This is a genomic window from Bradyrhizobium sp. USDA 3364 (assembly GCF_054056355.1).
The window spans coordinates 2,371,175-3,275,990 of sequence record NZ_JBSRYG010000002.1 but is presented as its reverse complement, the minus strand read 5'-3'; the positions used below and the strand labels follow the sequence as shown (position 1 = coordinate 3,275,990).

Here is a 904,816-nt window from a genome sequence, read left to right as displayed (position 1 = left end):
GCTTGGTGCCGGCCACGAACATCAGCGGCGAGAATGCGACCAGCTTGCCGCGCTCGGAATTCGCCGTGGTCGATCCGCATTCGAGATCGATCTTCTTGTCGACGACCGCCGAAATGCGATCGTCGGAGGTGACCTTGACGTAGTCGACCTTGAGATTGGCGTCGTCGACCTCGACCCCGATCTCGTCGACGATCGCATCGCACAGCTCGAGGCTGTAGCCGATCGGCCGGTTGGAGTGGTCGAGGAACGAGAACGGCGGCGAGCTCTCGCGATAGCCGATCCGCACCGCGTGCGTGGCCTTGATGTTGGCGAGCGTGGGACTAAGCCCCTCGCCCGCCGGCTGTGCGGAGGCCGGCCCGGCGAGCAGGCTTGCCGCCAGCAGACATGCTGACAGCAGACATGTCGACAGGTGAGGCGCCTCAACCCGTATCGGCCTCCAGCGGGCGCGATGCATGCATCCCTCCCGTCAATGGCCGGCCATCACGGCGCCGGGCACCGCATCCTGCGGCACCGCGTCGTCGGGCCCGAGCTCGTGCTCGGCCTTCAGCTCGCCCTCCCACTTCGCGACCACGGCGGTCGCCAGCGAGTTGCCGATCACGTTGGTGGCGCTGCGGCCCATGTCGAGGAAGGTGTCGATGCCCATGATCATCAACAGGCCCGCCTCGGGGATGCCGAACTGCGACAGCGTCGAGGCGATCACCACCAGCGAGGCGCGCGGCACGCCGGCCACGCCCTTCGAGGTGATCATCAAGGTCGCCAGCATCGCGAGCTGCGTGCCGAGCGACATCTCGATGTGGTAGGTCTGCGCGATGAAGATGCTGGCGAAGGTGCAGTACATCATCGTGCCGTCGAGGTTGAAGGAATAGCCGAGCGGCAGCACGAAGGCCGAGATCCGCGACGAGGCGCCGAACCTGTTCAGCCCCTCCAGCGTCTTCGGATAGGCCGCCTCCGAGGAGGCGGTCGAGAACGCGATCATCAGGGGCTCGCGGATCAGCCGCAGCAGATGACTGTAACGCGGCCCGATCACAACGAAGCCGACCGCGACCAGGATGCCCCACAGGATCAGCAGCGACAGATAGAAGCCGCCCATGAAGACGATCAGCTTCCAGAGCACGCCGAGGCCGTTCTTCGAGACGGTCGCCATGATCGCTGCCCACACCGCGATCGGCGCGAACAGCATCACGTAGCCGGTGACCTTGAGCATGATGTGCGCGAGGTCGTCGATCAGGCTCATGATCGGCTTCGACCGCTCAGGCATGGCGCCGAGCGCAACCGCGAAGAATACCGCGAACACCACGATCTGCAGGATCTCGTTCTGCGCCATCGCATCCGCAATCGAGGTCGGGATCAAATGGGTCAGGAATTTCTCGATCGAGAAGGCCGAGACCGGCAGGCCGGTGGACTGGCTCTTCTCGGGCAGCGTGCCGGGGAAATTGGCGCCGGGCTGCAACAGATTGACCATCACGAGGCCGAGCAGCAGCGAGACGAAGGAGGCGGAAACGAACCAGCCCATGGTCTTGGCGAAGATCCGCCCGAGCTTGGCGCCGCTGCCCATGTGGGCGATGCCGCCGACCAGGGTCGCGAACACCAGGGGCGCGATGATCATCTTGATCAGGCGCAGGAACAGCATCGCGATCAGGTTGACGTCGGCTGCGATCTCGGCTCGGCTGTCAGGCAGATAGTTGAAGACGATCGTCCCCATCGCGATGCCAAGGACCATCGCAATCAGGATGTACTGCGTAAACCTGTTCGACATTCTCTTACCCCCGTAAGTTCCCGGCGAACGGCAAGTGTGGCAGATTTACGCAGCTACGCAACACGCTTCGCGTCGAGCGGGACTTTGCCGAAACGTTCCCGTTGTGGAATGCCAGCGCGCGGACTAGCGTTCATGCAGCGCACAATCTGTGCAATGAGCTGCGTACGCCGCAGTCAATTGCGTGCGAAACGGCCAACGCCAGGGGGAGACATCGCCAATGAACGACACCGTCAATCGCCAGATCCTGCTTGTCGAAAAGCCGACCGGCAAGCTTGGGCCCGAGCATTTTCGTCTGACCAACGGCGTGATCCCCGCGCCGAAGGACGGCGAGGCGCTGGTGCGGACGCGCTACATCTCGCTCGACGCCGCCAACCGCGCCTGGATGCACGGCGCCACCTACCGCGCTGCGGTGGAAGCCAACACCGTGATGGCCGGCGGCAGCATCGCCGAAGTGGTATCGTCCAATGACCTCGGCCTGAAGCCGGGCGATATCGTGTTCGGCGACACCGGCTGGCAGGACTATGCCGCCGTGCCCGCCAAGCATCTGGCGAAGATGCCGAAGCTCGAGCCGATGACGCATCTGCTCAGCGTCTACGGCGTGGCCGGCCTGACCGCCTATTTCGGCCTGCTCCATGTCGGCAAGCCCAAAGAGGGCGAGACCGTGGTGGTGTCGGCGGCTGCCGGCTCGGTCGGCTCGATCGTCGGCCAGATCGCCAGGATCAAGGGCTGCCGCGTGGTCGGCATCGCCGGCGGGGCGGACAAGTGCCATTGGCTGACGAGCGAGCTCGGCTTCGACGCCGCGGTCGACTACAAGGACGGCGCGACCTACAAGGCGCTGCGCGCAGCCGCACCGAAGGGCATCGACGTCTATTTCGACAATGTCGGCGGCGATATCCTGGAGGCCTGCCTGGCGCAGATGAACAACCGCGGCCGCATCGCCTGCTGCGGCGCGATCTCACAATATGACGGCGTCCCCTCCGCGCACGGCCCGCGCGGCGTGCCCGGCCTGATCGTGGTGAAGCGGCTGGTCATGCAGGGCTTCATCGTGATGGACTACATGGACCAGCGCGATGCCGCGCTCGCCGATCTGCAGTCCTGGGTCGCCTCGGGCAAGCTGAAAGTGCAGGAGGACGTCATCGCCGGGATCGAGAACACCCCGCAGGCGCTGATCGGGCTCCTGGCCGGCGAGAACCGCGGCAAGCGCATGGTGAAGGTGTAACGGGAAAGCCAAGCGTTGCTGCAAATTCCGTCATCCTGAGGTGCGCGCTCTTGCGCGCCTCGAAGGATGCACGGCCCGGATGCGGCAGCGTGGAAAAAGGCGGGCCGTCGACCCTTCGAGACGGCCGCTTCGCGGCCTCCTCAGGGTGACGGGGATAGATAGGTGCGCGGGGCTAATGCGCCGTGCCTGACGTTTCCGCTGCCGCTTGCGGCGTGGCCTTCCCCTTCTTCGCCTTGCGACGGTTCTCGAAACTCTGCACCACGACGAAGAACGCCGGCACGAACAGCACGGCGAGGCAGGTCGAGGCGATCATGCCGGAAAATACGGTGATGCCGATCGACTTGCGGGCGTTGGCGCCGGCGCCGGTCGCGAGCACCAGCGGCAGCACGCCGAGGATGAAGGCGAACGACGTCATCAGGATCGGCCGGAACCGGGCGCGCGCCGCGTCGATCGCCGACTCCAGCACCGGCTTGCCGTCGCGGATGTGATGCTCCAGCGCGACCTCGACGATCAGGATCGCGTTCTTGGCCGACAGCGCGATCAGCAGGATGGTGCCGATCTGGGTGTAGAGATTGTTCTCGATCCGAAGCGACGTCAGCACCAGCATGGGCCCGAGCAGCGACAGCGGCACCGCCAGGATCACCGAGATCGGCGCGTACCAGCTCTCATATTGTCCGGCGAGCACGAGGTAGACGAGCAGCAGCGCCAGCGCGAACACGAAGTAGATCTGGCTGCCGACTTCCTTCTCCTGGTACGACATCGCCGTCCACTCATAGCCGGTCCCCGGCGGCAGCGTCTTCGCGGCGATCTCCTCCATCAGCGCCATCGACTGGCCGGAGCTGTAGCCCTGCGACGGCAGGCCGATGATCGAGGCCGACGGATAGAGATTATAGAGGCTGATCAGCGACGGTCCGACCGACGGCGTGATCTTGGCGACGGTGCCGAGCGGAATCATGTCGCCATTGCTGTTGCGCACCATCATGTTCTCGATGTCGCGCAGCGTCAGGCGGGATTGCGCATCGGCCTGGGTATAGACCTGGAAGGTGCGGCCGAACTTGGTGAACTGGTTGACGTAGCTCGCGCCGAGATAGGACGACAGCGTCGAGAAGATCTGGTCGGTGGTGACGTGCAGGGTCTGGGTCTTGATGCGATCGACGTCGACGTCGAACTGCGGCACCATCGAGCGGAACGACGACTGGACCCGCTGCAGCGCACTTTGCGTCTGCGCATTGCTGACGACGGCACCGGTGACCGCCTGCAGCTTGCCGTAGTCGGCGTTGCCGTCGCGCAGCTGCACCTGCATGGCAAAGCCGGCGGCGTTGCCGATGCCCTGGATCGGCGGCGGCGGGATCACCAGGATGCGCGCCTCCGGGATCGCCGCCAGCTTGTCGTTGAGGCCGTAGACCAGCGAGCGCAGATCCTCGCCGGGGCCGCGCGAGTCCCAGTCCTTCAGGATCACATAGGCGACGCCGGCATTGGCAAGGCTCGACGAGTTGTCGAGTGCGGAGATGCCGGCGATGGAGACCACCTGCTCGACGCCCGGCGTCTTGCGGGCGATTTGGGTGACCTGATCGAGCACCTGCTGGGTGCGATCGAGCGCGGCGCCGTCGGGCAACTGCACGGCGGCGAGCAGGTAGCCCTGGTCCTCGATCGGAATGAAGCCGGTCGGCACCCGTGACAGCCCGTAGCCGGCAATCCCGATCAGGATCAGCGCGACGAGGACCGAGGTCTTGGCGTGGCCGGCAATGCCGCCGATGATCCGCGTGTAGCCCCGCTCGACGCGGTCATAGACCGCGTTGAAGCCGCGGTAGAAGAAATTGCGCTGCTCCGGCGGCACCGGCCGGCGCAGCCACAGCGCACACTGCGTCGGCTTCAAGGTCGCGGCGTTGACGGCGCTGAGCAGCGCGGTCGCCGCGATCACCAGGGCGAATTGCGCGTACATCCGCCCCGTCAGCCCCGGCAGGAAGGCCGCCGGCAGGAACACCGAGATCAGAACCAGGGTGATGCCGACGATCGGCGCGAACAGCTCGTCCATCGCCTTGATCGCGGCGTCATGGCCGGACATGCCGCGCTCGATATTGTGCGCGGCGCCTTCGACCACCACGATGGCGTCGTCGACCACGATGCCGATCGCGAGCACGATCGCAAACAGCGTCGACAAATTGATGGTGAAGCCCAGCGCGGCCATCGCCGCGAACGCGCCGATGATGGTGACCGGCACGGTGGTCGCCGGCACCAGCATCGCGCGCCAGTCCTGCAGGAACACCAGGATCACGACCAGCACCAAGAGCCCGGCCTCGATCAGCGTGCGGTAGACCTCGTTGATCGAGGCCTGCACGAATTTGGTGGTATCGAACGGCGTGTCGTACTGGATGTCCTGCGGGAACTGCTTGGCGAGCTGCGCCACCTTCTTCTGCACTTCCTTTTCGACCTGCAGCGCATTGGCGCCCGGTGACAGGAACACGCCGATGCCGGTGGCCGGCTTCTGGTTGAGCGAGAACACCTGGCTGTAGGTCTGCGCGCCGAGCTCGACCCAGCCGAGATCGCGGACGCGGGTGACGTCGCCGACATTGCCCGTCTTGACGATGATGTCCTCGAACTGGCTCGCGTCATCGAGCCGGCCGTTGACGTTCAGCGTGTACTGGAACGCCTGTCCCTGCGGCGCGGGCGGCGCGCCGACCTGGCCCGCGGTGACCTGCTGGCTCTGCTGCTGGATCGCCTGGATGACGTCCTGCGGCATCAGTCCGCGCGCCTGCAGCTTGTTCGGATCGAGCCAGACCCGCATCGAATATTGCCCGGCGCCGAACACCGTGACGTTGCCGACGCCCGGCAGGCGCGACAGCTCGTCGCGGATGTTGATGGTGGCATAGTTCGCCAGGAACAGGCTGTCGTAGGTCTTGTTCGGCGAGGTCAGCGTCACGAACAGCAGGATCGAGGTCGACCGCTTCTGCACCGTGACGCCCTGGTTCTGCACCGCGGTCGGCAGCTGCGACAGCGCCGAGGAGACGCGGTTCTGCACCAGCACCTGCGCGAAGTTGAGGTCGGTGCCGATCTTGAAGGTCACCGTCAGCGTGTAGGTGCCGTCGGCGCCGCTGTAGGACTGCATGTAGAGCATGTCCTCGACGCCGTTGACCTGCTGCTCGATCGGCAGCGCCACCGTGTCGATCACGGTTTTTGCCGACGCGCCGGGATAGCGCGTCGTCACCTGGACCGTCGGCGGCACCACGTCGGGATACTGCGCGACCGCGAGGTTGAACAGCGCGACCCCGCCGATCAGGATCATCAGGATCGCGATGACGTTGGACAGGACCGGGCGCTCGATGAAGAATTTCGAGATCATGGTGCGCCCCTCACTTGGCCGGTGCCGGCGGCGCGTCGCCCTTCTGCATCTGCGGATCGACCTTCTGTCCCGGGATCGCGCGCAGCAGTCCGGCGGTCACGACGCGGTCGTCGGCCTTCAGCCCGCTTTCGATGACGCGCAGGTCGCCCTCGAGCTGGCCGGTGGTCACCTTGCGCTGCTCGACGACGTTCTCGCTGTTCACGACCAGTACATAGCGCCCGGCCTGGTCGCTGCCGAGCGCGACATCGGGCACCAGCAACGCATTCTGCTCCTGGTCATAGGGCACGCGAACCCGGACATAGAAGCCCGGCAACAGGGTCCGATCCGGATTGGAGAAGATGCCGCGCACCGCGAGCGTGCCGGTCGACTGGTTCAGCGTCGGCGAGATGTAGTCGAGCTTGCCCATGTGCGGATAGCCGGTCTCGGTCTGCAGTCCGACCTCGACCGGCAACTGCCTCAGTTCGTTCACCGTCATGCCGCGGCGGCGCGCCTCCGCACGAATACGCAGCACATCCTGTTCGTTGACGTTGAAGTTCACGTAGATCGGATCGAGCGCCACGATCGTCGCAAGCTGCGTCGGAGAAGACACGCCGACGAGCTCGCCGATCGAGACGAGATGGTTGCTGACGATGCCGTCGAACGGCGCGTTGACGCTGGTGTAGCCGTAATTGACCTGCGCGATGCTGGTGTTGACCTGCGCCTGCTGCAGGCTGGCCTGCGCATTGTCGCGGGTGGCGGTCGACGTATCGAGGGTCGCTTGCGATACGGCCTGTCGCTGCACTAGGTCGGCCTGACGCTTGTAGTCGGTTTCGGCCTGCTTCAGCGTCGCCTGCGCGCCGACTTCGGCGGCCTGCGCCTGCTCGACCTTCAGCTTGTAGGTCTCCGGCTCGATCGTGAACAGGGTGGTCCCCTCCTTCACGAAAGTGCCATCCTGGTAATTGATCGCTTGCAGGAAGCCCTGTACGCGCGCGACCAGGTCGACACTCTTGATCGGCGCGGTGTTGCCAGTGGCGTCTAGATAGCGCGTGATGGCGCGCTGCACCGGCGGCGCAACCTCGACCTTGGGCGGCGGCGGTGCAACAAAACTGTTTTGCTCGCAGGCACTTAAACTGACAAAGGCCGATATGACAAACGCCGCGCGCGGCAGTCCCGCGCTTCGCAACCGCACAAAATTGGTCCGACCGATATGTGCCGACGCGTGCGCATGCCTCATTTCCGAGCCTCGATTTGAAATGACTCAATTCAAAAACGTAAGAGCGGGCAAAAAAATGAGCCTGCTTCATCCATAGCAACAATCCGCTTGCAGCGGAACTCGAAAGCGAAAATGATGCCGCTCGCGAAGGTTGTTACATCAAGCATTTTCAGAACGCAGTTCAGTTGAGCCGACAGCTTCCGGCGCAACGAGAGGATTTATTCAGATGATCAATGCGTTGACACGTGCAACCAAGCTTTCCGCATGGCTTGTGCTTGCGGCATTCATGAGCACCGCACCGGCCTTGTCGCAGGCGCCGTCCCAGGCGCAGCGCGACGCCATCAAGTCGCAATGCCGCAACGACTACATCGCACATTGCTCAAGCATTCCGCCCGGCGGCGCGGAGGCATTGCAATGCCTGCAGAAGAACATGGCAAGTCTCGGCTCTGGCTGCGCCAGCGCGGTGAAGGCCGTTGAAGCGCCGGCCGCAGCACCTGCGGCAGCCAAGACCGATGCCGCCAAGACTGATGCCGCCAAGACTGATGCTTCCCCCGCCGCGGCGGCCAAGCCCGCCACCGAGGCCGCGGCACCCAAAGCGGCCGGGGCGCCGTCGAGCGCGCAGGTTGCGACGATCCGCAGTGCATGTCGCTCCGATTATCCCAAGGTCTGTGCGGGTGTGCCGACCGGCGGCGCGCCGGCGCTGCAATGCCTCGAAAAGAACAAGGCGAAGCTTTCGCCGACCTGCGAAAAGGCGGTGGCCGCCGCCGGCGGTGGTGGCGCCGCACCGGCCGCCGGCGCTGCGGCGACGACGGCCGCACCGGCGGCTGCGCCGACGGTGATCGTGTTGCGGCCGCTACGGCCGCGCGAAGAGCTGTTCGTGCTGCGCTCGGCCTGCGGCGGCGACGTCCGCTCGATCTGCGGCGGCGTCGATCCCGGCGGCGGGCGGATCGTGAAATGCCTGGCCGACAATGCGGGCTCGCTGTCGCCAGGATGCCGCGACGTGCTGGCGCCGTTCGCGGCGCGATAGTCCCGCTGCCGCGCTGCTGTGCGGCACGACCGCCGTCTACGCCCAGGAGCTGACCGCGGCGCAACGCGACGCCTGCATGGGCGACTACGAGAAGTTCTGCAAGAGCATGACGCCTGGCGGCGGGCGCATCATCGCCTGCCTCGCCAAGGTGAACGACAAGCTGACGCCCGCCTGCAAGAAGGTGCAGGCGGAAGCGGAAAAGAAATAGCCGCGCGAGTGGTGAGACGGCATGTGCCCGGCGGATCGCCGGGCACGGAACCGTTGTCGGCCGCCGAGTGTCGGTCGGTGGGGTCAAGGTCCGCCGCTACTGAGTCTTTCCCCGTCACGCGGGTAGCCGCGCGCATTTTCCCTCTGGCGTTCCCGCCGGAGGGCGATTAGTCTGGACCCAAATTGTAAGTACACTGTCAATCTTGGGAGGCAGACGTTGCGGATCGCCGTGATCGGCGGAGGGCCCGGCGGGCTCTATTTCGCCTATCTCTGGAAGAAGCGTCATCCTGACGCCGAGATCGATCTGTTCGAGCAGAACGCGGCCGGCGCCACCTGGGGCTTCGGCGTGGTGTTCTCCGAGCAGGCGCTGGACTTCCTGCGCGCCGACGACCCCGAGACGGTCGACGCCATTACGCCGCGGATGGAGAGCTGGAAGAACATCACCCTCAATCTGCGCGGCGAGAGCGTCGAGATCGACGGCGTCGGGTTCTCGTCGATCGGCCGGCTGGCGCTGCTGACGATCCTGCAACAGCGCGTGCGGAGCGTTGGCGTCACGCCGCGATTCGATACCGTGGTGCAGTCGGTCGACGAGCTCAGGGGCTACGACCTGATCGTCGCCGCCGACGGGCTGAACTCGATGGTCCGCCGCGGTTTCGAAACCGCGTTCGGCGCGTCGGTGTCGCATTCCACCAACAAGTTCGCCTGGTACGGCACCACGAAGCCCTTCGCGACGCTGTCGCAGACCTTCGTGGCGACCGACCGCGGCAGCTTCAACGCCCATCACTATCGATACGCGAAGGACATGAGCACCTTCCTGGTCGAGTGCGACGCGGCGACCTGGCAGGCCTACGGCTTCGCCGACAAGACGATCGAGCAATCGCAGGCGATCTGCGAAGACGTGTTCGCCGCGACGCTGGACGGCCACAGACTGATCTCGAACAAATCGCTGTGGCGCAATTTCCCGTGGATCTGGAACGAACGCTGGTCGCACGGCAACATGGTGCTGATCGGCGACGCCTTGCATTCGGCGCATTTTTCGATCGGCTCCGGCACCCGGCTTGCGATCGAGGACGCGATCGCGCTGACCAAGGCGCTGGAGACCGAGAGCGGTATTGCCGCCGCGCTTGCCCGCTACGAGGCCGAGCGCAAGCCGATCGTGAAGAAGCTGGTCACCGCGGCGCGCACCAGCGCCGACTGGTACGAGCACTTCCCCGAACACATGAAGCGCGACCTGATGGATTTCGCCTACGGCTACATCACCCGCTCCGGCCGGATCGACGACGCGCGGCTGCGCGCGATGTCGCCCGCTTTCATGGCCCGTTACGAAGCCGCAAGGGGACAAGCATGACCGGGATCGCCGACCAGGTTCCGCCTGATAATCCCGGCACGCGCGAGATCAGCTTTACGATCGCTGAACGCTACAATGCGAGCCGCATCCTGTTCGACAATCTCGGCAACGGCAATGCCGAGCGCCTGGCGCTGACCGGCCCGGCCGGCACGCGGACCTATCGCGAGCTGTGTGTTGACGCGGCGCGCTGGGGACACGCTTTCGCCTCGCTCGGGCTGAAACGCGGCGACCGCGTGCTGCTGTTCCTCGACGACACGCCGGCCTATCCGGCGGCGTTCTTCGGCGCGGTGCGCGCCGGTTTCGTGCCGCTGCTCATCAACACGCTGACGACACCGGAGTTGCTGCAATTCTATCTGTCCGACGCCGGCGCGCAGGTCGCGGTCACCGACGCCGAGTTCTGTTCGCGCTTCAACGCCGAAGCCTGCAAGGACACGCCGCTGCGCATGCTGGTCGTGGTCAACGGCACTCCTGGTGAGCACGCGGTTGCCGAGGCACGCGTGGCGAGCGAATGGCTGCAAGGGTTTCCGACCGAGCTCGACGCGGCCGACACCCACCGCAACGAGATGGCGTTCTGGATGTATTCGTCGGGCTCGACCGGCCGCCCGAAGGGCATCGTGCATCTGCAGCACGACATGGCCTATAGCGAGCAGGCCTTTGCCCGCAGCGTGCTGCAGCTCAAGCCTGGCGACATCTGCTTCTCGGTGCCGAAGATCTTCTTCGCCTACGGCTTCGGCAACTCGATCACCTTTCCCTTTTCGGTCGGCGCCGCCACCTTGCTGTTGCCGGGCCAGCCGAAGCCGGCCGCGATCTTCGCGGCGATCAAGCAATTTCGGCCGACCGTGTTCTTCGGCCTGCCGACGCTCTACATCTCGCTGACCAAGGCTGACGGCGCCGATACCGCCGATTTCTCGTCGCTGCGGATGGCGGTCTCGGCCGCCGAGGTGCTGTCGGCCGACGTGTTCAACGGCTGGAAAGCGCTCACCGGGCTCGAGATCATCGAAGGCCTCGGCTCGACCGAGGTGCTGCACATCTATCTCTGCAACCGCGCGGAGCAGAAGAAGCTCGGCGCCGCAGGCCTTCGCGTACCCGGCTACGAGATCATGCTGCGCGACAGCGACGGCCGCGAGGTCGGCGACAATGAGGAAGGCATTTTGTGGGTGCGCGGCGATTCCGCGACACCGCTGTACTGGAACCGGCCGGACAAGACCGCCGAGACCGTGCGCGAGGACGGCTGGATCTACACCGGCGACCGCTTCATGCGCGACAGCGACGGCTTCCACTTCTTCCGCGGTCGCGCCGACGATCTGATCAAGATCTCCGGCCAGTGGGTCTATCCGCTCGAGGTCGAGCTCTGCCTCGCCGATCATCCCGATGTCCGCGAATGCGCCGTCTACGCCGCCGAATTGCCGGACCGCCGCATGACGCTGCGCGCCGTGGTGGTGATGAACAAGGCCGGCTTCGACGCCGATGAAGCAACGCGACGGCTGCAGGATTATGTCAAGGCCAAGCTCTTGCCGTACAAATATCCGCGCGAGGTGAAGTTCAGCGACGAGCTGCCGAAAACCGGCACCGGCAAGATCGACCGCCAGGCGGTGATGCGGATGTGAGGCGATGGTGCGCCGCAGCGCTCCGAACTGTTGGTCCGGCCTCAATCCCAGCCATCTCGCCCGGGGCTTACCCCTCTCCCCACCCTCCCTCACAAGGGAGGAGGGAGCCCGACCCACGTGCTCACCTCACCGGAGGAAAGCCGTAAGGAAGGCGCCGACGGAAGGGTTCCCTCCCCCCTTGTGGGGGAGGGTTAGGGAGGGGTACCACACAGATGCTCTCTCAATATGCCTTCTCGCGACGGAGCCCTGCCTTCAACCCGATCTGCCCAGATGTTCGAGCGCATCCTCGGCGCGCAGCGGCACCCGCGACGCCTCGTTGTTGAGATCGACGAGTTGGGTCAAGAGCGAGAGAAGCGTCTTGCGGTCGGCCGGCTTCAGCGGCTGCAACATGCGCGCCTGTGCCTTGTCGACCGAGGGCATGATGTCGTTGAGCACGGCTGCTCCGGCTTTGGTGAGGTAGAGCAGCTTGACGCGCTTGTCCTCCGCCGCCGGCTTGCGCACGATGAACTCCTTGGCCTCCAGCCGCTCGATCACGTTTCCGAGCGTGGAGCGGTCGAACGCGATCACCGCGGAGAGCCTGGTAGCGTCGATGCCGGGATGGGTCGAGATCGTGACCAGCGCGGCGTATTGCACCGGCGTCAGGTCGAACGCCTTGCACTCCTCGATGAACAGCGCGACCGCGATCTGCTGCATCCGCCGGAACAGATAGCCGGGCGCGGTGTAGACCGCATCCATGGTGACGGGCGTTGGCTTGCTATTCGGCATCGGGCTGCTTGTCCGGTGCGGCGTCGGCGAACGCCTTGACCTGCTTGGCCGCGGCCTCCGCCTTGAGCAGGCGCGGATAGGCCGAGACGTCGACGCCGAAACGCCGCGCATTGGCGAGCTGCGGCACCAGGCAGAGGTCGGCAAGCGTCGGCCGGTCGCCGAAGCAGAACGGCCCCTGCTCTTCCCCGATCAGGGTCTCGCAGGCCGACAAGCCCTCGCGGTTGGCCCAGGCCGCCCACTCCGTCACCTGCTCCTCGGGCAGGCCGAGCTTGCGCAGCCGCGCCAGCACCTTCAAGTTCTGCACCGGATGGGTGTCACAGGCGATCGCCTGCGCGAACGCCCGCACCTTGGCACGTCGCAGCGGATCGGTCGGCAGCAGCGGCGGATTGGGATTGGTCTCGTCGAGCCATTCGATGATTGCGAGCGACTGGGTGAGGATAGCGCCGGCGTCGCTCTCCAGCGTCGGCACCAGCCCCTGCGGATTGATCGCGAGATAGGCCGGCGCGCATTGCTCGCCCTTGCGCAAATGATGCGGCAGATGCTCCGGTGTGAGCCCCTTCAGGTTGAGGGCGATCCGGACCCGGTAGGACGCGCTGCTCCGGAAATAGCCATGCAGCTTCATCGGAACCTCCCTTGCACTGTTTTGACGCGTTTTCTTCACGCGAACCGGTATCCACTTCGCTCGAAAACGCTCTGGCTTGATTGACGCTAGCCATATCGTCAGTATACTGTCAATTAAATTGAACCAACAAGAATGATGGGAGGCTTGCCATGGAAGCCGTGCAGAAGACCCCCGAGCGCGAGGCGTTCTACAGGAAGATCGACGGCCAGAATTTCTCGGCGCTGTGGAATGTGATGAACGATCTGATCACGCCGGAGCCGAAGAGCGCCTGCCGCCCGCATCTGTGGAAGTTCGACCAGATCCGCGACTACATGAACGAGGCCGGCAGACTGATCACGGCCAAGGAAGCCGAGCGCCGCGTGCTGGTGCTGGAAAACCCCGGCCTGCGCGGCCAGTCCAGGATCACGACCTCGCTGTTCGCCGGCGTGCAGATGGTGGTGCCGGGCGACATCGCCCCCGCCCATCGCCACGCCCAATCGGCGCTGCGCTTCGTGCTCGAGGGCAAGGGCGCCTTCACCGCAGTCGACGGCGAGCGCACCGCGATGGCGCCGGGCGATTTCGTCATCACGCCGTCGATGACCTGGCACGACCATTCCAACGAGACCAGCGAGCCGATGTTCTGGCTCGACGGGCTCGACATCCCGATGGTGCAGTTCTTCGACTGCTCGTTTGCCGAGGGCGCCAAGGAAGACCAGCAGTCGATCTCCAAGCCGGCCGGCGCGAGCTTCGCGCGTTACGGCCACAACCTGCTGCCGATCGACCGGAAGCGGACCTCGAAGACCTCGCCGATCTTCAACTATCCCTATGAATACACCCGCGAGGCGCTGGAGAAGGCGAGGACCAGCGACGAGTGGGACGCCTGCCACGGGCTGAAGCTGAAATTCTCCAACCCGGAGACCGGCGATTTCGCGATGCCGACCATCGGCACCTTCATCCAGCTGCTGCCGAAAGGCTTCAAGACCGCGCGCTATCGTTCAACCGACGCCACCGTGTTCGCCGCGATCGAGGGCAAGGGCCGCACCCGGATCGGCGACCAGACCTTCGAATGGGGCCCGCGCGATCTGTTCGTGGTGCCGAGCTGGCACTGGGTCACCCACGAGGCCGACGCCGACGCCGTGCTGTTCTCGTTCTCCGACCGCCCGGTGCAGCAGAAGCTGGACCTGTTCCGCGAGGATCGGGGGAACGCGTAATCAGGAATGCGTGGTCGCTGTCGTCCCGGCGAAAGCCGGGACCCATACGCCGCGGCTTCAGGAAGGGCAAGCGGCGAGTCATTCATCTTGCAAGCGCCAGTGGTGGTTATGGGTCCCGGCCTGCGCCGGGACGACGTGGGGGTGTGGCCGGCAGCGTGCCCTCACCGCCAATGCAGCAACCGCGTCTCGAGCAGGTTGATCAGCTTCCCGACCGCAAGCCCGAACAGCGACAGGATCACGACGCCGGCGAGCAGCTGGTCGGTCTGCATCAGGTTGCCGGCCTGCAGCACGAACGCGCCGATGCCGTATTGCGCGCCGATCATCTCGGCGCTGACGACGAGCAGCAGCGCGACCGACGCGGTGATGCGGAAGCCGGCGAGGATCGAGGGCAGCGCGCCCGGCCAGATCACACGGCGCACGATGGCGTGGAACGGCACGTTGAAGCTCTGCGCCATCCGGATCAGATTGCGCGGCACCGCATCGACGCCGCTATAGACCGAGATCGCGGTCGAGAAGAACACCCCGAGCGCAATGGTCGCGATCTTCGGCTCCTCGCCGATCCCGAGCCAGAGGATGAGCAACGGCAGCAGCGCGATCTTCGGGATCGGGAACAGCGCCGAGATGAAGGTGATGCCGACGCCGCGCGCCATGGTCGACAGCCCGATCGCGAAGCCGACGATGACGCCGGCGACGGTGCCGATGAACCAGCCGGTGCCGATCCGCATGATCGACCACGAGAGATGCTGCCACAGCGCGCCCGACATCGCGAGCTTGCTGATCGCAACCGCGATCGCCGATGGCGCCGGCAGGAACAGCGGATTGACCCACCCTGCGCTGCCGGCGATTTGCCAGACCGCGATCACGAGCGCGAGCGCGATCCAGCCTGAATAACGGCTGCCGCCTGGCGTGAAGCCGGCGCCACGAAACGCGACCGGCCGCGTCGCCTCCGCCGATCGGTCGTTCGTCTCCGGCGCCGCGCGATCAAGCATGCTGGACCTCGCGCTCGGCATCGATCGCCTCTTTCCGGATCAGTGACCACAACTCACTTTGCAGCGCAGCCATCTGTCCGCGTGCCTCCGTCGTGCCACGCTCGGCGCGCGTCATCGGGATGGTCACGATCTCCCTGATGCGGCCGGGACGGCGCGACAGCACGACGACGCGGTCGGCGAGCCGCACCGCTTCCTCGAGATTATGCGTGACATAGACCGCGCTCATCGCGCCGTCGGCGAGCAGGCGCACGAAATCCTCCATCAGGAGCTCGCGGGTCTGCGAATCCAGCGCCGACAGCGGCTCGTCCATCAGCAGGATCGCCGGACGCACCGCAAGCGCGCGCGCAATGCCGACCCGCTGGCGCATGCCGCCGGACAGCTGCTTCGGGTAGGCGGAGCGGAAATCCGCTAAGCCGGTGCGGCGCAGCGCGTCGTCGATCACGGCGCGGCGCTCGCCAGCGCTCAAGCCCGTGTGCAGCAGCGGAAACGCGACGTTCTCCTCGACCGTGTTCCACGGCAGCAATGCAAAATCCTGGAATACGAAGGTCAGCGGATTGAGGCTGCCCGACGGCGCCGCGCCGCGCAACTCGGCCGCGCCTCGGCCCGGCCGCAGCAGCCCGCCGAGAATCGACAGCAGCGTGCTCTTGCCGCAACCGGACGGACCGACGATCGCGACGATCTCGCCGGCGCGGACCGTGAAGGAGACATCGTCGAGCACGTCGAGCGCGCCGAACCGATGGCTGATATGGTCGGCGATCAGGTCCATGTTTTGCTCAACTCACCGTAGAATGCGTCATTGCGAGGAGCGAAGCGACGAAGCAATCCATACATCCGCGCACACGGCACGATGGATTGCTTCGCTTCGCTCGCAATGACGTCCCGTCACACATCGACATCAATCCGCCTTCACATAGTCTTTGGCGATGATCGCACTGGCGTCAAAACCCTTGTCGACGAAGCCCTGCTCCTGCAGCCATTTGATCTGGTTGTCGACGTTCTTGACGTCGAGCTTGCCGTCGGGATCGACATAGGCGCAATTGCCAACCACGTGCTCGACCGGCAGGTTGGTGTATTTGGCGATGATCTCGAGCAGCGGTTTTGTCTTGTCGGTGATCGGCACCACGCCGTCCTTGATCGCACTGAGGACCACGTCGTGATATTCGCGGTCGGCCCGGGTCAGCGCGGTGAGCAGCCTGGTCACCCGTCGGGCGTTGGTCAGCGTCTTCGGCGAGGCGAAGATGGCGCCCAGCTGCCATGGCGTCTCGTCGCCGACCCAGCCCAAAAATTTAGCGCCGTTGGAATCCATCAGCGTCCGCGCGGTGGAGACCGGCAACAGCGCGGCGTCAACGGTTTCGCCCTTCAGCGCCGCGGCCGCGTTCGACAGCGACTGCAGCGGCACGATTTTCACGTCGGACAGCTTGAAGCCGTATTTGTCGGCGAGCAGGCCGAGCGAATAATGGAAGCTGGAGCCGACCTGGGTCACCGCGACGCGCTTGCCGGCGAGGTCCTTCGGCGTCTTGAGGCCGGCGGCATAGGCATTGTTGCTGGCGAAATAGCCGATCAGGGGATAGCCGGCCTTCTCGCGGCTCATGCCGCCGATCACCTTCAGCGTGCCCTTGCCGGCGAGATTATAGAGCCCCGCGGTGAAGGCGGTGATGCCGAAATCGACATCGCCCGACGTGGTCGCGACCGCGATCGGCTGCGCCGCGTCGAAGAACTTCAGCTCGACATCGAGACCGGCGTCGCGGAAATAGCCCCTGTCCTGGGCGATGAACACCGGCGCCGACGACGAGAGGCGCAACACGCCGATCTTCGCCTTCAGGAGATCATCGGCCTGCGCGATGCCGCTCGCGGCCCACACCAAGAGACCCGCGAGTGCGAGCCGCGCCCAACCCTTCATTGCCATCTCCACCTGGAGCGCGTTCCGGTCAAATCGGAACTGGGCTCTCGATTCCTGCTTTGACGCGCTTTCTTCACGTGAACCGGGATCCACTTCGCTTGAAAACGCTCTAGATACCTTCGGGCACGGCCTGATCGCGGCCAATGAACGCGCCCTGCTTGCCAAGCTGTTGTTGCAACTTTTCGACGGAAATGTCGCGCGGAATCGTGTTGCCCGACAGCGCCAGCGCGGCCGCGGTTCCCGCCGCCTCGCCCATCACAAAACAGGCACCGGAGACACGCGCCGCCGATTGCCCCTCATGGGTCATCGAGGCGCAGCGGCCGGCGACCAGCAGATTGTCGACGCCTTCGGGTACCAGCATGCGGTACGGCAATTCGTTGTAACCGCGGCTCTCCGGGATCGGCGGAAACTCGAAGATCACATCGCCCGGCACGTGCGATTCCTTCGGCCAGCCATTGACGCCGATCGAGTCCTCGAACGAGGCGCAGCCCAGCACGTCCTCGCCGGACAGCATGTAACCGCCGATCACCCGCCGCGTCTCGCGGATGCCGAGCTGCGGCGGCAGATCGACGATGTAGGAATTTTCGAAGCCCGGCACCGTGCGCAGGAACTTGAACGCCTCGACCGCCTGGCGGCGACCCTCGATCTCGCCGCGCGTCATGTCATCGGGATCAATACCGGAAATGGCGCTGCCGTCACTGCGCGTCACCTGGGTGAAATTCACCCGCCATTCGATCTGCGATTTCTGCGGCCGCACAATCGCCGACTTGCGCGGGAATTTGTGGGTGCCGGCCGCCTCGGCCTGCGCCATCCGCTCGGGGATCGTGCGCCAGGCATCGCCGGCCTTCGCCGGATCGATGCCGTTCAGGCGGAACATCATCGAGGGATAGAGCATGCCGCCGGCATTGTCGCCGACCTCATGGGGCGCGCCGGCCCACACCGCGAGGTCGCCGTCACCGGAGCAGTCGATGAAGATGCCACCGCGCACCGCCTGCCGGCCGGCCTTGGTTTCGACCATCAGCGCGCGGATATGCCTGCCATCCATGACGACTCCGGCCCCGAGCGCGTGGAACAGGATATCGACCTTGTGATGCGCCAAGAGATCGTCGGCGGCGATCTTGTAGGCCGCGGTGTCGTAGGCCTGCGCAAAGATCTTCCCGAGGATCAGATGCGGCGCGTTCAAGCCGCCGAGCCGGTCGATCCGCGCCAAGAGGTCGGAGGCGATGCCCTGCACGACCCGGTGCATCTCGCCGAAGATGTTGGCGTGCAGCCCGCAGAAATTGGTCACGCCCGCCGCGGTGCCCATGCCGCCGAGAAATCCGTAGCGCTCGATCAGGAGCGTCCGCCGTCCGGCACGTGCCGCGCCGACGGCCGCCGCGATGCCGGCCGGTCCGCCGCCGAGCACCACCACGTCATATTCGCCATAGACCGGCACCTGCCGCGCAGGTTCTTCGATCGTGCTCGCTCGCATCATTTCCGCCCTGAACAAAGTTGATTGGGCCAACTATGAATTGATGCGGATTGCAGTACAATCCACCAAATTATGTAATCAGCTTTCGCGAATCGAGAAAGCTGCGGTAGAGACAGATGGATACGCTGGTCAACCTCGAAGCCTTCCTCGCCACCGCCGACGCCGGCGGCTTCTCCGCCGCGGCGCGCAAGCTCAACGTCGCGACATCGGTCGTCGCCAAGCGCGTCACCCAGCTCGAGGAGCGGATCGGCACCGCGCTGTTCCACCGCTCCACCCGCCAGTTGCGGCTGACCGAGGCCGGGCAGCAATATGTGCACCGCGCCCGCGGTGTGGTTGCCGATGTCGGCGATCTCCTGTCGCGGATGGGCGAGAAGCAGCGCGACCTCTCCGATCATCTGCGCGTGAAGGCGCCGACCTCGCTGACGGTGGCGCGGCTCGCCGATGCCTTCACCATCTTCCAGCGGCAGAACCGAAGCGTGAAGCTCGAGATCGTCATGATCGACCGCCCGGTCGATCCGGTGACCGAAGGTTTCGACATCGCGATCGGTGCCTTCCCGCATTCCTTTGGCGGCGTCGTCGACGAGCCGCTATGCCGGCTGCCGCGCCTCGTGTGCGCCTCGCCGGCCTATCTGAAGAAGCACGGCGCACCGAAGCATCCGCGCGACCTGGTCGATCATCGCTGCCTCAGCTTCCTGCCGACCGGACCGGAATGGCCGTTCGAGGGATCACGCGGCCGGATCAATATCCAGGTGCGCCCGATCCTCTCGTCGAACGAGGGCCGCGTGCTGACGCAAAGCGCGATCGCGGGCAACGGCATTGCGCTGTTGTCGCATTATCTGGTCGCGGACGCGCTGCGCGACCGCGCGCTGCAGCCGGTGCTCGCGGACTTCCCGATTCCTGAACTGTGGGTGAAGGCCGCCGTTCCCGAACGCCGTGTCGATGCCGCCGCGGTGCAGGCACTGCTGAAGACATTGAAAAAGTCGCTGGCGCAATCGCTGTGATGCGACGGCAGCCTTGCCCCGCGCCCGCCGACCTGAGACAAGGACGCGAAAGGATCGCCGCTTGAAACTCCTGATCTCAATGTCGCTTGGCCTCATCATCACCGCCGGGCCCGCCGCCGCGATCGAGACCTGCCGCTTCATCGAGGCCAAGGCGGAACGCGAGGCCTGCTACCATCGGCAGGAGGAGGAGTTGGCGGCCCGGCGCAAGCCCGAACCGCCGGTCACCCGGTCGAGCGAATCGAAGACGTTCGATTCGCTGCAGCCGATGCGGCGTGACGACGAAGAGGTCTATCGCAGCATGCGCGGCATCTGTCGCGGCTGCTGAGCGGAGCGCGGGCCTACGCGCCGCCGCCCCACCGGCCCACACGCTTCTCGGCAAAGGACGCCAGCCCTTCGGCCGCCTCGGCGGTCTGCCGCTTGGCGGAATGCAGATGGACCAGGCGCTTGTAGGCCTCATCGTCCACGGCCATGCCGCCGAACGAGCTTTCCATCGCGAGCTTCTTGGTCTCGGCCATCGCGTCCGGCGCATTGCCGAGCAGCTGCTCGACGACCTTGGCGCCGGCGCTTTCGAGAGCGGCTGATGGCACCACCTCATGGACCAGACCGATGCGGCGCGCATCCTCGGCGCCGAAACGTTCGCCGGTCAGCGCATAGCGCCGCACCTGACGGACGCCGATGGCGTCGCAGAGCTGCGGGATGATGATCGCCGCCGTCAGGCCCCAGCGCACCTCGGTGATCGAGAACAGCGCGTTGTCGGCCGCGATCACGATATCGCAGGCCGAGATCACCCCGGTGCCGCCGCCGAAGCAGCCGCCCTGCACCAGCGCCACGGTCGGGACCGGCAGCGTGTTGAGGCACTGCACCGCCTCGAAGGTGGCGCGCGACGCCGCTTCATTCTCTTCGAAGGATTTCGGCCGCACGCCGTTGATCCATTTCAAATCGGCACCGGCCTGGAAATGCTTGCCATTGCCGTTCAGCACGACGACGCGCACCGGCTTGGTCGAGAGATCGTCGATCGCGGCCAGCACGCCCGCAATCAGCGCGCCGTCATAGGCATTGTTGACCTCGGGTCTGTTCAGCGTGACGGTCGCGACCCCGCGCGCATCGAGGCTCCACAGGACTGGGCTGGCCGACATGACGTATCTCCCTCGTTCGGCATTGCTGTTGCCTGCACTATGGCGAGAGGAACTGGCTTGATCCATCACTTTCGGGCGCGCGCGGCCGCGCTTCGCGCATGACGGGTTGCGCGATGCCCTGCGCTTGTGGAAACTGACGCGGCACGTTGCAAGGACCAGTTCCACTCATGCGTATTTGCATTTTCGGCGCGGGCGCCGTCGGCAGCCATTTCGCGGTCCGCTTGGCACGCGCCGGCCACGACGTCTCCTGCGTGATGCGCGGGCCGCATCTCGACGCAGTCAGAACCTCCGGGCTGACGCTGAAGGTCGGCGACGCCAGCGTCACCGCGAAGGTGAGAGCGTCGGCCGATCCCGCCGATCTCGGGCCGCAAGACGTCCTCATCAGCACGCTGAAGGCGACCGGCATCAGTGCGCTCGCAGCCGGCCTCCCGTCGCTGCTTCAGCACGACACGTCAATCGTGTTCGCGCAGAACGGCATTCCCTGGTGGTACGGTCTCGGCCTGCCGTCGCAGCATCCCGCGATCCCCGATCTCGGTTTCCTCGATCCCGGCGGACGCTTGCGCAGCGTTACGCCGAAGGAGCGGATCATCGGCGGCGTGATCTTCTCCTCGAACGAGGTGATCGCACCCGGCGTGGTGGCGAACCTGTCGCCGGAGCGCAACCGCCTCCTGATCGGCGAATGCGACGATCGCCGGAGCGAGCGCATCGCGAGCTTGCGCGCGGCGCTCAACGACGCCGCGATCGAATCGCCCGAGGTCGCGGAGATCCGCGAAACGATCTGGTCGAAACTGCTCACCAACATGTCGATGTCGGTGCTCTGCCTGTTGACCGGACTGACCGCACGCGGCGTCCGCGACGATCCCGACATGCAGGACGTGATCCCGCGGCTGCTCGACGAGGCCAACGCGGTGGCGACGCGCTACATTCCCGCGGTCAAGCGCGTAACCCGCTCGGGGCCCGCGCCGGACCACAAGCCGTCGATCCTGCAGGACTACGAGCTCGGCCGCGCCATGGAGATCGACGTGCTGGTGCGCGCACCGGCAGCGTTCGCCCGCGCAGCCGGCATTCCGACCCCGATGCTCGACCTGATGGCCGCGCTCGCGATCCAGAAGGCGCGTGACAAGGACCTCTATCAGGGCTGACAATCCGGCCCTCCACGATAACAAGCAGGGATATCGAACCATGCAAGTCAAGGACAAGGTCTGCGTCGTCACCGGCGGCGCCAGCGGAATCGGCGAAGCGGTGGCGCGGGCCTATGCGGAGGCCGGCGCGCGCGGCGTCGTGGTCGCCGATCTCAAGACCTCGCGCGACCGGCTCGCCAGCGTCGCCGGCGATCTCGATGGGCTCGCGGTGACAGCCGATGTCGGACTCGAGGAGGACATCAAGGCGCTGATCGCCGCGGCCGAGGACAAATACGGCCCGGTCGACGTGTTCTTCTCCAATGCCGGGCTGTCGCGCAAGGGACAGGAAACCGCCTCCGACGCCGACTGGGACGTGAGCTGGCGCGTGCATGTGATGAGCCACGTGTTCGCGGCGCGCGCGCTGGTGCCCGGCATGCTCGCGCGCGGCTCCGGCTATCTGCTCAATACGGCGTCCGCGGCAGGGCTCCTGGCCTCGCTGAACTCGATGCCTTACGGCGTGACCAAGAATGCCGCGGTCGCGCTCGCCGAACATCTCGCCATCCAGTATGGCGATCGCGGCATTCGCGTCTCCGTGCTCTGTCCGCAGTCGGTGCAGACCGGGATGACCACGCCGGGTCCGAGTGCTGCGCGCGTCGACGGCGTGCTGCAGCCCGGCGAGGTCGCGCGGATGGTGATCGAGGCGATGGCCGAGGAACGCTTCCTGATTCTCTCGCATCCGCAGGTGCAGGACTACATGCAGCGCAAGGCCACCAATCGCGACCGCTGGCTGTCCGGCATGCGCCGCCTGCGCGACCGGATCTACGGCGGTGCGACGTCAGGCTGATTTTTTCGTCATTGCCTTGGCACTGAAGGCTCAAGATTCGTAGCCCGGATGGAGCGCAGCGCAATCCGGGACAGTGTCACATTTGGAAAGGCCTGCCCCGGATTTCGCTGCGCTTCATCCGGGCTACGAGGTTACGCCCTCACGAATGCTTCGCGACCCAGGCCGCGAAGGCATCGAGCACCTCGGCCATCACCTCGCGATCATTGCGGCCGGAGCGCTTGAGAACATGGAAGGAGTGGTCGGCCTCCTGCACCGGATGCAGCGTCGCACGGCTACCCAACCCCTTCACCATCGGCTCGAGCAAATCGAGCTCGGCCAACGCGTCGCGCGTGCCTTGCAGGAACAGCATCGGCACCTTGACCTCGGTGAGATGCCTGGCCCGCTCGCTGGACGGCTTGCCGGCCGGATGCAGCGGAAAGCCGAGGAACACCAGCCCGCGTACGCCTTCGAGCCGCGCCTTGGCCTGCGCCTGCGAGGTCATGCGCCCGCCGAACGATTTTCCACCGGCGAACAGCGGCAGTTCGCCGCAACGACACGCGGCCTCCGCCACCGCAGCACGCACCGTCGCTTGCGCGACGGCAGGCGGATCGGGCCGCTTGCTGCCCTTCTCCATGTAGGGAAACTGATAGCGCAGCGTCGCGATGCCGCGCTCCGCCAATCCTTCGGCGATCCCGGCCATCGACGGATGCGTCATGCCGGCACCGGCGCCATGGGCAAACACATAGGCGCTGCGGGCCTGCGCCGGGCGCAACAGCAGCGCCGACACCGTGCTGTTGTCGCCCGGGACGGTGATCGTGAGCGGTTGTGCCGTCGACGCGTTCAAGATGTCATCTCGAAGAATTGTTGCGCCGTTATTTCTAGCGGCAGGCCTTGATGCGCGCAAATGCCGCCACGGCGGGGACGCCGCAAGTGAACTGGCCCACAGCGGATCAACATTTCCGTTGGTAGACCGAGCTGCGCTACTGTAGGATGGCATACAGCACACCACACGTTTAACGCGAACCTGTTTCGGCGATTTTTAACATCTCATCCATATCACGCGCGGGTACCGCGAATTGGGGGACGGGGCATGCCTCGCAAGACGATCTTTTTCATCGGACTATTGATTGTCGCCGGCGTGCTCTACTTCAAGGACGATCTCGAGACTGTGGTGAGCGGCTTCCGCGTCAAGGCCGTGGAGTACCAGCCGCCGGCAAAGACCGTTTGGCTGGACCAGAATGTCAACGCCGAGCGGCTGCGCTGGTTCTATCACGCCGACCAGGGCACGCGGACCTTCGGCATTCCCCTGAAATGGTTCATGGCGCTTGAGCAGCCGACAGTGTGGCCGCCGTTCACCGCGGCGCCGCGGCTCAGCGAGACCAATTATCTCGGCCGCTTCGGCTTTATTCCCGACACCGTGATCCCCGGCAGTCCCGATGCGCTGCCGATCGGCTTCGCGCCGAGCACTCCGATGGCCGATGCCAACGGCGCGCCGTGGCGCAACCCGCACACGAAGGAGGACATGCTCGGGGTCGGGTTGACGTGCTCGGCCTGCCACACCGGCAGCTTCAGCTATCGCGGCACCGAGATCGTGATCGACGGCGGGCCGGCCAATACCAACCTGTTCGAATTCCAGAAGAGCGTCGGCCTGTCGCTGCTGCTGACGCGGTTCTGGCCGGGCCGCTTCTCGCGCTTTGCCGACGAGATCCTTGGCAAGGAGGCCAGCCTCGACGAGCGCATGGCGCTGCGCGGCCAGCTCGATCTCGTGCTGAAGCAATATGCCAACATCAACGCACTGGAGACCAAAGTCGCCGCCAACAGCGTCGAGGAAGGCTATGCCCGGCTCGATGCGCTGAACCGGATCGGCAACCAGGTGTTCTCGATCGGCCTCAACAATCCGAACAACTATGCCTCGCATTCGGCGCCGGTGCATTTCCCGCGGATCTGGAACGCGCCGTGGTTCAGCTGGGTGCAATATGACGGCTCGATCATGCAGCCGATGGTGCGCAATGCCGGCGAGGCGCTCGGCGTCAGCGCCGAGCTCAATCTGCTCGACGAATCCAGGGGACTTTACAAATCGAGCGCGCGGGTCGACGTGCTGCACGAGATGGAGCGGATGATCGCCGGCGAGCCGCCCAGCGAGGACAAGGGCTTTGGCGGCCTGGCGTCGCCGAAATGGCCGGAGAACATCCTGCCGCAGATCAACATGGATCTCGCGAAGAAGGGCGGCGAGCTCTACAAGACACACTGTCAGGGCTGTCACGGTCCCGCGATCAACAGCAAGGCGCTGCCGCAGAGCGAGGCCTTCGCGCTGTTCAAGGACAAGAAGCGCTGGATCAAGAACGACGCCGGCCAGCCGCTGCTCGACGTCGAGATGATTCCGATCAGCCATATCGGCACCGACAGCGCACAGGCCGAAGGCCTTGCGAACCGCACGGTCGAGACGCCGGCCAATCTGAAGATCAAGGACGGCAGCTTCGGGCCGGCGCTCGGCGAGCTCGTCGAGAAGACCGTCGACTATTGGTACGACCAGAACAAGACGCCGCCGGAGGATCGCAAGCGCATCAACGGCTACCGGCCGAACGAGATCCAGGCGCCGCTCGCCTACAAGGTCCGGCCGCTCAACGGCATCTGGGCGACCCCGCCCTATCTGCACAATGGATCGGTCCCGACCATCTACGCGCTGCTGTCGCCGGTGAAGGACCGTCCCTCGACCTTCTATCTCGGCAGCCGGGAGTACGATCCCAAGGATCTCGGCTATGTCTGGAAGGACAACATCAAGAACGCCTTCGTGCTCGACACCACCAAGCGCGGCAACAGCAATTCCGGCCACGAATTCTCCAACGAGAAGGGCAAGGGCGTGATCGGGCCGGAGCTGAAGGAAGACGAGCGCCGCGCCCTGATCGAGTTCATCAAGACGCTGTAGCGCGACGGCTCACGCAACAGTCCAAGACGTGGATGCCCCGGACGAGCCCGGGCATGACGCGTGGAGACTCTATCGCCGCCGTTCTCGCTGACGCCTCAGCTCTTCGGCACGGGCTGCCGGCGCGCCGGGCGGGTCATCGCTTCAAGCTCGAGGAGCTGGTTGAGCTGCTCGTCGGTCAAGAGCTTCTCCTCCAGCACGATGTCGGCCACCGAGCGGTTCTCCTTCAGGGCGCGGCGCGCCACGCGCGAGCTCGCTTCATAGCCGAGCGCCGGCGCCAGCGCCGTGATCAGGCCGATCGAGCCCTGCACCAGGCTGCGGCAGCGCTCACGATCGGCCTCGATGCCGTCGACGCAGCGCCTGGTCAGGGTGTCGATCGCCGCCGTCAGCATGCGGAGCGAGCTCAGCACGCAATAGCCGATGGTCGGCTCGAACGCGTTGAGCTGCAGCTGGCCGCCCTCGGCGCACAGCGTCACCGTGAGGTCGTGCCCGATCACCAGGAAGGCGACCTGGTTGACCACCTCGGGAATCACGGGATTGACCTTGCCGGGCATGATCGACGAGCCGGCCTGCACGGCCGGCAGACGGATTTCACCGATGCCGGTGCGCGGCCCCGACGACAGCAGGCGGAGATCGTTGCAGATCTTCGACACCTTCACCGCGACGCGTTTCAGCACGCCGGAGAACAGCACGAAGGCGCCGAGGTCGGAGGTCGCCTCGATCAGGTTCGAGGCCAGCACCATCGGCTGGCCCGACAGCCGCGACAATTCCTCGACCGCGAGCGCCGCATAGCGCGGGTCGGCATTGATGCCGGTGCCGATCGCGGTGGCGCCGAGATTGACCTCGCGGAACAGCGCGGAGATCTCGTTCAACCGCGCGACGTCCTCCTTCACGGTGGCGTGGAAGGCGTCGAACTCCTGGCCGAGCGTCATCGGCACCGCATCCTGAAGCTGGGTACGCCCCATCTTCAGGACGTCAGCGAACTCCACCGCCTTGCCCTTGAAGGCGTAGGCGAGATCGTCGAGCGCGCGCACCAGCGGCTGGGTGGCGAAAATCACCGCGAGCCGCAGCGCGGTCGGATAGGCGTCGTTGGTCGACTGCGCCATGTTGACGTCGTCGTTGGGATGCAGCGTGTGATAATCGCCGGGCTTTCTGCCCATCAGCCGCAGCGCGACGTTGGCGATCACCTCGTTGGCGTTCATGTTGGTCGAGGTGCCGGCGCCGCCCTGGATCGCGTCGACGACGAAGGATTCGGCATAGATCTTCTCGCTCGCAACCTGGGTGCAGGCTTTGTCGATCGCATCGGCCTTTTCCGGCGCGAGATAGCCCAGGCGCTTGTTGGCGCGGGCCGCCGCCTGCTTCACCAGCGCCAGCGCGCGGACGAATTCCGGAAAATGGCCGACCGGCACGCCGGTGATCGGGAAATTCACCACGGCGCGCTTGGTGTGGATGCCCCACAGCGCGTTGGCCGGAACGTCATCCTCGCCGAGCAGATCGTGCTCGGTGCGGGACTGCGCCTTCTCGATCGGCACGGTGCGGACGGTCGCGATCGCGAGCTCGCTCACGCCGCTGTCGCTGGAGGCCGGCGCGGCGCCTGCGGTGTTGGCGGTCTCAACCTTCGATTCGGCCATCGGTCCCTCCATTGCCTGCTGCAAATCTTGTCGTCAGCGACACCGGCCATGATGCTCCCGGCAGGCATCGAAAGCCAATCCTATCGGCAAAGTCTTGCACACCGGAGAACGGAAAGACGCGCAAGGAAGGCATTTGAGGTACGCCGGACCGGGCGCCGAGGACTTGGCCTTATCCGTCATGATAACAACAACTTATCGCTCAATATCGCGGCTCGTCCCGTGACAGGCGCGGCTGCTATCTCCGCCCCGTCATCGCGTGCTAGATCAGCATCGACTGGCGCAAGCGCGCTGCCGACATCGAACGAACCAAGGGCCAAAGCCGTGTCCAACAACAACGAAACGATAACCATCACATTCCGCTGCCCGGCGGAGCTCGAGGGCAAGATTCCAGCGCCGATGCCTGCGTCATTGGGTCTTCCCGGATGGCTCAAGGCGATGCCGACGCAGGCCTTCAACGTGATGAGCAATCGCGAGGAGGATACCGTCAAGCGCTGCCCGCCATTCGTCGACGCGATGACATCGGGTTTTCTGTTGCCCCTGGTCTGCGATCTCAAGGTCGAGAACGGCGCAATCACGTGGGACAACGACCTTCCGGCGGGGGGCGCGCTCGAATTCCCGCGCTCGCCGGTCGGATTCCATGACGAAAGCCAGGTGGCCGGCTCGCCGCTGTTCGAGCCCGACCGCTTCGTCATCAAGTTCGTCAATCTGTGGACCATCGAGGCGCCGCCCGGCTACTCGCTGTTCTTCACGCATCCGGTCAACCGGTTCGACCTGCCCTTCACTACGCTGACCGGCATGGTCGATTGTGATCTGTTTCACGACAGCTGGGTGCATTTCCCGGCACGCTGGCACGACACCAATTTCAACGGCGTGTTGCCCAAGGGCACGCCGGTTGCGCAATGCTTCCCGGTGAAGCGCGAAAACTGGGTCGCGCAGACCGCGGCGATGACGGCGGACGAAACGTCGCGCGCGCAGGAATTGTCCAACAGGATGGCCCGCGAGCCCGGCCTCTATCGCCGCCAGTTTCGGTCGTAGGCGCGCGCGAGAGCGTTGCGGGCGATGACGGTGTGGGTGGGGACAATACTCTCTCCACCTGTCGTCCCGGCGAAGGCCGGGACCCATACGCCGCAGCAGAAGTTGTTGATGGGACTCGCCGTTCCAGCATCGCACAACAAGCAGCATTGGTGATTGTGGGTCCCGGCCTTCGCCGGGACGACGGCGAGTTTGTGGCACGGCCGGTAAATGCGGCCGGATCGCCTAGCTCAGAAACTCCACAAACGCGCTGCGACGGAAGAAGAAGCGACCGTGCGATGACATGATCAGCGCGGCCGTCGTGCGGCCGATCATTTGCGGCCGGCCGCGCAACGCCAGGCGCAGATTGGCTTCACCGGCAGCGCGGTCGCCCATTTCGAGAAGACTGGCGGAGAAGCTCAGGCGCATCAGCGGGTCGTCGGGGCGCTGCGCCACCACCTGGCGGTAGAGATCCGCCGCAGCCGCATATTCGCCGTCGAGCAGCAGCACGCGCGCGAGCGCGGCCAGAATATCGGGATGCCCCGGCGCCGCCGCGCGCAGCTTCTCCAGAATCTCGCGCGCCCGGCCGCGCTCATTGCGCTGGGGCAGGAGCTGCGCGAGCAGAAGCTGAAACTCGAGGATGCCTGGCACGAGCGCAAGCGCGCTCTCGATGACGGCAACCGCCTCGTCGATGCGGCCGGCTGAATGCAATTGACCTGCCAGCGCCTGAAATGCGGGCAGGTATGGTGGCCGCCGCGCGGTGGTCCGCCGCAGCAGATCGATCGCCTCGCTGCCGCGACCGGCGCCGCCGAGCGCCGCGCCGAGCAGGGTCTCGAGGCCGGGATCCTCGACGCGACGCGTGGCGCGCTCGAGCGGCGCGATCGCCTCCTCGTTGCGGTTCTGGATTATCAGCGCCCGTGCCAGGATCGAGGCCGCGCCGACATCGTTCCGGTTTGCCTTCAAGACGTCGGCCGCCAGCCGCTCGGCTTCGACGATCTGTCCCATCTGCAATGCGACCACGGCGCGTTGCAGAACCGGGGATGGGGCGGGCCCGCGATTGGCGGAAGGAGGCGGAGGTTTCGGCATGCAGCCCGTCCTGAAATGATCTTCCGAGCCGTTATCACTGCCGCCGACAGAGCGTCCAGCGAAAGTCGCATCCGGGCACCAAGATACCGCCCGGTTCCAGCAACGCCTGCGGCGGTCAGGCGACCGACGCCGAACCACCCTCTCCCGTCCGATTTTTCGACTGCTTAACCTATTCGACCTCGCCTGAAGCGCCGCAACAGGCCCGGCGTGATGTTCGCAACTACCCTCGAAGCAATTCAATCGACCCGGTCGAAGCGAATCGCTTACGTCAGCGGAATCCTCGCGCTGCTGGCCTGTTGTTCGCAGCCTCGACGCTGGCGCTTTACCGCGGCCGGCAGGCCGCGCCGCGAACGCGCTACTTCACCGGGCCCCTGTCAATTTCGCTGCGCGGTCCAGTAGCCCGAGCAGCGCGCGGCGCCCGAATGGCCGCTCCATGTACCACGGCCGGAATTTCCGGTGAGCCTGCCCGAGCCGGAGGCGTACATTTCGTGAACGGTCACGGAAGCGCGGACCGCACCCGAGCGCGCCACGCGACCATTGAACCGCACCAGATTTGGATGCGTGACTATTCCGTTGGTGATGTTGACGGCGAAATTGTAGGCCGGATCGCATTCGCCTCGTTGCGTCACGAAAACGAGGTCCCAGGATCCGTCATAGGCCGAGCTGGCCTGCGCAACAGCGGTCAAGGCAAGACAGCCGGCAATCGTCGTCAAAAACAAGAGCGTCTTCATCGTCGTTCTCCGAGCGTCGGCAAGTGTTGGCCGTATCAGCACTGTCAGTGCGAGAGGCAAATTGGTTCGAGGGTGCAATCGTCGGTGCAAACACCAGGGCGTGAACTCACTACGTGATGAGCACGCGCCTTGGGGCGGCCCAGCCCAACGGGCGGCTAGGAAGTTCTTCCCGATCATCACTCGTCTCCATCCGTGGTTCGGTCAGGGTCATTGTCTAACCTGTCAGCTCTGTCGCTGCGCCAGAGCGATTGCCATTCCCGTCGAGCGATTGCTGCCAACGCATGCGCTTCTGCCGGTGACTGCCGATCGAATACAGCTGCACGCTTTCGAACGTCCGAGCGTGTCGTGCAGACGCAGGCATTGGCAGCAATCGCACGACGGGAACGGCAATCGCTCTGGTGCAACCGCGGGCCCGACCCGCTAGATTATCGCGGTGCCCACACCAACCCGGATGGAGAATGCAGATGATCTGGAAAGGCATCATCCCACATGGGACAGCAATGCCGGGGCTCGCTCGCAAGACGGTCGAGATCGTCTCGGACGTCGCGACCGTACAATTCTCCGGTCGAGACATGGCCGAAATTCACTCGCTGACAAGGGAACGTATCGCTCCGATGGCGGCTTGCCACGAGCGACGCAGAGGTCAAGGGCGTCTAACAGCAACGGAGATTCAATCATGAAGATCGTCGTGATCGGCGGCACCGGCCTGATCGGCTCGAAGACCGTCACCATTTTGCGCCAAGGCGGCCATGAGGTTGTGGCGGCCTCGCCTCGAAGCGGCGTCAACACCATCACCGGCGAAGGGCTCAAGGAGGCGATGGCGGGCACCCAGGTCGTGATCGACCTTGCCAATTCGCCGTCGTTTGAAGACAAGGCGGTGCTGGAATTCTTCGAGACCTCCGGCCGCAACCTGCTCGCGGCAGAGACCGCAGCGAACGTCGGTCACCATGTCGCATTGTCGATCGTCGCGACCGACCGGACAGACAACGGCTATTTCCGCGCCAAGGTCGCCCAGGAGAAATTGGTCAAGGCCTCCGGCATCCCATACACGATCGTCCGCGCGACCCAGTTCATGGAATTCCTCGGCGGCATCGCCGATTCGAGTGCGGATGGAAGCACTGTCAGGCTCCCGCCGATCCTGTTCCAGCCGATCGCTTCGGACGACGTTGCCGCCATGGTTGCCGACGTGGCACTCGCGGCACCGCGAAACGACATTGTGGAGATCGCCGGTCCGGAGCGAGCCCCATTCAACGAGATCATCGCCCGCTATCTGAAAGCGGTCGGCGACCCACGCAAGGTCGTGAGCGATCCCGAGGCCGGATACTGGGGCGGCCGGGTCGAGGAGAACTCCCTTGTGCCGTTGGGCGCAGCACGTCTCGGCCACATCGGTTTCGACGAATGGTTCCGCCGCTCACGGGCATCAGCCTGATCCAGCATCCAGGCTACGCCGGGCCCGACACGAACGGGCCCGGGCACCGAACAAAGGAGGCGACTATGAAGATCAGACCCGCTGCGTTGGCTCTGCTGTGCCTCATGACCGGCACAGCGGCGGCCCAGGAGCCCAAGGTCACGCCGCTGATGTCCAAGGATCTTCCGGAGGCTCCCGGCAAGGAAGCCCTGATGATCGCGGTCGAGCATGCGCCCGGCGGGTCGAGTGCCATCCACCGGCACAATGCACATGCACTCGTTTACGTGCTGGAGGGGTCCGTCGTGATGCAGCTGAAAGGCGGACAACCGGTGACACTGACAGCAGGGCAGAGCTTCTATGAAGGCCCGGGCGATGTTCATGTCGTCGACCGGAACGCAAGCAACACCCAGCCGGCGAAATTCCTGGTGGTCCTGATCAAGGACAAGAGCGCTCCGGCGCTCGCGCCCGCACAGTGACTGCGACACCCCGCGTCCACGTAACCGGCTGCGAGAAGCGCCTGCATCGCCAACGGCCTCGTGGCCTGCGGAGGGGCTCTTGCACGTGCGCGCGATTTCGATCAGCGGATCGCGATTCATTCCCCGCATCCGCCGTGCGCGCTTCGCATCGTTATGCCGCGGACCCCTCCCGCAACGGCGCGCGGCTGAGTTCATTGCCGGCGGCTATCGCCTTGCGCAACAAATGCATCAGGTCGGCCGCTTCCGTCTCGGTCAGGCCGCGCAGCATGCGCCGCTGCGCCGCTTCCACCGCCGGGGTGATCCTGCGCAACGTCCGGCGGCCCTCATCGGTAAGCTTCAACTCGCGTGCGCGCCGATCGCGGCTGGAAGTCTCGCGAACGACAAGGCGTTTCTGCACGAGGCGATCGATGACGCCGGTGATGGTGGTGCGATCATAGGCGATCAGGCCCGCCAGCGTGATCTGGTCGATCGCCGGGTTGGCGCTGATGGTCGCGAGCGCAGCGTATTGCACCGGCGTGAGGTCGAAGCCGGCGCTCTCGACCTCGGTGAGGAACACAGCTACCGCGATCTGCTGGAAGCGGCGGGCCAGATGTCCGGGCATCTCATTGGGGTTGCTCAACCATTTCCCTCCGGTGGGAGCAAGCGTTGACATAGTATACTGATGATCAGTATACTGATCAATAACGATCTTGATGAAGGAGGGACCATCGCATGCAATTCCATCAGAATGGCTTTGCGCCGGGCGATCCCACCATCTTCGATCCCGCGGAGCGACATCCGGCTCCCCGTGCTTCCGAACCCGTGCCGCAGGAGGTCGATGTCCTGATCGTCGGATGCGGTCCGGCAGGCCTGACACTCGCGGCACAACTCGCCGCATTCGGCGACATCAAAACCTGCATCGTCGAGCAGAAACCCGGCCGTCTCCTGGTCGGCCAGGCCGACGGCGTCGCCTGTCGCACCATGGAAATGTTCGATGCCTATGGCTTCAGCGAGCGCGTGCTGAAGGAGGCATACTGGGTCAACGAGACGAGCTTCTGGAAGCCCGACGACAGCGACAGCCGCCACATCGTCCGCAGCGGCTGGGTGCAGGATGTCGAGGACGGACTGTCCGAGTTTCCGCATGTGATCCTGAACCAGGCCCGCGTGCATGACTGCTTCCTTGATGTCATGCGTCACTCGCCTGCCAAGCTCGAGCCGCATTATTCGCGCCGCCTGCTCGATCTTCAGATCGATCCGGCCGCGCGCTTCGAGGATCATGCGGTGACCGCAAGGCTCGAGCGGATCGATCCCGAGCATCAGGGGCAGATCGAAACCGTCAGGGCCCGTCATGTGGTTGGCTGCGACGGTGCGCGCTCGACCGTGCGCAAGGCAATCGGCCGCGAATTGCACGGCGATTCCGCCAACCACGCCTGGGGCGTGATGGACGTGCTTGCGGTCACCGACTTTCCCGACATCCGCTTCAAGTCGCTGATCCAATCGGCCAGCGAAGGCAGCATCCTCATCATCCCCCGTGAGGGCGGTTACATGGTGCGGATCTATGTCGAGCTTGCCAAACTCGAGGTCGGCGAGCGTGTCGCCAACCGCCATGTCACCCCCGACGAGGTGATTGCGAAGGCGCAGCGGATTCTTGCGCCCTATACGTTGGAGGTGAAAGAGGTTGCTTGGTGGTCGGTCTACGAGATCGGCCAGCGCCTGACCGACAAGTTCGACGACGTGCCGGAGGATCAGGTCGCAAGCCGCCTGCCGCGCGTCTTCATCGCCGGCGATGCCTGCCACACCCACAGCCCGAAGGCGGGCCAGGGCATGAACGTCTCCATGCAGGACGCCTTCAATCTCGGCTGGAAGCTGGCTGCAGTTCTGCGCAAGCGATGCGCACCGCAGCTGCTGCATACTTATTCTGCGGAACGCCAGGCGGTTGCCAAGGAGCTGATCGACTTCGACCGCGAATGGGCTGCGATATTGGCCTCTGCGGAAGGAGCGGATCCCGCCAGGACCCAGAGCTATTTCGTCCAGCACGGACGCTACACTGCGGGCACGGCGGCGCAGTACCGTCAGTCAATTCTCACAGGCGAGGCGCGCTACCAGCATCTGGCCAAGGGCTTCGTGATCGGCAAGCGCTTCCACTCGGCGCCTGTGATTCGTCTTGCCGATGCCAAACCGGTTCACCTCGGCCATGTTGCCGAAGCCGACGGTCGCTGGCGCATCTACGCTTTCGCCGGCAATGGCGATCCGACCGCCGCCGACTCCGCCATCCGCCCCTTGTGCGACTTCCTCGCCGAGGGACAGCAGTCGCCGGTCCGGCGCTACACGCCTCGTGGAGCCGACATCGATGCGGTGATCGATGTCCGCGCCGTGTTCCAGCAGGCCCATCGCGAGCTCGTGCTTGAAGCCATGCCCGCCATGCTGCTGCCGAGCAAGGGACGTTACGGGCTGCGCGACTATGAAAAGATGTTCTGCCCCGATCTGAAGAGCGGCCACGACATCTTCACCATGCGCGGCATCAACCGCGAGGCCGGATCCATCGTCGTCGTGCGGCCCGATCAATATGTCGCCCATGTGCTGCCGCTCGACGCTCATGCCGAGCTCGCGGCGTTCTTCGACGGCCTCATGCTGTAGGCCGAACGACAGCAAACGCTCCGCGGAGCTCAAGCATTGGACTTGTCAGCCAAGCCATCTCGGCGAGCCGGCGCCCGGACCGCTGACGTTCCATATCTGATGGCAATTCGCGGTACGTTCCGCTCGGCAGACTGGCGATCCCGGGAAGACTCGAACTTCCGACCTACGGTTTAGGAAACCGTCGCTCTATCCGGCTGAGCTACGGGACCGCACCGCCCGCGACGAAGCATGCGGGCGCCGCCATCCCATAGCAGAGGAGGCGCGTGATCGCCAGCCCGCGCCACGCCGGGCGCGCGCAAAGTTACAATGAGTTTGCCGTGTCGCGCGTTACGCCACCTGCCGGGCCGGATTCGAGGCGGCATCCGCCGCACCGGCGCGGCGTGCCGGCAGAAACTCGATCGCCTCATCCTTCAGCGAGCCGAAGCGCAGCGTCACGATGTCGAGTGCATAGTTCTGGTACAGGCGCCACGGCCGGCGCGAGCCCTGCTTGGGGAACCGGGCGGCGGCGCGCTGGATATAGCCCGAGGAGAAATCCACCCAGGGCAGTTCGGTGACATCGGGATCGTTCCGCCGCGGCGTCACCTGCGCGTAGCCGTTCGCCTTCATGTGGTTGAGCATGCGGCAGACATATTCGCAGGTCAGGTCGCATTTCAGCGTCCATGACGCGTTGGTGTAGCCGAAGGCGGCAGCAAGGTTCGGCACGCCCGAATACATCAGCCCCTTGTAGTTCATGGTCTTCGACAGATCGACGTCAGCGCCGTCGACCTTGATCTCCAGCCCGCCGAGCACCTGCAGATCGAGGCCGGTAGCCGTCACCACGACGTCCGCATCGAGCACATTGCCGCTCTTGAGCTTGATGCCGCCGGGCGTGAAGGTTTCGATCTGGTCGGTGACGACGGACGATCCGCCGCTGCGCAGCGATCGAAAGAGATCGCCGTTCGGCACCAGGCAGAGCCGCTGGTCCCACGGATTGTAGCGCGGCGTGAAATGGGTGGCGACATCGTAATCGGGGCCGAGCGCGTGGCGTACGCCGCCGAGGATCAGCTTCTTCACGCGCTCCGGATCGCGCTTGCAGAGCCGGTAGAAATACATGCCGAACAGCACGTTCTTCCAGCGGGTGAGACCGTAGGCGAGCTTTGCCGGCAGCCGCGCCCGCAGCCAGTTGGCGACCTTGTCCTCATCCGGCCGCGCCACGACATAGGTCGGCGAACGCTGCAACATCGTGACATGGGCCGCCGTCTTGGCCATTTCCGGCACCAGCGTCACCGCGGTCGCGCCGCTGCCGATCACCACAACCTTCTTGCCGGCGTAGTCGATGTCGTCGGTCCACTTCTGCGGATGGACGACGCGGCCGGCGAAATCGGCGATGCCAGGGAAGTCGGGCGTATAGCCGTGCTCGTATTTGTAGTAGCCGCTGCACATGAACAGGAAGCTGCAGGTGAAGCGTTCGATGGTCTTCTCCGGTCCGCGCTCGACCTCGACCGTCCATTGCGAGTCGGCAGATGACCAGTCGGCGCGGACGACGCGATGGTTGAAGCGGATCTTCTTGTCGATGCCGTAGACGCGCGCGGTCTCGCGCACATAGTTCAGGATCGAGGGACCATCGGCGATCGCCTTCGGCTCGGTCCACGGCCGGAACGAATAGCCGAGCGTGTACATGTCGGAGTCGGAACGGATGCCGGGGTAGCGGAACAGGTCCCAGGTGCCGCCGATGCAATCGCGGCCTTCAAGGATGGCGTAGCTGCGGTCCGGGCAGTTGGCCTGCAAATGATAGCCGGCGCCGATACCCGACAACCCGGCGCCCACGATCAACACGTCGAAATGAGCGGACATGCCCTGACCCTCCCGTGACTGCATTGACAATGTTAGTACTGACAATGTGTATTGTCAGATAACTTGACATCTGACAATGGCTCATGTCAATAGACTTTCATGGCAAGCAGCCGGAAAGCCCGCCTCTATGGCGGTATGGACGCCGAGGAACGCCGCGCCGAGCGGCGGCTCAAGCTGATCGATGCGGCGATCGAGGTCTATGGCGAGGTCGGCTATCGCGGCGCGACGGTAAAGGCGATCTGCGAGGCTGCCGAGCTCACCGAGCGCTATTTCTACGAATCCTTTGCCAACAGCGAGGCCCTGCTGATCGCGGCCTACAACCATGTGGTCGGCCACCTCCACGAGGAGATGGCGACGGCCGCCGCAACCGGCGGCGACAACGCCGAAGCGAGGCTGCACGCCGCGCTGACGCTGTATTTCACGCGGCTGAAGCAGCACCCGAAGCCCGCGCGGGTCTTCCTGCTGGAAATCTCCGGCATCAGTCCGGCGGTCGATGCCGTCAAGCTCGACGCCTTGCGCGTCTTCAGCGACATCCTGGTGCCGCCGGCACTCGATTCGAAGCACCGCGACAAAGGCGGGACGGCCACGCTGCTCTCGAACGGCATGGTCGGCGCCGTGATCTCGATCGCGCTGCGCTGGGTGTCGAAGCAGTATCCGCAAGCGGTCGAGGACGTCGTCGCGATCGCCGCCAGCTTCTGTCGCGTGGCGCTGACCGAGGCGGATCGCCAGAGTGGTCACTCATCGTAACGGCCGGATCGGCCGGCCCTAACCGCCGATTTTCGATCATGTTTCGCCAGAGTTTGCCGGCCCGGCCTCTAGCCTGCCGCTGATTTAACTTGCATATCCGGCTCCTCGGTTTTCTTATGACCGGTACCGGGCGCAACGCGGCGCAGCCTGTTTCGCCTGACAAAACAACGCTGTTTGCATCGGCGGAGCTGAATTTTGGTCGACCTGCACAGGCTGGACGATGTGACCGCGCGGCTCGGCGACGTGGTTCTCGATCCCTCGACCTGGCCGTCCTTCATGGACGAGGTCTGCGCCGCCGTCGGCGCGACCGGGGCTGCGATGCTTCAGAGCGATATCCGCACCGAAGACATTCCGCGCACGGACTCGATCACCGAGTATTTCACCAAGACCTACTTCCCGCACAATCTTCATGTCACCGACATCCGCGCGGCCCGCGGTGTGCCGCTGATGCACGCCGGTGTCGATGTCATTACCGATGGCGATCTGTTCGGCTCCGAGGCAGAGATGCTGCGCGATCCGCTCTACGCCACGCTCGGCGAATTCGGCCTGAAATGGTTCGCCGCCATCGGCTTCCGCTCCGGCCCGGCATTGTGGGCCCTGACCATCCAGCGCACGCCCAGGGAAGGGATGTTCGACGCCGACGAGGTCAAGGCGCTGTCGCGCGTGTCGGCCCGGCTCACCGAAGCCGCGACGCTGTCCGCCGCCGTCGGCCGCTCCGCCATCGCAGGCATCACCAGCGCGCTTGACCTGATCCAGGTCGCCGCGATTGCCGTCGGCCGCTTCGGCGCCGTGATCGGCATGAACAGCCAAGCCGAGGCCTGCCTCGGCCACGACCTTGCGATCCGCAACAATCGCCTCACTTTGCTCGACCGGCAGGCCAATGCCGATCTGACCAGGCTGATCGATCAACTCGCCCACAGCTCGGACCTGCATCCGCTACCGTCGTCGCCGATCGTGGTGCGCAGGATCGACAAGCGGCCGATCGTGATTCAGATGCAACCGGTGCCGCCCGCGGCACGCTCGCCGTTCCTGGGTGCGCGCGCGATCCTGTTGATCCGCGATCTCGAAGGCAGCGCCGCATTCGACCAGGCGCTGCTGGCGACGACGTTCGAGCTGACGCCGGCGCAGGCGCGGCTTGCCACGCGGCTTGCACGCGGCGATTCGGTCGAAGCGGCCGCGCAGGAGGCCGGCGTTGCGCTTGCCACCGCGCGCAACCAGCTCAAGACCATCTTCCAGAAGACCGGCACGCATCGGCAGGCGGAACTGGTCGCATTGCTGCACCGGGCGAAGTGAACGATTCGAGGCGAATTGTTCCAGTCCTCTGCGTGCCGCTGCGATAATAATTCTTGAGATATTACAATGATATACTTTGATTATTTGGTCAGGCAAAGGGGACTGACCTGCGACTTAAAAGGGCAGGGAAATCGTCCGGTTCCAGGGTGACAAGCGTCACCAAAATGGCGACAATCCGTTCACTCTGTGTCGTTCGGGTTTGCTCGCAATGTCCGTGATGCCGTCACGATCATCGACGTTGGCTGTTGCCGTTTTTGCCGCCGCTTGCACGCTGGCGCCGGTCACTGCGCATGCGCAATGGTGGCGCAGTGCGCCGAGAGACTTCGAGGATTGCGCCGACCTCGCCGAGAAGGCGAAGACCAAGCAAGACAAGACCGCGCAACTCGCCGATTGCAACGCCAAGTTCGCCGGACGCCGCAAGCCCGGGGGCGGCTACACCTATTACGACTTCATGCAGGACCGCAGCTTCGACATCGCGGGTCCCAATCCGACGCCGGACGAGCAGAAGAAGATCGACCAGGAATATACCGTCTATCTCGAGAAGCAGCGCCGCTCGAGCATCGCCGCAGCGTTCAATGCCAAGCAACTCGAGCAGCAGGAAACGCAGCCGGTGCGGCCGTCGCAGATCCAGCAGGCGTCACTGCACAACGATCCAGTGCGCAGCGAGCCGGCAAAAGTCCCCATCCCGGTCGCGAGACCGGTCAAGCCACGCGCTGCCGTGCCGCTTCCCGAGGCGCGTCCGCGGACACGAAGCTGCGTGAAGGGCACGTTCTCCTGCGAATGGCCGCGGCTTTCCGAGGGATTGGACGGCCTGAAGAAACTGTTCACACCGGCACCGCAGCCGCCGACCAAGCTCGCGAAGCGCAACTGACGCTGCAAGGTCAATCGGTAATCAGCATCGCCCAGAACCTGCGGTACGGCGACTTCGGATTGTCGACGTAGGCGACCCCGACGCGTTTGGCGCCCGGCATCAGCAGGTTCTCGCGATGCCCCGCCGAATTCTCCCACTGCTTCATCATCTCGGCGAAGGCGATGTAGCCCGCGCCGATATTCTCGGCGGCGCGGCGTTTCTTGAGCGGCGCGATGCGCGTGAAGAAACTGCCGCCCGCGGAATGGCTGACCGATCCGGTCGCCGACATCGCCTGCGCCTGCTTCATCGCCATCTCATTCAGCTTCGCGTCGAGCTTCACCGCGGGCATGCGGTTGGCGTGCCGGTAGGCACTGATCGAACCGGCATAGTCGGCGGCGCCTGCCGTCGCAACCGAACCAAGCAGAAGGGTGAGTGCGAGAACGAGCGGCTTCATCTCAGATATTCTCCCTCATGGATCAGCGCGCGTGACTGCGCTTGCGGTGTCGGGGGTTAAGCGGCTGGTGCGCTGGCATCGCTGATCGGCTCGCGGCTGCCGCGCGCTGCTCCTGCAAACGCGCATCGTAGCCCGGCGACGGCACCACGGTCGGCGGCGCGGCGCGAACCGGGCCGGCAGTGAGCGCGACAAGCGTGAGCAGCATGATGCAGGACCGTTTCACGAAGTCACCTCCTCGGCTATTCCGATCGATGGGTGGACGATCATCGGCACTCATGGCAGAGCCGCGCGAATCTGCTCCGGCGTCAGCCCCGGCGAGCCCTTGCCGTCGGCCTCCGCCTTCCGGATCAGCTCGATGACCCGGCGTGACAACGGAACCCGGAGGCCGCGGCGATCCGCGATCGCGGTGATCACGCCCTGCAGATAGTCGATCTCGGTGCGGCGGCCGCGCTGCAGATCCTCCCACATCGAGGAGCGCGCTTCGGGATCGATCTTCATGGCGCGGCCGAGCAGCATGCCGAACAGCACGTCCGGCAGCCGCAGCAGAGGCGGCATCCAGCTCGACGGCAGCGGCGTCGGCGACACCGGCGCAATGCCCTCCGCGCGCACCGCGGCCAGGCCCTCGGCCATCTGGTCGGCGAGCAGTTGTCGCCAGCCGCGCTGCGCGAGTTGTTGCCGCAGCGGAATGTCGGACAGCGCGTTGAGCGCGTTGTTGAGATTGACGACCAGCTTGCCCCACTGCACGCCGTCGATATTGGCGGTCGCCTTGACCGCAAGGCCCGGCACCGAGAGCCGCGCCGCGGTGCCCGCGTCATCCTGCGCGATCACGATGTCGCCCGAGGTCGAGCGATGGAAGCGGCCATCGCCGAGCGCGACCACATTGAACGGCACCATGCCGCCGAGCACCTTGCGGCCCGGCAAGCGGTCGCGCAGCAGCGGCACATTGCCGACGCCATTCTGCAAGCTGACCACCACGGCATCGGCGGCGGCGTGGCGCGCGATCAATTCGGCGATCGCACTGGTATCGGCGCTCTTCACCGTCACCAGCACCGTCTGCACGTCGTGCAGGATCGACGGATCGTCGGACAGGATGAGCCGGTCCGCGGATACCGTCCGCTCCGAGCCGTCGAAGCTGCTGACCCGCAAGCCGCCGGCGGTGATGTCCCGGATCAACCGCGGCCGCGCCAGCAGCACCACGCGGCGGCCTGCGGCCGCCAGCATGCCGCCGACGAAGCAGCCGATGCTGCCGGCGCCCGCAATCCCGATCGGCCGGTCCTCGCTCATCTGGCTAACATCCGTTCATCAACGCTCGATAGCAGCCCTCGATAGCAGACCTCGATAGCAGACCTGGGGTTGCCTGCCTATTTCGACGCGCCCCGGCCGGGTGGCCCGCCTTGTAACCGTCATGGGCGGAAGCTATGTTTCGCGCACGGGGCACGCTTGCGGCAGGAGACGATCATGGGTTTACTCGACGTACTCAACGGCATGCAGAACGGCCCGCGCGGTCCGAGCGCGCCAACCACACCATCCGACAGCTCGAGCAGCGGCGGCATGTCGCCGATGACGATGGCCATCCTGGCGCTGCTGGCCTGGAAGGCGGTCAAGCATTTCTCCGGCGGCCAGCCGGGCTCGGCCACCCCTGAACCTGAGCCGAAGCCGGCGCAGGCGCCGTCACTCCCCGGCAACGTCACCGCGAACCTGCCCGGCGGCGCTGCCGGTGGCGGGCTCGGCGATCTGCTCAAGGGCGGCCCTTGGCGGACTGCTCGCCGGCGGCGCAGCCGGCACCGTGCTCAGCGGCGGCCTTGGCGATCTGCTCAACCAGTTGCAGCAGAAGGGCCATGGCGACGCGGCCAATTCCTGGGTCGGCAATGGTCCCAACAAGCAGATCGCGCCCGGCGATCTCGCCAGCGCGCTCGGCGCCGACCAGATCGACTCGCTGGCGTCGCAGAGCGGCATGTCGCGCGACGACCTGCTGCAGGGCTTGAGCCGGTACCTGCCCGACGCGATCAATCACCTGACACCCGACGGGCGGCTGCCGAGCGGCGACGAGCTTCACCGCAGGCTTTGACGGCGACGTTGATTCCATCAGAGGAGGACGACAGTCATGGGCGGCATCATCTGGGTCATCATCGTCGGCTTTGTCGCGGGGATCATCGCGCGGTTCCTGTCGCCGGGTCCGAACAATCCGAGCGGCTTCATTCTCACCACCGTGCTCGGCATCGCCGGCGCGTTTCTCGCGACCTTCATCGGCCAGGCGATCGGCCATTACGGTCCCGAACAGGGCGCCGGCTTCATCACCGCCACGATCGGCGCGCTGGTGGTGCTGTTCATCTGGAACCGGCTGGTCGCAGCGCGCGTGATCCCGGATATCGGGAACAAATAGAGCCGGCCGCAACACTGCATTAAAATCAAAATGCCCGGGCTATCCGCCCGGGCATTTTCGCTTCTGCAGCAACTCGGAAGCCGCGTCACTGAATGAGATGCATGCCTGCGTCCATGCGGACGAACTCACCGGTCATGTTGCTCGACGCCGGGCTCGCCAGGAAGCAGACGAGGTTGGCGATGTCTTCAGCCGTCGACGCGACCTTCAGCGGCACGCGCGCGACCACGGCATCGCGCACCTGCTTGGCGCCAGCCTCGCCGCGGCCCTTGGTGAACCAGGGCGTGTCGATATAGCCCGGGCACACGGTGTTGACGCGGATCAAAGGTGCCAGCGCACGCGCCAGCGACTGCGTCATGGTGTTGAGCGCGCCCTTGCTCGCGGCATAGGCGACCGACGAGCCGCCGCCGGAAATGCCGGCGACCGAGGAGACGTTGACCACCGCCGAGGGACGGCCCGAGGCCTTCGCGCCGGCTTCGAGCAGCGCACGCGCGGCACGAACCATCTGGAACGGGCCGATGGTGTTGACCGCATAGATGCGCTGGAAGTCTTCCGCGGTCAGGCCGTCGAGATCGTGATGCGGCACATGCTTGGTGGTGCCGGCATTGTTGACCAGCACGTCGACCCGCCCCCACCCCTGCGCGGCGGCCGCAATCTTCTTGCAGTCCTCATCGCGCGAGACGTCGCCCTGCACCACCAGCACCTCGGCGCCCTGCTTGCGGCAGGCTTCCGCTGTCGCTTCGGCTTCCGCCTTGCTGTTGGAATAGTTGATGATGAGGCGCGCGCCCTGCGTGGCGAGGATTTGCGCGGTGGCGGCGCCGAGGCCCGATGCCGATCCGGTCACGATCGCGCACAAACCATCCTTGGACATCTGCATTTTCCTTGTTGTTGTGAGCCAGATGATCTCCGGCGGTGGCATACCATATCGCGCGGAGCAGCATCTGCAAACCGCGCCAGGTCCTTAGGTGTAGGCGTTCGGCCCCTTCTGCAGGCTGGCCCACTGCGCTTCGTCATGGCCGCAGATGATCTTGACGCCTGATGCCTCGAGCTTGGCGATCTCGTCGAGCGAGTTCAGGAACTGCTCGACATCGAGGCTGTTCTTCGGTGAGGTCCGCTGATCGAGATTGGCGCGCACGCTGAGTGCGTCGGAGGCGAGCAGGAATTCGCCGCTCTGGTCCAGCTTGACCAACGCGCCGGTCGTTCCCTTCGAATGTCCCGGCAGCGGGATCAGCGTCAGTCTGCCATCGCCGAACACGTCCATCTGCTTATCGAAGATTTCCGTCTTCAGCGAATGATCCCAATCCGCCCTGATGTATCCGCGATCGAACGCGTTGTCGGCGTTCGCGGCCTCGATCTCGAGCGCGTGAACGAAGACCGTCGCCTTCTTGAAGAAGGCGTTGCAGCCGCAATGATCGGTATGCAGATGCGAGCAGATCACGACGTCAATGTCCTCGGGGCCGAGGCCGACAGCCTTCAGGCTCGTCAGCACATGATCATCCGCCGGCATCAGCGGACGCATGTATTTGGCGAGCGTGCCGAGCCGCCCTTCGGGATCGGTCGCGACATCGGGATGGCATCCGGTGTCGAACAGCACATTGCCCTGCGTATGCCGCAACAGCACGCAGGACACCGGAAGCTCGATCATCTCGCCGCGCGGCGCATCGGGCAGATAGGTCCGCTTGGACATCTGCAGACGGCCGCCCGACAGCATATGCATCTTCATCTCGTTACCTCCCATTTTGACCTCAAACTACATATGAGTTTTATGGAAACTCATAATAGATTTGACAGCATATTATTCACCCCTATAGCTTCCGCGCAACGTCGCGATCACATGACAATGCGCTCAATGAAGCACCCGGACTCTTTCGGATCCGCATCGTTGACATCGATCAGCGGCCGTCAAAGGGAAGTTTCGCCACGATGTACACCGTGTTCAGCGCGTTCGCTGCGACATCAGATGCGGCAGCGTTCAAACCCTTTCTCTGCATTCCCGCGCGTCCTGACCGCGCATACTTTCCCGATGGCGCCGAACTGTCCTATGGCGACATTGCGCGGCAGGTCTGCGCATTGCGCGACCTGTACCGCGCATCAGGCTTCGGCCACGGCCATCGCGCCTGTCTGTTGCTGGAGAACCGGCCCGACTTCCTCGTGCACTGGCTGGCGCTCAACGGCCTCGGGGTCTCCATCGTTCCGATCAACCCGGCTTACCGCGCGGCGGAAATCGAATATCTGATTGCACATGCCGAGCCCGATTTGATCGTCACGCTGCACGATCAGAAGGAATTGCAGAAGGCGCTGACCGGCGATGTTCCGCTGCTCGCCGTCTCCGGTGACGACCTCGGCGCGAGCGTGACGCAAATCCCGCGGGGCCCGGTGCGCGCCACCGCGCACCGGTGAGCCGGGCAGCGAGACCGAAGCTGCGCTGCTCTACACATCAGGCACGACGGCGCGTCCGAAGGGATGCATCCTGACCAACGAATACGTGGTCTCGACCGGCCGCTGGTACATCAGCCATGGCGGCGAGGCGACGTATCATACCGGAACGGAGCGCCTCTACAGCCCGCTGCCGCTATTCCACATGGCCGGCCTGACGCTGACCCCGATCGCGATGATGCTGACCGGCGGCTGCCTGATCCTGCCGGAGCGCTTCAACGCGAAATCTGCCTGGCGCGACATCGTCGCGTGCCGGGCCAGCGTGCTGCACTATCTCGGCGTGATCGTGGCAGCCTTGCTGGCGCAGCCGGAGACGCCGGATGAGAAAGGCCATGCGCTGCGCTTCTCGATGGGCGTCGGCGCCAATCCCGAGCAGCGCGCGCGAGCCCGCGACCGCTTCGGCATCCCGTTCGTCGAAGGCTGGGGTATGACCGAGACCGGACGCAGTCCCTTCAACACGGTCGAGCCGCGCCATCTTGAGACCAACACGATCGGCCGCAGCGTACCCGGCCTCGAAATGACGATCCTCGATGCCGAAGACAATGCGCTGCCAGCGGGCTCGGTCGGCGAGCTCTGCGTGCGCCATTCGGCAGCGACGCCGCGGCGCGGCTTCTTCTCCGGTTACCTGAAGGACCCCGAGGCCACCGAGCAGGCCTGGCGCGGCGGCTGGTTTCACACCGGCGACAGCGCCTGGCAGCACGCGGACGGCGCCTTCGTGTTCGTCGACCGGCTGAAGCACCTGGTCCGTCGCGCCGGCGAGAACATCTCGGCGGCGGAGGTCGAGGCCGTCCTGACGACATCAGGGCTGGTCAAGCAGGCGGCGGTCGTTGCCGCGCGCGATCCGATCCGCGACGAGGAAGTCGCAGCCTTCATCGTGATGAACGACGGCGCCGAGGCTTCACGCGAACTTGCGCAGGACATCTTCCACTTTTGCCGCGAACGCCTGGCGCCGTTCAAGCTGCCGGCATGGATCGCCTTCGTCGCCGACCTGCCGCTGACCTCGACCAACAAGATCCAGAAGCACACGCTGCTCGGCGCCGACCAGGACCCGCAGTCGCATCCCGGCATGATCGACCTGCGGCAAGAGAAAACCACCGCCATAAGGCAATCGAACTAGAGGAAACCAGGGACCATGACATCGAGATACGGGTGGATCGCCGCGAGCGCTGCGATCCTCTCAGTCGCCTTCGCCGCGCCATCCCACGCGCAGATTTCCGACGACATGGTGAAGATCGGCGTGCTGACCGATCAGGCCGGCCTCTATGCCGACGCTGCCGGACCCGGCGCGGTCGAAGCGGTGCGGATGGCGATCGCGGATTTCGGCGGCAAGGTTTTGGGCAAGCCGATCGCGATGGTCGATGCCGACCATCAGAACAAGGCGGATGTCGGCGCCGGCATCGCGCGGCGCTGGTATGAGCAGGAGAATGTCGACGTCATCGTCGATTTCGCCAATTCCGCTGTCGCCTTCGCCGTGCTCGAGCTCACCAAGCAGAAGAACAAGGCGATGCTGGTGTCGTCGGCCGGCTCCTCCGATCTGACCGGAAAGGGCTGCTCGGCGAATTCGGTGCAGTGGACCTATAACACCTATGCGCTCGCCAACAGCACGGTTCGGGCACTGGCCAAATCGGGCGCCAAGAGCTGGTATTTCGTCACGGTCGATTACGCCTTCGGCCACGCGCTACGCAACGACGCCGCCAAGACCGTGGAGAAGGTCGGCGGCAGCATCGCCGGCGAGGTGCGGCATCCGCTCAACAGCATGGATTTCTCGTCCTATCTGCTGCAGGCCCAGAGCTCGAAGGCCGATGTGATCGCCTTTGCCAACACCGGCGGCGACCTCGCCAACTCGATCCGGCAGGCGCAGGAATTCGGGATGGCGCACACGCAAAAGCTGGCCGCCTTCCTGATGCAGACCAGCGACATCCATGCGATCGGCTTGCAGGCAGCCCAGGGGTTACAACTCGCGACCGCCTTCTATTGGGATCTCGACGACAAGACCCGCGACTTTGCCGCGCGCTTCATGGCCAGGACCAAGAAGCGGCCGACGATGGTGCAGGCCGGCCTTTACTCCGCGGTGATGAATTATCTCAAGGCGATCGAGAAATCAGGCACCGACGACGGTCCCAAGGTGATCGCGCAGATGAAGGACATGCCGATCGACGACTTCTTTGCCCGCAATGCCTTTCTGCGCGAGGATGGCCAGCTGATCCACGACATGTATCTCGTGCAGGTGAAATCGCCGGCGGAATCCAAGGGCGCCTGGGACTACGAGAAGCTGGTTCAGGTCATCCCGGGCAGGGAAGCGTTCGCGACTCCAGAGGAGAGCGCCTGCCCGCTGCTGAAGAAATGACCGCACTCACGAACCCGCACACCACGAGCAAGGCTGGACATCGCATGACCGAACTGCCGCTGCTGTTTACCCCGCTGCAACTGCGCGACCTCGAACTGAAGAACCGGATCATGGTCTCGCCGATGGCGACCTATTCGGCACGCGACGGGCGCGCCGCCGACTGGCACACCGCACATATCGGCAAGCTCGCCGCCGGCGGCGCCGGCCTCGTGTTCGTCGAGCAGAGCTCGGTGAACGTCCAGGGACGCATCACCCACGGATGCCTCGGCATCTGGGATGACGCGCACATTGCGGACCACGCCGCCCTCGCCGCGCTGATCCATGGCTTCAACGCCAAGGCCGCGGTCCAGATCGCACATGGCGGCCGGAAGGGCTCGGCGCAGCGGCCGTGGGAAGGCGGCAATCCACTCGGCGAGGCCGACATCAAGGCGCGCGGCGAAGGCCCGTGGCAGATCGCGGCCTCGAGCGGGATTCCCTTCGACGACGGCTGGCCCGCTCCGCAGATGATGACGTCAGAGCAGATCGATGCCGTGGTGGACGACTATCGCCAGGCGTTTCGCCGCGCCAGGGCAGCAGGCTACGACGTCATCGAGTTGCACTGCGCGCACGGCTATCTGATGCACTCGTTCCTGTCGCCACTGGCCAACAACCGCAACGACGAATATGGCGGCTCGCGCGAGAACCGGATGCGGCTGCCGCTGCGGATCGCTGCGATCATGCGCGAGGAATGGCCGGGTCACCTGCCGGCCTTCGTCCGGATCTCGTCGGTCGACGGCGTCGATATCGGCTGGTCGATCGAGGACTCCGTTGCGTTTGCGGCCGAGCTGAAGGCGATCGGGATCGACATGGTGGACTGCTCGTCGGGCGGCATGAAGCTGCCGCGCGGCAATTCGCTGGTGTCGCGAACCCCGGGCTTCCAGGTGCCGTTCGCCGAGCGCATCCAGCAGGAAGCCGGCATGCCGACGGTGGCGGTCGGATTGATCCGCGAACCGGACTACGCCGAAGCCATCTTGCGCGACGGCAAGGCGACGCTTATTGCACTCGGCCGCGAACTGCTGTGGAATCCGAACTGGCCCGCGCAGACGGCACTTGCGCTCGGATGCGATCCCGAGTGGACCAGTTGGCCGGAGCAATATGGCTGGTGGCTGAAGCGGCGGGTGGCGCAGCAGGGACGATAGCGATGCCGGTGGCGAAGAAAGATGTGGCGAAGGCCGACACGGCCGCCGGCGCGCGGTCTTTCGACTTCCCCGGCGATACCTCGCGCGACCTGCCGAAGATGGACAATGCGGTCAAGTCGGCGCGACGCGTGTTCGATGTGCTCGAATTCTTCGAGGAGCACCAGCGCGCCGCCTCCGCCATCGAGGTCGCCGCCGCCCTCAACTTCCCGCAGTCCAGCACTTCGGCACTGATGCGGACGATGACGGCGTTCGGCTACCTGCACTACGACACCAGCCGCCGCACCTACATCCCGACGCCGCGGATCTCGATGCTCGGGCACTGGCTGAGCCCGGCGCTGTTCACCAGGGGGCGCCTGGTTAATCTGATGGAGGAGCTCTCCGCGCGAACCGGAGAGACCATCATGCTTGCGGTGCGCAACGGGCTCAGCGCGCAATATGTCCACATCATCCAGGCCAGGCTGCCGATGCGGCTCTATGTCAAGGCCGGAACGCTGCGGCCGCTGGCGCGATCCGCATCGGGTTACGCGCTGCTGTCGGCCTATCCGGACAAGGAGGTACGCCGCCTGGTGCGCCTGATCAACGCCAACGAGGCGCGGCCCGATCGGCAGATCGACATCAAGGCGTTGCTGCTGGAGCTGAAGAAGGTCCGCGCCAAGGGGCACGCGTTCTCGCTCGGCCTGGTCACGCCGGGCGCGGGCGCCGTTGCCATGAACCTGCCGCCGATCGCGGAGTCCAATGAGCCGCTGGTGCTGTGCGTGGCCGGATTGAACGACGCGCTGGTCACCCAGGAGACCGAGTTCGCCGACCTGATGCGGAAGGCGATCGAGTTTCACCTGGCGGACTGAACTGATGTCACAGGCCGATTTGCCGCCGCGCGTGGCATACAAACCGAGGCGTCGCAAAGTTCACTCTGCGGAATTCATGCAGACCGTCCTGCTTCATGCCAACAGCGCAAGTGGCCCTGCGGGCAACGCTTGTCACGGCTATGGCTTTTCCGCATCATTGAGCGCAAGACAACATCGCAAGCAGGGCATGGCCGAACGGCCGGCCCGAGCCAATCAACACGAGGAACGCTGTGGCGGAGAGTGAAAACATCGTCGCCGAGACCGCGGAAAAGATTTTCGCCGATCTCGCGGATGCCCAAACCATCAATCACGACAAGCAGGGCGCATGGAAGGCGCCGCTGTGGCAGGCGCTGACCGAAGCCGGCCTGCCACTCTCCTGGGTGCCCGACGATCTCGGCGGTTCCGGCGCCAGTCTCGCCGAAGGTTTCAGCGTCCTCAACGTCGCCGGCCGCCATGCGATCGCTGTTCCGCTGGCCGAAACAATGCTGGCCGGCTGGCTGCTGACGCAAGGCAAGATCGCCTCCCCCGAAGGCGAGATGACCGTTGTGCCGGCAAGCCCGAAGGATCGCGTCACGCTCAACGCCGACGGCTCGCTCTCCGGTCGCGCCCGCGGCGTGCCGTTTGCCAAGGACGCAAAGCATTTCGCGGTGCTGGCTGATGGCAATGGCGGCGCATCGATCGCGCTGGTCGATGCCGCGAAGTGCCGGATCGAATCCGGCATCGGGCTGGGTGGCGATCACAACGACACCGTCACGCTCGACAAGGTGCAGCCGGTCAAGACCAAGCCGGCGCCAAAGAGCTTTGACCAAACCACGCTGATGCTGATGGGCGGCGTGGTGCGCAGCCTGCAGATCGCAGGCGCGCTGGAAGCGATGCTCGACATCTCCGTGCGCTATTCCAACGAGCGCGTCGCCTTCGAGAAGAAGATTTCGAAATTCCAGGCCGTGCAGCACAACCTCGCCCGCCTCGCCGGCGAAAACGCCGCGGCGCTGGCCGCCGCGACCTCCGCGGCGGACACGATCGTCAACGCCAAGTCGCTGGACACCGACGCGGTGTTCCTCGAAGCGGCTTCCGCAAAAATCCGTTGCTCGGAAGCAGCCGAGAAGGGCAGCAGCATCGCCCATCAAGTGCATGGCGCGATCGGCTTCACTATCGAGCACATCCTGCACCGCTATTCGCTGCGCGCGCTGGCGTGGCGCGACGATTTCGGCTCGGAGAGCTACTGGGCGGTCGAGCTCGGCAAACTCGTTGCCAAGCGTGGCGCCGATGAATTGTGGCCGCTGGTGGCTTCGCGCTGAGATCAGGCAGAAAGATCAGGACTGGACATCATGACTGCAGCCCTTCGTTTCGATCCGATCCGCCTGCCCGAGAAATGCGAGCAGCTCCGCAAGGAAGTACGCGCCTTTCTCGCCGAGGAAATCGCCGCCGGCACCTTCGATCCCCACGCGCCGAACCGCGAGGACAATGACGCGCCGGAATTCTCCCGCCGCGTCGGCGCCAAGGGCTGGCTCGGCATGACCTGGCCGAAGAAGTATGGCGGCCAGGAGCGCTCGTTCCTCGAACGCTATGTCGTGACCGAGGAAATGCGGGTGGCGAACGCGCCGACCCGGCGCTTCTTCGTCGCCGACCGCCAGAGCGGGCCGGTGCTTTTGAAATACGCACCCGAGCACATCAAGATGGATATCCTGCCGCGGATCTGCCGCGGCGAGGTGTGCTTCGCGATCGGCATGAGCGAGCCGAATTCCGGCTCCGACCTGTTCGCGGCGAAGACCCGCGCGACCAAGACCGACGGCGGTTATCTGATCAACGGCACCAAGATCTGGACCTCGTCGGCGCACATCGCCGACTACATGATCGCGATCTTCCGCACCTCGCCGCCGACCAAGGAAAATCGCCGCCACGGCCTGACCCAGTTCCTGGTCAAGATGAAGCAGCCGGGCATCCAGGTGAACCCGATCGGCCAGATCACCGGCCAGTTCGAATTCAACGAGGTGGTGTTCACCGACTACTTCGTGCCCGACGATCACGTGCTGGGCGAAGTCGACGGCGCCTGGAAGCAGGCGACGTCCGAGCTCGCCTATGAGCGGAGCGGCCCCGAGCGATTCCTCGAGACCTATTACGTGCTCACTGAACTGGTGCGCGCCGTCGGCAAGAACCCGGACACCCGCAGCGCCGAAGGCATCGGCCGGCTGGTGGCGCAGGTCCACACCATGCGCCGCATGTCGGTGTCGGTTGCCGGCATGCTGCAGGCCGGCAAGGAGCCGGTGGTGGAAGCTTCCATCGTCAAGGACATCGGCACGGTGTGGGAGCAGCAGCTGCCGCATCGGGTCCGCGATCTCGCCGCCTTCGTCGAGGAGACCGCGACCAACCGCGAGACGCTGGAGAAGCAGCTCGATTTCGCCATCAAGACCGCGCCCAAGCTGACGATCCAGGGCGGCACCACCGAGGTGCTGCGCGGTATCATCGCCCGCGGGCTTGGTCTGCGCTGATGACCAATGGGACCGATGCTCTCACCGCAAGCTCCTGCACCTCTCCCATCGGGAGAGGTCGGCGCGCAGCGCCGGGTGAGGGGTCACGGTCCCTCGAGAGAGCAGAACCCCTCACCCGATTTGCTGGCGCAAATCGACCTCTCCCCTTGGGAGAGGTGACACCGTTCGCGCCGCGAGACTGCAGCCTTACCGGAGACAAGAGATGACCAAGTACACTGATATCGGCGTCGAGACCCACGGCCATGTCGGCCTGATCGAAATCCGCAAGCCGCCGCTGAATTTCTTCGACGTCGCGCTGATCAACCAGATCGCCGACGCTCTGGAAGAGTTCGACAACAATATCGAGATCCGCGCCTCGGTGCTCGCAGCGCAAGGCAAGGCGTTCTGCGCCGGTGCCAATTTCGGCGATCCGGCCCGCCAGGAGCAGGAAGAGCGCGCCAAGAGCGATCCGGCCTCGAACCTGCCGATCAACCATCTCTACGTTCAGGCGGTGCGCATCTTCCGCAACAAGAAGCCGATCGTCGCGGCGATCCATGGCGCCGCGATCGGCGGCGGCCTCGGCCTTGCCGTCTCTGCCGACTTCCGCGTCGCCTGCCCCGAGGCGCGCTTCTCGGCCAACTTCACCAAGCTCGGCTTCCATCCGGGCTTCGGCCTGACCACGACGCTGCCGGAGCTGATCGGCAAGAACAATGCCGAGCTGATGTTCTACACCAGCCGCCGCGTCACCGGCGAGGAGGCCTATCGCTGGGGTCTCGCCAACGTGCTGGTGCCGCAGGACCAGGTGCGGGCCGAGGCGATGAAGCTCGCGCAGGAGATCGCCGAGTGCTCGCCGCTCGGCCTGGTCTCGACCCGCGCCACCATGCGCGGCGACCTCGCCGACCGCGTGCTGGCTGCGACCAACCACGAGCTCGTCGAACAGACCAAGCTGCGCGCGACCGAAGACTTCAAGGAAGGCGTCAAGGCAACGGCCGAGCGCCGCGTCGCGAACTTCAAGGGGCGGTGAGCGGCAAGCGCCGCTCTCTCCACGGGTCGTCCCGGCGAAAGCCGGGACCCATACGCCGCGGCCCATGGAAAGGGGCACAAGCGGAGTCACTTTGCTCCTCCAACCACGTTCGGTGGTTATGGGTCCCGGCCTTCGCCGGGACGACGATGGGGAGATAGCTCGTAACCCCTCGGCACCACCAGCGCGTCGACGATGGTCACGCCCTGCCCTTCCGGATGCACCAGCACCGGATTGACCTCGATCTCGGCGATCTCGTTCGTATGCTGTGCCGCCAGCGCCGAAATCTCTGAGATCAGCCGCGCGAGCGACGCGACATCGGCCTTCGGCGCACCGCGAAAGCCGTGCAGCAGCGGCGCGGCTTTCAGCATCTCCAGCATTGTGGTCGCCTCATCCGGGCTCACCGGCGCCGGGCGATAGACCACATCCCTGAACAGCTCGGTCGTGATGCCGCCGAGCCCCACCATCACCAGAGGCCCGAAGGTCGCGTCCAGCATGGTGCCGACGATGATCTCGACGCCCTTCCTGGCCATCGGCCCGACCAGCACGCCCTGGATTTTGGCCTCCGGCCGCTGCTGCTGCACGGTCTCCAGCATGTCGCGATAGGCGGTGAACGCCGCTCCCTTGGCTGATATGTTGACGCGGACGCCGCCGACCTCGCTCTTGTGCGCGATCGCCGGCGACTGGATTTTCATCACCAATGGGAAGCCGGCCTTCTCGATCGCGGCGTCGAGTCCGTCGCGGTCAGTCACCAGCACTTCGTCGGGCAGCGCGATGCCGGCCGCGCGCAGCAGCGACTTGCTGTCATATTCAGAGAGCGTCTTCGCTGCGAGATGCACGGAGAGATCGTGCTTCGGCGAGGCAGATGCCGCCATGTCAGGCGCGGGCTTGAAACTCGCATACTCCGCCAGCCGCCGCATCGCGACGCCGACATGAGTCAGCCCCGACAGCACCACCACGCCCGACTTCGCCAGCCCCTGCCGCGCGAAGTGCGACGGCAGCGTGTAGGAGTAGAACACCACCGGCTTGTGCTGCGCCGCGATCACCGGCGTCAGCTCGGCCTCCTTGAACGGCATCCGCGTCTCGCTCGACAGCGACAGCACGACCAGCGTCGCGTCCACTTCATCAGACGCGTCGAACAGCTCGATGCTCTTCTGCAGGCCGCCGGAGGAGACGCCCTGCGCGGTGACGTCGACCGGATTGCCCGCCGCGCCATAGGATGGCATCCATTGCTTGATCTGGCTCTGGATCGCGGCGGAAAGCTCCGGCACCCGCAGGCCCTGCATCGACACGGTGTCGGCGCCCCAGATGCCGGCGCCGCCGGACACCGTCAGCACCGCGACGCGGTTGCCCTTCGGCAACGGATTGGTGGTGAGCACGGCAGCAATCGTCACCGCCTCGTCGAGATCGTTGGAGACGATGAAGCCGTACTTCGCGAACACCGCATCATAGGCCGCCGACCAGCCTGCCATGCTCGCGGTGTGCGAGGCCGCCGCGCGTTCTCCGGCGCCGGAGCGGCCCACTTTGGTGACGATGACGGGCTTCCTGAGCTCCACCGCGCGCTTCGCCGCCGTCAGGAACTTGTCGACGTCCCTGATACCCTCGATGAACAGCAGGATCACGTCGGTCGAGGCATCCTGCACCATGTAGTCGAGGAATTCACCGGTGCCGAGATCGCTCTCATTGCCGGCGCTGACGACATAGCTCAGCGCGATGCCGAGCGCCTTGGCGCGATGATAGATCGCAAAGCCGATGCCGCCGCTCTGCGCGACGATGCCGATCCGCCGCTTGCTCGCGATCAGATCAGGCGCATCCGGCTTGACGTCGACGGTCGGGCTGAAGGTCGCGGCGACCTTCTGCGCCTGGCTGTAGAATCCTTCCGCGTTCGGGCCTGAGATCCGCATTCCCGTCCGCTTCGCCAGCGCCACGATCGCGTCCTGCATCGCCGCGCTGTCGCCGCCCTCCTCGGCAAAGCCGGAGGAGATGATGACCGCGTTCTTGACGCCGGCGGCCGCGCACTGCTCCAGCGCCGGCAGCACCGCGCGGGCCGGAATCACGATGACGGCGAGATCGATCGGTGCGCCGATCTCGGCGATCGACTTGAAGCCCTTCAAGCCGTCGATCTCGTCATAGTTCGGATTGATCGGATAAAGCGCGCCCGGATAACCGTTCTTGCGCAGCATCGCGAGCAGCCGCCCGGGGATCTTCTCTTGATCGCGCGAGGCACCGATCAGCGCGATGCTTTTGGGGGCAAAGAAGGTATCGAGCGGATGCGGCATGGGGCGTTCCATTGTTGTTATTGTGAACCACGATATTGAATCGTCGCCACGAGCTCAATCTCCCTCCCCGTCATCCTGAGGAGCGCGCTCTTGCGCGCGTCTCGAAGGATCGACGGGCCTCCAGCCGGGCCGTGCGTCCTTCGAGACGCGCTACGCGCTCCTCAGGCTGACGGATTGAGAGGAGTAGAACGCTACGCCGTCAGCTTGAACGTCACGCCGCAAAGCTGGAACTCATCGCCCTTCGCCGCACAGCCCCTGGCCTTTGCGGCATCGAGCACCTTCGTCTTGTCGGCGACCTTGAACGTCAAGCCGCTCATGATCTCGCTGTCGCCCTTGACGAAGCGGAAGGTGCTGTTCGGCAGCTTCACCGCGGTGCGATCAGCGGGAACGCCGATGATCCTGCCCCAATGTTCCGCCAATGCTTGCGGCTCGGGGCTCTGCATCTCGACCTCGGTCAGCGCCAGCGTCGTGTCCTTGCGAATCGACTTCTGCCAATCGGGGCCGGCCGGCGGGTACGGCCCCAGCACGTTGTCGCTGCCATCGGTGTGGTTGAACTCGATGAAGGCGGCGCGGCAGTCGCGCGGGTGCAGTTGCACGCCATGATACGGCGCGTGCGTGATCACGTTCGCGGTGCGCACGCCCATCGCATTGGCCTTGGCACCGCGCGCGTCGGGATCCTCGCAGCAAAAGATCGCCATATAGCCGCCGCGGCCGCCGGTCTTCTCGATGAAGCGGCCGGCCGCGGTGCCCGGCCCCGGCTGGAATGGCGCGACCACTTCCAGGAGAATCGTATCGACCGGCAGCAGCGCGTTCTCGAGACCGTATTTGGCGACATTGCCGTCGCGATAGCAGACGTCGAGGCCCATGATCGCGGAGATGTCCGCGATCACGGGCGCAAGCTGCGGTGCCACCAGGCAGATCTGCCGCAGCCGAATGTATTCGGCCATGTGGTTGGTCACGGTCTACTGGCCCTGGAAGGTGGGCTTGCGCTTCTCGACGAAGGCCTTCGCCGCTTCCTTGTGGTCGGTGGTTTCGCCGGCGCGCGTGTGATGGATCGCCTCGCCGTCGAAGCAGGCTTCAAGCGTCATGGTCTCGGCATTGTTGATGTTGCGCTTGATATAGCCGAGCGCGACCGACGGCCCCTGCGCCAGCGAGCGCGCGAGCTCCAGCGTCTCGGCCTCGATGTCGGCATCGGGCACCACCTTGGAGACCATGCCGAGGTTATAGGCCTCCTGCGCCGACAGCACCGGCGACATCATGTAGAGCTCGCGCGCCTTGGCGCTGCCGAGCATCTTGGTGAGAAAGTAAGTGCCGCCGTAGTCGCCGGAGAAGCCGACCTTGGCGAAGGCTGTGGTGATCTTGCAGGAGGCGCTGGCGACGCGGAGGTCGCAGGACAGCGCGATCGAGAGCCCGGCGCCGGCCGCAGCCCCATCGAGCTGCGCCACCACCGGCTTCGGCATCGTGTGCAGGATGCGCGACACCTCCATGCCGCGGCGCAAATTCGCCATCTTGGCTTCGAACGGCAGCGGCGCGCGGCCTTCTGCCATCGACTTGACGTCGCCGCCGACGCAGAAGGTGCCGCCGGCGCCCCTGATCAGCACCGCGCGCACCTCGGTGTCGTCCTGAGCCCGCCGCGCCGCCTCGACGAGGCCGCGCGTCATGTCGGGATTGAGCGCATTGCGCCGATCCGGGCGGTTCATGGTGATGGTGAGCAGGCCCTTGTCGAGGGATTGGAGAACCATCTGATTGTCGCTCATGGCGTTTTGCCTTTCGTTGTTATTGACTAGAAACCGTCTCTTTCGTCATTGCGAGGAGCGAAGCGACGAAGCAATCCATTCTTCCGTTATGCGGCCAGATGGATTGCTTCGCTTCGCTCGCAATGACGGCGTTGCAAGCCGTCCTATTTCTTCACCAGCGGGCAGCGCGACTCCGACAGCGGCTGGAACGCCTGGTCGCCGGGCACGGTCGCGAGCAGTTTGTAATCGTCCCAGCGGCCCTTCGATTCCGAGGGCTTCTTGACCTCGAACAGATACATGTCGTGCACCATGCGGCCGTCCTCGCGGATTTTGCCGTTCTTGGCGAACATGTCGTTGATCGGGGTCTCCTTCATCACCTTCATGACCGCGGCCGGGTCCGTGGTGCCGGCGGCCTTCACCGCCTTCAGGTAATGCGTCACCGAAGAGTAGACGCCGGCCTGCGCCGAGGTCGGCACCCGCTTGGTGCGCTCCATGAAGCGTTTTGAGAACGCGCGGGTGTCGTCATTGAGGTCCCAGTAAAACGCTTCCGCGAGCAGCAGCCCCTGCGCGGTCTCGAGCCCGACGCTGTCGATATCGGTGACGAAGGCCAGCAGCGGCGACAGCCTCTGGCCGCTTTTGGTCAGGCCGAACTCGGCGGCCTGTTTGATCGCGTTGATGGTGTCGCCGCCGGCATTGGCGAGCCCGATCACCTTGGCCTTCGAGGCCTGCGCCTGCAGCAGGAAGGACGAGAAATCGGAGGTATTGATCGGATGCCGCACGCTGCCGAGCACCTTGCCGCCCGACTTCACCACGACATTGCTGGTGTCCTTTTCGAGATCCTGGCCGAAGGCATAGTCGGCGGTCAGGAAGAACCAGGTGTCGAGGCCGGATTTCACCGCGGCAAGGCCGGTCACATTGGCCTGCGCGAACGTGTCGAACACATAGTGCACGGTGTAGGGACCGCAGGCCTCGTTGGAGAGGCGGATCGAGCCCGGGCCGTTGAACATGATGATCTTGTTGCGCGCCTTGGCGATCTCGCCGGCGGCGAGCGCGGTCGCGGACGCCGCGACGTCGAAGATCATCTCGACGCCCTGATTGTCGATCATGTCGCGGGCGATGTTGGCGGCAAGATCGGCCTTGTTGAGGTGGTCGCCGACCACGATCTCGATCTTGCGGCCGAGCACCTCGCCGCCGAAATCCTCCGCCGCCATCTTGGCCGCGGTCTCGCTGCCCGAGCCGGTGATGTCGGCGTAGAGGCTCGACATATCGAGGATGCCGCCGAGCTTCAGCGGAGGCTTGTCCTGCGCCAGCGACGCATTCGCCGAGATCGCAAACACACAGGCCAACACGCCGGCCAAAACTCGTCTCATTCAACCCCTCCCTTGAAGCGCGGACCTCATTCCAGGGCGGCCGGTCCGTTTCACGCGCGCGGGATCATGCCGCATGCCATGCACAGCGGCAAGCCGCGGAGCCAACACGTGTTTTCCGCTGAACGGAATGGGTCAAGATGTGCGAAGATCGATCCATGCAGATATTATCGAAGCAGATTCTACCGACGTTCGCTCGCAGCCTGCTCCTCGGATGCACGACGCTGCTTGCCTGCGGCGCGAGTCATGCGGCCGGATGCAATTTCGAGGTTCAGGGCGAAGGCCGCGTCGCCGTTGTTGTCGATGCGCGCAGCCTTCGGCTCGACGACGGCCGCGAGGTCAAGCTCGCCGGCATTGAGGTCGCGGACAAGGCGAAGGCCATGGCCGCGCTGTCGGCGCTCCTGGTCGGCCGTGACGTGACCTTGCGCGGACTGGACGACACGCCGGACCGCTACGGCCGGCAGCCGGCCTACGCCTTCCTCGAAGGTAGCGAAATGCCCGTGCAAAGCACGTTGCTGCGCCAGGGCCTCGCGCTGGTGTCGCCCGCAATCGCCGACCAGGACTGCGCCAAGGCACTGATGGCGGCCGAAGCGGAGGCGCGGGCCGCCCGATCGGGAACCTGGGCCGACGCCACGGTCATAAAAAACGCTGAAAGTCCGGACGATATTTTGGCCGGGATCGGGCGCTTTGCGGTGGTCGAGGGCAGGGTTTTGTCCGTGCGTCAAGCGGGTGCGACGACCTACCTGAATTTCGGCCGAAACTGGACTCGGGACTTTGCTCTGACCATTTCAAGGCGCATAGTCCCGGCGTTCGAGGCGGCCGGGCTTGCGCCCAAGTCTCTGGAAAATCGTAGGATTCGTGTGCGAGGCTGGGTGGAAGCACGACGTGGGCCGCGAATCGAATTGCTCCGGGTGGGGCAGATTGAACTGCTCGACGGGAACTAGGGGCCGCCAGACCGCGCCCCGGCCCGTTTCTGGGACAAATTTGTGAGTTTTTGACGTGATTGAGCACGCAGGACGGCGTGAAGATGGGACTGGCCGCCGCCTTTCGGCAGCGCCTGTGCTCGTCTGCGCGGCGCTTGCCCTGTCGGCCTGCGGCAATGTCGGCCGGTTCGAGCAGGTCACCCCGACCGCGACGGCGGCCCCGGTGAAGCCGAATCGGGTGGTCCAGCAGACCCCCAACAGCGAGCGCGAGCATGAGCGGATCCTGTCGTCCTATGGCGGCGCCTATGGCGATCCGAAGCTCGAAGCCCTGATCAGCAAGACCGTCGAACGGCTGGTCGCCGCCTCCGAACGGCCCGACCAGCCCTACAAGGTGACGATCCTCAATTCCGGCGCGGTCAACGCCTTCGCGCTGCCGACCGGCCAGCTCTACGTCACGCGCGGCCTGATTGCGCTCGCCAGCGATACCTCCGAGATCTCCTCGGTACTGAGCCACGAGATGGCGCATGTGCTGGCCAAGCACGCCGCGATGCGCGAGGACCAGGCGCGCCAGGCGGCGGTGGTGACGCGCGTCGTCACCGACATGAGCACCGACCCCGATCTCACCGCGCTGGCGCTCGCCAAGACCAAGCTGACGATGGCGAGCTTCTCGCGGCAGCAGGAGTTCGAGGCCGACGGCATCGGCGTCGGGATCGCTGCGCGCGCGCATTTCGATCCCTACGGCGCGGCGCGCTTCCTGACCGCGATGGAGCGTAATGCCGCGCTGAAGATCGGCAAGACCGCGCTCGATCCGCGCGCACAGGATTTCACCTCCTCGCATCCGGCAACGCCGGAGCGCATCTCCAACGCGCAGACCACCGCGCGGCAATACTCGTCGCCCGAGAGCAACGAGCGCGACCGCGAGACCTATCTCGCCGCGATCGACAACATCGTCTATGGCGAGGACCCCAGCGAAGGCTTCGTCCGCGGCCGCCGCTTCTTGCATCCGAAGCTCGGCTTCACCTTCACCGCGCCCGACAATTTCACGCTCGACAACACCGCGCAGGCGGTGATCGGCGTGCGCGAGGGCGGCAGCCAGGCGATGCGCTTCGACGTGGTGCGGGTGCCGGCCGAACAGTCGCTCGGCGACTACCTGAATTCCGGCTGGATGGAAGGGGTCGAGAAGTCCTCGACCGAGGACCTCAACATCAACGGCTTCCCGGCGGCATCCGCCACCGCGCATGGCGACCAATGGCAGTTCAAGGTCTACGCGCTGCGCTTCGGCAGCGACGTCTACCGCTTCATCTTCGCCACCAAGCAGAAATCCACCGAGAGCGAGCGCAACGCGCGCGAGACCGTCAATTCATTCCGTCGCCTGACCCTTGACGAGATCCAGGCTGCGCGGCCGCTGCGCATCAAGGTCATCAACGTGCAGCCCGGCGACACCGTGGAATCGCTGTCGCACCGCATGGCCGGCGTCGATCACCCGGCCGAGCGCTTCCGCGTGCTCAACGGCCTCGACGCCCACGCCCAGGTCAAGCCGCGCGACCGCGTCAAGATCGTGGTGGATTGAGGCCGCGAAGCGTCGCGCTCGCGCCTCACGACCGCCGTCGTCCCGGCGAAGGCCGGGACCCATTACCACCGTAGGTGATTGATGGAAGCGGCTGGGGCCACAGCGCGCTCGAACAACACTACCCTGTGGTTTATGGGTACCCGGCTTGCGCCGGGACGACGGGTGGAGAAGCTTGGTGCCCTACTTCGCCTTCTCCTTGAGGAAGGCGATGATGTCGGCGCGGTCCTTCGGATCCTGAACCTCGTAGAACATCTTGGTGCCCGGGACCATCGCGTCCGGGCCGGTGAGCCATTTGTCGAGATTGGCCTCGGTCCACACGATCTTGGAGTTCTTCAGCGCGGGCGAGTAATTGTAGCCTGCGACCGAACCGGCGAGGCGGCCGACGACGCCCTTGTGCATCGGGCCGACGTCGTTCTTCTCGATCGAATGGCAATCGCCGCAGCCCTGGTACAGCGTGGCGCCGCGTGCCGGATCACCGGCCGCACGGGCGCTGTTCAGGGCGATCAGGATCGCGATGGCCGCCATCGCGGCGATTTTGGCGTGTCGCGGCGCCAGAGCGCCTGCGATCGAACGAATGGTCATTCCCGGGGATCTCCTGTTTGCCACCACAACAGGAGCAGCCCTGCTGCCATTCTATTCCCCGCAATGCCGCTCGCTCGCGCGGCCGATACGGAAGTTTTTCAGCCAACCGGGAATATCCGCGCGCGCCGCCGATCTCTATTCAAGCTGCCACCTCCGCAGCTGCGCCGCGCTATTGGAGCATCCCCAGTGTTTCAGGATAGGTTCGGCGCCGTCGCTCGACTTGCCGGACGCGCATGCATGCTTGCTGCGCTCACAGCCGCAGCAGCCACCGCCGCGCGCGCGGACGGCTGCCCCAGGCCGAGCGACGAAATCGCGACCGACCGGCCCGACGTCACCAATTCGAGTATCGTCGTGCCGGTCGGGAGCCTGCAAAGCGAGAACGGCGTCAACCTGACCGGCCGCGACGGCGGCCGCAGCATCGACGGCAGCAACAGCCGCTGGCGGCTCGGGATTGCGCCCTGTCTCGAAGTGCTGATCGACCTGCCGAGCTATGTCGGCAATGTGAGATCGCCCGGTGCATCCGGCTTTTCCGACGTCGCACCCGGCATCAAGTGGCAGATCAGCCCGCTGCCGGGAAAGATCGACCTCTCGATCACCGCCGGTGTCGCGCTGCCGACCGGCGCGGCCGCGATCGCCGGGCGCGGCGCGCAGCCCTATATCCAGCTGCCGTGGTCATGGGAGCTGCATGACGGCTGGGGCGTCAGCGGCATGTTCACGGAATTCTTCCATCCGGCCGAGCTGACCGGCCGCCACATGTCGGAAGCAACCTTCGTGATCGAGAAGAAGCTGACCGAGCGGATCAGCGTGTTCACCGAATATGTCGGCGACTATCCCGACGGCGCGCGGCCGACCCGGCTGATCAATTCCGGCGGCATGGTCCAGATAACGCCGAGCCAGCAGATCGACCTTCATGTCGCGTTCGGGCTCAACCGCAACTCGCCGACCTATATCGTCGGCCTCGGCTATTCCTTCCGCGTCGACGGCTTGTTCCGGTGAGGATGTCCACCTCCCCTTGAAAAGGAGAGGTCGCTTTGCTCGCCAGAGCAAAGCGGGTGGACATCTGCTCTCTCGGCTCGCAGCGTCGCCTGCGGCTGACCCTCATCCCGACCTTCCCCCTTTCAGGGGAAGGAGAAGAGATCAGCCCTCGGCTTCGCGCAGGCCGCTCAGCCACAGCGCCAGCAGCGTCCACACCGCACCCGACAGGAGATACGCACCGGCCGAGATCAGGCCGAAATGCGTCGCGAGCAGCAGCGCGGCGAGCGGCGCAAAGCCGGCGCCGAACAGCCAGGCGAAGTCCGAAGTCAGCGCCGATGCCGTGTAGCGATAGTTGCGCGCGAAGTTCGAGGCGATCGCGCCCGACGACTGGCCGAACGACAAGCCGAGCAGCACGAAGCCGAGCACCATGTACACGGTTTCGCCGAGCGCACCGGCATCGAGCAGCTGCGGGGCAAAGCCGCTATAGACCGCGATCGCGACCGCCGAGCCCAAGAGCAGCGGCTTGCGCCCGACGCGGTCGGCGATCATGCCAGAAGCGACGATCGCGACGACGCCGACCATGGCGCCGATCATCTCGATGATCAGGAACCGCACCGGGCTTTCCTTGGTGAACAGGAACACCCAGGACAGCGGAAACACCGTGACCATGTGGAACAGGGCAAAGCTCGCCAGCGGCGCGAAGGCACCGAGCACGATGTTCCGGCCCTCCTGTGCGATGGTCTCTCCGACAGGCGCCGGCTCCAGATCGCGGCTTTCGAACAGCTCGGAATATTCGTCCGTCGCCACCATGCGCAGCCGCGCGAACAGCGCCACCACGTTGATGGCGAAGGCGACGAAGAACGGATAGCGCCAGCCCCAATCGAAGAAATCATCCGCCGACAGGTTGCCGGCGAAGAAGGCGAACAGCGCGCTCGCCACGATCAGCCCGAGCGGCGCGCCGAGCTGCGGCACCATCGCGTACCAGCCGCGGCGATTCGGCGGTGAGTTCATCGCGAGCAGCGAGGCGAGCCCGTCCCACGCACCGCCCCAGGCGATGCCCTGCAGGACGCGCGCGGCGGCCAAGAGCCATATCGCGGCGACGCCGATCGTGTCGTAGCCGGGCAGGAACGCGAGCGCGACCGTTGCGGTGCCAAGCAGGAACAGCGCGATGACGAGCTTGGCACCCTTGCCGTGGCGGCGGTCGACCGCCATGAAGATGACGGTGCCGAGCGGCCGCGCGGCGAACGCCAGCGCGAAGATGCCGAATGAATAAAGGGTGCCGGTCAGTTCGTCGACGAACGGGAACACCAGCTTCGGGAACACGATCACCGAGGCGATCGCGTAGACGAAGAAGTCGAAGAACTCCGACGTGCGCCCAATGATGACGCCGATGGCGATCTCGCCGGGTTTCGCTTGCCCGTGACCTGAAGCGGTCGGGGTGCCGTGAGCCATTGCTGGAGCCTGTGCCATCGCCGGAGAACCGTCCTTTGGAGCATGATCCGGAAAAGCGGAAACCGGTTTTCCGAACATTATGCTCAAGCAAGAGATGAGCCCGCGGGCGCTTTGCCACGCGGTCCACCTCACTTTCTGACCTTCGATCCCGCAGTGCAACATTGGACAAATTGTCCAATGTCAACTTTGTTGCATCGCAGCTACCCCTTGGCGGAACTCATAAAATTCAGCCGAAGATCCCTTGGGGGTGAGCCGTGCGCGCCTTGAAATTATTGGCCTTATTGCCGTTCGCGGCACTCCTTGGCGGGTGCGATTTCGTCGTCCTGGCGCCTGCCGGCGACGTCGCCGCCCAGCAGCGCGACCTCGTCGTCATATCCACCGTCCTGATGCTCATCATCGTGCTCCCGGTGATGGCGCTGACCGTCTTCTTCGCCTGGCGGTACCGCCAGTCCAACACCGCGGCACCCTACGAGCCGGAGTGGGATCACTCGACCCAGCTCGAGCTCGTGATCTGGTCGGCGCCGCTTCTGATCATCATCTGCCTCGGTGCGCTGACCTGGATGGGCACGCACCTGCTCGATCCCTACCGCTCGCTCGGCCGCATCGCCGCCGACAAGCCGATCGAGAGCAAGGACGCTCCGCTCAATGTCGAGGTGGTCGCGCTCGACTGGAAATGGCTGTTCATCTACCCGGATTACGGCGTCGCCGCCGTCAACGAGCTCGCAGCTCCCGTCGACCGCCCGATCCGCTTCCGCATCACGGCCTCCTCCGTGATGAACTCGTTCTACATCCCCGCGCTTGCCGGCCAGATCTACGCCATGCCCGGCATGGAGACCAAGCTGCACGCGGTCACCAACAAGGCAGGCACCTTCCGCGGCTTCTCCGCCAATTACAGCGGCGCCGGCTTCTCCGGCATGCACTTCGAGTTCAAGAGCCTGTCGGCCGCCGATTTCGACAAGTGGATCGCCGGCGCCAAGGCCAGCACCAACATGCTCGGCCGCACCGACTATCTGCAGCTCGAGCGCCCGAGCGAGAACGATCCGGTCCGTCTCTATCGCTCGGTCGATCGCGATCTCTACAAGGCGATCCTCAACATGTGCGTCGAGCCCGGCAAGATGTGCATGAGCGAGATGATGGCGATCGACGCCAAGGGCGGCCTCGGCCACGAAGGCCTCAACAACACGCTGCCGCTGACCTACGACAAATACGCCCGCCGCGGCGCGCCGCTCGGCTCTGAACCGACCTTCGTCGCCGGCATCTGCTCGATGGACGAGATCAAGGACGCGCCGTCGCGCGAGGTCACCGCGCCGCTCGACCTGACGCCGCTGCGCGGCTTCGGCCTGAAGCGCCCGCCGTTCTCGCCCGCCCATCCGTCATCGACATCCTTGCTGCTCGGCCAGCGTCCGAAATCAGAGTCCTGAGGAGGACCGCATGAATCCCGATCTCGTCAAGATGATCTTCGGCCGCCTCAATCTTGATGCGCTGCCGATCCACGAGCCGATCCTGGTCGGCACCTTCGCGGTGGTCGCGACCGGTGGCCTCGCTCTGTTTGCGATCGTCACCTACTTCCGGCTCTGGGGCTATCTGTGGCGCGAGTGGTTCACCACCGTGGACCACAAGCGCATCGGCATCATGTACATGATCCTCGGAATCGTGATGCTGCTGCGCGGCTTCGCGGACGCGCTGATGATGCGCCTGCAGCAAGCGATCGCCTTTGGCGGCTCCGACGGCTACCTGCCGGCCCATCACTACGACCAGGTATTCACCGCGCACGGCGTGATCATGATCTTCTTCGTGGCGATGCCGCTGGTCACCGGCCTGATGAACTACGTGGTGCCGCTGCAGATCGGCGCCCGCGACGTCTCGTTCCCGTTCCTCAACAATTTCTCTTTCTGGATGACGGTCGGCGGCGCCGTGCTGGTGATGCTGTCGCTGTTCGTCGGCGAATTCGCCCGCACCGGCTGGCTCGCCTATCCGCCGCTGTCGAATATCGGCTACAGTCCTGACGTCGGCGTCGACTATTACATATGGGGACTACAGGTCGCAGGTGTCGGCACGACGCTATCGGGCATCAATTTGATCTGCACCATCGTCAAGCTGCGCGCGCCGGGCATGACGATGATGAAGATGCCGGTGTTCACCTGGACCTCGCTCTGCACCAACGTCCTGATCGTCGCCTCCTTCCCGGTGCTGACGGCGGTGCTGGCGCTGCTGTCGCTCGACCGCTACGTCGGCACCAACTTCTTCACGAACGACTTCGGCGGCAACCCGATGATGTACGTGAACCTGATCTGGATCTGGGGCCACCCCGAGGTCTACATCCTGGTGCTGCCGGCGTTCGGCGTCTTCTCCGAGGTGACCGCGACGTTCTCCGGCAAGCGGCTGTTCGGCTACACCTCGATGGTCTACGCCACGGTCGTAATCACCATCCTGTCCTACCTGGTCTGGCTGCACCACTTCTTCACGATGGGCTCCGGCGCCAGCGTGAACTCGTTCTTCGGCATCACCACGATGATCATCTCGATCCCGACGGGCGCGAAGATGTTTAACTGGCTGTTCACGATGTATCGCGGCCGTATCCGCTACGAGCTGCCGATGATGTGGACGATCGCCTTCATGCTGACCTTCGTGATCGGCGGCATGACCGGCGTGCTGCTCGCGGTGCCGCCCGCCGACTTCGTGCTGCACAACAGCCTGTTCCTGATTGCGCATTTCCACAACGTGATCATCGGCGGCGTCGTGTTCGGCGCGTTCGCGGGCATCAACTACTGGTTCCCGAAGGCGTTCGGCTTCAAGCTCGATCCGTTCTGGGGCAAGCTGTCGTTCTGGTTCTGGGTCTCCGGCTTCTACTTCGCCTTCATGCCGCTCTACGTGCTCGGCCTGATGGGCGTGACCCGACGGCTCCGCGTGTTCGACGATCCGTCCTTGCAGATCTGGTTCATCATCGCGGGCTTCGGCGCCTTCCTGATCCTGCTCGGCATCGGCGCGATGCTGGTGCAGTTCGCGGTCAGCATCCTGCGCCGCGAACAGCTGAAGGACACCACCGGCGATCCCTGGAACGCGCGCACGCTGGAATGGGCGACCTCGTCGCCGCCGCCGGACTACAACTTCGCCTTCACGCCGGTTGTCTACGACAACGATGCCTGGTGGGACATGAAGCGCCGCGGCTACAGGCGCCCGCTGACCGGCTTCAAGCCGATCCATATGCCGTCCAACACTGGCACCGGCATCATCCTCGCCGGCTTCGCGACGGCGATGGGATTCGGCCTGATCTGGTACATCTGGTGGCTGGCCGCCGTCAGCTTCGTTGCGCTGCTTGCGGTCGCGATCGGCCACACCTTCAATTATCACCGCGACTTCCACATCCCGGCGGATGAGGTGGTGCGGACCGAAGAGGCGCGGACGCGCGTTCTCGCCGCGGGAGCCCGGACATGAGCGTAGCGACCACCCAAATCTCCGTCCAAGGCTCCGAGCCGATCTTTCACGTCATCGACGAGCACGATCATCCGGAAGGCGCCAGCACCATGCTGGGCTTCTGGATCTACCTGATGAGCGACTGCCTCATCTTCGCGATGCTGTTCGCGACCTATGGCGTGCTCGGCGGAAGCTATGCCGCCGGTCCGGCGCCGAAGGACCTGTTCGACCTCAAGCTGGTCGCGCTCAACACCACGATGCTGCTGCTCTCCTCGATCACGTACGGCTTCGCGATGCTGACGATGGAGAAGTCGAGGATCGGCGCGACGCAGGCCTGGCTCGCGATCACCGGGCTGTTCGGCCTCGCCTTCCTCGGCATCGAGCTCACCGAGTTCGCCCACATGATCCATGAGGGCGCGACGCCGCAGCGCAGCGCCTTCCTGTCGTCCTTCTTCACGCTGGTCGGCACCCACGGCCTGCACGTCACCTTCGGCCTGGTCTGGCTGGTGACGCTGATGGTGCAGACCGCGCGCTTCGGCCTCACCGTAGCCAACCGGCGCCGCCTGATGTGCCTCTCGATGTTCTGGCACTTCCTCGACGTGGTCTGGATCGGCGTCTTCACCTTCGTCTACCTCCTGGGAATGCTGCGATGACAACGGACTCTCATGCCCTGCGCTCCGACGCCGGCGATCACGGCCATCATGACCATGGTGGCGCGGCCCACGGTTCGCTGAAGAGCTATCTGACCGGCTTCGGCCTCTCGGTCATCCTGACCGCCATCCCGTTCTGGCTGGTGATGACCGGGACCATCGCCGACAAGCAGATCACGGCGCTGATCGTGCTGGTGCTCGCCGCCGTGCAGATCGTCGTGCACATGGTGTACTTCCTGCACATGAACACGCGGTCCGAGAACGGCTGGACCATGATGGCGCTGATCTTCACCGTGGTCATGGTGGTGATCGCGCTGACCGGCTCGCTGTGGGTCATGCATCACCTCAACATCAACATGATGCCGATGCACGACATGAGCCAGATGCCGTGACGATGCGGTCTGCCAGACCATCGCTTGTGCTGCTCACGCTCGGCATGCTGGGCGTGGTGCTGCTGAGCGCGCTCGGGATCTGGCAGGTCGAACGCAGGGCCTGGAAGCTGGCGCTGATCGACCGGGTCGATCAGCGCATGCATGCGGCACCGGTCGCGCCACCGCCGCCGTCGTCATGGCCTGATGTCACGGCCGCGAGCGATGAATACCGCCGCGTCACCGTGCGCGGCAGCTTCCTCAATGCCGACGAGACGCTGGTGCAGGCTGTCACGACGGACGGTCCCGGCTTCTGGGTGCTGACCCCGCTGCGGATGGTTGACGGAACCACGGTGCTGGTCAATCGCGGTTTCGTTCCGTCGGACCGGCGCGATCCCGCGACGCGGCGCGACGGCGAGCCGCAGGGGCCGGTCGGCGTCACCGGTCTGTTGCGGATCTCGGAGCCGAAGGGTGGCTTCCTGCGCAGCAACGATCCCGCGGCCGGCCGCTGGTATTCCCGCGATGTCGCCACGATCTCCGCCGTGCACGGATTGTCGCATGTGGCTCCCTTCTTCATCGACGCCGATGCGACGCCAAATCCGGGCGGCTACCCCGTCGGCGGGCTCACGATCGTGCGGTTTCCAAACAACCACCTGATTTACGCGCTGACATGGCTCGCGCTGGCCTTTATGCTGGGGGCCGCGTTCCTGCGCATCTTCAGCGGCAGGAGCCGCGCCGGCGCCGATCCAGGGTGGGACTCACGACGCGCCGCCGTGCGCCGCCTGATCGGCGCAGCCCGCAATCTGTCTCGCGACACAGGCCCAGATGCTCGAGCGCACATCGGATCTGCATGAGGAGAAGACCGCCGCCGGCACGGCCGTGATGCCGTCCGCCGTGAGCGCGGCTGCCGGCATGCCGTTCGATCTCGCAGCGCCCGCCGACGTCGCGACCAACCGCAAGAACATGGCGCTGCTGGTCCAGCTGCGCTGGATCGCCGTGATCGGCCAGATCGCCACCATCGGCTTCGTGCAGTTCTGGATGGGCGTCACGCTGCCGCTATTGGCGATGGCGGCCGTGATCTCGGCGCTGGTGGCGCTCAATCTCGTCAGTCTGCTGTGGCTGCGCTACCGCGCCGACATCAACAACCGTGAGCTCCTGATCGCGCTGGCGCTCGACGTGGCGGCGCTGACCGTCCTGCTCTATCTCAGCGGCGGCGCCACCAATCCCTTCACCTCGCTCTATCTGCTGCAGGTGACGCTCGGCGCGGTGCTGCTCGATGCACCGTCGACCTGGTCGCTGGTGGCGCTGGTGTGCATGAACTTCGCCTGGCTGACCAGCTACTACCGGCCGCTGGAGCTGCCGCAACAGGGCTTTGCCGACGCCTTCAATCTCCATATCGCCGGCACCTTCATCGGCCTCGTGCTCGACGCCGTGCTGCTCGTGGTGTTCATGACGCGGATCAACCGCAATCTGCGCGACCGCGACCTCCGCCTCGCGGCGCTGCGCCAGCACGCCGCCGAGCAGGACCATATCGTCCGGATGGGCCTCTTGGCCTCCGGTGCCGCGCACGAGCTCGGCACGCCGCTCGCCTCGCTCTCGGTCATCCTGGGCGACTGGCGCCGGATGCCCGCGCTCGCCTCCGATCCTGAAATGTCGCAGGACCTCGGCGAGATGGAGATCTCGGTGCAGCGCTGCAAGTCGATCGTCACGGGCATCCTGCTGTCGGCCGGCGAAGCCCGCGGCGAGGGTTCCTCGCCGACCACGGTGGCGGCGTTCCTGACCGCGCTGGTCGAGGAATGGCGGACGACGCGCCCCTCCGCCACACTGTATTTCCGCAACGCCTTCGGCGCTGACCTCGCGATCGTATCCGACATCGCGCTCAAGCAGGCGATCTTCAATGTGCTCGACAACGCCGCCGAGGTCTCGCGCGACTGGATCGAGCTGATGGCCGAGCGCAATGCCGACCGCCTGGTGCTGTCGGTGACCGATCGCGGCCCGGGTTTCTCGCGCGAGATGCTGACGCATGTCGGCAAGCCGTATCAATCGACCAAGGGCAGCTCCGGCAGCGGCCTCGGCCTGTTCCTGGTCGTCAACGTGGTGCGCAAGCTCGGCGGCGTGGTGACGGCGCGCAACCGGCCGGACATCGGCGCCGCTGTCAAGATCGAGCTGCCGCTCTCGACGCTTGCAATCGGAGACCATATTGACGGATGAACGCCAGCTTCTGATCGTCGAGGACGATTCAGGTTTCGCCCGCACGCTGAAGCGCTCGTTCGAGCGCCGCGGCTACGGCGTCGCGGTGTCGGCCTCGCTCGACGAAGTCCGCGAGCTGCTCGAGCAGCAATCGCCCGGCTATGCGGTCGTCGACCTCAAGCTCGCCGGCGGCGCCTCCGGCCTTGCCTGCGTCGAAGCGCTGCATGCGCACGATCCCGAGATGCTGATCGTGGTGCTGACCGGATTTGCCAGCATCGCGACCGCGGTCGAGGCGATCAAGCTCGGCGCTTGCCACTATCTGGCCAAGCCGTCCAACACCGACGACATCGAGGCCGCCTTCCTTAAAGCGCAAGGCAATGCCGCGATCGAGGTCGGCGTGCGGCCGACGTCGATCAAGACGCTGGAATGGGAGCGCATCCACCAGACCCTGATGGAGACCGACTTCAACATCTCCGAAGCCGCCCGCCGCCTCGGCATGCACCGCCGCACCTTGGCGCGCAAGCTGGAGAAGCAGCGGGTGAAGTAGGCAATCGAGGCGGATGACGCCAACGAGGCACGCGAATGCGCGCCTGTTTCAGGGGGCCGTCTCGCACTCCGTCACGACATCGCGGCAACATCCGCCGCAGTGTCGATGTATTCCTGAAAATAGACCGCCTTTCCTTCGCGATACTTGAAAACGTGAGCCCATTCGTTCTTGACGGTCTTGCCCGTTCTCTTTGCCCGCGCCGTGAGCGTACCCAAGACCACGACAGTGTCGCCCTGCTCAATCATCTCACGCGGCGCAAACTCGCTGAATTCGAGGTTCTCGCCGACCTGGACGAAGAAATTTTCAATCTGCTGCTTTCCCTTGAAGGTCCCGGCCCAAGGCAATTTATCCTGAGGACCTGGCGTTATCCACGTGCAGTCGTCATCGATCAGATCCCTCATGAGCGCCGGGATGTCACCACGTTGAAATGCCTCGTAACCCTTCCTGGTTGCCTCAACATTGGATGTCATCGGATTTCTCCTCGCTGCAAATTGATGGGTCACCTTATGTGGATCAAATAGCGGCAGGACGGTCAGCATAGCATGCCGCGCTCCGATTGCCGTCGTCATCCCGTGAGACAACCAGGACGATTCCGTCAGGATTGTTTACGTGGCGTTCGAGCCGTTCGGCGCCGGCTGGTTCGCTTCATCTCGATCAAGAGATCTCACTTCATCCGGGCTACGATTAGAGAGCCGCGTGCGCACGCCGTTGCCGCTCACGCGGCATCCGCTGGTCGAATACAGCCGTGACCGCGCCGACGGATCGATCATGACCCTGCACCGCAATCTGTGGGTCGTGACCTCGGAGAACGGCCGCTGGGGCATCAAGCAGCGCTCATACTGAGGCTGCGGCGCGATGGCATAGCGATGCCCGCCGCAAAACAAAAAGCCCGGTCTTGCGACCGGGCTTCTGTTTTCAATCCGTCGAACCCTTTCAGGCGGCTTCGTCGGCGACGGAGGTATCGTCGCCATCGGAATCGAGATCGTCCCCGTCGGCATCACCCTCGCCTTCACCCTCGGCCTCCGCCTTGGCGCCGCGGCGCGGGCTCTTGGCGAGCTGGCCCTCGATCTCCTTGATTGCCTCGGTCTCGGTCGAATGCTGCACGACCGCGATCTCGCGCGACAGGCGGTCGAGCGCCGCTTCATAGAGCTGGCGTTCGCTGTAGGACTGCTCGGGCTGCGATTCCGAGCGATAGAGATCGCGGACCACCTCGGCGATCGCGACGATGTCGCCCGAGTTGATCTTCGCTTCGTATTCCTGGGCGCGGCGCGACCACATGGTGCGCTTGACACGGGCGCGGCCCTTCAGCGTCTCCAGCGCCTTCTTGACCAGCGCCGGCTCCGACAGCTTGCGCATGCCGACATTGGCGACCTTCGCCGTCGGGACGCGCAGCGTCATCTTGTCCTTCATGAAATTGATCACGAACAGCTCGAGCTTGGCGCCCGCGATCTCCTGCTCCTCGATCGCCAGGATCTGGCCGACGCCGTGAGCGGGATAAACGACGAATTCATTGGCCTTGAAGCCCTGGCGCTGGGTCACGACCTTCTTCTCTTCGGGACGCGACGGAGCGGCCGGCTTGGCGGCAGCCTTCGGAGCACCGGCCGGGGTGGCGGCCTTCGGGGCAGCCGGCTTCGGCGCAGCAGCAGTCTTGGGGGCGACTTTCGCAACAGCGGGCTTCGCCGCTGCCGCTTTCGCGGCAGTCTTGGCAGTCTTTTCTGGCATCACGCTTCTTTTGTTCTTTGAGGACTTTGCAGCCGCCGCCTTCTTCGCACCCTTCACGGACGCCTTGGCACGGCCCTTGGTTGCGCTGCGAGCAATGACAGCGGCTTTTTTCGTCGTCTTTGAAGCACTCTTTTTACGCGTTTTCTGTGACACAGCCTGCGCGCGGAAACTGCCACGCCCCTGTTCGATGTTGCGGGAACCTCGAAGCCACAAGGTACGCATGGCAGGGGGTTCTTGGCCTGTAATGTGTCAGATATAGCACATTTTCCGCAAAAATCAATGGTTTACGCCCGATTCCGGGCATAACAGGGGCCGCTCAGGTCATATGTCCGTCATTAGGGTTAAATCGGCGGCCCGACGGTGGGCCGCGGCAGGCCGGAGCCCGCCCTTATCGGGGTAATCCCGACGGGATTTGACGAATCAGTCGCCGCTGCCCGGATTCGGAGAAAAATATTTCTCGAACTTGCCTTCCTTGCCTTCCCACTCCTTGGCGTCTTCGGGCGAGTCCTTCTTCTGGGTGATGTTCGGCCAGCTCTTGGCGAAGTCGCGGTTGACCTCGAGCCACTTCTCCAGGCCCGGCTCGGTGTCCGGCTTGATGGCGTCCGCCGGGCATTCCGGCTCGCACACGCCGCAATCGATGCATTCGTCAGGATGGATGACCAGCATGTTCTCGCCCTCGTAGAAACAATCGACGGGGCAGACCTCGACGCAGTCGGTATATTTGCACTTGATGCAGGCTTCAGTGACGACGTAGGTCATCCAAAACTCCGAAACGTTCAACTTTTCTGGGGTTGCCTAGCGCAGGAATACCGCAGCCGCAAGGGAAGCGCCCCCGGAAAAACGTCAGTATTCTCACGCGTCTGCCAACCCGAATTGGGGTAGCAAGGGCTAGATAGCTACTCCTTGCCGGCTTGCAAATTGCCGGCCTGCAAATCCTCGTACAGCACGCGGGCCGAGGCGGCATCGCCGCGCCGCTCGGCAAAGCCGATCACCTTCAGCACGCGCACGCTGTTGTCGAGCGCAATCGTGACGACGTCGCCGACCTTCACCCCATGCCCCGGCGATTTCTCGCGCGTGCCGTTGAGGCGGACATGACCGGACTCGACGAGTTCAGCCGCGCTGGTGCGGGCCTTCACTACCCGCGCGTGCCACAGCCATTTGTCGAGGCGCTGTCTGTCCAAGCTTCAGACCAAGGGTTGCACTATTCCTTCCGGCCGGCGAGCTGCTCTTTCAGTGCAGCGAGCTTGGCGAATGGCGAGTTCGGATCGATCGGACGGTCGCGTTCGCGCGGCGCGCTCGAGGCGTAGGGCCGATGCGACGGGCCGCTCTCGCGCTTGTCGCGGCCGCCCTTGCCGAAGTCGCGGCCACCGCGGTCGCGATCACCGCGCTCGCCCTTGCGATCGCCGCCGCCGAACTTGTTGTCGCGGCGACGCTCGTTGTTGTCGCGATCGCGGCCCTTACCCTCGAAGCGCTGGCCCTCGAAGCGCTCGCGGCGCTGGCCGCGGTCTTCGCGATTGTCACGCGCCTGCGCGCCATCGGCGGGCGCCGCAGACGGATCGGCCGGGGCGCCTGGACGCGGTGGCGCACGGAAATCCTGATGACGGCGCGGACGGCGATGATGTTCGCGCTTCTCGCCCTCGCCGCCGCCCTCGCTGGCCTGCGCGCCCTCGGCGGGCTTGCCCTGATGGCGGCCGCGATTGCGATCGTGGCCGCGATGATGCGGACGGCGCTCGTCGGAACGGCCACCGGGCCGCCAGACTTCGACCAGCTGCGGCTCGGCCGGCGCCTCCGCGGCGGCGGGGGGCCGCCTCGGCGGTTGCGGCCTCAGCACTCGCAGTCTCCGCGGGCGCCTCAGCGGCAGCCTCAGACGGCGTCTCCGGAGCGGCGACGTTGGCCGCCGTCTCCGCAACGGCTTCCACGGCAGGCACAGGCGCTGCGTTGGCTTCAGCCACGGGCGCTTGGGCCGCAGCGACAGGCTCTGCAACAACTTCAGCAGCGGGCGCCTCGACCGGTGCGGCACGCTCCGCCGCAGCATCCTGATGGGTCTCGATGACGACGGGCGTCGCTTCGCTCGCAACGACCTCGGTAAAGCCGACATCGGGCAGCAGCGCCGCCGACGGCACCGGATCTCCGGAAACGACCTGATCCGTGGCGGCCTCTCGATCTGTTGCAGCCTTGGGCGCATCGGCCGTGACCTCGGCGGCGGCATCGACCGGCGCATCTGCGGCGGCCTCGGAGGTCGCCTCGACCGACGGCGTCTCGGCGGCCACCGTCTCGGTGGTCTCAGCCGGCGCGGCCTCGACGGGCTTCGGCGGCAGCGGCGGACGGCGGTCCATGCGATAGCCGAGCGCGCGCAGGATCGAGGCAAAGTCCTCGCCCGCGGAGCCGGTCAGCGAGGTCATCGCCTGGGTCACGACAAAGCCCCGGCCATCGAACGCGCCGGCGGGCTTCTCGCCGGGCGACGTCTCGCGCCAGGCCAGGGCCGGACGGATCAGATCGGCAAGCCGCTCCAGGATGTCGACGCGCACCGCGCGCTCGCCGCACTGGCGATAGCCGAGCACGCGATAGGCATCGCGCGCGAGCTGCTTGTCGACCGGGAACGAGGTGCGGCCGCTGGAGGCGAGATGCTGCACGTTCGACAGCGCGGCCATGTCGACATTGCTCTGCTTCTCGGCCCACAGCAGCGAGGCCAGCGAGCGCGCCGCAGGCTTCAGGAGCTGCGGGAAATAGATGTGGTAGGCGCCGAACCGCACGCCGTATTTGCGCAGCGCCGCGCGCGACGGCTGGTCGAGATCCTTCATCTCGGCCGCGATCTTGGTGCGCTCGAGCACGCCGAGCGCCTCGACCAGCTGGAACGCGATGCCGCGGGCGATGCCCTGCAGATCCTCGGCCTTGGACAGCTCGAACAGCGGCCCGAGCAGCTTTTCGATATGCGTCTTGAGCCAAAGATCGAGCCTTGTCTGCACGGCCTCGCGCGAGGCGCCGGTCAGCCGCTCGTCGGAAATGATGCGCAGCCGCGGATGCAGCGCGTCGTCGGCGGCTACCAGCTTGGCGACCGCGTCTCCAGTCCAGCGGATGGTGCCGTCGGAGGTCAGCACGAACTGCTCGTCGGGGGCGGCTCCCAGTTTCTCGGCGCGCGCATCGATCTCGCGCGCCAGCACCTGCTGGGCGGCGGCTTGCAGCGCCTTGGCGTCACTGCCGGCCTCGGCCGCATCAGGTGCGAAGGTGAAACCATCGAGCCGGCCGATCACATGGCCTTCCACGATCACTTCACCGGTCTTGCCAATTTCCGTATTCAAAACTGAGTTCTCCCGCAGGCGGCGCATCAATACACTGGTCCGCCTGTCAACGAAACGCTCCGTGAGCCGTTCATGCAGCGCATCGGATAATTTATTTTCGAGGTCGCGCGTGATCCCCTGCCAGTGGTCCGGGTCGTAGAGCCAGTCCGGCCGGTTGGCAACGAAGGTCCAGGTCCGGATCTGCGCGATCCGGCCCGATAGCGTGTCGATATCGCCGTCGGTCCGGTTGGCCTGGTCGACCTGGGCGGCAAACCATGCGTCAGGGATACGCCCCTTTTGCATCAGGAAGCCATACAGCGTGGTCACGAGTTCGGCATGGGCGGCCGGCGACAGTTTCCGGTAGTCCGGAACCTGGCAGGCCTCCCACAGCCGCTCCACGGCCTTGGCCCCATGCGCCATTTCGCGCACCTCGGCGTCGCGCGCGACATGGTCGAGCACGCGCAGATCCTCGGCCACCGGGGCCCGCGTCAGTGCCTCATGATTGGGCGACAGCGCCAGCGACACCTGCAACGCGCCGAGCGAGGAGAAATCCAGCTTTGCGTTCCGCCATTGCAGCATTTTCACGCTGTCGAAGGTGTGGTTCTGCAGCGCGTTGACGAGCTCCGGCTCGAACGGCGCGCAGCGGCCTGTGGTGCCGAAGGTGCCGTTGCGCGTGGCGCGGCCGGCGCGGCCCGCGATCTGGGCGAATTCGGCCGGCGTCAGGCGGCGGAACTGATAGCCGTCATACTTGCGGTCGGACGCGAAGGCGACGTGATCGACGTCGAGATTGAGCCCCATGCCGACCGCATCGGTGGCGACGAGATAATCGACGTCGCCGTTCTGGAACATCGCAACCTGCGCATTGCGCGTGCGTGGCGAGAGCGAGCCCAGCACGACCGCGGCGCCACCATGCTGGCGGCGGATCAATTCGGCGATCGCGTAGACTTCGTCGGCCGAGAACGCGACGATCGCGGTGCGCCGCGGCTGCCGCGTGATCTTGCGGTCGCCGGCGAATTCGAGCTGCGACAGCCTGGGCCGCGTGATGATGGACGCTCCCGGCAGCAGCCGCTCGATAATGGGGCGCATCGTCGCGGCGCCCAGCAGCAGCGTCTCGTCGCGGCCGCGGCGATTGAGGATGCGATCGGTGAAGACATGGCCGCGCTCGAGATCGGCCGCGATCTGGACCTCGTCGACCGCGAGAAAGGACACATCGAGGTCGCGCGGCATCGCCTCCACGGTCGAGACCCAGAAGCGCGGCGCCTTCGGCTTGATCTTCTCTTCGCCGGTGACCAGCGCGACGTTGTCGACACCCGCGCGGTCGACGATCTTGTTGTAGACCTCGCGTGCGAGCAGCCGCAGCGGCAGCCCGATCAGGCCGGACGAATGCGCCAGCATCCGCTCGATCGCGAGATGCGTCTTGCCGGTGTTGGTCGGCCCCAGCACCGCAGTGACGCCTGCACCGGGCACGCGGTCATTTCCGAACGAAGTTGAGAAAGCCATATTTTGCAGGTGTTTCTTGAATTGTTGGCGGAATGCTCAATCCGTTATCCCTAGTACAACGGCCGCTTAGCCGTTGTACTGGAGGAGCGCGTCAGCGCGTCTCGAAGGATGCACGGCCGAGATATTTCCACACGTGGCGATCCGCTAGCCGGGACAGGTGGGCCACCGCCCTTCGAGACGGCCGCTCCGCGGCCTCCTCAGGGTGACGGTGAGAGTTGGGAGCCGTGAGCTTCACTCCTTCACGCATCTTTTCGCAAAATCTGTCTCACAATGCGACGCTTTCCGCGCCCGGTTTAAGCTCTGGAACGAGTTGAGAACGAATCGCGGCCGAATCGCTGACTCCGTTCCAGGCCTGAAACGTTCACCGCAACATCTCGGCGGAGTCCAAGGCGGCGGCACTAGATCAAGTTTGAGAGGGCTCTACAAGCACAGGATATGCGGACTGAATTCCTTAAGTTCCAGGGGCAGGCGAGTCGAATCAGAAGCGGGCAAGAGTCAACTGGATTCCGGTGACGTTTGTTGCATTCGCGGATCGCCGCGCCCCCTGCCTAACCCGTCACCTTGAGGTGCGAGCGGAGCGAGCCTCGAAGGATGCACGGCCCCGCTGGTGGCGTCGCCCTTCGCGACGGCCGCTGCGCGGCCTCCTCAGGGTGACGGTCTGGCAGCCCGCCGCGAACGAAATCCCTACTGCGTCTTCGCCACGCGCGGAGGTGCCGCCGTCGTCACGAACGAGGTGGCTTCCAGCATGGCCTGGCCGAGCGGGGTCGGGATCGTCATGCGGAACGGCACCAGCAGGCGGGTACCCGCGATCGGCACGAAGGCGATCTCGATGTTGCGCTGGGCAGCGAGATATTTGATCACCGGGCGATCCGGGATGTAGCCCGAGATCGGCACGAAATAGAGCGCGCAGACCAGCGCCGGGCCGTGGTAGCCGCGCTCGGCCTTGACGATCTCGACCCGCTTGAAGTCGAGCTTGAGGTCGTAGCGCATGCGGCCGTCGAACACGCCGGCGCCGGTGCGGCAGACATCCGGGCTCATCAATTCGGCATTGCCGGGCACGCGCAGGAACGAGCCGGTCATCGGATCGAACACGTTCTTCTTCTGCGCCTCCGACACCGGCAGGCGGTCGGCATCGACCGGCGGCTCCGGCTCGATCGAGGATTCCTTGATGCCGCCATTGGCGAGCACCATCCGGATCGTCTCCGACTTCTTCGCGGTGGCGGTGGTCGCGGTGTAGGAACTGGCGACCGGCGATCCGTTGACGACGCGGCCCTGCGAGGCGCCCGAGCCGCTGCCGCCGGAAAACGCCTTCAACAGGCCCGCGGTGCCGCCCTGGGCCGAGGCCGAGAAGGTGTCGTCGCCGATCTCGATGGTCCAGGTGCCCTTGCCGACCGGGATACCGGCGAGCGTCGCCTCATACTGGGCGTCGAGCCTGCCTTGCGCGCTCGCACGCTCGGCGCACAACAGCAACAAAGCGCCCGCGCACAGACCGATGAGCCGGCCGAGCGGGGGCAAAAGGGCAACTGCGGTGGTCACTTACGTACCTGACGGTCCTGCTATCGGCGCTCTGTTCGTCGTCCAACTCGTTGTTTGAACATGATCTTTTCGGAAAACCGCTAGGCACTTTTCCGGATCATGCTCATCGCATTCAATTCGGCCGGACGAGGCGCGCATCTCTATGGAACCAAGGTTTGCAGCCGAATACGCCCTTTATATGGTTGCCGTATCCGTGGTTAAGTGGCTGGAAAGACCTTATAAACCGGCATTCTCCGGTACCGCCATGCGCCGATATAATCTTGACGCTCGGGCGATCTGCCCCTATACACCCGCGGTTCCTGGAAAATGGACGCGAATTCAAAACCCCCGCGCGGGCCGTGCGACTGCACGCCTAGCAGAGAGGCGGGGATGCAATAAGGATTTTGTAAGATGTCCCGGCGCTGTGAACTGACGGCCAAGGGCCCCCAGACGGGCCACAAGGTGAGCCACTCGAACATCAAGACCAAGCGGCGCTTCCTGCCGAACCTGGCCAACGTGACCTTCATCTCCGACGCGCTCGGCCGCAACGTGCGCCTGCGCGTCTCGACCAACGCGCTGAAGAGCGTCGACCACAATGGCGGCCTCGACGCCTACCTGCTCAAGGCCAAGGCCGACGTGCTCTCGCCCCGCGCCCGCGACCTGAAGCGCGCGATCGAGAAGAAGGTCGGCAAGCCGGCGCCGGTGAAGCAGGCGAGCTGAGCGAAACGCGAGAGCGGAATTCGCGGGAAGAGTTTTGAACGGCCGGGTCGATGACCCGGCCGTTTTTTTGTTTTTGCAGGCAGAGCAACGGCGCGACATGCAGCCCGCCTGTACGAGTGCGAATGAAGGAAACAGCAACCGAGAATGTTGGACATGACAGTGTCGAGCAAGAGCAACCGGTAAGCAGTCCCGAGAACCTCCGAACTTGACTCAGCAAGCTGCCGCAAACCTCGGGCCGATCACGCCGCGAGAATGAGCCGCGCTGTTTGACATCACGACGCGCGTGGCGTGGTGGCGAAGTGAATTCTTCCTTACGCGATTGCGGGCGAAGTAAAATCATCCATCGTGATGTGCGAGCAGAGATGATTTGTGCCGCCCGCCTTCGCTGAGATCGCTGAAGCTACGGCGTGACAACTCGGAGCAACATGTCCGCCGCCATCTGCTGCCAATGACAGCGATGTCATCTCTCACCTCGTCGTGCGAATCCAATCGAGATGCATCGTGCGTGCGTGAAAAAACCTTTAACGCACGCGCCTCGACCAGCAAAGAAACCCTATAAATAAAGGCAAAAGCGGCTTGTCGCGCGTCCGTTAATCACAAACTCATTCGCATCATCACGAGCGCATGAGGCGCATGCAAAACGCCACGATCTCTTCCGACTCATGGTGTGCAAACAAGCCGTCCGACACGATTGCGATTCGACGCGGCGGCCGCTGCATCGTCTCGAAAACCGTGAGGGACATCACGGCCGGTACAACTGATTGTGAGGCATGTGCGCCGCACTCTTGGGAAGAAGCCTGGCCGTTCATATGTCACGTCAAAAGAACGACCCGATAAGGAATTAATCAATGCAAGTTCGCGCAGCCGATACGCGCGGAAGACTGGTGCCTGCGATCGCAACCGCCGCCGTGGCGGTGCTGGCGACCGCCGCCCTCGTCATCCTCGAATTCAACCCGCCCCGCAATGTGCTGAAGGGCGAGCCCGGCATGATCACCGAGGCCGCCGCCAACCGCGCCGGCGCCACCGTGCTGCCGACCGATCCGGTCACCACCGGCAGCGTGCGGTATCGCTGATATCTCCAACATAGTCGTCCCGGCGAAAGCCGGGACCCATTACCCCGGCTGTTCATTGGTTAGAACGCTGAGGCAACATTCCATCTAACGGCACATTTTAGTGGTTATGGGTCCCGGCCTTCGCCGGGACGACGGTAACAATTACACCTCGCCGCATTTTCGCATCCCTGCCCCGGCGTCTCGCCACAAGCCTGCCTCCCCCGACCTGCGTAAGCTCGCCCTCGCGAACAACAAAAAACGCACAGGGAGGCTCACGATGACATCGAAGGCCAGTTGGAAAGCCATCACGCTCGCGGCCGCGCTTGCGCTCACTTCACAAGCGCACGCCGCCGAGAAGAAATACGGCGCGGGCGCCAGCGACACCGAGATCAAGCTCGGACAGACCTCGCCATTCTCCGGCGCGGCATCGGCCTACAGCGTGATCGCGAAGACGCAAGCCGCCTACTTCAAGATGATCAACGATCGGGGTGGTGTGAACGGGCGCAAGATCAATTTGATCACGCTCGACGACGGCTACTCGCCGCCGAAGACGGTGGAGCAGACCCGCAAGCTGGTCGAGCAGGAGGAGGTCGCCGCGATCCTCAATCCGCTGGGCACGCCGACCGGGCTTGCCGTGCGCAAATATCTCAACGACAAGAAGGTGCCGCAGCTGTTCGTCGGCGCCGGCGCCACGCTGTGGGGCGACCACGCGCATTATCCGTGGTCGATCGGCTTCCAGCCGTCGTACCAGGCCGAGACCGCGGTCTACGCCAAATATGTGCTGACCCAGAAGCCCGACGCCAAGATCGCGCTGTTCTACCAGAACGACGACGCCGGCAAGGATTACGGCAACGGCTTCAAGAAGGGCCTGGGGCCGGAGAACACCGCCAAGATGGTGGTGGCGGAGACGACCTACGAATCGACCGACCCGACGGTCGACAGCCAGATCGTGAAGCTGAAAGCCTCCGGCGCCAACGTGCTGTTCATGCACGCGATCCCCAAGCAGGCGGCGCAGGCGATCAAGAAGATCGGCGAGATCGGCTGGAAGCCGGACCTGTTCTTCCTCGCGGCGACCTCGACCTCGGTGTCCTCGGTGCTGAAGCCGGCCGGCTTCGAATATTCCAAGGACATCATCTCGTCCTATTCGCTGAAGGATCCGAACGATCCGCAGTGGAAGGCGGACCCGGACGTGATCGCCTGGCAGGACTTCATGAAGAAGTATTTTCCGGACGGCAATCTGCAGGACCAGCTGATCGTCTACGGCTATGTGGTGGCCGAGGCGACCGTGCAGGTGCTGAAGCAATGCGGCGACGACCTCACCCATGAGAACATCATGAAGCAGGCCGCCAATCTCGACATCGCGCTGCCGATGTTCCTGCCCGGCATCAAGGTGAAGACCTCGCCGACCGATTACTTCCCGGTCGAAGCGATGCGGCTGCAGAAGTTCAACGGCGAGACCTGGCAGCTGTTCGGCGACACGATCGGGAATGATTGAGGGGGTGTAATCGACCCCAAAACCATCCACATCGTCGTCCCGGCGCAGGCCGGGACCCATTACCCCGACAGGGCGATGTGGCGCGACGCTGGAGCCGCAGCCTGCCGCAACAACAGGCTGCGGTGGTTATGGGTCCCGGCCTTCGCCGGGACGACGGTGTGGTTACACTCTCCCCAACAACAACGGCCGGGACAACGGGAGGTTACACCCCCTTCTCCAGCAACACCTTGAAATCCGCCCGCGCGCGCTGCGCCTCGGCGCGCGCGACGTCCGACGCATCGCCGAGCCCGAAATAGCCGTGAATCAGCCCCTCGCCTGTGTGATACGCGACCGGCACGCCGGCCGCCTGCAACGCCTTGGCGTAAGCGTGGCCCTCGTCGCGCAGCGGGTCGAACCAGGCGGTGGTGACGACCGCCGGCGCGACACCCCTGAGGCTCGTCGCGCGCAGCGGCGAGACGCGCCAGTCGGACCCCTGCGCCGGGTCGGCGAGATAGTGCCCGCAGAACCACTGCATGGTCGCACGCGTCAGGAAGTAACCCTCGGCATTCTCGGCGCGCGACGGAAACTTCGCGTTCTCGGCCGCGTCGGCAAAGTTGCCGACCACATCGGTGACGGGATAGACCAGCAGCTGCCCGGCGAGCCTGATGCCGGCGTTGCGGCAGGCGAGCGCGGTGGTCGCGGCGAGATTGCCGCCCGCGGAATCGCCGGCAACGCCGACGTGCGAAAGGTCGCCGCCGAATTCGCCGATGCGTGCGACGACGTCGCGGACCGCGGCGAACGCATCCTCGAACGCGCCGGGAAAGCGCGTCTCCGGCGGGCGGCGGTAGTCGACCGAGATCACCACCGCGCCGGTCTCGATCACGAGGTTGCGCGCCTGGCGGTCATGGGTCTCGAGATCGCCGGCGACCCAGCCGCCGCCGTGGAAGAAGATCACGGTCGGCGCCGTGCCGCTGCCGTTGCGGTAGAGCCGCGCCGCGAGCTTGCCGGCAGCACCCTGCACCTCAATGTCGCTGCTAACATCGACCGGCGGCGGCGGCACCGCCTTGCGCGCCTCGGCCAGCGCGCGGAGCGAATCGCGCGCGCTCTGCGGCGTCATGGTGGCGGGATCGCGCAGCGGCAGCAGCGGGATGATGTTCGCGATGATGGCGTCGAGCGGGAGCGGCATGGGAATCCTTCAGTTCAAGTGCTTGCAGTTGAGTGACTTGGACAGCGTGCCGGCCTCGATCGCTGATATCTGCAGCGCGATGAAGCGGCTGTAGATGCGGGCCTGCGAGAACGCGCCGCCGGTGAACCAGAGGCCGGGCTGCGGCGTGCGCGTCCACATATTGCGCAGCTCCTGCGTCGCGTCGTCGAAGCCCCAGACGCGGCCGACGCGCGCGGCAACGTCGTCGCCGAACAGCTTGCCAACCAGATGGTCGGGGCCCTTGTAGCCGGTCGCGAGCACGAACAGCTCGGCGGCGAGCAAAGTGCCGTCGTTCAACGCGAGGCCATTTGCGGTGAAGTCAGTGATGTCGGCGGCCTGGATCAGGCGGATCCTGCCGTCGGCGATCAGTTCGGAGCAGCCGACGTTGAAATAATAGCCGCCGCCGCGGGAGCGGAATTTCAACGGCCAGCCGGTGCCGTCCTCGCCGAATTCGAGCCGGAAGCCGGCGCGCGCGAGCCGCGACAGCAAGGGTGCATCGAGCCGCTTCACCTCATCGGTGATGATCTTGTGCGCGATCTTCATGACCGGCAGCGGCACGCCGGAATTGAGGATGTCGCGCACCTCGATCGGCGGGCCGTCGCCGAGATAGGTCTTGTCGTAGAGCTGCGCGGGCTCGACATTGACCACCATGGTCGGGCTGCGCTGGATCATGGTGACGTCGACGCCGGCGGCGTGCAGCTCCTGGCAGATGTCATGTGCGCTGGTGCCGGAGCCGAACACGGCGACCGATCGCCCGGCCCATTCCCGCCCCGCCGCGAAGGCGCTGGAGTGAAGCACCTTGCCCTTGAAGCGGTCGATGCCGGGGATGGTCGGGATGTTCGGCGTGCCGCTGACGCTGGTCGCGAGCACGATGTGCTTCGGATGCAGCGTACGCGGACCATTCGGCTGCTGCAGCGTCACCGTCCAGCGCTGTGTCGCATCGTCGTAGCGCGCGCCTTCGAACGCGGTCTCGGTCCAGAAGTCGAGCTCCATGATGTCGACATAGCTTTCCAGCCAGTTCGCGATCTTGTCCTTCGGGATGTAGTCCGGAAAGGTCGGCGGGAACGGCAGATAGCGAAACAGGTTGACCGGCGTCTTGTTGTGCAGCTTGAGGCCGCGATAGCGCAGCCGCCAATTGTCGCCGATACGGCGCTCGCGATCGACGATCAGGGCATCGAGCCCGATCCGCTTGCACTCGACCGCGGCCGCAATGCCGGCATGGCCGCCGCCGACAACAAGCACATCGGGCTCGCAGTCGACATAGGCGCGCGAGGCCTGGCGCTGCTCCAGCCAGTCGGGTGCGGCGAAATCGCGCGCGTGGGATTGCTCTGCGGCTTGATCTGCCCGCGCGTCGCAGATGCGGTTGAAGTCGAGCATCGTGGAGAACGTCCACGCCGCGGAATTTCCGCCTGTCTCATGCAGCAGGCGCAGCGCTCCGGTGCCGGCGCCATTCGGCGTGTCGAAGGTGAAGACAGCCTCGATCACCTCGCGTCCGGCCACAATGGCCCGCCGCGGGTTCAACGCATGGTCATCAAGGCGAAATCCGTTCGCGCCGACTGCTGCGGCGCGGGCGAGCAGCTCGGAAACGACGCTCTGCCGCCCGCTGAACGTCGCAAAATGCCAGGAGATGCCGAAGATATTGCGCCAGTGGCTGTCGGGCGCGAACAGCGCGGAAAGCGCGCCGGTGGCGCGGCAGGCGAGCGCCGCATCGAGCGCGGCGATCCAGCGCTCGGCGATGAATTCAGGCGCGTCCTCTGTAGCCGGGTTCAGTTTGTCCAGCATGATCGTGCTTTCTCGGGAGCAGTTGCCGTCTATCTGACAACATGCCCCCGAAAAGCACAACCGTCATGCCGAGACTCATGCGACGTGTTGCGCGAGCTGTTCCGGCTCGCCCTCGCCCGTGGGCTCGGCCTGCGCCGCAGGCGCGGCAGCGAGTTCCGCTGCTATTTCCTTGGCGAGCGCGGTGGCGCCGACATAGTCGGTCTTGCCGGTACCGAGCAGCGGCACCTTGTCGACGACGCGGATGTCGGCGGGCACCGCGAGCTCGGAGGCGCCACTGCTCTTGGCCTGGCGCTGCATCGCGGCGCGGTCGGCATCCTTCTGCGTGGTGAGCAGCACGATGCGCTCGCCCTTGCGCTGATCGGGGAGCGTGACCGCAACCGACATCGCCTGCGGCCACAGCGTGGTCGCCATCGTCTCCACCGCAGAGAGCGAGACCATCTCGCCCGCGATCTTCGCAAACCGCTTGGCGCGGCCCTTGATCGCGATGAAGCCCTGCGCGTCGACCGTGACGATGTCGCCGGTGTCGTGCCAGCCTTCCGGCAGCGGCTCGAGCACGCCGGGATTTTCCGCGCGGAGGTAGCCGATCATCACGTTCGGGCCCTTCACCGACAGCCGTCCGCCCTCCTCGATACCGGGGACCGGATCGAGGCGGTATTCCATCAGCGGCGAGATCCGGCCGACGGTGCCCTGGCGGTTCGCCATAGGCGTGTTCATCGCGAGCACCGGCGCGGTCTCGGTGACGCCGTAGCCCTCGAGGATGCGGATGCCGTAGCGCTCCATGTAGATCTGCCGGGTGCGCTCCTTCACCGCTTCCGCACCCGCGATCACGAGCCGCAGCGTCCGGAAGTCATAGGCATGCGCCGAGCGGGCGTAACCGGTCAGGAAGGTGTCGGTGCCGAACAGGATGGTCGCGCCGGTCTGGTAGATCAGCTCGGGCACGATCCGGTAATGCAGCGGCGACGGATACATGAAGATCGGGATGCCGCCGAGGATCGGCATCATCATGCCACCGGTCAAACCAAACGAATGGAACACCGGCAGGACGTTGAACACCTTGTCGTTGGCATTGGCATCGACCCGCGCCAGCGCCTGCGCCGCATTGGCGAGGATGTTGCGGTGGGACAGCACGACGCCCTTCGGCGTGCCTTCCGAGCCCGAGGTGAACAGGATGACCGCGGGGTCGTTGGCCTTGCGGGCGACGCGCGGCGCGATGCCCGCGCGGAAGCCCGCGATCTTGTCACCAAGACCGATGCCGGCCCTGACGTCCTCGAGATAGACGACGCGCGCCTGATTTGCGATCGCCGGGATCAGCTTGTCGAGCTTGCCCTTCTCGATGAAGGTCTGCGAGGTCAGCACGGTCTTCACCTGCGCCGCCTTCATCGCAGCCAGCACGTTGACCGGGCCGGCAGAGAAGTTGAGCATCGCCGGCACGCGGCCGATGGTCTGCAACGCCATGAACACCACGGCGACGCCGGCCGAATTCGGCAACAGCACGCCGACATTCTCACCGAGGGCGGTGCCCTGCTCCAGCTTGCGGCTCAGCACCTGCGCACCGAGGATCAGCTTGCGATAGGTCAGCTTGGTGCCGAGCGCATCCTCGATGATCGGCTTGCCGGTGTCGCGGTCGCGATAGGCATGGCCGAGCCCCTCGAACAGGGTCTGGTCGAGCATCGCGTTCTTGACCATGGCGTCGATCATGACATCCTGCAGCGCGGCACCGGCAGCGTTGCGACGTGCCTTGCCCCGCAGCGCCTGGTCGACCGGCAGCTTCACCGGCGGCAGGATCGAGATCGTCACCTTGGGGAACCAGGAGCGCTTGATCTCGCCGTTCTTGAGGTAGCTGAGATGCGAGCGCTGCGCGCCCTCGATGCGGACCGGGACGACGATGGCATCGGCCTTGTCGGCGATCATCGCGGTGCCGTCATAGACCTTCATCAGCGAGCCCGAAAGCGTGATGCGGCCTTCCGGGAAGATCACCACCGGCTCGCCGGCGGCAACCAGCTTGATCAGGTCGCGCGCGGCCAGCGGCTTGGACGGGTCCATCGTGTAGTGCTTGATCATCTTCAGGAACGGCTTCGCCCACCACGCCTTGGAGATGCCGGTGTCGACCGCGAAGCTGGCATCGATCGGCAGCGTGGCGTGCAGCAGCGGGCCGTCGACCAGGCTGACATGGTTGGGTGCGATCAGCATGCGCGTGCCTGCGGGCGGCAGGTTCTCCATGCCGCGCACCTCGACGCGGAACAGCGCCCGGAACAGCAGCGCGCCGAAGTCACGCACGCCTTCCTTGCCCCACTTGCTCAGCACGAACCAGACGGTGCCGAAGCTCGCGATGGCAAGGCCGAAGAAAATCCAGGCGATCGGCAGGCCGACAGCCTGCAGCGCGCCGACGAAGACTGCGCCGGCGACCATGAAGCCCGCCTGCAAAATGTTGCCGGCCGCGATGATGCGGGCGCGCTCGGACGGCGCGGTCCAGGCCTGCACCGCGGCGAACGACGGCACCACGAACAGGCCGCCGCCGAAGGCGAACAGGAAGAAGTCGACCAGCATGCGGAAGCCGCCGAACGAGGTCGCGAATGCAGCCGCAGTGACGTCCGTGCCAAGCGAGGTGGTGGCGATCGCAACTGCGAGGTCGAGGCCGATCACGCCCATCAGGATGGCGCCGATCGGCACCAGCGCGAGGTTCGGGCGGACGTGGCTCAGCTGGGCGGCAAACAGCGAGCCGGCGGCAATGCCGATCGCGAAGACGGCGAGGCACAGCGTGACCACGCCCTCGGTGCCGCCGACGCCTTCCTTGATCAGCGCGGGCAACAGCGACAGCACGATCGCGCCGACCATCCAGAACCAGGACACGATCACCATGCCGTCCCACAGCCGCGGCTCGGCATAGAGCGACTTCAGGAGGCGCACGGTCGAGGTCCAGGGATTCTTGGTGATCGGCAGATCGGGCGCCGAGGGCTGCGTCACCGGGATGCGCGAGGCAAAGCCCCAGGACAGCACCGACAGACCGACCACGGCGGCGCAGATCCAGCCCATGTGGCTCGCACCCGCGACGAACAGGCCGCCCGCGATGGTGCCGATCAGGATCGCCATGAAGGTCGCGCCCTCGACCAGCGCGTTGCCGGTCGCGAGTTCGGACACCGACAGCTGGTCCGGCAGCACGGCATATTTCACCGGGCCGAACAGCGCGGCGACGATGCCGAACAGCGCCAGCGCGATGAACAGCAGCGGGATCGAATGGGTGAAGAACCCGGCGGCGGCAAAGGCCGCGGCGAAGATCTCGAAGAACTTGAGCCGGCGTGCGACGATGGACTTGGTATACCGGTCGGCGAGCTCGCCACCGAGCGCAGACAGCACGAAGAACGGGGCGATGAACACCGCACCGGCGAGCTGGACCAGCGCCGGCCCCTGCTCGTTGGCGACGCCATACAGCAGCATGATGACCAGCGCGTTCTTCAGCACGTTGTCGTTCAGCGCCGAGCAGAACTGCGACCAGAACAGCGGCGCGAAGCGGCGGGACGTCATCAATTCCTTGATCATGACCAGTTCCTTGGGTTAGCGCGCACGGCGCTGGCAGGTCTGCGAATTCGTGTGGCAGAGAATAGTGGGCGTGGTTAAAATGACTGAGATCCCGCAGCCTTTAGTCTTTTCCGCAACGTATCGGTTCGAACCGGCGCGCAGCCGGGCCGCGGGACATTGCCCGCCAGAGATGTACGAGACCTTATCCAGACCTGGGGTTGATCGATCTCGAGACCGGCTCGCGCGGGACATGGTGAGTGCTTGGTTGAGGTTTCGGGGACAATTGCGAGGTGGCGGCTTCAGGTCAGTTCACTCAGCCCGCGGAACGGCGACCATCGGCAGCTGCGCGACTTGCGGCGGCCACCACCTGCTGACGCCGGGCGCGGCGCGTGCCGGTCCGCGCGCCGCTGCTCCAGGACGCCTGCGACGTCGCAGGCATCGGCGATCCGCTCGATCGGCGCGGTCGCCAGGTCGAAGATGACGCGGCCAAAGCCCTTCACGAGCTCGATCGCGTCATCGACAAAGGTCGTGGTCAACTGAAGTGCTAGGGTCTGCATGTGAGTGGCCCTCCTATGCCAACTTGAGCAACGCTCAAATTAGTAATATGAAAATGAACATTGTTCAAGAAGAATCGCGACGAGATCGCAAAAAACTTCAGCGGCGCACCTTGCTGATCGAGATCGCGCGCCGGTCTATTGCCACTAAGGGTCTGAGATCATTGAAAGTTCGGGATGTCGCCGAGGCCGCCGGCTGCTCCATCGGCAGCGTCTATAATGAGTTCGGCGACTTCGACGGCCTGATCCTGACCGTGAACCGGGAGACCGTTCAAGCGCTGACCACCCGGCTCAAGGCGGTCCCGGCCGACGATCCCCTGCGCCAGCTGCACAGGCTAGCCGACGCCTATCTCGGCTTCGCGACCGAGCACGCCAATCTGCTGCGCTCGCTGTTCGAGCACCGGATGGAGGACGACCGGCCGTTTCCGGAAGATATCCTGACGATGGTGATGGATGCGTTCGCGCTGATGCATGCGCCGCTGGTGCGGCTGCTGCCGGATCGCGATCCCGCCGACGTCGCCCTGCTGTCGCGGATGATGTTCTCCGCGGTGCACGGCATCATCTCGCTGGGGCTCGAAGAGCGCATGGTCGCGGTGCCGCCGGAGCAGTTGCGCGAGCGCCTCGCGCAGTTCGTCGACACGCATCTTGCGGGATTGGGCGTTACACGCAGCGCATAGTCACACGCGCGCGCGGGCGATCGTGCCGGCGACGATCTGCATGGTGACACCGAGCACCCAGCCCGCCATGATTGCCGCGGTCCAGGCGATATCGGGTTCGCTGCGCAGCACGACGACGCCGACCGAGAAAAACGCAACCATCGTCGCGAGGAAGGTGCCGATCGCGCTGAGCAATTCCGCCGCGTCGATCTTGCGCGTCGATGCCGCGTCCTTCGGGTGGAAGAGCTTCGGCGGCGTGTCGATGCCGACATAGAAGCCGATCGCACCGCCCAGCATCATGATCAGCAGAAACGCCTGCGACGTCAGCGCCGACACGCTGGAGCCGACATGGATGGCGACGAACAGGCCGCTCGCGGCGCCCGCAAGGGCAAGGCCGAACCGCTCCAGCACATGGGCAAATTTTCTGACGCGGCTGCGCATGGCCCTGCCTCATCAATGAATTGCTCCGCCCGTCAAGCTAGGCCTTTTCGCAGCATCGCGAAAGCCGTCCCCTCTCACATGGCCGCGACCACGTGGCGGCTTTTGTGCGCCAGTTCACACCTATCGCGACACGGAATGATTAAAGATCGATCCAAGGTAGCAATCGACCCGACGGTTATCGCGTTGCGCGATCCGCCTCATTCAGCGAGCCTTTCAATGCCGAGTCCCAAGATCATCATACTGTCCGACGGCACCGGCAACGCCGCCTCCAGCGTCTGGCGCACCAATGTCTGGCGGATCTTCCAGTCGCTCGATCTGCAGGGCAACAGCCAGGCCGCCAAGTACGATGACGGCGTCGGCACGTCGTCTTTCGTCCCGCTTGCACTACTCGGCGGCGCCTTCGGCTACGGCCTGAAGCGCAACATCCTGGATGCCTACAAGTTCATCTGCCGAAACTACGACCATGAAAACCATTCGAAGATCTACCTGTTCGGATTCAGCCGCGGCGCATTCACCGTGCGCACGCTCGCCGCGCTCATTCTCGATCAGGGACTGATCGTCGCGGACACCGAGGCCGAGCTGCACGACGGTGCGGTGAAGGCCTATCGCGCATACCGCGCCGCGGGCTACCACTCGATCTGGCGCGTCGAGGTACTGTTCCGCACGCTGCGCGACTACGTCCTCGTGCCGGTGCTCGACCGCCTGCAAGGCAACAAGCCCTATACGGAGATTGTCCGGAAGCCGGTGCCGGCGATCGAATTCATCGGCATCTGGGACACCGTCGCGGCCTATGGCTTGCCGATCGACGAGATGACGCGCGGCATCTCAAACTGGGTATGGCCGCTTGAGCTGCCGAACCGGATTCTGAGCCCGAAGGTCAGGTGCGCACGGCACGCGCTGGCGCTCGACGACGAGCGCACGACCTTCCATCCGGTGCTCTGGACGGAGCAGGAGCCGGGACAGCCCGCGCCCGCCGTGCCGACGACCATCGATGGCGAGCGTCTCGTCCAGGTCTGGTTCGTCGGCATGCACGCCAATGTCGGGGGCGGCTATCCGGACGATGCGGTCGCGTTCGTGCCGCTGGGGTGGCTGGTCGACGAGGCCGTCAAGCGCGGGCTCGTGTTCAAGAGCGCGCCGGCCGCCGATCCCGATGCGATCAAAGCGATCAAGTCCTCGCAGGACAAGGACGGCCGCCTCTATGATTCGCGGGCGGGCCTCGGCTCCTACTATCGATACGGTCCGCGCAAGGTCGTCGACCTCTGCAATGATCCCTATGCCCGTGTCAGCGTGCCGATGCCGAAGATCCACGAAAGCGTGTTCGAGCGGATCGATAGCGGCTGCAACGCCTACGCCCCGATCGGCCTGCCGCCGAACTACGTGGTCGTCTCCCGCAGCGGCCAGGTCACTCCGCTCGGCCCCAACACGTTCGAGACGCCGGCTGGAGCACCGGCGCGCTATGCCGCGCAGGAGAAGTTGTGGAATTTCGTCTGGATGCGGCGGATCGCCTATTTCGCCACGCTGGCGGCCTCGCTGCATCTGGCGGCGTTCTGGCTGTTCCACAACCAGCACAAGGAGCACGAATTCAGCTCCTGGTTCAGGATGATTTCGGAGCTGGTGCGCTTCATCGAATCGTTCCTGCCCGCTTCCTTCCATTGGTGGGCGGATTGGTATGCCGGCAACCCGGAATGGTTTGCCGGCGGCATCATCGCCGTTGCCGTCTTGATGGCCGTGGGCAGTTCACTCAGCGCGACGATCAGCGACCGGATGCGGATCATCTGGCGTGACCGCGCCAATCCGAAGCCGCTATCCGGCTTCGTGCACAGTGCGATCTATCGCTTCCGCACCAGCACGATCTATCAGCGCGTCCTCAATGTCGGAAAACTGCATGTCGTTCCGTTCCTGCTGACGGCCGTGATGGTCTGGTACGGTGCGACGCTGCTCAGCCATTTCCTGTTCAACGCCGAGGATTCGATGGGCGCCTTCTGCAAGGGGACCCCACCCGACAAGCTTGTCGCCGTCGACAAGGGCATCCCGCAGGATGCGGCCGACTTCGATACCAGCGCGATCTGCGCGCCGACGGGCCTCAAGGTCCGCACCGGATTCAAGTACGAGATCGCGATCACGATGTCGGAGCCATGGGAGGACGCCGGACGCGCGGTGACACCGATCGGATACCGGACCTCGACCATCGAGGCCGCGACGCGCTGGCGCGGATACGCCACGATCTTCCTGCGGCGGATCCTGTTCCGGCCATGGTTCAGGCTGGTCGCGCGGGTCGGCGAGACCGGGGTCGACGAGTATTTCCTGGATCCCCTGCCGACGCCGAATACCGACCCGCAAGTCTACAAGGCGAGGTTCACCGCCGATCGCAGCGGCGAGATTTTCCTCTACGTCAACGAGGCCGTGATCGGCCTGCCCTGGGTCTACAGATGGTTCTACGACGATCACAAGGGCAAGGCGAAGATCACGGTGCGGCTGATGTAGGCCCGGCAGCCTCGACCGGCTGACGGGATCGCGGCCCCACCGACCCCGCGCTGACGCGCCAGGTTCATATCGACTGGATATTTCTCATGAGCGATTCGGAGGCATCACCTTGATTTCCAGGATTCAAGCGTTTCCAACCACCGACGGCATCTTCGTGGTTTGGGAAGTATCGGCCATGATCCCGCACTGCCTCGGCTTTGCGCTCTACCGTCAGCAGCAGGGCAAGAGCGCGACCGTCGTCGACACCTGGGTCGGGTTCGAGGATCAGGTGCAAGGCCACAAGGCGGGCGAGCATCGGCCGAGCACCGAATGGCCGGTGCAGAAGACGAACTGGACCGATTTCCTGGCGCCGACCGATGCGCCCGTCCGCTACGGCGTGGTGCCCGTTCTGATGGACGGCGCCACCACGGTGAAGCCCGCGGCCAGCGCGCCATCGACATGGAGCGACTACGTCTCCGCCATGCCGTCGGGCCCGCTGAAGCCGTGGTTCAACCGCGGCACGATCTCGGCACAATGGCTGGCGCGCGCGATCGGCACCACGCCCAAGGCCTCCCAGACGCTGGAGAAGGCGATCTCCACCAAGGGCAACAAGATCCGCAACTTCCTGATGGGCGAGCTCGGCGCCCGCCTGCTCGCGCTGCTCGCCGATGCCAGAAAGAGCAAGCGCGACGTCTATCTCGCACTGTACGAGCTGAACGATCCTGAATTGATCGCGGCGCTGACCGCCATGAAGGGCAAGGCCCATGTCGTGCTCGGCAACAGCACCGGCAAATCCGACGCCACGGCAAAGGACACCGAGAAGAGCGCCGGCGTGCTGAAGCAGGCCGGCGTCGACATCGTCCGCCGCAAGATCGCGCCGAGCCGCTACGCCCACAACAAGTTCGTTGTGTTCTGCGACGGCGCGCAAAAGCCGAAGGTGGTCTGGACCGGCAGCATCAACTGGACCCGGACCGGGCTGTGCACCCAGAACAACAATGGGCTGGAGATCACCGACGACAAGATCGCGGCGGCCTATCACGGCCATTGGAAATTGATCTACGCCGATGGCAGCAAGTCGCCGAAGGCACTGGCGGTGGCCGGCGACAGGGAATGGCCGTTCACGATCGGCCAGTCGAACGTCAGCGTCTGGTTCACGCCGACCACGAAGAGCGGCGACCTCAAGGAAGCGACGAAGATGATCGAGGATGCCGAGCATGGCGCGGTCTGCCTGATGCTCAATCCCGGCAACAAGGGCCTGCTCGGCCCGTTCCTGGAGAAGGCGCAGGACAAGAGCCTCTATGTGCGCGGCGTGCTCAACAATTTCCCGGCGCAGGGCAAGGACAGTCCGAAGGACCAGCTGCAGCTCTTGGCCGGCGACGGCCAGCGCCAGGTCTTCAAGGGCAAGCAGATCGCCGACGTGATCCGGCCCGCCGGCATCGACAAGACCGCCGACTGGTGGCAGCACGAGATCAAGAACACCGGAAAGTTCATGATCGCCGTGCACAGCAAGGTGATCGTGCTGGATCCCGCCGGCAAGAACCCGGTCGTGATGACCGGCTCGCACAATTTCTCTGACCGCGCCAGGACCAAGAACGACGATAACCTCGTCATCATCAGGGGCGATTCACAGCTGGCGCTGACCTATGCCGCGCGCATCGTCAGCATCTATGGCCAGTACCGCTGGCAGGCCTGGCGCAACACGCCGGAGGGCCAGAAGGACAAGGGCCTGAAGCGCAGCGATAGCTGGCTGAGCAGCCGCATCGGCAAGGGCTGGGCGCAAACCGAGACGCGATTCTGGCTCGGGGCCTGATCGCTGACATCCGTCGCAGCAAACACGGGGCACCGTTGCCGCTGCCCCGCATGAATCCCTCAGGCCTACGCCGCGCGGCCGACCGAGGCGTCGAGATGCTTCAGCTTCGGCAGCACCTCCTGCTTCAGGAGCCGCAGCGAATTGTGCCAGGCCTCGGGCTTATGCTTGTAGTCGAAGCCGAACACCAGCAGCACGCCGAAGCCGCCGACCTCCTGATAGATCTTCTCGATCTTTTCGGTGACGGTCGCGGGCGAGCCGACGATCCAGTTGTTGCGGGCGCAATACTCGACCGTGACGTCGCTGTCCGGCACGTCGGGCGACGCCTTCAGATAATCCTTGAAGCCGAAGTGGCCGAGCAGCGGCAGGAAGTACTCGCCCATCATCCTGCCCATCATGTCGCCGGTCGACAGCTTCCACGCCTCCTCGTCGGTATCGGCGACGAACACCTCGCGCACCATCCGCCAGTCCTTGCGGCTCGGCTTGCGGCCGGTCTTCACAGCACCGGCTTCCACCGAGTCCCAATGGCTGCCGACATAGGCGGGGTTGAGATTCAGGCTCATCGGGATGAAGCCGCGCTCGCCGGCAAGCTTCAGCGTGTCCGAATTCTTTGACAGGCCGGCGACGCCGATCGGCGGGTGCGGTGCCTGCAGCGGCTTGAGGTGCGGTTTGAGGAAATCGAACATCGCGTCCGGCTTGGTCACCGTCCAGTACTTGCCCTTGTGGGTCCACGGGGCCGGCTCGGTCCACATCTTCAGGATGATCTCGAGCGCCTCGCGGGTCATGTCGCGGTTCTGGCCCGACATGCCGTCGACATTGAACATCGCCCAGTCGCTCGGCAGGCCCGAGGCGGCGACGCCGAAATTCAACCGGCCGTTCGAGATGTGATCGAGCATCGCGACGCGGTTGGCGAGCTCGGCGGGGTGGTGATACGGCAGGAGGAAGCCGCCGGGCCCGATCCGGATATTCTTTGTCTGCAGCAGCGCCTGCGCGACCAGGAGATCGGGCGACGGATGCGGCTCCCAGGGCGCGGTGTGGTGCTCGCCGATCCAGGCTTCCTGGTAGCCGAGCTCGTCGAGCCAGCGCAGCACCTGCAGGTCCCAGTCGTGGCCCTCCTTCAATCCGCACTCCGGCGGGTGCGACGGCATCGCGAAGTATCCGAGTTCCATGGGTTTCCTCTCTTTGTTTCGATGCGTGTCTTGCGCACGCGCTCTAGAGAGTAGCTGCCCAGCCTGCGGCAGAACAATGGCTTTGTCGCCAATGGCCGGGCCGGGAGTTAAGCGTAGGGCGTCCCCTTCAGCATGGCGGCGATGCCCGAAAAGCTGCGCTCCATGATCTCAAGGAACGCCTCGCGCGACGCCGCGGCCGGCCTGCGGGCCTTGTGCTCCCGAAGCCCTTCCGCATAGGCGACGGTCAGCGCCGTGATCACCATCGCAGCCGTGAGCCGGGCATCGGCATCGGCGGGCGGACGCTTGATGGCGCCCGCCAGCACCGCCGCGAGATCATCGATAATCTCGTCACGCATCTCACGCGCGCGCGCCGAGAGTGCCGGGCTTTCGGCGACGGTGCGCCAGAATTTCGCCGTCGCATCGGTGAACTTCGCGAAGGGATGCGCGCGATCCGCAAGGCCCTGCACCAGCCTGCGCAGCGTCGCCAGCGGCGCCTCGCCGGCCGGCCGTTCGGCAAAGGCCGCCCGCAGCATCTGGCGGCTTTCCTCTTCACGGTCGAAGAACAGGTCTTCCTTGCGCGGAAAGTAATTGAACACCGTCATGCGGGAGACCTCGGCAGCCTCCGCGACTTCGGCCACCGAAACATTGTCGAAGCCGCGCGCCAGGAACAGCTCGGTCGCGACGTCCGAGATCGCCTGGCGCGTCGCCTCCTTCTTCCGCTCGCGCAATCCGCCCTGATTTGACATGCGAGAATTTGTACCATACTAAATATTATACCAAGTACATAATTTATGGTGACGGCGTGACGCGTGAACGTACTGACGTGGTTGTGGTCGGCGCCGGGCCGACCGGGCTGCTGCTCGCGATCGAACTGACCCTGGGCGGCGCCGACGTGGTCGTGATCGAGCGGCTGACGGAGCCCGACCAGACCATCAAGGCCGGAGCGATCGGCGCGCTTGCAGGCGAGGCGCTGGAGCGCCGCGGCCTCGCGGACGCAATGGACACGGTCGAGCGCAGCATGGCGGACAGCATGTCCAAACTCATGAAGAGCGCTGACGGTGCGAGCGAGATGCCGTTCCAGAAATTCGGCGGACATTTCTCCGGTATCTTCCTGATCGACCAGACCCGACAACGCGAGCCGGACCGGCGGTTGCGCGGCGTCAACCAGCAAGCGCTCGAGAAGATGCTCGGCGCGCGGGCCCACGCGCTCGGGATCGAGATCAGGCGCGGCTGCGAGCTGATCGATTTCGAAGATTCCGGAGACGGCGTGCTGACGAGAGCGAAGACCGCGTCCGGCGAGGTCGAGCTGCACGCTGCGTATCTTGTCGGCTGCGACGGCGGACGCAGCGCGGTGCGCAAGCGCGCGGGCTTCGACTTCCCCGGCACGGAGCCGACCCTGACCGGACATCAGGCCATCGTCGACCTGGACTATCCGGATCGCCTTCTGCCGGTCGGCTGGCGGCGCACGCCGGTCGGCATGATGGCCTATGGACCGATTCCCGGCCGGGTGTTCCTGGCCGAGTTCGACGGACCGCCGGCCGATCGCAGCGCACCCGTGACGCGCGAGGAGATCGAGACCACGCTGCGCCGGATCAGCGGCGTCGACATCAGCGTCACCGCCGTCAAGACCGCGACGCGCTTCACCGACAATGCGCGACAGGCCGACAGCTATCGCAAAGGCCGCGTGCTGCTGGCCGGCGACGCCGCGCATGTGCACTCGCCGTTCGGCGGACAAGGCCTCAACCTCGGCCTGCTCGACGCGGTCAACCTCGGCTGGAAGCTTGCGGCTGTCGTCTGCGATCGCATGCCCGAAAGCCTGCTCGACAGCTACACGAAGGAGCGGCATCCGATCGCGGCGAGGGTGCTCGCCAATACCCGCGCCCAGGTCGCGCTGATGCGGTCTGACGTCATGACGGACGCGTTGCGCGACATCGTCGCGGACCTGATGAGCCTCGACGAGGGCACCCGCTACTTCGGCGAGATGATCAGCGGCCTCAGGATCCGTTACGATCTCGGCAGCGATCATCCCTTGGTCGGCCGGCTCGCCGGCAATGTCGCGCTCGGCGACGGCAAGGCGGAGACGACCCTGTTCGATCAGATGGAGGACGGCAGGGCCGTGCTCGCCGATGCGACGGGCGGCGCAGCGGCGGCGATCGCAGCGCGCTGGGACATGTCTGTCAGATGCGTGCCGCGACGGGGCGGCCCCTCGCTGCTGATCCGCCCCGATGCCTGCATCGCCTGGGCGGCCGACGACGCCGACACAACGGGCCTCGAGACCGCGCTCACGCGCTGGTTCGGGCCCGGCATGCATTGACTTCGCAGGCGAGAAGCGCCGTCAGCGTGCCCCGAACGTGGTCTTGCCGAACAGCGCCTTCTGCGTCGAGGGCTGCGAGCGCCAGTATTGCGGCGGCGCACTCACCTCGCCGCCGAGCTCGGCGGCGGCGTGCCAGCCCCAGCGCGGGTCGTAGAGCATGCCGCGGGCGAGCGCTACCATGTCGGCCTTGCCGGACGTGACGATCTCTTCGGCCTGCTTCGCTTCGGTGATCAGGCCGACCGCCATCGTGGTGACGCCGGTCGCCTCCTTCACCGCCTGTGCCGCCGGCACCTGGTAGCCCGGGCCGAGCGGAATCTTCTGCAACGGCGACACGCCGCCGGAGGAGACGTCCATCCAGTCGACGCCGCGCTTCTTCAGCTCCTTGGCAAACTCGATGGTCTGCGCGAGGTCCCAGGCCCCCTCGACCCAGTCGGTCGCCGACACCCGCACGCCGATCGGCTTGTGATCCGGGAATACGGCGCGCACCGCGTCGAATACTTCCAGCGGGAAGCGCATGCGGTTTTCGAGCGAACCGCCGTAGCGATCGGTGCGCTTGTTGGCGATCGGCGACAGGAACTGGTGCAGCAGATAGCCGTGCGCGCCATGCAGCTCGAGCGCATCGATGCCGAGCCGGTCGGCGCGCTTCGCCGACGCGACGAAGGCGTCACGGATGCGTGTCAGGCCGGCATCATCGAGCGCCAGCGGCGGCGTCTCACCTTCCTTGTGCGGAACAGCCGAAGGCCCAACGGTCTGCCAGCCGCCCTCCGCAGCCGGGATCAGCTGCCCGCCCTCCCAGGGTCGCTGGCTCGACGCCTTGCGGCCGGCATGGGCGAGCTGCATCGCGACCGCCGCCTTGGAATGCTTGCGTACCGAGGCCAGGATCGGCTTCAGCGCCGCCTCATTGGCATCGCTGTAGAGGCCGAGGCAGCCCGGCGTGATCCGCCCGATATCCTCGACATGAGTGGCCTCGATGCAGAACATCGCGGCACCCGACAGCGCCAGCATGTTGATGTGGGTGAAGTGCCAGTCCGTGGCGGAGCCGTCGACGGCCGAATACTGGCACATCGGCGAGACCATGATGCGATTGGAGAGTTTCAGGCTGCGCAGTTCGATCGGGGAAAACAGGGTGCTCATGCGGGGTATCCGGGATCGGGGAAAGGGCGTGGTTAAGATAGCGGCCGCGGCCGCGATCACCAACCGTCGCCGGCCGGGCCGCAGATCAGCAATGCGATAGCGCCGTCCCTTGGTCGCGGCGCTTCACTCCACCAGCGTGAATTGCAGCAGCAGATTGCGCTGGATCAGGGAGAAATTGTCGTCGGAGATCATGGTCAGCACGGTCTCGCCATCGGCAGTGACGTGGGCGTCGATGCCTTCCATGTTGTCGATCTCGTTGCCGAGGTCGGCGTTGAAGATCGCCGGGCCATCGACAATGGCGCCGGGCGCAATGTCGGACAGCGCGAGCCGGCGGATGCGGATGCCGACACCGCCGATCCAGGAAAACTTCCGCTCCAGGATCAAGAGATCGCCCGACGGCAGCAGGACCGCGTCGCTGATGTCGAAATTCTCGGTACGGCGGACGCTGAACTGACCCGGCGTCTTGCCGCCGACCAGGAAGGTGATCAGATTGCCGCCAGCATCGAGCCCGCGTTCCGACATCGCGATCAGCGTGCCGGCCAACGGCAGGCCCTTGTCCATGGCCTTGGGCACGAAGACCAGCGCCTCCAGCCCCTTGTTGAGGGGCAGCTTGCGCGCCGACGGCGGCAGCGGCACCACCTCGCCGCGCGAGCGGCTAAAACCCTTGGCGAAATCGTAGCGCAGCACCTGGTTGACCCGCTCGAGCCCGACATAGGCGAACGAGCCGTCGAGCGCGAGCGATTCCGAATCGTACCAGCCGCGGGTCGTGGTGATCGGCTTGCTGTCGGCGCCCAGCAGCGGCGCCGCCTCGACATCGTCGAGCCCGGCCATGTCGCGGCCGCGATAGACGATGCGGCCGGTGAACCAGCTGCCCTGGTCGCTGACCGCGATGAAGCGCTCGCCCTTGGGATCGAGGCGCAACGCCGACAGGCCGCCGAAGCCGGGGAACGACGAGGTCAGGATCAGGCCGCTGCGATATTCCAGCGAGCCGAACCGCGTGCGCGCACGATCGCGGATGTCGAACGACGGCAGCGGCCGTGCATTGACCTCGATCGAGACGGGTTCGTTGACGCGGTAAGGGCTCAGCTTGCCGGCCGGTCTCGGCGCGGCCGGCGGCTGCGTCGCGCTCTGCGCCCGCGCGAAAGACGGCAGCGCGGCGGCCGACAGCCCCGCCGCCATATCTTTCAGGAAATGGCGGCGGCTAATTGGTGAGCGCATGTCTCACGAGTGGAGGCGGCGACGGGTGCCCTGGGCAGGCGCCGAGCCGTGGGTCTCGCTGAACAGCTCGGCGAGCTTTTCGGTGATGGCACCGCCGAGCTCTTCGGCGTCGACGATGGTGACGGCGCGGCGATAGTAGCGCGTCACGTCATGGCCGATGCCGATCGCGATCAGCTCGACCGGCGAGCGGGTCTCGATCTCGTCGATGATGTGGCGCAGATGCCGTTCGAGATAATTGCCGGGATTGACCGACAGCGTGGAATCGTCGACCGGCGCGCCGTCGGAGATCATCATCAGGATGCGGCGCTGCTCGGGACGCGCCAGCAGGCGCTTGTGCGCCCAGTCGAGCGCCTCGCCGTCGATGTTCTCCTTGAGCAGGCCCTCGCGCATCATCAGGCCGAGATTCTTCCGCGCGCGACGCCATGGCGCATCGGCCGACTTGTAGATGATGTGCCTGAGATCGTTGAGGCGGCCGGGATTGGCCGGCTTGCCGGCGGCAAGCCACGACTCGCGCGACTGCCCGCCCTTCCAGGCGCGGGTGGTGAAGCCCAGGATCTCGACCTTGACGCCGCAACGCTCCAGCGTGCGTGCCAGGATGTCGGCGCAGGTGGCGGCGACCGTGATCGGGCGGCCGCGCATCGAGCCGGAATTGTCCAGCAGCAGCGTCACCACGGTGTCGCGGAACGTCGCCTCCTTCTCATGCATGAAGGACAGCGGGTGATAGGGATCGGTGACGACGCGCGACAGCCGCGCCGGATCGAGGATGCCCTCTTCGAGATCGAACTCCCAGGCGCGGTTCTGCTGCGCCATCAGCCGGCGCTGCAGGCGATTGGCAAGCCGCGCCACAATGCCCTGCAGATGTGCGAGCTGCTTGTCGAGGTAGGAGCGCAGCCGCTCCAGCTCGTCGTGATCGCAGAGGTCTTCGGCGGCGATCACCTCGTCGAACTTCGGCGCGAACGCGTGGTACTCCGGACCGCGCGGCTCGTTCTGGCCGCGTGAATTCGGCCGCGTCGCTTCGCCCGGCGTCTCGTCGTCGCCGAGCTCGCCGTCGTCGAACGTGTCCGACGTCGAGGCCTGCGCGCTCTCCATCGCGCTTTCGCTCATCTCTTCCGCAGTGGTCTGGGCCTGGTCGGCGCTCATCTCCTGCGCAGCGTCGGAATCGGGCGAGCCCTCGGCGCCGGACTGATCGCTCTCGCCGTCCTGGTTCTCGTCCTGGTCCTCGTCGTCGTCGGAATCCATGTTGCGGTCGTCGCCGAGATCGAGCGCCGACAGCAGATCATGGACGAGGTCGCCGAACCTCGCCTGGTCCTCGGTGAAGCGGCTGAGCTGGTCGAGCCGCGAGCCGATCTTGTCCTCCAGCGTCGGACGCCAGAGATCGACCATCTTCTTGGCGGCCGCGGGCGGCGCCATGCCGGTGAGACGTTCGCGCACCAGCATCGCCAGCGCATCCGATAGCGGCGCATCGGCGCGATCGGTGATCTCGTCATACTTGCCGCGGTGGAAATGATCGTCGAGCATCGCGGTGAGATTCTTGGCGACGCCGGACATCCGCCGCGAGCCGATCGCCTCGACGCGCGCCTGCTCGACCGCCTCGAACACGCCGCGCGCCTGCGGATTGCCCGGCATCAGCTTGCGATGCACCTTGGGATCGTGACAGGCGATCTTGAGCGCGATCGAATCGGCGTGGCCCCGCACGATCGCCGCATCGCGCTTGGTCATCTTGCGCGCCGGCTCCGGCAGCCGCGCCTTGCCGGGCGCGAGCCCGGGACGCTCGGCGGCGAAAGAGACCTCGAGCTCCGGCTTCTTGGCGATCGCCTTCAGGCACGCCGACACCGAGCGCTTGAACGGCTCGGTCGGCGCTTCCTTTGATCCGGGACGGAATTTGATGTTGGAGGTTGTCATAGCGATTTCGTAAACCAGTGGCGCGTGACGCCGCCGGGATACCCCTCAATCGAACCGAACTCTTTGTATCCGTTGGCGCGGTAGAAGCCCGGCGCCTGGAAGCTCATCGTATCCAGATAGGATCGCGTCGCTCCGAAGCGCCGCGCCTCGTCTTCGATCGCCTTGATCAGCTTCGCGCCAAAGCCCCTGTTGCGAAACTTCTGCTCCATCCAGAACAACTGAATGAACAACACCGCGGTCCAGACCTCGCCGACGATGCCGCCGACAACCTCGTCGCCTTGCCGCAGCGAGATGGCGAAGCGCTTGTACTTCTGCTTCCCCATCTTCTCGTTGTTGTAGCGGAGCAATCCGCCGAGCACCGCCCTCTTCGTCTGTGTGACTGTGCGCTCGACGGAGATTTTCGGCATGGATTAGCTGAGCGCCACGTTGACCGAGGATTCCGGCAGCTCGACATTGAAGCAGCGCTGGTAGAACTCGGCGACCAGCGGCCGTTCCAGCTCGTCACACTTGTTGAGGAAGGTGACGCGGAATGCGAAGCCGATGTCGTTGAAGATGTCCGAGTTCTCGGCCCAGGTGATCACCGTGCGCGGGCTCATCACCGTCGACAGGTCGCCGTTGGCGAAGGCATTGCGGGTGAGATCCGCAAGCCGCACCATCTTGTTGACGATGTCGCGGCCTTCCTGCGTGCGGTAGTGGCGCGCCTTGGCCAGCACGATCTCAACTTCCTCGTCGTGGGCGAGGTAGTTCAGCGTGGTGACGATCGACCAGCGGTCCATCTGGCCCTGGTTGATCTGCTGGGTGCCGTGATAGAGGCCCGAGGTGTCACCGAGGCCGACCGTGTTGGCGGTCGAGAACAGGCGGAACGCCGGATGCGGCTTGATCACCTTGTTCTGGTCGAGCAGCGTCAGGCGGCCCGAGACTTCCAGCACGCGCTGGATCACGAACATCACGTCCGGGCGGCCGGCGTCGTATTCGTCGAACACCAGCGCGATGTTGTGCTGCAATGCCCAGGGCAGGATGCCGTCACGGAATTCGGTGACCTGCTTGCCGTCCTTGACCACGATGGCGTCCTTGCCGACCAGGTCGATACGGCTGATGTGGCTGTCGAGGTTGACGCGCACGCAAGGCCAGTTGAGGCGGGCCGCAACCTGCTCGATATGCGTCGACTTGCCGGTGCCGTGATAGCCGGTGACCATCACGCGGCGGTTCTTGGCGAAGCCTGCGAGGATCGCGAGCGTGGTCGCGCGGTCGAAGCGATAGTCCGGATCGGTTTCCGGCACATGCGGATCGACTTCCGAATAGGCGGGAACTTCCAGATCGCTATCGATCCCGAAGACCTGCCGGACCGACACCTTCATGTCGGGCAAGCCGACGGGTTCTTGCTCTTTGGTCTGGACGGCGGTCGTCATTCATCCTCCGAGGTCCCGGGCGTTCCCGAAACCAGATTTAGGTCATTTGGCTGCGGATGGGGTGCTTCGCACAAGCCTAGCAGAGTGCAACGGCTGGCAGAAGCCCGCGGGCAAATCAAAGTTCCGTTGGTGTATCATAAAGATAGGGGCGAAACCCGGTTTTTGGAAGGCTGCCCTGCAAATCCCGCCGTACTTTCGCCGCAGCGCCACGGCGGCCTGCCCGGCCGGGCACTTTTCAGCCCGACGGGGAGTTGTTAGCTCTCAAGGCGATATCACCGCCAGATGGGAATTTTGTGACTTCACTCCTCGACCCATTGATCGCGTTCGTTTCGGCCCATGCCTGGCTCGCCTATCTGACGCTGTTTCTGGCTGCCCTGCTGGAAGCGGTGCCGGTGGTCGGCTCGCTGGTGCCGGGCTCGACCATCATCCTGGCGCTGAGCGCGTTGGTCCCCGGCGGCGAGTTGAAGCTCGTGCCGGTGCTGGCCGCCGCGGCCGCCGGCGCGATGCTTGGCGACGGCACCGCCTTCATGATCGGCTACCGCAGCCAGCGCGAGATCCTCTCCGCCTGGCCGCTCTCCAACTATCCGCGCGTGGTCGCGCAGAGCGAGGCCTTCTTCAACCGCTGGGGCGTGCTCGCGGTGTTCTTCGCCCGCTTCGTGCCGCCGATCCGCGCCTTCGTGCCGATCACCGCCGGCGCGCTCGACATGCCGCCGGCGCTCTTCTACGCGGTCAACATCCCCGCGATCCTGCTCTGGGCGCCGGCGCATGTGCTGCCCGGCGTGCTCGCCGTCACCGCGCTGCACGACTATGCCGGCCTGCCGCATCATGAGCATGTCGGCAAGCATCTCTGGATGTTTGCGGTCGCGGGCGCTGCCGTAATTCTGGCGCTCGCCCTCTGGACCATCCGCCGCCGCCATGGCGGCGGTCTGATCGAACCGGCCAAGCCCACGAAGTAGCGGCTAGATGCTGCTGGTCGTACCGGCCCGCCCCGGCGCCGGGCCGACATAGCGTGCGCGAGGCCTGATCAGCTTGCCGTGCTGAAGCTGCTCGCTGGCATGCGCGATCCACCCGACGCTGCGGGCCATTGCAAACAGCGCGAGTTCGCTGCCCGCGGGCATCCGCAGCGCATGCACCAGCACCGCCAGCGCGTAATCGATGTTGACGAATTCGCCGGTCGCCTCCGCGATCCGCTCCGGCACCTCCCGGGTGAACTTGCGCGGCGCGCCGGCCCGCGTCAGCGCCTCGAGCAGCGAGATCGCGCGTGGATCGCCCTTCTTGTAGACGCCGTGCCCGAAGCCGGCGAACCGCTCGCCGAGCGCAACCCGCTCGCGCACCACGGGTGCAACGTCATTGTCGATCATCGTCTTGACGAGGCGCGAGGCGAGCACGCCGGCGCCGCCATGCATCGGCCCTTTCAGCGCGACGAGCCCGGCGATGACGGCGTCGTACAGATTGAGGCCGGTCGATGCCGCGCAGCGTGCGGTGAAGGTGGACGCGTTCAACTCATGATCGGCGAGCAGCACCAGCGCGCGACGGATCAGGTCGGGCGCGTGCTTGTTATCAGGCGTCCAGGCCCGCGCCACCTGCTCGTGCAGCGGCTCGGCCGATGGCACCGCATTCAGCATGGTCGCGAGCAGCAGCCGCAAGATGCGACCGCCGACCATCGCGCGGCCATCGGGCGCACGGGTGAAGGCGCCGGGATCGGCGCTTGCCGCCAGCGCCAGCACCGCAACCGTGCGGTCGATCGGCTGGGCGCGGCGCGCGGCCTCCGCGATCGCGCGCATTTCATCCGAGACATGCGGACAATTGTCCGGCGCGAACGGGTCGACGCCGGTGACGTCCCACAGCAGCGTCGCGGTGTGCTCCAGCGTGTCGCGCTCGGCGAGATCGACGCAGTTCACGCCGCGATAGATCGGGCCCTGTTCGGTGATGGTTGCGATCGCCGAATCCATCACCGGCAAGTCCGCATCGAAATTGCGGAGCCCGCGCGGCTCCGGCGACGGCACGCGGCGCTCCTTCAACCCCCTGATGTCCTCGGCGCGGTAGCGGTGGCTGCGCGAATCCGGCGACGGCTCGGAGCGGATCAGCCCGCGGCTGACATAGGCGTAGAGGGTCGCCGGCGAGATCGCGAGCTCGGCGGCGGCCTCGCGGGCAGAGAGGTAAAGCTCGGCGGATTTTTTCATATTGATTTATATAATCAAGATTGATCAACTCGTCGAGAGGCCTGACCTTGAAGGGGTGAAGCAAGGAGATCGGGCCATGAACATGATTCTCACCAAGAGCCAGATCGGTCTGGACGGCGTTCCCGCCGCCGAGACCGTGTTGAGCCATGTCGACGGCGAGCGCGGCGAGTTGATCATCGCCGGCGAGCACGTCGCCAACCTCGCCGGCAAGTCGAGCTTCGAGGGCGTCACCGCGCGGCTGTGGAACGGCGCCACCGGCAAGTCGATGAGCGAGGCCAATGTCCGCGCCAGCCTCGGCGCCGCCCGCGAGCGCGCCTTCGCGCGGCTGCCGGACCTGCTGCCGGCGACGCGCGGCATGTCCATCGTCGACGGCTTCCGGGCCGCGATTGCGGGGCTGCGCGGCGAGAACGGGCTGGAGCACGAGGCGACCATCGTCGGCGCCTTCCCGGTGATCGCCGGCGCGCTGGTGCAGCAAGCCAGGGGGCACGACCCGATCGCTCCGGACCCGACTGTCAGCCACGCCGCCGACACGCTGCATATGCTGCTGGGCCGCAAGGCCGCGCCGCGCGAGGTCGCAGCCCTCGATGCCTATCTCGTCACGGTTTGCGATCACGGCATGAATGCATCGACCTTCACCACCCGGGTGATCGCGTCCACCCAGGCCGACCTGTTCGCGGCCATCACCGGCGGCTATTGCGCGCTGACCGGCCCGCTGCATGGCGGCGCGCCGGAGCCGGTGCTGGAGATGCTGGATGCGATCGGCACGCGCGAGCGCATCAAGCCCTGGGTCGACGACGCGCTGGCGCGCGGCGAACGGCTGATGGGGTTCGGCCATCGCGTCTATCGCGTGCGCGACCCGCGCGCCGACGTGCTGAAGGTCGCGATCGAGCGCCTGGAGGCCAGTGGTGCCGACCTGCCGTTTGCGGGCGAAGTCGAGGCCTATATCCGCCAGGCGCTGCGGAAGAAGAATCCGGACCGGCCGCTCGAGACCAATGTCGAGTTCTTCACCGCGATCCTGCTCGACGCCCTGGAGATCCCGCGGCAGGCGTTCACGCCGATCTTCGCGGTGGCCCGCGCCTCCGGCTGGACCGCGCACGCCCTCGAGCAGCGCCGCACCGGACGGCTGATCCGGCCGAGCTCGTCCTATGTCGGGGCGGTGCCGAAGGATTGAATAGCTAGCTCGTGAACCCGTAGCCCGGATGGAGCGAAGCGAAATCCGGGAACGGTACGGCCGCGGATAAGGGGCACCCCGGATTGCGCTTCGCTTCATCCGGGCTACGAACTGCACCGCTGGACGACGGCGGAGCCACAAACTCCGCCGTCGTCCCTGCTTTCGAAAGCAGGGGCGACGAGGGCGGGAGATCAGGCCTCGCGCACCACGGTCTTCAGATAATTATACGCCTTGATGATCTCGATCAGGCGATCCTCGGTGGAGCGGTCGCCGCCATTGGCGTCGGGATGGTGCTGCTTGACCAGCGCCTTGTACTTCGACTTGACGTCTTCCAGCGTCGCCTCGGCCCCTAGCCCCATCACCTGCAGCGCCTTGCGCTCGGCGTTCATCACCTTGCGGGTCTCGGGCTTGGGCTCCGCGCCGCCCGGCCCGGGGCGCCAGCGGCCACGGCCGTTGAGCTCGGAGAACACGTGGAACGGATCGGAGGCGGCATCGAGACCGCTCTCCTTCTTGCCGTTGTTGGCGCCCATCTTCCAGGTCGGACGATGGCCGGTCAGCGCGTCCTTCTGGTAGCGCGCGACGTCGTCAGGATTCATGCCCTGGAAGAAATTGTAGGACTGGTTGTACTCGCGGACGTGATCGAGGCAGAAGTGCCAATACTCGCGCGAATTCTCGCGGCCCTTCGGAGCGCGATGCGCGCCCTTGTTCTGGCAACCCGCCCACTCGCAGGTCACGGCCTGCTCGCCGGCCTGCGCCTGGCGCTTCGCACTCACCTTGGTCGGCTTGATGCGAATGGAGTCGAAGAATTTTGATGAATCGATCGGCATGTTCTCTTTGACTACGCAATGCACAAATCTTCAAGTCTTGACATTGCGCAGACCTCGTTTCCCGCTTGCACCATTGACGAAAAGCCGCCGCGAAACTAACTCCGCCGCCATGAGCACCAAAGACGCTATCATAAACAAATTGCGTGAAGCTTTCTTGCCCGAAAGCCTCGACGTCGTCGACGAGTCACATCTGCATGAGGGCCACGCCGGCCACAGGCCAGGCGGGGAGACGCATTTCAGGGTATATATTGTGTCTCCGGCCTTCGAAGGGAAGAGCCGGATCGAACGCCATCGCATGATAAATGCGACGCTGGCGCAGGAACTCGCCGGCTCGGTGCATGCGCTGGCGATCCATGCACACGGCCCCGGGGAAAAGCCCCGCTAGTTCGCGCTTGCCTCAAGACGCCGCGGCGGTTTTCCGTTATGGGAGTAGGACCTCCGGCGATGGACCCGCTCCATGCGTGAGCAGGTGACTGACCATCGCTTCGCCACGTTAATATGGGGCCATTGATGATCCCTTGCTGGCCACGTTTCCGGTCGATTGTCACCGCCGCCGGCCTGCTCCTGATCTGTACGATGCGCCCGGCCTCGGCGCTGGATATGCCGAGCCCGTTCGTCCAGGAGGTGCTGATCAAGAGCATCCTGGTCTCGCTCAACGATGCGGTGGCCGCGAACAATTTCACCGTGTTCCACGCCAAGATCTCAAAGCCGTTCCGCGACCAGTTTCCGCCCGACAAGCTGCAGACGATCTTCAAGGACCTGGTCGACAAGCACGCGGTGTTCGACGCCGTGGTTGCCAAGCCGATCGTTCTCGATGAGGACGCCAAGATCGACGACAAGGGCGTGTTGCGGCTGAAGGGCCATTTCGACACCACGCCCAAGCAGGTGAAGTATCAGCTCGGCTTCGTCGCCTCCGAAGGCGCGTGGAAGCTGTCGGGCATCTCGATCGATATCGAGTGATCAGGCGCGACTAGCAAACCGTCATCCTGAGAACTTGTGAAGCTATTCACCCCGTCATTGCGAGGAGCGATAGCGACGAAGCCAATCCATGCTTCCGCGTATGCCGCGCGATGGATTGCTTCGCTTCGCTCGCAATGACGCGGATAAAGCTGCGCGCCCCGTCATCCCCGCGCAACGGCTTTGCCGTTGTCGCTGGAGGTGCGAGCTCTTGCGAGCCTCGAAGGATGCACGGCCACCGCTCGTGCCCGTCGACCCTTCGAGACGCCGCTTCGCGGCTCCTCAGGGTGACGGTGATGGATTTGCGCTTGCCGCAGCAACGCTAGAACGCCGTCCCCGCCCGCTTCGGCTTCTTCTCGTCGAGCTCGGCAGCCTCGCGCTGAACAGCCACGATACGCAGCGCGGTGATGCGGTTGCGCTCGCGGCGGAGCACGCGGAAACGGAAGCCGTGGAAGGTGAAGCTCTGGCCGCGCTCCGGGATCGAGCGGGCCTCGTGGATCACGAGGCCCGCGACGGTGGTCGCCTCCTCGTCCGGCAGGTGCCAGTCCATCGCGCGGTTGAGATCGCGGATCGGGACCGAGCCGTCGACCACCACCGAGCCATCCGGCTGGGCGCGCACACCGGCAACGACGACGTCGTGCTCGTCGGAGATGTCGCCGACGATCTCCTCCAGGATGTCCTCCAGCGTCACCATGCCTTCGACCTCGCCATACTCGTCGACCACGAGGGCGAAGTGGGTCTTGCGGCGGCGGAACGCCTTCAACTGCTCGGAGACCGGACGCATCTCCGGCACGAACCAGGGCGGCAGCGCGATCGCGGAGGCATCGATCGCGGACATGTCGCCTTCATTGGCGCGCATCGCGCGCAACAGATCCTTAGCGTGGAGCACGCCGACGATGTTCTCCGGCTTCTCCCGCCACAGCGGAATGCGGGTGTATTCGCTCGCCAGCACCTCGCGCACCAGCTCTTCCGGCGGCAGGTCGGCGTTGACCATGGTCATCTCGGTGCGATGGACCATCACGTCGGAGACCTGCAACTCGCGGAGGTCCAGCAGGCCGCCCAGCATGTCGCGGTCGTGCTTCTCGACCTTGCCTTCGTGATGCAGCAGATCGACCGCACCGCGCAGACGCTCGGTCGGCGACAACACCGCCTGATGGGCGCCGACCTTGATGCCGAGCAGCTTCATCAGCGCCAGCACGATGGTCTCGATGACGGTGAGCAGCGGCCCCAGCACGAAGATGGTCAGCCGCATCGGCCGAGCCACCAGGAGCGAGATGCGGTCGGGCGCGTTGATCGCGATGGTTTTGGGCAGCACCTCGGCGAACACCACGACCATCACGGTCATGACCGCGGTGGCGTAGAGCACGCCGACATCGCCGAACCAGGCGGTGAACACGCCGGTCGCCAGCGCCGAGGCGCCGATATTGGCGATGTTGTTGCCGAGCAGCAGCGCCCCGATCATGCGCTCGCGCATGTTGATCAGTTTCGAGACCACCCCGGCCTCGCTGTTGCCCTGTTTCGACAGCCGCAGCATGCTGGCGCGCGAGGCGCCGGTCAGCGCCGTCTCACTCGCCGCGAAGAACGCGGAGATGAAGAGACAGAGCAGCACGATCGAGAAGGTGAACCATCCCACTGAACTGATCCGTGGCTAGAGCATGATCCGGAAAAGTGTGTAGCGGTTTTCCGAAAAGATCATGCTCAAATCAAAAAGACAGAGCGGGATGACGATCCGAAGGAGAGGCATCCCGGTCTAGGCCTTGAGCTTGGCTTGCAGGAAGTCGCGCACCGGCTGTGGCTCGACATTGTTGGCAATCACCGCGCGGCCGACCGCCTCCAGCAGGATGAAGGTAAGCTTGCCGCGCTTGACCTTCTTGTCCTGCGCCATCAGCGCCAGCAGCGCGTCGGCATCGGCAAGCCCTTCCTGCGTGAAGCCTGCGATATCCTGCAGGCGCGTCGGCAACCCTACCGCGGAAAGATGACGCGCGATGCGGGCCGCATCGTCGGTCGAGATCATGCCGAGCTGCGCGGAGAATTCCGCGGCGAGCACCATGCCGACCGAGACACCCTCGCCATGAAACAGGCGATCCGAGAAGCCGGTCGCGGCTTCAAGTGCATGGCCGAAGGTATGACCGAGATTGAGCAGCGCGCGCTCGCCGGTCTCGCGCTCGTCGCGGGAGACGACGCCGGCCTTGGCGCGGCAGGAGGTTGCGATCGCGTGCTCGCGCCCGGCGCCACCCGCGAAGATGTCGGCGTGGTTGGTCTCGAGCCAGGCGAAGAACGCCTCGTCACCCAGGATGCCGTATTTCGCGACCTCGGCGTAGCCGGCGCGGAACTGGCGCGGCGACAGCGTGTCGAGCACCGAGGTATCGGCGATGACAAGCACCGGCTGGTGGAAGGCGCCGATCAGGTTCTTGCCCTGCGGCGAATTGATGCCGGTCTTGCCGCCGACCGAGGAATCGACCTGCGCGAGCAGCGAGGTCGGCACCTGCACGAAATCGACGCCGCGGCGCAGGATCGCCGCCGCGAAGCCGGCGAGATCGCCGACCACGCCGCCGCCGAGCGCGATGACCAGATCGTTGCGCTCGATCTTGGCCGCGATCAGCGCTTCGCTGACCTCCGTCAGCGTGCCGTAGCTCTTCGAACCCTCGCCCTCCTCGACCACGATCCGCGAGGTCGGCACGCCTGCGGCAGCAAGCGACGCTTCGGTCGGCTCCAGCCAATGCTTCGCAACCGTGCGGTCGGTGACGATGGCGGTGCGCACGCCGGGCCGGAGCGCCGCGACGCGTTCTCCGAGCGACTGCAACACGTCGCGGCCGATGACGATGTCATAGGCACGGTCGCCGAGCGCGACGTCGACGGTAACGGAGGCGGAGTGTTTCAAGGGCGCAGTCATGAGGTCGTATTCATTCCATCTTGTGGTGGCTCGCCGGCCGGCCGCACGCCGCACAGATGCGCATGCAGGGCCTCGAGGCATTCGTCGACGATGCGGTCGTGCGGTACGTCGCGCGAGGCGATCGTCAGATCGGCGTTACGGTAGACCGGCTCGCGCTCGCTGAGCAGCCGGTTGACGGTCGCCTCCGGATCCGGGGTGTGCAGCAGCGGACGATCGGCGCGGCGGCGGACGCGGCGCATGATGATATCACTGTCGGCCTTGAGCCAGATCGAGATCGCGCGGTCGCGGATCCGGTTGCGGGTCTCCTCGCGCATGAAGGCGCCGCCGCCGGTTGCCAGCACGATCGGACCGCTGTCGAGGATGCGGGCGATCACCCGCGCCTCGCCGTCGCGGAAATAGGCCTCGCCATGGGTCTCGAAGATCTCGGGGATCGTCATGCCGGCCGCCGTCTCGATCTCGGTGTCGGCATCCGTGAACGGCAGCTTGAGCCGCGCCGCCACCCGCCGGCCGATGGTCGATTTGCCCGCCCCCATCATGCCGACCAGCACGATCGACCGCGTCCCCAGCGCGGCCGCGATGTCGGCCTCCAGGGTCGGGTGGGTGGGCGCCGGGACGGCTGCGTCGGACATCAAAAAGCTCGGATATTGGGACGAATTGTTCGGAATTCGAGCCACCTATACTACCCCCGGCGATACCGTTACCAGCGACTCTTGCAACGGCGCGGGGAACATGTTGGATGATTTCATTGGTTAATTCGCCGCCCGAGTCGCCTCTATGCCCAGCCTGTTCCGCTTCCTGACGGTCGTCGCCGTGATTTTCGGGATCGGGTACGGCATCGTCTTCGCGCTGGCGAATTTCGTGCACCCGAAACCGCGGGAAATGACGGTGACCATCCCGCCGGATAAGTTCCTCAAGAAATAGGCGCTATGAGTCTTGGCATGACCGCTCCCGCCAAGATCACCAAGACCCCCGCCAGGGCCACCACCAAGGCTCCGGCCAAATCCTCCGACGCCAGGCTGACCGCATTGTTCCTCGACATGCTCGCCGCGGAACAGGGCGCCGGCGCCAACACGCTCGATGCCTACCGGCGCGACCTCACCGATTTCTCCGACTACCTCGCCCATGCCGGCGCCGATTTCACCAGCGCCGACACCGAGACGCTGCGCGGCTACCTTGCCGACCTCGACACTCGCGGGTTCAAGTCGACCAGCGTGGCGCGGCGGCTGTCGGCGATGCGGCATCTCTACCGCTTCCTGCTCAACGAGCGGGTCCGCGGCGACGATCCGGCCGCGATCCTGTCCGGCCCGAAGCGCGGCCGCGGCCTGCCCAAGGTGCTGTCGATCCAGGACGTCGACCGCATGCTGGCCCGCGCCAGGGAGCTGACCCAGACCGACGTCTCGCCGGCGCAGCGGCTGCGCGCGCTGCGGCTCTATTGCCTGCTCGAGGTGCTCTACGCCACCGGGCTGCGCGTCTCCGAGCTGGTGTCGCTGCCGATCTCCGCGGCGCGGCGCGATGCACGGATGATCGTGGTGCGCGGCAAGGGCAACAAGGAGCGGCTGGTGCCGCTCAACGACGCCTCGCGCCAGGCAATGGCGGACTATCTTGCGGCGCTGGAGGTGATGACACCGAAGGCGAAGAAGGCAGCAGCATCGAAATGGCTGTTTCCCTCCTCCGGCGAGAGCGGCCATCTGACCCGGCAGCATTTTGCCCGCGACCTGAAGGAGCTTGCGGCTGCCTCCGGCCTTGCGCCGCGGCTGGTCTCCCCGCACGTGCTGCGTCACGCGTTTGCCAGCCATCTGCTGCACAATGGCGCTGATCTCCGCATCGTGCAGACCCTGCTCGGCCACACCGACATCTCGACCACCCAGATCTATACCCATGTGGTCGAGGAGCGGCTGAAGAGCCTGGTCCGCGACCTGCATCCGCTGGCCGAGAAGTAAGTCCGCCGCGCCCTGACCGCGTCGGGACATCGATACCGTCGCCTCATCTGCCTTGACTTCCGCTGCGTCTCCGCGGAAAGAGCGTCACCTGATTGCGATCCCGAAGCGTGCGTTCCGCCCGAATGCGCGTTAACCAGTTGAAGTTACAAAACTTCTCTTTACACCGCCAAAACCGCTTCGCCCCTCGCACCGTTCCTCCCTATATTGAGTTGATGCCCGACCCGATGCGCAGCTATCTCGACTTCGAAAAACCCGTCGCCGAGCTTGAATCCAAGATCGACGAATTGCGGGCGCTTGCCGCAAGCGGCAGCGACATCGGCGACGAGGTCGCGCGGATCGAGGACAAGGCCGCGCAGGCGCTGACCGACCTCTACGCCAATCTGACGCCGTGGCAGAAGACACTGGTGGCGCGGCATCCGCAGCGGCCGCACTTCACCGACTTCGTCAACGGCCTGATCACCGAATTCACGCCGATGGCCGGTGACCGCAAGTTCGCCGACGACGAGGCCCTGATCGGCGGCTTCGGCCGATTCCGCGGCGAGAGCATCTGCGTGGTCGGCCAGGAGAAGGGCGCCACCACCGACACCCGCATCAAGCACAATTTCGGCATGGCGCGCCCCGAAGGCTACCGCAAGGCGGTGCGCCTGATGGAGATGGCCGACCGCTTCGGCATCCCGGTGCTGTCGATCGTCGATTCCGCCGGCGCCTATCCCGGCATCGGCGCCGAGGAGCGCGGCCAGGCCGAGGCGATCGCGCGCTCGACCGATGCCTGCCTGTCGCTCGGTGTGCCCAATGTCGCGATCGTCACCGGCGAAGGCATGTCGGGCGGCGCCATCGCGATCACCACCGCCAACCGCGTCCTGATGATGGAGCACGCGATCTACAGCGTGATCTCGCCGGAGGCGGCATCCTCGATCCTGTGGCGCGACGGCACCAAGGCGCAGGAAGCCGCCAACAGCATGAAGATCACCGCCCAGGACATGCTGCGCTTCGGCGTGATCGACCAGATCCTGAAGGAGCCCTCCGGCGGCGCTCATCGCGACTCCGCCGCGATGATCACGACCACGGGCGACGCGATCGCCCAGGCGTTCAACGACCTACGAAATCTTGATCCGGACGCGATTCGCAAACAGCGGCGCCAGAAGTTCCTCGATATCGGCCGCAAGCTCGGCTGAGGCGCCCAAACGGCCGGATTTTTCGCCCGAATCAGGCAATTTCGCCGTAATTGGGCCCCGAGCCGGGTCTTTAACGTTCCTTGAACCATGCCTGCTACCGTGAGGGCTGTCAGCCCCTGTTCAGGTTGCGAGCACGGGGCGTGGAAGGCTAATATTTTACACAATGGCTTCAGGGCATATTCGCCGTGTTGGGGTCGCGAAAATCGCCCGGTGGGTGTGGAGCTCGGACTTGACTCATCGCACGCTCGTACGCGCGCTTCTGACTTCGGCGGTGCTCGCCGCAGGCGCCATGCTCGCCGGTTGTGACAGCGACCAGATTTCGCTCGCCCAGAACGCTAAGGCCAACCAGCCGGTCCCGCCAAGGCTCGTGGCGGCCATGGCCGAAAAGGACATGGATCTGCAGTCGCCGATCCTGGTGCGCCTGTTCAAGCAGGAGGCCGAGCTCGAGGTCTGGAAGCAGACCCGCTCCGGCCAGTTCGCGCTGCTCAAGACCTATCCGATCTGCCGCTGGTCGGGCGATCTCGGCCCGAAGGTCCGCGAAGGCGACCGCCAGGCGCCCGAGGGGTTCTATTCGATCAACCCCAGCCAGATGAATCCGCAGTCGGCCTACTATCTCTCGTTCAACACCGGCTATCCGAATGCCTTCGACAAGGCACTCGGCCGCACCGGCTCGCAGCTGATGGTGCATGGCGACTGTTCGTCGCGCGGCTGCTACGCGATGACGGACGAACAGATCGCCGAGATCTATTCGCTCGGCCGCGAATCCTTCTTCGGCGGCCAGAAGGCGTTCCAGCTGCAGGCCTACCCGTTCCGGATGACGGCGGTGAACATGGCCAAGCACCGCAACAATCCGAACATGGCCTTCTGGAAGATGATCAAGGAAGGCTATGATCATTTCGAGGTGACGAAGCAGGAGCCGAAGGTCGACTTCTGCGAGAAGAAGTACGTCTTCGACGCGGTGAAGGCCCCGAACGCCGTGCGCGATCCGGTGTTCGACGCCGCCGCGAAATGCCCGGCCTATGTGATCCCCGAGGAGATCGCGAGCGCGGTGCGCGAGAAGGAGCAGCGCGACGACGCCGAGATGGCCAAATTGGCCGCCAAGGGCACGCCGGTGGCGCGCCTCAACACCGGCATCGACGGCGGCATGAACGCGATCTTCGCCTCGAAGATTCCGGAAGGAAACACCGGTCTGTCCGAAGGCGGCGACAGCCAGGCGCTGGCATCGATGTCGCTGGCGCGCGCCCCCGGCACGATCCCCGGCACGGTCAATCCGCCCAAGCCCAGCCTCGCGGTCCAGCAGGAAGAGCCGGTCGTCGCGACCACGTCGTCGACCCCGGTCGCGACGGCGTCGTCGACCGCGCCGCCGGCCAACACCCGGGTTGCCTCGGCGAACGCGTCCGGCAAGTCCGAAGGCTTCTTCTCGAGCTTTGCCCGCAAGGTCGGCATTGGCGGAGCCACCGCCGACGCCAGCAAGGCGACCGCTCCGGCCACCGCCGCTCCGCCCAAGCCGAAGGTCGCCGAGGCCAAGCCGCAATCGGTGGTTCGCGTCGCACCGAAGACGGAGCCGAAGCAGGCCGCCAAACCCGCACCGAAGCCGCAGACGACCGACACCGCCGCAGCAGCCCCTGCCGCGACATCGTCGACCCAGCTCGCCGGCTCCGCGCCCGTGGTGCAGCCCAACTCGTTCGACACCCGCTTCTCCGCGGTGAAGTAAGCGCGGCGCGCACGCGCCGTGACGTTGGCCGTTTCCGACAGACATTTCAAACGACATACTTCAAACGACGTACGGTGTCGTCCCCTGCGACCCACACTCCGTCGCGGAGTTGCGCGCGCCTCACCGCTCGTCGTCCTGGCTTTCGCCAGGGCGACGCGGTGATTCAAGATGTCAAACACGCGGTGTCATCACCCGCGCATACGGGTGATCCAGTATTCCAGAGACAGCAGCGCTTGAGCCGATGGGCCGCGGCGTACCGGGCCGCCCGGTCAAGCCGGCACGGTGAGGACCGCTTCGATCCTTCGCCGACGCGGGCACAAGCGCGTCGACCGAACGCCCGCCGCACTAGCCCGGCATCAGGCGCGGCACGACCGGGCGGCGATCACATGCCGTGGCTTTCGAACACCTTCTTGCAGCTTCGGCTCAGACTCGCGCGCTTCATCTGAAGACAGTTCTGCACGGCGCCGTCATTGCCGAGGTCCTTGCGGCAGAAGCGCTGCGCATCGCGCGAGCATGCACTTTGCTCCCCTGGCGTACCGGAGTGCTGTGCCAGCGCGGCACTGCTGCCCATCGCGGCGGTGGCAAGAAGAGCTGCAATCGCAAAATAGCGCATTGTGAAGTCCTCCCGCTGGCCAACGGCAGCGGGCGGGCTTCGTTCCTCGGGAACCCGGGATTCACCGGCTTCAGCAAGCGCTTCGGCGGCGGACCGGCCCGCCGTGCAACTATGGCGCGAGATAGCGCAGCAGTTCCGGATCGTTGCGCACCTCGCTCGCGCCGCCCTGCAGCGCGACGCGGCCGCGGTCCAGCACATAGGCGTAGTCGGCGACGCGCAGCGCGAGGTCGAGATGCTGCTCCACGATCACGACCGCGATGCCCTTGGCAAGCTCGATCAGGCGCTCGGTGATCTCCTCGATCACACCGATCCAGACGCCTTCGGTCGGCTCGTCCAGCAGCAGCAGTTTCGGATTGCCGAGCATGGCGCGGCCGATCGCCAGCATCTTGCGCTCGCCGCCGGACAGCGTACCGGCCGGCTGGTCGAGACGCTGGCCGAGTTTCGGGAAGATCGCCAGCACGCGGTCGACCGCGCTGGCGTCGGAATTGAACAGCGAGCCGACCGCGAGGTTGTCGCGCACCGAAAGCCGCGCGAACACCGAATGCTCCTGCGGCACATAGCCGATGCCGGAGCGCACGCGCTCCTCGGTGCGGCGCCGCGTGATATCGCGGCCGTCGAAGAACAATTCACCCTGCGAACTCACGAGCTCGCCGACGATGGTCTTCATCAGCGTGGTCTTGCCGGCGCCATTGCGGCCGAGCACGGCGACGCCGCCGCGCCAGGGAATGCCGATGTTGACATCGAACAGCACCTGGCTGCGGCCATAACCGGCATCGAGATGCCTTATATCGAGGAAGGACTGGTCAGGCACGGCGAAGGTAGATCTCCTGGACGCTCTTGTTGGCCTGGATCTCCGCGACCGTACCCGACGCCAGCACCTTGCCCTGGTCGAGCACGGTGAGGCGGTCGCAGATGTCGCGGATGAAATCGAGGTCGTGTTCGACGATGACGAGCGAGCAATGCTGCTTGATCGGCTGCAACAGCTCGCCGGTGACGCGGCGCTCCTCGAGGCTCATGCCGCCGGTCGGCTCATCCAGCAGCAACAGCCGCGGTCGGCCTGCGAGCGCCATCGCGATCTCGAGCCATTGCTGCTGGCCGTGCGACAGGGCGGCTGCGGCATCATGCGCGCGATCGGCGAGCCGGAACTGGGTCAGCATCGCCATCACCTGATCGTGCAGGCGTCTGCGGGTGCGCGAGAGCACGAGGTCGAACAGCGAGGACTGCGCCTGCAGTGCCAACAGGATGTTGTCGTACAGCGTCAGCGTCGGCAGCACCGAGGTGATCTGGAATTTCAGGCTCATGCCGGCGCGGGCACGCTCCGTCGGCGTGAACGCGGTGATGTCGGTGTTGACGAAGGAGACCTTGCCCGTGGTCGGCACCTCGGCGCCGGCGACGCATTTCATCAGCGTGCTCTTGCCCGAGCCGTTCGGGCCGATCAGGCCGTGAAACTCGTTCTCGCCGACGGTCAGATCAGCACCGTCGAGCGCGGTCAGCTTGCCGAACACCTTGCTGATCCCTTGCGCCTCAAGGAGCGGCATTGCCGGTCTCCTTTGGCGCTTTGCTTGGCCCCTTGCCGAAGCTGCCGACCCGCTCGCGCTCACCGAGCACGAAGGAGATCAGCCCGAGCGGGCGGAACATGATGACGAGCAGCAGCAGCACGCCGAGAATGATCGGCCAGATGTCGCGGTAATTGTCCGACAGCCAGAACGAGACGCCCTCGATGATCACGGTGCCGATCACGGCGCCGATCAGCGTGCCGGAGCCACCAAACAAGACGTAGAGCACGACCTGGGTCGAGAACACGACGCCGAGCATGTTGGGCCAGACGAAGCCTTCGTGGAAGGCATAGAGGCTGCCGGCGAGGCCGGCGATGGTGCCGCCGATCGCGAAGATGATTGCCTTCAGGTGCTGCGCCTTGTAGCCGAAGAAGGCGATGCGCTGCTCGTTCTCGCGCAGCCCCGCCAGCGCCAGCCCGAATTGCGAGCGGACCAGGAAACGGCAGAGCAGATAGACCACCACGAGGATCGCAAGCACCATGTAGTAGTAGACCGGCCCTTCCTCGAACTCGTAGCTGCCGAGGGTAAGCGGCGGGATCGAGGGGATGCCGTTCTGGCCGCCGAGATAGTACCAGCCGCGCGCCAGCCGGTCCGCAGCATAGGAGCCGGTCAAGGTGCCGAGCGAGACGAAGATCACGCTCGAGGGATAACGCCCGAGCAAAAGGAAGCCGCCGAGCAAGAGCGCCGCGGTGAGCCCGATCAGCGTGCCCGCCGGCAGGATCAGCAGGATCGAGGTGACGTTGAGGTCGCGCGCCATCAGCGCCACGCCGTAGCCGGCGGCACCGAAGAACAGCGCCTGGCCGAAGCTCATGATGCCGGCATAGCCCCACACCAGGTCGAACGACAGCGCGAACAGCGCGAGGATCACCACGCGGGTGGCGAACACCGTGAGATAATCCTGCAGCACCCATGGCAGGACCAGTGCGATCAGCAGCACCAGCCCTTCCACGATCGGCAGGACCTTCCATCCTGCCGATGCCTGTTTCGCCGGCGCATGTGCGGCCGGTGCACGCCCACTCGTCACGACATCTGGTTCCTCACCGACGCGTGCGACGGCTTCTCTTGCTCCACCCATTGATCGCTCAGCATTCCTTGGGATCAACGAGACCGTCGCTGCGCGCCACGATCTCATAGTTCCCGCCTTTGGCAACAGCGGTGTACATCTTCATCTTGCAGTGACGCTTGCCCGGCACCATTTCGGCTGGTCCGCCGGGCCCTTCGGCGATCTTGGCGTGGTCGAGCGCGGCCGCAACCGACTCACGGTCGATCTTGCCGGCTTCCTTGACCGCGGCTTCCCACAGCTTGAGACCGCGATAAGTTCCGGTGGCGGCGCTGCCGGCCGCGAACAGGAAGTTGCCCGGGAAATCCTTTTCATAGGCCGCCTGGAGCTTGGCGTCGAACGGGCTCTCCTTGGTTAGCACCTTGAAGTAATCGAGGCAGCTCGCCAACCCCTCGATCTCGTTGGCCTGATTGATGTTGAGCGTGTTCTCGTCATAGTAGACGCAGGCGAGCCGCCCGCCGTTCTTCAGGAAGCCGGCTTCATAGAGCTGCTTGAAGAACGGACCGACGCCCGGCGGGATCACGGTGTTGAAGACCACGTCGACCTTGTTGGAGACGATGCGGTTGACGGTGGCCGAGAAGTCGACCTGATCGAGTGGGTAATACTCCTCGAACACGACCTCGCCGCCATTGTCCTCGATCACCTTGCGGGCGTAGACGTTGAGCGTGTGCGGCCAGACATAATTGGCGCTCGGCAGCGCGAACTTCTTGCCGCCGTTCTTGATCAGCCAGGGAATGAAGGTGTCGCATTGCTGCGCCGGCGTCGGCCCGGTGCAGAACAGGTAGGGCGTGCACTCCTTGCCCTCGTAGAGCTGCGGATAGATGTAGAGCGTCTTGCCGCGCGCCACGATCGGATCCTTGATCGCGTTGCGCATCGACGAGGTGATGCCGCCCAGCACCATGTCGACCTTGTCGCGCTGGATCAGCTTGCGGACATTGCCGACCGCGATCGATTCGTTCGAGGCGGTGTCCTCGATATAGAGCTCGAGCGGCCGACCGAGCAGGCCGCCGCCGGCATTGATCTCCTTGATCACCATCTTGGCGACGTTGGCGTCGGCATTGCCGGCATAGGCGATCGGGCCGGTCAGGTCGGTCGCGATGCCGACCTTGATCGGGCCCTCCGCTGCGTTGGCCCAATCCGGCCGGACCACCCAGCTTCCGACCCCGGTCGCGAGCGCGCCGGTCGCGAAAGCGAAATTGCTCATGAAGCGGCGGCGCGTCAGGTTCATGCGTTCAAACGACATATGATTAGACCCCTTTCCCAGCAATGAGGCCTTGCGGCCGGAATTTGATGAAGGCAATGGCGAGCACGAAGACGAGCACGTCGGCGACGACGGGCGACATGATCCATGGCAGCGCCGCGCTGAGCGTGCCGATCACGCCGGCGCCGGCGACCGGACCGATGAAGGAGCCGACCCCGCCGACCATCACGGCGACGAAACCCTGGATCAGGAAACGAATGCCGAGATCGGCGAACAGGCTGAACACCGGCACGATCAGCGCGCCGGCAAGCCCGGCCAGCGCCGCGCCGAACGCGAAGGTCGCGCCGTAGATCAGGGGCGTCGAGATCCCCGACGCGCGCGCGAGCGCCGGGTTCTCCAGCGTGGCACGGACGCGCAGCCCGAAGCTCGTGCGCGCCAGCAGCAGATAGCACGCGCCCATCACCAAGAGCGTGATCACGATGATGGTGAAGCGCCAGGCCGAGATGTGGACCGAGCCGAGATCGATCGAACCGCCGATCGGCTCCGGCACCGTGAGATAGAAGCCGCCGATCAGCCCGCGCACGCTCTCGCGGATGATCAGGCCGAGCGCATAGGTGCCGAGCATCGCCACGATCGGCGCGGCGTAGAAGCGCCGGATGATCAACGCTTCCAGCACGAAGCCGATCGCGCCGACCACGAAGGGCGCCGCGACCATGCCGGCCCAGACCGGCGCGCCGTGGGCATACGCCAGATAAGTCACATAGGCGCCGAGCAGGACGAACTCGCCCTGCGCGAAGTTGAAGATGCCCATCATGCTGGCGATGATGCCGAGCCCGAGCACGACCAGCACGATGATCGCGCCGAAGCTCACGATCTCGAACACCGCGGCGAAGGTGCTAGCCATGGTGTTCGATCCCTCGACCTCGCGTCTGCAACAAGCGGCGCCTCACATCTTCTTCCAGTCGCCGGCCTGCTCGAAGGCGTGCGCGGCGCGGTAGATGGTGGATTCCTCGAACATCCGGCCGACCAGCATCAGGCCGACCGGCAGCCCGTCGACCATGCCGCAGGGCAGCGACATCGCCGGATGATGGGTGATGTCGAACGGCGCGGTGTTGGAGATCATCTCCAGCGCGCGGGCGACGTATTCCTCGCGGCTGGCATTAGGCTCAGGCAGTTTCGTCGCCTTCATCGGCGTGGTCGGCATCAGCAGCAGGTCGTAGTCCTTGAAGGCCTTGTCGTAGGCCGCGGCCAGCCGGCGCGAGATGTTGAGCGCCTTGCCGTAGAAGCGCGGCCCGAAATTGTTGTTGATGTAGGTGCCGAGCATCATGAACAGCTTGGTGGTCTCGGACAGCGAATCCGCCTGCCGGCGCCAGCCGCGATGGAAGTCCATCAGCGAGGTCGAATAGAGGTCGCCGCGGCTGAGGCCGTAGCCGTCGCCGAACATCATGGTCTGGGTGAGGCCTTCGGTGCCGATCGGGGTCCAGATCGCGCCGCCGGCCATGTGCATCGGGATCGAGACGTTTTCGACCGACGCTCCGAGATCCTTGAAGCGCTTGGCAGCCTCGCGCACGCTCTCATTGACCGCGGCCTCCGCGGTCGGCTGCTCGAAGCCTTCCTTGAGGACGCCGATCTTCATGCCCTTGACGCCTTTGCCCAGCGCCTTGGTGTAGTCCTCGACCTTCGGCGCCTTGATGCGCGGATCGTAGCCGTCGTCGCCGGCCAGCACCTCCAGCAACAGCGCGTTGTCTTCCACCGTCGCGGTCATCGGGCCGGTGTGGTCGACATAGATCTCGATCGGCATGATGCCGGTGTAGGGCACGAGGCCCCAGGTCGGCTTCATGCCGTAGGTGCCGCAGAACGAGGATGGCATGCGGATCGAGCCGCCCTGGTCGCCGCCGATCGCCATGTCGACCTCGCCGAGCGCGACCACGACGCCGGAACCCGACGACGAGCCGCCGGCCGAGTAACCCATCTTGTGCGGATTGTGCACCGGACCGTAGGAGCCGGTGTGGCTGCCGCCGGACAGGCAGAAATGCTCGCAGTGCACCTTGCCCTTGATCTCGGCGCCGGCATCCAGCATGCGGGTGACGATGGTGGCGTCGAAGTCGGGCACAAAGCCTTCCAGTGTCGACGAGCCGTTGGTCATCGGCACGCCGGCCAGCATGATGTTGTCCTTCAGCGCCACCGTCTTACCCTTGAGCTTGCCGGAGGCCGCGCCCTTCACCGTCGACTTGCGGTACCAGGCGTTGTGCTTGTTCTCTTCCGGTGCCGGGCGATAGCCGGGCGTGCGCGGATATTTCACCTCGGGCAGCTCGTCCGGCATCGCGGCGATGACGTTGTAGGCGTCGATCGAGCCCTGCATCAGGCCGCGGAACGAGGCCACGTCCTCATCGGTGAGAGACAGGCCGCACTGCTCGGCGACGGCACGAAGTTGCGTTGGCGTGGGAAGGACGACGGTCACGGCGCTCTCCTGATAGCTTTTGATCTTTGGATTTGATCCCTCGACGCAGGGCGCAGCGGCGCGTTGCCCGCGCGAACCGCTCACCCCGTCGCTGTATTGAAAACGGAAATATTTTCCTTTTCAAGTATTATTTCGCAAAACCTTCCGGCGACGCTGTCGCACTGCTCAGATCGGCTTGATCACCCTGAAGTCGAGGCCGTCGGCTTCGGCAAGATGCATCGGCATCCTGGCGTGACCGCTACGCACGGTGACCGGACCACGCGGGCCGCGATAGACGAGGTTGTCCGCCGCCGCGAGCAACGGCCGAAGGTCCAGCGTGCCGGCGCGGTTGGCGGCAGCCTCGAGCAGGCAGAAGCCTTCATACGCAGACTCGGCGCACGATCCGATCGGCGGCGCGAACGCCCCGAACATCGCGCGATAGCGGTCTCTGAAATCGTCGCCGGCGCGCGCGAGCCGACGGAGGGGAAGTAGCCGGAGGCGCAGAACAGGTTCTCGGTCTTGTCGGCGCCGATGCCGAGCAGCACCGTTTCGTCGACACAGCCGGCAAAACGCAGCGTGGTCGCGGCGAGCCCGGCATCGGCGAAGGCGCGGTTGAAGGTCACGCTGTCGGTGCCGATCAGCGAGATCAGCACGACGTCGGGCTTCGCCGCGCGGATCCGCTCGAGCTGCGCCTCGTGGTCGTCCTCGCCGACCGGCACGAACTCCTCGCCGACCACGACGCCGCCGGTCTCCTTGATATAACGCTTCACGGCGCGGTGCGACTGCCAGGGCCAGACATAATCGCTGCCAATCAGGTACCAGCGCGAGGCGCGCTTCGCCTCGGCCAGCCAGTGGATCGACGGCCGGTTCTGCCAGCGCGGCGTCTCGCCGATCGCAATGACGCCCGGCGTCCGCTCGCCGCCCTCATAGACCGGCGTGTAGATGTAGGGGAGCCTGCTGCGGGTGATCAGGCCACGCAGCGCGACGCGCACCGCGCTGGTGTGCATGCCCATGATGAGATCGACCTCGTCGGACGCGATCGCCTGCTCGGCACGGTCGAGCACGTCGTCGATCGGTCCGCCGGCGTCGTAGACCTGGAACTCGATCTCGCGGCCGAGAATGCCGCCGCGCCGGTTGATCTCGGCGACTGCGAGCTGCGCGCTCGATGTCGCGGCCGGTCCCCACATCCCGGGCGAACCGGTGCAGCAGACGAAGCCGCCGATCTTGAGCCTGTTGGCCGCCCTGCGCCGCCTGAACAGGCCGTGATCGGCCGGCGACATCGCCTGGTCGCTCGGCGGCGCCAGGTTCCTGAACAGCAGGGATGGCGGGCATGGGAAGCCGCCGGTCCCGTTCAGCATCCTGGCCGTGGCGTTGAGCGTTGCGTGCACACCTGCTCCTGTCCGGCACCGGCCCGTCGCACGGCGAGCGCGCAGCGCCCGCGCGGGCGACAGTGCCATTAGATCGTCTTGATCACCCTGAAGTCGAGACCGTCGGCCTCGGCGAGATAGATCGGCATTTCGGCGCGGCCGTCGCGAATGGTGACGGTGCCGCGCGCGCCGCTGTAGACCAGGTTGCGCGCCGCTGATGACAACGGCCCCATCGACAGCGAGCGGGCCCGGTTGGCCGCCGCTTCGAGAAAGCGCATCCCCTCATAATTGGACTGCCCGACCGAGCCGATCGGCGGCGCATGCGCCCCGAACATCGCACGGTAACTGGCCTGGAACTCGTCATTGGCACGGGAGTCGACGCAGCCGAAATAGCCGGAGGCGCAGAACAGGTTCTCGGTCGCCTCGGGCCCGATGCCGAGCAGCACCGTCTCGTCCATCGCACCCGCATAGCGCAGCGTGGTGGCGGCGAGCCCTGCGTCGGCGAAGGCGCGGTTGAAGGTGATGCTGTCGGTCCCGATCAGGGTGACCAGCACGACGTCGGGCTTGGCGGCGCGGATCCGCGCCAGATGCGGCTCGTGATCGTCCTCGCCGAGCGGGACGAATTCCTCGCCGACCACCCGGCCGCCGGACTCCTTGATATAGCGCTTCACCGCGCGATGCGACTGCCACGGCCAGACATAGTCGCTGCCGATCAGATACCAGCGCCGTGCCTTCTTGACCTCGGTGAGCCAGTGGATCGCAGGCCGGCTTTCGGCGCGCGGCGTCTCGCCGATCGCCATCACGCCGGGCGTCCGCTCGCCGCCCTCATAGACCGGCGTGTAGACATAAGGGACGCGTCCGCGTGTAACCTTGCGCAGCGCGAGGCGGACGGCCGAGATATGCGAACCCATGATCACGTCGATCTCGTCGAACGCGATCGCCTGCTCGGCGCGGCGCACCACCTCCTCGATCGGACCGCCGGCGTCGTACATCGACAATTCGACCTCGCGGCCGCGGATGCCGCCGCGCCGGTTGATCTCGGCGACCGCGAGCATGACGCTGTTGGCCGAGATCGGCCCCCAGATCCCGGGCGCGCCGGAGAAGGTGATGAAATTGCCGATCCTAAGCTTGCTGTCGGTGCCGCCACGGCGCGAGGAGCCCGGCTTGACGGTCAAAGCGAGATCGGCCGCGCAGGACGACGGACTTCGAAACAGCAGCGGCGGCGCGACGGGCATGCCGCCATACGCCTGGAAAGAGACCGTCGAGAGCACGCCAACTCCTGTCTGGGAAGCAAAACGCAACGCAGCCAGCGGGCGGTCGCGGCATCCGCCCTTTGGTTGGGGGAATATCCTAGGTGAAAATATTGAATATTCAACAATTGAAGTGCATATAGAAACGGCATGCGTTGCCGGACATTCATTCACCGGGTCAGGAACCAGGTCTCACGCCGTGGCTAAACCGCCGAAAGAAAATTCCCCGATCACCGAACATCTCGCCTACCTGCTCGCGCAAGCGAACCGGGAGATCAACCGGCAGTTGGAGACGCGGCTCGCCAAGGAAGGCGTGCCGGTCGAGCAGTGGCGCATCCTCAAAGTGCTGTCCGACGGCAACGGCCACTCGATGGGCGAGCTTGCGGATGCCGTGCTGCTCAACCATCCGACGCTGACCAAGATGATCGACCGCATGGTGTCGGACGCCCTCGTCTACCGAGTGCAGGATCCGAAGGATCGCCGCAAGGTGCTGATGTTCGTCTCCGACCGCGGCAAGGCGCTGTGCCGACGGCTGAACTCGCTCGCGGTGAGCCAGGAGGAGCACATCGTCGAGAGCTATGGCGACAAGTCGACCACCGAGCTCAAGCGCCTGCTGGAAAGTCTGATCGGCAGCGCCAACTGAGGCCGAGGCGGCCGGGCGCTGCGGCCGTCGAAAATCATCGAAAAAAGACCGGCGAGGAAATGTCGGGTTAGGGCTGCCTGCTCCGTCCTCCGGGCGCGCCTGCGGCGCAGCCTTCGCGTGCCGTCACGCAAGGTTACCCCGGATCGACAAACTAGCGAGGACACCCCGTCATGCCTTCGATCACGCCGTTCCTCTGGCTCGACAACAACGTCCGCGATGCCGTCGCCTTCTACAAATCGGTGTTTCCGAACGCCGAGATCGAAACCGTCAGCGACTTCATGGCGAGCTTCGAGCTCGAGGGCCAGCGGTTCTACGCGCTCAACGGCGGACCGCAGCATAAGTTCAACGAGGCGGTGTCGTTCTTCCTGAGCGTCGAGACCCAGGAGCAGGTGGATTATTTCTGGCGCAAGCTCACCGACGGCGGCCAGGAATCGCGCTGCGGCTGGCTCAAGGACCGCTTCGGCCTGTCCTGGCAGGTGATCCCGACGGCGCTGAGCCGCTACCTCGGCGATCCCGACCGCGCCAAGGCCGACCGCGTCATGCAGGCGATGCTGAAGATGCAGAAGATCGTCATCGCCGATCTCGACAAGGCGTATGCGGGATGACGGCGGTGCGGCTGTGACCGGCGGGCTCATCGCCCGCCACGTCATTGATCGCAGCGACTACGCATACCTTCCGTGGCAGTGCTTGTACTTCTTGCCTGACCCACAGGGGCAGTCCTCGTTGCGGCCGACCTTGCCCCAGCTTGCCGGGTCGTTCGGATTGCGCTCAGCGACGGGCATCCCCGGCGCCAGCGAGGCCTGGGCGTAGGTGGCTTCGGTCAGGCTGGCGCGGGCGAACTCGTCCTCGCCGGTGTTGGGATCGAGCTTGTGCGCTTCCATCAGCGGCAGCGGCTGCGGCGGCTCCTCCGGCGGCACGATCTCGACCCGCATCAGCTGCGCGGTGACGGCCTCGCGCAGATGTGCGCTCATCTCCTGGAAGAGGTTGAACGCCTCGGTCTTGTACTCCTGCAACGGATCGCGCTGGCCGTAGCCGCGCAGGCCGATCACCTGGCGCAGATGGTCGAGCATGATCAGGTGCTCGCGCCAGAGATGGTCGAGCGTCTGCAACAGGATGGTCTTCTCGACGTAACGCATCACGTCGGGGCCCCATTGCGCGACCTTGGCCGCCATGCGCTCGTCGACGTGATCCTCGATACGCGTCAGCAGTTCCTCGTCGGCGATGCCCTCTTCCTTGGCCCATTCGTCGACCGGCAGGTCGACATCGAGCACGCGCTTCAGCTCGTCCTTGAGGCCGGCGGTGTCCCACTGCTCGGCATAGGCGTGCTCGGGGATGTGCTTGGCGACCACGTCCTCGACGAAGGCGTGGCGCATGTCGGTCACGGTCTCGACGACGCTGTCGTCCTTCATCAGGTCGACGCGCTGGTCGAAGATCACCTTGCGCTGGTCGTTCTGCACGTTGTCGAACTTGAGCAGGTTCTTGCGGATGTCGAAGTTGCGCGCCTCGACCTTCTGCTGCGCCTTCTCGAGCGCCTTGTTGATCCAGGGATGGATGATGGCTTCGCCTTCCTGGAGGCCGAGCCGCTGCAGCATGCTGTCGAGCCGGTCGGAGCCGAAGATGCGCATCAGATCGTCTTCCAGCGACAGGAAGAATTTCGAGCGGCCGGGATCGCCCTGACGGCCGGAACGGCCGCGCAGCTGGTTGTCGATGCGGCGGGATTCGTGGCGCTCGGAGCCGATGATGTAGAGGCCGCCCGGCTTCTTCACGGTCTTGGCAGGCTTGTTGCCCTTGGCGGGCTCGACCTCGAAATCCTCTTCCGCCTTCAGCACGATCTCGCGGAAGCGCTCGATGTCGGCCTTGATCTGCTCGATCTTCTTGGCCTTCTCGGCCTCGTCGGTGATTCCTGCGGTCTCCTGCTGGATCCGCATCTCGAGCGAGCCGCCGAGCTTGATGTCGGTACCGCGGCCGGCCATGTTGGTCGCGATCGTGATCGCGCCCGGCACGCCGGCTTCCGCGACGATATAGGCTTCCTGCTCGTGGAAGCGCGCGTTCAGCACCGCGAACAGCTTTGCCGGCTTGCCGGCGCGGGCCGCGGCATAGAGCTTCTCCATGCCGGATTCCGACGTGAAGTCGATCTGCTTGTAACCGTGCTTCTTGAGGTAGTCGGCCAGCACTTCCGACTTCTCGATCGATGCCGTGCCGACCAGCACCGGCTGCAGCCGCTTGTTGGCGCGCTCGATCTCGGCAAGGATCGCGGCGTATTTCTCGTTCTGGGTGCGATAGACCTCGTCGTCCTCGTCGAGACGCGCCACCGGCAGGTTGGTCGGGATCTCCACGACCTCGAGCTTGTAGATGTCGAACAGTTCGTCGGCTTCGGTCAGCGCCGTGCCGGTCATGCCGGACAGCTTGGCATACATCCGGAAGTAGTTCTGGAAGGTGATCGAGGCCAGCGTCTGGTTCTCGGGCTGGACCGTGACGTGCTCCTTGGCTTCCAGCGCCTGGTGCAGGCCCTCCGAATAGCGCCGGCCTTGCATCATGCGGCCGGTGAACTCGTCGATGATCACGACCTCGTCGTCGCGGACGATGTAGTCCTTGTCGCGAGTGAACAGCGTGTGCGCGCGCAGCGCCTGGTTGACGTGATGCACGACGGAGACGTTCTCGACGTCGTACAGCGAATCGCCCTTGAGCTGGCCGGCGTCGCGCAGCAGGTTCTCCAGCTTCTCCATGCCGCCTTCGGTCAGCGTCACCGTGCGCTGCTTCTCGTCGACCTCGTAGTCGTCCTTCTTGGCGAGCTTCGGCATGAAGGTGTCGATGGTGTTGTAGAAATCCGAGCGGTCGTCGAGCGGGCCGGAGATGATCAGCGGCGTGCGCGCTTCGTCGATCAGGATCGAGTCGACTTCGTCGACGATCGCGTAATAGTGCTCGCGCTGGACCATGTCCTCCAGGCGGTACTTCATGTTGTCGCGCAGATAGTCGAAGCCGTATTCGTTGTTGGTGCCGTAGGTGATGTCGCAGCCATAGGCGGCCTTGCGCTCGGCGTCGTCGAGCCCGTGCACGATCACGCCGGTGGTCAGCCCGAGGAACGCATAGATCTGGCCCATCCAGCCGGAGTCGCGGCGGGCGAGGTAGTCGTTGACGGTGACGACGTGGACGCCCTTGCCGGCGAGCGCGTTGAGGTAGACCGCAAGCGTCGCGACCAGCGTCTTGCCTTCACCGGTCTTCATCTCGGCGATGTCGCCCTCGTGCAACACCATGCCGCCGATCAGCTGAACGTCGAAATGGCGCTGGCCGAGCGTCCGCTTGGCCGCCTCGCGCACCGTGGCGAAGGCCGGGACCAGGATGTCGTCCAGCGTCTTGCCACTGGCGAGCTGCTGCTTGAATTCGGCGGTACGGGCCTTGAGCTCGTCGTCCGTCAGTTTGACGAGCTCGGGCTCCAGCGCGTTGATGGCGTTGACCCGGGACTGATATCCCTTGACCCGACGGTCGTTTGCGGAGCCGAAAAACTTGCGGGCGAGCGCGCCGATCATGCGAAATTCCTGTTCTTCGGTCTCGAGTTCGGTCTTGGTTCAGTCAGTTCTTGGGTCACAGCCTGAGATAGTTCACCGGATCGCCTATCAACTCACCGTGACGCGCTGCCAGTCGAGCTCCGGCCCGGAGCTCCTCCGCCAATTGAGTGGGAAACAGGCCATCCTGGGTTCAACGGCGAAAAACGCAGCAAAATAAGCGCTCTCACCGCCGAAACGGTGGGCCAGAGATATGGCCCGGTCGGGGGGTTGTCAACGCTGGCAAGATGTCAAGGAATTCATCATTTTGACACGACTTTCGCGTTGCCAATGTAACACGATTGGGCGAGTGTCCGCCCCGCTCGAGCTTCCCCCCTTTAGACCAAGGATTTTGCATGACCACCTCGCCTCCGGAAACCAAGACCGGCCTGCGCCTCGGCCTCGCCACCCTGGCTGCCACGGGCTGTCTTGTCGCAGTGCTGGCTGCCGGCCTCCCGGTCCGCGCCGCGGAATCCGACCCGGTGCTGGCGAAGGTCAACGGTTCCGAAATCCATGCCAGCGACGTGGCGCTCGCCGAGGAGGAACTCGGCCCGAGCCTGCAGCAGATGGACCCCTCGACCCGCAAGGACAACGTGCTGTCCTTCCTGATCGACATGAAGATCGTGTCCAAGGCCGCCGAGGACAAGAAGATCGAGAACAATGACGACTTCAAGAAGCGGCTCGCCTTCACCCGCAACCGCCTGTTGATGGACAGCCTGCTTGCCAGCGAGGGCAAGGCGGCCACCACCGACGATGCCATGAAGAAGGTCTACGACGAGGCCGCCAAGCAGATCACCGGCGAGCAGGAGGTGCGCGCCCGCCACATCCTGGTCGAGACCGAGGACGAGGCCAAGGCGATCAAGGCAGAGCTCGAGAAGGGCGCGGACTTCGCCGAGCTCGCCAAGAAGAAGTCGAAGGATCCCGGCGCCTCCGACGGCGGCGACCTCGGCTTCTTCACCAAGGAGCAGATGGTGCCGGAATTCTCCGCGGTCGCCTTCTCGCTCGAGCCGGGCAAGATCTCCGATCCGGTCAAGTCGCAGTTCGGCTGGCACATCATCAAGGTCGAGGAAAAGCGCAACCGCAAGGCGCCCGACTTCGAGCAGGTGAAGGCCCAGATCGAGACCTATGTGACCCGCAAGGCCCAGGCCGACTACGTCGCCAAGCTGCGCGAGGCCGCCAAGGTCGAGCGCATGGACAAGCCGGCCGCCGACGCGGCCAAGGATGCAACCAAGGCCACCACTCCTCCGGCCGACACCGCGAAGGACGCGCCGAAGCCGGCCGACAACAAGATGGCGCCGGCGAAGAAGTAAGCTTCGCGGCACCACCAGCTGCAATGCGCGATGGCCGGGCTCGTCCCGGCCATTTGCTTTTTTGGCGACAGCTTCGTAGCCCGGATTGCGCTTCGCTCCATCCGGGCTACGCGGCTGCGTCCGGGCTACTGCTTTCTTGAACGATTGATGACACCGGCGTTAGCCCTCTCCCGCTTCAGCCGGTGAGATGATATGCAGCGCTTCCCTCCCCGCAGCCGGAAGCTTGCCGATGTCCACCGCCGTCTCCCCCCTCGCCCCGCCTGACGTTCCCGAGATGCCCGTGATCGCGGGTGTGCGGCTTGCGACCGCCGCCGCCGGCATCCGCTACAAGGGGCGCACCGACGTGCTGCTCGCGCTGCTGGACAAGGACACAACGGTGGCCGGCGTCTTCACCAAGTCGAAGTGCCCGTCGGCGCCGGTCGAATGGTGCCGCGCCAAGCTGAAGGCCGGAGCTGCGCGCGCGCTGGTGGTCAATTCCGGCAACGCCAACGCCTTCACCGGCAAGACCGGCAAGGCCTCCACGGCGCTGACCGCGCAGATCGCGGCGAAGGCGGTCGGCTGTTCGACCTCGGATGTGTTCCTGGCCTCCACCGGCGTGATCGGCGAGCCGCTCGACGCCACCAAGTTCGACGGCGTGCTGGCGCAGCTCGCGGAGACGGCGACGCCCGACCTCTGGATGGACGCCGCCAGGGCGATCATGACCACCGACACCTTCCCGAAGGTCGCGACCGCGACCGTGAAACTCGGCAAGGCCAAGGTGACGATCAACGGCATGGCCAAGGGCGCCGGCATGATCATGCCCGACATGGCGACCATGCTGTCCTTCATCTTCACCGACGCGCCGCTGTCGGCCTCGGTGCTGCAATCCCTACTCAAGGCGGGCGTCGAGGACACCTTCAATGCGCTGACCATCGACGGCGACACTTCGACCTCGGACACCCTGCTGGCGTTTGCGACCGGCGCTGCGGCCGCCAACGGCGCGCCGAAGATCTCGCGCGCCAGCGACCCCCGCCTGAAGGCCTTCACCAAGGCGTTCCAGCAGATCCTCGCCAATCTGTCCGAGCAGGTGGCACGCGACGGCGAAGGCGCGCGCAAGCTGGTTGAGGTCGTGGTCGAGGGCGCGACGACAAAACCGTCGGCGCGCAGAATCGCGATGTCGATCGCCAATTCGCCCCTGGTGAAGACCGCGATCGCCGGCGAGGACGCCAATTGGGGCCGCGTGGTGATGGCGGTCGGCAAGGCCGGCGAGCCCGCCAACCGCGACAAGCTCTCGATCTCCTTCAACGGCATCCGCGTCGCCAAGAGCGGCGCGCGCGACCCGTCCTACAATGAGAAAGAAGTGTCGGAAGCGATGAAGGCGCCGAAGATCCAGATCAAGGTCGCGCTCGGCCTCGGCAAGGCGCGCGACCGCGTGCTGACCTGCGATCTCACCAAGGAATACGTCACGATCAACGGCGATTACCGGTCGTAGAGTTCACCGCAGTTGCGACGAGGCGAAACGACAAGGTTAATCCCGTCATCCTGAGGAGCGCGTAGCGCGTCTCGAAGGATGCACGGCCCCAATGCGTCCGCGTCGAGACAGCCGGGCTGTCGCCCTTCGAGACGGCCGCTTCGCGGCCTCCTCAGGGTGACGGGAGAGATGGGAGGCGCGGCGTCAGCTCGAGATCCGCGCGTCCGCGACCGCCTTCTTGAACAGCGCATTCATCGCGTCCGCGATGCCCTGCGTCGGGCTGACCTCGAAATAGAAGCCCGGCGACGCGCAGGCCTGCATGTTCTGCGCGATCTGGCTGTTCGGCGACGGGCCGAACGGACCCTGATTGAACGGATCGATCCAGGTCATGTACCAGTTGTTGGTCGGCAGCTGCAGATAGGTGGTGTAGAGCACCGCGATCTTGATGCCGCGGTTTTTGATGGCCGTGCATAGCGCCGGGTTGATCGGCGACTGGCAGCGATTGCTGCCGCTGAGCGGTTTCAGGCAGCCTGTATTGGGCTCGTCGGCCACGCCGTCGGACACGAAGAACAGATACTTCATCGGCGCCGCCGAGGTGCCGGGGCCGGGCGCGCTGATCGCGTTGCTGATGGCGGGAAGCACCGTGCTGAACTGGCTGTCCTTGTCGGCGGTGTAGGCGTCGTTGTTGCCGTAGACGCCCATCAGGTCGATGTTGCCGGCCGCGGTCTTGGCGCTCGACAGGCTGGTCGACAGCGTGAACAGCGCGCGCAGGCCGATCGTCTTCGACGAGGCGCCGAAATCGTAGATCGCCATCCGGTACTGGCTCGCATAGGTCGCGGTGTTCGCAGCCGTATCCATCAATTGCTGGGTCGCGCTGCGCAGCACGTCGATCCGCGTCGTCACGCCGAGCTTCTTGGCGAGATTGTAGTAGTTGTTGGCATCGTTGTAGTCGTGGCAGGCGAACGCGCAGCTGTCGGCCGTGTTGTTGACCATGGTGGTCACGTCGGTCGGCGTCGCCGCAACCCCCATCGACGGCGAATTGTCGAGCAGGAGATAGAAATCGATATAGAGCGGCATGTTGGCGGTCGAGGTCGACGTCCCCGACACGCTCATCTTGCTCTGCCCGATCACGCCCATGAACATGGTCGGGACATCGGCGGTGAACTTCACCGTCGAGGTGATGGTGCCACCGCTCTTGGTCATGGTGGGCGTCACACTGGTCAGCGTGAAGCCGTTCTGGTTGAAGATGTTGCCGTTGAAGATCTTGGTCGCGTCGGCCTCGCCCGCCGTGATCTCGCCGTCCGAGGTCATGGCACCGGCCGCGATGAAGCCGGGCGATGCCTTGGCGACCGCTCCGACGCTCGCAGCATCGGCGGCGGATAGCAGCTTGCTGCGGATCTGGTTGGCGCGGGAATAGTCGACCGCGCATCCGACGGCGACGACGATCGGCAGCAGGACCAGGCCAAAGGTCATCGCGATGTTGCCGGAGCGATCGCGGCGGAAACGGCTGATGGTCCGGATCAAGGTGCTCATGGGTTATATCGGCAAAGAGTATGATGGGCAGATAAATGAGAGCCCTCACCCTGCCGGTAGCGAATTAAGGCCGACTTATCCCGCGTGCAGAAAAAGCCCCGCGAATACAAATCGTTTGGCTGACGGCGCGGAGCTGGTTAATGAAAGCTTGCTGACTCGTTGTTTGAGCATGATCTTTTCGGAAAACCGCTTCGCACTTTTCCGGATCATGCTTGAGAAGGGACATCCGTGCCGCATGGCTGACATCAAGCTGACCCTCGTCGTCGCCTGCGCGCTTGTGGATGCCGACAAGCGCGTGCTGCTGGCACAGCGTCCCGAAGGCAAGGCGCTGGCCGGCCTGTGGGAATTCCCCGGCGGCAAGATCGAGCCCGGCGAGCGACCGGAAGAGACGCTGATCCGCGAGCTGCACGAGGAGATCGGCATCACCGTCAGCGAGCCGTGCCTGGCGCCGCTGACCTTCGCCAGCCACGCCTACGAGACCTTCCATTTGCTGATGCCGCTCTACATCTGCCGCCGCTGGGAAGGCATGGTGGTGCCGCGCGAGGGCCAGAACCTCGCCTGGGTCCGCCCGAACAAGCTGCGCGACTACCCGATGCCGCCCGCCGACATCCCGCTGCTGCCGCATCTGATGGATTTGCTGCTGTGACCTTCTTCGCCTCACCCACCTGGGGGCAGGCACGTTGCCAAAATATCGAAAACAACCCCATGCAAAGGAGCCGGAGGTGGCCGGCGCTCGACGATGCTCCTTGACACGTCGGGCAACTCACCGGCATAATTCCATTATTCCGAAATCGTGCAACAACCGTCGCCCTCCTTGTGAGAGAGGTTGGATCGCATCGACAACTGCGATCGACCGTAAGGGACACACGGTGGACGGGCTCCCTCCCCCTTGCGGGAGAGGGCTGGGGAGAGGGGTGCCACACGGCGCGGTCTCTCAGCATGCATCTTGAAGACGGGTGCAGAATTGCGAAAGCGATGATCACACGAGTATCTCGCCCGGGGCTACCCCTCTCCCCAACCCTCCCCCGCAAGGGGGGAGGGAGCCCGAGCAGCGTGCGTCCCTAACAGCTCAACGCTTCACCTGCTTCACCGCTGCCTCCAAGCTCGCCTTCGCTGACCCCGGCCGCAGCGGCTTCGGCTGGCTTTCATGCGGCGCCCAGCCGGAGAGCCAGACGATGTCGAAGGTGGCGCGGATGCGGCCGTCGGGATCGGCGAAGCGTTCGCCGTAGATCTGCGCCATGCGCAGCATGGTGGCGCGGCGGGTCGGGGTGTGACGGCGCTCGCGCAGCACGTTGGTCGCGCCCATGCGCCGCAAATCGGCCATCAGCGCGAACGCGTTGGAATAGCGCACCACGACGCGATCGACATCGGTCACCGGCAGCGCGAAGCCCGCGCGTTGCAACAGCGCGCCGATGTCGCGCAGATCGGCGAACGGCACGACACGCGGCGACGCGCCGCCTTCGCACTCCGCCTCCGCCGCGGCAAAACTCTGCCTGAGCTCCGTCAGCGTATCGCCGCCGAGCATCGACGCGAGCAGCAGCCCGTCCGGCTTCAGCGCGCGGCGGATTTGCGCCAGCACTCCCGGCAGATCGTTGACGAACTGGAAGGCGAGCGCCGAGACCGCGAGATCGAGCGACTCCGGCGGCAGGCCGAGCGATTCCGCCTCGGAGAAGCCGATCGCATCGACTGCGGCGACACGTCCACGCAGGACCTCCGCAAGCCCGTCGCCCGGCGTCCAGACATCGGCTGCCGCCGAAAAGCTGCGCGATACCGCCAGCAACCGGTCCGCCATGTCCTCCGTGGCGCGTTCGAGCAGGAACGTCGCCGCCCCTTCGCGCCGGGCGCGCGCCAGCCTTGCGCCGAGCAATGCGCGATCGAACAGAATGGGAGCTGAGGCCGGGGTCGTTGCCATCCGCGCTGGTTACGCCGGACCGCCGCCGCAGGCAATGCGCCTTGAGCCCGGGTTGCCCAAACGCTAGCCTCATCAGCCATGGACGCCGAGGCATCACCGACACGCTCCATTTCAGGTCACCTTCAGCGCGCGCTCGGCGCGGTCGGGGGCGCTTGGCTGCGCTCCGCGCGGCTCGTGCTCGACATCGCGCTGCCGACGCTGTGCGTGTCCTGCCGCGAGCCGGTCGATGGCGAGGGCGTCTGCGCGGCGTGCTGGGCCAAATTGTCGTTCATCGCACAGCCGTTCTGCCCGCGGCTCGGCATTCCCTTCGTCTACGATCCCGGGCCCGAGCTTTTGTCGATGGAGGCGATCGCCAATCCGCCGGCCTACCAGCGCGCCCGCGCCGCAGTTCGTTACGACGACGTCGCGCGCACGCTGGTGCACGCATTAAAATACCAGGATCGCACCGATCTGGCGCCGACAATGGGTCGCTGGATGGCGCGGGCGGGGAAGGAATTGCTACAGGACGCCGACATTCTGGTTCCGGTTCCTCTGCACTGGCGGCGCGGCTGGAGCCGGCGCTACAACCAGTCCGGCGCGCTCGCCAAGGTGATCGCGTGGCAGAGCGGCGTCAAAATGGTCTCCGAGGCGCTGCGGCGCACCCGCGCCACCGAGCAGCAGATCGGGCTGTCGCGCAAGGACCGCGCCAGCAATGTGCAAGGCGCATTCGGGGTCGCCGACGAACGCAAGGCTGACATCCAGGGGCGCCGCGTGATCCTGATCGACGATGTCCTGACCTCGGGCGCCACGGTGGATGCCTGCGCGCGGGCGCTGCTGCGCGCCAAAGCCGCGCAGGTCGACGTGCTGGTGTTTGCCCGGGTTGTCGATACCCACCGCGCTCCCATATAATCTCACATTCTGGTTCAACCGAGCGCACCATGACCGCTGCCATTGAAATCTACACCCGCCCGGGCTGCGGTTATTGCACCGCGGCCAAATCGCTCTTGACGCGCAAGAACGCCGCGTTCACCGAATTGAGCGTCGCCAGCAACCCGGCCTACCGCGATCAGATGTACGACCGCGCTGGCGCCGGCTCGACTTTCCCGCAGATATTCATCGGCAAGACCCATGTCGGCGGCTGCGACGAGCTCTACGCGCTCGACCGCGAGGGCAAGCTCGACGGCCTGCTCAGCAACGGAGGCGGCGCCTGATGACGGAGAACATTTTCACCGCCGCCATGGTGCAGATGCGCACCGGCCTGCTGCCGGAGCCGAGCCTCGAGCAAGGCACGCGGCTGATCCGCGAAGCGGCGGCGCAGGGTGCCAAATATGTGCTGACCCCCGAGGTCAGCAACATGATGCAGCTGAACCGCAAGGCGCTGTTCGAACATCTCGCGAGCGAAGAGGACGACAAGTCGCTGAAGGCGTATCGCGCGCTCGCCGCCGAACTGAAGATCCATCTGCACATCGGCTCGCTGGCGCTGCGCTATTCGCCGGAGAAGGCGGTCAACCGTTCGTTCCTGATCGGGCCCGAGGGCAATCTGCTCGCGTGCTACGACAAGATCCACATGTTCGACATCGATCTGCCCGGCGGCGAGAGCTACCGCGAATCGGCGAACTACCAGCCCGGCGAGACCGCTGTGATCTCCGACCTGCCCTGGGGCCGGATCGGATTGACGATCTGCTACGACGTGCGCTTCCCGGCGCTGTACCGCGCGCTGGCCGAGGCCGGCGCGTCGTTCCTCACCGTGCCCTCCGCCTTCACCCGCAAGACCGGCGAGGCGCATTGGCACACGTTGCTGCGCGCCCGCGCCATCGAGACCGGCTGCTTCGTGTTCGCCGCGGCGCAAGCCGGCCTGCATGAGAACAAGCGCGAGACCTTCGGCCATTCGCTGATCATCGACCCCTGGGGCGAGATTCTCGCCGAGGGCGGCGTCGAGCCCGGCGTGTTCCTGGCCGAGATCGATCCCGCCAAGGTCGAGACCGCGCGCAAGACCATTCCCTCGCTGCAGCATGGCAGGCGTTTCGGCATTGCCGACCCCAAGGCCGGCCCGGAGCATCTGCACCTCGTCCGGGGTTCGGCATGATCCGCTACACGCTGCGCTGCGAGCGGGGCCATCAGTTCGAGAGCTGGTTCCAGAGCTCATCGGCCTACGAATCGCAGGAGCGGCGTCACCTGATCGATTGCCCGGCCTGCGGCTCGACCGAGATCGAGCGTGCGATCATGGCACCGCAGGTGGTGAGCAAGAAGGGCCGCGAACCGGCACAGCCGGCACCGGCGGCGCCCGTCGAGGCGGCGCCTGCCGAACCGACGTCGCTGATGATGGCGCAGGAGCGCGAGCTGCGCAGCAAGCTGAAGGAGCTGCGCGACCATATCGTCAAGAACGCCGACAATGTCGGCGAGCGCTTCCCCAACGAGGCGCGCAAGATGCATTACGGCGATATCGAGCACCGGCCGATCTATGGCGAGGCCTCGCCCGAAGAGGCGCGCGCGCTGATCGACGAGGGCGTCGAGGTCTCGCCGCTGCCGACGCTGCCGGAAGACCGGAACTGACGCGAGCCGCTTCCACTCTCGTCATTGCGAGGAGCGAAGCGACGAAGCAATCCAGCTTCGTGCTTGTTGCGCCATGGATTGCTTCGCTTCGCTCGCAATGACGGGTGGGGCCAAACCGGTCGAGCATCCCAGATGACCCCCGACTCTTTTTCCTCCTGGCAGGTCTGGGCGTTTCTGTCCGCCGTGTTCGCGGCATTGACCGCGATCTTCGCCAAGGTCGGCGTCGAGGGCATCAACTCCGATCTCGCCACCCTGATCCGCACCGTGATCGTCTTGATCACGCTGTCGGCGATCCTGTTCGCGACCGGACAATTCAGCCAGCCAGGCCCGATCTCGGGCAAGAGCTGGCTGTTCCTGCTGCTGTCCGGGCTCGGCACCGGCGCGTCGTGGATCTGCTATTTCCGCGCGCTGAAGCTCGGACCGGCCACGCTGGTCGCGCCGATCGACAAGCTCAGCGTGGTGCTGGTGGCGCTATTCGGCGCCGTCTTCCTCGGCGAACGTCCCACGGCCTATGGCTGGGTCGGGATCGCGCTGATCTCCGCGGGCGCCGTGCTGATCGCGGTCAAAGGCTAAAGCGTTTTCAAGCGAAGTGGGGGCCGGTTCGCGCGAAGAAAACGCGTCAAACAAGAGTCTACGCGGCGATCAAGAGCGCGACGCCGATCACGATCAGGACGATGCCGAACACCTCGCGCAGCGAGAACGGCTGCTTGAGCGAGAAATACGCCACGCCCTGCGCGAACAGCACCTCGATCAGCGCCAGCGTGCGCACATTGGCGGCGGCGGTGAGCGCGAACGCCAGGAACCAGAATTGCGACGAGAACGCGCCCATGAAGCCCGCGAACATCGAGGGCCGCCACAGTTTCAAGATCGACTTCAGCACATCGGGTGCGCGCAGCAACAGATAGACCGACAGGATCAGCGTCTGCACGAACAGGCTCCACATCAGCGTGTAGGAGGCCGCCGTGACGAACGAGACTGATGGCACCGCGATGATCGCGCCGCGAAAGCTCACCGCCGAGATCGCGAACACGGCGGCGGCGCCGAGGCCGAGCATGGTCGGGCGCAGATCCGCAAAACTCCTCGAGCCGCCGGGCCGCAGCGCGGTGATGACGACGCCGATGGTGGCGATCACGATTGCGATCACCTTGAGCGCCGTGAGGTGGTCGCCGAGGAAGATGAAGCCGAAGATCGCGGTCTGGATCGCCTCGGTCTTCATGTAAGCCGTGGTCACCACGAAGGAGCGATCGTTCATCGCCAGCAGCATGAAGCCGGTGCCGACGATCTGGGTCAGCGCGCCGGACAACAGCCACGGCCAGAACGACGATGACGGCCACGGCACCCGATCGCCGGTCACGATGATCGCGAGCGCGAAGAACACTACCGAGAACGGCAGGCCGAACAGAAAACGGATATTGGTCGCGCCCCAGGTCCCGAGCGGCCCGGTCAGCTGCCGCTGCATCGCATTGCGCGCCACCTGTCCGAACGCAGCGACGATGGTGAAGGGGATCCAGAGCGAGGCGAGCGAGAGCATGCGGGATAAGGAAAGTGTACGGGCGGGAGGATGCGCGCAGCGTGCCGATTACAGCCGACGCGGTCAACCGAGGCGGTGCATGACAGGGCTGCGTGGTCTGTGCAAACCAGCTGTCGCCCGTCCCGCCGTCATTGCGAGCGAAGCGACGCAATCCATCTTGCCGCAAGCGGAGAAATGGATTGCTTCGTCGCTTCGCTCCTCGCAATGACGCCGTGGAGATGCAGGGCCGCCACCAATCGGCAAGCAGCCTACACCTCTTCCGCCACCACCATGTAGTTCACGTCCATGTCGGTCGAGACGGTCCATTTGTCGGCGAGCGGGTTGTAGACCACCCCGGCCTGTTCGGTGACGGTGAGGTTGACGTCGCCGAGATAGCGTTCGAGCTCGGCGGGGGTAACGAACTTGCTCCACTCATGAGTGCCGCGCGGCAGCCAGCGCAGCACGTATTCGGCGCCGACGATCGCCAGCGCAAAGCTCTTCCAGTTGCGGTTCAAGGTCGAGACCACCATCAGCCCGCCGGGCTTGAGCATCGCAGCACAGCGCTTGATGAAGGCGCCGACGTCGTTGACGTGCTCGACCACCTCCATCGCCAGCACGATGTCGAAGCGCTCGCGGACGTCCATCTCCTCCACCGTGGTGCAGCGGTAGTCGATCGACAGATGGCCCTTGTCGGCGTGCAGCTTCGCCGCCGCAATGTTGGTCGCGGACGGATCGATCCCGATCACCTGGGCGCCGAGCCGCGTGAACGGCTCGCACAGCAGCCCGGCGCCGCAGCCGATGTCGAGCAGGCGCAGGCCGGACAGGCAGCTCAGGCTCTTGGCGTTGCGTTCGAACTTGCGGCAGGCGGCGTCGCGGATATAGGTCAGGCGCAGCGGGTTGATCTTGTGCAGCGGCGCCATCTTGCCGCGCGGATCCCACCATTCATCCGACAGCTTTGAAAACTTCGCGACCTCGGCCGGATCGACCGAGCTGGCGGAGGCATTGGCGGAGGAACTGGCGGAAGAACCGGAAAGAGTTGATTGCGTGGCCATGATTGCGCGCGCCCCTATCGCGCGGTGATCGAATTGCGGAACGACAGCGGCGCGGCAATGGTCTTGATGGTCTCGATGCCCTCGCCGACGCCGCGGATGGTGACGTCGCCATAATTGAGCAGGCGCCCCATGATGCTCTGGTTGACGTCGACGCTCTCGACCTTGTCGAGGCTCATCTCGAAGGTGCGCCGCTTGATGAAGCCGCTTTTGTGCACCACGCGGAAATTAGTGACGTCGGTTTCGGTGGTCCAGCGGTGGAACCAGGCCGCGGCGGTCCAGTACAGCGCCGCGACCGCGACCACGGCGGCGGCCGCCAGGCAGGCCAGCGCGAGGCCATCGACCGTCGTCATCCGCGACAGGATCAAGAGCGCCAGCACCACGATCCAGGCCCCGATTGCCGGCAGATAGAACATCCAGTGCGCATTGGTGGAATACAGCACCTTCTCGCCAGGCTGCAGGATTTCGTCGATATAGCGTCCCATCCAATCCGCCTTCGCATGACCCCCGAGTCACCGTTGCGCCACAGCCCGCCCGCAACCGGTCAAAACACCCCCGAAGGACCCCGATAGACCCCTACCAACCGGCTTGCCCCCGGGCGCGGCGCTATGTATACGCGCCTTTCGGTCCCCGCGCTTGCGGTTTTCGGCGTGGGTTAACCTACTTATCCTCTTAAAGGAATAGACGCGTCGTCATGGGCCGCCTCGTGATGAAATTCGGCGGTACGTCCGTCGCCAATATCGATCGTATCCGCAACGTCGCGCAGCATGTGAAGCGCGAGGTCGACGCGGGCCACGAGGTCGCCGTCGTCGTCTCCGCGATGTCCGGCAAGACCAACGAGCTGGTGGCCTGGTGCACCGAGGCCTCGCCGATGCACGACGCGCGTGAGTATGACGCCATCGTCGCCTCCGGCGAACAGGTCACCTCGGGCCTGCTGTCGATCGTGCTGCAGGGCCTCGGCATCCAGGCGCGCTCGTGGCAGGGCTGGCAGATCCCGATCAAGACCTCGGACGCGCATGCCTCGGCGCGCATCCTCGAGATCGACGGCACCGAGATCATCACCCGCTTCAAGGAGCGCAAGGAAGTCGCCGTGATCGCCGGCTTCCAGGGCATCAATCCCGACACTGGCCGCATCACCACGCTCGGCCGCGGCGGCTCCGACACGTCCGCGGTCGCGATCGCGGCGGCGCTGAAGGCCGACCGCTGCGACATCTACACCGACGTCGACGGCGTCTACACCACCGATCCCCGCGTGGTGCCGAAGGCGCGCCGCCTCGACAAGATCGCGTTCGAGGACATGCTGGAGCTGGCGTCGCAGGGCGCCAAGGTACTGCAGGTTCGCTCGGTGGAACTCGGCATGGTGCACAACATGCCGATCTTCGTGCGCTCCAGCTTCGACAAGCCTGAGGATATCGACCCGCACGCCAACCAGCCGCCGGGCACGCTGATCTGCAGCGAGGAGGAAATCATGGAAATGCACGTCGTCACCGGCATCGCCTTCTCCAAGGACGAAGCCCAGATCTCCGTGCGCCAGATCGAGGACAAGCCGGGCGTGGCCGCGGCGATCTTCGGGCCGCTCGCGGACGCCAACATCAACGTCGACATGATCGTGCAGAACGTGTCCGAGGACGGCAAGACCACCGACCTCACCTTCACCGTGCCGGCCACCGACTACAACCGCGCCAAGGATACGATTACCTCCGCCAAGGCCAAGATCGGCTACGCGCGGCTCGACACCGCGACCGACGTCGCCAAGGTCTCGGTGATCGGCAGCGGCATGCGGAGCCACGCCGGTGTCGCGGCGAAGGCGTTCAAGGCGCTGGCCGATCGCAACATCAACATCCGCGCCATCACCACTTCCGAGATCAAGTTCTCGGTGCTGATCGACGCCGCCTACACCGAACTCGCGGTGCGCACGCTGCACACGCTGTACGGGCTGGATCAGGCGTAGACGCGACCGGCGGGGGCGGCGCTCGCTCTGCTGTCATTCCGGGGCGATGCGACAGCATCGAACCCGGAATCTCGAGGTTCCGGGTTCGCCGCTTCGCGACGCCCCGGAACGACGAGACCGAGCACTGGCGGTGCTCCCTAGCCCCCGCCCCGGAGTTAGAATTTCTCTTAGCGGGCGCAGCATTGGGCTGACGCAGACGTTATTTGCTACTGGCAGGCGTTTTGCTTGGCAAATCGAGCCTCGATTGGCTATACGGCCAGTCAGGTGGGCTGTCGCAAACTGTGGCACAGTTGAAGTGACCCGAATCGGCGGGAACTGGTGCGAGCGGCGAAGCCGAATGACTAAAATTGTAGTTTTTGACGAGTTTTGCGCCAGCGGCCGACCACCCATATGGGCCGGCCTCGCGGGGAGGGATTAGAGCACATGCGGAGCGCGTCGGGAGGCCCACGCATCCTGTTGAGACGGCTCCGCGAAACCATGGCGGAGCAAGTCTCCGCCCAGGAGCGCCTCGACAAGATCGTGGTGCTGATCGCGGCCAACATGGTGGCCGAGGTCTGCTCCTGCTACGTGCTGCGCATCGACAACACGCTCGAGCTCTACGCCACCGAAGGTCTGAACCGCGACGCCGTGCACCGCACCGTGATGAGCGCGCATGAAGGCCTGGTCGGCCTCGTCGCCAGCGAGGCGACGCCGCTCAACCTGTCCGACGCGCAAAGCCATCCGGCCTTCGCCTACCGCCCGGAGACCGGCGAAGAGGCCTACCACTCGTTCCTCGGCGTGCCGATCCTGCGCGCCGGCAACACGCTCGGCGTGCTCGTGGTGCAGAACCGCGCCAAGCGCACCTATGTCGAGGAAGAGGTCGAGGCGCTGCAGACCACCGCCATGGTGTTGGCGGAGATGATCGCCTCCGGCGAGCTTGCCGCGCTGGCCCAGCCCGGCGCCGAGCCCGCCGCGCGGCACTCGATGCACAGGACCGGCGCGGTGCTCTCCGACGGCATCGCGCTCGGCCATGTCGTGCTGCACGAGCCGCGCGTCGTCATCACCAACTACATCGCCGAGGACCTGCCGAAGGAGATCAAGCGGCTCGACGCAGCGCTCGCGAACCTGCGCGCCGATCTCGACCGCATGCTGGAGCGCGGCGACGTCGCCGACGGCGGCGAGCACCGCGAGGTGCTGGAAGCCTACCGCATGTTCGCCAACGACCAGGGCTGGTCGCACAAGCTGCATGAGGCGGTCGCCACCGGCCTCACCGCGGAAGCCGCGGTCGAGCGCGTGCAGTCCGACACCCGCGCGCGCATGCTGCGCTCGACCGATCCCTATCTGCGCGACCGCCTGCACGACCTCGAGGATCTCGGCCATCGCCTGATGCGGCAACTGGTCGGCCAGGACCATGCGCCGTCGCGCGAACAACTGCCCGACAACGCCATCCTGATCGCGCGCGCGATGGGCCCCGCGGCGCTGCTCGACTATGACCGCAAGCGGCTGCGCGGCCTGGTGCTGGAGGAAGGCACTGCGAATTCCCACGTCTCGATCGTGGCGCGCGCGCTCGGCATTCCCGCGGTCGGCGAGGTGCCGAACGCGCCCGGCATCGCCGATCCGGGCGATGCCATCATCGTCGACGGCATTTCCGGCGAGATCTATGTCCGCCCCTCGACCGAGATCGAATCCGCCTATGCCGAGCGCGTCCGGTTCCGGGCACGGCGGCAGGCGCAATATTCGGCGCTGCGCGACAAGGCCTGCGTGACCAAGGACGGCCAGCCGATCGAGCTCCTGATCAATGCCGGCCTGACCATCGACCTGCCGCATATCGACGACACCGGCAGCGCCGGAATCGGCCTGTTCCGAACCGAATTGCAGTTCATGGTGAGCCCGAACCTGCCGCGCTCCAGCGACCAGCTCGCGCTCTATCGCACCGTGCTCGATGCCGCGGGCGCAAAACCCGTCACCTTCCGCACGCTCGACATCGGCGGCGACAAGGCGCTGCCCTATATGGAGACCGTGGTCGAGGAGAATCCCGCGCTCGGCTGGCGCGCGATCCGGCTCGGCCTCGACCGCCCCGGCCTGCTGCGCGGCCAGATCCGCGCGCTGCTGCGCGCCGGCGGCGGCCGCGCGCTGAAGATCATGTTCCCGATGGTCTCCGACATCGCCGAGTTCGACCAGGCCAAGGCGATCGTCGAGCGCGAGCTGACCTATCTGCGCCAGCACGGCCATTCGCTGCCCGAGCGGATCGATATCGGCACCATGGTCGAGGTGCCGGCCCTGCTCTACCAGCTCGACGAACTGCTGAAGAAGGTCGACTTCGTCTCGGTCGGCTCCAACGACCTGTTCCAGTTCCTGTTTGCGGTCGACCGCGGCAATGCCAAGGTTTCCGAGCGGTTCGACATCCTGTCGGCGCCGATCCTGCGCGCGCTGCGCGATATCGTGCGCAAGGCCAAGACGGCGAAGAAGGCCGCCTCGCTGTGCGGCGAGATGGCGTCGAAGCCGATCGGCGCGCTGGCGCTGATCGCGCTCGGCTATCGCTCGCTGTCGCTGTCGGCGACCGCGCACGGCCCGGTCAAGGCGATGATCCTCGACCTCGACGCCAAGAAGGCCGAGGCGATGATCAATCCGCTGCTGGACGCGCCGGTCGGCAGCGTATCGATCCGCGAGGCGCTGACGAAGTTTGCGGAAACCGAGGGGCTGGCCTTGTAGCGACGCTGCCGTCGCCGCTATCGCCCTTTGCGCCCTTCGCGCTTTCAGCAAATTCGAGATACCGCCATGCTACCCGAAGCCAAACTCGACGTCCTGCTCGCCCACCACGCCTCGCTCGAGGCCGAGTTGCTCGGCGACGTCAAATCCGATCGCTATGTTGCGATCACGCGCGAGCTCGCCGAGCTCAATCCACTGATCGACGCGGTGAAGCTCTATCGCTCGGCCCGATCGGAGCTCGCCGATACCGAGGCGATGCTGGCGGATGCCGGGACCGACGCCGAGATGCGCAGCATGGCGGAAGCCGAGCTGGAGACTTTGCAGGCCCGGATCGGCGAGCTCGAGCAGCAGATCCGGATCGCGCTGTTGCCGAAGGACGCGATGGACGACCGCAACGTGATGCTGGAAATCCGCGCCGGCACCGGCGGCGACGAGGCCTCGCTGTTCGCCGGCGATCTGTTCCGGATGTATGAGCGCTTCGCGGCCTTGCAGGGCTGGAAGGTCGAGGTGATCTCGGCGAGCGAAGGCACTGTCGGCGGCTACAAGGAAATCATCGCCGAGGTGCAGGGCCGCGGCGCATTCGCCAAGCTGAAGTTCGAATCCGGCGTGCACCGCGTGCAGCGCGTGCCCGATACCGAGACGCAGGGCCGCATCCACACCTCGGCCGCCACGGTTGCGGTGTTGCCGGAGGTCGAGGACGTCGACGTCGACATCAAGGACACCGACCTGCGGATCGAGACCATGCGCGCCGGCGGCGCCGGCGGTCAGCACGTCAACAAGACCGAATCGGCGATCCGCATCACCCATCTGCCGACCGGCATCGTTGTCATGATGCAGGACAGCCGCTCGCAGCATAAGAACCGGGCGTCGGCGATGAACATCCTGCGCTCGCGCATCTATGACGCGGAGCGCCAGCGTGTCGAGGCGGCGCGCTCCGCCGACCGCAAGGAGAAGGTCGGCTCCGGCGACCGCTCGGAGCGCATCCGCACCTATAATTTCCCGCAAGGGAGAGTCACCGACCACCGCATCAACCTGACGCTCTACAAGCTGCCGCAGGTGATCGCGGGCGAGGCGCTCGGCGAGCTGATCGATGCGCTGACCACCGAGCACCAGGCCGCGCAGCTCGCGGCACAGGGCGCCGCGGCCTAAGCTGCGCCGCGAGCGCTACTTCTTCTGCGACTGCCGGAAGTGGCGCAGGATCTTGCCGAGGGCCGGGCCAGCCGTGGCCAGCTCCTCGAGATGAATCTTTGACAGCGCCTGCAGCTTGCGCTCGCCCTGCGCCGTCAGCGTCACCAGAACGCGCCGGCCGTCGGCGGCATCGACGGCCCGCGTCAGCAACCCGAGCTTCGTCATCCGGTTGATCAGTTCGACCGCGGTGTGATGGCGGATCAGCAGATAGCGGGCAAGATCGCCGACCGTGGTCGGCTCGGTTCCGGAAAATCCCTTGATGGCGAGCAGCGCCTGGTGCTGCTGCGGGGTCAATCCCGCGCCCTGCGCCGCCTCCTCGCTGAACGCGAGAAAGCTGCGGAGCTGGTAGCGAAACCGCGCCAGCGCCGCGTAATCGACTGTCGCGGCAGCCCCGCTGCGCTTTGCGGTCGCGGCCGGTGCTCGCCGCTGCTTCGGTTGTGGCATTCGCTCGTCCTGCTCCAGGCTCGCTGCGCCGAACGGCGGGAGCCGAGTGACGCTAGCAAGCCCGAGCCTGGCGGACCATCCTACCGGCAGCCCTTGCAGGCATGTTTTCAACGGTTTGACTGTCGCACCGCGCGGTCCGGCGACCTCACGGTTGCGGCCAGTGATCGTAGCTCGAGCTCAATATCTTCAGGAGGACGATCTGGAAGGCGACCGGGATCCGCGGGCTCTTGCGGCGGATCGACTTCTCCAGCGCTTCGGTGATCTCGCTCTTGGTGAGACGCCCGGCCGAGGCACGCTCGACCAGGCCGCCCCAGACCTCCGACAGCGACTTGCCGGTATGGTGCGGCGCCGGAATCGAGATCCCGCGCGAGGCGGCCCAATCGATGATCTCGCGCATGGTCTGCCGGCCGCAGTTGCGCGCGGTCGCAAGATGGCGCGCGCTGAGCAGACGCAAAAGATCGTCCGGCGGCGTCCAGCCCAACTTCGGCGGCACCTCGTCGAGCAGCTCGACCGAAAGTTCCTTCAGGACGTTGAGCGCACGGATGCTGAGGCCGCTCGATGGCTCGGCGCCATCGTCCCCGGCCACGACGCGCTCGGCGGTATTTGCGGTGCGACTTGAAGGCTCCTGGATCATCGCCCCCTCACTTACAGGACGCGCACCCGGGCGGTAAACCCTCGATACATCGTAGACCGACATTAATTCTATCGGAGACCGATATGATTCGACGAAAGGTGACATTGACTAAATATGCCGGTGGGGAATTGTAGCCATGACGGGCTGCCACATCGCAGCCGGCGCATCCTGCCGCCGATCGATCCGATCCGGCGACCGATGAATATGCGCGCCAACAATCAATATAATTGGAGGATAGCAAGCGATGAGCACCAAGGATTTTCGGCCGGGCAGAACACTGAACGTCTCGCGGCGCACGCTGCTGCAGGCCGGCGCAGGCCTGATCGGCGGCACCGTGCTGCCGGCCTCGATCGCAACGCGTGCATTCGCCGAGGACAAGCCGGCGATCGGGACCTTTCCTGCCGGCACCTCGGGCTCGTCGGCCTTCATCGGCATCTCGGTGCCGCGCACCGGCACCTATGCGGTGCAGGGCGAGGATGAACTGAAGGGCTACCAGCTTGCGATCGAGCACATCAACAGCGGCCACGAGCTGATCAAGAAGATCTCGCCGAAGACCTCAAAGGGCGTACTCGGCAAGGAGCTGAAGTTCGGCGTCGCGGATTCCGCGGCGAAGCCGAACGAGGCGGTGCAGGCGCAGCAGCGCTTCATCTCCGAGAACAAGGCGGTGATGATCACCGGCGGCACCTCGAGCGCGGTCGCGGTCGCGCTGAACAAGCTGGCGCAGCGCGAGAAGGTGATCTTCGTCTGCGGCATCTCCGGTTCGAACGACACCACCGGCAAGGATTGCGTGCGCTACGGCTTCCGCCAGAACTTCTTCGGCCAGACCGCCGCGGCGGCGATCGCGCCGGTGCTGATCAAGCAGTTCGGCAAGAACAAGAAGGCCGCCTACCTGACGCCCGACTACACCTATGGTCACACCGTCACCAAATCGATGCAGGACTTCCTCGCGCAGGCGGGCTGGACCACGGTCACCAACCAGGTGTCGCCGCTCGGCGCGCCCGACTATTCGTCCTACCTGCTCAATGTCGCGAACTCCGGCGCCGACGTGCTGATCAACGTCAACTGGGGCCACGACGCCGTACTGTCGACGCAGCAGGCCAAGCAGTTCGGCGTGCTCGACAAGATGAAGCTCGTCGTGCCCTACCAGGTGCCGTTCATCGCCCGCGAGACCGGCGGCCTGATGCAGGGCGTCTACGCCGCGACCGATTACTGGTGGACCATCGAGGACAAGTATCCGCTGGCCAAAATGTTCAACGACACCTTCGAGAAGAAGTTCGGCTACAAGCCGGAATGGGGCGCCGAGAACGCCTATGTCAGCTTCGCGCACTGGGCCCGCATGGTCGAGGAAGCCGGCAGCTTCTATCCGCCAGACGTCATCAAGGCCTACGAGAAGGGCGAGACCGTCCCCTCGCTGGTCGGCGACGTGCATTATCGCCCCGAAGATCACCAATGCGTCCGTCCCGTCATCATCGTCCGCGGCAAGATGGAAAAGGAGATGAAGAACAAGGAGGACTATTACGAGGTGGTCGAGATCGTCCCCGGCGACGGGCTGATGCAGAAGCCGGATGCGTTCGGCTGCCATCTCGGCGACTACACCTGATTAACGTGGGAAGACTCGGCGCCGTGGGCGGGGCGACCCGACCCGCGGCGCCGCTTTGTGTCCTCTATTCGGCCGGGCCATACCAACGGCCAAGTAAGCGGCCAAGTGAACGCACGCCATGATCAACTGGCCAAATTTCGTTTCGCAACTTTTCAACGGGCTGGCGCTCGGCGCGCTGCTCGCGCTGATCAGCTCCGGGCTGACGATCATCTACGGCACGCTCGGGGTGCTCAATCTCGCCCACGGCGCCATGTTCATGATCGGCGGCTACGCCGGATTTGTGACCTATTCCTACACCGGCTCGTTCATCCTCGCGGTGATCGCGGGCTCGCTGTTCGTGATGGTGCTCGGCATCGCGATGGAGCGGATCATCATCCGCCACTTCTACCATCGCCCGCATGAGGACCAGCTGCTGGTCACGTTCGGCCTCGGCATCTGCTTCGTCGAGATCGTGCGGCTGATCTTCACCAGCCAGTCCCAGGTGGTGCCGCCGCCGGCGCTGCTGCAGGGCATCACCTCGCTCGGCTTCCTGTTCTACCCGACCTACCGGCTCGCCGTGGTCGGCATCGTCGCGGTCGCGCTCGGCGGGCTGTTCCTGATCCTGTACCGCACCCGGCTCGGCATGATCGTGCGCGCCGGCATCGAAGATTCGGTGATGGTCGATTCGCTCGGCATCAACGTCTACCGCGTCTTCATGATCGTGTTCGGCATCGGCGCGATGGCCGCGGGCTTCGCCGGCATCATCAACGCGCCGGTGGTGTCGCTGACGCCGGGGGTCGGCGACGACATCCTGGTCGAGACCTTCGTGGTGGTGGTGATCGGCGGCGTCGGCTCGTTTCCCGGCGCCATCCTCGGCGGGCTGATCGCCGGCGAGATCATCAGCATCACCTCGATGTTCAACCCCGGTTACGCCTACGTCATGCTGTTCGCGGCGATGACGCTCGTGCTCGTGCTCCGACCGCATGGCCTGCTCGGCACGCAGGGCCGCGAATGACGACGGATCCCAAATGCTGAAGCAGCGCCCATACCTGATCGAATTCCTGACCGCCGCGGGCCTGGTCCTCGCGCCCTTCGTGCTGCCGTGGCTCGGCTTCGCGCCCAACACGGTGAACCGGATCCTGGTCTGGGGCCTGTTCGGCCTCGGCTTCGACATCCTGTTCGGCTTCACCGGCCTGCTGTCGTTCGGCCAATCGGCCTTTTACGGCACCGGCGGCTTCGTCGCCGCTTATTTGCTGACCCGCGCCGGCTTCCCGTATGTCGTGCTCGCACTCGTCATCGGCATGATCGCGGCCGCCGCCACCGGATACCTGATCGGGCTGATCGCGCTGCGCCGCACCGGCATCTATTTCGCGATGATCACAGTCGCGATCGCCGAGGTGTTCTTCTTCGTCGAGTTCAATCCACTGTCGGACTTCACCGGCGGCGAGAACGGACTGCCGGGCGTGCCGACCCCGAGCTTCAATCTCGGCTTCACCACGCTGCACTTCACCACCGGCTGGTCGCTCTATCAGTTCCTGGCGCTGTGCTATTTCATCGGCGTGGTGATCGCGCTGCGCATCGTGCGTTCGCCGGTCGGCGCCGTGTTCAGTGCGATCAGGGACAATCCGCTGCGGGCGACCGCGGTCGGCCACAACATCCACGGCTACAAGCTGACCGCCTTCGTGATCGCCGCCGCCTATGCCGGCTTTGCCGGCGGGCTGCTCGGCGTGCTGCAGGCCTTCATGCCACCCGACGCCTTCACCTTCGACACCTCGGGCCAGCTCGTGATGCAGACCGCGATCGGCGGCCGCGGCACGCTGTTCGGGCCGCTGGTCGGCGCCGCGGTGTGGCTGTCGTTGCAGGATTTCCTGCAGGCGGCACTCGGGCTCGGCGCGGCCTGGAAGCTCGTGCTCGGCATCGTGTTCGTGCTGCTGGTGTGCTTCCTGCGCCGCGGCATCATCGGCGGCCTCGCCGATCTCTATGGTCTGCTGACCGGCCGGCGCGCCGCCCGGGAGCCGGACGAAAGCGAACCGGAGGTCACAGCCGTGGCAAGCACGCGGCCCGCCGCGGCTGTCGCCGCGCCGATGCGCGCGCCGCCTCGCTCTGAGGGCAATCCGTCCGGACCGATCCTGCAAGCCAAGGGCCTGACCAAGCGCTACGGCGGCCTGCTCGCCAACAGCGACATCGATTTCACGGTCAATCACGGCGAGCTGCGCGGCATCATCGGCCCGAATGGCGCCGGCAAGTCGACCTTCTTCAAGATGCTGACCTGCGAGGTGCATCCGACCTCGGGCAGCATCGTGTTCGAGGGCCGCGACATCACCGGCATGAACGTCACCGACGTCTGCCAGCTCGGCCTGACCAAGAGCTACCAGGTCAACCAGCTGTTCGCCGGCCTGACCGTGCGCGAGAACCTGGTGATCGCGGCGCTGTCGGGACTGCGCGGCAAGTTCAAGCTCGATCTGTTCCGCAGCATCGAGCGCATTCCCGGCCTGTCCGAGCGCGTGCAGCAGACGCTCGAGCTGGTCAATCTCACCTCGCGGCCGGATACGCCGGTGTCCGAGCTCGCCTATGGCGAGAAGCGGCGGCTGGAGATCGGGCTCGCGCTCGCGACATCGCCGAGCCTGTTGCTGCTCGACGAGCCGCTGGCCGGCATGAGCCCGCGCGAACGCGTCGAGACCGTGAAGCTGTTGAAGTCGATCAGCCAGGGCCGCACCATGATCATCATCGATCACGACATGGATGCGCTGTTCGAGCTCGCCGAGCGCGTCACCGTGCTGCAGGAAGGCCGCGTGCTGGTCGAGGGAACGCCGGAGGAGATCAAGAACAATTCGACCGTCCAGGAAGCCTATCTTGGCGGCGTGCATGGAGTGCTCGCTGCATGAGCCTGCTCGAGGTCAACGGACTGAACAGCTATTACGGGGATTCCCACATCCTGTTTGACATCTCGATGCGCGTCGAGCGTAACGAGGTGGTGGCGCTGCTCGGCCGCAACGGCGCCGGCAAGAGCACGACGCTGAAGAGCCTGATGGGCGTGGTCACCCCGCGCCGCGGCTCGGTGATGTTCGACGGCATCGATATCGCCGGGAAGAAGAGCCACAGGATCGCACAGGCCGGCATGCAGCTGGTCCATGAGGAGCGCCGCATCTTCGGTAGCCTGAGCGTCGAGGAGAACCTGGTGATCGCCGGCCTGACCGCCTCGCAGCGCTGGCCGCTTGACCGCATCTACGAGATGTTCCCGCGGCTGCGGGAGCGGCGCAGCAACCGTGGCACCGATCTGTCGGGCGGCGAACAGCAGATGCTGGCGATCGCGCGCGCGCTGGTGCGCGATCCCAAGATCATCCTGCTCGACGAGCCGTTCGAGGGATTGGCGCCGGTGATCGTGCGCGACCTGATGAAGGCGTGCCGCGACCTCGCCGAGGCCGGACAGACCATCGTGCTGGTCGAACAGAACCTCGCCGCGACGCTCGCGCTGGCGCAGCGCATCTACATCATCAACAATGGACACATCGTCCATGAAGGCCCGGCGCAGGAGATCAAGGCGCAGCCCGACGTGCTGCAACGCTATCTCGGGGTCTAGTCCGCGAGCGCCGCGATCATGCGCCTGGCATGATCGGCGAGCACGGCCATCTCCTCCTTGCGGGTCTGCGCCGGCAGCAGTGCAACGCCTTCCTTCACCGGCATCACATGCATGTGCAGGTGGAAGACGACCTGCCCGCTGGCGGGCTCGCTGAACTGCTGGATGATGATGCCGTCGGCGGCAAACGCCTTCATCGCGGCGATGGCGATGCGCTTGGCCGAGCGCGCCACCGCTGCAAGGTCGTCCTCCGTGATGTCGAGGATGCCCCGCGCGGGCGCCTTCGGGATCACGAGCGTATGCCCGGGCGAGCGCGGCATGATGTCGAGAAAGGCAAAGGTCCGGTCGGTCTCATGGACCTTGAAGCTCGGGATTTCGCCGCGGAGGATTTTTGCGAAGATGTTCTGGTCGTCATAGTCCGTCATGGTCGCGCGTTCCGGATCGATCATGTGAGGCTTCGACCGTGCGCGCCGTCAGCAAGTCGCGCAAGCGATATCGACGCCGCATCGACCATCGGCTAACAACGCACAATGAGCGCATCCGCCGAACATGGCAGCCAGACCGTCGAGAGTGCCCGGCGCACATTGGCCGCACGCCTCAAGGCGACAGGCAGCGAGGCCGCCGAACTCGATGCGCGGCTGCTGGTCGGCGCCGTGCTGGGGCTCGATCTGACCGGCATGGTCACCGGCGCCAGACGCACGCTGACAAAGGACGAAGCGGATCGCGTTGAGGTCCTGGCGCGGCGCCGCCTCGCCGGTGAGCCGGTCGCGCGCATTCTCGGTATCAAGGAGTTCTGGGGACTGCCGCTGCAGCTCTCCGCCGCGACGCTAGTGCCGCGCCCCGACACCGAGACCGTGGTCGAGCGCGCGCTCGAACTGCTGCGGGCCGACGGCGCGGCCGAGCGCGCGTTGCGGATCGCCGATCTCGGCACCGGTTCCGGTGCGATCCTGCTCGCACTGCTCTCGGAACTGCCCCACGCGCATGGCTTCGCCACCGACATCTCGGCGGAGGCGCTTGAGACGGCAAGCCGGAACGCCGCCGCGCTCGGGCTCGCCAATCGCACGACATGGATCAAGTGCGACTATGCCAGCGGGCTGACCGGAACGTTCGAGCTGATCGTGTCCAATCCGCCCTACATCCCTTCCGCCGACATCGCAGGTCTCGACATCGAGGTGCGCGCGCATGACCCGCGCGCGGCGCTCGACGGCGGCGCCGACGGGCTCGACGCCTACCGCGCGCTGATTTCGCAATCTGCGCGTCTTTTGTCCCCGCACGGATTTCTGGTTGTGGAAATTGGACAGGGCCAGAGCGGCGAGGTTGAAGCGCTGATGACGGCTTCCGGGTTATCCCCAACGGGGTCGCCCAAGGCCGATCTGGGGGGCATTCCGAGGGCCGTTTCAGGCCGCCTGCCGCCCCGATAAAGTCCTATTGGAACGCAAAAAAACCTCTTGGAATATCCCCGGGGAACGACTACGTTCCGGGCACAACATCGGTGCTGGCCCCGTAAACCGTTACGGGTGATGACCAGGGTTCAGCAGAGCCCGCCGATCGAAAGGTTCCAGGAACGCAGGTCTCACAGAGCGCAATAGCCGAAGCTGTGCTGCTCTCGACCGCCAAGCGAACGAAAGCCTGTTATTGCGCTTGAAGACTTACGCACGAGAGCTGGGCCTGTCTCGACGGGCAGAATGATTTGGTCGCTGGCGGGTTTTGCCGGCGGTTGGGGAACGCGTATTTGCTGAACGCGATGGTCAGCGACATCGAAGCCACTTCGAACGGTATCGCGATTCCGTGCGCCACGACGCGCGCCCGAATCGGACTTCTGAGAATTCGGACTTCTGGGAATCGGACTTCTGAGAAGCGGACTGTGGACTGCAATCACTTCAGGGCTGGAATAAAAGGCGACAGATGAGAAACGGTCAGAACAACAAGCGGATGCGCAACCGGAACAATAACAACAATAACAACAACAATAACCGGCGCGGCCAGAATCCCCTGACACGGGTGTACGAATCGAACGGACCCGACATCAAGATTCGCGGCACGGCCTCCCACGTGGCCGAGAAATACGTCCAGCTTGCGCGCGATGCGCGCTCCTCCGGCGATCCGGTGGCAGCCGAGAACTACTACCAGCACGCCGAGCACTATTACCGGATCATCGCAGCCGCGCAGGAGCAATTCCGGCAGAATCAGCAGCAGCCGCGTCCCGACGCCGAGCCGGTCGCCACCGAAGACGGCGACGACGACAGCGACGGCTACTCGAGCTTCGGCCAGGAGCCGGGCTTCGTGCCGCAGCAGCAGCAACCTTTCATGCGCGATAACGGCCAGCAGCCGTATCAGCGCGAGCAGCAGCAGCCGCGCGAGCATCGCGAGCGTGACCAGCAGCCGCGTGAACATCGCGAACGCGAGCATCGTCCGCAGCCGCAATATCAGCCGCAGCCGCAGAACCAGCCGCAGCCCGCGATGGCCGATGCCGGCGGCGTCGATCGCCTGCCCTCGTTCATCACCGGCGGCGCGCAGCCGCAGGTCAACGGCGGCGCCTATGAAGGCAACAATGGCGGCGCAGAACGCAGCGAGCGGAGCGAACGCTTTCCGCGCCGTCGCCGCCGTCCGCACGGCCCGCGCCCCGACATGGCAGCGCAGCCCGCGCCGAGCGACGACTTCAATTCGGGCAACGAGTAACGCGCACATGCAGCCACCCTCCCCTGGAGGGGGAGGGTGAATGATCGGTGTCACGGCTGAGTCGTCTTACGATTCCGCGTGGCTGGATTTGCGCGTCGCCGTCGAAGACGGCACCAGCACCGGCCGCAATGACGGGATCAGCTGCGTACGCTCGCGGCGCGCGGGAATCGCGCGATAGACCTGCTTGCTCGCTTCCACGATATGCACGCCGGCAAACGGCATCGACAGCGCGGCGCCGACGCGCTCCCACGCCATCGCAGAGCGCAGAAACCAGCTGCCCTGGACCGGCGGCATGAACAGCGCCTCGCCCCATGACGCCGGCGTGAACCAGGTCTGCCGCAACAGCTGGGTGATCTGCGCCCGCGAATAGGGCCGGCCATGGCCGAACGGCGTGGCATCGGTGCGCGTCCAGACACCGCGCCGGTTCGGGATGATCGCGATCAGCCGCCCCGACGGCGACAGCACCCGCCACACCTCGCGCAGCAGCCGCTCGGGATCGTCGGACATCTCCAGCGCATGCACCAGCAGCACGCGGTCGACCGCGGCATCCGGCAGCGGCATCGAGAATTCGTCGATCAGGGTCGCCAGCGCCGGCCGTCCGGTCGGCCATTTCAGCACGCCCTGGGCCGCCGGCATGAAGGCAATGCAGCGCTCGCAGGACTCGCGGAACAGGCCGAGATAGGGCGTCGGATAACCGAGCCCGAGCACGCGCAGGCCTTCCGCGTTCGGCCACCGCGCGCGGATACCCCGGTTGATCAGCTGCCGCGCCACGATGCCGAGGCGCTGCGAATAGAAGTCGCGGAGGTCGATGACGTCCATGGTCTGTAGCCTAACACGCCCCCTGCTGGCGGGGTGCGCGGAAAATTGCATTGCCGCCGGAGCGTTAACGCCATATTTCACACCTATATTGGGCGCGTTAAGAGCATGATCCGAAAAAGTGGGCACCGGTTTTTCGAGAAGATCATGCTCTGAAGTGTCCGTCCCGTTTGTTCGTGGAGATATCATGACCGCCGAAATTCGCACCTTCAGCTGCCTCACCGACAATTTCGGGTACCTGATCCACGATCCCGCGACCGGGGCGACGGCGTCGATCGACGCGCCGGAGGCCGGCCCGATCATCAAGGCGTTGGAGCGCGAAGGCTGGACGCTGACCGACATCCTGATCACCCATCACCATGGCGACCATGTCGGCGGCATCGCCGAGCTGAAGCAGAAATACGGCTGCCGTGTCGTTGCCCCGCACGACCAGTCGGCCAAGATCGCCAATGTCGACCTGCGCGCCGCCAATGCCGACGTCATCAAGGTCGGCAGCCTGCTCGCGCGCGTGGTCGAGACGCCCGGCCATACGCTCGACCATATCTCCTACGTGTTCGACGGCGAGAAGGCGGTGTTCGCCGCCGACACGCTGTTCTCGATCGGATGCGGCCGCGTGTTCGAAGGCACCTATCCGATGATGTGGGATTCGCTTTTGAAGCTGCGCTCGCTGCCGGATGATTTTCGTCTGTATTGCGGCCATGAATACACCGCCGCGAATGTGAAGTTCGCGCTCACCATCGAGCCCGATAATGCGGCCCTGCAGGCGCGCGCCGCGGAAGTGACAAAGCTGCGCGCCGAGAACAAGCCGACGATCCCCGTACTGCTCGGCGACGAGAAGAAGGCCAACGTGTTCCTGCGCGCCGACGAACCTGTTGTCGCGGCCAAGCTGCACATGAAGGGCGCCGACCCGGCGCTGGTGTTCGGCGAGCTCCGCGAACGCAAGAACAAGTCGTGATGGCCGACCTCTCGGCTGCCGACATCATCGCGCGGCTGGCGCTCAAGCCGCATCCCGAGGGCGGACATTATCGCGAGACGTTTCGCGACGAGCGCAGCGATGCCGACGGACGCGCGCATTCCACCGCGATCTATTTCCTGCTCGCTCGCGGCGAGCGTTCGCACTGGCACCGCATCGACGCGGTCGAGATGTGGCACTATTACGCCGGCGCACCGCTGACGCTGCGGATCGCGCAGGACGGCGGCCCACCGCAGTCGATCACGCTGGGGCCGGATGTCGCGCGCGGCGAACAGCCACAGGCAGTCGTGCCGGCGGGCGCCTGGCAGGCCGCGGAAAGTGCCGGCGACTGGACGCTGGTCGGCTGCACCGTCGCGCCCGGATTCGAATTCGCAAAGTTCGAGCTGGCGCCGAACGGCTGGGGGCCGGCGCCGTAAGATTTTTTCCCGTCATCCCCGCGCAAAGGCTTCGCCTTTCTCGCTGGAGGTGCGAGCCTTGCGGCGCAATTGCGCCGCTGGGCGAGCCTCGAAGGATGAATCGGCCAAAGACGGGCCGTCGCCCCTTCGAGACGGCCGCGTTGCGGCCTCCTCAGGGTGACGGGGCGCGCCGCTCTATCCGCGTCATTGCGAGCAAAGCGAAGCAATCCATCGCGCGGCATACCCGGAAGCATTGGATTGCTTCGTCGCTATCGCTCCTCGCAATGACGCGGTGAATAGCTTCACAAGCTCTCAGGGTGACGGTGAAACAGGCTTCGCTTTGCCTGCCCCACTTCGCAACACCATGTCCTTTGCCGCGATCAGCCCGCCGCCGGCGATCAGGATCGCGGCGATGGCGATGTTGGCGCTGGGCTTGGCAAAGCCCGCGGCGATCAGGAACGCGGTCGAGAGCAGCGGCGTGGCGTAGGACGCGGCGCCGAGCACGCGGATGTCGCCGCGCTTCATGCCGATGTCCCAGGCAAAGAACGCCGCACCCACCGGACCGATGCCGAGTGCCGCAACCGCAAGCCATTGCAGCGGCGTTGCAGGCCACACCGTGGTCTCCACCATCGTGTGCATGAGCGCCGCGAGCACCGCGGTCGCAAGACAGAAGCCTGCGACCGCATCAGTCGGCACCGCCTTGAGCCGACGCGACATCACCGAATAGGCGGCCCACACGAACGCCGCAACGAACGCCGCCGCGAAGCCTGGGATCTGCTCCTTGGTGAAGGCGCCGGTATTGCCGGCGAACAGCAGCACGGTGCCGGCGAGGCCGAGCAGTGCGCCGACGATGTGATGGATCGCAAGCCGCTCGCCCGGCAGCAGCGAGGAGAACAGCACGATCAACAACGGCCAGAGATAATTGAGCAGGCCGGCCTCGGCCGGCGGCGCGAAGCGCAGCGCCAGAAAATACAGCGCGTGATAACCGAACAGCCCGCCGACGCCGACGACCCAGGCGATCACCGGCTGCTTCAGCGCGCCGAAGGCCGCCGGCCGCAGCAGGAAGCTTGCGAACGCGACCGCAGCGCCGATCGCAAACGTCATGGCGGCGAGCTGGAACGCCGGGATCTTGCCGGTCGCAACCGTCATGACCGACAGCAGCGACCACATCAGGATGGCGGTCAGTCCGACAAGGGTGGCAGTTCGGGTCGTCATTTGAATTCAATCCGTCGTGGCCGGGTCACGGCCGGCCACCTCATTGCTTCGCGCCGAGTGGTTGTAAAGACGAAAATGCCCGGCACAAGGCCGGGCATCTCGACTTGATTGAGGGCGCCTGCGACGCGACGACGCTTCCGGCGTCAGGCGTGATACTGGCCGCCGTTCACGGTCAGCGTCGAGCCGGTGATGAAGCCCGCGTCGTCGGCCGCGAGGAAGACCACCGCGCGCGCGATCTCCTCGGGTTCGCCGAGCCGATTGACCGGAATCTGCGGGATCACGTTCTTCTCGAGCACGTCCTTCGGCACCGCCTGCACCATTTCGGTGTTGATGTAGCCGGGGCAGATCACGTTGACGGTGATGCCGCCCTTGGCGTTCTCCAGCGCCAGCGCCTTGGTGAAGCCGATGTCGCCGGCCTTTGCCGCCGAGTAGTTGACCTGGCCGAACTGGCCCTTCTGGCCGTTGATCGAGGAGATCGAGATGACGCGGCCGAACTTGCGGGCACGCATGCCCTCGATCACCTGGCGCGTCATGTTGAACAGCGAGCCGAGGTTGGTGTTGATCACGGCATTCCACTGCTCGACCGTCATCTTGTGGAATGCGGTATCCTTGGTGATACCGGCATTGTTGACGAGCACGTCGACCGGGCCGAGATCGGCCTCGACCTGCTTCACGCCGGCCGCGCAGGCGTCGAAGGACGCAACGTCCCACCTGTAGACGGGGATCCCGCTCTCCGCCTTGAACTTCTCCGCCGCGGCGTCATTGCCGGCGTAGCTTGCCGCCACCTTGTAGCCCGCCGCTTTCAGCGCCTTGCTGATCGCAGCTCCAATGCCCCGCGTTCCGCCCGTCACCAATGCAACACGTGCCATGTCCGTCTCCTCCTTGGCCGTCTTTTATAACCGGATAACTCCGGTCTACGCACTCACAACCAAGCGCGATGAGATCGTCGCGCTTCAGCTCCCTTTTGAGCATGATCGTTTCGGAAAACCGCCTCACACTTGTCCGGATCATGCTCTCGAAAACAAAAATGCCCGGCGCAAAGCCGGGCATCTGTTTTATCAGCTCGCGCCACGGTTGACAGATGATCTTTTCATCACCTAACCCGCCTCGCTGCCTTTTGTTCAGTCGCGTGCAACGCACATAGCGATGCCCATGCCGCCGCCGATGCACAGCGTCGCGAGACCCTTCTTGGCATCGCGCTTCTGCATCTCGTGCAGCAGCGTCACCAGCACGCGCGCACCGGACGCGCCGACCGGATGGCCGATCGCGATCGCGCCGCCATTGACGTTGACCTTGGCCGGATCCCAGCCGAGGTCCTTGTTGACGGCGCAGGCCTGCGCCGCGAACGCCTCGTTGGCCTCGATCAGGTCGAGGTCGGCGATGTTCCAGCCGGCCTTCTTCAGCGCGGTGCGCGAGGCGGGGATCGGGCCGGTGCCCATGATCTTGGGGTCGACGCCGGCCTGGCCCCACGAGACGATGCGGGCGAGCACCTTCTTGCCCTGCTTGGCGGCTTCCTTGGCGGTCATCAGCACGACGGCGGCGGCGCCGTCATTGATGCCGGAGGCGTTGCCGGCGGTCACGGTGCCGTCCTTCTCGAAGGCCGCGCGGAGCTTGGCCATCGCATCGAGAGTGGCGCCATGGCGCGGATACTCGTCGGCGTCGACCACGATATCGCCCTTGCGGGACTTGATGGTGACCGGGACGATCTCGTCCTTGAACTTGCCGGCCTTCTGCGCCGCCTCGGCCTTGTTCTGCGAGCCGACCGCGAACTCGTCCTGCTGCGAACGGGTGATCTGGTACTGCTTGGCGACGTTCTCGGCGGTGTTGCCCATGTGGTAACCGTTAAAGGCATCCCAGAGGCCGTCCTTGATCATGGTGTCGATCAGCTCGAGGCCGCCCATCTTGACGCCGCCACGCAGATATTGCGCGTGCGGGGCCATGCTCATCGATTCCTGGCCGCCCGCGACGACGATCGAGGAGTCGCCGTTGAGCAGCGCCTGGTAGCCGAGCGCGACCGTGCGCAGGCCCGAGCCGCAGAGCTGGTTGACGCCCCAGGCCGGGCTTTCCACCGGAATGCCGGCCGCGATCGAGGCCTGGCGGGCCGGGTTCTGGCCTTGAGCGGCAGTGAGGATCTGGCCCATGATGACCTCGGAGACCTGGCCGGCCTCGACGCCGGCGCGCTCCAGCGCCGCCTTGATGGCGATCGCGCCGAGATCGTGGGCCGGCGTGGTGGCGAACGCGCCGTTGAAGCTACCGACGGGGGTGCGGGCGGCGCTGACGATGACGACATCGTCTGACATGGACATCTCCTATGGTTGTAGCTGGGTTTCTCGACGGCGGGCGGCCGGTTTGGCGGGCCTGTCTCTTGATGACTATCCTGTAAATCTGATTGAGGCCTGTCAATCGGACTGTCGCGCAAATCGCGCCGCGGCGCACTCAAAATGACGCCCTTGGTACATTCCTGAGCAAATCCTATGCTTTGGAATTAACCGCACAGCACAAAACTGTAGCCGAACCGCTTTGAAAATGCTTACCTTTGCTGCGATGCGTTGCATTTAGCCCTGCGGCGATGCCGTCGGGGTTCCAGGTTCTTCGGTGTTGAAGTGAGAGCCCATGGCAAAATCTGAACAACCGACCACGATCAAGAAATACGCGAACCGGCGGCTCTATAATACCGGTACGAGCACCTATGTGACGCTCGAGGACCTCGCGGCGATGGTGAAGGAAGGCGAGGATTTCCTCGTCTATGATGCCAAGACCGGCGACGACATTACCCGCTCCGTGCTTGCGCAAATCATCTTCGAACAGGAAAACAAGGCCGGGCAGAACCTGCTGCCGACGACCTTCCTGCGGCAGCTGATCCGCTTCTACGGCGACAGCATGCAGATGGTGGTGCCGAAATATCTCGAACAGTCGATCGAGACGCTGACCAAGGAACAGGAGAAGTTCCGCAAGCAGATCGCGGGCGCCCTGAGCGGGACGCCGTTTGCTCCCTTGGAAGAACAAGTCCGCCGCAACATGGAGCTGTTCCAGCAGACCTTCTCGATGTTCAAGCCGTTCGTGCCGCCGCGCGGCGGCGCCGAGCCCGAGAAGGTGCCGGAGCCCACACCTGACGACGGCAACATCGACGACCTTCGCCGCCAGATGAAGGACATGCAGGAACGCCTCGAGCGCATGTCACAGCCGGCGAAGAAGGACGAATAGTCCCTTCGCCGGTCGGCCGGACCACCGGCCGTATCGCCTTCGCGGAAATCCCGACGGCGCCGGCTCTTTGCCGGCGTCAGGCGCCCCTCGCTTCGCCGAGCATGCTCTTGCGGACGATCGCGTGCACGCCCCAATTGCCGTCGGCCACCTGCGTGACGCCGAAATCGACGCCGAGTGAGATCAGCGCCAGCGCCTCGTCCTCGCTGAGGCCATAGCACTCCATCAGGAATTTGCGCGTCGCCCGGAATGCGTTGCGCAGCGCCAGATCGACCGACGAGCGCTGGTAGATTTCCGACTGCGCGTTGCGCCCGAGTTCGCGCAGATAATTGCCGTAGCTGAAGCCGTGCAGGATCCACTCCTCCGGCGTTTCCAGCAGCGGATGCGCAAGCCCCTCGACATGCGGCCTGGTCGCCTTGCCGCTCTTGTGCACGATGAAGCGAAACTGGCCGGTGAGCGAGAGCTCAAGCGCGGTGCCGTTGACCTCGCCGTCGCCTTGCGCGAAATGCGGATCGCCGATCGAGAACAGCGCGCCGGGCACCGCGACCGGCAGATACAGCGTGGTGCCCCTGGTGGCGCGCCAATTGTCGACATTGCCGCCGAAATAGCCGGGCGGAATGGAATCGATGATGTCGGACTCGCGCGGCGCCACCGCCATGAAGCCGAAATGCAGCCGCGCCGGAATCCGCACGCCGGCGAGCACGCCGGGCCGCTTCTCGATGGTGGCGTGATCGACCGGCACGCCCGGATAATCCATCGTCTCGTGGCGCACGCCGAACGGATCGGTCTGCGGCGTCCAGCGATAGGAGTAGAGCGCGCGCGCCCATTCGGCCTGCGCGTCGGTCTCGAAGATCGTGATGGTCTCGCGCCTGGCCGGCGGGTCGATCAGGTCATTGTACTGAAAGCCCCACCAGGCCGCGGCATTGCTGCCGAACGACTTGCCGGCGAAGGCCGGGTTGGCCGACGGCCGCGGCCAGATGTCGAGGATCTGCACCTCGAGGACGTCGCCGGGCTCCGCGCCGCAGACATGGATCGGGCCGGTGCAGATGTGCACGCCAAAGCCTTCGCCGGCGCCGCGGCCGAAGATCGAACCGTCCATCGGTCCCGCGCCGCGCCGTTCGACCGACTTGCCCTGGGCGGTCCAGTGAAACACGCTCTCGGCGCCGGGATCGCCCTTGATCATGCGTTCGTAATCGTCGAAGGCGTGCTGGGTCAGCGTCTCGATCGTCACCAGCGCGCCCGACTGCACGCGCATGACCGGCGGGATGGCGCGGCTGAGATAGCCCCAATGGGCGGTCTCCCTGCAAATCTTGAGATGGTGCTGCGAGGCGCCGCGTCCTTCCGGCGCCGCCAGAGGCGGCTCGTCCGGCAGCACCGGCTCTTGCGGCACCGCCGTGTCGCGCGCCACCGCACTTGGCGCGAGCCGCAACACCGTTGCGCTGCCGCGCGCCAGCCGCGGCCGGCCGCGGGTGCGCTCGGTCTCGGCATCGCGCGGCACCGCCTTGCGGAAGTCGCGCGGCGAGGTACCGTAGGTCGCGCTGAACATGCGGCTGAAATGCGCCTGATCGGTGAAGCCCCAGCGATAGCTGATTTCGGCGATGCGCTGGTCGGCATAGTTCGGATCGATCAGGTCGTTGCAGCACCGTTCCAGCCGCCGCTCGCGCACATAGGCCGAGAACGTCGTGCTCTGCCGCTCGAACAGCCGCTGCAGATAGCGCTGCGACAGCCCTTCCTGGCGCGCGATGTCGGCGATGGTCAGGCTGGCATTGCCCAGTTGGGCCTCGATCGCGGCATCGACCCGCCGCAGATGGCCGGCCTGGACCTGCGTCATCGCTTCGGCGTCGAGCCGCGTCTCGCCGAGCAATGCACCGGCGACGAGCTCGGTGATCGCAACCTCGGCCGTGGCGAGATCGGCCTTGTCCACGATCGCGAAATTGCCGCCCAATGTCCGCATCACCGGACGGACCGCAGCAGCCGCGATCGTCGCGCCGAGCACGGCCGGCAGGCGCAAGCGATTGTGGCCGAGCCTGCCGAGCAGCCGCTCGCGCGGCAACTCCAGCAGCAGGATCTCGAAATCCTCCCGCAACATCATGCGCCAGGGCGATTGCAGGTCGCACACCGCGACGTCGTTGTCGGCGAACTCGCAACTGCGCGGGCCGGACGCGATGCTGCCGCGACCGTAGGCATGGAAGATGATGGCAACCCGCGCCGGCACTCCCGGCGACGCCGCATGACCGTTGCAGACGATCTGCTGCTCGGTGGAGCGCAGCAGCGCAAGCTGCGCGCCGCTGGTCGAGCGCTTCGCGGTCAACTCGCCGAACTGGAACTGGCCGGCCTCCGGCAATTCGCAATCGAGCTGCAGTCCGGCCAGCACCTCGCGCCAGACCTCCCGCCGGTTTTGCCGCGGGATCGCATCGACCGAAACCCGGTAGGTCGTCGCGACCATCACCCCTCCTGGCCGGAGCGTCGCGACCTTCAAGTCACGGCGCCGTGAAGGCAGCGTGCACCGATTGCAGGCAGGCGGCAAGCGTGTTGCGTCAGCACATGCTGCCCAGCCTGCGTGCAATGCCGCGTCTGCCGAGCAAGGGCCGTCTGCGCTGATCGCAGCGCAACTTGATCGAATGCGTCCAAATTCTTGACCATTGCGGCCATGCCGCGATGCGAAGGAGGCGACGGCAGGCGACTTGCAGGCCTTTGCGCGTGCTTTCACGCCGCGAGGAACAGAAGAGCGCCTGCAAATTATTGGGCGCGCCCGGTCATGTCGGGATGGCGCGGCGCGATGCACTCTCACGCCCACTTCGACCCAAGGAGAGCCAAAGATGTGCGCAGGTGACGACAAGAACTGCCCGGACTTCGAATTGCATCATCGCCAGTTCAAGGAGACCCTCGACCGGGAACGCCGCTCGTTCCTGCGCTCGAGCTTCGCGGCGGCGGGCGGCGCGGCGGCGATGACCGCCGGCGGCATCTCGCTGGTGACGCCGAAGATGGCGGCCGCCGCCGAGAAGCATCAGCCGGCGCAGCGCGCCTATCACCATCTGCCGGCGAATGCCGACACCGTGCATTGGGGCTATTTCAGCAAGACGCTGAAGCCGCGCGTCGAGATCAATTCCGGGGACTTCATCACGATCGAGGCGCTGACGCATCACGCCAATGACGACGCTGAGCGCATGGTCAAGGGCGACCCCGGCGTCGAGAGCGTGTATCTCTGGACCAAGGAGAAGAAGGGCGTGAACCGGCGCGGCGCCGGCCCGATGGATGCCTCGCTGTTCGGACGCGGCGCGGGCGAAGGCCTCGGCGTGCATATCTGCACCGGGCCGGTGTTCGTGCGCGGTGCCGAGGAAGGCGACGTGCTCGAGCTGCGTATCATCGACGTGGCGCCGCGGCCCTGCGCCAACCCGAAATATTCCGGCAAGGCGTTCGGCAGCAACGCTGCGGCATCGTGGGGCTTCCACTACAAGGATCTGCTCACCGAGCCGAAGCCGCGCGAGGTCGTCACGATCTACGAGGTCGACGCCACCGGTGAGCGCAACTGGGCGCGCGCCGTCTACAACTTCACCTGGACGCCGCAGACCGATCCGTCCGGCGTGGTGCACAAGACCATCGACTATCCCGGCGTGCCGGTCGATCATTCGACGGTCAAGGAGAACCACGGCATCCTGAAGAACGTCCGCATCCCGGTGCGTCCGCATTTCGGCGTGATCGGGCTTGCGCCCAAGGAGGCCGAGTTCGTCGATTCGATCCCGCCGAGCTACACCGGCGGCAACATCGACAATTGGCGCATCGGCAAGGGCGCCACGATGTATTACCCGGTGGCGGTCGAGGGCGGGCTGCTCTCGGTCGGCGATTCCCACGCCTCGCAGGGCGATTCCGAACTGTGCGGCACCGCGATCGAATGCTCGCTCAACGGCACCTTCCAGATCATCCTGCACAAGAAGGCGGACCTCGCCGGCACCGCGCTGGAAGCGCTCGACTATCCGATGCTGGAGACCCAGGACGAGTGGCTGGTGCACGGCTTCAGCTACGCCAACTATCTGAGCGAGCTCGGCTCCGGCGCGCAGACCGAGATCTACAAGAAGTCGTCGGTCGACCTCGCTCTGCGCGACGCCTTCCGCAAGATGCGCAGGTTCCTGATGACGACGAAGAAGCTGACCGAGGACGAGGCCATCTCGCTGATCTCGCTCGGCGTCGATTTCGGCGTCACCCAGGTGGTCGACGGCAATTGGGGCGTCCACGCGGTGATCCGCAAGGACATCTTCGCCGGCGGCGACAGCTGACGAAAGGCCAGGAACGAGCGTGGCGGTCAGCCGAAGAAAGGCGAGTAGGGCTTTGCTGCGCGCACCTAATCCAACGTCGCCCCGGCGAAAGCCGGGGCCCATAACCACAAATGTCGGTTGCTCAAAGCAAGCGTCTGCCAGATCGCTTTATCGAGAAGCCGCGGCGTATGGGTCCCGGCCCCCGTGCGCAATTGCGCACTAGGCCGGGACGACACTGTCAATTTGGCGAATAGCTCACCCGGCGGCCGGAACCGTCTTCTCCGCCGGCACGTTCCACGGCCGGTCCGGCGAGGCGAGGCCTATCAGGCGGCCCTGGATGAAGTCGCAGCCCCATTCGCGCAGCATCGCGGCGGCTTCCTCGTCCTGCACCCACTCGGCGACGGTCTTGATTTCAAGCCGGCGCGCGAGATCGATCAGCGTCTGCACGAAAGCGCGGTCGTCTGCCGAGCGCACGATGTTCTGCACGAAGGCGCCGTCGATCTTGACAATATCGACACCGAGCTTGCGCAGGTTGCGGAACGAGGTGTAGCCGGCGCCGAAATCGTCGATCGCGATCCGGCTGCCGAAATTCTTCAGCCGCGTGACGAAGCCGCGAACGTCGTCGATGTCCTGGATCGCGACCGTCTCGGTGATCTCGACGATCAGTCGCTCGCCGACGCCGGGATGCGCACGCATCAGCGATTCGATGGTGGCCCACCAGTCCGGATCCATCGTGGTGTCGGGCGAGATGTTGAGGCTGAGCTGCACGCCGGGCGCTGCGGCGAGCTCGGCGATGGCGAGCTCCAGCACGCGGTGATCGACCAGCCGGATCAGGCCGAGCCGCTCGGCGACCGGCACGATGTCGGGCGCGAGCAGCGCGCGGCCGTCGTCCTGCTCCATGCGAACCAGGCACTCGTAGAACGCGGGCTGGCGCAGGCGTGCATCGACCACGGGTTCGAAGCCGATCACGATGCGGCGTTCGTTCAGCGCGGTGACGATCTCGTCGGTGACGCGGATGTTGACGCGGCGCTGCGCATCGCGCTCGACATTCGGCTTCCACAGCGCGAACGAGCCGGCGCGGCGGCTCTTGGCGGCGTCCAGCGTCTCCTGGGCGCGGTTGACCGCCTCCTCCGCCGACCTCGCATGGCGCGGGATGGTGACGGCGCCGATCGAGACCGTGACCGACACCGGGCCGGACTTGGTCGGCACCACCTCGTCGCGGACCGCGGCCAGGAAGCGCTCGGCCGCGACGTTGGTATCGTCGACGGTGCAGTTGCGCAGGATCAGGCCGAACTTGTTGCCGGAGAAGCGGCCGAGCATATCGCCGCTGCGCAGCCGGGCGCGGATCCGCTTCGCGACCTCGGCGATGACGGCATCGGCAACGTCGAAGCCGAAGGCATCGTTGACGCGCGCCAAATGATCGATGCCGATCAGCATGAAGGCGCAGGAGGTGCGGAAGCGCGCGCACTCCTCGATCGCCTCCGCGAGCGAGGCGATCAGATTGGTGCGGTTGAGCTCGTTGGTCAGCGGATCGTGCCGCGACAGTTTCAAGAGCTGCTCGTCGCGGGCGTGCCGCTCATTGTTGATGCGGACGACGCCCTGCACCAGCGCCGGCCGGCCGTCGGCGCCTGCAAACCAGCAGCCGGTCTCCTCGATCCAGATCACCGGCGCCGAAGTGATGGCGCGCACGCCATATTCGATCCGGTAGGGAACGCCCTCCCCGCTCAGTGCCGGCGCCGACTTGCCGAGCCCATCCGACCGAACCGAGCGCAATGGCTCGATCAGCTTGGCGAGCTCGACGCCGCTTGCAAGCGCCGCAGGGGGGATGTCCGGGAAGACCGTCGCCACGTTGTCGCTCCACGCGATCGCGTCGGTCGCCAGGTCCCAGGCGAATGTCGCTTGGCCGAGCGAGGCGAGGATGCTGGCAGCCGGCGGGACAGGGGGCATCGAACATGTCTCGATTCGGGACGGCGCCCGGTGATTCTCCACGCACTCAAGATAGTGGTTCCGGCGAATCCAACGCTAGGAGAAGTTGATAAATAATCTGGAAACCACGTTTTCGACTGCCCGGGAACGAACTGGGGATGGCGGGCATGACCCTTGCCACAAGGAGGTTGCGGAGGGACGCAACGTCCCAAACTATGACGCTCCAACGGGTCGCAGGCGATGCTCGATATCGATCAGTCAGAAAACCTGGACGGTGAGTTCACAGGCGATGCCGGAGCAACCAGCACCGCCCTGGTGCCGCTGGCCGCGACCACCCATTGGGCGCCCAAGATCCCGCTGCCGCATGCCGACCCGTCGTTTGTGGCGCACCTGATCGCGACCGCGGCGCACGAACCGCAGACGCGCGGGCTGCGGCGTGGGTCACTGGCCGACGCGCAGAGCGCCTACGGCCCGCATACCGACGAGCGCCGCAGCGTGGCGCGGCGCACAAGGCAAATCATCTAGATAGATTAGGAAGGATCAGCGCTGCGGCGCGTCCGACGGCGGGTGGCCGCCGGGCTGCAAATCCGGCGAGGTGACCGTCGGCTTTGGCGCGGACTGATCGAGCAGCACGGATTCCGCGACCGATGTCGCGGTCGGAACCGGCGCGGCCGGCGGTGGCGCGGCAGGCGTCGGTGCGGCGACGGGCGCCGGTTCAGGCCGCGGCGTTGGCTGCGCGACCGGCGGCGCCTCGGGGGCCGCAGGCTGCGATCTGCTGACGCTCGGTGCCGGTGCGGCGGGTACGGCGACCGCGCGGCGGCGGGTGCGCAGCGCAATGCCGGAAATGAAAATCGACCAGCGCCAGCAGCGCGAGCAGGAAATAGGTCGAGTTGCCGAATTTCGGCCAGAGCACGAATTCGGCAGCAGCAGCGCCGAACACGATCAGCGACAACAGATGATCGGTGAGAAATTTCGCGCCGGGGCGCGCGCCCTTGATGACCTCGAGCAGCAACAGCAGCACGCCGGCGGCGAGCAGCATGTCGCTGAGCGTGATCTGCCATTCCTCGCCCGACAGCAATGTCAGCCTGATCAGCGGATCCGTGAAGGACACGCCGGGCATCAGGAAGGCGATGATGTTGTAGACCGCGAGCGGAACGAGCAGCAGCGGAAAACCGACCATCGGGGCTTGCGCCTTATTCAGGGAGAACAGCAATGCGGCGATGCTCGGTGGCCTCGCCGCGGATGCGCCCGTCTTGACCGCACTCGTTGGCCGAATTCAGGCGCAGCGCCGTTTTGATTGGAGCATGATCTTACCGGAAAACCGCTAAGCACTTTTCCGGATCATGCTCTAGCCAGCGGCGCGACAACCGAATGTCCGATCAGGACTCTTTCTTGGCCTTCAGGACTTGGCGGCCCTTGTACATGCCGGTCTTCAGGTCGAGGTGGTGCGGCCGGCGCAGCTCGCCGGAGTCCTTGTCCTCGACATAGGTCGGGGTCTTGATCGCATCGGCCGAGCGGCGCATGCCACGGCGCGACGGCGAGGTTTTTCTTCTGGGAACGGCCATGACGGTGTCCTCTAGGGGTGTTGCGGAGGCATCGTCCGAAATGGGGACGAGCGCACAGCGCTTCAAAGCGCCAGCTGCGATGCCGGTAAGGCCGCGCTTATAGAGGAAGGGCCCGCGTAAAGCTAGGGCCGGAGACAGCAAAATGCGCCCGAAATCGGCTCAGGAGCCGCGATTTTCGCGCCAGCAGCGGGTCACGGAGTTGGCCCGGGCCATATAGGTGCCGGACAGCCTGCGCACCCCCGGCCCCGGGTTGCGGGCGTTCCTCTTGACCGGATTCGGCAGGATCGCCGCCAAAAGCGCCGCTTCGCGGGGCGATAGTGCCGCGGCCGACCGGCCGAAGGCATATTGCGCTCCGGCTTCGGCGCCAAACTGGCCGGATGGGCCCATTTCCGCGATGTTGAGGTAGATTTCCAGGATCCGCTGCTTGGGCAGCACCAGATCGATCCAGAGCGCCAGCGGCAGCTCCAGCCCCTTCCGGATCACGCTGCGGCCGGACCACAGGAACAGGTTCTTGGCGACCTGCTGGGTGATGGTCGAGCCGCCGCGCGCCACCTCGCCGTCTTCGGCGTCGTCCAGCACCTCGCGCAGCGCACCCCAGTCGATGCCCCGGTGCTTGCAGAAATGCGCGTCCTCCGCGCCGACCACGGACCGCGGCAGGTAGGGCGACATCGTGCCGAAATCGATCCAATGCCGCGTGACCGGGGCCCCTCGCAGGGTCCGCCACGCCATCAGGGCCGAAACCGGCTGGCCGGTGCGGTAGAACGGCGCCACCAGATAGGGCAGCAACAGCAGGGCCAGCAAAACCAGCAATAAAATTCGGACAATGCGCAAGACGAGGGTTTCCGGGGAGGACCTTTCCAGGAAGGATTTGGAACCCGCCCGCCAGAACACGGCCGGCGCCGTCAGACGTCTGCGGGATAATTCACGGTTTTTCCAGCACTTTTAAGGCGCAATCCGTCGCAGGGTGGAATTGACGAAGCCGATCCCATCAACGATTGTCCGGCCGAAAATCGATCTGGAGCAATTCTTAATGACGACCGGTACTGCAGAGTTTTCCAAGCGGCTGGACCAGACCGCGGAGGATACCGAAGCCCTGCTCGCGAAACTGCTGTCCGACGCGACCGAGAGCGACGAGATCGTGCGCCCGAAGCGGCTGATCGAGGCCATGCGCTATTCGAGCCTCGGCGGCGGCAAGCGGTTGCGGCCGTTCCTCGTGGTCGAGAGCGCGGCGGTGTTCGGCGTTCCCCGCGAATCCGCGCTGCTGGCCGGCGCTGCGCTCGAATGCATCCACTGCTACTCGCTGATCCACGACGACCTGCCGGCGATGGACAATTCCGACCTGCGCCGCGGTCGCCCGACCCTGCACAAGGCCTATGACGACGCGACCGCGATCCTCGCCGGCGACGCGCTGCTCACGATCGCCTTCGACATCATCACCCGCGATGCGATCCACAAGGACGCCCAGGTGCGCCTGCTGCTGACCCGTGCGCTGGCACGCGCCTCCGGCGTCGGTGGCATGGCCGGCGGCCAGATCCTCGATCTTGCCGGCGAAGGCCGCTTCGGCGACCGCGAGCCGGTCGACGTCGCCCGCCTGCAGCAGATGAAGACCGGCGCGCTGCTCCGCTTCGGCTGCATCGCCGGCGCGATCCTCGGCCAGTCCTCGCCGCAGGAATACCAGGCGCTCGACGATTACGGCAAAGCGCTCGGCGAAGCCTTCCAAATCGCCGACGATCTGCTCGACGTCGAGGGCGACGCCGCCGCACTCGGCAAGCCTGCCGGCGCCGACGCCGCGCTCGGCAAGACCACCTTCGTCACCCAGCTCGGCATCGATGGCGCCAAGCAGCGCGTGCGCGACCTCCTGGCCCGCGCCGACGCTGCGCTGTCGGTGTTCGGCAGCCGCGGCGACGTGCTGCGCGCGGCGGCCCGCTTCGTCGCAGAGCGCAAAAACTAGCAGCGCGACATGAACAAGGAGTTCGACGACCGCCTTGTTCGTTTCCGCAAGCTGCCGATGCCGGTCCGCGTCGTCGTGGGCCGGCCGCGCACCTTCGTCTCGATCGCATTAGGCATCGTCGTCGCCCTGCTGATCCCCGGCTCGACACGCCTCGTCACGCGCCTGCTCGCCGGCTGGGACGCCTTCGCCGCGCTCTATCTCGTGCTCGCCTATGTGATGATGCTGCGCTGTGGCGTCGCCCACATCAAGCGCAGCGCCAAATTGCAGGACGATGGCCGTTTCCTGATCCTGCTGCTGACGGCGTTCGGCGCGCTGGCGAGCCTGCTGGCCATCGTGTTCGAACTCGGCGCCTCCAAGGGCAGCCCGGCCGGACTGGCGGTGGCAATCGTCACCATCACGCTGTCATGGACGATGGTCCACACCGCGTTCGCGCTGCACTACGCCCACGAATTCTACCGCGGCAAGACGTCCGGCGGATTGCAGTTCCCGAGCGGCGATGCACATGCCGACGCCGATTACTGGGACTTCGTCTATTTCTCGTTCGTGATCGGGATGACCGCGCAGGTCTCCGACGTCGGCATCACCGACAAGATCATCCGCCGCACAGCGACGGTGCACGGCATCATCTCGTTCGTGTTCAACACCGCGCTGCTGGCCCTGATGGTGAACATCGCGGCGAGCGCGATCTAGATCGCAATGCGTTTCCACGGAAACGCATCACGATCTCATCTCTTGTTTGTTGAGCATGGTCTTTTCGGAAAACCGGTTTCCACTTTTCCGGATCATGCTCTAGCAGCGCGATTTCAATCGCCGTCCCATGGGCTCGTCATGCCCGGGCTCGTCCCGGGCATCCGCGTGTTACGTTCCGCTGGTTGGAAAGACATGGATGGCCGGGACAAGCCCGGCCATGACCGCGTGGGACCGGCGGTTCGGATTTGGCTGGTCACGACATTTCGGGCACGATCGCGCCAACGAGAACAAGACACGGAGGACGTCATGCGGGGCACAAGCGCACCGGTTCCAGCCGCCCGATCCGGCACGATCGGCGGCATGGCCCGAAGTCTCCTCGCCCTCGCGCTGCTGGCCGGCTGCGTCGCGGGCTGCGGCCTGGTCGACGCCGTGTTCGACGGCTTCAAGCACGCCAAGGCCGTCGAGAACGACCTCTTTGCGATGGTCGGGGTCAAACCGGCGGTCGCGTTCAATTGGCACAATGGCCGGCTCACATCGGTAACCGTCACCTTCCCGAACCTGCTCCAGGATAGGCCGATGCAGGAACTCGCCGACGCCGCGCGCACCGCGGTCGGCAAGGAGTTCAAGCAGCGCGCCGACAACGTCGTGCTCGCCTTCTCGCTGGGGCCGTCCGAGACCAGTTCGGTCCAAGCCGACCAGACTCAGGGCAAGCACTTGCCCTAGGTGGTGTGGACACTTATCGTGTCCATAGGACGATTGCAGCGAGAGTGACGACGGCTCGGTAATTTCGGGCTGTCTTTTCGAAGCGCGTTGCGACGCGGCGGAACTGCTTGAGTTTGCTGAAGCAGCATTCGACGAGATGCCGCTGGGCATAGAGATGCTTGTCGAGCGGATGCTTGAGTGCACGTGACGGGTTGTTGGGGATGACGGCGAGCGCGCCCTTGGCCGCGATGGCTTGGCGCAAGTGATCGGCGTCATAGGCCGTATCGGCCATGACCACCTCGGCGGGCAATCCCTCAATCAAGGTGGCGGCTTGCGGTGCATCGCCCTTCTGGCCCGCGGTGAGCGTGAACCGCACGGGGCATCCCAAACCTCGGACGGCCATATGTATCTTGGTGCTCAAGCCGCCGCGCGAGCGGCCGATCGCCTGATCTTCAGACCCCCTTTTTTCGCCCCGGCGGCGTGCTGATGCGCCCGGACGATGGTGGAATCGACGATCAGATATTCGAAGTCCGGATCATCGGACATCGCCTCGAAGATCCGCAACCAGACACCCTTGGTGCTCCATCGACTGAAGCGCCGGAACACGCTGTTCCAATCCCCAAACGCCTCCGGAAGATCACGCCAGGGAGAGCCGGTGCGAACGATCCAGAGCACCCCTTCCACGAACATCCGGTTGTCGCGTCCGGTCGAACCCTTCTGGTCAGGCCGGCCGATGATGAGCGGCGCCATGCGCTCCCAAGCCGCGTCGCTCAACACCAAACGATCCATCACACCCAAGGCCGCCTCCCAAAACAAGCCTTGAATCTGATTTGCCCTCAAAAGGGAATCCTTAGAGTCCACACCGCCTAGAGCATGATCCGGAAAAGTGGAAACCGGTTTTCCGAAAAGATCATGCTCAAACAAAGAGATGAGATCGTGATGCGTTTCCGTGGAAACGCATTACGATCTAGCGGATTTATTCCCCGCTCTGCGTCACATGCTCCTGATATTGCGGCAGGTCGTCCGATATCGCGTACCACGGCGCCTTGGAGCCGACGAAGATATGAGCGGTCGGCCGGATCGCCGGTGCATCGCGCAGCGTTCCCATCGTGACATGGACATAGGCGCCGTCGCGGACCTGCGAATAGAGCAGCGACCCGCAGCGGCCGCAATGCGCGTCATGGGTGACTTCATCGCCGTAGATCAGGAGACGGTCGGCGCCGCTGACGACCGCGAATTTGTCGCGCACGATTCCCGCGAACGGCTTGAATGCCGATCCCGTGGTGCGCCGGCAGTTCGAGCAGTGACAATTCAGCGCATAGGCAAACGCGTCGGCCACCTCGTAGCGCACGTCGCGGCAGAAGCATTCGCCGGTCAGGATACGAAGGTTCGAATTTGCGTTCGAATTTGCAGATGCGGTCACAACTTGCTCCTCACGCGAAATTTTGCCACCTGCCATGGCGCGATGCGGTGGTTCATGCATAAATTCTAGAGCCCTTTCCGTTCCGATTGAATCGGAACGGGGGCTCTGGATTCTTGTTTGACGCGTTTTCTTCACGCGAACCGGTACCCACTTCGCTCGAAAACGCTCCAGTAGACCAAAACCCTGCCGGGAGGACCACCAATGAGCCAAGATCGATCCACCGTCGAAGGCGTCGTGCAGACCTATTTCGACGGTCTCTACGAGAGCAATGCCGACAAGCTCGCCGAGGCCTTTCACCCGAGCGCCGATTTGCGCTGGGTCGAGAAGGGCGAGCTCAAGGTGCTGACCGTGCCGGACTGGCTCGCTCTGGTGCGCAAGCGCACCTCGGCGAAGGCCGAAGGCAAGCCGCGCGAGGATTTCATCGTCACCATCGACCGCTCCGACGACAACACCGCCTTCATCAAGGTGCGCTGCCAGCTGCCGCCGCGCTATTTCACCGACTATCTGGTGGCGATGAAGCTCGCCGACGGCTGGCAGATCGTCTCGAAGTCCTATCGCTACGACCTCAGGGACTGACGGACGGCCGCGCCGCATAGAGGCTTTGAAACTGACGTTTCCACATCGTCATGCCCGGCTTGTCCCGGGCATCCACGTCTTGTTTCCCAGTAAAGGAAGACGTGGATGGCCGGGCATAGGCGAGCGGAAGCGACGCCGTTCTTCGAACGGCTATGCCCGGCCATGACGGCGTCGATAAGGTCTGCTCACGCCATATGCGATCGCCCTGGGCCGGACCGCATTGACTGGCGCTGGTTTCCGGGCGAATTGAGCCCGTCATGGAAGCCAAGTTTCAGATTTTTCTCACTTTGCTCGGCGTGCTGGCGGGAACCGCCCTGGTTGCGCGGCGGACCGATATCGCGCCGGCGATCCTGCTGCTGCTGGTCGGCGTCGTGCTCGCCTTCGTGCCAGGCATGCCGTCGCTGGAACTGCCGCCCGAGCTCGTGCTGCTGGTGGTGCTGCCGCCGCTGATCTATTCGGCGAGCGTCGCCATGAGCTGGCGCGAGTTCAAGGCCAACCTGCGGCCGATCATCCTGCTCTCGGTCGGCTGCGTGATCTTCACCGCCTTCATGGTCGCGGCCGCGACCCACTATCTGATCGGCCTGCCCTGGAGCATCGGCTTCCTGTTAGGGGCCATCGTCGCGCCGCCCGACGTGGTCGCGCCGCTCGCGATCGCCCGCAAGCTCGGCATGCCCCGCCGCATCCTGGTGGTGCTCGAGGGCGAAGGGCTCGCCAACGACGCCACCGCGCTGATCCTCTACCGCTTCGCGCTGGCCGCCATCACCACCGGGTTGTTCTCGTTGCCGAAGGCGACCGGCACCTTCTTCGTCATCGTCGCCGGCGAGATCGCGTTCGGCACCGCAGTCGGCTGGCTCAGCCTGCGCGCCCGCCGCAGAGCCCGCGATCCGCAGGTCGAGATCACGCTGTCGCTGATCACGCCCTATCTCGCCTACTGGATTCCCGAGCATTTCGGCGGCAGCGGCGTGATCGCGACCGTCGCCTGCGGGCTCTATATGAGCTGGAACGGGCCGCTGCTGATCTCGGCCGCGACGCGCCTGCAGGGCATCTTCTTCTGGGACTTGATCATCTATCTGATCGAGGGCCTGCTGTTCTTGTTGACCGGCTTCCAGATGCGCTTGCTGTACGAGAAGTCGAAGTCGTTTCCGCTGCACGACATCCTCACCGCCACCGTGCTGGTCGCGGTCATCGTGATCGTGGCGCGCTTTCTCTGGGTGTTTCCCGGCACCTATCTGCCGCGCTGGATCAGCCGGCGGGTGCGCGACCGCGATCCGCTGCCGTCGTGGCGGGCGGTGTTCGTGGTCGCCTTCACCGGCGTGCGCGGCGCAGTGTCGCTCGCCGCGGCGCTGGCGCTGCCGCTGACATTGCCAAGCGGCGACGCCTTCCCGTATCGCGACCTGATCCTGTTCGTCGCCTTCGGCGTGATCTTCGTGACGCTGGTCGGGCTCGGCCTCGGACTGCCGCCGGTGGTGCGCTGGCTCGGCCTCGCCAAGGACGGACGCAGCGAGCATATCGCCGAGCACGAGCAGGAAATCACGGCACGGCGCGACGCGCTGAACGCCGCGCTGAAGTCGCTCGACGCCATCACCGACGACCGCGAGCTGTCCGACGAGGTGGTGAAGCTGCTGCGCTCGCGACACGAGATCCGCATCAACCAGCTGCCCGACGTGCTCGACCCCGACAAGCACGACGTCTCCGCCACCGGCACCGAGCTGACGCGGGAGCTGATCTCCTCCGAGCGAAAGTTCATCCATATGTTGCTGCGCGACGGCAAGATCACCGACGAGACCAGGCGCCGCATCGAGCGCGATCTGGATCTCGAGGAAGCGAGCCTGTCCAATCGCGAGTATCGGCGAATACCGCTCTAATACTACTGCGTCACAAGCCCCTCATGGTGAGGAGCGCGAAGCGCGTCTCGAACCATGAGGCCCGTTCCGTGGCCTACATCCTTCGAGACGCCCGCCCTGCGGGCTCCTCAGGATGAGGGGACAGGGCGTTCTGACGCAGTAGAGCTAACCCGATGTCGTCCCTGCGAAAGCATGCGAAAGCAGGGACGACGGCGAGGGTTACTCCGCCGCCGCGTTCTGCCCGGGACCGCCGACGAAGCCCGCGGGATCGCCGAACCGCTCGATCATCACGGCGGTCAGATCCTTGGTCTTGCTGGTGACGCAGGCGCCGGAACGCACGGCATAGCGATCCTGGTGCTGAACATGCGGCGGCGCCTCGCCCTTTTGCAGCGCGCGGGCCGCCTCCATCATCAGCTTGCGGAAATGCATGATGCCGAGATCGGTCGGGCCGAGATGCTCGCGGGTGCGGTCGGCGATCGGGCCCTGGCTGTCCTGCACCGCGGCGTCCTGCTCGGAGACGCCCTTGATGCCGGTGTAGCTCTTGGTCCGCTGCAGCTTGCGGTCGATCAGATAGTCGTTTGCCCTGTTGCGCAGCGGCACGTAGTTCTCGTCGACGACAGCCATCACGCCGTTGCCGTTGGCGTAACCTTCCCGCTCCGCCGCGGTCAGCGGCCGGTCGGGATTCCAGGCATAGGTGTAGATCCAGCAATTGGTGTCGGTGACCGGCACGAAGGTCTGGCCAAACATGTTCTCGCCCGGCATCGAGCTCGGCGCGTAGCTGTGGAACGGCATCAGGAACTGGGCGATGCGCCAGTAGATGTTGTCGGAGCCGGTGAGCCGTCCGCCCGCGACCGTGAGACCGGCGTCATGCGGATTGATCTTGATCACCGGCCGCGGATCTTCGGCGATCCAGCGCATGTGATCGGTCGCGACCCGGGTCAGCGGATTGACGAAATGCTTCTTGATGTCGAGGATCTCGTTCTCCTCCTTCTCGAAGGAGAGATGCGCGAAGGTGAAATGCGCGGTGTCGATCGAGCCTTCCACCGCCTGCACCCAGTTGCAGTCCTGCCATTTCTTGGTGACGAAGCGGTGCGAGGCCGGCAGCAGCGCCATCTCCAGCGCCGGCAATTCGGGCATCTGATCGGCGGGGCCCATATAGGCCCAGATCATGTCGCCCCATTCGCGCACCGGATAGGACTTGATGCGGATCAGGTCCTTCGCGTTGAGGTCCGGATACGACGTCGGCATGTCGACGCAGCGGCCGTCGGTGTCGAACTTCCAGCCGTGATAGACGCAGCGGATGCCGCATTCCTCATTGCGGCCGAGCCAGAGATTGGCGCCGCGATGCGGGCAGTATTGATCGATGACGCCGACCACGCCGCGCGTATCGCGGAACGCGAGCAGCTCTTCGCCCATGACAACGATCTTCTTCGGGTCGCTGTCCGGCTCCGGGAGCTCTTCGGACAGCAGCACCGGAATCCAGAACCGGCGCAGCAATTCACCCATCCCCGTTCCCGACCCCGCTTCGGTAAGGAACTTGTTGTCTTCGGCGCGAAGCATGGCGTTTCTCCGGGAGTTGTTCTTGATTTTCCCGGAGATTGGCGGAGCGGATGCGGCGCGTCAATGCGATTGCCGGCGCAAGCTGGCCCGCCGGTTCACGGCTTCACATAGGCCCAGCCCTTCTCCTGCAGTTCCATCACGCGCACGACGCCGGACTTCACGACTTCGGCCTGCTTGATGATCGGGATCGACTTGTTCTCGGCCTTCTGCATCTTCTCCTGGGTGTTGCCGCAGGCCTTGAACGACACTTCGGGCACGCTGAGGGCCATTTCCTCGATCCGCGCCTTCACCGGCGAGGTATCCTCGCGCAGCATGTGCAGGCCCGGGCCGAACGTGACCACCTCGATCTTCACCTTTTCACCGAGGCCCTTGTAATATTCGGTCACGTTCGTTGCGTTATTGAGCGTGAGATTCATGGCGGCAGGATCATTGGAATTCACCTGCAGGACCAGACGATGCTCCTTCCCTTTCGGCGCCGCCGCATCATGCATGCGCGCATATGCGGCGCGGTTGCGCATTTCGGCCCTGGCTCGCTGCCTTTCAGATTTCCGAACGTCGCTGGTCCGGGAGGTAGCGGACTGCTCGCCCGGCACCCAGTATTTTCCACCTTGCTCGGCCATCGCGAGTGGTGTGGAAGCCAGCACAGCGATGACAGCCATCGCAACAAATTTCGCAACAGATCCAAAATTGCACATCAAGCATCTCCATCTCGAAAAATCAGCGAACACACGTTTCAATTGCCGGGCCTCGCGACAGCGAGCGGCCATTTGCACGTCGCGGCCATCTTGGCGCGCATCGCGTCCAACCCCGCGAGCGAGAATGTTGCATCATGAGCAGCCCCAGCACCGCGTGAGAGGTGGACAGCGAGGACCGCTCTATCAGGAAGCGCCTGCAGCAACCGAACAACATCGCCCGCGACGGCGACGCCGGAACCGAGCGCCGGCACCGTTGCGGCGACCTGCACCGGCTGACCGTCATTGATGCGATAGGAAATCGCATAGCCGTCGCCCCGGCCCGAGATAGCGGGCCCCGCAAAGGACAATTCGGTCCGCCCAGCGCGGCACCGGATCGACAGCTTCATGGACGAATCGGCCGAATCGGATGTCGTTGCGGTGGCGATCGGCGAATAATCGACGGGAGACGTCGTCTCGCTGATCGTCCAGTTGTCGGCTCTCGACGCTTCGCGGCGCGCCGGGGCTGTGGCGCGCGACAGCTTGTCGAGGCACTCCAGTCGCGCTTCACGTTCAAGCTGGGAACAGGCGCGAAGCTGTGCCATGGGATCTTCCGTCCCCTGCGCCAGGGCAGCGCCGTTCATGACGGCGACCGCAGCAAGCAGCGGGACGGCGAGCCTGGTCATTGCGATGCCCGTGCCGTGGACGACGGACGATCGAGCCACGCCTGCGCGGCAGGAAAGCGCGTGAGGCCGGGCACCGTCGCTCCGAGGTTGATCGACTTCCACTTCGGGTCGAAGCCCGGCCCCTGCAGCTTGTCGATACGCGAGAACAGATGATCGACGAAACGTGCAACGCGCTCAAAACGGTTGCTGTTGGCCGGCCAATTGAAGGCAACCAGAGCGGTCGGTACGGCAATCGTGGCCACGCGATCACCCTGTTTGATCAGGTTTGGGTAGTCGGCTGCATCGAGAACTGCCGGCAGATAATAGTCCTCGAACTTGCTGTCATACGGGACCGGCAGGAACTTGAAACCCGCTTCAAACCGGCCTTTCACAAATGAATCGACCGGCTTCGAGGTAATGAAGACGACGGCGGCCATTTCACCTTTCCGCATCTGCTCGAGCGCGACCTGGTGCGGAATGAAGGTCTTCTCGACCTCGATGCCGAGGCGACTGAAGATCAGCGGACCCGAATAGGCTGCGGCCGTGCCCTGGTTGTTGAAGTTCACCTTCTTGCCGGCGAGGTCTTTCAGACTCTGAATCTCTGGCCGGACGAAGATATGCAACTCGGACGGAAACAGATTCAGGACATAGGCGATCCGTCGCTGGATGTCCGGGACCTGGCTCTTGTATTCCTCGAGTGCGTCGGAATTGATGATCGCCGCGTCGATACCGCGCAAATACAACAGCGAGTTCAGATTCTCCACGGCCCCTCGCGTCACCACCGGGAGAACGTGCAGATTGTCGCCATCATCGACCACGCGGGCCATCTCCGCGGCCAGGCGGATCGGCGCGCCCTCGAGCAGGCCGCCGGCGAGGCCCACGGTCCAGGCATTCATGGTCAGAACTTCAGGCTTGGGCTGGGGCGGTTCGGCCCGGATCAGGCGAGCCTTGGGAGGCTTGGCATGTTGCGGCTGCGCATCTGCCGGGAGAATCTGCAGCGCTGCGAGCAACGACACCAGGGCCGCAAGCAGGAACATTGGGCGCAATGCGGTAGACCTTCTCATCGACCAACTCCTTTGCACGACATTCCGTCGGCGCGTTCGTCCTGGCTGCGAAGACTGTTCAGCGCAGCGCCTCGAATCGCGCTTTGCCTGCTCGATTCCACCAGCCTCCGCACTCGCCCTGCCCTTCGGTCCGGCGGGACTGGCGCCATCCGCGCAGCTCGTCTTTGCTGATCCAAGTGGCAGGGAATTGCCCGCGATGCCGTTGGGCCACGCGGGATGCGTGGCCGGAACGCGGCACATCCAAACGACACTTCACCACCGGGATTGCTGCGAACCATCGGGGAGCCGCGGCACGCATCCTCCTCGGAGGAACTAGCACTTGATCCGACTTGACGCGCGGATCGGCACTCTCACAAGGCGCGTTCCCGACATCGTTTCGAATGACGGTGCTCTCATGTATCCGCGCGTCCAGTATCACCTGCCTCATGGTGATATCGCCCATCTTGATGCGGCATCATAGGGCGCGCGGGCTCACGGATGCTATGACCCGCAAGGATTACCCCTGACATTGCGGGGCTTTAGGCAGGGCTGACGTGTCGCGCTCGGCACGACGGCGCCAGGCAGACGCCGCCCTCACACCGGCCGCTCGCCCTTCACGGTCACGCGGGTGCCGGCGCGGGTGTGCGGCCAGTAGTCCCACATCGCGCGGTGCTGGGCGCAGCGGTTGTCCCAGAACGCGATCGCGTTCTCGGTCCAACGGAAGCGGCACTGGAACAGCGGGTTCTCGGCATGCTGGCAGAGATAGGCCAGCATGGCGTCGCTCTCGTCGCGCGGGACCCCGACGATGAAGCGAGTGAAGCCGCGGTTGACGTAGAGTGACTTCTTGCCGGTCACCGGATGGGTGCGGACCACCGGATGCTCGGCCCGGGGATATTCCCGTTTGTCGGCGACGCCATAGTTTGCGTAGAGGCCGCGGTAGGTCTGCTCGCCGTCATGCAGCGCGGTCAGCCCGTCGAGATAGGCCTTCATGCGGTCCGACAGCGCCTCATAGGCGGCGTACATGTTGGCGAACAGCGTGTCGCCGCCGCGCGGCGGGCACTGCTTGATGTAGAGGATCGAGCCCATCGGCGGCTCGATGTCGCAGGACACGTCGGTGTGCCAGCCCTCGCCATTGGCGCGTGGGCTGTCCTTGTCGGCATAGATCTTCATCAGCGCCGGATCGCCCTCATTAGGTGCCGCCGGATGCACGTGCAGGTCGCCGAACTTGCGGCCGAAGGCGAGATGCTGCTCAGGGCTGATGTGCTGGTCGCGGAAGAAGATGACGAGGTTTTCGGCGAGCGCGCGATGGATCTCGTCCATCTGGCGGTTGGAGCGCGCATCGTCGCCGACCAGCTTGCCGATATCGACCCCGGAGATCTCCGCGCCGATGATCGGCGTCAGCTTCTCGACGCCGATGGTCTCATAGGGCTCGCCCTCGTCGGCGAGGTGGCGGTAGCGCGGACCCTGCTTGCCGGACAGCGAGCTCATGGGTGTTCTCCCGATGGTTCTTGTTTTGACCATCGTAGCCCGGATGCAGCGAAGCGCAATCCGCGCCGCAAAACGTTTACAGCAATCTTCTTCCTTGCGTGCGTAGCGGCGCTAGAGCTTGAACAGGTGGCGTTGGAAGAGATTTAGGATCAGGCCGTCCTTGTATTGAGGTCAGCCGGTCATAAGCCAAACCACGCTCGCCATAAGCATAGCGAAGGACACCACCACAGCGCTGACTAAGGCGATTTCAACGCCGTCTATGCGATCATGATGATCCACCCGCATCCGGTGTCACCTCCCCGCGGGTCGAAAACCGACCCTGACTATTAACTTTTGGGGAGCGTTCAAGTTCCGGCGACTTGTGGCGTTTGCGCCATAGTACCACAGGGTTGTGTTTTGCGAAGGTAAGCAACCCACATCTCGCACCATAACCACCGGCTGTGGTTGAGGGTCCCGGCTCCCGTGCGCAATTGCGCACTAGGCCGGGACGACGGCGGAGTGTGGGGCACGAGCGGAGCGAACTACTCCGCGGCGCCCGCCTGCTCGGGCAGCTTGGCGCCGTTGCCGTAGCGCTGGTCGATATAGTCGATCACCAGCGCCTTGAAGTCGGCGGCGATGCCCGGACCGCGCAGGGTGCGGAACTTCTTGCCGTCGACGAACACGGGCGCGGCCGGCGCTTCGCCGGTGCCGGGCAGCGAGATGCCGATATTGGCGTGCTTGGATTCGCCGGGGCCGTTGACGATGCAGCCCATCACAGCGACGTTGAGCTGCTCGACACCCGGATACTTGGTCTTCCAGGCCGGCATCTCGTCGCGGATGAAATCCTGGATCGAGCGCGCCAGCTCCTGGAACGTGGTCGAGGTGGTGCGGCCGCAGCCGGGGCACGCCGCAACCAGCGGCACGAAGGTGCGGAAGCCCATGGTCTGCAGCAGTTCCTGCGCGACCTGCACTTCCAGCGTGCGGTCGCCGCCGGGCTCCGGCGTCAGCGAGATGCGGATGGTGTCGCCGATGCCCTGCTGCAGCAGGATGCCGAGCGCCGCCGAGGACGCCACGATGCCTTTCGAGCCCATGCCGGCCTCGGTGAGCCCGAGATGGATCGCGTAATCCGAGCGGCGGACGACTTCCTGATAGACCGCGATCAAATCCTGCACGGCGGAGACCTTCGCCGACAGGATGATCTTGTTCTTGGGCATGCCGAGCTCTTGCGCGCGGGCCGCCGACAGCAGCGCCGACTGCACCATCGCCTCGCGCGTCACCGCGCGGGCGTCGCGCGGATTCGGCGAGGCCGTGTTCTCGTCCATCAGCTTGGTGAGCAGCTCCTGGTCGAGCGAGCCCCAATTGGCGCCGATGCGCACCGGCTTGTTGTTCTTGTTCGCGATCTCGATGATGTCGGCGAACTGGGTGTCGCGCTTGTTCTTGAAGCCGACATTGCCGGGATTGATGCGATACTTGTCGAGCGCCTCGGCGCAGGCCGGGTACTCGGCGAGCAGCTTGTGGCCGATATAATGGAAGTCGCCGATCAGCGGCGTCGTGATACCGCGCTTGCGCAGGCCGTCACGGATGTGCGGCACGGCGGCGGCGGCCTCTTCGCGATCGACCGTGATGCGCACCATCTCGGAGCCGGCGCGGGAGAGCGCGGCAACCTGGGCGATGGTGCCGTCGACATCGGCAGTGTCGGTGTTGGTCATCGACTGCACGACGATCGGCGCGCCGCCACCGACGGCGACGTTGCCGACCATGACCTGGGTGGTTTGGTGCCGCGGCTGAGGACCTGCGACGTCGTCTTGCGGCAAAATCTCGGGCTTGTTCATGGCGTCTCGAATATCAGGTTTTGGTGACATTCACCAAGGGGGCGATGAGCCTAGCGCAGGGCGGGCCGAATGGTCATGTTTCGGTGTGAATTCAACAGCTTATGGCGCCGATTGAGGCCGAAAGCAAGCCATGCAGCGGCGTCCTGCATGACCAGCTATATTGGACCGAATTGGGGTGAATCAAAGGGCAAAGTGACAGCTTTTCATGTGATCCGGAGCATCTTAGCATTGCATTAAGAAACTGCCGGGAGGACGTGAAATGGCCGACCACAGCGAGCTCATCACCACGGCGGAACTCGCCGAGATCCTGACCCGGCCCGAGCTGCGGTTGTTCGACTGCACCACCTATCTGGAGCCGGCCCCCGCGGGCAGCGGCGTTCCCTATATCGTCGTCTCGGGCCGCCAGACCTTCGAGGCCGGCCACATCCCGGGCGCGAACTTCCTCGATTTGCAGGCCGAATTCTCCGATCCCCATACCAATCTGCGCTTCATGATGCCGCCGACAGCGCAGCTCGAGGCGGCCTTCGGCCGCCACGGCATCTCGGCCAGCAGCCGCGTGGTGCTCTATTCGATCGGCACCGCGATGTGGGCGACGCGGTTCTGGTGGATGCTGCGTTCGCTGGGCTTCGAGGGCGCCGCGGTGCTCGACGGCGGCATCGACAAATGGACCGCCGAGGGACGCGACATCGAGACCGGGCTTGCCGGAGGCTATCCACAGGCCGCGTTTGCGGCGCGGCCGAAGGACGGCATGTTCGTCGGCAAGCATGACGTGCTCGCCGCGACCACCGAGAGCGACACCGTGATCGTCAATGCGCTCGGCCCGCAATTCTACAAGGGGCTCGAGCCGAGCCGCTACGGCAGGCCCGGCCGCATCCCCGGCAGCGTCAGCGTGCCGGCGGCAACCCTGATCGACCCCAAGGGCAAGATGTTCGTGCCGCTCGCGGAGGCCGAGGCAACCTTCGCCGCGCAAGGCATCACCAAAGACAAGCGCGTCGTCGCCTATTGCGGCGGCGGCATCTCCGCGACCATCGACCTGTTCCAGTTGCATCGGCTCGGCTACGACAATCTCACGCTCTATGACGGCTCGATGGGCGAATGGGCGAAGGATGCGGAGTTGCCGATCGAGACGGGGTAACGGGGCTCTCTCCACGCGTCGTCCTGGCGAAAGCCAGGACCCATAACCACCGCATTTGCTTGCGAACGGGAACGCGGCCCCACACGACAACCGACATCTGGGGTAATGGGCCCTGGCATTCGCCAGGACGACGCTGAATGTTTGCCGCAGGAGCGCGCATTCAAGCCGGCTTCCTGACGATCTCGAAGCCTCTCGCCGCCAATTCCTTCAAAATGCTCTTTGCCAGATGGGAGCACTCATCGGGCTTGATCCAGCACGCGCTGCGCCAGTCCGGATCGTCCTCCTTGGAATATGCAGTGAACGCGGACCGGATTCCGGCTTCGATTGCATCGGTGGCATCGATCGGCATCGGCGTGCCTCCTCGGCTTCCCTCGCATGAGAGACTTCACGGAATATAGGAGGTGCTTTTGACCTAGATCAACACCGGACCACGGGTTGCTCTGTCGACACAAGCCATTGGATGACGCTGCGCCGATCCGCGCTGCGCTCTGCGCTCGCTCCAATCACGCCGGCACGTTCGGGTCCGGCGTCACCTTCGGGTCGGGCTTGTTGACGAGATAGAGGCCTGCGATCACGAACAGCGCGGCGACGCCGAACACCGGGGTCAGCGTGTCGTGCATGATGAAATAGGCCGCGACGACGCCGAACAGCGGCGTGACGAAGGTGAAGGCCGACAGCTTGCTCGCCGAATAGGTCTTCACCATCGCAAACCAGATCACGAAGGTGCAGCCGACCACCCAGACCGCTTGATAGGCAAGCAGCGAGATCGACAGCGCGCTCGGCACGTGTTCGATGCGCTCGCCGCCGATCCAGGCGGCGAGGCCGAGGATCGGGATCGAGATCGCGACCTGGTAGCCGAGCGCCTTTTCCGGCGCAGCCTTGCGCAGGCCGGTGCCCTTGGCGACCAGCGTGGTCGCCGCCCACAGCGCGCCCCCGCCGACCACCATGAGATCGCCGAACAGCACCTTGGCGTCGACATTGGGCTGCGGCACGCCGATCGCGAGCGCGACGCCGGCAAAGCTCAGCGCAAGCCCGCTCCATTGCACGGTCGAGAGACGCTCGCCGAGGAACTGGTGCGAGCCGAGCGCGACGAAGAACGGCGCGGTGTAGAGGAACACCGAGGCGCGCGAGGCCGAGGTGAAGACGAGCCCGGTGAAGATCAGCACGAATTCGCAGCCGAACATCAGGCCGGCGATGATGCCGGGCACCAGCGTGCCGTCGCGCTCGAAGAATTTGACGCCGCGCAGCCAGCCCACGATCAGCATCACCGGCAGCGCACCCGAGGAGCGGATCATCGCCTGCAACATCGGCGGCACGTCGGGAAGCGCGAGCTTGACCGCGAGCTGGTTGAAGCCCCAGCTCACGCACAGCATCAGCATCAATGCGATGGCGCCGGGCGGCAGCCCGTGGCCGACGCTGACGGGCCTGGTGACGCTGGCGGAGATCGCTTGGGTCGACATGTTTCCTCGCGGGCCGGCCTATCGGCCTGTTGTTGTTAGTATTTGCGCGTCGCCTGGCTCGTCATTGCGAGCGGAGCGAAGCAATCCATTTCGCCACTCGCCGAGGCATGGATTGCTTCGTCGCTTCGCTCCTCGCAATGACGGGGAAAGGGTGAAAATCATTTCTGGCAGTGCGCGCAGGTGCCGGCGATCTCGACCACGGAGAGTTTCGGGATGAAGCCCGAGGCCCGCGCCGCCGCGGTCAGGCTCTGCGCAACCGGCGCGGCGGGGATTTCGCCGACCGAGCCGCAATGGTCGCAGATCAAAAACGCCACCATCGAGGTCTCGTCATGGTCGTGCGCGCAGGCGAGGAAGGCGTTGCGGCTCTCGATGCGGTGGACGAGGCCGTTCTCCATCAGGAAGTCGAGCGCCCGGTAGACGGTAATCGGCGCCGGCCGGGGCATCGTCTTGGCCAGCTCGTCGATCACCTCATAGGCGCCGAGCGGGCGATGGCTCGACAGCAGCGCCTCGAGCACCTGACGCCGGATCGGGGTGAATTTCTGCCCGCGGCGCGCGCAGACCTGTTCGGCATGCGCCATCGCGTCCGCGGCGCAGCGGCCGTGATCGTGGTCGGGGGCGGGGAATGTCGGCTTGGCCAAGCTCATTGCCTCGATATGTAGCATTTTCGCGCCGGTTCCCATAGCCCGAGCCCAGACCAAGGACCTCGCCGCCATGCAGCCATGTGTGCAATGCGGAGCAGCCCTCCGTTAACCCGGCGTGCGGAAATCATAAGCAAGCTTATTATATTCCAAGCTTAGGGAGGTAGGATCGATGCGCGGTTCAGTGGACGCGAACTTCATGTTTACGCTGGGCGAGTTGTTCCGGCTGATCCGCGTCTACGCCGACAAGGAGGCCGCGCGCTACGGCATCACCCGTGCGCAATGGGCTGTCCTGTCCAAGGTGGAACGCCAGGAAGGGCTGAAGCAGACCGAGCTTGCCGAGCTGCTCGAGGTGCAGCCGATCACGCTGACCCGGCTGATCGACAAGCTCTGCGACAATGGCTGGATCGAGCGCCGTAGCGACGAGAACGACCGCCGCGTCAACCGCCTCTATCTGAAGAAGGCCGCGCGCCCGCTGCTCGGCAAGCTCGCCGGCCTGCGCTCCGAACTCACCGCGACCGCGCTCGAGGGCATCAGCCCCACCGATGCGCATCGCCTGCTCACTCAATTGGAATCGATCAAGGAAAACGTTCGCAATGCCATCCAAAGCCCAGCCGGCGAGCCCTCCCGAAAGGAACAGCGCTATGGCTGAACCCGTCCTGAAGCTTGCCCCCGAGCAGAAGAGCAATCCGGACGCGCCGGCGGGCAAAGCCAGCCGCGCGCCGCGCCGGCGCCTGATGGCGGGCCTGCGACGCTATCGCCGCACCCTGCTGCTCGTCGTGCTGCCGACCGTGGCTGCGATCGGCGGCGTCGTGTTCTATCTCAATGGCGGCCGCTATGTCGGCACCGACGATGCCTATGTCGGCGCACAGAAGGTGCTGATCACGCCGGAAATCTCCGGCAAGATCGACAAGATCGTCGTGAAGGAAGGCCAGCACGTCAAGAAGGGCGACGAGCTGTTCGAGATCGACCCGGTGCCGTTCCGCCTCGCAGTCGACCAGGCCAAGGCCGCGCTCGACCAGACCAGGACCACCTATGACAACCTGGTCGACAACATCAAGATCAACACCAGGATGCTGGAATTCGCCCAGCAGAGCATCGAACTGAAGAAGCGCGACGTCGATCGCAAGTCGACGCTCGCCAAGCAGAACTTCGGCTCGCAGCTCGACCTCGACAATGCGGCCAACGCGCAAGTGACCGCCGAGAGCCTGGCGCAATACATCAAGCAGCAGATCTCCAAGGACAAGACGCAGCTGCTCGGCGATGTCGAGCTGGCAATCGAGAAATTCCCGCCCTACGCCCAGGCCAAGGCCAAGCTCGACGACGCGCAGCGCAATCTCGACCACACCGTGCTGCGGGCGCCGATGGACGGCGTGGCGACCCAGGTCGACCAGATCCAGCTCGGCCGCTTCGTCACCGCTGGTGCGCCGGTGTTCTCGGTGATCGACGTCGACCATCCCTGGGTCGACGCCAATCCGAAGGAGAGCGACTTCACCTATGTCGCGGTCGGCCAGCCGGTTGAGCTCGACGTCGACGCGTTCCCGAACCATCAATTCAAGGGCAAGATCGGCTCGCTGTCGCCCGGCACCGGCGCGCAGTTCGCGATCCTGCCGCCGCAGAACGCCACCGGCAACTTCGTCAAGGTGGTGCAGCGCGTGCCGGTGCGGATCTATTTCGACGAGAACGATCCGTTCGTGAAGAAGCTGAAGGCCGGCATGAGCGTCTACGCGACGATCGACACCAACCACCGCCGCACGCTGGCCGGCCTGCTCGGGCTGCGCTCGGCCACTGCGCACCCGGATCATCAGGACTAAGACGCAATGAATGCACCGTCACCATCAGCCGTGCCCGGCATGCGCCGGAACATGGTGACGATCTGCGCGATGACCGCGACGATCATGCAGGCGCTCGACACCACGATCGCCAACGTCGCGCTGCCCTATATGCAGGGCTCGCTGTCGGCCTCGCAGGACCAGATCAACTGGGTGCTGACCTCCTACATCGTCGCGGCCGCGATCATGACCGCGCCGGTGGGCTGGATCGCCAACCGCTACGGCCGCAAGCGGATCTTCATCATCTGCTCGGCCGGCTTCACCATCGCCTCGGTGCTGTGCGGCCTGGCGCAGGACATCACCCAGATGGTGCTGTTCCGCCTGTTGCAGGGCGTGTTCGGCGCGGCCCTGGTGCCGCTGTCGCAGGCGGTGATGCTCGACTCCTACGCGCTGCATGAACGCGCCAAGGCGATGTCGATCTGGGGCATGGGCGTGATGATGGGCCCGATCATGGGCCCCTCGCTCGGCGCCTGGCTGACCGAGACCTATTCCTGGCACTGGGTGTTCTTCGTCAACCTGCCGTTCGGCGCCTTCACGGTGCTCGGCCTTGCGGTGTTCATGGACGAGACCAAGCAGGACCTCAATTTGCGCTTCGACTGGTTCGGTTTCACGGCGCTCGCGGTCTCGATCGGCGCGTTGCAGCTCGCGCTCGACCGCGGCGAGCAGCTCGGCTGGCTGGAATCCAACGAGATCATGATCGAGTTCATCGTCGCTGCGGTCGGCGCCTACTTCTTCTTCGCCCATTCGCTGACGACCAGCCGGCCGTTCATCCAGTTCGCGCTGTTCAAGGACAAGAATTTCCTCGGCGGCTGCGTCTTCATGACCGTGATGGGCCTCGTGCTGTATTCGACCATGGCGCTGTCCTCGCCCTATCTGCAGAACGTGATCGGCTATCCGATCATCACCGCGGGCCTCTTGTTGGCGAGCCGTGGCGTCGGCACCTTCGTCGCGATGATGCTGGTCGGCCGCCTGATGCGCTACATCGAGGCGCGCACGCTGATCATCTCCGGCCTCGGGCTGACCGCGGGGTCGCTGTTCCAGATGACCGGCTGGACCGACATGACGCAGGCGAACGAGATCATCGTCGTCAGCGTGATCCAGGGCTTTGGCTTCGGTCTCGTGTTCGTGCCGCTGTCGACGGTGGCGTTCCTGACGCTGCCGGGCCATCTGCGCACTGACGGCACCTCGATGCTGACGCTGCTGCGCAACGTCGCGAGCTCGGTCGGCATCTCGATCGTGATCGCGCAGCTCACGGAAGGCGGGCGGCGGATCTACGCCAAGCTGTCGGAGCAGATCAATCCGTTCAACCACGCGCTGCAGATGCCCGATGTCTCGGGCATGATCAACCTCAACACCGACGCCGGCCGCGCCATGGCCGACAGGATGGTGACGGCGCAGTCGCAGATCATCGCGTTCTCGCACGACTATCAGCTGGTGATGCTGTTCATCCTGGTCTCGATCCCGCTCGCGCTGATGATCGGCTCGACCAAGGCCGCGCTGCGCAAACAGTCGGCGCCGTCGGACCATGCCGCGGTGATGGAGTAGGTTGCGGCCCGTCCCCGACCCGTCATCCTGAGGAGGCCGCAACGCGGCCGTCTCGAAGGATCGACGGCCACCAGCGGGGCCGTGCATCCTTCGAGGCTCGCAAGAGCTCGCACCTCAGGATGACGGGTTTGAACTATGCGGCCCCTACCAACGAGTGAGAAACCGCCCCCGCAATCGCGTTGACTTTCCGGGGTCGCCTCCCAATACTCCCCGAAAAACAAACACCCGTCACACAACTGACGGTTTCAGGGGAGGACGCGATGCCGACTTCACGCAGGACGCTGCTGAAGACTTCAGCGGCTGCCGCCGCTGCTTTCAGCTTCGATTGGACACGCGCGCAGGCGCAGGCCGAGACGGTCCGGGTCGGTGTGATCTACGATTTGACCGGCCCGTTCGCCGCCGGCGGCTCGGTCGCCTCCTCGATCGGCACGCAGATCGCGATCGATCTCGTCAACGAGAAGGGCGGCGTCGGCGGCAAGTACAAGATCGCGCCCGTCAACGTTGATTCCCAGAGCAAGCCCGACGTGGCGATCAACGAGGCCAACCGGCTGATCGACCAGGAGAAGGTCGACATCCTCAACGGCGTGTTCGCGAGCTCGCACGCCGTGCCGCTCGCCGCCAAGGTCGAGCAACAGAAGCGCATCCTCTGGATCACGACCGCGGTCTCGACCGCCGTGTTCAAGGACAAGAACCTGCGCTACGTGTTCCGCGCGCAGATCCATTCCGATCAATACGGCCAGGCGTTCGGCGGCTTCCTCGGCGAGCACGCCAAGGCCAGGCTCGGCATGGAGCCGAAGGACGTCAAGGTCGCGCTGATCCATGAGGACGGCCCCTACGGCGTCGGCGTCGCGGCCGCCGACGAAACCTTCGCCAAGGAAGCCGGGCTGCAGGTCGTGCTCAAGGAAGGCTATTCGGCCTCCGCGCCCGACCTCTCGGTGCTGGTGACCAAGCTGAAGCGCGCCAAGGCCGACATCATCTCGCATGCCGGCTACAACCCCGACATCACGCTGTTCCTGCGCCAGGCCCGCGAGAGCGGGCTGAAATTCAAGATGCTGTTCGGCGCCGGAGCCGGCTACAGCCAGCTCGACAAGCTGCGTACGACGTTCGGCACCGACATCGACAATTTCTGCAACATCGATCCGGTGCCCGCGCAGCTGCTCGATCCCGCCAAGCTGGCGCCGGGGGTCGGCGACCTCACCAAGACCATGGTCGCGCGCTACCGCGAGAAGACCAGCGCGACCGAAGTGCCGCCGCACTGCTCGATGGGCTTCAACCAGACCTGGATCCTGCTCAACAACGTGCTGCCGGTCGCCAAGGAGAAGTATGGCGGCTTCGATCCCGAGGCGATCCGCAAGGCCGCGCTCGACGTCGACATCCCGCCGGGCGGCACCATCCAGGGCTATGGCGTGAAGTTCTATCCGCCGGATACCCCGATGTCCGGCCAGAACGAGCGCTCGACGCCAGTGGTGATGCAGAACGCCGGCGAGCGCATCACCGTGGTGTGGCCGACCAATATTCGCACCCAGGACCCGGTATTCCCGTTGCCGAAGGGCTCGGTGTACGGGGCGTAGGGTTGATCCTTGTCCCGGCTGGTTGGCAATCATCCCCGTCATCCTGAGGAGCCCGCACTTGCGGGCGTCTCGAAGGATCGACGGCCACCGGCCGGGCCGGGCATCCTTCGAGACGCGCTACGCGCTCCTCAGGATGACGGGTCCGGCGTGGCCACACGCGAGAAAGTAATCTCGCTGTTGCCGGCAACCTACAGCACCACCCGCCTGCCCTCGTCCGCGGCCCAATAGCCGGCGTAATTCACCTTCGTCGTCTCATACGCCAATGCGAGACCGGCGAGCGGCGCCCGGCCGGTTGCCACACACTCCATGAAGTCCTGGATCTCCTGCAGATAGCCGCGGGTCCATTCCTCTTCGAGGCAGACATATTGCCAGCCGGTTTTGCGATCGACCTTCTCGGTGATGTAGACCGACGCGAGCTTCTCCTCGGAGGTCTGGTAGCTGGTCAGATGTGTGTTCGGGGTGATGTTGGCGAACAGCGAGCCGCCTGACGTGTAGGTCTCGATCAGATTGCGCACGCCGCCCATGATCATGTCGCCGGAGAACACCGTGGCCTTGGTGCCGTCCGAGAAAGTCGCAGTCAGCGTGCCCCAATCCTCGACATCGACCGGATTGGCCTTGATGGTGGTGCGCTCCTCCGGCTTGAGGGAGGCCGTGACATTGCCGACGTCGCAGGTGACGCTCGCGACCGAAATGGTCTCGCCGCGGGCCCTGGCCTCGACCTGCTTGAGATAGAGCACCGCTGACAAGGGATGGCAGCCCATCCGGATCAGCGAGCCGCCGCCGGTCATCGCCCATTGCGCGGCGTGCGCGGCATGCGAGCCGGAATGGCTCTCCTCACCCTTCATGAACAGGATCTTGTCGCGCGTCGCGCGGATGATCTCCGCGGTCTTGGTCACCGCCGGTGCGTAGATCCAGTCCTCGGCATACATGAAGAGTTTTCCGGTTCGCTCGATCGCGGCGCGGGTCGCTTCCATCTCCTCCATCACGCGCTGATACATCAGCGCCTTCGGCACGTGCCTGCCGATCGGCTCTCTGTCACCCTCGCGGCCGAAATAGCCGCTGAACGGCTTTTCGCAGATCACGTGCTTGCCGGCTTGCATCGCGCCTACGATCATCGCGGCATGAAGGTTCGGTGGCGTGCAGATGTCGATGACATCGAGCTCGCGGTCAGCAACCAGCTCGGCGAAGCTGCGATAGGCGTTCGGGATCTGGTGCTTGCGGGCGAACTCATTGACATGATCGCCGCGCGCCGCGACCGCCCTCACCTCGACATCGACGCCATAGACGCGCCGGTAGGCGACCATGTGCAGCTCCGACACGAAGCCGCAGCCGGCCAGCCCGATCCTGATTTTTGTCATTATGTGTCTCCGCCCTTCAGGCGGGCGCAGAGTAGCGTGCGGCCATCACGGCGTCGAACGCATTTGCCATGACGGCATGCGATGGCGTCATCCCCGTGAACAGCTCGAAGGCATCGGCCGATGCGTTGATCGCGAGATCGCGGCCGGTCAGGACGCTGGCGCCTTTGGCTCTGGCCGCGGACAGCAGCGGCGTCCATAGCGGGGTGTAGACGGCGTCGGCGACCCACATCGCGGGATGCAGCAGCGCGTCCGGCACCGGCGTGTCGCGGCTCGGCAGCATGCCGACCGGCGTTGCGTTGACGAGGCCGGCGGCGCCTTCCGCCGCGACCTCGACGCTGGCGGCGTGACTAGCGTGATGATCTTGCAATTGAGCCGCAAGCTGCGCGGCCTTTGCCGCATCTGCGTCGAAGATCCGGAGCCCGGCAACACCGAGACCGGCGAGCGCGAAGGCGATCGCCTTGCCGACGCCGCCGGCACCGATCAGCGCGATCGGGCCGCGCGGCGCCGCGGCAAGCAGCGGTTCGATCGCGCGCGCAAAGCCCGTTGCGTCGGTGTTGTGCCCGACCAGAAGAGCCCCGTCGGCGACGATGCTGTTGACCGCGCCGATCGCGCGCGCATCCGGCGCGAGGTCATCGAGTAGATCGACCACCGCTTCCTTGTAGGGAAAGGTGACGTTGACGCCGGCAAAGCCGAGCCGCCGGACGCCCTCCAGCATCGCGCGCAGATCGTCGCGTCCGGCGCCCTTGACCTCGATGAGCTGGTAGTGACAGCGGACGCCGAGATCGGCGGCGGCCTGCTCGTGCATCGCAGGCGCCGCCGAATGCGCGATCGGATAGCCAATCAGACCGGTCAGGAATCGGTCGCGCATTGTCCCTCACATCGGCGTCAGCTCATGCGATCGAGCCGAGCATAGCTGTCTTCCATGCCGTGCTCCATGCCGGTCGCGAGCATCGCCGCGCGGGTCTCGGCATCCGGCAGCGTCATCCGCATGGTCATCACGGTGCCGTCGCCGTCGGGTGCGAAGCGGGTTTCGACATGATTGTTCGGCGTCGGGTCCGGCAGATGCATGCGCTCGACATGCACGATACGGCTGAACGGTTCGAGTTCGACGTACTCGCCGGTCAGATGAAAGCCGCCACCCCTGCCGTCGCTCCATTCGTAGCGGATCTTGCCGCCGGGCCTGAGCTCGCTGACGCAGACCGGCATGGTCCAGCCATCGGGACCGAGCAGCCACTTCTGCAACAGCTCCGGCTCGGTATGCGCGCGATACACCGCCTCGGGCGGCGCGACGAAGCGCCTGGTGACAACAACGTAGCGGTCGCCTTCGGTCTTCAGCGTCAACTTGCTCATGGAGATACCCTTCACTTCTCAGGCTTCATGGTGGCCAGCACTCCGTCCAGCCGGTCGTAATTGGTTTCCAGCGCGCGGCGCAGCATGCCGAGCCATTGATCGATCTCGGCGACCGCCGTGGGCGCGAGCCGGCACGGCCGCTTGGTGCCTTCAACGCGCCGGACGATCAGGCCCGCGCCCTCGAGCACCTTCAGATGGCGGGAGATCGCGGGCTGGGTCAGCTCGAATGGCTCGACCAGCTCCATGACAGTCGCCTCACCCAAGGCGAGGCGCGCCAGGATCGCCCGGCGGGTCGGGTCGGCGAGCGCCGAGAAGGCGGCATCGAGCTTGGCCATGCTTGATCTCGCATCGTTTATATAAATTATTTGTTATATAAACAGACATGCATGGTCAAGCAAAATCCGCTGCGGCGAAGGCACGCAGCGGATTTTGGCAGTTCTTTCAATGCCACCTGGCGCGGTCGCGGGGCTAGACGTCGAAGAACACCGTCTCGTTGTCGCCCTGGAGATGGACGTCGAACGTGTAGACGTTGCCCGCGCCGGCCTTGCGCCTGGCAATCAGGGTCGGGCGGCGGTCGGCCGGCACCAGCGCCAGTGTTGAGTCGGCGGCGTTGCCGGCTTCGTCGTCGAAATAGATCCGGGTGTAGAGGTGCAGCAGCATGCCGCGCGCGAACACCGCGAGCCCGATGTGCGGCGCCTGCGGCTTGCCGTCGGCATCCGGCACCGCGCCCGGCTTGATGGTGTCGAAGGCGTAACCGCCGCTCTTGTCGGTGCCGCAGCGGCCGAAGCCCTTGAACGAGGAGTTCGGCAGTGCCCGCGCATCCTGCGGATCGGAGAAGCGGCCCTGGCTGTCTGCCTGCCAGATCTCCAGCATGCAGTCCGCGATCACGGCGCCGTCGCCGTCATAGACCTTGCCCTCGACGCGGATGCGTTCGCCCGAGACGTCAGGGGTCAGCAAACTATTGGTGAAAGCGTCGTTCCACTCGTATTCGCCGTTCGGCGTCAGGCCATACTTGAAGTACGGGCCGACGGTCTGCGAGGGCGTGATTCCATCAGGACGCTGGTTCGACACTTACTTGGTCTCCATCGGCGTGGCGTTGCGGCCGCGCAGCACGATATCGAAGCGGTAGCACAGCGCCCAGTCCGGCTTGGTGTTGTCGAGGTCGAACGACGAGATCATCCGCGCCCGCGCCTTCTCATCCGTCACCGAGTTGAAGATCGGATCGAACGGAAACAAGGGATCGCCGGGGAAATACATCTGCGTCACCAGACGCGACACGAAAGAATGGCCGAACACCGAGAAGTGGATGTGGGCCGGCCGCCAGGCATTGTGGTGATTGCCCCAGGGATAGGCGCCGGGCTTGATGGTGATGAATTTGTAGTAACCGCTCGCATCGGATTGCGTGCGGCCGGCGCCGGTGAAGTTGGGATCGAGCGGCGCCGGATGCTGATCGACGACATGGATGTAGCGGGCCGCAGGCATTGGCCTGCCACAGCTCGACCAGCGTGTTCGGCACGCCGCGGCCGTCCTCGTCGCGCACGTGACCATGCACGATGATGCGCTCGCCGAGCGGCTCGCCCTTGGCCTGGATGGAGAGGTCGTTGTCGTGTGCGCGCACCGTCTCATGACCATAGACCGGACCGGTCAACTCCGAGAGCGTGTGCCGCAGCGGGATCAAAGGCTTCTGCGGCGACCGCTTGATCGCGCTCCGGTACGCCGGAGACAACCGCGCGGGGTGGACGCTGTTCGAAGCGACCGGGTAGATCAATGTCATGTGCTTGCTCCGGACAAAATGGGCGCACGCGCCCGGGGTCAGGCCGGCGCCTTGAAGTCGTAGGAGATGCGGCCGGCCGGCAGATAGAACAACGCGATGACCGCGCCGCCCCTGACTTCCGGATAATGCCGGCTGCCGGGATCCGGCGCCGTCCAGCCAGGGCCTTGCCAGCCCTGCAATCCCTTCAACTGGGCACCCTTGTCGAGGGGAACGACGAGGTTGAGCTCGCCATAGGGATGGCCATGATACTGCCCGCGCAGCACGTCATGATCGTCCTCATCCTTGAAGCGGCGCGGATCGGTGCTGTTCATGTAGACCGCGGTGATGCTGAACTGGAACGTCTCGGGGACCGGCTCGAGGATGCGGCTGCGCCGATAGTTCGGGCCTTCCACCTCCTGGTTCGCCGCCCAACCCTCCTCGACGCCCATTTTGATGAGACGGGCGAGATCCTGGTAGAGCGCGCTGGTCTCGCCATAGGTCTCGTTGAGCCATCGCTCCATCGCCGCGCTCGGCGTCATGTCCTTGACTTCGCGCAGAAACGGAATGCTGCGTTCGATCAGCTGTTCACGGCTTCCCATGATTGTCTCCTGTTCTAGTTGTCAAAGCCCTTGAAGGAGGCGAACGCCTCCAGATCCGCACGCGGCATCAGCCGCGCTTTCCCGCGCTCCCTGGGATGACCCATCGAGATCCCGCAAGCCACCATCTGCTCCGCCGGGATCGACAGGCGAGGCCGCAAGATCCGGTGGAACCTGGCGAAGGTTTCCTGCGGACAGGATTGCAGCCCGCGTCCGACCGCCGCCAGCATCACGTTCTGGATGAACATGCCGAGATCGAGCCAGCTTCCCATCGCGAGCCGCCGATCGATGGTGACGATCAATCCGACCGGGGCACCGAAGAACGCGAAGTTCTTCGCGGTCTGCCGGCTCCGCGCGGCAGCGTCGCTCTGCGCGATACCGAGCGAGTCATAGAACAATCGGCCGAACTGCTGGCGGCGGCCGAGATACGGCTCGGGAAACTCGCTGGCATAGTATTGATACTCGGAGACGTGCTCGCCCGGCTCCGTCTCATACGCGTGCAGCAGCGCGGCCGACACCTCGGTCTTGACGGCGCCCGCGAGCACGTAGACATGCCAGGGCTGGATGTTTGCGCCGCTCGGCGCGAACCGCGCCACGCGCAGGATCTGCTCGATGGTCGAGCGCGGCACCGGGACGCCGGAGAACTCGCGGCACGAGAGCCGGCCGGCGATCACCTCGTCGATCGGATTGCGTGCAATTTCGCACCCCGCAGCTTGATCGATCACGATTTCTTCACGAGCGAGCATCCGCCGTCCTCCATCGGCTTGAAGGCTTCTTCGCCTGGGATCGTCGCCAGCAACTGGTAATAGTCGAACTGGTATTTCGACTCCTCCGGCGACTTGACCCGGAACAGATACATGTCGCGGACCAGCCGGCCGTCCTGGCGGATCTTGCCGTTGCGGGTCATGAAGTCGTTCACCGGCAGTTCGCGCATCCTGGCGGCGACAACAGGTCCGTCGAGCGTGCCAGCGGCTTCGACCGCCTTGAGGTAGTGCATGACCGCGCCATAGGTGCCGGCATGGATCATGGTCGGCACCTTCTTGGTCTTCTCGATGAAGCGCTTCGACCAGGCGCGCGTCTCGTCGTTGAGGTCCCAGTAGAAGGCCGAGCTCAGCATCAGGCCTTGCGCGCTAGATAGCCCGAGGCTGTGAATGTCGGCGATGAAGACGATCAGGCCGGCAAGCTTCTGGGTGCGCGTCACGCCGAATTCGCCGGCCTGCTTGACCGCGTTGATGAAGTCGCCGCCGGCATCGGCGAGCGCGATCACGTCCGCCTTGGAGGCTTGCGCCCGCAGCAGGAAGGACGAGAAGTCCGGCGTGTTGATCGGATGCTTCACCGCGCCGACCACCTTGCCGCCGGTGGCATCGATCACCTTGCGGCTGTCGGCCTCGAGCTGCGCGCCGAGCGAATAGTCGGCCGAAAGGAAAAACCAGGATTTGGCGCCGAGACGCGAGATCGCTCGCGTCGTGCCCTGCGACAGCGCGTAGGTGTCGTAGGTCCAGTGGATGCCGGTCGGCGAGCATTCGTCGCCGGTCAGCCGGGACGTGGCCGCGCCGGTGGCGAGAAACAGCTTCTTCTTGTCGCGGGTGATGCCCTGCACGGCCAGCGCGACGGCGGAATTCGGGACATCGAGGATCGCCTCGACGTTGTCGTTCTCCAGCCACCGCCGGGCGATCGTTGCGCCGATGTCGGCCTTGTTCTGGTGATCCCCCGCGATGATCTCGATCGGGTGGCCCAGCACCCTGCCCTTGAAATCGTCCACCGCCATCTGCGCCGCGACGACCGAGCCCTGGCCGCCATTGTCGGCATAGAGCGACGACATATCGGTCAGAACACCGAGCCTGACCGGCCCGTTCTGCGCAACCGCCGACGTCGCGAGCGTCATGAACGCCAGCGCCAATCCGAGCGACCCGCGCACACCACCATGGTTCGATTTCACCGAGGCATTCATCTGTTGTTTCCTCCCAACCCGGCGGCCGCAATCTTGGCCAGAACGCGGGATTGCGGAAGTGAAAGTCTTGCAGGGTGATCCTGAACCGGCTTCAGAACGCCGGCGGTGGTGATGCGGCTCGAAAAATCCGATCGGTTGCATCAGCCGCGCGCCTGGCCTTAACTGCGTGCGATCGCAGAATTTGCAGAGGCGTGCGATCCGCAACCGACGGGACTCTCATCGTGTCCGTTTCCTTCAAGACATTGGATTTGAACCTGCTCAAGGTGTTCGACGCCGTCATGGAGGAGCGCAGCGTGCTGCGCGCCAGCCAGAAGGTCGCGCTGAGCCAGTCTGCCGTGAGCCACTCGCTGGCGCGGCTGCGTGAGATGCTGGATGACGAGCTGTTCGTCCGCACCGCCACCGGCATGCAGCCGACGGCGCGCGCGCTGACGATGGCGCCGCAGGTCCGCCAGGCGCTGCGATCGCTGGAGGCCGCGGTCGAGTTGCCGACCTTCGCGCCGGCGAAATCCACCAAGCCGTTCACACTGGCGGCCAACGACTTCACAACGATGGTGCTGGCGCCGCCGTTGCTGAAGATCCTGAGCCGTGAGGCGCCGGCGATCGACCTGACCATCAAGCCGGTGACGCGGATCGATCTTGCCGAGCAGATCGACCTCGGCCGCATCGACGTCGCGATCGGCGTGTTCTCGTCGCCGCCGAGCCGCTTCCGCACGGCGCTGCTGTTCGAATATGACGATGTGCTGATCGCCGGCAAAAAGCGCAAGCTCGGCCGGCTCGACAACGCGAAGCTCGCGACTTTGCCGCTGGTCGTCGTGTCCTTTGGTGGCGAGCAGGAAGGTGCCATCGGCGGCTTCATCTCCGAGCGCGGGCTTGCCCGGCGGTCGGAGATGTACGACCGTCCCGCGCTCGAACGTGCACTGTCCGAGAGCGACCGGCCGCCACGGATCGCGGTCTCGTTGCCGCACTTCCTCGCGCTACCCGCACTGCTGATCGACTCCGAGCTGGCGGCGATCGTTCCGCGGCCGCTGGCGCGCGCGCTCGGAGAGGCGCATGCGATCACGACCTACGAACTGCCCTACACCACGACGCCCGTGGAAGTCCGGCTGCTGTGGCATGAACGCGTCGAGGACGAGCCGTCGCACGAATGGCTTCACGAGGTGCTCCGGCGCGCCACCGAGGATCTGCGGCGCGGCGGCTAGCGGCCGGCCGCCTCCCTCAACCTCATTGCGCGGCCATGACCCCGGACATCGGGACCCAGCGCTCGCCGTCGAAGCGCTGCGGGCGCAACGACGTGATCAGGCGATAGTCGTCCGGGCTGGAGTTGACGGTGATGCCCGGGATCAGCCCCGGCAGCGCGAGGTTCTTCAGCGCGGTGGCCTGCTTCATGATGTTCTGCCGGGACAGATCGTCGCCGCAGGCCTCGATGACCTTGGTCATCAGGACAGCCACGTTCCAGCCGGTGAAATTGAGCTGATCCTCGATATCGCCCTCCGGATAGTAGTTCTTCATGAACGCCAGCCACTCGAGGTAGGCGGGATCGTTGGCCCACTCGGGATCACCGACCGACTTGGTCGGTGTCGCCGAGATCGCGCCCTTGGCGTTGTCGAGCCCGGCCGGCTTGAGGATCGTCGGCACGAAGTTGCTGCCGATCGGCAGGAACTGTTGCGCATGCCAGCCGAGTTCGCCCGCCTTGCGGATCGCCTGCGAGGTGAATTTGCCGGTCGACGCATTCAAGAAGATGTTGGCGTTGGTGCTGGCCAGCGCGACCACCTGCGAATCCACCGTCGGCGACGTCACCTCGTAGGGCGAGGCCGCGACGATCGCGGCCTTGGGATCGAGCCGGGCCAGTTCGGCCTTGAAGCTGCGGAGATATTCGCGGCCGTAATCGTCGTTCTGGTACAGCACGGCGACGCGCGAGGCCGGCGTGTGCTCGGCCACCAGCCGCGCATAGATCGCCGCCTCGGTGCTGAACAGCGTCATCCCCGAGATGGTGTAGGGGCTGGTCTTCGGATCGGCGAAGCGCTCGCTCGCCGCGAACACGAACAGCTGCGGGATCTTCTTGGCGTTGAGATATTTCTGCACCGCGGCGTTCTGCGCGGTCCCCATGCTGCCGAAGATCGCGACTGCCTCGTCGTTCTCGATCAGCCGGCGGGTCTGCTCTACGGCCTTCGGCGGGCTATAGCCATCGTCGAGCGAGATCAGCTTGATCTTGTGGCCGTTGATGCCGCCGCGATCGTTGATCATCTGGAAATAGCGGGTCTGCACCTTGCCGACCGCGCTCAGCGCCGACGCCGGTCCGCTATAGGGCATGGTCTGGCCAAGGATCAGTTCGGTCTCGGCCGCCCTGGCCGAACCGCAAGCAGCGGCCAGGGCCGCAGACACGACGATCGCGCGAAGTCCGCGCATGGGCTCCTCCCTGTTTTCTTACCCGGAATATTCTTCCTAGGAAGATAATTGTCAACCGCGACGAAAGGCGGCAAAGGGGCCGCTTCGCGGCGCGATGCACAGGCGAGGGCGATCGCTGGAATTGGCGGGGCGACACGCCAATACGGCGGTGTTAGATTGCTGCGATGCATGGTGCCGGCGCCCTTGGCGCGGGAAAGGGACTGGAAGGAATGAAGAAGAGCAGCGTGTCACGCCGCATCGAACCTGCGACCAAGCAGCCGCCCGCGCCCGACAGCACCCTTTACGATGACATCGAGGCCGCGTGGCTCGCGCAGCGCCCGGACCTCGACCTCGCCGCCGCCTGCACCCTGCTGCGGCTGGAGCGCGTCAATCAGCTGCACGAACTGCGGCTGCAGGAGATCGCGAAAGCCGTCGGCCTGCAGACCGGCGAGTTCTATGTCCTGCTCGCACTCAGGCGCTCGGGAAAACCGTATGAGTTGCGCCCGACCGACCTGTTCCGCGCCCTTCTCGTCACGTCGGGCGCCATGACCAAGCGGGTGGCGCGGCTGCAGGAAGGCGGCTTCGTGCTGCGCGTCTCGGCGAGCGATGATGGCCGCTCGGAGCTGGTCCGCCTCACCGCCAAGGGTCTTGCGGCGGCCGACCGCGGCATCGCCGAGGTGGCGCGGGTCGTCGAGGGCGTGACCGAGGCAAGCGGGCTCACCAGGGCGGAGCTCGCAACGCTCGATCGCTGCCTGCGCAAGCTGCTCGCCGTCCGGTCCGTGAAGGCGCCGAAGAGGTCCGGCCGGCTTGCGGCGGCAGATTAGCGGCGCTGTTCAACGCTACGCGACCGCCTTGCTGCCTGCCTTCAGGAGCGACCTGAGATCGCACGAGCCGTCCGCCGCCTGTTCCGGCGTCGGCGACATCCCGGCGGCGATCAGGCGCCGCGCCACCATCTGGTCGGCGGGATTGTTGATGCTGTCGACTGCGACCAGCTTGCCCTGCCGGTAGTTGAACACGGAGAACCGGCCGGCTTCGATCGCGCCGCGGATCACGGTCCGGTCGCACCGCGCGGCGAGCCCGACGGTCTGGAGCTTGAGATCGTGTTGATCCGACCAGAACCGCGGCACGCTGTCATACGGCTCATGGCTGTCCGCGATCGCGAGCCCGACTGTCCTCCCCTGATCCTGCGCGTGCTGAACCGATTCCAGCCTGATCCGGCCCTCGGCGAACCGACTGTAGTGATTGGCGCAATCGCCGGCGGCGTAGATGCCCGGGCATGCGGTCCGGCCGTGCGCATCCACCGCGATGCCGTTGGCGGTTTCGAGCCCTGCGGCAACCGCGAGCTCATCATTGGCGATGCCGCCAATGCCGACGACGACGAGGTCCGCGCCGAGACGGATGCTACCGGCCAGCTCGACCGCCGCGACCCGTCCGCCGTCTCCGATCAATGCCGAAACGGCGGAGCCGAATTTCACGGCGACGCCCGCCTGGGCATGAACATCGAGCAGGAAGCGCGACACCGCCGGAGACACGGCGCGCTCGAGCAATCGCGACGCAGCCTCGATCACCGTCACTCGGCTGCCGAGCCTCGCTGCCGAGGACGCGACCTCGAGCCCGATGAAGCCGCCGCCGATGATCACGATTTCGCCGGCCTGGTGAAGCCGCGCCTTGAGATCGACAGCATCGGCAACCGACCTGAGATAGCAGACCCCGTCGAGTTCAGCGCCCGGGATCGCTATCCGTCGTGCGCGCGATCCGGTGGCGATGACGAGGCTGTCGAAGCCGAGCGTCGCGCCATCGGTCAACACGGCCCGCCTGGCATTGCGGTCGATCTCGACAACGCGATGACCCGGACGCAGATCGATTCTGTTGCCGGCGAAGACGGCCTCGTCATGCATCAGGAGACCCGGCGCGCCGATCTCGCCGAGCAGAAAATCCTTTGACAGCGGCGGCCGCTGATACGGCAGCGCATTCTCGTCGGCGACCACGGTCACCGGCTCGGCATAGCCGGCTTCGCGTGCGGTGAGGGCCGCCTGAATGCCGGCATAGGAAGCGCCGATGACGACAAGGCCGCTCACGGTTTCGCGTCCGCGCCGCCATCGCGGGCTGCTTCCAGCGCGGAGGCGCCGTCGAGCTGCACATAGACCTCGCCGTCGCGGATCTCGACCTTGAATGCCGCGATATCCCTGTACGCGCTCGACCGGCATTTGCCGTCACGGACATCGAACATCGCGCCATGCAGCGGACATTCGATCACGTGCCCCTCGAGAAATCCCGTCGACAGCAGTGCAAACGCGTGCGAGCAGACGTCGTCGGTCGCGAAGATGTCGTCGTCGACCCTGTAAAGCGCAACACGGCGGTCGCCAACCCTGAAGCCCAACGGCTCCCCTTCGGACAGTTTTGAAGCGGCGCATAGACGATGCCAGGTCATGGGATAAATCTCCGGCGATAAGGCTGGACCAGGCGCGGGCGCGATGCCCGCACCTGGCGCGTTCGATCCGATCAGCGGGGAATCTGCCGCCAATCCTCGGCGGCGGAGGCGAGCCGGCCGCCGACCGCGCGGATGTCCTTGTAGGACATGGTCTCGCTCTGACCGCTCTTCGGCGCCTTGCCATCCATAAAGCCGCGCACCTCGTCGAGCAGCTGGCGGCGCACCCTGACGATCGCCTGGTCCGCCGAGCAAAGATATTCCTGCGAGCGGTCGACGATCGGGCCCATGCTGACCATGACCACGAAATCCTCGATGACGATTTCGTGGAAGCCGGTGCTGTTGCCGGCATCCATGATCTGGCGGTTCTGTCCCCAATTGCTGGATTGATCGCCCGGCAGGCCGCCGGCCATCGGCCACTGGTTGGCGCGCTGCACCTTGCGCCAGGAATCCACCGGCTTCTCGGGATTATAGAAGATGTACCACTGGATCAGGTTCTCATCGTCGATCGGAACCGCGATGATCGCGGTGCGATCCTGCTGCGGCCCGGAATAGATCGGCGCGATCAATCCGTAATAGGGCATCACGAACTCGGTGACCCGGGCGAGGCACGATCCATCGGGCCCGGTGCGCAGCGCCGCGGCACGGAAGCCGTAAGCTTTCTTCTCGAATTCGTAGCCGACTTCGGTGTTGACGCGGGTCGCGCCGAAATCGGTCGAGGATGTCGCAGTCCAGCTCTGGTGCAGCAGCGCGACATGCGAGGAATCGATGGTGGCCTCGACGCCCTGCAGCCAGTTGGCATTGAGCTCGATGCCGGCCGTGTAGACCTGGTCCGGCGGCAGATCCATCCATTCGAAATCGGGCGCGGGCGGCGCGATGCCCTCGCCGAGCCAGACCCAGATCAGGCCGGCGCCCTCCTGCACCGGATAGGACTTCGCCCTCACCGTCTTGGCGAATTCCCTGGGGTTGTTCGGCTCGTTGGGAACGTCCAGCACCTCGCCATCGGCCTTGATCTTCCAGCCGTGGAACAGGCAGGTCAGCGAGCAGTCGTCGACCCGCGCCAGCGCGAGCGAGGCGCCGCGGTGCGGACAGGCCTCGTCGAGGAACCCGACGGTGCCGTCCTTGCCCCTGAACGCGACGAAGTTGCGGCCGAACAGCTTGACGCGGACCGGCGCCTCACCCTTGCGCACGCGCACCGAGAGAACCGCCGGCAGCCAATAATGCTGCCGCAGCATGCGTCCCATCGGCGCGTCGCCCGTGACGCGGCACAGCAATTCGTTCTCTTCCCTGGTGACCATCGCGAAACCTCCCTGGTTGACGTCTTCGACGCTCCCGGCCTAATATCTTCCTAGGAAGATTATTGTCAAGTTATCTTCCAAAGAAGCCATTATTGGGAGATTGCATGAGCAAGGAACGCCTCGAGGACCGGATCGCGCTGGTGACGGGAGGAAGCCGCGGGGTCGGCAAGGGCGTGGCGATCGGCCTCGCGGAGGCCGGCGCAACGGTGATTATCACGGCGCGCACGCGCAACAGCGGCGGATCGGAATGGCCCGGCTCGCTCGACGAGACCATCGCCGCGATCGACGAGGCCGGCGGCCGCGGCATCGGCCTGCTGTGCGATCATTCCGACGATCATTCGGTGAAGGAGGTTTTCGACCGCATCCGGCGCGACCACGGCCGGCTCGACGTGCTCGTCAACAACGTGTTCGCGGCACCCAACGTGATGCCGGTCAACGTGCCGTTCTGGCAGGTGCCGGCCTCGCTATGGGACACCATGCACCGGGTCGGCCTGCGCTCGCATTTCGTCGCCAGCCAGTTCGCGGTGCCGCTGATGCTGCCGCAACGGCGCGGCCTGATCGTCAACACATCGTCGGGCGGCGGCATCCGGTACACATTCAACGTGCCGTTCGGCGTGCAGAAATCAGGCGTCGACCGGATGGCGCGCGACATGGCGCATGAGCTGCAGCCGTTCGGCATTGCCGCCGTCTCGATCTGGCCCGGCTACATCAAGAGCGAGAAGCTTGCGGCGCAGCCCGGCCGCGTGCCGCCGGCGCTCGCCAAACTGATCGCCGAGCGCGGCGAGACGCCGGTGTTCGCCGGACGCGCGGTCGCCGCGCTCGCCGGCGATCCCGACGTGATGGCCAAGAGCGGGCGGATCCTGCTCGCCTCGGAATTGGCGGTCGAATACGGCTTCACCGATGTCGACGGAAAAATCCCGCCGCCGCCGAGCCGCGATCCCGCGCCGCTGTCCGTGTTCAAGCCAAACGTCATGCCCTGAGATCGGCCCGACGACCGCGCATCGCATGGTCGCCGTTCGCTGAGGCAGCGGTCTTCGCTAGACGTCGAAGAACACGGTCTCGTTGTCGCCCTGGAGATGGATATCGAGGGTGTAGACGTTGCCGGCTGTCTTCTTCGCGATCAGTGTCGCGCGGCGGTCGGCCGGCACCAGCGCCAGTGTTGAGTCGGCGGCGTTGCCGGCTTCGTCGTCGAAATAGATCCGGGTGTAGAGGTGCAGCAGCATGCCGCGCGCGAACACCGCGAGCCCGATGTGCGGCGCCTGCGGCTTGCCGTCGGCATCCGGCACCGCGCCCGGCTTGATGGTGTCGAAGGCGTAACCGCCGCTCTTGTCGGTGCCGCAGCGGCCGAAGCCCTTGAACGAGGAGTTCGGCAGTGCCCGCGCATCCTGCGGATCGGAGAAGCGGCCCTGGCTGTCTGCCTGCCAGATCTCCAGCATGCAGTCCGCGATCACGGCGCCGTCGCCGTCATAGACCTTGCCCTCGACGCGGATGCGTTCGCCCGAGACGTCAGGGGTCAGCAAACTATTGGTGAAGGCGTCGTTCCACTCGTATTCGCCATTCGGCGTCAGGCCATACTTGAAGTACGGGCCGACGGTCTGCGAGGGCGTGATTCCATCAGGACGCTGGTTCGACACTTACTTGGTCTCCATCGGCGTGGCGTTGCGGCCGCGCAGCACGATATCGAAGCGGTAGCACAGCGCCCAGTCCGGCTTGGTGTTGTCGAGGTCGAACGACGAGATCATCCGCGCCCGCGCCTTCTCATCCGTCACCGAGTTGAAGATCGGATCGAACGGAAACAAGGGATCGCCGGGGAAATACATCTGCGTCACCAGACGCGAGACGAAGGAATGGCCGAACACCGAGAAGTGGATGTGGGCCGGCCGCCAGGCATTGTGGTGATTGCCCCAGGGATAGGCGCCGGGCTTGATCGTGATGAACTTGTAGTAACCGCTCGCATCGGATTGCGTGCGGCCGGCGCCGGTGAAGTTGGGATCGAGCGGCGCCGGATGCTGATCGACGACATGGATGTAGCGGCCGCAGGCATTGGCCTGCCACAGCTCGACCAGCGTATTCGGCACGCCGCGGCCGTCCTCGTCGCGCACGTGACCATGCACGATGATGCGCTCGCCGAGCGGCTCGCCCTTGGCCTGGATGGTGAGGTCGTTGTCGTGCGCGCGCACCGTCTCATGACCATAGACCGGCCCGGTCAACTCCGAGAGCGTGTGCCGCAGCGGGATCAAAGGCTTCTGCGGCGCGCGCTTCACGGTGGAGCGATAGTCCGGCGACAGCCGTGCCGGATGGGCCGCAAGCGATTGCAGCGGATACAACAGGGTCATGGTGAATTCCTCCGCGGCCCACGCGCCCGGCGGGCTCACATCAGATCATTATAGTGCATAACCAAATTGGGGAAGGGCTGTTTTCAGCCCTTCCAAGCCTTTGGATCAGTTCAGCTTTTCGATCGCAACCGCGACGCCCTGGCCGACCCCGACGCACATAGTTGCCAAGGCAAGCTTCCCGCCCCGCTTCTCCATGCCGTGCACGGCGGTCAGCACCAGGCGCGCGCCGCTCATGCCGAGCGGATGGCCGAGCGCAATCGCGCCGCCATGCGGATTGACGAAATCGGCATCTTCCTTGACGCCGAGCTGGCGCAGGCAGGCGATGCCCTGCGAGGCGAAGGCTTCGTTGAGCTCGATCAGGTCGAAGTCCGACACCTTGATGCCGAGACGCTCGACCAGCTTCTTTGTCGCCGGCACCGGGCCGATGCCCATGATGCGCGGCGGCACCGCGGCCGAAGCTAGGCCGAGGATTTTCGCACGCGGCGTCAGGCCGTGCTTCTTCACCGCGGCTTCGGAGGCGAGGATCATCGCGGCAGCGCCGTCATTGACACCAGACGCATTGCCCGCAGTGACCGTGCCCGGATTGCGCACGATCGGCTTCAGCTTGGCGAGACCTTCGAGCGTGGTCTCCGGCCGCGGATGCTCGTCCTTGTCGACGGTGATCGGGCTGGCCTTGCCGCCGGGCACCTGGATCGGCACGATCTCCTCGGCGAAATAGCCCGACGCGATCGCGGCGCCCGCGCGCTGCTGCGAGCGGATCGCCATCGCGTCCTGGTCAGCGCGCGACACCTGGAATTCCTCGGCGACGTTCTCGCCGGTCTCGGGCATCGCATCGACGCCGTACTGCGCCTTCATCAAGGGATTGATGAAGCGCCATCCGATCGTGGTGTCGTAGATGTCGGACGAGCGCGAAAAGGCTTCCGCGGCCTTGCCCATCACGAACGGCGCACGCGTCATCGATTCGACGCCGCCCGCGATCGCGAAATCGATTTCGCCGGCGCGGATCGCGCGGCCCGCGGCACCGACCGCATCGAGGCCCGAGGCGCAGAGCCGGTTCAGGGTCTGCCCGGGAACCGACTCCGGCATGCCGGCGAGCAGCAGCGCCATGCGCGCGACGTTGCGGTTGTCCTCGCCGGCCTGGTTGGCGCAGCCGAAATAGACCTCATCAACCTCGTTCCAATTGAGCGTCGGGTGCTTGGCCATCAGCGCCTTGATCGGGGCCGCGGCGAGATCGTCGGCGCGCACCTTGGCGAGCGAACCGCCGAAACGGCCGATCGGGGTCCGGACGGCATCGCAAATGAACACATCACGCATTGAATCTCTCCCTGAATGCCGCGACTTAGGCGCTGGATCGGCTGGAACTCGAGATGGGTTTTAGGAGCGTGCCCGCGGCAGGTCAATTGACGCCGCCGCGCGCCCTGCACGCATTACCGTGAGGGCTGACATAATCGCACCGTGGACAGGGTGGAAAACCTCGCTTCCTCGGATAGGACCGCGCGGCGAAATTCTGTAGTTTCCGGCCCCTGATGACGATCCAACAATCAATCCCCGTTCCGCCCGAAGCCACTGCCGCCGAGGCGCCGTCGCGCGTCACGCCGATGATGGAACAGTATCTGGAAATCAAGGCCGCCCATCCCGGCCTGCTGCTGTTCTACCGGATGGGCGATTTCTACGAGCTGTTCTTCGAGGATGCCGAGATCGCCTCCAGAACGCTCGGCATCGTCTTGACCAAGCGCGGCAAGCATCAGGGCATGGACATCCCGATGTGCGGCGTGCCGGTCGAGCGCTCCGAGGATTATCTGCATCGGCTGATCGGCGCCGGACATCGTGTGGCGGTGTGCGAGCAGACCGAAAATCCCGCAGAGGCAAGAGCCCGCGGCAACAAGAGCGTGGTGCGCCGCGGTGTGGTGCGGCTGGTGACGCCGGGCACGCTGACCGAAGACACGCTGCTCGACGCCCGCACCAACAATTACCTGATCGCGATCGCGCGCACCCGCGGCTCGGCCGGGGCCGACCGCCTCGGGCTCGCCTGGATCGATATCTCCACCTCCGAATTCATGGTGACGGAGTGCGCGACATCAGAGCTCGCCGCGACCTTGGCGCGGATCAATCCGAACGAAGCCATCGTCACCGACGCGCTCTACAGCGACCACGAGCTGGCGCCGACCTTGCGCGAGCTGCCGTCGGTGACGCCGCTGACCCGCGACGTGTTCGACAGCGCAACCGCCGAGCGGCGGCTGTGCGACTATTTCGCGGTCGCGACAATGGACGGTCTCTCCGCAATGTCGCGGCTGGAAGCGACCGCTGCCGCCGCGGCCGTCACCTATATCGACCGCACCCAGGTTGGCAAACGTCCGCCGCTGTCGCCACCGGCGCGCGAGGCCGCCGGCACCACGATGGCGATCGACCCGGCGACCCGCGCCAATCTCGAACTGACGCGCACGCTGGCCGGCGAGCGCCGCGGCTCGCTGCTCGATGCGATCGACTGCACCGTCACCGCGGCCGGCTCGCGGCTGCTGGCGCAGCGCCTTGCCGCGCCGCTCACCGATGTTGCCGTGATCGCGCGGCGGCTCGATGCGGTCTCCGCGTTCGTTGCGGATTCCGCGGCGCGCGAGGACGTCAGGACCGTGCTGCGCGCGGCGCCCGACATGTCGCGTGCACTGGCGCGGCTCTCGGTCGGCCGCGGCGGTCCGCGCGATCTGGCGAACCTGCGCGACGGCATCCTTGCCGCCGATCAGGCGCTCGAGCTGCTGGCGCAGCTCAGCGATCCGCCGGCCGAGGTTTCGACCGTGATGGCGGCCTTGCGGCGCCCCTCGCGCGACCTGGCGCAGGAATTCTCCCGCGCACTGTCAGAGCAACTGCCGCTGATCAAGCGCGACGGCGGCTTTGTCCGCGAGGGCTATGAGGCCGCGCTCGACGAGAGCCGCAATTTGCGCGACGCCTCGCGCCTCGTCGTCGCCGCGATGCAGGCGCGCTATGCTGAGGACACCGGCATCAAGACGCTGAAGATCCGGCACAACAACGTGCTCGGCTATTTCGTCGAGGTTACCGCGCAGCACGGCGACAAGCTGTTCACGCCGCCGCTGAATGCGACCTTCATCCATCGCCAGACGCTGGCGGGACAGGTGCGCTTTACCACGGCCGAGCTCGGCGAGACCGAGGCCAAGATCGCCAATGCCGGCGAGCGCGCGCTCAATCTCGAGCTCGAGATCTTCGAGCGGCTGAGCGCGATGGCGCTCGCGGCCAGCGACGATCTGCGCAACGCCGCGCATGCCTTTGCGATGCTCGACGTCGCGACATCACTGGCGAAACTTGCGATCGACGACAATTACGTGCGGCCCGATGTCGACGGCTCGCTCGGCTTTGCGATCGAAGGCGGACGGCATCCGGTGGTCGAGCAGGCTTTGAAGCGCGACGGCCAGCCGTTCATCGCCAATGCCTGCGATCTCTCGCCAGCGCCGGCACAGAAGTCCGGCCAGCTCTGGCTGATCACCGGTCCGAACATGGCCGGTAAATCGACCTTCCTGCGCCAGAATGCGCTGATCGCACTCCTTGCCCAGATTGGCAGCTATGTGCCGGCCTCGCGGGCGCGGCTCGGCATCGTCGACCGGCTGTTCTCGCGCGTCGGCGCCGCCGACGACCTGGCGCGCGGCCGCTCGACCTTCATGGTCGAGATGGTCGAGACCGCCGTGATCCTCAATCAGGCCGGCGAGCGGTCGCTCGTCATCCTCGACGAGATCGGCCGCGGCACAGCGACCTTCGACGGCCTGTCGATCGCCTGGGCCGCGATCGAGCATCTGCATGAGAGCAATCGCTGCCGCACGCTCTTTGCAACCCACTATCACGAACTGACCGCGCTCTCGGCCAAGCTGCCGCGGATGTTCAACGCCACGGTGCGGGTGAAGGAATGGCAGGGCGACGTCGTGTTCCTGCACGAGGTGCTGCCGGGTTCGGCCGACCGCTCCTACGGCATCCAGGTCGCCAAGCTCGCCGGGCTGCCGCCTGCCGTGATCACGCGCGCCAAATCGGTGCTGGCGAAACTCGAAGCCCAGGACCGCGGCCAGACCGCGCGTGCGCTGGCCGACGATCTGCCGCTGTTCGCCGTTCCCTCCCGCGCCGCCGCCGAGGACAAGCCGCCGAGCGAAGCGGATCTCCTGGTCGAAGCCGTGAAGGCGCTGCATCCCGACGAAATGTCGCCGCGCGAGGCGCTGGATGCGCTGTATGCACTGCGGGCGAAGCTGCCGAAGGGGTGATCCGTAGCCCGGATGCAGCGAAGCGAAATCCGGGAACGCCCTCACCAGTTGCGCGCCCCCCGGATTGCGCTGCGCTCCATCCGGGCTACGCACTCATCGTGCGGTCGCTCCCACCGTCATTGCGAGCGAAGCGAAGCAATCCATCGCTCCACATACGCGGCACGATGGATTGCTTCGTCGCTGCGCTCCTCGCAATGACGGACGTCAGGCTTTCGCGCTCTTCCTCCGCCCGATCTGCCACAGCACCAGATTCCACGCGATGCAGGTGGCGAGCGCGCAGCTCAGCCCGATCGCCGAACCAAACTGCGCCACAGCGACGTGCAGCACGGCGATGCCGAGACCGAAGCCGAGCAGGCCCCAGGCGCTGTTGGCGAGCACGGCGGCGGTGGCCGGGCCGCCGATCCGCGGATGCAGGATCAGCATCATCGAGGAGAACACGATCGGAAACAGCGCGATGACGCCGGTGACGCGCGGGCCGACCCAGGTCGACGCGGTGACCACGGTGCCGACCAGGCTCGCGACCAGCGCGGCGCGCAGCGGGATGTCGTACCAGCGCCGCGCGATCAGCGGCATCTTCGCCACGTGCCGGTAGGGCTTGAGTAGCGGGATGCAGATCGCGAACGCAATGGCATTGAGGATCAGCCCGCCGGCCAGCGTCCAGGCGAACTGGCGGATGATGGTGCCGAGCACGAGCCACAACGCGATCGCGGAACCCGCGCTGATCCACATGCTGAAGCGCTGCGCCAGCACGGCATAGGTGAGGCCCATGAAGATCGTCGCGGCATTGACCGGCAGGCTCGACAGAGCCCCCTCCGCGATGAAGGCGGCGTCATGGTCGAGCGCAAGGAAGGTGTAGGACGGCCCCGCCGAGATCGGCAGGGTTGCGATCAGCGCGCCGATCACCGGCCCCGACCGCTCCGTGATGATGGACGCACTGACCACGAACGCGGCCGCAACCGCCATGCGCAGCACGAGGAGCAGGATGAAGTGGAGCTCGGGGGACATTTCTTTTTTCTTATCCTCCCCTGGAGGGGAGGATCGGTTCGCATGCAGCGCAGCGAAATGCGAATCGAGGTGGGGTGATCTCTCAGCAGGAAAGACTGATCGGGTGGAGGGACCGTCACCCCACCCCGCCTCGCATCTGGCGATGCGAGGCGGCCCTCCCCCTCCAGGGGAGGGTAAGAGCGATCAGACCCTCGCCATCGTGACTGTCACCTTCGGGCCATTCTTGATGGTCTGATACACCACGCAATAGCGCTCGGTGAGCTTCAGCAGGAGATCGAGCTTGTCCTGCGGCGCGTCGGTGCCGACGTCGAAGCGGAGGCGGATCTCGCGGAAGCCGACCGGGGCCTCCTTGTCGACGCCGAGCGTACCGCGGAAATCGAGATCGCCCTCGGCGAACACGTTGCCGACCTTCAGCGGCACCTCGACGGCGGTCGCGACCGACTTCAGCGTGACACCGGCGCAGGCGACCAGCGCCTCCAGCAGCATGTCGCCGGAGCAGAGCTCGAGCCCGGAGCCGCCGGTGGCGGGATGCAGGCCGGCGACCGCAAGCGCGCGGCCGGTTTCGACCTTGCAGGAGAGGCTTTCGTTGTCGATCGTGCCCTTGGCTTTCAGCGTGATCACGGCGGCCGAGGGATCGGCCTTGTAGCGTTCCTTGATCGGGGCCTGCATTGCGCGGAGTTCGGCGGAGTCCATGGTTCTGCTCCCGGCTGTTCTCAAAGCGCGATGAGATGAGCCTGAAGCGTCATCGCGCTTTGGATTCTTGTTTTCGCATGATCTCTTCGGAAAACCGCTTCACACTTACGCGGCCGTACCGGTCCGGATCATGCTCTCCTTCCGATGTAAGGCCTTCGCGCGCCGATGTCACCACCACATCGCCTCGCCGGCGCTGGATTTGTCGGTGACGTCACGCACCGAACGGTCCAGCGAGCGGTCGAGCGCGGTCAGCACGCGGCGCTTGAAGCTATCGAACAGCTCCGATTTGCGATCGCGCGGCCGCGCCAGGTTGATGGTGATCTCCTCGAACAGCCGCCCCGGCCGCGGCCGCATCACCAGCACGCGGTCGGCCAGCACGACGGCCTCGTCGACGTCATGGGTGACCAGGATCAGGGTCGGCCGCGTGTCGGCCCAGAGATCGAGCAGGTGATCCTGCAGATCGCGCCGCGTGAAGGCATCGAGCGCCGAGAACGGCTCGTCGAGCAGCAGCACTTCGGGCTGCGGCACCAAGGCGCGGGCGATCGCGACCCGCTGCGCCTGTCCGCCGGACAATTCGCGCGGCCAGGCGCCGGCCTTATCAGTGAGGCCGACGCGGGCCAGCGCCGATGCGACCCGCTCGCGCCTGGCATCGGCCGGAAGGTCGGCAAGGCCGAAGCCGATATTGTCGGCGACGCTGAGCCAGGGCAGCAGCCGCGGTTCCTGGAAGATGATGCCGATCTTGGCATGCGGCGAGGCAATCACCGCATTGTCGAGGGTCACGCTGCCGGTGCTGGCGCGATCGAGGCCGGCAATGGCGCGCAGCAGCGTCGACTTGCCGCAACCGGAGCCGCCGATGATCGCGATGATCTCGCCGGGCGAAATCTCCGCCGAGAAGCGTTCCAGCGCGTGAACGCCGTTCGGATAGGTCTTGCCGACTTCTTTCAAAGCGAGCATCAGGCCCCTCCCCGCGCACCGAACGCGTCCTGCCAGCACAGCAGCGGCGCGGCGGCGACCTCGATCAGCCAGTCGGTCAGCTTGCCGAGGATCGCGAAGATCACGATCGCGGCTAGGATCTGCGCCGGCTTGCCGAGTTGCTGACCGTCGAGCAGGAGATAGCCAAGGCCCTCGGAGGCGCCGATCAATTCGGCCGCGACCACGAACATCCACCCCAAGCCAAGCCCGACCCGCAGCGCCACCACATAGGCCGGCAGCACGGCAGGCAACAGGATGCGGCGGATCATGGCGGGTCCGGACAGCCGGAACACGCGCCCGACCTCGACGATCTTGCGATCGACTGACAGGATCGCGCCCATCACGCCGAGATAGATCGGAAAGAACACGCCGACCGCGATCAGCGCGACCTTCGAGGTCTCGAAGATGCCGAGCCAGAGCACGAACAGCGGCACCCAGGCGAGCGAGGGGATCGCGCGCAGGGCCTGTACCGTCGGATCAAGCAGCCGCTTGGCGAAATCCCAGTAACCGGAGATCGCCCCCATGATGGTGCCGGCAATGACGCCGAGCGCAAAGCCCGCGCCGACCCGCCATAGCGTCGCGAGAATATGCCGCGCCAGCTCCCCGCTTTTGGCGAGCTCGACGATGGTCTGGAATACCTTGGACGGCGGCGGCACTAGGCGACCGTTGGAATAGCCGAGGTCGACGACGAGCTCCCAGCCCAGCGCCAGCACGACCGGGACCACGAGCCCGAGCGCCGGCCGCGCATAGCGCGACCATCGCGCCGCCGCCGCACGCGGCGCGGCCGTCTGTTCCAGCGCGGGCAGGTCAACGGTCATGGCCATAGCAAGAACTATTCTTCGCGTGGGATTGCAAGGTGGGGCGCCGACGTCTGATCCTCCTCTGGAGGGGGAGGATCGGTTCGCATGAAATGCGAACCGAGGTGGGGTGAAGGCCTCTCGTAACGAGCGCTGCCCGAGTGGAGAGATCACCCCACCCCGGCTCACGTCTCGCTTCGCTCGCTGTGAGCCGACCCTCCCCCTCCAGGGGAGGGTAAAGGCGGAGCTAGTTCGTCGGCAGCGGGACCTGGTCGTCGATCAACGCGTCCAACGCGGCCTTTACGTCGGTCTTGGCGTCGATCACGCCGGCCTGCTGCAGGGCGAGGCCGGCGGCGAGGATCGACTCGCGCTGCGGGGCGCCGATCCGACTGTGGGTCAGCTCGGTGCGCTCCTTGAGCTGCTTGTCGACCACCGCGTCCGGCAGCTTGGTGACCGCGATGAAGGTCTTCTTCAGCTCGTCATAGTTGGCGAGCGAATATTTCCGCGCCTCTTCATACGTCGCGAGCACGCGGCGGACGATGTCCGGGTGCGCCTTCAAAAACTCCTCGCGGACATTGAGGATGCCCCAGGTGTTGGCGTCCGCCTTGCGGTAGAACAGTTTGGCGCCCTCCTCGACCTCCGCCTGCGCCATCATCGGGTCGAGGCCGGCCCAGGCGTCGACGTCGCCGCGGATCAGCGCGGTCTTGCCGTCGGCGTGCTGCAACAGTACCGGCGTGATGTCCTTTTCGGTCAAACCGGCGCCGAGCAGCGCACGGACCAGGAAGATGTGCGGGTCGGTGCCGCGCGTCACCGCAACGCGCTTGCCCTTCAGGTCGGCGACGGACGCGATCTTGGAGTCCTTGGTCGTGACCAGCGCGGTCCATTCGGGACGCGAATAGACGTAGATCGACTTGATCGGGTTGCCGTTGATGCGGGCGACCAAGGCGGCCGAGCCCGCAGTCGAGCCGAGATCGATCGAGCCGGCGTTGAGGAATTCGAGCGCCTTGTTGGAGCCGGCCGACTGCACCCAGACGATGCTGATGCCGTCCTTGGCGAACTCCTTCTCCAAGAGGCCCTTCTGCTTGAGGACCATCGACACCGGATTGTAGGTCGCCCAGTCGATCCGGATCTCCTTCAGCGCATCGCCGGCGAACGCCGCGCCGGGCAACAATGTCGAGACCGCGAAGAGCGCAGCGAGGGCGCGCCGGGAAAATTTATGCATTCGTCGATCTCCTCGATCAGATTAAGAAACACTCTTTTCATTCAATGAGTTAGGCTTGCGGTCAACGAGAAAATCTCTACCTTTTGTCGAGCGGCGCGAGAACGATCTTGCTCGAAGCGCCACCAGGAGAGCATGGAGCTGCCGTCATCATACTTTGGTCAGTGACAGCAACGGCTCCGTCCGATATCGGATGAACGTATGGACAGCGTCGTAGCCGAGGCCCGCCCTGAAGCGGATAATCGTTTCGAGACCGAGCGGATCACCGCGGCGGTCAATGCACTCGCCGAACAGCATGCCGGCCGCGAGGACCAGTTCCGTGCCGCGATGGCGCAACTGCTCAAGGCCGAGCTGATCGCGGCGCGCGCCACGGCGCAGGCACTGCTGCTGAAGGACCGTCACGGCCGGCGCTGCGCCGAACGGCTCTGCTTCGTGCAGGACGAGATCATCCGTATCCTCTACGCGGCGGCAACCCGGCATCTCTATCACTCACCAATCCCCTCGGGCGCCGAACGCATGGCCGTGGTCGCGACCGGCGGCTATGGCCGCGGGCTGATGGCGCCGGAATCCGACATCGATCTCTTGTTCATCCTGCCCTACAAGCAGACCGCCTGGGGCGAGCAGGTCGCCGAAGCCATTCTCTATTGCCTCTGGGACATGGGGCTGAAGGTCGGCCACGCCACCCGCTCGGTCGATGAATCGATCCGCCAGGCGCGCGGCGACATGACGATCCGCACCGCGATCCTGGAAACCCGGTTCCTGACCGGCGACCAGCCGCTGTATGACGAGCTGGTCGAGCGCTTCGACAAGGAAGTGGTGCAGGGCACCGCGTCGGAATTCGTCACCGCAAAGCTCGCCGAGCGCGAGGAGCGGCATCGCCGCGCCGGCCAGTCGCGCTATCTGGTCGAGCCCAACGTCAAGGACGGCAAGGGCGGCCTGCGCGACCTGCACACGCTGTTCTGGATCGCCAAATACGTCTACCGCGTGCGCGAGACCGATGAACTGCTCGAGCGGGGCGTGTTCGACGCGCAGGAGTACCGCACCTTCCGCCGTTGCGCCGACTTCCTGTGGTCGGTCCGCTGCAACCTGCACTTCTTCGCCGGACGCGCCGAGGAGCGGCTGTCGTTCGACATGCAGCGCGAGATCGCGGTCCGCCTCGGCTACACCTCGCATCCCGGCATGCAGGACGTCGAGCGCTTCATGAAGCACTACTTCCTGATCGCCAAGGACGTCGGCGACCTCACCGCGATCCTGTGCGCCAAGCTCGAGGAGGAGCACAACAAGCCGGCGCCGGTGCTGAGCCGGATGGTGGCGCGGCTGCGGCCCGGCACCAAGCGGCGGCGGGTTAACGGCAGCGACGACTTCATCGTCGACAACAACCGCATCAACCTCGCCGCGCCCGACGTGTTCAAGCACGATCCGGTCAATCTGATCCGGATCTTCCGCCTCGCGCAGCAGAACAACCTCGCCTTCCATCCCGATGCGATGCGCACGGTGACGCGCTCGCTGAAGCTGATCAACACCCAGCTGCGCGAGAACGACGACGCCAACCGCCTGTTCATGGAGATCCTGACCTCCGACAATGCGGAGGTCGTGCTGCGGCGGATGAACGAGACCGGCGTGCTCGGCCACTTCATCCGCGCCTTCGGCAAGATCGTGTCGATGATGCAGTTCAACATGTACCACCACTATACGGTGGACGAGCATCTGCTCCGCTGCATCGGCTTCCTGCAGGACATCGAGCGCGGCGGCAACGAGGAGTTCACGGTCGCCAGCGACCTGTTCCGCAAGATCCGCCCCGAGCACCGCCCGGTGATCTATATCGCGACGCTGCTGCACGACATCGCCAAGGGCCGGCCGGAAGATCACTCGATCGCCGGCGCCAAGGTGGCGCGGCGGCTGTGCCCGCGGCTCGGCTTCTCCCCGGGCGACACCGAGCTGGTGGCGTGGCTGATCGAGGAGCACCTGACGATGTCCACGGTAGCGCAATCGCGCGACCTGTCGGACCGCAAGACCATCGAGAATTTCGCCGCCGTGGTGCAGTCGGTCGAGCAGATGAAGCTGCTGACGATCCTGACCACCGCAGATATCCGCGGCGTCGGCCCCGGCGTCTGGAACGGCTGGAAGGCGCAGCTGTTGCGCACGCTGTACTACGAAACCGAGCCGGTGCTGACCGGCGGTTTCTCCGAGGTCAACCGCGCGCAGCGCATCGCGGTGGCGCAGGCCGAATTCCGCCGCGCCTTCACCGAATGGCCGGAGGCCGAGCTCAACGCCTATATCGGCCGGCACTATCCGGCCTACTGGCTCAAGGTCGAGCTGCCGCGCAAGATCCGCCAGGCCCGTTTCATCCGCGCCAGCGAGCAGGCCGGCCACAAGCTCGCGATCAATGTCGGCTTCGACGAGATCCGCGCCGTCACCGAACTGACGATCCTCGCGACCGACCATCCCTGGCTATTGTCGATCATCGCGGGCGCCTGCGCTTCGGCGGGCGCCAACATCGTCGACGCGCAGATCTACACCACGACCGACGGCCGCGCGCTCGACACCATCTCGATCTCGCGAGAATACGACCGCGACGAGGACGAGGGCCGCCGCGCGACGCGGATCGGCGAGATGATCGAGCATGTGCTGGAAGGCAAGCTCAGGCTGCCCGAGGCGGTGGCCAAGCGCGCGGTGCGCAGCAAGGCGCGGCCGTTCGTCGTCGAGCCGGAGGTGACCATCAACAACCAGTGGTCGGACCGCTACACCGTGATCGAGGTCTCCGGCCTCGACCGGCCCGGCCTGCTCTACCAGCTCACCACCGCGATCTCGAAACTCAACCTCAACATCGCCTCCGCCCATGTCGCGACCTTCGGCGAACGCGCCCGCGACGTGTTCTACGTCACCGACCTGCTCGGCGCCCAGATCACCGCGCCGACCCGGCAGGCCGCAATCAAGAGCGCGCTGCTGCATCTGTTGTCGAGCGAGGACCAGGCCGCGAAGCCGGCGGCGTAGAAATCGTAGAGGCGCATAGGCCTGTCCCGTCATCCTGAGAGGCTGTGACCCTATTTGAAGTTAGCAGCTGCGGCAAAAGCGGGATTGGGCTGTGACGATTTGATGGCCAGGCTTCAAGCTGCAGCCTGGAGCAGGCGGTGGCCGGCCAGGATGTTGTTGGTGAGTGCGAACCAGCGCAGGACCGTCTGGACCTTTTTGAGGCCGCGTACGGTGAACTGCTGCAGGCCCCAGTTGCGGAAGCGAGCGTTGATACACTCCGCCTGGGCTCGACGCTTGTAGATCGACTTGCCACGTGGGCTCTTCATGCGGGCTCGCCAGGCGGCGACGCCGGGCCCATCGTTGTCGCGTGGCTCATATGGGTCGCGCTGGTGCTTGCTGCGTGAAGGCGGCCCGTAGACCTTGATGCCGCGGTCAGCCGCCCACTCGGTATCCTCATTCTTGTTGAAGCCGCCGTCGATCAGCAACCGCTTCGGCCATCGGCCATGGCGGCGGTTGATCTCCTCCAGCATCGGCCGGGCCAAGCCGCGGTCGGAGCCGACGGTTTTGACGTCCGGGATGATCACGATCTGGCCACCGGCGACGGTCGAGAGCTGGCAATTGTAGGCGGGGCGGAAGCCGCCATCGGCCATTTTCATGACGCGGGCATCGGGGTCGGTGGTGGAGGCGCGCGGCTCCTTCTGCTTCTCGACCTCCTTCTTGTTGGTCTTGCTGCGCCGTTCGCGTTCCGCCTCGATCTCGGCCAGCTTTTTCAGCGCTGCCGCCACGCGCTGCTCGCGTTCACGCAGGGCCCGTTCGTTGGCCGCAGCGATCCGCCGGCTGCTGGCTTGCGGATCGTCGGTTGCTTCGTCCTTCAGCTGTCGGATCAATCGTTGCGCCTTGCGCAACTCCTTGTGAAGCTTCCTGCGGCGGCGGAACGACTTGCTCCCAGCCGAGGCACGTACCCGCACTCCGTCCTGCGCCACCTCATCGAGGTCGATGATCTCGGCCACCGACAGGCTGGCGATGTTTTCGCTCAACAGCCGATCCAGAAGCTCCGGATGCGCCGTGCGGAAGTCGGCAAGGCCGTGATAGTTCACACTCACCCCGCCGCAGAGCCACCGATAGACGTCGTGGCTCTCACACAGCCTGGCCAGCGCTCGCGCGCTGCCAACCCCCTCGCTCGTCGCATAAAGCCACAGTGCCAGTAAAAGCCGCGGGCTCGCCGGGGCCTGTCCCGCCGTGTGGGTTCGAGCTCTAATCGCCTCTTCAAGCTCGCCCAGATCAAGCTTCTCGACGTAAGCCCAGATCACCCGGACTGGATGATCGGCGGCTACCAGCGCCTCCAGATCGACTGCCCGAAGCTCGATCTGATCGCGTACCGGTTCCCGCATCCGCGGCTGCCCCGGATCGCTCTCCCGCTCAGCTTTCTGTACCGGAAGATCGGCAAACAGTTCGTCGCCAGGCATCGCTGCACCTCTCGGATAGTACAGCTGCAGGAATCACTCCGCGTAGGAAAACTCAACCCTCATCCCGAACAAAGATTCACACCCTCTGAGGAGCCGCGAAGCGGCGTCTCGAAGGATCGACGGCCCGGCTACTGCCGAACGAGTCGGAGTACGCGGAAGCGTCCGGGCCGTTCACCCTTCGAGACGCGCGTTCCGCGCTCCTCAGGATGACGGAATGGAAAGCGCTCCGCGGAAGGAGCAACACCGCGATGCCCGATCGCGGCGGTTCAACCGAACAGCCGCATCAACAGCGCCTTACCGACTGGCGCGGCGCGGACGCCGTGGAAGGCGCGGACATATTCGCCAGCATAGAATGCGCGCACGACATTGATCCGCGTCGCAGCCGCATCCTCGAAGCGGACGCCGAAGCCGTCTCGGGTGCGGCGGACCACCAGCGCGGTCACGTTCTGGCCGTAGACGTTGCACGTGATCGAGGTGCCGATCGCGGGCGGCGCGGGATCGATGAAGCGGGCGCCCGAGATCGAGATATCGGCCATCCGCACCAGCCGCGGCTCGGCGCCTTCGTGAATCAGGACCGGCTCATCGCGCTCGAAGCGCTCGGCCTTGCGCCGCCGCGGCTGCTCGATGCAGATGAAGCAGACGATCGCGAGCACGACGCAATTGTAGAGGCTCCAGGCCAGCGCCAGCCCGCCATAGGCGATGCTTTCGCCGCGCAGACGCAGGATGAACGCGTAGGCGATCGCAAACAGCGTGATCAGCAAGGCCGTGCCATAGAGCCGCAGCAGCGGCCACTCGATAAACCGGCGGTTGCGGTCGCCGCCCTTCGCCGTCACCTTGAATTTGTGGCCCTGCGGCTTGGCGAGGCCGGTCACGACAGCCTTCAGGACCGCGGGCGCGGCGATGTATTGCGACACGTCGGTCATGATCGCGAGCGAGCGGCCGCGCGAGATCCAGGCCATCGTGAAGGCGTGCCAGACATAGAACGGCATGAAGTATCTCAGGAGGTCGAACAGGTCGGCGTGGACCGCCTTGATCCCGAACAGCAAGAACAGCCAGGGCACGACCAGGCCGAAAACCTTGGTGCCGTAGACCGCCGCCCAGCTCATGAAGGCGTCGACCAGCGACAGCCGGTCCATGAATGCGAGCTTGGATTGCCGCGAGAACGGCCCGCTGCGCCCCCTGAAGATCTGCATGAAGCCGAGGCACCAGCGCCCGCGCTGCGTGATGTACTCCTTCAATCCCTCCGGCGCCAGACCGATGGTCAGGCGCTCGTTCAGATACACCGTATTCAGTCCCTTCTCCTTCAGCCGCAGCGTGACGAGATAGTCCTCCGTCACCGAATCGGTCGGGAAGCCGCCGATCTGCGTCAAGCCGGAAAAGCGGATCAGCGATGAGGTGCCGCAGCAGAACGCCGTGCCCCAGGCATCCTTGGCCGGCATCAGGATGTCGAAGAAGAAGCGTTGCTCGTCGGGCCAGACGTCGGTCGCGGCGAGATTGGTCTGGATCGGATCCGGGTTGATGAAATGCTGCGGCGTCTGCACCACGCCCACCGTGCCATCCTGCATCAGGCTCATCGCCCGCGTGAGGAAGTCCGGCATCGGAACGAAGTCCGCATCCAGGATCGAGATGAACTCCGGCTTCTCCGGCAGTCCTGCCAGATGCTGGAGCCCATGATTGATGTTGCCGGCCTTGGCGTGGCGATTGTCCGGACGGGTCAGATAATTGCAGCCGAGTTCGTGGGCGAGCCGGCGCAGCCAGAGCCTGCGGCCGTCGTCGAGCACCCAGACGCGATAACTGGGATAGCTCAGCCCCGTCGCGCCGATGATGGTGCGCTCCAGAATCGCCTTCTCCTCGTTGTAGGTACAGATGAAGACGTCGACGAGCGGCGCATCTGCGTTCGCTTTGGACCGGCGAAGGATCGCATTGACCTCGGGTGAGCGGTCGATGGTCCGGCTGAGGAACAACAGCGACAGGCACACCGCGATCAGCGAGGCCGCCTCGGCCACCACGAAGGGGTAGCCGACCAGCGCGTCGGCGGTGAGGCCCGGCGGCGGAAGGGTATGCATTACGCGCCAGACGAAGTAGTGCAGCAACAGCACGAACGACATGCCGGTCATCATGACGCGGGCCAATGTCTGCTCGCGCCTGAGCAAGGGCAGGATCGCAAGGCAGGCGCCGAAGGCGACCAGCCCGGGCGCGAAGGCCGCCATCATGGCTTTGCCGGGTCCGTGCTGAACACCACCCGCCCGGTGCGGCCGACCGCGCAATCCTTACCCGCACTATCGGTCGCCGGCATCGAGACCGTCACACGGTACGGTTCCTTGTTCAGCGCATCCGGATTGATCGCAAGGTTTGCGGGAGCGCCGGAGGCCCCGGTGAGGTTGACGATCTCACCCTGGATCGCGGGGCTGCCGTCGTTCGGCTCGAAGCTCGCCTGCTCGCCGAGCCTGAGACGGTTGTAAACGCTCTCGGTGACGTTCGCGGTGACGACCTCTCCGGTGCAATCGAGCAGCTTGAGCAAAGGCTGCCCGGCCCTGACGTCCTCTCCTCGCGAGGTCATCATCTCCCAGATCCGTCCTCCGACCGGGGCCTTGATGTCGGCTTCCGCCCGGTTGATGTAATGCAACTGCTCGGACGCAATCTCGTGGGTGAGCCAGTCAATCTCGGCATCGGCATGCGCCAGATCAGCGCGCAGATCGCTGACGCGCTGGCGCATTTCCTCTTCGCGTTGCACGGAACTCGGCCGGTCATTGTAGCTGTCGCCGAGATAGGTGCCGTTCTTCGCCGCCGTGAGCTCGACCTTGGCGGCGTCGAGGCGCCGCTGTGCGCCGATCTCGGTCTGCTGGGCGATCGACTGCTCGCGCGTCAGGCGGGCCATTTCGACCGTCGAGACGCTGCCCGATCTGATCAGCGACGAGGCGCGTTCGACCGCCGCCGTCGCCTCCTCCCGCCGCGCGGCCGCAGCCTCGATCGCGGTCTGGATTTCGGCGATGCGGGCCTGGAGCTGGAGGATGCGGCCGTCACGGAACTGCCCCGCCTGACGCGCGAGGTCCTGCTGCGCCGTTTCGGCAGCGGCGAGCTTGGCGGCGAGACTCGGGCGCTCGTTCTCGAGGCGGGACATCTGCCGCCGGAGATCATCGAGCCGCACGCGATCGCCGCGCACGTTCACGACATGAAGGATCGCATCGCCTTCGTGGACCTCGCTGAGGCGCGTAGAGCTTTGCTGTGGCTTCGCGCTCACGGTGCCGTCGATCGGCGAGCGCAAGGTCACGATCCGGGCATTGACCACGGCCTCGACGCTCGAGGTCTGCAATACGGCCTTCAGCGGCAGCCAGCCGAACACGGCGACGATGGCAAGGCCAATGCCGATCTTGAGCAGGCGGCGGACCATCCGGCCCGACCCTGCGGGCGCCTCGGGATGGGGCGCGCTCTCGCTGACCGGCTCGTCGTGCGCCGGCAGCAGCCGGTCCTGCAAATCGCGCTGCAATCCGCGCGCGCCATCGGTCTCATCCCTGGTGACGGAAATATCGTCGTTGGGGAGTGGCTTTTGCTGCTGTGCCTGATTCATGATGACCGGCCCCTGATCTGTCAGTGCGCGAACCAACGCACAGCTCAGCGGAGCGATACCGTTGCCGGACTGATCCAATAATCAGGTGCTTCAAAACCGGCTAAGGCGAATTGGGCATCTTTCGAAAAAATTGCTGCAATTTGCTCGAGCCCGCCAGCCGGTGGGATCGCCGACCTCGCAGGACGTGATCGAGACCCGTCGGGCGGTCTCAAGCGGCGAGGTCGGGAGGACTGAGCCCGGAATCCGTCAGGGCCGGGGCTAGACGGGGACTGGATTCCGGGCTCTCACGGAGGCTGTTGTCGGAGCCGGTTTGCGCGGGTCCAGGGGACCAGCCCGCGCTTCGGCCGGCAACGCCTGCCGCGGCGACCAGCCAGCGCGGGCTACGATCCTGGATCTGGCCCGTTTGCTCGCAGCTGCAGCGCTGCGAGACCGGCCATCATGACTGCAAGGTAGCTCGCCTGGCAAACCGCGACACCGAAATCGAAGACGTCGAGCAGACCGATCCAGGGGTCGTCGGTCGGCGCGCCGTCCGTTTGCTTGCCACCGTCGATCACGACAGGCTGGAAGCTGCGGTCGCGTTCACCACGCCTTGCCTCCTGTTTTGCCTCGTGTTCGACGTCATCGGAGCAAAGGATCAAATGCAGGGGAGCGTTCGGCATTCCAACCTCCAGACCTCTGATCGGCGACGAATGAACCGGGATGCTTCTACTGTGATCGAGTTACCCAATAAGCGTAGCGACCGGGAAGAAACCGGCCATTGAACGGAGGTTGATCCGGCCGTTACATTGGGGTGGGGAAGATCATACTTAGGTTTAGTCGCAACCTGGGCCCGAGCGCGCCGGATGATTTCGCGTTCCGCGCGACTTCGCGCATGCGGGCTGGTTGCCAAAGGGCCGCATGATCGGTCTCGTCCGGACGTCGGGAAAGCTGCTAATATGCAGCCCGTTGAGAGGGCGACGTTGTCGCCGCTGATGATAGCGGTCACCTAGCGACGCAGCGCGGCCCATGGTGGCCAGGTGCTCTAGCCAAGCACTTTGATGGCCAAGCGCTGTGATGGCCACGTGCTGTGATGGCCACGTGCTGGTGCTGCCGATGATGCGCAATCCGACCATGAAGTCCTGGTCGGCCGAGCAATGGCTGCTCGGCGGCATGGTGCTGGCTTTGGCGGCAACCTGCATCGGGCTGCTACTCGGTCCGCAGCCCGGAGCTCCCGCCCATCTGGTCGCCCTGGTGCTGCTCATCGCCTCGCTTGCCGCCGCATTGCTGATGATGCGTGTGGTGGGCCGCACGCAGAACCAGATGGAAGCCGCAATCCGCGGCCGGGCCGGCGGCGAGGAGCGCGCGATCGAGGCGCTGCGCAACAGCGAAGCGCAATGGAAAGAAGTGTTCGAACACAACCCGGTCATGTACTTCATGGTCGATGCGGCGGGACTCGTGCTGTCGGTCAACACGTTCGGCGCCGCGCAACTCGGCTACACCGTCGGCGAATTGCTCGGACAATCCGTGCTCCGGGTGTTTGCCGACGAAGACCACCCGATGGTCCAGCGCAACGTCGCGGCGTGCCTCGACAACATCGGCCAGACCCACAGTTGGGAGATCCGCAAGGTCCGCAAGGATGGTTCACGGCTCTGGGTTCGTGAAAATGCCAAGGCCGTACGCAAGCTGGACGGTCAGCTGATCGTCCTGATCGCCTGCGAGGACATTACCGAGCGCAAGCAGGCCGAAAATGCACTGCAGCAGAGCGAGATGTACCTGACCGAAGCGCAGCGGTTGAGCCACACCGGCAGCTTTGGCTGGCACGTCGCCAGCAGCGAGATCATCTGGTCGGAAGAAACCTACAGGATCTTCGAATTCGACAGGGTTCCCTCGATCAAGCATGGCACGGTCCTGCAACGCGTCCATCCGGACGATCGCGCCCGCGTGCAACGGACTATCGACCGCGCCTCGCTCGACGGCAAGGACTTCGAGCACGGCTATCGCTTGCTGATGCCCGATGGGGCGATCAAATTTGTCCACGCCAGGGCGCATGCGGTGACCAACCTCTCGGGCGACACCGAGTTTGTCGGAGCGGTCACCGACGTGACGGCGCGCAAGCGGGCCGAGGCCGAATTGCATGAAGCGCAGACCAACCTCGCGCACGTCACGCGCGTGACGGCGCTCGGCGAACTCGCCGCGTCGATCGCCCATGAAGTGAACCAGCCGCTTGCCGCCGTGGTCACCAACGCCGCGGCATGCCTGCGCTGGCTCAACCGGGCCGCCCCCGACCTGAATGAAGCGCGCGGAGCGGTCAGGTCGATCATCAGCGACGGCAACCGGGCCGGCGAGGTCATCCAGCGGGTCCGCGCATTGGCGAACAAGACGACCGATCAGAAGGCGCCGCTCGATATCAACGAAGTCATCAACGAGGTGATCAGCCTGGTGCAACATGAGTTGCAGAGCCACCTGATATCTCTGCGACTGGACCTCGCTCCCGCGCTCCCGCCTGTCGTCGCCGATCGCATCCAGCTGCAGCAAGTCATCCTCAACCTCGTCCTCAACGGCATCGAGGCGATGCAGCCGGTCACCGACAGGCCGCGGGAGCTCGTGATCCGGACCCGCCATGACGATGCCGGGCAAATCCTGGTCACGGTCACCGACTGCGGCATCGGCGTCGCGACCGAGAATGCCGACCGGCTGTTCGACGCCTTCTACACCACCAAGGCGAGCGGCATGGGAATGGGGTTGTCGATCTGCCGTTCGATCGTCGAAGCTCACCGGGGCCGGCTGTCCGTGACCGCAAATGTCGGCCCCGGTGCGACATTCCAGTTCACCCTGCCGTTGCGCCAAGAGGATCACGCATGGTGACCGGACGCGCGGCCTCGCCTTCCACGCCTGCGAACGCCGAGGATCCGATCGTCTTCGTCGTCGACGATGACGCGTCGGTGCGGGATGCATTGAGCAACCTTTTCCGCTCCGTCGGGCTGCGCACCGAAGCGTTCGGGTCGGCCCATGAATTTCTCCAGCGCAAGCCGCCCGATGTCCCGAGCTGCCTGATCCTCGACATCAGGCTGCCCCGGCTGAGCGGCCTGGACTTTCAGGCGGAGCTGGCGAAGGCCGGCATTCATCTTCCGATCATCTTCATGACCGGCCATGGCGATATCCCGATGACGGTCAGGGCCATGAAAGCCGGCGCCGTCGACTTCCTGACCAAGCCATTCCGCGATCAGGACATGCTGGATGCCGTCACGGCAGCGATCGAGCGCGACAGGAATCGTCGCGACGAGGCCAAGGTTCTCGCAAACCTGCGCGCGGCCTTCGCGACCCTGACCCCGCGCGAGCGCCAGGTGATGACCCTCGTCACGGCGGGGCTGATGAACAAGCAGGTCGCCGCAGAAATCGGTGTGGCGGAGATCACAGTGAAGATCCACCGCGGGCACATCATGCGGAAAATGGCGGCCAAGTCGCTCCCTGACCTGGTCAGGATGGCGCAGATCCTCAGGATCGGACCGTCGTCCGGCGGGGCGCAAACCTAAGTATGATTCTCCGGCCCCGATTGGCGACGCACTGTGCCCTGGCGCGATCGCCCATACCAAACGTTCGATCCGGCCGGTCCAGGAAAATCCTCCTTGTCCAATCCGCCAGTGATATCAATCATCGACGATGACATGTCGGTTCGCACCGCGACCGACAATCTCGTCAGGTCGCTGGGCTACACGGTCGAGACCTACGCCTCGGCTGAGGAATTCCTGCTCTCGCCCCACTTGGACGACATCTCCTGCGTAATCGCGGATGTCAGGATGCCGGCCATGAGCGGGCTCGACCTGCAGAGCCATTTGATTGCCAATGGACGGCGCTTTCCGTTCATCTTCGTCACGGCCTTCGCCGTCGAAAGCGATCGCGCCCGGGCTCTGAGGGCGGGAGCGATCTGCTTTCTGAGCAAGCCCTTCGATGGCGACGCCCTGATCAGATGCCTCGATATCGCCCTCGACCAGCACGGCACGGCGACGAACGAATGAGTACAGATCGGCCACGATCGCGCCGGCTATACGCAAGGATGATGCCGCCAAACATCTGGACAAGTTGCGCATCGACGGTGGCAGCGCGAGATTTCGCGTCGCCGTCCTTCGGGACGATCGACGGCACGGACAGCATCAGACATTTTGATTTGCAAATGGCAATTCCTCGGAGGGAGGTCGCCATGCGTGCGGAACCGCGCTGCGCCCAGTGTGATAGCGAAGAGCCCAAGGTCATCTGTTTGCGAAATCCGGCGGGTGAACGCTACTGCGGACGCCTCTGCCTTTACAGAGGTCAGGAGAACTTCATCCGCTGGTTCACGCGTGCGAATGCGGAGGCGGCGTCATGACGGGCCGCTGCGGCAATCCGGGATGCAGGCGTCCGTTCGGGCTGATCCGGTATAGCTGGCATTTCAAGCAGTTTTGCTCGGAGAAGTGCCGCGAGATCCACAAGCAGCAATTGGAGCGCGACAAGGCCTATTGGAAGTGGCTCTACCCCTTCCCCAGAACCGGCAGCCCATCGAAGAAATTGATCTGACGGCGATGACCAACAACGCGCAAGGGAGTCTCCATGACGACGGTTGATGCGATGCTGGTAGGAGCGATCCTCGCATGGGTGCCCTCGCTCATTGTCTTTCTCTACATCGTGCGCAATCTGCGCAACATGCCGAGCGAAGATCTCGATTGAGCGTCTCACGGGCGGATGAAGTGGAGCGCTAAACCTCCACGCCCTCGTGGCGCAGCAGCCAGCGCTTGCGCTCCAGCCCGCCGCCATATTTGACCAGCGAACCGTTGGCGCCGATCAGGCGGTGACAGGGCACGACGACGCTGATCGGGTTGGAGCCATTGGCATGGCCGACCGCGCGCATCGCGTTCGGCACTTTCAGCTTCGCCGCCAGCGCGCCGTAGCTCATGGTGGTGCCGGGCGCGATCTTCGGCAGCGCGTGCCAGACCTTCTGCTGGAACGGCGTGCCGGCGACGCGCCATTCGACATCCGCGAGCCGATCGAGATCGCCCTTGAAGTAATCGCCGAGCGCCTTGTGCATCGCAGCCGGCGCGCGGCCGTCCCGCAGCGTCACCGCGCCATAGTGCAGCCGCAGCAGGTCGAGCATGCGCCCTTCATAGTCGTCCCAGTCGAGCGCGCGCAGCACGCCGCCATCATCGGTCACCAGCAGCGCAGTGCCGATCGGGGTCTTGAGGCGGTCGAGGTTGAAGGTCTGCGCAGTCTTGCGGTCGGCCATGGTCATCTCGCATAAATCGGTCTCGCTCGGCGATAGTTTCATCTCCCTGCCGCCGACGTCCACCCGAATTCCGCGACATCGCGCGCAGGGTGCATCGCCTTGCAATGCCCCTGCCCTTCCGCCATCATCCCGTGCAACGGTGACATCCGCCGGCCCATCGCTTGCGGACAAGATCATCGGCAACATGGGAGGTCACGGACATGAGGAGCGTGCAATTGCTCGCTGCGACAGCGCTTGCCATCGCGTTGTCGGCTACATCGGCCGCCGCGCAGAAGAAATACGACATCGGCGCGACCGACACCGAGATCAAGATCGGCCAGACCGTGCCGTTCTCGGGCCCGGCATCCGCCTATGCCGGCATCGGCAAGACCCAGGCGGCCTACCTCAAGATGATCAACGATCAGGGCGGCATCAACGGCCGCAAGCTGAACCTGATCCAGTATGACGACGCCTATTCGCCGCCGAAGGCGGTCGAGCAGGTGCGCAAGCTGGTCGAAGGCGACGAGGTGCTGTTCACCTTCCAGATCATCGGCACGCCGTCGAATGCCGCCGTGCAGAAATACCTGAATGCCAAGAAGGTGCCGCAGCTGCTCGCCTCCACCGGCGCCTCGCGCTTCTCCGATCCGCAGAACGCGCCGTGGACGATCGCGTTCAACCCGAACTACCAGTCCGAGGGACGCATCTACGCCAAATACATCCTGGCCAATCACCCCAATGCCAAGATCGGCATCTTCTACCAGAACGACGATCTCGGCCGCGACTACATCACCGGCCTGAAGAGCGGGCTCGGCGACAAGGCGGCAAGCATGATCGTCGCCGAGGTCTCCTACGAGCTCACCGACCCGACCGTCGATTCGCAGATCGTCAAGCTGAAGGCCGCCGGCGTCGACCTGCTCTACGACGCGTCGACGCCGAAATTCGCGGCGCAGGCGATCCGCAAGGTCGCGGACCTCGACTGGCACCCGGTCCACATCCTCGACATCAACGCGAGCCCGGTGTCGGCGACGCTGAAGCCCGCCGGCCTCGACATCTCCAAGGGCATCATCTCGACCAATTACGGCAAGGACCCCGCCGACCCGCAATGGAAGGACGATCCCGGCGTGAAGGCCTATTTCGCCTTCATGGACAAATATTATCCTGATGGCGACAAGCTCAATACCGTCAACACCTACGGCTATTCGACGGCCGAGCTTCTGGTCCAGGTGCTCAAGCAGTGCGGCGACCACCTCACCCGCGAGAACCTGATGAAGCAGGTGACCAGCCTCAAGAAGTTCGTGCCGTCGCTCGCGCTGCCGGGCATGTCGATCACGACCGGACCGAACGATTACCGCATCAACAAGCAGATGCAGATGATGAAGTTCAACGGCGAGCGCTGGGAGCTGTTCGGCCCGATCATCGAGGACACCGGACCGGCGGGCTAGTCCGCGCCGCGCTGATGTGAGGTGATCGAGGTCGCCCATCTCAAGTACACTGTCGTCCCGGCGAAAGCCGGGACCCATAGGCCGCGGCTTATGTTGCGGATGGGATTCGTCGTTCAAGCGTCGCAAGGCAATCGACAGTCGTGGTAATGGGTCCCGCCCTTCGCCGGGACGACGCTGAGTTTGTTGCTGCCGGCAGGACTGCATAGCGGAGCCGGGAACGAAACTCTCGGCAAACTTCTACTTCGTTCATCCGAACGCGATCACCGCCCTGCCGATTGAGCGATATGGCCGAGGGGCCTTATTCTTTCGCACCGCCCCCTACTTTGGTTGACTGAAATCGCTCACCTTTTCGGCATTGCTCGTCTTGCGTCGCAGCAACGGTTCCGCCAGTATCCCGGCCCAGCGATGGCGACCGCGGGACCTTGAACCCGCGGACAAGATCATCGGCCAATCATCAGTCACGTGAGGAAAACAGCATTATGAGGAACGGGATTTTCCACCTGGTCACGGGAACGGCGCTGGCGATCGCGCTGTCTGCAACGTCGGCCTACGCGCAGAAGAAGTACGATCCCGGCGCGACCGACACCGAAATCAAGATCGGCCAGACCGTTCCCTTCTCCGGACCGGCCTCGGCCTACGCCTCGATCGGCAAGACCCAGGCGGCCTATTTCAAGATGATCACCGATCAGGGCGGCATCAATGGCCGCAAGATCAATCTGATCCAGTATGACGACGCCTATTCGCCGCCCAAGGCGGTCGAGCAGATCCGCAAGCTGGTCGAGAGCGACGAAGTGTTGCTGACGTTCCAGATCGTCGGCACGCCGTCGAACGCCGCCGTCCAGAAATATCTCAACGCCAAGAAGGTGCCGCAGCTGTTCGCCGCCACCGGCGCCTCGAAGTTCACCGATCCGAAGAACTTCCCCTGGACGCTCGGCTTCAACCCGAACTACTTCGTCGAAGGCCGCATCTACGGCCAGTACATTCTGAAGGAGCATCCGAACGCCAAGATCGGCGTGCTCTATCAGAACGACGACCTCGGCAAGGACTACCTGAACGGCATCAAGGCCGGCCTCGGCGACAAGGCCGCCAAGATGATCGTGGCCGAAGCCTCCTATGAGGTGTCCGATCCGACCATCGATTCCCAGGTGATCAAGATCAAGGATGCCGGCGCCGACCTGTTCTTCTCGGCCTCGACGCCGAAGCAGGCGGCGCAGGCGATCAAGAAGATCGCCGAGCTCGGCTGGCATCCGGTCCATATCGTCGACATCAACGCCACCTCGGTCGGCGCCGTGCTGCAGCCGGCGGGCCTGGAGGCCTCCAAGGGCCTGATCTCGACCAACTACGGCAAGGATCCCGCCGATCCGCAGTGGAAGGACGATCCGGGCATGAAGCGCTATTTCGACTTCATGGCCAAGTACTATCCGGACGGCGACAAGAACTCGAACTTCAACACCTACGGCTACTCCACCGCCCAGCTGATGGTGCATGTGCTGAAGCAGTGCGGCGATGACCTGACCCGCGAGAACGTGCTGAAGCAGGCCACCAATTTGAAGAATGTCGAACTCGACATGGCGCTGCCCGGCATCAAGGGCAACACCGCGCCGAACGACTATCGCGTCAACAAGCAGCTCCAGATGATGCGCTTCAACGGCGAGCGCTGGGAGCTGTTCGGCCCGATCCTCGAGGACGCCGGCCCGGCGGGCTAGTGGTTCGTGCAGAGCTGAAGATGCAATCGGCGGCCTCCGGGCCGCCGATTTGTTTTTGGCCGTACCCTCACCGTCATTGCGAGGAGCGACAGCGACGAAGCAATCCATCGCTCCGCAAGCGGCGGAATGGATTGCTTCGCTGCGCTCGCAATGACGTGGAAAAAGTCAGCGCACTGCCATATCCGTCACCCTGAGGAGGCCGCAACGCGGCCGTCTCGAAGGGTCGACGGCCACCAGCGGGGCCGTGCATCCTTCGAGACGCGCTTCGCGCTCCTCAGGATGACGGGGATCTGCGTGCCCTACTCCGGGATCTCGCCGAAATTCTTGCCGACCGGCAGCACGGCGTGGCGGATCAGCCGCGAATCCTCCACCGCGGCCTGGCGGTGCTTCACGGCTTCGCGATAGACGGGATCGCGGATCATCTCGACGAAAGCGGCGACGCTCGGATATTCGGCGATGAAGCAGTGATCCCAGCGCTCGGCCTCGGGGCCGATCAGCATCAGCTCGAAGCGGCCCTGCCAGACGATGCGGCCGCCGAGCCGCTCGAACACCGGCCCGCTCTCGCGGCCATACGCCGCGTAGGCCTCAGCGCCGGTGGACTTGCGGCCGTCGGGATAGGCGGCCCATTCGCGCAATCGCACGAGATTGAGCATGTGGATCGGGCCCGGCCGGTTGTTGTCCCGGAACTGTGCGAAGACATCTTTGGTCGGATCGATATGGCCCATGCGGTGCTCCTTTTGTTTTTTGGTTCCATCTGTATTTAGCACGCGCTGCCTCACCTCCTAATCCTCCGTTAAGCTTTGCGTAACCGCCCCTTAAACCGGGAACGTTAGCTTGTACGCGTTAAGGGTGTGAGCGTTGCGGATGGCGTGGGGACGTACAAAAGGCGGTGCGCGCAAGGAGCCGCTGTTCGGGCTTCCGGCCGCGCTTGCCGATCTCAGATTGTCGCCCTCCGACCGCATTCCCGGCGGCGGCGGCGACAAGCCTACGAAATCAAAACCCAAGAGTAGCGATAAGAGTAGCGATAAGAGTAGCGACAAGAGCGGCGATTCGGGTAGCGAGAAACCGCGTCCCTCGCGCAGCGGCAGCAAGCGGCGCAGCAAATCGCGCGGCTTCGGTATCGGCCGCCTGTTCTATTGGACCGCGGTGCTCGGCCTGTGGGCCGGCATTGCGGTGATCGGTGTCGTGGTATGGGTCGGCGCGCATCTGCCGCCGATCCAGTCGCTGGAAATCCCCAAGCGTCCGCCGACGATCCAGATCGTCGGCATGGAGGGCAGCGTGCTGGCGCAGCGCGGCGAAATGGCCGGCGCCAACATCGCGTTGAAGGATCTGCCGCCCTATCTGCCGAAGGCCTTCATTGCGATCGAGGACCGCCGTTTCTATTCGCATTACGGCGTCGACCCGGTCGGCATTTTGCGCGCCGCCGTCACCAACCTGCTGCATCGAGGTGTGTCGCAGGGCGGCTCGACGTTGACGCAGCAGCTCGCCAAGAATCTGTTCCTGACCCAGGAACGCACCATGCAGCGCAAGCTGCAGGAGGCCGAGCTCGCGCTGTGGCTGGAGCGCAAGCATACCAAGAACGAGATCCTCGAGCTCTACCTCAACCGCGTCTATTTCGGTTCCGGCGCCTACGGCGTCGAGGCCGCAGCGCAGCGCTATTTCGGCAAGTCGGCGAAGAACGTCACGCTGCCGGAAGCCGCGATGCTGGCGGGCCTCGTCAAGTCGCCGTCGCGGCTGGCGCCGAACCGCAATCCGGAAGGCGCGGAACAGCGCGCGCAGGTCGTGCTCGCGGCGATGGCCGACGCCAAATTCATCACCGAAGCGCAAGCAAAAGCCTCGATCGGCCAGCCCTCGATCGCGGTGAAGCCGGCCGGCGCCGGCACCGTGAACTATGTTGCCGACTGGATCGGCGAAGTGCTCGACGATCTGGTCGGCCAGATCGACCAGGACATCATCGTGCAGACCACGATCGATCCGAAGCTGCAGAGCGTGGCGGAAGCCGCCGTGATCGACGAACTCGCCGCCAAGAGCGTGAAGTTCAATGTCAGCCAGGGCGCGCTGGTGGCGATGACGCCCGACGGTGCGGTGCGCGCCATGGTCGGCGGCCGGAACTATTCCGAGAGCCAGTATAATCGCGCCGTCACCGCGAAGCGGCAGCCGGGCTCGGCATTCAAGCCGTTCGTCTATCTCACCGCGGTCGAATTCGGGCTGACGCCGGACACGATCCGCACCGACGCGCCGCTCGACATCAAGGGCTGGAAGCCGGAGAACTACACCCACGAATATTTCGGCTCGGTGACGCTGACCCAGGCGCTGGCGATGTCGCTGAACACGGTGGCGGTGCGGCTCGGCGTCGAGGTCGGCGCCAAGAATGTGGTGCGCACCGCGCACCGGCTCGGCATCTCCTCCAAGCTCGAGCCCAACGTCTCGATCGCGCTCGGCACCTCGGAAGTGTCGGTCATCGAGCTGGTCGGCGCCTATGCCCCGTTCGCCAATGGCGGCTACGCGGTGTCGCCGCATGTGGTGACCAAGATCCGCACCAATTCCGGCAAGCTGCTCTATGACCGACCGGTCGACCCGCCCAACCAAGTGATCGAGCCGCGCTATGACGCGATGATGAACAGCATGATGCGCGAGACGCTGATCTCGGGCACCGCGCGCAAGGCGGAGATTCCCGGCTGGACCGCCGCAGGCAAGACCGGCACCAGCCAGGATTACCGCGACGCCTGGTTCATCGGCTACACCGCCAAGCTCGTCACCGGCGTCTGGCTCGGCAATGACGACAATTCGCCGACCAAGAAGGCCACCGGCGGCGGCCTGCCGGTCGAAGTGTGGACCCGCTTCATGAAATCAGCGCATCAGGGCGTGCCGGTCGCGGCGATCCCGAACTCGCAAGGCAGCTGGGCTCCGGCGAACCTGATGCAGATCTCGTCGCAGATCTCAGCGCCGTCGGCGCCGGCGGCACCGATGCAGATTCAACCGCCGATGCAGGCGCCGCAGCCGCCGGCTGCGATGCCATCGGGCGGAGGCTATTATCGCCAGCCACCGCCAACGCCGGCTCGCGCCCCGGCGCCGCCACCCAACCCGCACGCGCGGCCGGAGGCAGCGGCAGGGCTGGACGGCTGGCTGGCGGATCGGTTGTTTCGGTAGGCGCCAGGCGGACAACCCCGTCGGTTCGTAGCCCGGATGCAGCGAAGCGAAATCCGGGACCCGTCGCGCCACAGCGAGAGCCGCCCCGGATTACGCTATCGCTCCATCCGGGCTACGAAGATGGGTAGGATGCCGCGAACATCAATTGATGGGTTTCGCTTCGCGCTACCCATCCTATGGGCTGGAATACTGGATCGCCTGCTTTCGCGGGCGATGACGGCAGGCGCGGGGCGAGAGTCACTGTCATTGCCGGGGCTTGCCCCGGCAATCCATCAAAAAGTCCTCTTGTTCGATGGATGCGCGGGTCGAGCCCGCACATGACGACCTGAGACGCAGGCGCGAAGAGTTGGCCTACTCCTGGATTCCGTAGCGGTGCAGGTCGTTGCCGTGGGTGTCGAGCCAGGTCTTGGCGCGTGTGACCGACGCACAGACCTTGTCGACCACCCGCCAGAATCGCGCTGAGTGGTTCATCTCGACGAGATGCGCGACCTCATGCGCGGCGAGGTAGTCGAGCACGAAGGACGGCGCCAGGATCAGCCGCCACGAGAACGACAGCGATCCCGCCGAGGTGCACGAGCCCCAGCGGCTCGACTGGTCGCGGATCGAGATCCGCCGCACCCGCACGCCGAGTTCCGCGGCGTGCAGTGCTGCCGCCTTCTGCAGATCCTTGCGCGCCTCGCGCTTGAGGAAGTCATGCACCCGGCGATCCATGTGCTCGACGCCGCCGGCGACGCAAAGGATCTTCTCGCCGCTGTCGCGCGTCTCGGTCCAGACCGTGCCGCGCTCGCCCGAGCGATGCACCAGCCGATGCGGCACGCCGCGCAGCGGCACTACGGTGCCGGGCTGGAACGGCGCAGCCTTCGGAAGGCGGCCAAGACGGGCGGCGATCCAGCCGCCATGGATGTTGGCGAACTCCTTGGCTTCGATGATCGTGCCGCGCGGCGGCATCGTCAGGATCGCTTCACGATCGGTCGGATGAATCCTGAGCGTGTAACGGCGCGCGCGCCTGTGCCGGCGTACCCGGACGGTGAAAAACTGGGAGCCGTGTCTGACCAATACGGTCGCGGGTTCGGCAGGCCGCCGATAGAGGAGCGCGCGAGTAGCCATTTCTGAGAGTCCGGGGAGCAGGAGTTCGCCCGAACTTTGCCATATCCGCCGCCAGGGAAAGCGCTCGGCGCAAAAACAAATCATTTGCCCAATATACAGGGGGCGGCCGTTAATTGACCTCTACCGGCAGGGGTCGGAACCGGAATTTTTCCGATGAATCAGAGTCGAAAACAAGGCTCAAGAGATGAAAATTTATTCATCCCTTGATTTGAGATTTTTTTAGCTAAATCAGTGACTTATGCCACAGTCAAAATCGCGACCGAAACGATACCTATTCGGCCGCGGCGACCAGCGAAAGCCTTGTATTGGCAGCGGAAACCATGAAATCGGAGATCCGCGGTACGATTTCGGAGCGGAACCGCGAGCCGTTGAACACGCCGTAGTGGCCGACGCCCTTCTGCACGTAATGCACGCGGCGATGGTTCGGGATCGCGGTGCAAAGTGCATGCGTCGCCTCGGTCTGACCGAGACCGGAGATGTCGTCCTTCTCGCCCTCGACCGTCATCAGCGCGACGCGGCGGATCTTCGACGGATCGACCGGCTTGCCGCGATGGGTCATCTCGCCCTTCGGCAGCGCGTGCTTGACGAAGACGAGATCGACGGTCTGCAGGTAATACTCGGCAGTGAGATCCATCACCGCGAGATATTCGTCATAGAATTCACGGTGCTTGTCGACGAGATCGCCGTCACCCTTCACCAGATTGGCGAACAGCGCCTTGTGCGCGTCCATGTGCCGATCCAGGTTCATGCTGATGAAGCCGTTGAGCTGCAGGAACCCGGGATAGACGTCGCGCATCACGCCCGGATGCGGGAACGGCACCTTGGTGATGACATTGTTGCGGAACCACTCGATGCCGCGCTCTTCGGCGAGGTTGTTGACCGCGGTCGGATTGCGCCGCGTGTCGATCGGGCCGCCCATCAGCGTCATCGACAGCGGCACGAACGGGTCGCTATTGGCTTCCATCACGGAAACCGCTGCCACGACAGGCACCGAAGGTTGGCACACCGCGATGATGTGCATGTTGCCGCCGAGCGCGTGCAGCATCTCGATCAGGTAATCGACATAGTCCTCGAGATCGAACCGGCCGGCGGCGAGCGGCACCATGCGCGCATCGGCCCAATCGGTGATGTAGACCTCATGCGTCGGCAGGAACGCCTCGACCGTGCCACGCAGCAGCGTCGCGTAGTGGCCGGACATCGGCGCCACGATCAGCACGCGCGGCTGCGGCGAGCGCAACGGACGCGTCAGCTTGCGATCGAAATGCAGCAGCCGGCAGAACGGCTTTTCCCAGACCGTGCGAACCTCGACCGCCGTGCGGATGCCGTTGACCTCGGTGGTCGGCAGGTTCCAATCCGGCTTGCCGTAGCGGCGGGTGGTGCGCTCGAACAGCTCGCAGCCGGCGGCGATCGACTTGCCGAACTCGGTGTGCGTCCACGGATTGAGCGGATTCTGAAACAGGATCTTGGTGGCGTCGGTCACCGCGCGCACCGGATTGAGCGACGCGTGCGCCATTTCGTACATCCAGTACAGCGGCGTCGTGAGTGCCGGGCTGCCTTCCGCCGCTAGTGGCGGGGCACCGCCAAATTCACCGATGGGCATTGTATTTTCAGACCCCTGTTTTGCGCCGCAGCATACTGACCAATGCGTAACAATGCGTCAATGCGCCGCGAGCCGAATGTGGGGTCGATATCGGGCTAAAAGGCCGATAATCCACGTGAAAGTGACATTTATTCACCACTGCTGAGCAGCGAGCCGTGACGCTTGGCGCTCTGCAAAAGGGCAAGGAAGGTCGCAAAAGAGGCAGCGAACAGAATCGCGTTGATGACGAGCGCCCACGCCATCAGGTCGGCGCGGAAGACGTGGTCGATCAGCAGCGACCGCATGCCCTCGAACACATAGGTCGGCGGCAACGTCCAGGCGACGTATTGCAGCCAGACCGGCAGCACCTCGACCGGATAGTAGATGCAGGCGAGCGGCATCACCGCGAACATCAGCGTCCAGACGATGCTCTCCGAGCCGAGACCGTTGCGCAGCACGAGGCCGGAGGCGAACACGCCGACCGACCAGCTCGTGAAGATCAGATTGCAGAAGAACGCGATCAGCGGCAGCCCGATGGCGTAGAAGTTGAAGCCGAAAAAGAACAGCGCCATCAGCGTCATCGGGATCACGCCGATGGCGAGGCGGATCAGGCTCATGATCATCAGCGATAGCAGGAATTCGATCGGCTTCAGCGGGCTCATCATCAGGTTGCCGAGATTGCGCGCCCACATCTCTTCCAGGAACGAGATCGAGAAGCCGAGCTGGCCGCGGAACAGGATGTCCCACAGGATCACGGCGCCGATCAGCGTACCGCCCGCTTTGGCGAAGAAGCCGGACGCCTGCGAGATGTAATTCTGCAGGAAGCCCCAGGTGATGATCTGCAAGGCCGGCCAGTAGATCAGCTCCAGGAGCCGCGGCCATGACGACATCAGCAGATACCAATAACGCAGCACCATCGCATTGATGCGTTGCAGTGAAATGCCGCGCGGCTGATAGCTGACGACCTCGCTCATGGTGCGCCCTCCCGCATCCGGCCACGCGCCACGTCGAGAAACACCTCTTCCAGCGTGTCGCGGTTATACCGCGCCATGATCCGCTCGGGGCTGTCGTCGTCCTGGATCTTGCCGCGCTTCATGATGATGACACGGTCGCAGAGCCGCTCGACCTCCAGCATGTTGTGCGACGCCAGCAGGATGGTCGCGTTGTGAGTCTTGCGATAGGTCTCGAGATGCTGCCGCACCCAGTCGGCGGTATCCGGGTCGAGCGATGCGGTCGGTTCGTCGAGCAGCAGCAGGTCCGGCTCGTTGATCAGCGCCTTCGCCAATGCGACCCGGGTCTTCTGCCCGGCGGAGAGCTTGCCGTTGGACCGGTCCAAGAATTCCTTGAGATCGAGATCGGCGGCGAGCTGGTCGATCCGCTCGCGCAGATGCTGCACGGCATAGAGGCGGCCGAAGATGGTCAGGTTCTGCCGCACCGAGAGCCGCATCGGCATGTCGACATAGGGGCTCTCGAAATTCATCCGGCCGAGCACGTCATAGCGCTGCTCGGGGATCTTGGCGCCCAGCACGCTGACGCTGCCCGAAGTCGGCAGCACCAGCCCCATGATCATCGCGATCGTCGTGGTCTTGCCGGCGCCGTTGCCGCCGAGCAAGCCGGTGATGCTGCCGCGCGCGATGCGGAAGGAGATATCGTCGACGGCGCGGGTGGTCTTGTAGAGCTTGACCAGGTGCGCAACGTCGATCGCGGCCGATCCGCCCTGATCGGCCGCGGACGTGTGTCCCTGAACCGTCCCGCTCTGTTGCATATGGCCGTCATTGAGCCATTGCGACAATAAGCGCAAGGCTTGCCCCGCGTCCTTGCGCTAAGTCGCGAATTTGTGCGCCGCCCGCGGCACAGCTAAAGTCCCTGATATGACCGACGTCGCTTCCGATTTCCGCCAACCTCGCCGTTATGTCCGCCTGGATACGATCCTGCGGCTGCGCTGGCTCGCCGCGCTTGGCCAGCTCGTTGCGATCTTCATCGTCGCGCAGGGGTTGGAATTCGACGTTCCGATCGTCCCTTGCGTCACCATCGTGACATTCTCGGCGCTGCTCAACCTGGCACTGCAGATCGCGTTCAACCCGATGCAGCGGCTCGAGCCGGCCTACGCCGCGGCCCTGCTCGCCTTCAACATCGTCGAGCTCGGCGGGCTCTTGTACTTCACCGGCGGGCTGCAGAACCCGTTCTCGTTCCTGTTCCTGGCACCGGTCCTGATCTCGGCCACGGTGCTGCCGATCCGGCTGACGATCGCGCTGGGCTGCCTTGCGGTCGCCTGCGCCTCGGCGCTGTTCTTCTACCATCTGCCGCTGCCCTGGGATGCCGACGATCCGCTGGTGCTGCCGCCGATCTATCTGATCGGCGTGTGGCTTTCGATCCTGCTCGCGATCGGCGTCACCAGCCTCTATGCATTCCAGGTGACGGAGGAGGCGCGGCAGCTCTCCGATGCGCTGGCCGCGACCGAGCTGGTGCTGACGCGCGAGCAGCATCTCACCCAGCTCGACGGCCTCGCGGCCGCCGCCGCGCACGAGCTCGGCACGCCGCTGTCGACGATCTTCCTGATCTCGCGCGAACTCGAGAAGACGGTGCATGACCCGGCCATCGCCGGCGATCTCAAGACCGTGCGCGAACAGGCGCAGCGCTGCCGCGACATCCTGAGCAAGATTGCGCAATTGTCATCGAGCGGCGCGCCGTTCGACACCATGAAGCTGTCGACCCTGATCGAGGAGGCGGTGGCGCCGCATCGCGATTTCGGCATCAACATCAAGGTGCGGCTTGCTGTCGCAGCAACGCGCGAACCGGTCGCCGCGCGCAATCCGGCGATCCTCTATGGTGTCGGAAACATTCTCGAAAATGCGGTCGATTTCGCGCACCGGACTGTCGAGGTGAACGCGTGGTGGAACGCCGAAACCATCGAGATCGTCGTCTCCGACGACGGCCCGGGCATCGCACCCGACATGCTGAAGCGGATCGGCGAGCCGTATTTGTCGCGCCGCCGGGGTGCGGACGAGGCGCAAAATGCGCGTGGTGGCTTGGGCTTGGGCGTTTTCATTGCAAGAACGCTGCTTGAACGCACCGGCGCCAAGGTGTCGTTTACCAATCGTCCGTTCCCCGATCACGGCGCCGTGGTGCAGATCGTCTGGCCGCGTGAGCGCTTCGAGGAATCCGCACCTGGCGACGACACCGAATCCTAAGAACGGTTCTTAATCGCAACTCTTGGCATTACGGATGCATTGCTCTTTCTAGGATTGCACGCGACTTTCGGCTGCCTTGGCAGCGCCGCACTGGGTCCCCATATAATATGGTGTCTGCCACAGGGAAAAATGGACCGTGAACGCCATCACCGAACTGAATGACCATGCCGACCGCTCGCTCCTCATTGTCGAGGACGACAAGCCGTTCCTGGAACGCCTGTCGCGCGCGATGGAGACGCGGGGTTTCGCGGTGAAGTCATGCGACACGGTGTCCGATGGTCTCGCCGAGATCGGCCGCTCCGCGCCCGCTTTCGCAGTCGTCGATCTCAGGCTCGGCGACGGTAACGGCCTCGACGTCGTCTCGGCGCTGAAGCGCAAGCGCCCCGAGGCGCGCGCAATCGTGCTCACGGGCTACGGCAACATTGCCACCGCCGTCACTGCGGTGAAGATGGGCGCCGTCGACTATCTGTCGAAGCCCGCCGACGCCGATGACGTGGTCGCAGCGCTGCTTGCGACCGGCACCGAGAAATCCGAGCTGCCGGCCAATCCGATGTCGGCGGACCGCGTGCGCTGGGAGCACATCCAGCGCATCTACGAGATGTGCAACCGCAACGTCTCGGAGACCGCGCGCCGTCTCAACATGCACCGCCGCACACTGCAGCGCATCCTCGCCAAGCGCGCGCCGAGGTAAGCTGCGTCTCATATTGTTTTGCGATGGCCGGGTTATTGCCCGGCCATTTGCTTTTGTAGTTCGTAGCAGCCATTAAGTCATGATGGTTGCTACACACTGCCATCCAAGCCTATCCCCGTCATCCTGAGGTGCGAGCGGAGCGAGCCTCGAAGGATGAACGGCCCGGCTGGTGGCCGTGCATCCTTCGAGACGCGCGTTCCGCGCTCCTCAGGATGACGGATCACTGCGTCTAAAACTCGCTGTGCCCCTGCGGATCGACAAGGCGATTGATCCGCTGCGCAGCCGCCATCGCAAAGCGCACCGTCATCGCCTTGCGGGTCGCCGCCGGCAGGCGATGCTCGGGCGCCTCGCAGTGCAGATGCGCGCCATAGGCGTCGGCGATGATGAGACCGGTGTCGACCGGGAAAATCTCGCACGGCAAGTCCTGCGTGAAGGCGAAGAACAGCCGGTCGCAATGCATTCGGTAATCCTGCCATTTCTGGTCGGCACGCAGATCCTCGATCGATGACTTGATCTCGACGATCCAGATCTCGCCGCGCTCGTTCAGCGCAACCAGATCGGCCCTGCGGCCAGACGGCAGCGGCAATTCGCTGATGCAGGAAAATCCCAACGATCTCAGAAGTCTCGCCGTGCCGCGCGCGATCGCAAGCGCGGCCTCCGACTGGCGTCGGTCGGGTGCGGGCACAAGTGCGATCTGGCGGGCGGGCGATTCCATCCAAGGAGAGTAGCCGATTCCTTGACCCGCGGCAGCGCTGGAATCGGCCGCAGGTTCGCGAGGAAGGCGCCTTGATTCCGGCCTCAAGCCACCGCGAAGCCGACGGAACCTTGGTTCCGAGGTTACGCTCACAGTGGCCAAGCAACGCGACACCATCGCCAACGCCGTGCTTGCCGGCAACGCGCAGGACACCAAGCGGTGTGTGGCGCGCTATCGCGCAAAACGGCAATGGCGAATTCATTCTGATCCCGCAGGATGGCCGCCAGATCGTCACCATCGAGATGCCGTTCGACCCGGGCGATGTACTCACCTCACTCGTTCACATCCATCGGCGGTCCCATGATCACGCCTTCATTGGCGCGCAGGTCGAGGACGCCTTCGACCTTCTCGCCCTGCCGGTCCATGAAGGTCGACAGCAAAACCTCGTTGCTGAAGCCGATCGCACTGGAGGAAACCGACGCAGGCACCGCGCCGAAGTTCAGCGCGATCACGGCCACGCCTTCGGTGCTGCGGCGCCGGTAGAGCAGGACATCGCCATGCGCCGCCACCGGCTCGTAGCTGCCATGGACGAGTTGCGGCAGCTTGCGCCGCAGCGCGATCAGCGCCTTGTAGAGGTTGAGGATCGATGCCCGCTGCGCCTCCAGGCTTGCGACATTGTCGCTTGCGAAATCCTGCGCAAGCGGCAGCCATGGCGTCGCGGTCGAGAACCCGGCATGGCGCTCGGGGCTCCATTGCATCGGCGTGCGGCAGCCGTCGCGGCCGACGCCGATATCAGGCACGTTCTTCTCGAAGGGATCGCGGACCTGATCCGGCGCGATCGCAACCTGGCGCATGCCGATCTCGTCGCCGTAATAGAGCGTCGGCGTGCCGCGCAAGGTCAGCAGCAGCATCGCCGCGATCGGCGCCTGCGCGGGCCCCACCCGGCTCGCCACCCGCGGCCGGTCGTGGTTGCCGAGCACCCAGTTCGGCCACGCTCCCGGCGGCAACGCCTTTTCGTAATCAGCGATGATCTGCTCGACCGAGCGCGCGCTCCACAAGGTCGACAGCAGCGCGAAATTGAACGGCATCTGCGCGCCGCGGAGGTCGTTGCCGTAATAGGCGACCAGCCGGTGCAGCGGCAGATAGATCTCGCCGATCAGCACGCGGTTGTCGAACTCCTCGGTGACGCGGCGCATCTCGGTGATGACGGCGTGTACCTCCAGCTGATCGGTCGAATATTGCGTCAGCAGCTTCTCGTGCGGCGGCCGGCCCTCGCGGTAATGCGGGTTCGGCGGGTTATCGCGGAATTCGGCATCCTTGATCAGGTGCCAGATCACGTCGACACGAAAACCGTCGACGCCCTTGCGCAGCCAGACGCGCATCACCTCGTAGATCGCGTCCCTGACCTCGCGATTGCGCCAGTTAAGGTCGGGCTGCTGGGCGAGAAAGGCGTGATAGTAATATTGCCCAGACGCCTCGTCATAGGTCCAGGCGCTGCCGCCGAACTCCGACAGCCAGTTGTTGGGCGGGCCGCCGTCCGGCGTTCCATCGCGCCAGATGTACCAGTCGCGCTTCGGATTATCGCGCGAACTCTTCGCTTCGATGAACCAGGGATGCTGATCGGATGTGTGGTTCGGGACCAGATCGAGGATCAGCTTGAGGCCGGAATCATGCGCGGCCGCGACCAGCGCATCGAAATCCTGCATCGTCCCGAACAGCGGATCGATGCCGATGTAATCGGAGATGTCGTAGCCGAAATCGGCCATCGGCGACGGGAAGATCGGCGACAGCCAGACCGCGTCGACGCCAAGCCGCGTCAGATAAGGCAGCCGCGCGATGATGCCCCTGAGATCGCCGACACCGTCGCCGTCGCTATCCCCGAACGAGCGTGGATAGACCTGATAGAAGATGGCACGCCGCCACCAGTCCCCGTTGTCTTGATCCATCGCATTCCCCCTCGCTTCTGGTCCGCCCCGTGTCCCCGGGGTTGTCCGCAGGTTCAGGGAATGACGCACAATTCGGGACGGAAAAATGGCGCCGTAGCCCGGATGAAGCAAAGCGCAATCCGGGGCCACTGACGAAGCTCCCGGATTTCGCGGAGCCTGTCCTCGGGCGCGCGTTCGCGCGACCCGTTGGCTGCATCCGGGCTACGCTGTTCGCAAGGTGCTTTAGTGGCGGGCCGTCGCCAGTTGATAGATGGTGATCAGCACCTCGAACAGGATCAGGAAGACGATGATCAACTCCAGCCGCAGCGAGCGGCTGGTATCGGTGATGTCGGTCAGCACCTGCGCGGTCTCGGCAACGACGGCGAGCTTGCGGTTCAGCGATTCCGCACGCTCCTTCAATTCATACTCGTCCTCGAGCCGGGCGTAGAGACGCTCGAGCTGCGGCTTGTCCCAGAGGATGTCGGGCTTCTCCGACACTTCGACCGGCCCGGCTACGCGATGCCGCACCGACAGCGCGTTGCCGATGTGCTTGAGGATCGCGGCGCGGCCGCCGAGCACCCGGCCGTCCTTGGCGAGCGCGCGCGCGAACGGCTCGGTGGTGTCGAACACGGCCCGAACCTCGCGCTCGTGCCGCGCCAGCACCACGCTCTTCGCCAGCGCCTCGCCGACCAGGATCAGCCGCTCCGGCGACAGGCTCTGCAGGTAGATCGGACCGCCCGGCGGAATCTGGTCCTCGCGCTCCGCGGCAACCTCGATGATCGCCGTCTCCTCCTCGCGCCGCGCGAACAGGCCGGTCATGCGCGACTGCAGACTGCGCAGGAATTCATCCTCCTCCAGCGCGTTGAGGCCGATCAGCACGACGACGCCATAGCGAAACACGATCGCCACGCCATTGTCATTGACGCGAAACGCCAGCGGCGTCGTGGCCAGCACGTCGCTGCGCTCGAGGCCGGACGTGTTGATGCGGTCCGCGACGAAGAAGGCGCGGGCGGTGGTCCGGGGTCCGCCGAGCGGTGATTTGGGATCCTGGGTCATGAAGTTCCGGACTGCGAGGACTTGACTCATGATCGAGAGCAACCGTGGACCGGTCCGCTCATGAACTTGTATTGCTGGAGGCGACCTTATCACGGTCCGATTTCGGATCACACGCCGGGGCAGATGCATTTCCCGCGCGTGTTGACGGCATTTCCCGGAAGCCTATGGTGATCTCATGAACGAGACAACCGAGACCAAACCGAAGGCCGGCGCGATCATCGTGCCGGTGACGCTGTTCGAGCAGAACTGCACCATCATCTGGCACGAGCCGACCAAGAAGGCGGTGGTGATCGACCCCGGCGGGGACGTGCCGAAGATCCAGGCCGCGATCAAGCAGACCGGCGTGACGGTCGAGAAGATCTGGCTGACCCACGGCCACATCGACCATGTCGGCGGCGCCGCCGATCTGCGCGATGCGTTGCAGGTCAAGATCGAGGGCCCGCATATCGCCGACAAGTACCTGCTCGACAACGTCGTCTCGAGCGGCGAGCGCTTCGGCATGACCGGGGTGCGCAATTTCGGCCCCGACCGCTGGCTCGACGAGGGCGATCAGGTCTCGATCGGCGACCTCACCTTCGACATCCTGCACTGCCCCGGCCATTCACCGGGAAGCGTGGTGTTCTTCAACAAGGAGCTGCGCTTCGCCCATGTCGGCGACGTGCTGTTCGCCGGCTCGGTCGGGCGCACCGATCTGCCCGGCGGCAGCCATCCGACGCTGATCCAGTCGATCAAGGAGAAGCTGCTGCCGCTCGGCGACGATGTCGGCTTCATCTGCGGCCATGGCGCCGGATCGAGCATCGGCCAGGAGCGGATGACGAACCCGTTCCTGACCGGCGAGATGTAGCTTACTTCATCAGCCCCGCGGCGGTTAGCGCCCGCGTGATGACGGCGCCCACGTCGACACCCTTGTTCCGTCGTTTGCGCGGCCGGTCGCTCTTGCGGCCGGATGCGGGCTTCGGCTCGGGCTCGGCCGCAGGCACCGGGATCGTCATGGAGATCGTGTCGGCGTTCTCGCGCGGCACGCCCGTCGGCGCGATCTGCGGCTGACGGGCCTGATCGGTCAGGCCGAAGAATTCCGCGATGTGATAGGACGAGGAGATGCCGGCCTCGATCAGGAACGCGCCTTCGACGCCGTAACGCTCGTCATTGCCGGCAAGACCGAGCGGAGTGCCGTGCGCCATGTCGGTGATCGAGTAGGACTCGACCAGCGTCTCGCCATCGGCATTCCACCACACCTCGCGCGGATGGCCGTCGACGTCCGCCTTCGACATCGCCGCAAGCGGCAAGCCGTGAAGGTCGAGCCACTGCCGGACGATCGCATCGCCATTGCCCGGATGCACGGTGCGGTCGGCGCTGCCGTGCCACACCGAGATCCGCGGCCAGTCGCCGGTGTGCTTGGACGCGTTGCGCACGAGGTCGCCGAGCTCCGGCGCCGACAATGTGCTGCCCTGCATCATGGCGCCCAGCGCCTCGCGCAGAGTGCCGGCAACGCCGAACGGCAGTCCGGCGATGACGGCGCCGGCCGCAAACACATCCGGATAGGTCGCGAGCATGACGGTCGCCATCGCGCCGCCGGCGGAGAGACCGGTCACGAAGATCCGGCGCGGATCGATCTTGTGCGCCGTGGCGATGTGTCCGACCATCTTCCTGATCGACGCGGCTTCGCCCTGGCCGCGCGCTGTGTCTTCCGGATCGAACCAGTTGAAGCAGGTGTTGGCGTTGTTGACTGACTGCTGCTCGGGCATCAACAGCGCGAAGCCGTAATGCCGCGCCAATGTCGACCAGCCGGCGCCGAGATCATACGACGCAGCGGCCTGGCCACAGCCATGCAGCACGACGACGAGCGCGGGCGATCGCGCCAGCTGCTCGGGCACGTAGGAGAACATCTTCAGCGCGCCGGGATTGGCGCCGAATTCGGTCGTCTCGACAAGCGGCGTCGGCACGGCCGGCGCAAGTGCGCCGAGGCCGGTGAACGCATTCATCTTGGGCAGATGACGCAGAAATTCGACGTTGTTGACCAGGGACAACAGCAACTCCTGAGGTGATTTATTCTTGTGTGTCACCCGATCAGATAATTGCTGCACTGCGAAATAAAAAGGCCGTGTGCTGTCATTCCCTGCGGGATTGTGAGAATCGACGTTAACGCGCGTTCCGACGGCAAAGCACGTCATTTACGCACGAATCTTCCGGAACTCCGCCCACAGGTTTCCGGATCATGCCGTGGCGTTGCGCATCCATGACAGAAATACGGCTGAAATTGATATCGACAGCACAAACAATGCGCATGCCGCAAACAACGCCAGATGCGCCGATGTCGCGCTCTCGACGGCGAAGAAGACTGCGCCGATCGCGGCAACCCCGGCGGCGTTGCCGATCTGGGTCGTGGTGCCGTACATGCCGGAGCCGGCGCCGGCGCTTGCGGGCCGCACGCTCGACAGCACCGCGCTCGACAGCGGCGCCATCACCAGGCCCTGGCCGTAGCCGAAGATCATCAGCACCAGTGCGAGCAACAGGGCCGATGGTGCCGCGATGGCCTGAACCGTCGCAACGAGCACGGCGAGCCCAACGATCTGCACCGCGCAGCCCTCGATCAGCACCAGCGTGCCGCGATGCTTCGCGCGCACACCGCTGTGACGCGAGGCGATCACGAAGGTCAGCGCCAGCGGCACGAACACCAGCCCGGCCTCTAGCGGAGGAATCTGCAAGCCTTTCTGCATGAACATCGTCATGATCAGATAGAATGACAGATTGGCGAAGAAGAAGAAAAACACCGCGACCAGCCCGCGCATGAAGGCGGGATCGGACAGCAGCGACAGGTCGATCAACGGCATGCCGCCACGGCGCGCAACGCTGCGCTCGAGCCGCAGGAAAGCCGCGATGACAGCGACACCCGCCGCCATCATCAGCCACACCCAAGCCGTCCAGCCGAGATCGTGCCCGAACAGCAGCGGACCGATCAGGCACAGCAGGCCCACGAACAGCACGATCGCGCCTGATATATCGAGCCGCGTGCCGGCGCGGCGCGGCACCGTCGGCATGATCTGCAATGCGGCCGCGATGATGACGACGCCGCACGGCACGTTGACGAAGAACACCGCGCGCCAGCCGAGGCCGGCGAGATCGAGCGTCACCAGCACGCCGCCGAGCATGAACCCGGCGGCGCCGGCGAGCCCCAGCACGATGCCGTAGATGCCGAAAGCCCGCGCGCGGGCCGCATCGGAGAACAACAGATGCAGCGTCGCCAGCACCTGCGGCACCATCAGCGCCGCGGTTGCGCCCTGCGCGAGGCGCGCGATGATCAGCTCGGGTCCGGACTGCGCGAGACCGCACCACAGCGACGTCACCGAGAAGCCCGCAACGCCGGCGATGAACACATTCCGGGTACCGTGGATGTCGCCGAGCCGCCCGCCGGTGACCACGAGCGTGGCATAGGCGATCAGATAGATCGCGATCACGGCCTCGATCTGCGCCGGCGTTGCGTGCAGCTCCGATGCGATCGTCGGGATCGCGACGTTGACGATGAAGGCATCGACGCCGAACATGAACTGGGCGGCGACGACGATCGCCAGCACCCACCAGCGGCGGGAGGTGTCCGCGCGCGTCGAAACAATCTGGTGCATGCCCTGTCCTGCCCGAAATGACGTGAGGCCCGACATCAGCAGATTCCGGTCATCCCTTCGATTACCTCGGACGTAAGCGTCGGTTCACGGGCGCGTCATCCATGGCGATCCCCACCTGCCCGCGCTCCGCTGCGCAACTTGCGTTGACGCGCTGGGAAACATTCCGGAGGGCGGCAATCGCCGCTGATTTGCGCAACAACCATGCGGGCGCCGCAACCCCGGAGCATTGCCTTGCTTACGCTCACCCCGTAGGTTGGCGGAAAGCCCCCGATAACAATAAGTTGGAGAGAACGACCTATGGCGCGCCTCAAGTTCGGAGCCTTCCTCGCCCCGCATCACCCGATCGGCGAGCATCCGATGCTGCAATTCCGTCGCGATCTCGACTTCGTCGAACAGCTCGACGCGCTCGGTTACGACGAATTCTGGTGCGGCGAGCACCACTCCTCGGGCTGGGAGACCATCGCCTCGCCGGAAATGTTCCTGGCCGCCGCCGGCGAGCGCACCAAGCGCATCAAGCTCGGCACCGGCGTGATCTCGCTGCCCTATCACCACCCCTTCAACGTCGCTCAGCGCATGGTGCAGCTCGACCACATGACCGGCGGCCGCGCCATCTTCGGCTCCGGCCCCGGTGCGCTCGCCTCCGACGCGCATACGCTCGGCATCGACCCGATGACCCAGCGCGACCGCCAGGACGAGGCGATCGCGGTGATCCGCCGCCTGTTCAACGGCGAGCGCGTCACCGCCAAGACCGACTGGTTCGAGATGCATGACGCCGCGCTGCAGATCCTGCCGCTGCAGGAGGATATGCCGTTCGTGGTGGCCTCGCAGATCTCGCCGTCGGGCATGACGCTCGCCGGCAAATACGGCATCGGCATCATCTCGCTGGGCTCGATGTCGACCCAGGGCCTGATGGCGCTGCCACAGCAATGGCAATTCGCCGAGGATGCCGCCAAGAAGGCCGGCACCACGGTGAGCCGTTCCAACTGGCGCGTGCTGCTGTCCTGGCACATCGCCGAAACCCGCGAGCAGGCGCGGCGCGAGGCCGGCGCCGGGCTGATGCGCTGGCACAACGAATATAATGTCGGCACCTTGATGCGGCCGGGCCTGACCGCATTCGCCTCGCCGGATGAGGCGGTCGACAAGACCGCGTTCGTCGAGGGCGCTGCGTCGACCATCGGCACGCCCGATGACCTGATCAAGATGATCAAGAACCTGGTCGACGTCTCCGGCGGCGTCGGGTCGATTATCGGCTTCGCCCATGACTGGGCCAATCCGGAAAACACCCGCCGCAGCTGGGACCTGGTCGCGCGCTACGTCGTGCCCGAGATCAACGGCTATATCGACGGCCTGCGCAAGTCGCGCCAGTTCCTGGTCGACAACCGCGCCGTGTTCGAGCGCGCCGGCCAGGCCGTGATGGCCAAGATCATGCAGAACGACAAGGCCGCCGCTGCGCTCCAGCAAACCGGCCCCGGCCGCGTCGCGATCCCGGCGGTCAATGCGCCTGACCTCGCGAAGGCGGCGGCGAAGCAGAAGGTGTGATTTGCTCCTCTCTCTTGGGAGTGTAAAGGAGTCGCAAGATCGCGCCACGTCCACCGCTGTCGTCCCTTCGAAAGCATTCGAAAGCAGGGACGACACCGAGTGTGTTGTACGGCCGCTGAGTCAAGCGCCGCATTCTCGTGACATCGTTTTTCCGCGCGACTGAAGGCTCACGGTTACCGTGCAGTCCGGCACAACGGTCAGCCGGGTCCTGCGGCAAACTGAGCCCTTGGATGGACGTCAGACGCCGGACGGGAGGCTCGTCGTGAAGCCCACCGCGACCGTTTCGATCAGGGTTTCCGCGGAATTGCCCCATTGAGGTGCTTTGGCTCGTATGGGGCCTAGATCGAGGAAAGCATGAAGCCGTTAGATGAGCTCGCGTTCGTCTCGCATGGCCCTCGTCCAAAGGAAGACGTTTCGCGTCCAGCGAACAGCGACGAGGCATGCACGCGAGATCGAACGTCGCCATTCAAGCGGTTGATATCTTCGCTGTGGCCCGCCTTGCTGTGCTTCGTATTGCTGACCCCAGCCGGGTCGGGCTCCCTTCTTCATGCTCAAGAGAAAGCAGCGCCTGATCGAGAATGGGTGGTGGCGACCAAGGTGGCGCCCCCGTTCGCGATCAAGCAATCGGACGGCGGCTGGGACGGGATCAGCATCGCTCTTTGGAAGAGAATCGCCGAGAAGGAGCATCTGCGTTATCGCCTGGTCGAGACCCCGAGCGTTCCGGAATTGCTGGATGGCGTAGCCAACGGCACGTTCGATGCCGGCGTCGCCGCGGTCACAGTGACCGCAGCGCGCGCACGCAACGTCGACTTCACCCAACCCTTCTACAATACCGGACTCGGAATTGCCGTCCCGATCAATGAAAATCCGTGGGTCTCGATCGGACGGGCGCTTCTATCCTTTAACTTCTTTCAAGCCGTCGGCGTGCTGCTGTGCATCGCAATGGCCGTCGGCCTTCTCATCTGGATGCTTGAGCGGCACAAGACGGAGCATTTCGCCGGTGGCACCAAAGGACTTGCCACCAGCTTCTGGTGGTCGACGATCGCCATGACCCAGGCCGGAGCGGCCCAAAATGCACCGGCCACGCTCCCGGGCCGGATCGTCGCAATGGGGTGGATGATCGCCTCGGTCATCGCCATTGCTGTCTTCACGGCCGGCATCACGTCCACCCTCACGCGCAGAGGGCTCGAGGGCGCGGTTCACGGCTTCAACGACCTGCGCTCCGTGCGTGTCGGCGCGGTCGAGAACTCTGCGACGACCGACTACTTCAGTCGTCAAAGGCTATCATTCCGGGCATTTCCCGACATTCAGAGCGGCCTCTCGGCGCTGGCGCACGGCCGGATCGATGCCTTCGTGCACGACAAACCGCTGCTGACCTGGATGGTCCGCAATGATTATTCGAGCCTGGTTCGCATTGTCGATACGAGCTTTGGCAGCGAGAGTTATGCGATCGTGCTGCCGAAAAACAGCGCCACGCGGTCGACGCTGGATCTTGCCGTGCTCGATCAGATTGAAAGCGATTGGTGGCAGCAAAAGCTGTTTGAGACGCTCGGAACCGCTCGATCTCCCTAACGCCGCCGGACAAGGCGCAACACGGAGACGATGTCCGATGGGCCGCATTCGACCGAATTCGGATGTGTTTGAGAGCGCAGACGTTGCCACTTCGACGAGAACTCGCATATGCTCCGCGTGCAGGATCGTAATGTGAGAAATTCAAAATGGCGATGGAGGTGAGGGGCGCGAGAGGCGAGGGATTTGCGACGATTGCCGCTGATGGTCGCGTGTTGGATTCCTGGTTTCTTCGGCTAGGCCTGGTGGAGGCGGGCAAGACGGCAACGGTACGGCTGACGAGTGACGAGATCAACGGATCGTTGGGGCCGTCGGCAGACGGATATGCGCGACACGACGACATCCGCAATGTCGACATCGTTGCCATTCGTACAGAAATTGACTCCCTCACGTCTGCGCCGATTGATGTGCACGACGCATATCTGCGGCTCCATCTTCTGAGCCACCGGCTCGTTCAGCCACATTGCCTGAACCTTGAAGGAATTTTCGGTCTGTTACCGAACGTTGCCTGGACGACACCCGGTCCCTGTGAATGCTCTCGTGTAGCGGAAGCGCGAATCCTGGCACGAAAGCATGGCCTTCCGTTTGAGGTGACAGGCGTGGACAAGTTTCCGCGCATGACCGATTACGTGACGCCTCCGGACGTGAGAATTGCAGATGCGGATCGCGTAAGGCTCGGAGCCTACCTGGCCCCGGGCACAACCGTCATGCATGAAGGCTTTTGCAATTTTAATGCGGGCACGCTCGGTCCATGCATGGTCGAAGGCCGGATCAGCGCCGGCGTGGTTGTCGGAAGCGGCAGCGACGTTGGTGGCGGAGCGTCGATCATGGGCACTCTGTCCGGAGGAGGGAAAGAGAGGATCACGGTTGGTGAGCGCTGCCTGATCGGAGCCAACGCCGGCATCGGCATTTCATTGGGCGACGACTGTATCGTCGAAGCGGGCTGCTATATCACCGCAGGCGCGCGCATCCTTCTGGAAGATGGCCGAGTCCTGAAAGCGAGAGAACTCTCGGGCCAGAAGGGCCTTCTCTTTCGTCGCAATTCCCAGAGCGGCGCTCTTGAGGCAACCAGACGCACGACAAACTGGGACGGCCTCAACGCGCAACTTCACGGCTAACGCGCGATGCGATTTGTCTGAATCAACATCGCGCTTTGGCTTCTTGCTTGAGCATGATCCTTTCGGAAAGCCGCTTCACACTTTCCCGGATCATGCTCCAGGCCACCGTTCGCGGTTGAAGCGGACGCCCATGAATAAAGGCTAGCCACCGCACCAATCCCGACGACGTCGATGCCGTCGACGCGGCCGCGGATCGGGAGCGTGCCGAGGTCGCTGACCGGAAATGGCGGCGGGGCCGCGAAGCGGACCATCGCCGCGCGTGAGGCAAGAAAGCCGCCGTCGACCCGGCGGCTCAGTTCCTCCGGCCGCGCCGCGGTGTTCATGACATCGCCGTTGAACACGATCGCGCGCTTGACGTCGCCGATCTCGCCGACGATCACGGGCCCGAAATGCAGGCTGCCGCGGATCTGCGGCACCGCGCCGAATTCGCGCTCGAACTTCGGCGTCACCTTTTGTAGCGCGCGGCGCATCGCCACGAAGCAGCGCAGCGGCCGGCAATCAGCGGCGTCGCCCCGCCGCTCCCCCGGCTCAGACCGACAGCGACGCCGGACAGGATTCCAACCGCGACCACGGCAGCGAATCGTTGCAGCTTCCGCTCGACCCTCGCGTTCATGCTTCCTGCCCCGGCGACGCCGTTCTGCTACGCCCCCTGATCGAACGCCTTGCGCAGCGCGACGTAGCCGGCCTGCTGCTGGCTCCAGTTGCGGCCGCCGGTGATGGCGCCGTCGACGACGAGGTCATGGCCGTTGATGAAGCTCGACTCGTCGCTCGCCAGGAACACCGCGGCATGCGCGATGTCGTCGGGCAGGCCGGCGCGCGGGATCGGCTGCGCCGCCTTGTAGACCTCGCGCATCACGGCCGGGGTTTTCTCGGCCGCTTCCGTCGACAACCCGAGCGCCTTGCCGAAGATGCCGGTGGCGATCGCACCCGGCGAGATCGAATTGACGCGGATGCCGGACTCGCCGAGCTCCATCGCCACGCATTTGGTGAAGTGAATGACGGCCGCCTTCGCCGCGCCATAGACCATCGACGAGGAGAAGCCCGCGAGCCGTCCGGCGATGCTGCCATTGTTGATGATGCTGCCCGAGCCCTGTTGGCGCATGTAGGGCGCTGCGTGCTTCATGCCGAGCATGACGCTGCGCACCAGTGTTGCCATCGCGGCGTCGAACCGCACGACTTCGAGGCCCTCGATGCCCCCGGTCTGTGCGGGACCGCCGGCATTGTTGAACAGGCAATCGATCCGGCCGAACTTCTCCACCGCAAGCGCGATCAGCGCCTGCATCTGCTCCTCGACCGTGACGTCGGTCTGACGGAACACGCAATTGCCGCCGAGCTGGCGCGCCAGCGCCTCGCCTTCCGGAGCGCGGCGCCCGGCAATCACGATCCGCGCGCCTTCCGCGACAAAGACCTCCGCCGTGCGCAACCCGATGCCGCTGGTCGCGCCCGTGATCACCGCGACCTTGCCGTCCAGCCGTCCCATGCCGGTCCTCCAACTTACGTCTGATGTTGCGGATATTCCCCAGCCGCTCCCGGCAACGCAAGCGCAGGCGCGATGAGCGGTGCGAAAGGTCCGCCTGTTGCCAGAAGGCCACAACTGCGGTTTTTCGGTCGCAGCGGCCTTATTTTGGGTCGCCTGTTCACGTGAACTGGAACGACCGATGGCGAAGTGGATCGACGATTTCAGGGCGAGCTGGCGGGGCGATTCCCAGCCTCCGACGCTGCTTGCGGTCGCCTTCGCGGTGCTTTGTCTCGTTTTGGCCACGGCGGCGCGATTCGGACTCGCCCAGATCAGGCCGGACGTGTTCTTCACGCCGTATTTCCCGGCGGTATTCTTCGCGACCGCGCTTGGTGGCCTCCGGATCGGGATCGCAACCACGCTGGCAAGCGGCCTGCTCGGGGTCGTCCTGAATTTCAGCAGCACGCACGCCGATCCGGCGCGCTTTGCGCTCTTGATGATCTTCTGGGTGGTGTGCGGCATCGCGATCTGGGGCGTGGAGCACTACCGCTCCCTGGTCGCGCAGCAACGTGAAGTCTCCAAACGGCTGATCGAGGAGGAGCAGTACCGCAAGATCGTGGTCGACGAGTTGCAGCACCGGCTGAAGAACAAGTCCTCGACCATTCATGCCGTGCTGCATCAAGCGCTGCAGGACCGGCCCGACGTCTGGCAGCGTATCGATCATCGCATCCGCGCGCTCTCCGCGACCGACGATCTGATCGCCCGCGTCGACGGCTATGGCTGCGATATCAAGGATTTGCTGCGCTCGGAGCTCGGACCTTACGGCCATGTGCGGTTCAATCTCAACGGCGAGCAGCTGTTCCTGCCGGCCAAGCTCGCCGTCTCGCTGGCACTGATCTTCCATGAACTCGCAACCAACGCCGGAAAGTACGGCGCCTTCTCCTCGCCGCGCGGGTTTCTGCAGGTGTCGTGGACGGTGGACGATGGACGTCTCAACGTGATCTGGGACGAGACCGAAGGACCGGTGGTCGAGGTGCTCGGCGAACCCGGCTTCGGCACCAAGCTGTTGAAGTCGGCACTGCGGCCGTTCGACGGCAAGACCGAGATCAGTTACCTGAAGACCGGTGTTCACTGCACCATGCAGTGCAGGCTTCCGAGCTGTTGATAAGTCGGCTTTCCGGCACAGCCGCAGCTGTCGATGCAACCGCGCGCTCCGCAATCGCTTTCACCGGCGACTAAGCCCGACATTGATACTCTGTTAATGACGATTGCCGCGACGGCTTGCGAAAGCTGCCCGGGTCTCATTCTGTCACGGCATTTCGAAGGTCCGCTTAACCAAAACTACAACGGACTTTGCCAAGGTCGGCGCATGCATAGTTTCACCAAACACGATTTTCAGACGGGCGCGGCGGCAGCCGGCCAGGACGACATTTCCGGCCACGAACTGCGCATCTTGCGCGACCTTCTCCAGCTGCTGCCGGCGGGCGTCACCGTGCAGGACGAACAAGGCGAATTCATCCTGGTGAACGAAGCGGCAGCGAGCCAGTTGCAGCTCGCCGCCAGCGCGAGCCAGCCGCCGCCGGCCGACGAACGCCTCGCCGCCAATCTGGACCTGCTGCGCAACGGCCGCCCTGTGGTGCTCGAGGAAGTCCTGTCCTGCGGCGCATCCAAACATGTGTTCCTCACCTCGCACCGGCCGGTCCGGATCGGCGGCCGCAATCTCCTGATCTCGACCTCGACCGACATCAGCGAGCAGAAGGCATTCGAAGACCAGCTGTTCCGCTCGGCCTATTACGACGAGCTGACCGGGCTGCCGACTCGCCGGGTGATCGAGCATCGCGTCAGCGGCCTGATCCGCGACTCCTCGCAGAGCCGTTTCGCGCTCGCCTTCCTCGACGTCGACAATTTCAAGCACATCAACGACTATTACGGCCACGCGATCGGCGATGCGCTGCTGGTCGAACTGTCGAAGCGGCTCGGCCACGCGCTCCGCGACACCGACATCCTGTCGCGCATCTCCGGCGACGAATTCCTGCTGCTGCTGAACCCGATCAGCGGCAATGACGAGGTTGCCGAGTTCATCCATGTCATGCAGGAGCGGCTGAAGGCGCCGTTCTTCATCGAGGACTCCGAGATCTTCGCCTCGACCTCGATCGGCGTCAGCCTCCACCCGGTGCATGGCGGGAGTTACGAGGCGCTGCGCCAGAATGCCGACATCGCGATGTACCGCGTCAAGAACAACGGCAAGGGCTCGACCGCGTTCTTCGACAACAGTATGGAGCGCGAGGCGCTGGCGCGAATGAAGATCGAGCAGTCGCTGCGGCTGGCGATCCTGGAAAAGCGCTTCTGCTGCGCGTTCCAGGCCAAGGTCGATATCCGGACCCAGGAGGTCAAGGGCATCGAGGCGCTGGTGCGGTTGCGCGACGATGAGGGGGTGATCCAGGCGCCCGGCACCTTCATCAACCTCGCCGTCGAGCTCGGCCTGATCGACGAGCTGACGTTCCTGGTGCTGGCGGAAATCGTCAAGTCGATCGACCTGATCAACGACACGTTCGGCTCGACCGCGACGATCAGCATCAATGTCGCAGCCAAGCAGGCGGGTAACATCGAGTTCATGCGCCGCTTCGCGCGCGCAATCGAGGACACCGGCTTCCCGAAGCGCTTCATGATCGAGGTGACCGAGGACGCGTTCGTGACCCGGTCGCATTTCCAGGACCAGATCCTGCCGATCCTGCGCGGCATCGGCGTCGGCATCTCGATCGACGATTTCGGCATCGGCTATTCGTCGCTGTCGGCGCTCGCCGACATCACCGCCGACGAGATCAAGATCGACCGCTCGTTCATCACCGACATCCACAAGCGGCCGCGCAGCCAGGGCATCTTGCGCGCGATCGAGTCGCTGAGCGAGGCGCTCGGCATGACCGTGGTCGCCGAGGGCATCGAGTCCTACGAGGAGCTCACCTATCTGCAGGCGGCGACCAAGATCCGCTATGCCCAGGGCTATTACTTCGCCAAGCCGATCTTCCTCGAGGATCTGAAGCCCGCAACGCCGGTCGCCAGCGAGACGCGCGCCAGCCTGGCGGCGCGCCCGGCGCAGGACGGCCGCCAGAGCTACTCGCGCGCCAGCGGCTTTCGGCGGTAAGGCGATCCGAGACTATCAAGCACCGGCTGCCAGCGCTTCACCTCGCTCCGCCTGCGGGTGTGGGGAGTCTCCGCGTGCACAACCCTGACCGCATTTGCGGAAGGCAGCCCCTCACCCCGTAAGAACGGGGAGAGGGAGAGAAGTCGCGTTCGCAACGGGTCACGCGCTCCAACGCATCCGGCCCGCCCTACTTCTCCAGCACCGGCAGCGGCGTCACGCCGTTATCGGCGGGGCCGGCCTGCATCGCGATCAGCGTCATCGCCCGCGCGCCTTGCCGCACCCTACCGCGGTGCCGGCGACCGGCCTATATTGAGGCCGGTGTTACGCGGAGCGAAGGTGTCAGCCATGCAGCCTGTTTCTATCCTGCTGAATATCCTCTGGATCCTGATCGGCGGCGCATGGATGGCGTTCGGCTGGCTGATCGCCGCGGTGATCATGGCGATCACCATCATCGGGCTGCCGTGGGCGCGCGCCGCCTTCAACATCGCCGTCTACACGCTGCTGCCGTTCGGCTCGCGCGCGGTCCGCCGCGATGAAGTCACCGGCTATTCCGATATCGGAACCGGGCCGCTCGGGGTGATCGGCAACCTGATCTGGTTCATCCTGGCCGGCTGGTGGCTCGCGATCGGCCACGTGATCACCGCCATCCTTCTGGCGGTGACCATCGTCGGCATTCCCTTCGCCTGGGCGCATCTCAAGCTCGCCGGCATCGCGCTGTGGCCGATCGGCAAGGTGATCGTGCCGGCGTGACACCGGCCGCCAGGTGGCCCGACGGCTAGAGCCAATCCTTCGTGGTCTGCGAGCAGGCCTGGAGGTCGCGCCGCCAGACAAACCCACCGCCGCCACACGGCGGACGCGGGCGCGAGGTCGCCGGGCACTCGTTCCTGATCCGTGGGTTGCCCCATCCGTCGATCACGCAGGCGCCGTACAGGCTCCTGTGGCAACCGATGCCGCATCCCTCAGCGGCGTTGGCCGGGCTCCAGCCGAGAAACGCACCTGCCGTCAGAACCGCGAGCAAACATGCTTTCATGATGGTCTCCATCAAGCCGCCGGTCGTGATACTGCATTCGCGATGGCAGCGTAGGCGATCTCGATGCTGCCCGCCACCGGATCGGCGCACACATTCCGGTGTGCGCTCAGCGCGCCGCCTCGCAGCCGGGAATGTCGAACACGGCGGTCAGGCCGCAGGGCGAGTTGAGCATCTTGCCGCCCTCATGGCCGACGCCAGGCACGTCCCACACGCTGTGGTTCGGCGTGCCGTTGTCGCGCGCCTGCATCGCGGCGACGTAGGAATGCCCGCGCGCGTAGCGATACGGTCCTTCGGCTTCCGCCATGCAGGATTTGTCGAGCGCGGGATGGTCGGGGTTGGTGTCGAGCATGCCGAGCAGATAGATCACGCGGCGCGCGACATAGGCCTGCTCCAGCGCGGCCGGCGAAGGCTCGGCAAGATAGGGCGGGCGGTCGTCCATGCCGAACTTCCATTTGTTGTAGCCATGACAATTCGCCGCGATTGCGGGCTCCGGCCGCTCCCTGGTGAAATAGGCGTAGGAGGACGGATTGGCGACCACATAGCGCACGCCGATGCCCTCGCGCAGCAGCACCTGATCGCCTTTCACCGCGATCGCATAGCGCTGCACCACCTGGCCGCCGCCGGAATGGCCGAACACCACCACCTGCTTCAGGTTCGGAAACAGCTTGCGGTCGCCGAGCTTTGCCAGGATGGCATCGAGCGCCTCGAACGAGCTCGCCGGATTGGGCGCGAGCGCAGGCTCGCCACCCTGCCAGCCATAAAGGCTCCAGCGCAGCGTCTCCGCCGGCAGCTTGAACGCCTCGACGTCAGGCTCGATCAGGAATTGCGGCGCGATCATCAGCGTAGCCTTGCCGACATCGCCGGCCGCGGCCTGCGCGCTTAGCGCCGCGCGGAAATAGTCGTCGGCATTGCGCAGCACCCCGTGCAGCACCAGCACGGCGCGGGTGACGTCCGGCAGCGGATTTGACCAGTCGGCCGAGAGGTAAACCGGAAACGTCGCGCCGCCGACCGCGACCCGTCCGCCCGCGACCTCCTTGACCGGCTTCATGTCGCGCTCGGTCTGCACCGGCGTCGCCGATGCGATCGGCGCGTGAACGGCTGTCATGGCAAGCAGCGCCAGTGCCGCAAGCCAGGGGCGGTGATACATGATTCAGCCTCCATGGATGCCGTCGAGCAAGCAGACCGGATCATGGCGCACCGCGTATCGGTTGACGCGTGAATTTTCGGAAAGGTCATTCATAACGCCTGGATCGCGCCTCAGGCCGCAAGCCGCCCGCGATTGTTCGCGGCGAGGATCGGGCGGATCAGGCGGCCGAAACGCTCGGCCTCCTCGTCGTGCAGATAGCCGGACAAACAGAACGAGTGGCAGCCGGCGTCGATGAACTGCTGCAACGTCGCGGCGCATTGCTCGGGGTTGCCGACAACCGCAATGCCGGCGCCGGGCCGCACCTTGGTGATCCCTGTCCACAGATGCGGCATCAGCAGGTCGCCGTAGTCGCGCGCGAGCTGCTGCACGCGCTGGTTGGCCTCGGAGCGGTTATAGAGCGTCTTCATCTCCTGCTTCTGCCGCTCGGTGGCGTGACGCACCAGCTGGTCGGCGGCTTCCCAAGCATCGGCCTCGTTCTCGCGGCAGATCACCTGCAGCCGCATGCCGAAGCCGATCGCGTCCTCGCGGTCGTGCGCCCGCGCCATCCGCCTGATCTCGGCAATGTTGTCCGCGATGCGCTCGGGCAGATCGCCCCAGAACAGATGAACGTCGGAATGCTTCGCCGACACCTCCCAGGCCTGTCGCGAGCCGCCGCCGAGATAGAATTTCGGGAACGGCTGCTGCAGCGGACGCGGCCTGATATGCGCGCCGGAGATGGTGTGAAACTTGCCCTGGAAGGTCACCGGCCCGCGCGTCGTCCACAGCGCCTTGAGGATCGCGACCTCCTCCTCCATCAGCGCGTAGCGCTCTTCCTTCGCGTAGCGCACGCCTTCGGCCTCGACCTCGCTCTCGTTCTGGCCGGCGATCAGGTTGATGCAGATCCGCCCGCCCGACATCTGGTCGAAGGTCGAGATCATCTTCGCCATCAAGACCGGGTTGATATAGCCCGGCCGTGCTGCGATCAGCGGCTTGATCCGCGCCGAGCGCGCCGCCATGAAGGCGCCCGTGATCCAGGCTTCCCAGCACACCGAGCCGACCGGGATCAGGAGATACTCAAACCCGGCATCCTCGGCGGCCGCGACCACGCGCTCGCAGAGTTCCGGCGAACCGGCGACCTGCGCCTCCATCAGCCCATAGGCCGTGGTGTCGCCATGCGTGGGCAGATACCAGCCGAATTCCAGCGGACGCATGGGCAAACTCCCTCGAAAGACGGCCCTTTTCCTTGGACCTGTCATATTGGCCGAGGCAGTTTACAGCCCTTAACCGGCCGGACAACGCCGTTGCCGACCCGGAGGCAATCAGCTAAATGAACCCCTGCACGCACCCGTAGCTCAGCTGGATAGAGCGTTGCCCTCCGAAGGCAAAGGTCACACGTTCGAATCGTGTCGGGTGCGCCATTTCTCGATTTTGCGCGACTGCTGCGAACCGGGTCAGCGCTCCGACAGTGGAGCCGATCTGGCATTGGCATGCATGGGGGCGCGCACATAGCCTTCCGGGATAACGATCGAGGGATCGGCTGGGTCCAGCGCGTCGTGCGTGACCACCGTCCCCACGAGTGCGGTCGTGGCAAGATCGAACTCTGTCTTTCGCGTGGAGGCAAGCGAGGTCTGGACACGTGTGCGGTAGAATACGTAGGCCGCAAGCAGCGCCTGGGCGATCGCGGTAAACAGAAATAGCGCGCGCGGTCCTGCCGCCGACATGAAGATGGCGGCAATAAGAGGCCCGACCACGGAACCGAAGCCGTTGGTGAGCAGGATTGTCGCGGCGATCGGCACGACATCACTCGCCGGGGTCTTGTCATAGGCGTGGGCAGCGGCAAGCGAATAGCCGGGCAGCGCGAGTGCCCCGAAGAGAATGCCGAATAGCAGCAGCGTCGTTCCCGATGCGGAGATCAGCCACGAGGCGACGCCCGCGACGGCAGCCCCGATCAAGAGAACAAGCAAAACCCAGCGGCGATCGACGCGGTCGGATAGACGGCCGATCGGCAACTGGACAATCGCTCCGGCCAGCACCGACGTACTCATGAACAGCGCCGCATGATTGATGCTGAGGCCACTGCCGACGGCCGACAGCGGCGCAAGACCCCAGAATGCACCGTTAGCGGCTCCAACCATGAAACTTGCGACCAGCGCCACCGGCGCCGCGCGATATAGCTGCCCGACGCGAAAGCCGACGATGGTGATTGGTGCCGGCTGCGCCGCACGGGTCAGTGCCACCGGAACGATGGCCAACGAGGACAGCATGGCCGCCACCATGAAGTTCCCAGCCTCGGCGATCGGATAAAGCGTTACCAAACTCTGGCCAAGTGTGATGGCTACATAATTGACCACCACATAAGCCGACAGCACGAGTCCGCGAGTCTCGTTCGAGGCGCGATCGTTGAGCCAGCTCTCGACCACCAGGTAGAGTCCAGCGAGGCAGAGGCCGGTCAGGGCGCGGAACACGATCCAGGCAGCGATCACCGGTGCGAGCGCGTAGGCAAGCGCCACGGCAGCCGCTACCGCCACCATTGCCGTAAAGGCGCGAATGTGTCCTGCGCGCAGGATCAGGTGAGGCGCGAGCAGACAGCCGCTGACGAAGCCGACATAATAGGCGGAACTGATGACGCCGAGCGCAAGATTGTCAAAACCTTCCGCGCTGCCGCGCAGCGGCAGCAAGGTGAATTGCAGGCCGCTACCCGCAAGCAGGAACGCGAGCCCCAGGAGCAACGACACGATCGGTCGCAAGGTCTTCGGCATCCAGATCGACCCTACATTCATCGGAGTTCAGGTTCATTTGAATCCACAATGTGTTGATAAGGCAGATGGATGACAAAAAGTTGCGTACCAATTCATGCGCATTTTCCGGCGAGATCGGTTGCGCTGAGTCAAACGTCTTCGCAGTCATGCTTGGTGGCGCGCATCTCCACAGAAGGAATCGGAGCAGTCGGTTACCGGCTGAAATGCCAAGATTCGGATCACTGCGATCCTCAGATTCAAGTTCAAGGCCCTGTCCAGATTGGTGGCCTTTTCCAGCGCCGCCAGATGCGGGAGCTGAGGCGGCTCCACCTGTAACGCGGATTGGGCGTAGGAAGGCACCAGGCAGAAGGGCCTCCGTCGCGCGTGGTAATGTCCAGCGGACGGGCAGACCTTCGCGCGTCTCAATAGTACTGCGCCGATCCCGCGACTGGTCGACAGGCCGCTCTGTCGAGGGGTAACCGGACCACCAGCGAAATCGGGAAGACTGCTGCCCATGAGGCGTAACGCAAGATCGTAGTCCGTCGCTGGCTATCTGGCCGGATCGTCTCGGGGGCCGCGGCATCATAGCGCCACAGCAAAGCGATAGTGCCCATCTTCATCGGCTGCGCCGCGCCACTCCGTTTTTCGGCCCGCTTCCTTGTCCGGCCACGGTGCCGGCCGATCTGCCGGTTTCCGGCAGACCGGCCTCGCCTCAATGATGAGCCGATACGCTCTTCATGCATTGGGACATGAGATCGGCACCGGCAAAGTGGCCGACATCCCCCAGGCTGATCATGCCGACCATTCGCTTGCTCTTGTTGATCACAGGCAGCCTGCGGATCTTCAGCGTTTCCATGTGATGCACCGCTTTCGCCAGATCGTCGTCTTCGCGGCAGCAGTGGATGCCTTTGGTCATCACATCGCGCGCCGTGGTGCGCGCGGAGTTGAAGTCCTTGCTCGCAAGACCTTTGCAGACGAGATCGCGATCCGTCACCATCCCGATCAGACGATCGTCTTGCCCGATCGGAATGCATCCGACGTCGTGCCCGTGCATCAATTTTGCGATTTCAGTGACCGGGGTATCGGGGCTGACCCAATCGACGCCCTTGTGCATCACGTCCTTGACCTTCATGGAGGACCTCCCTTGCAAGGCAGCAGCCCCCTCGCTTGCAACTATACAACAGATCGGACGTGACCGCATGCGTGCTGCGCCTTGGTCAAGGCACAGCGGCGAACATCAGCCTGCTGCGGACGCCACCGTTCGCTCCTCAATTTGGGCGCCGCGCCTGGCTCAAGTTCCGGGCCTTGTCCAGATTGCGGGCCTCTGCCAGCGCGGCTGCGCTCGGCAAGACGGCCGACGCGAGGTCGGCCTCGGTGAAATCGGCGCCGGCGAGATTGGTGCCGGAGAGGTCGGCTCCCGCGAGGTCAGCCTTGTTGAGATTGCAGTTCGCCAAATTGGCGTTCTGCAACTGCGCGAATTCGAGATCGGCGCGCGCGAGATTGGCGCCGCTCAAATCCGCATTCCGGAGATCGGCGGATTTGAGCACACCCCGCATCAGGCCCATCGATTGGTTGCGCATATCGGCGCTCAAATCCGCGCCGGCGAGCTTGGCCCCGGCCATGCTGGCACCGGATAGATCGGCGGTGATGCGAGCGCCGCTCAAATCGGCGCCGCCAAGCTTGGCGCGCTGCATCTGCGTGCCGAGCAGCGATGCCTTGACGAAGGACGCCTCAGTCAGATCTGCATCGATGAGCCAGGCCTGGTTCAGGATGGCCCGATCGAAGCGCGCGGCTTTCAGATTGGCCCGGTTGAGCTTGACGAGATGAAGGTTGCCGCCGAAGAAATCGAGGCCCGAGAGATCGAGGCGCGACAGCCGCTTTCCCTCCAAATCTGCAGTGTGTCGGCCTCCTTGAGCCGCGGCCCTGAGCAACGCGTCGACCTCGGCGCGCGTCATCTCCGACGTCGTCATTTCGGGACTATCGAGGTCGACGCTGCGCAACATGTCCTGCGACATGGCGGCAATCGGATCAACGAGCAGCGCCGCCATCGATACAAAAGCAAATGCGAGACGAAACCGCATCGCCGTCTTTCCGCTTTTAGGGCATCGCTTCCCGCATCTTCGCGGCGGCCGCGCCGTGCAGATGTGCTTCCGGCGTCAGAGTATGAAACCGGATCGCGATCCTGGCAATGCTCGTGACAGTTTCGTGCGAAGGAACGGAGCCTCGACAGCGCGAAACGGGCCGATCCGAACCAGCCGCGCCTCTCAACCTCGGCTCAGCAGCTGCCAGGTCGATGTGGCATGGGCGATCGGTTCGCCGGCTGCGTTGGAGGCCTGCGACTGCAGGAAGAAGGTCTTGCGGCCTCGCTTCAGGAATGTCGCGCGACAGGTGACACGCCCTTCGCGGATCGCGGCGAGATACTGCACCTTCATCTCGAGCGTGGTGCCGGCACCCGCGACGTGGTTGACGAGATGGCCCATCGAGATGTCGAGCGCGGTCGCGAGAACGCCGCCGTGCAGCGAGCCTTGCGGATTGAACAGCGGCCTCTCGACGTCGAAGGACACGATGCAGGTCTCACCCTGGTAGGCGATCTCGAGGCCCAAGAAGCGCGACAGGAAGAACGACCCGAATTCCTGCCGCTCGTCGGCGACGGCGCGACGCAGCATCTGCTCGGCGATATCTCTCATGACGGTACTCACGTGACGATATTCAGATGAGCGATCGCACGAAGCTCCGCCCAAAATCTCCGAACGCGCCTTCGACCGCGGCTCTCTCGAGTCGATCCTCGGTCCAGCCGAGCCATTCCGCAAGCACCTCGCGCGTGTGCTCGCCCAGCATCGGCGGCGGCGTGGACGGCGGCGGCGGCTCGTCGCCGAACCGCGTCGGCCGGGCAATGAACCTCACGTCCCCCGCGGCCGGATGGCCGACGGTTTGGACCATCCCCCGCCGCGTGAGTTGCGGCGTTTCGCAGACCTCGCCGACCGCTTTGATCGCGCCGCAGGGAATGCCGGCCGCGCCCAGCGCCTGCAGCCAATCGGCGCGGCTCCTCCGGGCGAAGATCGGCGCGAGGATCGCGACGAGTCCGTTCCGGCTCGCCGCGCGTTTCGGGGCGGTTACGAAGCGGACGTCGTCGCGCAGGTCACGCCGTCCAATGACGTCGCAGAAGGCCGTCCAGAACTTGTCGTTCGCGACCCCGACATTGATCCAGCCGTCGCTGGTCTCGAACGGCTCATACGGGCTGATGGTCGGATGCACATTGCCGCGGCGCCCGGGGCTTTGTCCGGTGGCGAAGTACATCCCGGCGTTGAACGTCAGGAGCGACGCCATGGCGTCGAGCATGGAGACGTCGACCTGTCCGCCCTCGCCGGTCCGCTGCTTCCGCATCAAGGCGGCCAGCACGGAATGCGACGCGTACAGACCGGTGACAAGATCGGCGATCGACGTGCCGACCTTGGTCGGTGGCCCATCCGGATCGCCGGTGATGTCCATCACGCCGGATTCGCCCTGAAGGATCAGATCGTAGCCGGGACGTGCCGCATCCGCGCCGGTGCGGCCGAAGCCCGAGATGCTGCACAGGATGATGTCCGGCCTGCGGGCCCGCAGCGCGTCGAAGCCGAGCTCCCATTTGTCCAGGGTGCCCGGGCGAAAGTTCTCGATGACGACGTCGGCGACCGATGCAAGCTCGAGCACCGTATCGCGCCCCGCCGGTGACTTCAGGTCGATGGTGCAACTGCGCTTGTTGCGGTTCACCGAGAGGAAGTACGCGCTCTCGCCGCCGACGAAGGGCGGCCCGTAGCGGCGGCTTTCGTCGCCTTGCCTGGGATCCTCGACCTTGACGATGTCGGCGCCGAGATCGCCGAGCTGCATCGTGGCAAACGGGCCGGAGACCACCCGGCAGAGGTCGAGAACCCTGATGCCCGACAGCGGCTCGCGATCAGACGATCGCATCGGCGAGGTCCTTCATCGACGGCACCAGGATGTCGGGCTGGTGCGGCGTGATGCGGAACGGGCGGCTGCGCCGGTCGATGAAGGCCGTCCGCATCCCGGCGGACTTGGCGCCAATGCAGTCGAAGGCATGATTGGCCACGAACAACACCTCGGCGGGCTTCACGCCGATGATCTCGGCCGCTTTGGTGTAGGTCGCGACATGCGGCTTGAACGAGTTGGCCTCGGCCACCGAGATCACGCGATCGAACGGGATCTTGTGATACTGCTTCGCGGTCTCGAGCATGTCCGGATCGCCGTTCGAGAGCACGACAAGCTTGTATTTGCGTTGCAGCCGCGCCAGCGCTTCCGGCACCTCGGGAAACGGCACCAGCTTCTCGATCTCGCCGACGAGATACCGCACGTCATCCACCGTGTAGTCGATCTTCGCGCGATCCATCACATGGGCAACCGCGCGATGCCCGATCTCGCGATAGGGCGTGTGCTCGCGATGCAGCAGCGCATCGATCATCGAGTTCTCGAAATGGGTGCGACGCCACCAGGTGACGAAGGAATTCGGATCGCCCTTCCAGCCCTTCCTCTCGAGAAACGGCGTCGCGATCCTGGTCAGGCCGCCCTGCATGTCGACGACGGTCCCGTACTGGTCGAACATGCAGATCTTCACGTCGTGCTTGATCGTCTCAAAGCTCATCATTGCCTCCTTGGTCGGATCGATTGATACGCCCTGCGCCATCATCGATGAAATGGATTTGTTATCTCTCGATATTCACGGTATCAATGACGGATGAACCTTCGCTCCATCGACCTCAACCTGCTCGTCGCATTGGACGCACTGCTGACCGAGCGCCACGTCACCAAGGCGGCCGACCGCGTCGGTCTCAGCCAACCGGCCATGAGCAACGCGCTCAACCGGTTGCGCGCGATGTTCGAGGACGAATTGCTGGTGCGGACGACAGCCGGCATGAAACCGACGCCGCGCGCCACTGAGCTGGCGGAGCCGCTGCGTCAGGTGCTGCGCCAGGTCGAGCGCGTGATGGCAAGCGATGCCGGCTTCGACCCAGGCCGGACGGAACGCAGCTTCACGATCAGGATGTCTGACATTCTCGCATGTCTGCTGCTGCCGAGGCTCGCCGCAGCGCGGCCGCCGGAGGCGCGGATTTCCTACAACATCATCCATCTGCCGCCCGCGCTGACGATCGATGCGCTGGAGCGGGACGAGATCGACGTCGCTGTCAGCATGGGGCTCGAGCATTCCGCATCGATCCGGTCGGAGACGCTGCTTCGCGACCGCATGGTCTGCCTGATGCGGAGCGGTCACCAGATCAAGCGCGGAAGATTGACCTTCGAGCGCTTCATCACGCAAGAGCACATGAAGGTCTCGATGAGCCCGACCGATCTTCGTTTCGTCGACGAGATGCTCGCCGAGCTCGGCCATCGAAGACGCATCACGCTGAATGTGCCGCATTGGCTCGTCGTACCTCACGTTCTGAAGAAGACCGATCTGCTCGCTGTCATGCCGAGGCACCTCGCCGCCGTGCTGATGGACGACGATCTGCGGATGGAGGAACTGCCGTTCGAGTCGGCGTCTTTCGACTGGATGTTGTACTGGCATCGCAGATACGATCAGAGCAATGCGAACGGTTGGCTTCGCGACCGGATCAGGGCAACCTGCTCCGGCCTGAACTAGGCGTCGATATCCGCCGGCCTCCGCGCTATCGACGACTGACCACCGGCCTCCGCGTCCGCAATAGCCGACGCGTCCTCCAGCGATCTTCCCTTGGTCTCGAATCCAAACGCAAGAAAAACCACGGCCTGGAAGACGAGGACGCCGGCCAGCGTCGTCAGCACGCCGGTCAACCCTTGCCAAGCGAAGATCGCGACCACGACGTACTGGACCAGCGCGGTCGCGATGCGTCCGGACGTGGCGCAGATCGCCGTGCCACGAAGCCGATAGCGCGTCGGGAACAATTCCGGGACATGCATCGCGAAGCCGGTCGCCAGCATGACATAGATCGCGGTGACGAGCAGAAAGCCCACGCCGGCGAGCGCAACACCATCCGGCATGTAGGGATAGGCGATACCGAGCACTGCTGCCGCAATCGACGAGCCGACGATCGAGAGCCTGCGTCCGAGCCGATCGGCCAGCACGAGCCCAATCAACGATCCGACCGGCCCGCCCAGCGCCATCACCGTGGTGTAGCCCAGTGAGGACACCACGCTGTGGCCGCCCTTGACCATGAAGGTCGGCAACCAGGCGATGAACCCGTAAAGACTGAACCCGACGACGATGTGCAACAGGCTGCCGAGCAGCGTGCGCGCGAGATATGGCGGCTGGAACAGACGCCAGACCGCGCCGGGAGGCTCGTGTGCCGGCGCACTGGCGGCGACGGGAGCGAGCGGCCCCTTGCGCGCCGCCTCCACTTCGATCGCCGACAGAATCTGCTCGGCTTCATCGGCGCGTCCATTGGCGGCAAGCCAGCGCGGCGATTCCGGCATCGACTTGCGCAGGATCCAGACGACCATCGCGAGCAGACCGACAAGGCCGAACATGTAGCGCCAGCCAAGCGTCGGGATCACCCAGAGGCCGACCATGGACGACGCGAACAGCGAGAAGTTGGTGATCACGGCCAAGAGCCCGATCCAGCGGCCGCGCGAAGAGGCCGGCACGAACTCAGTCAGGGTCGCATAGCCCACCACGATCTCTGCGCCGAGCCCGATGCCGATGATGAAACGCAGGCCGATCAGCACGGTCATGCTGGGCGCGAACGCCGCGGCGATCGACGCAAGGCCGAAGATCGCGAGGTTCACCTGGTAGGAGAAGCGGCGGCCAAAGCGGTCCCCGAGGATGCCGGAGAACCAGGCGCCGATCGTCATGCCGACAAAGGTCGCGGAGACGAATGCGGCGTTGAGCTCGAGCGTCGACCATCCCTGCTTCAGCACGGCGCCCAGCACGCCGCCGGCGAGATAGATGTCGAATGCATCGAGGAACATGCCGGCACCGATCAGGGCCAGGATGCGCCAGTGGAATCCGCAGATCGGCAGCCTGTCGAGGCGTGCGCCCGCGTTGATGTCGATGTCGGCGGATCGCGCCATTCCAACCTCCCTGCCCGGCCTCTCGGGAGCCGGATGCTCCGATCATTGATTGATGACGCGCAGGGGGTCGTCGTCCAATTCAAAACGAAAATTCGACTATTTGGCGCCGTGATGGTGCTGACGAGATCGCACAATCGCGTTCCATCCTGACACCAAGCTGACCTGCATTAACCGCTGCGAATAATTCCTTCGTCGCGCGCGCGTGTGATCGCGCATCGCGCACAGAAATTCACAACGGGTTCATGTCGGCGCGCCTATTCGATTCCGAAGCTGGGGAAGAAGATTGGAGTAAGTGCCATGCGACGCATCGCCGGACTGCCTTTCGCTCTAGCTCTCAGCCTCTGCTGTCTCTCGCCGCCCACGCCTGCGCGTGCGCAACTCGCCATCGGCATCACCGTCGATGCGGCGCCGCCGCCACTGCCCGTCTACGAGCAGCCGCCGATCCCCGGCGACGGCTACATCTGGACTCCCGGCTATTGGGCGTGGAGCGACGATACCGGTTACTACTGGGTGCCCGGCACGTGGGTGCTTCCGCCTGCGCCCGCATTGCTATGGACACCCGGCTACTGGGGCTGGAACGATGGCACCTACGCCTTCCACGCCGGATATTGGGGCCCGACCGTCGGCTTCTACGGCGGCATCTCTTATGGCTTCGGCTACACCGGCGTCGGCTATGACGGCGGCTACTGGCGCGGCGGCAGCTTCTTCTACAACCGCACCGTCAACAACATCTCGAATGTCTCGGTCACCAACGTCTACAACAAGACTGTCATCCACAACGCGACCAACGTCAGCTACAACGGCGGCACCGGCGGCACCACGGTGAGGCCGACGCCGCAGCAACTCGCTGTCCAGAACGGGCACCACATGGCTGCGACTGCCGAGCAGACGCGGCACGCGGAAGCGGCGATGAAGAATCCGGCGTTGACGCTCGCCAACAATCACGGCCATCCGGCAGTTGCCGCGACCGCGCACGCCGCACGGTTCAGCGGCGCGGGCGTGATCGCCGCGCACCCGGGCAAGCCGATCGCGGCGCCGCCGCCCCGACATGCGCAGACTACGCCGGGTCACGCGTTGCCGACGACGGGGAATGCCGTGCCGCCAGGACACGCTCTGCCGAGCGGAAGCGCCTTGCCGGCAGTGCACGCTCCGCCGTCAGACCACGCGCAAACGACAGGTCACGCCTTGCCGACAGGACGCACTCAACCGACAGGGAACACTCCGCCGGCAGGACACGCTCTCCCGACCGGAACCGCGTTGCCGGCGGTGCATGCTCCACCGACAGACCACGCTCAGACGACAGGACGCGCGCCACCGACAGCGCACGCTCCCGGCGCAGGCAACCATCCCGCGCCGGCGCCGCACGTCGCCGCACCGGCCGTGCGGGCACCCAAACAGCAGCTCACACAGCATGCACCGGCTCCGGCACGCCCGGCTGCGCATCCGCCGGCACCGCGCGTCGCGCAGCAGGCTGTCCACCGTCCCCCGGCGCCCCGGCCTGCGCCGCATGTGTCACGGCCGGCACCGCGGCCCCATCCTGCGCCACGGCCGCATCCGGCGGCAGCGAGGCCAGCGCCGCACAAGCACGCATGACCCAGCTCATCGGCGTGCCTGCAAGGGCACGCCTGTGAAAGGCAATCGCATGCAAAGAGGCGGCGCGGGATGCAAGCCGTCAAGCGAGTTCCTCAGCCGCATCCTTGATCGCGGCGTAGATCTCCGCGAGGTCGGTCTCCGTCACGCAGTAGGGCGGCATGACGTAGATCGTATTTCCGAGCGGCCGCAGCAGCAGGTTCCGGCGCTCGAAGAAGGCCTGAAGTTTTGGGCCGATGCCCGCGAGATAGCCGGCATCACTTGCCTTCAAGTCGAGCGCCGTGATGGTCCCGGTGCGGCGAACATTCTCAAAACGGGCATCCGCGCGGAACGGCGCAAGCATGCGCTCCTGCATCGCAGCGACCGAAGCGACGCGTTCGCCCGCGCCGTGTCGCCAGAGTTCGAGGTTTGCCCTGGCGGCGGCGCAGGCGACCGGGTTTGCCGTGTAGGAACTGGAGTGGAAGAAGGTGCGCGACCGGTCGCGGGAATAATGCGCGTCGTAGACCTCGGCACGGCACAGCGTGACCGCGAGCGGCAGCGCCCCGCCGGTGAGGCCCTTCGAATAGCAGGCGATATCCGGCCTGACATCGGCCTGCTCGCACGCGAACAAAGTGCCGGTGCGGCCCCAGCCGGTCATCACCTCGTCGGCGATGAACAGCACATCCGAAGCCTCGCAGATGCGCTTCATCTCCCTCAACACCCAGGCGGGATACATCAGCATTCCGCCCGCGCCCAGAATCAGCGGTTCGACAATGAACGCTGCTGCAGTTTCCGCCTTGCACGCCGCTTCAAGCGCATCGAGCGTCGCCTGCTCATGGCCGGCGGCAGGAAACGGGATCGACGCGACATCGAACAGCAGCGGCTCGTAGGCCTTGTTGAAGACGCCGCGCGCACCGACCGACATCGTCCCCACCGTGTCGCCATGGTACGAGTGCTCCATCACGATGATGCGCGTGCGCGGCACGCCGATATTGTGCCGATAGCCGAGCGCCATCTTCAGCGCCACTTCCACGCTGGTCGAGCCGGAGTCGGAGAAGAACACGTAGTCGAGGCCAGCGGGCGCGAGCTTCAGGAGCTGCGCGGCGACCGCTTCGGCCGGGTCGTGGGTATGGCCGGCGAAGATGATCTGGTTGAGCTGTTCCGCCTGGTCCTGGATCGCGCGCACGATATGCGGATGGCAATGGCCATGGGTCACGACCCACCAGGATGCGATCGCATCGATGATGCGGCGGTCATCCGCGGTGTAGAGATAGGCGCCCTCGCCGCGAACGATCCTTGTCATCCTGCCGTGCAGCGCGTGCTGGGTGAACGGGTGCCAGATCGGTGACTTCCGGGCTGGTGTCATGGATTGAAATCTTCCCGCTGGAACGACGCCTCGAACGCCGCTTGCAGCGTGTCTGCGGCAACCGGTGAAAGCCAAGGCAGCCGACCCAGCCGGCGCACCTGCCCGAAGTCGCAGATCGCGCGCTCGCTCTCGGGATTGCCCTCGCCGATGAAGGCGACCCCAAGGATCTCGATCCCTCGCTTGTGCAGCGCCTCGACCGACAGCAGCGAATGATTGATGGTGCCGAGCGCGGTGCGGGCGCAGAGCACGACCGGCAGCCGCCATCGCGCGAAGATGTCGATATAGAGCGTGTTGTCGTTGAGCGGCACCATCAGCCCGCCGGCGCCTTCGATCACCAGCGGGCGGTCCGAGATCGCGGGCACCTCGAGCGCGGCGGGGTCGACGCGCACGCCGTCGATCGCGGCGGACTGATGCGGCGAGGCCGGCGTTCGAAGCCGGTGGCGCTCGGGCACGATGCGATCGGCCGAAAGACCGCCAAGCCGCGCCACCAGATGCGCATCGGTCTCCTCGTCGAGGCCGGCCTGAACCGGCTTCCAGTAGCTCGCGCCGAGAAAACCGGCGAGGCCCGCGGAGAACACCGTCTTGCCGATCCCGGTATCGGTGCCGGTCACCACGATCCGGCCCGTCATTGCGACCAGCCGTTCGTCTCCGCGACGAGCGCGTCGAGCAGCGCGCGCACGTCGTCCTCGTCGACATTCAGCGTCAGCGCGATGCGCAGCCGCGCGGTCCCCGTCGGCACGGTCGGCGGCCTGATGCCCCTGATGTCGAAGCCGCGCGCCTGCAGCGCAGACGCAAGCTGCATCGCGCGCGCATTGTCGCCGACGATATAGGGCACGATCTGCGAGCGCGACGGACTGCGCCAGCCGCGCCGATCGAACTCGCGATGCGTGAATGCAACCAGTTCTGCGAGTCGCTGCTGACGCTCGGGTTCCTCTTGCAGGATCAGCAGCGCTTCGCGCACGGCAACGGCCACCAGCGGCGACGGCGCGGTGGCGAAGATGAAGGGGCGGCAGCGGTTGACCATGAAGTCGCGCAGCACGGTCGGGGCCGTGACCAGCGCACCCGCGGCGCCCAGTGCCTTGCCGCAAGTATGCACGATCACGAGGTTCTCGCGCCCCTCATAGGGCGCCGTCAGCCCGCGTCCCTGCTCGCCGTAGACGCCGGTGCCGTGCGCCTCGTCCACCATCAGGAACGCGTCGTGCCGGTCCGCGATGGCGACGAGGTCGTCGAGCGGCGCGACGTCGCCGTCCATGCTGTAGACGCTTTCGACCACGATCCAGACCCGGCCCGCGCCACCCTCTGCGCGCCAGCCGCGGATAGTGTCCTCGACCGACTGCGGATCATTGTGGGCGCTGAAGCGGAACTCGGCGCGGCCGGCCCGCGCGCCCTCATGGATGCTGGCGTGCACCAGCGAATCGAGCACCAGCAGGTCGCCGCGTTGCGGCAGCGTGGTCAGCACGGCGAAATTGGCGACGTAGCCGCCGCCGAAGAACAGCGCGGTCTCGGTGCGAAAGAACGCGGCGGCCTCGGTCTCCAGCCTTTCGTGCTCCTCGCAATTGCCGCGCAACAGCCGCGACCCGCCGGCGCCGATCGGCGTCCCGGCCGCGAGCGCGGCGGCGACCGCCTGCTTGATGCGCGGCGCGGTCGCGAGCGCCAGGTAGTCGTTCGAGACGAAATCGATGCCCGCGCGCGGCTTGAGGCCGCGCAGCCGATCGTCCTTGCTCAGGGCGTGCAAGGCCGCGGCGTAATCAGCGGCGTTGGCCGCATGGATTGCGCTCATGCTTCTCTCACAAATTTGCAGTTGATCGCGCGGCAAATGACGCCGCGCGCGTGCCGGATGCGAAGGTCAGGCGAGGGCGGAGTTGATGCCGAGCCGATCCAGCAGATTGGCGTCGCGATCGCGCTGCGGGTTCTTCGTGGTGAGTAGCACGTCGCCGATGAAGATCGAGTTCGCACCGGCCAGGAAGCACAGCGCCTGCAACTCATCGGTCATGTACTGCCGGCCAGCCGACAACCGCACCACGCTGTTCGGCATCAGGATCCGCGCGGTGGCAACCAGCCGCGCCAGCGCGATCGGATCGGGACGCTCCGCGGTATCGTTGACCGGAACGCCCTTGACCTCGTTCCACAGGTTGATCGGCACGCTCTCCGGATGGCTCGGGAGATTGGCGAGCAGCACCAGCATGCCGAGCCGATCATCGACCTGCTCGCCCCATGCCGATAATGCCGCCGCAGCAGACCTTGATGCCGGCGTCGCGGACATGCGCGAGCGTATCGATGCGGTCCTGCAAGGTGCGGGTGGTGATGATCTTGTCGTAGAATTCCGGGGAGGTATCGACATTGTGGTTGTAGAAGTCGAGCCCGGCGTCGGAGAGGCGTTCGGCCTGGCCCGGCGTCAGCATGCCGAGCGTGACGCAGGTTTCCATGCCCAGCCCCTTCACCGCACTGACCATGTCGCAGACCTGATCGAGGTCGCGGTCCTTCGGACTGCGCCAGGCCGCGGCCATGCAGAAACGGGTTGCGCCGGCATCCTTGGCGCGCTGCGCGACCGCGACCACTTCGTCCCGAGGCATCAGGCGGGTGGCTTTCAGGCCGGTGTCGTAATGCGCGCTCTGGGAGCAGTAGCCGCAGTCTTCCGGGCAGCCGCCGGTCTTGATGCTGAGCAGGCTCGCGGTTTCGACGTGGTTCGGATTGAAGTTGGCGCGGTGAATGCCCTGCGCCTGGAACATCAGGTCTGCGAACGGCAGATTATAGAGCGCCTCAGCCTCGGCGCGCTCCCAAATCTTGCGGGGCGCCGCGCTGCCGCGGCTGTCAGTCCGTTCGATCTCAACGACATCAACCATCGGGCTTGCCTTCTTGTTTGCGATGGATCATAGATAATATGATCTATTATCTATGGTATTTGAGCTTAGAACGATGCTAGCCGAGGTCGCGCAAGAGCGCATCCCTTTTTATGATAGATAATCTATGACTGACGACAGCGAGAACACGACGACGGCCGGGCGCATCGCCGAGACGATCGGCGAGCACATCATCAGCGGCGCATTGCCGCCGGATGCGCCGCTCCGGCAGGATCACATCGCGCGGGAATTCCATTCCAGCCACGTCCCGGTGCGCGAGGCCTTCCGGCAATTGGAGGCGCAGCATCTCGTCGTCGCGGTGCCCCGCCGCGGCGTGCGGGTCGCGCCGCTCGACACCAACGCAGTTAAGGAAATCGCCGAGATGCGCGCCGCGCTCGAGGTGGTCGCGCTGCGCAATGCGGCGCCCAGGTTCACGCCGGCGCATCTGGCACGGATCGAACTCGCGCTGATCGAAGGCGACAATGCCGAGACGGTGCAGGACTTCGAGATGGCCAATCGCGCCTTCCATCGCGCGCTGGTGGCGCCTTGCGCGATGCCGCGCCTGCTCGCCAGCCTCGACGGCCTGCAGCTGGCGAATTCACGGCTGGTGTTCGCGATGGCGCGCAATGCCGGCTGGCGGCCGCGGCCGAGCCAGGATCATCGCGTGATCCTGCAGGCGCTGCGGGCACGCAACATCGAACAAGCCTGCAGCCTGCTCGCACGGCACATTCAAACGATCGAGCGGCTTGCCCTGCCCGCATCCTGATCGATCTGCGATCCGCCGGCGCCACTCCGAGCCTCCAGGTTAGTTTTTCTCGCACCATGCGCGAGTTCTTGAAGATTGTCCGGCTCTGCGCCGAGAGATAGGTTCGTTCCAAGCGGGAGACACGGGCAACATGGTGAACGACATGAAGGTTCGGGCGGGCCGGTGCCATTGCGGCACGGTGCGTTTCGAGGTGACGCTCAGCGACGGCTTCAATTCGATCCGCCGCTGCACCTGCTCGTACTGCCGAATGCGAGGCGCCGTCGTTGCCATGGCGGAAATGGGCGGGATCAAGTTCCTGCAAGGCGAAGACGCGTTGACGAGCTACCGCTTCCATAGTGGATCAGCACAGCATTTCTTCTGTTCGCGCTGCGGAATCTACACACATCATCAACGGCGATCTGACCAGAGTCTGTATGCCGTCAACGTGGCTTGCCTGGACGGGGTAAGCCCGTTCGATTTCGCTGACGTGCCTGTCATGGACGGCGTCAATCACACCAACGACACCGGCAGGCCGACGCGCCGCGCAGGCACACTCCGCTTCATTTCGGCTGATTAACGATCGCTATCAGCGACGATCGCACCCCGAAAGCACGATGAGATCAGGTTGAACCGCCATCGCGCTTTGGATTTACTCAAGCATAAGACGCTTCGCGTTTGTCGCACGCCTTAGGCGATCGCCACGATCTCCAACTCCCGATCGCCCGCTCCGACGACGTCGCCCAGGGCTTTGCCCATCAGCGACTTCGCCACCGGCGAGACAAAGGAAATCGAGCCGGCCTTCGGATCGGCTTCGTCCTCGCCGACAATGCGATAGGTCTGCACGCGGCCATCGGCGCGGCTGAACGTCACGGTGCTTCCGAAGGCCACGGTTTCGGTCGAAGCCGGATCGGGGACGACCTGCGCCGTGCGGAGCCTTTCCGTGAGGTAGCGTATGTCGCGCAACGGAACCGCCGACTGCCGTCGCCGCTCGTTGACGTCTTCCAGCTGCTGCGCGGTCTCATGGGCCTCGCGCGCCTCCAGAAGCTGACGCTCCAACGCCTGACGTCCGGCCTCGGTCACCAGATTGGGATGCGGCGAAATGGGACGGTCCGGCAACAGCGTCTCCGACGCAGTCTCGGCACTTTCTTCCTTGGTGAAGGCTACGCTCAATCCAGAACTCCATTGCAGGCGCGGAACAACCGCCCCGCGCTTTGGTTTTTTGGTTGAACATGATCTCCGCGCAAACGCTTTACGTTTGTCGCGAGGGAAAGCCGCTTCGCGCTTTCCGGATCGTGCTCTAATGCGACGCGGGCTCCGCCTTGCTCCGTCTGCCGAACCGGTTCTTGGCGCCTTCGCGCCAGCCCTGGAAGGTGACGAATAGCATCGGCACCAGGAAGATGCCGATCGAACTCGCGGCCAGCATGCCGCCGAACACCGCCGTACCGACCGCACGACGGCTGATCTCCGCGGCGCCGGTCGCGACTACCAGCGGAACCAGACCCAGAATGAAGGCAATTGATGTCATCATGACGGCACGGAAGCGCATTTGCGCGCCCATCATGGCGGCCTCGACGACCGGCTTGCCGGCCTCGCGCTGCTCCTTGGCGAATTCGACGATCAGAATGCCGTTCTTGGCGGCGAGCGCGATCAGCACCACGAGGCCGATCTGGCCATAGAGATCGAGGTTCAGGCCCGCGAGCTTGATCGCGAGAAAGGAACCGAACACGCCGACCGTGACCGACAGCAGCACGGGAATCGGGATCGTCCAGCTCTCATACAGCGCCACCAGGAACAGATAGGCAAACAGCACCGCGAGCCCGAGGATGATGCCGGTCTGGCCGGAGGCCGCCTGCTCCTGATAGGCGGTGCCGGTCCATTCATAGGAATATCCTGCCGGCAGCGTCGACTTGGAGAGCTCGGCCATTGCTGCGATCGCGGTGCCCGACGACACGCCCGCCGCCGGGCTGCCGTTCACGGTCACCGAACGATAATTGTTGTAGCGCGTGATCACCTGCGGGCCGGTCACGATCCGCAAGCTTGCGATCGAGCGGATCGGCACCATCTCGCCACCGTTGTTGCGCACATAGATCTGCCAGATGTCGGGGATGTCGCGGCGGTTGGCCGCATCGCCCTGCACGTTGACCTGCCAGGTGCGCCCGAACAGGTTGAAATTGTTGACGTAGATGCCGCCGAGCGTGGCCTGCAACGCGGTGAAGACGTCGGCCATGTTGAGGCCGAGCGCCTGCGCCTTGGCGCGATCGATGTCGAGATAGACCGACGGATTGGTCGCGGTGAAGGTCGAGAACACGCGGGTCAGCCGCGGATCGCGGTTCGCGGCGCCGATCAACCCGCCCATCACGCTGGCGAGCGAGGCCGGGTCCTGCCCCTCGAGCGCCTCGAGCTGGTACTCGAAGCCGCCGGACGTCGAAAGCCCGATGATCGGTGGCAGGTTGAACGGCAGAACGGCGGCCTGACGGATCTGCGATCCCGCGATGAAGGTTTGCCGGATCGCGGCCTGCACCGAATCGGTGGCGGCCTTGCGGTCGGCGAACTCCTTCATTCGCGCCACCATGAACGCCGAATTTGGTTCGCTGGCGCCGTCGAGCAGCGAAAAGCCGATGATCGATAGCACGTGATCGACCGCCGGATTTTTCTTCAACAACGCTTCGACCTGCTTGGTGACCTCGCTGGTGCGCGCCACCGATGCGCCGTCGGGTAGTTGCACGGAAATGAAGAATGCGCCCTGGTCCTCCTCGGGCAGGAAGCCGGTCGGCGTGATCTTCGACACGCCGAACACCGCGCCGCCGAACACCAGCACCGCGACCAGCGACAACATGGCCACGCGGACCAGCCGCTGCACCACGCCGGCATAGCGGTCGCGCACCCAGTCGATGCCGCCGAGCACCCGTCCCATGATGCCGCGCCGCGGTCCGCCGTGGCGCAGGAACACCGCGCACAACGCCGGCGACAATGTCAGCGCATTCAGCGCCGAGATCACCATCGCGGCGCTGATCGTCACCGCGAACTGACGGAACAGCGTGCCGGAGATGCCGGGGATGAACGCGATCGGCACGAACACCGAGAGCAGCACCAGAGAGATCGCGATGATCGGCGCCGTGATCTGCGCCATCGCCTTCTTGGTGGCGTCGGCCGGCGACAGCTCCGGCTCCTCCTCCATGACGCGCTCGACATTCTCGACCACCACGATGGCGTCGTCGACCACGATGCCGATCGCCAGCACCATCGCCAGCAGCGACACCGTGTTGGCGGAGTAGCCGAGCGCCAGCAGCACCGCGAAGGCGCCGATCAGGCTGACCGGCACCGCCACGGCCGGAATCACGGTGGCACGCAGATTGCCGAGGAACAGGAACACCACGATCACGACGAGCACGAAGGCCTCGCCGAGGGTCTTCATCACCTCCTTGATGGTGTCGGAGACGAAGGTCGTGGAATCATATTGCACGAGGTAGGTCAGGCCCGGCGGAAACCGTTCCGAGAGCCTCGACAGCGTGTTCTGGACGGCCTTCGCCGTCGTCACGGCATTGGCGCCCGGCGCGAGATAGATGCCGATCGGCACGCCGGGATTGCCGTCGATCCGCGACTCCGAGTCCATGTTCTGCGCGCCGATCTCGACGCGGGCGACATCCCTGATCCGCAACACCGATCCATCCGGATTGGCCCGCAGCACGATGTTGCCGAACTGTGCCGACGTGGTCAGGCGTCCCTGGGTCTGCACGTTGAACTGGAACTGCTGGTCGTTGCTGATCGGACGCGCGCCGATGCGGCCGACCGGCGCCTGCACGCTCTGCGCCTTGATCGCATTGATCACGTCCGACGGCGCCAGATTGAGGCTGGTCAGGCGCTGGGTGTCGAACCAGATCCGCATCGAATAGTTCAGCTTCGCGAACAGCGACGCCTGTCCGACGCCGGGCGTGCGCGAGATCGCGTCCAGCACGTTGATGATGGCGTAGTTGGTGATGAACAGCGGGTCCTGCTCGCCGCTCTTGCTGTACAGCACGATGAACTGCAGCACGGCCGAGGATTTCTTCTGCACGGTCAGGCCCTGCGCCTGCACCTCGGTCGGCAATTGCGCGAGCGCGCTCTGCACCCGGTTGTTGACGTTGACGGTGTTGATGTCGGGGTCGGTGCCGAGCGCGAACGAGACCGTCAGCGTGTAGCTGCCGTCATTGCCGCTGGTCGACTTCATGTAGAGCATCTTGTCGACGCCCACGACCTGCGCTTCCAGCGGCTGGGCGACGCTCGATTCCACTACCTCGGCCGAAGCGCCGGGGAAAGTCGCCGAGACCGTCACCTGCGGCGGCACGATATCCGGGAACTGGGCGACCGGAATCTGCATCAGCGCCAGCGCGCCCGCGATCGTGATCACGAACGCGATGACGATCGCAAGCCGCGGACGATCGACGAAGACAGCGGAAATCATGGGTTATTGCCTGTCGCTTTCGGCGTGCTGCTGGCGCCGCCCTCCGCCGAAACCTTCATGCTCGACTGGATCAGCGCGCTGGCGGGCCCCGGCGCGACCACCTCGCCCGGCCTCACCTTCTGCAAGCCCTCGACGATCACCCTGTCGCCCAGCGCGATGCCGCTCGTCACCGCGGCAATCGTCGACGTCGATTGCCCGAGCTGGATCCGCTTTTGCTCGGCCTTGTTGTCCGCACCGACGACGTAGACATATTCGCCCTGCTGGTCCGACAGCACTGCCGAGCGCGGGATCGCCAGCACCTCGACCGGCTGCACGCCTTCCAGGAGAACGGTCACGAACTCATTGTCGGTGAGCTCGCGGACCACGCCGCCGGTTTCGGAGGATTTGTACACCGTTGGGTTGGGAATGGTGCCACGCAGCGAGATGGTGTCGGTGTTCTGCGCGATCGTGTTGTTGACGAAGTTCAGCTCGCCCGTCTTCGCGAAGAGCCGGCCGTCCGGCAGGCGCAGGCGGATCACGACGGCCTTGAACCCGCCTCGCGTCGCGTAGCGTTCGCGCAGATCGAGCGCCTCGCGCACCGGCACGGGGAAGGTGACATACATCGGGTCCTGGCTGACGATGGTCGTCAGGGTTCCCGAGCTCGGCGTCACGACGTTGCCTTCGGTAACCGAGGTGCGTCCGATCCTGCCGTCGATCGGCGAGTGGATCATGGTGTAGTCGAGATTGATCTGGGACAGGTCGACCTGCGCCTGCGCGGCCTGCACCTGCGCCTCGAGGCTCTGCTGGTTGGCGACCGCCGCATCGACGTTCGATTGCTGGCCGGCCGGCCCGCCCATCAGGGTCTTGGCGCGATCGGTGGTCAGCTTGGCGTTGACCAGCGTCGCCTGCAACTGGGCCACCTGCGCCTTCTTCGATGCGAGGTCGGCCTCGAACGGGCCGCGCTCGAGTTCATACAGGAGGTCGCCGGCCTTCACCTCAGCGCCCTCGACGAAGTTCCGCTTCTCCAGGAATGCCGTGACACGCGCCACCACGTTGACGCGGTTGGGGGCCTCGATGCGTCCCAGAAATTCACTGGTCTCGGTAACCGGCCGCTTCACCGCTTCGAACACGCCGACGGCAGGCGGCCCGGGCGGCCCCACCTGAGCATGGGCAGTCGACATCCCGATCGCCGTCAGTCCCGCCGATATCAGAAGTCCTGCCAATCCACCGAGCATTCGTTCCGTACCACTCATGCGGTCCAACCCTTCGGCTATCAACAAGCTTGACGAGACGGATATGACGTCGAGTTCCCTCAGACCGAGAGGTCAGGACGGGCAGGTGCGTCGCAGGAGATCACAACGCGCCCAATCCGACAATCCTGTAACCGGATCGCCTCGTTCCAGTGATCACGACGAAGTGCAGCTTCTCGGAACGCCGCGGCGCTGCAATTGCAGGGCGGTCGCGACCGCGCCGTCCCATTCGAGTGATGGCGCGGGCACCGACAGTTGCCATCAATGTGATGCCAGCGAGCGCTACCTCGGTATGGTCGAGGCCAGGCATGGTGCCTGCAAGGCGGCGCGTGCTTGACGTCGAATTGAACGGCAGGGGCCGTAGCTCGTGCCGCTCACAACGCGATGGCGTTCTTCAAGCGAGACGTCTCTTGATAGGCGGGCGACGCCAGGTGCTCGTACAGCCATGGCCGCGCGCGCCGGCCGCTGACCTCGTGCACGCCGTCGAAGACGTCGATGTCGATCAAACGCGGATGGGCTGATGATGCGTAGACGGACTGCATTTCCGCGAACTTCTCGTCGCGCCCGAGTTCCACCGCGTTTGCACCGTCGTGACTGCCGATCTCGACGAACAGCGGACACGGGCAAAGCAGGTATGCCAGCTGTGCGCCGGTATATTTGGCCCGGCTGCTGGCGAAATGAATGTAAGCCGCGAGTTCGATGCCGAGGTTCTTGCTGATGACGGACGACATCAGGTATTTTTTCTCGTCACGCATGTATCCGGAGACGACGGTCGGCCGCATCCGACCGCTGGCGGCTTCGAGATGGAGCGCGAGAAACGCGCCCCATGACACCCCGTAGACGCCGACATTCAGACCGGACGCTCCGGTCAGCTTGCGGCAGACGATTTCGCCGGCATCGATCGATGCACACGATACATTGTGCGCCGAGACGCCATGCGACGCCAGCATCGCGGCGATGTTGTTCTGGCTTTCCTGATTTCCGATCTGCACGATGTAAGGACACCAGACGACATAGCCGTCCTGGCATAGCCGCTTGCCGAGCGCGTTCATGTAATCCTTGTCGGCATCATCGAAGCAACGCTCCGGCGTGCTCGCCATGCCGTGGCCGAGCAGGATCAATCCCTTGAACGCGCCGTCGGGAATGCCAAGACATCCCCGCACCGGCACGCCGCATTCCAGGTCGAACTCGACCTTCACGACGGAAAATCCGTCCGCCGCGTCGCGCCAGAGAATCCGGATTTCGTCGCGAGACGGCCGATAGAGCCGCCGCTCCCGGAACAGGGACCGCATCTCCCTGCGAATGTCCGGACCGGTTGCGACCGCGCGCAGCTTTCCGCTGGCCGCGAGATCGAAGAACGACCGGCAGAACGTGTCGTAGCCAAGAGCCGGCAGATCGGTGTTCGCGCACGATCCCCTGCAATGACCGAGCGCCAGCGTGTTGCCGGCAACGGACGCGGGCCCGACCAGCGTCATCAACAATCCGGAAACCGCCCTGCGACTGATCATCGGCCCGCCTCGAGCCGGCGATGGCCCGAATGATTGACAGAGGTGACGGCCTCATGCGCGATGAGGTCAGGTTGAATGGCCATCGCGCGTCAGCCCGTCGCTCAAGCATGATCCTCTCGGAAAGCCGCTTCGCACGTTGCGCTACGCGGCCCTCCGGTCCGGATCATGTTCTAGCTGGCGCCATAGATCGCGCGGACACAAATTAAAGGATGTTCATGGTCGAAAGATCGCGCGCGCCGTTGCAAACCTGTGACGCTAGCGGCCCAGGCGCGCCGGCAATTCGCGCAAGGGACGTTTCGCGACGCTTCGGAATGTTTCCGATCGTCACGACTTCAAGTCTGCCGGACGTTGATCGTCGGGTCGTCACAATCAAGCCTTGATATCAAGTCTTGGGCTTGATCCCGGCGACTTTGGCATCGGCGGCTTTCGGCGCGTCGCCGAAATCGAGCTTCTTCTGGAAACCGATCTGCACGTTCAACGCCCATGGCTGGACCTCGTCGGGCCACCGGACCTGGCGGACGGAGGCTCCGGCGGTGCCGATACAGCCGTCGCCGAAATCGGGCGAAGTATGGCGACACGGATCCTTCCACCTCGACGCCGTTGCTCCTCACGGAGAAGAACGCGTTCGGCTGCACGATGTTGTGGCTGCGATCGAGGCCGAAGATATCGGTCGCGAGATAGGCAACCCGCGACAGAACGACCGACGTCCCGATCTCGCCCATTGTGTACTTGTAAGCAAAGCCGGGCATGAACGTGCGGCATCAGTGATTTTGATCATATAGTTAACGCTAAGTAATGGAGTACCAAACTACTTCAAGTTGTAGGCGAACTCGAGACGTGGATAGTGGCGGCCATCCAAGCAAGCGGCTTGGGCTCGATGACAACGGAGGAAGTCACGAAGAAGTATATCGTCGCCGTGCTCGGTGGCGGCGTGAACGTCCTGAACGGCAACAAGACCAACGTCTCGGCCATCCTGCCGGTCAGCCTCACGAACACCAACATCCTGTCCGGCATCCTGGGCGACGGTTGTTCGCACGGCGCGGCTGCAACTAAGTGCGATTGTCGGGAGGGCATCGAGGTACCCTCCCAACAGCTTCGAGCGCGAGCCTTCCGCATTCGCCTCGCTGTTTGATCAATTCATCCGCTCCCAACATCCGCGCTGCCTCGCCTGCTCATGACTCCTGCTCGCGTCACGGCGATACTCAGACGCTGAGGCTCCGGGGCATCCCACGGCAAGTCGTCATCGCCCTGCAAGGCAGGCCATGGCGCAAGCGCCCCCCTCCACCAAATTACTCTGCACGAGCCGATTGGCGTCATGGCGCGACACGGCAGGTATTCGGGAAAACCGACGAACTCGCCTAAATCATCTTGAGTGCCCCGGAATAGCCCGGACTCGTGGGCTGGGCCGAATTGCTCTACGCAATATTTCCGAGGTCGATGGGTTTATCTGTTGGGCAATAGCATTTTCCGGAATGACCGATGGCGAACGACCTGCATGAGCATCTGATCGAACTGGCCTATGAGGCCGCAGTCCTCCCCGAGCTTTGGCCGAATGTGCTGCATCAGGTCGGCGGGATTGCGCGTGCGCGCGGTATCGTGCTGCTGACAGCGGCCCCGCACGACGTCCGCTGGGTCGCATCCCCCGACATGCATGACGACACGGTTGCCTATGTCGAAGGGCGCTGGCACGAGCGCAACGGGCGGCTGCCGCGCCTGCTCGCGGCCAATCATGCCGGCTTCCTGCGCGACATCGACGTGTTCGATACGCCCGAGGAAGTGCAGCAGGATTACCAGATCCGCGAATTCTTCCGCCCGCGCGGGCTCGGATGGGGTGCCGGTACTGCGATCCCGGTGCCGAGCGGCGACGTGCTGATCTACAGCGTCGAGCGCGAATACCAGCATGGACCCATCGAGCGGGAAGCGATCGAGCAGCTTGATGCGCTGCGCCCGCATCTGGCGCGTGCGGCGCTGCTGTCGGCGCGGCTCGGGATGGAACGTGCCAGGGCGGCAACCGAATCGCTGGCGATGCTCGGCCTGCCCGCGGCGGTGCTGCGGCGCGGCGGCCGTCTGATGGCGGCCAACCCGCTATTCGATCGCCTGGTGCCCGACGTGATGCAGGATCGCGCCGAGCGCCTGACGCTTGCGGTGGCCTCCGGCGATGCGCTGTTCGCGCAGGCGCTGGCGGCGCTCGAGCAGGGGCTCATCAGCGTGGAGGTCCGCTCGGTGCCGATCGCCGCGCACGAGGATCGCCCGCCGCTGATCGTGCATCTGGTCCCGATCCACGGTAGCGCACGTGACTTGTTCGACCGCGCGTTGGCAATCGTGATCGTGACGCCGGTGGTGCCGGCCGAGGTGCCGACCGCGGAAGTGCTGCAGGGCCTGTTCGACCTGACGCCGGCGGAGGCGCGCGTCGCGCGCGGCATCGGCGAGGGGCGCACCGTCGAGGCCATCGCCGTCGCATTCGGCATCTCGCGCGAAACGGTGCGCAACCAGCTCAAGGCCGTGCTGGCGAAGACCGGGCTCGGCCGACAGGTCGAGCTAGCCGGACTGCTCGCCGGCGCGAGGGTGCCGCCGGGTTCGTCCACCGACTAGCCGATGAACTTCAAGCCGCGTTCAGGCGAGCCTGGAAGAAGCCGGCCACACGGCTGACCGCGTCAGTGGTCATCGGATCATTGTCCGCGAAGTCGAAACCGTGCGGCTTGCCGGGATATTTGATGATCTCGGCCGCGGCGCCGACCGACTTGCCGAGCCTGACAAGCTCCTCACCGCTGGCAAGCGGAACGTTGCGGTCGGCCTCGCCGTGCAACTCGATCATCGGCGGCAGATGCTTGACGTCAGGCACAATCTTGTCGGGCATGCCGCCATACAGCACGGCCAGCGCGGACACCCGCTCGTCACGGGCCGCCGTCGCCGCGGCAACATAGCCGCCGAGTGAAAAGCCGAGCAATCCGATCCGGCCGGAACTGTCCAGGCCTGCCAGCACCGCAGTCAGCACCGACGAGATGCGCGCGGCCCAGGCATCGAAACGCCCGGTCTCATAGGCCTCGCGGCGCTCGCGCGTGTGCATCATCTCGAACGCCTTCTCATCGGCCGGCGTGTAGTAGCGAACGAAATAGGCATCGATGCCGGCTGCCGTCAGCGCATTGGCATGACGCTCATAGGCCCGAGGCCTGAGATCGAAGCCACGCGAGCCGTGCAGCATGAGCACGGCCGGCCGCTTGCCGGCGCGCCCAGAGGCAAAACGGTTGAGGGTGACGTGGCCCTCGGCGGCGTCGACACTCAGTGTCTCGGCCATGGCCGCCGCGAGTGAACGTGATGCCGCCAGCAGGGCAAAGCCGCCAAGCACGCTCCGTCGGCTGATTGCTGGCATCGAAGAAACCTCGATTGAACGGCGAGACGTTGGCCGGACCGCACCGCTTTATCATGCCGGACTGCACGCCCGATAGAGTGCCTGGCCGGTGTTCAAACCGCGCCGGTTGCGCTAGTGATAGCTCCCCTCCCTGCGCCGCCCGGCGCATGTCCAGTCAATGAGTGTATCTGAATGGCCGAAGCCGACCTCGACGCCGTCATCCGGCAAACCGCAAAAGCCCAGACCAAGGCCGTGATGGCGGCTGCCAAGAAGCGCCAGGCCGTCTGGGTCGCGCGCGCGGCCAAGGCCAAGGACAAGGAGACCAAAGCGCGCTTCCGTTTCCTGGCCAAGAGCACGATGCTGAACGCGACCGCGACTGCCAAGCGATTGCAGAATTCGGCGGAGAACGCCGCCGACGCCTATGCCCGCGCCATGAAACGAGCGATGGAAGAGCCGCCGCCGGCCAAGAAGCCCGCAAAGAAGAAAGAGGACGCCTGAGAGGGGTTTCATGCTCACCGTCCACCATCTCGGCAAGTCGCAATCGGAGCGGATCGTCTGGCTGTGCGAGGAGCTGGAGATCCCCTATGAGCTGAAGTGCTACGCGCGCGATCCGGTCACGATCCTCGCGCCGGCCGACTACAAGGCGCTGCACCCGATCGGCGCCGCGCCCGTCATCACCGACGGCGAGCTGGTGCTGGCCGAATCCGGCGCTGTCGTCGAGTACATCGTCGCCCGATACGGCAATGGACGGCTGACGCTGCAACCCGATCATCCCGACTTCGCCCGGTTCCTGTACTGGTTTCACTTCGCCAACGGCACACTGCAGGCCCAAATGGGCCGCAGCAAGATCCTGAACCGCCTCAACCTCGCGGCCGACAATCCGATGCTGACGGCGACCAGGGTGCGCGTCGACCGCTCGTTCGACCTGATCGAAGCGCGCGTGCGCGACGCGCATTATCTCGCGGGCGATGCGTTCACGACAGCCGATATCATGATCGGCTTCTCGCTCACGACGATGCGCTATTTCCTGCCCTACGACCTCGGCCGCTGCCCCAGCATCAGGGACTATCTCGGCCGCATCGCCGCGCGCCCGGCCTATCAGCGCGCGATGCAGAAGGGCGATCCGGGCATGGCGCTGCTGCTGACGTGAGGCCGTGATGCCGCGTTACGTTGCCCTGCTGCGCGCGGTCAATGTCGGCGGCACCGGCAAGCTGCCGATGACCGAGCTGAAGGCGATGTGCGTCGCGGAGGGATTCGCCGACGTGCAGACCTATATCGCCAGCGGCAATGTCGTATTCTCCTCGAAGCTCGGCGCAGCGAGGGTCAAGGCCGCGCTGGAGAAGCGGCTGCAGGCCTATGCCGGCAAGCCGGTCGGCGTTGCCATCAGGAGCGCGGACGAGATCGCCGCGGTGCTGACGGCCAATCCGTTTCCGAAGCAGCCGCCGAACTTTACAGTCGCGATCTTCCTCGACGAGCCACCGCCCAAGGACGCCCTGAAGGCCATCAAGGGCCAGCAGGACGAAGAGGTGCGGCTCGGCAAGCGTGAGATCTATGTCGCCTATGGCAGCGGCATGGGCCGTTCCAAGCTGAAGATCCCCGCCGCCGCCAGGGGCACCGCACGCAACATCAACACGATCGCCAAGCTTGCCGAGCTCGCGGCGGGCGACGGTGAACCTTAGATCGCCAGGCTAAGTACCGTCATCCTAAGGTGCGAGCCTTGCGGCGCAATTGCGCCGCTGGGCGAACCTCGAAGGATGACGGTTCAAGCGTTCTGGCTCGCGCGGATTGCGTTGCTAGGTCTCCCGCACGGCGAATCCCGCCGCGCCGAGCTTCGTCAGCACGTCCTCCAGATGGGCGCGGTCGCGGGTTTCGATCACGAGCTCGAGCAGCGTCGCCTTCGCCGGCAGATCGGAGAAGGTGCGCTGATGCGAGACCTCGATGATGTTGGCGCCGGCATCCGCAAGCAGGATCGACACCGCCGCAAGCTGCCCGGGCCGATCAACGATGTCGAGCGCGAGCTGCGTCAGCCGTCCCTCGCGCGCGAGCTCGCGGGTCAGGACCGAGGCGATCAGCCTGGTATCGATATTGCCGCCGGTCAGCACCAGGCCGACATTGCGGCCGGCAAAGCGCGCGGGTGCCGCGAGCACCGCCGCGAGGCCGGCGGCGCCGGCGCCCTCGACCACCGTCTTCTCGATCGAGATCAGGGTCGCCACCGCGCGCTCGATCTGGTCCTCGCTGACCAGCACGATGTCGTCGACGAGCTCGCGCACGATTTTCGTGGTGATCCGCCCGGGCGCCTTGACCGCGATGCCCTCGGCAAGCGTGTCGCCACGCATCGGCAGCTGCTCGCCTTTGACGGCATTGTACATCGACGGATAGAGCTGGGCCTGCACGCCGACGACCTGCACCGACGGCTTCAGCGCCTTCGCGGCCGTGGCGATGCCCGAGATCAGCCCGCCGCCGCCGATCGGCACCACCAAAATGTCGAGCTCCGGCACCGCCTCGAGCATTTCGAGCCCGATCGTGCCCTGGCCGGCAATGATCAGCGGATCGTCATAGGGGTGGATCAGGATCAGGCCGCGCTCTGCGGCATGCGTGCCGACGAACGCAAAACATTCTTCCAGGGTCTGCCCGGTGATGATGACCTCGGCGCTATGCCGCCTGGTGTTCTCGATCTTCACCATCGGGGTCCCGATCGGCATCACGATGGCGGCGGGAATGCCGAGCCGCTTCGCATGATAGGCCACGCCCTGGGCATGATTGCCGGCCGACATCGCGATCACCCCGCGCTTGCGCTCTTCGGGGGACAGCGCCTGCAGGCGATTCAGCGCGCCGCGCTCCTTGAAGGTCGCGGTGAATTGCAGGTTCTCGAATTTGAGGAACAGGCGGCAGCCGCAGATCTCCCCCAGCGTGCGGCTCTCGTTGCACGCCGTGACCATGACCGAGCCCCGGATGATTTCGGCGGCACGGCGCACGTCGGCAAGGGTGACAGCGGTAGTCTCGGAAGGGTTCGGCATCGGGTTTCGCTTTGGACCGTTTCGTCAGACGGAACCTAGCGGGTTTCGGCGCCGAAAACGACCGCGCTATTGTGCGGTCAGCACCCGTTGCTCCGGCCTGGCCGGCGCGGCCAGCTGGGTCTCATCGCATTTGGGGCATAGCAGCGCGGTGCGGAAATGCTTGTCGAGCACAATGGTTCGCGTCCTGCCGCACTGGCAGCGCATCGGCTTATCCATGGAAGATCGGCCCGGGGTTCGAGATGCGAGGAAAGCGTGCGCTTAACTATCCCGGTCCGGTTAACCCAATATGACTTGAAGCCGGAAAAATCAGAAGAGGCCCGGACTCAGATCGAGGCCGTAGCTCGCTCTGAGCACCGCGACGAACAACACCGCAAGGGCGAACAATAGAACGTGCCGGGCGATCAGGCTCCGAAGCGAACCGGCCGAAAACGCGCGTGCAATCGATTGAGCCAAAGCAGTCATTTGCGACCTCCAGAGCCACGTCCCGAAGGTAGGTCGCGCGCGACGCTGCGAGGTTCAACGCGGCTCGCGGACCGGGCGGCGGCGCGCCGGCGCGCCACGCTCGGCGTGACGCCGCGCGCGCGCCCTGTTCCTGAAACGGCGACCGATCACGATCAGTGCGCCCTCTGCGCGGATCGCGATCTCTTCCGATGGCGCGGGCGGCAGATTGTCCTGTGTGACGGCTTCCAGCGCGCGCAGGAATTCTCGGCCGGCCGGTGTGATCTCCCAGCCTTCAACGTCACGCAGCACGTAACCATTGCTGAAGATGTCCAGATCGGGAATCCGCGACGCCAGACGCTTGACCCGCACATGCCAATCGTCGCCGCTCGACGAGAGAATGGCGAGGTCGCGCTTGAGCGAATCGAGTGTGGCTCTGCCGCTGACGTGACTGGCCAATATTTTTAGAATCGCAACCTGTATGCTCAACTCGACGCCTCGACCGCCACGGTTCTTTTTGTTCTGCGCAGCCGATCTGGAAATTATCGCGCTGATGACTCCAACGTCCAGTCATCAGCGCCAGTTATCCAGAAGACGGCGTGACTGTATGAACCTACGCCGCGCGTGATGTACCGACGCGACGCTCGGGCCGGTGCGACGACATCGCTTCCTCTTCACTATCCTGCGGCGCGCCCCAAAATTCCTGCACTGTCGGTCCGTGCTTCAATCTCCTGTCGCGCAGGAATCCGAGAATTTCGTGCGGCCAGACGCGACGCCCCATCTGTGTGTACCAGCGCATCGCATGACGAAGCCCGGCGTCGCGATGAAGCAGCACGCGAAGCAACGCCTTCGGGCGGCATTGCAGCACCATCTCGGTGAACTTGAACCAGAGCAGCACGCGCCACGGCGCCATATGGCGGGTCGCGAGCACCTGGTGCTTGTAGTCCCAGCGCCTGCGATCGGTCTGGATGACGCGCCGCTCTGCCGCTAGACGGAAATAGGGTGTCCAACGATGCGGCGTGACGTAGAGCATCTGGATCTGATCGGGATCGTACGACAACAACTGCCGCAAGCCACGCCAATGATCGCGATCGGTCTCCTCCTCGAAGCCGACCACCCAGGTCGCCATCGACAGGATGCCGTGCCGGCGCATCAGGCGGATTGCCTCGCGGTCGGTCGTGGTAGTTGCGCCCTTGCGGATCAGCTCCAGCGTCTTCTCGTCGGTGTTCTCCATGCCGAGCAGGAAGCGTTGCCAGCCCGCCTTCTTGTAGAGATGCAGGATGTCGGCATCGCGGACGATATCGTCGGCGCGGGTCGAGCCGACCAGGATCAGATCGACATTCTCCGCGATCAGGGCTTCGAGAAAGGTCCGCCAGGCCTTCTTCGAGACGGTCGGATTCTCGTCGGCGAAATTGATCACCTTGACGCCGTGCTCGCGGTGCAGCCGCGCCAGCTCCCTGGCGAAACGCACGGGATCGCGATGACGCCATCTCGTCCAGAAGCCGCGCTGGCCGCAGTAATTGCAGAGATGCGGACAGCCGCGCGAGAACTGCACGACGACGGCGCGCAGGCCGCCCCAGTAGCTGTAGCGCGCATGATCGATCAACTCCCAGCCGACGCGATAGGCGTCGAGATCGCGGATCACAGGCGTCGGCGGCGTGACGCGGGGGCCATAATCGTCGCGGAACGCGATGCCGTTGATGATGCGAAGATCGTCGCCGGTCTCCAGCGCCCGCATCAGGCGTCGCGCGGTCTCCTCGCCCTCCCCGCGCACGATCGCGGTCACGTAGCGCTCCTCGCGCAGGATGTCGCGCCAGTGATAGGTCGGGAATACGCCGCCATAGACGATCCGCACATTCGGCGCGGCCTTGACGATCGCCTGCGCCACCTCGGTGATGACGGGATGGCCCGAGGTCGAGCCGGAATGGCCGAACAACACGGCATCCGGCGAAAATCGCGAAGCTTCGGCCACGATTGCCGTGAGCGGCATCGGTCCGAACTCGGCATCGAGCAGACGAACCTGGTGGCCGTCGTCGATCAGCGGACCGCCGATCGACAGCAGGCCGAGCGGCGGCAGATGGTCGTCGGGAATCCGGCTGCCGATTGCCGGATGCGGCACGTTGATGAGAAGAATACGCATGGATGATCGCTCCCGCTTTTGGTTGGCGTGATCGGTCGTCCCCGCATGTTGTGATGGAGAGCCCAACCCCCCGGCCGGGCTTTTGGAATCGCTAGCGCAACCCTTCCTATTCGAGCATGATCCTTTCGGAAAACTGCTTCACACTTTTCCAGATCATGTTCTAGAGGTTCCGCACCTGCGCCGGCGCAATTGCAGTCAGCCCGCCGAAGCGGCGCTCGCGGCGATGGAAGGAGGCGAGCGCGTCGGCGAGATCGTCGGCGTCGAATTCGGGCCACATCCGCTCGGTGAAGTGCAACTCGGCATAGGCGCCTTCCCAGAGCAGGAAGTCCGACAGTCGCTTTTCGCCCGAGGTGCGGATGATCAGATCGACGTCGCGGAGGCCCGCTTCGCCAGTGATGAGATCGGCGAAGGTCTCGCGGCTGAGCTCGCCGGCGCCGGCCGCGCGCGCCGCCGCGTTCAGGATGGCGTCGCGCGCCGAATAGTCGATCGCGATGCGCAGATGCAACGTGGTGCCGCCGGCGGTCTCGGCCTCGGCGCGCGCGATGGCGGCGGCGATGCCGTCGGGCAGCCGGTCGCGGCGGCCGATCACGGTGAGGCGGACGCCGTTGCGCACGAGCGCTGCGATCTCGTTGGCGAGATAGAACCGCAAGAGCGCCATCAGCGCGGTTACTTCAGCCTTCGGACGGCGCCAATTGTCGCTCGAGAACGCGTAGAGCGTTAGCGTGCCGACGCCCTGGTCCGGCGCCGCCTCGACGATGCGGCGGATCGCCTCGACGCCCGCCTCATGCCCGCGCAGGCGCGACAGCCCGCGCCGCGTCGCCCAGCGGCCGTTGCCGTCCATGATGATGCCGACGTGAAGCCGCGTGACGGCTTCCGGCTTGAGCGCGACGTTACTTTGCATCACAAAGTCTCCGGACAAAAAATGGCATGTTCAAACCGGCTGGACACCGAGACGCCCAGATGGGCCTTCGTCCTTGCCGGCAGCCTTCTGGGCCGCGCCGGCGGCCTTCTGAGCCGTCCCGGCGGCCTTGGCCGCGTCGCGCACAAGCTGCTCGAGCACGGCGAGATAATCGAGGAAGCGACGCCGGCCGCTCTTGGTCAGACGGCAGGTGGTGTGCGGGCGATTGCCTTCATAGCCCTTGATGACGTCGACGAGGCCGGCCTCCTGCAGCACCTGCAGATGCCGGCTGAGATTGCCGTCGGTCAGGCCGCAGAGCTGCTTGAGATCGGCAAAGGCGAGCCCCTTCGGATGCGCCATCAGCGAGGTCAGCAGTCCGAGCCGCGCCTTCTCGTGGATGACGCGGTCGAGGCCATCATAGGCGAATGGCGCGGTGGTCACGTCAGTCTTCGACATCATTGCCTCCGGAAGCGAAATACAACAGTGCCGCGAGCAGCAACTGACCGATCGCGAAGGGCAGTCCCATGGTCCAGGGTGACAATGCGTGACTCTGGCTTGCGATCAGCAGCACCGTGAAGCCGCACAGGAAATACCAGGCGCCGCCGAGCGCGATCGTGCGCGGCAGCAGGCGGACCGAGGCGAACACGCCGAGGCTGACCAGCACCTGCCACAGCCCGGGCAGCATCCACAGCGTCTCGGGCGCGAATTTCCATTGCAGGATCGCGAGCAGCACGCCGGCAATCGCCGCGGGAACGAACTGCTCGATCGCCTGCTGCACCATCGCGTCCGCGAGGCCCGAATGATGCCGGCGCGAGCGCGCCTGCATCTCGATCCAGATCAGCATGGCGGACAGCAGCGCGGCCGCGGCCCAGCCGGCAAGGAACACGATCGGATGCGCGGTGGGATTGTCGAGCCAGATATACTGGGCAAGCGCCGTGACCAGCGCGATGCCGCTGGTGGCGGCGACGGTCGCCGGACCGTAGCCACGGAACGCGGTCCCCGCCGCAATCTGGCTGCGGATCGCGAGAATATCGGCCAACGCCTTGTCGAGATCGCGCATGATTCGCCCGTACTTTGTAATGCAAAGTATACGGGATCGCCAAGTAAACGCAAGCGCGATTGCCGTCGGCCGGAACCGCGGCCGCGACGCGGTTCAAACACGGTAAACAACAGATTGCCATTCACGCTTCGGTTGCGATACCATACGGCACAATTTCAGCGCAGCGACCCATTTCTGTGACCGGATCACGCCGTGGCCGGCCCGCACGCATTTCTGCCGGGAGTTTTCATGAACTTCACCAAGTTCCTCAATCGCATCGGCAGTTTCTTTCGACGTCTGCGACGGCTGTATCGCACGGTCGAAGATCTCCGCGTCATCGTCATCTGCCTCGCCATCGGCGGCGTCGCGCTGCTGTATCTGGATCAGGGCCGCGACGTCGTCCGGGCGCTGGTCGACAGCGCCAACGCCACGATGAGCAGCTGGACCATCCCGAAGGATGCGTGGCCGGCCATTGGCCGATGGGCTGCGTTCCTGGCGGCCTGCGTGTGGTCCGGCGTCAACGCATGGTATTGGTCGAACCTTCTCTACAAGACCCGGCAGGCACAGCAGCAACCGCTCTGGTTTCGCTATCTCCGCCGGGGCTTCGGGATTGCACCCCTGCTCGGCGCGATCGTCGCGATGCCGTTGAGCGCGCGGCACGGTTTCCAGGATGCCTGGGTCGGCATGACCATCTTCGCGATAGCTGCCGGGCTCCTGCTGGCCTTCTTCGTCTACCGCACGAAGCGGTTCGGTGCGCAGCCGGGCGTGCGGCCGTTCGCCGCGATCCCGCTTGAGCGTGGCGACTGGGCCTTCATCGCCGCGACGGTTACCGTCTCGGTGGCGATCTTTATGCTGCTCTGGATTTCGGGCGTCCGTACCGAGTTCGCATGGGCGCTGGGGCCCGCAGCCCTCGCCTATGGCGCGATCGGGTGCATCATTCCGATCACCAGCCTGGTGATCTTTCTGGTGCGGCAGCAGAGGATACCGATCGTCCTATTGGGCGGCATCGCCTTCGTGGTGTTCAGTCTGTTCAACGACAATCATCTGGTCCGCAGCCTTCAGGTCACGGCCGACATGTCGGCCCGTCCCACGCTCGAGCAGGCGCTGGCGCGATGGGAGGCCGGTCGCGCTCCCGACGAACCGATGATCCTGGTCGCGGCGGCCGGCGGAGCCTCGCGCGCCGCATATTGGACCGGCACCGTGATGCGCGCACTCGATGAACGCAGCGACGGCAAATTCTCCGATCATGTGTTCGCCATCAGCAGCGTCTCAGGCGGCTCGCTCGGCGCGATCGGCTATGCGGCATGGCTCGCCGATCGACCGCTGGCTTCCGAAGCGTCCGCCAGGGAGGCCCGGCTGGATTTCGTGCAGGCCTTCTTCGGCAAGGACTATCTGTCGCCCGCCATCGGCGGGCTGCTGTTCACCGACCTGTTGCAGCGCTTCCTGCCGGCGCCGGTCTTTCCCGACCGCGCCATTTCCCTGGAAGAGGCATTCGAGATCGGATGGGATCGGTCCGCGGCGGCCTGCGACCAGCCGCCATGCCCGGCGAAGGGTCGATTTGCAGGCGAGTTCACGGATATCTGGAGCAAGTCCCGGCTGCGGCGCGCCGACGGCCGATGGGTGCCGATCGTGCTCGCCAACGGCACCTATGTCGAGAACGGCAAGCGGATCATCACCGCGCCGATCCGCGTCGAAACCGACGCGTTCGAGGACACTTACGATTTCTATAAGCTGGCGCCGGCGCCGATCCGCGCATCGACCGCGGTGCTCAATTCCGCGCGCTTCACGATCGTCAGTCCGCCGGGACGCCTGGACGACGGCGCGACCACGAAAGGACGCATCATCGACGGCGGTTATTTCGAGAACGGCGGCATGGAGACCGTCTACGACCTCGCGCGCTATCTGAAGCGGACCGGACGCACCCGCAAGATCGTCATCATCGAGATCCTGAACGACGATACCATGAGCTCGGAGGACCTCGCACGGCACACCGGCAACGGGCCGGTTCCGGTCGAGGCAGCGAAAGACCAGCCGCGCTCGCCGTTCCTGATCGAAGTCACGTCGATCATCGGCGGCCTCTATCAAACGCGCAGCGCGCGCGGCGTGCTCGGCGCCAAGCGGGTCTCCGACACCCGAATGTCCGGCCTGGAGAATGCCGAGTTTCACTCGTTCGACCTCAGGCCCCTCGGCGACCACGCCTACACGGCGATGAGTTGGGTGCTCTCGCTTGGCACGCTCGATGCGATGGATGTGACCTTCAATTTCGACGCGGCGAAGGTCGACGATTTCCTCGCGAGCCGCCACTACACGCAGAGCATGGCCAAGACGATCGGCGACGATCTTCGCGAGGTCATTGCTCGCGCCACGGACAATCGCCGCCAGCTCGACGACGTGCTCAAGGCCCTGAACACCGAGATCAAGCCGCCGATGCTGCAAGCCCCGACGGCGCAGAAGCGAAAGTGACGACCCGTCAGACCTTCACGAGGCTGGCAAAGCCGCCATAGATCATCCGCTTGAGATCAAACGGCACGTCACCCTTGCCCATCGATTCCAGACGGGGATCCGCCATCACCTTGGCGTTGATCCTGTCGCGCTGGGCGCGCGACTTGTAGGTGATCCAGGCGAACACCACGGTTTCGCCGGCCTTCAGCTTCACGCTCTGCGGAAACGACGTCAGCTTGCCCGGCTTGACGTCGTCGGCGACCCATTCGCGATAATCCAGCGCACCGTGTTCGCGCCAGACCTTGCCAGCCATCTTCGACAGCTTCGCATAGGCTTTGAGTTTCTTCTTCGGCACCGCGACGACGAAACCATCGACGTAAGGCATGGAGAGGTTCCCGCTGTTTGGCTTCCGCGCCATTGCGAGCGGCAGCGAAGCAATCCATCTTTCCAAACGCTGAGGAATGGATTGCTTCGTCGCTGGCGCTCCTCACAATGACGATCAGCTGTGGCAGCACGATGCCTGAACCGGCGCCGGTTGGTATTGGTCACGTAGCCGCACCCAATCCATCGGATAGGGCAATCCCTCCTCGTGGCGGCCAAGCGGCGTCAGGTCGAGATAGTGGTAGAGCCGCATTCATCATGTCGAGGCCGCGTGCGAAGGTCGAGTAGGTATGGAAGACGGTTCCGGCTTCGTCGCGGTAGAACACGCTGATGCCGGGCAGCTCGGGCCCATAGAGCGGGGTCGTCCCATAATTGTATTTCGCGGTCCCCGCATCGATCTGCCCCTGTGTGAACGACACACCGTAATCATAGTTGAAATCGTTCGTTCCCGACGACACCCAGTCGAAGGTCCAGCCCATCCGCTGCTTGAAGGATTCGAGCTTTTCCAGTGGCGCCCGCGAAATCGCGACCATCGTGGTGTCGCGCGCGGCGAGATGCGGAACCATGCGCTCGAAACCGTCGACCCAGAACGAGCAGGCCTTGCAGGCGGCGTCCCACTCCGGCGCGAACATCACATGCTGCACAACGAGCTGCGGCCTGCCCTTGAAGAGATCGCCGAGCGTCATCTTGCCGCCAGGCCCGTCGAACTCATAGTCCTTGTCGACCTTCACCCAGGGCAACTCGCGGCGCTGCCGGCTCAGCGCTTCGCGGGCCTGGGTGAGCTCCTTCTCGCCGGACATCAGCGCCTTGCGGGCCTCGATCCATTGTTCGCGTGAAACGATCTTGTGCTGTTGCATGGGATGTTCCTTTTGCGGGTCAGGCGTCGACGTAGTGTTCCAGGTTGCCGAGGAACTCGGTCCAGCCGCGCTGGTGGTTGTCGCGCGCGGTCTCGTCGACGAACTGCGCGTGATGGAAGGTCAGCAGCGTGCCGCCGTCATCGGGCTTGATCGACACCGTCACCTCGGACTCGCGCTCCGGCGTCGAATGCCAGGCCCAGCTGAACACCAGCTTCTGGTTCGGCACCACCTCGCGATAGATGCCGCCGACCTCGTGATATTCGCCATTCGAGCCGGTGAACTTGATCCGGTAGCGTCCGCCGACGCGGACGTCGAGCTCGGCCTGCGTCGTGCCGGGCTTGACTTGGCCCGGCCCGAACCACTGCGCTAGGTTTTCCGGCTCGGTCCACGCGGCGTAGACTTTTTCCGGCCGCGCACGAAGGCGCCGCGTGAGGGTGAGGCTTGGACGCGCGGCAGGGCCGGCGGCGGCTGCGACTGCGGACTTGTTTGCCATGGGTCTTCCTCCACAAAAGCGGCAAGGCGGTCGAGATTGTCGGACCAGAATTGCGCATAGCGATTGAGCCAGTTCATCGCCTGCTCCATCGGCCTCGCGGTGAGCCGGCACGCCACCGTGCGGCCAGTCTTTTCGCGCGCGACGAGACCCGCATCCGTAAGCACGTCGAGATGCTTCATGATCGCCGGCAACGACATCGCGAATGGCTGCGCCAGCTCGCTCACCGACAGGCCATCCTGCTCGCCGAGCCGCGCCAGCAACGCGCGGCGGGTGGGATCGGAAAGCGCCGCAAAGGTGCGGTCCAGCGTCTCGTCCTGATACTTAACCATGTGGTTTAGTATAGGCGCAAACGGCGCAACGTCAAGCGCGCGACTTCACGATCGCGTCAGGATGGACCCAGCCGGGGGACGAACGTCAGGAACGGTGGCGACGGACCGCCTTGCGGTGATGCCGCAACGCTAGTCGGGATATACGGTCCGGTGCCGACGCTGATAGCGGCGCGGTGGCGGCGGCGGTTCGCTGAACAGGAAGCGCGGATTCTCGCCGCAATAGAGATAACGGCCGGACACGCTCGCGAGGCATTGCTGGTAGGTCCGGTAAGCGCATTCGCCGGGATAACCCAGGCTCGGGCCCTGCGCGCACCATGGGTAGTCATAAGGATCGGCGGAAGCTGGCGTGATACTCGCCGCGCCTGCGAGCGTCATCGTTCCCAGAACAAGCATTGCCAATCCCGATGCGCGCATGATCCGGCTCCTCGGACGCCGCAGTTAGCCAGGCGCGGCACCTTTGATAAGGTTCCTGAACGTCATTCTATTCCGCGTCAAGGCCGACGGCTTCGGCCGCGGACCGGCTGTACCACGCGGGCCACATTTGTCCCGCGCGATCCAGCATCGCGCCTCTTGCGAGGCCTACTCGACCTTGAGGCCGGCGAACTCGACCACCTTCTTCCACTTGTCGGTTTCGGCCTTGATGTCGTTGCCGAAGGCTTCCGGCGTCTGGATCAGCGGATCGCCGCCGAGCTCGACAAGACGCTTCTTCATGTCGGGTTCGGCGAGCACGGCGTTGATCTCGGCGTTGAGCTTGGCGATCAATTCCTTCGGCGTGTTCTTCGGCGCACCCATGCCGAACAGCGCGCTCGCCTCATAGCCCTTGACGGTGTCGGCGACCGGCGGCACGTCGGGCAGTTGCGAGGAGCGTTCCGTTGACGTCACAGCGAGTGCGCGCAATGCACCGGAGCGGATGTGCTGGATGATCGACGGCATATTGTCGAAGATCACCTGCACCTGGCCGCCGAGCATGTCGGTGATTGCTGGCGCAGCACCGCGATACGGCACGTGCTGCATCTTGCAGCCGGTCATCGCCATGAACATCTCGCCGGAGAGATGCACCGAGGTGCCGTTGCCGGAAGAGGCCATGTTCACCTTGCCGGGATTGGCCTTCACATATTCGATGAATTCGGCGACGGTCTTCGCCGGCACGTCCTTGTTGACGGTCATCACGTTCGGCACGCGGTTGAAGGACGCCACCGGCGCGACGTCGCGCACGAAATTGAACTTCAGATTGGCGTAAAGCGAGGAGTTGATGTAGTTCGCCGGATTGACCAGCAGCACGGTGTAGCCGTCCGGCTCGGCGTTGATCGCGGCCTCGGTTCCGATATTGTTGCCGGCGCCCGGCTTGTTCTCGATCACGAACTGCTGGCCGAGCTTCTCCGACAGCCGCTGCCCGATCAGGCGCGCGATGATGTCGGTGGCGCCGCCCGGCGGATAGCCCACGATCCAGCGCACCGGCCGCGCCGGATAGTCGGCTGCGGACGCGCGGCCGATCGCGAACGTCGAAATTCCCGACCCGATCAGGCTCAGCGCAGTGCGGCGTGAAATCATGAAGTCTCTCCCAATCCGGCAGGGTTTGGTGCCCTGCCCGTTTCTGTTGCGTTGCGTGCGGCGCGGTTTTAACAAACAATGTCAGATGCGACCAGTGCGACACGTGCGACACTGACCGCGACGAAAGACTAAGCTGCAACGCGTTGGACCGAAAAGGATCGATCATGTCCGTCAAGGTGAATGGGCTCGACCATCTCGTGATCAACGTCACCGATGTCGTGCGCTCGGTTGCCTGGTACAGCAGGATCCTCGGCATGGAGGTGAAGGTGTTCGACCCCGGCAAGGGCAAGACACCGCGCACCTCGCTGGTGTTCGGCAACCAGAAGATCAATGTGCGGCCGCGCGATGCCGACAAGGTGGATTGGTTTACCGCCGATCATGAAGCGGCAGGCAGCGACGATCTCTGCTTTCTCACCTCGAGCACGCCTGACGAAGTGGTCGCGCATCTGAAGGCCAATGGCGTCAGGATCGAGGAAGGCCCGGTGGCCAAGCAGGGCGCGCGCGGCACGCTGCGCTCGGTCTATTGCCGCGACCCCGACGGCAGCCTGATCGAGATCTCGTCGTATGAGAGGGACGCAACGTAGCTTTCGTTCGTGATGGTGAGCGCGCATGCGCGCGCCCGATGAGCGACGCAATCGATGCGTTCCACGCGGCGGAACGGATTGGCCGGATCGCGTCAAATCCTGAATTGCTCTCGGCGCACACCGATGGCAGAACTGCTCCCAACCAAGACCAATGGCGGCCGGCAAGGCTGCGCGGGAGGACATATGAGCGTTTCAAAGCCGGTGCCGGGCATCGTCGGACCGTTTGCCGGGCTCGACGTGCCATGGCTGCTCAAGATGCGCGCCGAGATGCGCCGCGATCATCCATTCCTGATCTGGGCGCCATTCGACGCGCCGGCGCGGCGCTGGAGCTACGGCGAATTCCATGAGCGCGTCGGCGCGCTGGCCGCGGGCCTCGCCAAGCGGCGCATCAAACAGGGCGATTATGTCCTGATCCATCTCGACAATTGCATCGAGGCGATCATGTCGTGGTTCGCCTGTGTCGAGCTCGGCGCCATCGCCGTCACCACCAACACCCGCTCGGCCGCAGCCGAGATCCAATATTTTGCCGGCCATTGCGGCGCGGTCGCCGCGATCACCCAGCCGGCCTATGCCGAACTGATATCAGCGAACTGCAAGAGCCTGCGCTGGATCGCGGTGACCTCGCACGACGCGGGGCAAGCGCCGGCCCAGGCCCCCGCGCGCGGCGACAGCTTTGAGGCGTTGTTTGCCGACAGCGCGGAGCGGCCGCGCCGCCCGACCGATCCGCTCGCACCATGCAGCGTGCAATACACCTCCGGCACCACGTCGCGGCCGAAGGCGGTGCTGTGGACGCATGCCAACGCGCTGTGGGGCGCCAAGATCAACGCCGCGCATCAGGACCTGCACGCCTTTGACGTGCATCAGACCTATCTGCCGCTGTTCCACACCAACGCGCTGGCCTATTCGATGCTGGCGAGCCTGTGGGTCGGGGCGACCTGCGTGATCCAGCCGCGCTTCTCGGCGAGCCGCTTCTGGCCGGTGGCACTCGAGCACGGCTCGACCTGGACCTCGACGATCCCGTTCTGCATGAAGGCGCTGCTGGAGCACGAGGTCCCGAAGCACCACAAGTTCCGGCTCTGGGGCACCGCCGTGAACGAGCCGCCGCCATTCGCTGTGTTCGGCATCAAGATCATCGGCTGGTGGGGCATGACCGAGACCATCACCCACGGCATCATCGGCGAGGTCGATCAGCCGAACACGCCGATGTCGATCGGCCGCGCCGCGCCGGAATACGAGATCCGCATCACCAACGACGACGGCACGCCGACCGGCGTCGGCGAGACCGGCAACCTCCTGATCAAGGGCATTCCCGGCCTGTCGCTGTTCGCCGAATATCTGCACAACGAGAAGGCGACGCGCGAAAGCTTTGACCAGCACGGCTACTTCATCACCGGCGACCGCGTCACGATGCTGGAGCATGGCTATATCAAGTTCGGCGATCGCTCCAAGGACATGCTGAAGGTCGGCGGCGAGAATGTCGCCGCGTCCGAGATCGAGCAGGTGATCGCGGTGGTGCCGGGCGTCCGCGAGGCCGCCGTGGTGGCGAAGAAGCATCCGATGCTGGACGAGGTGCCGGTCGTCTTCATCATCCCGCAAACCGGCGTCGCGGCGCTGCCTGCCGACCTGCACGACAAGGTGATGACCGCGTGCCGCTCAGCGCTCGCCGACTTCAAGGTGCCGCGGGAAATCCGCTTCGTCGACGAGATGCCACGCTCGACGCTGGAGAAGGTCGCCAAGGCGGAGCTGCGGAAGATGCTGGAGTGATGCGGCCCCCGCCGTGTCATTCCAACTCGAACCGGATCGGCAGCTTCTTCGGGCCGTTGACGAAATAGGCCTGCGTCATCTTCACCTCGCCGTCGAGCGACAGCGACTTCAGCCGCGGCAACAGCTCCTCGAACAGGATGCGCATCTCGAGCTTGGCCAGATACTGGCCGAGGCAGAGATGCGCGCCGTACCCGAACGCGACATGGCGATTGGGCTTGCGGTCGCTGCGGAAGCGATCGGGATCTTCGAACACCTCTTCGTCGCGATTGCCTGACGCGTAGCACAGCATCAGCCAGTCGCCCTTGGCGATCTTGCGGCCGCCGAGCTCGGTATCCGAGGTGGCCGAGCGCATGAAATGCTTGACCGGCGTCATCCAGCGGATCGACTCGTCGACCAGGCCCGGGATCAATTCCGGGTTGGCCTTCACCTTGGCGAATTCGGCGGGGTCCCGGGCCAGCGCCCAGATCGCGCCCGCGGTCGAGGATGAAGTAGTGTCGTGCCCTGCGGTCGCGACGATCATGTAGTAGCTGGTCTGATCGTGCTCCGGCATGTAGTCGCCGCCGATCTTGGCATTGGCGATGACGGTGGCGAGATCGTCGCGCGGATTCTGCCGGCGCTCCTCGGTGATCTTGCGGAAGTAAGCCGAGAAATCGGCGATGATCGCCTGCAGCATCGCCGAGACCTGTTCGGCGCTGAGCGCGTCGCGGACGCGCGCGGTGTCGGGATCCTGCGGGCCGAACAATTCCTGCGTCAGCTTGAGCATGCGCGGCTCGTCCGCTTCGGGCACGCCGAGGATCTCCATGATGACGTGCAGGGGATAGCCAAGCGCGACATCCTCGACGAAATCGCAGGCTCCGCCCCGCTCGAGCATGCGCTGCACCGTGGCGCGCGCGATCTCGCGGACGCGGCCCTCGAACTTGCCGAGATTATTCGGCATGAACCAGCCCTGCGTCAGCGCGCGGTATTTCGGATGGTCGGGCGCGTCCATCTGCACCAGCGAGCGCACCAGATTGGGCCCGCCGGTGATCTTGCGAACGCGTTCCTCGAGCGCCCGGTTCGTCAGCGTGGTCGGCCGGTCGGCGTTGTGGAACAGGTCGTTCTGGCGGCTGATCGCCTGGATATGGGCGTGCTTGGTCACCACCCAGAACGGATCGAACTTCTCGGGCCGCGCGATCCCGAGCGGATTGTTGGCGCGCAGCCAGCGATAGCTGTCGTGGATGCGGTTGTCGGCATAGGCGGCCGGATCGACGAGGGTTGCCGCAATGTCTGCGGGGATGTCGAGATCCCCGGTGGTTGCCGTGTCCATGATCGTTCTCATCCGCGTAAATCGGTCATGCCGATGATCGCCGGAATCTAGGCGGGGTCAAGGACGCGGACTTGCGTTGATTGGCTAAAAGCCCTGCCTCAAACGTCATTGCGCGGCGGGCCGGCGCAATGACGGCAAAAGCCGCGCGGTCTCAATAATGCCCGAACGCCACCGGGCGGAAGGCCTGCAGCAATTGCTGGTCGAGCTTCCCGCCCATCTCCTCCATCATGGAGAACGCCTTGGCGTGGGTGAACTGCAGCCGGTAGGCACGTTTCTCGACCAGCGCGGCATAGACATCGACGATCGTGGTGACGCGGACGATGTCGCTGATCTGGTTGCCGCTGAGGCCGTTCGGATAGCCCGTGCCGTCGAGGAATTCGTGATGGTGCAGGATCACGTCGAGCATTTCCGGCGGGAAGCCGCCCTGCGCCGACAGCGCCTCGTAGCCGCGGCGCGGATGCTCGCGCATCTCGGCCATCTCCTCGACCGTCAGCGCACCGGGCTTGTCGAGCAGCGCGACCGGAACGAACGCCTTGCCGACATCGTGCAGCAGTGCGGCGCGGGCGAGCCGGCGCTGGTCGTCCTCGCGCATGCCGAGATGCTGCGCGAACGCGACTGCAAAGCCGGTCACGAACAGGCAGTGGCGGTAGGTCTCCTGGTGATGGCAGCCGACGGTGGTCAACCATTCACGCAGCGAATTGTGCTTGATCGCCTTGAGGATCTTGTTTTCGGCGGCAACGATGTCCTCGAACTTGAGCGGCTCGCCGGCGCGCATCCGCTCGAACATCTTGACCATCACGCCATGCGCGGCCTCGACGCCGCGGTTGAGCGCCTTGCCGCGATCGGTCTCGTCAAAGCCGCTGTTATCGGGAAACGCGGCGCGGATGCGTTGCAGCAGGCCGCGCGCATCGAACGGTCGCGAGATCGTGTCGGTGGCGCCCAGCGCCCAGGCCTGCATCGAGGCGTGATGCAGCGCATCCGCCAGCACGAACAGCCGCGGCATCTCGCGATAGGCATCGGCCTGCAGCTTGGCGCGGACCATCTGCACGGCTTCGGGCGAGCGCAGGTTGATGTCGACGACGATACCGGAGAGATCGTGGGCCGGCTGTTCGGGAATATCCGATGTCAGAACGGTGTCGACCTCGCCCACCGAGCGCAGGATGCTGGCCAGTTCGTGGCTTTGATCGCTTCGATCTGACGCCAGCAGGAGGCGGCGCTTCGAAGTCTGGTTGTTGGCTAACGCTGTCATGAAATCCCCGTCGCGGTAACGACCGACACTGGACGCTACCTGACGATGCGTTCCCTCCAACTTAATGGGGATGCTGAACGGCGGCTGAGCGCAATGGATACAATTTGAGGGACCGCCAAATCCGCCAGCAAAATCAGGCCGGCCGAAAATCCACGCGGCAGGACGCATCGCCGGCCAATCATGAATTTTGCGGCGCCAAAGTTGTTGATGCCTTCACCGGCCGTCCGATGCCTCGGGCAAGAAAAACGCCGGAGAGTGTACGCTCTCCGGCGTCTTCATCGTTCGGGTCGTTCAGGGCCCTTATCTTACGCCTTCATCGCGGCCTTCACGGCCTCCGCGGTGATCGGCAGGCCGCGGACGCGGGCACCGACCGCGTTGAAGACGGCGTTGCCGATCGCCGGCGCCACCACCGTCACCGCGGGCTCGCCGACGCCGGTCGCCTTCTCGCCATTGGCGATGACGTTGACCGCGACTTCCGGCAGCTGGCTCATCCGAAGCGGCGTGTAGCTGTCGAAGTTGGTCTGCTCGATGCCGCCGTCCTTCAACGTCGCCTTCTCGAACAGCGCCAGTGACATGCCCCACAGCGCCGCGCCCTCGACCTGGGCCCGGATGCCGTCGGGATTGACCTGCGTACCGACGTCGGTCGCGACCGTCAGCTTCTTCACCGTCACCTCGCCCGACGGGGCGACAGCGACATGGGCGACGCAAGCGGTCCAGCTCGCCGTGGCGCGCTCCTGCGACGACACGCAGGCCACGCCCATGCCTTCGCCCTTGGGCAGCTTCTTGGTGCCGTAGCCGGCGAGACCCATCGCCGCGAGCAAGGTGTTGCGGAGACGCTGCGCGCCGCCGTCGTTCTTGCCCTTGCCGTCGAGCAGCTCGACTCGAAGCAGAGCTGGGTCCTTGCCGGTCGCATGCGCGATCTCGTCGATCATGCTTTCGACCGCCCAGAACGTCCAGCCCGGCGCCACCGACCGGAGCTGACCCGACGGGGTGGCGTTGTGCGCCATCTCGTTCTTGATCGCCCGCACATAGTGGTTGGGCACGGTGTAGAAGAAGTCCGCTCCGTTCACGGTGAAGGAATCGAGCGGACCTTTCTTGTCGACCGACGGCGTGAGGAAATCAGGGATGCCCCAGCGCGCGGTCGGCCAGGCCGAGACCACGTCGTGGCTCATCGCGACGATCTTGCCGTCGCCGTCCATGCCGGCCTTTACTTTCTGGTAGGTCAGCGGACGCGAGAAATCCATCGTCATGTCGTTTTCGCGCGTGTAGATGACCTTGACCGGCTTGCCTGTGGCCTTGGCCGCCTGCACCGCGGGCACCATCATGTCGGCGTCGAGACGCCGGCCGAAGCCGCCGCCCAGCCACATCTGGTGCATCACCACGAACTTCGGATCGATCCCGGCGGCTCCGGCCGCGATCGCACCGGAGCGCGTCGCGAACTGGTTGCCGGAATAGATGTGCAGGATGTCGCCCTTGAACTCCGCGGTGGCGTTCATCGGCTCCATCGGCGCGTGGATGTTGATGTTGGTGGTGTATTCCGCCTCCAGCACCTTGGCTGCCGTACCAAATGCCGCCTTCGGATCACCGTCCTTGACGAAGAACTGGCCGGAATCGTCGAGCCCCTGAAGCCGCTTGGCCTCAGCGAGCAGAGACTCGCTCGACAGTTTGGCGTTCGGGCCGCCGTCGTAATCGATCTTCAGCGCCGCCGCCGCCTTCTTGGCGTTGGCATAGGTGTTGGCGACCGCGACCACCCAGCCGGTCGTGGTTGTGGTCTTGTCGTCGAGGGTGACGGCCTTGATGAAGCCCGGCACCTTCTTGGCCGCCGAGTCGTCGACCGACTTCACGGTGGCGCCGTAGCGCACCGGCGGAGTGACCAGCGCGCCGTAGACCATGCCCGGCAGCATCACGTCGATGCCGTACTTGGCCGTGCCGTTGACTTTCAACGGAATGTCGAGCTGCGGCACCGAGACGCCGATCATGGTGTACTGGTCAGCCGTCTTCAGCTTGATCGCCTTCAGATCGTCAGCCGTGAACGTCTTGGTCGCCTTGCCGCTCTTCACCACCTCGGCAAACGACATCGACTTCTTCGACTTCGGATGGCTGATCCTGGAGTCGCGCACCACCAGCTCGGCTGCCGGCACGCCCATGGAGGCTGCCGCCGCCTCGGTCAATGCGATGCGGCCAGCAGCGCCGGCGCGGCTCATGGCCTCGAAGTTCATCATCGTCGACCAGCTGCCGCCGGTGATCTGCGCGCCCAATACGGGATCGTTGAACTTCGGATCGTTGGAGGCGAGCTGGACCCGCATGTCCTTCCAGCTCGCGCCGAGCTCTTCGGCCACGATCTGCGCCATGGTCGAGGCGACGTGCTGGCCCATGTCGGCCTTGCCGCAGGTCACGGTGACGAGACCATCGGGCGCGATCGAATACCAGACGCTCGGCTCGAAATTGGCGGGTGCGGGCGCCGCGAGCGCCTGATCGATGCCGGACGCGGCGTAGCCGAGCACGAGACCGGTTGCAGCGGTGCCGACCAGGAAGGAGCGGCGGCTGAGATCGGTCGCCTCGGGAGCGAGGTTCTTCACGTGCTTGTTCATGTGGCCCTCCGCTCGGATCCGGTGGCCGATGCGGTGCGCATGTCGGACGCCGCGCGCATGATCGCCTTCTGGATTCGTGAATAGGTCATGCAACGGCAGAGATTGCCGTCCATATGCGCGACCACTTCTTCCTTCGTCGGGTTGGTGTTCTTCGACAGCAGCGCGGCTGCCTGCATGATCTGGCCGGACTGGCAGTAGCCGCATTGCGGCACCTGCTCGGCGACCCAGGCCTTCTGCAAGGGATGATCGCCCTTGGCGGAAAGGCCTTCGATGGTGGTGATCTTCTTGCCGACGGCGTCGGCGACCGAGGTCTGGCAGGACCGCACCGCTTCGCCGTTGAGGTGAACCGTGCAGGCGCCACAGAGACCGGCGCCGCAACCGAATTTGGTGCCCGTCATCTGCAATTGCTCGCGGATGACCCAAAGCAGCGGCGTGTCATTGGCCGCCTCGACGGACATATTCCGTCCGTTGATATTGAGATTTGGCATCTCTCTCCCCTTCCGGTGTCGGAAGCCGCTTACGGCGGCAACTCACTTTTGGGTCATGGCTGGCGCCCACCGGGTAAGCGACAGTTGCCGAAACAATGATCCGGTTCCCTGCCCGAGGCAATCCAATTTGGAATTGCTCGAAAAGAATAAATTTCGGAGATTGCCGGTTGTGCGATGCGGCAACGGCATGAAGCTTTTGAAATGCCAACATTGATGCCGTATCGATCACTCCTACCAAGGTCGGTAGCGCTGCCGGACCTGACACCGACAACAGAAGGAGCCCGTCAATGGCCAAGCTCAACCGTAGCGGCGTCGATATCTACTATGAGATTCACGGCAGCGGCCCACCCCTGATCCTCACCCACGGCTATTCGTCGACATCGGCCATGTGGCAGGGCCAGGTCGAGGCGTTGTCGAAGCGGCACAAGCTCATCCTCTGGGACATGCGCGGGCACGGCCAGTCCGACTACCCCGACAATCCCGATGCCTATAGCGAAGCCCTGACGGTCGGCGACATCGCCGCCCTACTCGACGCCGCCGGCGCCGACAAGGCGATCGTCGGCGGCCTGTCGCTCGGCGGCTACATGTCGCTGGCCTTTCACCGCGCCCATCCGGAGCGGGTCCGCGCGCTACTGATCATCGATACCGGCCCGGGATTCAAGAAGGACGATGCCCGCGAGGTCTGGAACAAGCGCGCCCGCGAGACCGGCGATCGCTTCGATCGCGAAGGGCTCGAGGTGCTGAAATCCCTGAGCGCAGAGCGCGCGTCGGTCACTCACCGCAACGCCCAGGGCCTCGCGCTCGCCGCGCGCGGCATGCTGGCGCAGCACGACGCGCGGGTGATCGAATCGCTGCCCGCGATCAACGTCCCGTCGCTGGTTGTGGTCGGCGCCGACGACACGCCGTTCCTGGCGGCATCCGACTACATGGCGGCGAAAATCCCGGGCGCGCAGAAGGCAGTGATCCCGAACGCCGGCCACGCCGTCAACATCGACCAGCCGCAGGCCTTCATCGATGCAGTGCTGCCGTTCCTCGATGGCCTTGAAGCCGGCGCGCCGGGCAAGGCCAAATGAGGATCGAGTAAAGGATCAAACCATGAGGACGATCGCCGTCGCCCTGTTGCTAGTTGTGGCCGCGACAGAGGCGAGCGCCCGGAAGCTGCCGCCGTTCGGCGGACCCGCATCCGCATTTCCAGCGACGCTGTCGAACAACACGCCGCTGGTGTTCGGCATGGGCGTCGAGGACGCGCAGCGCGCGCTCGGCACGCCCTTCACCTATGTCCGCGGGCGGCCCGGCAACGAGATATTTCTCACCTTCCGCGATATCGGCGGCAGCGGGCTGTTCCCGCACCACGACCGCCTCTTCCTGCAATTCCGCAAGCACCGGCTGACCGGCTGGAAGGCCGACTGGGGCGAGAACTGGATGTGGCGCTAGCCGTTCGAACCAACCACCAAGACCTTCATGCAACCCCCAACATGACAAGGATGGACCATGGGACAAGACATCAAGCTCAAGGCTTCGGACGGATTTGAACTCGGTGCCTATCGCGCCGGTCCCACCGGTGCGCCGAAGGGCGCGATCGTCGTGATCCAGGAGATCTTCGGCGTCAATCACCACATCCGCTCGGTTTGCGACCGGCTGGCGACGGAAGGCTATGTCGCGGTCGCGCCCTCGATCTTCGACCGCATCACGCCGAACTTCCAGAGCGGCTACTCGCCCGACGAGGTCGCCGAGGCGCGCAAGTTCGTCGCCAATCCGGACTTCGCCGCGATGCTGCGCGACAGCCAGGCGGCGATCGACGCAGTGAAATCGGCCGGACCGGTCGGCATCATCGGCTTCTGCCTTGGCGGCAGCATCGCCTATGCGGCGGCCACCAAGCTCTCCGGGCTTTCTGCCGCGATCGGCTATTACGGCGGCGCCATCATCCGCTTCGCCGACGACAAGCCGGCCGTGCCGACGCAACTGCATTTCGGCGAGAAGGACGCCGGCATTCCCTTGAGCGATGTCGAGACCATCAAGTCGAAGCGGCCCGAGGTCGAGGTCTTCATCTACCCCGGCGCGCAGCACGGCTTCCATTGCGACGAGCGCGCCAGCTACGACAAGACCAGCGCCGACATCGCCTGGCCGCGCAGCATGGAATTTTTCGGGAAGCATTTGAAGAAGTAGCGCCGTCATTGCCGGGCTTGACCCGGCAATCTATCGCCTTCGGAAGAGTCTTGCCGGATGGATTCGCGGGTCGAGCCCACCCATGACGAGCGGTGGTCAGAACCAGCGCTCGCTGACGAACACAGTATCGCCCGGGCTCATCGGTGTGCCCAGCGGCACCACGATGCGGCCGGAGCCGGACGCGTCCGTATGGGTCAACGTCACGCTGTCGCGGCGGGCGCGCGGCGAGAAGCCGCCGGCAATCGCGACCGCGCTCTCGACGGTCATGTTCGGCACGTAGGGATACTGGCCGGGCGCCTGGACTTCGCCGAGGATGAAGAACGGCCGGTAGGACTCGATCTCGACTGCCACCGACGGCTCGCGGATGAAGCCGTTGCGCAGCCGTGCCGAGATTTCGCCGGCAAGGCCAGCCGGCGTGCGGCCGCGGGCCGGCACCGAGCCGATCAGCGGCATGGTGATCGCGCCGGCAGCGTCGATCGCATAGGAGTTGGTCAGGCCTTCCTGGCCGTAGACCACGACGCGGAGCTTGTCGCCAGGGCCGAGATGATAGGCGTTGTCGTATCCGGCGGGTCCACCCGGCGCGGCGGCATAGACGACCGGGGCGGGGACCGGCGCCGCATAGCCATAACCAGGGGAAGCACTGGCGAAGGCGGAGCGCAGCGCGCTGATCGCACCGCCGCCGCCTCCGTCAGCAACCGGCGCGGGTGCGTAGGGCGGGCCATAGGTGACGGCATCGACACCCTGCGGGCCGACCGCAACGGGACCGGACGTGCTCATGCAGCCCGACAGCGCGAGCGCAGCCACAACGGCAGTGATCGGCAATCGTAACGCGCGTGCAACCGGCACCGGACCTATCCCTCAACGGCGAGACAGGCCCAGTCTTGCACCACTTATGGTTAACAAAGGGTTTGTAGAGAACGAGTGGGGAGCCGGAAAGCCCGCCTCCCCCTCGATTTGAAGCATGATCCGGAAAAACAGGAGCCGGTCTTCCCTCGCGACAATCGCGAAGCGTTTGCGCGGAGGTCAGGCGGCGGTGACGCCGACGCCGATCGGGCAGGACACGCCGGTGCCGCCGAGCCCGCAATAGCCCGCCGGATTCTTGGCGAGATACTGCTGGTGGTAGTCCTCGGCGAAGTAGAACTCGCCGGCCGGTGCGATCTCGGTGGTGATCGCACCGAGGCCCTTGGCGGCAAGCGCCTTCTGATACATCGCCTGCGATTGGTCCGCGGCTTTGCGCTGCGCGTCGCTGAACGTGTAGATGGCAGAACGATACTGCGTGCCGATGTCGTTGCCCTGGCGCATGCCCTGGGTCGGGTTGTGGTTCTCCCAGAACGTCTTCAGCAGCTTCTCGTAGGAGATCTTCTTCGGGTCGAACACGACCAGCACCACTTCGGTGTGGCCGGTGCGTCCCGAGCACACTTCCTCATAGGTCGGGTTCGGCGTGTGACCGCCGGCATAGCCGACCGCGGTGGTGTAGATCCCGTCGCCGAGTTCCCAGAACTTGCGCTCCGCGCCCCAGAAGCAGCCGAGGCCGAACACCGCCTGCTCGAGGCCTTGCGGATAGGGCGGCAGTAACTTGCTGCCGTTGACGAAATGGGTGGTCGCAGTCGGGATCGGCGTAGCGCGGCCCGGCAGCGCCTCGGCGGCGCTTGGCAACGCGGTGGTCTTGCGCATGAACAACATGGATACCTCCAGGCGGGACATCGGCCGACGCGGGCTACGGCCTGCGGGCCGGCTGTCACCTATATATGTCCTTACGCAATTGATGGCAGCCCTGTTACGAGGCGCGGCGGCCAGGGAGGCCTGCGGTCGGGTCAGTCGCGTGCGTAGCCGATCAGGCGCTTGCGCGGCCGGAACAGGATCATCAGCAGGATGCCGGCAACGCCGAGCACCGCGAATACCGGCTGCTCCAGCAGCACGCGGATCACGCCGTTCCAGAGCCAGGGCGCGAAGCGATCCACCCAGGCATGGAAGGCCTGCTGGCTCGATTGGTGGATGTCGTTCCAGAACTGGCCGAATTGGGTGAACCGCAGGCTCTGGTCGGCGACGTAGCGGGCCCCGTCATAGACCATGAAGATGAAGCTGCCGGCCAGCAGCAGAAGGCCGATCAGACGGAAAAAGCCGCGGATCATGCGTCACCCAAACTCCTGTCGCGCCCCACGCGTCGTCAGGCCTTACCGGGCGCCCCCCGGAAATTCAACCTCTTCAGCGGCTTATCCGGCCCCCGGAGGCCCGATTTGAGGCCCTTTTTCGGCCCCGAAAGCGTTGACGGTGCTGCCTGCGCCATCTATAAGACCGGCCGATGGCGGCGGGCGCAATCCTGCCGCCGCTGTTCTTTGGACAGTGCCGCATGCGGGGGCAGCATTTTGCGCTCTTCGCATGGCCGCCTCAAGGACACCCAAGTAGATACCTTGGACAAATACATCAGAGTTGAGATTTGAACCGGCCGGTGCGCGCGAGCCCGACCACCGAGCGATCACCGCCGAAGGACAGTTAGAGAACCATGGCCAACACCACCTCCGCCAAGAAGGCGACCCGCAAGATTGCCCGCCGCACCATCATCAACAAGTCGCGCCGCACGCAGATGCGTGGCGCGGTGCGCACCGTCGAGGAAGCGATCAAGAGCGGCGACCGCGAGGCGGCACTCAAGGCGATGAGCCAGGCCGAGCCCGAGCTGATGAAGGCAGCGCAGCGCAACATCATTCACAAGAACAACGCGAGCCGTAAGGTGTCGCGCCTCTCGGCTCGGATCGCCAAGCTCGCGAAGTAAGAGTTCGCCAGGCAAGCTGGCTGAAAAAACACATTTGTCACGAAGCCCGGCTCACGCCGGGCTTTTTGTTTTTGTCGCAACTTTTGTCGTGGAAGTTTCATATTGCGAGAGGCATTGGGCGTTGCCGCGTAGCGAACTGCGTGTCATGTTTCGTCGCGTCCGTAGTTCTACCGGCAAATATGCTTAATGCACCGCACTCGCGCAGAGATTGAACTGCGCTAAGCGTGGCAGGTGGAATAGCGCGCATCGCGCGTCGAAAAAATGCGATGCGGGTTACCCTGCAAAAGTAATCGAGAAAAATGACGTCTCGCGAATTACTTATGCACATAGCGCTGAACAGCGATTGGAAAAGCGACCGGCGCGAGACCAAATGTAAATTTTCTATGAAAAATTTTTGTTATTGCACCGTCGTTTGTGACGCGCGCGAATCTACGCGCTGATTCAAAAACTTGCTTTCGCAACTCAGCATCGGCAACGGCGCAACAGTCGCGAAGAGTCTCGACCCCCGTCGAATCCACGGATTGTCAGAAAATGCGCTTGGTGTATTTATTTCTTGTTCGCGACGCCCACGGCTCTCCAGATCAGCGCGGTTTGAGAACCCAGGGGCGGACGCACAAATCGGCGGCGGTGTGTGCGTTAGCGACGCTTTCCAAGCGAAGCTGGATTGACGGCTCATAGCGATATGAGGACGGATGACCTGTGTCAAAACTTCTCCGGCGATGTCCCCGGCAATTTGGGGGATCGAACAAGAGAGACCAGGACGTCAGTCGGAATCCGGCAGCGGGAACGCGGAGCAAGTGAACGGATTGACGACGACACGGCGGCGGCGAAGCGCCGGGCATTTCGGTGTTCGGTAGCGGCAGTTCGAATTTAAGACACCAGCAAGCTGACAACTTGCCGCGATACGTCGCGGCGGGAGGGGGAGGACTTATGCCTTACGGTTTCATCACTGCAGTCGAACCAACGACAGCCGAAATGCAGATCTCCAGTGGTGCCGTAATCAACTCCTCGGACGTTGGCCCTTACCCGCAGAGACCGTCGAGTACGCGCTGACCTCGCGGGACGCATCTTCTCCAAACAGCTGATCTGTCGCGTGGCGCATGGCCGCCACACGGGAGAACTTTGTCCGGAGCAGACCGCGCCCGCTAGAGGTCGCGCCGCAGTAGGAAACCTGCACGGCGCTTTCGCAACAAACATCACTCAGATTTGGAAAAGTACGAAGGCAATGACGAACACGGAACAGGATCGCTGGTCGCGGGTGAAGGGACGTTTGCGGACGAGTGTTGGCGAGGACGTTTACACGAGCTGGTTCGCTCGGATGGATCTGGAGAGCGTGCACGACGAGAGCGTGCACCTGTCGGTTCCGACCCGGTTCCTCAAGAGCTGGATCCAGGCGCACTACGCCGACCGCGTGCTCACCTGCTGGCAGGCCGAGATGCCCGAAGTGCATCGCATCGACCTCACCGTGCGCTCCGCGATCCGCGCGATGGCGCCGGCGAAGGAAGCGGTCGTGCCGGTCGAAGTGCGCCGCGTCGAGCGCAACGATGGCCGCCCGGCACCGGAGCTGCGCTCGGTTGCGACCGCGCCGGTGTCCGCAAGCCATGACGCGCTCGGCGGCTCGCCGCTCGATCCGCGCCTGACCTTCGCAAGCTTCGTGGTCGGCCGTTCCAACACGCTGGCCCATGCGGCTGCGCGTCAGGTCGCGGAAGGACGCCGCGGCGATCCCGTGATGTTCAACCCGCTCTACATCCATGCCGGTGTCGGCCTCGGCAAGACGCATCTGCTGCAGGCGGTGACCTGGGCCGGCAATTCCGGCGGCGAGCGCAAGGTGCTGTATCTCACCGCCGAGAAGTTCATGTACGGCTTCGTCGCGGCGTTGAAGACGCAGACGGCGCTGGCGTTCAAGGAAGCGCTGCGCGGCATCGACGTGCTGGTGATCGACGACCTCCAGTTCCTGCAGGGCAAGTCGACCCAGGCCGAGTTCTGCCACACGCTGAACGCGCTGATCGATGCCGGCCGCCAGGTCGTGATCGCGGCCGACCGTCCGCCGTCGGATCTGGAAAGCCTCGACGACCGCGTGCGCTCGCGGCTCGCGGGCGGGCTCGTGGTCGAGATGGGTTCGCTCGGCGAGGAACTGCGGCTCGGGATCCTGAAGTCGCGCGTTGCCGCGGCTCGCGCCCACCACGCAAGCTTCGACGTGCCGGAGGAAGTGCTCGACTATCTGGCGCGCACCATCACCCATAATGGCCGCGACCTCGAAGGCGCGATCAATCGCCTCTTGGCGCACTCCAAGCTCAACAACCAGCCGGTGACGCTGGAGATGGCCGAGCGCGAGGTGCGCGACCTGATCCGTCCGCAGGAGCCGAAGCGGATCAAGATCGAGGACATCCAGCGCGTGGTGGCCCGGCAGTACAATGTCAGCCGCTCCGACCTCCTGTCGTCGCGCCGCACCGCCAACGTGGTGCGCCCGCGCCAGGTGGCGATGTATCTGGCGAAGACCCTGACCCTGCGCTCGCTGCCGGAGATCGGCCGCAGGTTCGGCGGCCGCGACCACACCACGGTGCTGCACGCCGTGCGCAAGATTGAGGCACTGGTCGCCAAGGACACGACGCTGTCGGAAGAAGTCGAATCGCTGAAGCGTCAGCTACAGGAGTAAGGCCGCCAGGTCAGGCCGGCTCGTTCCACGGCCCTCCCCTTAACCAAAGGGGAGGGCTAAACTTTTTTCCGGCCCAAAACGTGGGGAACGGGACCCGTTTTCCGCCGGTGTCCCTTGCACCGGCCGCCCATCCGCGCCACCTTGCGGTCCCCCCGTGGGTTTGATCAAATCCGGTATTGATCCGACTTTTCGGGTTTCCAATGCCGCGGTGCTGCCCTGAACGGCCGCCCGGCTTTTCCATCTGAGGGATCTGGCGGGTATTGCAATGAAGGTCACCGTCGAGCGCGCGCAACTCCTGAAATCGCTGGGTCACGTTCACCGCGTGGTCGAGCGCCGCAACACCATCCCGATCCTCGGCAACGTGCTGATCCGCGCCGAGGGCGCCAAACTGTCGCTGAAGGCGACCGACCTCGACCTCGAGGTGACGGAGACGCTCGCAGCCGAGACCGGAACCGCCGGCTCGACCACGGTACCCGCGCACATGTTCTACGACATCGTCCGCAAGCTGCCCGACGGCTCACAGATCGTGCTCGAGGCCGACGGCGACCGCTCGGTGCTCGCGGTGCGTGCGGGCCGCTCGCGCTTTACGCTGCAGACCCTGCCCGAGAGCGATTTCCCGGGCCTTGCCGCCGGCGACATGACGCATTCGTTCTCGCTGCCGGCCTCCGACATCAAGCGCCTGATCGACCGCACCCAGTTCGCGATCTCGACCGAAGAGACCCGTTACTACCTCAACGGCATCTATCTGCACGCCGCCGGCAACGCCAAGGCGGCGACCCTGCGCGGGGTTGCGACCGACGGCCACCGCCTGGCGCAGATCGACCTCGCGCTGCCCAAGGGCGCGACCGGCATGCCCGGCGTGATCGTGCCGCGCAAGACGGTCGGCGAGGTACAGCGGCTGATCGAGGGCGACGACGCCGAGATCTCGATCGAGCTGTCGGACGGCAAGATCCGCTTCACGCTCGGCAATGTGGTGCTGACCTCGAAGCTGATCGACGGCACCTTCCCGGACTATGGCCGCGTCATTCCGCAGAACAACGACAAGGAACTGGTCGTCGACAAGAAGGACTTCGAGGCCGCCGTCGACCGCGTCTCGACCATTTCCAGCGAACGCGGCCGTGCCGTGAAGCTGGCCCTGTCCGCGGGCAAGCTGGTGCTCTCGGTCACCAACCCGGATTCCGGCAGCGCCACCGAGGAGATCGAGGTCGAGTACGCCTCCGACGCGCTCGATATCGGCTTCAACTCGCGCTATCTGCTCGACATCGCCGCCCAGATCGAGGGCGAGGTCGCGGTGCTGAAGCTCGCCGATCCCGGCTCGCCGACCCTGGTGCAGGACCGTGACAGCAAGGGCGCGCTCTACGTGCTGATGCCGATGCGGGTGTGAGCACTTCTCTTCGCGCGCATCAGCACTAGATTGCGTCGTGGCTGGGCACGACTGCCCGGCAATGACGAGCTGAGATGACCCCGTCCCGCATTCATCGCCTGTCGCTGACGCATTTCCGGAATTACCGGACGGCGACGCTGCAGGTTGCGGGTGACATGGTGGTGCTGGTCGGGCCGAACGGCGCCGGCAAGACCAATTGCATGGAGGCGGTCTCGTTCCTGTCGCCGGGCCGCGGCCTGCGGCGCGCGACGCTGGAGGACATCGCCGACAACCAGGGCGACGGCTCCTGGGCGGTGTCGGCGGAGGTCGAGGGGGCGCTGGGCCTCGCGACGCTCGGCACCGGCATCGATCCGCCGACCGGCGAGGCCAGCAACACCAGGCGCTGCCGCATCGACCGCGAACCGGTGGGTTCCGCAACCGCTTTCGGCGACCATCTGCGCATCGTGTGGCTGACGCCCGCGATGGACGGCCTGTTCATGGGTGCCGCCTCCGAACGGCGGCGCTTCTTCGACCGCCTGGTGCTGGCAATCGATTCCGAGCATTCCAGCCGCGTCTCCGCGCTGGAACGCTCGCTGCGCTCGCGCAACCGGCTGCTCGAGGTGCGCAACTATGACGACCATTGGTGTGATGCGATCGAGCGCGAGACCGCGGAGCTTGCGGTCGCGGTCGCCGCTTCGCGCGGCCAAACCGCCGCCAAGCTCGCATTGATGCTGCGCGAGCGCGGCGCGGCATCGGCGTTCCCATCGGCCGAAATCATGCTCGACGGCTGGATGGAGAACGCGCTGTTGCAGGAGCCTGCAACCGCCGTGGAGGACCGCTACCGCGAGGTCCTGCGCGCGGGCCGTCCGCGCGACGCCGCCGCCGGACGCACGCTGGACGGCCCGCACCTGACCGATCTGCAGGTGATCTACGCGCCGAAGAACATGCCGGCGCGCGACGCCTCCACCGGCGAGCAGAAGGCACTGTTGATCGGGCTGGTGCTGGCGCACGCCACGATGGTCGCGGAAATGACCGGCATCGTGCCGCTGCTGCTGCTCGACGAGGTCGTCGCCCATCTCGATCCGAACCGCCGCAAGGCGTTGTTCGACGAGCTCGCCAAGCTCGGCGCGCAGGTCTGGATGACCGGCGCCGATCCTGCCGCCTTCGTCGATATCGGCCCGCGAGGGGAGATTTTCGACGTCGAATCCGGCCGCGCCACACGGCGCGGCTGAGGGCTCGAAATCGCCTCCGAATCGAGCTTTTCAGGGCCTCCGGAATCGACCTTCGGGGACCTTGAAAAAGGCCTAAAAAATCCCATGTATTCAACAGTTTGTGGACACAGACTTTGCGCTAGGCGCAACACCTCTTTCATGGCACAAATAGCGGAATCAGCGCCCCATATTGCGCCGCTGATTCGGGACATCCTCGAAGGCCTCACATGACAGAACCTGCCCGGCAGACCCCTGCCGAATCTGAGCATCCCGCATCGGGCGAATACGACGCGGGATCGATCCGGGTGCTGAAGGGCCTCGATGCCGTGCGCAAGCGGCCGGGCATGTATATCGGCGATACCGACGACGGGTCCGGCCTGCACCACATGGTCTACGAGGTCGTCGACAATGCGATCGACGAAGCCCTCGCGGGCCATGCCAACCGCGTCCTGGTCACCCTCAATGCCGACAATTCCGTCACCGTGTACGACGACGGGCGCGGCATTCCGGTCGACATCCACAAGGAAGAAGGCGTGTCGGCGGCCGAGGTCATCATGACCCAGCTGCACGCCGGCGGAAAGTTCGACCAGAACTCCTACAAGGTCTCCGGCGGCCTGCACGGCGTCGGCGTCTCCGTCGTCAATGCGCTCTCCAGCAAGCTGAGCTTGCGGATCTGGCGCGACGACAAGGAGCACTACATCGAATTCGCGCATGGCGATGCCGTCGCGCCGCTCAAGATAGTCGGCGATGCCCCGGGCAAGCGCGGCACCGAGGTCACCTTCCTCGCCTCGACCGAGACCTTCAAGAACATCGAATATGATTTCGCGACGCTGGAGCACCGGCTGCGCGAGCTTGCCTTCCTCAATTCCGGCGTCAACATCGTGCTCTCCGACATGCGCCACGCGGTCGAGAAGCGCGAGGAGATGCACTATTCCGGCGGCGTCGAGGAATTCGTCAAATATCTCGACCGCAACAAGAAGGCGATCGTGCCGGCCCCGATCATGGTGCGCTCGGAAGCCAACGGCATCGGCGTCGAAGCCGCGCTGTGGTGGAACGACAGCTACCACGAGAACGTGCTGTGCTTCACCAACAACATCCCGCAACGCGACGGCGGCACCCATCTGGCCGGCTTCCGCGGCGCGCTGACGCGCCAGGTCAACGGCTATGCCGACGCCAACGCGAAGAAGGAAAAGATCGCACTGACCGGCGATGACTGCCGCGAAGGCCTCACCGCCGTTCTCTCGGTGAAAGTGCCTGATCCGAAGTTCTCGTCGCAGACCAAGGACAAGCTGGTGTCCTCGGAAGTCCGGCCGGTGGTCGAGAACGTCCTCAACGAGGCGCTCGCGGCATGGTTCGAGGAGAATCCGAAGGAAGCCAAGGAAATCGTCGGCAAGGTGATCCAGGCGGCGGCAGCGCGTGAAGCGGCGCGAAAAGCGCGCGAGCTGACGCGCAAGAGTCCGCTCAGCGTCTCCTCGCTGCCCGGCAAGCTCGCCGATTGCCAGGAGAAGGATCCGGCGAAATCCGAACTGTTCATCGTCGAGGGCGACTCGGCAGGCGGCAGCGCCAAGCAGGGCCGCAACCGCGAATTCCAGGCGGTGTTGCCGCTGCGCGGCAAGATCCTCAATGTCGAGCGCGTGCGCCCCGACAAGATGCTGTCGTCCGAGCAGATCGGCACCCTAATCACCGCGCTCGGCACCGGCATCAGCGACGATTTCTCGGTCGACAAGCTGCGCTACCACAAGATCATCGTGATGACCGACGCCGACGTCGACGGCGCCCATATCCGCACGCTGCTCTTGACCTTCTTCTACCGCCAGATGCGCTCGATCATCGACGGCGGCTATCTCTATATCGCCCAGCCGCCGCTCTATAAGGTCTCGCGCGGCAAGTCCGAGCAGTATCTGAAGGACGAGCGCGCGCTGGAGGACTATCTGATCTCGACCGGGCTCGACGAATGCGTCTTCAAGCCGGCCTCCGGCGACGACCGCTCGGGCCGTGACCTGCTGTCGCTGGTCGAGGACGCCCGGGTCATCCGCTCGGTGCTGCGGAACCTGCACAGCCGCTACAATCGCGCGGTGGTCGAGCAGGCCGCGATCGCGGGCGTGCTGAATCCCAGGATCACCAGCGATATCGCGACCGCCAACTCGGCAGCCGAATACATCGCCAAACGGCTGGACGCGGTGGCCGAGGAGGTCGAGCGCGGCTGGATCGGCACCTTCACCGAAGGCCAGGGTTTCCACTTCGAGCGCACTGTGCGCGGCGTCAAGGAGGTGGCTGTGATCGACGACGCCTTCCTCGGCTCGGCCGACGCGCGCAAGCTCGATGAATACGCGACCGAGCTGCAGGAGATCTACGTGCGTGCGGGCAAGCTCCGCCGCAAGGAGGCCGAGCAGATCATCCATGGTCCGGTCGACCTGTTCGAGGCCGTGACCGACGCCGGCCGCAAGGGCATCTCGCTGCAGCGCTACAAAGGTCTCGGCGAGATGAACCCGGAGCAGCTCTGGGAGACCACCCTGGACGCCGAAGCCCGCTCGCTGCTGCAAGTGAAGGTCAAGGAGGTCGACGAGGCCGACGATATCTTCACCAAGCTGATGGGCGACGTGGTCGAACCGCGCCGCGACTTCATCCAGGAAAACTCGCTCAGCGCCACCATCGACACCTGAGCCCCCGTTCACGGTCAGGCGCCGCCCCGGCGCGATGACGTATCCGTGACAGCGCCCGGCGCTGTCACGCGACGACCTTTGCTGTGGAAGCTGCGCCGGGAGTTGTGTTACGGTGCCGGACAGCCATTGATTCCGTTGCGGAATTTCGAATGGTCCAGTCTGAATGATGCGCTAGGGGACATTCCGCGTGCCGCCGATCCAATACATCGTCGAAGGCGGCCGCCGCCTTTCGGGCACCATCGAGCCGTCGGGCAACAAGAACTCGGCGTTGCCGATCATCGCAGCCGCCCTGCTCACCGAGCACCCGGTCACGCTGACCAACGTGCCGCGCATCCGCGACACCGAAACGCTGGTCGAGCTGTGCCGTTCGGTCGGCGCCAGCGCCGAATGGACCGAGCGCAACACGCTGCAGATCCATGCCAAGGAGATTCGCGCCGCCGATCTCGACCCGGCCCTGTGCGCGCGCATCCGCGCCTCGATCCTGCTCGCAGGTCCGCTGCTCGCCCGTTGCGGCGAGGTCGCGCTGCCGCCGCCCGGCGGCGACGTGATCGGCCGCCGCCGGCTCGACACGCACTTTCTGGCCTTCGAGCAGCTCGGCGCCACTGTCACCGCGACGCATCGGCTCGAATTCCGCGCCTCGCGCCTGAAGGGCGCCGACGTGTTCCTCGACGAGCCCAGCGTCACCGCGACCGAGAACGCGCTGGTGGCTGCCGTCGCCGCCCGCGGCACCACCTATCTGCGCAACGCGGCCTCAGAGCCACACGTCCAGGACCTCGCCAATTTCCTGATCGCGCTCGGCGCCAAGATCGAAGGCGTCGGCACCAACACCATCATCGTGCAAGGGCCGGCGACGCTCGGCAGCACGAGTTTCGCGATCCAGCCCGACCATATCGAGGTCGGCTCGCTGATCGGGCTCGCCGCGGTGACGCGCTCCCCGCTGCGCATTGCACGCGCCGGCGTCGAGCATCTGCGCTCGATCCGGATGGGCTTCGAGCGGCTCGGCATCGTCTGCGGCGTCGAGGGCGACGACCTCGTCGTGCCGTCGAACCAGACCATGAAGATCCACGACGATTTCGGCGGCCACGTGCCGAAGCTCGAGGACCAGCCCTGGCCGGCCTTCCCGGCGGACCTGATGTCGATCGCGATCGTCACCGCGACGCAGTGCGACGGCGTCATCCTGATGCACGAGAAGATGTTCGAGTCCCGGATGTTCTTCGTCGACAACCTGATCGCGATGGGCGGCCGCATCGTGCTGTGCGATCCGCATCGTGCGATCGTCGCCGGCCCCAGCCGGCTGCGCGGCGCGCCGATGAATTCGCCCGACATCCGTGCCGGTATGGCGATGTTGCTGGCCGCGGTTTGCGCCAACGGCACCTCCACTATCAACAACGCCGACCAGATCGAGCGCGGCTATGAGCGGATCGATGAGCGTCTCAACGCGCTCGGCGCCAAGATCAAGCGGATACCAGCGCGATCATAGTCCGAGCATGATCCGGAAAAGTGTGCAGCGGTTTTCCCGCGACAAACGCGAAGCGTTTTGCGCTGGGATCATGCTCAAACAATAGCTTGAGACGCGACGATCTCTGCGTGAGATCGTCGCGTTAGGCAGTTCGGCCATCCTTCCGGCCGGTTTGCCGTGCTAAGCGTGCCGTCATGACCTGCATCGACAAGATCGACCCGGCCGCGTCGCGCGCGGCCGTCGTCCCCTCTCGCAAGCTGCTCACGGCCGAGCTTACGGAAACGCTGAAGCTCGCGGTGCCGCTTGCGCTGACGCAGCTCGGGCAGATCGCGATGATGACGACCGATCTCGCCTTCATCGGCCGGCTCGGCAGCGAGAACGTCGCCGCCGCGGCGCTGGCGCATACCGTGTATTTCGTCAGCTTCACCATCGGCATGGGCATGATGTCGGCGGTCTCGCCGCTGGCAGCGCAGGCGTTCGGCGCGCGTGATCCGCGCATGATGCGGCGCGCGCTCCGCGTCGGGCTGTGGGCCGGCTTCATCATGGTGCTGCCGCTGATGGCGCTGCCGTTCCAGGGCGAGCGCATCCTGCTCGCGCTCGGCCAGACCCAGGCCACCGCGCATCTGGCGCAGCAATATCTGTTCGGGCTCGCCTGGGGCATTTTGCCGGCGCTGTGGTTCATTGCGATCCGCGGCTTCATGAGCGCGGTGAACCGGCCGGAGCCGGTGCTGTGGATCACGCTTGCGGCGATCCCGGCCAATGCGCTGATGGTTTACCTCTTGCTCTACGGCAAATGGGGCATGTCCGAACTCGGCATGTTCGGCGCCGGACTCGCGACCACGATCGTCAATCTCGGCACCTTCCTCGCCGGCGTGTGGTTCGCCGCGCGCCGCCGTCCGTTCCGCAAGTATCACGTGTTCAGCCGCGTCTGGCGCATCGACTGGCCACTGATGGGCAAGCTCGTCGCCGTCGGCGCGCCGATCTCGATCGCCTTCCTGCTGGAATACGGACTGTTCGGCGCGGCCGGTCTCTTGATGGGGCTGATCAGCACGACGGCGCTCGCCGCGCACCAGATCGCGCTGCAGATCGCGGCGATCCTGTTCATGGTGCCGTTCGGCGTCAGCATGGCGGCCACCGTGCGGGTCGGTCAGGCCGTCGGCCGCCGCGACACCGACGCGGTGCAGCGCGCCGGCTTTGTCGCGGTCGCGCTCTCCGGCGTCTTCATGAGCGTCATGACGCTCGCGGTGATCCTGGCGCGCTTCGAGATCGCGGCGCTGTTCCTCGGCGAGGCCTCCGACGCCACGGCGCAGCTCACCGCGGGTCTGCTGCTGATCGGCGCGACCTTCTTCATCGCCGACGGCGTCCAGACCACCAGCGCCGGCGCGTTGCGCGGCATGAACGATACCCAGGTGCCGCTGCTGTTCGCCGTCATCAGCTATTGGCTGATCGGCTTCGCCTCGGCCTCCGCCCTCGCCTTCTGGGCGAGGCTCGACGCCCCCGGCGTCTGGATCGGATTGTCGCTCGGGACTGCGGTCTATGCGACGCTCCTCGTCTTGCGTTTCCGCCTGCTGGCACGCAAACTGGCGGAATGAGGGTCGACGAGGTCACGCCGAACGTGGATTCCGCCGTGCTGCTCGCCGGCGCGCAATTCATCGATGCGTTCCGGATCGCGACCACGCAACCGGATCTCGATGCGCGGCACGCCACCGAGACGATGTTGGGCCAGCAGCCGCGCTGGGCCAAATGGCTGATTGCCTTGCGAAACGTTCTGGTCACGCCGCTCGGCCTGAAGACCTCGGGCGCGGCCGACGGCGTGGGGCGCGACATGATCGGGCTATTCCCCGTGGTCAGCGAGACGCCCGAGCGGCTGGTCGCCGGCTTCAACGACAAGCATCTCGACTTCCGCCTGGTGGTCGACGTCACCAGCACCGGCGCCGCGCGCAACATCACCGCCACCACGCTGGTGCTGACCCACAACTGGCTCGGCCGCACCTATCTCGCGGTGATCATGCCGTTCCACCGGCTGATCGTGCCGGCGATGTTGCGCAAGGTGGGAGAGTAGCGCATGACGTTGTCGGTCGACCTGTTCTTCTCGTTCCGCAGTCCCTACAGCTACCTCGCATTGCCGAAGACGCTGCAGATGGTCTCCGACTACGACGTCGCGGTGAATTTGCGGCCGGTCTATCCGCTCGCGGTGCGCGTGCCCGGCTTCTTCAAGAAGACCAATCCGCAATTCGCCCGCTATGTCGTGCTCGATTCCAGCCGCGTCGCCCAGCACGAGAACATCCCGTTCCGCTTTCCGCGTCCGGACCCGATCGTGCAGGACATGACGACGCTCGACGTCGCCGAGCACCAGCCCTACATCCATCGCCTGACGAGGCTCGGCGCCGCCGCCCAACTCGACGGGCGCTCACTCGCCTTCACCTCCGCCATCAGCCGCGTGCTGTGGGACGGCTCGGTGAAGGGCTGGAACGAGGGCGATCATCTGGCGCGCGCGGCCGATGCCGCCGGCTTCGATCTCGCCGCGATGGACACCGCTGTCGCCGCCGATCCCGATCGCTACGAAGCTGTCATCAAGGACAATCAGGACGTCCATGCGGCGTCCGGCCATTGGGGCGTGCCGACCTTCGTATTCGCCGGCGAACCGTTCTTCGGTCAGGACCGTATCGACCTCCTGATCTGGCGCATGGAGAGCAAGGGCCTGGCGCGCCGCGGCGCCTAGCCAAGGATCATGCCGCGCTCTTCTCGGGTGCATCCGCGACGATCTTCTCCGCAGCCTCGGCATTGGTGCACCAATTGCCGTGACAGCGCTTGAGGTCGTTGAGGTTCTGCCGCATCTGATCGAGCGAGAAGCCGAGCGCGTAGAAGCGCTCGGCAGCGTCGACCGGCAGGCCGCGGATCAGGCCGTCCCTTCGGACCGCGGCGACCTCCTCGCTGTAGGCCTGCAGCGCCGCATCGACCGGCGCCATGTCGGCCGGGCCGCTGCCGGCGCGCAGGGCGGTCGCGACCGACACCATGTAGGTCACGATCGCATTGCTGACGTCAGCCAACGGCCGCGCCAGCCTGACCTGGATATCGGCAGGCAGCGGCACGACGCAGGCCCGCCCGATCATCACGACGTCATGCCGCAGCCGCTGAATGGTCCGCAGCAGCGGACCAGTGTCCGGCCCCGACGACAGGTGCATGGAGCGCTCGCGCTCGGCCTCCAGGCCCGTGGCATGCAGATTGGTCACCGCGGTGCCGATGCCATCCTGGATCCGGTGCAGCGCGTCATTGTCGAGCCCGCGGGTCAGGCCGGCGAGCAATTCGGCGAACGCCGCCGAGAGCAGCTCCAATAGCTTCGATCCATTGACCCTGATCTGGCTGACGGCGCGCGACGGCAGCACCAGGAACGAGATCACAAGTCCGGTGAGCGCGCCGACCGTGACCTCGAGCACGCGGTCGATCGCGGAGTCCAGCGGGTTGGAGTGATGCATCGTCGGCAGCAGCAGCACGATCACCGCCGTCACCGTTGCCGAGTTCAGGCTGGGATTGAGCGCGGCGATGAAGGCCAGCGGCACGATCGCCAGCACCAGGAGCGCCAGCAGGCTGCCCTCACCGGAATGCGGGATCAGCACCGCGATCGCGCCGCCATAGATCGCGCCGCCGATGGTGCCGAGCATGTAGTCGCGGGTCGCCTTCAGCGAGCGGCCGACGCTCATCTGGGTCACGATCAGCGAGGTCAGCACCGCCCAGAGCGGCAGCATCAGATGCATCGCCACCGCGATGGTATAGGCCGCGACGCCCGCGGACGCGATCCGGACCGCCAGCGCCAGCTGGGTCTTGCGGGTCCAAAGCTTGTCGAACATGCGTTTTGCGAAGGTCCTCATGCACCCTGATCCGCAATCAATGGAAACGCCTATGTTAAAGCACGTCGAGCATGGCTGCTGCCCGCGGCGGCAAGGTGGCTTGAAAGGCCAAACCTGCCCGCCTACCCTGCGCCGCAAAATTGAGGAAACACGATGGCCCACGAAACCGCAACGCTCGCCGCCTATGTCGCCGACCTGAAATATTCCGACATCCCGCCGGAGGTGCTGGAGCGCGCCAAGGTTTTGACGCTGGATTTCCTGGGCAGCACCATCCGCGCCCGCCGCGATGCGGAATCCACCCCGTCGCTGATGAAGATGCTGGAGGCGCTGGCGCTCGACGGCAAGGGCGAGGCCACCGTGTTCGGCGACACCAAGACCTGGACGCCCGCGGTGGCGGCGCTGCTCAACGGCGCGCTCGGCCATTCGCTCGACTTCGACGACACCCACGCCGATTCCTCGCTGCATCCCAGCGCGCCCGTGGTGCCCGCGGCGTTTGCGGTCGGCGAGATGGTCGGCGCCTCCGGCCGCGACGTGCTGACCGCGATCGTCGCCGGCTACGAGGTCTGCTGCCGGCTCGGCAACGCGCTCGACCCGACCTCGCATTACGCCCGCGGCTTTCACCCGACCGCGACCGCCGGCACCTATGGCGCCGCGGCGGCCGCGGCCAAGCTGTTCGGGCTGTCGAAGCAGCAGATCATTTCCGCGTTCGGCGTCTCCGGCAGCCAGGCCGCGGGCTCGCTGCAATTCCTGGTCAACGGCGCCTGGAACAAGCGCTACCAGGTCGGCGCGGCCGCGATGAACGGCGTGATCGCAGCGACCTTGGCGCGCAACGACTTCGTCGGTTCGAGCGAAGCGGTCGAAGGCAAGCACGGCCTCCTGGTCGGCTACAGCGACGATGCACATCCGGACAAGGCGGTGGCCGGGCTCGGCAGCACTTACGAGACACTGAAGATCGGCGTAAAGCCCTATCCGAGCTGCCGCTACACCCATGCCGCGATCGATGCGCTGATCGCGATGCGCCGCGAGCACAATCTGACGCCGGACCAGATCAGGAAGGTCGAGGTCGGCCTGCACCGCAACGGCATCACGCTGACCGGCGATGCCGCCACCAAGCGCCACCCGACTTCGGTGGTCGGCGGCCAGTTCTCGATGTTCTTCACCGGCGCGATCGCTCTCGACCAGGGCCATTTCGGCTGGGACGATTACGACCGGCTCGGCGACAAGGCGATCGACGCGCTCGCCGACAAGTTCGACGTGGTGCAGGACGACCGGCTCGAGGTCGGCCGTACCCATCCGTTCGGCGCCCGCGTCTCGATCACGACCGACGACGGCGTGCATGAGCGCCTCTACGCCGATCCCTCCGGCGAGCCGACCTCGTTCCCCGACGCGCAGGCGATGCAGCAGAAGTTCTTGACCTTGGCCCGCCCGGTACTCGACAAGCGCGCCGACCAACTCGCCGACGCGATCCTGACGCTGGAGCGGTTTGATCGCGTGGAGAAGGCGACGCAGCTGGGACGGCAGTAGGCAGCGCCGCCGGCGAGGGCGCGCGATATCCACCGCTGTCGTCCTGGCCTTCGTCAGGACGACGATGGGGATGGTTCTCGATTCATGATGTCGAACAACGCGGTGTCGATTTCATCCTCCGCTGGAGGGTAGGATCAAGGATCCACCTGCTCCGGCCCATCAATGATCACAAAATCCCCGTCCGAATATTTCTGCCGGATCGCCTTGGCAGCCTGATAGTCCGCACAGGTGTAGCATTCCATCGCGGTGGCGCGATCCTTGAACTCGATGACGAAGTTGCGCTGGCGCGTTGCGCCTTCCATCACCTCGTAGGGGCCATTGCGCACGATGAAGTTGGCACCGTATTTCTCGAATACCGGCATCGCGGCGGCGAGGTATTCGGGATAACGGGCTTCATCGTGCACCGTGACGTGCACGATCCAGTAGGCTTTGGGCATGATGGTCTCCGCTGACGCGCGTTTCAAGAAACTGTGGCGCACCTCCTGCGAGATGCGCCGCGGCATCAGAAAATTCCTCACGCGGAGATTCAATTCACGACCGCGCGGGTGGTGTGTGACGTGCCGGTCAATTGCCGCCCGCGAGCCGCGCGCCTGTCGCGGTCGCCGCGACGACATCGCTAACGAGATCAAACACACCGTCCGCCCTAGGCGGCGAGTTCGGCGAACGGCCGAGCCGCACGATGACCAGGCGCTGTGACGGCACGATAATCACATACTGCCCGATCGTGCCCTTGGCGAAGAACGCGTCGCGCGGCCAGCCGTGCCCGACGCGATACTTGGCGCCAAAACTGTCGCCGAGATTGGTCCAGAAGCCCGCGCCGATGCCGACCCATGCGTTCGGCGTCGGCGACGCCGAGTACTTCACCCAGCCCTCCGGCAGGACGCGTTTGCCGCCAACGATGCCGTCATCGAGATAGAGTTGGCCAAACCGCGCCCAATCGCGTGCGCTCGCCATCATCGCGCCTGATCCTTCCGGCGTGCCCACCGCATCGAACTGCATGACGACGTTGCGCATGCCGAGCGGATCGAACAGCTCGCGGCGCGCGAAGCGCAGCACGTCGGCGGCCTGACCGCCCGCCGCGTCGCGGATCAGATGCGAGAGGATGATGAAATTGCCGTCGTGATAGTTCCAGACCTGGCCCGGTGCCGTTTCCAGCGGAATGCTCTCGGCATAGCTGGTCATATCCGATTCCGTGTACTTCATCCGGTTGACCGGTTCGAGCGCTGAGGCGAGCGAAGCCTGCAGCGAACTGCCGAGCGCGAGGCCCGCGGTGTGGCGCAACAGCTGATCGACCGTGATTGCGCGCCTGGGATCGTTCGGATCCTGCCAGGCCGCGATCGGCGCCGGCCGATCGACCGCCAGCTTGCCGTCACGCACCAGGACTCCGATCAGCGCCGAGATCACCGATTTGGTCGCGGAGAAGCCGAGCAGCGGCGTGTCGGTGCCGATGCCGTCGGCATAACGCTCGGCGATGATGCGGCTGTCCTTCATCACGACGACCGCGCGGGTGTGGCGGAACGGCGGCTCCGCCGGCTCGGCGAAGGCGCGGTCGAGCGCGGCGGCGAGCGGCGGGCTCTGCGGCGCGACGATGGCGGGACTGGCGATCTCGGGCAGCAACGCGGCCTGCGGCTGCATCGGCGGCAGCGGGATGTCGGCCGGCGCCGCGCCATGATCGAGCGTGCAGCCGAGCCCCTCGCGATAGACCGCGTGGCTGCGGCCGAGGCCGAACAGCGTCACGGTGACGTCCCTGCGCGTGCGATCGACCTGGTAATCCATCGCCCAGGTGATCAGGCCCACCCCCGGCATCGCCTCCGTGGTCTCGGTGAAATCGCGCCTTGGATCGAGGCCGCTGACGAAGGTTTCGGAGCAGAGGATGTTGGCGACAAATCCGGTTGCCACCTTGGGCACGTCGCGGGCGCGGGCGGCGGACCAGCCCAGCGCGCCGAGGGCTGATGTGGCGGCGAGGATGAGAATGAGCTTTCGACGGGTCACGAGGGTCCTCCGGCATGCGAGATTGCGTGGCGGGAGGAAGCTGGGCCGAACGCGGGAACGCTCGCCGGATTTGGAAATCGGGCTAGCTGAAGGTTGGAAGACGCTGGCCGATTTCGGAATTGTCGCGTGATTACAGCAGCATTTTGAAAATCGCTAGGCCCCTTCGTGAGGCGAGCAGGAAGGTTTGAGCAACCGGCGACTTAGGTAACACTTCAACCCGACGACATGGGTAACACAATTCTCGTTTCGTTCAGGTCTGTTGTTGTTGAGGCTGTGGACCCTGAGGGCAACGCGGAGCGTTGTCCTCAAGTCCACAGCCTTTTGTCGTTCGTTTGGGCTTGCGAAGCTGGTCCCCACGATGAGCGATCGTGCCGAGCTCGATCGGGCCATAGCTGACGATCCAACCGTCCTGATCCTCGGCCAGGCCGACGGGTTCGCCGATCAGCGCTTCGCTGATGTAGATCGTGTTGCCGAGCCACTTGATCTCTCCGTTGTGCCGGACCGAGCGGACGTCCTGGTCATCGTATTCCGGCTTGCGCAAGACACCGTCGAAGCGGCGTGAGGAGGCCTGGTAACGGTCGGCTGGCGTAGCGTTATCGAGCGACTGGTGCGGACGCTCCTCATTGTAGAGATGCTGGAAGTTGCGGAGGCGCTTGAGCTGCTCGCGCATGGTGGGAGCCGGCGGATTGGCGGTGTCCTGCAACAGCGTCAGATGCATCCGCTCATGGCGGCCATTCTGCTGAGGTTTGCCCGGCGCAATGCGCTCCGGCGTCACGCCGGCCTTGATCAGGTTGACCGACAGCCGCGACAACCCACCGGCACCACGCGAGGCAAACGGCGAGCCGTTATCCGAACGCATGTAGTGCGGCAACCCAAACTCGCGGAACGCCGCATCGAGCACCGGCCAGACATGATCCGTGTCGGTGCGCGCCAGAGCCTGGCAGCGCAGCAGATAGCGGCTGTACGCGTCGGTGATCGTCAGCGGCTCGCATCGCTTGCCGTCGCCGGTCAGGAACCAGCCCTTGAAGTCGATGCACCACACATCATTGGCCGCCGCGCACGTCGCAAACGGCATGTTCGAGGGCGGCCCGCGCCGGCGCAGCTTGCGCTTCACCGTCAGTCCTTCGCGGTCGAACAGTTCCCCGATCGTGCTCGCCGCAGGCCATGCCGTCCGCGGTGACTTCCGTTCAAGAAAGGCGCGCACCTTGATCGGCCCCCAGGTCGGATGCGCCCGACGCACCTCAAGGCAACGCTCGGCGATCCCCTCGGCTATGCTCTGCGGATGATGCAGCCGAGCCCGCGACCGGTTGAACAGCCCACCGGCGCCTTCCTGCTCAAAACGCGTAAGCCATTTGTACCCCACACGGCGGCTCACCCCGAACCGCCGGCACACCGCCGCAAATGATTCCTCGTGCTTCTCCACCGCCACCACAAATCGCATCCGTTCTTCCACTGCACAGGTCTCCGTCCATCCCATCGGCAAGGCCCTCCTCGCCGATCAGTTGACCTGTTACCCATGTCGCCGGTCTATTCTGTTACCCATGTAGCCGGTTAGGACCGGTTGGGCTCCCTCCCCCCTTGGGGGGGAGGGCTGGGGAGAGGGGTGGCCCCGGGCGAGACGCTCGATGGGAGCGGCGTCGGCGCAGGATCCCTGCGCATCATCGCAAGGGAGTTTGAGAGACCACCCGCGGGTTACCCCTCTCCCTAACCCCCCCCGCAAGGGGGGAGGGAACCCTGTCGCCGGTGCGTCCCTTACAGGCGGTCCCTTAAGCCGCGCTCGCCTTCAGCTTCCGGTACTCCGTCGGCGTCACGCCGGTGGTCGCCTTGAAGGCGCGGTTGAAGGGGCCGAGGGACTGGAAGCCGGCGTCCATGGCGATGGTGATCACGGGGACTTCGGCCTGGGCGGGATCGGCGAGCGCGGCCTTGGCTTCCTCGATGCGGTGGTTGTTGAGGAAGACGTTGAAATTGCGATAGCCGAGCCGCTGATTGATCAGGCGCCGCAAGCGGTACTCCGGAATCTTCAGCCGAGTCGCCAGCGTGCCGATGGTGACGTTGTCCTGGCGGTAGATGCGCTCGTCCGCCATCAGGCGCATCAGGGCATTGACCAGCTTCTGGTCGGTGGCCTCCCCCATCGCGGCCGACTGCGCATTGGCAATGAGGGGCTCGACCGGCGCGGCGAACAGATCGGCGCCATCGACGCGCATCATCGACCAAGTGATGGCCGCGACGATGGCGGCGAGCACGGCCATATTGAGCAAATTGGCCCACTCCACGGTTACGCGGCTGCCGGCATAGGCGATCTGCAGCAACGCGTTCATTCCGCCGTACAGCGCAGAGGCCGCGACGATGAAGACACGGACACGACGGCGGCGCTCGACCAGATCCGCCGACCATGATCCGATGGTCTGCGCCACGGCAAGCACGATGAAGACGAGCACTAGCAGATTGACCGTGGTAATCGCCACCTGCGCGTGGCCGCCGGGCGCGATCCACATGCAATTGACGAAGCTGAACGCCACCACCGCGGCCCAGATCAGGCCGTGCCACCAGCGCAGGGCGAAGGCGTCATCGAACAGCGCGCGGGTGAACAGCCAGAACACCACGATGCCGCCGGTCGCGAGCGCGATCAGCGGCGCGTGCCAGACCGAGATCGGCGGCCCGGCGCCAATCGACGCGGTCACCGCATGTGCGGCCGCGCCGAGCGCGAAGGCGATCACGAGCCGCCCGGCCAGCACGTTGCGGAAATCCGCGAACATCGAAGCCGCAAGCACCAGCAGCAGCGTCACGGCGGCGGCGCGCAGGCAGAGTTCGGTTGCGGCCAATGTCATCGGTCGAAAGGATCTCCGGGTCAGCCGAACAATCGTCGCTCAGGCGGGGTTTTTCAAGCCGGATCGCGGCGCCAGCGCTCGCGCGTCGTGACCCAGATATCGACGACATCGCCCTCGAGCCTGCCTGGGCCCTCGTTGACCGCACCGAGCCGCCGCGCCACGGCCTGTGACGCTACGTTGGCCGGATCGATGCAATGGATGATGCGGTCGAGGGTAAAGTTGGCAAATACCCAGTCGATCGCGGCGCGCGCGGCCTCCACGGCGTAGCCCTTGCCGCGGCATTCCTTGGCAATGCCCCAGCCGACCTCGAAGCCCGGCCATTCCGGCGGACAATACGGGCCGACACGGCCGATATAGCGGGCGGAGGATTTCTCCTCGACCGCGAACATGCCGAAGCCGTACAGCACCCAATGGCCGGAGATGACCGCGGCGTTGCGCCAGCCCTTCAGCTCCGACGTGACGGGCTGGTGATCCGGCGTGATGAAGCGCGCCGTCTCGGGATCGGACAGCATCCGCGTATTCTCGGCGATATCGGACGCGCGCCATGGCCGCAGGATGAGGCGCGCGGTCTCGATCACGGGACCATCGACCTGCAACAATTTTGCGCCGGGCTTGATCGGCGAAACCATGAGGATCTCCGGTTTCCAAGATTGCTCTGTTATCACGCGCCCGCACGCGCCAGAAGTATCTCTGTCGTCCCTGCCTAGTGCGCGGACGCGCGTTCGCGTGACCCGTTGGCTTGGCCGGGACGACGATTGGAGTATGATCGCCACACCACTGCTAAGGAGTCCGACATGAGCTGGCAGCCCTCGACCGATCCCGAACTCGGCAATCCCAAGACCTGCGACGCGCTGGATCTGATCATCGTGCCGCGCACCCGCGATCTCGGCGACGGCTTTGCAGTGCGCCGCGCGCTGCCGCATGGCAAGCGGCAGATGGTCGGGCCGTTCATCTTCTTCGACCATTTCGGCCCGGTGCAGTACCTCGCCGGCAAGGGCATGGATGTGCGGCCGCATCCGCATATCGGGCTCGCCACCGTCACCTATCTGTTCGACGGCAGCATCATGCACCGCGACAGCGAGGGCAACATCCAGGAGATCCAGCCCGGCGCGATGAATTTGATGACCGCGGGCCGCGGCATCGCGCATTCCGAGCGCACCCCCGACGTGCAGCGCCGCGACGGCCAGAAGATGCTCGGTTTGCAAAGCTGGATCGCGCTGCCGGCGGGCAAGGAGGAGATCGCGCCCTCGTTCCAGCACTACGGCGCGGGCGACCTGCCGATGATCTCCGAGCGCGACTTCACCGCGCGCGTGATTGCCGGCTCGGCCTTCGGCATCACCTCGCCGGTCAGCATGGTCTCGCCCTGGTTCTATACTGAAGTGACCGCGCAGGCCGGCACCTCGGTGCCGCTCGATCCCGATCACGAGGAGCGCGCGATCTATCTCGTCGACGGCGAGGTCGAGATCGCGGGCGACCGCCACGAGGGGCCGCGGCTCCTGATCTTCCGGCCCGGCGACCACATCACCGTGAAGACGCTGCGGCCGACCCGCATGATGTTCCTCGGCGGCGACGCGCTGGAAGGGCCGCGCCACATCTGGTGGAATTTCGTCTCCTCCTCGAAGGAGCGGATCGAGCAGGCCAAACAGGACTGGAAAACCGGACGTTTCGCGCAGGTTCCGCAGGAACACGAGTTCATTCCGCTGCCGGAGTGAGCTATTTCCTGTGATAATCTATGGCGCCCGCACGCCTCGTGCGGGCGCTCGTCTTTGCAAAACTACCGAGAAAGCCCACGCCCATGACCGCGATGCTATCCAGCGATTTGCCCCTGCCCCGGATCGGCCGCGGCAAGGTGCGCGATATCTACGCCGTCGGCGACGATCGCGTGCTGCTGCTCACCACCGACCGCATCTCGGCGTTCGACGTGGTGATGGCGGAGACCATTCCGATGAAGGGCGCGGTGCTGACCCAGATCAGTGCGTGGTGGTTCCGGCAACTCGAAGGCACCGTGCCGCATCACATGATCAGCGCCGATGCCGACGAGATCATCCGCGCGGTGCCGGAACTGAAGAACCATCGTGCCGACATTCTCGGCCGCGCGATGCTGTGCAAGCGCACCACGGTGTTTCCGATCGAATGCGTGATCCGTGGCTACATCTCGGGCTCCGCCTGGAAGGAATACGCCGCCGAGGGCACGCTTGCCGGCGAGAAGCTGCCACCGGGCCTGGTCGAGAGCCAAAAGCTCGCGCCCGCGATCTTCAGCCCGGCGACTAAGGCCGAGGCCGGCCATGACGAGAACATCACGGTTAGCCGCGTGCGCGAGATTGTCGGCGCCGACGTCGCCGCAACGCTCGAGAAGATGGCGCGCGATGTCTACGCTTACGGCGAGCAGACCAGCCGCGCCCGCGGCATCATCATCGCGGATACGAAATTCGAGTTCGGCCGCGACAAGGACGGCCGCGTCATCCTGATCGACGAGGTGATGACGCCGGATTCGTCGCGCTTCTGGGCGGTCGACGCCTACAAGCCCGGCCAGCCGCAGCCGAGCTTCGACAAGCAGCCGCTGCGCGATTATCTCGACGTCGAGCGCCGCGCCGGCCGCTGGAACGGCGACGCCCCGGCCCCGCCGCTGCCGGAGAGCGTGGTGGATGCGACGAGCAAGCGGTATCTCGAAGCGTATCGGCGCGTGACCGGAAGCGAGCTGAAGATCTAGCCAGTCGCATTTGCAGACTGCCGTCCTCATAATCGATCTATCACCGTCACCCTGAGGTGCTCGCGAAAGCGAGCCTCGAAGGGTCGGCGGCCACCAGTGAGGCCGTGCATCCTTCGAGACGCGCTACGCGCTCCTCAGGATGACGGGGAGAGAAGGACACGCGTCTCCTTTTTTGCCCGCCCTACGGAATTGCGCCTTCCACCGCGGGATTGCGTGCGCGTCGCCACTGATGTCACTCTCCGGGCACAACAAGGAACAGCCCCAGGGAGCGACCCATGTCCGATGCCGATACCGTGCTCGTCGAGCACGACGGTCCTGTCACCATCATCTCCATCAACCGCCCGCACAACCGCAACGCCGTCGATGGCGCCACCGCGCGGAAACTGTATGACGCGTTTCTCGCGTTCGACGCCGATGCGGGCGCATCGGTCGCGGTGTTCACCGGCACCGGTGGTTACTTTTGCGCCGGTGCCGATCTGAAGGCGGTGGCGGCGGGCGATCCCGAGAAGAAGCGCGAGGTCGGCGGCCACAACACGATCGCGCCGATGGGTCCGAGCCGGCTGCGGCTCTCGAAGCCGGTCATCGCCGCGATCGAAGGCTTTGCGGTCGCCGGCGGCATGGAGCTCGCGCTGTGGGCCGACATGCGCGTGGTCGCCGAGGACGCTACCTTCGGCGTGTTCTGCCGCCGCTTCGGCGTGCCGCTGATCGATCTCGGTACCATCCGCCTGCCGCGGTTGATCGGCCATTCGCAGGCGATCGATCTGATCCTCACCGGACGCCCGGTCACAGGCGCGGAGGCGCATCGCATGGGGCTCGCCAACCGGCTGGTGCCGAAGGGCGAGACCCGCGCGCATGCCATCGCACTCGCCAAGGACATCGCGAAATTCCCGCAGAACTGCATGCGCGCCGACCGCTTGTCGGCGCTGCGGCAATGGGACCTCGATGAGGAGGAGGCGATCAAAAACGAGATGCGCGGCGGCCTCGAGGTGATCACCTCGGGCGAAACGCTGGCGGGTGCAACGCGCTTTGCCTCCGGCGTCGGCCGTCACGGCGCCTTCGGCAGCGAGGTCGGCCACAGCTAACACACACGATCGCCTGCCTTCTCCTTCCCCCTGAAAAGGGGGAAGGCCGGGATGGGGGTTCAGCCGCAGGCGACGCTGTATGTGGAGAGAGTTGATCCCCACCCGCTTTGCTCTGAAGAGCAAAGCGACCTCCCCTTGAAAAGGGGAGGTTATGCGAAGAGACCGTCCCGGATTTCGCTTCGCTCATCCGGGCTAGGAAGGTGAGACTGAACTAAAGCAACCCGCGGCTTGCGCTCGCCGCAAGCTCGTCCATCAACGCCTTGTCTTGATAGCGCGCCAGCGAGAGGCTGCGGGCGAAGGCTGGCGCTGGCGCACCGGCGACGGCGCGGGCACAGAGATCGCCGGCGGCGCAGGCGCCCATCGTGCCGTAGCCTGACAGCGCGGCGGCAAGGAACACGCCCGGCGTTTTCGCAGGCCCGATCAGCGGCCAGTTTTCCTTCGTCATCGGATAGTAGCCGCCGTAATGCACGCGGTCGCGCGGCAGTGCACCGAGATACTGCGCGAGACGCGGCTGCAGCCGGCTCGCGGCGCGCAGCACGACTTCGGGGAAATAGGGGTTCAGCTCCGGCTCGCGCAGCGGCGCCGTGGTCGGCTCGGCGTTGAAGGCCCAGCCGAGCTTGATCCATTCGCCGTGATCGCGGCCGTCGGGCCGGCAATGGATGCTGCCCGGCATCGGTGCCAGCAGCTGCGCAAATTCCGGCGCAGCCGCCAGTTCTTCGCGTTCGTCATCGGACCAGGCCAGCGTCTGGCCGTCGAGATCGATAGCGAACGGCATCTTGCGATCGACCACGCGGTTGTGATCGGCGAACGCGATCTTCTGCTGCAGCACATTGACGATCGGCAACGCCTCGCGATGCATCGCCCCGACTTGCGCCGCGAACGGCCCCGCGGCATTGACGATGATGTCGGCCTTGATGGTCTGCCGCGCGCCGTCGGCCAGCACATCGACCGTAAAGCGATCGGCTTTCGCGATGCCGACGACCCTGGCCTGCTGAAACTGCGCGCCAAGCGGCCGCATGATTTCCAGCATGTACTGGCCGAGCTGTTGGCCGCTGATGTCGCCCGCGCGGCGGATGTGCAGCGCTGTCGAGACCTTCTTGTCGAATGCCGGGTAATGGGTCTGGATCAGATCGCGGCCGAGCAGAACGTCGACGCCGTCGGGCGCGCGCTGCCAGTCCGCCGAATGCGGCGGCAGGTAGCCGCGGCTCTCCCCCTCATGCAGGCGGATCAGCTTTGTGGCCTGTTCGCCGTAGCCGGCATAGAGTTGCTGCAACAGCTCCCCGGGCTTCTCCTCGCGTGTCACCAGGAGGTATCCGCGCCGCGTCATGTGGATGCGGTTGTCGCTGCGGCGCGCGATCTCCTCCATCAGGTCGGTCGAATGATTGGTGAAGTCGGCCATCGTCGGATGCGGCCACCAGTTGCGGTAGTTCTCGCCCGACTGCGCCGAGGTCAATGCCATCGGCTGCCCTTCATCGACGATCAGGAGACGCGAACGCTTGTGCTGAACGGCGAGGTAATAGGCCGTGGCGATGCCGACGATGCCCGCACCGATCACCAGAATTTCGACGTCATTGGTCTTCACGCATATTCTCCTACGGCTCGAACGGAGCCGGTGATTGTCTGAAGTGTCTGATGGCGATCAGGCCGGGCGTCCTTCACCCACATCGCGCAACGCCTGGCGCTGCGCCGAACGCAGCGTCTTCTGCGTCTCCTCGATATGATCACGCAGCAGCCGGACCGCCTTCTTGACCTCGCCGTCGCGGCAGAATTCGAGCAGCCGGTAATGCTCGCGCTGCAGACGTTCCTTGCCGGTCGCTTGCGACACCAGCGCCCGGGTGAATCGGCCGACATGGCCGTAATTTGCCTCGATCATGCTGAGCAGCCGCGGGCGATTGCACGGCGCGTAGAGCGTGGCGTGGAATTTCCAGTTGAAGGCGCCCCATCGCGCTGGATCAGGCTCGGCGTCGTAGTCGCGGAGGATTTTCGTCGCCGCATCGAGATCGATCTCACCCATCGCGGGGATCGCCAATCGCAGCGCGTGGCATTCGAGCGCGATGCGGATCTCGAGCAGTTCGATCACCTGGTCGATCGACATGTCGGAGACGACAGCGCCGCGGTTGGGCAGGAAGGTGACGAAGCCCTCGGCCTCGAGCTGGCGCAGCGCCTCACGCACCGGAATCCGGCTGGTCCCAAACCGCGCGGCGAGCTCGTCCTGGCGCAGCTGCAAGCCGGGCGCGAGCTCGCCCGAGCTGATCGCAGCCCGCAGCGCCTCGCGCACGGCATCCGGCGCGGAACCGTGAGGTCCGGCCCCTCGTTGGCTGGTGGCGATTGCAGGTTCCATCCGGCGTCTCTCTTGCTGGTCGATCCAGAATATCCGACGATGTCACGATTGTATAAAATCGTATTGCCGATTATGCAATCATGTGTATAAAATCATGCTCGATCGTATCCAGTTTTGCTGCTAGCCGCGAGAGCCTGATGAGGTCAACTATCAAGCGATTGATTTTACTCGCCTTTCTTGCGACAGCGGCATCCTCCGGCCCGGCGCTGGCCCAATCGCCCGGCGGCACCCTGGCCAAGATCCGCGATGCCGGCGAGATCCGGCTCGGGCACCGCGACGTGTCGGTCCCGTTCTCCTATCTCGACGACAACCAGAAGCCGGTCGGCTTTGCGATGGACCTCTGCGCGCGCATCGTCGACGCAGTGAAGAGCGAGCTCAAGCTGCCGGCGGTGCAGACCAGGCTGCAGCCGATCCAGCTCTCCACCCAGATACCGCTGATCGAGAACGGCACCATCGACATCGTCTGCGGTCCCGCGACCAACACGCTGGAGCGGCAGAAGGTCGTCGCCTTCAGCAACACGATCTTCGTGTCGAGTATCCGTGCAGTGGTGGCAAAGGACGCGCCGATCAAGACCTTCGAAGATCTCGGCGGCCGGCCGGTCGCGCTGACCTCGGGCTCGACCTCGATAGGACTGTTGAGCGCGCGCGCCCAGGAGAAGAATTTTCAGACCAAGGACATTCTGACGGCGGACCATGCCGCATCGTTCCTCGCGCTGACCACCGGGCGCAGCGACGCCTTCGTAATGGACGACATTCTGCTGGCAAGCCTGATCGCAGGCAGCCGCAACCCGGCGGACTGGCGCATCATCGACGACAGCCTGCGCACCGAGCCCTACGGGCTGATCATCCGCAAGGGCGATCCGGAGTTCAAGACGCTGGTCGACAAGACGCTGGTCGCGATGATGAAGAGCGGCGAATTCGAGGCGCTCTACGCCAAATGGTTCACGCGGCCGATTCCACCGAAGAGCGTGAACCTGAATTTCCCGATGACGACGCCGCTGAAGGACGCCGTCGCCAATCCGAACGACAAGGGCGTGTGACGAAGCGGCGCCGCCAATAGCAACAACGTGGGGCCGATCCGAACCACGTCAGGCCGTCCCAACCCGCCCGGCGCGGCTCCGCCCGCGGGAGAATGCAGCGCCGGTGCTGCAAAATGGCCGGATAGTCGATCAATCGCGATGAGGGCGTAACCTTTCGTCTCTCCCAGCGAACCTCCCTTCAGGCGCACCGTGACCGGTTCGCTGACAGCGCGGCTGCTTGTATCTGCATCGCCCATCTCTGATTGGAGGAATGAAAATGTCGAATCGCATGTTGCCCGCGCTAGTCGCGGGTGCCTTCGCCGCGGCCATCGGCTCCTTCGCGGCGGTCTCCGCCAACGCCGAGGATGCCATGAAGCCGATGAGCCAAGCGGATATGATGAAAATGCGGGAGGCGAACCAGAAGAGAATGGTCGCCGAGAAGCTGGAAAAATGCTTCGGAGTTGCGCTGAAGGGGCATAACGATTGCTATGCTGGCGCTGGAACGACGTGCGCCGGCACGAGTACGGCCGATTATCAAGGTAACGCCTTCAAGCTCGTGCCTCATGGCACCTGCACCGCGATGTCGACACCCAAGGGCAACGGAAGTCTGACTCCGAAAGCCTGAAGCATCGTCGTTGGCGGGCGGGCCAGGGTCCGCCCGCGCTGCTTTCTGACCGGAGGCCGCGATGTCGTCTTCGCATATTCCGCCGACGCCGGTTGCGCCGCGTGCCGGAGTTGGGCTCAAGGCCGAACACTACCGCACGATCGTCGAGACCAGCCCCGATGTCGGCTTCTTCGAGGTCCATGCCGAAAACTACATGGGCGGAGGCGGCCCGCCGCATCGTTACCTGACCGCGGTCCGCGAGCGCTATCCGCTGTCGATCCACGGCGTCGGCTTGTCGATCGGAGCGGATCGGCCGCTCGACCGGAACCACCTGGAGCGCTTGAAGGGTCTGATCGAGCGCTATGAACCGGGGTTGTTTTCCGAGCATCTAGCCTGGTCATCGCACGACACCTTCCTCAACGACCTGCTGCCGCTTCCTTACACTGCAGATACGCTCGTACGCGTCTGCGAGCACATTGACGAGATCCAGACGACGATCGGCCGCCAGATGCTGCTTGAAAATCCCTCGACCTATCTCGCTTTCGCCGAGAGCACCTATTTCGAGATCGACTTCATTGCCGAAGCCGTACGGCGCACCGGATGCGGCCTGCTGCTTGACGTCAACAACGTCCATATCGCATCGACCAATCAGCAATGGGATGCGAAGGCCTATATCGATGCCTATCCGCTCGGACATGTCCAGGAAATCCATCTCGCGGGCTACACTCACGAAGCCGACGAAGCGGGACGCCCGTTGCTCATCGACACGCACAATCGCGCGGTGGACGACATCGTCTGGGACCTCTTCGCCCATACCGTTCGGCGGGCCGGCCCGACGCCGACCTTGATCGAGTGGGATGCCGATGTACCAACCTGGCCGGTGCTGAAGGCCGAGGCCGATCGTGCGGAAGCGACCATGTTGACCGGCACGCCTTCGGAGCAGCGTCATGCCGCGGCTCGCTGAACGGCAACGGCGCTTCGCCGAAGCGTTGCTCGATCCCGAGCTGCCAATTCCGCCTGGCCTGATCGGTCCTGATGGTAAGCCGAGCGAACGGCGCTTCGCTGTCTATCGCAACAACGTCGTGGCTGGATTGATCGACACGCTGCAAGCTGCGTTTCCCGCAGTTTGCCGGATCGTCGGCGTGGAATTCTTCCGTGCGATGGCCCGCATCTACGCTGCGAGCAGTCCCCCGGATTCACCGATCATGCTCGGCTACGGCGCAAGCTTTCCTGATTTCATCGAGGCGTTCGAGCCGGCGACCATCCTGCCATATCTGGCCGATATCGCCCGTATCGAACGAGCCTGGACGGAAGCCTATCACGCCTTCGATGCGGCTCCGATTGATCCAACCATCCTCTTGGGCGTTGCGCCGGATGCGTTGCCGGCGCTTCAGCTCCGGCTTCACCCCTCCGTCCGCGTCGTCCGCTCCCGCTTCCCGGCTCTGACCATCTGGCGCATGAATGTCGGCGATGGCGTTCCGCATCCGGTAGACCTCGATGCCGGCGGCGAAGATACACTTGTCGCGCGGCCGGAGGCCGACGTCGAACTGCGCGCTTTGCCGGACGGCGGTGCGGATTTCCTGAGCGCGCTCCTTGACGGGCTATCCGTTCTGGAAGCGACGAAGGCCGCCTTCATATCCGACAGTAGTTTCGACCTTCCTGCCAATCTCTCGGGCCTTCTGCTGGCCGGCGCGGTTGTCGGCTATCGCCGTACCGGAGAAGCGGTGGCAACGGCTTGCGCGTGACTATCATGATTAGAGCGTTCGCCAGTCTCACGAATATCGACCAGATGGCGCGGCGTAGCCTGAACGAGCTCCGGCGGCTGGCCCTGCTCGTCGCGCCGCCTGTCCTTCGCGTCGCACTTGCCGTTCCCTTTTTCCGCTCAGGTCTCACCCGCTGGGATGGCTTCCTGTCACTGTCGCCAAGCGCAGCCTACCTCTTCGAGGAGGAGTTCAAACTCCACGTCTTCGGCGGCGTCTACGACTTCCCGGCCCCGCTCATCGTCGCGCACGTCACCGGTATGGCCGAGATCGTACTCCCGATCCTGCTTGTTCTTGGCCTCGGGACGCGCTTGGCCGCGCTCGGCCTGCTCATCATGACGGGTGTGATCCAGCTCGTCGCTCCGGACGGCTGGGCCAACTTTCATTTGCCCTGGGCGGCCATGGCGCTCGCCGTGGTCGCGCTCGGCCCCGGTCCCCTCTCGCTCGATCATCTGCTCGACAGGCTGGGCCATGCTGGCAAAACGGGAGGGGCGGCCTCATGATGATCACGACCCATCCTGCAAGGTGGAGAAGATCCGGACCCACGCGCATACGGGTACCGCGCGCATGGAAAGCGTCCCGGCGATGACCCGAGAACCGCACATTCAGCCCATGCCTCTGAGGATCGTCGCCAGACGCGATCGCCCGGCGGAACCTGCCCTCGGCACGCCGCGGCTGGACGACAATCAGGGAAGCCCTGCGATACCCGATGTGGATTGGACCATTCTGATGGCGCGGGCCCAGGACGGCGACAGCGCGGCCTATCTCCGCCTGTTGCAGGAAGTGGCACCATATCTGCGCACCCTGGCAGCACGACGGCATCGCAATCCGGACGATGTCGAGGACGCGGTTCAGGACGTTCTCCTGACCGTCCATACGATCCGACATACCTACGACCCCACCCGGCCATTCGGCCCATGGCTCGTTGCGATTGCCAATCGCCGCTTCATCGACCGCCTGCGCCGGCAAGGCCGGCTCCAGGCCCGCGAGAGGCCACTGACTGCCGAACACGAAACCTTTGCCGAGCCCGCAACGAATCTTGAAGAGAAGCTCGATCAGCATGGCTTGGAAGGGGCCATCGACAATCTTCCACCCACACAGAAGAAGGCGATCGAGTTGCTCAAGCTCAAGGAACTGTCGTTGAAGGAAGTGTCCTCGATGAGCGGATTGTCGATCGCCTCCCTCAAGGTCGCGACCCACCGCGCCTTGCAGAACCTGCGCAAGATGCTGACCGACCGAAGCGACGGGGAATAATCGATGAAAACGCCCGATCTCATCGCTGCGCTCGCCAGGGACCTGCAACCGGTCAAGCGACTGCGCCCGCCAATCGTCCGTGCCACCTGCTGGCTCGTGCTCGCGAGTCTCGTGCTGATACTGCTCGCCGTCAGCCAAGGCATTCGTCAGGATCTCGTGTTGCGACTGCACGATCCGATCTTCGCACTGAGCATGGTGTCCTCGCTGCTGACCGGTGCGCTGGCCGCAATCGCCGCGTTCCAAGCGAGCCTTCCGGACCGACCACGGCGCTGGCTGCTTCTGCCATTGCCAGCCCTGGTCGTCTGGTTATCGAATATCGGTTACCAGTGCCTGACCCAATGGATCGGAGTCGGCCCTGAAGGCATCGTGCCAGGAGAGGCGGCGCGCTGCTTTGCTACCCTCGTGCTGACCAGCCTGCCGCTTTCGCTCACCATGCTGGTGATGCTTCGCTACGCGGCGCCTCTGCGTCCGACCGCAGCAACCTTGATGGGCAGCCTCGCGGTCGCCGCGATTGCCGCCAGCGCTCTGTCTCTTTTTCATGCAATCGACGCCACGGCGATGATCCTGATGTGGAATCTCGGCACGGCGATGCTCTTCGTCGGGCTCGGTACCGCATTCGGCCAAAGGATGTTTCGGTGGGTCGCACCGAGGCAGTCCTCCATCGGAAATTGAGATCGCCGGCGGGCGATGACCTATCGGCGGTCAGCCAAGTCCCGATGAGATCAGGGTGAATTCTCATCGCGCTTCACCTTGTTGTTTGGGCGTGATCTCCGCGCAAAACGCCTGGCGTTTGCCGCGAGGGAAGGCCGCTGTGCATTTTTCCGGATCGCGCCCTAGAAGTCGACCGTCATCGAAAGCCACAGCGTCCGCGGCATGCCGCTGATCACGTAGCCGGTTGGATTGCCGATCCAGTAGTGCTTGTCGAACAGATTGGTCAGGGACTCGCGTGACTGGCAGCAAAAGCCCGGCCCTGATTCAATCAGGGCCGGGCTCGAGCGAATGGATAATGACGGCGATCAGACACCGGCCATCATCACGTATTTGATCTCGACATATTCATCCATGCCGTGGCGCGAGCCTTCGCGGCCGAGGCCCGATTCCTTGACGCCGCCGAACGGGGCGACCTCGGTCGTGATCAGGCCGGAGTTGACGCCGACCATGCCCGACTCCAGCGCTTCCGCGACGCGCCAGACGCGGCCGATGTCGCGCGAATAGAAGTAGGAGGCTAGGCCGAACGGCGAGGCGTTGCACATCGCGATCACGTCGGCCTCGTCCTTGAAGCGGATCACCGGCGCGAGCGGCCCGAAGGTCTCTTCGTGCGACACCAGCGCGTCCGGCCGCACGTCCGACAGCACCGTCGGCTCGAAGAAGCTGCGGCCGAGCGAGGAGCGCTTGCCGCCGGTCACGATCTTGGCGCCGCCCTTCACGGCATCCGCAATGTGCCGCTCGACCTTCTCGATCGCCTCCATGTTGATCAGCGGCCCCTGCGTCACGCCGGCTTCCGTGCCGTCGCCGATCTTCATCTCGGCGACCTTCTTGGAGAGCTTCTGCACGAACTGGTCGTAGATCTTGTCCTGGGCATAGAGACGGTTGGCGCAGACGCAGGTCTGGCCCATGTTGCGATACTTCGAGACGATGGCGCCTTCGACAGCCGCATCGATATCGGCATCGTCGAACACCACGAACGGCGCGTTACCGCCGAGCTCGAGGCCGAGCTTCTTCACGCCGACCGACGCCTGCCGGGTAAAGGATCTTGCCGACCTCGGTCGAGCCGGTGAAGCCGACGAAGCGCACCGCCGGATGCTCGCACAGCACCTTGCCGATCGGCGGCGCGTCACCGGTGATGATGTTGAACACGCCCTTCGGCACGCCGGCCTTCTCGGCCAGCGCGGCGAGCGCGAGCGCCGACAGCGGCGTCTCGTTGGCCGGCTTCAGCACCACCGTGCAGCCGGCCGCCAGCGCCGGCGACACTTTTCGCGTGATCATTGAGTTCGGGAAATTCCACGGCGTGATGGCGCCGCAGACGCCGATCGGCTGCCGGATCGCGAGCAGACGCGCATCTGGACGCTGGGTCGGAATGGTCTCGCCATAGACCCGGCGCGCCTCTTCCGCGAAGAACTCGACATAGGCGGCGCCGATATCGACCTCGCCGAGCGCTTCCGCCAGCGGCTTGCCCTGTTCGGAGGTCAGGATCAGCGCGAGATCCTCGCGATTGGCGATGATCAAGTCGAACCATTTGCGTAAGGTGTTGGAACGTTGCTTCGCCGTCAGCTTGGCCCAGGCCGGAAACGCGCGCTGGGCGGCCTCGACGGCCTTGGTCGCATCGTCAGCGCTGAGCTGCGGGATCTTGGTCAGTTCCGCGCCGGTGGCCGGATTGTTGACGGCGAACTCGGGCGTGCCGACCCAGGCGCCGTCGATGTAGCAGCGGTCGCGCAGCAGCGACGGGTCCTTCAGCCGGCTTTGCAGGGTGGATGCTGCAGATTGCGTGGCGCGTGCGGCAACGGGCGGGGTCATGGCGTTACTCCTGGAATTTCTTGGAGGGTATTCGCCGTCTATATAGTCGGAAAGCCGCTGCGATGCACCGGCGCCGGGCGCGACCCTGCTTGGGCGCGAATGCGGCTCTCTCCAGTCATTCCGGGGCGGCTCAAAGAGCCGAACCCGGAATGACAGCGTCACGACACCGCGCCACCACTCATATAGGTCTCGCGGCGGCCGATCATGCGCTCCGCCGCGGCCTTGGCATCCGCCTTGGTCGTGGTCGCGCAGGTCCGGTATTCGAGGTCGGCCTGCGCCCGCACGTCTCGGCGGCCAAACCAGGACTTGGTGCCGGTCAGCAGCAGCGCCAGCGCCTGCGCGACATTCTCGACGGCCTCGAACGAGTGCAGCGCGCCGGTACCTGCGTAGCGGACCTCGTAAAGACCTGGGCTGATCGGCGCCTCGATATTCTCGCTGCGGCCCGGCCGCGGATAGCGCTTCCATTCACTCCATGTCGAAATCATTGCTGCGTCCCCGCAGGGCGAAATGACGAGCCTTTTTGTCAAATCCAGCCCAATTCGCCGCACCGTTTATGCAGCGATCTGAATGCGTTAATGCAAAAAAACAGGTACGAAAATCAATCTGCCGATCACGTTACCGTGGCCGCGTGCGGGGGTCACCGGGGCTTGCGCGGAGTCCACCATAAAATCTGCGCGCGTGGTGAACGCCTGTTGAGCAAGGCCGTTCCTGGCAGGCTCCGCCTTCACGACATCGCGACATCATCGCATCGCGCCCGCCTTGCGGGACCCGAAAAGCGGGAGGATGATCCGCCCACTTCAAAACAATAAACCCCACCGGAGGAAGCCCAATGCAGAGCAAGGCTCAGATCGATCAGGTTTTGCGTCAGAAGAGCGAGGCCAAGGAGATTCCCGGCGTGGTCGCGATCGCGGCCACCGGCAAGGACGTGATCTATGAAGGCGCGTTCGGCAAGCGCGACCTCTCCAAGAGCGATCCGATGACGGCGGACAGCGTGTTCTGGATCGCCTCGATGACCAAGGCAGTGACTTCGGCGGGCGCGATGCAGCTCGTCGAGCAGGGCAAGCTCTCGCTCGATGAGCCGATCGGCAAGCTGTTGCCCGATCTCGCCGCGGTGCAGGTGCTCGACGGCTTCGACGCCAAGGGCGAGCCGAAGCTGCGGCCCGCGAACAAGCCGATCACGTTGCGTCAGCTGATGACCCACACCGCCGGCTTCGCCTACGACATGTGGGACGCCGACCTCGGCAAATATCTGGAAAAGACCGGCACGCCCGGCATCATCACCTGCCTGAATGCCGCGCTGAAGACGCCGATCATGTCAGACCCCGGCACGCGCTGGGAGTACGGCACCAATATCGACTTCGTCGGCAAGGCCGTGGAAGCCGCATCCGGCAAGAAGCTCGATGCCTATCTGCGCGACAACATGTTCGCACCGCTCGGCATGGGCGAGACCGGCTTCAAGATCTCCGACGACATGCGCAAGCGGCTGGTCGGCATGCATGCGCGCGGCGAGGACGGCACGCTCGCGGCGATCCCGTTCGAGCTCGAGCAGAACCCCGAATTCCATATGGGTGGCGGCGGCCTGTATTCGACCGCGGCGGACTACATCAAGTTCTGCCAGATGATCCTCAACAAGGGCAAAGGCAACGGCAATCAGGTGCTCAAGCCTGAGACCGTCGCGACGATGGGGCAGAACCACATCGGCGAGCTCACCGTCAACAAGATGACGACGGCCTTGCCGATGTACACCAACGATGTCGATCTCTGGCCCGATATCGTCAAGAAGTGGGGACTGAGCTTCCTGATCAACACCGCCAAGACGCCGGAAGGCCGCAGCGCCGGCAGCCTCGCCTGGGCGGGCCTCGCCAACACCTATTACTGGATCGATCCGTCGCGCGATGTCTGCGGCGTGATCCTGACCCAGCTGCTGCCGTTCGCCGACAAGCACAGCCTGGAGGCCTTCGCAGGCTTCGAGAAGGGCATCTATGCCGGCCTCGACGCCGGCAGCGGGCAACGGGCGGCCTGAGGTTCCAGCCAAGCACCGTGAAATCCCTCCCTCAACGGGAGGGATTTTTCATACCCGCCATAGGTCGGGCCTGTCCCGTCGCCGCCAAACGACTAAGATCGCGCAAAAAAGCGCGGCGACACGACCGGGAGGAGGACGATCTTGGCACCCACGGCACCCAAGGCAGACAGCTATGTCTGCGGCATTTCCGATACGCCGCTGCTCGGTGAAACCATCGGCCGCGCCCTCGACCGCGCACGCGCGCGCTGGGGCGACCGCGAGGCGCTGGTCTCGCCCAGCCACAATGTGCGCTGGACCTGGAACGAATTCACCGACCGTGTCGAGGCACTGGCGTCGGGCTTCCTCGCGCTCGGCCTGCAACGCGGCGAGCGCATCGGCATCTGGTCGCTGAACCGGCCGGAATGGACGCTGACGCAATTCGCCGCCGCGAAAGCCGGGCTGATCCTCGTCACCATCAATCCGGCCTATCGGCTGAGCGAGCTCGAATTCGCGCTCGGCAAGGTCGGCTGCGCCGCGATCGTGACCGCGACCGCGTTCAAGACCTCGGCCTATATGGAGATGCTGAACACGCTGCTGCCCGAGCTTGCGAGCGCCGAGCCCGGTCACCTGCGTTCGGCGCGGCTGCCGCAATTGCGCGCCGTGGTCCAGATCGGCGGACCGGCGGCGCCGGGCACGATTCCGTTCGAGCAGGTCGCGCAGATGGGCGGCGCGCGCCATCGCGAGCAGCTTGCGGCGCTCGGCGAAACTTTGCAGTTCGACGATCCCGTCAATATTCAATTCACCAGCGGCACCACCGGCTCGCCCAAGGGCGTGACGCTGACGCATCACAACATCCTCAACAACGGCTACTTCACCGGCCGCGCCATGCGGCTGACCGAGCAGGACCGCATCTGCATTCCGGTGCCGCTCTATCACTGCTTCGGCATGGTGATGGGCAACCTCGCTTCCGTCACGCTCGGCACCACCATGGTGTATCCCGGCGAAGGCTTCGATCCGCTGGCGACGCTGACGACGATCGCGCAGGAGAAATGCACGACGCTGTACGGCGTGCCGACCATGTTCATCGCCGAGCTCGACCATCCGGAATTTTCGCGCTTCGATCTGTCCTCGCTGCGCACCGGCATCATGGCCGGCGCGCCCTGCCCGATCGAAGTGATGAAGCGCGTCAACACCGAGATGAACATGCGCGAGGTGACGATCGCCTACGGCATGACCGAGACCAGCCCGGTGAGTTTTCAGAGCGCGACCGACGATCCGCTGGAGCGGCGCGTCTCGACCGTGGGCCGCATCCATCCGCATGTCGAGGTCAAGGTGGTCGATTTCGACGGCAAGGTGGTGCCGCGCGGCGAACGCGGCGAGCTCTGCACCCGCGGCTACAGCATCATGCTCGGCTATTGGGACGAGAAGGAAAAGACGTCCGACGTCCTCGACGCCAATGGCTGGATGCACACCGGCGATCTCGCGGTGATCGACGACGAGGGCTACTGCAACATCGTCGGCCGCATCAAGGACATGGTGATCCGCGGCGGCGAGAACCTCTATCCGCGCGAGATCGAGGAATTCCTCTATCGCCATCCGAAGATCCAGGACGTGCAGATCTTCGGCGTCGCCGACGAACGCTATGGCGAAGAGCTGTGCGCCTGGGTCAGGATCAGGGCCGGCGAGACGCTGACATCAGACGAGGTCCGCGCCTTCTGCCAGGGCCAGATCGCCCACAACAAGATCCCGCGCTATGTCGAGTTCGTCGAGGAATTCCCGATGACGGTAACCGGCAAGATCCAGAAATTCGTGATGCGCGACGCGGTGGAGAAGCGGCTCGGATTGAAGGCGGCGAAGACGGCGTAAGAGCCTGCCCCGCTCCATCAACGTCGTCATGCCAGGGCTCGACCCGGGCATCCACGCCCTCCGATCCGCTTGCAAGAAAGGCGTGGATGGCCGGGTCAAGCCCGGCCATGACAGAGAGAGCGCCGCCCTTAAACCAGCAGCCCCTGCTGCTTCGCCAGATCCTTCAGCGACACCAGCGGCCGGGCGCCGATGTGCTGGATCACTTCGGCGGCGGCGAGTGCGCCGAGACGGCCGGCATTCTCATGACCGATATTGCGCACCAGGCCGACCAGGAAGCCGGCCGCGAACAGATCGCCGGCGCCGGTTGTGTCGACCAGTCTGTCTATCGGCGAGGCCGGCGCCGCTACGACGCCGTCGCCTGAAATCACGACGCAACCCTTCTCGCTGCGGGTGACGACGCCGAGCTTGGTGTCCTTGCCGAACTGCTTCAGCGCGGTGTCGAAATCGGAGGTCTGGTACAGCGAGTGCAGCTCGGACTCGTTGGCGAACACCAGGTCCACGATGCCCTTGCGCATCAGATCGAGGAATTCGTCGCGGTAGCGGTCGACGCAGAACGAATCCGACAGTGTCAGCGCGACCTGGCGGCCGGCGCCATGCGCAATCGTCGCCGCCTTCACGAACGCGTCCTTGGCGTTCTTCGGATCCCAGAGATAGCCCTCGAGATAGATGATGCCGGCGGCTTCAATCTGGGCCGGAATGATGTCGTCGGGCGTCAGGTCCTGCGCGGCGCCGAGATAGGTGTTCATGGTGCGCTCGCCGTCCGGCGTCACCAGGATGTAGGAGCAGCCGGTGGCCGGGCCGGTCTTGGCCGGCGCGGTGTCGAAGGCCACGCCGGCGGCGCGGATGTCGTGAACGTAAAGCTTGCCGATCTGGTCGTCCTTGACCTTGCCGACATAGGCGGCGCGGGCACCGAGACTGCCGACGCCGACGATGGTGTTCGCAGCCGAGCCGCCCGACATCTCGGTCGCAGTGCCCATGTCGCCGTAGATCGCGGTGGCACGCGCCTCGTCGATCAGCTGCATGGAGCCCTTGGTCATGCCGTGACGGGCAAGGAACGCCTCGTCGGTCTGCACCAGCACGTCGAAGATCGCATTGCCGATCCCGAGAATGTCATATTTTGCGTCAGCCATAGACCTGCCTTGTGTTAACGCCACCCAACAAGAGCCGCGACCTATCACGTTACGCCTTGGGGCAGCAAGGGAAGCGGAGGCTGCCAGTTCCGTCATCCTGAGGGCGCGTAGCGCGTCTCGAAGGATGAATCGGCCCCGCTCGTGGCCATCGACCCTTCGAGACGCGCGCAAGGGCGCGCTCCTCAGGGTGACGGGTCGAGTAGAGTGCCGCTGGCAGCAACGCGGGCTGCTGCTATAGAGACACTATGTTCCGCTCCTTCCTCACGGTCTCCTCGGGAACGCTGGCCTCGCGACTGCTCGGTTTCGTGCGCGATTCCGTGATTGCGGCGCTGCTTGGCGCGGGACCCGTCGCGGATGCCTTCCTGGCGGCATTTCAGCTTGTGAATGTTGTACGACGGCTGCTGGCCGAAGGTGGATTGAATGCCGCCCTGGTGCCGGCATGGCTGAAGGCGCGCGATGCCGATGGCCTGGCGGCGGCAACCGCCTTTGCCGGCCGCGTGCTCGGCACCGTCAGCGCCGCTGTCATCGCGGCCGCGCTCGTCATCGGCATGCTGATGCCGCTGGTGATCGCGGCGATCGCGCCGGGCTTCGTCGGCCGCGACACGCTGCAATTCGCCGTCGACGACGCAAGACTGATGCTGCCCTATCTCGCCTTCGCCGGCCCGGTCACCGTGATGATGGCGCTGCTCAACGCGCAGGCACGCTTCGCGCTGACCGCATTCTCGCCCCTGTTGTTCAACATCGCGCTGATATCAGTGATGATTGTGCTGCTGGTGCGGCAGCAGGAACCGATGCAGGCCGCGCTGGTCATGGCGGCCACGATCGGCATCGCCGGCCTCCTGCAGCTGTCAATGCTGGCGCTGCGCGGCGCAAAGCTCGCCGCACCGCTCCGCATCTCCCTTGATCCCGAGATGCGCGGCTTTCTCGGCCGCGCGGTCCCCGGCATGGTCGCAAGCAGCGCGCCGCAATGGCTCGTCGTCGCAGGCGCGGTGATCGCGTCGACCTCGCCCTCGGCGGTGTCCTGGCTTTATTTCGCCAACCGCCTGCTCGAGTTGCCGCTCGGCATTGTCGGCGTCGCCATGGGCACGGTGCTGATCCCGGAGATGACGCGCGCGGTGCGCAGCGGCGAGCACACCGCGATCGCGCATGCGGAATCGCGCGCCCTCGAACTCGCGGTCGGGCTGGCACTACCGGCGACGCTCGGGCTGATGGTGCTGAGCGCGCCGATCGTGCGGATGCTGTTCGAGCACGGCGCATTCACCGCAGCGGATACTGCGGCAACCGCGCAGGCCCTGATCTGGCTGACGCTCGCGCTGCCGGCGCATGTGCTGGTGAAGGCGCTGTCGCCGGCGTTCTTCGCCCGCGAGGACACGCTGACGCCGCTGGCTGCGACGCTGAAGGCCATCGTGGTTGCGATCGCGGCGGCCTTCGTGCTCGGCCATATCTTCGGCGCGAGCGGAATTGCCGCAGGCATTGCGCTCGGCGCCTGGAGCAATGCGCTGGCGCTGATCCGCAGGGGGGCCGCGACGTTCGGCTTTTCGATCGATGGCGACGCGCGCCGTCGACTGCCGCGCATCCTGGCCGCGGCGCTCGCGATGGGCGGCCTGCTATGGCTCGCGGAAGGCACCTTGCCGGCGACCGGCCACCACGGTTTCGTGCAGGCGGCCTCCCTCCTCCTGCTGATCGCGGCCGGCATCGCCGGTTACGGGCTGTTCTTGCAGCTTTTCGGCGTCACCGGCTGGCGCGAGGCGGTTAACGCCGTCAGGCAAAGGCGCCCCGCCTGACTTGCGCGCGCGGGGCTTAAGTGGCAAACGACGCCGCAAAAGCAGCGGCTATTTCCGGGAAATAACACAATGGCGTTCGTTGAACGGGTTTTCTCAGGCGTCCAGCCGACGGGCAATCTGCACCTCGGCAATTACCTCGGCGCCATCGTCAATTTCGTGAAGATGCAGCAGACCCATAACTGCATCTATTGCGTCGTCGACATGCACGCGATCACGCAGGGCGTCGAGGTCTGGGGCGGCCCGGCCGAGCTCGCGCGCAACACCCGCGAGGTGACCGCCGCCTTCATCGCCGCGGGCATCGACGCCAAGAAGCACATCGTGTTCAACCAGAGCCAGATCGCCGGCCATGCCGAGCTGACCTGGATCTTCAACTGCGTGGCGCGGATCGGCTGGCTGAACCGCATGACCCAGTTCAAGGAGAAGGCCGGCAAGGACCGCGAGAACGCCTCCATCGGCCTTTACGACTATCCGGTGCTGATGGCTGCCGACATCCTGCTGTATCGCGCCACCCACGTGCCGGTCGGCGAGGACCAGAAGCAGCATCTGGAGCTGTCCCGCGACATCGCGCAGAAGTTCAACAATGATTTCGGCGATTCGATCCGCGGCCACGGCTTCGCCGACGGCCTGTTCTTCCCGCAGCCCGAGCCGCTGATCACGGGGCCCGCGACGCGGGTGATGAGCCTGCGCGACGGCACCAAGAAAATGTCGAAGTCGGATGCGTCGGACAATTCGCGCATCAACCTCACCGACGACGCCGACACCATCGCACAGAAGATCCGCCGGGCGAAGACCGACCCCGAGCCGCTGCCGTCGGAGGAAATCGGCCTCGAGACTCGCCCCGAAGCCGACAATCTGGTCGGCATCTACGCGGCGCTCGCCGGTATCTCCAAGCAGGAGGTGCTGACGCAATTCGGCGGCGGCCAGTTCTCGACGTTCAAGAACGCGCTGGTCGAGGTTTGCGTCGCAAAACTGGCGCCGATCGCCTCCGAGATGAAGAAGCTGGTCGCCGATCCCGGCCATGTCGATTCGATCCTGGCCGACGGCGCCAACCGCGCCCGCGGCATCGCCGACGAGACCATGCGCATCACCAAGGACATCGTCGGCTTCATCCGTCCGCGCTGACACGCAAGCAGGAACTCCGCGCTCCCTCTCCCAAACGGCGAGGGAGTATGGCAGCATGGGTTGGTTTGGCTCAGCACCGGGACATGCATGACCGCCCAGCGACGAAGCTACGAGACAGGTCACAAGCCGAAATGCCTCGTCATCGTTGACGACACCGCGGAATGGGACCGTGCGGTCTATTACGCCAGCCGGTGGGCGATCCGGGTCGGCGGCGGCGTCGTGATGCTGCGGGTGATCGAGACCGAGGACCAGAACCAGCAATGGCTCGGGGTGGCCGACATCATGCGCGCGGAGGCCGAGGAGGCCGCCAATGAGGCGCTCGACCGCGCCGCCGGCCGCGCCAACGGGATCGCCGCGATCACCCCGGAGCGGGCGATTCGCGAGGGCGACCCGACCGAGCAGATCCTCGACGTGATCGACAAGGACGTCGATATCGCGATGCTGGTGCTGGCCGCCAATCCGGGCGCCGAGGGGCCCGGGCCGATCATCACCACCATGGCCAAGACCATGGGCGCGTTCCCGATTCCCGTGACCATCGTGCCGGGCGGCCTGACCGACGCCGAGATCGACGCCCTGTCCTAGCGCTTTGCCGGCTCCGGCACCGCGCCAGGGCATGGGTAAGGGCCTGGAACCGCGGTTTTGCGGCTTGATCGCGGGCTTTTTAATTGCCATTTCATAGGGGAGCTCAACGCGCCGGCCTTGAACCGGCGACGCCGGAGACAGCAAATGTTCATTCAGACCGAAGCTACGCCCAATCCCGCCACCCTGAAATTCATCCCGGGCCGCCTGGTGCTCGACAGCGGCACCATGGAATTCTCCTCACCCGAATCCGCCGCGCGCTCGCCGCTTGCCGAACGGCTGTTCGCCATTCAGGGCGTCACCGGCGTGTTCTACGGCGCCGACTTCGTCACCGTAACCAAAGCTGACGGCGACTGGCAGCACCTCAAGCCCGCGATCCTCGGCGCGATCATGGAGCACTACATGTCCGGCGCGCCCCTGCTCGCCGACGGCACGGCCGGCAGCGACGATGCGCGCGACGAGGAAGACGAGTTCTTCGACGAGGCCGACGCCGAGACCGTCGAGCAGATCAAGGACCTGATCGAGACCCGCGTGCGCCCGGCGGTCGCCAATGACGGCGGCGACATCACCTTCCGCGGCTTCAAGGACGGCATCGTCTATCTCAACATGAAGGGCTCCTGCGCGGGCTGCCCGTCATCGACCGCGACCTTGCAACACGGCATCCAGAACCTGCTCCGGCACTTCGTGCCCGACGTGCAGGAAGTCCGGCCGATGTGATTTGCGCCGGGTGGGCCGCCAGGCGCAGCCCACCTTCGATACGACACAGTTGATGGTGGGCACGGCACTGCGCGCCTTGCCCGCCCGAGAGGGGGGACGAACGGTGAGCCGGCGAATCGGAAATGGTTCTGACCTTCCGTTCGCCCTGACGTTTGCCCCATGATGATTCTCGCGATCGATACGGCGCTCGACGCCTGCTCCGCGGCGGTGCTCGACACCGCCTCCGGCAACACCATCGCGATCGAATCGCAGGCGATGCAGCGCGGCCATGCCGAGGCGCTGATGCCGCTGATCGCTCGGGTGATGAAAGAGAGCGGCATCGGATTTGCCGGGCTTGACCGCATCGCCGTCACCACCGGCCCCGGCAGTTTCACCGGCCTGCGCGTCGGCCTCTCGGCGGCGCGCGGCATCGCACTCGCCGCTGCGAAGCCGGTGGTCGGGCTGTCGACGCTCGCGGCTTACGCCGCGCCCGTGGTCGCCGAGAATGGCAACAATCCGATTCTGTCGGCGATCGATGCGCGGCACGATCACGTCTATTTCCAGCTGGTGAGCGGCGACGGCAGCCCGATCCTCAAGCCGAAGGTGGCGCCGATCACCGAAGCGCTCGAGGCCGCGCAGTTCGGCGCGCTGCATCTGGTCGGCAACGCCGCAAATATCCTTGCCGAGCGCTGGCCCGCCGGCGCAACGCCGCCGGTGAAAGTCGACAGGCAGCCCGCGCCCGACATTGCCTGGGTCGCCTGGGTCGGCGCGGCCGTCGATCCCGAAACCGCGCCGCCGCGTCCGTTCTATCTGCGCGCACCCGACGCGAAGCCGCCGAAGGATCGGCTCGAAATCAGCGTGCCGCCGTCGACATGATCGGCTGGCTGTCACGATGGTGGGGCGGCGGTCCGCCCGCGGTCGAGCCCGCATCCCTGCGTGACGCGGCGCGGCTCGCGCAATTGCACGGCGCATCGTTTCATCGCGGCTGGGGCGAAGGCGAGTTCGAGGCGATGCTGACCGAGCGCAACACGCTGGTGCACCGGCTGCGCCAGGGCCGCAAGGTGATCGGCTTTGCGGTGTCGCGGATGGCGGCAGACGAAGCGGAAATCCTGTCGATTGCGATCGATTCCAATCAGCGCGGACGCGGCCTGTCGCACGACCTGCTGTTGACCCATCTCGGCCATCTTGCCGGCCGCGGCATCCGCACCATCTTCCTCGAGGTGGAAGAGAATAATCAGCCGGCGCGACGGCTCTATGAAAGGGCCGGATTCGGCGTGATCGGCCGCCGCGAACGCTACTACAAGCAACCCGGTGGGGAACATTTGAACGCGCTTCTGATGCGGCGCGACTTGTCGTAACATCGGCGCGGTGGCAGAACAGCGCCCTGCCCTGCCAACCAAGGCCCAAAGACGATCGAGGACCACTAAGGACCTGCCAAGGACCCATGACGACGGTGAAAATCACGCCTGCGCAGAAGAATACCGGCATCGAGGCGCGCTGCGCCGCGACCGGCATGCGCATGACCGAACAGCGCCGCGTGATCGCACGCGTGCTGGCGGAGGCCATGGATCATCCCGACGTCGAGGAACTCTACCGCCGCTGCGTGGCGGTCGACGACAAGATCTCGATCTCGACGGTCTATCGCACCGTCAAGCTGTTCGAGGATGCCGGCATCATCGAGCGACACGACTTCCGCGAGGGCCGCGCGCGCTACGAGCAGATGCCGGAGAGCCATCACGACCATCTGATCAATCTGCGCGACGGCAAGGTAATCGAGTTCACCTCCGAGGAGATCGAGAAGCTGCAGGCCGAGATCGCGCGCAAGCTCGGCTACAAGCTGGTCGATCACCGTCTCGAGCTCTATTGCGTCCCGCTCGACGAAGACAGCAAGTCGTAGGCGTGCGCGATTTCACGCGACGCGGGCGCGCGCAAGGAAACGCATCACCAGACCATGGGCCTTGATCTCGTCATCTTCGATTGCGACGGCGTGCTTGTCGACAGCGAGGTGATCTCGTGTCGCGCGCATGCAGAAACGCTGACGCGGCACGGCTTTCCGATCACACCCGACGGCGTGCTGAAGCGTTTCCTCGGCGTGTCCGACCGCGAGGCGCGGCGGATCGTCGAGAGCGAACTCGGCCGCGCGCTGCCCGAGACGTTCGAGGCCGAGGTCAAGCACGCGACGCTGAGTTTCTATGCCGACGATCTCAGCGCGATCGCCCATGTCGGCAACGCGATTGCCGCGCTCACTTTGCCGAAATGCGTGGCCTCCAGCGGCACGCCGGAAAAGATTCATCATGGCCTGACCTGCGCCGGGCTCTACGACCAGCTCACGCCGCATATTTTCTCCGCCACGCAGGTCAAGCGCGGCAAGCCGGCGCCCGATCTGTTCCTGTTCGCGGCCGAACAGATGGGCGCCCGGCCGGAACGCTGCGTCGTGATCGAGGACAGCGTGGCCGGCGTCACCGGCGCCCGCGCCGCTGACATGACCGTGCTCGGATTTTACGGCGGCAGCCATTGCACGGCGGAACACGAGGATACGCTGCGCAGGGCCGGCGCGGCCGTCACATTCGCCGATATGCGGCAATTGTCCGATTTGATCGCCCGGATTGGCGCCAAAGCGTTTGCTGGCTGAATTATCCCGACATTCCGGGGCGATGCGTCAGTATCGAACCCGGAATCCCGAGATTCCCCGGGGCGCAATTGCGCCCCTGAGGCTCGTCCCCTCCGGGAGCGCCCCGGAATGACCGGTCGGGACCGCTGGATTTTCCCCGGTTTAAGCTATATTTCAGCCCCGGCGCCCGGATGGCGCCGTTTCCATTTTCCGCTCTCAGGGTTCCATGACGACGCCGCGCAAGCTGCACATCAAGTCCTATGGCTGCCAGATGAATGTCTACGATGCGCAACGCATGGTGGACGCGCTGGCCGGCGAGGGCTTTGTCGAGACCGCGAGCGCCGAAGACGCCGACCTCGTGATCCTCAACACCTGCCACATCCGCGAGAAGGCGTCGGAGAAGGTCTATTCCGAGCTCGGGCGGCTCCGCGTCGCCAAGGACGAGGCCGCGCGGGCGGGCCGCGAGATGAAGATCGCGGTCGCCGGCTGCGTCGCGCAGGCCGAAGGCGCCGAGATCATCCAGCGGGCGCCGACCGTCGACATCGTGGTCGGGCCGCAGAGCTATCATCATCTGCCCGAGCTCTTGAAGCGCGCCAGGGAAAACGGCCGCGCGCTCGAAACCGAATTTCCGGTCGAGGACAAGTTCGGCTTCCTGCCGCAGCCGAAGCCCGACGCGATCCGCGCGCGCGGCATTTCCGCCTTCGTCACGGTGCAGGAAGGTTGCGACAAGTTCTGCACCTTCTGCGTGGTGCCCTATACGCGCGGCGCGGAAGTGTCGCGTCCGGTCAGCAAGATCATCGACGACGTCATGCAGCTCGCCGACAACGGCGTGCGCGAATTCACGCTGATCGGACAGAACGTCAACGCCTATCACGGCGAGGGCCCCGACGGCCGCGTCTGGCCGCTCGGCAGATTGTTGCAGCGACTCGCCGAAATTCCCGGCGTCACCCGGCTGCGCTATTCCACCAGCCATCCGCGCGACGTCGACGACTCACTGATCGCGGCGCATCGCGATTTGCCCGCGCTGATGCCGTTCGTGCACCTGCCGGTGCAATCGGGGGCCGACCGGATCCTCGCCGCCATGAACCGCAAACATACCGCCGATGACTACCGGCGCGTCATCGACCGGTTCCGTGCCGCACGGCAAGACATTGCTTTTTCATCAGATTTTATCGTGGGCTTCCCCGGAGAGACCGAGGAAGAATTTTCCGCCACCCTCGCGCTTGTCATGCAAATCGGGTACGCTGCGGCATATTCATTCAAGTATTCGCCACGACCGGGCACGCCGGCGGCGGAGATGCGGGAGACGGTGTCAGCAGCCGAGATGGACGAGCGCTTGGGGCGGCTTCAGGGATTGATCGACAGCCAGCAATCGGCCTTCAACCGTGCTGTGATTGGCACAACGGTCGATGTGCTGTTCGAGCGCGCCGCGCGCAATCCGGGCCAGATCGTCGGCCGCACCGCCTATCTGCAGCCCGCCCATGTGATGGCATCGCCTGAGATCATCGGTCAGGTCCTCCCGGTGAGGATCGACAGCCTCGAGCGCTACAGCCTGATCGGCGAGCTTGCGACGCCGGCAGCGCGCCTCATTTCGCAGACCATTGGAGCCTGAAATCCTTGCCCAAAAGCGCATCGGATTCGTCTTCGCTTGCTCCCAGCCGCAAACCTGACCGCGACATGCAAATGCCACCCGAGACCCGGCCACCTGAAACTCAGGTCGTCATCGATTTCGACGACAACCGCGCCGCATCCGCGCTGGTCGGCCCTTACGGCCAGAATCTGGCGCTGATCGAGCGGCGGCTCGGCGTCGTGGTCGATTCCCGCGGCAACCATGTCAGCATCGCGGGCTCCCGTGACGGCTGCGACGCGGCGCGGCGTGTGCTGGAGACGCTCTATGCGCAGGCCGTCGCCGGACACGATCTCGATCAGGGCGAGGTCGAGGGCGCGATCCGCGCCGTGCTCGCACAGGGCTCGCTGTTCGAATTCGACAACAAGACCGCCAAGCCGACGTTCGAGACCATCAACCTGCGCAAGCGTCCGGTGCGCGCCCGCACCGCGGCGCAGGATTCCTACATCCGCGCGCTGAAGCGGCATGAGCTGGTGTTCGGTATCGGTCCGGCCGGCACCGGCAAGACCTGGCTCGCGGTCGCCCATGCCGCGCAACTGTTCGAGCGCAAGGAAGTCGATCGCATCATCCTGACGCGGCCCGCGGTCGAGGCCGGCGAGCGGCTCGGCTTCCTGCCCGGCGATCTCAAGGAGAAGGTCGATCCGTATCTGCGCCCGATCTATGATGCGCTGTATGATCTGATGGATGCCCGCGTCGTCGAGCGCGCGCTGCAGGGCAACGAGATCGAGATCGCGCCGCTTGCCTTCATGCGCGGCCGCACCCTCACCAATGCCGCCATCATCCTCGACGAGGCGCAGAACACCACGACGATGCAGATGAAGATGTTCCTGACACGCCTCGGCGAGAACAGCCGGATGATCGTCACCGGCGATCCCTCGCAGGTCGACCTGCCGCACGGCCAGGCTTCGGGGCTCACGGAAGCCGTGAAACTGCTCGACGGCGTCGAAGGCATCGCGCAGGTGCACTTCAAGGCCGAGGACGTCATCCGCCATGAATTGGTGGCGCGCATCGTGGCCGCCTATGAGGGATTGCCGCAAAAGCCGGCAAACGCCAGATCTTGAGACCAATAGCTTCGGCTGCGGGTCCGCATGATGCGGGTTCCGGCCATAACGCAGATTTTGAAACGAAGGTGTCCGCTTTTCCTGCAACCGAGGTTCTCGTCACCGCCGAATGCTGGCAGGCCGAGCCCCATGCCGACGCGGTGATTCATCGCGCTATCGAGGCTGCCGCCGAGATCGCCGACGCCGATGTCGCCGGCGCCGAGCTTGCGGTGATGCTGACCGACGATGCCGGCATCCGCACCCTCAACGCCAACTGGCGCAGCATCGACAAGCCGACGAATGTGCTGTCGTTCCCGGCGCTGCAGCCGGAAGGCGCCGGCGGACTTGACGATGCCCCGCGCATGCTCGGCGATATCGCGATCGCCTATGAGACGACGCGGCGGGAAGCCGATGAAGAACAGAAACCGTTCGATCATCATTTGAGCCATCTCGCGGTGCATGGCTTCCTGCATCTGATCGGTTACGACCACGAGAACGACGACGATGCCGAGGACATGGAAGGTCTCGAGCGCGAGATCCTCGCTTCGCTCGGCATTCCCGACCCCTATGCGGATCGGATCGCCTGACATGCCGGATTCCGAACCTACCCACGACAATCCGCGCAACGTGAGCAACCTGCCCGCCGTGGTGCATGAAGGCGAGGTGCAGCGCCCGGCCGCCGAGGGCTGGCTGGTGCGCGCGATCCGCACGCTGTTCGGCTGGAAGGCCGGCTCGGTGCGCGACGACCTCCAGGTGGTGCTCGACGCCTCGACGCCCGACGACGTCGGCTTCTCGGCGATCGAGCGCACCATGCTGCGCAACATCCTGTCGCTGAACGAGCGGCGGATCGCCGACGTCATGGTGCACCGCGCCGACATCGTCGCGGTCAAGCGCGACATCCCGCTCGGCGAGTTGATGAGCCTGTTCGAGAGCGCGGCGCATTCGCGGCTCGTCGTCTACAACGAAACCCTCGACGATCCCGAAGGCATGGTGCACATCCGCGACCTGCTCGCCTTCATGACCGCGAAGGCGCGCGTCACCGACACGACCAAGACGCGGCGCAAGAAGCCGTTCCCGGCCGGGCTCGACCTGCGCAGCGTCGACCTGGCGCTGCCGCTGGCGGACGCCAATATCATCCGCAAGCTGCTCTATATCCCGCCGTCGATGCGCGCGATCGACCTGCTGGCGCAGATGCAGGCCTCGCGCATCCATCTCGCGCTGGTGGTCGACGAATATGGTGGCACCGATGGATTGGTCTCGATCGAGGATATCGTCGAGCAGATCGTCGGCGAGATCGACGACGAGCACGATTCCGACGAGCCGCCCTCGATCGTTCGCCAGGCGGACAACTCCTTCATCGCGGATGCGCGCGCCAGCCTCGACGATGTCCGCTCGGTGATCGGCGAGGATTTCGTGATCGGCGACGCCGGCGAGGAGGTCGAGACGCTCGGCGGCTATCTGGTGTCGTTCGTCGGCCGGCTGCCGGTGCGCGGCGAGGTGATTTCGGGACCCGGCAACTACGAGGTCGAGGTGCTCGACGCCGATCCGCGACGGGTCAAGCGCGTGCGGGTCACCGCGCGCAAGGAACGGCCGACACCGCGCAAGGAGCGCGAGCGGCGCCGCGAGCAGGCACCGGACTCCGGAAACCCGCAGGCGAATGACAATCTGCCGCCGCCCGGCGAGGGAGCCGGTCCGCAGTGAGGCTGTCAGACAAACTCCGCTCGGTCGGACTTGCGATCATTTTGACCTGGGGATGGAAGCGCGCAGTGCTCGCGCTCGCGGCCGGCGCGCTGTCCTCGCTGGCGATGGCGCCGTTCAACGCCTGGCCGGTGCTGTTTCTGACCTTTTCCATCGCGGTCTGGCTGATCGACGGCAGCGCCGCCGGGCGCTGGCGCGGCCTGCCCGCCGCGGCGATGTCCGGCTTCTGGTTCGGCCTCGGCTATTTCGTGCCAGGTCTGTACTGGATCGGCTACGCCTTCTTCGTCGATGCGGACACCTTCGCCTGGCTGACGCCGTTCGCGGTGCTCGGCCTGCCCGCCTATCTCGCCTTGTTCACCGCCTTCGGCTTCGCGCTCGCGCGGCTGATCTGGCCGCGCGACGCCTCGCGCGTACTGGCGCTCGCGGTCAGCCTGACGATTTCGGAGTGGCTGCGCGGCCATATGCTGAGCGGCTTTCCGTGGAATGCGTTCGGCTATGCGCTGACCGAACCGCTGGCGCTCGCCCAGACCGCGTCGCTGATCGGGCTGTGGGGCATGACGTTCCTGGCGGTCGCGATCTTCGCAAGCCCGGCCGTGCTGATCGACGGCGCCTCGCGCGGGCGCAAGCCGTGGCGGGCGCCGGTCGCCGCGGTGCTGGTTCTCGCCGCGATGTTGGCGTTCGGCGCAGTCCGCCTCTCGCAGCAACCAACCAAAATGGTCGACGGCGTCAAGCTGCGCATCATGCAGCCCGATCTGCAGCAGGACGCCAAGTTCAACTACTCCGCCAAGGCGGCGGTGATGCAGAAATATCTCACATTGTCGGATCGGGCCTCCGGGCCGCATTCGACCGGCGTGAGCGACGCCACCATCCTGATCTGGCCGGAATCCGCTTTCCCGTTCTTCCTGACCAAGGAAGCCGACGCGATGGCGCAGATCGCCGACCTCCTGCCGAAGGGAACCGTGCTGATCACCGGTTCGGTGCGTGCGCCCGATCTGCCGCCCGGCGCCCGCATCACGCGCGCCTACAATTCGATCTACGTGATCGACCACGACGGCAGCGTGCTCGCGGTCTACGACAAGCTGCACCTTGTCCCATTCGGAGAATATCTGCCGTTCCAGGACTGGATGGAGAAGCTCGGCTTCGTGCAGCTCACCAAGGTGCAGGGCGGCTTCATTCCCGGCACGGTCCGCCGGACGCTCGACATTCCGAAGGCGCCGCGTGCACTGCCCCTGATCTGCTACGAGGCGATCTTTCCCGGCAATGTCGTGAGCCGCGACGACCGCCCCGGCTGGATCATCAATGTGACCAATGACGGCTGGTTCGGAATCTCGACCGGCCCCTATCAGCATCTGCAACAGGCCCGGCTGCGCTCGATCGAGGAAGGCCTGCCGATGGTGCGCGCCGCCAATACGGGCATCTCGGCCGTCGTCGACCCGCTCGGGCGGATTGTCGCGCAACTCGGGCTCGGCATCGAAGGCGTTCTCGACGCCGGCCTGCCGATGGCGATCGCGCCGACGATCTACGCGCGTGTCGGGAACATCCCGGCCGCTGTGATTGTGATCACGGCCCTGGCGTTCGTGTTGCGGCGCCGTTTTGCGAGGCGAAAAGCCTGACGGCTGCATATCGCCGGTTGTCGCGAACCCGAAAAAACGTCGAAATTTACCTCAGCGCGATTCCACCAGTTGACAGATCGACCGTGCACTTCGCATTGTACGGGTCCACGCGAAATCACAAGCCACGTCAGCCCCTTTGCGCAAATTGTCCGCATTTCGTCCCGATCCTCCTTGCAGGATTTGACGGCACCGGCGCCTGAGGCATACTCCACGTCCAACTTGCCTCACCCACCGGGCGCGCAATCCCTTAGGAGAGTTGGAGATGTCCACCAAAGCGCCCAATCCTGTTGACAAATATGTCGGCAGCCGTGTCCGCATGCGACGCATCATGCTCGGCATGAGCCAGGAAAAACTGGGCGAGGCGTTAGGCCTGACGTTCCAGCAGGTGCAGAAATACGAGAAGGGCACCAACCGCGTCGGCGCCAGCCGGCTGCAGCAAATCTCGGAAATCCTGCAAGTGCCGGTCTCCTTCCTGTTCGACGGCGGCCCGAGCGGCGTCAAGACCGCCGACGGCTTCAGCGAGGGCTCCTCGCCGACCTACGTCTCCGATTTTCTGGCAACCGCCGAAGGCCTGGCCCTGACCCGCGCCTTCACGCGCATCGCGGATGCCAAGCTCCGCCGCAGCATCGTCGAACTGGTCGAGCAGATCGCGGCACGCGAGGCGGCCGAACAGGTCTGATTCGGCCATATCCGTTTGAGAGATCGTCAAATCTGGAATATGTCATTCCGGCGCACGTCAAGGCGCGATGGCCTCAGGTTGAGCGTCATCGCGCTCTAGCTCGTTGTTTGAGCATGAACTCCGCGCAAACGCTTCGCGTTTGTCGCGAGGGAAAACCGCTTCTCACTTTCCGGATCACGCTTTGGCGCGTGCGCTGAATGACAAAACGAATTCACAGGCGACGACAACAACATGTCCAGCAACCCGTTCGAAACCGCTGCGATCCTCGACGGCATCCGCCGCTGGGTCGAAATCGAGTCGCCGACCGAACGGCCGGATCAGGTCAACAAACTGGCTGATCTCGTCGCGGCCGATTATCGCGAGCTGCCGGCCACGGTCGAGCGCGTCGCGGGACGCGACGGCTGCGGCGACCACCTGGTCACGCGCTCGTCCTGGGGGCAGGACGCCCCGGGCATCCTGGTGTTGAGCCATCTCGACACAGTTCACCCGATGGGATTCATCGAGCGGTTACCATTCAAGATAGAAGGCGACAGCGCGTTCGGACCGGGCATCTACGACATGAAGGGCGGCGCCTATCTCGCCTATCATGCGTTCCGGCAGATCTGCGCCGATGACGCCCGCCCGCCGCTCGGCATCACCCAGCTCTACGTCTCGGACGAGGAGATCGGCAGCCCGACCTCGCGAGCGCTGATCGAGGCCGAGGGCCGCAAGGCCAAATACGTGCTGGTGACCGAACCCGCACGCGACGGCGGCAAGATCGTCACCGGCCGCAAGGGCGTTGCCCGCTTCGACGTCCACATCAAGGGCGCGCCGGCGCATGCGGGGACGCGCCCCGAGGACGGCCGCAGCGCGATCCGGGAACTCGGCAATGTGATCCAGACGCTGGAGGCGATGAACGATCTCAAGCGCGGCGTCACCGTCAATGTCGGCGTGGTCCGCGGCGGCACCAAGCCGAACGTGATCGCCGAAGAGGCCTATGCCGAAGTCGACATGCGCGTGCCGACCATGGCCGACGCCGACGAGCTGGTGCCGAAGATCCTCGCCATCACGTCGCGTACCGAGGGCGTCACCGTGAAGGTGACCGGCGAATTGAACCGTCCGCCCTACGAGAAGAGCAACGCCGGTGCCGCGCTGTACGAACACGCCAAGGGGCTTGCCGCCGAACTCGGCTTCGAGCTGATCGATGTCTTCACCGGTGGCGGTTCCGACGGCAATTTCACCGCGCCGCATACCGCAACCCTCGACGGCCTCGGCGTCGACGGCAAGGGCGCGCATACTCACTACGAGCAGCTCTACATCTCCTCGATCGAGCCGCGCGCGCGCCTGCTCTACCGTCTCTATCAGACGCTGCGATGACACCGGCTCCGAACGACACCAGCGATCGCGATTCCCAGGAGGACGGCGCGATGGCCCATTCGCGCGGCTCGTTCTTCGGGCGGCGCAAGGGCCACAAACTGCGCGCGCACCAGGCCGATCTGATCGACAATCTGCTGCCGCATCTCTCGCTCGACATCTCGGCGCCCGCGCCCGGGACGCTGACCGAATTGTTCGATGACGGCATCGAGACTGTCAGGCTCGAGATCGGCTTCGGCGGCGGCGAGCATCTGATCGCGGAAGCGCAGGCGTTTCCGACGACCGGCTTCATCGGCTGCGAGCCCTATGTCAACGGGATGGCGAAGATCCTGACCCGGATCGAGGCGCAGAACATCGGCAACATCCGCCTGTTCGCCGGCGACGCCGCTGAGCTCTTGGCCTGGGCGCCGGCCCGCTCGCTCGCGCGCATCGACCTGATTCATCCCGATCCCTGGCCGAAGCGGCGGCACTGGAAGCGGCGCTTCGTGCAGGATGCAACGGTCGCTGCGATGACGCGACTGCTGCCGCCGGGCGGCGAATTCCGCTTCGTCAGCGACATCGACGATTATTGCGCCTGGACGCTGGCGCATCTGATGCGCTCGCCCGACTTCGCCTGGCTCGCGGAGCGCGCGATCGACTGGCTCGAGCCGTGGCCGAACTACACGATGACGCGCTACGGCGCCAAGGCCGAGCGAGAAGGACGCAAGGCGGCGTATCTGAGATTTCGACGCGTCGATTAGACTGTCGTTCCGGGGCGCGAGTGAAACGAGCGAACCTCAGGGGCGCAATTGCGCCCTGGGGAACCTCGAGATTCCGGGTTCGATGCAAACGCATCGCCCCGGAATGACGGAGAGTTGCTATCCCTTCGCCTCCGCCAACCGCGCCTTCCTGACGTCGGTCGCCTCCCACACCATCCGCTTGCCGCGCTCGCGGCCAAGCAGTTCGATCGGATCGTGATTGTCGATGTGGCCGAACTGGCCCTTGTAGACGCTGTAACCGCACAATTCCTGCAAGCGGCGCGGGAAGCGCGCCGCGGTGTCGCGGGGAATGCCGAGCTGCAGGTTTTCCTGCTGCCGCATCCAGCCCCAGCAATAGGCGCAGGAGAAGGCAAAGCGCCTGGCGTCGCTCGAGTTGGCGCCGCCGCCATGCCACAGCGCAGAGTCGAACAGCATCACGCTGCCGGCCGGCATGGTCGCGGTGACCGCGTCGTAATCCTTGCCGTATTCCGGCGACGAATCGAATTTGTGGCTCGCCGGAACGATCCGCGTCGCGCCGTTGTCGTCGCGGAAATCGGACAGCGCCCAGATCGCATTGATCGTGATCGGAATGTGCGGCCGCGGCAGCGGGATCAATTGGGTGTCTTCGTGAATCGGCTGCGCCACCTCGCCGGGCCCGAGCACCAGCGAGCAGAACGACGAGAGCAGGCATTCCCTGTCCAGCACGCGCTCGACCACCGGCAGCACGTTCTCGTGCAGCGGCACCTCCCAGAACAGATCGTCATAGGTCAGGAGGTTGTTGATGCGCAGCGTCTTGAAGCCTTCGAACGACGTCCGGGCGAGGCCGAGATTGTGCTCGCGCTCGATCCGCTCGACCGCTGCCTTCAATCCCTCGACCAGGTCCGGCGAGGCGGCGCGCTCGATCACGGTGTATCCGTCGTCGCGGATCCGCTCGGCGTGCGATTGGATGTCGGCGTCCGTCAGCATGGCGATCTCCCCGTTGGCGCTGTGTCGCGCCTTGCGGAAAGCATAGCGGAGCGCTTTTGGGTTTGGGAAGTACGCAATGTGATCCGTCATGCTGAGGAGGCCGCAAAGCGGCCGTCTCGAAGCACGACGGCCCGACTGCAACAGCGCGGCCGTGCATCCTTCGAGACGCGCTGCGCGCTCCTCAGGATGACGGGTTGAACGTTGCGCTTGAACTACCGCGACTTCCAGAAATCCACGACCCGTTGTGCCGTTGACGGCATCAGGCGCACGAAATTCACCCGCGCACCTTCGATGTCAGCCGGCGACGGCACGCGGTTGGGCCCGAGCCGCATCAGGATCAGGGCGCGCACGGTCGGCCATTCGAAACCGACCGTTTTGCTCGCGATCAGGATCGGGTCGTAACGATCGCCGGAGATCAGGCGATCGAGCGTGACGATCTTCACGCCGGCCATCGCGGCGAGCGCCGCCACGCATTCCTCGTATTTGAAGGCCTTTGCGAAACCTGCCACCGCGGCTTCGTTCAGTTCTCCGGCGCGATGCAGCGCCAGGATCGCGCGCTGCGCAGCTGCGAAATCGCGGCCCTCGACCTGCACGACGGCGCCCTCGATCTCGTTCATCGCGAGCTTGATCTCGGCCTGCCGTTCCGGCTTGGCGACATGATGCAACCGGCGGCGGATCACGTCGATCGAGCCGGCCAGCAGGCTCTTCAGATGCGCGGGCGGCAGATCGTCGCGGCGGCCGATCCGCAGCGTCAGCACGCCGTCCTGGCCGGCGCGCCGCACCAGCGTCGTGAAGGACGCGTCCGAGAACGCGGCGCCGGCATTGCCGGCCGCGCATCGGATCACATCGCGATCGCCGCGACGGACGATGACATCGGTCAGCGCGGCCGAGAGCTTCGATCGCTCGGCCATTGCGAGCAAATGGCCTTGCCCCTTGGCATTGGCGATCTCGACCAGCGCCTTTTCGTCAATCACCGGCGATCGGCGCAGCACCGGCCCCGCGATCGCGACCTCATCCTCGCGGGCGAGTTGCCCGACCAGGCGCCGCGGCGCATTGACGAGCGGCGCGAGCCGTTCCGCAAGATCGATCCGCGCCGCAAGCTCGGCATGCGGCACCAGGCTGGTCAGCACCCCGTCGAACAGGTCGATATGGTCGGGACGAAAGCTCGCGGCGCCCTGCAGGAACAACTCGCCGAGCCGCCGCGCGGCCTCTGCGCGGCGCTTGGGGTCGCCGCGGCGGACGATGTCGTCGAGTTCCGGGATCAGCGCAGGGGCTGTCGTCATGAGCCTTGTCCAAACCGGCCAGTTTTGCCGATTTTCGGCAATCTATGGTCCCGTTCGTAAACGGAGGGTTAGATCAAACCTGCACCGTCCGAGCCCCAAAATCGCGTTCCGCAGGAGGCCACAGGCCTTGCCGGACCCCGGCAAAAGCGCTATATCCAGCGCAACTTATGGTATCTCATACGATCGCGTAGGAGAGTGGGCCCCCCGGGACCCGCTCTTTTTTATTACCTGACGGGACCCAGCGAGGCCGGGTCCAGTTTGGGTAGCGTTAGCGGCCCCTTAAGGCCACCTGAACAACACAACCGACCTCAGCATCCTTTAGACCCAAGAAAACCTAAAGACCCAAGAAAACCTAAGACAGCCTTTGACACTGGATATGACCGAACCGACCGCCGCGTCCGTGGACACCGAACTGCTCGCCGAGCCCAGGCTCGTCGTCGAGCCCGGGGTCGCGGCGCGCGTCGCCGCGGTCGCCGTCCCGGTATTGCAGGGCATGGGCTATCGCCTGGTGCGCATCAAGGTCTCGGGCGACGCCGGCTGCACCGTGCAGATCATGGCGGAACGCCCCGACGGCTCGATGCAGCTCGAGGATTGCGAGGCGATCTCGCGCGCACTGTCGCCGGTGCTCGACGTCGCCGACCCGATCGAGCGCGCCTACCGGCTGGAGATCTCGTCGCCCGGCATCGACCGCCCGCTGGTGCGCCGCTCCGACTTCGAGCGCTACACCGGGCATCTCGTGAAGATCGAGATGGCGGTGGCGCATCAGGGCCGCAAGCGGTTCCGCGGCCTGCTCGCCGGCGTCGAGGGCAATGCGGTGCGCATCACGCGCGACGATCCGCGTCCAACCGAGGACGCCGAGGTTCTCCTGGTGATGGAGGACATTTCGGACGCGCGGCTGGTGCTGACCGACGAGCTGATCGAGGAATCGATGCGCCGCGGCAAGGCGGCCGAGCGCGAGTTGCGCCGCGAGCTCGGCCTCGCGCCGCCGCAGCCGGCACACGCCAGGAACAGCGATCCCGCGAAGAGCCAAAGGCCGAAGCCCAAGCCTGGTGACAAGCCCGGCAAGAAGCCGGCCCCGACCAACACCAAAAAGCACCGCCTGGCCGCCGAGCGCGCGCGCCGTGGCGAGATCGATCCATTCGAAGGAGACTAAGCCATGGCAGTCAGCGCCAACAAACTCGAACTGCTGCAGATCGCAGACGCAGTTGCGCGCGAAAAGTCGATCGACCGCTCCATCGTGATCGCGGCGATGGAAGACGCCATCGCCAAGGCCGCCCGCGCCCGCTACGGCAGCGAGACCGACGTCCATGCCGAGATCGATGCGAAGAAGGGCGAGCTGCGGCTGACGCGCCACATGCTGGTGGTCGACGTCGTCGAGAACTCCTCCAACCAGATTTCACTGGCCGATGCGCAGCGCGCCAATCCGGGCGCCCAGGTCGGCGACACCATCGCCGACACGCTGCCGCCGCTGGAATATGGCCGCATCGCCGCGCAGTCCGCCAAGCAGGTGATCGTGCAGAAGGTGCGCGAGGCCGAGCGCGACCGGCAATACCAGGAATTCAAGGACCGCATCGGCGACATCGTCAACGGCATCGTCAAGCGCGTCGAATATGGCAGCGTGATCGTCGACCTCGGCCGTGGCGAGGCGATCGTGCGCCGCGACGAGATGCTGCCGCGCGAAGTGTTCCGCAACGGCGACCGCGTCCGCGCCTATATCTTCGACGTCCGCCGCGAGACCCGCGGCCCGCAGATCTTCCTGTCGCGCACCCATCCGCAGTTCATGGCGAAGCTGTTCGCGCAGGAAGTGCCGGAAATCTATGACGGCATCGTCGAGATCAAGGCGGTCGCCCGCGATCCGGGCTCGCGCGCCAAGATCGGCGTGATCTCGCGCGATTCCTCGGTCGACCCGGTCGGCGCCTGCGTCGGCATGCGCGGCTCGCGCGTGCAGGCCGTGGTGAACGAGCTGCAGGGCGAGAAGATCGACATCATTCCGTGGTCGCCCGACATCGCGACCTTCGTCGTCAACGCGCTGGCGCCGGCCGAAGTCGCCAAGGTCGTGATCGACGAGGACCGCGAGCGCATCGAGGTCGTGGTGCCCGACACCAACAACCAGCTGTCGCTGGCGATCGGCCGCCGCGGCCAGAACGTCCGCCTCGCCTCGCAGCTGACCGGCTGGGACATCGACATCCTGACCGAGCAGGAAGAGTCGGAGCGCCGCCAGGCCGATTTCGAGAACTCGACCCGCGTGTTCATGGAAGCGCTCAATGTCGACGAGGTGGTCGGCCAGCTGCTCGCCTCCGAAGGCTTCACCTCGGTCGAGGAACTCGCGCTGGTCGACGTCAAGGAACTCGCCGGCATCGAGGGTTTCGACGAGGAAACCGCCACCGAGCTGCAGACCCGCGCCCGCGAGTACCTGGAGCAGCTTGACGCCGAGCTGGAAGCCAAGCGCAAGGAACTCGGCGTCGAGGACGCCATGAAGGACGTGCCCGGCATCACCGGCAAGATGCTGGTGAAACTCGGCGAAAACGACGTGAAGACGGTCGAAGACCTCGCCGGCTGCGCCACCGACGATCTGGTCGGCTGGACCGAGCGCAAGGAAGGCGGCGAGCCGACCAAGCACGCCGGGTTCCTCGACGGCATCGAGATCTCGCGCGACGAGGCCGAGGCCATGATCATGCAGGCCCGCCTCAAGGCCGGCTGGATCACCGAGGCGGATCTCGCCAAGCCGGCCGAGGAGGCCGAGGCCGCCGAAGCCGAAACAACGGCGTCGTAAGGAGATGGCCTACGGATGCTCGCTCAGGCTGACCCCGATCTCGACGATGGGCCGCGGACGCAGAAGTCCGCGACCACGCGGATGTGCGCGGTCAGCCGCGAGGTGCGTCCGATCGACGAGCTGATCCGGTTCGTCGTCTCGCCGACAGGCGAGGTGGTCCCGGATCTCAAGCGCAAGCTGCCCGGCCGCGGATTATGGATTTCCGCATCGCGGCAGAGCGTTGCGGAAGCGGTCCGCCGTCACCAATTTAGCAAGGGATTCAAGCGCGATGTCCGCGTTGCGCCGACCCTTCCCACCGACACCGACGCACTTTTGGTGCGCAGCGTCACCGAGGCCCTGGCGATGGCCGCCAAGGCCGGCCAGGTCGTCTCGGGCTTCGGCAAGGTCGAGGACGCGCTCAACCGGAACGAAACTGCAGCCCTGATCCACGCTTTGGACGGCGCCGCGGACGGAATCCGCAAATTGGACGCGATCCTCAGGCAAAGGGGCGGAAAACGTGGTGAATCGCCGGTAATCGCCGTCGTCAATGTTTTGACGTCGGACGAATTGGATTTGGCACTTGGGCGGTCAAATGTGATACATGCTGCGCTGCTCGCGGGCCCGGCGAGCAAGACGTTCCTGTCGCGCTGCCAGATGCTGGTCCGATACCGGATGGCCGACGACGACAAGACCGCCGAAGCGGCCAGAAATTCCAGAGCCTGATCCAGGAGGAAGGCGGACGCCGTCTTTCCGACTGGATCATGCTCAGCAAACGACGACAGGTTGAACGATTTGTGCGGCAAACGCGCAGCGAAACGAGATTAGGACTGCTGAATGGTTGATACCAAGACCCCTGGCGACAAGACTTTGAGTGTTCCGAGCAAGACGTTGTCGCTGAAGCCGCGCGTCGAGACGGGCACCGTGCGCCAGAGCTTCAGCCACGGCCGGACCAAGCAGGTCGTGGTCGAGAAGCGCGGCAAACGCCGCGTCGGTGGCGATGGCCCCGGCGAGGCGCATGCGCCGGAGCCCGTGGTTGCAAAGCCGGTGGCGCCCGTTCCCCGGCCGCCGCAGGGCCGCCCCTCGGGCCCGCCTCCCGGCCAGCAACAGCGCAACACCCGCTCCGGCGTGGTGCTGCCGACCTTGACCGAGGACGAGCGTTCCGCGCGCGCCAGCGCGCTTGCCGACGCCCGTCAGCGCGACATCGAGGAGCGCCGCCAGGCCGAAGAGGAAGCCAAGCGCCGTGCCGTCCGCGATGCTGCCGAGAAGGCCGAACGCGAGGCCGCCGAGGCCCGCCGCAAGGCGGAAGAAGAGCGTCACCGCCACGAGGAAGAGGCCAAGCGCAAGGCCGAGGTCGAGGCCAAGCGCCGCTTCGGCGAAGGCGAGGCCAAGCCCGCCGCGGCGCCCGCCGCTGCACCGGCCAGGCCCGCGACACCCGCACCTGCATCTGCTCCGGCCGCCCGTGCGCCCGCAGGACGCCCGACGACCACGACAACCGCGCGCACACCGGCCTCTGCGCCGAGGCCGGCGGCGGTTGCGGCCGGGCCCGACGAAGACGAAGGTCCGCGCCTGGTGCGCCGCCCCGGCGGCGCCGTGCGCCCCGCCGCGGCTCCGAAGACGACCCACAAGCCCGGTCCGCAGAAAGAGCGCGGCCGTCTCACTCTGACCACTGCGCTCAACGCCGACGACGTGCGCGAGCGCTCGATCGCCTCGTTCCGCCGCCGCACCCAGCGCCTGAAGGGGCATGCGTCGAACGAACCCAAGGAAAAGCTGATCCGCGAAGTCACCATCCCGGAAGCGATCACGATCCAGGAACTTGCGAACCGCATGTCGGAACGCGCGGTCGACGTCATCCGCATGCTGATGAAGCAGGGCGCGATGCACAAGATCACCGACGTGATCGATGCCGACACCGCCCAGCTGATCGCCGAAGAGCTTGGCCACAGCGTCAAGCGCGTCGCGGCATCCGACGTGGAAGAGGGCCTGTTCGACGTCGCCGACAATTCCACCGACACCGAGCCGCGTTCGCCTGTCGTCACCGTCATGGGTCACGTCGACCACGGCAAGACCTCGCTGCTCGACGCGCTGCGCCACGCCAACGTGGTGTCCGGCGAAGCCGGCGGCATTACCCAGCATATCGGCGCCTACCAGGTGCTGTCGCCCGAGAGCGGCACCAAGATCACCTTCATCGACACACCCGGCCACGCCGCGTTCACCGCGATGCGCGCCCGCGGCGCCAAGGTCACCGACATCGTCGTGCTGGTGGTCGCGGCCGATGACGGCGTGATGCCGCAGACGATCGAAGCGATCAACCACGCCAAGGCGGCCAAGGTGCCGATGATCGTGGCGATCAACAAGATCGACAAGCCCGATGCTCGGCCCGAGCGCGTGCGCACCGAATTGCTGCAGTACGAGGTTCAGGTCGAATCGCTCGGCGGCGACGTCGTCGACGTCGAGGTCTCGGCGAAGAACAAGACCAATCTCGACAAGCTGCTCGAGATGATCGCGCTGCAGGCCGAAATCCTCGACCTGAAGACCAACTCGGAGCGTCCTGCGGAAGGCACCGTGATCGAAGCCAAGCTCGATCGCGGCCGCGGTCCGGTCGCGACCGTGCTGGTACAGCGCGGCACGCTGCGGGTCGGCGACATCATCGTGGCCGGCGCCGAGATGGGCCGCGTCCGCGCGCTGATCTCCGACCAGGGCGAGAATCTCGAAGAGGCCGGTCCGTCCGTGCCGGTCGAGGTGCTCGGCTTCAACGGCCCGCCGGAAGCCGGCGACCGTCTCGCCGTCGTCGAGAACGAAGCCCGCGCCCGTCAGGTCACGAGCTACCGCGCGCACCAGAAGCGCGAGAACGCCGCGGCCTCGATCTCCGGCATGCGCGGCTCGCTCGAGCAGATGATGTCGCAGCTGAAGACCGCGGGCCGCAAGGAGTTCCCGCTGATCGTCAAGGCCGACGTGCAGGGCTCGCTGGAAGCGATCCTGGGCTCGCTGGAGAAGCTCGGCACCGACGAAGTCGCCGCCCGCATCCTGCATGCCGGCGTCGGCGGCATCTCGGAGTCCGACGTCACGCTGGCGGAAGGCTTCAACGCTGCGATCATCGGCTTCTCGGTCCGCGCCAACAAGGAAGCGGCAGCCGCAGCCAAGCGCAACGGCATCGAGATCCGCTACTACAACATCATCTACGACCTCGTGGATGACATCAAAAAGGCGATGTCCGGCCTGCTCGCGCCCACGCTGCGCGAGACCATGCTGGGCAACGCGCAGATCCTGGAAGTCTTCAACATTTCCAAGGTCGGCAAGGTCGCGGGTTGCCGCGTCACCGACGGCACCGTGGAACGCGGCGCCAACGTTCGCCTGATCCGCGACAACGTCGTGGTGCACGAAGGCAAGCTGTCGACGCTGAAGCGCTTCAAGGATGAAGTGAAGGAAGTGGTCTCCGGCCAGGAGTGTGGCATGGCATTCGAGAACTACGGCGACATGCGTGTCGGCGACGTGATCGAATGTTACCGCATCGAGACGATCCAGCGCTCTCTGTAAGTCCAAATCTTACTAAGCGCAGATCTTACTAAGCGTTGGGTCCATTTGACTGAAAATGCGACGGCGTGGCCGGACTTTAGTCCGGCCACCGGTGCATTGTCTGATTGAAAGCAAAGTCAGGACATTGATGCCCGCGGCCACGGCCTGCGGGCGTGACGGTTTTGGAAGAAGGTCATGCCCCGTCAAAAGAAGAGTTCCAACCCCGGCGGCTCGCAACGTCAGCTGCGCGTCGGCGAAACGGTTCGCCATGCGGTCGCCGAGATTCTGTCGCAGGGTGACGTCCACGATCCCGATCTCGAAGGCCACATCATCACCGTTCCCGAGGTGCGTATGTCGCCGGACCTGAAGCTCGCGACGATCTACGTGATGCCGCTCGGCGGCCGCGACACCGATACGGTGATATCCGCGCTCGAGCGCAACAAGAAGTTCCTTCGCGGCGAGATCGCGCACCGCGTCAATCTGAAATTTGCACCCGACATTCGCTTCCGCGTCGACGAGCGGTTCGACGAGGCGGAGCGCATCGAGAAACTACTGCGGACACCTGCGGTGCAGCGAGACCTTGCACCCGATTCGGACGACGAGTGATGACTGTGATGACGACCAACAGCGTGATCGACGCGAAGGATACCGACGCGCGCGACGCTGAGCGGGATGCCTTTGCCGGCCAGCGCACCGACGATGCGCGCCGCACCAACAACGACCCGCGCCAGAAGCAGGGCAAGCAGAACCAGCAGCCGCGCCGCGACAAGCGCGACGTCCATGGCTGGGTCGTGCTCGACAAGCCGATCGGGATGACCTCGACGCAGGCGGTCGCGGTGCTCAAGCGCCTGTTCCAGGCCAAGCGCGCCGGCCATGCCGGCACGCTCGATCCGCTCGCCTCCGGCGGCCTGCCGATCGCGCTCGGCGAGGCCACCAAGACGGTGCCGTTCGTGATGGACGGCCGCAAGCGTTACCGCTTCACGGTGTGCTGGGGCGAGGAGCGCGACACCGACGACACCGAGGGGCGGCCGGTCCGAACCAGCGAAAGCCGGCCGACCGCCGATTCGATCCGGGAACTGCTGCCGCGCTTCACCGGGGTGATCGAGCAGATTCCGCCGCAATATTCAGCCATCAAGGTGCAGGGTGAGCGCGCCTATGACCTGGCGCGCGACGGCGAGACCGTGGAACTGAAGCCCCGCCCGGTCGAGATTCACGAATTAACCCTTGTGGAACATGGAGATAACGGCCAGTCCGTGTTCGAGGCCGAGTGCGGCAAGGGAACCTATGTCCGGGCCTTGGCCCGCGATATGGGCCGGATTCTGGGCTGTTTCGGCCATATCTGCGCCCTGCGACGGACCCTTGTCGGTCCGTTTACGGAGGCGGACATGATTCCGCTGGAACAGTTGGAGGCTTTATGCAATAGAGCCGCGTCTGGCGAGGGCAGCCTCGCCGACGCGCTTTTGCCCGTTGAGACCGCGCTGGACGACATCCCGGCACTGGCCGTCACACGGGCTGATGCGGCAAGGCTCCACAGGGGCCAGGCCGTTTTGTTGCGCGGACGGGATGCGCCCAATACTAGCGGCACAGTCTATGTCACGGTGGCAGGCCGGCTTCTCGCGCTTGCTGAAATTGGCAATGGCGAACTCATCCCCAAGCGCGTGTTCAACCTGAACGGACTGACTGCCGGTCCGGCTCGCAACAATGAAAGTAACTGACGATGTCGATTACCGCGCAACGCAAAGCGGAAGTCATCAAGACGAATGCCACCAAAGCCGGCGACACCGGCTCGCCCGAGGTTCAGGTCGCGATCCTGTCGGAACGCATCAATAACCTCACCGAGCACTTCAAGAGCCATGTGAAGGACAACCATTCACGCCGCGGCCTCCTGAAGCTCGTGTCGACGCGCCGCTCCCTGCTTGACTACATCAAGCGCAAGGACGAGGCGCGCTACAAGGCGCTGCTCGAAAAGCACAACATCCGTCGTTGATTTGAGAAGCACGCGCGCGAGGGTTCGCGCGCGTTTTTCGCATGGTCGTCCGCGAACTCGGACTTTCGAATTGTCGAAAGAAGATCATGCGCAGCATGGCAGTCGCGCCATGCCAACTAGCGTCCAGCAGCAATCCGGCCGCTGGACCGGGCAAGATGCCCAGATGACCGAAAGGATGGACGCCATCCGAAATCCAGGGACCATGGCAGGATCGCCGGATGCTGATCGCAGCAGTGCATCAGTGTCTCGCCGTCTTGGCATGGTCTTTGTGTTTCAGGGCGCCATGTCTTTGGTGAAACCATGAAAGAAACCGAAATGTTCAATTCGCATTCCGTCGAGATCGACTGGGGTGGACGTCCCCTCAAACTTGAAACCGGCAAGATCGCCCGCCAGGCCGACGGCGCCGTGATGGCCACCTACGGCGAGACCGTGGTGCTTGCCACCGTCGTCGCGGCGAAGGCGCCGCGCGAAGGCGTCGACTTTCTGCCGCTGACGGTCGACTACCAGGAAAAGACCTACGCCGCGGGCCGCATTCCCGGCGGCTATTTCAAGCGCGAGGGCCGTCCGACCGAGAAGGAGACGCTGGTCTCCCGCCTGATCGACCGTCCGATCCGTCCGCTGTTCGTCGATGGCTGGCGCAACGAGACCCAGGTGATCGTCACCGTGCTCTCGCACGACATGGAGAACGATCCGGACATCGTGTCGCTGGTCGCCGCCTCCGCCGCGCTGACGCTGTCGGGCGCCCCGTTCAAAGGCCCGATCGGCGCAGCCCGCGTCGGCTTCGCCAATGACGAATTCATCCTCAACCCGACGCTCGACGAGATGACCGAGACCCAGCTCGATCTCGTCGTCGCCGGCACCGCCGACGCCGTGCTGATGGTGGAATCGGAAGCCAAGGAGCTCAACGAAGACGTGATGCTCGGCGCGGTCATGTTCGGCCACCGCCACTTCCAGCCCGTCATCAACGCGATCATCGAGCTCGCCGAGAAGGCCGCCAAGGAACCGCGCGAAGTCACCACGATCGACAATTCGGAGATCGAGAAGGAAATGCTCGGCATCGCCGAGCAGGAGCTGCGCAAGGCCTATGCGATCCCGGTCAAGCAGGAACGCTATGCCGCGGTCGGCGCCGTCAAGGAGAAGGTGCTGGCGCACTTCTTGCCGGAAGGCCAGGAGCCGAAATACGACAAGCTCCGCGTTGCCGCCGTGTTCAAGGAACTGGAAGCCAAGATCGTTCGCTGGAACATCCTCGACACCGGCAAGCGCATCGACGGCCGCGACGTCAAGACCGTGCGCAACATCATCGCCGAAGCTGGCGTGCTGCCGCGCGCCCACGGCTCGGCGCTGTTCACCCGCGGTGAGACCCAGGCGATGGTCGTGACCACGCTCGGCACCGGCGAGGACGAGCAGTACATCGACGCGCTGTCGGGGACGTACAAGGAAACGTTCCTGCTGCATTACAACTTCCCGCCCTACTCGGTCGGTGAAACCGGTCGCCTCGGCGGCACCAAGCGCCGCGAGATCGGCCACGGCAAGCTCGCCTGGCGCGCGATCCATCCGGTGCTGCCGCCGCACCACGAGTTCCCGTACACGATCCGCGTGGTCTCCGAGATCACCGAGTCGAACGGCTCGTCCTCGATGGCCTCGGTCTGCGGCGCCTCGCTGTCGCTGATGGACGCCGGCGTGCCGCTGAAGCGGCCGACCGCCGGTATCGCCATGGGCCTGATCCTCGAAGGTCAGCGCTTCGCGGTGCTGTCGGACATCCTCGGTGACGAGGATCATCTCGGCGACATGGACTTCAAGGTCGCCGGCACCGACCAGGGCATCACCTCGCTCCAGATGGACATCAAGATCGAGGGCATCACCGAGGAGATCATGAAGGTTGCGCTTGGCCAGGCCAAGGAAGGGCGCATCCACATCCTCGGCGAGATGGCCAAGGCCCTGACCGCGGCGCGCGCCGAGCTCGGCGAATACGCACCGCGCATCGAGACCTTCAAGATCGCCACCGACAAGATCCGCGAAGTGATCGGCACCGGCGGCAAGGTGATCCGCGAGATCGTCGAGAAGACCGGCGCCAAGGTCAACATCGAGGACGACGGCACCGTGAAGGTCGCCTCCAACGACGGCGAGGCGATGAAGGCTGCGATCAAGTGGATCAAGTCGATCGCCTCCGATCCGGAGGTCGGCCAGATCTACGAGGGCACCGTCGTCAAGGTGATGGAGTTCGGCGCGTTCGTGAACTTCTTCGGCGCCAAGGACGGTCTCGTCCACATCAGCCAGCTCGCGTCCAACCGCGTGCAGAAGACCTCCGACGTCGTCAAGGAAGGCGACAAGGTCAAGGTCAAGCTGCTCGGCTTCGACGATCGCGGAAAGACCCGCCTGTCGATGAAGGCGGTCGATCAGGAGACCGGCGAGGACCTCGAGGCCAAGCAGAAGACCGACGCACCGGCTGCGGCGCCGCGCGAAGCTGCCGGCGAGTGAGCCAAGTCAATTGATGGCTACGGAAAGGGCGGCCCTGTGGCCGCCCTTTTTAGTTTGCGGGCGTCGACGCAAATCAATCTCCGCTGATCGGCATGCACGATTTTGACCCGGCATTGTGACCGGCATCGTTGGAACACATTCACAACTTGCGCCTAACATCAGGACGCTTTCCCACTACGGAGAACCACGATGTCCTCGATGTCCCGACGCCATTTGATCATTGCAGCAAGCGGCATCGCTGCGGCCGCCGCCTCGTCGCGCGCAGCATTCGCGCAGGCCACGGCGCAGGCACCGAGCGGACCGTTCAAGATCGATCCGCTGGCCTATCCAACCAATGCGCTGGAGCCGCATATCGATGCCAAGACGATGGAGATCCATCACGACCGGCATCACCAGGCCTATGTCACCAACCTCAACACTTTCGCCAAGGACAATCCGCAGATCGCGGGGAAGCCGGTCACCGAGGTGCTCGCCAATCTCGCCAACGTGCCGGAGGCGATCCGTACCGGCGTGCGCAACAACATGGGCGGCCACGCCAACCACACGATGTTCTGGCAGATCATGGGACCGAACGGCGGCAAGCCCGACGGCGAGGTGCTCGCCGCTGTTGATCGCGACCTCGGCGGCATGGAGAAATTCCAGACCGACTTCAACGCCGCCGGCGGCCGCGTGTTCGGCTCCGGCTGGGTGTTCGTCACCGTGACCAAGGACGGCAAGCTCGCGATCGAGACCCGGCCGAACCAGGACAACCCGATCATGGACGGCAAGCGCGCCCTGCTCGGCAACGACGTCTGGGAGCATGCTTATTACCTGACCTACCAGAACCGCCGGCCCGATTACCTCAAGGCGTGGTGGAACACCGTGAACTGGAAGGCCGTCGCGGAACGATATGCGGCAGCGAAGGCCGGTACGCTCGGCGTGTGAGCCGGGCTCGCCGGCCGCAGCAAACTGCGTTACGTTCGAAAGCCCTGCGATCGTTGCGCGGGGCTTTCACCTTTTTCGTCCGCAGCGTCGCACCGCCGGTGTCGAACGCGATGGGGATCGACGATGACGCTGCCGACCATCCGTCCTGGCCGCCCCGACGAATACGACGAGATCGCGCGTGTCTGGATGGAGAGCTGGACCTCGACCGGGCTCACACCACGGAGCGACGGACTTTTGACCGACCTGCGTGTCCGCCTGCCGCGCGAAATCGACAACGGCTGGACGCTTGTTCGTCGCCGACGACCGCGGCACCATCGCAGCGATGCTGGCGCTGCATCGGCCGACCCTGCTGCTCGACCAGCTGATGGTCGCGCCAAGCCATCAGGGCCGCAACCTGGGCCGTCATCTGCTCGCCCTCACGCGCCGGCAAATGCCCGACGAGATCCGGCTGAAATGCGTCCGCGAGAACGAAAAAGCCTGGCGCTGGTACGAGCGCGAAGGTTTTGTGTTCCAGAAGGAAGCGCCCAATCCGGTCACCGGCTTCATGATGAAGCACTACCGGTGGAAGAGAGCAAATCGAACATCGGAGACTAACCCATGATCAAGCTGTACTGGTCGCCGCGCTCGCGTTCGTTCTCCGCGATCTGGCTGCTGGAGGAATCCGGGCTGCCTTACGAACGGGTGCTGACCGACATCAGCACGGGTGCACAGAAATCGCCCGACTTCCTCAAGATCAACCCGATGGGCAAGGTGCCGGCGTTGACCGACGGCGATGCAAAGCTCGCCGAGGCGGCGGCGATCTGCGCCTACATCGCCGACCGCTATCCCGAGACAAAGCTCGCGCCGGCGGCAAGCGATCCGAAGCGCGCGCGCTATCTGCAATGGCTGTTCTTCTCGCCGAGCTGCATCGAGCCGGCGCTGATCCAGCTCTTCACCAAGCTCGAGGTGCCGACCAGCACCGCGGCCTGGGGCAGCGCGGCGCAGGTGTTCGACGTGCTCGACGCCGAATTGCAGAAGGCGCCGTGGATCCTCGGCGATCAGTTCTCCGCCGCCGACATCGCGATCGGCGCGGGGCTGAACTTTGCCGTACGCATCTTCAAGATGGTGCCGCCGCGCCCGTCGTTCGACGCCTATATCGACCGTTGCGTGGCACGCCCGGCATTCCAGCGCGCCGAGAAGATCGCGGCGGGGTGACGCAGTCTTGCGTAGCCCGGATGAAGCGAAGCGTAATCCGGGACAGTCCCTCTGTTAAAAAGGCCCCGGATTTAGCTTCGCTTCATCCGGGCTACGCAGCAGTGGACCTGCCTAGCCCGGCACGACGCGGGGGTCGATGTCCTGCGTGTAGTCGACGCCGTCGATGCCGAAGCCGAACAGGCGCAGGAACTGGCTCTTGTATTCCCCGAGATCCGCCAGTTCGCCGAGCGTCTCGGTGGTGAGCAGCGGCCAGCGCCGCGACACTTCCGCCTGCACTTCGGGCGAAAGCTCCCAGTCGTCGACCCGGATGCGTTGCGCGTCGTCGAGCGCGACATCCTTGCCGAGGCGGGTGCGGAACAGCCGATCGATCTGCTCGATGCAGCCTTCATGCAGCCCGAGCTGCTTCATGACCTTGAACAGCACGGTGCCGTAGAGCGGCACCACCGGAATCGCCGAGCTCGCCTGGGTGACCACGGCCTTCAGCGCGACGACGCGCGCGGCATCCGCGCCCAACCGCCCGCGGATCGCTTCCGCCTTGCTGTCGAGATCGACCTTGGCGCGGCCGAGCGTGCCGTTCCAGTAGATCGGCCAGGTCAGTTCGCTGCCGATGTAGGTGTAGTTGAGGGTCCGGAAGCCCGGCGCCAGCACGCCGGCGTCCGCGAGCTGGTCGGTCCAGCGCTTCCAGTCGTCGCCGCCCATGACAGCGACGGTCGCCGCGGTTTGATCCTCGTTCGCCGGCTCGAGCGTAGTCTGGAACACCTCGCCGGTCTCGGTATCGAGCGTCTTGATCTCGACCGGCGCGCCGAGCGGCTTGATGACCGAGCGATAGGTCTTGCCGGTGTCGGGATCGGTGCGGATCGGCGCGGCCATGCTGTAGACCAGCAAATCGAGCTGCCCGAATTTTTCGCGCACCCGGTCGATGAAGTCTTTCTTCATCTCGTCCGAGAAGGCATCGCCCTCCAGCGTGAGCGGCGATCGGCCGATCTTCTCGGCCTCGATCTCGAAAGCGCGGTTGTTGTACCAGCCGGCGCTGGCGCTTCGCTTTTCCGAAGGCTCGCGCTCCAGCGACACGCCGATCGTATCGGCACCGCCGGCCGAAGGTCGCGACGATGCGGCTCGCAAGGCCGTAGCCGGTCGAGCAGCCCAGCACGGCGACGCGCTTCGGGCAGTCCGCAATCGGGCCCTGCTTCAGAACATAGGCGATCTGTTCGCGGACATTCGTGGCGCAGCCGACGGGATGTGCCGTGGTGCAGATGAAGCCTCGCACGCGCGGTTCAATAATCATTCCCACCCCATTCCGGATTGTTGCAATGTCCCCATGCGCGGCCTTCTGACCTTCCTCGGCACGCGAGGAGAGGCGAAATCACGCGTCAAGCCGCCTGAACACCAGCGTGGCGTTGGTGCCGCCGAAGCCGAACGAGTTCGACAGCACGGTCGTGAGCTTGGCGTTGTCGATACGTTTGCGCACGATCGGCATGTCGGCGAAGATCGGATCGAGCTCGGTGATATGCGCGCTTTCGCAGACGAAGCCGTTGTTCAGCATCAACAGCGAGTAGATCGCTTCCTGCACGCCGGTGGCGCCGAGCGAGTGGCCGGTCAGCGCCTTGGTCGCCGAGATCGGCGGGCACTTGTCGCCGCTGCCGAACACCTTGCGGATCGCCTCGATCTCCGGCGGATCGCCGGCCGGCGTCGAGGTGGCGTGCGGGTTGATGTAGTCGACCGGCGTGTCCACCGTCGACATCGCCATGCGCATGCAGCGCTCGGCGCCCTCGCCCGACGGCGCCACCATGTCGTATCCGTCCGAGGTCGCGCCGTAGCCGACGACCTCGCCGTAGATCCGCGCGCCGCGTGCCTTGGCACGCTCGAGCTCTTCGAGCACCACGACACCCGCGCCGCCGGCAATCACGAAGCCGTCGCGATTGAGATCGTAGGGACGCGAGGCGGTGGCCGGCGTGTCGTTGTATTTCGAGGACATCGCGCCCATCGCGTCGAACAGCACCGACAGCGTCCAGTCGAGTTCCTCGCAGCCGCCGGCGAAGATGACGTCCTGCTTGCCGATCTGGATCGTCTCATACGCATTGCCGATGCAATGGTTCGACGTCGCGCAGGCGGACGAGATCGAATAGTTCACGCCCTTGATCTTGAACCAGGTCGCGAGCGTTGCCGACGCGGTCGAGGACATGCCCTTCGGCACCGCAAACGGACCGACGCGCTTCGGGCCTTTGGCGCGCGCGATGTCGGCGGCCTCGACCAGCGTGCGCGTCGACGGTCCGCCGGATCCCATGATGATGCCGGTGCGGATGTTGGAGACCTCGTTCTCCTCGAGACCGGAATCGCGGATCGCCTGTTCCATGGCGACGTGATTCCACGCAGCACCTTCGGCAAGGAACCGCATCGCGCGGCGGTCGATCACCTCGGCGGGATTGAGTGTCGGCGCCCCGTGCACTTGTGAACGAAAGCCAAGTTCGGCGGCCTTCTCCGCACGTGAAATGCCCGACTTCGCCTCGTAGAGGCTCGCAAGCACTTCCTGGGTGTTGTTTCCGATGGACGAGACAATGCCCATCCCCGTGATGACAACCCGCCTCATGTTCGCCTCGCCCTGCCTTTATGTTGCCGCATGATGATCTTGCTCAAGACGGCGCGGTGCCCTGCTTGAACAATCCGACCTTCAAGTCCTTGGCGCGATAGATAATCTCGTCGTCCATGGAAAGCCACCCGTCGGCAATTCCAAGCACGAGCTTTGACCGCATCACGCGCTTGATATCGATGTTGTACACAACCTTGCGCACGTGCGGCAGCACCTGTCCGGAGAACTTCAGCTCGCCGAGGCCGAGCGCGCGGCCACGACCTTCGCCACCGATCCAGCCGAGGTAAAAGCCGACCATTTGCCACATGGCATCGAGGCCGAGGCAGCCCGGCATCACCGGATCGTTCTTGAAATGGCAACCGAAGAACCAGAGGTCCGGCTTCACCTCGAGTTCGGCGCGCACCAGGCCCTTGCCGAACTCCCCGCCGGTTTCCGAGATCTCGCTGATGCGATCGAACATGAGCATCGGCGGCAGCGGCAACTGGGCGTTGCCGGGACCGAAAAGCTCGCCCCGCCCGCAAGCCAGCAAATCCTCGTATTCATAACCGCCGCGCCGATCCAGCATCCTCTTTCACCTCTAATGTCCCGATGAAGCGCTTTTGCTTGGTCGGACCTTGATCTACCCACGGGAAGGGGAATATCCCGTCCCGCATCTTGGCGCTACCTGGGTACGCTGCCGACCTGTTATCTCTGCCGAAAGCGCATATGTGGTCCGCGCGCTCTCTAACATAGGGTTAACTGGGCGGCAAAGCGGCATTCCATTGATAAATTGCCGTCTCTCCTTAGGTTTCTACCGCAGCTTGGATTCGTTCTAGTTGCGAAAAACTTGCATCTGATAGGCATCCTTTTTATATTTATGAGGAATATTGCCTGAGTTGGGTGCATAGAGTGGATATGAACGAGGAAGTACCGGCTGTGAATGATGATGCCGTGCACCCGGCTGCCCGGGGCGCTGGGCACCACCCTGCCCTGACCGGCTGCCCGTGGCATGACGTTAACGAGATGCTGCAGTCTGCCGGCCTCCGGCCGACCCGCCAGCGCATGGCGCTGGGCTGGCTGCTGTTCGGCAAGGGCGCACGCCACCTGACCGCTGAAATGCTGTACGAGGAAGCCACGCTGGCCAAGGTTCCGGTGTCGCTGGCGACCGTCTACAACACGCTCAACCAGCTCACCGATGCCGGCCTGCTGCGTCAGGTCAGCGTCGACGGCACCAAGACCTATTTCGACACCAACGTGTCGACGCATCACCACTTCTATCTCGAGCACAACCACGAGCTGGTCGACATTCCGGACCCGAACCTCGTGCTCTCGAAGATGCCCGACGTGCCGGAAGGCTACGAAATCTCGCGCGTCGACATGGTGGTGCGGCTGCGCAAGAAGCGCTGAGGCGTTCTATCTTCGGATTTAATCAGTGATGGCCGGGCTCGTCCCGGCCATTGTCGTTGGGGACGAGGAAACTCAGTCCACCTTCTCGTCGGCGTAGACGCCCCAGAGGCGCTGCTGCTCGATCCAGCCGTCGAACCCGCTGCCGGTGACCCGGCACCAGCCGTTGGCGCATTTCCTGACCTGCGCGACGACGCCGGCCTGCAGCCGCGCCGCGATCCCGCTGGTGGCGTCGGGACGATCGTAGAGCGAGGCCAGATCGTCCTTGTTCTTCATCGTGACGACCGCAGTGCGGCGGCCGGACAGCAGGGAGTGATAGACCCAGCCTTCGGCGCCTTCGGAATCGCGCACCCGGCGCCAGTTCTCGAACTCGGCGGTGATTTCGACCGGCAGCCCCGACCGCGTGTAGACCCAGGCGACGTCGTTATCCTTGGTCGGGCCGGCCCTGACATTCACATGATCGGATTTCAGGCTGACATAGCGCGGAATCGGCAGGCCGCTGGTGGTGGGGCTCAAATCCTTGGCGGTATGTCCCGGCATGACCGACGCACTCAGCATGCTCCCGACCAGCGCCACCAATGAACCGAAACGCCAGACCATCAACTCGTCTCCTGCCGAGAAGTCCAACCCGCATCCGGCGAGCTGCAACCCAGACCCAAATAAAATCCCAAGCCCGAGGGCCCCCTGCGCCTGCGCCATTCGTTCCTATGTCGTAGCTCCGAGGGGTTCTTGTCTTGGCCCGGCCTTCTGCTAGAGAGGACGGAACGCCCAAGAGCCAGAACACCCGAATTTCCCGTCGTTTCGCCTTGGCGAAAAGCCGGGGCAAGTATCGGGGAACCCTAGGAAACGCGAAGGAAACGCCGGGGACAGCGCGGCTATCAGCAGTGTCGAACAACCGGGTTAATGAGGCCTCAACGGCTCGGTTTTTGGCGAGCCGCGCGTCTCATGAAAGCAGGACATGTCGGTGAAGAAAAAGCCTCTCGTCGTCGTCACCCGCAAGCTGCCGGACTCGATCGAGACCCGGATGCGCGAGCTGTTCGACGCCAGACTGAATCTCGACGACACGCCGATGACGCCGGAGCAGATCGCCGAGGCGGCAAGAACCGCCGACGTGCTGGTGCCCACCGTGACCGACATGATCCGCGAGGACGTGATCAATCAGCCCGACTGCAAGCTGAAGATGATCGCCAATTTCGGCAATGGCGTCGACAATATCGACGTCGCCGCCGCGCATGCCCGCGGCATCACCGTGACCAACACGCCGAAGGTGCTGACCGAGGACACCGCCGACATGACCATGGCGCTGATCCTTGCGGTGCCGCGCCGCATGATCGAGGGCGCCTCGATCCTGACCGAAGGCAAGCAGCACTGGGCCGGCTGGTCGCCGACCTGGATGCTCGGCCACCGCATCGGCGGAAAGCGGCTCGGCATCGTCGGCATGGGCCGGATCGGCCAAGCCGTGGCGCGCCGCGCCCGCGCCTTCGGCTTGCAGATCCACTATCACAACCGCCGCCCGGTGGCGCCTATGATCGCCGAAGAGCTCGGCGCGACCTATTGGGAAAGCCTCGACCAGATGCTGGCGCGGATGGACATCATCTCGGTGAACTGCCCGCACACGCCGGCGACCTATCATCTGCTCTCGGCGCGGCGGCTCAAGCTGATCCGGAAAGAGGCCTATGTCGTCAACACCGCGCGCGGCGAGGTGATCGACGAGGACACCCTGATCAAGCTGATCGAGGCTGGAGAGATCGGCGGCGCGGCGCTCGACGTCTACGAGCACGAGCCCGCGGTGAACCCGAAGCTGGTGCGGCTCGCCAAGGCTGGCAAGGTGACGCTGCTGCCCCACATGGGCTCGGCCACCATCGAAGGCCGCGTCGAGATGGGCGAGAAGGTCATCATCAACATCCGAACCTTCCTCGACGCCCACAAGCCGCCGGATCGCGTGCTGCCGAGCATGCTGTGACTGCGTAGCCGCCAAAATATCGAAAACAACCCCATGCAAAGGGGCTGGTGGGGCCAACCAGGCAACGTGACGCGTCCGGCAAAGGTAGCTGGATGAAGCCGCGGCGATTACTGTCGAGCACGCTGCAATCACGCATTCGCGTGTCGTCCCGGCGAAGGCCGGGACCCATTACCCCAAATGTTGATACTGCGACGAGCTGTGGCCACAGCGCGCTCTCACAATAGTCGCCTGTGGTTGATGGGGTGGACGGCCCCCTACGGCATCAGTGTGCCAGAATGAGGTTGTTGCAAATCTCAGACAAGGGAGCCGTCCGTGAGAGAGATTATCCGCATTGGAATGGATACGTCGAAGCATATTTTTGTGCTGCATGGGGTTGATGCGGCGGAGCAGGCGGTGTTGCGCAAGAAGCTGTCGCGCAAGCAGGTGCTGGAGTTCTTTGCCAAACTGCCGCCGACCGTGGTCGGGATGGAGGCGTGCGGTGCGGCCCATTACTGGGCTCGGGAGCTTGGCAAGCTCGGCCATGAGGTGAAGCTGATGGCGCCGCAGCTGGTGAAGCCGTATGTGGAACGCAACAAGAATGACGGGCGAGACGCGGACGGGCTGTGCGAAGCGATGAGCCGGCCGCGGATGCGGTTTGTGCCGGTGAAGAGCGCCGAGCAGCAGGCCGCGCTGATGCTGACGGGCGTCCGCGACGGGCTAATCGCCCGCCGCACCCAGCTCAGCAATGCGATCCGCGGCTATGCGGCGGAGTTTGGCCTGGTCGCCGCCAAGGGACTGGACAAGATCGAGCCGCTGCTGGCACGGATTGCGCAGGACGAGAGCCTTCCGGCGCTGGCGCGTGAGCTGTTCGCCATGCAGGGCCGCGACTACACGCAGCTGCAGGGCGAACTGAAGACGATCGAGGCCAAGCTTTTGGCCTGGCACCGGGCCAACGCCACGAGCCGCCGTCTGGCCCAGATCCCCTCGGTCGGTCCGATCATTGCGACGGCGTTGGTGATGAAGACCCCCGACCCGCACGCGTTCCGCTCCGGCCGGTGGTTCGCGGCCTGGCTCGGCCTGACACCCAAAGACCATTCCACCGCCGGCAAGACCAGGCTCGGCAAGATCACCCGCGCCGGCGACGAGACCCTGCGTCGGCTGCTCGTGGCAGGAGCCACTGCGGTGATCCGGCAAGCAAGGCTCGGACGCGGCCAGCCCTCGCGCTGGCTCGTTGCGCTGCTCAAGCGTAAGCCGCCGAAGCTGGCGGCGGTGGCGCTCGCCAACAAGGTTGCCCGCATCGCCTGGAAGCTGATGGTCACGGGCGAGAACTACGACGCCGCACGGATCAATGCCGCGCCGGCAATCGTCACCTAAGAGTTTGGCCGGCCGGACGCTGCACTCGCCGGCCGAACCGGAGCTGCAAGAGCAGATGGAATGATCGATCGATCCAGCACGCGAGACAAGCCGCGGGACCCATTGGCCTTCAGAAGGTCGCCAGGTTGTTTGGCACTCGCGTCGCGGAAACCATCTTGGCCCAGCGGTCAATCCGACCGCATCAAACAGGCCGGACATATGGATGACAGCGATCCGACCAGTTCCAGAAACCTCTTGTGCCACGGGGGCCGTCCACATATGGGTCCCGGCCTGCGCCGGGACGACGATGTGGGTCTAGCTCGGCCTACTTCTTCCGCCGCGCCTGCTTGCGCCAGTCGGCGACGAACGCCACGAAGGCGGCGAGGGCGGGTGGCGGCTGGCGGCGGCTCGGATAATAGAGGAACGGGCCGTCGAACGGCGGGCACCAGTCATCGAGCACGCTGACCAGCGTGCCGGACTTCACGCCGTAGCGGACATAGCCTTCGAACGTCGCCCAATAGCCGACGCCGTCATGGACCGCGCGCAGCGCAAGGCCGAGATGGGTCGCGGTCAGCTTGGCCGGCGGCGAGATCTTCACGACGCGGCCGTTCTTCTCGAACTCCCAGTCGAACATCACGCCGTTGCTGAAGCGGCTGCGAATGCAGGCATGCGCCAGCAAATCCTTCGGATGCATCGGCCGGCCGTGTTTCGCGACATAATCGCTCGACGCCACGACCGCATAACGCTGCGGCGCGCCGAGCGGAATTGCGACCATGTCCTGCGCCAGGTGCTCGCCGTAGCGCACGCCGGCGTCAAAACCCTGCGCGACGATGTCGACGAATGCACTCTCGGAGACGAGGTCGAGCTCGACCTGGGGATATCTGGCAAGAAACGGCGCGATCATCGGCGCCAGCACCAGATCGACCGCAGGCGGCGGCGCGTTGATGCGCAGCCGGCCCGATGGCTCGGCCCGCAGGCCGCGCACCTCCGTGATCGCATCCGCGACGTTAACCATTGCGGGTGCGACGCGCGCAAGCAGCAGCTCGCCGGCCTCGGTCAGCGCGACGCTGCGGGTGGTGCGGTTCATCAGGCGGACGCCGAGCCGCTCCTCCATGTCGCGCAGGCGCTGGCTGAGGCTCGAAACCGAGACGCGGCTCTCCAGCGCGGCGCGCCGGAAGTTGCGCGTGCGCGCCACCGCCACGAAGGCGTCGAGGTCGCGAAGGTCGAAATCCTGCATTGTTCGATATAGTGAACAACCCATTCGCCATTGTCCAGCTTATCCCAGAGGCCGGACCGGACCATATCAGCCGCGGCATTTGGCGGCGGATCATCCGCCGCGATGCCTTGGGAACTCCATCATGGACACACGCAAACTCGGTTCCACCGGCCCCACGGTTTCACAGATCGGCCTCGGCTGCATGGGGATGTCTGAGGTCTATGGCCCGGCCGATCGCGGCGAGAGCATCGCCACGGTGCATGCGGCGCTCGATGCCGGCATCACGCTGCTGGATACCGGCGACTTCTACGCCATGGGCCACAATGAGATGCTGGTGCGCGAAGCCCTGAAGGATGTCGCGCGCGACCGGCTCCAGATCAGCGTCAAGTTCGGCGCACTGCGCGGCCCCGCGGGTGAATTCGCCGGAATGGACACGCGGCCGGCCGCGACGAAGAACTTCCTCGCCTATTCGCTGCAACGTCTCGGCACCGACTACATCGACATCTACCGCCCGGCACGTCTTGATCCCAGCGTTCCGATCGAGGAGACGATCGGCGGCCTCGCCGATCTGGTGAAGTCCGGCTACATCAGACATATCGGCCTGTCCGAGGTCGGCTCCGACACCATCCGCCGTGCCCATGCCGTGCATCCGATCGTCGATCTCCAGATCGAATACTCGCTGATCGAGCGCGGCGTCGAGCGCGATATCCTGACAACCTGCCGCGAGCTTGGCATCGGCATCACAGCCTACGGCGTACTGGCGCGCGGGTTGATCAGCGGCCACTGGTCGAAGGATTCCGGCAAGATCGGCAGGGACTATCGGCTGATGACGCCGCGCTTCCAGGGCGCGAACCTCGACGCCAATCTCGCGCTGATGGAGCAGTTGCGGGCCATTGCCGCCGAGATCGGGGCAACACCGGCGCAGGTCGCGATCGCCTGGGTCGCGGCACAGGGCAAGGAGATCGTGCCGCTGGTCGGCGCCCGCACCCGCAACCGTCTCACCGAAGCGCTCGGCGCGACCGGGCTGACGCTGACGCAAACACATCTCGCAGCACTGGCGAAGGCCTTCCCGCCGGATATCGCTGCCGGCACGCGCTATGCGGCCGAGCAGATGGCGCATCTCGACAGCGAGAAGCCGGCGACCAGGTAACGGCAGTCATCAGGTGCGATGCCCGCTCAGATCGGTGATGGCTGGGGCATCACCGTTGAGCGGGTTCTGCGGATCGCGCGCGTAGCGCAAGGTTTCGAACCGCATCGCGCGCGCATCCACCATCAGGAGACGGCCGACCAGGCCCTCGCCGAAGCCGACGATCTCGCGGATCGCCTCCAGCGCCATCATCGATCCCATCACGCCGGCGAGCGCGCCCATCACGCCGGCCTCGGCGCAGGCCGGCACTGTGCCCGGCGGCGGCGGCTCCGGAAACAGGCAACGATAGGTCGGGTTGAACACGCCCTCCGCATTCTTCTCGTGGGCGCGGATCGTGGTCAGCGAGCCGTCGAACTGGCCGAGCGCCGCGGTGATCAGCGGCCGCTTGGCGAGGAAGCAGGCATCGGCGACGAGATAGCGGGTCTCGAAATTGTCGGAGCCGTCGAGCACGAGATCGTAATTCGAAATCAGCGCCATCGCATTGTCGGCCGTGAGCCGCATCGGATGCGCCTCGAACGCGACATGCGGATTGAGCGCGTGGATCTGCGCGGCCGCGCTGTCGACCTTGCGCTTGCCGATGTCGGACGTCGCATGGATGATCTGGCGCTGCAGGTTGGAGAGCGAGACGATGTCGTCATCGATCACGCCGAGCCGACCGACGCCGGCGGCAGCCAGATACATCAGCACCGGCGCGCCGAGGCCGCCGGCGCCGAGTACCAGCACCGACGCCTTTTTCAGCGCGTTCTGGCCGGGGCCGCCCACCTCGCGCAGCACGATATGGCGGGCATAGCGTTCAAGTTCGTCGGCACTCAGCATCGTTCGATCAATTCCTGCATTACTGTCCCGTCATGGTGAGGAGCGCGGAGCGCGTCTCGAACCATGAGGCCGGGCCTGTGGCCTCATCCTTCGAGACGCGGCTTACGCCGCTCCTCAGGATGAGGGTTGAAACCTGAACCGGAGCGCGGTTGTTGCCGACCAAGCAGATGTGCTTAATTGCGTCGACGTCAATGGTATCAGTCCTTTCCCCCGGATTTGTCATGAGATTGGTGCTTTCGGCAACATTGATGGTCGCAGGGATCGGCATGGCGCAGGCCCAGATGACGCCGCCGTCGAGCGCCGGCGCCAAGCCGAAGACGGTGACGACGGTGCCGGTTCGCCCGGCGCTGCAGAAGCCGGAGGATACCGCGGGCGCGATGACGCGGGCCGACCGGCTGGCGCTGCAATCCGACCTCGCCTGGGTCGGCGAATATAACGGCGCGATATCAGGCGACGTCAGCGAGCGCATGGTCAATGCGATCAAGGAATTCCAGAAGAGCCGCGGCGGGAAGCCGACCGGCGTATTGAACCCGCAGGAGCGCGGCGTGCTCGCCGACACCGCGCGGCGCAAGCAGGAAAGCGTCGGCTGGAAGATCGTCACCGAGCCCGCCACCGGAGCGCGGCTCGGCATTCCCTCGAAACTGGTGCCGCAGCTCACCAGCGATGCCTCCGGCGCCAGATGGACCTCGCCGACCGGCACCGTCCAGGTGCTGCTGACCCGGCGCAAGGAAGCGAGCCCGACCACCGCAAAGCTTGCCGAACAGGAAAAGAAGGAGCCGGCCGGCCGCACCATCGACTACACCGTGGTGAAGCCGGATTTCTTCGTGCTGTCGGGCATGCAGGGGCTGAAGAAGTTCTATCTGCGCGGCACCCTGAAGGGCGACGAGGTCCGCATCCTCACCATCCTCTACGATCAGGCGATGCAGACCACCGTCGAGCCGGTGGTGATCGCGATGTCGAGCGCCTTCAGCGCATTTCCGTCCACCGTGCAGGCCGGCCCGCCGCCGCGCAAGACCGTCGAATATGCCACCGGCGTCGTGGTCAGCGACGATGGCGCTGTTATCACCGATCGCGTGGCGACCGACGACTGCATCGCGCTGACGATCCCGGGCTACGGCAATGCCGATCGGATCGCGGACGACAAGGATCATGATCTCGCTTTGCTGCGCATCTACGGCGCGCGCGGGCTGAAGCCGCTCAATATCGCAGGCCAGGCGACGCAGACCGCGCTCGATATCACCGGCATCGCCGATCCGCAGAACCAGGGCGGCGGCGCGGCCGCGAGCAGCGTCAAGGCCTCGGTCGCACAACTCGGCGGCGGCGATCAGGCGCTGTCACCGGCGCCTGGCATCGGGCTCTCCGGCGCGGCGGCGCAGGACGGCGGCAAGTTTGCCGGCATCGCGCTGCTGAAGCCCGTCATCGTCGCGGGCCCCGCCAACGCCGCGCCGCCGGCGCAGGCCACGCTGGTGCCGGCCGATACCGTGCGCAGTTTCCTGAAGGCGCATGGCGTCAATGCGTCGGGCGAATCGGCGGACGCCAAGACCGCCGTGGTCCGCGTGATCTGCGTCAGGAAATAGGATGCTGTCATCGCCCCCGCATATTCCAAAGACTCCTGTGATTCAGCCACGGCTCTTCCCACACGTCGTCTTGGCGAAAGCCAGGACCCATAACCACCGCACTCAGCGATGAAACCGGACCGCGGCCCCGGCGTCGCACAACAATGAGATTTGGGGTAATGGGTCCTGGCTTTCGCCAGGACGACGTTGAGGATGGTTCTCGGTTCACCTGTCAAACAACGTAGTCGGCATCATCTCAGCGCAAATCTGACCCCCGCCCGCGCGAGGCCGCCGGCAATGCCGACCGGTGTGCCGTCGGCGCGCCAGCAGGCTGCGCCCGACATCGTGCCGTCCGCGTGAAACTGGATGGCGTTCATGCCGCCAGCCACCGTCGGCACCACCTGCACCTTGTGGCCCTTCGCCGACAGCGCGGTGCGGATGGCCTCCGGCACCGCCTGCTCGACTTCGAGCGCATTGCCCTCGGTCCAGACCCGCGGCGCCTCGACCGCCTCCTGCAGGCTCATGCCGTGATCGATCAGATTGATCAGCGCCTGCATCGCGCTCGGGAAGATGCGCTTTCCGCCGGGCAGGCCGAGCGCATAAACCAGCTTATTGTCACGCAGCGCCATCATCGGCGACATCGAGGTCGTGACGCGCTTGCCGGCGGCCAGCGACAGCGCGTGTCCCGGACGTGGATCGAACAGGTTCATGTAATTGTTCGGCACGGTGCCGAGGCCCGGGATCAGGATCTTGGCGCCGAACAGATTGTTGATGGTCTGGGTGGTCGCAACCACATTGCCCATCGCATCCGCCGCTGTCATGTGCGTGGTGTGCGCGCTTTCGAGCTGGCTGACGCCGGCGCCCCAGGCCTGGGCGGCAGCAGGATCGATCGCGCGGCGACGCTCCTCGGCATAGGCCTTCGAGGTCAGTTGCTCGACCGGGATGTTGATATAGGCGGGATCGCCGCTCGCGGCCGCGCGATCGGCAAAGGCGATCTTCAGCACCTCGGCGAGATAGTGGATCGTCTCCGCCGTGCCGAAGCCGAGCCGCGCGATGTCATAGCCTTCGAGGATATTGAGCATCTCTGTGATGTGCACGCCGGACGCCGCGGGCGGCGGCGGCCCCAGGATTTCCCAGCCGCGGTAGTCGCAGCGGATCGGGGCGCGCTCGACGGTCTTGTAGGTCGCAAGATCCTCCTGCGCGATGAAGCCGCCGTTCTTCTTCATGTAGTCGACCAGGACGTCGCCGAGCGGTCCCTGGTAGAGCGCGTTGTCGCCGTGGTCGGCGATGTATTTCAGCGTCTCGGCATATTCCGCCTGCACCACGCGCTCGCCGGGCTTCAGCGGCGCGCCGTCAGGCAGATAGATCGCCGCGATCGGCTTGTCCTTCAGCATCTCCTCGGCGCCGTCGGTGATGCATTCGTGCAGATAAGGCGTCGCCGCATAGCCGCGCGCGGCATGCTTGATGGCGGGCTGCATCACGTCGGCCAGCCTCATGGTGCCGAAGCGGCGCAGCGTTTCGCACCAGGCCTTCAAGGAGCCCGGCACCGCGACCGCCTTCGGGCCGTTCAAATTCTCGTTGCCGACGGTGTCGAACACGTCGTGTGCCGAACCGGGCTTCGAGGTGTAGGTATCCGGCCGCACGGCTTTCGGCACCGTGCTCTGGCCGTCGATGAAGCGATGGCTGCCGTCGGCGAGACGAATATGCGCCATGCCGCCGCCGATGATGCCGACCATCATCGGCTCGACCACGGTCAGCGTAAACAGAGTGGCGATCGCCGCATCGATCGCGTTGCCGCCGGCAGCTAACATCTCGGCGCCCGCGGCGGATGCCAGCGGGTGATTGCTCACCACCATGCCTCGGCTGCTGGTGGCCGGCTTCTTCTCGCAGTGAAAGCTTGTCGCGGCGCGGTCGCGCCAGGTGCTGCTCATGATCCGCACTCCCTTTGTTGTTATTTTTGGCACTTCGGACACCAGAACGTCGAACGGCCGTTCTGGGTGAAGCGCTTGACGATGCCCTCGCAGCCCGAGGTGCGGCATGTCTCGCCTTCGCGATCGTAGACCTGGAACGAATGCTGGAAATAGCCGAGATCGCCGTTGGTCAGGCGATGGTCGCTGATCGAGGAGCCGCCGGCCTTGATCGCCTGGTTGAGCACCGAATGGATCGCGTCGACCAGCCGCTTGGCGTGATCGGTGGGCTCGGCCTTCCTGGTGGCAAGCGTCGCGGCCAATCGCCGCGGCGACAGATGCGAACGGAACAGCGCCTCGCAGACATAGATGTTGCCAAGTCCCGCCACCACGCGCTGGTCGAGCAGCGCGGCCTTCAGGCTGGTCTTCTTGTTGTGGCAGGAGCGCGCCAGCATCGCCGCGTCGAACTCGTTGCCGAGCGGCTCGGGACCGAGCCCTTTCAGCAACGGTTCATCCTCGATCGCGTTGCGGGCGATGATCTTCATGTAGCCGAAGCGCCGGGGATCGTTGAAGACGACCGCCGCTCCCGACGACATGTGGAACACGACGTGATCATGCGCGCGGTCGTCGCTGCGCGGATGGTGGAATTGCCCCGGCGCCGCCGTGCCCTCCTGCTTGTGCACGCGGAACGAGCCCGACATGCCCAGATGCATCAACAGCACGTCGCCGGAGTTCAGGTCCGCCATCAAATATTTGGCACGGCGGCCGAGCCCGGTGATGGTCTGGCCCTCGAGCCGGGCGATAAAGTCCTTTTGAAATGGAAACCGCAAATCCTTGCGGCGGGCCTCGGCCTTGATGATTTTGCACCCTTCCATGGCCGGTTGCAGGCCGCGGCGGACGGTCTCGACTTCGGGTAATTCCGGCATAGCAGGCATTCACCTTTTGGAAGTGACGTGATAGCGCCATTGCGGCCGCCGCGCTATGGTCGAGCCAGGAGTATGAGTTGATGGATCGGCCGGATCAAACCACCCATTTCGGCTTCAGGGACGTGCCCCTGGGTGAAAAGCAGACGCTGGTGAACGACGTGTTTCACAGCGTGGCATCGCGCTACGACCTGATGAACGATCTGATGTCGGCAGGCCTGCACCGGGCCTGGAAGGACGTCATGATCACGACCCTCGACCCGCCCGAAGGGCGACCGGCCGTTTGCACTGCTCGACGTCGCCGGCGGCACCGGCGACATCGCGTTCCGGGCCGCCAAGGCCGCGGGCACCGGCTTCCATGCCACGGTCTGCGACATCAATACCGACATGCTCGCCGTCGGCCGCGAGCGCGCCGCCAGGCAGCACCTCGATGACCGCGTGTCGTTCGTCGAGGGCAATGCCGAGACGCTTGGTTTCGCCGACCGCGCGTTCGACGCCTACACCATCGCGTTCGGCATCCGCAACGTGCCGCAGATCGAGCTGGCGCTGCGCGAGGCCCACCGGGTGCTCAAGCCCGGCAGCCGCTTCCTGTGCCTGGAATTCTCCACCGTCGACGTGCCCGGCCTCGACAGGATCTACGACTTGTTTTCGTTCAAGGTGATCCCGCCGCTCGGCCGCGCCGTCACCGGTGACGCCGAGTCCTATCAATATCTCGTCGAGTCGATCCGCAAATTCCCGCGGCCGAACGCGTTCGCCGAGATGATCACCGCCGCCGGCTTTGCCCGCGTGAAGTGGCAGAGCCTCTCCGGCGGCATCGTGGCGCTGCATTCGGGCTGGCGTTTGTGATCTCTGCACTGACCCACATCGCGCGCCTTGCCCGCGCAGGTTTCGTGTTTGCGCGCGAGGGCGTGTTCGGCGTCGTCGATCCCGCGCTGGTGCCGCCGCCGGGGCAGCTCGCGCTGAAGATGGCGCGGCTGGTCGAGCGCCGCTCCGCCAAGTCAGGCCCGCGGCTGTCGCGCGCGCTGACGAGGCTAGGGCCCGCCTATCTCAAGCTCGGGCAATTCCTCGCGACGCGTCCCGACGTGGTCGGCGTGGCGATGGCACGCGATCTCGAAAGCCTGCAGGACCGGCTGCCGCCATTCGCGCAGCAAGAGGCCGAGACCGTCATCACGCAATCGCTGGAACGGCCGCTGGCGCAGGCCTTCGTGCATCTCGGTCCGGCGGTTGCCGCGGCCTCGATCGCCCAGGTGCATCGCGGCGAGGTCGAGCGCAACGGCGTGCGACAGCAGGTTGCGGTCAAGGTGCTCCGGCCCAACGTCGCGGCGCGCTTTCGGCGCGACCTCAGCGACTTCTTCTTTGTCGCGCACAAGGCCGAGGCGCATTCCGCCGAGGCGCGGCGGCTGCGGCTGATCGAAGTCATCAACACGATGTCGCGCTCGGTCGCGATGGAGATGGACCTGCGGCTCGAGGCGGCCGCGCTGTCCGAGATGGCCGAGAACACGCGCGACGATCCGGACTTCCGCGTGCCCACGGTGGACTGGGATCGAACCGCGCACAGCGTGCTGACGATGGAGTGGATCGACGGCATCGCGCTGAACGATCATGCCCGCCTCGCGCAGGCCCAGGTCGACCTGCCCGATCTCGGCCGCAAGGTGATCCAGAGCTTCCTGCGCCACGCGCTGCGCGACGGCTTCTTCCATGCCGACATGCATCCGGGCAATCTGTTCCTCGACGAGGCCGGCCGCCTCGTTGCGGTGGATTTCGGCATCATGGGGCGGCTCGGGCTGAAGGAGCGGCGCTTCCTGGCCGAGATCCTGCTCGGCTTCATCACCCGCGACTACCGCCGCGTCGCCGAGGTGCATTTCGAGGCCGGCTATGTGCCCGGCCACCATTCGGTGGAGAATTTCGCGCAGGCGATCCGCGCCATCGGCGAGCCGATCCACAATCGCACCGCCGAGGAAATCTCGATGGCGAAGCTGTTGACGCTTCTGCTCGAGGTCACCGGCCTGTTCGACATGCAGACGCGGCCCGAATTGATCCTGCTGCAGAAGACCATGGTGGTGGTCGAGGGCGTGGCGCGCGGCTTCGACCCCAAGCTCGACATCTGGAAGATCGCCGACCCCGTGGTGCGCGAATGGATCACGCAGAATCTCGGCCCCGCCGGACGCATCCAGGGCGCGATCTCGGGCGCGGGCGAGCTCGGCCGCATCCTCGCCAACCTGCCGTCGATTGCGAACCGCGCCGTGACCGTGCTCGAGCAGCTGGAGACCATGACGCTGGAGGGCCACATGCTGTCGTCGGACTCGATCGACGAAATGGCCCGCGCCGAGGCCCGCAAGGCGCGGGTGCAGACCGTCGGCCTTTGGGTCATTGCCATCGCCTCCATTGCAATCTTTTTTGCGATCCGCGCCCACTGATTGCAATGCATGCACCGTGTGATAGCATCGCTATCATCCTTGTTTGAGCATGATCTCATTCGGAAAACCGCTTCGCACTTTTCCGGATCATGCTGTGAGGGCATGCCATGGCCAGCCTGACCATCCGCAAACTCGACGACACGCTGAAAGCGTATCTGCGGCTGCGCTCCGCCAGGAACGGGCGCTCGGTCGAGGAGGAGATCCGGGTGATCCTCCGGGACCTTGCAGAGGGCGGTCCGGAGCCCGCGGAGGCGCCTGCGGCGGGTTCCGTGACAGCCGCGACGCCCGCTCCCCGGGCCGCCAGCGTGGCTGGCGAGCCTCGCGTCACCCTGATCATCGGCGGCGGGATCGCAGCCTACAAGGCGCTGGATCTGATCCGGCGGCTCAAGGAACGCCACATCGAGGTCCGCTGCGTGCTGACCAGGGCGGCCCAGCAATTCGTCACCCCGCTGGCCGCCAGCGCGCTGTCGCATGAGCGCGTCTACACCGACCTGTTCGACGCCGAGAGCGAATTCGACGCCGGTCATATCAGGCTGGCGCGGGACTGCGACCTGATCGTGGTGGCGCCGGCCACCGCCGACCTGATGGCCAAGATGGCGCAGGGCCATGCCGACGATCTCGCCACCGCCACCTTGCTGGCGGCCAACCGGCCGATCCTGCTGGCGCCGGCGATGAACCCGCTGATGTGGAACAATCCGGCCACCCGCCGCAACGTGCTGCAGCTCCGCCGTGACGGCGTCCATACCATCGGCCCCAATGCGGGCGAGATGGCGGAAGCCGGCGAGGCCGGTGTCGGTCGGATGGCCGAACCGACCGAGATCGCCGCCGCCGCTGAGCGCATGTTGCGGCCGCCGCAGCCGCGCCCGCTCGCCGGCAAGCGCGTGCTGATCACGGCGGGGCCGACCCATGAGGCGATCGATCCGGTCCGCTACATCGCCAACCGTTCGTCCGGCAAGCAGGGCTTTGCCATTGCCGCCGCCGCGCGCGCCGCAGGCGCCGAGGTGGTGCTGGTGACCGGCCCGGTCGAGCTCGACGACCCCCAAGGCATCTCCGTGATGCGCGTGGAATCCGCGCGCGACATGTTGCACCGGGTCGAGGCCGCGCTGCCGGTCGATATCGCGATCTTTGCCGCGGCGGTCGCCGACTGGCGGGTCGCCAGTGAGGGCAGCCAGAAGCTGAAGAAGACCGCGGCCGGCATGCCGCCGCTGCAGCTCGTCGAAAACCCCGACATCCTGGCGACAATCTCCAAGCTGAAGGAGAAGCGGCCGCCGCTGGTGATCGGCTTCGCCGCCGAGACCGAGCACCTGATCGAGAACGCCAAGGCGAAGTTCGCGCGCAAGGGCTGCGACTGGATCGTCGCCAACGACGTCTCGCCGGCGACCGGCGTGATGGGCGGCGACCGCAACACCGTCCACCTGCTCTCGCGCGAGGGCAAGGACGTCACCGTCGACTCCTGGCCGGTCATGACCAAGGAAGAAGTCGCGACCGCGCTGGTGTCGCGGATCGCAAGAGCCGTAGGAACCGCATCGTGAGCGCCACCATCAAGGTCGAAGTCCACCAGTTGCCGCATGGCGCAGATCTCCTGCTGCCGATCTACCAGACCACTGAGGCGGCCGGGCTCGACCTCTTGGCCGCGGTGCCGCGGTCGGCGCCGCTGCTGCTGCTGCCGGGCCGCTACGAGATGGTTCCGACCGGGCTGACGATCGCGCTGCCGCCGGGCTACGAGGCGCAGGTGCGGCCGCGTTCCGGCCTCGCCGCCAAATACGGGATTACCGTGCTAAACTCGCCCGGCACGATCGATGCCGACTATCGCGGCGAGATCAACGTGCTGCTGATCAATCACGGCCAGGAGGTGTTTTCGATCCGGCGCGGCGAGCGCATCGCGCAGATGGTGATCGCGCCGGTCACACGGGCCGAGCTGGTTCCGGTCGACGTGCTGCCGGCGACCGGGCGCGGCAGCGGCGGCTTCGGCTCGACCGGACGCTAGGCATCGGAGAAGTGTGCGGACGGCTCCCGGGGATCACGCTTCGAGCGCTCTCCGCATGACTAACGTGTCAATTCGCGTAAAATCCACATCATCCGGCGGCATTTTTTCACAGCGGATTCTGCGTTCACGGTCTGGACTCTTACTCGCCGAGTCCCGTTGGGATTATTCTGTTTTGATTCGAGCGCGACGGGGGGTCTTCGTCGGGCTGTCTGGTCCTGCTTGGGCATGATCCCCGGACAAACGTCGTACGTTTGCCGTGAGGGAACACCGGTCTCCTCTTTTCCGGATCATGCCTTAAGGTTTGTGCGTTCTGGGGCAACATATGTCGGGCGTAGTCGCGGCAATGCGTCGAACCCTGCTGTCATGCACCTCACTGGCGCGCGACGGCATGCTTGGGCTCGCCATCACCGCATTGCTGCCGGCCCGCACCGCATTCGCCGCCGAGAGCCTGGCGGTCCAGGCGATGTCGGATCATTTCGGCTTCAACCATCAGGAGGTCGCGGTTCTCGCGACGTCGTTCGCGCTGGTCGGCTTCTCCGCCGTGGCTGCGATCCTTTTGATGCGCACCCGCCTGCGTGCGACGAGGAACGAGGAGCAGCTGCAGTCCGAGATCGCGGACCTGCAGGCGCAATCGGACCGGCTGCGCGCGCTGCTGTTCGTCGAGCCGCAGGTCCTGATCTCCTGGGCCGCGGGCGACAACCGGCCGCAGATCTCGGGCGACATCTCGCTGGTGATGTCGCAGGAAAGCTCGCCGCAACGCATTCTCGCCTTCGGAACCTGGCTGCCGCCCGAGCCGGCGCTGCAGATGGACCACGCGGTCGACGCGCTGCGCGAGAAGGGCGAGGCGTTCCTGCTCAACCTCTCGACCTCGGCCGGCCGCGCCATCGAGGCGATGGGCCGCGCGATCGGCGGCCAGGCCATCGTGCGGATCCGCGAGCTCGGCGGCCTGCGCCGCGAACTTGCCGAATCCAACCTGCGCTACAAGACGCTGCAGGAGGAGACCGAGCTGCTGCGCGATTTCGCCGCCGCCGCTCCCTGGCCGATCTGGGCCAAGAGCCTCGAGGGCAATCTGCGCTATGCCAACGCGGCCTATGTCCGCGCCACCGAGGGCAAGAGCGTGTCCGACGCGCTGCAGCGCAATCTCGAACTGCTCGAAAGCGACCAGCGCACCGAATTGACCCGCGCGCTGAACGACAATGCCAATTATGCCGCGCGGCTGCCGATCGTCGTCAGCGGCGAGCGGCGGATCTACGACGTCCAGGCGCTCAAGCTAAGCGGCGGCAGCGCCGGCATCGCGATCGACGCCAGCGAGGCCGCGGCGCTGCGCGCGGCGATCGCGCGGATGGTCGAAGCGCACCGCCGCACCCTCGACCAATTGTCGTCGGGCGTCGCGGTGTTCGATACCGACCGGCGGCTCACCTTCTACAACGAATCCTACCGGCGGCTGTGGGGGCTCGACCAGGCCTTCCTTGACAGCAACCCCGACGATTCCAGCGTGCTGGACCGCCTGCGCGCCAACCGCAAGCTGCCCGAGCAGCCGGATTTCCGCGCCTGGAAGGCCAAGCTGCACGAGGCCTATCGCGCGGTCGAATCCGAGACCTACACCTGGTTCCTGCCCGACGGCCGCGCCATCAGCGTCGTCACCACGCCGAACCTCGAGGGCGGCGTCACCTATCTGTTCGACAACGTCACCGAAAGCCTCGACCTCGCGCGCCGCTACGACCGCCTGACGCGGGTGCAGCGCGAGACGCTGGACAATCTCGGCGAAGCAGTCGCGGTGTTCGGCAGCAATGGCCGCGCGGAACTGTTCAACCCGCCCTTCGCCAAGATGTGGAAGCTGCCGGCCGATGCGCTGCAGGGCGAACCGCACATCGAGCAGGTGGAGGCGCTGTGCAGGCCGCTGTTCGACGACGCGCTGACCTGGCGGACGCTGCGCGAGCAGATCACCGCGATCGAGAACCGCGCCCAGGTCGCGCTGAAGCTGGAGCGCAAGGACGGCAGCGTGCTGAATTGCATGACCATCCCGCTGCCCGACGGCAAGACCCTGCTCGCCTTCCAGGACATCACCGATACCGAGAATGTCGAGCGGGCGCTGCGCGAGCGCAACGAGGCGCTGGAAACCGCGGACCAGATGAAGGTGGATTTCGTCCACCACGTCTCCTACGAGCTGCGCGCGCCGCTTACCACCATCATCGGCTTCGCGCATTTCCTCAGCGATCCCTCGACCGGGCCGCTGACGCCGAAGCAGGCCGAGTATCTCGACTACGTCACCAAATCGACCAACGCGCTGCTGGCGCTGACCAACAACATCCTCGATCTCGCCACCATCGACGCCGGCGCGATGAAGCTCGAGCTCGGCCCGGTCAATATCGGCCAGGCGATCGAGGCTGCCGCCGAAGGCATCCAGGACCGGCTGGCGACCGACCGCATCACGCTCAAGGTCGACATCGAGCCCGACATCGGCGCCTTCGTCGGCGACGAGCGGCGCGTGGTGCAGGTGCTCTACAATCTGCTCGCCAACGCGGTCGGCTTCTCGCCGCATGACGCCACCGTCACGATCAGCGCGCACCGCACCGAGCACAGCGTAGTGTTTTCGGTGACCGACGCCGGTCCCGGCATTCCGGCCGAGATGCGCGACAAGGTGTTCAACTGGTTCGAGAGCCATTCCCACGGCTCGCGGCATCGCGGCGCCGGGCTCGGCCTGTCGCTGGTGCGCTCCTTCGTCGAGCTGCATGGCGGACGGGTCCGCGTCGATTCGACCGTAGGCCGGGGCACGACCGTGACCTGCGACTTCCCGATCGACCAGACCGCACATCGCAACGCTGCTGAATGACAGCAAACTCGACATTCTCGGTGGCGCTCGCGAACGAAACCGCGACGGCGGAGCTGATGGCCGACCTCGCGCTGCTGATCGGCGCCGGCGACGTCATCACGCTGTCCGGCGATCTCGGCGCCGGCAAGACCGCGGCCGCCCGCGCGCTGATCCGCTACCTCGCCGTCGACGACACGCTGGAAGTCCCGAGCCCGACCTTCACGCTGGCGCAGAGCTACGAACTGCCGGCGTTTCCGATCGTCCATGCCGACCTCTACCGCATCAACGCCGCCAGCGAACTCGAGGAGATCGGGCTGTCGCCGCTGCCCGACGACATCGTGGCGCTGATCGAGTGGCCCGAACGCGCGCCGGACGCGATGCCCACTGACCGCATCGACATCGCGTTCAGCCACCGCCCGGCGCTCGGATCCGCCGCCCGCGCGGCCGAGATCACCGGCTATGGCAAAAGCGCAGCCAAGGTCACGCGTCTTCATGAGCTGCGCCAGTTCCTCGATCGCGCAGGCTTTCTCCATGCCCGGCGCGAACGCATGCCGGGCGATGCCTCGACGCGCTCCTATGCGCGGCTGCGCAACGATGACGGCACCGTCATCCTGATGAATTCGCCGCGCCGTCCGGACGGCCCGGCGATCTACAGCGGCCAGTCCTACAGCGCGGCAGTGCATCTCGCCGAAGACGTCAGGCCCTTCGTCGCGATCGGAAACGGCCTGCGCAAGCATGGCTTCTCCGCGCCGGCGATCCGGCACACCGACCTCGACTGCGGATTCCTCATCACCGAGGATCTCGGCGCCGAAGGCGTGGTCGAGGGCGATCCGCCGCAGCCGATCGCCGAGCGCTATGAGGCCGCCGTCGACATGCTGGCGGCGCTGCATCGCGAGGTGCTGCCCGACACGCTGCCGCTGACCGCTGACGAGAGTTACGACATCCCGGTGTTCGACATCGACGCCTGGCTGATCGAGATCGGGCTGATGCTGGAGTGGTACTTGCCCGAGCATGGCGTGCAGCCGGGCGAAGAACTGCGCACCGAGTTCCTCGGAATGTGGCGGGGGCTTCTGGAAAAGCCGGCCGCGGCGCCGCAGACCTGGGCGATCCGCGACTTCCATTCGCCGAACATCATCTGGCTTGCCGAGCGCACCGGCATCCTGCGTGTCGGCATCATCGACTTCCAGGACGCGCTGCTCGGCCCCGCGGCCTATGACGTGGTGTCGCTGCTGCAGGATGCACGGGTCGACGTGCCCGAGCAGCTCGAACTGTCGCTCTTGACCCGCTACATCAAGGCGCGGCGTGCGACCGACGAGAGCTTCGATCCGGCCGGCTTCGCCGAGCTCTATGCGATCATGTCGGCACAGCGGAATACCCGCCTGCTCGGCACCTTCGCGCGGCTCAACCGCCGCGACGGCAAGCCGCACTATCTCAAGCACCAGCCGCGGATCTGGACCTATCTCGAGCGGTCGCTGGCCCATCCGGCACTGACCACTTTCCGCATCTGGTACAAAGCCAACGTCCCTCCCCCGGTACCGTAGTTTACGGGTTATTAGCCTTGGGTCCCCTAAGGTTGCATTTGGCCGCGCCTCATCCACGTCGCGGCCGCATCTGGAGCAGGACCAAACGATGGGGACGGAACGACGTAGGGGCGATCGTGTCACGTTTGAGCGCGGCATAGCCGCGCACATGATGGGCATTGACGGCACCTGGCGGCGTGACTGCACCATGGAAGACGTGTCGGAGACGGGCGCCAAGCTCACCGTCGAGGGCTCGGTCGAGGGCCTTGCCCTGAAGGAGTTTTTCCTGCTGCTGTCGTCCACAGGATTGGCCTATCGCCGCTGCGAGCTGGCGTGGGTCAATGGCGACCAGATCGGCGTCAACTTTCTCAAACAAGGCGACAAGAAGAAGAAAACTGCCCGACGCGGTGCGCAAGCTGCCGACGTCTAGGCTGTTGCCGTCTTACGGCCGTCATGTCTCGTGACTATGGCGTCTGGTTGATGTGCTTGCCGAATCGCCGTGATATGATCGGCGCATGAGAGATGATGACCGAGAATATCCGGAAAATGCCCGTCACTCCCCATAAGGCCATGGTGCTTGCTGCGGGTCTCGGCGTGCGCATGCGCCCCCTGACCAACACGATGCCGAAGCCGCTGGTCAGCGTCGCCGGCCAGCCGTTGCTCGACCATGTGCTCGACAAGCTCGCCGGCGCCGGCGTCACCGAGGCCGTCGTCAACGTGCATTATCTGCCCGACCAGATCATCGAGCACGTCAAGCCCCGCAGCCGCCCTCGCGTGATCATCTCCGATGAACGCGACCAGGTGCTCGGCACCGGCGGTGCGGTCGTGAAGGCGCTGCCGCTGCTCGGCGATGCGCCGTTCTTCCATCTCAACGCCGACACGATGTGGATCGACGGCGTGCGCTCCAACCTGGCGCGGCTGGCGGAAGCCTTCGATCCCGCGCGGATGGATATCCTGCTCTTGATGGCGCCGACCGCCTCGAGCATCGGCTATAGCGGCCGCGGCGACTATTCGATGCTGCCCGACGGCGCGCTGCGCAAGCGGCGGGAGAACCAGGTGGTGCCGTTCGTCTATGCCGGCGCCGCGATCATGTCGCCCGCGCTGTTCGCCGACGCTCCGGCCGGCGAGTTCTCGCTGACCAGGATGTTCGATCGCGCCAACGAGCAGGAGCGGCTGTTCGGCCTGCGCCTCGACGGCGTCTGGATGCATGTCGGAACCCCCGACGCGATCCAGGCCGCGGAAGACGCTTACCTGGAGAGCGTCGCCTAAGCCGCATCACCCTCAGCCTTCCCCGTCGATGGCGAGCACCGCAAAACTCGCCAGCCAATGTTCGCCCATATAGTCGCCGGCGATATGCGGCAGGCCGGCGTCGAGATGGCGTCGCGCAGCCTCCAACAGGATCGGACGACGCGCATCGGCCCCCGGCAATGCGCCGGCCAGCGCCCGCCAGCACCAGGCGCGGCTGAGATTGAGCCCATCGAGATGCGCAAGCTTGCCGTCGCTACGGTCGGTGACGGTGGCGGGCCGGAATAAAGTCGCCGGTTCGCGTTGCGCGAGCCGCGGCAGAAAGCGATCGAACCAGGGCCGGAAGTCGCCGGGTGACAGCAGCCGCCGCATGCATTCCGCTTCGATCAGCGCGGACGACTGGAAATCGTCGCCGCTCGGCTCGCCCCAGGCGGGGCAGTCCCGATCGGCTCCGTACCAGCGCAGCGCGGTCTCGCGCAGCAGCGCACCGAATGCTTCGTCCTGCGTCGCCGCCGCGTAGTCGGCGGCCATGCGAAGCCCGAACGCGGTGTTGAAATGCGTGCCGACCCGGACCGGATAGGTGGCGAGCGGCAGGAAATCGAGAAAGCGCTGCGCGAAGATTCCGGCGAGTGGCGCGATCCGCTCGCACCAACTGGTGTTGTCGAGGAGTGCGAGCTCTGCCGCGAGCTTCAACAGCCAGCCCCAGCCGTAAGGCCGCTTGAAGCCGCGCGCGGTCGGAGCCGCGAGATAGGCGCATTCGGCCGCAACCTTCCCGGCGTCGAACTGCGCGTCGAACAGCGCGCGGATATCACCCGCCGCTTCGGATGCCGGATAACGGCGCAGCAGCCGGGCGAGCATCCAGGTGCTGTGGACACAGGAGTGCCAGTCGTAGCTGCCGAAGAACACCGGATGCAGCTCGCGCGGCGTGCGCGCATCCTTCGGCCCGGCCAGCACATGATCCGGCTTGTTCGGATATTCGCGCGTGACATGGCCGAGCGCGATGCGGGCGAAGCGCACGGCGAGGTCTTCGGTCAGGATCGTCTCGCTCATCGTTCAGCCTTCTCCTTTCGCTCGCGCCGGACCAGCATCTCGATCAGGCGCGGCGTCATATAGATCGGAAACTGCGTGGCCGCGAAGAACAGCGCCGTCATCGGCGATACCGACGCGCCCATCGCCGACCAGACCAGTCCGACATTGCGATTGCCGAGAACGAGACCGCTGGTCAGCCGCGCAGCCAGATCACCTGGCGTGAGCAGCGCGCCGAGCGCTTGCAAGGCGAGATTGCAGGCGAAAGCCAGCCCGACACAAGTCGCCGCGGCAACCGGCTGCATCTCGATCTGCGCGTGCACCCCGGCCATGGTGGCGATTGCGAACAGCAACAGCGAGGCGAGCACGAGAGCGTCGATGGCGCGCGAATGCCTCGCCAATTGTGCAGCGGCCTGGCGGCGAAGCAGCAACGCCAGCGCGCCGGCGCCACCAACCAGCAGTGCCAGCCGCGCAGCAAGCGCCAGCGGATCGAGCGCAAGACCGGCAAGGCCCGCCGCGATCAGCGGCACCGTGACCGGCGCCAGCGCCATCGACAGCAGCGTCACGGCGAGCGGAATGGTCGCGTCGAAACCGAGCATGCGCGCCACCGCCGCCGTGCCGCTTGATGGCGGCGCGCAGACCGACAGCACCAGCGCGACGATCAGCTCGGTGCGAACCCCGGCGCCTCGCGCGGCGAGGCCCACCGCAAGCGGACAGACCAGCATCGCGAGCGCGGGCAACAGCAGCCAGACCAGCGGCCGCCGCAGCGCGCGCCGGAACGCCGCGCCGTCGATCTGGAGGAAGGTGCCGAGCACCAGCACGAAGATCGCCGCCGCCATCAGCGGGCGCACGCTATCCGCCAGCGCAGGGAAAGCCAGCCCGGCCAGCACGCCGATGATCAGCAGCGTCGACCCGCGCGGCACCAGCCTCGCAAATCGCGCCAAATCTTTGGGTCCCGTCGTCATGTCCTGCCGGCGAGCATAGGTCCGGCCAAATCATTGTTGAAATCGATTATTGATATATGCATTATTGCTACCATGAATTTAGCCGCCGTCGATCTCAACCTGCTGGTCGCCTTCGAGGCGCTGATGGAGGAGCGCCACGTCACCCGCGCAGCCGAGCGGATCGGGCTGGCCCAGCCGTCGATGAGCAGCGCGCTGCGGCGACTGCGGGCGCTGTTTGCGGACGAACTGTTCCTGCGCGCCGGCGCGGCCATGCAACCGACCGAAAGGGCGCTGGCGCTGGCCGGACCGATCGGCGAGGCGTTGCGGCAGATCAGGGACGCGCTGTCGCCCGATCAGGCCTTCGATCCGTCCGCGACGCGACGGCGCATCACCATCGCCGCGACCGACTATGGCGATCTCGTTCTGGTGCCGGAACTGACGCGCCTGCTGCGCATTGAAGCCCCTGGCATCGACCTCGCGGTGCGCCCGTTGACCGACGCGACGGCGGCACTTTCGAAGCTCGAGCGCGGCGAACTCGACGCGCTGGTCGGCGGCCATCTGCCGGAGACGCCGCGCTGCGTCCGGCACCGGCTGTTCGAAGAGCGCTTCGTCTGCATCCGCGACGCCGCGCGCGCCAGCAGATCTGAACACCTCAGCCTGAAAGACTATGCAACCCTGCCGCACGCGCTGTTCTCGGCGGCCGGCGGCGATGGCCTGCCGAGCGTGATCGACGCGCTGCTGGCGCGCCATGGATTGAAGCGACGCATGGCCGTGACGCTCGCGCATGTGGTGGCCGTTCCCTTCGCCGTGGCCGGCACCGACCTCATCGCCACCATGGCCGAGCGCGTCGCCCGGCGCTTCACGCAGCTCGCCGAAATAGCCGTCGTCGCGCCGCCGATCGAGATCCCTGCCTTCGCGATCGACCTCATCCATACAGGCCGCGCCGCCCAGGATCCGGCGCTGCGCTGGTTCCTGGATGCGGTCGATCGCAGCGCCAGCCGGCTGCGGCATTGAACTATTGTGGCTGACCGGCAGGGGTGGCTAACGACGGCCACGGCTTCCTATATTGGCGCCTGATTCGAACAAGGCAGCCCATGCGCGTCTTCAGCGTTCCCGTCTCCGCGCCGTTCCTGCGCACCGTGATCTCGGCGCTGGTCGACGGCCGGCTGGTCGAGGGATTCGAGGCGCGCAACGATCCCGCAAGGCTCGCCAACGCCACGCTCTATCTGCCGACCCGCCGCGCCGGACGGCTGGCGCGCGAGATCTTCCTCGATGTGCTCGATTCCGACGCCGCGGTGCTGCCGCGCATCATAGCCCTCGGCGACATCGATGAGGACGAACTCGCCTTCGCCGACCAGGGCGACGACGTCGGCGGCGCCGCGCCGCTGGAGATTCCGCCCCGGCTCGGCGAGCTCGAGCGCCGGCTGACCCTGGCGCATCTGGTCGCGGCCTGGGCCAAGACGCCGGTATCGGCGCCGCTGGTGGTCGGCGGCCCGGCCTCGACTTTGCAGCTCGCCGGCGATCTGGCGCGGCTGATGGACGACATGGTGACGCGCGGCGTCGACTGGCGCGCGCTCGACCGCCTGGTGCCGGACCAGCTCGACAAATACTGGCAGCACTCGCTCGACTTCCTGCGCATCGCGCGCGACGCCTGGCCGAACTACCTCAAGGAAATCGGCCGGATCGAACCGGCGGCACGCCGCGATCTCCTGATCGACGCGGAAGCCGCTCGGCTGACCGCGCATCACGCCGGTCCGGTGATCGCGGCCGGCTCGACCGGTTCGATGCCGGCGACGGCGAAATTCCTGCACGCGGTGGCGAAGCTTCGGAACGGCGCCGTTGTGCTGCCCGGGCTCGACACTGATCTCGACGAGGACAGCTGGGACACGATCGGCGGCGAGCGCGGCGACGACGGCAGGTTCACCACGCCGCCATCGTCGAACCATCCGCAATTCGCGATGCACGCTTTGCTCGACCGCTTCGGCATCAAGCGCCGCGATGTCGAGAGCCTGGCCGAGCCGGCGCCGCTCGGCCGCGAGGTGCTGGTGTCGGAGACGATGCGTCCCTCGACCGCGACCGCGCAGTGGCATGACCGGCTGGAGCGGCCCGAGATCGTGGCGCGGATTTCCGCCGGGATGACCAACCTCACCGTGGTCGAGGCGCCCAATCCCGAGATGGAGGCGCTGGCGATTGCGGTTGCGATGCGCGAGGCGCGGCATCTCGGCAAATCGGCCGCGCTGGTGACGCCGGACCGCGCATTGGCGCGCCGCGTGATGGCCTCGCTGACGCGCTGGAATCTCGCGTTCGACGATTCCGGCGGCGACGCGCTGATCGAAACGCCGGCCGGCGTATTCGCCCGCCTCACCGCGGAGGCCGCGGCCAAGGGGCTGGAGCCGCCGACATTGCTCGCGCTGCTCAAGCATCCGCTGTTCCGGCTCGGCGGTGCGCATGGCGCGCTGAAGCGTGCGATCGAGGCGCTGGAGATCGCGCTGTTGCGCGGCACGCGGCCGCAAGCCGGGACCGGCGGCCTCGCCCGCGACTTCGCGCGCTTCCGTGCCGAGCTCGTCAAACTATACGGGGGCGGGACCTCGTCGCTGCACGCCATGGAGCCGCGCGCGAGGCTGCGCGACAAGGAGCTCAACCAGGCCGAGGGCCTGATCGCCAAATTGCAGGCGGCGCTGGCGCCGCTGGAAGGCATGGCGTCGTCAAGACCCTATGATTTCGCCGAGCTCGCCGCGCGGCACCGCGAGGCGCTGATCGCGCTGTCCTGTGACCAGAACGGCGTCGCCATCGTGTTCGAGGAGCGCGCCGGTGCCTCGCTGGCGGCGGCCTTCGACGAGCTGCTCGCCAAGCAGCAGCCGAGCGGGCTGATGACGCCGCTGTCAGATTATCCCGAGGTGTTCCAGACCGCGTTCGGCGACCGCATGGTGCGGCGGCCGGAATCGGCGCGCGCGCAGCTCAACATCTTCGGTCAGCTCGAAGCACGTCTCACCGAATCCGATCGCGTCATCCTCGGCGGCCTAGTCGAGGGCGTCTGGCCGCCGGCGCCGCGGATCGATCCCTGGTTGAGCCGGCCGATGCGGCACGAGCTCGGGCTCGATCTCCCCGAGCGGCGCATCGGCCTGTCCGCCCACGACTTCGCGCAGCTGCTCGGCAGCGACGAGGTGATCCTCACCCACGCCGCCAAGGTCGGCGGCGCGCCGGCGGTCGCCTCGCGCTTCCTGCATCGGATCGAAGCGGTCGCTGGCACAGCGCGCTGGAAGGCGGCGACGTCGGCCGGCGAGATCTACGTGCAATACGCCGCCGAGCTCGACCGGCCCGACAAGGTCGAGCCGATCCCGCAGCCGGAGCCGCGGCCGCCGCGCGAGGCGCGGCCGCTGAAAATGTCGGTCACCGCGATCGAGGATTGGCTGCGCGATCCCTACACGATCTATGCGCGCTACATCCTGAGGCTCGATCCGCTCGATCCCGTCGACATGCCGTTGTCGGCGGCCGATCGCGGCTCGGCGATCCATGAATCGCTCGGCGAATTCACGCAGGTCTATGCCGACGCGTTGCCTGACGACATCAAGAGCGCGCTGCGCGACATCGGGGCGAAGCATTTTGCACCGCTGATGGAGCGGCCGGAGGCACGGGCGCTATGGTGGCCGCGCTTCCAGCGCATCGCGGCGTGGTTTGCCGAATGGGAGCAGGCGCGGCGCGGCACTATTGCTGCGATCAAGGCGGAGATCCGCGGCGAGATCGGCATTCCGCTCGACGCTGCCAGGACATTCGTCCTCTCCGCACGGGCCGATCGCATCGAGCGGCGCGACGACGGCAGCTTTGCGATCCTCGACTACAAGACCGGCCAACCGCCGACCGGCAAGCAGGTGCGCATGGGCCTGTCGCCGCAGCTCACGCTGGAAGCCGCGATCCTGCGCGAGGGCGGTTTTGCCGACATCCCGGCCGGCTCCTCGGTCGGCGACCTCGTCTATGTCCGGCTGAGCGGCAACAACCCGCCCGGCGAGCAGCGCTCGCTCGAACTCAAGATCAAGACCAGCGACACGCCGCAACCGCCCGATGAGGCCGCCGACGCCGCGCGTCGCAAGCTGGAAGCCCTGATCCGCGCCTTCGACGACGAGAGCCAGGCCTATACCTCGCTGAACCTCTCGATGTGGGCGAACCGCTACGGCGCCTATGACGACCTCGCGCGCATCAAGGAATGGTCGGCCGCCGGCGGCCTGGGGATCGAGGAATGGTGAAAGCGCCCCGCCCCATCCCCCACGCAGTGCGCGACGCGCAGGCCCGCGCGTCCGATCCGAAGGCTTCGACCTTCGTGTCGGCCAATGCCGGCTCGGGCAAGACGCATGTGCTGGTCCAGCGCGTGATCCGCCTGCTGCTCTCGGGCGTGGCGCCGGAGAAGATCCTCTGCATCACCTTCACCAAGGCGGCCGCGGCGAACATGGCCGAGCGCGTGTTCACGACGCTCGGCCATTGGGTGACGCTCGACGATTCCGGGCTCGATGCCGCGATCCGCGAGGCCGGTATCGCGCATCCGGATTCGAAGCTCCGCAAAGAAGCTCGCAAGCTGTTTGCCTGCGCGCTGGAGACGCCCGGCGGGTTGAAGGTGCAGACCATTCACGCGCTGTGCACCCGCCTGCTGCAGCAGTTTCCGTTCGAGGCCAACGTGCCGGCGCGCTTCGCCGTGCTCGACGACCGCGACCAGAACGAGATGATGGAACGCGCCAATCTCGCCGTGTTCCTCGAAGCGTCGCGGATTCCCGACAGTCCGATCGGCCGCGCGCTGCGGACGGCGATGGCAAACGCCGCCGACGTCACCTTCAAGGAGGTTGTGCGTGAGGCCTGCCTCAGCCGCGACCATTTCATGGCCTGGACCGATGCCGCCGGCAGCGCCGCGGCCGCCGCCGCGCAGATGTCGGCCACGCTCGGCGTTTCCGCGGATGATCGCATCGAGGATGTCGAGCGCGAGATCGTCGACGGGCCGAACCTGCCGCGGTCGAGTTGGAAAGAGATGGCCACGCTGCTCGACACCAGCAGCAAGGCAGACCAGAAGCAGGCGGACCGTCTGCGAGCCGCGCTGACCTTCACCGGTGCAGCCCAGGTCGACGAATATCTCGGCGTCTTCCTGACCGACGACCGCGCGCCGCGCGCGTCCGTCATCACCAACAACTTCATCAAGAAGAATGCGGTCGCGGGCCGCCGGTTCGAGGCCGAGATCGACCGTCTCGGTCCCCTCATCGAGCGCCGTCGCGCCGTGGTCGCGCGCGACCGCACCGAGGCGCTGATCCACATCGCGACCGCGGCGGCCGGGCACTACCGGCGCGAAAAGCTGGAGCGCGGCCTGCTCGACTATGACGATCTGATCGACAAGACGCTGGCGATGCTCGACCGCGTCTCGTCGGGATGGGTGCATTACAAGCTCGACCGCGGCGTCGATCACGTGCTGATCGACGAGGCGCAGGACACCAGCCCGCGGCAATGGGACATCGTCGCCCACATCATCTCGGAGTTCACCTCCGGCGCCGGCGCCCGCGACGGTCTGGTGCGCACCGTGTTCGCGGTCGGCGACGAGAAGCAGTCGATCTTCTCGTTCCAGGGCGCAGCGCCGCGCGAGTTCGATTTGCGGCGGCGCGAGCTGAAGCGGCGCTTCGAGGAGGCCGGGCTGAAGTTCGATCCGGTGTCGTTCACCTATTCGTTCCGCTCGGGGCCGGTGATCCTGCATTCGGTCGACCACGTGTTCCGCGAGCAGGAGATCTTCCGCAGCATCCATGCGGTCGAGAACGGTTACCCGATCCACAATGCGATGGCCGATGCCGGCCCGAGCCTGATCGAGCTCTGGGATCTCGCGGTCGCCGACGACCGCCAGGACATCGAAGGCTGGCGCGCGCCGTTCGACGGCGTCTCGATCACCAGCCCCGAGGTGAAGCTGGCCCGGCGCATCCAGGCCGAGATCAGGCGCCTCGTCACCAGCGGCACCATGACCGGCAGCGCCGGCGGACGGCGGCCGCTGCGCTACGGCGACATGCTGATCCTGGTGCGGCGGCGCGGCAACGCCTTCGACGCCGTGATCCAGGCGCTGAAGCACGCGGGCATTCCGGTCGCCGGCGCCGATCGGCTGAAACTGACCGAGCACATCGCGATCATCGACCTGATGAACCTCGCCGACGCGCTGCTGCTGCCGCAGGACGATCTCGCGCTCGCGGTGGCGCTGAAGAGCCCGCTGTTCGGCCTCGACGACGACGATCTGTTCAAGCTGGCGTACGAGCGCCGCGGCGCGCTGCGTGAGGCACTGGCCGCGCAGGCCCCGGCCGATGAACGGTTCTCGGCCGCGCTGCGGCGCCTGGAAGAGTGCGAGCGCCGCTTCACCCAGGAGACGCCGTTCGCGTTCTACGCCTGGCTGCTCGGCGGAGATGGCGGACGCGCGCGCATCCTGCGCCGGCTCGGCCACGAGGCCGACGACGCGCTCGACGAATTCCTCGAGCTCGCGCTGAGCTATGAGCGCAAGGCGCCGGCCTCGCTGCAGGGCTTCGTCGCCTGGCTGCGCGCCGCCGACACCGAGGTGAAACGCGACATGGAGATCTCGCGCGACGAGGTGCGCGTGATGACCGTGCACGGCGCCAAGGGCCTCGAGGCTTCGGTGGTGTTCCTGGTCGACACCACGACCTCGCCGTCGGACACCCAGCGGCTGCGGCTGATCCATCTGCCGCAGGGCAACGCCGCGCCGAACGCGCCCGGGGTCGTGGTCTGGGCCGGCAAGAAGGCCGATGATCCGCCTGCCGTCGCCGACGCGCGCAAGGCGATGCTCGGCGATACCGAGGACGAATATCGCCGCCTGCTCTATGTCGCGATGACCCGCGCCGCCGACCGGCTGATCGTTGGCGGCTGCATGCCGGGCAACATGAACACGGTGCGGAAGTCCTCCTGGTACGACCTGATCACCAAGGGGCTGGCCAATTCCGGGCTCAGGCTCGAGGAGGTCGAGACACCGGCCGGCAAGGTGATGCGTTATTCGCGGCCCGACGACACAGCCGATCTCACCGGCGCGGCGGCGTCGACGGCCGCGGCGCCGGTCGCGCTGCCGTCCTGGCTGCGGACTGCGGCCGCACCCGAAGCCGCCGCCGCGGGCGTGCTGCGCCCGTCCGATCCGGCCGATGACGACCGCCACCCAATACGCACCGGCGAATCGGTGCTGCTGCGCGCCCGCGCCCTGCAACGCGGCACGCTGGTGCATCGCCTGCTGCAATCGCTGCCCGAAATCGCGGTGGAACGACGGCTCGGCGCGGCGCTCCGCTATCTTGCGCGTAACGCCGATGGCTGGAGCGAGGAAGAGTGCGCGGCGCTGGCTCGGCAAGTGGTCGCCCTGACCGTCGATCTGCGCTTCGCGCCGGTGTTTGCCCCCGGCAGCCGTGCCGAGGTTTCGATCGTGGGCCGGCTGGAGCAGCCGGGCCAGCCGAAGGCGCTGGTCTCGGGCCAGATCGACCGGCTGGTGGTGACGCCGAACGAGGTCCTGATCGTCGATTTCAAGACCAACCACGCCCCGCCAAAGACCGCCGCCGAGGCCCCCAAGGGTTATATCCGGCAGCTCGCGCTGTACCGTGCGGTGCTGGCAAAACTTTATCCCCAAAGGATCATCCACGCCGCCCTGCTCTGGACTGAAACCCCTGAAATGATGGAGATTTCCGCCTCCGCGCTGGACGCCGGGCTGGCATAAGTTCATGTCGGCGTGAGCAAGCTTGACCCGGCAAGGGGGCGTTCATACGTTTGCCCCATGCTCCCGGGCGCGATTCTCCTCCGCGCCCTTTTGTCTCAACCCGAACGAGGTATTCACATGGCCGTTGGCAAGGTTTCTGACGCCGATTTCGAAGCCGAAGTGCTCAAGGCGACCGGGCCGGTGGTCGTCGACTTCTGGGCCGAATGGTGTGGTCCGTGCCGCATGATTGCGCCCGCTCTCGATGAGATTTCCGGCGCGATGGGCGACAAGGTCAAGATCGTGAAGCTCAACGTCGACGAGAGCCCGAAGACCGCTTCGAAATATGGCGTGATGTCGATCCCGACCCTGATGATCTTCAAGGGCGGCGAGATGGCGTCGCGTCAGGTCGGCGCCGCTCCGAAGGCCAAGCTGCAGCAGTGGATCACCGCTGCGGTCTGATCCGATTCGAATTAGCCGATTTGCGAAACGGCCGGCGATGAGCCGGCCGTTTTGTTTTACCTGATCCATCCCGTCGCCAGCGCCGAGGCGAGCTCGGCCTCGCCGTTGTGCCGCGCCAGCGCAGCCATCGCCGCGTGATCGTACGGGATGTGGCGAAAGGTGACGTCCCAGCCACCATCGACCTGTTCGAGGATGGCGTAGCGCGCATCGGGCGAACCGGCCTCGACGACATGCGGATTCGGCTTGCCGGCGCGATAGCCGGGCGAGCCGACGCTGCCGGGATTGACGATCAGCCGGCCGTCGCGAAGCCGTACGGCGCGCGCCGTATGGGTGTGCGCGCAGAGGATCAGCGATTGCGTCACGCCGGCCGCCCTCGCCTCGATCGATTCGAGCGACGACATCACGAGCTCACCGCCCGGCAGTACCGTCTCGAGCCAGTAGGTCTGGTCATCCTGCGGCGTTGCGTGACAGAGGAAGACCTCGTCGCGATAGACCGAATTCGCGGGCAGCGTGCGCAGCCAGTCGAGATGCCGCGGCTCGAGCTGGGTGTAGGTTCTGCGCTCCCAGGAGCCCATTTTCTCATGCGGACGATCGATCAGATAGCGGTCGTGATTGCCGAGCAGATGGACCGCATCGAGCGCCATCAGAAGGTCGATCGTCGGCCGCGCGTCGAGCGGGCCGCTGACCATGTCGCCGAGATCGACGATGTCGGAAATGCCCTGGGCGCGGATGTCCGACAGTACGGCTTCAAGCGCGAGATGATTGCCATGGATGTCGGCGATCGCAGCAAAACGCATGACGTCTCTGATCCCCTCGTAGCCCGGATGGAGCGAAGCGAAATCCGGGGTTCAGCAGCCGCGATTCAAGTCGTCCCGGATTGCGCTGCGCTCCATCCGGGCTACGGGTCCGAGCAACACAGCTTATGCAGGAGGCGTGCCGTTGGCGGCAAGTACCGGGCCGGCGAGGTACAGCGAGCCGGTGATCAGGATGCGCGGCGGCACCTCATAGGCCAGCATGGCGAGCCGTTGCAACGCGGCATCGACACCGGATGCGATCTCGACGCGCATGCCGAGCGCACGCGCGGCATCGGCGAGTTTGTCCGGAGCCATGCCGTTGTCGCGGCCGGGCACCGGGACCGCGATGATGTGGCGCGTCAGTCCGGCGAAATTGGCGAGGAAGGCATCGGCATCCTTGTTGGCCATCATGCCTGCGATCACGACCAGCGGCCGCGACACGCGCTCCTCGAGATCGCCGAGCGCCGCGGCGGCAACGCGGCCGCCCTCGGCATTGTGGCCGCCGTCGAGCCAGACCTCGGAACCCTGCGGCCCCTGGCAGACCAGCGTGCCGGCAACCAGCCGCTGCATCCGCGCCGGCCATTCGGCGCTGACCATACCGGCTTCATAGGCGGCGATGTTGAGCTTGAAGGTGTCGATCGCGCGCAATGTTGCGATCGCAAGGCCGGCATTGTCGAACTGGTGCCGGCCGAACAGCTTTGGCGCGGCGAGATCCAGCAGGCCGCGCTCGTCCTGATAGACCAGCCGGCCGCGCTCGACGCCGACATGCCATTGCTGGCCGGCCGCATGCAGGGGCGCGCGCATGCGGTTCGCCTCCGTCTCGATCACGGCCATCGCATCCGCCGCCTGCTCGGCTGAGATCACCGGCACCTTGCGCTTGATGATCGCGGCCTTCTCGCCCGCGATCGCGGTCAGCGTGTCGCCGAGGAATTCCATGTGGTCCATGCTGACCGGCGTGATCACCGAGGCCAGCGGCGTCTCGACCACGTTGGTGGAATCGAGCCGGCCGCCGAGGCCGACCTCGAGCAGCGCGACGTCGGCTGGATGCTTCGCGAACAGGCAGAACGCGACCGCGGTTTCCATCTCGAAGATGGTGACGGGATTGCCGGCATTGATGCGCTCGCAGTGCTCGAACGTCTCGCGCAGTTCGTCGTCGCCGACGAGCTTGCCGCCGCCTGTGGCGCCCAGCCGGTAGCATTCGTTGAGCCGCACCAGATAGGGCGAGGTGAAGACGTGCACGCGCAGGCCTGCGGCCTCCAGGATCGCGCGCAGATAGGCGACGGTCGAGCCCTTGCCATTGGTGCCGGCGACATGGATCACCGGCGGCAGCTTGCACTCGGGATGATCGAGCCGCTCCATCAGGCCGCGCATGCGATCGAGGCTGAGGTCGATGCGCTTCGGATGCAGCGCCGATACCCGCGCGATCAACGCCTCGAACGACGGCTGCGATGGGGCGGCGCTTGCGGTCACGCGTGCGGCGCAGCCGGCACCATCTCCGGGGCCGTGACGATCTGGGCCGGCTCGGTGACCGGGGCCGTGGGCTTCGATGACGATTCCGGCGCCGGCGCCTTGGTCAGCAGGCGGCACAGCCGCGCCAGCGTGGCCTTCATGTCGTGGCGGTGCACGACCATGTCGACCATGCCGTGCTCGCGCAGATATTCGGCGCGCTGGAAGCCGTCCGGCAGTTTCTCGCGGATGGTCTGCTCGATCACGCGCGCGCCGGCGAAGCCGATCAGCGCGCCGGGCTCGGCGATCTGGATGTCGCCGAGCATCGCATAAGACGCAGTGACGCCGCCGGTGGTCGGATTGGTCAGCACGACGATGTAGGGCTGGCGCGCCTCGCGCAGCATCTGCACGCCGACCGTGGTGCGCGGCATCTGCATCAGCGACAAAATGCCTTCCTGCATCCGCGCGCCGCCCGATGCGGCGAACACGATGAAGGGCGACTTCTTTTCGACCGCGAGCTCGAGCCCGCGCACCATCGCTTCACCGGCGGCCATGCCGAGCGAGCCGCCCATGAAATCGAAATCCTGCACCGCGACCACGACGCCGGCGCCTTCGAGCTTGCCGTAGCCGACCTTGATCGCATCGTTCAGCCCGGTCTTGGCGCGGGCGTCCTTGATGCGGTCGACATATTTGCGCTCGTCGCGGAACTTGAGCGGATCCGCCGTCACCTCGGGCAGCGCGACGTCGAACCAGGTCTCATTGTCGAAGACCGACTTGAGCCGCGCCACCGCGCCCATGCGCATGTGATAGTTCGAGCCGGGGATCACGAACTGGTTGGCCTCGACGTCCTTGTAGAACACGAGCTGCCCGGAATCCGGGCACTTGATCCAGAGGTTTTCCGGCGTCTCGCGCCGCAGGATGTTGCGAATCTTCGGCCGGACGACGTTGGTGAGCCAATTCATGGTTCGCTCCGAAATGCGGATCGGTTCCGCACCAGCTGGATATATGGCGGGCCGGGCGAACCCGGCAAGCCGCCATACGCGGCGTTTTTGCCGCAAAATGTGGCTTATTCAGCGGCCTGCCTGGCGCCCCGGACCCCCTGCGCCAGCGCGGACACCAGGTCCGCCACCGCGCTCACGGTCTTGGGCGTCGCGCGGCCCTCGGCATCGAGGCTGCCCTTCAGGGCGTCGACCAGCGCGGTGCCGACCACGGAGCCATCGGCGTTCTCGGCGATCGCACGCGCCGCTTCCGGAGTTCGGATGCCGAAGCCAACACAGACCGGCAGCGCGGTGTGCCGTTTGATGCGCGCCACGGCCGCTCCAACGACTTTCGAATCGGCCGCGGCACTGCCGGTAATTCCGGTGACCGCGACGTAGTAGACAAAGCCCGAGGTGTTGGCGAGCACCGCCGGGAGGCGCTTGTCGTCGGTGGTCGGCGTCGCCAGGCGGATGAAGTTCAGCCCGGCCTTGATCGCGGGGATGCAGAGCTCGGTGTCTTCTTCCGGCGGCAGGTCGACGATGATCAGGCCATCGATGCCGGCGGCCTTGGCATCGTGCAGGAAGCTATCGACGCCGTAGATGTAGATCGGATTGTAGTAGCCCATCAGCACGATCGGCGTGGCGTTGTCTTCCTTGCGGAAGTCGCGGACCATCGCGAGCGTCTTGCGGAGCGTCATGCCGCCCTTGAGCGCGCGTAGCCCCGCGGCCTGGATCGACGGGCCGTCGGCCATCGGATCGGTGAAGGGCATGCCGATCTCGATGACGTCGGCGCCGGCCTTCGGCAGCGCCTTGAGGATGTCGAGCGAGGTCTTTGCGTCGGGGTCGCCGGCCATCACGAAGGTGACGAAGGCGGAGCGGCCCTGCTGCTTCAGCTCGGCGAAACGTACGTCGATACGGGTGGTCATGATTGGACAGTCGCTGTGCTATACCTCTCCCCTCCGGGGAGAGGTCGGCTGCGCAGCAGCCGGGTGAGGGGGATGGAGCGATTCAAGGCAAGAGCGCGAAGCCTCCGCGCGTCACAGACAAACGCTGAGGCAAAGCTTTGGCAGGCGCTGCGCAATCGCAGGCTAGCGCGATGGAAATTCCGTCGCCAGCACCCGATTGACCGATACATCGTCGATTTCGTCACACTCGACGGCAAACTGATCGTCGAAGTCGACGGTGCGACACATTCGACATCACCAGAACTGAAACGCGACGAGGCCAGGACCAAAGTCCTCGAAGCTTGCGGCTTTCTCGTCGTGCGGGTTACCAACATCGACGTGTACGACAATCTCGAGGGGGTGCTCGAGATGATCGAAACATCGCTGCGGTTCGAATGAGTGGAGAGACCCCTCACCCGGCTGCTACGCAGCCGACCTCTCCCCGACGGGGAGAGGTAAGGAAGGAGCGCCCCGCCCGTCACTTCTGCCTCGCCTTCAAGATATCGCCGACCTGCGGCACGTCCTTGTCGCCGCGGCCCGAGAGATTGACCACCATCAGGTGATCCCTGGGCCGCTGCGGCGCGAGTTCGGACAATTTCGCGATGGCGTGCGCGGACTCCAGCGCGGGGATGATGCCCTCCAGCCGCGACAGCAGCTGGAACGCGGCCAGCGCCTCCTCGTCGGTCGCCGAGAGATATTTGACGCGGCCGGTCTCGTGCAGCCAGGCGTGCTCGGGGCCGATGCCGGGATAGTCGAGGCCGGCCGAGATCGAATGCGCTTCCTCGATCTGGCCGTCGGCGTCCATCAGGAGATAGGTGCGGTTGCCGTGCAGCACGCCGGGCCGCCCGCCAGCGAGCGAGGCCGCATGCAGCTGCGTCAGCCCGTGGCCGGCCGCCTCGACGCCGAAGATCTCGACCGAGGGATCGTCGAGGAACGGGTGGAACAGGCCCATCGCATTGGAGCCGCCGCCGATGCAGGCGATCAGCGAATCCGGCAGGCGGCCCTCGGCCTCCTGCATCTGCTTGCGGGTCTCGTGGCCGATGATCGACTGGAAGTCGCGCACCATCATCGGATAGGGGTGCGGGCCCGCCACCGTGCCGATGCAATAGAAGGTGTTGTGCACGTTGGTGACCCAATCGCGCAGTGCGTCGTTCATCGCATCTTTCAGCGTGCGCGCGCCGGACTGCACCGGGATCACCTTGGCGCCGAGCATCTCCATGCGGATCACGTTCGGCTGCTGCCGCTCGACGTCGACTGCGCCCATATAGACCACGCATTCGAGCCCGAACCGCGCGCACAGCGTCGCCGTCGCCACGCCATGCTGGCCGGCGCCGGTCTCGGCGATGATGCGCTTCTTGCCCATGCGGCGCGCGACCATGATCTGGCCGAGCACGTTGTTGACCTTGTGCGAACCGGTGTGATTGAGCTCCTCGCGCTTCAGGTAGATCTTGGCGCCGCCGAGATGCTCGGTGAGCCGTTCGGCGAAATAGAGCGGCGAGGGCCGGCCGACATAGTCCTTCAGGTAGACATTCATCTCGGCCTGGAACGCCGGATCGGCCTTGGCGTCGGCATAGGCCTTCTCCAGATCCAGGATCAGCGGCATCAGCGTTTCCGCGACGAAGCGTCCGCCGAAAATGCCGAAATGCCCGCGCTCGTCGGGGCCGCTGCGGAAGGAATTGGGCAGGTTTTGATTCATCGAACCATCAGTTCTTGGGTTGCGCGTGCGGCGCGGATGAAGGCGCGGATCAGCTCGGGATCCTTGACGCCGGGCGTGCGCTCGACGCCCGACGACACGTCGACCCCGCCGGCGCGGGTGACGCGGACGGCCTCAGCGACGTTGTCGGCGTTGAGGCCGCCGGAGACCATGTAAGGCAGCACGAGATCGAGATTTTCCAGCACGTGCCAATCGAACGGCGCGCCGAGACCTCCCGGCCGCGTGGCATCCTTCGGCGCGCGGGCATCGAACAGGATGCGGTCAGCAACACTGACGTAACCCGGCAGGGCTGCGAGGTCGGCTGCGGTCTCGACTGGCAACGCCTTCATCAGCGGCAGGCCGAACTTCTGCTTGATGTCACGCAGCCGTGCGGTGGTTTCCTTGCCGTGCAGTTGCAGGATATCCGGCCGCAGCGTCTCGACGATGTTTTCCAGGGTCGCGTCGTCGGCATCGACGGTCAGCGCGACCTTGACGGCGCGGCCCTTGGCGCGGCTGCCCAGCTCGCGCGCGGTCTCGAGGCTGATATGGCGCGGCGACGGTGGAAAGAACACGAACCCCACCATGTCAGCGCCGCCTTCGAGCGCGACGTCGAGCGTCTCGCGCGTAGACAGGCCGCAGATTTTGACGAGCAGGGGCATGGTCTCGAAACGGGTCTCAAAACGGGTTTTCGGGCGGCCGGAACCGGGGTGAACCCTGGTCCGACGGGGCGGGTTCTACAACGTCGCGCCCTGCTTGTCTCGCCCGTTGGACCCGTAAAAACCGAGCTGGCCCGGCGCCGGACGGCGCGGCGTATCGTCCCGGGAGACGGTAGCCTTGAGGTCGGCGAGCTCGGCGCGGATGTGGCGGGCATCGGCCTCGTGCTGCCGGGCCGCGCGGCGCCAGCGCCCCTGCTTGAACCAGGTCGCCATGCCGCCCGCGATCACACCTAGGATCGCGGAGGCGATGATGACGACGAACAGCGGCAGTGTGACCGCAACCGTCGGCGTCACAGAGTTGAAGGGATCGAACGACACCGTCACCCAGTGACGGTTGGCGACTGCAAAGATGATGAAGATCAGTCCGAGCGGAATGACGACCACTGCCGTGAAGAACTTTCGCATGACCATCTCTCGCAGCGATCGAGAAAGTGCGGGCAGTTCGCCCGCCGCACGGCTACGCCTGTCGTCGCGCCTTGAGCGGCCGCCTTGTTAAGCGTCAGCCTTGGGCGCGTCGATCTTGGAGGATCCGGCCTCGGGCACGTCGCGATTGAGGCGCTCGCGCATTTCCTTGCCGGTCTTGAAGAACGGCACGCTCTTCTGATCGACCGGCACATGCTCGCCGGTTCGTGGATTGCGGCCGGCGCGCGCCGGGCGATGCTTCACCGAGAAGGCGCCAAAACCGCGCAACTCGACACGGTCGCCACGCGCCAGCGCCGCGACGATCTCATCGAGAATCGCATTAACAATGTTCTCGACATCCCGCTGATAGAGGTGCGGGTTGTGCTCGGCGATACGCTGAACAAGTTCGGATTTGATCATCGAAAGCGGGATCCGGGCTCTTGCGGAAACCCATTTCCGTGAAAATGCCGTGCACTGTCAAGACGCTAAATCGATTTAGAACGCCGTGAAATCGCGTGACAAATAGCCCAATTGGGGCATGCGGCGATTCCCGCAGAGCGGGAATAGCCAGAAGAACACGCCTTGGGCAGCCAGCTAGTTGGTTCCTCCAGGGGTCCACAATGCCAGCATGCCGTCGAGCCCAAAGCGGTCGACCGCCTGGGCCACGCCACCCTGCTCGATCCGCCGCGCGATGGCGCCGAGACCGACCGCATCGAGCGTCATTGACGCCGCGGTGCGCAGGAAGGTGAGATCGCTGAATCGCGGATTAAGCTTGTAATCCCGCACCGGCAGGTCGCTTTTGACCTTCTTCTCCGCGACCAGCCAGGCAATCGCGGTCTTTTCGTCGCCGAGCTGGTCGATCAGCTTGAGATCGACCGCCTGCCGGCCGGTGAAGACGCGGCCATCCGCGACCTTCTCCAGCAGCGCGTCGTCCATGGCGCGCCGCTCCTTCACCAATCCACGGAACCATGCATAGGAGTCCTTGACCAGGCCGTCGATCGCGGCGCGGGCCTCGGGGCTGGTCGGCTCGAAGCCGTTCGGCGCGGCCTTCAGCGGAGAAGATTTGATCTCTTCCATCTTCACGCCGACGGTCTTGAGCAATTCGGAAACGTTCGGAAACTGGAAGAGCACGCCGATCGAGCCGACCAGCGAGGTCTGCTGGGCGACGATATGATCGGAGGCGATCGCCGTGATGTAGCCGCCCGAGGCGGCCAATCCCTCGACCACGACGACGAGCGGCTTCTTCGCCTTCAACTGCATCAGCGAGTCATAAAGCTGCTCGGAGCCCGCAGTGGTGCCGCCGGGCGAATTGATGTGCACGACAACCGCCGCATAGCTCGACTTGCCGAGCCGCTCCAGCGCCTCGACGCGCTGCTGGTCGCTGCGGATCAGTCCATCGATGTTGATCCGCGCGATTGCGTTCGACGTCGAGAAGGTGCCGCGTCCGCCGGCGGCGACCACGCCCAGGCCGACGATCGCAGCGATTGCGATCACCGCGGCGGCGACGCGCCAGAACGTCAGCTTGCGCCTGATACGACGGCGGTCGACGATCACGTCCGAATCCAGCGACATCCGATCTCTCCAGAAATGGTCAGCGCGCAACCCGCGCGTTTTTCAGTCGCAGCGTCACTATCAGCTTAGCCAAATACATCAATTGCGACGCAATATGAAGAAAACAAGGCCCGCCCATTGACGCATCGGTAACCCGGATGGAGCGAAGCGCAATCCGGGGAAGGCTTCAGCCGAGCGGAAGGAAAGCCCCGGATTTCGCTTCGCTTCGTCCGGGCTACGGGCGATGAGCATTGGTTCAAACAAAAAGGGCCCCGACTTTCGTCGGAGCCCCGATTGTCCGCCTGAATTCGGGCGAACGCTTACTTGTCGGTACCGCGGTTCTTCAGCGCGGTGCCGAGGATGTCGCCAAGTGTCGCACCCGAATCGGAGGAGCCGTACTGCGCGATGGCTTCCTTCTCTTCGGCAACTTCCAGCGCCTTGATCGAGACCTGCACCTTGCGGGCCTTCTTGTCGAACTGGATGACGCGGGCATCGACCTTCTCGCCGACGGCGAAGCGCTCGGCGCGCTGGTCGTTGCGATCGCGAGCCAGCTCGGACCGCTTGATGAAGGTGGTGAACTCGGTGCCCGAGATCCGGACCTCGATGCCGCTCTCCTTCACTTCGAGCACTTCGCAGGTCACGACCGCGCCCTTCTTGACGTCGCCCGGCTCCGCGAAGGGGTCGCCTTCGAGCTGCTTGACGCCGAGCGAGATGCGCTCCTTCTCGACATCGACATCGAGCACCACGGCCTTGACCATGTCGCCCTTCTTGAAGTTGTCGATGACCTGCTCGCCCGGAAGCTTCCAGTCGAGGTCGGAGAGGTGGACCATGCCGTCGACATCGCCGTCGAGGCCCAGGAACAGACCGAACTCGGTCTTGTTCTTGACCTCGCCTTCGACGGTCGAACCGACCGGGAACTTCTCGACGAAGACTTCCCAGGGATTGCGCATGGTCTGCTTGAGACCGAGCGAGATGCGGCGCTTGACCGAATCCACCTCCAGCACCTGCACTTCGACTTCCTGCGAGGTCGAAACGATCTTGCCGGGATGCATGTTCTTCTTGGTCCACGACATCTCGGAGACGTGGATCAGGCCTTCGATACCCGGCTCGAGCTCGACGAACGCACCGTAGTCGGTGATGTTGGTGACGCGGCCGGTGAAGCGGGCACCCAGCGGGTACTTGGCTTCGATGCCCTGCCACGGATCATCCAAGAGCTGCTTCATGCCGAGCGAGATGCGGTGCGTCTCGTGGTTGATCTTGATGATCTTGACCTTCACCGTCTGGCCGATGGTCAGCACCTCGGTCGGGTGATTGACGCGACGCCAGGCGATATCGGTCACATGCAGCAGGCCGTCGATGCCGCCGAGATCAACGAACGCACCGTAATCGGTGATGTTCTTGACCACGCCGTCGATCACCTGACCCTCTTCGAGGTTCTGCACCAGCTCCTGGCGCTGCTCGGCGCGGGTCTCTTCGAGAACCGTGCGGCGCGACACCACGATGTTGCCGCGGCGGCGGTCCATCTTGAGGATCTGGAACGGCTGCGAGTTGTTCATCAGCGGCGCGACGTCGCGGATCGGACGAATGTCGACCTGCGAGCGCGGCAGGAAGGCCACCGCACCGTCGAGGTCGACCGTGAAGCCGCCCTTGACCTGGTTGAAGATGACGCCGTTGACCTTTTCGTTGTTCTGGAACGCCTTCTCGAGCTTGCCCCAGCTCTCCTCGCGGCGCGCCTTGTCGCGCGACAGCACGGCTTCACCGAGCGCATTCTCGATACGGTCGAGGAACACCTCGACTTCGTCGCCGACCTTCAGGTCGCTTTCGCGGCCGGGGCCGGCGAATTCGCGCAGCGCGACGCGGCCTTCGGTCTTCAGGCCGACGTCGATGACGGCCATGTCCTTCTCAATTGCAACCACCTTGCCCTTGATGACCGAGCTTTCCTGCAGATTGCCGCCGGCAAAGGACTCATCAAGCATCGCCGCGAAGTCGTCGCGGGTCGGGGTATAAGAAGACGCAGAATTCGAAACCATTTGTTCTCCAGGTGCGGGATCTCGCCGGCCGTTCGGGTTGATGGGCGCACCGCGCGTGAAGTGTCAGGGTTCCGCAAACCCTGACGGCCACTCATTGCAGGAGGTGCAACAGCGGGCCGGCAGCAAAACTGCACGTTCGGTACGTTCTGATGATCCGGAGCCTGAAACGAAAATATCGACTGCAAGACCTGGGAGCGGACGTTCCTCCAGATGCGGCATTGGTTTCGTTTGAAAAATGGCTCAAACCCAGCGCCGGCCCGCTCGAACACGGCCTCGACAACGTCGATGGTGCTCCGAACGGCGCTGATATAGCCCTGCGAACCGCTTTCGGCAAGCAGGAAATGCCCCATTTTGCTGGGTTTTCGGGCCGCAAGGGCCTCCGCGGCCGGCGATTTCAGCGCTTGGCGCGCACCGCCTCGACGATGGCGATGGCGGCGCGGACGCCGGCCTCGATATCGAGGTTGGAATTATCAAGCGTGTGGGCGTCTGGAGCCGGCCGCAACGGCGCGATCGCCCGGTTCTTGTCGCGCTCGTCGCGCTTGATGATGTCGGCCAGCACCGCCTGCTCGTCGGCGTCCTCGCCGCGGGCCCGCGCCTCCAGCGTGCGCCGCCGCGCCCGCACCAGCGGATCGGCGACCACGAAAATCTTCACGTCGGCATCGGGGCAGATCACGGTGCCGATGTCGCGCCCATCGAGCACCGCACCGGGCGGATCGGCGGCGAACTGGCGCTGGAAGTTGACCAGCGCTTCCCGCACCTTGGGAAAGGCCGAGACGACCGATGCACCCTCGCCGACCTTCTGGGTCTTCAGGACCGGATTGCCGAATTTCTCGGGATCGAGCTCGAGCGCCACGGCCACCGCCAGTGCCTCGTCGTTGAGATCGGCGCCCAGCGCCATCATCGCATAGGCCACCGCGCGGTAGATCACGCCGGTGTCGAGATGGCGATAGCCGTAGTGGTGGGCGAGCCGCTTGCCGAGCGTGCCCTTGCCGGAGGCGGCGGGTCCGTCGATGGCGATGATCATGCGAAGTCAGCTCCGAGCGCGCGCATCATCGGAATGAAATCCGGAAAACTGGTGGCGATGAAGGCGGTGTCGTCGATCTTCACCGGCCGGTCCGCGGCACAGCCCATCACCAGCGCCGACATCGCGATGCGATGATCCATATGGGTGGCGACGAGACCGCCGCCCGGAACATGGCCGCGGCCCTCGACGATCAGATCATCGCCGGAGACCTCGACCTTGACGCCGTTGACCCGCAGCATGTCGGCGGTGGCTTCGAGACGGTCGGATTCCTTGACGCGCAGTTCCTGCAGGCCGCGCATGATCGTGGTGCCTTCGGCAAACGCGGCCGCAACCGCCAGCACCAGATATTCGTCGATCATCGACGGCGCGCGCTCCGGCGGCACCTCGACGCCCTTGAGCTTCGAGGCGCGCACGCGCAATTGCGCCATCGGCTCGCCGGCATCACCACGCACGTCGCTCTCCTCGATCGAAGCGCCCATTTCGCGCAGCGTGGTGAACAGGCCGGTGCGCAACGGATTGGTCATCACGTCGGAGAACACGACGTCGGACCCTTCGACGATCAGCGCCGCCACGATCGGGAACGAGGCCGAGGACGGATCGGCGGGCACCACGACATTGGCGCCGTGCAACTCGGGCTCGCCGTTCAGCGTGATCCTGCGGCCGTGGCTGCCTTCCTTCTCCGAGGAGATCTCGGCGCCGAAATGCTTCAGCATCAGCTCGGTGTGGTCGCGGCTCGCTTCCTGCTCGATGACCGTGGTGATGCCGGGCGCGGACAGGCCCGCCAGCAGCACCGCGGACTTGATCTGGGCCGAGGCGACCGGCGTCTTGTAGACGATCGGCAACGGATAGCGGGCGCCGTGCAGCGTGAGCGGCAGCCTGCCGCCCTCCGTTATATCGCTGGTGCGGGCACCCATCAGTTCCAGGGGGTCGAGGATGCGGCGCATCGGGCGCGAACGCAGCGAGGCGTCGCCGTCGAAAATGGCCGCGATCGGACAGCCGGCCACCGCGCCCATCACCAGCCGGCAGCCGGTGCCGGAATTGCCGAAATCGAGCGGGGCTGCGGGCTGCGCGAAGCCGCCGACCCCGACGCCTGCGACCGACCAGGTAAACGGCGCCGTCCGCTCCACCTTGGCGCCCAGCGCGCGCATGGATTTGGCCGTATTGAGGACGTCCTCGCCCTCCAAAAGGCCGGAAATGCGGGTTTCACCGACCGAAAGCGCCCCAAGGATCAGGGCACGGTGGGAAATCGATTTGTCGCCGGGAACGCGGACCTTGCCGGCCAGGGGGCCACAGGCACGTGATTCCAGCGGGGTCGGGGTGTCAGAATGGGCCAAGATCGTGTCCTCTCGCGCCGCGGCAGGTATCACATAGGCAACACCGCGTCACGCGCCCGTCACTTGCCCGCAAACCGCTATTGACAGCGGCTGCTCAACTAGCCAAGTGAAGCTCCGTTTTTCAGCAAAATTCTGGGATGACCACGTTGGCCAAGTCCGAGCTCGGAACCAAGCGCATTTGCCCGACCACGGGCAAGAAGTTCTACGACCTCAACAAGAACCCGGTGATTTCGCCCTATACCGGCGAGGTCGTGCCGATCGCGCCGGTGGCCCCGCCGCGGGGCCGTGGCGCCAGCGTCAGTTCGCCTGCGACCGCCGCCGACATGCCGGAGCCCGCCGAGGCCGAAGAGATGGTCTCGCTCGAGGAGGCCGATGCCGAGGAGAACACCGGCAAGGTCAAGGCCCAGGTTCCCGAATCCGAGGACGATATCGAGGTCGATGAGACCATCGATGACGATGACGATGACGATTCGACCTTCATCGCCGACGAGGAAGAGGGCGATGAGGACGTGACCGACATCATTGGTGACGTCGGCGGCGACGAAGAGACTTGAGATCGGCGCCGATCTGTGGTGAAGGGTGCATCCTCACGAGTCGCCTAGGACTCGGAGGCCGGGACTGATCCCCCAGGATCGTCCCAACTGGACAAGGGGCCATAGCTCAGCTGGGAGAGCGCTTGCATGGCATGCAAGAGGTCGGCGGTTCGATCCCGCCTGGCTCCACCACGCTTCGCCCTTCGGGCTACGCGTGGCGCAGCAACGAGTTGCCTGAAGGGCGAAGACGGACTGGTTCAATCCCGCGTTATGAATCTGCCCCGTATCGATGGCCTAGGCCATCCCCTGCTAGGCGTGGATGCGAATGTGGTACGTCTACATCATCCGCAGCATCGATTTCCCTGATCAGGAATACGTTGGCGCCACCGAGGATCTGAAGCGACGGATTCCCGAACACAACGCCGGCAAGTCCGCGCACACCTCGAAATTCAAGCCTTGGCCGCTCGTCTGGTACTGCGCGTTTCCGGACAAGTACAAGGCCCTGGCGTTCGAGAAATACCTGAAGTCCCACTCCGGCCGCGCCTTCGCCAAGAAGCGCCTCTAGCCACCGCCCCCTACTCCCCCAGCACCGCATTCAGCCGGTCGCGCAGCGCCACGATCTCGTCCTTCATCGCCAGTAACTCGCCCACCGTGCAGTCCGACGCCGCGAGAATCGACTGCGGGACGGCCTTGGCCTTTTCGCGCAGCGCGTGGCCCTGTGGCGTCAGCGCGATCAGCACGACCCGCTCGTCCTCGGTGCTGCGGGTCCGCTTGATCAGCTCGGCGGCCTCCAGCCGCTTCAAGAGCGGCGTCAGCGTGCCGGAATCCAGGAACAGCCGTTCGCCGAGATCCTTCACCGGCACGTCGTCGCGCTCCCACAGCGCCAGCATCACCAGATACTGCGGATAGGTCAGCCCGAGCCGGTCGAGCAGCGGCTTGTAGACGCGATTGAAGGCGTGCGTGGTCGAATAGACCGCAAAGCAGATCTGGTTATCGAGCCGCAGCGCCTGATCCGCGGCCATTTGTTTCCTGACCATGATTCCCATCGAATCCATCTCGTTTCCGGGTCATTCTGGGCTCACGGGACCGCGGATTCAATTGCGAACAATTAAATGTGAGGCCACGCATTTTATATTGTGCACAATCTAATTGTCTGCAATACATTGGCTGTCGAATTCAAGCCCGACTCCAAACCCAAGGGAGACCACCATGTCTGTGAACGTGCTCTACAAGACCAGCGCCAAGGCAACCGGCGGCCGTGATGGCCATGCGGCGACGCTCGACGGCGCGCTCGACGTCAAGCTCACGACCCCGAAGGAACTCGGCGGCGGCGGCGGCGCCGGCAACAATCCGGAGCAGCTGTTCGCGGCGGGCTATGCCGCCTGCTTCATCGGCGCCATGAAGTTCGTGGCCTCGCAGGGCGGCCCCAAGGTTCCCGCCGACGCCTCGGTGACCTCGACGGTCGGCATCGGTCCGCGTTCGGAAGGCGGCTTCGGCCTTGCCGTCGACCTCGCCGTCTCGCTGCCCGGCCTGTCCCGCGCCGACGCCGAAGCACTGGTCGAGAAGGCCCACCATGTGTGCCCGTATTCCAACGCGACGCGCGGCAATGTCGACGTCAAGCTGAGCGTCGTCTAATTCGACTCCCGCCAATGGTCCGCCACGCCTTGCCGCGTGGCGGACCATTTTGTTTGCATTCGAGATGCCAGTTCGCTCTTTCCAGTTCGCTTGGCGAACGCACGCGCCGCCTGCTGCATGGGCCTGCGCCGATCAGAGCATTGCTGCCTCGCCGGAAGACCGTTAGCTCTGGGACCTCGTTTTCGATCCCAACTGAGCGAAGGTTGTTTCCATGAATACCCCAGCGGCTACGGGCGCGATGACCGGACTGCGCGTGATCGATCTGACGCGCGTGCTCGGCGGCCCGTATTGCACCCAGATTCTCGCCGACCACGGCGCTGACGTGATCAAGGTCGAGCCGCCCGCCGGCGACGAGGTGCGCGACTGGGGCCCTCCCTTCCACGAGGAAGACGCGGCCTATTTCGTCGGCATCAACCGCAACAAGCGCTCGATCGGCCTCGACCTCGCCTCCGAGGGCGGACGCGTCGTGCTGATGAAGATGCTCGAGACCGCCGACGTGCTGATCGAGAATTTCAAGCCGGGCACGCTCGACAAATGGGGCATCGGCAACGACGTGCTGCGCGCGAGATTTCCGCGCCTCGTGCATTGCCGGATCTCCGGCTTCGGCGCCGACGGCCCGCGCGGCGGCAACCCCGGCTATGACGCGATCATCCAGGCGATGACCGGCATGATCGCCGCCACCGGATCGCCGGAGAGCGGCCCGATGCGCATCGGCGTGCCGCTGGTCGACATCACCACCGGTCTCTACGCGGCGATCGGCATCCTGATGGCGCTGTCGGAGCGGCAGAAGTCAGGGCTCGGCCAATTCCTCGAGACCACGCTGTACGAGACCGGGCTTGCGATCATGCATCCGCACACCGCGAACTATTTCATGCATGGCAAGCCGCCGTCGCTCACCGGCAACGAGCATCCCAATCTCGTTCCCTACGCGATCTTCCCGACCAAGACCGACAACATCTTCATCGGCGTCGGCAATGACGGCACCTTCCGCAAGCTCGCCAAGGAGATCGGCAAGCCCGAGCTCGGCACCGATCCGCGCTTTGCCCGCAACAAGGACCGCATCGCCAACCGCGATGCGCTGCGGGCCGAGCTTGCCGCGGTGTTCAGCCAGCACGAGGCGGAGCCGCTGTGCAACCGGCTGCTCGCCGCAGGCCTGCCGGCCGGCCCGGTGCAGAAGATCGACCAGGCCCTGACCAACCCGCACACCATCCATCGCGGCGACGTCATCGAGAAGGATTGGTACAAGGGCGTCGCCTCGCCGATCCGCCTCGAACGCACCAAGCCGAACCTGCGCCGCACGCCGCCGAAATTCAGCCAGCACGCCGCGGAAGTGCTGGGCGAGTTCGGCTACTCGAAGGACCAGATCAACGGCCTGGTTGAAAAGGGCACGGTCTGCGGTCCCCAGCGCAAGCGCTAGCACCTGCTCCACCCGTGCGGTGCAACGTCGCGTCCGGCGTTGCACCGCACGGGCGCGGCCGCGATCTCCGCCTTTTTTACCGCTTCCCTTTGCTGCGGCTTCCCCCCTACCATGGCTTTCGTTTATACGGTCATTTGAACGTCATCCGGCGCTGATAACGCGCGCAACGAAAGATGACGTTCCAACCGGGAGGGGCTTTTGATGATTTTCCGACGACTGGGCGCTGCTGCTGTAGCGGCCGCCGCGCTTGCATTCGCGTCGCCTGCATTTGCGGTGACGGAGATTCAGTGGTGGCACGCGATGACCGGCGCCAACAATGACGTCATCGTCAAGCTGGCCAACGACTTCAACGCCTCGCAGTCCGACTACAAGGTGATCCCGACCTACAAGGGCGGCTACGCCGATACCATGAACGCCGGCATCGCCGCGTTCCGCGCCGGCAACGCGCCGGCCATCATGCAGGTGTTCGAAGTCGGCACCGCGACGATGATGGCCGCCACCGGCGCCGTGAAGCCGGTCTACAAGCTGATGGCCGACGCCGGCGAGAAGTTCGATCCGAGCGTCTATCTGCCCGCGATCACCGGCTACTACTCAACCTCGAAGGGCGAGATGCTGTCATTCCCCTTCAACTCGTCGTCGACCGTGATGTGGGTCAATCTCGACGCGCTGAAGAAGGCCAACATCGCGGAGATTCCGAAGACCTGGCCGCAGGTGTTCGAGGACGCCAAGAAGCTGAAGGCGGCCGGCTACAATACCTGCGGCTTCTCCGGCTCGTGGGTCACCTGGGTCAATCTCGAGCAGCTTTCGGCTTGGCACAACGTGCCCCTCGCCAGCAAGGCCAACGGCCTCGACGGCTTCGACACCGTGCTCGAATTCAACGGCCCGCTGCAGGTCAAGCATCTCGAGAACCTGGTCGAGCTGCAGAAGGACAAGACCTACGACTATGCCGGCCGCACCAACACCGGTGAAGGCCGCTTCACCTCGGGCGAGTGCCCGATCTACCTGACCTCGTCGGCGTTCTTCGGCAACGTCAAGGCCCAGGCCAAGTTCAACTTCACCGCGGCGCCGATGCCGTATTATCCCGACGTCAAGGGCGCGCCGCAGAACTCGATCATCGGCGGCGCCTCGCTCTGGATCATGGGCGGCAAGTCGGCGGAGGAATACAATGGGCGTCGCCAAGTTCCTGACCTTCCTCTCGGACACCGACCGCCAGGTCTGGATCCACAAGGCCTCGGGCTATCTGCCGATCACCAAGGCGGCCTACGCCAAGGCCAAGGAAGAGGGCTTCTACAAGGACCAGCCCTATCTGGAGACCCCGCTGCTCGAGCTCACCAACAAGGAGCCGACCGAGAACTCCCGCGGTCTGCGCCTCGGCAACATGGTGCAGCTGCGCGACATGTGGTCGGAGGAGATCGAGCAGGCGCTGGCCGGCAAGAAGACCGCCAAGCAAGCGCTGGACTCGGCCGTCGAGCGCGGCAACCAGATGCTGCGGCAGTTTGAAAAGACCGCCGTTCACTGACATGATGCGCTAGAGCGCGATGAGATCGAGTTGAATCGTCACCGCGCTTTGGCTTCTTGTTTGAGCATGATCCTTCCGAAAAAGCGCTTCGCACTTTGCGCTAACGCGGCCCTCCGGGTCCGGATCATGCTTTAGGCACCCGGCAGGCCGCACGCCCGCGGCCTGCCCCTTTCTTTCGAGATCATGCAAAAGCAAGCGATCTTCCAATCCAAGCTGTTGCCCTACGCGCTGGTTGCCCCGCAACTCGCGATCGTCCTGATCTTTTTCTACTGGCCGGCCGCGCAGGCGGTGATCCAGTCCTTCCTGCTGCAGGACGCCTTCGGCCTGTCCACCAGCTTCGTCTGGTTCGAGAACTATCTCGACCTGTTCAAGGACCCGGCCTATTTCGCCGCGATCGTCAGGACCTTCGCGTTCTCGTTCGCGATCGCGGTGTCCTCGCTGTCGTTTGCGCTGCTGCTCGCCGTCATGGCCGACAAGCCTCTGCGCGGCTCGATGCTCTACCGCACGCTCTTGATCTGGCCCTATGCGGTGGCCCCGCCGGTCGTCGGCGTGCTCTGGGTATTCATGTTGCATCCCTCGCTCGGCGTGCTGTCGCGCTATCTGCGCGCCATGGGCATCGACTGGAATCCGCTGCTCGACGGCAACCAGGCCGCAGCCCTGATCATCCTCGCCGCAGCCTGGAAGCAGATCTCCTACAACTTCCTGTTCTTCCTTGCGGGACTGCAAAGCATCCCGAAGAGCGTGATCGAGGCCGCCGCGATCGACGGCGCGCGTCCGATGCGGCGGTTCTGGACCGTGATCTTCCCGCTGCTGTCGCCGACCATCTTCTTCCTCTTGGTCATCAACATCGTCTACGCCTTCTTCGACACCTTCGGCATCATCGACACCATGACCCGCGGCGGCCCCGGCAAGGCGACCGAGACGCTGGTCTACAAGGTTTATACGGACGGCCTGCTCGGCGGCAATCTCGGCTCCTCGGCGGCACAATCGGTCATCCTGATGGTCATCGTCATCGTGCTGACCGGCATCCAATTCCGCTTCGTCGAGCGCAAGGTGACCTACTGATGGTCGAGGAAGAGGGCTTCCAGCGCTATCTGGCTCACATCATCCTGTGGATCGGGATCGCGATCGTCGCCTTCCCGGTTTATCTGGCGATCATCGCCTCGACCCAGGACAACGCCGTCATCGCCAACGGCCAGATGTCGCTCCTGCCCGGCGGCCATTTCCTCGAGACCTACTACCAGACGCTGTTTGTCGGCACGAGCGGCTCGACCCGCGAGCCGGTGCTCAACATGATGCTGAACTCGCTGGTCATGGCGCTCCTGATCGCGGTCGGCAAGATCGCGATCTCGATCATCTCGGCCTACGCGATCGTGTATTTCCGGTTTCCGTTCCGGATGGCGATCTTCTGGATCATCTTCATCACCTTGATGCTGCCGGTCGAGGTGCGCATCTATCCGACCTACAAGATCGTCGCCGATCTGCATCTGCTCGACAGCTATGCCGGCCTGTCGCTGCCGCTGATTGCATCGGCCACCGCGACGCTGTTGTTCCGGCAGTTCTTCATGACCGTGCCGGATGAATTGCTGGAAGCCTCGCGCATCGACGGCGCCGGCCCGTTCCGCTTCTTCTGGGATACGCTGCTGCCGCTGTCGCGCACCAACATGGCCGCGCTGTTCGTGATCCTGTTCATCCTCGGCTGGAATCAGTACCTCTGGCCGCTGTTGATCACCACGCGCGACGACATGCAGACCATCCAGGTCGGCATCCGCAAGATGATCACCACGACCGATGCGCTGACCGAATGGCCTGTCGTGATGGCGACCGCGCTGCTCGCGATGCTGCCGCCGGTGTTCGTGGTCGTCGTGATGCAGAAGCTGTTCGTGCGCGGATTGGTGGAGACGGAAAAGTAACCCATGGCTAACGTCACGCTGCGCAGCATCCGCAAGACCTATCCCGGCGGCTTCGAGGCCATCAAGGGCGTCGATGTCGACGTCGGCGACGGCCAGTTCTGCGTGCTGGTCGGCCCGAGCGGCTGCGGCAAGTCCACGCTGCTGCGTATGGTCGCCGGGCTCGAGACCATCACCGGCGGCGAGATCGACATCGGCGGCCGCGTCGTCAACCAGGTCGAGCCCGCCGACCGCGACATCGCGATGGTGTTCCAGAACTACGCGCTCTATCCGCATATGAGCGTCTACAACAACATGGCCTACGGCCTGCGCAACCGCGGCATGGCCGAGGCCGAGATCAAGACCCGGGTCGAGGAAGCCGCGCGCGTTCTCGAGCTGTCGCCGATGCTGGAGCGCAAGCCGCGCCAGCTCTCCGGCGGCCAGCGCCAGCGCGTCGCGATGGGCCGCGCCATCGTGCGCCAGCCGAAGGTGTTCCTGTTCGACGAGCCACTGTCGAACCTCGACGCCAAGCTGCGCATCGCGATGCGGGTCGAGATCCGCAAGCTGCAGCGCCGGCTCAACACCACCTCGATCTACGTCACCCACGACCAGCTCGAGGCGATGACGCTGGCCGACATCCTCGTGGTCATGAATGGCGGCCAGGTCGAGCAGATCGGCAATCCCTTGGAGATCTACCAGAAGCCGGCCACCACCTTCGTCGCCTCCTTCATCGGCGCGCCGCCGATGAACCTGATGCCGCTGCGCTCGGACGAGCTGAAATCCCAGATCGCGGGCGCCGACGGTGCCGGCATCGTCGGGATCCGGCCGGAGGATTTCGTGATCTCCGGCGAGGCCGCGACCGGCGGCGTGGCGCTCGGCCTGACGGTCGAGGCGATCGAGCATGTCGGCGCCGAGACTTTTGTTTATGGCAGCCGCCAGCGCGAGGAGCAGGGGGTTGCCGCCAATCCGGGCGAGCTGCCGCCCGGCGAGGTGATCGTCCGGGTTCCCGGCGTCACCGGCCCTGCGATCGGCGAGCGGATCCGGGCCGTCGCGCCGCGAGACAAACTGCACCTTTTTACCGCCGATGGCCGGAAGCGGGTCGCCGGGTAACCGATCGGGAAGAATTTACCCTCATGTTGCGGGCGTTTAGGCTGGTTTCGGGGCTGCTTGAACGCTATCCAGATCGCCCCCATATCCCTCACTGACCGGAGGCCAGACGGCCCGCCGGTTGCATGGGGCGCCGCAAGGGCCCCTCAAAGTCGCTTCGAGAGGACTTTGTAATGTCTCGTGTTCCATCGTTGTCCAGTCCGTTCCTTCTGGGATTCGACGAGATCGAGCGTGCGCTCGACCGCGTCGTGAAGGGCGCCGACGGCTATCCTCCGTACAACATCGAGCGGTGCGACCGTACCAACGGGCAGCCTGAGCGGCTCCGCATCACGCTGGCGGTGGCGGGTTTCACCCGCGACCAACTCGATGTAACTATTGAGGAAAATCAGCTCGTCATCCGCGGCCGTCAGCAGGACGACAAGGCTCGGCAATACATCCATCGCGGTATCGCCGCGCGCCACTTCCAGCGCACCTTCGTGCTGGCGGAGGGGATGCAGGTGCTGGGCGCGGATCTGAAGAACGGGTTGTTGTCGATTGACCTCGCCAGGCCGGAACCTGAACGGGTCATTAAGACAATCGCTATCAATGAGCACGAATAATAGAAACAACGAGCGGACTCGACCGCTTATCTGACTGAGGAGTCGAGACCATGAGTGAACTGAGTACCACGACCATCGGATCCGACGCCGTGACGCCGGAAGCGCTGGCCCATCTGGGCGAGGGTCATATCGCCTATGTGAAGCAGGTCCGTTCCGAGGACGTGCCAGATCTCTTTCCGCAGGCGCCCAAGATCGCGCCGGGCCTCAAGCTGTTCGCACTGCATGCCGCCGACGGCACGCCGATCATGCTGACCGACAGCCGCGAAGCCGCGATCGCGAACGCCTGGAGCAACGAGCTGCAAGCCGTCAGCGTCCACTGACGCAGATTTCCCAATAGGGTGCTGAGTTCAGCATCCGCGAATTCAATGCGCAGGCATGCCTCGACACCGAGGCGGCCCGCGCATTTTTTATGGCGATGTGGTCGATGTGGCGAGCATCGGGCCCATGCTGAGCTGCACCTCGCCTGGAACGTTGTAGTCGCGCATCAGCAGGCGATTGTTGCGCAACCCGCAGGCCTCCCGCTGCACCACGAACATCCAGAGCGCATGGCCGGCTTCCCGCACCAGGAGGCGGCGTGCTTGTTGTGTTGAAGCCGGCGCTTCTGCGCTCGGGTACGCGGCATCGAACTCGCGCAGCTTGGCGAGAGCCTGTTCCAGCGCACGGCCCATCCGACCGAGTGCGCTCGCGCGTTCTTCGGCGAGCTCGTAGGCGAGGACGTCGACGGGAACACGATCAAGGCGAAAATCGCGGGACATCAGTCATCCCTGGTTCGCACACACAATGTTGCGCACACCCCGTCTTCTGGCGTCATCACCCGGTTGTCAATAGGCGCTCGCGGCTTCGATCACTCCAAGTCGAGCATGGCCGCGGCTCCATTTCGCTCTGTGCAATTCCGTGCTGTAATCCGGTCCCGTGAATGGCAATGCGACAAAGGAATTTCCAGCAAGAATTATCCGCCGCCAAATCGATTGAAGGAGATGCGACCATGCGGAAGAGTTCGCTGATCAATCTCGTTGCTTCGGTGTCGATTTCCGTCCTGGCGACCGGTGTCGCGCTTTCCGCGCAGGACAAATACAGTCTGCAAGTGCCGAATGGGCTCGCATTCTCCGAGTTCAGGGGATACGAGGACTGGTCCGTGATCGCGATCAGCGAGAACGAAGGTGTGATCGCCGTGATCCTGGGCAATCCGGCGATGATCGGCGCCTACCGGGACGGCGTGCCCGGCAATGGCAAGCCGTTCCCCGATGGCGCCAAGATGGCGAAGATTCACTGGATCCCGAAGAAGCAAGAGGCGTATCCCGGTCAGCCGACCGTGCCGGGTGCCCAGCACGACGTTGATTTCATGATGAAGGACAGCAAGAGGTTCGCCGATAGTGGCGGCTGGGGATACGGCGCATTCGAGTACGACGCGGCGACAGATGTGTTCAGGCCCGCCAACACGACGGACAATCCGCCGCAGGAAAACGACGCCAAGTGCGGCTATGCCTGCCACACCGTGGTGCAGAACCGCGACTATGTGTTCACCGAGTACGGCAAGAGGTGAAAGCGACCTAGTGCTCCGTCAGCCGCGCGCGGATGTCCGGTTTCAGCACCTTGCCGACCTTGGAACGCGGAAGATCGTCCCAGACCTCGATCTGCTTCGGCGTCTTGATGCTGCCGATCTGCTGCTTGACGAAGGCGGCGAGCGCCGTCGCATCGATCGTGTGGCCGGCGCGCGGCTGCACCACGGCAACGATGCGCTCACCCCATTTGTCGTCGGGCAGCCCGATCACGGCGCAGTCCTGCACCGCCTCGTGCGCCCGCAACGCGTTCTCGACCTCGATCGAATAGACGTTGAAGCCGCCGGTGATGATCATGTCCTTGGCGCGGTCGACGATGTAGAGATAGCCGTCGCCGTCGATGTAGCCGATGTCGCCGGTGTGGTGCCAGCCATGCACTGATGCTTCGCGCGTCGCCTCCGGGTTCTTGTAATAGCCGTCCATGACCAGCGAGCCGCGCACCACGATCTCGCCGCGCACTCCCGCGGGCAACAGCTTGCCGTCGCCACCCATGATCCCGGCCTGCACCAGCGGGCCGATCCGCCCCGCCGACGACAGTCGCTGCATTGCGATCGTGCCGTCCGCATTGTAGTGATCGGCGGGCGGCATCATCGAGATCATCATCGGCGCCTCGGTCTGGCCGAACAGCTGCGCCATCGGTCCGATCCGCGTCAGGGCTTCCGCAAGCCGCGTGGCCGAGATCGGCGCCGCGCCATACCAGAAGCATTGCAGCGAGGTGAGATCGGCCGCATCGAGCCCGGGATGATCGAGCAGCATGTAGATCACGGTCGGCGGCAGGAAGGTGTGGGTGACGCGATAGCGCTCGATCAGCGCCAGGAACTCGCCGATGTCAGGGTGGTGCATGATCACGACGCGGCCGCCGAGCGTCATGATCGGAAAACACAGCACCCCGGCAGCATGCGTCAACGGCGCCAGCGCGAGATAGATCGGACGGCCCTTGAACGGGTAGCCCATCAGGGTGAGTGCGGTCATTGCCTCGATGTTGCGCCCCGACAGCATCACGCCCTTGGGCTTGCCGGTGGTGCCGCCGGTGCCCGGGATCATCGCGAGATCGTCGATCGTCTCGCGCTGAAAGACATCATCGGCGAGCCCGCCGAGCCAGCGGTCGAACGACGGTGCGAACGACAGCTCGGTATCGAGGCAGACCAGGGTACGCAGCTTGGGCAGCTCCTGCCTGACGGCTTCGACCATCGGCGCAAAGCTCGAATGAAACAGCAGCAGGCTGCAATCAAACTGGTCGAGGATGAACTTGTTCTCGGTTGCTTCGTTGCGCGGATTGATCGGGCACCATACCGCCGCGGCGCGCGAGATGCCGAACACGCAGGCGAAAGCGAGCGGATCGTTGCCGGACAGGATGGCGACCTTCTCGCCGGGAGCGATGCCCGACCGCTCGAGCCCGCGCGCGATCCGGTAGCTCAGCCGCTGCACCTCGCCGTAGCTGAGGTCGCGTCCATCCAGGGTGAGGCACGGCGCGTCGGCGCCGAGCGAGGCACCCTTGTCGAGGTAATCGATGAAGCGCATGGCGGCCTCGCGAGAGGGCGCGGGTGACGCGCGACTGCGTCACCCGCGGATAGTGCGCTTTCGAGCAAGGCAGGTACCGGTTCCGCTTGACGAAAACGCTTCAGGGAACGGAGTGTCGAGCCCCGATCCGATCGGGGCTCGAGCTCAATCGTGCACGGTCAGGACCGGCTTGCCGACCAGGCCGAAGCTGCGCAATTGCCCGAGCAGCTCGTGATGGCCGAACGCCTGGCAGCCGGAGGCGAAGCCGACGCGCTTGGGCGGCTGCTGCAGCAGATAGGCCGCCGCAAAGGCCTGCAGCATGCCGGTCTGCTTGTAGTTGCAGTTGCCGTAGATGACGCAGTGCGCGCGCCCCAGCGGGCCGGAGGCATACACCGAGTCCATCGACTTGTTGACGCGCGGGTTCTCGCGCGGCGGCATGGTGTTCATCACGCCGGCCGCGGTCTGCGCCAGCGCGGCGTAGCGCTCGTCAGGCTTCATGTCCTTGGTCGCCTCCAGCGCGGCGGCGACGATCTGCGGCACGCCCAGCATCAGCGCGCGATTGAACACGCCGCCCAGCACCTTCACATTGGCCACGCGCGGATCGCGCTTGAACCACACCGGGTGCGAGGTGCCGCCCCAGGGCAGCGCCAGCGCCAGCTCGTGCTGGCCGGGGATGACGAGGTTGTAGAGGCCGGCATCGGGCTGATGCTCGACGTACTTGTTCTGCTCCAGGTAGTACGCCTTGGCCATCGCGGCGTTGACCAGGATGGTCTGCGTCGAGGCGATGGTCGGGCTGCCGCCCCAGAACACGGCGATATCGAGCGTATCGAGGCCGGGCGTCTCCAGGCACAGCTGCGCGGCGATCTCGCCGGTGGTGTACATCTGCGCGATGCCCGGCGCCAGCAGCAGGCCGGCATTGGCGAACTTCGCGCTGAACTCCTGCTCGAGCGTAATCAGCCAATCCTGCTCGCCGGTGGTGTCGGTGTAGTGGCACTTGGCAGCGAGGCAGGCCTGCACCACCTCGACGCCGAACTTGGCGAACGGGCCCACGGTGTTGAGCACCACCGCGGCGCCCTTGAACAATTCGGTCAGCGCGGCCACGGTGTGCGGCACCGTCACCACCTCGTAGTCGGCGGTCTCGATGCCGGCCACGTTCGACTTCATCGCCGCGTCGAGCTTCTCGGCGCTGCGGCCGGCGGCGATGAAGGGGATGTTGTACTCGCGCAGATATTCGCAGACCAGCCGGCCGGTGTAGCCGGACGCGCCATAGACAATGACGGGCTTCTTGTCGCTCATTGCGTTCCTCCGAAATGCTTGTTGTCGGCGTTGTTGCTACATGCCCATGCCGCCATCGACCGGCAGGCCGATGCCGGTGATGAAGCGGGCGTCGTTCGAGCACAGGAACACGGCGGCGTCGGCGATGTCGGAGACCTCCGCGAGCTTGCCGAGCGGCGTCTGCTCCACCACCGAGCCGACCGCGGCGTTGACGTCGGGCGCGAGACCGATCTTCACGATGTCGTTGGCGAGCTGCAGGCCCATGTCGGTCGGGATCAGGCCGGGATAGATGCAGTTGACGCGCACGCCGTAGCCGAGCTTGCCGGCTTCCATTGCGCCGACGCGGGTCATGCGGTCGACTGCGGATTTGGTGCCGGAGTACACGGCGATGCTCGGGAAGGCGATCGTCGCGGCGACGGACGCGATATTGACCACCGCGCCGCCCTTGCCCGCGGCGCCCCCCGGCCGCATCGCGCGGAAGGCGTGCTTCATGCCGAGCACGGTGCCGACGATGTTGACGTCGCACATGCGGCGCGCGTCCTCGGCCTTGATGTCGGCGACCAGCGAGGTGATCTCGATGCCGGCATTGTTGATCAGGATATCGAAGCCGCCGAGGCTTTCGACCGTTGCGGCGGCGGCCCTCTCCCATTGCGCGTCGTCGGTGACGTCGAGCTTGACGAAGCCGGATTTCACGCCGGCCTTGGCGATCTCGGCTGCGCTGGCCTTGCCGGCGTCATCGAGGATATCGCCGATCATGACCGCGGCGCCGGACCGCGCCAGCGCCTGCGCGATCGCCGCGCCAATCCCCCGGGCGCCGCCGGTGACCAGGGCTTTCCTGCCTTCAAGGCTCTTCCCACTCATGACGTATCCTCCCTTCGCTTGGTGATTGACGGGTGCAACGCGGGCCAGCAGAGCGCGCATTTAAAGCGCATTAGTGGTCGCGGCCGGCGTCGGCGAGCGCAGCGTTGGCGCGCCCGGCGGTGCATTTCCTCCTGTTTTGTCGATTGGTCAGCCGTCTTGACGGTTGTCCAAATTATTTGCCCAACCCTCGTCCAGGAACTTGACACTTGTCAAGTCAGAATTTGACAAGTGTCAAAGAGAATGATGTGAAGGGATGGAGCGCGCCGCGGTCGCCGCGGTATAGTCGTCGAAGGGAAGACAGAGGAAAGGCACGAGATGGCGCGGCAAGCGACAGGAGCGGCCCAGCGCGTGGCTGTAGCGGCCGAGACGCTGCGCGACGAGAAGTTCAACGCACGGCGCATCGAGCTTGCCGAGGCCGCGCTGGAAACGCTTGGCGAGCTAGGCTTCGCCCGCACCAGCCTTCGCGAGATCGCGCAGAATTCCGCATTCACGCACGGCGTGTTTCACTACTATTTCAGTGACAAGCTCGATCTGATCTGCTGCTGCGTCCGTCACTACAAGGCGAAATGCGTGACGCGCTATGACGAGGTGGTGGCGACGGCACGAAGCCGCGACGAATTGACCGAAGGCTTCCTCGCCAAGCTCGCGGCAACGCTCGAGAACGAGGCGCGCATGCACCGGCTCTGGTACGATCTGCGCTCGCAGGCGATGTTCGAACCCGCGTTTCGCAAGGACGTGCTCGAGATCGACAAGAGCCTGGAGGCGATGATCTGGCGCATCGCCACGCGCTACGCCGAGCTCGGCAACACGCGCCCGGCATCGTCGCCGGCTGCGCTCTACGCGCTGTTCGACGGCCTGTTCCAGAGCGCGCTGCTCCGGCATCTCGCTGACGACGAGAAGTCTGTTCCGGACCTGCTCGACGAGGTCCGCCGTCTGCTGCCGACGATCTGCTGAGTTCGACAACGCATTGGCGTGCGCCGACGCGTGACGAACCGACTATGCCCTGATGACAGTTGCGCGAATGACGTGCGCGAGCGCCGAGTGATTATGCCGCGCTTGCCGGCGGCAGCGCCAGCACCGAGTAGATCGCCTGCGCGTCGCGCGAGGCCCGCAGCTTCTTGGCGACGTCCTGGTCGCGCAGCAGGCGGGCGATCCGCGCCAGCGCCTTGAGGTGGTCGGCGCCGGCCCCTTCGGGCGCCAGCAGCAGGAAGATCAGGTCGACCGGCTGGCCGTCCATCGCCTCGAAATCGATCGGGCGCTCGAGGCGGGCGAAGAAGCCGAACAGCTTTTCGAGCTTCGGCAGCTTGCCGTGCGGAATGGCGACGCCGTAGCCCACCGCCGTGGTGCCGAGCTTCTCGCGCTGCAGCAGCACCTCGAAGATGGCGCGTTCGTTCTGCCCGGTCAAAGCCGCCGCTCGCGCGGCGAGTTCCTGCAGCGCCTGCTTCTTGCTGATGACTTTTAGAGCCGGGAGAATCGCCTCGGGTGCGACCAAATCGGTAATCGGCATTGGGACGTTCCGAGGTGAATGACCGTCAGGTTGCGAAATAGGCTTTACAGCGGCGGCGTCAAGAAGATGAGGTGGGATGCGGGCTTAGCCCGGGTCCGTTTGGCAGGGCTTCTACTCCAACGTATCGGCGGTGCCAACACCTGCAAACCCTGTTCCGCCCCCGTATTGCTGGAGGCGGCGGACCATAAGCAGGGCCGGCTTCGGACGTCAATGCCATCTGCCAACTATCCTCAGGGGCTCACCGCGGGCGGGTCGACCCAGCCGACATTGCCGTCCGTACGGCGGTATATGATGTTCAACCGGCCACTGCCGCCATGCTGGAACACCAGGCAGGAGGCGCCGGACAGATCGAGCTCCATCACGGCTTCGCTGACCGAAAGCCGTTTCAGCGCGGTGGTTGCCTCGGCAATGATCACCGGGCTGTATTCGGTGACCTCGTCCTCGTTCTCCGGCGCCTCGATGACGTAGCTCGGCGCGTCGAGTCCGACGCCGTTCAATTCGGCGAGCGCTGCGCTCGCAGCATAGGCCTTGCGGGCCGAGCGGTCCTTGAGCCGGCTCTTGTAGCGACGCAGGCGCTTCTCGATCATCAAGAGCGCGGCGTCCGCGCTGGCATAGGCGTCGGCAGCGTTGGATTCGGCTTCCAGCGTGATGCCGGAATCAAGATGCAGCGCGCAGTCGGTTCGGAAGCCGAAGCCATCCTTGCTCAGCGTGATGTGACCGGAATAGTTGCCATCAAAATACTTTCGCAGGACCTCGTTGGTGCGCTCGCTGACGCGGTCGCGGAGCGCCTCGCCGATGCTGATGCTCTTTCCCGAGATTCGAAGGGTCATTTGATGCCTCAATTGCTGGATGCCTCGATCACTCTTGCAGGAGCATGGTGCTTGCTGGCTTCCGGTCTCCTCCTTCTCTGGACGACGCTTCACCTGGTAAGTTCACTTGGAAAGGAAAGCTCACTTGGAAAGATTGAGACTATCGCGATTTGGCGCGAACGCAACGAGCGCATGGACTAGTCCGGACTTGGACGGGGCAATGCTCAAGAAGTAGCCTAAACGGGGGCTGTGTCGCGCGACCGGTCGGACGAGGAGGCAGGAGCCGAAAGGGCATTACCAAGCATGCTCTGTTTGTCACGGCGGCGCTGCACCGAGGATGGTATCCGCATCGCCTCGCGGTACTTCGCGACGGTGCGACGGGCGATATCAATGCCCGAGGCGCGCAAACGTTCCACGATCGTGTCGTCCGAGAGGATCGCCGACGGCGCCTCGCCGTCGATCAATTGCTTGATGTGGTGACGCACCGCCTCCGCCGAATGCGCCTCGCCGCCGTCGGCGGACGCGATCGACGCGGTGAAAAAATACTTCAATTCAAAACTGCCGCGATTGGTCGCCATATATTTGTTGGCGGTGACGCGCGACACCGTCGATTCATGCATCTGGATCGCATCCGCGACCGCTTTCAGATTGAGCGGCCTCAAATGCGCGACGCCGTAGGTGAAGAAACCATCCTGCTGGCGAACGATTTCGGTCGCGACCTTCAGGATGGTGCGGGCGCGCTGATCGAGCGCGCGCACCAGCCAGGTCGCGTTCTGCAGGCAGTCGGTGAAGTACGACTTGTCACCGTCCTTGCGGATCGTCTTCGACAACTCAGCGTAATAGGTCTGGTTCACCAGGACGCGCGGCAGAGTGTCGCTGTTGAGCTCGACGTGCCAGCCGCCATCGGGACCCGGACGCACATAGACGTCGGGCACCATGGTTTGCGTCCGCGAGGTGCCGAACTTCAGACCCGGCTTCGGATCGAGCCGGCGGATCTCCGCGATCATGTCGGTGATGTCTTCGTCGTCGACGCCGCACAGCTTTCGCAGGCCTGCGATGTCGCGCTTGGCGAGCAGGTCGAGATGCTCGACCAGCGCCTGCATCGCCGGATCGTAGCGATCGAGTTCGCGCAGCTGGATCGCCAGGCACTCGCTCAGGTTTCGCGCGCAGACGCCCGGCGGATCGAATTTTTGCAGCACGGCGACGACCTCGTCGACCGCTTGCTGCGATGCACCGAGCCGCTCGGCGGCCTGGCCGAGATCGGCCGGCAGGTAGCCGGCGTCGTCGACCAGGTCGATCAGGTACTGCCCGATCATGCGCTGCGCCGGCGCCGAGAACGCCACCGCGAGCTGTTCGGCGAGATGATCGGCGAGCGTCAGCTCGGCCGCCACGAAGGCTTCGAGATTGTACTCGTCGTCGCTCGAGGCGCCGCCGCCCCATTCGGTGTAGACCGACGGCGGAGCGTCCTGCGCGGCGCGCGCTGCAGCTTCCGCCGGCTCCTCGGAGAACACGTTGTCGAGCCCGGTGTCGAGCGTCTGCTCGATCTCGGCGCGGGTGCCGAGGTCGCGGTTCAGCCATTCCTCCTGGCCGGGCTCAAAGGCGGCCTCGCCGCCGGAGCCTGCGGCCATGTCGGCGTGGTCGCCATCGTCCCCGTAGCTACTGGAACCGTCGGAATCGTCGTAATCCGGCCGCTCCAGGGCCGGCTCGCCCGCGACCGGCGGCTCCGGCCCATCGGCCGCCCGCTCGAGCAGCGGATTGCGCTCCAGCTCTTCCTCGACGAAGGCCGACAGGTCCAGGTTCGACAGTTGCAGCAGCTTGATCGCCTGCATCAGCTGCGGCGTCATCACCAGCGACTGCGACTGGCGGAACTCTAGTCTTTGCGTCAGCGCCATGGAGGCAAGATCGATTCCAAAAGTTGGCTCGATTCTTGCTTATCTTAGTCCGAAGCCGTTGTACACGGCTTGACGGACAGGAAAATAGCGCTACAGGCGGAATTCCTCGCCAAGGTAAAGCCGACGTACATCGGGATCATTAACGATCTCCTCCGGGCTTCCCTCAGTCAAGATCTCACCGGCATAGACGATGTAGGCGCGGTCGGTCAGTCCGAGCGTCTCGCGGACATTGTGGTCGGTGATCAACACGCCGATGCCGCGGTTGGTGAGATGGCGAACGAGGTCCTGGATGTCGCCGACCGCGATCGGATCGATGCCGGCGAACGGCTCGTCGAGCAGCATGTAGTTGGGGCGCGTCGCCAGTGCGCGCGCGATCTCGACGCGGCGGCGCTCGCCGCCGGACAGCGCGATCGACGGGCTCTTGCGCAGCCGCGTGATGTTGAATTCGTCGAGCAGCGAATCCAGCTCGTGCTCGCGCTTCTTCTTCGAGGGCTCGACCACCTCGAGCACGGCGCGGATGTTCTGCTCGACCGAGAGGCCGCGGAAGATCGAGGCTTCCTGCGGCAGATAGCCGATGCCGAGGCGCGCGCGCTGATACATCGGCAGCTTGGTGACGTCGTGGCCGTCGAGCTCGATCGCGCCGCGATCGGCCTTGATCAAGCCGGTGATCATGTAGAACACGGTGGTCTTGCCGGCGCCGTTCGGCCCGAGCAGGCCGACCGCCTCGCCGCGGCGCACATAGATGCTGACGCCGCGCACGACCTGGCGGCTGCCGAAGCTCTTTTCCACGCTATGCACAGCCAGATAGCCCGGCCGCTTGATCAGCTGCGGCGCAGCAGGCGCGCTGTTCCTGGCGGGTCTCGCGCGCGCCGGAGCCGGCGCTGCTGCGGGTTGGGATCGCGGCAGCTCGACCGCGGGAGCCGAGGCGGCGCGCGCCATCGGCGGCGCGTCGCGCACCGGCGACGTCATCATCTCGCCGAACTGGTCGCCGAGCGCCGTGATGTCGTCATGCGAGCGCGCAAATCCGGTACTGCGTTTCGCAGGGCGCCGCCGGAACATGCCGAGAAAATCCACCATCCCCGCTTCGCTTCAGCCTTTCACGGTGATCCCGCGACTTTGCCCGCGCACCAAACGATTCGCACGCGAACCCGCAAGCATAAACCGGAAAACCGGATACCGGCCTTTCCTCGCGGCAAAAGCGGACGCGTTTGCGCGGAGATCATGCTCGAACAACACGGCAAAGCGCGATCACCCGCGCCTTGAATGAATGGATGCCCCTGTCCCGGCCAACGCAAGTCCCCCTCGAGGCGCACGTTCGGCCGGGCCGCAGCAGTAGATACAGTCTCACCCCGCGCGCTTCAACCTCGCGGCCGCAAAATATTATCTAACCGATTGATTCTGCTGGACCTTACGTGAAGCTTACTTGGCCGCCTATTTGGGCTTGTTGCCGGGGATCAGCTGAAGCGGCGACGGGGCGGCCGGAGCTGTGCCGGGGGCGGCCGGCGTTCCGCAGCCGCCTTTGCCGTTCTGTCCGCCCTGCGACTGGATGAACAGGCCCTGCACCTTGCCATTGTCGGATTCCACCCGCGAGACGCCGGTGGTCATGTCGACCAGCAGGCGGTCGCCGCGCAGCACGTTCTGGCACTGGGTCAGCACCACCTGGCCGCCGCCGCCACCGAGCATGGTGATCAGATTGGTCTTGGTGTCGAAGATCGCGGTCTCACCGGTGACGATCTGGTCCTTCTGGGTCACCACGACATTGCCCTTCGCCTCCAGCCGCTTGATCGAGGACGCGCCGCCGGGGCCGGGCGTCGCCGACTGCATCGGCGCGCTGCCCTTGGCGGCGGCACCCTTGGTGGCGGTCGGAGCAGGCGCCGGCGTCTGGCTCGATTTATCCTCGTAGAACACCACCAGCACTTTCGAGGTCATGGTGGTGTCGCCCTGCACGACCTTCACATTGCCGGAGAAGGTCGCCTCCTTTTTCTTGTCGCGCATTTCGAGCGCGGCAGCCTCGATCTGGATCGGCTGGTCGCGGTTCTGCGAGAAGCCCTGCATGGCGTTGGGAACGCCTGACATCGAGCCCTGCGCGGACGCAGCGCCCGCTGCGAACAGTGCGAGCAGAAGGGCGGCAATTGCCGTGCCGTGCGGAAAACGTCTCATCATCAAAATCATTTCGTGTTGGCGGATTTGCGCGCCTTCGGAGGCGGCGGAGGTGGAGCGGGCTCGGTCGGCGGGCTCGCATCGTTGTCGCCGAGCTTGTCGAGATACATCACGACATTGCCTTCGAACCGCACGAGCTCGCCGCTATTGTAGATCCTGAGCCGGTCCGATGTCAGCGTGCCCTGCAGCAGCTTGACGTCGACATGCTCGTCCGACGTCACGTTGCCTTTGTTGATGTCGACGAAGGCCTGCGTCAGTTTCGCTTCATAGCCGGTGGACGACTGCAGGAAGATGTCCTGGCGCAGGTCGAGCAGTTGCTTCTTGTTGTCGAAGAAGCCGGTGCGCGCATCCATCGTCACGGTCGACTGATCCTGCTGCGCGACCTTGGCGCGGATCGTCTTCAGCTCGACGTGATCAGGATCGGTGACGTCCTGGATCGCCGCCTTGGCCCACATCTCATAGGGCCGCCCGTCGGTCGAGAAGCCGGCGATGTGCGGCGATTCCATCGTGATCTTGGTGCCCGACACCACGAGATTATCCATCTCGACCGGCAGCTTCGGGATCATTTCGCGGAAGGGATTGAAGACTGCGATGTAGAGCAGCAAGGTCATCGCCAGCCCCACCACCGCAGGCACCGCGACGCGCAGGATCCGCACCATGCGGCTGTGCCGCGCGGCGGCGGCAAAGCGCGCCTCGAGGCCCGTCACATAGGCTGGATTCTGTACCGAATTCACCTGAGCTCCAGAGGCACGAAATTGCCCCTATCCTAGCCGGAGCCGCCCAAATATGCAGCCCGGACCTCGCGTCGCGCCCCGCGGGAGACCACGCGTGAACAGTTTGGCCGAAACGGGGCGGAATTGCTCCCGGCGCGATGAATCCGGCGCCCATCATTAATGGGCGAAATCATGAATGGGCGAAGATGTCCTCGGCCTCCCAGCCGTCGAGATCGAGCCTGGCGCGGGCGGGGAGGAAATCGAAGCACGCCTGGGCGAGATCCGTGCGTCCCTCGCGCGCCAGCATCACATTCAATTTTTCGCGCAGCGCATGCAAATGCAGCACATCGGACGCGGCGTAGGCGAGCTGGGCCTCGCTGAGGCTCTCCGCACCCCAGTCGCTCGACTGCTGCTGCTTCGACAGTTCCACGTTCAGCACCTCGCGCACCAGATCCTTCAAGCCGTGGCGGTCGGTGTATGTGCGCGACAGGCGCGAGGCGATCTTGGTGCAATAGACCGGCTTCGGCATCACGCCGAAGGTGTTGTAGAGCACCGCGACGTCGAACCGCGCAAAATGGAAGATCTTGGTGACCTTGGGATTGGCGAGCAGCGACTTCAGGTTCGGCGAATCGGTGTGGCCCTTCGGAATCTGGATCACGTCGGCGGTGCCGTCGCCGTTCGACATCTGCACCACGCAGAGCCGGTCGCGATGCGGATGCAGTCCCATGGTCTCGGTGTCGATCGCAACGGAGTCGGTGTAGCGAGTGAGATCGGGCAGGTCGCCGCGATGCAGGCGGATGGTCATGCTGTCAAAAACCTCGTCGAATCGCTCTCGGGACAGGCTATCGTCCAATGTCCCGACAGGCGAGCGTGCATCAAGCCTTGGGTTGCGTCCCGGCATCAGGCCCGAAACGGACCGAACGCCGCCGCATGTTCCGCTGGCACGGATGGCTCATGGTTTAGCGCTATTGTGCTGCGGAGACAATGGCTTGGGTTGCCCGCCGGCTCCACGCGCGCGGCATCATTGCCAGCTGACGCGAAGGCCGAGCCGGCCGGTGATGTCCTCGCGGTGGATGCTGTCCACCGAGGTCGTGTAGCCCATGCTCGCATAGGCGCTGACGGCACGATTGAGCTGCGCGGCGAAGCCGGCACCGACTTCAACCGCGGTGCCGCGGCTTTGCACGCCGATCAGATCGGTTGTCGCGAAGGCGATGCTGCGGTCGTTGCCGGCGGTGTGCCAGAGATTGGCTTCGAGATAGGGACGCAGTTCGGATGTGCCGGCGGTCAAGGTCGCGGGAATGCGCACGCCGAGCCGGCCGGTCAGCGTATCGGCGCTGCCGGGCGCGACGCTGGAGAAGATGTCGTTGAAGCTGTCGAACGACTGGCGCTGCCAGATCAACTGCGCCTGCGGCTCGATCGCAAGGAAACGGTTCAGCGGGATCGGCACGCCGGCTTCGAGCGACGCCGCGACGCCGGTGCCCGACACCCGCGCGCCGACCTGGCGATCCGACTGCGGACTTGCGCCGTAGAAGCTGCCCATCAGCACGGCGTCGACATACCAGCCCGAGGGGCCGATATGGGTCCAGTAGCCACCGACATTCTGGCTGTCGATTGACAGCGTGCCGGTGCGGACGTCGTTCCTGCCGAGCGCGAAGCCGTTGATAGTGCCGCTGGCCCAGCCATACGCATAGAAGAAGCCGGCGCGATCATGATGCTCGGGCGCGGACTGAAAGCGGAAGACGTCGACGCCGACCTGCACGCCGGCCATGGTGCCGTCGAAGGAGGGGCTGACCGTGCCGGCCCAGCCCTGCGAAGCGTGCGAGCCATAGGCGCGCGCCCACGCCGCCGGCCGTTCGCCGCCGCTGGTCAGCAAGCCCTGATCGCCCTGGCGCTGATGGAAGGTGCCGAGCGTCGCAAGCCCAAGCTTCTGCGCCACCTGCGGCAGCGCCGAATAGACCGCGACTTCCTCGCGGTAGAGCTCGACCGGCGCAGCGCCCGCGGGCGGCGGCGTCAGCGACGACAGGTCCTCCGCGGGCAGGCCTGCGGGTGGCGGCACCACGCCCGGCGATGATGGCGGCGCCGGTGCGGGCGCAGCCGGTGGCGCAGGCGACGCCGTGCCGGGCAACAGCGTCGAGCGCAGGTACCAATTGTCGGCGCTGCCGGCGGAGACGCCACCGCGAAACAGCAGATATTCGTGCGCGCCGGCGACGACGGCGTTGGAGAGGCCGAATGCGCCCGGCGCCGTGGTGCCGCCGTTGACGGCCTGCACCACCATGATTCCGTCGGCGGCGGTGAGCGCGCCCGCGCCACCGGCATTGGTGACGGTCACGGCGGTCGAGCCCGACGCATTGCCGCCGGAGATCACGAGACGATCCGACGGCGAACCGTCGCCGCCGAGCACGGTGCGCAGATAGAGGCCGCCGCCACTGCCGACATAGTTGCCTGATATCGTCAGGCTGTTCGCCGCCGTGGCGCCGCCATTGGTCAGGTTGATGACGCCGGCATTGGTGACGGTGATCGGCGGCCCGCCCGGAAACGGCGTAATCGACGGATTGGCACCGTTGCCGGCGAGCAGGCTGGTGCCGGCCGCGATCGACACATTGCCGGTCAGCGACGTCTGCAGCGTCAGCGAGCCGCTGTTGATGAAGGTGTTGGCGAAGGTGCCGGTGCCGGCCCAGGTCCAGTCATTGCCTTCCATCGTCAGCGTCTGGAATCGTGTGAAGGCATTGTTCACTGTGCCGCTGCCTTGCAGCCGCACCTGGTTGTTGCTGCCGCCGCCGTCGGCAAGGCCGACGATCTGCGAGCCGGTTTGCAGGATCATCGTCACGGCACCGCCGCCGCCCGCGACCGCGGTGCCGCTGTTGCCGGCGATCAGGCCGGCATTGACGATGGTGGTGGCGCCGTTGAGCGTGCGGATCGCGGGCCCCGCCTGACTGATGATCTTGCCGCCGGCGAGGTTTTCGATGCGGGCGGTGAACGACGATCCGGCGGTGTTGGAGAACACGCCGTCGGCATTGACGCCGCGCGCCTCGATCGTACCGCTGTTGCGCAGCACGCCGGCATTGCCTTGCATGAAGACGGTGTTGTTGGGGGTGCCGCCGGCATCGCCGCCGGTCGTCAGCAGCGTGCCGGTATTGGTGATGCTGACGAATTGTCCGGCGGAGAAGATGGCACGCGCGCCCGCCCCCGCTGTGGTGATGGTGCCGCTATTGTTGAAGGTGTTGTTGTCGCCGGTCTGCACATACATGCCGTGCGACTGCGGGCCCTGGGTGGTGATCGTCCCGGTATTGATCAGCGTATTGTTGCTGTGCTGCGTAAGACCCGTGATGGCAAGGCCGCGCGAAGTGCCGTTCTGCGTCGTGATCGTGCCGTTGTTAACAAGTGTGTTGCCGTTGCTGCTGGCGGCGATCGCATTGCTGCCGGCGCCGGTGGTCGTGATCACGCCCGACGTGCCGTTGGTGAAGACATTGCCGTCGGCACTGCCGAAGACGCCGGTGCCGCCACCGCTGATCGTCAGCGTGCCGTTGTTGGTGGCGGTGCTGTTGGAGACGAGACCGATCGCGGTCGCTCCGGCGCCCGGCGTGATGCCTGAACCCTGCTGCACGTTCACCGTGACGTTGGAGCTGCCGGCCGCGGCCTGCACACCCGTGGGCGAGGGATTCGGCGCCGACGTCGAGCAGGTCACCGTCTGACCGCTCACCGGCGCGAAATTGTCGCACGCCGCAGACGCCTGCGAAGCGGTCAGTAAGCAGCCGCCACCCAAGGCGGTGCATGACAGGATCCTCGCGAGCCGCGATGAAACCATGCCCTTCTCCCCCACGTCATCATTGGTCGGCGCGAACCCGAGCCCCGGCCTCGCGCCACTTGCCACCCCCCGCCCCGCTCTCAGCGTCGGCTGATCCGCTCCGTTCAAGTTTGAGACGACTTGCACTGTCCTGTTGCGTGACCGCCACATGCGGAACCATTAGATGCATCGTCTGGATTCACACCCTTGACGTGCATACGCTTCCAAGGTTGTGAAGTACACCACTCACGCGTTGCGGGCCTTGCCCGACACAACCGGAAACAATCGTCTCAAGCGTCGGACGCTCCGCCATCCCCCGTTGTCCCGCCGGCCTCGGTGCGGCGCGCCAACGCGGTATGCATTTGATTTTGATGGAACTGTTGCCCCGGCGCCTCATGAAATTCCGGCGCGCCCTCCCTATCTGTTGCCGGCCCGTACTTACCCTTGAAATGAGTCTCATGTCGGAACAGACCATTGCCGCGCCGATCGACGACGACCAGCAGGAGCGCGGTTTCTCGCGCTATCAATCGTTCCTGATCGCACTGCTTGCCTTCACGCAATTCACTTTGATCCTCGACTTCATCATCATGTCGCCGCTCGGCGCCATCCTGATGCCGTCGCTCAACATCACCGCCGCGCAGTTCGGCGTCGCGGTTTCGGCCTACGCCTTCGCCGCGGGCATTTCCGGTATCCTCGCCGCCGGCTTTGCCGATCGCTTCGACCGCAAGCGGCTGCTGCTGTTCTTCTATGTCGGCTTCATGCTCGGCACCGTGCTTTGCGCGGTGGCGCAGGATTTCCACGTGCTGCTGCTCGGCCGCATCGTCACCGGATTGTTCGGCGGCGTGATTGGTTCGGTCGTGCTCGCCATCATCACGGACCTGTTTCCGCTGCAACTGCGCGGCCGCGCGATGGGCGTGCTGCAGACGGCGTTCGCCGCGAGCCAGGTGCTCGGCGTCCCGGCCGGACTTTTCCTGGCCAATCACTGGAACTGGCACATCTGCTTCGTCGCCATCGTCGGCCTGTCGATTGCGGCGATCGCGACCATCGCGCTGTTCATGGAGCCGGTCGACGGCCACCTCAAGCTGCAGCACGACAGCAGTCCGTTCCGCCACCTGATCGCGACCGTGGGCCAGCCGCGCTACACGCTGGCCTTCCTGGTGACGACGCTGCTGGCGACCGGTGGCTTCATGCTGATGCCGTTCGGCAGCGCCTTCACCGTGCACAATCTCGGCATCGATATCGTGCATCTGCCGACGATCTATCTTGTCTCCGGCCTGTTCAGCATCGTGATGGGGCCGCTGGTCGGCCGCGCCAGCGACGCGTTCGGCAAGTATCCGATCTTCGCGTTCGGCTGCGTGGTGTCCGTCATCATGGTGCTGATCTACACCAACCTCGGCCACGTCTCGCTGCTGACCGCGATCCTGGTCAATGTCGTGATGTTCGTCGGGATCTTCTCGCGCATGATCCCGTCGCAGGCGCTGATGTCGGCGATCCCCGACGCCAGCCAGCGCGGATCGTTCAGCGCGGTCTCAGCCTCCGTGCAGCAGCTCTCAGGCGGCCTGGGCTCGGTGGTTGCAGCCGCGATCGTCGCCGAGCATCCGGACGGCTCGCTGCAGCATTTCGACCGGATCGGCTATGTCGTGGTCGCGACGACCCTGATCTCGCTGGTCGCGATGTACTTCGTGCAGAAGCCGATCGCGCGACGCGCCGGGCGGCGGATCGTGTGAGGGGAGGCGCTAACGGAGTGATCCCGAGTCGACCACCGGGAGTATGAAAGAATGAAGTTGCTGGCCCGGACGAAGCGGGTCTGCTGGAGAAGAAGCTCCGTCGCGAGATCGCGGACTATACTGATCCGAAATCCGTCCTCTATTGCGAGAGTGACGGCCGCCGGGATTACTCCCGCCCGCGGCTCTGTGCTTCCTCAACCTTCGACTGGTCGAGCTTGCTGCAATAGATCGCCGTCTCCATCAGCAGCGTCAGCGCAATGTCGGGTGACAACACGCCCTTCACGTCGTGAATGGGACGAGTTGCAGCCTGGGCGGCAATGGCCGACCACCATGCGACGGGCGCCATACCAAAGTCGCGGCCGGCATTCGGAAATTTGCCGGAAAAGCACATCGCCGCCGTCGGCCAAACCACCTTGAGCAGGTCGCGGGCCGGCAGATGGGCCTGGTGCTCGGCGGCGACCGAAGACTTGCCCTCATCTGCGCCACCGATGGTCGATCCGACGTGCCTGAACATCGCATCCAGCTTCGGCAATTGTTGAAGCGGCAAACCCGCCGCCACCGCGGCGCCGGCAGCCAATGTCCAGACACAACGGTTGCTGCCAGACTCGGCGTCGGGCACCAGCATGTAGTTCAGGGTGTCACCAAACCAATAACGCTCGCCGGACGTCACGTCGACGCGGTTGATATTGACACCCATCACCGGCGGACTCTCCGCAAACAGCGTTCGTTGCGCGGCATAGCCCGCAATGGCGCCGACCGCTGAAATGTAGGTCTCCGCGTGGGTACGACCGGAGACCGCCATGCGCGGTCGGACGTTTCTGACGAGGTGGCCGAGTGCAAAATTGCACGCGACAGCGTCCGGCGCGTCCTTCCATGGCAGTTCATTTGCGGTGGTGGTCATGCGGGCATCCTGCGCAGAGACTGGGGCAGGACCGAGGACGATCACCCGGATAGCTGCGCGGCCGGCGGATGAGCCGCGGCCGTCGATCCGCCCTGTTCGGGTGAGCCATCATCGCGGATGATCAGCGATTTCAATCGCTTAAAAAGGAAGGGGTGGTGCCCAGGAAAGGACTCGAACCTTCACGGCCGTTAAGCCACTGGCACCTGAAGCCAGCGCGTCTACCAATTCCACCACCTGGGCGTGGGCGCGTTAGTAAGGTTCGGTTACGCGCTTGTCAAATTCGCGAGCGAAAAATCGAATACCCTGTACATGGTGGGGTCGATGGCGTATCGCCAGACGGCTAACCCACGTCAATAACTCCCGAAATCCGACAGGAACCACCCCATGGCATCGAACCTGGACACCACAGTCACGGTCTTTGGCGGATCGGGTTTTCTGGGGCGGAACGTGGTCCGGGCGCTGTCCAAGCGCGAGTACCGGGTCCGCGTCGCGGTGCGGCGGCCCGAACTGGCCGGCCATCTGCAGCCGCTCGGCCGGGTCGGGCAGATTCACGCGGTCCAGGCCAATGTGCGGTACCCGGCCTCGGTCGAGGCGGCGATGCGTGATTCGCAGGTCGCCATTAACCTGGTCGGCATTCTGGCCGAGGGCGGCGGGCAGACCTTCGACGCCGTGCAGGTGAAGGGCGCCGAGACCATCGCCAAGGCGGCGGCCGCGAGCGGCGCCCGGATGGTCCATGTGTCGGCGATCGGGGCCGACGCAGATTCGCTGTCGGGCTATTTCCGCGCCAAGGCGGAAGGCGAGACGGCGGTGCAGGCGGCGCTGCCGTCAGCCACCATCATGCGGCCGTCGCTGCTGTTCGGGCCCGAGGACGAGTTCACCAACCGCTTCGCGGCGCTGGCGCGAATCTCGCCGGTGCTGCCGCTGGTCGGGGGCGGCGTCAACACGGTGCAGCCGGCCTATGTCGCGGATGTCGCGGACGCGGTGGCCGATGCCGTCGACGGCAAGGCGAAGCCGGGCGCAACCTACGAGCTCGGCGGGCCGGAAGTGCTGACCATGCGCGAGGTGATGGAGATCATCCTCAAGATCACCCAGCGCGATCGCATGCTGGCGCCGCTGCCGTTCGGCCTTGCCAAGCTCCAGTCGTACTTCCTGCAATTCGCGCCCGGGCCGTTCACCCTGACGCCGGACCAGGTCGCGATGCTGCGCGTGGACAATGTGGTGTCCGACGCCGCCAAGGCCGCCGGGCTGACCTTCGCGGGCCTCGGCATCACGCCCGATTCGATGGAAGCGGTCGCCCCGCAATATCTCTGGCGCTTCCGCGCGGCGGGGCAGTTCCAGAAGAAGAGCGCGTAAGCAGCTCTCTCCGCCTGTCGTCCCGGTCGTTGTTGCTTGGGGAGAGTGTAGCTTCCTCGTCGTCCCGGCGCAGGCCGGGATCCATAACCACCGCGGCTGATTGTTGCAGGGCTGTGGCCCCAACGTCGCGCGAAACTTCCATTCGGGGCAATGGGTCCCGGCTTTCGCCGAGATGACGGTTAGAGCTACTTACCGGCCCATCGCCAGCGCGATCAGGCCTAGCGTGCCGACGATCACGCGCCACCAGGCAAAGAAGGTGAAGCCGCGGCGGGTCACGAAGTTGAGGAAGGCGCGCACCACGATCATCGCCGTGATGAACGACACCACGAAGCCGACCGCGATCACGCTGAGATTGTCCGAACTGAAGTCGGCGCGGTTCTTGTAGAAATCATAGACGAACGCGCCGACCATGGTCGGGATCGCGAGGAAGAACGAGAATTCCGCCGCGGAGCGCTTGTCGGCGCCGAGCAGCATCGCGGCGACGATGCTGGCGCCGGAGCGCGACACGCCGGGGATCATCGCCAGGCACTGCGCGACGCCGATCCAGAAATACATCAACAGCGGAAAGCGCGTCGCATCGTCCTCGTACACTTTGAGATCGAGCTGATCGACCCAGAGCAGCACGGCACCGCCGACGATCAGCGTGAAACAGACCACCCACGGATTGAACAGGAATTCCTTGATGTATTTGCCGGCGATCAGGCCGATCACGACGGCCGGCAGGAACGCTACCAGCACGCCGATCACGAAGCGGCGGTCGTCGGGGTTGGAGAACATGCCGAGCGCGACGCGCCACAATTTGGTGAAGTAGAGCACGAGGATCGCGAGGATCGCGCCGAGCTGAATCAGGATCGCAAAGCTCTTCCAGAAATTGCCTTCGCCGAGATTGAAGAAGCGCTCCGCGAGCAGCAGGTGGCCCGTCGAAGAGACCGGCAGGAACTCGGTGACGCCCTCCACGATGCCGAGAATCACCGCCCGCAGCATATCCGTCATCATGGTGTGGCCTGCCCTGTGTGGAAAACGGGATTCTTCTCGCTTATTCGCACATTGGCCGCAATCGCAAAAAATCGTCAAACAATGGGTTACCCGGCCGATTTGCTGAGCTATAGCGTTTTTGTGACCCGCACCATCTGCGGGGGTGGCTACCGGTTTGCGTGCTGACGCGACATAGAGACGAGCGGAACTGGCCTGGCCAAATCACACGGTCCGGTCGCACAGGTTGATGGTTTCTTAAGCGCCACGAAACTACCAAGGGCTACATGTACACGCTGTATCACCATCCGTTCTGTCCGCATTCGCGCTTCATTCGCCTCGTGCTCGGCGAGTATGGCCTCGATCTGCGCCTTGTGGAGGAACGGGTCTGGGAACGGCGCGAGGCGTACCTGGCGCTCAATCCGGCGGCCACCACACCGGTGCTGATCGCCGAGGGCTTTCCGCCGATTCCGGGCGCGCCCGTCATCGCCGAATATGTCGACGAGACCCACGGCCTCGACGCCGGCGAGCGGCGGCTGTTGCCGACGTCTTCGGCCGAACGCGTCGAGGTGCGCCGGCTGATGGCGTGGTTCAACGAAAAGTTCTTCGAGGAAGCCTCCAACCCGCTGGTGACCGAGCGGATCTACAAGCGCTTCATGAGCGAGGACCATGGCGGCGGCCCGCCGGCCCCCGACATCATGCGCGCCGCCAAGGTCAATGTGCGCTATCATCTGAGCTATATCGGCTGGCTGGCGAAGACGCGGAACTATCTCGCCGGCGACCGCCTCACCTACGCGGATCTCGCCGCCGCGGCGCACCTCTCGGCGATCGACTATCTGGGCGACGTGCCATGGAGCGAAGACGACGCGGCAAAGTCGTGGTACGCGCGGGTGAAATCCCGCCCGTCGTTCCGCCCGCTGCTCAGCGAATGGCTGGCGGGGGTGCCGGCGTCGCGCACCTATGTGGACCTCGACTTCTGAACCAGGCGGTCGGGCTCTCTCCCTCCGATCTCAAGGCAGCGCTTCAACGCGAGGCACACGCGCTCGGCTTCGATGCCGTCGGCTTCACCGCTCCTGATGCGACCAGCGCGGCCGGCAAATATTTCCTCGAGTTCCTCGGCGCCGGTGGCCATGGCGACATGGACTGGCTCGCCGCCAATCCGGAGCGGCGGGCCGACCCGCGCGTGCTGTGGGGTGGCGCGCGCTCGATCATCATGTTCGGCGTCAATTACGGGCCCGACGACAATCCGCTCGATATCCTCGCACAGCGATCACATGGCGCGATCTCGGTCTATGCGCAGGGCGACGACTATCACGACGTGATCAAGAAGCGGCTGAAGACGCTGGCGCGCTGGCTCACCGCGATGACCGGCGACGAGGTGAAGGTGTTCGTCGACACCGCCGCCGTGATGGAGAAGCCGCTGGCACAGGCGGCCGGCATCGGCTGGCAGGGCAAGCACACCAACCTGGTGTCGCGCGAGTTCGGCTCGTGGCTGTTTCTCGGCGCGATCTATTCCGCCACCGAGCTGCCGCGCGACGAGAGCGACACCGATCACTGCGGCAGTTGCCGCGCCTGCCAGGACATCTGCCCGACGGCGGCGTTTCCCGCGCCCTACAGGCTCGATGCGCGGCGCTGTATCTCGTATCTGACGATCGAGAACAAGGGCCCGATCCCGCACGAATTTCGCAAGGCCATCGGCAATCGCATCTATGGCTGTGACGATTGCCTCGCGGTGTGCCCGTGGAACAAGTTCGCCGAGGCGGGACGCGAGCAGAAGCTTGCCGCGCGCGATGCGTTGCGCGCGCCCTCGCTTCGCGATCTGGTGCAGCTCGACGATGCAGCGTTCCGCGCGCTGTTCACCAAGTCGCCGGTCAAGCGCATCGGCCGCGACCGCTTCATCCGCAATGTGCTGATCGCGATCGGCAATTCCGGCGATGCAAGCCTCGCCGGCGAAGCGCGGCGCTTGCTCAACGACGCAAGCCCGCTGGTGCGCGGCGCCGCGGTGTGGGCGCTGTCGCAACTGATCGCGCGCGATGAGTTCGCGGCGCTGGCCTCACGCGCCGGCGGAGAGCCTGACATCACGGTGCAGCAGGAGTGGCAGTTGGCCTTCTCCCCTCATGGTGAGGAGCGCGAAGCGCGTCTCGAACCATAAGGCCCGGTCTGTAGCCTCATCCTTCGAGACGCGCGCGCCGCGTTCGATGAGGGGATGAGTCTTGATTTCATCGCGCCGTTCCCGTCATGGTCGAGAGGCCATGACAAACCAGCCCTTCTTCAGCCGGCACGGCGACGGCTTCATGCCGACGGCCGTTGCCAACGGACCGTGGAGTCCGGAATCCCTGCACGGCCGCGTCGTGATCGGCCTGCTTGCCTTCGTCATCGAGGAGCGCCACGGCTCCGACGATTTCGTCCCGGCGCGGCTGACCGTCGACATGTTCCGGCTGCCCAACATCACGACGCCGATCGAGGTCACGACGCGGCTGGTGCGCGACGGCATGCGCATCAAGATGATCGAGGCCGAGTTCTATTCCGGCGGCACCAGCATGGCGCGCGCCTCCTGCCAGCTGTTGCGCAGGACGGAAAATGCGCCCGGCAATGTCTGGTCGCCGCCGAACTGGCAGGTGCCGGCGCCGGCAGACATTCCGAAGCCGACCGATCCCCGGCTCGGCATGAACGGCAAATGGGAGACGCGGCCGATTGTCGGTCACATGGGCTCGCTCGGCGAACGCCGGCTCTGGATGAGCGAGGTCCGCGAGCTCGTCGAAGGCGTGACAATGACGCCGTTCGTCCATGTCGCGACCGGCGCGGATTTCGCGAGCCCCTTCGCCAATGCCGGCGATCAGGGCCTCGGCTATATCAACAGCGACGTCACGATCTATCTGCACCGGCTGCCGGTGACCAACTGGATCGGGTTCGAGGTGGTCAATCATCATGCGACCGACGGCATCGCGATCGGCGAATGCTGGCTCTATGACGAGCAGGGCCCGATCGGCACCTCGACCGTGGCGGCGCTCGCGCAGCGCAAGCCGATGACCAACCCGCCGCCGCCGTAAGCTTTCGCCGCCGTCATTGCGAGCGAAGCAATCCATGCTTCCGCGAATGTGGCCCTATGGATTGCTTCGTCGCTATGCTCCTCGCAATGACGGAAAATTAGTCGGCCAAATGCCGCTGCATCTCCGGCCGCGCCCGCAGCGCTGCGCCCTGCTTGCCGACGATCTTCGCGATCCGCTCCGGCGCAAAATTCAGATCGACGAACGCCGGCGCGGTGTTGGCGACCTCGTGGTACTCCGTGATCTTGCCGTCGCGCAGCCGCATGATCGCGACGCCCTCGAACATCGCACGCGCGCCCTTGGCTTCCGGCAGGGTCGAGCGATAGCTGAACGTGTAGCGCGCGTAGAGCGTATTGCCGTCGGTGACGGGATCGTGCATCACCCAGCGGAAATCGGTCGCGGTCCGGTAAAACCAGTCGTCGATCATCGCGGCGATTTTGGCATGACCCTCGAAGGCGCCGTAGAACACGTCGTGATAGACGCCGTCCTCGGTGAAGAGGCTTGCGAAGGCCTTGCCGTTGCGCTGCTCGACCGCGTCGCAGAACGCGCGCAGCATTGTCGTCGTGTCCATTGGCGCTTCTCCCTCTCCGGAGAGTCTAGCCGATCTCCGCCACCGCGGCGATGATCCGCGCGATGTCCTGCGGCCGCGACAGGCGGTGGTCGCCGTCCTGGATCATGGTCAGCACCACGTCCTCGGCGGGCAGCCGGTGCACCAGCGCAAAGGCGTGCTTCCACGGCACGTCGGGATCCTGCGCACCCTGCAGGATGCGCACCGGACAGCCGACGTCGATCTTGCTGCCGAGCAGCAAATGGTTGCGGCCCTCCTCGATCAAATTGCGGGTGATCGGATAGGGCGAGCCGTCACCATATTCGGACGGACGCAGCCACATGCCCTTGGTCTCGATCTCGGCGCGGATCTCCGGCGAGAACGACTTCCACATCAGTTCCTCGGTGAAGTCGGGCGCTGGCGCGATCAGCACCAGGCCGGCGAGCTGTGCCTTTGCGTTGCCGCGCCTTGCGATCTCGCGCGCCAGCAGCAGCGCCATCCAGCCGCCCATCGAGGAGCCGATCACGACCTGCGGCCCACTGCAGAACTGCGAGAACACCGCAAAACTCTCCTCGAGCCAGCGGCCGATCGTGCCGTCGGCGAAATCGCCGCTGGACTCACCGTGGCCGGAATAGTCGAACCGGACGCAACCGCGGCCGTGCTCGGCGGCCCACGCATCGAGCGCGAGCGCCTTGGTGCCGGCCATGTCGGACTTGAAGCCGCCCAGCCAGAAAAGGCCCGGATTGGTGCCGGGGCGGGCGCGCACCGCGATCCGGCGCGCCTCGCTGCCCTCGCCGACCTCGATGAAAGCGGGTTCCTGTCCGGATGCGGCGGTTTGGCTCATGGTTCGGTCACTCGCGTGTCAGAGATCTGGTTTTCAATCGTCGCGCGGCAGCGGTCAACGGCAGCAGGCACGCCTTGCGGCGCAGAGGCGCCCGCTATATGTGCCGGGCGTGGCCAAAATGCCTCGCAATTGACGGTTTTGCCGCATAGAAAGCGAGTTCGCTTGCCCGTTGCAGCGTCTTGCTTCAAAATATCCGCCTTCCCTTTCACAACTTTGGAGAGTTACCCATTCGCCGTCCCAATAGAGCCCCGCCCACAGTCGCAAAAGACGGGCCGCGCACCAATGACGAGATTCGCAACGCGCAGATCCAGCTGATCGATGCCGATGGTGTCAACAAGGGCACCGTCGAAACCATGGTGGCCATCAAGATGGCCATGGAAGCCGGCATGGACCTCGTCGAGATTTCGCCGAACGTCAGTCCTCCGGTCTGCAAGATCATGGACTACGGCAAGTACAAATATTCCGCGCAGAAAAAGGCCGCCGAGGCCCGCAAGAAGCAGAAGGTCGTCGAGATCAAGGAGATCAAGCTCCGCCCGATGATCGACGATCACGACTATGACGTGAAGATGCGCGCGATGCAGCGCTTCTTCGAGGAAGGCGACAAGGTCAAGATCACCTTGCGCTACCGCGGTCGTGAGATGGCGCACCAGGAGATCGGCACCAAGCTTTTGGACAAGGTGAAGGCCGACGTCGCCGAGTTCGCCAAGGTCGAGCAGGACGCGAAGTTCGAGGGCCGCCAGGTCGTGATGGTGCTGGCGCCGCGCTGATCGGGTTGGGATTGGACGATATCGGGCGGTCCGTCAGACCTCTGGCGGGCCGCTTTCGTTTCCCGTAGCCCGGATGAAGCGAAGCGTAAGCCGGGTCCGGAACATCCGCGGGCAGACTAGCCCCGGATTTCGCTGCGCTCCATCCGGGCTACGGTTCCGTAGAGAAACTACTCCAACGTTGCAAAACCGCCGATCCTCTGTCATAAGCCGGGCCTTCGCCGCCCGGCTGATCAAGGGCTGCCGTGGCGACGTCTAGTGCAGGTTCTTTCAATTCGGAAAAAACCACAGCACTTTCAACGCTCTAACGAGCATTTTAGCCGGCCGGACGCCTCTCGGGGCGATTTTCGTGCTGTGCCACAGGAGAGCTAAATGCCCAAGTTGAAGACCAAGTCGGGCGCTAAAAAGCGCTTCAAGGTGACCGCCACTGGCAAGGTCATGCACGCCCAGCGCGGCAAGCGCCACGGCATGATCAAGCGGACGAAGAAGCAGATCCGTCAGCTCCGCGGCACCCGCGTGCTGTTCAAGACCGACGGCGACAACGTCAAGAAGTACTTCTTGCCGAACGCCTGATCGCGCCGATCCGCTTGAACCCCCGCCGCGACCGCGCGGCGCCCCGTCACCTCTTCCAGATCAAGGATTTCCGTCATGTCTCGCGTCAAACGCGGTGTGACCGCCCACGCCAAGCACAAGAAAGTCTACAAGGCCGCCAAGGGCTATTACGGCCGCCGCAAGAACACCATCCGCGTCGCCAAGCAGGCCGTCGAAAAGGCCGGCCAGTACGCCTTCCGCGACCGCAAGCGCAAGAAGCGCACCTTCCGCGCGCTCTGGATCCAGCGCATCAACGCCGCGGTCCGTCCGTTCGGCATGACCTACAGCGTGTTTATCAACGGCCTCTCCAAGTCGGGCGTCGTCGTCGACCGCAAGGTGCTGTCGGATCTCGCGATCCACGAGCCGGTTGCGTTCCAGGCGATCGCCGAGAAGGCCAAGGCTGCCCTCGCAGCCTGATCCTAGCGGGCCTTGTCAACGGGTCTTGGGGCCCGCTTTCAGCGCCTTCTGCGAATAGCGCTGCGAAACCTCTGCCCGGCAGAACGCGGTGAACGAGCGGTACATGGTGCCGCTCTCATTGCGGTATTTGCTGTCACAGCGCTTGAGCTGGCTGGCATAGGCCTTCTGCTGCGACGCCCCGAGGCCGGACAGGAAGTCCGCCTCGCATTTCTTCTCGACGGCGTCGCCGAGCAGCACGTCGCCGCTCGCCCCGAACTCGCAATCCTGGAACACCTTCATGGCCGCCCCGCAGCCGTGTTGGGCGTTGATGGCTTCGATGATCTCGTCCTGGCTCATGGACTTCGCCATGCAAACGGCTGACAGCGCCGGGGTGGCGGTCATTGACACAAGGGCGGCCAAGGCCGCCAGGCCGGATCGCAACAGCATCGCACAGTCTCCTATTCCCACTTGGGTAGCCCGGCCTCTGCGCGGGGTTCAATGCCGCCGGCCACGAGCCCGAAATGACCGGCTTTTTGCTTGACGTTACGGCCTTCGGGCGGCGACAACCCAGCCGCATTTTGGCGCGTGGCCCTGATGGCGGGGACCGGTTCTCCCCACCAGACCATGCTCCGCTCAAGCGCAGGAATTGACCGTGTCCGACCTCGCAACGCTCGAAACATCCATCCTCGACCAGATCGCTTCAGCCGGTGACGAAGCCGCCCTCGAGGCGGTGCGCGTCTCGGCCCTCGGCAAGAAGGGCTCGATCTCGGCGCTCCTCGCGACCCTTGGAAAAATGCCGCCGGAGGAGCGCAAGACCGAGGGCGCCAAGATCAACCTCGCCAAGGATGCGGTGACACAGGCGCTCGCGGCCAAGCGCGACGTGCTGAAGGCGGCCGCGCTCGACGCCCGGCTCGCCGCCGAGACCATCGACGTCACGCTGCCGCTGCGCGAGGCGCCGGCGGAGACCGGCCGCGTCCATCCGCTGAGCCAGGTCTGGGACGAGCTCACCACGATCTTCGCCGACATGGGCTTTGCGGTCGCGGAAGGTCCGGACATCGAGACCGACGATTACAATTTCACCAAGCTGAATTTCCCGGTCGGCCATCCCGCCCGCGAGATGCACGACACCTTCTTCTTCAACCCGAAGGACGACCCCGGCTCGGGGACCGGGGCAGGCGGTTCGCGCATGCTGCTGCGCACCCACACCTCACCGGTGCAGGTGCGCACGATGCTGAGCCAGAAGCCGCCGATCCGCGTGATCTGCCCGGGCCGCACCTATCGCATCGACTCCGATGCGACGCATACGCCGCAATTCCACCAGGTCGAAGGCCTCGTGATCGACAAGGGCTCGCATCTCGGCCACCTCAAATGGATCCTGCACGAGTTCTGCAAGGCGTTCTTCGAGGTCGACCACATCAACATGCGATTCCGGCCATCGTTCTTCCCGTTCACCGAGCCGTCGCTCGAGGTCGACATCCAGTGCCGCCGCGACAAGGGCGAGATCCGCTTCGGCGAAGGCGAGGACTGGATGGAGATTCTCGGCTGCGGCATGGTGCACCCGAACGTGCTGCGCGCCTGCGGCATCGATCCCGACGTCTACCAGGGTTTTGCCTGGGGCATGGGCATCGACCGCATCGCGATGCTGAAATACGGCATCGCCGATCTGCGCCAGCTGTTCGAAAACGACGTCCGCTGGCTCAACCACTACGGCTTCAAGCCGCTCGACATCCCGACGATCGCGGGCGGGCTGAGTTCGTGAGGCTGGCTCTCGTTGACCCACGTCGCGCTCCCTCCGTTCCCTCCCCCCTTGCGGGGGAGGGTCAGGGAGAGGGGTGGCCGCGAACGCTGAACGCAGTCGCTAGCCAGTACATCTCCGCGAGTCCTTTTTGCTTCGATGTTGCTGAACCCACCCGCGACGCAACGTCCTTTCGCGCAAGCGGCCTGCCCCTCTCCCCAACCCTCCCCCGCAAGGGGGGACGGAGCCCTACCGCCGGTGCAAGTATCCTGATCAACACCAACAAGAACCGAGGCATGCAGCCGTGAAGTTCACCCTCTCCTGGCTGAAGGAACATCTCGAGACCGACGAGCCGCTCGACAAGCTGGCCGACAAGCTCACCATGATCGGGCTTGAGGTCGAGAACATCGAGGACAAGGCGAAGGCGCTGGCGCCGTTCACCATCGCGCGCGTGATCTCGGCCGAGCAGCACCCGAATGCCGACCGCCTGCGCGTCTGCATGGTCGACACCGGCAACGGCGGCGCGCCGGTGCAAGTCGTGTGCGGCGCGCCGAATGCGCGCGCCGGGCTGATCAGCGTGTTCTCGCCGCCCGGCACCTACATCCCCGGCAAGGACATCACGCTCGGCGTCGGCACAATCCGCGGCGTCGAGAGCCGCGGCATGCTGTGCTCGGCGGCCGAATTGCAGATCTCGGAAGACCACGACGGCATCATGGAACTGCCGGCGGACGCGCCGGTCGGCAAGGGCTACGCCGATTGGGCCGCGCTCGGCGATCCCGTCATCGAGATCAACCTGACGCCGAACCGGCAGGACTGCACCGGCGTGCACGGCATCGCGCGCGATCTATCCGCCGCCGACATGGGCAAGTTCAAAGACCCCGGCATCAAGCCGATCAAGGGCGAATTCCCCTGCCCGGTCGAGGTGAAGGTGGAAGACGCCACGCTGTGCCCGGGCTTCGCGCTGCGGCTGGTGCGCGGCGTAAAGAACGGCCCGTCGCCGGAATGGCTGCAGAAGCGGCTGACCTCGATCGGCCTGCGCCCGATCAACGCGCTGGTCGACATCACCAACTTCATGACCTACGACCGCGCCCGCCCGCTGCACGTGTTCGACGCCAAAAAGGTGCGCGGCAATCTCACCGTCCGCCGCGCCAAGGACGGCGAGACGCTGCTCGCGCTCGACGGCCGCACCTACACGCTCGACAGCAACATCTGCGTGATCGCCGACGAGCATGGCGTGGAGTCGCTCGCCGGCATCATGGGCGGCGAGGCCTCGGGCTGCGACGACAACACCACCGACGTGCTGATCGAATCGGCGCTGTGGAACGAGATCAACATCGCGCAGACCGGCCGCAAGCTCGGTATCAATTCGGATGCGCGCTATCGCTTCGAGCGCGGCGTCGATCCGGCCTTCATGGTGCCCGGGCTCGAGCTCGCGACCAGACTCGTGCTGGAACTGTGCGGCGGCACGCCGTCCGAGAACGTCGTGGTCGGCAAGCAGTTCGGCGAGGATCGTGTGATCGATTTCCCGCTCAGCGAGGTGAAGCGTCTTGCCGGCATCGAGGTGCCGCTGGTTGAGGTGAAGCTGATCCTGACCCGGCTTGGCTTCATGCTGGCCGGCAACGGCCCCGTCGTGAAGGTCGCGATCCCGTCCTGGCGCACCGACGTGCAGGGCAAGGCCGACATCGTCGAGGAGATCGTGCGCATCGTCGGCGTCGACAAGGTGCCGATGACGCCGTTCGACCGCGGCGAGGAGCCGCGCAAGCCGGTGCTGACGCCGATGCAGCTGCGCACCCGCCGCGCCAAGCGCGCGCTCGGCGTCCGCGGCATGGTGGAAGCCGTGACCTGGTCGTTCATCACCAATGACGCGGCAAAGCTGTTCGGCGGCGGCCAGAGCGAGCTCGTGCTCGCCAATCCGATCGCGGCCGACCTTTCCGACATGCGGCCGAGCCTGCTGCCCGGCCTCGTCGCGGCGGTTCAGGCCAACATCAACCGCGGCACTCCCGATGTCGCGCTGTTCGAGGTCGGCCAGGTGTTCCGCGGCGACAGGCCTGAGGATCAGTTGGTCGCCGCCTCCGGCGTGCGTCATGGCTTGTCGTCTTCGCTTGGTCTGGGGCGAAATTGGTCTGATCCAACCGATCCGACCGTGTTGCGTACAACCGAGAAACGCGTGCTCGAGACCAAGGCCGACGCCTTCGCCGTGCTGGCGGCCGCCGGCGCGCCGATGCAGGCGCTGCAGATCGTACCGGGCGGTCCGGCGTGGCTACATCCCGGACGCGCCGGCACCATCCAGATCGGCCCGCAGAACGTGCTCGGCTGGTTCGGCGAGCTGCATCCGCGTGCGACCGAGGCGCTTGGCGCCGATGGCCCGATGATCGTGTTCGAGGTGATCCTCGAGCGCATCCCGCAAGGCAAGCAGCGGGCGACGCGCGCCAAACCGGTGCTGGAGCTCTCGGCATTCCAGCCGGTGTCGCGCGACTTCGCCTTCAGCGTCGACCGCAGCGTCAAGGCCGGCGACATCGTTCGCGCAGCGCAGAATGCCGACAAGAAGCTGATCACCGACGTGACCGTGTTCGACGTCTATCAGGCATCCGGCAACTACGAAGCCAAGGGCGTCGATCCCGACAAGAAGTCGATCGCGATCGCGGTGACGATCCAGCCGCGCGAGAAGACGATGACCGACCAGGAGATCGACGCGGTCGCGGCCAAGGTCGTCGCCGAGGTGACCAAGAAGACCGGCGGCACGCTGCGCGCGTGATGCCAGCCACAGGCGGTATATTGCACCGTCACCCTGAGGAGCGCGCTCTTGCGCGCGTCTCGAAGGGTCGACGGCCGATCTGTGGCCAATTCATCCTTCGAGGCTCGCTGCGCTCGCACCTCACGATGACGGGTCTAATAGGATGGCCTGTCGGCATGAGTACATTTGCCGGATAGCCGCTTGAACCTTACTCCCTTCCCATGACCTCCTTCAGCCTGATCCCGTCCGACATCTCGACCAGCATCGCGCTTGCGATCTGCGCGATCGCTTTCGTGTCGGGCACGGCGCGCGGCTTCTCGGGCTTCGGTTCGGCGCTGATCTTCATGCCGCTCGCGAGCAGCGTCGCGGCGCCGCGGCTGGTGGCGGCATTGCTGCTGATCATCGACTTCATCGCCGCCACGCCGTTGCTGCCGAACGCCTGGACCCATGCCGACCGCAAGGCCACCGCTGTCATGGTCGCCGGCGCACTGGTCGGCGTTCCCATCGGCACCTATTTCCTGACCGTGCTCGAGCCCGTGACCACGCGCTGGATCATCTCCTGCTTCGTCGCCGCGCTGCTCGCGCTCTTGCTGTCGGGCTGGCGCTACCACGGCAAGGATCACGTTGCCCTGTCGGTCGGCGTCGGCGGCCTCTCCGGCTTCTGCAGCGGCCTCGCACAGACCGGCGGGCCGCCGATCGTCGCCTACTGGCTCGGACGCCCGATCTCGTCGGTGATCTCGCGCGCCAACATCGTGCTGTTCTTTGGTGCGTCGGATTTCTTCGCGCTGGTCAGCTACTGGTTCACCGGATTGATCACGATCGAGTCGGCAAAATTCTCGCTGATCGTCGGCCCGATCTACGGCATCGGCGTCTGGTTCGGCGCCTCGCTATTCGGCAAGGCCAGCGAGCAGGTGTTTCGCGCGATCTGCTACGCACTGATCGCCACTGCCGTCATCGTCGGCCTGCCGGCGCTTGATGGCATTTTACGCGGCGGCTAGGGTCACGGCAGTCAAAAAGACCGGGAGGACACGATGATCGATCGCCGCAATGCGTTGAAACTGGCGCTCGGCAGCGCCGCCATGCTCGCGGCGCCGGCGGTGCACGCGCAGGACGCAAAGCCGCGCACCCGCATCGTGTTCCTCGGCACCAAGGGCGGCCCGCGCGTCGGCATCGGCGCTTCCAATCCCGCCAATCTCGTCGTCGTCAACGATACGCCCTTTGTCATTGATTGCGGCATGGGCGTCAGCCGCCAGCTGGTGCGCACCGGCGTGCCGATCCCTTCCGTGAAGTACATCTTCATCAGCCACCACCATTCCGATCACAATCTCGAGTACGGCAATCTGTTCTACAACGCCTGGGCGGCGGGCCTCTCGACGCCGATCCATTCGTTCGGCCCCAAGGGCATCGAGGCGATGACCAGGGAATATTGGGAGCTGAACAAGTTCGACGTCGAGACCCGGATCGAGGACGAAGGCCGCCCCGACCCGCGCAAACTCCTGATCGCGAAAGACATCACCGACGACGGCGTGGTGCTGAAGACCCCTGATGTTACCGTCACCGCGTTCCGCACGCCGCATCCGCCCATCGTCGACAATTTCGCCTACAAGTTCGAGACGCCGGACGGCACGATCGTGTTCTCCAGCGACACCGCCTACAATCCGAAGCTCGCCGAGTTCGCCAAGGACGCCGACGTGCTGGTGCACGAGTGCCTCTACATTCCCGCGGTCGATCGCCTGGTCGCAAAGACCAAGAACGGCGCGACGCTGAAGAAGCACCTGCTCGACAGCCACACCTCGACCGAAGACGTCGGCCGCATCGCAGCCGCCGCCGGCGTCAAGACGCTGGTGCTGAGCCACTTCGTCCCCGGCGACGACCCTGATGTCACCGACGACGACTGGACCAGGGACGTGAAGACGAATTTCAGGGGCCGGATCGTGGTGGCCAAGGACCTGATGGAGCTGAAGCTGCCGGTGTGAGGCGGCGTATTGTCTCGCGTCGTATCACGACGAGAAAGCCGCATGCGATGGTGAGGTGAGCACACTGCTCAGGCTCCCTCCCCCTTTGCGGGGGAGGGCTGGGGAGAGGGGTGAGCCGCGGGCTCGGTCTTTCGTTCGGTGCATGGTCTCGCAGGCACGTCTGTGCAAAGCAGATACGGGGAGTTCACGCCGTGTGGCACCCCTCTCCCTCAAGGGGAGAGGGAACCCTTCCGCCAGCACGTCCCTCACGCGCCAATCATTGATTTGCCCGACGGCGCAAGCCCGTCCGCGGCGTATTGGGTCACCCGCTTTCCGGGCCTGTCCTTCTCCTGCCCTCCAGCGGCCGCCCGGGCATGACCATTTGGCAGACCCCAACCCGTTGACCCCGCAGGCGCTTTTGTGGCCTAGTCCGCCGTCCCCGGATGGGACCCGAAAATCACCCAAAGCCACCTAGAATCTTGCGATTTCATGACCGCCGAACGCTATAACGCCCGTGAATCCGAACCCCGCTGGCAAGCCATCTGGGACGAAAAGGCGATCTTCGCCTCCAAGAACGACGATCCGCGGCCGAAATACTACGTGCTCGAGATGTTCCCCTATCCGTCGGGGCGCATCCATATCGGCCATGTCCGCAACTACACGCTCGGCGACGTGCTGGCCCGCTTCATGCGCGCCCGGGGCTACAACGTGCTGCACCCGATGGGCTGGGATGCGTTCGGCCTGCCGGCGGAGAACGCCGCGATCGAGCGCAAGGTGGCGCCGAAGGCCTGGACCTACGACAACATCGCCGCGATGAAGAAGCAGCTGCGGTCGATCGGGCTGTCGCTCGACTGGTCGCGCGAGTTCGCGACCTGCGACCCCGGCTACTACAAGCATCAGCAGAAGATGTTCCTGGACATGCTGGCCGCCGGTCTCGCCGAGCGCGAGAAGCGCAAGCTGAACTGGGATCCGGTCGACATGACCGTGCTCGCCAACGAGCAGGTGATCGACGGCCGCGGCTGGCGTTCGGGCGCTGTCGTCGAACAGCGCGAGATGAGCCAGTGGGTCTTCAAGATCACGAAGTACTCGCAGGAGCTGCTGGACGCGCTCGACGGCCTCGACCGCTGGCCCGACAAGGTGCGGCTGATGCAGCGCAACTGGATCGGCCGTTCCGAAGGCCTGTTGATCCGCTTCGCGCTTGATGCGGCGACCACGCCGGCCGGCGAGACCGAGCTGAAGATCTTCACGACGCGGCCGGACACGCTGTTCGGCGCCAAGTTCATGGCGATCTCGGCGGATCATCCGCTGGCGCAGGCGGCTGCCGCCAAGAACCCGAAGCTTGCCGAGTTCATCGCCGACATCAAGAAGATCGGCACCGCGCAGTCGATCATCGACACCGCCGAGAAGCAGGGGTTCGACACCGGCATCAAGGCGGTGCATCCGTTCGATCCGAGCTGGAAGCTGCCGGTCTATGTCGCGAACTTCGTGCTGATGGAGTACGGCACCGGCGCGATCTTCGGCTGCCCGGCGCACGACCAGCGCGACCTCGACTTCGTCAACAAGTACAATCTCGGCAACGTGCCGGTGGTCTGCCCCGAGGGCCAGGACCCGAAGACCTTCGTCATCACGGATGTCGCCTATGACGGCGACGGCCGCATGATCAATTCGCGCTTCCTCGACGGCATGACGATCGAAGCGGCGAAGGAAGAGGTCGCGAAGCGTCTGGAAGCCGAGCTGCGCGGCAATGCGCCGGTCGGCGAGCGGCAGGTCAATTTCCGCCTGCGCGACTGGGGCATATCGCGCCAGCGCTACTGGGGCTGCCCGATCCCGGTGATCCATTGTCCGAAGTGCGACGTGGTGCCGGTGCCGGACGACCAGTTGCCCGTGACGCTGCCGGAGGACGTGAGCTTCGACAAGCCTGGCAACGCGCTCGACCATCACCCGACCTGGAAGCACGTCACCTGTCCGAAGTGCGGCGGCAAGGCCGTGCGCGAGACCGACACGATGGACACCTTCGTCGACTCGTCCTGGTACTTCGCGCGCTTCACTGATCCGTGGAACGCGACCGCGCCGACCACGCCCGCGGTCGCCAACCGGATGATGCCGGTCGACCAGTATATCGGCGGCGTTGAGCACGCGATCCTGCATCTGCTCTACAGCCGCTTCTTCACCCGTGCGATGCAGGCGACCGGCCACGTCGACATGAAGGAGCCGTTCGCCGGCATGTTCACCCAGGGCATGGTGGTGCACGAGACCTACCAGAAGGCCGACGGCAGCTGGGTCACGCCGGCCGAGGTGAAGGTCGAGGTTGCCGGCAACGACCGCCGCGCGGTGCTGCTGGCAACCGGCGAGGACGTCGCGATCGGCCCGATCGAGAAGATGTCGAAATCGAAGAAGAACACGGTCGACCCCGACGACATCATCGCGAGCTACGGCGCCGACGTCGCACGTTGGTTCATGCTGTCGGACTCGCCGCCGGATCGCGACGTGATCTGGAGCGACGAACGCGTGCAGGGCGCCTCGCGCTTCGTGCAGCGGCTGTGGCGGCTGGTCAACGAATCGGCCGAGATCGCCAAGGCGGCGCCGGCGGCCCGGCCGGCCAATTTCGGGCCCGAGGCGCTCGGCTTGCGCAAGGCCGCCCATGGCGCGCTCGACAAGGTGTCATCCGGGATCGAGCGGCTGCATTTCAACGTGTGTCTCGCCCACATCCGCGAGTTCACCAATGCGCTGGCCGAGGTGCTGGCGAAGGGCGACCAGCCGGCGCCTGACGTCGCTCCAGATGTTTCTTGGGCCGTGAAGGAGGCCGCGACCATCCTGGTTCAGCTGTTTTCGCCGATGATGCCGCATCTGGCCGAGGAGTGCTGGGTGGTTTTGGGCCAGAACGGGCTGGTTTCCGAGGCCGATTGGCCGCAAATCGAGCGCGATTTGCTGGTTGAAGACAGCGTGACCCTGGTCGTCCAGGTCAACGGTAAAAAACGAGGTGATGTTACCGTGCCACGCACCGCCCAAAATACGGATATAGAGGCTGCCGTTTTGGCGCTCGATGCGGTAAAAGCCGCCTTGGGCGGCAAACCCGTCCGCAAGGTGATCGTGGTGCCCATGAGGATCGTCAATGTTGTCGGCTAGGATCAGGATCGCCGCCCGGCTCGTGGCCGTGGCCGCCTTGGCCGGGCTGACGGCCGGCTGCTTCCAGCCGATGTATGCCGAGCGCACCCTAGACGGTCAGTCGTCCGCCCTGCGCGAAAAGCTGATGGGCGTCGAGGTTCCGCCGGTCGACAAGCCGAACGCGTCGCGCGAGGCCCGGGTCGGCGTCGAGGTCCGCAACACGCTGGCCTTCAAGCTCTACGGCACTGCCACCGGCATGCCGCCGACGCATCGGCTGGTGCTCCGCTTCAACACCAGCCGCTCGTCGCTGATGATCGACCCGACCACGGCGCTGCCGACCAGCGAGAACTACGGCATCGACGCCCAGTTCAACCTGATCGAGATCGCCTCGAACAAGTCGGTCATGACCGGCACGACGTTCTCGCGAGTGTCCTATGACATGCCCGGCTCCTACCAGCGCTTCTCCCGCCAGCGCGCCCTGCGCGACGCCGAGGACCGCGCCGCGCAGGAGATCGCCGACAACATCCAGACCCGGCTTGCCTCGTTCTTCTCCGCCGGAACCTGACGCATTGGCGTCATTCCGGGGCGCGCCAGCGGCGCGAACCTCAGATGCGCAATTGCGCATCGAGGAATCCGGAGATGATGGATCGAGATTCCGGGTTCGCCTCTGACGAGGCCCCCCGAATGACAGTTCAGGGCTAAATGGTCGCGCTTCGCGGAAAAGAGATCGACAGCTTCCTCGCCCGGCCTGATGCCGGCCGTCCGATCATCCTGCTTTACGGCCCGGACCTGGGCCTGGTGCGCGAGCGCGCCGACGCGCTGATGGCCTCCGCCGTCGACGATCCCAACGATCCGTTCTCGCTGGTGCGGCTCGATGGCGACGAGCTCGCCGCCGAGCCGTCGCGGCTGGTCGACGAAGCGATGACGGTGCCGCTGTTCGGCGGCCGCCGCGCCATCCGCCTCCGCGCCGGCTCGCGCAATTTCGCAAGCGGCGTCGAGACGCTGACCGATACCACAGCACTGAAGGATTGCCGCATCGTGATCGAGGCCGGCGAGCTCAGGCCGGAATCGCCGCTGCGCAAGATCTGCGAGCGCGCCAGGAACGCCGTCGCGATCGGCTGCTATCCCGACACCGAACGCAACCTGACCAAGCTGATCGAGGACGAGCTGCGCGTGTCCAATCTGCGGCTCGCGGGCGATGCACGCGCGGTGCTGATGTCGCTGCTCGGCGGCGACCGCATGGCCTCGCGCAACGAGCTGCGCAAGCTCGCGCTGTTTGCGCATGGCAAGGGCGAGATCACGCTCGACGACGTGATGACCGTGGTGTCCGACGCGTCCGAGCTGAAGCTCGATCCGATCGTCGACGGCGCCTTCGCCGGCAACGCCGCGCTGGTCGAGAGCGAGTTCACGAAAGCAATGGTCGCCGGCACCTATCCCGGCGTGATCATCTCGGCGGCGCAGCGCCAGGCGGCGTGGCTGCACAAATCGGCGCTCGCCATCGCCGACGGCACGCCGGCATCGGCCGTGCTCGAAGGCGGATTCCCGCGGCTGCACTTCTCGCGCAAACCGGCGGTCGAGATCGCGCTGCGCAATTTCACGCCGCCGCGGCTGGTGAACGTGATCGATCAGCTCGCGACCGCGGCGCTCGACATGCGCAAGCAGGCCTCGCTCGCCGCCGTGATCGCGCAGCGCGCGCTGCTCTCGATCGCGGCGAACGCGAAGCGGCGGGGGTAGCCCGGACGTTGAAGCAACCGTCATTGCGAGCAAAGCGAAGCAATCCATTGCTCCGCATGCGTGGAGAGATGGATTGCTTCGTCGCTTCAGCACAAAATTGCTTGGCAATTTTGTCGCGAGCTCCTCGCAATGACGGTGGAAGCAGACTGCCGAACTAGCCGCCCTCCAGCCGCCGCACCACCTCGTCGAGCTGCTCGAGGTTGCGGTAGCTGATCTGGACGGTGCCGCCGGGATCGCGATGGCTGACGGTGACGGTCAGGCCGAGCGCATCGCTGACGCGCTTCTCCAGCGCCAGCGTGTCGGCATCCTTGTCGACCTTGGCCGCACTGCCAGAGCGCGCCTTCTGCGGCTTGCGCTCCGGCACGCCCTCCTCATGCGCCAGCGCCTCGGCCTGGCGGACGTTGAGGCCCTCGGCGACAATGCGCTTCGCGGCGGCAAGCGGGTCGGGCACGCCGATCAGCGCGCGGGCATGGCCGGCGGAGAGATCGCCCTTCGAGATCAGCGCCTGCACCTCATTCGGCAGTTTGGTCAGCCGCATCATGTTGGCGACATGGCTGCGGCTCTTGCCGACGATCTTGGCGATGTCTTCCTGGCTGCGTTTGAATTCGTCGGCGAGCGCGTGATAGCCCAGCGCCTCTTCCATCGCGTTGAGGTCTTCGCGCTGGACGTTCTCGATGATCATGATCTCGAGCGCGTCGGAATCGGAGACCTCGACCGGCACGATCGGCACTTCGTGCAGGCCGGCGAGTTGCGAGGCGCGCCAGCGGCGCTCGCCGGCGATGATCTCGTAGCGGTCCTGGGCGCCCTTGATCGCGCGCACCACGATCGGCTGGATCACGCCGCGCGCCTTGATCGAATCGGCGAGCTCACCGAGTTCGGCATCGGCGAAGCTGCGCCGCGGATTGCGCGGGTTGGCCTTGAGGAATTCGATCGGCACCTTGCGCTGGTTGCGCGGCCGCTCGACATGCGCGGCCGCCTCGCCGCCGACATCTCCGATCAGGCTTGCCAGCCCGCGCCCCAGTCGCGAACGCGCTTCATCGGCCATAGTTGCGAGCTCCCTTGGATTCACGCGCAGTACTCCGAACTTCGATATCTGGATTGTAGGATGGGCAGAGCGCAGCGAAACCCATCATTCTCATCAAGTGCCGCGATGGGTATCGCTTCGCTCCACCCATCCCACGCATTTCCGTCAATGCGCGCGCAGCTCGCGCTCGCGCTGGATCACTTCGGTGGCGAGCTTGAGATACGCGTCGCTGCCGGCGCATTTGAGATCGTAGACCAGCACCGGCTTGCCGTAGGACGGCGCTTCCGAGATGCGCACGTTGCGCGGGATCATGGTGTCGTAGACCTTGTTGCCCATGAACTGGCGCACGTCGGCCACCACCTGGTTGGAGAGGTTGTTGCGCGAGTCGAACATGGTCAGCACGATGCCGTGGATCGACAGCGTCGGATTGAGCGTCGAGCGCACCTGCTCCACGGTCTGCAACAGTTGCGACAGACCTTCGAGCGCGAAGAACTCGCATTGCAGCGGCACCAGGATCGCGTCCGACGCGGCCATCGCATTGACCGTGAGCAAATTGAGCGAGGGCGGGCAGTCGATCAGCACATAGGTGTAGTCGGCTTCCGGCGAGACATTGTTGTTCAATCCTGCGATCGCGTCGCGCAGCCGGAAGGCGCGGCCCGGCGTGGTGCCGAGTTCGAGCTCGAGGCCGGAGAGGTCCATGGTGGAGGCTGCGATATGCAGCCGCGGCACCGCGGTCGCGACCACCGCATCGCGCAGCGGCGCTTCGCCGATCAGCACGTCGTAGGTCGAGCAGTTGCGGCTGCGGCGATCGATGCCGAGGCCGGTCGAGGCGTTGCCCTGCGGATCGAGATCGACGATCAGGACGCGCTCGCCGATCGCAGCGAGTGCGGTGCCAAGATTGATCGCCGTGGTTGTCTTGCCGACGCCGCCCTTCTGGTTGGCGAGCGACAGGATGCGCGGATGGCCAGGCTGCTGGGACGCCTTATCCTCTTGATAAACCTCATCCATCACAGTCATACCAAAATACCATTTGCTGTCGCGGAGTCCCCTAGCGCCGCTCGATTGACCCGAGTTCGACGATCCAGCCCTGTCCGCCCGTGCGGCTGGAGTGCAGCTGAGGCTCAATATTCCAATATTTAGTGGCCTCGGTCAATTCGGCCTCTACATCTTGACCCTTCAAAAACAGCGCTGTCGCGCCCTTTTTGACCCACGGCTCCGCAAAGCCGATGAGTTGATGTAACGGAGCCAGCGCCCGCGCGGTGACGCAATCGATGGGCCCAGCGATTCTATCCACAGTATCCCCGATATCAGCGAGATGCACCGTCCCCGGCGACGCCGTCACGCGAATCGCCTCGCGCAAGAATGCAGCCTTCTTGGCGATTCGCTCAACCAGATGGATCTGCGCACCGGGCGATTCGGCCAAGGCGCAGGCGAGGACGACGCCGGGAAAGCCACCGCCGCTGCCGAGATCGACCCAGGACTTTGCCGTCGGTGCGAGACTCAGGAGCTGGAGCGAATCGGAGATGTGCCGCGTCCAGAGATGCGGAAGCGTAGACGGCGCGACGAGATTGGTCTTGGCCTGCCATTCGAGGAGGAGGGTGACATAGCGATCGAGCCGCGCCTCTGTTTCACGTGAAACAGGAGTTAGAGCGATGGCCGCCGCCTTATCCTTGGCGGACACCTTGAGTTCAGCGGATTGGGGGGCTGGAGCCATTCTCTGGAATGCCGGTCGAGCTCGTCATTGGGAGCGAAGCGAAGCAATCCAGAATGCCACTCGCGGAAGCAATGGATTGCTTGGTCGCTTCCGCTCCTCGCGAAGGGTTGCCCTACGTTTCACGTGAAACGTCAGGCCGTCGCCTTGGTTGCTTTCCGCCGCGCCTCACGCCGCAGATAGGCGGCCAGAATGCCCAGCGCCGCCGGCGTCATGCCATCGATCCGGCCCGCCTGCCCGACCGTCCGCGGCTGCGCCCTCTGCAGCTTGGCGCGCGCTTCATTCGAGAGACCGGGCACGTCGGCGTAGTCGACATCGGTAAGAACCAGGCCCTCGTCGCGCCGGAAGGCGTCGACGTCGGCGGTCTGGCGCTTCAGATAGACGTCGTATTTGGCATCGATTTCGAGATGGACCGCAATCGCCGGGTCAATGGCCGACAGCTCCGGCCAGATCGCCTGGACCGCGGGCCATTCGATCTCCGGATAGGCCAGCAATTCAAAGGCGGATCGGCGATTGCCGTCGCGATTGAGCGCAAGCCCGTGCTTAGCGGCTTCATTCGGCGTGATCGCAAGCGACTTCGCCAAGGTCTTGGCTGCATCGAGCGCCGCCATCTTGGTCCGATGACGTTCCGCACGAGCCGTCCCGACGCATCCGAGCGCAATGCCCTTGTCGGTCAGTCGCTGGTCGGCATTATCAGCCCGCAGCGTCAGCCGGTATTCGGCGCGCGAGGTGAACATCCGATAGGGTTCGGTGATCCCGCGGGTCACGAGGTCGTCGATCATCACCCCGAGATAGCCGTCGGCGCGGTCGAACACGATCGGGTCAGCGCCACCGGCGGCGAGAGCAGCATTGAGACCGGCAACAATGCCCTGCCCCGCCGCCTCCTCGTATCCCGTGGTGCCGTTGATCTGACCTGCCAGGAAAAGCCCGCGCAGACGCTTCGTCTCCAGGGTCGGATCGAGCTCGCGCGGATCGACGTGGTCATACTCGATCGCATAGCCCGGCCGCACCATCTTCACCCGCTCGAGACCCGGGATGCTGGCGAGGATGGCGAGCTGGACTTCCTCCGGCAGCGACGTCGAGATGCCGTTCGGATAGACCGTGCTATCGTCGAGGCCCTCCGGCTCCAGGAAGATCTGATGGCCGTCGCGGTCACCGAAGCGGACGATCTTGTCCTCGATCGAGGGGCAATAGCGCGGTCCGGAGCTCTTGATCTGACCCGAATACATCGGCGAGCGGTGCACATTGGCCCGGATCACCTCATGCGTCGCCGGCGTGGTCCGGGTGATGCCGCACTGGATCTGCGCCGTCGTGATCCGGTCGGTCATGACCGAAAACGGCTCCGGCGGATCGTCTCCGGGCTGCATTTCGACCGCCGACCAGTCGATCGTGCTGCCGTCAAGGCGTGGCGGTGTCCCGGTCTTGAGCCGGCCGAGCACAAAACCTGCCCGCTCGAACGAAGCAGACAGACCCATGGCCGGTGCCTCGCCGACCCGGCCCGCCGGCCAATTCTTCTCTCCAAGATGAATCAGACCGCGCAGGAAGGTGCCGGTCGTGATGACGACCGCGCCCGCTGAAAGCTGGCGTCCTTCGCCCAGACGAATGCCGGTCACGCGCCCATCGACGACGATTAGCTCATCGGCTTCGCCTTCGATGATGCTCGGGTTCGCGGTCTCGGTGATCGCAGCCTGCATCGCGGCCGCATAGAGCTTGCGGTCGGCTTGGGCCCGGGGACCCCGGACCGCCGGACCTTTCCGGCGATTGAGCATGCGAAACTGGATGCCGCCGGCATCGGCGACCCGGCCCATCAGACCGTCCAGAGCGTCGACTTCGCGAACCAGATGGCCCTTGCCGAGCCCACCGATGGCGGGGTTGCAGGACATCGCGCCGATGGTCGCGAAACGATGGGTCACCAGGGCGGTCTTTGCGCCCATCCGGGCAGCCGCGCTCGCGGCCTCGCAGCCGGCATGGCCGCCGCCGATGACGATGACGTCAAATGAGTCTGCCCTGGAAGTCATGGCGGGACTTCTATCTCGGAGTGATGAAAGCCGGAAGAAGGAAGTTGAGATCGCCCGCCTGAGACCAGGCGATCTGAGCGAGATATGGATCGCGCCGGTTCGCTCGCAATGACGAGCAAAGCTGTTTCACATGAAACAGCGCAATCATTGACGTCTGATTGTTTCACGTGAAACAGGGAGGTTCCTTAACCAATCGGAAACCATGTTTCACGTGAAACAGGCCAGGTCGGAACCAGCTACTTCCCGACGCAAAACTCGCGGAAGATGATGTCCAGGATGTCTTCGACATCGACCCGCCCCAACAGCCGGCCGAGCGAATAGGTCGCCCTACGAAGCTCCTCCGCCGCGAGCTCCTCGCCCTGCCCGACCACCTCGATGCTGCGCCGGAGGGACTCGACGGTCTCCTGGAGGAAGCCGCGTTGCCGAGTCCGGCTGATCAGACTGCCTTCGCTGGCTCCAAAATAGTCATGGGCGAAGCCGACCAGTGCGGCGATCAGCTCGGTGAGGCCGTCGCCACGAGCCGCCGAGATCCTGAACTCGGGATAATTGCCGCCCTCACCCGGCGGAGACCTGACAAGGTCGATCTTGTTGCGCACGAGCCAGGTTGGCGTCGTGCCGCCATGCCCCACCTTTGCGTGGCGACTGTCCGCCAGCCACAGTACGAGATCGGCCTCGGCGGCACGGGCCCGGGCGCGGCGAACCCCCTCCTGCTCCACCGGGTCATCGGTCTCGCGAATTCCGGCGGTGTCGATGACCGTGACGGGATAGCCGTCCAGATCGAGCTGCACCTCGATCACGTCGCGGGTCGTCCCGGCATGCGGTGAGACGATCGCGACCTCTCGTTTGGCAAGCTGATTGATCAGGGTCGATTTGCCGACATTCGGCGGACCTGCGATCGCGACCACCAGGCCGTCCCGCAAGCGTTCACCCTGCCCCTGCCCCGCCAGCACCTCCTTGATTTCATCATGCAGCGCCCGGATCTTCGCGAGCGCCGGCGCGATCAGCTCCGCCGGCACATCGCCTTCATCCGAGAAATCGATGCCGGCCTCGATCAGCGCCGACGCTGCGATGATCCGCTCGCGCCAGTCGCGCGCACGATCGCCGAGCAATCCTTTCAGCTGCCGCAACGCCTGGCGCCGCTGGCGATCGGTGTCGGCGTGGATCAGATCGTCGAGGCCCTCGGCCTCCGTCAGATCGAGCTTGCCGTTCTCGAACGCCCGCCGGGTGAACTCGCCCGGCTCGGCCGGCCGGACATCGTCGAACGCGGCGATGGCATCGAACATCGCCGACAGCACCGCACGTCCGCCATGGACATGAAATTCGGCGACGTCCTCGCCGGTCGCACTCGCCGGGCCCGGGAACCACAGCACCACAGCGTCGTCGATCGGCTGGCCGTTCGAATCGTGGAGCAGCGCGCGGGTCGCGATCCGCGGCGCCGGCGTCCTGCCGGCCAGTCCCGCAATGACCGACTCGGCCATTGGGCCAGACAGCCTGACGATGGCGATCGCACTCGGTGGCCGCCCGGAGGACAGCGCGAAGATGGTCTGGTCGCGCGGATGCATCGCCTATTTCTTCCAGCAAATCGCGAAAGGCAATGCCGCTTCGATATTGCACGCATGCCGCAGAATGTTGCGGTGCAGCATAACCGAGTCTCGTTGCAGCCTCCGTGCAGCAATTTTGCTGCGGCTACGCAAGCTCCGATCACAACAAAAATCATAAATATAAATTATATCAGATAGTTAAACGAACATCGGATCGGCCAAACTAGCTCGATTTTTGCTGCACTCTACCGCAGCAAACCCGCAGCATGAAAAAAGGCGCCCCGTTTGTACAGGGCGCCCTCTCCTTTTCGGCCGCGGCCTTACGTGTTCATGGAATCGAAGAATTCCGAGTTGCTCTTGGTGTTCCGGAGCTTGTCGAGCAGGAAGTCGATTGCGTCCATGGTGCCCATCGGATTGAGGATGCGGCGCAGGACGTACATCTTCTTCAGCACCTGCGGATCGGTGATCAACTCCTCCTTGCGGGTGCCGGAGCGTGCGATGTCGATCGCAGGGAAGGTCCGCTTGTCCGAGACCTTGCGGTCCAGGATCAGTTCGGAGTTACCGGTGCCCTTGAACTCTTCGAAGATGACTTCGTCCATGCGGCTGCCGGTATCGACCAGCGCGGTCGCGATGATGGTCAGCGAACCGCCCTCCTCGATGTTGCGCGCGGCGCCGAAGAACCGCTTCGGGCGCTGCAGCGCGTTGGCGTCGACACCGCCGGTCAGCACCTTGCCGGACGACGGCACGACGGTGTTGTAGGCGCGGCCGAGGCGGGTGATCGAATCGAGCAGGATCACGACGTCGCGGCCGTGCTCGACGAGGCGCTTGGCCTTCTCAATCACCATCTCGGCGACCTGGACGTGGCGCACGGCGGGTTCGTCGAAGGTCGACGACACCACCTCGCCCTTCACCGAACGCTGCATGTCGGTGACTTCTTCCGGACGCTCGTCGATCAGAAGCACGATCAGGTAGCAGTCGGGATGATTGGCGGTGATTGAGTGCGCGATGTTCTGCATCAGCACCGTCTTGCCGGTGCGCGGCGGCGCGACGATCAGCGCGCGCTGGCCCTTGCCGATCGGCGCAACGATGTCGATGACGCGGGCGGACAGGTCCTTCTTGGTGGAATCCTCAAGCTCCATGCGGAAACGCTGATTGGGAAACAGCGGCGTGAGATTGTCGAAATTGACCTTGTGCTTCGACTTTTCGGGGTCTTCGAAATTGAGCGTGTTGACCTTCAGCAGCGCGAAATAGCGTTCGCCTTCCTTCGGGCTGCGGATGTGGCCTTCGATCGTGTCGCCGGTGCGCAGGCCGAAACGGCGGATCTGCGACGGCGAAACGTAGATATCGTCGGGGCCGGGCAAATAGTTCGCATCGGGCGAACGAAGGAAGCCGAAGCCGTCGGACAGCACCTCGACGACGCCCTCACCGATAATGTCGGTCTCGGCGATCGCGAGCTGCTTGAGAATTGCGAACATCAGCTCCTGCTTGCGCATGGTGCTGGCATTCTCGACCCCATTCTCTTCCGCGAACGAGACGAGCTCGGCCGGCGTTTTCGATTTGAGGTCCTGGAGTTTGATTTCCCGCATTGGGGTAGTCCTGTGAGGAAGTAAGTAGGGAAGGGGTGCGAGGTGGCTCTGGAAAAAGCGGACGCCAAAGGAAGGTCCGCAGGTCTCAGCCAGGAAAGTGCCGTTTGGGCTTTTCAAACCTGATGCGGCGCCGGTCCGAAAAGAACCGGAACGCGACCACATCCGCCTGCGTGGGGTGGGATAAATCCTATATAGAAAATCGATTCGCCCTTCGCAAGAAGGACTGAAGCATGCGTCTTGAACATTGCGCTGTCTAGAACGGCTTCACGACCACCATGATCACGATCAGGATCATCAGCAGCGTCGGCACCTCATTGATAATACGATAGAATTTCTGACTTCGCTGATTCCGATCGGCGGCGAAATCCTTCACGCAGCGGGACAAAAAGCCGTGGATACCCGACATGATCAGCACGAGCATGAATTTGACGTGAAACCAGCCAAATAGGTACCATTGTCTGTCCCAGACCAGGTAAAGCCCGGCGAGCCAGGTCACGATCATCGCGGGGTTGATGATCGCCTTCAAAAGCCGGCGTTCCATGACCTTGAAGGTCTCGGACTGCTTCGAGCCAATCTCGGCCTCGCAATGGTAGACGAACAGCCGTGGCAGATAGAGCATGCCGGCCATCCAGGAGATGACGGCAACGATGTGCAGGGCCTTGATCCATTCGTACAACATCGCTGCGATGCCTTTCAGGAAACAGCTCGGGCGGGCTCAGCGTTGCGAGCAGGGGCTTCGCAAGCGAGGGACGGATACATATCCGCACACACGGCTCTCCTAAACCTAATTAATTTTAGAATCTAAGGTTTGAGTCTTAATGGCGGTGAATTTGACTCATGCAAGCCGGTCCAGCGGTTCTTGCGGGCTTGTTCACATCCCTCAACATTTTGGTGGGCTCGGGCGAACATCCGGAATCTATCGCAGGGCTCAATCGGTTGCGCAGGCCCGTGGCCAGCTTATCAAGAGACAAATCCACACCGGTTCACTATCATCCTCGCCATCACGTCGACTTATCCTTTTGCGAGGTGCTGTGAAGAAAGGGGCGAGATATTCAGGGGCCGGGCGCCGGACCCGGATTCTTCTCCTCGACCTCCACAAGGATTCACAGGATAGACAGGGGCTCTGGTGCCGACGACTTCCAATTATTTCCACCTGCATCTGGTGTCGGACTCGACCGGCGAGACGCTGATCACCGTGGCACGCGCGGTTGCCGCGCAATACGCCAATGTGACCGCGGTCGAGCATGTCTATCCGCTGGTACGCAGCCAGAAGCAGCTCGATCGCGTGCTCGACGAGATCGAGGAATCGCCCGGCATCGTGCTGTTCACGCTGCTGGAGAAGGATCTGGTCGGCCGGCTCGAAGGCAAGTGCAGGGAAATCAACGTTCCGAGCCTGTCGATCATCGGGCCGGTGATGCAATTGTTCGAGGCGTATCTGGGTGCTGCGACGACCGGGCGCGTCGGCGCACAGCACGTGCTGAACGCGGAATATTTCCGCCGCATCGATGCGCTGAACTTCACGATGATGCATGACGACGGTCAGCATGTCGAAGGCCTCGAGGAGGCCGACGTCGTCCTGGTTGGGGTGTCCCGCACCTCGAAGACACCGACGTCGATCTACCTCGCCAACCGCGGCATCAGAACGGCCAACGTGCCGCTGGTGCCGGGCATTCCGCTGCCGCACCAGCTCGAGACCTTGAAGAAGCCGCTGGTGGTCAGCCTGCACGCGACGCCAGAGCGCCTGATCCAGGTCCGGCAGAACCGCCTGCTCACCATGGGTGACCGCGACAACGACACCTACATCGACAAGCAGTCGGTGGCCGACGAGGTCGCTTTTGCCCGGCGCCTGAGCGCGAAGTTCAACTGGGCGCTGCTCGACGTGACGCGGCGCTCGATCGAGGAAACGGCGGCTGCGGTGATGAAGCTCTACAACGACCGCCAGCGCGCGCGGCCGCCGGAGTGATCGTCGGGTCATGAGCATCTGGCGCGGTCCACAGCAGCTGATCCTCGCGTCGCAAAGCCGCGCGCGACGGATGCTGCTTGAAAACGCCGGCCTCGATTTCGAGGTGCTGCCGGCCGACATCGACGAACGCGCGGTGCAGAAAGACTCCGGCCTTGCGGCGCCGGGCGAGATCGCGTCGCTGCTGGCGCGCGAGAAGGCGCTGTTCGTCTCCAGGCAGAAGCCTGGCCAATATGTCGTCGGCGCCGACCAGACGCTGGCGCTGGGGCAGCTCATGTTCAGCAAGCCCGCCGGCCGCGCGCAAGCCGCCGAGCAACTCGGCCGGCTCGCGGGGCAGACCCACGCGCTGCATTCCGCCGTCTCGGTCGCGCGCGATGGAAAAGTCCTGTTCGACGATGTCAGCGTCGCCCGGATGACGATGCGGCCGCTGTCTCAAAGCCAGATCGAGGCCTATCTTGACCAGGCCGGGGAGGCGGTGACGACCAGCGTCGGCGCCTACCAGCTCGAGGGCCTCGGCGTGCATCTGTTCGAGCGGATCGAAGGCGACCATTTCACCATCCTCGGCCTGCCGCTATTGTCACTGCTGGCGTTCCTGCGCCGTGAGAAACTGCTCGCGGTGTAAGGCGCCGAGACGTGGCGACGGAGAGATGCTGAACCGATGCTGATTCTTGGACTGACCGGCTCGATCGGGATGGGGAAATCCACCACGGCGAAACTGTTCATGGAGGCCGGCGTGCCGGTGTACGACGCCGACGCGGCCGTGCATCAGCTCTACGAAGGCGAAGCTGCGCCCGCGATCGAGACTGCGTTTCCCGGCACCACTGCCAACGGCAAGGTCGATCGCGCAAGGCTGTCGGCGCGCGTGGTGCAAGACCCGGTGGCGATAAAGCAGCTCGAGCAGATCGTGCATCCGATGCTCGGTGCGTCGCGCCAGAAATTCTTCGCCGATGCGGAAGCCGCCGGCGTACCGATCGTTGTCCTCGACATACCGCTGCTGTTCGAGACCGGCGGCGAGACGCGCGTCGATGCGGTCGTCGTCGTCACCACCTCGCCGGAACTGCAGCGCGAGCGGGTGCTGGCGCGCGGCACCATGGATGCCGCGAAGCTCGACGCCATCATCGCCAAGCAGATGCCGGACGCCGAGAAGCGCAAGCGCGCGGATTTCATAGTGGATACCTCGCACGGACTTGATCCGGTGCGGGCGCGCATCCGCGACATTCTGGCCGAGGTTGCTAAGATGCCGAAGCGGCGCGCCTGATTCGCCGCCTTCCGGATTCCCTCACGTCATGCGCGAAATCGTTCTCGATACCGAAACCACTGGCCTCGATCCGCTGCGCGGCGACCGGCTGGTCGAGATCGGCTGCGTCGAGATCTTCAACCGCATGCCGACGGGGCAGACCTACCACGTCTACATCAATCCCGAACGCGACATGCCGGCGGAAGCGTTCGCCGTGCACGGGCTGTCGACCGAGTTCCTGGCGTCCAAGCCGCTGTTCAATGAGGTGGTCGACGAGTTCCTGGCCTTCATCGGCGATACGCCGCTGGTGATCCACAACGCCTCGTTCGACATCAGCTTCATCAACGCCGAGCTCGACCGCATCAAGCGGAAGGTGATCGCGAAGGACCGCCTGGTCGATACGCTGCTGCTGGCGCGACGCAAGCATCCCGGCGTGTCGAACCGGCTCGACGATCTCTGCTCGCGCTATCAGATCGACAATTCCCGCCGCACCAAGCACGGCGCCTTGCTCGACGCCGAGCTGCTGGCCGAGGTCTATATCGACCTGATCGGGGCGCGGCAGTCGCAGCTTATCCTGGCGTCGGAAACGTCGGATGCGCGTGAGGGGAGCCATAGCGACATGCCGCGGCGGCAGCGCGAGACGCCGCTCATTGCGCGGGTCAGTGACGCGGATCGCGAAGCCCACAGGGCGTTCGTCGCCACGCTCGGCGACAAGCCGATCTGGAACGATTATCTGCCGCCGCCAGCGCCTGCTGAAGCACCGGCGGCTTGATATCTTCGGTTATATCTTTGGGCTGTAGCGTTTTCGTCCCGTCGTCAATGCGAGGAGCGGAAGCGACGAAGCAACCCGTCTCTGCGCTCGTGGCGCGATGGATCGCTTCGCTTCGCTCGCAATGACGGCACCCGGATCAGCTCGGCTTGACGCCGGAAGCGGCCTGGGCGGCTGCCTGCCGCTCCATGTTCTGACGATAGAGGCCGACGAAATCGACCGGGTCGAGCAGCAGGGGCGGGAAGCCGCCGTCGCGGACCGAGGTCGCGACGATCTCGCGCGCGAACGGGAACAGGAGGCGCGGGCACTCGATCATGACCAGCGGGTGCAGGTTCTCCTGGGGCACATTCACGATCCGGAAGACGCCGGCATAGGCGAGGTCGAAGCTGAACATCACCTTGCCTGCCGTCTCGGCCTTGCCCTCGATCGATAGGATGACCTCGTACTCATTGTCCGCCATGTTGTTGGCAGAGACGTTGATCTGGATGTTGATCGCCGGCTGCTGCTGCTGCGGGCCGAGCGAGGCCGGTGCATTTGGGTTCTCGAACGACAGGTCCTTGGTGTACTGCGCCAGCACGTTGAGTTGGGGAGCGGCCTGTTCGACAGGGGCGCCGTTGCCATTGGTCATGAAAATGTCTCCTGGAGCGGCGCTCGATGGACAGAACGTCCGACGGCACGCGTTGAGGTGTCGGGAATGCCGATGCCGGCGAGTGGCTATCATAGGCCCGGCTCGGTCCACAAGGACGACGAAGGGCGACGGGCGGGCGCGCTCCGGCGGCCCTGCGGCCAAATCACCCGCGAGGAGGCTTGCGAGCGCAACGCCGCCCAAACTCTTAACGTCTTCCTAAATTATTGAAGATGCGCGATTTCCTGAAAGGAACGGGTTTCCCCCCGAGGTCAAAACGCGCTACACTTTGCCCGTGCCAAAAAGCGCCATTGGCCGGGCATAGTTTCGTGCCTACATGCTGCGGACTCAATCGGTGATCTTAATCTCCGCCGTTCCCGACCGGGAACGCTTTGACGACCGGCCCGTTGCCGGCAGAGCCCAGAAAGCGAATTCGACGTGGATATCTACACCATCATCTTCCTGGCGCTGGCCGTGTTCATCTTCCTGCGGTTGCGCAGCGTTCTCGGACAGCGCACCGGAAGCGAGCGGCCGCCATATGATCGTGCCGCGCCCAACGTCGTGCAGCGCGGCCAGGATAACAACGTCGTCCCGATCCCGGGTTCGGTGATCGACCAGCCGGCCTCGGCCGCGCCCGCCGAGCCGGCCGAGCCTACGGAACGCTGGAAGGGCATCGCCGAGCCCGGCACCCCGCTGGCGCAGGGTCTCGATGCGGTCGCCGCTCAGGATTCCTCGTTCGATCCGCGGCATTTCCTCTCGGGCGCCCGGTCGGCCTATGAAATGATCGTGCTGGCCTTCGCCAATGGCGATCGCCGCGCGCTGCGCGACCTGCTGTCGGCCGAGGTCTATGAGAGCTTCGAGGCCGCGATCAAGGATCGCGAGAAGCACGAGCAGAAGATCGAGACGCGGTTCGTCTCGATCGACAAGGCCGAGATCGTCAGCGCGGAGACGCGCGATCGCTCGACCCAGCTTACCGTCCGCTTCGTGTCGCAGATGATCTCGGTCACGCGCGACAAGGCCGGCACCATCGTCGACGGCAGCCCGGACAAGGTCGCCGATATCACCGACGTCTGGACGTTCGCCCGCGACTCGACTTCCCGCGATCCGAATTGGAAGCTGGTTGGCACTGGAAGCGCTCACTAAACATCTCAGCTACGGGCGCCTCGCAGTCGCGTGCTGTGCGCTCGCGGTGCTGTGTTCCACGGCGGCGATCGCCGCCCGTTACAGGTCGAGCAGGCAGGCCCCGACACGGCACGAGCATAGCCACCCGATCCCCTATCCCAATCTGGAATTGCCGCTGCAGATCGGCGGCAGCCAGTATGAGCCGCTGACCTGGGCCAATGTCTCCGGCTGGGGCGATGACGATCATCTCGCCGCCTACAAGGCGTTTCGCACCAGCTGCAAGCCGATCGCGGCCCAGCAGGGGGCGGCAGCCGATTCGAAGGCGCTCGGCGGCTCGCTGCGCGATCCCTGCCGGATCGCCAAGGGGCTCGATCTCGCCGACGGCAGCAAGGCGAAAGAATTCTTCGAGCAGAATTTCGTGCCGCTGCGCATCTCGCGGCTCGGCGAGGATGCCGGCTTCGTCACCGGCTACTACGAACCGATCCTCGAGGGGTCGCGGACCCAGACCGACGTTTACAATGTTCCGGTCTATCGCCGCCCGTCCAACCTGTTCGTGCGCGGCAAGACGCAGGCGTCTGTCGGTCTGCCCAACAGCGGTCCCGTGTATCGCAAGATCGGCCGGCGCAAGCTCGTGCCCTATTACGATCGCGCCCAGATCGAGGACGGCGCGATCGCCGGCCGCGGGCTCGAGATCTGCTATCTGAAGAGCCAGACCGATCTCTTGTTCGCACAGATCCAGGGCTCCGCCCGGATCAAGCTCGAGGACGGCACCACGCTGCGCATCAATTACGACGCGCATAATGGCTATCCCTATACGGCGGTCGGACGCGTCCTGATCGACCGCGGCATCATCCCGAAGGATCAGATGTCGATGCAGAAGATCAGGGAATGGATGGAGCAGAACCCTGAGGGCGCCAACGAGGTGCGACGGCAGAACCGCGCCTACGTGTTCTTCCGCGAGGTGCCGCTGTCGGACAAGGACGAAGCCGTCGGCGCGCAGGGCGTGCCGCTGACGCCGGGCCGCTCGATCGCGGTCGACAACGCGCTGCATGTCTACGGCACGCCGTTCTTCATCGCGGGCCAGTTGCCGATCGAATCCGAGCAGTCCAGGACGCCGTTCCACCGGCTGATGATCGCGCAGGACACCGGCTCTGCGATCGTCGGCCCGGCGCGCGCCGATCTCTATTTCGGCGCCGGCGCGGACGCCGGAAAGGTCTCGGGCCGGCTGCGGCACAACATGCAGTTCGTGATGCTGGTGCCGAAGGGGCTCGATCCAGTCGCGCGCGGCCACAAGCTGCCTGTTCCGGACGAGCGGCCGTCGGCCAGGATCGCAAAGCTGTTTCCGCAGACCGATCCGCAGAAGGACAAGCCGGCGGCGAAGTCCGCGGATGTACCGACGGCCGGCATTGCCAAGGGCGCGGCGACCACCGGCGCGGCCAAGAGCCCGCCCGTGAAGAATGCCGCCCCCGCCGCGCCCCCGGCAACGACCCCTGTCGCGCAGGCCGCGCCTGTGGCAGAACCGGTGCCGTTGCCGGCAGCCCGGCCCGACATTCCGCAACGTCAGGAGAAGCGGCGCTTCCGGCGCTATCGCCATCACCGCGATCAATGAAACGACCCGCGCCGATCCCCGATCTGTCCGCTCCGTCGCGGCGCAAGCGCGCGCTGAGCGAGGAGGAGCGTGCGCTCTGGGAAAGTGTGGCGAAGCAGGTCAAGCCGCTGCGCAAGAAATCGGCCGTACCGAAAGCGCACGCCGCGCCCTCTGACCCCGCTAGCCATCACGCCGCCGCAAAGCCCATCCCGGTCAAGCCGGTCTCATCGGTCAAGCTTGCGCCGGCGCCGCGCCCGCAGGTGCCGCCGCTGGCGCCGATCGGCCGCCGCGAGCGCGCAAAATTGTCGCGCGGCAGGCAGGAGATCGATGCGCGGCTCGATCTGCACGGCATGACCCAGATGCGCGCGCATCGGGTGCTGTTCGCCTTCCTGCAGCGCGCGCACTCTGACGGGCTCACCTTCGTGCTCGTCATCACCGGCAAGGGCAAGGTCGGCGGGCTGGATTCGGAACGCGGCGTGCTGCGCCGCCAGGTGCCGGAATGGCTCAGCCTGCCGGAATTCCGCGCGCTGGTGGTCGGCTTCGAGGAAGCGCATATCGGCCATGGCGGCGAAGGCGCGCTCTATGTGCGCGTCCGGCGCGCGCGATGAGCATGATCCGGAAAAGTGTGAAGCGGTTTTTCGCGCGACAAACGCAAAGCGTTTGCGCTGAGATCATGCTCCAAAAAAATTCAGAACGGCCGGACGATCCCGACGCGCGGGATCAGCGTGACGAACCAGCCTGATATCGTCGTCTTGCGATCATCGGACGGAATCAGCGGCACGTCCTTTGACGTCGGCAACATCCTGGTGGCGTGCAGCATCAGGAACATGCAGACCGCCCAGTTCGAGATCCAGCGCGAATAGTCGAACACGGTCACGAACATCACAAAATAGCCGGCGCTGATCATGACGAGCGCGGCTAGCACGATCCGCCGGTGCAGCTCGCTCGCTAGCGCGCCGATCAGCCGCGCGAAATAGCGCCACAGTGGCGTGTGCAGCCAGATCAGGAGCGCAAAGACCGGAACGCCCGGGATGTTCGAAGGCATGCGTGCCCAGGTGTCGGTGAACTCCTTCGACAGCGGCTGGTACCAGATGTAGCCGAACTGAAGCAGATCGGTGCGTGACGGATCGGCCATCCGGCTCTGCAGGTGGCGGAGGAATTCGTCATAGGGCACGTCGACCGTGCCGGCGAATTGCGCGACCAGGAACAGGATGCCGACCGCGGCGAGCGCCGCCAGCCCGGTGGCGATGTTGCGCGATGTTGTGGTCTGCACGAGGTAGAAGCGCAGCACCACGATCGCCGCGATGGTCGGCACATACATCAGGACGAAGATGTGGTGGACCAGGATCAGCACGACCGAGAACGCTGCTGCAATCAACACGTACACGACCGAGCGCGCCGGGATCAGCAGCAACACGATCGCCAACGCACAGCCATAGATGTCGAAATGGCCGAGCGTGTGCATGAAGTTCTTCAGGAAGAACGGCGATCCCGCGATGAAGACGAACAGTGGCCAATGCGCGTCGTCGAAGCCGAAGGTGCGGCGGAACAGCTTGATGAACAGCCCGAGCGTCACCAGCCAGATCGCGCCGGCCAATGCGAACACCAGCCACACCGGCACCTTGTCGGTGAACAGCGACACGATCGCGCCGACCAGCGCGCGCTTGGTGAAGCCGTAGTGATAGTCGACCAGCAAATGGATGTAGGGAACGAACGGCGGCAGCGCGATCTTGTGCAGGAACACCCCGGCCAGCACGGCCGCGTTGACGGCCAGCATCAGGCGCCAGGGGTCTTGCCACATTCGCAGATTCATTCGCCCACCTACGTCGTCCCGGCGAAAGCCGGGACCCATAACCACGACGGTCGGTTTGTAAACGGGATGCCGGCCCGAGTCTTGGCTCAATACGGGCAGCGGTGGTTATGGGTCCCGGCCTTCGCCGGGACGACGGCGGAGAGCGACGCGGTTACAAAATAAACCGGCTCAGGTCAGCGTTCTTGGCGAGGTCGCCGACATGCTTGGTCACGTAGTCGGCGTCGACCTGGATGGTCTCGCCGTGACGATCAGGGGCGGTGAAGGAGATCTCGTCCAGCACCCGCTCCATCACGGTCTGCAGCCGTCGCGCGCCGATATTCTCGACCGTGGAGTTCACCGCAACCGCGACGTCGGCGAGCGCGTCGATCGCGCCGTCGGTGATATCGAGCGTCACGCCCTCGGTCTTCATCAGCGCGACGTATTGCTTGATCAGCGACGCTTCCGGCTCGGTCAGGATCCGGCGCATGTCGTCGCGGGTCAGCGCCTGCAGCTCGACGCGGATCGGCAGGCGGCCCTGCAGCTCCGGCAGCAAGTCGGACGGCTTGGCGATATGGAAGGCGCCGGAGGCGATGAACAGGATGTGGTCGGTCTTGACCGCGCCGTGCTTGGTCGAGACCGTGGTGCCCTCGATCAGCGGCAGCAGATCGCGCTGCACGCCCTCGCGGGAGACGTCGCCGCCGGCGCGGTTCTCGCGCACGCAGATCTTGTCGATCTCGTCGAGGAACACGATGCCGTTGTTCTCGACGACGCTGATCGCTTCCTGCACCAGCTGATCGGTGTCGAGCAGCTTGTCGGATTCCTCGTTGACGAGGATCTCGTGCGAGCCTTCCACGGTCAGGCGGCGGGTCTTGCTGCGGCCACCCATCTTGCCGAAGATGTCGCCGAGCGAGATCGCCCCCATCTGGGCGCCGGGCATGCCCGGGATTTCGAACATCGGCATGCCGCTGCCGCCCGACTGCGTCTCGATCTCGATTTCCTTGTCGTTGAGCTCGCCGGCGCGCAGCTTCTTGCGGAACGACTCGCGGGTCGCCGGGCTCGACCCCGGGCCGACCAGCGCATCCAGTACGCGCTCCTCGGCGGCAAGCTGGGCGCGGGCCTGGACGTCCTTGCGCTTGCGCTCACGGGTTTGCGAGATCGCGACCTCGACGAGGTCGCGGACGATCTGCTCGACGTCGCGGCCGACATAGCCGACCTCGGTGAATTTGGTGGCCTCAACCTTGAGGAACGGCGCGCCCGCGAGCTTGGCCAGCCGCCGCGCGATCTCGGTCTTGCCGACGCCGGTCGGCCCGATCATCAGGATGTTCTTGGGCAGAACCTCCTCGCGCAGGGAACCGGCAAGCTGTAGCCGTCGCCAGCGGTTGCGCAGCGCGATCGACACCGCGCGCTTGGCATCGGTCTGGCCGACGATGAAGCGGTCAAGTTCAGAAACGATTTCGCGGGGGGAGAAGTGAGTCATTGGCTCTAGCTAGGTTGAAATCATGGTCTCGGCAAGCGGCAGTCTAGAGAAGTGGTGGCCCGGCCTGCCACTGCCTGATTGCCTCGAACGGGTGAATCAGCATGATGACGTTCAGGGTCAGATTGTCGCGAATGTGAAGCAGCAACACGGTTTCGAACACAACCCCGAGCGCGACGGTTGCGGCGATCGGCAGCCGGTGGGCGAGCAGGAAGCCGAGAACCATCGCGAGCGTGTCCGACACCGAGTTGACGATGGTGTCGCCGTAATAGTCGAGCGAGATCGTGCCGGCGCGGTAGCGCTCGATGATCCAGTTGGAGTTCTCGACCAGCTCCCAGCTGCCCTCGATCAGCATCGCGACAATCAGCCGCCCCGGCCAGGCGAGGCGTGGCAGCAGCAGGAAGGTCAGGCCGTAGAACAACAGGCCATGCAGGATGTGCGACAGCGTGTACCAGTCGGCGATGTGCTGCGAATTCTCCGAGCTCTGAACCGTGCCATGCCAGAGCTTGACATAGCCGCAGGCGCAGATCGGCAAGCGACCCATCGCATAAAGCAGCGTCGCTTGCAGTGCGAGCAGCGCGGCGGCGATCGCGAGCCATTGCCACGCGGAGGCGCCGGTCGCGGGCTTGGGCGCAAGCGTCATGCGTCGCGGACCATCAGCAGCGCCGGACCGTCCGGCGTATCGACCATTCCTGCGTCCTGAAAGCCTGCCTTTGCGTAGGCGCGAACCGCGCGCGCATTGGCCGGATCGGGATCGGTGACGATGCGTGGCGCGCCCTGCGCCAGCCGTTCCTCGACAAAGGCGCGGATCAGCGCCGAGCCGTGGCCGCGTGCGATCATGTCGGGCTCGCCGATGAAGAGATCGATGCCGCGGGTGCCTTCCGGCTGCCTGCCGAAGCCGGAATTCCATGCCGTCAGATCATAGCACTGGATGTAGCCCAGATCGGACTGTTCGGTTGCGACGATGAACTGGTCCATCGCCGGCTCGTCGAGGTCGCCGCTGACCAGCACATATTGCTCGGCCGGATCGCCCCACCATTGGCAGACATGCGGCAGTGCCAGCCAGCGCTTGATCTGCGGCAGGTCGGCCGCCGTCATCGGGCGGAAATGGTAGGCGTCGGCCATGCTCAGCCGCCGATCGTCTCGATCGTCACGTTCCGGTTGGTGTAGACGCAGATGTCGGCCGCGATATCCAGCGCGCGGCGGACGATGGTCTCGGCGTCCTTGTCGGTGTCGACCAGCGCGCGGGCCGCGGCAAGGGCGTAATTGCCGCCGGAACCGATCGCCATGACGCCGGATTCGGGCTCCAGCACGTCGCCGGTGCCGGTCAGCACCAGGGAAACGTCCTTGTCGGCCACGATCATCATGGCCTCCAGCCGGCGCAGATAGCGGTCGGTTCGCCAGTCCTTGGCGAGTTCGACGGCCGCCCGGGTCAGCTGCCCCGGATACTGCTCCAGCTTGCTTTCGAGCCGCTCGAACAGGGTGAAGGCGTCGGCCGTGGCGCCGGCAAAGCCGCCGATCACGTCGCCCTTGCCGATCCGGCGGACTTTCTTGGCATTGGCCTTGATCACGGTCTGGCCGATCGAGACCTGCCCGTCGCCGCCGATAACCACCTTGCCACCCTTGCGGACGGTGCAGATCGTGGTGCCATGCCAGACCGGCAGCTCATTTGGGGATGCTTGCATACGTTACCTCTCTTCCGGGCAGATTTAGGCGGTCGGGCAGGGGGTTACAATCGGGGTGGTTTAGCAACGATTTCCGGTCACCATGGCCCGAAGTTGGGGCGTTTCGAGGTCATCCCGCAGTAGCGAAGGTGACATCAGCCTGTTAAAAGACCGGCGTTTTCGGCACGGGAAAGCTTAATCTTCATGCGCACGGCAACCATCAAGCGCAAGACCAAGGAGACCGACATCGAGGTGACGGTCAACCTCGACGGAGCGGGCGTATCCACGGTTTCGACCGGGATCGGCTTCTTCGACCATATGCTCGACCTCCTGGCCCGGCATTCGCGCATCGACATCACGGTGAAGGCGGATGGCGACCTCCATGTCGATTACCACCACACCGTCGAAGACGTCGGGATCGCGCTCGGGCAGGCCGTGAAGCAGGCGCTCGGCAACATGGCCGGCATCACCCGCTACGCCTCGATCCACATGCCGATGGATGAGACGCTGTCGCGCGTCGTGATCGATATTTCCGGCCGCCCGGTGCTGGTGTTCAAGGTCGAGTTCCCGCGCGACAAGATCGGAGAGTTCGACACCGAGCTGGTGCGTGAGTGGTTCAACGCCTTCGCGATGAACGCCGGCGTGACTCTCCACGTCGAGACCCTATATGGCGAGAACAGCCATCATATCTCCGAATCCTGCTTCAAGGGTTTGGCGAGGGCGCTCCGGACAGCGGTCGCGATCGATCCGCGTGCCCAGGGCGAAGTGCCCTCGACCAAGGGTCAGCTCGGCGGCTGATCCCGGGGGCATGATCCGGAAACGGTGGCACCGGTTTTCCGAAAGATCATGCTCCAGAATAAAGGTTCATCCTCGGCGGAGCGTTCGATGCCGGTCTATACAGTGCATGCCCCCATGGCCAACGGCGCCGATCTCGCGGCGACCGACAAGTTCGTCTTCGTGCGCGACGGCTTCCATTTCTGGGCCGCGGTTGCGGGCGCGCTCTGGCTGGCCTGGAACAGGCTGTGGCTGGCGCTGATCGGCTGGCTCGTCCTCACCTTCGTGATCGACTACGGGCTGGCCAGGCTCGGCATCGGCCGCAGCGCGATCTTCTTCGTCGACCTCGTGCTGATGCTATTGCTCGGCCTTGAGGCCGCAACCCTGCAACGCTGGACGCTGTCGCGACGCAGATGGCGCCAGCTCGACATCATCGTGGCCGACGATACGGATACCGCCGAGCGCCGCTTCTTCGAGCGCTGGACCGCGCGGCATCGCGGCGGCTTCAACGACCAGCGGTCTGTCGATCGCGGCGGGCCGCCGCCGACCCGCGACGTTCCGGGTCAATCGTTCTCAAAACCCCCGCCGATGCCGCAGGGCGGCATCATCGGATTGTTTCCAGAGCCAGGAGGATCGCGATGACCGTTGCAATCATCGATTACGGCTCCGGCAATCTGCATTCGGCGGCAAAAGCCTTCGAGCGCGCCGCGCGCAGCATGGAGGATCCGCAAGCCATCAAGGTGACGCGCGATCCCGACGCGGTGTATCGCGCCGATCGGATCGTGCTGCCCGGCGTCGGCGCGTTCGCCGATTGCCGCCGCGGCGTCGACGCGGTCGACGGCATGCTCGAAGCGCTGACCGAGGCGGTGCGGATCAAGGCGCGGCCGTTCTTCGGCATCTGCGTCGGCATGCAGCTGATGGCGACGCGCGGCAAGGAGCACGTGATCACCGAAGGCTTCAACTGGATCGGCGGCGATGTCGAGAAGATCGAGCCGCGCGACGAGCGCCTGAAGGTCCCGCACATGGGCTGGAATACGCTCGACATGGTGCGCGAGCACCCGGTGCTGGAGCGGCTGCCGCTCGGGCCGAAGGGACGTCACGCCTATTTCGTGCACTCCTATCACCTCAACGCCGCCGACGAGGCGGACGTGCTGGCGCGTGCCGACTATGGCGGGCCGGTGACCGCGATCGTGGCCAAGGACACCGCCATCGGCACCCAGTTTCACCCCGAGAAGAGCCAGCGCTTCGGCCTCGCTTTGATCTCCAATTTCTTGAAGTGGAAGCCGTGATTCTCTTTCCAGCGGTTGATCTGAAGAACGGCCAGTGCGTGCGCCTGGAGCAGGGCGACATGGCGCGCGCCACCGTGTTCAATCTCGATCCGGCGGCGCAGGCGCAGAGCTTCGCCGTGCAGGGTTTCGAGTATCTCCACGTCGTCGATCTCGACGGCGCCTTCGCCGGCAAGCCGATGAATGCGCATGCGGTCGAGGCGATGCTGAAGGCCGTCAAAATGCCGGTGCAACTCGGCGGCGGTATCCGCGACCTCGCAACCATCGAGGCCTGGCTCGACAAGGGCATCACGCGGGTCATCATCGGCACCGCGGCGGTGCGCGATCCGGAGCTCGTGAAGGGCGCGGCGAAGAAATTCCCCGGTCGAGTCGCGGTGGGCCTCGATGCGCGCGACGGCAAGGTCGCGGTCGAGGGCTGGGCCGAGACCTCGCATGTGACCGCGCTCGAAATCGCACAGCGTTTCGAGGATGCCGGCGTCGCCGCGATCATCTTCACCGACATCGCGCGCGACGGCCTGCTCAAGGGCCTCAACCTCGATGCGACCATCGCGCTCGCCGACCGCATCTCGATTCCGGTGATCGCCTCCGGCGGCTTCGCCTCGATCGACGACGTCAAGGCGTTGCTGGAGCCGCCGGCGAAGAAGCTCGCCGGCGCGATCGTCGGCCGCGCGCTCTACGACGGTCGGCTCGATCCCGCCGCCGCGCTCAAGCTGATCCGCAGCGCGTAGCTATGTTTGACGCGTTTTCTTCACGCGAACCGGGATCCACTTCGCTGGAAAACGCTATCGGGAGAGACACATGTTCAAGGTTCGCGTGATCCCCTGCCTCGACGTCAAGGACGGGCGCGTGGTCAAGGGCGTCAACTTCGTCGATTTGCGCGACGCCGGCGATCCGGTCGAGGCCGCGATCGCCTATGACGCTGCCGGCGCCGACGAGCTCACCTTCCTCGACATCACCGCCACCCATGAAAACCGCGGCATCATCCTCGACGTGGTGCGGCGGACGGCGGAGGCCTGCTTCATGCCGCTGACCGTGGGCGGTGGCGTGCGCACCGTCGACGACATCAAGACCCTGCTGCGGTCCGGCGCCGACAAGGTCTCGATCAATTCGGCGGCCGTCAGCCGGCGCGAATTCGTCAAGGAGGCGGCCGAGAAGTACGGCGAGCAATGCATCGTGGTCGCGATCGATGCCAAGCGGGTCAAGCGCGCCGGCGGCTCGGACCGCTGGGAGATCTTCACTCATGGTGGGCGTAATGCCACCGGGATCGATGCCGTCGAATATGCCCAGGAGGTCGTCGCGCTCGGCGCCGGCGAAATCCTGCTGACCTCGATGGACCGCGACGGCACGCGGCAGGGCTTTGACCTGCCGCTGACAAGGGCGATTGCGGACAGTGTCCCCGTACCGGTTATCGCATCAGGCGGCGTCGGCAATCTCGATCATCTGGTCGATGGCGTCCGCGAGGGTCACGCCACCGGTGTGCTGGCGGCGTCGATCTTCCACTTCGGGGAATTCACCATCCGCCAGGCCAAGGATCACATGGTACGCGCCGGTCTGCCGATGCGCCTCGATCCCTAGCGCGGGGCCTGGAAACGTCGTGATCTGGGACTCCTTGTCACAAAAATGCTAAGTCCTCAGTTAGGGATGGCGCCGACCGGTGCCGGTGCGCATGTTTGAGTTGAGTTGATGTCGCGTTTCACGGTCCACGATCTGGCCGCCACCATCGATGCCCGTGCTGCAACGGGCGGAGAGGCGTCCTACACCCGCAAGCTGCTCGACAAGGGCGCGGAGCACTGCGCGAAGAAATTGGGCGAGGAAGCGGTCGAGACCGTGATCGCCGCGGTCGAGAATGACCGCGATCACCTCATCGCGGAAAGTGCCGATCTCGTGTTTCACCTGCTGGTTCTGTTGAAATCACGCGGCGTGAAGCTGGAGGATGTCGAGGCCGCGCTGGCGAAGCGCACTTCGATGTCGGGACTGGAAGAGAAGGCGTCGCGCAAGCGCGACTAGCGCCAATGATCGAGCGCATGGAGAGGGGCGTCATGGACATCCGGGCACCAGATCAGCAATACAACCCCTACCGCGTCTTCACGCGCCAGCAATGGTCGCATCTGCGCGACGATACGCCGATGACGCTCGAGCCGGGCGAATTCGATCGTCTGCGCTCGATGCACGACCGCCTCGATCTGCAGGAGGTCGAGGACATCTACCTGCCGCTGTCGCGGCTGCTCTCGATCTATGTCGACGCGACCCAGCGCCTGTATTATTCGCAGCGCCAGTTCCTTGCGATCCGCGATCGCAAGATGCCCTACATCGTCGGCGTCGCCGGCTCGGTTGCCGTCGGCAAGTCGACCACCGCCCGCGTGTTGCAGGCGCTCTTGGCGCGATGGTCGCCGCGGCCGAAGGTCGACCTGATCACGACCGACGGTTTCCTGTTTCCGAATGCCGTGCTCGAGCGGCAGGGCATCATGCAGAAGAAGGGCTTTCCGGAAAGCTACGACCTGCCGACGCTGCTGTCGTTCCTCAGCGACATCAAGGCGGGGCGGCGTCGCGTGCGCGCGCCGGTGTATTCGCATCTGACCTACGACATCGTGCCCAACAAGTGGGTCGAGATCGACCAGCCCGACATCCTGATCGTCGAGGGCGTCAACGTGCTGCAGACCGGGCGGCTGCCGCGCGACGGCAAGGCGGTGCCGTTCGTCTCCGACTTCTTCGACTTCTCGGTTTACATCGACGCCGACGAAGCGGTGCTGCGGGAGTGGTACATCAAGCGCTTCCTGGCGCTGCGCGACACCGCGTTCACCGATCCGAGGTCCTACTTCCACCGCTATGCGCCGCTGTCGGACGAGGAAGCCACCGCGACCGCGATCGCGATCTGGGAGCGCACCAACCTCGCCAATCTCGAGGACAACATCCTGCCGACCCGCCCGCGCGCGACGCTGATCCTGAAGAAGGGTGCCGATCACGTGGTGCAGTCGGTCGCGCTGCGCCGGCTGTAGTTGTTATCCCACCAAGCCGGCCACGTCACAGCTGTCGTCCAGGCGAAGGCCGGGACCCATGCTCCGCGGCCCCCGCAAAAGGCACGCGGCGAGACGGTCGTTCGCCAATTGACGTTGGTGGCTATGGATCCCGGCCTTCGCCGGGACGACAGCGAATTTACGGCTACCTACGCCGCGATATGCCGTGCGGCGGCGAGGCCCGCCAGCGCTTCTTCCAGCTTCTCGCGATCGAGCGGCTTGATCAGAAAACCATCCATGCCGGCTTCGAAGCAGGCATAGCGGTCTTCCACCAGCGTATTGGCGGTCAGCGCCAGGATCGGGGTCCGGCGGATGGACTGGCCCGCTTCATGGGCGCGGATCTGCTTGGTGGTCTCGATGCCGTTGAGGCGCGGCATCTGGATGTCCATCAGCACGAGATCGTAGGGCATGCCGGCTGACGTCGCCGAGAGCCAGGACTCCATTGCCTGCTCGCCATTGGTCGTTATGACGACGGTGTGGCCGAGCCGGGTGAGCAGCGAGCGCATCAGCAGCGCGTTGATCTCATTGTCCTCGGCGACCAGGATCGAGAACCCCTTGTCCGGCGGACTGGACCCTGGCGCGGTGGACGCGACCTCCGCGACGGCCTCGCTCGCAAGGCTTGGTGCCGCGATTTCGGGTGACGCGGTCAGGCGTGCGGCGAGCGACGACGCGCGCAACGGCTTGACCAGGTAGCCCGTGAACATGGGTGTCTCGGACGTCGAAAGGTCCTGACGCGTCGCCGGCGTGAACATCACGATGCGATGGGTCGCATGGATGCGGGCGGCGCTGGCGAACGCTTCCATCGCCGGCGTGCCGAGCGTGTGGTCGATCAGGATCGCGTGCCAGCTCCGCTCCGGCAGCAGCGCCTCGGCGACATTGGCGTCCGACACGATGCAGGTCTGAGCGCCCCAGCGCTGCAACCGCCGCGAGATCAGCGAGGCCTCTATGCTGTGTGGCGCGACCAGCATGATCGACTGGCCGGCGAGGTCGGGTGCGGTGAAGCTGTTGGCCGCGCCGGTATCGGCGGCGGCGAGCGGGATCGACACCTCGAAGGTCGAGCCCGCGCCCGGCGTGCTTGCAAGCGTGATTCGGCCGCCCATGCGCTTGACGATGCGGTCACTGATCGAAAGCCCGAGGCCGGTGCCGCCATAGCTGTGCGCGATGCGGTCATCGGCCTGCTCGAACTCCCGGAAGATGCGCTGCTGCGCTTCCGGTGCGATGCCGATGCCGGTGTCGCGAACCAGGAAGCTGATCTCGTTCGGCCAGATGCCGGGCTCGACGATCAGCGCCACGCCGCCGGTCGTCGTGAACTTGATGGCGTTGCCGGCGAGATTGAGCAGCACCTGACGCAGCCGCGCGGCGTCGCCGGTCACCTGCATCGGCAGCCGCTCGTCGACGTAAGCGGCGATCTCGATGCCTTTGGTTTGCGCGCGCGGCGCCAGCAGCTCGGTGATGTCCTCGATCAGGCCGGACAGCGCGAAGGCGCGATGTTCGAGATCGATCTTGCCGGCCTCGATCTTGGAATAATCGAGCAGCTCCTCGATCAGCGTGAGCAACGCGTCGCCGGACGTCTTGACCGCCTTGACGTAGGTCATCTGCTCCGGCGTCAGCTGGGTGTCCATCAGCAATCCGCTCATGCCGATGATGCCGTTCAGCGGCGTGCGGATCTCGTGGCTCGCCATCGCAAGGAAGCGCGACTTGGCGCGGTTGGCGGCATCGGCCTGGTCGCGCGCTTCGGCCAGCGCGCGTTCGCTCTCGGTGCGGTCGGTGACGTCGCGGCCGACGCTCTGCATCTCGGCGGGCGCGCCGGCATCGTTGCGCACGAGACCCTCGCGCCAGGCGATCCAGCGCGGCCCGAGCGGTCCTTCGACCTTCTGGTCGTAGACGCGGGTCCCGCTGGGTTCGAGCGCGGTGTCGCCCTGCTCCAGCACGGTCAGCGTGGCGGTGCTGTCGATCAAATTGTCGCGCGAGATCTGGGCGAGCTCGCAATAGGCGTCGTTGGCATAGGTGATCCGTCCCTCGAGGTCGCGCAGCACGATCAGGTCGCCCTGCGCCTCGAACAGTTTGCCGGCGCGCTGCTCGGCCTCCTGCAGTTCCCAGTTGCGGTCGGCCATCGCCTCATTGTGCGTGGCGATGGTGCGCAGCCTCTTGCGCATCAGCCGCAGGCGGATGCCGAGCGTCACGATCCAGAGGCAGGCGAGCGCGAACAGGAAGCTGACCCCGATCGCGAATGCATTGGGGTCGTAGCCGCTGTGCTGCGAGAGCGCGCCCGAAATGAATCCGAAAGCGCCGCCGAATGCGACCGAGAAGATCGTGAAGGAACGGACGATCGTCGCGACCCAGGAATGGCGACGCAGGAAGCGGCGAAGGCGCAACTTGATCCGGAAGAAACGCCCCATCAATGGTGGCCCTGAGATAGCTTGATCCGGCGATAAAGATGCGTCGGCCACCTTGCAAAGTGCTTGAGGTTGGTGGCCGTTTCGCGCTGCCCTCGGAACAAGGTTAGCGGGAGGTTAACTCCGCCACGACCCGGCTCGGGACGTGCGGCGCAAGCTCCGGCGATGCCGCTTCCGCCTCGAGGCGGCGATGGCCGCCGCGAGCGCTGACGATCAGGGCCGCGGCATCGCGCACCGAGAACGTCTTCGACTGCACGTAGACGCGGTAGTCGGCCGGCCCATCGCCATGCGAAAGATAGATGATGGGGCCGGTCGCGGTCGGATCGCCGGAAATCCCGACCAGCTGCGGCACGGCGTTGCTCGCGCATGCCCCGGCCTCGGCATCGTCGATGTCGTCGATCACCGTGAAGTCGGCGGCGTCGGCACTGTCGGCGATCTGGACCCGGACGGTGGCAAGGCTGGGGTCGTCGGTGAAGCTGACGTGAAGCTGTGCCAGCCAGGGTGCCGATGCGATCTGCATCGTGGTCCCGCCCACCTCGATGCAGGGGCGGGGACCCGGCAGGAATTCGGCGCGGGCAAATACCGCGGCCACGGCAAGGGGGACCACCGAGGCCAAAACCTTCAAACGCAACATGACACAACTCGCTCGACCCAAGCTTGCCGCGGACCGCGGTGCTTATGGTTTGCGGAGCGTAAATGGGAGTGGTTACCGTCACGTTGACGCGCGCGAAACCGGCACGAATCGAGACGGCGCTTCCGGTTAGGATCAGGCGGCGCGGCGCAAATCGTCGGCCAATGCACGATAGGACAGCGCTTCGGCGAGGTGCAGCCGGCCGATCGTATCAGTGCCGTCGAGATCGGCGAGCGTGCGCGCCACCCGCAGCACGCGGTGATAGCCGCGCGCGGTAAGGTGCATGGTCTCGGCCGCCTCGCGGAGCAGCTTCTGCCCATGCGTATCGGGCTGCGCGATGGTCTCGAGCAGCGAGCTCGGCGCCTCCGCGTTGGTGCGGACATGCGGCATGCCGGCCGCCGCATAACGCGCGAGCTGGATGTCGCGTGCAGCGGCGACGCGCGCGGCGACCTCGGCCGATCCCTCCGCCGGCGGCGGCAGGATCAGGTCCGCCGCCGTCACGGCGGGCACCTCGATCCTGAGATCGATGCGATCCATCAGCGGGCCGGAGATCCGCATCTGGTAATCGGCAGTGCAGCGGTCGAGCCGACCGCGCTTGCAGGAATAGCCGGGCTCGTAGGCGTGGCCGCAGCGGCACGGATTCATCGCTGCGACCAGCATGAAGCGCGCTGGATAGGTGACGCGGTGGTTGACCCGGCTCACCGAAACCTCGCCGTTCTCCAGCGGCTGGCGCAGCGAATCCAGCACGCGCGGATCGAACTCCGGCAATTCGTCGAGGAACAGCACGCCCTGATGCGCGAGCGAGATCTCGCCCGGCCTGGCGCGCATGCCGCCGCCGGTCAGCGCGGCCATGCTGGCGGAATGATGCGGACTGCGGAACGGGCGCCGCGCGGTCAGCGCGCCGTCGCGGATCTCGCCGGCGACGGAGGCGATCATCGAGACTTCGAGCAGCTCCGACGGCGACAGTGGCGGCAGGATCGAGGGCAGCCGCGCCGCCAGCATCGACTTGCCGGCGCCGGGCGAACCCATCATCAGCAGGTGATGCCCGCCGGCGGCCGCGATCTCCAGCGCGCGTTTGGCGCTCTCCTGGCCCTTGATGTCGCGCAGGTCGAGCAGCGTTTCCTCGCGCGCCTCGTTCTGGTCTTGCACCTTCGGCTGCGGCCGCGACAGCACCTGCGTGCCCTTGAAGTGGTTGGCGATCTGGATCAGCGAGTGTGCCGCAATGATCTGGATGTCCGGGCTGGCCCAAGCGGCTTCCGAGCCGCAGGCGGCCGGACAGATCAATCCCTCGTCCCGCGAATTGGCGCCGATTGCCGCGGGCAGCACGCCGGCAACGGCTGCGATCGAGCCGTCGAGCCCGAGCTCGCCGAGCACGGTGAAGCCGTTCAGCGCATCCGGCGGGATCGCGCCGATCGCCGCCATCAGGCCGAGCGCGATCGGCAGGTCGTAATGGCTGCCCTCCTTGGGCAGGTCGGCGGGCGCGAGGTTGACGGTGATGCGGCGGGCGGGAAGCGCGAGGCCGGAGGCGATCAGCGCCGAACGCACGCGTTCGCGGGCTTCCGACACCGCCTTGTCGGGCAAGCCGACGATCGCGAACGCGGGCAATCCCGGCGCGACCTGCACCTGCACGTCGACCGCGCGGGCCTCGATCCCCTCGAATGCGACGGTGGAAACGCGCTGAACCATGCTGCCCCTATCTTCCGCAATCGAGGGTAGCGGAATCGGGCGGCAAGTGCAAGAACATTACAAGAACGTTCGCGGCGCCGAGGGCTGGTCGCCCGGTGCCAATTCACCGCGCGGCGCATCCGCTCCTGGCCGGTGCGGAAGCGTCGGGCGTCGCTCGCGATGACGCATGCCTCGCGCGATCGAACGCAGCTCGCGTCGTCGACAACTGCAGGAATCATTTTCAAGAATCATTCCAGCACGCGCGAGCCTCGCGCACATTGTCGCAGCGCGTTGCCGATTTCCTTGCCGTTTCAGTGATCGCGCACTGATCGCACGCACAGTCTCGATCTATTCCAACCGCCGAGGCCTGTACTCGCGAGCGCTGCGCTGTAGAGCCGGATCACACATCCATCCAGGCTGACATCAGGGGCGCCTTCGCGTGATCGATCGACTTGCTTCGCATTCCACCCGTCAACATCCAACGCTGCGAACGATCGGTCTATGTACCGCCGCCGTACTTGCCGCCGGAGCCACGGTCGAACGTGCGCAAGCGCAAACGGAACTGCCGGCGGTCAGCGTGGATGCGCCTCAGCAGCGCGCGGCCGCCGCGAATGCAAAGCCGGTTCGTCGTCCGATGACCGCGCGCGCGACCCGCGCCAATCGTGCGGCTCGTTCCCAGCAGGCGACGACTCAACCGGCGGCGCGCAGCGGCACAGGTGCCGGTGAGCGCGCCGGTGGCCCGGTTGCCGGATTCGTTGCGACGCGCTCGGCGACGGCGACCAAGACCGACACGCCGCTCATCGAAACCCCGCAATCGATCTCGGTCGTCACGACGGACCAGATCAGGAACCAGGGCGCGGAATCGGTCGGCGCGGCATTGCGCTACACCGCAGGTGTCAGCGGCGACGTCAACGGCGGTTCGGATACCCGCTTCGGCGGCTTGCAGATCCGCGGCTTCGACATGACGATGCCCGGCCTCTATCTCGACGGCCTGCGGCTGCCGAGCAGCAACTACGTGCACTTCCTCGGGCTCGATCCCTACGGCGCCGAGCGCCTCGAAGTCCTGAAGGGACCATCCTCCGCGATGTACGGCGGCAGCGGCACCGGCGGCATCCTCAACTATGTCAGCAAGCTGCCGACCGCGCGCGAGTTCGGCGAAGTGTCGCTGTCCGGCGGCAGCTTCAACCGCTATCAGGGCGAATTCGATATCGGCGGCCGCGCCAACAAGGAAGGCACGGTGCTGTGGCGCCTGACCGGCGTCGCGCGCGACGGCGAGACCCAGGTCGACTTCACCAAGGACAATCGCGTCTTCATCGCTCCCGCCGTCACCGTGAAGCCGAACGACGACACCACGATCACCTTCCTGGCGAATTATCAGAAGGAGCGGACCGGCTGGGGCCTGCAGTTCCTGCCGCCGTCCGGCACCGTCTGGGCCAACAGCGGCCGCTTCATTCCGAACACGCGCTTCGTCGGCGAGCCGGGCTTCAACCAGTTCGACACCGAGCAATCCTCGGTCGGCTACATGCTGTCGCACGACTTCAATGACGCGCTGACCTTCCGCCAGAACCTGCGCTATTCGTGGATGCACAACGAGCAGAAGAGCTTCTACGGCACCGGCTATGCGTCGGCGGCCGACGAAGCCGGAGGGCTCCTGTCGCGCGGCGGCTCCGGTGGCAGCTCGACGATCGATTCCTTCGCGGTCGACAACCAGCTGCAAGGCAAATTCGTCACCGGCATGCTGAGCCATACGACACTGTTCGGCGTCGATTACCGCAACACGTCGTTCCGCGACTTGGCCTCCAGCTTCAGCACCGGCAAGATCAACGTGTTCGCGCCGGTCTATACCAACAGCTGGACCAACAACGGACCGTTTGACGACACCGGCATCAAGCAGTCGCAGGCCGGCCTCTATCTGCAGGACCAGATCAGGCTAGGCGGGTTGTCGTTCCTGATCGGCGGGCGGCAGGATTTCGTCACCACGGATCTCGACAACAATCTCGCGAGAACGTCGACCTCGACCGATGCCTCGGCGTTCACCGGCCGGGCCGCCGTCATGTACAAATTTCGACAATGGCATCGCGCCATATTTCAGCTATTCGGAATCCTTCCTGCCGGTGCTGAGCATCAACGCCGCCGGCGAGCTGCTAAAGCCGGAAAGCGGCGTGCAATACGAAGTCGGCGTCAAGTACCAGCCGGTCGGCATCAACGCGCTGATCACGCTGGCCGCCTTCGACCTGACCCGATCCAACGTCGTCACCTACGCGCCGCCGTCGTATTTCGCGGAGCAGACCGGCGAGGTCAGATCGCGCGGCATCGAGCTCGAAGGCACTGCGACGCTTGCCGAGGGCGTCAACATCCGCGGCGGCTACGCCTATATCGACGCTGTCGTCACCAAGGATCCCGTCAATGTCGGCAAGGCGCCGGTCACCGTCCCGCTCAACCGCTTCTCGCTGTGGGGCGATTACACAGTTCAGGGCGGTCCGCTCGCCGGTATCCAGTTTGGGGGCGGCGTCCGCTATGTCGGATCGACGTTCGGCGATGATGCCAACACCTTCAAGGTGCCGGCATCCACCGTCATCGACACGCTGCTCGCCTACACCAAGGACAATTATCGCCTCTCGCTCAACGTCACCAACCTCGCCGACACGCGCTACGTGGCGGCCTGCTACGGCAATACCAGCTGCTTCTACGCCGAGGGGCGCAAGGCGGTCGCGAAGCTGACCTATCGCTGGTGAATTCTCCATGAGACCGATCCTCGGACGACTGCATCGCTGGGCGGGACTTCTCACCGCGGCGTTCCTGTTCTTCTCGGGCGTCACCGGCGCGATCATCTCGTGGGACCACGAGATCGACGATGTGCTCAACAGCAAGCTGTTCGAGGTGACCAGCGCGGGACCTGCGATTCCGTCGGTCGATCTCGTCAAGCTGATCGAGCAACGCGATCACCGTGCCCGCGTCGTCCACATGTTCACGACGGCGGAGAAAGGCGAATCGCTGTGGTTCTTCGTGTTGCCGCGAATCGATCCGCAGACCGGCAAGCGTTACGCGCTCGACTACAACCAGATCTTTCTCGATCCAAATACCGGCGCCGAACTCGGGCGCCGCTATTGGGGCGCGGTCTGGCCGGTAAGCCGGGAAAACTTCGTCTCGTTCCTCTACAAGCTGCATTACACGATGCACATCCCCGAATTCTGGGGCAGCGATCGCTGGGGCATGCGTTTCCTCGGCGTCATCGCGGTGATCTGGACGATCGAATGCTTCGTCGGCTTCTACCTGACCCTGCCGTCGCGGCGGCGGGCTAAAGCTGCGCCGGCGATGCCGGCCGTCCGGGGCAAGGGCTTCTGGGCCCGCTGGGCACCGGCGTGGAAGATCAAGACGTCGGGCAGCGCGTATCGAATCAATTTCGACATTCACCGCGCCTTCAGCCTGTGGACCTGGGCATTGCTGTTCGTGATCGCGTTCACGGCATTCTCGCTCAACCTCTATTTCGAGGTGTTTTCGCCGGTGATGAAGACGGTGTCCAACTACACGCCGACACCCTATGAGCAGCGGCCGTATCGTCATCTCGACGATCCGATCGAACCGAAGATGACCTATGCGGACATCGCCACGCGTGCCGCGGCGGACGGCAAGGCGCGCGGCTGGACCACACCGATCGGTTCGATCAATTACGGTCCGGCCCATGGCGTCTATGCGGTCGCATTCTTCGAGCCGGGCGATGAGCATGGCGCCGCCGGTGTGGGCCCGGCGCAGCTCTATTACGACAGCGAGGATGGCCGCCCGCTGGGCGAGCGGCTGCCGTGGGTCGGCACCGCGGCCGACATCTTCGTGCAGATGCAGTTTCCCTTGCATTCCGGCCGTATCGTGGGCTTGCCCGGGCGCATCCTGATCTCGCTGATGGGATTGGTGGTTGCGGCGCTGTCGGTGACCGGCGTGGTGATCTGGTGGCGCAAGCGTCGCGCGCGGATTGGGGCGCGAGATGCGGCGATCACAGGCGCCGGCCGGCGCCTCGCACCGGCGGAATAGGTCGAACATTCGGGAGCGGCGGCAGCCGCTCCCGAATGCAGCGTCGTCAGTCCGTCACAGCGTCATCTGCATAGGCTCTGGATAATAGTGGAAGCCCTCGCCGGCCTTGGCGACGTGGCCGTAGCCGGGCCAGGCGAAGTGATAGGACATCACCGGCGTCTTGTTCGCCGCCAGCATCTCCAGGAGCTTGACCCGCGACGCCGCCGCCTGCTTCGGGTCGGTGTCGTAGGAGAATTCCATCCGCGGCCGCTCCAGCAGCAGCACCGCGTGATGCGAGAGGTCGCCGAGGAAGGCGAAGGATTTGCCGCCCGAGCTCACCATGAAGATGGAGTGACCGACGGTGTGGCCGGGCGCTGCGATCGCGGTCACGCCGGGCAGGAATTCCTGGCCATCCTTGAAGAACACGATGCGGTCGCGCACCGGCAGCAGGTTCTTGCGGGCGTGCACGATGAAGTCCTTCAGCGGACTGCCCATCTTGCCTTCGTCGGTCCAGAACTCGAGATCGCTCTGCGCGATGTAGTACTGCGCATTCGGGAACAACGGCTTGTCGTCGCCGCCGACAATGCCGCCGATATGATCGATATGGGCATGCGACAGCACGACGGCGTCGATGTCCTCCGGCTTGATGCCGGCCTCCTGCATGCTCTTCTGCTGCCGGCCGGTGGTCTTGCCGAACAGTTGCGAGGTGCCCATGCCGGTATCGAACAGGATCAATTTGTCGCCGGTGTTGACGATCGGCGAATTCTGCTCGAGCACGACATTGTCGGGCGAGAGGAAGTTGTCGGAGAGCATCTTCTTCACCTCTTCCTTCGGCACGCCGGTGAAGGTGCCGGAGGGATCGCCGAGCGGCAGCGGGCCGTCGGATACGACGGTCACTTCGGCGTCGCCGAGAACGAAACGATGCCAATAGGGAGTCTGCGTGCCGAGCTTCGGCGCGCGTGCCTGTACGGTGCCGCCGAGCATGGTGCTGGCGCCGAGACCGGCACCGAGCGCGAGCAAGGATCGTCGTGAGACATTGAGCGTCATAACGTCTTCCTCCACATTTTTTATGAGATTGTCGCGTTGTTGCCCGCGCGTTGACCCGCCGCTTGACCTGACGCAGGCAAGAGGATGCTGCCCGCGCCTGCGCAAGCTGGCAAGTAGAATAAGGCGAACGCAGGCACGACAAAGCGCTGGCTAAAATTCAGCCAGCCTGTGCGGCGCACAAAGGAGGATTATTTCGCGGCGCGCTTCTTCTCGATGGTATCCCAGATCATCGCCGCGACGTCGGGACCGTTGAGCCGCGCAATGGCGCGGATGCCGGTCGGCGATGTGACGTTGATCTCGGTCAGGTTGCCGTCGATCACGTCGATGCCGACAAACAGCAGGCCGCGCTCGCGCAGCTCGGGCCCAACGGTAGCGCAAATGTCACGCTCGCGTTCCGAGAGCTCGGTTGCCTTGGCCGCGCCGCCGCGCACCATGTTGGAGCGCAGATCGTCCGCGGCCGGCACGCGGTTGACGGCGCCGGCGAATTCACCGTCGACCAGGATGATGCGCTTGTCGCCATGCTTCACCTCGGGAAGGAAGCGCTGGATCACCCAGGGTTCCTTGAAGGTGACCGAGAACATGTCGAACAGCGAGCCGAAATTCATGTCTTGCGGCATCACGCGGAACACCGCGGCGCCGCCATGGCCGTGCAACGGTTTCATGACGACGGCGCCGTGCTGGTCGCGGAATGCGTTGATCTCGTCGAGGTCGCGCGAGATCAGGGTCGGCGGCATCAGCTGCGGGAAATTCATCACGAACAGCTTTTCCGGCGCGTTGCGCACGCTGGCCGGGTCGTTGACAACAAGCGTCTTCGGATGGATGCGCTCGAGGAAATGCGTCGAGGTGATGTAGGCGAGGTCGAACGGCGGATCCTGCCGCAGCAGCACGACGTCGAAGCCGTTCAGCGCCTCGCGCTTCGGCTCGCCCAGCGTGAAATGATTGTCGGCCTCGTCGCGCACGGTGAGAGACTGCACCGGCGCAACCAACTCCTCGCCGCGCAGCGACAGCTTGTCGGGCGTATAGTAGGAAATGCCGTGGCCGCGCTTCTGCGCCTCGAGCAGCAGCGCAAAGGTGGAATCGCCGCGGATGTTGATGCGCGCGATGGGATCCATCTGGACGGCGATCTTCAATTTCATAGGCGTGTCCCGCGAGGTCTTGAGGTTAATTGGGGCTGGCGTCGAATGCCGCTAACAGATGGCGCGGCAGGCTCCTCGGCGCAATCAGCACGGCGTCGAATCTGAGATCAAATTCGGCATGTTCGGGATGCGCCATCAGCCAGGCCTGGGCGGCATTGACGATGCGCTGCTGCTGGCGCGGCGTCACCGCGTAGGCGGCGTCGTCGAGGCTGGCCCGCGCCTTGACCTCGACGAAGGCGACGAGGTTGCGCCGGCGCGCCACCAGGTCGATCTCGCCATAGGGGGTGCGGAAGCGTCTGGCGAGGATGCGATAGCCCTTGGCGATCAGCAGCGCCGCGGCGCGGCTTTCGGCCGAGATGCCGGTGCGGAACGCGGCGACGCGCTCCGGCGAGGCGCTGTCAGACTTCGCCATCGCCGTCCCCGGTGGTTTTCGCAAGCTCGAGCGCGCGGGCATAGACCTCGCGGCGCGGCCGGCCGGACAGTTCGACGGCGTGGGCGACCGCATCCTTGACGCTGCCACGGGCGAGCTGCGCGCGCAGCAGCTCGTCGAGCGCGTCCTGGTCCATCGTCCCGGCATCGTCGGCCGGCGGCCCGATCACGAGCACGAACTCGCCGCGGGTTTCCAGCGCGTCCGCGCCTGCCGCAAGCTCGGCGACCGGCGCGCGCGTGACTTCCTCGTGCAGCTTGGTCAGCTCGCGGCAGATCGCGGCATCGCGCCCTTCCATGATCGCGGCGAGGTCGCGCAGCGTGTCCTGCACGCGATTGCCGGAGTCGAACATCACGAGCGTCGCATCGATCCGGGCGAGCTCGGTGAGGCGGGCGCGGCGCGCGTGCTCCTTCGCCGGCAAGAAACCCTCGAAGAAGAACCGGTCGGTCGGCAGCGCTGCAACCGACAGCGCCGTCAGCACCGACGACGGCCCGGGCACCGCGATGACGGCATGGCCGGCGGCGCAGACCTCGCGCACCAGCTTGAATCCGGGATCGGAGATCAGCGGCGTGCCGGCGTCGGAGACCAGCGCGATCGCGGCGCCTTGCGCCAGCCGCTCCAGGATCTTGGGCCGGGCCTGGGCCGCGTTGTGCTCGTGGTAGAGAGCGAGCTCCGCGGTGATCGCGTAACGCTCGGTCAGGCGGCGCGTAATTCTGGTGTCCTCGCAGGCGATGACGTCGACGCCGGCCAGCGTCTCCAGCGCGCGCAGGGTGATGTCGGCGAGGTTGCCGATCGGGGTTGCGACCAGATGGAGCCCGGGCGCAGCCCTTGGCGCGGCCAGTTGCTGGCCGCCGATCGAAAAGGTTCTGGCCGCAGCGCCCGTTGTGGCATCCGAATGGTGGAGGGAACTGGCTTTTGCGCGCATAATGCCAATCTAGAGCGTTTTCGAGCGAAGTGGATACCGGTTCGCGTGAAGAAAACGCGTCAAAACAAGAATCTAGAGCCCCGTTCCGATTCAATCGGAACGGAATAGGCTCTAGAGGGATGGCAGCGCTTGCGCCACATCCGCAAACGGCGGTGGCGCAAGACCGTTGCCGGGGGAATGGCGGCCGCGGCAACGGCGCCGCGGGGCCATAATCCTTTTGTTTTAGTTCACTATTCGCCGACAATATGCCTGAATCCACCGGCCTCATCCGAGCCGGATGGAGTCCTGGCCGATCACGGTCGGCCAAGAGAAGAGAGACAATGGAAGGCCCGCATCACCAAAAGTCCCCGTCGTCGGGTACGACCCGGCGGACTGCGCTTGGCCTTATCGTGGGCGCGCCGCTGCTGTCGGCCTGTTCCGGCGTCCAGCAGAGCCTGAGCCAGTTTACCAGCGGCAACCCGGAGGGGGGGCCCGCCGGCCCGCAGCAGCAGCCGCAGGCGGTTGGCACCGGGCAGGTCAAGATCGGGCTGATCCTGCCGTTATCGGCGTCCGGCAATGCCGGGCTCGCCGCGCAGTCGATGCGGAACGCCGCCGAAATGGCGCTGGCGGAATTCCAGAACCCGAACATCCAGCTCCTGATCAAGGACGATGGCGGCAGCCCGCAGGGCGCATCGCAAGGTGCCCAGCAGGCATTGTCCGAAGGCGCCGAGATCATTCTGGGGCCGCTGTTCGCGGGTTCGGTGCCGGCCGTCGCGCAACTGACGCGGCCGCGCGGAACCTCGGTGATCGCGTTCTCCACCGATTCGAGCGTGGCCGGGCGCGGCGTCTATCTGCTGAGCTTCCTGCCGGAGTCCGACATCAATCGCATTGTCGACTATTCCGCCGGGATCGGAAAACGCTCGTTTGCCGCGATGGTGCCGGACAACGCCTATGGCAACGTGGTCGAGGCCGCATTCAAGCAGGCGGCGGGCCGCAAGAACGGCCGCGTCGTCGCATTCGAGAAATATGGCGCCGACCGCGCGACCCCGGCGCGGACCGTGGCGCAGGCGCTCGGCCAGGCCGATGCGCTGTTGATTGCCGACGACGGCGATTCGGTGGTCGCGACCGCCGACGCGCTGACCGCTGCCGGCGCCAATCTGCACAACATCCAGCTGCTCGGCACCGGGCTGTGGGACAATCCGCGGGTGTTCGCGAGCCCGCTTCTGCAGGGCGGCCTCTATGCCGCGCCCGATCCGTCCGGCTTCCGGAGCTTCGCCGGCCGCTACCGCACCAAATACGGCAGCGAGCCGGTGCGCACCGCGACGCTTGCCTATGATGCGGTGGCGCTGATGGCGGCACTTGCCCGCACCCAGGGCGCGCAGCGCTTCGCGCCGGAGACGCTGACCAATCCGTCCGGCTTTGCCGGTATCGACGGCTTGTTCCGCTTCCGCTCCGACGGCACCAACGAGCGCGGCCTTGCGGTCATGAAGGTGGCGTCAGGTGGTGGCACGCCGGTTGCGGGCTCGCCGAAAAGCTTCGGGGCCTGATCATCGGACGCGTTTTCTTCACGCGAACCGGCGGTAGTCGATGAGTTTGATTGTGTCCTTTCGCGCGCCTCGAGTGCTTCGATCGCCTCCACGAGGTCAGTCATTTCTCAGAGGTGGTTGTTGACGCTAGCCAACCATTGCTGCTGATGTCATCTTCAAGCTCTAATGAACGCGCACCAAGTTATAAAACATCGCGTGAAGTGCGACCGCGCAAGCATGGTGTGCGATCTTCTCAGAGAAGCCGTTCGTGAGGCGTCAGTTTCGACTTCCATTATTCGTCATTCGATTCGCCACCGTCCGTAGATGGTCCCGGCTGGCTGACGATTCGTCGCTTTCGGCGTGCGATTTCAGCTCGCTTTAGTTCAATCATCGTCTCGACCATACTTAGGGCTTCTTCAGTGTCGATTTCGGGGCTCGCAACGATCCTCACGAAGCCTCCTTCCTCGAAATCATATCGAGCGATCTGTCGGCCATCCTCCTGAGAAATCGTATGTTTTAGGAAGACTTCAGCATCCTTATGAAGGGGCGGACTCAGCACTTGGGTTTCCTTTGTCTCGAAAGGTTGTGCCGAATCATAACCCCGTTCCTCACCCCCCACCATTTCTGATGTCTCACGATAAGCGGAGATAACTTGGCCGACCGCGCCGGGAGCGAATCCCTTGCGTAATAAGTAATTACGAAGCAAGTCCTCGTTTGGCATCGCGCCGGGAAAGCGATCCGCAAGCTCAGCAAAAAGAGTTGGCTCTCCGGCTGCTGCCCTGATTGCCTCTGCCTTTTCTTGTGGAGTGTGAGGATGGAGGATGCTCAATGCACGCTCGCTAACCTTCACCTCGTCCCCGACACGCTCCAAAAGCCCATATTTGTGAAGCGCAGAGATGGCTGTAGCCGACGCGCCATTCAGGGAATTGTAGCCCATGCCCTTTGCTACCACTTCACGCGGTGCGGCATGAGTATGCACGGAACGGTACAGGGCTGTTACCTTCCCGATGGCATCCGGCAAGCTGATCGCCGGGTAATTCGGGGAGCGAATACGTTTATCCATAGCTTTATCTCCAATCCTAACGCGAGATAACGTAATTCGGGGAGCCTTTCTCGTCAATCTGATTTATCCACGACTTCACGTTAGCACTGACGAAAGCGCTTGCGAGTCCTATTTTGGGCGTGTAGGCTGTTCGGGAACTACTAAGGGTGGCCGATGAGAAGAGCGTTAGGGGGTTCGTCCCTGCTTACCGACGAACTCACCAGTAACACGAAGGCCCGCCCCTGACCAGCTTTGAAGGGTCGGACAGGAACGGGCCGTGGTGAGCACCCCTTACGGGGACGTGGTGGAATTGGTAGACACAGCGGTCTTTAAAACCGAGGCTTCGCGGCATACGGGTTCAAGTCCCGTCGTCCCTACCGACCCTAAACGCTAGAAGATGCTAGCAGAATCCGAGCAGCGGCGCACTAACTCTTTTTCAGCGCGCCTCTGCTCCTTTCTTGGCAATCACGGATGGCGGCGCATTTTTCAGGCCTCGACTTTCCTCCCTTCAATCCAGCTCGCCGACCACGATCTCCTGGATCAGGATCACGCGGTGCAGGCCCGGGACGTCGCCGGTGCCGAGATCGATGATGTGCTTGGCGCGCTGATTCGGATCGCGCCCAGCGCTTGAGGATCATTTCAGCGGGTTCTTGTGGGGACGCGCTGTCCCATCAAAGTGCTGGGGAATCAGCGAACAACCCGGATTTCGTTCTTTGTGCTCGAAATGAGCGGCCGACCCATCCGTTCCGGTCGCATGAGCCTTAACCTGACCCAAGCATTCGATACATCGATAAGTGAGCGCGCGGCCGAGCCGTAGGGCTTCCTGAATGGATGTTTGACGCCATCCGCCGGTCGAGAGCCGAAGTTCCGCTTGGTCCATTCGCCAAATATGGCCCTGATCGCCATCGATTCCTAGCTGTCCCGGCCGCCACACTCAAACCGACGCACTACCGAACCGGAAGCCTCTGGGCCTGAAAACGCTCTAGGCCGCCAGATCCGCGACGACGGCGTCGAGCACCGGGAAGCCCGATTTCGTCACGCGCAGCCGTCCGTCGGCATCGACGGCGATCGCGCCTTCTTCGCGCAGCATCGCGATCCGGTGCGGATCGAGCTTTCGGCCGGAGAGCTGCGCATAGCGCTTCGGGTCGATGCCCTCGGCGAGCCGCAGCCCCATCAGCAGGAATTCGTCGGCGCGCTCTTCGCTGTTGAGGCTGTCATCGGTGACGACGCCGTGACCGCGCTCCTCGACGTTCAGCAGCCAGGCCTCGGGCCGCCGCTCGGTCGCCGTCGCGTGCCTGATGCCATCGATGTCGAGCCGGCCATGCGCGCCGGGGCCGATGCCGGCATATTCTTCGCCGCGCCAGTACACCAGATTGTGCTTGCACTCCGCGCCGGCGCGGGCGTGGTTGGAGATCTCGTAGGCCGGCAATCCCTCGCGGGCGCAGACCTCCTGGGTCACGTCGTAGAGCGCGCGCGACGTCGCTTCATCCGGCGTCTGCAATTTGCCGGCGGCATGCAGCCCGAAGAACGGCGTGCCTTCCTCGATCGTGAGCTGATAGAGCGACAAATGCTCGGCTGCTTCCGAGATCGCCTGCTTCAATTCATCGGCCCACATTCGCGGCGTCTGGTCGGGGCGCGCATAAATCAGGTCGAACGAGTAGCGATCGAATGCCGAGCGCGCGATCGCCACCGCATCGAGCGCCTCGCGCGCGGTGTGCAGACGGCCCAATGCTTTCAGCGACGCGTCGTCCAGCGCCTGCACGCCGAGCGACACGCGGTTGACGCCGGCGGTGCGATAGCCGCGAAAGCGCGTCGCCTCGACGCTGGTCGGATTGGCCTCGAGCGTCACCTCGACGTCGCGCGCGACCTGCCAGTGCTTGCCGATCGCATCGAGCACGGCGCCGACGGTCTGTGGCTGCATCAGCGACGGCGTGCCGCCGCCGAGGAAGATCGAGGACACCTCGCGGCCCGGCACCCGCGCCGCGGTGGTCTCGATCTCGCGGGCGAAGGCGCGCACGAAGCGGTCCTCGTCGACGGGCGCATGCCGGACGTGGCTATTGAAATCGCAATACGGGCATTTCGACAGGCAGAACGGCCAGTGCACGTAGACGCCAAACGCCTCTCGTTGAGCGGCTTCTCGTTCAGCGTGGCTCAAGGCAGATCTCCGCGAGCTTCACGAAGGCGCGGGCGCGATGCGACAGGCCGAGCCCGAGCGGCGGCAGGCCGTGCTTCTCGATGCTGGTCATCTCGCCGAAGGTCCGCGTGTAACCGTCCGGCAGGAAGGCCGGATCATAGCCGAAGCCGGCGGTGCCGCGCGGCGGCCAGACCAGGGTTCCATCGGCGCGGGCCTCGACCTCCTCGAGATGATCGTCCGGCCAGGCCACGCATAGCGCGGAGACGAAATGCGCCTTGCGCTGCTCCGGCACGGTGGCGCCGCGCTCCTGCAGCAGCCGCTCGATCCGCGTCATCGCCGCCATGAAGTCCTTGCCCTCGCCGGCCCAGCGCGCGGAATAGATTCCGGGCGCGCCGTCGAGCGCATCGACCACGAGACCCGAATCGTCGGCGAAGGCCGGCAATCCCGTCGCCTTCGCCGCTGCGATCGCCTTGATCGCCGCATTGGTGCGAAAGCTGTCGCCGGTCTCTTCTGGCTCAGCCAGATCGAGCTCGCCGGCCGACACCGCCTCCACGCCATGCGGCGCCAGCAGTTCCCGCATCTCGGCAAGCTTGCCGGGATTATGGGTGGCGATGACGAGTCTTCCGGTGATTCGGCGATGCATGACCAATCAGACTACGCGACCGCGATCTTTTGCAAGTCGACCAGACGCGCGACACCTTTGCGCGCCAGCGCCATCAGCGCCAGGAATTCGTCTTGCGTGAACGGCGTCTTCTCGGCGGTGCCCTGTACCTCGATGATCCGGCCGTCGCCGGTCATGACGAAATTGGCATCGGTCTCGGCCTCGGAGTCCTCGGCATAGTCGAGATCGAGCACCGGCGTGCCCTGGTAGATGCCGCAGGAGATCGCCGCCACATTGTCGCGCAACACGTTGGTCTTCAGCATGTTGCGGGTCTTCATCCAGTTGATGCAGTCGGCCAGTGCCACCCATGCACCGGTGATCGAGGCGGTGCGGGTGCCGCCGTCGGCCTGGATGACGTCGCAATCGACCGTGATCTGGCGCTCGCCGAGCGCCTCGAGATCGACGGCCGCGCGCAGCGAGCGGCCGATCAGCCGCTGGATCTCGACCGTACGGCCGCCCTGCTTGCCGGCCGAGGCCTCGCGGCGGGTGCGTTCCAGGGTGGCGCGCGGCAGCATGCCGTATTCGGCGGTGACCCAGCCGCGGCCCTGGCCCTTCAGCCATGGCGGCAGCCGCTCTTCCAGCGTCGCGGTGACCAGCACATGGGTGTCGCCGAACTTCACCATGCAGGAACCCTCGGCATATTTGACGACGCCGCGTTCCAGCGACACGGGACGCAGTTCATCGGGTGCACGGCGGCTTGGCCGCATGAAATCCTCCAAAAATCCGACAGATATGGCTGGGCGTGCTTGTAGGAGGGGCAGGGGGCAGCGGCAAGGGTTTTGGCAAGGGTTTTGGCGAGGGTTTTCGGCCCCGGTATCAAGGGGTGAATGCCGCTTGTCACCGGCCCTCCGGATCGACAAATTAGGCGGTAATTGTGAGGGACTGGAGTGTGACTCATCACGATCCGATCGGCCTGATCGCCCCGCATGCCGGGCTCGCCCAGCTCAACGAGCGTTCGCGCGACATTTTTCGTCAAATCGTCGAAAGCTACCTCGCCACCGGCGAACCGGTCGGCTCGCGCAACATCTCGCGCCTGATCGCATTACCGCTGTCGCCGGCCTCGGTCCGCAATGTGATGTCGGATCTCGAGCAGCTCGGCTTGATCTATGCGCCGCACACCTCGGCCGGCCGATTGCCGACCGAGCTCGGCCTGCGTTTCTTCGTCGACGCCCTGATGCAGGTCGGCGACCTCACCGAGGCCGATCGTCAATCGATCCAGACCCAGCTTGCGGCCGTCGGCCGTGCGCAATCCGTCGAGGCGGCGCTCGGCGAGGCGTTGACGCGGCTATCGGGCTTGACCCGCGCCGCGGCTGTCGTGCTGACCCAAAAGTCGAATGCACGGCTGAAGCACATCGAATTCGTGCGGCTGGAGCCGGAAAAGGCGCTGGTCGTGCTGGTCGGCGAAGACGGTCAGGTCGAGAACCGCGTGCTGGCGCTGCCGCCGGGTGTTCCGTCCTCGGCCCTGACGGAAGCGACCAATTTCCTCAATGCGCGGATTCGCGGCCGGACGCTGGCCGAAGCACGGCTCGAGCTCGAGACGGCATTGACGCAAAACCGCGCCGAGCTCGATCAGCTCACGCAAAAGGTCGTCGCGGCCGGCATCGCGAGCTGGTCCGGCGGCGAGAACGAGGACCGCCAGCTGATCGTGCGCGGTCACGCCAACCTGCTCGAGGATCTCCATGCGCTCGACGATCTCGAGCGCATCAAGTCGCTGTTCGACGATCTCGAAACCAAGCGCGGCGTGATCGATCTGCTCGGCCGCGCCGAGCGTGGCGAAGGCGTGCGGATTTTCATCGGTTCGGAGAACAAGCTGTTCTCGCTGTCTGGTTCCTCCACCATCATCGCGCCCTATGGCGACGCCCAGGGCCGGATCGTCGGCGTGCTCGGCGTGATCGGGCCGACCCGGCTGAACTATGCGCGGGTGATCCCGACCGTTGACTATGCCGCGCGCATCGTCAGCAAGATGCTGGGCGGCTGACCGGAGCGGATTTCGCTTTCATTTGACGGGTTTCGTTCACCCAAGCCGGAGATCCCTCTGCCCGAAACCGGTATGTTGCGCTTGATTTTCGCCGCCTAAAGCACGATATCCCGGGCAGCCAATCCCCAAGATTTGAACCGACGCGAGTTTTCGAGAAGGCAAGCCATGACCGATCCGAACCGGGCCAATGACAACAGCGAGAATTCGGCGCCGACGGGTGAGCCCGTGGTCTCGAAGCCCTACATCATGCCTGACGATCCCGAGGCCGGATCGGCGGAGGCGCTGGCCAAGGAACTCGCCGAGGCGAAGGACCGGACGCTGCGCACGCTGGCCGAGATGGAGAACCTCCGGCAGCGCACCCGCCGCGAGGTGGCCGACGCCAAGACCTATGGCATCACCGGCTTTGCCCGCGACGTGCTCGATATCGCCGACAATCTGCAGCGCGCGCTCGACGCCGTGCCGGCCGAGACCAAGGAAGCCGCCGATCCCGGCCTGAAGGCGCTGCTCGAAGGCGTCGAGCTGACCGAGCGTTCGCTGCTCAACGCGCTGGAGAAGAACGGCGTCAAGAAGTTCGATCCGATCGGCGAGAAGTTCGATCCGAACTTCCAGCAGGCGATGTTCGAGGTGCCCGATGCGTCGGTGCCGTCCGGCACCGTGGTGCAGGTGGTGCAGGCCGGCTACATGATCGGCGAGCGCATCCTGCGTCCGGCGCTGGTCGGCGTCTCCAAGGGCGGCGCCAAGGCCGCTCCCTCTGCCGACATCACGGTCTGATCGGTCCAACTCCGGCTCTGAAGGTGTGAGCGCGCTGTCCTGGCTTCACGGCAGCGGCTTCTCATGTGCCTTCGGCCAGTAGGTGCCGAAATTCCAGAGATTTCCTTCCGGATCACGGCAGGCGAAATCACGGCTGCCATAGTCGGTGTTGCGCAGTTCCATCTCGATCTTTGCACCCGCAGCCCTCACCTTCGCATGCAGGGCGTCGGGATCGTCGACGGCGACGTAGATCGAATCGGTGCGGCGGCCGCTGAAGTCCCCGACGAGCTTGCCATAGGCATCGTCGCGTGCCTGCCCCAGCATCAGAATCGAGGAACCGTAGGCGAGCTCGGCATGGTGGATCACGCCGCCATCGCGATAGATCACGTGCTCGGTGAATCCGATCACCGTCTTGAGCCAGGCGGTCATCGCCTCGGCGTCGTTGCAGCGCAGGGTCGGGTAGATGCGGGGCGGTTCGATGTTGTGCGTCACGGTGACCTCGTTGGTTGATGACGTCACACTGCACGAGCCAACGCGGTCCCGGCTTGAAGGTTTGTTACCAGTCCGGCAGCCCGTCGTCGGCGTGAACCAGCCGGCGGTCGGTGAGCGCCTGGCGACGCGCCCAGGCGGTTGGCGGTTCGCCGGCGAATTCGACGAACTCGCGGGCAAGGTGGGCCTGGTCGGCATAGCCGCTGTCCGCCGCGATCCCTGCCCAGCCGGGCGCACACCCGCTCAGTGCCAGCCGGCTCGCCCGGTGAAACCGCATCATGCGCGCCAGCGATTTCGGCGCGAGGCCGAGCTCTGATCGAAACCGGCTGACCAGATGCTTGCGGCTCCAGCCGATCTCGTCGGCCAGTGCGGTGATGCTGACGGCACCAGCCGAGCGCGCCAGCCGTCGATAGGCGAACGCCACTTCTGGCGACGGCGTGTGGCGGGCGCGGCGGAGCACGAAGGCCTCGATCAGGTCGAAGCGGCGCTGCCAGCACGTCACCGCGCCGAGCTGCTGGCGCAGACGATGGCCATCATGGCCGAGCACATCGTCGAGTTCGACCATCTGTCCGACCAGGTCGGTCACGGCGCCGCCGAAGAAGCGGTAAGCGCCGAGCGGCGTGAAATCCACCTGCACGCAGGCAGCCTGGCCGTCGGACTCGATATAGACCGGCCCCGCATGCAGGCCGGCCGCAAAGCTCGATTGACGATCGGTCGCGCGCGGCTCGCGCGACAGCGCGATCAGGAATGGCGAGCCGAAGCTGATGATCAGCGGCACGATGAGCGGCGCGCTCTGCCGCTGCGCGAACCGGCCGGCCGCGGTCTCGCGATAACCGGTGATACGCACGATCAGGCCCGCCATCCGCGGCGAAGGCGGGCGCTGCGCGAGATCGAACGCAATGGGTGACGCGAACTCGGCCATGCGGATCTCGCGCGAGGCAGTGTGTCAGGCGATATCCGACGACTGGATGCGCTTGACGCCGGCCTTGGCCATGTCGTCCCAGGCCTTGGCGAGCGATCCCTGGGTGTCGATGCCGCGGCAGGCATCTTCCACCACATAGGTCTCGAAGCCGGCCTTGCGCGCATCGAGCGCGGTCCAGGCCACGCAGAAATCGGTGGCGAGCCCGGCCACGAAGACACGCTCGACGTTGCGCGCCTTCAGATAGGCGGCAAGCCCGGTGGTGGTCTTGCCGTCGGCCTCGGTGAAGGCGGAGTAGCTGTCGACGTCCTTGTGAAAACCCTTGCGGATGATCAGCTCGGCCTGCGGGATCGCGAGGTCCTTCGACAGCGAGGCGCCGTCGGTGCCCTGCACGCAGTGGTCGGGCCAAAGTACCTGCTTGCCATAGGCGAGATCGATGGTCTCGAACGGCTTCTTGCCGGAATGGGTCGAGGCGAACGAGACGTGTCCGGGCGTGTGCCAGTCCTGCGTCATCACCACATTGGCAAAGCTCTTGGCGATCCTGTTGATGACTGGCACCACCTGCTCGCCGTCCTTCACCGCAAGACTGCCGCCGGGCAGGAAGCAGTTCTGGACGTCGATCACGAGCAGCGCGCAGCCGTCGTCGGGCTTGATCGCAGCCGCCCGGAGGCTCCTTGGAACCAGCGTCGCGAGCGCCAGCGTACCGAGGCCTGCAACAACCTGTCGTCGATCCAACATCGCGCCCCTCCTCGCTTTGCGTGATACCTCGGCGAGGAGGCTAGTTCCGTTCGTGGGCCGGCGAAAGTGCGATTTTTTGCGGCCGATTACGAAGGGCCGATCAGCCGCGCGGCTGGATGCCGTCGCGCACCGCGCGGAAGCGCGGAAAGGCCGTTTCCCAATCGGTGCGCGGCGAGCTGCCGATCACGCGCATCGACGTTTGCGCGCCGAACCGCAGCCACTGCACGATGGTCACCGGGGTGTTGTCCTTGCCGCTGACGGCGTCGATCCGCGTCTCGAAGCCGGGCTGGCCGTCGATCCGGATCGGTTCGGACATGGTGATCCGCCCGTCGCGCACGCCGGGGATCGTGGTGGCGATCTGCTGGGCGAAGCGGCCGCGATCATCCGGTGTGGCCGGAGCCGAAGCGATGACGCCGAGCAGCATGAAGGGCTTGGTCTCAAGAGCCTTGTCGTCGCCATCGGCCATCAGCAGCGCCGCGCCCGGCGCCAGCATGCGGACATTCTTGAAGCTGCTGAGTTCGGTGACCTTGAACGGCATCATGCCGAGCTGCTCGTCGACCGGCACCTCCTTGCGGATCTCGGCAGAGGCGAACATCTGCCGGACGGCGTCGTCGGTGTAGATCTTGCTCGCGTTCTCCGGCACCTGCACCGCGACATAGCCGGAGAAGGTCGGTCCGGGCAGGATCATGGAATAGCGCCGCACATTGCTGGTGCCGTCGCGCGCGCTCTCCACGGTGTAGTAGGCAAGGCCGGCCGGCGTCTCGAGGCTCTCGGGCTTGATGTTTCCGGCGCCGGCGGGATTGGCCTTGAAGGCGTTCACGACCTCGTTGTAGGCGCCCGCAGGCAGATCGGCGACCAGGACCTTCACGCCTTGATCCTCGGTCTCGAAGCCGATGAACGATTTGGCGCGGACCAGGCCCACCAGCGGTTTCATCCCGACATGCGCGCCCGGCGGAAACACCACGTCGGCGGCAAAGCCACGACAGGTGGCGGCAATCAGCAAGGCAACCGCAGCGAGAACTCGAAAAGGCGTCATGGGGGATCTACCGGTTTTGCTTCGTGGCCGCGCAACGGGGCCGGTGCAGGGCTGGATGGCCTCTTTCAGTCGGACCGCTTTTAGCGGTTTTGATGACCCTGCAACAGGCCGCCAAGTCTCCGCTTTGGGCTTCGAGGCCCGATTCCATGGGCTTTTCGCCCTGATTGGCAGGCACTTTCCAGTTTCCCGACGTTTCCGCGACTGGCCACCAGCGGCCAAACAGCGCGGCCTGTACCCGGGGGCCGCATTCGCATACGACGTTTGTGAGCGTTTACTCAACAGCGCTGACGTCGCGCGGCGGGCGTTTGCGGGCGAACGGCGGGTGGCATCATTGCCGATTTGTTAACTTGGCCGGGGGTTGCCTTGGGGTTGAACCGGCGCGCAGTCGGGCTGACACAATCTTTCAAACGTCAGTCTTTTCAGGCCTCAACGTTGCGTCCAGTCCTTGCGGGCAGGACCCTCTCTCCTATATCAGGCTCACCGTCGCAATATCGCGAGTATGTGAACGTCTGGGGGTTCGGTACGGAGCGCCGTCAGGGCCCAACCAACCTGCCGTAGCAAAGAGGATATCAAAACCATGGGTAAGGTCATTGGGATCGACCTCGGCACCACGAATTCGTGCGTTGCCGTGATGGATGGCAAGAACGCCAAGGTGATCGAGAATGCCGAGGGCATGCGGACGACGCCGTCGATCGTTGCCTTCACCGACGATGGCGAGCGCCTCGTCGGCCAGCCGGCGAAGCGCCAGGCGGTGACCAATCCCGAGCGTACGTTCTTTGCGGTGAAGCGCCTCATCGGCCGCCGCTATGACGACCCGATGGTCGAGAAGGACAAGAAGCTCGTTCCCTACAAGATCGTCAAGGCATCGAACGGCGACGCCTGGGTCGAAGCCGACGGCAAGACCTATTCGCCCTCGCAGGTCTCGGCCTTCATCCTGCAGAAGATGAAGGAGACCGCTGAGGCGCATCTCGGCCAGAAGGTCGAGCAGGCCGTCATCACGGTTCCCGCTTATTTCAACGACGCGCAGCGTCAGGCCACCAAGGATGCCGGCAAGATCGCCGGTCTCGAAGTGCTGCGCATCATCAACGAGCCGACGGCTGCCGCGCTCGCCTACGGTCTCGACAAGTCGAAGTCCGGCACCATCGCCGTGTACGACCTCGGCGGCGGCACCTTCGACGTCTCGATCCTCGAGATCGGTGACGGCGTGTTCGAGGTGAAGTCGACCAACGGCGACACCTTCCTCGGCGGTGAGGACTTCGACATGCGCCTGGTCGGCTATCTCGCCGACGAGTTCCAGAAGGAGCAGGGCATCAACCTGCGCAACGACAAGCTCGCCTTGCAGCGCCTGAAGGAAGCCGCTGAAAAGGCCAAGATCGAGTTGTCGTCGACCACGCAGACCGAGATCAACCTGCCGTTCATCACGGCTGACCAGACCGGTCCGAAGCATCTGACGATGAAGCTGACCCGCGCCAAGTTCGAGGCGCTGGTGGCCGATCTCGTCGAGAAGACCATCGAACCGTGCCGCAAGGCGCTGAAGGATGCCGGCCTGACCGCCGGCGAGATCGGCGAAGTGGTGCTGGTCGGCGGCATGACCCGCATGCCCAAGATCCAGGAAGTGGTGAAGCAGTTCTTCGGCAAGGAGCCGCACAAGGGCGTCAACCCCGACGAAGTCGTGGCGATCGGCGCTGCGATCCAGGCCGGCGTGCTGCAGGGCGACGTCAAGGACGTGCTGCTGCTCGACGTGACCCCGCTGTCGCTGGGCATCGAGACGCTGGGCGGCGTGTTCACCCGCATCATCGACCGCAACACCACGATCCCGACCAAGAAGAGCCAGGTGTTCTCGACCGCCGAAGACAATCAGGGCGCCGTCACCATCCGCGTCTTCCAGGGCGAGCGTGAAATGGCGGCCGACAACAAGATGCTCGGCCAGTTCGACCTGATGGGCATTCCGCCGGCTCCGCGCGGCATGCCGCAGATCGAGGTGACCTTCGACATCGACGCCAACGGCATCGTCAACGTCTCGGCCAAGGACAAGGCGACCGGCAAGGAACAGCAGATCCGGATCCAGGCATCCGGCGGTCTGTCCGAGGCCGACATCGACAAGATGGTCAAGGACGCCGAGGTCAACGCGGCCGAGGACAAGAAGCGCCGCGAGGCCGTCGACGCCAAGAACCACGCCGATGGCCTGGTTCATTCGACCGAGAAGGCTCTGGCCGAACACGGTTCGAAGATCGCCGACACCGAACGCCGTGCGATCGAAGACGCCGTCAGCGACCTCAAGGAAGCGCTGAAGGGCGACGACGCCGAGGCGATCAAGGCCAAGACCAACACGCTGGCGCAGGCTTCGATGAAGCTCGGCGAGGCCATGTACAAGCAGCAGGCCGAGGCGGACGCGGCCAAGGACGCTGCGAAGGATGACGTTGTCGACGCGGAGTTCACCGAGGTCGACGACGACAAGAACAACAAGAAGTCTGCTTAAGCGCGGGCTAGCGATCATGACCCTCACACCAATGAGTACGCGCCGCGTCTCGGAGGAGTGGGGGTCATTTTTCTTTAAGGCGATCGCTGCATCTTCCAGACAGGCGCAATCCTTGACGCAATCGTTAGCGATGGCGATGAACTTCGGACGGAATTGAAGGATGTCCACCAAGCGCTGCTATTACGAGACCCTCGAGGTCGAGCGGAACGCGGACGAGACCAAGCTGAAATCGGCTTTCCGCAAGCTCGCGATGAAATGGCATCCGGACAAGAATCCGGGCGACGCCACCAGCGAAGTCCGGTTCAAGGAAATCAACGAAGCCTATGAGGTGTTGAAGGACGGTGACAAGCGCGCCGCCTACGACCGCTTCGGCCATGCCGCCTTCGAGCAGGGCATGGGCGGCGGCGGCCCCGGCTTCGGCGCCGGCTTCGCCTCGTCCTTCTCCGACATCTTCGAGGATCTGTTCGGCATGGCCGGGCAGCGCCGCAGCGGCGGCCGCGAACGCGGCGCCGACCTGCGCTACAACATGGAGATCACGCTCGAGGAGGCTTTCCAGGGCAAGACCGCGCAGATCGAGATCCCGGTCTCGGTCACCTGCGAATCGTGCTCGGGCACCGGCGCCAAGGCCGGCACCAAGCCGAAGACCTGCTCGCATTGCGGCGGCGCCGGGCGTATCCGGCAGGCCCAGGGCTTCTTCACGCTGGAGCGGACCTGCCCCGGCTGCCAGGGCCGCGGCCAGATGATCGAGGACGCCTGCACCTCCTGCGCCGGTTCCGGCCGGGTGACGCGCGAGCGCACGCTGTCGGTCAACATTCCTCCGGGCGTCGAGGACGGCACCCGTATTCGTCTCGCCGGTGAAGGCGAGGCCGGCGTCCGCGGCGGCCCGCCCGGCGACCTCTACATCTTCCTCTCGCTGACCACGCACCAGTTCTTCCAGCGCGACGGCGCCGACCTGCACTGCCGCGTGCCGATCTCGATGGTCACCGCAGCGCTCGGCGGCGAGTTCGAGGTGCCGACCATCGACAAGGGCAAGACCAAGGTGAAGGTGCCGGCCGGCACTCAGTCCAGCCGGCGATTCCGCATCGCATCAAAGGGCATGCCGGTGCTCCGTTCGCGCCAGACCGGCGACATGTATGTCCAGGTCGTGGTTGAAACCCCGCAGAATCTGACCAAGAAACAGCAAGAACTGCTGATGGAGTTCGAAAAGCTATCGTCCGGCGCAACCCAGCCGGAGGCAGCGGGTTTCTTCTCTAAGGTCAAGGACTTCTTCGGAAGCCGCTCCGTCTAGCCGCAGTCGTTATGCTTGACCGTAACGACTTCGATCTATACGTGTTTATGACCGTTTTCTGACAACCGCTCGATTGTGCGGTCCCCGCCTGGTAGCGACATGCCTTTGCAATCGTCCGTGCGTGCGTCGAAGAAGCCCCTCCGTCTCGACGACGAGGTTCGTTTTCTCCGTTCATGGATGGAGAAGCCGCTGCATATGGGCGCAGTGATGCCGTCCGGACGGCTGCTTGCGCGCACCATGGCGCAATATGTCGATGTGGACGCGGAAGGGCCGGTCGTCGAACTTGGGCCGGGCACCGGGGCGATCACCAGTGCATTGATCGAGCATGGCGTCGATCAGAAGCGGCTTGTCCTGGTCGAATACAATCCCGGTTTCTGCGCTTTGCTGCGCGAACGCTATCCGCAGGCCAAGGTGGTCCAAGGCGACGCCTACAGGCTGCGCGATACGCTGTGGGAGGTGCTGAAGACTCCCGCCTCCGCCATGGTCTCCGGCCTGCCGTTGGTCACCAAGCCGATGCTGACGCGCCTGAGGCTGGTCCGTGACGCCTTCATGGCGCTCGCTCCGGGCGCGCCCTTCGTGCAGTTCACCTATTCGGTGGTGCCCCCGATTCCGAAGTCTCTGCCCGGCGTGTCCACAGAAGCCTCCGAGCGGATCTGGATGAACCTTCCGCCGGCGCGGGTCTGGGTGTATCGCAAGGGCTGATCGCTCGGTGCTGTCGCGCTGGGCGTGAGCCCAACCTGCGATTTCAAAATGTCCGCGCTGAAAATCCTCGTGATCCCGGGATCGCTTCGATCAGGCTCGCTCAATGCGAAGCTGGCGGCCGTGCTGGCACACGAGATCGCGCAGCTAGGCGCCGACGTTTCCCGCATCTCGCTCGATGATTTTCCGCTGCCGATCTATGACGGCGACCTGCAGGCCAAATCGGGCGTGCCGCAGCATGCCGTCAATCTGAAGCGGATGATCGGCGCCCATCATGGCGTGCTGATCGTGACGCCGGAATACAATTCCTCGGTGCCGGCGCTGGTGAAGAACACGATCGACTGGGTGAGCCGCGTGCAGGATCCGCATGAGTCCCGCGGCCAGGTGTTCCATGGCCGCGCCTTCGCGATCGCGGCGGCATCCGGCAACCGGCTCGGCGGCATGCGCGCGTTGGCGGCGCTGCGCCTGATCCTGTCGGCATGCCACGCCACCGTGATCCCGAACCAGCTCGCGCTGTCATTCGCCGAGCAGGCCTATGACGACATGGATCGTCTGAAGCACCAGGGCGACATCGAAGCGATGCGGGCGCTGGTGCGGCAGCTGATCGACCATTCCCAACGCATGATGTGAGGTGAGATGCAGCCAGCCCAGATCGCTCCAAGGATCGCTCCAAGAGACCGGTTGATTGTGGCGCTCGATCTGCCGTCGGTCGCCAGCGCCGAGGCGATGATCGACAGGCTCGGCGACAGCGTCACCTTCTACAAGATCGGCTATCAGCTCGGTTACGCCGGCGGCCTCGCGCTGGCGCAGCAACTCGCGGGCCGCGGCAAGAAAGTCTTCCTCGATCTCAAGCTGCACGACATCGGCAACACGGTTGCGCGCGGCGTCGAAAGCGTCGCCGGTCTCGGCGCGACCTTTCTCACCGTGCATGCCTACCCGCAGACCATGAAGGCGGCGGTCGAGGCGCGCGCAGGCTCCGGCCTGAAGGTCCTCGCGGTGACGGTGCTGACCTCCTACGACGACAGCGACCTGCATGCGGCGGGCTATCGCCTCAACGTCTCCGATCTCGTCGAGGCGCGCGCCAGGCAGGCGCAGGCGCTCGGTGTCGACGGTCTCGTCAGCTCGCCCGAGGAAGCCGCCGCCCTGCGCAAGATCGTCGGCGATCAGATGAACCTCGTGACGCCGGGCATCCGCCCTGCGGGCTCCGCCACCGGCGACCAGAAGCGCATCATGACGCCGGCACGTGCGATCACGGCCGGCGCTGACTATCTGGTGGTCGGGCGCCCGGTGATGGAAGCCGCCGATCCGAAGGCCGCCGCCGAAGCCATTCACGCCGAGATCGCCCAGGCACTCGCCTGAACCAACAACAAGGGAGACCAGAGATGGCGAAGGGATACTGGATTGGACGCGTCGACGTTCACAATGAGGAAGGCTACAAGCCGTACATGGCGGCCAATACGGCCATCTTCCAGAAATTCGGCGGCAAGTTCATTGTCCGCGGCGGCAAGTTCACCGGCGTGGAAGGCCAGAGCCGTTCGCGCAACGTCGTGATCGAATTCCCGGACTATCAGACCGCGCTCGCCTGCTACAATTCGCCGGAATATCAGGCCAACATCAAGGTGCGGCAGCCCCACTCGATCGCCGACCTCATCATCATCGAGGGCCACGAGAGCCCCTAGCCGGGGCGACGGGTTCGGTTGCCGGAACAGTCTTGGCTCGCTATATCGCGTGGAGAGGTGAGCCATGGCTGACATGCGTCTGATTGTTGCGGGAGCCGGCGGCCGGATGGGCCGCACGCTGACGCGGGTGATTTCCGAAACCCCGGGGGCGGTGCTGGTCGGCGCGCTGGAGGCGCCGGGCTCGGAACTGCTCGGCAAGGACGCCGGCGTGCTCGCCGGCCTTCCGGCCAATGACGTCAAGCTGTCGGCGGATCTGTGGTCGATGTCGGCGGGTGCCGACGGCATTCTGGACTTCACCGTGCCGGCCGCGACCATCGCCAATGTCGCGATCGCGGCCGAGCGCGGCCTCGTGCACGTCATCGGCACCACCGGCATGTCGCAGTCCGACGACGCGGTGATCCGGAGCGTCACCAACCGCGCCATCGTGGTGAAGTCGGGCAATATGAGCCTCGGCGTCAATCTGCTCGCTGCGCTCGTCAAGCGCGTCGCGCAATCGCTCGACCAGAGTTTTGACATCGAAATTCTCGAGCTGCATCACAAGCTGAAGATCGATGCGCCGTCGGGCACCGCCCTGATGCTCGGCGAAGCCGCCGCCGCGGGACGCGGAATCGCGCTCGATCAGCACTCGGCGCGCGGCCGCGATGGACTGACAGGCGCGCGGCGTGCCGGCGATATCGGCTTTGCCTCGTTGCGCGGCGGCACCGCCGCGGGCGATCACAGCGTGATCTTTGCCGGTCCCTCCGAGCGCATCACGCTCTCGCATCATGCCGAGGACCGCGCGCTGTTCGCGCAGGGCGCGCTGAAGGCGGCGCTGTGGGCGCATGGCAAGAAGCCCGGCATGTATTCGATGGCCGACGTTCTCGGGTTGAGCGACTGAGGTCGCTCGAGATCAAATCCAAATAAGCGAAACGGAATCTGAAATGAGTGATCGTCTTCTTGTGCTCGTTCGTCACGGTCAGAGCGAATGGAATCTGAAGAACCTCTTCACAGGGTGGAAGGACCCTGATCTCACCGAGCAGGGCATCACTGAAGCCAAGGATGCCGGCCGCAAGCTGAAGGCGCAGGACCTGTCGTTCGATGTCGCCTTTACCTCCGATCTCACGCGCGCGCAGCACACGCTGAAGCTGATGCTGGAAGAGATCGGCCAGACCGGCCTGCCGACCACGAAGAATCTCGCACTCAATGAGCGCGACTATGGCGATCTCTCCGGCCTCAACAAGGACGACGCCCGCAAGAAATGGGGCGAGGACCAGGTGCTGATCTGGCGCCGTTCCTACGACGTGCCGCCGCCCGGCGGCGAAAGCCTGAAGGACACGCTGGCGCGCACGCTGCCCTATTACGTGCAGGAGATCCTGCCCGGCGTGCTGCGCGGCCAGCGCACGCTGATCGCCGCCCACGGCAATTCGCTGCGCGCGCTGATCATGGTGCTGGAGAAGCTCTCGCCGGAGCAGATCCTCAAGCGCGAGCTCGCCACCGGCGCGCCGGTGGTCTACCGGCTCAACGCCGATTCCACCGTGGCCTCAAAGGTCGATCTCGCCGCTTAACCAACGCTCAACCCGTCATCCTGAGGAGCGCGCTCTTGCGCGCGTCTCGAAGGATGCACGGCCCCGCTGGTGGCCGTCGACCCTTCGAGGGCCGCTGAAGAAGCGGCCACCTCAGGGTGACGGTGAGGGACCGAAGGCCCCCGCACCAAGACGCCTAATGCAACCCGACCTGGCCGGCTTCCCAGCCCAGCATCGCCTGCTTGCGGGTGACGCCCCAGTGATAGCCGGTCAGCGCGCCGCTCTTGCCGAGTGCGCGATGGCACGGCACCACGAACGACACCGGGTTGCGGCCGACCGCGGCGCCGACCGCGCGTGAGGCCTTCGGGTTGTTGATGTTGCAGGCGATGTCGGAATAGCTGACCGCACGGCCCATCGGGATCTTGAGCAGCGTTTCCCAGACCCGCACCTCGAAGTCGGTGCCGATCAGGACGACGCGGAGCGGCTGGTCCGCCCGCCACAACCGCGTATCGAACACGCGCTGCGCCAGCGCGGTGGTGCCGTCGGTGTCCTCGACATAGGTTGCGTTCGGCCAGCGTCGCTTCATGTCCGCGAATGCGGTCTGCTCGTCGCCGGGGTCGGCGAAGGCAAGCCCCGCCAGCCCGCGGTCGGTTGCGATCACGATCGCGGTGCCGAACGGCGAGGGGTGGAAGCCGTAGCGCAGCGTCATGCCGCCGCCGCCGGTCTTCCATTCGCCTGGAGACATCGCCTCGTGCGTGACAAACAGATCGTGCAGCCGTCCCGGGCCCGAGAGGCCGGAGTCGAGTGCCGCGTCGAGCACGCTGGCGGAATCGCGCAGCAGGTTCTTGGCGTGGTCCAGCGTCAGCGCCTGCATGAAGGCCTTCGGCGTCAGCCCGGCCCAGCGGCGGAACAGGTGGTGCAGCTCATCCGGCGTCACGGCGGCGGCATCGGCCATCGCTTCGATGGTCGGCTGCGTACGCCAATGTTCCGAGATGAACGCGATGGCGCGCCGCACTGAATCATAGTCGCGCAGGGCGGCGCTCTGGAGGCCCGGCTTGGCCAGGCGCTGATCATGTATGGCGAGTGTCATCATGGTGTCTGATTTAGGAGCCATGGCGCGTCCAAACCACCCGATTTCTGACAAGCATGATCCGGAAAAATGGGGACCGGTTTTCCGGCAAGATCATGCTCAAACGAAGTTCGACTAGGCGATGGGATTGTAAGTGGGGCCGCGTTTGGCGGCATTCAGCGCAGCTGTTAAGGCTTTGGAAAAACTGGCCTTTTCATCCGGGCCGAGGAAGCTGCCGACGCTGACCCGGCGGCCCCGGGACACCAGGTAAAGCCGCTCGATGCCGAACTCCTCATGCGAGATCTGTTCGAACCGGACCCAGAGCGGATTGAGCACCCATTCGACCACATGGCCGCGGTGGCTGATCCTGCGCACCCGCAGTTCCGACGGCGTCACGGTGATCTCCTCACTCGCCTTGGCGGTGCGGAAATTGACCTTGAATGCCCAGTAGATCACCAGCACGTCGAGGCCGAAGAAACCGAAGATCGGCCAGGCACCCAGCCACCAGAACACCGCGCCGGCGATGAAGCTGACCACGGTGACGAACGACATCAGCACGATAAAGCCCGTGCGGTTCAGCGAGCGGTGCGGCGTCAGCAGCGCCGAGAACAGTTTCGGCTCGGCCTCGTCAGGGCCGGTCGCCTCGGCTTCGCTCGCGGGATCAAAGTCGTTGCCTGCGGTCATGACGTGTCAGTATATCCCGTTCATGGCCAAAATCATCCGCTCTCAACGCGCCAGCACGCCAAGCATTCGGTCCGCGCCGAAGAAGAAAGCCGCGAAAGCGGCAAAGAAGCTGTCCAAACGCGCGGCAAAAAAGCTGCCCGCAAAGGCCGTCAAGAAGGTCGCAAAGCCCAGGCCATGGTCGGCGGAGGAGGTCTACGAGGCCTTCGACCGGTTCCGCAAGGCCAACCCCGAGCCGAAGGGCGAGCTCGAGCATCTCAATCCCTACACGCTGCTGGTTGCGGTGGTGCTGTCGGCGCAGGCGACCGACGCCGGCGTCAACAAGGCGACACGAGCGCTGTTTGAGGTCGCCGATACGCCGGAGAAGATGCTTGCGCTCGGCGAAGACAAAGTGCGCGAGTACATCAAGACCATCGGGCTCTATCGCAACAAGGCCAGGAACGTCATCGCGCTCTCGGAGAAGCTGATCGCTGAATTCGGCGGCGAGGTGCCGCGCACTCGCGCCGAAATCGAGTCATTGCCCGGCGCCGGCCGCAAGACCGCAAATGTCGTGCTCAACATGGCGTTCGGCGAACACACGATGGCGGTCGACACCCATGTGTTTCGCGTCGGCAACCGCACCGGGCTTGCACCCGGCAAGACGCCGCTTGAGGTCGAATTGGGACTGGAGAAGGTGATCCCGACGGAGTTCATGCTGCACGCCCATCACTGGCTGATCCTGCATGGCCGCTACACCTGCCTCGCGCGCGGGCCACGTTGCGAAGTATGTCTGATCAATGATCTCTGCCGGTGGCCGGAGAAGACTGTCTGATGAGGCATGATCGTCATCGTGTGCTAGTAGAGCGTTTTCGGTAGCGTGCCTGAGGGAGTGTAGTGTGGCAGAGCAGGTTCAAGACGGTCCGTCACCCGCCACTCAGACCGCGCCTGGCCCGGCGGCAGTGCCAGTCACGCCGAAATCCGCGACGAAGGGCTTCTGGGGCCGCTTCGCGATCCCGCTGTTCGCGGTGCTCGTCGCGCTCGCCTTCGTCGTGGTGGCAACCAGCCGTTGGAACGCGTGGGTCGGCGCCGCCACGATCCAGACCACCGATGACGCCTATGTGCGGGCCGAGCTGACCCAGCTCTCCAGCCGCGTCTCCGGCGAAGTGCTGACGGTTGCCGTCTCCGATTTCCAGCGCGTCAAGGCCGGCGATCTGCTGGTGCAGATCGATCCTGCCGACTATCAGGCGCAGGTCGCACAGGCCGAGGCCGGCGTGGTCGGCGCGCAGGCCGTGCTCGACAACCTCAACAATCAGGTCGAGCTGCAATATGCGACCATCGCGCAGGCCGAGGCTTCGCGGTTATCTGCCGAGTCGCAGCAGACCCTGGCGCGCCAGGAGGAGGAGCGTCAGCACTCGTTGTCGCAAACCGATGCCGGCACGTTGCAGCGGCTCGAACAGGCCACTGCGGCTTACGCCAAGTCGCAAGCCGACGTGCAGGCCAGCCGCGCGGTGATCGCAGCACAACGTCATCAACTCGAGGTTCTGCAAGGTACCAAGAAGCAGCGTGCCGCCGATCTCGACGCCGCCAAGGCGCTGCTGGCGTCGGCCAGGCTCAAGCTCGGCTACACCAGGATCGTAGCGCCGTTCGACGGCGTCACCGGAGAGCGCCAGGTGCAGCCGGGCGACTATGTCAACATCGGAACCAATCTGATCAATGTCGTGCCGCTGCCGAATGTTTATGTGATCGCCAACTACAAGGAGACCCAGCTGACCAACGTCAGGCCGGGCCAGCCGGTCGAGGTCACCGTGGATACATTCTCCGGTCAGAGGCTGCGCGGCACAGTCGAGCGCATCGCGCCGGCCAGCGGTTCGCAGTTCGCGCTGCTGCCGCCCGACAACGCCACCGGCAATTTCACCAAGGTGGTACAGCGCATCCCGGTGCGTATCCAGTTCGACAAAAACCAGCCGTTGCTCGAGCGCCTGCTGCCGGGCATGTCGGTCGTCACCCGCATCAACACCGGCGAGGCGGTCGCCAATGGCGGAGAATGACGACCGCGCACACGGTCCGGTCTCGCGCGGCGACGTCGCGCGCTATCCGCTTTTCGCTGTTGTCGCCGTGCTGCTCGGCGCGTTCCTGGCGAATTTCGACAGCCGTCTGACCACGGTCGGGCTGCCCGATTTGCGCGGCGCGTTCTCGCTCTCTTTCGACGAAGGCGCCTGGCTCTCCACCGCCGCGATCGGCTCGCAGATCTTCATCGCACCCGCGGTGGCCTGGCTCGCCACCGCGTTCGGCCTGCGGCGCGTGCTCGGCATTCCGAGCCTGGTCTATGCCGTGGTCTCGCTGACCATTCCGTTCGTGCGCGACTACACGACGCTGATCGCGCTCAGCATCGCGCACGGCATGCTGCTCGGCACCTTCGTGCCGGCAACGCTGATGATCATCCTGCGCAATCTGCCGATCCGATGGTGGATTCCGGCGATCGCGATGTACTCGATCCGTGTCGGCTTCGCGCTGGACTCGTCGAGCTCGCTGGTCGGCTTCTATGTCGAGCACCTCGGCTGGCAGTGGCTGTATTGGCAGGGCGTGGTGATCGCGCCGCTGATGGGCTTGATGGTGTATCTCGGCACGCCGAACGAGCCGGTCAATCGCGACCTGCTGCATCATGCCGATTGGGGCGGCATGTTGCTGCTCGGCGCCGGGGTGGCGATGGTCTATGCCGGGCTCGATCAGGGCAACCGGCTCGATTGGCTGTCGTCAGGGATCGTGATGGCCCTCCTGATCGCGGGCGGATTCCTGATCATCGCCTTCATGATCAACGAGATGGTCGCGCGCCGGCCCTGGGCGCATTTCAACGTGCTGTTCTCGCGCAATATCGGGCTCTCGCTGATCGTCATCTTGCTGTACACGCTGACCAGCCTGTCGAACTCGTCGCTGGTGCCGAATTTCCTCGGCTCTGTCGGCGCGCTGCGGCCGGAGCAGTCGGGCGTGCTGCTGTTCACCTACGGCGCGCTGCCCATGTTCGTGCTGGTGCCGATCTCGATCCTGCTGCTCCGCCACCTCGATCCGCGCATCGTCGTGGTGCTCGGCTTCTCGGCATTCGCCGCGGCCAATCTGTGGGGCACGCAGCTGAGCCATGTCTGGGCGCGCGAGGATTTTGTCGGCATTGTCCTGTTGCTGTCGGTCGGGCAGGCGCTGACGCTGCTGCCGATCATCATCATGGCGCTGTCGAACTCCGATCCGTCGCGGGCGACCGCGTTCGCGGCCTATATCCAGATCATGCGGCTCGGCGGCGCCGAGATCGGCATCGCGCTGATGGGGACCTGGCTGCGGGTTCGCGAGCAGATCCATTCCAATTACCTCGGACAGCACGTCCAGAATGGCAATGTCGACGTCGTGAACCTGCTGAAGCGGCTGGCGGGTGAGTTTTCCGGCCACGGCATCGGGGCAGCGACGGGGCGGGCCGTCGGCACGCTTGCGGCGCTGGTGCAGCGCGAAGCCAACACGCTGGCCTATATTGACGGCTTCTGGCTGTGCTTCTGGTTCGCGATGCTGGCGCTGGTCCTAGTCGCCCTGATCACGCGCGCGCCGCAGGGCCCGTTGTCGCCGGTACCGCTTGGCTTCGTGAAGAACGTGCTGCGCAAGCCGGGCGCCACCGCTTCCTGATTTGCCGACGGCGCCGCGCGGATAGCGCGCCGGGGGTCAATTTATAGTGAAGGGGGCGCCGCCTCTATCTCTCGGGCGTCTGAAATATTTTGCACGTCGCGTGGTTCCACAAGCGGGGGAACTGGAGCCACGATGATTGAGACCAAGCAGACGGCCGCACTTGTTTCCTTGGCGACGGCGGTTCCACCGCATCTGTTCCACCAGGGACAAGTCCTGCAGGCCGCGCGCAACCTGCTCGCCGAGCGCTACCCCGAATTCGAGACGCTCTCCAGCCTGTTCGCCAACACCGGCATCCAGCATCGCTATGGGGTGAAGCCGATCGAATGGTATCTCGAGCGGCGCGGTTGGCCGGAGCGGACGCAGGCGTTCCTGGAAGGCGCCGAGGCGCTGTTCGTCGACGCTGCCCAAAAGGCGATCGCGCGTGCCGACCTGACCGGCAGCGACATCGATATCGTGGTCACGGTTTGCTCGACGGGGATCGCCACGCCGACGCTGGAGGCGCGCGTGGCCGGCAAGCTTGGGCTGCGGACGGACGTGTCGCGCGTACCGGTGTTCGGCCTCGGCTGCGCGGGCGGCGTGTCGGGCCTCTCGATCGCGTCGCGGCTGGCGCAAGCGCGGCCCGGTGCGAACGTGCTGCTGGTTGCGCTCGAGCTCTGCACGCTCGCGGTTCGCCATGACGAGCTCACCAAGGCGAACATCGTCGCCGCCAGCCTGTTCGGCGATGGCGCCGCTGCGATTGTGCTGCGCGCCGGTGATGGCGGTGCGACGCGGATCGAGGCGGCGGGCGAAAAGCTCTGGCCGGATACGCTCGACATCATGGGCTGGACGGTCGACCCGGAGGGATTCGGCGTCGTGTTCCAGCGAACCATTCCGGATTTCGTCCGCGGCAATCTCGGGCCGGCCGTCGCCGAGATCCTGACGCGGATGCAGCTGACGGCCGATGATGTCGATCGCTTCCTCTGCCATCCCGGCGGCTCCAAGGTCATCGCCGCGCTGGAGCGCGCGCTCGCGCTCGATCAGGGCACGCTCGATCACGAGCGCGACGTCATCGCGGCCTGCGGCAACATGTCGGCGCCGACGGTTCTCTTTGTGCTCGAACGCGCCCGCGCCAAGGGATTGCCTTCACGTTCGCTGCTCACGGCGCTCGGGCCGGGCTTCACGCTCAGCTGTGTTGCGCTCAGGCACGCGGCGTGAGCTTCGCCTCGGTCGTCCTTGCGCTGGTCACGCTGCAGCGTCTCGGCGAGCTCGTGCTGTCACGTCGCAACACCAAGCGGCTCCTGGCGCGCGGCGCGATCGAAATCGGCGCCAGTCACTACCCGCTCATTGTGCTGGTTCACGCCGGCTGGCTGATCGCGCTGTGGATTTGGGGCCGCAATCAGGATGTCAACCCGGCCGCGCTCACGGCCTTTCTGATGCTGCAAGGCTTGCGGCTGTGGATCCTCGCCACGCTCGGGCCGCGATGGACCACGCGGATCATCGTATTGCCGGGCGTGCCGCTGGTGGCATCCGGGCCTTATCGATTCTTCCCGCATCCGAACTATGCCGTCGTCATCGGCGAAATCGCGCTACTTCCGCTTGCACTGCACCTGCCGGTGCTGGCGCTGGTCTTCACGGTGCTCAATCTCGCGGTGCTTGCGGTCCGAATCCGCGCCGAGAGCCGTGCTCTCTCGGTTTCCGACTGGCCGCGTAGCAGCACGCCATGAGCGCCCGGGCGGATCACCCAACCGACAGCCCATCGGCTGCGACCTGGGCGGGGTTCCTGCTGATGTGCCTCGGCATGTTCATGGCGATCCTCGACATCCAGGTGGTCGCGACCTCGCTGCCGACGATCCAGCGTGCGCTCGCGATCTCGCCTTCCGCGATGAGCTGGATCCAGACCGCCTATCTGATCGCCGAGGTGGTCGCGATCCCGCTGACCGGACTGCTCACGCACGTGTTGTCGCTGCGATGGTTGTTCGCGATCGCCGTCAGCCTGTTCACCGTCGCGTCGATCGGCTGCGCCGTCAGCGGCGGCCTTGCTGTGCTGTTGGTCTTTCGCGTGTTGCAGGGATTTTCCGGCGGCGTCCTGATCCCCGCGGTATTCTCCGCCGTGTTCATGCTGTTCCCGGTCCGTCTTCATGCGGTGGCCACCACGATCGGCGGCGTCGTCGCGGTGCTTGCACCGACCGTTGGACCCGTCGTCGGCGGCTGGATCACGCAGACCTGGTCGTGGCCTTGGCTGTTCCTAATCAATGCGATCCCCGGGGCGATTGCCGCCACGATCACGCCGTTGCTGCTTCCGAAGCAAGACATGCATCTCCGCGCGGTCATCAGGCTGGACAAGGTGTCGCTCGTCCTGCTCGCAGCGGTGCTCGCAAGCTTCATGATCGGCCTGAAGGAGGCGCCGCAACGTGGCTGGGTCTCGATGCTGTGCCTGAGCTTGCTGATCGGAAGCATTGCCGGGATGGCGCTGCTGATCCGGCGTACGCTCCGTGCGGCGTATCCGATTGCGCGACTGACCCTGTTCCGGCGGCGCTCGTTCGCGATCGGTTGTGCCCTGAGCTTTTGCCTCGGCGTCGGCCTGTACGGATCGACCTACCTGATGCCGGTGTTCCTCGGCTTCGTCCGCCGCCATGATGCCTTCGAGATCGGCACCATCATGCTGGTCACCGGAGTTGCGCAGCTCGTCGCCGCGCCGCTTGCGGCCGTCCTTGAAAGCCGCATCGGCGCCCGGTCGTTGACCGGCGCGGGCTTCGTCCTGTTCGCATTAGGTCTCGGCTTGAGCACCTTTCAGCCCCGCACCGCTGATTTCGGCGAGATGTTGTGGCCGCAGGTCGTGCGCGGCGTCGCGATCATGTTCTGCCTGCTGCCGCCGACGCGCATCGCGCTTGGCGCGCTGCCGGAGGTGGAGATTGCCGACGCCAGCGGGCTGTTCAACTTGATGCGCAATTTGGGTGGCGCGATCGGGATCGCCCTGATCGATACGATCCTCTACGGCCGAAGCCCGATCTATGGCGGAGATTTCCGTGCGCGGCTGCTGGCAGGCGATGTCAACGCGGCGCAGGCGATCGGGCTCGATCCGATGTTGCTGATCAACCGTCCGCCAGGTCCGCCCGACGAGGCGACGGTGGCGTTCATCCGGCCGCTGGTTGAACGGGCCTCGCTGGCGCTCACCGTCAACGAGGCATGGGCGATGCTGGCCTGCGTGGCGATCGTCGGGCTGCTGCTGGTGCCCTTTGCGCGCGACCGGACGCCTGCATCGCTGCCGGCCCAGCGGGATGCGGCCTAGATCGAGACGTTGCTTCGGCGCGCGGGCTCGATCAGTTCGCGGCGCGGGCCGGACAGCCGCTTGTACATGTGCACCATGAAGGCCATGCCGAACAGCGGCGTCGCCAGGTTGACGATCGGGATCGAGACGAAGGCTGCGATGAACAGGCCGGCTATGAACACGGTTGCCGCATTCTCCTTGCGCATCGCCTTGGCGTCATCAGGCGAGCGGAACCGCATCGCCGCGAGCTCGAAATATTCGCGCCCGAGCAGCCAGGCGGTTGCGATGAAGAAGATGATGAAGCCCGCGCCTGCGAACAACACGAACGGCAACGCGACCAGATAGACCAGGATCGTCAGCAGCGCCGTCTTGACGCCCTCGATGGTCGCGAGCGTGACCGGCAGCGCCACGCCGGGATGGTCGGCCGGATAGTGCTCGCGCTCGACATGATCGGCGACGTCGTCGACGAACAGGCTCGCCACCAGCGAGGTGATCGCGGGCATCAGGAAGATGCCGCCGAGCACGACGCCGAGCCCGGCCGAGATCGAGATGATCCAGGACAGCACGTGCAGCGTGGAATGGAAGTTGGGGCCGAGCATGCCTTCGGCCCAGACCTCGCCGTAGTCGGCGACCCAGCTCAGCAGCCGCTGCAACCCGATCGCCAGCACGGTGATCAAGACCAGCGCAAGCCCGATCGAGCGCCACAGGATCGTGCGCATCGGCGGCGACAGGATTTGCGAAAGCGCCTTGACGGCGGCGTCGAACATGACCGGATTACCTCTGCAAATTACCCGCGAGAGGTAGCCACCCAATATGGCTTCGGCAAGTGCCGCTTGTGTCGCGGTCGGAAACCGCGCCGAAATGCTCTGATTAGGCGTCGAGCGGCTTGCCGCGGACCAGGGGTCCCCAGACACCGATGGCAATGATCACGATGATCATCGCCGCGGTGATCAGGCCGAACACCCCGCCGACGCCGGCCTCCTTCAGCATGAACGCCACGATGAAGCCGGAGAAGGTCGCGCTGAGCCGGCTCATCGAATAGACCAGCCCGGCGGCGCGAGCCCGGATCGCGGTCGGGAACACCTCGGTCTGGTAGGCGTGATAGGCGTAGGACAGCGTCATGTTGGCCCCTGTCACCAGCACGCCGCTGGCAATCAGCAGCACCGGCTCGGTGAGCTGCGCGAAGGCGAGGCCGAACACCGCGATCGCGGCGGCCGCGCCGCAGATGATCCATTTGCGTTCGAAGCGGTCGGCGAAGGTTGAGGCCAAAAGCGGCGCAAGCGGATAGGCGACCGCGATGATGAAGGAATATTGCAGGCTCCTGGTGACGTTGATGCCCTTCTCGACGAGGAGCGCGGGAACCCAGTTGGAGAAGCCGTAGACGCCGAACGCCTGGCAGAGGTTGAAGACCATCAAGAGCACGACGAGCGAGGCGTAGGGCGGCCGGAACAGGTCGGCGTAGCCGGTCTCGACCGGCGCTCGTGGTGCCGACATCGCAGCCGGAACGATGGGGCGCGGAGCGGCCGTACCCGATGCGGCCTCGAGCGCCCGCATGATTGTCTCGGCCTCAGCAGTGCGGCCATGGCGGGCCAGCCAGAGCGGGCTTTCCGGCACGTAGAGCCGCAGCACCCAGATGATCATGCTCGCAGCCGCGCCGATCAGCACGACCCAGCGCCAGCCGTCGATGCCGTGCGGCGAGAGCGGCACCAGCCACCACGACAGCGCGGCGACGATCGGCACCGCCGACAGCATCACCGCCTGGTTGATCGCGAACGCCCGGCCGCGCATCCAGCTCGGCACCAGCTCGGTGATGTAGGCGTCGATGGTGATGACCTCGATGCCGATGCCGATTCCGGCAATGAAGCGCCACAGCAAGAGGCCGCCGGGCGTGGTCTGGCACGCCATGATGACAGACGCCGCGCTGTAGAACAGCAGCGACCAGGTGAAGACGGCCTTGCGCCCGTAACGATCGGCGAGGAAGCCGAGGCAGAAGGTACCGATGAACAGGCCGGCGAAGGTCGCCGCGACGAACGCGCCGATGCCGGAGAAGCCGAAGAAGGCCTGCGTGGTCGTCGTCATCAGCCCGCTGCGGGCGAGGCCGGGCGCGATATAGCCGGTGAAGAACAGGTCGTAGATCTCGAAGCAGCCGCCGAGCGAGAGCAGGATCACCAGCCGCCAGACATAGGCGGAGGTCGGCAGCGCCTCGAGCTGCCGCGAGATCTGGTCCGGTCCGCTTGTCGTGTTGGCAAGATCGGCAACCGAGCCGAGTTCGACGGCGCTCATGGTGGTCCTCCCCGTGTGGTCCAGCGGCCGCCTTTCTTGCGAAGGCGTGCCCGTCGCCATGTTTGGCAGCCGGAAGCCAGAAATCCAGACGAACATATCGAAGGGATCGTTCGAGATTTTCGATATCAGATCAGGAGCGTCGCCTCCCAGGCGCCGCGGCCGACCTGGTCCGCGATCAGGGCACGGATCAGCCGGCACATTTCCTCCATGACGTACGTCATCGGGCGGTTGCGCAGGCGGCAGAGATAGAGCGTGCGGGTCAGCTTCGGTTCGACGACTTCGCGCGCGACCAGCAGGCGTGCCTTCAACGGTTCGCTGACGAAATGCGTCGTCGCGATCGTACAGCCGAGGCCCGCGGTCAGCGCGCCGATCATGCCGCTGGTCGAGTTGAGATGCATGATGGCATTGGCCTCGAGCCGCTTGAGCAACACGGGATCATCCAGCAATGCGCGCGCCGACAGCCCGTACCGCAACAGGATCAGCGGCAGCCGTGCCACCTCCTCGAAGGCGATCGGCGCTCTCTTGCCGATCAGCTTCTCGGTGCCGACGCAGAACATCTGCTCCTCAAGTACCGGCTCGGCGATCAGATCCTTTTCCGACGGCGGGTTGTAGACCAGTGCGAGGTCGACATCGGAACTCAGCAGATGCAGCAGCGTCGCGCCGGAGAGGCTCTCGGTCAGCGACAGCTTCAGGTTCGGATATTTCGTCAGCACGGTCCGCATCAGCGGCACGCCGATCGCCTTCATTCCGGAATTGGCCATGCCGATCGAGATGTCGCCGGCGATCTCGCTGCCGCCTTCCTTGATCTCGCGCTCGGCCGCCGCCATCGCGCGCAGGATGATGCGGGCATGCTCGTAGAGCCGCTCGCCGGCCGCGGTCGGTTCCATGCCGCGCGGCTTGCGCTCGAACAGCGGCGTGGCGAATTCCGCCTCGAGATTGGCGATGTGGTGGCTCAGCGCGGACTGCGCGACATTGGCCTGATCTGCCGCCCGCGACAGGTTACGCTGCTCGTAGACCGCGATGAAATAGCGAAGCTGGCGCGAATCCATGACGGTTCAGCGTTCTAGAACGACGAATGCACTATTCGACAGATTATATTTTTCAGATAGCGTACGGAAGCCTAACCTGCGCCAAATACTCAAAACGAGCGCAACGAGCACGGAGAAACCGATGACCGGGAGCGGACTGCCGCTGGAGGGCGTGAGGGTCGTCGAGATGACCCACATGGTGATGGGGCCGACCTGCGGGATGATCCTGGCGCAACTCGGCGCCGAGGTGATCAAGGTCGAACCTCCGGCAGGCGACAAGACCCGCTCGCTCGGCGGCATGGGGGTCTCGTTCTTCCCGCTGTTCAACCGCGGCAAGCGCAGCGTCGTGCTCGACTTCGCCAAGGCTGAGGATCGCGACACGATGCATCGCCTGCTCGCCGGCGCCGACGTGTTCCTGGAGAATTTCCGCGACGGCCAGCTCGACAAGCAGGGCCTCGGCGCAGAGGAGCTGCGCGAAAAATATCCGCATCTGATCATCGCCGGCCACAAGGGCTTTCTCTCCGGCCCCTATGATCACCGCCCGGCGCTCGACGAGGTCGTGCAGATGATGTCGGGGCTCGCTGCGATGACCGGCACCAGCGAGAAGCCGCAGCGCGTCGGCTCCTCCGCCAACGACATCATGGGCGGCATGTTCGGCGTGATCTCGATTCTCGCCGCGCTCTATCAGAAGCGCGGCGGCAAGACTGATGGTGCCGACATCCGCATCGGCCTGTTCGAGAACTGCCTGTTTTTGGTCGCCCAGCACATGGTCGAGTACGAGATGACCGGGCGCAAGCCGCGCTCGATGCCGGAGCGCGAGCATGCCTGGCCGATCTACGACATCTTCGATGCCGCCGGCGGTGACCGCATCTTCATCGGCGTCGTCACCGAGGGCCATTGGCAGAGTTTCTGCCGCGAGTTCGGCCTGCAGGAATTCGCCGACGATCCGACGCTGCGCTCGACCACGGACCGCATCATGGCGCGCGACCGGATCATTCCGCGCGTCGCCGAGGTGATCAAGGGCTGGAACGTGGCCGACCTCTCGGCGCGACTCGACGCGCTCAACATCTGCTTCTCGCCGATCAACCGGCCGGAGGATCTGTTGCAGGACCCGCATGTGCTGCGTCCCGGGGGACTGGTCAACAATCTGAACGCCGACGGCAAGCCGTTTCGCGTTCCGGCGCTGCCGGTCGAGTGGAACGGCCGCAATATCGGCGAAGGCCTGAAGGTGCCGGTGCTCGGCGCCGATACCGAGGCGGTTCGTACCGAGCTCGCCCAACAGAAGATCTCATCAACCGGAAACGCTGCGTGAGGCTGACATGACCCGCGTCCACGATATCTATCCGAACGACAGAGTAAGCCTGCGCGAAGTCGGTCTGCGCGACGGCCTGCAACTGGTGAAGACATTCCCGTCGACCGCCGCGAAACAGCGCTGGGTGCGCGACGAATATGCCGCCGGCGTCCGGCATTTCGAGGTCGGCTCGTTCCTGCCGGCCAAGACCTTTCCGCAATTCGTCGATGTCCGCGACGTCGTCGCGACCATCGCCGCGCTGCCCGGCGCGCATGGCGTAGCCCTGGCGCTGAACGAGCGCGGCGTCAACGAGGCGCTGGCCTCCGGCGTCGCCGAGATCGCCTCGGTGGTGTCGGCGACCGAGGAGCACAGCCAGGCCAATGCCAACCGCTCGCGCGAGTCCGCGATCGAGAACATCAGGCGTCTGTGCGAGCTGCGCGACGCCAGCGCGCACAAGCCGCTGGTCAATGCCGCGATCTCGATGGGGCTGGGCTGCTCGATCGTGGGCGCCGTCGATCCGAACGAGGTGTTGCGCCTCACCGAGAAGCTCTACGAGGTCGGCGTTGACATGGTCGCGATCGCCGACACGGTCGGCTATGCCGGGCCGAAGCAGGTCGGCGAGCTGACGCGCGGCGCGGTGAAGATCGCAGGCTCCAAGCCGGTCTGCGTGCATCTGCATGACACCCGAGGCATGGGCATCGCCAATGCGTCCGCCGCGCTCGACGAGGGTGCCCGCGTGCTCGACGGCTCGCTCGGCGGCCTCGGCGGTTGCCCGTTCGCGCCGGGCGCGACCGGCAATGTCGTGTTCGAGGATCTCGTGTTCCTGTGCGAGAGCAAGGGATTTCCGACCGGCATCGATCTCGATCGCCTGGTCGAGGTGCGTGCGATCCTGAAATCCGAGATGCCGAACGAGCAGCTCTATGGCGGCCTCGCCCGCGCCGGCCTGCCGCGCGGCACCAAGGCGAAGGCGGCGTAGCGTGTTTGCCGTGCATGCTCGATCATGCCGATGATCCACTTGGCGGCTGTGTGCCTGAGGCGGTTGGACCGCCAGGCCGCCGCCATCACGCCTGCGCAGTATCCGCCGCGGTCACTTCCGCAGCCGGAAGCGCCGTCTCTTCGTCAGTCGCTTCAGGAACAAGCGGCGGCGACTTGCATTCTGGAAACACACCGAATTCGCCCGCCACCTCCTGGAGCGGCTTCTGCTTGTCGGCCCAGTGCAGGGTCGTGTAGTCGAAACCGTGCACGATGGTGGGTTTGACGATTTCGAAATAGGGCGAGATGTCGAAATCGCGCGGCATGTAGAGCGAGGAATCGCGGATATGCAGGATCTCGCGGCGCGCCTTGCGGCTGGCAGCGCGGGTGATCTTGGGCAGGATCGGATAGCGCACGGCATCGAACGCCTGCGCGATCAGCGCCGAGCAGATGATCTTGGTCGGATCGCCGGAACCGAACGCGATCATCCGGCGGCGCCAGCGCTGGGGGATCGGCAGCGGAAACAGATAGCGCGCGAGATCGACGATGTTCTTGGTGTCGTAGCCGAAGCCGATGCGGTTGATGGCGTAGCGGCACACCGTGGTGCGGTCCTCGAACGACAGTCCGACCGGACGGCAGAGCCGGGTGTGATAGGACAGATATTTCGACAGCGGCGCCGACGTCACGCCTTCGCCGATATTGGCCTCGATCAGCACATGCTGTTCGCCGTCGGGCTCGAACGCGCCGTCGATCGGTCCGACGAACAGCGCGGCATGCGACCAGGTCGATTGCGTGAGGTATTTGATGATGCCGGAAATCCGGTTGTTGCCTTCGACCAGCAGCACATCGCCGGGCTGCATGATGCCCCGCAGATGGTCCGGGTCGCTCGGCGTGAACGGCTCGTAGCCGGGGATTTCCTTCGACAGGTACCCCGCGAGCCATTTACCGACGGTATCGAGCATTACGCCCATGGATTCCCCCCAGCGGTTCTACGACCGCTTCGTTTGACTTAATCATGGTCGCAAGCCGTTGCAATTTAGTTCATGCCATCAGCGGATCAATCATGATTGATTTACCATGAGTGTTGCTGCGGTCGGTGAGATGCGGCACAGTTCGCGAAGCGTTCCTATTCTCTGCAAGTCGGCGGAAACCATGCCAGAAGCTATGTCATGCCTGTGACCCGCCGAGATTTCCTGTCGGCGTCGGCTGCGCTCGTGCTGGGCGGCCGCGCGCTCGCTGCGGCACCGCCACCGCGCGAGGCCGACATCGTCGTGATCGGCGCCGGTGCCGCGGGCATTGCCGCGGCACGACGCATTGCGTCCGCGAACCGCAAGGTGATCGTGGTGGAGGCGGCGGGCCAGGTCGGCGGCCGCTGCCAGACCGATGCATCGACATTCGACGTGCCGTTCGATCGTGGCGCGCGCTGGATGCACAATGCCGAGACCAATCCGATGATCCGCCTGGCGCGCGCCGCGGGCCTCGACATCGTCACCGCGCCCGCCGGCCAGAAGATCCGCATCGGCCGGCGCTATGCCCGCCCCGGCGAGACCGAGGAATTCCTGGCGGCGCTGGTGCGCGCCAATCGCGCCATCGACGACGCCTCGCGCAAGGCCGATATCGCCTGCGCGGCTGCGATGCCGAAGGATCTCGGCGATTGGGCCGGCACCGCGGAATTCCTGCTCGGCGCCAATTTCAGCGGCAAGGATCTGAAGGACCTCTCCGCCGCCGACAAGGTGCGCGCGCAGGATCGCAACACCGCGATCGCATGCCGGCAGGGCCTCGGTGCATTGATTGCCAAGCTCGGCGAGCAGTTGCCGCTGGCGCTGTCGACGCCGGCGCAGCGCATCCTGTGGAGCAATCGCGACGTGATGGTCGAGACGCCGTCCGGCAAGATCGTCGCGCGCGCCGCCATCGTCACCGTGTCGAGCAACGTGCTCGCGAGCGGCAACATCAAGTTTTCGCCCGAGCTTCCGAAGCGCGCACTGGATGCCGCGGCAAAACTGAGCCTCGGCAGCTACGATCGCATCGCGCTGCAGATCCCCGGCAACCCGCTCGGACTGTCGCGCGATGATGTCATCATCGAGCAGAGCAACTCGACCAAGACGGCGCTGTTCTACGGCAATATCGCCGGCTCCTCGCTGTGCACGATCGACGTCGCCGGCTCGTTCGGCCGCGACCTCTCCGCGCAGGGCGAAAAGGCGATGTCGGCGTTCGCGGTGGAATGGCTGACCAGGCTCTATGGCAGCGAGGTCGGTGGTGCCGTGAAGAAGACCAGCGCGACGCGCTGGAATGCGCAGCCCTTCATTCAGGGTGCGATGTCGGCCGCTGCACCCGGCGCGCAATTCTCGCGCCGGGTCCTGAGCGAGCCGATCGGCGCGATGTATCTCGCCGGCGAGGCCACGCACGAGACGCTGTGGGGCACCGTCGACGGCGCCTGGGAAAGCGGCGAGCGCGCCGCCGACGCTGCGCTGCGCAGGATCGGCGGGATCAAGGAGGCGACGCCGGAGCCCGCCACCCCCGCCGCAAAGCACAAGCGCCGCGGGCCGCCGCGATCGGCCGGGCCGATGAATTGAGCGCGGGTGAGATCAGTCATCGCTACCGGATTTGCGGGCAGGGTGCTGCCGCATAACAGCTGTCGTTCCTGCGAAAGCAGGGACCCATACGCCGCAGCTGACGTTGTGATCGGGACTCGTCGTTCCACCATCGTTCAGCAATAACCATTCGTGGTGATGGGTCCCGGCTTTCACAGGGACGACAGCAGGTTTGTTGTGCTACTTGAGGCATATCCACCCGTCATTCCGGGCTCGACGCTGCGCGTCGTCCCGGAATGACGGGCAGGTCGGATCAGCGAAGCGTGATCCGGCCCCCTTTTTATGCGACCGCGTCGGATTCGATTCGAAATGGTTTCCCCATTCTCGAATCCGATCGGCTAAAAGAACGCGACGCTAAGATCCAACCCGTAAGTCAGCGACAGCAACCATACGAACAGGACGGATCCGCAGAGCAACGCGATCTGCTTGAGCACGTTTGCCCGCAGCGACGATACGGGAAATGCCTGGGCAAAAGCGTTCGCGACAAAACTGGATACGAGAGCCCGCATGATAGCCCGAGAATTGACTAATGGCCGGGCGATATCGCGCGCCGCACGTCGCGCACGATATCGCGGTGCCTCTGACGACGTCGACGGGTGTCCTCGACTTCCCAAAAGGCCCAGACAAAACATGCCCCAAGGCAGACTGATATGACGACGAGCAGGAATGCTTGATCGCTGGCGATCTGAATCATGAAATGTCCAATGTAAACAAGACTTCCAAAACGAACGAAAACGTATGCAAAGCGGCCTTGATCAGGGAACGCTGACGCCCGGCATCGGACCAGTCTGGCGGATCGACACTTTGGTCGGCGGCTGCATGAAAGCTGCGACCGCAGCGAAAATCGCGCATGATAGGACGATGAGAAAGCCGAGGCGCCATCGCGCCTCCGTCCGGTCGTCGTCGGGCGTCCCAAGTGGGCGCGTGCCCTTTGCTGTGCGCATCGTTGATCTCCAAATATCGTGGCGGAGAAGACCAGTCCTCCCAACACCGCATTGAATATCGCGTCACGCGATGCGCCTGGGTACTACCTAGAAAGGTGGCCCGGTGTCCCCTATGCTCGCCGGAGGGCGGTGACCTGCGCAGTTGTTTCGAGGGGGGGGACATGGATCTATCGACGGATTCCACCAATCCGCAGAATCAAAATGTCTATGCGCTCTGGGACCGGCTGGCCGAGTTCTCGGTCGGCGACGGCGACGCCGCCCTGACGCACCTGTTGGCCACACTATGTGCGATGTTATCGGCGCGTAACGCACTGTGGGCCGTGGTGGTGCGATTGCCTTCGCCTACGCGCGGCGACGCCTTGCTCGGCTGGCGTCCTCGCCTCGTCCGGCTTTTGGACCCGATACCGGCGGTGGCCGCTTCTGTGCAGGAGCAGTTCGATACGCTCTGGTCCTCCGACGTCGACCTGTCACAGATCCTTGCCGTATCGGGGAATGAGCCGTTCCGTACCCGTTTGCTCTTCGAAGCGCTGCCGCCGGAATGGTTCGCGGGCAGCCACTATCGGCGGCATTATCTGGAAGTAGGCCTCGCCGACAGCATTTCCGTGCGCTGTGCGCTCAATGACGACGTGAGGATTCACCTATTCATGTTTCGCGATGCGCAAGCGCCCCGCTTCTCGGCGCTGGACAGCGGGCGTCTGGACTTCGTGATGCGCGGGTTGAGATGGTTTTACCGGCAACAACTGCTCAGCCATGGTCTGCTCATCGCCAACGCGCCACTAACCGCGACCGAACGCAGGGTGTTGCTCGCACTGCTCGACGGGTACATGGAAAAGCAGATCGCGCAGAGGCTCGACCAAAGTCCGAACACGACGCATTTCCACGTCAAGTCGATCTACGCCAAGTTCGGTGTGCGCAATCGCTCGGCGCTCGCAGCGCTGTGGCTCGGCAAGTTGCGATAACGAACTACGGCCGCGGTCGGCTCATCCGCCCTGCGCCCCTCAACTCGCGAGCGCCATCCCGGCTTCATCCAGCGTCTTCAGGAATCCGTGCTCGATCACGGCGTTGCGGCCGCGGCGCTTGGCAGCGTAGAGGGCGGCGTCGGCGGCTTCGATCAGATCGCCGGGGCGCTGGGTTTCGTTCGGCTTGGTGGTGGCGACGCCGACACTGACGGTCACGACGCAATGGCTCGAGGACGAATGCGGCACGGCGAGGCCGAGCACCGCAGTGCGGACGGTCTCGCCGATCGCGAGCGCATGCGCGGCATCGGTGTTCGGCAGCAACAGGCAGAATTCCTCGCCGCCATAGCGGCCGGCGAAGCCCATCGTGTCGGCGGCGATCCCGGCCAGCGTCTCGCCGATCCGCGTCAGGCAGGCGTCGCCTTCGGGATGGCCGTAGGTGTCGTTGAAGAGCTTGAAGTGATCGACATCGATCATCATCAGCGACAGCTCGCATTCATATTGATGCGCACGCATCCATTCGAAATCGAGCCGGCTCTGGAAGCCGCGGCGGTTGGCGAGGCCGGACAGCGCATCGATCGAGGCCATCACGGTGAGGCGATCGTTGGACGCGACGAGCTCGCGCTCGCGCTGGCTGAGCTGCGCCGCCATCGCGTTGAAGGCGCGCGCCAGGGGGACGAACTCCGCGGGCAGCTTGTGCTTGGCGACGCGCGCCGACCAGTCGCCTTCGCCGAACCGCCGCGCCATGCCGGTCATCAGCTCGATCGGGTGGATGACGAGCCGCTCGGCGCCGACCAGGGCACCCAGCAAGACGAACAGGCAGACGAAGCCGAGCTGCAGATAGGCGGTGCGGATATCGCGGTTGATCGCCGCCGTCACCTTGGCTTCATCCATGCTCACGATCAGCCGGGATTGCGTTCCGGTGATGCGCGCGAAGCTCAGCGTGCGCCGCGTGCCGTCGGACGCGGTGAACGATATCGAGCCGGACGGCTCGTCATAGCTCAGCGCCTTCTCCGCGATCGCGGCCATCAGCGGGATGGTGTCGAGCGAACGGCCGATCAGGCTCGCATGGTCCGCGGGCGCTGCGACCACGACGCCGGTGCTGTCGACCAGCACGGCCGACATGCCGGGCTGGCCGCCTAGATTGGCCATGATCTGCGACAGCCAGTCGATATTGATGCCGGCGACCACGACGGCATCCTGTTCCGGATTGATCGCGGCCACCGGATAGGCCGCCATCATCATCGGGCGACCATTGGTCCTGCCGCGCAGATAGTCGCTGAACACGAAGCCGCGATTGTCCTGCGCTTTCTTGAAATATTCGCGGTCGCCGAGATTCATCCCGACCTGGCTGTTGAGCGTGGAGCACTGCACGACGCCGTCCCTGGAGACGAACATGATGCTCCGGATCCAGGGCAGCACTGTCGGCAGGCTGGCGCGCAGCACCTCGCAGCTCTGCCCGATCCCGCCGGCGGCGCGGATATAGGCGGCCGATTTCAGCATGGTCTCGACCGAGGAGACCACTTCGCGCTGGGTTTCGGCGGCCTGCGCGGTCAGGTTCGCATAGCCGACAGAGGCCTGCGCGATCTGCTTGCTGCGGGAATCTTCCAGCGTGCGGACGCGGTCGAGCATCAAAGGCGCGACCAGCATCAGCGCAAGCAAGGCCAACCGGGCACGAATTCCCAGAACCTTCTTGAGTCTGACCCGGTTGCGGTTGAAAGTGACGCCCGACATTCTATTCCCTTGCCCGCGTGCAGGGTAAAATGAAGGGCTTCAAAAAGCCTTTCCCGAATTTGGTAAAATTCGAGCCAACCCCCGCACCTGTCAGAGAACGGCACAAGCATGACGCAAAGCCCGACCAGGCCGTTATCGGCTGATTCACCACATGACCCTGCCTCCGGCCTCGCCGCGGTGGAGCAGGAGATCCTGCATGCCTGCAAGGAAGCGCGGCGCGACCGTGCATCGGTGACGCTGATCGCGGTGTCGAAGACATTCGCAGCCGGCGCAATTTTGCCGATTATCGGCGCCGGACAGCGCGTATTTGGCGAGAATCGCGTGCAGGAGGCCAAGGGCAAGTGGCCGGAGTTAACTCAGGCTCATCCCGGCTTGAAGCTGCATCTGATCGGGCCGCTGCAATCGAACAAGGCCAAGGAGGCGGTCGCGCTGTTCGATGCAATCCATTCGGTCGATCGCACCAGCATTTGCGAAGCGTTAGCCAAAGAAATCAAATCTCAGCAGAAGCAGCCGGAATTGTTCGTCCAGATCAATACCGGCGAGGAGCCGCAGAAGGCCGGCGTCGCGCCGCAGGACGCGGATACCTTCATCGCGGCGTGCCGCGACAAGTACGGCCTGCCGATTTCAGGGCTGATGTGCATTCCGCCGGTCGACCAGGCGCCAGCGCCGCATTTTGCATTGTGCGCCAAGATCGCCGCGCGCAATGGCTTGAAGAATCTTTCGATGGGAATGAGCGCGGATTTCGCCGTGGCGATCCAGATGGGCGCGACCCACGTGCGGGTGGGGTCGGCGATCTTCGGGACGCGGACGGTGCCGCATAACTGACGAGGAGCGGGCCGAATAACTCTTGTCGTCCTGGCTTTCGCCAGGACGACGCTGGTGTTTGCGGTGGCGCTGCGCCTACGCGAACTTCACCGACACCTTCCCGATCGCGCCGAAATCGGCCGCGAACACATCGCCCGCCGCGATCGGCAGCGGCGGGTGGCAGGTGCCTGTGGTGACGACTTCGCCGGCCCGCAACGTCACCCCAAGCGCGCGCAATTCGTTGGCGCACCAGGCCAGCGCGATCCGGGGATCGCCGAGCACGTTCTTGCCGTGGCCGGTGTAGCGCTCGCCGCGCAGCGTGATGGTCGGGCGTTCCTCGACCAGATCGATCGCGCGCCAGTCTGCGGTCGTCGCGTCTCCGAGCACGAACAGATGCGCGCAGGCATTGTCGGCGATCAGCTGCGCCTCGCCGGCGGCGACGAAATCGGCAAAACGCGAATCCGGAATCTCGATCGCCGGATGCAGCGTGCCGACGGCTTCCAGCACCTCCTGCACGCTGTAGGGCGTCGTGCGCGGCGCGAGATCACGCGCCATGCGGAAGGCGTATTCGGGCTCGCCGACGCGCATCTCGTTGCCCTTCATCGACGCGGTACCGCCATCCGGTATCAAGGTCTCCGCGAGGATGCGCCCCGCCAGCGGTCCCGCGACATTGATGTGCTTCTGGCCGGCTTCGCTGGTGGCCGCGATCTTCCAGCCGAACAGTTGTTCGCGCGACGTCTTCTCCAGCGCGGCCTGCACCGCGTAGCCCTCGGCGCGATTGCGTGGGCGCATTGAACTGTCGAGCGTGCCGAGTTTTGTTCCCGCGAGCCAGTGCTCGTGCAGGACTTTTGAGGCGGCGACGATCTGGTTGTTGTCGAGCATGGTTGTGTCCGCAAGTGCGATGTTGTTCCGTAAACACCCTAACCCTCATCCTGAGGAGCCGCGAAGCGGCGTCTCGAAGGATGCAGGCCACAGTCGGGCCTCATGGTTCGAGACGCGCAGGGCGCTCCTCACCATGAGGATGAAGACTAGCCGATCACGATCCGGGTCTGCGGCGACATCCGCCGCAACAGCCGCAGCATCGACGCCTTCGTCATCGAGACGCAGCCCGCGGTCGGCGCGAAATTCGGCCGCGCCAGGTGCAGGAACACTGCGCTGCCGCGGCCGGCGACGCGCGGGGCGGCGTTGTGATCGATCTCGACAATGAAGTCGTAGAGATGGTCGTCGCGGGTCAGGCGGTCGCCGGCCTGCTCCCGATCGAGCCGGATCGGCTGGTTGTAATGGCGGTCGGTGGGATCCTCGCACCAGGCGTCCTCGCGGCGGATCGGCCGGGTCGGCAGGAAGGTCGTGGGCCGCTGGTGCCGGTCGGCGCGCCACCACAATTGCCTCGGATGGAAGACGCCGCGCGGCGTGCCGCCGTCGCCCTCGCGCTTGTTGGCGAGGATTCCGCCGCGCCCAAGCGCGACGGGAACGGTCCAGCCTTCGGCCGTCAGCCAGCCCCGGCGCGGGTCGCCGGCGGCGCTGCGGACCTCGATGGCGGTGAGCGGTCGATCACGTTTAACTGTCATATAAGTGATTGAAATAGCTGATCTTCCTCTTGGAATCGTTCCAAACTGAACTTGCCTTGGATGGCCAGGTCATTCTATCTCCCGGCATTACAGGACATTCACGTCCTGCCCCGCCGGATTTGAGGTAAGCTCAGTTGCCTTGTGAATCGGTAACAATCGCCTACCTGAACACATATCTAGCCGATGTTACGGCCATAAGCCTGTCCGCTTCTGACCGCCCCGCCCCGAAGGATTGTACCTATGGCCAATGCCCGCAAGATCTTGATCGTGGATGACGATACCGATCTGCGCGATACGCTGGTCGAGCAGCTGTCCCTGCACGAGGAATTCGAAGCCTCCGCAGTCGACACCGGCGCCAAGGGCGCCACTGCCGCCAAAGCCAATTCCCCCGATCTGGTCCTGATGGACGTCGGCCTGCCCGACACCGATGGCCGCGAAGTGGTCCGCAGCTTACGCAAGGGCGGCTTCAAGGCGCCGATCATCATGCTGACCGGCCACGACACCGATTCCGATACCATCCTGGGCCTGGAATCCGGCGCCAACGACTATGTGGCAAAACCGTTCCGCTTCGCGGTGCTGCTGGCCCGCATCCGCGCCCAGCTGCGCCAGCACGAAGCCAGCGAGGACGCGGTGTTCTCGGTCGGCCCCTACTCGTTCCGGCCCGGCTCCAAGATGCTCACCGGCGCCAATGCCCGCAAGGTGCGGCTGACCGAGAAGGAAACCGCGATCCTGCGTTTCCTCTACCGCGCCGGCCAGTTGCCGGTGTCGCGCGAGACCCTGCTCCAGGAAGTCTGGGGCTACAATTCCGGCGTCACCACCCACACGCTGGAAACCCACATCTACCGCCTCCGCCAGAAGATCGAGAAGGACGCCGCCAACCCGGAAATCCTGGTCACGGAAGCCGGTGGCTACAAGCTGGTGCCGTGATACGCTTTGCGCTCAACGATTCGTGAAATCGAGGCGCACCGCGGTTACCGGACCTGAATGTCGATCGATGATGACGTAGCCCTGCTCGAGCGGGTCCCGACAATGCGTCTGTTGGGCGAGAGCTCCCTGCGCATGCTGGCGATCGGCTCCGAGCAACGTGACTTCAACGCGGGCGAGGTGCTGTTCAAGACCGGCGACACCGCCGACGCCGGCTATGTCGTGCAGCGCGGCACCTTCCGCGTCGAGGAGGGCGGCGCCGAAATCATCGCAGGCCCCGGCGCGCTGATCGGCGAGCTCGCATTGATCGTCGCGATGAAGCGGCCGTCGACCGCGACCGCGCTGGAGCGCGGCTCGGTGATCCGCGTCGCACGCAGCCTGTTCCAGCGCGTGCTGGAGAGCGACCCGGCCGCAGCCCGCCGCCTGCGCGACGAACTCGCGCTGCGCACCAGCCAGCTCGCCAGCGATATTTTGATGGCGGGCGGGAAGCTGAGCACGTAGCCGTTGTTAGCGACAGCTCGATGATCCGTCACCCTGAGGAGCGCGCTCTTGCGCGCGTCTCGAAGGGTCGACGGCCACCAGCCGGGCCGTGCATCCTTCGAGACGCGCGTTCCGCGCTCCTCAGGATGACGGAAATAAGGGCCCTCACACCTCCAGCACCGCCGTCACCGGCACATGGTCCGAGGGGCGCTCCCAGCTGCGGGCGTCGCGGGTGATCCTGAAATCGCTGACCTGGTCCTTCAGCGCGCGCGAGACCCAGATGTGGTCGAGCCGGCGGCCGCGATCGCCGACGGTCCAGTCCGCGGCGCGGTAGCTCCACCAAGTGTAGACCTTTTCCGACATCGGGATCCGCTCGCGCGCGATGTCGAACCATTCGCCATGCGCTTGCGCGGCGAGCAGCTTCTCGGTCTCGACCGGCGTGTGCGAGACCACCTTCAACAGCTGCTTGTGCGACCACACGTCGTTCTCATGCGGCGCGACGTTGAGGTCGCCGACCAGGATGTGGCGGTCGTCGCCGCGCGGATGCAGCGGCTCGCAACTCTTCATCTCGTCGAGGAATTGCAGCTTGTGCTCGAACTTCGGATTGAGCGCGGGATCCGGAATGTCGCCGCCGGCCGGGACGTAGAAATTATGCAGCACCAGCAGCTTTGCGAGCTGCGCCTTCTCGCCGAACGAAACCGAGATGTGCCGCGAATCGATCTTGTCGCAGAACGTCCTGATATCGGTGCTCTCGAACGGCAGCCGCGAGACGATGGCGACGCCGTGATAGCCCTTCTGCCCGTTCAGCGCGACGTGCTCATAGCCGAGCCGCTTGAAGCGCTTCAGCGGAAACGCATCGTCGATGCATTTGGTCTCCTGCAGGCACAGCACATCCGGCCGCGCGCTCTTCAGGAATTTGGCGACGATGTCGATGCGCAGGCGCACCGAATTGATGTTCCAGGTGGTGACGGAGAACCGCATGAGAACCGCGTCTTAGCATGGTTCTCAGTGCAGGTTTCAATTGTCCACAGGCGAGGGAGAAGAGTGCGTCAGCCCGGCGAGGTGCCGGGATAGGTGGTGAAGTCGATCTTGAACAGCCCCGGATCGGGCTTCTGCGTCGCGTCGAGATTGTAGACGGCAACCGTCGTGTCGTAGCCCTGCGGATCGGTGACGGTCCACTGCTTGAGCTTGCCGTCCTTGGCGCCGATCATCAGCAGGAACCGGCTGGTGCCGACCAGCGCCTGCTTCTCTTCGATCGTGATGCTGACGAACACGTCGTCGGCGGTGACGCTGATGACGTTGGTGTCCTTCATCAGGTCGATGCGGTCCGACAGCAGATAGCGCAACGGGGTCTGCGACAGCGGATAGACGTCCTGGGTGGCGAGCCTGCGGTCGCGCACCGCGACCGACGAACCGTCGGCGATCACCTCGATGGTGCTCGGATCGTCATATTCGAAGCGCAGCTTGCCGGGCTTCTGGATGTAGAAATCGCCCTTGGTCTTGGTGCCGTCGGGGCCGACCTGGACGAAATTCCCGACCAGGGTCTGCAGCGACGACAGATAGGCCGAGACCTTGGCGGCCTGCGCCTTCTGGTTGGCGTCGAAGGTCTGGAAAATATTCGCGGGGACGTTGCGGCGCGGATCGGGGATCACCGGGTTCGGCGGTGCCTGGGTGGCGCCTGTCGTGGTCGGGCCCTTGTCCGCATTGGTCTGCGCGCCGGCGTCCTTGGCCTTCGGCGCGGTCTTGGATCCGGCGTTGGGTGCGGGTTTCGGCGTCGTCGGCGCGTTCTGCGCAGTCGCGCCACCGGCGATCGCGGCGGTGACGAGAAGAGCCAGCGCAGTGCGCGTGCCGCGGTCAATGAGGTATTTTGCCATCAGATATGTCAGATCTCTGTTCGACGCTCGTCCCGCTTGGCCGGATTTTATCCCGCCTCTTCCGAGGGAGATATGGTTTTTCCGTGATGATCGCCCCCGATCAGAACTGGCCTTCTTCCTCTCCGACCAGGATTTCGCGCTTTCCGGCGTGATTCGCCGGGCCGACGATGCCCTCAAGTTCCATCCGCTCCATCAACGAGGCGGCGCGGTTATAGCCGATCTGCAGCCGGCGCTGGATGTAGGAGGTCGACGCCTTGCGGTCGCGCTTGACGATCGCAACCGCCTGCGTGAACAGGTCGCCGCCGCCGTCGCCACCCATGCCGGTGGCATCGAACACGGCGCCGTCCTCGTCGGTCGGCTCTTCCGCGGTGACGGCCTCGAGATATTCCGGGGCGCCTTGCGTCTTGAGGTGACGCACCACCTTCTCGACTTCTTCATCCGACGCAAACGGGCCGTGCACGCGGCTGATGCGGCCGCCGCCCGCCATGTAGAGCATGTCGCCCTGGCCGAGCAGCTGCTCGGCGCCCATCTCGCCCAGGATGGTGCGGCTGTCGATCTTCGACGTCACCTGGAAGGCGATGCGGGTCGGGAAGTTGGCCTTGATCGTGCCGGTGATGACGTCGACCGACGGACGCTGTGTGGCGAGGATCACATGCAGCCCGGCGGCGCGCGCCATCTGCGCGAGGCGCTGCACCGCGCCTTCGATGTCCTTGCCGGCGACCATCATCAGGTCAGCCATTTCGTCGACGATGATGACGATATAGGGCAGCGGCTCGAGGTCGAGCTTCTCTTCCTCGTAGATCGCCTTGCCGGTCTCCTTGTCGAAGCCGGTGTGCACGGTGCGCGTCAGCTCTTCGCCCTTGGCCTTGGCTTCGACGAGGCGCGCATTGTAGCCGTCGATGTTGCGCACGCCGAGCTTGGCCATCCGCTTGTAGCGCTCTTCCATCTCGCGCACGGCCCATTTCAGGGCGACCACGGCCTTCTTCGGATCGGTGACGACGGGCGTCAAAAGATGCGGGATGCCGTCATAGACGGAGAGTTCCAGCATCTTCGGATCGACCATGATCAGGCGGCACTGATCCGGGCGCAGCCGGTAGACCAGGCTCAGGATCATGGTGTTGATCGCGACCGATTTGCCGGAGCCGGTGGTGCCGGCGATCAGCATGTGCGGCGTGCGCGCGAGATCGATGATGACGGGATCGCCGCCGATCGTCTTGCCGAGGCACAGCGGCAGCTTGGCAACCGAATCGACGCTTTCCTTGGCGACCAGGAGCTCGCGCAGATAGACCTTCTCGCGATGCGCGTTCGGCAGCTCGATGCCGATCGCATTGCGGCCGGCGACCACGGCGACGCGGGCCGACAGCGCGCTCATCGAGCGCGCGATGTCGTCGGACAGGCCGATCACGCGCGACGACTTGATGCCGGGCGCCGGCTCGAGCTCGTACAGCGTGACCACCGGGCCGGGATTGGCCTTGACGATCTCGCCGCGCACGCCGAAGTCCTGCAGCACGCCTTCGAGCGAGCGCGAATTGGTTTCGAGCTCGGCCTTGCTCAGGGGCTGGCGATCGCTGGCCTTCGGCGCACTGAGCACGGAGACCGACGGCAACTCGAACTTGTCGGAGTTCTTCTTCTTGACGCGGGGCTCGGCCTTCTTGCGCGGGGCGCGGGCGGCGGGAGCTTCCTCCTCGTCCTCTTCTTCCTCATCGTCCTCGCCGAGATCCTCGGCGTCGTCCTCGTCCTGGTCGTGACCGTCATGCGCGGGCGCGATCGAGGGCGCCGCGCGGCCGCCGCCGATATTGGGCTCCTGGCGCTCGAACGCGGAAGCGCGGCCCTGCGATCCGCTCGACACCAGCGATCTGTAGGCGGTTGCGAACAGCCAGCCGAGCCGCGCCTTCGCGCTCATCAGCGCATGGAACAGCCAGCCCAGCGAGACCGAGCTGCGGTCGTTGTCCTCTTCCTCGACGAACGGCTCGTCGTCATCGGAGATCGGCGTCAGCTCGTCATCCTGCTCCCTGGCGCCCCAGCCGCAGGCAAACAGGAAGACCGGGACCATCGCGACGAACAGGATCAGGCCGAGCACGACGCGATAGAGGAAGCCGGGCGGGCCAAAGACCACCGCAGGCGCGCGCAGCAGCGCATCGCCGACCACGCCGCCGAGCCCGGTCGGCAGCGGCCATGACGTATTGTGCGGCCAGCAGCCGGCGAAGCCCGCCGCGATCACCGTGCACAGGATCCAGCAGCCGAGCCGCAGCGCCTCGCGGTCGAACGGACGGTGCGTCAGCATCCGCCAGCCCCAGACCGCGACCGGCAGCACCAGCATGATCGCGCCGAGGCCGAGGATCTGCATCAACAGGTCGGCGCCGATTGCGCCGGGATAGCCGAGCACGTTGCGGATCGCGCGCGAGGTGGCGTGGCTCAGCGACGGATCCTGCACCGACCAGGTCATCAGCGCGGCGGTGATCGCGCCCGACAGCGCGATCAGGCCGAGCCCGGTGAGTTCGCGCAGCCGTCGCGCCAGCGCCTCGCGCAACGAGAGCGGCAGATGGCCGACCAGGGGGATGACACGTTCGATCGCTGGCATACTCAATCTTCGCGCTTCGCGATTAACCCAGGGTTTCGACCAGGCGATGCATCGCCTCGGCCGTCGATTCACTGTCGGAGACCAGCGCAAGGCGGATATAGCCCGCGCCCGGATTGGAACCGTCGTTCTGCTGGCGCGCCAGATAGCTGCCGGGAATCACGCGCACGCCGGCGTCGCGATAGAGCCTGACGGCAGCCGCCTCGTCGCCGCCGCGCTCGGAGACGTCGAGCCAGACGCAGAAGCCGCCGGCCGGCCGCTTGTAGCCGTAGCGATTGCCGAGGATCTGGTCGGCGAAATCGAACTTGATGCGATAGAGCCTGCGGTTCTCCTCGACATGCGCCTCGTCGCCATATGCGGCGACGCCGACATGCTGCAGCGGCACCGGCACCTGAGGTGCTGCGACATTGCGCAGCTCATGGAACGCGGCGAGAAATTTCCTGTCGCCCGCGGCGAAACCGACGCGCATGCCCGGCAGGTTCGAGCGCTTCGACAGCGACTGGAACGCAACGACATTGCTGAAATCGGGACCGGCGCATTCCAGGATGCTGCCCGGCGCCTCGCGGGTGTAGATCTCCGAGTAGCATTCGTCGCTCAGGATGATGAAGCCGTAGCGATCGGCGAGCTGCTTCAGCCGCGTGAAGTAGGCGCGCGAGGCGACCGAGCCCTGCGGGTTGGCCGGCGAGGCGATGAAGAACGCGACGGTGCGCGCCAGCGTCGCCTCGTCGATCGAATCAAGGTCGGGCAGAAAACCGTTGGCGAGCGTGGTCGGCAGATAGATCTGTTCGCAGCCGGCGGCGCGGGCGCCGGCGCCATAGGCCGGATAGAACGGATTCGGCATCAGGATCGCCGGCCGGCCCTTGCGCGCCGAGACATAGCGCGCCGCCGTGATTGCGGCAAAGAACAGCCCCTCGCGGCTGCCGTTCAGCACCATCACCTCGCTCTCGGGATCGACCGGCCGCGGCAATTGGAACCGGCTCGAAAGCCAGGTCGCGACTGCGCGGCGGAACGGCTCGATGCCCTTGGCGATCGGATAGCGGCCGAACTCGGCGGTATGCTTTGCCAACACCGGCCCGACGAAGTCGGGCACCGGGTGCTGCGGCTCACCTAATGACAGCGTAATCAAGGGCTTGGCAGGCTGATAGGGTGCCAAAAGCTCGGTCGTACGCAAAAACGGGGAACGCTCGGCCTGGCCGGCGGATGCGACATCGCCGGCGCCCTGCGCCAAGCCGGATGAGGCGGTCATTGCCATGGTTGAAATGCCAGTACTTTCACTGCGGTCGGGGGTAGGGGCGCCGACCGTAAACCGATCAAGTCACCATAGATAGGGCGAGGTTAAGACGCGATTAACCATCGGCGCCGCGGCGCGATCGGCCGGCGCGTGATATCAGCGCTGACCCAACCGAGCCTTATCGAAATTGCGCCGAAATTTGCTCCTGGACATGATCCACCGCCGCGCCATCAGGGCGCTCATCATTACCGGCGAACGCGAAGTCCTGCTGCTGCGGATTCGCCCGCCGCACGGCGGCGACCGTTTCTGGATCGCGCCCGGCGGCGGCATCGAGGGCGACGAGACGCCGGAAGCGACGCTGCAGCGGGAACTGGCCGAGGAATTGGGGCTGATCGATTTCGCGCCCGGCCCGACGGTCTGGCGGCGTCACCACACTTTCAACTGGGGCGGCCGACGAATCTCCCAGAAGGAGGAATATCGGATCGTTCACGCGGATCGCTTCGCGCCCGTGATGGCCGATGAGATCGAGGCGAAGGTGCTCGATTGCTTCCGCTGGTGGCCGATCGCCGACCTATCCGGCGCGGAGGAGCGCCTCACGCCGCTGTCGCTCGCCGACATTCTCGAACGCTATTTGTGCGACGGCGCACCGAGCGAATTGCCGGACGAAGAGGTCCTGATCGACTGACGCTGCATGGGCTACGTCTTAACCTCCCCTTGAAAAGGGAGGTCGCTTTGCCCGCCGGGCAAAGCGGGTGGGGATCAACTCTCTCCGCTTGCAGCGTCGCCTGCGGCTGACCCCCATCCCGGCCTTCCCCCTTTCAGGGGGAAGGAGACGTCTTCGATGTGCGACCTCTACCGCGCCGGCAGCTTCTCGAACGACGGCTTGCCGTCGGGCAGATGGTGGAAGGTCTGCTTGTCGCAGGTGTAGATCGTCATCTGCGGGGTGAAGACGCTGGGGTCGTCGAAGGTGCCGACCTTCAGGATCGCGGCGGGCAGGCCCGGCACCTTGGTCACGAGATGGGTGCCGCATTCCGGGCAGAACTCGCGGGTCACCGCGCGCTCGAGGTCCTTGCGCGTGAACTGCTTGGGTTCGCTGGCGGTGTATTTGAAGCCCGAGGCCGGCATCGCCATGAACATGTTCGGTCCGCCGCCGGTGATGTACTGGCATTCGCGGCAGAGGCATTGCGCCGCCATCATCGGTTCGCCCTCGGCCTCATAGCGCACGTTGCCGCAATAGCACCTGCCTTGCACCTTCATGACGTCCTCCGTTCTTATTGGTTGTAGCCCGTCATTCTACGATGACAGACAATTCCAACATTATTTTCTCAGACCGCCAAAAAAAGAAAGGGGCTCCAACTTGCGCTGGAGCCCCTCAACGGCCCGGACATTGCCGGGTATGTGTCCGGACCGTAGTTCTGGGAACGACCGCTTGGGGAGGTCGCGCCCCGGGAGAACCCAAATTAACGGCCCTCAAGGGCCGTTAATTTTTACATGTTGTAGGCGCGCTCCGTGTGCTCGGTGATGTCGAGGCCTTCGCGCTCGGTCTCGACGTTGGCGCGCAGGCCGACGATCACGTCGACGATCTTGTAGAGGATCGCCGAACCGATGCCCGACCACACCAGCGTGGTGGCGACGCCCCAGCACTGGGAGGTCATCTGCGCCACGAAGTCGTAGTCGGCGACCTTCGGCGGGATCGCGGTGTAGTCGATGATACCCGCACCGCCGAGCGCCGGGTTGACCAGGATGCCGGTGCCGAGCGCGCCGACGATGCCGCCGACGCAGTGGACGCCGAACACGTCGAGCGAGTCGTCATAGCCGAGCGCGTTCTTCACGACGGTGCAGAAGAACAGGCAGACCACGCCGACCACGAGGCCGAGTACGATGGCACCCATCGGACCGGCATAGCCGGCCGCCGGCGTCACCGCGACGAGGCCCGCGACCGCGCCGGAGAGCGCGCCGAGCAGCGAGGGATGGCCTTTGATGATCCATTCGGCGAACATCCAGGACAACGCCGCCGCGGCCGTCGCCACGAAGGAGTTGGTCATGGCCAGCGCAGCGCCGCCATTGGCTTCGAGGTTCGAACCAGCATTGAAGCCAAACCAGCCGACCCAGAGCAGCGAGGCGCCGATCATGGTCATTGTCAGCGAGTGCGGAGCCATCAACTCCTTGCCATAGCCGGTGCGCTTGCCGATCAGGAGCGCGCCGACCAGGCCGGCGATGCCGGCGTTGATGTGCACGACGGTGCCGCCGGCGAAGTCGATCGCACCCTTCTTGAAGATCCAGCCGGCGTCGGCGTTGATCTCGTCGAGCTTGGCCTGCGCCGCGGTCTTGGCCGCGCCGTCAGCCGCAGCGGCGAGCGCCTTGGCGGCATCCTGGATCGCGTCCGGGCCCGGCCAGTACCAGACCATGTGCGCGATCGGGAAGTAGATCAGGGTCACCCAGAGCGGGATGAACAGCGCGATCGCCGCGAACTTCATGCGCTCGGCGAAGGCGCCGACGATGAGCGCCGGCGTGATCGCCGCGAAGGTCATCTGGAAGCACATATAGACGAGCTCCGAGATGTTGGCGTCGACCGAGAAGGTCGCCGCCTTCGAGTCCGGCGTGACGCCCATCAGGAACGCCTTGGAGAAGCCGCCGATGAAGTCGGAGCCGCCGGTGAAGGCGAGGCTGTAGCCGTAGAGAGCCCAGAGCACGGTGACGAGGCAGACCGTGTAGAACACCTGCGCCAGCACCGAGAGCATGTTCTTGGAACGGACGAGGCCGCCATAGAACAGCGCGAGGCCCGGGATGGTCATCAAAAGCACCAGCACCGTCGAAGTCAGCATCCAGGCGTTGTCGCCCTTGTTGACGGTTGGCTCGGCGTAAGCGGCGGTCGCGGCGAAGAGGCCGACTGTGAGGGCCGCCAGTCCCGCGCCATAGGGACGCTTGAACGTCATGTTATTTCACTCCTGAGGTCTTAAGGTTTGTGCGCGAAATCAAAGGGCCGCGGCATCGGCCTCGCCGGTGCGGATGCGCACGGCGTGCTCGAGGCTGATGACGAAGATCTTGCCGTCGCCGATCTGTCCGGTCTTGGCGGCGGAGGTGATGGCGTCGATGGTCTTGTCGACCTGATCGGAGTTGACTGCGACTTCGATCTTGATCTTGGGCAGGAAGCTCACCGCATATTCGGCGCCGCGATAGATTTCCGTGTGGCCCTTCTGACGGCCGTACCCTTTGACTTCCGTCACCGTGAGACCGTGAACGCCAATGGCGGTCAGGGCGTCACGGACCTCTTCCAGCTTGAATGGCTTAATGATCGCCATAACAATTTTCATGAGTCCTATCCCCGCTTGGGCCCGGCGCGAATGAACGCCGGGAGTTTCGACTGAGGTTCACCACGCGGAGGACTTCCACTACGCGGGCACAGCCGGGACCCTTAGAATCAAATGCCGTGCCAGTCGGCCGGACTTCGCTAACGGATTATGAATCCGGATATTTTCCCGCTTTGCGGGAGCGCGGCGCGCCTGCGCTATTCCGTCGCGCCTAAAATATCATCAGGCCTGTCTAGAACGCAGGCACGGCCAACTCCGGACACAATTCTGCCCAGCCGCGCGGCAGCTCGCGGTATCCGGCTAAAGCGTCCGTGGGCTGGTTCCAACCTCCCCTTGAAAAGGGGAGGTCGCTTTGCTCGCAAAGCAAAGCGGGTGGAGATCTGCTCTCTCGGCTTGTAACGTCGCCTGCGGCTGACCCCCATCCCGACCTTCCCCCTTTCAGGGGGAAGGGGAAGAGGGACCTGTCGCCAGGATTGCGGGACCGCTCCGCGAAATCTTGCGTCAGGCGGCGTCGCGTGCCGCGAACACCTTGTCGATCAGTCCCCAATCGAGCGCCTGCTGGGCCGACATGAAGTGATCGCGGTCCAGCGTCCGCTCGACGTCGGCTTCGGTGCGCCCGCAGTGCTGCGCGTACAGCCGGATGATCCGTCGCTTGGTCTCCTGCATCTCGGTGGCATGGATCAGGATGTCGGACGCCTGGCCCTGGAAGCCGCCGAGCGGCTGATGCACGTGCAGGCTGGCATTCGGGAGCGCGGCGCGGTGACCGGGCTCGCCGGCCATCAGCAGGAACGACCCCATCGAGCGCGCGGTGCCCATGCACAGCGTGTGCACCGGGGCCTTGATGAACTGCATGGTGTCGTACATCGCAAGCCCGCTGGTGATCACGCCGCCATAGGAGTTGATGTAGAGGTTGATCGGCTTGTTGGGGTTATCGGCCTCGAGGAACAGGAGCTGCGCGCAGACCAGCCCGGACATCGCGTCATTGACCTCGCCGTTCAGGAAGATGATGCGCTCGCGCAGCAGCCTGGAATAGATGTCGAAGGAACGCTCGCCGCGGGTGGACTGTTCGATGACCATAGGGACGAGTTGCATCATGTCGCGCATCGGCGACCTCCATGTCTGCAGGTGATGACGTCTCAGATGAAGTTTGCGATCAGGCCGCGCGCATCACCGTGCGGCGGTTGCTGTTGGCCGGTTGCGGCTGTCTTTCCCTGATGTCGCAGGCTTGCTGGATGATGCGAAACCTGGTGCCGCCGGCCTCGTTCGGCTCGATCCGGAAGGTGACATGGCTTTCGCGAAACGGCGGCTCGGACTCGCGCAGCCGATAACGCACCTCTTCGCCTGTTATCGTTGATTCCGGCTCGGCGCCGGCTAGATCGGAATCCGGAAGCCAGCGTTCGCGCAGCGCCGGAATGGTCACGGCGCGCCAGACTTTCTCGGGCGGAGCGTCGAGCTCGTACTCCATCACCAGGGCTGCGTCGGCGTGGTCAGGCTTCACTGCGTCGCTCATTGATCCATGTCCTTCAGCAGATCGGCGAGTGCCTCGATGCGTTTCGGCCAGTAGGCGCGATAGCGCGCCAGCCAGGTCCCGATGCTGGCGATGCCGTCCGGGTCGACCTCGTAGTTCACGAAGCGGCCCTGGCGCTGCTCGCGCACCAGCCCTGCCGCGCGCAGCACCGCGAGATGCTGCGACATTGCCGGCTGGCTGATCTCCAGTCCGTCGCGCAAGGCGCTGGCGTTCAGGCTGCCGCCGGCGAGCTTTTCAAAGACCTTGCGGCGGGTCGGATCGGCCAGCGCCTTGAAGATGTCGGTGTCGACCATACCGACACATAAGCATATACTTATGTGTTGCGCAAGCCTGAACTGGCCTCAGCGCCGTGCCGCGTGACGGGCGGCGCTCCTCGGGCCCTTTTGCATGGGGTTGTTTTGCGGATTTGCCGCGAGGCTCCCCTGGGGCGCTGTGAGCTCGGCTGCCACCGCAGCCCCGGCCGCTACTGCAACGCCTCGCCGTGCTGCGAAATGTCGAGGCCTTCCAGCTCCTGCTGCATCGAGACCCGCAGCGGGACGAAGGCAGAGACCAGCTTGAGCAGCACGAAGGTGACGCCGCCGCACCAGAGCGCTGTGACGGCGACGCCGTAGAGCTGGATCAGGAGCTGCTTCGGATTGCCCTCGAGCAGGCCCGAGGTGCCGCCGATCGCCGCCGTCGCAAAGATGCCCGCGAGCAAGGTGCCGGTCAGGCCGCCGATGCCGTGCACGCCGAACACGTCGAGCGAGTCGTCATACTTGAAGCGATGCTTCAGCCAGGTGCAGGCCCAGTAGCAGATCAGGCCGGCGATGATGCCGATGATGACGCCATGCCACGGCGCGACGAAGCCGGAGGCCGGGGTGATGGTGCCGAGCCCTGCGACCGCGCCCGAGATCATGCCGAGCACCGACGGCTTGCGGCGCGTCGCCCATTCGATCGCGCCCCAGGTCAGCGCGCCGGCACAGGCCGCAAGATGCGTGGCGGTGATCGCCATGACCGCGCGCGAATTGGCCGCGAGCGCCGAGCCGCCGTTGAAGCCGAACCAGCCGACCCAGAGCAGGCCGGTGCCGACCACGGCGAGCGACAGGTCGAACGGCGACAGATTGTCATGGCCGTAGCCGTGCCGGTTGCCCATCACCTTGGCCGCGACCAAGCCGCTGATTCCCGCGGAGAGGTGCACGACGAGGCCGCCGGCGAAATCCAGCACGCCCATCGATGCGAGGAAGCCGCCACCCCACACCCAATGCGCCAGCGGCACATAGGCGAAGATGAACCAGCCGATCGAGAACAGCACATAGGCGGAGAACCGCATGCGGTCGGCGACCGAGCCTGCGACCAGCGCCACGGTGATGATCGCAAACGTCATCTGGTACAGCATGAACAGCGCTTCCGGGATGGTCTTCGCCGCCGGATTGACGCTGTCCATGGTGATGCCGGCCAGGAACCAGCTGTCGAGCGAGCCGAGCCATGGACCATTGCCGACGAAAGTCAGCGAATAGCCGAAGGTGACCCAGAGGATCGAGATCAGCGCGACGGCGGTGAGGCTCTGCGCCATCGTCGCCAGCACGTTCTTCTTGCGCACCATGCCGGAGTAGAACAGCGCGAGCCCCGGGATCGTCATCATCAGCACCAGCGCGGTGGCGACGATCATCCAGGCGGTATCGGCGGCGTTGATGGCGGAGTTGGCTGCCTGGTCCTGTGCGAAGACCGGCGTGCCCCACGTCAACAGCATTGCAGCAGTGATCGGCGCAGCTGATATCGCTGCACGAAGAGCGCGTGCCCCCATCATCATTCCCCGGCGTGTCGTCGTTTCTGGCGTACTGGATTTTTGCGTGCACCGGCGTCGTTGCCGGCGGTGATGTCGTCTTTGTTGTTTGAGCATGACCACCGCGCAAACGCATTCCGCGTCGCGAGGGAAAACCGGTTTCCCCTTTTCCGGGTCATGCTCCAAGCTTCAGAGCGCGTCGTTGTCGGTCTCGCCGGTGCGGATGCGCAGGGCGTGGTCGATCGGCGTCACGAAGATCTTGCCGTCGCCGATCTGGCCGGTGCGGGCATGCTGGGTGATGACGCTGACCGCCTGGTCGGCGAGGTCGGAATCGACCGCGATCTCGATCCTGAGCTTGGGCAGGAAGTTCACGACATATTCGGCGCCGCGATAGATTTCGGTGTGGCCCTTCTGGCGGCCATAGCCCTTCACCTCGGTGACCGTCATGCCGTGGACGCCGATCGCAGTCAGCGCCTGGCGCACCTCATCGAGCTTGAACGGTTTGATGATCGCGACGACGAGTTTCATGGTTCAGGCCTTCATTCCCTTGAGGATTTCCGTGTGCGCCCGTCCCCGAGCCCGGCACGTGCCGCCTCCGGCAGCGGCAATTTGCCATCCCCGGCGCGGCTCCTTGCCGTCCCCGGAGCGGCCAATGGCCATCCCGGTCGGCATTTCGCGTCCGCCAAATCTGGCAGCTTTCTGGGCAAATGGCATAAAAAAGTTGCAGGTTGAAGCGGAAAACATGCGCAGCGCGTGAGCTCTGTCACTGTACGGAATGGAAACGCTCGGCCACAATGTTGCCATCCCGCCCTGGCCGGCGGTCCCGCTGGCCCGTTTCGCTATTGCGTGCCCGCGCCCTGAGGAAACAGAAATGTCGAACCGAAACTGGTTTTATGCATCCGAAGGCCAGCAAAGGGGTCCCCTGCCTGAAGCCCAGCTCCGCGACCTGATCACCCGGGGCACGGTGGGCGCCGATACCCTGGTATGGACCGAAGGCATGGCCGGCTGGCAGAAGGCCGCGGAGATTCCGGGCCTCATCCCCAGCGCGGCGGGCGCACCGCCGGCATTTCAGCAGGCCGGCGGACCGCCGCCCGTGGCGGCATCGGCAAGCTATAGCGGCGGAGTGCTGTCGGCTGATTTCCCGATCTGGGGCCTGTTCGGGCGCAGCCTCCTGATGTTCATCGGCCAGATCTTCGTCGTCCCGGCGCCGTGGACCGCGACCGCCCTGTACCGCTTTGCGATTCCCTACATCCGCGTGCCGGGCCGGCCGCATCTGGCCTTCACCGGGCAGCCGCTCGACATCTGGTACGTCTTCATCGTGCTCGGTCTTCTGACCTATGCCGGCGTCGCCAACAGCAACATCGTGACGCTGCTCTCGCTGCTGTTGCAGGGCTTCCTGAGCTGGATGATCGTTCGCTGGATCCTCGGCAGTCTCAGCTCGAGCGGCCAGGACCTGCCGATCTCCTTCAAGGGCAGCCCGCTCGCCTATATCGGCTGGTATGTGGCAATGGTGATCTCGGCGATCACCATCATCGGATGGGCCTGGGTGCTGACGGCATGGATGCGCTGGATCTGCCGCAACGTCGACGGCACGCGCCGCGAGGTCACCTTCAACGCCTCCGGGCTCGAGGTGCTGTGGCGAACCATCGTGTTCTCGATCGGCTGCGCCTTCCTGATCCCGATTCCGTGGGTGCTGCGCTGGTACGGCAACTGGTTCGTCTCGCAGTTCGCGCTGACCGAGCGGGGTGCCTACGCCGGTAGCTGAGACGCTATTTGCGCTCGCGCACCGATCCCTCTTGCGCGACGGACGCGACCAGCGTGCCGTCGGGCTTGAAGATCAGGCCGCGGGTCAGGCCGCGGCCGGACTGCGCGCTCGGCGAATCCTGCGCATAGAGCAGCCATTCGTCGGCGCGGAACGGGCGGTGAAACCACATCGCGTGATCGAGGCTTGCCGGCATCATGCGCCGGTCGAACAGCGTGCGGCCGTAGCGCGCCATCACCGCGTCGAGCAGCGAGAAATCCGACGCATAGGCGAGCGCGCACAGATGCAGCGCCGGATCGTCCGGCAGCTTGGCCGCGGTGCGGATCCAGACATGGATGCGGCCGTCGTCGATCTTCTGCCCGAAATAGCGGCCGAGCTCGACCGGGCGCAGCTCGATCGGCCGGTCGCTCTCGTAGTAGCGGCGGATGAACTCGGGCATCTCCTTGAACATCGGCTGCTTCGAGACTTCCTCCGCGGTCAGCTTCTCCGGCGGCGGCACGTCGGGCATCTTCTCCTGATGATTGAAGTTGGTCTCTTCATCGGAATGGAACGAAACCATGATCGAGAAGATCGCGTTGCCGTGCTGGATCGCGGTGACGCGGCGGGTGGTGTAGCTCTTGCCGTCGCGCAACCGCTCGACCTGGTAGATGATCGGGATCTGCGGATCACCGGGCAGGATGAAATAGCAATGGATCGAATGCGGCAGGCGGCCCTCGACGGTGCGGCAGGCCGCGACCATCGCCTGGCCGATCACCTGGCCGCCGAACACCCGCTGCCAGCTCGTCTTCGGGCTGTTGCCGCGGAACAAATTCACCTCGAGCTGCTCGAGATCGAGGATGGACAGCAGATCGATCAGGCTCTTGGACATCGGGAGCTTTCGGTTGGTTAAACCGTCATTCCGGGGCGATGCGACAGCATCGAACCCGGAATCTCGAGAGTCCGGGTTCTCGCTGCGCGAGCCCCGGAATGACGATCGGATTTGTTTCTATCCCCTGTTTCGCCCAGCTATTATCAGGTAGCAAGCACAGTCTGAGAGCGTAAGGCGTAAGGGAAAGGCATGCCGGCACAGCGAAGCATTGTCATCTGCGGGGGCGCGTTTGCAGGGCTGGCGTTGGCCGTGGCGTTGCGTCAGGGGCTTGGGCCCGACATTCCGGTGATCGTGGCCGATCCGGCGCTGAGCCAGCGCCCGAGCCGCGATCCGCGCGCGACCGCGATCGTGGCGGCCTGCCGGCGGCTGTTCGAGACCCTCGGCGTCTGGGGGCAGGTGGCGCCGACCGCGCAGCCGATCACGGATATGGTCGTGACCGACTCCAAGCTGGAGGATGCCACGCGTCCGGTGTTTCTGACCTTCGCCGGCAATGTCGAGCCCGGCGAGCCGTTCGCCCATATGGTCGAGAACCGCTATCTGATCGATGCGCTGGCGGCGCGTGCCGAGGCCGAGGGCGTAGAGCTGCGCGCCACCGCGGTGTCGAGCTTCGCCTCGCGGCCCGACGGCGTCAGTGTCAAGCTGGCCGACGGCACCGATATCGATGCGAGCCTCCTGGTCGCCGCCGACGGCGCGCGCTCGAAGCTGCGCGAGCGCGCCGGCATTGCGACCCATGGCTGGGACTATGATCAATCCGGCATCGTGGTCACGGTCGGGCACGAGCGCGAGCATCACGGCCGCGCCGAGGAGCATTTCCTGCCCGCAGGTCCGTTCGCGATCCTGCCGCTGACCGGCAACCGCTCGTCGCTGGTGTGGACCGAGACGCGCAAGGACGCCGCGCGCATCGTCGCGCTGAACGAAGAGGAATTCCACGCCGAGCTCGAGCAGCGCTTCGGCCTGCATCTCGGCGAGATCAAGCCGCTCGACAAGCCCCGCGCATTCCCGCTCGGCTATTTCGTCGCGCGCTCGTTCATCGCCGAACGCCTCGCATTGATCGGCGACGCCGCGCATGTGATCCATCCGATCGCCGGGCAGGGGCTCAACATGGGCCTGAAGGATGTTGCCGCCCTTGCCGAGGTCGTGGTCGATGCGGCTCGGCTCGGCATGGATCTCGGACAGGCCGACGTGCTCGAGCGCTATCAGCGCTGGCGGCGCTTCGACACGATGGCGATGGGCGTTGCCACCAACTCGCTGAACTTCCTGTTCTCCAACGAATCGACGCTGCTGCGCACCGTGCGCGACATCGGCCTCGGCCTCGTCGATCGCGCGCCGCCGCTGAAGGAGATGTTCATCCGCCAGGCGGCGGGGCTGTCAGGCGAGGTGCCGCGGCTATTGAAGGGCGAGGCGCTATAAGGATTCAAGCTTCGTAGCCCGGATGGAGCGAAGCGAAATCCGGGGAAGTGCCGCCGCGGATGATCTGTCCGGGATTACGCTACGCTTCATCCGGGCTACGCGCTTCAGATCAATCGATCTTGCGCGCCTCTTCCGGCAGCATGATCGGGATGCCGTCGCGGATCGGATAGGCGAGTTTTGCGGAGCGCGAGATCAGCTCCTGCCGCGCGGCGTCGAATTCCAGCGGTCCCTTGGTGATCGGGCACACCAGGATTTCGAGCAGTTTTGGGTCGGCGGTGCTTTCGAGATGATCGGTCGTCGAATTCATTGCGGTCTCCGGCTGGCCATCATCTAGCATATTCCGAGGCGCGCTGTCAGCGCCTGGCGATCCGCAGCAGTTGGTCGATCGCGGCCTGCTGATGCGCCTTCGGCAGCGCCTGCTCGGACAGCGCGTAGCCGATGAACGCCCAATAGAAGATCTGCGCGCGGCCGCGCGCCACGTCGTCGGGGAATCCGGCCTGCCGGAGCAAGGTCTCGATGTAGCCGATCCGGCGCCGGTCGACCTCGAGCACGGCGGCGCGCGCCGCGGCGTCAGCGGTGGCCCAGCTGCGGACCGCGCGCTCCAGCGCCAGCCGCGCCGAGAAGGCGCGGCGCAGCAGCAGCGCCAGCGCCTCGCCGCCTTCCGGAATGGTCTCGAGCTCTGCGATCACCTGCTCGGCCGCGACCTCGCGCCAATGGCTGAGGATCGCGGCGCGGTAGGCGCCGATATCGGCGAAATGCCAGTAGAAGCTGCCGCGCGAGACGCCCATCGCCTTGGCCAGCGGCTCGGCCTTCAGCGACGTGAAGCCGCGCCGCGCCAGCGTCTTCAGGCCCTGGTCGAGCCAGTCCTTGGCCGAAAGCTGTTCCGTCATGTTCCCCATCCGCGCCGCCCACCATACACAAGTGTATTGACAGGCGCCAGCCGCCGGTATCATATCCATACACTACTGTATGGAGACATCGCGATGCGCGATCTTCTGCTGCAAGGCGCCGGACTCATCGCCATCCTGGTCAGCCTGATCCATGGCGTGCTCGGCGAGACAAAAATATTCGCCCGCGCCACCGTCGAGCCGCCGCGGCTGCGCTTCCTGCTTCGCTTGGTTTATCAGGCCGGCACCGTCGCCTGGATCGGCGGCGGCGTGCTGCTGGTCGCCGCGCCTGCGATGGATTCGGATGCCGCGCGCCACTGGATCGTGCTGACGCTCGCCGTCGTGTTCGGCTTCGCTGCGCTCGCTAATGCGCTGGCGACCCGCTTCCGTCATTTCGGCTGGATGGCGATGAGCGCCGTCGTGGCGCTCGCGGCCGCCGGCTACTAGCGGAGTGGCCATGACCAATGATCGCGTCACGCTGAGCATCGCCAACGGCGTCGCCGACGTCAGGCTGAACCGCCCGCACAAGCTCAACGCGCTCGATCCGGCGATGTTTACCGCGATCGCCGACGTGGGCGCGCAGCTCGCGGACAACCCAAAGATCCGCGCCGTGGTGCTGTCGGGCGAAGGCCAGGCGTTCTGCGCCGGCCTCGACATGGAGCGTCTGGTCGCAACGACGGAAGGCGAATCCATCCTGCCCTTTGCCGATCTCGGCCAGCGGACGCACGGCATCGCCAACTTTGCGCAGCACCTGGTGTGGCTGTGGCGCGAACTGCCGGTGCCGGTTATTGCCGCTGTCCACGGCATCGCCTTCGGCGGCGGCTTTCAGTTGATGCTCGGTGCCGACGTCAGATATCTCGCGCCCGCCACGCGCCTTGCGATCATCGAAGCCAAATGGGGGCTGGTGCCCGACATGGCCGGCACGCTGCTGATGCGCCATCTCGCACGCGAGGACGTGGTTCGCGAACTGACCTATACCGCGTGCGTGTTCTCTGCCGACGAGGCGCTCAGCTACGGCTTCGCCACCCGGATCGTCGAAGACCCGCGCGCCGCGGCGCTGGAGACGGCGCGCGCGATCGCGGACCGCAACCCGGATGCGATCCGCGCCGCCAAGCGGCTGCTCAATCTTGCCGCCGACCGCGATGCGGCGACCGGGCTCGCGGCCGAGACGGCCGAGCAGGCGCTGCTGCTCGGCACGCCCAATCACATCGAGGCCGTCAGGGCTACGCTCGAGCGACGGCCGCCGCAATGGAGTTCTGCATGACCACCGGCCCGGGATTCGATCTCGAACAACTTGTCGCGACCAATGCGTCGGCGGCTTTCAACCGGCTTGCCGGCTTCGAGGTCGTCTCCGCGGGTGCCGGCGAGGTGGAGCTGCGCATGCAATGGCGCGACGATCTCACCCAGTATGCGGGACACCTGCATGCCGGCATGATTGCAGCCCTGCTCGACACCGCCTGCGGCTTTGCCGCGGCGTCGATCGTCGGCGGAGTCACCGCATCGCATTTCTCGATGAATTGCCTGAAGCCCGCGGTGGGCCGCCGCTTCATCGCCAAAGGCACCACGTTGCGTGCCGGGCGCAGACAGGTATTCGCGCGCGCCGAATTGTTTGCGGAGAGCGAGCAGGGTGAGACGTCGCTGGTTGCGACCGGTGAAACCGTGCTCGTTCCGCTCGCAACCTGAGCTGCCCGGATTGCCACATCGTGTGGAATTTATAGGGTCATCAATTTCCGTGCGGAATCGGCTTACGCGCGGATAACCATGCTACCAAAAGTTGCGGAAAATTATCGAGAAGACAATTCAATCGGCCTAGCCTGTCCGCACGGACAACCATGGGCCGACGCATGTTTCGTGTTTTGACGTGCCTTTCAGGTGAGCATGACTGGCGACTCGTTCTGCTCGCCGGACTGGTCTGCTTCGTTGCCAGTATCGTTGCCGTCAATATTTTCCATCGCGCGATCGCGTCGCAAGCGCGGACGCGGCTGATCTGGATCGCGATCGCGGGAGCCGCGATCGGCTACGGGATCTGGGCAACGCATTTCATCGCGATGCTCGCCTATGAGCCCGGCGTGCCGACCGGCTATGGCATCGTCCTCACCGCGCTGTCGCTCGCCGTGGCGATGATGCTGACATCCTGCGGCCTCGGCCTTGCTGCCAGCGACCCCAGCCCATGGCGCGCGCCGGTCGGGGGCGCGGTGATCGGAGCCGGCATCGCGAGCATGCACTATCTCGGGATGTGGGCGCTGGAAGTGCCGGGCCACGTGGTGTGGTCGCTCGATCTCGTGGCGGCTTCCATCCTCCTCGGCATGTTGTTCGGCTACGCCGCGCTCTCGATCGCGGTCCGCCATCAGGACCGTTGGATGTCGCTGGTCGCGGCGCTGTTGCTGACACTTGCGATCGTGTCGCACCATTTCACCGCGATGGGCGCCGCCGCGATCGTGCCGGACCCGTTGCAGACCCCGGAGGCGCTTTCGCTCTCTCCCGCCTTCCTCGCCATCGTGATCGCGGGTGTGGCGCTCTCGGTGCTCGGAATGAGCTTCGTCGGCGTACTTGCGGATCGCAGGCTGGCGCTGCGCACCCGCCGCTTCGAGGAAATCATCAGCCAGCTTTCGCTGGCGCGGCAGCAGGTCGAGGCGTCGCAGAAGGCGCTCGAGGAGCAGAGGTTCCGGCTGGACACGGCGATCAATCACATGGGTGAAGGCCTCTGCATGTTCGATGCGGAGAAGCGCCTCGTCGTCTGCAACGAGCGCTACGCCAAGATGTACCGGCTGCCGCCCGAATTGCTGCTGCCCGGCACTGCCCATCGCGAGATCATCACGCATCGGATCGCCAACGGCATTCTCAAGGGCGAGACCAGCGACAGCGCTGCGACGCAGGTGCTGGCGACATTGAATGCGCTGCCGGCCGACGAGACCAGCAGCCGGGTCGACGAGCTTGCCGATGGCCGCTTGATCTGCGTGACGCGGCAGCCGATGCCCGGCGGTGGCTGGGTGGCGACGCATCGCGACGTCACCGAGCAGCGGCGCTCCGAGGCCAAGATCACCTATATGGCGCAACACGACGCGCTGACCGATCTGCCGAATCGGGTGCTGCTCAAGGAGTGGATGGAGCAGGCGCTCTCCGGCGCGAGGCGCGGCGGACCGAGCCTTGCGGTGCTGATGCTCGATCTCGATCGCTTCAAGGACGTCAACGATACGCTCGGGCATCCGGCAGGCGATGCGCTCTTGCAGTCGGTGGCCGCGCGGCTGCGCCGGTGCGTCAGCGACACCACGCTGGTGGCGCGGCTCGGCGGCGACGAGTTCGCTGTCATCGATTACGTCACCGATCCGGTCATGGAAGCGGGCGTGCTCGCGGAAAGGATCAGGAAGGCGCTCAGCGAGCCGATCGATCTCGGCCATCATCGGGTAACCACCACGACCAGCATCGGCATCGCGATCGCGCCGCGCGACGGCACCGATTCGGACGAAGTGCTGCGCAGCGCCGACCTTGCGCTCTACTCGGCCAAGAGCGGCGGGCGCGGCTCGTTCCGTTTCTTCGAGCCCGAGCTCGACCGGCTGCTGCAGGCCCGGCGCGGCCTCGAGCGCGACATGCGCAGCGCGCTCGCCAATGGCGAGTTCGAGCTGCATTATCAGCCGTTCATCCATGTCGCGAGCGGCGAGACCTGCGGCTTCGAGGCGCTGTTGCGGTGGCATCATCCGCAGCACGGCATGGTGTCGCCGGCGCAGTTCATCCCGCTGGCGGAAGAGACCGGCCTGATCGTGCCGCTCGGGGAGTGGGTGCTGCGCACCGCCTGTGCGGAAGCCGCCAAATGGCCCGACGATCTCAAGATCGCGATCAACCTGTCGCCGGTGCAGTTCAGGAGCTCCGAGCTGGTCCCGGTGATCGTGCACGCGCTGGCGGGCTCGGGAATTTCTCCTGACAGGCTCGAGCTCGAAGTCACCGAGACGGCTATCATCCAGGACAGCGAAGCGGTGTTCGCGGCGCTCAGCCAGCTGCATGATCTCGGGGTACGGATCGCGCTCGACGATTTCGGCACCGGCTATTCGTCGTTGAGCTTTTTGCAGAGGTTTCCGTTCGACAAGGTCAAGATCGACCGCAGCTTCGTGTCCGAACTGTCGGGCGCAAGCGACGAGTCGCGCCGGATCGCGCGCGCGATCGTTCGCTTCGCGGTCAGTCTCGGCAAGACGACGACGGCCGAAGGTGTCGAGACCAGGGAGCAGCTCGACATCCTCCGCGCCGACGCCTGCGTGGAGGTGCAGGGCTTCCATTTCAGCCCGCCGGTCAACGGCGAGAGGGCCGCGCGGATGATCGGTGACCGGACCGCGGCCGTGGCCGAACGCCCTGCGGTTCGTCTCGCGATGGCGGGTGCCGCGTCCTGACCGGCGGTCCGCGCTCAGCAGATCGAACGCATGAGGCGTAAGGCCGCAGCAGGCGGCGAAAACCAAATTGCGCACGGAGCGCAAACGGGTTTTCACGACCGTTAGAATTCCTCTAAAGCCTGCCGTTACCGCGCTTCCTTGACTTGGCAATCCCCCCGGCATTGTTCACGCATGTGCCCGGCGCGATCGCGTTGTGGGCATGATCGTCAACGGAGGGGAGATGCGCGTGAGAGTGATTTTGAGCGCTGTACTTGCAGCGTGCGTTTTGGGGCTTTTTGGATCGGCGGCGTTCGCCGACGGCTACAAGACTTGCACCAAGCTCGACAAGGCGTCGTGGAAGCCGGCAAGCGATGCCGAAGCCAAGGCCAAGGCCGCCGGCTACGAGGTGCGCCGGTCGAAGGTCGAGGGCTCCTGCTACGAAGTGTACGGCGTCAAGGAAGGCAAGCTCTACGAGCTGTTCTACAGCCCGGAAGATCTCAGCCTGAAGCACACGATCGCCAAGTGAATCGCGAACTGAATCGCCAAGTGAAGCAGGCGCGATGACGAAGGCGGCGCCCGGCGCCCGCGGCGCGACCACCGTGCAGGTCTGGGACCTGCCGCTGCGGCTCTGGCACTGGGCGCTCGCCATCCTCGTTTTGGTCGCCTGGCTGACGCCCAACGTTTATAACGGGCTGCATCGGCTGGCGGGCTATGCCGTGATCGCCCTGCTGGCGTTCCGGCTGATCTGGGGCTTTGCCGGTACGCGCTACGCGCGTTTCGGCAGGCTAGGCGTCCGGCTGCGCGCCGCGCCCAGCTATATCTGGAATCTGCGCCGCGGCATCACCGGGCGCTATATCGGGCTCAATCCCGCGGGCACCGTGATGCTGGTGGCCTTGCTGCTCCTGCTCGCGGTCTCTGCGATCACCGGCGCAATGGAGGTCACTGTGACCTTCTTCGGCGTCTGGTGGGTGGAGGACACCCACGTCTACGCCTCGGATGCGGTCATCATCCTGGTGGGGCTGCACGTGCTCGGCGTCATCGTGGTGGGATTGCTGCAGCGTCAGAATTTGGTGCGCGCGATGTTCACCGGGCGCAAGCAGCTGCGCAATCGCTGACCATTGGAGCGCCGAAGTTTACTGCACCGGCGGATCGCCCGAGGTGCGCTTCTTGGCGAGGTCCATCTCGGTGACCGCGATCAGGATCTCGGCGCGGGTCTTCAGGTCTGGCGCCTCGAGCATCGCCTGCTTCTCGGCCGGACCATAGGGCGACATCATCGCCAGCGCATTGACCAGCGCCTCGTTTGGCGCTGATTCGATGCCTTCCCAGTCGACCTTCAGATTGTTGGCTTCCAGGAAATCGGCGAGCACTTCGAGCAGCGCCTTGCGGTCGACGGCGTCCTCGCCCTTGCGCGCGGTGAAGTCGCCGGTGAAGGAGAAGAAGTCGACCTTGCACTGCCGGTACGGCGTCTGCACGTTCAACTCCTCGACCACCTTGAAGCGCGCGACGCCGGTCAGTTCGAGGATGTAGCGGCCGTCGCCGGATTCGGCGAGCTGGGTGATGCGGCCGACGCAGCCGATCCGGAACAGCACCGGCTTCGCCTCCTTCTGCGAATGCGCGACGTCGGGCTGGATCATGCCGATCAGGCGATGACCGTCGCGCAGCGCGTCGTCGATCATCGCGAGATAGCGCGGCTCGAAGATGTTGAGCGGCATCTGGCCCCGCGGCAGCAGCAGTGCACCCGGCAGCGGGAACACCGGGATGACCTCGGGGAGCTCGCCCGGCCCGCGATATTCGGCATTGATCGGCATCTGCGGTCCCGCTGCTGTGACGGGCGTGCTTTACGAGAACAGGATCGTCGACAGCCGCCTGCGCCCCTCGACGGTTGCCTCATCGGTGCCGCCCCACGCCTCGAAGAACTGCACCAGCTGCTTGCGCGCGCCGTCGTCGTTCCACTTGCGGTCACGCTTGACGATCGCGAGCAGCTGCTCGGTCGCATCGGTGCGCTTGCCCATCGCATTGAGCGCGGTGGCGAGATCGAACCGGGCCTGATGATCGAGCGGGTTTGCGGCGACTTTCTGTTCCAGCTCGGCGATCGGACCGACCGATTGCGCCTGCTCGGCGAGATCGATCGCCGCCTGCACCGCCTTGACCGCGGCGTCGTTGCGCTTCGATTCCGGAACCATCGCCAGCGTCTGCTTGGCCTGCTCGATCGCACCCGACGTGACGTAGCACTTGGCGAGGCCGGCCAGCGCCGCGATGTTGGTGGCGTCATGCGCCAGCACCTCGGCATAGATCTGCGCGGCCTGGGCGGCGTCGCCCTCGGCAAGCACGGCGTCGGCCTCGGCCAGGATCTCGGCGAGATTGGGCTCGCCGGCGGCGGGCACGCCCTTGGTGATCTTCTCGATGAAGGCGTTGAGCTGGCTCTCCGGCACCGCGCCCATGAAGCCATCGGCGGGCTGGCCGTTGACGAAGGCGATCACGGCCGGGATCGACTGGATGCCCATCTGGCCGGGAATCTGCGGATGCTCGTCGATGTTCATCTTGACCAGCTTGACCCGGCCCTTGGCGTTGCGGACCGCCTTTTCCAGCATCGGCGTGAGCTGGCGGCACGGGCCGCACCAGGGCGCCCAGAAGTCGATCATGACCGGCTGGCGGCGCGATTCCTCGATGACGTCCTTGACGAAGGTCTGGGTCGTCGTCTCCTTGATCAGATCGGGCGCTGCCTCGGGCGTGGGGCCGCCCTGCTCCATTATCGTCACGTTGTCCTCGCCTGCTTCTGAGGTCGGAAATCCGGGGGCGTTCTAGCACGCTCCGTACGGCAGGTTCAGCCGTTCTGTCAGCCTAAATGGCGGTCACCCAAGCAAAATTCAATCGCTTGCGGCCGCATCAGTTCCATCGGAGATCGGGTGGTTTGTGCGGCGAGGCGGCCGATGATGGCAATCCTTGATGCAGTGGGGATCGCCGATGGCAAAGGCCTATTACAGCACCGTGTTCGAGCAGCCGGCCGGCGAGGTCTGGAAAATCATCCGCGATTTCAACAATTACCCGGTCTGGGTCCAGGGCGCGGGGAGGAGCGAGATCGAGGACGGCAAGTCCGGAGACACCGTCGGTGCCGTGCGCAATGTCGTGTACCGGGAGCGCCGGATCCGGCAGCGGCTGCTCGCGCAGTCCGACGTGGACCGTTCCCAGACCTACGAATTCGCCGACACCCCGACCCTGCCGGTGACGGATTTCAGTGCCACCCTGCGGGTCACCCCGGTGGTCGACGGTGACCGGGCCTTTATCGAATGGTGGGCGGTGTTCGATTGCGATGCCGACCGCCGCGTCGAACTGGCGCAGACGCTGGCCGGCTGGTTCGAGACCTGGCTCGAATCGCTCCGGGATGAGATGGCTTTGAGGCCGGTTTCGGCGGAAAGCTAAAAAGAAATCGACGGGACGGCCGATTTCGGCCGATTCGAGGTCGATTTTTAAGGAAACCGCTCGATTTCGTGAGGTGCGGACCACGCTCTTGTGTTGCATTCACAGACGGCTTTTGGCATAGGTCTGCCGTTGTCGGCGAGCGATCGCCGCCAGTTCGGATGCGGGTGTAGCTCAGTGGTAGAGCACGACCTTGCCAAGGTCGGGGTCGAGGGTTCGAGCCCCTTCGCCCGCTCCAAAATCTCTCGCCGACCGAGCTGACAGTCCGATGAAGGCCCGCCCGTTGGAGCGGGCTTTTTTGCTGGCCAGCCGGTTTTGCGTTTCGGACGGTGCCCCGAGGTCAGGATGCCGCGCTCTGCGGTGGCCGTTTCCGGCTCTGTTAACCGTCAAACGGCGCATTCTCAAAACTGAAAAAAATCTGTGGTTGTGTCGGCGTTGAAATGGCTGCCGCCAGCCTTTCGACGCGGCAAGCACGTGAATGATGTCGATCAACTGGACGCCAGATCCCGGGTTGAATCGCCGCACGGCTCGCGCATGGCCTGCAGCGCTGGTCGTGCTCGTCTGCGCCTGGGCATGTCCGCCGGTTTCAGCGCAGCAATTGCCGAGCGACTCGGCATACACCCCCGCGCCCAGCGTTTTTCCGATGCCCGGCTTCGAGCCGGCGCCTGGCTTCGAGCCCACGCAACGGCCGCGGGCTCGGGTCTACGTCACGACGCGGTCGCACTCTGGCGGGCGGCAAAATTTCTGCGTCAGGACCTGTGACGGCCGCTTCTTCCCGATGCCGCGCGTGAGCGAGGCGGCGGATATCAAGGCATGCGAGGCCGCCTGTCCCGCGGCCGAGGTGAGGCTGTATTCCGGCTCCGATATCGACAGCGCCAGAACCGAAGAGGGCGAGACCTACAAGGCGCTCGCCAATGCATTCCGATTCCAGCGCGAGATGGTGCCGCAATGCTCGTGCAGCGCCGGCGCCTCCACCGGCCTGTCGCCGATCGCGATCGAGGACGACATGACGCTTCGGACCGGCGACATCGTCGCCGCCGACGACGGCTTCAAGATCGCGGCGATCTCGAGCGGGCAGCGGCGCAGCGTGCTGTTCAGGCCGCTGTCGAAGGCCAAGGCGCAAGCGCTCGGCCTTGCGCGCCTCTCGTCGCGCTAACTCGCGTCGCGCTTCAGCTGCTTCCTTGAGCATGATTCTCCGCGTCGACGCTTCGCGTTTGTCGCGAAGGAAAACCGCTGCACACTTTTCCGGATCGTGCTCCGGCAGCGATAACGAGCGTTAGCTTCGTTCGAATATTACGCCGCGGTGCAGAATGCCTTGTTCTCGGGCAGTCCACGCAGGAAAATTTCGTCTCAAATATCGTCTCAACTTGTTTTGACGCAGCGCACACCGCTGCATGCGCTTTTCAGCGTCGATGGATGTGCTACCATTTTGCCGTCTGGCCTACCTCACAGACCGCCACCATCATCTCTCAGGGCGTTCAAAATCAATAACAGGCAAGCTGCAACGGCTTGCATAGGGGAGTGACTCGATGAAATCAGCTTTCAATCGATCAATACTTGCGTTCGCGGCGATTGCGGTGCTGGCGGGGACCACCTTCGCCAATGCGCAGCAACAAACGGACAAGAACCGGGCGCTGAAGAAGTACGAATCCGGCAACAAGGAATTCTGGACCCATCCGCCGGATGACTGGTTCCTGGGCGACGAGACCGAGGCGCAGAAGGGCCTTGCCCCGCCGTCCGGTCCGCCGACCGGTGCGTCCGACGCCGAACTCGCGGCGATGATGAAGAAGATCAAGCTGCCGCCGGGCTTCAAGATCGAGGTCTATGCCTCGAACGTGCTCGCGGCGCGGCAGATGGCTTGGGGCGACAAGGGCACGCTGTTCGTCGGCTCGTTCGGCCTCGGCAACGTCTACGCGATCAAGGACAACAACGGCAAGAAAGAGGTCAAGACCATCCTCAAGGGCCTCAACATGCCGACTGGCCTCGCCTTCAAGGACGGTGCGTTGTACGTGATCGCGGTCGACAAGCTGATCAAATACGACAATGCCGAAGCCAATCTCGACAATCTCGGCAGTGGCAAGGTGGTGTATGACGACATGCCGTCCTATGCGGCGCATGGCTGGAAGTACATCGCCGTCGACAAGGATGGCTGGTTCTACATCCCGTTCGGACCGCCCTTCAACATCGGCATCCCGCCGACCTCGGTGTCGCAGATCCGCCGCGTCGATCCCAAGACCGGCAATGCCGAGATCTATGCGCTCGGCGTGCGCAACTCGGTCGGCGGCGACGTCGATCCGCGTACCGGCAAGTACTGGTTCACCGAAAACGCCCGCGACTGGATCAGCGACGATCTGCCGAGCGACAAGCTCAACATGATCTCGAAGATCGGCGAGCATTTCGGCTATCCCTATTGTCACCAGGGCGACCTGCCGGACACCAAGTTCGCGATGGGTCACAAGTGCTCGGAGTTCACCCCGCCGGTGTACAAGCTCGGCGCGCACGTGGCTCCGCTCGGCATGAAGTTCTATACCGGCAGCCAATTCCCGGCCGAGTACAAGAACAGCATCCTGATCGCCGAGCATGGCTCCTGGAACCGGCACAAGTACCAGGGCGGCCGCATCGTGAAGATCACCGCGAGCCCCGACGGCAAGAATGCCAAGCAGGAGGTCTTCGCCTCCGGCTGGATCGAGGGTGACCAGGGCTATCTCGGCCGCCCCGCCGACATCCTGCTCGACAAGGATGGCTCCATCCTGGTCGCCGACGACTGGGCCGGAGCGATCTATCGCATCAGCTACAGCAAGAAGTAACGAACCTTTGCGGGGCTGCGGCGCCGAACTGGCCGCTGCAGCCCCGTTTACGTGGTTCGGCATTCCTGCAACGGAACGGACTCGTCGTGCCCGGACTTGATCCGGGCATCCATCCAAACCAAGAAACCCTCTTCAAGCCAGATGGATTGCCGGCGCGAGCCCGGCAATGACATGCGGAGAAACTGGCCATGCGCGTTGTGTCCCTCGGAATGCTGTTTGCGTCGGCGATCACGCTGACCCCGTTTGCTCATGCCGCTGACAATGCCGCCGGCAAGGCGAAGGCCGAACTCTGCGCCGGCTGCCACGGCGACAACGGCATCTCGCAGATGGAGAACATTCCCTCGCTCGCCGGCCAGCTCGACCAGTACATCCAGTGGCAGCTGGTGTTCTTCCGCGCCGGCGCCCGCAAGAACGAGCAGATGCAGCCGATTGTCGAGCAACTCAACAACGAGGACATCCGCAATCTCGGCGCCTATTTCGCGTCGCTGACGCCGTTCAAGGGCGGCAAGGACGACAATCCGGATCTGTCGGAGAAGGGCAAGCAGGCCGCCGCCGGCCGCCGCTGCGCCTCATGCCATGGCGACGGCTTCGCCGGCACCAAGGCGGTGGCCCGCATCGCCGGCCAACGCGAGGAATATCTCGTCAAGGCGCTGCACGACTACAAATCCGGCCAGCGCTCCGGCGGCGCGCAGGCGGCGATGGCCGATGTGGCGTATCCGCTGAGCGACGAGGAGATCACCGCGCTCGCGCATTATCTGGCGCATTTGTGAGGGAGCGCGGCGCTTCTTATCCTCCCCTGGAGGGGGAGAATCGGCGCGAATGCAATGAGCGACGAGGTGGGGTGACAGTCTCTCCACTCGAACAGTGCCCGTGTTGAGAGATCACCCCACCCCGTCTCACATTTCGCTTCGCTGCACGTGAGCCGACCCTCCCCCTCCAGGGGAGGGTGGAGGCTAGGTCCTAACCGGCTACATGGGTAACAGAATAGACCGGCGACATGGGTAACAGGTCAACTGATCGGCGAGGAGGGCCTTGCCGATGGGATGGACGGAGACCTGTGCAGTGGAAGAACGGATGCGATTTGTGGTGGCGGTGGAGAAGCACGAGGAATCATTTGCGGCGGTGTGCCGGCGGTTCGGGGTGAGCCGCCGTGTGGGGTACAAATGGCTTACGCGTTTTGAGCAGGAAGGCGCCGGTGGGCTGTTCAACCGGTCGCGGGCTCGGCTGCATCATCCGCAGAGCATAGCCGAGGGGATCGCCGAGCGTTGCCTTGAGGTGCGTCGGGCGCATCCGACCTGGGGGCCGATCAAGGTGCGCGCCTTTCTTGAACGGAAGTCACCGCGGACGGCATGGCCTGCGGCGAGCACGATCGGGGAACTGTTCGACCGCGAAGGACTGACGGTGAAGCGCAAGCTGCGCCGGCGCGGGCCGCCCTCGAACATGCCGTTTGCGACGTGCGCGGCGGCCAATGATGTGTGGTGCATCGACTTCAAGGGCTGGTTCCTGACCGGCGACGGCAAGCGATGCGAGCCGCTGACGATCACCGACGCGTACAGCCGCTATCTGCTGCGCTGCCAGGCTCTGGCGCGCACCGACACGGATCATGTCTGGCCGGTGCTCGATGCGGCGTTCCGCGAGTTTGGGTTGCCGCACTACATGCGTTCGGATAACGGCTCGCCGTTTGCCTCGCGTGGTGCCGGTGGGTTGTCGCGGCTGTCGGTCAACCTGATCAAGGCCGGCGTGACGCCGGAGCGCATTGCGCCGGGCAAACCTCAGCAGAATGGCCGCCATGAGCGGATGCATCTGACGCTGTTGCAGGACACCGCCAATCCGCCGGCTCCCACCATGCGCGAGCAGCTCAAGCGCCTCCGCAACTTCCAGCATCTCTACAATGAGGAGCGTCCGCACCAGTCGCTCGATAACGCTACGCCAGCCGACCGTTACCAGGCCTCCTCACGCCGCTTCGACGGTGTCTTGCGCAAGCCGGAATACGATGACCAGGACGTCCGCTCGGTCCGGCACAACGGAGAGATCAAGTGGCTCGGCAACACGATCTACATCAGCGAAGCGCTGATCGGCGAACCCGTCGGCCTGGCCGAGGATCAGGACGGTTGGATCGTCAGCTATGGCCCGATCGAGCTCGGCACGATCGCTCATCGTGGGGACCAGCTTCGCAAGCCCAAACGAACGACAAAAGGCTGTGGACTTGAGGACAACGCTCCGCGTTGCCCTCAGGGTCCACAGCCTCAACAACAACAGACCTGAACGAAACGAGAATTGTGTTACCCATGTCGTCGGGTTGAAGTGTTACCTAAGTCGCCGGTTGCTCAGCTACCCCCGCTGCTTCTCATACGCCTTGAGATGCGTATACGCCGTGCGCAGCTTCGGCACCGGAATCTTGGCCGCATCCGCGCGCACGATCAGGTCGCCGACCACGTGGTCGGCTTCGACCGGCAGCCCCGCCTTGATGTCGCGGAACATCGATGCAGTCATCGGCGAGCCCTCGGAGGTGAGCAGCCCGCGGGTGCGCTGGAAGAACGGGCCATCAGGCATATGGCCGGCGTCGGCGGCGATCGCGCTGCATTCGTCGAGGATGCCGAGCAGGAAATCCTTGCCGCCGGGTGCGGCCAGGATGTTGCCGACCGAGGTCCGCATCAGGCTGGTGGAGGCGGCGAGCGACGCCAGGAACACCCACTTCTCCCACATGTCCTGCATCACATGCTCGCTGGCGGCAGCGCCGTTGACGGCGGAGAAGGTCTCCGCGATCGCGCGCACCCGGTCGGAAAGGCCGCCGGCGCGTTCGCCGAAACCGAGCGACTGCATCGGCTGCAGCTGCACCACCTCGCGCTTCTCGTTCAGCGTCGCCGCGATCGCGCACAGACCGCCGAGTACGTGCTGGGCGCCGAACTTCTTGTCCAGCGCATCGAGATGCAGCATGCCGTTGAGCAGCGGAATGATCGCAGTCTTGTCGCCGACCGCGGGCGCAAACGACTTGATCGCATCCTCGAGATCGAATGCCTTGCAGCTCAAGAGCACGACGTCGAACTTGTCCGACAGCTTGTCGGCCTGCACGGTCGGCGGATTTTTCAGTGTGACGTCGCCATTCGGGCTCTTGATCACGAGCCCGGCCGAGGCGAGCTCGGCGGCGCGGCGGGGCCGCACCAGGAAAGTGACGTCGCGGCCGGCCTGAAGCATCCGGCCGCCGAAATAACCGCCGATCGCACCGGCGCCGACCACGAGAACGCGCATGGGAATTTTTCCTTCTTTGTAGTTGCCCAGGCAAGGGGCGAATAGCGAACGGGGAGTGGCGAAATAGATAGGGGCCTGAACCGCCTATTCGCTACTCGCTATTTGCCGTCAGCTCATCTCACTTTCCCGACACCATTTCCTCGACTTCGCGCAGCTGCTCCTTGCCGAAGAAGATCTCCTTGCCGACGAAGAAGGTCGGCGAGCCGAACGCGCCGCGCTCCACCGCCGACTGGGTGTACTCGATCAGCTTGCCCTTGACGTCGGCGTCCTGCGCGCGGGCGAACAGTTTTGCGGCATCGAGGCCGGAGGAGGCGATGGCTTTGCCGGCGACCTCAGGATCGTCCATCTTCTTCGGCTCGACCCACATGTGGTGGAAGGCGGCCTCGATATATTTCTCGAACACGTCCTCGAACTGGGCCGCGACCGCGGCGCGCATCAGGTGCAGCGTGTTGACGGGGAAGAACGGGTTCCAGGTATAGGGCTTGACGTTGAAGCGCTTGAGGAAGCGCTCGGTCTCGATCTTCATGAATTCGGGCTTGTTCTTGACGCCGGCCAGCGTCTCGGCCGGCGACTTGTTGTTGGTGGCCTTGAAGATGCCGCCGAGCAGGACGGGGACGTATTCGAATTTGACCCCGGTGCGCTTTTCGATCGCCGGGATCGCCTCATGGCTGAGGAAAGCGTTGGGGCTGCCGAAATCGAACAGGAATTGCGGATTTGGGCTCACGGCGGTCACTCCCTCGGCTGTTCTAGTTTGGGCTCGTCTAGTTTAGGCTCATTGTAGCATGGGCCTGCCGTCGCAGGCGCCATTCGTAGAATATGATAACCATCATGTGAGCCGCGGCGCGTGATGTCAAATCAGACGCGTGATGGTCTGCTTGCGCCATACCAGAGCGTAATAGGCCATCTGCAGCAGGAACATGGTTGCGAAGGTGACGGGATAGGCGATCCAGATGCCGCTGATGCCGATGGCGCGACTGAGCAGGACCGCGACCGGCACCTCGACCAGCGTGATCGCCAGGATCGAGATGAACAGCGGCATCCACACCGTGCCGCCGGCACGCATCGCGCCCGAGAACACGGTTGCCAGGCCGAACAGCACCATGCTCCACAGCACGATGTACAGAAGCTGCTGCGCGAGCGCGAGCACGGCCGGGTCGACGATGAAGAAGCCCATTAGCGGCCGCGCGAAGAGATAGCCGAGCACGACCAGCCCGCCGGTCAGCGCCAGATTCATCTCGATGCCGGTCCTGACGATGGCGCCGACCCGGCCGGAATCGCCGCGGCCGATCGCCTGCGCGCCGAAGATCGACACCGATATCGCGATCGAGATCGCCGGAAACTGCACATAGCCGATCACCTGGTTGACGGCGCCATAGGCCGCGGTGGCGTCCGAGCCGAAACCGTTGACGAGGCCGAGCAGCACCAGTTCGGCGAGCGAGACCACCACCATGCCGATCGCGGTCGGAATGCCGAGCCGCAGCACGATGCGCAGCAGCGCGCCGTTCGGCCGCATCGCCCGCAAGAAGGCGGCGTCGAAGGCGAGCGCATGCCTCGTCCGCAGCATATGGACATGCAGCCACAGCAGCGTCACCACGCCGGAAACGGTGGAGGCGACGGCGGCGCTCGCGACGCCGAGCATCGGCAGGCCGAGCCAGCCGCGGATCAGCGCCGGCGTCACCACGAGGCCGGTGACGGTCGAGACCGACAGTGCAACCAACGGCGTTAGGGTGTCGCCGACGGCGCGCATCATCGCCGTCAGCAGCAGGAATGCAAAGGTGATCGGCATGCTGATCATCATGATCCGCGCATAGGACACGGCGGCGTCGAGGACATCCGGAGGTGTGGCGAGTGCGATCAAGAGCGGCCGGGTGAACAGGCCGCCGAGGATTGCGATCGTCAGCGCGAGCAGCAGCGTCACGGCCATGGTTGTGCCGGCGACCGCTTTGACACGGTCGGGCTCGCCGGCGCCCCAGGCCTGGCCGATCATGACGGACGCGCCCGCGCTCAGCCCGATCACGAAGGAGATGAAGAAGAACATCACCGGGAAGAACACCGACGCCGCGGCGAGCGCGTCGACCCCGATCATCTGGCCGACATAGATGCCATTGACGGTGCCGAACAGCGATTGCAGCACGTTGCTCAGCAGCATCGGCGCGAGGAACGACAGGAAGGATTTGGGTAGAGAGGTAGGCTTGGACACGTTCAATTTCCAAAAATGGTACCGAGCTTATGCGGCCTGGTGAGTAGGTCAGGCAGCACACACCGCTGTCGTTCGCGGCTGCTCGTTGAAATACGGCATCGCGCGCTAGTCCGATTGATCGCTATAGGCGAGCGCGATCGCGTGATCGCGGATATCGGCCGGCCAGTCCGCGATCAGCGTCGCGAAGCGCCGCCGGTCGTGCGCGAACAGCGCTCGGATCGCCTCCTCGTAGTTTGGCCGGTTGCCGGCCATCGTGGTCATGAAGCGATAGGCGGCATCCTGCGCGCTGCGCGTGCGGTCCTTGTCGCCGCTGGTGCGCCGCGCCTCGTCGATCAGCTTGCGGATCGCAACCGAGGCGCCGCCCTTCTGCTGCGCAAGCCAGTCCCAGTGCCGCGGCAGCAGCGTGATCTCGCGCGCGACAACGCCGAGCTTCGGACGTCCCGGCCCGCGCGGCGCGGCCGGCGCCGCCGGCTCGTCGCCGGGCGGCGGCGCGAACTTTGGCAGCCGCGCCAGCACGTCGTCGACCGAGCCGCGGAAATCGATGTCGACCAGCGCGGACGTGCGGCCGTTGAACACCAGGATCGCGGCGTCCTTGCGCCGGTCGAGCAGTTGCTTGGCGGCGCGCGCAACCTCCGGGAGGTCGCCGGCCCCGATGCGATGCTCGCCTTCGAAGGCGACATAGGCAGGATTCATGGTAGACCTCTTGGATTGCGCGACATAATGCCCGGGACATCCGGGCCATTGCGGTGGTGCGTGGATCTCGACTTTCCTTGTTCCCGGCTGGCACCATACGCCGCCCGATTACGCAGATATTTCAGAGGACGCCCATGCTGACGGTTCATCACCTCAACAATTCCCGCTCGCAGCGCGTGCTGTGGCTGCTCGAGGAATTGGGCGTTCCTTACGAGATCGTGCGCTACCAGCGGCAGCCCGACATGCGGGCGCCGAAGGAGCTGCGCGCGATCCATCCGCTCGGCAAGTCGCCCGTCGTCACCGACAATGGCAACACCATCGCGGAATCCGGCGCGATCCTCGAATACATCATCGGCACCTATGGCAACGGCCGCCTGATCCCGCAGGCCGATACGCCGGAGCGGCTGCGCTACACCTATTGGCTGCACTATGCCGAGGGATCGGCGATGACGCCGCTGCTCCTGAAGCTCCTGTTCACGCTGATGCCGAAGCGCGCGCCGGCGCTGCTGCGGCCGCTGGTGCGCAAGGTGTCGAACCAGGCGCTGTCTGCGCTGGTCAATCCGCAGCTCAAGCAGCACATGGCCTATTGGGAAGGTGAGCTCGGCAAGAGCGAGTGGTTTGCCGGCAGCGAATTCTCTGGCGCCGACATCCAGATGAGCTTTCCGCTCGAGGCGGCCGCCGCACGCGGCGGGCTCGAGGACGGCCATCCCCGCTGCGTCGCTTTCCTTGAGCGCATTCACGCCCGCCCGGCCTATGCGCGGGCGCTGGAGAAGGGCGGGCCGTACGAGGTCGGCCGGTAAGTTCGTAATCATCGCGGTGGGCTCGGTTGTCGACTGTGCCTTCTTTTACCCCGGGTAATATTGCCTTGTCAATAATACCCGGGTATTAAATGGCGTGCCCAGCCGACAGGAGCCGCCATGAAGACCGAGCACCGCAAGCTGGCCATCGCCGATTACAAGAAGCGCGCAAGCATCGCCGGCGTGTTCGCGATCCGCTGCCGCACGACCGGTGAGGTCTGGGTCGGGCAGGCGCTCGATCTCGACAAGATCCAGAACCGCATCTGGTTCACGCTGCGGATGGGCAGCCATCGCAATGCCGGGCTGCAGCGCGCCTGGGCGGCGCATGGTGCGGACAATCTCTCGCTCGAAACGCTGGAGCGGATCGAGGACGAGGAGCTCGCTTACGTGCGCGACACGTTGCTCAAGGAGCGGGCGGCGCACTGGCGCGCGCAGCTGAACGCCTCTGCAGTCTAGCCTAGCGCGCGGGCAGCGGCTGCACGGTGACGCCGGGCGGCGGCACATCGTCGTCGGGCACGAAGAAATCCGGCATCAGCGGCACCGAGGGATCGACGCGGTAGCGCTCGAAGTCGCGCACGCCGTTGGCATAGAGCACCTTGTCGTCGATGCAGAAATGCCCGGTGAATTCGCGCGACGGCCGCGTGACGATCGCATAGGCCGCATCGCCCATGATCTCGGGCGTGCGGCTCGCGCGCATCATGGCGTCGCCGCCGAGCAGGTTGCCGACCGCGGCGGTCGCGATCGTGGTGCGCGGCCACAGCGCGTTGACGGCGATGCCGGCCGGTTTCAGTTCGCCGGCGAGCCCCAGCACGCACATGCTCATGCCGAACTTCGCCATCGTGTAGGCGGTCGAGTGCTCGAACCATTTCGTCTTCATGTCGAGCGGCGGCGACAGCATCAGGATGTGCGGATTCTCCGCCTTCTTCAGATGCGGGATGCAGTATTTCGACACCATGAAGGTGCCGCGGGTGTTGATCCCCATCATCAGATCGTAGCGCTTCATGTCGGTCGCCTGCGAATTGGTCAGGCTGATCGCGCTGGCATTGTTGACGCAGACGTCGATGCCGCCGAACTCGGCGACGGTCTGCTCGATGGCCGCCATCACCTGCGCCTCGTCCCTGATGTCACAGATCACAGGCAGCGCCTTGCCGCCGGCGGCGCGAACCTCGTCGGCGGCGGTGTAGATCGTGCCCTTCAGCTTCGGATGCGGCTCGGCGGTCTTGGCCGCGATCGCGACATTGGCGCCGTCACGCGCGGCGCGCAGCGCGATCGCGAGCCCGATGCCGCGGCTCGCGCCCGAGATGAACAGCGTCTTGCCTTTGAGCGACGTCATGAGAATGGCCTCCAGTTAGGGACGCACACTATCAGGGCTCCCTCCCCCCTTGCGGGGGAGAGTTGGGGAGAGGGGTAAGCCGCACACACCGCCTTCGCGGCCACCCCTCTCCCTAGCCCTCCCCCGCAAGGGGGGAGGGGACTACAGAGCAAGCGTCGCAGCCGTCGCGCCACTGCAACAATCCTACCCATCCGCATGCAGCACGCGCCCGCGCGTTTCCGGCAGCGCGTAGGCGGCGATGAAGAACACGCTATAGGCCGCCACCGCGAAGATCGCGATCGCGTTGGCGAGCGTGGTCGTGGTCGAGAGCGCGCCGACCAGGAACGGAAACAGCGCGCCGACGCCGCGGCCGAAATTGTAGCAGAAACCCTGGCCCGAGCCGCGCAGCCGGGTGGGATACAGCTCGGTCAGGAACGCGCCCATGCCGGAGAAATAGCCCGAGGCAAAGAAGCCGAGTGGGAAGCCCAGCACCCACAGCACCTCGTTCGACAGCGGCAGCTGGGTGTAGAGCAGCACCACCGCGATGGCGCCGATCGAGAAGATCAGGAACAGATTGCGCCGGCCGATCCGGTCGGCGAGCCAGGCGCCGACCAGATAGCCGATAAAGGAGCCGATGATCAGCGTCGCGAGATAGCCGGTCGAGCCGACCACGGAGAGCTTGCGCTCGGTGGTGAGGAAGCGCGGCACCCAGAAGGTGATGGCGTAATAGCCGCCCTGCATGCCGGTGCCGACCAGCGAGGCCAGCAGCGTGGTCTTCAGGATCGGTCCGTGGAAGATCTCCCACAATGCGGCGGGTCCGTTGCCGGAGGCCTGCGCCTGCGCCATGGTCGCGGCCGAGATCTCGGGCTCGGTGACATAGCGGCGCAGATAGAACACCAGCAGCGCCGGCAGCGCGCCGATCACGAACATCCAGCGCCAGGCGTTCTCCGCAGGCAGGATCGAGAACAGCACCGCCTGCGCCAGCACCGCGAGGCCCCAGCCGATCGCCCAGCCCGACTGCACCGAACCGACCGCGCGTCCGCGATATTGCGGCCGGATCGCCTCGCCGATCAGCACCGCGCCGGCCGCCCATTCGCCGCCGAAGCCGAGGCCGAGCAGCGCGCGGGCGATCAGCAGCTGATCGAAATTCTGCACCACGGCGCAGACCAGCGAGAAGAACGAGAACCAGATGATGGTGAGTTGCAGCGTCTTCACCCGGCCGATGCGGTCGGAGAGGTAGCCGCCGAGCCAGCCGCCGACCGCGGAGGCCAGCAGCGTCACGGTGCCCGCGAGCCCGGCGGTACCGGCATCGACCTTCCACAGCGTGATGATGGTTCCGATGACCAGCGGATAGATCATGAAATCCATGCCGTCGAGCGTCCAGCCCGACGCGCAGGCCCAGAACGTGCGCCGCTCCTGCAGGTTCATATCGCGATAGAAGGCGAGGAGGCTGGTGTCCTCGATCTCTGCAACTTCGATCGGTTTTGATTCGGCCGTGCTCATGCGCGTTCCCCGGAGAAATCGTTCACCGGCTCTTTGCGATCCGCGGCCGGAATTGCGCGGACCGCCAATCTATCGCGATGTCACAGATGGGCAAAGCCGCGTTTGCCCCTTCTTTAGTACCCCGCGGCCTCCGAGCCCCGCGTGCGCGGATCGGGCGCGCCGAGCAGACCATTGGTCGTGACCACGATCGAGTTCGCGGAGGAGTAGCCAAGCGGCTCGACGAGCTTATGCCCTCTAGCGCGCAGATCGGCGAGCACTTGGTCCGGAAAGCCGCGTTCGATCCGGACCTCGTCGGGCAGCCATTGATGGTGCATGCGGGGTGCTGCGACCGCGGCCGCGATGTCCATCTTGTAGTCGATGACATCGACGATGATCTGCGTCACCGCGGAGATAATGCGGCTGCCGCCGGGCGAGCCCGTCACCAGCACCGGCTTGCCGTCCCTCAGCACGATGGTCGGCGACATCGACGACAGCGGGCGCTTGCCGGGGCCCGGCAGATTGGCCTCGAAGCCGACCAGGCCGAACGCGTTGGAGGCGCCGGGCGCCGCGGTGAAATCGTCGAGCTCGTTGTTGAGCAGCACGCCGGTGCCGTCAGCGAGGAGGCCGACGCCATAGGGGAAGTTGAGCGTATAAGTGTTGCTGACGGCGTTGCCGCTGGCATCGACGACAGAATAATGCGTGGTGTTGTCGCCCTCATGCGGCTGCTTCGCGTTGCGCACATCGGCCCACGGCGTGGCGCGGGCAAGGTCGATGGTCGCGCGCTGTTTCGCAGCATAGTCCTTGTCGACCAGCAATTGCGTCGGCGCGTCGACGAAGGCGGGATCGCCGAGATAGCGGGCGCGATCGGCGTAGGCCCGCTTCATCGCCTCGATCATCACATGCAGCGAGGCAGCCGAGCCCTGCTTCATGTCCGACATCTGAAAGCCCTCGAGGATGTTGAGGATCTCGAGCAGCACGACGCCGCCGGAGGAAGGCTGCGGCATCGAGACGATGTCGTAGCCGCGATAGCTGCCGCGGATCGGTGTGCGGATCACCGGCTGGTAGGATTTCAGATCTTCGAGCGTGAAGATGCCGCCGGCATTCTTGATCCCGCTGACGAGCTTCTCCGCGACCGCGCCCTCGTAGAAGCCGCGCGGCCCCTGCTCGGCGATTGCCGTCAGCACGCCGGCGAGATCGCCCTGGATCAGGCGGTCGCCCTCGTGCAGCGGCGTGCCGTCGGCATGCGAGAAGGTCTTGGCTGAATTGGGCCAGCGCGACATGCGGCGATACATGTCGCCCAGAGTGTCCGACGTATCGTCGGTGACGACGAAGCCGTCGCGCGCCAGATCGATCGCGGGCTTGAGGATCTGCGCCAGCGTGAACTTGCCGGAGCCGTATTTCTCCAGCGCCAGCGCGAGGCCCGCGACCGTGCCGGGCGCGCCGATCGCGAGCGCGGAGTTGCGCGACTTGTCGGGATCGGGCTTGCCTTCGGCATTGAGGAACATGTCGCGGGTTGCGGCCTGCGGGGCAGTCTCGCGATAGTCGATCGCGACATCCTCATTGCGTGCGGCAAGATGGATCACCATGAAACCGCCGCCGCCGATATTGCCGGCGCGCGGATAGGTGACCGCCATCGCAAAGCCGGTGGCGACCGCGGCGTCGACCGCATTGCCGCCCTGCCGCAGGATGTCGGCGCCGACCCGCGCGGCGAGCTTCTCCTGCGCCACCACCATGCCGCTTTCGGCGCGAATGCTGCTGGTCATCGCAGTGGCTGACGGCTCATAGGCGCGGCGCTGAACCTGGCCAAGGGCCGGCGTCGCGATGCCAATCACCAGGAGCGCGGCAAACAGCCGTCGCGACATCGTTGTCGTCAGCGCCATCGAAATGTCCTGCCCCGTTCATCGCCGTATCAGCAAATCCGGCTCATGCTATATGGGAGCGGATTGAAGCGGCAAAAGCCTGCCTGTGGTTCGAGTTGGGGAATATCTTTCGTGATGACGGCAACAATGCAGACGGGCGCCGGTGAAGCAAAGGCCTACACCAAAGTCTATCCTGGCCGCGCAGCCGTCGTCAGCTGGATCTTCTTCGACTGGGCCGCGCAGCCCTATTTCACGCTGATCACGACCTTCGTGTTCGCGCCCTATTTCGCGAGCTTCGTCGCATCAGATGCCGCAAGCGGCCAGGCGCTGTGGGGTTTTGCCACCGCAGCCGCGGGACTTGCGATCGCGCTGCTGTCGCCGGTGTTAGGTGCAATCGCCGACGCCAGCGGCCGGCGCAAGCCGTGGATCGCGGGCTTCGGCGCGCTGCTCGTGATCGGTGCGAGCGCGATGTGGATCGGCAAGCCCGGCAATCCCGACATCATTCCCATGCTGTTGCTTGCCTATGCGATCGCCAGCGTCGGCGTCGAGTTCGCGACCGTGTTCAACAATGCGATGATGCCGACCCTGGTGCCGCCGGACCGGATCGGGCGTCTCTCAGGCACCGGCTGGGCCACCGGCTATGTCGGTGGCATCCTGAGCCTCGTGCTGGTGCTCGGTTTCCTTGCCGCCAATGCCGAGACCGGCAAGACGCTGTTCGGCTTCACGCCGCTGTTCGGCCTCGATCCGGTCACGCACGCGGGCGACCGCATCACCGGGCCGCTGACCGGGCTGTGGTTCATCATCTTCGTGACGCCGATGTTCCTGTTCACGCCGGACTATCCGACGAAGCGGCCGATGCGCGAGGCGCTCGGCGAAGGCCTGCGCGAGCTCCGGGAATCACTACTGAGCCTGCCGAAGCAGACATCGCTGGCGCGGTTCCTGCTGGCGAACATGATCTACACCGACGGGCTGGTATCGCTGTTCGCGTTCGGCGGCATCTATGCGGCCGGCACGTTCGGCTGGGATACGATCCGGATCGGCACTTTCGGCATTATCCTCGCAGTGGCCGGCACGTTCGGCGGCTGGATCGGCGGCAAGCTCGACGATGCGTTCGGGCCGAAGCGCGTGATCACCGGCAGCTTGTTCATCCTGCTGTTTGCGATCGTCGTGATCCTCACCGTGAACAAGGATTCCATCCTGTTCATCCCGGTCGCGCCGCCGGCGCCCGGCGGTCCGCTGTTCGCAGGCGCTGCCGAGCGCGCCTATATCGTGCTGGGCTGCCTGATCGGCGCCACCGGCGCACCGTTGCAGGCGGCCTCGCGCTCGCTGCTGATCCGCCTCGCGCCGAAGGATCGCATCGCGCAGTATTTCGGCTTGTTCGCGCTGACCGGGAAGGTGACGTCGTTCATCGGCCCGCTCATGATCGGGGCGATCACCGCAGCGACCGCGAGCCAGAAGGCCGGCATGGCCGTGTTGGTGGCGTTTTTCGTGGTGGGGCTGGCGCTGCTGGCGAAGGTGCGGGAGTAAAATGCAGCCGTCGTCCCGGCCTTCGCCGGGACGACATCTGGATAGGCTAGTGCCGGAAATGGCGCACGCCGGTGAACACCATGGCGATGCCGTGCTCGTCGGCGGCCTTGATCACCTCGTCGTCGCGCATCGAGCCGCCGGGCTGGATCACGGCGGTGGCGCCGGCCTCGATGCAGGCGAGCATGCCATCGGCGAACGGGAAGAACGCGTCCGAGGCCACCACCGAGCCCTTGGTCAGCGGCTCGGCGAGCTTGAGCTCGGCCGCGGCATCCAGCGCCTTGCGCGCGGCGATGCGCGCGGAATCGACCCGGCTCATCTGGCCGGCGCCGATGCCGACCGTGGCGAGATCCTTGGCGTAGATGATGGTGTTCGACTTGACGTGCTTGGCGACGCGGAAGGCGAATTTGAGATCGCGCAGCTCGGCATCGGTCGGCGCGCGCTTGGTCGCGACCTTCAGGTTCATGTCTTCGACCACGGCATTGTCGCGGCTCTGCACCAGCAGGCCGCCGGCGACCGTCTTGGCGGTGAGGCCTGTCGCGCGCGCATTCGGCAGGGCGCCGGCGAGCAAGAGGCGCAGATTGCGCCGGCCGGCGATGATCGAGATCGCTTCCTCAGTGGCATCGGGCGCGATGATCACCTCGGTGAAGATGCCGATGATGGCGCGCGCCGCATCCGCGTCGAGCGTGCGGTTGACCGCGATGATGCCGCCATAGGCGGAGGTGGAATCGCAGGCCAGCGCGCGGGCGTAGGCGGTGGCGAGATCGGGACCCTCGGCGACGCCGCAGGGGTTGGCGTGCTTGACGATGACGCAGGCCGCGGTGCGCTGCGGATCGAACTCGCCGACGCATTCATAGGCCGCGTCGGTGTCGTTGATGTTGTTGTAGGACAGTTCCTTGCCCTGCAGCTGGCGCGCGGTCGCAACGCCCGGCCGCTTCTCCGGCGTGGCGTAGAACGCCGCGGTCTGGTGCGGGTTCTCGCCATAGCGCAGCGACTGGATCAGCCTGCCGCCGAAGGCGCGGAAGTCCGGCGCCTTGGTGTCGAGCTGCACGGCAAACCAGTTCGAGATCGCGGCGTCATAGGCCGCGGTGCGCGCATAGGCCTTGGCGGCGAGCCGGCGGCGCAGGCCGAGCGAGGTCGCGCCCTTGTGCGCGGCGAGCTCGTCGAGCACCGCCTGATAGTCGTTCGCCTCGACCACCACGGCGACGTCGTCATGGTTCTTGGCCGCGGCGCGGATCATCGCGGGGCCGCCGATGTCGATATTCTCGATGCACTCCTCGAAGCCGGCGCCTTTGTCGACGGTGGCCTCGAACGGATAGAGGTTGACCACCAGAAGGTCGATCGGCGCGATGCCGTGCGAGGCCATCGCCGCGGCATGTTCCTTGTTGTCGCGGATCGCGAGCAGGCCGCCATGCACCTTCGGATGCAGCGTCTTGACCCGGCCGTCCATCATCTCCGGAAAACCGGTGAGCTCGGAGACGTCCTTGACCTTCAGCCCGGCCGCCGCGATCGCCTTGGCGGTGCCGCCGGTCGAGACCAGCTCGACGCCATGGTCGGCAAGCGCCTTGGCAAAGTCGATCAGTCCGGTCTTGTCGGAAACGGACAACAGAGCGCGGGTCACGCGGCGAAGCTGTTCGGTCATCTAGGAAATCCCTGGCTGTTAAGGCAGCCGGGTAGCATGGTTTTGTGCGGTACGAAACGGGTACGTGCGCCGGATTCCGGGGAAAATGGCGATGAATCCATCTCCGTCACCCTGAGGGAATGTGAATGTACGGGTCACCAACGTTCAGCGTCGTCCTGGCGAAAGCCAGGACCCATTACCCCGGCCGCTACTTGTTGCGCGACGCTGGGGCCACGATCCCGCACACAATCAAATTCGGTGGTTATGGGTCCTGGCTTTCGCCAGGACGACGGGGTGGAGAGGCCGCGCGCCGCAGACAGCGCCTCCAGCCGCCCCTACAGCGGCAGTTCCGGCTCGCGGCGGGCGTTGCGGCGGGCGTTGGTGGCGGTGGCCGAGGTCGAGGAGCGCACGAAACTCCAGCGGATGGTGGCAGCCTGCCTTGCGTCCTGCCGGATCACGATCTGGGAGGTGCGGCGCGGGCCGTCATTGCCGGCCAGGAACACGCTGTCCTCGAGATCGACCTTGTCGTCCATCGCCTCGAAGGTCCAGACGTCGCGATTGGGCAGCACCAGCATCACGCCGCGGGCATCCGACAGCCGGCTCGCCTTCACCGAGGGGTGCAAATGGAAGCGCAGCGCGAAATCGGCCTCGCTGCCCTTGATGCGGCCGCCCGGCGCCGGCGACAGCGAGTCCTCGCCCTCCAGCCGGGTACCGTCCTGCGAGACCATCAGCACGCGGCGGTGGATCACGCCGAAGCGCGAGAGATAGCCGTCATGCGAGGCGGTCAGCACGTCGCCGTCGGGAACGGCCTCGCGGTAGCTCTCGACATTGCTCGGGCCGCTGGTGACCGGCGCGCCGCGCAGCAGCCGCTTCATGGCCGACAGCTCGACGAACTGGCACGACGAGGTGTCGCGATAGGTCAGCGTCGAATGCGCCGCGGTGGAGCGCGCGAACGGCCGCCAATTGTCGCGCCCGGTGTTCGGCATGCCGCAATTGACGACGATGCGGCTCACGCCGGAGGACAGCTCGAACGACAGGCAGCCGGCATGCGCATCCTGGCTGACGCTCGCTGGCGGCGGCGGACCGGTGTCGATGATCAGCGTCGTGTTGCCGGCATCGAGGCGCTGGAAGCCGGTATGCGGCATGCTCGCCATCGGCACGCCGCGGGTGTCGTCATAGGCGAGCAGCGTCGCGACGAGATCGGACGGCGCGGTCGACATGCCGTTGAACAGCGCGAAGCTGCCGTCGCCGTGACGGAAGAAGCGCAGCATCGGCATCATGCGATCGATCGCGTTGAGCAGTGCCGGCGGCGGCGCGATATTCCGTGCGGCGAAGGTCTGGCGCAATGGCAGGAGATCGCTGAGCAGCTCGACCAGCGCGCCCGGATTGCGCGAGATGTGGCCGCCATCGGGCAGGATCTGGCGCTGCAATTCGTCCGACAGCTTGCGCGTCGCCGATTTGATGTTGCGCGCCTGGTTGGCGAGGCAGAGCGAGGCGTAGCACAGCGCGATCAGCACCTGCAGGCGCGGCACGCCGTCATTGTCGAGCGTAGCGTGGCGCAGATAGCGGATCTCGCGTGCCAGTCCGCGCAGATATTTGCGGTAGAATTTTCCGTCGGTGTCGCCGAGTACCAATGGGGCCTGCGACAACAGCGAGATCACGCGCCGCGCGCGCACATCGGCGCGCCGCTGCAGCGGCCGCTTGCGTACCTGATTCGAAATCCAATCGTCGACCAGCGAGCGGGCGTTGGCGCGGGTCAGCGCGGTGTCGGCGGCGCGCAGATGGCGCAGCCAGCCGAAGCCGAGCAGGGCGGCTTCCCAATCCTCCGACGGCGGCTCGAGATCGAAGATCGAGCGGCCGTGGCAGGTGACGATCTTGCCGGCGAAGACAAATCGGCCAGCATAGATCTCGGCGGCGCGGGTGGCGTCGGCGGTCCGGAGGTCGTGCGGGGCGATGATCAGCCGGTCGGTGCGGCCGGGCCAGAGCCGCGACAGCGCAACCGTGCTGCCGCTGGCGCGCGCGACGATGCTGCGGGCAAAGCGGCCAGCAATCAGCGTCGAGATGCGTCTGCTTTGAGCGACCGACACGCCTAACCTTGTGGGGAGGGAATTTTCAACGAATCCTTATTTAATCCGGAAACGCGGCCAAGGCACCATCTTGATAAACAAGACACCCTCTTGATACCGCACGAATCACTTCGAGCTTAGAAGACTGAAGTTTAAAATCAGGATTTAACCAGCCGGGCCGCGTAAAACCCGTCCAGCCCGCCCAGCCGCGGGTCGGCGTTGGGCAAATGGCTCGGCAGGGTGCGCAGGTCGCCGTCGGCGGTAATGATGTCGTCGAGGCCGGCGACCTCGCTCGTCTCGACCGGCGCACGGCGCAGGCCTGATTCGCCGGCCAGCAGCGCGGCAATCGCGTGCTCGCCTTCCTCCGGCTCCAGCGAGCAGGTGCAGTAGACCAGCGTGCCGCCCGGCTTCAGCAGATGGGCGGCCTTCTGCAACAGCCGCTTCTGCAGCGCCGACAATGCGGCGATGTCGCCTTCCTGGCGCAGCCAGGCGACGTCGGGATGGCGGCGGATGGTTCCCGTCGAGGTGCAGGGCGCATCGACCAGGATACCGTCGAAGCTTGCGGGCTCCGCGGGCCATTCGGCGGCGTCGGCGACGACGCTCTCGGCTTGCAAGGCCAGCCGCGTGAGGTTGTCGCGCAGCCGCGCAACCCGCGCCGGCGAGCGGTCGACCGCGGTGACGTGAGCGCCGGCCAGCGCGAGTTGCGCAGTCTTGCCGCCGGGCGCCGCGCAGAGATCCGCGACCGTCTTGTCCTTGATGTCGCCGAACAGGCGCACCGGAAGTGCCGCCGCGGCGTCCTGTACCCACCATTGGCCTTCGGCGAAGCCCGGCAGCATCGTGACGGAACCCTGCAGCAGCGTGCGCACGGTTCCAGTCGGCAATATCTCGCCGTGCAGGCGGCTCGCCCATTGCGGCGCGTCCGACTTCACCGTGAGATCGAGCGACGGCTCGTGGCCGAGCGCCAGCGCCATCTCGCGTGCGGTGGCCTCGCCGTAATGCGCGTTCCAGCGCGCCAGCATCCATTGCGGCAGGTCGAGCGTCTGCGTGCTGATCTCGTCGATCAGCCCCTGGCCCTCGCGCGCGCAGCGGCGCAGCACGGCGTTGACGAGCCCGGCATATTTGGCAGCGCGCCGGTCGGACTGCACGAGCCGCACCGAGAGATCGACCGCGGCGTGGTCGGGCACATCCATCCAGAGGATCTGCGCGGCACCGATCAGGAGCGCGCTCTGCGCGCGCGGCGCATCGGTCGGGACGCCGCGGTCGAGCAGCCGCGACAGCAGATGCCCGAGCGTGCCGAGCTTGCGCAGGATGGTCGAGACCAGCCGGCGCATCAGCGCGCGGTCGCGATCGGCCAGCGATTTCAGGCCGGGATGTGCGCCGGCGCCGTCGAGTTGATCGTCGAGCGTGCGGTGCTTGTGCAGCACGCCGTCGAGGATGTCGGCCGCAATACGGCGCGCCGCGAGACCAGGGACTTCGGCAGGAACTGCAAATCTTGAAGGAGGCATGGAGCGGAGATATCTCGAAGGTGCTGAGTTACATTCGGCTCATGCCCATCAACTCGAAAACATCTCTGGCATGCGAATATGCCAAATGTAAGAATCGCCTTGCGGGATTTCGCGATCGTGATGCCGTCACTGAGCCAGGACAGAGATACGAAATTCGCGGACAGAAAGTTTTGCCATGCCTGAGAACATGTCCGAGAAATCGCCATCGCCGCCGGAAACCGCGGCGCGCAAGCCGCTGACGCCGGCCGCGCAGCGCGCGCTCGCCGAGGCCGCGGCGCGGCGCAAGGCGGCCGAGGAGCTGGCCGCGCAGGACGCGGCCGCGCGGCCGAAGGAATACCAGGGCCCGAAAGGACCGGAACCGACGCGCTACGGCGACTGGGAGACCAAGGGCATCGCCTCGGACTTCTGAGCGCCCCGCGGAGAGTCTTGCCTGACGGAGCGACTCGAGCCAGTCTGGGAATATGTCCCATACGAGAGAATAAATCCTTATCGTGGGACGGGGCGTCCGCCGTTTCGCCGGACGCCTCCACGTAGGTCGATTTGGGGCCGCCGCGTCTCGGCGGCGCTGCCGTGGGTGTTCGCTCTCGGCATCGCTGTCGGCAGCACGTTGCCGATCCGGCAGTGGGTGCATCTGCCGCCGTCCTGGCCGCTCGGCAGGTCGCGCGACACCGAGGTGATCTGGCGGCGGGCCGGCACGCCCGACGCGCGCCATGCTGTCGATGTGATCAGGACGATCGACGGCGACACGTTCGAGGCGCGGGTGCATCTCGCGCCGGGCCCCGATCTTTACACCCGCGTGCGGCTGCGCGGCGTCGATGCGCCGGAGCTGAAGGCGTCCTGTGCGCGCGAACTGCAAATGGCGCAAGCAGCAACCGTGGCACTGCGCGATCTGCTCGGCCAGGGCGATGTCGCGATCTACAATGTCGGTCCCGACAAATATCAGGGACGCGTCGTTGCCGACGTCGCGACAAGGAGGACCGACAACGTCTCGGCGGCGCTGCTCGCGGCCGGCCATGCGCGCGCCTACGATGGCGGCCACCGCTTCGGCTGGTGCGGTTACTTTGCGCGCTGAACAAAAAGCCGCGCAGACGCGCGGCTTTTTCCTGGGTGAAGCTGCTTCCGGAGCGAAGCTGCGATCAGCGGGTGACGACGACAGTCGTGCCGACCTCGACGCGCGAATAGAGATCGGTGATGTCGGAGTTCAGCATGCGGATGCAACCGTAGGAGACGAAGCCGCCGACCGAGCCCGGCGTATTGGTGCCGTGGATCGCATATTCGCCGCCGGCGAGCGTCATTGCAGCCACGCCCATCGGGTTTGACGGCGAGCCGCCCGGGATCACGTTCGCGATACTCGGCTTGTCGCGCCTGATCTCGGCGGGCGGCGACCAGGCCGGGTTGCGATACTTGCCGTCGATCTGGGTGGTGCCGGCCCACTGCTTGCCGGCCCTGCCGACACCGACCGGGTAGCGCATGGCATGACCGGAATCGAGAATGAGATAGAGCCGCCGTTCGTTGGTCTTCACCACGATGGTGCCCGGCGAATAATTGTCGGCGCGGAGTCCCACCATTTCCGGCCGAGCTTCGGCCGTCTGCGACATCAAGACAACAGCGCCAAGGGTGGCAGCCAACGCCACCGAAATCTTCATCGACATCAACCTCTCCACTTCCCAACAGCTCCCGCGACGGGGAGCCAAAAACGAAGATGTAGAGCCCCAGAAAAACCGGGCCCGCAGGTCTCGCGCATGCAATGCTAACGGTGTGTCTTAACCGAGTGGTTTCACGCCGGCCGCGAGACACGTTCTGATGGCGCAAGAGAAGGAAATGTTGAGATTAAAGTAAATGACTTGAAAACAACATCCGGCCGCAAACCCCGCCGCAGTCGCGCCTTGCCGCTGACAATCGCGTGAAGAGACCAAGCGAAGGGCCGCGGCGATGATCGCGCGCGGCCCTTCCTGATTTCTTGGTGTTGCGGTTAGCGGGTCAGGCCTTCTTGTTCTGCCGGTTCTCGACGAGGTCGTCGACCACGGCGGGATCGGCCAAGGTCGAGGTGTCGCCGAGGCTCGACGGCTCGTCCTCGGCGATCTTGCGCAGGATGCGGCGCATGATCTTGCCGGAGCGCGTCTTCGGCAGGCCGGGCGCGAACTGGATCAGGTCCGGCGAGGCGATCGGGCCGATGTCCTTGCGGACCCAGGCGACCAGCTCCTTGCGCAGCGCCTCGGTCGGCTCGGTGCCCTTCATCAAGGTGACATAGGCGTAGATGCCCTGGCCCTTGATGTCGTGCGGGTAGCCGACCACGGCGGCTTCCGACACCGCCTCATGGGCGACCAGCGAGCTCTCGACCTCGGCGGTGCCCATGCGGTGGCCGCTTACGTTGATGACGTCGTCGACGCGGCCGGTGATCCAGTAATAGCCGTCGGCATCGCGCCGGCAGCCGTCGCCGGTGAAGTACTTGTTTTTGTAGGTCGAGAAGTAGGTTTGCTCGAACCGCGCGTGATCGCCGTAGACCGTGCGCATCTGGCCCGGCCAGGATTTGGTCAGGCAGAGATTGCCCGAGGTCTCGCCGTCCAGCGTCTTGCCGTCGGCATCGACGATCTCGGGCACCACGCCGAAGAACGGCCGCGTCGCCGAGCCCGGCTTCAGCTTGGTCGCGCCGGGCAGCGGCGTGATCAGGATGCCACCGGTCTCGGTCTGCCACCAGGTGTCGACGATCGGGCAGCGATCGTCGCCGACCACGCGGTAGTACCACTCCCAGGCTTCCGGATTGATCGGCTCGCCGACCGAGCCGAGCAGGCGCAGCGACTTGCGCGAGGTCTTCTTCACCGGCTCGTCGCCGCCCTGCATCAGCGCGCGGATCGCGGTCGGCGCGGTGTAGAAGATGTTGACCTTGTGCTTGTCGACCACGTTCCAGAAACGCGAATTGTCCGGGTAGTTCGGCACGCCCTCGAACATCAGCGTGGTCGCGCCGTTACAGAGCGGCCCATACAGGATGTAGCTGTGGCCGGTGACCCAGCCGACGTCGGCGGTGCACCAGTAGATGTCGCCGTCGTGATAGTCGAACACGTATTGATGCGTCATCGACGCGAACACGAGGTAGCCGGCCGAGGTGTGCAGCACGCCCTTCGGCGTGCCGGTCGAGCCCGAGGTGTAGAGGATGAACAGCGGGTCCTCGGCATGCATGTGCTCGGCCGGGCATTCTGATGTCACCACCTTGGCGGCCTCGTGATACCAGAGGTCGCGGGTCGGGTTCATGTCGATCGCACCGCCGGTGCGCTTCACCACCACGACCCAATCGACGCCGCCGGTCTTGGCGATGGCGGCATCGACATTGGCCTTCAGCGGCACCTTCTTGCCGCCGCGCAGGCCTTCATCGGCGGTGATCACCACCTTGGAATCGCAGTCCTTGATGCGCTGGGCGAGGCTGTCCGGCGAGAAGCCGCCGAACACCACCGAGTGGATGGCGCCGATCCGCGCGCAGGCCAGCATGGCGTAGGCGGCTTCCGGAATCATCGGCAGATAGATCGTGACGCGGTCGCCCTTCTTGACGTTCCGCGTGCGCAGGATGTTGGCCATCTTGCAGACTTCGTCGTGCAACTGGCGGTAGGTGATATGTTTGGATTCGGAGGGGTCGTCGCCCTCCCAGATGATCGCGGTCTGGTCGCCGCGCTTCTCCAGATGGCGGTCGATGCAGTTCCAGGCGACGTTCAGTACGCCATCTTCGAACCATTTGATCGAGATGTTGCCGGGCGCGAAGGAGACGTTCTCGACCTTGGTGAAGGGCTTGATCCAGTCGATCCGCTTGCCGTGCTCGGCCCAGAAGCCGTTGGGATCCTTGACCGAGTGCGCGTACATCTCGCGATATTTGGCGTCGTTGACATAGGCGCGCTTGGCCCAATCGGCCGACACGTCATAGATCTTCTCGGACATCATTTTCCTCCACTCATTGCCGATCGCAAACAACGCGCCAGCAAGCCGTCCTGATCATTGCCGCGATTATGCGTTGCCGCATTCCGGCCCGGCAAGGAAAAAGGCAGGGAAAAAGAAACTGCACTTTCGTCGCGTCGAAGCCGCCGGATAGTCCGCCGGCTTCCGCTTGTGATGAGACGGCTTACCGCAACGCATCGACGAGAGAAACCATGCTGCATCGCCTGCGCCGGGTCACTGGTCTCTTGGTCGTAGTGGTATCGTTCTCCGCGCCGCTCGCTTGCGACGGCAGCAATGTCGCGCGATGACGATAGGTTGACGCCGATTCCGATGGACGGTTTCAGATGCGCTCGAATGAATTGCTGACGGCCGTCACGACGATCTGCGCCGCGCCTTGCTCCGCCATCGACCTGCGTTGCCTGACGGCTCGGCCGGACAGAAAGCTTATCGAGCAGACGCCCGTCGTGGCGCGGTTCGCCGCCCCCGCAGTTCTGCGCTCGAAAGGACATGGCCTCTGACCTGATCCGGGCATCCCAGCCCCACCGGATCGGCCGTCCCGAGGCGGTTCCCCGGGCGGTACTCGCGCCATTTTGACCGGCCCCGGACAGGCCAAAATCAAGGTTAGCGGGCGAATGGCACCCATGAAAGGTAATTAGGAACCGCCAATAACCGATTCGCGACTCGCAATGTCAGCCTTGACGCCCTAAATCGCCAATCCGAGGCCCGATGGCCCCACCGGAACGAAGCCCGAAGCAACGGCATTACCGGGAGAACAGCGGAACAAGGCGTCTGACGAGTAGTATGATGGATCAGCAGAACATCGCGGCTGTGCGGCCCATGTCCGCCGATCCCGCTGTCGCCCTGGCGAAGGCGCTGGGCCAATGGCCCAAGCGGCCGCAGGCAAAACTGCCGACGTCCAAGGTCAAGCTCGACGCTGCGGCCGCCGCTGCCATCAAGACCTCGGTTGAAGATCTCGCCCGCGACCTGGGCCTGCGGCTCGGCGACCAGAATGAGCTGACCATCCGCCGCATCAAGCGCGGCAAGAATTATTCGTTCGTTCGCGCCAACGGCTCGCGCGTCCGCGACGCCCGGACCATCCGTCGGCTGCACGCGATGGCGATGCCGCCGGCCTATCGCCGGGTGCGCTACTCCACCGATCCGAACACGCATCTGCAGGCGGTCGGCCTCGATGCCGCCGGCCGGCTGCAATATCGCTATCACGCCGATTGGGAGAAGGTCCGCGAGCAGCGCAAGGCGCATCGCCTGGGCAAGCTGGTGGCCGCGCTGCCGAAGATCCGGCGCAAGGTCTCGGCGTTCCTGTCCGGCGACGAGCCGACGCGCGAATTCGCGCTGTCGGCGGTGATCGAACTGATCGCGCGCACCGCGATCCGGCCCGGCAACGAATCCTATGCCCGCCTCAACGGCACCCGCGGCGCCACTACGCTGCTGAAGTCCAACGTCACGCTGGAAGACGACAGCCTGGTGCTGACCTTCAAGGCCAAGGGCGGCAAGGCCGTGCGCAAGGAATGCGACGCGGCCAAGCTGGTGCGCGCGATCGGCATCCTGCGCGGCGTCCCCGGCAAGCGCATGTTCCAGTATTACGACCGCTCCGGTGTCGTGCGGGCCGCCTCGACCACGGCGGTGAACGCATTCCTGCGCGAGCTCGCCGGCATCAAGATCTCGCTGAAGGATTTCCGCACCCTGATGGCATCGGCCGTCGTCGTGGAATCGCTGTCGCGGATCACGCCGGCCGCAAGCCAGCGCGGCCGCAAGCGCCAGGTGCTGGACGCGATCCGCGCCGCCGCCGACCAGCTTTCCAACACGCCGGCGATCTGCCGCAAGAGCTATGTCCACGACACCATCGTCACCGCCTTCGAGGACGGCATCCTCGAACGCTTCGCCTCGACGATGGGCGGCTACCGCACCCAGAGCAAGCGCGAGCAATTGCTGGCGCAGGTGGTGCTGGCGGCGGGGGCGTAGCGATTTGTCGTCCCGGCGAAGGCCGGGACCCATTACCCCAAATTTTGATTGTCGAGACAAGCTGTGGCCACAGCGCGCTTCAACAACGCTGCCCTGTGGTAATGGGTCCCGGCCTTCGCCGGGACGACGATGGAGTTTGCAGGGAGCTTACAGCCCGCCCATCTTGCAGACCATCTTCCACTCTTCCGCAGTTACCGGCTGCACCGAGAGCCGCGAATATTTCACCAGCGCCATGTCGGCGAGCTTCTTGTCGGCCTTGATCGCAGCCATCGTCACCGGCGTCTTCAGCGGCTTGTCGGCCTTGATGTCGACGCAGACGAACTTGCCGGTCTTGTCGGTCGGATCGGGATAGGCTTCCTTGATGATCTCGGCGATGCCGACGATCTCCTTGCCCTCGTTGGAGTGATAGAAGAACGCCTTGTCGCCCTTCTTCATGTTGACGAGGTTCTGCCGCGCCGTGAAGTTGCGCACGCCGGTCCAGGCCTCGCCCTTGGCGCCCTTGGCGACCTGCTGGTCCCACGACCAGGTCGAAGGTTCGGATTTCACCAGCCAGTAATTCATCGCGACTTTACCCCGTTCCTGAACGCCGATTGCGCGGCAATCTACAGGCAGCCGGACGCCCGCGACAAGCGCGGGCATCCGGTCCCAAAGCGTTTTCGAGCGAAGCGGGCACCGGTTCGCGTGCAGAAAACGCGTCAAATAAAGAAGCATTCACTGCTTCAGATATCGATCGAAGAATTTGGCGATGTCGGTGAACGCCTCCCTGGTCTCGGGCGCGTCGATGTTCATCTGGTACTGCGCGTGCGACTGCCCCTCATAGACATTGAGATCGGCGATCACGCCGGCGCGGCGCAACTTGCGATGGGTGCGGACCGTGTTGCTGAGGAACAAATCGCGCGTGCCCGACGTCAGGATGGTCGGCGGGAAACCCTTGAAGTCACCGTAGATCGGCGAGATGTAGGGATTCTTCAGGCTGGTGCCGTTTGCATAGAGCCTGGCCGCGCGGCCGAGCCAGCCGTCCCAGGTCACCAGCACGTTGTCGACCCACTCATTGCTCGCGTAGCTGTCTCCGATCTTGTCGATGTCGGACCATGGCGTGCCCGGGGCGATGGCGGCCGGCAGCGGCAGCTTCTCATCCTTCGCGCGCAGCACCATCGCAAGCGTCATCGCGCCGCCGGTCGAGGTGCCGAAGATCGCCAGCCGGTGGCGCTCATGCGACTTCAGGACTTCCTTCCACACCGCCATCGCATCATCCAGCGCGGCGGGATAGGGGAAGTCCGGCGGCATCCGGTAGTCGACCGAGATCACCTTGAAGCCACCGAAGCCGGCCATCATGATGGCTTCGGGCAGCGCGGCTTCGCCGGGCCCGAACACGTATCCGCCGCCATGCACGTGGATCAGCAGGCGCCGCCGGTTCTCGAGCGCGATCTTGTTCGGCGTGACGATGTAGCAGTGCACGCCGGCAAATTTGGTTTCCTCGACCTTGACGCCGAGCTTCGCCTTCATGGCGGGAATGCCGGCGATGGCTTGCCTGGCGCGGCGATCGATCAGCTCCTTCCATTCGGCCGGGGTCTTCGGGTCGGCGTTGAAATGCGGCGGATAGGGCGCGCCGATCATTGCCTGCATTTCCGGAGAGACGTCGGTGGTGGGATTGCCGATCGATTTGAGCGGGGCGACCCGCTTGCCATTGTCGGCATTGGCCGCGGCCTCGCTCTTGGCGAGTTCGTCATAGGACGGCGCGGCTTGAGCGCGGGCCGTGACGGAATGGGTGACGATGGCAAGCAGAAGGCTCAGCGAAATGATAGCGTGATGCGGTTGGCGCATGCGGACTCCTTGGGATCCGTTGCTTGTTGTTGGGCCGGGATCCGACGGTTCGCGGTCACGCTATTACGGCGCGTGCGGATCGAAAAGCTCCGCCTCGCGCAGCCGTGACGTGCGTTACTCGGCCTTGAATGGCCGCGTCAGCAGGCCTTCGATCGCGGCGTCGACGGTCAGCCGGTCGCTCAGGATCGCAGCGACCGCGTTCGACACCGGCATGTCGATCTTCCGCGCAGCGGCGAGCTCGCACAGCACGGGCGCGGTGAACGCGCCCTCGGCGAGCTTGCCGACCGGTGCCGCTTCACCCCGACCGAGCGCGAGGCCGAGCGCGAAATTGCGCGATTGTGCGGTCGAGCAGCTGAGCAGCAGATCGCCCAGTCCCGACAGGCCGGCGAGGGTTTCGGTGCGCGCGCCGCAGGCGCGGCCCAATCGTGCGAGCTCGCTGAAGCCGCGCGTGGTCAGCGCGGCGAGTGCGGAGGCGCCGAGATTCTTGCCGACCACGATGCCGGCGGCGATCGCCAGCACGTTCTTGGCCGCGCCGCCGATCTCGACGCCGCGCACGTCGGTGGTGCGGTAGGGGCGGAAGGTCGCCGAGCCGAGCGCCTGCACGAGCGCCCCCGCCAACGCCTCATCCTTCGTGGCCAGTGTCACCGCAGTCGGCAATCCGCGCGCGACATCATCGGCAAAGCTCGGTCCCGACAGGATCGCGGGCACGGCGCGAGGCGCGGCCTCCGCGATGACCTCGGTCATGAACTTATGCGTGCCGTGCTCGATGCCCTTGGCGCAGGCGATCACCGGCGTATCGGGTTTGAGGTGCGGCGCAAGGTGTCCGACCGCAGCGCGCAAATGCTGCGCCGGGGTGACCGCGAGGATGATGTCGGCGCGTGCCGCCGCGGCGATGTCCGACGTCACCGCGATGCCGGGGTGAAGCCTGACACCGGCCAGCCGCGGATTGACCCGCGTCGCCTCGATCTGCGCGGCATGCTCGGCGTTGCGCGCATACAGCGTCACCGTGCGTCCGGCGCGCGCCGCGACATCGGCCAATGCCGTGCCCCAGGCGCCGGCCCCGATCACGCTGACTGACATATGCGCGGGCATCGGAACCCTCGGTTCAATATCCGGCGCGGCTGTTGGCGTGGCCGGCCGGCGCCTTGGCGTTGGCATCGAGCAGCCAGCGGGCGCGCGGCGGTGCTTCCATCGTGTCAATCAGCCCGAGTGCCATTCGCTCGGCGCCGGCCCAGGCGATCATCGCGCCATTGTCGGTGCAGAGCGCCGGCGGCGGAATGATCAGCGTGGTCTGCGCTTTCGCCGCGACCTCCTGCAACGCGCTGCGGATGGCATGGTTGGCAGCGACGCCGCCGGCGGCGACCAGCGCGCGCGGCGTGCCGAACCGTTCCTCGAACAACCGCAAGCCGACGCTCAGCCGGTCCGCGGTCGCTTCCAGCACCGCGGCCTGGAAGCTCGCGCAGAGATCGCTGATATCCTGCGGCTCCAATGGCTCCAGCCGGCTGGCTTCGTTGCGCACCGCCGTCTTCAATCCCGACAGCGAGAAGTTCGCGTCCGGACGGCCGAGCATCGGGCGCGGAAAGGCAAACCGCGTCGGGTCGCCGCCGGCGGCCGCGCGCTCGACCTGCGGTCCGCCGGGATAGGGCAGCGACAGCATCTTCGCGACCTTGTCGAACGCCTCGCCCATCGCGTCGTCGACCGTGGTGCCGAGCCGGACATATTCGCCGACGCCGACCACGGCGACGATCTGGGTGTGGCCACCCGAGGCCAGGAACAGGCAATAGGGAAACGCCAGCGCGCAGGTCAGCCGCGGCGTCAGCGCGTGCGCCTCGAGATGGTTCACCGCGATCAGCGGCGTGTCGTGCACCATCGCGATCGCCTTCGCGGTGGTGAGACCGACGATGACGCCGCCGATCAGGCCGGGGCCCGCGGCGGCCGCGACCGCCGACAATTGTCCGTAGCCGACGCCGGCCTCCTTCATCGCGGAGGCGACGATCCCGTCGAGCAGGTCGACATGGGCGCGCGCGGCGATCTCCGGCACCACGCCGCCGAAGCGGGCGTGCTCGTCGGTCTGCGAGCGCACGACGTTGGAGAGGATTTTCGCCTGCCCGTCAGCCTGGCGCTCGACCACGGCGGCTGCGGTTTCATCGCAGGTGGTCTCGATCCCCAGCACCAGCATCGGCGGTTCGTGTCCCAATTTCGGTCCTTGTGCTACCAGCATGATCCGGACAGGCCGGAACCGGTTTCCGGCAAGATCATGTCCATCAAAATGTCCCCTCCGGGGTAGCATTGCGAGGTCTTAAAGTGCAATCGGTCGGCAGGGTCCAATTCTCATGGCTGGAGGCCTGAACCCGTGACGATCCTGGTCACACGACCGCATCCGGACAATGAGGCGACGATCGCGACCTTGCGCCAGCGCGGCTTTGACGCCCTCGCGGCGCCGGTGCTGCGCTTCGAGCCGTTGCCGTTCCATGACGACGATGCGGATTATGACGCGGTCATCCTGACCAGCGCCAATGCGCTGCGCGCGCTCGATCCCGGCGGCAACCGGCTGCTACCGCTGCCGCTGTTCGCGGTCGGGGCGCACACCGCCGATTCCGCGCGCGCCGCGGGCTTTACCAGGGTGATCGTGGCCAAGGGTGACGCGGTGAGCCTGCGCGATCTCGTGCTGGCGCGGATCAAGGCCGGCGAGCTGGAGGCATCGGCGACGCTGCTCTATCTGGCCGGCGCCGACCTCTCGCGCGACCTCGCGGGCGAACTCAGCGAAAAGGGACTGAGCGTCGTCACCCACAGCACTTACCGGATGGCACCGGTCGCCGCCTTCCCGAGGGAGGTCAGCGACGCCTTCATGGCGAACCGGATCACGGCGGTGCTGCATTATTCCCGCCGCAGTGCGCAGGCGTTCCTGGATGCAATACGGGCCGACGGCCTGGAGATTTCGGCGCTCGCCTTGCCGCATTGCTGCATCTCGGCGGCCGTCGCCGCGGTGCTCCATGACGCCGGTGCGACCAAGGTCGTGGTGGCGACGCGGCCGGACGAAAACGCCCTGCTGGAGGCGCTCGGCCGCACCCTCCGGCCGTAACCGGAATATTTCTTTCGTCGGGCCATGATGTTAGGCAATGCTCCGTTTTTCGGATCGTGCTCTAAGAACTTGAGCCGGTTCTGACGGAGCGTTTCCGGTCCGTGTTAAGGAAACGCGACCAAACAAAAGGATGAGAGCATGATCCGATTCAATCGGACCGGATCATGCTCTAGAGTATGCGGCCAGTAGTTTTGAGGACCCTCGCGATGGCTGAAGAACGGCCCGACGACCCAGGACCTTCGCCGGATTCCCGGCCCAAGCGCGCGCCGCCGACCATCGATCTTCAGGCGACCGAGGTCTCGAGCGACCCGCCGAAGACCGAGGGGACCGAGGAGGCCGTCAAGGACGCTGCCAAGGACCCTGCCAACGACGCCGTCAAGGATGCCGCCGGGCCGTCTGCGGAGGCGGCTGCGCCCGGGGCGGAGCCCCAATCCGACGCCGCGCCTCAAACGGAGCCACGGCCCGAGACCGCCTCCGTGGCGGGCGAGGCCGAGCCGTCGCGGCCCGAACCTTCGCGGCCGGTGTCGCCCTGGGTGGTGGCGCCGGTGTCCGGCGCGGTTGCCGCGGCGCTGGTGATCGGCGTCGGCTGGCTGCTCGGCTGGCCCGCGGTGCAGCCGGCCTCCGCGCCGCAGCCCAATGCCGCAGCGGTCGACGAACTCGGCACGCGCCTGACCGCGCTTGAATCGAAAGCCAGTAGGCCGGCCGATCCGGCGGCAACGGCGCGGCTGGAGGCGCTCGACAAATCGATCGCCGCGCTGCGCACCGAGCTCGCCGCGACGCGGGCGCAATCCGACAAGCTGGTCGCCGCTGCCAGCGACGCGAAAGCCGCGCCGCGCGATGGTGCCGCTGCGGCCGATATCTCCGGCATCACGGCGCGCATCGACAAGGTCGAGGGCGCGGTGAAGGCGCAGGGCGCCGCGATCGCCAGGCAGGACAGCAAGATCGCCGACACCAAGGCCGAGGCGAAGGCGGACGATGTGCCGCTGCGCCGCGTGGTCGCGGCATCGCTGCTCGACGTCGCGGTTCGCCACGGCGATCCCTTTGCCGGCGCGCTCGAAGCCGCGAAGGCGCTGTCTGACGATCCTGCGACGCTGAAGCCGCTCGAGACGTTCGCGACGACGGGCGTGCCGAGTCCCAACGCGCTGTGCCGCGAGCTGATCGAGATCGTGCCGCAACTCGCGCCGCCGGCGCCTGACGCTGCCGCGGCCAACGCCGGGCTGGTCGATCGCCTGAAGGCCGGCGCCTCCACGCTGATCCGCATCGAGCGGACCGACGGCACCGGGACCGATCGCGGCAGCATCGTCGCGCGGGTGACATCGGCCGCCGTACATAATGACCTTGCATTGACCGAGCGTGAATTGAAGTCGCTGCCGCCGGCTGATCGCACCGCGGCGCAGGCCTGGCTCGCCAAGGTGGACGCACGCCGCGCCGCGCTCGACGCGTCGCGGAAATTTGCCGACAACGCCATGGCGGCGCTCGCCACGGTCAATCAATAGATTCTTGCAATAGGTTCTTGATGATCCGGATCATTCTGTTCCTGCTGCTGATCGCGCTCGCTGCAGCGGGTGCCGCCTGGATGGCCGATCAGCCCGGCGATCTCGTGCTGTCATGGGGCGGCCTGCGCCTGACCTCCAGGCAGCCGATCTACCTGCTCGGCATCGTCATCATCGTCGCGATGATCGCCGGCATGATCCTGCGCGGGCTGTGGAAGATCCCCGCGCACATCCGCCGCAGCCGGCGCGAGCGGCGTCACGCCCGCGGCCGTCACGCCATCACGCAGGGCCTGCTCGCGATCGGGCACGGCGATTCATCGGCGGCGCGCGCCCATGCCGAGGTGGCGCGGCGCCACGCCGCAGGCGATCCGCTGGCGCTGCTGCTGCACGCGCAATCGGCGCAGCTCGACGGTGATCGCGACGGCGCGCAGCGCGCCTTCCGCGCCATGGCCGAGCGCGCGGACACGCGGCTGCTCGGGCTGCGCGGCCTGTTCATCGAGGCGCAGCGCGCCGACGATCCCGTTGCGGCCGTGATGATCGCCGAAGAAGCGCTGAAGACGTCGCCGTCGTCGTCATGGGCCTCGCACGCGGTGCTCGGCTTCTGCTGCGCCAAGGGCGACTGGGCCGGCGCGCTGTCGATCATCGACAACAACCAGAGCGCCGGATTGATCGACAAGGCGACCTACCGGCGGCAGCGCGGCGTGCTGCTGACGGCGCGCGCGATGGAGCTCGAGACCGTCGATCGCGACCTGTCGCGCTCGAGCGTCATGGAGGCACTGAAGCTGGCGCCGACGCTGATCCCGGCCGCCGCGCTCGCGGCGAAGTTCGAGAGCGAGGCGCATCAGGTGCGCCGCGCGATGCGCATCGTCGAGACCGCGTGGCTGGCGCAGCCGCATCCCGACCTCGCCGACGCCTATTCGCATGTCAGGCTCGGCGACGCCGCGCGCCAGCGCCTGGTGCGGGTCGAGACGCTGGCGGCGAAAACGCCCGGCAACATCGAGGGCGCGCTGGCGATCGCGCGTGCCGCGATCGATGCGGCCGAATTCGGCAAGGCGCGTGCCGCGCTGGAACCGTTCACGGCGGCGCCGACGCAGCGCGTCGCGCTGCTGATGGCCGAGATCGAGCGCACCGAGCATGGCGACAGCGGCCGGGCGCGGGCCTGGACCCTGCGCGCGGTGCGCGCGCTGCACGATCCGGTGTGGACCGCGGACGGCTATGTCTCCGACCGCTGGCGTCCGGTCTCGCCGGTCACCGGCCGGCTCGATGCCTTCCAGTGGCAGACGCCGGTCGCGGCGCTGCCGTCCGACAAGGGCCATGCGATCGAGCCCTCGCCATTCGAGGAGGCGATGCTGGCGCCGCGCCGGGTCGAGCCGCCCAAGGAATCGCTCAAGGACCCCCCCAAGGAACCGCTCAAGGAAGTGGCCGGCGAGCCGGAGGCGGCCAAACTGCCGGAGGCAGCCAAGCCGCCGGAGGCAATCAAGCCGGTTGAGCCGGTCGAGGTGAAGCCCGTCGAGCCGGCGGCACCGCCGCCCACCGTGCAGGATAACGCCCCGTCGCCGGCAGCGATCGAGGCCGAGCCCGCCCCGGCCCAAGTCCAGGCCCACCAGGTCGAAGCCCCCGCGCCGGAGCCGGCTCCGCCCCCGGCCGCCGAATCGGCGCCCCCGGCACCGGCCCCCCTGTTCCGTTCCCGGACCGACCTGCCCAAGGACCTGACAAAGTCGGCGCCCGCGCCAATTCCGGCTGTCATCCCGATCGTCCGGGCCCCCGACGACCCTGGGGTCGACGAGGACGGGCCCGTGGACGAATTTGCGGAACAAATCGGCCCGCCCAAGGCCCAGGCGGGCGGGTGGCGCGGATTTCTGTCACGTTTGGGAAGCTAATTCGCGGTTAGATAACCGGTGTGCAGTTAAATAGCCGCGTCAAATCTTGCCAATCGGGGTCATGCCCGATATCAGGTGGCCGCGTGATCAGGCCGTTGCCGACCGGTTCGCCGCAATAGCTCAGTTGGTAGAGCACGTCATTCGTAATGACGGGGTCGGGGGTTCGAGTCCCTCTTGCGGCACCATCGCTCAAATGTCCGGCCCGGAGAGATGGGTAACAGGTCGTACCTAAGACATGGGTGACGACCTCGTGCCGAACGGGTTGTCGAGCGGTTGCAGGTTCCAAGCCAATCGAATTGACCTCGTCAAACTGAGTCGCTGTATCAGGCGAGCTGGAACACCTCGTACCCAAGGCCGAAACCCGACCTACGGATAGCAATCTCATCAAGAGCATCCGAAGATACTACAGTGCCGAACGCGGGTTCGGGTCACGGAATCAGGCGGACCCAACATAGTCATGGGACGTCTAACCATCTGGGTCATGGCTCGGGGCGCACGAGCCTTCAGAAAAGCCACGATCTCGGGACTTACGTCCTCCACAGACCGATGCATCTTTCCGGCGTTCGAAAAGAGCCCGCCACCATGGTGTTCAAGCCGAAGCGTGCCGATGTCGACGATCTCCCCAGCGCGAACCTGGAATTTGGCATGAGGGCCACCATACCCGGCATTTACATTGTCGCACCTTATGCTCAGCAATAGATACTCGCCTGGAGGAAGTGAGGTAATCCCGCCAAACCCCGCCAGCTTTCCTCCGCCGATCACGCTGGCGCTGATTGTTTTCCTCGGCGCGTCCTTGTTGAGAGTTTGGCCGAGGGTCACTTCAGGAAAGACACAACGCGTGAGATCCCCACTGATACTGGGCATCATGAGGATCGCGTCAACGATCACCACACCTCGATGTTCTTGCAGCTCTCGGGCGATGTGTTCGTCTACCTGCAAACCATCTCCCGGTTTCAGAACGTCCCCGCTTTGTGCCCGAGCAGCAGTAGTTGAAACAACTACCGCGAGCCAGACAGCCAGAAGAATGGTGCGCTTCATCGTCATTGTGCCTCCCGCAACTGCTCTCAATCCTAGCAGGCGCAACTTACCGAATACAACCGTTGGGCCAAGCGCCGCGGCGTCATCGAACGCGCCTGGATGCGATTTGCTCGGAGCATCGAACCCTCGCACGCGCTCAGTAGACCAAGTGTTACAGGCGCAATTTTAAGGGGCTGGGCAGATGCTTCCGAAAATCGCCCACGTGATCATCATCGGGCTCTCTGAAGCAGAACGCGGCAAGCTTGATGAAAGCACCCGCAAGATCCTTCACTACAGCGATCCTTCCTGGGAATACCGATCGTACGGCTGCCGCACCTTGCAGGAAGCCGCGGCAATCGCGAAAGACATCGCGCGGGTCGATATCCTTTATATTGCGGAGAGAGCCAAGTCCGAATCAATACCGCACGAAAAGTTCGGCCACGAATTGGACTACGAGATACTGGGGGAACAGATGAGAAATCATCCCAGCAAGCCGGTGGTCAGCTATGCGAGGCCCGATCGGCCGAACAAGCTCGCAACAGCGATCTTTGCGCTTTGGCGTGACCGCAGCAAGCCAACCTCAGCCTGACCGCTAAACCCGCACCCCGCACAATCCGCTCATGATCGCGACCGCGACGAGCCCGCCGGCGGCGAGGCCGATTGCCCAGATCCGGTTGGCGACCGTCGTGGTCACACCGTGCGCGATCAGGACGCCGCGCAATCCCGAGGCGAGATGGGCGAGCACGAAGAACACGCCGAGCGCGTAGTGCGGCACCAGCCGAATGCTCCAGGCGTCGTGGATCAGGCCGGTCGGTGCGCTCGACGCCCAGTCCCAATTGGTGTCGATGTGGTGCACGGCCCGCGCCGAGACCAATGCGGAATTCAGATGGGTGACGATGAATGCCGCAAGGTAGACGCCGGAGCCGATCTGAAACCCGCGATACGCATCCGCCGGTAGCGCGCTCCAGCGCCAGGCGAGCCGCACGCCGATGGCGACCTGGAACAGCATCAGGCTGACGAGGATCGGCTCGATCACGGACGATCGATAGACCGTGCGGCCCAGCTTCATCACGGCGCCGTGCATCTCGGGTCCGAGCAGGCCCAGCAGATGATTGGTGAGATGAAACGCGACATAGAGCAGGATGACTGCTGCGGCGATGCCATGCGTGACGCGCCATCGGGCAATGGACGGCGCGATCGCAGCCGGGTTCGCCGGCCGCTCCTGCTCGCGGCCGAGCAGCACGTAGAGGCATGCGGCGAGCCAGCCCGCGACCCAGACGAGCTCGTCGCTGACAGGGATGTGCAGCAGTCCGAGACCGACGCCGGTCAGCACGAACAAGGGCGGCGCCGCGATGCTGATATAGGCGAGCCGCCGGGCGCGCAGCTCGAAGGATGACGGCACGGCCCTGGTCATCCAATAGGCGCAGGCAAGGCCCAGCAAGGGCGCGGCGGTCGCCGCAAGCAGGCAGAGCGCGGCCAGGACCAGCCGGCCCGGCGAGATCTGGCCGCTCGCGGGCGAGACCGCGAGATGAAATCCGTCGAGCAGGAACGGATAGGCGATCGCGCCGGCCGCCGGGATCATCGAACGGAGCCTTTCGGCGGCCGCATTCGCCAAGCCATCGTCGCCGGGCCGTACGCGACCTTGTTCAAATGCACTCACTGAGTTCTCCAGAGTTCAGGCATGTGCGGAGGAGAGGGCCAAACCGGCGAATCTATTCCCGGGTCATCATCGAAGGCGCAGCTCACAAGCTGGTGGGGTGGACGCTGACGCGCACGGGCAGCGTTGCGCCGGGATCATTTCTCAAGGCGCATGACGATACAGCGATACGGGCCAGCCGATAGGACCAAGTTCCGACAATCCGGTTGGACCACGCCAACCTGTCGGCAGCTACTGTCCCGCCGGCGGGATGCGTGCGTCGACAAGCGATGCAATGCGCTGCGATTGCACGACGGCGTTGCCGAGCTCCACGAACGCCATGAGGTCTCGAGGTGCTGGCGCCAGCCCAATCCCGTCGGCATCGCCGGAACAAGGAGCCCATATCGCGCGGCTCTCCAGAAGATAGACGCCGTAAACCGCTTCGATCCCGGCGTAGGCGTTGGTCCTCAATTCTTCTTGTATCGAGTAGGCCGCCAGCGCGGCGTTGGTGGCAATCGACGTCTCGATCAGGGCTTTTCGATATCCAGGACGGTGCACGACCTTTGGCCCGAATGCGGCGATCAGCTTTCTCTCTGATGTCTGGACCACGACCAGCGCACCGTCGAGAATGCTGCGAAGCGAGCGCTTGGTCGCGAGCGGCAGGTATTCGCGCGGATTGAGGAAGACATCGACGGCTGTCGTGAGCGCGCCGCATCCGCTGTGACCGAGCACGACGATGAGTTTGAGGCTCCCGCCAAGGTTCTCGACGGCGTATTTGAGGCTTCCAAGCACCTCCGTTCCGAGGCCGTTGCCCGCGACGCGGACCACGAAGAGATCATTGGGCCCTTCATTGAAAATCAGTTCAACGGGCACCCGGGCGTCGGAGCAGCCGAGCACGGCTGCAAACGGTCTCTGCTTCGGCACGGCGCTGTCGGCCGGCAGGCCGAGGTCACGCAGATCGACCGGGATGATCTGCTGGACCACGGTCTCATCCTCATCCTGGTCAAGGAGTGCGGCGAAGTTTTTGTTGCCGCGTTCCAGACGGAGCAAGGCCGCATGACTGTCCTGCGGGTCCGGCCTGAGCGCGGCATCGTCGCTGCTATAGCGATACGTGATATCGAAGGTCTTCATGATAGCCGCGCTGTGCTGGCAAATATCAGGCAGGCAGATCCGACGCAGGCAACGAGCGGAACCCGAGATCCTATTGAACGATCCAATGGAAAGCCGCCGTTGATCCAGATCAAGGCCGCTGCGGGGAGGAGACGGCGCAGACAGCCCCGTCCATGACGGCCGCGGGCTCCTTTGCATGGGGTTGTTTTCGATATTTTGGCGGGAGCCGCCGCCGGGTGCGATGGCGCCTCTCGGCCAGGGCCGTCCGGCCGTGCCGGACCAGGAGAAGATAGCGGCGATCAGAAACGAAAGCGCCCCCGGATCGGATCCGGGGGCGCTTTGCGTCGAGTGTGTCGAATGCGTCGGCTGGGTTACTCGGCGACCGTCTGCACGACGTTGCCGATGGGCCGGCCCGATGCGACCGGCTTCTCGGTCTTCGCCATCATCGCGTCGTATTCGGGCAGCGTCTCGAGCTGGGTCTTGGCCTTCATCCAGACCACCTTGTAGCCGCCCGCCTTCAGCTTGCGCAGCAAGGTCGGCAGCGCCTGCGCGGTGTGCTTCTGCAGATCGTGCATCAGGATGATGCCCTTGTGCTCCTTGTCGAGCTTGGTCATCACGTTGTTGATGACCTCGTCGGAGCTCTTGGACTTGAAGTCGTTGGAGTCGACGTCGACCGAGAACATCGCGATGTTGCGGGTGCCGAGATAGGCCGTTGTCGCCGGCGTGTGCGCCAGTGCCGGGAAGCGGAAGAACGGAGCGGGATTGGCCCCCAGCGCCAGCTTCACCGCGCTAAAACCCTTCTCGATCTCGTCCTTGGCCTGCTGCTCGGTGAGCTTCTTGCTCGCCAGATGCGCGTGCGACCAGGTGTGGGCGCCGATGGTGTGGCCGGCGGCCTGGACCTGGCGCAGGATGTCCGGGTGATAGGTGGTGTGCAGGCCGATCGGGAAGAACACCGCCTTGGTGCACTCGTCCGCCAGCGCCTTGAGCACGGCGGGCGTGGTCGGCCACGGACCGTCGTCGAAGGTCAGCACGACCTCCTTGTCGGTCAGGAAGTCATACTGCTTGTACTGCAGGAAGCCGAAGCCCGGGCCGCCTGTCGTGTCGACCACGACGGTGCGGCTGATGCCGAGCGCGTCGGGATTGGCGCATTTGGGCGCGGCCGCGACGGGGGCCGGCACCGGTGCCGGTGCGGGGGCTGCGGCCGGGGCCGCCGCCGGGGTGGCATCGGCGCGCTTCGACAGCGCGGCGGTCGTCTCGACATCGTCCCTGGCGGCCTGTTTGGCCGCCGCGGCGAGCGGATCGGCCTGGGCTGCGGCCGTGGTTTGCGGAGGCGCCGCGTCGGCACGCGGGGAGGAAGTCCAGAACCACACGCCGGCGATCACGATCGCCGCTACAACACTGGCCAGCATCAGGCCCAACGCACTACGCATCGCTATACACTCTCTCGGAACTTAAGGATACGCCACAGCCGTAACGAGCGATTAATGCCAACAAGGTCTTAACGCGATCCCAACACGGCGCCGGAACGGCAAGAAAAAGTGCGGCTTACGCATGCGTGATGACTGTCACAGTCCGCAGGCGCGTACCACCAGAGACTAAGGCCTATCCCCGCACGATCGCCTCTGCGCGAAACCGGCCGGCTCGCTTCGCAGGTTTCAAGCTTCTTCGTTTCCCTGAAACGCTATAGAACCAGCGTCACATTCCTTAGAGGCTTTGAGAGATGACCCGATTTCTGTTCGCCGTCGTTCCGCTGGTTCTGTTGACGTCGGCCGCCTCGGCGCAGCAGCAGGGGCGTGATGCCTGCTCGCGCGATGCCTCGCGGTTCTGCCGCGCCCATCTCAGCGAGGGCGATCAGGTCGTGCTGGCCTGCCTGAAGGTGCATCGCGGCCGCCTCAGCAAGGCCTGCCAGCAGACGCTGATCGATCACGGGCAGTAGTTTCCGTCATCGTCATTCCGGGGCGATGCGAAAGCATCGAACCTCAGGTGCGCAATTGCGCACCGCGGAATCGCGAGCCAATATAACCTCTGGATTCCGGGTTCGCGCTTCGCGCGCCCTGGAATGACGGCTGACATCAAGTGCTGCTGCCCGCCGCGGTCGCGACCACCGGGATCACCTCCTTGGCGGCGCGGTCCGGGGTCTCGTCCTTCCAGCGCACCGAGCCGAACGGCCGCTCCAGCATCCGGCGCACGCGGATCGGCTCGGCGCCGATGTGGAAGGCGGCCGCCTTCTGATGCAGTTCGCGCTCGATCTGGGTGGCGCGGTTGCGCTGGCGCAGGAAATCGAGCCAGGTCGGGCAATGATAACGCTCGGTCCACAATTCCGGATCGGCGATGTCGCGCGCGATCGACCAGCCATAGGCGCCGTTGCGCTGGCGGCTGAGCTGCACGTCCTGCATCACATTGTGGAAGGCGCGCGCATTGTCCTGCGCCACCCGGTATTCGATCTCGACCACCAGCGGCCCGCTGCGCCCGGTCAGTTGCAGCCGCACCTCGGGATCGGCCAGCGTCTCGGTCGCGTCCTCGTTGCGCGCGCCGATCGGCGGCATCCTGAGCCAGATGCCGAGCACTGGCGACAGCAGCATCAGGCCGGCGGAGATCAACAGCGCCATCTCGACGCCGCCGGCGTCGGTGATGCGACCCCAGCACCAGCTCCCGATTGCGATGCCACCGGCGATCGCGGCCTGGAACGCCGCAAGCGAACGGCCCGCGACCCAGCGCGGCGCCGAGAGCTGCACGCCGATATTGAACAGCGCGATCGCCAGCATCCACACCGCGCCGGCAACCACCAGCGCGGCGGCGGTGATGACAGGCTCCTTGCTCACGGCGACGATTGCGATCGCAACGCCCATCAGGATCGCGCAGGTTCGCACCGCGGCTTCGCCGCTCAGCCGGCTGCGGATCTCGCTGATGTTGAGCGCGCCGATCACAGCGCCCATGCCGAAGGCGCCGAGCATGATGCCGTAGGTCTGCGCGCCGCCATGCAGCAGGTCGCGCGCCACCAGCGGCATCAGCGCCGAGACCGAGCCGCCGATGATGCCGGTCACCATGGTGCGGGTCAGCACGATCTTGATCGACGGCGAATTGGTGATGTAGCGCACGCCGGAGACGATGGCGCGGTTCAGCCGCTCGCGCGGCAGCCGCGACGGCTCGCTGACGCGATTCCACAGGAACAGCACGACGAGCAGCGGCAGATACAGCACGGCATTGGCGGCGAAGGCCGCCACGGCGCCCGCCGAGGCGACCACGATGCCGCCGATCGCAGGACCAAAGCTGCGGGCGATATTGTAGCTGATGCCGTTCAGTGCGACCGCGGCGGGCAGCGTCTCCGACGGCACCTGCTCGCTGACCGAGGATTGCCAGGCCGGGCCGAACAGCGCCATGCCGCTGCCGACGACGAAGCACAGCGCGAGCAGGATGTTCGGCGTCACCAGATTGAGCCAGGCCAGCACCGTCAGCGTGGTGGCGCCGGAGAGCGCGATCATAAGCGACACCAGCGCCACGACGCGGCGGTCGTGCATGTCGGCGATGGCGCCGGCCGGCATCGAGATCAGCATGACAGGCAGCATCAGCGCGGTCTGCACCAGCGCGACCTTGTCGGCCTCCGCGGTCATCTGGGTCATCGCCCAGGCGGCACCGACGCCCTGGATCAGGATGCCGAGATTGGAGAGCAGGCTGGCGAGCCAGATTCGCCTGAAGATTGAATGCCGTAACGGTGCAGTGATACTGTCGGGACGCGTCCGCAGTTCGGTCATATCCGGTTCCGCTTGGCCTGCTATGGCTTGTTGAATGATTCCGGCTGGATCAACTGATGCCCGGCAAACGCGTGTCCTGTCCAGCGATTACCGCGCTGTTCTCGGCCATGCTGAACAGCTAAAGTATTGAAAGGCTGGGGAAACAGTCAGGGACCGGGTCGCGGGCCGGTGGTCGGGGATTGTCGGAACCCGTGTCGGTTGGCGGCGCGGACCGCGCCTTCATGGCGCCGGGATCGCATGGCCGGATCGGCCGTTGCGTGAGGCAGGAAGCGAGGACCATGAGCATAGCCGAGGTCTACGACATCACGGTCACGCGACGCCCCCTGGTCCCGCCGGCCCCGCCGCGCGCGCCCGATAACATGGGCGCGTTCCAGCGCATGCGGGTGATGCGCAACTCGCCGATCGAAACCTGGGGCCAGCGCGCCTATGAGGACGACATCGTCCAGGGCCGCTTTCTCAACCATTCGAGCTTCATCCTCAACACGCCGGATGCGATCCGCCACGTGCTGGTCGACAATTACGAGAACTACACCCGCACGCCGGCCGGCCTGCGCGTGCTGCGTCCGATGCTGGGCGAGGGATTGCTGATCGCCGAGGGCCGCGCCTGGAAACATCAGCGCCGCACGCTGGCCCCGGCGTTCACGCCGCGCGCGGTGATGACGCTGGTGCCCTACATGGTCGCGGCGGTCGACGAGACCATCGCCAAGCTGAAGTCTGCGAGCGGCGGCCCGGTCGATCTGCGCGAGGCGATGCAGCGCATGACGCTGGAGATCGCCGGCCGCACCATGTTCTCGTTCGGCATGGATCGCCACGGCGCCGCGCTGCGCGATTTCGTGATGGAGTATGGCGACACGCTGGCGCGGCCGCACATGCTGGACCTGGTGCTGCCCTTGAACTGGCCGACGCCGCAGGATTTCCGGCGCGCCCGGTTCCGCAAGCGCTGGACGGCGTTTGTCGGCCAACTGATGACCGAGCGCCGCGCCACCGGCAAGGATGACAATGCGCCGGCGCGTGACCTGTTCGACCTGATGGGCGCCGCGCGCGATCCTGAAACCGGCCAGGCCTTCACCGATGCCCAGCTCGGCGACCAGGTTGCCACCATGATTCTGGCCGGCCATGAGACGACCGCGACCGCGCTGTTCTGGGCGCTCTATCTGCTGGCGCTGGATCCGTTGACCCAGGAGCAACTGGCGGCAGAAGTCAGGAGCGTGGCGACATCAGGCGAACTCGATATCGAGCGGCTGAAATTCACCCGCGCCGTGATCGACGAAACCATGCGGCTTTATCCGCCGGCGTTCCTGATCGCACGTGCTGCGGGCGGTCCTGATACCATCGCGGGCCGTCCGGTCAGGAAGCATGACGTAATCCTGATCGCGCCGTGGCTGCTGCACCGGCATGAAAAGCTGTGGCGCGATCCGAACGCGTTCGTGCCGGCGCGTTTCATGACGGGAACGCCGCCCGATCGCTTCGCCTATCTGCCGTTCGGGGTCGGCGCGCGGGTCTGCATCGGCGCGCATTTTGCGCTGGTCGAGGCGACGCTCGCGCTTGCTAAAATCATCGGCACATTCCGCGTCGCGCTGGCGGACAAGGATCCGGTGCTTCCGATCGGCGTGGTGACGACGCAGCCGAACCGTTCTCCGGCGTTCACGATCAAGCCGCGCTGACCTTGCGCGGCAGTGTCCCAATGCTCATCTGGAGCGGGATGACTCTTCGTCGAATCGTCATCCCGCTCTATCTCTTCGTTTTGAGCATGATCTTTGCGGAAAACCGCTACACACTTTTCCGGATCATGCTCTAGGAGCTCACCATGAGCGATACGCAGGCCCATTTCGCAGTCCTCAGGCAGACGACCGATCCGGCCGTCGTCGATGCCATGCAGCAGCTGATCGTCGATGGCCATGATCGCGAGCTCAATCGCATCAATCTGCTGGACTTCTCGAACCGTACCGGTCTCGACCAGGAGAAGGTGATCTCCGGCTTTCTGCATGCCTCGCGGCTCGGCCTGTTCGACATGAGCTGGAACGTGCTGTGCCCGGGCTGCGGCGGCGTGCTCGATGCCCACACCACGCTTAAGTCGCTGCGCCATGACGACTATAATTGCGCGCTGTGCGCCGCGGGCTACGAGGCTTCCGTCGACGAGCTGGTCGAGGTTGCCTTCACCGTCAGCCCGCGGGTCCGGCACATTGCCGCGCACGACCCCAACGCGCTGCCGATCTGGGAATATTTCCGGCAGATGTTCTGGAGTTCGGGAATCGAGTTCGACGAGAGCTCGCTGGCGACCCTGATCAACGAGGTGACGCTGGAGGGGCTCGAGCTGCCGCCCGGCGAAAAGGCGATCCTGTCGCTCAATTTGCCCAATCAGTTCGTCATCGTGTTCGAGCCGGTGACGCATTCGGCGCACTTCTTCGCCGTCGAGGGCGAGCCGACTACCGAGCGTCAGCAGTTCTCGATCGCATTCAACAAGACTCATGCGCCGACCGGCACCTCGACGATGCGGCCGGGGCCGCTGCGGCTCTCGCTGGAGAATCACGCCGACGTTCGCGTGCTGCCGTCGGTGTGGATCGCGGGCGATCCGCTGCACAAATTGCTCGGCAAGCGCAAGCCGATCCTCACCGCGAAGCGGATGCTGTCGAACCAGACCTTCCGCGACGTGTTCAAGGCCGACAACCTCACCGTCGACCAGCGGCTGAAGATCACCGCGCTGACCTTCCTGTTCACCGATCTGAAGGGCTCGACCGCGCTCTATGAGCGGGTCGGCGATCTCGCCGCGTTCGATCTGGTGCGCGCGCATTTCCACGCGCTGCTCGACATCATCGCCTCCGAGCACGGCGCCGTGGTGAAGACGATCGGCGACGCCGTGATGGCGACCTTCATCCGGCCCGAACATGCGTTGTCGGCGGGCTTGCGCATGCGGGCTGCGATGAAGGACCTCAACGCCGCGCGCGGCAAGGAAGATCTGATCGTGAAGATCGGCATCCATGAGGGGCCGTGCCTCGCGGTGACGCTGAACGAGCGGCAGGACTATTTCGGCCAGACCGTGAATATCGCGGCTCGGGTGCAGAGCCTGTCGACGTCGCAGGAGATCCACCTGACCCAGCCGGTGATGGAATCGGCTGAAGTCGCCGGTATCCTCGATCGCGCCGCGATCAGGCCGATCCAGAAGGAAGCGGCGCTGCGCGGCATTGCCGACAAGCTCGTGGTGTACGAGATACCGTAGTCATATTGCTGAAACGTAATGCTTGCCGAAACGTAATGCCGCAGCGGGAACCCGCGCGGATTGCGCCGGTTCTGTTTCCACGCCATATAGATTTCAACCGAGCATGACCCGGGAAAATGCGTAGCCCGAATAGGTCATGCCAGATCAAAGGCTCCCGGTCTTCATTCCACAGAGAAAGCGATGCTCGACGGACTCCGCCAATTCATTGCCGATATCGTCTCCCCCGATGCCCAAGCCGATCGCGCCTTCAACGACGGCGACTATCGCCTGGCGGCGACCGCGCTGCTGGTGCATGTCGTCTCGCTCGACGGCGAGCCGACGCCTGCCGAGACGCGCAAGCTGCACAGCCTGATCGAGAGCCGTTTCCAGCTCGATCCCGGTACCGCCGACAAGCTGATCGCCTCCGCCATGCGCGTCGAGGGCGAGGCGGTGGATCTCTATCACTTTACCAGTGTGATCATGCGCTCGGTGAATGAGGAGGGACGGCTGCGCATCGTCGAGATGATGTGGGAGCTGGTCTATGCCGACGGCCAGGTCAGCGAGTTCGAGGACAATGTGGTCTGGCGCGCCGCCGATCTGCTCGGAATCTCCTCGCGCGACCGCATCGATCTCAAGCACCGGGTCGCCGAGAAGCAGGCGGCGCTGCCGAAGGGGCCCTGGGGAACGGCAGACGCGGCAATCTGACACGGTTGCCAGCGCGACTGGAAAGCATCGTCGCCGGCGTCACGGATGACGAAACTTTAATGTCCGGCGCGATTGTGGGCGATCCGACTGAAAATCTGGCGTTTCATCGCGAAACCTGGGTCTTGCCACTGTCCAGAAGCTTACACGCGGCTTGCGTCCCACCGCATGCCTATGCTCTCGTCGCCCCCGTTGGGACCTCACTAGAATTTGCAGTAAGAGTTTGAGACGTGACAGAGCGTGTGACGCTGATAACCGGGGCATCGGCGGGCATAGGCACCGAACTGGCGCGCGTGTTTGCATCGAATGGTCACCGCGTGGCGCTGGTGGCGCGGCGCGCCGATCGCCTGACGGCGCTCGCCGATGAGCTTGCCGCCAAGGGCGGCGCGGCCCCGATTGTGATCCCGTGTGATCTCCAGCAGACCGATGTGGGCGACAAGATTGCTGCGGCCCTGACCGAGGCCGGAGTCGAGGTCGAATATCTCGTCAACAATGCCGGTTTCGGGCTGTTCGGCCTCGCTGTCGAGCGCGACCGCGCCGAACAGCTCAATATCATCAACGTCAACATCCGCGCGCTGACCGATCTGACGCTGCGCTTTGCCGATCAGGTGATCCGCAATCGCGGCGGTATCCTCAATGTCGGCTCGATCGCCGGATTCCTGCCGGGTCCCGGCATGGCCGTGTACTACGCCAGCAAGGCCTATGTGCTCTCGTTCACCGAGGCATTGCGCTGTGAGCTGGCGCCGAAGGGCGTGCGCGTCACCGTGGTTTGCCCGGGTCCCGTGCCGTCCGAATTCCAGGATCGCGCGGGATTTGCCCCCGGGTTCGATTCCGCCATCCTCAATGTCGCGCCTAATGAGGTCGCCCGCCAGGCCTATCGCGGCCTGATGGCCAACAAGCGTGCCGTGCTGCCCGGCGCCTTCATCAAGATGGTGCCGTTCCTGCTGCGGCTATTCCCGCGCTTTTTCATCCTGACGGCGGTCGGCGGTTTTCAGCTCCGCAAGCGTTAGAATTTCTCGTTTTTGCCCGCGCTTCTTGGCCGCGAAGACGCCGGCTTCGCCCAAGACATGCTTATCAGCGCCGTTAAGGCTGTCTCTGGCCCGCGATTTGCTTCGCACGTGTGTGTGCGCAAACTCACACGATGTTAACGACCACTTAGCTATGATCGTGCCTTACGTGCCGAATATTCAAGCAGAGGCAATGTCGTTCCGGTCTGACCAAACCCGTGTCGTGGTGCCCTTCGCGAGCCGAAGGCCGGCCGCGGTCACGCCCAGGGTTCAGATCTCGGATCAGACTCCGCTGCGGCCGGTGCTGATCGTGCTGCATCAGGAGACGTCGACCCCCGGTCGGATCGGCAACGCCCTGCGTGCGCTGGGCTATCCCCTCGACATCCGCCGTCCGCGCTTCGGCGACGCGCTGCCTGGAACGCTGGACGCGCATGCCGGTGCGGTCATCTTCGGCGGCCCGATGAGCGCCAACGATCCCGACGACTATGTGCGGCGCGAGATCGACTGGATCGCAACTCCCTTGCGCGAGCAGCGTCCGTTGCTCGGCATCTGCCTCGGCGCGCAAATGCTGGCGCGGCAACTCGGCGCGCGTGTCGCGCCGCATCCGCAAGGCCGTGTCGAGGTCGGTTATTACCCGGTCAGGCCGACGGAGGCGGGCCGCGCGTTGTGCCCGGACTGGCCGGCGCGCGTCTATCACTGGCATGGCGAGGGATTTCAATTGCCCGCAGGCGCCGACCTGCTCGCAACGGGTGATGATTTCCCGGTGCAGGCGTTCCAGTTCGGCAATGCGTTCGGCCTGCAATTCCATCCCGACGTGACCTACGCGATGATGCATCGCTGGACCACGCACGGTTGCCCGCGGATGGACCAGCCGGGCGCGCAGCCGGGCCACCTGCACTTCGCCGGGCGCGCCGTGCACGATGCCGCCGAGCGCGCGTGGCTGAAGCATTTCATCGACGGCTGGATCACGCGTGCGCCGCAGCAGCCGGTGATGCTGCAGGCCGCGGAATAGCCGCGGCGCGGAATTTCGCGCCGTCTTTTCATTCTGATGGATGTGCTACTGTCGCCTGCCGCGCGCGGGCGGTATCGCCGCGCTTTAGTCCTTTGTTTGAGCATGATCTTTTCGGAAAACCGCTTCGCACTTTTTCGGATCATGCTTTAACGACAAGGCAAGGGAGAACGCCGTGAGCTACGAACACATCCTGTATGAGGTCAGCGACAGGATCGCGACCATCACGCTCAATCGCCCCGACCGCATGAATGCGTGGACCGCGATCATGGAGCGCGACGTGCGCAACGCGATGGATGCTGCATCCAACGACGACAACGTGCGCGTCATCATCTTGACCGGCGCGGGCCGCGGCTTCTGCGCCGGCGCCGACATGGAAGCGCTGAAGGGAATCGATCCCAACGAGGTCAGGCGCGGCGAGGGCGTTGCGTTCGACATGAACCGCCGCGCCGACTGGCAGACGCGCTACGCCTATTACCCTGCGATCAAGAAGCCCGTGATCGCGATGCTCAACGGCGCCACCGCCGGCATCGGCCTGGTCCACGCGCTGTATTGCGACCTGCGCTTCGCGGCCGACAGCGCGGTGTTCACCACCGCCTTCGCGCGGCGCGGGCTGATCGCCGAACACGGCATCAGCTGGATGCTGCCGCGCATCGTCGGCCACGCCAACGCACTCGATCTGTTGATGTCGGCGCGGCGGGTGTCGGCCGAGGAGGCGCTGCGCATCGGCCTCGTCAACCGGCTCTGCGCGCCCGACAAGCTGCGCGAGGAAACCTACGCCTATGCCCGCGATCTCGCCGATTTCGTCTCGCCGAGCGCGATCGCGGTGATCAAGCGCCAGGTCTACGACGTGCCGTTCCAGACGCTCGCCGAAGCCACCATCGACGCCAACCGCGAGATGCAGATCGCGCTGAAGGGCAATGATTTCAGGGAAGGCGTCGCGAGCTTCGTGGAGAAGCGCCCGCCGCGGTTTACGGGGACGTGAGGGGGGATTGGGTCGGAGGCGTCAACGGCGGGAATTTTGGACCGGTCCGTCTTCGCCCTGCGGGCTTCGCCGGACACCACGCTTCGCCCTTCAGGCTCCTGCGTGGCTGCGCCACGCGTAGCCCGAAGGGCGAAGCGTGGTGGAGCCAGGCGGGATCGAACCGCCGACCTCGTCATTGCGAACGACGCGCTCTCCCAGCTGAGCTATGGCCCCATCGCGGCCGGGTGTTGCTGAGTATCCCGGCCGTCAGTCGGGCGCCATTTACAGTCCCGCCCAAGGCCAAGTCAAGAACGCTGAAACAGCGGTTTTCGCCCCATCCCGCCGGGAACTTCCCTTGTTTGCGGGGGGATGAACCGATATTTAGAGCATGATCCGGACCCGGCGGGCCGCGTTAGCGCAAGGCGCGTGGCGGTTTTCCGAAAAGATCCTGCTCAAACACGACGCGCGATGGCGGTTCAGGCCGGTCTCGTTGCGCCTCACCTGGTCGTCCCACCTGCGAGCCCCCATCATATGCGCGCTGTTCTCGACATCGTCATCATCGTCCTCGACCTCTATGTCTGGCTCTTGATCGCCTCCGCCATCCTGTCCTGGCTGGTCGCCTTCAATGTGGTCAACACGCGCAACCAGTTCGTCTCCGCGGTGGCCGAGTTCCTCTACCGGATCACCGAGCCGGTGCTGCGGCCGATTCGCAACGTGATGCCGAATCTGGGCGGGCTCGATATCTCGCCGATCATCGTGATCCTGATCATCATGTTCATCCAGCGGGTGATCGCCTACTACATCTATCCCAACGTGATCTGATCCAGCGCGATGGAGCCTTGATGGATCCTTGTTGATGGAACCTTGGCGCTATTCCACCGAGGGCATCAGCATCGCCTTGCGCGTGACGCCCCGCGGCGGCCGCGACGACATCGACGGGATCGAAACGCTGGCCAACGGCCGTTCCGTGGTGAAGGTGCGGGTCCGCGCCATTGCCGAGGGCGGCGAGGCCAACCGTGCGGTGACCGAGTTGCTCGCCAAGGCGCTCGGCGTGCCCAAGGCCAGGGTGAAGCTGTTGTCCGGCGCCACCTCGCGGCTGAAGCAGGTGGCGGTCGACGGCGATCCCAAGGGGCTTGGCGAAGCACTTAGAAAGTTGACGGCGGCCAAGCCGAACCGAGAGACGAAGGACTGACATGACTGCCCGCATCATCGACGGAAAAGCCATCGCCGCCGAGCTTCGCGCCCGCGTCGCCGACGAGGTCGCCCGTGTCAAGCGCGACCACGGACTTACGCCGGGCCTCGCCGTGGTGCTGGTCGGCCATGATCCCGCAAGCGAGGTCTATGTCCGCAGCAAGCACACCCAGACCCAGGCCGCCGGCATGGCCTCGTTCGAGCACAAGCTGCCCGAGGACGTGTCGCAGGCCGATCTGCTGGCGCTGATCGCGCGGCTCAACCGCGATCCGCTGGTGCACGGCATCCTGGTGCAGCTGCCGCTGCCGAAGGCGTTGCACACCGAGACCATCATCAACGCGATCGACCCGGCCAAGGACGTCGACGGCCTGCATCCGAACAATGCCGGCCGGCTCGCCGGCGGCCTGGCGGCACTGTCGCCCTGCACGCCGCTCGGCTGCATCATCCTGACCAAGAGCGTACATGCCTCGCTCGAGGGCATGAACGCGATCGTGATCGGCCGCTCCAATCTGGTCGGTCGTCCGCTGGTGCAATTGCTGCTGAACGAGAACGCGACGGTGACGATCGCGCATTCGCGCTCGCGCGATCTGCCGAAGCTCTGCGCCCAGGCCGACCTGGTCTATGCCGCGGTCGGCCGCCCCGAGATGGTGCGGGGCGACTGGATCAAGCCGGGCGCGACCGTGATCGATGTCGGCATCAACCGCATTCCGGTGCCCGGCGGCAAGCCGAAGCTGGTCGGCGACGTCGCATTCCGGGAGGCGCTCAATGTCGCCGGCGCGATCACGCCGGTGCCCGGCGGCGTCGGGCAGATGACGGTGGCCTGCCTCTTGGTCAACACGCTGCGCGCCGCCTGCGCGATCGGTGGCCTGCCGGCGCCTGCGGTGTAAGACAGCGCGAAAATCCGTACGCCGTCATTGCGAGCGAAGCGAAGCAATCCATCGCGCAGCGTTCGCGGAACCATGGATTGCTTCGTCGCTGCGCTCCTCGCAATGACGGAGGAGGCGGCAGGACCTTAGTCCTACTTCTTCTTCGCGCGCTCGATGCCTTCCAGGATCAGCTTGCGGGCTTCGTCGGCGTCGCCCCAGCGCAGCACCTTCACCCACTTGCCCTTCTCGAGATCCTTGTAGTGCTCGAAGAAGTGCTGGATCTGCTGCAGCGTGATGTCGGGCAGGTCACTGTAGTTCTGCACCTTGTCGTAGCGCTGGGTCAGCTTCGATGACGGCACCGCGATGATCTTCTCGTCACCACCGGCCTCGTCCTCCATCAACAGCACGCCGACAACGCGGACGCTCATCACGGCGCCCGGCACGATCGCGCGGGTGTTGACGATCAGCACGTCGCAGGGATCGCCGTCGCCCGACAGCGTGTGCGGGATGAAGCCGTAATTGCCGGGATAGCGCATCGGCGTGTAGAGGAAGCGGTCCACCACGAGCGTGCCGGCCTCCTTGTCCATCTCGTACTTGATTGGCTCGCCGCCGACGGCAACCTCGATGATGACGTTGACGTCGTGGGGCGGATTTTTTCCGATCGATATGGCGTCGATACGCATGGATTGCTCCGCGTGGCCTCTGGAAGTTGAGAACGATGTGATTTTTTGGTTGGCGCCGCCGGGCCGCGAAACGGCTCCCGGCCTTGAGGCCGGGCTGGCCGACGCGTGCAGCGCTGGAGGCTGGTTTAGCCTTGCTGCAGCTGCGAGAGAAGCAGGATTTTCAGTTGGCCCAGGCGAAAGCGACCTTGTCGAGCGACTTGGGGCCGAACCGCTCCGAGGAACGCGCCACCATCCGACCGCCCAGCGCACGGTAAAACTCGGTCGCCGGCTCGTTGTCGGAGAGTGCCCAGATCACCATGCTCTTGAGGCCGCTCTGCATCAGGTCGCGGCGAGCCGAGGCGAACAGGCGCCGGCCGAAGCCAAGCCCCTGGAATTCCGGCCGCAGATAGAGCTCGTAGATCTCGCCTTCGAAATGCAGGCTGCGGGCGCGGTTGCGACCGTAATTGGCGTAGCCTGCGATCCGGTCGCCGAACACCAGCACGCTGACGCGGCTGCCCTTGCGGATCGCGCTGTCCCACCACTGCGGGCCGCGGCGATTGATCAGCTTTTCGAGTTCGGCGCCGGGGATGATTCCCTGATACGCCGAGCGCCAGGCTTCGTCATGGGTAGACGCCACCGCAGCCGCATCTGCAGCTTTGGCCGGCCGGACCTCGATTAGCGTTGTGCTCATGCAGGCAATCAAAGCAAGTCGGAGGGCCGCCTTCAAGGTCCATCGTTAATTATCGGTTAACCTGTGGGCTTTTTGCATCAGTGTCATGAAAACTTGTACCGAAAGAGGACACTCGGCGGGCTCAAGCGACCAATTGCCGATTCCGGCCTGTGCAAAGCGTGAATCGCGCGCGCAGTATGACACCGCCGTCGTTTGGAAAAGCTCATTCTGGGCTGATTCGCCGCCAGGATTCTGTGAGTGATCCAGACGCGATGTGGGGGTACTCCGAGTGCGCCGCAGTGGATTTTCGCGCGTACCCGGCCTATGGCAGCGGCGGTATCCGTGCGCGCCGAACCCGGCCTGATTCCGAGCGGACTGCGATGACGCTCTACTTCCTGATCAAATATCTGCATGTGCTCGGCGCGATCGTGATCCTCGGCACCGGGACCGGCATCGCCTTCTTCATGCTGGCGGCGCATCGCACGCAAAGCGCGTCTTTCATCGCGCGCACGGCGGCGATCGTCGTGGTCGCGGACATGATCTTCACGCTGAGCGCCGTGCTGCTGCAGCCGGTGAGCGGCGGCCTGCTGATGATGCTGTCGTCGACGGCCATCACCGAGCGCTGGCTGCTGGTGTCGCTGGCGCTCTACGCGTTGGCCGGCGCGTTCTGGGTTCCCGTCGTCTTCATGCAGATGGAGATGCGCGACCTCGCGCAGGCGGCCGCCGAAAAAGGTCTGCCGCTGCCGCCGCGTTACTCCGCGCTGTTTCGCCGCTGGTTCCTGTTCGGGATTCCCGGCTTCGGCTCGGTCATGATCATCCTCTGGCTGATGATCGCGAAACCATTTTGAAGCATGATCCCGGAAAAGTGTGCAGCGGTTTTCCGAACAGGATCATGCTCAAACAAAGACTTCCATGAGTGACGATGCATCACACAATATCCTCGTGCTCGGCGCGTCGGGCCTGATCGGGCGGTACGTTACCGATGATCTGAGGGCGCGCGGCTTTCACGTGATCGGGATCGCGCGGCATTTCACACCTGCGCAGAAGATGAGCGCGGCCGATCTCGAGCTGCCCGTGATGTCGATGGATGCCGCTGACCTGACGCAGTTGCTCCGCACCCATGAGATCGACATCGTCGTGAACTGCCTCGGCGTGCTGCAGGACGGACCGGGCAGCGACACGCGCGCGGTGCATCGCGACTTCGTGGCGCGACTGCTGGAAGCGATCGGCGACAGCCATCGCGCCATCCGTCTCGTGCATATTTCGATTCCCGGCGCAGCCAGTGAAGATCGCACGGCCTTCAGCACCACCAAGCGCGAGGCTGAACGGCTGATCGCCGAGTCAGGCATCGCCTACGCGATCCTGCGACCCGGTTTTGTGATCGCGCCATCGGCTTATGGCGGCAGCGCCATGCTGCGTGCGCTGGCGGCGCTGCCGGTGGATTTGCCGGCCGACGAGGCGGCAACGCCGTTCCAACCGGTCGCGGTCGAGGATATCGCCGCGACCATCGCCTGGCTCGCGGCGCGCGATGTTGCCGATGATGCGGTGCGCTCGGTGACATGGGACCTGATGCAGCCGCAGCCGGTCTCGCTCGGCGGCGTCATCGCCCAGTTCCGCTGGTCATTCGGCACGGCGAAACATTTTCGCATCGCATCGCCGTCGTTCCTGGTCGATCTCGGCGCCCGCCTCGGCGATCTCGCTAGCCGTCTCGGCTGGATGCCGCCGCTGCGCTCCAATGCGATCGCCGAGCTGCGCCGCGGCGTCACCGGCGATCCCTCGGCCTGGATGCAAGCGACCGGCATCGTGCCGAAAACGATCGCGCAAGCGGTCGGCGGGCGTCCCGCGACGATCCAGGACAAATGGTTCGCGCGGCTGTTCCTGATCAAGGCGCTGATCTTCGCAAGCCTCGTGCTGTTCTGGGCCGCCTCCGGCTTCATCGCGCTGGTCATCTCCTATGATGCCGCAGCCGGTATCCTGAGCACGCACCATTTCCCGCCCGCGCTGGTCGGGCCGGTGACGGCGCTGACCAGCCTGATGGACATGAGCATCGGCGTGCTGATCGCGATCCGCCGCACCGCGGCGTTCGGGCTTGTCGCAGGCATCATCGCCTCGCTCGGCTACATGGCGGGATCGGCGATCCTGACGCCCGATCTCTGGATCGAGCCGCTCGGCGCGCTGGTGAAGACCGGACCCGCGATCGTGCTGATGCTGGTCGCGCTGCTGACGCTGGATAACCGGTAGCGTTTCCAAGCGAAGCGCGAACCGGCTCGCGTGAAGAAAACGCCTCGAAGGAAATCAAGATGACAGTCTGGCCCGACGATCACGTGATCCTCTACGATGGCGTCTGCGTCTTCTGCTCGCGCTGGGTTCGCTTCGTCATCGCCCGCGACACGGCGCGCTGCTTCCGCTTCACGCCGATCCAGTCCGACTACGGCACGCGGCTGGCAAGGACTTTCGGCATCGACCCCAATGATCCCGACACCAACGCCGTCACCCATGCCGGCACGATCCACATGAAGTCGGACGCGGCAATCACAGTGCTGACCCATCTCCCCGGCTGGGAATGGACCCGCTGGCTGTTCAGGGTGCCGAAGCCGCTGCGCGACGCCGTCTACAGCCTCATCGCCCGCAACCGCTACAAGATCTTCGGCAAGTACGAGACGTGTTTCGTGCCCGACGCCGACATGCGGGCGAGGGTGCTGGAGTAGTTTCTGCCGTCATTGCGAGGAGCGAGCGACGAAGCAATCCATCTTTCCGCTTGTGGCGGCATGGATTGCTTCGCTTCGCTCGCAATGACGATCTGACTACTTGCGCGCCAATGCCGTCACCACTTCCTTCGCCGCCCGCTCCCCCGAATCCCGCGCCCCATGCGCGGTCGAGAAGAAATGCGGTGACGTCGCTTCGCCCGCGAAGAACAGCCGGCCGTCGACCGGCGCGGCCAGCACGGCGCGCTTGTCGGCGTGGCCGGGCAGCGCGTGCGAGTAGGAGCCGCGGGCGAACGGGTCGTGGGCCCAGCGGGATTCGCTGAGCGGCTTCAGCTTGCGGCGGAAATCATTGCCGAGGAAGGAGACGATCTCGTCGATGCTGTGGGCTGCGATGGCGCCGTCGCCGGCATCTTCGAGCGCTTGCGCAAAACGTCCGCCGAAAAAGCCCTCGATGCAGGGCTGGCCGAACGGGCGGATGTGGTAGGTACCCATCTCGGTGCGCATGGTGGCGCCGCGCAGATTGCCTTCCTTCGGCAGCGCGTCGGGTTCGGCGAGCGCCAGCGTCACCTTGTCGGCGAGGCCGAGCGGCAGGCCGCGCGCGGCATCGAGCTTGTCCGGCAGCGCAGGCGAAAAGCGGATCGCCTCATCGGCGATCAGATTGGTCGGCACGGTGACGATCACCTTGTCCGCCTCGAGCAGGCCGCGCGAGGTCTCGAGACGTACGCGCTTGCCGGAATGATCGATCAGCCGGACCTCGCAGTTCAGCGCGACCGGCACCTGCGCGCCATAGGCCGCGATCAGCGCACCATAGCCGCGCCGCACCCGCCAATTGACCTCGGTGTCCTCATAGGCATCGGCATCGAGGATCGAGACCTGATCGAGCTCGCAGCCGTTCACATAGGTCGAGATCGCATCGATCATCGGGTTCCAGCGGTTGCCGGGCTCGAGGTACAGGTTGGCCGGGTAGTCCTTGTCATGCTCCGCGGCCTTTTCGATGCGATCGTAGAATTCGTCGAGCGCAACCGTGAACTCGTCGCGGTCGGTCTGCGGGAACGCCTCGCCGTAGGCACGCTCGCGCCACGGCGGCAGGTCCTTGTTGAGTTCGAAACCAAGCTGCCGGGCGATGCCGACAAAGCTGTTCTGGTCGGCCGAATGCAGCCAGCCGCAGCCGACGTCGAACACCACGTCGGGCGCGGCCTGGATCGTATGCGCGCGGCCGCCGAGGCGGTCGCGGGCTTCCAGCACGATGGTGGAAAGGCCGGAGCCCTTCAGCGCATGCGCGGCGCCGAGGCCGGCGGCGCCGGCACCGATGATGGCAACATCGACCGTGGAAGGAAAGGAACTCATGTCCCGGCTCTAGCACGTCTGGAGAGACGTCTAAAGGCACCGCGCGCATAACTGTCATCACCCGCGAATGCGAATGCGGGTGATCCAGTATTCCAGAGAGGGCTGTGATTGAGCCGATAGGCCGCGGCGTACTGGATACCCCGGAAGGTCTTGTCATCGGGCGGCGCGTCGCGCCACCCGTCGCCGGGGTATGACAGATGAGGCTTACGCTACCGCTTACGCTACGGCCTCTTTGGCTTTTTCCGCGCGCTTGCGCTCGTTCGGATCGAGGTGCTTCTTGCGCAGCCGGATCGACTTCGGCGTCACCTCGACGAGCTCGTCGTCCTCGATATAGGCGAGCGCCTTTTCCAGGGTCATCCGGATCGGCGGCGTCAGGCGCACCGCTTCGTCCTTCGAGGTGGTGCGGATGTTGGTGAGCTGCTTGCCCTTCAGCACGTTGATCTCGAGGTCGTTGTCGCGGGTGTGCTCGCCGACGATCATGCCCTTGTAGACCTTCCAGCCCGGCTCGATCATCATCGGGCCGCGGTCCTCCAGCTTGAACATCGCGTACGCCACCGCTTCGCCCTGGTCGTTTGAGATCAGGACGCCGTTGCGGCGGCCCTGGATCTCGCCCTTGTAGGCGGCATAGCCGTGGAAGATGCGGTTCATGATCGCGGTGCCGCGGGTGTCGGTGAGCAGTTCGCCCTGGTAGCCGATCAGGCCGCGGGTCGGCGCGTAGAACACCAGCCGCAGGCGGTTGCCGCCGGAGGGCCGCATCTCGATCATCTCGGCCTTGCGCTCGCTCATCTTCTGCACGACGACGCCGGAATGCTCCTCGTCGACGTCGATCACGACCTCCTCGATCGGCTCCTGCCAGCCGCCGGTCGCCTCGTCCTTCTGCAGCACGACGCGCGGACGCGACACCGAGAGCTCGAAGCCCTCGCGGCGCATGGTCTCGATCAGGATCGCGAGCTGCAATTCGCCGCGGCCCGAGACTTCCATCGAATCCTTGTCGGCGGCCTCGACGACGCGCAGCGCGACATTGCCCTCGGCCTCGCGCATCAGGCGATCGCGGATCATGCGCGAGGTCACCTTGTCGCCTTCGGTGCCGGCGAGCGGCGAGTTGTTGACGATGAACGACATCGACACCGTCGGCGGATCGATCGGCTGCGCCGGCAGCGGCGTCTCGACGGAGGGATCGCAGAAGGTGTCGGCGACGGTGCCCTTGGTGAGGCCCGCGATCGCGACGATGTCGCCGGCCTCGGCCTCGTCGAGCGGCGTGCGCTCGATGCCGCGGAAAGCGAGGATCTTGGTCAGGCGGCCGCTCTCGATCAGCTTGCCGTCGGCGCCGAGCACCTTGACCTGCTGGTTCGGCTTGATCGAGCCGGAGGAGATGCGGCCGGTGATGATGCGGCCGAGATAGGGGTTGGCTTCCAGGATGGTGCCGATCATGCGGAACGGCCCTTCCTCGACCTTCGGCGGCTCGACATGGCGCACGATCAGGTCGAACAGCGGCTGCATGCCGAGGTCCTTCGGACCTTCCGGGCTGTCGGCCATCCAGCCCTGCTTGGCTGATCCATACAAAATCGGGAAGTCGAGCTGTTCCTCGCTGGCATCGAGCGCCGCGAACAGGTCGAACACCTCGTTGATGACTTCGGTCGGGCGCGCGTCGGGGCGGTCGACCTTGTTGATCACGACGATCGGCTTCAGGCCGATCTTGAGCGCCTTCGACACCACGAACTTGGTCTGCGGCAGCGGGCCTTCGGCGGCGTCGACCAGCACCAACGCGCCATCCACCATGTTGAGGATGCGCTCGACCTCGCCGCCGAAATCGGCGTGGCCGGGGGTGTCGACGATGTTGACGCGGATATCCTTCCACTGCACCGAGGCGGCCTTGGCCAGGATGGTGATGCCGCGCTCGCGCTCCAGGTCATTGGAGTCCATGGCGCGCTCGGTCACCTTCTGGTTCTCGCGGAAGGTGCCGGATTGTTGCAGCAGGCGGTCGACGAGGGTGGTCTTGCCGTGGTCGACGTGGGCGATGATGGCGACGTTACGAAGGTTCATGGCTCTTCTTCTGGTCGTGCAAAGGGTCTGAGCGCGATCTCGCCGGATCATCCGGCCGGTCGCTCGCTCTCGCGGCCCGCGAGGGCCCGGATCACGCTCTCTTACCCAAGAAATTTGACGGGGACGCTTCGCCCCAAAAAGGAAGCCCGGTCGTCAGGACCGGGCACCTTAGCGCGTTGCGGCGCAATATAGTCAGAAATCGCCAAAAAACAATGGTTTATTGGCCATTTGAGGCCCTGTTTTTGCTCGAAAACCGGGATTTTGACGGGGTTTCCCGGGCTCGTCCGTCCTATTTCCGCGTGATGGCGAACACGATCAGCCCGAGGCCGCCAAGCGCCACCAGCATGACGACCATGGTGATGGGGTCGCCGCCGGCACCGGCGCCCATCTTGGCGTTGATGAAGGCGCACAGAACGCCCGGGATCAGCAGGATCACCCCCACGACCAGCATGAGGGCGGTCAGGCAGCCGCTGCGCTGTGACGGGACCTGCCATGATGGGTCCGGCGGCGGGTTCGGCGGGGTCTGGTCGAAATTGCTCATCGGAGCGCCTAACGTCGAGGTTTGCGGCCGGCGGTAAGAATCATCACAACCCCAATCGCGCTCACCACAAAGGCTGGCAATAATCTGCTGTCGAAGCCTCGGTAGCTTGCAGTGAGCATGGCACAAAGTCCGGGCAGCAGCAGAACGACGCCGAAACTCACCAGGAACACGGCCAGGCAACCACGTCCCTGCTCGGGTGGCTGAGGCTGCGGGGCGGGAGGCCAAATCTGCGGACCCGGTTCTGCGGGGGTCTTGCCTGACTCGCTCATGAATTTGCTAGCGTCCAGGCCCCTTGATCGCGGCACGGATCAGGATCACGCCGCCGACGCCGACGAACAGGCCGAGCAGGACCAGCGCGGCGAACGCGCCGTCGAAACGGGTCTCGCTGAGCATGGTGACGCCGAAGATCAGCGCGCAGAGGCCCGGCAGCAGCAGGATGATCCCGAAGATCACCATGAACGCCGTGGCGCAGCCGTGCCGCCGTGGCGGTGGAGGAAGCGGCGGGGTGGCTGCGGGCGGTGGCGATGGCTGCAGGGTCGGTGGGCTGGTCTCGCTCATCGCGGCACCTCCTCGCGCTGCCGTGCCTCGCGGTAGGTCTGCCCGGCCAGCGCGGCGCGGATGCCGTCGATCCTGCCGTCGCGGTAGAACAGATTGTAGGTGTCGAACGGGATGATCGCGCCGCTCTCGGTGACGAAGTGGATGCAGCTTCGCTTGACGTTGCCGACGCAGAAATTGAACCGATCGAGAAACTGCACGATGGTGACGCGGAACACGTTCGCGTAGGTCAGACCCTCAGGCACCTCGAAGCTCGGCAGGCAGCACAGCAGTTCGCAGACGCGCTCGCTCGTGTTCAGCGGCCCCGACGACAGCGAGAACAGATCGACGAACTTTTCCCGCAGCACCGGATATTTCTCCGGGCTGATCGTGTTGGGCATCACGGCGACGAGCTGCTCCTGCGGGATCAGCGAGGTCAGCGGCAGCACCTTGTCGCCGTTGCGCAGCCCGTAGCCGATCGAGATGCTCTCGGGATTGCAGGGCAGCGGGATCATGTCCTTGTCGCCGAACACCCCGGTCTCGATCACGCGCTGGCGGATCTCCGACAGCATGATGCGGTCGGTGTCCTTGTTGAAATCCTCATTGCGGCCGGCGTCCTGCACCGGCTGCAGCGTGACGCCGCGGACGCATGTCCAGGCCAGCGCGTGGCGGACGATGTCGCCGATCTCGGCATCGTTGACGCCGCGCTTGATGGTGGCGACGAGTGTCGTCGATATGCCGTGGCGCTCGAGATTCTCCAGCGCCTGCTGCCGGATTTTTCGCAAATCCGCGCCGCGCAGATTGACCAGCGCCTCGCGCTGCAGCGAATCGAATTGCAGGTAGACCTCCAGCCCGCGCCGGTTCTCGGCGAGTTTTGCGACGAAGTCGGGCTCGCGCGCGATCCTGAGGCCGTTGGTGTTGATCATGACATGGCGGATCGGGCGGGCGCGCACCGCATCCAGGATCGCGAAGAAGTCCGGATGCAGCGTCGGCTCGCCGCCGGAGATCTGCACCAGGTCCGGCTCGCCCTCGCTCGCCACCAGCGCATCCAGCATCTTCTCGATCTTCGCCAGCGGCGTGAAACTGGTGCGCGTCGGCGAGGAATCCGCAAAGCACACCGGGCACGTCAGGTTGCAGTGCTCGGTGATCTCGATCAGCGCCAGGCATGAGTGCTGCTCGTGGTCCGGGCACAGCCCGCAATCATAGGGGCAGCCGAACTCGGTGTGGCGCTGGAAGGCGAGCGGCCGGTCGCCGGGCTTGATGAAATCCTTGCACAGCCGCCAATAGGCCGAATCGGTCGAGACCAGCGTCGACTGCACGCCGTGCTGCTTGCAGCGCTTCTCGTACCAGACCTCGTTGCCTGATATCTGGATCTTGGTCGGCACCAATGTCAGGCAGGTTTCGCAGAGCGATTGGGTCTGGCCCCAGAAGATGTAGGGACGGGCCTTACGCAGCGGCGCGTTCATGCTTCACACTCACATTTGGCGCCGTCGCCAGCATGACGGCGGCGTAAATCATGACAAACAGCGACAGCAGGTGGAACAGCGAGAACGGGCCGATCAGCGCGCCATAGGGTTTTACAAATTCCCAGACGAAGCGCTGCAGCCCGTAATAGAACAGGACGAGGTAGAATCCATTGGTGATCACGGCGGCATTGCGGTTCAACACCGCCCAGACGTAGAAGACGGCGAACGCCGCCATCGCAAGGCTCTCATAGAGCTGCACCGGATGGCGCAGGATGCCGTCGCCGAAATCATGGCTCCAGGGCAGCGTGGTCGGCGTGCCATAGGTGAAATCCTCGAGGCCTGCGAAATAGCAGCCGAGCCGGCCGACCGCGACGCCGATCGCGAGCGGCAGCGCGAACCGCGCACCCGTCCGCAGCGAAATGCCGTGCAGCCATTTGTAGAGCTCGATCGCCACGATGCCGCCGGCCAGCGCGCCCTCGACCGAGCGGGCGATGCCGGGCATGCCCGAGAACCACAGGTTCAGCGTGCCGAAGATGTACGCGCCGATGCCGGCGCCGAATACCAGTGCGGCGACATAGGACAGCTCGAAGGATTGCCGGGGGAATTGCAGCCCGGGTATCCGCGACAGCCACCACATCGCGATGGCGGCCGCGCACCATGCTGCAACGTCGAAAACGGCGTGAAGTTCAGCCCCACTCATAGGGCGAGTGTAGCGTGATTTTCGCTGTCCGCGATAGTCGCGATGCTCTTTCCGCTTGCGCCGTCATGGCCGGGACAAGCCCGGGCAAGACGAGCTACAAAGACCGCTCCAAATCCGTGGTGCGAGGCGTCCGCTCCATGCCGCCGTCTAATTCGCCGGGTTGTCCTCGCTGGGATACACCCCACGCAGCACTTCCTCGAAATGATCCTTGACCGCGTCGTTGCACAGGCAGGAGCGCAGCCGCAGCTTGTCCGGGTCGCGGATCACGATCGCGCCGCGCCGCGTCTCTAGCACGCCCTCCGCCTTGAAGTTCTGGATCACCCGGCTGGTGTAGCTGCGGCCGACGCCGAGCAAGGTCGAAAGCTGCTCATGCGTGAGCGGCACCACGCCGTTGCCGTTGGTACGCTCCATCGCCGAGATGATCCATTTCGCGGCGCGCTGTTCGATCGAGTGGATCGCGTTGCAGGCGGTCGACTGGAAGATCTGCGCCAGCATGCAGTCGGCGTAGCGCGCGAAGATGTTGCGCACCGAGATCGACTTCAGCTTGGCGGCGTCGAGCTTGCTGATCGGCAGCCGCACGAACGGGCCGCCGAACTTGACGGTGATGCGGGTGTAGGCCGGTAAAAATCCCTGGCTGACGATGCCGCCGACCGCACCCTCGCGGCCGACCAGGATGGTCTCGACGTCGCGGCCGTCCTCGTTGGGCACCATGTAGGACGCAAGGCTCGGTCCGCAGGGGAAATGCACGATCTGCACGTCGTCGCCGGGATTGTAGAGCAGGTCGCCGGCGTCAGCCTCGACCAGCGCAAGATACGGCGCGATTAGTTCGTAGTCGGCGGCATTGAGCCGGCGCACGAGATTGTTGAAAGGCCGGTCATTCGCCCCGGCCAACTCGGTCCGTTTGGCAATCATTGGAGAATCCTGCAAACTCAACGCGGACGATAATCAAAGAGTTCCCGGAATTATGTTCACTAGTGAACAGACGCAGCCGCTCGCGATGTGATCGGTTTCACTTCGGGAACAGCCGGCGTGCTCTCAGGCGCCGGTCGCGGGCCATCCGGCCGGACTGATCCGGTCTCTCATCCATGCTCTAGGAAACGGAATCTGGCACGCCATGGAATGCGCCCCCAATGCCAATGCCGCCACGCCCGGTGACGTCCTCGTCGTCGAGGACGATCCGATCATCTCGCTCTATTTCGAGGACACCATCCTCGGCTTCGGCGCCCGCACGGTGCGCACCGCTGCGAACGTCGCGCGCGCACTCGAACTGATCGCGGAACGCGCGCCGGATTTCGCGTTGCTCGACGTCGGTCTCGTCAGGGGCGAGAAGACGTTCGCGATCGCCGAGCGGCTGGACACGCTGAAAGTGCCGTTCGCGTTCGTCACCGGTTACGGTGCGGATATCAGGCTGCCGGATTCGCTTGCCGGCAAGCCGCGGCTGAGCAAGCCGTGTTCGAGCGAGGCGCTCGAAGCCGCGCTGCGAAGGCGACAGTGACGGATTGCAGGGCTTCGGCCTCGCCGCCGGCGCGTTCGTCGTCTACGATCCAGCGTGTAGGATTCGGTGACGAATCGGGAGCCCGTCATGGCGAACAGGACATCTGCCGCTGCGCCCGCAGCGGTGCTCTCCCTCGGGCTGCTCCTTGCGCCGGGTGCAATGCATCCGATCGCCGGTTTCGTGTCGCCGGCGATCGCCGAGCCAGCCGCGCTCACGAGCGCTCAATCGGCCGCGCTCGAGAGCTACGACAATGCCCTGAAGAATTTCGAGGCGATCCTGCGCCAGCGCCGCGCGCAGATCGATTCCAATCAGCCGCTGCCCAATCTGCCGGGGCAGGCGCTCTATCTGGCCCGCGTCGAGATGATGAGCGCTTACAAGGATCTCACCGACGCGCTTCCGTCCAGGATTGGACGGCCCGGCCGCTCCGGAATCCCTCCGGCCTATTTCGACGCCGCCAATGAGCCGCTGCTCGATGAGTACCGGGCGCTCTTCGACATCATGGAGGCGCCGCCCGCCACCGCGCAGCGATCCGATACCCCGTTCAAGGACGTCGTCGATCTGGCGACGGCGATTGCTCGCGCCAAGGGTCTCGATGCCGCGGATGCCGCAGTCGCGGGTCGTATCAGCCTCGGCCTTTTCTTCGCCGAGACGAACGGCAAGCAGAATGCGGGCAATGCGCGGTCGAACACCTACAAAGGGAGCCTGCAGACCGGCCCGTCAGAGGATCGCAACGGTCGAAGCAAGTGGGCCGCCATCAAGGGATCGAGCGCGGCCGTCGATCCTGCACTGAACCGTCGCGACGACAAGGAAGAGGCGCGAGCCGGCAGCCTCGATCACAGGTTCAATCACTGGACCGCGGTGCGGGACGGTCTCATGAACGCACATGCCGAACTCTTCCCGGCGGTCCCGGCGATCCAGAGAGCGCTGCCGGATCCGATCGATCAGATGAAGGTCTTCGAACTGATCCAGATCATCCCGACGCCGACCAGGGCGGCACTGAAGTCGGGGAATCTCACGGGCTACAGAATCTCCGACCCCAGGATCATGCGAGACCTGCGCAACAACAGCGTCTTTGCGTTCGGCCGCGCCGACCGGGCGAGAACATCCGCGACCTTCCGCGAGATCCTCGACGCGATGTGGCTGTTCAATGCCAAGTTCGAGCAGGCGCTTGCCAAATTCAAGGAGATCAAGGCGGGCAAGCCGGGCTGAAATCGGCAGGGGAATCGGCTTCGCCGAGCACGATCAGGGCGGACCGACCACGGCCCATCGCGGCTCGCAGAATTCCTTCACGGCGGCCGCGACGCCGCCGGCGATGACGTTCTGCCGCTCGGGCGAGTCCATCTTGAGCTCTTCGTCCCGGTTGATGATCGAGCCCGCCTCCAGCAGGACGGCGGGCATCGCGGTCTTTCTCAGCACGATCAGCTCGTCATAGCTGTAGACGCCGGTCTCCTTGTTGAGCAGCGGGTGCTGGTAGCGACCCATGACGGGCAGGCTGTATTGCTCGGCATAGCGCAGCCCCTGGGTCTTCATTTCGCCGGCGAGCAGCTCGGCGAAGCGGAGGCTCGTCTTGAATTCCGGATTCTCCCGGGAGACGAACACGGAGTAGCCGCTGAAGCGGTCGCTGAAGTGGCTTTTCTTGCCCTCGAATTCCCAATCCTCGAGCATCTTGTTGGGCACGGAGTCATGGTGGATCGACAGCAAGAGATCCGCGTGCAGATTGTTGGCCGCGGCGACCCGCTTGAACAGGCTGGGTCGCGCCTTGCCTTCGGTCAGAAGCAGCCTGGTTTCGGCGAAGCCATCGGACTTCAACTTCTCCTCGATCTGCCTGGCGAGGCGCAGGTTGAAGACGAACTCGGCGACGTTGCGGGCGCTCATCGCGCCTTCCGATTCAGCGGTGTGTCCGACGTCCAGCACGATCCGGAATGTCGAGGGATCGCATTTGGATCCGCTCGGCTTGAGAGCGGACGATGGCAGGACGGCCGGCCCAAGCGCGGCAAGCCGTGTGGGGTGGGGTTTTGGCTGTGCGCGATGCCTTGCCAATCTGGCGTGCCTTGTCGACTGCCTTGTCGACTTCGCGCGCTTTGGCGATTTGACTTGCTTGGACGAGCTCTTGAAGAAATCCGGCAGCCAGCCGGCATCGCTGACCTCGATCGGCAGCAGCGCGAACACTGCGATCGCGACGACAACCAGGCGACGAGGCCGAAACCTCGCGACGATACCACCGAGCACGCGAATGAATTCGCAGCGCCTCATGCTCCGCCCCTCCGGGCCCCCAGCATAACGGCTCTTATCTCGATACCGGAAGAGGCAGGTCGCGTCTATCCCCCGTCAAACGCGACCCCCTTGCCTTGAGGCAAGAGCGTCGGTCAAGGGGAGTGCGGTTCCGCCGTAGCCGCGGTCCGACTAGACCGGCTTCGGGTCGAGCGTGATCGCCCACAGCTCGGCGTCGACGCGATCGCGCAGGCTGACGGTCATCTGGCCGCTCTTGCCGTCTATCTTGACGTGGCCGAAGAACTGCATGCCGGCCGACGGCGGCAGGTTCTGGTTGGCTTCGCCCGGCGCCTTGACGAACTTCACCTCGGGACCAAACGTGTTGTCGAGCTCGTTCGGGCCGAACGTACCGGCATGCAGCGGGCCGGAGACGAATTCCCAGAACGGATCGAATTCCTGGAACTGGGCCTTGTTCGGGTCGTAGTAGTGCGCCGCCGCATAGTGCACGTCGGCGGTCAGCCACACGGTGTTGACGATATCCGAGGTCTTGATGAAGCGCAGGATGTCGGCGATCTCGAGCTCGCGGCCGCGCGCCGGGCCGCCGCCCTGCGCGAACGCTTCCGAGCCCTTCTTGTTGGCGGCATCGTCGTAGACGATCAACGACAGCGGCATGTCGGAGGCGATCACCTTCCAGGTGGCGCGCGAGTTGAGCAGCGCGCGCTTCAGCCAGGCCATCTGGTCCGGTCCGATGAAATAGGCGTCGGGGCCATATTTTTCTTGTAGGTTCGGGCCGTTCGGGCCGCGATAGCTGCGCTCGTCGAGCATGAAGACGTCGAGATGCGGGCCGTAGCTCAGCGTGCGGTAGACCCGGCCCGGTTCGACGATGCTCTCGCGCATCGGATACATCTCGTGGAAGGCTTTTGCCGCGCGCGCGGCGAGCACGTTGATGTCGCGCTCCTTGTAGGAAGCCGGCAGCTGCTTCGACAGCGACCAGTTGTTGGTCACCTCGTGGTCGTCCCACTGCACGAAGATCGGCACCTCGGCATTGAAGTCGCGCAGATTGCCGTCGAGAAAATTGTATTTGTGCGCGGCGCGGTATTCGTCGAGCGTCTCGGCCACCTTGGCCTTCTCCGGGATCGTGATGTTCTTCCAGATCTTGCCGTCGGGCTGCTTCTGCTCGGCGGTGATGACGCCGTCGGCATAGATGGTGTCGCCGGAATGCAGGAAGAAGTCCGGGGCGTGCTTCTTCATCGCCGAGAAGGTGATCATGCCGCCGTCGTCCGGGTTGATGCCCCAGCCCTGGCCGGCCACGTCGCCGCCCCACACGAAGGAGACGTCGCGGCGGTCGCTCGGCGCGGTGCGGAAGCGGCCGACCACGGGCTCGCCGACGATGTCGACATGGGCGAGGTCGCGGAAGCGGACGCGATAGAAGATGTCCTGGCCCGACGGCAGGTTCTCCAGCAGCATTTTTGCGGTGAAGTCGCTCTCCGGCAGCGCCGTGATCGGCGGCAGCGTGCGGGCGTCCTTGAACGATTCCGTGGTCGCGACCTCGACCATCATCTGCGACGGCCGGTCCGCACGCGCCCACACGACGCCGCCGTCAACGCCGACATCGCCGGACTGCACGCCATGGGTGATCACGGGGCGATCGGCCGCGCGCGACAGATAGGGCATCGCGATCACGCCGGCGCCGGTTGCAGCCGCGGTCGAAAGAAAGCGCCGGCGGGTGAGGTTTCGCGAGAACCGGATCGTCATGGGGAGCCTCCTCAGGTCACAGCGACAATGCGCCGCACGCCCGTCAAGACCTAGAAAAATTCCATGACGGAGAGATTACAGGCGGGAGGAAGCGTCAGAAGCGACGGTTCGTAAGGTGAGCACGCATGTAAGGCTCCCTCCCCCTTGTGGGGGAGGGCGGGGAGAGGGGTGAGCCCCGGGCGCTGACGTCAGTGATGAAATGGCGCTCGCTCAATCGCACCGTTGGTCTCGTAACCAACTATCGACGGAGCAAGTGGCACCCCTCTCCCTAACCCTCCCCCGCAAGGGGGGAGGGAACCATACCGCCGGTGACTTCCTCACGAGTCTTCGGCGGACAAGCGGAGAAACAGAGGAGGTCGCTCCGCAAGCGGGAGGCGAAGGAGATTGCGGAGAACTGTTAGAAGCCGCCGCTACGCCGTGCCCGCAGCCCTGAACTGGCTTGCAGTCCGCTGCAGATTCTGCGGCATGCTGATCAGAAGCGCCTTGCGGTCGGCGACGGCGTTGTGGAACTGCTCGAGCGCGATGTTGAACGCGGTCAGCGTGCCTTCCTCGATGGCGCCGTGCTCGAAGCAGTCGAGCGTGTGGCGCAGGATGTCGTCGGCCTCCGCCTGCATCTGGTCGAGCTCATCGGCCGAATCGCTTTGCCGCGCAGCCCTCAGCATGTTCAGCAGGCGATCGCGCTGCGAGGAGTTGGTGTTGCGCTCATCCTGCTTGAGATAGCCGGCAAACCACGCACCGGCGGAGCCCATCGCCGAGAACGCCATCAGGCTCCACCAGATGTAATCGCTGTAGCGGTCGAGGAAGGTCTTTTCCTCGCCGTCGACGAAGGCGGCCGCGCCGGGATGCACGGGGATGGTGGCGTCCTTGTCGGTGTCGGGCGTCTCGATCTTGGCGGCGAGCGGGAAATCGTTCTTGAGCGACTGCCGGATCGCAAACAATTGCCGCGTGAAGGCCGCGACCGTCGAGTCCGACAGGCCCTTTCGCGCGACGACGTGGTGCGAGAAGCTGATCGTCTTCACCTCGTCGTCGGGCCGATCGGCCGAGCCGAGCGAGCCGGCGGGGATTTCCGCGGCCTCATAGGCCGGATGGTTCTGCGCGATTGCTTCCGAGGCGTCGATCGGCAGGAAGGTGGGCTCGCCGCCGTCCTTGACCGACGCCGTGATGGCATCGATCGTGATCTTGCTGTTGGCCGGACCGACGGCGAGGTAGGCGTCGGCCTTCAGGTTCTTGATCGCGTCCGCCGCCTCATTGGCCGGGAACTGAACGATGTCGACCTTCATCGGGTCGACGCCGTATTGCGTCAGGATCAGCTTCAGCAGATTGACGTTGGCCGGCGTGCGGCCGACGACGCCGATTTTGTGGCCGGCAAGCTGCGCGATCTTGGTGATCCGGGCAGATTTCCGAACCTTGCCCTTTGCAGGCGGAACCCACATCACCACGACATTCTTGCGCAGGGTCGCGACAGCCTGCGCATTCTTCGGCACATCGAGGTCGCCGCGGATGATGGCGAGATCGGCCTTGCCGTCGGCCAGCGTCTGCGCACTGGCGGTGGCCCCGTCGGTCTGCACCGGGCGGAGCTTGACCTGGGTTTGCTGCTGGTTGTTGAAGGCCTGCGCCAGTGCCTGCACGACCTTGAGGTCATCGCTGTTCGCGGGACCGACCGCGATCCGCAGCGTCACAGGGCGCACCGCGAAATAGTAGCCGGCGGCCATCGCGCCGATGATGGCGAGTGCGCCCGCGATCAAAACGAATATCAGCCGCCGCTGTGCCGAACGCAGCGGCTTGGGCGATATGCTGGCGGAGCCGTCTGTCATCGGCCTTGGATCATCGATCTCGCAAACAACCGTCTGGGCTCAATTTCGCAAACTACCAACGCGCTTACATCCTCCATTTCTAGCAAATTACTGAACGGACAGATGTTACATCTCCGTCATGGTTACCAGCGGCGATAAGACGCTATTTCGGCCTTAATTTCGGCAAGGATCCGACCCGGAGGCCGGTTGTTAGGCTAAAGTCGGTATTAGACGGGAGGGTTACCATGGTCGAAAAGCTGTCAGCGGAAGCAAGGAAGGCCGCGCTTTGGGAACTGGCCGGCTGGTCGGAGCTCGCCGGACGCGAGGCGATTGCAAAGACCTTCGTGTTCAAGGACTTCAACGAGGCTTTCGGCTTCATGGCGCGCGCCGCTTTGGTCGCCGAGAAGAGCGACCATCACCCCGAGTGGAAGAACGTCTACAAGACGGTCGAGGTCGTGCTGGCGACCCACGATGTCGGCGGGGTGACCAAACGCGATATCGATCTCGCCAAGGCCATGAACGCGATCGCAAGGCAGCTCGGGGTGAATTGAGCCGGCCGCCAGCAACCTTGCGCGGGTTGGCCGACATCCCCAGATTCGCTTCGTCCGCCGCCGAACTGTCGCGGCGTCGAGGAACCTTGCGATGGCAACGAGCGAATACGGTATGGGATTTGGGCCTGCCGAGCGGCTGGCACAGGACCCGGAAAGCGTACGCCGCCGTTTCTGGATCAAGTTCAAGAAGGTGGTCGGGCGGCTGCCGTTCGCCGAGGACCTGCTGGCCGCATTTTACTGCGCGTTCGACCGGCAGACGCCGCGCCATGTGCAGGCCGCGCTGCTTGGCGCGATCGCCTATTTCATCCTTCCGTTCGACTTCATCCCTGACATGCTGCCGGTGCTCGGCTTCACCGACGATGCCGCGGTGCTCGCAACCGCGATCCGCATGGTGGCAAGCCACATCACGCCGGGCCATCGCGAAGCCGCGCGCGCCGCGCTGAAGCGCGGGGTGGCGGAAGAGGAGTGAGCGGCTGAGGCGTAGCCCGGATGGAGCGAAGCGCAATCCGGGACTACTTTTGCCGTGGACGGTCTGTCCCGGATTTCGCTTCGCTCCATCCGGGCTACGTAGCTACCACCTGTCTTCAGCTTCCCGGATGCAGGATCACCTTGCCCATCGCCTTGCGGCCGGCGAGCACCTTCAGGGCCTCTGATGTCTGCGACAGCGGGAAGGTGCGGTCGACATGCGATGAGATCTTGCCTTCCGCGGTCCACTGCACGAGCTTCTCGAGGTTCTTGCGGTTCTTCTCCGGATTCTGCCGTGCCCACGCGCCCCAGAACACGCCGCGGATATCGCAGCCCTTGAGCAGCGCGAGGTTGAGCGGGATCTTCGGAATGTCGCCGGCGGCAAAGCCGATCACGAGGAAGCGGCCTTCCCATGCGGTCGAGCGCAACGCGGCCTCGGCATAGGCGCCGCCGACCGGATCGAACACGATGTCGGCGCCCTTGCCGTCGGTCAGCTTGCGCAGCCCTTCCTTGAGATCTTCCTTGGCGTAGTTCAGCGTCAGCTCGGCGCCGTGCTGCTTGGCGAAGGCGAGCTTCTCGTCTGACGATGCGCAGGCGATCACCTTGAGGCCCATCAGCCTGCCGAGCTCGCACGCCGCAAGGCCGGTGCCGCCGGCGGCGCCCAGCACCGCCAGCGTCTCGCCCGGCTTCGGGCTCGCACGATCTTCCAGCGCATGCAGCGCGGTGCCGTAGATGATGATGATGCCGGCGGCGCGGTCGTAATCGAGATTGTCGGGAATCTTCACGATCGAATTCGCCGGCAGCGCGATCTTGTCGCGCGCACCGTTGTGGCCGCACGACGCGACGACGCGATCGCCGACCTTGAGATCGGTGACGCCGGTGCCGACGCTTTCGATCACGCCGGCGACTTCGGCGGCCGGCGAGAACGGGAACGGCGGCTTGATCTGGTACTTGCCCTGGATCATCAGGATGTCGAAGAAGTTCAGCGCCGCCGCCTTGATCGCGATCACGGCTTCGCCGGGACCCGCCACCGGATCGGGCACGTCAGCCAGCACGAGATCGTCGGGCTGACAGTATTGCGAGCAGAGGATGGCTTTCATGGACACACCTGAGTTTCGGACGCAGAAAGAGCTGCAAGATCTTGCACTACAAGCTTCATGCCGGATTTGCGGCGGAGCGACAATACAAAGCGGAGGGATCAAACTATGTTTGAAAAAGGCCTGCTAGCGAAAAAGCGCATCCTGATCACCGGCGGCGGCTCCGGCCTCGGCGCTGCGATGGGCCGCCGCTTCGCCGAGCTCGGTGCCGAACTGATCATCTGCGGGCGGCGCGAGGGGCTGCTGGAGGAAATCGCCGCGAAATTCCGCAGCGAGCTCGGTGCCAAGGTCACGACCGCACGCTGCGATATCCGCGATGGCGCCGCGGTCGAGGCGATGATGGACGAAGTCTGGCAGAACGCGCCGCTCGACGTTCTCGTCAACAATGCTGCCGCAACCTTTATTGCGCAGAGCGAACATTTGTCATTCCGTGCGGCGGACGCGATTCTCGCGCCGACGCTGCATGGCACGATGTACTGCACGCTCGCCGCCGGCCGCCGCTGGATCGACGGCAAGCACAAGGGCGTGGTGCTCTCGATACTGTCGACCTCGACCATCACCGGCCGCGCCTTCACCGTGCCGTCCTCGATGGCCAAGACCGCGGTGCTCGCGATGACCAAGAGCCTTGCCGTCGAATGGGGCCCGAAGGGTATCCGCACCGTGGCGATCGCGCCCGGCGCGTTTCCGACGCCGGGTGCGACCGGACAGTTGCGACCCGAAGCGCGCGGCGAGACCTGGTCGCATCGCAATCCGCTCGGCCGCGCCGGCGAGCATTCGGAGCTTGCCAATCTCGCGACCTTCCTGATCTCGGATCAGGCCGGATACATCAACGGCGAAATGGTGGTGCAGGACGGCGGCTCGCATCTGCGCAGTTCCGGGGCCGAGGACCTGCTGCAATGGACCGATGCGCAGTGGGAGAGCCAGCGCGCGGCGCGCGCCAAGAGCTGATCTGGAGCTGAAACGTACGATGCGACAACGCGCGTGTGGGCAGCACGCGCGTCCAAGGCTGACTGCCTTCCCAAAAAAGCGTTTCCCGGTTATCCATCCGAGCCGGCGGAGGGGAATCGCCGGGCCATCTTCCAGTCACAATGATGGGGGAACCAGTTGGCCGTGCGGCAAATTCTGACATCACTGGGTGCTTGTGTCCTGTGCGGGTTCATCTCCCTTGCACCGGTGCAGGCTGCGCCCAAGAAAGATACGAAGGACGCGGCCAAGCCGGCGCCTTCGGCCGCTGCGGCTGCGGCCGGCGGCGCGGAGCCGACGCTGATCGGGCAATTCGGGACCTGGGGCGCGTATACCGCGTCGCCCAACGGCAAGAAGGTGTGCTTTGCGCTCGCAAAGCCCTCATCGTCGAAGACCATCCCGCCGAACCGGCCGCGCGATCCGGCCTATGCCTTCATCTCCACCCGTCCGGCGGAGAAGGTCGTCAACGAAGTCTCCGTCATGATCGGCTACACCGTGAAGCCGGGCTCGGAATCGACGCTTCAGGTGGGCGGCGGGACCTATGCGATGTATACGCAGGGCGATGGCCTCTGGATCAAGAATGCGGCCGAGGAGGAGCGGATGGTGGAAGCCATGCGCAAATCGGCCGAACTGACGGTCAAGGCCGTCTCGGCCAAGGGTACCGAGACCGTCGACAGCTTCTCGCTGAAGGGCCTGGCGCAGGCGCTCGACCGGCTGGGGCAGGACTGCCGGCGCTAGAGCATGATCCGGAAAAGTGGAAACCGGTTTTCCGAAAAGATCATGCTCAAACAAAGAGATGAGATCGTGATGCGTTTCCGTGGAAACGCATTACGATCTAGAGCGTAAAGCCGGCTGACTGACGTAAAATAGAGGTATTTGGTGGCTTTCCAGCACCGGCTGGAAGGCCTATTTGAGGTTTCATGACCGACACCCACACCGCCAACGCTGTGGCCGGCGCCAACACGCTGGTCGAAAAGGTTCCGCTCGAGACCTATGTGCCGCCGGCCAAGCCGTCGCTGATCGGGCTGTCGCGCGCCGAGATCGCCGATCGGCTGGGCGAGATCGGGGTGCAGGCCGGCCAGCGCAAGATGCGCACCCAGCAGCTCTGGAACTGGATGTATTTCCGCGGCGCCAAGAGCTTTGCCGAGATGACCAACGTCTCGAAGGACATGCGCGCCGAGCTCGAGCAGCATTTTACCGTCGACCGTCCCGAGGTGGTCGCCGAGCAGATATCCAATGACGGCACGCGCAAATGGCTGTTGCGGCTGCCGAGCGGCGACAAGGTCGAGCGGCCGCACGAGGTCGAGTGCGTCTACATCCCCGAGACCGATCGCGGCACGCTGTGCGTTTCCTCGCAGGTCGGCTGCACCCTGAACTGCGCGTTCTGCCACACCGGCACGCAGCGGCTGGTGCGCAACCTGACCGCCGGCGAGATCGTCGGCCAGGTGATGGTGGCGCGCGACCGGCTGAACGACTGGGCCGACCGCGAGGACGGCACGCGCCGCGTCACCAACATCGTGATGATGGGGATGGGCGAGCCGCTCTACAATTTCGACGCGGTGCGCGATGCGCTGTTGATCGTCGCCGACAATGAGGGCATCGGCATTTCCCGCCGCCGCATCACGCTGTCGACCTCGGGCGTGGTGCCGAACATCCAGCGCACCGGTGACGAGATCGGCGTGATGCTCGCGATCTCGCTGCATGCGGTGCGCGACGAGCTGCGCAACGAGCTGGTGCCGCTGAACCGCAAATATCCGATCAAGGAGCTGCTGCAGGCCTGCCGCGACTATCCTGGCGCATCGAATGCGCGGCGCATCACCTTCGAATATGTGATGCTCAAGGGCGTCAACGATTCGCTCGATGACGCCAAGCTGCTGGTGAAGCTACTCAAGGGCATTCCGGCCAAGATCAACCTGATCCCGTTCAATCCGTGGCCGGGCACCGCCTACGAGTGCTCGGACTGGGAGCAGATCGAGAAATTCTCCGAATACATCTTCAACGCCGGCTATTCCTCGCCGGTGCGCACGCCGCGCGGCCGCGACATCCTCGCTGCCTGCGGCCAGCTCAAGTCGGAGACCGAAAAGCTCTCGGCCCGCGAGCGCCAGGCGCTGCGCGCGATGGCGATGACGGATTGAGGGTGCCGTCCTCGATGCCGCTCGTCATTGCGAGGAGGCACCCGGTCCGGCCTCTGGCCGGCCGGATGACAGGCTCAGCGACGAAGCAATCCATGTCTCGGCAAGCTGAGACATGGATTGCTTCGCTCCGCTCGCAATGACGGGGAGCCTGTAAAATGGCCCTGATCGGCCGCCTGTTCGTCGTCGCCTTCGGCTTCCTGATGGCCTGCTTCGTTGCGGGGATCATCGTGGTCGTCGCGGTGCTGTATCCCGAGATCTCTGATTTCGGCGGGCAGATCGACCAGAGCGCGGTCAACGTCGTGCTCGGTTTCGGCTTCATCTTCATCTCGGGCTTTGCGCTATTGCCCGCGCTGATCGTGGTGCTGATCACTGAAGCGTTCTTCATCCGGAGCGTGCTGGCCTATGCCGTCGGCGGCGCGATCGTCGGCGCGGCCTGCTATCTCGGCCTGATTCCGTTCGATCCCGACATGATGCAGTTCCACGGTATCGTGCGCCGGCATCTGGAGATCATGACCGGTGCCGGCATCGTCGCCGGGCTGGTCTACTGGCTGATCGCCGGCCGCAGCGCCGGCGCCTGGCGCGAGCCGCGGCGCCCGTTGCCGCCGCCCCCGCCACTGCCGTCGCAATCCCCGCGGCCGTGATGCCGGATTTCACATCCTCTTCTGGAGGGGGAGGATCGGGTCGCATGGAGCGCAGCGCAATGCGAACCGAGGTGGGGTGATCCCTCCACTCGGGCAGTTGCGAAAGCGGAGAGACCTTCACCCCACCCCGTCTCACATTTCGCTACGCTCAATGTGATCCGACCCTCCCCCTCCAGGGGAGGGTAAGCGACGTCCGCGTGCTTCCCATGCCCCGCTGCCTCGGCTAAACCGCGCGCCATGAACCGGACCGGACTTTTCATCGCGCTGGCGCTGGCGCTCATCGTCGGCATCCTGTTCGGGATCTATCCCGAGCTCGACCTGAAGCTGGCAGCCTTGTTCTACGACGCCGCGGAAAAAGCCTTCCCGGTGAAGCTCGACGCGGTGGCGCAGTTCGCGCGCGATGCGGCGATGTGGATCGCCTGGGCGCTGGTGCTGCCGGCGATCGTGACCATCGTCTGGAAATTCGTCCGGCCGAATCGGCCGATGCTGATGTCCGGCCGCGCCGCGGTGTTCCTGCTCACCACGATGCTGCTCTCGGCCGGCGTACTCACCAACTTCACCTTCAAGAATTATTGGGGCCGGCCGCGGCCGGTGTTCGTGACGCAGTTCGGCGGCGACCTGCAATTCATGCCGTGGTGGGACCCGCGCGGCGGCTGCCCGCGCAACTGCTCGTTCTTCTCCGGCGAGGGCGCCACCGCGTTCTGGACCTACGCGCCGGCGGCGCTGACGCCGCCCGCCTGGCGGCCGCTGGCCTTTGCCGGGGCGACCGTGTTCGGCATCGTCACCAGCGGGCTGAGAATGGCCTTTGGCGGGCACTTCTTTACCGACGTCGCGATCGCGGGCCTGGTCTCCTTCTTCACCGTCTGGCTGTTCTATGCGCTGATCTACCGCTGGGCCGCGACCCGGCTGACGGACGCCCAGGTCGACGCCGCGCTGACGCGGCTTGCGATGCCCGGCTACCGGTGGATGCAGCGCTGGCGCCGGGGCGGCCGGGCAGAGCCGAGCCGGCCCGAAGCCTGATTAAAGGCGTGCCCCGCCTTCGGAAATTTGATATTCGGCCTCGTCAAACCTCATCCATTTCGACCGATTGGACCGTCCCATGAGTACGATTCTGAAAAGCCTGCCCACCGGCGAGAAAGTCGGCATTGCGTTCTCGGGTGGGCTCGACACCTCAGCGGCGCTGCTCTGGATGAAGCTGAAGGGCGCCAAGGTGTTCGCCTACACCGCCAATCTCGGCCAGCCCGACGAAGCCGACTACGACGCGATCCCGCGCAAGGCGATGGACTTCGGCGCCGAGAAGGCCCGCCTGGTCGATTGCCGCACTCAGTTGGTCCATGAGGGCATCGCCGCGATCCAGTCCGGCGCGTTCCATATCTCGACCGGCGGCATCACCTATTTCAACACCACGCCGCTCGGCCGCGCGGTGACCGGCACGATGCTGGTCGCGGCGATGCAGGAGGACGGTGTCAACATCTGGGGCGACGGCTCGACCTTCAAGGGCAACGACATCGAGCGCTTCTACCGCTACGGCCTGCTGACCAATCCGAGCCTGCGGATCTACAAGCCCTGGCTCGACCAGCAGTTCATCGACGAGCTCGGTGGCCGCGCCGAAATGTCGGCCTTCATGACCGCGCAGGGCTTCGCCTACAAGATGAGCGCGGAAAAGGCCTATTCGACCGACAGCAATCTGCTCGGCGCGACGCATGAGGCGAAGGATCTCGAGAGCCTTGCGAGCGGCATCACCATCGTCAACCCGATCATGGGCGTGCCGTTCTGGCGCGCCGATTGCGACGTCAAGGCCGAGAAGGTCGTGGTGCGGTTCGAGGAGGGCCAGCCGGTCGCGCTGAACGGCAAGACGTTCGCCGATCCGGTCGCGCTGTTCCTCGAAGCCAACGTGATCGGCGGCCGCCACGGCCTCGGCATGAGCGACCAGATCGAAAACCGCATCATCGAGGCCAAGAGCCGCGGCATCTACGAGGCGCCCGGCATGGCGCTGCTGCACATCGCCTATGAGCGTCTGGTCACCGGCATCCACAATGAGGATACGATCGAACAGTATCGCATCAGCGGTATGCGGCTCGGCCGGCTGCTGTACCAGGGCCGCTGGTTCGATTCGCAGGCCTTGATGCTGCGCGAGACCGCGCAGCGCTGGGTGGCGCGCGCCGTCACCGGCGAGGTGACGCTCGAGCTGCGCCGCGGCAACGACTACTCGATATCAAACACCGAGAGCCCGAACCTGACCTATGCGCCGGAGCGGCTCAGCATGGAGAAGGTCGAGGACGCCGCCTTCACGCCGGCCGACCGCATCGGCCAGCTGACGATGCGCAACCTCGACATCGCCGACACCCGCGCCAAGCTCGGCCTCTACAACAAGACCGGCCTGATCTCGAGCGGCGAAGGCACCCAGATCTTCCAGCTCGAGAACGACAAGGATTGAGGCGGGCGCTGCCACACACTCGACGTCGTCCCGGCGGAGGCCGGACGACGCGTGGAGAGATGTTGGCCTACTTCACCCTGAGCGCATCCAGCAGCGAGCGGAACGCGCGCGCGTAGTCCGTGCCGGTCTTGCCGATGTCGGGACCCGCGGACACCGCGACTGCGGCCTCCGTCACCGCGCCGAGCAGCAGCCGCGCTAAGGGCTCGATCGGCTGCTTGGCGATCGCGCCGGCGTCCATCGCAGCCGCCAGCGCGCGGGGAAACTTGCCGCCGAAATGCTTGGCGTCGATCTCGCGCCAGCGCTCCCAGCCGAGCACGGCGGGGCCGTCGCGCAGGATGATCTGGCCGGTCGGGCCTTTCGAGCAGGCCGCGAAATAGCCCTGCGTTCCCGCCGCCATCGCCGCGAGCGGATCGTTCTCGGCGCGCGAGATGCGGTCGAGATCGGCGACGAGGTCGATCGACACCTGCTCGAACACCGCCTCGAACACCGCCTCCTTGGTCGCGAAGTGATGATAGACCGCGCCCTTGGCGACACGCGCGCCTGCGGCGATGTCGTCCATCGTCGCGGCCGCAAAGCCGCGCTCGCCAAAGATGCGCCGCGCCGCCTTGACGATTGAAGCCCTGGTTTTCTCGCGCCGTTCGGCCTGGGTTGCCATCACGCATCTCTAACCCAGGTTCCGCAGCGACGCCAGTTGACTTGCCGACTGTCAGTCGATAAATACCGACCATAAGTCGGTAAATGGAGAGTGCCCATGCCCTCGCTCAAGACGCTGCAAGCCTTCGCTGACACGGTCGAGTCCAACGACCATGTCGGTGCCATCAGGAACTTCTACTCGGCCGATGCCCGCACCCAGGAGAACGACGGCGAATGGCGCGTCGGCCGCGAGGCGCTGGCGGCGCGCGAGGCCGCGGTGCTCGCCGCGGTCGCCGGCGTCAAGACCACGCGGCTCGGGCCGCTCTTGATCGACGGCGATCACTCCGCGATCTGCTGGCGGTTCGAATTCACGGCCAAGGACGGCAAGGTCCGCAGCATGGAGGAGGTCGCCTGGCAGACCTGGCGCGGCGAGGAACTGGTCGAGGAGCGCTTCTTCTACGATCCGCAACAGATGGCGCGCTGACGGCGCCGACGTTCCTGGCGGCCCTTGCGGCAATAGGTCCCGGCGCCGCCTCATTGCGGCGTCATTCACCGCCACTAGCCTCCGCCCTTACCGCGCATCATGCGCAAGGGGCGGAGCATCGATCATGATCAAGTCTATGGCCGGCGTGGCCGTCAGCCTGTTGTTGTCGGCAGCGCCGGTGCTCGCGCAGACCATCTATCCGATCGATCGTGCCGGTATCCTCACTGGCGCCAAATTCGACTTCAAGGTCGAATTTCCCGGCGTGGTCGATCAGGCAAAGCTGAATGTGACGCTGAACGGCGCGGACTATGCGACAACGTTTGGTCAGCCCGGCACGTTCACCGCGCGCGAGGCAGGCAAGGAGCAGTCGGCTCTGCTGCTGCGCGATGTCTCGCTCACGACGCCCGGCCCGGTCACCGTTGAAGTCAGCGACGGCACGCAGAGCCGCACCGTGACCTGGACGGTCTACGACACCGGGGCGCGTAAGGCCAAGAACGTGATCCTGTTCATCGGCGACGGGATGTCGCCGTCGCACCGTGTCGCCGCGCGGATCCTCTCCAAGGGAATCGCTGAAGGCAAGAGCCGCGGCAAGCTCGCGATCGACGACATGCCGCAGATGGCGCTGGTCGCAACTGCAGGCTCGGATTCGATCATCACCGATTCGGCGAATGCCGCAAGCGCCTACGCCACCGGCCACAAGGCCGCGGTCAACGCGCTCGGCGTCTACGCCGATCGCACGCCCGATCCGCTCGATGATCCCAGGGTCGAAACCATCGCGAGCCTCGTCAAGCGCAAGGCGGGCCTCGCCGTCGGCATCGTCACTAACACTGAGGTCGAGGACGCGACGCCGGCGGCGATGGTCGCGCATACCCGCCGCCGCGCCGCCTATGATGCGATCGTCGCGCAATATTTCGACGCCAGGCCCGACGTGCTGATGGGCGGCGGCGCCGCGAACTTCCTGCCGCAGTCCGCGGCGGGATCTAAGCGCAAGGACGATGTCGACTATCTCGCGCGCTTCCGCGATGCGGGTTATCCGGTCGCGACCACCGCGAGCGAGCTGAACGGGCTGGCCGCGAAGCCGGAGACCCGGCAATTGCTCGGCCTGTTCGCGCCCGGCAATATGGACGGCGCGCTCGACCGCAAATTCCTCAAGGGCGGCGGCGTCAAGAAATTCCCCGAGCAGCCCGACCTGACCGAGCAGGTCCAGGTCGCGCTCGCGGTGCTGTCGAAGCACGAATCCGGCTTCTTCCTGATGGTCGAGTCCGGCCTGATCGACAAATACGCCCATCTGCTCGACATGGAGCGCGCGGTCTACGACACCATCATGCTCGACAATGCGGTGCGGCTGGCAAAGGACTGGGCGAAGGCGCGGGGTGACGACACGCTGATCCTGGTCGTGGCCGACCACAACCACCCGAACAGCCTGGTCGGCACCATCAATGACGACATGGCGGCTGTGCCCAACGTGCCGCTGCGCGAGCGCGTCGGCGTCTACGAGAAGGCCGGCTTCCCGAACTATCCGGCGCCCGATGCGGAGGGTTATCCGTCACGCGTCGATGTCTCCAGGCGGCTTGCGATCTTCTCGGCCAGCCTGCCGGATCATTATGAGACGTTCCGCCCGAAACTCGACGATCCGAACGAGCCGACCGCGAAGGGCGATGCGCCCGATACGTTCAAGGCCAACGACAAGTACAAGGACGTTCCTGGCGTCGTGCTGCGCTTCGGCAATCTGCCGGCGATGATCGGCGCCAGCGTGCATTCCGGCGAGGATGTCATCCTCACCGCGACCGGGCCGGGCAGCGAGCGCGTCCACGGCTCGATGGACAACACCGAAGTGTTTCGCGTGATGGTCGAGGCGCTGGGGCTCGGTGCGGGGAAATAATCTCGCCGTCATTGCGAGCGAAGCGAAGCAATCCATCGCGCCGCAAGCGGAGAAATGGATTGCTTCGTCGCTACCGCTCCTCGCAATGACGGGATGGTGGACCTGGCCTGCTGACACGTGTTTCACGCCGTCACAAAACAAAAATGGCCGGGATCGTTCCCGGCCATTTCGTAGTGTGATGTCTCCCGGCTCAGCGCGGCGGGGCGGCGGAGGCGGTGCCGCCGTTGAGCAGCGGAGTGATGCGGCGGACGGTGACGCGCCGGTTGATGCGGCTCGGTCCGTCGGTCTGCTCCTTCGGATATTGCGAGCCGTAACCCTGCGAGGTCAGGTTTTCCGCCGGCACGCCGAACTGCTGCGTCAGCAACTCGGCGGCGGATTGCGCACGGCGGTCGGACAGCGACAGATTGTCGGTGTCGTTGCCGGTCGCGTCCGTATGGCCTTCGATCAGGAACACCTCGCGCGGATTGCGCTGGATGGCCCGGTTGAGGCCGTCGGCGATCACCTGCAGCCTCGCCGCCTGGTCCGGCGGGATGGTCCACGATCCCGAGTCGAAGTTGATCGTGTTGACGTCGATGCTCGGCATCTGCATGCGGACATTGGGGCTGTAGCGGATCTCGTCGAGCGAATAGCGCCGATCGATCCGCTGCACCGGCGGTGCCTCCATGGTCTCGTAGATCACGTCGGGCGACGCGTCCTGAGCGTCGACGATGTAGCGATCATAGGGAATGTTGACCACCGGCGGCGGCGCGTCGACATAGAAGCCGCCGACCGCCCGCGGATCGCGATAGCTGTTGTCGATGATGACGACCTCGCGTCCGCCGGTATCCCTGCGGATACGGCGCAGCATCTGGCCGTCGGAGCCGACCACGGTGATGATCTCGCTGCCGTCGGGACGAACCACGACGGTGCGGGTTTCGCCGCCGACCGTCTCGGTGCGGATGTCACGCGCGCCATAGCGGAAGCGATAGACGTCGTCGCCGCGCACATAGGCCTGCCCGCCCGGATCGCGGATGATGACGCGGTCCGGCTCGGTGTAGATGGTGCGGCCGCCTTCGACCACCTCCTGCCGCTGGCCGTGCAGGTCGGCGATGCTCCCGCCGATGATGGCACCGGCCACCACGCCGGCACCGACCGCGGCGCCGATGGCGAGCGGCTTGATGTTGTCATGCCGTGGCGGCGGCGGCAGCGGTGCTGCGACCGTTGGCGCAGCGCGGAACGCAGGCGCAACCGTCGGCGGGGCGTATTGCGCGCGGCCGGGCGGCGGCGTTGCGGCGGCCGAGCCGGGGACGACCGACGGTGCCGGCGCGCCCATGGCGGCTCCCTGGGCTGGCGATACGCCGGGCGCAACGCCGGGGCGTGCGGCCTGACCCGGAGCCGGCGCAGCAGCAGGCGCGCCCGCTGTTCCCGGGGCCGCGGGCGTGCCGGGCGGTGTCGCCGGACGTCCCTGCTGACCGGGTGCCGCTGGCGCCGGAGTGGCAGCGGGAGCACCCGTTGCTGCGCCGGGGGTTGCAGGCGTTCCGGGAGGTGTGCCTGGACGTCCCTGTTGACCGGGCGTCGGTGTCGCGCCGGGTGCCGGCGTCGCGGTGCCGGGTCGCGCCGGCGCGCCTGCTGCGGGAGGCGTCGTCGCTGACGGCGCGGGCGTTGCCGGAGAGGCCGCGCCGGGCGGCTGCTTGGCGCCGCCGGGACGTTCGCTACCGGGACGTTCACCACCCGGACGATCACCAGGCCGGCGCTCGGCCGGTGCCGCAGCTCCCGGAGCTGGTGTCGCAGCTCCTGGCGCTGCCGGCGTCGGTGTTCCGGCCGCGGGCGGCGTGCCGGGGCGCGCCGGCGTGCCGCCTGGCGTGGGTGTCGGTGGCGTATGTGCGGCACCCGGCGCTGCCGGAGTGGCGCCCGGCGTGGGTGTCGGCGGGTGCGCGGCTCCCGGCGCGGGAGTAGGCGTCGTGCCCGGCCGCGCTGCCGCGGGCGGCGGAGTCGGCGTGGGATGTGCAGGCGCTGCTGCGGGCGGCGTCGCAGGTTTCGCGGCTGCGGGCGGCTCCGGCTTTGCAGGTGCGGGCGATGGCGCCGGCTTCGCGGTTGGCGGCTCGGGCCGCGCGGGTGCGGCTGCCGGCGGCGTCGCGGGCTTCGCGGCGGGCGGTTCAGGCCGTGCCGGAGCGGGCGGCGGTGCCGGATGCGGTGCGGCGGCCGGTGGCGGCGCCGGCTTTGCGGGCGCAGCTGCGGGCGGTTCGGGCCGCGCAGGCGCTGCGGGCGGGGTCGGCTTCGCGGGCGCTGCGGCAGGCGGCGGAGCCGGATGCGCCGGCGGTGCGGCAGCGGGCGGCGGCGCCTGCGGATGCGGCGCGGCGGCCGGCGGTGTCGGACGTGCCGGAGCGCCCGGCGCAGGCTTCTCCGGTCGCGCCTTCGGCTTTCCGTCAGGTCCGAGTTCTTCCTTCTGCTGCGCCTGTGCGACGACCAGCGGCGAAGTTTGGGCGTGCGACGCTGAAGTCGCGAACGGCATTACCGTCATCGCAGTCGTGGCGAGCAGCACGAGACGAAGCTTTGTCATGTCTTGGAGTCCCCGGCGGAAAGTCTGGGCAGGAAAGAAAGTGAGAACCGAACAATTCGGCAGGACGATGAATTGCCAGCCGTTAGGCCGGATTGTGGCGAGCGACGAATCATCGGCGAAGTTTATTTCGACATTATAACGGGTTGCGTGCGCATTTGTTCACGGCGCATTCAGAAGAAATGCCCGGACACAGTTGCAGTCCATGTGGAACCAAGGCGCGCAAATGACTCACTGCGGCGCGGGTCCATCTGTCGCAGCCATCGGGCGGCGGTCCGGACGCCCATGTACTGGTGATATACGTCGCGGCGGCTCGCCGGGCTCGGACACAGCTTCGGGAACCTCCGGCTGAGGATTGCCCGCGTCGTCGTCGGAACCTCGGGTTGAACGCGTTATCCGGGCGTGTGGCAGACCGCCTCGATGTTGTGCCCGTCGGGATCGAGCACGAACGCGCCGTAATAGTTCGGGTGATAATGCGCGCGAATGCCGGGCGCGCCATTGTCGCGGCCGCCGGCCGCCATCGCCGCCTTGTAGAAGGCGTCGACGGTGGCGCGGTCCCTTGCCGTGATGGCGATATGCACCGGCTTGTTCATCGCGCCTTCGCCGCCGATCCAGAAATCCGCCTTGCCGTTGGCGCCGAAGCCTGCCGCCGGCGCGTGCCCGGTCACCTCCGCGGGCACTTCCATGATCAGGCTGTAATCGAGCGGTGCCAGCGCCGCCCGGTAGAACGCCTTGGCGCGTTCGTAGTCAGAGACCGAAAAGCCGATATGGTCGATCATCGCGAGCCTCCCTTGTTGTTGCGGATCTGGGTCCGCGATCTCGTTTCACCTCTCCCGCGCGCGGAGGAGGGGTCCGCTCAGGCCCGCATCAGCAGCGTGTTGCTTCGCGTCCGGCCCTGCTCGACGTAACCGCGCGTGTGCATGTCCGCAATGCAGTCGTCGGTCCATTCGTCCTTTGACAGATGCTCGATCACGACCGCGCGCGGCCACAGCTGTTCCGGCGCGTCGCGGAGGAAGCCGATGAGGACGCGGTCCTCGAAACCTTCGACGTCGATCTTCAGCGCATCGACCTTGGCAGCGCCGGCCTCGTCGAGGATGCGTTGCAGTCGCAGCGACGGCACCTTGAACGCCTTGCCGGTCGGCATGCCGGTGACGATGTGGCTGGCGCCGAGATTGTCGCCGTCGGTCTCGATCATCAGCTCGCCATCGGCAGGTCCAGCGGCCGCTGCAACCAGGCGGACCTGCGAATAGCCGGACGCCTGCGTGTTGAACTTGAGCCGCGCATGCGTCACCGGATGCGGCTCGATCGCGATCACCTTGCCATTGGGGCCGACGTCATGCGCCAGCGCCAGCGCATAGGTGCCGACATTGGCGCCGAGATCGACGAAGGTGCCGCCGGCGGCGACATGCCGGCGCAGGAAAGCGAGCTCCTCAAGATTGTAGTCGGGATTGAACAGCGCGCCGCGCTCGGTCGCGCTCTGTTGATGATAGAAGCGGAACGATGCGCCCTGATAGGTCACGTCGAGCGGCCCCGTGCCGAACAGATTGACCAGCCGCGACAGCCACGGCCGGAACGCGCCGCGCTTCAGCCCTGAACCGTGCGCCAGCCGGATGATCGCGGCCTGCGCCGCATTGGGCGCGAAGGCGCCGAACGGCGCCGGCGAAATGTCGTTGCTGGGGATCACGCATAGCCTCATCAAAAGCGCGGCATGCATAGCCGGTTTTGACGGGAGCGCCAATGACCGTTATGCCGCCTTGCCCGACGTCCGCCGCTGCCGCAGGAAGCCCCCGAGCAATCGTCGTCTGCCCTTGCGCGGGATCAGGTCGACGTCGCTGACCAGCCTGGCCCCGCCCTTGCGGCGCTCCAGCACGATCTTGCGGCTGTGAAATGCCTCGAGCTCGACGCGATGAGCGACGCTGACGATGGTCGCCTTCGGCAATTCCGCCGTCACCATCTCCATCATCTTGTCCTGGCTCTTCTCGTCGAGTGCGGAGGTCGCCTCGTCGAGCACGACGATGTCGGGCGCGTGCAGCAGCAGGCGCGCAAAGGCGAGCCGCTGCTTCTCGCCGCCGGACAGCGTCTGGTCCCACGGCGCGTCCTCCTCGATCTTCTCCTTGAGATGGTCGAGGCCGACCTTGCGCAATGCATCGCCGATCTCCTCGACGCTCCAGTCCTCCGCCGCGGCGGGATAGGCCACCGCGCGACGCAGCGTGCCCGTCGGCACATAGGGTTTTTGCGGCAGCATGAACAGGCGGCGGTCCGCGTGCAGGCTGACGCTGCCGCCGCCCCACGGCCACAACCCGGCAATGGCGCGGACCAGCGTGCTCTTGCCGGTGCCGGATTCGCCGGCGACCAGCAGCCGTTCCCCCGGCTCGATCACGACCTCGGTCTCGCCGACCACGGCGGTGCCATCGTCGAGCGTGACCGAGAGGTCGTTGAGGCTCAGCATGGCGTTGTCCGCGGTCTCGCCGCGCGTGATGCGGCCGAAGCCGCCGCCGGTCTCGGCGCGCTCGAGGCCGTCGAGCGACATCATCAGCGACGCGATGCGGCGGGCGCAGGCATTCCAGTCGGCAAGCCGCGGATAATTGTCGACCAGCCAGCCGAACGCAGCCTGCACGATGGTGAAGGCGGACGCCGCCTGCATCACCTGGCCGAGCGACATACTGCCGTCGAGGAATTTTGGCGCGCACAGCAAAAGGGGGATCACCGGCGCAATCAAGCCCGATCCCTGCGACACCAGCGTCGTGCGCATGTGCTGTCCGGCGAGCCGCGCCCATTGCCGCAGCACGTTCGAGAACGTCCTGTCGATGCCGTCGCGCTCCTCGGTCTCGCCGCCGAGCAGTGCGATGCTTTCGCCGTTCTCGCGGACCCGGGTCAGGACGTAGCGGAATTCGGCTTCGGCCTGGTTCTTGTCCTCGGAAATCTGCGCGAAGCGGCGCCCGATCGCCATGATCGAGCCGGACGCGATCGCGGCATAGATGATCGCGGCAACGACCAGAAAGCCCGGGATGGTGACGGACGCGCCGCCGAGCGTCAGCGTCAGGGCGCCGCCGATCGTCCACAGCACCACAATGAACGTGACGGCGGACAGCAGCGCGGAGGTCACGCCGGCGATGAAATCGACCGGCGAGTCGGTCGCAATCCGCAGATCCTCCGCGATCCGGTATTCCGGATTTTTGTGATCGCCGTCGACCAGGTTGAGCTGGTAGTACCGGCCATTCAACAGCCAGCGCGAGACGACGGCGTTGGTCAGCCAGGCGCGCCAGCGCCGCTGTATGGCCATGCGGCCGAATACCTGGGCAACCCCCAGGAGCACGCTGCCGATCGCGAGCGGAAAGAAGATGGCGGTGAGGTGAAAGACAGTGGCCGCGTCGCGCTGCTCGATCGCATCGAAGATCGCGCGATTCCAGACGTTGATGCCGTACTGGACGGCAACATTGGCGACGATGAGGAGCAACAGGCCGATCGTGAACAGCCCCGCCAGGCGGTCGCCGCTCTGGCCCCAGTAGCCGCGCGCGGTGATCCAGAACCGTGTCAGCAGATAGTCCTTGCGCGCCTCTTCGGCCTCTTCGGGCGACAATTCGGGATCGGGTTCGAGGACTTCCGGCGGCGGCGGTTCGACGTGATCGCCGCCTTCGGCGATGACTTCGACGAATTCGGATTTGTCGTCCGCTTCTGTCGGCGCGGCGGCGTTCGCCGAAGATGGCTTGCGCGAAGATCCGGATTTTGCCGCGGCCTTGCCCATGTCACGACAACGCGAGGCAAATCAGACGGTTCCGTTCGGTTCCGAGGCCGTGCGACAGAATGGCCCGACGGGCGGCTCAGCAATTTCCTGTCAATCACTGGCGATGACACCGCGTGTTTGACACCCTGAATCGAGCACTCATCCTCATCGTCGTCCCGGCGAAGGCCGGGACCCATATGTGGACGGCCCCCGTGGCACAAGAGGTTTCTGGAACTGGTCGGATCGCTGTCATCCATATGTCCGGCCTGTTTGATGCGGTCGGATTGACCGCTGGGCCAAGATGGTTTCCGCGACGCGAGTGCCAAACAACCTGGCGACCTTCTGAAGGCCAATGGGTCCCGCGGCTTGTCTCGCGTGCTGGATCGATCGATCATTCCATCTGCTCTTGCAGCTCCGGTTCGGCCGGCGAGTGCAGCGTCCGGCCGGCCAAACTCTTAGGTGACGATTGCCGGCGCGGCATTGATCCGTGCGGCGTCGTAGTTCTCGCCCGTGACCATCAGCTTCCAGGCGATGCGGGCAACCTTGTTGGCGAGCGCCACCGCCGCCAGCTTCGGCGGCTTACGCTTGAGCAGCGCAACGAGCCAGCGCGAGGGCTGGCCGCGTCCGAGCCTTGCTTGCCGGATCACCGCAGTGGCTCCTGCCACGAGCAGCCGACGCAGGGTCTCGTCGCCGGCGCGGGTGATCTTGCCGAGCCTGGTCTTGCCGGCGGTGGAATGGTCTTTGGGTGTCAGGCCGAGCCAGGCCGCGAACCACCGGCCGGAGCGGAACGCGTGCGGGTCGGGGGTCTTCATCACCAACGCCGTCGCAATGATCGGACCGACCGAGGGGATCTGGGCCAGACGGCGGCTCGTGGCGTTGGCCCGGTGCCAGGCCAAAAGCTTGGCCTCGATCGTCTTCACTTCGCCCTGCAGCTGCGTGTAGTCGCGGCCCTGCATGGCGAACAGCTCACGCGCCAGCGCCGGAAGGCTCTCGTCCTGCGCAATCCGTGCCAGCAGCGGCTCGATCTTGTCCAGTCCCTTGGCGGCGACCAGGCCAAACTCCGCCGCATAGCCGCGGATCGCATTGCTGAGCTGGGTGCGGCGGGCGATTAGCCCGTCGCGGACGCCCGTCAGCATCAGCGCGGCCTGCTGCTCGGCGCTCTTCACCGGCACAAACCGCATCCGCGGCCGGCTCATCGCTTCGCACAGCCCGTCCGCGTCTCGCCCGTCATTCTTGTTGCGTTCCACATACGGCTTCACCAGCTGCGGCGCCATCAGCTTCACCTCATGGCCGAGCTTGCCAAGCTCCCGAGCCCAGTAATGGGCCGCACCGCACGCCTCCATCCCGACCACGGTCGGCGGCAGTTTGGCAAAGAACTCCAGCACCTGCTTGCGCGACAGCTTCTTGCGCAACACCGCCTGCTCCGCCGCATCAACCCCATGCAGCACAAAAATATGCTTCGACGTATCCATTCCAATGCGGATAATCTCTCTCACGGACGGCTCCCTTGTCTGAGATTTGCAACAACCTCATTCTGGCACACTGATGCCGTAGGGGGCCGTCCACCCCATCAACCCCAAATGCTGCTTGTTGTGGGACGCTGCGACGACGAGTCCACCTTCACAACACGAGCCGCGGCGTATGGGTCCCGGCCTTCGCCGGGACGACGGCGGATGTGCGGCACGCGCATGCGATTCATTCACTCCGCCGGCGCCTGATCCCGCTTCAGCCGGCGCGAGCGCGCGGCCTTGTGCAGCACGCGCGCGAGCTGCTCGGCCGAATAGGGCTTCTGCAGCAATTCGAAACCACCGCTGCCCTGTTGCGACAGCACCTGGCTGTAGCCGGAGGCGAGCACGATCGGCAGATCGAGCCCCTGCCGGCGGATCTCCTCCGCGAGCTCGATGCCGCTCATGCCGGGCATCACGACGTCGGTGAACACCAGGTCGAACCGGCTCGGGTCGACGGCGAGCTCCTCCAGCGCGTGGGTGGCGTTGTCGACCAGCACGCAGGTGCAGCCGAGCTGGGTCAGCGTGTCGGCGGCGAACTTGCCGACCTCGGCATTGTCTTCGACGATCAGGACCGACGCGCTGGTCCGATCGACCGAGGGCGCATCCTCCGTGAGCGGCGGTTGCGTGCTGTGCTCACCGGTGACGCGCGGCAGATACAGCGTGAATGTCGTCCCTTTGCCGACCTCGCTGGAGACCGTGACCTCGCCGCCCGACTGCTTGGCGAAGCCGAACACCTGGGACAGGCCTAGGCCGGTGCCGTGGCCGACCTCCTTGGTAGTGTAGAACGGCTCGAAGATGCGGCCGAACAGCTCCTGCGGAATTCCGACGCCGGTGTCGGCTACCGACACCGCGACATGGCCGTACGGGCTCGGCGGCCCGCTCATCGCGGGCGGCAGATCGTCCACGGCGCGGACCGCGATCGTGAGCCGGCCGACGCCGTCCATCGCGTCGCGCGCATTCACCGCCATGTTGATGATTGCGGTCTCGAACTGGCCGGCATCGGTATTGACGAGACAGGTCTCGTCCGGCACCTGCGCCGTGATCTCGATGCGCGAGCCGATCAGGGTTGCGATCATCTCGCTCAGCGTGCGGACGTTCTGGCAGGCGTCGAACACCTCGGGCTTGAGGGTCTGCCGGCGCGCGAATGCTAGCAGCTGGTTGGTCAGCTTGGCGGCACGGTTCACGGTGTTGGAGATCGCATCGATGTAGCGCTGCCGCCGCGGCTCCGGCAGATCCGGCCGCCGCAACATGTCGACCGAGGCGCGGATCACGGTGAGCAGGTTGTTGAAATCGTGCGCGACGCCGCCGGTGAGCTGCCCGAGCGCCTCCAGCCGCTGGCCGTGCCGCAACGCCTCCTCGGCCTCGATGCGCCGGTTGGCCTCCTCCTGCAGGCGCTGGGTTCGCCGGAAGGCGAGCGCGAGCAGGCCGAACAGCAGTGCGGTGGCCGGGATGCCGAAGATCAGGTGCTGGGCCATGGTCGATATCCAGCGCGAACGGATCGCCTCGGTTTCGAGGCCGGCGCTGACATAGATCGGATATCCGGCCAGCCGCTCATAGCGCATGCGCCGTTCGATGCCGTCGGCCGGGGACTGGATCGTCATGGTACCGGCCTCGGGATGGGCGACCAGCTGTTGTCCGAGCGGGCCGCCCGGCTCGAACCGGATGTCGTGGTCGAGCACGGGAAAGTGCGCCAGCACCGTGCCATCGGCCCGGATCAGCGCCAGGAAGCTGCCGGGCTCGCTGCCGATCCGGGCGTAGAAATTCTCGAAATATTCCGGAAGCACCGAGGCCTGGATCACGCCGGCAAAGCTGCCGTCCTGGTTGCTGCGGCGCCGGCCGACGCCGAAGAACCGCGACCCCTGATAGGGCGGCCGCGGCTTCAGCACCTCGCCGATATAGGTGCCGATGTCGCCCTGGGTATGGATGCGGAAGTAGTCCCGATCCGAGAAGTCGACGTCGGGAGCCGGCTGCACCAGGCTGTTGACGAGGGCGCGGCCGTTGGCATCGAACACCCAGACCGATTTCACCTGCGGCAGCGCCAGGGCGACCTGACGCAGCCGCTGGTGCAGGCCCTTGTCGTTGGCCACGATGTCGTCGTCGCGCATGCCGCGGATGACCTCGGTGACTTCGGCGAGGCTGCGATCGATGGTCTCGAACACCTTGAGCGCGTGCTCATGGGTGACATCGAGGGTCCGCTGGATCTCCTGGTCGGCGGCATCGCTGGTCGAGATCCACGACATTGCGGATGCAAACGCGAACAGCGCCAGCGGAAGGGCCAGCGAGGCGGCCATCATCCATTGCAGCAGTCTCAAGGAATTGCGGTGTGCGGTCTGCACGGGCGCTCCGGCTCCTTGCGGACCTTAACGCAAACCGTTGCGGCGGAGAAAGCGAATCCCCGCCTTGGCGGGCTGCCCGGGGGCTGCTTTGTCATTCCGCGGCCGCTCAAGGTTACCGGAGGCCGACCTGGATCGGTCAATTGGGAGCCAGCTCACGTCCGGGGCGCGGCGCGGACGGCGCGCGGTGCCATCACGGCCTCGTTAGCACTTCGCCGGCAGTCAAGCGGAAAATCGATCCGGATGCCGCCTCCGGACGCTGTTTTTAGGAGTTCTAAAACCTCTCACGGGCAAATGCTTGACCCTGTGACTACCTGCTGAAAAACAGGCCGCATGACAGGCGATCCAAACAACTCAGACGACATCCGGCTCGGGCATGCGGATCGCGGTTTTGTCGGCAAGATCATCAGGCTCGATGCGCTCGTGACGGGCTCATCGCTCGCTCCGCAGGAGCTGGAGCAGCGCCTGGTCGAGATGGGATTTGTGGAAGGCGCGCGCGTGGAAATCCTGCATGAGGGCACGATCCGGAGAGACCCGATCGCGGTGCGCGTCGACAACATCACGATCGCGCTGCGCCGGAGCGAAGCCATGGCTGTAATCGTAGAATGGCTGTGATCGTCGAATGACCACTGCATCCCTGCGTCTGGCGCTGGTCGGTGCGCCGAACACCGGCAAGACGTCGCTGTTCAACAGGCTGACCGGCAGCACCCAGAAGGTCGCCAACTATCCGGGCGTCACGGTCGAGCGCAAATCCGGCGGCTTCGTCACGCCGGAGGGCCGCAGCGTGACCGTGCTCGACCTGCCCGGCACCTATTCGCTGCGCGGCCGCAGCCCGGACGAGGAGATCACCCGCGACATCGTGCTCGGCCGCTTCGACGGCGAGGCGGTGCCCGATCTCGTGCTTTGCGTCGCCGACGCCACCAATCTGCGGCTGACCTTGCGGCTGGTGCTCGAGCTGAAGCGGGTCGGCCGGCCGATGATGCTCGTGCTCAACATGATCGATATCGCCAAGCGCCGCGGCGTTACGATCGACCTCGATCGGATGTCGCACGAGCTCGGCCTGCCGATCGTGACCGCGGTCGCGGTCCGCAAGGGCGGTGTCGACGAACTCGTGAAGCGGACCGACGAATTCCTGGCGAAGTCGCACGAGGCGGCGGCCAGCGAATGGACGGCGCCGACGATCGCCGATCTCAAGGCGGCGCAGCGCGAGGCGGACCGCATCATCGCCGCGGCGGTGACGCTGCCGGCCAAGCCCGACACGCTGACCAACCGGATCGATTCGGTCGTGCTGCATCCGGTCTGGGGTCTCATGATCCTGGCCGTGATCCTGTTCGTGATGTTCCAGGCGGTGTTCACCTGGGCGCAGCCGGCGATGGAGCTCTTGTCGGACAGCTTCGCCGCGCTCGGGCAGTTGATCCATGACATCCTGCCCGAAAGCTGGAGCCTGTTGCAGAGCTTCCTGCAGAACGGCGTGATCTCCGGCGTCGGCAGCGTGATCGTGTTCCTGCCGCAGATCATCATCATCTTCCTGTTCATCCTGCTGCTGGAAGATTTCGGCTACATGGCGCGCGCCGCGTTCCTGATGGACCGCATCATGGGCGGCGCCGGGCTGCATGGCCGCGCCTTCATCCCGCTGCTGTCGAGCTTTGCCTGCGCCATCCCCGGCATCATGGCGACGCGGGTGATCGACAACCCGCGCGACCGCCTCACCACGATCCTGATCGCGCCATTGATGACCTGCTCGGCGCGCATTCCGGTCTACACGCTGATCATCTCGGCCTTCGTCCCGTCGACTACACTGTGGGGCTTCGTCAATCTGCAGGGGCTCGTGATGTTCGGCCTCTATGCCGCCGGCATCACCAGCGCCCTGACGGTCTCGGCAATCGCAAAATTCTTCCTGTGGCGCGAGCATGCGCCGGCGCCGTTCATGCTGGAGTTGCCCGATTACAAGATCCCGCGGCTGCGCAGCATCGCGATCGGCGTGTTCAATCGCGCCAAGATGTTCCTCTATCGCGCCGGCACCACGATTCTCTCGATGATGGTGCTGATCTGGTTCCTGGCGTCGTTCCCGACCGCGCCCGCGGGCGCGGAGGGACCGGCGATCAATTACAGCTTTGCGGCGATGATCGGCCATGCGCTGGAGCCGCTGCTGCGGCCGATCGGCTTCAACTGGCAGATCGCGGTGGCGCTGATCCCGGGCATGGCGGCGCGCGAAGTCGCGGTCGCGGCGCTCGGCACCGTCTATTCGATCGAGGGCGGCAAGGAAGCGGCGGATGCGATCGGCCAGGTGCTGGCGCAGAAATGGACGCTGGCGACCGCGCTGTCGATGCTGGTCTGGTACATCTTCGCCCCGCAATGCGCCTCGACGCTCGCGGTGATCCGCCGCGAGACCGGCGGCGCGAAGTGGATGGTGGTGACGTTCCTGTACATGCTGGCGCTGGCCTATGCTGCGAGCTTCCTCACCTTCAACCTAGCGCGGGCGCTGGGCCTCAACTAGTTCAGGTGCCGCGTTCCGTCGCGGCCGCGACGGGTGCAATAGGCCGCGCGACCAAGTAGAGTCGACTCGCGGGCGCCTCGCGCGTCCACGGGTTCCCTGCGAGACCACGCAATGTCGACGTTCGGCCTGGAGCGGGTATTTTCGCCTCGAAGCATCGCGGTGGTCGGCGGCAGCCCGCGCCCGTCGTCGCTCGGCGCTGCGGTGCTCAGAAACATCAAGGCGAGCGGCTTTGCCGGCAAGGTCGGCGTCGTCAACCGGCACTATTCCGAAGTCGACGGCGAGCCGACCGTTCCCGATCTGAAGTCGCTGCCATTCGTTCCCGACCTCGTCGTGATCAGCGCACCGGCGGCTGCGGTTCCGGAGATCGTCGCGGAGGCGGGTCACGCCGGGGTTGCCGGCGCGGCGATCCTGTCGGCCGGTCTCGGCCACGGCGCGGGCTCGCTTGCGGAGGCCGCGGGACAGACCGCGCGGCGACATGGCATGCGCCTGATCGGGCCGAATTGCCTCGGCGTCATGGTGCCGCGCGCCAAGCTCAATGCGAGCTTTGCCTCGCATCAGCCCTCGGACGGACATGTCGCATTGATCTCGCAGTCCGGCGCGGTCGCGTCGGCGATGATCGAATGGGCGGCCGAGCGGCGGCTCGGGTTCTCCGGCATCGCATCGATCGGCGATCAGCTCGATGTCGACGTCGCCGACCTGCTGGATTATTTCGCGCTCGACGATCATACCGGCGCGATCCTGATCTACCTCGAGGCGGTCAAGGACGCGCGCAAGTTCATGTCGGCGGCACGCGCCGCGGCGCGCATGAAGCCGGTCATCATCGTCAAGTCGGGACGGATGGCGCAGGGCGCAAAGGCCGCCGCGACCCACACCGGTGCGCTGGCCGGTTCCGATGCGGTCTATGATGCCGCGTTCCGCCGCGCCGGCATGCTGCGCGTCTACGATCTTCGACAATTGTTCGATTGCGCCGAGCTGCTCGGCCGCGGCTTCGTCCCGCGCGGCAACCGGCTGGCGATCCTGACCAATGGCGGCGGGCTCGGCATCCTCGCGACCGACCGGTTGGCCGAGCTCGGCGGCGTTCCCGCGACGCTCGCGACCGAGACGATCGAGCGGCTCGACAAGGTGCTGCCGTCGGGCTGGTCGTGCGCCAACCCGGTCGACATCGCCGGCGACGCCGATGCGGCCCGCTACGTCGTGGCGCTCAACGCGCTGCTCGATGACGCGAACAGTGACGCAGTGCTGGTGGCGAACGTCGAGACCGCGGTGGCGCCGGCCATGGGAATTGCGGAGGCGGTGGCGCAATGCGTGCGCGATCGCAGGACCAAGCGGAGTGCGGTCGCAGCACTGGTGCTTGCGGCCTGGGTCGGCGCCGACGAGCGCACTGGCGCGATCTTCGAGGCGGCGCGGATTCCGCATTTCCCGACCGAGGACGATGCGGTGCGCGCCTTCATGTATCTGGTGCGCTATCGCGAGGCCTCCACGGCGCTCGCCGCGATCCCGCCCGGCGTCGCATCGGTCTTCACGCCGGAGACCGCGACGGCGCGGCACGTCGTCGTGAAGGCATTGTCGGAGGGGCGCGCCTGGCTCGATCCGGCCGAGATCGTCGCGCTGTTCGAGGCGTACGGCATTCCGATCGTGACGACACTCGTCGCCGAGAGTGCCGAGGACGCCGCCGAGAAGGCCGCGCCGTTCCTCGCCGAGGGCCACGCGATCGTGGTCAGGGTGCTCTCGCGCGACATCCGGCACGCCTCCGCTGTCGGCGGGGTGATCCTCGACCTGCGCACCAAGGACAGCGTCATCGAGGCCGCCAGGACCGTCATGGCGCGGGCACGGAGCGCGCGGCCGGATGCCACCCTGCAGGGCGTGACGATCCAGCCGATGATCGTGCGGCGCGCGGCGCGCGAATTGATTCTCGGCATCGCCGACGATCCGACCTTCGGTCCGGTGATCGTGTTCGGCCGCGGCGGTCCCGCGGTCGAGGTGATCAACGACAAGGCGCTGGCGCTGCCGCCGCTCGACATGAATCTCGCGCGTGAGCTTGTCGGGCGCACCCGGGTCTCGCGGCTGCTCGGCGGCTATGGCGATGTACCCGCCGTCCCGGCCGATGTGGTGCCGCTCACCCTGGTCAAGCTGGCGCAGATGGCCGCCGACATTCCCGAGGTCGCCGAGCTCGATATCAATCCGATGCTGGCGGACGACAGCGGCGTGCTGGCGCTCGATGCGCGGGTCGCGATCCGCAAGCCGGCGCGGCTGTTTGCCGGCCACACCAGGCTCGCAGTCAGGCCCTATCCGTCGCAATGGGAGGGCGAGCTTGCGCTACGCGACGGCTCGCGCGTCACGGTGCGTCCGATGCGGCCGGAGGACGAGCCGATGGTCGAAGGCTTCTTCCGGCGCGTCACCGCCGAAGACCTCAGGCTGCGCTTCTTCCACGCGATGAAGGAATTCTCGCACGCGTTCATCGCGCGCCTGACCCAGCTCGACTATGCCCGCGCGATGGCCTTTGTGGCGCTCGATCCGACGACCGGCGAGATGATGGGTGCGGTCCGGCTGCATTCGGACTCGCTCTACGAGAACGCCGAATATGCGATCCTGCTGCAGTCCGATCTGAAGGGCAGAGGGCTCGGCTGGGCGCTGATGCAGCTCCTGATCCACTATGCGCGGTCGGAGGGATTGCAGCGCCTGTCCGGCCAGGTGCTGACCGAGAACACCACGATGATCGGGATGTGCCGCGAGCTCGGCTTTACCGCGACGATGGATTCGGACGATCACAGCATCGTCGACGTCATGCTCGACCTTCGCAAGCCGGGCGTCGATGCGATCGGCGCTGATATCCTGATCCGGCCCGCTGCGGCTGGCCGCTTGGTCGATTGAAGCGGTTCACAGACAGGCCGTGCTGCGTTGAAGCGTGGTCGCTGGCGTACCGGACGCGTCTACAACGTTCCAGCCTATGCTCCCGGTCTCAATATTCTCCTGAAGCAGGACCACATCGGATGTCGCGTCCGATACGTCGTGTCGTCGCGAGGCGACGCGACGCAGGCGTATGGCGCGATCGGCGGTCAGGAAGACGCCACGGAACTCAACCTTGCCGTTGCGAGCGACGACTTCTGCGGCATCACGCTCGGCCGGCTTCAGGAATGCCGCGTCGAGGATCACCGAGATCCCCTGGGCAAGGGTGCGCTCGGCGTGTTCGAGCATGGCCCGATAAACGCGATCGGAAGCTTCAGGAGTATATGTCGCCGCCGGAAGGGTGGTGTGCTCGCTTACGTCATGAAGTTGTTTGCGAATGACGTCGGAGCGCAACACCAGGGCGCCGGGCGGCGGCGCGACCAGGTGCGCGATGTCACGGGCCAGCACGCTCTTGCCCGTGCCTGACTTTCCGCCGATCGCGAGCAGGATGGGGCGCTCCGGTGCGACGAGCCGAAGCGCGAGGTCGAAGTATCTGCTCGCAATTGCCGCAATCGCTTGATCGTGCGGATGTTGCTGCCGCTTGGTGAGGAGTACGTTGGCCCGGATCGCAGCGCGAATTGAGAGAAACAGCGGCAGCAGGGAGAGCGCACTCGATTGTTCGGACCAGGAGGCCTGCATGTAGCTGTTGAATAGCCTGTTGGCGGTAACAATGCTCCCCGACGCCAGGAGATCCATCAGGGGAAATGCGAAATCGTACAGAACATCCGTTGTCGCGATATCCGGGTCAAATTCGATCGCGTCGAACAGGACCGGCTTGCCGTCAATCAAGACGATATTGCCGAGATGTGCGTCGCCGTGGCAGCGACGTACCTGGCCCGATGCCGCGCGGGCGCGCAGAAGCCCGCGACTCCGCGCCAGTTCGCGATGACTCAATTCATGCAGTTTGTCGATGCTGTCGCGCGCGAGGTCTGGCGCGCTTCTGAACTGCTCCGTGTTGCGGTCGATGATCACGGGAAGCGAGGCAAGCCAGTTCGATCGATCGCTGATGGCGGCCGCTCGATGAGAATCGAGCAGGACGGCGGCCAGATCGTCGCCGAGTTCCGCCGCGTGGGCGTCCGGTGCAAGGCGGTCGAGAGTCCTGCTTTCGTCAAAACGGGCCATTTCAACCGCCCACTCGACAACGGGGCCAGCCCCTCCGATTGCCAGGCCGTCGCGTTCGCGCGTGATTGGGATCACTCCACGATAGATCGAGGGCGCGTGGCGCTTGTTGACAGCGATTTCGTCCTCGCAAGCACGCCGTCGCTTCTCCAGCGTCGAGAAGTCCAGATAAGGGAGCTTGACCGCTCGCTTGACCTTCAGGACACGCGAGGGTTCGAGGAAGACGATCGAACAGTGAGTATCGATTCGTTGCACGGCTACGTTTGGCCGCCCCGATCCGGCCAGAAACGACAACACGGCGGCCTGCCCGGCTTCGCCTGTCGCCCCATCGGTTGATGGCGCCGGCGTCGTCATGGTTTCAGAACGGCTGCGCCGACAAGCCCGCCGTCCCGCAGGCGCGCGAGCGCTTCGTTCGCGTGATCGAGCGGGAAAACGGTGACATGCACTCGGAGTCCGGCGCGCGCCGCGGCCTTCAGAAAGTCGATGCCATCCTGTCGGGTCAGGTTGGCGACCGATAAGATCTGCCGCTCTCCCCAAAGGATGCTGTACGGAAAGCCCGGGATGTCCGACATATGAATGCCGGCGCAGACCACGCGGCCACCTTTGCGCAGTGCACGCAGTGCAAGCGGGACAAGAGGGCCGGCGGGCGCGTAGATGATCGCGGCATCAAGCTCTGCCGGCGGCCGATCTTCTGAAGCTCCGGCCCAGCATGCGCCGAGTGACAATGCCAGATGCTGTGCGTCGGTGTCGTCCCTGCGGGTGAAGGCGTAGACGCCCCGTCCTTGCCAGCGGGCCACTTGCGCGACAATGTGTCCCGCCGCGCCGAATCCATAAATGCCGAGTTTGCGGCCGTCGCCGGCCATCACCAACGAGCGCCAGCCGATCAGGCCAGCGCACAGCAGCGGTGCAAGCTCGGCATCCTCGCCGTGCTCGCCGAGCGGGAAGCAGTAGCGCGCGTCCGCTACCAGATGGGTCGCAAAGCCGCCGTCGCGCGTATAGCCGGTGAACAGCGGGTCATCGCAGAGGTTTTCCTTGCCCTCTCGGCAGTAAGGACAGCGTCCGCAAGTCGAGCCGAGCCAGGGAACGCCGACGCGGGTACCGAGAAGGGCATCGCTTGCGCCGTCACCGATTGCGTCGATGCGGCCGACCACCTCGTGGCCGGGAACGATCGGATAGGCGATGTTCGGCAATTCTCCGTCGACCACATGCAGGTCGGTGCGGCAAACGCCGCAGGCGCCGATCCTGACGCGCACCTCGCCACGGCCCGGAACCGGATCCGGCCGTTCCACATATTGCAGCCGCGCGCCGTGCGCGGGCAGGATCATGGCGTGCATGACGGACCTCACTCCGGTCTGTGACCCTCCTTTGATCACGAGACATTGGCCCTGTTTTGATCTCCGTCAACGCCGATCGGCGGTTCCAGTTTCGGCTCGCCGGCAATGCGAAGGGATCAGCCGCGGATGAATTTCGGCAGGAAACGACCGCCTGCAGGACAATGTGGATTGTTGGCATTCGCGCGCCGAGCGGGCACGGCGGTCGGCACAGCGACAGCTCGATCAGGCCATCCGCGGGCGCATCATGAAGGTTGTCGCGCCAATGAGGAGCTCGCACACCGGGCTTGCCGCGTGCGAGGCGACAATGGCGGTAGGTGCCGCCGCCATGACAGAGGCCTGGACGCGGCATGCGGCGGCGCGCCGATAGCGGCGCCGGCCGCGGCTCTGTCGGATCAGATCTGGCGTTCGACCATCTTGAACTTGAGCTCGGCGATCGCTTCCGAGGGATTGAGTCCCTTCGGGCACGCCTTGGCGCAGTTCATGATGGTGTGGCAGCGATAGAGCCGGAACGGATCCTCGAGATTGTCGAGGCGTTCGCCGGTCGCTTCATCGCGGGAGTCGGTGACCCAGCGCGTCGCCTGCAACAGTGCGGCGGGACCGAGGAAGCGCTCGCTGTTCCACCAGTAGCTCGGACAGGAGGTCGAGCAGCAGGCGCACAGGATGCACTCGTAGAGACCGTCGAGTTTCTCGCGGTCCTCGTGACTCTGCCTCCACTCCTTCTGCGGCGTCGGCGTCGTGGTCTTCAGCCACGGCTCGATCGAGGCATACTGGGCGTAGAAGTTGGTGAGGTCGGGGACGAGGTCCTTCACCACCGGCTGGTGCGGCAGCGGATTGACCTTCACCGCGCCGCCGGCGCCGACGTCGTGCATCGACTTGGTGCAGGCCAGCGTGTTCTGGCCGTCGATGTTCATCGCGCAGGAGCCGCAGACGCCTTCGCGGCACGAGCGGCGGAAGGTCAGCGTCGGGTCGATGTGGTTTTTGATCCAGATCAGACCGTCCAGCACCATCGGGCCGCAGTCGTGGGTGTCGACATAATAGGTGTCGACGCTCGGATTCTTGCCGTCGTCCGGGTTCCAGCGATACACCCGGAATTCGCGCGTCTCGGTGGCGCCGGCCGGCTTCGGCCAGGTCTTGCCGCCGGAAATCTTCGAATTCTTCGGAAGTGCGAATTCAACCATGCTTGCTCGCCTTCGTTCTCAGTAGACCCGCGCCTTCGGCGGGATGTACTGCACGTCGTTGGTCATCGTGTAGTCGTGGACGGGACGGTATTCGATCGCGGTCTTGCCGGCCGGATCGATCCAGGTCAGCGTGTGCTTCATCCAGTTCTTGTCGTCGCGGGCAGAGAAGTCCTCACGCGCATGCGCGCCGCGGCTTTCGGTGCGGTTGGCCGCCGAGTCCATCGTCACGACCGCCTGCACGATCAGATTGTCGAATTCCAGCGTCTCGATCAGGTCGGAATTCCACACCAGCGAGCGGTCCGAGACCGAGATGTCGCTGACGCCGCCATAGACCTTGTGGATCAGGTTCTGGCCTTCCTGCAGCACTTCGCCGGTGCGGAACACCGCGCAATTGTTCTGCATCACGTGCTGCATGCTGTCGCGCAGCTTGGCGGTCGGGGTGCCGCCGGAGGCGTGACGGAAGTGATCGAGCCGGCCGAGCGCGCGGTCGGCCGAATCCTTCGGCAGCTCGGGCTGCTTGGCGTTCGCCGTCAGCTTGTCGGCAAGGCGGAGTGCTGCGGCGCGGCCGAACACCACGAGGTCGATCAGCGAGTTGGAGCCGAGGCGGTTGGCGCCATGCACCGAGACGCAGGCGGCCTCGCCGATCGCCATCAGGCCCGGCACCACCGAATTGTCGTCGCCGTTGCGCTTGGTCAGCACCTCGGCGTGATAGTTCGTGGCGATGCCGCCCATGTTGTAGTGCACGGTCGGCACGATCGGGATCGGCTCGCGGGTGACGTCGACATTGGCGAAGATCTTCGCCGATTCCGAGATGCCTGGCAGCCGCTCATGCAGCACCTTCGGATCGAGGTGATCGAGGTGCAGGAAGATGTGATCCTTCTTCTTGCCGACGCCGCGGCCTTCGCGGATCTCGATCGTCATCGCGCGCGAGACCACGTCGCGTGAGGCGAGGTCCTTGGCCGACGGTGCGTAGCGCTCCATGAAGCGCTCGCCCTCGGAATTGACGAGATAGCCGCCTTCGCCGCGGGCGCCCTCGGTGACGAGGCAGCCTGAGCCGTAGATGCCGGTCGGATGGAACTGGACGAACTCCATGTCCTGCAGCGGCAGGCCGGCGCGCAGCACCATGCCGCCGCCATCGCCGGTGCAGGTGTGTGCCGAGGTGCAGGAGGCGTAGGCGCGGCCATAGCCGCCGGTCGCGAGAATCGTGGTCTGGGCGCGGAAGCGATGCAGCGTTCCGTCGTCGAGCTTGAGCGCGATCACGCCGCGGCAGACGCCCTGGTCGTCCATAATCAGGTCGATGGCGAAGAATTCGATGAAGAACTCGGCCGCATGGCGCAACGACTGGCCGTACATCGTGTGCAGCATGGCGTGGCCGGTGCGGTCGGCGGCGGCACAGGTGCGCTGCGCCTGGCCCTTGCCGTAGTCCAGGGTCATGCCGCCGAACGGGCGCTGGTAGATCTTGCCGTCCTCGGTGCGCGAGAACGGGACGCCCCAATGCTCGAGCTCATAGACCGCGTCGGGTGCGTTGCGCACCATGTATTCGATCGCGTCCTGGTCGCCGAGCCAGTCCGATCCCTTCACGGTGTCGTACATGTGCCAGCGCCAGTCGTCCTGATGCATGTTGCCGAGCGAGGCCGAGATGCCGCCCTGCGCCGCAACGGTGTGCGAGCGGGTCGGGAACACCTTGGTGATGCAGGCGGTGCGCAGGCCTGCTTCCGAGCAGCCGACCACGGCGCGCAGGCCGGCGCCGCCGGCGCCGACCACGACGACGTCGTAGGTGTGGTCCTGGATCGGGTAGGCCTTGCCGTTCGTGGCCGGGCCACCATTGGCGGCCTTGCCGTTTCCTTCACCGGCCATGGGTCAAACTCCCGACGACAATTTGAGGATTGCGTAGATCGAGGCCAATGCGACCGCGACGCAGAAGAAGTTGTTCGCCATCACGCTGGCGATCTTCAGCTTCTCGTTATGGATGTAGTCCTCGATCACGACCTGCATGCCGATCTTCATGTGCCAGGTGCTGGCGACGATGAAGAGCAGCAGGATGATGGCGATCGGGATCGAGCCGAGGATCTGCGCCGCGCCGGCATGGTTGCGGCCGATCAGCATGATCACCACGACGATCACGGGGACGATCAGGAGCGTCATCGCAACCGCGGTGAGGCGCTGGCGCCAGAAGTCGCCGGTGCCGGTATGGGCGGAGCCGAGGCCGCGGACGCGCTCCAGCGGCGTGCGCATCGAGGAAGGGCCGCTCATCGTCCACCTCCAACGGCGTAGGCAATGATCCAGATCAGCACCGTCAGCGCGATGCCGGCGACCAGCGCGCCCCAGGTCAGGGCTTCGCGCTCATTGGCCTTGAAGCCGTAGCCGAGGTCCCAGACGAAATGCCGGATGCCGCTGCACAGATGGTGCATCAGCGCCCATGTGTAGCCGAACAACGATCAGCTTGCCGATCGCGCTGCCGGTGAAGGCCTGGACATTGGCATAGGCGGAGGGGCCGGAGGCGGCTGCGATCAGCCACCAGGCGAGCAGCAGGGTGCCGAAATAGAGGGCCAGACCTGTGCCACGGTGGACGATGGACAGCGCCATCGTCAGCGTCCACCGGTAGGTCTGCAAATGGGGTGAAAGCGGTCGTTCGATCCTGGCGGTCATCGGCGGGCTTTATGATGTGAGGGACCGCGGCCGGCCCATCGGGGAACGCGGTAGATGAATTCTATTTACGGAGTCGGATCACGCCGCGCAACGGCCAAATAGCCTTCGGTCGAACCGAAGTTCATTACTAGCTTTGCCGAATTCTGATTGATCCGCAGCGTGGTATACCAGATGCAAGGTTGAACGAACCAAGAAATGAATGTAAATATCTGTTTCGGTTCGGTTCGACTATCGGCTTCCCGACGGGCTCCGGAAGGCGTCGGTTTTGCCCCACTGTTCCACCAGATAATCGACAAATGCCCTGATCTTAGGCGATGCGAGGCGCGACGGTTGAAGCATCAGATGCAGCGGCGTCGGGGCGGGTTCATGGTCGATGAGCAGGCGCTTGAGGCGGCCGCTCACGAGATCGGGCTGCACCTGCCAGGACGGCACGCGAACGATGCCCGCGCCCTCCCGCGCCGCACTAACCAGCGCATCGAGGCTATTCATCCAGAGCCGACCGGATATGCGGAATTTGCGACCCGTCTTCGTGCCGTCGGCAAAGCGCCAGTCGGCGCTACCAGGCGAATCGGAAAACACCAGGCAATCATGCGCCGACAGCTCGGCCGGTGTTCGCGGCTCGCCGCGTCGGTCCAGATAATCCGACGATGCGCAAACGATCATCTGGAGGTCGGCGAGCTTGCGCGCGACGAGTTGCGAGTCGCGAAGCCGGCCGATGCGGATCGCCAGATGGATATCCTCCTCGACCATGTCGACGGCGCGATCGACCAACAGCAGGTCGACGGAGAGCGCCGGATAGCGGCGCAGAAACTCGACCAGCAGCGGTGCGATCACGAGCCGCCCGATCAGGCTTGGCGAGCTGACGCGGATTCGCCCCGATGGCTGATGCGGGTCGCGCGCCAGCGCCCCCTCGATCTCCTTCAGCTCGCCGAGAATCGATTTCGCACGGTCGTAGAGAATTCGGCCGTCATCGGTCAGCGCGAGCTGGCGGGTGGTGCGCAGCAGCAGGCGGGTGCCGAAATGCGCTTCCAATGCGCTGATCTGCCGACTCACTGCGGTCAGCGAACTCGGCAGCGAGCGCGCCGCCGCCGACAGGCTGCCGGTCTCAACCGCGCGGACAAAGGCCGCCATCGCCGCAAGCTGGTCCAAGCTCGATCCTTCCGCATTTCGCAAGAGAGCCTGCTCAACGGCATAGATACTCCCGCCCTGCAGAAGGGTCTAGCTTGTCGGCCTGAGACGTGAGGAGCCCGACATGGCCTCGATTTCCAGTCGACCTGATTCCATCGAACGCCGCGGGGCACACCGCCGTGCCGACGCCGACGATCCGGCCGACCTGCTTGTGTTCTGTTGCGTCGGGTTGCTAATCGACGCTCTGGCGCTGCTGATATCGGGCGCGGCGCATGCGATCCCACTCCGTCTTGGCATGATCGCGGGCGCTGCGCCGCTGGCAGCCCTGGTGGCATTGTGGCTGGCCGATCGCGCCCACAGAGACGGGTCCTGAGGGGCGGGAAATGATGATGGCTGGACTTGATCTCGTCGAGCTTGTCGAACTCGCGCTGCTGCTGATCGCGGTCGGTGCGCTGTCCGGCTTCCTCGCCGGCCTGTTCGGCATCGGCGGCGGCGCGATCCTGGTGCCGGTGTTCTACGAATGCTTCCGTCTCGCCGGCGTCCCGCTCGAAGTGCGGATGCCGCTCTGCATCGGGACCTCGCTCGCGATCATCATCCCGACTTCGCTGAGCTCGTTCCGCGCGCATTATCGTCGCGGCGCGGTCGATATGACGATCCTGAAGCGCTGGTGGCTGCCGATTCTGATCGGCGTCGCCGCCGGCAGCGTCACCGCGCGCTTCGCACCGGAGCGGCTGTTCAAGATCGTGTTCGTGATGGTGGCCTGGTCGGCGGCGGCGCGGCTGCTATTGGCGCGCGAGACCTGGAAGCTCGGCGACGACGTGCCGAAGGGATTTTTGATGCGCGTCTACGGCTTCTTCGTCGGCCTGCTGTCGACGCTGATGGGCATTGGCGGCGGCCTGTTCGCCAATTTGCTGATGACCTTCTACGGCCGGCCGATCCATCAGGCGGTCGCGACCTCGTCCGCACTTGCGGTGCTGATCTCGATCCCGGGCGCTCTAGGTTATGTCTATGCCGGCTGGCCGGCCGCCGCGCGCTTCCCGGACGTCGCCGCGCTGCAGCTGCCGTTCGCGCTCGGCTACGTCTCGCTGATCGGCGCGCTGCTGGTGATGCCGACCACGCTCGTCACCGCGCCGCTCGGCGTCAAGGTCGCGCATGCGCTGTCGAAGCGAGCGCTTGAGGTGGCGTTTGGCGCGTATCTCTTCATCGTCGGCGGACGGTTCGTGATCAGCCTGCTGGGTGGGCATTAACCCGTAGCCCGGATGGAGCGAAGCGTAATCCGGGACTCTTGCAGGTGATGGACTGAACTGCACCCCTGATGTGAGACACGATAATCAGGGACAGGTGCCAACCGCCTGGTGCGGCTGGGCGGGTTGATGGGTTAGGGCCGCGACGCGGGGCTGCTGCGCAGCAGCCCCGCGTCGCGGTAGGTTTGCTTCGAACTCGGCCGGCGGCCGGTAGGCCAGGGCCGAGTGCAGCCGTTGACGATTGTACACGTCTTCGATGAAGGCGCCGATCGCATTTCTGGCATGCTGCGCATCGCGGTAGGTCTGACCGTTGACCTCCTCCTGTTTGAGGGTCTTCATGAAGCTCTCCGCCCTGGCGTTGTCATAGGGATTGCCGACCCGGCTCATGCTGGGAGCAATGTCGCGCTGCTGGAGCAGTTCGGTGTAGTTGCCGCAGGCGTATTGGATCCCGCGGTCGGAGTGGTGGATCAGGCTGCCGGGCGTCGGTTGGCGCGCCGCCAGCGCCATCGAGAGCGCGGCAACCGCCAGACGAGCTTCCAGATGCGTCTCCAGGGCCCAGCCGACCACGCGCCGGCTGAAGGCATCGAGCACGATGGCGAGATAGGCGAACTCCTCCCGCAGACGAATGTAAGTGATGTCCGCCACCCAGAGCTGGTCGAGGCCATCAGGCACCATGCCGCGGGCCAGGTTCGGGACCACCCGCCACGGATGGCGCGAGTCCGTCGTAACCGGCACGAACGGCCGCTGCCGCAAACACAGCAGATTATCCTCGCGCATCAGGCGCAGCACGCGTTTGTGGTTCACCGCAAAGCCCTCGCGGCGCAACTGCGCGGCGATCCGCCGATAGCCGTAATGCCTGTAAGAAAGCGCCAGCCGCTGGATCGCGTCCCGCACGCCAACCTCTTCGGCACGTGGCGCGGAAGCCGCCCAGTGCCGGTAATAGCCGGCCCGGCTGACACCAGCCAACCGGCACATCCGTTCGATCGTCAGTTCGCCTTGCTGCGAGGGGACCGTCATCGCTTGGATGACCGCGTAGACCCCGTCACGCCAGGCTCGCTGCTCGGCCGGCGTGCTTCCTTGACCCGCCGCAAGGCTTGCCGAAAAAATCCAGTTCAATCTGCTGCTGGCCGATCTTGCGCTCAAGTTCCGCAATCCGCTCCGGCGCACCAGGGTCAGCAGCCGCGACTTCGCGCGCCCGCACCCTCACTCTCGGCGCAACGGCATCGCTCTTGCGCGGCCGACCGATCGGTCGCAGGGCTTCCGCCCCGCCCGCACGAAACAGATCGCGCCACGCGTACAGATCCTTGCGCAGCACCTTCAGCTCTTGCGAAAGCGCCCTGATGCGCTCCCCCGCCAGAATGCGGCGGACTGCCTCGAGCTTGAACTCGCGGCTGAAAACACGGGGTGATTTGTTGGGCATCCGTTCTCCGTTAGAGAACTGTCCCTAATTTCCCGTGTCTCACTTTTGGGGTGCACTCCAGACCGGTCCCCGGATTTCGCTTCGCTCCATCCGGGCTACGAAACTACTTCGCGTAGATATCCTTATACTTATCCCGCAGAATATTCTTCTGCACCTTGCCCATCGCGTTGCGCGGCAATTCGTCGACGACGAAGACGCGCTTGGGCATCTTGAATTTGGCGAGCCGTCCGTCGAGCGCCTTCAGCACCGAGGCCTCGCTGACCTCGGCGCCCTTGCTGCAGACCAGCACGGCGGTGACGCCTTCGCCGAAATCGGCATGCGGCACGCCGATCACGGCCGACTCGATCACGCCGGGCATGGCGTCGATCTCGCTCTCGATCTCCTTCGGATAGACGTTGAAGCCGCCGGAGATCACGAGATCCTTGCCGCGGCCGAGGATGTGGACATAGCCCTTGTCGTCGATCTTGCCGAGGTCGCCGGTGATGAAGAAGCCGTCGCCGCGGAATTCGGACTTGGTCTTCTCCGGCATGCGCCAGTAACCCCTAAACACGTTCGGACCCTTGACCTCGATCATGCCGATCGTCTCCCGCGCGAGCTCCTTGCCGGTCTCGGGATCGGTGACCCGTACCGAGACGCCGGGCAGCGCGAAGCCGACCGCGCCGGGCACCCGATCGCCGTCATAGGGGTTCGAAGTGTTCATGTTGGTCTCGGTCATGCCGTAGCGTTCGAGCACGGCGTGGCCGGTGCGCGCGGACCATTCGCGATGGGTGTCGGCGAGCAGCGGCGCCGAGCCCGAGATGAACAGCCGCATGTGCCTGGTGGCGTCCTTGTTCAGGCCGGGATTCTGCAACAGGCGGGTGTAGAAGGTCGGCACGCCCATCATCACGGTGGCGCGGGCCATCAGCTTGATGATCACGTCCGGATCGAACTTCGGCAGGAAGATCATCGAGGCGCGCGCGAACAGCGTCACGTTGCTCGCCACGAACAAGCCGTGGGTGTGATAGATCGGCAGCGCGTGGATCAGCACGTCCTGGTCGGTGAAGCGCCAATAGTCGACCAGCGAGTACGAATTGGATGCCAGATTGTCGTGCGACAGCATGGCGCCCTTGGAGCGGCCGGTGGTGCCCGACGTGTAGAGGATCGCGGCGAGATCGTCATTGCCGCGGAGCACGGTGGTGAAGTCCTTGCTCGCCTTGTCGGCGGCTTCGGTCAGCGAGCCCTCGCCGCTGGAATCGAGCGTCTCGACCTTCGCGCCGACCTTGGCCGCGATCACCTTGATGCCGTCGAGCTTCGAGGGATCGCAGACCACCAGCGCCGGCTCGGCGTCGGTGATGAAGTATTCGAGCTCGTTCAGCGTATAGGCGGTGTTGAGCGGCAGATAGACGCCGCCGGCGCGCACGGTGGCGAGATAGAGCACCAGCGCCGAGACCGATTTCTCGGTCTGTGCCGCGACGCGGTCGCCCGGCTTGACGCCGCGTGCAACCAGCACGTTCGCCATCTGGCCGGCGCGCGCGATCAAATCTCCGTAGGAGATGCGGCTGCCGTCGAGCTGCTCGATCGCCAGCCGGTTGGGGTCGTCGAGGCCGTCGAACAGGCGGGAAAACAGGTTGGCGTTGGTGGTCGTGTTCATGCAACATCCCCTGAGGGGCGAAAGCGCCGGTAAGAGTCCGGCTGGATTAGCAAAAACGCCCTTCGGAAAGCAACGGAGACAGTTTGCATGACAAACAATGGGAAACGCGTGGCCTGGGTCACCGGCGGTGGAACGGGAATCGGTGAATCCGGGGCGGAATTCCTGGCTGCGGACGGCTGGACGGTAGTGGTTTCCGGCCGCCGCAAGGAAGAGTTGGACCGCGTGGTCGCCAACATCACGAAAAAGGGCGGCAAGGCCGAGGCGATCCCGCTCGACGTCAGCAGCAAGGCCGACGTCAACAAGGCGGCCGAGGCGATCGTCGCCAAGCATGGCCGCATCGACCTCCTGGTCAACAGCGCCGGCATCAATGTGCCGAAGCGCAGCTGGGCCGACATGGAACTGGAAGGCTGGGACAAGCTGGTCGAGGTCAACCTCAACGGCGTGCTCTACTGCATGCGTGCGGTGCTGCCGACCATGCGCAAGCAGAAGGACGGCTGCATCATCAACGTCGCCTCCTGGGCCGGCCGCCACGTCTCGAAGATGCCGGGCCCGGCCTACACCACGACCAAGCACGCGGTGCTGGCGCTGACCCATTCCTTCAACATGGACGAATGCATCAACGGCCTGCGCGCCTGCTGCCTGTCGCCGGGCGAGGTCGCAACCCCGATCCTGAAGCAGCGGCCGGTGGTGCCGAGCGAAGCCGAGCAGGCCAAGATGCTGCAGCCCGAGGATTGCGGCCGCACCATCGCCTTCGTCGCCAGCATGCCGGCACGGGTCTGCATGAACGAGATCCTGATCAGCCCGACGCACAACCGCGGCTTCATCCAGACCCCGGCGAACAGGGATTGATTGAAGCTGCGTAGCCCGGATGCAGCGAAGCGTAATCCGGGCTACAAGCTTGGCCGGGACGACAGTGTGCCATTAATCTGCAGTCCGGATTAGCGAGCGCTCTACCTCACTCGCTGATCTCGTTCAGCTCCTTGCCGGTATGCTCCGGCACGAACAGGAACACGCCGATCGCCATCGCGATCATCAGCACGGGGATGCAGAGGAACGCCAGGGCGAACGAGCCGGTGTGCTGCTGGAGCGCGATCGAGACGAAGGGGAACAGCACGAAGCCGACGAAATAGGCGATCGCCCAGACCACGCCGTTGGCGGCGCCGCGGATGCGGGTCGGGAAGATTTCCGCGGTCAGCGTCGTGCTCGGGCCCCAGAAGCCGAGGAAGCCAAGACACCAGAGAAGCCCGAACGTCCATAGCAGCACACGGTCCTCGGAATAGACCCACAGCGTCATGAAGATCGCGCCCTCGATCAGGGTGATGATGAAGGTGCGGCGGCGGCCGATCTTGTCGATCAGCCAGCCGACCAGGCACAGGCCGAGGAAGCCGCACAGGCCGTAGAACACGTAGAACAGGCTGTATTCCGCGGTCGACCAGTGCTTCTCGGTCGACAGATAGAGCGGCATCCAGGCGCCGACGGTGCCGTAGATGCAGGTCGAGGCGCAGGCCACGAACAACGCGACCAGGGTCGACGGCAGCACGTCGGGCATGAACACCTGGCGGATGCCGACCGACTTCGCCTTGGTGAACCAGTTGCGGTCGTCGTCGCTGACCGTGCCGCCGCGCATCAGCGTCTCCGAGATGCGCCGCTTGCGGTCCTGCGAGCGCACCCAATAGGGCGATTCCGGGCAGGTGGACCGGACATAGATCGCGAGCAGCGCGATCGCGCCGGGCACCATGACGGCGATGCGCCAGCCGAAATTGGCGGCGACGAGGCCAGTGATCGCACCCGCAAGCGTGGCGCCGAGGCACCACGCCGAACGCGTGATGCTGATGACGCGGCCGCGCAGTCGCGCCGGCCAGGTCTCCGCCACCAGCATCGAGCCGAGCGACCATTCGCCGTTCAGCGCGAAGAACAGCAGCGAGCGTGCGATGACGAACATCGCGAAGGTCGGCGACAGAGCCGCGACCGGCATCAACAGCGAGAACAGTGCGATGTTGACGGCAAGCAGCGTGCGGCGGCCGTAGCGGTCGGCGAGCCACGGCCAGAAATAGAGGCCGGCGATGCCGACGAACAGCGCGATCTGCATGCCCGAGCGATATTCCGGCAGGCTCAGCGCAAAGTCCTTGATCACCATCGGCGAGATCAGCGCGAAGATCACGCCGTCCATGCCGTCAAAGCCCCAGCCAAGCGCATTGGCGGTGGCGATGTGCCAATGCGTCTTGGTGATCTCCGTCGTGTCGGCGACCGCGCGGTAATTGGCGTATTGCAGGTGCTTCTGCTCGAGCGGGCCGATGTCGCTGCCGGCATCGTTCACCGCAGGCGCGGCGTGGCCATCCGCCGTGATGCTGCTCATGATTGTGCTCCCCACCGACCGCCTACTGCGAGGCGTGCCGCAATCTCAGGCTGAACCAATCGGGTAATGGCGGCAAGCAAATTGCTCGCGGCGGCGCACGCGTCCATTCCGTTGAATGGAATGATCGGCGGGTCGCGCGAAGCGCCGCGCGTACGCAGCGCGCCGCAGCCGGTTTCAGGAATCACAAAGATTTATTTCCGGAAACCGCCGGGAAAACCTCCCGTAGCTCGGCCAACGACGCCGCACTGATCCCAACCAAAACGCGTCGTTGCCCCTTCATCGCCGGCGGAGAGATGCCGGCTGGATTAGCCATCGGAGACGAACCCATGTCGAAGCGTATTGCCTATCTCGCCGCCGCCGCGTTCGGCGCGCTTGCGATCACCGCCACTGTCGTCGCGCCGGTCCGCGCCGAGGAGAAGACCGTGATGGTCGGCGGCGCCGCGATGTTCCCGTCCAAGAACATCATCCAGAACGCCGTCAATTCGAAGGACCACACCACTCTCGTCGCCGCGGTGAAGGCCGCGGGCCTGGTCGGCACGCTCGAAGGCAGGGGTCCGTTCACGGTGTTCGCGCCGACCAACGCCGCGTTCGGCAAGCTGCCGGCCGGCACCGTCGACAATCTCGTCAAGCCCGAGAACAAGGCGACGCTGACCAAGATCCTCACCTACCACGTGGTGCCGGGCAAGCTCGAGGCGTCCGACCTCACCGACGGCAAGATGCTGAAGACGGCCGAGGGCGAGGAACTGACCGTGAAGAAGCAGGACGGCAAGGTCTGGATCGTCGATGCCAAGGGCGGCAGCTCGATGGTGACGATTTCCAACGTCAACCAGTCGAACGGCGTCATCCATGTGGTCGACACCGTGCTGATGCCGGCGTCGTAACGGCGGCCACGTAACACCTGGCGGCCCGATTTAGTCCCTGAACGGACCTGCGGCATCGCGAGCCGGAGCCTCGCCCCGGCTCGCATTTTTGTGACCACATGAAGTGGCCTATATCAAACTGATGATGCGCGACCCTGTAACGGAACGCCGGTTCCGGGCGTATAAGCCGGTAACGACCACGAGCAGAGAACTTCCATGACGAGCCTTGCCGTCAGCGACCACCAGGCAGAGACCGCAACACCGGCGAAGGTGATTCAGCCGGTCTGGGTGCGCATCGTGCACTGGGTCAACGCCTTCGCGATGATCCTGATGATCATGTCCGGCTGGCAGATCTACAACGCCTCGCCGCTGTTTGGCTTCACCTTCTCGCGGAGCATCACGCTCGGGGGCTGGCTCGGCGGCGCGCTGCTCTGGCACTTCGCCGCGATGTGGCTGTTGATGGTTAACGGCCTGGTCTATCTGGCGCTGGGTTTCGCCACCGGCCGCTTCCGCAAGAAGCTGCTGCCGATCACCCCCGGTGGCGTGATAGCCGACACCAAGGCGGCGCTGACCTTCAAGCTGTCGCATGACGATCTCAGCAAGTACAATTCGGTGCAGAAGCTGCTGTATGCCGGCATCATCACCGTCGGCGTCGTGATCGTGTTGTCCGGCCTGTCGATGTGGAAGCCGGTGCAGCTGCATTGGCTGGTCTCGCTGTTCGGCGGCTACGATTTCGCGCGTTATGTTCACTTCACCTGCATGGCGCTGATCGTCGCCTTCCTGGTGATCCATGTCGCGCTCGCGCTCCTGGTGCCGAAAAGCCTGCGCGCCATGATCATCGGGCGCTGAGGGAGGTCGATATGGGTCGTCTTCGCAAACTGCTGATCCCCGGTGTCGACAAGAAGCTGCTCGTCCGCGATGCGGTGAAGACGATGCCGGAACTGACGCGCCGCCGCTTCATCACGGCCGGCACCAGCCTCGGCGCGCTGACGCTGTTGACCGGCTGCGACGTGGTCGATTCCTCGTCGGCGGAGGAATTGCTGAAGAAGGTCTCGAAGTTCAACGACGCGGTGCAGGCCTGGATGTTCAATCCGGATGCGCTGGCGCCGACCTTCCCCGAGAGCGCGATCACCAAGCCGTTCCCGTTCAACGCCTATTACGATCTCGACGACGCGCCGGAGATCGCAGGCGCGGACTGGAAGCTCGAGGTGCGTGGGCTGGTCGAGAACAAGAAATCCTGGACGCTGGATGAGCTCTACAAGCTGCCGCAGGTCAAGCAGGTGACACGCCACATCTGCGTCGAGGGCTGGAGCGCCATCGGCAGCTGGACCGGAACGCCGTTGCGCGATTTCCTCAAGCTGGTCGGCGCGGATACCCGCGCCAAATATGTCTGGTTCCAGTGCGCCGACAAGGACGGCTACAATTCACCTTTGGACATGCGCACGGCGCTGCATCCGCAGACCCAGATGACGTTCAAGTTCGCCGACGAGATCCTGCCGCGCGCCTACGGTTTTCCGATGAAGATCCGGGTGCCGACCAAGCTCGGCTTCAAGAACCCGAAATACGTGCTGTCGATGGAAGTCACCAACGACTACAAGGGCGGCTACTGGGAAGACCAGGGCTATAATTCGTTCAGCGGAAGTTGACGCGCAGCGTCATTCCGGGATGGTCCGAAGGACCAGACCCGGAATCTCGAGATTCCGGGTTCGATGCTAACGCATCGCCCCGGAATGACTCAGGGAGTCACCTTCCGCTGGAACGCCGACAGCAGCGCGCCCAGCGCGAGCATCGCGGCGGAGACGTTCAGCGCAGATGACAGGCTGCCGACGGCGTCGGTGATGGCGCCGACCACGATCGGTCCGAGCGTCTGGCCGACACCGAAGGCGATGGTCATCGCCGCGATCGCCGTCGGCCAGGCTTCCGGCGGGTAATTGTAGCGCACGAAGGCGGTGGTCGAGCCGACCACGGCGAAGAACGCGACACCGAACACCAGCGCCGAGATCGCAAGCAGGAGCGGCGAATGACCGAAGATCGGCAGCGCCGCGCCGAGCGCGTTGACGCCGAGGATGATGGTGGTGGCGAGCCCGCCGCGGTCGAGCGCCAGCACCCGCCGCCACACCCATGGCGTGACGAATGCGCTGACGCCGATCAGGCTCCAGAACGCGCTTTGCGCCACCGCGCCGCCGCCGCCGTCGCGGACATAGGCGATCATGAAGGTCATGTAGGCGATGTAGCCCGCGCCGAACAGGAAGTAGGCGGCGAGGTAGATCAGGACCGGCATCACCGCGAACTTGGTCCGCACGATGCCGGCTGCGGCGGCGCCGGCGTGGAATGGCGCAAGCAGCAGCGGCACGGTCATGATCGCCGAGAGCAAGGTCATCGCCCACCACACGATCCACCAGGAGCCGGCGCCAAATCCCTGCAGTACGAAGGGCGCGATCAGGCCGGATGCCAGGATACCGATGCCAGGCCCGGCATAGAACAGGCTGAGCAGGAAGTTGGCGCGTTCCGGCCGCGACTGCGCGATCGTCGCCGCCAGCGCGCCGCCGCCGACAAAGCCGATCGCGGCTGCGAAGCCGACCAGGAGGCGGGCGAAGCTCAGCACCACGAAATTGCCCGAGATGGCGCAGAGCGCCAGCGACAGCACGCAGGCCAGCGTCGGCCAGCGCACTGACGTCGCGAGTCCGAAACGCTGGATCAGGCGCGAGGCGAACAGCGCGCCGACCAGATAGCCGGCCGCATTGATCGTGTTCATGAAGCCGGCGGCCGAATACGACCATGCCAGGGTGTCGCGCATGTCGGGCAGCACCAGCGAATAGGCGAAGCGGCCGATGCCGAGACCGACCGTCGGTGCAAGCGATAGAATCAGGATCAACCGCGCGGGATGCGGGTAGGACGGGGCGGGGGCTCTCACAATTCACTCCGGCAATGCCGGCATTGTGGCAGGCCGCAGCGGGCCTGCCCAGCGCCGAAGCCGGCAACACTGTCTTGCGTATCAGGCAATCAGGACCAGCGCGACGCCGGCGACCGTCAGCAGGGTTCCGGCGACGATCCGCGGGGTGATCTCGACATGCTTGAGCATGGCAGCGCTCATCGCCACGGTGACCAGCGGATAGATCGCGGCCAGCGGCGCCACCAGCGTGATCGGGCCGTTGCGGACTGCCGCGAACAGGCTGAGCGCGCTGAGCCCGTTGCTGATCCCGGTCAGCGCGAACCAAAACCGGCCCTCGCGCGGCGCCTGCACCGTGAAGCTGCCCTTGCGGATACGCTGCACGGTCAGCACCACCAGCGAGGACATGACATAGCCGACCAGGCAGGCCCATAGCGGGCTCGGCCAGATCGCAAGCCCGAGTTTGGCGATCGGCGGCACGATCCCGCGTACCAGCGCGCTGGCGAGCGGCAGCAGCAGGGCCCAGCTGCGCCAATGACCGAGGTCGCGCGGCCGGGTCACAGTGATGATCGCAGCCCCTGCGACCGCGACGACGAGGCCGATGAGCTGCTGCCCTTGCAGCGGCTCGTGCAGCAGCACCACAGCGGCGGTGACCGCAAACAACGGCGCCAGATTGCCCAGCGTCGAGGTGATGACCGGGCCGAGCGCCCGGTTCGAGGCAAAGGTCAAGAGCGTCAGCGAGGCCGGGAAGAACAGCCCGATCGCCATGAAGATCGGCAACGCCCGCCAGACCACCGGCTCGCCATGCAGGATCAGCGGCGACAGAAGCAGGAACAGCAGGGTGAAGGAGGGCACGCTGATCGCGGCGCCCGACAGCGGCTCGACGGTGCGCAAGCCCAGCTGCGCCAGCACCACCCCGGCGCCGAGGAAAATGGCCGAGGCGAAGGCGTAGACGATGGCTGCGGTCATGAGGTCCGTCTTGTTGGCTTCTTGCGGCGCGGTTGGCTCGTTCCGGGGCCATTTTGGCCCCTCAAGGGGTGCCTTGCCAATCCGCCCGGGGCGATTTAGCACTCGCGCCTGACGATGACGGGCATGCCCTATTGAGTGAGGTAACGACCATGGCGACCCATAAACTGCTGCTTCTCCCCGGCGACGGCATCGGCCCCGAAGTGATGGCCGAGGTGCAGCGCGTGATCGACTGGCTGAATGCGCAGGGGATCGCCAAATTCGAGACCGAGCAGGGCCTGGTCGGCGGCTCCGCCTACGACGCCCATAAGGTGTCGATCTCGGAAGCCGACATGGCCAAGGCGACCGCGGCCGATGCTGTGATCTTCGGCGCGGTCGGCGGTCCGAAGTGGGACAGCGTGCCTTATGAGGTCCGCCCCGAGGCCGGCCTGCTGCGGCTGCGCAAGGATCTCGGCCTGTTCGCCAACCTCCGTCCGGCAGTGTGCTACCCGGCGCTGGCGGAGGCCTCGAGCCTGAAGCGCGACGTCGTCGAGGGCCTCGACATCATGATCGTGCGCGAGCTCACCGGCGGCGTCTATTTCGGCGAGCCGAAGACCATCACCGATCTCGGCAACGGCCAGAAGCGCGCGGTCGACACCCAGGTCTACGACACCTACGAGATCGAGCGCATCGGCCGCGTCGCCTTCGACCTGGCGCGCAAGCGCCGCAACAAGGTGACGTCGATGGAGAAGCGCAACGTCATGAAGTCGGGCGTGCTCTGGAACGAGGTCATGACCCAGGTCCACGCGCGCGAATACAAGGACGTCACGCTGGAGCACCAGCTCGCCGATTCCGGCGGCATGAACCTCGTCAAGGCGCCGAAGCAGTTCGACGTCATCGTGACCGACAATCTGTTCGGCGACATGCTGTCCGACATTGCGGCGATGCTGACCGGCTCGCTCGGCATGCTGCCGTCGGCCTCGCTCGGCGAAGTCGATGCCAAGACCAAGAAGCGGCGCTCGCTGTTCGAGCCGGTGCACGGCTCGGCGCCCGACATCGCGGGCAAGGGCCTCGCCAACCCGATCGCGATGGTCTCGTCGTTCGGCATGGCGTTGCGTTATTCCTTCGACATGGGCGAGCTCGCCGACAAGGTCGATGCCGCGATCGCAGCGGTGCTCGCCAGCGGCTTGCGCACGGCCGACATCAAGTCGGAAGGCACGACGCCGGCCAGCACGAGCCAGATGGGCGAAGCGATCCTGAAGGAATTGCAGAAGCTGCACGGGTGACGGCGCGCGGCTGACACAAACACGATGTCGTCCCGGCGAAGGCCGGGACCCATAATCACCGATGCCGATGGTTACGAAGATCGGCGAACAATCATTTCAGATCGAGAGGCCGCGGCGTATCGGTCCCGGCTTTCGCCGGGACGACGCCGGGTGAGACGTCTCAGTACAGCGGGAAATTCCGCGGATAGCCGCCGAGGTCGGCCGGCGGGCTGAGCGGCTGGCGGTCGATCGGGCGGTTGTTGTTCTCGCGCGCGAACGTGGGATAACCGATCTCCGGCGGATAGGCGTAGTCGTTGAACTTGCGGTCGCCCGGCAGCACTTCGGTACCGGCATCCAGCCACGAGCGCGTGGTGACGTAAACGCGGGTGCGCGGGCCCTGCTGATAGACCCGGTTCGGGCCCTGCGCGCCGTAATAGCGGCGGCCGTCGCGGTCATACTGCTCTTGCTGCTTGCGCGGGCTCTGCTGCGCGCTGGCCGCGGTCATGCCGAATGCGGTTGCGGTGACGGCAGCCGCGGCAAGCAACACCACGAGCTTGTTCGCGGCAGGGAATTCTAGGGTCATCGCATCCTCGTCATTGCGGCCCCGTCAGGGGCTGGCGCGTCCGCCAAAATCACTCGGAACACATTGTAGCCATGGTGGGGAGGCCGTCACTAGGTCAATTGCGCCACACCGGGCGAGATAATGCGTGTCCGAGCGCAAAAGTTTCATGAAAACCAGTGCCTTGCCACGGTCTCGCCATCAAAGGGCGCCGCGCAGAAGCGGGTTCGCGCTGCCCATGACCCAGTCGGCCGACAGGGCGGGCTGGCCGGAGGTAACGCTGTCGGTGCGGCGCAGCTCGGCATGCGCGAACAGCGCAGCGAGCCGCGGGTCGTTGCCTGCCGCCAGCAGGGTCAGGCGGTTGAGCATGCAGACGATCGCGGCGCGCTGGGCCGGCAGGCTGGTGCCCTGGCAGGTCCAGCCGGAAATCCGCACGTCGGGCGCGTCGGCCTGCTTGAGAAAGCCGAGGCAGGCACGGCCGCCGTCCTGCCGCGCCGGACGCAGCAGGGTGACGCTGCCGAACTTGCTGTCGATGATGCCGGCAGCCCCGAGCTCGCGCACCCCGCCCGGGTCGAGCCGCCCGGCAATCTCGGTGACCGCAGGCCCCACGGCCTCGCCGCCGGGGCGGTAGATTTCCAGCTCGGCCGCCGGCGCGCCATTGGCGTCGGTCCAGCGGAAGACGTCCTTGCGGCCGCCCTCGGGATGCTTGAGGATTTCGTAAGTCTCTGTTCTATCTCGCGGATCGAGCTTGCTGAGGGCGAAAGCCGGCGCCTGGCGGCTGGCTGTGCTCCAGCCCACGGCGGCCGGGGCCGCCGCAGCCGTTGCGTCCGGCAACTGCTTCCATAGATAGTTGCCGAGACCTGCGAACAGCGCCAGCACGGCGACATAGGCGAACAGCGGGGAGAGCGTCGCGTAGACCTCGTCGACGAAGCTCGTCAGCGCCGACGGAGTTCTCGTAAGATGGAGTGTGGCCGGATCGGCCCGAAACAAACGCATCAAAACGCTCAAATGCTACGCAACGTTGTCTTGACGGGGTTTCTCGCATAGAAGCGCTGCCTCTTCCCTTTCCATGAGTTCAATGGGAACGGGCATTTTTCGTCGGAGAGTGAACGATGGGTTACAAAGTCGCGGTGGTCGGTGCGACCGGCAATGTCGGGCGCGAAATGCTCAACATTCTCGACGAGCGCAAATTCCCCACCGACGAGGTCGTCGTGCTGGCCTCGCGCCGCAGCGTCGGCATCGAGGTCTCCTATGGCGACCGCACGCTGAAGGTGAAGGCGCTCGAGCATTATGATTTCTCCGACGTCGACATCTGCCTGATGTCGGCCGGCGGCTCGGTCTCCAAGGAATGGTCGCCCAAGATCGGCGCCGCCGGCGCGGTGGTGATCGACAATTCGTCGGCCTGGCGCATGGACCCCGACGTGCCGCTGATCGTGCCGGAGGTGAACGCGGATGCGACCGCCGGCTTTACCAAGAAGAACATCATCGCCAACCCGAACTGCTCGACCGCGCAGCTCGTCGTGGCGCTGAAGCCGCTGCACGAGAAGGCCACGATCACCCGCGTCGTGGTCTCGACCTATCAATCGGTGTCGGGCGCCGGCAAGGATGCGATGGACGAATTGTTCTCGCAGACCAAGGCCGTCTACACCAATGACGAGCTGGTCAATAAGAAGTTTCCGAAGCGCATCGCTTTCAACGTCATTCCGCAGATCGACGTCTTCATGGAAGACGGCTACACCAAGGAAGAGTGGAAGATGATGGCGGAAACCAAGAAGATCCTTGATCCCAAGATCAAGCTCGCCGCGACCTGCGTGCGCGTGCCGGTCTTCGTCGGTCACTCCGAAGCGGTCAATGTCGAGTTCGCCAATCCGATCAGCGCGGACGAAGCGCGCAACATCCTGCGCAATGCGCCGGGCTGCCTCGTGATCGACAAGCACGAGCCGGGCGGCTACGTCACGCCCTACGAGGCGGCCGGCGAGGACGCGACCTATATCAGCCGCATCCGCGAGGATGCGACGGTGGAGAACGGCCTGTCGTTCTGGTGCGTGTCGGACAATCTGCGCAAGGGTGCGGCGCTCAACGCCGTGCAGATCGCCGAAGTCCTGATCAACCGCAAGCTGATCACCGCCAAGAAAAAAGCGGCCTGAGGCAGACCAGACGGGGTCGGAACCATGTCGGAACAGTCGGCTTCCACCCCAGCAAGTCCGGCGACGCCGCGCATCATGCGCGGCTTCGAATATGTGCTGTTCAACAGCCGCTGGCTGATGGCGCCGTTCTATGTCGGCCTGGTCGTGGCGCTCGCCGTGCTGCTGCTGAAATTCGCGCGCATGCTGTGGGAGTTCGTGCTGCATGCGTCCGGTTACAAGTCGACGGAAGTTATCCTCGACGCTTTGGCGCTGATCGACGTCACGTTGGTCGCCAACCTCATCCTCATCGTGGTGTTTTCAGGCTACGAGAATTTCGTCTCGCGGATCGACACGTCGGGCAACCCGAACTGGCCGATCTGGATCACCAAGATCGATTTTGCCGGGCTGAAGCAGAAGCTGCTGGCATCGATCGTCGCGATCTCGGCGATCCACGTGCTGGAAGCGTTCCTGAACATCGATGCCGCGTTCGACGCGACGCGGATGACCTGGCTCGTCGCGGTGCACCTGGTATTCGTGATCTCGGCGCTGCTGCTCGCGCTGTCCGATCGCTGGGGCAACGCTCACGAGTAGGCGATACGGCGCAGCTACTCGCCGGCCTTCAGGGCATCGGCGACGCTGATGAATTCCTTCGCGACCCGGTCGAGCACGAACAGCGAGCCCTCGGCGACGCCGAAATAAGCGCCGTGCAGTTGCGTCTCGCCGCTCTCCACGCGGTCGCGGACGAACGGGAAGGTCATCAGGTTCTCCAGCGAGCGGAACACCGCGGCCTTCTCGATGCGGGTGACGAAGTCCTGCATGCTCTCATGCTCGCGCTGCTCGACGACCTCGCCAGGCTTGATGAACATCTGCATCCATTTGCCGATGAAGTCGCCGGGCGTCAGCGGCTTGATCTTGTCGACGAAGGCACGGATGCCGCCGCACTGGGCGTGGCCCAGCACCACGATGTTCTTCACCTTCAGTACGGTCACGGCGTATTCGAGCGCGGCTGACACGCCGTGGGCGTTGGCGTCGGGCTGATAGACCGGAACCAGGTTGGCGATGTTCCGCACCACGAACAGCTCGCCCGGACCTGCGTCGAAGATCACTTCGGGGGAGACGCGGGAATCGCAGCAGCCGATCACCATGGTCTCGGGAAACTGGCCGCGTTCCGACAGATCGCGGTAGCGCGACTGTTCGGTCGGCAACCGCTGGGTCGCGAAGGTCCGGTAGCCGTCGATCAACTGCTTCGGGAAGAATTTCATGGCTTCTGGCTAACCACATGCGAATGACCGGAACAAGACTTTCGGCGTGCCGCCTGAGATGATACGGCAGCGTTGAAGGATGGCTCCGGCCTGATGCCCAAACATTGGACAGCGGCGGAGCCCAAGCCCGCAGGAGAATGCCGATGACCCGTCCGCGCCGCAGCCTGTTGTTCATGCCGGGATCGAATGCACGGGCGCTGGAAAAGGCCCGGACGCTGCCGGCGGACGGCATTATCCTCGATCTGGAGGATTCCGTTGCCCCCGACGCCAAGGCCACCGCGCGCGAGCAGATCGCCAAGGCGGTGGACGCCAAGGGTTTTGGCAAGCGCGAGGTCCTGATCCGCATCAACGCGCTCGATACGCCATGGTGGGTCGACGATATCGGCATGGCCGGCAAGGCCCAGCCGGACGGGATCCTGGTTCCCAAGATCTCGACCGTCGACGATCTCAACGCGGTCGCCGATCGCCTCAGCGACATCAACGCCCCGGCCTCGATCCGGGTCTGGGCCATGATCGAGACCGCGCGCGCGGTGCTCGACGCCGACAAGCTCGCTGCCGCGTCGAAGGCTTCCGAAATCCGGCTCGCCGGTTTCGTGTTCGGGCCGAACGACATTGCGCGCGAAACCCGGATCCGGATGAAGCCGGGCCGTGCGGCGATGATCCCGATGATCACGCATTGCATCCTGGCGACCCGCGCGCACGGGCTCGAGATCCTCGACGGGCCCTACAGCGACATCAGCAATGTCGACGGCTTCGCCGAGGAATGCGCGCAGGGCCGCGATCTCGGCTTCGATGGCAAGACGCTGATCCATCCGAGCCACATCGATGCCTGCAACGCGATCTTTACGCCGCCGGAGGCCGAGGTCACCGAGGCGCGCAAGATCATCGCCGCCTTCGAGAAGCCGGAGAACGCCGCGCGCGGCGCGATCCAGCTCGACGGCCGCATGGTCGAGCGCCTGCACGCCGAGATGGCCAGGCGTACCATCGCAATCGCCGACGCGATCGCCGCGATGGGGCATTGATCTTACCCTCCAGGGGAGGGTGAGAGCGTCACGCTCCAAACTTCTGCGACGCCCACGCATACAGGCTGCCGGGAATCGGCGCCTCCTTGCCACGGCCTTTCGGCGAGATGTGCAGGCCGATGATCTGCGGATCGTTCAGGTAATGCGAAAAATCCGACGGTTCGAAGAACAGTCCTGGCTCCGCATGCACCGCGTAGAACGAACGCTTCGGCAGCGCGTGCTGCAATTCGTCCTCGCGGCGCGCGAGCGCGGTCAGCGCGGCGGGACCGAAGATCGCGACGCGGATGTCGGCGAGGCGGTCTGACTTGCCGCGCAGTTTGCGCATCGCAAAGGTCAGGCGATGGCGCAGCGCCAGCCAGTCCGGCACCAGCTCGTCCTGCTTCATCAGCGCCTCGAAGGCGCGCACGATTGGATCATTCTGCGGCAGATACAGCACGGAGTTGCCGAGTTGCCGCGGCCGCTCCCAGGCAAAATAGGGTTTTGCGGGATCGATCTCGACCGGCTTCAAGAGCAGCACGTCGGCGTCGAGCCACAGGCGCGCGTCATCTGCGCCGGCGCGCTGCGCCATCAGCCGCATGCGGAAGAAATCGCTGAATTGCAGCATGGTCCAGTCGCGCCATGAGCCGTCGGGCTCCGGCGGACGCAGCTTCTCGGCGAACGAATGCGGCAGCACCGCTTCGGCCTCGGCATTGCCGACGCCATCGGGCAGGCCGGGAATCGGATCGAAGCTGTAGACGGTCACCTTGTGCCCGGCCGCCACCTGCGAGCGCAGGCACGTCCGGCGCAGTGCATCCATCGAGCCGTGCCAGAAGGTGACGATGTCGGGCAGCATGCGCGTCAGCTATCAGCAGTTTTGCGACGAGGCAAAGAAAAACCCCGGCGCCTTAAGGCACCGGGGCGCGATGATACGCTGTGTCTCAGGCCCAGGCCCGCTCCTTGAGCTTGGCCTCGTAGCTGTCGATCGACTTCTTCTTCTCCATCGTCAGGCCGATGTCGTCGAGGCCGTTGATCAGGCAGTGCTTGCGGAACGGGTCGATCTCGAACTTGACCTTGCCGCCGTCCGGACCGCGGATCTCCTGGTTGGGGAGGTCGATGGTCAGCGTCGCATTGGCGCCGCGCTCCGCATCGTCGAACAGCTTGTCCAGATCCTCCTGCGACACGCGGATCGGCAAGATGCCGTTCTTGAAGCAGTTGTTGTAGAAGATGTCGCCGAACGAGGTCGAGATCACGCAGCGGATGCCGAAGTCGAGCAGCGCCCAGGGCGCGTGCTCGCGGCTCGAGCCGCAGCCGAAATTGTCGCCGGCGACCAGCACCTTCGCGTTGCGATAGGCGGACTGGTTGAGGACGAAATCGGGGTTCTCGCTGCCGTCATCCTTGTAGCGCTGCTCGGAGAAAAGCCCCTTGCCAAGGCCGGTGCGCTTGATGGTCTTGAGGTACTGCTTCGGAATGATCATGTCGGTGTCGACGTTGATGATCTTCAGCGGTGCCGCGACGCCTTCCAGCGTGGTGAACTTGTCCATCGGTGCTCTTCCCGGGCAAAAAAACAGGGGATACGGGCCGAATCTTTATCGCGAATGTGACAGCGGTAAAAGGGCCATTTCTGCAAAGCTGGAGCCCCCGTTCCGATTGGATCGGTACGGGAGCTCCAGCCTCTTGTTTGGACGCGTTTTCTTCACGCGAACCGTTTCCATCCCGGATCAGGTCCGGGGCAGGCTTTCGCTCGAAAACGCTCTAGTTACCTGCATCGGCCTCAATCGCCTCCATATCGGCGTCCGAAAGGCCGAAATGGTGCCCAATCTCGTGGATCAGCACGTGGCGGACGATGTGGCCGAGGGTCTCGTCGTGCTCTGCCCAGTAGTCCAGGATTGGCCGGCGATAGAGCCAGACCAGATTGGGGAGCCGGGCCACGTCGCCATGGCTCTGCTGCGGCAGGCCGATGCCGTGGAACAGGCCGAGCAGGTCGAACTCGCTCTCGGCCTGCATCTCATCGAGCACCTCGTCGGTCGGAAAGTCGTCGACGCGGATGATCAGGCCCTCGCAGAGGGCCCGGAACGTCTTGGGCAGGCGCTCGAAAACCTCGTGCGCCATGGCCTCCATCTCGGCGAGCGAGGGGGCTTTGGCTGTTGTCCACATGACACTCCTTTAGCGCGAGTGCCTCGCGCGGCGCCAGCGCAGTTGACCTTGGCGGCGCAATGGGAGACCGTGCCGGCTTGGAATGGGACTCAAGAGCGGGGCTTGGGTAGGCGTGATGAAACGGATCGTGGCGGCAGCGCTGTTGACGGCATCAGCCGGGCTCTTGCTTCCGGCGGGAGAGGCGCGGGCACAGAGCGCGGCGGCCGAAGCGCGCATCGGGGCGACGGCACCGGTCGCGCGCGAGCGGGTCGTCGAGCGTCGCCGGCTCAAGCGCGTGCCGATCTACCGGTCGAACCCGCCCGATCATTGGGAACCGGATGTGATCCCGCGCTACAATCCCGGTCCGAACGCCGTTCGCGAATGCACCGCGACCTATGTGCAGGAGCACCGGCCGAGCGGTACCGTGATCACGCCGCGCATGAACTGCTTCTGGCGGCCGGGCTAGTTGCGTCGGCGCGCTGCGCCGATGATCGCGGCCGCCGCGATCAATCCCGTCGTTCCATAGACCGCAATCGCCATCAGCATTTGCATAAGATGACCGGCGGTCCCCATGCCGCCGCCCGGTCCTTGCGCGGCGAGCGCGCCATCAATCGCAATGATGGAATCACCGAGCACTGCCGCGCCGAGCGCCAACCATTTGCGCCGGCCTTGTTGTGTCATTGGCGATCTCCGCGAGAGGCACCCACAACATACGACTATAGTCTGCGCCGGTTTTCCGCACAGACACAAAAAATCCTGCGGCCATTCCGGAACCTGATCGCGCCTGCAGCATTCATGAGCGTGGCGCAGATATTCACTTCCCACTCACGTCGCCCGCATTCCGCTTGCGATCTGCGTCGCGGTCAACGGGGTCGATTCAAAACCGAATCGTCGTTGCAAGACGTGACGTCAAGGGATCAAGGAGACAAATTCATGAAGGTGACGAAGGTTCTGGGACTTGCGGCCGTCGGTGCCGTACTGGTTTTGGCGGCGCCGGCCGAGCGTGCGAGCGCGATGTCGCTCGCCACGCCGGGCAGTGCCGCAACGGTTCAGGACAACGCGAACCAGACGGCTACCCAGGTACGCTGGGGCCGTGGATATCATCGTGGCTGGCATCGCGGACATCACCGTGGCTGGGGGCACCGTCGCCACTGGCGCCGCTGATCGCGCGGCGTATCAGCGCAGTTGAGACACAGGCCCGTGAGCAGCGGGCCTGTCGTCGTTCTCAGCCATCAAACCGGCAGATTCACACGCGGAATGATATCAATCGAAATCTGCAGGAGTTGATCATGATGAGATGGATCGGTGTTGCCGCTGTCGTGTGCGCGTTCGCATTGACGGCGCCGGCATCGTCAACCGCCGCGGCACCAGCCGAGCCGCAGGCTGCGACACCACAGCGGCAAGCGGGCAAGGCGACTGACTTCAGCGCACAGCGCCATCATCACCATTACCATCGTCACGACTATCACCACGGCTACCGGCCATATTATCGACCGCACTACCGGCCCTATTCCTATTACCGGCCGTACGGATCCAATTATTACGGACGGCCCTATTACTATCGGCCGTATCCGTATGCCGTGCCGGCGCCGTTCACCTTCGGCTTCGGGTTCGGCCCGTTCTGGTAATGCGTCTCGCCGCGCCTTGCGCGGCGTTACGACGCAAAACCCTTCGCCAGCAGCACGACGCCTTGCGCGATATGGGCGCTATTACCGCCGGCACTTCCATCACTGGCGCTACTTCTATGGATCGTCCCCGACCTATTATCATCATCGGCGCTGCCGGGTGATCTGGACCTATTACGGGCCGCGCCGGATCTGCCGGCCGTGGTGGCACCACTGTCACTACTGGCGGCCGTGTGGCTATTGGTGAGGGCTGAAATGACGGCGGGCGCCTCGCGGCGCCCGTTCACTCTTCACGCTAGTCCCAGTTCTTCAGCTTCCAGGGTTTGATCTTCCACGGCGTCAGGTTCTCCATCCGCCATTGCGTCCAGCGCTCCGGCGGCCAGTGGCCGAGCCGCGAGGTCTCCTTCACCTCGGGAAGCGGATCGATGATGCGCGTGACTGCACGACGGCGCTTCTGGCGCGTCGCGTCGCTGATCATGTCGACGAATTCGGGTTTATCGGCCACGGCACGCGCTCCTTGCAAAGCTGGTCTTCGCAAGGAGACAGTGTGCGTGCGCCCCGTTAACGAGCCGTTTCCACAACGGCTCGAGCTTGAGGCGAAACTTCTAAAGCGCGATGAGATCGGGTTGAATCGTCATCGCGCTTCAGCGCCTCGTTTGAGCATGATCTCCGCGCAAACGCTTCGCGTTTGTCGCGAGGGAAAACCGCTTCGCACTTTTCCGGATCATGCTTTGCTTACCGCCAGTCGCGGACGTCGACGAAATGTCCGGCGATCGCGGCGGCTGCGGCCATCGCGGGCGACACCAGATGGGTGCGGCCCTTGAAGCCCTGGCGGCCCTCGAAGTTGCGGTTCGAGGTCGAGGCGCAGCGCTCTTCCGGCTTCAGCTTGTCCGGGTTCATCGCAAGGCACATCGAGCAGCCCGGCTCGCGCCATTCGAAGCCGGCCGCAATGAAGATCTTGTCGAGGCCTTCGGCTTCCGCCTGCTCCTTCACGATGCCCGAGCCCGGTACGATCATCGCGTTGACATGCGCGTTGACGGTCTTGCCCTCGGCGATCTTCGCGGCGGCGCGTAAATCCTCGATGCGGCCGTTGGTGCAGGAGCCGATGAAGACGCGGTCGAGCTTGATGTCGGTAATCTTGGTGCCGGCGGTCAGGCCCATATATTTCAGCGCGCGGTGCTTGGAGATGCGCTTGGCCTCATCCGCGATCTTGTCGGGATCGGGCACGAAGCCGGTCACCGAGATGACGTCCTCAGGGCTCGTGCCCCAGGTGACGATCGGCGGCAGCTTGGCCGCATCGAGCCGGATCTCGTGGTCGAAATGTGCGCCCTCGTCGGAGCGCAGCGTCTCCCAGTAGCGCATCGCGGCATCCCAGGCGGCGCCCTTCGGCGCCTTCGGGCGGTCGCGCAGGAAGTCGAACGCCTTCTGGTCAGGCGCGACCAGGCCGGCGCGCGCGCCGCCCTCGATCGACATGTTGCAGACCGTCATGCGGCCTTCCATCGACAGCGCACGGATCGCCTCGCCGGCATATTCCAGCACATAGCCGGTGCCGCCGGCGGTACCGATCTCGCCGATGATCGCCAGGATGATGTCCTTGCCGGTCACGCCTTCCGGCAATTTGCCGTCGACGATCGCGCGCATGTTCTTGGCTTTCTTCTGGATCAGCGTCTGCGTCGCCAGCACGTGCTCGACCTCGGAGGTGCCGATGCCGTGCGCGAGCGCGCCGAACGCGCCATGCGTCGAGGTGTGGCTGTCACCGCAGACGATGGTGGTACCGGGCAGCGTGAAGCCCTGCTCCGGGCCGATGACGTGGACGATGCCCTGGCGCTTGTCGAACTCGTTGTAATACTCGATGCCGAATTCCTTGGCGTTCTCGGCGAGCGCCTTGATCTGCTCGATGCTCTCGGGGTCGGGGTTCGGCTTGGTGCGATCCGTGGTCGGCACGTTGTGGTCGACGACGGCGAGCGTCTTCTCCGGCGCATGCACCTTGCGGCCGGTCACGCGCAGGCCTTCGAATGCCTGCGGCGAGGTCACCTCGTGCACCAGATGGCGATCGATATAGATGAGGCTGGTGCCGTCCTCGGCCTCGTGGACCAGATGGTCGTTCCAGATCTTGTCGTACAGCGTGGTCGGTTTGGACATGAGCTTCAGCTCCAGAAGAAATTCAGTGGTGAATGGCATGAGCGCGTCTCAAGCGCGCGAGCAGGCGAAGGCGTCCAGGCAGCGTTACGCTGCGCGTCTAAGCTCGGACGTCGCCGACGTCGCAAAGCGCCCGAAGAAGCGGCCGGGCAGCCGCGAGCGATCGTCGATCACGACGCGCTGGCAGGGCTGGCTTGCTTGATCCGGAACCATTCTAAATTTCTAACACAGGGCCAAGTCCCGCGACAATCGATCGATTGCGCGGGGTGCCCTTGCCGTCATTGCGCGGGTCGCGCATGGCGAGCAGGGCCAATCAGTAGATAGATATGCCGCAACAAAAAAGCGCGGGGCCCGCCCCGCGCTTTTGAACTCGTCCCTTGTGGGATGAATTACTCGCCGACAGCGGTCTGGCGGTCCTGCTTCTCGACGATGCGGGCCGACTTGCCGCGCAGGTTGCGCAGATAATAGAGCTTGGCGCGACGAACCTTGCCGCGACGCACGACCTTGATCGAGTCGATCATCGGCGACATCACCGGGAAGACGCGCTCGACGCCTTCGCCGTAGGAGATCTTGCGCACGGTGAAGCTCTCGTTGAGGCCCTGGCCGGAACGGCCGATGCAAACGCCTTCATAGGCCTGCACCCGGGTGCGTTCGCCTTCGACCACCTTCACGTTGACGATGACGGTATCGCCGGGGCCGAATTCCGGGATGTCCTTGGTGGCGGCGAGCTTGTCGAACTGCTCTTTTTCGAGCTGCTGAATAAGGTTCATTGAAATCTCCATCGGCGGCGCGCCCAGCCTTTGGCGGGCTGCGCAAACGTCCATCTATCCTGCGCGGGTGCGGATTTGGCCGCCCGTATAAGGCAAAGCGCAGGGTTTGTCACCCGTCTGTCGTGTTTTTTGTCCGTCGCGGAGCGGCTTTTTGGCTGGGCTTCCGGGTCCAGAGGTCGGGCCGCCGCATGGCCGTCAGGGCCTCGGATTGGGCCAGCCGCCAGGCCGCAACCTTGGCATGGTCGCCGGAAATCAGGATTTCCGGGATTTGGCGGCCCTCGAACTCCTGCGGACGGGTGTATTGGGGGTATTCCAGTAGTCCATCGGAAAAGCTCTCCTCGGTTCCCGAGGACTGCTTTCCCATCACCCCCGGCAATAGGCGGACACAGGCGTCGATCAGCGCCATTGCGGCGATTTCGCCGCCGGACAGCACATAATCGCCGATCGAGACCTCCTCGAGGCTCCGCGTCTCGATCACCCGCTGGTCGATGCCCTCGAAGCGGCCGCAGACGATCAGGGGGCCGGGGCCGGCCGCGAGCTCCACGACCTGGGCCTGGGTCAATGGCCGACCCCGCGGGCTCATCAGCAGGCGCGGGCGGTCAGGGGCGATCCGGGCGGCGTCGATCGCCGCCGCCAGCACGTCGGCCCGCAGCACCATGCCCGGGCCACCGCCGGCCGGTGTGTCGTCGACGCTGCGGTGCTTGTCGGTGGCGGATCCCCTGATATCGCGCGCCTCCAGCGCCCAGAGGCCCGAGGTCAGCGCCCTGCCGGCGAGGCTCACGCCAAGCGGTCCCGGAAACATGTCCGGGAACAGGGTCAGCACGGTCGCGCGCCAGGGTATCTCTTGCGATGTCATGGCCTCTGGTTACGGCACCACGGCCGTGAGGTCGAGGCTCTGCATCATGGCAGCCGCGTCCACCGCGCGGCGGAAGTCGGCGAGGGCGAAGGTCGCGACGTTGATCTTGCGCAGATCGAGCAGGCCTTCGGCGGCGAGGCTGGCGAGTTGGCCCGGCGCCGTGCGGTCGTACATGAACTGCCCGACCACCTCCCAGTCATTGGCCAGCATCTCGCGGAACGAGAGCTCGAGCGGCACCTCGGCGCTGCCCATCACCACAAGCCGGCCGCCGCGCCTGAGCGCGCGCAGCGAGGACAGCGTTGTCGAGGTGCTCTTCGCCGTGCCGAGCAGATCGAGCGCGACATCGGCGCTGCCGCCGGCGGCGCGGCGGATGGTCTGAAGGTCGGCTGCAGCATCGCCGGTGACGACGGCAGGAATGACGCGCGGGCCGAATGCATCGCGCAACTGCTCGAGCGCGGCTTCCTTGCGTCCGACGGCGACGACGCGGCCCGCGCCCATCGCGACCGCGAGCATCACGCCGCCCGAGCCGAAATAGCCGGTCGCGCCGTTGATGACGATGGTCTGTCCGCCGCGCAGGCCGGAGCGCTGCAAGCCGCCGAACGGCACGATCAGTTTTGCCAGCCCGATCAGCTCGGTCGCCGGCTTGTCGTCGAGATTGGCGAGCGGCGTGACGCAGGCGGCCGGCCAGTGCGCGATCTCGGCGAACACGCCGTCGCGCCAGCGCGCCTGTAATGCCAGCGCCTCCGGCGTCGTCACCGTCGCGGTGAGGCCGATCAGGATCTGCGGCGGATCGCGATCCGGCACGTCGCCGCGCAGATGCGGACTGAGGAACACGCGGTCACCGCTCCGCACATGCGTGACGTTCTCGCCGGTCGTGACCACGCGCGCGATCGCATTGGTGCCCGGCACGAACGGCATCGGCGGCAGGCTGTAGGGCAGCGCGCCGGACAAGAGCTTGTTGGTGTAGGACAGCACCATGCCGGCTTCGATCCGGACCACGACGCCATCGGGCGCGGGCTTGGGCGTTGCGACATCCTCGAAGCGCAGATCATTGTGGGCGTGCAGCCGCCAGGCTTTGTGGGTGCTTGTCATTGCGATGCTCCGTGACACTATCGCTTAAGTAGCCCGGATGGAGCGAAGCGCAATCCGGGAGTCGCACCCCCAACAAGCACTGCCCCGGATTTCGCTGCGCTCCATCCGGGCTACAAGCTTCGGATAGTTATCGTCACGCCTTCGGATCGTCCGCGAGATGCCGCGCCAGCGCGACGGCGAGCGGACAGATCGCCAGCGCCGTGAGCGCGGTCGCCGCGGTGGCAAGCGTCGGGCCGAGCGCGTCACCAAGCAGGCCGTAGACCACCGGCGCGATCGCGCCCGATCCGATCGTCCCGGTGTAGAACACCGCGAAGGCGCGCTCGGTCTGGTGCGCCGGTGTCAGCTCGGGCACCGTGCCATAGAGCACCGAGGAGGTGCCGTTGAGCATCACGCCGAGCAGCGGCAGCAGCACGATCGCCGGTGCCAGCGGCAGCAACAGCACCGCAACGATCAGTGCCGCCGTGCCGCCTTCGGTGATCAGCACGGTGCGCAGCGTGCCGACCCGCGCGCCGAGCCAGCCGCAGGTGAATTTCCCGGCGGCGCCGCCGATGAAGACCAGTGCCAGCGCAAGGCCGTTGGTCGGCAGCGACGCGCCCTTGTCGCGCAGCAGGAACGGCAGGAAGGTGAGAAAACCCATCCTGACCGCGGTGTCGAGAATGCCGATCGCGAGCAGCCAGGGAAAGCCGCCGCCTGTGCCTTCGCTGCGTGATGCCGCGGCCGACTTGTGTTCGGCGCCCTTGCCGACCGAGGGCATCCAGAGCGCGATGCAGACTGCGACCAGCAGGCCTGCAAACGCCAGCACGAGCAGCGCGTGACGCCACGACATGATCACGAGCAGGATCGAGGTCGCCGCCGGAATCGCCGCTTTGCCGAGATCGCCCGTGAAGTTGTAGATGCCGAGCGGCCCGCGCGCGCCCGTGCCATAGGCGCGCGACACCGCAGCCGAAGCGATCGGATGCTGCGTGCTCGAGCCCGCGCCGGAGAGTGCGAGCGCGAGGCCAAGCCCGATGATGCCGCCGGAGAAGCCGGCGAACACATAGCCGAGCGCCGACAGCGCGGTGCCCGCGATCAGGATGATCTTGCCGTCGATCCGTTCTGCGATACGACCGACCGGAATCTGCAAACCGGCCATGGCGCCGGCATAGAGCCCGCGCAACAGCGCCAGCAGCCCGTAGCTCAGCGCGAACTCGGCCTGCCAGATCGGCAGCAGCACGTAGATCAGGTCGGTATAGCCGTCGTGGAGGGCGTGGTTGAGTCCCGTCACCGTCAGCGTGCGGGTCGCCCGGGGCTGGCCGGAACGGGAGGTGCCGGCTTCCACGGACACGCTCATTGCGGCCCCCTGCTGCAAGAAAATCTAAAGTCTGGACGGAGGAACATCGGGAGGGGGCCCTGGAAAAGAAAGCTACACGAATAGCTTGCGTTGCACTATGCATCGCCAAAGCTCATGTCACAAATCAGTAATAATTGGATCATGGGTTAGAAAATCTGGTATTGAAGAATCATGTTCGTCCCACGCCGCAGCCTGCCGCCGCTCAATGCGGTCCGCGCCTTCGAGGCCGCCGCGCGGCTCGGCAGCTTCAAGGAAGCCGCCGCCGAGCTCAGCGTGACCCATGGCGCCGTCAGCCAGCAGATCCGCCTGCTCGAGGAATGGCTGGGTGCGCCGGCGCTGTTTCGGCGATCGGTGCGGCGCGTGGTGCTGACGCCGGCGGGTGCTGCGCTGTTGGCGGAATTCGCTCCGGCGCTCGACCGGATCTCCGCCGCCGTGCAGCAGCATCGCGAGCGGCGCGGCGATGCAGCTGTCGCGGTGTTGCGCGTCAACGCGCTCGCGACATTCAGCCTGCGCTGGCTGCTGCCGCGGATGAGCCGGTTTCGCGCCGAGCATCCTGACATCGAGGTGCGCCTCAGCACATCGAACGATCCGGTGGACGCGCTGCCCGACACCTTCGACGTCGTGATCCGCGGCGGCCCCGACACGTTTCACGGCTTCTCGTCACGCTTCCTGGTGTCGGAGCGGAGATTGCCGGTATGCAGTCCACAGCTGGCAGCGCAATCGCCGCTGAACGAGATCGCGGATCTCTCGCGGCACACACTGCTGCATGTCACGTCGATGCCGCGGCTGTGGCGCGACTGGCTCACCGAGGCCGGGCAATCCGCGCTGGAGCCGGCGGCGTCGCTGACCTTCGATCATTTCTATCTGACGATCCAGGCCGCGCTCGATGGTCTCGGCGTCGCGATGGGGCCGACGGCGCTCATTGCTGACGATCTCGCGGCCGGGCGTCTGGTGACGCCGTTTCCCGCCATCAGCCTGCCGGCGCGGAGCTACTTCGCGTATTTCCCAGCGGGCCGCAGCAACGATCCGCACAGCGCGGTGTTCTGCGACTGGCTCGAGCAGCAGGGCCGGATGACGGGTTGAAGATTGTTCGGATCAGGAAGCCGACGGATCGTCGCCGTCGATTTCCTGCGGCAGGTCGATCATCACGCGGCCGCCTTCAAGATCGACCGTCGGCACCACGGCGTTGGTGAAGGGCAGCAGCATCGTCGTGCCCTGCGGCGGAGCGATCTCGATGATGTCGCCGGCACCGAAATTATGGATCGCGATCACCTTGCCGAGCGGCTGCTCTGCCGTCGTCACCGCGGCAAGCCCGATCAGATCGGTGTGGTAATATTCGCCGTCATCGGTGTCCGGCAGCCGTTCGCGCGGAACGTAGAGCTCGAGACCGTTGAGCCGTTCGGCATCATCGCGGCTGGCGACGCCTTTCAGCGTCACCACCAGATGGTCCTTGGCCTCACGCGCATGCGTGACCTCGAACTGGCGCGAGCCGTCCTTGGTCATCAGCGGGCCGTAGTCCTTCACGGCCAGCGGGTCTTCGGTGAAGGTCCAAAGCCGGACGGCGCCGCGCACACCATGCGCAGCGCCGATGCGGGCGACACAGACCGGTGCAGCCACCGTGGTCGCCGTTCAGCTTTAAGCCTTGGCGGCGGCTTCGGCCTGCGCCTTGCGCTCCTTGCGCGGCACGGCCTTCTCGGGGTTGTTGCGCGGCGCGCGCTTCTTGACGCCGGCGGCGTCGAGGAAGCGCGTCACGCGATCCGACGGCTGCGCGCCCTTGGCAAGCCAGGCCTTTACCTTGTCCATGTCGAGCTTCAGGCGCGACTCGTTGTCCTTCGGCAGCAGCGGGTTGAAGTGGCCGAGACGCTCGATGAAGCGGCCATCGCGCGGGAAGCGCGAGTCGGCGACGACGACGTGATAGACCGGACGCTTCTTGGTGCCTGCGCGAGCGAGGCGGATAACAACGGACATTGAGTTCTCCTTAAGTGTTGGTTTGAAGTCTGTATTGGTCAGTTACGCCGTCATTGCGAGGAGCGGAGCGACGAAGCAATCCATGTCTCCGCAATCGGTGAGATGGATTGCTTCGCGGAGCCTGTCATCGGGCCGGCCAGAGGCCGGACCCGTTGGCTCGCAATGACGAAAGCGGGTCATTTCTTCTTGCCCGGGAAGCCGCCGAGGCCCGGCAGCATCGGCTTGCCGGAAAGGCCGGTCAGGCCCGGCACGTTCGGCAGGCCGCCGCGCAGCCCGGCCGGCAAATCCTTCGGCAGATTGGGCAGGCCGACGCCGGCGCCGCCCTGCATCTTCTCGGCGAGCGCCTTCATCTCCTCGGCCGACGGCGGCTTCATGCCGCCGCCAAAGCCCATCGCCTGCGCGATGCCGGCGAGCGGGCCGCGCTTGCCGCTTCCCATGGCCTTCATCATGTCGGCCATGTTCCGGTGCATCTTCAGGAGCTTGTTGACCTGCTCGACGCTCTGGCCGGCACCCGCCGCGATGCGCTTCTTGCGGCTCGCCTTCAGGATGTCCGGATTCTTGCGCTCCTGCCGCGTCATCGAATCGATGACCGCGACCTGGCGCTTGATGATCTTGTCGTCGATGCCGGCCGCCGCGATCTGGTTCTTCATCTTGGCGATGCCGGGCATCATGCCCATCAGGCCGCCGATGCCGCCCATATTGGCCATCTGCTGCAGCTGCTCGCGCATGTCGTTGAGGTCGAACTGACCCTTGCGCATGCGCTCGGCGGTGCGCGCGGCCTTCTCGGCGTCGATATTGGCGGCGGCCTTCTCGACCAGCGAGACGACGTCGCCCATGCCGAGGATGCGGCCGGCGATGCGGCTCGGATGGAAGTCTTCCAGCGCGTCGGTCTTTTCGCCGGTACCGATCAGCTTGATCGGCTTGCCGGTGACCGCGCGCATCGACAGCGCGGCGCCGCCGCGGCCGTCGCCGTCGACGCGGGTCAGCACGATGCCGGTGAGGCCGACGCGCTCGTCGAACGAGCGTGCCAGATTGACCGCGTCCTGACCGGTGAGGCTATCCGCGACCAGCAGCACTTCGTGCGGGTTGGCGGCGGCCTTGATCTCGGCCGCCTCCTTCATCATGTCTTCGTCGAGCGTGGTGCGGCCGGCGGTGTCGAGCAACACGACGTCGTAGCCGCCGAGCTTGCCGGCTTCCAGCGCGCGCTTCGCGATCTGCGGCGGCATCTGGCCGGCGACGATCGGCAGCGTCGGAATGTCGAGGTCACGGCCGAGCACCGCGAGCTGCTCCATCGCCGCCGGGCGGTAGACGTCGAGCGAGGCCATCAGCACCTTGCGCTTGTCGCGCTGGACCATGCGGCGCGCGAGCTTTGCGGTGGTGGTGGTCTTACCGGAGCCTTGCAGGCCGACCATCATGATCGGCACCGGCGGCACGGAATTGATATCGATGGTCTGGCCGTCGGAACCGAGCGTGGCGACCAGTTCGTCATGGACGATCTTCACCACCATCTGGCCCGGCGTCACCGATTTGACGACGGTGGCGCCGATCGCCTGCTCGCGGACCCGGTCGATGAAACTGCGGACCACCTCGAGCGCGACGTCGGCTTCGAGCAGCGCGCGGCGCACCTCGCGCATCGCGGCATCGACGTCCTTTTCTGTCAGCGCGCCGCGCCCCGTCAGACGATCGAGAATGCCACCAAGCCGTTCCGACAGATTGTCGAACAATGCCGTTGTCCTTCGTTGCGCCCGTGAGCGCGTCACTCGCTTCGGGCCATCCCCGCGCGTTCGCGCGTGATGACCACATAGTCCGCCTCGGCACCGCGCCAAGACGATGGTCCAAACACTTTCGCGCCCGAGGGCGCATCGCGCTGTCGGGCGTTGGCCTCTGGCCTCCAGGACCAGTCGGCGGGTCGAAAAGACAGAGCTTTCCGAGAAAGTGGCGGGGTTAAACGCTGTCGGGGGCGGAAAGTCAAGGAAAGTTTCGCCGCAATCCGCCCGAGACTGACGGTAAGGTACTGAAGTTACGTCGATTTGCCATGCCGGTTCCGAATTCGCCGCCGCCACCCATATAAGCGGAGCCTGCCTCCTATACGGGAACCCGCTTGCCCATCACCCGCCGCCGCGTTCTCGCAAGCTTGACCGGAGCCGCCGCCGCGATCGGCGTGCCCTCGATCTGGATGACTTACATGAAAACTTACGACGGCCCCGTCTCGGATCACTTCGACGGCCTGCACTTCTTCGATCCGGACGGCTCGCCGCCGAAATCGCTCGGCGAGGTGCTGCGCTGGCAGTTCGGCGGCGGCCGCAAGCGCGAGGTCTGGCCGGAATGGGCGCCGAGCCCCCATGCCGATACGCCGCCGCCGCGGGTCGAGGGCGACAAGGTGCGGTTTTGCTTTGTCGGCCATGCCAGCTGGCTGATCCAGACTGGCGGGCTCAACATCCTGGTCGATCCGGTCTGGTCGATGCGCGCCTCGCCGTTCGGCTTCGCAGGTCCGAAGCGGCACAACGATCCCGGCATTGCCTTCGACAGACTGCCAAAGATCGACGTCGTGCTGGTGTCGCACGGCCATTACGATCATCTCGACGTCGCGACGCTGTCGAAGCTGCATGCCGCGTTTGCGCCGCGCGTCATCACGCCGCTCGGCAACGACGTCACGATGCGGGCATCCGATGCTGCGATCAAGGCCGAGGCGTTCGACTGGCACCAGCGCGTCGAGCTCGGCGGCGGCCTTGCCGCGACGCTGGTGCCGACGCGGCACTGGTCGGCGCGCGGCCTGCTCGATCGCAACAAGGCGCTGTGGGCGAGCTTCGTGCTGGAGACGCCGGCCGGCAAGCTCTACATCGTCTGCGATTCCGGCTACGGCGACGGCCGGCATTTCCGCCGGGTTGCCGACGCGCATGGCCCGCTGCGGCTCGCGATCCTGCCGATCGGCGCCTATGAGCCGCGCTGGTTCATGCGCGACCAGCACATGAACCCGGAAGACGCCGTGAAGGCGCTGGCCGATTGCGGCGCGGCGCAAGCGCTGGCGCATCACCACGGCACGTTTCAATTGACCGACGAGGCGATCGATGCGCCCGCGATCGCGCTCGGCCAGGCGCTCGACGCGGCAAGTGTGCCGCGGGAGAAATTTGTCGCGTTGAAGCCGGGACAGGTATTCGAGATTTAGAGAGAAGAGTAGCCGGATTGCGCTGCGCTCTATCCGGGCTGCGCTTGCTGAAGCTCGTGCAGGTGTTCGAAATTTGATCGTCGTCCCGGCGAAGGCCGGGACCCATTACCCCAAAAATATTGATTGTTGCGCGACGCCGGGGCCGCGCTTCCGTTCACAACAAAACTCGGTGGTAATGGGTCCCGGCCTTCGCCGAGACGACGACGAACACTTACTGCGCCGGCTTGATCGCCCAGGAGACGCTGACATTGACCGTGAGTGTTTCTTCGCCCTGGGCCACCGGCGTCGGCGCGGCGAATCCGGCCGTGGCCATCTTGGCGCGGAATACCGGCACGGGTGCCGAGCCGACTTCGGCGATGTTCAAGGGCGCGCCGAGCGTGACGCCGGCGGCCCTGGCGTAGATCTCGGCCTTGCGGCGGGCATCGGCGACAGCCTTCTCGCGGGCGTCGTCGAGCAGCTTGGAGGCCTGCGACACCGAGAAATTGAGCCCGCCGATATCATTGGCGCCGGCGCCCACCAGCACGTCGATGACGCCGGCGACCTTGCTCACATCGTGCAGTCTGATCGTGACACGGTTGCTCGCGTGGTAGCCGACGATGCTCGGCGGCGCGTTCGGCGACGACGGCGTGCGGTTGGCGAATTGCGGCTGCAGCGACAGCCGCGAGGTCTGATAATCCTTCTCCGCGATCCCTGCGCCCTTCAGCGCGGCCAGCACCTTGCCCATCGTCACATTGTTGGCTTCGGCGGCTTCGCGTGCGGTCTTGGCGTCGGTCGTGACACCAGCATCGAGCTGTGCCTGGTCGGGCGGCGCCGATACGGTCGCCTCGCCGGTGACCGAAATCGCCGGCGGAAAGTCGTCATTGGCCAGTGCGGGCATGGCGAGCAAGGTGGTTGCGATGAGGGGGGCGGCGAAGGGGACGCCGAGGGAAAGGCGATGGGTCATCTGGCTCACTTCAGGGGGACGTAGACGTTGATCACGAGCTTGTCTTCGGCGGTCTTCAGCGGATCGGTGATGTATTCCTCGATGAAGGTGTCCTTGGCCTCGAGCTTCTTGTCGTCGAGGTGATTGGTGATCGCCTCATAGGTGTTGTCCATGTTGTCGTACGAGCCGCGATGGACGAACTTCAGCGCCTTGCCGTCGGGCGAATTACCCATGCTCATGTTCTTGCCGAGATTCTTCAGGTCCTGATCGACCGGGATTTCGGCGATGAAGGTGAAGCCGGTGTCGTCGGTCGAGGTGTAGACGATCATCGGATTGCCCGATGCCTTGACGCCGTCCTTGTCGAGCAGCGCGGTGAGCTGCTTGAACACCTCGATCAGCGCGTCGAAAGCTGAATCCCAGTTGGCGTTACCCTTCAGCATCACGACCTTTTTCGGCTCGAGCGTGAACGGCTCGCCGAACGGATCGGCAGTCTGCACCGGAGAGGCCGGCGGCGGCGCCGGGGTCTGCGACGCGGCGGGGCTGTCGGCTGGCGACTTGGTCTCGGCCGGCGGCGGCACCGGGGTTGCCGATGGCGTCGGCGCAGGGGTTGGGCTCGGGCTGGCTGCGGGAGCTGGCGAGGCTGATGGCGACTGGGCAGGCGCCGGGCTTGCCAGTGCGATCGCGCTCAAAGGGAGCAGCGCGACCAGGGCCGCGCGGAGGGTGTTGATACGGTTCATTTGTTGCTCTCCATCCCCTTCCTCAAACGGCCGCTCGATCTGTCCCGGCGCGCGGTCCGCGAGGTGCGATATTCCTAACACGCTAGTTCTGCATTCGTCCCATGACAGATGCGTCATAGGGCCATTCAGGCTGGCCAATTAGCCACCACTCGCCATATAACCGGGCAGAATTTGGGAAAATCGATGAGCGCGCTCGCCAATCACGCATTCGCCAAGATGAACGGCATCGGCAACGAGATCGTCGTCGTCGACTTGCGCGATTCCAAGGCACAAGTGTCAGCGGCGGAGGCGCGCGCCGTGGCTTCACCGGCCGGCGGCGTGCCCTATGACCAGTTGATGGTGCTGCAGTCGCCGCGGCTCGACGGCACCGAAGCGTTCATCTCGATCTACAACAATGACGGCTCGGAGGCCGGGGCCTGCGGCAATGGCATGCGCTGCGTGGTGCGGCGGATCTTCGAGAAGACCGGCCAGACATCGGCGACGTTCCAGACCCGCGCCGGCCTGCTCAATTGCTGGCAGGGGCCGGCGCCCGATCTCTACACCGTCGACATGGGCGCGCCGAAGTTCGGCTGGCAGGACATTCCGCTGGCCGAGGAATTTCGCGACACCCGCTACATCGAGTTGCAGGTCGGGCCGATCGACAATCCGGTGCTGCATTCGCCGTCGGTGGTCTCGATGGGCAATCCGCACGCGATCTTCTGGGTCGATGACGTCAATGCCTACGACCTCGAACGTTTCGGGCCGCTGCTGGAAAACCATCCGATCTTCCCGGAGCGCGCCAATATCACGCTCGCCCATATCGTCGATCGCGACCACATCACCATCCGCACCTGGGAGCGCGGCGCCGGCCTCACCAGGGCGTGCGGCTCGGCGGCCTGCGCGACGGCGGTTGCGGCGGCGCGGCTGAAGCGCGCCAACCGCGTCGTCGAGATCACGTTGCCCGGCGGCAAGCTCGGCATCGAGTGGCGCGAGCGCGACGATCACGTGCTGATGACCGGCACCGCCGATTTCGAATATGAGGGCCGCTTCGATCCGGCGCTGTTCGCCAGCGTCGCCTAGAGCATGATCCGGAAAAGTGGAAGCCGGTTTTCCGAAGAGATCATGCTCAAACAACAAGGCGTGGGATCGGATATGAGCGTCGATGTCGTCACCTTTGGCTGCCGCCTCAACGCGTTCGAATCCGAAGTGATTCGCCGCGAGGCGGAGCAAGCCGGGCTGTCCGACACCATCGTCATCAACAGCTGCGCCGTCACCAACGAGGCGGTGGCGCAGGCCCGGCAGTCGATCCGCAAATTGAAGCGCGAACGCCCCTCGGCGCGCATCGTGGTCACCGGCTGCGCGGCGCAGACGCAAAGCCAGATGTTCGCCGGGATGGCCGAGGTCGATCGCGTCGTCGGCAATGACGAAAAGATGCGCGGTGACGCCTGGCAGGCGACGCGCGCTGCGTTCGATATCGGCGCAGGCGAGAAGGTCGCGGTCGCCGACATCATGGCGGTGACGGAGATGGCGCCGCATCTGCTCGACGGCTTCGAGCGCGGCCTGCCGCGGGTGTTCGTGCAGGTGCAGAATGGCTGCGATCATCGCTGCACCTTCTGCATCATCCCCTATGGCCGCGGCAATTCGCGCTCGGTGCCGATGGGCGCGGTGGTCGATCAGGTCCGCACGCTGGTCGCGCGCGGCCATGCCGAGATCGTGCTGACCGGCGTCGATCTCACGAGCTATGGCGCCGACCTGCCGGGCGCGCCGAAGCTCGGTCAATTGACCAGGCAGATCCTGCGCCATGTGCCCGAGCTGAAGCGGCTGCGCATCTCCTCGATCGATTCGATCGAGGCGGATCGTGATTTGCTCGACGTCATCGCCGACGATCCACGGCTGATGCCGCATCTGCATCTGTCCCTGCAGTCCGGCGACGACATGATCCTCAAGCGGATGAAGCGCCGGCATTCGCGCAAGGATGCGATCGACTTCTGCGCCCAGGTGCGCCGGCTGCGGCCCGACATCGCGTTGGGCGCCGACATCATCGCGGGCTTCCCGACCGAAACCGAGGAGATGTTTACGCGCTCGCTCGATCTGGTCGAGGAATGCGATCTCACCTTCCTGCATGTGTTTCCCTATTCGAAGCGTCCGGGCACGCCGGCCGCACGGATGCCGCAGGTCGAGGGCGGCGTGATAAGGGAGCGCGCGAAGCGCCTGCGCGCGGCCGGCGAAGCCGCGCTGGTGCGGCGGCTAGCGGCGGAAGTCGGCGCGACGCGCGAGGTGCTGATCGAGAGCGAGCGGCAGGGCCGCACCGAGCATTTCCTGCCGGTTGCGATCGATGGTGATGAACCGGGCATGGTGCGGCGGCTGACCGTGGCCGGTCACGATGGCACACGCCTCGTCGCATAAAACCGCTGAGACTTGATCTCCGTCGTCCTGGTGAAAGCCAGGACCCACTACCTCAGCCGGTCATCGTTGTGCGACGCTGGGGCCACGATCCCTTTTACAATCCAATGCGGTGGTTACGGGTCCTGGCTTTCGCCAGGACGACGCACGGAAAGAGCCGTGGCCCCACACTGATCAGCCGCACGCGGTGTTAAATCCGAACCGATCCCGTCATCGCACGCGACGCACTCAATGAGCGCGTCCGCCCGGCCTTGCAGGGTGCGCCGCGCGGACCTGCCAGAATCGCAGCAGCCGATCGGCGTTTTCGCGGGTCAGTTTCGTGAACTGGCTCTTTGCTTTGGCAAGCTCGACGGGGCCCATGGAGCCGCTCATATAGCGGCATTCCATCACCGCGGCGGTGGTCTCCCAGCTCAGGCCTGCCGACCGGCACGGCACCAGCAGGCCCTCGCTGCGCAGGCTTTGCATCAGGGAGCGGACCACCTCGATGCTCGACTGCGCAAGGTCCGCCAGCGCAACGACGGTCTCCTCATATTTCCGCTGCCTGGCGAAGCCGAGCAGGGCGGCCTCGTTGAGCTCGCCGCTGTCCTTCAGTCTGGCGACGTGGCGCCTGGCTGCGGTGAAATCGCGGACCTGCGACATGTCGCGCTCGACGCCGGCCGCGACTGCGGCGATCGCGTGCCGGATCTCCTCGAACAGATAGGGCGGCGCGCGTTCCAGCAAGCGGCCGCGAACCTCTTCCGTCGCGCGGCGCAGCAGCTGGAGGCGGAGCTCCGATGGCAGGTCGGCGCGGATGCCGGTCTCGACCACAAGCACCGGATCGTGTTCGGCCTGCGCCAGGATGACGGCAAATCCGTCCGGCGACACCTTGGCGCCGGGATTGGTGACCAGGCGGTGGCTCACGCTCTCGAAGCGGCGCGCCAGGAGCGCGTCGGTGACGACCTCCTTCAACCACCAGCGTCCGGAGACGGCGAGCAGATGCTGCTCGCTCTTGGTTTGCGCGATCTCGACCAGGTCGTCCGCGCTGAGCCGTGACGATTCCTGCAGGACTGGCCTGGCGATCCTGATCTCGTCATTGCTGGCGAGACGGCGAATGATTGCGGGCGGCGCCTGGGTTACCGGCGCGAGCTGCTCGCTGATGTCGGTGAGCGCCATCCGGGCGCTGATGTCGGCCAGCGCCCGCAACTCGATGGTCTTCACCAGACGCTCGAGCACATTGTCGAACAGCTCGACCTGCTCACTGTTGAAGCTGCCGGCTGACGCGAGGAAAAGGCTGGTGACGCGCTTTGCCGTGGCAATGCATTTTTCGGCGGAGCCGGCGCGTATCGCTGCCTCGACCTCGTCGATAATTGCCTGCCCGGCATTCAGCATTGCTCGTCCTGAGCCCGTCGTGAGCGCTTTTCTAAGCCGGATGCAGGATTACCCGACGGGACTGAAAGTTCCGTAAAGGATAAAGGTCCGTGAAATCCCGGACGTCACTCGCCGTTCCAGCCGCAGGCCTTGAGCCGTGCCTGCATGTGCTCCGGCGCGGGCGCGACGACATGCACCGGGTCCTTGTTGCGGGAAATCGGGATGCCGATTTCGCGGGAATGCAGATGCAGGATCGGCTCGCCGAAGCGCGGACCGTTGCCGTAGATATTGTCGCCGACGATCGGCCAGCCCATCGCCGACGAATGCACCCGCAGCTGATGGGTGCGGCCGGTGACCGGCTCCATCGCGAGCCATGCGATGCCCGGGCCGCGCCCCAGCACCTTCCAGTTGGTGATCGCCTTCTGCCCGTCCGGGTCCGGCTTCTGCCACCAGCCGCGCTCGGCGTTGAGCCGGCCGAGCGCCATGTCGATGGTGCCTTCGTCTTCGGCCGGGCCGCCCTCGACCACGGTCCAGTAGGTCTTCGAGATCTTGCTGTGCTTGAACAACAGCCCGAGCGAGGCGGTCGCCTTGCGGTGGCGTCCCAGGACGAGGCAGCCGGAGGTGTCCTTGTCCAGCCGATGCGCCAGCACCGGCGGCCGCGGCAGGCCGAACCGCAGCGCGTCGAACGAGGCCTCCAGATTGGGCCCGCCCTTGGGGCCGCGATGCACCGGCAGGCCCGCCGGCTTGTCGATGACCAGCATCAGTCCGTCGCGGTGGAGCACGCGGCCCAAGATTTCTTCCGCGGTCAATTGGGGAACATCGTTCAATTCGTCGAGACTTTCGTTTGGAGTGCGAAACGGCTAACACAGCCGCGCCATGAACGATACTCCTGGAACTCCCAAACAGAGCTGGTGGCAGCGGCTGACGGGCGGCCTGAAGCGGACCTCGAGTTCGATCGGGACCGCGGTCGCGGACCTCGTCACCAAGCGCAAGCTCGATTCCGCCATGCTCGATGACATCGAGGATGTGCTGCTCCGCGCCGATCTCGGCACCGATGTCGCGGTTCGCATCGCGGAGGCGGTCGGCAAGGGCCGCTACGACAAGGCGATCTCGGCCGACGAGGTCAAGGACGTGGTTGCGACCGAGGTCGAGAAGGTGCTGGCGCCGGTGGCGAAGCCGCTCGAGATCGATACCGCCAAGCAGCCGTTCGTCATCCTGGTCGTCGGCGTCAACGGCTCCGGCAAGACCACGACGATCGGCAAGCTGGCCGCGAAATTCTCCGCCGAGGGCCGCAAGGTCATGCTGGCCGCCGGCGATACGTTCCGCGCCGCGGCGATCGAGCAGCTCAAGGTCTGGGGCGAGCGCACCAAGTCGCCGGTCATCGCCGGCGCCCAGGGCTCGGATTCAGCAAGCCTCGCCTTCAGCGCGCTGACTGCCGCGAAGGAGCAGCAGCGCGACGTGCTGCTGATCGACACCGCAGGGCGGTTGCAGAACAAGTCGGAGCTAATGAACGAGCTCGAAAAGGTCGTGCGCGTCATCAAGAAGGTCGATGCGACGGCGCCGCACGCGGTGCTGCTCGTGCTCGACGCCACGGTGGGACAAAATGCACTGTCGCAGGTCGAGGCGTTTCATCGTACGGCAGGCGTCACCGGCCTCGTGATGACCAAGCTTGACGGCACCGCGCGCGGCGGCATCCTGGTCGCGTTGTCGGAGAAGCACAAGCTGCCGGTGCATTTCATCGGCGTCGGCGAAGGCGTCGAGGACCTCGCGCCCTTCACCGCGAAGGATTTTGCCAAGGCGATTGCCGGGATCGAGGCATGACCCCGAAAATCATGCCTCAAACCAACACCGAGGGTTAATGGACAAGACCCAGCCGCATCCGCTGTTCAAGCTCGCGACCGAGCTCGGGCCGCTGCTCGTGTTCTTTGTCGCCAACGCCAAGTACCATCTGTTCGTCGCGACGGCTGCGTTCATGGTGGCGATCGTGGCGGCGATGATCGCATCCTACGTCGTGACCAGGCACGTGCCGATCATGGCGCTGGTGACCGGCGCGATCGTCTTGGTGTTCGGCACCCTGACATTGGTGCTGCACGACGAGACCTTCATCAAGGTCAAGCCGACCATCATCTACGGCCTGTTCGCGGCCGTGCTCGGCGGCGGGCTGTTGTTCGGCCGTTCCTTCATCGCGGTGATGTTCAACCAGATGTTCAACCTGACGCCGCAGGGTTGGCGCATCCTGACCATGCGCTGGGCGCTGTTCTTCGCCGGCATGGCGGTTCTCAACGAGATCGTCTGGCGGACGCAGACCACCGATTTCTGGGTGAACTTCAAGGTGTTCGGCGTGACGCCGCTGACCATGATCTTCGCCATCGCCCAGATGCCGCTGACCAAGCGCTATCACCTGGAGCCGGTCTCGCTGGAAACCAGCGAAGCCGAGGCGGGCGACGTGCGCAAGGGGTGACTGGTTCGCCGTCATTCCGGGGCGATGCGATAGCATCGAACTATGGTGCGCAATTGCGCACCTGAGAATCTCGAGATTCCGGGTTCGGCTCTGCGAGCCGCCGGAATGACCGCCGCTAGCTTCCCGCCGCCAGCGCCTTCTCGATCTCGGCCTTCAGCACGGTGTTGACGTTCTCGGGCGTCACCGGGCCGACCAGCTTGTAGACGATCTTGCCCTCGCGCCCGACCACGAAGGTCTCGGGCACGCCGTAGACGCCCCATTCGATCGAGGCGCGGCCGTTGCCGTCGACGCCGACGATGCCGAACGGGTTGCCGTAGCGGCCGAGGAAGCGTCGGGCGTTCTCGGGCGAGTCCTTGTAATTGATGCCGATGATCTGAAAGCGCTTGTCGCGGCCGAGTTCGGTCAGCAGCGGTGCCTCGTCATGGCAGGGCACGCACCACGACGCCCAGACGTTGACGACCGAGACCTTGCCCTTGAACACCGCGGGATCGAGGCCCGGAACCGCCGTGCCGTCCCTTACCAGGCCGTCGAGCGCGGGCAGCGCGGTCTGCGGCGCCGGCCGTCCGATCAGGGCCGACGGGATTCGCGAGGGATCGCCGCCATAGAGCCGCAGCCAGAACAGGCCGGCGAGCCCGAGGAAGATCACGAGCGGCAGCACCACCAACATGCGGCGGGGTTGCGGCGGGCTGTTGGTCGCCTGTTCGCTCATCGGATATCCGCCGCGCTGCGGCCGGAACGGCGCGTGATGCCGCTGGCCTCGATCTCTTTCAGCCGCGCCTGCTGGCGGCGATAGTCGACGACGATCCAGACGATCAACAGCAGCACGACGGCTGCGACCAGCGCATAGGACGTCACGATGAAGGAGGCGTAGGGACCAAGCGACATCGTGTCACGCCGCTCCAATCTCGCTGGACGCGCTTTGATCGCGCGAATCCGCCGTGAACGAGACGCGACTGGCCTGCATCATCTGCAGGCTGCGCACGCGACGGCGGAGGATCTCGTTGCGCATCGCCGCCAGGTGCAAGGTGATGAAGAGCAGCGAAAACGCGATCGCCATCACCAAGAGCGGCCACAGGAACGCCTTGTCGAGCGTCGACCCGCCGGCGCGAAACACCGAGGCCGGCTGATGCAGCGTGTTCCACCAGTCGACCGAGAACTTGATGATCGGGATGTTGATCGCGCCGACCAGGGTCAGCACCGCCGCCGCGCGCGCCGCGCGCGAAGGATCCTCCACGGCGCGCCACAGCGCCATCAGGCCGAGATACATCAGGAACAGGATCAGCACCGAGGTCAGCCGCGCGTCCCACTCCCAATAGGTGCCCCACATCGGCCGGCCCCACAGCGAGCCGGTGACCAGCGCAAGGAAGGTGAAGGCGGCGCCGATCGGAGCGGCGGCCTTCGCGGCGACGTCGGCGAGCGGATGCCGCCACACCAAGGTGCCGAGCGCGGCCACGCTCATGACGCCCCAGACGAACATCGACAGCCACGCATTCGGCACGTGGATGAACATGATCTTCACCGTAGCGCCCTGCTGGTAGTCGTCGGGCGCCGTTGCCGACTGGTAGAGCCCGATCGCGAGCAGGATCGTGGTCGCGGCCGCGAGCCACGGCAGGATGCGCGCAGTCAGCGCCAGAAACCTGGTCGGGTTGGCGAGGTCGGTCAACGTCTCGGTCAGCTTCATGGCACCCTGATAATCGTCCGATGTGAGCGAGGCAATCGGCCGAATTCCCCTCGGCGAGATTTGATCAATCCAGCCCGTGCCGCAGGCTGGCGGCGGCCGCAAACGGGCCGATCACGAGGCTGGCAAGCGACAGCGCGCAGAGGATCGAGAACGGTGTTCCAAAGGGCAAAGGCCCCGAAATCGCCGCCTGCGAGGCCGCAACGCCGAAGATCAGCACCGGGATCGACAGCGGCAGCACCAGCACCGCGAGCAAGAGGCCACCGCGATGCAGCGTCACCGCCAAGGCCGCGCCGATCATGCCGGTGAAGGTCAATGCCGGTGTTCCCGCCAGCAGCGTGGCCGCGACTGCGAGCGTTGCCGTGCCGTCGAGATTGAGCAGCAGGCCGAGCACCGGGGTTGCGATGATCAGCGGCAGCCCGGCGGCGATCCAATGCGCCAGCGCCTTGGCCGCGCAGGCGAGTTCCAGCGGCGTCCGGCTCATCACGATGAGGTCGAGCGAGCCGTCCTCATGGTCGGCCGTGAACAGCCGGTCGAGAGTGAGCAGGCTCGCCAGCAGCGCGCCGAGCCAGAGAATGGCGGGGCCGAGCCGCGACAGCAGCGCCAGATCCGGCCCGACCGCGAACGGCATCAGCACCGTGACGGTGAGGAAGAACAGCACGCCGATCAGTGCGCCGCCGCCGACGCGCAGCGCGATGCGGATGTCGCGGCGGATCAATGCGGCCAGCGCGGTCATGCGATGCTCCAGCTTTGACGATGGCGAAAGGCGTGCAGCAGACTCGGTCTGCTCCCTCCCCCCTTGCGGGGGAGGGCTGGGGAGAGGGGTGGCCCCGGGCGAGATCGTCGACGTGAATGTCGCTCTCGCAATCTCGGCCACTGATCGGAAAGAGACAAATGGACAGTGCGCGCCGTGTGGCACCCCTCTCCCTGACCCTCCCCCGCAAGGGGGGAGGGGACTGAGAGAGCGCGGCAAGGCAGCGGGAAAGTTCGCCGTCTCATGCCACGCCTCCCATCCGCAAATCGCGTGCGTCGATGCCGAGCGGCAGATGGGTCGCCGCCACGATCAGGCCGCCGCTTGCGAGATGGTCGCGCATCAGGGCGACGAACAGCGCCTGTCCGGCTGCATCGAGCGCCGATGTCGGCTCGTCCAAGAGCCACACCGGCCGCCGGACCGAGAGCAGGCGGGCGATCGAGAGCCGGCGGCGCTGGCCCGCGGAGAGATAGGCCGCCGGCAGATGCGCGGCGTGGTCGAGCGCCACGGCGGTCAGGCACCGGCCAGCGTCCTCGGTCTTGCCGCCCAGGAATTCCCGCCAGAAGGAAAGATTTTCCATAACGCTCAGCGCCGGCTTCAGGGCGTCGCGGTGGCCGAGATAATGGGCCTGCTCGGGCAGGCTGAGTTCGGCATCGCCGCCTTCGAGCGCGATCGAGCCCTCAGCCGGAACCAATAGTCCGGCGAGGACGCGCAGCAGCGAGGTCTTGCCGGCGCCATTGGGGGCCGGTGACGGCGAGCGCCTCGCCGGCCGCAGCCGACAGATCGAGGCCGGAAAACACCTCGCGCCCGCCGCGCACGCATTTCAGATTTCGTCCCGAGAGCCGCATGGTTCGTCTTGTCACAGCCCTCTGAAATCTTTCGCTACCGCGTGAGAATTTTTGGGTCGCGCAACGTTGTCGCACGCTAGTCGGTGTGGCGGCGCTTCTAGAAAGGTTCTATAAGCCCGGAACTTGATGCAGCACACACAATCGGCGGCCGCAAGCCACCCTCCGGCCATCCCTCGGCCAGTGTCGTCGCCGGTGTTTAGTTACCCTTGCCGGGTATAACTGAGAATTGGGATTCCTCGCATGACCTCACTCGACAGCTTCAAATGCCGCAAGACCATGAAGGTCGGCGCCAAGTCCTACGTCTATTACAGCCTGCCCCAGGCGGAGAAGAACGGACTGAAGGGAATTTCGAAGCTGCCGTACTCGATGAAGGTTCTGCTCGAGAACCTGCTGCGCGAACGAGGACGGCCGCACCGTCAAGAAGGAAGACATCGTTGCGGTGTCGAAGTGGCTGAGGAAGCGCCAGCTCGAGCACGAAATCGCGTTCCGCCCGGCGCGCGTCCTGATGCAGGATTTCACCGGCGTTCCGGCCGTGGTCGATCTCGCCGCGATGCGCAACGCGATGCAGAATCTCGGCGGCGATGCCGAGAAGATCAACCCGCTGGTGCCGGTCGATCTCGTCATCGACCATTCGGTCATCGTCAACTTCTTCGGTGACAACAAGGCGTTCGCGAAGAACGTCACCGAGGAATACAAGCAGAACCAGGAGCGCTACGAGTTCCTGAAGTGGGGCCAGAAGGCGTTCTCGAACTTCTCGGTGGTGCCGCCCGGCACCGGCATCTGCCACCAGGTCAATCTCGAATATCTCGCGCAGACGGTGTGGACCAAGAAGGAGAAGATGACGATCGGTCGGAAGACCGGCACCTTCGAGGTCGCCTATCCCGACTCGCTGGTCGGCACCGACTCGCACACCACGATGGTCAACGGCCTCGCCGTGCTGGGCTGGGGCGTCGGCGGCATCGAGGCCGAGGCCTGCATGCTCGGCCAGCCGCTGTCGATGCTGCTGCCCGAAGTGGTCGGCTTCAAGCTCAAGGGCCAGCTCAAGGAGGGCGTCACTGCGACCGACCTCGTGCTGACCGTCACCCAGATGCTGCGCAAGCTCGGCGTGGTCGGCAAGTTCGTCGAGTTCTTCGGTCCGGGCCTCGACTACCTCTCGGTCGCGGACAAGGCGACGATCGGCAACATGGCGCCCGAATACGGCGCGACCTGCGGCTTCTTCCCGGTCGATGCCGCGACCATCGATTACCTGAAGACCTCCGGCCGCAAGGCCGATCGCGTCAAGCTGGTGCAGGCCTATGCCAAGGCGCAGGGCCTGTTCCGCACCGCCAAGTCGGCCGATCCGGTGTTCACCACCACGCTGACGCTCGACCTCGGCGATGTCGTGCCGTCGATGGCTGGCCCGAAGCGCCCCGAAGGCCGCATCGCGCTGCCGGCGGTTGCGACCGGCTTCGCGACCGCGCTGGTCGGCGAGTACAAGAAGCCCGAGGGTGAGCAGAAGCGCTACGCGGTCGAAGGCCGCGACTTCGATCTCGGCCATGGCGACGTCGTGATCGCGGCGATCACCTCCTGCACTAACACCTCCAATCCGAGCGTGCTGATCGGCGCCGGCCTCTTGGCGCGCAAGGCGGCCGCCAAGGGCCTGAAGGCCAAGCCGTGGGTGAAGACCTCGCTCGCGCCGGGCAGCCAGGTGGTGGCGGAGTATCTTGCCAATTCCGGCCTGCAGGGCGATCTCGACAAGGTCGGCTTCAACCTCGTCGGCTTCGGCTGCACGACCTGCATCGGCAATTCCGGCCCGCTGCCGGAAGACATCTCGAAGTCGATCAACGAGAACGGCATCGTCGCCGCCGCCGTGCTGTCGGGCAACCGCAACTTCGAAGGCCGCGTCTCGCCCGACGTGCAGGCGAACTACCTTGCCTCGCCGCCGCTGGTGGTCGCGCATGCGATCGCCGGCACTGTGACCAAGGATCTCGCGGTCGAGCCGCTCGGCATCGGCAAGGACGGCAAGCCGGTGTTCCTGAAGGACATCTGGCCGACCGCCAAGGAGATCAACGCCTTCATGAAGAAGTACGTCACCGCGACGATCTTCAAGAAGAAGTACGCGGACGTGTTCAAGGGCGATACCAACTGGCGCAAGATCAAGACCACGGAAAGCGAGACCTATCGCTGGAACATGGGCTCGACCTATGTGCAGAACCCGCCCTATTTCGAAGGCATGAAGAAGCAGCCGGAGCCGGTCACCGACGTGGTCGATGCGCGGATCCTCGCGATGTTCGGCGACAAGATCACCACCGACCACATCTCGCCGGCCGGTTCGATCAAGCTGACCTCGCCCGCCGGCAAGTTCCTCAGCGAGCACCAGGTGCGTCCTGCCGACTTCAACCAGTACGGCACGCGGCGCGGCAACCATGAAGTGATGATGCGCGGCACCTTCGCCAACATCCGGATCAAGAACTTCATGCTCAAGGGCGCCGACGGCAATATTCCGGAAGGCGGCTTGACCAAGCACTGGCCCGACGGCGAGCAGATGTCGATCTACGACGCCGCGATGAAGTACCAGCACGAAGGCGTGCCGCTGGTGGTGTTTGCCGGCGCCGAATACGGCAACGGCTCGTCGCGCGACTGGGCCGCGAAGGGCACCCGCCTGCTCGGCGTGCGCGCGGTGATCTGCCAGAGCTTCGAGCGCATCCATCGCTCCAACCTGGTCGGCATGGGTGTGCTTCCGCTCACCTTCCAGGACGGCACGTCGTGGTCCTCGCTCGGCCTCAAGGGCGACGAGAAGGTGACGATCCGCGGGCTGCAGGGCGATCTGAAGCCGCGCCAGACGCTGACGGCGGAAATCGTCTCGACCGACGGCGGCAAGCGGGACGTCCCGCTGCTCTGCCGCATCGATACGCTGGACGAGCTCGATTACTATCGCAACGGCGGCATCCTGCATTATGTGCTGCGCAAACTCGCGGCCTAAACGCCCTTGGTTTGAGCATGGTCTCCGCGCAAACGCCTCGCGTTTGTCGCGGGGAAAACCGCTTCACACTTTTCCGGACCATGCTCCAACGCGGATTTGTGATCGGTGCCTCACCGCTTAGTGAGTAGCGGCTAAAAAGAAGGCGGCCTATGAAAAGGCCGCTTTCTCGCGTTTTGGGGCACGCAAGTTCAGGGACAAACTTCATGCTCCGTACAATTACGGATGGAAATCATCACGACTGGTTCGCAGTATGACAGCGATGGTGGCCTATAATCGTATCTCGCGATGGTCGAGCGCTCTTGGTATCTGTGCGATCGTCGCGGTCATCCGCCCAGCTCACGCCGATCCGCGTGCTGTCGTCGAACTCTTCACCTCGCAGGGATGCTCATCCTGTCCGCCCGCGGACAAGATCATCGGTGAGCTTGCGAAGGACCCCAATGTCATCGCGCTGAGCATGCCGATCGACTATTGGGACTATCTCGGCTGGAAGGACACGCTGGCCGATTCCCGTTTCAGCGCGCGCCAGAAAGCCTATTCGCATGTGCGCGGCGATCGCGACGTCTACACACCGCAGGCCGTCATCAACGGTTCCGCGCATGTGATCGGCAGCGACCGCACCAGCATCGAGGACGCCATCAAGAGCACCGAGAAAAGCGGCAGCGTGATGTCGGTGCCGGTGACGATGACGCTGACCGGCAAGCAGATCAACGTGTCGGTCGCCGCATCGAAGTCGCCCGCGGTGTCGCGCGGCGAAGTCTGGATCTGCTCGATCTCGAAATCGGTGCCGATCTCGATCGCGCGTGGCGAGAACCGCGGTCGCGAGATCACCTACCACAACGTTGTGCGCAATCTCCTGAAGGTCGGTGACTGGAACGGTTCGTCCGGCAACTGGACCGTGCCGCTGGAGAACATCACGCGCGATGGCGTCGATGCCGCGGCGGTCTACGTCCAGGACGGCAATCGCGACAAGCCGGGCCCGATGCTCGGCGCCGCCTTCACCTCGCTTCACTAGCGAGTTGCTGCGCCAGCTTCGTCGGTCGCGTCGCCGGGCTGCAGGCAGGTTGCCGTGCAGCCGCGATGCGATTGCAAACTTGCATCCAGACATGTGCTGAAAGGAAAGCGCCGACGCTCTGCGCACGCGGCTCGAGTACGCGCGATCGAGCAGGATCCCAAAAAACAAAAAGGACCAACTTTCGTTGGCCCAGTGTTGGGATTAACTCCCCTGCGAACAGGCCCGATCCCGACGGCCCCGGGGGGCTGGGGGCTGAGGAATCCGGAACCGAAAGGACCGGGCCAACGCAGGGTTTCCTTTTCGCAGGGCAGCGGGGCGGGCGATTGGCGGAAGTGGGGCAGCAATATGATTCCGCTAACGTTCCCGTGACTCTGTGGTTTTCCGGACGATCTGCCTCGCCTGAGTGTGGTTAAGGCCTGGTTGCGTTGCGAATGGCCCCTTGCAGCGTCGTTCGCTTAGCGCAATCATGTCACTCTCGTGACGATCCCGAAGTGGGGCACCGGCCTTCGGAACCCGGTCGTCACCGAGACAACAGGAGGCGCTCGATGAGTTTGATCTCGGAGGACACTGATCCGAGCGGTAGTCGCGCTGCGGCGCGCCCCGCCGCCGCGACCCCTCAGCCCAGCCGCGTGACATTCAATCGACTTGAGCTCAACCGCATTCTCAATCTCTATGGCCGCATGGTCGCAGACGGCGAGTGGCGCGACTATGCGATCGACTTCCTGAAGGATCGTGCCGTGTTCTCGGTGTTCCGGCGCGCGTCCGAAATGCCGATCTACCGGATCGAGAAGGATCCTCGGCTTGCGCGCAAGCAGGGCATGTACAGCGTGATTTCGCCGACCGGCCTGATCCTGCGCCGCGGCCACGAACTCGAGCGCGTGCTGCTCGTAATCGACCGCAAGCTGTCGCTGGTGTAGCGGACTTCATCCAGCTGGATGGGCCTTGAAGCCCGGATGAGCGAAGCGACATCCGGGACGGTCTTCCCGCGCGGGCGCAGCTTCAAGGGCTTCAGATCGCTCAGTGCTTGGTAGCCCGGATGGAGCGTAAGCGAAATCCGGGTTCTTTCCGCGGATGGCCTTGCCCCGGATTTCGCTACGCTCCATCCGGGCTACGCCGTCTGATCTCATCCCTTTCCGCAAAACAAAAGCCCCGGCCACATGGCCGGGGCTTGGATCGGTTGCCTTGCTCGAGGCGCTTAGTCGCGCTGGCCGAGCAGCTGCAGCAGCAGCGTGAACAGGTTGATGAAGTTCAGATAGAGCGACAGCGCACCCGTGATTGCCGCACGCTCTGCCATCACGCCACCCTGCGAGGCGTAACCGTAGATGTAGTCGTTCTTCAGCCGCTGGGTGTCCCAGGCGGTGAGGCCCGCGAACACCAGCACGCCGACCACCGAGACGATGAACTGCAGCGCCGAGCTCGCCAGGAACAGGTTGACCAGGCTCGCGATGATGATGCCGATCAGACCCATGAACAGGAACGAGCCCATGCCGCTCATGTCACGCTTGGTGGTGTAGCCATAGAGGCTCAGCGCACCGAACGTCGCCGCGGTGATGAAGAACACGCGCACGATCGAGGTGTGCGTGTACACCAGGAAGATCGACGACAGCGACAGGCCCATCAGCGCGGAGAACACCCAGAACAGGAGCTGGGCGGTCGCAGGCTGCAGGCGGTTGATGCCGGCCGAGATGACGAACACCATCGCCAGAGGTGCGAGGATGAACAGCCACTTCAGCGGGCTCACGAACATCGCATAGCCGAACTGCGTCAGATAGGCGTTGCCGAACTTGGCGACGGCGGCCGACTGGTCGGTGGTCACCGCACCCATATAGACGCCGAGCGCGGCAAGGCCGGTGATGGCCAGGCCGATGCTCATGTAGTTGTAGATGCGCAGCATGTAGGCGCGCAGACCGGCGTCGACGGCCGCAGCGTCAATGCGCCCGGCGGCCCGGCCGAAAGGAGAAGCGTAGTTGCGGTCTAGGTCCGACATGGTCGAATTCCCGTGGTTGGTCCCGGTGGAGCGCAAGGGATTTGCGGCGCCGGTCGTAAATCTATCTCAGATGGCTCGGTTTGCGGAACATTAATTCCGTGTCATTCAAACCGACTATCCGACCCGATTGGTATGTGGGAAATTAACACATCCGACGCAAGCTTCCACGCGCGGCCGAATGTCGCTCTGGCCGAGCATCATAGGCAAAAACGGCGCTTTCGCCGCTACAAATTGTCACAAATTCCGCAACACCGAGGCCGGCTTCTGGTTCAGAGCGAGCAGCGTCCCGGCCAGTCCAAGTCCAACCGTGACGACCAGCGCGGCGACCACGACCAGGGCGGCGCTGCCGGCCTGCCAGATAAAACTCAGCGTCATCAGCCGCGTCACGATCAGCCAGGCCGCGATCGAACCGGCGATGACCCCGAATATTGCGGTTGCAAAGCCGATCATCAAATACTCCAGCGCGTAGGCGCCGAGCAGCCGCACCCGCGTGGCGCCGAGCGTCTTGAGGATCACGGCATCATAGACCCGGTGGCGGTGTCCGGCGGCGAGCGCGCCGCCCAGCACCAGGATCGCCGAGATCAGCGTCACGGCGCTGGCGCCGCGGATCGCCAGCACGAGGTTGCTGACGACGCCGCCGACGGTCTCCAGCGCCTCGCGGACCCGCACGCTGGTCACCATCGGGAACGCGTCGGCGACCTGCTTGATGATGCGCGCGTCATCGTTCGAGCTCGCCTGGGTCGAGCTTGCATGCGGTTCCGTCAGGGTGGCGACATGGCTGTGCGGCGCGCCCTTGAAGGCGTTCGGCGAGAACACCAGCACGAAGTTGATGCCCAGCCCCTGCCAGTCGATGTTGCGCAGATTGGCGATCTTCGCCGGCACGTCGCGGCCGAGCACGTTGACCACGATCTCGTCGCCGATCTTCAAGGACAGGCCGTCGGCGATCTTCTTCTCCATCGAGACCAGCGGAGGTCCGCTGTAGTCCGGCCCCCACCATTCGCCCTCGACAATCTTGGAGCCTTTGGGAATCTCGCCGGTGTAGGTCAGGCCGCGGTCGCTCTGCAGCACCCATTCCGAATCGACCGACGGCTTGAGCTGGTCGGCCTTGACGCCGCGTGCGGCGACGATGCGTCCGCGCAGCATCGGCACGTCCTCGACGGTCGAGCCGGGAGCGACCTGGGCCAGGAATCCATTGAAGCGGTCGGCTTCGGTGGAGGGGATGTCGATGAAGAAGAACGATGGCGCCCGCTCCGGCAGCGCAGCCAGGAACTGGCGGCGCAGATTGCCGTCGATCTGGGTGATGGTGACGAGCACCGCGAGCCCGAGCCCGAGCGACAGCACGACCGACGGCGTCAGCGCGCCGGGCCGGTGGATGTTGGCGATGGCGAGCCGCAGCATGGTCATGCGGCTGCGCGGCAGCCGCCGCGCCACCGCCATCAGGATCTCGGCAATTCCCCGCAGCAGCAGGAACACCGCGATCGACGAGGCGACGAACACGCTGGCGACGCGCTTGTCGTAGGCTAGCCCGATCGCAACGCCGATCAGCAGCGCGATCACCACGGCCATCAGCGCGAGATAGCTCCAGCGCGGACGATGCCACTCGCTGGCGACGGTTTCGCGGAACAGCGCCGCGACCGGCACGTCATGGACGCGGCCGAGCGGCCACAGCCCGAACGCCAGAGCGGTGAGTTGGCCGTAGATGAAGGAGAGCGCGAGCTCGTCTGGGTGCAGCGCGGGCACCACCGGGAGCGGCAGCAGCTTGCCGAACAGGCCGACGATAACAAAAGGCAACGCGGCGCCGAGCACGAGCCCGATCACCGAACCGATGCCGGCCAGCACCACCACCTGCGTGCAGTAGATCGTGAAGACGTCGCGGCCGGTGGCGCCGAGCGCCTTGAACGAGGCGATCACGTCGCGTCGCCGGTCGATATGGCTCTTCACCGCGTTGGCGACGCCGACGCCGCCGACCAGGAGCGCAGCAAGACCAACGAGGGTCAGGAACTGGGTGAAGCGGTTGATGGTGCGCTCGAGCTGCGGCGAGGCGTTGCTGCGGCTGCGCACCTCCCAGCCGGCCTCCGGCGCGGCGGCGCGCGCGCCGTCGATCAGCGCGGTGGTGGCGCGATCGTCGTTGGCACCGTCGGGCAGCTTTACCCGATAGATCCAGCGCACCAGGCTGCCCGGTTGCAACAGGTCGGTGGCGCGCAGGCTCGCCTCGCTGATCAGGAAGCGCGGTCCGAGGCCGACGCCGCCGGCGAGCTTGTCAGGTTCGGCCGCCACGACGCTGCGGATCTGGTAGGTCGCGCTGCCGATGGTGACGCGGTCGCCGAGCTTCAGGTCGAGCCGCGCCAGCAGGGTCGAGTCGGCAGCCGCGCCAAAAACGCCGTCGCGCTCAGTGAGCAGATCGGCGATCGGCATGTTCGGTTCGAGCGTCAGCTCGCCGAGCATCGGATATTTGCCGTCGACCGCCTTGAGCTCGACCAGCGCCAGCTTGCCGTCACCGCTGCGCGCCATTGCGCGCAACGTGGCTGCGACAGACACCTCGCCGCGGGTGCGCAGATAGGCGACCTCGTCGGGCTTGGCCTCGCGGCTGATCAATGAGAACGCGACGTCGCCGCCGAGCAGCGTGCGTCCCTCGCGCGACAGGCCGTCGCCGAGGCTCGCGGCGACCGAGCCCACGCCGGCAATCGCCATCACGCCGAGCGCGATGCAGGCGATGAACACGTAGAAGCCGCGCAGGCCGCCGCGCAATTCGCGCAGCGCGTAACGGAAGGCGAGCGACGACGCGCGGCCCTGGGTACGGACCTGCACCGCGACTTCGGACGCAATGCTCATGTGGTGGCAATGCTCATGTCGTTGATTGTCCGTCGATGCGGCCGGAGCGCAGCCGCACGACGCGGTCGCAGCGCTGCGCGAGCGCGAGATCGTGCGTTACCAGCACCAAGGTCATGCCGCGCTCGGCGTGCTTGGTGAACAGCAGGTCGACGATCTGCTTTCCGGTCGTCTCGTCGAGATTGCCGGTCGGCTCGTCGGCGACGAGGATCGCGGGGTCGGGCGCGAGCGCACGCGCGATCGCGACGCGCTGCTGCTCGCCGCCGGAGAGTTGCGTCGGATAATGGTGCAGGCGTTCGCCGAGACCGACCGATTGCAGCTCCTGCGCGGCGCGCGCAGCCGCATCCGGATTGCCGGCGAGCTCGAGCGGCACGGCGACGTTCTCCAGCGCCGTCATGGTCGGGATCAGGTGGAACGACTGGAAGACGATGCCGACCTGGCGGCCGCGGAAGCGCGCCAGCGCATCTTCATCGAGGGCATTGAACGAGGTGCCGTCGACGACCACTTCTCCGCTGTCAGGACGTTCAAGCCCCGCCATCACCATCAGCAAGGTCGACTTGCCCGAGCCCGACGGGCCGATCAGGCCGATGGCCTCACCCGCTGCCACACGAAGGCTGATATCTTTGAGGATATGAACCCGTGCCGCGCCGGTGCCGAGCGAGAGATTGACGTTCCTGACGGCAATGGTGTCCGGCTCTACGTCGGTCAGTGAAGAGGATTCGATGATACTGTCCATGGTTCGGTCATATGGCACTTCCGCGGCTGCGGTCGAGGCCCGGTTGCGAATCTTCGTGCACATACTCGTGTTGCTTATGGGCTTCATGACGGCGGCGAGTGCGCAGACGCAAGAGCAGGGGAAAGCTCCGGCGAAACCGGTCAAAATGGTGGTTCTGGGCGATTCCCTGAGCGCCGGTTACGGCCTTCCGGCCGACGCCGCATTTCCGGTCCGGCTGCAAAAGGCCTTGGAAGCCAAGGGGATAAAGGTCGAGATGACCAATGCCGGGGTGTCCGGCGACACCGCCTCGGGCGGCCGCGAGCGGCTCGACTGGTCGGTGGCTGACGGAACCGATGTCGTGATCGTCGAGCTCGGCGCCAACGATGCCCTGCGCGGCATCGATCCCGCGGTGACGCGTGCCGCGCTCTCCGACATCATCACAAAGTTGCAGGCGCGCAAGATCGCCGTGCTCTTGTGCGGCATGCTCGCGCCGCCGAACTATGGCAGTGAGTATGCAGCGAAGTTCAACGCGATCTATCCGGACCTCTCAAAATCGCTTGGCGTGCCGCTCTATCCGTTCTTCCTCGATGGGGTTGCTGGCAATCCGAAGATCAACCAGGCCGACGGCATGCATCCGACGGCACAAGGTGTGGATATCGTTGTGAAGAATATCCTGCCCACAGTGGAGGCATTTCTCGGCGCATTATCAGGGCAACGCAGTTGAAGCGCAGGCAATGAGCCGTGTCTGTCCGTAGGTTTACGAGCTGTTAACGCCTCATGCTTCGCAGAGTCACATATCTCGGGTACAAATAGGCATCGGTGATTCGTCGCCGGGCTGTTACAGGGTGCGGGCTCCCAAAACCCGCGCCAAGCATCGAGGATTATAGCGATGCCGCGTCTGTTCACTGGTCTGGAAATTCCGGCCGATATCGGCCAATCCCTCTCCAGCTTGCGTGGTGGCCTTCCCGGCGCTCGCTGGATCGATCCCGAAAATTATCACGTCACTCTGCGCTTCATCGGCGACATCGACGGCCTCTGGGCCAACGAGATCGCGACGATGTTGTTTCGGGTGAACCGCAAGCCGTTCGAGGTCAAATTGCGGGGCCTGTCGAGCTTCGGCGGACGCAAGCCGCGCGCGGTGGTTGCCGCCGTCGAGCCGAGCCGGCCGCTGATCGAACTGCAGGCCGAGCTCGAGCGGATGATGCAGCGGATGGGGCTCGATCCCGAGGGCAGGAAATTCACGCCACATGTCACGCTCGCGCGTCTGCATGACGCATCGAGCCAGGACGTCGCGGATTATCTGTCCGTGCGCGGCTACTTCCCGAGCCGCACCTTCACGGCGGATCGCTTCGTGCTGTTCTCGTCGCGCGCGTCGACAGGCGGCGGTCCCTACGTGGTCGAGGATGCCTACGAGCTCTGCGCGTAAGGTTTCGTAGATCGCGTTTCCAGGTGTTCCGGCGAGGCCCGTGCGGCCGGCTGGGTATGCAAGGGTTTGCGCTTGCATACCCCATTGGCACAATTCACGGCTTGCAATTTGCCGCGCACTAGGGCCGTAAGGTGGGCCTATGCTGTCCACCTCGCCCAATTCGTTCCTCGAACACTACAGGTCCCTGATCGCCTCCGGCGCGATCGAGGCTGATCCCGCGCAGGCCGCCGCCGCCGACGCGTTCGGCGCGCTGGAGGAACGGCTCGCGAGCTACAAGCCGCAGCGCAAGCAGGGCCTGCTCGGCCGGCTGTTCGGCGGCGACAAGGACGACAAGCCGCGCGGGCTCTACGTCCATGGCGAGGTCGGCCGCGGCAAGACCATGCTGATGGACCTGTTCTTCCAGCAGAGCCCGGTCGAGCACAAGCGCCGCGCGCATTTCCACGAATTCATGGCCGAGGCGCATGAGCGCATCTACGGCTACCGCCAGCAGATCGCGCGCGGCGAGATCGCGGACGGCGATGTGATCGCGCTTACCGCGCAGGCGATCTTCGACGAGGCCTGGCTGCTCTGCTTCGACGAATTCCACGTCACCGACATCGCGGATGCGATGATCCTCGGGCGGCTGTTCGCAAAGCTGTTCGATCTCGGCACCGTCGTGGTCGCGACCTCGAACGTTGCGCCGGAGGATCTCTACAAGGGCGGCCTCAATCGCGCGCTGTTCCTACCGTTCATCGCGCAGATCTCCGAGCACATGGACGTGCTGCGGCTCGATGCACGCACCGACTTCCGGCTCGAGAAGCTCGTCGGCGTGAAAATGTGGCTGGTGCCCGCGGACGACGCGGCCGATGCCGCGCTCAACGCGGCCTGGCGCAAGATGACCGGCAATGCGCCGTGCAAGGCGCGCCTCATTCCGATCAAGGGACGCATCCTGAACGTGCCGTGTTCGGCGCACGGCGTCGCGCGCTTCAGCTTCATGGACATCTGCGAGAAGCCGCTTGCCGCGTCCGATTATCTCAGGCTCGCGCACGACTACCACACGATCCTGATCGACCACATTCCGGTGATGGACTACGCCGAGCGCAACGCCGCCAAGCGCTTCATCTCGCTGATCGACACGCTGTATGACAATGCCGTGAAGTTGATGGCCTCCGCCGCCGCCGATCCGGTGTCGCTGTACCTTGCAGAGGACGGCGTCGAGGCGATGGAGTTCAAGCGCACGTCCTCGCGCCTGATCGAAATGAGCTCGGAGTCCTACCTGGCGCTGCCGCACGGCCGCAAGGATTCGTCGGCGAGCGGCGCGACCACTGGCCTGGTCGAGACCTGATCTTCAGCCTCGAAAACTTGGTCCTGAAATTTGGTCTCGAAATCTGCTCTTGCCCGCGGCCCGGTTCGGAGCAACTTTTCGTGTCTCCGGGCGGACGTTGCTGGCATGCCTGATCGAATTCGAGGCAGGGTCCGCAATCGGGCAGGCCGCGACTTGCAGGCCGCGACTTGAATGGATCATTCGAAAGGGATAACCACCCTTGCAACCGACTTCCCTCCCTCCTGCACCAGTTCAAAGGACTGATTTCCCATGGCACGCGACAAGATTGCACTGATTGGCTCCGGACAGATCGGCGGAACGCTGGCGCACCTCGTTGGCCTCAAGGAACTCGGAGACGTCGTGCTGTTCGATATCGCCGAGGGCGTACCGCAGGGCAAGGCGCTCGACATCGCGCAGTCGTCGCCGGTCGACGGCTTCGACTCCAATCTGGTGGGCGCCAATTCCTATGAAGCGCTCGACGGCGCCAAGGTCTGCATCGTCACCGCCGGCGTGCCGCGCAAGCCCGGCATGAGCCGCGACGATCTGCTGTCGATCAACCTCAAGGTCATGGAGCAGGTCGGCGCCGGCATCAAGAAGTACGCGCCCGACGCGTTCGTCATCTGCATCACCAACCCGCTGGACGCGATGGTGTGGGCGCTGCAGAAGGCCTCGGGCCTGCCGCACAAGAAGGTGGTCGGCATGGCCGGCGTGCTCGACTCCGCGCGCTTCCGCTATTTCTTGGCCGATGAATTCAACGTGTCGGTCGAAGACGTCACCGCCTTCGTGCTCGGCGGCCACGGCGACACCATGGTGCCGCTGACCCGCTACTCGACGGTTGCCGGCATTCCGCTGCCCGACCTCGTCAAGATGGGCTGGACCTCGCAGGCGCGCATCGACGAGATCGTCGATCGCACCCGCAATGGCGGCGCCGAGATCGTCAACCTGCTCAAGACCGGCTCCGCATTCTACGCGCCGGCCGCCTCCGCGATCGCGATGGCCGAGAGCTATCTGAAGGACAAGAAGCGCGTGCTGCCCTGCGCCGCCTATCTCAACGGCGAGTACGGCGTGAAGGACATGTATGTCGGCGTGCCCACCGTGATCGGCTCCAAGGGTGTCGAGCGCGTCGTCGAGATCGAGCTCGCCGGCAAGGACCGTGAAGCCTTCGACAAGTCGGTCGGCGCGGTGCAGGGCCTGGTCGACGCCTGCAAGAAGATCGCCCCCGATCTGCTCGGCAAGTAATCTCAATCGGCAATGACTCGATAGGCGATTCCGATCGCCTGTCGGGTGCAAGATGATGAAATTCTGGCGGATTTTGTAGTTGCGCGAGCCTTGGTATATGGTATGCCAGCGTCAGGGCTGACGTTAAGTTCGCCGCACGAGGGTTTGGGAGCGTCTTTCCATGAATATCCATGAATACCAGGCCAAGGCTCTGCTGCATGAATTCGGCGTGCCGATCTCGCGCGGCGTTCCGGTCTTGAAGCCGGAAGAAGCCGACGCGGCCGCCAAGCAGCTGCCCGGCCCGATCTGGGTGGTGAAGAGCCAGATCCATGCCGGCGGCCGCGGCAAGGGCAAGTTCAAGGAAGCCTCCGCCGGCGACAAGGGTGGGGTCCGCATCGCCAAGTCGGTCGCCGAGGTCGGCGAGTTCGCCAAGCAGATGCTCGGCGCGACGCTGGTCACGGTGCAGACCGGCCCGCACGGCAAGCAGGTCAACCGCCTCTACATCGAGGAAGGCTCCGACATCGACAAGGAGTTCTACCTCTCGATCCTGGTCAATCGCGAGACCTCGGAAATCTCCTTCGTGGTGTCGACCGAAGGCGGCGTGAATATCGAAGAGGTCGCGCATTCGACTCCGGAAAAGATCGTCTCCTTCTCGGTCGATCCCGCCACTGGCATCATGGCCCATCACGGCCGCACCGTCGCCAAGGCGCTGAAGCTGACCGGCGATCTCGCCAAGCAGGCCGAGAAGCTGACCAGCCAGCTCTACGCGGCGTTCGCCGCCAAGGACATGGCGATGCTCGAGATCAACCCGCTGGTCGTCACCAAGCAGGGCCAGCTCCGCGTGCTCGACGCCAAGGTGTCGTTCGACAGCAATGCGCTCTATCGCCACCCCGACGTGGTTGCGCTGCGCGACGAGACCGAGGAAGACGCCAAGGAAATCGAGGCGTCGAAATACGACCTCAACTACGTCGCGCTCGACGGCACGATCGGCTGCATGGTCAACGGCGCCGGCCTCGCCATGGCGACGATGGACATCATCAAGCTCTACGGCATGGAGCCGGCGAACTTCCTCGACGTCGGCGGCGGCGCCAGCGTCGAGAAGGTCGCGGCCGCGTTCAAGATCATCACCGCCGATCCGAACGTGAAGGGCATCCTGGTCAACATCTTCGGCGGCATCATGAAGTGCGACGTGATCGCCGAGGGCGTGGTCGCCGCGGTGAAGCAGGTCGGCCTCAAGGTGCCGCTGGTGGTGCGCCTCGAAGGCACCAATGTCGAGCAGGGCAAGAAGATCATCCGCGACAGCGGCCTCAACGTTCTGCCCGCCGACAACCTCGATGACGCCGCACAGAAGATCGTGAAAGCCGTCAAGGGAGGCTAACGATGGCCGATCATCTCGACGCCCCGACACCCCTGGAAGAACACCGCAAGCTCGCGGTTTTCGCCGGCGAGTGGAACGGCGAAGAGATGGTCTATCCGTCGCGCTGGACCGCGGGCGGCCCGGCCACCTCGCATGTCGTTGCGCGCATCGCGCTCAACGGTTTCTATCTGATCCAGGACAGCGTGCAGACCCGCGACGGCAAGGAGAGCTTCGCCACCCACGGCGTCTTCACCTACGACCGCGACGATCGGGCCTACAAATTGTTCTGGCACGATTCGCTCGGCTACTACCCGCCGTCGCCGGCCTCCGGCGGCTGGGCGGGCAAGTCGCTGATCCTGGTGCGCGGCTCGCTGCGCGGCAATGCCCGTCACGTCTACGAGGTCGTCGACGACAACACCTACAACATGAAGATCCAGTTCTCGCCTGACGCGGAAGGGTGGGCCGACGTGCTCACCGGCGTGTACCGGCGTATCCACTAAACCCTTCGTCTCGCGAAAGCATCTCGAACCATGTCCATTCTGATCGACAAGAACACCAAGGTCATCTGCCAGGGCTTCACCGGCAAGAACGGCACGTTCCATTCGGAAGCGGCGATCGCTTACGGCACCAAGATGGTCGGCGGCGTGGCGCCGGGCAAAGGCGGCTCGACCCATCTCGACCTGCCGGTGTTCGACACCGTCGCCGAAGCGCGCGAGAAGACCGGCGCCGATGCCAGCGTGGTCTATGTGCCGCCGCCGGGCGCGGCGGATGCGATCTGCGAGGCGATCGATGCGGAGATCCCGCTGATCGTCTGCATCACCGAGGGCATCCCGGTGCTCGACATGGTGCGCGTGAAGCGCTCGCTGTCCGGCTCGAAGTCGCGGCTGATCGGGCCGAACTGCCCCGGCGTGATGACCGCCGGCGAGTGCAAGATCGGCATCATGCCGGCCAACATCTTCAAGCCCGGCTCGGTCGGCATCGTCTCCCGCTCCGGCACCCTGACCTATGAAGCGGTGTTCCAGACCACCCAGGAAGGCCTCGGCCAGACCACCGCGGTCGGCATCGGCGGCGACCCGGTCAAGGGCACCGAGTTCATCGACATGCTGGAGATGTTCCTGGCCGACGAGAAGACCAAGTCGATCGTCATGATCGGCGAGATCGGCGGCTCCGCCGAGGAAGATGCTGCCCAGTTCCTCAAGGACGAGGCCAAGCGCGGTCGCAAGAAGCCGATGGTCGGCTTCATCGCCGGTGTCACCGCACCTCCCGGCCGCCGCATGGGCCATGCCGGCGCGATCATCTCCGGAGGTAAGGGCGACGCCGGTTCCAAGACCGCGGCGATGGAGGCGGCCGGCATCAAGGTGTCGCCGTCGCCGGCCCGCCTCGGGCACACCCTCGCCGAGATGCTGAAGTAACCGCCGGCCAGGTTCCCTTCGGGATAAAGGCGGCGTTTCCGGGCGAGTTCCGCACCGGAAACGCCGCCTTTTCGTTGGGTTACCGCCCAACGGGCGTTTCAATAAAATATGAAAATAAATTCATTTCTTGGTTCTTTTAGACAGGAATATCCGTCCTAGATAGGATAAAGGATATCGATCCAGCCGGCGCTCTTCCCAGACCGGCACTTGCGCCGTCTTCTACGCGCGAACCGAAAATAATCACCAGGACTGCCCCATGTCTCGCCAAGACGCGAACGCCGCTTTTGCTCTCTCCTCATTCCTGCAGGGCACCAACGCCGCCTACATCGACGACCTCTATGCCCGCTACGAGCATGACCCGTCCTCCGTCGACGCCGAATGGCAGGATTTCTTCAAAAGCCTGAAGGACGCCCCGGCCGACGTGCAGAAGAACGCCGAGGGCGCCTCGTGGGGCCGCGCCAACTGGCCGGTGACGCCGCGTGACGAGCTGACCTCGGCGCTCGACGGCAACTGGGCCCAGGTCGAGAAGGCGGTCGGCACCAAGCTCGCGGCCAAGGCCCAGGCCAAGGGCGCCGAGCTCTCCGACGCCGACGTGCATCAGGCCACCCGCGATTCGGTTCGCGCGCTGATGCTGATCCGCGCCTACCGGATGCGCGGCCATTTCCACGCCAAGCTCGATCCGCTCGGCATCGAGGCGCCGCGCGACCGCGAGGAGCTCGATCCACGCTCCTACGGCTTCACCGAGGCGGACTTCGACCGCAAGATCTTCCTCGATCACGTACTTGGCCTCGAATACGGCACGCTGCGCGAGATCGTGCAGATCTGCGAACGCACCTACTGCCAGACGCTCGGCGTCGAGTTCATGCACATCTCCAACGCCGCGCAGAAGGCGTGGATCCAGGAACGCATTGAAGGTCCGGACAAGGAGATCAGCTTCACGCCCGAGGGACGCCGCGCGATCCTCAACAAGCTAATCGAGGCCGACGGCTTCGAGAAGTTCTGCGACACCAAGTTCACCGGCACCAAGCGCTTCGGCCTCGACGGCGGCGAATCGCTGATCCCGGCGCTCGAGCAGATCATCAAGCGCGGCGGCAATCTCGGCGTGAAGGAGATCGTGTTCGGCATGCCGCATCGCGGCCGCCTCAACGTGCTGACCCAGGTGATGGGCAAGCCGCACCGCGCGCTGTTCCATGAATTCAAGGGTGGTTCGGCCAACCCGGACTCGGTCGAAGGCTCCGGCGACGTCAAATATCACCTCGGCGCGTCCTCGGACCGCGAGTTCGATGGCAACAACATTCATCTGTCGCTGACCGCAAATCCGTCGCATCTCGAGATCGTCGATCCCGTAGTGATGGGCAAGGTGCGCGCCAAGCAGGATCAGCACGGCGATCCGCCGGACATGCGCATCTCGGTGCTGCCGCTCTTGATGCACGGCGACGCGGCGTTCGCGGGCCAGGGCGTGGTGGCGGAATGCTTCAGCCTGTCCGACCTGAAGGGCTATCGCACCGGTGGCTCGCTGCACTTCATCGTCAACAACCAGATCGGCTTCACCACCTATCCGCGCTACTCGCGCTCGTCGCCCTATCCGTCCGACGTGGCGAAGATGATCGATGCGCCGATCTTCCACGTGAATGGCGACGATCCGGAGGCCGTGGTGTTCGCGGCCAAGGTTGCGATCGAATTCCGGCAGAAATTCCACAAGCCGGTCGTCATCGACATGTTCTGCTACCGCCGTCACGGCCACAACGAGGGCGACGAGCCGGCGTTCACCCAGCCGGTGATGTACAAGAAGATCGCCTCGCACCCGTCGACGCTGGATATCTACGCCAAGCGGCTGGTCGTCGATGGCGTCTTGACCGAGGGCGAGGTCGAGAAGGCCAAGGCCGACTGGCGCGCGCGGCTCGATGCCGAGCTCGAAGCCGGCGCCGGCTACAAGCCGAACAAGGCCGACTGGCTCGACGGCAAATGGGCGGGCTTCAAGATCGCCGATCAGGAAGAGGACGCCCGCCGCGGCGTCACCGGCGTCGACGTCGCCGTGCTGAAGGACATCGGCCGCAAGATCACCAAGGTGCCGGACGGCTTCCGCGTCCACCGCACCATCCAGCGCTTCCTCGACAATCGCGCCAAGGCGATCGACAGCGGCATCGGGATCGACTGGGCGACCGGCGAGGCGCTGGCGTTCTGCACGCTGCTGCAGGAAGGCCATCACGTGCGCCTGTCCGGCCAGGATTCCGAGCGCGGCACCTTCTCGCAGCGCCACTCGGTCCTGATCGACCAGGAAGACGAGAGCCGCTACACGCCGTTCAACCATCTCGGCGGCGAAGACACCGGCCATTACGAGGTCATCAACTCGCTGCTGTCGGAAGAGGCGGTGCTCGGCTTCGAATACGGCTACTCGCTGGCCGAGCCGAACGCGCTGGCGCTCTGGGAAGCCCAGTTCGGCGACTTCGCCAACGGCGCCCAGGTGGTGTTCGACCAGTTCATCTCCTCGGGCGAACGCAAGTGGCTGCGCATGTCGGGCCTCGTCTGCCTGCTGCCGCACGGCTATGAAGGGCAGGGACCGGAGCACTCGTCCGCGCGCCTCGAGCGTTTTCTGCAGATGTGCGCCGAGGACAACATGCAGGTGGTCAATCCGACCACGCCGGCGAACTACTTCCACGTGCTGCGGCGCCAGCTGCATCGCGAGATCCGCAAGCCGCTGATCCTGATGACGCCGAAGTCGCTGCTGCGTCACAAGCGCGCGGTGTCGCGGCTCGACGAGCTCGGCAAGAACGCGACCTTCCACCGCATCCTGTACGATGACGCGCAGATGCTGCCGGACGAGAAGATCAAGCTGGTGCCGGACGACAAGATCCGTCGCGTCGTGCTGTGCTCCGGCAAGGTCTATTACGACCTGTACGAGGAGCGCGAGAAGCGCGGCATCGACGACATCTATCTGATGCGCATCGAGCAGCTCTATCCGGTGCCGCTGAAGGCGCTGGTGCAGGAGTTCGGCCGCTTCAAGGGTGCCGAGATGGTCTGGTGCCAGGAAGAGCCCCGCAACATGGGCTCCTGGCACTTCATCGAGCCCTATCTGGAGTGGGTGCTGAACCAGACCAACGCAGCCAACCGGCGGCCGCGCTACGCCGGCCGTCCGGCATCGGCGGCGACCGCCACCGGATTGATGTCGAAACATCTCGCGCAGCTCAAGGCGCTGCTCGACGACGCACTGAACTAACGATCTTCACCAACACCATGCCCCGCGAAAGCGGGGCATCCGGTATCCCGCGTCATCCAGCACAAGTGCTGTCGTCACGGAATACCGGGTCGTCCGCTTTGGCGGGCGGTGGCAGACAAGTTCTACGACCGCAAAATTTTGCGACCGCAAGGTTATCGAGGAAAAGACCATGACTGAAATTCGCGTTCCAACGCTCGGCGAATCCGTGACCGAGGCCACGATCGGCCGCTGGTTCAAGAAGGCCGGCGAGGCCGTCGCGGTGGACGAGCCGTTGGTGGAGCTGGAGACCGACAAGGTCACCATCGAGGTGCCGGCGCCGGTCGCCGGCACGCTCGGCGAGATCATCGCCAAGGACGGCGAGACCGTTGCCGTCGGCGCGCTGCTCGGCCAGATCAATGACGGTGCCGCCCCGGCGGCCAAGCCCGCTGCTGCTGCTCCGGCCAAGGCTGCTGCCCCGGCCGCCGCGGCGCCTGCTGCTGCCGCAGCTGCGCCGGCCGCGGCAAAAGTTCCGCCGGCGGATGCGCCGCTCGCGCCTTCGGTGCGCAAGCTGTCCGCCGAAAGCGGCGTCGACGCTTCCACCGTTCCGGGCTCGGGCAAGGATGGCCGGGTGACAAAGGGCGACATGCTGGCTGCGATCGAGAAGGCCGCTTCGGCGCCGACCCCGGTCAACCAGCCGGCCGCCGCCGTGCAGGTGCGTGCGCCGTCGCCGGCGGACGACGCCGCGCGCGAGGAGCGGGTGAAGATGACCCGGCTGCGCCAGACCATCGCGCGCCGCCTCAAGGACGTGCAGAACACCGCCGCGATGCTGACCACCTTCAACGAGGTCGACATGACCGAGGTGATGAAGCTGCGCGCCCTCTACAAGGACACGTTCGAGAAGAAGCACGGCTCGAAGCTCGGCTTCATGGGCTTCTTCACCAAGGCCGTGGTGCAGGGGCTGAAGGACATTCCGGCCGTCAACGCCGAGATCGACGGCTCCGACCTGATCTACAAGAACTATTACCACATCGGCGTCGCGGTCGGCACCGACCGCGGCCTGGTAGTGCCCGTGGTGCGCGATTGCGACCACAAATCGATCGCCGAGATCGAGAAGTCAATCGCCGACTACGGCCGCCGCGCCCGCGACGGCCAGCTCAAGATCGACGAGATGCAGGGCGGCACCTTCACCATCACCAATGGCGGCATCTACGGTTCGCTGATGTCGACGCCGATCCTCAACGCGCCGCAGTCCGGCATCCTCGGCATGCACAAGATCCAGGAGCGGCCGATGGTGGTCGGCGGCAAGATCGAGGTCCGCCCGATGATGTATCTGGCGCTGTCCTACGATCACCGCGTCATCGACGGCAAGGAAGCAGTCACCTTCCTGGTGCGCGTCAAGGAGAGCCTGGAGGATCCGGCCCGCCTGGTGCTGGATCTGTAAAGGAGGGGATTGTGGAAGAGCCGTCACTTCTCCTTTCCCTCCTGCCATTCCTGCTGACGACCTTTATTTTCTTCCTCTTTGCGATTCCGATCAGTCGCAGGAAGGGTAAAGGTACGGGCTTTGCCTTTTGGTGTCTGATTCCGTTCTTCACGCCCTTCATTCTGTTCTATCTGGTGAGTCTGACGGACAAGTCTGTACTGGACCGATTGGCCGCACTTGAGGGTAAGACCTCGTAGTGCGGACAGGATTGAGCGGGCCTTTGTCGGATGAACTCGTGGAGATTGATGTGATGGACAAGGTTGTGATCGTCACCGGCGGTAGCCGCGGCATCGGCCGCGCCACCGCGCTCGCAGCCGCCGCGCGCGGCTACCGCATCGTGGTCGGCTACGCCACGAACCAGGCTGCGGCCAATGAAGTCGTCGCCGCGATCGAGGCCAAGAACGGCAAGGCGATCGCGGTGAAATGCGACGTCGGCAACGAGCAGGACATCCTGGCGCTGTTCAAGGCGGCGGACGGCTTCGGCATGCTCGGCGCGCTGGTCAACAATGCCGGCATCGTCGGCAAGAGCGGGGTGCGGGTCGACGAGATGTCGGCCGAGCGCATCCAGCAGATGATGGCGGTCAACGTCACCGGCAGCATCCTGTGCGCGCGCGAGGCGGTGAAGCGGATGTCGACCAGGCACGGCGGCCAGGGTGGCGTCATCGTCAACCTGTCCTCGGTCGCGGCGAAGCTCGGCGCGCCCAACACCTATGTCGACTATGCCGCCTCCAAGGGCGCGATCGATTCCTTCACGGTCGGCCTCGGCTACGAGGTCGCGAATGAAGGCATCCGTGTCGCCGGCATTCGTCCCGGCCTGATCGACACCGACATCCACGCCGCGGGCGGCGAGCCCGATCGCGCGCATCGTCTGGCCCATATGGTGCCGATGAAGCGCGTCGGCACCGCGGATGAAATCGCCAATGCCATCGTTTGGCTGATCTCGGACGAGGCATCCTACGTCACCAGCGCGATCCTCGACGTCTCGGGCGGTCGGTAAACATAAACCCAAGGAGCGGGTCCCGATCTGCCGATCAGGTCGGGGCCCGCCTCATTGTCACAGAACTTAGCTACAGGACCTTCCATCATGGCTTCTTACGATCTAGTCGTCATCGGCACCGGCCCGGGCGGATATGTCTGCGCGATCCGCGCGGCGCAACTCGGCATGAAGGTCGCCGTGGTCGAGAAGAACGCGACGCTGGGCGGCACCTGCCTCAATGTCGGCTGCATGCCGTCGAAGGCGCTGCTGCACGCCTCCGAGATGTTCGAGGAGGCGGGGCACTCCTTCGCCAAGATGGGCGTCAGCGTCCCGGCGCCGAAGCTCGACCTGCCGGCGATGATGAACTTCAAGCAGCAGGGCATCGACGGCAACGTCAAGGGCGTCGAGTTCCTGATGAAGAAGAACAAGATCGACGTGCTGAAGGGCACCGGAAAGATCCTCGGTGCCGGCAAGGTCGAGGTCTCCGGCGACGGCAAGACCGAGACCGTCGAGACCAGGAACATCGTGATCGCCACCGGCTCCGACATCGCGCGGCTGAAGGGCATCGACATCGACGAGAAGCGCATCGTGTCGTCGACCGGCGCGCTGTCGCTCGAGAAGGTGCCCGGCAGCCTGCTGATCGTCGGCGCAGGCGTAATCGGGCTCGAACTCGGCTCGGTCTGGCATCGCCTCGGCGCCAAGGTCACCGTGGTGGAATTCCTCGACCGCATCCTGCCCGGCATGGACGGCGAGGTGGCGAAGCAATTCCAGCGCATCCTGGAAAAGCAGGGTTTCGCCTTCAAGCTCGGCGCCAAGGTCACCTCGGTCGACACCTCGGGCAAGACACTGCAGGCCAAGGTCGAGCCGGCCGCCGGCGGCGCTGCGGAAACCATCGAAGCCGACGTCGTGCTCGTCTGCATCGGCCGCGTGCCCTACACCGAGGGGCTCGGGCTGAAGGAGGCCGGCGTCGCGCTCGACAATCGCGGCCGCGTCGAGATCGACGCGCACTTCTCGACCAATGTGAAGGGCATCTACGCGATCGGCGACGTCGTGGCCGGGCCGATGCTCGCGCACAAGGCGGAAGACGAGGGCGTCGCCTGCGCGGAGATCATCGCGGGCCAGGCCGGCCACGTGAACTACGACGTCATTCCAGGTGTTGTGTATACCACGCCAGAAGTGTCGTCGGTCGGCAAGACCGAGGAAGAGCTCAAGCAGGCGGGTGTGGCGTATACCGTCGGCAAATTCCCGTTCACTGCGAACGGCCGTTCCAAGGTCAACCAGACCACTGACGGCTTCGTGAAAGTTCTCGCAGATGCGAAGACCGACCGGGTGCTCGGCGTCCACATTGTCGGCGTTGAGGCCGGCGAAATGATCCATGAAGCCTGCGTTCTGATGGAATTCGGTGGTTCGGCCGAGGATCTGGCGCGCACCTGCCACGCCCATCCGACCCGTTCCGAGGCCATCAAGGAAGCAGCGCTTGCGGTGGGCAAACGCGCCATCCATATGTGATCGAACGTCCGGCGCGAGCCGGGCTGGAGCATGATCCGGAAAAGTGTGAAGCGGTTTTCCGAAGAGATCGTGCTCAAACAAGGAGCTGAGGCGCGATGATTCAACTCATTCTCATCGCGCGTTAGGATCATAGCGATGTTGCGCCGTCTGCTTCAGCCGTTCTGGGTCCTGCTTGCGATCATTTTTCTGATCGAGGCCTGGCTATGGGACCACCTCGAGCCGATCGTGGCGCGGGTGGTGGCGTGGATCCCGCTCCGCGCGCTCAAGCAATGGCTTGCCGACCGGGTCGACTCGCTATCGCCGGCGATGACGCTGATCGTGTTCGTCGTGCCGCTGATCCCGCTGTTCCCGCTCAAGCTGGTCGGGCTCTGGCTGCTGGCGAACCAGTACTGGTTCAGCGCGGTCTCGCTGATCCTGTTCGCCAAGTTCGTCGGCGTCGGCGTCACGGCCTTCCTGTTCGACGTGACGCGGTCGAAGCTGCTCGAGATGCCGTGGTTCGAGGCGCTCTATAATTTCGTCATGGCGCTGCGGGCCAAGGCCACCGAGCTGGTGGAGCCGGTCAAGCGGCGGATTCTCGAGATCATCCGCGGCGACGGCGACGGCTGGTCGGCGCGCACGCTGCGCCTGATCGCGCGCTTCCGCAAAAGCGTGCACGAGACCAGCAAGGTTCTTTAAGCGACGTCTTTACCTCCGTCATCCTGAGGAGCCGCGTAGCGGCGTCTCGAAGGATGCACGGCCCGGCAGGTGGCCGTCGACCCTTCGAGACGCGCGCCATGCGCGCTCCTCGGGGTGACGGTGAGAGGGCGAAGCTCTGCTTTCTCAATGCAGATGCAGCAAATGTGGCTGGAACAGGCCGAGCAACGTCATCACGACGCCGGCGAGCGTCACCAGGCCGGCCACCCAGGCCAGCGTGGCAATGCCCGTGATGATGGTCGCGGACGCCAGCACGATGGCGATCTGGAAGGCGGCGGAAGCGAGCTCGAAGTGATGATACTTCGCCGTGGCCTCGTCGCGCTCGTGCTCGGCGTGCTTGGCGCGTTCGGAGAGCTGCTCTGAACCCTCGCCGGTGTCCGGCTCCGAGCGGTAGCGTGCCGCAGTCTTCTGCCAGTCGTCGATCTGCTTCTGCAGCGCGGCCCTGGCCGCCTCGTCGGTGGTGGTCGCGAGGTTCAACTTGCCCTGTTCGGCGGCGGTCTGCACCGTGGTGCGGCGGATGCTCTTGGCCTGGAAGAACGCCCACAGGTTGGATGCCTCGACATTCTTGCTGATCGCTTCGGTCTGGGCGCCCTTGCCGAGCGTTTCCGACAGGGCCAGACACAGGGCGATCACGGCGATCAGGAGGGCGATCTTCTTGTTCTCACCCGATGCATGCTCGGCATGCTCCGCGTGCTCCATACTTTCATGTGCGCTCATGATTCCCCCTTCGGATGAAACCGCGCCACGATTGCCGAATGCAGCGCACAAGGCAAGGGCGGGCGGTCTGGGGTAGCCGCATGAAGATGAACGCAGCATGACGGCGGACCAAGGCCCGCGCCTCATTTCGAACTCAGGCCGGGCGTTCAGCCGCGGGGGTGCGCGGAGCGATAGACTTCGAGCAGGCGCTCGCTGTCGATGCCGGTGTAGATCTGCGTGGTCGACAACGACGCGTGGCCGAGCAACTCCTGGATCGCGCGCAGGTCGCCGCCGCGGCTCAAGAGATGCGTGGCGAAGGAGTGCCGCAACGCATGCGGCGTGGCGCTGTCGGGCAGGCCGAGCGCGCCGCGCAGCCGCTCCATGGTGAGCTGGATGATGCGCGGGCTCAGGGGGCCGCCGCGCGCACCCACGAACATCGGTCCGGTCGGGCCGAGCTGATGCGGGCAGATCGCCGCATAGTCCGCGATCAATTGCAGCACGTTGTGCAGCACCGGCACCATGCGGGTCTTGTTGCCCTTGCCGGTCACGACAAGCACGTCGCCTTCGCCCGGCTTCGGCACGTCGCGGCGCTTCAGCCCGAGCGCCTCGGAGATGCGCAGGCCCGATCCATAGAGCAGCGCCATGACGGCGGCATCACGCACCAGGATCCAGGTCTCGCGGGTCTCATCCGCGCGCTCGTCGGCGTCGGCAAAGCGCTTTGCCGCTTCCATATGGATCGGCTTCGGCAGGCTCTTCGCCACCTTGGGCGCACGGATCGCCGAGAGCGCGCCGACCTTGCCCTTGCCTTCGCGCTCCAGGAAGCGCCCGAACGAGCGCAGGCCCGCCAGCGCCCGCATCAGCGATCGGCCGCCGATCTCGTCGGCGCGGCGCATCGCCATGAAGGCTCTGACATCGCTCGCCTCGAGCTCGGAAAATGCCGCAAGCGTCACGCGCGCGCCCCAGTGTTCGGCCAGGAAGGCCAGGCATTGGCGCACATCGCGCGCGTAGGCCTCGAGCGTCTTCGGCGACAGCCGCCGCTCGGCGCGCAGATGCGACAGCCAGCGCGTCATCTCCTGCGTCACTGACGTGTCGGCGCAGTCGAGTTCGAGCGGTGGGATGGGCTGATCGGCCCGGGCCAAGTCTTGAACGACCAAGTCTTGAACGACCATGTCTTGAACGACCATGTCTTGAGGGCTGTTGGCGCTGCTAATCTCCTGATTATATCGCATTGCCTTCGTTTACCGTTCGCTAAGAGAGCGAAGCGGTGCTAGCCCGGTCAGGTTCAAAGCTCCTCTGATTCAATGGACCACGCCACGCGCCCCAGCCCAGCCCCCGCATCGACGACAGGCGTCGTCGACGTGCTGGTGCCTGTCGCGCTGAACCAGACCTATTCCTATCGCGTGCCGCGCGGCATGCAGCTTGCGCCGGGCGACGTGATCTCTGTCCCGCTCGGGCCGCGCGAGGTGGTCGCAGTGGTGTGGGCCGAGAATGCCAGGCCCGATCCGCGGCTGCACAACCGGCTCAAGGACGTCAGCGAGAAGCTCGATGTTCCCCCGCTCAAGACGGAGTTGCGCCAACTCGTCGACTGGGTGTCCAACTACACGCTGTCGGCGCGCGGCATGGTGCTGCGGATGACGCTGCGGATGGGCGAGAACCTCGGGCCGGAGCGGACCCGTCTCGGGGTGCGCCTGGTCGGCGAGCCGCCGCGGCGGCTGACGCCGGCGCGCCGGCGTCTGATCGAGGTGCTGTCGGACCGCTTGCTGCACGGCAAGTCGGATGCGGCACGGGAGGCCGGCGTCAGTTCCGGCGTGATCGACGGCCTGGTCGACGAGGGCACGCTGACGGTCGAGGCGATGCCGCCGCCGGCCGCGCCGCCGTCTCCCGATCCCGCCTATGCGCAGCCGGATTTCTCGCGCGAGCAGCGGAGCGCGGTCGATGTGATGCGCACGCTGGCGGCAAGCGGCAGCTTTCACGTCGCGCTGCTCGACGGCGTCACCGGTTCCGGCAAGACCGAGGTCTATTTCGAGGCGATCGCCGAGAATATCCGCCGCGGCAAGCAGACCCTGATCCTGATGCCGGAGATCGCGCTGACCGGCCAGTTCCTCGACCGTTTCGCGCAGCGCTTCGGCGCGCGGCCGCTGGAATGGCATTCGGAGCTGACGCCGCGTACGCGGGCGCGGAACTGGGCCGCGATATCAGAGGGCAAGGCGCCCGTCGTGGTCGGCGCCCGCTCGGCGCTGTTCCTGCCCTATGCCGATCTCGGCCTGATCATCGTCGATGAGGAGCACGACCAGGCCTACAAGCAGGACGACGGCGCGCATTATCACGCGCGCGACATGGCGGTGGTCCGCGCCCATATCGCCAAGATTCCGATCGTGCTGGCGTCGGCCACGCCGTCGGTCGAGAGCGAGGTCAATGCGCGCAAGGGGCGCTACCAGCGCGTCGCGCTGCCGTCGCGGTTCGGCGGCCAGCATATGCCGCATATCGAGGCGATCGACATGCGCCGCGCACCGCCGCCGCGCGGGCGCTTCATCTCGCCGGTTCTGGCCGAGCAGATCCGTCATGCGATCGAACGCCGCGAGCAGGCGCTATTGTTCCTCAACCGCCGCGGCTATGCGCCGCTGACGCTGTGTCGCGCCTGCGGCCACCGCTTTGCCTGCACGATCTGCGACGCGTGGCTGGTCGACCATCGGTTCCGCCAGCGGCTGGTCTGCCATCACTGCGGCTTCTCGATGCCGCGCCCGAACATCTGCCCGCATTGCGCGGCCGAGGAATCGCTGGTTGCGGTCGGCCCCGGCGTCGAGCGCCTCCAGGAGGAGGCCGCACAGATCTTTCCCGAGGCCCGCACCATGGTGCTGTCGAGCGATCTCATCACCTCGATCGAGACCATGCGCAGCGAGCTCAACGAGATCGCCGAGGGCCGCGTCGACATCATCATCGGCACCCAGCTGGTGGCGAAGGGACACAACTTCCCGCGGCTCAATCTGGTCGGTGTCATCGACGCCGATCTCGGCCTGAGCAACGGCGATCCGCGCGCCGCCGAGCGCACGTTCCAGCTCTTGAACCAGGTGGTCGGACGTGCCGGGCGCGAGCAGGGCCGTGGCGTCGGCTATCTGCAGACCCACCAGCCCGAGCATCCTGTCATCAAGGCCCTGATCGCGAACGACCGCGAGGCGTTCTACGCCAGCGAGATCGAGATCCGCGAGCGCACCGGCTATCCGCCGTTCGGTCGGCTGGCGAGCCTGATCGTCTCCGCCGGCGACCGTCCGACGGCGGAAGGCTTTGCCCGCAAGCTCGCCGCGGTGGCGCCGCTCGATGAACGGATCCAGGTGCTCGGCCCCGCCGAGGCGCCGCTTGCCGTCATTAAAGGCCGCTACCGGTTCCGCCTGCTGGTGAAGTCGCTGCGCAATGTCGACCTGTCGCAATATCTGCGCGAATGGCTCGAGGCGGGTCCCAAGACCAAGGGCAATCTGAAGCTCGAGGTCGACGTCGATCCGCAGAGCTTCTTGTAAATGCGCCGTCGTCATTCCGGGATGGTCCGAAGGACCAGACCTCAGGTGCGCAATTGCGCACCGGGGAATCTCGAGATTCCGGGTTCGATGCTGCGCATCGCCCCGGAATGACGGGAGAAAGAGGCAAAGAAAAAGCCTGCCGTCATTTGCGACGGCAGGCCTTTTGGCGCGAAGCAGGCCTCGCGGCCGATACGCAACGCAACGCTTACTGAACGCGTTAGGAGATCACCTCGGCGGTGACGCGGCCGACGCCGGCACCGGTCAGGCCGATGGCGCGGGCTGCGCCGGTGGAGAGGTCGAGCACGCGGCCACGGATGAACGGGCCACGATCGTTGATGGTGACGACGACGCTGCGGCCGCCATGGGTGACGCGGAGCCTGGTGCCGAACGGCAGCGAGCGGTGAGCCGCGGTCATGGCGTTCTGGTTGAAGCGCTGGCCGGAAGCGGTGCGGCTGCCCGATTCATTGCCGTAGAAGGAGGCCATCCCCGCGAACGAGTGGCCGCCGCCGGACGGCTGGATCGATGCATTGGCGTCGCGCCAGGAGGAACCTTCGGCGCGGGCGTGGTGATGATGGTGGTGGCGATGATGGTGATGCCTGGACTTCGCGGACGCCTCCGTCACGCTGCCCCCGACCAGGATAGTTGCGGCTACAAACGCAAGCGCCGTACGCGAGCGGGTGACGTTGCCCGCCGCTTTCTTGATATTCAGCATTGATAAGACCCTCAGACAGTATTGCCACTAACGTGGCAAGTGGAACCCCCGTCCCTTCGTTGACGAAGGCCGTTTGGTTTCCCAATGAGGCACGAATTGGGCAGTAAATCCCGATTGTCTCCGGCTGAAATATCTTGTTACCGCTTTAGGGTATTCGACCGAGGTTCCGTAACCTTGCTCATTAACCAGTTTTTAACCGATATTATACTTGCAAATACTGATTATCTGCTCAGGGGTAAGTTTTCGGTAAGTAATCGCCAAATGAAACCGCGAGGCATCCGAAGTTCCCTGCGCGCTCGGCCATGGGCCCATGCAAATTTCGATGGAACAAAATCGCGGGACGCGAATCGGGGCTGGCTGAGCCGGACTTCCACGCGCCGAATTTTTCCGATTCGGGTGCCGGCTGCGGTCGCGAAAAGGCGCATGCGACAAGGCGGCTCTCACGATGCCGTCATGTTGCACCTGCGCGATTGCTATGTTAGCAAAGCCGCGATTTTAACGGTCCCGGCACGTCCTGTGCCGGTCGAAAATCGAAGTCCCGCTTGAATTCCAAGGGCTTGGATCGCTAGGCGCTGCTTTGGTGGCGACGGTTTTTCCCTTGTGAATTTGACAGCAAAAAAGAGCGAGCACGTGGCTGCTGAAGATCCGTCCGTTTCGGGAGTTTCCGGTCGTTATGCAACGGCCCTGTTCGAGTTGGCGCGCGACGAAAAATCCGTCGATCAAGTCAGGGCCGACCTCGAAAAATTCGAGGCCATGCTCAACGAGAGCGCCGATCTCAAGCGCCTCGTTCGCAGCCCGGTGTTTGCCGCGGAGGCCCAGCTCAAGGCGCTGACCGCGGTGCTCGACAAGGCCGGTATCTCCGGCACGTCGGCAAAGTTTCTCAAGGTGCTCACCGCCAACCGCCGGCTGTTCGCCATTTCCGATGTGATCCGCGCCTATCGCGCGCTGGTGGCGAAGTTCAAGGGCGAGGCGACTGCGGAAGTCACCGTCGCCGAGCAGCTCAATGACAAGAATCTCGACGCGCTGAAGGCCGCACTGAAATCAGTGACGGGCAAGGACGTCGCGCTCAACGTGAAGGTCGATCCCTCCATTATTGGTGGCCTGGTGGTCAAGCTCGGCAGCCGCATGGTGGATAGTTCGCTTCGCACCAAACTCAATTCGATCAAGAACGCGATGAAAGAGGCAGGCTGATGGACATCCGCGCCGCAGAAATTTCTGCGATCCTCAAGGACCAGATCAAGAATTTCGGCCAGGAAGCCGAGGTGACCGAAGTTGGCCAGGTGCTGTCGGTCGGTGACGGTATCGCCCGCGTCTACGGTCTCGACAACGTTCAGGCCGGTGAAATGGTCGAGTTCGAGAACGGCACGCGCGGCATGGCGCTCAACCTCGAAACCGATAACGTCGGCGTCGTGATCTTCGGCGCCGACCGCGAGATCAAGGAAGGCCAGACCGTCAAGCGCACCCGCGCCATCGTGGACGCGCCGGTCGGCAAGGGCCTGCTCGGCCGCGTCGTCGACGCGCTCGGCAACCCGATCGACGGCAAGGGCCCGATCCAGGCCACCGAGCGCAAGCGCGTCGACGTCAAGGCGCCCGGCATCATTCCGCGCAAGTCGGTGAATGAGCCGATGGCCACCGGCCTCAAGGCGATCGATGCGCTGATCCCGATCGGCCGCGGCCAGCGCGAGCTGATCATCGGCGACCGCCAGACCGGCAAGACCGCGATCGCGCTCGACACCATCCTGAACCAGAAGCCGCTCAACGCCCAGCCGGACGAGAGCCAGAAGCTGTACTGCGTCTACGTCGCGGTCGGTCAGAAGCGCTCCACGGTTGCGCAGTTCGTCAAGGTGCTCGAAGAGCAGGGCGCGCTCGAATACTCGATCGTCGTCGCGGCGACCGCGTCCGACCCGGCGCCGATGCAGTACATCGCGCCGTTCACCGGCTGCACGATGGGCGAATACTTCCGCGACAACGGCATGCACGCCGTGATCATCTATGACGATCTGTCCAAGCAGGCCGTCGCCTACCGCCAGATGTCGCTGCTGCTGCGCCGCCCGCCGGGCCGCGAAGCCTATCCGGGCGACGTGTTCTACCTGCACTCCCGCCTGCTCGAGCGCGCCGCCAAGCTGGGCAAGGACCATGGTTTGGGCTCGCTGACGGCGCTGCCGGTCATCGAAACCCAGGCCAACGACGTGTCGGCCTACATCCCGACCAACGTGATTTCGATCACCGACGGCCAGATCTTCCTGGAAACCGACCTGTTCTTCCAGGGCATCCGTCCCGCGGTGAACGTCGGTCTGTCGGTGTCGCGCGTCGGTTCGTCGGCGCAGACCAAGGCCACCAAGAAGGTCGCCGGCAAGATCAAGGGCGAGCTCGCGCAGTACCGCGAAATGGCGGCGTTCGCGCAGTTCGGCTCCGACCTCGACGCCTCGACCCAGCGCCTGCTGAACCGCGGTTCGCGCCTTACCGAGCTCCTGAAGCAGCCGCAGTTCTCGCCGCTGAAGATGGAAGAGCAGGTCTGCGTGATCTGGGCCGGCACCAACGGCTATCTCGACGCGCTGCCGCTCAACAAGGTGAAGGCGTTCGAGGATGGCCTGTTGTCGCTGCTGCGCGGCAAGCATGTCGACATCCTCAACGCGATCCGCGACAGCCGCGATCTGTCCGATGACAGTGCCGCCAAGCTGAAGTCGGCGGTCGATAGCTTCGCCAAGACGTTTGCATAACGAATGGGGCGTCGCCCGGCTCGCCGCCGGGCGTGACGAACGGAGGCTTGCGATCTGACCATTGTGGTCGGATCGCCGGGGTGAACGAAGAATGGCGTCACTAAAAGACATGCGGGTCCGCATCGCCTCGACCAAGGCGACGCAGAAGATCACCAAGGCCATGCAGATGGTCGCAGCCTCCAAGCTGCGCCGCGCGCAGAACGCCGCCGAAGCGGCGCGGCCCTATGCCACCAAGATGGATGCGGTGATTTCCAACATCGCAGCCGCGGCCAATGGCACGCCCGGCGCGCCAGCGCTGCTCGCCGGCACCGGCAACGACCAGGTCCACCTGCTGCTGGTGTGCACCGGCGAGCGCGGCCTGTCCGGTGCGTTCAACTCGGCCATCGTGCGCCTGGCGCGCGAGCGGGCCCAGTCGCTGCTGGCGCAGGGCAAGGACGTGAAGTTCTTCTGCGTCGGCCGCAAGGGCTACGAGCAGCTGCGGCGGACCTTCGAGAAGCGGATTGTCGAGCATCTCGACCTGCGTTCGGTGCGGCAGATCGGCTTCGTCAACGCCGAGGACATCGCCAACAAGGTGCTGGCGCGGTTCGAGGCCGGCGAGTTCGATGTCTGCACGCTGTTCTATTCGCGCTTCCAGTCGGTGATCGCGCAGATCCCGACCGCGCAGCAGATCATCCCGCTCGAGGTTGCCGCGCCCGCGGCAGGTGCTGCTCCCGCGACGTCGTATGAATACGAGCCTGAGGAAGACCAGATTCTCGGCAGCCTGCTGCCACGCAACCTCGCGGTGCAGGTCTTCCGCGCGCTGCTGGAAAACAACGCCTCGTTCTACGGCGCACAAATGAGCGCGATGGACAGCGCGACGCGCAACGCAGGCGAAATGATCCGCAAGCAAACCCTGATTTACAACCGGACCCGCCAGGCCCAGATCACGAAGGAGCTGATCGAGATCATCTCCGGCGCTGAGGCGGTCTAAGGCAGATTTTCGAAGGAGAACAATCCATGGCTACAGCAGCCAATCCGATCGGTCGCGTTACCCAGGTCACGGGCGCCGTGGTCGACGTGCAGTTCGAAGGCCACCTTCCCGCGATTCTGAATGCGCTCGAGACCAAGAACGGCGGCAACCGCCTGGTGCTCGAAGTCGCGCAGCATCTCGGTGAATCGACCGTCCGTACCATCGCGATGGACATCACCGAAGGTCTGGTCCGCGGCCAGGAAGTGACCGACACCGGCGAGCCGATCCGCGTTCCGGTCGGCGAAGGCACGCTCGGCCGCATCATCAACGTCATCGGCGAGCCGATCGACGAAGCCGGCCCGATCAAGGCCGAAGGCGTCCGCGCCATCCATCAGGAAGCGCCGACCTACACCGATCAGTCCACCGAAGCGGAAATTCTCGTCACCGGCATCAAGGTCGTCGATCTGCTGGCTCCGTACGCCAAGGGCGGCAAGATCGGCCTGTTCGGCGGCGCCGGCGTCGGCAAGACCGTGCTGATTCAGGAGCTGATCAACAACGTCGCGAAGGCGCACGGCGGTTACTCCGTGTTCGCCGGCGTCGGCGAGCGCACCCGCGAAGGCAACGACCTCTATCACGAGTTCATCGAATCGAAGGTCAACGCCGATCCGCACAATCCGGATCCGAGCGTGAAGTCGAAGTGCGCGCTGGTGTTCGGCCAGATGAACGAGCCGCCGGGCGCTCGCGCCCGCGTCGGCCTGACCGGTCTGACGGTCGCCGAGCACTTCCGCGACCAGGGCCAGGACGTGCTGTTCTTCGTCGACAACATCTTCCGCTTCACCCAGGCGGGTTCGGAAGTGTCGGCGCTGCTCGGCCGTATTCCTTCGGCCGTGGGTTATCAGCCGACGCTCGCGACCGACATGGGCGCGCTGCAGGAACGCATCACCACCACGCAGAAGGGCTCGATCACCTCGGTGCAGGCGATCTACGTGCCGGCCGACGACTTGACCGACCCGGCGCCCGCCACCTCGTTCGCGCACTTGGACGCCACCACGGTGCTGTCGCGCGCGATCTCGGAAAAGGGCATCTATCCGGCGGTGGACCCGCTCGACTCGACCTCGCGCATGCTGTCGGCGCTGGTTGTCGGTGAAGAGCACTACAACACCGCGCGCCTCGTCCAGCAGATCCTGCAGCGCTACAAGTCGCTGCAGGACATCATCGCCATTCTCGGCATGGACGAACTGTCGGAAGAGGACAAGCTGACGGTGGCCCGCGCCCGCAAGGTCGAGCGCTTCCTGTCGCAGCCGTTCCACGTCGCCGAAATCTTCACCGGCTCGCCGGGCAAGTTCGTCGACCTCGCCGACACCATCAAGGGCTTCCGCGATCTCTGCCAGGGCAAGTACGACCATCTGCCGGAAGCGGCGTTCTACATGGTCGGCACCATCGAAGAAGCCGTCGAGAAGGGCAAGAAGCTCGCCGCCGAGGCGGCCTGAGCTGCGGGATGTCGTCGTCGCCGGACTCGATCCGGCGATCCATCGCGAGAATTATTTTGACTGATGGACCCGCGGGTCGAGCCCGCGGGTGACAGCGCAAAGAACGGAAAGACCATGACCACCTTCCACTTCGATCTCGTCTCTCCCGAAAAGCTCGCCTTCTCCGGCGAGGTCGATCAGGTTGACGTCCCCGGCGTGGAGGGTGATTTCGGTGTGCTTGCCGGACACGCTCCGGTCGTCGCCACGGTTCGTCCGGGTATCCTGACGATCACGGTTGCCGGCAAGCGCGACAAGGTGATCGTGCTCGGCGGTCTCGCCGAGGTGTCGGACAAGGGCCTCACCGTGCTCGCCGACGTCGCGACCACGATCGCCGAACTCGACCGCGCGAAGTTCGCGGAGACCATCAAGGAGATGGAAGAGAAGCTGGCCGAGAAGGAGGGCTCCGAGCTTGATCACGCGATCGAGCGGCTCGACCACTTCAAGAGCATCCAGCACGAGCTCAACACCACGGCTATGCACTAAGGCGCGGTTGCTGACCAGCGATCGCGCCGTTGCGCCGGGTGACCCGGCTCGCTCTGTGAAATCGCTCACATCCTTCCAGTCCCGGTCGATCGTGACTTGATCAATTCAACGTCCGCCGCACCCCGGCAGGCGCTGAATGCTTGTTGCGCCCGCGAGCGTCTGGCGGCATTCTCCCCGGCATATTTGAGTTCCGGGGCTGGTGCTCATGAAGCGCAAGATCGCAGCGATCTTTGCCGCCGATATTGCAGGCTATAGTCGATTGGTTGCCGAGGATGAGGAAGAGACGCTGCGGCGGCTCGCCTCCTACCGGCAGGTTACCGACGATTTCATTGCAAAGGGCGGCGGCCGTATCTTCAACACCGCGGGCGATGCGGTGCTCGCGGAATTTCCCAGCGCCGTCGAAGCCGTGCGCTGCGCGATCGACATCCAGGAAAGCCTGCGTACGCGCAACATGGCCTATCCGCCGAGCCGGCAGATGGCGTTCCGGATCGGCATCACCATCGGCGATGTGGTCGAGCGCGATGGCGATCTGCTTGGTGACGGCGTCAATATCGCAGCCCGGCTCGAGGGCCTCGCCGAGGTCGGCGGCATCTGCGTGTCGCGCGCGGTGCATGAGCAGGTCGCCAACAAGCTGTCGGTGCAGTTCGCCGACATCGGCGCGCAGGAAGTGAAGAACATCCCGACCCCCGTGCACGCCTACATGGTGGCGATGCGGCGCGAGGACGGCACCTACGCGATGCCGCAGGTCAAGAAGCCGATCAAGGCAGCACCGGCGGGTGCGCCGGCCTGGATGTGGCCCGCTGCCGTCACTCTGGTGCTGCTCGCCGCGATCGGCGTCGGCGGCTTCCTGTATTACACCAAGCTGGAAACGTCAGCGACGAAGCCTGCTTCCATGGCGAGCAACGCGCCGGCATCCACGCCCCTGGCATCGCCTTCGCCGGTACCATTGATCGCGCCGTCGCCGCCGGCATCGACGGTGCCGTCTGCCCCAGCGAACCCCGCGCCGACATTGGCCGCGCCGGCGTCCCCTCCGCCGCCTTCGACTGCCTCAGGCGACAAGCTCGCGACCGACATCATTCCCTTCGTCAGCGACCGTACCCGCAGCGTGCTCGCGACCGAATATGTGCCCGCAAGCGATGCCAAGGCGATCGCGCTCAACATCAACGGCTTCGTCGGATGGACCGTGGCGCAGCCAAGCGCGGAGGCGGCGAAGACCGCGGCGCTCGAGCAATGTCAGAAGCGCGCCGACAACGCCGGCTCGCCGCGCAAGTGCGAGCTGTACGCCGTCGGCAATGCGATCGTGTATGCCCATGGCCAGCCGCCGGTGCCGCCCTTGCCGTGGGTCAGGCGCGACGTGCTGGTCGAGAAGCCGTACGCCACCAGGGACGTTCCGCTGCTGCGCGATGCGGCCAGGGCCCGGCTCGACAGCCTGTTCGTGCCGGGCCGCAAGACGCGAACCATCGCGCTCGGTCCGGGCGGCCACTACTTCTTCAATGCAGGCATCGATTCGCTCGAGGAATCGGCGCGGCGCAACCTGCAGGCCTGCGGCGCGGTCGCGGGCGTGCCCTGCACGATCGTCGCGGTCGACGATGTCTTCGTGGTGCCGATCCCGGCGACGTTGCGCGTGACGGGCTTCCTCAGGGCCGCGGACAGCTCGGTCATCACGCCGGCTGAGCGGGCCGACGTCGCGCGCAAGCTTGCCGATGCGACGGCAGGCTGGAATGCGGTCGCGGTCGGGACACAGGGACGGCCGGGACTGGGATTGAAGGCGGAGAACGAGCAGAACGCGATCAATGCCGCGCTGGGAGAGTGCGCCAGGCGCGACAGCGATTGTCATGTGATCGCGATCGGTCCGTTCACGGTCGGCCCGAACTAGGATCTGGAAGATGTGAAGCAGCTTACAGCCGGGATCGTGCACAAATGACAATCTGCCGCGCGATGACGAATTGGCCCAACCGCATCGCGATTTTACTTTGGACGTAACGGACGGAATATTGTGCTGACTTTCTCCACCGATGCTCTCCGCCCGCAGGACCGTTTTGAGCACTGGTGCGACGTGCGCGGCAAAAGCCTGTTCGGAGTGACCATCGAGCTCGAGCGCAACAAGCGGCCCGATTTCCGCGGACGCTTTTCGGCGACCCCGGTGGGCGACGCGGTGCTGGCGCAAATGTCGGCGTCCTCCTATCGCGTCAGCCGGACGTCATCCGACATTGAGCGCGTTCCGAGCAACAGCCTGCATCTCGCCTGGCAGGTGCGCGGCCCGGGCCACATGAATATCGGCCGCGACCGCGTCCAGTTCGTGCGCAACGGCGACCTGGTGTTCGGCCATTCCAATCTTCCGTTTGCGTCGACGCCGGAACGGACCGACGGCTTTGACTTCTTCAGCCTCAAGATTCCAGTCACCAGCGAGCTCGTGCTCGGCGCGCGGACCGAGGACGTGCCGCCGGTGGCGCTGGCGCGCGATGCGGGGCTGACCCGGCTTGTCGGCGCCATGTATCGCTCGATGACGCGCGATCCGGCGCAAGCCGGGCAGTTCGCTGGCGCAGTCACTCATATGGTGCGCCTGGCGCTGCTTGCGCGCGGGCGCCTGCGGCCGCGCCAGGATGAGATCCGCGCCGCGCTGCGCGCGGGCTATCTCCACGCTGCGCGCGAAATTCTGCTGCGCGATCTGCATCGTGCCTCGCTCACGCCGGCCGCGGTCGCAACCGAGCTCGGCATCTCGCTCCGGCAATTGCATGCGCTGTTCGAGCCGACCGGTCTGTCGTTCGCGCGGACGCTGACGGCAACGAGGCTGAGGCTGGCGAGGCAGCTGCTGTATTCCATGCAGGAGCGCGGCATCGACGAGATCGCGTTCGCGTGCGGCTTCGACAGCATCGCGACCTTCTATCGCGTGTTCCGCGCGAGCTACGGCATGACGCCGGGCGATGCGCGGCGCATCCCGTCGCCAGAGCGGGATGACGTTGCTTCGAATCGTCATCCAGCCCTGGCTCTTTGATTCGAGCATGGTCTCCGCGCAAACGCCTTGCGTTTGTCGCGGCGAAAAACCGCTACACACTTTTCCGGACCATGCTCGGATCAGCCGGCGAATTCCGCGAAGTGGGCCGCGACCGCGCGATAGACGTCGCGACGGAACGGCACCACGAGGTCGGCGACGCGGTCGAGGCGCTCCCAGCGCCATTGATCGAACTCCGCGGGCTGGCCGTTGCGCGGCGTCAACGGATCGATCTCCTCGTCGCGCCCGGTGAAGCGCAGCGCAAACCATTTCTGCCGCTGGCCGCGGAATTTGGCCAGCCGGTGCGATGCCGGTCCGTCATAGGCGGGGAAATCGTAGGTCATCCAGCCGGTCTCGCCGAGATAGTCGGCGCTGACCGCCCCGGTCTCTTCCCACAATTCGCGCATCACGGCCTGGCGCGGATCCTCACCCGCATCGATGCCGCCTTGCGGCATCTGCCATTCGAGGCCGGGCAGCACGATCTCCGGACCGTCGTCCTTGATCCGGTGGCCGATCAGCACGCGTCCTTCGCTGTTGAACAGCGCGATGCCCACATTGGGGCGGTAGGGCTTATCTGATGACATCTCGATGGATACGTCGTGGGTCTACTTGGCCGCCAGACCGGCGAACTCTTTCACGACGCGCTCATAGACCGGACGCTTGAACGGCACAATCAGCTCCGGCAGATTCTTCATCGGCTCCCAGCGCCAGGTGATGAACTCGGCCTTGTGGCCGCCGCCGGGGTTGGCGACGTTGATCTCTTTCTCGTCGCCGGTGAAGCGCAGCGCGAACCATTTTTGCCGCTGGCCGCGATAGCGTCCCTTCCAGGCGCGGCCGGCGACGGTGCGCGGGATATCATAGATCAGCCAGTCCGAGACCTCGCCGAGCTTCTCCACCGATTTGATGCTGGTCTCTTCATAGAGCTCGCGCCGGGCGGCCTGAAACGTATCCTCGCCGGGATCGACGCCGCCTTGCGGCATCTGCCAGACATGGGCGTCGTCGACATGCTCGATGCCGCCCGCGCGGCGTCCGATGAAGACCAGCCCCGCCGCATTCAGCAGCATGATGCCGACGCAGGTTCGATAGGGCAGGTCTTCATAACGTGCCATGCTGCCGCTACCTCGCATTTCCCGATGCCGTCCGACCCGGCCCCCCGGCAAGGTCGAAGCTGCACCAACAGATTGATCTCTAGCCCGATTTTGATTTCAGCATCGCGGTTGTCAATGGCACAAGCATAATGCCCTTGGAGTCCAGTGTCTTGAGCCAGGCGCCGAGCCGCTCGATCGAGACCGGCAGCGCCGAGGCGACGCCGACGGCGGTGCCGCGTTCCTTGGCGATGGTTTCCAGCTTGACCAGCGCGCGGTCGATCTCCGCCGAGGTCGGCACCGCGTCGATGGCGAAATCGGCCCTGGCGAACGGCAGCGACTGGCCCGCGGACAGGGTCTGCGCGACGCTGCGCGGGGTGGAACCGTCGTCGAAATAGCTCAGGCCGCGCTTGGCCGCTTCGCGCACGATGGGCTGCATCACGAGGTCGGTCGCGACGAACCGGGCGCCCATGAAATTGGCGATCCCGGCATAGCCCTGCAGGCGGCTCAGGTGCCAATAGAGCCGGTCGAGGTTCTGCTCGCCGCTCAGCGTGGTCAGCAGGGTCTGCGGGCCGGGATCGTTGTCCGGATAGTCGAACGGCTCCATCGGGATCTGCAGCAGGATCTCGTGGCGCTGCGTCCTTGCGCGTTCCGCCAGCTTGCCGGGGTCGGCGCCATAGGGCGTGAAGGCCAGCGTCACGGCCGGCGGCAGCTTCATGATGGCGTCGGCGGTCTTGGCGGCGCCGACGCCGAGGCCGGCGACCACGATGGCGACCACGGGCATCCGGGCCGCCTTGGCGCGGTCGGCCTCGGCCGCATAGACCGTGAACGGCTTCAGGCCGTCGGCGACTGCCGGGATCATGCCGTAGCGCGACTTCTCCAGCAGGCGCGGGTCGATCCCGGACATCGCCAGCGGCGCCGCCTCGCCATCCGCCTTGTCGGCCGGATCGCCGGCGCCGATCACCACGTCCTGGCGCTTGCCGCTGGAGCCGTCGATGATCGTGACGGTCTTGGCGTCGTTCTTGGCGTCGCTCTTGGTCTCGGCCGGCGCCTTGGCGGCGGATTTGACCGCCGGTTCGGCGGCCTGGCCGGCCGGAGCGTGCTTGTCGTCGGCGGCTGCGGGCGGGAGATTACGGAGGGTGATGCGCGCAATCGGCTCGCCGCCGAGCGGATTGTCGTTGAACAGCGCGATGCCGGCGAAGCCGACCAGCACCAGTCCCAGCACCACGGCGAGCGCCTGCATCGCCGTAAACGGCAGGCGGAAACGGCGTGCCCTGCCCACGGTCTTCTGACCAAGCGGCGTGCTCAGTTCGTCGGCCGCCTCTGCCATGCCCCTCCCCGAATCAACAGCGCGAACGATAGCACGATGCGGTGCATTTCCCGCGCGCCGGCCTCCCCGTCAAAGCACGGTTACGGGTGGACACCGAATGCAGAAAGGGCGGCCCGAGGGCCGCCCTGTTCGCCGAATCGATTTGGTTGGATTCAGTTCGCGGCCTTGTTGCCGGGCTTGTCGACCGCCGCCTTGTCGCCGGGGGCTGCCTGCGCCGGGGGCGCGCTCGAGGTCGACTTGATGCCGTGCAGCAGGTCGTCGGCCATCTTCAGCGCCTTGTCGTCCTTGGCGTCCGGCGGGACGTAGGACTGCGAGCCGGTCTTCTCGTCGCCATCGTTCGTCTTCAGATGGCCGCGCAGTGAAGCCTCGCCCTTGGTGTCGGTGCGCGCCTTCAGCTCGTCCGGCACGTCCTGCAGCACCTCGATATCGGGTACGATGCCCTTGGCCTGGATCGACTTGCCGGACGGCGTGTAGTAGCGCGCGGTGGTCAGGCGCAGCGCGCCGTTGCCCGAGCCGAGCGGGATGATGGTCTGCACCGAGCCCTTGCCGAACGAGCGGGTGCCGACCAGCGTCGCCCGCTTGTGGTCCTGCAGCGCGCCGGCGACGATCTCGGAGGCCGAGGCCGAGCCGCCGTTGACCAGCACGATGACCGGCTTGCCCTTGGCGAGATCGCCCGGATGGGCAGCGCGGCGCTGGGTTTCCTCGGCATTGCGGCCGCGGGTCGAGACGATCTCGCCACGCTCCAGGAAGGAGTCGGACACGGTGACCGCCTCTTCGAGCAGGCCGCCGGGGTTGTTCCTGAGGTCGATGATATAGCCCTTCAGCTTGTCGCCGATCTGGCCCTGCAGATTGGCCATCTCCTTCTTCAGGCCTTCGGTGGTCTGCTCGTTGAAGGTGGTGATGCGGATATAGGCGATGTCGTCGGCCTCGACGCGGGCGCGCACCGAGCGGACGCGGATGTTGTCGCGCACCAGCGTGACGTCGATCGGATTGTCCTGGCCCTTGCGGATGATCTTGAGCTTGATCTTGGTGTTGACCGGACCGCGCATCTTCTCGACGGCCTGGTTCAGCGTCAGGCCCTGCACCGCCTCGTCGTCGAGCGTGGTGATGATGTCGTTGGCCATGATGCCGGCCTTCGAGGCCGGAGTGTCGTCGATCGGCGAAACCACCTTGATCAGGCCGTCTTCCATCGTGACCTCGATGCCGAGGCCGCCGAACTCGCCGCGGGTCTGCACCTGCATGTCGCGGAAGCTCTTGGCATCCATGTAGCTCGAATGCGGGTCGAGGCCAGACAGCATGCCCGAGATCGCGGATTCGACCAGCTTGGAGTCGTCGGGCTTTTCGACGTAATCGCTGCGCACGCGCTCGAACACGTCGCCGAACAGATTGAGCTGGCGGTAGGTGTCCGACGTCGCGGCGCGCGCGCTCGATCCCATCAGCACAGCGCGGGGCTGCGTGACGAAAAGCGTCAGGGCCGCGCCGGTGGCGGCGCTAAGGAGAATTACCGAAGTCTTGCGCATCATCCGCGAACCTTTTCGCCTTCATTTGCGGCCCACCATGGACCTGGATCGATTGGAGTGCCGTCTTTCCGGAACTCGACATAGAGCACTGGCTGGCTCGCATTTGTCGCGAGAATGGATGCAACTTGGGACGTCGACCCCATGGTCGCAACCGGCTCCCCCGTAAGTACAAACTGGCCGATGTTTACCGAAATACGCTCCATCCCGGCGATCAGGACATGATACCCGCCCCCGGCATTGAGGATCAAGAGTTGTCCATAGCTGCGGAAAGGACCAGCGTAAACAACCCAGCCGTCACACGGGGTTGTGACCTGCGCGCCGGGCTTGGCTGCCAAAGAAATGCCCTTTTGTAGGCCCCCCGCGCCGTCGGAACCGCCAAACTCGCGAATCTTGGTGCCATTCACGGGATAGGAGAACAGGCCCTTGGCCGAGGCGAAGGCGACCGCCGGGCTCATGCGGGCCGGGTCCTTCAGAGCCCCCAGATTCGGCTTGCCGTTAACCGTCGCCGGCGCCCCCTGGAGGCTGGCCGTGGCGGCGGCCTTGGCCGCGCTCTTGAGGTCCTGCTCCATCTTGGCGATCAGGCTCTGCAGATTGTCGGCCTGCTTCGACAGGGCGATGGCGCGGGCGCCTTCGGCCTCCATGTCCTTTTCCGCCGCGCTCTGCTGCCGCTGGCGCTCATCGACCAGTGCCGCCAGCCGGGTCTGGTCCTCCCTGAGCTTGTCGCGGTCGGCCGCCAGCGCGTCGCGCTCGGTCGAGATGGTCTTGCGCAGCGCGACCAGTTCGCCGAGGTCGGCCGCAAGCCTCTCGGCGCGGACGCGCAGTTCCGGCACCACGGCGCCGAGCAGCATCGCGGTGCGCAGCGATTGCAGCGCGTCCTCGGGCCGCACCAGCAGCGCCGGCGGAGTACGCCGTCCGGCGCGTTGCAGCGCAGCCAGCACCTCGATCACTTCGGAACGCCGTGAATCGAGCGAGCTGCGGATTTCGCGCTCGCGCCCGTCGAGCGGCTGCAAGCGCGCTTCGGCGTCGGCGATCCGCGTCTCGACGCCGCGCACCTGGCCGGCAATGTCGATCAGCTGCTGATTGAGCTTGCTGCGGTCCTGGCCGATCGCGGCGATATCGGCCTTCAGCTTCTCCTGCAGCTCGGTCGCCTTGCGCTGCTGCTCGCGCGCGGCCTCGAGCTCCTGCTCGCGCTGCTTGATGGCGTCGGGTGAGGTCTCCGCCGCGGCGGCCTGCTGTGCCGGCGGCGCGGATTGTTGCGCCGGCGGCGTCGCCTGCGCATGCGCCGATGCCAGCGGGAAGGCGGCGAACAGCGCGATCGACAACGGCAGCCCGCGGCGGCGCGCAGTGCCGGGATTCGAAGACATGTTCCGCTTGTGCTGCATTCGCGTGCGTTCAGCGCTTTCGCCGGTCCGTCGTCGCGCCTCAGGCGCGATGATAGGGATGGCCGGCCAAAATGGTTGCGGCCCGATAAATCTGTTCCAGAAGCATGACGCGGACCATTTGATGTGGCCAGGTCGCCGAGCCGAATGCAATTCGCAACGAAGCCTTGCGCTGCAATTCTGGCGAAAGTCCGTCCGCGCCGCCGATCACGAAGACTGTATGTGCTGTTCCCTCGTCGCGCCAGCGGCCGAGCTGCTGCGCGAAGCTTGCGCTGTCGATGCTCTTGCCGCGTTCGTCGAGCGCGACCAGCGCGTGCCTTTCAGGCAGGAGCGCCGAGATCGCCGCGGCCTCTTCGGCGATGCGTGCGGATGCGTCGCGCGCGCGGCTTTCCGCGATCTCATGAATCTCGATGCCGCGAAATCCGAGCTTGCGGCCGGCATCCTCAAAGCGCTCGCGGTAGCGTTCCGCGAGCTCCCGTTCAGGGCCCTGTTTCAGACGGCCGATGCAGATGACGACGACGCGCATCAACGCAGACTAGCTGCGCTGCAGCCGATTCGCATCGGCTTCGGTACCCTTTAGACCGCCGCGACCGCCGGGTTCTGAGTCCACAACCGTTCGAGATTGTAGAACTCGCGCACCTCAGGCCTGAACACGTGCACGATCACATCGCCGGAATCGATCAACACCCAGTCGCAGTTGGTTAGACCCTCGACGTGGATGCTCGTGACCCCGTTTTCCTTGAGGCCCTTCGTGACATTGTCCGCGATCGCGCCAACGTGCCGGTTCACCCGGCCGGTGGTGATGATCATGTAGTCGGAATATGCGGATTTGCCGCGAAGGTCGATGGTGACCGTTTCTTCCGCCTTCATATCCTCGAGGCGGGAGAGGATCAGGCTCAGCGTCTTGTTGGCATCCGGTTTGTCGGCATCCGGTTGTGCCTGCAAGGCCGCGGTTTTCGTCGATGTTTTACGCGCAGTCTTTGGAACCTTGGGTAAAACAGACTTGGACAATACAGATGTGGCCAGGGACCATTCCTTTCACTGTATCGCGGGTGCCGAATCCTCGGCCCCACGCACCATACTACGCATGTGGGGTTAATGGTTTCAATATTCCAGTAACCCTTTTGCGCTTCACACCGTCCTCCAGCTCCCGTCCGGGTTCCGCAGTCCGGTCGAAGACAAATTGGATTTCATTCCTGTCAGGAACACCCAGGCCGGCGCCTGCTGGTCGGCCAGCCGTGTAGCCTGATTTTCGGGCATGCGATAGCGCGCGAGCGCCTGCGCCGCCGGTGCGGCAAGGGCGCGGAAGCTTTGGGGCGGTCGGTCGATCACGGCAATCGGCACATCGGACGCGATGCGCCGCCAATCTTTCCAGCGATGAAATTGCGCGAGATTGTCAGCGCCCATGATCCAGACGAAGTGCACGCCGGAGACACGGCGGCGCAAGTGGATGATCGTGTCGACAGTGTAGCGGGTACCGATGACAGCTTCGAGACAGCTGATGTCGATGCGCGGATCGTCGGCAACGCGGCGCGCGGCCTCGGCGCGCTCGGCGAGCGCGTGCAAGCCATCGTGGTTCTTCAGCGGATTGCCCGGCGTCAGCAGCCACCACACGCGATCGAGCTGCAGGCGCTTCAGCGCGAACTGGCTGATGGCGCGATGCGCGGCGTGCGGCGGGTTGAACGAGCCGCCGAGCAGCCCGATGCGCATGCCGTTGGTATAGAACGGCAGCGCCTGGGCTGCGGATAACGACACGGGCGAGGCTTGCTGCAAGGGTCTACCGTGCGCGTGCGACAATGATCACGGCCGCGTCTGCCCGGTGCCGTGGACGCGGTATTTGAAGCTCGTCAGCTGCTCGGCACCGACCGGGCCGCGGGCGTGGAATTTGCCGGTGGCGATTCCGATCTCCGCGCCGAAGCCGAACTCGCCGCCATCGGCGAACTGGGTCGAGGCGTTGTGCAGCACGATCGCCGAATCGACCTCGTTGAGAAATCTTTGCGCGGCAGCCGTATCCTCCGTCACGATCGCATCGGTGTGATGCGAGCCGTGATTCTGAATATGTGCAATCGCTTCATCGAGGCCGTCGACGATCTTCGCCGAGATGATCGCGTCCTCATATTCGGTGTTCCAGTCCTCGTCGGACGCGGGCTTCACCCGGGCATCGGCGCCTTGCACGATGTCGTCGCCGCGCACTTCGCAACCGGCCTCGATCAACATCGCGACCAGCGGCCTCAGCTTCGTCGCGGCAGCATCGCGATCGATCAGCAGCGTCTCGACCGCGCCGCAGACGCCCGGACGACGCATCTTGGCGTTGAGCACGACCGACTTGGCCATGTCGAGCTTTGCGCTGGCATCGACATAAATGTGGTTGACGCCCTCGAGATGCGCGAACACCGGAACGCGCGCCTCCGCCTCGACGCGCCCGACCAGGCTCTTGCCGCCGCGCGGCACGATCACGTCGATGCCGCCGTTCAATCCCGTCAGCATCAGGCCGACGGCCGCACGATCGCGCGTCGGCACCAGCGTGATGGCGGCTTCCGGCAGGCCGGCTTCGCGCAGGCCCTGCACCAGGCACTCATGAATCGCGCGGCAGGAGCGGAAGCTGTCGGAGCCGCCGCGCAGGATCACGGCGTTGCCCGCCTTCAGGCACAGCACGCCGGCATCGGCGGCGACATTGGGACGGCTCTCGAAGATCACGCCGATCACGCCGAGCGGCACCCGCACGCGTTCGATCGTCATGCCGTTCGGACGCTGCCAGCTTTCGGTGACGGCGCCGACCGGATCGACGATCTCGCGCACGGTCGCGACGCCATCGGCCATGCCGTCGACGCGCGCCTGCGTCAGTGTCAGGCGGTCGACGAAGGCAGCGGTCATGCCGCCCGCGCGCGCTTCGGCGACGTCCTCGGCATTGGCGGCGAGAATGGCCGGCGCGTTGGCGCGGATCGCGCGTTCGATCGCCGCGAGCGCCCGGTTCTTCTGCTCCGGCGGCGCCAGCGCCAGCACGCGCGCGGCGGCGCACGCCTTGGCGGCGAGGTCGGTCATCAGGGCGGTGAGATCGGCGTTGCCGTCGATCGCCTTCAGGGGCGCGCTCATGGAAGTCCCAGCTTTGGAATAAGGCCATGTTCTAGCATGGCAATTGGGGGGTGGCGAGGCACGGAACCGGCATGGCAGGTGGGCGGCCGGTCGGCCCAGTGGGCGGTTTGGGCCTATTTGGCCGGGATCGCCCCGGCCGGGCCGATTACGAGATCATCGCGATGGATCATCTCGGAGCGCCCGCTGATGCCCAGAATGGCCATCACGTCCGGCGAGGAGCGGCCCTTGATCTTCTCGGCATTCTCGGCGTCGTAGGCGACCAGGCCGCGCCCGATCTCATGATCGTCCGGGCCGCGCACCACCACGGCGTCGCCGCGGGCGAACTGGCCGTCGACCCTGATGACGCCGGCCGGCAGCAGGCTCTTGCCGGCGCGCAGCGCCGCGACCGCACCGGCATCGATGGTCAGCGTGCCCTTCGGCTCCAGCGAACCCGCGATCCAGCGCTTGCGCGCGGTGACGGGATTGGCCGGGGTCAGGAACCAGGTGCAGCGGCCGCCATCAGCGATCGCCTGCAACGGGTGCTCGATCTTGCCGGAGGCGATCAGCATATGGGTTCCGGCGGTGGTCGCGATCTTGGCGGCCTCGATCTTGGTGGTCATGCCGCCGCGCGACAGTTCGGAGCCGGCCGAGCCGGCCATGCCCTCGATCTCCGAGGTGATGCTTTCGACCACGGGAATCAGCTTGGCGTCGGGATCGACCGCGGGCGGCGCGGTGTAGAGGCCGTCGATATCGGACAGCAGGATCAGAAGATCCGCGCTCGCCATGGTGGCGACGCGCGCGGCGAGGCGATCATTGTCGCCGTAGCGGATCTCGGTCGTGGCGACGGTGTCGTTCTCGTTGATGACCGGCACCGCGCGCCATTCGAGCAGCTTTGCGATGGTCGAGCGGGCGTTGAGATAGCGGCGGCGCTCCTCGGTGTCCTGCAGCGTCACCAGAATCTGTCCGGCGCCGATGCCGTGATGGCCGAGCACCTCCGACCAGATCCGTGCCAGCGCGATCTGGCCGACCGCGGCGGCAGCCTGGCTCTCCTCGAGCTTCAGCGGGCCGCGCGGCAGTTTCAGGCGGCTGCGGCCGAGCGCGATCGAGCCCGACGACACCACCATGACCTCGCAGCCCCGCTTGTGGAGCTTTGCGATGTCGTCGACCAGCGCGGCGAGCCAGGACGCGCGCACCTCGCCGGCCTGCGAGTCGACCAAGAGCGACGAGCCGACCTTGACGACGATGCGGCGAAAATTCTTGAGCGCGGGGCGTTTCATGGGTGCGGTCTGGCAGGAAGGTGGAAGCGATAGGCGCCACGAGGTGGCTTGGACGTGAAGTGGCTTGGGAAGTCGAGATGCCGTCAACCCTGCGGCACCGGCGTCGCCCACGGGTCCGTCTGGCCCTTGGCCTTGTTGGACACCGGCGCTTCGCCGATCACGTCGACCAGCGCGCGCAGCGCATCCGGCACGCCCTCGCCGGTCGCGCCTGACAGCAACAGCGGCGTCTTCTTCGCCGCCCGCTTGAGACGGTCCTTCTGCTTCTTCAACTCGTCGGGCGCGACCGCGTCGATCTTGTTGAGCGCGACGATCTCGATCTTGTCGGCGAGCTGGCCTTCATAGGCTTCGAGCTCGGTGCGCACCGTCTTGTAGGCCTTGCCGGCATGCTCGCAGGTCGCATCGATCAGATGCAGCAGCACGCGGCAGCGTTCGACATGGCCCAGAAAACGATCGCCGAGGCCGGCGCCTTCATGCGCGCCTTCGATCAGGCCGGGGATGTCGGCGAGCACGAATTCGCGGCCGCCGTAATTCACCACGCCGAGCTGCGGATGCAGCGTGGTGAAGGGATAGTCGGCGATCTTCGGCCGCGCCGCGCTGACCACTGAGAGGAAGGTCGATTTGCCGGCATTGGGCAGGCCGACCAGGCCGGCATCGGCGATCAGCTTCAGCCGCAGCCAGATCCAGCGCTCCTCGCCCGGCGCGCCGGGATTGGCGTTGCGCGGCGCGCGGTTGGTGGAGGATTTGAAATGCGCGTTGCCGAAGCCGCCATTGCCGCCCTTGGCCAGCACGAAGGTCTCGCCGAGCTCGGTGAAGTCGTGCAGCAGGGTCTCGCGGTCCTCGTCGAACACCTGGGTGCCGACAGGCACTTTCAGCACGATCGACTTGCCGTTGGCGCCATGGCGGTCCTTGCCCATGCCATTGCCGCCCTTCTGCGCCTTGAAGTGCTGCTGGTAGCGGTAGTCGATCAGCGTGTTCAGTCCGTCGACGGACTCGATGATGACGTCGCCGCCGCGGCCGCCATTGCCGCCGGACGGACCGCCGAACTCGATGAACTTCTCGCGCCGGAACGCGACGCAGCCATTGCCGCCGTCGCCCGAGCGAATATAGACCTTGGCTTCATCGAGGAATTTCATGATCCGCTACTATAGCGCTTTCGAGCGAAGCGGACGCCGGTTCGCCGGAAGAAAACGCGTCAAAATGAGAATCGGGAGCGCACCGGCTCTGATCTGGTCAGGACCGGTCCGCTCTAGTTAGGGCAGGGCGGCCTTCGCGGCAACCCGCAAGCGCCCTGACTTTGGCGAAAAGCCTTAATTTTCGGGCGTTTTTGCGGCCCAAGCGCCTTGTTTGAGCATGATCTTATCGGAAAACCGATTCGCACTTTTCCGGATCATGCTCTAGGCAGGCCTGCGCCGGACCAGGAATTTCTGCATCCCCTCCAGCACCAGCTCGCGGCGCTGGTTGTGCACGGTCGAACGCAGTGTGACGACGCCGGTGGTCTTGCCCGGCGACAGCTCGATCACCTCGAGCGCCGGATAGAGGGTGTCGCCGGCATAGACCGGCTTCAGGAACTTGCTCGACTGTTCCAGGAAGCCGACCAGCGATTCCTCCACGACATAGGGAAACAGCCCCGCGCCGGGCGCGGTGTGCACCAGGGTCTGGAAGCCGTGGGCGAGCAGGTCGGGCATGCCGCGGGTGCGGCAATATTCCACGTCGTAGTGGATCGGATGGGTGTCGCCGCTCGCGGTCTGGAACGCCGCGAACACGGCCGAGGTCTGGGTCCGGCTCGGAATCACGAAGCGCTCGCCGAGCACGAAATCCTCGAACCACCGCTGCGCGGGGACCATGCGATGCTGGGTGGGGTCGAATTCGCTCATGCGGCGTTTCCTGCTCTTTTTGTTGCCGGGATGACCTACCGGTATCGCAGCGATAGGGGTGCGGCAATCCGTTCAATTCGTCATGCCCGGGCTTGTCCCGGGCGTCCACGTCTTTAAAACCGGACGACTCGGGCATCGGCGAGCGGACGCGACGCCGTCTGCGGCCATGCCCGGCATAACGAAAAAACGCACGCCCATTCATGAGCCTGTTCGCAAAACTTTCCTCCTATGACGACCGATCGGCGCGGCTCGCCGGCATCGGCTTGATGCTGCTGTCGATCTTCATGTTCTCGTTCGGCGACGCGATGGGCAAATTCATCGTCGCCACCTATTCGGTCGGGCAATTGCTGTGGCTGCGCGCCTGTGCGGCGCTGCTGGTGCTGCTGCCGATCGTGTGGCAGCGGCGCGCGGATTTCCTGCATCTGGAGCGCCCGTGGCTGCAATTGCTGCGCGTCACGCTGTCGACGCTGGAGGTCGCGGCCTTCTTTCTTGCGACGGTCTATCTGCCGCTCGCCGACGTCATCACCTACTATCTGGCCGGGCCGATCTTCGTCACCGCGATGTCGGGCCTCGTGCTCGGCGAGCATATCGGCTGGCGGCGCTGGACCGCGATCCTGGTCGGCTTCTGCGGGGTACTGATCGCACTCAGGCCATCCGCGCAGACGATCAGCTGGCCGGCGATGATCGCGCTGGGCGGCAGCCTGTCGTTTGCGGTCTTGATGCTGATCACCCGCTCGCTGCGCGCGACGCCCGATATCGTGCTGGCGACGACGCAGTTCGGCGGCACTTTCATCCTCGGCCTCGTGCTGTCGCCGTTCGGCTGGGTGACGCCATCGGCCGGCAGCCTCGTGCTGTTCTTCACCGCCGGCATCATCTCGGTCGCGGCGCTGCTCTGCGTCAATCGTTCGCTGAAGCTCGCGCCGGCGAGCGTGGTGGTGCCTTACCAGTATTCGATGATCGTCTGGGCGGTGATCTTCGGCTTCGTGGTGTTCGGCGACGTGCCGTCCTGGGCCACGATCATCGGCGCTGTAATTATCATCGCGGCCGGCCTCTACATCTTTGTGCGCGAACAGCAGCTCGGCCGCACCGACTCCGCGGTGAATCCGCCGGCGTGATTCTTACCCTCCCCTGGAGGGAGAGGGTCGGATCACATTGAGCGCAGCGAAATGTGAGACGGGGTGGGGTGATCTCTCAACACGGGCAGTGCCCGAATGGAGAGATCACCCCACCCCGCCGCTCATTTCATTCGCGTCGACCCTCCCCCTCCAGGGGAGGGTGAAGACCAGCGGACTCAGCTCTCGCGCCGGATCGAGTTGTTCCAGCTTTTCAGCGACGCCCAGACACTGCGCGACAGGCGGAAGCTGTCGACCGGGCTCGACGAGCCCAGCGCCTCGAAGCGGTGCAGCTCGACGCCGCCCCACTGGAAGCCGCACTTCTCGAGGATGTTGCGCGACGACGGGTTGACGACGCGGGCGCCCGAGATCAACTGGTCGAGATCGAATTCCTCGAAGAAGTAGTCGATCACCGCGCGCGCGGCCTCGGTGCCAAAACCCTGGCCCCAATAGTCGACGCCGAGCCAGTAGCCGAGCTCGGCCGATGTCTCCTCGCGCCAGTCGATGCCGACCATGCCGATCGGCGTGTGATTATTCTCGATCAGGAAAACGGTTTCGCGTCCGCCGGCGCCGAGCGCGCGCACGAAGTCGATGGCGTCGTCATGGGTATAGGGATGCGGCAGCCGGCGGGTGTTCTCCGCGATGCGGCGATCATTGGCGAGGCGTGCGATTGCTTTTACGTCCGCGAGCGTCGGCTTGCGCAATGTCAGCCGTTCGGTCTCGAGGACGCAAGCTCTTGCCTCACGCAAGGTCGGCGTCGGGATATCCTGCAACATGTCGAGCTCCTGTGATGCGAAAATCGGTACGCAACGCTTGGAACGTCACGCGCGGTCGAACCGGAGCGCGCGCAACAAAAAGGGGAGGCCGGTCATCCCGCCTCCCCTTGGAGCCCTTTGCGACTCCGCCGGTTCAACAGGACCCGGCGGACTCATGTGTGTCCACCGTCTACTCGGCCGCCTCCGCCATCGGAATAACCGATACGAATGTGCGGCCGTTGGCTTTGGCACGGAACTCGACATGACCCTCGACCTTGGCGAAGAGAGTATGGTCGGTGCCCATGCCTACATTAAGGCCGGGGTGCCAGGTGGTGCCGCGCTGACGCGCGATGATGTTTCCGGGGATCACGCGCTCGCCGCCGAACGCCTTGATGCCAAGGCGCTTGCCCTTGGAATCACGTCCGTTGCGCGATGAACCGCCTGCTTTTTTGTGAGCCATAGCTCGTCTCCGACTTCGCTTTGATCTCTAGATCAATTCCTTGACGGAATCATTTCACGTTTTGTCACGCTTCACATCTTGAAGCGCGACGATCACTTCTTCTCGCTCTTGGCTGCGGCCTTCTTGGCCGGAGCCTTCTTCGCGGCCGGCGCCTTTGCGGGCGCCTTCTTCTTGGCCGCCTTGGGCGCTGCGTCCTCGCCATCGGCGGGCGCTGCGACCTTTTCCTTCTTCGGCCGCGGGCCGACGGTCGGCTTGGCGTTGTCGGCGAGGATCTCGGTGATGCGAAGCACCGTGAGCTCGTCGCGATAACCGCGCTTGCGGCGTGAATTCTTGCGGCGACGCTTCTTGAACGCGATCACCTTGGCGCCGCGCTTGTGCTGCAGCACTTCGGCTGCAACGGACGCGCCTGCCACGGTGGGTGTTCCCAGCACCGGCGTGTCACCGCCGAGCACCAGAACTTCGCCTAGCTGCACGATCGTGCCGACATCGCCGGCGATCTTGCCAATCTCGAGTACATCATTCGGAACGACGCGGTATTGCCGGCCGCCGGTTTTGATGACTGCGAACATCGTTTGATTCCTTCGTGTTCGATCCCGGCCTCGGACGGATCGCCCGGGTCGGCTTTTTGTTCAGTCGCGATGGGTTGCGTGTTTTGCGCGAAAGGGAATGAATTCCCAAATGGATCGCACAAAAACAATCGGCGCGAGAAATCCCCGCGCCGGATGGAGCGGACTTATAGCCGCAAACCGCCAGGAGTCAAGGTAAAGCAGGGCAAAAACCGGCCAAAAATGAAGGGTTTGGCGTGATTTTGGCCCCGGACTGGCCCTCAGGCCGCGGTTTGTGCGGCCGCCCGCGCGTGCCGGCGGATGGTCTGCGGCGGCTGACCCAGCACCCGCAGGAACGCCCGCCGCATCCGCTCGCGGTCGGCAAAGCCAGTTTCGACGGCAATTTCGTCCATCGAATGGCGGCCGTCGCCGATCAGTTCGCGCGCGGCCTCGACCCGGAGATGCTCGATCGCCTTGGCCGGCGACTGGCCGGTCTCGGCGCGGAAGGCCCGGCTGAACTGGCGCGGGCTGAGCCGTGCGACGGCGGCCAATTCCTCCACCGACAGTTCGTTGCGCAGATGCGCCTTGGCGTAGTTGAGCGCGTTCTGGACCCGGTCGGATTTCGGATCGAGCTCGAGCAGCGCGGAAAACTGCGACTGCCCGCCGGCGCGGCGGTGATAGACCACGAGCTTGCGCGCCACCGAACGGGCGACCTCGACGCCGAGGTCGCGCTCGACCATCGCCAGCGCGAGGTCAATCGTCGCGGTCATGCCGGCCGAGGTCCAGATCGGCCCGTCGACGATGAAGATGCGGTCCTGCTCGACCTTCAGCTTCGGAAAGCGGGCCTGCAGCTCGGCGGCGAACTGCCAGTGCGTGGATACGCGACGGCCGTCGAGCAGGCCGGCTTCAGCCAGCGAGAAGGCGCCGATGCAGGGCGCGGCGATGCGCTGCGATGCCGTCATGGCGCGGCGGATATAGTCGGTCAGTGTCGGCGACGCCGGATGCAGCTCGTTGCCGGCGCCGATGAACAGCGTGTCGAAGCTGCGCTCGCCGAAGGCTTCGGTTTCGACATTGAAGCCGGCCGATGACCGCACGGGCCCGCCATTCTCCGACAGCAGCGTGACCTCATAGAAGCGCTTGCCTGCGATCAGATTGGCGACCTCGAAGGCGGTGATGGCGGCGAAGCCCATCACCTGGAATTCCGGGAAGATGACGAAGCCGATCTCCTGCATGGAACTCTCCCGTGCAATCAATGTCCTAAAAAGGTGTCTATATGACATTTGAGACATTCAAGGGGGAGCTTAAAACCTGACCTGCGGCCAAAACCGGCCGTCCAAGGTCAAACAGGAGACCAACATGACCAAGTCAGCCAAGGAGACGACAACGGGAACGGCGCTCGTTACCGGTGCGTCGTCCGGAATCGGTGCCATCTATGCGGACCGGCTCGCACGGCGTGGCTACGATCTGATCCTCGTCGCACGTAACCGCGGGCGCCTCGATGGGCTCGCCAAGCGTCTCGCGGCGGAGACCGGCCGTTCGATCGAGATCGTTGCCGCCGACCTCAGCAAGCGCGCCGACGTCTCGCGGATCGAATCCATTCTGCGCAGCAATGCCGGCATCAGCGTGCTGGTGAACAATGCCGGCGTCGGCGCCACCGCGCCGCTGCTCGCATCCGATGTCGACAAGATGAGCGACATGATCGCGCTCAATGTCGACGCGCTGATGCGCCTGACCTATGCGGCGGTGCCGGGATTCGTCGCGCGCGGCGGCGGCACCATCGTCAACATCGCCTCCGTCGTCGGCGTCCAGCCGGAACTGCTCAACGGCGTCTACGGCGGCAGCAAGGCCTTCGTGCTGGCGCTGACCCACTCGCTGCAGCACGAGCTGAAGGACAAGAACGTCCGCGTCCAGGCCGTGCTGCCCGGCGCCACGGCGACCGAGTTCTGGGATATCGCCGGCACGCCGGTCGCGCACCTGCCCGGCGAGATCGTGATGAAGGCCGAGGACATGGTCGATGCCGCGCTCGCCGGCCTCGACCAGGGCGAGGTCTTCACCGTGCCGTCGCTGCCGGAGGCTGCGGACTGGCAGGCCTATGAGGCGGCCCGCCAGAAGCTGATGCCGAACCTGTCGCGCAGTGCGCCTGCGGCGCGCTACGGGGTGAAGGCGGCCTGAAACTTGCGAAATCGCGTCCCGCGCCGGCCAAGGGCGTCAGCGCGGGACGCAACCATTTGAGTTCCCCGCCGTTAGCCTGATCCGGAAGAACCTCAAGCGGGCAGGCAAGGGCGAATGGCTGAAGACGCTGGATTGACCACGGGCATCGCGCACCACGGTGCCGCGCGGTTGCCATCCGTCGACATCGACAGTTTCAACATCGAGCTGAAGGACGACGAGGGCTTTCTCGGCGATCGCGCCTCCAAGGGCGCCTTCCGCAAGATCCTCGACCGCTGGCGCAAGCCGCTGCGCAAGTCGGACGAAGATCCGTTCGGCGACGAGCCGTCCGACAAGATCAGCAAGAAGAAGCTCGATGAGCTCTTGGTCGGCGACGACACCGAGGCCTCCGCGGTCGTGCACAGCGCGATCGAGGAGTTCGCCCAGGAGCTCGCCTATGTGACGCGGCGCTTCCTCAACACCAAGGCCTGGGCGAAGACCGAGCGCATCGTGGTCGGCGGCGGCTTCCGCGACTCCAGGCTCGGCGAGCTTGCGATCGCGCGCACCGACATCATCCTGAAGGCGGAGGATTTCAAGGTCGATCTGGTGCCGATCCGCTTTCATCCGGACGATGCCGGGCTGATCGGCACGCTGCATCTCGCGCCGTCCTGGATCTTCGAGGCGAAGGACGGCGTGCTTGCCGTCGATATCGGCGGCACCAATATCCGCTGCGGCATTGTCGAGACGCGCTGGAAGAAGGCGCCCGATCTTTCCAAGGCGGCGGTCTGGAAATCGGAGTTGTGGCGTCACGCCGATGACGAGCCGACCCGCGAAGGCGCGGTGAAGCGGCTGGTGAAGATGCTGAAGGACCTGATCGCCGCCGCCGAGAAGGAGAACCTCAAGCTCGCGCCGTTCATCGGCATCGCCTGTCCCGGCGTCATCAAGGAGGACGGTTCGATCGAGAAGGGCGCGCAGAACCTGCCCGGAAATTGGGAGAGCAGCAAGTTCAACCTGCCGGCGAGCCTGGTCGAGGCGATTCCGCAGATCGGCGACCATGACACTGCGATCGTGATGCACAATGACGGCGTGGCGCAGGGACTGTCCGAGGTGCCGTTCATGCAGGATGTCACGCGCTGGGGCGTGCTGACGATCGGCACCGGGCTCGGCAATGCCCGCTACACCAATCGCAGGAAGGACAACGGCAAGGACGAGAAGGCCGAGAAAAAGGACAAGGACGACGAGGGCGACAAGAACGGGAAAAAGGCCAGGAAAGCCAAAAAGGCCGACGCCTGAATCTCACGTTTCGATGATCGCGCGGTAAGGTTGATCGGTTAGGTTAAGATCGGGTTCGCATTGCCGATCCGGCGCCGGCCGCTACCTTGGACCGTGTCGCTCCCGCCGACCGGCGAAGCTGCACTTCCCGGCCAGCATTTTTGAGAAGCGGCACGGGACCGCCAGTTTTTGTCGCGTCCTGGCGGTCCCACCACTTTCTACGTCCAGTTGATCCGCGCGAAGAAGCCGGCGATCTCGGCGGCGGCGCGGTCGGGATCCTCGCGATGCGGGAAATGCCCGACATCGGGAAACATCGCGAGGTCCAGGTTGGAGAAGGTCTCGCCCAGCCGGTCGGTCCACGCGTAGGGAAACAGCGGGTCGTGCTCGGCCCAGCGGATGCAGGTCGGCACCGCGATCGGCGGCAGCACGGGCGCCTCACCCTGCATCATCTTCACGCGCCCCGCATGCGACGCGCGGTAATGCGCAAAGCCGCCGGCGAGGTTGCCGGGCTTGAAGAAGTTGTCGGCAAAATCCTCGATCACGTCGTCGAACGCCGCCTTGCGGTGCGTCCAGTCGTGCAGGAAATGGCCGATATAAATGCGGCAGCTCTCTCTGTTGGCGCCGACCAGCGCGGGCGCCATCTCCATCTGGTGGAACGACTGGTACCAGATGTGGTTCAGCCGGTCGGGCGCGGCCATCCGCGGCCCGATGCCGGGATAGACGAAATCGAAGAAGAACAGCCCGGCGATGCGCTCGGCCGCCTTGCGGGCGAGCGGCTGCATCACGGCACCGCCGACGTCGTGGCCGACGATCCCGGCCCTGTCGATGCCGAGCGCATCCAGCAATGCCAGCATGTCGTCGGTATGCTGATCGGGGCCGTAGGCGGCGCCTTGGGATGTTCCTTGCGGCTTGTCGCTGTCGCCGAAGCCGCGCAGGTCGGGCGCGATCAGGGTGTAGCGGTCGGCGAGCCGTGCCATCACAGGCTTCCAGGTCAGCCAGAATTCCGGCCAGCCGTGCAGCAGCAAGAGCGGCGGGCCGCTCCCGGTCCGCGCGACGTGGAACGCCGCGCCATTGGCCCGAATCGTCAGGTGCTCCATGGGTCCGCTCCTGCTGCTGCTGGCTCGCGCATGCGCCGACCGACCGCGAGGTGTCCCGCTAGCGCCTTGTTTCCGCGCACTTTCTCACGTTGGCCCGGTGTTTCGGTGGTACGAGGCAGCGGTGACGGAAATATTATGGCAGCGCCTTGTCTGTCCCGCCATCCTCGCCTAGAACACGCCCCGACCGCGGGTGGCGCAAATCACCCGGGCCATCGGAGAGGTGGCAGAGTGGTTGAATGCACCGCACTCGAAATGCGGCATAGGTGCAAGCCTATCGGGGGTTCGAATCCCTCCCTCTCCGCCACTGCAGCGTTGTGCTTTCTTCGCGCTCCGAGATAGCCGCCGGCTGACCCTCCCTCGCGCTCGCACGCACCTCCGTTAACCTTAATTCTTCCTTTCGATTGTCGATAAAATTTTATCGATTATCCTCGTGACAGTTGAGCGGTGTGACGAACCGCGCGATGAGAGGCGAGGGCCGAGTGGATCGGCGGCCTCTTTGAAATCGAAGGGTGGGCAGAGCGCAGTGCCAGCCACCTTTCGGGCTGTCCGGCGGCGGCCGGCGGGGCAAATCAATTCCTGAAGTGCTGTTGATTGCCAGGTTGCGGCGCAGATCGCGCCGCATGAAGTTTCTCAATGTTGGATTTTCCAAGATGACGTTCGCGCTTCTTTTGATCGCGGCCGGTGGCGGCTTTTTGTTGCTGGCTGGCTTCGTCGCATTTGCCCTTTGGAGAAACGCGCTGCATTCGACGGCGCGGATTTAGCAGCCGGCGAGATTGAATTCCGGCGGCCTCGCGCATGGGGATGAGCGCGGCTGGCGGATGGCCGCACCGCCGCGCGGCCTGACAGCCGGGCACCGCGCCTTCAACCTACCCCAGGCGACGCGTGCCCGGCTGTTCATTATCTGATCGACCTTCGCTGTGACCTGAGAGCCTCGGCGAGCGAGTCCGATCGCTGTGTGCCGCGGGATGACTTCATTGAGCTCCCTGCGCGTCGATGCGGCCTCGCAGGGTGCGATCAGTTCCGCCATCCCGTCACATCAGCACGTTGTGCAGCTTGTCGGGATTGCGGGTCACATAGACCGCACCCCGACGCCGGAGCTGACGGCCTCCGCCTGGCGCCGGGTGTGGCCGTAGGCGCTATGATAGACGATCGCGATGAGGGTCCGACCGCCTCCGGTTCCGATAGTATGCATGGTGTCCTCTGCTGCTGCCGTTACAGAGGCTAAGACAAGGCGGCGCGTCGAAACGTGACATGCCCTTCGAATTTTTGCCCGGAGGATATTGCTCCGATTGACCGCCACTCGGGCGGTCCCGGCGGCCGATGGCTCCTTTGCATGGGGTTGTTTTCGACATTTTGGTGGGAGCCGCGCCGCCGGCCGCGATCCGATCCGTGCCGAGGGGTGAGCCGGACATTCCCGTTTATCGCGACCAGGTGTCGGCACCGAGGTCGAACCTGCGGGTGATTGCGATCGCCTCGAGGAACGCCTCGTCGTGGCTGACGACCAGCAGCGCGCCGTCATAGGCGCGCAACCCGGCCTCGACCGCTTCCATCGATTCGATGTCCAGGTGGTTGGTCGGCTCGTCGAGGATCAGCAGTGGTGGCGGCGTTGGGCCGCCCAGCACGCAGGCGAGGCCGGCGCGGAGCAGTTGCCCGCCGCTGAGGCTCGCGACGGTCTGCAGCGCCGCATCGGCGCGGAACATGAATCGCGCCAGCGCGGCGCGGCAGGCGTTCTCACCGGCATCCGGATTGATGCGCCGGAAGTTTTCCAGGATGGAGGCCTGTGCATCGAGCAGGCTGACCGCCTGATCGAACATCGCAAAGCGGGTCATCACCTCGACGGTGCCGCGCGCTGCGGGCAGATCGCCGCTGACGAGCTTGAGCAGCGTCGTCTTGCCGGCACCGTTGGGACCGACGACCGCGACGCGCTCGGGACCTGCCATGGAGAAGCTGAGATCGCGCAGGATCGGCTCGTCCGCGGTGTAACCGGCGTCAGCGGCTTCGATGCGCAGCACCATCCTGCCCGCCGACAGATGCGTCGACGGCAACTGCACCGAGAATGGTTGCAGCACCTCGATGCGCTGGCGGGCCGCGGTGGCGAGCTCGTGTGCTTGCGTCCGCCGCCGCTCGGCGAGGCGGGCGTTCTCGCCGCCGCTGTCTTCGGCGCGGTCCTTGCGCAGCCCGGCGGCGATGCGCGGCATGTCTCCCTTGGCGCGCTGCTTCGCGCCGGCGCCGTCCTTGCGCGCCTTCCGTTCAGTGGCTTCCCTTGCCTTGCGATCGATCTCGGCGACGCGCTTTTCGGCATCATCCAGATCGTGTCGGGCCGCCGAGAGCTCGATCGCCTTGCGCGCGCGGTACTGGCTCCAATTGCCGCCATAGCGCCTTGCTTCCAGCGAGGTCAGCTCGACGATCGCATCCATGGTCTCCAGCAGCTCGCGGTCGTGGCTGACGATGATGGCGCCATGTCGCCAGCCGGCGAGCAGATCGACCACCGCCTTGCGCCCGGCGCGGTCGAGATTGTTGGTCGGTTCGTCCAGCAGCAGAAAGTCGGGCGCTGCAAAGGTCAGCGCGGCAAGCCGCGCCCTGGTGGCCTGTCCGCCGGACAGCATCGCGAGCGGCGCATCGAGCACGTCGCGCAAATCGACGCGTTCGAGCGCGGCCGCGATCCGCGTGTCGAGCGTCCAGTCGATGTCCGCAAGCTCCTCGGCACTCGCAAGTCCCTGTTCGGCACGGCGCAACGCGGCCAATGCGCGGCGCGCGCCGAACAGATCGACGACGCATTCGTCCGGATGCACCTGAACCGTCTGATGCAGCATCGCGACGCGTCCCTGCACCGCAACCGTGCCGGAGTGCGGCGCATGCCGGCCGTCAATCAGGCCGAGCAGCGTCGTCTTGCCGACGCCGTTCCTGCCGACAAGGCCGGTCCGTTCGGGTCCGAAACTGAGATCGATATTGGAGAGGAGAACCCGGCCGTCAGGCGCGGACAGGGTCAGATGGGAGAGCGTGATCGATGCTGGCATGGATGTCCCCGTGGGCAAGGCTGATGGGCGTTGCGGTCAGGGTGAAATCCATGGTCGTCGGCATCCTCAGGGATTGATGATTGAATAGACTTAGTCGCGTATTGAGCCGGGATCAAGGCGCGAAGCTGCGCGTCACGCGGCTTCGGCGAAGGTCCAGCGGTCGGGATCCGCCGTGTTGCCGATCAGCGCCAGACCATAGGCGATCGATTCGAATTGGTCCGCCGAGGTCAGCCGCGCCTCGCCGAAGCGCTCGGCGAACAGGCGCTGCACCGCCGGCACGAACGAGGTGCCGCCGGTCAGGAACACTTTCTCCACGTCGTGCGCGGTGATGCCGGCCTTCGCCAGTGCCTCGTCGACGGTGGCGCCCAGCCGTTCGATGTCGTCGGCGATCCAGGATTCGAAATCGTCGCGCGTCACGGTGGCGCCGATATCGATGCCTTCGCGGGCAAAGCGGAACTCGACGCGGTCACTGCTCGACAGCGCGACCTTGGTGTCGGAGACGGCGCGATAGAGCGCAAAGCCGAGATCGTGGTCGACGATGGTGATGAAGTCATGCAGCGGCGCCGGATCGAGCGCGGTGCGCGCGAGCTGCTGCAATTCGCGCAAATCGCCATTGCCGCGCATCATCGCGAGCTGATGCCAGCGCGCAAGGCTCGAATAATAGTGATTGGGGATCGGCAGCACCTTGTCGAACGAGCGGTAGTTGGTGCCCTTGCCGAGTCGCGGCGACACGATGTGGTCGACGATGCGGTAGTCGAAGGTGTCGCCGGCGATGCCGATGCCGGCGTGTCCCAGCGGCTCGGCGCGCAGCACGCCGCCCTTGCGCGAAAAGCGCATCACGGAGAAGTCGCTGGTGCCGCCGCCGAAATCGGCGACCAGCACGGTGGCGTCGTGGTCGAGGCTGCGCGCGAAGGAGAACGCAGCGCCCACCGGCTCGTAGACATAGCGCGCATGGCCGGCACCGAGCCGCTCGAACGCCGCGCGGTAGCGCTGCATCGCGAGCTCGTCATTGGGATTGCCGCCGGCAAACTTCACCGGCCGGCCGACCATGATGGTCGGCGCGCCGAGATCGAACCCGTCGCCGGCATGGCGCGTCAGCGTGCGCAGGAACGCCGCGAGCAGGTCCTCGAACTTGTAGCGTTGCCGGAAGATCTGGGTGGTGTTGAAGGCCGAGCTCGCCGCAAAGGTCTTGAACGACTGGATGAAGCGATGGATCGTGCGTCCCTCCAGGAACTGCTCGATCGCCCACGGCCCACCCTCGGCGCGCGGATGCAGCCCGGCGCCCGGCCGTTCCTCCCAGAAGCACAGCGCGGACACATAGACGCTATGCGTGCGGCCGCCATGGTCGAAGCGAACAGCCTCGACGCGGCCGTCGCCATCGGACAGCGCGACCACGGTGTTGCTGGTGCCAAAATCGACGCCAATCGAGACGGCGGGCGAAGCGCTCGACATGTCATGCTCGGATTGTCTGTGAAAGGGGGCGGACCTTTAGCGGCTTTGGCCGCGTTTGCCAACCCGTCCGGACGCTATCCGGGTTGGGCGAGTTCCACCTCCCCTTGCAAAGGGGAGGTCGCTTTGCTCGCGAGAGCAAAGCGGGTGGGGATCTGCTCTCTCCGCAGAAAGTATCGCCTGCGGCTGACCCCCATCCCGACCTTCCCCCTTTCCGGGGAAAGGAGAAGAGAGATCAGAGCTCCGATGAAGCGGCTCAGTCCTTCAATGCGTAGGCGATGACGTAGTCGCCGCGCTTGGTGCCGAACGAGCCGTGGCCGCCGGCCGCGGTGACGATGTACTGCTTGCCGCCAGCCTCGTAGCTCATCGGCGTCGATTGCGCGCCGGCGGGCAGGCGATCTTCCCAGAGCACCTTGCCGTCGCGCACGTCGTAGGCGCGGATCGTGTATTCATAGGTCCCGGTGTAGAACGCGACGCCGCCGGCGGTGGTGATCGGCCCGCCCAGCATCGGCACGCCCATCTTGAACGGAAGCGGCAGCGGCGTGGTGTCCCGGATGGTGCCGTTCGGATGCTGCCAGACGATCTTCATCGTCCTGAGATCGATCGCGGCCATCGAGCCCCAGGGCGGCCGGTAGCACGGCACGGAGATCGGCGAGAGGAAGCTCGAAATATCCACGCCGAACGGCGTGCCATACATCGGCTGCACCCCGACCTCGCTGCCGACCGGTTTCTCGGCGGTCGGCGCCGGAGGATTCTGCGGACCGCGCGGAATGAGTCTTGAGGCGAAGGGCAGCGACATCGGATTGGCGATCGCGATCTGCCGCACCGGATCGACCGCGGTGCCGCCCCATTCGAACATGCCGAGATTGCCCGGGAAGACCAGCGTGCCCTGCAACGACGGCGGCGTGAACGTGCCCTCGTAGCGCAAGCGATGGAACATGATCCGGCACAGCAGCTGGTCGAAGATCGTGCCGCCCCACATGTCGGCGCCGGTCAGCTTCGCCTCCGGGCGGAATGTCAGCTCGGAAAACGGCTGCGTCGGTGCGGTGCGGTCACCGGGAGCGGCGCCCTGCGGCACCGCACGTTCCGGCGCGGGCACGATCAACTCGCCGGTCCTGCGGTCGAGCACGAAGACGTTGCCGACCTTGGTCGGCTGGATGATCGCGGGGACGACGCCCTTGGCCGTCGTCAGATCGACCAGGCTCGGTTGCGAGGGAATGTCCATGTCCCAGAGATCATGATGCACGGTCTGGTACGACCAGGCGCGCTTGCCTGTGTTGACATCGAGCGCAACGATCGAGCTGGAATAGCGCTCGACCAGCGCATCGCGGTTGCCGCCCCAGATGTCGGGTCCGTTGTTGCCGGTCGGGATGTAGACCAGATTCAATTTCGGATCGAAGGAGGCCGTGATCCAGGAATTCGGCGAGCCGTTGGTGTAATGGCGCGTCGGCGAGGGCAGTGCGTTCTCGTCGGCCGCGGCGGAGTCCCAGGCCCAGACCAGTTTGCCGGTGTAGACGTCGAAGCCGCGGATCACGCCCGATGGCACCTCGACCGCGTAGTTGTCGATGACGGCGGCGGCAACAACCAGGATCTTGTCGCTGACGACAGGCGGTGACGTCGGCTCGAAGAAGCCGGCGGTCTTGATTCCCATCCCTTCTTGCAGGTCGAGGATGCCGTGATCGGCAAAGCGCTCGCACAGCTTGCCGCTGTCGGCATCGAGCGCGATCATGCGGCCGTCATTGACGGGCAGGAAGATCCGCCGCGGACATTCGGCAGGTGCCGGATTGCCGCTGGAGTCGACGGCGCCCTGCGCGGTCTCGTGATAGGAGACCCCGCGGCAGGTCATGTGCTGGAACGTCTTGTTGTGCACGAGCTTGGGGTCGTACCGCCAGCGCTCCGTGCCGGTCTTGGCGTCGAGCGCGAACAGCACCTGGTGCTGCGAGCAGAGATAGAGTGTGTCGCGCACCTTGATCGGGGTGACCTCGAAGGTCGTCTCACCGGAATCATCCGGCTTCTTCACGTCGCCGGTGCGGAAGGTCCAGGCGACCTTGAGGTTGGCGACATTGTCGGGCGTGATCTGCTTCAGGGGCGAATAGCGCTGTCCGAATTGCGTACGGCCATAGGCGCGCCAATCGCCATCCGGTTGCGGATCGTTCTCGCTCTGCTGCACGGCAGGCCCGGCCGCGGCAATCGTGCCATCGATGTCGTGATAGCTCGTCAGCAGCCCCGCCACGAGCACGCCTGCCGCCGCCACCACGGCGACCCAGAGCGGCGCCGTCGCGCGCGCGTAGGACACCGGCTCGTTTCGCGAGAGCCCGCGAACGATCACCGGCGTCAGCAGCCAGAGCGCCATCGGGAAGATGATGTCGCCGCGCGCCGCGAGCGGCCACCAGTCGAACCGCACCTCGTAGACGGCCCATGCCAGCGTGCCGACCAGCACGATGGCAAACAGCCATAGCGCGGAACGGCGTTGCGTCAGCAACAATGCAGCGGTGGCGAGGATGCCGACGCCAAGGATGATGTAGAAGATCGATCCGCCCAATGCGGCGAGCCAGATGCCGCCGCCCGCGAGGACCAGGCCGATCAAGCCGTAGACGATACCGGTGACGAAGATTGCCCTGGATCGCTGCATGGCCACTCCGGTGCGGAAGTGGCACTGGGCTCGTCCCGCGCAAGCGCAACAGACCGCGTCCGCTTTCGCCAAGCTTCGTCCAATAACCCGCAACTCGCAACCCGGAACCCGCGGCGTTGATGCAACATCTGCGTGCAAAGTTGTGGGGGCAAATGCTGCCGAAATAAAATTGCTTCAAAATGCGCGCGTTCAGCGAATTTTGAATCCAGGCGCTCTTCGGTCTGCGCGGCCGCTGCTCTATAGCATCCGGCACATGGCAGGACGCGCAGGAGCAGCAACATGACACTGAACCCTACGGCACTGAACTACCGCGTCGCGGTCGCCGCCTACGAGGCGGGGCGGCCCAGCTACCCCGCTGAGATCGTTGCCGCGCTGCCGCTTCAGACCGCGCATTGCGTCGTCGATCTCGGTGCCGGAACCGGCAAGTTCACCCGCCTGCTGCTACCGCATCTGTCCGAGACAGCTCGTCTGGTCGCCATCGAGCCCGTCGCCGAAATGTCGGCGAAGCTCGCGACCGAGGCCGGGATCGAGGTCATCAACACGCGCGCCGATGCGATCGGACTTGAGACCGGCAGCGTCGATCTCGTCACCTGCGCGCAGGCCTTTCACTGGTTCGACAATGAAGCGTCGGTTGCCGAGGTTGCCCGGCTGCTGCGTCCCGGTGGAACGTTTGCGCTGGTCTGGAATGTCAGGGATGACGGCACGCCGTGGGTCCATGCATTGTCGCGCATGATCGAGAAGTACGCCGGCGATACGCCCCGGCATCAATCGGGGCGGTGGCGCTGGATCCTGAATGATCCGCGCTTCGCGCTCGAGAAGGAGATCGTGCAGGACCATCCGCACCGGATGGCGCGGTCAGGGGTCTACGAACGCGTCGTGTCGACGAGCTACGTTGCGGCGCTTCCGGATGCCGAAAAGGCGCTCGTTCGCGACAGGACGGACGAGATTCTGCGCGAGGCCGGTCTCGGCGATGCCGCGGAGGTGGTGTTCCCCTACGTCACCCGTCTCTATCTGCTGAAGCGGGTCTAGGCCGCCGCTTCGACGGCCCGCTTCAGGCGCGGTAGCGTCATGCGCCAGTAGAACGCGACATGCCTGGCGCCGGACTCGGCGCCGATTTCCCATCCGTCGCCGCGGCGGACCGGCGACGGCGGCACCTGCTGGGTGACGGTCAGTATCGTCTCGCCGCCGTCAGCCGCGAGCGTCATCGTGATTGTCGCATAGGATTGCGGAACATCCGGCAGGCCGGAGACCCGCGACCAATAGGAATATTCGAGCCGCATTGGCGGTTCGACGCGGAGGACGCGCCCCTTGTCGCGATAGCGCTTCGCGCCGATCTCCGCCTCGATCGCGATCGGCGCCCCGACCCGCCAATCCGTCTTGAAGTGGGCATTGCGCCACGTCTCACCCGCATTGGGATCGATGATCGCGTCCCACACATGCTCCGGCTCCGCGGCGATGCGGATCGTTTCCGTGACAGACTGCAGGGCAGAGGGGGCGTCCTTCATCGCATGCTCACTTGCCGCCGACGATCTTCCATTTTCCATCCGCACCACGGCGCAGCGCCGGATCGCCGATCCGGATGTGCTGTGCGAGAAAATCGATGAAGGCACGCACCCGCGCCGGCAGCGGGCCGGCATGGCCGACATAGACCGCGTGGATGTCCTCGCGATCGCCGGGATTGAGATTCTGGAGCACCGGCACGAGGCGCCCGGCCTCGATGTCGGGACCGATGTGAAACAGCGCCAGCCGTGCGACACCGACGCCACCGAGAGCCAGCTGGCGTGCGGTCTCGCCGTCGCTGGCGCGGGCGACCGGCGGCGGCAGCGTCTCCTCGATCTTCTCGGCGCGGCGGAACGGCCAGCCGCGGATGCTGCGCGGAAAGGTCCAGCCGATGCCGCGGTGAGACGTGAGGTCGGCAGGGGTCTTCGGAATGCCGCAGCGCGCGAGATAGGAGGGGGCAGCGACCACCGCCATGCGGCTGGTGCCGAGCTTGCGCGCGATCAGCCGCGAGGCGCCGAGCGGGCCGGCGCGGATCGCGACGTCGGCGCGCGCCTGCATCAGATCGACCAGCGTGTCGGTCAGTACCACGTCGAGCGTGATGTCGGGATGCTCGCGCATGAAGCGCGGCAGCAGTGGCATCACATGCAGCATGCCGAACGGGATGTTGCTGTTCACGGTGAGATGGCCGCGCGGCACGCAGGAGGCGGCCTCGCGTTCGGCCTCGTCGATGTCGGCGAGGATGCGCTGGGCGCGTTGGTAGAAGGCCTGGCCTTCTTCGGTGAGCTGCAGCTTGCGCGTGGTGCGGTTGACCAGCCGGGTGCCGAGCCGCGTCTCGAGCCGGGAGACCAGCTTGCTGACGCCCGACGGCGTCTGGCGCAGGCTGTTCGCGGCGGCCGTGAAGCCGCCGAGATCGACCACGCGAACGAACACGTCCATTTCTCCGGAGCGGTTGGTGTCAGTTCGGGCCATCTTGAATTCAAGTCATAAATGATTGGATTGGCGTCATTCTAATCCTTATTGCTCCGGACCGCTATGTCGCATGCGGAATCCTCACCCTCCGGAGCGACATATGCCTCTCGCAGTCCTTGCCTTGACCGCCGGTGCCTTTGGCATCGGCACCACCGAATTCCTCATCATGGGGCTGTTGCTGCAGGTTGCCGCCGACATGCAGGTCTCGGTATCCGCGGCCGGTCTCCTGATCTCCGGTTATGCGCTCGGCGTGTTCGTCGGCGCACCGATCCTGACGCTCGGGACGCGGCGGATGCCGCGCAAGGCGGTGCTGCTGGCGCTGATGGCGATCTTCACGCTCGGCAATGCCGCCTGCGCGCTGGCGCCTAACTACGAGCTCCTGATGGCGGCGCGCATCCTCACCTCGCTGGCGCACGGTACCTTCTTCGGCGTCGGCTCGGTGGTAGCGACCAGCCTCGTTCCGGAGGACAAGAAGGCGTCGGCGATCGCCACGATGTTCATCGGCCTCACGGTCGCGACCCTGCTCGGCGTGCCCTTCGGCGCCTGGTTCGGCCTGATGCTCGGCTGGCGCGCGGCGTTCTGGGCGGTGGCTGTCATCGGCGTGATTGCCTTCATCGTGCTGGCCGTGCTGGTGCCCGGCCATGTCGGAGCCAACGACAAGCCCGCGCCGCTGCGCGACGAACTCGCCGTGCTCGGCCGCCCGCAGGTCCTGCTCGGGCTGGCGATGACCGTGTTCGGCTTCGGCGGGCTGTTTGCGGTGTTCACCTATGTGCAGCCGATCCTGACGCGGCTGACCGGATTCTCCGACGCGGCGGTGTCGCCGATCCTGCTGGTGTTCGGCGCCGGCCTTGCGATCGGCAACGTCGCCGGCGGGCGGCTCGCCGACAAGGGGCTTGCGCGGGCGCTGCTGGTGTCGCTCGGCGGTCTCGCCGCCGTCCTCGTCGCGCTGGCCGCGGTCGTCTCGATCAAGGCACTGGCGGTCGCGCTGCTGTTCGTGCTCGGCATCGCCGCGTTCGCGACGGTCGCGCCGCTGCAGCTTCGCGTGCTCGAAGCCGCCGGCGTCGAAGGGCGGACGCTGGCCTCCAGCCTGAACATCGCGGCCTTCAATCTCGGCAACGCGCTCGGCGCCTGGGCCGGCGGCGTGACCATCGATCGCGGCCTCGGCCTCGGCGCGCTGCCGGTGGTCGCGGCCGTCATCACCGCGATCGGGCTGCTGCTCGCGCTGTGGAGCCTGCGCCTCGATCGACCGGTCGTGCTGGCGGCGCAGTGCCCGGCGGAATGAACGGCATCACAGGGAGTATGACCATGGAATACCGCAATCTCGGAACGTCCGGCCTGAAGGTCCCGGTGCTCAGCTTCGGCACCGGCACCTTCGGCGGCCAGGGACCGTTGTTCTCCGCCTGGGGTCGCAGCGACGCCAGCGAAGCGCGGCGGTTGATGGACATCTGCCTCGAGGCCGGCGTCAATTTGTTCGACACCGCCGATGTCTATTCGAATGGCGCGTCGGAGGAGATCCTCGGCGCCGCGATCAAGGGCCGCCGCGACAAGGTGCTGATCTCGACCAAGACCGGTCCGCCGATGGGCGATGGTCCGCTCGATGCAGGCAGCTCGCGCTATCGTCTCGTCGCGTCGGTCGATGCCGCGCTGCGCCGGCTCGGCACCGACTACATCGACCTCTTGCAGCTTCATGCCTTCGACGCCTTCACGCCGGTCGATGAGGTGCTGTCGACCCTCGATGCGCTGGTGCGCGCCGGCAAGCTGCGCTACGTCGGCGCCTCGAATTTCTCCGGCTGGCATCTGATGAAATCGCTTGCCATCGCCGAGCGGCATGGCTGGCCGCGCTACGTGGCGCACCAGGTCTATTACTCGCTGATCGGCCGCGACTATGAATCCGAGCTGATGCCGCTCGCGCTCGACCAGGGCGTCGGCGCGCTGGTCTGGAGCCCGCTCGGCTGGGGCCGCCTCACCGGCAAGATCAGGCGCGGGCAGAAGCTGCCGGCCAACAGCCGCCTGCATGAGACCGCGCAGTTCGGGCCGGCGGTCGACGAGGGCAAGCTTTACGCGATCGTCGATGCGCTGGACGCCGTGGCCGCCGAGACCGGTCGCACGGTGCCCCAGATCGCGATTGCGTGGCTGCTCACGCGTCCGAGCGTGTCATCCGTCATCATCGGTGCGCGCGACGAGGCACAGCTGCGCGACAATCTCGGCGCGGTCGGCTGGTCGCTCTCGCCTGACCAGATCGCGCGCCTCGACAAGGCAAGCGCAATGATGCCGGCCTATCCGTACTATCCCTACCGGATCCAGCAAGGCTTTGCCCGGCTCAATCCGCCGCCGGTGTAGGGCGATCGCTAGCTGCGCACGGCCAAGCTCACGCCTCGAGCTTCGTCTCGCAGACCTGCCGGCGGTACTCCGCCGGCGTGACGTTCATGTGCTGCCGGAAGACGCGGTTGAGATGGCTCTGGTCGGCGAAGCCTGCTAGCAGCGCGATCTCCTTCAGCGCCACGCGATCCCTGCGCAGATGCCGGCATGCGTGCTCGACCTTGCGCCGCAGGACGTAGGTATGCGGCCGCATGCCGTAGTGGACGCGGAACTTGCGGGCGAACTGCACCGGCGTGCAGTTGCAGATGTTCGCCAGCTCCTCCAGCGTGATGTTGCGGAAGATGTTCTGCTCGACATAGTCCTCGATCAGGCGCGCATGCGCCGGGCGAAAGCGTCCTTGCGCGCAGGGCATCCTGAATTCGATCGCGGCGTATTTGCGCAGGATGTGCACGCTCGCCTGCAATGCCAGCGCGTCGTAGCAGAGGCGTCCGCCCGGGCCGCCTGCAGCGACCTCCTGAACCATCTGGTCATTGATCCAGGTCAGCATCGGGTCTTCGACCCTCAGCAGGTCGTGAAGCTCGACCGACTCGGCGTCGCGGTCGAAGGCATCGCTCGCGGTCTTCGTCATCAGGGCAGGAGAGATGTAAAAATGGGTGACCTCGATGTCGTTCTTCCAGCGCCAGCTTGACGGCTCTGCGCGCGTCAGAAGCGACGTGACGCCGCGACCGACGTGATCCTGCTTCCACGCGCTGCCGACACGGCGGTTCATCGACGTCACGCCGTCGCGATAGAGCACGAGGAGGAAGTTCTCCGATGGCGGGACCCAGATGTCTGACGGCGCATAGCGGAAGATCCGCAGCCGGAAATCGTTGCGGCCGACCGGCAAACTGTCCAGCTTCAACTCGCCGGGAGCGTAGCGCGGCAGTTCCTCGACCGTGATCAACTGGCCCATCGCGCGAGCCTCCTCCCTGGAATCCACAGGCGGTTGACCGCTTCTTCTTGTCTTTTGGCCGGACGGCTGAGCGCAGAATAGGCCGCTCTCGCCGTTTGCCAAGGAGACCAATGGCCGACCGGCGGTCGTGCCGCGTTCCAGAGATTGTCGGTTTCATCCAAGCCCCGGACGCCCCAGGAGCCATAGCCTCCTGGGTGTTCCGGCAGCCCCGTCCATGCCGCCTGGGCCCAATTTGGCGCAACGCACCGTCATCCGGCGACACCGCGGGTGGGAAAGGGCGTGCGAGAGATCACACACAGGAGGAAATCATGACCGCGACCGCAACCAGGTCCAATGGCGGCAACGGCACGCACGCGACATCCAAATTCGACGCCGTGGTGATCGGCGCCGGGGTCGCCGGCCTCTATCAATTGTTCCGTCTGCGCGAGCAGGGCTTGAACGTCAGGGCTATTGACGCAGGGTCAAGCGTCGGCGGCACCTGGTACTGGAACCGCTACCCCGGCGCGCGCTTCGATTCCGAAGGCCACACCTATCAGTATTTGTTCTCCGAGGAGCTCTACAAAGGCTGGAGCTGGAGCGAACGGTTTCCGGGGCAGCCGGAAATCGAGCGCTGGCTGAATTACGTGGCCGACCACCTCGATCTCAAGAAGGACATTCAGTTCGGCACCACGGTGAAGAGCGCCCATTTCGACGAGGCGACGCAACGCTGGCTGGTGACGACCGACCAGGGCGATGTGATCGACACCCAGTTCCTGGTCACCTGCTGCGGCATGCTGTCGGCGCCGCACGTGTCCTTCCCGGGGCAGGAGACGTTCAAGGGCAAGCTGTTCCATACCGCACGCTGGCCGAAAGGGCCGATCGAGCTCGCCGGCAAGCGCGTCGGCGTGGTCGGCAACGGCGCCACCGGAATCCAGGTGATCCAGTCGATCGCCGGCGAGGTCGGCCATCTCAAGGTCTTCATCCGCACCCCGCAATACATCATCCCGATGAAGAACCCGAAATGGGATGCCTCGGATGCCGAGGCCTACAAGTCGAAGTTCAAATTCCTGACCGAGCGGCTGCCGAGGACCTTCACCGGCTTCGAGTTCGACTTCGAGCACGCCTGGGCCGATCTGTCGCCGTCACAGCGCCGCCAGGTGATCGAGGATTGCTGGAACCACGGATCCCTCAAATTGTGGGTGTCGTCCTTCGCCGAGCTGTTCTTCGACGAAGCCGTCAACGCCGAGATCACCGAATTCGTGCGCGAGAAGATGCGCGAGCGGATCAAGGACCCGAAGCTGTGCGAACAGCTAATTCCGTCCGATTACGGCTTCGGCACCCATCGGGTGCCGCTGGAAAGCAATTTCCTCGAGGCCTTCCATCGGCCCAATGTCGAGATCGTCGGCGTCAAGAACAATCCGATTGCCCACATCACGCCCGAAGGCATCCAGACCGCCGACGGTACGCTGCACGAATTCGACGTCATCATCCTGGCGACCGGGTTCGACGCGGGTACCGGCGCATTGACGCGGATCGACATCCGCGGCCGCGACGGGCGTTCGCTGAAGGAGGACTGGGGCCGGGATATCCACACCACCATGGGCCTGCAGGTTCACGGCTACCCGAACCTGTTCACGACGGCCGTGCCGCTCGCGCCTTCGGCCGCGCTCTGCAACATGACCACCTGCCTGCAGCAGCAGGTCGAGTGGATCGACGATTGCATCAGGTACATGCGCGGCAACAACCTGAACGTCATCGAGCCGTCCAGGGACGTCGAGGATCAGTGGGTGGCGCATCACGATGAGACCGCCAACGCAACGCTGATCGCGAAGACCAACTCCTGGTACCTCGGCTCGAATGTCGAGGGCAAGCCGCGCCGGGTGCTGTCCTATTGCGGCGGTGTCGGCACCTACCGCCAGAAATGCGACGAGGTCGCCGCGAGCGGCTATCGCGGATTTGCGATGCAGTAACCGGATCGCAATTGGACTTCGTAGCCCGGATGGAGCGAAGCGTAATCCGGGACCAGTGACATCGGCTGCACCAACCCCGGATTTCGCTTCGCTCCATCCGGGCTACGCAGGTCAACATCACAAGAATATTGGAGGAAGACAATGAGCACGAACTTCAGTGCGGCGGCAGATGCGATTCTCGACGGCGTCGTGACCTCAAACCCGCGCGTCCCCGGCGTCGTTGCGATGGTCACCGACCGGCATCGCAACATCTATGAAGGCGCCGCCGGCAAGCGCCGGCTCGACCAGCCGGCCGACATGACGGCCGACAGCGTGTTCGCCATCTTCTCGACCACCAAGGCGATCACCGGCACCGCCGTTCTGCAACTCGTCGAGGAGGGCAAACTCGATCTCGACGCACCTGCCAAAAACTACGCGCCCGACATCGGCAAGCTCCAGGTGATCGAGGGCTTTGACGACAAGGGCGAGCCGGTGTTGCGCGCACCGAAGCGCGACATCACGACCCGCATGCTGATGGTGCATAGCGCGGGCCTGAGCTACGACTTCATCAACCACACCTACAACCGGCTCGCGCAGGAGAAGGGGCAGCCGAGCGTCATCACGGCGTCCAAGGCGGCGCTGATGACCCCGCTGCTGTTCGATCCGGGCGAGCGGTGGGAGTACGGCACCAACATGGACTGGTGCGGCCAGATCGTCGAGGCGATCACCGGAAAGCGGCTCGGGGAAGTCTTCAAGGCGCGGATCTTCGAACCGCTCGGCATTCGGGACACGACGTTCGAGCTCACCGACGCGATGCGCCGCAAGCTCGCGGGGATCCACGCCCGCAACGCCGACGGCTCGCTGACGCCGATGGATTTCGAGCTGCCGGCCAATCCGGAGATCCACATGGGCGGCCACGGGCTCTACGGGACGATCGGCGACTACATGCGCTTCATCCGCATGTGGCTGAATGACGGCGCCGGCGAGCACGGACGCGTCCTCAAGGCCGAGACCGTGCGGATGGCCGAGAAGAACCATCTCGGCAACAACAAGGTCACCGCGATCACCGGCGTGATCACGTCTCTGGCCAACGACGCCGAATTCTTCCCCGGCCAGTCGAAATCCTGGGCGCTGAGCTTCATGATCAATGACGAGCAGGCGCCGACCGGCCGTCCTGCCGGCGCGCTCGGCTGGGCCGGTCTTGCCAATTTGTTCTACTGGATCGACCGGCAGAACGGTTTTGGCGGATACTGGGCGACGCAGATCCTCCCGTTCGGCGACCCGACATCGTTCGTCGGGTACATCAACTTCGAGACAGCGTTCTACGAATCCCTGCGACTGCGCAAGGCGGGCTAGCCTGACGGGGGTCGAGTGATCCTCGTGTTCGTCTCGCCGTTCGAGGTGAACTATGGTTAGATGTCGCGATGTCGAACGAGCACATGTCGTCGCGCCAGAATCCTCCAGCCGGGCCGCGCTATCGGCGCGGCTGGGTCGATGACGCCGTCTCCGCGATCGAGGCGGATCAGTGCCGGACCGCGGATACGCATCTGATGCGGCTGATCGTGCCGGCGCTGTCCGGCATCGATATCTATCTGAAGGACGAATCGACGCATCCGACCGGCAGTCTGAAGCATCGCCTGGCGCGGTCGCTGTTCCTTTATGCGCTGTGCAACGGACACATCCGCGAAGGTACCGCCGTGGTCGAGGCGTCGTCGGGCTCGACCGCGGTTTCCGAGGCGTATTTCGCGCAGATGATCGGTGTGCCGTTCTATGCGGTGATGCCGCGGACCACGTCGGCCGAGAAGATCGCCGCGATCGAGCACTATGGCGGCAATTGCCATCTGATCGACGACGGCCGCGCGCTCTATGCCGAGGCCGCCGCGCTGGCCGCGCGTCTCGGCGGCCATTACATGGACCAGTTCACCTTCGCCGAGCGCGCCACCGATTGGCGCGGCAACAACAACATCGCCGAATCGATCTTCACCCAGCTCAAGGGCGAGCAGCGCCCGATGCCGGAATGGATCGTGATGGGCGCCGGCACCGGCGGCACCTCGGCGACCATCGGGCGCTATCTGCGCTATCGCCAGTTTCCGACTCGGCTGTGCGTCGCCGATGTCGAGCATTCCGCGTTCTTCGACTGCTTCCGCACCCAGGACCGTTCCCATGTCTGCGAGCGGCCGTCGCTGATCGAGGGCGTCGGCCGTCCGCGCTGCGAGCCGTCGTTCGTGCCCGGCGTGGTCGACCGCATGATGAAGATCCCGGATGCCGCGTCGATCGCGGCGATGAACGTGCTGTCGCGCCGGCTGCGGCGGCCGGTCGGCGGCTCGACCGGCACCAATTTCCTCGCACTGTGCCGCCTGGCGTCGGAGATGCGCGACGCGGGCGTAAGCGGATCGCTGGTCACGTTGATCTGCGATTCCGGCGAGCGCTACCGCCAGACCTACTACGATCCGGCGTGGCTCGCAGCGCGCGGGCTCGATCCGGCTCCCAATGAAGCGGAGCTGGACGCGTTCCTTGCGGGCGCCCAGCCGCTCGCATTCGCGGTCGAGGATGTCGTGAACCCGCGCGCCTGATGCGGTCCCGTCAGCCCTTGCCCAGCAGCTCCGTGATCAGTCCAGCCGCCTTGATGCCGGTGCCGCTGATGATGACGACGGTGCGCTCCGCCGGCCGGATTGCACCGCGCGCCTTCAAGACGTCGAGTGCGGCGGCGGCGGAAGCCGAGGTCGGCTCGACGAACAGGCCGGTCAGCGCCAGCCGCTTCAACGCGGCGACGATGCCGTCCTCGGGAATCGCGACCGTGCCGCCGCCGCTCTCCTTCAGCGCCGCGATCATCTGCTTCAGCCGCAGCGGATGCTTGATCGCGGTCCCCTCGGCGATGGTCTTGCGGACGGCGCGATCGACCGGCGTGTCGACGCCGGCGGCAAAGCTCGCGTCGACCGGCGAGCAGTTGAGCGGCTGCGCCGCGAACAGGCGCGGCAGCCGCGCGATCTGCCCGGCCGCGAGCAGCTCCTTGAAGCCGATATAGCAGCCGAGCAGGCTGCTGCCGGCGCCGACCGGCATGATGACATTGTCTGGCGCGGTGAAGCCGAAGTCTTCCCAGATCTCGTAAGCGAGCGACTTGGTGCCTTGCAGGAAGAACGGCTGCCAGTTGTGGCTGGAGTAGAAGATCTGCGGTGACTGACGGATCGCTTCGGCCTCGGATTCCTCGCGTGGGCCTTCGACCAGCTGCACCTCGGCGCCGAAGGCGTGCATTTGCGCCACCTTCATCGGCGACGTCGTGGCCGGTGCCAAAATCCTGACCCGCATGCCGCCCGCCGCGCCATAGGCCGAGACCGACGCGCCGCCATTGCCGGAACTGTCCTCCAGCACGGCGTCGATGCCGAGCTGGCGCAGGAACGACAGCATCACCGTGGTGCCGCGATCCTTGAAGCTCGCGGTCGGATTGAACCATTCGAGCTTGAAGTGCGGCCGCAGGTCGTCCCACGCCTTCTCGACCGCGGGCGTGCAGCCTTCGCCCATCGTGATCGGCTGCCTGATCTCGACCGGCAGCGCCGCGCGGTAGCGCCACAGCGACCGCGTGCCGCGCTCGATCTCGTCGCGGGAGATGCCGGCCAGCGGCGTGACGAGCAGCGGCTTGCCCTCGTCGGAGCACCAGCGCGGCACATCCAGCGGGTAGAGCTTTCCGTTGAGCGGGTCGATGTAACTGGGTGACGGCATCTCAGTTCAGTCCTCAGGGGGCGCGTTGGCCGGGCATGTCGCGACCGAGCACGAAATCAGGCAAGGTCGCAAGGGTGTCGCGAACCATGATCGGGGCGGGCGCCCCTTCCGGCAGGTTCATTGCGGCCCGATTATGCCACCAAGTCGGCAAGTGCACACGCGCCGTGCCGAACAAATCATAGGCCGATCCCGCGACGAACAGGCATCGATCGGCGGGGACCGGCAGTTCGTCGAGCGCGAGCTGATAGGGTTGCGGCTGCGGCTTGTAGTAGCCCGCGCGCTCGGCCGTCACGAACACCGTGAGAGGAACTTCAAGGCGGTCGGCTGCGATGCGGCCGAGCCGTTCCGAGCAATTCGTCACGACGCCGAGCGCGACGCCGGATTCGTGCAGTGCTCGCAGCACATCGCGAGCCTCGGGCCAAGGCTCGAGCTCCGCATAGCGTTCGCCAAGCTCCGCGGCCCGTTCGGACGGCAGCCCGACATTGCGCGCGGCCTCAGCCACCAGATCCTCATAGGGCTGGTAGCGTCCGGTGGCATAGGTGATCTTGAGATATTCGGCGCGCCAGCGAAGCCCGGCTTCATCGGAGCGCGCGACCTTGTTCCAGAGCGTCCAGCTGTCGAGCAGCGCGGTCAACAGATCGAACAGAACGACGTCATAGGCTCGCCTCATGGGCTGCGCTCCGCTTGCTACCATCCGCGAAACCGCTCCCATTGCCTGACCGTCTCGGAGCCGGCTGAGACCACATGATAGCGGTCGTGCTGGGCGCCGGTGGCGCAGGCGTGGTTCGGCAGGATCCGCACCTTCGTGCCGACCGGCAGCGTCGCCTGTGGTGCTGCGCTGCCGGGACGCAGCGCAATGATGCCGTGCTCCTGATTGGTTTCGGACACGATCAGGTCGCCATAGGGCCGTCCATCGATGTCGCAGACGATGCCGTAGCCCTGATCGACCGGCTGCTTCGCGGTGCCGCGATCGCGCGACAGCGCCATCCAGCCCGCGTCGATGAAGGTCCAGCCGCGATCGGCGCGATGGCCGATCACCGTCGCGAGGACCGACAGCGCAATATCCTCGATGGCGCAGACGCCGATCCCGGCCATCACCAGATCGAACATCACGAAGACGCCGGCACGCACCTCGGTGACGCCATCGAGCCGGCGCGCGAAATGCGCCGTCGGCGTCGAGCCGACGCTGACCACGGGGCAGGGCAGTCCGGCCGAACGCAACGCTTCGGCGCAGGCGACCGCGCCGGCGCGCTCCTGCTCGGCCGCTTGCTCCAGCGCGGCCACGCTGCGGCAGGAATAGGATTCCCCGGCATGCGCCATGACGCCGCGCAATTCGGCACCGCCTTGATGCAGCGCGCGGCCGATCTCGACCAGCCGCGGGTCGCTGGCGCCGACGCCGGCGCGATGTCCATCGCAATCGATCTCGATCAGCACCGGGATGCGGTCGTTGGTCGCGCGCGCCATCGCGGCGACGGCGGTGGCCTGCTCGAGACTGTCCAGCACCACCGACAGGTCCACGCCTTGCCGCCGCAGCGCGGCCACGCGCGCGAGCTTTTGCGGTGCGATGCCGACGGCATAGAGGATGTCTTTCACGCCCGCCGCGGCAAAGACCTCGGCCTCCTGCAAGGTCGAGACCGCGGCCGGACCGGCCGGACCGTCCATCACGGCGCGCGCCGCCGGAATTGATTTCGCGGTCTTCAGATGCGGACGCAGCGGCACGCCAAGTTGCGACAGCCGCGTCTTCAATCGGTCGATGTTGTGCAGCATCCGGTCTTCGTCGAGGACGAGGCAGGGTGTCTCGATCCCGGCGAGCGGGTGCGGTGCGTTCAGGACGGGGGCTGATGACATGCAGCGAGACTAGCCGTTTCTGCGCTAAGTGCAATTTACCGAATGTCATTCCTATATTAAGCCTGGGCTTAATGATCTCGAGCGATGACATCCGCTTCTTTCTGGCCATTGCTGCGGCCCGGTCGCTCGCGGCCGCGGCGCGGGCACTCGACGTGACGCCGTCGGCGGTCTCGCAGCGGCTGCAGACCCTCGAGCAGCGCCTGGGTGTCCAGCTGGTCAGCCGTTCGGCCCGGCGGCTGACGCTGACCGACGAGGGCGAACTGCTGGTGCTGCGTGGCGGCGCGCTGCTCGACGAGGCGACGGAGTTGACCGAGGCGTTGCAGGCGCGTCGCGGGACCATTGCGGGGCATCTGAAGGTTCTCGCGCCGCTCGGCTTCGGGCGTCGCTACATCGCGCCAGCCGTCGCCGCCTTCCGATCCCGCCACGCCGACGTGTCGGTCGAGCTCGAACTGTCCGATCGGCCGGGGCGTGCCGCCGCAGAGGCGTGGGACGTCATGATCCACATCGGCACGTTGAAGGATTCCACGCTGCGTCTGCAGCGTCTTGCCCCGAACGAACGTTATCTGTGCGCCTCGCCGGCCTATCTGAAGCGCTGGGGAATGCCGGCGAACCCGCAGGATTTACGCTCGCATCAGTGCATCGCGCTGCGCGAGAACGAAGAGGATGTGACGCTCTGGCGGTTCTCCCGCAAACGTGCCGCGTCGGAACCCGATGTCATCAGGATCGAGCCGATGCTGTCGAGCAATGACGGCGAGGTCGTGAAGGCCTGGGCGCTGGCGGATCACGGGCTGATCGTCAGGTCGGAGTGGGATGTCGCCGAGGATCTCGCCGCCGGCCGGCTGGTGCGCGTCCTGGCGAACTTCCGCCTGCCGCCGGCCGACATCGTCGCGCTGCTCAACCCGGGCCGCCGCGGCCGGGCCAGACGCACGCAGGCATTCGTGGAGCACCTGCGCGCCGCGCTTGCGCCGCCGCCATGGCGCGGCAAGCCGCCGCGCTAGCAGCCGGCGCGAGTGCTCATGCCGCGCCGGCCTGCTTGCTCAGATAGCTCCTGGCGAAGTCGAGATACCAGTCGAGGCAGCCGGGATTGGCCATCGCATCGCGGTTGATGACTTTCTCGACGGGATGGCCGAGCAGCAGCTTCTTGACCGGCAGCTCCTGCTTCTTGCCGGACAGCGTGCGCGGAATTTCCGCCACCACGAAGATGTCGTTGGGCAGGAAGCGGCGCGACAGGCCGGCTTCGACCGCCTTGTTGATCTTCGCCTGCATCGCGGTGTCGAAGGCGACGCCCTCGCGCAGCACCACGAACAGCGGCATGTAGCTGTCTCGGCCGAGATATTCGAGGTCGACCACCATCGAATCCAGCACCTCCGGCAGCGCCTCGATCGCCGAATAGAGCTCGCTGGTGCCCATCCGCAATCCGTGGCGGTTGATGGTGGCGTCGCTGCGGCCGAAGATCACGCAGGAGCCGTCGGGGTCGATCTTCAACCAGTCGCCGTGCCGCCAGACGGGGCCGCGGCCGCTGCCGTCGAAATTGTCGGGATAGGTCTCGAAATAGCTCGACAGATAGCGCGCATTGCCGGGATCGTTCCAGAACCGCAGCGGCATGGAGGGCAGCGGCTCGGCGCAGACGAGCTCGCCGACCTCGTCGATCACCGCGCGGCCCTGCTCGTCGAACGCCTCCACCGCGCAGCCGAGCAGGCGGCATTGCATGACGCCCGGCGTCTGCGGCAATTCGCGATTGCCCCCGATGAAGGCGCCGGCGAAATCGGTGCCGCCGGAAATATTGGCCCACCACATGTCGGCCTGCGCGGCATTGCCGTTCGTCTTCGACAGCGCGGCGAAGCGCTCGTTGAACCAGGCCTGCGTATCGGCTGAGAGCGGCGAGCCGGTCGAGCCGAGCGCGCGCAAGCCCGAGAGGTCGCCGACGGCAGCGAGATCGATCTCCGCCTTGGTGCAGCTGGCGAAGAACGCCGCGCCGGCGCCGAAGAAGGTCGCTTTGGCGTCGGCGACGAAGCGCCACAGTGTGGTCCAGTCCGGCTTGTCCTTGGTGCCGCCGGGGCTGCCGTCGAAGATGCAGCAGGTGGTGCCGTTGAGCAGGCCGTTGGCCTGACAATTCCACATGATCCAGCCGGTCGAGGAGTACCAGTGGAAGCGTTCGCCGAACGAGTTGGGCTGATAGCTGCAACCGATGTCGTTGTGCAGCGTCGAGAGCGGCAGCGCCACGACGATGATGCCGCCATGGCTGTGCAGGATCGGCTTCGGCAATCCCGTGGTGCCCGAGGAATAGACGATCCAGAGCGGATGATCGAACGGCAGCCATTCCGGCTCGAAGGCGTCGATCTCGGCGCTCCGGCCCGCGAGGATCGACGACAGTCGGGTCTCTGACGGTGCGGCGTCGCTGTGCAGGATGACGTGCTGCACCGTCGGCAGCGCGCGGCGCAGCTCCTCGATCACGCCCTGCCGGTCATGGCGCTTGCCGGCATAGGTCACGGCGTCGCAGGCGATCAGCACCTTCGGCTCGATCTGCTTGAAGCGGTCGATCACCGCGGGCGCCGCCATGTCGGGCGCGCAGACGCTCCAGACCGCACCCAGGCTCGCGGTGGCGAGAAACGCGATGATGGTCTCCGGGATGTTCGGCAGATAGGCGGCGACCCGGTCGCCCGCGCGCACGCCCTTGGTCTTCAGATGCCGCGCCAGCGCCGCCGACTGGCGCTGCAATTCGGGCCAGCTCGTCTCCGAGAGCTTGCCGTCCTCGCCGCTCGCAATCAGCGCCGGCAGGCCGGCGGCATGCGCCGGGGCGACATGACGGAACACCTGGCGCGCATAATTCACCGACGCGCCGGGAAACCACACCGCGCCCGGCATCTTGCGTTTCGCGAGCACTGCCGAATGCGGCGTCGGCGAGCGCAGACCGAAGTAATCCCAGACGCTCTGCCAGAAGGCATCGATATCGGTGACCGACCAGCGCCGCATCGCCTCGAAATCCGCAAACTCCAGGCCGCGGGTCTCCTTCAGCCAGTCGCGGTAAAGGGCCATTTGCGGGACGTAAGGTGCGGTCATGAGCGGTTTCCAAAAATTCTTGTGTCGTGGCAGGCGCGATCGCGGCGTGCCGGCGTGTCTTAACATGGGGATGCGAGCACGGGGAACGCGGCGTGCGTCATATTCTTACCGCCGCGGCAGCGTGCTACTCCGTGTGCGGGGCTGATTCCATGCGCATCCGATAGCGAGCGGCCATGTCCGTCGGCGAACTCTTCATCCTCGGCTTCCACGGCAAGGTCGTTCCGTCCTGGCTTAAGGAATTTGCCGCGCAATTCGGGCTCGGCGGGGTGATCCTGTTCGATTACTCGTGCCAGACCCGGCAATACGACAACAACATCACCTCGCCGGCGCAGGTGCAGTCGCTCTGCGCCGGGATCGCGGCGCTGCCGTCGCAGCCGCTGGTCTTCATCGACCAGGAAGGCGGTCTCGTGCGCCGGCTCAAGGATGGCCTCGGTTTTCAGCCGCTGCCGAGCGCCAAGGATTTCAACCGGCTCACGGTCACGGAAAAGCAGACGATCCTGGCCGCGAGCTATGGCGAGCTGCGCCGGCTCGGCATCCGCTACAATTTCGCGCCGGTCATCGACGTCGACTACAATTCCGACAATCCCAATATCGGCAGGATCAAGCGGTCCTATTCGTCCGATCTCGGCGAGGTCGAGGCCAATGCGCGTCTGGTCGACGCCGCGGCGCGGTTGGCCGGCGTTGGCCTCTGCCTGAAGCATTTTCCGGGCATCGGCGGTGCGCGCGTCGATTCACATCTGGAATTCATGGATATCTCCGACGCGCTGCGGCCCGAGCAGGAAGAATTGTTCTACACGCTGGCGCCGCAGACCTATGGCGATGCCGTGCTGGTCAGCCACGCCATTGTCCGGCAGTGGGACGCGCAGCATCCGATGACGCTGTCGCCGGCCGGGATCGGCCGGCTTCGCGGCCGCCTGCCCGAGACACTGCTGATCACCGACGACATGCAGATGCAGGGGCTGCAGAAGGCGCTCGGCACCAGCGCGGCCAGCCTGCAGGGGATCGCCGCCGGCATGGACATGATCTGCATCGGCAACAATTTGTTCGACCAGGAGCAGGAGATGGCCGGAATCGCCGCGGCGGTCGCGCGTGCGGTGCAGGACGGGGCGCTGGATCAGGCCGCGGTGCAGCGCTCGATTGCGCGGGTGCAAAGGCGCAAGGCGCTGCTCGCCTGAATCGCGTTGAACCAAATTCTGCGCCGAGAGACCACAAGGAGCGGAACCAAACTCATTACCGCGATTTAACAATGACGCTCATCGGGGCTAACAACCATGAAGATGCTCAAGCGTCTCTTCCGATTCACCTGGTTGCGCCGCGTCGCACGCAACTCAGCCGATTTCCCGCCTGCCTCCATCGATCCCGACGAATTCAGCCGCCTGCTTTGCAGCGGGCGCCGCCAGGATTTGCGGATTCTGGCAAAACGGTTGAGCCAGCGCACGCGGGCGCACGCATAGGCGGTTGATCGGGTCCGATCGCGAGCCGGTTCGCGCCAGAACCGGCAAGCCCGGCGTGCGGCCCGCGCTTCAACCCGGCTCCCGACAGGATCGGCTACTGCTTTGCCTTTTCGTGATTGCCTATTCCGACCTCCTTGTAGTCATAGGTCGGGTAGAATTCGGTGTGATAGGCGCCCCAGGCACTGTTCTCGATGACGCGGTTGACCTCGCGCAGCCGCGACGCCGGGAGCCGCAGGGTCACCACCTGGCCGACCCCCATCATCACGTACCAGCTGACGACTTCGACACCTTCGGGCGGAAACGCCTTGTAGAAGCCCTGCCGCTCGAGCTGCGCATTGAGTTCGCCGAGCGGGCGCGACTGGTCATGCTTGAAGAAGATCGTGACCATGATCGCGTTGTCTTGTGTCGGCGCTGCATTGGTGGTCGGCGTGGTCTGGGCCTGCGCGCCGGCGCCGACCAACAGTACCGCGGCGAGCGCCGCCATCATCACCCGGGATCCGTTCCGCCCTCGCTTCATTGTCCGCACCCTTTTTGTTGGTCGGGAGGCGGCGATCATCGCGGCGCGTGCCGGGGCTGTAAATTGACATTCGCCTGACCCCTGCGCCCGCGCGGCAGTGTGAACCGTCTCATACAAACGTGGCCCAACGTGCGGTAAGCCGAGCCGATCCCATGCCTAGAGGGATGATCGATGACGACCCGGCGAATGGCGTATTGGTGGCTCAGGTTCGTTCTTTCGGGGCGGTTCCTGGAGAAATTCCTTCGCCTCCGGCGCTCTTGATGGTTCAAGGGACGTTCAAGGGACGTTCAAGACGCGACGCGCCGCGCGCTTGGCAAGCCGGAACCGGTAAATATCCACCTGAGGGACCGTCGGGGATGAAGCAGCCCGCCGTCCCGTAAGAATACTGTAATTCGACTCAAATAAGCGAGATTCGTTGCCAAATCAGCGGTAATCTGCGCCTGCTTGGCAGGCCGGGGCCCGAGGTCACAGTTGCGTCACCCGTAGTTTTACGGAGTCTCGTGTTAACGCGGCCACAAGTTCACCTTTGGTAAACCATACTTATGACGCAACATGACAATCGAGCCGAGGCGCGCCTCCCGACATGGATGGGTGGAACCGCGACGCTCGAGACCCAGCCACCTGAGCTTCAGGACGCCGTCGCCCCGCAGGTGAGCGCGGATGCCGGCGCGACAATCGTGCGCCAGTTCAATGGGCCGGTGACGGCGCTGCTTCTCTATATGAACGAGCTCAAACAGCACAGTCAGCAGTTCGCGCACGCGCCCGGCAACGGCGTCTATCTGCGGCAGGTGATCGAGAACGCGCTCGAGCAGACCGAGCGGGTGTCCGCGATGCTCAAGCAGATTTCCGATCTCTATCCGAATGCCGTCCCGGCCGCCGATCTCAAGCCGCCGGGCGAGGAGAAGGCGGCGGGCTCCCGATCGCCTGAGGTGATGTTCGCGCCGGAGGCCGGCCGCAAGCCGTTGACCAAGCGCGAGCGTGAGGTGCTCAGCCTGATCAGCGACGGCTATTCCAACAAGCAGGGCGCGCTCCGGATGAACATCAGCCCGCGCACGTTCGAGAGCCATCGCGCCGAGGCCATGCGCAAGCTGGGCGCGCGCAACACCGCCGATCTCGTCCGCAAGGCCTTGCTGCACTCCGCCTGAGCGGCGAACACGGTTCGCGCTAGAGCATGATCCGGAAAAGTGGAAACCGGTTTTCCGAAAAGATCATGCTCCAACAAAGAGATGAGATCGTGATGCGTTTCCGTGGAAACGCATTACGATCTAGAACCCGGTTCGTCAGAACCCGGCTCTCAGAAATCGTCTTCCGCAGCGAAGCACAAGCGCGGCGCGAGCCGCGCGGCCGTCTTCGGCTCGTCCGGAACGATCGTGACCACCCATGCCGCGGTCGCGCCCGACCTGCTTTCGACGATCGCGCGCACCCGTCCCGTGACGGTCGTGCCGGCCGACCGGACCGTGGCGCTCCGCCCGTTGAACTGGGCCATGCGGAAGCGCCGGGCTTCCTTCCGGTCGGTCGTCTGGTACGTGAACATCGGCTCCCCCATGCGTCCACGCAAATGTGAGGATTTAGCGTTATCCGACGGTGAAAATCGCACGCCGTAGAAGTACGGCTCGGGGCATGATCCCGAAAAGGGCAAAGCCGGTTATCCCTCGCGACAAACGCGGAGCGCTTGCGCGGAGATCATGCTCAAACAAGAAATCCAGAGACGGTCAGCCGCCGACTTCCTGGCAACTCAGCAGCCCCGCATACTGCGCCTTCACCGTGGCGTAGCATTCGCACGCGGTCTTGATCAGTCCGTCCGCGTTGGTGATCTCGATGTGTCCGCGGCTGTAGTGGATGAAATTGGCCTGTTGCAGGGTATGCGCGACCAGCGACACGCTGTTGCGGCGCGCGCCGATCATCTGCGCCATCGCCTCCTGCGTCAGGACGATCTTGTTTGCTGCCGGACAGATCGCGCGTGTGCAGCAGGCATCGCGCCAGCCGCGACTCCACGGTGTGCGCGGCGTTGCAGCCGGCGGTCTGCTGGATCTGGGCGTAAACGGCAAGCCCATGCCGGATCAGCCGCGCGCGAAGCGTCGGGCTCTGCCCGGCCGCCGCGCGCAACGGCTCGAGTTCGACCGTCGAGGCGAGGCCGGGCACCAGCACCGTGGCGTTGTTCGAGACCGGCCCTTCGACCAGCGGGGCAAAGGCGCCATAGATGCTGTCGCGGCCGACCATCGCGACCTGCACGCACTGGCCTCTTGCCAGCTTGACCACCAGCGAGATCACGCCCTTGTGTGGCATGTATGTCCGCTTGAGCATCTCGTCGGTCTCGATCAGGACCGAATCGGCGGCGAGGTCGATCGTCCGCAGATGTGGCCGGATCAGCTCAAAATCGCTCGCCGACAGCGAGGACAGGAACCCGTTGGGTGATCGCGGAACCGGATCCAAAGCAACCTCCTGCCTACCGGCAAAGTTTGTCTCTGGGCATCAGGGCTGACGCGTGCAGCTGGACGTCATTGCAACTTATTCTGGCACATCCTGGTTCCAATGGAAACACGTCTTGGTTCCAATATGAATAGGCGTATCGCCGCAAACATCCTGTTATCCGCCGCTGGAGCAGGTCGCGCCGATCAATCTTCCGGCCCGATCAATTGTTCGGCGTGCGCCTTGACCGTCGCATAGCATTCACATGCCGCCTTGCGCAGGCCGTCGATATCGGTGATTTCGATATGGCCGCGGCTGTAACGCAGGATGCCGGCCTGCTGAAACCCGTGTGCGACGATCGAAACCGCATTGCGCCGGACGCCGATCATCTGCGCCAGCATCTCCTGAGTCAGCGGCAAGGCCTCGCTGCCGCACAAATCGCGCGCGCGCAGCAGCCACCGTGACAGCCGTGCCTCCACCGGATGCGACACGTTGCAGGCGACGGATTGCTGTGTCTGCGCCATCAGCGCCTGCTCATAGAGCGCAACCAGGGTCCGGAAATCCGCGCTGCGATTCGCGGCCTCGCGGAAATCCTCCGCCCGCAGCATCGAAGCCGTGCCCGGCACCACGACGATCGCGTCGGCAAGCAGCGGCCGCTCATGCAGGGCGGCGGATCCACCCACGACGCCGTCTCGACCGATGGTTGCAATCTCGACAGATTGCCCGTCGGACAGGTTGACCATCATCGAGACCACGCCGCCGTGCGGGAAATAGACCCGCTGCACCGGTGCACCGGCGTCGGCGAGCGCCGTTTCCTTGGTCAGCTCGACGGTTTCCAGAAGGGGATGAAGTTGCGCGTACTCCGGGGAGGGAAGTGCTTGCAACAGACGATTGGGCGGACGCGATACCGCAGACATTGAAACTCCTGCCGAGGGCGGGAGCACTACGGTCTCGCATCACCTACTCTTGGCGTGTGGACTGCGAACATAGCTTGCCTGTCCAATAGCACAAGGGTTGTAGTGCGAACCTTATACCCTCTAGGGGGCAGACGGTCGGCATCGCATCGGCCTGCGCGGCGATCGGAATCGATTCGAGCGGCAAGCATCGAAGGCAACAAGGTTGCGACATTGTCTCGCATTTGTTGATTTCCATTAACTCTGACGCGTGCCTGACCGTGCGCCGTCGCGATCGTCGTTCCGGACTTCGGAAGCTCCCGGTCGGCAATGTCAGCATGTCGCAAGTTCCGCAAATGCGTGGACAAATTCGCCGCCGCGACATTGATCCGGCGGCGGATGCGCGCTGCTGCGTCGCGCGTTTGCGCCGTCCGCCGTAGCATTACCGGCAAAGCCGTTCTGGGTATTTGTACGGAGCAGCCCTTTAACGAACGGGTAGCGCGGACGGACCAGTGTGGCAGCGGTCGCCGTGCGAAATTTACGGCGTCGCGTCAATCGTGTTCATCCAGAAGGGTATCAGTATGTCCGGCATCGTCCTCTCGGCATCGGTCCGTCAAAATCTGCTTTCGCTGCAGTCGACGGCCGACCTGCTCGCCACCACGCAGAACCGCTTGTCCACCGGCAAGAAGGTCAACACTGCTCTCGACAATCCGACCAACTTCTTCACGGCGCAGTCGCTCGACAACCGCGCCAGCGACATCAACAACCTGCTGGACGGCATCGGCAACGGCGTGCAGGTGCTGCAGGCCGCCAACACCGGCATCACCTCGCTGCAGAAGCTCGTCGACAGCGCCAAGTCGGTCGCCAACCAGGCCCTGCAGGCCGCAGTCGGCTATTCCGCGAAGTCGTCGGTCACGACCGCCGTGATCCCCGGCGCGACTGCCGACAACCTGCTCGGCACCGCGACCCCGACCAATGCAACCCTCACCAGCACCGCCGCCTATACCGGCATCGACCTCACCGCGGCCGGCGCGAACCTGACGTTCCAGATCAACAGCCAGACTGTGACCTTGAACTCGGGCACGAACTACTCCGCCACCCAGGTTCGCGACGCCATCAATACGCAGGTCGGCGCCAGCGCCAAGGTCGCCGCCTCGATCGACGGCACCGGCAAGCTGGTCCTGACCAGCACCAACACCGCCGGCGCCGCGGACTCGCTCACGGTCGGTACGTTCAGCTCGGGCGACGCGACACAGCTCGGCCTCCCGGCCGGTGCGACGGCGACCGCAAACGGCACGGCCGGCGCGAGCCCGCTGGACACCCTCACGCTGACCATCGGCGCGACCGGCAACGGCACTGCGACCAACATCACCTTCGGCACCGGTGCCGGCAAGGTGAAGTCTCTCAACGACCTGAACGCCGCGCTCGCGGCCAACAACCTGCAGGCCTCGCTCAGTGCGGCCGGTGCGCTCACCATCAGCACCACCAACGATGCTGCGTCCGCGACCATCGGCACGATCGGCGGCACGGCGGCCGGCGCCGGCAAGCTGTTCAACGGCCTCGCGGGCAGCGCTCCGGTGCAGGACCCGACTGCGCTGGCGAACCGCGCCAACCTGGTCAACCAGTACAACAACATCCTGGACCAGATCACCACGACCGCCCAGGACGCGTCGTACAACGGCATCAACCTGCTCAACGGCGATCAGCTCAAGCTGACCTTCAACGAGACGGGCTCCTCGACGCTGAAGATCCAGGGCGTGACCTTCGACGCCACCGGCCTCAACCTGACCAAGCTGACCGCCGGCACGGACTTCGTGGACAACGCTTCGGCCAACGCCACGCTGAAGACGCTGAACAGCGCGAGCGGCCTGCTGCGCACCCAGGCTTCGACCCTCGGTTCGAACCTGTCGATCGTGCAGATCCGCCAGGACTTCTCGAAGAACCTGATCAACGTGCTGCAGACCGGCTCGTCCAACCTGACGCTGGCCGACACCAACGAGGAAGCGGCCAACAGCCAGGCGCTGTCGACCCGCCAGTCGATCGCGGTGTCCGCGCTGGCACTGGCCAACCAGTCGCAGCAGAGCGTGCTGCAGCTGCTCCGCTAAGCGTAGCCACGACAGACATCGACTATCGAGGCGGGCGAAGGAAACTCCGCCGCCTTTTCTTTGGCTGCGCTTAGCCATCCCGCTGGGTTCAACCAATGAGCGATCGCGTTCTGATGCAGGCGATCGGCATGGGGTAAATGTTTCGCGGGACTTAGCGGTCCGCGATTCCATTTAGTTCAAATTGCGATGACCGGTGGAACGGCCTCTTTCCCGTCCGGGTGGTAAGAGCCTGTCCTCGTGCGATCGGCCGTGATGGCGTGGCGCGTCGTTTCTTGAAGAGCTTCATCGTCCGTATTTGCACGGACGGCAAAATTAACGTCGCCGTGAAGCCGGCCAAGTTATCGATGCGAGGCGACCGTTCCGCAGCACTTTGAGGGGGCCTTTTCCGATGGACGATCTGTTGCGCGAGTTCCTGACGGAGAGCAGCGAGAGCCTGGATACGGTCGACAACCAGCTGGTGCAGTTCGAGCAGGATCCGAACAACGCCAAGATCCTGGATAACATTTTCCGCCTGGTGCACACCATCAAGGGGACCTGCGGCTTCCTCGGGCTGCCGCGGCTGGAAGCGCTGGCGCATGCCGGCGAGACGTTGATGGGCAAATTCCGCGACGGCATGCCGGTGAAGGCGGAAGCCGTAACGCTGATCCTGTCCTCGATCGACCGCATCAAGGAGATCCTGGGCGGGCTGGAGGCGACCGAGGCCGAGCCGGAAGGCAACGACCGCGACCTGATCGATCAACTCGAAGCCATGGTCGAGCATGGCATGGCGGCGATGTCCGATTCGACGCAGTCGATATCGTCAGGCTCGACGCAGTCGATGCCGACTGCTGCTGAAGACGACGTGCCCGTCGTCGAAGCGCCGTCGGTGCAGGCGGCGATGAGCGAAGGCACGCTGGTGGCGCAGACGCTGGAGCGTCCGCTGCGTCCGGGCGAGGTCTCGCTCGACGAGCTCGAGCGCGCCTTCCGCGAGACCGAGACCGAAGTGACGACACCCGCGCCGGTCGCGAAGCCCGCCGCCGCAGCACCTGCAGCCGAGCCGGCCGAGACCGCGAAGAAGCCGGCCCGCAAGACCGCAGCCGAGACCGACGTCCAGGAAGGCGACAAGATCGCCAACCAGTCGATCCGCGTCAACGTCGACACCCTCGAACATCTCATGACCATGGTCTCCGAGCTGGTGCTGACCCGCAACCAGCTGCTCGAGATCAGCAGACGCAACGAGGACACCGAGTTCAAGGTGCCGCTGCAGCGGCTCTCCAACGTCACCGCCGAGCTGCAGGAAGGCGTCATGAAGACGCGGATGCAGCCGATCGGCAATGCCTGGCAGAAGCTGCCGCGCATCGTCCGCGACCTCTCCGGCGAACTCGGCAAGCAGATCGAACTGGAGATGCACGGCGCCGACACCGAGCTCGACCGCCAGGTGCTCGACCTGATCAAGGATCCGTTGACGCACATGGTGCGCAACTCCGCCGATCATGGCCTGGAGACCACCGCCGAGCGGGTTGCGGCCGGCAAGGGAGAGCAGGGCACCATCCGCCTGTCCGCCTATCACGAGGGCGGCCACATCATCATCTGCATCGCCGACAATGGCCGCGGGCTCAACACCGAGCGGATCAAGGCCAAGGCACTCCAGAACGGTCTCGTCACCGAGGCCGAGCTGGAGAAGATGACCGAGGCCCAGATCCACAAGTTCATCTTCGCGCCGGGCTTCTCGACCGCGGCGCAAGTGACCTCGGTGTCCGGCCGCGGCGTCGGCATGGACGTGGTGCGCACCAATATCGACCAGATCGGCGGCACCATCGACATCAAGAGCGTGGCCGGCGAGGGCGCTTCCGTCACCATCAAGATCCCGCTGACCCTGGCGATCGTCTCCGCGCTGATCGTGGAAGCCGGCGGCGACCGTTTTGCGATCCCTCAATTGTCCGTGGTCGAGCTGGTGCGGGCCCGCGCCAACTCCGAGCACCGCATCGAGCGGATCAAGGACACCGCAGTGCTGCGCCTGCGCAACAAGCTGCTGCCGCTGATCCATCTCAAGAAGCTCCTGAAGATCGACGACGGCGCGACCACCAGCGATGCCGAGAACGGTTTCATCGTGGTCACCCAGGTCGGCAGCCAGACGTTCGGCATCGTGGTCGACGGCGTGTTCCACACCGAGGAGATCGTGGTCAAGCCGATGTCCACCAAACTGCGGCACATCGACATGTTCTCCGGCAACACCATTTTGGGCGATGGCGCCGTGATCATGATCATCGACCCCAACGGCATCGCCAAGGCACTCGGCGCCGCCGGCTCCTCGGCCCATGACATGGCCGACGACAATGCTTCAGCCCATGCCTTGAGCGGCGAGCAGCTCACCTCGCTCCTGGTGTTCCGCGCCGGATCGAGCCAGCCGAAGGCGGTGCCGCTCGGCCTCGTCACCCGCCTGGAGGAGATCGCAACCGACAAGATCGAGCTCTCGAACGGCCGCTACATGGTGCAGTACCGCGAGCAGCTGATGCCGCTGGTGCAGATGGCCGGCGTCGAGGTGCAGAGCCAGGGGTCGCAGCCGATCCTGGTGTTCGCCGACGACGGCCGCTCGATGGGGCTCGTGGTCGACGAGATCATCGACATCGTCGAGGAGCGGCTCAACATCGAGGTCGCGGGCTCGCAGGACGGCATTTTGGGCTCGGCCGTGATCAAGGGCCAGGCCACCGAGGTGATCGACGTCGGCCACTTCCTGCCGATGGCGTTCGCCGACTGGTTCTCGCGCAAGGAGATGCGTCCCTCGGCCTCGGCGCAATCGGTGCTCTTGGTCGACGACTCAGCGTTCTTCCGCAACATGCTGGCGCCGGTCTTGAAGGCCGCCGGGTACAAGGTCAGGACCGCGCCGAATGCACAGGAAGGGCTCGCCGCGCTGCGCTCGGGGCAAAGCTTCGACGTCGTGCTGACCGACATCGAGATGCCCGAGATGAACGGGTTTGAGTTCGCCGAGAACATCCGATCCGACCACAATCTCAACCAGCTGCCGATCATCGCGCTGTCGGCAATGGTGTCGCCGGCGGCGATCGAGCGCGGCCGGCAGGCCGGCTTCCACGACTACGTCGCAAAATTTGATCGTCCGGGACTGATCGCGGCGCTGAAAGAACAGACCGCCGAACTGCGCCGGGCGGCTTGATCGGGCTTGAAGGGGTAACAGTGATGACCAGCAAGACCGAGACGGCTGAAGGCGCCATGGCCGAATACGTCACCGCCGTGATCGGCGGGCAGCTGTTCGGCCTGCCGATCTCGCGGGTGCAGGACGTGTTCATGCCGGAGCGGCTGACGCGGGTGCCGCTGGCCTCCAGCGAGATCGCCGGCGTGCTCAATCTGCGCGGCCGCATCGTCACCGTGGTCGACATGCGCGCCCGGCTCGGGCTGCCGAAGGCCGATGACGGCAAGCCGCCGATGGCGGTCGGCGTCGACCAGCGCGGCGAATCCTACGGCCTGCTGATCGACCAGATCGGCGAGGTGCTGCGGCTGCCCGACGACAGCCGCGAGGACAATCCCGTCAACCTCGATCCCCGCATGGCCAAGCTCGCCGGCGGCGTCCACCGCCTCGACGGCCAGCTCATGGTCGTCCTCGATGTCGATCGCGTGCTCGAACTGGTGCCCAAAACAGCTGCTGCAGCGTAACCTTCCGCCGCGGAGACGGCGGATTCTACAAGGAGGCCAACACATGAAGACGTGTCTTGTCGTCGACGATTCCGGTGTGGTGCGGAAGATCGCGCGCCGCATTCTCGAAGGGATGGAGTTCACCGTCATCGAGGCCGAGGACGGCGCGGTCGCGCTCGAGGCCTGCAAGCGCGAGCTGCCGGACGCGGTGCTGCTCGACTGGAACATGCCTGTCATGGACGGCTTCGAATTCCTCGTGCAACTCCGCCGCATGCCCGGCGGCGATCAGCCCAAGGTCGTGTTCTGCACCACCGAGAACGGCATCGATCACATCTCGCGGGCGCTGCATGCCGGTGCCAACGAATACATCATGAAGCCGTTCGACAAGGACATCGTGATCGCGAAATTCCAGGAAGTGGGTCTGCTGGCGCTCGATACGTCGGCCGAAGCCTAATACCCAGTTTCACCCTTTGCCCTTGCGAGGCTCCAGTGACGCCCCCCGACTACGAGTATCTGCGTAAGCTCCTGAAGGACCATTCCGGTCTCGATCTGTCCGCGGACAAGCAGTACCTGATCGAAAGCCGCCTGCTGCCGCTGGCGCGCAAATCCGGCCTGTCCGGCATCCCCGACCTGGTCGCCAAGATCAGGGCCGGCTCGACCACGCACACCGTCCAGGTGGTCGAAGCCATGACCACCAACGAGACCTTCTTCTTCCGCGACAAGGTGCCGTTCGATCATTTCCGCGACACCATCATGCCCGAGGTGCTGAAGGCGCGCGCCGCGCGTCGCAGCGTCCGGATCTGGTGCGCCGCCGGCTCGACCGGCCAGGAGCCCTATTCGCTGGCGATGTGCCTGAAGGAAATGGGCGCGGCGCTTGCAGGCTGGCGGGTCGAGATCATCGCGACCGATCTGTCGCAGGAAGTGCTGGAGAAGTCGAAGGCCGGCATCTACAGCCAGTTCGAGGTGCAGCGCGGGCTGCCGATCCAGATGCTGGTCAAGTATTTCAAGCAGTCGGGCGAGCTCTGGCAGATCAATCCCGAGTTGCGTTCGATGGTGCAGCATCGTCAGCTCAACCTGCTGCACGATTTCTCCCAGCTCGGCACCTTCGATGTGATCTTCTGCCGCAACGTGCTGATCTATTTCGATCAGGACACCAAGATCAACATCTTCAACCGTCTTGCCCGGCTGATGGAGGCCGACGGCTTCCTGGTACTGGGCGCCGCTGAAACCGTGGTTGGCCTGACCGATACGTTCAAACCCATTCCCGAGCGGCGTGGCCTGTACCGCCCGAGCGGGGTGCGGGCAGCGCTCGCCATGCCGCGGCCCGCCATGGCGGTCGGATATTGAGCGATGACCGAAGAGGGCAAATCCGTTGAGCGGGTCACCTTCAGCCGGGGCGTCGATGTCTGCATCATGGCCATCGACGGCACCTGGCGGCGCGACTGCCAGCTCAACGCCATCTCTGATACGGATGCGTCGCTGACGGTCGAGGGTTCCATTCAGGGGCTCAACCTGAAGGAGTTCTTCCTCCTGCTGTCCTCGACCGGGCTCGCCTATCGCCGCTGTGAACTGGTCCGCGTCAACGGCACCGAAATGGACGTCAGCTTCCTCAAGGGCAAGCCAAGCAAGCGGCGGTCGCCTGCCGAGGAAGAGCGGGCCAGAGCCTGACGCCAGAACCTGACGCAAAGGCTTGACGCGCCAGGACCTGACCCTGCGGGCGGGCATCGCCTGCCGCCGATCCGAACGATACGTGGAACAGATCGTCGCCGTCGGGGTTGGCGTCGTGAGGGCGATCTGCGAACTCGTGCAGAAGCCGGGCGGTTGCCGGTCCGGCGGATCAGTTCAGGACGCGCGCCGGCGCCTTCAGATCGCGCAGCCGATCAAACGCCATGCCGAGGCCGGCATCGCGGCTATTCAGGGCGGTGGACGCCACGACGCAGCGTGGGGTAACGTCGTCGGAGATGAAGAGGTTGGCGGCGGCGTCCTGCTCGGCCAGTAATGCTTCGCGCGCAATCGCCGTTTCGATCAGCCGCAGACTCGCCTGGATATGGCCGATCAGCGCGACCAGGTTCGTCATGATCAGACTGTAGGGATCAGTGCCCTCGCCCAGACACGCCGCAACGCCGTCCGCCGCTGCATTTTCCATGCATGTTTCTCCACTGCCCCCGACTTTTAGGGAACGCGGTGCTACTTGTGCGTTAAGCGGACGTCCCGTACAAATACGGGTCCATTGATTGAGATGGTCGAGTTACTTCTTGTGCAGTCTGGCAGCACGCTTCACCACTGATGGACGAGACATATGGTTGAGAATGGCGCTCCTCGCGGGGAAATCTTTGTAGTCGACGACGAGCCCGCCGTTCGCGAGACGCTGTCCGTGGTCCTGTCGGCCGCCGGCTACAAGGTGATCTGCTTTGCGGACGGCGCCGCGCTGCTCGCGGTGGCGCGCACCAGGACGCCGGCCTGCATCCTGCTCGACGTGCATATTCCCGGCAAATCCGGCCTCGATATCCTGCGCGAGCTGCATGGCGAGGATTACCCTGCGCCGATCTTCATGATCTCCGGCCAGGGCGACATCGCGATGGCGGTCAGCGCCATCAAGAACGGCGCGCTCGACTTCATCGAGAAGCCGTTCCGCGGCAACGAGATCGTCAGCCGCCTGAACGAGGCGATCGACGCCTACACGCGGCGCCAGGCCGAGACCTCGGCGTCGCGCATCGCCTCGCTGCACTTTCCGGGCCGCGAGCCGCTCACCCGGCGCGAGCGCGAGGTGCTGGAGCAATTCACCGCGGGTGCCTCCAACAAGGAGGCCGGGCGTCACCTCGGCATCAGCCCGCGCACGATCGAGGACCACCGCGCCAACATCATGAAGAAGCTCGGCGCGCGCAATGCCGCCGATCTGGTCCGCATCGTGATGACGGCGCAGCAGAAGTAGGCCAGGACAGGTCAGCCAGGACAAGTCAGCCAAGGCTGGTCAAGGCCGGTTTACGCTCCGATTTCCTATTGCGGAGTCTGCGTAGGCGAACGGCACGTCTGCGCCGCGCGCGGGACGACACGTCCGGAAATCCTGTATATGCGAAGCGCAGGGCATGCGCGCCGGGACCGCGCGTGTGCGAGCAATGTCGAGACACATGACATCGAGACACTGGCGATGACGAAAAAGAACAAGACCCCGGATCAATTGCGCAGCGCGCGCTGGTTTGCGCCTGACGATTTGCGCGCCTTCGGCCACAGATCGCGCGCGATGCAGATGGGCTACGCGCCGGAGGAGTGGCGCGACCGGCCGGTGATCGCGATCATCAACACCTGGTCGGACGCGCAGCCCTGCCACATGCATTTCAAGAGCCGGGTCGACGACGTCAAGCGCGGCGTGCTGATGGCCGGCGGCTTTCCGCTGGAGCTACCGGCGCTGTCGCTGTCGGAATCGCTTCTGAAGCCGACCACGATGCTCTACCGCAACATGCTGGCGATGGATACCGAGGAGCTGCTGCGCGGCCATCCGGTCGACGGCGTGGTGCTGATGGGCGGCTGCGACAAGACGACGCCCGGGCTGCTGCTCGGGGCCACCAGCATGAACCTGCCGGCGATCTATCTGCCGGCGGGGCCGATGCTGCGCGGCAACTGGAAGGGCAAGACGCTGGGCTCCGGCTCGGATGCCTGGAAATACTGGGACGAGCGCCGCGCCGGAAAGATCTCCGACAAGGACTGGGTCGACATGGAGGCCGGCATCGCCCGCAGCTACGGCACCTGCATGACGATGGGCACCGCCTCGACCATGACCGCGATCGCCGAAGCGATCGGCATGACCTTGCCCGGCGCCTCGTCGATCCCGGCGGCCGACGCCAACCACATCCGCATGAGCTCGGAGGCGGGCCGCCGCATCGTCGAGATGGTGTGGGAGGATCTCACGCCGCAGAAGATCCAGACCCGCAAAGCCTTCGAGAACGCGATCACGGTCGCGATGGCGATGGGTTGCTCCACCAATGCGATCATCCATCTCATCGCGCAGGCGCGCCGCGCCGGCCAGGATATCGGGCTCGACGATTTCGAGAAGGCAAGCCGCAAGGTACCCGTGATCGCCAATGTGCGGCCGAGCGGCGACTTCTATCTGATGGAGGATTTCTTTTATGCCGGTGGCCTCCCCGGCCTGATGAACCGGATCAAGCCGCATCTGCATCTCGACTGCATGACCGTGTCAGGCAAGACGCTCGGCGAGAACATCGCGGGTGCCGAGGTCCACAATGACGACGTCATCCGCACCGTCGAAAACCCGATCTACAAGGAGGGCGCGCTCGCGGTGCTGAAAGGCAATCTCGCGCCCGATGGCTGCGTCATCAAGCCGTCCGCCTGCGATCCGCGCTTCCTCAAGCACACCGGCCCTGCGCTGGTGTTCGACGACTATCCGTCCATGAAGAAGGCGGTCGACGACCCCGATCTCGACGTCACGGCCGATCACGTGCTGATCCTGCGCAATGCGGGTCCGCAGGGTGGCCCGGGCATGCCGGAATGGGGCATGCTGCCGATCCCGACCAAGCTCGTGAAGCAGGGCGTGCGCGACATGGTGCGGCTGTCGGACGCGCGGATGAGCGGCACCAGCTACGGCGCCTGCATTCTGCACGTCTCGCCGGAATCCTATGTCGGCGGCCCGCTGGCGTTGGTGAAGAACGGCGACCGCATCACGCTCGACGTCGCCGCGCGTACCATCAATCTCGACGTGCCGGAGGCCGAGCTCGCCAAGCGCCGCGCGGAATGGAAGCAGCCCGAAAAGCGCTTCGAGCGCGGCTATGGCTGGATGTTCTCGAAGCACATCAAGCAGGCCAATGAAGGCTGCGACTTCGATTTCCTCGAGACCGGTTTCGGCAAGCCGGTGGGCGAGCCGTCGATTTACTAGTTCATCACACCGTCGTTCCGGGTTCACGCTTCGCGTGCCCCGGAATGGCAGCCGGGAACAAAGCATCATGTCAAAACTCAGCGACACCACCCGCGACAAGCTGAAAACCGTCTCCACCGCCACGGTCGCGACCGCGCTGTTCAAGCGCGGCTTCCGCATCCAGATGATCCAGGACGTGCATCCCCTGAGCCCGGATCAGCCGACCATGGTCGGCGAGGCCTTCACGCTGCGCTACATGCCGGCGCGCGAGGACCTCAACACGATCGAGGTGTTCCGCGATCGCGCGCATCCGCAGCGCAAGGCGATCGAGGACTGCCCGGCGGGTGCGGTGCTTGTCATGGACAGCCGCAAGGATGCGCGCGCGGCGTCGGCCGGCGCGATCCTGGTGACGCGGCTGATGAAGCGCGGCTGCGCCGGCGTCGTCACCGATGGCGGCTTCCGCGATTCCGCCGAGATCGCGCGGCTCGGCTTCCCGGCGTTTCACCATCGCCCCAGTGCGCCGACCAACCTCACGCTGCATCAGGCGATCGAGATCAATGTCCCGATCGGCTGCGGCGACGCGCCGGTGTTTCCCGGCGACGTGATCCTCGGCGACAGCGACGGCGTCATCGTGATCCCGGCGCATCTCGCCGACGAGATCGCCAACGAAACCTTCGAGATGACTGAGTTCGAGGATTTCGTCACCGAGCAGGTGCAGAACGGCCGCGGCATTTTTGGTCTTTACCCGGCGACGGACGAGCAGACGCTGAAGGATTTTGCGGCCTGGCGGAAGGCGAAGGGAAGGTAGCGGCACTCTCCACCGTCGTCCTGGCGAAAGCCAGGACCATAACCACAGGGCGGAGTTTGGCGAAGACTGGCAGTTGCGTTGCACGTCGTGGTACTGGGACTTCCTTGCTCGATAGATCACGCGGTATGGGTCCTGGCTTTCGCCAGGACGACGATGCGGAGGGAGCTGCGCTACAGAGGCTACACTTCCGCCTTGTCCGCCATCCCGGCCGCCCACAGCGCGAACGCGTAGACGATCGCGACCTCGTCGAGACGGTTGAAGCGGCCGGAGGCGCCGCCGTGGCCGGCGCCCATGTTGGTGCGTAGCAGCACCGGGCCGCCGCCGCGCATGGTGGCGCGCAGCCGTGCGATCCATTTTGCCGGCTCCCAATAGGTGACCCGAGGATCGGTGAGCCCGCCCATCGCCAGGATCGCCGGATAGTCCTTTGCCGCGAGGTTGTCGTAGGGCGAATAGGACAGGATGGTGCGGAAATCCTTCTCGCTCTCGATCGGGTTGCCCCATTCCGGCCATTCCGGCGGCGTCAGCGGCAGCGTGTCGTCGAGCATGGTGTTGAGCACGTCGACGAACGGCACCTCGGCGACGATGCCGGCGAACAGTTCGCCTGAGCGGTTGGCGACCGCGCCCATCAGCATGCCGCCCGCAGAGCCGCCATGGCCGACGATGCGCTTTTCGCCGGTGTACTTCGCCTCGATCAATGCACGCCCGGCGGCGGCGAAATCGTCGAACGTGTTGGTCTTCTTCTCGCGCTTGCCGTCGAGATACCAGCCCCAGCCCTTGTCGGCGCCGCCGCGGATATGCGCGATCGCATAGACGAAGCCGCGATCGACCAGCGACAGCCGGTTCGCCGCAAACGACGCCGGCATCGCCATGCCGTAGGAGCCGTAGCCGTAGAGCAGCAGCGGCGCCTTGCCGTCGCGGACGAAATCCTTGCGATGCAGGATCGAGACCGGCACAAGCGCGCCGTCATGCGACGTCGCCATGATGCGCGTTGTGACGTAGTCGGCCGGGTTGTGGCCGGACGGAATCTCCTGGCGCTTGCGTAAGCTCCGGGTCCGCGTCGCCATGTCGTAGTCATAGACTTCCGACGGCGTCGTCATCGACGAATAGGCAAAGCGCAGATTGGTGGTGTCGAACTCGTAGCCGCCCATGGTGTCGAGCGAATAGGCCGCCTCGTCGAAGGCGATCGCGTGCTCCTCGCCGCTCTTGAGGTCGCGGATGATGATCGCCGGCAGCGCGTTGGCGCGCTCCAGCCGCACCATGTGGCCGGCATAGAGCTCGACGTCGAGCACATAGACGCCCTCGCGATACGGGATCAGGTCGCGCCAGTTGGCGCGCTCGGGCGCGGCGAGCGGCGCGGTGACGACCTTGAAGTCGATGGCGTCGTCGGCATTGGTCAGGATGAACAGCTCGTCGCCGCGGTCGGCGATCGAATACTGCACGCCTTCCTCGCGCGCCGCGACCAGACGCGGCGGCGCGTCGGGATTGGCAAGGTCGATCAGCCGCTGCTCCGAGGTCTCGTGATCGCCGCCCGCGATCACGCAGAAGCGGCCGCTGGCGCTCTCGTGCAGGTGGGTGAACCAGCCGGAATCCTGCTCCTCATAGATCAGGAGGTCGTCGGCCTGCCTGGTGCCGAGTCTGTGCCGCCACACCTGCATCGGCCGGTGATTGTCGTCGAGCTTGACATAGAAGAAGCTCTTGGAATCCGCGGCCCAGACCACGCCGCCATCGGTCTCCTCGACGAGGTCGTCGAGATCGCCGCCGGTTGTCCAGTCGCGCACCCGGATCGAGAAATACTCCGAACCCTTGGTGTCGGCGCTCCAGGCATGGAGCCTGTGATCGTTGGAATGCCGGCTGCCGCCGAACTTGAAATATTTGTGGTCCTTCGCCAGCGCGTCGCCATCGAGCACGACATGCGCCTCGCCGCCGTCGCGCGGCGTCCGGGCGAACAGCTCGTGCTGGCCGCCCTCGCGGAACTTGCGGAAATAGGCGTACGGGCCGTCCGGCGACGGCACGCTGGAATCATCCTCCTTGATCCGTCCGCGCATCTCCTTGACGAGACGCTTCTGCAAGCCATCGGTATGGCCGAGCAGGCTCTCGGTGTAGCCGTTCTCGGCCTCGAGATAGCTCCGGATATCAGGATCGAGGATCGAGGGATCGCGCAGCACCTCCTGCCATTTGGCATCCTTGATCCACGCATAGTCGTCGGTCACCGTGATGCCGTGGGTGGTGAAGGAATGCGGCCGGCGCGGCGCGACGGGGGGCGATGTCTTGGTGGATTGGGTCACACGATCCTCATGGTGCGGGGTTCCGCTTTATATCGGGATGAATGTGGCGATTGCCAGATGGGTGGAGCCGATTGGACGCTCCTCACTATCCCCGTCATTGCGAGCGGAGCGAAGCAATCCATCTCCCCGCTTGCTGAGGCGTGGATTGCGTCGTCGCTTCGCTCCTCGCAATGACGGAGAGTGAGCGTCGTCAGCCGTTCCGCAGCTTCGCGCCGGCATTGCCGCCGGACATCGGGATCTGGTTCACCGCCAGCACCACGGCGAAGGTGATCACCAGCATTGCGATGCCGAGCACCGCGATCGCGGCGAGGTCGCCGCCCTCGTTGAGATCGTAGATCAGGACCGACAGCACCTTGGTCTGCGAGGTGAACAGCACGATCGCCGCCGACAGTTCCCGCATCACGCCGATGAAGATGAAGCACCAGGTCGCGATCACGCCAGTGCGCAGCAAGGGTGCCGTGATCTGGCGCAGTGCCTGCAATCGTGTCGCGCCGAGAATGCGACTCGCCTCCTCGAGCTCGGGATGGATGGTCGCGAATGCCGCCTGCAATTGCTGATAGGCCGAGGGCAGGTTGATGGTGAGGAACGCCAACAGCAGGATCCACAGCGTGCCGTAGAGCACGAAGGGCGGCCGCGTGTAGCTCAGGAACAGGCCGACACCGAGCACGATGCCGGGGACCGCGACCGGCGCGGTGGCGAGGAAGCCGAGCACGCGATGGCCCGCGATCACCTTGCGGGTCGTGACATAGGCGATGACGAGCGCGAGGATGGTGCCGATCGTCGCGGTCGCGGTGCCCAGGATCACGGTGTTCTTCAATGCAAGTTGCGTCGACGACAGCTCGGTGAACACGAAGACGATGTTGTGCAAGGTCAGTGTCGACGGCGTCACCAGCGTGGTCGCGTTCGGCGAGAACGCGGCGTTGAGCAGCGCGAGGTAAGGCAGGAAGACCGGATTGAGCAGGACCAGAAGGCAGAAGCCGAGCGCGGCCCAGCGCCAGCCGCGCAATTCGACGCGGCGCGGCGCGCCATATTTGCCGCCGATTACCGAATAGCCGCGCCGGCCGAGCAGCGCCTTCTGGCCCTGCAGCAGCAGGATGGTCAGCACCAGCAGCGGCACCGCGGCGGCGGCCGCGAGCTCGAGCTTCGGCGGATACTGGAACAGGCTCCAGATCTTGGTCGTCATGGTGTGGAAGCCGGCCGGCAGCGCCAGGATCGCCGGCGAGCCGAACAGCGTCATCGCCTGCAGGAAGGCGATCAGCGCGCCCGCGACCAGTGCAGGGAGCGCGAGCGGGATCGTCACGCGCCGCGCCGTGGTCCAGGCATTGCCGCCGAGGATCGCGGAGGCGTCTTCCAGCTCCCCCGGCATGGTGTCGAGCGCATTGGCCACCAGCACGAACACGAACGGAAACGTGTAGCAGGAGATCACGAAGATGATCCCGGTCATCGAGTAGATGTTGAACAGCGCGTCCGCGTCCTCGCCCGCGAACAGCCGGTAGAGCTGGTTCAACAGCCCCGAATTCGGCGCCGCCAGCAATTCCCAGGCGACCGCACCGAGGAACGGCGGCGTCACGAATGAGGCCGTCACCAGCGCGCGGATGGTCTGCCGGCCCGGCATGTCGGTGCGCGACACCAGCCAGCTGATCGGCGCCGCGACGATGCAGCAGATCAGCGCCGACGTGGTCGCAATGATCGCGGTCGTCAGCAGCGGATCGAGGAAATCGGGATTGCTGAACAGCGTGACGAAGTTTTGCTGCGTCGGATGGCGGGCTTTGTCGGTGAAGGCAAATACCGCAAGCCACGACAGCGGCAGCAGGATCAGCAGGACGAGCACCGCGGCGAACAGCCACAGCACGGGGCGGGTCCAGTCGATGCGGGGGCGCGGGGTGGGGGAGCTGGTGGTGGTTGTCATACTATCCGCGAATCCATTCCATCCCCTCATCCTGAGGAGCGCGGAACGCGCGTCTCGAAGGACGAGGCCACCGTTGGGGCCGCATGGTTCGAGACGGCGCTTCGCGCCTCCTCACCATGAGGTCTTAGACTTTGAACAACCGCGCATAGCGCGTCTTGATCTCCTCGGTCATCGCCTCCACGCCCGCCGGATCCTCCTTCATCAGCTTGATGTCGGAAAGCTTGCGCCGGCCGGCCTTCGGCTGCACCTGTGCGTGCACCGAATGTTGGCCGGTGAAGTCGACGAAGAATTGCTGGGTCTCGCGGCTGTGCAGCCAGGCCTGGAACAGTTTTGCGGCGTTCGGATGCGGCGCGCCGGCAAAGATGCCGGTGGGTCCCGAGATCGTCGGCGTGCCCTCGGTCGGATAGACCGGTTCGACCGGCTGGCCGGCTTCCTTCAACAGCACGATGCCGTATTCATTGCCGTCGGCCATCACGGCGCGTTCGCCGAGTGAGAGCTTCTTCGGCGGATCGGTCGAGGACTGCACCTGCATCACGCGCTGCTTCGAAAGCTTCTCCAGATACGGCCAGCCGAGCTCGCGCACGATCTGGAACGTGGTGGTCATGATGGTGCCGCTATAGGCCGGATGGCCCTTCACCATCTTGCCGACCCATTTGGGATCGAGCAGGTCGGCAAAGCTCTTCGGTGCATCCTCCGCCTTCACCAGATTGGTGTTGTAGGCGATCGACGACAGCCACAGCCGCGTTGTCACGGCCATGCCGTCCGGGTCGCGGTAGTTGTCGGGGAAAAATTTGGCGACGTCCTCGGGTACGAACGGCATCAGCCAGCCGTTCTTCTTCCAGGGGATGAAGTGCGAGGCATCGGCGCTGTTGACGACGTCGGCGGCATGAATGCCGGAATCGAACTCCTGCGCCACGCGCTGGAACAGCCGTTCCGAACCGGAGCGCTCGATCTGCACCGAGATTCCGGGATAGGCGGCCTCGAACGCCTTGCCGAGCTTTTCGCCGACCGGCAGGTCCATCGACGAATAGAACACGAGCTTGCCTTCCTTGGTCGCGGCCGCGACGAGGTCGGGCGTGACCGCGACAGGCTCGGGTGCCGCGGCGCGCGCCGGCGAGGCGAACACCGTGCCGGCCGCAAGCACCGCAGAGCTTTTCAGGACATCGCGTCTGGAAATCGGCTTCCGCATCGCGCCCCTCCGTTTCTTGTTGTTTACCGGCTGAGCGCGCGGCAGCGCTCGGGCGGCAGGGTCAGCCAGACCTCGCTACCCTTCTCGACCGCGGTTTCCGTCGGCGTGGAAACCCGCAGCGACGTGCCGTCCGGGGTTTCCACCATGTAGTCGCGGTTCATGCCGAGATAGACCTGCCGCGTCACGATGGCCTTCAGCGTGTTCTGCGCCGCTGCGGGCGCCTGCGTCGAGAGTTGGATCTCATGCTGGCGGATCGCGACCGGCGCGCTCTGGCCGGCCGTTAGCCTGGCGCCGACCACTTCCAGCGTCGCGCCGGCAAACGCGACATGGTTCGCGTCGCGTGCGGTGCCCTTGATCACGTTGGCCGCGCCGATGAAGCGCGCGACGAACTCGGATTCCGGCCGCGCATAGATGTCCTCAGGGCTGCCGAGCTGGTCGATCCTGCCGGCGTTCATCACCGCGATCAGGTCGGCGGTGGTCATCGCCTCGGACTGGTCGTGGGTGACGTAGACCGTGGTGTAGCGGTATTCGTCGTGCAGGCGGCGGATCTCGAACCGCATCTCCTCGCGCAGATTGGCGTCGAGATTGGACAGGGGCTCGTCGAGCAGCAGCGTCTCGGGACCGACGATCAGCGCGCGCGCCAGCGCGACGCGCTGCTGCTGGCCGCCGGAAAGCTCGCCCGGATAGCGCTGCGCGAGCGGCTCAAGCTTTGTGGTGGCGAGGATCGCGGCGAGCTTCTTGGCGATGGTGTCGCGATCCATTTTGCGCAAGCGCAGACCATAGACGATGTTCTCGGCCACCGTCATGTGCGGCCACAGCGCGTAGCTCTGGAAGATCATCGACATGTTGCGCTGCTCGGGCGGCAGCGTCCGCGCCTTCGACGACACCACGCGGTCGCCGACCCGGATCTCGCCGTCGGATGGTTCGAGGAACCCGGCGATCAGCCGCAGCGTCGTGGTCTTGCCGCAGCCGGACGGCCCGAGCAGGCAGACCAGCCGGCCGTGATCGATCGTGAGCGAGACGTCATCAACCGCGACAAAGGAACCAAACCGCTTGACCAGGCCGCGCAATTCCACCGATGCCAAGCGATCCCTCCATCTCATATCGTCGCAGGGATCAGTGCCCGGCTGTTGCCGGCAGTAAAGCGGAAAACGATGACGACGAAAAGTGTTGATGCGTCTCGAGCAATGCGTCTCGCGCACCTCCCTTCCCGTCATCCTGAGGAGCGCGAAGGGCGTCTCGAAGGATGCACGGCCCGGCTATCTCGGCGTGCTCCGATTCTCTCGCGGCGTGAGCGCGGTCGTCGATCCTTCGAGACGGCGGCTTCGCCGCCTCCTCAGGATGACGGGTGAGCATATGCGCGCGCGGACAGGACCCGTGACAGCAGAAGTCCTACGCCTTCACGTTCTCGCCGAGCCACTGGATCGCGGCGTCGGCGCCGGCCTTGCCGTGCGGGATGTTCAGCGCGGTCAGCGCCACCTCGACGACGCCGAGCGTGCCGAGGATCATCGGCGCGTTGACGTGGCCCATATGCGCGATGCGGAACGCCTGGCCCTGCAAGTCGCCGATGCCGGTGCCGAGCACCACGCCGCATTTCTCCTTGGCGTAGCGCTGGATCGCGGCGGGATCGGCGCCCTTCACGGTGACGGTCGTCACCGTGTTGGAGCGCTCGGCGGGTTCCGCGATGTTGAAGCCGAGCACCTGACCCTCGCCCCACACCGCGACCGCGCGACGCACGGCTTCGCCGAGCAGCCGGTGCCGCTCGAAGGCGTTCTCCAGCCCTTCGGCATGCAGCATGTTGATCGCCTCGCGCAGCGCGAACAGCAGATGCACCGGCGCGGTGCCGGCATATTTGCGGTAGTGCTCGCTTCCCTCGCGCTCGGTCCAGTCCCAGTAGGGCGTGCGCAGATCGGCCTTCTTGTGGGCGTCCCAGGCGCGGTCGTTGGCGGCGACGAAGCCGAGGCCGGGCGGCGTCATCAGGCCCTTCTGCGAGCCGCTCATCGCGACGTCGACATACCATTTGTCCATCTCGAACGGCATGCAGCCGAGCGAGGCCACGGTGTCGACCATGAACAACGCCGGATGGCCCGCGGCCTTGATCGCCCTGCCGATCGCCTCGATGTCGTTATAGGCGCCCGATGCGGTATCGACCTGCACGGCGAGGATCGCCTTGATCTCGTGCTCCCTGTCGCGCTTGAGCCGCTCCTCGACCTCGGCCGGGCGGATCGCGCGGCGCCAGTCGCCCTTCAGCACCTCGACCTCGGCGCCCATCGCAGCCGCGGCCTGACCCCAGCCGATCGCGAACCGGCCGCTTTCGAGCACCAGCACTTTGTCGCCGCGCGACAGCACGTTGGAGAGCGTCGCTTCCCAGGCGCCGTGGCCGTTCGAGATGTAGATGTAGGATTTGCCCTGGGTGGCGAACAGATTTGAGAGGTCGCGCAGCAGGCTCTCCGTCAATTCGAACATCTCGGCGGAGTAGATGTCGAGCGCCGGGCGGTGCATCGCCTGCAGCACCTGATCAGGCATCGTGGTGGGCCCGGGGATGGCCAGAAATTCCCGGCCCGCGCGAACGGTCATCGTCCTGTTCCTTTTGGGTAAACCGCGCAAATCATGCGTGTGAGGGGTCAGATGCGGAGGATATTCCATCGCGGGGTCGATTGCGAGCCGGAGGAAGCAATCCAGCGTTTCCAAAACCGCGGGACACCACGCTATTTGCCGATCGATTCGACCACCGTACGCCAGACCTGGTCCTTGAACTCGGTCGCGGCGGGGCTCGCGATCTGCTCGACGGCGCCGTGGTTCTTGCTGCAGGCCTCGACCAGCCGCAGCACCCAGATTTCGCCGTCGGTGTAATAGAGATCGCCGCCGCCATTGCGGCCGTTGAAGGTCGGGCCGATGCCGGTCACCTGGTACTTCGCGGTGACCATGCCGGCGGACTCGAGGTCGGTGGCGAGCAGCCCGCGTTCGGCGTCGAGGTCAGCCGAGATGTGATGCGTCACTGCGCCGGTGTAGTGGCTGACACCGACGCTGCGGTCGAGCGTCGCAGCGCCAAGCCACACCGGGCGTTTCTCCTCGCCCTGGTCGAGCACCCGCCAGAACCGGACATGGTTGCGGCGATCCGCGCTCGATCCAACCGGCTTCTCGAAGGCGAGATCCTCCCGGCGGCCGAGATAGAACAAATTGCTCACCGGTGCATCCTTGTAGGGACGATCGAGCAGCACGCTGCCTACGATCTCGATCGAGGATTTCAGCGTGACCGGATCGGCCGGAAACCAGCCGGCCTCGTGCATCGCGCAGACCACGTCCCTGGTGTCGCCGATCAGCCCGACATTCATCGGATCGCCGGGAATGCCCTGCGCGGTGCGGGTCACCATCGGCAGATGAGCCAGGCCCTTCTGATGCTCGTAATGGGTCCACAGCGCCGGCAGCACCAGATAGGCCGCGATCAGGTAGATGGCGAGGACGAACAGCAGCAGCTGCAGATAGCGCAGCCGCTTGCGAGGGCGCGCCGCAGACGGGATGATTTCGAGTTCGGTCACGGCCCTCGTTTCCATAACAAGTGCGTCGCGCTCGCCCTAGCGCCGCGTCTCGCGGCAACCGGCGGCCTCGGCCTCCTCGACCGAGCAGAACCAGCGCGTGCCCTTCGATATCTTCATCTCGATCTTGGCGTACCAGCGGCTGGTGCGCTGGTGGAAAATGCATTCGCCGGAGCGGTTGACGTTGCCCTTGATGGTGCAGTCGGGCGAGGGCGCCACCGGCCCGGAGGCGGAGGCGAGCAGGATGGCGTTGGCACCTTCCGGCGGCTTCACCGCGCCGAGCACGGTGGTCTTCTTGTTGCGCACGCGCCAGTCCCACGGCGCGATGAACGCGCCCTGCCACATCCCGGCCTTGGCTTCGCGCGCCGCCTTCTCATCCGGCTCGTAGTCATGCGAGGCGCGGGGATAGGCCAGCGCCCAGCCGCTCGCGACCATCCACTTCTGGACGTCCTCGCCGTCGACCTCGCAGCGCGCGATGGTGCGGCCGCGGCGATCGACCGAGCGCGCATGGCAGGTCCAGCTTCTGTGGCCGGCATGCTTGATCAGCTCGTCGCGCGCGGCGACGCCGCAGGTCCAGCGCTCGCCCTTGGTGTTGAGACAAAGCTGGTCGGTCGACGGCGCGTCGATGCCGCCGAGCCGGATCTTGACGTTGCCGATCATCAGCTGGTCGCCGTCGCGGATCTTCGGCACGCCGGTGATGTCGGCCGCGACGGCCAGCGTCGGCAGCGACAGCAGCAGGCCAGCAGTGAGCAGCGTCTTGAACATCGGCATTCCCGGCCAGATTCTTATCGTTCAAAGGGCGTTCGGCGTCTGAACGTCAGTGCCCAAGGATTGTGCGGGCAATTGGGCAACCGTGCCAGTGCCGTTGTGTTTCCGCCAGTTTCAACTTCGCGTCATCCGGCGATGTGCGCCATCCTCCCCTGGAGGGGGAGGATCGGGTCGCATGAAGCGCAGCGCAATGCGAACCGAGGTGGGGTGAAGGTCTATCCATTCAAACAGAGCCCGTGTTGAGAGATCACCCACCCCGTATCGCATCTTGCTTCGCGCGATGCGATACGACCCTCCCCCTGCAGGGGAGGGTAGAGTAACGCGATTACACCGCGGCCATTCGTCGCTTCGCCAGCGCCAGGCCCATCAGCACGAAGGCCGATGTCACCTCGGGCCCGCCGACCAGGATGCGCGTCGGCGTCTTCATCTTGTTCCACTCATAGGCCCGGTAGGGTCCCTTGCGGCCGCCCTCGCCGAGGCCTTGCACGATGCAGTGCAGCGCCGGCGTGAAGGTCGAGACCTCGGCGTTCAGATGCGCCAGCGCCATCAGCGCCAGCGCGGCGTCGAACGGGTTCATCTCATGGGTGATCAGCTCGCCCTTGACGTAGCCGAGCACGCGGGCGCGGATCAGCGCGAACACGTTGCCGGGATCGATGATGCGCTGCGCCGTCAGCGGCAGCGCGATGAAGGCGGCATAGCAGCGGCCGAAATAGGCCGAATAGAGCTCCGGCAGATAATAGATATGCGAGCGCGGATTTTTGAACGCGCCGCTTTCGACCAGATTCTTCTGGAAGGCGATGATGCGATGCACCGTCTCCAGTCGCTGCGGCGTCTCGATGATCCGCCAGCGGGCGAGGTTGCGGAACGAGACCTCGAGGATGTCGAGGTTCAGCGTCGGATCGAGATCGTTGCCATAGGGCCGCTCGCCCCTGAGATTGTCGACCCAGGTGACGACGCCGCCCTCATAGTCGATGTGATCGTTGAGCGGCACGGTGACAACAGGCTCGTTGGCGCCCGCGCGCACCTGGTAGCCGCGGAAGAGATCCAGCAGCGGCTGCGCGAGGATCGGATCGTCGGAGCCGGCCTGGGTGGCGGCGGAGAACGAGCACACCGTGGTGTCGACATCGGGCACATAGACGCCGAAGCCCAGGTCCTGCTTGATCTGGGCGAAGAAGCGCGAGAAGCGTGGATGCCGTCCCGGCGCCAGCGCGGTGACGACCTTCACGTTGGAGCCGTCATGCGACGGCACCTCCTCGGCACTGGTCTGGAGACAGAAATCCACCATGTCGGCGATCGCACGCCGCGCCGCGCCTGCTTCGTCCGGTGACGCCAGCCCGGTCTCGACAAAGCCGAGCAGCGCCTCGGTGAAGAACGCGTCGTAATAGGCCGAGCGATGCCGGATCTGCACCGGCTCCCACATCGGCTCGGCGATGCCGCGCCACGGCGGATTGATCAGCGCGCGCGCCGGCGAATGCGCGATGAAGATCCGCGCCAGGCTGAACAGCAAGGTCGAGTTCTTGTAGCCGCGCGCGTTGAGCCCGGTCAGCGCCATCAGCATCTCGCGCCCGCTGATGTCGGCATCGCCGATCAGATTGAAGGCGGCATAGGTCGGGATGAAGCCGTTTTTGCCGAACGAGCCGAGCAGGTGCGCGCCGGTCTTGCGGATCGCACGGTCGATCTCGGCCATCGCGGGCGGGCGCGCCGGCGGGGTCGCGACCGGCGGGGCGGGGTGGCGCACGCCGATGCCGTCCATCAGGTCAGCGACGGGTGCGCCGATCGCGGCCCAGTCCGGCGTCTCGGCGTCGCGCGCTTGCGTCAGCGCCGCACGCAGGCCGGCGAGGCGGTCGGGGTCCTTCAGCGCGGGCAGGCCGGTGCGCCGGAGCAGGGCGCGCAACGGCGGATTGCCGAGCGCGGTCCGGTAGAACTTTCCGAGATGGGCATCGCCGCCGCGATAGGCCTGCAACACAGGGTCGCAGACGTCGTAAAGCGACGGGCCGTCCTTTTTGACGGTCAGCGACCGGCACACTGCGCCAGCGATCTCGTGAAGGCTCATGAATCCCTTTCTCGCGGAACCGGTTAACGCCGCCGCCCCGCGGTGTTTCCTCCGGCTCCTCCCCAAACCCGCAAGCCTTTGGAAAGCTACATGAATCGGCACAAAACACAAATGTGACGGAGATCACGTAACGGGATCTTAACAACGTCAATGGCCTGTGCCGGGCGGCAGCATGCAGCAAACCGGGTTGCCCCGGCCGCCCGGCCGGGTTAAGGGAGTGTTTGTTGCGGCGCCGCAAATTGAGATCAATTCAACGGCACACACAGCTCAACCCCATTAAACCTGACCGCCTCTGACGCGACTAACTGGCGCGATTTCGTTCGAGCGCCATCGGGACAAAGATTGGGACTAGGAACGTTATGAACCTTAGGCAGCCTCATATCTCCCGCCGCACCATCGCCTTCGCGGTGGCCGTGGCCGGCACGGTGTCGCTGGCGATCGGCGCCCATGCCGCGCTGAACAAGCGGACGATGGATGTCACCAAGGGGGCCGACAAGGCCGTCACGTCAGAGCTGACCGGCGGCATTCCCGCCGGCACCTCGCGCCTCGCGCTGATCATCGGCAACGGCCATTACCCGGACGCGGCTGCGCCATTGGCCCAGCCGATCAACGATGCCCGCACCCTGTCGACCGCGCTGCGCCGCGAGGGGTTTGACGTCGACGTGGTCGAGGACGCGACCAAGGACGACATGTTCCGCGCGGTCGAGCGCATGAAGGCCAAGATCCGGCCCGACACCGTCGTGATGCTGTTCTTCGGCGGCTACGGCGTCCAGGTCGGCCGCGAGAGCTACATGATCCCGGTCGATGCCACGATCTGGAAGGAAGCCGACGTCAAGCGCACCGGCGTCAGCGTCGAATCCGTGCTCGATGCGATGAAGGAGCGCGGCGCGAAAGCAAAACTCGTCGTGCTCGATGCCTCGCGCCGCAATCCCTATGAGCGCCGCTTCCGGGCCTTCTCGCACGGCCTTGCGCCGATCAGCCCGCCGGAGAACACCATCGTGCTGACCTCGGCGACGCCGGGCAAGGTCGCCGACGATTCCAACGGCGCCAACAGCGTGCTGGTCTCCGAGCTGATCAACAACCTCAACGCCCAGGCCGGCGCCGAAACCGCCTTCAACAAGACCCGCGTCGCGATCTCGCGCGCCAGCGAAGGCGAGCAGGTGCCGAGCGTGTCGTCCTCGCTGCTGGAAGACATCAAGCTCGGCGGCTGAGCCCGGGCGCGTTGAGCGCGGCTTGGGCCGCGCATTCATCCCATAATCGCAAGCATGCTGTGTGGAGAGAATCCCTCTCCCCCAACCCGCCCCCGCAAGGGGGGAGGGAGCCTGACAGCGTGCTCACGTCGCGCGGCGCATTGCTTACATCTGAGCTTGTGTGAGGAAGCCACCAGCGGATGAGTTCCCTCCCCCCTTGCGGGGGAGGGTTAGGGAGAGGGGTACCGCTTGCTCCGCTGCAGAACGAATCGTGTAGCGCCGCTGTGTGAACCGCGCGTCTGACCGTGCGCTTTCACTTTGCGTCCGCGCTCGCGCCCACCGGCCGCACCGGATCGCCTTCGCGCAGCAGCGCGCCGGCGCGGGCGACGACGATGTCGCCTTCCTGGATGCCGTCGCGGATCTCGACCTGGCCGGCCGACATCAATCCGGTCTCGACCCGCCGCGTCTCGACGCGGCCGCCGCGCACCACCTGCACCACGGTGCCGGCGGTGGAATAGAGGATCGCGGTCAGCGGCACCGCGACGCCGCAGCTCTGCCCGGTCTTGATCTGCGCCCGCCCGCTCGAATTCACCAGCAGCCGCTGGTTCGAGCCGATGCCGACGAACACCTGGCCGAGCTGGCTGTTCGGCTCGACCGTCGGCGCGATCCGCCGCACCTTGCCGTCGAGATTGCCGGCGCCTGATATCTTCAGCTGCGCGGTCTGCTCGGCCTTCAGCTTGGCGATGTCGCGGGTCGGCACCATGCCGACCAGGTCGTATTCGCTCTTGGTGATGATCGAGAACAGCGCGTCCTTGCCGGAGGCCGGGGCGCCGACGATCGCCGACGACGCCGAGATCGTGCCCGCGACCGGCGCGGCGACGTTGCTCACATTGGTGCCGTCGGTCAGCTTCGCCAGCACCTGGCCCGCGGTGACGGTGTCGCCGGGATCGGCCATCACCTCGGCCACCTTCAAGCCGAACCGGTCGGGCCGGATCTGCTGCTCGTCGCGCGCCATCACGATGCCGGAGACCTCGACGATATTGCCGAAGCAGAATTTCGAGGCCTTCAGCACCGTCACCGCCGCACCCTTCGGCAGCGCATCCGTCTCGCCCGCGGCGAGCGCGGGAGAGGCCGCGACGAGAAGCAGCGCCGAGGCGGCGAGGGCGGCGGTGCGTATGCGGGGCGAAATCATCGGCGGACTATTCCCAAAAAGAGGGCCTCCTGAATACCAGATGCCGCCGGGCGGAACCAGCCGGCTGCGCCGTCTCAGCCGCGCCCGCATCCGCCGCCAGCTCCAGCTTTGCGAGTTCCTCGGCGCGCCAGATGTGCCGCAAAATCTCCGGGTTGACCCGCTCGGCATGCGTCACCGGCAGCATGTGGCCGGCGGCCGGCAGATGCCGCAGCTCGGCGCCATCAATGATCGCGGCAAGCTTGGCGACAATGCGCTGCGTCACATAGGGCGACAGCCCGCCCGACATCAAAAGCGTCGGCACCTTCAGCGCGCCGGCGGCGGCCGCCACGCCATCGAGATCGAGCGCGGCGTTGAAATCGTAAGGCAGCTTGTCGGCCTGCTCGATCATCCGCAGCCGCCCGCTCGGCGAGAACTGCTCGCGCGGCCCGGAGCCGGCCCAGAACGCGGTGAACGCCTCCACCGCCTCCAGCGCCGCGCCGTCGAAAACATCCTGCGACACCACCCGCGCGATCCGCGCGAAGCGCTCGTACAGCCGCGCGTCGGCCGGGGTGTCGCGCAGCAACGTCGGCAGCACCGGCTCGATCAGCGTCAGGCTGCGGATGCGCGGCGCATAAGGCGATGTGGTGGCCAGCCGAAACGCGATCGCCCCGCCATAGGAATGCCCGATCAGATGGATCGGCCCGCAGGCCTTGGCGAGCCAGGGCTCTAGCCGCGCGATCTCGCCATCCAGCGTCCGCGGCCAGTCGCGCCCGCAGGCGGCGACGCCATAGCCGGAAATATCCGGCGCCATGAAGGGAGTGCCGACAAGCGCGGCCGCAAGCTTCGTCCATTGCCGTCCCGACCCCAGCGAGCAGTGCAGCGCCACCACCGACGCCGCATCCGGCGTCCCGTCCAATCCCGTCATCAAACCCATCCTGCGTGTTCTTGTTGTCGTGCAGGCGCGCGTTCGCACGCGCCCGTCATGACGCGAGCGAGGTGGGGGTGGGGTTATTCCTGGGAGGGGAGCAGGAGGTCGTGATCGTGATTGCAGCGCCAATCAGATTCACTGGATGTTGATTAGGGGCTCGAGTGAACTCGCGGCAACGAAAGCAAGCGGCGCAGCAGCTGGAGTTTCGTGTTGCAAATGTGAATCAGAAACGCCGCCGCATACACGCTGTCGTCCCGGTGCAGGCCGGGACCCATTACCCCGAATGGTGGTTGTGGCGCGAGGCTGGGGCGGCGATCCCTCTCATCACGAACAGCGGTGGTTGATGGGGTGGACGGCCCCCTACGGCATCAGTGTGCCAGAATGAGGTTGTTGCAAATCTCAGACAAGGGAGCCGTCCGTGAGAGAGATTATCCGCATTGGAATGGATACGTCGAAGCATATTTTTGTGCTGCATGGGGTTGATGCGGCGGAGCAGGCGGTGTTGCGCAAGAAGCTGTCGCGCAAGCAGGTGCTGGAGTTCTTTGCCAAACTGCCGCCGACCGTGGTCGGGATGGAGGCGTGCGGTGCGGCCCATTACTGGGCTCGGGAGCTTGGCAAGCTCGGCCATGAGGTGAAGCTGATGGCGCCGCAGCTGGTGAAGCCGTATGTGGAACGCAACAAGAATGACGGGCGAGACGCGGACGGGCTGTGCGAAGCGATGAGCCGGCCGCGGATGCGGTTTGTGCCGGTGAAGAGCGCCGAGCAGCAGGCCGCGCTGATGCTGACGGGCGTCCGCGACGGGCTAATCGCCCGCCGCACCCAGCTCAGCAATGCGATCCGCGGCTATGCGGCGGAGTTTGGCCTGGTCGCCGCCAAGGGACTGGACAAGATCGAGCCGCTGCTGGCACGGATTGCGCAGGACGAGAGCCTTCCGGCGCTGGCGCGTGAGCTGTTCGCCATGCAGGGCCGCGACTACACGCAGCTGCAGGGCGAACTGAAGACGATCGAGGCCAAGCTTTTGGCCTGGCACCGGGCCAACGCCACGAGCCGCCGTCTGGCCCAGATCCCCTCGGTCGGTCCGATCATTGCGACGGCGTTGGTGATGAAGACCCCCGACCCGCACGCGTTCCGCTCCGGCCGGTGGTTCGCGGCCTGGCTCGGCCTGACACCCAAAGACCATTCCACCGCCGGCAAGACCAGGCTCGGCAAGATCACCCGCGCCGGCGACGAGACCCTGCGTCGGCTGCTCGTGGCAGGAGCCACTGCGGTGATCCGGCAAGCAAGGCTCGGACGCGGCCAGCCCTCGCGCTGGCTCGTTGCGCTGCTCAAGCGTAAGCCGCCGAAGCTGGCGGCGGTGGCGCTCGCCAACAAGGTTGCCCGCATCGCCTGGAAGCTGATGGTCACGGGCGAGAACTACGACGCCGCACGGATCAATGCCGCGCCGGCAATCGTCACCTAAGAGTTTGGCCGGCCGGACGCTGCACTCGCCGGCCGAACCGGAGCTGCAAGAGCAGATGGAATGATCGATCGATCCAGCACGCGAGACAAGCCGCGGGACCCATTGGCCTTCAGAAGGTCGCCAGGTTGTTTGGCACTCGCGTCGCGGAAACCATCTTGGCCCAGCGGTCAATCCGACCGCATCAAACAGGCCGGACATATGGATGACAGCGATCCGACCAGTTCCAGAAACCTCTTGTGCCACGGGGGCCGTCCACATATGGGTCCCGGCCTGCGCCGGGACGACGTGGGGAGAGAATGTCGCCTGCTCCGCCGCGAGCGCGGCAGCCGGTCAGCGCACGATGCGCTTGACGCGGCGCGTGGTCTTTGGCTTGGCGGCCGTCGGTGTCTCCGCTTGCGTTGCGGCGCCAGCGTCGCGGGCTTCGCGGAGTGCGCGCAATCGTTCCATGTTCTGGCGCACGGCGATTGCCTCGCGCTCGACGTCGGCCATGGCGCGGGCGCCCTCTTCGGCCGCAAGCCGCTGGCGCTCGGCGCGGGCCAGGCGGTCGGAGGTGGGAGCGGCAGGCGCTTTGACTGAAGGCGTTCGGGCGGCCATGGTCATCCTTGCTTCAAATACACCAAGGCCCGCCCAACCTGTTCAGATCGAGCGGGCCTCTCCGTCACTCCAGTACATCCGTGGAATGACGCTGCAGCATTTGGCTCGCAAACGAATGCGAACTCAGACCAGCTGAAGATTCTCGGCGCTGGTCTTGCCGCGCATCTTGTCCGTCTTCAGCTCGAACGAGACCTTCTGGCCTTCAGCGAGGCCCGCCAAGCCGGCGCGCTCGACCGCGCTGATGTGAACGAACACATCCTTGCTGCCATCGCTCGGCTCGATGAAACCAAAGCCCTTCTGGCCGTTGAACCACTTCACAGTACCTGTCGGCATTCTCTTCTCCAAAACGCGCCTATGCGCATGTGTTGCGCAGAATTGCGCACCATCGATTGAACTCACGATGTCTTTGGAGGAGGGCCGTTCTGACCATTCAACAAGGCACAACGGCTAATCGAATGTGGCAAACATACACACTTTTCGCGCGAATGCAAGGTTCGGTGGTAGCGGGTTCCCGCTTTGGACGACGCGGGGAGGGAGCTGGGCTACTCCGCCGCGGCCTCCGCGCTCGGCTCTCCCTTCCAGCTGAGGATCTCCGCCGCCAGGATCGGATGGTTGAATCCCTTCACCACGAGATCGTCGATGGCGCGGCCTTCGACGTAGGGTTCGACCATGCCGTAGACGCGGCGGCTCACCACGATCTGGTTGGGCTTGGCCTCACCGCACAGGCGGGAGGCGAGGTTGGTGACGCTGCCGATCGCGGCATATTCCAGCCGCTGCTCGAAGCCGACCTGACCGAGTGTGGCATAGCCGAGCGCGATGCCGACGCCGAAGCCGAGACTATGGCCGCGGTTGCGCCACTTCTCGGTCAGCGGGCCGACGGTGTCGCGCATCTCGACCGCCATCTTCACGGCGCGCGCGGTGTGATCGGCGAGCTGGATCGGCGCGTTGAACAGGATCATCACGCCGTCGCCGGCATATTTGTCGAGCGTGCCCTCATATTTGAAGATCAGCTTGCCGAGTGCCACGTGATATTCGCGCAGCACGTTCATCGCCTCCTCGGGCTCGGTCGCCTCGGTGAACGCAGTAAAGCCGCGCAAATCGCAGAACACCACGGTGACCTCGCGGCGGTGGCTCTCGAGCAGGCCCTCGGGATTGTCCGATGAGGCGATCAGCTGCGCCACCTGCGGCGCCAGGAAACGCTCGAGCTTGCGGATGCGCTCGATCTCGCCGAGCTGGGTCTCGACCCGCGCCTCCAGCGACTTGTTCCAGTCGGTGAGCTGCTCGGTCTGCTCAAGCAGCTTGTCGGCCTGCTCGCGCACGGTGGAATTGGCCTCTTCCAGCGCGTGGCTCTTCTGGTCCACTTCGGTGAACAGCCGCGCGTTGCGCATCGCCAGCACCGCCTGGTGCGCGAAGGTCTTCATCAGGCCGATCAGGCCCGCAGGGAAATCGCCGGCCGCCTTGCGCAGCACCACCAGCGCGCCAAGCACGCCCTGCTGATCGACCAGCGGCACGATGAGCACGGAGTGGAAGCCGGCGCCGACCACGACGTCGCGCAAGGGATGTTCGAGTTGGTCGGTAAGATCTGCGAACGCCAGCGGCTCGCCCTTCGCCGCGGCCTCGCCGAGCGAGCTGTTCTCCGCATCGATCGCGCGCGATGACCGCCTTCGGCCTCGCTATTGATGCCGATCGATTGCGTCAGGTTGAATGTGCGTTGCGCGGCGTCATAGCCATAGATCAGCACGGCGTCGGCATGGGTGATCTCGAGCGCGCGGGCGGCGACCGTCGGCAGCACCGCGTTGAGATCGAGCGAGGACGCCACGGCGCGGCCGACCTCCTCCAGCACCTTCAGTTCGTTGATCGATTGCGCGAGGTCGCGGGTGCGCTCCTTCACCTTGGCCTCGAGGTCGGAGTAGGTCTCGGCAAGCTGCCCCGCCATGCTGTTGAATTGCCCGGCGAGCTCCTCCAGCTCGTCCGCGGTCTTCACCTCGATGCGATGGCCGAAATCGCCCGCGCCAAGCCGCCGCGCGCCGGCGCGCAGGGCCGTGATCGGCACCAGCATGCGGCGCGCCAAGATCGTGCCGGCGATGATCGCGACCACGAGACCGAGCGCGATCAGGAGCGCGATGCGCACCAGCTGGTCGCGGATCGGCGACAGCGCCTGCGCGGTCGGCTGCTCATAGAACACGTGCCAGCCGAGATTCGGCGCTGACGTCGCCGTCGTCAGCACCGCGTTGCCGTCGATATCCTTGCCTGAGGTGATCGGCCTGCCATTGGGCGACAGCACCGCGGCGACCTGCGGCAGCGCGGCGAGATCCTTGCCGACCTCGGGGCCCTTCGACGAACTCGCCAGCACGCGGCCCTTGGCGTCGACGACATAGGCATAGGCGAGCCGGCCGACCTGGGAATCGCCGAAATAGTCGGTGAGAAAGCGCAGGTCGATCTCGGCGACGGTGACGCCGGCATTGAAGCCGGAATGCTGCTCGCCGATCGACATATAGGGCCGCTTGTCGCGGAAATACGCCGGCGCATAGGCGGTGCCGCGCTCGACCGCCTCGGTGAAGCGGAGGTCGCGGGAGAAGTCGACGTTGGAGTTCACGGTGGTGGTCTGGCGCGACAGCCGCAGCACCTCGCGGCCCTGGCCGTTGATCAGGGTGAGCTGGTTCACCGCCGGCACCTGGCCGAGCAGCTGGGCATAGTCAGCTCGGCGCAGCTCGATGGTGTTGGAGGAGGCGCGGGTCACCCAGGAGATCTGGCGCTCGAGGTCGGAGATCGACTGCTCGATGCGCTTGGCGGTGGCGTCCGCCTTCTCGCTCATCGCGTCGGTCAGCGTGCTCTTGATGCCGCGGTAGCTGATCCAGGTCTCGAGCGCGCCGTTGACCGCGAGCACGAACACGACAAGGCCGACCAGCGCGAGGACGTATTTGGCGAACAGGCCGCCGCGCAGGAACCAGTTCTTGCCCTTGTCCGTAGCCCCGCTCATCCAGCCTCGTCCGTCCCCTCCAATCGATCGGGTGCGCCACTGTATCGGGGGCTGTTTAGCACGGATCGGCGGGGCGGGGCGGCCGCTGCGGCCGCATGGTTAGCCGTGTCCCCCTTCGATAATGGCGGGGGATATCCGGGAATATCAGCGATTGAACAGCTGACGCAGCACGTCGTTCATCGCGGGATTGTCGTGCTGCTCGGCGGTGTCGGCCGGCGGAGGAGCGGGCGGTGGGGCCTGGTCGGCGGCCGGCGGTGGTGCGTCCGGCGCGGGCGGGGCGGTGCTGCGGCTCGGGCGGGAGGCGTTGCCCTGGTTCAGGGTGGAGAGGCCCTGCTGTAGCAGGTTCCCGATGGTGTCGCCGAGCTGCCCGCCGAGCGGGTTGTTCGGGCCGGCCGCGCCGCCGGCACTCTGGCCGCCGTTGCCGGGCTGGCCGCCGCCCTGCGCGCCGTTGAGCAGGTTGGTTAGCCCGTTGAGGCCCTGGCTGAGACCTTGGCCATTCTGCCCGAACAGGCCCTTGCCCATCTCCTTGAGCTTGGCATAGGCGGCCTCTGGATTGTCGAGGATGCCCTGCATCTCCGGATAGATCCGCGGGCTCACCCAGGGCCCCTCGAGCATCACGGGGATGCCGAGACCGACCGGATTGCCGGCGCGGCCCTGGCCTTCGGTGGTCATCACGAGCTGCGGCTCGACGCGGAATCCGATCTGCCTTGTGTTGAGATCGATGGTGCCGACCCCGGTCATCTTCACCAGCGGTCCGATCAGGTTGAGATCGGTGGTGACGGCCTGGCCCTTGTCGACCTTGAACGAGGCCGAGAGCTGGCTGAGATCGGTCGACAGCTCCTGGCTCTGCTGCCAGCCCGACAGGGTGCTGGTGGTCAGGTTGCGGATCATCTGCGCGAGGTTGAGGCCGAGGATCTTGCCGTCCTGGAACACGACGAAGGCGGTGCCGCCGAGATTGCCGACGATGGTGCGCTCGCTCGTGCCTTGCGAGGTCAGCGCGATCTTCGCCTGCATCTTGCCGTCGAGCTTGTCGAACTCGGCGAGGCTCTTCAGCACCGGCAGCGCGCGCACGCTGGCGAGATCGAGCCGCATCGCGTAGGTCGGAGCAGCGCCCCTCGCGTCGATCGTGACCTCGCCATTGGCGGTGCCGTCATAGGCGCCGAGATTGGAGAGCTTGCCCTTCAGCACGCCGCTGTCGACCGACGCATCGATCGCGGCCTGCGCGAAGCGGCCGTCGCCGATAACGAGCTCGGCTGTCGAGATGCGCGCCTGCGCGTCGACATAGTTGAGCCCGTTGAGATCGATCGATGCGTTGCTCCAGGTGTTGGTGCCCAATGATTGCGTCGCGTCGGACTGGCTCGGCGTCATCGCGATCGAGATGCGCTGGAAGTCGAGATCGAGCTTCACCAGCGGCTTGTTGCTGGCGAAATCGACCGAGGCCCAGCCGGTGAAGCCGCCGTCGCCGAGCGTGCCGGAGACGCCGTTGAACATCACGACCGTGCCGTTCAACCGCGCTTCCGCATTCGCCTTGATCGCCGCGGGCAGCAGGCCGGGCGCATCGATGTTGAATTCGGCCGGCACGCTCTGACGTTCCAGCGGCGCTTGCGGCGCGGTCGCGCGGATCTCGAATTTCAGCGGCTTGTCGCTCGCACGCGCCTTGCCCGTGATGACGATCTTGCGGTCGCTGCCGACCGTCGCATCGACGGTGAGCGCCTCGATCCGGTTCTCGACCCGGTCGCGCGCATTGGAGAGCACGACGGTGCCGCCGGTGATGCTGACATGGCGGATCGTGATGCCGGCATTGTCGGACCCGGACGTCTTCGCCGGCGGATTGTGGTCGCGGGTGCGCTCACGCTGCAGCGGCAGATTGACCACGGGCTTCTCGATCGCGAGGTCCGTGATGTCGGGTCGGCCCGACCACAGGCTCGACAGCGTCATCTCGGCTTCGACGCGAGCGGCGGCGAAGCGGTTGTTGACCTCGCGCTCCCGCGGGTCCCGCAACACGACGTCGCTCAGCGTCAGGTTGACCGCCGGCCAGAGGCCGACCTTGGCGCCGCCATTGATGGTGAGCTTGTAACCGGTCTCGCGCTCGACCCGCTCTGTGACGGCGGACGTGAGGAAGGAGGACGGGATTCCGACCACGGCCAGCAGCGCGATGATCGCGATCACGGCAGCGACGGCGGCCCCGACAAATCTCAGTGCTCTCATGTCCTCGTTCCAGGCCGGGCAAGCAGGGTTCCGCCGCGGAAAGGCGCGGCTGATTGCATGAGATTATCCCGCAAACGGGACCTCGCTCCAATGACCGGAAAAATAATCCGTTACCAGCATGAACTTATGTGACTTCTCCCACACTCTTATGAGGGTGATTTTTGCTAACCGGGCGTCAGGGGACCGCTCGGATGGATTTGGAAGGCAGTACAATGAGCAAACAGGCCGAATTTGCGGTCATTCTGAAGATGAATCCGATGTTCGCCGATCTCGGTGCGGATGAGTTGCAGCGGCTTTCCGGCCTCTGCCACACCCAGCAGCTCACCAACGGCGAGGTGCTGTTCCAGAAAGGCGATCCCGGCGATGCCCTGTTTGGGGTCCGCCGCGGCCAGATGCGGATCGAAACCGGCGCCGCCGACGGCAGCCGGCTCACACTGAACTTCATGGGGCCTGGCGATCTGTTCGGCGAAGTGGCCGTCCTCGACGGTCAGGATCGCACCGCGGATGCGACTGCGGGCGAGCAGACCGAATTGTTCGTCTTGCGGCGGGAGGATTTCCTCGGCTTCCTCGAACGCGAGCCCAAGGTCGCGGTCCGGCTGATCGCATTGCTGTGCCAGCGCATCCGCTGGCAGAGCGAGCGGATGGAAGAATCCGTGCTGCAGCCGCTACCGGTCCGCCTCGCGCGCCGGCTGTGCGCGCTGGCCGAGGATTTCGGTTCCGAAGTGCACATCTCGCAGGAACAGCTCGGCATCTTCGTCGGCGCCGCGCGCGAAAGCGTCAACCGGCAACTGCAGACCTGGCGCAAGGACGGCATCGTCGACCTGCAACGCGGGCGCATCATGCTGCACAACATGACCAAGCTGACGGCGGTCGCACGCAACGATTAGCGTGTTTCGAGCGAACTGGACGCCGGTTCACGTCAAGAAGGCACGTCAGACAGGGAGTTGGACGGTTGGATGCAACGCGCGCGCGAAGATGACATCCTCTCGCGCGCTTTGCTTGCCAATGTTGACGCACTCTTGCCTAAAAGACGTGCTTGCATGATGAGGCCGGTATCGCTTTCATCCGCGTGCCGGTCCTTGGGGTGACACCCAGCCTTGCTGGCCTCACGCCATCCACCTGCAAACCCCTGCGGTCTCTTTCCCGTTGACCGCAGGGGTTTTGCTTTCCGCGGCTGCGCGACGCGATTCACGTACTCGAAGCCACATCGAGATCGGCGTGGCGCAGATGCTGGCGCGGCGCAGGAACACGCCGATGGATGCGCGCTTCTGCGCTCTGGACTATGCTGTTCCAGCATTCTACTCCGGTGCTGGAATGGAAAAGGGAGGTTCCTCATGGACAACCAGGGCGCGGGCGGCAAGCCGCCGGTCAGGTCGCAGGAGGATCTCCGCGGCCATTTCGGGCAAGTCAGCCCGCTCGCGGAGAAGAAGGTCCTCCACCATCTCGACAAGTTCTGCCGCGACTTCATCGCGCTCTCGCCGTTCCTTGTTATCGCCTCCAGCGACGGCAAGGGCCATGCCGACGCCAGTCCGCGCGGCGATGCGCCGGGCTTCGTCTCCGTGATCGACGACAAGACGCTGCTGATCCCGGATCGCCGCGGTAACAACCGCGTCGATACGTTCGGCAACATCATCGCTTCGCCCGGGGTCGGGCTGATCTTCATGGTGCCCGGCATCAACGAGACGCTGCGCGTCAACGGGCGGGCCGAGATTTCGCAGGAGCCGGATCTGCTGACCCCGCTGACGGTGCAGAACGTGACGCCGATCATCGGCCTCAAGGTGCATGTCGATGAAGTCTACTTCCATTGCGGCAAGGCACTGATGCGCTCGAAGCTGTGGAGTCCCGCTGCGCAGGTCGAGCGCAACAGCTTTCCGACGCTCGGTCGGATCATCGCCGAGCAGACCGCCGCTGTTGAGGTCGAGGTCGCCGAGAAGGCGATGGAAGAGGCCTATCGGACGCGGCTCTATTAGTGCGCACCTATAAGTCCATCCTCCCGAACGGCGTCCGCATCACCGTCAGAAGCGGACAAAAGAGGCGTGCTTGGTCATGTCGGCTAAGGGCCAGAAGGTGACGAATCGTGGCGGTGCTTACCGTATTGAGGTCGTCCCCTCGATTGGTGGACACTCCCGATAGCCAAAGCGCTCAATCAACACACTACCTTCCAGCGTATGGTATACATCGGTCTCCATGTGATGACCTTCCAGCAGATAGCGCCGCAGTTCTTCGCTATACCGGGCAAGTAGCGCGTGGCTTGCACGAGTGTCTGGACCAGTGTGGTTTTCCGCAACGTCATGGCCAGCATGTCAGTTGAGCATCGCGCTGAACACAGACATTTCGGATGCCAAGGAACAGCGTGCAAGCCGATTTGCAGATCCCTTGGATGCGAAATTCATCGCCGCTCGCGTTGTACTGACGGACGATCTTCAAGAAGTCCGGAATATAACCACCATCGGCAAACGGTCCGGAAGACCCCGCCGCCGACCACGCACGGGAAGCCAAAGCGCAGAGTATCGCAGCGCAGATCCAAAACCGTCTAAGCATCAGCATGGAACCGAAAAGGGGTCGCAGTCGCGCCTGTTCTGCCGCGTATTGCTGCGGCCACATGGGATCATAGGGCTTGATCGGGCTAGTGAGCGACATGTCTCAACATTAGGCCGAAATGCGAAGTCAGCCTAGACCGCCGAGAGGCAGGAGCTGGCCACTGTGGGTCACAATGCGAAGAACCCACCTTGAGCAAACCTAGTCCGCTACACGTCCATGAGCGGACCTCAAATCTACGTGCCGCCACTTCACTTAGGGCCAGAAGCGGACGACGAGACCAAGCGTCTTGGCGTCCCCAAAGGCCAACGATAAGCTCGAGCGTCTCCGGTGACTACGTCCATCTGGGCTTGCCTTACGAACCCACTGATTACACGCTACCCAAATGAGCAGATTCCACCCCCGAGGTAAGGTCACGATCGGCGCCACGGCACTCCGTGCGCTTGTGCTGACTGCAGCTTTCTTCGCGGCGTTGTCGCCGGCCACCTGCCTTGGCGAAAACAGCAACCGCTTGCCGGCCAAGGCTACTAAGGAGCTACCGCCCGAGTTGCTCTCGCTGCTTCGACAAAAGAAGATGCCAAAATACTCGCCCATCCTTGTGCGCGTCTTCAAGCAAGAGGCGGAGCTCGAAGTCTGGAAACAGGACACCACCGGCCTCTTCAGAATCCTCAAGGTGTACCCGATCTGTCGGTGGTCGGGGGATCTCGGGCCGAAACTGAAGGACGGTGACCGTCAGGCTCCAGAGGGGTTCTATACGATTACTCCCGAGCTGATGAATCCCCACTCCGATTACCATCTCGCGATTAACGTCGGCTTTCCCAACAGCTTCGACAAGGCAAACAATCGCGACGGCAGCTTACTCATGATCCATGGCGACTGCTCATCGAGAGGTTGCTATGCCATGACCGACGAACAGATAAGCGAGATCTATTCGCTAGCGCGGGACTCCCTCGGCGGCCGACCGTCCTTTCAGGTCCAAGCTTATCCATTCCGCCTAACGCCGGCAAACCTGGCGCTGCATCGAAATAGCCCGAACCTCTCCTTCTGGAAAATGCTCAAAGTCGGCAACGATCACTTCGAGACGACGCATCTCGAACCTAAGGTGAACGTGTGCAATCGACGCTATGTGTTCGATGCGCAAGCTCCACCAAATTCGCCGTATCCTCTCGTGTTCAGTCCCACCGATAAGTGCCCCGCGTTTGTCGTGGATTCCAAAATTGCGCGGCGGGCGCTTGAGAAGCAACGTACCGACGAACTCGAATTCGCGCGATTGCTCAATGACAATGTGCCGGCAGCCCCGATCTATAGCGGACTGGACGGCGGAATGAACGAGGTTTTTCTAGCAAAGTATCTGGTCAGAGTGACGCTTGCGAAAGTGATGCCGTATGCATCTTATCTGCCGCAACTGCCGCCAATCCCCTGGGTCACCAACGATGGTTCGTTGACGAGTAGATGGTTTGGCACCTCGTTCTCGAAACCGATTGCATGTGATTTGGCTCGTTCCAGCTTCCTGTCGACCGTCGTGGAGGGAGACGACGGGTGCTAGAGCGCACGGTCTACTTCAGGCTTGCATCCAGAGTCAGCTGCCGGGTCACTGCCAGACCTCGCGAATGCTTTCTCAAGGTCTCAATACGCCCGGAAGCGGAGTGCGATGAAGCGCTGCGCGAGTCCGCTCGGGCTAGGTGTGGACCCATGCGTCTCAGCTAAGAGCGAGTTATTCGATCAACTCGTCGGCGCGGGTGAGCAATTTCGGTGGGGCGCCTTCGCGCAAACTTAAATGACGAAGTGATTGCACTCGCGCGTTAACCGCTTTCCATCCCGCTGCCACTGCGAGGTTAAGGCGGCCACTCGGCGAATGCTCGGGTGCAGGTCTGCTATGGGTCAAAAAGCGACATCCCGGTCTCGGGGCCGCGCGTCCGCTGTACCCTTGAACCCGGACATTCTCGGCGAGGGCCCGGAGGTCAGCAACGGGCCATTTCCGGACTCCTGCATCGCAAGAAGTCCCCTGCAAAAATAACGAGCCAATCTAAACATCGGCCCCGAGTGGCAGCTGTTACTTGCAGCCGCGGCAAATCGTGAGCTTGCCCTTCAGCTTGTCATCGTCCGCGGGATCGACTGACTGCTGTCCCGAGAGATGACCTGCTTCTTGATTGAGCTTGGGCTGCTTTGCCTGGCGCGACCTGACGGGTCGTGTCGTCCGGCTTGGTGTGTCATCGTCGATGCCGACGCTAAAGCCATCGTAATCGGGGACCGGCCTGGCGGACGGCGACGACCTGTTGATCGCTTGTGCCGGCGAAACGTGGTCGGACTCCGACGGCGCGTGTTCGACGGTCGCAGATCGTGGGGCGGCCGAGCGTGGTGGCACATCTTGAGCGGCTCGGGGCGGCGCCGAACTCTTGGTGGTCGCCGTCGGAGGCCGAACGTTGGTTGCGTGCGGAGACGCCACCTCCTCATTCGACGGCGGCGGCGCAAGCGAAAGCGGAGGGGAAGGCGACGTCTGACATCTCGCGCTGTCGTGTGACCAAATTCCCGCCGCAAACAGAGCAATGGCAAACAGCGTTGCGCTTTTCATTTCCTGTCCTGCAAATTATTAAAAAAATTGATCGCGTGACTTCTACGGCCACGCGTCGGCGAAATGCCCCAATCTGACATGACGATCAAAATTGACGGAAGTGAGGAGCCATGCCATGGGCAGATGAACCATGGCGCAGATACATGCGCGCTTCGGACCACCTCGTTCCTGGCCGCAATGGTCTGCTTTGGGTCTTGGTCGTGTAAAAAACAAAAGCTGATCATGACGGCCGGCCCAAGCCCAAGTCGGCCCATTCCAAGTCGGCCCATTCTCCGATAGCCGACATTGCGGCCGGAGCGAGGTTGGCTACGGCCCATTAGCGACATTGATTGGCCTTCCGCGTTCTGCGGACAACGGAGTAGACTACGCCTGCTGCCGTCCATGCCGATTATTGTGGGGGGTACGGCCGTGAAGCTCGCCGCCGAAATTTTCTGCCTCGCGCCGCGGCGGCCGGCCACATTGCATTCCGGCCGGCGCGGAAGGAGGCTCTCGTTTCCGCACGCAAGATTTCCCGTTGACGGACCGAACCAGGAGAGGACAACCAGACATGGCCGCCTTTCGAGAGGTTTTCCGCCGCTCCGGCATCGATGAGGGCCGCAGCCCGCCGGGCATGGTGGTGCCGTTCGGGAGCTCCAACATCGTGGCGCTGATCGACCCCGGAAGAAGGCTCAAGGTCGATCCCAATCCCCATGCCCTCGGAATCAAGGAGATCGATGGCGCCGATACCCTTAGACGCGTCATGCAAGCCAGAGAGACCTTCTCCCAACCCGATATCGATCCGCAGCTCAGGGCAGCGTCACTTCCCGCCACCTTCAATGGCGATGCACGGTTCTTCGAAATCAATGGCCGGATCAAGCCGATCCCCTTTCCCGGCCTGGAGGTGGTGGCCCGGTCGGCGCGCGGGGAGATCGAGGCCAGGCTTCGTGTCGCCGTACTGCGAGAAATCACGATCAAGGTGGCGTTCCGCAATGTCATGGTTCCGGGGAGCGGCGGCACTCCGGCGTTTCACGCCAAGAAGCCCTGCAACGAGCAGGACGAACTGCTGACGATGAACAATATATGGAGGCCGCAGGCCAACATCCGTTTCGAGCGGGTGCCGAGCGACTGGCTGGTCATCGACGACTCGCAGCCTGACGTCAAAAAGGAGATCGCCAATGCCACCGGCATGAAGGATGTGAGCCTGGCGATCCTTCCCGATCTGATCGACGTCGAAAAAATGAAAGGCTTGTTCGTCAAGCACAAGGTCAAGGGCGCCCACCTGACCATTTTCTGCGTCGACAAGCTGTTCTCCAATGGCGGCTACCCCAATGGCGCGTTTGCCAGATCGCTGGACCTTGCCTTCATCTGCTCGCAACGCGGGCCGAACACGTCTGCCCATGAAGCCGGCCATTTTCTTGGCTACTACTCGAAAAGCCCGACCAAACCTTGGGACAGCCAGGGCCACACACTGGAGGTCGATCCGAAAACCAGAAAGGAAAACCGGGCGGAAGACATCAAGATGCTGATGCGCGGCGGAGGCGCCGGGTGGAAAATTCCGTTCAATCTCGTCAAGGAGTTTCGCGACTTCCCCGGCTAGAGCATGATCCGGAAAAGTGGAAACCGGTTTTCCGAAAAGATCATGCTCAAACAAAGAGATGAGATCGTGATGCGATTCCGTGGAAACGCATCATGATCTAGCATCCGAAGGTCCGAAAGAAGCTGGAGATCGCTGCAGGCGTTGAATGGATGGACGGCCGCCACCGCAGTCACCGCAATGAGTATGACGGTGACGAGTGCCCCTGACACATAGGGGGGCCGTTGCGAGCGATGAGGCTTGCACGATTTCGGAATATTGGAAAAATACCCCTGAGTTGCCCGACGTGTCAAGTTGCCTTGTCGTACGCCGGCCGCCGTCAGCGCCTTTGCATGGGGTTGTTTTCGATATTTTGAAGCACGTCATCTCCAGATGTCGTCCCGGCGAAAGCCGGGACCCATACCGCGTGATCTATCGAAGGCGCGCCGGGGTTAGTTGTCCCTCACCGAGCATGACCGGTGGTTATGGGGCCCGGCCTTCGCCGGGACGACGGCGGTTATCGTTCCCGCACCTTCGCCAGCAGCGCCAGCCCGACCAGAAAAGACGCCACCAGCACCGCCATGCCCCGTCTGGCTCGCGGTCGCCGCGGTGACCGCGACGTGGGCGAGGCCCCAGTTCATTCCGCGGCGGGCGAGATCATGTTCGGCGGGCCGCCCTGCCGCTTGGTCTCGTCGGTCTTGTTCTCGCTCGGGGTCAGCTCGTGGTCGGCATGCGAGACCACGAGCCGCTTGCCGAAGCGCCAGATCAGGTTGCCGATATCGTCCATCACCATGAACATCGCCGGCACGAACACCAGCGACAGCACGGTCGAGAAGATCAGGCCGCCGATCACCGCGAGTGCCATCGGCGAGCGGAATTCGCCGCCGGCGCCGAATGCGAGCGCCGACGGCATCATGCCGGCGGCCATCGCGATCGTCGTCATCACGATCGGGCGGGCGCGCTTCATGCCGGCGTCGATCATGGCTTCCTCGCGCGCCTTGCCGTCGCGGATCGCCTCGACCGCGAACTCCACCAGCATGATGGCGTTCTTGGTGACGATGCCCATCAGCATCAGGATGCCGATCCACACCGGCGTGGTGAGCTGCTTGCCGGTCAGCAGCAGCGCACCGATCGCGCCGCCGATCGAGAGCGGCAGCGAGAACAGGATGGTGATCGGCTGCAGGAAGGTGCCGAACAGCAGCACCAGCACGGCATAGACCATCATCAGGCCGGCGGTGATCGCGGTGGCGAAGCCGTCGGACAGTTCGTTGAGGCTTTCGGCGTCGCCGGATGGGCTGACCTTCACGCCCTTCGGCAGGCTCTTCATGACCGGCAGGTCGTAGATCAGCTTGGTGGCATCGCCGAGCGCCGCATTGCCGACGAGGTCGGCCGCGACCGTGGCCTGCCGCTCGCGGTCGTAGCGGTTGATGCTGGTCGGGCCCTGGTCGAGCTGGATGTCGGCGACGACGGACAGCGGCACGCCGCCGCGTTCGCCGCGCTGGCCGAGCGGCACGCGCAGCTGCTGCAGCATCTGCAGATCGCTGCGCGCACTGTCCTCGAGCTGGACGCGGATCGGCACCTGGCGGTCGCCGGCGTCGAATTTGGCCAGCGCCGGGCCGACGTCGCCGATGGTGGCGACGCGGATGGTCTGCGACAGGCTCTCGGTCGAGACGCCGAGCCGCGCCGCGAGCTCGGCGCGCGGACGGATGCGCAGTTCGGGCCGGTCTAGCGCGGTCTCCGAGATCACGTTGGCGATGATCGGGATCCGCTTCATCTGCGTCGCGAGCTCGCTGGCGACGTTGTTGACGATGTTGCTGTCGGTGCCGGTCACCACCAGCGAGATGGCGCGCAGGCCGTTCTCGTCGAGGAACCAGAACCTGATGTCGGGAACGTTCTCGAGCTCCTTGCTGATCGACAGTTCGAGCTCGCGCTGGGTGATCTTGCGGTCCGCCTTCGGCGTGTAGTTGATGATCAGCGCGGCGCGGCGCACCTCCTGGATGCCCGGCGGCACGCGGCCGCCGTCGACGAACACGCTCCTCACCTCGGGCCGCTTGCGCAGGCGCGCCACGATCTCCTCGGTCACCTTCTCGGTGAAGGCGAGCTGCGAGCCGGGCGGCAGCTCCATCGCGAGCAGCGAGCGCGCGGTGTCCTGCGCCGGCAGGAAGCCCTGCGGCAGCAGCGTGATGCTCCAGATCGACGCCGCGAAGATCGCAAAGCCGATCAGCACGGTGATGAAATAGTGCTTCACCGACCAGGTGACGATGCTGTGATAGGTGCGCAGGATGCGGCCGGGCGGCGGGTCGTCGTGGTCATGGTGCTTGAGGAAATAGGCGGCCAGCATCGGCGTCACGAAGCGCGCGGCGAGCAGCGAGAAGAACACCTGCACCGAGACGGTGATGCCGAACTGCTTGAAGAACTGCCCGGCGATCCCCGACATGAAGCTCGCCGGTGCAAAGATCGCGATGATGGTGAGCGAGATCGCGATCACCGCAAGGCCGATCTCGTCGGCGGCTTCGAGCGCGGCCCGATAGGGCGTCTTGCCCATCCGCATATGGCGGACGATGTTCTCGATCTCGACGATGGCGTCGTCGACCAGGATACCGGTCGACAGCGTGATGGCGAGAAAGGAGACCAGGTTGAGCGAGAAGCCGAGCAGGTCCATCGCCCAGAATGCCGGGAAGATCGACAGCGGCAGCGAGACCGCGGCGATGATCGTGGCCCTGATGTCGCGCAGGAACAGCAGCACGATGATGACGGCGAGGATCGCGCCCTCGAACAAGGTCGAGATCGCGGCCTCGTAATTGCCCTTGGTGAACTCGACCGAAGTGTCGATCAGCTTGAGGTCGACGTCGGGATAGGCGACCTTCAGCGCGTCGATCCGCTTCTGCACCGCGGCCGCGACCACGACGTCGCTGGCGCCCTTGGAGCGCTTGATGCCGAGCGCCACCACCGGCTCGCCGTTGAAGCGGGCGAAGGTGCGGCGATCGGCGATCGTGTCGGTGACGGTGCCGAGATCGTCGAGCCGGATCTCGCCGCCGCCGAACAGCGGGATCATCGTGCCGGCGAGCTCGTTCAGCGTCTTGGCGCCGGCCAGGGTGCGGATCGCCTGGTCGTTCTTGCCGATCTCGGCGCGGCCGCCGGCGACGTCGACATTGGTGCCGCGCAGGATCTGGCTGACATTGACCGCGGTGAGCCCCACCGCCTGCAACTTGTCGGGATCGAGCGAGACCAGGATCTCGCGCTCGACACCGCCGATGCGCTCGACCTGGGCGACGCCGCGCACGCCCTGCAGCGCGCGCTTGACCACGTCGTCGACAAAATAAGACAGCTGCTCCGGCGTCTTGCCGGGCGAGATCGCGGCATAGGTCACGATCGGCAGCCCGATCACGTCGACGCGCTGGATCAGCGGCTCGGTGACGTTCTGCGGCAGGTTGGCGCGCACGCGCGTCACTGCGTCCTTGACGTCGTTGAGCGCGCGGTCGGTGTTGGTCTCCAGCGCGAACTGGATCGTGGTCACGGACACGCCATCGGTGATCGAGGACGAGATATGGCGCACGCCCTCGACGCCGGAGACGCCGTCTTCGATCGTCTTGGTGACCTGCGATTCAAGTTCCGAGGGCGCGGCGCCGAATTGCGACACCGCGACCGAGATCACCGGAATGTCGGCGCTCGGCAGCCGCGTCACAGCGAGCTTGGTGAAGGAGACCCAGCCCAGCACGAGCAGGATGATCGAGAAGACGATCGAGGGAAGCGGGTTCCGGATCGACCATGCCGAGATGTTCAAAGCCATTAGCGTGTCCGAATTACCGTGATCGCGTGCGATCGAGTTCGTCGGCGAACATGGTCTTGATCTGGTCGCCGTCATGCAGCGAGGTGCCAGCATCGGCCACGACGATTTCGCCGACGTCGAGGCCTTCAAGGATTTCGGTCGAGGTGTCCGAGGTCAGCCCGACGCGCACCCTGCGGGTCTCGACCGTGTTGCCTTTCACGGCCTGCAAGGTCAAACGGTCGATCGCGGTGCGCGGCACCGCGACGCCGCAGGAGCGCTTGGCGTCGATATTGGCGCGCGCGAACATGCCGACCTTCAGCGACGGATTGTTGTTGATGGTGATGCGGACGTGCCCGAGCTGGGTGGCGCGGTCGACCTGCGGCGAGATCTGGCGCACCTTGCCGACGATGTCGGGCGCGTCGTCGCGGCTGATCCGGACATTGGCGCCGGGATTGAGCTTCAGGAGCTGGAAGCCCGGCACCTCGGCATCGAGCTCGATCTCGTTGTTGACGGCGATCTTGAACATCGGGGGCCCCCTGCGGCGAGGCCGGCGCGCCGGGCGCGGTGCGCACCTCGGTGACGAGCCCGGCCGCCGGCGCCCGCAGCACGATCGGCTTGGCATTGCTCTGGGCGGCCTGCTGCGGCGGCGGGGTCAGCCGCGCCAGTTCCTGGTTCTCGGTCACGGTGTCACCCTCGCGGACCAGCACGTCGATGACCTTGGAGCCGTCCTGATCGACATTCACCTGCGCCTCGCGGCGCGGCACGATGAAGCCGGTGACGCGGACCATGTCGGAGAAGCAGGCATTGGTCGATTTGGTCACTACGACCAGCGCCTGGCCCGGCGTCTCCTTCTCCTCCGGATGGGAGCGGTGGTCGAAGGCGTAATAGGCGACAGCCAGCGCGAGGAAAACCACGGTGCCGAGCGCAGGCTTGAGGTATTGGGAAAAGTTCATCGCCTGATCAATCCAGAACTTGGCGCGTATCGACAGGGGCTGTCTTGGGCGCTCGTCGAAGTCTCATCACGCCCGCCATCGTATTCCTTGAGCATGCGGAAGGCCGGTGTCCATTGTTCCGGATCAAGCCCTGACGTCATGTGAGGCGGGTCACCTGTGGGCCGCTCTGGGCTTCTGCCCTCAAGCAAATGCGCCCCGCCGGGGTGCGGGACGCATTGTAACCTCAAAAAGCGGCTACGCCACCGCCCATCACATCCGGATCATTTGGACCAGATCACTTCGACGCCGTGTCCTTGTTTTCGACGTTGACCACCTGCACGCGCCGGTTCACCTCGGCCATCGGGTGGCTCGGGTCCTTCAGCTTGCTCTTGCCATAGCCGACGGTGACGAGATCGGTGCCGTTGATGCCATATTTGTCGACCAGATAGCGCTTGACGGCGTCGGCACGGCGCTCCGAGAGGCCCTGGTTGTAGTCGTCGCCGCCGGCGGCGTCGGTGTGGCCGGCGACCACGAAGGTCGAGCCCTTCAGATCCTGATTGGTCAGAGCGCGGCCGAGCGCCTGCACCGATGGCAGTGACTTCGCGCTGATGTTGGCCGAGTTGTAGTCGAAGTTGATCTCGAGATCGATCTTGGGCTTGTCCTGCACGATGGTCGCGATTTCCTCGCGCTCGGTCGAGGACAGCGAGCGGGTGGCGCGGCCGCGGACGCTCTGCACGAATTTGGCCTGGTCGGCGTTCAGGCCGGGCGAGGTGGTCTGCGAGCCGGCCGAAAGGCCGCGGGTCAGCGGCTTCTTCTCGGGCGTCAGCGCCTTGATGATCTGATCCTCGGTGACATCGTCACCGGCGCGGGCGGCGGCCATGCCGAGCGCCAGCGCGGCGCCGACGGTCATGATGGAAAGGATCGCGGCTTTCGCCGACGGTTTGAACATTTCGGTCACTCCTGCGCAGGCTCGCGCGGTTCCAACGACTATCCGGATTGATTGCCGGCACCGGCCCGGCACGCACCCTCCGATTAGTCGCGCCAATCCATCGGCGGTTCGAGCCTCGGGCAGGCCCCGGTCCATGATCACTGCACGCCGTAGTCGGCGAATTCCTTGACGATGTTCGGGTCCATCGCCTTGGCGTTGGCGATGTCGAGATCGCCTTCCGCGACCGCGCCGTTGCGCTTCTTGGCGAGGCCGCGCCCGTACAGCGACGAGGTCAGCCGCGGGTTGATCTTCAGCGCGGCATCGAAATCGGCGATGGCGTTCTTGTTCTGCCCGCCCTTCAGGTTCATCAGCCCGCGGCTGTCGAGCGCATCGACGAAATTCGGCCGCAGCCGCAGCGCCTCGTTGCAGTCCTTCAGCGCCGCCTGCAGGTCGCCGATCACGGTGCGGACCCAGCAGCGATTGTTGTAGGCCTCGACATCCTTCGGGTTCAGCCGCAGCGAATTGGTGAAGTCCTTCACCGCGAGGTCGTAGGCGCCCTTGCTGGCATAGACCTGGCCGCGGCGATACAGCGCAGCCGCGTCATCCGGGTTCTTGTCCAGCCTGTCGCTCAGGCTCTTGATCGTCGGATCATCGGCGAGCGCAGGCGAACTGCTCGGGACCGGGGTGGGCTGGATCACCACCGGCGGCGGAGGTGCGGGCGGCGGAAGGGCGATCTCGGGCGCCTTGGGCGCGGGCGATGGTGAGGCCGGCGCCGTTGCCACGGACGGCTTTGGCGGTGCAGGCGTCGGCGTCGGCGCGGCTGCCGCGGGAGGCGTCGGCGTTGCCGCGGGCGGTGTCGGTGTTGCTGCCGGCGGAGCCGGGGGAGGCGTGACCGGCGGTGCGGCCGCCACCTCGGGCGATGCGGCGGGTGCGGGCGCAGCGTTCGACGGTCCGCCTGCGCCGCTCGGAGTGGCTGCGCCGCTTTGAGTGGTGGCGCCGCCTGGAATGAACGAGAAGTCCTCGGCCAGTGACGACGAGATCCACGGCACCTGTTCCTGCCGCGAGGCCCGGGTCACGCCGACGCGGGTGCGGTTCAGCGTTTCCTCCGCCATCAGGTCGGGGGTGCGGATCTCCTTCAGGAGTTCCCGCACGAACAGGCTGCGGTCGCTGCCATTGTCCGAGACGACCGACGACAGTGCGGCTGAGTACATCACCAGCGTGCCGTTGGGCGCGATGACAGGGGCAAGCCCCGCCGAGAAGCTGCGGAAGCGGCGCTCGAACGGGTTGCGCCTGGAGGCGTCGATCAGGGCGATCTTCACCCCGGCGCCGCGGCTGTTGATCTCGCCGAGCACGGTCTCGAGGCTGAAGCCGTCGCGGCGGACGTCGGCCTCGGCCCAGATCTGCGCGTCGATCGGGATCATGTAGCTCTGCCGGTTCGACTGGATGCCGTAACCGGAGAAGAAGATCAGCGCGACCGAGCCCGGCTTGATCTTGCCGTAGAGCCGGTCGAAGGCGCGGCGCATGCCGTCGCCGGTCAGGTTCTCGCCGACCTCGACGGTGAAGCCGTCACGCTTGAGCTCGTCGGCGACGTCACGGGCGTCGTTGACCGGCTCCTTCAGCGGGGCGTCGGCGTCGGGATATTTGGCGTTGCCGATCACCAGCGCGAAACGGTCGCCGGCGGCGAAGGAAGGGAGAGGCGACGCGATTGCAAAAATCAGCGTGGCGAGCAAGGCAAGGCGGATTTTCATAATCGCGGCAAATCCAGATCGCGGCATTCCAATGAAATGGCGCCGCTTCCAGCCTGCGCCTCGGGAACCTTACTCTAGAGCCTTTTCCGTTCCGATGGAAATCGGAACGGGGCTCTAGAATCTTGTTTTTGACGCGTTTTCTTCACGCGAACCGGTCGCCGCTTCGCTCGAAAACGCTCTCGTGAAAATCCATTATCAAACCACGGCCAAATCCCCGTCAACGGCTTGCGGCAGCGTCGCTTATCGCGATGACCTCAGCGAGACCGCAGTGCAACAGCATGCGGTCATGGCGGCTATCGCCATCGCGGCATGGTGCTGGTTCCCGCGCGCCGATAATGTGATTGCACTCACAAAGGGCTTGGCCGCCCTGTCATGCGCTCGTCGCACTCCGCGCGGTTTGACCTTTGCGCGAGGCGATGGCTTTGTGTCCGGGACGGCAAGCCATTCCAACAAGACCGCAAACAAGAGCGAAACCGATGGGAAACGCCTACGAAATCTACGCCCTTCGCTATGCGACGATGTCGCCGCGCACGCCCCACCTCAACTTCCTGGTCCCCGATCCGCACGACACCACCGCGCAGGATCTCGATTATTTCGTCTGGCTGATCCGCGGCCACGGCCGCGACATCCTGGTCGACACCGGCTTCAACGCCGAGGAGGCCAAGGCGCGCGCCCGCAAGCTGACGCTCAACCCGGTCGACGCGCTGGCCGGCTTCGGCGTCAGCGCGGACTCGATCCGTGACGTCATCGTCACCCATCTGCATTATGACCATGCCGGCAATCTGGATCGCTTCCCGAACGCCAAATTCCATCTGCAGGAACGCGAGATGAGCTACGCGACCGGCCGCTGCATGTGCAACGGCATGCTGCGCCATCCGTTCTCGATTGAACACGTCACGCAGATGGTGCGCCACGTCTATGGCGAGCGCGTCACCTTCCATTCCGGCGACGGCGAGATCGCGCCCGGCGTCACCGTGCATCGCGTCGGCGGCCACTCCGACGGCCTGCAGGTGGTGCGGGTCGAGACCGCGCGCGGCCCGGTCGTGCTGGCGTCCGACGCCGCGCATTATTATGCGAACCTGCACAAGAAGAGCCCGTTCCCGATCGTCTACAATGTCGGCGACATGGCGCAGGGCTGGGAGACCGTCGAGCGGCTCGCCGGTCATCCCGACCGCTTCATCCCCGGCCATGATCCGATCGTCAGCGAGATCTATCCGCGTGCCAGCGACAAGGTCGATGCGTTCGCGCTGCATCTGGCGCCGTCGCGATCGTTCGCGAAATAGCCTCGCCGATCAGGCGAGGCGCATCTCCATCCTCTCAAGAAACGTCAAAGAAGAAGCGATATGACTGACTACAAGACTCTCGGGTTCATCGGCCTCGGCGTGATGGGTGAGCCGATTTGCCGCAACCTGGTCAAGAGGAGCGGCAAGCGCGTCGTGGTGTTCGACCTCGCGGCCGAGCCGCTGCAGCGCCTGCGCGCCGACGGCGCCGAGGTAGCCTCCTCGGTCGCCGACGTCATCAAGCAGAGCGACGTGCTGTTCCTCTGCCTGCCGAGCGCCAGGCACGTGCGCGCGGTGTTCGAAGGCGACGGCATTTTGAAGAATGCGCGGAGTGGCCAGGTCGTGGTCGATCTTGGCACCTCCTCAGTGAGCCAGACCCGTGACTTTGCCGCGCAGTTGCAGGCCAGGGGCGCGGCCTGGGCCGATGCGCCGATCGCGCGCACGCGGCAGGCGGCGCAGGACGGCACGCTCAGCGTGATGGTCGGCGCGGTGCCCGCGCTCTATGCCGCGATCGAGCCCTTGATCCGCTGCTTCGCCACCGACGTCACCAATTGCGGCGACGTCGGCGCCGGGCAGGTGACCAAGATCCTCAACAACATGGTGCTGTTCGAGACCGTGAACGCGCTGGCTGAGGCCGTCGCGGTGGCGAAGCACAATGGCGTCGATCCAAAACTGCTGCTCGAAACCCTGTCGAAGGGCTCGGCCGACAGTTTTGCGCTGCGCAACCACGGCATGAAGTCGATCGTGCCGGGCATCTTTCCGGAGCGCGCGTTCTCGACCGAATATGCGCTGAAGGATCTGTCCTACGCACTGGAGCTCGCCGCCGACGCCGGCATCAAGATCCGCGGCGCGGAGCTGATCGGCACGGTGCTGCAGGAGGCGATCGACAAGGGATCGAAGGACAATTATTTCCCTGTCATCGCGAAGCATATCGACGGAGCGTAGGTCTTGCGTCGCAAGAGCTTCGCGGCTCTCGTTGTGTTGAAGCGCGAAGCCAACCCCAACGTCGTCCTGGCGAAAGCCAGGACCCATAACCACAAATGTCGACTGTTGCGCTTCGCTGGAACGACGATCCGCTTTCACAACTCCGGCTGCGGCGTATGGGTCCTGGCTTTCGCCAGGACGACAGCGGAGTGTGCGCCTAGGGCGGTGTGGCCTAATACGCGTCCTTCGCGTCGGCCTCTTCGCTGGTCTGCACCAGCTCGAGGCTGCTCTCGACCTTGCCGAGCAGGCGTCCGAGGTCGCGGCGTTCCTGCGCGGAGAGGCAGGACAGCATCTCCTGCTCCTTGCGCAGCAAACGCGGGATCAGCTCCTCGTACAGCGTCTGGCCCTTCTTGGTCAGTTGCAGGCGGAATTCGCGGCGGTCGTCGGCGTTCTCGACGCGCTCGACGATCTCGCGCTCCATCAGTGCCGACACCGCGCGGCTGATGGTGGATTTATGCGTGCGGGTGCAATGCGCGATGTATTGCGCGCTGCAGGGATCGCTGCGGAAGCCGAGCGTCGCAAGCACGCGCCACTCCGGAATATCGAGGCCGTAGCGCGCCTGATATTCGCTCGACAGTGCCGAGGAGACCTCGGCCGCCAGCCGATTCAGGCGGAACGGCATGAAGTGAAAGAGATCGAGACGCTTCTTCGTCGGCGCGACATCGTCGCGCGCATCGGCTTCCAGGGCGCTGCGCGTCCGGGCTGGAGGCTGGCTTGCAGAGGTCCTGGCCAAAAATTCCTCCAATTTGAGTTGACGGCGGCCCCGGTCGGGGGTTTAAGATAGTTGCAGGTGAGACTAATTTAGCAAGGTCGCGTCCGGCTCGCAAGGTGCCCCTCGCAAACCGGTCACACAAGCCGCAGCCAAAGGCCGGCACCAGGGAACATCCAGGGTCACGCATTTAGGGTCACGCAATGGCATCAGCCAATACGGCACCGGCCAAAACCCAGTTCGGCTATCGTCGCCACCCCGACCAGGACCGGTCGGGCGCCAACGTGGCGGAGCATCCGGTCGTCGTGGTCGGCGCCGGACCGGTGGGGTTGTCGCTCGCGATCGACCTCGCCCAACGCGGCCAGCGCGTCGTGCTGCTCGACGATGCCGACCGGATCGGCGAGGGCTCGCGCGCGATCTGCTTCTCGAAGCGCTCGCTGGAGTTCTGGGATCGCCTCGGCGTCGGCGACCGCATGGTCGAGAAGGGCGTGGTGTGGAGCGTCGGCAAGATCTTTCACGGCGCCTCGCTGCTCTACCAGTTCAATCTGCTTCCTGAGGAAGGCCACAAGCGGCCCGCCTTCATCAATTTGCAGCAGTTCTATGCCGAGGCGTATCTGGTCGACCGGGTCGAGCAGCTGCCCGGCATTGACCTGCGCTGGCGCAACAAGGTGGTCGCGCTGGAGAGCCGCAATGACGGCGTTGCGCTGACCATCGCAACACCCGAAGGGTCCTACCAGGTGCACGCGTCGTTTGTCGTCGCCTGCGACGGCGCCCGCTCGTCGCTGCGGCAGATGGTCGGCGCGGAGTTTGCGGGACAGGTGTTCGAGGATCAGTTCCTGATCGCCGACGTCAAGATGACGGCGGCTTTCCCGACCGAGCGCTGGTTCTGGTTCGATCCGCCGTTCCACGCGGGGCGCTCGGCGTTGCTGCACAGGCAGCCGGACGACATCTGGCGCATCGATCTGCAGCTCAATCCGGACGCCGATCCGGTCGCCGAGAAGCAGCCGGAGAATGTCCGGCCGCGGATCGAACGCATGCTCGGGCATGACAAGTTCGAGTTCGAATGGATCTCGCTGTACAAGTTCCAGTGCCGCCGGATGGCCAAATTCATCCATGGCCGCGTGATCTTCGCCGGCGATTCCGCGCACCAGGTGTCGCCGTTCGGCGCGCGCGGCGCCAATTCCGGGCTCGAGGATGCCGAGAATCTGGCGTGGAAGCTCGACCGCGTGCTGCGCCGGCTGTCGCCGGAAGGCTTGCTGGAGAGCTATCACATCGAGCGCAGCGCGGCGGCGGACGAGAACATCCGCGAGTCGACCCGCTCGACCGACTTCATGGCGCCGGTGACGAAGCAGGAGGCGCGGTTGCGGCAGGCGGTGCTGTCGCTCGCCAAGGATACCGAATTCGGCAAGCGCATGGTCAATGGCGGCCGCCTGTCGGTGCCGTCGGTCTACGACACGCCGCTGTCGAGCGGCGATCGCGATGATTGGCGCGGCGGCCCGCGGCCGGGCGCCTCGATGCTGGACGCGCCGGTGACGGAGCCGGGCGGTGGTTCCAGCTATCTGACCGACGTTTTCATCAGGCAGGGAACGCGCTTCACGCTGCTGGAGTTTGGTAATGGCGCGGCCGCCGATGTACCCGATGGCGTCGGCACGATCCGGGTTGGCGGCGAGGGCGGCCTGATCGATGCGCAAGGTCTTGCCGCCAAGCGCTACGACGCCGTATCAGGCACCGCCTATCTGCTGCGGCCGGACGGCTATGTCGCGGCACGTTTCCGCAACGCCGCACGGCCGGCCCTCGATGCGGCGCTGGCGCGCGCAGCCGGCCTGAACTGAGGACCCCTCATGGCGCTGTCGACCAGTTCGAACTTCGCAAAGCCCGATGACGCCTTCCGCGCCATCGTCGAGGCGCATCGCGGCCTCACCGACGCACAGAGCGCCGATCTCGATGCCGCGCTGGTCCTGGTGCTCGCCAACCATATCGGCGATCTCGATGTGCTGCGCGAGGCGATCGCGCTGGCGAAGCGGCGGACGCTGGACGCGAGCCAGCAGCAACAACAGCAACAACAATAGCACTGATCAAACGGACAGGATTGAACTGATGGCCAAAGGTTTCGCATCGACCACCGACCTCGCGGAGAAGAAGGTCACCTTCTCCGAGATCGGCACCGATCTCTACGCCTTCACCGCCGAGGGCGACCCCAACACCGCCGTGATCGTCGGCGACGACGGCTGCCTGGTGTTCGACGCGCAGGCGACGCCGGCGATGGCGAACAAGGTGATCGAGCGGGTCAAGACCGTCACCGACAAGCCGATCAAATATGTCGTGCTGTCGCATTATCACGCGGTGCGCGTGCTCGGCGCCTCGGCCTACAAGGCGCAGGGCATTGTCGCCTCGCAGGAGACCTATCGCCTGATCGAGGAACGCGGCCAGCAGGATTGGGATTCCGAGTACGGCCGCTTCCCGCGCCTGTTCCAGGATGCGGCGAGCATTCCCGGCCTGACCTGGCCGACGCTGACCTTCGAGGGCGAGATGTCGATCTATCTCGGCAAGCGCGAGGTGCGGCTGATGCAGCTCGGCGCCGGCCATACCTCGGGCGACATCGTCGCCTGGGTGCCGGACGCCGAGGTGATGTTCTCGGGCGATCTCATCGAGTACCACTCGGCCTGCTATTGCGGCGATGCGCATCTGCGCGAATGGCCGATGACCTTGAACGAGATCCGCGCCTTCAATCCGAAGGCGATCGCGCCGGGCCGCGGCGACGCGCTGAAGGGCCTCGAGACCGGGCGCGATGCGATCGCGATGACCCGCGATTTCGTCACCACGCTCTACGGCGCCGCCGAATCGTCCGTCGCCAAGGGCCGCAGCCTGAAGGAATCGATGGCGGCGACGCGCGAGGTGATGGATCCGAAATTCTCGAGCTTCGCGATCTACGAGCACTGCCTGCCGTTCAACGTTTCGCGCGCCTATGACGAGGCGTCGGGGATCGACGATCCCGTGATCTGGACCGACAAGCGCGACCAGGAAATGTGGGCCGCCCTGCAAGGAGGATAGCGATGAACATCAATACCTCGCCTGATCAGATCGTGCGCAACTCGGGGCAGGTGACCCCGGGCTACATGTCCGGCTTCGGCAACAGCTTTGAGACCGAGGCACTCCCCGGCGCGCTGCCGATGGGGCGCAACTCGCCGCAGCGCTGCGCCTACGGGCTCTACGCCGAGCAATTGTCCGGCTCGCCGTTCACGGCGCCGCGCGGCACCAATGAGCGCTCCTGGCTGTACCGCATCCGCCCGTCGGTGCGGCATTCCGGCCGCTTCGCCAAGGCCGATGCCGGGTTGTGGCGCACCGCGCCGTGCCACGAATACGACATGCCGATCGCGCAATTGCGCTGGGACCCGGCACCGATCCCGAAGGAGGACATGACCTTCCTGCAGGGCGTGCAGACCATGACCACCGGCGGGCGATGCGAATACACAAGCCGGCATGGCCGCGCACGTCTATCTCATCACCAAGTCGATGGTCGATCAGCATTTCTACAATGCCGACGGCGAGATGATGTTCGTGCTGCAGCAGGGCAATCTGCGCTTCGTCACTGAATTCGGCCGCATCGATGCCGAGCCGGGCGAGATCGTGGTGATCCCGCGCGGCGTCAAATTCCGTGTGGAAATTCCCGGCGGCCCGGCGCGCGGCTATCTCTGCGAGAATTACGGCGGCGCCTTCACGCTGCCGGAGCGCGGCCCGATCGGCGCCAATTGCCTGGCCAATTCGCGCGACTTCCTGACGCCGGTGGCGAGCTACGAGGACAAGGATACGCCGACCGAGCTCTACGTGAAATGGGGCGGCGCGCTGTTCAAGACGCAGCTCGCCCATTCGCCGATCGACGTGGTCGCCTGGCACGGCAATTACGCGCCCTACAAATACGATCTCCGCACCTTTTCGCCGGTCGGCGCGATCGCTTTCGATCATCCCGATCCCTCGATCTTCACGGTGCTGACCTCGCCATCGGAGACCGCGGGCACCGCGAATATCGACTTCGTGATCTTCCCTGAGCGCTGGATGGTGGCCGACAACACCTTCCGTCCGCCGTGGTACCACATGAACATCATGTCGGAGTTCATGGGCCTGATCTACGGCGTCTACGACGCCAAGCCGCAGGGTTTTGTGCCGGGCGGCATCTCGCTGCACAATTGCATGCTGCCGCACGGCCCCGACCGCGAAGCCTTCGAGCATGCCAGCAACAGCGAGCTGAAGCCTGTGAAACTGACCGGCACCATGGCCTTCATGTTCGAGACGCGTTTCCCGCAGCGCGTGACGCAGCATGCCGCGACCTCGTCGACGCTGCAGGATGATTACTCGGATTGCTGGAAGGGCTTGGAGAAGAAGTTCGACCCGAACAAGCCGTGATCTTACCCTCCCCTGGAGGGGGAGGGTCGGTTCGCATGCAGCGAAGCGGAATGCGAAACGGGGTGGGGTGATCTCTCAACACGGGCGGAGCGTTCGCGGATAGACCGTCACCCCACCCCGCCGCTCATTTCATTCGCGTCGACCCTCCCCCTCCAGGGGAGGGTGAAGAAGATCAGCTGTTGCACCAGATTGCACATCGGAACCCCTATGCCCCACCCCAACGACCCAAAACTCCGCTCCTTCATCGACGTCGCGCCGACCTCCGACTTCCCGATCCAGAACCTGCCCTACGGCGTGTTCTCGTCAAAGGACGGCCTTGCGCCGCGCGTCGGCGTTGCGATCGGCGATTATGTGCTCGACCTCTGGGAGCTCGAGCAGGAATCTCGGCTCGATGTCGGGCCGCTCGGCGTGTTCTCGCAGCCGTCGCTCAATGCCTTCATGGCGCTCGGGCCGAAGGTGTGGTCGGCGACGCGGGCGCGCATCAGCGAGCTGTTGCGCTCCGATCATCCGGAGCTGCGCGACAACAGGGAGTTGCGGGCGCGGGCGCTGGTGCCGATGGCTGACGTCAAGCTGCACATGCCGTTTGCCGTTTCGGGCTACACCGATTTCTATTCGTCGAAGGAGCACGCCACCAATGTCGGCGTCATGTTCCGCGGCAAGGACAACGCGCTGCAGCCGAACTGGCTGCACATGCCGATCGGCTATAACGGCCGCGCCTCGACCGTCGTTGTGAGCGGCACCAAGGTCAAGCGGCCGCGCGGCCAGCTGAAGCCGCCGACCGCGGAGGTGCCGAGCTTCGGCGCCTGCAAGCGGCTCGACTTCGAGCTCGAGATGGGGGTCATCGTCGGGCAGCCCTCGGCGATGGGCGAGATGCTCACCGAGCAGCAGGCCGAGGAGATGATCTTCGGCTTCGTGATCCTCAACGACTGGAGCGCGCGCGACATCCAGCAGTGGGAATACGTGCCGCTCGGCCCGTTCCAGGCCAAGGCGTTCGCAACCTCGATCAGCCCGTGGGTGGTGACGCGCGAGGCGCTGGAGCCGTTCCGGATGCGGGGCCCGGCGCAGCAGCCGGAGCCGCTCGCTTACCTCAAGCAGGCCCAGCCGAACAATTACGACATGCAGCTCGATGTCGCGCTTCGGGCAGGCGCGATGAACGAGGCGAAGACGATCTGCAGCACCAATTTCAAATACATGTACTGGTCGTCGGTGCAGCAGCTCGTGCACCACGCCTCCTCAGGCTGCGCGATGAATGTCGGCGATCTCCTGGGGTCCGGTACGATCTCCGGCCCCGAAAAGCATCAGCGCGGCAGCCTGCTTGAAATCAGCTGGAACGGCACCGAGCCCGTCGAGCTTGCCAGTGGCGTGACGCGCTCGTTCCTCGAAAACGGCGACTCGCTCATCATGCGCGGCTGGTGCCAGGGCGACGGCTATCGCGTCGGCTTTGGCGAGGTTGAAGGCACCATCGTCGCGGCGGAGTGAGTTTGTTTCTTCGTCATTGCGAGGAGCGCAGCGACGAAGCAATCCATCTGTCATCGTACGCGGAGCGATGGATTGCTTCGCTACGCTCGCAATGACGGCGAAAAGTCCTAGCGCTCCTCCGGCCTGATATCCCTTAAACGTGCCGTATTCGCCGCGCAGTCCTCGAGGCTGTATTTCAGATGCACCCGCTTGTCCGACGGGGGCTGGTTGACCGTGCAGACGCCGGGCCGCCACGGCTTGGCCGGGCGGATCGGCCGCGGCGCAAAGCCGCCGCCGCAGTTCGGGCAGACATTGCCGAGCCTGGTCTCGGCGCAGTCCGCACAGAACGTGCATTCATAGGAGCAGATTCGCGCGTCGACGGCGCTCGGTGGCAGGTCCTTGTCGCAATATTCGCAGTTCGGTCGCAGCTGCAGCGCCATGGTCGTCTCTCTTGCCGGATGCTGGAGGAATGATCGCAAATCGGAGCGGGAAAGCGAATGACGTATTTCCCTCGTTTCCCGCCGGATCAGGCCGTTAGCGCCTTCAGCGGCAGCCTGGTGCTCTCCTTCAGGCGGTCGAGCACGATCGACGAGCGCACATGGGCCACGCTCTGGTGCGGCATCAGCACGTTGTTGACGATGTCGGACAGGCTCTTGAGGTCGCGCAGCATCACCTTGAGCACGTAGTCGGCATCCCCCGTCAGCGCATAGGCCTCCTGGATGTCGTCGACGCGGTTGACCAGCTCGCGAAACCGCTTGGCGTTGTCGGGCGAGTGGGTCGCGAGCGTGATGTGGATGAAGGCGATCAGGCCGAAGCCGAGTGCCTCGCCAGCGAGGTCGGCGTGGTAGCCCGCGATCACCTTTTCCTCCTCCAGCCGCATCCGGCGCCGCGAGCATTGCGAGGCGGACAGCCCCACCAGGTCGGCCAGCTGCTGGTTGGTCAGCCGGCCGTCATCCTGCAGCGCGGCGAGCATTTTGAGGTCGAAGGCGTCGACGTCAGGCATGCGTAGATTGTCCAGTTCATGCACGGATCGTGCGCGATATTAGCAAAACAAGCCTCATTTTGCACTCACGTTGCGCAGCAAGTGACGGAAACTGATCTCCAGACAAATCAGGGAGTTACCGCCATGGGTCCGTTTCCGCACGATGCGCCGCCGGCCGAAATCAGCGCCGAGAATCCGATGGGCACCGACGGCTTCGAGTTCGTCGAATACGCCCACCCCAATCCGGCTGAGCTGCACGCGCTGTTCAAGCTGATGGGCTTCGTCGCGGTCGCCCGCCACCGGACCAAGGCGATCACGGTCTACCGCCAGGGCGACGTCAACTATCTCGTCCACGAGGAGCCCGGCAGCCACGGCTTCAACTTCGTCGCCGCGCACGGCCCCTGCGCGCCGTCGATGGCATTTCGCGTGGTCGATGCGAAGCACGCCTATGAGCGCGCGATCGCGCTCGGTGCCGAGCCGGCCGACGTCTCGTCGGCCGAGAAGACGCTCGACGTGCCCGCGATCAAGGGCATCGGCGGCAGCCTGCTCTATTTCGTCGACCGCTACGGCGCCAAGGGCTCGGCCTATGATGCCGAGTTCGAATGGCTCGGCGCAGAGAACCCGCGTCCCGCGGGCTCCGGGCTCTATTACATCGATCACCTCACCCACAACGTCCATCGCGGCCGCATGGATGTCTGGACCGGCTTCTACGCAAAACTGTTCAACTTCCGCCAGATCCGCTTCTTCGACATCGAGGGCCGCGCGTCCGGCCTGTTCTCCCGCGCGCTCACCAGCCCGGACGGCAAGATCCGGATCCCGATCAACGAGGACGCCGGCGATTCCGGGCAGATCGAGGAATATCTCAACGTCTATCGCGGCGAGGGCATCCAGCACATCGCCTGCGGCGCGCGCGACATCCACGCGACGGTCGAGAGGTTGCGCGCGGACGGGCTGCCGTTCATGCCGTCGCCGCCCGACACCTATTTCGAGCGGATCGACGCCCGCCTGCCGAAGCATGGCGAGGACGTCGCGCGGCTCCAGACCAACGGTATCCTGATCGACGGCGAGGGCGTGGTCGACGGCGGCCAGACCAAGGTGCTGCTGCAGATCTTCTCGGCGAACGCGATCGGGCCGATCTTCTTCGAATTCATCCAGCGCAAGGGCGACGACGGTTTTGGCGAAGGCAACTTCAAGGCGCTGTTCGAATCGATCGAGGAAGACCAGATCCGCCGTGGCGTGCTGAAGGTCGATCACGCGGCGTAGCTGCTGTCATTCCGGGACGATGCGCAGCATCGAACCCGGAATCTCGAGATTCCGGGTTCGCTCGTTTCACGAGCGCCCCGGAATGACGGTCACCTCTTCCACGCACTCGTCACATCCCCGATCGTCGCCAACTCCGGCTCGCGGATCGCGGACGGTGTGCGCGAGAAGCGCGGCGCGGGGGCGGGCTGGGTCACGCCGTGGCGTTCGACGAACACCTGCCGTGCGGCCATGTGCGGATGCTTGGGCGCTTCCTCCATGGTCAGGATCGGCGCGAAGCAGATGTCGGTGCCTTCCATGATCGTGCACCAGTCCGCGCGCGACTTGCTCTTGAACACCTTTTCCAGCTTCGCCTTCAGCGCCGGCCAGGCCTTGCGGTCCATCTGCGCGTCGAAGTCGGCATCGGTCAGGTCGGCATGCTGGCGTAGCAGCGCGTAGAACTGCGGCTCGATCGAGCCGATCGAGATGAAATTGCCGCAGGAACATTCGTAGACGCCGTAGAAATGCGCGCCGCCGTCGAGGAAGTTCTGGTCGCGGCCGCCACTCCAGCGGCCCTGCGCAGCCATGTCGTAGAACATCGACATCAGCGAGGCCGCGCCGTCGCACATCGCGGTATCCACCACCTGGCCCTTGCCGGACTTCTGTGCCTCCAGCAGTGCCGCGAGCACGCCGACCACGAGGTACAGCGCGCCGCCGCCGAAATCGCCGACCAGATTGAGCGGCGGCACCGGCTTCTCCTTGGTGCCGATTGCGGCCAGCGCGCCCGTGATCGAGATGTAGTTGATGTCGTGGCCGGCGGCATTCGCCAGCGGGCCTTCCTGGCCCCAGCCGGTCATGCGGCCGTAGACCAGCTTTGGATTGCGCCCAAGCACGACATCGGGGCCGAGGCCGAGGCGCTCCATCACGCCGGGGCGGAAGCCTTCGATCAGCGCATCGGCCCGGCCGAGCAGGTCGAGCACTTCGGCAATGGCCGCCTTGTTCTTGAGGTCGAGCTCGATGACCTTGCGGCCGCGGGTGGCGACCGCCTTCAAATTCTTGCCCGCGCCGACCCGGTCGAGGGTGATGACCTCGGCGCCCATGTCGGCGAGCAGCATGCAGGCGAACGGGCCGGGACCGATGCCGGCGAATTCGACAATGCGGAAGCCGGCGAGCGGGCCCGAGGTGCGAGCGGCGGTTTGGGAGGCGGGCTTGTCGAGCACGTTGGTGTTCCGTTGTTGCTGTGGGATCGATGATGGGAAGCGTCTTGTGCGGTGGTCCGGCGCGCCGGGCGTTACGCCGCGCTATCGTCGAAGGCGCGGTCCGGCGATTGGTGGCCGTGGCAATTGGTGCTGCCGAGCGTCATAAGTCCTCTCCCAGGGCCGTCCGTCTGACGGTATTTTTAATTAGCTGATTAGCTAAATTCTCTCGCCTAATGCGGGATGTGGCAAGCCTTTTTGGCTGGAATGCCAGCAAAACGCGAACGGCGCGCATCGCTGCGCGCCGTCTGCATAGGTTCCGGAAGGATAGCGGCTAGCCCGCCGCGGTCACCGCCCGCTGTCCCATCACCTTCACCAGGTTGGCGCGGTAATCCGCCGAGCCGTGGATGTCGGCGAGCAAGCCGCTCGCCGGGATCGTGACGCTATCGAGCGCCGAGGCCGCCCAGTTCGCCTTCAGCGCCTGCTCGATCGGAGCTACCCGCATCACGCCGTTCTGCGACGCACCGGTCGCGGTGACGCGGATGTCACCCGACTTGGTCTTTGCGACGAACACGCCGGTCAGCGCAAAGCGTGAGGCTGGATTCGGAAACTTCGCATAACCCGCCTTGGCCGGGACCGGGAACGAGACCGCGGTAATGATCTCGCCGTCCTCGAGCGCCGTCGTGAACAGGCCCTTGAAGAAGTCTTCCGCCGCGATCGATCGCTTGTTGGTCTTGACCGTCGCGCCGAGCGCCAGCACCGCCGCCGGGTAATCCGCCGCCGGGTCGTTGTTGGCGAGCGAGCCGCCGATCGTGCCGCGATAGCGCACGGCGGGATCGCCGATCATCGACGCCAGATCGGCGAGCGCCGGGATCGCCTTCTGCACCGCCTCGCTCTGCGCCACGTCGTAATGCGGCGTGGCGGCCTTGATGGTGACCGTGTCGCCCGAAACCTCGATGCCGATCATCTCCTGCACCTTGGAGAGGTCGATCACATCGGACGGCGCGGCGAGACGCTGCTTCATCACCGGGAGCAGGGTTTGTCCGCCGGCGAGGAATTTTGATTCCGCGCCTTTGGCGAAGGTTGCGGCGGCGTCCGCGACCGAGGAAGCGCGGTGATAGTTGGTCTCGTACATGGCTCTTCCTCCCTCAACCGTGAATGGCGTGCCAGACGCGATCGGGCGTCGCCGGCATTTCCAGCTTGTTGTTGCCGATGGCGTCCGTGATCGCGTTGATCACGGCAGCAGAAGCTCCGATCGCGCCGGCTTCGCCGCAGCCCTTGACGCCGAGCGGGTTGCCCGGACACAGCGTCGTGGTGTGGGAGAGCTGGAACGACGGCAGGTCGTCGGCCCTTGGCATGCTGTAGTCCATGAAGGACGCGGTCACGAGCTGACCGGTGCCGTCATAGACCGCGCCTTCAAGCAGCGCCTGGCCGATGCCCTGCGCAAGGCCGCCATGGACCTGGCCCTCGACAATCATCGGGTTGATCAGCCGGCCGAAATCGTCCGCTGCCACGAAGTTGACGAAGGAGGTCTTGCCGGTGCCGGGATCGACCTCGAGCTCGCAGATATAGGCGCCGGCCGGGAAGGTGAAGTTGGTCGGGTCGTAGAACGCCGTCTCCTTCAAGCCGGGCTCCATGCCTTCAGGCAGGTTGTGCGCGGTGTAGGCGGCGAGCGCGACCATCGGCAACGCGATCGACTTGTCGGTGCCGGTAACCTTGAACTCGCCGTTCTCGATCACGATGTCGCTCTCGGACGCCTCGAGCGCATGCGCCGCAATCTTCTTGGCCTTGGCCTCGACCTTCTCCATCGCCTTCACGATCGCCGTACCGCCGACCGCGAGCGAGCGCGAGCCGTAGGTGCCCATGCCGAACTGCACCTTGTCGGTGTCGCCATGGACGATCGAGACCTGGCTGATCGGCACGCCGAGCCGCTCGGCGATGATCTGGCAGAACGTCGTCTCATGACCCTGGCCGTGGCTGTGCGAGCCGGTGAGCACCTCGATGGTGCCGACCGGATTGACGCGGATCTCAGCCGACTCCCACAGGCCGACGCCGGCACCGAGACTGCCGACCGCCTTCGACGGCGCGATGCCGCAGGCCTCGATGTAGCAGGAGAAGCCGATGCCGCGCAGCTTGCCGTCGGCTTTCGCCTTGGCCTTGCGGGCCGGGAAGCCGGCATAGTCGATCGCCTTCATGGCGGCGTCGATCGAGGCATGGAAGTCGCCGATGTCATACGCCATGATGACCGGCGTCTGATACGGGAACTGGGTGATGAAGTTCTTCTTGCGCAACTCGGCCGGATCGATCTTCAACTGCCGCGCTGCCGACTCCATCATCCGCTCGACCAGGTAGCTCGCCTCCGGTCGGCCGGCGCCGCGATAGGCGTCGACCGGCGTGGTGTTGGTGTAGACGCCGATCACCTCGGCGTAGATCGCCGGGATCACATACTGGCCCGACAACAGCGTCGCGTAGAGATAGGTCGGCACCGCCGAGGAGAACAGCGACATATAGGCGCCGAAATTGGCGTGGGTCTTCACCCGCAGGCCAAGGATCTTGTTGTCCTTGTCGAACGCCATCTCCGCCTTCGAGACATGGTCGCGGCCATGCGCGTCGGTGAGGAAGGCTTCCGAGCGATCGCCGGTCCACTTCACCGGGCGCCCCACTTTCTTGGAGGCCCACAGCGCCACCATCTCTTCAGGGTAGATGTAGATCTTGGAGCCGAAGCCACCGCCGACGTCGGGCGCGATCACGCGCAGCTTGTGCTCGGGCGCGATGTTGTAGAACGCCGACAGCACGAGGCGGGCGACGTGCGGGTTCTGCGACGTCGTGTAGAGCGTGTAGTGCTCCTCGGCCTGGTCGTAATGTGCGATGGCCGCGCGCGGCTCCATCGCATTCGGCACCAGGCGGTTGTTGGTGAGATCGAGCGTCACCACGTTGGCGGCCTTGCTGAAGGCATCCTTGACCGCGGCCTCGTCGCCGATGTGCCAGTCATAGACGATGTTGCCGGGGGCTTCAGGATGCAGCTGCGGCGCGCCCGGCTTGATCGCGGCCTTGATGTCGGCCGCCGCGGGAAGCTCTTCGTAATCGACGACGACAGCTTCCGCCGCGTCCTTGGCCTGGTTCTTGGTCTCGGCGATCACGACCGCGACCGCCTGTCCGACGAAGCGCACGGTCTCCGGCGCCATCGCCGGCCACGCGCCCATTTTCATCGGCGAGCCATCCTTCGACGTGATCGCCCAGCCGCAGATCAGATTGCCGACCTTGTCGTCGACGATCTGCTGTCCGGTCAGCACCGCGATCACGCCGGGCATCTTCATGGCCTCGGCTGAATCGATGCCCTTGACCTTGGCATGTGCATGCGGGCTGCGGATGAAGTGAGCGTAGCTCATGCCGACCATTTTGACGTCGTCGACGTAACGTCCTTGTCCGGTGATGAACCGGCGATCTTCCTTGCGCACGACACGTGCGCCAATTCCTTCAACACCCATTGTCTAGTCCTCCCGACCGGAGATTCGATTTGCCGCCGTTTCCATCGAGACCGGCGGTGATGAGCTTGATCGTGTGCGGTGCGCGGGCTGCTATTCGGCGGCCTGCGCGACCTTCATGCGGCCGGCAGCGTCGAGCACCGCCTTGACGATGTTGTGGTAGCCGGTGCAGCGGCAGATGTTGCCTTCGAGCTCGTGGCGAACCGTTTCCTCGTCGAGCTTGCCGCCGTGGCGGTGCACGATATCGACCGCGGACATGATCATGCCGGGGGTGCAATAGCCGCACTGCAAGCCGTGATTGTCGCGGAACGCCGCCTGCATCGGGTGCAGCTCGTCGCCCTTGGCGAGGCCTTCGATCGTGGTGACGTTGCAGCCCGCCGCCTGGCCGGCCAGCATGGTGCAGGATTTGACCGCCCGTCCATCGACATGGACGACGCAGGCGCCGCACTGGCTGGTATCGCAGCCGACATGGGTGCCGGTGAGGTTCAGGTTTTCGCGCAACAGGTGCACGAGGAGGGTTCGGTCCTCGACGTCGACCGAGACCGCCTTGCCGTTTACCGTCAGTTTGACTGTAGACACGCGTTTCTCCCAATAGCTTCGTTATGGGCCCAGTAGACCACGCTTCATGGGGGTCGTAACCGCGATCTAAGTCGTAGTCGCGGCCCTGTCATGAAGGCGCCGGGCAGTGCCTGCGATCCTAGCAGGCAGCCGTTCAAGGGGCAATTTGCAAGCGGCTGCCAGCGTGCTCCGGCGTGACGAAAATGCGCTGCGGCGCAAGCGATTTCCGGCAGTCGCATCGCGCTAGCGGCGCGTCAAAATCGCCGCCGCCGACGCTACTACCTTCCGCCTATAACGACGCAAAAGCGTTGCTGTCATTTTCCTCGCCGACGCAGCGACGAAGATCGCTGGTTCACGAAATTGGGTCGAGAGACGCGCGCGCGATGCATCCATCGCGGCAACGAAACCATATTGGAGGAAGCCAATGAAGCTGAGGAGCGGGATTTTCTTTGCCGGCGTGTCGCTGGTCGCCATGGTGCTGGCAGGCATTGGTGCGTCGAAAGCGAACGATTCCGTCACGAAGGCGGTGTCCGATCCGAACGGATGGGCGATCGCCGGACACGACTACGGCAACACGCGCTTCAGCCCGTTGAAGCAGATCAATTCCGAGAATGCCGGCAAGCTGCAACTGGTCTACTCGCTGTCGCTGGCCTCGCTGCGCTCCAACGAGTCGTCGCCGGTCGTGATCGGCAAGAACCTGTATGTGTCGACGTCATGGGGTCCGAAATACGTCTATGCGATCGATGCCGCGACCGGCGCGCGCAAATGGACCTGGCAGCCCGATATTCCGGACGACGTGCTCCAATATGCCTGCTGCGACGTCAACAATCGCGGCGTGTCCTACGCCGACGGCAAGATCTTCGTCGGCCGGCTTGACGGCAAGCTGACCGCGCTCGACGCCGAGACCGGCAAGGAGCTGTGGACCTCGACGGTGGTCGACTACAAGCAGGGCTCGGTCATCACCTCGCCGCCGCTCGTCGTCCGCGACAAGGTGATCACCGGCTTCGGCGGCGGCGAATACGGCGTCCGCGGCGCGTTGCAGGCGTTCTCGCTCAAGGACGGCAAGCTGCTCTGGCAAACCTACACGGTGCCGGCGCCCGGCGAACCCGGCAGCGACACCTGGAAGGGCGACACCGGGCTGCATGGCGGCGGCGCCGCCTGGCTGGTCGGCTCCTATGATGCCAAGTCCGACACGGTCTACTGGGGTACCAGCAATCCGGGGCCGTGGAATACCGCGGTGCGCTCCACCGGCGACGGCAATTTCGGCAAGCTGACCAACCTCTACACCGCCTCGACGCTGGCGATCGATCCCAACACCGGCAAGATCAAGTGGCACATCCAGGGCACGCCGGCCGATGCCTGGGATTATGACGGCGTCAACGAGCTCTTGCTCGCCGACCTCAAGATCAAGGGCGCCGAGACGCCCGTGCTGATGAAAGCGGACCGCAACGGCTTCTTCTTCGTGGCCAACCGCGAGACCGGCAAGGTGATCTCGGCGGAGAAATACGTCTTCGCCAACTGGGCCAAGAAGTGGGACATCAACACGATGCGGGCGGAAGAGGATCCGGACAAGCGTCCGGGCCCCGGCCACCCTGCCAAGGACATCTGCCCGAACCTGATCGGCGGCAAGAACTGGCAGCCGATGTCGTTCAACCCGCAGACCGGGCTGGTCTACATCCCGAGCAACAATGTCTGCATGGACTGGTCGGTCTCCGATGTGAACTACAAGCGCGGCGTGTTCTATCTCGGCGCCGAATTCCCGACCAAGCCGGGCCCCGGCGGCTTCCTCGGCGAGCTTGTGGCCTGGGATCCGGTCGCCAACAAGAAGGTGTGGAGCATCAAGGAAGACCTGCCGTTCAACGGCGGTACGCTGACGACCGGCGGCAACCTGGTGTTCTCGGGCAATCTGCACGGCGACTTCCGCGCCATCGATGCCAGGAACGGCAAGGTGCTGTGGAGCAAGAACCTCGGCAGCGGCATCGGCGCCGGTCCGGTGACCTACTCGGTCGACGGCAAGCAGTATGTCGCGATCGTGGTCGGACGCACCGCGGCGCTGCCGGCCTTCCTCGGTGACATCGGCAAGAAGATGGTCGCCGCGGCGCCCGAAGGCGGCTCGCTGTTCGTGTTCGCCCTGCAGTAACGATCCTCACGAGGAGGCAGCATTGGCCGTGTCCCGCACCAAGTCGAATGAAGTGCCTTTCTGTGCGCACCGCGTGCAGTTGGGAAAGGCGATCCGGACCGTGCTGCTCTCCGCCACGCTGCTCGCGCCGGCCGTCTCGGCCGGCGCGGACGAAGCAAAACCGCCGCTGCGGCTCTGCGCCGATCCGACCAACCTGCCGTTCTCGAGCGACGAGCCGGGCAAGCCCGGCCTCTATCTCGAGATCGGCCAGGCGGTGGCGCAAAAGCTCGGCCGCACGGTGAGCTATAGCTGGTACAAGTCCTATTTCGGCAAGCGCACCGTGCGCGAGACGCTGCTCAGCAAGCAGTGCGACGCCATGGTCGGCCTGCCCTTGATCGACGATTTCATGGGGCCGGCGGTGATCTTCTCGAAGCCGATCGCCCATGAGGGTTACGCGCTGGTCGGCGCCAAGGATCGCGCGAAGGATCGCAAGCTCGCCGGCATCGACGACCTCAGACAGGGGATTGCGGGTTGCGGTGCAGTATCAGTCGACGCCGCAGAACCTGCTCGCATCGCGCGACGATATCCAGAAGGTCACCGTGCTCAGTCCGGAGGAGGGCATGGCGGCCCTTGACCAGGGCAAGGTCGACATCGCCTTTATCTGGGCGCCGGTGGCGGGCTGGCTGAACAAGACCAGCTATGGCGACAAGTATCAGATCGTCTCGACCGAGGGTGACGGCCTGCTCTGGGCGACCGCGATCGGCTTCGCCAAGGCGTCCGGCGCGCTGCGCGATGAGGTCGACGGCGTGCTGCCGTCGCTGCAGCCGGACATTGCCGCCCTGTTTGCCAAATATGGTGTGCCGAACGGCGCCCCGGTCAAGTTCGGCCAGGCGGTCCCGGCGATGACGTCGTCTGTCGGCGCGAGCGAGCCGGTCACGGTCGGGCAGGCGGCCGCGGCCGAGAAACCGGTTCAGACCGCAGTTGCTGCGACCGGGGATGCCAAAGGGGATGCAAAGGCGGGTCGGGAGGTCTTCAACGGCACCTGCGCCCATTGCCACGGCCCGGACGCGGTGCAGGCCGAGCGAAAGATCGACCTCAGGCTGCTCAAGAAGCGCTATGCTGACGACATGGAATCGACATTCTGGAAGACGGTCCATGACGGGCGGCCCGCCAAAGGCATGCCGGCCTGGAAGGATGTCTTCAGCGACGACGAGCTCAGAAACGTATATGCCTATCTGCAGAGCGTGCAGGACACCGGCGGGTCGAACTAGCCGCGGATATCGGCAAATGGCAGTACGAGGGTCCTCATGATGGGGTTCCTGATCATCGACGATCATCCCCTGTTCGGGGAGGCGCTTGGCAACGCCATCCGCATCTCGCATCCCGATGCCCGGATCTATGAGGCCACCTCGATCAAGGGCGCGCTCGGCATCCTCGCCAGCGAGCCGAACATCGATCTCGCGCTGCTCGATCTGCTGCTGCCCGACGTGGTCGGCTTCTCCGGCTTCCAGAAGCTCAGGGACCGCTATCCGCGGCTGCCGATCGCCATCGTCTCGAGCGAAGAGGACAAGCACACCATTCGCGAGGCGCTGGAAATGGGTGCGGTCGGCTATCTGCCGAAGTCGACCTCGCTCGGCGAACTGTCGCAGGCGATCGCGCGTGTGCTGAGCGGGTCGGTCTCGGCGCCGCGCGATTTCGTCGCGGTCGGCGCGCTGGATCAATCCGAGACGGCGCGGACGCTGCGCGAGCGGATCCAGAAGCTGACGCCGCAGCAGATTCGCGTGCTGCATCTGATCATCCGCGGCCTGCAGAACCGCGAGATCGCGTCCGAGCTCAAGCTCGCGGAATCCACGGTGAAGGCGCATGTCACCGAGATCCTGCGCAAGCTGAAGCTGTTCAGCCGCAACAAGGCGATTATCGAGCTCGGCAAGATTCCGTTGCCGGTCCTTGAAACCAGCGCGGGTACGAAGGCGGAGAAGGCGCCCTAGGCGTGCTGCACCGCGAGGCACACGCATGAAGGTTCTGCCTATAGGCTGCCGGTCGGCTTTGAGATAACGTCGTGAGCATCATGGCTGGCATCAGCGATCCGAGGGAGGACGGCGCAGCATTGACCACGACCGCGCCCACGACGGCGTCCCTGGCGAACGAGCCGCCGCCCGGCAAGGCGAGTGCGCCTCGACTGCTGATCGTCGAGGATCACCCGCTGTTTCGCGCCGCCTTGATCGGCGTGATCGCGGTCGAGTTTCCCGATGCCGAGGTGCTGCAGGCGACCTCGATCGACGGCGCGCTGGATGTGATCGCCGCGCGCGACGGCCTCGATCTGATCCTGCTCGATCTGTCGATGCCGGGGACCACGGGCCTGCTCGGCGCCTACCGGGTGCGCGCCGCCGCGCCGCGCAGCGCTCTGGTGATCGTGTCGGCGCATGACGATTCCCGGATCGTCGGCGGCGCGATCTCGCTCGGCATTTCCGGCTACATCCCGAAGTCGACGCCGAAGCTCGAGCTGGCGCGCCTGCTGCGCGGCATCCTCGAAGGCGAGGTCTGCCTGCCGACGCGCTTCCGCGATACCGCCGCCGCGCGGAAGGCCCAGGCCGAGACACGGGAGCTGGTGCAGCAGCTCGGCCTGTTCACCGCGCAGCAGCTTCGCGTGCTCGACATGATCTGCCGCGGTTTGCAGAACAAGCACATCGCCTATGAACTCGATATCTCCGTCACCACCGTGAAGGTGCATGTCTCGGAGATCCTGCGCAAGCTCGGCGTGCGCAGCCGGACCGAGGCGATCATCGCGCTATCGAAGCTCGATTTCGGCAAGCAGGACCATGCGCCGGTGACGGCCTCGTCGCACAACGCTGAATCATAGCCGCGCGCCGGACTGCTCCGCCGCCAGCAGGAACGACAGCAGCGAGCGCATCTCGGCGGGCTTGATCGGCTTCTTCAGGAGTTCGTGGCCGAAGGCCGAGACGTCGGACGCGGCCTTGGCCGAGTAGTCGGCGGTGACGATGATCGCCGGAACCTTGGCGTTGATCTCGCCGCGGATCACGTCGACGGCCTGGATGCCGGTCTCGCCATTGTCGAGATGCAGGTCGGCGATGATGGCGTCGGGAATGCCATCCAGCGCATGGATGCGCTCGAGCGCCTCGGTCTTGGAGATCGTCACCGCGACATCGCAGCCCCATTTCTCCAGCAGATGGGCGAGGCCCTCGGCGCTCGACAAATCGTTCTCGATCAGCAGGATCTTGGCGCCCTCCATGCCGCCATAGCGATAGTCGACGCTGGCCTGTTCGCGCACCGGAAGCGCAACCGGATCGAGGGTGCGGGGCACGGTGACCGAGAACACCGAGCCCTTGCCGGCGCGCGAACTCAGCCTGATGTTGTGCCCGAGCAGGTCGGCGAACCGGCGCACGATCGAAAGGCCGAGCCCGATGCCGGCCTTGTCGCCGGCACTGGTCTCGCCGCGCTGGAATTCGACGAAGATCGCCTCGCGCTGGGCTTCCGGGATGCCCGGCCCGGTGTCGTGCACCTCGATGCAGATGTCGTCGCCCTTGGCCCGGCATCCCATCAGCACGGTGCCGCGCTGGGTGTAACGCAGCGCGTTGGCGACAAGGTTCTGCAGAATCCGGCGCAACATCAGCGGATCGGAGCGCACCACCGCCGACGACGGCATGATCCGGAAACCGAGATTGCGCTTGGCGGCGGTCGCGACAAATTCCTGCTCCAGCGCCTCGAACAGCGCGGCGATCGCGACCGGACCGAATTCGGGCCGGAGCACGCCGGCATCGAGCTTCGAGATGTCGAGCAGTGTCCGCAGCATGTCTTCCAGCGTCGCCAGCGAGCGGTCGATCTGGTCGGTCAGCGCGACGCTCTTGGGCTCACTGGCCATTTCGGCGAGCGCGGACAGCGTCAGCCGGGCCGCATTCAGCGGCTGCAGCAGGTCATGGGTCACCGACACCAGCACCGATGATTTCAGCGAGCTGGCCGCCTCGGCCTGCTGCTTGGCCTGCAGCAGGCGTCCATTGGTCTTTTCCAGCGATTGCAGCGCCTGCTTGAGCTGCTGGGTGCGGTCGCGCACCTGCTGGTCCAGCGCAATGGCGGTCTCGAACAGCGAAAAGGCATTGAGCTGCTGGTCGGTCGACCGTTCGACGCGCGACATCAGCGCCGCGTTGATCTTGCGCAGCTTCTCGGCTTCGCGTTCGAGGGCCGCAGTGCGCGTGGTCTTGCTGTCGGTCATTACGGCGCGATCGCCCGCTTGCCGATGGCGATGCCGGTCAGCGTCTGGTTGACATGCATGGAGCGATACTGCTCGCCATAGGTCTGAAAGCCAATCACTTTGTTGCGGCGGTAGAGCTCCGACATCTCCCGCGACAGCTGGCGCTGTTCGACATCGAGCCGGCGCAGCACGCATTCGAAGCCGATGAACATCGAGACCTCGCCGAGATCCTCGGTCAGCTCCTTGAGCAGGCGGCTGGTCACGTCGATCGGATCGCGCTCGCGTGCCACCGTCAGCACCATGCCCTCGTCGATGGCGCAGAAGAATTGCAGCGATCCATCCGGATTGGTGCGCTGTATCGACCGCGCGTAGTAGGCGCCACCGACCCGGACCAGCACCGGATGCGCGGCGAAGGAGAACAGTTCGAGCTTGCTGTCGCTGAGGCCCACGGCGCGAGAATATTCCAGCGCCGCCGGCTCGGCATTCAATTCCTTGACGATGCGGTGCTCGGTGTCGGCCTCGGTCACCACCATCTTGGTCGAGGTCGGCTCGAAGTGGTCGCACTTGAAGGTGCGGAATGGCAGCCGGGTCCGGATCAGGATCAGGACGGCAGCGTCGGTAAAGGCCTCGCCGCCATGGAAGACCCAGGACTTCTCGAAGCGCAATCCGTCGCCGGCGGAGCCGCCGACCACCGGGATGTCGCCGAGCGAGGCGTAGATCGCCGACATGATGGTCTCCTCACGCTGGCACATGCCGTCGATGAAGAGCAGCCCGAAGGAATCCTCGGTGTGATCGCAATGCTCGGTGCGTTGCGCGAATTCATTCTGCAGCTCGGTGCAGATCGAGCGGCCATGGTCGACCCGAAAGGTCGAGAGCTCGAACAGCGGCCTGGCCGCGATGACGAAATCGGCCGCGTTGAAGCCCATTGCGACCACACTGTCCTCGTCCCAGCCGCGGGGCGAGAGTTCGCCGGCCGTCGTACAGCCGAAGATCGGGGCGTCTGGCATCCGGCGGGACAGCTCGGCAATGAAGTCTTGCGGGTCATAGAACGGCGACACGAACACCACGAGCATGGCAAGCTTCGCGGCCGCCAATTGGCGCGCGATCTCGTCGGCGGCTTCCCGCGGCCCGCCGGTCTTTGCCTGCACCACGACAATGCTGTCGGTGGCGCTGCCGTTCTCCTTCGCCAAAGGCGTTCTCCCTGACCAGAATTTTTTGCTTTTCTGGGCGCGGCCGGTTGAACCCGCGCAGGCCGTAAGGGCGTCCGGGCCACATCGCGATGCTTCGCGGTCCGGCCTGTCTTTATATTCTAGGTCGTGAGGGGGAATGTCATAAGCCGGCCGGCTCCGCCGGCAGCGACGCTCGCCGCGAGCGCCAACGGCGCCGCTCGACGCGATGACATGGGACACCTCCCGATGTGTTCTCCCGGCCCGGGCAGGGACAGGTTTGATCGGTTCTAAAGTATCGGGTCGGACCCGCGCGTCAATCACCTTGCCCACCCTCCCGGCTCGACCAAGGTAGTACCGCGGCCAGCCGAGAGGTCGCTGCCCATTTACCGGGCCTTATCGATTCTGCCTTAGTTTTGCCCTCCGGGGTCTGGGGCGCGTGGCTGCCGGACCCCGTGTGGTTTTCAGAATGAAGACGGGGGTTGGAATGCCGGGACTGAAGCGATCGCTGTCGATCAGGTTCCCAACCCTCCGATTTCGCGCCAAGATCATGCTCGGCTTTGCCGTCACGCTGGCGTTGTCGGCAGCCACCATGGGCTTTGCCTATATGGGCTTCGAGCGGGTCTCCGCCGGCGTCGGCTCCTATCGGCAGAGCGTCGCGGAAGCCGATCTCGCCCGCAACATCGATCGCGAACTGATCTCCTACCGTTCGCTGGCGCGCTACTTCGTTGCGACCGGCAAGGAGGAGGACGCCAAGGCGGCGCTCGCCGCCGAGGCCAGCCTGAAGGACGCCATCACGGCGTCGATGAAGGGCACCACCAACCCGGCCCGGCTTAATCAGGTCACCAAGCTCGAGCGCGAATTCCGCGCCTTCACCAAGATCTTTGCCGAGATCGTCAGGCTCAAGAACGACAGCGCCCAGACCGCGCAGAACCAGCTCGTCCGCAGTGCAACCTCGATGCGCTACAAGCTGGACGATCTGCCGAGCAACGCCGATGACACCGAGCTGGAGGCAATCCAGTTCGGCGCCAAGAAGCTGGCGGACCAGCTCCAGTCGATCACCGGGGCCGTCACCACCTTCGTCGTCAATGGCGACAAGACGGTCGCCGCCAGCGCGCTGGCCCGGCTCAAATTCACCGAGAATCTGCTTAAGGCGATCACGTCGAAGAACGATCGGATCACGCAAGGGGTGAAGGACATCAATGCGCTGCTGTCCGAATACCGCGCAGCGCTTGCCAAGCTGATCGAGAATGCGAAATCGATCGACGAATTGACCGTTGAGATGACGGAATCCGCGGCTGCGATCAGCCAGGGCGCGGCGGCCATGAAGTCCGATCTGCTCGCCGACCAGAAGCGGCTTGAAGATGAAACGCACACGATGATCGGTGAGACCGAGCAGCTGATCCTGATGCTCGCCGCCGGCAGCTTCGTGCTCGGATTGGTGTGGGCGTTCCTGCTCGGCAAGGGCATCTCGCGGCCGATCGCTGCGATGTGCGCGGCGATGCGCGAGCTCGCGGCGGGCAATTTCGACGTCGTGCTGCCGGGTCTCGGCCGTCGCGACGAACTTGGCGAAATGGCCGGCGCGGTGGAAGAATTCAAGGTCCAGGCGGTCGCCAAGGCCGAGCGCGACGCCGCGACCCAGGAAGCGCAGAACAAGGCGAGCGCGACCGCGCGGCGCGCAGAACTCATCCGTTTTGCCGACGAATTCGAATCCGCCGTCGGCTCGATCGTCTCCAACGTGTCGGCGTCCGCCGTGCAGCTCGAATCCGCGGCCGGCACGCTGACCCGGACTGCGGAGACCACGCAGAACCTGTCGAGCCAGGTGGCCGGCGCCTCCGAGGAGGCTTCCAGCAACATGCAGTCGGTCGCCTCTGCGACCGAGGAATTGTCCGCGTCCGTCGACGAGATCGGCCGCCGTGCCAAGGAATCCAGCCAGATCGCCGATTCTGCCGTGCGCCAGGCCGAGCAGACCGACGCGCGGATCGGCAAGCTCTCGCGCGCCGCGCAGGAGATCGGCGACGTCGTCAAGCTGATCACGGCGATTGCCGAGCAGACCAATCTCCTGGCGCTGAACGCCACCATCGAGGCCGCGCGTGCCGGCGATGCCGGCCGCGGCTTCGCGGTGGTTGCCGCCGAGGTGAAGTCGCTGGCGAGCCAGACGGCGAGAGCCACCGACGAGATCTCCACCCACATCTCGGGCATGCAGGCCGCGACCCAGGAATCGGTCGCCGCGATCAAGGAGATCGGCGGCACGATCGGCCAGATCTCCGGTATAGCGACCAACATCGCAAGCTCGGTCGAGCAGCAGAGCGCGGCAACGCAGGAGATCGCGCGCAGCGTGCAGAACGTCGCGCAAGGCACCCAGGAAGCCGCCTCCAGCGTCACCCAGGTCAATCGCGGTGCGACTGAGACCGGAGCCGCCTCCGAAGAGGTGCTGAATTCGGCCCGCTCACTGTCGGTCGAGAGCTCGCGGCTGCGCGAGGAGCTCGACCGCTTCATGGCGAACATCCGCGCAGCGTAAGTTCGCCGCGTAATCTCCGTCGTCCCGGCGCAGGCCGGGACCCATAACCACCGCTGTTTGTTGGCGTAAGGATAACTCGCCGCTTGCTCCTTCCGATGGCCGCGGCGTATGGGTCCCGGCCTGCGCCGGGACGACACCGTTAGTTGACGAGACGCCGGGGGGTTAATCCCGACCGAACTGATGCTTCAACTCGAGCTTGGCGCGCTCCAGCCGTGACCGTTCGGTCTTCGGCAGCGTCTTGCCGGCGCGATTGATATAGAACGTCAGCATCGAGAGCGCCGAACGATAGGCGCCGCTCTTGCGGCGCTTGCTGTGCTCGGCGGATTGCTTCAGCGATAATGCGATCTTCCTCGCGCTGGTCTGCTTGAACACGCCGTGCTTGAGGTCGAGCGCGTCGCTCTCCTTTGTCACCCGCTGCGACCAGCGCTTCGGCGTTGTTGTCCCTGCACCACGCTTGCGACGCGCCGTGCTTGCGGCGCGTGCCGACGATTTTTTCGCTGACTTTCTTGTCGTCTTGCGCGTCGCTTTCTTGCCTGCGGCCATCGATGCCTCCGTGGCTTTCGAGCCGAGAACGGTTCGCCACGATCCCGGTTCCTGTGCCGCATTGCGGGAACCGTTGCCGGCCTGCGGAGTTAATATGGTGTGGCGGGCACTCCGTTTGCCGCAATCCTGGGAGCGAGAACCTTGGAACGCACCGTTCCGGGGATTTTCTCATTGGTCCAATCTGATGACACTGCAGCGGACACAGGTGAGCTCTGCGACGACGCACGAGGCCGCGGCGCAGGCCGCCCCGAGCGACGACCGCATCATCGAGACGTCGATTCCGGTTCGGCTCGACAATCTGCGCTGGAGCGGCTTTCACACCCGTGTCGTGCTCGCGCTCGGCATCACCTGGATCCTCGACGGGCTCGAAGTGACGCTCGCGGGCGCGTTGTCGGGCGCGCTGAAGGACAGCCCGGCCATGAGCTTCTCCAACGCCGATGTCGGGCTTGCCAGCAGCGCCTATCTCGCCGGCGCCGTGCTCGGCGCGCTCGGCTTCGGCTGGCTCACCGACCGGATCGGGCGCAAGAAGCTGTTCTTCATCACGCTCGCCGTGTATCTCTCCGCGACCGCCGCGACCGCGTTGTCGTGGAACGTCGCGAGCTACGCGCTGTTTCGCTTCCTCACCGGCGCCGGCATTGGCGGCGAATACACCGCGATCAATTCGACCATCCAGGAACTGGTGCCGGCGCGCTATCGCGGGTGGACCGATCTCGTCATCAACGGCAGTTTCTGGATCGGTGCTGCGATCGGCGCGCTGAGCGCGATCGTCCTGCTCGATCCTGCCTTCCTTGCGCCGGACCATGGCTGGCGGATCGCCTATTTCACCGGCGCGTTGCTCGGCCTTGTCGTGCTGTTCATGCGGATGTGGATTCCGGAAAGCCCGCGCTGGCTGATGATCCATGGGCGCCCCGAGCAGGCCCACAAGATCGTCGCCGATATCGAGACCTCCGTGCTCGGTCACGAACAACCGAGCGACGACTTCGAGAAGATCAAGCTGCGGATGCGCGATCACACGCCGCTGCGCGAGGTCGCGGTGACGCTGTTCTCCACCTACCGGCAGCGCTCGCTGGTCGGGTTGACGCTGATGGCCGCGCAGGCGTTCTTCTACAATGCGATCTTCTTCACCTTCGCGCTGATCCTGACCGATTTCTTCGGCATCGCCGCCAGCAATGTCGGCTGGTACATCCTGCCGTTCGCCGCCGGCAATTTCCTCGGGCCGCTGCTGCTCGGCCGTCTGTTCGACACGCTTGGCCGCCGCACCATGATCACGCTGACCTATGGCGTGTCGGGCGTGCTGCTGGCGTTGTCCGGCTATCTGTTCTCGATCGGCGTGTTCACGGCGCAGACCCAGACCATCGCCTGGATGGTGATCTTCTTCTTCGCTTCGCCGGCCGCAAGCGCCGCCTATCTCACGGTCAGCGAGACGTTTCCGCTGGAGGTCCGCGCGCTCGCGATCGCCGCCTTCTATGCGATCGGCACCGGCATCGGCGGCGTGATCGGACCGGCGCTGTTCGGCGTGCTGATCGACACCGGATCGCGCAACAGCGTCTTCGCCGGCTACCTCCTGGGGTCGGCACTCATGATCGTCGCCGCGTTGGTCGCATGGCGCTATGCCGTCGCGGCCGAGCGAAAATCGCTCGAATCTGTCGCGCGACCGTTGGCATCTGTGGAGTAGAATAAAGATGAAGCATGGATTGGCCGAAATGCCGCTGGATGATGACATGACCTCCGACGCGCCGGCGTCGCTGATTCCGCCGCTGGCGCAGACCGCGGTGCTGCTCGATATCGACGGCACCTTGCTCGATTTCGCGCCGACGCCGCGCGAGGTCTGGGTGCCGCCGGAACTGTCGACGACGCTGAAGCAACTGCACGAGCGCACGGGCGGTGCGCTGGCGCTGGTCTCTGGCCGCTCGCTCAACGACATCGACCTGATCTTCGCGCCCGAGGTGTTTCCCGCGATCGGCGGCCATGGCGCGGAAATGCGGCTGCAGCCGGACAGCGAGGCGGTTGCTGCGCATGCGCCGCCGCTCGACAAGGAATTGAAGCGCCGCCTTGCCGCGATCGCCAAGCTCAGCCCCGGCATTCTGCTTGAGGACAAGGGCTATTCGCTGGCGCTGCATTACCGGCTGGCGCCGCAGGCCGAGAAGGCGATCTATGAAGCGGTGTCGCTGATCCGCGCCGAGCTGCCGAATGCGCCGATCGAGGTGCTACCGGGCAAGAGCGTCTGCGAGATCAAGCAATCCGGCTTCACCAAGGCGACCGGCGTGCTCGAGCTGATGACGCATGAGCCGTTCAAGGGGCGCCGCCCGTTCTTCATCGGCGACGACGTCACCGACGAGACTGTGTTTGCGATCATGCCCGATTTCGGCGGTCTCGCCTTCTCCGTCGGCCGCCACGCGACCGGCGTCGCCGGACATTTCGGCGGGCCGGGCGATGTGCGTGAATTCCTCGCGCGTCTGCTCGACGTTGATAGGGACGTGAGTCTGTCCTAACCGAACCACATTCATCGCAACCGATTCGAATGCGGTGCTTTTGCGTCGCGCGAGCGACCTCGCGTGCAATTTTCTTTTCGCGAGTTCCCGCGAGTTCCTTCGCGTTTCGTCAGAATTTGGTTTCATTTGGGAGATTCCTTGATCAGGAACCATCTTGATGAATGGTTGTTAATACGCGAGTTGACCAACAGGAGGGGACCTGGTGAACCTCGTCGTCGTATCGAACCGCGTCTCGCGCGGAAAACCCAATGAACCCATGACGGGGGGGCTGGCTGCGGCATTGTTGCCGGTGGTGGAAAAGACAGGGGCAATATGGGTTGGTTCCAGCGGACGCGTCCGCGACGGGAACCTGAAGGAACCTTTTGCGGAAGTCGAAGCTCTCGGTGCGGGCGCGCTGGCGATGCTCGATCTGCCGGCCGCGCACTATGGCGGCTACTACGAAGGCTTTGCCAATTCGGCGCTGTGGCCGGCGATGCATTCGCGCGCCGATCTGATTCGTGCGTCGCATGCGGACTATGCGAGCTACCGCGAGGTGAACGCGTTCATGGCGCGCGCGCTGCTGCGGTTCCGCAAGCCTGATTCCGTGTTCTGGATCCAGGATTACCACTTCCTCGCGCTCGGCGCCGAGCTGCGCGATCTCGGCGTGACGCAGCCGATCGGCTTCTTCCTGCACACGCCGTGGCCGGCGCGCGCGGTGATCGCAGGCGTGCCCAATCATCGCGAGCTGATCGAGGCGATGCTGTCCTATGACCTGATCGGTTTCCAGACCGATGAGGACTGCGAGAACTTCCTGAGCTACGTGCGGAACGATCTCGGGTTCGAGGTGCGCGACGGCGCAATCAATTCGCCGTTCGGCCGCACCCGCGCCGCGGTGTTCCCGATCGGCATCGATCCCGGGAAGTTCGCGCAGCAGGCGACCAAGGCGATGACGCATCCCGACGTGACGCGGCTGCGGCGCAGCCTCAACGGCGAGAAGCTCGCGATCGGCGTCGACCGGCTCGACTATTCCAAGGGCCTCGTCAACCGCATCAAGGCGTTCGACCGGATGTGGTCGCTGTATCCGAACCTGAAGCGTTCGGTGTCGCTGTTGCAGATCGCAACGCCCTCGCGCGGCGCGATCGAGGCCTACGGCAATCTCGCGAGCGAGGTCGCCAAGCTCGTCACCGACGTCAACGGCGTGCATGGCGAGGTGGACTGGACCCCGATCCGCTATCTCAACAAGGGCTTTGGCCAGGGCGTGCTCGCAGGCCTCTACCGCACCGCGCAGGTCGGCGTCGTGACGCCGCTGCAGGACGGCATGAACCTCGTCGCCAAGGAATATGTCGCCGCGCAAAATCCGGCCGACCCTGGCGTCCTAGTGCTGTCGAAATTCGCCGGTGCGGCGAACGAGCTCGACGCCGCGCTCGTGGTCAATCCGCACGACATCGACGGCATGGCGCGCGCGCTGGCGACGGCGCTCGCGATGCCGCTGACCGAGCGTCGGATGCGCTGGGAAGCAATGATGGAGAAGCTCAACAGCGGCACCATCCAGCAATGGTTTGCCGACTTCACCGAGGCGCTGCAGGATACGCACAGTGCGGCAAACGCGGCGCTGCCGGAGCCTCCAACCCTGTGGCCGCGCCGCACGGCGGATTTTGCCGCGCGATATCACTGACCAGACATCAAGCTTGCGGGATCGGCACGTTATGTCGCCCATCCCGTTTCCTGTCGTCCCGGCTCTAGGCCGGGACGACAGCGAGAATGCGGAGCGGCCCGCGGGTCGCGCATCCGCGTTCCCGCCGCATGATTTGTTCGAGTCTTGCCCTTCATTCCGCCCTCTTCCGAAGCAGATGGCCCAGGGAGGGTCGGGTGCCGATCGCACCATGACGAAGGCAATGGATCGGCTGCATTGCTTGATTTGCGCCGGTCACCGACTACCCACCGGCCAGAATCGCGCGCAACGGCGTGGCCGTCGCCGACCTTGCCGCCAATTTACCCAATATTTTCAATCCATTGGGGAAATTTCGCGCTCCGGCCCCGCGCTCCCTTGCAAAATCCGCCTCAGCCCTTCAAGAGAGGCCTCCCGGAGAGATGGCCGAGTGGCTTAAGGCGCACGCTTGGAAAGCGTGTGTGCGGGAAACCGTACCGTGGGTTCGAATCCCACTCTCTCCGCCATTTCTACGCTACGGCTCTCCACCGTATCCAATTGTTCGAATCCACCGAGAATCTGGCGAAGATTTACGCGATGCTGCGCGATTCATCGCTCAAGGCCGTAGTTTTCACAGTGAGTTCGGAGGAAGGTTCTTCCGCCACTAAACTCTTCTCCTCTCTGTCCCACTGCTCTAATCGACAGAAAAACAACGAGCAACGCGATGAAGGCTATTGCGGCTAGTCCGCGATGGTACCCCTAGTCGCCGCCCAAACCGTAGGTTTTGGCTGTGGGTTCGGAGGATGGATTCTGCGAGGGAGACCGACGGTCACACTGTTCGCGCTGCATGCGACCATGGCAGGACCTGCTCATTGCCAACGCCGAAAGATGACGCTGGCGTTGACGCCTCCGAATCCGAATCCATTCGAAATCGCATGCTCCATGGGCATGCGCCTTGCCTCGCGGCCAACGATGTCGACGCCTTCGGCCGCCGTGTCGACATGGTCGAGATTGAGAGTTGGCGGCGCCACCTGGTCGCGTAGTGCGAGGATCGTGAAGATCGCTTCGGCTCCGCCGGCTGCGCCGAGCAGATGACCGGTTGCCGATTTGGTGGCGCTCACGGCAATTTTTCCGTCGCGGCCGAACACGGCCTTGATTGCTTCCAGTTCCGAAACGTCGCCAACCGGCGTCGAGGTGGAATGGGCGTTGAGATGCTGGATGTCACCGGGCGTGAGGCTGGCCTGCCGCAACGCGGCTTCCATGGCACGGCGCGCTCCGTCACCGTCCTCCGGTCCTGACGTGATGTGGTAGGCATCGGCCGTCGTGCCATAGCCGACGATTTCGGCGAGCGGTTTGGCGCCGCGGCGGATCGCATGCTCCAGCTCTTCAATGACGAGGATACCGGCGCCTTCGCCCATGACGAAGCCGTCGCGGTCGCGATCGAAGGGGCGGGACGCGCGCGCCGGCGTGTCGTTGAAGCCGGTCGAAAGCGCCCTGGCGGAGGCGAACCCGCCAAGGCTCACGAGGTCGATGCAGGCTTCCGCGCCACCGCAAGTCGCAACGTCGGCTTCTCCGGTTCGGATGAGACGTGCGGCATCGCCGATCGCTTGCACGCTGGCAGCGCAGGCGGTGACCGGTGTACCGATCGGCCCCTTGAAGCCGTAGCGGATCGAGATGTGGCCGGCCGCGAGATTTGCGAGGAAGGACGGCACGGTGAAAGGCGAGAGGCGCCTCACGCCGCGCTGGTCGGTGGTGCGAACCGCCTCGACGATCGCTGGAAAGCCTCCGATGCCGGATGCGATCACGGTAGCCGTGCGCTCCATGGCATGCGCGTCCGAAGGGATCCACGCTGCCTGTGCAATGGCCTCGGATGCGGCGGCGAGAGCGAACAGGATGAAGCGATCCATCCTCCGCTGATCTTTGGGAGGAACGACCATATCCGGATCGAAGCCTCCATCGGCGTCGTTGGCCTTCATCGGAACGATTCCGGCGATTCGTGCGGGAAGGACAGCCGCCCATTCCGGGAGCGCCGCAAGTCCTGAGCGCGCCGCGAGCAGCCGCGACCAAACCAGCTCACTGCCGCAGCCCAGCGGTGACACGATCCCCAGACCCGTAACGACGATGCGACGCATGATGAGATGACCTTCGAGGTCGGCTTGGCTGACGGTCGGGAAATTGGCGCCTTTCGGCAGCGTCAGCGTTTACGATTGCAATCGATGAACATGGTCATCAGGTGATCCAATCGGTGTCGTTCGAGACTGGATCTGAAGACCTTTGACCTCGCGCTCAAGCTTTGCGACACGATTTTCCAGCCTGAACATGTAGTCGCCGCGCGGATCATCCATGCCGAGGGCCTCGGCCCATTCATTCAAGCTTTGCCAAACGCGCTTGAACATCGTTGCGCACTCCTATGCTAGATCATTGCTGTCATTCTGTTGCCAGTATCACGCGAGCCAGCTCCGACGGATTCTCGACGGCTGAGAAATGGCCGGTATTTTTCAGCGTCATCATCTGGGCGGCAGGGATCAGCGACCGCGTGCGTTCGCGCTCATCTGGCCGCGACCAGTCGCTATCGCCGTAAATGAGGGTCACGGGCGCCGAGATCTGCCGGTAGTAATCGCGCGCCCTGCCCCAGGATCGCCATCCCGCCAGCACCTTGCGCGCGATCCGCTTGTATCCCGGGCGGCGGGCGACTTCATCGAACTCCGCAAGCAGATCGGCCGGCAGTTTGCGCGGGTCGTGATATCCGCCGCCCATGATCTTGCCGAGGATCATCTTGTTTTCGAGCGACGCATTCACCGCACCGAGCAGCGGGATCTGCAAACTTCCGATGATGAAGTTCGCGAGCCAGTTGCCGCGCCGAATACCGTCCCCGTAGCGGGCTTCGTAGTCGTAGGGGTTGATCGCATAGACCCGCTTCACACGCTGCGGAAGCGAGGCTGCCACCGTGAGGGCCAATGCCCCGCCGATCGACTCGCCGACAATCGTGACGTTCGAAAGGTTTAGCTCCTCGATGAAGCGAATGACGGCCTGCCGAAAGTAGGGTTCGTCGAAGTCCGCGCTTGGATCGATTGGCGAGTGTCCATGTCCCGGCAGGTCAAGGGCATACACCGTGTGCGATGTCGCAAGGAGCGGCGCAAGGCTCCTGAAATATTCGAGCTGCGTGCGGATTGTGTGCAAGAGGAGCAACGGAGGCCCGCTGCCCGTCTTTTGAAAACGTACGCTTAGCTTGTCCGATATTTTCAGCAAACTTGGTTTGAGTTCAGTCACGCTGAGTTCTCTGTGCTTTGAGGGGGCGATCTTCAAGCGGCAGCGGCTTCGCGAACGTGTTCGACGGCCGCATTCTGAAAGGCCTGAGCGAGATCCGGGTCGTTGACGGCGCGCGCTAGCGTCATGGCGCCGACCATCGTCGACAGAACGACCATGGCCTTCCTGTTGGAATCCTCGCCGTCGGTCTTGGGAAGCAAGGGGGCGAGGACTTCGAGGTACGCCTTGATGCCCTCTTCGAACGCAGCTTTCACGCCGGCCCCCTGCCTGGCGGCGTCCGAGCCGAGCGCCACGACGGGGCAACCGTCCAGTTTTTCTTCGCGATGGCCCGCACTCAGGTAGAACGCGATCACCGCCCCAAGCGGATCATCAGGATTCTCCGCGATCGCGGCCGACCACCGTTCTGAAGCGCTCTCCAATGCGCGTTTGGACGCCTGTGCCGCCAAGTCCTCCTTGGACTCGAACTGCTTGTAGAAAGCGCCTTGGGTTAGCCCCGCTCCCTCCATCAGATCCTTCAGCCCGATGCCATCAAACCCGCGCTCTCTGAAGAGGCGGCTGGCCACGTTGATCACGGTCTGGCGGTTCTCCGCGGCCTGAATGCGACTCACGCGCATCGTGGATCTCCATTTGGATTTCGTTCGAACTCTATATCTCAGATAGAGTTCGAATGCAATCTATCAAGTGGGGTGCCCGGGATGAGCGCGGCTGGAGGGCCGAAATCACCCGATTTTCTCGCGATAACATTCTCGTTAGGGCGCTAAATTAGATTGCGGTCACACTCTAAGCTAGTTATAGAGTTCGAACGAAATCTAAATGGCATGGAGACGGCGATGAAAAAGAGCAGACTTGTGGTCTTGGCAGGTGTCCTTGTCGCGGCGTCCGGAGCAGCCGTCTTCGCTACTCTCGCCATTCCTGCTCATGAAGCCTCCGCAGCGCGTGACCCGAGGCAGGACCCGCCCGTGGTCAGCTTGGTGAGCGCCGCGCGGGTGAGCGGATCCGAACGCGGCTTCACAGGTACGATCGGCGCGAGGGTGGAAAGCAACCTTGGCTTTCGCGTCGCCGGTAAGATCGTCGAGCGGCTCGTGAATGTTGGTGAGCAGGTCAAAGCCGGGCAGCCGCTGATGCGGATCGATGAAACCGACCTCCGCCTTGCGCTTACGGCGAAGCGCAACGCGGTTGCCGCGGCGCGCGCAACAGTCGTTCAGACGGAAGCTGACGAGCGACGATACGCCAACCTGGTCAACGACGGATGGACTCCCAAACAGCGCTACGAGCAGGCGAAGGCTGCGTCGGATACAGCCAACGCCCAACTCGCTGCGGCGGAAGCCGAGGCCAAGGTGGCCGAGAACCAGGCGACATATTCCGTCCTGGTGGCGGATGCGGACGGAACGGTCATGCAAACGCTTGGTGAGCCAGGACAAGTTGTCTCTGCCGGCCAGACCGTTGTCAGGCTTGCCCAGGCTGGTCCCCGCGAAGCGGTAGTCGCGCTTCCTGAAACCATTCGTCCGGCGATCGGCTCGGTGGCCGAGGCGAGTCTGTATGGGAGCGATGGACGGCACTATACGGCGCACCTTCGGCAGTTGTCGGATTCCGCCGATGCCCAGACCCGCACCTATGAGGCCCGCTATGTGCTCGACGGTGAGGCTGCGGCGGCACCGCTTGGCGCGACCGTCACCATTCGGCTTGCAAGCCAGGAGACTCAGCCGGAAGTCCAGGTACCGCTCGGAGCCGTGCTCGATGACGGCAGAAAGACCGGCGTTTGGGTCTTCGACAGCGCGACCTCGACCGTGCACTTTCGGCCCATCAAGCTTGCACGTGTGACGAGCGAAGCCGCCGTGATCTCCGGACTGAGCTCTGATGATTCCGTTGTTTCGCTCGGCGCTCATCTCCTGCAGGAGGGCGCTCGCGTCAGGACTGTCGCACAGGACAGGAGCAACTGATGCGCTTCAATCTTTCGGCGATTGCCGTTCGCGAACGGGCTGTCACCCTGTTCTTCATCCTCCTGCTGGCCGCCGCGGGCGCTTATGCGTTCTTCATGCTTGGGCGCGCAGAGGACCCCAATTTCACCATCAAGACCCTGACGGTCACGACGGTGTGGCCGGGCGCGACGGCGCGCGAGATGCAGGACCTCGTCGCTGAACCCATGGAGAAGCGGCTTCAGGAGTTGACCTGGTACGACCGGGTCGAGACGACGACGCGGCCGAGTTATGCGTATCTGACCGTCACGCTGAAGGACAGCACACCGCCATCCGTCGTCCAAGAGGAGTTTTATCAAGCCCGCAAGAAGCTCGGGGATGAAGCGCGCAACCTGCCATCCGGCGTGCTCGGCCCCTTTGTCAACGATGAATATTCGGACGTGAGCTTCGCTCTCTATGCCCTCAAGGCCAAGGGCATGCCGATGCGCGAGCTCGCCAGGAAGGCCGAGGTGATCCGCCAGGAACTCCTGCATGTGCCCGGCGTCAAGAAGATCAACATCCTCGGCGAACGTCCCGAGCAGATATTCGTCGAGTTTTCCTTTGCCAAGTTGGCGACCCTCGGCGTGTCGGCACAGGATATCGTGGCCGCCTTGCAGCGGCAGAACACCGTCACCCCGGCAGGCTCGATCGACACCAAGGGCCCGCAAGTCTTCATCCGGCTCGACGGCGCCTATGACAGTGTCCAGGCCATCGCCGACACGCCAATCGTCGCTGCGGGGCGGACGCTCAAGCTCTCCGACATCGCCGAGGTCCGCCGCGGCTATGAGGATCCGCCCACCTACATCATCCGACACCAGGGTGAGCCCACAATCATGCTCGCGGCGGTCATGCAGGAGGGCTGGAATGGCCTCGCGCTCGGCAAGCATCTGGAAGAGAGGTCCGCAGCGATCGCACGGACACTGCCGCTCGGGATGACGCTCGACAAGGTGACTGATCAGGCCGTCAACATCACCTCGGCGGTTGATGAATTCATGATGAAGTTTGCGATGGCGCTCAGCGTGGTACTGCTGGTGAGCCTGCTCAGCCTCGGTTGGCGCGTCGGCATGGTCGTGGCGGCTGCCGTCCCTCTGACGCTTGCCGTCGTGTTCCTCATCATGCTGGAAACGGGACGATTTTTCGACCGAATCACGCTGGGCGCTCTCATCCTGGCGCTTGGTCTTCTCGTCGACGACGCGATCATCGCCATCGAGGTGATGGTCGTGAAAATGGAAGAGGGCATGGACCGCATCAAGGCGGCGGCCTATGCCTGGAGCCACACTGCGGCGCCGATGCTGTCAGGAACACTCGTGACAGTCGCCGGCTTTCTGCCCGTGGGCTTTGCGCGCTCGACGGCCGGCGAATATGCCGGCAACATCTTCTGGGTCCTCGGGTTCGCTCTCATCGTCTCGTGGATCGTTGCGGTGGTCTTCACGCCCTATCTTGGCGTCAAGATGCTGCCCGCGATCAAACCGATTGAGGGCGGTCACCATGCGATCTACGACACGCCGAACTATCGGCGCTTACGGCGGCTCATCACGTTCGCCGTGCGCCACAAGTTCTTGACCGTCGGCATCGTCGCCATCGTGTTCGCGCTCTCCGGCGCCGGGATGGGCGCCCTCAAACAGCAGTTCTTCCCGACATCCGACCGCCCCGAAGTGCTGGTGGAGGTTCGCCTGCCGGAAGGCACCAGCATTGAGACGACGACCGCCGCTGTCGAGAAACTCGAAGGTTGGCTGCACGATCAGCCTGAGGCGAAGATCGTCACCAGCTATGTCGGTCAGGGCGCTCCCCGCTTCTTCTTCGCGATGGCGCCGGAACTGCCTGATCCTGCCTTCGCTAAGATCGTCGTGCTGACGCCCGACGCGGAGGCGCGCGAGGCCTTGAAGCACCGGCTCCGAGAGGCAGTGTCACAAGGGCTGGCACCTGAGGCCTATGTCCGCGTGACCCAGCTCGTGTTCGGACCCTACACGCCGTTCCCGGTGGAGTTTCGGGTGATGGGACCCGACCCCGCGCAATTATACGCGATCTCTGAAAAAGCGCTCGATATCATGCGTGGCGTTCCCGATGTGCGGCAGGCGAATCGAGACTGGAGTAATCGCACGCCCGTGCTCCGCTTCATTCCGGATCAGGACCGACTGAACCTCATCGGCCTTTCGCCCGCCGAGGTGGGCCGGCAACTACAGTTCCTTCTCACGGGCATCACGGTAACGCAGGTCCGCGAGGACATCCGCAACGTGCCCATCGTGGCACGCAGCGCCGGCGGAGAGCGGCTGGATCCGACGCGTCTGGCCGATTTTTCGCTGATGAGCCGCGACGGCCGCTCGATTCCGCTCGACCAGGTCGGCCATTCCGAAGTCCGACTTGAAGAGCCGGTTCTGAAGCGTCGCGATCGCACGCCCGTCATTACGATCCGCTCGGACATCAATGAGGCGACCCAGCCTCCAGAGGTCTCCAAGGAGATCAAGACGGCCCTTCAGCCGCTGATCGCGTCCCTTCCTGCCGGCTATCGCATCGAAATGGGTGGATCGATCGAAGAGGCTGGCAAAGCGAACTCGGCGCTTTTCCTGGTCTTCCCGGCCATGATCGCCGCCACGCTGATCGTCATCATGCTCCAGGTGCGGTCGTTCTCAACGATGGCTCTGGTCATGCTGACGGCACCGCTTGGCCTGGTGGGCGTCGTGCCCATGTTGCTGACCTTCAACCAGCCCTTCGGCTTCAACGCCATTCTGGGCCTGATAGGGCTGGCCGGCATCCTGATGCGCAATACGCTGATCCTGACCGAACAGATCAACGAGAACCGTGCGGCAGGACTCGACGACTATCACGCGGTCATCGAGGCGACCGTGCAGCGCACGCGGCCCGTGATCCTGACGGCACTTGCCGCCGTGCTGGCCTTCATTCCTCTCACCCACTCCGTGTTCTGGGGATCGATGGCCTATACCCTGATCGGCGGCACGGCAGTCGGCACGGTGCTGATCCTGCTCTTCCTTCCTGCGCTTTACGCTGCGTGGTTTCGTATCAAGCCGACCGCAGATCAAGTCCACCATAATTCGGCGGAGCAGCCGGAGTTACGACCAGCATTGGCTGCCGAATAAAGCTCGCTGAATTCGATGAACCGTCCGGTCCAAACGGGAAAAGATTCCGACGAGGCGCGCGCGAGAATCCTGGAAGCGGCGGAGAAACAGTTTCGCCGCGTGGGTTACCACAGGACTTCGGTGGCCGACATTGCCGCCGAACTCGGCATGAGCCCGGCGAACATCTATCGGTTCTTTCCCTCCAGGGATGCGATCAACGAGTCGATCTGCGGGCGTCTCATGAACGAGGTTGCCGACATCGCCGTTGCGATCGCGCACACAAACGCGCCGGCCACGGAGAAACTCGACCAGCTCCTGACCGCCGTTCACCGCCACAACAAGACGACGGCGGTCAAGGCAAAGTACATGCATGACCTGATTGCCGACGCCACGCGAGAGAACTGGGCGATCATTAAGTTGCATACCGAGCGGCTGGTGACGATCTTCGAGGCGATCATACGCGAGGGCATAGAAGCGGGCGAGTTCAGGGTTGAAGATGCTGCGGAAGCCGCGCGAGCAGTCAAGTTCGCGTTCATGTCGTTCTTCCATCCGATTCTGATCGAACACTGCGTTCAACACGGCGAAGATACGGAGGCAAGCCTGCGCGATCAGATCGGCTTATCATAAAAGCCCTTCGGCAGGCCTGACTAAGCAGGCGGGCGCTGGGTTGAAACATCGCTCCGAACAGCTCGAACGTCTCTACGACAAAGAAGCAAGTCGAGACATCATCCGGGTCTTCGGGGGACACGCAGCGCGCAACGCACGCCGAATGTCTAAGGGCCCCAAGCTCAGCTTATGAACGCGAGGAGAAAGAGAAATGGAATCTCCGATTTTAGTCACCGGTGCGGCGGGAACGGTTGGTTATGCCGTATGCGAGCTGTTGATCGAGCGAGGATGCAAGGTGAGGGCGCTGGTCCGCAAGGAGAATGCCCGATCGGAAAAACTGGCCGAACGCGGTGTCGAGGTTGTTGTTGGCGACCTTCTCGACTTGCACTCGA

The 904,816-nt window shown here is 65.1% G+C and carries 807 protein-coding genes, 9 tRNA genes and 24 pseudogenes (2 of these 840 cut by a window edge); 412 read left to right on the top strand and 428 right to left on the bottom strand.

The window, feature by feature from the left end; genetic code table 11:
- On the bottom strand, nt 1-454 hold the start of the coding sequence (locus ACVILL_RS15325) for an amino acid ABC transporter substrate-binding protein (protein ID WP_456729811.1). It extends 503 nt beyond the left edge of the window; only the first 454 of its 957 coding nucleotides appear in the window; the start codon lies at nt 452-454; its stop codon lies off the left edge, out of view.
- A 12-nt stretch (nt 455-466) separates the two neighbouring features.
- Entirely contained in the window at nt 467-1,756 is a 1,290-nt protein-coding gene (locus ACVILL_RS15320) for a dicarboxylate/amino acid:cation symporter (RefSeq protein WP_456729810.1), read from the bottom strand.
- A gap of 217 nt (nt 1,757-1,973) precedes the next feature.
- Between ACVILL_RS15320 and ACVILL_RS15315 the strand changes: the two genes are divergently transcribed.
- A complete protein-coding gene (locus ACVILL_RS15315) occupies nt 1,974-2,975 on the top strand; it encodes an NADP-dependent oxidoreductase (protein WP_456729809.1) in 1,002 nt (333 codons plus the stop codon).
- Nucleotides 2,976-3,147: 172 nt separating this feature from the next.
- Here ACVILL_RS15315 and ACVILL_RS15310 read toward each other — a convergent pair whose 3' ends face one another.
- Entirely contained in the window at nt 3,148-6,315 is a 3,168-nt protein-coding gene (locus ACVILL_RS15310; protein ID WP_456729808.1) for an efflux RND transporter permease subunit, read from the bottom strand.
- 10 nt (nt 6,316-6,325) lie between these two features.
- Nucleotides 6,326-7,483, bottom strand: coding sequence for an efflux RND transporter periplasmic adaptor subunit (locus ACVILL_RS15305; protein WP_456729807.1), 1,158 nt, complete (start codon nt 7,481-7,483; stop codon nt 6,326-6,328).
- 250 nt (nt 7,484-7,733) lie between these two features.
- Between ACVILL_RS15305 and ACVILL_RS15300 the strand changes: the two genes are divergently transcribed.
- From ACVILL_RS15300 to ACVILL_RS15285, 4 genes are all read left to right on the top strand, one after another.
- Nucleotides 7,734-8,534, top strand: a complete 801-nt coding sequence (locus tag ACVILL_RS15300; RefSeq protein WP_456729806.1) for a cysteine rich repeat-containing protein — start codon at nt 7,734-7,736, stop codon at nt 8,532-8,534.
- Nucleotides 8,476-8,742 (top strand): hypothetical protein, encoded by a 267-nt coding sequence (locus tag ACVILL_RS15295; protein WP_456729805.1) that lies wholly within the window; start codon nt 8,476-8,478, stop codon nt 8,740-8,742. Before ACVILL_RS15300 ends, ACVILL_RS15295 begins: the two co-directional genes overlap by 59 nt.
- Before the next feature lie 216 nt (nt 8,743-8,958).
- Nucleotides 8,959-10,089, top strand: a complete 1,131-nt coding sequence (locus ACVILL_RS15290; protein ID WP_456729804.1) for an FAD-dependent monooxygenase — start codon at nt 8,959-8,961, stop codon at nt 10,087-10,089.
- Complete coding sequence (locus ACVILL_RS15285; RefSeq protein WP_456729803.1) at nt 10,086-11,696, top strand: benzoate-CoA ligase family protein; 1,611 nt, start codon at nt 10,086-10,088, stop codon at nt 11,694-11,696. The genes ACVILL_RS15290 and ACVILL_RS15285 overlap by 4 nt, the downstream gene beginning before the upstream one ends.
- Before the next feature lie 252 nt (nt 11,697-11,948).
- Here the strand turns inward: ACVILL_RS15285 and ACVILL_RS15280 are convergent, their stop codons facing one another.
- Nucleotides 11,949-12,461 carry a MarR family winged helix-turn-helix transcriptional regulator gene (locus ACVILL_RS15280; protein ID WP_456729802.1) on the bottom strand — a complete coding sequence of 171 codons (513 nt, stop codon included), beginning with the start codon at nt 12,459-12,461 and terminating at the stop codon, nt 11,949-11,951.
- Nucleotides 12,451-13,083 carry a maleylacetoacetate isomerase gene (gene maiA, locus ACVILL_RS15275; protein ID WP_456729801.1) on the bottom strand — a complete coding sequence of 211 codons (633 nt, stop codon included), beginning with the start codon at nt 13,081-13,083 and terminating at the stop codon, nt 12,451-12,453. Before maiA ends, ACVILL_RS15280 begins: the two co-directional genes overlap by 11 nt.
- A 149-nt stretch (nt 13,084-13,232) precedes the next feature.
- On the opposite strand from maiA, the gene gtdA reads away from it, so the two are divergent.
- Nucleotides 13,233-14,273, top strand: coding sequence for a gentisate 1,2-dioxygenase (gene gtdA / locus ACVILL_RS15270; RefSeq protein WP_456729800.1), 1,041 nt, complete (start codon nt 13,233-13,235; stop codon nt 14,271-14,273).
- A 161-nt stretch (nt 14,274-14,434) separates the two neighbouring features.
- Here gtdA and ACVILL_RS15265 read toward each other — a convergent pair whose 3' ends face one another.
- The 4 genes from ACVILL_RS15265 to ACVILL_RS15250 all read right to left on the bottom strand — a co-directional run bounded on the left by ACVILL_RS15265 (nt 14,435) and on the right by ACVILL_RS15250 (nt 18,633).
- The gene (locus ACVILL_RS15265; protein WP_456729799.1) at nt 14,435-15,262 is read right to left on the bottom strand and encodes an ABC transporter permease; all 828 of its coding nucleotides are present in this window, start codon (nt 15,260-15,262) and stop codon (nt 14,435-14,437) included.
- Entirely contained in the window at nt 15,255-16,028 is a 774-nt protein-coding gene (locus ACVILL_RS15260) for an ABC transporter ATP-binding protein (protein ID WP_456729798.1), read from the bottom strand. The genes ACVILL_RS15265 and ACVILL_RS15260 overlap by 8 nt, the downstream gene beginning before the upstream one ends.
- A gap of 129 nt (nt 16,029-16,157) precedes the next feature.
- Nucleotides 16,158-17,162, bottom strand: coding sequence for an ABC transporter substrate-binding protein (locus ACVILL_RS15255; protein ID WP_456729797.1), 1,005 nt, complete (start codon nt 17,160-17,162; stop codon nt 16,158-16,160).
- Between the two features lie 109 nt (nt 17,163-17,271).
- The gene (locus tag ACVILL_RS15250) at nt 17,272-18,633 is read right to left on the bottom strand and encodes an FAD-dependent oxidoreductase (RefSeq protein WP_456729796.1); all 1,362 of its coding nucleotides are present in this window, start codon (nt 18,631-18,633) and stop codon (nt 17,272-17,274) included.
- 116 nt (nt 18,634-18,749) lie between these two features.
- Between ACVILL_RS15250 and ACVILL_RS15245 the strand changes: the two genes are divergently transcribed.
- Both ACVILL_RS15245 and ACVILL_RS15240 read left to right on the top strand, forming a co-directional pair.
- Nucleotides 18,750-19,634, top strand: a complete 885-nt coding sequence (locus ACVILL_RS15245) for a LysR family transcriptional regulator (protein ID WP_456729795.1) — start codon at nt 18,750-18,752, stop codon at nt 19,632-19,634.
- Nucleotides 19,635-19,695: 61 nt separating this feature from the next.
- The gene (locus ACVILL_RS15240) at nt 19,696-19,959 is read left to right on the top strand and encodes a hypothetical protein (protein ID WP_456729794.1); all 264 of its coding nucleotides are present in this window, start codon (nt 19,696-19,698) and stop codon (nt 19,957-19,959) included.
- 13 nt (nt 19,960-19,972) lie between these two features.
- On the opposite strand, the gene ACVILL_RS15235 is transcribed toward ACVILL_RS15240, so the two are convergent.
- On the bottom strand, nt 19,973-20,770 hold the full coding sequence (locus tag ACVILL_RS15235) for an enoyl-CoA hydratase-related protein (protein ID WP_456729793.1): 798 nt from the start codon (nt 20,768-20,770) through the stop codon (nt 19,973-19,975).
- 167 nt (nt 20,771-20,937) lie between these two features.
- Between ACVILL_RS15235 and ACVILL_RS15230 the strand changes: the two genes are divergently transcribed.
- The gene (locus ACVILL_RS15230) at nt 20,938-21,912 is read left to right on the top strand and encodes a ketopantoate reductase family protein (RefSeq protein WP_456729792.1); all 975 of its coding nucleotides are present in this window, start codon (nt 20,938-20,940) and stop codon (nt 21,910-21,912) included.
- Between the two features lie 40 nt (nt 21,913-21,952).
- Nucleotides 21,953-22,735 carry an SDR family oxidoreductase gene (locus ACVILL_RS15225; RefSeq protein ID WP_456729791.1) on the top strand — a complete coding sequence of 261 codons (783 nt, stop codon included), beginning with the start codon at nt 21,953-21,955 and terminating at the stop codon, nt 22,733-22,735.
- A gap of 139 nt (nt 22,736-22,874) precedes the next feature.
- Here the strand turns inward: ACVILL_RS15225 and ACVILL_RS15220 are convergent, their stop codons facing one another.
- Nucleotides 22,875-23,558 (bottom strand): alpha/beta hydrolase family protein, encoded by a 684-nt coding sequence (locus ACVILL_RS15220; protein WP_456729790.1) that lies wholly within the window; start codon nt 23,556-23,558, stop codon nt 22,875-22,877.
- 246 nt (nt 23,559-23,804) lie between these two features.
- Here ACVILL_RS15220 and ACVILL_RS15215 point away from each other — a divergent pair, with 246 nt between their 5' ends.
- The gene (locus ACVILL_RS15215; RefSeq protein ID WP_456729789.1) at nt 23,805-25,640 is read left to right on the top strand and encodes a di-heme-cytochrome C peroxidase; all 1,836 of its coding nucleotides are present in this window, start codon (nt 23,805-23,807) and stop codon (nt 25,638-25,640) included.
- Nucleotides 25,641-25,735: 95 nt separating this feature from the next.
- On the opposite strand, the gene ACVILL_RS15210 is transcribed toward ACVILL_RS15215, so the two are convergent.
- A complete protein-coding gene (locus ACVILL_RS15210; protein WP_456729788.1) occupies nt 25,736-27,268 on the bottom strand; it encodes an aspartate ammonia-lyase in 1,533 nt (510 codons plus the stop codon).
- A 396-nt stretch (nt 27,269-27,664) separates the two neighbouring features.
- Between ACVILL_RS15210 and ACVILL_RS15205 the strand changes: the two genes are divergently transcribed.
- A complete protein-coding gene (locus tag ACVILL_RS15205; protein ID WP_456729787.1) occupies nt 27,665-28,303 on the top strand; it encodes a hypothetical protein in 639 nt (212 codons plus the stop codon).
- A 222-nt stretch (nt 28,304-28,525) separates the two neighbouring features.
- Here the strand turns inward: ACVILL_RS15205 and ACVILL_RS15200 are convergent, their stop codons facing one another.
- Together ACVILL_RS15200 and ACVILL_RS15195 are read right to left on the bottom strand one after the other, a co-directional pair.
- The gene (locus tag ACVILL_RS15200; RefSeq protein ID WP_456729786.1) at nt 28,526-29,365 is read right to left on the bottom strand and encodes a tetratricopeptide repeat protein; all 840 of its coding nucleotides are present in this window, start codon (nt 29,363-29,365) and stop codon (nt 28,526-28,528) included.
- A gap of 374 nt (nt 29,366-29,739) precedes the next feature.
- Nucleotides 29,740-30,096: a hypothetical protein gene (locus ACVILL_RS15195; protein ID WP_456729785.1), complete on the bottom strand. Its 357-nt coding sequence runs from the start codon at nt 30,094-30,096 to the stop codon at nt 29,740-29,742.
- A gap of 464 nt (nt 30,097-30,560) precedes the next feature.
- Here ACVILL_RS15195 and ACVILL_RS15190 point away from each other — a divergent pair, with 464 nt between their 5' ends.
- The 3 genes from ACVILL_RS15190 to ACVILL_RS15180 all read left to right on the top strand — a co-directional run bounded on the left by ACVILL_RS15190 (nt 30,561) and on the right by ACVILL_RS15180 (nt 31,980).
- Complete coding sequence (locus tag ACVILL_RS15190; RefSeq protein WP_456729784.1) at nt 30,561-30,776, top strand: hypothetical protein; 216 nt, start codon at nt 30,561-30,563, stop codon at nt 30,774-30,776.
- On the top strand, nt 30,773-31,525 hold the full coding sequence (locus ACVILL_RS15185; protein ID WP_456729783.1) for an SDR family oxidoreductase: 753 nt from the start codon (nt 30,773-30,775) through the stop codon (nt 31,523-31,525). The genes ACVILL_RS15190 and ACVILL_RS15185 overlap by 4 nt, the downstream gene beginning before the upstream one ends.
- Nucleotides 31,526-31,590: 65 nt before the next feature.
- Nucleotides 31,591-31,980, top strand: coding sequence for a cupin domain-containing protein (locus tag ACVILL_RS15180; RefSeq protein ID WP_456729782.1), 390 nt, complete (start codon nt 31,591-31,593; stop codon nt 31,978-31,980).
- 151 nt (nt 31,981-32,131) lie between these two features.
- On the opposite strand, the gene ACVILL_RS15175 is transcribed toward ACVILL_RS15180, so the two are convergent.
- Nucleotides 32,132-32,581, bottom strand: a complete 450-nt coding sequence (locus tag ACVILL_RS15175) for a MarR family winged helix-turn-helix transcriptional regulator (RefSeq protein WP_456734268.1) — start codon at nt 32,579-32,581, stop codon at nt 32,132-32,134.
- A 110-nt stretch (nt 32,582-32,691) separates the two neighbouring features.
- Between ACVILL_RS15175 and ACVILL_RS15170 the strand changes: the two genes are divergently transcribed.
- A complete protein-coding gene (locus tag ACVILL_RS15170) occupies nt 32,692-34,596 on the top strand; it encodes an FAD-binding monooxygenase (protein ID WP_456729781.1) in 1,905 nt (634 codons plus the stop codon).
- A gap of 132 nt (nt 34,597-34,728) precedes the next feature.
- Here the strand turns inward: ACVILL_RS15170 and ACVILL_RS15165 are convergent.
- Nucleotides 34,729-34,805, bottom strand: a tRNA-Arg gene (locus ACVILL_RS15165).
- A 118-nt stretch (nt 34,806-34,923) separates the two neighbouring features.
- A complete protein-coding gene (locus tag ACVILL_RS15160) occupies nt 34,924-36,429 on the bottom strand; it encodes a flavin-containing monooxygenase (protein WP_456729780.1) in 1,506 nt (501 codons plus the stop codon).
- 99 nt (nt 36,430-36,528) lie between these two features.
- Between ACVILL_RS15160 and ACVILL_RS15155 the strand changes: the two genes are divergently transcribed.
- The 3 genes from ACVILL_RS15155 (at nt 36,529) to ACVILL_RS15145 (ending at nt 39,340) form a co-directional block, all read left to right on the top strand.
- Complete coding sequence (locus ACVILL_RS15155; RefSeq protein ID WP_456729779.1) at nt 36,529-37,176, top strand: TetR/AcrR family transcriptional regulator; 648 nt, start codon at nt 36,529-36,531, stop codon at nt 37,174-37,176.
- Nucleotides 37,177-37,371: 195 nt separating this feature from the next.
- Nucleotides 37,372-38,469 carry a helix-turn-helix transcriptional regulator gene (locus tag ACVILL_RS15150; RefSeq protein WP_456729778.1) on the top strand — a complete coding sequence of 366 codons (1,098 nt, stop codon included), beginning with the start codon at nt 37,372-37,374 and terminating at the stop codon, nt 38,467-38,469.
- A 217-nt stretch (nt 38,470-38,686) separates the two neighbouring features.
- Nucleotides 38,687-39,340 (top strand): hypothetical protein, encoded by a 654-nt coding sequence (locus tag ACVILL_RS15145; RefSeq protein ID WP_456729777.1) that lies wholly within the window; start codon nt 38,687-38,689, stop codon nt 39,338-39,340.
- A 10-nt stretch (nt 39,341-39,350) separates the two neighbouring features.
- Here the strand turns inward: ACVILL_RS15145 and ACVILL_RS15140 are convergent, their stop codons facing one another.
- The 4 genes from ACVILL_RS15140 to ACVILL_RS15125 form a co-directional block, all read right to left on the bottom strand.
- On the bottom strand, nt 39,351-39,773 hold the full coding sequence (locus ACVILL_RS15140) for a CAP domain-containing protein (protein ID WP_456729776.1): 423 nt from the start codon (nt 39,771-39,773) through the stop codon (nt 39,351-39,353).
- Between the two features lie 22 nt (nt 39,774-39,795).
- Nucleotides 39,796-39,996 (bottom strand): hypothetical protein, encoded by a 201-nt coding sequence (locus tag ACVILL_RS15135; protein WP_456729775.1) that lies wholly within the window; start codon nt 39,994-39,996, stop codon nt 39,796-39,798.
- Between the two features lie 50 nt (nt 39,997-40,046).
- Nucleotides 40,047-41,057 carry a 2-dehydropantoate 2-reductase gene (locus ACVILL_RS15130; RefSeq protein WP_456729774.1) on the bottom strand — a complete coding sequence of 337 codons (1,011 nt, stop codon included), beginning with the start codon at nt 41,055-41,057 and terminating at the stop codon, nt 40,047-40,049.
- A gap of 119 nt (nt 41,058-41,176) precedes the next feature.
- Entirely contained in the window at nt 41,177-41,377 is a 201-nt protein-coding gene (locus ACVILL_RS15125) for a hypothetical protein (protein ID WP_456729773.1), read from the bottom strand.
- Nucleotides 41,378-41,490: 113 nt separating this feature from the next.
- Between ACVILL_RS15125 and ACVILL_RS15120 the strand changes: the two genes are divergently transcribed.
- Together ACVILL_RS15120 and ACVILL_RS15115 are read left to right on the top strand one after the other, a co-directional pair.
- Complete coding sequence (locus ACVILL_RS15120; protein ID WP_456729772.1) at nt 41,491-41,841, top strand: YidB family protein; 351 nt, start codon at nt 41,491-41,493, stop codon at nt 41,839-41,841.
- Nucleotides 41,842-41,877: 36 nt separating this feature from the next.
- A complete protein-coding gene (locus tag ACVILL_RS15115; protein ID WP_021080200.1) occupies nt 41,878-42,156 on the top strand; it encodes a GlsB/YeaQ/YmgE family stress response membrane protein in 279 nt (92 codons plus the stop codon).
- 85 nt (nt 42,157-42,241) lie between these two features.
- On the opposite strand, the gene ACVILL_RS15110 is transcribed toward ACVILL_RS15115, so the two are convergent.
- Together ACVILL_RS15110 and ACVILL_RS15105 are read right to left on the bottom strand one after the other, a co-directional pair.
- Nucleotides 42,242-43,024, bottom strand: a complete 783-nt coding sequence (locus tag ACVILL_RS15110) for an SDR family NAD(P)-dependent oxidoreductase (protein WP_456729771.1) — start codon at nt 43,022-43,024, stop codon at nt 42,242-42,244.
- 90 nt (nt 43,025-43,114) lie between these two features.
- Nucleotides 43,115-43,876 carry an N-acyl homoserine lactonase family protein gene (locus ACVILL_RS15105; RefSeq protein ID WP_456729770.1) on the bottom strand — a complete coding sequence of 254 codons (762 nt, stop codon included), beginning with the start codon at nt 43,874-43,876 and terminating at the stop codon, nt 43,115-43,117.
- A gap of 200 nt (nt 43,877-44,076) precedes the next feature.
- Here ACVILL_RS15105 and ACVILL_RS15100 point away from each other — a divergent pair, with 200 nt between their 5' ends.
- The 8 genes from ACVILL_RS15100 to ACVILL_RS15065 all read left to right on the top strand — a co-directional run bounded on the left by ACVILL_RS15100 (nt 44,077) and on the right by ACVILL_RS15065 (nt 52,451).
- The gene (locus tag ACVILL_RS15100) at nt 44,077-44,553 is read left to right on the top strand and encodes an AMP-binding protein (protein ID WP_456729769.1); all 477 of its coding nucleotides are present in this window, start codon (nt 44,077-44,079) and stop codon (nt 44,551-44,553) included.
- 25 nt (nt 44,554-44,578) lie between these two features.
- Nucleotides 44,579-45,706: an AMP-binding protein gene (locus ACVILL_RS15095; protein WP_456734267.1), complete on the top strand. Its 1,128-nt coding sequence runs from the start codon at nt 44,579-44,581 to the stop codon at nt 45,704-45,706.
- A 15-nt stretch (nt 45,707-45,721) separates the two neighbouring features.
- Entirely contained in the window at nt 45,722-46,936 is a 1,215-nt protein-coding gene (locus ACVILL_RS15090; protein ID WP_456729768.1) for an ABC transporter substrate-binding protein, read from the top strand.
- Nucleotides 46,937-46,980: 44 nt separating this feature from the next.
- A complete protein-coding gene (locus ACVILL_RS15085; protein ID WP_456729767.1) occupies nt 46,981-48,114 on the top strand; it encodes an NADH:flavin oxidoreductase/NADH oxidase in 1,134 nt (377 codons plus the stop codon).
- A gap of 2 nt (nt 48,115-48,116) precedes the next feature.
- Complete coding sequence (locus tag ACVILL_RS15080) at nt 48,117-48,959, top strand: IclR family transcriptional regulator (RefSeq protein ID WP_456729766.1); 843 nt, start codon at nt 48,117-48,119, stop codon at nt 48,957-48,959.
- A 230-nt stretch (nt 48,960-49,189) separates the two neighbouring features.
- On the top strand, nt 49,190-50,257 hold the full coding sequence (locus tag ACVILL_RS15075; RefSeq protein WP_456729765.1) for an acyl-CoA dehydrogenase family protein: 1,068 nt from the start codon (nt 49,190-49,192) through the stop codon (nt 50,255-50,257).
- A gap of 30 nt (nt 50,258-50,287) precedes the next feature.
- Nucleotides 50,288-51,448 carry an acyl-CoA dehydrogenase family protein gene (locus tag ACVILL_RS15070; RefSeq protein WP_018269158.1) on the top strand — a complete coding sequence of 387 codons (1,161 nt, stop codon included), beginning with the start codon at nt 50,288-50,290 and terminating at the stop codon, nt 51,446-51,448.
- Nucleotides 51,449-51,650: 202 nt separating this feature from the next.
- Nucleotides 51,651-52,451: an enoyl-CoA hydratase/isomerase family protein gene (locus ACVILL_RS15065; RefSeq protein WP_456729764.1), complete on the top strand. Its 801-nt coding sequence runs from the start codon at nt 51,651-51,653 to the stop codon at nt 52,449-52,451.
- A 116-nt stretch (nt 52,452-52,567) separates the two neighbouring features.
- Here the strand turns inward: ACVILL_RS15065 and ACVILL_RS15060 are convergent, their stop codons facing one another.
- The 4 genes from ACVILL_RS15060 to ACVILL_RS15045 all read right to left on the bottom strand — a co-directional run bounded on the left by ACVILL_RS15060 (nt 52,568) and on the right by ACVILL_RS15045 (nt 57,833).
- Nucleotides 52,568-54,727, bottom strand: coding sequence for an acetate--CoA ligase family protein (locus ACVILL_RS15060; RefSeq protein WP_456729763.1), 2,160 nt, complete (start codon nt 54,725-54,727; stop codon nt 52,568-52,570).
- Nucleotides 54,728-54,918: 191 nt separating this feature from the next.
- Nucleotides 54,919-55,674: a hypothetical protein gene (locus ACVILL_RS15055; protein ID WP_456729762.1), complete on the bottom strand. Its 756-nt coding sequence runs from the start codon at nt 55,672-55,674 to the stop codon at nt 54,919-54,921.
- A gap of 15 nt (nt 55,675-55,689) precedes the next feature.
- Entirely contained in the window at nt 55,690-56,484 is a 795-nt protein-coding gene (locus ACVILL_RS15050; protein ID WP_279709981.1) for an enoyl-CoA hydratase, read from the bottom strand.
- A 143-nt stretch (nt 56,485-56,627) separates the two neighbouring features.
- Nucleotides 56,628-57,833, bottom strand: a complete 1,206-nt coding sequence (locus ACVILL_RS15045) for an ABC transporter substrate-binding protein (protein WP_456729761.1) — start codon at nt 57,831-57,833, stop codon at nt 56,628-56,630.
- A 155-nt stretch (nt 57,834-57,988) separates the two neighbouring features.
- Here ACVILL_RS15045 and ACVILL_RS15040 point away from each other — a divergent pair, with 155 nt between their 5' ends.
- Both ACVILL_RS15040 and ACVILL_RS15035 read left to right on the top strand, forming a co-directional pair.
- Complete coding sequence (locus ACVILL_RS15040; RefSeq protein ID WP_456729760.1) at nt 57,989-58,774, top strand: thermonuclease family protein; 786 nt, start codon at nt 57,989-57,991, stop codon at nt 58,772-58,774.
- A 55-nt stretch (nt 58,775-58,829) separates the two neighbouring features.
- Complete coding sequence (locus ACVILL_RS15035; protein ID WP_456729759.1) at nt 58,830-60,323, top strand: M48 family metalloprotease; 1,494 nt, start codon at nt 58,830-58,832, stop codon at nt 60,321-60,323.
- A gap of 180 nt (nt 60,324-60,503) precedes the next feature.
- Here the strand turns inward: ACVILL_RS15035 and ACVILL_RS15030 are convergent, their stop codons facing one another.
- The gene (locus ACVILL_RS15030; protein WP_456729758.1) at nt 60,504-60,905 is read right to left on the bottom strand and encodes a c-type cytochrome; all 402 of its coding nucleotides are present in this window, start codon (nt 60,903-60,905) and stop codon (nt 60,504-60,506) included.
- A gap of 237 nt (nt 60,906-61,142) precedes the next feature.
- Here ACVILL_RS15030 and ACVILL_RS15025 point away from each other — a divergent pair, with 237 nt between their 5' ends.
- Complete coding sequence (locus ACVILL_RS15025; protein WP_456729757.1) at nt 61,143-61,901, top strand: transporter; 759 nt, start codon at nt 61,143-61,145, stop codon at nt 61,899-61,901.
- Between the two features lie 141 nt (nt 61,902-62,042).
- Here ACVILL_RS15025 and ACVILL_RS15020 read toward each other — a convergent pair whose 3' ends face one another.
- Nucleotides 62,043-63,332, bottom strand: a complete 1,290-nt coding sequence (locus ACVILL_RS15020; protein ID WP_456729756.1) for an MFS transporter — start codon at nt 63,330-63,332, stop codon at nt 62,043-62,045.
- Nucleotides 63,333-63,586: 254 nt separating this feature from the next.
- Between ACVILL_RS15020 and cyoA the strand changes: the two genes are divergently transcribed.
- Genes cyoA through ACVILL_RS14985 form a run of 7 tightly spaced genes read left to right on the top strand, consistent with a single transcriptional unit; the run spans nt 63,587 to nt 70,501 of the window.
- A complete protein-coding gene (gene cyoA, locus ACVILL_RS15015; protein WP_456729755.1) occupies nt 63,587-64,753 on the top strand; it encodes a ubiquinol oxidase subunit II in 1,167 nt (388 codons plus the stop codon).
- Between the two features lie 10 nt (nt 64,754-64,763).
- Entirely contained in the window at nt 64,764-66,767 is a 2,004-nt protein-coding gene (gene cyoB, locus ACVILL_RS15010; protein ID WP_456729754.1) for a cytochrome o ubiquinol oxidase subunit I, read from the top strand.
- Nucleotides 66,764-67,399 (top strand): cytochrome o ubiquinol oxidase subunit III, encoded by a 636-nt coding sequence (gene cyoC / locus ACVILL_RS15005; RefSeq protein ID WP_456729753.1) that lies wholly within the window; start codon nt 66,764-66,766, stop codon nt 67,397-67,399. The genes cyoB and cyoC overlap by 4 nt, the downstream gene beginning before the upstream one ends.
- Complete coding sequence (gene cyoD, locus ACVILL_RS15000) at nt 67,396-67,788, top strand: cytochrome o ubiquinol oxidase subunit IV (RefSeq protein WP_456729752.1); 393 nt, start codon at nt 67,396-67,398, stop codon at nt 67,786-67,788. Before cyoC ends, cyoD begins: the two co-directional genes overlap by 4 nt.
- Before the next feature lie 2 nt (nt 67,789-67,790).
- Nucleotides 67,791-68,618, top strand: coding sequence for an SURF1 family protein (locus tag ACVILL_RS14995; RefSeq protein ID WP_456734266.1), 828 nt, complete (start codon nt 67,791-67,793; stop codon nt 68,616-68,618).
- Nucleotides 68,590-69,975 (top strand): ATP-binding protein, encoded by a 1,386-nt coding sequence (locus ACVILL_RS14990; protein WP_456729751.1) that lies wholly within the window; start codon nt 68,590-68,592, stop codon nt 69,973-69,975. Before ACVILL_RS14995 ends, ACVILL_RS14990 begins: the two co-directional genes overlap by 29 nt.
- Nucleotides 69,965-70,501, top strand: coding sequence for a response regulator transcription factor (locus ACVILL_RS14985; protein ID WP_456729750.1), 537 nt, complete (start codon nt 69,965-69,967; stop codon nt 70,499-70,501). Before ACVILL_RS14990 ends, ACVILL_RS14985 begins: the two co-directional genes overlap by 11 nt.
- Before the next feature lie 71 nt (nt 70,502-70,572).
- Here the strand turns inward: ACVILL_RS14985 and ACVILL_RS14980 are convergent, their stop codons facing one another.
- Nucleotides 70,573-71,040, bottom strand: a complete 468-nt coding sequence (locus ACVILL_RS14980; RefSeq protein ID WP_456729749.1) for a nuclear transport factor 2 family protein — start codon at nt 71,038-71,040, stop codon at nt 70,573-70,575.
- A 157-nt stretch (nt 71,041-71,197) separates the two neighbouring features.
- Here ACVILL_RS14980 and ACVILL_RS14975 point away from each other — a divergent pair, with 157 nt between their 5' ends.
- The gene (locus tag ACVILL_RS14975) at nt 71,198-71,344 is read left to right on the top strand and encodes a hypothetical protein (RefSeq protein ID WP_456729748.1); all 147 of its coding nucleotides are present in this window, start codon (nt 71,198-71,200) and stop codon (nt 71,342-71,344) included.
- Nucleotides 71,345-71,434: 90 nt separating this feature from the next.
- On the opposite strand, the gene ACVILL_RS14970 is transcribed toward ACVILL_RS14975, so the two are convergent.
- From ACVILL_RS14970 to ACVILL_RS14950, 5 genes are all read right to left on the bottom strand, one after another.
- Nucleotides 71,435-72,223 carry a CarD family transcriptional regulator gene (locus ACVILL_RS14970; RefSeq protein WP_456729747.1) on the bottom strand — a complete coding sequence of 263 codons (789 nt, stop codon included), beginning with the start codon at nt 72,221-72,223 and terminating at the stop codon, nt 71,435-71,437.
- A 420-nt stretch (nt 72,224-72,643) separates the two neighbouring features.
- Nucleotides 72,644-72,982: a ferredoxin FdxA gene (gene fdxA / locus ACVILL_RS14965; protein WP_456729746.1), complete on the bottom strand. Its 339-nt coding sequence runs from the start codon at nt 72,980-72,982 to the stop codon at nt 72,644-72,646.
- A 137-nt stretch (nt 72,983-73,119) separates the two neighbouring features.
- Nucleotides 73,120-73,404, bottom strand: a complete 285-nt coding sequence (locus ACVILL_RS14960) for an RNA-binding S4 domain-containing protein (protein ID WP_456729745.1) — start codon at nt 73,402-73,404, stop codon at nt 73,120-73,122.
- A gap of 336 nt (nt 73,405-73,740) precedes the next feature.
- Nucleotides 73,741-77,001 carry a helicase-related protein gene (locus tag ACVILL_RS14955; RefSeq protein ID WP_456729744.1) on the bottom strand — a complete coding sequence of 1,087 codons (3,261 nt, stop codon included), beginning with the start codon at nt 76,999-77,001 and terminating at the stop codon, nt 73,741-73,743.
- A 684-nt stretch (nt 77,002-77,685) separates the two neighbouring features.
- Nucleotides 77,686-78,516: a DUF3108 domain-containing protein gene (locus ACVILL_RS14950; protein ID WP_456734265.1), complete on the bottom strand. Its 831-nt coding sequence runs from the start codon at nt 78,514-78,516 to the stop codon at nt 77,686-77,688.
- A 411-nt stretch (nt 78,517-78,927) separates the two neighbouring features.
- On the opposite strand from ACVILL_RS14950, the gene rpmB reads away from it, so the two are divergent.
- The 3 genes from rpmB to ACVILL_RS14935 all read left to right on the top strand — a co-directional run bounded on the left by rpmB (nt 78,928) and on the right by ACVILL_RS14935 (nt 81,783).
- Complete coding sequence (rpmB, locus tag ACVILL_RS14945) at nt 78,928-79,236, top strand: 50S ribosomal protein L28 (RefSeq protein WP_456729743.1); 309 nt, start codon at nt 78,928-78,930, stop codon at nt 79,234-79,236.
- Between the two features lie 848 nt (nt 79,237-80,084).
- Nucleotides 80,085-80,309, top strand: a complete 225-nt coding sequence (locus tag ACVILL_RS14940) for a hypothetical protein (protein ID WP_456729742.1) — start codon at nt 80,085-80,087, stop codon at nt 80,307-80,309.
- 256 nt (nt 80,310-80,565) lie between these two features.
- Complete coding sequence (locus ACVILL_RS14935) at nt 80,566-81,783, top strand: ABC transporter substrate-binding protein (RefSeq protein ID WP_456729741.1); 1,218 nt, start codon at nt 80,566-80,568, stop codon at nt 81,781-81,783.
- 202 nt (nt 81,784-81,985) lie between these two features.
- On the opposite strand, the gene ACVILL_RS14930 is transcribed toward ACVILL_RS14935, so the two are convergent.
- The 4 genes from ACVILL_RS14930 to ACVILL_RS14915 form a co-directional block, all read right to left on the bottom strand.
- A complete protein-coding gene (locus ACVILL_RS14930; RefSeq protein WP_456729740.1) occupies nt 81,986-82,948 on the bottom strand; it encodes an alpha/beta hydrolase in 963 nt (320 codons plus the stop codon).
- Nucleotides 82,949-82,957: 9 nt separating this feature from the next.
- A complete protein-coding gene (locus ACVILL_RS14925; RefSeq protein WP_456729739.1) occupies nt 82,958-84,748 on the bottom strand; it encodes an NAD(P)-binding domain-containing protein in 1,791 nt (596 codons plus the stop codon).
- 75 nt (nt 84,749-84,823) lie between these two features.
- Complete coding sequence (locus ACVILL_RS14920; protein ID WP_456729738.1) at nt 84,824-88,285, bottom strand: acyl-[ACP]--phospholipid O-acyltransferase; 3,462 nt, start codon at nt 88,283-88,285, stop codon at nt 84,824-84,826.
- A gap of 278 nt (nt 88,286-88,563) precedes the next feature.
- Nucleotides 88,564-88,821, bottom strand: coding sequence for a hypothetical protein (locus ACVILL_RS14915; RefSeq protein ID WP_456729737.1), 258 nt, complete (start codon nt 88,819-88,821; stop codon nt 88,564-88,566).
- A 53-nt stretch (nt 88,822-88,874) separates the two neighbouring features.
- Here ACVILL_RS14915 and ACVILL_RS14910 point away from each other — a divergent pair, with 53 nt between their 5' ends.
- The gene (locus ACVILL_RS14910; protein ID WP_456734264.1) at nt 88,875-89,495 is read left to right on the top strand and encodes a TetR/AcrR family transcriptional regulator; all 621 of its coding nucleotides are present in this window, start codon (nt 88,875-88,877) and stop codon (nt 89,493-89,495) included.
- Here ACVILL_RS14910 and ACVILL_RS14905 read toward each other — a convergent pair whose 3' ends face one another.
- Nucleotides 89,496-89,915, bottom strand: coding sequence for a hypothetical protein (locus tag ACVILL_RS14905; RefSeq protein ID WP_456729736.1), 420 nt, complete (start codon nt 89,913-89,915; stop codon nt 89,496-89,498). It abuts the gene before it with no gap.
- A gap of 216 nt (nt 89,916-90,131) precedes the next feature.
- Between ACVILL_RS14905 and ACVILL_RS14900 the strand changes: the two genes are divergently transcribed.
- Nucleotides 90,132-92,399: a DUF2235 domain-containing protein gene (locus ACVILL_RS14900; RefSeq protein WP_456729735.1), complete on the top strand. Its 2,268-nt coding sequence runs from the start codon at nt 90,132-90,134 to the stop codon at nt 92,397-92,399.
- 109 nt (nt 92,400-92,508) lie between these two features.
- Nucleotides 92,509-94,188: a phospholipase D-like domain-containing protein gene (locus ACVILL_RS14895; protein ID WP_456729734.1), complete on the top strand. Its 1,680-nt coding sequence runs from the start codon at nt 92,509-92,511 to the stop codon at nt 94,186-94,188.
- Nucleotides 94,189-94,253: 65 nt separating this feature from the next.
- Here ACVILL_RS14895 and ACVILL_RS14890 read toward each other — a convergent pair whose 3' ends face one another.
- Nucleotides 94,254-95,354 (bottom strand): LLM class flavin-dependent oxidoreductase, encoded by a 1,101-nt coding sequence (locus ACVILL_RS14890; protein ID WP_456729733.1) that lies wholly within the window; start codon nt 95,352-95,354, stop codon nt 94,254-94,256.
- A 107-nt stretch (nt 95,355-95,461) separates the two neighbouring features.
- Nucleotides 95,462-96,100 (bottom strand): TetR/AcrR family transcriptional regulator, encoded by a 639-nt coding sequence (locus ACVILL_RS14885; RefSeq protein ID WP_456729732.1) that lies wholly within the window; start codon nt 96,098-96,100, stop codon nt 95,462-95,464.
- Between the two features lie 56 nt (nt 96,101-96,156).
- Between ACVILL_RS14885 and ACVILL_RS14880 the strand changes: the two genes are divergently transcribed.
- Complete coding sequence (locus ACVILL_RS14880) at nt 96,157-97,668, top strand: FAD-dependent oxidoreductase (RefSeq protein ID WP_456729731.1); 1,512 nt, start codon at nt 96,157-96,159, stop codon at nt 97,666-97,668.
- 21 nt (nt 97,669-97,689) lie between these two features.
- Here the strand turns inward: ACVILL_RS14880 and ACVILL_RS14875 are convergent, their stop codons facing one another.
- The 5 genes from ACVILL_RS14875 to cobS form a co-directional block, all read right to left on the bottom strand.
- Nucleotides 97,690-98,802, bottom strand: coding sequence for an NADH:flavin oxidoreductase/NADH oxidase (locus ACVILL_RS14875; RefSeq protein WP_456729730.1), 1,113 nt, complete (start codon nt 98,800-98,802; stop codon nt 97,690-97,692).
- A gap of 123 nt (nt 98,803-98,925) precedes the next feature.
- The gene (locus tag ACVILL_RS14870) at nt 98,926-100,020 is read right to left on the bottom strand and encodes an esterase-like activity of phytase family protein (RefSeq protein ID WP_456729729.1); all 1,095 of its coding nucleotides are present in this window, start codon (nt 100,018-100,020) and stop codon (nt 98,926-98,928) included.
- Between the two features lie 3 nt (nt 100,021-100,023).
- Nucleotides 100,024-101,922 carry a cobaltochelatase subunit CobT gene (cobT, locus tag ACVILL_RS14865; protein WP_456729728.1) on the bottom strand — a complete coding sequence of 633 codons (1,899 nt, stop codon included), beginning with the start codon at nt 101,920-101,922 and terminating at the stop codon, nt 100,024-100,026.
- Nucleotides 101,919-102,329 carry a GNAT family N-acetyltransferase gene (locus ACVILL_RS14860; RefSeq protein ID WP_456729727.1) on the bottom strand — a complete coding sequence of 137 codons (411 nt, stop codon included), beginning with the start codon at nt 102,327-102,329 and terminating at the stop codon, nt 101,919-101,921. The genes cobT and ACVILL_RS14860 overlap by 4 nt, the downstream gene beginning before the upstream one ends.
- A gap of 3 nt (nt 102,330-102,332) precedes the next feature.
- Nucleotides 102,333-103,331, bottom strand: a complete 999-nt coding sequence (cobS, locus tag ACVILL_RS14855; protein ID WP_456729726.1) for a cobaltochelatase subunit CobS — start codon at nt 103,329-103,331, stop codon at nt 102,333-102,335.
- A 293-nt stretch (nt 103,332-103,624) separates the two neighbouring features.
- Between cobS and ACVILL_RS14850 the strand changes: the two genes are divergently transcribed.
- The gene (locus ACVILL_RS14850) at nt 103,625-104,287 is read left to right on the top strand and encodes a DedA family protein (RefSeq protein WP_456729725.1); all 663 of its coding nucleotides are present in this window, start codon (nt 103,625-103,627) and stop codon (nt 104,285-104,287) included.
- Nucleotides 104,288-104,290: 3 nt separating this feature from the next.
- On the opposite strand, the gene ACVILL_RS14845 is transcribed toward ACVILL_RS14850, so the two are convergent.
- Nucleotides 104,291-105,514 (bottom strand): citrate/2-methylcitrate synthase, encoded by a 1,224-nt coding sequence (locus ACVILL_RS14845; RefSeq protein WP_456729724.1) that lies wholly within the window; start codon nt 105,512-105,514, stop codon nt 104,291-104,293.
- 76 nt (nt 105,515-105,590) lie between these two features.
- Here ACVILL_RS14845 and ACVILL_RS14840 point away from each other — a divergent pair, with 76 nt between their 5' ends.
- Nucleotides 105,591-106,685, top strand: a complete 1,095-nt coding sequence (locus ACVILL_RS14840) for a citrate synthase/methylcitrate synthase (protein ID WP_456729723.1) — start codon at nt 105,591-105,593, stop codon at nt 106,683-106,685.
- 191 nt (nt 106,686-106,876) lie between these two features.
- Here the strand turns inward: ACVILL_RS14840 and ACVILL_RS14835 are convergent, their stop codons facing one another.
- A complete protein-coding gene (locus ACVILL_RS14835; RefSeq protein WP_456729722.1) occupies nt 106,877-107,512 on the bottom strand; it encodes a J domain-containing protein in 636 nt (211 codons plus the stop codon).
- 109 nt (nt 107,513-107,621) lie between these two features.
- On the opposite strand from ACVILL_RS14835, the gene ACVILL_RS14830 reads away from it, so the two are divergent.
- Together ACVILL_RS14830 and ACVILL_RS14825 are read left to right on the top strand one after the other, a co-directional pair.
- The gene (locus tag ACVILL_RS14830) at nt 107,622-107,897 is read left to right on the top strand and encodes a BolA family protein (RefSeq protein WP_028338206.1); all 276 of its coding nucleotides are present in this window, start codon (nt 107,622-107,624) and stop codon (nt 107,895-107,897) included.
- 125 nt (nt 107,898-108,022) lie between these two features.
- Nucleotides 108,023-108,472, top strand: a complete 450-nt coding sequence (locus ACVILL_RS14825) for a hypothetical protein (protein WP_456729721.1) — start codon at nt 108,023-108,025, stop codon at nt 108,470-108,472.
- Nucleotides 108,473-108,791: 319 nt separating this feature from the next.
- Here the strand turns inward: ACVILL_RS14825 and ACVILL_RS14820 are convergent, their stop codons facing one another.
- From ACVILL_RS14820 to ACVILL_RS14810, 3 genes are all read right to left on the bottom strand, one after another.
- Nucleotides 108,792-110,102: an HlyC/CorC family transporter gene (locus ACVILL_RS14820; RefSeq protein ID WP_456729720.1), complete on the bottom strand. Its 1,311-nt coding sequence runs from the start codon at nt 110,100-110,102 to the stop codon at nt 108,792-108,794.
- Between the two features lie 117 nt (nt 110,103-110,219).
- Complete coding sequence (gene aroB / locus ACVILL_RS14815; protein ID WP_456729719.1) at nt 110,220-111,362, bottom strand: 3-dehydroquinate synthase; 1,143 nt, start codon at nt 111,360-111,362, stop codon at nt 110,220-110,222.
- Nucleotides 111,359-111,991 carry a shikimate kinase gene (locus ACVILL_RS14810; RefSeq protein ID WP_456729718.1) on the bottom strand — a complete coding sequence of 211 codons (633 nt, stop codon included), beginning with the start codon at nt 111,989-111,991 and terminating at the stop codon, nt 111,359-111,361. Before ACVILL_RS14810 ends, aroB begins: the two co-directional genes overlap by 4 nt.
- A 145-nt stretch (nt 111,992-112,136) precedes the next feature.
- On the opposite strand from ACVILL_RS14810, the gene ACVILL_RS14805 reads away from it, so the two are divergent.
- The 4 genes from ACVILL_RS14805 to ACVILL_RS14790 all read left to right on the top strand — a co-directional run bounded on the left by ACVILL_RS14805 (nt 112,137) and on the right by ACVILL_RS14790 (nt 116,191).
- Nucleotides 112,137-112,283, top strand: coding sequence for a hypothetical protein (locus ACVILL_RS14805; protein ID WP_016843561.1), 147 nt, complete (start codon nt 112,137-112,139; stop codon nt 112,281-112,283).
- A gap of 17 nt (nt 112,284-112,300) precedes the next feature.
- Nucleotides 112,301-113,302 carry a site-specific tyrosine recombinase XerD gene (gene xerD / locus ACVILL_RS14800; RefSeq protein ID WP_456729717.1) on the top strand — a complete coding sequence of 334 codons (1,002 nt, stop codon included), beginning with the start codon at nt 112,301-112,303 and terminating at the stop codon, nt 113,300-113,302.
- A 212-nt stretch (nt 113,303-113,514) separates the two neighbouring features.
- The gene (locus ACVILL_RS14795) at nt 113,515-114,477 is read left to right on the top strand and encodes an acetyl-CoA carboxylase carboxyltransferase subunit alpha (protein WP_456729716.1); all 963 of its coding nucleotides are present in this window, start codon (nt 113,515-113,517) and stop codon (nt 114,475-114,477) included.
- A 229-nt stretch (nt 114,478-114,706) separates the two neighbouring features.
- Entirely contained in the window at nt 114,707-116,191 is a 1,485-nt protein-coding gene (locus ACVILL_RS14790) for a L,D-transpeptidase family protein (protein WP_456729715.1), read from the top strand.
- A 382-nt stretch (nt 116,192-116,573) separates the two neighbouring features.
- Here the strand turns inward: ACVILL_RS14790 and ACVILL_RS14785 are convergent, their stop codons facing one another.
- The 9 genes and pseudogenes from ACVILL_RS14785 to ACVILL_RS14745 form a co-directional block, all read right to left on the bottom strand.
- Complete coding sequence (locus tag ACVILL_RS14785; protein ID WP_456729714.1) at nt 116,574-116,804, bottom strand: hypothetical protein; 231 nt, start codon at nt 116,802-116,804, stop codon at nt 116,574-116,576.
- A 109-nt stretch (nt 116,805-116,913) separates the two neighbouring features.
- A complete protein-coding gene (locus ACVILL_RS14780; protein ID WP_456729713.1) occupies nt 116,914-117,615 on the bottom strand; it encodes a branched-chain amino acid ABC transporter ATP-binding protein in 702 nt (233 codons plus the stop codon).
- Complete coding sequence (locus tag ACVILL_RS14775) at nt 117,608-118,342, bottom strand: ABC transporter ATP-binding protein (protein ID WP_456729712.1); 735 nt, start codon at nt 118,340-118,342, stop codon at nt 117,608-117,610. Before ACVILL_RS14775 ends, ACVILL_RS14780 begins: the two co-directional genes overlap by 8 nt.
- Nucleotides 118,329-119,435, bottom strand: a complete 1,107-nt coding sequence (locus ACVILL_RS14770; RefSeq protein WP_456729711.1) for a branched-chain amino acid ABC transporter permease — start codon at nt 119,433-119,435, stop codon at nt 118,329-118,331. The genes ACVILL_RS14775 and ACVILL_RS14770 overlap by 14 nt, the downstream gene beginning before the upstream one ends.
- Nucleotides 119,436-119,442: 7 nt before the next feature.
- The gene (locus ACVILL_RS14765; RefSeq protein WP_456729710.1) at nt 119,443-120,663 is read right to left on the bottom strand and encodes a substrate-binding protein; all 1,221 of its coding nucleotides are present in this window, start codon (nt 120,661-120,663) and stop codon (nt 119,443-119,445) included.
- Nucleotides 120,664-120,667: 4 nt separating this feature from the next.
- Nucleotides 120,668-121,525: a branched-chain amino acid ABC transporter permease gene (locus ACVILL_RS14760; protein WP_456729709.1), complete on the bottom strand. Its 858-nt coding sequence runs from the start codon at nt 121,523-121,525 to the stop codon at nt 120,668-120,670.
- A 42-nt stretch (nt 121,526-121,567) separates the two neighbouring features.
- Nucleotides 121,568-123,082 (bottom strand): amidase, encoded by a 1,515-nt coding sequence (locus tag ACVILL_RS14755; protein WP_456729708.1) that lies wholly within the window; start codon nt 123,080-123,082, stop codon nt 121,568-121,570.
- Between the two features lie 165 nt (nt 123,083-123,247).
- Nucleotides 123,248-124,419 (bottom strand): annotated as a pseudogene (locus ACVILL_RS14750) (substrate-binding domain-containing protein).
- A gap of 98 nt (nt 124,420-124,517) precedes the next feature.
- Complete coding sequence (locus tag ACVILL_RS14745) at nt 124,518-125,699, bottom strand: substrate-binding domain-containing protein (RefSeq protein ID WP_456729707.1); 1,182 nt, start codon at nt 125,697-125,699, stop codon at nt 124,518-124,520.
- Nucleotides 125,700-125,877: 178 nt separating this feature from the next.
- Between ACVILL_RS14745 and ACVILL_RS14740 the strand changes: the two genes are divergently transcribed.
- Both ACVILL_RS14740 and ACVILL_RS14735 read left to right on the top strand, forming a co-directional pair.
- Nucleotides 125,878-126,321 carry a MarR family winged helix-turn-helix transcriptional regulator gene (locus tag ACVILL_RS14740; protein ID WP_016847408.1) on the top strand — a complete coding sequence of 148 codons (444 nt, stop codon included), beginning with the start codon at nt 125,878-125,880 and terminating at the stop codon, nt 126,319-126,321.
- Between the two features lie 170 nt (nt 126,322-126,491).
- Nucleotides 126,492-126,926: a VOC family protein gene (locus ACVILL_RS14735; protein ID WP_456729706.1), complete on the top strand. Its 435-nt coding sequence runs from the start codon at nt 126,492-126,494 to the stop codon at nt 126,924-126,926.
- Between the two features lie 57 nt (nt 126,927-126,983).
- Here ACVILL_RS14735 and secA read toward each other — a convergent pair whose 3' ends face one another.
- Complete coding sequence (secA, locus tag ACVILL_RS14730) at nt 126,984-129,848, bottom strand: preprotein translocase subunit SecA (RefSeq protein WP_456729705.1); 2,865 nt, start codon at nt 129,846-129,848, stop codon at nt 126,984-126,986.
- A 371-nt stretch (nt 129,849-130,219) separates the two neighbouring features.
- Here secA and ACVILL_RS14725 point away from each other — a divergent pair, with 371 nt between their 5' ends.
- Nucleotides 130,220-131,173 carry a peptidylprolyl isomerase gene (locus ACVILL_RS14725; RefSeq protein ID WP_456729704.1) on the top strand — a complete coding sequence of 318 codons (954 nt, stop codon included), beginning with the start codon at nt 130,220-130,222 and terminating at the stop codon, nt 131,171-131,173.
- Between the two features lie 229 nt (nt 131,174-131,402).
- Entirely contained in the window at nt 131,403-132,644 is a 1,242-nt protein-coding gene (argJ, locus tag ACVILL_RS14720) for a bifunctional glutamate N-acetyltransferase/amino-acid acetyltransferase ArgJ (RefSeq protein ID WP_456729703.1), read from the top strand.
- A 183-nt stretch (nt 132,645-132,827) separates the two neighbouring features.
- Here argJ and ACVILL_RS14715 read toward each other — a convergent pair whose 3' ends face one another.
- Complete coding sequence (locus ACVILL_RS14715) at nt 132,828-134,156, bottom strand: TadE/TadG family type IV pilus assembly protein (RefSeq protein WP_456729702.1); 1,329 nt, start codon at nt 134,154-134,156, stop codon at nt 132,828-132,830.
- Between the two features lie 235 nt (nt 134,157-134,391).
- Here ACVILL_RS14715 and ACVILL_RS14710 point away from each other — a divergent pair, with 235 nt between their 5' ends.
- The gene (locus tag ACVILL_RS14710) at nt 134,392-134,802 is read left to right on the top strand and encodes a (deoxy)nucleoside triphosphate pyrophosphohydrolase (RefSeq protein WP_456734263.1); all 411 of its coding nucleotides are present in this window, start codon (nt 134,392-134,394) and stop codon (nt 134,800-134,802) included.
- Between the two features lie 423 nt (nt 134,803-135,225).
- Here ACVILL_RS14710 and ACVILL_RS14705 read toward each other — a convergent pair whose 3' ends face one another.
- Complete coding sequence (locus tag ACVILL_RS14705) at nt 135,226-136,068, bottom strand: methyltransferase domain-containing protein (RefSeq protein WP_456729701.1); 843 nt, start codon at nt 136,066-136,068, stop codon at nt 135,226-135,228.
- A gap of 78 nt (nt 136,069-136,146) precedes the next feature.
- Here ACVILL_RS14705 and ACVILL_RS14700 point away from each other — a divergent pair, with 78 nt between their 5' ends.
- The 5 genes from ACVILL_RS14700 to ACVILL_RS14680 all read left to right on the top strand — a co-directional run bounded on the left by ACVILL_RS14700 (nt 136,147) and on the right by ACVILL_RS14680 (nt 139,173).
- Nucleotides 136,147-136,956 (top strand): ComF family protein, encoded by an 810-nt coding sequence (locus ACVILL_RS14700; RefSeq protein WP_456729700.1) that lies wholly within the window; start codon nt 136,147-136,149, stop codon nt 136,954-136,956.
- A 29-nt stretch (nt 136,957-136,985) separates the two neighbouring features.
- Nucleotides 136,986-137,258, top strand: coding sequence for a glutaredoxin 3 (grxC, locus tag ACVILL_RS14695; RefSeq protein ID WP_456729699.1), 273 nt, complete (start codon nt 136,986-136,988; stop codon nt 137,256-137,258).
- The gene (locus ACVILL_RS14690) at nt 137,258-138,133 is read left to right on the top strand and encodes a carbon-nitrogen hydrolase family protein (RefSeq protein ID WP_456729698.1); all 876 of its coding nucleotides are present in this window, start codon (nt 137,258-137,260) and stop codon (nt 138,131-138,133) included. The genes grxC and ACVILL_RS14690 overlap by 1 nt, the downstream gene beginning before the upstream one ends.
- Nucleotides 138,130-138,600, top strand: coding sequence for a DUF1178 family protein (locus ACVILL_RS14685; protein WP_456729697.1), 471 nt, complete (start codon nt 138,130-138,132; stop codon nt 138,598-138,600). Before ACVILL_RS14690 ends, ACVILL_RS14685 begins: the two co-directional genes overlap by 4 nt.
- A 132-nt stretch (nt 138,601-138,732) precedes the next feature.
- A complete protein-coding gene (locus ACVILL_RS14680) occupies nt 138,733-139,173 on the top strand; it encodes an EamA family transporter (protein ID WP_456729696.1) in 441 nt (146 codons plus the stop codon).
- 58 nt (nt 139,174-139,231) lie between these two features.
- Here ACVILL_RS14680 and ACVILL_RS14675 read toward each other — a convergent pair whose 3' ends face one another.
- The 3 genes from ACVILL_RS14675 to ACVILL_RS14665 form a co-directional block, all read right to left on the bottom strand.
- The gene (locus tag ACVILL_RS14675; RefSeq protein ID WP_456729695.1) at nt 139,232-140,131 is read right to left on the bottom strand and encodes an EamA family transporter; all 900 of its coding nucleotides are present in this window, start codon (nt 140,129-140,131) and stop codon (nt 139,232-139,234) included.
- A gap of 248 nt (nt 140,132-140,379) precedes the next feature.
- Nucleotides 140,380-141,162, bottom strand: coding sequence for a bifunctional 2-polyprenyl-6-hydroxyphenol methylase/3-demethylubiquinol 3-O-methyltransferase UbiG (gene ubiG / locus ACVILL_RS14670; RefSeq protein ID WP_456729694.1), 783 nt, complete (start codon nt 141,160-141,162; stop codon nt 140,380-140,382).
- A 14-nt stretch (nt 141,163-141,176) separates the two neighbouring features.
- Complete coding sequence (locus ACVILL_RS14665) at nt 141,177-141,644, bottom strand: PH domain-containing protein (RefSeq protein ID WP_456729693.1); 468 nt, start codon at nt 141,642-141,644, stop codon at nt 141,177-141,179.
- A 209-nt stretch (nt 141,645-141,853) separates the two neighbouring features.
- Between ACVILL_RS14665 and ACVILL_RS14660 the strand changes: the two genes are divergently transcribed.
- From ACVILL_RS14660 to prfA, 3 genes are all read left to right on the top strand, one after another.
- Complete coding sequence (locus ACVILL_RS14660; RefSeq protein WP_456729692.1) at nt 141,854-143,110, top strand: aspartate kinase; 1,257 nt, start codon at nt 141,854-141,856, stop codon at nt 143,108-143,110.
- A gap of 423 nt (nt 143,111-143,533) precedes the next feature.
- Entirely contained in the window at nt 143,534-145,801 is a 2,268-nt protein-coding gene (ptsP, locus tag ACVILL_RS14655; protein ID WP_456729691.1) for a phosphoenolpyruvate--protein phosphotransferase, read from the top strand.
- Between the two features lie 66 nt (nt 145,802-145,867).
- Nucleotides 145,868-146,947 carry a peptide chain release factor 1 gene (gene prfA, locus ACVILL_RS14650; RefSeq protein WP_456729690.1) on the top strand — a complete coding sequence of 360 codons (1,080 nt, stop codon included), beginning with the start codon at nt 145,868-145,870 and terminating at the stop codon, nt 146,945-146,947.
- A gap of 15 nt (nt 146,948-146,962) precedes the next feature.
- Here prfA and ACVILL_RS14645 read toward each other — a convergent pair whose 3' ends face one another.
- Nucleotides 146,963-147,430, bottom strand: coding sequence for a MarR family winged helix-turn-helix transcriptional regulator (locus ACVILL_RS14645; protein WP_456729689.1), 468 nt, complete (start codon nt 147,428-147,430; stop codon nt 146,963-146,965).
- Between the two features lie 145 nt (nt 147,431-147,575).
- Nucleotides 147,576-148,064, bottom strand: a complete 489-nt coding sequence (locus tag ACVILL_RS14640; RefSeq protein WP_456729688.1) for a hypothetical protein — start codon at nt 148,062-148,064, stop codon at nt 147,576-147,578.
- Between the two features lie 244 nt (nt 148,065-148,308).
- Between ACVILL_RS14640 and ACVILL_RS14635 the strand changes: the two genes are divergently transcribed.
- The 4 genes from ACVILL_RS14635 to ACVILL_RS14620 all read left to right on the top strand — a co-directional run bounded on the left by ACVILL_RS14635 (nt 148,309) and on the right by ACVILL_RS14620 (nt 153,223).
- Nucleotides 148,309-149,664: a substrate-binding protein gene (locus ACVILL_RS14635; RefSeq protein WP_456729687.1), complete on the top strand. Its 1,356-nt coding sequence runs from the start codon at nt 148,309-148,311 to the stop codon at nt 149,662-149,664.
- A 118-nt stretch (nt 149,665-149,782) separates the two neighbouring features.
- Entirely contained in the window at nt 149,783-150,658 is an 876-nt protein-coding gene (locus ACVILL_RS14630; protein ID WP_456729686.1) for a branched-chain amino acid ABC transporter permease, read from the top strand.
- Between the two features lie 13 nt (nt 150,659-150,671).
- On the top strand, nt 150,672-152,528 hold the full coding sequence (locus ACVILL_RS14625; protein ID WP_456729685.1) for a branched-chain amino acid ABC transporter ATP-binding protein/permease: 1,857 nt from the start codon (nt 150,672-150,674) through the stop codon (nt 152,526-152,528).
- Nucleotides 152,525-153,223 (top strand): ABC transporter ATP-binding protein, encoded by a 699-nt coding sequence (locus tag ACVILL_RS14620; protein WP_456729684.1) that lies wholly within the window; start codon nt 152,525-152,527, stop codon nt 153,221-153,223. Before ACVILL_RS14625 ends, ACVILL_RS14620 begins: the two co-directional genes overlap by 4 nt.
- Here the strand turns inward: ACVILL_RS14620 and ACVILL_RS14615 are convergent.
- The gene (locus tag ACVILL_RS14615; RefSeq protein ID WP_456734262.1) at nt 153,220-153,645 is read right to left on the bottom strand and encodes an HIT domain-containing protein; all 426 of its coding nucleotides are present in this window, start codon (nt 153,643-153,645) and stop codon (nt 153,220-153,222) included. The genes ACVILL_RS14620 and ACVILL_RS14615 overlap by 4 nt on opposite strands.
- 105 nt (nt 153,646-153,750) lie before the next feature.
- Here ACVILL_RS14615 and prmC point away from each other — a divergent pair, with 105 nt between their 5' ends.
- Together prmC and ACVILL_RS14605 are read left to right on the top strand one after the other, a co-directional pair.
- Nucleotides 153,751-154,641: a peptide chain release factor N(5)-glutamine methyltransferase gene (gene prmC, locus ACVILL_RS14610; RefSeq protein WP_456729683.1), complete on the top strand. Its 891-nt coding sequence runs from the start codon at nt 153,751-153,753 to the stop codon at nt 154,639-154,641.
- 484 nt (nt 154,642-155,125) lie between these two features.
- Entirely contained in the window at nt 155,126-155,899 is a 774-nt protein-coding gene (locus tag ACVILL_RS14605) for a DUF4167 domain-containing protein (protein WP_456729682.1), read from the top strand.
- A gap of 66 nt (nt 155,900-155,965) precedes the next feature.
- On the opposite strand, the gene ACVILL_RS14600 is transcribed toward ACVILL_RS14605, so the two are convergent.
- On the bottom strand, nt 155,966-156,718 hold the full coding sequence (locus ACVILL_RS14600; RefSeq protein WP_456729681.1) for a class I SAM-dependent methyltransferase: 753 nt from the start codon (nt 156,716-156,718) through the stop codon (nt 155,966-155,968).
- Nucleotides 156,719-156,902: 184 nt separating this feature from the next.
- On the opposite strand from ACVILL_RS14600, the gene gloB reads away from it, so the two are divergent.
- Both gloB and ACVILL_RS14590 read left to right on the top strand, forming a co-directional pair.
- The gene (gene gloB / locus ACVILL_RS14595) at nt 156,903-157,670 is read left to right on the top strand and encodes a hydroxyacylglutathione hydrolase (RefSeq protein WP_456729680.1); all 768 of its coding nucleotides are present in this window, start codon (nt 156,903-156,905) and stop codon (nt 157,668-157,670) included.
- Nucleotides 157,670-158,104 (top strand): cupin domain-containing protein, encoded by a 435-nt coding sequence (locus tag ACVILL_RS14590; RefSeq protein ID WP_456729679.1) that lies wholly within the window; start codon nt 157,670-157,672, stop codon nt 158,102-158,104. Before gloB ends, ACVILL_RS14590 begins: the two co-directional genes overlap by 1 nt.
- Nucleotides 158,105-158,395: 291 nt before the next feature.
- Here the strand turns inward: ACVILL_RS14590 and yddG are convergent, their stop codons facing one another.
- From yddG to ACVILL_RS14575, 3 genes are all read right to left on the bottom strand, one after another.
- Nucleotides 158,396-159,298, bottom strand: coding sequence for an aromatic amino acid exporter YddG (gene yddG / locus ACVILL_RS14585; protein WP_456729678.1), 903 nt, complete (start codon nt 159,296-159,298; stop codon nt 158,396-158,398).
- A 143-nt stretch (nt 159,299-159,441) separates the two neighbouring features.
- Nucleotides 159,442-160,167, bottom strand: a complete 726-nt coding sequence (gene phbB, locus ACVILL_RS14580; protein ID WP_456729677.1) for an acetoacetyl-CoA reductase — start codon at nt 160,165-160,167, stop codon at nt 159,442-159,444.
- A gap of 252 nt (nt 160,168-160,419) precedes the next feature.
- Nucleotides 160,420-161,598 (bottom strand): acetyl-CoA C-acetyltransferase, encoded by a 1,179-nt coding sequence (locus ACVILL_RS14575; protein ID WP_456729676.1) that lies wholly within the window; start codon nt 161,596-161,598, stop codon nt 160,420-160,422.
- 313 nt (nt 161,599-161,911) lie between these two features.
- On the opposite strand from ACVILL_RS14575, the gene phaR reads away from it, so the two are divergent.
- On the top strand, nt 161,912-162,502 hold the full coding sequence (phaR, locus tag ACVILL_RS14570) for a polyhydroxyalkanoate synthesis repressor PhaR (protein WP_456729675.1): 591 nt from the start codon (nt 161,912-161,914) through the stop codon (nt 162,500-162,502).
- Nucleotides 162,503-162,578: 76 nt separating this feature from the next.
- Here the strand turns inward: phaR and ACVILL_RS14565 are convergent, their stop codons facing one another.
- Nucleotides 162,579-164,945, bottom strand: a complete 2,367-nt coding sequence (locus ACVILL_RS14565; protein ID WP_456729674.1) for an acetamidase/formamidase family protein — start codon at nt 164,943-164,945, stop codon at nt 162,579-162,581.
- Nucleotides 164,946-165,318: 373 nt separating this feature from the next.
- Between ACVILL_RS14565 and ACVILL_RS14560 the strand changes: the two genes are divergently transcribed.
- Entirely contained in the window at nt 165,319-166,773 is a 1,455-nt protein-coding gene (locus ACVILL_RS14560; RefSeq protein WP_456729673.1) for an acetamidase/formamidase family protein, read from the top strand.
- 234 nt (nt 166,774-167,007) lie between these two features.
- On the opposite strand, the gene ACVILL_RS14555 is transcribed toward ACVILL_RS14560, so the two are convergent.
- Nucleotides 167,008-168,699, bottom strand: coding sequence for a putative bifunctional diguanylate cyclase/phosphodiesterase (locus ACVILL_RS14555; protein ID WP_456729672.1), 1,692 nt, complete (start codon nt 168,697-168,699; stop codon nt 167,008-167,010).
- Nucleotides 168,700-168,918: 219 nt separating this feature from the next.
- Here ACVILL_RS14555 and ACVILL_RS14550 point away from each other — a divergent pair, with 219 nt between their 5' ends.
- Nucleotides 168,919-169,203 carry a hypothetical protein gene (locus ACVILL_RS14550; protein WP_456729671.1) on the top strand — a complete coding sequence of 95 codons (285 nt, stop codon included), beginning with the start codon at nt 168,919-168,921 and terminating at the stop codon, nt 169,201-169,203.
- A 15-nt stretch (nt 169,204-169,218) separates the two neighbouring features.
- On the opposite strand, the pseudogene ACVILL_RS14545 reads toward ACVILL_RS14550, so the two are convergent.
- The 3 genes and pseudogenes from ACVILL_RS14545 to mtgA all read right to left on the bottom strand — a co-directional run bounded on the left by ACVILL_RS14545 (nt 169,219) and on the right by mtgA (nt 171,074).
- Nucleotides 169,219-169,858: pseudogene (locus ACVILL_RS14545) on the bottom strand (hypothetical protein).
- Between the two features lie 199 nt (nt 169,859-170,057).
- A complete protein-coding gene (rpmF, locus tag ACVILL_RS14540; protein ID WP_021077536.1) occupies nt 170,058-170,243 on the bottom strand; it encodes a 50S ribosomal protein L32 in 186 nt (61 codons plus the stop codon).
- Between the two features lie 159 nt (nt 170,244-170,402).
- Nucleotides 170,403-171,074, bottom strand: a complete 672-nt coding sequence (gene mtgA / locus ACVILL_RS14535) for a monofunctional biosynthetic peptidoglycan transglycosylase (RefSeq protein WP_456729670.1) — start codon at nt 171,072-171,074, stop codon at nt 170,403-170,405.
- Between the two features lie 199 nt (nt 171,075-171,273).
- Here mtgA and ACVILL_RS14530 point away from each other — a divergent pair, with 199 nt between their 5' ends.
- The 3 genes from ACVILL_RS14530 to ACVILL_RS14520 all read left to right on the top strand — a co-directional run bounded on the left by ACVILL_RS14530 (nt 171,274) and on the right by ACVILL_RS14520 (nt 173,607).
- Complete coding sequence (locus ACVILL_RS14530; RefSeq protein ID WP_456729669.1) at nt 171,274-172,194, top strand: polyprenyl synthetase family protein; 921 nt, start codon at nt 171,274-171,276, stop codon at nt 172,192-172,194.
- Between the two features lie 9 nt (nt 172,195-172,203).
- A complete protein-coding gene (locus ACVILL_RS14525) occupies nt 172,204-172,884 on the top strand; it encodes a DUF1345 domain-containing protein (protein WP_456729668.1) in 681 nt (226 codons plus the stop codon).
- Nucleotides 172,885-173,244: 360 nt separating this feature from the next.
- Nucleotides 173,245-173,607, top strand: a complete 363-nt coding sequence (locus ACVILL_RS14520) for a hypothetical protein (RefSeq protein WP_456729667.1) — start codon at nt 173,245-173,247, stop codon at nt 173,605-173,607.
- A gap of 13 nt (nt 173,608-173,620) precedes the next feature.
- Here ACVILL_RS14520 and ACVILL_RS14515 read toward each other — a convergent pair.
- Together ACVILL_RS14515 and ACVILL_RS14510 are read right to left on the bottom strand one after the other, a co-directional pair.
- Nucleotides 173,621-174,336: pseudogene (locus ACVILL_RS14515) on the bottom strand (IS5 family transposase).
- Between the two features lie 226 nt (nt 174,337-174,562).
- Nucleotides 174,563-175,045: a GFA family protein gene (locus ACVILL_RS14510; protein ID WP_456729666.1), complete on the bottom strand. Its 483-nt coding sequence runs from the start codon at nt 175,043-175,045 to the stop codon at nt 174,563-174,565.
- A 165-nt stretch (nt 175,046-175,210) separates the two neighbouring features.
- Between ACVILL_RS14510 and ACVILL_RS14505 the strand changes: the two genes are divergently transcribed.
- Nucleotides 175,211-175,585: a nuclear transport factor 2 family protein gene (locus ACVILL_RS14505; RefSeq protein WP_456729665.1), complete on the top strand. Its 375-nt coding sequence runs from the start codon at nt 175,211-175,213 to the stop codon at nt 175,583-175,585.
- 257 nt (nt 175,586-175,842) lie between these two features.
- Nucleotides 175,843-177,450 (top strand): Na+/H+ antiporter, encoded by a 1,608-nt coding sequence (locus ACVILL_RS14500; RefSeq protein ID WP_456729664.1) that lies wholly within the window; start codon nt 175,843-175,845, stop codon nt 177,448-177,450.
- Between the two features lie 198 nt (nt 177,451-177,648).
- Here the strand turns inward: ACVILL_RS14500 and ACVILL_RS14495 are convergent, their stop codons facing one another.
- The 6 genes from ACVILL_RS14495 to ispG form a co-directional block, all read right to left on the bottom strand.
- Nucleotides 177,649-178,989, bottom strand: a complete 1,341-nt coding sequence (locus ACVILL_RS14495) for a Rieske 2Fe-2S domain-containing protein (RefSeq protein WP_456729663.1) — start codon at nt 178,987-178,989, stop codon at nt 177,649-177,651.
- Between the two features lie 95 nt (nt 178,990-179,084).
- Entirely contained in the window at nt 179,085-179,648 is a 564-nt protein-coding gene (locus ACVILL_RS14490) for a DsrE family protein (RefSeq protein ID WP_456729662.1), read from the bottom strand.
- A gap of 74 nt (nt 179,649-179,722) precedes the next feature.
- On the bottom strand, nt 179,723-180,346 hold the full coding sequence (locus tag ACVILL_RS14485) for a hypothetical protein (RefSeq protein ID WP_456729661.1): 624 nt from the start codon (nt 180,344-180,346) through the stop codon (nt 179,723-179,725).
- Nucleotides 180,343-181,362 (bottom strand): TAXI family TRAP transporter solute-binding subunit, encoded by a 1,020-nt coding sequence (locus ACVILL_RS14480; protein ID WP_456729660.1) that lies wholly within the window; start codon nt 181,360-181,362, stop codon nt 180,343-180,345. The genes ACVILL_RS14485 and ACVILL_RS14480 overlap by 4 nt, the downstream gene beginning before the upstream one ends.
- Before the next feature lie 600 nt (nt 181,363-181,962).
- On the bottom strand, nt 181,963-182,856 hold the full coding sequence (locus tag ACVILL_RS14475; RefSeq protein ID WP_456729659.1) for a TauD/TfdA dioxygenase family protein: 894 nt from the start codon (nt 182,854-182,856) through the stop codon (nt 181,963-181,965).
- A 521-nt stretch (nt 182,857-183,377) separates the two neighbouring features.
- On the bottom strand, nt 183,378-184,667 hold the full coding sequence (gene ispG, locus ACVILL_RS14470) for a flavodoxin-dependent (E)-4-hydroxy-3-methylbut-2-enyl-diphosphate synthase (RefSeq protein ID WP_456729658.1): 1,290 nt from the start codon (nt 184,665-184,667) through the stop codon (nt 183,378-183,380).
- A 259-nt stretch (nt 184,668-184,926) separates the two neighbouring features.
- Here ispG and ACVILL_RS14465 point away from each other — a divergent pair, with 259 nt between their 5' ends.
- Nucleotides 184,927-185,802 (top strand): sulfurtransferase, encoded by an 876-nt coding sequence (locus ACVILL_RS14465; RefSeq protein WP_456729657.1) that lies wholly within the window; start codon nt 184,927-184,929, stop codon nt 185,800-185,802.
- 160 nt (nt 185,803-185,962) lie between these two features.
- Here the strand turns inward: ACVILL_RS14465 and ACVILL_RS14460 are convergent, their stop codons facing one another.
- From ACVILL_RS14460 to ACVILL_RS14450, 3 genes are all read right to left on the bottom strand, one after another.
- On the bottom strand, nt 185,963-186,151 hold the full coding sequence (locus ACVILL_RS14460) for a hypothetical protein (protein ID WP_456729656.1): 189 nt from the start codon (nt 186,149-186,151) through the stop codon (nt 185,963-185,965).
- A 154-nt stretch (nt 186,152-186,305) separates the two neighbouring features.
- Entirely contained in the window at nt 186,306-187,262 is a 957-nt protein-coding gene (locus ACVILL_RS14455) for a DMT family transporter (protein WP_456729655.1), read from the bottom strand.
- 158 nt (nt 187,263-187,420) lie between these two features.
- Entirely contained in the window at nt 187,421-187,906 is a 486-nt protein-coding gene (locus ACVILL_RS14450) for a Fur family transcriptional regulator (protein WP_456729654.1), read from the bottom strand.
- Between the two features lie 166 nt (nt 187,907-188,072).
- On the opposite strand from ACVILL_RS14450, the gene ACVILL_RS14445 reads away from it, so the two are divergent.
- The 4 genes from ACVILL_RS14445 (at nt 188,073) to ACVILL_RS14430 (ending at nt 192,848) form a co-directional block, all read left to right on the top strand.
- On the top strand, nt 188,073-188,552 hold the full coding sequence (locus ACVILL_RS14445; RefSeq protein WP_456729653.1) for a MarR family winged helix-turn-helix transcriptional regulator: 480 nt from the start codon (nt 188,073-188,075) through the stop codon (nt 188,550-188,552).
- The gene (locus ACVILL_RS14440; protein WP_456729652.1) at nt 188,545-189,714 is read left to right on the top strand and encodes an HlyD family secretion protein; all 1,170 of its coding nucleotides are present in this window, start codon (nt 188,545-188,547) and stop codon (nt 189,712-189,714) included. Before ACVILL_RS14445 ends, ACVILL_RS14440 begins: the two co-directional genes overlap by 8 nt.
- A 6-nt stretch (nt 189,715-189,720) precedes the next feature.
- A complete protein-coding gene (locus ACVILL_RS14435) occupies nt 189,721-191,277 on the top strand; it encodes an MDR family MFS transporter (protein ID WP_456729651.1) in 1,557 nt (518 codons plus the stop codon).
- Between the two features lie 260 nt (nt 191,278-191,537).
- Nucleotides 191,538-192,848 carry an ABC transporter substrate-binding protein gene (locus ACVILL_RS14430; RefSeq protein WP_456729650.1) on the top strand — a complete coding sequence of 437 codons (1,311 nt, stop codon included), beginning with the start codon at nt 191,538-191,540 and terminating at the stop codon, nt 192,846-192,848.
- 188 nt (nt 192,849-193,036) lie between these two features.
- Here the strand turns inward: ACVILL_RS14430 and ACVILL_RS14425 are convergent, their stop codons facing one another.
- The 9 genes and pseudogenes from ACVILL_RS14425 to ACVILL_RS14385 form a co-directional block, all read right to left on the bottom strand.
- Nucleotides 193,037-194,206 (bottom strand): Gfo/Idh/MocA family protein, encoded by a 1,170-nt coding sequence (locus ACVILL_RS14425; protein WP_456729649.1) that lies wholly within the window; start codon nt 194,204-194,206, stop codon nt 193,037-193,039.
- Between the two features lie 16 nt (nt 194,207-194,222).
- Complete coding sequence (locus tag ACVILL_RS14420) at nt 194,223-195,074, bottom strand: shikimate dehydrogenase (RefSeq protein WP_456729648.1); 852 nt, start codon at nt 195,072-195,074, stop codon at nt 194,223-194,225.
- A 17-nt stretch (nt 195,075-195,091) separates the two neighbouring features.
- Nucleotides 195,092-195,556, bottom strand: coding sequence for an SRPBCC domain-containing protein (locus ACVILL_RS14415; protein ID WP_456729647.1), 465 nt, complete (start codon nt 195,554-195,556; stop codon nt 195,092-195,094).
- A gap of 11 nt (nt 195,557-195,567) precedes the next feature.
- Nucleotides 195,568-195,891, bottom strand: a complete 324-nt coding sequence (locus tag ACVILL_RS14410; RefSeq protein ID WP_456729646.1) for an ArsR/SmtB family transcription factor — start codon at nt 195,889-195,891, stop codon at nt 195,568-195,570.
- Nucleotides 195,892-196,024: 133 nt separating this feature from the next.
- Nucleotides 196,025-196,627 carry a protocatechuate 3,4-dioxygenase subunit alpha gene (gene pcaG, locus ACVILL_RS14405; RefSeq protein ID WP_456729645.1) on the bottom strand — a complete coding sequence of 201 codons (603 nt, stop codon included), beginning with the start codon at nt 196,625-196,627 and terminating at the stop codon, nt 196,025-196,027.
- Nucleotides 196,628-197,330 (bottom strand): annotated as a pseudogene (gene pcaH / locus ACVILL_RS14400) (protocatechuate 3,4-dioxygenase subunit beta).
- Between the two features lie 38 nt (nt 197,331-197,368).
- A complete protein-coding gene (locus ACVILL_RS14395; protein ID WP_279708638.1) occupies nt 197,369-197,908 on the bottom strand; it encodes a 4-hydroxylaminobenzoate lyase in 540 nt (179 codons plus the stop codon).
- A 14-nt stretch (nt 197,909-197,922) separates the two neighbouring features.
- Complete coding sequence (locus ACVILL_RS14390; protein ID WP_456729644.1) at nt 197,923-198,651, bottom strand: nitroreductase; 729 nt, start codon at nt 198,649-198,651, stop codon at nt 197,923-197,925.
- Nucleotides 198,627-199,856 (bottom strand): ABC transporter substrate-binding protein, encoded by a 1,230-nt coding sequence (locus ACVILL_RS14385; protein WP_456729643.1) that lies wholly within the window; start codon nt 199,854-199,856, stop codon nt 198,627-198,629. The genes ACVILL_RS14390 and ACVILL_RS14385 overlap by 25 nt, the downstream gene beginning before the upstream one ends.
- Before the next feature lie 221 nt (nt 199,857-200,077).
- Here ACVILL_RS14385 and ACVILL_RS14380 point away from each other — a divergent pair, with 221 nt between their 5' ends.
- Nucleotides 200,078-201,055, top strand: coding sequence for a LysR family transcriptional regulator (locus ACVILL_RS14380; RefSeq protein ID WP_456729642.1), 978 nt, complete (start codon nt 200,078-200,080; stop codon nt 201,053-201,055).
- Nucleotides 201,056-201,077: 22 nt separating this feature from the next.
- Here the strand turns inward: ACVILL_RS14380 and ACVILL_RS14375 are convergent, their stop codons facing one another.
- Entirely contained in the window at nt 201,078-202,262 is a 1,185-nt protein-coding gene (locus ACVILL_RS14375) for an ABC transporter substrate-binding protein (RefSeq protein ID WP_456729641.1), read from the bottom strand.
- Nucleotides 202,263-202,471: 209 nt separating this feature from the next.
- Between ACVILL_RS14375 and ACVILL_RS14370 the strand changes: the two genes are divergently transcribed.
- Nucleotides 202,472-203,065, top strand: a complete 594-nt coding sequence (locus ACVILL_RS14370) for a MarR family winged helix-turn-helix transcriptional regulator (protein WP_456729640.1) — start codon at nt 202,472-202,474, stop codon at nt 203,063-203,065.
- A gap of 15 nt (nt 203,066-203,080) precedes the next feature.
- Here the strand turns inward: ACVILL_RS14370 and ACVILL_RS14365 are convergent, their stop codons facing one another.
- From ACVILL_RS14365 to ACVILL_RS14355, 3 genes are all read right to left on the bottom strand, one after another.
- On the bottom strand, nt 203,081-204,319 hold the full coding sequence (locus ACVILL_RS14365) for an NAD(P)/FAD-dependent oxidoreductase (protein ID WP_456729639.1): 1,239 nt from the start codon (nt 204,317-204,319) through the stop codon (nt 203,081-203,083).
- Nucleotides 204,316-204,672: a non-heme iron oxygenase ferredoxin subunit gene (locus ACVILL_RS14360; protein ID WP_456729638.1), complete on the bottom strand. Its 357-nt coding sequence runs from the start codon at nt 204,670-204,672 to the stop codon at nt 204,316-204,318. Before ACVILL_RS14360 ends, ACVILL_RS14365 begins: the two co-directional genes overlap by 4 nt.
- 71 nt (nt 204,673-204,743) lie before the next feature.
- Complete coding sequence (locus tag ACVILL_RS14355) at nt 204,744-205,967, bottom strand: Rieske 2Fe-2S domain-containing protein (protein WP_456729637.1); 1,224 nt, start codon at nt 205,965-205,967, stop codon at nt 204,744-204,746.
- Between the two features lie 104 nt (nt 205,968-206,071).
- On the opposite strand from ACVILL_RS14355, the gene ACVILL_RS14350 reads away from it, so the two are divergent.
- Nucleotides 206,072-206,947 (top strand): SDR family NAD(P)-dependent oxidoreductase, encoded by an 876-nt coding sequence (locus ACVILL_RS14350; RefSeq protein ID WP_456729636.1) that lies wholly within the window; start codon nt 206,072-206,074, stop codon nt 206,945-206,947.
- Nucleotides 206,948-207,004: 57 nt separating this feature from the next.
- On the opposite strand, the gene pcaG (ACVILL_RS14345) is transcribed toward ACVILL_RS14350, so the two are convergent.
- The 3 genes from pcaG (ACVILL_RS14345) to pcaF all read right to left on the bottom strand — a co-directional run bounded on the left by pcaG (ACVILL_RS14345) (nt 207,005) and on the right by pcaF (nt 209,617).
- Entirely contained in the window at nt 207,005-207,601 is a 597-nt protein-coding gene (gene pcaG, locus ACVILL_RS14345; RefSeq protein ID WP_456729635.1) for a protocatechuate 3,4-dioxygenase subunit alpha, read from the bottom strand.
- Nucleotides 207,602-208,303: a protocatechuate 3,4-dioxygenase subunit beta gene (gene pcaH, locus ACVILL_RS14340; RefSeq protein WP_456729634.1), complete on the bottom strand. Its 702-nt coding sequence runs from the start codon at nt 208,301-208,303 to the stop codon at nt 207,602-207,604.
- A gap of 105 nt (nt 208,304-208,408) precedes the next feature.
- Complete coding sequence (gene pcaF / locus ACVILL_RS14335) at nt 208,409-209,617, bottom strand: 3-oxoadipyl-CoA thiolase (protein ID WP_456729633.1); 1,209 nt, start codon at nt 209,615-209,617, stop codon at nt 208,409-208,411.
- Nucleotides 209,618-209,829: 212 nt separating this feature from the next.
- On the opposite strand from pcaF, the gene mutS reads away from it, so the two are divergent.
- Nucleotides 209,830-212,556, top strand: coding sequence for a DNA mismatch repair protein MutS (gene mutS / locus ACVILL_RS14330; RefSeq protein WP_456729632.1), 2,727 nt, complete (start codon nt 209,830-209,832; stop codon nt 212,554-212,556).
- 204 nt (nt 212,557-212,760) lie between these two features.
- Here the strand turns inward: mutS and ACVILL_RS14325 are convergent, their stop codons facing one another.
- The 5 genes from ACVILL_RS14325 to ACVILL_RS14305 all read right to left on the bottom strand — a co-directional run bounded on the left by ACVILL_RS14325 (nt 212,761) and on the right by ACVILL_RS14305 (nt 217,245).
- Entirely contained in the window at nt 212,761-213,561 is an 801-nt protein-coding gene (locus ACVILL_RS14325; RefSeq protein ID WP_456729631.1) for a hypothetical protein, read from the bottom strand.
- 183 nt (nt 213,562-213,744) lie between these two features.
- Nucleotides 213,745-214,254, bottom strand: coding sequence for an OsmC family protein (locus ACVILL_RS14320; RefSeq protein WP_456729630.1), 510 nt, complete (start codon nt 214,252-214,254; stop codon nt 213,745-213,747).
- Between the two features lie 168 nt (nt 214,255-214,422).
- The gene (locus ACVILL_RS14315) at nt 214,423-215,208 is read right to left on the bottom strand and encodes an ABC transporter ATP-binding protein (protein ID WP_456729629.1); all 786 of its coding nucleotides are present in this window, start codon (nt 215,206-215,208) and stop codon (nt 214,423-214,425) included.
- Nucleotides 215,208-216,044, bottom strand: a complete 837-nt coding sequence (locus ACVILL_RS14310) for an ABC transporter permease (protein ID WP_456734261.1) — start codon at nt 216,042-216,044, stop codon at nt 215,208-215,210. The genes ACVILL_RS14315 and ACVILL_RS14310 overlap by 1 nt, the downstream gene beginning before the upstream one ends.
- 226 nt (nt 216,045-216,270) lie before the next feature.
- Complete coding sequence (locus tag ACVILL_RS14305; RefSeq protein ID WP_456729628.1) at nt 216,271-217,245, bottom strand: aliphatic sulfonate ABC transporter substrate-binding protein; 975 nt, start codon at nt 217,243-217,245, stop codon at nt 216,271-216,273.
- 198 nt (nt 217,246-217,443) lie between these two features.
- Here ACVILL_RS14305 and ACVILL_RS14300 point away from each other — a divergent pair, with 198 nt between their 5' ends.
- Entirely contained in the window at nt 217,444-220,236 is a 2,793-nt protein-coding gene (locus ACVILL_RS14300; protein ID WP_456729627.1) for a [protein-PII] uridylyltransferase, read from the top strand.
- 113 nt (nt 220,237-220,349) lie between these two features.
- Here ACVILL_RS14300 and ACVILL_RS14295 read toward each other — a convergent pair whose 3' ends face one another.
- The 4 genes from ACVILL_RS14295 to ACVILL_RS14280 form a co-directional block, all read right to left on the bottom strand.
- A complete protein-coding gene (locus ACVILL_RS14295; RefSeq protein ID WP_456729626.1) occupies nt 220,350-221,681 on the bottom strand; it encodes an IS1182 family transposase in 1,332 nt (443 codons plus the stop codon).
- Nucleotides 221,682-221,947: 266 nt separating this feature from the next.
- Nucleotides 221,948-223,894 carry a glycosyltransferase gene (locus tag ACVILL_RS14290; RefSeq protein ID WP_456729625.1) on the bottom strand — a complete coding sequence of 649 codons (1,947 nt, stop codon included), beginning with the start codon at nt 223,892-223,894 and terminating at the stop codon, nt 221,948-221,950.
- Nucleotides 223,891-225,249, bottom strand: a complete 1,359-nt coding sequence (locus ACVILL_RS14285) for an HlyD family efflux transporter periplasmic adaptor subunit (protein WP_456729624.1) — start codon at nt 225,247-225,249, stop codon at nt 223,891-223,893. Before ACVILL_RS14285 ends, ACVILL_RS14290 begins: the two co-directional genes overlap by 4 nt.
- 380 nt (nt 225,250-225,629) lie before the next feature.
- The gene (locus ACVILL_RS14280; RefSeq protein WP_456729623.1) at nt 225,630-225,908 is read right to left on the bottom strand and encodes a hypothetical protein; all 279 of its coding nucleotides are present in this window, start codon (nt 225,906-225,908) and stop codon (nt 225,630-225,632) included.
- 394 nt (nt 225,909-226,302) lie between these two features.
- On the opposite strand from ACVILL_RS14280, the gene ACVILL_RS14275 reads away from it, so the two are divergent.
- From ACVILL_RS14275 to ACVILL_RS14260, 4 genes are all read left to right on the top strand, one after another.
- Nucleotides 226,303-228,093: a PAS domain-containing sensor histidine kinase gene (locus ACVILL_RS14275; protein ID WP_456729622.1), complete on the top strand. Its 1,791-nt coding sequence runs from the start codon at nt 226,303-226,305 to the stop codon at nt 228,091-228,093.
- Nucleotides 228,087-228,761 carry a response regulator transcription factor gene (locus ACVILL_RS14270; protein ID WP_456729621.1) on the top strand — a complete coding sequence of 225 codons (675 nt, stop codon included), beginning with the start codon at nt 228,087-228,089 and terminating at the stop codon, nt 228,759-228,761. The genes ACVILL_RS14275 and ACVILL_RS14270 overlap by 7 nt, the downstream gene beginning before the upstream one ends.
- A gap of 33 nt (nt 228,762-228,794) precedes the next feature.
- Nucleotides 228,795-229,244 (top strand): response regulator transcription factor, encoded by a 450-nt coding sequence (locus tag ACVILL_RS14265; RefSeq protein WP_456729620.1) that lies wholly within the window; start codon nt 228,795-228,797, stop codon nt 229,242-229,244.
- 343 nt (nt 229,245-229,587) lie between these two features.
- Complete coding sequence (locus ACVILL_RS14260) at nt 229,588-229,779, top strand: hypothetical protein (protein ID WP_456729619.1); 192 nt, start codon at nt 229,588-229,590, stop codon at nt 229,777-229,779.
- A 178-nt stretch (nt 229,780-229,957) separates the two neighbouring features.
- Here ACVILL_RS14260 and ACVILL_RS14255 read toward each other — a convergent pair whose 3' ends face one another.
- Complete coding sequence (locus ACVILL_RS14255; protein WP_456729618.1) at nt 229,958-230,482, bottom strand: methylated-DNA--[protein]-cysteine S-methyltransferase; 525 nt, start codon at nt 230,480-230,482, stop codon at nt 229,958-229,960.
- Between the two features lie 200 nt (nt 230,483-230,682).
- Between ACVILL_RS14255 and ACVILL_RS14250 the strand changes: the two genes are divergently transcribed.
- Nucleotides 230,683-231,903, top strand: coding sequence for an ABC transporter substrate-binding protein (locus ACVILL_RS14250; protein ID WP_456729617.1), 1,221 nt, complete (start codon nt 230,683-230,685; stop codon nt 231,901-231,903).
- Between the two features lie 479 nt (nt 231,904-232,382).
- Nucleotides 232,383-233,609: an ABC transporter substrate-binding protein gene (locus ACVILL_RS14245; protein WP_456729616.1), complete on the top strand. Its 1,227-nt coding sequence runs from the start codon at nt 232,383-232,385 to the stop codon at nt 233,607-233,609.
- A gap of 299 nt (nt 233,610-233,908) precedes the next feature.
- Here ACVILL_RS14245 and ACVILL_RS14240 read toward each other — a convergent pair whose 3' ends face one another.
- Entirely contained in the window at nt 233,909-234,334 is a 426-nt protein-coding gene (locus ACVILL_RS14240; protein ID WP_456729615.1) for a DUF1330 domain-containing protein, read from the bottom strand.
- A gap of 139 nt (nt 234,335-234,473) precedes the next feature.
- On the opposite strand from ACVILL_RS14240, the gene ACVILL_RS14235 reads away from it, so the two are divergent.
- Nucleotides 234,474-236,759: a transglycosylase domain-containing protein gene (locus ACVILL_RS14235; RefSeq protein ID WP_456729614.1), complete on the top strand. Its 2,286-nt coding sequence runs from the start codon at nt 234,474-234,476 to the stop codon at nt 236,757-236,759.
- A 351-nt stretch (nt 236,760-237,110) separates the two neighbouring features.
- Here ACVILL_RS14235 and ACVILL_RS14230 read toward each other — a convergent pair whose 3' ends face one another.
- From ACVILL_RS14230 to ACVILL_RS14215, 4 genes are all read right to left on the bottom strand, one after another.
- Nucleotides 237,111-237,950 carry a M48 family metallopeptidase gene (locus ACVILL_RS14230; protein WP_456729613.1) on the bottom strand — a complete coding sequence of 280 codons (840 nt, stop codon included), beginning with the start codon at nt 237,948-237,950 and terminating at the stop codon, nt 237,111-237,113.
- 187 nt (nt 237,951-238,137) lie between these two features.
- Entirely contained in the window at nt 238,138-239,466 is a 1,329-nt protein-coding gene (locus tag ACVILL_RS14225) for a polyhydroxyalkanoate depolymerase (protein WP_456729612.1), read from the bottom strand.
- 128 nt (nt 239,467-239,594) lie between these two features.
- Nucleotides 239,595-240,419, bottom strand: coding sequence for an ABC transporter permease (locus ACVILL_RS14220; RefSeq protein ID WP_456729611.1), 825 nt, complete (start codon nt 240,417-240,419; stop codon nt 239,595-239,597).
- On the bottom strand, nt 240,416-241,210 hold the full coding sequence (locus ACVILL_RS14215) for an ABC transporter ATP-binding protein (protein ID WP_456729610.1): 795 nt from the start codon (nt 241,208-241,210) through the stop codon (nt 240,416-240,418). Before ACVILL_RS14215 ends, ACVILL_RS14220 begins: the two co-directional genes overlap by 4 nt.
- A gap of 106 nt (nt 241,211-241,316) precedes the next feature.
- Between ACVILL_RS14215 and ACVILL_RS14210 the strand changes: the two genes are divergently transcribed.
- The gene (locus tag ACVILL_RS14210; RefSeq protein ID WP_456729609.1) at nt 241,317-242,636 is read left to right on the top strand and encodes an ActS/PrrB/RegB family redox-sensitive histidine kinase; all 1,320 of its coding nucleotides are present in this window, start codon (nt 241,317-241,319) and stop codon (nt 242,634-242,636) included.
- Between the two features lie 136 nt (nt 242,637-242,772).
- Nucleotides 242,773-243,327 (top strand): ActR/PrrA/RegA family redox response regulator transcription factor, encoded by a 555-nt coding sequence (locus ACVILL_RS14205; protein ID WP_092120369.1) that lies wholly within the window; start codon nt 242,773-242,775, stop codon nt 243,325-243,327.
- A gap of 229 nt (nt 243,328-243,556) precedes the next feature.
- On the opposite strand, the gene ACVILL_RS14200 is transcribed toward ACVILL_RS14205, so the two are convergent.
- The 3 genes from ACVILL_RS14200 to ACVILL_RS14190 all read right to left on the bottom strand — a co-directional run bounded on the left by ACVILL_RS14200 (nt 243,557) and on the right by ACVILL_RS14190 (nt 247,002).
- The gene (locus ACVILL_RS14200) at nt 243,557-244,042 is read right to left on the bottom strand and encodes an MmcB family DNA repair protein (protein WP_456729608.1); all 486 of its coding nucleotides are present in this window, start codon (nt 244,040-244,042) and stop codon (nt 243,557-243,559) included.
- Nucleotides 244,043-244,353: 311 nt separating this feature from the next.
- Nucleotides 244,354-245,967 carry an alpha-amylase family glycosyl hydrolase gene (locus tag ACVILL_RS14195; RefSeq protein ID WP_456729607.1) on the bottom strand — a complete coding sequence of 538 codons (1,614 nt, stop codon included), beginning with the start codon at nt 245,965-245,967 and terminating at the stop codon, nt 244,354-244,356.
- Between the two features lie 222 nt (nt 245,968-246,189).
- Nucleotides 246,190-247,002, bottom strand: a complete 813-nt coding sequence (locus ACVILL_RS14190; protein ID WP_456729606.1) for an RMD1 family protein — start codon at nt 247,000-247,002, stop codon at nt 246,190-246,192.
- 175 nt (nt 247,003-247,177) lie between these two features.
- On the opposite strand from ACVILL_RS14190, the gene ACVILL_RS14185 reads away from it, so the two are divergent.
- Nucleotides 247,178-247,846, top strand: a complete 669-nt coding sequence (locus tag ACVILL_RS14185) for an MBL fold metallo-hydrolase (RefSeq protein ID WP_456729605.1) — start codon at nt 247,178-247,180, stop codon at nt 247,844-247,846.
- A gap of 1 nt (nt 247,847) precedes the next feature.
- Here ACVILL_RS14185 and ACVILL_RS14180 read toward each other — a convergent pair whose 3' ends face one another.
- Together ACVILL_RS14180 and ACVILL_RS14175 are read right to left on the bottom strand one after the other, a co-directional pair.
- On the bottom strand, nt 247,848-249,029 hold the full coding sequence (locus tag ACVILL_RS14180; RefSeq protein WP_456729604.1) for an extracellular catalytic domain type 1 short-chain-length polyhydroxyalkanoate depolymerase: 1,182 nt from the start codon (nt 249,027-249,029) through the stop codon (nt 247,848-247,850).
- Between the two features lie 186 nt (nt 249,030-249,215).
- Complete coding sequence (locus ACVILL_RS14175) at nt 249,216-250,622, bottom strand: MFS transporter (protein WP_456729603.1); 1,407 nt, start codon at nt 250,620-250,622, stop codon at nt 249,216-249,218.
- A gap of 297 nt (nt 250,623-250,919) precedes the next feature.
- Here ACVILL_RS14175 and ACVILL_RS14170 point away from each other — a divergent pair, with 297 nt between their 5' ends.
- From ACVILL_RS14170 to dapD, 3 genes are all read left to right on the top strand, one after another.
- Nucleotides 250,920-252,161, top strand: a complete 1,242-nt coding sequence (locus ACVILL_RS14170; RefSeq protein WP_456729602.1) for an LLM class flavin-dependent oxidoreductase — start codon at nt 250,920-250,922, stop codon at nt 252,159-252,161.
- A 585-nt stretch (nt 252,162-252,746) separates the two neighbouring features.
- A complete protein-coding gene (locus ACVILL_RS14165; RefSeq protein WP_456729601.1) occupies nt 252,747-253,733 on the top strand; it encodes a transporter substrate-binding domain-containing protein in 987 nt (328 codons plus the stop codon).
- 146 nt (nt 253,734-253,879) lie between these two features.
- Nucleotides 253,880-254,848: a 2,3,4,5-tetrahydropyridine-2,6-dicarboxylate N-succinyltransferase gene (gene dapD / locus ACVILL_RS14160; protein ID WP_456729600.1), complete on the top strand. Its 969-nt coding sequence runs from the start codon at nt 253,880-253,882 to the stop codon at nt 254,846-254,848.
- On the opposite strand, the gene ACVILL_RS14155 is transcribed toward dapD, so the two are convergent.
- Together ACVILL_RS14155 and ACVILL_RS14150 are read right to left on the bottom strand one after the other, a co-directional pair.
- Nucleotides 254,845-255,228: a hypothetical protein gene (locus ACVILL_RS14155; protein ID WP_456729599.1), complete on the bottom strand. Its 384-nt coding sequence runs from the start codon at nt 255,226-255,228 to the stop codon at nt 254,845-254,847. The two genes, dapD and ACVILL_RS14155, sit on opposite strands and share 4 nt — an antisense overlap.
- 260 nt (nt 255,229-255,488) lie before the next feature.
- Nucleotides 255,489-256,328 carry an SDR family NAD(P)-dependent oxidoreductase gene (locus tag ACVILL_RS14150; protein ID WP_456729598.1) on the bottom strand — a complete coding sequence of 280 codons (840 nt, stop codon included), beginning with the start codon at nt 256,326-256,328 and terminating at the stop codon, nt 255,489-255,491.
- A 178-nt stretch (nt 256,329-256,506) separates the two neighbouring features.
- Here ACVILL_RS14150 and ACVILL_RS14145 point away from each other — a divergent pair, with 178 nt between their 5' ends.
- From ACVILL_RS14145 to ACVILL_RS14135, 3 genes are all read left to right on the top strand, one after another.
- Nucleotides 256,507-257,469 carry a sensor histidine kinase gene (locus ACVILL_RS14145; RefSeq protein ID WP_456729597.1) on the top strand — a complete coding sequence of 321 codons (963 nt, stop codon included), beginning with the start codon at nt 256,507-256,509 and terminating at the stop codon, nt 257,467-257,469.
- A 204-nt stretch (nt 257,470-257,673) separates the two neighbouring features.
- On the top strand, nt 257,674-259,446 hold the full coding sequence (locus ACVILL_RS14140; RefSeq protein ID WP_456729596.1) for a putative bifunctional diguanylate cyclase/phosphodiesterase: 1,773 nt from the start codon (nt 257,674-257,676) through the stop codon (nt 259,444-259,446).
- 345 nt (nt 259,447-259,791) lie between these two features.
- Entirely contained in the window at nt 259,792-260,196 is a 405-nt protein-coding gene (locus tag ACVILL_RS14135) for a YccF domain-containing protein (protein ID WP_456729595.1), read from the top strand.
- Between the two features lie 25 nt (nt 260,197-260,221).
- On the opposite strand, the gene ACVILL_RS14130 is transcribed toward ACVILL_RS14135, so the two are convergent.
- The 3 genes from ACVILL_RS14130 to ACVILL_RS14120 all read right to left on the bottom strand — a co-directional run bounded on the left by ACVILL_RS14130 (nt 260,222) and on the right by ACVILL_RS14120 (nt 262,813).
- Nucleotides 260,222-260,476, bottom strand: coding sequence for a GCG_CRPN prefix-to-repeats domain-containing protein (locus tag ACVILL_RS14130; protein ID WP_456729594.1), 255 nt, complete (start codon nt 260,474-260,476; stop codon nt 260,222-260,224).
- 106 nt (nt 260,477-260,582) lie between these two features.
- The gene (locus ACVILL_RS14125; protein ID WP_456729593.1) at nt 260,583-261,623 is read right to left on the bottom strand and encodes an alpha/beta fold hydrolase; all 1,041 of its coding nucleotides are present in this window, start codon (nt 261,621-261,623) and stop codon (nt 260,583-260,585) included.
- 110 nt (nt 261,624-261,733) lie between these two features.
- Nucleotides 261,734-262,813 carry an LLM class flavin-dependent oxidoreductase gene (locus ACVILL_RS14120; protein WP_456729592.1) on the bottom strand — a complete coding sequence of 360 codons (1,080 nt, stop codon included), beginning with the start codon at nt 262,811-262,813 and terminating at the stop codon, nt 261,734-261,736.
- 130 nt (nt 262,814-262,943) lie between these two features.
- Here ACVILL_RS14120 and ACVILL_RS14115 point away from each other — a divergent pair.
- A tRNA-Arg gene (locus ACVILL_RS14115) sits at nt 262,944-263,020 on the top strand.
- Between the two features lie 33 nt (nt 263,021-263,053).
- Here the strand turns inward: ACVILL_RS14115 and ACVILL_RS14110 are convergent.
- From ACVILL_RS14110 to ACVILL_RS14085, 6 genes are all read right to left on the bottom strand, one after another.
- The gene (locus ACVILL_RS14110; RefSeq protein WP_456729591.1) at nt 263,054-264,361 is read right to left on the bottom strand and encodes an MFS transporter; all 1,308 of its coding nucleotides are present in this window, start codon (nt 264,359-264,361) and stop codon (nt 263,054-263,056) included.
- A 691-nt stretch (nt 264,362-265,052) separates the two neighbouring features.
- Nucleotides 265,053-265,472: a CBS domain-containing protein gene (locus ACVILL_RS14105; RefSeq protein ID WP_456729590.1), complete on the bottom strand. Its 420-nt coding sequence runs from the start codon at nt 265,470-265,472 to the stop codon at nt 265,053-265,055.
- A gap of 136 nt (nt 265,473-265,608) precedes the next feature.
- The gene (locus ACVILL_RS14100; RefSeq protein ID WP_456729589.1) at nt 265,609-266,421 is read right to left on the bottom strand and encodes a pentapeptide repeat-containing protein; all 813 of its coding nucleotides are present in this window, start codon (nt 266,419-266,421) and stop codon (nt 265,609-265,611) included.
- A gap of 183 nt (nt 266,422-266,604) precedes the next feature.
- Complete coding sequence (locus ACVILL_RS14095; RefSeq protein ID WP_456729588.1) at nt 266,605-267,027, bottom strand: PaaI family thioesterase; 423 nt, start codon at nt 267,025-267,027, stop codon at nt 266,605-266,607.
- A gap of 22 nt (nt 267,028-267,049) precedes the next feature.
- Entirely contained in the window at nt 267,050-268,288 is a 1,239-nt protein-coding gene (locus ACVILL_RS14090) for a CaiB/BaiF CoA transferase family protein (protein ID WP_456729587.1), read from the bottom strand.
- Entirely contained in the window at nt 268,275-268,976 is a 702-nt protein-coding gene (locus ACVILL_RS14085; RefSeq protein ID WP_456729586.1) for a haloacid dehalogenase type II, read from the bottom strand. The genes ACVILL_RS14090 and ACVILL_RS14085 overlap by 14 nt, the downstream gene beginning before the upstream one ends.
- A gap of 93 nt (nt 268,977-269,069) precedes the next feature.
- On the opposite strand from ACVILL_RS14085, the gene ACVILL_RS14080 reads away from it, so the two are divergent.
- Nucleotides 269,070-269,972 carry a LysR family transcriptional regulator gene (locus ACVILL_RS14080; protein WP_456729585.1) on the top strand — a complete coding sequence of 301 codons (903 nt, stop codon included), beginning with the start codon at nt 269,070-269,072 and terminating at the stop codon, nt 269,970-269,972.
- On the opposite strand, the gene ACVILL_RS14075 is transcribed toward ACVILL_RS14080, so the two are convergent.
- Nucleotides 269,969-271,378: an MFS transporter gene (locus ACVILL_RS14075; protein ID WP_456729584.1), complete on the bottom strand. Its 1,410-nt coding sequence runs from the start codon at nt 271,376-271,378 to the stop codon at nt 269,969-269,971. The two genes, ACVILL_RS14080 and ACVILL_RS14075, sit on opposite strands and share 4 nt — an antisense overlap.
- A 297-nt stretch (nt 271,379-271,675) precedes the next feature.
- Between ACVILL_RS14075 and ACVILL_RS14070 the strand changes: the two genes are divergently transcribed.
- Nucleotides 271,676-272,971, top strand: a complete 1,296-nt coding sequence (locus ACVILL_RS14070) for a hypothetical protein (protein WP_456729583.1) — start codon at nt 271,676-271,678, stop codon at nt 272,969-272,971.
- A gap of 79 nt (nt 272,972-273,050) precedes the next feature.
- Here the strand turns inward: ACVILL_RS14070 and ACVILL_RS14065 are convergent, their stop codons facing one another.
- The 4 genes and pseudogenes from ACVILL_RS14065 to bioB all read right to left on the bottom strand — a co-directional run bounded on the left by ACVILL_RS14065 (nt 273,051) and on the right by bioB (nt 277,156).
- Nucleotides 273,051-274,313: an adenosylmethionine--8-amino-7-oxononanoate transaminase gene (locus ACVILL_RS14065; protein ID WP_456729582.1), complete on the bottom strand. Its 1,263-nt coding sequence runs from the start codon at nt 274,311-274,313 to the stop codon at nt 273,051-273,053.
- Nucleotides 274,310-274,942 (bottom strand): dethiobiotin synthase, encoded by a 633-nt coding sequence (gene bioD / locus ACVILL_RS14060; protein WP_456729581.1) that lies wholly within the window; start codon nt 274,940-274,942, stop codon nt 274,310-274,312. Before bioD ends, ACVILL_RS14065 begins: the two co-directional genes overlap by 4 nt.
- Nucleotides 274,939-276,093: an 8-amino-7-oxononanoate synthase gene (locus ACVILL_RS14055; protein WP_456729580.1), complete on the bottom strand. Its 1,155-nt coding sequence runs from the start codon at nt 276,091-276,093 to the stop codon at nt 274,939-274,941. Before ACVILL_RS14055 ends, bioD begins: the two co-directional genes overlap by 4 nt.
- Nucleotides 276,094-276,159: 66 nt before the next feature.
- Nucleotides 276,160-277,156: pseudogene (gene bioB / locus ACVILL_RS14050) on the bottom strand (biotin synthase BioB).
- Between the two features lie 124 nt (nt 277,157-277,280).
- Between bioB and ACVILL_RS14045 the strand changes: the two are divergent.
- Complete coding sequence (locus ACVILL_RS14045) at nt 277,281-277,919, top strand: GntR family transcriptional regulator (RefSeq protein ID WP_456729579.1); 639 nt, start codon at nt 277,281-277,283, stop codon at nt 277,917-277,919.
- 130 nt (nt 277,920-278,049) lie between these two features.
- The gene (locus tag ACVILL_RS14040) at nt 278,050-278,475 is read left to right on the top strand and encodes a GFA family protein (RefSeq protein WP_456729578.1); all 426 of its coding nucleotides are present in this window, start codon (nt 278,050-278,052) and stop codon (nt 278,473-278,475) included.
- A 110-nt stretch (nt 278,476-278,585) separates the two neighbouring features.
- Here the strand turns inward: ACVILL_RS14040 and greA are convergent, their stop codons facing one another.
- From greA to ACVILL_RS14020, 4 genes are all read right to left on the bottom strand, one after another.
- The gene (greA, locus tag ACVILL_RS14035) at nt 278,586-279,068 is read right to left on the bottom strand and encodes a transcription elongation factor GreA (protein WP_456729577.1); all 483 of its coding nucleotides are present in this window, start codon (nt 279,066-279,068) and stop codon (nt 278,586-278,588) included.
- 127 nt (nt 279,069-279,195) lie between these two features.
- Complete coding sequence (locus tag ACVILL_RS14030; protein ID WP_456729576.1) at nt 279,196-282,339, bottom strand: efflux RND transporter permease subunit; 3,144 nt, start codon at nt 282,337-282,339, stop codon at nt 279,196-279,198.
- Nucleotides 282,336-283,499: an efflux RND transporter periplasmic adaptor subunit gene (locus ACVILL_RS14025; protein ID WP_456729575.1), complete on the bottom strand. Its 1,164-nt coding sequence runs from the start codon at nt 283,497-283,499 to the stop codon at nt 282,336-282,338. Before ACVILL_RS14025 ends, ACVILL_RS14030 begins: the two co-directional genes overlap by 4 nt.
- 443 nt (nt 283,500-283,942) lie before the next feature.
- Nucleotides 283,943-285,076, bottom strand: coding sequence for a hypothetical protein (locus tag ACVILL_RS14020; protein ID WP_456729574.1), 1,134 nt, complete (start codon nt 285,074-285,076; stop codon nt 283,943-283,945).
- A gap of 844 nt (nt 285,077-285,920) precedes the next feature.
- On the opposite strand from ACVILL_RS14020, the gene ACVILL_RS14015 reads away from it, so the two are divergent.
- Complete coding sequence (locus tag ACVILL_RS14015) at nt 285,921-286,208, top strand: hypothetical protein (RefSeq protein ID WP_456729573.1); 288 nt, start codon at nt 285,921-285,923, stop codon at nt 286,206-286,208.
- Nucleotides 286,209-286,555: 347 nt separating this feature from the next.
- Nucleotides 286,556-287,668, top strand: coding sequence for a helix-turn-helix transcriptional regulator (locus ACVILL_RS14010; protein WP_456729572.1), 1,113 nt, complete (start codon nt 286,556-286,558; stop codon nt 287,666-287,668).
- Nucleotides 287,669-287,678: 10 nt separating this feature from the next.
- Here ACVILL_RS14010 and ACVILL_RS14005 read toward each other — a convergent pair whose 3' ends face one another.
- Nucleotides 287,679-288,446 carry a dienelactone hydrolase family protein gene (locus ACVILL_RS14005; RefSeq protein ID WP_456729571.1) on the bottom strand — a complete coding sequence of 256 codons (768 nt, stop codon included), beginning with the start codon at nt 288,444-288,446 and terminating at the stop codon, nt 287,679-287,681.
- 171 nt (nt 288,447-288,617) lie between these two features.
- Between ACVILL_RS14005 and ACVILL_RS14000 the strand changes: the two genes are divergently transcribed.
- Genes ACVILL_RS14000 through ACVILL_RS13990 form a run of 3 tightly spaced genes read left to right on the top strand, consistent with a single transcriptional unit; the run spans nt 288,618 to nt 290,104 of the window.
- A complete protein-coding gene (locus ACVILL_RS14000; RefSeq protein WP_456729570.1) occupies nt 288,618-288,923 on the top strand; it encodes a hypothetical protein in 306 nt (101 codons plus the stop codon).
- A 10-nt stretch (nt 288,924-288,933) separates the two neighbouring features.
- Nucleotides 288,934-289,575, top strand: coding sequence for a glutathione S-transferase family protein (locus ACVILL_RS13995; protein ID WP_456729569.1), 642 nt, complete (start codon nt 288,934-288,936; stop codon nt 289,573-289,575).
- 7 nt (nt 289,576-289,582) lie between these two features.
- Nucleotides 289,583-290,104, top strand: coding sequence for a DUF1697 domain-containing protein (locus ACVILL_RS13990; RefSeq protein ID WP_456729568.1), 522 nt, complete (start codon nt 289,583-289,585; stop codon nt 290,102-290,104).
- 114 nt (nt 290,105-290,218) lie between these two features.
- On the opposite strand, the gene ACVILL_RS13985 is transcribed toward ACVILL_RS13990, so the two are convergent.
- The 6 genes from ACVILL_RS13985 to ACVILL_RS13960 all read right to left on the bottom strand — a co-directional run bounded on the left by ACVILL_RS13985 (nt 290,219) and on the right by ACVILL_RS13960 (nt 295,978).
- Entirely contained in the window at nt 290,219-291,442 is a 1,224-nt protein-coding gene (locus ACVILL_RS13985; protein WP_456729567.1) for a threonine ammonia-lyase, read from the bottom strand.
- A gap of 516 nt (nt 291,443-291,958) precedes the next feature.
- The gene (locus tag ACVILL_RS13980; protein WP_456729566.1) at nt 291,959-292,369 is read right to left on the bottom strand and encodes an aminoacyl-tRNA deacylase; all 411 of its coding nucleotides are present in this window, start codon (nt 292,367-292,369) and stop codon (nt 291,959-291,961) included.
- 124 nt (nt 292,370-292,493) lie between these two features.
- A complete protein-coding gene (gene bchE / locus ACVILL_RS13975) occupies nt 292,494-294,020 on the bottom strand; it encodes a magnesium-protoporphyrin IX monomethyl ester anaerobic oxidative cyclase (RefSeq protein ID WP_456729565.1) in 1,527 nt (508 codons plus the stop codon).
- A 160-nt stretch (nt 294,021-294,180) separates the two neighbouring features.
- On the bottom strand, nt 294,181-294,921 hold the full coding sequence (locus tag ACVILL_RS13970) for a di-trans,poly-cis-decaprenylcistransferase (RefSeq protein ID WP_456729564.1): 741 nt from the start codon (nt 294,919-294,921) through the stop codon (nt 294,181-294,183).
- 30 nt (nt 294,922-294,951) lie between these two features.
- Nucleotides 294,952-295,374 (bottom strand): transcriptional regulator, encoded by a 423-nt coding sequence (locus ACVILL_RS13965; protein WP_456729563.1) that lies wholly within the window; start codon nt 295,372-295,374, stop codon nt 294,952-294,954.
- Nucleotides 295,361-295,978 carry a hypothetical protein gene (locus tag ACVILL_RS13960; protein WP_456729562.1) on the bottom strand — a complete coding sequence of 206 codons (618 nt, stop codon included), beginning with the start codon at nt 295,976-295,978 and terminating at the stop codon, nt 295,361-295,363. Before ACVILL_RS13960 ends, ACVILL_RS13965 begins: the two co-directional genes overlap by 14 nt.
- Nucleotides 295,979-296,206: 228 nt before the next feature.
- Between ACVILL_RS13960 and ACVILL_RS13955 the strand changes: the two genes are divergently transcribed.
- Nucleotides 296,207-298,420 carry a patatin-like phospholipase family protein gene (locus tag ACVILL_RS13955; RefSeq protein ID WP_456729561.1) on the top strand — a complete coding sequence of 738 codons (2,214 nt, stop codon included), beginning with the start codon at nt 296,207-296,209 and terminating at the stop codon, nt 298,418-298,420.
- Between the two features lie 7 nt (nt 298,421-298,427).
- Here ACVILL_RS13955 and ACVILL_RS13950 read toward each other — a convergent pair whose 3' ends face one another.
- From ACVILL_RS13950 to ACVILL_RS13925, 6 genes and pseudogenes are all read right to left on the bottom strand, one after another.
- Nucleotides 298,428-298,784: a DUF1428 domain-containing protein gene (locus ACVILL_RS13950; RefSeq protein ID WP_456729560.1), complete on the bottom strand. Its 357-nt coding sequence runs from the start codon at nt 298,782-298,784 to the stop codon at nt 298,428-298,430.
- A 114-nt stretch (nt 298,785-298,898) separates the two neighbouring features.
- Nucleotides 298,899-299,637, bottom strand: a pseudogene (locus ACVILL_RS13945) (DUF899 domain-containing protein).
- A gap of 19 nt (nt 299,638-299,656) precedes the next feature.
- Nucleotides 299,657-300,019 (bottom strand): annotated as a pseudogene (locus ACVILL_RS13940) (SRPBCC family protein); the annotation flags it as partial.
- The gene (locus ACVILL_RS13935) at nt 300,004-300,459 is read right to left on the bottom strand and encodes an ArsR/SmtB family transcription factor (protein ID WP_456729559.1); all 456 of its coding nucleotides are present in this window, start codon (nt 300,457-300,459) and stop codon (nt 300,004-300,006) included. The pseudogene ACVILL_RS13940 and the gene ACVILL_RS13935, both read right to left, overlap by 16 nt.
- A gap of 129 nt (nt 300,460-300,588) precedes the next feature.
- Nucleotides 300,589-300,873, bottom strand: coding sequence for a DUF3551 domain-containing protein (locus ACVILL_RS13930; RefSeq protein ID WP_028335563.1), 285 nt, complete (start codon nt 300,871-300,873; stop codon nt 300,589-300,591).
- A 165-nt stretch (nt 300,874-301,038) separates the two neighbouring features.
- A complete protein-coding gene (locus tag ACVILL_RS13925; RefSeq protein ID WP_456729558.1) occupies nt 301,039-302,010 on the bottom strand; it encodes a Bug family tripartite tricarboxylate transporter substrate binding protein in 972 nt (323 codons plus the stop codon).
- 164 nt (nt 302,011-302,174) lie between these two features.
- Between ACVILL_RS13925 and ACVILL_RS13920 the strand changes: the two genes are divergently transcribed.
- Both ACVILL_RS13920 and ACVILL_RS13915 read left to right on the top strand, forming a co-directional pair.
- On the top strand, nt 302,175-302,594 hold the full coding sequence (locus ACVILL_RS13920) for a VOC family protein (RefSeq protein WP_456729557.1): 420 nt from the start codon (nt 302,175-302,177) through the stop codon (nt 302,592-302,594).
- Nucleotides 302,595-302,777: 183 nt separating this feature from the next.
- Nucleotides 302,778-304,358, top strand: coding sequence for an AMP-binding protein (locus ACVILL_RS13915; RefSeq protein ID WP_456729556.1), 1,581 nt, complete (start codon nt 302,778-302,780; stop codon nt 304,356-304,358).
- A gap of 16 nt (nt 304,359-304,374) precedes the next feature.
- On the opposite strand, the gene ACVILL_RS13910 is transcribed toward ACVILL_RS13915, so the two are convergent.
- The 4 genes from ACVILL_RS13910 to ACVILL_RS13895 all read right to left on the bottom strand — a co-directional run bounded on the left by ACVILL_RS13910 (nt 304,375) and on the right by ACVILL_RS13895 (nt 309,992).
- Complete coding sequence (locus ACVILL_RS13910) at nt 304,375-305,664, bottom strand: cytochrome P450 (RefSeq protein WP_456729555.1); 1,290 nt, start codon at nt 305,662-305,664, stop codon at nt 304,375-304,377.
- Nucleotides 305,665-305,815: 151 nt separating this feature from the next.
- On the bottom strand, nt 305,816-306,913 hold the full coding sequence (locus ACVILL_RS13905; RefSeq protein ID WP_456729554.1) for an HD-GYP domain-containing protein: 1,098 nt from the start codon (nt 306,911-306,913) through the stop codon (nt 305,816-305,818).
- 305 nt (nt 306,914-307,218) lie between these two features.
- Nucleotides 307,219-309,504, bottom strand: a complete 2,286-nt coding sequence (locus tag ACVILL_RS13900; protein ID WP_456729553.1) for a molybdopterin cofactor-binding domain-containing protein — start codon at nt 309,502-309,504, stop codon at nt 307,219-307,221.
- Nucleotides 309,501-309,992 carry a (2Fe-2S)-binding protein gene (locus ACVILL_RS13895; RefSeq protein WP_106321534.1) on the bottom strand — a complete coding sequence of 164 codons (492 nt, stop codon included), beginning with the start codon at nt 309,990-309,992 and terminating at the stop codon, nt 309,501-309,503. The genes ACVILL_RS13900 and ACVILL_RS13895 overlap by 4 nt, the downstream gene beginning before the upstream one ends.
- Nucleotides 309,993-310,279: 287 nt before the next feature.
- Between ACVILL_RS13895 and ACVILL_RS13890 the strand changes: the two genes are divergently transcribed.
- From ACVILL_RS13890 to ACVILL_RS13880, 3 genes are read left to right on the top strand one after another with little or no spacing between them, the layout of a single operon-like run.
- Nucleotides 310,280-311,065 (top strand): alpha/beta fold hydrolase, encoded by a 786-nt coding sequence (locus ACVILL_RS13890; RefSeq protein WP_456729552.1) that lies wholly within the window; start codon nt 310,280-310,282, stop codon nt 311,063-311,065.
- A 22-nt stretch (nt 311,066-311,087) separates the two neighbouring features.
- Nucleotides 311,088-311,426: a hypothetical protein gene (locus ACVILL_RS13885; protein ID WP_456729551.1), complete on the top strand. Its 339-nt coding sequence runs from the start codon at nt 311,088-311,090 to the stop codon at nt 311,424-311,426.
- Between the two features lie 57 nt (nt 311,427-311,483).
- Nucleotides 311,484-312,158, top strand: a complete 675-nt coding sequence (locus ACVILL_RS13880) for a dienelactone hydrolase family protein (protein WP_456729550.1) — start codon at nt 311,484-311,486, stop codon at nt 312,156-312,158.
- A gap of 96 nt (nt 312,159-312,254) precedes the next feature.
- Here ACVILL_RS13880 and ACVILL_RS13875 read toward each other — a convergent pair whose 3' ends face one another.
- The 3 genes from ACVILL_RS13875 to ACVILL_RS13865 all read right to left on the bottom strand — a co-directional run bounded on the left by ACVILL_RS13875 (nt 312,255) and on the right by ACVILL_RS13865 (nt 314,290).
- Nucleotides 312,255-313,004, bottom strand: a complete 750-nt coding sequence (locus ACVILL_RS13875) for a polysaccharide biosynthesis/export family protein (protein ID WP_456729549.1) — start codon at nt 313,002-313,004, stop codon at nt 312,255-312,257.
- Nucleotides 313,005-313,181: 177 nt separating this feature from the next.
- Nucleotides 313,182-313,841, bottom strand: a complete 660-nt coding sequence (gene msrA / locus ACVILL_RS13870) for a peptide-methionine (S)-S-oxide reductase MsrA (RefSeq protein ID WP_456729548.1) — start codon at nt 313,839-313,841, stop codon at nt 313,182-313,184.
- Between the two features lie 131 nt (nt 313,842-313,972).
- A complete protein-coding gene (locus tag ACVILL_RS13865; protein WP_456729547.1) occupies nt 313,973-314,290 on the bottom strand; it encodes a hypothetical protein in 318 nt (105 codons plus the stop codon).
- Nucleotides 314,291-314,661: 371 nt separating this feature from the next.
- Between ACVILL_RS13865 and rpsT the strand changes: the two genes are divergently transcribed.
- From rpsT to ACVILL_RS13820, 9 genes are all read left to right on the top strand, one after another.
- Nucleotides 314,662-314,928, top strand: a complete 267-nt coding sequence (gene rpsT, locus ACVILL_RS13860) for a 30S ribosomal protein S20 (RefSeq protein ID WP_456729546.1) — start codon at nt 314,662-314,664, stop codon at nt 314,926-314,928.
- 1,225 nt (nt 314,929-316,153) lie between these two features.
- A complete protein-coding gene (gene dnaA / locus ACVILL_RS13855; protein WP_456729545.1) occupies nt 316,154-317,584 on the top strand; it encodes a chromosomal replication initiator protein DnaA in 1,431 nt (476 codons plus the stop codon).
- 265 nt (nt 317,585-317,849) lie between these two features.
- The gene (gene dnaN, locus ACVILL_RS13850; protein WP_456729544.1) at nt 317,850-318,968 is read left to right on the top strand and encodes a DNA polymerase III subunit beta; all 1,119 of its coding nucleotides are present in this window, start codon (nt 317,850-317,852) and stop codon (nt 318,966-318,968) included.
- Between the two features lie 74 nt (nt 318,969-319,042).
- Nucleotides 319,043-320,179, top strand: coding sequence for a DNA replication/repair protein RecF (gene recF / locus ACVILL_RS13845; protein WP_456729543.1), 1,137 nt, complete (start codon nt 319,043-319,045; stop codon nt 320,177-320,179).
- Nucleotides 320,180-320,385: 206 nt separating this feature from the next.
- A complete protein-coding gene (gyrB, locus tag ACVILL_RS13840) occupies nt 320,386-322,821 on the top strand; it encodes a DNA topoisomerase (ATP-hydrolyzing) subunit B (RefSeq protein ID WP_456729542.1) in 2,436 nt (811 codons plus the stop codon).
- A 187-nt stretch (nt 322,822-323,008) separates the two neighbouring features.
- Complete coding sequence (gene murA, locus ACVILL_RS13835) at nt 323,009-324,301, top strand: UDP-N-acetylglucosamine 1-carboxyvinyltransferase (RefSeq protein ID WP_456729541.1); 1,293 nt, start codon at nt 323,009-323,011, stop codon at nt 324,299-324,301.
- 173 nt (nt 324,302-324,474) lie between these two features.
- Entirely contained in the window at nt 324,475-325,872 is a 1,398-nt protein-coding gene (locus ACVILL_RS13830; protein ID WP_456729540.1) for an MATE family efflux transporter, read from the top strand.
- Complete coding sequence (locus ACVILL_RS13825) at nt 325,869-326,342, top strand: DUF2867 domain-containing protein (protein ID WP_456729539.1); 474 nt, start codon at nt 325,869-325,871, stop codon at nt 326,340-326,342. The genes ACVILL_RS13830 and ACVILL_RS13825 overlap by 4 nt, the downstream gene beginning before the upstream one ends.
- 3 nt (nt 326,343-326,345) lie before the next feature.
- Nucleotides 326,346-327,002, top strand: coding sequence for a DsbA family protein (locus ACVILL_RS13820; protein WP_456729538.1), 657 nt, complete (start codon nt 326,346-326,348; stop codon nt 327,000-327,002).
- A 7-nt stretch (nt 327,003-327,009) separates the two neighbouring features.
- Here ACVILL_RS13820 and ACVILL_RS13815 read toward each other — a convergent pair whose 3' ends face one another.
- A complete protein-coding gene (locus ACVILL_RS13815; RefSeq protein ID WP_456729537.1) occupies nt 327,010-328,149 on the bottom strand; it encodes an FUSC family protein in 1,140 nt (379 codons plus the stop codon).
- 132 nt (nt 328,150-328,281) lie between these two features.
- Here ACVILL_RS13815 and ACVILL_RS13810 point away from each other — a divergent pair, with 132 nt between their 5' ends.
- Complete coding sequence (locus tag ACVILL_RS13810; RefSeq protein WP_456729536.1) at nt 328,282-329,652, top strand: MmgE/PrpD family protein; 1,371 nt, start codon at nt 328,282-328,284, stop codon at nt 329,650-329,652.
- A 134-nt stretch (nt 329,653-329,786) separates the two neighbouring features.
- Here ACVILL_RS13810 and ACVILL_RS13805 read toward each other — a convergent pair whose 3' ends face one another.
- The 5 genes and pseudogenes from ACVILL_RS13805 to ACVILL_RS13785 all read right to left on the bottom strand — a co-directional run bounded on the left by ACVILL_RS13805 (nt 329,787) and on the right by ACVILL_RS13785 (nt 335,101).
- Nucleotides 329,787-330,089: a DUF1330 domain-containing protein gene (locus tag ACVILL_RS13805; RefSeq protein WP_456734260.1), complete on the bottom strand. Its 303-nt coding sequence runs from the start codon at nt 330,087-330,089 to the stop codon at nt 329,787-329,789.
- Nucleotides 330,090-330,216: 127 nt separating this feature from the next.
- A complete protein-coding gene (locus ACVILL_RS13800) occupies nt 330,217-331,644 on the bottom strand; it encodes a serine hydrolase domain-containing protein (RefSeq protein WP_456729535.1) in 1,428 nt (475 codons plus the stop codon).
- A 364-nt stretch (nt 331,645-332,008) separates the two neighbouring features.
- Nucleotides 332,009-333,121 (bottom strand): annotated as a pseudogene (locus ACVILL_RS13795) (integrase core domain-containing protein); the annotation flags it as partial.
- A gap of 289 nt (nt 333,122-333,410) precedes the next feature.
- Nucleotides 333,411-334,472: a helix-turn-helix domain-containing protein gene (locus ACVILL_RS13790; RefSeq protein WP_456729534.1), complete on the bottom strand. Its 1,062-nt coding sequence runs from the start codon at nt 334,470-334,472 to the stop codon at nt 333,411-333,413.
- Nucleotides 334,473-334,525: 53 nt separating this feature from the next.
- On the bottom strand, nt 334,526-335,101 hold the full coding sequence (locus ACVILL_RS13785) for a GNAT family N-acetyltransferase (protein WP_456729533.1): 576 nt from the start codon (nt 335,099-335,101) through the stop codon (nt 334,526-334,528).
- A 165-nt stretch (nt 335,102-335,266) separates the two neighbouring features.
- Here ACVILL_RS13785 and ACVILL_RS13780 point away from each other — a divergent pair, with 165 nt between their 5' ends.
- The 3 genes from ACVILL_RS13780 to ACVILL_RS13770 all read left to right on the top strand — a co-directional run bounded on the left by ACVILL_RS13780 (nt 335,267) and on the right by ACVILL_RS13770 (nt 338,264).
- Nucleotides 335,267-336,184 (top strand): pirin family protein, encoded by a 918-nt coding sequence (locus ACVILL_RS13780; RefSeq protein WP_456729532.1) that lies wholly within the window; start codon nt 335,267-335,269, stop codon nt 336,182-336,184.
- Nucleotides 336,185-336,267: 83 nt separating this feature from the next.
- Entirely contained in the window at nt 336,268-337,182 is a 915-nt protein-coding gene (locus ACVILL_RS13775) for a phosphoribosylaminoimidazolesuccinocarboxamide synthase (RefSeq protein ID WP_456729531.1), read from the top strand.
- A gap of 275 nt (nt 337,183-337,457) precedes the next feature.
- Nucleotides 337,458-338,264 carry a crotonase/enoyl-CoA hydratase family protein gene (locus tag ACVILL_RS13770; protein WP_456729530.1) on the top strand — a complete coding sequence of 269 codons (807 nt, stop codon included), beginning with the start codon at nt 337,458-337,460 and terminating at the stop codon, nt 338,262-338,264.
- A 211-nt stretch (nt 338,265-338,475) separates the two neighbouring features.
- Here the strand turns inward: ACVILL_RS13770 and ACVILL_RS13765 are convergent, their stop codons facing one another.
- Together ACVILL_RS13765 and ACVILL_RS13760 are read right to left on the bottom strand one after the other, a co-directional pair.
- Nucleotides 338,476-339,846 carry an NAD(P)/FAD-dependent oxidoreductase gene (locus ACVILL_RS13765; protein ID WP_456729529.1) on the bottom strand — a complete coding sequence of 457 codons (1,371 nt, stop codon included), beginning with the start codon at nt 339,844-339,846 and terminating at the stop codon, nt 338,476-338,478.
- A 57-nt stretch (nt 339,847-339,903) separates the two neighbouring features.
- Entirely contained in the window at nt 339,904-340,605 is a 702-nt protein-coding gene (locus tag ACVILL_RS13760) for a GntR family transcriptional regulator (RefSeq protein WP_456729528.1), read from the bottom strand.
- A gap of 137 nt (nt 340,606-340,742) precedes the next feature.
- Here ACVILL_RS13760 and ACVILL_RS13755 point away from each other — a divergent pair, with 137 nt between their 5' ends.
- From ACVILL_RS13755 to ACVILL_RS13725, 7 genes are all read left to right on the top strand, one after another.
- Nucleotides 340,743-341,645, top strand: a complete 903-nt coding sequence (locus ACVILL_RS13755) for an amino acid ABC transporter substrate-binding protein (protein ID WP_456729527.1) — start codon at nt 340,743-340,745, stop codon at nt 341,643-341,645.
- A gap of 256 nt (nt 341,646-341,901) precedes the next feature.
- On the top strand, nt 341,902-342,249 hold the full coding sequence (locus ACVILL_RS13750; RefSeq protein WP_456729526.1) for a BufA1 family periplasmic bufferin-type metallophore: 348 nt from the start codon (nt 341,902-341,904) through the stop codon (nt 342,247-342,249).
- Between the two features lie 61 nt (nt 342,250-342,310).
- The gene (gene bufB / locus ACVILL_RS13745; protein ID WP_456729525.1) at nt 342,311-343,192 is read left to right on the top strand and encodes an MNIO family bufferin maturase; all 882 of its coding nucleotides are present in this window, start codon (nt 342,311-342,313) and stop codon (nt 343,190-343,192) included.
- On the top strand, nt 343,176-343,973 hold the full coding sequence (locus tag ACVILL_RS13740; RefSeq protein WP_456729524.1) for an HvfC/BufC N-terminal domain-containing protein: 798 nt from the start codon (nt 343,176-343,178) through the stop codon (nt 343,971-343,973). Before bufB ends, ACVILL_RS13740 begins: the two co-directional genes overlap by 17 nt.
- Nucleotides 343,974-343,978: 5 nt before the next feature.
- Entirely contained in the window at nt 343,979-344,491 is a 513-nt protein-coding gene (locus ACVILL_RS13735) for a DoxX family protein (RefSeq protein ID WP_456729523.1), read from the top strand.
- Nucleotides 344,460-345,242, top strand: coding sequence for a sigma-70 family RNA polymerase sigma factor (locus ACVILL_RS13730; RefSeq protein ID WP_456729522.1), 783 nt, complete (start codon nt 344,460-344,462; stop codon nt 345,240-345,242). The genes ACVILL_RS13735 and ACVILL_RS13730 overlap by 32 nt, the downstream gene beginning before the upstream one ends.
- Before the next feature lie 3 nt (nt 345,243-345,245).
- Nucleotides 345,246-345,914 carry an NrsF family protein gene (locus ACVILL_RS13725; protein WP_456729521.1) on the top strand — a complete coding sequence of 223 codons (669 nt, stop codon included), beginning with the start codon at nt 345,246-345,248 and terminating at the stop codon, nt 345,912-345,914.
- Between the two features lie 344 nt (nt 345,915-346,258).
- Here ACVILL_RS13725 and ACVILL_RS13720 read toward each other — a convergent pair.
- Nucleotides 346,259-347,756 (bottom strand): annotated as a pseudogene (locus tag ACVILL_RS13720) (NAD-dependent succinate-semialdehyde dehydrogenase).
- A gap of 158 nt (nt 347,757-347,914) precedes the next feature.
- Complete coding sequence (locus ACVILL_RS13715; RefSeq protein ID WP_456729520.1) at nt 347,915-348,241, bottom strand: hypothetical protein; 327 nt, start codon at nt 348,239-348,241, stop codon at nt 347,915-347,917.
- Nucleotides 348,242-348,585: 344 nt separating this feature from the next.
- Between ACVILL_RS13715 and ACVILL_RS13710 the strand changes: the two genes are divergently transcribed.
- Nucleotides 348,586-349,779, top strand: coding sequence for a serine hydrolase domain-containing protein (locus ACVILL_RS13710; RefSeq protein ID WP_456729519.1), 1,194 nt, complete (start codon nt 348,586-348,588; stop codon nt 349,777-349,779).
- Nucleotides 349,780-349,920: 141 nt separating this feature from the next.
- A complete protein-coding gene (locus tag ACVILL_RS13705) occupies nt 349,921-351,624 on the top strand; it encodes an AMP-binding protein (protein WP_456729518.1) in 1,704 nt (567 codons plus the stop codon).
- 128 nt (nt 351,625-351,752) lie between these two features.
- Here the strand turns inward: ACVILL_RS13705 and ACVILL_RS13700 are convergent, their stop codons facing one another.
- A complete protein-coding gene (locus ACVILL_RS13700) occupies nt 351,753-352,754 on the bottom strand; it encodes an adenosine kinase (RefSeq protein ID WP_456729517.1) in 1,002 nt (333 codons plus the stop codon).
- 245 nt (nt 352,755-352,999) lie between these two features.
- Between ACVILL_RS13700 and murJ the strand changes: the two genes are divergently transcribed.
- The 16 genes from murJ to ACVILL_RS13620 all read left to right on the top strand — a co-directional run bounded on the left by murJ (nt 353,000) and on the right by ACVILL_RS13620 (nt 368,296).
- Nucleotides 353,000-354,538, top strand: coding sequence for a murein biosynthesis integral membrane protein MurJ (murJ, locus tag ACVILL_RS13695; protein WP_456729516.1), 1,539 nt, complete (start codon nt 353,000-353,002; stop codon nt 354,536-354,538).
- A 69-nt stretch (nt 354,539-354,607) separates the two neighbouring features.
- Entirely contained in the window at nt 354,608-355,660 is a 1,053-nt protein-coding gene (trpS, locus tag ACVILL_RS13690; protein WP_456729515.1) for a tryptophan--tRNA ligase, read from the top strand.
- 87 nt (nt 355,661-355,747) lie between these two features.
- On the top strand, nt 355,748-356,242 hold the full coding sequence (locus tag ACVILL_RS13685; RefSeq protein ID WP_456729514.1) for a universal stress protein: 495 nt from the start codon (nt 355,748-355,750) through the stop codon (nt 356,240-356,242).
- A gap of 144 nt (nt 356,243-356,386) precedes the next feature.
- Complete coding sequence (locus ACVILL_RS13680) at nt 356,387-356,956, top strand: NifU family protein (protein WP_456729513.1); 570 nt, start codon at nt 356,387-356,389, stop codon at nt 356,954-356,956.
- A 159-nt stretch (nt 356,957-357,115) separates the two neighbouring features.
- A complete protein-coding gene (gene tsaB / locus ACVILL_RS13675; protein WP_456729512.1) occupies nt 357,116-357,811 on the top strand; it encodes a tRNA (adenosine(37)-N6)-threonylcarbamoyltransferase complex dimerization subunit type 1 TsaB in 696 nt (231 codons plus the stop codon).
- Entirely contained in the window at nt 357,808-358,293 is a 486-nt protein-coding gene (rimI, locus tag ACVILL_RS13670; protein WP_456729511.1) for a ribosomal protein S18-alanine N-acetyltransferase, read from the top strand. The genes tsaB and rimI overlap by 4 nt, the downstream gene beginning before the upstream one ends.
- Nucleotides 358,294-358,379: 86 nt before the next feature.
- Nucleotides 358,380-358,832: a Fur family transcriptional regulator gene (locus tag ACVILL_RS13665; protein ID WP_016840396.1), complete on the top strand. Its 453-nt coding sequence runs from the start codon at nt 358,380-358,382 to the stop codon at nt 358,830-358,832.
- Between the two features lie 54 nt (nt 358,833-358,886).
- On the top strand, nt 358,887-359,567 hold the full coding sequence (locus ACVILL_RS13660; protein WP_456729510.1) for an HAD family hydrolase: 681 nt from the start codon (nt 358,887-358,889) through the stop codon (nt 359,565-359,567).
- Between the two features lie 205 nt (nt 359,568-359,772).
- Nucleotides 359,773-361,158 carry a tRNA (N6-isopentenyl adenosine(37)-C2)-methylthiotransferase MiaB gene (gene miaB, locus ACVILL_RS13655; RefSeq protein ID WP_456729509.1) on the top strand — a complete coding sequence of 462 codons (1,386 nt, stop codon included), beginning with the start codon at nt 359,773-359,775 and terminating at the stop codon, nt 361,156-361,158.
- Nucleotides 361,159-361,163: 5 nt separating this feature from the next.
- Entirely contained in the window at nt 361,164-362,234 is a 1,071-nt protein-coding gene (locus tag ACVILL_RS13650) for a PhoH family protein (RefSeq protein ID WP_083742211.1), read from the top strand.
- Between the two features lie 68 nt (nt 362,235-362,302).
- Complete coding sequence (gene ybeY / locus ACVILL_RS13645) at nt 362,303-362,800, top strand: rRNA maturation RNase YbeY (protein WP_456729508.1); 498 nt, start codon at nt 362,303-362,305, stop codon at nt 362,798-362,800.
- Nucleotide 362,801: 1 nt separating this feature from the next.
- Entirely contained in the window at nt 362,802-363,914 is a 1,113-nt protein-coding gene (locus tag ACVILL_RS13640) for a hemolysin family protein (RefSeq protein WP_456729507.1), read from the top strand.
- Nucleotides 363,911-365,524 carry an apolipoprotein N-acyltransferase gene (lnt, locus tag ACVILL_RS13635; protein ID WP_456729506.1) on the top strand — a complete coding sequence of 538 codons (1,614 nt, stop codon included), beginning with the start codon at nt 363,911-363,913 and terminating at the stop codon, nt 365,522-365,524. Before ACVILL_RS13640 ends, lnt begins: the two co-directional genes overlap by 4 nt.
- A gap of 262 nt (nt 365,525-365,786) precedes the next feature.
- Entirely contained in the window at nt 365,787-366,203 is a 417-nt protein-coding gene (locus ACVILL_RS13630) for a helix-turn-helix domain-containing protein (protein ID WP_212019449.1), read from the top strand.
- A gap of 231 nt (nt 366,204-366,434) precedes the next feature.
- Nucleotides 366,435-367,559: a M20 family metallopeptidase gene (locus tag ACVILL_RS13625; RefSeq protein ID WP_456729505.1), complete on the top strand. Its 1,125-nt coding sequence runs from the start codon at nt 366,435-366,437 to the stop codon at nt 367,557-367,559.
- On the top strand, nt 367,556-368,296 hold the full coding sequence (locus ACVILL_RS13620) for a tRNA (guanine(46)-N(7))-methyltransferase TrmB (protein ID WP_456729504.1): 741 nt from the start codon (nt 367,556-367,558) through the stop codon (nt 368,294-368,296). Before ACVILL_RS13625 ends, ACVILL_RS13620 begins: the two co-directional genes overlap by 4 nt.
- 117 nt (nt 368,297-368,413) lie before the next feature.
- Here the strand turns inward: ACVILL_RS13620 and ACVILL_RS13615 are convergent, their stop codons facing one another.
- Both ACVILL_RS13615 and ACVILL_RS13610 read right to left on the bottom strand, forming a co-directional pair.
- The gene (locus ACVILL_RS13615) at nt 368,414-369,259 is read right to left on the bottom strand and encodes a phytanoyl-CoA dioxygenase family protein (RefSeq protein WP_456729503.1); all 846 of its coding nucleotides are present in this window, start codon (nt 369,257-369,259) and stop codon (nt 368,414-368,416) included.
- Nucleotides 369,260-369,471: 212 nt separating this feature from the next.
- Nucleotides 369,472-370,542, bottom strand: a complete 1,071-nt coding sequence (locus tag ACVILL_RS13610; RefSeq protein ID WP_456729502.1) for a DUF2336 domain-containing protein — start codon at nt 370,540-370,542, stop codon at nt 369,472-369,474.
- 376 nt (nt 370,543-370,918) lie between these two features.
- Here ACVILL_RS13610 and rimP point away from each other — a divergent pair, with 376 nt between their 5' ends.
- The 11 genes and pseudogenes from rimP to ACVILL_RS13555 all read left to right on the top strand — a co-directional run bounded on the left by rimP (nt 370,919) and on the right by ACVILL_RS13555 (nt 383,390).
- Nucleotides 370,919-371,695, top strand: a complete 777-nt coding sequence (gene rimP, locus ACVILL_RS13605) for a ribosome maturation factor RimP (RefSeq protein WP_456729501.1) — start codon at nt 370,919-370,921, stop codon at nt 371,693-371,695.
- 3 nt (nt 371,696-371,698) lie between these two features.
- The gene (gene nusA / locus ACVILL_RS13600) at nt 371,699-373,315 is read left to right on the top strand and encodes a transcription termination factor NusA (RefSeq protein ID WP_456729500.1); all 1,617 of its coding nucleotides are present in this window, start codon (nt 371,699-371,701) and stop codon (nt 373,313-373,315) included.
- Nucleotides 373,316-373,330: 15 nt separating this feature from the next.
- The gene (locus ACVILL_RS13595; RefSeq protein WP_456729499.1) at nt 373,331-374,017 is read left to right on the top strand and encodes an RNA-binding protein; all 687 of its coding nucleotides are present in this window, start codon (nt 373,331-373,333) and stop codon (nt 374,015-374,017) included.
- Between the two features lie 111 nt (nt 374,018-374,128).
- Nucleotides 374,129-376,828, top strand: coding sequence for a translation initiation factor IF-2 (infB, locus tag ACVILL_RS13590; RefSeq protein ID WP_456729498.1), 2,700 nt, complete (start codon nt 374,129-374,131; stop codon nt 376,826-376,828).
- Between the two features lie 174 nt (nt 376,829-377,002).
- Nucleotides 377,003-377,413 (top strand): 30S ribosome-binding factor RbfA, encoded by a 411-nt coding sequence (gene rbfA, locus ACVILL_RS13585; RefSeq protein WP_456729497.1) that lies wholly within the window; start codon nt 377,003-377,005, stop codon nt 377,411-377,413.
- Entirely contained in the window at nt 377,413-378,522 is a 1,110-nt protein-coding gene (gene truB / locus ACVILL_RS13580) for a tRNA pseudouridine(55) synthase TruB (protein WP_456729496.1), read from the top strand. Before rbfA ends, truB begins: the two co-directional genes overlap by 1 nt.
- A 2-nt stretch (nt 378,523-378,524) precedes the next feature.
- Nucleotides 378,525-378,794, top strand: coding sequence for a 30S ribosomal protein S15 (rpsO, locus tag ACVILL_RS13575; RefSeq protein WP_066504937.1), 270 nt, complete (start codon nt 378,525-378,527; stop codon nt 378,792-378,794).
- 315 nt (nt 378,795-379,109) lie between these two features.
- Nucleotides 379,110-381,272, top strand: coding sequence for a polyribonucleotide nucleotidyltransferase (gene pnp, locus ACVILL_RS13570; protein WP_456734259.1), 2,163 nt, complete (start codon nt 379,110-379,112; stop codon nt 381,270-381,272).
- Nucleotides 381,273-381,461: 189 nt separating this feature from the next.
- Nucleotides 381,462-382,196 (top strand): superoxide dismutase, encoded by a 735-nt coding sequence (locus ACVILL_RS13565; RefSeq protein ID WP_456729495.1) that lies wholly within the window; start codon nt 381,462-381,464, stop codon nt 382,194-382,196.
- Between the two features lie 123 nt (nt 382,197-382,319).
- A pseudogene (locus ACVILL_RS13560) lies at nt 382,320-382,797 on the top strand (GNAT family N-acetyltransferase).
- Nucleotides 382,794-383,390, top strand: coding sequence for a glutathione S-transferase family protein (locus tag ACVILL_RS13555; RefSeq protein ID WP_456729494.1), 597 nt, complete (start codon nt 382,794-382,796; stop codon nt 383,388-383,390). Before ACVILL_RS13560 ends, ACVILL_RS13555 begins: the two are co-directional and overlap by 4 nt.
- 111 nt (nt 383,391-383,501) lie before the next feature.
- Here the strand turns inward: ACVILL_RS13555 and fabV are convergent, their stop codons facing one another.
- The 4 genes and pseudogenes from fabV to fabA all read right to left on the bottom strand — a co-directional run bounded on the left by fabV (nt 383,502) and on the right by fabA (nt 386,542).
- Nucleotides 383,502-384,512, bottom strand: coding sequence for an enoyl-ACP reductase FabV (gene fabV, locus ACVILL_RS13550; RefSeq protein ID WP_456729493.1), 1,011 nt, complete (start codon nt 384,510-384,512; stop codon nt 383,502-383,504).
- A 28-nt stretch (nt 384,513-384,540) separates the two neighbouring features.
- Nucleotides 384,541-384,675, bottom strand: a pseudogene (locus tag ACVILL_RS13545) (bifunctional NADH-specific enoyl-ACP reductase/trans-2-enoyl-CoA reductase); the annotation flags it as partial.
- A 78-nt stretch (nt 384,676-384,753) separates the two neighbouring features.
- Nucleotides 384,754-385,977 (bottom strand): beta-ketoacyl-ACP synthase I, encoded by a 1,224-nt coding sequence (fabB, locus tag ACVILL_RS13540; protein WP_456729492.1) that lies wholly within the window; start codon nt 385,975-385,977, stop codon nt 384,754-384,756.
- Nucleotides 385,978-386,020: 43 nt separating this feature from the next.
- Nucleotides 386,021-386,542: a 3-hydroxyacyl-[acyl-carrier-protein] dehydratase FabA gene (gene fabA, locus ACVILL_RS13535; protein ID WP_456729491.1), complete on the bottom strand. Its 522-nt coding sequence runs from the start codon at nt 386,540-386,542 to the stop codon at nt 386,021-386,023.
- 329 nt (nt 386,543-386,871) lie between these two features.
- Between fabA and irrA the strand changes: the two genes are divergently transcribed.
- The gene (gene irrA, locus ACVILL_RS13530; protein WP_026192029.1) at nt 386,872-387,363 is read left to right on the top strand and encodes an iron response transcriptional regulator IrrA; all 492 of its coding nucleotides are present in this window, start codon (nt 386,872-386,874) and stop codon (nt 387,361-387,363) included.
- Nucleotides 387,364-387,435: 72 nt separating this feature from the next.
- Here the strand turns inward: irrA and ACVILL_RS13525 are convergent, their stop codons facing one another.
- The gene (locus ACVILL_RS13525; protein ID WP_456729490.1) at nt 387,436-387,960 is read right to left on the bottom strand and encodes an SH3 domain-containing protein; all 525 of its coding nucleotides are present in this window, start codon (nt 387,958-387,960) and stop codon (nt 387,436-387,438) included.
- Between the two features lie 358 nt (nt 387,961-388,318).
- Between ACVILL_RS13525 and ACVILL_RS13520 the strand changes: the two genes are divergently transcribed.
- Both ACVILL_RS13520 and ACVILL_RS13515 read left to right on the top strand, forming a co-directional pair.
- On the top strand, nt 388,319-389,323 hold the full coding sequence (locus ACVILL_RS13520) for a 2-hydroxyacid dehydrogenase (RefSeq protein WP_456729489.1): 1,005 nt from the start codon (nt 388,319-388,321) through the stop codon (nt 389,321-389,323).
- A gap of 312 nt (nt 389,324-389,635) precedes the next feature.
- Nucleotides 389,636-390,676 carry an IS110 family RNA-guided transposase gene (locus ACVILL_RS13515; protein ID WP_456729119.1) on the top strand — a complete coding sequence of 347 codons (1,041 nt, stop codon included), beginning with the start codon at nt 389,636-389,638 and terminating at the stop codon, nt 390,674-390,676.
- A 304-nt stretch (nt 390,677-390,980) separates the two neighbouring features.
- Here the strand turns inward: ACVILL_RS13515 and ACVILL_RS13510 are convergent, their stop codons facing one another.
- Entirely contained in the window at nt 390,981-391,892 is a 912-nt protein-coding gene (locus ACVILL_RS13510) for a LysR family transcriptional regulator (protein WP_456729488.1), read from the bottom strand.
- Nucleotides 391,893-392,013: 121 nt separating this feature from the next.
- Here ACVILL_RS13510 and ACVILL_RS13505 point away from each other — a divergent pair, with 121 nt between their 5' ends.
- Nucleotides 392,014-393,021, top strand: a complete 1,008-nt coding sequence (locus ACVILL_RS13505; protein ID WP_456729487.1) for an aldo/keto reductase — start codon at nt 392,014-392,016, stop codon at nt 393,019-393,021.
- Between the two features lie 9 nt (nt 393,022-393,030).
- On the opposite strand, the gene ACVILL_RS13500 is transcribed toward ACVILL_RS13505, so the two are convergent.
- On the bottom strand, nt 393,031-393,834 hold the full coding sequence (locus tag ACVILL_RS13500) for a HesA/MoeB/ThiF family protein (RefSeq protein ID WP_456729486.1): 804 nt from the start codon (nt 393,832-393,834) through the stop codon (nt 393,031-393,033).
- A 221-nt stretch (nt 393,835-394,055) separates the two neighbouring features.
- Here ACVILL_RS13500 and ACVILL_RS13495 point away from each other — a divergent pair, with 221 nt between their 5' ends.
- Nucleotides 394,056-395,411 (top strand): peptidoglycan-binding protein, encoded by a 1,356-nt coding sequence (locus ACVILL_RS13495; RefSeq protein ID WP_456729485.1) that lies wholly within the window; start codon nt 394,056-394,058, stop codon nt 395,409-395,411.
- A 230-nt stretch (nt 395,412-395,641) separates the two neighbouring features.
- Here the strand turns inward: ACVILL_RS13495 and ggt (ACVILL_RS13490) are convergent, their stop codons facing one another.
- On the bottom strand, nt 395,642-397,321 hold the full coding sequence (ggt, locus tag ACVILL_RS13490) for a gamma-glutamyltransferase (protein WP_456729484.1): 1,680 nt from the start codon (nt 397,319-397,321) through the stop codon (nt 395,642-395,644).
- A gap of 20 nt (nt 397,322-397,341) precedes the next feature.
- Nucleotides 397,342-398,223: a bifunctional DNA-formamidopyrimidine glycosylase/DNA-(apurinic or apyrimidinic site) lyase gene (gene mutM, locus ACVILL_RS13485; protein WP_456729483.1), complete on the bottom strand. Its 882-nt coding sequence runs from the start codon at nt 398,221-398,223 to the stop codon at nt 397,342-397,344.
- An 80-nt stretch (nt 398,224-398,303) separates the two neighbouring features.
- On the opposite strand from mutM, the pseudogene ubiE reads away from it, so the two are divergent.
- From ubiE to ACVILL_RS13445, 8 genes and pseudogenes are all read left to right on the top strand, one after another.
- A pseudogene (gene ubiE / locus ACVILL_RS13480) lies at nt 398,304-399,066 on the top strand (bifunctional demethylmenaquinone methyltransferase/2-methoxy-6-polyprenyl-1,4-benzoquinol methylase UbiE).
- Nucleotides 399,063-400,637 carry a 2-polyprenylphenol 6-hydroxylase gene (gene ubiB / locus ACVILL_RS13475; protein WP_456729482.1) on the top strand — a complete coding sequence of 525 codons (1,575 nt, stop codon included), beginning with the start codon at nt 399,063-399,065 and terminating at the stop codon, nt 400,635-400,637. Before ubiE ends, ubiB begins: the two are co-directional and overlap by 4 nt.
- Before the next feature lie 107 nt (nt 400,638-400,744).
- Nucleotides 400,745-402,169 (top strand): bifunctional phosphopantothenoylcysteine decarboxylase/phosphopantothenate--cysteine ligase CoaBC, encoded by a 1,425-nt coding sequence (gene coaBC, locus ACVILL_RS13470; protein ID WP_456729481.1) that lies wholly within the window; start codon nt 400,745-400,747, stop codon nt 402,167-402,169.
- The gene (gene dut / locus ACVILL_RS13465; protein ID WP_456729480.1) at nt 402,166-402,624 is read left to right on the top strand and encodes a dUTP diphosphatase; all 459 of its coding nucleotides are present in this window, start codon (nt 402,166-402,168) and stop codon (nt 402,622-402,624) included. Before coaBC ends, dut begins: the two co-directional genes overlap by 4 nt.
- Before the next feature lie 322 nt (nt 402,625-402,946).
- Nucleotides 402,947-405,457: an ATP-binding protein gene (locus ACVILL_RS13460; RefSeq protein ID WP_456729479.1), complete on the top strand. Its 2,511-nt coding sequence runs from the start codon at nt 402,947-402,949 to the stop codon at nt 405,455-405,457.
- Nucleotides 405,454-406,977 (top strand): tRNA (adenosine(37)-N6)-threonylcarbamoyltransferase complex ATPase subunit type 1 TsaE, encoded by a 1,524-nt coding sequence (tsaE, locus tag ACVILL_RS13455; protein ID WP_456729478.1) that lies wholly within the window; start codon nt 405,454-405,456, stop codon nt 406,975-406,977. Before ACVILL_RS13460 ends, tsaE begins: the two co-directional genes overlap by 4 nt.
- Before the next feature lie 88 nt (nt 406,978-407,065).
- Complete coding sequence (locus ACVILL_RS13450; RefSeq protein WP_456729477.1) at nt 407,066-407,386, top strand: PilZ domain-containing protein; 321 nt, start codon at nt 407,066-407,068, stop codon at nt 407,384-407,386.
- Between the two features lie 116 nt (nt 407,387-407,502).
- Nucleotides 407,503-408,225, top strand: coding sequence for a nucleotidyltransferase family protein (locus tag ACVILL_RS13445; RefSeq protein ID WP_456729476.1), 723 nt, complete (start codon nt 407,503-407,505; stop codon nt 408,223-408,225).
- A gap of 12 nt (nt 408,226-408,237) precedes the next feature.
- Here ACVILL_RS13445 and ACVILL_RS13440 read toward each other — a convergent pair whose 3' ends face one another.
- On the bottom strand, nt 408,238-409,251 hold the full coding sequence (locus tag ACVILL_RS13440; RefSeq protein ID WP_456729475.1) for a DUF2891 domain-containing protein: 1,014 nt from the start codon (nt 409,249-409,251) through the stop codon (nt 408,238-408,240).
- Nucleotides 409,248-410,171, bottom strand: coding sequence for a hypothetical protein (locus ACVILL_RS13435; RefSeq protein WP_456729474.1), 924 nt, complete (start codon nt 410,169-410,171; stop codon nt 409,248-409,250). The genes ACVILL_RS13440 and ACVILL_RS13435 overlap by 4 nt, the downstream gene beginning before the upstream one ends.
- A 93-nt stretch (nt 410,172-410,264) precedes the next feature.
- Here ACVILL_RS13435 and ACVILL_RS13430 point away from each other — a divergent pair, with 93 nt between their 5' ends.
- The 4 genes from ACVILL_RS13430 to trxA (ACVILL_RS13415) all read left to right on the top strand — a co-directional run bounded on the left by ACVILL_RS13430 (nt 410,265) and on the right by trxA (ACVILL_RS13415) (nt 418,320).
- A complete protein-coding gene (locus tag ACVILL_RS13430) occupies nt 410,265-411,185 on the top strand; it encodes a LysR substrate-binding domain-containing protein (RefSeq protein WP_456729473.1) in 921 nt (306 codons plus the stop codon).
- 80 nt (nt 411,186-411,265) lie between these two features.
- A complete protein-coding gene (addB, locus tag ACVILL_RS13425) occupies nt 411,266-414,412 on the top strand; it encodes a double-strand break repair protein AddB (protein WP_456729472.1) in 3,147 nt (1,048 codons plus the stop codon).
- Nucleotides 414,406-417,882 carry a double-strand break repair helicase AddA gene (gene addA / locus ACVILL_RS13420; protein ID WP_456729471.1) on the top strand — a complete coding sequence of 1,159 codons (3,477 nt, stop codon included), beginning with the start codon at nt 414,406-414,408 and terminating at the stop codon, nt 417,880-417,882. The genes addB and addA overlap by 7 nt, the downstream gene beginning before the upstream one ends.
- Before the next feature lie 117 nt (nt 417,883-417,999).
- Entirely contained in the window at nt 418,000-418,320 is a 321-nt protein-coding gene (trxA, locus tag ACVILL_RS13415; RefSeq protein WP_016847387.1) for a thioredoxin, read from the top strand.
- Between the two features lie 56 nt (nt 418,321-418,376).
- On the opposite strand, the gene ACVILL_RS13410 is transcribed toward trxA (ACVILL_RS13415), so the two are convergent.
- From ACVILL_RS13410 to trpA, 4 genes are all read right to left on the bottom strand, one after another.
- Nucleotides 418,377-419,117, bottom strand: a complete 741-nt coding sequence (locus ACVILL_RS13410; protein WP_456729470.1) for a metallophosphoesterase family protein — start codon at nt 419,115-419,117, stop codon at nt 418,377-418,379.
- A gap of 123 nt (nt 419,118-419,240) precedes the next feature.
- On the bottom strand, nt 419,241-420,485 hold the full coding sequence (locus tag ACVILL_RS13405; protein ID WP_456734258.1) for a bifunctional folylpolyglutamate synthase/dihydrofolate synthase: 1,245 nt from the start codon (nt 420,483-420,485) through the stop codon (nt 419,241-419,243).
- Between the two features lie 95 nt (nt 420,486-420,580).
- Nucleotides 420,581-421,522: an acetyl-CoA carboxylase, carboxyltransferase subunit beta gene (accD, locus tag ACVILL_RS13400; RefSeq protein WP_456729469.1), complete on the bottom strand. Its 942-nt coding sequence runs from the start codon at nt 421,520-421,522 to the stop codon at nt 420,581-420,583.
- A 104-nt stretch (nt 421,523-421,626) separates the two neighbouring features.
- A complete protein-coding gene (trpA, locus tag ACVILL_RS13395) occupies nt 421,627-422,463 on the bottom strand; it encodes a tryptophan synthase subunit alpha (protein WP_456729468.1) in 837 nt (278 codons plus the stop codon).
- 72 nt (nt 422,464-422,535) lie between these two features.
- Here trpA and ACVILL_RS13390 point away from each other — a divergent pair, with 72 nt between their 5' ends.
- Nucleotides 422,536-422,880, top strand: coding sequence for an endonuclease domain-containing protein (locus ACVILL_RS13390; protein ID WP_456729467.1), 345 nt, complete (start codon nt 422,536-422,538; stop codon nt 422,878-422,880).
- Between the two features lie 79 nt (nt 422,881-422,959).
- Here the strand turns inward: ACVILL_RS13390 and trpB are convergent, their stop codons facing one another.
- The 8 genes from trpB to aroA all read right to left on the bottom strand — a co-directional run bounded on the left by trpB (nt 422,960) and on the right by aroA (nt 431,231).
- The gene (gene trpB / locus ACVILL_RS13385) at nt 422,960-424,177 is read right to left on the bottom strand and encodes a tryptophan synthase subunit beta (protein WP_074131074.1); all 1,218 of its coding nucleotides are present in this window, start codon (nt 424,175-424,177) and stop codon (nt 422,960-422,962) included.
- A complete protein-coding gene (locus tag ACVILL_RS13380) occupies nt 424,174-424,833 on the bottom strand; it encodes a phosphoribosylanthranilate isomerase (protein WP_456729466.1) in 660 nt (219 codons plus the stop codon). Before ACVILL_RS13380 ends, trpB begins: the two co-directional genes overlap by 4 nt.
- 75 nt (nt 424,834-424,908) lie before the next feature.
- Entirely contained in the window at nt 424,909-425,295 is a 387-nt protein-coding gene (locus ACVILL_RS13375; RefSeq protein WP_456729465.1) for a LapA family protein, read from the bottom strand.
- Nucleotides 425,296-425,382: 87 nt separating this feature from the next.
- Nucleotides 425,383-425,712: an integration host factor subunit beta gene (locus tag ACVILL_RS13370; protein ID WP_456729464.1), complete on the bottom strand. Its 330-nt coding sequence runs from the start codon at nt 425,710-425,712 to the stop codon at nt 425,383-425,385.
- 174 nt (nt 425,713-425,886) lie between these two features.
- Nucleotides 425,887-426,864 (bottom strand): signal peptide peptidase SppA, encoded by a 978-nt coding sequence (gene sppA, locus ACVILL_RS13365; protein WP_456729463.1) that lies wholly within the window; start codon nt 426,862-426,864, stop codon nt 425,887-425,889.
- A 299-nt stretch (nt 426,865-427,163) separates the two neighbouring features.
- Entirely contained in the window at nt 427,164-428,873 is a 1,710-nt protein-coding gene (gene rpsA, locus ACVILL_RS13360) for a 30S ribosomal protein S1 (protein WP_076863580.1), read from the bottom strand.
- Nucleotides 428,874-429,267: 394 nt separating this feature from the next.
- The gene (gene cmk, locus ACVILL_RS13355) at nt 429,268-429,897 is read right to left on the bottom strand and encodes a (d)CMP kinase (RefSeq protein WP_456729462.1); all 630 of its coding nucleotides are present in this window, start codon (nt 429,895-429,897) and stop codon (nt 429,268-429,270) included.
- On the bottom strand, nt 429,894-431,231 hold the full coding sequence (aroA, locus tag ACVILL_RS13350) for a 3-phosphoshikimate 1-carboxyvinyltransferase (RefSeq protein WP_456729461.1): 1,338 nt from the start codon (nt 431,229-431,231) through the stop codon (nt 429,894-429,896). Before aroA ends, cmk begins: the two co-directional genes overlap by 4 nt.
- A 146-nt stretch (nt 431,232-431,377) precedes the next feature.
- Between aroA and ACVILL_RS13345 the strand changes: the two genes are divergently transcribed.
- The 3 genes from ACVILL_RS13345 to ACVILL_RS13335 all read left to right on the top strand — a co-directional run bounded on the left by ACVILL_RS13345 (nt 431,378) and on the right by ACVILL_RS13335 (nt 432,329).
- Complete coding sequence (locus ACVILL_RS13345; protein ID WP_456734257.1) at nt 431,378-431,785, top strand: TIGR02300 family protein; 408 nt, start codon at nt 431,378-431,380, stop codon at nt 431,783-431,785.
- A gap of 95 nt (nt 431,786-431,880) precedes the next feature.
- Nucleotides 431,881-431,956: transfer RNA gene (locus ACVILL_RS13340), tRNA-Ala, on the top strand.
- 133 nt (nt 431,957-432,089) lie between these two features.
- The gene (locus ACVILL_RS13335) at nt 432,090-432,329 is read left to right on the top strand and encodes a GIY-YIG nuclease family protein (protein WP_456729460.1); all 240 of its coding nucleotides are present in this window, start codon (nt 432,090-432,092) and stop codon (nt 432,327-432,329) included.
- A 10-nt stretch (nt 432,330-432,339) separates the two neighbouring features.
- Here the strand turns inward: ACVILL_RS13335 and ACVILL_RS13330 are convergent, their stop codons facing one another.
- The gene (locus ACVILL_RS13330; protein ID WP_456729459.1) at nt 432,340-432,801 is read right to left on the bottom strand and encodes a MarR family winged helix-turn-helix transcriptional regulator; all 462 of its coding nucleotides are present in this window, start codon (nt 432,799-432,801) and stop codon (nt 432,340-432,342) included.
- Between the two features lie 172 nt (nt 432,802-432,973).
- On the opposite strand from ACVILL_RS13330, the gene ACVILL_RS13325 reads away from it, so the two are divergent.
- The 8 genes and pseudogenes from ACVILL_RS13325 to ACVILL_RS13290 all read left to right on the top strand — a co-directional run bounded on the left by ACVILL_RS13325 (nt 432,974) and on the right by ACVILL_RS13290 (nt 440,250).
- Nucleotides 432,974-433,399: an organic hydroperoxide resistance protein gene (locus tag ACVILL_RS13325; RefSeq protein WP_076863571.1), complete on the top strand. Its 426-nt coding sequence runs from the start codon at nt 432,974-432,976 to the stop codon at nt 433,397-433,399.
- 211 nt (nt 433,400-433,610) lie between these two features.
- Entirely contained in the window at nt 433,611-434,816 is a 1,206-nt protein-coding gene (locus ACVILL_RS13320; protein ID WP_456729458.1) for a CaiB/BaiF CoA transferase family protein, read from the top strand.
- A gap of 201 nt (nt 434,817-435,017) precedes the next feature.
- Nucleotides 435,018-436,335: pseudogene (gene ugpB, locus ACVILL_RS13315) on the top strand (sn-glycerol-3-phosphate ABC transporter substrate-binding protein UgpB).
- Between the two features lie 183 nt (nt 436,336-436,518).
- Nucleotides 436,519-437,400, top strand: coding sequence for a sn-glycerol-3-phosphate ABC transporter permease UgpA (ugpA, locus tag ACVILL_RS13310; RefSeq protein ID WP_456729457.1), 882 nt, complete (start codon nt 436,519-436,521; stop codon nt 437,398-437,400).
- On the top strand, nt 437,400-438,248 hold the full coding sequence (ugpE, locus tag ACVILL_RS13305; protein WP_456729456.1) for a sn-glycerol-3-phosphate ABC transporter permease UgpE: 849 nt from the start codon (nt 437,400-437,402) through the stop codon (nt 438,246-438,248). The genes ugpA and ugpE overlap by 1 nt, the downstream gene beginning before the upstream one ends.
- A 3-nt stretch (nt 438,249-438,251) precedes the next feature.
- Nucleotides 438,252-439,334 (top strand): sn-glycerol-3-phosphate import ATP-binding protein UgpC, encoded by a 1,083-nt coding sequence (locus ACVILL_RS13300; RefSeq protein ID WP_456729455.1) that lies wholly within the window; start codon nt 438,252-438,254, stop codon nt 439,332-439,334.
- 170 nt (nt 439,335-439,504) lie between these two features.
- Nucleotides 439,505-439,930 carry an Hsp20 family protein gene (locus tag ACVILL_RS13295; protein ID WP_021082592.1) on the top strand — a complete coding sequence of 142 codons (426 nt, stop codon included), beginning with the start codon at nt 439,505-439,507 and terminating at the stop codon, nt 439,928-439,930.
- A 50-nt stretch (nt 439,931-439,980) separates the two neighbouring features.
- On the top strand, nt 439,981-440,250 hold the full coding sequence (locus ACVILL_RS13290) for a BQ00720 family protein (protein ID WP_456729454.1): 270 nt from the start codon (nt 439,981-439,983) through the stop codon (nt 440,248-440,250).
- An 87-nt stretch (nt 440,251-440,337) separates the two neighbouring features.
- On the opposite strand, the gene ACVILL_RS13285 is transcribed toward ACVILL_RS13290, so the two are convergent.
- Nucleotides 440,338-440,685 carry a DUF6665 family protein gene (locus tag ACVILL_RS13285; RefSeq protein ID WP_456729453.1) on the bottom strand — a complete coding sequence of 116 codons (348 nt, stop codon included), beginning with the start codon at nt 440,683-440,685 and terminating at the stop codon, nt 440,338-440,340.
- A gap of 230 nt (nt 440,686-440,915) precedes the next feature.
- On the opposite strand from ACVILL_RS13285, the gene ACVILL_RS13280 reads away from it, so the two are divergent.
- Nucleotides 440,916-441,473 (top strand): cytochrome P460 family protein, encoded by a 558-nt coding sequence (locus tag ACVILL_RS13280; RefSeq protein ID WP_456729452.1) that lies wholly within the window; start codon nt 440,916-440,918, stop codon nt 441,471-441,473.
- Nucleotides 441,474-441,480: 7 nt separating this feature from the next.
- Here ACVILL_RS13280 and ACVILL_RS13275 read toward each other — a convergent pair whose 3' ends face one another.
- The 3 genes from ACVILL_RS13275 to ACVILL_RS13265 all read right to left on the bottom strand — a co-directional run bounded on the left by ACVILL_RS13275 (nt 441,481) and on the right by ACVILL_RS13265 (nt 445,125).
- Complete coding sequence (locus ACVILL_RS13275) at nt 441,481-443,010, bottom strand: AMP-binding protein (RefSeq protein ID WP_456729451.1); 1,530 nt, start codon at nt 443,008-443,010, stop codon at nt 441,481-441,483.
- Between the two features lie 144 nt (nt 443,011-443,154).
- The gene (locus ACVILL_RS13270; RefSeq protein ID WP_456729450.1) at nt 443,155-444,285 is read right to left on the bottom strand and encodes a DUF5938 domain-containing protein; all 1,131 of its coding nucleotides are present in this window, start codon (nt 444,283-444,285) and stop codon (nt 443,155-443,157) included.
- Nucleotides 444,286-444,321: 36 nt separating this feature from the next.
- Nucleotides 444,322-445,125 (bottom strand): SDR family NAD(P)-dependent oxidoreductase, encoded by an 804-nt coding sequence (locus tag ACVILL_RS13265; protein ID WP_456729449.1) that lies wholly within the window; start codon nt 445,123-445,125, stop codon nt 444,322-444,324.
- Between the two features lie 315 nt (nt 445,126-445,440).
- Between ACVILL_RS13265 and ACVILL_RS13260 the strand changes: the two genes are divergently transcribed.
- Nucleotides 445,441-446,079: a TetR/AcrR family transcriptional regulator gene (locus ACVILL_RS13260; RefSeq protein WP_456729448.1), complete on the top strand. Its 639-nt coding sequence runs from the start codon at nt 445,441-445,443 to the stop codon at nt 446,077-446,079.
- A 91-nt stretch (nt 446,080-446,170) separates the two neighbouring features.
- Here the strand turns inward: ACVILL_RS13260 and ptsN are convergent, their stop codons facing one another.
- From ptsN to ACVILL_RS13220, 8 genes are all read right to left on the bottom strand, one after another.
- Nucleotides 446,171-446,632, bottom strand: a complete 462-nt coding sequence (gene ptsN, locus ACVILL_RS13255; RefSeq protein ID WP_456729447.1) for a PTS IIA-like nitrogen regulatory protein PtsN — start codon at nt 446,630-446,632, stop codon at nt 446,171-446,173.
- Nucleotides 446,633-446,862: 230 nt separating this feature from the next.
- Complete coding sequence (hpf, locus tag ACVILL_RS13250; RefSeq protein WP_456729446.1) at nt 446,863-447,462, bottom strand: ribosome hibernation-promoting factor, HPF/YfiA family; 600 nt, start codon at nt 447,460-447,462, stop codon at nt 446,863-446,865.
- 215 nt (nt 447,463-447,677) lie between these two features.
- Entirely contained in the window at nt 447,678-449,333 is a 1,656-nt protein-coding gene (rpoN, locus tag ACVILL_RS13245; RefSeq protein WP_456729445.1) for an RNA polymerase factor sigma-54, read from the bottom strand.
- 90 nt (nt 449,334-449,423) lie between these two features.
- Nucleotides 449,424-450,410 carry an LPS export ABC transporter ATP-binding protein gene (gene lptB, locus ACVILL_RS13240; protein ID WP_456729444.1) on the bottom strand — a complete coding sequence of 329 codons (987 nt, stop codon included), beginning with the start codon at nt 450,408-450,410 and terminating at the stop codon, nt 449,424-449,426.
- A 354-nt stretch (nt 450,411-450,764) separates the two neighbouring features.
- Nucleotides 450,765-451,505 (bottom strand): LptA/OstA family protein, encoded by a 741-nt coding sequence (locus ACVILL_RS13235; RefSeq protein ID WP_456729443.1) that lies wholly within the window; start codon nt 451,503-451,505, stop codon nt 450,765-450,767.
- Nucleotides 451,502-452,227, bottom strand: a complete 726-nt coding sequence (lptC, locus tag ACVILL_RS13230; RefSeq protein ID WP_456729442.1) for an LPS export ABC transporter periplasmic protein LptC — start codon at nt 452,225-452,227, stop codon at nt 451,502-451,504. Before lptC ends, ACVILL_RS13235 begins: the two co-directional genes overlap by 4 nt.
- A gap of 169 nt (nt 452,228-452,396) precedes the next feature.
- Nucleotides 452,397-453,011 carry a ribonuclease D gene (locus ACVILL_RS13225; RefSeq protein WP_456729441.1) on the bottom strand — a complete coding sequence of 205 codons (615 nt, stop codon included), beginning with the start codon at nt 453,009-453,011 and terminating at the stop codon, nt 452,397-452,399.
- 216 nt (nt 453,012-453,227) lie between these two features.
- Nucleotides 453,228-456,011: an autotransporter family protein gene (locus tag ACVILL_RS13220; RefSeq protein WP_456729440.1), complete on the bottom strand. Its 2,784-nt coding sequence runs from the start codon at nt 456,009-456,011 to the stop codon at nt 453,228-453,230.
- Between the two features lie 437 nt (nt 456,012-456,448).
- On the opposite strand from ACVILL_RS13220, the gene ACVILL_RS13215 reads away from it, so the two are divergent.
- Nucleotides 456,449-457,717, top strand: a complete 1,269-nt coding sequence (locus ACVILL_RS13215) for an MFS transporter (RefSeq protein ID WP_456729439.1) — start codon at nt 456,449-456,451, stop codon at nt 457,715-457,717.
- Nucleotides 457,718-457,883: 166 nt separating this feature from the next.
- Here the strand turns inward: ACVILL_RS13215 and ACVILL_RS13210 are convergent, their stop codons facing one another.
- Entirely contained in the window at nt 457,884-458,618 is a 735-nt protein-coding gene (locus ACVILL_RS13210; protein WP_456729438.1) for a hypothetical protein, read from the bottom strand.
- A gap of 153 nt (nt 458,619-458,771) precedes the next feature.
- Nucleotides 458,772-458,858, bottom strand: a tRNA-Leu gene (locus ACVILL_RS13205).
- Between the two features lie 144 nt (nt 458,859-459,002).
- Here ACVILL_RS13205 and ACVILL_RS13200 point away from each other — a divergent pair.
- A complete protein-coding gene (locus ACVILL_RS13200; protein WP_456729437.1) occupies nt 459,003-459,971 on the top strand; it encodes a complex I NDUFA9 subunit family protein in 969 nt (322 codons plus the stop codon).
- Between the two features lie 189 nt (nt 459,972-460,160).
- On the opposite strand, the gene ACVILL_RS13195 is transcribed toward ACVILL_RS13200, so the two are convergent.
- On the bottom strand, nt 460,161-460,967 hold the full coding sequence (locus ACVILL_RS13195; RefSeq protein ID WP_456729436.1) for an undecaprenyl-diphosphate phosphatase: 807 nt from the start codon (nt 460,965-460,967) through the stop codon (nt 460,161-460,163).
- Between the two features lie 263 nt (nt 460,968-461,230).
- On the opposite strand from ACVILL_RS13195, the gene ACVILL_RS13190 reads away from it, so the two are divergent.
- From ACVILL_RS13190 to ACVILL_RS13180, 3 genes are all read left to right on the top strand, one after another.
- The gene (locus tag ACVILL_RS13190) at nt 461,231-461,923 is read left to right on the top strand and encodes a glutathione S-transferase family protein (RefSeq protein WP_456729435.1); all 693 of its coding nucleotides are present in this window, start codon (nt 461,231-461,233) and stop codon (nt 461,921-461,923) included.
- Nucleotides 461,872-463,095, top strand: coding sequence for a tRNA epoxyqueuosine(34) reductase QueG (gene queG, locus ACVILL_RS13185; protein ID WP_456729434.1), 1,224 nt, complete (start codon nt 461,872-461,874; stop codon nt 463,093-463,095). Before ACVILL_RS13190 ends, queG begins: the two co-directional genes overlap by 52 nt.
- Nucleotides 463,096-463,195: 100 nt before the next feature.
- Complete coding sequence (locus tag ACVILL_RS13180; RefSeq protein ID WP_456729433.1) at nt 463,196-463,993, top strand: acyl-CoA thioesterase domain-containing protein; 798 nt, start codon at nt 463,196-463,198, stop codon at nt 463,991-463,993.
- 97 nt (nt 463,994-464,090) lie between these two features.
- Here the strand turns inward: ACVILL_RS13180 and ACVILL_RS13175 are convergent, their stop codons facing one another.
- Nucleotides 464,091-464,561: a nuclear transport factor 2 family protein gene (locus tag ACVILL_RS13175; protein WP_456729432.1), complete on the bottom strand. Its 471-nt coding sequence runs from the start codon at nt 464,559-464,561 to the stop codon at nt 464,091-464,093.
- Nucleotides 464,562-464,586: 25 nt separating this feature from the next.
- Nucleotides 464,587-465,381, bottom strand: coding sequence for an alpha/beta hydrolase (locus ACVILL_RS13170; RefSeq protein WP_456729431.1), 795 nt, complete (start codon nt 465,379-465,381; stop codon nt 464,587-464,589).
- Nucleotides 465,382-465,608: 227 nt separating this feature from the next.
- On the opposite strand from ACVILL_RS13170, the gene infC reads away from it, so the two are divergent.
- The 3 genes from infC (at nt 465,609) to rplT (ending at nt 467,153) form a co-directional block, all read left to right on the top strand.
- Complete coding sequence (gene infC, locus ACVILL_RS13165) at nt 465,609-466,148, top strand: translation initiation factor IF-3 (RefSeq protein ID WP_024584293.1); 540 nt, start codon at nt 465,609-465,611, stop codon at nt 466,146-466,148.
- A 369-nt stretch (nt 466,149-466,517) separates the two neighbouring features.
- Nucleotides 466,518-466,718, top strand: coding sequence for a 50S ribosomal protein L35 (gene rpmI, locus ACVILL_RS13160; protein ID WP_008539890.1), 201 nt, complete (start codon nt 466,518-466,520; stop codon nt 466,716-466,718).
- A 75-nt stretch (nt 466,719-466,793) separates the two neighbouring features.
- Complete coding sequence (gene rplT / locus ACVILL_RS13155; protein ID WP_018269297.1) at nt 466,794-467,153, top strand: 50S ribosomal protein L20; 360 nt, start codon at nt 466,794-466,796, stop codon at nt 467,151-467,153.
- Nucleotides 467,154-467,168: 15 nt separating this feature from the next.
- Here rplT and ACVILL_RS13150 read toward each other — a convergent pair whose 3' ends face one another.
- Entirely contained in the window at nt 467,169-467,579 is a 411-nt protein-coding gene (locus ACVILL_RS13150) for a hypothetical protein (RefSeq protein WP_456729430.1), read from the bottom strand.
- 205 nt (nt 467,580-467,784) lie between these two features.
- On the opposite strand from ACVILL_RS13150, the gene pheS reads away from it, so the two are divergent.
- The 7 genes from pheS to holA all read left to right on the top strand — a co-directional run bounded on the left by pheS (nt 467,785) and on the right by holA (nt 478,395).
- Nucleotides 467,785-468,891 (top strand): phenylalanine--tRNA ligase subunit alpha, encoded by a 1,107-nt coding sequence (pheS, locus tag ACVILL_RS13145; protein WP_456729429.1) that lies wholly within the window; start codon nt 467,785-467,787, stop codon nt 468,889-468,891.
- A 280-nt stretch (nt 468,892-469,171) separates the two neighbouring features.
- The gene (pheT, locus tag ACVILL_RS13140; RefSeq protein WP_456729428.1) at nt 469,172-471,622 is read left to right on the top strand and encodes a phenylalanine--tRNA ligase subunit beta; all 2,451 of its coding nucleotides are present in this window, start codon (nt 469,172-469,174) and stop codon (nt 471,620-471,622) included.
- A 200-nt stretch (nt 471,623-471,822) separates the two neighbouring features.
- Nucleotides 471,823-472,599, top strand: a complete 777-nt coding sequence (locus tag ACVILL_RS13135) for a sulfite exporter TauE/SafE family protein (protein ID WP_456729427.1) — start codon at nt 471,823-471,825, stop codon at nt 472,597-472,599.
- A gap of 33 nt (nt 472,600-472,632) precedes the next feature.
- Nucleotides 472,633-473,577, top strand: a complete 945-nt coding sequence (locus ACVILL_RS13130) for an MBL fold metallo-hydrolase (RefSeq protein WP_456729426.1) — start codon at nt 472,633-472,635, stop codon at nt 473,575-473,577.
- 468 nt (nt 473,578-474,045) lie between these two features.
- A complete protein-coding gene (gene leuS / locus ACVILL_RS13125) occupies nt 474,046-476,682 on the top strand; it encodes a leucine--tRNA ligase (RefSeq protein WP_456729425.1) in 2,637 nt (878 codons plus the stop codon).
- Nucleotides 476,669-477,226, top strand: a complete 558-nt coding sequence (gene lptE / locus ACVILL_RS13120; RefSeq protein ID WP_456729424.1) for an LPS assembly lipoprotein LptE — start codon at nt 476,669-476,671, stop codon at nt 477,224-477,226. The genes leuS and lptE overlap by 14 nt, the downstream gene beginning before the upstream one ends.
- A gap of 137 nt (nt 477,227-477,363) precedes the next feature.
- Nucleotides 477,364-478,395 carry a DNA polymerase III subunit delta gene (gene holA / locus ACVILL_RS13115; protein WP_456729423.1) on the top strand — a complete coding sequence of 344 codons (1,032 nt, stop codon included), beginning with the start codon at nt 477,364-477,366 and terminating at the stop codon, nt 478,393-478,395.
- A 154-nt stretch (nt 478,396-478,549) separates the two neighbouring features.
- On the opposite strand, the gene ACVILL_RS13110 is transcribed toward holA, so the two are convergent.
- From ACVILL_RS13110 to hemJ, 7 genes are all read right to left on the bottom strand, one after another.
- On the bottom strand, nt 478,550-479,440 hold the full coding sequence (locus tag ACVILL_RS13110) for a ParB/RepB/Spo0J family partition protein (protein ID WP_456729422.1): 891 nt from the start codon (nt 479,438-479,440) through the stop codon (nt 478,550-478,552).
- Nucleotides 479,441-479,584: 144 nt separating this feature from the next.
- On the bottom strand, nt 479,585-480,436 hold the full coding sequence (locus tag ACVILL_RS13105; RefSeq protein ID WP_456729421.1) for a ParA family protein: 852 nt from the start codon (nt 480,434-480,436) through the stop codon (nt 479,585-479,587).
- A 31-nt stretch (nt 480,437-480,467) separates the two neighbouring features.
- Nucleotides 480,468-481,133, bottom strand: coding sequence for a 16S rRNA (guanine(527)-N(7))-methyltransferase RsmG (gene rsmG / locus ACVILL_RS13100; protein ID WP_456729420.1), 666 nt, complete (start codon nt 481,131-481,133; stop codon nt 480,468-480,470).
- A gap of 131 nt (nt 481,134-481,264) precedes the next feature.
- The gene (mnmG, locus tag ACVILL_RS13095) at nt 481,265-483,148 is read right to left on the bottom strand and encodes a tRNA uridine-5-carboxymethylaminomethyl(34) synthesis enzyme MnmG (protein WP_456729419.1); all 1,884 of its coding nucleotides are present in this window, start codon (nt 483,146-483,148) and stop codon (nt 481,265-481,267) included.
- A gap of 236 nt (nt 483,149-483,384) precedes the next feature.
- Entirely contained in the window at nt 483,385-484,710 is a 1,326-nt protein-coding gene (gene mnmE / locus ACVILL_RS13090) for a tRNA uridine-5-carboxymethylaminomethyl(34) synthesis GTPase MnmE (protein ID WP_456729418.1), read from the bottom strand.
- Nucleotides 484,711-485,009: 299 nt separating this feature from the next.
- Nucleotides 485,010-486,275, bottom strand: coding sequence for a transcription termination factor Rho (gene rho / locus ACVILL_RS13085; protein WP_021078151.1), 1,266 nt, complete (start codon nt 486,273-486,275; stop codon nt 485,010-485,012).
- A 253-nt stretch (nt 486,276-486,528) separates the two neighbouring features.
- On the bottom strand, nt 486,529-486,951 hold the full coding sequence (gene hemJ / locus ACVILL_RS13080; protein ID WP_456734256.1) for a protoporphyrinogen oxidase HemJ: 423 nt from the start codon (nt 486,949-486,951) through the stop codon (nt 486,529-486,531).
- Nucleotides 486,952-487,401: 450 nt separating this feature from the next.
- Between hemJ and ACVILL_RS13075 the strand changes: the two genes are divergently transcribed.
- The 4 genes from ACVILL_RS13075 to dnaQ are packed head-to-tail and all read left to right on the top strand — an operon-like array spanning nt 487,402 to nt 490,244.
- Nucleotides 487,402-488,238: a pyruvate, water dikinase regulatory protein gene (locus tag ACVILL_RS13075; protein WP_456729417.1), complete on the top strand. Its 837-nt coding sequence runs from the start codon at nt 487,402-487,404 to the stop codon at nt 488,236-488,238.
- Nucleotides 488,239-488,248: 10 nt separating this feature from the next.
- Nucleotides 488,249-488,857: a Maf family protein gene (locus ACVILL_RS13070; protein WP_456729416.1), complete on the top strand. Its 609-nt coding sequence runs from the start codon at nt 488,249-488,251 to the stop codon at nt 488,855-488,857.
- Nucleotides 488,858-488,893: 36 nt separating this feature from the next.
- Entirely contained in the window at nt 488,894-489,493 is a 600-nt protein-coding gene (gene coaE, locus ACVILL_RS13065; protein ID WP_456729415.1) for a dephospho-CoA kinase, read from the top strand.
- Between the two features lie 28 nt (nt 489,494-489,521).
- Complete coding sequence (gene dnaQ / locus ACVILL_RS13060; protein WP_456729414.1) at nt 489,522-490,244, top strand: DNA polymerase III subunit epsilon; 723 nt, start codon at nt 489,522-489,524, stop codon at nt 490,242-490,244.
- Between the two features lie 136 nt (nt 490,245-490,380).
- Here dnaQ and secB read toward each other — a convergent pair whose 3' ends face one another.
- On the bottom strand, nt 490,381-490,869 hold the full coding sequence (gene secB, locus ACVILL_RS13055; RefSeq protein WP_456729413.1) for a protein-export chaperone SecB: 489 nt from the start codon (nt 490,867-490,869) through the stop codon (nt 490,381-490,383).
- Between the two features lie 435 nt (nt 490,870-491,304).
- On the opposite strand from secB, the gene ACVILL_RS13050 reads away from it, so the two are divergent.
- From ACVILL_RS13050 to ACVILL_RS13040, 3 genes are read left to right on the top strand one after another with little or no spacing between them, the layout of a single operon-like run.
- Nucleotides 491,305-492,009, top strand: a complete 705-nt coding sequence (locus ACVILL_RS13050) for a Tim44/TimA family putative adaptor protein (protein WP_456729412.1) — start codon at nt 491,305-491,307, stop codon at nt 492,007-492,009.
- Nucleotides 491,987-493,597: a murein transglycosylase A gene (mltA, locus tag ACVILL_RS13045; protein WP_456729411.1), complete on the top strand. Its 1,611-nt coding sequence runs from the start codon at nt 491,987-491,989 to the stop codon at nt 493,595-493,597. Before ACVILL_RS13050 ends, mltA begins: the two co-directional genes overlap by 23 nt.
- Nucleotides 493,594-494,184 (top strand): Smr/MutS family protein, encoded by a 591-nt coding sequence (locus tag ACVILL_RS13040; protein WP_456729410.1) that lies wholly within the window; start codon nt 493,594-493,596, stop codon nt 494,182-494,184. The genes mltA and ACVILL_RS13040 overlap by 4 nt, the downstream gene beginning before the upstream one ends.
- A gap of 80 nt (nt 494,185-494,264) precedes the next feature.
- On the opposite strand, the gene ACVILL_RS13035 is transcribed toward ACVILL_RS13040, so the two are convergent.
- The 5 genes from ACVILL_RS13035 to hslV form a co-directional block, all read right to left on the bottom strand.
- Nucleotides 494,265-495,389, bottom strand: a complete 1,125-nt coding sequence (locus tag ACVILL_RS13035; RefSeq protein WP_456729409.1) for a hypothetical protein — start codon at nt 495,387-495,389, stop codon at nt 494,265-494,267.
- 151 nt (nt 495,390-495,540) lie between these two features.
- Complete coding sequence (gene hslU / locus ACVILL_RS13030; RefSeq protein ID WP_456729408.1) at nt 495,541-496,845, bottom strand: ATP-dependent protease ATPase subunit HslU; 1,305 nt, start codon at nt 496,843-496,845, stop codon at nt 495,541-495,543.
- A gap of 43 nt (nt 496,846-496,888) precedes the next feature.
- On the bottom strand, nt 496,889-497,485 hold the full coding sequence (locus ACVILL_RS13025) for a DUF2585 domain-containing protein (RefSeq protein ID WP_456729407.1): 597 nt from the start codon (nt 497,483-497,485) through the stop codon (nt 496,889-496,891).
- Nucleotides 497,482-497,967: a GNAT family N-acetyltransferase gene (locus tag ACVILL_RS13020; protein WP_456729406.1), complete on the bottom strand. Its 486-nt coding sequence runs from the start codon at nt 497,965-497,967 to the stop codon at nt 497,482-497,484. The genes ACVILL_RS13025 and ACVILL_RS13020 overlap by 4 nt, the downstream gene beginning before the upstream one ends.
- A 2-nt stretch (nt 497,968-497,969) precedes the next feature.
- Nucleotides 497,970-498,527, bottom strand: coding sequence for an ATP-dependent protease subunit HslV (gene hslV / locus ACVILL_RS13015; protein WP_057020343.1), 558 nt, complete (start codon nt 498,525-498,527; stop codon nt 497,970-497,972).
- A gap of 183 nt (nt 498,528-498,710) precedes the next feature.
- On the opposite strand from hslV, the gene hisB reads away from it, so the two are divergent.
- From hisB to coaA, 7 genes are all read left to right on the top strand, one after another.
- Nucleotides 498,711-499,304, top strand: coding sequence for an imidazoleglycerol-phosphate dehydratase HisB (gene hisB, locus ACVILL_RS13010; protein ID WP_456729405.1), 594 nt, complete (start codon nt 498,711-498,713; stop codon nt 499,302-499,304).
- Between the two features lie 87 nt (nt 499,305-499,391).
- A complete protein-coding gene (locus ACVILL_RS13005; RefSeq protein ID WP_456729404.1) occupies nt 499,392-499,922 on the top strand; it encodes a DUF2628 domain-containing protein in 531 nt (176 codons plus the stop codon).
- Nucleotides 499,919-500,569 carry an imidazole glycerol phosphate synthase subunit HisH gene (gene hisH / locus ACVILL_RS13000; RefSeq protein ID WP_456729403.1) on the top strand — a complete coding sequence of 217 codons (651 nt, stop codon included), beginning with the start codon at nt 499,919-499,921 and terminating at the stop codon, nt 500,567-500,569. Before ACVILL_RS13005 ends, hisH begins: the two co-directional genes overlap by 4 nt.
- Complete coding sequence (gene hisA, locus ACVILL_RS12995; protein WP_456729402.1) at nt 500,566-501,294, top strand: 1-(5-phosphoribosyl)-5-[(5-phosphoribosylamino)methylideneamino]imidazole-4-carboxamide isomerase; 729 nt, start codon at nt 500,566-500,568, stop codon at nt 501,292-501,294. Before hisH ends, hisA begins: the two co-directional genes overlap by 4 nt.
- A gap of 70 nt (nt 501,295-501,364) precedes the next feature.
- Nucleotides 501,365-502,141: an imidazole glycerol phosphate synthase subunit HisF gene (gene hisF, locus ACVILL_RS12990; RefSeq protein ID WP_456729401.1), complete on the top strand. Its 777-nt coding sequence runs from the start codon at nt 501,365-501,367 to the stop codon at nt 502,139-502,141.
- A gap of 108 nt (nt 502,142-502,249) precedes the next feature.
- Entirely contained in the window at nt 502,250-502,573 is a 324-nt protein-coding gene (locus ACVILL_RS12985; RefSeq protein ID WP_456729400.1) for a phosphoribosyl-ATP diphosphatase, read from the top strand.
- A gap of 32 nt (nt 502,574-502,605) precedes the next feature.
- Nucleotides 502,606-503,562: a type I pantothenate kinase gene (gene coaA / locus ACVILL_RS12980; protein WP_456729399.1), complete on the top strand. Its 957-nt coding sequence runs from the start codon at nt 502,606-502,608 to the stop codon at nt 503,560-503,562.
- A 167-nt stretch (nt 503,563-503,729) separates the two neighbouring features.
- On the opposite strand, the gene ACVILL_RS12975 is transcribed toward coaA, so the two are convergent.
- The 3 genes from ACVILL_RS12975 to ACVILL_RS12965 form a co-directional block, all read right to left on the bottom strand.
- Nucleotides 503,730-505,979, bottom strand: a complete 2,250-nt coding sequence (locus ACVILL_RS12975) for a response regulator (protein ID WP_456729398.1) — start codon at nt 505,977-505,979, stop codon at nt 503,730-503,732.
- Between the two features lie 103 nt (nt 505,980-506,082).
- Nucleotides 506,083-506,610, bottom strand: coding sequence for a hypothetical protein (locus ACVILL_RS12970; protein WP_456729397.1), 528 nt, complete (start codon nt 506,608-506,610; stop codon nt 506,083-506,085).
- A 132-nt stretch (nt 506,611-506,742) separates the two neighbouring features.
- Nucleotides 506,743-508,293 carry a YifB family Mg chelatase-like AAA ATPase gene (locus ACVILL_RS12965; protein ID WP_456729396.1) on the bottom strand — a complete coding sequence of 517 codons (1,551 nt, stop codon included), beginning with the start codon at nt 508,291-508,293 and terminating at the stop codon, nt 506,743-506,745.
- A 613-nt stretch (nt 508,294-508,906) separates the two neighbouring features.
- On the opposite strand from ACVILL_RS12965, the pseudogene ACVILL_RS12960 reads away from it, so the two are divergent.
- A pseudogene (locus tag ACVILL_RS12960) lies at nt 508,907-511,007 on the top strand (TonB-dependent siderophore receptor).
- Nucleotides 511,008-511,014: 7 nt separating this feature from the next.
- Nucleotides 511,015-512,298 carry a siderophore utilization protein FsrB gene (fsrB, locus tag ACVILL_RS12955; protein ID WP_456729395.1) on the top strand — a complete coding sequence of 428 codons (1,284 nt, stop codon included), beginning with the start codon at nt 511,015-511,017 and terminating at the stop codon, nt 512,296-512,298.
- A gap of 54 nt (nt 512,299-512,352) precedes the next feature.
- Here the strand turns inward: fsrB and ACVILL_RS12950 are convergent, their stop codons facing one another.
- From ACVILL_RS12950 to rsmI, 4 genes are all read right to left on the bottom strand, one after another.
- Nucleotides 512,353-513,324: an MBL fold metallo-hydrolase gene (locus tag ACVILL_RS12950; protein ID WP_456729394.1), complete on the bottom strand. Its 972-nt coding sequence runs from the start codon at nt 513,322-513,324 to the stop codon at nt 512,353-512,355.
- A 188-nt stretch (nt 513,325-513,512) separates the two neighbouring features.
- Complete coding sequence (gene gshB, locus ACVILL_RS12945) at nt 513,513-514,460, bottom strand: glutathione synthase (protein ID WP_456729393.1); 948 nt, start codon at nt 514,458-514,460, stop codon at nt 513,513-513,515.
- Between the two features lie 25 nt (nt 514,461-514,485).
- On the bottom strand, nt 514,486-514,914 hold the full coding sequence (locus tag ACVILL_RS12940; RefSeq protein ID WP_456729392.1) for a YraN family protein: 429 nt from the start codon (nt 514,912-514,914) through the stop codon (nt 514,486-514,488).
- The gene (gene rsmI / locus ACVILL_RS12935) at nt 514,859-515,812 is read right to left on the bottom strand and encodes a 16S rRNA (cytidine(1402)-2'-O)-methyltransferase (RefSeq protein WP_456729391.1); all 954 of its coding nucleotides are present in this window, start codon (nt 515,810-515,812) and stop codon (nt 514,859-514,861) included. Before rsmI ends, ACVILL_RS12940 begins: the two co-directional genes overlap by 56 nt.
- Nucleotides 515,813-516,132: 320 nt before the next feature.
- Here rsmI and ACVILL_RS12930 point away from each other — a divergent pair, with 320 nt between their 5' ends.
- Nucleotides 516,133-517,338, top strand: coding sequence for a penicillin-binding protein activator (locus ACVILL_RS12930; protein ID WP_456729390.1), 1,206 nt, complete (start codon nt 516,133-516,135; stop codon nt 517,336-517,338).
- A gap of 165 nt (nt 517,339-517,503) precedes the next feature.
- Here ACVILL_RS12930 and ACVILL_RS12925 read toward each other — a convergent pair.
- A pseudogene (locus ACVILL_RS12925) lies at nt 517,504-517,593 on the bottom strand (IS1 family transposase); the annotation flags it as partial.
- A 16-nt stretch (nt 517,594-517,609) separates the two neighbouring features.
- Nucleotides 517,610-518,380 carry a hypothetical protein gene (locus ACVILL_RS12920; RefSeq protein ID WP_456729389.1) on the bottom strand — a complete coding sequence of 257 codons (771 nt, stop codon included), beginning with the start codon at nt 518,378-518,380 and terminating at the stop codon, nt 517,610-517,612.
- Between the two features lie 376 nt (nt 518,381-518,756).
- On the opposite strand from ACVILL_RS12920, the gene ACVILL_RS12915 reads away from it, so the two are divergent.
- Entirely contained in the window at nt 518,757-518,990 is a 234-nt protein-coding gene (locus ACVILL_RS12915; protein ID WP_456729388.1) for a hypothetical protein, read from the top strand.
- A 351-nt stretch (nt 518,991-519,341) separates the two neighbouring features.
- On the opposite strand, the gene hemW is transcribed toward ACVILL_RS12915, so the two are convergent.
- Genes hemW through rph form a run of 3 tightly spaced genes read right to left on the bottom strand, consistent with a single transcriptional unit; the run spans nt 519,342 to nt 521,861 of the window.
- Complete coding sequence (gene hemW / locus ACVILL_RS12910; RefSeq protein ID WP_456729387.1) at nt 519,342-520,514, bottom strand: radical SAM family heme chaperone HemW; 1,173 nt, start codon at nt 520,512-520,514, stop codon at nt 519,342-519,344.
- Nucleotides 520,501-521,136 (bottom strand): RdgB/HAM1 family non-canonical purine NTP pyrophosphatase, encoded by a 636-nt coding sequence (gene rdgB / locus ACVILL_RS12905; protein WP_456729386.1) that lies wholly within the window; start codon nt 521,134-521,136, stop codon nt 520,501-520,503. The genes hemW and rdgB overlap by 14 nt, the downstream gene beginning before the upstream one ends.
- 11 nt (nt 521,137-521,147) lie before the next feature.
- Nucleotides 521,148-521,861 (bottom strand): ribonuclease PH, encoded by a 714-nt coding sequence (gene rph / locus ACVILL_RS12900; protein WP_456729385.1) that lies wholly within the window; start codon nt 521,859-521,861, stop codon nt 521,148-521,150.
- Between the two features lie 182 nt (nt 521,862-522,043).
- Between rph and hrcA the strand changes: the two genes are divergently transcribed.
- Together hrcA and grpE are read left to right on the top strand one after the other, a co-directional pair.
- On the top strand, nt 522,044-523,132 hold the full coding sequence (gene hrcA, locus ACVILL_RS12895; protein WP_456729384.1) for a heat-inducible transcriptional repressor HrcA: 1,089 nt from the start codon (nt 522,044-522,046) through the stop codon (nt 523,130-523,132).
- A 165-nt stretch (nt 523,133-523,297) separates the two neighbouring features.
- Nucleotides 523,298-523,903, top strand: a complete 606-nt coding sequence (gene grpE / locus ACVILL_RS12890; protein ID WP_456729383.1) for a nucleotide exchange factor GrpE — start codon at nt 523,298-523,300, stop codon at nt 523,901-523,903.
- A gap of 45 nt (nt 523,904-523,948) precedes the next feature.
- On the opposite strand, the gene ACVILL_RS12885 is transcribed toward grpE, so the two are convergent.
- From ACVILL_RS12885 to ACVILL_RS12870, 4 genes are all read right to left on the bottom strand, one after another.
- Entirely contained in the window at nt 523,949-524,401 is a 453-nt protein-coding gene (locus ACVILL_RS12885; RefSeq protein ID WP_456729382.1) for a VOC family protein, read from the bottom strand.
- Between the two features lie 37 nt (nt 524,402-524,438).
- Nucleotides 524,439-525,293, bottom strand: coding sequence for a helix-turn-helix domain-containing protein (locus tag ACVILL_RS12880; RefSeq protein ID WP_456729381.1), 855 nt, complete (start codon nt 525,291-525,293; stop codon nt 524,439-524,441).
- A gap of 24 nt (nt 525,294-525,317) precedes the next feature.
- Nucleotides 525,318-526,028, bottom strand: a complete 711-nt coding sequence (gene pncA / locus ACVILL_RS12875) for a bifunctional nicotinamidase/pyrazinamidase (protein WP_456729380.1) — start codon at nt 526,026-526,028, stop codon at nt 525,318-525,320.
- 100 nt (nt 526,029-526,128) lie between these two features.
- Nucleotides 526,129-527,064, bottom strand: coding sequence for a hypothetical protein (locus ACVILL_RS12870; RefSeq protein WP_456729379.1), 936 nt, complete (start codon nt 527,062-527,064; stop codon nt 526,129-526,131).
- Nucleotides 527,065-527,641: 577 nt separating this feature from the next.
- Between ACVILL_RS12870 and dnaK the strand changes: the two genes are divergently transcribed.
- The 8 genes from dnaK (at nt 527,642) to ACVILL_RS12830 (ending at nt 534,753) form a co-directional block, all read left to right on the top strand.
- Nucleotides 527,642-529,543, top strand: coding sequence for a molecular chaperone DnaK (dnaK, locus tag ACVILL_RS12865; RefSeq protein WP_028335770.1), 1,902 nt, complete (start codon nt 527,642-527,644; stop codon nt 529,541-529,543).
- 160 nt (nt 529,544-529,703) lie between these two features.
- A complete protein-coding gene (gene dnaJ / locus ACVILL_RS12860) occupies nt 529,704-530,831 on the top strand; it encodes a molecular chaperone DnaJ (RefSeq protein WP_146986226.1) in 1,128 nt (375 codons plus the stop codon).
- A gap of 99 nt (nt 530,832-530,930) precedes the next feature.
- A complete protein-coding gene (locus tag ACVILL_RS12855; RefSeq protein ID WP_456729378.1) occupies nt 530,931-531,533 on the top strand; it encodes a class I SAM-dependent methyltransferase in 603 nt (200 codons plus the stop codon).
- A 48-nt stretch (nt 531,534-531,581) separates the two neighbouring features.
- Nucleotides 531,582-532,160, top strand: coding sequence for an NADPH-dependent FMN reductase (locus ACVILL_RS12850; RefSeq protein ID WP_456729377.1), 579 nt, complete (start codon nt 531,582-531,584; stop codon nt 532,158-532,160).
- Between the two features lie 6 nt (nt 532,161-532,166).
- The gene (pyrF, locus tag ACVILL_RS12845; RefSeq protein ID WP_456729376.1) at nt 532,167-532,889 is read left to right on the top strand and encodes an orotidine-5'-phosphate decarboxylase; all 723 of its coding nucleotides are present in this window, start codon (nt 532,167-532,169) and stop codon (nt 532,887-532,889) included.
- A 23-nt stretch (nt 532,890-532,912) separates the two neighbouring features.
- Nucleotides 532,913-533,209, top strand: coding sequence for a DUF1330 domain-containing protein (locus tag ACVILL_RS12840; protein ID WP_456729375.1), 297 nt, complete (start codon nt 532,913-532,915; stop codon nt 533,207-533,209).
- 64 nt (nt 533,210-533,273) lie between these two features.
- On the top strand, nt 533,274-534,086 hold the full coding sequence (gene dapB, locus ACVILL_RS12835; RefSeq protein WP_456729374.1) for a 4-hydroxy-tetrahydrodipicolinate reductase: 813 nt from the start codon (nt 533,274-533,276) through the stop codon (nt 534,084-534,086).
- 43 nt (nt 534,087-534,129) lie between these two features.
- Nucleotides 534,130-534,753: a 2,3-bisphosphoglycerate-dependent phosphoglycerate mutase gene (locus tag ACVILL_RS12830; protein ID WP_456729373.1), complete on the top strand. Its 624-nt coding sequence runs from the start codon at nt 534,130-534,132 to the stop codon at nt 534,751-534,753.
- A gap of 154 nt (nt 534,754-534,907) precedes the next feature.
- On the opposite strand, the gene ACVILL_RS12825 is transcribed toward ACVILL_RS12830, so the two are convergent.
- Both ACVILL_RS12825 and ACVILL_RS12820 read right to left on the bottom strand, forming a co-directional pair.
- The gene (locus ACVILL_RS12825; RefSeq protein WP_456734255.1) at nt 534,908-535,804 is read right to left on the bottom strand and encodes a methylated-DNA--[protein]-cysteine S-methyltransferase; all 897 of its coding nucleotides are present in this window, start codon (nt 535,802-535,804) and stop codon (nt 534,908-534,910) included.
- 111 nt (nt 535,805-535,915) lie between these two features.
- Entirely contained in the window at nt 535,916-536,464 is a 549-nt protein-coding gene (locus ACVILL_RS12820; protein WP_456729372.1) for a DUF2244 domain-containing protein, read from the bottom strand.
- 22 nt (nt 536,465-536,486) lie between these two features.
- Here ACVILL_RS12820 and nth point away from each other — a divergent pair, with 22 nt between their 5' ends.
- The 6 genes from nth (at nt 536,487) to ACVILL_RS12790 (ending at nt 543,371) form a co-directional block, all read left to right on the top strand.
- Complete coding sequence (nth, locus tag ACVILL_RS12815) at nt 536,487-537,272, top strand: endonuclease III (RefSeq protein ID WP_456729371.1); 786 nt, start codon at nt 536,487-536,489, stop codon at nt 537,270-537,272.
- 64 nt (nt 537,273-537,336) lie between these two features.
- A complete protein-coding gene (locus ACVILL_RS12810) occupies nt 537,337-538,488 on the top strand; it encodes an HlyD family secretion protein (RefSeq protein ID WP_456729370.1) in 1,152 nt (383 codons plus the stop codon).
- Complete coding sequence (locus ACVILL_RS12805) at nt 538,475-540,103, top strand: MFS transporter (protein WP_456729369.1); 1,629 nt, start codon at nt 538,475-538,477, stop codon at nt 540,101-540,103. Before ACVILL_RS12810 ends, ACVILL_RS12805 begins: the two co-directional genes overlap by 14 nt.
- Nucleotides 540,104-540,235: 132 nt before the next feature.
- Nucleotides 540,236-541,297: a type III polyketide synthase gene (locus ACVILL_RS12800; protein ID WP_456729368.1), complete on the top strand. Its 1,062-nt coding sequence runs from the start codon at nt 540,236-540,238 to the stop codon at nt 541,295-541,297.
- Nucleotides 541,294-541,806 carry an isoprenylcysteine carboxyl methyltransferase family protein gene (locus ACVILL_RS12795; protein WP_456729367.1) on the top strand — a complete coding sequence of 171 codons (513 nt, stop codon included), beginning with the start codon at nt 541,294-541,296 and terminating at the stop codon, nt 541,804-541,806. The genes ACVILL_RS12800 and ACVILL_RS12795 overlap by 4 nt, the downstream gene beginning before the upstream one ends.
- The gene (locus tag ACVILL_RS12790; protein ID WP_456729366.1) at nt 541,803-543,371 is read left to right on the top strand and encodes a DHA2 family efflux MFS transporter permease subunit; all 1,569 of its coding nucleotides are present in this window, start codon (nt 541,803-541,805) and stop codon (nt 543,369-543,371) included. The genes ACVILL_RS12795 and ACVILL_RS12790 overlap by 4 nt, the downstream gene beginning before the upstream one ends.
- On the opposite strand, the gene ACVILL_RS12785 is transcribed toward ACVILL_RS12790, so the two are convergent.
- The 3 genes from ACVILL_RS12785 to ACVILL_RS12775 all read right to left on the bottom strand — a co-directional run bounded on the left by ACVILL_RS12785 (nt 543,368) and on the right by ACVILL_RS12775 (nt 546,682).
- Nucleotides 543,368-544,117: a sulfate transporter family protein gene (locus tag ACVILL_RS12785; protein WP_456729365.1), complete on the bottom strand. Its 750-nt coding sequence runs from the start codon at nt 544,115-544,117 to the stop codon at nt 543,368-543,370. The genes ACVILL_RS12790 and ACVILL_RS12785 overlap by 4 nt on opposite strands.
- Nucleotides 544,118-544,220: 103 nt before the next feature.
- Complete coding sequence (locus tag ACVILL_RS12780) at nt 544,221-545,633, bottom strand: MFS transporter (RefSeq protein WP_456729364.1); 1,413 nt, start codon at nt 545,631-545,633, stop codon at nt 544,221-544,223.
- A gap of 125 nt (nt 545,634-545,758) precedes the next feature.
- The gene (locus ACVILL_RS12775; RefSeq protein WP_456729363.1) at nt 545,759-546,682 is read right to left on the bottom strand and encodes a LysR family transcriptional regulator; all 924 of its coding nucleotides are present in this window, start codon (nt 546,680-546,682) and stop codon (nt 545,759-545,761) included.
- Between the two features lie 121 nt (nt 546,683-546,803).
- On the opposite strand from ACVILL_RS12775, the gene ACVILL_RS12770 reads away from it, so the two are divergent.
- Complete coding sequence (locus tag ACVILL_RS12770) at nt 546,804-547,973, top strand: CaiB/BaiF CoA transferase family protein (RefSeq protein WP_456729362.1); 1,170 nt, start codon at nt 546,804-546,806, stop codon at nt 547,971-547,973.
- Nucleotides 547,974-547,980: 7 nt separating this feature from the next.
- Nucleotides 547,981-548,928: a hydroxymethylglutaryl-CoA lyase gene (locus ACVILL_RS12765; protein WP_456729361.1), complete on the top strand. Its 948-nt coding sequence runs from the start codon at nt 547,981-547,983 to the stop codon at nt 548,926-548,928.
- Nucleotides 548,929-549,013: 85 nt separating this feature from the next.
- Here the strand turns inward: ACVILL_RS12765 and ACVILL_RS12760 are convergent, their stop codons facing one another.
- Nucleotides 549,014-549,895 carry a YiiX/YebB-like N1pC/P60 family cysteine hydrolase gene (locus ACVILL_RS12760; RefSeq protein WP_456729360.1) on the bottom strand — a complete coding sequence of 294 codons (882 nt, stop codon included), beginning with the start codon at nt 549,893-549,895 and terminating at the stop codon, nt 549,014-549,016.
- 198 nt (nt 549,896-550,093) lie between these two features.
- Here ACVILL_RS12760 and ACVILL_RS12755 point away from each other — a divergent pair, with 198 nt between their 5' ends.
- Both ACVILL_RS12755 and ACVILL_RS12750 read left to right on the top strand, forming a co-directional pair.
- Nucleotides 550,094-551,497 (top strand): flavin monoamine oxidase family protein, encoded by a 1,404-nt coding sequence (locus tag ACVILL_RS12755; protein ID WP_456729359.1) that lies wholly within the window; start codon nt 550,094-550,096, stop codon nt 551,495-551,497.
- 1,123 nt (nt 551,498-552,620) lie between these two features.
- Nucleotides 552,621-553,418 carry a helix-turn-helix transcriptional regulator gene (locus tag ACVILL_RS12750; RefSeq protein ID WP_456729358.1) on the top strand — a complete coding sequence of 266 codons (798 nt, stop codon included), beginning with the start codon at nt 552,621-552,623 and terminating at the stop codon, nt 553,416-553,418.
- A gap of 39 nt (nt 553,419-553,457) precedes the next feature.
- On the opposite strand, the gene ACVILL_RS12745 is transcribed toward ACVILL_RS12750, so the two are convergent.
- Nucleotides 553,458-555,149 (bottom strand): sensor domain-containing diguanylate cyclase, encoded by a 1,692-nt coding sequence (locus tag ACVILL_RS12745; protein WP_456729357.1) that lies wholly within the window; start codon nt 555,147-555,149, stop codon nt 553,458-553,460.
- A 108-nt stretch (nt 555,150-555,257) separates the two neighbouring features.
- Between ACVILL_RS12745 and ACVILL_RS12740 the strand changes: the two genes are divergently transcribed.
- The gene (locus ACVILL_RS12740; RefSeq protein ID WP_456729356.1) at nt 555,258-555,974 is read left to right on the top strand and encodes a YggS family pyridoxal phosphate-dependent enzyme; all 717 of its coding nucleotides are present in this window, start codon (nt 555,258-555,260) and stop codon (nt 555,972-555,974) included.
- Between the two features lie 75 nt (nt 555,975-556,049).
- Here the strand turns inward: ACVILL_RS12740 and ACVILL_RS12735 are convergent, their stop codons facing one another.
- Together ACVILL_RS12735 and ACVILL_RS12730 are read right to left on the bottom strand one after the other, a co-directional pair.
- Nucleotides 556,050-556,835 (bottom strand): 2-keto-4-pentenoate hydratase, encoded by a 786-nt coding sequence (locus tag ACVILL_RS12735; RefSeq protein WP_456729355.1) that lies wholly within the window; start codon nt 556,833-556,835, stop codon nt 556,050-556,052.
- Between the two features lie 146 nt (nt 556,836-556,981).
- Nucleotides 556,982-557,521: a L,D-transpeptidase family protein gene (locus ACVILL_RS12730; protein WP_456729354.1), complete on the bottom strand. Its 540-nt coding sequence runs from the start codon at nt 557,519-557,521 to the stop codon at nt 556,982-556,984.
- A 240-nt stretch (nt 557,522-557,761) separates the two neighbouring features.
- Here ACVILL_RS12730 and ACVILL_RS12725 point away from each other — a divergent pair, with 240 nt between their 5' ends.
- Nucleotides 557,762-558,448 (top strand): response regulator transcription factor, encoded by a 687-nt coding sequence (locus tag ACVILL_RS12725; RefSeq protein ID WP_194457596.1) that lies wholly within the window; start codon nt 557,762-557,764, stop codon nt 558,446-558,448.
- 57 nt (nt 558,449-558,505) lie between these two features.
- The gene (locus tag ACVILL_RS12720) at nt 558,506-558,946 is read left to right on the top strand and encodes a Crp/Fnr family transcriptional regulator (protein ID WP_456729353.1); all 441 of its coding nucleotides are present in this window, start codon (nt 558,506-558,508) and stop codon (nt 558,944-558,946) included.
- 144 nt (nt 558,947-559,090) lie between these two features.
- Here ACVILL_RS12720 and ACVILL_RS12715 read toward each other — a convergent pair whose 3' ends face one another.
- The 4 genes from ACVILL_RS12715 to ACVILL_RS12700 form a co-directional block, all read right to left on the bottom strand.
- On the bottom strand, nt 559,091-559,906 hold the full coding sequence (locus tag ACVILL_RS12715; protein WP_456729352.1) for an exodeoxyribonuclease III: 816 nt from the start codon (nt 559,904-559,906) through the stop codon (nt 559,091-559,093).
- Between the two features lie 68 nt (nt 559,907-559,974).
- On the bottom strand, nt 559,975-560,799 hold the full coding sequence (locus ACVILL_RS12710) for an outer membrane lipoprotein carrier protein LolA (protein WP_456729351.1): 825 nt from the start codon (nt 560,797-560,799) through the stop codon (nt 559,975-559,977).
- Between the two features lie 100 nt (nt 560,800-560,899).
- Complete coding sequence (locus ACVILL_RS12705) at nt 560,900-563,386, bottom strand: DNA translocase FtsK (protein WP_456729350.1); 2,487 nt, start codon at nt 563,384-563,386, stop codon at nt 560,900-560,902.
- A 16-nt stretch (nt 563,387-563,402) separates the two neighbouring features.
- A complete protein-coding gene (locus tag ACVILL_RS12700; RefSeq protein WP_456729349.1) occupies nt 563,403-564,629 on the bottom strand; it encodes an aminotransferase class I/II-fold pyridoxal phosphate-dependent enzyme in 1,227 nt (408 codons plus the stop codon).
- 190 nt (nt 564,630-564,819) lie between these two features.
- Here ACVILL_RS12700 and ACVILL_RS12695 point away from each other — a divergent pair, with 190 nt between their 5' ends.
- A complete protein-coding gene (locus ACVILL_RS12695) occupies nt 564,820-565,293 on the top strand; it encodes an NUDIX hydrolase (RefSeq protein ID WP_456729348.1) in 474 nt (157 codons plus the stop codon).
- Between the two features lie 167 nt (nt 565,294-565,460).
- Here ACVILL_RS12695 and ACVILL_RS12690 read toward each other — a convergent pair whose 3' ends face one another.
- The 8 genes from ACVILL_RS12690 to ACVILL_RS12655 form a co-directional block, all read right to left on the bottom strand.
- Entirely contained in the window at nt 565,461-565,865 is a 405-nt protein-coding gene (locus tag ACVILL_RS12690) for a GFA family protein (RefSeq protein ID WP_456729347.1), read from the bottom strand.
- Between the two features lie 230 nt (nt 565,866-566,095).
- Nucleotides 566,096-567,544, bottom strand: a complete 1,449-nt coding sequence (locus tag ACVILL_RS12685) for an ammonium transporter (protein ID WP_456729346.1) — start codon at nt 567,542-567,544, stop codon at nt 566,096-566,098.
- 39 nt (nt 567,545-567,583) lie between these two features.
- A complete protein-coding gene (locus ACVILL_RS12680; protein ID WP_024583097.1) occupies nt 567,584-567,922 on the bottom strand; it encodes a P-II family nitrogen regulator in 339 nt (112 codons plus the stop codon).
- Between the two features lie 498 nt (nt 567,923-568,420).
- Nucleotides 568,421-569,023, bottom strand: coding sequence for an ATP-dependent Clp protease proteolytic subunit (locus ACVILL_RS12675; protein WP_076863378.1), 603 nt, complete (start codon nt 569,021-569,023; stop codon nt 568,421-568,423).
- Nucleotides 569,024-569,072: 49 nt separating this feature from the next.
- Entirely contained in the window at nt 569,073-569,429 is a 357-nt protein-coding gene (locus tag ACVILL_RS12670) for an SRPBCC family protein (protein ID WP_456729345.1), read from the bottom strand.
- Nucleotides 569,426-569,740: an ArsR/SmtB family transcription factor gene (locus ACVILL_RS12665; RefSeq protein ID WP_456729344.1), complete on the bottom strand. Its 315-nt coding sequence runs from the start codon at nt 569,738-569,740 to the stop codon at nt 569,426-569,428. The genes ACVILL_RS12670 and ACVILL_RS12665 overlap by 4 nt, the downstream gene beginning before the upstream one ends.
- Before the next feature lie 170 nt (nt 569,741-569,910).
- Nucleotides 569,911-571,230, bottom strand: coding sequence for an ammonium transporter (locus ACVILL_RS12660; RefSeq protein ID WP_456729343.1), 1,320 nt, complete (start codon nt 571,228-571,230; stop codon nt 569,911-569,913).
- Nucleotides 571,231-571,398: 168 nt separating this feature from the next.
- Complete coding sequence (locus ACVILL_RS12655; RefSeq protein WP_456729342.1) at nt 571,399-571,737, bottom strand: P-II family nitrogen regulator; 339 nt, start codon at nt 571,735-571,737, stop codon at nt 571,399-571,401.
- Between the two features lie 343 nt (nt 571,738-572,080).
- Here ACVILL_RS12655 and ACVILL_RS12650 point away from each other — a divergent pair, with 343 nt between their 5' ends.
- Nucleotides 572,081-572,974 (top strand): DUF4339 domain-containing protein, encoded by an 894-nt coding sequence (locus ACVILL_RS12650; RefSeq protein ID WP_456729341.1) that lies wholly within the window; start codon nt 572,081-572,083, stop codon nt 572,972-572,974.
- Nucleotides 572,975-572,978: 4 nt separating this feature from the next.
- Here ACVILL_RS12650 and tesB read toward each other — a convergent pair whose 3' ends face one another.
- Nucleotides 572,979-573,839, bottom strand: a complete 861-nt coding sequence (tesB, locus tag ACVILL_RS12645; protein WP_456729340.1) for an acyl-CoA thioesterase II — start codon at nt 573,837-573,839, stop codon at nt 572,979-572,981.
- Nucleotides 573,840-574,028: 189 nt separating this feature from the next.
- On the opposite strand from tesB, the gene ACVILL_RS12640 reads away from it, so the two are divergent.
- Nucleotides 574,029-575,249, top strand: a complete 1,221-nt coding sequence (locus tag ACVILL_RS12640) for a ubiquinone biosynthesis hydroxylase (protein ID WP_456729339.1) — start codon at nt 574,029-574,031, stop codon at nt 575,247-575,249.
- Nucleotides 575,250-575,358: 109 nt separating this feature from the next.
- Here ACVILL_RS12640 and ACVILL_RS12635 read toward each other — a convergent pair whose 3' ends face one another.
- Nucleotides 575,359-575,556: a Trm112 family protein gene (locus ACVILL_RS12635; protein WP_018269337.1), complete on the bottom strand. Its 198-nt coding sequence runs from the start codon at nt 575,554-575,556 to the stop codon at nt 575,359-575,361.
- Nucleotides 575,557-575,602: 46 nt separating this feature from the next.
- Complete coding sequence (locus ACVILL_RS12630; protein WP_456729338.1) at nt 575,603-576,139, bottom strand: TetR/AcrR family transcriptional regulator; 537 nt, start codon at nt 576,137-576,139, stop codon at nt 575,603-575,605.
- A 93-nt stretch (nt 576,140-576,232) separates the two neighbouring features.
- Here ACVILL_RS12630 and ACVILL_RS12625 point away from each other — a divergent pair, with 93 nt between their 5' ends.
- The 6 genes from ACVILL_RS12625 to ACVILL_RS12600 all read left to right on the top strand — a co-directional run bounded on the left by ACVILL_RS12625 (nt 576,233) and on the right by ACVILL_RS12600 (nt 581,609).
- Nucleotides 576,233-576,583, top strand: coding sequence for a hypothetical protein (locus tag ACVILL_RS12625; RefSeq protein ID WP_456729337.1), 351 nt, complete (start codon nt 576,233-576,235; stop codon nt 576,581-576,583).
- A 10-nt stretch (nt 576,584-576,593) separates the two neighbouring features.
- A complete protein-coding gene (locus ACVILL_RS12620; RefSeq protein WP_456729336.1) occupies nt 576,594-577,400 on the top strand; it encodes a crotonase/enoyl-CoA hydratase family protein in 807 nt (268 codons plus the stop codon).
- Nucleotides 577,397-577,819, top strand: a complete 423-nt coding sequence (locus ACVILL_RS12615; protein WP_456729335.1) for a PaaI family thioesterase — start codon at nt 577,397-577,399, stop codon at nt 577,817-577,819. Before ACVILL_RS12620 ends, ACVILL_RS12615 begins: the two co-directional genes overlap by 4 nt.
- A 161-nt stretch (nt 577,820-577,980) precedes the next feature.
- Nucleotides 577,981-580,515 (top strand): bifunctional diguanylate cyclase/phosphodiesterase, encoded by a 2,535-nt coding sequence (locus tag ACVILL_RS12610; protein WP_456729334.1) that lies wholly within the window; start codon nt 577,981-577,983, stop codon nt 580,513-580,515.
- Between the two features lie 220 nt (nt 580,516-580,735).
- Entirely contained in the window at nt 580,736-581,020 is a 285-nt protein-coding gene (locus ACVILL_RS12605; RefSeq protein ID WP_456729333.1) for a PepSY domain-containing protein, read from the top strand.
- 34 nt (nt 581,021-581,054) lie between these two features.
- Nucleotides 581,055-581,609 carry a cytochrome b/b6 domain-containing protein gene (locus ACVILL_RS12600; protein ID WP_456729332.1) on the top strand — a complete coding sequence of 185 codons (555 nt, stop codon included), beginning with the start codon at nt 581,055-581,057 and terminating at the stop codon, nt 581,607-581,609.
- Between the two features lie 18 nt (nt 581,610-581,627).
- Here ACVILL_RS12600 and ACVILL_RS12595 read toward each other — a convergent pair whose 3' ends face one another.
- Nucleotides 581,628-582,302 (bottom strand): LON peptidase substrate-binding domain-containing protein, encoded by a 675-nt coding sequence (locus ACVILL_RS12595; RefSeq protein ID WP_456729331.1) that lies wholly within the window; start codon nt 582,300-582,302, stop codon nt 581,628-581,630.
- 30 nt (nt 582,303-582,332) lie between these two features.
- Entirely contained in the window at nt 582,333-583,253 is a 921-nt protein-coding gene (gene trxA / locus ACVILL_RS12590) for a thioredoxin (RefSeq protein ID WP_456729330.1), read from the bottom strand.
- A gap of 205 nt (nt 583,254-583,458) precedes the next feature.
- Between trxA (ACVILL_RS12590) and ACVILL_RS12585 the strand changes: the two genes are divergently transcribed.
- From ACVILL_RS12585 to ACVILL_RS12560, 6 genes and pseudogenes are all read left to right on the top strand, one after another.
- Nucleotides 583,459-583,914, top strand: a complete 456-nt coding sequence (locus tag ACVILL_RS12585) for an SRPBCC family protein (protein WP_456729329.1) — start codon at nt 583,459-583,461, stop codon at nt 583,912-583,914.
- A 160-nt stretch (nt 583,915-584,074) separates the two neighbouring features.
- Nucleotides 584,075-584,149 (top strand) — tRNA-Gly (locus ACVILL_RS12580).
- 240 nt (nt 584,150-584,389) lie between these two features.
- Nucleotides 584,390-585,067, top strand: a complete 678-nt coding sequence (locus tag ACVILL_RS12575) for a DUF2865 domain-containing protein (protein WP_456729328.1) — start codon at nt 584,390-584,392, stop codon at nt 585,065-585,067.
- A 373-nt stretch (nt 585,068-585,440) separates the two neighbouring features.
- Complete coding sequence (locus tag ACVILL_RS12570; RefSeq protein WP_456729327.1) at nt 585,441-586,718, top strand: PQQ-dependent sugar dehydrogenase; 1,278 nt, start codon at nt 585,441-585,443, stop codon at nt 586,716-586,718.
- 188 nt (nt 586,719-586,906) lie between these two features.
- Complete coding sequence (locus ACVILL_RS12565; RefSeq protein ID WP_456729326.1) at nt 586,907-587,488, top strand: c-type cytochrome; 582 nt, start codon at nt 586,907-586,909, stop codon at nt 587,486-587,488.
- Between the two features lie 268 nt (nt 587,489-587,756).
- Nucleotides 587,757-588,869: pseudogene (locus ACVILL_RS12560) on the top strand (integrase core domain-containing protein); the annotation flags it as partial.
- 180 nt (nt 588,870-589,049) lie between these two features.
- Here the strand turns inward: ACVILL_RS12560 and panE are convergent.
- From panE to ACVILL_RS12540, 4 genes are all read right to left on the bottom strand, one after another.
- Nucleotides 589,050-589,967, bottom strand: coding sequence for a 2-dehydropantoate 2-reductase (gene panE / locus ACVILL_RS12555; RefSeq protein WP_456729325.1), 918 nt, complete (start codon nt 589,965-589,967; stop codon nt 589,050-589,052).
- A 118-nt stretch (nt 589,968-590,085) separates the two neighbouring features.
- Nucleotides 590,086-590,691 carry a DsbA family protein gene (locus tag ACVILL_RS12550; protein WP_456729324.1) on the bottom strand — a complete coding sequence of 202 codons (606 nt, stop codon included), beginning with the start codon at nt 590,689-590,691 and terminating at the stop codon, nt 590,086-590,088.
- 126 nt (nt 590,692-590,817) lie between these two features.
- Nucleotides 590,818-592,173 (bottom strand): MATE family efflux transporter, encoded by a 1,356-nt coding sequence (locus tag ACVILL_RS12545; RefSeq protein WP_456729323.1) that lies wholly within the window; start codon nt 592,171-592,173, stop codon nt 590,818-590,820.
- A gap of 99 nt (nt 592,174-592,272) precedes the next feature.
- A complete protein-coding gene (locus ACVILL_RS12540) occupies nt 592,273-592,860 on the bottom strand; it encodes a DUF2239 family protein (RefSeq protein ID WP_456729322.1) in 588 nt (195 codons plus the stop codon).
- A gap of 134 nt (nt 592,861-592,994) precedes the next feature.
- Here ACVILL_RS12540 and ACVILL_RS12535 point away from each other — a divergent pair, with 134 nt between their 5' ends.
- Together ACVILL_RS12535 and ACVILL_RS12530 are read left to right on the top strand one after the other, a co-directional pair.
- Entirely contained in the window at nt 592,995-593,660 is a 666-nt protein-coding gene (locus ACVILL_RS12535; RefSeq protein WP_456729321.1) for a glutathione S-transferase family protein, read from the top strand.
- A gap of 117 nt (nt 593,661-593,777) precedes the next feature.
- Nucleotides 593,778-594,113, top strand: coding sequence for a GIY-YIG nuclease family protein (locus tag ACVILL_RS12530; protein ID WP_456729320.1), 336 nt, complete (start codon nt 593,778-593,780; stop codon nt 594,111-594,113).
- Nucleotide 594,114: 1 nt separating this feature from the next.
- On the opposite strand, the gene ACVILL_RS12525 is transcribed toward ACVILL_RS12530, so the two are convergent.
- From ACVILL_RS12525 to ggt (ACVILL_RS12515), 3 genes are all read right to left on the bottom strand, one after another.
- A complete protein-coding gene (locus ACVILL_RS12525; RefSeq protein WP_456729319.1) occupies nt 594,115-594,990 on the bottom strand; it encodes an SDR family oxidoreductase in 876 nt (291 codons plus the stop codon).
- A 183-nt stretch (nt 594,991-595,173) separates the two neighbouring features.
- Nucleotides 595,174-596,472 (bottom strand): MFS transporter, encoded by a 1,299-nt coding sequence (locus tag ACVILL_RS12520; RefSeq protein ID WP_456729318.1) that lies wholly within the window; start codon nt 596,470-596,472, stop codon nt 595,174-595,176.
- A 113-nt stretch (nt 596,473-596,585) separates the two neighbouring features.
- Nucleotides 596,586-598,331, bottom strand: coding sequence for a gamma-glutamyltransferase (ggt, locus tag ACVILL_RS12515; protein ID WP_456729317.1), 1,746 nt, complete (start codon nt 598,329-598,331; stop codon nt 596,586-596,588).
- 126 nt (nt 598,332-598,457) lie between these two features.
- On the opposite strand from ggt (ACVILL_RS12515), the gene ACVILL_RS12510 reads away from it, so the two are divergent.
- Nucleotides 598,458-599,837 (top strand): MFS transporter, encoded by a 1,380-nt coding sequence (locus tag ACVILL_RS12510; RefSeq protein ID WP_456734254.1) that lies wholly within the window; start codon nt 598,458-598,460, stop codon nt 599,835-599,837.
- Nucleotides 599,838-599,883: 46 nt separating this feature from the next.
- Here ACVILL_RS12510 and purH read toward each other — a convergent pair whose 3' ends face one another.
- From purH to ACVILL_RS12495, 3 genes are all read right to left on the bottom strand, one after another.
- Nucleotides 599,884-601,476, bottom strand: coding sequence for a bifunctional phosphoribosylaminoimidazolecarboxamide formyltransferase/IMP cyclohydrolase (purH, locus tag ACVILL_RS12505; RefSeq protein ID WP_456729316.1), 1,593 nt, complete (start codon nt 601,474-601,476; stop codon nt 599,884-599,886).
- 314 nt (nt 601,477-601,790) lie between these two features.
- Complete coding sequence (locus tag ACVILL_RS12500) at nt 601,791-603,542, bottom strand: heparinase II/III family protein (RefSeq protein ID WP_456729315.1); 1,752 nt, start codon at nt 603,540-603,542, stop codon at nt 601,791-601,793.
- Nucleotides 603,543-603,679: 137 nt separating this feature from the next.
- The gene (locus ACVILL_RS12495; protein WP_456729314.1) at nt 603,680-605,026 is read right to left on the bottom strand and encodes an RsmB/NOP family class I SAM-dependent RNA methyltransferase; all 1,347 of its coding nucleotides are present in this window, start codon (nt 605,024-605,026) and stop codon (nt 603,680-603,682) included.
- Between the two features lie 187 nt (nt 605,027-605,213).
- On the opposite strand from ACVILL_RS12495, the gene ACVILL_RS12490 reads away from it, so the two are divergent.
- Both ACVILL_RS12490 and ACVILL_RS12485 read left to right on the top strand, forming a co-directional pair.
- The gene (locus ACVILL_RS12490; RefSeq protein ID WP_456734253.1) at nt 605,214-605,435 is read left to right on the top strand and encodes a DUF1674 domain-containing protein; all 222 of its coding nucleotides are present in this window, start codon (nt 605,214-605,216) and stop codon (nt 605,433-605,435) included.
- A gap of 165 nt (nt 605,436-605,600) precedes the next feature.
- A complete protein-coding gene (locus ACVILL_RS12485) occupies nt 605,601-606,098 on the top strand; it encodes a thermonuclease family protein (RefSeq protein WP_456729313.1) in 498 nt (165 codons plus the stop codon).
- Nucleotides 606,099-606,162: 64 nt separating this feature from the next.
- On the opposite strand, the gene ACVILL_RS12480 is transcribed toward ACVILL_RS12485, so the two are convergent.
- The 3 genes from ACVILL_RS12480 to ACVILL_RS12470 all read right to left on the bottom strand — a co-directional run bounded on the left by ACVILL_RS12480 (nt 606,163) and on the right by ACVILL_RS12470 (nt 609,456).
- On the bottom strand, nt 606,163-606,678 hold the full coding sequence (locus ACVILL_RS12480) for a L,D-transpeptidase (RefSeq protein WP_456729312.1): 516 nt from the start codon (nt 606,676-606,678) through the stop codon (nt 606,163-606,165).
- A 328-nt stretch (nt 606,679-607,006) separates the two neighbouring features.
- The gene (gene acs, locus ACVILL_RS12475; RefSeq protein WP_456729311.1) at nt 607,007-608,950 is read right to left on the bottom strand and encodes an acetate--CoA ligase; all 1,944 of its coding nucleotides are present in this window, start codon (nt 608,948-608,950) and stop codon (nt 607,007-607,009) included.
- The gene (locus tag ACVILL_RS12470) at nt 608,950-609,456 is read right to left on the bottom strand and encodes a hypothetical protein (protein ID WP_456729310.1); all 507 of its coding nucleotides are present in this window, start codon (nt 609,454-609,456) and stop codon (nt 608,950-608,952) included. The genes acs and ACVILL_RS12470 overlap by 1 nt, the downstream gene beginning before the upstream one ends.
- A 292-nt stretch (nt 609,457-609,748) precedes the next feature.
- Here ACVILL_RS12470 and ACVILL_RS12465 point away from each other — a divergent pair, with 292 nt between their 5' ends.
- A complete protein-coding gene (locus tag ACVILL_RS12465; RefSeq protein WP_456729309.1) occupies nt 609,749-610,927 on the top strand; it encodes a DNA topoisomerase IB in 1,179 nt (392 codons plus the stop codon).
- 147 nt (nt 610,928-611,074) lie between these two features.
- On the opposite strand, the gene ACVILL_RS12460 is transcribed toward ACVILL_RS12465, so the two are convergent.
- The 4 genes from ACVILL_RS12460 to tsaD all read right to left on the bottom strand — a co-directional run bounded on the left by ACVILL_RS12460 (nt 611,075) and on the right by tsaD (nt 614,930).
- Nucleotides 611,075-611,488, bottom strand: a complete 414-nt coding sequence (locus tag ACVILL_RS12460) for an EVE domain-containing protein (RefSeq protein WP_050426246.1) — start codon at nt 611,486-611,488, stop codon at nt 611,075-611,077.
- Between the two features lie 150 nt (nt 611,489-611,638).
- Nucleotides 611,639-612,751 (bottom strand): alpha/beta hydrolase, encoded by a 1,113-nt coding sequence (locus ACVILL_RS12455; protein ID WP_456729308.1) that lies wholly within the window; start codon nt 612,749-612,751, stop codon nt 611,639-611,641.
- Nucleotides 612,752-612,865: 114 nt separating this feature from the next.
- Nucleotides 612,866-613,843 (bottom strand): NAD(P)H-dependent glycerol-3-phosphate dehydrogenase, encoded by a 978-nt coding sequence (locus tag ACVILL_RS12450; RefSeq protein WP_456729307.1) that lies wholly within the window; start codon nt 613,841-613,843, stop codon nt 612,866-612,868.
- Nucleotides 613,844-613,856: 13 nt separating this feature from the next.
- On the bottom strand, nt 613,857-614,930 hold the full coding sequence (tsaD, locus tag ACVILL_RS12445) for a tRNA (adenosine(37)-N6)-threonylcarbamoyltransferase complex transferase subunit TsaD (protein WP_456734252.1): 1,074 nt from the start codon (nt 614,928-614,930) through the stop codon (nt 613,857-613,859).
- Nucleotides 614,931-615,104: 174 nt separating this feature from the next.
- On the opposite strand from tsaD, the gene ACVILL_RS12440 reads away from it, so the two are divergent.
- The 4 genes from ACVILL_RS12440 (at nt 615,105) to ACVILL_RS12425 (ending at nt 619,391) form a co-directional block, all read left to right on the top strand.
- A complete protein-coding gene (locus ACVILL_RS12440) occupies nt 615,105-615,833 on the top strand; it encodes a uroporphyrinogen-III synthase (protein ID WP_456729306.1) in 729 nt (242 codons plus the stop codon).
- A gap of 206 nt (nt 615,834-616,039) precedes the next feature.
- The gene (locus ACVILL_RS12435; RefSeq protein ID WP_456729305.1) at nt 616,040-617,329 is read left to right on the top strand and encodes a hypothetical protein; all 1,290 of its coding nucleotides are present in this window, start codon (nt 616,040-616,042) and stop codon (nt 617,327-617,329) included.
- Nucleotides 617,330-617,349: 20 nt separating this feature from the next.
- Nucleotides 617,350-619,206 carry a heme biosynthesis HemY N-terminal domain-containing protein gene (locus ACVILL_RS12430; RefSeq protein ID WP_456729304.1) on the top strand — a complete coding sequence of 619 codons (1,857 nt, stop codon included), beginning with the start codon at nt 617,350-617,352 and terminating at the stop codon, nt 619,204-619,206.
- Between the two features lie 109 nt (nt 619,207-619,315).
- Nucleotides 619,316-619,391: transfer RNA gene (locus tag ACVILL_RS12425), tRNA-Thr, on the top strand.
- Nucleotides 619,392-619,590: 199 nt separating this feature from the next.
- Here ACVILL_RS12425 and ACVILL_RS12420 read toward each other — a convergent pair.
- Nucleotides 619,591-620,250, bottom strand: a complete 660-nt coding sequence (locus ACVILL_RS12420) for a hypothetical protein (protein WP_456729303.1) — start codon at nt 620,248-620,250, stop codon at nt 619,591-619,593.
- Between the two features lie 175 nt (nt 620,251-620,425).
- Between ACVILL_RS12420 and ACVILL_RS12415 the strand changes: the two genes are divergently transcribed.
- Nucleotides 620,426-620,812 carry a hypothetical protein gene (locus ACVILL_RS12415; RefSeq protein WP_456729302.1) on the top strand — a complete coding sequence of 129 codons (387 nt, stop codon included), beginning with the start codon at nt 620,426-620,428 and terminating at the stop codon, nt 620,810-620,812.
- Between the two features lie 3 nt (nt 620,813-620,815).
- On the opposite strand, the gene ACVILL_RS12410 is transcribed toward ACVILL_RS12415, so the two are convergent.
- The 3 genes from ACVILL_RS12410 to ACVILL_RS12400 all read right to left on the bottom strand — a co-directional run bounded on the left by ACVILL_RS12410 (nt 620,816) and on the right by ACVILL_RS12400 (nt 624,399).
- On the bottom strand, nt 620,816-621,883 hold the full coding sequence (locus ACVILL_RS12410; RefSeq protein ID WP_456729301.1) for a hypothetical protein: 1,068 nt from the start codon (nt 621,881-621,883) through the stop codon (nt 620,816-620,818).
- A gap of 228 nt (nt 621,884-622,111) precedes the next feature.
- Nucleotides 622,112-622,990 (bottom strand): carbonic anhydrase, encoded by an 879-nt coding sequence (locus ACVILL_RS12405; protein WP_456729300.1) that lies wholly within the window; start codon nt 622,988-622,990, stop codon nt 622,112-622,114.
- Nucleotides 622,991-623,340: 350 nt separating this feature from the next.
- Nucleotides 623,341-624,399, bottom strand: a complete 1,059-nt coding sequence (locus ACVILL_RS12400) for a polysaccharide deacetylase family protein (RefSeq protein ID WP_456729299.1) — start codon at nt 624,397-624,399, stop codon at nt 623,341-623,343.
- Between the two features lie 290 nt (nt 624,400-624,689).
- Here ACVILL_RS12400 and ACVILL_RS12395 point away from each other — a divergent pair, with 290 nt between their 5' ends.
- The gene (locus tag ACVILL_RS12395; RefSeq protein WP_456729298.1) at nt 624,690-624,905 is read left to right on the top strand and encodes a hypothetical protein; all 216 of its coding nucleotides are present in this window, start codon (nt 624,690-624,692) and stop codon (nt 624,903-624,905) included.
- Between the two features lie 136 nt (nt 624,906-625,041).
- Here the strand turns inward: ACVILL_RS12395 and ACVILL_RS12390 are convergent, their stop codons facing one another.
- Nucleotides 625,042-626,721: an MFS transporter gene (locus ACVILL_RS12390; RefSeq protein ID WP_456729297.1), complete on the bottom strand. Its 1,680-nt coding sequence runs from the start codon at nt 626,719-626,721 to the stop codon at nt 625,042-625,044.
- A gap of 278 nt (nt 626,722-626,999) precedes the next feature.
- Between ACVILL_RS12390 and ACVILL_RS12385 the strand changes: the two genes are divergently transcribed.
- From ACVILL_RS12385 to ACVILL_RS12360, 6 genes are all read left to right on the top strand, one after another.
- Complete coding sequence (locus tag ACVILL_RS12385; protein ID WP_456729296.1) at nt 627,000-628,385, top strand: cytochrome P450; 1,386 nt, start codon at nt 627,000-627,002, stop codon at nt 628,383-628,385.
- 143 nt (nt 628,386-628,528) lie between these two features.
- Complete coding sequence (locus tag ACVILL_RS12380) at nt 628,529-629,938, top strand: DUF5939 domain-containing protein (protein WP_456729295.1); 1,410 nt, start codon at nt 628,529-628,531, stop codon at nt 629,936-629,938.
- 180 nt (nt 629,939-630,118) lie between these two features.
- Nucleotides 630,119-630,622, top strand: a complete 504-nt coding sequence (locus ACVILL_RS12375; RefSeq protein WP_456729294.1) for a tellurite resistance TerB family protein — start codon at nt 630,119-630,121, stop codon at nt 630,620-630,622.
- 227 nt (nt 630,623-630,849) lie between these two features.
- A complete protein-coding gene (locus ACVILL_RS12370; protein ID WP_456729293.1) occupies nt 630,850-631,629 on the top strand; it encodes an SDR family NAD(P)-dependent oxidoreductase in 780 nt (259 codons plus the stop codon).
- Between the two features lie 190 nt (nt 631,630-631,819).
- Nucleotides 631,820-632,638, top strand: coding sequence for a glutamine amidotransferase (locus ACVILL_RS12365; protein ID WP_456729292.1), 819 nt, complete (start codon nt 631,820-631,822; stop codon nt 632,636-632,638).
- A gap of 172 nt (nt 632,639-632,810) precedes the next feature.
- Entirely contained in the window at nt 632,811-633,620 is an 810-nt protein-coding gene (locus ACVILL_RS12360; protein WP_456729291.1) for an enoyl-CoA hydratase, read from the top strand.
- A gap of 137 nt (nt 633,621-633,757) precedes the next feature.
- Here ACVILL_RS12360 and ACVILL_RS12355 read toward each other — a convergent pair.
- Nucleotides 633,758-633,833, bottom strand: a tRNA-Ala gene (locus tag ACVILL_RS12355).
- A gap of 297 nt (nt 633,834-634,130) precedes the next feature.
- Between ACVILL_RS12355 and ACVILL_RS12350 the strand changes: the two genes are divergently transcribed.
- The 3 genes from ACVILL_RS12350 to folD are packed head-to-tail and all read left to right on the top strand — an operon-like array spanning nt 634,131 to nt 635,677.
- Nucleotides 634,131-634,421 carry a YggT family protein gene (locus ACVILL_RS12350; RefSeq protein ID WP_021078230.1) on the top strand — a complete coding sequence of 97 codons (291 nt, stop codon included), beginning with the start codon at nt 634,131-634,133 and terminating at the stop codon, nt 634,419-634,421.
- Nucleotides 634,422-634,455: 34 nt separating this feature from the next.
- Nucleotides 634,456-634,791 carry a DUF167 domain-containing protein gene (locus tag ACVILL_RS12345; RefSeq protein WP_456729290.1) on the top strand — a complete coding sequence of 112 codons (336 nt, stop codon included), beginning with the start codon at nt 634,456-634,458 and terminating at the stop codon, nt 634,789-634,791.
- A gap of 1 nt (nt 634,792) precedes the next feature.
- A complete protein-coding gene (gene folD, locus ACVILL_RS12340) occupies nt 634,793-635,677 on the top strand; it encodes a bifunctional methylenetetrahydrofolate dehydrogenase/methenyltetrahydrofolate cyclohydrolase FolD (RefSeq protein WP_456729289.1) in 885 nt (294 codons plus the stop codon).
- A 131-nt stretch (nt 635,678-635,808) separates the two neighbouring features.
- On the opposite strand, the gene ppa is transcribed toward folD, so the two are convergent.
- Complete coding sequence (gene ppa / locus ACVILL_RS12335; RefSeq protein WP_016847249.1) at nt 635,809-636,339, bottom strand: inorganic diphosphatase; 531 nt, start codon at nt 636,337-636,339, stop codon at nt 635,809-635,811.
- A gap of 160 nt (nt 636,340-636,499) precedes the next feature.
- On the bottom strand, nt 636,500-637,009 hold the full coding sequence (locus ACVILL_RS12330) for a GNAT family N-acetyltransferase (protein ID WP_016847248.1): 510 nt from the start codon (nt 637,007-637,009) through the stop codon (nt 636,500-636,502).
- 359 nt (nt 637,010-637,368) lie between these two features.
- On the opposite strand from ACVILL_RS12330, the gene ACVILL_RS12325 reads away from it, so the two are divergent.
- The 3 genes from ACVILL_RS12325 (at nt 637,369) to ACVILL_RS12315 (ending at nt 639,696) form a co-directional block, all read left to right on the top strand.
- Nucleotides 637,369-637,836: a DUF2269 family protein gene (locus tag ACVILL_RS12325; RefSeq protein ID WP_456734251.1), complete on the top strand. Its 468-nt coding sequence runs from the start codon at nt 637,369-637,371 to the stop codon at nt 637,834-637,836.
- A gap of 64 nt (nt 637,837-637,900) precedes the next feature.
- Nucleotides 637,901-639,229, top strand: coding sequence for an SDR family oxidoreductase (locus ACVILL_RS12320; protein ID WP_456729288.1), 1,329 nt, complete (start codon nt 637,901-637,903; stop codon nt 639,227-639,229).
- 59 nt (nt 639,230-639,288) lie between these two features.
- Nucleotides 639,289-639,696, top strand: a complete 408-nt coding sequence (locus ACVILL_RS12315; protein WP_456729287.1) for a thiol-disulfide oxidoreductase DCC family protein — start codon at nt 639,289-639,291, stop codon at nt 639,694-639,696.
- 96 nt (nt 639,697-639,792) lie between these two features.
- Here the strand turns inward: ACVILL_RS12315 and ACVILL_RS12310 are convergent, their stop codons facing one another.
- The 7 genes from ACVILL_RS12310 to ACVILL_RS12280 all read right to left on the bottom strand — a co-directional run bounded on the left by ACVILL_RS12310 (nt 639,793) and on the right by ACVILL_RS12280 (nt 647,236).
- Nucleotides 639,793-641,040, bottom strand: coding sequence for a flavin monoamine oxidase family protein (locus tag ACVILL_RS12310; RefSeq protein ID WP_456729286.1), 1,248 nt, complete (start codon nt 641,038-641,040; stop codon nt 639,793-639,795).
- Nucleotides 641,041-641,256: 216 nt separating this feature from the next.
- Complete coding sequence (gene typA / locus ACVILL_RS12305) at nt 641,257-643,083, bottom strand: translational GTPase TypA (RefSeq protein ID WP_456729285.1); 1,827 nt, start codon at nt 643,081-643,083, stop codon at nt 641,257-641,259.
- A gap of 289 nt (nt 643,084-643,372) precedes the next feature.
- Nucleotides 643,373-643,624: a hypothetical protein gene (locus ACVILL_RS12300; RefSeq protein WP_456729284.1), complete on the bottom strand. Its 252-nt coding sequence runs from the start codon at nt 643,622-643,624 to the stop codon at nt 643,373-643,375.
- 276 nt (nt 643,625-643,900) lie between these two features.
- Nucleotides 643,901-644,182, bottom strand: a complete 282-nt coding sequence (locus ACVILL_RS12295) for a hypothetical protein (protein WP_456729283.1) — start codon at nt 644,180-644,182, stop codon at nt 643,901-643,903.
- Nucleotides 644,179-645,624 carry a radical SAM protein gene (locus ACVILL_RS12290; protein ID WP_456729282.1) on the bottom strand — a complete coding sequence of 482 codons (1,446 nt, stop codon included), beginning with the start codon at nt 645,622-645,624 and terminating at the stop codon, nt 644,179-644,181. The genes ACVILL_RS12295 and ACVILL_RS12290 overlap by 4 nt, the downstream gene beginning before the upstream one ends.
- A complete protein-coding gene (locus ACVILL_RS12285; protein ID WP_456729281.1) occupies nt 645,605-646,324 on the bottom strand; it encodes a prolipoprotein diacylglyceryl transferase in 720 nt (239 codons plus the stop codon). The genes ACVILL_RS12290 and ACVILL_RS12285 overlap by 20 nt, the downstream gene beginning before the upstream one ends.
- 147 nt (nt 646,325-646,471) lie before the next feature.
- Nucleotides 646,472-647,236 (bottom strand): Crp/Fnr family transcriptional regulator, encoded by a 765-nt coding sequence (locus ACVILL_RS12280; RefSeq protein WP_456729280.1) that lies wholly within the window; start codon nt 647,234-647,236, stop codon nt 646,472-646,474.
- Nucleotides 647,237-647,438: 202 nt separating this feature from the next.
- On the opposite strand from ACVILL_RS12280, the gene ACVILL_RS12275 reads away from it, so the two are divergent.
- Nucleotides 647,439-647,819, top strand: a complete 381-nt coding sequence (locus ACVILL_RS12275) for a response regulator (RefSeq protein ID WP_456729279.1) — start codon at nt 647,439-647,441, stop codon at nt 647,817-647,819.
- Nucleotides 647,820-647,906: 87 nt separating this feature from the next.
- Nucleotides 647,907-649,028, top strand: coding sequence for a hypothetical protein (locus ACVILL_RS12270; protein ID WP_456729278.1), 1,122 nt, complete (start codon nt 647,907-647,909; stop codon nt 649,026-649,028).
- Nucleotides 649,029-649,061: 33 nt separating this feature from the next.
- Here the strand turns inward: ACVILL_RS12270 and ACVILL_RS12265 are convergent, their stop codons facing one another.
- The 3 genes from ACVILL_RS12265 to ACVILL_RS12255 form a co-directional block, all read right to left on the bottom strand.
- Nucleotides 649,062-650,072, bottom strand: coding sequence for an N-acetylmuramoyl-L-alanine amidase (locus ACVILL_RS12265; protein ID WP_456729277.1), 1,011 nt, complete (start codon nt 650,070-650,072; stop codon nt 649,062-649,064).
- Nucleotides 650,073-650,222: 150 nt separating this feature from the next.
- Entirely contained in the window at nt 650,223-651,785 is a 1,563-nt protein-coding gene (locus tag ACVILL_RS12260; protein ID WP_456729276.1) for an alkaline phosphatase D family protein, read from the bottom strand.
- Between the two features lie 410 nt (nt 651,786-652,195).
- Complete coding sequence (locus ACVILL_RS12255) at nt 652,196-653,599, bottom strand: TAXI family TRAP transporter solute-binding subunit (protein WP_456729275.1); 1,404 nt, start codon at nt 653,597-653,599, stop codon at nt 652,196-652,198.
- Between the two features lie 224 nt (nt 653,600-653,823).
- Here ACVILL_RS12255 and ACVILL_RS12250 point away from each other — a divergent pair, with 224 nt between their 5' ends.
- Nucleotides 653,824-654,129: a 4a-hydroxytetrahydrobiopterin dehydratase gene (locus tag ACVILL_RS12250; protein ID WP_163159859.1), complete on the top strand. Its 306-nt coding sequence runs from the start codon at nt 653,824-653,826 to the stop codon at nt 654,127-654,129.
- Between the two features lie 91 nt (nt 654,130-654,220).
- The gene (locus ACVILL_RS12245; RefSeq protein WP_456729274.1) at nt 654,221-654,598 is read left to right on the top strand and encodes a YkvA family protein; all 378 of its coding nucleotides are present in this window, start codon (nt 654,221-654,223) and stop codon (nt 654,596-654,598) included.
- Nucleotides 654,599-654,713: 115 nt separating this feature from the next.
- Here ACVILL_RS12245 and ACVILL_RS12240 read toward each other — a convergent pair whose 3' ends face one another.
- Entirely contained in the window at nt 654,714-655,694 is a 981-nt protein-coding gene (locus ACVILL_RS12240; RefSeq protein WP_456729273.1) for an NADPH:quinone oxidoreductase family protein, read from the bottom strand.
- Between the two features lie 105 nt (nt 655,695-655,799).
- On the opposite strand from ACVILL_RS12240, the gene ACVILL_RS12235 reads away from it, so the two are divergent.
- The 6 genes from ACVILL_RS12235 (at nt 655,800) to argG (ending at nt 661,867) form a co-directional block, all read left to right on the top strand.
- Nucleotides 655,800-656,639 (top strand): SDR family oxidoreductase, encoded by an 840-nt coding sequence (locus tag ACVILL_RS12235; protein WP_456729272.1) that lies wholly within the window; start codon nt 655,800-655,802, stop codon nt 656,637-656,639.
- 162 nt (nt 656,640-656,801) lie between these two features.
- On the top strand, nt 656,802-657,392 hold the full coding sequence (locus tag ACVILL_RS12230; protein ID WP_456729271.1) for an invasion associated locus B family protein: 591 nt from the start codon (nt 656,802-656,804) through the stop codon (nt 657,390-657,392).
- A gap of 182 nt (nt 657,393-657,574) precedes the next feature.
- The gene (gene rlmN, locus ACVILL_RS12225) at nt 657,575-658,789 is read left to right on the top strand and encodes a 23S rRNA (adenine(2503)-C(2))-methyltransferase RlmN (protein WP_456729270.1); all 1,215 of its coding nucleotides are present in this window, start codon (nt 657,575-657,577) and stop codon (nt 658,787-658,789) included.
- Nucleotides 658,790-658,944: 155 nt separating this feature from the next.
- On the top strand, nt 658,945-659,430 hold the full coding sequence (locus ACVILL_RS12220) for a hypothetical protein (protein ID WP_456729269.1): 486 nt from the start codon (nt 658,945-658,947) through the stop codon (nt 659,428-659,430).
- Nucleotides 659,431-659,667: 237 nt separating this feature from the next.
- The gene (locus tag ACVILL_RS12215) at nt 659,668-660,450 is read left to right on the top strand and encodes a phosphatase PAP2 family protein (protein WP_456729268.1); all 783 of its coding nucleotides are present in this window, start codon (nt 659,668-659,670) and stop codon (nt 660,448-660,450) included.
- 79 nt (nt 660,451-660,529) lie between these two features.
- Nucleotides 660,530-661,867 carry an argininosuccinate synthase gene (gene argG, locus ACVILL_RS12210; protein ID WP_456729267.1) on the top strand — a complete coding sequence of 446 codons (1,338 nt, stop codon included), beginning with the start codon at nt 660,530-660,532 and terminating at the stop codon, nt 661,865-661,867.
- Nucleotides 661,868-661,934: 67 nt separating this feature from the next.
- Here the strand turns inward: argG and ACVILL_RS12205 are convergent, their stop codons facing one another.
- Entirely contained in the window at nt 661,935-662,522 is a 588-nt protein-coding gene (locus ACVILL_RS12205; RefSeq protein WP_456729266.1) for a TetR/AcrR family transcriptional regulator, read from the bottom strand.
- A gap of 96 nt (nt 662,523-662,618) precedes the next feature.
- On the opposite strand from ACVILL_RS12205, the gene ACVILL_RS12200 reads away from it, so the two are divergent.
- Nucleotides 662,619-662,984 carry a nuclear transport factor 2 family protein gene (locus ACVILL_RS12200; RefSeq protein ID WP_456729265.1) on the top strand — a complete coding sequence of 122 codons (366 nt, stop codon included), beginning with the start codon at nt 662,619-662,621 and terminating at the stop codon, nt 662,982-662,984.
- 124 nt (nt 662,985-663,108) lie between these two features.
- A complete protein-coding gene (locus tag ACVILL_RS12195; RefSeq protein ID WP_456729264.1) occupies nt 663,109-664,866 on the top strand; it encodes an alkaline phosphatase in 1,758 nt (585 codons plus the stop codon).
- A 190-nt stretch (nt 664,867-665,056) separates the two neighbouring features.
- On the opposite strand, the gene ACVILL_RS12190 is transcribed toward ACVILL_RS12195, so the two are convergent.
- The 6 genes from ACVILL_RS12190 to ACVILL_RS12165 all read right to left on the bottom strand — a co-directional run bounded on the left by ACVILL_RS12190 (nt 665,057) and on the right by ACVILL_RS12165 (nt 674,970).
- On the bottom strand, nt 665,057-667,405 hold the full coding sequence (locus tag ACVILL_RS12190) for an OmpA family protein (protein ID WP_456729263.1): 2,349 nt from the start codon (nt 667,403-667,405) through the stop codon (nt 665,057-665,059).
- A gap of 389 nt (nt 667,406-667,794) precedes the next feature.
- The gene (locus tag ACVILL_RS12185) at nt 667,795-668,181 is read right to left on the bottom strand and encodes a VOC family protein (RefSeq protein WP_456729262.1); all 387 of its coding nucleotides are present in this window, start codon (nt 668,179-668,181) and stop codon (nt 667,795-667,797) included.
- A 77-nt stretch (nt 668,182-668,258) separates the two neighbouring features.
- Nucleotides 668,259-669,116 (bottom strand): FkbM family methyltransferase, encoded by an 858-nt coding sequence (locus ACVILL_RS12180; RefSeq protein WP_456729261.1) that lies wholly within the window; start codon nt 669,114-669,116, stop codon nt 668,259-668,261.
- Between the two features lie 30 nt (nt 669,117-669,146).
- A complete protein-coding gene (locus ACVILL_RS12175; protein ID WP_456729260.1) occupies nt 669,147-671,147 on the bottom strand; it encodes an ABC transporter ATP-binding protein/permease in 2,001 nt (666 codons plus the stop codon).
- A gap of 434 nt (nt 671,148-671,581) precedes the next feature.
- Nucleotides 671,582-672,622, bottom strand: coding sequence for an IS110 family RNA-guided transposase (locus ACVILL_RS12170; protein WP_456729259.1), 1,041 nt, complete (start codon nt 672,620-672,622; stop codon nt 671,582-671,584).
- Nucleotides 672,623-672,825: 203 nt separating this feature from the next.
- Nucleotides 672,826-674,970, bottom strand: coding sequence for an ATP-binding protein (locus ACVILL_RS12165; RefSeq protein ID WP_456729258.1), 2,145 nt, complete (start codon nt 674,968-674,970; stop codon nt 672,826-672,828).
- A gap of 330 nt (nt 674,971-675,300) precedes the next feature.
- On the opposite strand from ACVILL_RS12165, the gene ACVILL_RS12160 reads away from it, so the two are divergent.
- The 3 genes from ACVILL_RS12160 (at nt 675,301) to ACVILL_RS12150 (ending at nt 680,335) form a co-directional block, all read left to right on the top strand.
- Nucleotides 675,301-675,582 carry a FeoA family protein gene (locus ACVILL_RS12160; protein WP_456729257.1) on the top strand — a complete coding sequence of 94 codons (282 nt, stop codon included), beginning with the start codon at nt 675,301-675,303 and terminating at the stop codon, nt 675,580-675,582.
- 7 nt (nt 675,583-675,589) lie between these two features.
- The gene (gene feoB, locus ACVILL_RS12155; protein WP_456729256.1) at nt 675,590-677,464 is read left to right on the top strand and encodes a ferrous iron transporter B; all 1,875 of its coding nucleotides are present in this window, start codon (nt 675,590-675,592) and stop codon (nt 677,462-677,464) included.
- 111 nt (nt 677,465-677,575) lie between these two features.
- Nucleotides 677,576-680,335, top strand: coding sequence for a bifunctional acetate--CoA ligase family protein/GNAT family N-acetyltransferase (locus tag ACVILL_RS12150; RefSeq protein ID WP_456729255.1), 2,760 nt, complete (start codon nt 677,576-677,578; stop codon nt 680,333-680,335).
- Nucleotides 680,336-680,341: 6 nt separating this feature from the next.
- Here the strand turns inward: ACVILL_RS12150 and ACVILL_RS12145 are convergent, their stop codons facing one another.
- From ACVILL_RS12145 to ACVILL_RS12115, 7 genes and pseudogenes are all read right to left on the bottom strand, one after another.
- A complete protein-coding gene (locus ACVILL_RS12145; protein ID WP_456729254.1) occupies nt 680,342-681,883 on the bottom strand; it encodes a bifunctional aminoglycoside phosphotransferase/ATP-binding protein in 1,542 nt (513 codons plus the stop codon).
- Complete coding sequence (locus ACVILL_RS12140) at nt 681,880-682,863, bottom strand: zinc-dependent alcohol dehydrogenase family protein (RefSeq protein ID WP_456729253.1); 984 nt, start codon at nt 682,861-682,863, stop codon at nt 681,880-681,882. The genes ACVILL_RS12145 and ACVILL_RS12140 overlap by 4 nt, the downstream gene beginning before the upstream one ends.
- A 392-nt stretch (nt 682,864-683,255) precedes the next feature.
- Nucleotides 683,256-684,041, bottom strand: coding sequence for a succinate dehydrogenase iron-sulfur subunit (locus ACVILL_RS12135; protein WP_050402509.1), 786 nt, complete (start codon nt 684,039-684,041; stop codon nt 683,256-683,258).
- Nucleotides 684,042-684,059: 18 nt separating this feature from the next.
- Nucleotides 684,060-685,898: a succinate dehydrogenase flavoprotein subunit gene (gene sdhA / locus ACVILL_RS12130; RefSeq protein WP_456729252.1), complete on the bottom strand. Its 1,839-nt coding sequence runs from the start codon at nt 685,896-685,898 to the stop codon at nt 684,060-684,062.
- 3 nt (nt 685,899-685,901) lie between these two features.
- Nucleotides 685,902-686,276, bottom strand: coding sequence for a succinate dehydrogenase, hydrophobic membrane anchor protein (sdhD, locus tag ACVILL_RS12125; protein WP_083992366.1), 375 nt, complete (start codon nt 686,274-686,276; stop codon nt 685,902-685,904).
- 14 nt (nt 686,277-686,290) lie between these two features.
- Nucleotides 686,291-686,690 (bottom strand): annotated as a pseudogene (sdhC, locus tag ACVILL_RS12120) (succinate dehydrogenase, cytochrome b556 subunit).
- A 228-nt stretch (nt 686,691-686,918) separates the two neighbouring features.
- Nucleotides 686,919-687,821, bottom strand: a complete 903-nt coding sequence (locus ACVILL_RS12115; protein WP_456734250.1) for a LysR family transcriptional regulator — start codon at nt 687,819-687,821, stop codon at nt 686,919-686,921.
- Nucleotides 687,822-687,942: 121 nt separating this feature from the next.
- Here ACVILL_RS12115 and ACVILL_RS12110 point away from each other — a divergent pair, with 121 nt between their 5' ends.
- A complete protein-coding gene (locus ACVILL_RS12110) occupies nt 687,943-688,191 on the top strand; it encodes a hypothetical protein (RefSeq protein ID WP_456729251.1) in 249 nt (82 codons plus the stop codon).
- Nucleotides 688,192-688,204: 13 nt separating this feature from the next.
- Entirely contained in the window at nt 688,205-689,065 is an 861-nt protein-coding gene (locus ACVILL_RS12105; RefSeq protein ID WP_456734249.1) for a sulfite exporter TauE/SafE family protein, read from the top strand.
- An 84-nt stretch (nt 689,066-689,149) separates the two neighbouring features.
- Here ACVILL_RS12105 and ACVILL_RS12100 read toward each other — a convergent pair whose 3' ends face one another.
- The 3 genes from ACVILL_RS12100 to ACVILL_RS12090 form a co-directional block, all read right to left on the bottom strand.
- Entirely contained in the window at nt 689,150-690,178 is a 1,029-nt protein-coding gene (locus tag ACVILL_RS12100; RefSeq protein ID WP_456729250.1) for an IS3 family transposase, read from the bottom strand.
- A complete protein-coding gene (locus tag ACVILL_RS12095; RefSeq protein WP_456729249.1) occupies nt 690,105-690,482 on the bottom strand; it encodes a transposase in 378 nt (125 codons plus the stop codon). Before ACVILL_RS12095 ends, ACVILL_RS12100 begins: the two co-directional genes overlap by 74 nt.
- Before the next feature lie 103 nt (nt 690,483-690,585).
- A complete protein-coding gene (locus ACVILL_RS12090; RefSeq protein WP_456729248.1) occupies nt 690,586-692,112 on the bottom strand; it encodes a malonate--CoA ligase in 1,527 nt (508 codons plus the stop codon).
- An 87-nt stretch (nt 692,113-692,199) separates the two neighbouring features.
- Between ACVILL_RS12090 and ACVILL_RS12085 the strand changes: the two genes are divergently transcribed.
- Nucleotides 692,200-692,961, top strand: a complete 762-nt coding sequence (locus ACVILL_RS12085) for an SDR family oxidoreductase (protein ID WP_456729247.1) — start codon at nt 692,200-692,202, stop codon at nt 692,959-692,961.
- Nucleotides 692,962-693,067: 106 nt separating this feature from the next.
- Here ACVILL_RS12085 and ACVILL_RS12080 read toward each other — a convergent pair whose 3' ends face one another.
- On the bottom strand, nt 693,068-694,468 hold the full coding sequence (locus ACVILL_RS12080) for an MFS transporter (protein ID WP_456729246.1): 1,401 nt from the start codon (nt 694,466-694,468) through the stop codon (nt 693,068-693,070).
- Nucleotides 694,469-694,794: 326 nt separating this feature from the next.
- On the opposite strand from ACVILL_RS12080, the gene ACVILL_RS12075 reads away from it, so the two are divergent.
- The 3 genes from ACVILL_RS12075 (at nt 694,795) to ACVILL_RS12065 (ending at nt 696,974) form a co-directional block, all read left to right on the top strand.
- The gene (locus ACVILL_RS12075; protein ID WP_456729245.1) at nt 694,795-695,349 is read left to right on the top strand and encodes a fasciclin domain-containing protein; all 555 of its coding nucleotides are present in this window, start codon (nt 694,795-694,797) and stop codon (nt 695,347-695,349) included.
- Nucleotides 695,350-695,544: 195 nt separating this feature from the next.
- A complete protein-coding gene (locus tag ACVILL_RS12070) occupies nt 695,545-696,177 on the top strand; it encodes a cytochrome b/b6 domain-containing protein (protein ID WP_456729244.1) in 633 nt (210 codons plus the stop codon).
- A gap of 11 nt (nt 696,178-696,188) precedes the next feature.
- Nucleotides 696,189-696,974 (top strand): molybdopterin-binding protein, encoded by a 786-nt coding sequence (locus tag ACVILL_RS12065; protein ID WP_456729243.1) that lies wholly within the window; start codon nt 696,189-696,191, stop codon nt 696,972-696,974.
- An 89-nt stretch (nt 696,975-697,063) separates the two neighbouring features.
- Here ACVILL_RS12065 and ACVILL_RS12060 read toward each other — a convergent pair whose 3' ends face one another.
- Entirely contained in the window at nt 697,064-698,242 is a 1,179-nt protein-coding gene (locus ACVILL_RS12060) for a YbfB/YjiJ family MFS transporter (RefSeq protein ID WP_456729242.1), read from the bottom strand.
- 81 nt (nt 698,243-698,323) lie between these two features.
- Nucleotides 698,324-699,187, bottom strand: coding sequence for an EamA family transporter (locus ACVILL_RS12055; RefSeq protein ID WP_456729241.1), 864 nt, complete (start codon nt 699,185-699,187; stop codon nt 698,324-698,326).
- Between the two features lie 149 nt (nt 699,188-699,336).
- Here ACVILL_RS12055 and leuB point away from each other — a divergent pair, with 149 nt between their 5' ends.
- The gene (gene leuB, locus ACVILL_RS12050) at nt 699,337-700,449 is read left to right on the top strand and encodes a 3-isopropylmalate dehydrogenase (RefSeq protein WP_456729240.1); all 1,113 of its coding nucleotides are present in this window, start codon (nt 699,337-699,339) and stop codon (nt 700,447-700,449) included.
- Between the two features lie 160 nt (nt 700,450-700,609).
- Here the strand turns inward: leuB and ACVILL_RS12045 are convergent, their stop codons facing one another.
- Nucleotides 700,610-701,011 (bottom strand): hypothetical protein, encoded by a 402-nt coding sequence (locus ACVILL_RS12045; protein WP_456729239.1) that lies wholly within the window; start codon nt 701,009-701,011, stop codon nt 700,610-700,612.
- A 177-nt stretch (nt 701,012-701,188) separates the two neighbouring features.
- Nucleotides 701,189-701,983 (bottom strand): hypothetical protein, encoded by a 795-nt coding sequence (locus tag ACVILL_RS12040; RefSeq protein ID WP_456729238.1) that lies wholly within the window; start codon nt 701,981-701,983, stop codon nt 701,189-701,191.
- A 116-nt stretch (nt 701,984-702,099) separates the two neighbouring features.
- Between ACVILL_RS12040 and ACVILL_RS12035 the strand changes: the two genes are divergently transcribed.
- Both ACVILL_RS12035 and ACVILL_RS12030 read left to right on the top strand, forming a co-directional pair.
- On the top strand, nt 702,100-703,134 hold the full coding sequence (locus tag ACVILL_RS12035) for an aspartate-semialdehyde dehydrogenase (protein ID WP_456729237.1): 1,035 nt from the start codon (nt 702,100-702,102) through the stop codon (nt 703,132-703,134).
- A 24-nt stretch (nt 703,135-703,158) separates the two neighbouring features.
- Nucleotides 703,159-703,704 (top strand): TIGR00645 family protein, encoded by a 546-nt coding sequence (locus tag ACVILL_RS12030; protein ID WP_456729236.1) that lies wholly within the window; start codon nt 703,159-703,161, stop codon nt 703,702-703,704.
- Between the two features lie 14 nt (nt 703,705-703,718).
- Here ACVILL_RS12030 and ACVILL_RS12025 read toward each other — a convergent pair whose 3' ends face one another.
- The gene (locus ACVILL_RS12025; RefSeq protein WP_456729235.1) at nt 703,719-704,375 is read right to left on the bottom strand and encodes a carbonic anhydrase; all 657 of its coding nucleotides are present in this window, start codon (nt 704,373-704,375) and stop codon (nt 703,719-703,721) included.
- A 143-nt stretch (nt 704,376-704,518) separates the two neighbouring features.
- Here ACVILL_RS12025 and ACVILL_RS12020 point away from each other — a divergent pair, with 143 nt between their 5' ends.
- Entirely contained in the window at nt 704,519-705,397 is an 879-nt protein-coding gene (locus ACVILL_RS12020; protein ID WP_456729234.1) for an HpcH/HpaI aldolase/citrate lyase family protein, read from the top strand.
- 28 nt (nt 705,398-705,425) lie between these two features.
- Here ACVILL_RS12020 and ACVILL_RS12015 read toward each other — a convergent pair whose 3' ends face one another.
- From ACVILL_RS12015 to ACVILL_RS12005, 3 genes are all read right to left on the bottom strand, one after another.
- Nucleotides 705,426-706,229 (bottom strand): hypothetical protein, encoded by an 804-nt coding sequence (locus ACVILL_RS12015; protein ID WP_456729233.1) that lies wholly within the window; start codon nt 706,227-706,229, stop codon nt 705,426-705,428.
- A gap of 85 nt (nt 706,230-706,314) precedes the next feature.
- Complete coding sequence (gene leuD, locus ACVILL_RS12010; protein ID WP_456729232.1) at nt 706,315-706,917, bottom strand: 3-isopropylmalate dehydratase small subunit; 603 nt, start codon at nt 706,915-706,917, stop codon at nt 706,315-706,317.
- Between the two features lie 211 nt (nt 706,918-707,128).
- Nucleotides 707,129-707,530, bottom strand: a complete 402-nt coding sequence (locus ACVILL_RS12005) for a metallopeptidase family protein (RefSeq protein WP_456729231.1) — start codon at nt 707,528-707,530, stop codon at nt 707,129-707,131.
- A 115-nt stretch (nt 707,531-707,645) separates the two neighbouring features.
- Here ACVILL_RS12005 and ACVILL_RS12000 point away from each other — a divergent pair, with 115 nt between their 5' ends.
- Complete coding sequence (locus ACVILL_RS12000; RefSeq protein ID WP_456729230.1) at nt 707,646-707,975, top strand: hypothetical protein; 330 nt, start codon at nt 707,646-707,648, stop codon at nt 707,973-707,975.
- Here the strand turns inward: ACVILL_RS12000 and ACVILL_RS11995 are convergent.
- Nucleotides 707,972-708,190, bottom strand: coding sequence for a hypothetical protein (locus tag ACVILL_RS11995; protein WP_456729229.1), 219 nt, complete (start codon nt 708,188-708,190; stop codon nt 707,972-707,974). The genes ACVILL_RS12000 and ACVILL_RS11995 overlap by 4 nt on opposite strands.
- Nucleotides 708,191-708,442: 252 nt before the next feature.
- On the opposite strand from ACVILL_RS11995, the gene ACVILL_RS11990 reads away from it, so the two are divergent.
- Complete coding sequence (locus ACVILL_RS11990) at nt 708,443-708,673, top strand: hypothetical protein (protein ID WP_456729228.1); 231 nt, start codon at nt 708,443-708,445, stop codon at nt 708,671-708,673.
- 125 nt (nt 708,674-708,798) lie between these two features.
- Entirely contained in the window at nt 708,799-709,137 is a 339-nt protein-coding gene (locus tag ACVILL_RS11985) for a hypothetical protein (protein WP_456729227.1), read from the top strand.
- 292 nt (nt 709,138-709,429) lie between these two features.
- On the opposite strand, the gene ACVILL_RS11980 is transcribed toward ACVILL_RS11985, so the two are convergent.
- Complete coding sequence (locus tag ACVILL_RS11980; RefSeq protein ID WP_456729226.1) at nt 709,430-709,639, bottom strand: hypothetical protein; 210 nt, start codon at nt 709,637-709,639, stop codon at nt 709,430-709,432.
- Nucleotides 709,640-709,869: 230 nt separating this feature from the next.
- On the bottom strand, nt 709,870-711,276 hold the full coding sequence (gene leuC, locus ACVILL_RS11975) for a 3-isopropylmalate dehydratase large subunit (protein ID WP_456729225.1): 1,407 nt from the start codon (nt 711,274-711,276) through the stop codon (nt 709,870-709,872).
- A 37-nt stretch (nt 711,277-711,313) separates the two neighbouring features.
- Between leuC and ACVILL_RS11970 the strand changes: the two genes are divergently transcribed.
- Nucleotides 711,314-711,475, top strand: coding sequence for a hypothetical protein (locus ACVILL_RS11970; RefSeq protein WP_456729224.1), 162 nt, complete (start codon nt 711,314-711,316; stop codon nt 711,473-711,475).
- 187 nt (nt 711,476-711,662) lie between these two features.
- On the opposite strand, the gene rplS is transcribed toward ACVILL_RS11970, so the two are convergent.
- The 4 genes from rplS to ACVILL_RS11950 all read right to left on the bottom strand — a co-directional run bounded on the left by rplS (nt 711,663) and on the right by ACVILL_RS11950 (nt 715,321).
- The gene (gene rplS / locus ACVILL_RS11965; protein ID WP_018269387.1) at nt 711,663-712,043 is read right to left on the bottom strand and encodes a 50S ribosomal protein L19; all 381 of its coding nucleotides are present in this window, start codon (nt 712,041-712,043) and stop codon (nt 711,663-711,665) included.
- Nucleotides 712,044-712,152: 109 nt separating this feature from the next.
- Entirely contained in the window at nt 712,153-712,899 is a 747-nt protein-coding gene (gene trmD / locus ACVILL_RS11960; protein WP_456729223.1) for a tRNA (guanosine(37)-N1)-methyltransferase TrmD, read from the bottom strand.
- 9 nt (nt 712,900-712,908) lie between these two features.
- Complete coding sequence (locus ACVILL_RS11955; protein WP_456729222.1) at nt 712,909-713,991, bottom strand: zinc-binding dehydrogenase; 1,083 nt, start codon at nt 713,989-713,991, stop codon at nt 712,909-712,911.
- Between the two features lie 133 nt (nt 713,992-714,124).
- Nucleotides 714,125-715,321, bottom strand: coding sequence for an MFS transporter (locus tag ACVILL_RS11950; RefSeq protein WP_456729221.1), 1,197 nt, complete (start codon nt 715,319-715,321; stop codon nt 714,125-714,127).
- A gap of 171 nt (nt 715,322-715,492) precedes the next feature.
- Between ACVILL_RS11950 and gcvA the strand changes: the two genes are divergently transcribed.
- A complete protein-coding gene (gcvA, locus tag ACVILL_RS11945) occupies nt 715,493-716,404 on the top strand; it encodes a transcriptional regulator GcvA (protein ID WP_456729220.1) in 912 nt (303 codons plus the stop codon).
- A 12-nt stretch (nt 716,405-716,416) separates the two neighbouring features.
- Here the strand turns inward: gcvA and rimM are convergent, their stop codons facing one another.
- The 3 genes from rimM to ffh all read right to left on the bottom strand — a co-directional run bounded on the left by rimM (nt 716,417) and on the right by ffh (nt 719,013).
- A complete protein-coding gene (gene rimM / locus ACVILL_RS11940; RefSeq protein WP_456729219.1) occupies nt 716,417-716,938 on the bottom strand; it encodes a ribosome maturation factor RimM in 522 nt (173 codons plus the stop codon).
- 18 nt (nt 716,939-716,956) lie between these two features.
- Nucleotides 716,957-717,289, bottom strand: coding sequence for a 30S ribosomal protein S16 (gene rpsP / locus ACVILL_RS11935; RefSeq protein WP_016847621.1), 333 nt, complete (start codon nt 717,287-717,289; stop codon nt 716,957-716,959).
- Nucleotides 717,290-717,465: 176 nt separating this feature from the next.
- Nucleotides 717,466-719,013, bottom strand: a complete 1,548-nt coding sequence (ffh, locus tag ACVILL_RS11930) for a signal recognition particle protein (RefSeq protein ID WP_456729218.1) — start codon at nt 719,011-719,013, stop codon at nt 717,466-717,468.
- 377 nt (nt 719,014-719,390) lie between these two features.
- On the opposite strand from ffh, the gene ACVILL_RS11925 reads away from it, so the two are divergent.
- Nucleotides 719,391-720,455: an MBL fold metallo-hydrolase gene (locus ACVILL_RS11925; protein WP_456729217.1), complete on the top strand. Its 1,065-nt coding sequence runs from the start codon at nt 719,391-719,393 to the stop codon at nt 720,453-720,455.
- A gap of 211 nt (nt 720,456-720,666) precedes the next feature.
- Here ACVILL_RS11925 and ACVILL_RS11920 read toward each other — a convergent pair whose 3' ends face one another.
- Both ACVILL_RS11920 and ACVILL_RS11915 read right to left on the bottom strand, forming a co-directional pair.
- Nucleotides 720,667-721,398, bottom strand: coding sequence for an SIMPL domain-containing protein (locus ACVILL_RS11920; RefSeq protein WP_456729216.1), 732 nt, complete (start codon nt 721,396-721,398; stop codon nt 720,667-720,669).
- 5 nt (nt 721,399-721,403) lie between these two features.
- Nucleotides 721,404-722,114 carry a GyrI-like domain-containing protein gene (locus ACVILL_RS11915; RefSeq protein WP_456729215.1) on the bottom strand — a complete coding sequence of 237 codons (711 nt, stop codon included), beginning with the start codon at nt 722,112-722,114 and terminating at the stop codon, nt 721,404-721,406.
- 183 nt (nt 722,115-722,297) lie between these two features.
- Between ACVILL_RS11915 and dapF the strand changes: the two genes are divergently transcribed.
- Together dapF and mtaB are read left to right on the top strand one after the other, a co-directional pair.
- Nucleotides 722,298-723,173, top strand: coding sequence for a diaminopimelate epimerase (dapF, locus tag ACVILL_RS11910; RefSeq protein WP_456729214.1), 876 nt, complete (start codon nt 722,298-722,300; stop codon nt 723,171-723,173).
- 72 nt (nt 723,174-723,245) lie between these two features.
- Nucleotides 723,246-724,499, top strand: coding sequence for a tRNA (N(6)-L-threonylcarbamoyladenosine(37)-C(2))-methylthiotransferase MtaB (mtaB, locus tag ACVILL_RS11905; protein ID WP_456734248.1), 1,254 nt, complete (start codon nt 723,246-723,248; stop codon nt 724,497-724,499).
- Between the two features lie 225 nt (nt 724,500-724,724).
- On the opposite strand, the gene ACVILL_RS11900 is transcribed toward mtaB, so the two are convergent.
- Together ACVILL_RS11900 and ACVILL_RS11895 are read right to left on the bottom strand one after the other, a co-directional pair.
- The gene (locus ACVILL_RS11900; protein ID WP_456729213.1) at nt 724,725-725,864 is read right to left on the bottom strand and encodes a DUF2336 domain-containing protein; all 1,140 of its coding nucleotides are present in this window, start codon (nt 725,862-725,864) and stop codon (nt 724,725-724,727) included.
- A 104-nt stretch (nt 725,865-725,968) separates the two neighbouring features.
- A complete protein-coding gene (locus ACVILL_RS11895; protein ID WP_456729212.1) occupies nt 725,969-726,670 on the bottom strand; it encodes an RluA family pseudouridine synthase in 702 nt (233 codons plus the stop codon).
- A 49-nt stretch (nt 726,671-726,719) separates the two neighbouring features.
- On the opposite strand from ACVILL_RS11895, the gene ftsY reads away from it, so the two are divergent.
- Nucleotides 726,720-727,664 carry a signal recognition particle-docking protein FtsY gene (gene ftsY / locus ACVILL_RS11890; RefSeq protein WP_456729211.1) on the top strand — a complete coding sequence of 315 codons (945 nt, stop codon included), beginning with the start codon at nt 726,720-726,722 and terminating at the stop codon, nt 727,662-727,664.
- Between the two features lie 37 nt (nt 727,665-727,701).
- Nucleotides 727,702-728,304, top strand: coding sequence for a septation protein A (locus ACVILL_RS11885; protein WP_456729210.1), 603 nt, complete (start codon nt 727,702-727,704; stop codon nt 728,302-728,304).
- 115 nt (nt 728,305-728,419) lie between these two features.
- Here the strand turns inward: ACVILL_RS11885 and ACVILL_RS11880 are convergent, their stop codons facing one another.
- The 5 genes and pseudogenes from ACVILL_RS11880 to ccmA all read right to left on the bottom strand — a co-directional run bounded on the left by ACVILL_RS11880 (nt 728,420) and on the right by ccmA (nt 731,581).
- Complete coding sequence (locus ACVILL_RS11880) at nt 728,420-729,013, bottom strand: DsbE family thiol:disulfide interchange protein (RefSeq protein WP_456729209.1); 594 nt, start codon at nt 729,011-729,013, stop codon at nt 728,420-728,422.
- The gene (gene ccmD, locus ACVILL_RS11875) at nt 729,010-729,189 is read right to left on the bottom strand and encodes a heme exporter protein CcmD (RefSeq protein ID WP_456729208.1); all 180 of its coding nucleotides are present in this window, start codon (nt 729,187-729,189) and stop codon (nt 729,010-729,012) included. Before ccmD ends, ACVILL_RS11880 begins: the two co-directional genes overlap by 4 nt.
- A 4-nt stretch (nt 729,190-729,193) precedes the next feature.
- On the bottom strand, nt 729,194-729,985 hold the full coding sequence (locus ACVILL_RS11870; protein WP_456729207.1) for a heme ABC transporter permease: 792 nt from the start codon (nt 729,983-729,985) through the stop codon (nt 729,194-729,196).
- Nucleotides 729,986-730,049: 64 nt separating this feature from the next.
- Nucleotides 730,050-730,718, bottom strand: coding sequence for a heme exporter protein CcmB (gene ccmB, locus ACVILL_RS11865; RefSeq protein ID WP_456729206.1), 669 nt, complete (start codon nt 730,716-730,718; stop codon nt 730,050-730,052).
- Between the two features lie 259 nt (nt 730,719-730,977).
- Nucleotides 730,978-731,581: pseudogene (gene ccmA / locus ACVILL_RS11860) on the bottom strand (heme ABC exporter ATP-binding protein CcmA).
- Nucleotides 731,582-731,821: 240 nt separating this feature from the next.
- Between ccmA and acnA the strand changes: the two are divergent.
- The 3 genes and pseudogenes from acnA to ACVILL_RS11845 all read left to right on the top strand — a co-directional run bounded on the left by acnA (nt 731,822) and on the right by ACVILL_RS11845 (nt 736,472).
- Nucleotides 731,822-734,543, top strand: a pseudogene (gene acnA / locus ACVILL_RS11855) (aconitate hydratase AcnA).
- Nucleotides 734,544-734,793: 250 nt separating this feature from the next.
- Nucleotides 734,794-735,555, top strand: a complete 762-nt coding sequence (locus ACVILL_RS11850) for a DUF1223 domain-containing protein (RefSeq protein WP_456729205.1) — start codon at nt 734,794-734,796, stop codon at nt 735,553-735,555.
- A 545-nt stretch (nt 735,556-736,100) separates the two neighbouring features.
- Entirely contained in the window at nt 736,101-736,472 is a 372-nt protein-coding gene (locus ACVILL_RS11845) for a DUF2794 domain-containing protein (RefSeq protein WP_456729204.1), read from the top strand.
- 278 nt (nt 736,473-736,750) lie between these two features.
- On the opposite strand, the gene ACVILL_RS11840 is transcribed toward ACVILL_RS11845, so the two are convergent.
- The 3 genes from ACVILL_RS11840 to ACVILL_RS11830 all read right to left on the bottom strand — a co-directional run bounded on the left by ACVILL_RS11840 (nt 736,751) and on the right by ACVILL_RS11830 (nt 741,107).
- Entirely contained in the window at nt 736,751-737,542 is a 792-nt protein-coding gene (locus ACVILL_RS11840) for a Bax inhibitor-1/YccA family protein (protein WP_021078796.1), read from the bottom strand.
- A gap of 234 nt (nt 737,543-737,776) precedes the next feature.
- A complete protein-coding gene (locus ACVILL_RS11835; protein WP_456729203.1) occupies nt 737,777-740,374 on the bottom strand; it encodes an ABC transporter permease in 2,598 nt (865 codons plus the stop codon).
- 13 nt (nt 740,375-740,387) lie between these two features.
- Nucleotides 740,388-741,107: an ABC transporter ATP-binding protein gene (locus tag ACVILL_RS11830; RefSeq protein ID WP_456729202.1), complete on the bottom strand. Its 720-nt coding sequence runs from the start codon at nt 741,105-741,107 to the stop codon at nt 740,388-740,390.
- A 55-nt stretch (nt 741,108-741,162) separates the two neighbouring features.
- Between ACVILL_RS11830 and ACVILL_RS11825 the strand changes: the two genes are divergently transcribed.
- The 13 genes from ACVILL_RS11825 (at nt 741,163) to ACVILL_RS11765 (ending at nt 755,638) form a co-directional block, all read left to right on the top strand.
- The gene (locus tag ACVILL_RS11825; RefSeq protein ID WP_456734247.1) at nt 741,163-741,810 is read left to right on the top strand and encodes an arylesterase; all 648 of its coding nucleotides are present in this window, start codon (nt 741,163-741,165) and stop codon (nt 741,808-741,810) included.
- A gap of 165 nt (nt 741,811-741,975) precedes the next feature.
- A complete protein-coding gene (thpR, locus tag ACVILL_RS11820) occupies nt 741,976-742,512 on the top strand; it encodes an RNA 2',3'-cyclic phosphodiesterase (RefSeq protein ID WP_456729201.1) in 537 nt (178 codons plus the stop codon).
- 139 nt (nt 742,513-742,651) lie between these two features.
- Complete coding sequence (zapE, locus tag ACVILL_RS11815) at nt 742,652-743,836, top strand: cell division protein ZapE (RefSeq protein WP_456729200.1); 1,185 nt, start codon at nt 742,652-742,654, stop codon at nt 743,834-743,836.
- Between the two features lie 249 nt (nt 743,837-744,085).
- Complete coding sequence (mdh, locus tag ACVILL_RS11810) at nt 744,086-745,054, top strand: malate dehydrogenase (protein ID WP_021078790.1); 969 nt, start codon at nt 744,086-744,088, stop codon at nt 745,052-745,054.
- Nucleotides 745,055-745,214: 160 nt separating this feature from the next.
- The gene (gene sucC, locus ACVILL_RS11805; protein ID WP_456729199.1) at nt 745,215-746,411 is read left to right on the top strand and encodes an ADP-forming succinate--CoA ligase subunit beta; all 1,197 of its coding nucleotides are present in this window, start codon (nt 745,215-745,217) and stop codon (nt 746,409-746,411) included.
- A 2-nt stretch (nt 746,412-746,413) separates the two neighbouring features.
- Nucleotides 746,414-746,890, top strand: coding sequence for a DUF1579 family protein (locus tag ACVILL_RS11800; protein WP_456729198.1), 477 nt, complete (start codon nt 746,414-746,416; stop codon nt 746,888-746,890).
- A 30-nt stretch (nt 746,891-746,920) separates the two neighbouring features.
- Nucleotides 746,921-747,802 (top strand): succinate--CoA ligase subunit alpha, encoded by an 882-nt coding sequence (gene sucD / locus ACVILL_RS11795; RefSeq protein ID WP_456729197.1) that lies wholly within the window; start codon nt 746,921-746,923, stop codon nt 747,800-747,802.
- A 256-nt stretch (nt 747,803-748,058) separates the two neighbouring features.
- Nucleotides 748,059-751,019 (top strand): 2-oxoglutarate dehydrogenase E1 component, encoded by a 2,961-nt coding sequence (locus ACVILL_RS11790; RefSeq protein WP_456729196.1) that lies wholly within the window; start codon nt 748,059-748,061, stop codon nt 751,017-751,019.
- Nucleotides 751,020-751,188: 169 nt separating this feature from the next.
- Nucleotides 751,189-752,439 carry a 2-oxoglutarate dehydrogenase complex dihydrolipoyllysine-residue succinyltransferase gene (odhB, locus tag ACVILL_RS11785; protein ID WP_456729195.1) on the top strand — a complete coding sequence of 417 codons (1,251 nt, stop codon included), beginning with the start codon at nt 751,189-751,191 and terminating at the stop codon, nt 752,437-752,439.
- Nucleotides 752,440-752,450: 11 nt separating this feature from the next.
- Nucleotides 752,451-752,675, top strand: a complete 225-nt coding sequence (locus ACVILL_RS11780) for a hypothetical protein (protein WP_456729194.1) — start codon at nt 752,451-752,453, stop codon at nt 752,673-752,675.
- Nucleotides 752,676-752,728: 53 nt separating this feature from the next.
- On the top strand, nt 752,729-753,475 hold the full coding sequence (locus tag ACVILL_RS11775) for an SDR family oxidoreductase (protein WP_456729193.1): 747 nt from the start codon (nt 752,729-752,731) through the stop codon (nt 753,473-753,475).
- Nucleotides 753,476-753,562: 87 nt separating this feature from the next.
- Nucleotides 753,563-754,963, top strand: coding sequence for a dihydrolipoyl dehydrogenase (gene lpdA / locus ACVILL_RS11770; protein ID WP_456729192.1), 1,401 nt, complete (start codon nt 753,563-753,565; stop codon nt 754,961-754,963).
- A 135-nt stretch (nt 754,964-755,098) separates the two neighbouring features.
- Nucleotides 755,099-755,638 carry a hypothetical protein gene (locus ACVILL_RS11765; RefSeq protein ID WP_456729191.1) on the top strand — a complete coding sequence of 180 codons (540 nt, stop codon included), beginning with the start codon at nt 755,099-755,101 and terminating at the stop codon, nt 755,636-755,638.
- Nucleotides 755,639-755,782: 144 nt separating this feature from the next.
- On the opposite strand, the gene ACVILL_RS11760 is transcribed toward ACVILL_RS11765, so the two are convergent.
- Both ACVILL_RS11760 and ACVILL_RS11755 read right to left on the bottom strand, forming a co-directional pair.
- The gene (locus tag ACVILL_RS11760) at nt 755,783-756,373 is read right to left on the bottom strand and encodes a DUF4337 domain-containing protein (RefSeq protein ID WP_456729190.1); all 591 of its coding nucleotides are present in this window, start codon (nt 756,371-756,373) and stop codon (nt 755,783-755,785) included.
- Between the two features lie 146 nt (nt 756,374-756,519).
- Nucleotides 756,520-757,521, bottom strand: coding sequence for a tyrosine recombinase XerC (locus tag ACVILL_RS11755; RefSeq protein ID WP_456729189.1), 1,002 nt, complete (start codon nt 757,519-757,521; stop codon nt 756,520-756,522).
- 132 nt (nt 757,522-757,653) lie between these two features.
- On the opposite strand from ACVILL_RS11755, the gene ACVILL_RS11750 reads away from it, so the two are divergent.
- On the top strand, nt 757,654-759,864 hold the full coding sequence (locus ACVILL_RS11750) for a primosomal protein N' (RefSeq protein ID WP_456729188.1): 2,211 nt from the start codon (nt 757,654-757,656) through the stop codon (nt 759,862-759,864).
- A 217-nt stretch (nt 759,865-760,081) separates the two neighbouring features.
- Here the strand turns inward: ACVILL_RS11750 and ACVILL_RS11745 are convergent, their stop codons facing one another.
- A complete protein-coding gene (locus ACVILL_RS11745) occupies nt 760,082-760,576 on the bottom strand; it encodes a septal ring lytic transglycosylase RlpA family protein (protein WP_456729187.1) in 495 nt (164 codons plus the stop codon).
- Nucleotides 760,577-761,206: 630 nt separating this feature from the next.
- Between ACVILL_RS11745 and ACVILL_RS11740 the strand changes: the two genes are divergently transcribed.
- The 7 genes from ACVILL_RS11740 to ACVILL_RS11710 all read left to right on the top strand — a co-directional run bounded on the left by ACVILL_RS11740 (nt 761,207) and on the right by ACVILL_RS11710 (nt 769,252).
- Nucleotides 761,207-761,767, top strand: a complete 561-nt coding sequence (locus ACVILL_RS11740; protein ID WP_456729186.1) for a F0F1 ATP synthase subunit delta — start codon at nt 761,207-761,209, stop codon at nt 761,765-761,767.
- Nucleotides 761,767-763,296 carry a F0F1 ATP synthase subunit alpha gene (gene atpA / locus ACVILL_RS11735; RefSeq protein WP_456729185.1) on the top strand — a complete coding sequence of 510 codons (1,530 nt, stop codon included), beginning with the start codon at nt 761,767-761,769 and terminating at the stop codon, nt 763,294-763,296. Before ACVILL_RS11740 ends, atpA begins: the two co-directional genes overlap by 1 nt.
- 91 nt (nt 763,297-763,387) lie before the next feature.
- Nucleotides 763,388-764,266, top strand: coding sequence for a F0F1 ATP synthase subunit gamma (locus tag ACVILL_RS11730; RefSeq protein WP_456729184.1), 879 nt, complete (start codon nt 763,388-763,390; stop codon nt 764,264-764,266).
- Between the two features lie 26 nt (nt 764,267-764,292).
- Nucleotides 764,293-765,735 carry a F0F1 ATP synthase subunit beta gene (gene atpD, locus ACVILL_RS11725; protein WP_076864736.1) on the top strand — a complete coding sequence of 481 codons (1,443 nt, stop codon included), beginning with the start codon at nt 764,293-764,295 and terminating at the stop codon, nt 765,733-765,735.
- A gap of 114 nt (nt 765,736-765,849) precedes the next feature.
- The gene (locus ACVILL_RS11720) at nt 765,850-766,257 is read left to right on the top strand and encodes a F0F1 ATP synthase subunit epsilon (protein ID WP_456729183.1); all 408 of its coding nucleotides are present in this window, start codon (nt 765,850-765,852) and stop codon (nt 766,255-766,257) included.
- Nucleotides 766,258-766,462: 205 nt separating this feature from the next.
- Nucleotides 766,463-768,133 carry an adenylate/guanylate cyclase domain-containing protein gene (locus ACVILL_RS11715; RefSeq protein WP_456729182.1) on the top strand — a complete coding sequence of 557 codons (1,671 nt, stop codon included), beginning with the start codon at nt 766,463-766,465 and terminating at the stop codon, nt 768,131-768,133.
- 120 nt (nt 768,134-768,253) lie between these two features.
- Nucleotides 768,254-769,252, top strand: coding sequence for a helix-turn-helix transcriptional regulator (locus tag ACVILL_RS11710; RefSeq protein ID WP_456729181.1), 999 nt, complete (start codon nt 768,254-768,256; stop codon nt 769,250-769,252).
- 80 nt (nt 769,253-769,332) lie between these two features.
- Here ACVILL_RS11710 and ACVILL_RS11705 read toward each other — a convergent pair whose 3' ends face one another.
- The 12 genes from ACVILL_RS11705 to ACVILL_RS11650 form a co-directional block, all read right to left on the bottom strand.
- Nucleotides 769,333-769,833 (bottom strand): RNA pyrophosphohydrolase, encoded by a 501-nt coding sequence (locus ACVILL_RS11705; RefSeq protein WP_456729180.1) that lies wholly within the window; start codon nt 769,831-769,833, stop codon nt 769,333-769,335.
- A 21-nt stretch (nt 769,834-769,854) separates the two neighbouring features.
- Nucleotides 769,855-770,358, bottom strand: coding sequence for an RNA pyrophosphohydrolase (locus tag ACVILL_RS11700; RefSeq protein ID WP_456729179.1), 504 nt, complete (start codon nt 770,356-770,358; stop codon nt 769,855-769,857).
- A 79-nt stretch (nt 770,359-770,437) separates the two neighbouring features.
- Nucleotides 770,438-771,664: a divergent polysaccharide deacetylase family protein gene (locus tag ACVILL_RS11695; protein WP_456729178.1), complete on the bottom strand. Its 1,227-nt coding sequence runs from the start codon at nt 771,662-771,664 to the stop codon at nt 770,438-770,440.
- A gap of 152 nt (nt 771,665-771,816) precedes the next feature.
- Nucleotides 771,817-773,187, bottom strand: coding sequence for a S41 family peptidase (locus ACVILL_RS11690; protein ID WP_456729177.1), 1,371 nt, complete (start codon nt 773,185-773,187; stop codon nt 771,817-771,819).
- Nucleotides 773,184-774,548 carry a murein hydrolase activator EnvC family protein gene (locus ACVILL_RS11685; protein ID WP_456729176.1) on the bottom strand — a complete coding sequence of 455 codons (1,365 nt, stop codon included), beginning with the start codon at nt 774,546-774,548 and terminating at the stop codon, nt 773,184-773,186. The genes ACVILL_RS11690 and ACVILL_RS11685 overlap by 4 nt, the downstream gene beginning before the upstream one ends.
- Before the next feature lie 58 nt (nt 774,549-774,606).
- Nucleotides 774,607-775,089, bottom strand: coding sequence for a 23S rRNA (pseudouridine(1915)-N(3))-methyltransferase RlmH (gene rlmH, locus ACVILL_RS11680; protein ID WP_456729175.1), 483 nt, complete (start codon nt 775,087-775,089; stop codon nt 774,607-774,609).
- 50 nt (nt 775,090-775,139) lie between these two features.
- Nucleotides 775,140-775,508: a ribosome silencing factor gene (gene rsfS, locus ACVILL_RS11675; protein ID WP_456734246.1), complete on the bottom strand. Its 369-nt coding sequence runs from the start codon at nt 775,506-775,508 to the stop codon at nt 775,140-775,142.
- 186 nt (nt 775,509-775,694) lie between these two features.
- Nucleotides 775,695-776,318 (bottom strand): nicotinate-nucleotide adenylyltransferase, encoded by a 624-nt coding sequence (locus ACVILL_RS11670; protein ID WP_456734245.1) that lies wholly within the window; start codon nt 776,316-776,318, stop codon nt 775,695-775,697.
- Between the two features lie 45 nt (nt 776,319-776,363).
- Entirely contained in the window at nt 776,364-777,656 is a 1,293-nt protein-coding gene (locus tag ACVILL_RS11665) for a glutamate-5-semialdehyde dehydrogenase (protein ID WP_456729174.1), read from the bottom strand.
- A gap of 113 nt (nt 777,657-777,769) precedes the next feature.
- Nucleotides 777,770-778,912, bottom strand: coding sequence for a glutamate 5-kinase (gene proB, locus ACVILL_RS11660; protein ID WP_456729173.1), 1,143 nt, complete (start codon nt 778,910-778,912; stop codon nt 777,770-777,772).
- 83 nt (nt 778,913-778,995) lie between these two features.
- Nucleotides 778,996-780,045 carry a GTPase ObgE gene (gene obgE, locus ACVILL_RS11655; RefSeq protein ID WP_456729172.1) on the bottom strand — a complete coding sequence of 350 codons (1,050 nt, stop codon included), beginning with the start codon at nt 780,043-780,045 and terminating at the stop codon, nt 778,996-778,998.
- A 261-nt stretch (nt 780,046-780,306) separates the two neighbouring features.
- Entirely contained in the window at nt 780,307-780,786 is a 480-nt protein-coding gene (locus tag ACVILL_RS11650) for a MaoC family dehydratase (RefSeq protein WP_456729171.1), read from the bottom strand.
- 200 nt (nt 780,787-780,986) lie between these two features.
- On the opposite strand from ACVILL_RS11650, the gene ACVILL_RS11645 reads away from it, so the two are divergent.
- On the top strand, nt 780,987-781,901 hold the full coding sequence (locus ACVILL_RS11645; RefSeq protein WP_456729170.1) for a DMT family transporter: 915 nt from the start codon (nt 780,987-780,989) through the stop codon (nt 781,899-781,901).
- A 176-nt stretch (nt 781,902-782,077) separates the two neighbouring features.
- Here the strand turns inward: ACVILL_RS11645 and ACVILL_RS11640 are convergent, their stop codons facing one another.
- The 4 genes from ACVILL_RS11640 to ACVILL_RS11625 all read right to left on the bottom strand — a co-directional run bounded on the left by ACVILL_RS11640 (nt 782,078) and on the right by ACVILL_RS11625 (nt 784,890).
- Nucleotides 782,078-782,674, bottom strand: coding sequence for a GNAT family N-acetyltransferase (locus tag ACVILL_RS11640; protein ID WP_456729169.1), 597 nt, complete (start codon nt 782,672-782,674; stop codon nt 782,078-782,080).
- Between the two features lie 169 nt (nt 782,675-782,843).
- Entirely contained in the window at nt 782,844-783,113 is a 270-nt protein-coding gene (gene rpmA / locus ACVILL_RS11635) for a 50S ribosomal protein L27 (protein ID WP_016847848.1), read from the bottom strand.
- Nucleotides 783,114-783,205: 92 nt separating this feature from the next.
- Nucleotides 783,206-783,682 (bottom strand): 50S ribosomal protein L21, encoded by a 477-nt coding sequence (rplU, locus tag ACVILL_RS11630; protein ID WP_456729168.1) that lies wholly within the window; start codon nt 783,680-783,682, stop codon nt 783,206-783,208.
- A 257-nt stretch (nt 783,683-783,939) separates the two neighbouring features.
- Nucleotides 783,940-784,890 carry a GlxA family transcriptional regulator gene (locus tag ACVILL_RS11625; protein ID WP_456729167.1) on the bottom strand — a complete coding sequence of 317 codons (951 nt, stop codon included), beginning with the start codon at nt 784,888-784,890 and terminating at the stop codon, nt 783,940-783,942.
- A 124-nt stretch (nt 784,891-785,014) separates the two neighbouring features.
- Here ACVILL_RS11625 and ACVILL_RS11620 point away from each other — a divergent pair, with 124 nt between their 5' ends.
- Both ACVILL_RS11620 and ACVILL_RS11615 read left to right on the top strand, forming a co-directional pair.
- Complete coding sequence (locus tag ACVILL_RS11620; RefSeq protein WP_456729166.1) at nt 785,015-785,830, top strand: SDR family NAD(P)-dependent oxidoreductase; 816 nt, start codon at nt 785,015-785,017, stop codon at nt 785,828-785,830.
- Nucleotides 785,831-785,944: 114 nt separating this feature from the next.
- Entirely contained in the window at nt 785,945-787,099 is a 1,155-nt protein-coding gene (locus ACVILL_RS11615) for an ROK family protein (protein WP_456729165.1), read from the top strand.
- Nucleotides 787,100-787,296: 197 nt separating this feature from the next.
- Here ACVILL_RS11615 and ACVILL_RS11610 read toward each other — a convergent pair whose 3' ends face one another.
- The gene (locus tag ACVILL_RS11610; protein ID WP_456729164.1) at nt 787,297-788,175 is read right to left on the bottom strand and encodes an alpha/beta fold hydrolase; all 879 of its coding nucleotides are present in this window, start codon (nt 788,173-788,175) and stop codon (nt 787,297-787,299) included.
- Between the two features lie 214 nt (nt 788,176-788,389).
- Between ACVILL_RS11610 and ACVILL_RS11605 the strand changes: the two genes are divergently transcribed.
- A tRNA-Ser gene (locus ACVILL_RS11605) sits at nt 788,390-788,479 on the top strand.
- A gap of 205 nt (nt 788,480-788,684) precedes the next feature.
- A complete protein-coding gene (locus ACVILL_RS11600) occupies nt 788,685-788,936 on the top strand; it encodes a hypothetical protein (RefSeq protein WP_456729163.1) in 252 nt (83 codons plus the stop codon).
- Nucleotides 788,937-789,593: 657 nt separating this feature from the next.
- On the opposite strand, the gene ACVILL_RS11595 is transcribed toward ACVILL_RS11600, so the two are convergent.
- From ACVILL_RS11595 to ACVILL_RS11585, 3 genes are all read right to left on the bottom strand, one after another.
- Nucleotides 789,594-791,192, bottom strand: coding sequence for an ABC-F family ATP-binding cassette domain-containing protein (locus ACVILL_RS11595; protein ID WP_456729162.1), 1,599 nt, complete (start codon nt 791,190-791,192; stop codon nt 789,594-789,596).
- Nucleotides 791,193-791,324: 132 nt separating this feature from the next.
- Nucleotides 791,325-792,644: an Hsp70 family protein gene (locus ACVILL_RS11590; RefSeq protein WP_456729161.1), complete on the bottom strand. Its 1,320-nt coding sequence runs from the start codon at nt 792,642-792,644 to the stop codon at nt 791,325-791,327.
- A gap of 253 nt (nt 792,645-792,897) precedes the next feature.
- Nucleotides 792,898-795,273: a glucose/quinate/shikimate family membrane-bound PQQ-dependent dehydrogenase gene (locus ACVILL_RS11585; protein WP_456729160.1), complete on the bottom strand. Its 2,376-nt coding sequence runs from the start codon at nt 795,271-795,273 to the stop codon at nt 792,898-792,900.
- A gap of 279 nt (nt 795,274-795,552) precedes the next feature.
- Here ACVILL_RS11585 and ACVILL_RS11580 point away from each other — a divergent pair, with 279 nt between their 5' ends.
- Nucleotides 795,553-796,302, top strand: a complete 750-nt coding sequence (locus ACVILL_RS11580) for a class I SAM-dependent methyltransferase (RefSeq protein WP_456729159.1) — start codon at nt 795,553-795,555, stop codon at nt 796,300-796,302.
- Here ACVILL_RS11580 and ACVILL_RS11575 read toward each other — a convergent pair.
- Nucleotides 796,299-796,778 (bottom strand): SRPBCC family protein, encoded by a 480-nt coding sequence (locus tag ACVILL_RS11575; protein ID WP_456729158.1) that lies wholly within the window; start codon nt 796,776-796,778, stop codon nt 796,299-796,301. The two genes, ACVILL_RS11580 and ACVILL_RS11575, sit on opposite strands and share 4 nt — an antisense overlap.
- Before the next feature lie 7 nt (nt 796,779-796,785).
- On the bottom strand, nt 796,786-797,742 hold the full coding sequence (locus ACVILL_RS11570; protein WP_456729157.1) for a LysR family transcriptional regulator: 957 nt from the start codon (nt 797,740-797,742) through the stop codon (nt 796,786-796,788).
- Nucleotides 797,743-797,842: 100 nt separating this feature from the next.
- On the opposite strand from ACVILL_RS11570, the gene ACVILL_RS11565 reads away from it, so the two are divergent.
- Together ACVILL_RS11565 and ACVILL_RS11560 are read left to right on the top strand one after the other, a co-directional pair.
- Nucleotides 797,843-799,024 (top strand): MFS transporter, encoded by a 1,182-nt coding sequence (locus ACVILL_RS11565; RefSeq protein WP_456729156.1) that lies wholly within the window; start codon nt 797,843-797,845, stop codon nt 799,022-799,024.
- Between the two features lie 23 nt (nt 799,025-799,047).
- Entirely contained in the window at nt 799,048-800,082 is a 1,035-nt protein-coding gene (locus ACVILL_RS11560; RefSeq protein WP_456729155.1) for an aldo/keto reductase, read from the top strand.
- A 28-nt stretch (nt 800,083-800,110) separates the two neighbouring features.
- Here the strand turns inward: ACVILL_RS11560 and ACVILL_RS11555 are convergent, their stop codons facing one another.
- Nucleotides 800,111-801,013 carry a helix-turn-helix transcriptional regulator gene (locus tag ACVILL_RS11555; RefSeq protein WP_456729154.1) on the bottom strand — a complete coding sequence of 301 codons (903 nt, stop codon included), beginning with the start codon at nt 801,011-801,013 and terminating at the stop codon, nt 800,111-800,113.
- A 308-nt stretch (nt 801,014-801,321) separates the two neighbouring features.
- On the opposite strand from ACVILL_RS11555, the gene ACVILL_RS11550 reads away from it, so the two are divergent.
- The 3 genes from ACVILL_RS11550 to ACVILL_RS11540 all read left to right on the top strand — a co-directional run bounded on the left by ACVILL_RS11550 (nt 801,322) and on the right by ACVILL_RS11540 (nt 805,514).
- Nucleotides 801,322-802,962 (top strand): flavin-containing monooxygenase, encoded by a 1,641-nt coding sequence (locus ACVILL_RS11550; protein WP_456729153.1) that lies wholly within the window; start codon nt 801,322-801,324, stop codon nt 802,960-802,962.
- Nucleotides 802,963-803,103: 141 nt separating this feature from the next.
- Entirely contained in the window at nt 803,104-804,297 is a 1,194-nt protein-coding gene (locus ACVILL_RS11545; RefSeq protein WP_456729152.1) for a serine hydrolase domain-containing protein, read from the top strand.
- 68 nt (nt 804,298-804,365) lie between these two features.
- Nucleotides 804,366-805,514, top strand: a complete 1,149-nt coding sequence (locus tag ACVILL_RS11540; RefSeq protein WP_456729151.1) for a PLP-dependent cysteine synthase family protein — start codon at nt 804,366-804,368, stop codon at nt 805,512-805,514.
- 10 nt (nt 805,515-805,524) lie between these two features.
- Here the strand turns inward: ACVILL_RS11540 and ACVILL_RS11535 are convergent, their stop codons facing one another.
- The 3 genes from ACVILL_RS11535 to ACVILL_RS11525 are packed head-to-tail and all read right to left on the bottom strand — an operon-like array spanning nt 805,525 to nt 808,506.
- A complete protein-coding gene (locus tag ACVILL_RS11535) occupies nt 805,525-806,658 on the bottom strand; it encodes a threonine synthase (protein WP_456729150.1) in 1,134 nt (377 codons plus the stop codon).
- Between the two features lie 13 nt (nt 806,659-806,671).
- On the bottom strand, nt 806,672-807,328 hold the full coding sequence (locus tag ACVILL_RS11530; protein WP_456729149.1) for an HAD-IA family hydrolase: 657 nt from the start codon (nt 807,326-807,328) through the stop codon (nt 806,672-806,674).
- A gap of 17 nt (nt 807,329-807,345) precedes the next feature.
- Entirely contained in the window at nt 807,346-808,506 is a 1,161-nt protein-coding gene (locus tag ACVILL_RS11525) for a DSD1 family PLP-dependent enzyme (RefSeq protein WP_456729148.1), read from the bottom strand.
- A gap of 71 nt (nt 808,507-808,577) precedes the next feature.
- On the opposite strand from ACVILL_RS11525, the gene ACVILL_RS11520 reads away from it, so the two are divergent.
- A complete protein-coding gene (locus tag ACVILL_RS11520; protein ID WP_456729147.1) occupies nt 808,578-809,504 on the top strand; it encodes a LysR family transcriptional regulator in 927 nt (308 codons plus the stop codon).
- Between the two features lie 16 nt (nt 809,505-809,520).
- Here the strand turns inward: ACVILL_RS11520 and ACVILL_RS11515 are convergent, their stop codons facing one another.
- Nucleotides 809,521-811,632, bottom strand: a complete 2,112-nt coding sequence (locus tag ACVILL_RS11515; RefSeq protein ID WP_456729146.1) for an acetoacetate--CoA ligase — start codon at nt 811,630-811,632, stop codon at nt 809,521-809,523.
- Between the two features lie 107 nt (nt 811,633-811,739).
- Here ACVILL_RS11515 and ACVILL_RS11510 point away from each other — a divergent pair, with 107 nt between their 5' ends.
- Both ACVILL_RS11510 and ACVILL_RS11505 read left to right on the top strand, forming a co-directional pair.
- On the top strand, nt 811,740-812,741 hold the full coding sequence (locus tag ACVILL_RS11510; protein ID WP_456729145.1) for a glycoside hydrolase family 3 N-terminal domain-containing protein: 1,002 nt from the start codon (nt 811,740-811,742) through the stop codon (nt 812,739-812,741).
- Between the two features lie 96 nt (nt 812,742-812,837).
- A complete protein-coding gene (locus ACVILL_RS11505; protein WP_456729144.1) occupies nt 812,838-813,020 on the top strand; it encodes a hypothetical protein in 183 nt (60 codons plus the stop codon).
- A gap of 94 nt (nt 813,021-813,114) precedes the next feature.
- On the opposite strand, the gene ACVILL_RS11500 is transcribed toward ACVILL_RS11505, so the two are convergent.
- Nucleotides 813,115-813,507, bottom strand: a complete 393-nt coding sequence (locus ACVILL_RS11500) for a hypothetical protein (RefSeq protein WP_456729143.1) — start codon at nt 813,505-813,507, stop codon at nt 813,115-813,117.
- A 617-nt stretch (nt 813,508-814,124) separates the two neighbouring features.
- Here ACVILL_RS11500 and ACVILL_RS11495 point away from each other — a divergent pair.
- On the top strand, nt 814,125-814,682 hold the full coding sequence (locus ACVILL_RS11495) for a helix-turn-helix domain-containing protein (RefSeq protein ID WP_456729142.1): 558 nt from the start codon (nt 814,125-814,127) through the stop codon (nt 814,680-814,682).
- Nucleotides 814,683-814,831: 149 nt separating this feature from the next.
- Here ACVILL_RS11495 and ACVILL_RS11490 read toward each other — a convergent pair whose 3' ends face one another.
- The 3 genes and pseudogenes from ACVILL_RS11490 to ACVILL_RS11480 form a co-directional block, all read right to left on the bottom strand.
- Nucleotides 814,832-815,071: a hypothetical protein gene (locus ACVILL_RS11490; RefSeq protein ID WP_456729141.1), complete on the bottom strand. Its 240-nt coding sequence runs from the start codon at nt 815,069-815,071 to the stop codon at nt 814,832-814,834.
- A gap of 178 nt (nt 815,072-815,249) precedes the next feature.
- A pseudogene (locus ACVILL_RS11485) lies at nt 815,250-815,970 on the bottom strand (Crp/Fnr family transcriptional regulator).
- A gap of 182 nt (nt 815,971-816,152) precedes the next feature.
- Entirely contained in the window at nt 816,153-816,863 is a 711-nt protein-coding gene (locus ACVILL_RS11480; RefSeq protein ID WP_456729140.1) for a Crp/Fnr family transcriptional regulator, read from the bottom strand.
- A 557-nt stretch (nt 816,864-817,420) separates the two neighbouring features.
- Between ACVILL_RS11480 and ACVILL_RS11475 the strand changes: the two genes are divergently transcribed.
- The 6 genes from ACVILL_RS11475 to ACVILL_RS11450 all read left to right on the top strand — a co-directional run bounded on the left by ACVILL_RS11475 (nt 817,421) and on the right by ACVILL_RS11450 (nt 824,239).
- Nucleotides 817,421-818,944 carry a flagellin N-terminal helical domain-containing protein gene (locus ACVILL_RS11475; protein WP_456729139.1) on the top strand — a complete coding sequence of 508 codons (1,524 nt, stop codon included), beginning with the start codon at nt 817,421-817,423 and terminating at the stop codon, nt 818,942-818,944.
- Between the two features lie 388 nt (nt 818,945-819,332).
- The gene (locus ACVILL_RS11470; RefSeq protein WP_456729138.1) at nt 819,333-822,095 is read left to right on the top strand and encodes a hybrid sensor histidine kinase/response regulator; all 2,763 of its coding nucleotides are present in this window, start codon (nt 819,333-819,335) and stop codon (nt 822,093-822,095) included.
- 23 nt (nt 822,096-822,118) lie between these two features.
- Complete coding sequence (locus ACVILL_RS11465; RefSeq protein ID WP_456729137.1) at nt 822,119-822,592, top strand: chemotaxis protein CheW; 474 nt, start codon at nt 822,119-822,121, stop codon at nt 822,590-822,592.
- Nucleotides 822,593-822,635: 43 nt separating this feature from the next.
- A complete protein-coding gene (locus ACVILL_RS11460; protein ID WP_456729136.1) occupies nt 822,636-823,025 on the top strand; it encodes a response regulator in 390 nt (129 codons plus the stop codon).
- A gap of 35 nt (nt 823,026-823,060) precedes the next feature.
- Nucleotides 823,061-823,918, top strand: a complete 858-nt coding sequence (locus ACVILL_RS11455) for a CheR family methyltransferase (RefSeq protein ID WP_456729135.1) — start codon at nt 823,061-823,063, stop codon at nt 823,916-823,918.
- Nucleotides 823,919-823,921: 3 nt separating this feature from the next.
- Nucleotides 823,922-824,239, top strand: a complete 318-nt coding sequence (locus ACVILL_RS11450) for a PilZ domain-containing protein (RefSeq protein ID WP_456729134.1) — start codon at nt 823,922-823,924, stop codon at nt 824,237-824,239.
- A 169-nt stretch (nt 824,240-824,408) separates the two neighbouring features.
- Here ACVILL_RS11450 and ACVILL_RS11445 read toward each other — a convergent pair whose 3' ends face one another.
- Nucleotides 824,409-824,717: a hypothetical protein gene (locus tag ACVILL_RS11445; protein WP_456729133.1), complete on the bottom strand. Its 309-nt coding sequence runs from the start codon at nt 824,715-824,717 to the stop codon at nt 824,409-824,411.
- A 153-nt stretch (nt 824,718-824,870) separates the two neighbouring features.
- Here ACVILL_RS11445 and ACVILL_RS11440 point away from each other — a divergent pair, with 153 nt between their 5' ends.
- The 3 genes from ACVILL_RS11440 to ACVILL_RS11430 all read left to right on the top strand — a co-directional run bounded on the left by ACVILL_RS11440 (nt 824,871) and on the right by ACVILL_RS11430 (nt 828,246).
- Nucleotides 824,871-825,503, top strand: coding sequence for a response regulator transcription factor (locus ACVILL_RS11440; RefSeq protein WP_456729132.1), 633 nt, complete (start codon nt 824,871-824,873; stop codon nt 825,501-825,503).
- Between the two features lie 216 nt (nt 825,504-825,719).
- A complete protein-coding gene (gene araD / locus ACVILL_RS11435; RefSeq protein WP_456729131.1) occupies nt 825,720-827,459 on the top strand; it encodes an L-arabinonate dehydratase in 1,740 nt (579 codons plus the stop codon).
- Between the two features lie 67 nt (nt 827,460-827,526).
- Nucleotides 827,527-828,246, top strand: coding sequence for a ribonuclease activity regulator RraA (locus ACVILL_RS11430; RefSeq protein WP_456729130.1), 720 nt, complete (start codon nt 827,527-827,529; stop codon nt 828,244-828,246).
- 179 nt (nt 828,247-828,425) lie between these two features.
- On the opposite strand, the gene ACVILL_RS11425 is transcribed toward ACVILL_RS11430, so the two are convergent.
- The 8 genes from ACVILL_RS11425 to ACVILL_RS11390 form a co-directional block, all read right to left on the bottom strand.
- Complete coding sequence (locus ACVILL_RS11425) at nt 828,426-830,531, bottom strand: S9 family peptidase (protein ID WP_456729129.1); 2,106 nt, start codon at nt 830,529-830,531, stop codon at nt 828,426-828,428.
- A 190-nt stretch (nt 830,532-830,721) separates the two neighbouring features.
- Nucleotides 830,722-832,440, bottom strand: a complete 1,719-nt coding sequence (locus ACVILL_RS11420) for an ABC transporter permease (RefSeq protein WP_456729128.1) — start codon at nt 832,438-832,440, stop codon at nt 830,722-830,724.
- Nucleotides 832,441-832,564: 124 nt separating this feature from the next.
- A complete protein-coding gene (locus ACVILL_RS11415; protein WP_456729127.1) occupies nt 832,565-833,629 on the bottom strand; it encodes an extracellular solute-binding protein in 1,065 nt (354 codons plus the stop codon).
- A gap of 23 nt (nt 833,630-833,652) precedes the next feature.
- On the bottom strand, nt 833,653-834,705 hold the full coding sequence (locus ACVILL_RS11410) for an ABC transporter ATP-binding protein (RefSeq protein WP_456734244.1): 1,053 nt from the start codon (nt 834,703-834,705) through the stop codon (nt 833,653-833,655).
- Nucleotides 834,706-835,021: 316 nt separating this feature from the next.
- Nucleotides 835,022-836,206 carry a pyridoxal-phosphate-dependent aminotransferase family protein gene (locus tag ACVILL_RS11405; RefSeq protein WP_456729126.1) on the bottom strand — a complete coding sequence of 395 codons (1,185 nt, stop codon included), beginning with the start codon at nt 836,204-836,206 and terminating at the stop codon, nt 835,022-835,024.
- A gap of 131 nt (nt 836,207-836,337) precedes the next feature.
- Entirely contained in the window at nt 836,338-837,168 is an 831-nt protein-coding gene (locus tag ACVILL_RS11400; RefSeq protein WP_456729125.1) for an LssY C-terminal domain-containing protein, read from the bottom strand.
- Between the two features lie 36 nt (nt 837,169-837,204).
- A complete protein-coding gene (locus ACVILL_RS11395; protein WP_456729124.1) occupies nt 837,205-837,936 on the bottom strand; it encodes a thermonuclease family protein in 732 nt (243 codons plus the stop codon).
- Nucleotides 837,937-838,258: 322 nt separating this feature from the next.
- Complete coding sequence (locus ACVILL_RS11390) at nt 838,259-839,986, bottom strand: hypothetical protein (protein WP_456729123.1); 1,728 nt, start codon at nt 839,984-839,986, stop codon at nt 838,259-838,261.
- Between the two features lie 359 nt (nt 839,987-840,345).
- Here ACVILL_RS11390 and ACVILL_RS11385 point away from each other — a divergent pair, with 359 nt between their 5' ends.
- Nucleotides 840,346-841,197, top strand: coding sequence for a caspase family protein (locus ACVILL_RS11385; protein WP_456729122.1), 852 nt, complete (start codon nt 840,346-840,348; stop codon nt 841,195-841,197).
- A gap of 292 nt (nt 841,198-841,489) precedes the next feature.
- On the opposite strand, the gene ACVILL_RS11380 is transcribed toward ACVILL_RS11385, so the two are convergent.
- Both ACVILL_RS11380 and ACVILL_RS11375 read right to left on the bottom strand, forming a co-directional pair.
- Nucleotides 841,490-842,368 (bottom strand): efflux RND transporter periplasmic adaptor subunit, encoded by an 879-nt coding sequence (locus ACVILL_RS11380; RefSeq protein ID WP_456729121.1) that lies wholly within the window; start codon nt 842,366-842,368, stop codon nt 841,490-841,492.
- A 7-nt stretch (nt 842,369-842,375) separates the two neighbouring features.
- Nucleotides 842,376-843,272 carry an alpha/beta fold hydrolase gene (locus ACVILL_RS11375; RefSeq protein WP_456729120.1) on the bottom strand — a complete coding sequence of 299 codons (897 nt, stop codon included), beginning with the start codon at nt 843,270-843,272 and terminating at the stop codon, nt 842,376-842,378.
- Between the two features lie 421 nt (nt 843,273-843,693).
- On the opposite strand from ACVILL_RS11375, the gene ACVILL_RS11370 reads away from it, so the two are divergent.
- Nucleotides 843,694-844,734, top strand: a complete 1,041-nt coding sequence (locus ACVILL_RS11370) for an IS110 family RNA-guided transposase (protein ID WP_456729119.1) — start codon at nt 843,694-843,696, stop codon at nt 844,732-844,734.
- 330 nt (nt 844,735-845,064) lie between these two features.
- On the opposite strand, the gene ACVILL_RS11365 is transcribed toward ACVILL_RS11370, so the two are convergent.
- From ACVILL_RS11365 to ACVILL_RS11350, 4 genes and pseudogenes are all read right to left on the bottom strand, one after another.
- Nucleotides 845,065-845,334 carry a hypothetical protein gene (locus ACVILL_RS11365; protein ID WP_456729118.1) on the bottom strand — a complete coding sequence of 90 codons (270 nt, stop codon included), beginning with the start codon at nt 845,332-845,334 and terminating at the stop codon, nt 845,065-845,067.
- 117 nt (nt 845,335-845,451) lie between these two features.
- Nucleotides 845,452-845,661: a cold-shock protein gene (locus ACVILL_RS11360; protein WP_456729117.1), complete on the bottom strand. Its 210-nt coding sequence runs from the start codon at nt 845,659-845,661 to the stop codon at nt 845,452-845,454.
- A 209-nt stretch (nt 845,662-845,870) separates the two neighbouring features.
- Nucleotides 845,871-848,308: pseudogene (locus tag ACVILL_RS11355) on the bottom strand (adenylate/guanylate cyclase domain-containing protein).
- A gap of 144 nt (nt 848,309-848,452) precedes the next feature.
- Nucleotides 848,453-850,516: an AsmA family protein gene (locus ACVILL_RS11350; RefSeq protein ID WP_456729116.1), complete on the bottom strand. Its 2,064-nt coding sequence runs from the start codon at nt 850,514-850,516 to the stop codon at nt 848,453-848,455.
- Between the two features lie 212 nt (nt 850,517-850,728).
- Between ACVILL_RS11350 and ACVILL_RS11345 the strand changes: the two genes are divergently transcribed.
- The 4 genes from ACVILL_RS11345 to ACVILL_RS11330 all read left to right on the top strand — a co-directional run bounded on the left by ACVILL_RS11345 (nt 850,729) and on the right by ACVILL_RS11330 (nt 857,202).
- Nucleotides 850,729-851,403, top strand: a complete 675-nt coding sequence (locus ACVILL_RS11345; protein WP_456729115.1) for a Crp/Fnr family transcriptional regulator — start codon at nt 850,729-850,731, stop codon at nt 851,401-851,403.
- Nucleotides 851,404-851,850: 447 nt separating this feature from the next.
- A complete protein-coding gene (locus ACVILL_RS11340; protein ID WP_456729114.1) occupies nt 851,851-852,486 on the top strand; it encodes a pyridoxamine 5'-phosphate oxidase family protein in 636 nt (211 codons plus the stop codon).
- A 953-nt stretch (nt 852,487-853,439) separates the two neighbouring features.
- Nucleotides 853,440-854,600 (top strand): L,D-transpeptidase family protein, encoded by a 1,161-nt coding sequence (locus ACVILL_RS11335; RefSeq protein WP_456729113.1) that lies wholly within the window; start codon nt 853,440-853,442, stop codon nt 854,598-854,600.
- 1,573 nt (nt 854,601-856,173) lie between these two features.
- The gene (locus tag ACVILL_RS11330; protein WP_456729112.1) at nt 856,174-857,202 is read left to right on the top strand and encodes a hypothetical protein; all 1,029 of its coding nucleotides are present in this window, start codon (nt 856,174-856,176) and stop codon (nt 857,200-857,202) included.
- A gap of 613 nt (nt 857,203-857,815) precedes the next feature.
- Here the strand turns inward: ACVILL_RS11330 and ACVILL_RS11325 are convergent.
- The 4 genes and pseudogenes from ACVILL_RS11325 to ACVILL_RS11310 form a co-directional block, all read right to left on the bottom strand.
- Entirely contained in the window at nt 857,816-860,968 is a 3,153-nt protein-coding gene (locus ACVILL_RS11325; protein ID WP_456729111.1) for an efflux RND transporter permease subunit, read from the bottom strand.
- A 13-nt stretch (nt 860,969-860,981) separates the two neighbouring features.
- Nucleotides 860,982-861,900, bottom strand: a pseudogene (locus tag ACVILL_RS11320) (efflux RND transporter periplasmic adaptor subunit).
- A 274-nt stretch (nt 861,901-862,174) separates the two neighbouring features.
- Nucleotides 862,175-862,828 (bottom strand): OmpA family protein, encoded by a 654-nt coding sequence (locus tag ACVILL_RS11315; RefSeq protein WP_456729110.1) that lies wholly within the window; start codon nt 862,826-862,828, stop codon nt 862,175-862,177.
- A 137-nt stretch (nt 862,829-862,965) separates the two neighbouring features.
- Nucleotides 862,966-864,555 (bottom strand): caspase family protein, encoded by a 1,590-nt coding sequence (locus ACVILL_RS11310; RefSeq protein ID WP_456729109.1) that lies wholly within the window; start codon nt 864,553-864,555, stop codon nt 862,966-862,968.
- A gap of 476 nt (nt 864,556-865,031) precedes the next feature.
- Here ACVILL_RS11310 and ACVILL_RS11305 point away from each other — a divergent pair, with 476 nt between their 5' ends.
- Both ACVILL_RS11305 and ACVILL_RS11300 read left to right on the top strand, forming a co-directional pair.
- Nucleotides 865,032-865,838: an N-acyl homoserine lactonase family protein gene (locus ACVILL_RS11305; RefSeq protein WP_456729108.1), complete on the top strand. Its 807-nt coding sequence runs from the start codon at nt 865,032-865,034 to the stop codon at nt 865,836-865,838.
- Nucleotides 865,839-865,892: 54 nt separating this feature from the next.
- Nucleotides 865,893-866,780: pseudogene (locus ACVILL_RS11300) on the top strand (NAD(P)-dependent oxidoreductase); the annotation flags it as partial.
- Nucleotides 866,781-866,991: 211 nt separating this feature from the next.
- Here the strand turns inward: ACVILL_RS11300 and ACVILL_RS11295 are convergent.
- A complete protein-coding gene (locus ACVILL_RS11295; RefSeq protein ID WP_456729107.1) occupies nt 866,992-867,552 on the bottom strand; it encodes a MarR family winged helix-turn-helix transcriptional regulator in 561 nt (186 codons plus the stop codon).
- A 179-nt stretch (nt 867,553-867,731) separates the two neighbouring features.
- On the opposite strand from ACVILL_RS11295, the gene ACVILL_RS11290 reads away from it, so the two are divergent.
- The 5 genes and pseudogenes from ACVILL_RS11290 to fahA all read left to right on the top strand — a co-directional run bounded on the left by ACVILL_RS11290 (nt 867,732) and on the right by fahA (nt 873,408).
- Nucleotides 867,732-869,360, top strand: coding sequence for an FAD-dependent oxidoreductase (locus ACVILL_RS11290; RefSeq protein ID WP_456729106.1), 1,629 nt, complete (start codon nt 867,732-867,734; stop codon nt 869,358-869,360).
- Between the two features lie 9 nt (nt 869,361-869,369).
- The gene (locus tag ACVILL_RS11285) at nt 869,370-869,597 is read left to right on the top strand and encodes a DUF2783 domain-containing protein (RefSeq protein ID WP_050425419.1); all 228 of its coding nucleotides are present in this window, start codon (nt 869,370-869,372) and stop codon (nt 869,595-869,597) included.
- 28 nt (nt 869,598-869,625) lie between these two features.
- Complete coding sequence (locus ACVILL_RS11280) at nt 869,626-870,579, top strand: MBL fold metallo-hydrolase (RefSeq protein WP_456729105.1); 954 nt, start codon at nt 869,626-869,628, stop codon at nt 870,577-870,579.
- 65 nt (nt 870,580-870,644) lie between these two features.
- A pseudogene (gene hmgA, locus ACVILL_RS11275) lies at nt 870,645-871,929 on the top strand (homogentisate 1,2-dioxygenase).
- 207 nt (nt 871,930-872,136) lie between these two features.
- Entirely contained in the window at nt 872,137-873,408 is a 1,272-nt protein-coding gene (fahA, locus tag ACVILL_RS11270) for a fumarylacetoacetase (protein WP_456729104.1), read from the top strand.
- 107 nt (nt 873,409-873,515) lie between these two features.
- Here the strand turns inward: fahA and ACVILL_RS11265 are convergent, their stop codons facing one another.
- Both ACVILL_RS11265 and ACVILL_RS11260 read right to left on the bottom strand, forming a co-directional pair.
- The gene (locus tag ACVILL_RS11265) at nt 873,516-873,827 is read right to left on the bottom strand and encodes a DUF1272 domain-containing protein (protein WP_456729103.1); all 312 of its coding nucleotides are present in this window, start codon (nt 873,825-873,827) and stop codon (nt 873,516-873,518) included.
- 86 nt (nt 873,828-873,913) lie between these two features.
- Complete coding sequence (locus ACVILL_RS11260; RefSeq protein ID WP_456729102.1) at nt 873,914-874,390, bottom strand: Lrp/AsnC family transcriptional regulator; 477 nt, start codon at nt 874,388-874,390, stop codon at nt 873,914-873,916.
- Nucleotides 874,391-874,513: 123 nt separating this feature from the next.
- Here ACVILL_RS11260 and hppD point away from each other — a divergent pair, with 123 nt between their 5' ends.
- A complete protein-coding gene (hppD, locus tag ACVILL_RS11255) occupies nt 874,514-875,632 on the top strand; it encodes a 4-hydroxyphenylpyruvate dioxygenase (RefSeq protein ID WP_456729101.1) in 1,119 nt (372 codons plus the stop codon).
- Nucleotides 875,633-875,721: 89 nt separating this feature from the next.
- Here hppD and ACVILL_RS11250 read toward each other — a convergent pair whose 3' ends face one another.
- The 4 genes from ACVILL_RS11250 to ACVILL_RS11235 all read right to left on the bottom strand — a co-directional run bounded on the left by ACVILL_RS11250 (nt 875,722) and on the right by ACVILL_RS11235 (nt 880,868).
- Entirely contained in the window at nt 875,722-876,828 is a 1,107-nt protein-coding gene (locus ACVILL_RS11250) for a CaiB/BaiF CoA transferase family protein (RefSeq protein ID WP_456729100.1), read from the bottom strand.
- A 310-nt stretch (nt 876,829-877,138) separates the two neighbouring features.
- Complete coding sequence (locus ACVILL_RS11245; RefSeq protein ID WP_456729099.1) at nt 877,139-877,939, bottom strand: FAD binding domain-containing protein; 801 nt, start codon at nt 877,937-877,939, stop codon at nt 877,139-877,141.
- 13 nt (nt 877,940-877,952) lie between these two features.
- On the bottom strand, nt 877,953-880,292 hold the full coding sequence (locus ACVILL_RS11240; RefSeq protein WP_456729098.1) for a xanthine dehydrogenase family protein molybdopterin-binding subunit: 2,340 nt from the start codon (nt 880,290-880,292) through the stop codon (nt 877,953-877,955).
- Nucleotides 880,293-880,382: 90 nt separating this feature from the next.
- A complete protein-coding gene (locus ACVILL_RS11235; protein ID WP_028335209.1) occupies nt 880,383-880,868 on the bottom strand; it encodes a (2Fe-2S)-binding protein in 486 nt (161 codons plus the stop codon).
- Nucleotides 880,869-881,271: 403 nt separating this feature from the next.
- Here ACVILL_RS11235 and ACVILL_RS11230 point away from each other — a divergent pair, with 403 nt between their 5' ends.
- From ACVILL_RS11230 to ACVILL_RS11210, 5 genes are all read left to right on the top strand, one after another.
- Nucleotides 881,272-882,987: a PQQ-dependent dehydrogenase, methanol/ethanol family gene (locus ACVILL_RS11230; protein WP_456729097.1), complete on the top strand. Its 1,716-nt coding sequence runs from the start codon at nt 881,272-881,274 to the stop codon at nt 882,985-882,987.
- 22 nt (nt 882,988-883,009) lie between these two features.
- On the top strand, nt 883,010-883,600 hold the full coding sequence (locus ACVILL_RS11225) for a hypothetical protein (protein ID WP_456729096.1): 591 nt from the start codon (nt 883,010-883,012) through the stop codon (nt 883,598-883,600).
- Entirely contained in the window at nt 883,503-884,237 is a 735-nt protein-coding gene (locus tag ACVILL_RS11220; protein WP_456729095.1) for a c-type cytochrome, read from the top strand. The genes ACVILL_RS11225 and ACVILL_RS11220 overlap by 98 nt, the downstream gene beginning before the upstream one ends.
- Nucleotides 884,238-884,273: 36 nt before the next feature.
- Nucleotides 884,274-884,954: a response regulator gene (locus ACVILL_RS11215; protein WP_456729094.1), complete on the top strand. Its 681-nt coding sequence runs from the start codon at nt 884,274-884,276 to the stop codon at nt 884,952-884,954.
- A gap of 80 nt (nt 884,955-885,034) precedes the next feature.
- A complete protein-coding gene (locus ACVILL_RS11210; RefSeq protein WP_456734243.1) occupies nt 885,035-885,826 on the top strand; it encodes a LuxR C-terminal-related transcriptional regulator in 792 nt (263 codons plus the stop codon).
- Here ACVILL_RS11210 and ACVILL_RS11205 read toward each other — a convergent pair.
- Both ACVILL_RS11205 and ACVILL_RS11200 read right to left on the bottom strand, forming a co-directional pair.
- Entirely contained in the window at nt 885,821-887,194 is a 1,374-nt protein-coding gene (locus tag ACVILL_RS11205) for an ATP-binding response regulator (protein ID WP_456729093.1), read from the bottom strand. The genes ACVILL_RS11210 and ACVILL_RS11205 overlap by 6 nt on opposite strands.
- On the bottom strand, nt 887,194-888,363 hold the full coding sequence (locus ACVILL_RS11200) for an FIST N-terminal domain-containing protein (RefSeq protein WP_456729092.1): 1,170 nt from the start codon (nt 888,361-888,363) through the stop codon (nt 887,194-887,196). Before ACVILL_RS11200 ends, ACVILL_RS11205 begins: the two co-directional genes overlap by 1 nt.
- Nucleotides 888,364-888,826: 463 nt before the next feature.
- Here ACVILL_RS11200 and ACVILL_RS11195 point away from each other — a divergent pair, with 463 nt between their 5' ends.
- Nucleotides 888,827-890,860 (top strand): methyl-accepting chemotaxis protein, encoded by a 2,034-nt coding sequence (locus ACVILL_RS11195; protein ID WP_456729091.1) that lies wholly within the window; start codon nt 888,827-888,829, stop codon nt 890,858-890,860.
- A gap of 162 nt (nt 890,861-891,022) precedes the next feature.
- Here ACVILL_RS11195 and ACVILL_RS11190 read toward each other — a convergent pair whose 3' ends face one another.
- Nucleotides 891,023-891,403, bottom strand: a complete 381-nt coding sequence (locus ACVILL_RS11190; RefSeq protein WP_456729090.1) for a DUF3175 domain-containing protein — start codon at nt 891,401-891,403, stop codon at nt 891,023-891,025.
- A 184-nt stretch (nt 891,404-891,587) separates the two neighbouring features.
- Here ACVILL_RS11190 and ACVILL_RS11185 point away from each other — a divergent pair, with 184 nt between their 5' ends.
- The 4 genes from ACVILL_RS11185 (at nt 891,588) to ACVILL_RS11170 (ending at nt 896,049) form a co-directional block, all read left to right on the top strand.
- On the top strand, nt 891,588-893,078 hold the full coding sequence (locus ACVILL_RS11185; RefSeq protein ID WP_456729089.1) for an MFS transporter: 1,491 nt from the start codon (nt 891,588-891,590) through the stop codon (nt 893,076-893,078).
- Nucleotides 893,079-893,085: 7 nt separating this feature from the next.
- Nucleotides 893,086-893,895: a trehalose-phosphatase gene (gene otsB, locus ACVILL_RS11180; protein ID WP_456729088.1), complete on the top strand. Its 810-nt coding sequence runs from the start codon at nt 893,086-893,088 to the stop codon at nt 893,893-893,895.
- Nucleotides 893,896-894,097: 202 nt separating this feature from the next.
- A complete protein-coding gene (locus tag ACVILL_RS11175; protein WP_456729087.1) occupies nt 894,098-895,549 on the top strand; it encodes a trehalose-6-phosphate synthase in 1,452 nt (483 codons plus the stop codon).
- 410 nt (nt 895,550-895,959) lie between these two features.
- Nucleotides 895,960-896,049: transfer RNA gene (locus ACVILL_RS11170), tRNA-Ser, on the top strand.
- Between the two features lie 342 nt (nt 896,050-896,391).
- Here ACVILL_RS11170 and fabF read toward each other — a convergent pair.
- From fabF to ACVILL_RS11150, 4 genes are all read right to left on the bottom strand, one after another.
- Entirely contained in the window at nt 896,392-897,654 is a 1,263-nt protein-coding gene (gene fabF / locus ACVILL_RS11165; protein ID WP_456729086.1) for a beta-ketoacyl-ACP synthase II, read from the bottom strand.
- Between the two features lie 69 nt (nt 897,655-897,723).
- Nucleotides 897,724-897,918, bottom strand: coding sequence for a hypothetical protein (locus ACVILL_RS11160; RefSeq protein WP_456729085.1), 195 nt, complete (start codon nt 897,916-897,918; stop codon nt 897,724-897,726).
- A 31-nt stretch (nt 897,919-897,949) separates the two neighbouring features.
- On the bottom strand, nt 897,950-898,792 hold the full coding sequence (locus ACVILL_RS11155) for an alpha/beta fold hydrolase (RefSeq protein ID WP_456729084.1): 843 nt from the start codon (nt 898,790-898,792) through the stop codon (nt 897,950-897,952).
- 32 nt (nt 898,793-898,824) lie between these two features.
- Nucleotides 898,825-899,403 carry a TetR/AcrR family transcriptional regulator gene (locus tag ACVILL_RS11150; protein ID WP_456729083.1) on the bottom strand — a complete coding sequence of 193 codons (579 nt, stop codon included), beginning with the start codon at nt 899,401-899,403 and terminating at the stop codon, nt 898,825-898,827.
- A 216-nt stretch (nt 899,404-899,619) separates the two neighbouring features.
- Between ACVILL_RS11150 and ACVILL_RS11145 the strand changes: the two genes are divergently transcribed.
- The 4 genes from ACVILL_RS11145 to ACVILL_RS11130 form a co-directional block, all read left to right on the top strand.
- Nucleotides 899,620-900,729: an efflux RND transporter periplasmic adaptor subunit gene (locus ACVILL_RS11145; protein WP_456729082.1), complete on the top strand. Its 1,110-nt coding sequence runs from the start codon at nt 899,620-899,622 to the stop codon at nt 900,727-900,729.
- Nucleotides 900,729-903,839: an efflux RND transporter permease subunit gene (locus ACVILL_RS11140; protein ID WP_456729081.1), complete on the top strand. Its 3,111-nt coding sequence runs from the start codon at nt 900,729-900,731 to the stop codon at nt 903,837-903,839. Before ACVILL_RS11145 ends, ACVILL_RS11140 begins: the two co-directional genes overlap by 1 nt.
- Nucleotides 903,840-903,854: 15 nt before the next feature.
- A complete protein-coding gene (locus tag ACVILL_RS11135) occupies nt 903,855-904,445 on the top strand; it encodes a TetR/AcrR family transcriptional regulator (protein ID WP_456729080.1) in 591 nt (196 codons plus the stop codon).
- Nucleotides 904,446-904,635: 190 nt separating this feature from the next.
- Nucleotides 904,636-904,816, top strand: partial view of an SDR family NAD(P)-dependent oxidoreductase gene (locus ACVILL_RS11130; RefSeq protein WP_456729079.1) — the beginning only. Its footprint extends 722 nt past the window's final position; only the first 181 of its 903 coding nucleotides appear in the window; the start codon lies at nt 904,636-904,638; its stop codon lies beyond the right edge, outside the window.

What these genes read in the sequence shown, in the direction of transcription:
- hppD (WP_456729101.1), top strand. Translation starts at nt 874,514, where the DNA reads ATGGGTCCGTTTCCGCACGATGCGCCGCCGGCCGAAATCAGCGCCGAG.
- ACVILL_RS14900 (WP_456729735.1), top strand. Translation starts at nt 90,132, where the DNA reads ATGCCGAGTCCCAAGATCATCATACTGTCCGACGGCACCGGCAACGCC.
- ACVILL_RS11645 (WP_456729170.1), top strand. Translation starts at nt 780,987, where the DNA reads ATGAGCCTGTTCGCAAAACTTTCCTCCTATGACGACCGATCGGCGCGG.
- ACVILL_RS14295 (WP_456729626.1), bottom strand. Translation starts at nt 221,681, where the DNA reads ATGCCTGGCGACGAACTGTTTGCCGATCTTCCGGTACAGAAAGCTGAG.
- pnp (WP_456734259.1), top strand. Translation starts at nt 379,110, where the DNA reads ATGTTCAATTCGCATTCCGTCGAGATCGACTGGGGTGGACGTCCCCTC.
- ACVILL_RS13265 (WP_456729449.1), bottom strand. Translation starts at nt 445,125, where the DNA reads ATGAGTGGGAAGAGCCTTGAAGGCAGGAAAGCCCTGGTCACCGGCGGC.
- ACVILL_RS11490 (WP_456729141.1), bottom strand. Translation starts at nt 815,071, where the DNA reads ATGTTCACGTACCAGACGACCGACCGGAAGGAAGCCCGGCGCTTCCGC.
- ACVILL_RS12570 (WP_456729327.1), top strand. Translation starts at nt 585,441, where the DNA reads ATGAAATCAGCTTTCAATCGATCAATACTTGCGTTCGCGGCGATTGCG.
- ACVILL_RS13020 (WP_456729406.1), bottom strand. Translation starts at nt 497,967, where the DNA reads ATGGCCGACGCCTACCATTTCCGCCCGATGACGGCGGCCGACCTGCCG.
- hisB (WP_456729405.1), top strand. Translation starts at nt 498,711, where the DNA reads ATGCGCACGGCAACCATCAAGCGCAAGACCAAGGAGACCGACATCGAG.
- miaB (WP_456729509.1), top strand. Translation starts at nt 359,773, where the DNA reads ATGACGACGCCGCGCAAGCTGCACATCAAGTCCTATGGCTGCCAGATG.
- ACVILL_RS13135 (WP_456729427.1), top strand. Translation starts at nt 471,823, where the DNA reads ATGACCTCCTTCAGCCTGATCCCGTCCGACATCTCGACCAGCATCGCG.
- ACVILL_RS14150 (WP_456729598.1), bottom strand. Translation starts at nt 256,328, where the DNA reads ATGGGACGGCTGGACGGCAAGGTCGCGGTGATCACGGGCGCGACCAGC.
- fabF (WP_456729086.1), bottom strand. Translation starts at nt 897,654, where the DNA reads ATGCGTCGCATCGTCGTTACGGGTCTGGGGATCGTGTCACCGCTGGGC.
- ACVILL_RS14705 (WP_456729701.1), bottom strand. Translation starts at nt 136,068, where the DNA reads ATGGCAACGACCCCGGCCTCAGCTCCCATTCTGTTCGATCGCGCATTG.
- ACVILL_RS14390 (WP_456729644.1), bottom strand. Translation starts at nt 198,651, where the DNA reads ATGCTCGCTCGTGAAGAAATCGTGATCGATCAAGCTGCGGGGTGCGAA.
- ACVILL_RS11615 (WP_456729165.1), top strand. Translation starts at nt 785,945, where the DNA reads ATGGCTGAAGACGCTGGATTGACCACGGGCATCGCGCACCACGGTGCC.
- ACVILL_RS12385 (WP_456729296.1), top strand. Translation starts at nt 627,000, where the DNA reads ATGAGCATAGCCGAGGTCTACGACATCACGGTCACGCGACGCCCCCTG.
- ACVILL_RS13025 (WP_456729407.1), bottom strand. Translation starts at nt 497,485, where the DNA reads ATGACGCTTGCGCCCAAGCCCGCGACCGGCGCCTCCGCGTGGCAATGG.
- ACVILL_RS14940 (WP_456729742.1), top strand. Translation starts at nt 80,085, where the DNA reads ATGCAAGTTCGCGCAGCCGATACGCGCGGAAGACTGGTGCCTGCGATC.
- ACVILL_RS11695 (WP_456729178.1), bottom strand. Translation starts at nt 771,664, where the DNA reads ATGGCAGAGGCGGCCGACGAACTGAGCACGCCGCTTGGTCAGAAGACC.
- ACVILL_RS12220 (WP_456729269.1), top strand. Translation starts at nt 658,945, where the DNA reads ATGGCCCTGATCGGCCGCCTGTTCGTCGTCGCCTTCGGCTTCCTGATG.
- ACVILL_RS12065 (WP_456729243.1), top strand. Translation starts at nt 696,189, where the DNA reads ATGGGTCGTCTTCGCAAACTGCTGATCCCCGGTGTCGACAAGAAGCTG.
- rsmI (WP_456729391.1), bottom strand. Translation starts at nt 515,812, where the DNA reads ATGCGCGCAAAAGCCAGTTCCCTCCACCATTCGGATGCCACAACGGGC.
- typA (WP_456729285.1), bottom strand. Translation starts at nt 643,083, where the DNA reads ATGAACCTTCGTAACGTCGCCATCATCGCCCACGTCGACCACGGCAAG.
- ACVILL_RS11955 (WP_456729222.1), bottom strand. Translation starts at nt 713,991, where the DNA reads ATGACAAGCACCCACAAAGCCTGGCGGCTGCACGCCCACAATGATCTG.
- mtaB (WP_456734248.1), top strand. Translation starts at nt 723,246, where the DNA reads ATGAGCGTCGATGTCGTCACCTTTGGCTGCCGCCTCAACGCGTTCGAA.
- phbB (WP_456729677.1), bottom strand. Translation starts at nt 160,167, where the DNA reads ATGGCACGTGTTGCATTGGTGACGGGCGGAACGCGGGGCATTGGAGCT.
- ACVILL_RS12300 (WP_456729284.1), bottom strand. Translation starts at nt 643,624, where the DNA reads ATGAGCAATTTCGACCAGACCCCGCCGAACCCGCCGCCGGACCCATCA.
- coaA (WP_456729399.1), top strand. Translation starts at nt 502,606, where the DNA reads ATGGACATCCGGGCACCAGATCAGCAATACAACCCCTACCGCGTCTTC.
- ACVILL_RS12030 (WP_456729236.1), top strand. Translation starts at nt 703,159, where the DNA reads ATGTCGGAACAGTCGGCTTCCACCCCAGCAAGTCCGGCGACGCCGCGC.
- ACVILL_RS13070 (WP_456729416.1), top strand. Translation starts at nt 488,249, where the DNA reads ATGAGCATCTGGCGCGGTCCACAGCAGCTGATCCTCGCGTCGCAAAGC.
- ACVILL_RS12690 (WP_456729347.1), bottom strand. Translation starts at nt 565,865, where the DNA reads ATGAAGGTGCAAGGCAGGTGCTATTGCGGCAACGTGCGCTATGAGGCC.
- ACVILL_RS12190 (WP_456729263.1), bottom strand. Translation starts at nt 667,405, where the DNA reads ATGACAAAGCTTCGTCTCGTGCTGCTCGCCACGACTGCGATGACGGTA.
- ACVILL_RS14885 (WP_456729732.1), bottom strand. Translation starts at nt 96,100, where the DNA reads ATGTCAAATCAGGGCGGATTGCGCGAGCGGAAGAAGGAGGCGACGCGC.
- tsaB (WP_456729512.1), top strand. Translation starts at nt 357,116, where the DNA reads ATGATGATTCTCGCGATCGATACGGCGCTCGACGCCTGCTCCGCGGCG.
- ACVILL_RS14275 (WP_456729622.1), top strand. Translation starts at nt 226,303, where the DNA reads ATGGCCACGTGCTGTGATGGCCACGTGCTGGTGCTGCCGATGATGCGC.
- ACVILL_RS14260 (WP_456729619.1), top strand. Translation starts at nt 229,588, where the DNA reads ATGACGGGCCGCTGCGGCAATCCGGGATGCAGGCGTCCGTTCGGGCTG.
- ACVILL_RS14455 (WP_456729655.1), bottom strand. Translation starts at nt 187,262, where the DNA reads ATGTCGACCCAAGCGATCTCCGCCAGCGTCACCAGGCCCGTCAGCGTC.
- ACVILL_RS15090 (WP_456729768.1), top strand. Translation starts at nt 45,722, where the DNA reads ATGACATCGAGATACGGGTGGATCGCCGCGAGCGCTGCGATCCTCTCA.
- ACVILL_RS14460 (WP_456729656.1), bottom strand. Translation starts at nt 186,151, where the DNA reads ATGCCGATCGATGCCACCGATGCAATCGAAGCCGGAATCCGGTCCGCG.
- ACVILL_RS15180 (WP_456729782.1), top strand. Translation starts at nt 31,591, where the DNA reads ATGAAGATCAGACCCGCTGCGTTGGCTCTGCTGTGCCTCATGACCGGC.
- ACVILL_RS11565 (WP_456729156.1), top strand. Translation starts at nt 797,843, where the DNA reads ATGCCTCTCGCAGTCCTTGCCTTGACCGCCGGTGCCTTTGGCATCGGC.
- ACVILL_RS11420 (WP_456729128.1), bottom strand. Translation starts at nt 832,440, where the DNA reads ATGACAACCACCACCAGCTCCCCCACCCCGCGCCCCCGCATCGACTGG.
- sdhA (WP_456729252.1), bottom strand. Translation starts at nt 685,898, where the DNA reads ATGGCCGGTGAAGGAAACGGCAAGGCCGCCAATGGTGGCCCGGCCACG.
- ACVILL_RS12740 (WP_456729356.1), top strand. Translation starts at nt 555,258, where the DNA reads ATGACGCAAAGCCCGACCAGGCCGTTATCGGCTGATTCACCACATGAC.
- ACVILL_RS14430 (WP_456729650.1), top strand. Translation starts at nt 191,538, where the DNA reads ATGCCGACTTCACGCAGGACGCTGCTGAAGACTTCAGCGGCTGCCGCC.
- ACVILL_RS13565 (WP_456729495.1), top strand. Translation starts at nt 381,462, where the DNA reads ATGTCCTCGATGTCCCGACGCCATTTGATCATTGCAGCAAGCGGCATC.
- ACVILL_RS13330 (WP_456729459.1), bottom strand. Translation starts at nt 432,801, where the DNA reads ATGGTCAGGAAACAAATGGCCGCGGATCAGGCGCTGCGGCTCGATAAC.
- sucD (WP_456729197.1), top strand. Translation starts at nt 746,921, where the DNA reads ATGTCCATTCTGATCGACAAGAACACCAAGGTCATCTGCCAGGGCTTC.
- ACVILL_RS15110 (WP_456729771.1), bottom strand. Translation starts at nt 43,024, where the DNA reads ATGTCCAAGGATGGTTTGTGCGCGATCGTGACCGGATCGGCATCGGGC.
- proB (WP_456729173.1), bottom strand. Translation starts at nt 778,912, where the DNA reads ATGAAACGCCCCGCGCTCAAGAATTTTCGCCGCATCGTCGTCAAGGTC.
- ACVILL_RS13775 (WP_456729531.1), top strand. Translation starts at nt 336,268, where the DNA reads ATGACCGCGATGCTATCCAGCGATTTGCCCCTGCCCCGGATCGGCCGC.
- ACVILL_RS12665 (WP_456729344.1), bottom strand. Translation starts at nt 569,740, where the DNA reads ATGGTCGACACCGACATCTTCAAGGCGCTGGCCGATCCGACCCGCCGC.
- ACVILL_RS13715 (WP_456729520.1), bottom strand. Translation starts at nt 348,241, where the DNA reads ATGATTTCGACATGGAGTGAATGGAAGCGCTATCCGCGGCCGGGCCGC.
- pcaH (WP_456729634.1), bottom strand. Translation starts at nt 208,303, where the DNA reads ATGACCCTGTTGTATCCGCTGCAATCGCTTGCGGCCCATCCGGCACGG.
- ACVILL_RS14030 (WP_456729576.1), bottom strand. Translation starts at nt 282,339, where the DNA reads ATGATTTCCGCTGTCTTCGTCGATCGTCCGCGGCTTGCGATCGTCATC.
- ACVILL_RS12630 (WP_456729338.1), bottom strand. Translation starts at nt 576,139, where the DNA reads ATGACGGAACAGCTTTCGGCCAAGGACTGGCTCGACCAGGGCCTGAAG.
- truB (WP_456729496.1), top strand. Translation starts at nt 377,413, where the DNA reads ATGACTGTGATGACGACCAACAGCGTGATCGACGCGAAGGATACCGAC.
- ACVILL_RS12670 (WP_456729345.1), bottom strand. Translation starts at nt 569,429, where the DNA reads ATGAGCGACGCAGTGAAGCCTGACCACGCCGACGCAGCCCTGGTGATG.
- ACVILL_RS14990 (WP_456729751.1), top strand. Translation starts at nt 68,590, where the DNA reads ATGCTCGAGCGCACATCGGATCTGCATGAGGAGAAGACCGCCGCCGGC.
- ACVILL_RS11750 (WP_456729188.1), top strand. Translation starts at nt 757,654, where the DNA reads ATGGACCACGCCACGCGCCCCAGCCCAGCCCCCGCATCGACGACAGGC.
- ACVILL_RS14170 (WP_456729602.1), top strand. Translation starts at nt 250,920, where the DNA reads ATGGCGCGCCTCAAGTTCGGAGCCTTCCTCGCCCCGCATCACCCGATC.
- ACVILL_RS11475 (WP_456729139.1), top strand. Translation starts at nt 817,421, where the DNA reads ATGTCCGGCATCGTCCTCTCGGCATCGGTCCGTCAAAATCTGCTTTCG.
- ACVILL_RS12160 (WP_456729257.1), top strand. Translation starts at nt 675,301, where the DNA reads ATGACAGGCGATCCAAACAACTCAGACGACATCCGGCTCGGGCATGCG.
- ACVILL_RS11870 (WP_456729207.1), bottom strand. Translation starts at nt 729,985, where the DNA reads ATGAAGCTGACCGAGACGTTGACCGACCTCGCCAACCCGACCAGGTTT.
- ACVILL_RS11535 (WP_456729150.1), bottom strand. Translation starts at nt 806,658, where the DNA reads ATGCCGTCACCCAGTTACATCGACCCGCTCAACGGAAAGCTCTACCCG.
- ACVILL_RS11510 (WP_456729145.1), top strand. Translation starts at nt 811,740, where the DNA reads ATGTCCGTCGGCGAACTCTTCATCCTCGGCTTCCACGGCAAGGTCGTT.
- infB (WP_456729498.1), top strand. Translation starts at nt 374,129, where the DNA reads ATGGTTGATACCAAGACCCCTGGCGACAAGACTTTGAGTGTTCCGAGC.
- ACVILL_RS15260 (WP_456729798.1), bottom strand. Translation starts at nt 16,028, where the DNA reads ATGGACCTGATCGCCGACCATATCAGCCATCGGTTCGGCGCGCTCGAC.
- rpmI (WP_008539890.1), top strand. Translation starts at nt 466,518, where the DNA reads ATGCCCAAGTTGAAGACCAAGTCGGGCGCTAAAAAGCGCTTCAAGGTG.
- ACVILL_RS11470 (WP_456729138.1), top strand. Translation starts at nt 819,333, where the DNA reads ATGGACGATCTGTTGCGCGAGTTCCTGACGGAGAGCAGCGAGAGCCTG.
- ACVILL_RS14620 (WP_456729684.1), top strand. Translation starts at nt 152,525, where the DNA reads ATGAGCCTGCTCGAGGTCAACGGACTGAACAGCTATTACGGGGATTCC.
- ptsP (WP_456729691.1), top strand. Translation starts at nt 143,534, where the DNA reads ATGCGGAGCGCGTCGGGAGGCCCACGCATCCTGTTGAGACGGCTCCGC.
- ACVILL_RS13105 (WP_456729421.1), bottom strand. Translation starts at nt 480,436, where the DNA reads ATGACTGTGATGGATGAGGTTTATCAAGAGGATAAGGCGTCCCAGCAG.
- ACVILL_RS12000 (WP_456729230.1), top strand. Translation starts at nt 707,646, where the DNA reads ATGAAACGGATCGTGGCGGCAGCGCTGTTGACGGCATCAGCCGGGCTC.
- ACVILL_RS13625 (WP_456729505.1), top strand. Translation starts at nt 366,435, where the DNA reads ATGTCCAGCAACCCGTTCGAAACCGCTGCGATCCTCGACGGCATCCGC.
- ACVILL_RS12950 (WP_456729394.1), bottom strand. Translation starts at nt 513,324, where the DNA reads ATGACGCTCAATGTCTCACGACGATCCTTGCTCGCGCTCGGTGCCGGT.
- ACVILL_RS12245 (WP_456729274.1), top strand. Translation starts at nt 654,221, where the DNA reads ATGGCAACGAGCGAATACGGTATGGGATTTGGGCCTGCCGAGCGGCTG.
- ACVILL_RS13525 (WP_456729490.1), bottom strand. Translation starts at nt 387,960, where the DNA reads ATGGTCTGGCGTTTCGGTTCATTGGTGGCGCTGGTCGGGAGCATGCTG.
- ACVILL_RS14980 (WP_456729749.1), bottom strand. Translation starts at nt 71,040, where the DNA reads ATGCTGACCGTCCTGCCGCTATTTGATCCACATAAGGTGACCCATCAA.
- ACVILL_RS11145 (WP_456729082.1), top strand. Translation starts at nt 899,620, where the DNA reads ATGAAAAAGAGCAGACTTGTGGTCTTGGCAGGTGTCCTTGTCGCGGCG.
- ACVILL_RS15045 (WP_456729761.1), bottom strand. Translation starts at nt 57,833, where the DNA reads ATGAGACGAGTTTTGGCCGGCGTGTTGGCCTGTGTGTTTGCGATCTCG.
- ACVILL_RS14080 (WP_456729585.1), top strand. Translation starts at nt 269,070, where the DNA reads ATGAACCTTCGCTCCATCGACCTCAACCTGCTCGTCGCATTGGACGCA.
- feoB (WP_456729256.1), top strand. Translation starts at nt 675,590, where the DNA reads ATGACCACTGCATCCCTGCGTCTGGCGCTGGTCGGTGCGCCGAACACC.
- ACVILL_RS14825 (WP_456729721.1), top strand. Translation starts at nt 108,023, where the DNA reads ATGATCCCTTGCTGGCCACGTTTCCGGTCGATTGTCACCGCCGCCGGC.
- ACVILL_RS15320 (WP_456729810.1), bottom strand. Translation starts at nt 1,756, where the DNA reads ATGTCGAACAGGTTTACGCAGTACATCCTGATTGCGATGGTCCTTGGC.
- ACVILL_RS13700 (WP_456729517.1), bottom strand. Translation starts at nt 352,754, where the DNA reads ATGGCTGACGCAAAATATGACATTCTCGGGATCGGCAATGCGATCTTC.
- ACVILL_RS12285 (WP_456729281.1), bottom strand. Translation starts at nt 646,324, where the DNA reads ATGAGTGGGGCTGAACTTCACGCCGTTTTCGACGTTGCAGCATGGTGC.
- ACVILL_RS11640 (WP_456729169.1), bottom strand. Translation starts at nt 782,674, where the DNA reads ATGTTGCAGGATATCCCGACGCCGACCTTGCGTGAGGCAAGAGCTTGC.
- ACVILL_RS12045 (WP_456729239.1), bottom strand. Translation starts at nt 701,011, where the DNA reads ATGACCCTAGAATTCCCTGCCGCGAACAAGCTCGTGGTGTTGCTTGCC.
- ACVILL_RS13005 (WP_456729404.1), top strand. Translation starts at nt 499,392, where the DNA reads ATGCCGGTCTATACAGTGCATGCCCCCATGGCCAACGGCGCCGATCTC.
- ACVILL_RS12250 (WP_163159859.1), top strand. Translation starts at nt 653,824, where the DNA reads ATGGTCGAAAAGCTGTCAGCGGAAGCAAGGAAGGCCGCGCTTTGGGAA.
- leuB (WP_456729240.1), top strand. Translation starts at nt 699,337, where the DNA reads ATGGCGACCCATAAACTGCTGCTTCTCCCCGGCGACGGCATCGGCCCC.
- acs (WP_456729311.1), bottom strand. Translation starts at nt 608,950, where the DNA reads ATGTCCGAGAAGATCTATGACGTGTCGGCCGATTGGGCCAAGCGCGCC.
- ACVILL_RS15145 (WP_456729777.1), top strand. Translation starts at nt 38,687, where the DNA reads ATGCCGTCACGATCATCGACGTTGGCTGTTGCCGTTTTTGCCGCCGCT.
- ACVILL_RS14995 (WP_456734266.1), top strand. Translation starts at nt 67,791, where the DNA reads ATGCGGTCTGCCAGACCATCGCTTGTGCTGCTCACGCTCGGCATGCTG.
- ACVILL_RS11415 (WP_456729127.1), bottom strand. Translation starts at nt 833,629, where the DNA reads ATGCGGAAGCCGATTTCCAGACGCGATGTCCTGAAAAGCTCTGCGGTG.
- ptsN (WP_456729447.1), bottom strand. Translation starts at nt 446,632, where the DNA reads ATGCCGATTACCGATTTGGTCGCACCCGAGGCGATTCTCCCGGCTCTA.
- ACVILL_RS13285 (WP_456729453.1), bottom strand. Translation starts at nt 440,685, where the DNA reads ATGTCCCGCGATTTTCGCCTTGATCGTGTTCCCGTCGACGTCCTCGCC.
- ACVILL_RS12175 (WP_456729260.1), bottom strand. Translation starts at nt 671,147, where the DNA reads ATGGGCAAGGCCGCGGCAAAATCCGGATCTTCGCGCAAGCCATCTTCG.
- ACVILL_RS13215 (WP_456729439.1), top strand. Translation starts at nt 456,449, where the DNA reads ATGTCGGAACAGACCATTGCCGCGCCGATCGACGACGACCAGCAGGAG.
- ACVILL_RS14870 (WP_456729729.1), bottom strand. Translation starts at nt 100,020, where the DNA reads ATGCGCTCACCAATTAGCCGCCGCCATTTCCTGAAAGATATGGCGGCG.
- ACVILL_RS13170 (WP_456729431.1), bottom strand. Translation starts at nt 465,381, where the DNA reads ATGAGCCAAACCGCCGCATCCGGACAGGAACCCGCTTTCATCGAGGTC.
- bioD (WP_456729581.1), bottom strand. Translation starts at nt 274,942, where the DNA reads ATGACGGGCCGGATCGTGGTGACCGGCACCGATACCGGGATCGGCAAG.
- ACVILL_RS14645 (WP_456729689.1), bottom strand. Translation starts at nt 147,430, where the DNA reads ATGCCACAACCGAAGCAGCGGCGAGCACCGGCCGCGACCGCAAAGCGC.
- ACVILL_RS11390 (WP_456729123.1), bottom strand. Translation starts at nt 839,986, where the DNA reads ATGAGCCTTCACGAGATCGCTGGCGCAGTGTGCCGGTCGCTGACCGTC.
- ACVILL_RS13830 (WP_456729540.1), top strand. Translation starts at nt 324,475, where the DNA reads ATGACCTGCATCGACAAGATCGACCCGGCCGCGTCGCGCGCGGCCGTC.
- bufB (WP_456729525.1), top strand. Translation starts at nt 342,311, where the DNA reads ATGTCGTCTTCGCATATTCCGCCGACGCCGGTTGCGCCGCGTGCCGGA.
- ACVILL_RS11140 (WP_456729081.1), top strand. Translation starts at nt 900,729, where the DNA reads ATGCGCTTCAATCTTTCGGCGATTGCCGTTCGCGAACGGGCTGTCACC.
- ACVILL_RS12095 (WP_456729249.1), bottom strand. Translation starts at nt 690,482, where the DNA reads ATGCCCAACAAATCACCCCGTGTTTTCAGCCGCGAGTTCAAGCTCGAG.
- ACVILL_RS14525 (WP_456729668.1), top strand. Translation starts at nt 172,204, where the DNA reads ATGAACAAGGAGTTCGACGACCGCCTTGTTCGTTTCCGCAAGCTGCCG.
- ACVILL_RS11920 (WP_456729216.1), bottom strand. Translation starts at nt 721,398, where the DNA reads ATGACCCATCGCCTTTCCCTCGGCGTCCCCTTCGCCGCCCCCCTCATC.
- ACVILL_RS13950 (WP_456729560.1), bottom strand. Translation starts at nt 298,784, where the DNA reads ATGCCTTACGTCGATGGTTTCGTCGTCGCGGTGCCGAAGAAGAAACTC.
- ACVILL_RS12420 (WP_456729303.1), bottom strand. Translation starts at nt 620,250, where the DNA reads ATGACGATGAAGCGCACCATTCTTCTGGCTGTCTGGCTCGCGGTAGTT.
- ACVILL_RS15155 (WP_456729779.1), top strand. Translation starts at nt 36,529, where the DNA reads ATGGCAAGCAGCCGGAAAGCCCGCCTCTATGGCGGTATGGACGCCGAG.
- ACVILL_RS14735 (WP_456729706.1), top strand. Translation starts at nt 126,492, where the DNA reads ATGCCTTCGATCACGCCGTTCCTCTGGCTCGACAACAACGTCCGCGAT.
- ACVILL_RS13905 (WP_456729554.1), bottom strand. Translation starts at nt 306,913, where the DNA reads ATGACAGCGTTAGCCAACAACCAGACTTCGAAGCGCCGCCTCCTGCTG.
- ACVILL_RS12970 (WP_456729397.1), bottom strand. Translation starts at nt 506,610, where the DNA reads ATGTTGCGTTTGAAGGTTTTGGCCTCGGTGGTCCCCCTTGCCGTGGCC.
- ACVILL_RS11685 (WP_456729176.1), bottom strand. Translation starts at nt 774,548, where the DNA reads ATGTCTTCGAATCCCGGCACTGCGCGCCGCCGCGGGCTGCCGTTGTCG.
- rpsP (WP_016847621.1), bottom strand. Translation starts at nt 717,289, where the DNA reads ATGTCCGTTGTTATCCGCCTCGCTCGCGCAGGCACCAAGAAGCGTCCG.
- ACVILL_RS12145 (WP_456729254.1), bottom strand. Translation starts at nt 681,883, where the DNA reads ATGACGACGCCGGCGCCATCAACCGATGGGGCGACAGGCGAAGCCGGG.
- ACVILL_RS14395 (WP_279708638.1), bottom strand. Translation starts at nt 197,908, where the DNA reads ATGGGAAGCCGTGAACAGCTGATCGAACGCAGCATTCCGTTTCTGCGC.
- ACVILL_RS12025 (WP_456729235.1), bottom strand. Translation starts at nt 704,375, where the DNA reads ATGAAATTCTTCCCGAAGCAGTTGATCGACGGCTACCGGACCTTCGCG.
- ACVILL_RS14475 (WP_456729659.1), bottom strand. Translation starts at nt 182,856, where the DNA reads ATGAGCTCGCTGTCCGGCAAGCAGGGTCCGCGCTACCGCCACCTCGCC.
- ACVILL_RS12005 (WP_456729231.1), bottom strand. Translation starts at nt 707,530, where the DNA reads ATGTGGACAACAGCCAAAGCCCCCTCGCTCGCCGAGATGGAGGCCATG.
- ACVILL_RS12115 (WP_456734250.1), bottom strand. Translation starts at nt 687,821, where the DNA reads ATGGCGGCCTTTGTCCGCGCGGTTGAGACCGGCAGCCTGTCGGCGGCG.
- ACVILL_RS11380 (WP_456729121.1), bottom strand. Translation starts at nt 842,368, where the DNA reads ATGATTTCGCCCCGCATACGCACCGCCGCCCTCGCCGCCTCGGCGCTG.
- pncA (WP_456729380.1), bottom strand. Translation starts at nt 526,028, where the DNA reads ATGTTGGATCGACGACAGGTTGTTGCAGGCCTCGGTACGCTGGCGCTC.
- ACVILL_RS15255 (WP_456729797.1), bottom strand. Translation starts at nt 17,162, where the DNA reads ATGAAGGGTTGGGCGCGGCTCGCACTCGCGGGTCTCTTGGTGTGGGCC.
- ACVILL_RS11595 (WP_456729162.1), bottom strand. Translation starts at nt 791,192, where the DNA reads ATGCCAGCATCGATCACGCTCTCCCATCTGACCCTGTCCGCGCCTGAC.
- ACVILL_RS12855 (WP_456729378.1), top strand. Translation starts at nt 530,931, where the DNA reads ATGCCTTTGCAATCGTCCGTGCGTGCGTCGAAGAAGCCCCTCCGTCTC.
- odhB (WP_456729195.1), top strand. Translation starts at nt 751,189, where the DNA reads ATGACTGAAATTCGCGTTCCAACGCTCGGCGAATCCGTGACCGAGGCC.
- ACVILL_RS15310 (WP_456729808.1), bottom strand. Translation starts at nt 6,315, where the DNA reads ATGATCTCGAAATTCTTCATCGAGCGCCCGGTCCTGTCCAACGTCATC.
- ACVILL_RS12395 (WP_456729298.1), top strand. Translation starts at nt 624,690, where the DNA reads ATGACCCGATTTCTGTTCGCCGTCGTTCCGCTGGTTCTGTTGACGTCG.
- ACVILL_RS11460 (WP_456729136.1), top strand. Translation starts at nt 822,636, where the DNA reads ATGAAGACGTGTCTTGTCGTCGACGATTCCGGTGTGGTGCGGAAGATC.
- ACVILL_RS14785 (WP_456729714.1), bottom strand. Translation starts at nt 116,804, where the DNA reads ATGCGCTATTTTGCGATTGCAGCTCTTCTTGCCACCGCCGCGATGGGC.
- ACVILL_RS14775 (WP_456729712.1), bottom strand. Translation starts at nt 118,342, where the DNA reads ATGCCGCTCCTTGAGGCGCAAGGGATCAGCAAGGTGTTCGGCAAGCTG.
- ACVILL_RS13440 (WP_456729475.1), bottom strand. Translation starts at nt 409,251, where the DNA reads ATGAGCGAGACGATCCTGACCGAAGACCTCGCCGTGCGCTTCGCCCGC.
- ACVILL_RS14370 (WP_456729640.1), top strand. Translation starts at nt 202,472, where the DNA reads ATGAAGAAGAGCAGCGTGTCACGCCGCATCGAACCTGCGACCAAGCAG.
- recF (WP_456729543.1), top strand. Translation starts at nt 319,043, where the DNA reads ATGACCCCGTCCCGCATTCATCGCCTGTCGCTGACGCATTTCCGGAAT.
- ACVILL_RS15190 (WP_456729784.1), top strand. Translation starts at nt 30,561, where the DNA reads ATGATCTGGAAAGGCATCATCCCACATGGGACAGCAATGCCGGGGCTC.
- ACVILL_RS13820 (WP_456729538.1), top strand. Translation starts at nt 326,346, where the DNA reads ATGACGTTGTCGGTCGACCTGTTCTTCTCGTTCCGCAGTCCCTACAGC.
- ACVILL_RS13445 (WP_456729476.1), top strand. Translation starts at nt 407,503, where the DNA reads ATGCCCGTCACTCCCCATAAGGCCATGGTGCTTGCTGCGGGTCTCGGC.
- ACVILL_RS15280 (WP_456729802.1), bottom strand. Translation starts at nt 12,461, where the DNA reads ATGCCGAATAGCAAGCCAACGCCCGTCACCATGGATGCGGTCTACACC.
- ACVILL_RS11520 (WP_456729147.1), top strand. Translation starts at nt 808,578, where the DNA reads ATGATCTCGAGCGATGACATCCGCTTCTTTCTGGCCATTGCTGCGGCC.
- ACVILL_RS14410 (WP_456729646.1), bottom strand. Translation starts at nt 195,891, where the DNA reads ATGGCCAAGCTCGATGCCGCCTTCTCGGCGCTCGCCGACCCGACCCGC.
- ACVILL_RS13730 (WP_456729522.1), top strand. Translation starts at nt 344,460, where the DNA reads ATGCTGGCAAAACGGGAGGGGCGGCCTCATGATGATCACGACCCATCC.
- ACVILL_RS11995 (WP_456729229.1), bottom strand. Translation starts at nt 708,190, where the DNA reads ATGACACAACAAGGCCGGCGCAAATGGTTGGCGCTCGGCGCGGCAGTG.
- rdgB (WP_456729386.1), bottom strand. Translation starts at nt 521,136, where the DNA reads ATGCATCGCCGAATCACCGGAAGACTCGTCATCGCCACCCATAATCCC.
- ACVILL_RS11230 (WP_456729097.1), top strand. Translation starts at nt 881,272, where the DNA reads ATGAAGCTGAGGAGCGGGATTTTCTTTGCCGGCGTGTCGCTGGTCGCC.
- gyrB (WP_456729542.1), top strand. Translation starts at nt 320,386, where the DNA reads ATGACAGAACCTGCCCGGCAGACCCCTGCCGAATCTGAGCATCCCGCA.
- ACVILL_RS11760 (WP_456729190.1), bottom strand. Translation starts at nt 756,373, where the DNA reads ATGAGCGCACATGAAAGTATGGAGCACGCGGAGCATGCCGAGCATGCA.
- argJ (WP_456729703.1), top strand. Translation starts at nt 131,403, where the DNA reads ATGTCCACCGCCGTCTCCCCCCTCGCCCCGCCTGACGTTCCCGAGATG.
- cyoC (WP_456729753.1), top strand. Translation starts at nt 66,764, where the DNA reads ATGAGCGTAGCGACCACCCAAATCTCCGTCCAAGGCTCCGAGCCGATC.
- ACVILL_RS14910 (WP_456734264.1), top strand. Translation starts at nt 88,875, where the DNA reads ATGAACATTGTTCAAGAAGAATCGCGACGAGATCGCAAAAAACTTCAG.
- trxA (WP_016847387.1), top strand. Translation starts at nt 418,000, where the DNA reads ATGGCCGTTGGCAAGGTTTCTGACGCCGATTTCGAAGCCGAAGTGCTC.
- rsmG (WP_456729420.1), bottom strand. Translation starts at nt 481,133, where the DNA reads ATGGCTCCAGCCCCCCAATCCGCTGAACTCAAGGTGTCCGCCAAGGAT.
- ACVILL_RS15235 (WP_456729793.1), bottom strand. Translation starts at nt 20,770, where the DNA reads ATGTCGGCCAGCCCAGTCCTGTGGAGCCTCGATGCGCGCGGGGTCGCG.
- ACVILL_RS12455 (WP_456729308.1), bottom strand. Translation starts at nt 612,751, where the DNA reads ATGCGCCAACCGCATCACGCTATCATTTCGCTGAGCCTTCTGCTTGCC.
- ACVILL_RS13510 (WP_456729488.1), bottom strand. Translation starts at nt 391,892, where the DNA reads ATGCAGGATTTCGACCTTCGCGACCTCGACGCCTTCGTGGCGGTGGCG.
- ACVILL_RS12080 (WP_456729246.1), bottom strand. Translation starts at nt 694,468, where the DNA reads ATGAGCAGCATCACGGCGGATGGCCACGCCGCGCCTGCGGTGAACGAT.
- ACVILL_RS11985 (WP_456729227.1), top strand. Translation starts at nt 708,799, where the DNA reads ATGATGAGATGGATCGGTGTTGCCGCTGTCGTGTGCGCGTTCGCATTG.
- ispG (WP_456729658.1), bottom strand. Translation starts at nt 184,667, where the DNA reads ATGAACAAGCCCGAGATTTTGCCGCAAGACGACGTCGCAGGTCCTCAG.
- ACVILL_RS12825 (WP_456734255.1), bottom strand. Translation starts at nt 535,804, where the DNA reads ATGATGACACTCGCCATACATGATCAGCGCCTGGCCAAGCCGGGCCTC.
- ACVILL_RS13610 (WP_456729502.1), bottom strand. Translation starts at nt 370,542, where the DNA reads ATGACGACAGCCCCTGCGCTGATCCCGGAACTCGACGACATCGTCCGC.
- ACVILL_RS12920 (WP_456729389.1), bottom strand. Translation starts at nt 518,380, where the DNA reads ATGGATAAACGTATTCGCTCCCCGAATTACCCGGCGATCAGCTTGCCG.
- ACVILL_RS12470 (WP_456729310.1), bottom strand. Translation starts at nt 609,456, where the DNA reads ATGTCCTTTCGAGCGCAGAACTGCGGGGGCGGCGAACCGCGCCACGAC.
- ACVILL_RS13380 (WP_456729466.1), bottom strand. Translation starts at nt 424,833, where the DNA reads ATGCCCCTGCTCGTCAAAATCTGCGGCCTGTCTACGCGCGAGACGCTC.
- ACVILL_RS13300 (WP_456729455.1), top strand. Translation starts at nt 438,252, where the DNA reads ATGGCTAACGTCACGCTGCGCAGCATCCGCAAGACCTATCCCGGCGGC.
- prfA (WP_456729690.1), top strand. Translation starts at nt 145,868, where the DNA reads ATGCTACCCGAAGCCAAACTCGACGTCCTGCTCGCCCACCACGCCTCG.
- ACVILL_RS11590 (WP_456729161.1), bottom strand. Translation starts at nt 792,644, where the DNA reads ATGTCGAGCGCTTCGCCCGCCGTCTCGATTGGCGTCGATTTTGGCACC.
- ACVILL_RS13640 (WP_456729507.1), top strand. Translation starts at nt 362,802, where the DNA reads ATGCCGGATTCCGAACCTACCCACGACAATCCGCGCAACGTGAGCAAC.
- ACVILL_RS11775 (WP_456729193.1), top strand. Translation starts at nt 752,729, where the DNA reads ATGGACAAGGTTGTGATCGTCACCGGCGGTAGCCGCGGCATCGGCCGC.
- ACVILL_RS12520 (WP_456729318.1), bottom strand. Translation starts at nt 596,472, where the DNA reads ATGAGCACGGCCGAATCAAAACCGATCGAAGTTGCAGAGATCGAGGAC.
- ACVILL_RS13190 (WP_456729435.1), top strand. Translation starts at nt 461,231, where the DNA reads ATGTACACGCTGTATCACCATCCGTTCTGTCCGCATTCGCGCTTCATT.
- grxC (WP_456729699.1), top strand. Translation starts at nt 136,986, where the DNA reads ATGACCGCTGCCATTGAAATCTACACCCGCCCGGGCTGCGGTTATTGC.
- ACVILL_RS14435 (WP_456729651.1), top strand. Translation starts at nt 189,721, where the DNA reads ATGAATGCACCGTCACCATCAGCCGTGCCCGGCATGCGCCGGAACATG.
- ACVILL_RS12265 (WP_456729277.1), bottom strand. Translation starts at nt 650,072, where the DNA reads ATGAGGCGCTGCGAATTCATTCGCGTGCTCGGTGGTATCGTCGCGAGG.
- ACVILL_RS13620 (WP_456729504.1), top strand. Translation starts at nt 367,556, where the DNA reads ATGACACCGGCTCCGAACGACACCAGCGATCGCGATTCCCAGGAGGAC.
- ubiG (WP_456729694.1), bottom strand. Translation starts at nt 141,162, where the DNA reads ATGGCCACGCAATCAACTCTTTCCGGTTCTTCCGCCAGTTCCTCCGCC.
- ACVILL_RS14355 (WP_456729637.1), bottom strand. Translation starts at nt 205,967, where the DNA reads ATGGTCACCAGGGAAGAGAACGAATTGCTGTGCCGCGTCACGGGCGAC.
- ACVILL_RS15215 (WP_456729789.1), top strand. Translation starts at nt 23,805, where the DNA reads ATGCCTCGCAAGACGATCTTTTTCATCGGACTATTGATTGTCGCCGGC.
- ACVILL_RS13225 (WP_456729441.1), bottom strand. Translation starts at nt 453,011, where the DNA reads ATGACCATCCGCCTGCATCGCGGCGACCTGCCCGATCTCACTCGCTAC.
- ACVILL_RS12200 (WP_456729265.1), top strand. Translation starts at nt 662,619, where the DNA reads ATGCCCTCGCTCAAGACGCTGCAAGCCTTCGCTGACACGGTCGAGTCC.
- ACVILL_RS14310 (WP_456734261.1), bottom strand. Translation starts at nt 216,044, where the DNA reads ATGACCGTTGACCTGCCCGCGCTGGAACAGACGGCCGCGCCGCGTGCG.
- ACVILL_RS12510 (WP_456734254.1), top strand. Translation starts at nt 598,458, where the DNA reads ATGCAGACGGGCGCCGGTGAAGCAAAGGCCTACACCAAAGTCTATCCT.
- ACVILL_RS12215 (WP_456729268.1), top strand. Translation starts at nt 659,668, where the DNA reads ATGAACCGGACCGGACTTTTCATCGCGCTGGCGCTGGCGCTCATCGTC.
- tesB (WP_456729340.1), bottom strand. Translation starts at nt 573,839, where the DNA reads ATGTCCAAGAGCCTGATCGATCTGCTGTCCATCCTCGATCTCGAGCAG.
- ACVILL_RS12480 (WP_456729312.1), bottom strand. Translation starts at nt 606,678, where the DNA reads ATGTCGATGAAGATTTCGGTGGCGTTGGCTGCCACCCTTGGCGCTGTT.
- ACVILL_RS13990 (WP_456729568.1), top strand. Translation starts at nt 289,583, where the DNA reads ATGCCGCGTTACGTTGCCCTGCTGCGCGCGGTCAATGTCGGCGGCACC.
- ACVILL_RS11950 (WP_456729221.1), bottom strand. Translation starts at nt 715,321, where the DNA reads ATGAGCGTGTCCGTGGAAGCCGGCACCTCCCGTTCCGGCCAGCCCCGG.
- ACVILL_RS14680 (WP_456729696.1), top strand. Translation starts at nt 138,733, where the DNA reads ATGACCCCCGACTCTTTTTCCTCCTGGCAGGTCTGGGCGTTTCTGTCC.
- ACVILL_RS14350 (WP_456729636.1), top strand. Translation starts at nt 206,072, where the DNA reads ATGAGCAAGGAACGCCTCGAGGACCGGATCGCGCTGGTGACGGGAGGA.
- ACVILL_RS11830 (WP_456729202.1), bottom strand. Translation starts at nt 741,107, where the DNA reads ATGGACAGTATCATCGAATCCTCTTCACTGACCGACGTAGAGCCGGAC.
- ACVILL_RS13320 (WP_456729458.1), top strand. Translation starts at nt 433,611, where the DNA reads ATGAATACCCCAGCGGCTACGGGCGCGATGACCGGACTGCGCGTGATC.
- fabB (WP_456729492.1), bottom strand. Translation starts at nt 385,977, where the DNA reads ATGAGGCGGGTTGTCATCACGGGGATGGGCATTGTCTCGTCCATCGGA.
- argG (WP_456729267.1), top strand. Translation starts at nt 660,530, where the DNA reads ATGAGTACGATTCTGAAAAGCCTGCCCACCGGCGAGAAAGTCGGCATT.
- ACVILL_RS12785 (WP_456729365.1), bottom strand. Translation starts at nt 544,117, where the DNA reads ATGTTCGACGCCGCCGTCAAGGCGCTTTCGCAAATCCTGTCGCCGCCG.
- ACVILL_RS13880 (WP_456729550.1), top strand. Translation starts at nt 311,484, where the DNA reads ATGGGACAAGACATCAAGCTCAAGGCTTCGGACGGATTTGAACTCGGT.
- ACVILL_RS14520 (WP_456729667.1), top strand. Translation starts at nt 173,245, where the DNA reads ATGGCCCGAAGTCTCCTCGCCCTCGCGCTGCTGGCCGGCTGCGTCGCG.
- sdhD (WP_083992366.1), bottom strand. Translation starts at nt 686,276, where the DNA reads ATGCGCACGCCGCTGGAGCGCGTCCGCGGCCTCGGCTCCGCCCATACC.
- leuS (WP_456729425.1), top strand. Translation starts at nt 474,046, where the DNA reads ATGACCGCCGAACGCTATAACGCCCGTGAATCCGAACCCCGCTGGCAA.
- mnmG (WP_456729419.1), bottom strand. Translation starts at nt 483,148, where the DNA reads ATGACTTCCAGGGCAGACTCATTTGACGTCATCGTCATCGGCGGCGGC.
- ACVILL_RS14845 (WP_456729724.1), bottom strand. Translation starts at nt 105,514, where the DNA reads ATGAAAAAATCCGCCGAGCTTTACCTCTCTGCCCGCGAGGCCGCCGCC.
- secB (WP_456729413.1), bottom strand. Translation starts at nt 490,869, where the DNA reads ATGACCAATGGCAACGGCGCCCCTGTCGAACAGGCCGCTCCCCAACTC.
- ACVILL_RS13920 (WP_456729557.1), top strand. Translation starts at nt 302,175, where the DNA reads ATGTCCGTCAAGGTGAATGGGCTCGACCATCTCGTGATCAACGTCACC.
- ACVILL_RS11190 (WP_456729090.1), bottom strand. Translation starts at nt 891,403, where the DNA reads ATGGCCGCAGGCAAGAAAGCGACGCGCAAGACGACAAGAAAGTCAGCG.
- ACVILL_RS12235 (WP_456729272.1), top strand. Translation starts at nt 655,800, where the DNA reads ATGTTTGAAAAAGGCCTGCTAGCGAAAAAGCGCATCCTGATCACCGGC.
- ACVILL_RS12915 (WP_456729388.1), top strand. Translation starts at nt 518,757, where the DNA reads ATGCTAGCAGAATCCGAGCAGCGGCGCACTAACTCTTTTTCAGCGCGC.
- ACVILL_RS12565 (WP_456729326.1), top strand. Translation starts at nt 586,907, where the DNA reads ATGCGCGTTGTGTCCCTCGGAATGCTGTTTGCGTCGGCGATCACGCTG.
- ACVILL_RS13335 (WP_456729460.1), top strand. Translation starts at nt 432,090, where the DNA reads ATGTGGTACGTCTACATCATCCGCAGCATCGATTTCCCTGATCAGGAA.
- cyoD (WP_456729752.1), top strand. Translation starts at nt 67,396, where the DNA reads ATGACAACGGACTCTCATGCCCTGCGCTCCGACGCCGGCGATCACGGC.
- ACVILL_RS11445 (WP_456729133.1), bottom strand. Translation starts at nt 824,717, where the DNA reads ATGGAAAATGCAGCGGCGGACGGCGTTGCGGCGTGTCTGGGCGAGGGC.
- ACVILL_RS14805 (WP_016843561.1), top strand. Translation starts at nt 112,137, where the DNA reads ATGCCCAGCCTGTTCCGCTTCCTGACGGTCGTCGCCGTGATTTTCGGG.
- ACVILL_RS15050 (WP_279709981.1), bottom strand. Translation starts at nt 56,484, where the DNA reads ATGAGCGACAATCAGATGGTTCTCCAATCCCTCGACAAGGGCCTGCTC.
- ACVILL_RS14195 (WP_456729607.1), bottom strand. Translation starts at nt 245,967, where the DNA reads ATGGATCAAGACAACGGGGACTGGTGGCGGCGTGCCATCTTCTATCAG.
- ACVILL_RS13685 (WP_456729514.1), top strand. Translation starts at nt 355,748, where the DNA reads ATGACCGCCCAGCGACGAAGCTACGAGACAGGTCACAAGCCGAAATGC.
- ACVILL_RS14530 (WP_456729669.1), top strand. Translation starts at nt 171,274, where the DNA reads ATGACGACCGGTACTGCAGAGTTTTCCAAGCGGCTGGACCAGACCGCG.
- ACVILL_RS15210 (WP_456729788.1), bottom strand. Translation starts at nt 27,268, where the DNA reads ATGGCCGAATCGAAGGTTGAGACCGCCAACACCGCAGGCGCCGCGCCG.
- ACVILL_RS11285 (WP_050425419.1), top strand. Translation starts at nt 869,370, where the DNA reads ATGGCGCTGTCGACCAGTTCGAACTTCGCAAAGCCCGATGACGCCTTC.
- rplS (WP_018269387.1), bottom strand. Translation starts at nt 712,043, where the DNA reads ATGAACCTTATTCAGCAGCTCGAAAAAGAGCAGTTCGACAAGCTCGCC.
- ACVILL_RS12495 (WP_456729314.1), bottom strand. Translation starts at nt 605,026, where the DNA reads ATGCCTCCTTCAAGATTTGCAGTTCCTGCCGAAGTCCCTGGTCTCGCG.
- prmC (WP_456729683.1), top strand. Translation starts at nt 153,751, where the DNA reads ATGAGCGCATCCGCCGAACATGGCAGCCAGACCGTCGAGAGTGCCCGG.
- ACVILL_RS14665 (WP_456729693.1), bottom strand. Translation starts at nt 141,644, where the DNA reads ATGGGACGCTATATCGACGAAATCCTGCAGCCTGGCGAGAAGGTGCTG.
- ACVILL_RS12715 (WP_456729352.1), bottom strand. Translation starts at nt 559,906, where the DNA reads ATGCGGTTCTCCGTCACCACCTGGAACATCAATTCGGTGCGCCTGCGC.
- ACVILL_RS14860 (WP_456729727.1), bottom strand. Translation starts at nt 102,329, where the DNA reads ATGCCGAAAATCTCCGTCGAGCGCACAGTCACACAGACGAAGAGGGCG.
- ACVILL_RS11210 (WP_456734243.1), top strand. Translation starts at nt 885,035, where the DNA reads ATGGCTGGCATCAGCGATCCGAGGGAGGACGGCGCAGCATTGACCACG.
- ACVILL_RS13955 (WP_456729561.1), top strand. Translation starts at nt 296,207, where the DNA reads ATGAACTTCACCAAGTTCCTCAATCGCATCGGCAGTTTCTTTCGACGT.
- ACVILL_RS14955 (WP_456729744.1), bottom strand. Translation starts at nt 77,001, where the DNA reads ATGGCTTTCTCAACTTCGTTCGGAAATGACCGCGTGCCCGGTGCAGGC.
- ACVILL_RS14760 (WP_456729709.1), bottom strand. Translation starts at nt 121,525, where the DNA reads ATGGCTAGCACCTTCGCCGCGGTGTTCGAGATCGTGAGCTTCGGCGCG.
- ACVILL_RS13275 (WP_456729451.1), bottom strand. Translation starts at nt 443,010, where the DNA reads ATGCGCTTCATCGATTACCTCGACAAGGGTGCCTCGCTCGGCGCCGAC.
- ACVILL_RS14685 (WP_456729697.1), top strand. Translation starts at nt 138,130, where the DNA reads ATGATCCGCTACACGCTGCGCTGCGAGCGGGGCCATCAGTTCGAGAGC.
- ACVILL_RS13935 (WP_456729559.1), bottom strand. Translation starts at nt 300,459, where the DNA reads ATGGTTAAGTATCAGGACGAGACGCTGGACCGCACCTTTGCGGCGCTT.
- ACVILL_RS12035 (WP_456729237.1), top strand. Translation starts at nt 702,100, where the DNA reads ATGGGTTACAAAGTCGCGGTGGTCGGTGCGACCGGCAATGTCGGGCGC.
- ACVILL_RS15160 (WP_456729780.1), bottom strand. Translation starts at nt 36,429, where the DNA reads ATGTCCGCTCATTTCGACGTGTTGATCGTGGGCGCCGGGTTGTCGGGT.
- ACVILL_RS13375 (WP_456729465.1), bottom strand. Translation starts at nt 425,295, where the DNA reads ATGCGAAAGTTCTTCACGGCAGTGGTCGTCATTCCGCTCGGACTGATC.
- atpD (WP_076864736.1), top strand. Translation starts at nt 764,293, where the DNA reads ATGGCTACAGCAGCCAATCCGATCGGTCGCGTTACCCAGGTCACGGGC.
- ACVILL_RS13725 (WP_456729521.1), top strand. Translation starts at nt 345,246, where the DNA reads ATGAAAACGCCCGATCTCATCGCTGCGCTCGCCAGGGACCTGCAACCG.
- ACVILL_RS11580 (WP_456729159.1), top strand. Translation starts at nt 795,553, where the DNA reads ATGACACTGAACCCTACGGCACTGAACTACCGCGTCGCGGTCGCCGCC.
- mdh (WP_021078790.1), top strand. Translation starts at nt 744,086, where the DNA reads ATGGCACGCGACAAGATTGCACTGATTGGCTCCGGACAGATCGGCGGA.
- rph (WP_456729385.1), bottom strand. Translation starts at nt 521,861, where the DNA reads ATGCGGCCAAGCCGCCGTGCACCCGATGAACTGCGTCCCGTGTCGCTG.
- dnaJ (WP_146986226.1), top strand. Translation starts at nt 529,704, where the DNA reads ATGTCCACCAAGCGCTGCTATTACGAGACCCTCGAGGTCGAGCGGAAC.
- ACVILL_RS11240 (WP_456729098.1), bottom strand. Translation starts at nt 880,292, where the DNA reads ATGGGTGTTGAAGGAATTGGCGCACGTGTCGTGCGCAAGGAAGATCGC.
- ACVILL_RS12270 (WP_456729278.1), top strand. Translation starts at nt 647,907, where the DNA reads ATGGCGAACAGGACATCTGCCGCTGCGCCCGCAGCGGTGCTCTCCCTC.
- ACVILL_RS12605 (WP_456729333.1), top strand. Translation starts at nt 580,736, where the DNA reads ATGCGCGTGAGAGTGATTTTGAGCGCTGTACTTGCAGCGTGCGTTTTG.
- ACVILL_RS14555 (WP_456729672.1), bottom strand. Translation starts at nt 168,699, where the DNA reads ATGCCCCCTGTCCCGCCGGCTGCCAGCATCCTCGCCTCGCTCGGCCAA.
- ACVILL_RS15250 (WP_456729796.1), bottom strand. Translation starts at nt 18,633, where the DNA reads ATGCGAGCGAGCACGATCGAAGAACCTGCGCGGCAGGTGCCGGTCTAT.
- ACVILL_RS12610 (WP_456729334.1), top strand. Translation starts at nt 577,981, where the DNA reads ATGTTTCGTGTTTTGACGTGCCTTTCAGGTGAGCATGACTGGCGACTC.
- msrA (WP_456729548.1), bottom strand. Translation starts at nt 313,841, where the DNA reads ATGTTGTTCATGCGCAAGACCACCGCGTTGCCAAGCGCCGCCGAGGCG.
- leuD (WP_456729232.1), bottom strand. Translation starts at nt 706,917, where the DNA reads ATGGACAAGTTCACCACGCTGGAAGGCGTCGCGGCACCGCTGAAGATC.
- ACVILL_RS13770 (WP_456729530.1), top strand. Translation starts at nt 337,458, where the DNA reads ATGTCCGATGCCGATACCGTGCTCGTCGAGCACGACGGTCCTGTCACC.
- rpoN (WP_456729445.1), bottom strand. Translation starts at nt 449,333, where the DNA reads ATGGCGCTGACGCAAAGACTAGAGTTCCGCCAGTCGCAGTCGCTGGTG.
- ACVILL_RS12365 (WP_456729292.1), top strand. Translation starts at nt 631,820, where the DNA reads ATGTCGTTCCGGTCTGACCAAACCCGTGTCGTGGTGCCCTTCGCGAGC.
- ACVILL_RS14810 (WP_456729718.1), bottom strand. Translation starts at nt 111,991, where the DNA reads ATGTCCGACGCAGCCGTCCCGGCGCCCACCCACCCGACCCTGGAGGCC.
- ACVILL_RS11915 (WP_456729215.1), bottom strand. Translation starts at nt 722,114, where the DNA reads ATGAACCGTATCAACACCCTCCGCGCGGCCCTGGTCGCGCTGCTCCCT.
- bchE (WP_456729565.1), bottom strand. Translation starts at nt 294,020, where the DNA reads ATGCGTATTCTTCTCATCAACGTGCCGCATCCGGCAATCGGCAGCCGG.
- ACVILL_RS14240 (WP_456729615.1), bottom strand. Translation starts at nt 234,334, where the DNA reads ATGGGCCATATCGATCCGACCAAAGATGTCTTCGCACAGTTCCGGGAC.
- ACVILL_RS14315 (WP_456729629.1), bottom strand. Translation starts at nt 215,208, where the DNA reads ATGCTCGCTTTGAAAGAAGTCGGCAAGACCTATCCGAACGGCGTTCAC.
- ACVILL_RS15185 (WP_456729783.1), top strand. Translation starts at nt 30,773, where the DNA reads ATGAAGATCGTCGTGATCGGCGGCACCGGCCTGATCGGCTCGAAGACC.
- pyrF (WP_456729376.1), top strand. Translation starts at nt 532,167, where the DNA reads ATGCAGCCAGCCCAGATCGCTCCAAGGATCGCTCCAAGAGACCGGTTG.
- ACVILL_RS14230 (WP_456729613.1), bottom strand. Translation starts at nt 237,950, where the DNA reads ATGATTTGTTTTTGCGCCGAGCGCTTTCCCTGGCGGCGGATATGGCAA.
- ACVILL_RS13260 (WP_456729448.1), top strand. Translation starts at nt 445,441, where the DNA reads ATGGCGCGGCAAGCGACAGGAGCGGCCCAGCGCGTGGCTGTAGCGGCC.
- ACVILL_RS11515 (WP_456729146.1), bottom strand. Translation starts at nt 811,632, where the DNA reads ATGTTAAGACACGCCGGCACGCCGCGATCGCGCCTGCCACGACACAAG.
- ACVILL_RS14020 (WP_456729574.1), bottom strand. Translation starts at nt 285,076, where the DNA reads ATGATCAGTCGCAGGGCGGTTTCCGGATTGTTGATGACGCTGGTCGGG.
- ACVILL_RS15315 (WP_456729809.1), top strand. Translation starts at nt 1,974, where the DNA reads ATGAACGACACCGTCAATCGCCAGATCCTGCTTGTCGAAAAGCCGACC.
- dapD (WP_456729600.1), top strand. Translation starts at nt 253,880, where the DNA reads ATGGCGATGGAGGTGAGGGGCGCGAGAGGCGAGGGATTTGCGACGATT.
- ACVILL_RS14605 (WP_456729682.1), top strand. Translation starts at nt 155,126, where the DNA reads ATGAGAAACGGTCAGAACAACAAGCGGATGCGCAACCGGAACAATAAC.
- ACVILL_RS14360 (WP_456729638.1), bottom strand. Translation starts at nt 204,672, where the DNA reads ATGACCTGGCATCGTCTATGCGCCGCTTCAAAACTGTCCGAAGGGGAG.
- ACVILL_RS15055 (WP_456729762.1), bottom strand. Translation starts at nt 55,674, where the DNA reads ATGGCCGAATACATTCGGCTGCGGCAGATCTGCCTGGTGGCACCGCAG.
- ACVILL_RS13710 (WP_456729519.1), top strand. Translation starts at nt 348,586, where the DNA reads ATGCAGAGCAAGGCTCAGATCGATCAGGTTTTGCGTCAGAAGAGCGAG.
- ACVILL_RS14890 (WP_456729733.1), bottom strand. Translation starts at nt 95,354, where the DNA reads ATGGAACTCGGATACTTCGCGATGCCGTCGCACCCGCCGGAGTGCGGA.
- ACVILL_RS12585 (WP_456729329.1), top strand. Translation starts at nt 583,459, where the DNA reads ATGGCAAAGGCCTATTACAGCACCGTGTTCGAGCAGCCGGCCGGCGAG.
- ACVILL_RS11550 (WP_456729153.1), top strand. Translation starts at nt 801,322, where the DNA reads ATGACCGCGACCGCAACCAGGTCCAATGGCGGCAACGGCACGCACGCG.
- ACVILL_RS13890 (WP_456729552.1), top strand. Translation starts at nt 310,280, where the DNA reads ATGGCCAAGCTCAACCGTAGCGGCGTCGATATCTACTATGAGATTCAC.
- ACVILL_RS14660 (WP_456729692.1), top strand. Translation starts at nt 141,854, where the DNA reads ATGGGCCGCCTCGTGATGAAATTCGGCGGTACGTCCGTCGCCAATATC.
- ACVILL_RS13900 (WP_456729553.1), bottom strand. Translation starts at nt 309,504, where the DNA reads ATGAACAAGCACGTGAAGAACCTCGCTCCCGAGGCGACCGATCTCAGC.
- ACVILL_RS14070 (WP_456729583.1), top strand. Translation starts at nt 271,676, where the DNA reads ATGCGACGCATCGCCGGACTGCCTTTCGCTCTAGCTCTCAGCCTCTGC.
- aroB (WP_456729719.1), bottom strand. Translation starts at nt 111,362, where the DNA reads ATGACTGCGCCCTTGAAACACTCCGCCTCCGTTACCGTCGACGTCGCG.
- ACVILL_RS11280 (WP_456729105.1), top strand. Translation starts at nt 869,626, where the DNA reads ATGGCCAAAGGTTTCGCATCGACCACCGACCTCGCGGAGAAGAAGGTC.
- ACVILL_RS12450 (WP_456729307.1), bottom strand. Translation starts at nt 613,843, where the DNA reads ATGCCCGCGCATATGTCAGTCAGCGTGATCGGGGCCGGCGCCTGGGGC.
- ACVILL_RS11690 (WP_456729177.1), bottom strand. Translation starts at nt 773,187, where the DNA reads ATGATGCGCAAGACTTCGGTAATTCTCCTTAGCGCCGCCACCGGCGCG.
- ACVILL_RS12260 (WP_456729276.1), bottom strand. Translation starts at nt 651,785, where the DNA reads ATGACGATCCGGTTCTCGCGAAACCTCACCCGCCGGCGCTTTCTTTCG.
- ACVILL_RS14600 (WP_456729681.1), bottom strand. Translation starts at nt 156,718, where the DNA reads ATGGACGTCATCGACCTCCGCGACTTCTATTCGCAGCGCCTCGGCATC.
- ACVILL_RS13965 (WP_456729563.1), bottom strand. Translation starts at nt 295,374, where the DNA reads ATGTCGAAGACTGACGTGACCACCGCGCCATTCGCCTATGATGGCCTC.
- ACVILL_RS12460 (WP_050426246.1), bottom strand. Translation starts at nt 611,488, where the DNA reads ATGAATTACTGGCTGGTGAAATCCGAACCTTCGACCTGGTCGTGGGAC.
- ACVILL_RS12525 (WP_456729319.1), bottom strand. Translation starts at nt 594,990, where the DNA reads ATGACGTCGCTCAAAGGCAAGACGCTGTTCATCTCGGGCGCGAGCCGC.
- ACVILL_RS14765 (WP_456729710.1), bottom strand. Translation starts at nt 120,663, where the DNA reads ATGTCGTTTGAACGCATGAACCTGACGCGCCGCCGCTTCATGAGCAAT.
- ACVILL_RS14375 (WP_456729641.1), bottom strand. Translation starts at nt 202,262, where the DNA reads ATGCGCGGACTTCGCGCGATCGTCGTGTCTGCGGCCCTGGCCGCTGCT.
- ACVILL_RS11500 (WP_456729143.1), bottom strand. Translation starts at nt 813,507, where the DNA reads ATGATGGCGGCGCTCGCCGCGGTACTGTTGGTCGGCGCCGGCGCGCAG.
- ACVILL_RS14500 (WP_456729664.1), top strand. Translation starts at nt 175,843, where the DNA reads ATGGAAGCCAAGTTTCAGATTTTTCTCACTTTGCTCGGCGTGCTGGCG.
- ACVILL_RS11495 (WP_456729142.1), top strand. Translation starts at nt 814,125, where the DNA reads ATGGGTGGAACCGCGACGCTCGAGACCCAGCCACCTGAGCTTCAGGAC.
- ACVILL_RS11700 (WP_456729179.1), bottom strand. Translation starts at nt 770,358, where the DNA reads ATGGCACGTTATGAAGACCTGCCCTATCGAACCTGCGTCGGCATCATG.
- ACVILL_RS12745 (WP_456729357.1), bottom strand. Translation starts at nt 555,149, where the DNA reads ATGTCGGGCGTCACTTTCAACCGCAACCGGGTCAGACTCAAGAAGGTT.
- folD (WP_456729289.1), top strand. Translation starts at nt 634,793, where the DNA reads ATGACTGCCCGCATCATCGACGGAAAAGCCATCGCCGCCGAGCTTCGC.
- gcvA (WP_456729220.1), top strand. Translation starts at nt 715,493, where the DNA reads ATGTTCGTCCCACGCCGCAGCCTGCCGCCGCTCAATGCGGTCCGCGCC.
- ACVILL_RS13970 (WP_456729564.1), bottom strand. Translation starts at nt 294,921, where the DNA reads ATGCAAAGTAACGTCGCGCTCAAGCCGGAAGCCGTCACGCGGCTTCAC.
- ACVILL_RS12465 (WP_456729309.1), top strand. Translation starts at nt 609,749, where the DNA reads ATGATGGATCAGCAGAACATCGCGGCTGTGCGGCCCATGTCCGCCGAT.
- ACVILL_RS14690 (WP_456729698.1), top strand. Translation starts at nt 137,258, where the DNA reads ATGACGGAGAACATTTTCACCGCCGCCATGGTGCAGATGCGCACCGGC.
- trmD (WP_456729223.1), bottom strand. Translation starts at nt 712,899, where the DNA reads ATGACATCGCAAGAGATACCCTGGCGCGCGACCGTGCTGACCCTGTTC.
- lptB (WP_456729444.1), bottom strand. Translation starts at nt 450,410, where the DNA reads ATGGTGGATTTTCTCGGCATGTTCCGGCGGCGCCCTGCGAAACGCAGT.
- ACVILL_RS12400 (WP_456729299.1), bottom strand. Translation starts at nt 624,399, where the DNA reads ATGCGTAGTGCGTTGGGCCTGATGCTGGCCAGTGTTGTAGCGGCGATC.
- ACVILL_RS13755 (WP_456729527.1), top strand. Translation starts at nt 340,743, where the DNA reads ATGAGGTCAACTATCAAGCGATTGATTTTACTCGCCTTTCTTGCGACA.
- ACVILL_RS14590 (WP_456729679.1), top strand. Translation starts at nt 157,670, where the DNA reads ATGGCCGACCTCTCGGCTGCCGACATCATCGCGCGGCTGGCGCTCAAG.
- tsaE (WP_456729478.1), top strand. Translation starts at nt 405,454, where the DNA reads ATGACAGCAAACTCGACATTCTCGGTGGCGCTCGCGAACGAAACCGCG.
- ACVILL_RS14210 (WP_456729609.1), top strand. Translation starts at nt 241,317, where the DNA reads ATGACCGACGTCGCTTCCGATTTCCGCCAACCTCGCCGTTATGTCCGC.
- obgE (WP_456729172.1), bottom strand. Translation starts at nt 780,045, where the DNA reads ATGAAATTCCTCGATGAAGCCAAGGTCTATATTCGCTCGGGCGACGGC.
- ACVILL_RS15195 (WP_456729785.1), bottom strand. Translation starts at nt 30,096, where the DNA reads ATGAAGACGCTCTTGTTTTTGACGACGATTGCCGGCTGTCTTGCCTTG.
- ACVILL_RS14255 (WP_456729618.1), bottom strand. Translation starts at nt 230,482, where the DNA reads ATGGCCGACCGCAAGACTGCGCAGACCTTCAACCTCGACCGCCTCAAG.
- ACVILL_RS14675 (WP_456729695.1), bottom strand. Translation starts at nt 140,131, where the DNA reads ATGCTCTCGCTCGCCTCGCTCTGGATCCCCTTCACCATCGTCGCTGCG.
- ACVILL_RS13290 (WP_456729454.1), top strand. Translation starts at nt 439,981, where the DNA reads ATGAGTGAACTGAGTACCACGACCATCGGATCCGACGCCGTGACGCCG.
- panE (WP_456729325.1), bottom strand. Translation starts at nt 589,967, where the DNA reads ATGCGCGTTCTCGTGGTCGGCGCCGGTGCGATCGGCGGTTATTTCGGC.
- ACVILL_RS11440 (WP_456729132.1), top strand. Translation starts at nt 824,871, where the DNA reads ATGGTTGAGAATGGCGCTCCTCGCGGGGAAATCTTTGTAGTCGACGAC.
- ACVILL_RS13735 (WP_456729523.1), top strand. Translation starts at nt 343,979, where the DNA reads ATGATTAGAGCGTTCGCCAGTCTCACGAATATCGACCAGATGGCGCGG.
- cobT (WP_456729728.1), bottom strand. Translation starts at nt 101,922, where the DNA reads ATGACAACCTCCAACATCAAATTCCGTCCCGGATCAAAGGAAGCGCCG.
- rpmF (WP_021077536.1), bottom strand. Translation starts at nt 170,243, where the DNA reads ATGGCCGTTCCCAGAAGAAAAACCTCGCCGTCGCGCCGTGGCATGCGC.
- ACVILL_RS11620 (WP_456729166.1), top strand. Translation starts at nt 785,015, where the DNA reads ATGACCAAGTCAGCCAAGGAGACGACAACGGGAACGGCGCTCGTTACC.
- ACVILL_RS11385 (WP_456729122.1), top strand. Translation starts at nt 840,346, where the DNA reads ATGAACCTTAGGCAGCCTCATATCTCCCGCCGCACCATCGCCTTCGCG.
- ACVILL_RS14835 (WP_456729722.1), bottom strand. Translation starts at nt 107,512, where the DNA reads ATGCCGATCGATTCATCAAAATTCTTCGACTCCATTCGCATCAAGCCG.
- ppa (WP_016847249.1), bottom strand. Translation starts at nt 636,339, where the DNA reads ATGCGTATCGACGCCATATCGATCGGAAAAAATCCGCCCCACGACGTC.
- ACVILL_RS11555 (WP_456729154.1), bottom strand. Translation starts at nt 801,013, where the DNA reads ATGGGCCAGTTGATCACGGTCGAGGAACTGCCGCGCTACGCTCCCGGC.
- ACVILL_RS12730 (WP_456729354.1), bottom strand. Translation starts at nt 557,521, where the DNA reads ATGACAGTTAAACGTGATCGACCGCTCACCGCCATCGAGGTCCGCAGC.
- rlmH (WP_456729175.1), bottom strand. Translation starts at nt 775,089, where the DNA reads ATGCGCGTCGTCGTCATCTGCATCGGCCGTCTGAAACAGGGCCCTGAA.
- ACVILL_RS14420 (WP_456729648.1), bottom strand. Translation starts at nt 195,074, where the DNA reads ATGCGCGACCGATTCCTGACCGGTCTGATTGGCTATCCGATCGCGCAT.
- ACVILL_RS11360 (WP_456729117.1), bottom strand. Translation starts at nt 845,661, where the DNA reads ATGCCGACAGGTACTGTGAAGTGGTTCAACGGCCAGAAGGGCTTTGGT.
- ACVILL_RS15300 (WP_456729806.1), top strand. Translation starts at nt 7,734, where the DNA reads ATGATCAATGCGTTGACACGTGCAACCAAGCTTTCCGCATGGCTTGTG.
- secA (WP_456729705.1), bottom strand. Translation starts at nt 129,848, where the DNA reads ATGATCGGCGCGCTCGCCCGCAAGTTTTTCGGCTCCGCAAACGACCGT.
- ACVILL_RS12620 (WP_456729336.1), top strand. Translation starts at nt 576,594, where the DNA reads ATGACCAATGATCGCGTCACGCTGAGCATCGCCAACGGCGTCGCCGAC.
- ACVILL_RS14010 (WP_456729572.1), top strand. Translation starts at nt 286,556, where the DNA reads ATGGCGAACGACCTGCATGAGCATCTGATCGAACTGGCCTATGAGGCC.
- ACVILL_RS13130 (WP_456729426.1), top strand. Translation starts at nt 472,633, where the DNA reads ATGATCGATCGCCGCAATGCGTTGAAACTGGCGCTCGGCAGCGCCGCC.
- ACVILL_RS12765 (WP_456729361.1), top strand. Translation starts at nt 547,981, where the DNA reads ATGACCCGCGTCCACGATATCTATCCGAACGACAGAGTAAGCCTGCGC.
- cmk (WP_456729462.1), bottom strand. Translation starts at nt 429,897, where the DNA reads ATGATCATCGCCATCGACGGACCCGCCGCCTCCGGCAAGGGCACGCTC.
- ACVILL_RS13295 (WP_021082592.1), top strand. Translation starts at nt 439,505, where the DNA reads ATGTCTCGTGTTCCATCGTTGTCCAGTCCGTTCCTTCTGGGATTCGAC.
- ACVILL_RS14185 (WP_456729605.1), top strand. Translation starts at nt 247,178, where the DNA reads ATGAACGAGACAACCGAGACCAAACCGAAGGCCGGCGCGATCATCGTG.
- ACVILL_RS12975 (WP_456729398.1), bottom strand. Translation starts at nt 505,979, where the DNA reads ATGGGGCGTTTCTTCCGGATCAAGTTGCGCCTTCGCCGCTTCCTGCGT.
- ACVILL_RS13865 (WP_456729547.1), bottom strand. Translation starts at nt 314,290, where the DNA reads ATGATCCGCGGCTTTTTCCGTCTGATCGGCCTTCTGCTGCTGGCCGGC.
- mutS (WP_456729632.1), top strand. Translation starts at nt 209,830, where the DNA reads ATGACGATCCAACAATCAATCCCCGTTCCGCCCGAAGCCACTGCCGCC.
- ACVILL_RS13790 (WP_456729534.1), bottom strand. Translation starts at nt 334,472, where the DNA reads ATGACATTGGCCGCAACCGAACTCTGCCTGCGCGCCGCCGCCGTGACG.
- coaBC (WP_456729481.1), top strand. Translation starts at nt 400,745, where the DNA reads ATGGCCAGCCTGACCATCCGCAAACTCGACGACACGCTGAAAGCGTAT.
- ACVILL_RS12405 (WP_456729300.1), bottom strand. Translation starts at nt 622,990, where the DNA reads ATGAAGACCTTCGATATCACGTATCGCTATAGCAGCGACGATGCCGCG.
- ACVILL_RS11570 (WP_456729157.1), bottom strand. Translation starts at nt 797,742, where the DNA reads ATGGCCCGAACTGACACCAACCGCTCCGGAGAAATGGACGTGTTCGTT.
- ACVILL_RS15080 (WP_456729766.1), top strand. Translation starts at nt 48,117, where the DNA reads ATGCCGGTGGCGAAGAAAGATGTGGCGAAGGCCGACACGGCCGCCGGC.
- ACVILL_RS14145 (WP_456729597.1), top strand. Translation starts at nt 256,507, where the DNA reads ATGGCGAAGTGGATCGACGATTTCAGGGCGAGCTGGCGGGGCGATTCC.
- ACVILL_RS13785 (WP_456729533.1), bottom strand. Translation starts at nt 335,101, where the DNA reads ATGGTTTCGCCGATCAAGCCCGGCGCAAAATTGTTGCAGGTCGATGGT.
- ACVILL_RS11845 (WP_456729204.1), top strand. Translation starts at nt 736,101, where the DNA reads ATGAGTTTGATCTCGGAGGACACTGATCCGAGCGGTAGTCGCGCTGCG.
- ACVILL_RS15285 (WP_456729803.1), top strand. Translation starts at nt 10,086, where the DNA reads ATGACCGGGATCGCCGACCAGGTTCCGCCTGATAATCCCGGCACGCGC.
- ACVILL_RS13660 (WP_456729510.1), top strand. Translation starts at nt 358,887, where the DNA reads ATGGGCCTTGATCTCGTCATCTTCGATTGCGACGGCGTGCTTGTCGAC.
- ACVILL_RS12790 (WP_456729366.1), top strand. Translation starts at nt 541,803, where the DNA reads ATGAGCGCCCGGGCGGATCACCCAACCGACAGCCCATCGGCTGCGACC.
- ACVILL_RS12540 (WP_456729322.1), bottom strand. Translation starts at nt 592,860, where the DNA reads ATGAATCCTGCCTATGTCGCCTTCGAAGGCGAGCATCGCATCGGGGCC.
- ACVILL_RS14415 (WP_456729647.1), bottom strand. Translation starts at nt 195,556, where the DNA reads ATGAGCAAGTTGACGCTGAAGACCGAAGGCGACCGCTACGTTGTTGTC.
- ACVILL_RS13270 (WP_456729450.1), bottom strand. Translation starts at nt 444,285, where the DNA reads ATGAGCGACAAGAAGCCCGTCATTGTCTATGGCGCGTCCGGCTACACC.
- ACVILL_RS11305 (WP_456729108.1), top strand. Translation starts at nt 865,032, where the DNA reads ATGGGAAACGCCTACGAAATCTACGCCCTTCGCTATGCGACGATGTCG.
- ACVILL_RS14440 (WP_456729652.1), top strand. Translation starts at nt 188,545, where the DNA reads ATGGCTGAACCCGTCCTGAAGCTTGCCCCCGAGCAGAAGAGCAATCCG.
- lptE (WP_456729424.1), top strand. Translation starts at nt 476,669, where the DNA reads ATGTTGTCGGCTAGGATCAGGATCGCCGCCCGGCTCGTGGCCGTGGCC.
- ACVILL_RS11545 (WP_456729152.1), top strand. Translation starts at nt 803,104, where the DNA reads ATGAGCACGAACTTCAGTGCGGCGGCAGATGCGATTCTCGACGGCGTC.
- rlmN (WP_456729270.1), top strand. Translation starts at nt 657,575, where the DNA reads ATGACCGACACCCACACCGCCAACGCTGTGGCCGGCGCCAACACGCTG.
- ACVILL_RS13780 (WP_456729532.1), top strand. Translation starts at nt 335,267, where the DNA reads ATGAGCTGGCAGCCCTCGACCGATCCCGAACTCGGCAATCCCAAGACC.
- ACVILL_RS12055 (WP_456729241.1), bottom strand. Translation starts at nt 699,187, where the DNA reads ATGACCGCAGCCATCGTCTACGCCTTCGCCTCGGCCATTTTCCTCGGC.
- ACVILL_RS11835 (WP_456729203.1), bottom strand. Translation starts at nt 740,374, where the DNA reads ATGAGCATTGCGTCCGAAGTCGCGGTGCAGGTCCGTACCCAGGGCCGC.
- ACVILL_RS12820 (WP_456729372.1), bottom strand. Translation starts at nt 536,464, where the DNA reads ATGACCGCAGGCAACGACTTTGATCCCGCGAGCGAAGCCGAGGCGACC.
- ACVILL_RS14320 (WP_456729630.1), bottom strand. Translation starts at nt 214,254, where the DNA reads ATGGACTCCGCCGAACTCCGCGCAATGCAGGCCCCGATCAAGGAACGC.
- hisH (WP_456729403.1), top strand. Translation starts at nt 499,919, where the DNA reads ATGACCGTTGCAATCATCGATTACGGCTCCGGCAATCTGCATTCGGCG.
- ACVILL_RS13200 (WP_456729437.1), top strand. Translation starts at nt 459,003, where the DNA reads ATGGCATCGAACCTGGACACCACAGTCACGGTCTTTGGCGGATCGGGT.
- ACVILL_RS14465 (WP_456729657.1), top strand. Translation starts at nt 184,927, where the DNA reads ATGGCCGACCACAGCGAGCTCATCACCACGGCGGAACTCGCCGAGATC.
- dnaQ (WP_456729414.1), top strand. Translation starts at nt 489,522, where the DNA reads ATGCGCGAAATCGTTCTCGATACCGAAACCACTGGCCTCGATCCGCTG.
- ACVILL_RS13930 (WP_028335563.1), bottom strand. Translation starts at nt 300,873, where the DNA reads ATGCGCGCATCGGGATTGGCAATGCTTGTTCTGGGAACGATGACGCTC.
- ACVILL_RS12535 (WP_456729321.1), top strand. Translation starts at nt 592,995, where the DNA reads ATGCTGACGGTTCATCACCTCAACAATTCCCGCTCGCAGCGCGTGCTG.
- ACVILL_RS14920 (WP_456729738.1), bottom strand. Translation starts at nt 88,285, where the DNA reads ATGATCAAGGAATTGATGACGTCCCGCCGCTTCGCGCCGCTGTTCTGG.
- ACVILL_RS13895 (WP_106321534.1), bottom strand. Translation starts at nt 309,992, where the DNA reads ATGCCAAATCTCAATATCAACGGACGGAATATGTCCGTCGAGGCGGCC.
- ACVILL_RS14565 (WP_456729674.1), bottom strand. Translation starts at nt 164,945, where the DNA reads ATGGTCGCGACGACCTACCGGGTTTCGGTCGATGCGATCCCGCGGCAA.
- ACVILL_RS12070 (WP_456729244.1), top strand. Translation starts at nt 695,545, where the DNA reads ATGACGAGCCTTGCCGTCAGCGACCACCAGGCAGAGACCGCAACACCG.
- ACVILL_RS14495 (WP_456729663.1), bottom strand. Translation starts at nt 178,989, where the DNA reads ATGCTTCGCGCCGAAGACAACAAGTTCCTTACCGAAGCGGGGTCGGGA.
- ACVILL_RS11405 (WP_456729126.1), bottom strand. Translation starts at nt 836,206, where the DNA reads ATGACCGTTCGCGCGGGCCGGGAATTTCTGGCCATCCCCGGGCCCACC.
- ACVILL_RS12105 (WP_456734249.1), top strand. Translation starts at nt 688,205, where the DNA reads ATGATGGCTGGACTTGATCTCGTCGAGCTTGTCGAACTCGCGCTGCTG.
- ACVILL_RS14635 (WP_456729687.1), top strand. Translation starts at nt 148,309, where the DNA reads ATGAGCACCAAGGATTTTCGGCCGGGCAGAACACTGAACGTCTCGCGG.
- ACVILL_RS15265 (WP_456729799.1), bottom strand. Translation starts at nt 15,262, where the DNA reads ATGCTTGATCGCGCGGCGCCGGAGACGAACGACCGATCGGCGGAGGCG.
- otsB (WP_456729088.1), top strand. Translation starts at nt 893,086, where the DNA reads ATGAAGCATGGATTGGCCGAAATGCCGCTGGATGATGACATGACCTCC.
- rpmA (WP_016847848.1), bottom strand. Translation starts at nt 783,113, where the DNA reads ATGGCTCACAAAAAAGCAGGCGGTTCATCGCGCAACGGACGTGATTCC.
- ACVILL_RS14095 (WP_456729588.1), bottom strand. Translation starts at nt 267,027, where the DNA reads ATGAGAGATATCGCCGAGCAGATGCTGCGTCGCGCCGTCGCCGACGAG.
- ACVILL_RS11135 (WP_456729080.1), top strand. Translation starts at nt 903,855, where the DNA reads ATGAACCGTCCGGTCCAAACGGGAAAAGATTCCGACGAGGCGCGCGCG.
- ACVILL_RS11265 (WP_456729103.1), bottom strand. Translation starts at nt 873,827, where the DNA reads ATGGCGCTGCAGCTGCGACCGAACTGCGAATATTGCGACAAGGACCTG.
- addA (WP_456729471.1), top strand. Translation starts at nt 414,406, where the DNA reads ATGGTGAAAGCGCCCCGCCCCATCCCCCACGCAGTGCGCGACGCGCAG.
- ACVILL_RS14560 (WP_456729673.1), top strand. Translation starts at nt 165,319, where the DNA reads ATGTGCGCAGGTGACGACAAGAACTGCCCGGACTTCGAATTGCATCAT.
- ACVILL_RS14840 (WP_456729723.1), top strand. Translation starts at nt 105,591, where the DNA reads ATGAACATGATTCTCACCAAGAGCCAGATCGGTCTGGACGGCGTTCCC.
- fahA (WP_456729104.1), top strand. Translation starts at nt 872,137, where the DNA reads ATGCCCCACCCCAACGACCCAAAACTCCGCTCCTTCATCGACGTCGCG.
- ACVILL_RS12830 (WP_456729373.1), top strand. Translation starts at nt 534,130, where the DNA reads ATGAGTGATCGTCTTCTTGTGCTCGTTCGTCACGGTCAGAGCGAATGG.
- ACVILL_RS11315 (WP_456729110.1), bottom strand. Translation starts at nt 862,828, where the DNA reads ATGTTCAAACCGTCGGCGAAAGCCGCGATCCTTTCCATCATGACCGTC.
- ACVILL_RS12710 (WP_456729351.1), bottom strand. Translation starts at nt 560,799, where the DNA reads ATGGCAAAATACCTCATTGACCGCGGCACGCGCACTGCGCTGGCTCTT.
- ACVILL_RS11150 (WP_456729083.1), bottom strand. Translation starts at nt 899,403, where the DNA reads ATGCGCGTGAGTCGCATTCAGGCCGCGGAGAACCGCCAGACCGTGATC.
- hslV (WP_057020343.1), bottom strand. Translation starts at nt 498,527, where the DNA reads ATGCAAGCATCCCCAAATGAGCTGCCGGTCTGGCATGGCACCACGATC.
- ACVILL_RS14090 (WP_456729587.1), bottom strand. Translation starts at nt 268,288, where the DNA reads ATGCGATCGTCTGATCGCGAGCCGCTGTCGGGCATCAGGGTTCTCGAC.
- araD (WP_456729131.1), top strand. Translation starts at nt 825,720, where the DNA reads ATGACGAAAAAGAACAAGACCCCGGATCAATTGCGCAGCGCGCGCTGG.
- rpsO (WP_066504937.1), top strand. Translation starts at nt 378,525, where the DNA reads ATGTCGATTACCGCGCAACGCAAAGCGGAAGTCATCAAGACGAATGCC.
- ACVILL_RS12255 (WP_456729275.1), bottom strand. Translation starts at nt 653,599, where the DNA reads ATGACAGACGGCTCCGCCAGCATATCGCCCAAGCCGCTGCGTTCGGCA.
- ACVILL_RS14055 (WP_456729580.1), bottom strand. Translation starts at nt 276,093, where the DNA reads ATGAGCGCAATCCATGCGGCCAACGCCGCTGATTACGCCGCGGCCTTG.
- ACVILL_RS14630 (WP_456729686.1), top strand. Translation starts at nt 149,783, where the DNA reads ATGATCAACTGGCCAAATTTCGTTTCGCAACTTTTCAACGGGCTGGCG.
- ACVILL_RS14385 (WP_456729643.1), bottom strand. Translation starts at nt 199,856, where the DNA reads ATGAATGCCTCGGTGAAATCGAACCATGGTGGTGTGCGCGGGTCGCTC.
- ACVILL_RS14270 (WP_456729621.1), top strand. Translation starts at nt 228,087, where the DNA reads ATGGTGACCGGACGCGCGGCCTCGCCTTCCACGCCTGCGAACGCCGAG.
- ACVILL_RS13740 (WP_456729524.1), top strand. Translation starts at nt 343,176, where the DNA reads ATGCCGCGGCTCGCTGAACGGCAACGGCGCTTCGCCGAAGCGTTGCTC.
- ACVILL_RS12680 (WP_024583097.1), bottom strand. Translation starts at nt 567,922, where the DNA reads ATGAAAATTGTTATGGCGATCATTAAGCCATTCAAGCTGGAAGAGGTC.
- ACVILL_RS12775 (WP_456729363.1), bottom strand. Translation starts at nt 546,682, where the DNA reads ATGGATTCGCGCCAGCTTCGCTATTTCATCGCGGTCTACGAGCAGCGT.
- fabA (WP_456729491.1), bottom strand. Translation starts at nt 386,542, where the DNA reads ATGCTGGATCGGCGCGGCGGTTATGAATACGAGGATTTGCTGGCTTGC.
- ACVILL_RS13985 (WP_456729567.1), bottom strand. Translation starts at nt 291,442, where the DNA reads ATGCCGAACCCTTCCGAGACTACCGCTGTCACCCTTGCCGACGTGCGC.
- ACVILL_RS11705 (WP_456729180.1), bottom strand. Translation starts at nt 769,833, where the DNA reads ATGTCATCAGATAAGCCCTACCGCCCCAATGTGGGCATCGCGCTGTTC.
- ACVILL_RS13195 (WP_456729436.1), bottom strand. Translation starts at nt 460,967, where the DNA reads ATGATGACGGATATGCTGCGGGCGGTGATTCTCGGCATCGTGGAGGGC.
- ACVILL_RS13180 (WP_456729433.1), top strand. Translation starts at nt 463,196, where the DNA reads ATGACAAACCAGCCCTTCTTCAGCCGGCACGGCGACGGCTTCATGCCG.
- mutM (WP_456729483.1), bottom strand. Translation starts at nt 398,223, where the DNA reads ATGCCGGAATTACCCGAAGTCGAGACCGTCCGCCGCGGCCTGCAACCG.
- ACVILL_RS14480 (WP_456729660.1), bottom strand. Translation starts at nt 181,362, where the DNA reads ATGTTCCTGCTTGCGGCCCTGGTGTCGTTGCTCGCAGCGCTGCAGATT.
- ACVILL_RS14190 (WP_456729606.1), bottom strand. Translation starts at nt 247,002, where the DNA reads ATGACCCAGGATCCCAAATCACCGCTCGGCGGACCCCGGACCACCGCC.
- ACVILL_RS11790 (WP_456729196.1), top strand. Translation starts at nt 748,059, where the DNA reads ATGTCTCGCCAAGACGCGAACGCCGCTTTTGCTCTCTCCTCATTCCTG.
- ACVILL_RS14575 (WP_456729676.1), bottom strand. Translation starts at nt 161,598, where the DNA reads ATGTCAGACGATGTCGTCATCGTCAGCGCCGCCCGCACCCCCGTCGGT.
- ACVILL_RS12575 (WP_456729328.1), top strand. Translation starts at nt 584,390, where the DNA reads ATGATGTCGATCAACTGGACGCCAGATCCCGGGTTGAATCGCCGCACG.
- ACVILL_RS12660 (WP_456729343.1), bottom strand. Translation starts at nt 571,230, where the DNA reads ATGGGGGCACGCGCTCTTCGTGCAGCGATATCAGCTGCGCCGATCACT.
- ACVILL_RS11800 (WP_456729198.1), top strand. Translation starts at nt 746,414, where the DNA reads ATGGCCGATCATCTCGACGCCCCGACACCCCTGGAAGAACACCGCAAG.
- ACVILL_RS11395 (WP_456729124.1), bottom strand. Translation starts at nt 837,936, where the DNA reads ATGCCGATGTTCAAGACGCTGCTCACTGCTGGCCTGCTGCTGTCGCTG.
- dapB (WP_456729374.1), top strand. Translation starts at nt 533,274, where the DNA reads ATGGCTGACATGCGTCTGATTGTTGCGGGAGCCGGCGGCCGGATGGGC.
- ACVILL_RS15200 (WP_456729786.1), bottom strand. Translation starts at nt 29,365, where the DNA reads ATGCCGAAACCTCCGCCTCCTTCCGCCAATCGCGGGCCCGCCCCATCC.
- ACVILL_RS14200 (WP_456729608.1), bottom strand. Translation starts at nt 244,042, where the DNA reads ATGGAATCGCCCGCCCGCCAGATCGCACTTGTGCCCGCACCCGACCGA.
- ACVILL_RS13175 (WP_456729432.1), bottom strand. Translation starts at nt 464,561, where the DNA reads ATGGACACGACGACAATGCTGCGCGCGTTCTGCGACGCGGTCGAGCAG.
- ACVILL_RS12150 (WP_456729255.1), top strand. Translation starts at nt 677,576, where the DNA reads ATGTCGACGTTCGGCCTGGAGCGGGTATTTTCGCCTCGAAGCATCGCG.
- ACVILL_RS14710 (WP_456734263.1), top strand. Translation starts at nt 134,392, where the DNA reads ATGGCTGACATCAAGCTGACCCTCGTCGTCGCCTGCGCGCTTGTGGAT.
- zapE (WP_456729200.1), top strand. Translation starts at nt 742,652, where the DNA reads ATGCTGTCCACCTCGCCCAATTCGTTCCTCGAACACTACAGGTCCCTG.
- ACVILL_RS12880 (WP_456729381.1), bottom strand. Translation starts at nt 525,293, where the DNA reads ATGGCCGAGTTCGCGTCACCCATTGCGTTCGATCTCGCGCAGCGCCCG.
- ACVILL_RS11900 (WP_456729213.1), bottom strand. Translation starts at nt 725,864, where the DNA reads ATGCTGAATGCCGGGCAGGCAATTATCGACGAGGTCGAGGCAGCGATA.
- ACVILL_RS11540 (WP_456729151.1), top strand. Translation starts at nt 804,366, where the DNA reads ATGTCGAACGAGCACATGTCGTCGCGCCAGAATCCTCCAGCCGGGCCG.
- ACVILL_RS15065 (WP_456729764.1), top strand. Translation starts at nt 51,651, where the DNA reads ATGACCAAGTACACTGATATCGGCGTCGAGACCCACGGCCATGTCGGC.
- ACVILL_RS11340 (WP_456729114.1), top strand. Translation starts at nt 851,851, where the DNA reads ATGGACAACCAGGGCGCGGGCGGCAAGCCGCCGGTCAGGTCGCAGGAG.
- ACVILL_RS14615 (WP_456734262.1), bottom strand. Translation starts at nt 153,645, where the DNA reads ATGACGGACTATGACGACCAGAACATCTTCGCAAAAATCCTCCGCGGC.
- ACVILL_RS11610 (WP_456729164.1), bottom strand. Translation starts at nt 788,175, where the DNA reads ATGGAGCACCTGACGATTCGGGCCAATGGCGCGGCGTTCCACGTCGCG.
- ACVILL_RS13555 (WP_456729494.1), top strand. Translation starts at nt 382,794, where the DNA reads ATGATCAAGCTGTACTGGTCGCCGCGCTCGCGTTCGTTCTCCGCGATC.
- ACVILL_RS11970 (WP_456729224.1), top strand. Translation starts at nt 711,314, where the DNA reads ATGAGCGCGTCTCAAGCGCGCGAGCAGGCGAAGGCGTCCAGGCAGCGT.
- ACVILL_RS12870 (WP_456729379.1), bottom strand. Translation starts at nt 527,064, where the DNA reads ATGACGCCTTTTCGAGTTCTCGCTGCGGTTGCCTTGCTGATTGCCGCC.
- ACVILL_RS14135 (WP_456729595.1), top strand. Translation starts at nt 259,792, where the DNA reads ATGCAGCCTGTTTCTATCCTGCTGAATATCCTCTGGATCCTGATCGGC.
- ACVILL_RS12415 (WP_456729302.1), top strand. Translation starts at nt 620,426, where the DNA reads ATGCTTCCGAAAATCGCCCACGTGATCATCATCGGGCTCTCTGAAGCA.
- queG (WP_456729434.1), top strand. Translation starts at nt 461,872, where the DNA reads ATGGCTGGCGGGGGTGCCGGCGTCGCGCACCTATGTGGACCTCGACTT.
- yddG (WP_456729678.1), bottom strand. Translation starts at nt 159,298, where the DNA reads ATGACGACCCGAACTGCCACCCTTGTCGGACTGACCGCCATCCTGATG.
- ACVILL_RS11880 (WP_456729209.1), bottom strand. Translation starts at nt 729,013, where the DNA reads ATGAGCGAACAGGCGACCAACAGCCCGCCGCAACCCCGCCGCATGTTG.
- dnaN (WP_456729544.1), top strand. Translation starts at nt 317,850, where the DNA reads ATGAAGGTCACCGTCGAGCGCGCGCAACTCCTGAAATCGCTGGGTCAC.
- ACVILL_RS11650 (WP_456729171.1), bottom strand. Translation starts at nt 780,786, where the DNA reads ATGAGCGAATTCGACCCCACCCAGCATCGCATGGTCCCCGCGCAGCGG.
- ACVILL_RS15100 (WP_456729769.1), top strand. Translation starts at nt 44,077, where the DNA reads ATGTACACCGTGTTCAGCGCGTTCGCTGCGACATCAGATGCGGCAGCG.
- ACVILL_RS12310 (WP_456729286.1), bottom strand. Translation starts at nt 641,040, where the DNA reads ATGAGTTCCTTTCCTTCCACGGTCGATGTTGCCATCATCGGTGCCGGC.
- ACVILL_RS14490 (WP_456729662.1), bottom strand. Translation starts at nt 179,648, where the DNA reads ATGGCTGTCATCGCTGTGCTGGCTTCCACACCACTCGCGATGGCCGAG.
- ACVILL_RS12770 (WP_456729362.1), top strand. Translation starts at nt 546,804, where the DNA reads ATGACCGGGAGCGGACTGCCGCTGGAGGGCGTGAGGGTCGTCGAGATG.
- ACVILL_RS12020 (WP_456729234.1), top strand. Translation starts at nt 704,519, where the DNA reads ATGACCCGTCCGCGCCGCAGCCTGTTGTTCATGCCGGGATCGAATGCA.
- ACVILL_RS11525 (WP_456729148.1), bottom strand. Translation starts at nt 808,506, where the DNA reads ATGTCATCAGCCCCCGTCCTGAACGCACCGCACCCGCTCGCCGGGATC.
- ACVILL_RS15115 (WP_021080200.1), top strand. Translation starts at nt 41,878, where the DNA reads ATGGGCGGCATCATCTGGGTCATCATCGTCGGCTTTGTCGCGGGGATC.
- rimP (WP_456729501.1), top strand. Translation starts at nt 370,919, where the DNA reads ATGACCGAACCGACCGCCGCGTCCGTGGACACCGAACTGCTCGCCGAG.
- ACVILL_RS12240 (WP_456729273.1), bottom strand. Translation starts at nt 655,694, where the DNA reads ATGAAAGCCATCCTCTGCTCGCAATACTGTCAGCCCGACGATCTCGTG.
- ACVILL_RS13280 (WP_456729452.1), top strand. Translation starts at nt 440,916, where the DNA reads ATGCGGAAGAGTTCGCTGATCAATCTCGTTGCTTCGGTGTCGATTTCC.
- ACVILL_RS14935 (WP_456729741.1), top strand. Translation starts at nt 80,566, where the DNA reads ATGACATCGAAGGCCAGTTGGAAAGCCATCACGCTCGCGGCCGCGCTT.
- purH (WP_456729316.1), bottom strand. Translation starts at nt 601,476, where the DNA reads ATGACCGAACAGCTTCGCCGCGTGACCCGCGCTCTGTTGTCCGTTTCC.
- ACVILL_RS13680 (WP_456729513.1), top strand. Translation starts at nt 356,387, where the DNA reads ATGTTCATTCAGACCGAAGCTACGCCCAATCCCGCCACCCTGAAATTC.
- ACVILL_RS12530 (WP_456729320.1), top strand. Translation starts at nt 593,778, where the DNA reads ATGAAGACCGAGCACCGCAAGCTGGCCATCGCCGATTACAAGAAGCGC.
- ACVILL_RS11755 (WP_456729189.1), bottom strand. Translation starts at nt 757,521, where the DNA reads ATGGTCGTTCAAGACTTGGTCGTTCAAGACTTGGCCCGGGCCGATCAG.
- ACVILL_RS11350 (WP_456729116.1), bottom strand. Translation starts at nt 850,516, where the DNA reads ATGAGAGCACTGAGATTTGTCGGGGCCGCCGTCGCTGCCGTGATCGCG.
- ACVILL_RS14285 (WP_456729624.1), bottom strand. Translation starts at nt 225,249, where the DNA reads ATGAATCAGGCACAGCAGCAAAAGCCACTCCCCAACGACGATATTTCC.
- ACVILL_RS11765 (WP_456729191.1), top strand. Translation starts at nt 755,099, where the DNA reads ATGTTGCGCCGTCTGCTTCAGCCGTTCTGGGTCCTGCTTGCGATCATT.
- ACVILL_RS11465 (WP_456729137.1), top strand. Translation starts at nt 822,119, where the DNA reads ATGACCAGCAAGACCGAGACGGCTGAAGGCGCCATGGCCGAATACGTC.
- ACVILL_RS13220 (WP_456729440.1), bottom strand. Translation starts at nt 456,011, where the DNA reads ATGGTTTCATCGCGGCTCGCGAGGATCCTGTCATGCACCGCCTTGGGT.
- accD (WP_456729469.1), bottom strand. Translation starts at nt 421,522, where the DNA reads ATGAATTGGCTCACCAACGTCGTCCGGCCGAAGATTCGCAACATCCTG.
- ACVILL_RS13035 (WP_456729409.1), bottom strand. Translation starts at nt 495,389, where the DNA reads ATGAATCTGCGAATGTGGCAAGACCCCTGGCGCCTGATGCTGGCCGTC.
- dnaK (WP_028335770.1), top strand. Translation starts at nt 527,642, where the DNA reads ATGGGTAAGGTCATTGGGATCGACCTCGGCACCACGAATTCGTGCGTT.
- ACVILL_RS11885 (WP_456729210.1), top strand. Translation starts at nt 727,702, where the DNA reads ATGGACAAGACCCAGCCGCATCCGCTGTTCAAGCTCGCGACCGAGCTC.
- hpf (WP_456729446.1), bottom strand. Translation starts at nt 447,462, where the DNA reads ATGACCCTTCGAATCTCGGGAAAGAGCATCAGCATCGGCGAGGCGCTC.
- ACVILL_RS14110 (WP_456729591.1), bottom strand. Translation starts at nt 264,361, where the DNA reads ATGCCGAAGACCTTGCGACCGATCGTGTCGTTGCTCCTGGGGCTCGCG.
- ACVILL_RS14640 (WP_456729688.1), bottom strand. Translation starts at nt 148,064, where the DNA reads ATGATCCAGGAGCCTTCAAGTCGCACCGCAAATACCGCCGAGCGCGTC.
- ACVILL_RS15295 (WP_456729805.1), top strand. Translation starts at nt 8,476, where the DNA reads ATGCGGGCTCGCTGTCGCCAGGATGCCGCGACGTGCTGGCGCCGTTCG.
- ACVILL_RS13390 (WP_456729467.1), top strand. Translation starts at nt 422,536, where the DNA reads ATGGAGCGATTCAAGGCAAGAGCGCGAAGCCTCCGCGCGTCACAGACA.
- ggt (WP_456729484.1), bottom strand. Translation starts at nt 397,321, where the DNA reads ATGAGCAGCACCTGGCGCGACCGCGCCGCGACAAGCTTTCACTGCGAG.
- ACVILL_RS14970 (WP_456729747.1), bottom strand. Translation starts at nt 72,223, where the DNA reads ATGCCAGAAAAGACTGCCAAGACTGCCGCGAAAGCGGCAGCGGCGAAG.
- ACVILL_RS11260 (WP_456729102.1), bottom strand. Translation starts at nt 874,390, where the DNA reads ATGCCTGACGTCGACGCCTTCGACCTCAAAATGCTCGCCGCGCTGCAG.
- ACVILL_RS14770 (WP_456729711.1), bottom strand. Translation starts at nt 119,435, where the DNA reads ATGGGTGGAGCAAGAGAAGCCGTCGCACGCGTCGGTGAGGAACCAGAT.
- ACVILL_RS12720 (WP_456729353.1), top strand. Translation starts at nt 558,506, where the DNA reads ATGTCGATCGATGATGACGTAGCCCTGCTCGAGCGGGTCCCGACAATG.
- ACVILL_RS13110 (WP_456729422.1), bottom strand. Translation starts at nt 479,440, where the DNA reads ATGGCCGATGAAGCGCGTTCGCGACTGGGGCGCGGGCTGGCAAGCCTG.
- ACVILL_RS14795 (WP_456729716.1), top strand. Translation starts at nt 113,515, where the DNA reads ATGCCCGACCCGATGCGCAGCTATCTCGACTTCGAAAAACCCGTCGCC.
- ACVILL_RS13810 (WP_456729536.1), top strand. Translation starts at nt 328,282, where the DNA reads ATGGCCCACGAAACCGCAACGCTCGCCGCCTATGTCGCCGACCTGAAA.
- ACVILL_RS14925 (WP_456729739.1), bottom strand. Translation starts at nt 84,748, where the DNA reads ATGCTGGACAAACTGAACCCGGCTACAGAGGACGCGCCTGAATTCATC.
- ACVILL_RS14100 (WP_456729589.1), bottom strand. Translation starts at nt 266,421, where the DNA reads ATGCGGTTTCGTCTCGCATTTGCTTTTGTATCGATGGCGGCGCTGCTC.
- ACVILL_RS13210 (WP_456729438.1), bottom strand. Translation starts at nt 458,618, where the DNA reads ATGACCACCACCGCAAATGAACTGCCATGGAAGGACGCGCCGGACGCT.
- ACVILL_RS12090 (WP_456729248.1), bottom strand. Translation starts at nt 692,112, where the DNA reads ATGAACACGACCACCAACGCCAACCTGTTTTCCCGCCTGTTCGACGGC.
- ACVILL_RS11310 (WP_456729109.1), bottom strand. Translation starts at nt 864,555, where the DNA reads ATGAAAATCCGCCTTGCCTTGCTCGCCACGCTGATTTTTGCAATCGCG.
- fdxA (WP_456729746.1), bottom strand. Translation starts at nt 72,982, where the DNA reads ATGACCTACGTCGTCACTGAAGCCTGCATCAAGTGCAAATATACCGAC.
- ACVILL_RS12195 (WP_456729264.1), top strand. Translation starts at nt 663,109, where the DNA reads ATGATCAAGTCTATGGCCGGCGTGGCCGTCAGCCTGTTGTTGTCGGCA.
- ACVILL_RS14130 (WP_456729594.1), bottom strand. Translation starts at nt 260,476, where the DNA reads ATGAAAGCATGTTTGCTCGCGGTTCTGACGGCAGGTGCGTTTCTCGGC.
- cobS (WP_456729726.1), bottom strand. Translation starts at nt 103,331, where the DNA reads ATGACGACCGCCGTCCAGACCAAAGAGCAAGAACCCGTCGGCTTGCCC.
- ACVILL_RS15230 (WP_456729792.1), top strand. Translation starts at nt 20,938, where the DNA reads ATGCGTATTTGCATTTTCGGCGCGGGCGCCGTCGGCAGCCATTTCGCG.
- ACVILL_RS11480 (WP_456729140.1), bottom strand. Translation starts at nt 816,863, where the DNA reads ATGTCTGCGGTATCGCGTCCGCCCAATCGTCTGTTGCAAGCACTTCCC.
- holA (WP_456729423.1), top strand. Translation starts at nt 477,364, where the DNA reads ATGGTCGCGCTTCGCGGAAAAGAGATCGACAGCTTCCTCGCCCGGCCT.
- ACVILL_RS12595 (WP_456729331.1), bottom strand. Translation starts at nt 582,302, where the DNA reads ATGCCGATCAATGCCGAATATCGCGGGCCGGGCGAGCTCCCCGAGGTC.
- ACVILL_RS11290 (WP_456729106.1), top strand. Translation starts at nt 867,732, where the DNA reads ATGGCATCAGCCAATACGGCACCGGCCAAAACCCAGTTCGGCTATCGT.
- ACVILL_RS12110 (WP_456729251.1), top strand. Translation starts at nt 687,943, where the DNA reads ATGGCCTCGATTTCCAGTCGACCTGATTCCATCGAACGCCGCGGGGCA.
- ACVILL_RS13805 (WP_456734260.1), bottom strand. Translation starts at nt 330,089, where the DNA reads ATGCCCAAAGCCTACTGGATCGTGCACGTCACGGTGCACGATGAAGCC.
- ACVILL_RS13450 (WP_456729477.1), top strand. Translation starts at nt 407,066, where the DNA reads ATGGGGACGGAACGACGTAGGGGCGATCGTGTCACGTTTGAGCGCGGC.
- ACVILL_RS12725 (WP_194457596.1), top strand. Translation starts at nt 557,762, where the DNA reads ATGGCCAATGCCCGCAAGATCTTGATCGTGGATGACGATACCGATCTG.
- ACVILL_RS11730 (WP_456729184.1), top strand. Translation starts at nt 763,388, where the DNA reads ATGGCGTCACTAAAAGACATGCGGGTCCGCATCGCCTCGACCAAGGCG.
- trpB (WP_074131074.1), bottom strand. Translation starts at nt 424,177, where the DNA reads ATGAATCAAAACCTGCCCAATTCCTTCCGCAGCGGCCCCGACGAGCGC.
- thpR (WP_456729201.1), top strand. Translation starts at nt 741,976, where the DNA reads ATGCCGCGTCTGTTCACTGGTCTGGAAATTCCGGCCGATATCGGCCAA.
- ACVILL_RS14450 (WP_456729654.1), bottom strand. Translation starts at nt 187,906, where the DNA reads ATGAGCTTGGCCAAGCCGACATTCCCCGCCCCCGACCACGATCACGGC.
- sppA (WP_456729463.1), bottom strand. Translation starts at nt 426,864, where the DNA reads ATGTCGCTGGATTCGGACGTGATCGTCGACCGCCGTCGTATCAGGCGC.
- ACVILL_RS11365 (WP_456729118.1), bottom strand. Translation starts at nt 845,334, where the DNA reads ATGACCATGGCCGCCCGAACGCCTTCAGTCAAAGCGCCTGCCGCTCCC.
- ACVILL_RS13915 (WP_456729556.1), top strand. Translation starts at nt 302,778, where the DNA reads ATGAGCGTTTCAAAGCCGGTGCCGGGCATCGTCGGACCGTTTGCCGGG.
- ACVILL_RS15020 (WP_456729756.1), bottom strand. Translation starts at nt 63,332, where the DNA reads ATGGCTCACGGCACCCCGACCGCTTCAGGTCACGGGCAAGCGAAACCC.
- ACVILL_RS14105 (WP_456729590.1), bottom strand. Translation starts at nt 265,472, where the DNA reads ATGAAGGTCAAGGACGTGATGCACAAGGGCGTCGATTGGGTCAGCCCC.
- ACVILL_RS12015 (WP_456729233.1), bottom strand. Translation starts at nt 706,229, where the DNA reads ATGCTGCCCGACATCGTCACCTTCTGGCACGGCTCGATGGATGCACTG.
- gloB (WP_456729680.1), top strand. Translation starts at nt 156,903, where the DNA reads ATGACCGCCGAAATTCGCACCTTCAGCTGCCTCACCGACAATTTCGGG.
- ACVILL_RS12390 (WP_456729297.1), bottom strand. Translation starts at nt 626,721, where the DNA reads ATGACCGAACTGCGGACGCGTCCCGACAGTATCACTGCACCGTTACGG.
- rpsT (WP_456729546.1), top strand. Translation starts at nt 314,662, where the DNA reads ATGGCCAACACCACCTCCGCCAAGAAGGCGACCCGCAAGATTGCCCGC.
- irrA (WP_026192029.1), top strand. Translation starts at nt 386,872, where the DNA reads ATGAACGAGGAAGTACCGGCTGTGAATGATGATGCCGTGCACCCGGCT.
- ACVILL_RS12755 (WP_456729359.1), top strand. Translation starts at nt 550,094, where the DNA reads ATGCCTGTGACCCGCCGAGATTTCCTGTCGGCGTCGGCTGCGCTCGTG.
- ACVILL_RS14445 (WP_456729653.1), top strand. Translation starts at nt 188,073, where the DNA reads ATGCGCGGTTCAGTGGACGCGAACTTCATGTTTACGCTGGGCGAGTTG.
- ACVILL_RS15225 (WP_456729791.1), top strand. Translation starts at nt 21,953, where the DNA reads ATGCAAGTCAAGGACAAGGTCTGCGTCGTCACCGGCGGCGCCAGCGGA.
- ACVILL_RS12430 (WP_456729304.1), top strand. Translation starts at nt 617,350, where the DNA reads ATGATCCGGATCATTCTGTTCCTGCTGCTGATCGCGCTCGCTGCAGCG.
- hslU (WP_456729408.1), bottom strand. Translation starts at nt 496,845, where the DNA reads ATGACTCACTTCTCCCCCCGCGAAATCGTTTCTGAACTTGACCGCTTC.
- dnaA (WP_456729545.1), top strand. Translation starts at nt 316,154, where the DNA reads ATGACGAACACGGAACAGGATCGCTGGTCGCGGGTGAAGGGACGTTTG.
- ACVILL_RS11530 (WP_456729149.1), bottom strand. Translation starts at nt 807,328, where the DNA reads ATGAGGCGAGCCTATGACGTCGTTCTGTTCGATCTGTTGACCGCGCTG.
- rplT (WP_018269297.1), top strand. Translation starts at nt 466,794, where the DNA reads ATGTCTCGCGTCAAACGCGGTGTGACCGCCCACGCCAAGCACAAGAAA.
- ACVILL_RS12490 (WP_456734253.1), top strand. Translation starts at nt 605,214, where the DNA reads ATGTCCGAGAAATCGCCATCGCCGCCGGAAACCGCGGCGCGCAAGCCG.
- ACVILL_RS12930 (WP_456729390.1), top strand. Translation starts at nt 516,133, where the DNA reads ATGGAAGGCCCGCATCACCAAAAGTCCCCGTCGTCGGGTACGACCCGG.
- ACVILL_RS14235 (WP_456729614.1), top strand. Translation starts at nt 234,474, where the DNA reads ATGGCGTGGGGACGTACAAAAGGCGGTGCGCGCAAGGAGCCGCTGTTC.
- ACVILL_RS13150 (WP_456729430.1), bottom strand. Translation starts at nt 467,579, where the DNA reads ATGCTGTTGCGATCCGGCCTGGCGGCCTTGGCCGCCCTTGTGTCAATG.
- ACVILL_RS12685 (WP_456729346.1), bottom strand. Translation starts at nt 567,544, where the DNA reads ATGACGTTCAAGCGTCCCTATGGCGCGGGACTGGCGGCCCTCACAGTC.
- ACVILL_RS12325 (WP_456734251.1), top strand. Translation starts at nt 637,369, where the DNA reads ATGACGCTCTACTTCCTGATCAAATATCTGCATGTGCTCGGCGCGATC.
- nusA (WP_456729500.1), top strand. Translation starts at nt 371,699, where the DNA reads ATGGCAGTCAGCGCCAACAAACTCGAACTGCTGCAGATCGCAGACGCA.
- ACVILL_RS12625 (WP_456729337.1), top strand. Translation starts at nt 576,233, where the DNA reads ATGCGCGATCTTCTGCTGCAAGGCGCCGGACTCATCGCCATCCTGGTC.
- ACVILL_RS12850 (WP_456729377.1), top strand. Translation starts at nt 531,582, where the DNA reads ATGTCCGCGCTGAAAATCCTCGTGATCCCGGGATCGCTTCGATCAGGC.
- ACVILL_RS11160 (WP_456729085.1), bottom strand. Translation starts at nt 897,918, where the DNA reads ATGTTCAAGCGCGTTTGGCAAAGCTTGAATGAATGGGCCGAGGCCCTC.
- ACVILL_RS12350 (WP_021078230.1), top strand. Translation starts at nt 634,131, where the DNA reads ATGCGCGCTGTTCTCGACATCGTCATCATCGTCCTCGACCTCTATGTC.
- ACVILL_RS14915 (WP_456729737.1), bottom strand. Translation starts at nt 88,821, where the DNA reads ATGCAGACCCTAGCACTTCAGTTGACCACGACCTTTGTCGATGACGCG.
- ACVILL_RS11840 (WP_021078796.1), bottom strand. Translation starts at nt 737,542, where the DNA reads ATGTCGGACCTAGACCGCAACTACGCTTCTCCTTTCGGCCGGGCCGCC.
- ACVILL_RS11560 (WP_456729155.1), top strand. Translation starts at nt 799,048, where the DNA reads ATGGAATACCGCAATCTCGGAACGTCCGGCCTGAAGGTCCCGGTGCTC.
- ACVILL_RS12800 (WP_456729368.1), top strand. Translation starts at nt 540,236, where the DNA reads ATGATTGAGACCAAGCAGACGGCCGCACTTGTTTCCTTGGCGACGGCG.
- dapF (WP_456729214.1), top strand. Translation starts at nt 722,298, where the DNA reads ATGAGCGCGCTCGCCAATCACGCATTCGCCAAGATGAACGGCATCGGC.
- ACVILL_RS13325 (WP_076863571.1), top strand. Translation starts at nt 432,974, where the DNA reads ATGTCTGTGAACGTGCTCTACAAGACCAGCGCCAAGGCAACCGGCGGC.
- ACVILL_RS13235 (WP_456729443.1), bottom strand. Translation starts at nt 451,505, where the DNA reads ATGATTTTGATGATGAGACGTTTTCCGCACGGCACGGCAATTGCCGCC.
- ACVILL_RS14215 (WP_456729610.1), bottom strand. Translation starts at nt 241,210, where the DNA reads ATGCAACAGAGCGGGACGGTTCAGGGACACACGTCCGCGGCCGATCAG.
- ACVILL_RS15205 (WP_456729787.1), top strand. Translation starts at nt 27,665, where the DNA reads ATGCCTGCGTCATTGGGTCTTCCCGGATGGCTCAAGGCGATGCCGACG.
- ACVILL_RS12735 (WP_456729355.1), bottom strand. Translation starts at nt 556,835, where the DNA reads ATGCTCGACAACAACCAGATCGTCGCCGCCTCAAAAGTCCTGCACGAG.
- trpA (WP_456729468.1), bottom strand. Translation starts at nt 422,463, where the DNA reads ATGACCACCCGTATCGACGTACGTTTCGCCGAGCTGAAGCAGCAGGGC.
- ACVILL_RS12940 (WP_456729392.1), bottom strand. Translation starts at nt 514,914, where the DNA reads ATGCCCGCGCGCTCGAGCTTGCGAAAACCACCGGGGACGGCGATGGCG.
- grpE (WP_456729383.1), top strand. Translation starts at nt 523,298, where the DNA reads ATGACCGATCCGAACCGGGCCAATGACAACAGCGAGAATTCGGCGCCG.
- ACVILL_RS12635 (WP_018269337.1), bottom strand. Translation starts at nt 575,556, where the DNA reads ATGAATTCGACGACCGATCATCTCGAAAGCACCGCCGACCCAAAACTG.
- ACVILL_RS11575 (WP_456729158.1), bottom strand. Translation starts at nt 796,778, where the DNA reads ATGAAGGACGCCCCCTCTGCCCTGCAGTCTGTCACGGAAACGATCCGC.
- ACVILL_RS14065 (WP_456729582.1), bottom strand. Translation starts at nt 274,313, where the DNA reads ATGACACCAGCCCGGAAGTCACCGATCTGGCACCCGTTCACCCAGCAC.
- ACVILL_RS13815 (WP_456729537.1), bottom strand. Translation starts at nt 328,149, where the DNA reads ATGAGGACCTTCGCAAAACGCATGTTCGACAAGCTTTGGACCCGCAAG.
- ACVILL_RS14005 (WP_456729571.1), bottom strand. Translation starts at nt 288,446, where the DNA reads ATGCCAGCAATCAGCCGACGGAGCGTGCTTGGCGGCTTTGCCCTGCTG.
- ACVILL_RS12205 (WP_456729266.1), bottom strand. Translation starts at nt 662,522, where the DNA reads ATGGCAACCCAGGCCGAACGGCGCGAGAAAACCAGGGCTTCAATCGTC.
- ACVILL_RS12640 (WP_456729339.1), top strand. Translation starts at nt 574,029, where the DNA reads ATGCCGGCACAGCGAAGCATTGTCATCTGCGGGGGCGCGTTTGCAGGG.
- ACVILL_RS14300 (WP_456729627.1), top strand. Translation starts at nt 217,444, where the DNA reads ATGGACAGCGTCGTAGCCGAGGCCCGCCCTGAAGCGGATAATCGTTTC.
- rpmB (WP_456729743.1), top strand. Translation starts at nt 78,928, where the DNA reads ATGTCCCGGCGCTGTGAACTGACGGCCAAGGGCCCCCAGACGGGCCAC.
- ACVILL_RS12135 (WP_050402509.1), bottom strand. Translation starts at nt 684,041, where the DNA reads ATGGTTGAATTCGCACTTCCGAAGAATTCGAAGATTTCCGGCGGCAAG.
- ACVILL_RS11715 (WP_456729182.1), top strand. Translation starts at nt 766,463, where the DNA reads ATGAAGCGCAAGATCGCAGCGATCTTTGCCGCCGATATTGCAGGCTAT.
- ACVILL_RS12750 (WP_456729358.1), top strand. Translation starts at nt 552,621, where the DNA reads ATGGATCTATCGACGGATTCCACCAATCCGCAGAATCAAAATGTCTAT.
- ACVILL_RS15070 (WP_018269158.1), top strand. Translation starts at nt 50,288, where the DNA reads ATGACTGCAGCCCTTCGTTTCGATCCGATCCGCCTGCCCGAGAAATGC.
- ACVILL_RS11185 (WP_456729089.1), top strand. Translation starts at nt 891,588, where the DNA reads ATGACACTGCAGCGGACACAGGTGAGCTCTGCGACGACGCACGAGGCC.
- ugpA (WP_456729457.1), top strand. Translation starts at nt 436,519, where the DNA reads ATGCAAAAGCAAGCGATCTTCCAATCCAAGCTGTTGCCCTACGCGCTG.
- ACVILL_RS13430 (WP_456729473.1), top strand. Translation starts at nt 410,265, where the DNA reads ATGAATTTAGCCGCCGTCGATCTCAACCTGCTGGTCGCCTTCGAGGCG.
- ACVILL_RS14485 (WP_456729661.1), bottom strand. Translation starts at nt 180,346, where the DNA reads ATGACCAGGCTCGCCGTCCCGCTGCTTGCTGCGGTCGCCGTCATGAAC.
- ACVILL_RS14325 (WP_456729631.1), bottom strand. Translation starts at nt 213,561, where the DNA reads ATGTCCCCCGAGCTCCACTTCATCCTGCTCCTCGTGCTGCGCATGGCG.
- ACVILL_RS11585 (WP_456729160.1), bottom strand. Translation starts at nt 795,273, where the DNA reads ATGCAGCGATCCAGGGCAATCTTCGTCACCGGTATCGTCTACGGCTTG.
- ACVILL_RS12600 (WP_456729332.1), top strand. Translation starts at nt 581,055, where the DNA reads ATGACGAAGGCGGCGCCCGGCGCCCGCGGCGCGACCACCGTGCAGGTC.
- ACVILL_RS11205 (WP_456729093.1), bottom strand. Translation starts at nt 887,194, where the DNA reads ATGACCGACAGCAAGACCACGCGCACTGCGGCCCTCGAACGCGAAGCC.
- ACVILL_RS12655 (WP_456729342.1), bottom strand. Translation starts at nt 571,737, where the DNA reads ATGAAACTCGTCGTCGCGATCATCAAACCGTTCAAGCTCGATGAGGTG.
- ACVILL_RS11665 (WP_456729174.1), bottom strand. Translation starts at nt 777,656, where the DNA reads ATGAGCGCGCCCCTGAAGGCGATCGACGGCAACGCCGATCTCACCGCC.
- ACVILL_RS11330 (WP_456729112.1), top strand. Translation starts at nt 856,174, where the DNA reads ATGGCCGCCTTTCGAGAGGTTTTCCGCCGCTCCGGCATCGATGAGGGC.
- gshB (WP_456729393.1), bottom strand. Translation starts at nt 514,460, where the DNA reads ATGAAATTGAAGATCGCCGTCCAGATGGATCCCATCGCGCGCATCAAC.
- ccmB (WP_456729206.1), bottom strand. Translation starts at nt 730,718, where the DNA reads ATGACCGCGCTGGCCGCATTGATCCGCCGCGACATCCGCATCGCGCTG.
- ACVILL_RS11215 (WP_456729094.1), top strand. Translation starts at nt 884,274, where the DNA reads ATGATGGGGTTCCTGATCATCGACGATCATCCCCTGTTCGGGGAGGCG.
- ACVILL_RS12805 (WP_456729369.1), top strand. Translation starts at nt 538,475, where the DNA reads ATGGCGGAGAATGACGACCGCGCACACGGTCCGGTCTCGCGCGGCGAC.
- ACVILL_RS11990 (WP_456729228.1), top strand. Translation starts at nt 708,443, where the DNA reads ATGAAGGTGACGAAGGTTCTGGGACTTGCGGCCGTCGGTGCCGTACTG.
- rho (WP_021078151.1), bottom strand. Translation starts at nt 486,275, where the DNA reads ATGCGGGAAATCAAACTCCAGGACCTCAAATCGAAAACGCCGGCCGAG.
- ACVILL_RS12375 (WP_456729294.1), top strand. Translation starts at nt 630,119, where the DNA reads ATGCTCGACGGACTCCGCCAATTCATTGCCGATATCGTCTCCCCCGAT.
- ACVILL_RS15030 (WP_456729758.1), bottom strand. Translation starts at nt 60,905, where the DNA reads ATGACCATTCGTTCGATCGCAGGCGCTCTGGCGCCGCGACACGCCAAA.
- ACVILL_RS11245 (WP_456729099.1), bottom strand. Translation starts at nt 877,939, where the DNA reads ATGTACGAGACCAACTATCACCGCGCTTCCTCGGTCGCGGACGCCGCC.
- ACVILL_RS13410 (WP_456729470.1), bottom strand. Translation starts at nt 419,117, where the DNA reads ATGCGTTTTGCTGCGATCGCCGACATCCATGGCAATCATCTCGCGCTT.
- ACVILL_RS15130 (WP_456729774.1), bottom strand. Translation starts at nt 41,057, where the DNA reads ATGAGCGAGGACCGGCCGATCGGGATTGCGGGCGCCGGCAGCATCGGC.
- ACVILL_RS14305 (WP_456729628.1), bottom strand. Translation starts at nt 217,245, where the DNA reads ATGCATAAATTTTCCCGGCGCGCCCTCGCTGCGCTCTTCGCGGTCTCG.
- ACVILL_RS15105 (WP_456729770.1), bottom strand. Translation starts at nt 43,876, where the DNA reads ATGAAGATGCATATGCTGTCGGGCGGCCGTCTGCAGATGTCCAAGCGG.
- ACVILL_RS14625 (WP_456729685.1), top strand. Translation starts at nt 150,672, where the DNA reads ATGCTGAAGCAGCGCCCATACCTGATCGAATTCCTGACCGCCGCGGGC.
- ACVILL_RS13500 (WP_456729486.1), bottom strand. Translation starts at nt 393,834, where the DNA reads ATGCTGAGTGCCGACGAACTTGAACGCTATGCCCGCCATATCGTGCTG.
- rpsA (WP_076863580.1), bottom strand. Translation starts at nt 428,873, where the DNA reads ATGGTTTCGAATTCTGCGTCTTCTTATACCCCGACCCGCGACGACTTC.
- ACVILL_RS15040 (WP_456729760.1), top strand. Translation starts at nt 57,989, where the DNA reads ATGCAGATATTATCGAAGCAGATTCTACCGACGTTCGCTCGCAGCCTG.
- ACVILL_RS12675 (WP_076863378.1), bottom strand. Translation starts at nt 569,023, where the DNA reads ATGCGCGACATGATGCAACTCGTCCCTATGGTCATCGAACAGTCCACC.
- gtdA (WP_456729800.1), top strand. Translation starts at nt 13,233, where the DNA reads ATGGAAGCCGTGCAGAAGACCCCCGAGCGCGAGGCGTTCTACAGGAAG.
- ACVILL_RS12330 (WP_016847248.1), bottom strand. Translation starts at nt 637,009, where the DNA reads ATGAGCACAACGCTAATCGAGGTCCGGCCGGCCAAAGCTGCAGATGCG.
- ACVILL_RS12345 (WP_456729290.1), top strand. Translation starts at nt 634,456, where the DNA reads ATGGAACCTTGGCGCTATTCCACCGAGGGCATCAGCATCGCCTTGCGC.
- ACVILL_RS13760 (WP_456729528.1), bottom strand. Translation starts at nt 340,605, where the DNA reads ATGGAACCTGCAATCGCCACCAGCCAACGAGGGGCCGGACCTCACGGT.
- ACVILL_RS12280 (WP_456729280.1), bottom strand. Translation starts at nt 647,236, where the DNA reads ATGATTGCCAAACGGACCGAGTTGGCCGGGGCGAATGACCGGCCTTTC.
- fsrB (WP_456729395.1), top strand. Translation starts at nt 511,015, where the DNA reads ATGAGACCGATCCTCGGACGACTGCATCGCTGGGCGGGACTTCTCACC.
- rimI (WP_456729511.1), top strand. Translation starts at nt 357,808, where the DNA reads ATGATCGGCTGGCTGTCACGATGGTGGGGCGGCGGTCCGCCCGCGGTC.
- nth (WP_456729371.1), top strand. Translation starts at nt 536,487, where the DNA reads ATGGCCAAAATCATCCGCTCTCAACGCGCCAGCACGCCAAGCATTCGG.
- ACVILL_RS14290 (WP_456729625.1), bottom strand. Translation starts at nt 223,894, where the DNA reads ATGATGGCGGCCTTCGCGCCCGGGCTGGTCGCCTTCGGCGCCTGCCTT.
- ACVILL_RS14930 (WP_456729740.1), bottom strand. Translation starts at nt 82,948, where the DNA reads ATGCCGCTCCCGCTCGACGCCATCATCGCGAACATCATCCCGCTGCTG.
- ACVILL_RS12965 (WP_456729396.1), bottom strand. Translation starts at nt 508,293, where the DNA reads ATGGTTCAGCGCGTTTCCACCGTCGCATTCGAGGGGATCGAGGCCCGC.
- tsaD (WP_456734252.1), bottom strand. Translation starts at nt 614,930, where the DNA reads ATGCTGGTGCTGGGGATCGAGACCACCTGCGATGAAACCGCAGCCGCC.
- ACVILL_RS14830 (WP_028338206.1), top strand. Translation starts at nt 107,622, where the DNA reads ATGAGCACCAAAGACGCTATCATAAACAAATTGCGTGAAGCTTTCTTG.
- ACVILL_RS13520 (WP_456729489.1), top strand. Translation starts at nt 388,319, where the DNA reads ATGTCGGTGAAGAAAAAGCCTCTCGTCGTCGTCACCCGCAAGCTGCCG.
- ACVILL_RS13460 (WP_456729479.1), top strand. Translation starts at nt 402,947, where the DNA reads ATGTCGGGCGTAGTCGCGGCAATGCGTCGAACCCTGCTGTCATGCACC.
- ACVILL_RS14000 (WP_456729570.1), top strand. Translation starts at nt 288,618, where the DNA reads ATGGCCGAAGCCGACCTCGACGCCGTCATCCGGCAAACCGCAAAAGCC.
- ACVILL_RS14025 (WP_456729575.1), bottom strand. Translation starts at nt 283,499, where the DNA reads ATGTCGACTGCCCATGCTCAGGTGGGGCCGCCCGGGCCGCCTGCCGTC.
- ACVILL_RS12985 (WP_456729400.1), top strand. Translation starts at nt 502,250, where the DNA reads ATGTCGCGTTTCACGGTCCACGATCTGGCCGCCACCATCGATGCCCGT.
- ACVILL_RS11345 (WP_456729115.1), top strand. Translation starts at nt 850,729, where the DNA reads ATGAGCAAACAGGCCGAATTTGCGGTCATTCTGAAGATGAATCCGATG.
- ACVILL_RS11745 (WP_456729187.1), bottom strand. Translation starts at nt 760,576, where the DNA reads ATGCTGAATATCAAGAAAGCGGCGGGCAACGTCACCCGCTCGCGTACG.
- ACVILL_RS11720 (WP_456729183.1), top strand. Translation starts at nt 765,850, where the DNA reads ATGACCACCTTCCACTTCGATCTCGTCTCTCCCGAAAAGCTCGCCTTC.
- ACVILL_RS13495 (WP_456729485.1), top strand. Translation starts at nt 394,056, where the DNA reads ATGAGATTGGTGCTTTCGGCAACATTGATGGTCGCAGGGATCGGCATG.
- ACVILL_RS12140 (WP_456729253.1), bottom strand. Translation starts at nt 682,863, where the DNA reads ATGCACGCCATGATCCTGCCCGCGCACGGCGCGCGGCTGCAATATGTG.
- atpA (WP_456729185.1), top strand. Translation starts at nt 761,767, where the DNA reads ATGGACATCCGCGCCGCAGAAATTTCTGCGATCCTCAAGGACCAGATC.
- ACVILL_RS15245 (WP_456729795.1), top strand. Translation starts at nt 18,750, where the DNA reads ATGGATACGCTGGTCAACCTCGAAGCCTTCCTCGCCACCGCCGACGCC.
- trpS (WP_456729515.1), top strand. Translation starts at nt 354,608, where the DNA reads ATGGCGTTCGTTGAACGGGTTTTCTCAGGCGTCCAGCCGACGGGCAAT.
- ACVILL_RS13370 (WP_456729464.1), bottom strand. Translation starts at nt 425,712, where the DNA reads ATGATCAAATCCGAACTTGTTCAGCGTATCGCCGAGCACAACCCGCAC.
- ACVILL_RS13615 (WP_456729503.1), bottom strand. Translation starts at nt 369,259, where the DNA reads ATGCTGACGGACGCCGACATCCAATCGCACGCCGAGCGGATCCGCGAC.
- ACVILL_RS14125 (WP_456729593.1), bottom strand. Translation starts at nt 261,623, where the DNA reads ATGTATCACCGCCCCTGGCTTGCGGCACTGGCGCTGCTTGCCATGACA.
- ACVILL_RS14550 (WP_456729671.1), top strand. Translation starts at nt 168,919, where the DNA reads ATGCTCGATATCGATCAGTCAGAAAACCTGGACGGTGAGTTCACAGGC.
- ACVILL_RS14220 (WP_456729611.1), bottom strand. Translation starts at nt 240,419, where the DNA reads ATGAGCGAGGTCGTCAGCTATCAGCCGCGCGGCATTTCACTGCAACGC.
- ACVILL_RS14510 (WP_456729666.1), bottom strand. Translation starts at nt 175,045, where the DNA reads ATGGCAGGTGGCAAAATTTCGCGTGAGGAGCAAGTTGTGACCGCATCT.
- ACVILL_RS12840 (WP_456729375.1), top strand. Translation starts at nt 532,913, where the DNA reads ATGGCGAAGGGATACTGGATTGGACGCGTCGACGTTCACAATGAGGAA.
- ACVILL_RS13665 (WP_016840396.1), top strand. Translation starts at nt 358,380, where the DNA reads ATGACGACGGTGAAAATCACGCCTGCGCAGAAGAATACCGGCATCGAG.
- ACVILL_RS14875 (WP_456729730.1), bottom strand. Translation starts at nt 98,802, where the DNA reads ATGAGCACCCTGTTTTCCCCGATCGAACTGCGCAGCCTGAAACTCTCC.
- ACVILL_RS12435 (WP_456729305.1), top strand. Translation starts at nt 616,040, where the DNA reads ATGGCTGAAGAACGGCCCGACGACCCAGGACCTTCGCCGGATTCCCGG.
- ACVILL_RS14045 (WP_456729579.1), top strand. Translation starts at nt 277,281, where the DNA reads ATGACTGACGACAGCGAGAACACGACGACGGCCGGGCGCATCGCCGAG.
- ACVILL_RS13825 (WP_456729539.1), top strand. Translation starts at nt 325,869, where the DNA reads ATGAGGGTCGACGAGGTCACGCCGAACGTGGATTCCGCCGTGCTGCTC.
- ACVILL_RS12615 (WP_456729335.1), top strand. Translation starts at nt 577,397, where the DNA reads ATGACCACCGGCCCGGGATTCGATCTCGAACAACTTGTCGCGACCAAT.
- ACVILL_RS13960 (WP_456729562.1), bottom strand. Translation starts at nt 295,978, where the DNA reads ATGCGCGATCTCGACAAGGCGTTGGCCGATATTCTCGCGATCCGCAGC.
- ACVILL_RS11375 (WP_456729120.1), bottom strand. Translation starts at nt 843,272, where the DNA reads ATGACGGGATTGGACGGGACGCCGGATGCGGCGTCGGTGGTGGCGCTG.
- ACVILL_RS12290 (WP_456729282.1), bottom strand. Translation starts at nt 645,624, where the DNA reads ATGAACGCGCCGCTGCGTAAGGCCCGTCCCTACATCTTCTGGGGCCAG.
- ACVILL_RS14700 (WP_456729700.1), top strand. Translation starts at nt 136,147, where the DNA reads ATGGACGCCGAGGCATCACCGACACGCTCCATTTCAGGTCACCTTCAG.
- ACVILL_RS12380 (WP_456729295.1), top strand. Translation starts at nt 628,529, where the DNA reads ATGAGCGATACGCAGGCCCATTTCGCAGTCCTCAGGCAGACGACCGAT.
- ACVILL_RS15170 (WP_456729781.1), top strand. Translation starts at nt 32,692, where the DNA reads ATGCAATTCCATCAGAATGGCTTTGCGCCGGGCGATCCCACCATCTTC.
- ggt (WP_456729317.1), bottom strand. Translation starts at nt 598,331, where the DNA reads ATGGCGCTGACGACAACGATGTCGCGACGGCTGTTTGCCGCGCTCCTG.
- ACVILL_RS12275 (WP_456729279.1), top strand. Translation starts at nt 647,439, where the DNA reads ATGGAATGCGCCCCCAATGCCAATGCCGCCACGCCCGGTGACGTCCTC.
- ACVILL_RS14075 (WP_456729584.1), bottom strand. Translation starts at nt 271,378, where the DNA reads ATGGCGCGATCCGCCGACATCGACATCAACGCGGGCGCACGCCTCGAC.
- ACVILL_RS12780 (WP_456729364.1), bottom strand. Translation starts at nt 545,633, where the DNA reads ATGAGCGCCGTCGAACTCGGCTCGGTTGCCGATCTTGCCAACACGACA.
- ACVILL_RS15140 (WP_456729776.1), bottom strand. Translation starts at nt 39,773, where the DNA reads ATGAAGCCGCTCGTTCTCGCACTCACCCTTCTGCTTGGTTCGGTTGCG.
- ACVILL_RS14175 (WP_456729603.1), bottom strand. Translation starts at nt 250,622, where the DNA reads ATGCACCAGATTGTTTCGACGCGCGCGGACACCTCCCGCCGCTGGTGG.
- ACVILL_RS11450 (WP_456729134.1), top strand. Translation starts at nt 823,922, where the DNA reads ATGACCGAAGAGGGCAAATCCGTTGAGCGGGTCACCTTCAGCCGGGGC.
- ACVILL_RS12650 (WP_456729341.1), top strand. Translation starts at nt 572,081, where the DNA reads ATGTCGAACCGAAACTGGTTTTATGCATCCGAAGGCCAGCAAAGGGGT.
- ACVILL_RS11850 (WP_456729205.1), top strand. Translation starts at nt 734,794, where the DNA reads ATGACAGCGATGGTGGCCTATAATCGTATCTCGCGATGGTCGAGCGCT.
- ACVILL_RS12700 (WP_456729349.1), bottom strand. Translation starts at nt 564,629, where the DNA reads ATGGCAATGACCGCCTCATCCGGCTTGGCGCAGGGCGCCGGCGATGTC.
- ACVILL_RS12760 (WP_456729360.1), bottom strand. Translation starts at nt 549,895, where the DNA reads ATGGGCGTAATGCTCGATACCGTCGGTAAATGGCTCGCGGGGTACCTG.
- mnmE (WP_456729418.1), bottom strand. Translation starts at nt 484,710, where the DNA reads ATGCATCCGCGCGACCAGACCATCTTCGCGCTGTCCTCCGGGCGGCCA.
- ACVILL_RS14715 (WP_456729702.1), bottom strand. Translation starts at nt 134,156, where the DNA reads ATGAGCACCTTGATCCGGACCATCAGCCGTTTCCGCCGCGATCGCTCC.
- hisF (WP_456729401.1), top strand. Translation starts at nt 501,365, where the DNA reads ATGTTCAAGGTTCGCGTGATCCCCTGCCTCGACGTCAAGGACGGGCGC.
- ACVILL_RS14905 (WP_456729736.1), bottom strand. Translation starts at nt 89,915, where the DNA reads ATGCGCAGCCGCGTCAGAAAATTTGCCCATGTGCTGGAGCGGTTCGGC.
- ACVILL_RS11325 (WP_456729111.1), bottom strand. Translation starts at nt 860,968, where the DNA reads ATGGCTTTGAACATCTCGGCATGGTCGATCCGGAACCCGCTTCCCTCG.
- ACVILL_RS12320 (WP_456729288.1), top strand. Translation starts at nt 637,901, where the DNA reads ATGAGTGACGATGCATCACACAATATCCTCGTGCTCGGCGCGTCGGGC.
- ACVILL_RS14085 (WP_456729586.1), bottom strand. Translation starts at nt 268,976, where the DNA reads ATGAGCTTTGAGACGATCAAGCACGACGTGAAGATCTGCATGTTCGAC.
- ACVILL_RS15085 (WP_456729767.1), top strand. Translation starts at nt 46,981, where the DNA reads ATGACCGAACTGCCGCTGCTGTTTACCCCGCTGCAACTGCGCGACCTC.
- ACVILL_RS11195 (WP_456729091.1), top strand. Translation starts at nt 888,827, where the DNA reads ATGCCGGGACTGAAGCGATCGCTGTCGATCAGGTTCCCAACCCTCCGA.
- ACVILL_RS13505 (WP_456729487.1), top strand. Translation starts at nt 392,014, where the DNA reads ATGGACACACGCAAACTCGGTTCCACCGGCCCCACGGTTTCACAGATC.
- ACVILL_RS13910 (WP_456729555.1), bottom strand. Translation starts at nt 305,664, where the DNA reads ATGGACACGGCAACCACCGGGGATCTCGACATCCCCGCAGACATTGCG.
- ACVILL_RS13630 (WP_212019449.1), top strand. Translation starts at nt 365,787, where the DNA reads ATGTCCACCAAAGCGCCCAATCCTGTTGACAAATATGTCGGCAGCCGT.
- ACVILL_RS14040 (WP_456729578.1), top strand. Translation starts at nt 278,050, where the DNA reads ATGGTGAACGACATGAAGGTTCGGGCGGGCCGGTGCCATTGCGGCACG.
- ACVILL_RS12295 (WP_456729283.1), bottom strand. Translation starts at nt 644,182, where the DNA reads ATGAGCGAGACCAGCCCACCGACCCTGCAGCCATCGCCACCGCCCGCA.
- pcaF (WP_456729633.1), bottom strand. Translation starts at nt 209,617, where the DNA reads ATGCGTGATGTGTTCATTTGCGATGCCGTCCGGACCCCGATCGGCCGT.
- ACVILL_RS12185 (WP_456729262.1), bottom strand. Translation starts at nt 668,181, where the DNA reads ATGATCGACCATATCGGCTTTTCGGTCTCTGACTACGAACGCGCCAAG.
- ftsY (WP_456729211.1), top strand. Translation starts at nt 726,720, where the DNA reads ATGAACGATACTCCTGGAACTCCCAAACAGAGCTGGTGGCAGCGGCTG.
- ACVILL_RS12180 (WP_456729261.1), bottom strand. Translation starts at nt 669,116, where the DNA reads ATGCATGCCGCGCTTTTGATGAGGCTATGCGTGATCCCCAGCAACGAC.
- ACVILL_RS13750 (WP_456729526.1), top strand. Translation starts at nt 341,902, where the DNA reads ATGTCGAATCGCATGTTGCCCGCGCTAGTCGCGGGTGCCTTCGCCGCG.
- rbfA (WP_456729497.1), top strand. Translation starts at nt 377,003, where the DNA reads ATGCCCCGTCAAAAGAAGAGTTCCAACCCCGGCGGCTCGCAACGTCAG.
- ugpE (WP_456729456.1), top strand. Translation starts at nt 437,400, where the DNA reads ATGGTCGAGGAAGAGGGCTTCCAGCGCTATCTGGCTCACATCATCCTG.
- ACVILL_RS13885 (WP_456729551.1), top strand. Translation starts at nt 311,088, where the DNA reads ATGAGGACGATCGCCGTCGCCCTGTTGCTAGTTGTGGCCGCGACAGAG.
- leuC (WP_456729225.1), bottom strand. Translation starts at nt 711,276, where the DNA reads ATGTCCAAACCGACCACGCTGTACGACAAGATCTGGAACGACCATCTG.
- ACVILL_RS14120 (WP_456729592.1), bottom strand. Translation starts at nt 262,813, where the DNA reads ATGCGTCCGCTGGAATTCGGCTGGTATCTGCCCACGCATGGCGACACC.
- ACVILL_RS15025 (WP_456729757.1), top strand. Translation starts at nt 61,143, where the DNA reads ATGCTTGCTGCGCTCACAGCCGCAGCAGCCACCGCCGCGCGCGCGGAC.
- ACVILL_RS14725 (WP_456729704.1), top strand. Translation starts at nt 130,220, where the DNA reads ATGACCACCTCGCCTCCGGAAACCAAGACCGGCCTGCGCCTCGGCCTC.
- ACVILL_RS11505 (WP_456729144.1), top strand. Translation starts at nt 812,838, where the DNA reads ATGAAGATGCTCAAGCGTCTCTTCCGATTCACCTGGTTGCGCCGCGTC.
- ACVILL_RS15060 (WP_456729763.1), bottom strand. Translation starts at nt 54,727, where the DNA reads ATGCCGCATCCGCTCGATACCTTCTTTGCCCCCAAAAGCATCGCGCTG.
- coaE (WP_456729415.1), top strand. Translation starts at nt 488,894, where the DNA reads ATGCTGATTCTTGGACTGACCGGCTCGATCGGGATGGGGAAATCCACC.
- ACVILL_RS12315 (WP_456729287.1), top strand. Translation starts at nt 639,289, where the DNA reads ATGACAGTCTGGCCCGACGATCACGTGATCCTCTACGATGGCGTCTGC.
- sucC (WP_456729199.1), top strand. Translation starts at nt 745,215, where the DNA reads ATGAATATCCATGAATACCAGGCCAAGGCTCTGCTGCATGAATTCGGC.
- rplU (WP_456729168.1), bottom strand. Translation starts at nt 783,682, where the DNA reads ATGTTCGCAGTCATCAAAACCGGCGGCCGGCAATACCGCGTCGTTCCG.
- xerD (WP_456729717.1), top strand. Translation starts at nt 112,301, where the DNA reads ATGACCGCTCCCGCCAAGATCACCAAGACCCCCGCCAGGGCCACCACC.
- ACVILL_RS15175 (WP_456734268.1), bottom strand. Translation starts at nt 32,581, where the DNA reads ATGCCCGGACATCTGGCCCGCCGCTTCCAGCAGATCGCGGTAGCTGTG.
- ACVILL_RS14505 (WP_456729665.1), top strand. Translation starts at nt 175,211, where the DNA reads ATGAGCCAAGATCGATCCACCGTCGAAGGCGTCGTGCAGACCTATTTC.
- ACVILL_RS13925 (WP_456729558.1), bottom strand. Translation starts at nt 302,010, where the DNA reads ATGATTTCACGCCGCACTGCGCTGAGCCTGATCGGGTCGGGAATTTCG.
- ACVILL_RS14245 (WP_456729616.1), top strand. Translation starts at nt 232,383, where the DNA reads ATGAGGAACGGGATTTTCCACCTGGTCACGGGAACGGCGCTGGCGATC.
- ACVILL_RS14225 (WP_456729612.1), bottom strand. Translation starts at nt 239,466, where the DNA reads ATGCCCATCGGTGAATTTGGCGGTGCCCCGCCACTAGCGGCGGAAGGC.
- ACVILL_RS14425 (WP_456729649.1), bottom strand. Translation starts at nt 194,206, where the DNA reads ATGACAAAAATCAGGATCGGGCTGGCCGGCTGCGGCTTCGTGTCGGAG.
- ACVILL_RS12085 (WP_456729247.1), top strand. Translation starts at nt 692,200, where the DNA reads ATGACAAACAATGGGAAACGCGTGGCCTGGGTCACCGGCGGTGGAACG.
- ACVILL_RS13995 (WP_456729569.1), top strand. Translation starts at nt 288,934, where the DNA reads ATGCTCACCGTCCACCATCTCGGCAAGTCGCAATCGGAGCGGATCGTC.
- ACVILL_RS12695 (WP_456729348.1), top strand. Translation starts at nt 564,820, where the DNA reads ATGATCCACCGCCGCGCCATCAGGGCGCTCATCATTACCGGCGAACGC.
- ACVILL_RS12040 (WP_456729238.1), bottom strand. Translation starts at nt 701,983, where the DNA reads ATGCGTTTGTTTCGGGCCGATCCGGCCACACTCCATCTTACGAGAACT.
- murJ (WP_456729516.1), top strand. Translation starts at nt 353,000, where the DNA reads ATGTTCCGCTCCTTCCTCACGGTCTCCTCGGGAACGCTGGCCTCGCGA.
- ACVILL_RS14280 (WP_456729623.1), bottom strand. Translation starts at nt 225,908, where the DNA reads ATGCCGAACGCTCCCCTGCATTTGATCCTTTGCTCCGATGACGTCGAA.
- cyoB (WP_456729754.1), top strand. Translation starts at nt 64,764, where the DNA reads ATGAATCCCGATCTCGTCAAGATGATCTTCGGCCGCCTCAATCTTGAT.
- ACVILL_RS11335 (WP_456729113.1), top strand. Translation starts at nt 853,440, where the DNA reads ATGAGCAGATTCCACCCCCGAGGTAAGGTCACGATCGGCGCCACGGCA.
- ACVILL_RS11430 (WP_456729130.1), top strand. Translation starts at nt 827,527, where the DNA reads ATGTCAAAACTCAGCGACACCACCCGCGACAAGCTGAAAACCGTCTCC.
- ACVILL_RS13040 (WP_456729410.1), top strand. Translation starts at nt 493,594, where the DNA reads ATGAAACGACCCGCGCCGATCCCCGATCTGTCCGCTCCGTCGCGGCGC.
- ACVILL_RS13405 (WP_456734258.1), bottom strand. Translation starts at nt 420,485, where the DNA reads ATGCGCGGCCTGATGGAGCGGCTCGATCATCCCGAGTGCAAGCTGCCG.
- maiA (WP_456729801.1), bottom strand. Translation starts at nt 13,083, where the DNA reads ATGAAGCTGCATGGCTATTTCCGGAGCAGCGCGTCCTACCGGGTCCGG.
- ACVILL_RS13595 (WP_456729499.1), top strand. Translation starts at nt 373,331, where the DNA reads ATGCTCGCTCAGGCTGACCCCGATCTCGACGATGGGCCGCGGACGCAG.
- ACVILL_RS11625 (WP_456729167.1), bottom strand. Translation starts at nt 784,890, where the DNA reads ATGCAGGAGATCGGCTTCGTCATCTTCCCGGAATTCCAGGTGATGGGC.
- lpdA (WP_456729192.1), top strand. Translation starts at nt 753,563, where the DNA reads ATGGCTTCTTACGATCTAGTCGTCATCGGCACCGGCCCGGGCGGATAT.
- phaR (WP_456729675.1), top strand. Translation starts at nt 161,912, where the DNA reads ATGGCAAAATCTGAACAACCGACCACGATCAAGAAATACGCGAACCGG.
- ACVILL_RS12075 (WP_456729245.1), top strand. Translation starts at nt 694,795, where the DNA reads ATGTCGAAGCGTATTGCCTATCTCGCCGCCGCCGCGTTCGGCGCGCTT.
- ccmD (WP_456729208.1), bottom strand. Translation starts at nt 729,189, where the DNA reads ATGTCGCTTGGTCCCTACGCCTCCTTCATCGTGACGTCCTATGCGCTG.
- ACVILL_RS14250 (WP_456729617.1), top strand. Translation starts at nt 230,683, where the DNA reads ATGAGGAGCGTGCAATTGCTCGCTGCGACAGCGCTTGCCATCGCGTTG.
- addB (WP_456729472.1), top strand. Translation starts at nt 411,266, where the DNA reads ATGCGCGTCTTCAGCGTTCCCGTCTCCGCGCCGTTCCTGCGCACCGTG.
- ACVILL_RS14140 (WP_456729596.1), top strand. Translation starts at nt 257,674, where the DNA reads ATGCATAGTTTCACCAAACACGATTTTCAGACGGGCGCGGCGGCAGCC.